The 893767-nt window shown below is 66.2% G+C and carries 876 protein-coding genes, 7 tRNA genes, 1 other RNA gene, 9 pseudogenes, 3 riboswitches and 2 other annotated features (2 of these 898 running past the window's edge); of the genes and pseudogenes, 511 read left to right on the forward strand and 382 right to left on the reverse strand.

The window, feature by feature from the left end:
- The 5 genes in view from pncB to VARPA_RS09780 are tightly spaced (at most 48 nt apart) and all read left to right on the forward strand, a layout consistent with a single transcriptional unit that may run on beyond the window.
- Positions 1-76 carry the final stretch of a nicotinate phosphoribosyltransferase gene (gene pncB, locus VARPA_RS09760; RefSeq protein ID WP_013540394.1) on the forward strand. 1145 nt of this gene lie to the left of the window's left edge, so only the last 76 of its 1221 coding nucleotides appear in the window; its start codon lies off the left edge, out of view; it ends in the stop codon at positions 74-76.
- A 48-nt stretch (positions 77-124) separates the two neighbouring features.
- Positions 125-1537, forward strand: a complete 1413-nt coding sequence (locus tag VARPA_RS09765) for a sodium:proton antiporter (RefSeq protein ID WP_013540395.1) — start codon at positions 125-127, stop codon at positions 1535-1537.
- 11 nt (positions 1538-1548) lie between these two features.
- Positions 1549-2535, forward strand: a complete 987-nt coding sequence (locus VARPA_RS09770) for a 2-hydroxyacid dehydrogenase (protein ID WP_013540396.1) — start codon at positions 1549-1551, stop codon at positions 2533-2535.
- Positions 2536-2565: 30 nt separating this feature from the next.
- A complete protein-coding gene (locus VARPA_RS09775; protein WP_041943456.1) occupies positions 2566-3936 on the forward strand; it encodes a DNA recombination protein RmuC in 1371 nt (456 codons plus the stop codon).
- A complete protein-coding gene (locus VARPA_RS09780; RefSeq protein WP_013540398.1) occupies positions 3933-5096 on the forward strand; it encodes an MFS transporter in 1164 nt (387 codons plus the stop codon). Before VARPA_RS09775 ends, VARPA_RS09780 begins: the two co-directional genes overlap by 4 nt.
- 32 nt (positions 5097-5128) lie before the next feature.
- Here VARPA_RS09780 and VARPA_RS31585 read toward each other — a convergent pair whose 3' ends face one another.
- A complete protein-coding gene (locus VARPA_RS31585; RefSeq protein WP_234974984.1) occupies positions 5129-5380 on the reverse strand; it encodes a hypothetical protein in 252 nt (83 codons plus the stop codon).
- Here VARPA_RS31585 and VARPA_RS31960 point away from each other — a divergent pair.
- From VARPA_RS31960 to VARPA_RS09795, 3 genes and pseudogenes are all read left to right on the forward strand, one after another.
- Positions 5265-6732: pseudogene (locus VARPA_RS31960) on the forward strand (MFS transporter). The gene VARPA_RS31585 and the pseudogene VARPA_RS31960 sit on opposite strands and share 116 nt — an antisense overlap.
- 14 nt (positions 6733-6746) lie before the next feature.
- Positions 6747-7034, forward strand: a complete 288-nt coding sequence (locus VARPA_RS09790) for a hypothetical protein (RefSeq protein ID WP_013540399.1) — start codon at positions 6747-6749, stop codon at positions 7032-7034.
- Complete coding sequence (locus VARPA_RS09795) at positions 7021-7701, forward strand: TetR/AcrR family transcriptional regulator (protein ID WP_013540400.1); 681 nt, start codon at positions 7021-7023, stop codon at positions 7699-7701. Before VARPA_RS09790 ends, VARPA_RS09795 begins: the two co-directional genes overlap by 14 nt.
- 117 nt (positions 7702-7818) lie before the next feature.
- Here the strand turns inward: VARPA_RS09795 and VARPA_RS09800 are convergent, their stop codons facing one another.
- The 3 genes from VARPA_RS09800 to earP form a co-directional block, all read right to left on the reverse strand.
- Positions 7819-8682, reverse strand: a complete 864-nt coding sequence (locus VARPA_RS09800; RefSeq protein WP_013540401.1) for a TIGR00730 family Rossman fold protein — start codon at positions 8680-8682, stop codon at positions 7819-7821.
- Between the two features lie 127 nt (positions 8683-8809).
- Positions 8810-9364 carry an elongation factor P gene (gene efp, locus VARPA_RS09805; protein ID WP_013540402.1) on the reverse strand — a complete coding sequence of 185 codons (555 nt, stop codon included), beginning with the start codon at positions 9362-9364 and terminating at the stop codon, positions 8810-8812.
- Between the two features lie 182 nt (positions 9365-9546).
- Positions 9547-10656: an elongation factor P maturation arginine rhamnosyltransferase EarP gene (earP, locus tag VARPA_RS09810; protein ID WP_013540403.1), complete on the reverse strand. Its 1110-nt coding sequence runs from the start codon at positions 10654-10656 to the stop codon at positions 9547-9549.
- 172 nt (positions 10657-10828) lie between these two features.
- On the opposite strand from earP, the gene VARPA_RS09815 reads away from it, so the two are divergent.
- Entirely contained in the window at positions 10829-12193 is a 1365-nt protein-coding gene (locus VARPA_RS09815; protein WP_013540404.1) for a M20/M25/M40 family metallo-hydrolase, read from the forward strand.
- Positions 12194-12234: 41 nt separating this feature from the next.
- Here VARPA_RS09815 and ggt read toward each other — a convergent pair whose 3' ends face one another.
- Positions 12235-14310, reverse strand: coding sequence for a gamma-glutamyltransferase (gene ggt / locus VARPA_RS09820; protein ID WP_013540405.1), 2076 nt, complete (start codon positions 14308-14310; stop codon positions 12235-12237).
- 144 nt (positions 14311-14454) lie between these two features.
- On the opposite strand from ggt, the gene uvrC reads away from it, so the two are divergent.
- Genes uvrC through VARPA_RS09835 form a run of 3 tightly spaced genes read left to right on the forward strand, consistent with a single transcriptional unit; the run spans position 14455 to position 17933 of the window.
- The gene (uvrC, locus tag VARPA_RS09825; protein ID WP_013540406.1) at positions 14455-16425 is read left to right on the forward strand and encodes an excinuclease ABC subunit UvrC; all 1971 of its coding nucleotides are present in this window, start codon (positions 14455-14457) and stop codon (positions 16423-16425) included.
- A gap of 48 nt (positions 16426-16473) precedes the next feature.
- Positions 16474-17040 carry a CDP-diacylglycerol--glycerol-3-phosphate 3-phosphatidyltransferase gene (pgsA, locus tag VARPA_RS09830; protein WP_013540407.1) on the forward strand — a complete coding sequence of 189 codons (567 nt, stop codon included), beginning with the start codon at positions 16474-16476 and terminating at the stop codon, positions 17038-17040.
- Complete coding sequence (locus VARPA_RS09835) at positions 17037-17933, forward strand: DMT family transporter (RefSeq protein WP_013540408.1); 897 nt, start codon at positions 17037-17039, stop codon at positions 17931-17933. The genes pgsA and VARPA_RS09835 overlap by 4 nt, the downstream gene beginning before the upstream one ends.
- A gap of 3 nt (positions 17934-17936) precedes the next feature.
- Here the strand turns inward: VARPA_RS09835 and VARPA_RS09840 are convergent, their stop codons facing one another.
- Positions 17937-18905 carry a LysR substrate-binding domain-containing protein gene (locus VARPA_RS09840; RefSeq protein ID WP_013540409.1) on the reverse strand — a complete coding sequence of 323 codons (969 nt, stop codon included), beginning with the start codon at positions 18903-18905 and terminating at the stop codon, positions 17937-17939.
- Positions 18906-19011: 106 nt separating this feature from the next.
- Here VARPA_RS09840 and VARPA_RS09845 point away from each other — a divergent pair, with 106 nt between their 5' ends.
- From VARPA_RS09845 to VARPA_RS09870, 6 genes are all read left to right on the forward strand, one after another.
- Positions 19012-19887 (forward strand): alpha/beta fold hydrolase, encoded by an 876-nt coding sequence (locus VARPA_RS09845; protein WP_234975059.1) that lies wholly within the window; start codon positions 19012-19014, stop codon positions 19885-19887.
- A complete protein-coding gene (locus tag VARPA_RS09850; protein WP_013540411.1) occupies positions 19884-20969 on the forward strand; it encodes a tartrate dehydrogenase in 1086 nt (361 codons plus the stop codon). The genes VARPA_RS09845 and VARPA_RS09850 overlap by 4 nt, the downstream gene beginning before the upstream one ends.
- A 234-nt stretch (positions 20970-21203) precedes the next feature.
- On the forward strand, positions 21204-21476 hold the full coding sequence (locus VARPA_RS09855; protein ID WP_007830705.1) for an HU family DNA-binding protein: 273 nt from the start codon (positions 21204-21206) through the stop codon (positions 21474-21476).
- 26 nt (positions 21477-21502) lie between these two features.
- Positions 21503-21578, forward strand: a tRNA-Val gene (locus tag VARPA_RS09860).
- Positions 21579-21655: 77 nt separating this feature from the next.
- Positions 21656-23572 (forward strand): peptidyl-prolyl cis-trans isomerase, encoded by a 1917-nt coding sequence (locus VARPA_RS09865; RefSeq protein WP_013540412.1) that lies wholly within the window; start codon positions 21656-21658, stop codon positions 23570-23572.
- A gap of 104 nt (positions 23573-23676) precedes the next feature.
- Entirely contained in the window at positions 23677-24351 is a 675-nt protein-coding gene (locus VARPA_RS09870) for a histidine phosphatase family protein (protein WP_013540413.1), read from the forward strand.
- A 27-nt stretch (positions 24352-24378) separates the two neighbouring features.
- Here the strand turns inward: VARPA_RS09870 and VARPA_RS09875 are convergent, their stop codons facing one another.
- Together VARPA_RS09875 and VARPA_RS09880 are read right to left on the reverse strand one after the other, a co-directional pair.
- Entirely contained in the window at positions 24379-24711 is a 333-nt protein-coding gene (locus tag VARPA_RS09875) for a hypothetical protein (RefSeq protein WP_013540414.1), read from the reverse strand.
- Between the two features lie 50 nt (positions 24712-24761).
- A complete protein-coding gene (locus VARPA_RS09880; protein WP_013540415.1) occupies positions 24762-25010 on the reverse strand; it encodes a GlsB/YeaQ/YmgE family stress response membrane protein in 249 nt (82 codons plus the stop codon).
- 102 nt (positions 25011-25112) lie between these two features.
- Here VARPA_RS09880 and VARPA_RS09885 point away from each other — a divergent pair, with 102 nt between their 5' ends.
- Both VARPA_RS09885 and VARPA_RS09890 read left to right on the forward strand, forming a co-directional pair.
- Positions 25113-25847: a YbhB/YbcL family Raf kinase inhibitor-like protein gene (locus VARPA_RS09885; protein ID WP_013540416.1), complete on the forward strand. Its 735-nt coding sequence runs from the start codon at positions 25113-25115 to the stop codon at positions 25845-25847.
- Positions 25848-25922: 75 nt separating this feature from the next.
- Positions 25923-25998, forward strand: a tRNA-His gene (locus VARPA_RS09890).
- Positions 25999-26051: 53 nt separating this feature from the next.
- On the opposite strand, the gene VARPA_RS31005 is transcribed toward VARPA_RS09890, so the two are convergent.
- The 3 genes from VARPA_RS31005 to VARPA_RS09905 are packed head-to-tail and all read right to left on the reverse strand — an operon-like array spanning position 26052 to position 27828.
- A complete protein-coding gene (locus VARPA_RS31005) occupies positions 26052-26555 on the reverse strand; it encodes an HNH endonuclease (RefSeq protein ID WP_013540417.1) in 504 nt (167 codons plus the stop codon).
- Positions 26552-27580, reverse strand: coding sequence for a tyrosine-type recombinase/integrase (locus VARPA_RS09900; RefSeq protein WP_041942839.1), 1029 nt, complete (start codon positions 27578-27580; stop codon positions 26552-26554). Before VARPA_RS09900 ends, VARPA_RS31005 begins: the two co-directional genes overlap by 4 nt.
- A complete protein-coding gene (locus VARPA_RS09905) occupies positions 27577-27828 on the reverse strand; it encodes a DUF4224 domain-containing protein (RefSeq protein ID WP_013540419.1) in 252 nt (83 codons plus the stop codon). Before VARPA_RS09905 ends, VARPA_RS09900 begins: the two co-directional genes overlap by 4 nt.
- Positions 27829-27855: 27 nt before the next feature.
- On the opposite strand from VARPA_RS09905, the gene VARPA_RS09910 reads away from it, so the two are divergent.
- Entirely contained in the window at positions 27856-28125 is a 270-nt protein-coding gene (locus VARPA_RS09910; protein WP_013540420.1) for a hypothetical protein, read from the forward strand.
- Positions 28122-28364, forward strand: coding sequence for a hypothetical protein (locus tag VARPA_RS09915; protein ID WP_013540421.1), 243 nt, complete (start codon positions 28122-28124; stop codon positions 28362-28364). The genes VARPA_RS09910 and VARPA_RS09915 overlap by 4 nt, the downstream gene beginning before the upstream one ends.
- Before the next feature lie 2 nt (positions 28365-28366).
- Here the strand turns inward: VARPA_RS09915 and VARPA_RS09920 are convergent, their stop codons facing one another.
- On the reverse strand, positions 28367-28564 hold the full coding sequence (locus VARPA_RS09920; protein WP_013540422.1) for a hypothetical protein: 198 nt from the start codon (positions 28562-28564) through the stop codon (positions 28367-28369).
- A complete protein-coding gene (locus VARPA_RS30525) occupies positions 28561-28896 on the reverse strand; it encodes a helix-turn-helix domain-containing protein (protein ID WP_080559370.1) in 336 nt (111 codons plus the stop codon). Before VARPA_RS30525 ends, VARPA_RS09920 begins: the two co-directional genes overlap by 4 nt.
- A 32-nt stretch (positions 28897-28928) precedes the next feature.
- Between VARPA_RS30525 and VARPA_RS09930 the strand changes: the two genes are divergently transcribed.
- Both VARPA_RS09930 and VARPA_RS09935 read left to right on the forward strand, forming a co-directional pair.
- The gene (locus tag VARPA_RS09930) at positions 28929-29567 is read left to right on the forward strand and encodes a hypothetical protein (RefSeq protein WP_144298959.1); all 639 of its coding nucleotides are present in this window, start codon (positions 28929-28931) and stop codon (positions 29565-29567) included.
- Positions 29568-29639: 72 nt separating this feature from the next.
- Positions 29640-30191 (forward strand): hypothetical protein, encoded by a 552-nt coding sequence (locus VARPA_RS09935; protein WP_041942841.1) that lies wholly within the window; start codon positions 29640-29642, stop codon positions 30189-30191.
- A 148-nt stretch (positions 30192-30339) separates the two neighbouring features.
- Here the strand turns inward: VARPA_RS09935 and VARPA_RS09940 are convergent, their stop codons facing one another.
- From VARPA_RS09940 to VARPA_RS09975, 9 genes are all read right to left on the reverse strand, one after another.
- Positions 30340-31437: a hypothetical protein gene (locus VARPA_RS09940; protein ID WP_013540425.1), complete on the reverse strand. Its 1098-nt coding sequence runs from the start codon at positions 31435-31437 to the stop codon at positions 30340-30342.
- Between the two features lie 8 nt (positions 31438-31445).
- Complete coding sequence (locus tag VARPA_RS09945) at positions 31446-32375, reverse strand: lambda exonuclease family protein (RefSeq protein WP_013540426.1); 930 nt, start codon at positions 32373-32375, stop codon at positions 31446-31448.
- Positions 32372-33097 carry an ERF family protein gene (locus tag VARPA_RS30135; RefSeq protein ID WP_080559441.1) on the reverse strand — a complete coding sequence of 242 codons (726 nt, stop codon included), beginning with the start codon at positions 33095-33097 and terminating at the stop codon, positions 32372-32374. Before VARPA_RS30135 ends, VARPA_RS09945 begins: the two co-directional genes overlap by 4 nt.
- Before the next feature lie 86 nt (positions 33098-33183).
- Positions 33184-33420: a hypothetical protein gene (locus tag VARPA_RS09955; protein WP_013540428.1), complete on the reverse strand. Its 237-nt coding sequence runs from the start codon at positions 33418-33420 to the stop codon at positions 33184-33186.
- Positions 33421-33532: 112 nt separating this feature from the next.
- A complete protein-coding gene (locus tag VARPA_RS09960) occupies positions 33533-33724 on the reverse strand; it encodes a hypothetical protein (protein ID WP_013540430.1) in 192 nt (63 codons plus the stop codon).
- A complete protein-coding gene (locus VARPA_RS09965; protein ID WP_144298960.1) occupies positions 33721-34476 on the reverse strand; it encodes a methyltransferase in 756 nt (251 codons plus the stop codon). The genes VARPA_RS09960 and VARPA_RS09965 overlap by 4 nt, the downstream gene beginning before the upstream one ends.
- Positions 34473-34595, reverse strand: a complete 123-nt coding sequence (locus VARPA_RS31830; RefSeq protein WP_268741650.1) for a hypothetical protein — start codon at positions 34593-34595, stop codon at positions 34473-34475. The genes VARPA_RS09965 and VARPA_RS31830 overlap by 4 nt, the downstream gene beginning before the upstream one ends.
- Positions 34592-34789, reverse strand: a complete 198-nt coding sequence (locus VARPA_RS09970; protein WP_013540432.1) for a hypothetical protein — start codon at positions 34787-34789, stop codon at positions 34592-34594. The genes VARPA_RS31830 and VARPA_RS09970 overlap by 4 nt, the downstream gene beginning before the upstream one ends.
- A gap of 176 nt (positions 34790-34965) precedes the next feature.
- A complete protein-coding gene (locus VARPA_RS09975) occupies positions 34966-35697 on the reverse strand; it encodes a S24 family peptidase (protein WP_013540433.1) in 732 nt (243 codons plus the stop codon).
- Between the two features lie 86 nt (positions 35698-35783).
- Here VARPA_RS09975 and VARPA_RS31965 point away from each other — a divergent pair, with 86 nt between their 5' ends.
- On the forward strand, positions 35784-36071 hold the full coding sequence (locus VARPA_RS31965) for a YdaS family helix-turn-helix protein (protein ID WP_080559442.1): 288 nt from the start codon (positions 35784-35786) through the stop codon (positions 36069-36071).
- 111 nt (positions 36072-36182) lie between these two features.
- On the opposite strand, the gene VARPA_RS09980 is transcribed toward VARPA_RS31965, so the two are convergent.
- Complete coding sequence (locus VARPA_RS09980; RefSeq protein ID WP_013540434.1) at positions 36183-36443, reverse strand: hypothetical protein; 261 nt, start codon at positions 36441-36443, stop codon at positions 36183-36185.
- A gap of 99 nt (positions 36444-36542) precedes the next feature.
- Here VARPA_RS09980 and VARPA_RS09985 point away from each other — a divergent pair, with 99 nt between their 5' ends.
- Genes VARPA_RS09985 through VARPA_RS10060 form a run of 15 tightly spaced genes read left to right on the forward strand, consistent with a single transcriptional unit; the run spans position 36543 to position 44660 of the window.
- Positions 36543-36722 carry a hypothetical protein gene (locus tag VARPA_RS09985; RefSeq protein WP_013540435.1) on the forward strand — a complete coding sequence of 60 codons (180 nt, stop codon included), beginning with the start codon at positions 36543-36545 and terminating at the stop codon, positions 36720-36722.
- A gap of 27 nt (positions 36723-36749) precedes the next feature.
- A complete protein-coding gene (locus VARPA_RS09990) occupies positions 36750-37064 on the forward strand; it encodes a hypothetical protein (RefSeq protein ID WP_013540436.1) in 315 nt (104 codons plus the stop codon).
- Positions 37064-38230 (forward strand): DNA-methyltransferase, encoded by a 1167-nt coding sequence (locus VARPA_RS30140; RefSeq protein WP_013540437.1) that lies wholly within the window; start codon positions 37064-37066, stop codon positions 38228-38230. The genes VARPA_RS09990 and VARPA_RS30140 overlap by 1 nt, the downstream gene beginning before the upstream one ends.
- Positions 38227-39072: a hypothetical protein gene (locus VARPA_RS30145; RefSeq protein ID WP_013540438.1), complete on the forward strand. Its 846-nt coding sequence runs from the start codon at positions 38227-38229 to the stop codon at positions 39070-39072. The genes VARPA_RS30140 and VARPA_RS30145 overlap by 4 nt, the downstream gene beginning before the upstream one ends.
- Complete coding sequence (locus VARPA_RS10005) at positions 39069-39371, forward strand: hypothetical protein (protein ID WP_013540439.1); 303 nt, start codon at positions 39069-39071, stop codon at positions 39369-39371. Before VARPA_RS30145 ends, VARPA_RS10005 begins: the two co-directional genes overlap by 4 nt.
- A complete protein-coding gene (locus VARPA_RS10010; RefSeq protein ID WP_013540440.1) occupies positions 39371-40234 on the forward strand; it encodes a phosphoadenosine phosphosulfate reductase family protein in 864 nt (287 codons plus the stop codon). Before VARPA_RS10005 ends, VARPA_RS10010 begins: the two co-directional genes overlap by 1 nt.
- A gap of 1 nt (position 40235) precedes the next feature.
- Positions 40236-41189: a hypothetical protein gene (locus tag VARPA_RS10015; RefSeq protein WP_013540441.1), complete on the forward strand. Its 954-nt coding sequence runs from the start codon at positions 40236-40238 to the stop codon at positions 41187-41189.
- A complete protein-coding gene (locus VARPA_RS10025; RefSeq protein ID WP_013540442.1) occupies positions 41186-41428 on the forward strand; it encodes a hypothetical protein in 243 nt (80 codons plus the stop codon). Before VARPA_RS10015 ends, VARPA_RS10025 begins: the two co-directional genes overlap by 4 nt.
- Positions 41425-42153 carry a hypothetical protein gene (locus VARPA_RS10030; RefSeq protein ID WP_013540443.1) on the forward strand — a complete coding sequence of 243 codons (729 nt, stop codon included), beginning with the start codon at positions 41425-41427 and terminating at the stop codon, positions 42151-42153. Before VARPA_RS10025 ends, VARPA_RS10030 begins: the two co-directional genes overlap by 4 nt.
- A complete protein-coding gene (locus VARPA_RS10035; protein WP_013540444.1) occupies positions 42150-42413 on the forward strand; it encodes a hypothetical protein in 264 nt (87 codons plus the stop codon). The genes VARPA_RS10030 and VARPA_RS10035 overlap by 4 nt, the downstream gene beginning before the upstream one ends.
- On the forward strand, positions 42410-42844 hold the full coding sequence (locus VARPA_RS10040) for a hypothetical protein (RefSeq protein WP_013540445.1): 435 nt from the start codon (positions 42410-42412) through the stop codon (positions 42842-42844). Before VARPA_RS10035 ends, VARPA_RS10040 begins: the two co-directional genes overlap by 4 nt.
- Positions 42841-43341 (forward strand): hypothetical protein, encoded by a 501-nt coding sequence (locus VARPA_RS10045; RefSeq protein WP_013540446.1) that lies wholly within the window; start codon positions 42841-42843, stop codon positions 43339-43341. The genes VARPA_RS10040 and VARPA_RS10045 overlap by 4 nt, the downstream gene beginning before the upstream one ends.
- On the forward strand, positions 43338-43559 hold the full coding sequence (locus tag VARPA_RS10050; RefSeq protein ID WP_013540447.1) for a lipase chaperone: 222 nt from the start codon (positions 43338-43340) through the stop codon (positions 43557-43559). The genes VARPA_RS10045 and VARPA_RS10050 overlap by 4 nt, the downstream gene beginning before the upstream one ends.
- A complete protein-coding gene (locus VARPA_RS10055; RefSeq protein WP_013540448.1) occupies positions 43556-44089 on the forward strand; it encodes a nuclease domain-containing protein in 534 nt (177 codons plus the stop codon). Before VARPA_RS10050 ends, VARPA_RS10055 begins: the two co-directional genes overlap by 4 nt.
- 16 nt (positions 44090-44105) lie before the next feature.
- On the forward strand, positions 44106-44660 hold the full coding sequence (locus VARPA_RS10060) for a hypothetical protein (protein WP_013540449.1): 555 nt from the start codon (positions 44106-44108) through the stop codon (positions 44658-44660).
- A gap of 286 nt (positions 44661-44946) precedes the next feature.
- Here VARPA_RS10060 and VARPA_RS10065 read toward each other — a convergent pair whose 3' ends face one another.
- A complete protein-coding gene (locus tag VARPA_RS10065) occupies positions 44947-45579 on the reverse strand; it encodes a response regulator transcription factor (RefSeq protein ID WP_013540450.1) in 633 nt (210 codons plus the stop codon).
- Positions 45580-45776: 197 nt separating this feature from the next.
- Here VARPA_RS10065 and VARPA_RS10070 point away from each other — a divergent pair, with 197 nt between their 5' ends.
- From VARPA_RS10070 to VARPA_RS10090, 5 genes are read left to right on the forward strand one after another with little or no spacing between them, the layout of a single operon-like run.
- Positions 45777-46583 (forward strand): alpha/beta fold hydrolase, encoded by an 807-nt coding sequence (locus tag VARPA_RS10070; RefSeq protein WP_041943474.1) that lies wholly within the window; start codon positions 45777-45779, stop codon positions 46581-46583.
- A gap of 5 nt (positions 46584-46588) precedes the next feature.
- A complete protein-coding gene (locus tag VARPA_RS10075) occupies positions 46589-47716 on the forward strand; it encodes a PAS domain-containing sensor histidine kinase (RefSeq protein ID WP_013540452.1) in 1128 nt (375 codons plus the stop codon).
- Positions 47717-47734: 18 nt separating this feature from the next.
- Complete coding sequence (locus tag VARPA_RS10080; RefSeq protein WP_234974988.1) at positions 47735-48715, forward strand: terminase small subunit; 981 nt, start codon at positions 47735-47737, stop codon at positions 48713-48715.
- Positions 48699-50474, forward strand: a complete 1776-nt coding sequence (locus tag VARPA_RS10085) for a terminase (protein ID WP_013540454.1) — start codon at positions 48699-48701, stop codon at positions 50472-50474. Before VARPA_RS10080 ends, VARPA_RS10085 begins: the two co-directional genes overlap by 17 nt.
- A 9-nt stretch (positions 50475-50483) precedes the next feature.
- Complete coding sequence (locus tag VARPA_RS10090) at positions 50484-52820, forward strand: hypothetical protein (RefSeq protein WP_013540455.1); 2337 nt, start codon at positions 50484-50486, stop codon at positions 52818-52820.
- Between the two features lie 4 nt (positions 52821-52824).
- Here the strand turns inward: VARPA_RS10090 and VARPA_RS10095 are convergent, their stop codons facing one another.
- A complete protein-coding gene (locus tag VARPA_RS10095; protein ID WP_041942844.1) occupies positions 52825-53490 on the reverse strand; it encodes a hypothetical protein in 666 nt (221 codons plus the stop codon).
- Between the two features lie 56 nt (positions 53491-53546).
- Positions 53547-54998, reverse strand: coding sequence for a P-loop ATPase, Sll1717 family (locus tag VARPA_RS10100; RefSeq protein ID WP_013540457.1), 1452 nt, complete (start codon positions 54996-54998; stop codon positions 53547-53549).
- A gap of 226 nt (positions 54999-55224) precedes the next feature.
- On the opposite strand from VARPA_RS10100, the gene VARPA_RS10105 reads away from it, so the two are divergent.
- The 13 genes from VARPA_RS10105 (at position 55225) to VARPA_RS10165 (ending at position 69249) form a co-directional block, all read left to right on the forward strand.
- Positions 55225-56304, forward strand: a complete 1080-nt coding sequence (locus tag VARPA_RS10105) for a hypothetical protein (RefSeq protein ID WP_041942845.1) — start codon at positions 55225-55227, stop codon at positions 56302-56304.
- A 40-nt stretch (positions 56305-56344) separates the two neighbouring features.
- On the forward strand, positions 56345-57634 hold the full coding sequence (locus tag VARPA_RS10110) for a DUF4043 family protein (protein ID WP_013540459.1): 1290 nt from the start codon (positions 56345-56347) through the stop codon (positions 57632-57634).
- 57 nt (positions 57635-57691) lie between these two features.
- Positions 57692-58171: a hypothetical protein gene (locus VARPA_RS10115; protein WP_013540460.1), complete on the forward strand. Its 480-nt coding sequence runs from the start codon at positions 57692-57694 to the stop codon at positions 58169-58171.
- A gap of 55 nt (positions 58172-58226) precedes the next feature.
- Positions 58227-58799, forward strand: coding sequence for a hypothetical protein (locus tag VARPA_RS10120; protein WP_013540461.1), 573 nt, complete (start codon positions 58227-58229; stop codon positions 58797-58799).
- Positions 58796-59470: a hypothetical protein gene (locus tag VARPA_RS30150; protein WP_013540462.1), complete on the forward strand. Its 675-nt coding sequence runs from the start codon at positions 58796-58798 to the stop codon at positions 59468-59470. Before VARPA_RS10120 ends, VARPA_RS30150 begins: the two co-directional genes overlap by 4 nt.
- The gene (locus tag VARPA_RS10130; RefSeq protein WP_013540463.1) at positions 59470-60693 is read left to right on the forward strand and encodes a hypothetical protein; all 1224 of its coding nucleotides are present in this window, start codon (positions 59470-59472) and stop codon (positions 60691-60693) included. Before VARPA_RS30150 ends, VARPA_RS10130 begins: the two co-directional genes overlap by 1 nt.
- Positions 60683-61183, forward strand: coding sequence for a hypothetical protein (locus VARPA_RS10135; RefSeq protein ID WP_013540464.1), 501 nt, complete (start codon positions 60683-60685; stop codon positions 61181-61183). The genes VARPA_RS10130 and VARPA_RS10135 overlap by 11 nt, the downstream gene beginning before the upstream one ends.
- An 11-nt stretch (positions 61184-61194) precedes the next feature.
- Positions 61195-61623 carry a hypothetical protein gene (locus VARPA_RS10140; protein ID WP_013540465.1) on the forward strand — a complete coding sequence of 143 codons (429 nt, stop codon included), beginning with the start codon at positions 61195-61197 and terminating at the stop codon, positions 61621-61623.
- A gap of 39 nt (positions 61624-61662) precedes the next feature.
- Complete coding sequence (locus tag VARPA_RS10145) at positions 61663-62760, forward strand: DVUA0089 family protein (protein WP_013540466.1); 1098 nt, start codon at positions 61663-61665, stop codon at positions 62758-62760.
- Complete coding sequence (locus tag VARPA_RS10150) at positions 62757-64337, forward strand: hypothetical protein (RefSeq protein WP_013540467.1); 1581 nt, start codon at positions 62757-62759, stop codon at positions 64335-64337. The genes VARPA_RS10145 and VARPA_RS10150 overlap by 4 nt, the downstream gene beginning before the upstream one ends.
- Positions 64334-66229 (forward strand): hypothetical protein, encoded by a 1896-nt coding sequence (locus VARPA_RS30155; RefSeq protein ID WP_013540468.1) that lies wholly within the window; start codon positions 64334-64336, stop codon positions 66227-66229. Before VARPA_RS10150 ends, VARPA_RS30155 begins: the two co-directional genes overlap by 4 nt.
- Before the next feature lies 1 nt (position 66230).
- Positions 66231-67241 (forward strand): hypothetical protein, encoded by a 1011-nt coding sequence (locus VARPA_RS10160; protein ID WP_013540469.1) that lies wholly within the window; start codon positions 66231-66233, stop codon positions 67239-67241.
- A 79-nt stretch (positions 67242-67320) separates the two neighbouring features.
- The gene (locus VARPA_RS10165) at positions 67321-69249 is read left to right on the forward strand and encodes a hypothetical protein (RefSeq protein ID WP_013540470.1); all 1929 of its coding nucleotides are present in this window, start codon (positions 67321-67323) and stop codon (positions 69247-69249) included.
- A gap of 404 nt (positions 69250-69653) precedes the next feature.
- Here VARPA_RS10165 and VARPA_RS10175 read toward each other — a convergent pair whose 3' ends face one another.
- The gene (locus VARPA_RS10175) at positions 69654-69902 is read right to left on the reverse strand and encodes a hypothetical protein (RefSeq protein ID WP_013540471.1); all 249 of its coding nucleotides are present in this window, start codon (positions 69900-69902) and stop codon (positions 69654-69656) included.
- A 99-nt stretch (positions 69903-70001) separates the two neighbouring features.
- Between VARPA_RS10175 and VARPA_RS31335 the strand changes: the two genes are divergently transcribed.
- From VARPA_RS31335 to VARPA_RS30165, 7 genes are all read left to right on the forward strand, one after another.
- A complete protein-coding gene (locus tag VARPA_RS31335) occupies positions 70002-79322 on the forward strand; it encodes a PLxRFG domain-containing protein (protein WP_013540472.1) in 9321 nt (3106 codons plus the stop codon).
- 1107 nt (positions 79323-80429) lie between these two features.
- The gene (locus VARPA_RS10185) at positions 80430-80786 is read left to right on the forward strand and encodes a hypothetical protein (RefSeq protein WP_013540473.1); all 357 of its coding nucleotides are present in this window, start codon (positions 80430-80432) and stop codon (positions 80784-80786) included.
- On the forward strand, positions 80783-83296 hold the full coding sequence (locus VARPA_RS30160) for a hypothetical protein (protein ID WP_013540474.1): 2514 nt from the start codon (positions 80783-80785) through the stop codon (positions 83294-83296). The genes VARPA_RS10185 and VARPA_RS30160 overlap by 4 nt, the downstream gene beginning before the upstream one ends.
- A complete protein-coding gene (locus VARPA_RS31340) occupies positions 83293-83466 on the forward strand; it encodes a hypothetical protein (protein ID WP_013540475.1) in 174 nt (57 codons plus the stop codon). The genes VARPA_RS30160 and VARPA_RS31340 overlap by 4 nt, the downstream gene beginning before the upstream one ends.
- A gap of 40 nt (positions 83467-83506) precedes the next feature.
- Positions 83507-83776 (forward strand): holin, encoded by a 270-nt coding sequence (locus VARPA_RS10200; protein ID WP_013540476.1) that lies wholly within the window; start codon positions 83507-83509, stop codon positions 83774-83776.
- Complete coding sequence (locus VARPA_RS10205) at positions 83776-84327, forward strand: glycoside hydrolase family protein (protein ID WP_013540477.1); 552 nt, start codon at positions 83776-83778, stop codon at positions 84325-84327. The genes VARPA_RS10200 and VARPA_RS10205 overlap by 1 nt, the downstream gene beginning before the upstream one ends.
- A gap of 32 nt (positions 84328-84359) precedes the next feature.
- Positions 84360-84860 (forward strand): DUF2514 family protein, encoded by a 501-nt coding sequence (locus tag VARPA_RS30165; protein ID WP_080559445.1) that lies wholly within the window; start codon positions 84360-84362, stop codon positions 84858-84860.
- On the opposite strand, the gene VARPA_RS10215 is transcribed toward VARPA_RS30165, so the two are convergent.
- The 6 genes from VARPA_RS10215 to VARPA_RS10240 form a co-directional block, all read right to left on the reverse strand.
- The gene (locus VARPA_RS10215) at positions 84861-85091 is read right to left on the reverse strand and encodes a hypothetical protein (protein WP_234974991.1); all 231 of its coding nucleotides are present in this window, start codon (positions 85089-85091) and stop codon (positions 84861-84863) included.
- A 50-nt stretch (positions 85092-85141) separates the two neighbouring features.
- A complete protein-coding gene (locus tag VARPA_RS31970) occupies positions 85142-85348 on the reverse strand; it encodes a nucleoside 2-deoxyribosyltransferase (protein ID WP_416367503.1) in 207 nt (68 codons plus the stop codon).
- A 456-nt stretch (positions 85349-85804) separates the two neighbouring features.
- A complete protein-coding gene (locus VARPA_RS10225) occupies positions 85805-86830 on the reverse strand; it encodes a P63C domain-containing protein (protein WP_013540481.1) in 1026 nt (341 codons plus the stop codon).
- A 188-nt stretch (positions 86831-87018) separates the two neighbouring features.
- Positions 87019-87423 (reverse strand): hypothetical protein, encoded by a 405-nt coding sequence (locus VARPA_RS10230; protein ID WP_049794387.1) that lies wholly within the window; start codon positions 87421-87423, stop codon positions 87019-87021.
- A gap of 22 nt (positions 87424-87445) precedes the next feature.
- Positions 87446-87838: a hypothetical protein gene (locus tag VARPA_RS31010; protein WP_013540483.1), complete on the reverse strand. Its 393-nt coding sequence runs from the start codon at positions 87836-87838 to the stop codon at positions 87446-87448.
- Positions 87839-87856: 18 nt separating this feature from the next.
- Complete coding sequence (locus VARPA_RS10240; RefSeq protein ID WP_013540484.1) at positions 87857-88306, reverse strand: hypothetical protein; 450 nt, start codon at positions 88304-88306, stop codon at positions 87857-87859.
- Positions 88307-88393: 87 nt separating this feature from the next.
- Between VARPA_RS10240 and VARPA_RS10245 the strand changes: the two genes are divergently transcribed.
- A complete protein-coding gene (locus VARPA_RS10245; protein WP_013540485.1) occupies positions 88394-89161 on the forward strand; it encodes an SOS response-associated peptidase in 768 nt (255 codons plus the stop codon).
- A 44-nt stretch (positions 89162-89205) separates the two neighbouring features.
- The gene (locus VARPA_RS10250) at positions 89206-89499 is read left to right on the forward strand and encodes a hypothetical protein (RefSeq protein WP_013540486.1); all 294 of its coding nucleotides are present in this window, start codon (positions 89206-89208) and stop codon (positions 89497-89499) included.
- Between the two features lie 397 nt (positions 89500-89896).
- Here the strand turns inward: VARPA_RS10250 and VARPA_RS10255 are convergent, their stop codons facing one another.
- The 3 genes from VARPA_RS10255 to VARPA_RS10265 form a co-directional block, all read right to left on the reverse strand.
- Entirely contained in the window at positions 89897-90154 is a 258-nt protein-coding gene (locus VARPA_RS10255; RefSeq protein WP_013540488.1) for a hypothetical protein, read from the reverse strand.
- Positions 90154-90333: a DUF3606 domain-containing protein gene (locus VARPA_RS10260; protein WP_013540489.1), complete on the reverse strand. Its 180-nt coding sequence runs from the start codon at positions 90331-90333 to the stop codon at positions 90154-90156. Before VARPA_RS10260 ends, VARPA_RS10255 begins: the two co-directional genes overlap by 1 nt.
- A 228-nt stretch (positions 90334-90561) precedes the next feature.
- Complete coding sequence (locus VARPA_RS10265; RefSeq protein WP_013540490.1) at positions 90562-90861, reverse strand: hypothetical protein; 300 nt, start codon at positions 90859-90861, stop codon at positions 90562-90564.
- 926 nt (positions 90862-91787) lie between these two features.
- Here VARPA_RS10265 and VARPA_RS10270 point away from each other — a divergent pair.
- Positions 91788-92132: an H-NS family nucleoid-associated regulatory protein gene (locus tag VARPA_RS10270; RefSeq protein ID WP_013540491.1), complete on the forward strand. Its 345-nt coding sequence runs from the start codon at positions 91788-91790 to the stop codon at positions 92130-92132.
- 82 nt (positions 92133-92214) lie between these two features.
- Here VARPA_RS10270 and VARPA_RS10275 read toward each other — a convergent pair whose 3' ends face one another.
- Positions 92215-93201 (reverse strand): NADPH:quinone oxidoreductase family protein, encoded by a 987-nt coding sequence (locus VARPA_RS10275; protein ID WP_013540492.1) that lies wholly within the window; start codon positions 93199-93201, stop codon positions 92215-92217.
- 127 nt (positions 93202-93328) lie between these two features.
- On the opposite strand from VARPA_RS10275, the gene surE reads away from it, so the two are divergent.
- The 5 genes from surE to rlmD are packed head-to-tail and all read left to right on the forward strand — an operon-like array spanning position 93329 to position 98289.
- Positions 93329-94087, forward strand: coding sequence for a 5'/3'-nucleotidase SurE (gene surE / locus VARPA_RS10280; protein ID WP_013540493.1), 759 nt, complete (start codon positions 93329-93331; stop codon positions 94085-94087).
- A 1-nt stretch (position 94088) separates the two neighbouring features.
- Complete coding sequence (locus tag VARPA_RS10285; protein ID WP_013540494.1) at positions 94089-94862, forward strand: protein-L-isoaspartate(D-aspartate) O-methyltransferase; 774 nt, start codon at positions 94089-94091, stop codon at positions 94860-94862.
- A gap of 11 nt (positions 94863-94873) precedes the next feature.
- Positions 94874-95782, forward strand: a complete 909-nt coding sequence (locus VARPA_RS10290; RefSeq protein WP_013540495.1) for a peptidoglycan DD-metalloendopeptidase family protein — start codon at positions 94874-94876, stop codon at positions 95780-95782.
- Positions 95783-95786: 4 nt separating this feature from the next.
- A complete protein-coding gene (locus VARPA_RS10295) occupies positions 95787-96809 on the forward strand; it encodes a sigma-70 family RNA polymerase sigma factor (protein ID WP_013540496.1) in 1023 nt (340 codons plus the stop codon).
- A gap of 43 nt (positions 96810-96852) precedes the next feature.
- Positions 96853-98289: a 23S rRNA (uracil(1939)-C(5))-methyltransferase RlmD gene (gene rlmD / locus VARPA_RS10300; RefSeq protein WP_013540497.1), complete on the forward strand. Its 1437-nt coding sequence runs from the start codon at positions 96853-96855 to the stop codon at positions 98287-98289.
- Between the two features lie 48 nt (positions 98290-98337).
- Here rlmD and VARPA_RS10305 read toward each other — a convergent pair whose 3' ends face one another.
- Positions 98338-99039: a Bax inhibitor-1/YccA family protein gene (locus tag VARPA_RS10305; RefSeq protein ID WP_013540498.1), complete on the reverse strand. Its 702-nt coding sequence runs from the start codon at positions 99037-99039 to the stop codon at positions 98338-98340.
- A 162-nt stretch (positions 99040-99201) separates the two neighbouring features.
- Here VARPA_RS10305 and VARPA_RS10310 point away from each other — a divergent pair, with 162 nt between their 5' ends.
- Positions 99202-99609 (forward strand): GlcG/HbpS family heme-binding protein, encoded by a 408-nt coding sequence (locus VARPA_RS10310; RefSeq protein ID WP_013540499.1) that lies wholly within the window; start codon positions 99202-99204, stop codon positions 99607-99609.
- 182 nt (positions 99610-99791) lie between these two features.
- Here VARPA_RS10310 and hemP read toward each other — a convergent pair whose 3' ends face one another.
- The 13 genes from hemP to bfr form a co-directional block, all read right to left on the reverse strand.
- Entirely contained in the window at positions 99792-100004 is a 213-nt protein-coding gene (gene hemP, locus VARPA_RS10315; protein ID WP_013540500.1) for a hemin uptake protein HemP, read from the reverse strand.
- A 97-nt stretch (positions 100005-100101) separates the two neighbouring features.
- Positions 100102-100515, reverse strand: a complete 414-nt coding sequence (locus tag VARPA_RS10320) for an ExbD/TolR family protein (protein WP_013540501.1) — start codon at positions 100513-100515, stop codon at positions 100102-100104.
- A 5-nt stretch (positions 100516-100520) separates the two neighbouring features.
- Complete coding sequence (locus tag VARPA_RS10325) at positions 100521-101237, reverse strand: MotA/TolQ/ExbB proton channel family protein (RefSeq protein ID WP_013540502.1); 717 nt, start codon at positions 101235-101237, stop codon at positions 100521-100523.
- 22 nt (positions 101238-101259) lie between these two features.
- Entirely contained in the window at positions 101260-101943 is a 684-nt protein-coding gene (locus VARPA_RS10330; protein WP_041943490.1) for an energy transducer TonB, read from the reverse strand.
- A gap of 101 nt (positions 101944-102044) precedes the next feature.
- A complete protein-coding gene (locus tag VARPA_RS30550) occupies positions 102045-102317 on the reverse strand; it encodes a (2Fe-2S)-binding protein (protein ID WP_013540504.1) in 273 nt (90 codons plus the stop codon).
- 113 nt (positions 102318-102430) lie between these two features.
- On the reverse strand, positions 102431-103111 hold the full coding sequence (locus VARPA_RS10335) for a Fe2+-dependent dioxygenase (protein WP_013540505.1): 681 nt from the start codon (positions 103109-103111) through the stop codon (positions 102431-102433).
- Between the two features lie 91 nt (positions 103112-103202).
- Positions 103203-105584 (reverse strand): catecholate siderophore receptor Fiu, encoded by a 2382-nt coding sequence (locus VARPA_RS10340; RefSeq protein WP_013540506.1) that lies wholly within the window; start codon positions 105582-105584, stop codon positions 103203-103205.
- Positions 105585-105825: 241 nt separating this feature from the next.
- The gene (locus VARPA_RS10345; RefSeq protein WP_013540507.1) at positions 105826-107184 is read right to left on the reverse strand and encodes a sulfite reductase subunit alpha; all 1359 of its coding nucleotides are present in this window, start codon (positions 107182-107184) and stop codon (positions 105826-105828) included.
- Entirely contained in the window at positions 107181-108179 is a 999-nt protein-coding gene (locus VARPA_RS10350; RefSeq protein ID WP_013540508.1) for an FAD:protein FMN transferase, read from the reverse strand. Before VARPA_RS10350 ends, VARPA_RS10345 begins: the two co-directional genes overlap by 4 nt.
- Positions 108180-108200: 21 nt before the next feature.
- Complete coding sequence (locus tag VARPA_RS10355) at positions 108201-109010, reverse strand: DUF4198 domain-containing protein (RefSeq protein WP_013540509.1); 810 nt, start codon at positions 109008-109010, stop codon at positions 108201-108203.
- Positions 109011-109060: 50 nt separating this feature from the next.
- The gene (locus VARPA_RS10360) at positions 109061-109561 is read right to left on the reverse strand and encodes a DUF2271 domain-containing protein (protein ID WP_200861474.1); all 501 of its coding nucleotides are present in this window, start codon (positions 109559-109561) and stop codon (positions 109061-109063) included.
- A 62-nt stretch (positions 109562-109623) separates the two neighbouring features.
- Positions 109624-110271 carry a PepSY-associated TM helix domain-containing protein gene (locus VARPA_RS10365; protein ID WP_013540511.1) on the reverse strand — a complete coding sequence of 216 codons (648 nt, stop codon included), beginning with the start codon at positions 110269-110271 and terminating at the stop codon, positions 109624-109626.
- Between the two features lie 118 nt (positions 110272-110389).
- On the reverse strand, positions 110390-110866 hold the full coding sequence (gene bfr / locus VARPA_RS10370; RefSeq protein WP_013540512.1) for a bacterioferritin: 477 nt from the start codon (positions 110864-110866) through the stop codon (positions 110390-110392).
- Positions 110867-111126: 260 nt separating this feature from the next.
- On the opposite strand from bfr, the gene ahpC reads away from it, so the two are divergent.
- The 8 genes from ahpC to VARPA_RS10410 all read left to right on the forward strand — a co-directional run bounded on the left by ahpC (position 111127) and on the right by VARPA_RS10410 (position 120057).
- The gene (ahpC, locus tag VARPA_RS10375; protein ID WP_013540513.1) at positions 111127-111690 is read left to right on the forward strand and encodes an alkyl hydroperoxide reductase subunit C; all 564 of its coding nucleotides are present in this window, start codon (positions 111127-111129) and stop codon (positions 111688-111690) included.
- Positions 111691-111779: 89 nt separating this feature from the next.
- Entirely contained in the window at positions 111780-113336 is a 1557-nt protein-coding gene (gene ahpF, locus VARPA_RS10380; RefSeq protein ID WP_013540514.1) for an alkyl hydroperoxide reductase subunit F, read from the forward strand.
- Positions 113337-113496: 160 nt separating this feature from the next.
- The gene (locus VARPA_RS10385) at positions 113497-115713 is read left to right on the forward strand and encodes a TonB-dependent hemoglobin/transferrin/lactoferrin family receptor (protein WP_013540515.1); all 2217 of its coding nucleotides are present in this window, start codon (positions 113497-113499) and stop codon (positions 115711-115713) included.
- 38 nt (positions 115714-115751) lie between these two features.
- Complete coding sequence (locus VARPA_RS10390) at positions 115752-116843, forward strand: hemin-degrading factor (protein WP_013540516.1); 1092 nt, start codon at positions 115752-115754, stop codon at positions 116841-116843.
- Positions 116840-117220 carry a VOC family protein gene (locus VARPA_RS10395; protein ID WP_013540517.1) on the forward strand — a complete coding sequence of 127 codons (381 nt, stop codon included), beginning with the start codon at positions 116840-116842 and terminating at the stop codon, positions 117218-117220. Before VARPA_RS10390 ends, VARPA_RS10395 begins: the two co-directional genes overlap by 4 nt.
- Before the next feature lie 38 nt (positions 117221-117258).
- The gene (locus tag VARPA_RS10400; RefSeq protein ID WP_013540518.1) at positions 117259-118158 is read left to right on the forward strand and encodes a heme/hemin ABC transporter substrate-binding protein; all 900 of its coding nucleotides are present in this window, start codon (positions 117259-117261) and stop codon (positions 118156-118158) included.
- Between the two features lie 55 nt (positions 118159-118213).
- Complete coding sequence (locus tag VARPA_RS10405; protein ID WP_041943494.1) at positions 118214-119251, forward strand: FecCD family ABC transporter permease; 1038 nt, start codon at positions 118214-118216, stop codon at positions 119249-119251.
- Positions 119248-120057: a heme ABC transporter ATP-binding protein gene (locus VARPA_RS10410; protein WP_013540520.1), complete on the forward strand. Its 810-nt coding sequence runs from the start codon at positions 119248-119250 to the stop codon at positions 120055-120057. The genes VARPA_RS10405 and VARPA_RS10410 overlap by 4 nt, the downstream gene beginning before the upstream one ends.
- 43 nt (positions 120058-120100) lie before the next feature.
- Here VARPA_RS10410 and VARPA_RS10415 read toward each other — a convergent pair whose 3' ends face one another.
- Positions 120101-120922 (reverse strand): pyruvate, water dikinase regulatory protein, encoded by an 822-nt coding sequence (locus VARPA_RS10415; RefSeq protein ID WP_013540521.1) that lies wholly within the window; start codon positions 120920-120922, stop codon positions 120101-120103.
- A gap of 191 nt (positions 120923-121113) precedes the next feature.
- On the opposite strand from VARPA_RS10415, the gene ppsA reads away from it, so the two are divergent.
- From ppsA to dnaB, 7 genes are all read left to right on the forward strand, one after another.
- The gene (gene ppsA / locus VARPA_RS10420) at positions 121114-123507 is read left to right on the forward strand and encodes a phosphoenolpyruvate synthase (protein ID WP_013540522.1); all 2394 of its coding nucleotides are present in this window, start codon (positions 121114-121116) and stop codon (positions 123505-123507) included.
- A gap of 134 nt (positions 123508-123641) precedes the next feature.
- Positions 123642-124103 (forward strand): hypothetical protein, encoded by a 462-nt coding sequence (locus VARPA_RS10425; protein ID WP_013540523.1) that lies wholly within the window; start codon positions 123642-123644, stop codon positions 124101-124103.
- Positions 124104-124219: 116 nt separating this feature from the next.
- Positions 124220-124594, forward strand: coding sequence for a 30S ribosomal protein S6 (rpsF, locus tag VARPA_RS10430; protein ID WP_007830775.1), 375 nt, complete (start codon positions 124220-124222; stop codon positions 124592-124594).
- A gap of 4 nt (positions 124595-124598) precedes the next feature.
- The gene (gene priB / locus VARPA_RS10435) at positions 124599-124913 is read left to right on the forward strand and encodes a primosomal replication protein N (protein WP_013540524.1); all 315 of its coding nucleotides are present in this window, start codon (positions 124599-124601) and stop codon (positions 124911-124913) included.
- Positions 124914-124934: 21 nt separating this feature from the next.
- Positions 124935-125216, forward strand: coding sequence for a 30S ribosomal protein S18 (gene rpsR / locus VARPA_RS10440; protein ID WP_007830781.1), 282 nt, complete (start codon positions 124935-124937; stop codon positions 125214-125216).
- A 12-nt stretch (positions 125217-125228) separates the two neighbouring features.
- Positions 125229-125681: a 50S ribosomal protein L9 gene (gene rplI / locus VARPA_RS10445; protein ID WP_013540525.1), complete on the forward strand. Its 453-nt coding sequence runs from the start codon at positions 125229-125231 to the stop codon at positions 125679-125681.
- Between the two features lie 179 nt (positions 125682-125860).
- Positions 125861-127267: a replicative DNA helicase gene (dnaB, locus tag VARPA_RS10450; protein WP_013540526.1), complete on the forward strand. Its 1407-nt coding sequence runs from the start codon at positions 125861-125863 to the stop codon at positions 127265-127267.
- Between the two features lie 6 nt (positions 127268-127273).
- Here the strand turns inward: dnaB and VARPA_RS10455 are convergent, their stop codons facing one another.
- From VARPA_RS10455 to VARPA_RS10490, 8 genes are all read right to left on the reverse strand, one after another.
- The gene (locus VARPA_RS10455; protein WP_013540527.1) at positions 127274-128023 is read right to left on the reverse strand and encodes a helix-turn-helix transcriptional regulator; all 750 of its coding nucleotides are present in this window, start codon (positions 128021-128023) and stop codon (positions 127274-127276) included.
- Entirely contained in the window at positions 128023-128481 is a 459-nt protein-coding gene (locus VARPA_RS10460; RefSeq protein WP_041942850.1) for an MGMT family protein, read from the reverse strand. Before VARPA_RS10460 ends, VARPA_RS10455 begins: the two co-directional genes overlap by 1 nt.
- Complete coding sequence (locus VARPA_RS10465) at positions 128478-128927, reverse strand: GyrI-like domain-containing protein (protein WP_013540529.1); 450 nt, start codon at positions 128925-128927, stop codon at positions 128478-128480. The genes VARPA_RS10460 and VARPA_RS10465 overlap by 4 nt, the downstream gene beginning before the upstream one ends.
- Before the next feature lie 45 nt (positions 128928-128972).
- Positions 128973-129422, reverse strand: coding sequence for an EVE domain-containing protein (locus VARPA_RS10470; RefSeq protein ID WP_013540530.1), 450 nt, complete (start codon positions 129420-129422; stop codon positions 128973-128975).
- Between the two features lie 6 nt (positions 129423-129428).
- On the reverse strand, positions 129429-129800 hold the full coding sequence (locus VARPA_RS10475; RefSeq protein ID WP_013540531.1) for a VOC family protein: 372 nt from the start codon (positions 129798-129800) through the stop codon (positions 129429-129431).
- A gap of 154 nt (positions 129801-129954) precedes the next feature.
- On the reverse strand, positions 129955-131742 hold the full coding sequence (locus VARPA_RS10480) for a PhoH family protein (protein WP_013540532.1): 1788 nt from the start codon (positions 131740-131742) through the stop codon (positions 129955-129957).
- Between the two features lie 217 nt (positions 131743-131959).
- Positions 131960-132436, reverse strand: a complete 477-nt coding sequence (locus tag VARPA_RS10485; RefSeq protein ID WP_007830801.1) for a peroxiredoxin — start codon at positions 132434-132436, stop codon at positions 131960-131962.
- Between the two features lie 135 nt (positions 132437-132571).
- Positions 132572-132955, reverse strand: a complete 384-nt coding sequence (locus tag VARPA_RS10490; RefSeq protein ID WP_013540533.1) for an Mth938-like domain-containing protein — start codon at positions 132953-132955, stop codon at positions 132572-132574.
- 99 nt (positions 132956-133054) lie between these two features.
- Between VARPA_RS10490 and VARPA_RS10495 the strand changes: the two genes are divergently transcribed.
- From VARPA_RS10495 to moaD, 6 genes are all read left to right on the forward strand, one after another.
- Complete coding sequence (locus tag VARPA_RS10495) at positions 133055-134287, forward strand: pyridoxal phosphate-dependent aminotransferase (protein ID WP_013540534.1); 1233 nt, start codon at positions 133055-133057, stop codon at positions 134285-134287.
- Positions 134288-134380: 93 nt separating this feature from the next.
- Entirely contained in the window at positions 134381-135715 is a 1335-nt protein-coding gene (locus VARPA_RS10500) for a homoserine dehydrogenase (protein ID WP_013540535.1), read from the forward strand.
- Positions 135712-137127, forward strand: a complete 1416-nt coding sequence (gene thrC, locus VARPA_RS10505) for a threonine synthase (RefSeq protein ID WP_013540536.1) — start codon at positions 135712-135714, stop codon at positions 137125-137127. Before VARPA_RS10500 ends, thrC begins: the two co-directional genes overlap by 4 nt.
- Positions 137128-137145: 18 nt before the next feature.
- Positions 137146-137691, forward strand: a complete 546-nt coding sequence (mobB, locus tag VARPA_RS10510; protein ID WP_013540537.1) for a molybdopterin-guanine dinucleotide biosynthesis protein B — start codon at positions 137146-137148, stop codon at positions 137689-137691.
- Positions 137684-138973 (forward strand): gephyrin-like molybdotransferase Glp, encoded by a 1290-nt coding sequence (gene glp / locus VARPA_RS10515; RefSeq protein ID WP_013540538.1) that lies wholly within the window; start codon positions 137684-137686, stop codon positions 138971-138973. Before mobB ends, glp (VARPA_RS10515) begins: the two co-directional genes overlap by 8 nt.
- Positions 138974-138980: 7 nt before the next feature.
- Positions 138981-139232: a molybdopterin converting factor subunit 1 gene (gene moaD, locus VARPA_RS10520; protein ID WP_013540539.1), complete on the forward strand. Its 252-nt coding sequence runs from the start codon at positions 138981-138983 to the stop codon at positions 139230-139232.
- On the opposite strand, the gene dapA (VARPA_RS10525) is transcribed toward moaD, so the two are convergent.
- Positions 139219-140115 (reverse strand): 4-hydroxy-tetrahydrodipicolinate synthase, encoded by an 897-nt coding sequence (gene dapA, locus VARPA_RS10525; protein WP_013540540.1) that lies wholly within the window; start codon positions 140113-140115, stop codon positions 139219-139221. The two genes, moaD and dapA (VARPA_RS10525), sit on opposite strands and share 14 nt — an antisense overlap.
- A gap of 253 nt (positions 140116-140368) precedes the next feature.
- Between dapA (VARPA_RS10525) and VARPA_RS10530 the strand changes: the two genes are divergently transcribed.
- Entirely contained in the window at positions 140369-140845 is a 477-nt protein-coding gene (locus tag VARPA_RS10530; RefSeq protein WP_013540541.1) for a molybdenum cofactor biosynthesis protein MoaE, read from the forward strand.
- A 125-nt stretch (positions 140846-140970) separates the two neighbouring features.
- Here the strand turns inward: VARPA_RS10530 and VARPA_RS10535 are convergent, their stop codons facing one another.
- Positions 140971-141975, reverse strand: a complete 1005-nt coding sequence (locus VARPA_RS10535) for a Bug family tripartite tricarboxylate transporter substrate binding protein (protein WP_013540542.1) — start codon at positions 141973-141975, stop codon at positions 140971-140973.
- A 141-nt stretch (positions 141976-142116) separates the two neighbouring features.
- On the opposite strand from VARPA_RS10535, the gene clpB reads away from it, so the two are divergent.
- Together clpB and VARPA_RS10545 are read left to right on the forward strand one after the other, a co-directional pair.
- Positions 142117-144738, forward strand: a complete 2622-nt coding sequence (clpB, locus tag VARPA_RS10540) for an ATP-dependent chaperone ClpB (RefSeq protein ID WP_013540543.1) — start codon at positions 142117-142119, stop codon at positions 144736-144738.
- Between the two features lie 6 nt (positions 144739-144744).
- On the forward strand, positions 144745-145089 hold the full coding sequence (locus VARPA_RS10545; protein ID WP_013540544.1) for a hypothetical protein: 345 nt from the start codon (positions 144745-144747) through the stop codon (positions 145087-145089).
- 11 nt (positions 145090-145100) lie between these two features.
- Here the strand turns inward: VARPA_RS10545 and VARPA_RS10550 are convergent, their stop codons facing one another.
- The 6 genes from VARPA_RS10550 to VARPA_RS10575 are packed head-to-tail and all read right to left on the reverse strand — an operon-like array spanning position 145101 to position 151764.
- Positions 145101-146921, reverse strand: a complete 1821-nt coding sequence (locus tag VARPA_RS10550; RefSeq protein WP_013540545.1) for an AMP-dependent synthetase/ligase — start codon at positions 146919-146921, stop codon at positions 145101-145103.
- Positions 146918-147763 (reverse strand): ABC transporter ATP-binding protein, encoded by an 846-nt coding sequence (locus VARPA_RS10555; protein WP_013540546.1) that lies wholly within the window; start codon positions 147761-147763, stop codon positions 146918-146920. Before VARPA_RS10555 ends, VARPA_RS10550 begins: the two co-directional genes overlap by 4 nt.
- Positions 147764-147766: 3 nt before the next feature.
- On the reverse strand, positions 147767-148957 hold the full coding sequence (locus VARPA_RS10560) for an ABC transporter substrate-binding protein (protein WP_013540547.1): 1191 nt from the start codon (positions 148955-148957) through the stop codon (positions 147767-147769).
- 23 nt (positions 148958-148980) lie between these two features.
- Entirely contained in the window at positions 148981-150018 is a 1038-nt protein-coding gene (locus tag VARPA_RS10565) for a branched-chain amino acid ABC transporter permease (protein ID WP_013540548.1), read from the reverse strand.
- A gap of 1 nt (position 150019) precedes the next feature.
- Positions 150020-150898 (reverse strand): branched-chain amino acid ABC transporter permease, encoded by an 879-nt coding sequence (locus VARPA_RS10570; RefSeq protein WP_013540549.1) that lies wholly within the window; start codon positions 150896-150898, stop codon positions 150020-150022.
- Entirely contained in the window at positions 150898-151764 is an 867-nt protein-coding gene (locus tag VARPA_RS10575; RefSeq protein ID WP_013540550.1) for an ABC transporter ATP-binding protein, read from the reverse strand. Before VARPA_RS10575 ends, VARPA_RS10570 begins: the two co-directional genes overlap by 1 nt.
- A 139-nt stretch (positions 151765-151903) precedes the next feature.
- Here VARPA_RS10575 and VARPA_RS10580 point away from each other — a divergent pair, with 139 nt between their 5' ends.
- Genes VARPA_RS10580 through arfB form a run of 3 tightly spaced genes read left to right on the forward strand, consistent with a single transcriptional unit; the run spans position 151904 to position 154259 of the window.
- The gene (locus VARPA_RS10580; protein WP_041942851.1) at positions 151904-152599 is read left to right on the forward strand and encodes a TetR/AcrR family transcriptional regulator; all 696 of its coding nucleotides are present in this window, start codon (positions 151904-151906) and stop codon (positions 152597-152599) included.
- A gap of 42 nt (positions 152600-152641) precedes the next feature.
- Positions 152642-153826, forward strand: coding sequence for an acetyl-CoA C-acyltransferase family protein (locus VARPA_RS10585; protein WP_013540552.1), 1185 nt, complete (start codon positions 152642-152644; stop codon positions 153824-153826).
- Positions 153827-153851: 25 nt separating this feature from the next.
- A complete protein-coding gene (arfB, locus tag VARPA_RS10590) occupies positions 153852-154259 on the forward strand; it encodes an alternative ribosome rescue aminoacyl-tRNA hydrolase ArfB (RefSeq protein WP_013540553.1) in 408 nt (135 codons plus the stop codon).
- Here the strand turns inward: arfB and VARPA_RS10595 are convergent.
- From VARPA_RS10595 to VARPA_RS10605, 3 genes are read right to left on the reverse strand one after another with little or no spacing between them, the layout of a single operon-like run.
- Positions 154228-155013: a glutathione S-transferase family protein gene (locus tag VARPA_RS10595; protein ID WP_013540554.1), complete on the reverse strand. Its 786-nt coding sequence runs from the start codon at positions 155011-155013 to the stop codon at positions 154228-154230. The genes arfB and VARPA_RS10595 overlap by 32 nt on opposite strands.
- Before the next feature lie 14 nt (positions 155014-155027).
- Positions 155028-156011, reverse strand: a complete 984-nt coding sequence (locus tag VARPA_RS10600; RefSeq protein WP_013540555.1) for a quinone oxidoreductase family protein — start codon at positions 156009-156011, stop codon at positions 155028-155030.
- Between the two features lie 4 nt (positions 156012-156015).
- Complete coding sequence (locus VARPA_RS10605; protein WP_013540556.1) at positions 156016-156789, reverse strand: GntR family transcriptional regulator; 774 nt, start codon at positions 156787-156789, stop codon at positions 156016-156018.
- 154 nt (positions 156790-156943) lie between these two features.
- Here VARPA_RS10605 and VARPA_RS10610 point away from each other — a divergent pair, with 154 nt between their 5' ends.
- Genes VARPA_RS10610 through VARPA_RS10640 form a run of 7 tightly spaced genes read left to right on the forward strand, consistent with a single transcriptional unit; the run spans position 156944 to position 165397 of the window.
- Positions 156944-157999 (forward strand): ABC transporter substrate-binding protein, encoded by a 1056-nt coding sequence (locus VARPA_RS10610; RefSeq protein WP_013540557.1) that lies wholly within the window; start codon positions 156944-156946, stop codon positions 157997-157999.
- Positions 157983-159728, forward strand: coding sequence for an ABC transporter permease (locus tag VARPA_RS10615; RefSeq protein WP_013540558.1), 1746 nt, complete (start codon positions 157983-157985; stop codon positions 159726-159728). The genes VARPA_RS10610 and VARPA_RS10615 overlap by 17 nt, the downstream gene beginning before the upstream one ends.
- 33 nt (positions 159729-159761) lie before the next feature.
- Entirely contained in the window at positions 159762-160877 is a 1116-nt protein-coding gene (locus VARPA_RS10620; RefSeq protein WP_013540559.1) for an ABC transporter ATP-binding protein, read from the forward strand.
- Positions 160878-160921: 44 nt separating this feature from the next.
- Positions 160922-162568 carry a carboxylesterase/lipase family protein gene (locus VARPA_RS10625; RefSeq protein ID WP_013540560.1) on the forward strand — a complete coding sequence of 549 codons (1647 nt, stop codon included), beginning with the start codon at positions 160922-160924 and terminating at the stop codon, positions 162566-162568.
- 41 nt (positions 162569-162609) lie between these two features.
- Positions 162610-163824: a CaiB/BaiF CoA transferase family protein gene (locus VARPA_RS10630; protein ID WP_013540561.1), complete on the forward strand. Its 1215-nt coding sequence runs from the start codon at positions 162610-162612 to the stop codon at positions 163822-163824.
- The gene (locus tag VARPA_RS10635) at positions 163821-164648 is read left to right on the forward strand and encodes an enoyl-CoA hydratase (protein ID WP_013540562.1); all 828 of its coding nucleotides are present in this window, start codon (positions 163821-163823) and stop codon (positions 164646-164648) included. Before VARPA_RS10630 ends, VARPA_RS10635 begins: the two co-directional genes overlap by 4 nt.
- A gap of 2 nt (positions 164649-164650) precedes the next feature.
- Positions 164651-165397, forward strand: coding sequence for an enoyl-CoA hydratase/isomerase family protein (locus tag VARPA_RS10640; RefSeq protein WP_013540563.1), 747 nt, complete (start codon positions 164651-164653; stop codon positions 165395-165397).
- A 3-nt stretch (positions 165398-165400) separates the two neighbouring features.
- Here VARPA_RS10640 and VARPA_RS10645 read toward each other — a convergent pair whose 3' ends face one another.
- Positions 165401-165928 carry a hypothetical protein gene (locus VARPA_RS10645; protein ID WP_013540564.1) on the reverse strand — a complete coding sequence of 176 codons (528 nt, stop codon included), beginning with the start codon at positions 165926-165928 and terminating at the stop codon, positions 165401-165403.
- A gap of 139 nt (positions 165929-166067) precedes the next feature.
- Here VARPA_RS10645 and VARPA_RS10650 point away from each other — a divergent pair, with 139 nt between their 5' ends.
- A complete protein-coding gene (locus VARPA_RS10650; RefSeq protein WP_013540565.1) occupies positions 166068-166646 on the forward strand; it encodes a DUF3299 domain-containing protein in 579 nt (192 codons plus the stop codon).
- Between the two features lie 10 nt (positions 166647-166656).
- Here the strand turns inward: VARPA_RS10650 and VARPA_RS10655 are convergent, their stop codons facing one another.
- From VARPA_RS10655 to VARPA_RS10670, 4 genes are all read right to left on the reverse strand, one after another.
- The gene (locus tag VARPA_RS10655; RefSeq protein WP_013540566.1) at positions 166657-167541 is read right to left on the reverse strand and encodes a LysR family transcriptional regulator; all 885 of its coding nucleotides are present in this window, start codon (positions 167539-167541) and stop codon (positions 166657-166659) included.
- A 19-nt stretch (positions 167542-167560) separates the two neighbouring features.
- The gene (locus VARPA_RS10660) at positions 167561-169279 is read right to left on the reverse strand and encodes a SulP family inorganic anion transporter (protein WP_013540567.1); all 1719 of its coding nucleotides are present in this window, start codon (positions 169277-169279) and stop codon (positions 167561-167563) included.
- Positions 169280-169358: 79 nt separating this feature from the next.
- Positions 169359-169772: a DUF2501 domain-containing protein gene (locus VARPA_RS10665; protein WP_013540568.1), complete on the reverse strand. Its 414-nt coding sequence runs from the start codon at positions 169770-169772 to the stop codon at positions 169359-169361.
- A gap of 91 nt (positions 169773-169863) precedes the next feature.
- Positions 169864-171216: a M20/M25/M40 family metallo-hydrolase gene (locus VARPA_RS10670; protein WP_013540569.1), complete on the reverse strand. Its 1353-nt coding sequence runs from the start codon at positions 171214-171216 to the stop codon at positions 169864-169866.
- A gap of 139 nt (positions 171217-171355) precedes the next feature.
- Here VARPA_RS10670 and VARPA_RS10675 point away from each other — a divergent pair, with 139 nt between their 5' ends.
- Positions 171356-172261, forward strand: a complete 906-nt coding sequence (locus VARPA_RS10675) for a LysR substrate-binding domain-containing protein (RefSeq protein WP_013540570.1) — start codon at positions 171356-171358, stop codon at positions 172259-172261.
- Here VARPA_RS10675 and VARPA_RS10680 read toward each other — a convergent pair whose 3' ends face one another.
- From VARPA_RS10680 to VARPA_RS10695, 4 genes are all read right to left on the reverse strand, one after another.
- On the reverse strand, positions 172262-173476 hold the full coding sequence (locus VARPA_RS10680) for a beta-ketoacyl-[acyl-carrier-protein] synthase family protein (RefSeq protein WP_013540571.1): 1215 nt from the start codon (positions 173474-173476) through the stop codon (positions 172262-172264).
- The gene (locus VARPA_RS10685) at positions 173473-173715 is read right to left on the reverse strand and encodes an acyl carrier protein (protein ID WP_013540572.1); all 243 of its coding nucleotides are present in this window, start codon (positions 173713-173715) and stop codon (positions 173473-173475) included. The genes VARPA_RS10680 and VARPA_RS10685 overlap by 4 nt, the downstream gene beginning before the upstream one ends.
- 99 nt (positions 173716-173814) lie before the next feature.
- A complete protein-coding gene (locus VARPA_RS10690; protein WP_013540573.1) occupies positions 173815-174525 on the reverse strand; it encodes a phosphatase PAP2 family protein in 711 nt (236 codons plus the stop codon).
- Between the two features lie 81 nt (positions 174526-174606).
- Entirely contained in the window at positions 174607-175455 is an 849-nt protein-coding gene (locus VARPA_RS10695; RefSeq protein ID WP_013540574.1) for an AraC family transcriptional regulator, read from the reverse strand.
- An 89-nt stretch (positions 175456-175544) separates the two neighbouring features.
- Between VARPA_RS10695 and VARPA_RS10700 the strand changes: the two genes are divergently transcribed.
- A complete protein-coding gene (locus VARPA_RS10700; protein WP_013540575.1) occupies positions 175545-176795 on the forward strand; it encodes an MFS transporter in 1251 nt (416 codons plus the stop codon).
- Positions 176796-176858: 63 nt separating this feature from the next.
- Positions 176859-177608 carry a sulfite exporter TauE/SafE family protein gene (locus tag VARPA_RS10705; protein WP_013540576.1) on the forward strand — a complete coding sequence of 250 codons (750 nt, stop codon included), beginning with the start codon at positions 176859-176861 and terminating at the stop codon, positions 177606-177608.
- A gap of 1 nt (position 177609) precedes the next feature.
- Here VARPA_RS10705 and VARPA_RS10710 read toward each other — a convergent pair whose 3' ends face one another.
- Positions 177610-178527: an AEC family transporter gene (locus VARPA_RS10710; RefSeq protein ID WP_013540577.1), complete on the reverse strand. Its 918-nt coding sequence runs from the start codon at positions 178525-178527 to the stop codon at positions 177610-177612.
- 118 nt (positions 178528-178645) lie between these two features.
- Here VARPA_RS10710 and VARPA_RS10715 point away from each other — a divergent pair, with 118 nt between their 5' ends.
- Both VARPA_RS10715 and xerD read left to right on the forward strand, forming a co-directional pair.
- Positions 178646-179620, forward strand: a complete 975-nt coding sequence (locus VARPA_RS10715; RefSeq protein ID WP_013540578.1) for a tripartite tricarboxylate transporter substrate binding protein BugE — start codon at positions 178646-178648, stop codon at positions 179618-179620.
- A gap of 67 nt (positions 179621-179687) precedes the next feature.
- Complete coding sequence (gene xerD, locus VARPA_RS10720; protein ID WP_013540579.1) at positions 179688-180599, forward strand: site-specific tyrosine recombinase XerD; 912 nt, start codon at positions 179688-179690, stop codon at positions 180597-180599.
- Between the two features lie 12 nt (positions 180600-180611).
- Here xerD and VARPA_RS10725 read toward each other — a convergent pair whose 3' ends face one another.
- Positions 180612-181496 (reverse strand): LysR substrate-binding domain-containing protein, encoded by an 885-nt coding sequence (locus VARPA_RS10725; RefSeq protein WP_013540580.1) that lies wholly within the window; start codon positions 181494-181496, stop codon positions 180612-180614.
- Between the two features lie 252 nt (positions 181497-181748).
- On the opposite strand from VARPA_RS10725, the gene phnD reads away from it, so the two are divergent.
- The 12 genes from phnD (at position 181749) to VARPA_RS10785 (ending at position 193263) form a co-directional block, all read left to right on the forward strand.
- Positions 181749-182612: a phosphonate ABC transporter substrate-binding protein gene (gene phnD / locus VARPA_RS10730; RefSeq protein WP_041943503.1), complete on the forward strand. Its 864-nt coding sequence runs from the start codon at positions 181749-181751 to the stop codon at positions 182610-182612.
- A complete protein-coding gene (gene phnC / locus VARPA_RS10735; protein WP_013540582.1) occupies positions 182609-183442 on the forward strand; it encodes a phosphonate ABC transporter ATP-binding protein in 834 nt (277 codons plus the stop codon). Before phnD ends, phnC begins: the two co-directional genes overlap by 4 nt.
- Positions 183439-184260 carry a phosphonate ABC transporter, permease protein PhnE gene (phnE, locus tag VARPA_RS10740; RefSeq protein ID WP_013540583.1) on the forward strand — a complete coding sequence of 274 codons (822 nt, stop codon included), beginning with the start codon at positions 183439-183441 and terminating at the stop codon, positions 184258-184260. Before phnC ends, phnE begins: the two co-directional genes overlap by 4 nt.
- Positions 184257-185519 (forward strand): phosphonoacetate hydrolase, encoded by a 1263-nt coding sequence (gene phnA / locus VARPA_RS10745; RefSeq protein ID WP_013540584.1) that lies wholly within the window; start codon positions 184257-184259, stop codon positions 185517-185519. Before phnE ends, phnA begins: the two co-directional genes overlap by 4 nt.
- A 10-nt stretch (positions 185520-185529) precedes the next feature.
- Positions 185530-186633, forward strand: coding sequence for an iron-containing alcohol dehydrogenase PsrA (gene psrA / locus VARPA_RS10750; protein WP_013540585.1), 1104 nt, complete (start codon positions 185530-185532; stop codon positions 186631-186633).
- Positions 186630-188090, forward strand: coding sequence for a phosphonoacetaldehyde dehydrogenase (gene phnY, locus VARPA_RS10755; protein WP_013540586.1), 1461 nt, complete (start codon positions 186630-186632; stop codon positions 188088-188090). Before psrA ends, phnY begins: the two co-directional genes overlap by 4 nt.
- A gap of 26 nt (positions 188091-188116) precedes the next feature.
- The gene (locus tag VARPA_RS10760; RefSeq protein ID WP_013540587.1) at positions 188117-188863 is read left to right on the forward strand and encodes a DUF72 domain-containing protein; all 747 of its coding nucleotides are present in this window, start codon (positions 188117-188119) and stop codon (positions 188861-188863) included.
- 21 nt (positions 188864-188884) lie between these two features.
- A complete protein-coding gene (locus VARPA_RS10765) occupies positions 188885-189853 on the forward strand; it encodes a Bug family tripartite tricarboxylate transporter substrate binding protein (RefSeq protein WP_013540588.1) in 969 nt (322 codons plus the stop codon).
- A gap of 12 nt (positions 189854-189865) precedes the next feature.
- On the forward strand, positions 189866-190852 hold the full coding sequence (locus tag VARPA_RS10770; protein WP_013540589.1) for a Bug family tripartite tricarboxylate transporter substrate binding protein: 987 nt from the start codon (positions 189866-189868) through the stop codon (positions 190850-190852).
- Between the two features lie 51 nt (positions 190853-190903).
- Positions 190904-191500 carry a TetR/AcrR family transcriptional regulator gene (locus tag VARPA_RS10775; protein ID WP_013540590.1) on the forward strand — a complete coding sequence of 199 codons (597 nt, stop codon included), beginning with the start codon at positions 190904-190906 and terminating at the stop codon, positions 191498-191500.
- Between the two features lie 95 nt (positions 191501-191595).
- Entirely contained in the window at positions 191596-192729 is a 1134-nt protein-coding gene (locus tag VARPA_RS10780) for a thiolase family protein (RefSeq protein ID WP_013540591.1), read from the forward strand.
- Positions 192730-192783: 54 nt separating this feature from the next.
- On the forward strand, positions 192784-193263 hold the full coding sequence (locus VARPA_RS10785) for a MaoC family dehydratase (RefSeq protein ID WP_013540592.1): 480 nt from the start codon (positions 192784-192786) through the stop codon (positions 193261-193263).
- Between the two features lie 10 nt (positions 193264-193273).
- On the opposite strand, the gene VARPA_RS10790 is transcribed toward VARPA_RS10785, so the two are convergent.
- Together VARPA_RS10790 and VARPA_RS10795 are read right to left on the reverse strand one after the other, a co-directional pair.
- Positions 193274-193963, reverse strand: coding sequence for a pentapeptide repeat-containing protein (locus tag VARPA_RS10790; RefSeq protein ID WP_013540593.1), 690 nt, complete (start codon positions 193961-193963; stop codon positions 193274-193276).
- Entirely contained in the window at positions 193960-194778 is an 819-nt protein-coding gene (locus VARPA_RS10795; protein WP_013540594.1) for a ferritin-like domain-containing protein, read from the reverse strand. Before VARPA_RS10795 ends, VARPA_RS10790 begins: the two co-directional genes overlap by 4 nt.
- A gap of 37 nt (positions 194779-194815) precedes the next feature.
- On the opposite strand from VARPA_RS10795, the gene VARPA_RS10800 reads away from it, so the two are divergent.
- The 9 genes and pseudogenes from VARPA_RS10800 (at position 194816) to VARPA_RS10840 (ending at position 208392) form a co-directional block, all read left to right on the forward strand.
- A complete protein-coding gene (locus VARPA_RS10800; protein WP_013540595.1) occupies positions 194816-195340 on the forward strand; it encodes a gamma carbonic anhydrase family protein in 525 nt (174 codons plus the stop codon).
- A 34-nt stretch (positions 195341-195374) separates the two neighbouring features.
- Entirely contained in the window at positions 195375-196373 is a 999-nt protein-coding gene (locus VARPA_RS10805; protein WP_013540596.1) for an Hsp33 family molecular chaperone HslO, read from the forward strand.
- A gap of 348 nt (positions 196374-196721) precedes the next feature.
- Entirely contained in the window at positions 196722-197564 is an 843-nt protein-coding gene (locus tag VARPA_RS31600) for a filamentous hemagglutinin N-terminal domain-containing protein (RefSeq protein WP_144298961.1), read from the forward strand.
- 67 nt (positions 197565-197631) lie between these two features.
- Positions 197632-203997 carry a DUF637 domain-containing protein gene (locus VARPA_RS30170; RefSeq protein ID WP_234975062.1) on the forward strand — a complete coding sequence of 2122 codons (6366 nt, stop codon included), beginning with the start codon at positions 197632-197634 and terminating at the stop codon, positions 203995-203997.
- 11 nt (positions 203998-204008) lie between these two features.
- Positions 204009-204368, forward strand: a complete 360-nt coding sequence (locus VARPA_RS10820) for a hypothetical protein (RefSeq protein ID WP_041942854.1) — start codon at positions 204009-204011, stop codon at positions 204366-204368.
- Between the two features lie 182 nt (positions 204369-204550).
- A pseudogene (locus tag VARPA_RS10825) lies at positions 204551-204934 on the forward strand (ShlB/FhaC/HecB family hemolysin secretion/activation protein); the annotation flags it as partial.
- 110 nt (positions 204935-205044) lie between these two features.
- Complete coding sequence (locus VARPA_RS31015; protein WP_144298962.1) at positions 205045-205395, forward strand: hypothetical protein; 351 nt, start codon at positions 205045-205047, stop codon at positions 205393-205395.
- Between the two features lie 390 nt (positions 205396-205785).
- Positions 205786-207531 (forward strand): ShlB/FhaC/HecB family hemolysin secretion/activation protein, encoded by a 1746-nt coding sequence (locus VARPA_RS10835; RefSeq protein ID WP_013540599.1) that lies wholly within the window; start codon positions 205786-205788, stop codon positions 207529-207531.
- A 45-nt stretch (positions 207532-207576) separates the two neighbouring features.
- Positions 207577-208392, forward strand: a complete 816-nt coding sequence (locus VARPA_RS10840) for a hypothetical protein (RefSeq protein WP_049794395.1) — start codon at positions 207577-207579, stop codon at positions 208390-208392.
- 217 nt (positions 208393-208609) lie between these two features.
- On the opposite strand, the gene VARPA_RS10845 is transcribed toward VARPA_RS10840, so the two are convergent.
- Together VARPA_RS10845 and VARPA_RS10850 are read right to left on the reverse strand one after the other, a co-directional pair.
- A complete protein-coding gene (locus VARPA_RS10845) occupies positions 208610-209464 on the reverse strand; it encodes an NAD(P)-dependent oxidoreductase (RefSeq protein WP_013540601.1) in 855 nt (284 codons plus the stop codon).
- Between the two features lie 26 nt (positions 209465-209490).
- A complete protein-coding gene (locus VARPA_RS10850; protein ID WP_013540602.1) occupies positions 209491-210258 on the reverse strand; it encodes an SDR family oxidoreductase in 768 nt (255 codons plus the stop codon).
- Positions 210259-210397: 139 nt separating this feature from the next.
- Between VARPA_RS10850 and VARPA_RS10855 the strand changes: the two genes are divergently transcribed.
- Positions 210398-211225, forward strand: coding sequence for an AraC family transcriptional regulator (locus tag VARPA_RS10855; protein ID WP_013540603.1), 828 nt, complete (start codon positions 210398-210400; stop codon positions 211223-211225).
- A 12-nt stretch (positions 211226-211237) separates the two neighbouring features.
- On the opposite strand, the gene VARPA_RS10860 is transcribed toward VARPA_RS10855, so the two are convergent.
- From VARPA_RS10860 to VARPA_RS10895, 8 genes and pseudogenes are all read right to left on the reverse strand, one after another.
- The gene (locus VARPA_RS10860) at positions 211238-212212 is read right to left on the reverse strand and encodes a hypothetical protein (protein ID WP_013540604.1); all 975 of its coding nucleotides are present in this window, start codon (positions 212210-212212) and stop codon (positions 211238-211240) included.
- A gap of 32 nt (positions 212213-212244) precedes the next feature.
- A complete protein-coding gene (locus tag VARPA_RS10865; protein WP_013540605.1) occupies positions 212245-212925 on the reverse strand; it encodes an AAA family ATPase in 681 nt (226 codons plus the stop codon).
- Positions 212922-213542: a nicotinamide riboside transporter PnuC gene (gene pnuC, locus VARPA_RS10870; protein WP_013540606.1), complete on the reverse strand. Its 621-nt coding sequence runs from the start codon at positions 213540-213542 to the stop codon at positions 212922-212924. The genes VARPA_RS10865 and pnuC overlap by 4 nt, the downstream gene beginning before the upstream one ends.
- A gap of 22 nt (positions 213543-213564) precedes the next feature.
- On the reverse strand, positions 213565-213843 hold the full coding sequence (gene ftsB, locus VARPA_RS10875; RefSeq protein WP_013540607.1) for a cell division protein FtsB: 279 nt from the start codon (positions 213841-213843) through the stop codon (positions 213565-213567).
- A gap of 100 nt (positions 213844-213943) precedes the next feature.
- Positions 213944-215227, reverse strand: a complete 1284-nt coding sequence (gene eno / locus VARPA_RS10880; protein WP_013540608.1) for a phosphopyruvate hydratase — start codon at positions 215225-215227, stop codon at positions 213944-213946.
- Positions 215228-215253: 26 nt separating this feature from the next.
- Positions 215254-215544, reverse strand: coding sequence for a DUF1330 domain-containing protein (locus tag VARPA_RS10885; protein ID WP_013540609.1), 291 nt, complete (start codon positions 215542-215544; stop codon positions 215254-215256).
- Positions 215541-215696 (reverse strand): annotated as a pseudogene (locus VARPA_RS10890) (3-deoxy-8-phosphooctulonate synthase); the annotation flags it as partial. The gene VARPA_RS10885 and the pseudogene VARPA_RS10890, both read right to left, overlap by 4 nt.
- Positions 215697-215832: 136 nt before the next feature.
- A complete protein-coding gene (locus tag VARPA_RS10895) occupies positions 215833-217512 on the reverse strand; it encodes a CTP synthase (RefSeq protein ID WP_013540611.1) in 1680 nt (559 codons plus the stop codon).
- Positions 217513-217635: 123 nt separating this feature from the next.
- Between VARPA_RS10895 and coaBC the strand changes: the two genes are divergently transcribed.
- The 4 genes from coaBC (at position 217636) to VARPA_RS10915 (ending at position 220449) form a co-directional block, all read left to right on the forward strand.
- On the forward strand, positions 217636-218859 hold the full coding sequence (gene coaBC, locus VARPA_RS10900) for a bifunctional phosphopantothenoylcysteine decarboxylase/phosphopantothenate--cysteine ligase CoaBC (protein WP_013540612.1): 1224 nt from the start codon (positions 217636-217638) through the stop codon (positions 218857-218859).
- Positions 218859-219314 (forward strand): hypothetical protein, encoded by a 456-nt coding sequence (locus tag VARPA_RS10905; RefSeq protein WP_013540613.1) that lies wholly within the window; start codon positions 218859-218861, stop codon positions 219312-219314. Before coaBC ends, VARPA_RS10905 begins: the two co-directional genes overlap by 1 nt.
- Positions 219315-219761 carry a dUTP diphosphatase gene (gene dut / locus VARPA_RS10910; protein WP_013540614.1) on the forward strand — a complete coding sequence of 149 codons (447 nt, stop codon included), beginning with the start codon at positions 219315-219317 and terminating at the stop codon, positions 219759-219761.
- A 187-nt stretch (positions 219762-219948) separates the two neighbouring features.
- Positions 219949-220449, forward strand: a complete 501-nt coding sequence (locus VARPA_RS10915) for a glycine zipper 2TM domain-containing protein (RefSeq protein WP_013540615.1) — start codon at positions 219949-219951, stop codon at positions 220447-220449.
- Between the two features lie 59 nt (positions 220450-220508).
- On the opposite strand, the gene VARPA_RS10920 is transcribed toward VARPA_RS10915, so the two are convergent.
- Positions 220509-221033, reverse strand: a complete 525-nt coding sequence (locus VARPA_RS10920) for an FKBP-type peptidyl-prolyl cis-trans isomerase (protein ID WP_013540616.1) — start codon at positions 221031-221033, stop codon at positions 220509-220511.
- A 14-nt stretch (positions 221034-221047) separates the two neighbouring features.
- Here VARPA_RS10920 and VARPA_RS10925 point away from each other — a divergent pair, with 14 nt between their 5' ends.
- The 3 genes from VARPA_RS10925 (at position 221048) to VARPA_RS10935 (ending at position 223047) form a co-directional block, all read left to right on the forward strand.
- The gene (locus tag VARPA_RS10925; protein WP_013540617.1) at positions 221048-222190 is read left to right on the forward strand and encodes a cupin domain-containing protein; all 1143 of its coding nucleotides are present in this window, start codon (positions 221048-221050) and stop codon (positions 222188-222190) included.
- Entirely contained in the window at positions 222180-222695 is a 516-nt protein-coding gene (locus VARPA_RS10930) for a hypothetical protein (RefSeq protein ID WP_013540618.1), read from the forward strand. The genes VARPA_RS10925 and VARPA_RS10930 overlap by 11 nt, the downstream gene beginning before the upstream one ends.
- Before the next feature lie 94 nt (positions 222696-222789).
- Positions 222790-223047, forward strand: a complete 258-nt coding sequence (locus VARPA_RS10935) for a hypothetical protein (protein ID WP_013540619.1) — start codon at positions 222790-222792, stop codon at positions 223045-223047.
- Positions 223048-223122: 75 nt separating this feature from the next.
- Here VARPA_RS10935 and VARPA_RS10940 read toward each other — a convergent pair whose 3' ends face one another.
- The 6 genes from VARPA_RS10940 to VARPA_RS10960 all read right to left on the reverse strand — a co-directional run bounded on the left by VARPA_RS10940 (position 223123) and on the right by VARPA_RS10960 (position 228080).
- Positions 223123-223899, reverse strand: coding sequence for an MBL fold metallo-hydrolase (locus tag VARPA_RS10940; RefSeq protein WP_013540620.1), 777 nt, complete (start codon positions 223897-223899; stop codon positions 223123-223125).
- Positions 223900-223904: 5 nt separating this feature from the next.
- A complete protein-coding gene (gene bamC / locus VARPA_RS10945) occupies positions 223905-224996 on the reverse strand; it encodes an outer membrane protein assembly factor BamC (protein WP_013540621.1) in 1092 nt (363 codons plus the stop codon).
- 140 nt (positions 224997-225136) lie between these two features.
- Positions 225137-226063 (reverse strand): 4-hydroxy-tetrahydrodipicolinate synthase, encoded by a 927-nt coding sequence (gene dapA / locus VARPA_RS10950; RefSeq protein ID WP_373424068.1) that lies wholly within the window; start codon positions 226061-226063, stop codon positions 225137-225139.
- 43 nt (positions 226064-226106) lie between these two features.
- Positions 226107-226676, reverse strand: coding sequence for a class I SAM-dependent methyltransferase (locus VARPA_RS10955; protein ID WP_013540623.1), 570 nt, complete (start codon positions 226674-226676; stop codon positions 226107-226109).
- A gap of 16 nt (positions 226677-226692) precedes the next feature.
- Positions 226693-226833: a hypothetical protein gene (locus VARPA_RS31345; RefSeq protein ID WP_013540624.1), complete on the reverse strand. Its 141-nt coding sequence runs from the start codon at positions 226831-226833 to the stop codon at positions 226693-226695.
- 23 nt (positions 226834-226856) lie between these two features.
- Positions 226857-228080, reverse strand: a complete 1224-nt coding sequence (locus VARPA_RS10960) for an MFS transporter (RefSeq protein WP_041943511.1) — start codon at positions 228078-228080, stop codon at positions 226857-226859.
- A 155-nt stretch (positions 228081-228235) separates the two neighbouring features.
- Between VARPA_RS10960 and VARPA_RS10965 the strand changes: the two genes are divergently transcribed.
- Genes VARPA_RS10965 through VARPA_RS10980 form a run of 4 tightly spaced genes read left to right on the forward strand, consistent with a single transcriptional unit; the run spans position 228236 to position 233793 of the window.
- Positions 228236-230224, forward strand: coding sequence for a DNA topoisomerase IV subunit B (locus VARPA_RS10965; protein ID WP_013540626.1), 1989 nt, complete (start codon positions 228236-228238; stop codon positions 230222-230224).
- Positions 230225-230247: 23 nt separating this feature from the next.
- Positions 230248-231174 carry a lytic transglycosylase domain-containing protein gene (locus tag VARPA_RS10970; protein WP_013540627.1) on the forward strand — a complete coding sequence of 309 codons (927 nt, stop codon included), beginning with the start codon at positions 230248-230250 and terminating at the stop codon, positions 231172-231174.
- Positions 231175-231208: 34 nt separating this feature from the next.
- On the forward strand, positions 231209-233602 hold the full coding sequence (gene parC, locus VARPA_RS10975; protein WP_013540628.1) for a DNA topoisomerase IV subunit A: 2394 nt from the start codon (positions 231209-231211) through the stop codon (positions 233600-233602).
- Positions 233602-233793 carry a hypothetical protein gene (locus tag VARPA_RS10980; RefSeq protein WP_013540629.1) on the forward strand — a complete coding sequence of 64 codons (192 nt, stop codon included), beginning with the start codon at positions 233602-233604 and terminating at the stop codon, positions 233791-233793. The genes parC and VARPA_RS10980 overlap by 1 nt, the downstream gene beginning before the upstream one ends.
- Positions 233794-233814: 21 nt before the next feature.
- On the opposite strand, the gene VARPA_RS10985 is transcribed toward VARPA_RS10980, so the two are convergent.
- Complete coding sequence (locus VARPA_RS10985; protein WP_013540630.1) at positions 233815-234936, reverse strand: MBL fold metallo-hydrolase; 1122 nt, start codon at positions 234934-234936, stop codon at positions 233815-233817.
- 220 nt (positions 234937-235156) lie between these two features.
- On the opposite strand from VARPA_RS10985, the gene VARPA_RS10990 reads away from it, so the two are divergent.
- The 3 genes from VARPA_RS10990 to VARPA_RS11000 are packed head-to-tail and all read left to right on the forward strand — an operon-like array spanning position 235157 to position 237745.
- A complete protein-coding gene (locus VARPA_RS10990) occupies positions 235157-236746 on the forward strand; it encodes an esterase/lipase family protein (RefSeq protein WP_013540631.1) in 1590 nt (529 codons plus the stop codon).
- A 40-nt stretch (positions 236747-236786) separates the two neighbouring features.
- Positions 236787-237200 (forward strand): hypothetical protein, encoded by a 414-nt coding sequence (locus VARPA_RS10995; RefSeq protein WP_013540632.1) that lies wholly within the window; start codon positions 236787-236789, stop codon positions 237198-237200.
- An 8-nt stretch (positions 237201-237208) separates the two neighbouring features.
- Positions 237209-237745 (forward strand): cysteine hydrolase family protein, encoded by a 537-nt coding sequence (locus tag VARPA_RS11000; protein ID WP_013540633.1) that lies wholly within the window; start codon positions 237209-237211, stop codon positions 237743-237745.
- Between the two features lie 3 nt (positions 237746-237748).
- Here VARPA_RS11000 and VARPA_RS11005 read toward each other — a convergent pair whose 3' ends face one another.
- Together VARPA_RS11005 and VARPA_RS11010 are read right to left on the reverse strand one after the other, a co-directional pair.
- Positions 237749-238486, reverse strand: coding sequence for a metallophosphoesterase family protein (locus tag VARPA_RS11005; RefSeq protein WP_013540634.1), 738 nt, complete (start codon positions 238484-238486; stop codon positions 237749-237751).
- A gap of 9 nt (positions 238487-238495) precedes the next feature.
- Entirely contained in the window at positions 238496-240199 is a 1704-nt protein-coding gene (locus VARPA_RS11010) for a hypothetical protein (protein ID WP_041942855.1), read from the reverse strand.
- A 133-nt stretch (positions 240200-240332) separates the two neighbouring features.
- Here VARPA_RS11010 and VARPA_RS11015 point away from each other — a divergent pair, with 133 nt between their 5' ends.
- The 8 genes from VARPA_RS11015 to VARPA_RS11050 are packed head-to-tail and all read left to right on the forward strand — an operon-like array spanning position 240333 to position 247099.
- Positions 240333-241004 carry an amino acid ABC transporter permease gene (locus tag VARPA_RS11015; protein ID WP_013540636.1) on the forward strand — a complete coding sequence of 224 codons (672 nt, stop codon included), beginning with the start codon at positions 240333-240335 and terminating at the stop codon, positions 241002-241004.
- 24 nt (positions 241005-241028) lie between these two features.
- On the forward strand, positions 241029-241682 hold the full coding sequence (locus tag VARPA_RS11020; RefSeq protein WP_013540637.1) for an amino acid ABC transporter permease: 654 nt from the start codon (positions 241029-241031) through the stop codon (positions 241680-241682).
- A 52-nt stretch (positions 241683-241734) separates the two neighbouring features.
- On the forward strand, positions 241735-242532 hold the full coding sequence (locus VARPA_RS11025; RefSeq protein WP_013540638.1) for a transporter substrate-binding domain-containing protein: 798 nt from the start codon (positions 241735-241737) through the stop codon (positions 242530-242532).
- 27 nt (positions 242533-242559) lie between these two features.
- Positions 242560-243315, forward strand: a complete 756-nt coding sequence (locus tag VARPA_RS11030) for an amino acid ABC transporter ATP-binding protein (protein WP_013540639.1) — start codon at positions 242560-242562, stop codon at positions 243313-243315.
- A 10-nt stretch (positions 243316-243325) separates the two neighbouring features.
- On the forward strand, positions 243326-244069 hold the full coding sequence (locus tag VARPA_RS11035) for a sugar phosphate isomerase/epimerase family protein (RefSeq protein WP_013540640.1): 744 nt from the start codon (positions 243326-243328) through the stop codon (positions 244067-244069).
- 10 nt (positions 244070-244079) lie between these two features.
- Positions 244080-245033: a sugar kinase gene (locus tag VARPA_RS11040; protein WP_013540641.1), complete on the forward strand. Its 954-nt coding sequence runs from the start codon at positions 244080-244082 to the stop codon at positions 245031-245033.
- A 5-nt stretch (positions 245034-245038) separates the two neighbouring features.
- Positions 245039-246022 carry a 2-hydroxyacid dehydrogenase gene (locus VARPA_RS11045; protein ID WP_013540642.1) on the forward strand — a complete coding sequence of 328 codons (984 nt, stop codon included), beginning with the start codon at positions 245039-245041 and terminating at the stop codon, positions 246020-246022.
- Between the two features lie 51 nt (positions 246023-246073).
- A complete protein-coding gene (locus VARPA_RS11050) occupies positions 246074-247099 on the forward strand; it encodes a LacI family DNA-binding transcriptional regulator (protein WP_013540643.1) in 1026 nt (341 codons plus the stop codon).
- On the opposite strand, the gene VARPA_RS11055 is transcribed toward VARPA_RS11050, so the two are convergent.
- The 3 genes from VARPA_RS11055 to VARPA_RS11065 all read right to left on the reverse strand — a co-directional run bounded on the left by VARPA_RS11055 (position 246999) and on the right by VARPA_RS11065 (position 250706).
- Positions 246999-248732, reverse strand: a complete 1734-nt coding sequence (locus VARPA_RS11055) for a GMC family oxidoreductase (protein WP_013540644.1) — start codon at positions 248730-248732, stop codon at positions 246999-247001. The genes VARPA_RS11050 and VARPA_RS11055 overlap by 101 nt on opposite strands.
- Positions 248733-248884: 152 nt before the next feature.
- The gene (locus tag VARPA_RS11060) at positions 248885-250024 is read right to left on the reverse strand and encodes a DSD1 family PLP-dependent enzyme (protein ID WP_013540645.1); all 1140 of its coding nucleotides are present in this window, start codon (positions 250022-250024) and stop codon (positions 248885-248887) included.
- 13 nt (positions 250025-250037) lie between these two features.
- A complete protein-coding gene (locus VARPA_RS11065; protein WP_013540646.1) occupies positions 250038-250706 on the reverse strand; it encodes an HAD family hydrolase in 669 nt (222 codons plus the stop codon).
- A 66-nt stretch (positions 250707-250772) separates the two neighbouring features.
- Here VARPA_RS11065 and VARPA_RS11070 point away from each other — a divergent pair, with 66 nt between their 5' ends.
- Positions 250773-251690, forward strand: coding sequence for a LysR family transcriptional regulator (locus VARPA_RS11070; protein WP_013540647.1), 918 nt, complete (start codon positions 250773-250775; stop codon positions 251688-251690).
- A 1-nt stretch (position 251691) separates the two neighbouring features.
- Here VARPA_RS11070 and VARPA_RS11075 read toward each other — a convergent pair whose 3' ends face one another.
- The 6 genes from VARPA_RS11075 to VARPA_RS11100 form a co-directional block, all read right to left on the reverse strand.
- A complete protein-coding gene (locus VARPA_RS11075; protein WP_049794397.1) occupies positions 251692-252057 on the reverse strand; it encodes a DUF2845 domain-containing protein in 366 nt (121 codons plus the stop codon).
- Positions 252058-252117: 60 nt separating this feature from the next.
- Complete coding sequence (locus VARPA_RS11080; protein WP_013540649.1) at positions 252118-252576, reverse strand: RidA family protein; 459 nt, start codon at positions 252574-252576, stop codon at positions 252118-252120.
- Positions 252573-253532, reverse strand: coding sequence for a transglutaminase family protein (locus VARPA_RS11085; protein WP_013540650.1), 960 nt, complete (start codon positions 253530-253532; stop codon positions 252573-252575). Before VARPA_RS11085 ends, VARPA_RS11080 begins: the two co-directional genes overlap by 4 nt.
- 19 nt (positions 253533-253551) lie before the next feature.
- Positions 253552-254364 carry a basic amino acid ABC transporter substrate-binding protein gene (locus VARPA_RS11090; protein WP_013540651.1) on the reverse strand — a complete coding sequence of 271 codons (813 nt, stop codon included), beginning with the start codon at positions 254362-254364 and terminating at the stop codon, positions 253552-253554.
- Positions 254365-254492: 128 nt separating this feature from the next.
- A complete protein-coding gene (locus tag VARPA_RS11095; RefSeq protein WP_041942856.1) occupies positions 254493-257264 on the reverse strand; it encodes a circularly permuted type 2 ATP-grasp protein in 2772 nt (923 codons plus the stop codon).
- A 63-nt stretch (positions 257265-257327) separates the two neighbouring features.
- Positions 257328-260864 carry a DUF2126 domain-containing protein gene (locus tag VARPA_RS11100; protein ID WP_013540653.1) on the reverse strand — a complete coding sequence of 1179 codons (3537 nt, stop codon included), beginning with the start codon at positions 260862-260864 and terminating at the stop codon, positions 257328-257330.
- A 246-nt stretch (positions 260865-261110) separates the two neighbouring features.
- Between VARPA_RS11100 and VARPA_RS11105 the strand changes: the two genes are divergently transcribed.
- The 6 genes from VARPA_RS11105 (at position 261111) to VARPA_RS11130 (ending at position 268826) form a co-directional block, all read left to right on the forward strand.
- Positions 261111-263450, forward strand: a complete 2340-nt coding sequence (locus VARPA_RS11105) for a DNA internalization-related competence protein ComEC/Rec2 (RefSeq protein WP_013540654.1) — start codon at positions 261111-261113, stop codon at positions 263448-263450.
- Positions 263451-263650: 200 nt separating this feature from the next.
- Positions 263651-264478, forward strand: a complete 828-nt coding sequence (locus VARPA_RS11110; RefSeq protein ID WP_013540655.1) for an oxepin-CoA hydrolase, alternative type — start codon at positions 263651-263653, stop codon at positions 264476-264478.
- A gap of 106 nt (positions 264479-264584) precedes the next feature.
- Positions 264585-266099 (forward strand): circularly permuted type 2 ATP-grasp protein, encoded by a 1515-nt coding sequence (locus VARPA_RS11115; RefSeq protein ID WP_013540656.1) that lies wholly within the window; start codon positions 264585-264587, stop codon positions 266097-266099.
- Positions 266100-266128: 29 nt separating this feature from the next.
- Positions 266129-267085, forward strand: coding sequence for an alpha-E domain-containing protein (locus VARPA_RS11120; RefSeq protein ID WP_013540657.1), 957 nt, complete (start codon positions 266129-266131; stop codon positions 267083-267085).
- A gap of 140 nt (positions 267086-267225) precedes the next feature.
- On the forward strand, positions 267226-268164 hold the full coding sequence (locus VARPA_RS11125) for a hypothetical protein (protein ID WP_013540658.1): 939 nt from the start codon (positions 267226-267228) through the stop codon (positions 268162-268164).
- 14 nt (positions 268165-268178) lie between these two features.
- On the forward strand, positions 268179-268826 hold the full coding sequence (locus VARPA_RS11130; protein WP_013540659.1) for a hypothetical protein: 648 nt from the start codon (positions 268179-268181) through the stop codon (positions 268824-268826).
- A gap of 47 nt (positions 268827-268873) precedes the next feature.
- On the opposite strand, the gene VARPA_RS11135 is transcribed toward VARPA_RS11130, so the two are convergent.
- Entirely contained in the window at positions 268874-270589 is a 1716-nt protein-coding gene (locus VARPA_RS11135) for a phosphoethanolamine transferase (protein WP_013540660.1), read from the reverse strand.
- Positions 270590-270765: 176 nt separating this feature from the next.
- Between VARPA_RS11135 and VARPA_RS11140 the strand changes: the two genes are divergently transcribed.
- On the forward strand, positions 270766-271230 hold the full coding sequence (locus VARPA_RS11140) for an SH3 domain-containing protein (protein WP_013540661.1): 465 nt from the start codon (positions 270766-270768) through the stop codon (positions 271228-271230).
- 13 nt (positions 271231-271243) lie between these two features.
- Here the strand turns inward: VARPA_RS11140 and glpK are convergent, their stop codons facing one another.
- Together glpK and VARPA_RS11150 are read right to left on the reverse strand one after the other, a co-directional pair.
- Positions 271244-272743, reverse strand: coding sequence for a glycerol kinase GlpK (glpK, locus tag VARPA_RS11145; RefSeq protein ID WP_013540662.1), 1500 nt, complete (start codon positions 272741-272743; stop codon positions 271244-271246).
- Positions 272744-272767: 24 nt separating this feature from the next.
- Positions 272768-273538 carry a DeoR/GlpR family DNA-binding transcription regulator gene (locus VARPA_RS11150; RefSeq protein WP_013540663.1) on the reverse strand — a complete coding sequence of 257 codons (771 nt, stop codon included), beginning with the start codon at positions 273536-273538 and terminating at the stop codon, positions 272768-272770.
- 132 nt (positions 273539-273670) lie between these two features.
- Between VARPA_RS11150 and glpD the strand changes: the two genes are divergently transcribed.
- The 16 genes from glpD (at position 273671) to VARPA_RS11230 (ending at position 289016) form a co-directional block, all read left to right on the forward strand.
- Complete coding sequence (glpD, locus tag VARPA_RS11155) at positions 273671-275341, forward strand: glycerol-3-phosphate dehydrogenase (protein WP_013540664.1); 1671 nt, start codon at positions 273671-273673, stop codon at positions 275339-275341.
- Positions 275341-276414, forward strand: coding sequence for an ABC transporter ATP-binding protein (locus VARPA_RS11160; protein ID WP_013540665.1), 1074 nt, complete (start codon positions 275341-275343; stop codon positions 276412-276414). Before glpD ends, VARPA_RS11160 begins: the two co-directional genes overlap by 1 nt.
- A gap of 1 nt (position 276415) precedes the next feature.
- Positions 276416-277486, forward strand: a complete 1071-nt coding sequence (locus VARPA_RS11165; protein ID WP_013540666.1) for an ABC transporter ATP-binding protein — start codon at positions 276416-276418, stop codon at positions 277484-277486.
- Entirely contained in the window at positions 277483-278373 is an 891-nt protein-coding gene (locus tag VARPA_RS11170) for a carbohydrate ABC transporter permease (RefSeq protein WP_013540667.1), read from the forward strand. The genes VARPA_RS11165 and VARPA_RS11170 overlap by 4 nt, the downstream gene beginning before the upstream one ends.
- Positions 278370-279182, forward strand: coding sequence for a carbohydrate ABC transporter permease (locus tag VARPA_RS11175; RefSeq protein ID WP_013540668.1), 813 nt, complete (start codon positions 278370-278372; stop codon positions 279180-279182). The genes VARPA_RS11170 and VARPA_RS11175 overlap by 4 nt, the downstream gene beginning before the upstream one ends.
- Before the next feature lie 12 nt (positions 279183-279194).
- Positions 279195-279503: a DUF2160 domain-containing protein gene (locus VARPA_RS11180; protein WP_013540669.1), complete on the forward strand. Its 309-nt coding sequence runs from the start codon at positions 279195-279197 to the stop codon at positions 279501-279503.
- Between the two features lie 89 nt (positions 279504-279592).
- Positions 279593-281323, forward strand: coding sequence for an ABC transporter substrate-binding protein (locus tag VARPA_RS11185; RefSeq protein ID WP_013540670.1), 1731 nt, complete (start codon positions 279593-279595; stop codon positions 281321-281323).
- 266 nt (positions 281324-281589) lie between these two features.
- Positions 281590-282522, forward strand: a complete 933-nt coding sequence (locus VARPA_RS11190; RefSeq protein WP_041942857.1) for a hypothetical protein — start codon at positions 281590-281592, stop codon at positions 282520-282522.
- Entirely contained in the window at positions 282512-283648 is a 1137-nt protein-coding gene (locus tag VARPA_RS11195; RefSeq protein ID WP_013540672.1) for a beta-ketoacyl-ACP synthase III, read from the forward strand. The genes VARPA_RS11190 and VARPA_RS11195 overlap by 11 nt, the downstream gene beginning before the upstream one ends.
- Before the next feature lie 2 nt (positions 283649-283650).
- Positions 283651-284046 (forward strand): hypothetical protein, encoded by a 396-nt coding sequence (locus VARPA_RS11200; protein WP_013540673.1) that lies wholly within the window; start codon positions 283651-283653, stop codon positions 284044-284046.
- The gene (locus VARPA_RS11205; RefSeq protein ID WP_013540674.1) at positions 284043-285023 is read left to right on the forward strand and encodes a BtrH N-terminal domain-containing protein; all 981 of its coding nucleotides are present in this window, start codon (positions 284043-284045) and stop codon (positions 285021-285023) included. Before VARPA_RS11200 ends, VARPA_RS11205 begins: the two co-directional genes overlap by 4 nt.
- A 3-nt stretch (positions 285024-285026) precedes the next feature.
- Positions 285027-285935 carry an ABC transporter ATP-binding protein gene (locus VARPA_RS11210; protein WP_013540675.1) on the forward strand — a complete coding sequence of 303 codons (909 nt, stop codon included), beginning with the start codon at positions 285027-285029 and terminating at the stop codon, positions 285933-285935.
- A 17-nt stretch (positions 285936-285952) separates the two neighbouring features.
- The gene (locus VARPA_RS11215) at positions 285953-287110 is read left to right on the forward strand and encodes an ABC transporter permease (protein WP_013540676.1); all 1158 of its coding nucleotides are present in this window, start codon (positions 285953-285955) and stop codon (positions 287108-287110) included.
- Between the two features lie 49 nt (positions 287111-287159).
- Complete coding sequence (locus VARPA_RS11220) at positions 287160-287390, forward strand: acyl carrier protein (RefSeq protein ID WP_049794401.1); 231 nt, start codon at positions 287160-287162, stop codon at positions 287388-287390.
- Between the two features lie 25 nt (positions 287391-287415).
- Positions 287416-288489 carry a beta-ketoacyl synthase N-terminal-like domain-containing protein gene (locus VARPA_RS11225; RefSeq protein WP_013540678.1) on the forward strand — a complete coding sequence of 358 codons (1074 nt, stop codon included), beginning with the start codon at positions 287416-287418 and terminating at the stop codon, positions 288487-288489.
- A complete protein-coding gene (locus VARPA_RS11230) occupies positions 288486-289016 on the forward strand; it encodes a hypothetical protein (protein ID WP_013540679.1) in 531 nt (176 codons plus the stop codon). Before VARPA_RS11225 ends, VARPA_RS11230 begins: the two co-directional genes overlap by 4 nt.
- A gap of 20 nt (positions 289017-289036) precedes the next feature.
- Here VARPA_RS11230 and VARPA_RS11235 read toward each other — a convergent pair whose 3' ends face one another.
- The 5 genes from VARPA_RS11235 to VARPA_RS11255 form a co-directional block, all read right to left on the reverse strand.
- Positions 289037-289669: an N-methyl-D-aspartate receptor NMDAR2C subunit gene (locus tag VARPA_RS11235; protein WP_041943518.1), complete on the reverse strand. Its 633-nt coding sequence runs from the start codon at positions 289667-289669 to the stop codon at positions 289037-289039.
- A 12-nt stretch (positions 289670-289681) separates the two neighbouring features.
- Positions 289682-290782: a lytic murein transglycosylase B gene (gene mltB / locus VARPA_RS11240; RefSeq protein WP_013540681.1), complete on the reverse strand. Its 1101-nt coding sequence runs from the start codon at positions 290780-290782 to the stop codon at positions 289682-289684.
- Positions 290783-290835: 53 nt separating this feature from the next.
- The gene (locus VARPA_RS11245; protein ID WP_013540682.1) at positions 290836-292857 is read right to left on the reverse strand and encodes a transglutaminaseTgpA domain-containing protein; all 2022 of its coding nucleotides are present in this window, start codon (positions 292855-292857) and stop codon (positions 290836-290838) included.
- Between the two features lie 661 nt (positions 292858-293518).
- Positions 293519-294496, reverse strand: coding sequence for a DUF58 domain-containing protein (locus VARPA_RS11250; protein ID WP_013540683.1), 978 nt, complete (start codon positions 294494-294496; stop codon positions 293519-293521).
- A complete protein-coding gene (locus VARPA_RS11255) occupies positions 294493-295413 on the reverse strand; it encodes an AAA family ATPase (RefSeq protein WP_013540684.1) in 921 nt (306 codons plus the stop codon). Before VARPA_RS11255 ends, VARPA_RS11250 begins: the two co-directional genes overlap by 4 nt.
- A gap of 80 nt (positions 295414-295493) precedes the next feature.
- On the opposite strand from VARPA_RS11255, the gene VARPA_RS11260 reads away from it, so the two are divergent.
- From VARPA_RS11260 to VARPA_RS11290, 7 genes are all read left to right on the forward strand, one after another.
- Positions 295494-296447: a histone deacetylase family protein gene (locus VARPA_RS11260; RefSeq protein ID WP_013540685.1), complete on the forward strand. Its 954-nt coding sequence runs from the start codon at positions 295494-295496 to the stop codon at positions 296445-296447.
- Between the two features lie 39 nt (positions 296448-296486).
- The gene (locus tag VARPA_RS11265; RefSeq protein WP_041943519.1) at positions 296487-297767 is read left to right on the forward strand and encodes a mechanosensitive ion channel family protein; all 1281 of its coding nucleotides are present in this window, start codon (positions 296487-296489) and stop codon (positions 297765-297767) included.
- A gap of 135 nt (positions 297768-297902) precedes the next feature.
- Positions 297903-298652, forward strand: a complete 750-nt coding sequence (locus VARPA_RS11270) for an electron transfer flavoprotein subunit beta/FixA family protein (RefSeq protein WP_013540687.1) — start codon at positions 297903-297905, stop codon at positions 298650-298652.
- Positions 298653-298654: 2 nt separating this feature from the next.
- Positions 298655-299587: an electron transfer flavoprotein subunit alpha/FixB family protein gene (locus VARPA_RS11275; protein WP_013540688.1), complete on the forward strand. Its 933-nt coding sequence runs from the start codon at positions 298655-298657 to the stop codon at positions 299585-299587.
- 74 nt (positions 299588-299661) lie between these two features.
- Positions 299662-301452, forward strand: a complete 1791-nt coding sequence (locus VARPA_RS11280) for an acyl-CoA dehydrogenase (RefSeq protein ID WP_013540689.1) — start codon at positions 299662-299664, stop codon at positions 301450-301452.
- A gap of 83 nt (positions 301453-301535) precedes the next feature.
- Positions 301536-302498 carry an NAD(P)H-dependent flavin oxidoreductase gene (locus VARPA_RS11285; RefSeq protein ID WP_013540690.1) on the forward strand — a complete coding sequence of 321 codons (963 nt, stop codon included), beginning with the start codon at positions 301536-301538 and terminating at the stop codon, positions 302496-302498.
- Between the two features lie 49 nt (positions 302499-302547).
- Complete coding sequence (locus VARPA_RS11290) at positions 302548-303657, forward strand: acyltransferase family protein (protein ID WP_041942859.1); 1110 nt, start codon at positions 302548-302550, stop codon at positions 303655-303657.
- Here the strand turns inward: VARPA_RS11290 and VARPA_RS11295 are convergent.
- A complete protein-coding gene (locus VARPA_RS11295; protein ID WP_013540692.1) occupies positions 303654-304718 on the reverse strand; it encodes an AraC family transcriptional regulator in 1065 nt (354 codons plus the stop codon). The genes VARPA_RS11290 and VARPA_RS11295 overlap by 4 nt on opposite strands.
- A gap of 141 nt (positions 304719-304859) precedes the next feature.
- On the opposite strand from VARPA_RS11295, the gene VARPA_RS11300 reads away from it, so the two are divergent.
- The 6 genes from VARPA_RS11300 to VARPA_RS11325 are packed head-to-tail and all read left to right on the forward strand — an operon-like array spanning position 304860 to position 310195.
- On the forward strand, positions 304860-306419 hold the full coding sequence (locus VARPA_RS11300) for a long-chain-fatty-acid--CoA ligase (RefSeq protein ID WP_013540693.1): 1560 nt from the start codon (positions 304860-304862) through the stop codon (positions 306417-306419).
- A gap of 50 nt (positions 306420-306469) precedes the next feature.
- Positions 306470-307654 (forward strand): lipid-transfer protein, encoded by a 1185-nt coding sequence (locus VARPA_RS11305; RefSeq protein WP_013540694.1) that lies wholly within the window; start codon positions 306470-306472, stop codon positions 307652-307654.
- 14 nt (positions 307655-307668) lie between these two features.
- Positions 307669-308109 (forward strand): MaoC family dehydratase N-terminal domain-containing protein, encoded by a 441-nt coding sequence (locus VARPA_RS11310; protein WP_013540695.1) that lies wholly within the window; start codon positions 307669-307671, stop codon positions 308107-308109.
- Between the two features lie 14 nt (positions 308110-308123).
- The gene (locus tag VARPA_RS11315; RefSeq protein ID WP_013540696.1) at positions 308124-308543 is read left to right on the forward strand and encodes a MaoC family dehydratase; all 420 of its coding nucleotides are present in this window, start codon (positions 308124-308126) and stop codon (positions 308541-308543) included.
- A 31-nt stretch (positions 308544-308574) separates the two neighbouring features.
- Positions 308575-309405: an SDR family NAD(P)-dependent oxidoreductase gene (locus VARPA_RS11320; RefSeq protein ID WP_013540697.1), complete on the forward strand. Its 831-nt coding sequence runs from the start codon at positions 308575-308577 to the stop codon at positions 309403-309405.
- Position 309406: 1 nt separating this feature from the next.
- Positions 309407-310195, forward strand: coding sequence for an enoyl-CoA hydratase/isomerase family protein (locus VARPA_RS11325; RefSeq protein WP_013540698.1), 789 nt, complete (start codon positions 309407-309409; stop codon positions 310193-310195).
- Between the two features lie 30 nt (positions 310196-310225).
- Here VARPA_RS11325 and VARPA_RS11330 read toward each other — a convergent pair whose 3' ends face one another.
- A complete protein-coding gene (locus VARPA_RS11330) occupies positions 310226-310648 on the reverse strand; it encodes a cupin domain-containing protein (RefSeq protein WP_013540699.1) in 423 nt (140 codons plus the stop codon).
- A gap of 166 nt (positions 310649-310814) precedes the next feature.
- Between VARPA_RS11330 and VARPA_RS31605 the strand changes: the two genes are divergently transcribed.
- From VARPA_RS31605 to VARPA_RS11395, 13 genes are all read left to right on the forward strand, one after another.
- On the forward strand, positions 310815-311282 hold the full coding sequence (locus tag VARPA_RS31605; protein ID WP_041942860.1) for an ArsR/SmtB family transcription factor: 468 nt from the start codon (positions 310815-310817) through the stop codon (positions 311280-311282).
- The gene (locus VARPA_RS11340) at positions 311213-311635 is read left to right on the forward strand and encodes an SRPBCC family protein (RefSeq protein WP_080559447.1); all 423 of its coding nucleotides are present in this window, start codon (positions 311213-311215) and stop codon (positions 311633-311635) included. Before VARPA_RS31605 ends, VARPA_RS11340 begins: the two co-directional genes overlap by 70 nt.
- Positions 311632-312879 (forward strand): RNA polymerase sigma factor, encoded by a 1248-nt coding sequence (locus VARPA_RS11345; protein WP_013540701.1) that lies wholly within the window; start codon positions 311632-311634, stop codon positions 312877-312879. The genes VARPA_RS11340 and VARPA_RS11345 overlap by 4 nt, the downstream gene beginning before the upstream one ends.
- Positions 312880-312981: 102 nt before the next feature.
- Positions 312982-313353 carry a YciI family protein gene (locus tag VARPA_RS11350; RefSeq protein WP_013540702.1) on the forward strand — a complete coding sequence of 124 codons (372 nt, stop codon included), beginning with the start codon at positions 312982-312984 and terminating at the stop codon, positions 313351-313353.
- Positions 313350-313712, forward strand: a complete 363-nt coding sequence (locus tag VARPA_RS11355; RefSeq protein WP_013540703.1) for a YciI family protein — start codon at positions 313350-313352, stop codon at positions 313710-313712. The genes VARPA_RS11350 and VARPA_RS11355 overlap by 4 nt, the downstream gene beginning before the upstream one ends.
- Positions 313709-315283: an MFS transporter gene (locus VARPA_RS11360; protein ID WP_013540704.1), complete on the forward strand. Its 1575-nt coding sequence runs from the start codon at positions 313709-313711 to the stop codon at positions 315281-315283. Before VARPA_RS11355 ends, VARPA_RS11360 begins: the two co-directional genes overlap by 4 nt.
- 47 nt (positions 315284-315330) lie before the next feature.
- On the forward strand, positions 315331-315528 hold the full coding sequence (locus VARPA_RS11365) for a hypothetical protein (RefSeq protein WP_013540705.1): 198 nt from the start codon (positions 315331-315333) through the stop codon (positions 315526-315528).
- A 33-nt stretch (positions 315529-315561) separates the two neighbouring features.
- Positions 315562-316674, forward strand: a complete 1113-nt coding sequence (gene aroC, locus VARPA_RS11370) for a chorismate synthase (RefSeq protein ID WP_013540706.1) — start codon at positions 315562-315564, stop codon at positions 316672-316674.
- Positions 316674-317876: an MFS transporter gene (locus VARPA_RS11375; protein ID WP_049794404.1), complete on the forward strand. Its 1203-nt coding sequence runs from the start codon at positions 316674-316676 to the stop codon at positions 317874-317876. The genes aroC and VARPA_RS11375 overlap by 1 nt, the downstream gene beginning before the upstream one ends.
- Positions 317877-318013: 137 nt before the next feature.
- Entirely contained in the window at positions 318014-319027 is a 1014-nt protein-coding gene (locus VARPA_RS11380) for a sugar ABC transporter substrate-binding protein (protein ID WP_013540708.1), read from the forward strand.
- A gap of 30 nt (positions 319028-319057) precedes the next feature.
- The gene (locus tag VARPA_RS11385) at positions 319058-320023 is read left to right on the forward strand and encodes an ABC transporter permease (RefSeq protein WP_013540709.1); all 966 of its coding nucleotides are present in this window, start codon (positions 319058-319060) and stop codon (positions 320021-320023) included.
- Positions 320023-320820: an ATP-binding cassette domain-containing protein gene (locus tag VARPA_RS11390; RefSeq protein WP_013540710.1), complete on the forward strand. Its 798-nt coding sequence runs from the start codon at positions 320023-320025 to the stop codon at positions 320818-320820. The genes VARPA_RS11385 and VARPA_RS11390 overlap by 1 nt, the downstream gene beginning before the upstream one ends.
- Positions 320813-322039, forward strand: coding sequence for an ROK family transcriptional regulator (locus tag VARPA_RS11395; protein WP_013540711.1), 1227 nt, complete (start codon positions 320813-320815; stop codon positions 322037-322039). Before VARPA_RS11390 ends, VARPA_RS11395 begins: the two co-directional genes overlap by 8 nt.
- A gap of 72 nt (positions 322040-322111) precedes the next feature.
- Here the strand turns inward: VARPA_RS11395 and VARPA_RS11400 are convergent, their stop codons facing one another.
- Genes VARPA_RS11400 through VARPA_RS11415 form a run of 4 tightly spaced genes read right to left on the reverse strand, consistent with a single transcriptional unit; the run spans position 322112 to position 326805 of the window.
- Positions 322112-323251 (reverse strand): substrate-binding domain-containing protein, encoded by a 1140-nt coding sequence (locus tag VARPA_RS11400; protein ID WP_013540712.1) that lies wholly within the window; start codon positions 323249-323251, stop codon positions 322112-322114.
- Between the two features lie 28 nt (positions 323252-323279).
- Positions 323280-324371, reverse strand: a complete 1092-nt coding sequence (locus VARPA_RS11405; protein ID WP_013540713.1) for an ABC transporter permease — start codon at positions 324369-324371, stop codon at positions 323280-323282.
- On the reverse strand, positions 324368-325885 hold the full coding sequence (locus VARPA_RS11410; RefSeq protein ID WP_013540714.1) for a sugar ABC transporter ATP-binding protein: 1518 nt from the start codon (positions 325883-325885) through the stop codon (positions 324368-324370). The genes VARPA_RS11405 and VARPA_RS11410 overlap by 4 nt, the downstream gene beginning before the upstream one ends.
- Complete coding sequence (locus VARPA_RS11415) at positions 325882-326805, reverse strand: SMP-30/gluconolactonase/LRE family protein (protein WP_013540715.1); 924 nt, start codon at positions 326803-326805, stop codon at positions 325882-325884. The genes VARPA_RS11410 and VARPA_RS11415 overlap by 4 nt, the downstream gene beginning before the upstream one ends.
- A gap of 243 nt (positions 326806-327048) precedes the next feature.
- Here VARPA_RS11415 and VARPA_RS11420 point away from each other — a divergent pair, with 243 nt between their 5' ends.
- Positions 327049-328059, forward strand: a complete 1011-nt coding sequence (locus VARPA_RS11420; RefSeq protein WP_013540716.1) for a LacI family DNA-binding transcriptional regulator — start codon at positions 327049-327051, stop codon at positions 328057-328059.
- A 22-nt stretch (positions 328060-328081) separates the two neighbouring features.
- Here VARPA_RS11420 and VARPA_RS11425 read toward each other — a convergent pair whose 3' ends face one another.
- Both VARPA_RS11425 and VARPA_RS11430 read right to left on the reverse strand, forming a co-directional pair.
- Entirely contained in the window at positions 328082-329152 is a 1071-nt protein-coding gene (locus VARPA_RS11425; RefSeq protein ID WP_013540717.1) for an L-idonate 5-dehydrogenase, read from the reverse strand.
- A 12-nt stretch (positions 329153-329164) separates the two neighbouring features.
- On the reverse strand, positions 329165-330118 hold the full coding sequence (locus VARPA_RS11430) for a 2-hydroxyacid dehydrogenase (RefSeq protein WP_013540718.1): 954 nt from the start codon (positions 330116-330118) through the stop codon (positions 329165-329167).
- Between the two features lie 168 nt (positions 330119-330286).
- Here VARPA_RS11430 and VARPA_RS11435 point away from each other — a divergent pair, with 168 nt between their 5' ends.
- Genes VARPA_RS11435 through VARPA_RS11445 form a run of 3 tightly spaced genes read left to right on the forward strand, consistent with a single transcriptional unit; the run spans position 330287 to position 332342 of the window.
- A complete protein-coding gene (locus VARPA_RS11435; RefSeq protein WP_013540719.1) occupies positions 330287-331048 on the forward strand; it encodes a glucose 1-dehydrogenase in 762 nt (253 codons plus the stop codon).
- Positions 331049-331050: 2 nt separating this feature from the next.
- Positions 331051-331944 carry an NAD(P)-dependent oxidoreductase gene (locus VARPA_RS11440; RefSeq protein ID WP_013540720.1) on the forward strand — a complete coding sequence of 298 codons (894 nt, stop codon included), beginning with the start codon at positions 331051-331053 and terminating at the stop codon, positions 331942-331944.
- A gap of 59 nt (positions 331945-332003) precedes the next feature.
- Positions 332004-332342, forward strand: coding sequence for a hypothetical protein (locus VARPA_RS11445; protein WP_013540721.1), 339 nt, complete (start codon positions 332004-332006; stop codon positions 332340-332342).
- 119 nt (positions 332343-332461) lie between these two features.
- Here the strand turns inward: VARPA_RS11445 and VARPA_RS11450 are convergent, their stop codons facing one another.
- The 7 genes from VARPA_RS11450 to VARPA_RS11480 all read right to left on the reverse strand — a co-directional run bounded on the left by VARPA_RS11450 (position 332462) and on the right by VARPA_RS11480 (position 338381).
- Complete coding sequence (locus tag VARPA_RS11450) at positions 332462-332926, reverse strand: DUF2846 domain-containing protein (RefSeq protein WP_013540722.1); 465 nt, start codon at positions 332924-332926, stop codon at positions 332462-332464.
- A gap of 259 nt (positions 332927-333185) precedes the next feature.
- Positions 333186-333662 (reverse strand): hypothetical protein, encoded by a 477-nt coding sequence (locus tag VARPA_RS11455; RefSeq protein ID WP_013540723.1) that lies wholly within the window; start codon positions 333660-333662, stop codon positions 333186-333188.
- A gap of 164 nt (positions 333663-333826) precedes the next feature.
- Positions 333827-334231, reverse strand: a complete 405-nt coding sequence (locus VARPA_RS11460; protein ID WP_013540724.1) for a DUF6194 family protein — start codon at positions 334229-334231, stop codon at positions 333827-333829.
- Positions 334232-334249: 18 nt separating this feature from the next.
- Entirely contained in the window at positions 334250-335218 is a 969-nt protein-coding gene (locus tag VARPA_RS11465) for a tripartite tricarboxylate transporter substrate-binding protein (protein ID WP_013540725.1), read from the reverse strand.
- 56 nt (positions 335219-335274) lie between these two features.
- Positions 335275-336675, reverse strand: coding sequence for a sensor histidine kinase (locus VARPA_RS11470; RefSeq protein WP_013540726.1), 1401 nt, complete (start codon positions 336673-336675; stop codon positions 335275-335277).
- Positions 336676-336684: 9 nt separating this feature from the next.
- Complete coding sequence (locus VARPA_RS11475; protein WP_013540727.1) at positions 336685-337350, reverse strand: response regulator; 666 nt, start codon at positions 337348-337350, stop codon at positions 336685-336687.
- 26 nt (positions 337351-337376) lie between these two features.
- On the reverse strand, positions 337377-338381 hold the full coding sequence (locus VARPA_RS11480; RefSeq protein WP_013540728.1) for a Bug family tripartite tricarboxylate transporter substrate binding protein: 1005 nt from the start codon (positions 338379-338381) through the stop codon (positions 337377-337379).
- Between the two features lie 202 nt (positions 338382-338583).
- Here VARPA_RS11480 and VARPA_RS11485 point away from each other — a divergent pair, with 202 nt between their 5' ends.
- From VARPA_RS11485 to VARPA_RS11495, 3 genes are all read left to right on the forward strand, one after another.
- Positions 338584-340734 carry a sensor histidine kinase gene (locus VARPA_RS11485; protein WP_234974998.1) on the forward strand — a complete coding sequence of 717 codons (2151 nt, stop codon included), beginning with the start codon at positions 338584-338586 and terminating at the stop codon, positions 340732-340734.
- Entirely contained in the window at positions 340731-341471 is a 741-nt protein-coding gene (locus VARPA_RS11490) for a response regulator transcription factor (protein WP_013540730.1), read from the forward strand. The genes VARPA_RS11485 and VARPA_RS11490 overlap by 4 nt, the downstream gene beginning before the upstream one ends.
- Positions 341472-341853: 382 nt before the next feature.
- Positions 341854-352944: an autotransporter-associated beta strand repeat-containing protein gene (locus VARPA_RS11495; protein WP_013540731.1), complete on the forward strand. Its 11091-nt coding sequence runs from the start codon at positions 341854-341856 to the stop codon at positions 352942-352944.
- A 51-nt stretch (positions 352945-352995) separates the two neighbouring features.
- On the opposite strand, the gene VARPA_RS11500 is transcribed toward VARPA_RS11495, so the two are convergent.
- Positions 352996-353799 carry an IclR family transcriptional regulator domain-containing protein gene (locus tag VARPA_RS11500; RefSeq protein ID WP_013540732.1) on the reverse strand — a complete coding sequence of 268 codons (804 nt, stop codon included), beginning with the start codon at positions 353797-353799 and terminating at the stop codon, positions 352996-352998.
- Between the two features lie 200 nt (positions 353800-353999).
- On the opposite strand from VARPA_RS11500, the gene VARPA_RS11505 reads away from it, so the two are divergent.
- The 11 genes from VARPA_RS11505 to VARPA_RS11555 all read left to right on the forward strand — a co-directional run bounded on the left by VARPA_RS11505 (position 354000) and on the right by VARPA_RS11555 (position 366862).
- Positions 354000-354923 carry a shikimate dehydrogenase family protein gene (locus tag VARPA_RS11505; RefSeq protein ID WP_013540733.1) on the forward strand — a complete coding sequence of 308 codons (924 nt, stop codon included), beginning with the start codon at positions 354000-354002 and terminating at the stop codon, positions 354921-354923.
- Between the two features lie 147 nt (positions 354924-355070).
- Positions 355071-355904, forward strand: a complete 834-nt coding sequence (locus VARPA_RS11510) for a shikimate dehydrogenase family protein (protein WP_013540734.1) — start codon at positions 355071-355073, stop codon at positions 355902-355904.
- 22 nt (positions 355905-355926) lie between these two features.
- The gene (pcaB, locus tag VARPA_RS11515; protein WP_013540735.1) at positions 355927-357138 is read left to right on the forward strand and encodes a 3-carboxy-cis,cis-muconate cycloisomerase; all 1212 of its coding nucleotides are present in this window, start codon (positions 355927-355929) and stop codon (positions 357136-357138) included.
- Complete coding sequence (locus VARPA_RS11520; RefSeq protein WP_013540736.1) at positions 357135-357578, forward strand: carboxymuconolactone decarboxylase family protein; 444 nt, start codon at positions 357135-357137, stop codon at positions 357576-357578. The genes pcaB and VARPA_RS11520 overlap by 4 nt, the downstream gene beginning before the upstream one ends.
- A 47-nt stretch (positions 357579-357625) precedes the next feature.
- Positions 357626-358783 (forward strand): multidrug effflux MFS transporter, encoded by a 1158-nt coding sequence (locus VARPA_RS11525; RefSeq protein ID WP_086011074.1) that lies wholly within the window; start codon positions 357626-357628, stop codon positions 358781-358783.
- Positions 358784-358822: 39 nt separating this feature from the next.
- Positions 358823-359590: an alpha/beta fold hydrolase gene (locus tag VARPA_RS11530; RefSeq protein WP_013540738.1), complete on the forward strand. Its 768-nt coding sequence runs from the start codon at positions 358823-358825 to the stop codon at positions 359588-359590.
- A gap of 134 nt (positions 359591-359724) precedes the next feature.
- Positions 359725-361605 carry a bifunctional sugar phosphate isomerase/epimerase/4-hydroxyphenylpyruvate dioxygenase family protein gene (locus tag VARPA_RS11535; RefSeq protein ID WP_013540739.1) on the forward strand — a complete coding sequence of 627 codons (1881 nt, stop codon included), beginning with the start codon at positions 359725-359727 and terminating at the stop codon, positions 361603-361605.
- Positions 361606-361659: 54 nt separating this feature from the next.
- Complete coding sequence (locus VARPA_RS11540; RefSeq protein WP_013540740.1) at positions 361660-363072, forward strand: MFS transporter; 1413 nt, start codon at positions 361660-361662, stop codon at positions 363070-363072.
- Between the two features lie 53 nt (positions 363073-363125).
- Positions 363126-363809 carry a DsbA family oxidoreductase gene (locus VARPA_RS11545; protein ID WP_041943522.1) on the forward strand — a complete coding sequence of 228 codons (684 nt, stop codon included), beginning with the start codon at positions 363126-363128 and terminating at the stop codon, positions 363807-363809.
- Between the two features lie 141 nt (positions 363810-363950).
- Entirely contained in the window at positions 363951-365501 is a 1551-nt protein-coding gene (locus tag VARPA_RS11550; protein WP_013540742.1) for a DUF1800 domain-containing protein, read from the forward strand.
- A gap of 149 nt (positions 365502-365650) precedes the next feature.
- Positions 365651-366862 (forward strand): DUF1501 domain-containing protein, encoded by a 1212-nt coding sequence (locus VARPA_RS11555; RefSeq protein ID WP_013540743.1) that lies wholly within the window; start codon positions 365651-365653, stop codon positions 366860-366862.
- 49 nt (positions 366863-366911) lie between these two features.
- Here the strand turns inward: VARPA_RS11555 and VARPA_RS11560 are convergent, their stop codons facing one another.
- Both VARPA_RS11560 and VARPA_RS11565 read right to left on the reverse strand, forming a co-directional pair.
- The gene (locus VARPA_RS11560) at positions 366912-367940 is read right to left on the reverse strand and encodes an alpha/beta fold hydrolase (protein WP_013540744.1); all 1029 of its coding nucleotides are present in this window, start codon (positions 367938-367940) and stop codon (positions 366912-366914) included.
- Between the two features lie 291 nt (positions 367941-368231).
- Positions 368232-369332, reverse strand: a complete 1101-nt coding sequence (locus tag VARPA_RS11565) for an ABC transporter substrate-binding protein (protein WP_013540745.1) — start codon at positions 369330-369332, stop codon at positions 368232-368234.
- Positions 369333-369561: 229 nt separating this feature from the next.
- On the opposite strand from VARPA_RS11565, the gene VARPA_RS11570 reads away from it, so the two are divergent.
- Both VARPA_RS11570 and VARPA_RS30560 read left to right on the forward strand, forming a co-directional pair.
- On the forward strand, positions 369562-369918 hold the full coding sequence (locus tag VARPA_RS11570) for a hypothetical protein (RefSeq protein WP_013540746.1): 357 nt from the start codon (positions 369562-369564) through the stop codon (positions 369916-369918).
- Positions 369919-370018: 100 nt separating this feature from the next.
- Positions 370019-370885, forward strand: coding sequence for an alpha/beta hydrolase (locus VARPA_RS30560; protein WP_013540747.1), 867 nt, complete (start codon positions 370019-370021; stop codon positions 370883-370885).
- Between the two features lie 280 nt (positions 370886-371165).
- Here the strand turns inward: VARPA_RS30560 and VARPA_RS11575 are convergent, their stop codons facing one another.
- A complete protein-coding gene (locus VARPA_RS11575) occupies positions 371166-371537 on the reverse strand; it encodes a VOC family protein (protein WP_013540748.1) in 372 nt (123 codons plus the stop codon).
- A 252-nt stretch (positions 371538-371789) separates the two neighbouring features.
- Between VARPA_RS11575 and VARPA_RS11580 the strand changes: the two genes are divergently transcribed.
- Positions 371790-372200, forward strand: coding sequence for a cupin domain-containing protein (locus VARPA_RS11580; RefSeq protein ID WP_013540749.1), 411 nt, complete (start codon positions 371790-371792; stop codon positions 372198-372200).
- 53 nt (positions 372201-372253) lie between these two features.
- Positions 372254-373027 carry a tRNA-uridine aminocarboxypropyltransferase gene (locus VARPA_RS11585; RefSeq protein ID WP_013540750.1) on the forward strand — a complete coding sequence of 258 codons (774 nt, stop codon included), beginning with the start codon at positions 372254-372256 and terminating at the stop codon, positions 373025-373027.
- Here the strand turns inward: VARPA_RS11585 and VARPA_RS11590 are convergent.
- Together VARPA_RS11590 and VARPA_RS11595 are read right to left on the reverse strand one after the other, a co-directional pair.
- Positions 373005-373715: an alpha/beta hydrolase gene (locus tag VARPA_RS11590; RefSeq protein ID WP_013540751.1), complete on the reverse strand. Its 711-nt coding sequence runs from the start codon at positions 373713-373715 to the stop codon at positions 373005-373007. The two genes, VARPA_RS11585 and VARPA_RS11590, sit on opposite strands and share 23 nt — an antisense overlap.
- Positions 373712-375382: an ATP-binding protein gene (locus VARPA_RS11595; protein WP_013540752.1), complete on the reverse strand. Its 1671-nt coding sequence runs from the start codon at positions 375380-375382 to the stop codon at positions 373712-373714. Before VARPA_RS11595 ends, VARPA_RS11590 begins: the two co-directional genes overlap by 4 nt.
- 354 nt (positions 375383-375736) lie before the next feature.
- On the opposite strand from VARPA_RS11595, the gene VARPA_RS31020 reads away from it, so the two are divergent.
- From VARPA_RS31020 to VARPA_RS11645, 8 genes and pseudogenes are all read left to right on the forward strand, one after another.
- Positions 375737-376096, forward strand: coding sequence for a hypothetical protein (locus tag VARPA_RS31020; protein WP_144298963.1), 360 nt, complete (start codon positions 375737-375739; stop codon positions 376094-376096).
- 16 nt (positions 376097-376112) lie between these two features.
- Positions 376113-376655 (forward strand): hypothetical protein, encoded by a 543-nt coding sequence (locus tag VARPA_RS11605; protein WP_144298964.1) that lies wholly within the window; start codon positions 376113-376115, stop codon positions 376653-376655.
- A 106-nt stretch (positions 376656-376761) separates the two neighbouring features.
- Complete coding sequence (locus VARPA_RS30175; protein WP_144298965.1) at positions 376762-377262, forward strand: hypothetical protein; 501 nt, start codon at positions 376762-376764, stop codon at positions 377260-377262.
- A 174-nt stretch (positions 377263-377436) separates the two neighbouring features.
- On the forward strand, positions 377437-377835 hold the full coding sequence (locus tag VARPA_RS11615) for a hypothetical protein (RefSeq protein ID WP_041942863.1): 399 nt from the start codon (positions 377437-377439) through the stop codon (positions 377833-377835).
- 155 nt (positions 377836-377990) lie between these two features.
- Positions 377991-379174: pseudogene (locus tag VARPA_RS11625) on the forward strand (IS3 family transposase).
- A 47-nt stretch (positions 379175-379221) separates the two neighbouring features.
- Positions 379222-380453 (forward strand): IS3 family transposase gene (locus VARPA_RS11635; protein WP_416367497.1). Its coding sequence is split into 2 segments (ribosomal slippage): positions 379222-379513 and positions 379513-380453, totalling 1233 coding nucleotides; the frame shifts between segments, so codons are not numbered across the junction.
- Positions 379500-379616, forward strand: a sequence feature (AL1L pseudoknot). It overlaps the preceding gene by 117 nt.
- Positions 380454-380743: 290 nt before the next feature.
- On the forward strand, positions 380744-381334 hold the full coding sequence (locus VARPA_RS11640; RefSeq protein ID WP_013540757.1) for a GNAT family N-acetyltransferase: 591 nt from the start codon (positions 380744-380746) through the stop codon (positions 381332-381334).
- 204 nt (positions 381335-381538) lie between these two features.
- On the forward strand, positions 381539-382444 hold the full coding sequence (locus VARPA_RS11645; protein ID WP_013540758.1) for a LysR family transcriptional regulator: 906 nt from the start codon (positions 381539-381541) through the stop codon (positions 382442-382444).
- Here VARPA_RS11645 and VARPA_RS11650 read toward each other — a convergent pair.
- Complete coding sequence (locus tag VARPA_RS11650; RefSeq protein ID WP_013540759.1) at positions 382434-382835, reverse strand: RidA family protein; 402 nt, start codon at positions 382833-382835, stop codon at positions 382434-382436. The genes VARPA_RS11645 and VARPA_RS11650 overlap by 11 nt on opposite strands.
- Positions 382836-383080: 245 nt before the next feature.
- Here VARPA_RS11650 and VARPA_RS11655 point away from each other — a divergent pair, with 245 nt between their 5' ends.
- The 6 genes from VARPA_RS11655 (at position 383081) to VARPA_RS11680 (ending at position 388002) form a co-directional block, all read left to right on the forward strand.
- Positions 383081-384382: a UDP-N-acetylglucosamine 1-carboxyvinyltransferase gene (locus tag VARPA_RS11655; protein ID WP_013540760.1), complete on the forward strand. Its 1302-nt coding sequence runs from the start codon at positions 383081-383083 to the stop codon at positions 384380-384382.
- Positions 384383-384523: 141 nt separating this feature from the next.
- Positions 384524-384733 carry a DUF2945 domain-containing protein gene (locus VARPA_RS11660; RefSeq protein WP_013540761.1) on the forward strand — a complete coding sequence of 70 codons (210 nt, stop codon included), beginning with the start codon at positions 384524-384526 and terminating at the stop codon, positions 384731-384733.
- A gap of 123 nt (positions 384734-384856) precedes the next feature.
- Entirely contained in the window at positions 384857-385912 is a 1056-nt protein-coding gene (locus VARPA_RS11665) for an NAD(P)H-dependent flavin oxidoreductase (protein WP_013540762.1), read from the forward strand.
- A gap of 12 nt (positions 385913-385924) precedes the next feature.
- The gene (locus VARPA_RS11670; RefSeq protein ID WP_013540763.1) at positions 385925-386602 is read left to right on the forward strand and encodes an alpha/beta hydrolase; all 678 of its coding nucleotides are present in this window, start codon (positions 385925-385927) and stop codon (positions 386600-386602) included.
- Between the two features lie 130 nt (positions 386603-386732).
- The gene (locus VARPA_RS11675) at positions 386733-387647 is read left to right on the forward strand and encodes a DUF3014 domain-containing protein (protein WP_013540764.1); all 915 of its coding nucleotides are present in this window, start codon (positions 386733-386735) and stop codon (positions 387645-387647) included.
- A gap of 106 nt (positions 387648-387753) precedes the next feature.
- Positions 387754-388002, forward strand: a complete 249-nt coding sequence (locus VARPA_RS11680) for a hypothetical protein (protein WP_013540765.1) — start codon at positions 387754-387756, stop codon at positions 388000-388002.
- Between the two features lie 53 nt (positions 388003-388055).
- Here the strand turns inward: VARPA_RS11680 and gcvP are convergent, their stop codons facing one another.
- The 3 genes from gcvP to gcvT form a co-directional block, all read right to left on the reverse strand.
- A complete protein-coding gene (gene gcvP / locus VARPA_RS11685; RefSeq protein WP_013540766.1) occupies positions 388056-390980 on the reverse strand; it encodes an aminomethyl-transferring glycine dehydrogenase in 2925 nt (974 codons plus the stop codon).
- 48 nt (positions 390981-391028) lie between these two features.
- The gene (gene gcvH, locus VARPA_RS11690; RefSeq protein ID WP_013540767.1) at positions 391029-391400 is read right to left on the reverse strand and encodes a glycine cleavage system protein GcvH; all 372 of its coding nucleotides are present in this window, start codon (positions 391398-391400) and stop codon (positions 391029-391031) included.
- Between the two features lie 64 nt (positions 391401-391464).
- Complete coding sequence (gene gcvT / locus VARPA_RS11695) at positions 391465-392643, reverse strand: glycine cleavage system aminomethyltransferase GcvT (RefSeq protein ID WP_013540768.1); 1179 nt, start codon at positions 392641-392643, stop codon at positions 391465-391467.
- Positions 392644-392690: 47 nt separating this feature from the next.
- Positions 392691-392798: riboswitch (glycine riboswitch) on the reverse strand.
- Between the two features lie 20 nt (positions 392799-392818).
- Positions 392819-392893: riboswitch (glycine riboswitch) on the reverse strand.
- 181 nt (positions 392894-393074) lie between these two features.
- On the opposite strand from gcvT, the gene VARPA_RS11700 reads away from it, so the two are divergent.
- A complete protein-coding gene (locus tag VARPA_RS11700; RefSeq protein ID WP_013540769.1) occupies positions 393075-393503 on the forward strand; it encodes an H-NS family nucleoid-associated regulatory protein in 429 nt (142 codons plus the stop codon).
- 27 nt (positions 393504-393530) lie between these two features.
- On the opposite strand, the gene VARPA_RS31025 is transcribed toward VARPA_RS11700, so the two are convergent.
- The 7 genes from VARPA_RS31025 to VARPA_RS11730 form a co-directional block, all read right to left on the reverse strand.
- Entirely contained in the window at positions 393531-393770 is a 240-nt protein-coding gene (locus VARPA_RS31025; protein ID WP_144298966.1) for a hypothetical protein, read from the reverse strand.
- The gene (locus tag VARPA_RS11705; RefSeq protein ID WP_013540770.1) at positions 393767-394318 is read right to left on the reverse strand and encodes a hypothetical protein; all 552 of its coding nucleotides are present in this window, start codon (positions 394316-394318) and stop codon (positions 393767-393769) included. Before VARPA_RS11705 ends, VARPA_RS31025 begins: the two co-directional genes overlap by 4 nt.
- A gap of 118 nt (positions 394319-394436) precedes the next feature.
- Positions 394437-394955, reverse strand: coding sequence for a YybH family protein (locus VARPA_RS11710; protein WP_013540771.1), 519 nt, complete (start codon positions 394953-394955; stop codon positions 394437-394439).
- Between the two features lie 77 nt (positions 394956-395032).
- Positions 395033-396325, reverse strand: coding sequence for a TRAP transporter large permease (locus tag VARPA_RS11715; protein WP_013540772.1), 1293 nt, complete (start codon positions 396323-396325; stop codon positions 395033-395035).
- An 11-nt stretch (positions 396326-396336) separates the two neighbouring features.
- Positions 396337-396849, reverse strand: coding sequence for a TRAP transporter small permease (locus VARPA_RS11720; RefSeq protein WP_013540773.1), 513 nt, complete (start codon positions 396847-396849; stop codon positions 396337-396339).
- Positions 396850-397097: 248 nt separating this feature from the next.
- Positions 397098-398072, reverse strand: a complete 975-nt coding sequence (locus tag VARPA_RS11725) for a TRAP transporter substrate-binding protein (RefSeq protein ID WP_013540774.1) — start codon at positions 398070-398072, stop codon at positions 397098-397100.
- 171 nt (positions 398073-398243) lie between these two features.
- Positions 398244-399941, reverse strand: a complete 1698-nt coding sequence (locus tag VARPA_RS11730; RefSeq protein ID WP_013540775.1) for an electron transfer flavoprotein-ubiquinone oxidoreductase — start codon at positions 399939-399941, stop codon at positions 398244-398246.
- Between the two features lie 106 nt (positions 399942-400047).
- On the opposite strand from VARPA_RS11730, the gene VARPA_RS11735 reads away from it, so the two are divergent.
- From VARPA_RS11735 to VARPA_RS11750, 4 genes are all read left to right on the forward strand, one after another.
- Complete coding sequence (locus tag VARPA_RS11735; RefSeq protein WP_013540776.1) at positions 400048-400830, forward strand: SDR family oxidoreductase; 783 nt, start codon at positions 400048-400050, stop codon at positions 400828-400830.
- 77 nt (positions 400831-400907) lie between these two features.
- Positions 400908-401732 (forward strand): DMT family transporter, encoded by an 825-nt coding sequence (locus tag VARPA_RS11740; protein WP_144299109.1) that lies wholly within the window; start codon positions 400908-400910, stop codon positions 401730-401732.
- Positions 401729-402151 (forward strand): acyl-CoA thioesterase, encoded by a 423-nt coding sequence (locus VARPA_RS11745; protein ID WP_013540778.1) that lies wholly within the window; start codon positions 401729-401731, stop codon positions 402149-402151. Before VARPA_RS11740 ends, VARPA_RS11745 begins: the two co-directional genes overlap by 4 nt.
- A gap of 7 nt (positions 402152-402158) precedes the next feature.
- Positions 402159-402851 (forward strand): M949_RS01915 family surface polysaccharide biosynthesis protein, encoded by a 693-nt coding sequence (locus tag VARPA_RS11750; protein WP_013540779.1) that lies wholly within the window; start codon positions 402159-402161, stop codon positions 402849-402851.
- Here VARPA_RS11750 and VARPA_RS11755 read toward each other — a convergent pair.
- Together VARPA_RS11755 and VARPA_RS11760 are read right to left on the reverse strand one after the other, a co-directional pair.
- On the reverse strand, positions 402848-404203 hold the full coding sequence (locus VARPA_RS11755; RefSeq protein WP_013540780.1) for a sensor histidine kinase: 1356 nt from the start codon (positions 404201-404203) through the stop codon (positions 402848-402850). The genes VARPA_RS11750 and VARPA_RS11755 overlap by 4 nt on opposite strands.
- Complete coding sequence (locus tag VARPA_RS11760) at positions 404200-404874, reverse strand: response regulator transcription factor (RefSeq protein WP_013540781.1); 675 nt, start codon at positions 404872-404874, stop codon at positions 404200-404202. Before VARPA_RS11760 ends, VARPA_RS11755 begins: the two co-directional genes overlap by 4 nt.
- Positions 404875-405016: 142 nt before the next feature.
- Between VARPA_RS11760 and VARPA_RS11765 the strand changes: the two genes are divergently transcribed.
- Genes VARPA_RS11765 through VARPA_RS11775 form a run of 3 tightly spaced genes read left to right on the forward strand, consistent with a single transcriptional unit; the run spans position 405017 to position 408090 of the window.
- Positions 405017-405721: a phosphatase PAP2 family protein gene (locus VARPA_RS11765; protein WP_041942865.1), complete on the forward strand. Its 705-nt coding sequence runs from the start codon at positions 405017-405019 to the stop codon at positions 405719-405721.
- On the forward strand, positions 405708-406292 hold the full coding sequence (locus VARPA_RS11770; RefSeq protein WP_013540783.1) for a phosphatase PAP2 family protein: 585 nt from the start codon (positions 405708-405710) through the stop codon (positions 406290-406292). The genes VARPA_RS11765 and VARPA_RS11770 overlap by 14 nt, the downstream gene beginning before the upstream one ends.
- 46 nt (positions 406293-406338) lie before the next feature.
- Positions 406339-408090, forward strand: a complete 1752-nt coding sequence (locus VARPA_RS11775; RefSeq protein WP_013540784.1) for a phosphoethanolamine transferase — start codon at positions 406339-406341, stop codon at positions 408088-408090.
- A 235-nt stretch (positions 408091-408325) separates the two neighbouring features.
- Here the strand turns inward: VARPA_RS11775 and VARPA_RS11780 are convergent, their stop codons facing one another.
- Both VARPA_RS11780 and VARPA_RS11785 read right to left on the reverse strand, forming a co-directional pair.
- A complete protein-coding gene (locus VARPA_RS11780) occupies positions 408326-408904 on the reverse strand; it encodes a peroxidase-related enzyme (RefSeq protein ID WP_013540785.1) in 579 nt (192 codons plus the stop codon).
- A gap of 67 nt (positions 408905-408971) precedes the next feature.
- Positions 408972-410234, reverse strand: coding sequence for an HAD family hydrolase (locus VARPA_RS11785; RefSeq protein ID WP_013540786.1), 1263 nt, complete (start codon positions 410232-410234; stop codon positions 408972-408974).
- Positions 410235-410528: 294 nt separating this feature from the next.
- On the opposite strand from VARPA_RS11785, the gene VARPA_RS11790 reads away from it, so the two are divergent.
- Together VARPA_RS11790 and VARPA_RS11795 are read left to right on the forward strand one after the other, a co-directional pair.
- Entirely contained in the window at positions 410529-410939 is a 411-nt protein-coding gene (locus VARPA_RS11790; protein ID WP_013540787.1) for an Imm70 family immunity protein, read from the forward strand.
- A 49-nt stretch (positions 410940-410988) separates the two neighbouring features.
- Positions 410989-411273 (forward strand): hypothetical protein, encoded by a 285-nt coding sequence (locus VARPA_RS11795; protein WP_013540788.1) that lies wholly within the window; start codon positions 410989-410991, stop codon positions 411271-411273.
- Positions 411274-411937: 664 nt separating this feature from the next.
- On the opposite strand, the gene VARPA_RS11805 is transcribed toward VARPA_RS11795, so the two are convergent.
- The 8 genes from VARPA_RS11805 to eat form a co-directional block, all read right to left on the reverse strand.
- Positions 411938-412279 (reverse strand): nuclear transport factor 2 family protein, encoded by a 342-nt coding sequence (locus tag VARPA_RS11805; protein ID WP_013540790.1) that lies wholly within the window; start codon positions 412277-412279, stop codon positions 411938-411940.
- Between the two features lie 138 nt (positions 412280-412417).
- Positions 412418-413077, reverse strand: coding sequence for a glutathione S-transferase family protein (locus VARPA_RS11810; protein WP_013540791.1), 660 nt, complete (start codon positions 413075-413077; stop codon positions 412418-412420).
- Positions 413078-413123: 46 nt separating this feature from the next.
- Positions 413124-413414: a DUF1330 domain-containing protein gene (locus VARPA_RS11815; protein ID WP_013540792.1), complete on the reverse strand. Its 291-nt coding sequence runs from the start codon at positions 413412-413414 to the stop codon at positions 413124-413126.
- Between the two features lie 165 nt (positions 413415-413579).
- Positions 413580-414836, reverse strand: coding sequence for a type II toxin-antitoxin system HipA family toxin (locus tag VARPA_RS11820; protein ID WP_013540793.1), 1257 nt, complete (start codon positions 414834-414836; stop codon positions 413580-413582).
- Positions 414826-415173 (reverse strand): helix-turn-helix transcriptional regulator, encoded by a 348-nt coding sequence (locus VARPA_RS11825; protein WP_013540794.1) that lies wholly within the window; start codon positions 415171-415173, stop codon positions 414826-414828. The genes VARPA_RS11820 and VARPA_RS11825 overlap by 11 nt, the downstream gene beginning before the upstream one ends.
- A 68-nt stretch (positions 415174-415241) precedes the next feature.
- The gene (gene eutC / locus VARPA_RS11830) at positions 415242-416027 is read right to left on the reverse strand and encodes an ethanolamine ammonia-lyase subunit EutC (RefSeq protein WP_013540795.1); all 786 of its coding nucleotides are present in this window, start codon (positions 416025-416027) and stop codon (positions 415242-415244) included.
- Complete coding sequence (locus tag VARPA_RS11835) at positions 416024-417418, reverse strand: ethanolamine ammonia-lyase subunit EutB (protein WP_013540796.1); 1395 nt, start codon at positions 417416-417418, stop codon at positions 416024-416026. Before VARPA_RS11835 ends, eutC begins: the two co-directional genes overlap by 4 nt.
- Before the next feature lie 18 nt (positions 417419-417436).
- The gene (gene eat / locus VARPA_RS11840; RefSeq protein ID WP_013540797.1) at positions 417437-418858 is read right to left on the reverse strand and encodes an ethanolamine permease; all 1422 of its coding nucleotides are present in this window, start codon (positions 418856-418858) and stop codon (positions 417437-417439) included.
- Between the two features lie 100 nt (positions 418859-418958).
- Here eat and VARPA_RS11845 point away from each other — a divergent pair, with 100 nt between their 5' ends.
- The gene (locus VARPA_RS11845) at positions 418959-419414 is read left to right on the forward strand and encodes an FKBP-type peptidyl-prolyl cis-trans isomerase (RefSeq protein WP_013540798.1); all 456 of its coding nucleotides are present in this window, start codon (positions 418959-418961) and stop codon (positions 419412-419414) included.
- 4 nt (positions 419415-419418) lie between these two features.
- On the opposite strand, the gene VARPA_RS11850 is transcribed toward VARPA_RS11845, so the two are convergent.
- The 4 genes from VARPA_RS11850 to VARPA_RS11865 form a co-directional block, all read right to left on the reverse strand.
- Complete coding sequence (locus VARPA_RS11850) at positions 419419-420174, reverse strand: glucose 1-dehydrogenase (RefSeq protein WP_013540799.1); 756 nt, start codon at positions 420172-420174, stop codon at positions 419419-419421.
- Positions 420175-420325: 151 nt separating this feature from the next.
- Complete coding sequence (locus tag VARPA_RS11855; RefSeq protein ID WP_013540800.1) at positions 420326-421924, reverse strand: glucan biosynthesis protein; 1599 nt, start codon at positions 421922-421924, stop codon at positions 420326-420328.
- A gap of 168 nt (positions 421925-422092) precedes the next feature.
- Positions 422093-422944, reverse strand: coding sequence for a class I SAM-dependent methyltransferase (locus tag VARPA_RS11860; RefSeq protein WP_013540801.1), 852 nt, complete (start codon positions 422942-422944; stop codon positions 422093-422095).
- Positions 422945-423036: 92 nt separating this feature from the next.
- A complete protein-coding gene (locus VARPA_RS11865) occupies positions 423037-423468 on the reverse strand; it encodes a GNAT family N-acetyltransferase (RefSeq protein WP_013540802.1) in 432 nt (143 codons plus the stop codon).
- Positions 423469-423608: 140 nt separating this feature from the next.
- Here VARPA_RS11865 and VARPA_RS11870 point away from each other — a divergent pair, with 140 nt between their 5' ends.
- The 10 genes from VARPA_RS11870 to VARPA_RS11915 all read left to right on the forward strand — a co-directional run bounded on the left by VARPA_RS11870 (position 423609) and on the right by VARPA_RS11915 (position 435803).
- Positions 423609-424025 (forward strand): YjfI family protein, encoded by a 417-nt coding sequence (locus tag VARPA_RS11870; RefSeq protein ID WP_013540803.1) that lies wholly within the window; start codon positions 423609-423611, stop codon positions 424023-424025.
- Between the two features lie 13 nt (positions 424026-424038).
- A complete protein-coding gene (locus VARPA_RS11875) occupies positions 424039-424752 on the forward strand; it encodes a PspA/IM30 family protein (RefSeq protein WP_013540804.1) in 714 nt (237 codons plus the stop codon).
- Complete coding sequence (locus tag VARPA_RS11880; protein ID WP_013540805.1) at positions 424749-425108, forward strand: hypothetical protein; 360 nt, start codon at positions 424749-424751, stop codon at positions 425106-425108. The genes VARPA_RS11875 and VARPA_RS11880 overlap by 4 nt, the downstream gene beginning before the upstream one ends.
- A gap of 34 nt (positions 425109-425142) precedes the next feature.
- On the forward strand, positions 425143-425787 hold the full coding sequence (locus VARPA_RS11885) for a hypothetical protein (RefSeq protein WP_013540806.1): 645 nt from the start codon (positions 425143-425145) through the stop codon (positions 425785-425787).
- 52 nt (positions 425788-425839) lie between these two features.
- Positions 425840-428026, forward strand: a complete 2187-nt coding sequence (locus VARPA_RS11890; protein ID WP_013540807.1) for a hypothetical protein — start codon at positions 425840-425842, stop codon at positions 428024-428026.
- A complete protein-coding gene (locus tag VARPA_RS11895; protein ID WP_013540808.1) occupies positions 428023-428568 on the forward strand; it encodes a zf-TFIIB domain-containing protein in 546 nt (181 codons plus the stop codon). The genes VARPA_RS11890 and VARPA_RS11895 overlap by 4 nt, the downstream gene beginning before the upstream one ends.
- 12 nt (positions 428569-428580) lie before the next feature.
- Positions 428581-433836, forward strand: a complete 5256-nt coding sequence (locus VARPA_RS11900) for a DNA repair ATPase (protein WP_013540809.1) — start codon at positions 428581-428583, stop codon at positions 433834-433836.
- Positions 433836-434534, forward strand: a complete 699-nt coding sequence (locus tag VARPA_RS11905) for a phospholipase D-like domain-containing protein (RefSeq protein WP_013540810.1) — start codon at positions 433836-433838, stop codon at positions 434532-434534. The genes VARPA_RS11900 and VARPA_RS11905 overlap by 1 nt, the downstream gene beginning before the upstream one ends.
- Entirely contained in the window at positions 434534-435307 is a 774-nt protein-coding gene (locus VARPA_RS11910) for a hypothetical protein (protein ID WP_013540811.1), read from the forward strand. The genes VARPA_RS11905 and VARPA_RS11910 overlap by 1 nt, the downstream gene beginning before the upstream one ends.
- A 115-nt stretch (positions 435308-435422) precedes the next feature.
- Entirely contained in the window at positions 435423-435803 is a 381-nt protein-coding gene (locus tag VARPA_RS11915; RefSeq protein WP_013540812.1) for a VOC family protein, read from the forward strand.
- A 29-nt stretch (positions 435804-435832) separates the two neighbouring features.
- Here the strand turns inward: VARPA_RS11915 and VARPA_RS31350 are convergent, their stop codons facing one another.
- The 3 genes from VARPA_RS31350 to VARPA_RS11925 form a co-directional block, all read right to left on the reverse strand.
- Positions 435833-435979, reverse strand: coding sequence for a hypothetical protein (locus VARPA_RS31350; protein WP_013540813.1), 147 nt, complete (start codon positions 435977-435979; stop codon positions 435833-435835).
- A gap of 123 nt (positions 435980-436102) precedes the next feature.
- Positions 436103-436876: an alpha/beta fold hydrolase gene (locus tag VARPA_RS11920; protein ID WP_013540814.1), complete on the reverse strand. Its 774-nt coding sequence runs from the start codon at positions 436874-436876 to the stop codon at positions 436103-436105.
- Positions 436877-437047: 171 nt separating this feature from the next.
- Positions 437048-437614, reverse strand: a complete 567-nt coding sequence (locus VARPA_RS11925) for a LuxR C-terminal-related transcriptional regulator (RefSeq protein ID WP_013540815.1) — start codon at positions 437612-437614, stop codon at positions 437048-437050.
- A gap of 104 nt (positions 437615-437718) precedes the next feature.
- On the opposite strand from VARPA_RS11925, the gene VARPA_RS11930 reads away from it, so the two are divergent.
- From VARPA_RS11930 to VARPA_RS11940, 3 genes are all read left to right on the forward strand, one after another.
- The gene (locus VARPA_RS11930) at positions 437719-438531 is read left to right on the forward strand and encodes a CoA transferase subunit A (RefSeq protein ID WP_013540816.1); all 813 of its coding nucleotides are present in this window, start codon (positions 437719-437721) and stop codon (positions 438529-438531) included.
- 1 nt (position 438532) lies between these two features.
- The gene (locus VARPA_RS11935; protein ID WP_013540817.1) at positions 438533-439171 is read left to right on the forward strand and encodes a 3-oxoacid CoA-transferase subunit B; all 639 of its coding nucleotides are present in this window, start codon (positions 438533-438535) and stop codon (positions 439169-439171) included.
- 73 nt (positions 439172-439244) lie between these two features.
- A complete protein-coding gene (locus tag VARPA_RS11940; protein WP_013540818.1) occupies positions 439245-440300 on the forward strand; it encodes a DUF4241 domain-containing protein in 1056 nt (351 codons plus the stop codon).
- Positions 440301-440312: 12 nt separating this feature from the next.
- Here the strand turns inward: VARPA_RS11940 and VARPA_RS11945 are convergent, their stop codons facing one another.
- The 3 genes from VARPA_RS11945 to VARPA_RS11955 form a co-directional block, all read right to left on the reverse strand.
- Complete coding sequence (locus tag VARPA_RS11945; protein ID WP_013540819.1) at positions 440313-441479, reverse strand: pyridoxal phosphate-dependent aminotransferase; 1167 nt, start codon at positions 441477-441479, stop codon at positions 440313-440315.
- A 51-nt stretch (positions 441480-441530) separates the two neighbouring features.
- Positions 441531-442541, reverse strand: a complete 1011-nt coding sequence (locus VARPA_RS11950; RefSeq protein WP_013540820.1) for a virulence RhuM family protein — start codon at positions 442539-442541, stop codon at positions 441531-441533.
- A gap of 73 nt (positions 442542-442614) precedes the next feature.
- Complete coding sequence (locus VARPA_RS11955) at positions 442615-443523, reverse strand: LysR family transcriptional regulator (protein WP_013540822.1); 909 nt, start codon at positions 443521-443523, stop codon at positions 442615-442617.
- A gap of 181 nt (positions 443524-443704) precedes the next feature.
- Here VARPA_RS11955 and VARPA_RS11960 point away from each other — a divergent pair, with 181 nt between their 5' ends.
- The 5 genes from VARPA_RS11960 to mmsB are packed head-to-tail and all read left to right on the forward strand — an operon-like array spanning position 443705 to position 448847.
- Positions 443705-445228, forward strand: a complete 1524-nt coding sequence (locus tag VARPA_RS11960) for a CoA-acylating methylmalonate-semialdehyde dehydrogenase (RefSeq protein ID WP_013540823.1) — start codon at positions 443705-443707, stop codon at positions 445226-445228.
- Positions 445225-445617: a lysozyme inhibitor LprI family protein gene (locus tag VARPA_RS11965; protein ID WP_013540824.1), complete on the forward strand. Its 393-nt coding sequence runs from the start codon at positions 445225-445227 to the stop codon at positions 445615-445617. The genes VARPA_RS11960 and VARPA_RS11965 overlap by 4 nt, the downstream gene beginning before the upstream one ends.
- Positions 445614-446768 carry an acyl-CoA dehydrogenase family protein gene (locus VARPA_RS11970; protein WP_013540825.1) on the forward strand — a complete coding sequence of 385 codons (1155 nt, stop codon included), beginning with the start codon at positions 445614-445616 and terminating at the stop codon, positions 446766-446768. The genes VARPA_RS11965 and VARPA_RS11970 overlap by 4 nt, the downstream gene beginning before the upstream one ends.
- Positions 446769-446797: 29 nt before the next feature.
- Complete coding sequence (locus tag VARPA_RS11975; protein ID WP_013540826.1) at positions 446798-447913, forward strand: enoyl-CoA hydratase/isomerase family protein; 1116 nt, start codon at positions 446798-446800, stop codon at positions 447911-447913.
- Positions 447914-447950: 37 nt separating this feature from the next.
- Positions 447951-448847 carry a 3-hydroxyisobutyrate dehydrogenase gene (mmsB, locus tag VARPA_RS11980; RefSeq protein ID WP_013540827.1) on the forward strand — a complete coding sequence of 299 codons (897 nt, stop codon included), beginning with the start codon at positions 447951-447953 and terminating at the stop codon, positions 448845-448847.
- Positions 448848-448998: 151 nt separating this feature from the next.
- Here the strand turns inward: mmsB and VARPA_RS11985 are convergent, their stop codons facing one another.
- Positions 448999-450315, reverse strand: coding sequence for an MFS transporter (locus tag VARPA_RS11985; RefSeq protein ID WP_013540829.1), 1317 nt, complete (start codon positions 450313-450315; stop codon positions 448999-449001).
- An 8-nt stretch (positions 450316-450323) separates the two neighbouring features.
- Complete coding sequence (locus VARPA_RS11990; RefSeq protein WP_013540830.1) at positions 450324-451763, reverse strand: amidase; 1440 nt, start codon at positions 451761-451763, stop codon at positions 450324-450326.
- A 97-nt stretch (positions 451764-451860) separates the two neighbouring features.
- On the opposite strand from VARPA_RS11990, the gene gcvA reads away from it, so the two are divergent.
- Positions 451861-452808, forward strand: a complete 948-nt coding sequence (gene gcvA, locus VARPA_RS11995; protein ID WP_013540831.1) for a transcriptional regulator GcvA — start codon at positions 451861-451863, stop codon at positions 452806-452808.
- On the opposite strand, the gene VARPA_RS12000 is transcribed toward gcvA, so the two are convergent.
- Positions 452777-453703, reverse strand: coding sequence for a LysR family transcriptional regulator (locus VARPA_RS12000; RefSeq protein WP_013540832.1), 927 nt, complete (start codon positions 453701-453703; stop codon positions 452777-452779). The genes gcvA and VARPA_RS12000 overlap by 32 nt on opposite strands.
- Positions 453704-453805: 102 nt before the next feature.
- Between VARPA_RS12000 and metE the strand changes: the two genes are divergently transcribed.
- Together metE and VARPA_RS12010 are read left to right on the forward strand one after the other, a co-directional pair.
- On the forward strand, positions 453806-456160 hold the full coding sequence (gene metE / locus VARPA_RS12005; RefSeq protein WP_013540833.1) for a 5-methyltetrahydropteroyltriglutamate--homocysteine S-methyltransferase: 2355 nt from the start codon (positions 453806-453808) through the stop codon (positions 456158-456160).
- Positions 456161-456197: 37 nt separating this feature from the next.
- A complete protein-coding gene (locus VARPA_RS12010; RefSeq protein ID WP_041943530.1) occupies positions 456198-457049 on the forward strand; it encodes a hypothetical protein in 852 nt (283 codons plus the stop codon).
- On the opposite strand, the gene VARPA_RS12015 is transcribed toward VARPA_RS12010, so the two are convergent.
- Positions 456991-458502, reverse strand: coding sequence for a short-chain fatty acyl-CoA regulator family protein (locus tag VARPA_RS12015; RefSeq protein ID WP_013540835.1), 1512 nt, complete (start codon positions 458500-458502; stop codon positions 456991-456993). The genes VARPA_RS12010 and VARPA_RS12015 overlap by 59 nt on opposite strands.
- Before the next feature lie 216 nt (positions 458503-458718).
- On the opposite strand from VARPA_RS12015, the gene VARPA_RS12020 reads away from it, so the two are divergent.
- A complete protein-coding gene (locus tag VARPA_RS12020; protein ID WP_013540836.1) occupies positions 458719-458964 on the forward strand; it encodes a hypothetical protein in 246 nt (81 codons plus the stop codon).
- Positions 458965-459128: 164 nt separating this feature from the next.
- A complete protein-coding gene (locus tag VARPA_RS12025) occupies positions 459129-459479 on the forward strand; it encodes a hypothetical protein (protein WP_013540837.1) in 351 nt (116 codons plus the stop codon).
- 95 nt (positions 459480-459574) lie between these two features.
- Here VARPA_RS12025 and VARPA_RS12030 read toward each other — a convergent pair whose 3' ends face one another.
- Positions 459575-460150 (reverse strand): DNA-3-methyladenine glycosylase I, encoded by a 576-nt coding sequence (locus tag VARPA_RS12030; protein WP_013540838.1) that lies wholly within the window; start codon positions 460148-460150, stop codon positions 459575-459577.
- A 60-nt stretch (positions 460151-460210) separates the two neighbouring features.
- On the opposite strand from VARPA_RS12030, the pseudogene VARPA_RS12035 reads away from it, so the two are divergent.
- A pseudogene (locus VARPA_RS12035) lies at positions 460211-461958 on the forward strand (dipeptidase).
- A 138-nt stretch (positions 461959-462096) separates the two neighbouring features.
- Positions 462097-463833, forward strand: coding sequence for a dipeptidase (locus VARPA_RS12040; protein ID WP_013540839.1), 1737 nt, complete (start codon positions 462097-462099; stop codon positions 463831-463833).
- A 36-nt stretch (positions 463834-463869) separates the two neighbouring features.
- Here the strand turns inward: VARPA_RS12040 and VARPA_RS12045 are convergent, their stop codons facing one another.
- From VARPA_RS12045 to VARPA_RS12075, 7 genes are all read right to left on the reverse strand, one after another.
- Positions 463870-464187: a chaperone modulator CbpM gene (locus tag VARPA_RS12045; RefSeq protein WP_013540840.1), complete on the reverse strand. Its 318-nt coding sequence runs from the start codon at positions 464185-464187 to the stop codon at positions 463870-463872.
- A gap of 2 nt (positions 464188-464189) precedes the next feature.
- The gene (locus VARPA_RS12050) at positions 464190-465152 is read right to left on the reverse strand and encodes a DnaJ C-terminal domain-containing protein (protein WP_013540841.1); all 963 of its coding nucleotides are present in this window, start codon (positions 465150-465152) and stop codon (positions 464190-464192) included.
- A 44-nt stretch (positions 465153-465196) separates the two neighbouring features.
- Positions 465197-465838 (reverse strand): histidine phosphatase family protein, encoded by a 642-nt coding sequence (locus tag VARPA_RS12055; protein ID WP_013540842.1) that lies wholly within the window; start codon positions 465836-465838, stop codon positions 465197-465199.
- 22 nt (positions 465839-465860) lie between these two features.
- Complete coding sequence (locus VARPA_RS12060) at positions 465861-468275, reverse strand: penicillin acylase family protein (protein ID WP_013540843.1); 2415 nt, start codon at positions 468273-468275, stop codon at positions 465861-465863.
- 99 nt (positions 468276-468374) lie between these two features.
- Entirely contained in the window at positions 468375-468956 is a 582-nt protein-coding gene (locus VARPA_RS12065; RefSeq protein WP_013540844.1) for a glutathione S-transferase family protein, read from the reverse strand.
- A gap of 26 nt (positions 468957-468982) precedes the next feature.
- Positions 468983-469621, reverse strand: a complete 639-nt coding sequence (locus VARPA_RS12070; RefSeq protein ID WP_013540845.1) for a CDP-alcohol phosphatidyltransferase family protein — start codon at positions 469619-469621, stop codon at positions 468983-468985.
- A gap of 199 nt (positions 469622-469820) precedes the next feature.
- Positions 469821-470561: a glutamine amidotransferase gene (locus VARPA_RS12075; RefSeq protein WP_013540846.1), complete on the reverse strand. Its 741-nt coding sequence runs from the start codon at positions 470559-470561 to the stop codon at positions 469821-469823.
- Positions 470562-470723: 162 nt separating this feature from the next.
- On the opposite strand from VARPA_RS12075, the gene VARPA_RS12080 reads away from it, so the two are divergent.
- Complete coding sequence (locus tag VARPA_RS12080) at positions 470724-470957, forward strand: DUF3606 domain-containing protein (protein WP_013540847.1); 234 nt, start codon at positions 470724-470726, stop codon at positions 470955-470957.
- 14 nt (positions 470958-470971) lie between these two features.
- Here VARPA_RS12080 and VARPA_RS12085 read toward each other — a convergent pair whose 3' ends face one another.
- Positions 470972-471508: an SRPBCC family protein gene (locus VARPA_RS12085; RefSeq protein WP_013540848.1), complete on the reverse strand. Its 537-nt coding sequence runs from the start codon at positions 471506-471508 to the stop codon at positions 470972-470974.
- A 33-nt stretch (positions 471509-471541) separates the two neighbouring features.
- Positions 471542-471880 (reverse strand): ArsR/SmtB family transcription factor, encoded by a 339-nt coding sequence (locus tag VARPA_RS12090; protein WP_013540849.1) that lies wholly within the window; start codon positions 471878-471880, stop codon positions 471542-471544.
- A gap of 175 nt (positions 471881-472055) precedes the next feature.
- Here VARPA_RS12090 and bla point away from each other — a divergent pair, with 175 nt between their 5' ends.
- Positions 472056-472940 (forward strand): class A beta-lactamase, encoded by an 885-nt coding sequence (bla, locus tag VARPA_RS12095; RefSeq protein WP_013540850.1) that lies wholly within the window; start codon positions 472056-472058, stop codon positions 472938-472940.
- A gap of 12 nt (positions 472941-472952) precedes the next feature.
- Here the strand turns inward: bla and trhA are convergent, their stop codons facing one another.
- The 3 genes from trhA to VARPA_RS12105 all read right to left on the reverse strand — a co-directional run bounded on the left by trhA (position 472953) and on the right by VARPA_RS12105 (position 475220).
- The gene (trhA, locus tag VARPA_RS12100; protein ID WP_013540851.1) at positions 472953-473585 is read right to left on the reverse strand and encodes a PAQR family membrane homeostasis protein TrhA; all 633 of its coding nucleotides are present in this window, start codon (positions 473583-473585) and stop codon (positions 472953-472955) included.
- Between the two features lie 34 nt (positions 473586-473619).
- Positions 473620-473796: a hypothetical protein gene (locus VARPA_RS31355; protein ID WP_013540852.1), complete on the reverse strand. Its 177-nt coding sequence runs from the start codon at positions 473794-473796 to the stop codon at positions 473620-473622.
- An 89-nt stretch (positions 473797-473885) separates the two neighbouring features.
- Complete coding sequence (locus VARPA_RS12105) at positions 473886-475220, reverse strand: PLP-dependent aminotransferase family protein (protein WP_013540853.1); 1335 nt, start codon at positions 475218-475220, stop codon at positions 473886-473888.
- 61 nt (positions 475221-475281) lie between these two features.
- On the opposite strand from VARPA_RS12105, the gene VARPA_RS12110 reads away from it, so the two are divergent.
- Entirely contained in the window at positions 475282-475896 is a 615-nt protein-coding gene (locus tag VARPA_RS12110) for a DJ-1/PfpI family protein (protein ID WP_041943531.1), read from the forward strand.
- Here the strand turns inward: VARPA_RS12110 and VARPA_RS12115 are convergent.
- Together VARPA_RS12115 and VARPA_RS12120 are read right to left on the reverse strand one after the other, a co-directional pair.
- Positions 475893-477647, reverse strand: a pseudogene (locus tag VARPA_RS12115) (IlvD/Edd family dehydratase). The gene VARPA_RS12110 and the pseudogene VARPA_RS12115 sit on opposite strands and share 4 nt — an antisense overlap.
- A gap of 47 nt (positions 477648-477694) precedes the next feature.
- On the reverse strand, positions 477695-478216 hold the full coding sequence (locus VARPA_RS12120) for an O-acetyl-ADP-ribose deacetylase (RefSeq protein ID WP_013540855.1): 522 nt from the start codon (positions 478214-478216) through the stop codon (positions 477695-477697).
- Between the two features lie 177 nt (positions 478217-478393).
- Here VARPA_RS12120 and VARPA_RS12125 point away from each other — a divergent pair, with 177 nt between their 5' ends.
- Positions 478394-479398 carry a sialic acid TRAP transporter substrate-binding protein SiaP gene (locus tag VARPA_RS12125; RefSeq protein WP_013540856.1) on the forward strand — a complete coding sequence of 335 codons (1005 nt, stop codon included), beginning with the start codon at positions 478394-478396 and terminating at the stop codon, positions 479396-479398.
- Between the two features lie 165 nt (positions 479399-479563).
- Here the strand turns inward: VARPA_RS12125 and VARPA_RS12130 are convergent, their stop codons facing one another.
- The 5 genes from VARPA_RS12130 to VARPA_RS12150 all read right to left on the reverse strand — a co-directional run bounded on the left by VARPA_RS12130 (position 479564) and on the right by VARPA_RS12150 (position 484358).
- On the reverse strand, positions 479564-479947 hold the full coding sequence (locus VARPA_RS12130) for a nuclear transport factor 2 family protein (RefSeq protein ID WP_013540857.1): 384 nt from the start codon (positions 479945-479947) through the stop codon (positions 479564-479566).
- Between the two features lie 99 nt (positions 479948-480046).
- Complete coding sequence (locus VARPA_RS12135; RefSeq protein ID WP_013540858.1) at positions 480047-480946, reverse strand: amino acid ABC transporter substrate-binding protein; 900 nt, start codon at positions 480944-480946, stop codon at positions 480047-480049.
- 8 nt (positions 480947-480954) lie between these two features.
- Entirely contained in the window at positions 480955-481386 is a 432-nt protein-coding gene (locus tag VARPA_RS12140) for a VOC family protein (RefSeq protein WP_013540859.1), read from the reverse strand.
- A 162-nt stretch (positions 481387-481548) separates the two neighbouring features.
- Positions 481549-482958 (reverse strand): GTPase/DUF3482 domain-containing protein, encoded by a 1410-nt coding sequence (locus VARPA_RS12145; RefSeq protein ID WP_013540860.1) that lies wholly within the window; start codon positions 482956-482958, stop codon positions 481549-481551.
- Positions 482955-484358: a DUF2868 domain-containing protein gene (locus VARPA_RS12150; RefSeq protein WP_013540861.1), complete on the reverse strand. Its 1404-nt coding sequence runs from the start codon at positions 484356-484358 to the stop codon at positions 482955-482957. Before VARPA_RS12150 ends, VARPA_RS12145 begins: the two co-directional genes overlap by 4 nt.
- A 440-nt stretch (positions 484359-484798) precedes the next feature.
- On the opposite strand from VARPA_RS12150, the gene tssE reads away from it, so the two are divergent.
- Together tssE and tssF are read left to right on the forward strand one after the other, a co-directional pair.
- Positions 484799-485389 carry a type VI secretion system baseplate subunit TssE gene (tssE, locus tag VARPA_RS12155; RefSeq protein ID WP_013540862.1) on the forward strand — a complete coding sequence of 197 codons (591 nt, stop codon included), beginning with the start codon at positions 484799-484801 and terminating at the stop codon, positions 485387-485389.
- A gap of 63 nt (positions 485390-485452) precedes the next feature.
- Positions 485453-487333, forward strand: coding sequence for a type VI secretion system baseplate subunit TssF (gene tssF, locus VARPA_RS12160; protein ID WP_013540863.1), 1881 nt, complete (start codon positions 485453-485455; stop codon positions 487331-487333).
- A 122-nt stretch (positions 487334-487455) separates the two neighbouring features.
- Here the strand turns inward: tssF and VARPA_RS12165 are convergent, their stop codons facing one another.
- A complete protein-coding gene (locus tag VARPA_RS12165; protein ID WP_013540864.1) occupies positions 487456-488037 on the reverse strand; it encodes a TetR/AcrR family transcriptional regulator in 582 nt (193 codons plus the stop codon).
- 92 nt (positions 488038-488129) lie between these two features.
- Here VARPA_RS12165 and VARPA_RS12170 point away from each other — a divergent pair, with 92 nt between their 5' ends.
- A complete protein-coding gene (locus VARPA_RS12170; protein WP_041943533.1) occupies positions 488130-488558 on the forward strand; it encodes a VOC family protein in 429 nt (142 codons plus the stop codon).
- A 15-nt stretch (positions 488559-488573) separates the two neighbouring features.
- Here VARPA_RS12170 and VARPA_RS12175 read toward each other — a convergent pair whose 3' ends face one another.
- Together VARPA_RS12175 and VARPA_RS12180 are read right to left on the reverse strand one after the other, a co-directional pair.
- Complete coding sequence (locus VARPA_RS12175; protein WP_041943534.1) at positions 488574-490427, reverse strand: ABC transporter ATP-binding protein; 1854 nt, start codon at positions 490425-490427, stop codon at positions 488574-488576.
- Positions 490428-490498: 71 nt separating this feature from the next.
- Positions 490499-491434, reverse strand: coding sequence for a LysR family transcriptional regulator (locus tag VARPA_RS12180; protein WP_013540867.1), 936 nt, complete (start codon positions 491432-491434; stop codon positions 490499-490501).
- 100 nt (positions 491435-491534) lie between these two features.
- Here VARPA_RS12180 and VARPA_RS12185 point away from each other — a divergent pair, with 100 nt between their 5' ends.
- The gene (locus VARPA_RS12185) at positions 491535-492377 is read left to right on the forward strand and encodes a DODA-type extradiol aromatic ring-opening family dioxygenase (RefSeq protein ID WP_013540868.1); all 843 of its coding nucleotides are present in this window, start codon (positions 491535-491537) and stop codon (positions 492375-492377) included.
- 49 nt (positions 492378-492426) lie between these two features.
- Here the strand turns inward: VARPA_RS12185 and VARPA_RS12190 are convergent, their stop codons facing one another.
- The gene (locus VARPA_RS12190; protein ID WP_013540869.1) at positions 492427-493908 is read right to left on the reverse strand and encodes a glycosyltransferase family 2 protein; all 1482 of its coding nucleotides are present in this window, start codon (positions 493906-493908) and stop codon (positions 492427-492429) included.
- A gap of 160 nt (positions 493909-494068) precedes the next feature.
- Between VARPA_RS12190 and VARPA_RS12195 the strand changes: the two genes are divergently transcribed.
- Together VARPA_RS12195 and VARPA_RS12200 are read left to right on the forward strand one after the other, a co-directional pair.
- Complete coding sequence (locus VARPA_RS12195; RefSeq protein ID WP_013540870.1) at positions 494069-494632, forward strand: cytochrome b; 564 nt, start codon at positions 494069-494071, stop codon at positions 494630-494632.
- Positions 494629-495483 (forward strand): alpha/beta fold hydrolase, encoded by an 855-nt coding sequence (locus VARPA_RS12200; RefSeq protein WP_013540871.1) that lies wholly within the window; start codon positions 494629-494631, stop codon positions 495481-495483. The genes VARPA_RS12195 and VARPA_RS12200 overlap by 4 nt, the downstream gene beginning before the upstream one ends.
- A gap of 3 nt (positions 495484-495486) precedes the next feature.
- On the opposite strand, the gene VARPA_RS12205 is transcribed toward VARPA_RS12200, so the two are convergent.
- Together VARPA_RS12205 and VARPA_RS12210 are read right to left on the reverse strand one after the other, a co-directional pair.
- Positions 495487-496314 (reverse strand): aldo/keto reductase, encoded by an 828-nt coding sequence (locus tag VARPA_RS12205; protein ID WP_013540872.1) that lies wholly within the window; start codon positions 496312-496314, stop codon positions 495487-495489.
- Positions 496315-496484: 170 nt separating this feature from the next.
- Complete coding sequence (locus VARPA_RS12210) at positions 496485-497615, reverse strand: ABC transporter substrate-binding protein (protein ID WP_013540873.1); 1131 nt, start codon at positions 497613-497615, stop codon at positions 496485-496487.
- Positions 497616-497724: 109 nt separating this feature from the next.
- On the opposite strand from VARPA_RS12210, the gene imuA reads away from it, so the two are divergent.
- The 4 genes from imuA (at position 497725) to VARPA_RS12230 (ending at position 504234) form a co-directional block, all read left to right on the forward strand.
- Positions 497725-498531, forward strand: a complete 807-nt coding sequence (gene imuA, locus VARPA_RS12215) for a translesion DNA synthesis-associated protein ImuA (protein ID WP_013540874.1) — start codon at positions 497725-497727, stop codon at positions 498529-498531.
- Complete coding sequence (locus VARPA_RS12220; RefSeq protein ID WP_013540875.1) at positions 498500-499849, forward strand: Y-family DNA polymerase; 1350 nt, start codon at positions 498500-498502, stop codon at positions 499847-499849. Before imuA ends, VARPA_RS12220 begins: the two co-directional genes overlap by 32 nt.
- The gene (locus VARPA_RS12225) at positions 499842-503198 is read left to right on the forward strand and encodes an error-prone DNA polymerase (RefSeq protein ID WP_013540876.1); all 3357 of its coding nucleotides are present in this window, start codon (positions 499842-499844) and stop codon (positions 503196-503198) included. Before VARPA_RS12220 ends, VARPA_RS12225 begins: the two co-directional genes overlap by 8 nt.
- 73 nt (positions 503199-503271) lie before the next feature.
- Complete coding sequence (locus VARPA_RS12230) at positions 503272-504234, forward strand: hypothetical protein (RefSeq protein WP_013540877.1); 963 nt, start codon at positions 503272-503274, stop codon at positions 504232-504234.
- A gap of 14 nt (positions 504235-504248) precedes the next feature.
- Here VARPA_RS12230 and VARPA_RS12235 read toward each other — a convergent pair whose 3' ends face one another.
- The 4 genes from VARPA_RS12235 to VARPA_RS12250 all read right to left on the reverse strand — a co-directional run bounded on the left by VARPA_RS12235 (position 504249) and on the right by VARPA_RS12250 (position 507586).
- Entirely contained in the window at positions 504249-505262 is a 1014-nt protein-coding gene (locus tag VARPA_RS12235) for a phosphotransferase enzyme family protein (protein WP_013540878.1), read from the reverse strand.
- A gap of 81 nt (positions 505263-505343) precedes the next feature.
- On the reverse strand, positions 505344-505949 hold the full coding sequence (thpR, locus tag VARPA_RS12240; RefSeq protein WP_013540879.1) for an RNA 2',3'-cyclic phosphodiesterase: 606 nt from the start codon (positions 505947-505949) through the stop codon (positions 505344-505346).
- 38 nt (positions 505950-505987) lie between these two features.
- On the reverse strand, positions 505988-506224 hold the full coding sequence (locus tag VARPA_RS12245) for a hypothetical protein (protein WP_013540880.1): 237 nt from the start codon (positions 506222-506224) through the stop codon (positions 505988-505990).
- Positions 506225-506302: 78 nt separating this feature from the next.
- Positions 506303-507586, reverse strand: coding sequence for an SGNH/GDSL hydrolase family protein (locus VARPA_RS12250; protein ID WP_013540881.1), 1284 nt, complete (start codon positions 507584-507586; stop codon positions 506303-506305).
- A gap of 104 nt (positions 507587-507690) precedes the next feature.
- On the opposite strand from VARPA_RS12250, the gene VARPA_RS12255 reads away from it, so the two are divergent.
- Positions 507691-508662 carry a LysR family transcriptional regulator gene (locus VARPA_RS12255; protein ID WP_013540882.1) on the forward strand — a complete coding sequence of 324 codons (972 nt, stop codon included), beginning with the start codon at positions 507691-507693 and terminating at the stop codon, positions 508660-508662.
- Here VARPA_RS12255 and VARPA_RS12260 read toward each other — a convergent pair.
- Entirely contained in the window at positions 508584-508868 is a 285-nt protein-coding gene (locus tag VARPA_RS12260; protein ID WP_013540883.1) for a hypothetical protein, read from the reverse strand. The two genes, VARPA_RS12255 and VARPA_RS12260, sit on opposite strands and share 79 nt — an antisense overlap.
- Positions 508869-508954: 86 nt before the next feature.
- On the opposite strand from VARPA_RS12260, the gene VARPA_RS12265 reads away from it, so the two are divergent.
- From VARPA_RS12265 to VARPA_RS12280, 4 genes are all read left to right on the forward strand, one after another.
- On the forward strand, positions 508955-509848 hold the full coding sequence (locus VARPA_RS12265; RefSeq protein ID WP_013540884.1) for a LysR substrate-binding domain-containing protein: 894 nt from the start codon (positions 508955-508957) through the stop codon (positions 509846-509848).
- Between the two features lie 129 nt (positions 509849-509977).
- Positions 509978-511186, forward strand: a complete 1209-nt coding sequence (locus tag VARPA_RS12270; RefSeq protein WP_013540885.1) for a CaiB/BaiF CoA transferase family protein — start codon at positions 509978-509980, stop codon at positions 511184-511186.
- The gene (locus VARPA_RS12275; RefSeq protein ID WP_013540886.1) at positions 511183-512175 is read left to right on the forward strand and encodes a hydroxymethylglutaryl-CoA lyase; all 993 of its coding nucleotides are present in this window, start codon (positions 511183-511185) and stop codon (positions 512173-512175) included. The genes VARPA_RS12270 and VARPA_RS12275 overlap by 4 nt, the downstream gene beginning before the upstream one ends.
- Positions 512176-512231: 56 nt before the next feature.
- On the forward strand, positions 512232-513227 hold the full coding sequence (locus VARPA_RS12280) for a Bug family tripartite tricarboxylate transporter substrate binding protein (RefSeq protein WP_013540887.1): 996 nt from the start codon (positions 512232-512234) through the stop codon (positions 513225-513227).
- Between the two features lie 56 nt (positions 513228-513283).
- Here the strand turns inward: VARPA_RS12280 and VARPA_RS12285 are convergent, their stop codons facing one another.
- Positions 513284-515065, reverse strand: coding sequence for a carboxylesterase/lipase family protein (locus VARPA_RS12285; protein WP_013540888.1), 1782 nt, complete (start codon positions 515063-515065; stop codon positions 513284-513286).
- Positions 515066-515361: 296 nt separating this feature from the next.
- On the opposite strand from VARPA_RS12285, the gene VARPA_RS12290 reads away from it, so the two are divergent.
- The 8 genes from VARPA_RS12290 to VARPA_RS12325 all read left to right on the forward strand — a co-directional run bounded on the left by VARPA_RS12290 (position 515362) and on the right by VARPA_RS12325 (position 523863).
- Entirely contained in the window at positions 515362-517161 is a 1800-nt protein-coding gene (locus tag VARPA_RS12290; RefSeq protein ID WP_013540889.1) for an FAD-dependent oxidoreductase, read from the forward strand.
- Positions 517158-519002: a 2-oxoacid:acceptor oxidoreductase subunit alpha gene (locus VARPA_RS12295; RefSeq protein ID WP_013540890.1), complete on the forward strand. Its 1845-nt coding sequence runs from the start codon at positions 517158-517160 to the stop codon at positions 519000-519002. Before VARPA_RS12290 ends, VARPA_RS12295 begins: the two co-directional genes overlap by 4 nt.
- Positions 518999-520054 carry a 2-oxoacid:ferredoxin oxidoreductase subunit beta gene (locus VARPA_RS12300; protein ID WP_013540891.1) on the forward strand — a complete coding sequence of 352 codons (1056 nt, stop codon included), beginning with the start codon at positions 518999-519001 and terminating at the stop codon, positions 520052-520054. Before VARPA_RS12295 ends, VARPA_RS12300 begins: the two co-directional genes overlap by 4 nt.
- 46 nt (positions 520055-520100) lie before the next feature.
- On the forward strand, positions 520101-520538 hold the full coding sequence (locus VARPA_RS12305) for a CBS domain-containing protein (protein ID WP_013540892.1): 438 nt from the start codon (positions 520101-520103) through the stop codon (positions 520536-520538).
- 53 nt (positions 520539-520591) lie between these two features.
- Complete coding sequence (locus VARPA_RS12310; protein ID WP_013540893.1) at positions 520592-521197, forward strand: TetR/AcrR family transcriptional regulator; 606 nt, start codon at positions 520592-520594, stop codon at positions 521195-521197.
- A gap of 101 nt (positions 521198-521298) precedes the next feature.
- Positions 521299-522300: an NADP-dependent oxidoreductase gene (locus tag VARPA_RS12315; RefSeq protein WP_013540894.1), complete on the forward strand. Its 1002-nt coding sequence runs from the start codon at positions 521299-521301 to the stop codon at positions 522298-522300.
- A gap of 37 nt (positions 522301-522337) precedes the next feature.
- Positions 522338-523015 (forward strand): SDR family oxidoreductase, encoded by a 678-nt coding sequence (locus VARPA_RS12320; RefSeq protein ID WP_013540895.1) that lies wholly within the window; start codon positions 522338-522340, stop codon positions 523013-523015.
- Positions 523012-523863, forward strand: a complete 852-nt coding sequence (locus tag VARPA_RS12325; protein ID WP_013540896.1) for an alpha/beta fold hydrolase — start codon at positions 523012-523014, stop codon at positions 523861-523863. The genes VARPA_RS12320 and VARPA_RS12325 overlap by 4 nt, the downstream gene beginning before the upstream one ends.
- A gap of 9 nt (positions 523864-523872) precedes the next feature.
- Here the strand turns inward: VARPA_RS12325 and VARPA_RS12330 are convergent, their stop codons facing one another.
- Positions 523873-524289, reverse strand: coding sequence for a MarR family winged helix-turn-helix transcriptional regulator (locus VARPA_RS12330; protein ID WP_013540897.1), 417 nt, complete (start codon positions 524287-524289; stop codon positions 523873-523875).
- A gap of 288 nt (positions 524290-524577) precedes the next feature.
- Between VARPA_RS12330 and VARPA_RS12335 the strand changes: the two genes are divergently transcribed.
- From VARPA_RS12335 to VARPA_RS12365, 7 genes are all read left to right on the forward strand, one after another.
- Positions 524578-525066, forward strand: coding sequence for a tripartite tricarboxylate transporter TctB family protein (locus VARPA_RS12335; RefSeq protein ID WP_013540898.1), 489 nt, complete (start codon positions 524578-524580; stop codon positions 525064-525066).
- A gap of 19 nt (positions 525067-525085) precedes the next feature.
- Positions 525086-526603 carry a tripartite tricarboxylate transporter permease gene (locus tag VARPA_RS12340; protein WP_013540899.1) on the forward strand — a complete coding sequence of 506 codons (1518 nt, stop codon included), beginning with the start codon at positions 525086-525088 and terminating at the stop codon, positions 526601-526603.
- Between the two features lie 192 nt (positions 526604-526795).
- Positions 526796-527989, forward strand: coding sequence for an ABC transporter substrate-binding protein (locus VARPA_RS12345; protein ID WP_013540900.1), 1194 nt, complete (start codon positions 526796-526798; stop codon positions 527987-527989).
- Positions 527990-528365: 376 nt separating this feature from the next.
- A complete protein-coding gene (nirB, locus tag VARPA_RS12350; protein ID WP_013540901.1) occupies positions 528366-530894 on the forward strand; it encodes a nitrite reductase large subunit NirB in 2529 nt (842 codons plus the stop codon).
- Positions 530895-530915: 21 nt separating this feature from the next.
- Positions 530916-531257: a nitrite reductase small subunit NirD gene (nirD, locus tag VARPA_RS12355; RefSeq protein WP_013540902.1), complete on the forward strand. Its 342-nt coding sequence runs from the start codon at positions 530916-530918 to the stop codon at positions 531255-531257.
- A gap of 61 nt (positions 531258-531318) precedes the next feature.
- Entirely contained in the window at positions 531319-532131 is an 813-nt protein-coding gene (locus VARPA_RS12360; protein WP_013540903.1) for a formate/nitrite transporter family protein, read from the forward strand.
- Positions 532132-532153: 22 nt separating this feature from the next.
- On the forward strand, positions 532154-533902 hold the full coding sequence (locus tag VARPA_RS12365) for a bifunctional protein-serine/threonine kinase/phosphatase (RefSeq protein ID WP_013540904.1): 1749 nt from the start codon (positions 532154-532156) through the stop codon (positions 533900-533902).
- 43 nt (positions 533903-533945) lie between these two features.
- Here VARPA_RS12365 and VARPA_RS12370 read toward each other — a convergent pair whose 3' ends face one another.
- Positions 533946-534245 carry a hypothetical protein gene (locus VARPA_RS12370; RefSeq protein ID WP_013540905.1) on the reverse strand — a complete coding sequence of 100 codons (300 nt, stop codon included), beginning with the start codon at positions 534243-534245 and terminating at the stop codon, positions 533946-533948.
- A gap of 959 nt (positions 534246-535204) precedes the next feature.
- Here VARPA_RS12370 and VARPA_RS31030 point away from each other — a divergent pair.
- Positions 535205-537688 carry a hypothetical protein gene (locus VARPA_RS31030; protein WP_013540906.1) on the forward strand — a complete coding sequence of 828 codons (2484 nt, stop codon included), beginning with the start codon at positions 535205-535207 and terminating at the stop codon, positions 537686-537688.
- A 375-nt stretch (positions 537689-538063) separates the two neighbouring features.
- Here VARPA_RS31030 and VARPA_RS12375 read toward each other — a convergent pair whose 3' ends face one another.
- The 8 genes from VARPA_RS12375 to VARPA_RS12410 all read right to left on the reverse strand — a co-directional run bounded on the left by VARPA_RS12375 (position 538064) and on the right by VARPA_RS12410 (position 545688).
- Positions 538064-538372, reverse strand: a complete 309-nt coding sequence (locus VARPA_RS12375) for a gamma-butyrobetaine hydroxylase-like domain-containing protein (RefSeq protein WP_013540907.1) — start codon at positions 538370-538372, stop codon at positions 538064-538066.
- Positions 538362-539363 carry a HEAT repeat domain-containing protein gene (locus VARPA_RS12380; protein WP_013540908.1) on the reverse strand — a complete coding sequence of 334 codons (1002 nt, stop codon included), beginning with the start codon at positions 539361-539363 and terminating at the stop codon, positions 538362-538364. The genes VARPA_RS12375 and VARPA_RS12380 overlap by 11 nt, the downstream gene beginning before the upstream one ends.
- Before the next feature lie 23 nt (positions 539364-539386).
- The gene (locus VARPA_RS12385) at positions 539387-540238 is read right to left on the reverse strand and encodes an ABC transporter ATP-binding protein (RefSeq protein ID WP_013540909.1); all 852 of its coding nucleotides are present in this window, start codon (positions 540236-540238) and stop codon (positions 539387-539389) included.
- Entirely contained in the window at positions 540235-541041 is an 807-nt protein-coding gene (locus VARPA_RS12390) for an ABC transporter permease (protein ID WP_013540910.1), read from the reverse strand. The genes VARPA_RS12385 and VARPA_RS12390 overlap by 4 nt, the downstream gene beginning before the upstream one ends.
- Positions 541042-541476: 435 nt before the next feature.
- Positions 541477-542889, reverse strand: a complete 1413-nt coding sequence (locus VARPA_RS12395) for an ABC transporter substrate-binding protein (RefSeq protein ID WP_013540911.1) — start codon at positions 542887-542889, stop codon at positions 541477-541479.
- Between the two features lie 36 nt (positions 542890-542925).
- Entirely contained in the window at positions 542926-543159 is a 234-nt protein-coding gene (locus VARPA_RS12400; protein WP_013540912.1) for a 4Fe-4S dicluster domain-containing protein, read from the reverse strand.
- 25 nt (positions 543160-543184) lie between these two features.
- A complete protein-coding gene (locus tag VARPA_RS12405; protein ID WP_013540913.1) occupies positions 543185-544921 on the reverse strand; it encodes a fumarate reductase/succinate dehydrogenase flavoprotein subunit in 1737 nt (578 codons plus the stop codon).
- Positions 544918-545688 carry a GntR family transcriptional regulator gene (locus VARPA_RS12410; RefSeq protein WP_013540914.1) on the reverse strand — a complete coding sequence of 257 codons (771 nt, stop codon included), beginning with the start codon at positions 545686-545688 and terminating at the stop codon, positions 544918-544920. The genes VARPA_RS12405 and VARPA_RS12410 overlap by 4 nt, the downstream gene beginning before the upstream one ends.
- 242 nt (positions 545689-545930) lie before the next feature.
- Here VARPA_RS12410 and VARPA_RS12415 point away from each other — a divergent pair.
- Positions 545931-546004: transfer RNA gene (locus VARPA_RS12415), tRNA-Gly, on the forward strand.
- 220 nt (positions 546005-546224) lie between these two features.
- Here the strand turns inward: VARPA_RS12415 and VARPA_RS12420 are convergent.
- The 6 genes from VARPA_RS12420 to VARPA_RS12445 all read right to left on the reverse strand — a co-directional run bounded on the left by VARPA_RS12420 (position 546225) and on the right by VARPA_RS12445 (position 550561).
- A complete protein-coding gene (locus VARPA_RS12420; RefSeq protein WP_013540915.1) occupies positions 546225-547181 on the reverse strand; it encodes a WG repeat-containing protein in 957 nt (318 codons plus the stop codon).
- Between the two features lie 341 nt (positions 547182-547522).
- Positions 547523-547599: transfer RNA gene (locus VARPA_RS12425), tRNA-Arg, on the reverse strand.
- 47 nt (positions 547600-547646) lie between these two features.
- Positions 547647-547723, reverse strand: a tRNA-Pro gene (locus VARPA_RS12430).
- Positions 547724-547769: 46 nt separating this feature from the next.
- A complete protein-coding gene (locus tag VARPA_RS12435; protein ID WP_013540916.1) occupies positions 547770-548474 on the reverse strand; it encodes a glutathione binding-like protein in 705 nt (234 codons plus the stop codon).
- Positions 548475-548577: 103 nt separating this feature from the next.
- Positions 548578-548841 (reverse strand): UBP-type zinc finger domain-containing protein, encoded by a 264-nt coding sequence (locus VARPA_RS12440; protein WP_013540917.1) that lies wholly within the window; start codon positions 548839-548841, stop codon positions 548578-548580.
- A gap of 40 nt (positions 548842-548881) precedes the next feature.
- Positions 548882-550561: an FAD-dependent oxidoreductase gene (locus VARPA_RS12445; protein ID WP_013540918.1), complete on the reverse strand. Its 1680-nt coding sequence runs from the start codon at positions 550559-550561 to the stop codon at positions 548882-548884.
- Between the two features lie 143 nt (positions 550562-550704).
- Between VARPA_RS12445 and VARPA_RS12450 the strand changes: the two genes are divergently transcribed.
- Genes VARPA_RS12450 through VARPA_RS12460 form a run of 3 tightly spaced genes read left to right on the forward strand, consistent with a single transcriptional unit; the run spans position 550705 to position 554397 of the window.
- Entirely contained in the window at positions 550705-551598 is an 894-nt protein-coding gene (locus VARPA_RS12450; RefSeq protein WP_013540919.1) for a GNAT family N-acetyltransferase, read from the forward strand.
- Positions 551595-553916: a polyphosphate kinase 1 gene (gene ppk1, locus VARPA_RS12455; protein WP_041942872.1), complete on the forward strand. Its 2322-nt coding sequence runs from the start codon at positions 551595-551597 to the stop codon at positions 553914-553916. The genes VARPA_RS12450 and ppk1 overlap by 4 nt, the downstream gene beginning before the upstream one ends.
- Before the next feature lie 19 nt (positions 553917-553935).
- Positions 553936-554397 (forward strand): SixA phosphatase family protein, encoded by a 462-nt coding sequence (locus tag VARPA_RS12460; RefSeq protein ID WP_041943541.1) that lies wholly within the window; start codon positions 553936-553938, stop codon positions 554395-554397.
- Positions 554398-554404: 7 nt separating this feature from the next.
- Here the strand turns inward: VARPA_RS12460 and VARPA_RS12465 are convergent, their stop codons facing one another.
- Complete coding sequence (locus VARPA_RS12465) at positions 554405-555925, reverse strand: Ppx/GppA phosphatase family protein (protein WP_013540922.1); 1521 nt, start codon at positions 555923-555925, stop codon at positions 554405-554407.
- A 252-nt stretch (positions 555926-556177) separates the two neighbouring features.
- Here VARPA_RS12465 and pstS point away from each other — a divergent pair, with 252 nt between their 5' ends.
- From pstS to phoR, 7 genes are read left to right on the forward strand one after another with little or no spacing between them, the layout of a single operon-like run.
- Entirely contained in the window at positions 556178-557212 is a 1035-nt protein-coding gene (pstS, locus tag VARPA_RS12470) for a phosphate ABC transporter substrate-binding protein PstS (RefSeq protein WP_013540923.1), read from the forward strand.
- Positions 557213-557245: 33 nt separating this feature from the next.
- Positions 557246-558325, forward strand: a complete 1080-nt coding sequence (pstC, locus tag VARPA_RS12475) for a phosphate ABC transporter permease subunit PstC (RefSeq protein WP_013540924.1) — start codon at positions 557246-557248, stop codon at positions 558323-558325.
- Positions 558322-559206 (forward strand): phosphate ABC transporter permease PstA, encoded by an 885-nt coding sequence (gene pstA, locus VARPA_RS12480; protein ID WP_013540925.1) that lies wholly within the window; start codon positions 558322-558324, stop codon positions 559204-559206. Before pstC ends, pstA begins: the two co-directional genes overlap by 4 nt.
- 19 nt (positions 559207-559225) lie before the next feature.
- Positions 559226-560005: a phosphate ABC transporter ATP-binding protein PstB gene (gene pstB, locus VARPA_RS12485; RefSeq protein ID WP_013540926.1), complete on the forward strand. Its 780-nt coding sequence runs from the start codon at positions 559226-559228 to the stop codon at positions 560003-560005.
- Between the two features lie 12 nt (positions 560006-560017).
- A complete protein-coding gene (gene phoU / locus VARPA_RS12490) occupies positions 560018-560719 on the forward strand; it encodes a phosphate signaling complex protein PhoU (RefSeq protein WP_013540927.1) in 702 nt (233 codons plus the stop codon).
- Positions 560720-560745: 26 nt separating this feature from the next.
- The gene (phoB, locus tag VARPA_RS12495) at positions 560746-561438 is read left to right on the forward strand and encodes a phosphate regulon transcriptional regulator PhoB (protein WP_007836652.1); all 693 of its coding nucleotides are present in this window, start codon (positions 560746-560748) and stop codon (positions 561436-561438) included.
- 44 nt (positions 561439-561482) lie between these two features.
- Complete coding sequence (gene phoR / locus VARPA_RS12500) at positions 561483-562820, forward strand: phosphate regulon sensor histidine kinase PhoR (RefSeq protein WP_013540928.1); 1338 nt, start codon at positions 561483-561485, stop codon at positions 562818-562820.
- Between the two features lie 25 nt (positions 562821-562845).
- Here the strand turns inward: phoR and VARPA_RS12505 are convergent, their stop codons facing one another.
- The 3 genes from VARPA_RS12505 to VARPA_RS12515 all read right to left on the reverse strand — a co-directional run bounded on the left by VARPA_RS12505 (position 562846) and on the right by VARPA_RS12515 (position 566283).
- On the reverse strand, positions 562846-564189 hold the full coding sequence (locus VARPA_RS12505) for an MATE family efflux transporter (protein WP_013540929.1): 1344 nt from the start codon (positions 564187-564189) through the stop codon (positions 562846-562848).
- 3 nt (positions 564190-564192) lie between these two features.
- Positions 564193-565920 (reverse strand): hypothetical protein, encoded by a 1728-nt coding sequence (locus tag VARPA_RS12510; RefSeq protein WP_013540930.1) that lies wholly within the window; start codon positions 565918-565920, stop codon positions 564193-564195.
- A 93-nt stretch (positions 565921-566013) separates the two neighbouring features.
- The gene (locus tag VARPA_RS12515) at positions 566014-566283 is read right to left on the reverse strand and encodes a type B 50S ribosomal protein L31 (RefSeq protein ID WP_007836661.1); all 270 of its coding nucleotides are present in this window, start codon (positions 566281-566283) and stop codon (positions 566014-566016) included.
- A 190-nt stretch (positions 566284-566473) separates the two neighbouring features.
- On the opposite strand from VARPA_RS12515, the gene VARPA_RS12520 reads away from it, so the two are divergent.
- Positions 566474-567541, forward strand: a complete 1068-nt coding sequence (locus VARPA_RS12520) for an oxidoreductase (RefSeq protein WP_013540931.1) — start codon at positions 566474-566476, stop codon at positions 567539-567541.
- A 57-nt stretch (positions 567542-567598) separates the two neighbouring features.
- Here VARPA_RS12520 and rho read toward each other — a convergent pair whose 3' ends face one another.
- Positions 567599-568864 (reverse strand): transcription termination factor Rho, encoded by a 1266-nt coding sequence (rho, locus tag VARPA_RS12525; protein ID WP_013540932.1) that lies wholly within the window; start codon positions 568862-568864, stop codon positions 567599-567601.
- Between the two features lie 183 nt (positions 568865-569047).
- Positions 569048-569380, reverse strand: a complete 333-nt coding sequence (trxA, locus tag VARPA_RS12530; protein WP_013540933.1) for a thioredoxin TrxA — start codon at positions 569378-569380, stop codon at positions 569048-569050.
- A gap of 157 nt (positions 569381-569537) precedes the next feature.
- Here trxA and VARPA_RS12535 point away from each other — a divergent pair, with 157 nt between their 5' ends.
- Genes VARPA_RS12535 through VARPA_RS12545 form a run of 3 tightly spaced genes read left to right on the forward strand, consistent with a single transcriptional unit; the run spans position 569538 to position 576585 of the window.
- Positions 569538-572093, forward strand: coding sequence for a PD-(D/E)XK nuclease family protein (locus tag VARPA_RS12535; protein WP_013540934.1), 2556 nt, complete (start codon positions 569538-569540; stop codon positions 572091-572093).
- A complete protein-coding gene (locus VARPA_RS12540; protein ID WP_013540935.1) occupies positions 572090-575350 on the forward strand; it encodes a UvrD-helicase domain-containing protein in 3261 nt (1086 codons plus the stop codon). The genes VARPA_RS12535 and VARPA_RS12540 overlap by 4 nt, the downstream gene beginning before the upstream one ends.
- The gene (locus VARPA_RS12545) at positions 575347-576585 is read left to right on the forward strand and encodes a TIGR03862 family flavoprotein (RefSeq protein WP_013540936.1); all 1239 of its coding nucleotides are present in this window, start codon (positions 575347-575349) and stop codon (positions 576583-576585) included. The genes VARPA_RS12540 and VARPA_RS12545 overlap by 4 nt, the downstream gene beginning before the upstream one ends.
- An 83-nt stretch (positions 576586-576668) precedes the next feature.
- Here VARPA_RS12545 and ffs read toward each other — a convergent pair.
- An RNA gene (gene ffs, locus VARPA_RS30575) (signal recognition particle sRNA small type) lies at positions 576669-576765 on the reverse strand.
- Positions 576766-576885: 120 nt separating this feature from the next.
- Here ffs and dnaX point away from each other — a divergent pair.
- From dnaX to VARPA_RS12580, 7 genes are all read left to right on the forward strand, one after another.
- Positions 576886-578763 carry a DNA polymerase III subunit gamma/tau gene (dnaX, locus tag VARPA_RS12550; protein WP_013540937.1) on the forward strand — a complete coding sequence of 626 codons (1878 nt, stop codon included), beginning with the start codon at positions 576886-576888 and terminating at the stop codon, positions 578761-578763.
- A 65-nt stretch (positions 578764-578828) separates the two neighbouring features.
- Complete coding sequence (locus VARPA_RS12555) at positions 578829-579161, forward strand: YbaB/EbfC family nucleoid-associated protein (RefSeq protein WP_007836669.1); 333 nt, start codon at positions 578829-578831, stop codon at positions 579159-579161.
- A gap of 7 nt (positions 579162-579168) precedes the next feature.
- Positions 579169-579759 carry a recombination mediator RecR gene (gene recR, locus VARPA_RS12560; RefSeq protein WP_013540938.1) on the forward strand — a complete coding sequence of 197 codons (591 nt, stop codon included), beginning with the start codon at positions 579169-579171 and terminating at the stop codon, positions 579757-579759.
- Between the two features lie 4 nt (positions 579760-579763).
- Complete coding sequence (locus tag VARPA_RS12565) at positions 579764-580156, forward strand: MAPEG family protein (protein WP_013540939.1); 393 nt, start codon at positions 579764-579766, stop codon at positions 580154-580156.
- 147 nt (positions 580157-580303) lie between these two features.
- A complete protein-coding gene (locus VARPA_RS12570) occupies positions 580304-581338 on the forward strand; it encodes an ABC transporter substrate-binding protein (protein WP_013540940.1) in 1035 nt (344 codons plus the stop codon).
- Positions 581339-581390: 52 nt separating this feature from the next.
- Entirely contained in the window at positions 581391-582206 is an 816-nt protein-coding gene (locus VARPA_RS12575) for an ABC transporter ATP-binding protein (protein ID WP_013540941.1), read from the forward strand.
- Entirely contained in the window at positions 582203-583036 is an 834-nt protein-coding gene (locus VARPA_RS12580) for an ABC transporter permease (RefSeq protein WP_013540942.1), read from the forward strand. Before VARPA_RS12575 ends, VARPA_RS12580 begins: the two co-directional genes overlap by 4 nt.
- Before the next feature lie 29 nt (positions 583037-583065).
- Here the strand turns inward: VARPA_RS12580 and VARPA_RS12585 are convergent, their stop codons facing one another.
- The 3 genes from VARPA_RS12585 to gloB form a co-directional block, all read right to left on the reverse strand.
- Positions 583066-584829 carry a monovalent cation:proton antiporter-2 (CPA2) family protein gene (locus VARPA_RS12585; protein ID WP_013540943.1) on the reverse strand — a complete coding sequence of 588 codons (1764 nt, stop codon included), beginning with the start codon at positions 584827-584829 and terminating at the stop codon, positions 583066-583068.
- Positions 584830-584911: 82 nt separating this feature from the next.
- Positions 584912-586525, reverse strand: a complete 1614-nt coding sequence (locus VARPA_RS12590; protein WP_013540944.1) for a transglycosylase SLT domain-containing protein — start codon at positions 586523-586525, stop codon at positions 584912-584914.
- A complete protein-coding gene (gloB, locus tag VARPA_RS12595; protein ID WP_013540945.1) occupies positions 586522-587301 on the reverse strand; it encodes a hydroxyacylglutathione hydrolase in 780 nt (259 codons plus the stop codon). The genes VARPA_RS12590 and gloB overlap by 4 nt, the downstream gene beginning before the upstream one ends.
- On the opposite strand from gloB, the gene VARPA_RS12600 reads away from it, so the two are divergent.
- Both VARPA_RS12600 and rnhA read left to right on the forward strand, forming a co-directional pair.
- A complete protein-coding gene (locus tag VARPA_RS12600) occupies positions 587300-588073 on the forward strand; it encodes a class I SAM-dependent methyltransferase (protein WP_234975000.1) in 774 nt (257 codons plus the stop codon). The two genes, gloB and VARPA_RS12600, sit on opposite strands and share 2 nt — an antisense overlap.
- 29 nt (positions 588074-588102) lie before the next feature.
- On the forward strand, positions 588103-588552 hold the full coding sequence (gene rnhA / locus VARPA_RS12605; protein ID WP_013540947.1) for a ribonuclease HI: 450 nt from the start codon (positions 588103-588105) through the stop codon (positions 588550-588552).
- 13 nt (positions 588553-588565) lie between these two features.
- Here the strand turns inward: rnhA and glp (VARPA_RS12610) are convergent, their stop codons facing one another.
- The 5 genes from glp (VARPA_RS12610) to VARPA_RS12630 all read right to left on the reverse strand — a co-directional run bounded on the left by glp (VARPA_RS12610) (position 588566) and on the right by VARPA_RS12630 (position 593823).
- Positions 588566-589882, reverse strand: a complete 1317-nt coding sequence (glp, locus tag VARPA_RS12610) for a gephyrin-like molybdotransferase Glp (RefSeq protein ID WP_013540948.1) — start codon at positions 589880-589882, stop codon at positions 588566-588568.
- Positions 589879-590517 carry a molybdenum cofactor guanylyltransferase MobA gene (gene mobA / locus VARPA_RS12615; protein ID WP_041943544.1) on the reverse strand — a complete coding sequence of 213 codons (639 nt, stop codon included), beginning with the start codon at positions 590515-590517 and terminating at the stop codon, positions 589879-589881. Before mobA ends, glp (VARPA_RS12610) begins: the two co-directional genes overlap by 4 nt.
- 14 nt (positions 590518-590531) lie before the next feature.
- Positions 590532-591692, reverse strand: a complete 1161-nt coding sequence (moaA, locus tag VARPA_RS12620) for a GTP 3',8-cyclase MoaA (protein WP_013540950.1) — start codon at positions 591690-591692, stop codon at positions 590532-590534.
- A gap of 57 nt (positions 591693-591749) precedes the next feature.
- Positions 591750-593033 carry a serine hydrolase domain-containing protein gene (locus tag VARPA_RS12625; protein WP_013540951.1) on the reverse strand — a complete coding sequence of 428 codons (1284 nt, stop codon included), beginning with the start codon at positions 593031-593033 and terminating at the stop codon, positions 591750-591752.
- 85 nt (positions 593034-593118) lie between these two features.
- Positions 593119-593823, reverse strand: a complete 705-nt coding sequence (locus VARPA_RS12630; protein ID WP_013540952.1) for a hypothetical protein — start codon at positions 593821-593823, stop codon at positions 593119-593121.
- A 191-nt stretch (positions 593824-594014) separates the two neighbouring features.
- Between VARPA_RS12630 and VARPA_RS12635 the strand changes: the two genes are divergently transcribed.
- Together VARPA_RS12635 and VARPA_RS12640 are read left to right on the forward strand one after the other, a co-directional pair.
- On the forward strand, positions 594015-594659 hold the full coding sequence (locus VARPA_RS12635) for a superoxide dismutase (RefSeq protein WP_013540953.1): 645 nt from the start codon (positions 594015-594017) through the stop codon (positions 594657-594659).
- Positions 594660-594670: 11 nt separating this feature from the next.
- Positions 594671-595600: a ZIP family metal transporter gene (locus tag VARPA_RS12640; RefSeq protein WP_013540954.1), complete on the forward strand. Its 930-nt coding sequence runs from the start codon at positions 594671-594673 to the stop codon at positions 595598-595600.
- 105 nt (positions 595601-595705) lie between these two features.
- On the opposite strand, the gene VARPA_RS12645 is transcribed toward VARPA_RS12640, so the two are convergent.
- Together VARPA_RS12645 and VARPA_RS12650 are read right to left on the reverse strand one after the other, a co-directional pair.
- Positions 595706-597139 carry an aldehyde dehydrogenase family protein gene (locus tag VARPA_RS12645; protein ID WP_013540955.1) on the reverse strand — a complete coding sequence of 478 codons (1434 nt, stop codon included), beginning with the start codon at positions 597137-597139 and terminating at the stop codon, positions 595706-595708.
- Positions 597140-597194: 55 nt separating this feature from the next.
- On the reverse strand, positions 597195-597749 hold the full coding sequence (locus VARPA_RS12650) for a peroxiredoxin (RefSeq protein WP_013540956.1): 555 nt from the start codon (positions 597747-597749) through the stop codon (positions 597195-597197).
- 134 nt (positions 597750-597883) lie between these two features.
- On the opposite strand from VARPA_RS12650, the gene VARPA_RS12655 reads away from it, so the two are divergent.
- The 8 genes from VARPA_RS12655 (at position 597884) to VARPA_RS12690 (ending at position 605498) form a co-directional block, all read left to right on the forward strand.
- On the forward strand, positions 597884-599458 hold the full coding sequence (locus VARPA_RS12655) for a phospholipase D family protein (protein WP_013540957.1): 1575 nt from the start codon (positions 597884-597886) through the stop codon (positions 599456-599458).
- Between the two features lie 9 nt (positions 599459-599467).
- Positions 599468-600250 carry a sterol desaturase family protein gene (locus tag VARPA_RS12660; protein WP_041942873.1) on the forward strand — a complete coding sequence of 261 codons (783 nt, stop codon included), beginning with the start codon at positions 599468-599470 and terminating at the stop codon, positions 600248-600250.
- Entirely contained in the window at positions 600234-601178 is a 945-nt protein-coding gene (locus VARPA_RS12665; protein WP_013540959.1) for a fatty acid desaturase, read from the forward strand. Before VARPA_RS12660 ends, VARPA_RS12665 begins: the two co-directional genes overlap by 17 nt.
- A gap of 3 nt (positions 601179-601181) precedes the next feature.
- Positions 601182-603143, forward strand: a complete 1962-nt coding sequence (locus VARPA_RS12670) for a StlD/DarB family beta-ketosynthase (RefSeq protein WP_013540960.1) — start codon at positions 601182-601184, stop codon at positions 603141-603143.
- Positions 603140-604051 (forward strand): DUF6999 family protein, encoded by a 912-nt coding sequence (locus VARPA_RS12675; RefSeq protein WP_013540961.1) that lies wholly within the window; start codon positions 603140-603142, stop codon positions 604049-604051. The genes VARPA_RS12670 and VARPA_RS12675 overlap by 4 nt, the downstream gene beginning before the upstream one ends.
- Before the next feature lie 17 nt (positions 604052-604068).
- Entirely contained in the window at positions 604069-604437 is a 369-nt protein-coding gene (locus VARPA_RS12680) for a hypothetical protein (RefSeq protein ID WP_041942874.1), read from the forward strand.
- Positions 604424-604675 carry a hypothetical protein gene (locus VARPA_RS12685; protein WP_013540963.1) on the forward strand — a complete coding sequence of 84 codons (252 nt, stop codon included), beginning with the start codon at positions 604424-604426 and terminating at the stop codon, positions 604673-604675. Before VARPA_RS12680 ends, VARPA_RS12685 begins: the two co-directional genes overlap by 14 nt.
- 232 nt (positions 604676-604907) lie before the next feature.
- Positions 604908-605498 carry a hypothetical protein gene (locus VARPA_RS12690; RefSeq protein WP_041942875.1) on the forward strand — a complete coding sequence of 197 codons (591 nt, stop codon included), beginning with the start codon at positions 604908-604910 and terminating at the stop codon, positions 605496-605498.
- On the opposite strand, the gene VARPA_RS12695 is transcribed toward VARPA_RS12690, so the two are convergent.
- Positions 605495-606346: a metal-dependent hydrolase gene (locus VARPA_RS12695; RefSeq protein ID WP_013540965.1), complete on the reverse strand. Its 852-nt coding sequence runs from the start codon at positions 606344-606346 to the stop codon at positions 605495-605497. The two genes, VARPA_RS12690 and VARPA_RS12695, sit on opposite strands and share 4 nt — an antisense overlap.
- A gap of 120 nt (positions 606347-606466) precedes the next feature.
- On the opposite strand from VARPA_RS12695, the gene VARPA_RS12700 reads away from it, so the two are divergent.
- Positions 606467-607096 carry a TetR/AcrR family transcriptional regulator gene (locus VARPA_RS12700; RefSeq protein WP_013540966.1) on the forward strand — a complete coding sequence of 210 codons (630 nt, stop codon included), beginning with the start codon at positions 606467-606469 and terminating at the stop codon, positions 607094-607096.
- 101 nt (positions 607097-607197) lie between these two features.
- Here the strand turns inward: VARPA_RS12700 and VARPA_RS12705 are convergent, their stop codons facing one another.
- The 4 genes from VARPA_RS12705 to VARPA_RS12720 all read right to left on the reverse strand — a co-directional run bounded on the left by VARPA_RS12705 (position 607198) and on the right by VARPA_RS12720 (position 612030).
- Positions 607198-607659: an Lrp/AsnC family transcriptional regulator gene (locus VARPA_RS12705; RefSeq protein ID WP_013540967.1), complete on the reverse strand. Its 462-nt coding sequence runs from the start codon at positions 607657-607659 to the stop codon at positions 607198-607200.
- A 149-nt stretch (positions 607660-607808) separates the two neighbouring features.
- Positions 607809-608942, reverse strand: a complete 1134-nt coding sequence (locus VARPA_RS12710; RefSeq protein WP_013540968.1) for a saccharopine dehydrogenase family protein — start codon at positions 608940-608942, stop codon at positions 607809-607811.
- A gap of 198 nt (positions 608943-609140) precedes the next feature.
- Complete coding sequence (locus tag VARPA_RS12715) at positions 609141-609509, reverse strand: nuclear transport factor 2 family protein (protein WP_013540969.1); 369 nt, start codon at positions 609507-609509, stop codon at positions 609141-609143.
- A 1-nt stretch (position 609510) separates the two neighbouring features.
- Positions 609511-612030, reverse strand: a complete 2520-nt coding sequence (locus tag VARPA_RS12720; RefSeq protein WP_013540970.1) for a sodium-translocating pyrophosphatase — start codon at positions 612028-612030, stop codon at positions 609511-609513.
- Between the two features lie 254 nt (positions 612031-612284).
- Between VARPA_RS12720 and ppa the strand changes: the two genes are divergently transcribed.
- Positions 612285-612812 carry an inorganic diphosphatase gene (gene ppa, locus VARPA_RS12725; protein ID WP_013540971.1) on the forward strand — a complete coding sequence of 176 codons (528 nt, stop codon included), beginning with the start codon at positions 612285-612287 and terminating at the stop codon, positions 612810-612812.
- 9 nt (positions 612813-612821) lie between these two features.
- Here ppa and VARPA_RS30180 read toward each other — a convergent pair whose 3' ends face one another.
- A complete protein-coding gene (locus tag VARPA_RS30180; RefSeq protein WP_013540972.1) occupies positions 612822-613013 on the reverse strand; it encodes a hypothetical protein in 192 nt (63 codons plus the stop codon).
- A gap of 351 nt (positions 613014-613364) precedes the next feature.
- Positions 613365-614585: a GNAT family N-acetyltransferase gene (locus VARPA_RS12735; RefSeq protein ID WP_013540973.1), complete on the reverse strand. Its 1221-nt coding sequence runs from the start codon at positions 614583-614585 to the stop codon at positions 613365-613367.
- A 19-nt stretch (positions 614586-614604) separates the two neighbouring features.
- Here VARPA_RS12735 and VARPA_RS12740 point away from each other — a divergent pair, with 19 nt between their 5' ends.
- Positions 614605-616302, forward strand: a complete 1698-nt coding sequence (locus tag VARPA_RS12740) for an NAD+ synthase (protein WP_013540974.1) — start codon at positions 614605-614607, stop codon at positions 616300-616302.
- Positions 616299-616637: a P-II family nitrogen regulator gene (locus tag VARPA_RS12745; RefSeq protein WP_013540975.1), complete on the forward strand. Its 339-nt coding sequence runs from the start codon at positions 616299-616301 to the stop codon at positions 616635-616637. Before VARPA_RS12740 ends, VARPA_RS12745 begins: the two co-directional genes overlap by 4 nt.
- Positions 616638-616683: 46 nt before the next feature.
- Here the strand turns inward: VARPA_RS12745 and VARPA_RS12750 are convergent, their stop codons facing one another.
- Genes VARPA_RS12750 through VARPA_RS12775 form a run of 6 tightly spaced genes read right to left on the reverse strand, consistent with a single transcriptional unit; the run spans position 616684 to position 620130 of the window.
- Positions 616684-617274: a TIGR00730 family Rossman fold protein gene (locus tag VARPA_RS12750; RefSeq protein WP_013540976.1), complete on the reverse strand. Its 591-nt coding sequence runs from the start codon at positions 617272-617274 to the stop codon at positions 616684-616686.
- Positions 617275-617305: 31 nt separating this feature from the next.
- A complete protein-coding gene (locus VARPA_RS12755; RefSeq protein WP_013540977.1) occupies positions 617306-617713 on the reverse strand; it encodes a diacylglycerol kinase in 408 nt (135 codons plus the stop codon).
- Entirely contained in the window at positions 617710-618276 is a 567-nt protein-coding gene (locus tag VARPA_RS12760) for an RDD family protein (protein ID WP_013540978.1), read from the reverse strand. Before VARPA_RS12760 ends, VARPA_RS12755 begins: the two co-directional genes overlap by 4 nt.
- A gap of 17 nt (positions 618277-618293) precedes the next feature.
- The gene (locus tag VARPA_RS12765; protein WP_013540979.1) at positions 618294-619130 is read right to left on the reverse strand and encodes a DUF3106 domain-containing protein; all 837 of its coding nucleotides are present in this window, start codon (positions 619128-619130) and stop codon (positions 618294-618296) included.
- A 14-nt stretch (positions 619131-619144) separates the two neighbouring features.
- Positions 619145-619567 carry a DUF3619 family protein gene (locus VARPA_RS12770; protein WP_013540980.1) on the reverse strand — a complete coding sequence of 141 codons (423 nt, stop codon included), beginning with the start codon at positions 619565-619567 and terminating at the stop codon, positions 619145-619147.
- Complete coding sequence (locus VARPA_RS12775; protein WP_013540981.1) at positions 619564-620130, reverse strand: RNA polymerase sigma factor; 567 nt, start codon at positions 620128-620130, stop codon at positions 619564-619566. Before VARPA_RS12775 ends, VARPA_RS12770 begins: the two co-directional genes overlap by 4 nt.
- 285 nt (positions 620131-620415) lie before the next feature.
- Between VARPA_RS12775 and VARPA_RS12780 the strand changes: the two genes are divergently transcribed.
- The 8 genes from VARPA_RS12780 (at position 620416) to VARPA_RS12815 (ending at position 630060) form a co-directional block, all read left to right on the forward strand.
- A complete protein-coding gene (locus VARPA_RS12780; protein ID WP_013540982.1) occupies positions 620416-622200 on the forward strand; it encodes an acetolactate synthase 3 catalytic subunit in 1785 nt (594 codons plus the stop codon).
- A 106-nt stretch (positions 622201-622306) separates the two neighbouring features.
- A complete protein-coding gene (gene ilvN / locus VARPA_RS12785) occupies positions 622307-622798 on the forward strand; it encodes an acetolactate synthase small subunit (RefSeq protein WP_013540983.1) in 492 nt (163 codons plus the stop codon).
- A 56-nt stretch (positions 622799-622854) separates the two neighbouring features.
- A complete protein-coding gene (locus tag VARPA_RS12790; RefSeq protein WP_013540984.1) occupies positions 622855-623127 on the forward strand; it encodes a DUF4282 domain-containing protein in 273 nt (90 codons plus the stop codon).
- Between the two features lie 54 nt (positions 623128-623181).
- Positions 623182-624198: a ketol-acid reductoisomerase gene (gene ilvC, locus VARPA_RS12795; RefSeq protein WP_013540985.1), complete on the forward strand. Its 1017-nt coding sequence runs from the start codon at positions 623182-623184 to the stop codon at positions 624196-624198.
- 184 nt (positions 624199-624382) lie between these two features.
- Positions 624383-625207, forward strand: a complete 825-nt coding sequence (gene pssA / locus VARPA_RS12800; protein WP_013540986.1) for a CDP-diacylglycerol--serine O-phosphatidyltransferase — start codon at positions 624383-624385, stop codon at positions 625205-625207.
- A gap of 185 nt (positions 625208-625392) precedes the next feature.
- Positions 625393-627096 carry a 2-isopropylmalate synthase gene (gene leuA / locus VARPA_RS12805; RefSeq protein ID WP_013540987.1) on the forward strand — a complete coding sequence of 568 codons (1704 nt, stop codon included), beginning with the start codon at positions 625393-625395 and terminating at the stop codon, positions 627094-627096.
- A gap of 123 nt (positions 627097-627219) precedes the next feature.
- Positions 627220-628758, forward strand: coding sequence for a 2-isopropylmalate synthase (locus VARPA_RS12810; protein WP_013540988.1), 1539 nt, complete (start codon positions 627220-627222; stop codon positions 628756-628758).
- A gap of 117 nt (positions 628759-628875) precedes the next feature.
- Positions 628876-630060 carry a serine hydrolase gene (locus VARPA_RS12815; protein ID WP_013540989.1) on the forward strand — a complete coding sequence of 395 codons (1185 nt, stop codon included), beginning with the start codon at positions 628876-628878 and terminating at the stop codon, positions 630058-630060.
- A gap of 82 nt (positions 630061-630142) precedes the next feature.
- Here VARPA_RS12815 and VARPA_RS12820 read toward each other — a convergent pair whose 3' ends face one another.
- Genes VARPA_RS12820 through aat form a run of 3 tightly spaced genes read right to left on the reverse strand, consistent with a single transcriptional unit; the run spans position 630143 to position 632505 of the window.
- Positions 630143-630973, reverse strand: coding sequence for an IclR family transcriptional regulator (locus VARPA_RS12820; protein WP_013540990.1), 831 nt, complete (start codon positions 630971-630973; stop codon positions 630143-630145).
- Positions 630974-631003: 30 nt separating this feature from the next.
- A complete protein-coding gene (locus VARPA_RS12825; RefSeq protein ID WP_013540991.1) occupies positions 631004-631753 on the reverse strand; it encodes an arginyltransferase in 750 nt (249 codons plus the stop codon).
- Positions 631750-632505 (reverse strand): leucyl/phenylalanyl-tRNA--protein transferase, encoded by a 756-nt coding sequence (gene aat, locus VARPA_RS12830; RefSeq protein WP_013540992.1) that lies wholly within the window; start codon positions 632503-632505, stop codon positions 631750-631752. Before aat ends, VARPA_RS12825 begins: the two co-directional genes overlap by 4 nt.
- Before the next feature lie 223 nt (positions 632506-632728).
- On the opposite strand from aat, the gene VARPA_RS12835 reads away from it, so the two are divergent.
- The 4 genes from VARPA_RS12835 to VARPA_RS12850 are packed head-to-tail and all read left to right on the forward strand — an operon-like array spanning position 632729 to position 636787.
- Positions 632729-635059, forward strand: coding sequence for a xanthine dehydrogenase family protein molybdopterin-binding subunit (locus VARPA_RS12835; RefSeq protein WP_013540993.1), 2331 nt, complete (start codon positions 632729-632731; stop codon positions 635057-635059).
- Between the two features lie 36 nt (positions 635060-635095).
- Positions 635096-636010 (forward strand): helix-turn-helix domain-containing protein, encoded by a 915-nt coding sequence (locus tag VARPA_RS12840; protein WP_013540994.1) that lies wholly within the window; start codon positions 635096-635098, stop codon positions 636008-636010.
- Positions 635989-636357, forward strand: a complete 369-nt coding sequence (locus tag VARPA_RS12845; RefSeq protein ID WP_013540995.1) for a VOC family protein — start codon at positions 635989-635991, stop codon at positions 636355-636357. Before VARPA_RS12840 ends, VARPA_RS12845 begins: the two co-directional genes overlap by 22 nt.
- A 28-nt stretch (positions 636358-636385) precedes the next feature.
- Positions 636386-636787 (forward strand): SRPBCC family protein, encoded by a 402-nt coding sequence (locus VARPA_RS12850; protein ID WP_013540996.1) that lies wholly within the window; start codon positions 636386-636388, stop codon positions 636785-636787.
- A 22-nt stretch (positions 636788-636809) separates the two neighbouring features.
- Here the strand turns inward: VARPA_RS12850 and pobA are convergent, their stop codons facing one another.
- A complete protein-coding gene (gene pobA, locus VARPA_RS12855) occupies positions 636810-637991 on the reverse strand; it encodes a 4-hydroxybenzoate 3-monooxygenase (protein ID WP_013540997.1) in 1182 nt (393 codons plus the stop codon).
- Between the two features lie 133 nt (positions 637992-638124).
- Between pobA and VARPA_RS12860 the strand changes: the two genes are divergently transcribed.
- The 5 genes from VARPA_RS12860 (at position 638125) to VARPA_RS12880 (ending at position 642941) form a co-directional block, all read left to right on the forward strand.
- Complete coding sequence (locus VARPA_RS12860; RefSeq protein WP_041942878.1) at positions 638125-638895, forward strand: IclR family transcriptional regulator domain-containing protein; 771 nt, start codon at positions 638125-638127, stop codon at positions 638893-638895.
- 57 nt (positions 638896-638952) lie between these two features.
- Positions 638953-639612 (forward strand): response regulator, encoded by a 660-nt coding sequence (locus VARPA_RS12865; RefSeq protein ID WP_013540999.1) that lies wholly within the window; start codon positions 638953-638955, stop codon positions 639610-639612.
- The gene (locus tag VARPA_RS12870; protein WP_013541000.1) at positions 639609-640958 is read left to right on the forward strand and encodes an ATP-binding protein; all 1350 of its coding nucleotides are present in this window, start codon (positions 639609-639611) and stop codon (positions 640956-640958) included. Before VARPA_RS12865 ends, VARPA_RS12870 begins: the two co-directional genes overlap by 4 nt.
- A gap of 75 nt (positions 640959-641033) precedes the next feature.
- Positions 641034-642515, forward strand: a complete 1482-nt coding sequence (locus tag VARPA_RS12875; protein WP_013541001.1) for a Do family serine endopeptidase — start codon at positions 641034-641036, stop codon at positions 642513-642515.
- Positions 642516-642638: 123 nt separating this feature from the next.
- Positions 642639-642941 (forward strand): hypothetical protein, encoded by a 303-nt coding sequence (locus VARPA_RS12880; RefSeq protein WP_041942879.1) that lies wholly within the window; start codon positions 642639-642641, stop codon positions 642939-642941.
- Positions 642942-642962: 21 nt separating this feature from the next.
- Here VARPA_RS12880 and VARPA_RS31975 read toward each other — a convergent pair whose 3' ends face one another.
- From VARPA_RS31975 to VARPA_RS12895, 3 genes are all read right to left on the reverse strand, one after another.
- Positions 642963-643877 (reverse strand): sensor histidine kinase, encoded by a 915-nt coding sequence (locus VARPA_RS31975; protein ID WP_416367508.1) that lies wholly within the window; start codon positions 643875-643877, stop codon positions 642963-642965.
- Positions 643878-644907: 1030 nt separating this feature from the next.
- The gene (locus VARPA_RS12890) at positions 644908-645597 is read right to left on the reverse strand and encodes a response regulator transcription factor (protein ID WP_013541004.1); all 690 of its coding nucleotides are present in this window, start codon (positions 645595-645597) and stop codon (positions 644908-644910) included.
- 90 nt (positions 645598-645687) lie between these two features.
- Positions 645688-646722: a helix-turn-helix transcriptional regulator gene (locus tag VARPA_RS12895; RefSeq protein WP_144298968.1), complete on the reverse strand. Its 1035-nt coding sequence runs from the start codon at positions 646720-646722 to the stop codon at positions 645688-645690.
- An 89-nt stretch (positions 646723-646811) separates the two neighbouring features.
- On the opposite strand from VARPA_RS12895, the gene VARPA_RS12900 reads away from it, so the two are divergent.
- Entirely contained in the window at positions 646812-647216 is a 405-nt protein-coding gene (locus tag VARPA_RS12900) for a GFA family protein (protein WP_013541006.1), read from the forward strand.
- On the opposite strand, the gene VARPA_RS12905 is transcribed toward VARPA_RS12900, so the two are convergent.
- From VARPA_RS12905 to VARPA_RS12925, 5 genes are read right to left on the reverse strand one after another with little or no spacing between them, the layout of a single operon-like run.
- Positions 647207-647905: a substrate-binding domain-containing protein gene (locus tag VARPA_RS12905; protein ID WP_013541007.1), complete on the reverse strand. Its 699-nt coding sequence runs from the start codon at positions 647903-647905 to the stop codon at positions 647207-647209. The two genes, VARPA_RS12900 and VARPA_RS12905, sit on opposite strands and share 10 nt — an antisense overlap.
- Positions 647906-647910: 5 nt before the next feature.
- Complete coding sequence (locus VARPA_RS12910; RefSeq protein WP_013541008.1) at positions 647911-648894, reverse strand: Bug family tripartite tricarboxylate transporter substrate binding protein; 984 nt, start codon at positions 648892-648894, stop codon at positions 647911-647913.
- The gene (locus tag VARPA_RS12915; RefSeq protein WP_013541009.1) at positions 648891-650207 is read right to left on the reverse strand and encodes a gallate dioxygenase; all 1317 of its coding nucleotides are present in this window, start codon (positions 650205-650207) and stop codon (positions 648891-648893) included. The genes VARPA_RS12910 and VARPA_RS12915 overlap by 4 nt, the downstream gene beginning before the upstream one ends.
- 12 nt (positions 650208-650219) lie before the next feature.
- Entirely contained in the window at positions 650220-650921 is a 702-nt protein-coding gene (gene ligK, locus VARPA_RS12920; RefSeq protein WP_013541010.1) for a 4-carboxy-4-hydroxy-2-oxoadipate aldolase/oxaloacetate decarboxylase, read from the reverse strand.
- A 2-nt stretch (positions 650922-650923) separates the two neighbouring features.
- Complete coding sequence (locus tag VARPA_RS12925) at positions 650924-651952, reverse strand: amidohydrolase family protein (RefSeq protein ID WP_013541011.1); 1029 nt, start codon at positions 651950-651952, stop codon at positions 650924-650926.
- A gap of 126 nt (positions 651953-652078) precedes the next feature.
- Here VARPA_RS12925 and VARPA_RS12930 point away from each other — a divergent pair, with 126 nt between their 5' ends.
- Positions 652079-653368 (forward strand): LysR family transcriptional regulator, encoded by a 1290-nt coding sequence (locus VARPA_RS12930; protein ID WP_013541012.1) that lies wholly within the window; start codon positions 652079-652081, stop codon positions 653366-653368.
- On the opposite strand, the gene VARPA_RS12935 is transcribed toward VARPA_RS12930, so the two are convergent.
- The 3 genes from VARPA_RS12935 to VARPA_RS12945 all read right to left on the reverse strand — a co-directional run bounded on the left by VARPA_RS12935 (position 653369) and on the right by VARPA_RS12945 (position 656420).
- The gene (locus VARPA_RS12935; protein ID WP_013541013.1) at positions 653369-654514 is read right to left on the reverse strand and encodes a hypothetical protein; all 1146 of its coding nucleotides are present in this window, start codon (positions 654512-654514) and stop codon (positions 653369-653371) included.
- 99 nt (positions 654515-654613) lie between these two features.
- On the reverse strand, positions 654614-655486 hold the full coding sequence (locus tag VARPA_RS12940; protein ID WP_013541014.1) for an alpha/beta fold hydrolase: 873 nt from the start codon (positions 655484-655486) through the stop codon (positions 654614-654616).
- A gap of 31 nt (positions 655487-655517) precedes the next feature.
- Positions 655518-656420: a LysR family transcriptional regulator gene (locus VARPA_RS12945; protein ID WP_013541015.1), complete on the reverse strand. Its 903-nt coding sequence runs from the start codon at positions 656418-656420 to the stop codon at positions 655518-655520.
- Between the two features lie 119 nt (positions 656421-656539).
- Between VARPA_RS12945 and VARPA_RS12950 the strand changes: the two genes are divergently transcribed.
- Positions 656540-657553 carry a zinc-dependent alcohol dehydrogenase family protein gene (locus tag VARPA_RS12950; protein WP_013541016.1) on the forward strand — a complete coding sequence of 338 codons (1014 nt, stop codon included), beginning with the start codon at positions 656540-656542 and terminating at the stop codon, positions 657551-657553.
- A gap of 148 nt (positions 657554-657701) precedes the next feature.
- A complete protein-coding gene (locus VARPA_RS12955) occupies positions 657702-658706 on the forward strand; it encodes an AraC family transcriptional regulator (RefSeq protein WP_013541017.1) in 1005 nt (334 codons plus the stop codon).
- Here the strand turns inward: VARPA_RS12955 and VARPA_RS12960 are convergent.
- Positions 658703-659890 carry an ABC transporter substrate-binding protein gene (locus tag VARPA_RS12960; protein WP_013541018.1) on the reverse strand — a complete coding sequence of 396 codons (1188 nt, stop codon included), beginning with the start codon at positions 659888-659890 and terminating at the stop codon, positions 658703-658705. The two genes, VARPA_RS12955 and VARPA_RS12960, sit on opposite strands and share 4 nt — an antisense overlap.
- A 185-nt stretch (positions 659891-660075) precedes the next feature.
- Here VARPA_RS12960 and VARPA_RS12965 point away from each other — a divergent pair, with 185 nt between their 5' ends.
- From VARPA_RS12965 to VARPA_RS12990, 6 genes are read left to right on the forward strand one after another with little or no spacing between them, the layout of a single operon-like run.
- Positions 660076-661335, forward strand: coding sequence for a dienelactone hydrolase family protein (locus VARPA_RS12965; protein ID WP_013541019.1), 1260 nt, complete (start codon positions 660076-660078; stop codon positions 661333-661335).
- A gap of 7 nt (positions 661336-661342) precedes the next feature.
- Positions 661343-662296 carry a PDR/VanB family oxidoreductase gene (locus tag VARPA_RS12970; RefSeq protein WP_013541020.1) on the forward strand — a complete coding sequence of 318 codons (954 nt, stop codon included), beginning with the start codon at positions 661343-661345 and terminating at the stop codon, positions 662294-662296.
- Positions 662297-662319: 23 nt separating this feature from the next.
- Positions 662320-663663: an aromatic ring-hydroxylating dioxygenase subunit alpha gene (locus VARPA_RS12975; protein WP_013541021.1), complete on the forward strand. Its 1344-nt coding sequence runs from the start codon at positions 662320-662322 to the stop codon at positions 663661-663663.
- Positions 663660-664145 (forward strand): aromatic-ring-hydroxylating dioxygenase subunit beta, encoded by a 486-nt coding sequence (locus VARPA_RS12980; protein WP_013541022.1) that lies wholly within the window; start codon positions 663660-663662, stop codon positions 664143-664145. Before VARPA_RS12975 ends, VARPA_RS12980 begins: the two co-directional genes overlap by 4 nt.
- Positions 664142-664735 (forward strand): cysteine hydrolase family protein, encoded by a 594-nt coding sequence (locus tag VARPA_RS12985; RefSeq protein WP_013541023.1) that lies wholly within the window; start codon positions 664142-664144, stop codon positions 664733-664735. The genes VARPA_RS12980 and VARPA_RS12985 overlap by 4 nt, the downstream gene beginning before the upstream one ends.
- Entirely contained in the window at positions 664732-665520 is a 789-nt protein-coding gene (locus VARPA_RS12990) for an SDR family oxidoreductase (RefSeq protein ID WP_013541024.1), read from the forward strand. The genes VARPA_RS12985 and VARPA_RS12990 overlap by 4 nt, the downstream gene beginning before the upstream one ends.
- Here the strand turns inward: VARPA_RS12990 and VARPA_RS12995 are convergent.
- Together VARPA_RS12995 and VARPA_RS13000 are read right to left on the reverse strand one after the other, a co-directional pair.
- Positions 665517-666587: an MBL fold metallo-hydrolase gene (locus VARPA_RS12995; protein ID WP_013541025.1), complete on the reverse strand. Its 1071-nt coding sequence runs from the start codon at positions 666585-666587 to the stop codon at positions 665517-665519. The two genes, VARPA_RS12990 and VARPA_RS12995, sit on opposite strands and share 4 nt — an antisense overlap.
- Before the next feature lie 82 nt (positions 666588-666669).
- Complete coding sequence (locus VARPA_RS13000; protein ID WP_013541026.1) at positions 666670-667563, reverse strand: CsgG/HfaB family protein; 894 nt, start codon at positions 667561-667563, stop codon at positions 666670-666672.
- Positions 667564-667881: 318 nt separating this feature from the next.
- On the opposite strand from VARPA_RS13000, the gene VARPA_RS13005 reads away from it, so the two are divergent.
- Positions 667882-668100 (forward strand): hypothetical protein, encoded by a 219-nt coding sequence (locus VARPA_RS13005; protein WP_013541027.1) that lies wholly within the window; start codon positions 667882-667884, stop codon positions 668098-668100.
- A gap of 27 nt (positions 668101-668127) precedes the next feature.
- On the opposite strand, the gene VARPA_RS13010 is transcribed toward VARPA_RS13005, so the two are convergent.
- The 10 genes from VARPA_RS13010 to VARPA_RS13055 form a co-directional block, all read right to left on the reverse strand.
- The gene (locus VARPA_RS13010; RefSeq protein WP_013541028.1) at positions 668128-668409 is read right to left on the reverse strand and encodes a hypothetical protein; all 282 of its coding nucleotides are present in this window, start codon (positions 668407-668409) and stop codon (positions 668128-668130) included.
- Positions 668410-668471: 62 nt separating this feature from the next.
- The gene (locus VARPA_RS13015; RefSeq protein ID WP_200861454.1) at positions 668472-669053 is read right to left on the reverse strand and encodes a murein hydrolase activator EnvC family protein; all 582 of its coding nucleotides are present in this window, start codon (positions 669051-669053) and stop codon (positions 668472-668474) included.
- Positions 669054-669190: 137 nt separating this feature from the next.
- Complete coding sequence (locus VARPA_RS13020; protein WP_013541030.1) at positions 669191-669427, reverse strand: hypothetical protein; 237 nt, start codon at positions 669425-669427, stop codon at positions 669191-669193.
- A 125-nt stretch (positions 669428-669552) separates the two neighbouring features.
- Positions 669553-669798, reverse strand: coding sequence for a hypothetical protein (locus tag VARPA_RS13025; RefSeq protein WP_013541031.1), 246 nt, complete (start codon positions 669796-669798; stop codon positions 669553-669555).
- A gap of 137 nt (positions 669799-669935) precedes the next feature.
- A tRNA-Asn gene (locus VARPA_RS13030) sits at positions 669936-670011 on the reverse strand.
- A gap of 83 nt (positions 670012-670094) precedes the next feature.
- A complete protein-coding gene (locus tag VARPA_RS13035; RefSeq protein ID WP_013541032.1) occupies positions 670095-672257 on the reverse strand; it encodes a TonB-dependent siderophore receptor in 2163 nt (720 codons plus the stop codon).
- 16 nt (positions 672258-672273) lie between these two features.
- A complete protein-coding gene (gene thiE / locus VARPA_RS13040) occupies positions 672274-673218 on the reverse strand; it encodes a thiamine phosphate synthase (RefSeq protein WP_013541033.1) in 945 nt (314 codons plus the stop codon).
- A complete protein-coding gene (locus tag VARPA_RS13045; protein WP_013541034.1) occupies positions 673215-674039 on the reverse strand; it encodes a thiazole synthase in 825 nt (274 codons plus the stop codon). Before VARPA_RS13045 ends, thiE begins: the two co-directional genes overlap by 4 nt.
- A gap of 21 nt (positions 674040-674060) precedes the next feature.
- Positions 674061-674258: a sulfur carrier protein ThiS gene (thiS, locus tag VARPA_RS13050; protein WP_041943555.1), complete on the reverse strand. Its 198-nt coding sequence runs from the start codon at positions 674256-674258 to the stop codon at positions 674061-674063.
- Between the two features lie 5 nt (positions 674259-674263).
- Complete coding sequence (locus VARPA_RS13055) at positions 674264-675364, reverse strand: FAD-dependent oxidoreductase (RefSeq protein ID WP_013541036.1); 1101 nt, start codon at positions 675362-675364, stop codon at positions 674264-674266.
- Positions 675365-675549: 185 nt separating this feature from the next.
- Between VARPA_RS13055 and thiD the strand changes: the two genes are divergently transcribed.
- Positions 675550-676428, forward strand: coding sequence for a bifunctional hydroxymethylpyrimidine kinase/phosphomethylpyrimidine kinase (gene thiD / locus VARPA_RS13060; RefSeq protein WP_013541037.1), 879 nt, complete (start codon positions 675550-675552; stop codon positions 676426-676428).
- Here thiD and VARPA_RS13065 read toward each other — a convergent pair.
- A complete protein-coding gene (locus VARPA_RS13065; RefSeq protein ID WP_013541038.1) occupies positions 676361-677716 on the reverse strand; it encodes a purine-cytosine permease family protein in 1356 nt (451 codons plus the stop codon). The genes thiD and VARPA_RS13065 overlap by 68 nt on opposite strands.
- 76 nt (positions 677717-677792) lie before the next feature.
- Positions 677793-677900, reverse strand: a riboswitch (TPP riboswitch).
- Between the two features lie 137 nt (positions 677901-678037).
- Here VARPA_RS13065 and VARPA_RS13070 point away from each other — a divergent pair.
- On the forward strand, positions 678038-679996 hold the full coding sequence (locus VARPA_RS13070) for an adenylate/guanylate cyclase domain-containing protein (protein ID WP_144298970.1): 1959 nt from the start codon (positions 678038-678040) through the stop codon (positions 679994-679996).
- On the opposite strand, the gene VARPA_RS13075 is transcribed toward VARPA_RS13070, so the two are convergent.
- The gene (locus VARPA_RS13075; protein ID WP_013541040.1) at positions 679977-680717 is read right to left on the reverse strand and encodes a TetR/AcrR family transcriptional regulator; all 741 of its coding nucleotides are present in this window, start codon (positions 680715-680717) and stop codon (positions 679977-679979) included. The two genes, VARPA_RS13070 and VARPA_RS13075, sit on opposite strands and share 20 nt — an antisense overlap.
- 108 nt (positions 680718-680825) lie before the next feature.
- Between VARPA_RS13075 and VARPA_RS13080 the strand changes: the two genes are divergently transcribed.
- Positions 680826-682130 (forward strand): aspartate aminotransferase family protein, encoded by a 1305-nt coding sequence (locus VARPA_RS13080; RefSeq protein ID WP_013541041.1) that lies wholly within the window; start codon positions 680826-680828, stop codon positions 682128-682130.
- Here VARPA_RS13080 and VARPA_RS13085 read toward each other — a convergent pair.
- Genes VARPA_RS13085 through VARPA_RS13115 form a run of 7 tightly spaced genes read right to left on the reverse strand, consistent with a single transcriptional unit; the run spans position 682117 to position 688745 of the window.
- Positions 682117-683187 (reverse strand): NAD(P)/FAD-dependent oxidoreductase, encoded by a 1071-nt coding sequence (locus VARPA_RS13085; protein ID WP_013541042.1) that lies wholly within the window; start codon positions 683185-683187, stop codon positions 682117-682119. The two genes, VARPA_RS13080 and VARPA_RS13085, sit on opposite strands and share 14 nt — an antisense overlap.
- A complete protein-coding gene (fdxA, locus tag VARPA_RS13090) occupies positions 683145-683474 on the reverse strand; it encodes a ferredoxin FdxA (protein ID WP_007839295.1) in 330 nt (109 codons plus the stop codon). The genes VARPA_RS13085 and fdxA overlap by 43 nt, the downstream gene beginning before the upstream one ends.
- Before the next feature lie 42 nt (positions 683475-683516).
- Complete coding sequence (locus VARPA_RS13095) at positions 683517-684890, reverse strand: sulfate adenylyltransferase subunit 1 (protein ID WP_049794512.1); 1374 nt, start codon at positions 684888-684890, stop codon at positions 683517-683519.
- 32 nt (positions 684891-684922) lie between these two features.
- Positions 684923-685873, reverse strand: a complete 951-nt coding sequence (gene cysD / locus VARPA_RS13100) for a sulfate adenylyltransferase subunit CysD (RefSeq protein WP_013541044.1) — start codon at positions 685871-685873, stop codon at positions 684923-684925.
- Positions 685874-685915: 42 nt separating this feature from the next.
- Positions 685916-686554 carry a phosphoadenosine phosphosulfate reductase family protein gene (locus tag VARPA_RS13105; protein WP_013541045.1) on the reverse strand — a complete coding sequence of 213 codons (639 nt, stop codon included), beginning with the start codon at positions 686552-686554 and terminating at the stop codon, positions 685916-685918.
- A 20-nt stretch (positions 686555-686574) separates the two neighbouring features.
- Positions 686575-686970: a DUF934 domain-containing protein gene (locus VARPA_RS13110; protein ID WP_013541046.1), complete on the reverse strand. Its 396-nt coding sequence runs from the start codon at positions 686968-686970 to the stop codon at positions 686575-686577.
- Complete coding sequence (locus tag VARPA_RS13115) at positions 686967-688745, reverse strand: nitrite/sulfite reductase (RefSeq protein WP_013541047.1); 1779 nt, start codon at positions 688743-688745, stop codon at positions 686967-686969. Before VARPA_RS13115 ends, VARPA_RS13110 begins: the two co-directional genes overlap by 4 nt.
- 892 nt (positions 688746-689637) lie before the next feature.
- On the opposite strand from VARPA_RS13115, the gene VARPA_RS13120 reads away from it, so the two are divergent.
- Entirely contained in the window at positions 689638-690603 is a 966-nt protein-coding gene (locus tag VARPA_RS13120) for an IS110 family transposase (protein ID WP_013541048.1), read from the forward strand.
- A gap of 354 nt (positions 690604-690957) precedes the next feature.
- Here VARPA_RS13120 and VARPA_RS13125 read toward each other — a convergent pair whose 3' ends face one another.
- From VARPA_RS13125 to VARPA_RS13160, 8 genes are all read right to left on the reverse strand, one after another.
- The gene (locus VARPA_RS13125) at positions 690958-691779 is read right to left on the reverse strand and encodes a M55 family metallopeptidase (RefSeq protein ID WP_013541049.1); all 822 of its coding nucleotides are present in this window, start codon (positions 691777-691779) and stop codon (positions 690958-690960) included.
- On the reverse strand, positions 691776-692855 hold the full coding sequence (locus VARPA_RS13130; RefSeq protein ID WP_013541050.1) for a P1 family peptidase: 1080 nt from the start codon (positions 692853-692855) through the stop codon (positions 691776-691778). Before VARPA_RS13130 ends, VARPA_RS13125 begins: the two co-directional genes overlap by 4 nt.
- Positions 692856-692869: 14 nt before the next feature.
- On the reverse strand, positions 692870-693796 hold the full coding sequence (gene gsiD / locus VARPA_RS13135) for a glutathione ABC transporter permease GsiD (protein WP_013541051.1): 927 nt from the start codon (positions 693794-693796) through the stop codon (positions 692870-692872).
- Positions 693797-693806: 10 nt separating this feature from the next.
- Positions 693807-694727, reverse strand: coding sequence for a glutathione ABC transporter permease GsiC (gsiC, locus tag VARPA_RS13140; RefSeq protein ID WP_013541052.1), 921 nt, complete (start codon positions 694725-694727; stop codon positions 693807-693809).
- 80 nt (positions 694728-694807) lie between these two features.
- Positions 694808-696361 carry a glutathione ABC transporter substrate-binding protein GsiB gene (gene gsiB, locus VARPA_RS13145; RefSeq protein WP_013541053.1) on the reverse strand — a complete coding sequence of 518 codons (1554 nt, stop codon included), beginning with the start codon at positions 696359-696361 and terminating at the stop codon, positions 694808-694810.
- A gap of 75 nt (positions 696362-696436) precedes the next feature.
- Positions 696437-698314 (reverse strand): dipeptide ABC transporter ATP-binding protein, encoded by a 1878-nt coding sequence (locus VARPA_RS13150; protein ID WP_013541054.1) that lies wholly within the window; start codon positions 698312-698314, stop codon positions 696437-696439.
- Between the two features lie 31 nt (positions 698315-698345).
- Positions 698346-699302 carry an isoaspartyl peptidase/L-asparaginase family protein gene (locus tag VARPA_RS13155; protein WP_013541055.1) on the reverse strand — a complete coding sequence of 319 codons (957 nt, stop codon included), beginning with the start codon at positions 699300-699302 and terminating at the stop codon, positions 698346-698348.
- The gene (locus VARPA_RS13160; RefSeq protein WP_013541056.1) at positions 699299-700276 is read right to left on the reverse strand and encodes a MurR/RpiR family transcriptional regulator; all 978 of its coding nucleotides are present in this window, start codon (positions 700274-700276) and stop codon (positions 699299-699301) included. The genes VARPA_RS13155 and VARPA_RS13160 overlap by 4 nt, the downstream gene beginning before the upstream one ends.
- Before the next feature lie 271 nt (positions 700277-700547).
- Between VARPA_RS13160 and VARPA_RS13165 the strand changes: the two genes are divergently transcribed.
- Positions 700548-701090, forward strand: coding sequence for a demethoxyubiquinone hydroxylase family protein (locus VARPA_RS13165; RefSeq protein WP_013541057.1), 543 nt, complete (start codon positions 700548-700550; stop codon positions 701088-701090).
- Between the two features lie 302 nt (positions 701091-701392).
- A complete protein-coding gene (locus VARPA_RS31610) occupies positions 701393-701743 on the forward strand; it encodes a hypothetical protein (protein ID WP_013541058.1) in 351 nt (116 codons plus the stop codon).
- Positions 701744-701751: 8 nt separating this feature from the next.
- Here the strand turns inward: VARPA_RS31610 and VARPA_RS13175 are convergent, their stop codons facing one another.
- From VARPA_RS13175 to VARPA_RS13185, 3 genes are all read right to left on the reverse strand, one after another.
- Positions 701752-702444, reverse strand: coding sequence for an extensin family protein (locus tag VARPA_RS13175; protein ID WP_013541059.1), 693 nt, complete (start codon positions 702442-702444; stop codon positions 701752-701754).
- A gap of 58 nt (positions 702445-702502) precedes the next feature.
- On the reverse strand, positions 702503-703315 hold the full coding sequence (locus tag VARPA_RS13180) for a HAMP domain-containing histidine kinase (protein WP_144298971.1): 813 nt from the start codon (positions 703313-703315) through the stop codon (positions 702503-702505).
- 215 nt (positions 703316-703530) lie between these two features.
- Complete coding sequence (locus tag VARPA_RS13185; RefSeq protein ID WP_013541060.1) at positions 703531-703983, reverse strand: GNAT family N-acetyltransferase; 453 nt, start codon at positions 703981-703983, stop codon at positions 703531-703533.
- Positions 703984-704111: 128 nt separating this feature from the next.
- On the opposite strand from VARPA_RS13185, the gene VARPA_RS13190 reads away from it, so the two are divergent.
- Positions 704112-705140, forward strand: a complete 1029-nt coding sequence (locus tag VARPA_RS13190; protein WP_013541061.1) for an aldo/keto reductase — start codon at positions 704112-704114, stop codon at positions 705138-705140.
- On the opposite strand, the gene VARPA_RS13195 is transcribed toward VARPA_RS13190, so the two are convergent.
- On the reverse strand, positions 705137-706030 hold the full coding sequence (locus VARPA_RS13195) for a LysR substrate-binding domain-containing protein (protein WP_041942882.1): 894 nt from the start codon (positions 706028-706030) through the stop codon (positions 705137-705139). The genes VARPA_RS13190 and VARPA_RS13195 overlap by 4 nt on opposite strands.
- A 60-nt stretch (positions 706031-706090) precedes the next feature.
- Between VARPA_RS13195 and VARPA_RS13200 the strand changes: the two genes are divergently transcribed.
- Positions 706091-707263: an NAD(P)/FAD-dependent oxidoreductase gene (locus VARPA_RS13200; protein ID WP_013541063.1), complete on the forward strand. Its 1173-nt coding sequence runs from the start codon at positions 706091-706093 to the stop codon at positions 707261-707263.
- A 167-nt stretch (positions 707264-707430) separates the two neighbouring features.
- Here VARPA_RS13200 and VARPA_RS31980 read toward each other — a convergent pair.
- A pseudogene (locus tag VARPA_RS31980) lies at positions 707431-707835 on the reverse strand (DUF3443 family protein); the annotation flags it as partial.
- A 169-nt stretch (positions 707836-708004) separates the two neighbouring features.
- Here VARPA_RS31980 and VARPA_RS13210 point away from each other — a divergent pair.
- The 11 genes from VARPA_RS13210 to VARPA_RS13260 are packed head-to-tail and all read left to right on the forward strand — an operon-like array spanning position 708005 to position 719431.
- Complete coding sequence (locus tag VARPA_RS13210; RefSeq protein ID WP_041942883.1) at positions 708005-709423, forward strand: amidase; 1419 nt, start codon at positions 708005-708007, stop codon at positions 709421-709423.
- Between the two features lie 6 nt (positions 709424-709429).
- Positions 709430-710308 carry a polysaccharide deacetylase family protein gene (locus VARPA_RS13215; protein ID WP_013541066.1) on the forward strand — a complete coding sequence of 293 codons (879 nt, stop codon included), beginning with the start codon at positions 709430-709432 and terminating at the stop codon, positions 710306-710308.
- A 46-nt stretch (positions 710309-710354) separates the two neighbouring features.
- A complete protein-coding gene (locus VARPA_RS13220) occupies positions 710355-711791 on the forward strand; it encodes an MFS transporter (protein WP_013541067.1) in 1437 nt (478 codons plus the stop codon).
- 12 nt (positions 711792-711803) lie between these two features.
- Positions 711804-712583, forward strand: a complete 780-nt coding sequence (locus VARPA_RS13225; protein ID WP_013541068.1) for an SDR family NAD(P)-dependent oxidoreductase — start codon at positions 711804-711806, stop codon at positions 712581-712583.
- Between the two features lie 17 nt (positions 712584-712600).
- Entirely contained in the window at positions 712601-713356 is a 756-nt protein-coding gene (locus VARPA_RS13230; RefSeq protein WP_013541069.1) for an SDR family NAD(P)-dependent oxidoreductase, read from the forward strand.
- 17 nt (positions 713357-713373) lie between these two features.
- Complete coding sequence (locus VARPA_RS13235) at positions 713374-713679, forward strand: hypothetical protein (RefSeq protein WP_013541070.1); 306 nt, start codon at positions 713374-713376, stop codon at positions 713677-713679.
- Positions 713676-714767 (forward strand): CobW family GTP-binding protein, encoded by a 1092-nt coding sequence (locus VARPA_RS13240; protein ID WP_013541071.1) that lies wholly within the window; start codon positions 713676-713678, stop codon positions 714765-714767. Before VARPA_RS13235 ends, VARPA_RS13240 begins: the two co-directional genes overlap by 4 nt.
- 10 nt (positions 714768-714777) lie before the next feature.
- Positions 714778-715968: an ABC transporter substrate-binding protein gene (locus tag VARPA_RS13245; protein ID WP_013541072.1), complete on the forward strand. Its 1191-nt coding sequence runs from the start codon at positions 714778-714780 to the stop codon at positions 715966-715968.
- Positions 715969-716018: 50 nt separating this feature from the next.
- Positions 716019-717041, forward strand: coding sequence for a GntR family transcriptional regulator (locus VARPA_RS13250; protein ID WP_013541073.1), 1023 nt, complete (start codon positions 716019-716021; stop codon positions 717039-717041).
- Positions 717042-717088: 47 nt separating this feature from the next.
- Positions 717089-718114, forward strand: coding sequence for a class I fructose-bisphosphate aldolase (locus VARPA_RS13255; RefSeq protein ID WP_041942885.1), 1026 nt, complete (start codon positions 717089-717091; stop codon positions 718112-718114).
- A 21-nt stretch (positions 718115-718135) separates the two neighbouring features.
- Positions 718136-719431, forward strand: coding sequence for an acetyl-CoA hydrolase/transferase family protein (locus tag VARPA_RS13260; protein WP_013541075.1), 1296 nt, complete (start codon positions 718136-718138; stop codon positions 719429-719431).
- Positions 719432-719513: 82 nt separating this feature from the next.
- Here the strand turns inward: VARPA_RS13260 and VARPA_RS13265 are convergent, their stop codons facing one another.
- Positions 719514-720452 (reverse strand): ribokinase, encoded by a 939-nt coding sequence (locus VARPA_RS13265; protein ID WP_013541076.1) that lies wholly within the window; start codon positions 720450-720452, stop codon positions 719514-719516.
- Between the two features lie 233 nt (positions 720453-720685).
- On the opposite strand from VARPA_RS13265, the gene VARPA_RS13270 reads away from it, so the two are divergent.
- The 7 genes from VARPA_RS13270 (at position 720686) to VARPA_RS13300 (ending at position 728191) form a co-directional block, all read left to right on the forward strand.
- Positions 720686-721627 (forward strand): ABC transporter substrate-binding protein, encoded by a 942-nt coding sequence (locus tag VARPA_RS13270; protein WP_013541077.1) that lies wholly within the window; start codon positions 720686-720688, stop codon positions 721625-721627.
- A gap of 14 nt (positions 721628-721641) precedes the next feature.
- Positions 721642-723180 carry a sugar ABC transporter ATP-binding protein gene (locus VARPA_RS13275; RefSeq protein WP_013541078.1) on the forward strand — a complete coding sequence of 513 codons (1539 nt, stop codon included), beginning with the start codon at positions 721642-721644 and terminating at the stop codon, positions 723178-723180.
- The gene (locus VARPA_RS13280; RefSeq protein WP_013541079.1) at positions 723177-723902 is read left to right on the forward strand and encodes an HAD family hydrolase; all 726 of its coding nucleotides are present in this window, start codon (positions 723177-723179) and stop codon (positions 723900-723902) included. Before VARPA_RS13275 ends, VARPA_RS13280 begins: the two co-directional genes overlap by 4 nt.
- Before the next feature lie 38 nt (positions 723903-723940).
- Positions 723941-724972 carry an ABC transporter permease subunit gene (locus tag VARPA_RS13285; protein WP_013541080.1) on the forward strand — a complete coding sequence of 344 codons (1032 nt, stop codon included), beginning with the start codon at positions 723941-723943 and terminating at the stop codon, positions 724970-724972.
- Positions 724973-724980: 8 nt separating this feature from the next.
- Positions 724981-726639, forward strand: a complete 1659-nt coding sequence (locus VARPA_RS13290; RefSeq protein ID WP_013541081.1) for a ribulokinase — start codon at positions 724981-724983, stop codon at positions 726637-726639.
- On the forward strand, positions 726626-727324 hold the full coding sequence (gene araD / locus VARPA_RS13295) for an L-ribulose-5-phosphate 4-epimerase AraD (RefSeq protein ID WP_013541082.1): 699 nt from the start codon (positions 726626-726628) through the stop codon (positions 727322-727324). Before VARPA_RS13290 ends, araD begins: the two co-directional genes overlap by 14 nt.
- Positions 727325-727441: 117 nt before the next feature.
- On the forward strand, positions 727442-728191 hold the full coding sequence (locus VARPA_RS13300) for a DeoR/GlpR family DNA-binding transcription regulator (protein ID WP_167330539.1): 750 nt from the start codon (positions 727442-727444) through the stop codon (positions 728189-728191).
- Positions 728192-728234: 43 nt separating this feature from the next.
- Here the strand turns inward: VARPA_RS13300 and msrA are convergent, their stop codons facing one another.
- The 4 genes from msrA to VARPA_RS13320 form a co-directional block, all read right to left on the reverse strand.
- Positions 728235-728936, reverse strand: coding sequence for a peptide-methionine (S)-S-oxide reductase MsrA (gene msrA, locus VARPA_RS13305; protein ID WP_013541084.1), 702 nt, complete (start codon positions 728934-728936; stop codon positions 728235-728237).
- Positions 728937-729023: 87 nt separating this feature from the next.
- Entirely contained in the window at positions 729024-729275 is a 252-nt protein-coding gene (locus tag VARPA_RS13310; RefSeq protein ID WP_013541085.1) for a pentapeptide MXKDX repeat protein, read from the reverse strand.
- 84 nt (positions 729276-729359) lie between these two features.
- Positions 729360-730151, reverse strand: coding sequence for a molybdopterin-dependent oxidoreductase (locus VARPA_RS13315; protein ID WP_013541086.1), 792 nt, complete (start codon positions 730149-730151; stop codon positions 729360-729362).
- A gap of 1 nt (position 730152) precedes the next feature.
- Positions 730153-730785, reverse strand: coding sequence for a cytochrome b/b6 domain-containing protein (locus tag VARPA_RS13320; RefSeq protein ID WP_013541087.1), 633 nt, complete (start codon positions 730783-730785; stop codon positions 730153-730155).
- A gap of 97 nt (positions 730786-730882) precedes the next feature.
- Here VARPA_RS13320 and VARPA_RS13325 point away from each other — a divergent pair, with 97 nt between their 5' ends.
- The 3 genes from VARPA_RS13325 to VARPA_RS13335 all read left to right on the forward strand — a co-directional run bounded on the left by VARPA_RS13325 (position 730883) and on the right by VARPA_RS13335 (position 734198).
- A complete protein-coding gene (locus VARPA_RS13325; protein ID WP_013541088.1) occupies positions 730883-731611 on the forward strand; it encodes a response regulator transcription factor in 729 nt (242 codons plus the stop codon).
- The gene (locus tag VARPA_RS13330; protein WP_013541089.1) at positions 731611-733098 is read left to right on the forward strand and encodes a sensor histidine kinase; all 1488 of its coding nucleotides are present in this window, start codon (positions 731611-731613) and stop codon (positions 733096-733098) included. Before VARPA_RS13325 ends, VARPA_RS13330 begins: the two co-directional genes overlap by 1 nt.
- Before the next feature lie 155 nt (positions 733099-733253).
- On the forward strand, positions 733254-734198 hold the full coding sequence (locus VARPA_RS13335) for a crotonase/enoyl-CoA hydratase family protein (protein ID WP_013541090.1): 945 nt from the start codon (positions 733254-733256) through the stop codon (positions 734196-734198).
- Between the two features lie 30 nt (positions 734199-734228).
- Here the strand turns inward: VARPA_RS13335 and VARPA_RS13340 are convergent, their stop codons facing one another.
- Together VARPA_RS13340 and VARPA_RS13345 are read right to left on the reverse strand one after the other, a co-directional pair.
- Complete coding sequence (locus VARPA_RS13340) at positions 734229-735743, reverse strand: alpha/beta hydrolase family protein (protein WP_013541091.1); 1515 nt, start codon at positions 735741-735743, stop codon at positions 734229-734231.
- A 207-nt stretch (positions 735744-735950) separates the two neighbouring features.
- Positions 735951-736850: a transglutaminase family protein gene (locus tag VARPA_RS13345; protein ID WP_013541092.1), complete on the reverse strand. Its 900-nt coding sequence runs from the start codon at positions 736848-736850 to the stop codon at positions 735951-735953.
- A 114-nt stretch (positions 736851-736964) separates the two neighbouring features.
- Here VARPA_RS13345 and VARPA_RS13350 point away from each other — a divergent pair, with 114 nt between their 5' ends.
- On the forward strand, positions 736965-737306 hold the full coding sequence (locus VARPA_RS13350; protein ID WP_013541093.1) for an antibiotic biosynthesis monooxygenase family protein: 342 nt from the start codon (positions 736965-736967) through the stop codon (positions 737304-737306).
- Here VARPA_RS13350 and mnmC read toward each other — a convergent pair.
- Together mnmC and VARPA_RS13360 are read right to left on the reverse strand one after the other, a co-directional pair.
- Positions 737303-739141 carry an FAD-dependent 5-carboxymethylaminomethyl-2-thiouridine(34) oxidoreductase MnmC gene (gene mnmC, locus VARPA_RS13355; RefSeq protein ID WP_013541094.1) on the reverse strand — a complete coding sequence of 613 codons (1839 nt, stop codon included), beginning with the start codon at positions 739139-739141 and terminating at the stop codon, positions 737303-737305. The genes VARPA_RS13350 and mnmC overlap by 4 nt on opposite strands.
- 15 nt (positions 739142-739156) lie before the next feature.
- The gene (locus VARPA_RS13360) at positions 739157-739432 is read right to left on the reverse strand and encodes an oxidative damage protection protein (RefSeq protein WP_013541095.1); all 276 of its coding nucleotides are present in this window, start codon (positions 739430-739432) and stop codon (positions 739157-739159) included.
- 139 nt (positions 739433-739571) lie between these two features.
- Here VARPA_RS13360 and VARPA_RS13365 point away from each other — a divergent pair, with 139 nt between their 5' ends.
- From VARPA_RS13365 to VARPA_RS13415, 12 genes are all read left to right on the forward strand, one after another.
- Positions 739572-740621: a sulfate ABC transporter substrate-binding protein gene (locus tag VARPA_RS13365; RefSeq protein WP_013541096.1), complete on the forward strand. Its 1050-nt coding sequence runs from the start codon at positions 739572-739574 to the stop codon at positions 740619-740621.
- A gap of 93 nt (positions 740622-740714) precedes the next feature.
- Entirely contained in the window at positions 740715-741299 is a 585-nt protein-coding gene (gene ssuE, locus VARPA_RS13370; protein ID WP_013541097.1) for an NADPH-dependent FMN reductase, read from the forward strand.
- Between the two features lie 172 nt (positions 741300-741471).
- Positions 741472-741609 carry a hypothetical protein gene (locus VARPA_RS31365; RefSeq protein WP_013541098.1) on the forward strand — a complete coding sequence of 46 codons (138 nt, stop codon included), beginning with the start codon at positions 741472-741474 and terminating at the stop codon, positions 741607-741609.
- Positions 741610-741640: 31 nt separating this feature from the next.
- A complete protein-coding gene (locus VARPA_RS13375) occupies positions 741641-742597 on the forward strand; it encodes a sulfonate ABC transporter substrate-binding protein (RefSeq protein ID WP_013541099.1) in 957 nt (318 codons plus the stop codon).
- Positions 742597-743766, forward strand: coding sequence for an FMNH2-dependent alkanesulfonate monooxygenase (ssuD, locus tag VARPA_RS13380; protein WP_013541100.1), 1170 nt, complete (start codon positions 742597-742599; stop codon positions 743764-743766). Before VARPA_RS13375 ends, ssuD begins: the two co-directional genes overlap by 1 nt.
- Positions 743767-743779: 13 nt before the next feature.
- The gene (gene ssuC, locus VARPA_RS13385; RefSeq protein WP_013541101.1) at positions 743780-744631 is read left to right on the forward strand and encodes an aliphatic sulfonate ABC transporter permease SsuC; all 852 of its coding nucleotides are present in this window, start codon (positions 743780-743782) and stop codon (positions 744629-744631) included.
- A gap of 11 nt (positions 744632-744642) precedes the next feature.
- A complete protein-coding gene (locus tag VARPA_RS13390) occupies positions 744643-745608 on the forward strand; it encodes an aliphatic sulfonate ABC transporter substrate-binding protein (RefSeq protein WP_013541102.1) in 966 nt (321 codons plus the stop codon).
- A 5-nt stretch (positions 745609-745613) separates the two neighbouring features.
- Positions 745614-746468 carry an ATP-binding cassette domain-containing protein gene (locus VARPA_RS13395; RefSeq protein WP_013541103.1) on the forward strand — a complete coding sequence of 285 codons (855 nt, stop codon included), beginning with the start codon at positions 745614-745616 and terminating at the stop codon, positions 746466-746468.
- Between the two features lie 168 nt (positions 746469-746636).
- A complete protein-coding gene (locus VARPA_RS13400; protein WP_013541104.1) occupies positions 746637-747923 on the forward strand; it encodes an O-acetylhomoserine aminocarboxypropyltransferase/cysteine synthase family protein in 1287 nt (428 codons plus the stop codon).
- A gap of 22 nt (positions 747924-747945) precedes the next feature.
- The gene (locus VARPA_RS13405) at positions 747946-748542 is read left to right on the forward strand and encodes a malonic semialdehyde reductase (RefSeq protein WP_013541105.1); all 597 of its coding nucleotides are present in this window, start codon (positions 747946-747948) and stop codon (positions 748540-748542) included.
- Between the two features lie 67 nt (positions 748543-748609).
- Positions 748610-748825: a TOBE domain-containing protein gene (locus VARPA_RS13410; protein WP_007829250.1), complete on the forward strand. Its 216-nt coding sequence runs from the start codon at positions 748610-748612 to the stop codon at positions 748823-748825.
- A 211-nt stretch (positions 748826-749036) separates the two neighbouring features.
- Positions 749037-749309, forward strand: coding sequence for a hypothetical protein (locus VARPA_RS13415; RefSeq protein WP_144298974.1), 273 nt, complete (start codon positions 749037-749039; stop codon positions 749307-749309).
- A 13-nt stretch (positions 749310-749322) separates the two neighbouring features.
- On the opposite strand, the gene VARPA_RS13420 is transcribed toward VARPA_RS13415, so the two are convergent.
- Positions 749323-749769: a hypothetical protein gene (locus VARPA_RS13420; protein WP_013541107.1), complete on the reverse strand. Its 447-nt coding sequence runs from the start codon at positions 749767-749769 to the stop codon at positions 749323-749325.
- A 145-nt stretch (positions 749770-749914) separates the two neighbouring features.
- On the opposite strand from VARPA_RS13420, the gene VARPA_RS13425 reads away from it, so the two are divergent.
- From VARPA_RS13425 to VARPA_RS13455, 7 genes are all read left to right on the forward strand, one after another.
- Positions 749915-750868, forward strand: coding sequence for a TauD/TfdA dioxygenase family protein (locus VARPA_RS13425; RefSeq protein ID WP_013541108.1), 954 nt, complete (start codon positions 749915-749917; stop codon positions 750866-750868).
- A 138-nt stretch (positions 750869-751006) separates the two neighbouring features.
- Positions 751007-751486 carry a rhodanese-like domain-containing protein gene (locus VARPA_RS13430; RefSeq protein ID WP_013541109.1) on the forward strand — a complete coding sequence of 160 codons (480 nt, stop codon included), beginning with the start codon at positions 751007-751009 and terminating at the stop codon, positions 751484-751486.
- 50 nt (positions 751487-751536) lie between these two features.
- Positions 751537-752451, forward strand: coding sequence for a serine O-acetyltransferase EpsC (gene epsC / locus VARPA_RS13435; RefSeq protein WP_013541110.1), 915 nt, complete (start codon positions 751537-751539; stop codon positions 752449-752451).
- Entirely contained in the window at positions 752448-752717 is a 270-nt protein-coding gene (locus VARPA_RS13440; RefSeq protein ID WP_013541111.1) for a helix-turn-helix domain-containing protein, read from the forward strand. The genes epsC and VARPA_RS13440 overlap by 4 nt, the downstream gene beginning before the upstream one ends.
- A 77-nt stretch (positions 752718-752794) precedes the next feature.
- Entirely contained in the window at positions 752795-753727 is a 933-nt protein-coding gene (locus VARPA_RS13445) for a family 2A encapsulin nanocompartment shell protein (protein WP_013541112.1), read from the forward strand.
- 63 nt (positions 753728-753790) lie between these two features.
- Positions 753791-755683, forward strand: coding sequence for a family 2A encapsulin nanocompartment cargo protein cysteine desulfurase (locus VARPA_RS13450; protein ID WP_234975075.1), 1893 nt, complete (start codon positions 753791-753793; stop codon positions 755681-755683).
- Between the two features lie 169 nt (positions 755684-755852).
- Entirely contained in the window at positions 755853-757211 is a 1359-nt protein-coding gene (locus VARPA_RS13455) for an NAD(P)/FAD-dependent oxidoreductase (RefSeq protein WP_013541114.1), read from the forward strand.
- Between the two features lie 16 nt (positions 757212-757227).
- Here the strand turns inward: VARPA_RS13455 and yjjJ are convergent, their stop codons facing one another.
- The 4 genes from yjjJ to panE all read right to left on the reverse strand — a co-directional run bounded on the left by yjjJ (position 757228) and on the right by panE (position 760332).
- Positions 757228-758556 (reverse strand): type II toxin-antitoxin system HipA family toxin YjjJ, encoded by a 1329-nt coding sequence (gene yjjJ / locus VARPA_RS13460; protein ID WP_013541115.1) that lies wholly within the window; start codon positions 758554-758556, stop codon positions 757228-757230.
- Between the two features lie 90 nt (positions 758557-758646).
- Complete coding sequence (locus VARPA_RS31615; protein ID WP_234975006.1) at positions 758647-758856, reverse strand: hypothetical protein; 210 nt, start codon at positions 758854-758856, stop codon at positions 758647-758649.
- 13 nt (positions 758857-758869) lie between these two features.
- Complete coding sequence (locus tag VARPA_RS13465; protein WP_234975007.1) at positions 758870-759340, reverse strand: hypothetical protein; 471 nt, start codon at positions 759338-759340, stop codon at positions 758870-758872.
- A gap of 59 nt (positions 759341-759399) precedes the next feature.
- Positions 759400-760332 (reverse strand): 2-dehydropantoate 2-reductase, encoded by a 933-nt coding sequence (gene panE, locus VARPA_RS13470; RefSeq protein ID WP_013541116.1) that lies wholly within the window; start codon positions 760330-760332, stop codon positions 759400-759402.
- Positions 760333-760660: 328 nt separating this feature from the next.
- On the opposite strand from panE, the gene VARPA_RS13475 reads away from it, so the two are divergent.
- Positions 760661-761218 carry an NADPH-dependent FMN reductase gene (locus VARPA_RS13475; protein ID WP_013541117.1) on the forward strand — a complete coding sequence of 186 codons (558 nt, stop codon included), beginning with the start codon at positions 760661-760663 and terminating at the stop codon, positions 761216-761218.
- A 92-nt stretch (positions 761219-761310) separates the two neighbouring features.
- Here VARPA_RS13475 and VARPA_RS13480 read toward each other — a convergent pair whose 3' ends face one another.
- Positions 761311-761958 (reverse strand): FMN-dependent NADH-azoreductase, encoded by a 648-nt coding sequence (locus VARPA_RS13480; protein ID WP_013541118.1) that lies wholly within the window; start codon positions 761956-761958, stop codon positions 761311-761313.
- Between the two features lie 132 nt (positions 761959-762090).
- Here VARPA_RS13480 and VARPA_RS13485 point away from each other — a divergent pair, with 132 nt between their 5' ends.
- From VARPA_RS13485 to VARPA_RS13535, 11 genes are all read left to right on the forward strand, one after another.
- A complete protein-coding gene (locus VARPA_RS13485; protein ID WP_013541119.1) occupies positions 762091-763059 on the forward strand; it encodes a LysR family transcriptional regulator in 969 nt (322 codons plus the stop codon).
- A gap of 77 nt (positions 763060-763136) precedes the next feature.
- The gene (locus tag VARPA_RS13490) at positions 763137-763778 is read left to right on the forward strand and encodes a peroxiredoxin (protein WP_013541120.1); all 642 of its coding nucleotides are present in this window, start codon (positions 763137-763139) and stop codon (positions 763776-763778) included.
- Between the two features lie 22 nt (positions 763779-763800).
- Positions 763801-764376: an RBBP9/YdeN family alpha/beta hydrolase gene (locus tag VARPA_RS13495; protein ID WP_013541121.1), complete on the forward strand. Its 576-nt coding sequence runs from the start codon at positions 763801-763803 to the stop codon at positions 764374-764376.
- Complete coding sequence (locus tag VARPA_RS13500; RefSeq protein ID WP_013541122.1) at positions 764373-765389, forward strand: sulfate ABC transporter substrate-binding protein; 1017 nt, start codon at positions 764373-764375, stop codon at positions 765387-765389. Before VARPA_RS13495 ends, VARPA_RS13500 begins: the two co-directional genes overlap by 4 nt.
- A complete protein-coding gene (gene cysT / locus VARPA_RS13505; protein ID WP_013541123.1) occupies positions 765390-766277 on the forward strand; it encodes a sulfate ABC transporter permease subunit CysT in 888 nt (295 codons plus the stop codon).
- A gap of 1 nt (position 766278) precedes the next feature.
- Complete coding sequence (gene cysW, locus VARPA_RS13510; RefSeq protein WP_013541124.1) at positions 766279-767181, forward strand: sulfate ABC transporter permease subunit CysW; 903 nt, start codon at positions 766279-766281, stop codon at positions 767179-767181.
- 15 nt (positions 767182-767196) lie between these two features.
- Positions 767197-768294 carry a sulfate/molybdate ABC transporter ATP-binding protein gene (locus VARPA_RS13515; protein ID WP_013541125.1) on the forward strand — a complete coding sequence of 366 codons (1098 nt, stop codon included), beginning with the start codon at positions 767197-767199 and terminating at the stop codon, positions 768292-768294.
- Positions 768291-768794, forward strand: coding sequence for a disulfide bond formation protein B (locus tag VARPA_RS13520; protein ID WP_013541126.1), 504 nt, complete (start codon positions 768291-768293; stop codon positions 768792-768794). The genes VARPA_RS13515 and VARPA_RS13520 overlap by 4 nt, the downstream gene beginning before the upstream one ends.
- Positions 768795-768994: 200 nt before the next feature.
- The gene (gene macA / locus VARPA_RS13525) at positions 768995-770164 is read left to right on the forward strand and encodes a macrolide transporter subunit MacA (RefSeq protein ID WP_013541127.1); all 1170 of its coding nucleotides are present in this window, start codon (positions 768995-768997) and stop codon (positions 770162-770164) included.
- Entirely contained in the window at positions 770161-772143 is a 1983-nt protein-coding gene (gene macB, locus VARPA_RS13530) for a macrolide ABC transporter ATP-binding protein/permease MacB (protein WP_013541128.1), read from the forward strand. Before macA ends, macB begins: the two co-directional genes overlap by 4 nt.
- Positions 772100-773521 carry an efflux transporter outer membrane subunit gene (locus VARPA_RS13535; RefSeq protein ID WP_049794513.1) on the forward strand — a complete coding sequence of 474 codons (1422 nt, stop codon included), beginning with the start codon at positions 772100-772102 and terminating at the stop codon, positions 773519-773521. Before macB ends, VARPA_RS13535 begins: the two co-directional genes overlap by 44 nt.
- A 406-nt stretch (positions 773522-773927) precedes the next feature.
- Here VARPA_RS13535 and VARPA_RS13540 read toward each other — a convergent pair whose 3' ends face one another.
- From VARPA_RS13540 to VARPA_RS13555, 4 genes are read right to left on the reverse strand one after another with little or no spacing between them, the layout of a single operon-like run.
- Entirely contained in the window at positions 773928-774704 is a 777-nt protein-coding gene (locus VARPA_RS13540) for a glycosyltransferase family 2 protein (protein ID WP_013541130.1), read from the reverse strand.
- Positions 774671-775468, reverse strand: a complete 798-nt coding sequence (locus VARPA_RS13545) for a lysophospholipid acyltransferase family protein (RefSeq protein ID WP_013541131.1) — start codon at positions 775466-775468, stop codon at positions 774671-774673. The genes VARPA_RS13540 and VARPA_RS13545 overlap by 34 nt, the downstream gene beginning before the upstream one ends.
- A 41-nt stretch (positions 775469-775509) precedes the next feature.
- Positions 775510-776547, reverse strand: coding sequence for a Rid family hydrolase (locus tag VARPA_RS13550; RefSeq protein WP_013541132.1), 1038 nt, complete (start codon positions 776545-776547; stop codon positions 775510-775512).
- A gap of 2 nt (positions 776548-776549) precedes the next feature.
- Positions 776550-777338 carry a class I SAM-dependent methyltransferase gene (locus VARPA_RS13555; protein WP_013541133.1) on the reverse strand — a complete coding sequence of 263 codons (789 nt, stop codon included), beginning with the start codon at positions 777336-777338 and terminating at the stop codon, positions 776550-776552.
- Between the two features lie 117 nt (positions 777339-777455).
- Here VARPA_RS13555 and VARPA_RS13560 point away from each other — a divergent pair, with 117 nt between their 5' ends.
- From VARPA_RS13560 to rng, 8 genes are all read left to right on the forward strand, one after another.
- Positions 777456-778181 (forward strand): YebC/PmpR family DNA-binding transcriptional regulator, encoded by a 726-nt coding sequence (locus VARPA_RS13560; RefSeq protein WP_013541134.1) that lies wholly within the window; start codon positions 777456-777458, stop codon positions 778179-778181.
- Positions 778182-778227: 46 nt separating this feature from the next.
- Entirely contained in the window at positions 778228-779526 is a 1299-nt protein-coding gene (gene purD, locus VARPA_RS13565; RefSeq protein ID WP_013541135.1) for a phosphoribosylamine--glycine ligase, read from the forward strand.
- On the forward strand, positions 779526-780443 hold the full coding sequence (hemF, locus tag VARPA_RS13570) for an oxygen-dependent coproporphyrinogen oxidase (RefSeq protein WP_013541136.1): 918 nt from the start codon (positions 779526-779528) through the stop codon (positions 780441-780443). The genes purD and hemF overlap by 1 nt, the downstream gene beginning before the upstream one ends.
- Positions 780440-781072 carry a nicotinate (nicotinamide) nucleotide adenylyltransferase gene (gene nadD, locus VARPA_RS13575; RefSeq protein ID WP_013541137.1) on the forward strand — a complete coding sequence of 211 codons (633 nt, stop codon included), beginning with the start codon at positions 780440-780442 and terminating at the stop codon, positions 781070-781072. Before hemF ends, nadD begins: the two co-directional genes overlap by 4 nt.
- A complete protein-coding gene (gene rsfS, locus VARPA_RS13580; RefSeq protein WP_013541138.1) occupies positions 781072-781761 on the forward strand; it encodes a ribosome silencing factor in 690 nt (229 codons plus the stop codon). Before nadD ends, rsfS begins: the two co-directional genes overlap by 1 nt.
- Positions 781758-782225, forward strand: coding sequence for a 23S rRNA (pseudouridine(1915)-N(3))-methyltransferase RlmH (gene rlmH, locus VARPA_RS13585; RefSeq protein WP_013541139.1), 468 nt, complete (start codon positions 781758-781760; stop codon positions 782223-782225). Before rsfS ends, rlmH begins: the two co-directional genes overlap by 4 nt.
- A 94-nt stretch (positions 782226-782319) precedes the next feature.
- The gene (locus VARPA_RS13590; RefSeq protein WP_013541141.1) at positions 782320-782922 is read left to right on the forward strand and encodes a Maf family protein; all 603 of its coding nucleotides are present in this window, start codon (positions 782320-782322) and stop codon (positions 782920-782922) included.
- Between the two features lie 7 nt (positions 782923-782929).
- Complete coding sequence (gene rng / locus VARPA_RS13595; protein ID WP_013541142.1) at positions 782930-784456, forward strand: ribonuclease G; 1527 nt, start codon at positions 782930-782932, stop codon at positions 784454-784456.
- Between the two features lie 9 nt (positions 784457-784465).
- Here rng and msbA read toward each other — a convergent pair whose 3' ends face one another.
- Entirely contained in the window at positions 784466-786250 is a 1785-nt protein-coding gene (msbA, locus tag VARPA_RS13600; RefSeq protein ID WP_013541143.1) for a lipid A export permease/ATP-binding protein MsbA, read from the reverse strand.
- 253 nt (positions 786251-786503) lie between these two features.
- On the opposite strand from msbA, the gene tolB reads away from it, so the two are divergent.
- From tolB to VARPA_RS30590, 8 genes are all read left to right on the forward strand, one after another.
- Positions 786504-787730 (forward strand): Tol-Pal system beta propeller repeat protein TolB, encoded by a 1227-nt coding sequence (gene tolB, locus VARPA_RS13605; RefSeq protein WP_013541144.1) that lies wholly within the window; start codon positions 786504-786506, stop codon positions 787728-787730.
- A 25-nt stretch (positions 787731-787755) separates the two neighbouring features.
- Complete coding sequence (pal, locus tag VARPA_RS13610) at positions 787756-788274, forward strand: peptidoglycan-associated lipoprotein Pal (RefSeq protein WP_013541145.1); 519 nt, start codon at positions 787756-787758, stop codon at positions 788272-788274.
- Complete coding sequence (gene ybgF / locus VARPA_RS13615) at positions 788274-789023, forward strand: tol-pal system protein YbgF (protein ID WP_013541146.1); 750 nt, start codon at positions 788274-788276, stop codon at positions 789021-789023. The genes pal and ybgF overlap by 1 nt, the downstream gene beginning before the upstream one ends.
- Before the next feature lie 19 nt (positions 789024-789042).
- A complete protein-coding gene (locus tag VARPA_RS13620) occupies positions 789043-789888 on the forward strand; it encodes a ThiF family adenylyltransferase (protein WP_013541147.1) in 846 nt (281 codons plus the stop codon).
- Between the two features lie 49 nt (positions 789889-789937).
- Positions 789938-790013, forward strand: a tRNA-Lys gene (locus VARPA_RS13625).
- Between the two features lie 176 nt (positions 790014-790189).
- Positions 790190-791401 (forward strand): tyrosine-type recombinase/integrase, encoded by a 1212-nt coding sequence (locus VARPA_RS13630; protein WP_013541149.1) that lies wholly within the window; start codon positions 790190-790192, stop codon positions 791399-791401.
- A 452-nt stretch (positions 791402-791853) separates the two neighbouring features.
- A complete protein-coding gene (locus VARPA_RS13640) occupies positions 791854-792567 on the forward strand; it encodes a hypothetical protein (RefSeq protein WP_013541150.1) in 714 nt (237 codons plus the stop codon).
- A 60-nt stretch (positions 792568-792627) separates the two neighbouring features.
- Complete coding sequence (locus VARPA_RS30590; protein WP_013541151.1) at positions 792628-792864, forward strand: helix-turn-helix transcriptional regulator; 237 nt, start codon at positions 792628-792630, stop codon at positions 792862-792864.
- Positions 792865-793340: 476 nt separating this feature from the next.
- Here the strand turns inward: VARPA_RS30590 and VARPA_RS13655 are convergent, their stop codons facing one another.
- Positions 793341-793583, reverse strand: coding sequence for a hypothetical protein (locus VARPA_RS13655; RefSeq protein WP_013541153.1), 243 nt, complete (start codon positions 793581-793583; stop codon positions 793341-793343).
- A gap of 440 nt (positions 793584-794023) precedes the next feature.
- On the opposite strand from VARPA_RS13655, the gene VARPA_RS30595 reads away from it, so the two are divergent.
- Both VARPA_RS30595 and VARPA_RS13660 read left to right on the forward strand, forming a co-directional pair.
- Complete coding sequence (locus tag VARPA_RS30595; RefSeq protein ID WP_013541155.1) at positions 794024-794371, forward strand: hypothetical protein; 348 nt, start codon at positions 794024-794026, stop codon at positions 794369-794371.
- The gene (locus VARPA_RS13660) at positions 794317-794877 is read left to right on the forward strand and encodes a hypothetical protein (protein WP_013541156.1); all 561 of its coding nucleotides are present in this window, start codon (positions 794317-794319) and stop codon (positions 794875-794877) included. Before VARPA_RS30595 ends, VARPA_RS13660 begins: the two co-directional genes overlap by 55 nt.
- Before the next feature lie 157 nt (positions 794878-795034).
- Here the strand turns inward: VARPA_RS13660 and VARPA_RS13665 are convergent, their stop codons facing one another.
- A complete protein-coding gene (locus VARPA_RS13665) occupies positions 795035-796246 on the reverse strand; it encodes a hypothetical protein (protein ID WP_013541157.1) in 1212 nt (403 codons plus the stop codon).
- Positions 796247-796409: 163 nt separating this feature from the next.
- Between VARPA_RS13665 and VARPA_RS13670 the strand changes: the two genes are divergently transcribed.
- Positions 796410-796775, forward strand: coding sequence for a hypothetical protein (locus VARPA_RS13670; RefSeq protein WP_013541158.1), 366 nt, complete (start codon positions 796410-796412; stop codon positions 796773-796775).
- A gap of 120 nt (positions 796776-796895) precedes the next feature.
- Here the strand turns inward: VARPA_RS13670 and VARPA_RS31620 are convergent, their stop codons facing one another.
- Positions 796896-797435 (reverse strand): helix-turn-helix domain-containing protein, encoded by a 540-nt coding sequence (locus VARPA_RS31620; RefSeq protein WP_234975008.1) that lies wholly within the window; start codon positions 797433-797435, stop codon positions 796896-796898.
- Between the two features lie 107 nt (positions 797436-797542).
- Between VARPA_RS31620 and VARPA_RS31045 the strand changes: the two genes are divergently transcribed.
- The 19 genes from VARPA_RS31045 (at position 797543) to VARPA_RS13765 (ending at position 812314) form a co-directional block, all read left to right on the forward strand.
- Positions 797543-798091 carry a hypothetical protein gene (locus tag VARPA_RS31045; protein WP_144298975.1) on the forward strand — a complete coding sequence of 183 codons (549 nt, stop codon included), beginning with the start codon at positions 797543-797545 and terminating at the stop codon, positions 798089-798091.
- 121 nt (positions 798092-798212) lie between these two features.
- A complete protein-coding gene (locus VARPA_RS13685) occupies positions 798213-798536 on the forward strand; it encodes a hypothetical protein (protein WP_013541161.1) in 324 nt (107 codons plus the stop codon).
- A complete protein-coding gene (locus tag VARPA_RS13690; RefSeq protein WP_013541162.1) occupies positions 798529-799173 on the forward strand; it encodes a hypothetical protein in 645 nt (214 codons plus the stop codon). The genes VARPA_RS13685 and VARPA_RS13690 overlap by 8 nt, the downstream gene beginning before the upstream one ends.
- On the forward strand, positions 799160-799507 hold the full coding sequence (locus VARPA_RS13695; RefSeq protein WP_013541163.1) for a hypothetical protein: 348 nt from the start codon (positions 799160-799162) through the stop codon (positions 799505-799507). The genes VARPA_RS13690 and VARPA_RS13695 overlap by 14 nt, the downstream gene beginning before the upstream one ends.
- Before the next feature lie 221 nt (positions 799508-799728).
- On the forward strand, positions 799729-800580 hold the full coding sequence (locus VARPA_RS31050; protein WP_144298976.1) for a hypothetical protein: 852 nt from the start codon (positions 799729-799731) through the stop codon (positions 800578-800580).
- A 108-nt stretch (positions 800581-800688) separates the two neighbouring features.
- Complete coding sequence (locus VARPA_RS13700) at positions 800689-800904, forward strand: helix-turn-helix transcriptional regulator (protein ID WP_013541165.1); 216 nt, start codon at positions 800689-800691, stop codon at positions 800902-800904.
- Entirely contained in the window at positions 800901-801134 is a 234-nt protein-coding gene (locus VARPA_RS13705; RefSeq protein ID WP_013541166.1) for a helix-turn-helix transcriptional regulator, read from the forward strand. The genes VARPA_RS13700 and VARPA_RS13705 overlap by 4 nt, the downstream gene beginning before the upstream one ends.
- Positions 801131-801457, forward strand: coding sequence for a helix-turn-helix domain-containing protein (locus tag VARPA_RS13710; protein WP_144298977.1), 327 nt, complete (start codon positions 801131-801133; stop codon positions 801455-801457). The genes VARPA_RS13705 and VARPA_RS13710 overlap by 4 nt, the downstream gene beginning before the upstream one ends.
- Before the next feature lie 6 nt (positions 801458-801463).
- Positions 801464-801958 carry a hypothetical protein gene (locus VARPA_RS13715; protein ID WP_013541167.1) on the forward strand — a complete coding sequence of 165 codons (495 nt, stop codon included), beginning with the start codon at positions 801464-801466 and terminating at the stop codon, positions 801956-801958.
- Positions 801959-802078: 120 nt separating this feature from the next.
- Positions 802079-802567: a hypothetical protein gene (locus VARPA_RS13720; protein WP_013541168.1), complete on the forward strand. Its 489-nt coding sequence runs from the start codon at positions 802079-802081 to the stop codon at positions 802565-802567.
- On the forward strand, positions 802564-802977 hold the full coding sequence (locus VARPA_RS13725; protein WP_013541169.1) for a hypothetical protein: 414 nt from the start codon (positions 802564-802566) through the stop codon (positions 802975-802977). The genes VARPA_RS13720 and VARPA_RS13725 overlap by 4 nt, the downstream gene beginning before the upstream one ends.
- Complete coding sequence (locus VARPA_RS13730; RefSeq protein ID WP_013541170.1) at positions 802974-803318, forward strand: hypothetical protein; 345 nt, start codon at positions 802974-802976, stop codon at positions 803316-803318. The genes VARPA_RS13725 and VARPA_RS13730 overlap by 4 nt, the downstream gene beginning before the upstream one ends.
- Positions 803319-803320: 2 nt before the next feature.
- A complete protein-coding gene (locus VARPA_RS13735; protein WP_013541171.1) occupies positions 803321-803824 on the forward strand; it encodes a GNAT family N-acetyltransferase in 504 nt (167 codons plus the stop codon).
- The gene (locus VARPA_RS13740) at positions 803811-804308 is read left to right on the forward strand and encodes a hypothetical protein (RefSeq protein WP_013541172.1); all 498 of its coding nucleotides are present in this window, start codon (positions 803811-803813) and stop codon (positions 804306-804308) included. The genes VARPA_RS13735 and VARPA_RS13740 overlap by 14 nt, the downstream gene beginning before the upstream one ends.
- Before the next feature lie 65 nt (positions 804309-804373).
- Positions 804374-806509, forward strand: coding sequence for a hypothetical protein (locus VARPA_RS13745; RefSeq protein WP_144298978.1), 2136 nt, complete (start codon positions 804374-804376; stop codon positions 806507-806509).
- Complete coding sequence (locus VARPA_RS30190) at positions 806506-809319, forward strand: phage-like protein (protein ID WP_013541174.1); 2814 nt, start codon at positions 806506-806508, stop codon at positions 809317-809319. The genes VARPA_RS13745 and VARPA_RS30190 overlap by 4 nt, the downstream gene beginning before the upstream one ends.
- A gap of 5 nt (positions 809320-809324) precedes the next feature.
- Positions 809325-811841, forward strand: a complete 2517-nt coding sequence (locus VARPA_RS13755; protein ID WP_013541175.1) for a hypothetical protein — start codon at positions 809325-809327, stop codon at positions 811839-811841.
- 25 nt (positions 811842-811866) lie between these two features.
- The gene (locus tag VARPA_RS13760) at positions 811867-812094 is read left to right on the forward strand and encodes a hypothetical protein (RefSeq protein WP_144298979.1); all 228 of its coding nucleotides are present in this window, start codon (positions 811867-811869) and stop codon (positions 812092-812094) included.
- Positions 812087-812314, forward strand: coding sequence for a PC4/YdbC family ssDNA-binding protein (locus tag VARPA_RS13765; protein ID WP_013541177.1), 228 nt, complete (start codon positions 812087-812089; stop codon positions 812312-812314). The genes VARPA_RS13760 and VARPA_RS13765 overlap by 8 nt, the downstream gene beginning before the upstream one ends.
- Here the strand turns inward: VARPA_RS13765 and VARPA_RS31055 are convergent.
- Complete coding sequence (locus VARPA_RS31055) at positions 812288-813208, reverse strand: helix-turn-helix domain-containing protein (RefSeq protein ID WP_013541178.1); 921 nt, start codon at positions 813206-813208, stop codon at positions 812288-812290. The two genes, VARPA_RS13765 and VARPA_RS31055, sit on opposite strands and share 27 nt — an antisense overlap.
- Before the next feature lie 113 nt (positions 813209-813321).
- Here VARPA_RS31055 and VARPA_RS13770 point away from each other — a divergent pair, with 113 nt between their 5' ends.
- Positions 813322-814020 (forward strand): helix-turn-helix transcriptional regulator, encoded by a 699-nt coding sequence (locus VARPA_RS13770; RefSeq protein ID WP_013541179.1) that lies wholly within the window; start codon positions 813322-813324, stop codon positions 814018-814020.
- On the opposite strand, the gene VARPA_RS31060 is transcribed toward VARPA_RS13770, so the two are convergent.
- Positions 814006-814308, reverse strand: coding sequence for a hypothetical protein (locus VARPA_RS31060; RefSeq protein WP_144298980.1), 303 nt, complete (start codon positions 814306-814308; stop codon positions 814006-814008). The two genes, VARPA_RS13770 and VARPA_RS31060, sit on opposite strands and share 15 nt — an antisense overlap.
- A 145-nt stretch (positions 814309-814453) precedes the next feature.
- Positions 814454-814648: a hypothetical protein gene (locus VARPA_RS13775; RefSeq protein WP_013541180.1), complete on the reverse strand. Its 195-nt coding sequence runs from the start codon at positions 814646-814648 to the stop codon at positions 814454-814456.
- A gap of 180 nt (positions 814649-814828) precedes the next feature.
- Between VARPA_RS13775 and VARPA_RS13780 the strand changes: the two genes are divergently transcribed.
- Positions 814829-815773: a histidine kinase gene (locus tag VARPA_RS13780; protein WP_167330540.1), complete on the forward strand. Its 945-nt coding sequence runs from the start codon at positions 814829-814831 to the stop codon at positions 815771-815773.
- Entirely contained in the window at positions 815767-816063 is a 297-nt protein-coding gene (locus VARPA_RS13785) for an STAS-like domain-containing protein (protein ID WP_013541182.1), read from the forward strand. The genes VARPA_RS13780 and VARPA_RS13785 overlap by 7 nt, the downstream gene beginning before the upstream one ends.
- Positions 816064-816330: 267 nt before the next feature.
- Here VARPA_RS13785 and VARPA_RS13790 read toward each other — a convergent pair whose 3' ends face one another.
- The 9 genes from VARPA_RS13790 to VARPA_RS31065 form a co-directional block, all read right to left on the reverse strand.
- On the reverse strand, positions 816331-816903 hold the full coding sequence (locus VARPA_RS13790) for a thermonuclease family protein (protein WP_013541183.1): 573 nt from the start codon (positions 816901-816903) through the stop codon (positions 816331-816333).
- On the reverse strand, positions 816900-817187 hold the full coding sequence (locus VARPA_RS13795; RefSeq protein WP_013541184.1) for a hypothetical protein: 288 nt from the start codon (positions 817185-817187) through the stop codon (positions 816900-816902). The genes VARPA_RS13790 and VARPA_RS13795 overlap by 4 nt, the downstream gene beginning before the upstream one ends.
- Before the next feature lie 111 nt (positions 817188-817298).
- A complete protein-coding gene (locus tag VARPA_RS13800; protein WP_041942894.1) occupies positions 817299-817712 on the reverse strand; it encodes a hypothetical protein in 414 nt (137 codons plus the stop codon).
- Positions 817713-817800: 88 nt separating this feature from the next.
- On the reverse strand, positions 817801-818796 hold the full coding sequence (locus tag VARPA_RS13805) for a hypothetical protein (RefSeq protein WP_013541185.1): 996 nt from the start codon (positions 818794-818796) through the stop codon (positions 817801-817803).
- Positions 818793-819242 (reverse strand): DUF6932 family protein, encoded by a 450-nt coding sequence (locus VARPA_RS13810; protein WP_041942895.1) that lies wholly within the window; start codon positions 819240-819242, stop codon positions 818793-818795. Before VARPA_RS13810 ends, VARPA_RS13805 begins: the two co-directional genes overlap by 4 nt.
- A 141-nt stretch (positions 819243-819383) precedes the next feature.
- Positions 819384-819782, reverse strand: coding sequence for a hypothetical protein (locus tag VARPA_RS30600; RefSeq protein WP_013541187.1), 399 nt, complete (start codon positions 819780-819782; stop codon positions 819384-819386).
- Positions 819769-820104 (reverse strand): hypothetical protein, encoded by a 336-nt coding sequence (locus tag VARPA_RS13820; RefSeq protein ID WP_234975009.1) that lies wholly within the window; start codon positions 820102-820104, stop codon positions 819769-819771. Before VARPA_RS13820 ends, VARPA_RS30600 begins: the two co-directional genes overlap by 14 nt.
- Positions 820105-820112: 8 nt before the next feature.
- Positions 820113-820355 (reverse strand): hypothetical protein, encoded by a 243-nt coding sequence (locus VARPA_RS13825; RefSeq protein ID WP_041942897.1) that lies wholly within the window; start codon positions 820353-820355, stop codon positions 820113-820115.
- Complete coding sequence (locus VARPA_RS31065; protein ID WP_013541189.1) at positions 820336-820593, reverse strand: hypothetical protein; 258 nt, start codon at positions 820591-820593, stop codon at positions 820336-820338. The genes VARPA_RS13825 and VARPA_RS31065 overlap by 20 nt, the downstream gene beginning before the upstream one ends.
- A gap of 56 nt (positions 820594-820649) precedes the next feature.
- Here VARPA_RS31065 and VARPA_RS13830 point away from each other — a divergent pair, with 56 nt between their 5' ends.
- The 3 genes from VARPA_RS13830 to VARPA_RS13840 all read left to right on the forward strand — a co-directional run bounded on the left by VARPA_RS13830 (position 820650) and on the right by VARPA_RS13840 (position 821905).
- On the forward strand, positions 820650-820838 hold the full coding sequence (locus VARPA_RS13830; protein ID WP_013541190.1) for a hypothetical protein: 189 nt from the start codon (positions 820650-820652) through the stop codon (positions 820836-820838).
- 64 nt (positions 820839-820902) lie between these two features.
- A complete protein-coding gene (locus VARPA_RS13835; protein ID WP_013541191.1) occupies positions 820903-821130 on the forward strand; it encodes a hypothetical protein in 228 nt (75 codons plus the stop codon).
- A 10-nt stretch (positions 821131-821140) separates the two neighbouring features.
- Positions 821141-821905 (forward strand): SOS response-associated peptidase, encoded by a 765-nt coding sequence (locus VARPA_RS13840; protein ID WP_013541192.1) that lies wholly within the window; start codon positions 821141-821143, stop codon positions 821903-821905.
- A 215-nt stretch (positions 821906-822120) separates the two neighbouring features.
- Here the strand turns inward: VARPA_RS13840 and VARPA_RS13845 are convergent, their stop codons facing one another.
- A complete protein-coding gene (locus VARPA_RS13845) occupies positions 822121-822372 on the reverse strand; it encodes a hypothetical protein (protein ID WP_013541194.1) in 252 nt (83 codons plus the stop codon).
- Positions 822372-822551 (reverse strand): DUF3606 domain-containing protein, encoded by a 180-nt coding sequence (locus VARPA_RS13850; protein ID WP_013541195.1) that lies wholly within the window; start codon positions 822549-822551, stop codon positions 822372-822374. Before VARPA_RS13850 ends, VARPA_RS13845 begins: the two co-directional genes overlap by 1 nt.
- 53 nt (positions 822552-822604) lie before the next feature.
- Between VARPA_RS13850 and VARPA_RS13860 the strand changes: the two genes are divergently transcribed.
- A protein-coding gene (locus tag VARPA_RS13860; RefSeq protein ID WP_416367497.1) for an IS3 family transposase occupies positions 822605-823836 on the forward strand; the annotation gives its coding sequence in 2 pieces (ribosomal slippage) (positions 822605-822896 and positions 822896-823836; 1233 coding nt in all).
- Positions 822883-822999: a sequence feature (AL1L pseudoknot), on the forward strand. It overlaps the preceding gene by 117 nt.
- Positions 823837-823983: 147 nt before the next feature.
- Here the strand turns inward: VARPA_RS13860 and VARPA_RS31070 are convergent.
- Positions 823984-824193 carry a hypothetical protein gene (locus VARPA_RS31070; protein WP_013541196.1) on the reverse strand — a complete coding sequence of 70 codons (210 nt, stop codon included), beginning with the start codon at positions 824191-824193 and terminating at the stop codon, positions 823984-823986.
- Positions 824194-824641: 448 nt separating this feature from the next.
- Here VARPA_RS31070 and VARPA_RS13865 point away from each other — a divergent pair, with 448 nt between their 5' ends.
- Positions 824642-825391: a TraB/GumN family protein gene (locus VARPA_RS13865; protein WP_013541197.1), complete on the forward strand. Its 750-nt coding sequence runs from the start codon at positions 824642-824644 to the stop codon at positions 825389-825391.
- Positions 825392-825732: 341 nt separating this feature from the next.
- Here VARPA_RS13865 and VARPA_RS13870 read toward each other — a convergent pair whose 3' ends face one another.
- The 3 genes and pseudogenes from VARPA_RS13870 to gspD all read right to left on the reverse strand — a co-directional run bounded on the left by VARPA_RS13870 (position 825733) and on the right by gspD (position 830778).
- Complete coding sequence (locus tag VARPA_RS13870) at positions 825733-827454, reverse strand: RecQ family ATP-dependent DNA helicase (protein ID WP_013541198.1); 1722 nt, start codon at positions 827452-827454, stop codon at positions 825733-825735.
- A complete protein-coding gene (locus VARPA_RS30195) occupies positions 827454-827780 on the reverse strand; it encodes a hypothetical protein (RefSeq protein WP_013541199.1) in 327 nt (108 codons plus the stop codon). The genes VARPA_RS13870 and VARPA_RS30195 overlap by 1 nt, the downstream gene beginning before the upstream one ends.
- 342 nt (positions 827781-828122) lie before the next feature.
- Positions 828123-830778 (reverse strand): annotated as a pseudogene (gspD, locus tag VARPA_RS13880) (type II secretion system secretin GspD).
- Between the two features lie 893 nt (positions 830779-831671).
- On the opposite strand from gspD, the gene VARPA_RS13885 reads away from it, so the two are divergent.
- From VARPA_RS13885 to VARPA_RS31985, 3 genes are all read left to right on the forward strand, one after another.
- Positions 831672-832883, forward strand: coding sequence for a hypothetical protein (locus tag VARPA_RS13885; RefSeq protein WP_013541200.1), 1212 nt, complete (start codon positions 831672-831674; stop codon positions 832881-832883).
- A gap of 414 nt (positions 832884-833297) precedes the next feature.
- Positions 833298-835322, forward strand: coding sequence for an alginate lyase family protein (locus VARPA_RS13890; protein ID WP_234975010.1), 2025 nt, complete (start codon positions 833298-833300; stop codon positions 835320-835322).
- Positions 835323-835346: 24 nt separating this feature from the next.
- Complete coding sequence (locus tag VARPA_RS31985) at positions 835347-835631, forward strand: hypothetical protein (RefSeq protein ID WP_234975080.1); 285 nt, start codon at positions 835347-835349, stop codon at positions 835629-835631.
- 157 nt (positions 835632-835788) lie between these two features.
- Here the strand turns inward: VARPA_RS31985 and VARPA_RS13895 are convergent, their stop codons facing one another.
- From VARPA_RS13895 to VARPA_RS31990, 11 genes are all read right to left on the reverse strand, one after another.
- Complete coding sequence (locus VARPA_RS13895; protein WP_013541201.1) at positions 835789-836310, reverse strand: spore coat U domain-containing protein; 522 nt, start codon at positions 836308-836310, stop codon at positions 835789-835791.
- Complete coding sequence (locus VARPA_RS13900) at positions 836277-838619, reverse strand: fimbria/pilus outer membrane usher protein (RefSeq protein WP_013541202.1); 2343 nt, start codon at positions 838617-838619, stop codon at positions 836277-836279. Before VARPA_RS13900 ends, VARPA_RS13895 begins: the two co-directional genes overlap by 34 nt.
- Positions 838597-839358 (reverse strand): molecular chaperone, encoded by a 762-nt coding sequence (locus VARPA_RS13905; RefSeq protein ID WP_013541203.1) that lies wholly within the window; start codon positions 839356-839358, stop codon positions 838597-838599. The genes VARPA_RS13900 and VARPA_RS13905 overlap by 23 nt, the downstream gene beginning before the upstream one ends.
- Before the next feature lie 23 nt (positions 839359-839381).
- A complete protein-coding gene (locus tag VARPA_RS13910; protein ID WP_013541204.1) occupies positions 839382-839915 on the reverse strand; it encodes a spore coat U domain-containing protein in 534 nt (177 codons plus the stop codon).
- A 372-nt stretch (positions 839916-840287) separates the two neighbouring features.
- Entirely contained in the window at positions 840288-841961 is a 1674-nt protein-coding gene (locus VARPA_RS13915) for a response regulator (protein WP_234975011.1), read from the reverse strand.
- 26 nt (positions 841962-841987) lie between these two features.
- Entirely contained in the window at positions 841988-843490 is a 1503-nt protein-coding gene (locus tag VARPA_RS13920; protein ID WP_013541206.1) for an ATPase domain-containing protein, read from the reverse strand.
- Positions 843491-843680: 190 nt separating this feature from the next.
- Complete coding sequence (locus VARPA_RS13925) at positions 843681-844199, reverse strand: DUF1488 family protein (protein WP_041942898.1); 519 nt, start codon at positions 844197-844199, stop codon at positions 843681-843683.
- A gap of 301 nt (positions 844200-844500) precedes the next feature.
- On the reverse strand, positions 844501-844728 hold the full coding sequence (locus VARPA_RS31075; RefSeq protein WP_144298982.1) for a hypothetical protein: 228 nt from the start codon (positions 844726-844728) through the stop codon (positions 844501-844503).
- A gap of 266 nt (positions 844729-844994) precedes the next feature.
- Positions 844995-845222, reverse strand: coding sequence for a hypothetical protein (locus VARPA_RS31080; RefSeq protein WP_144298983.1), 228 nt, complete (start codon positions 845220-845222; stop codon positions 844995-844997).
- A complete protein-coding gene (locus VARPA_RS31085) occupies positions 845219-845488 on the reverse strand; it encodes a hypothetical protein (RefSeq protein WP_144298984.1) in 270 nt (89 codons plus the stop codon). The genes VARPA_RS31080 and VARPA_RS31085 overlap by 4 nt, the downstream gene beginning before the upstream one ends.
- Positions 845489-845914: 426 nt before the next feature.
- Complete coding sequence (locus VARPA_RS31990) at positions 845915-848389, reverse strand: hypothetical protein (protein WP_416367504.1); 2475 nt, start codon at positions 848387-848389, stop codon at positions 845915-845917.
- Between VARPA_RS31990 and VARPA_RS31995 the strand changes: the two genes are divergently transcribed.
- From VARPA_RS31995 to VARPA_RS13945, 4 genes are all read left to right on the forward strand, one after another.
- Complete coding sequence (locus VARPA_RS31995) at positions 848339-849772, forward strand: hypothetical protein (protein ID WP_416367505.1); 1434 nt, start codon at positions 848339-848341, stop codon at positions 849770-849772. The genes VARPA_RS31990 and VARPA_RS31995 overlap by 51 nt on opposite strands.
- Before the next feature lie 399 nt (positions 849773-850171).
- The gene (locus VARPA_RS13935) at positions 850172-851092 is read left to right on the forward strand and encodes an MBL fold metallo-hydrolase (protein ID WP_144299120.1); all 921 of its coding nucleotides are present in this window, start codon (positions 850172-850174) and stop codon (positions 851090-851092) included.
- A complete protein-coding gene (locus tag VARPA_RS31510) occupies positions 851089-851457 on the forward strand; it encodes a hypothetical protein (protein WP_013541210.1) in 369 nt (122 codons plus the stop codon). The genes VARPA_RS13935 and VARPA_RS31510 overlap by 4 nt, the downstream gene beginning before the upstream one ends.
- Before the next feature lie 162 nt (positions 851458-851619).
- A complete protein-coding gene (locus VARPA_RS13945) occupies positions 851620-853092 on the forward strand; it encodes a hydroxysqualene dehydroxylase (RefSeq protein WP_013541212.1) in 1473 nt (490 codons plus the stop codon).
- Between the two features lie 95 nt (positions 853093-853187).
- On the opposite strand, the gene VARPA_RS13950 is transcribed toward VARPA_RS13945, so the two are convergent.
- Positions 853188-853571 (reverse strand): hypothetical protein, encoded by a 384-nt coding sequence (locus tag VARPA_RS13950; protein WP_144298985.1) that lies wholly within the window; start codon positions 853569-853571, stop codon positions 853188-853190.
- A gap of 394 nt (positions 853572-853965) precedes the next feature.
- Between VARPA_RS13950 and VARPA_RS13955 the strand changes: the two genes are divergently transcribed.
- Positions 853966-854454: a DUF2231 domain-containing protein gene (locus VARPA_RS13955; protein WP_013541214.1), complete on the forward strand. Its 489-nt coding sequence runs from the start codon at positions 853966-853968 to the stop codon at positions 854452-854454.
- Between the two features lie 52 nt (positions 854455-854506).
- Here VARPA_RS13955 and VARPA_RS32000 read toward each other — a convergent pair.
- Positions 854507-854693: pseudogene (locus tag VARPA_RS32000) on the reverse strand (hypothetical protein); the annotation flags it as partial.
- Between the two features lie 788 nt (positions 854694-855481).
- Here VARPA_RS32000 and VARPA_RS13960 point away from each other — a divergent pair.
- From VARPA_RS13960 to VARPA_RS13985, 6 genes are all read left to right on the forward strand, one after another.
- On the forward strand, positions 855482-855862 hold the full coding sequence (locus VARPA_RS13960; protein WP_013541215.1) for a hypothetical protein: 381 nt from the start codon (positions 855482-855484) through the stop codon (positions 855860-855862).
- Between the two features lie 147 nt (positions 855863-856009).
- On the forward strand, positions 856010-856966 hold the full coding sequence (locus VARPA_RS13965; RefSeq protein ID WP_013541216.1) for a Ku protein: 957 nt from the start codon (positions 856010-856012) through the stop codon (positions 856964-856966).
- 63 nt (positions 856967-857029) lie between these two features.
- Positions 857030-859594, forward strand: a complete 2565-nt coding sequence (gene ligD / locus VARPA_RS13970) for a DNA ligase D (RefSeq protein ID WP_013541217.1) — start codon at positions 857030-857032, stop codon at positions 859592-859594.
- A gap of 22 nt (positions 859595-859616) precedes the next feature.
- Complete coding sequence (locus VARPA_RS13975) at positions 859617-859853, forward strand: hypothetical protein (protein WP_013541218.1); 237 nt, start codon at positions 859617-859619, stop codon at positions 859851-859853.
- Positions 859854-860009: 156 nt separating this feature from the next.
- Positions 860010-860942: a Ku protein gene (locus VARPA_RS13980; RefSeq protein ID WP_013541219.1), complete on the forward strand. Its 933-nt coding sequence runs from the start codon at positions 860010-860012 to the stop codon at positions 860940-860942.
- Positions 860939-861784, forward strand: coding sequence for a tetratricopeptide repeat protein (locus VARPA_RS13985; RefSeq protein WP_013541220.1), 846 nt, complete (start codon positions 860939-860941; stop codon positions 861782-861784). Before VARPA_RS13980 ends, VARPA_RS13985 begins: the two co-directional genes overlap by 4 nt.
- Before the next feature lie 37 nt (positions 861785-861821).
- On the opposite strand, the gene VARPA_RS13990 is transcribed toward VARPA_RS13985, so the two are convergent.
- Positions 861822-862700 carry an aldo/keto reductase family oxidoreductase gene (locus VARPA_RS13990; protein WP_013541221.1) on the reverse strand — a complete coding sequence of 293 codons (879 nt, stop codon included), beginning with the start codon at positions 862698-862700 and terminating at the stop codon, positions 861822-861824.
- A gap of 115 nt (positions 862701-862815) precedes the next feature.
- On the opposite strand from VARPA_RS13990, the gene VARPA_RS13995 reads away from it, so the two are divergent.
- From VARPA_RS13995 to VARPA_RS14020, 6 genes are all read left to right on the forward strand, one after another.
- A complete protein-coding gene (locus VARPA_RS13995; RefSeq protein WP_013541222.1) occupies positions 862816-863715 on the forward strand; it encodes a LysR family transcriptional regulator in 900 nt (299 codons plus the stop codon).
- A 204-nt stretch (positions 863716-863919) separates the two neighbouring features.
- The gene (locus VARPA_RS14000) at positions 863920-864219 is read left to right on the forward strand and encodes a helix-turn-helix domain-containing protein (protein WP_013541223.1); all 300 of its coding nucleotides are present in this window, start codon (positions 863920-863922) and stop codon (positions 864217-864219) included.
- Complete coding sequence (locus tag VARPA_RS14005) at positions 864219-865550, forward strand: HipA domain-containing protein (RefSeq protein ID WP_013541224.1); 1332 nt, start codon at positions 864219-864221, stop codon at positions 865548-865550. Before VARPA_RS14000 ends, VARPA_RS14005 begins: the two co-directional genes overlap by 1 nt.
- 160 nt (positions 865551-865710) lie before the next feature.
- Positions 865711-866124 carry a PaaI family thioesterase gene (locus VARPA_RS14010; RefSeq protein ID WP_013541225.1) on the forward strand — a complete coding sequence of 138 codons (414 nt, stop codon included), beginning with the start codon at positions 865711-865713 and terminating at the stop codon, positions 866122-866124.
- 235 nt (positions 866125-866359) lie between these two features.
- On the forward strand, positions 866360-866680 hold the full coding sequence (locus VARPA_RS14015) for a hypothetical protein (protein WP_013541226.1): 321 nt from the start codon (positions 866360-866362) through the stop codon (positions 866678-866680).
- A 141-nt stretch (positions 866681-866821) separates the two neighbouring features.
- Positions 866822-867382, forward strand: coding sequence for a fasciclin domain-containing protein (locus VARPA_RS14020; RefSeq protein ID WP_013541227.1), 561 nt, complete (start codon positions 866822-866824; stop codon positions 867380-867382).
- A gap of 317 nt (positions 867383-867699) precedes the next feature.
- Here VARPA_RS14020 and VARPA_RS14025 read toward each other — a convergent pair whose 3' ends face one another.
- Positions 867700-868410 carry a helix-turn-helix domain-containing protein gene (locus tag VARPA_RS14025; RefSeq protein ID WP_013541228.1) on the reverse strand — a complete coding sequence of 237 codons (711 nt, stop codon included), beginning with the start codon at positions 868408-868410 and terminating at the stop codon, positions 867700-867702.
- Positions 868411-868478: 68 nt separating this feature from the next.
- Here VARPA_RS14025 and VARPA_RS14030 point away from each other — a divergent pair, with 68 nt between their 5' ends.
- Positions 868479-868721, forward strand: coding sequence for an XRE family transcriptional regulator (locus tag VARPA_RS14030; protein WP_013541229.1), 243 nt, complete (start codon positions 868479-868481; stop codon positions 868719-868721).
- Between the two features lie 181 nt (positions 868722-868902).
- Here the strand turns inward: VARPA_RS14030 and VARPA_RS14035 are convergent, their stop codons facing one another.
- From VARPA_RS14035 to VARPA_RS14085, 11 genes are all read right to left on the reverse strand, one after another.
- On the reverse strand, positions 868903-869412 hold the full coding sequence (locus tag VARPA_RS14035; RefSeq protein WP_013541230.1) for a hypothetical protein: 510 nt from the start codon (positions 869410-869412) through the stop codon (positions 868903-868905).
- A gap of 52 nt (positions 869413-869464) precedes the next feature.
- On the reverse strand, positions 869465-871435 hold the full coding sequence (locus tag VARPA_RS14040) for an ABC-F family ATP-binding cassette domain-containing protein (protein WP_013541231.1): 1971 nt from the start codon (positions 871433-871435) through the stop codon (positions 869465-869467).
- A gap of 170 nt (positions 871436-871605) precedes the next feature.
- Entirely contained in the window at positions 871606-872484 is an 879-nt protein-coding gene (gene prmB / locus VARPA_RS14045; RefSeq protein WP_013541232.1) for a 50S ribosomal protein L3 N(5)-glutamine methyltransferase, read from the reverse strand.
- Complete coding sequence (gene dapE / locus VARPA_RS14050; protein WP_013541233.1) at positions 872481-873656, reverse strand: succinyl-diaminopimelate desuccinylase; 1176 nt, start codon at positions 873654-873656, stop codon at positions 872481-872483. Before dapE ends, prmB begins: the two co-directional genes overlap by 4 nt.
- A gap of 15 nt (positions 873657-873671) precedes the next feature.
- Positions 873672-874820: a PilT/PilU family type 4a pilus ATPase gene (locus tag VARPA_RS14055; RefSeq protein WP_013541234.1), complete on the reverse strand. Its 1149-nt coding sequence runs from the start codon at positions 874818-874820 to the stop codon at positions 873672-873674.
- 50 nt (positions 874821-874870) lie between these two features.
- On the reverse strand, positions 874871-875704 hold the full coding sequence (gene dapD, locus VARPA_RS14060; protein WP_013541235.1) for a 2,3,4,5-tetrahydropyridine-2,6-dicarboxylate N-succinyltransferase: 834 nt from the start codon (positions 875702-875704) through the stop codon (positions 874871-874873).
- A gap of 60 nt (positions 875705-875764) precedes the next feature.
- Entirely contained in the window at positions 875765-876985 is a 1221-nt protein-coding gene (gene dapC / locus VARPA_RS14065) for a succinyldiaminopimelate transaminase (RefSeq protein WP_013541236.1), read from the reverse strand.
- A 48-nt stretch (positions 876986-877033) separates the two neighbouring features.
- The gene (locus VARPA_RS14070) at positions 877034-878029 is read right to left on the reverse strand and encodes a DUF3829 domain-containing protein (protein WP_013541237.1); all 996 of its coding nucleotides are present in this window, start codon (positions 878027-878029) and stop codon (positions 877034-877036) included.
- Between the two features lie 133 nt (positions 878030-878162).
- The gene (locus VARPA_RS14075; protein ID WP_013541238.1) at positions 878163-878801 is read right to left on the reverse strand and encodes a LysE family translocator; all 639 of its coding nucleotides are present in this window, start codon (positions 878799-878801) and stop codon (positions 878163-878165) included.
- Between the two features lie 25 nt (positions 878802-878826).
- Positions 878827-880173 carry an amino-acid N-acetyltransferase gene (argA, locus tag VARPA_RS14080; RefSeq protein WP_013541239.1) on the reverse strand — a complete coding sequence of 449 codons (1347 nt, stop codon included), beginning with the start codon at positions 880171-880173 and terminating at the stop codon, positions 878827-878829.
- 40 nt (positions 880174-880213) lie between these two features.
- The gene (locus VARPA_RS14085) at positions 880214-882196 is read right to left on the reverse strand and encodes an AAA family ATPase (RefSeq protein ID WP_013541240.1); all 1983 of its coding nucleotides are present in this window, start codon (positions 882194-882196) and stop codon (positions 880214-880216) included.
- A gap of 464 nt (positions 882197-882660) precedes the next feature.
- Between VARPA_RS14085 and hrpA the strand changes: the two genes are divergently transcribed.
- Entirely contained in the window at positions 882661-886524 is a 3864-nt protein-coding gene (hrpA, locus tag VARPA_RS14090; RefSeq protein ID WP_416367509.1) for an ATP-dependent RNA helicase HrpA, read from the forward strand.
- A gap of 45 nt (positions 886525-886569) precedes the next feature.
- Here the strand turns inward: hrpA and VARPA_RS30610 are convergent, their stop codons facing one another.
- The 8 genes from VARPA_RS30610 to lptF all read right to left on the reverse strand — a co-directional run bounded on the left by VARPA_RS30610 (position 886570) and on the right by lptF (position 892487).
- Positions 886570-886728, reverse strand: coding sequence for a DUF3309 family protein (locus tag VARPA_RS30610; RefSeq protein WP_013541242.1), 159 nt, complete (start codon positions 886726-886728; stop codon positions 886570-886572).
- 99 nt (positions 886729-886827) lie between these two features.
- Complete coding sequence (locus VARPA_RS14095; protein WP_049794420.1) at positions 886828-887280, reverse strand: DUF3592 domain-containing protein; 453 nt, start codon at positions 887278-887280, stop codon at positions 886828-886830.
- Between the two features lie 12 nt (positions 887281-887292).
- Positions 887293-887661 carry a rard protein gene (locus VARPA_RS14100; protein WP_144298986.1) on the reverse strand — a complete coding sequence of 123 codons (369 nt, stop codon included), beginning with the start codon at positions 887659-887661 and terminating at the stop codon, positions 887293-887295.
- A gap of 34 nt (positions 887662-887695) precedes the next feature.
- Positions 887696-888868 carry a pyridoxal phosphate-dependent aminotransferase gene (locus VARPA_RS14105; RefSeq protein ID WP_013541244.1) on the reverse strand — a complete coding sequence of 391 codons (1173 nt, stop codon included), beginning with the start codon at positions 888866-888868 and terminating at the stop codon, positions 887696-887698.
- Positions 888865-889806, reverse strand: coding sequence for a CysB family HTH-type transcriptional regulator (locus VARPA_RS14110; RefSeq protein WP_013541245.1), 942 nt, complete (start codon positions 889804-889806; stop codon positions 888865-888867). Before VARPA_RS14110 ends, VARPA_RS14105 begins: the two co-directional genes overlap by 4 nt.
- Before the next feature lie 61 nt (positions 889807-889867).
- Positions 889868-890245, reverse strand: a complete 378-nt coding sequence (locus VARPA_RS14115) for a sirohydrochlorin chelatase (RefSeq protein WP_013541246.1) — start codon at positions 890243-890245, stop codon at positions 889868-889870.
- Positions 890242-891351 carry an LPS export ABC transporter permease LptG gene (lptG, locus tag VARPA_RS14120; protein WP_013541247.1) on the reverse strand — a complete coding sequence of 370 codons (1110 nt, stop codon included), beginning with the start codon at positions 891349-891351 and terminating at the stop codon, positions 890242-890244. The genes VARPA_RS14115 and lptG overlap by 4 nt, the downstream gene beginning before the upstream one ends.
- Entirely contained in the window at positions 891348-892487 is a 1140-nt protein-coding gene (lptF, locus tag VARPA_RS14125) for an LPS export ABC transporter permease LptF (RefSeq protein ID WP_013541248.1), read from the reverse strand. The genes lptG and lptF overlap by 4 nt, the downstream gene beginning before the upstream one ends.
- A gap of 21 nt (positions 892488-892508) precedes the next feature.
- On the opposite strand from lptF, the gene VARPA_RS14130 reads away from it, so the two are divergent.
- Positions 892509-893767, forward strand: the 5' portion of a protein-coding gene (locus VARPA_RS14130; protein WP_013541249.1) for a leucyl aminopeptidase. It continues 262 nt past the right edge of the window; only the first 1259 of its 1521 coding nucleotides appear in the window; its start codon is at positions 892509-892511; its stop codon lies off the right edge, out of view.

Raw genomic sequence — 893767 nt, forward strand, 5'->3', positions numbered from 1 at the left:
CAAGAACATGTGCGAGGACGAAAAATACCTGGCCTATCTGCGCCAGGTTTTCGAGATCGAGCATCCGGCCGCCTGACCTCGGCCCGGCCTTGGCCCGACCCCGGTCTGGTACGGTACGGCACCCATGAAAAAGACACTCCGACTGACCGCAGCCGCAGCGCTGCCCATGCTCTTTCCGGCCCTGGCCCGCGCCGCCGATTTCGATGGCGCCGTGCTCTCCCCGCTCTGGGGCGTGCCGTTCGCCGGCATCCTGCTGTCGATCGCGTTGCTGCCGCTGCTCGCACCTTCTTTCTGGCATCACCACTACGGCAAGATTTCCGCGGCCTGGGCACTGGCTTTCCTGGTGCCCTTTGCGGCCACCTACGGGGTGGGCCTCGCGGGCGGGCAGCTGGTGCATGCGTTGCTGGCCGAGTACATCCCGTTCATCATCCTGCTCACGGCGCTCTTCACCGTGGCGGGGGGCATCCACATCCGCGGCAACCTGCACGGTGCGCCGGGGCTCAACACGGCGATCCTCGCGATCGGCGCGGTGCTCGCGAGCTTCATGGGAACCACGGGCGCCTCGATGCTGCTGATCCGCCCGCTGATCCGCGCCAACGACAACCGCGTGCACCGGGTGCATGTCGTCGTGTTCTTCATCTTCATCGTCTCCAACGCGGGCGGCTCGCTCACGCCGCTGGGCGATCCGCCGCTGTTCCTCGGTTTCCTCAAGGGCGTGGGCTTCTTCTGGACGTTGCAGAACATCCTGCCCGACACGCTCTTCATCGTGGGCGTGCTGCTCGCGCTGTTCTATGCCATCGACCGCCACTACTACCGCAAGGAAGGCGTGCTGCCGGTCGACCCGACGCCCGACTCCCCGCGCCTGGGCTTCGACGGCGCCGCCAACTTCTGGCTGCTGGGCGGCGTGGTGGCGCTGGTGCTGCTGAGCGGCTTCTGGAAGTCGCCGGTCGCATTCGACGTGTTCGGCACCGAGGTCGGGCTGCCGGGGCTCGTGCGCGACGTGGGGCTCTTGCTGATCGCCTTCATCTCCTACAAGCTCACCGCGCCGAAGGTGCACGCCGACAACCAGTTCGAATGGGGCCCGATGGCCGAGGTGGCCAAGCTCTTCGCAGGCATCTTCCTCACGATCATCCCGGTGATCGCAATGCTCAAGGCCGGCACGCAAGGGCCGTTCGGCGCGGTCGTCTCGGCCGTGACGCGCCCCGACGGCCAGCCCGACCCCGCGATGTACTTCTGGGCGACCGGCGTGCTGAGTTCGTTCCTGGACAACGCGCCGACGTACCTCGTGTTCTTCAACACCGCGGGCGGCGACCCGGCCGCGCTGATGACCACTTACGCGAGCACGCTGGCCGCTATCTCGGCCGGCGCCGTCTTCATGGGCGCCAACACCTACATCGGCAACGCGCCCAACCTCATGGTCAAGGCCATCGCCGAGAGCCGCGGCGTGCCCATGCCGAGCTTCTTCGGCTACATGGCTTGGTCCGTGGCCATCCTGATCCCGCTGTTCGTCATTACCACCTTCCTCTTCTTTCGCTGAGTGAATACACCATGAGCAAGCCCAAGATCCTGGTCGCCCGCGCGATCTTTCCCGAAACCATCGAGCGCCTGTCGCAGCATTTCGAGGTCGAATCGAACCAGTCCGACGAGAGCTGGAGCAAAGAGCAACTCATCGCGAAGCTCAAGGGCAAGCAGGGCGCCTTCACCACCGGCAGCGAGCGCATCGATGCGGCCGTGCTCGACGCGAATCCCGACCTGAAGATCTGCGCCAACATGGCCGTGGGCTACAACAACTTCGACGTCGATGCGATGGCCGCGCACGGCGTGCTCGGCACCAACGCGCCCGACGTGCTGACCGAGACCACCGCCGACTTCGGCTTCGCGCTGCTCATGGCGACCGCGCGCCGCATCACCGAGAGCGAGCATTTCCTGCGCGCCGGCAAGTGGGAGAAGTGGAGCTACGACATGTTCGCGGGCTCCGACATCCACGGCGCCACGCTCGGCATCATCGGCATGGGCCGCATCGGGCAGGGCATTGCCAAGCGCGGCGCGCACGGCTTCGGCATGAAGGTGATCTATCACAACCGTTCGCGCCTCGATGCGACGCTCGAAGCCGACTGCAAGGCCAGCTACGTGAGCAAGGAAGAGCTGCTCAAGACCGCCGACCACGTCGTGCTGGTCGTGCCTTATTCGCCCGCTTCGCACCACACCATCGGCGCTGGCGAGCTCGCGCTGATGAAGCCGACTGCCACGCTGGTGAACATCGCGCGCGGCGGCATCGTCGACGACGCGGCACTGGCCGTGGCGCTGCGCGAAAAGCGCATCGCGGCGGCGGGCCTGGATGTGTTCGAGGGCGAGCCCAAGGTTCATCCCGACCTGCTGACTGTGCCCAATGTCGTGCTCACGCCGCATATCGCGAGCGCCACGGTGCCCACACGGCGCGCCATGGCCGACCTCGCGGCCGACAACCTCATCGCGTACTTCAGCGGCAAGGGGCCGCTGACGCCGGTCACGCCCGTGCCAGCGGCCACGAAGTAACTAACCGACACGCAGCGACTCTCCTTGGAACTGACTGAGTTGATTCTTCTCGCGCTGGCTGCGCTCGCCGTCGTGCAGCTCGTGCTGGTGATCTGGTTGCTTGCGCGCCGGCAGCCCAGGCCGGACCACAGCGAAATGCTCGGCGTGCTGGCCGCAATGGGCGCGGCCAACGAGCGCACAGAGCGCGAGCTGCGCCGCGAGATCGGCGAGAACTCGCGCGGTACGCGGCAGGAAACCGCGCAGGCCTTCGCGACCTTCCAGCAGTCGCTGGTGCAGCAGGGCGCCGAGGCCACGCGCACGCAGAACGCGCAACTCGACGCCTTCTCGCTGCAGCTCGCTTCGCTGCAGAAGACGCTGGCCGACACGCTCAACACCCAGCTGCAGGGCCTGAGCGAATCGAACGCACGGCGCCTGGCCGAAGTGCGCACGACGATGGAAACGCAGCTCGCGCAGCTTCAGCAGAGCAACACCGCCAAGCTCGACGAGATGCGCAAGACCGTCGACGAAAAGCTTCAGAGCACGCTCGAGGCGCGCCTGGGCGAGAGCTTCAAGCAGGTGGCCGACCGGCTCGAACAGGTGCACAAGGGCCTTGGCGAAATGCAGACGCTGGCCGTCGGCGTCGGCAGCCTGCAGCGCGTGCTGACCAACGTGAAGACGCGCGGCGTGTTCGGCGAGGTGCAGCTCGAAGCGCTGCTCGAGCAGGTGCTCACGCCCGAGCAGTACGCCAAGCAGATCGAGACCAAGCCGCGCAGCGGCCAGCGCGTCGATTTCGCGATCCGCTTTCCGGGCCGCGGCGACGACGGCGCGCCGGTGTGGCTGCCCATCGATGCCAAGTTTCCGCGCGACGACTACGAGCGCCTCATCGATGCGCACGAGCGCGCCGATGCGCCCGCCGCCGAACTCGCGGCCAAGGCGCTCGAAGCGCGCATCCGCCTGGAGGCGCGCTCGATCGCCGAGAACTACCTCGCCGCGCCGCACACCACCGATTTCGCGATCCTTTTCCTGCCGGTCGAGAGCCTCTACGCCGAGGTGCTGCGCCGCCCCGGGCTGATGGACGCCATCCAGCGCCAGCACCGCGTGACCCTCGCCGGCCCGACCACCTTGCTTGCGATGCTCAACAGCCTGCACATGGGCTTTCGCACGCTCGCATTGGAGCAGCAGGCCTCCGAGGTCTGGAAGGTGCTGGGCGCGGTCAAGACCGAATTCGAGCGCTATGGCGAATGGGTCGCGCGCATCAAGGAGCAGGTGGCCAAGGCCTCCGACACGCTCGACAAGGCAGACACGCGCGCCAAGCAGATGCGTCTGGCGCTGCGCAAGGTCGAGGCGCTGCCGGAGGCAGAGGCGCAGGTGCTGCTGCCGCCGACAGCCAACACCGATTCCGAGGGCGACGACACCCCGTGAAAGGCTCCGAACTGCTGCGTGTCATCGGCGCCCAGGTCTGCCTGCACGCCACGATGGCCGGTATGCGCCTGGCCACACCGCTGCTGGCGCTGCAACAGGGCTACAGCGCAGCGGCAGTCGGCGTACTGATCGCGCTGTTCGCGCTGACCCAGGTGTTCCTGGCCCTGCCAGCAGGGCGCTTCGCCGACCGGCACGGATTCAAGCGGCCGCTCTGGTTTTCGGTGATCGCGGCCGCGGGTGGCGCGGCGCTCGTGCTGGTCTTTCCGACCTTTCCGGCCATGTGCGTCGCGGCGCTGCTGACCGGCGGCGCCACCGGCGCGACCGTCATCGCCTTGCAGCGGCACGTGGGGCGTTCCGCCACCAACGCGACGCAGCTCAAGCGGGTGTTCAGTTGGCTGGCCATCGCGCCTGCAGCGGCCAATTTCGTCGGGCCTTTTCTCGCCGGCATGCTGATCGATCACGCCGGCCGCGCGCCAGCGGACATGCTGGCGTTCCGCGTCTGTTTCGCAGTCATGGCCCTCCTGCCGATCCTGTGCTGGATGCTCGCGCGCGGCGCGCACGAACCGCCGCGCACTGCGCCCGCCGTGGGTGCCGTGCCGACGCGGGCCTGGGACCTGCTGCGCGAGCCGATGTTCCGCCGCCTGCTGTTCGTGAACTGGCTGCAGTCGTCGAGCTGGGATGTGCACGCCTTCGTGCTGCCCGTGCTGGGACACGACCGCGGCATCAGCGCGTCGGTGATCGGGTCGATCCTCGGCGCGTTCGCCATTGCGGCGGCCGCGATCCGTGTGGTGCTGCCGCTCATCGCCTCGCGCGCCTCGGAGCGCAGCGTGATCCTGAGCTCCACCATCGTCACGGCGGCGGTGTTCGCGGTGTATCCGTTGCTCGACTCGGCCTTGACCATGGGCATGTGCTCGGTGATCCTCGGTTTCGCGCTCGGCGCGGTGCAGCCGATGGTGATGAGCATGCTGCACCAGATCACTCCGCACGCGCGGCACGGCGAGGCGCTGGGGCTGCGGCTGATGACCATCAATGCGTCGAGCGTGGCGATGCCGATGCTGTTCGGCTCGCTCGGGGCGCTGATCGGGATCGCGGGTGTGTTCTGGGTCGTGGGCGGCGTACTGGCGCTGGGAGCGCGAGCGACCTGGGGTTTGAAGCTCTAGCAGCAGGTGCGAAATCCACGTTACAAATAAGATCAATTCTCATCTGAATTGACATTTAACTGACTCATGGTCAGTATCGGCGCCTTCTTCAACGGCTTGAAGGCGTTCATGGACTCCCCGAATCCTGCCCCGACCGATCCGCGCCGCCGCATCGCGCTCGTGGCGGCGGTGTACCTCGGCAGCTTCATCGCGACGCTCGACGTGAGCATCGTCAATGTCGCGCTGCCCACGCTGCAGCGCGCGTTGTCCACCGATCTCGCCGGCCTGCAGTGGGTGATCGACATCTATGCGCTGTGCCTCTCGGCCTTCATCCTCTCGGCCGGGCCGGTCGGTGACCGCTACGGCCGCAAGCGCGCCTGGCTCGCCGGTGTGATCGTGTTCACGCTGGGTTCGGCGATGTGCGCGATGGCCGGCGACCTTTTCATGCTGCTCGCCGGACGGGCGGTGCAGGGCGTCGCCGGCGCGCTGATGATTCCCGGCGCGCTCTCGCTGCTGGCGCATGCGTTCCCCGAGCCCGCCAGCCGCGCGCGGGTGATCGGCGGCTGGTCGTCGTTCACGGCGCTGTCGCTGATCCTCGGGCCGATGCTGGGCGGGGTGCTGGTGGACCACGCGGGCTGGCAGAGCATCTTCCTCATCAACCTGCCGATTGGCGTGCTGACCGTGGGGCTCGGGCTCTGGGGCATTCGCGAGAGTTCGCACCCCGAGCATGCGGCGCTCGATCCGCTCGGGCAGGTGCTCAGCGTGCTGTGGCTCGGCGCGCTGACCTATGGACTGATCGCGGCCGGAATACGGCTTGGGCTCCAGTCGCGCCGCGACCGCGCTGGTGGCGGCAACCATCGGCCTCGCGCTGTTCCTGATGGTGGAAGCACGCGTGGAGCGGCCGCTGCTGCCGCTCGCGCTGTTCCGCGATGCGCGCTTCTCGGCCACCAACTTCGCTTCGTTCGTGCTCGGCTTCTCGTCGTACGCGAGCCTGTTTTTCTTCTCGCTCTTCCTGCAGCAGGTGCAGGGCTGGTCGCCCAGCGAGACCGGCTGGCGGCTCGTGCCGCAGTTCGTCGCAACCGGACTCATCGCCTCGCAGTTCGGCCGGCTGGCACGGCGCTACGACGTGCACACGCTCATGGTCGCGGGCTACGCGCTCATCGGCAGTTCGATGCTGCTGCTGACGCTGTTCTCGGCCGACACGCCCTATGTGCTGCTGGCGCTCCTGTTCGTGTTCCTCGGCGCGGGCACGGGTCTCGCGGTTCCGTCCACGAGCATGGCCGTGATGGCGTCCGTGCCCGCGCAACGCTCCGGCATGGCGTCGGCCACGATGAACGCGCTGCGCCAGGCCGGCATGCTGATCGGCATCGCGCTGCTCGGTACGCTGATGAGCACGCGGGCGACCACGCTGCTGGCCACCGCGCTCGAACAGGCCGGGCTGCGCGATGCGCAACAGGCGGCTGTCGCGGCCGTTTCGCGGCATGACCTGAGCGCGCTGGCTTCGCTCGATGCGGACACGGCGCGGACGCTGCTGGCCGGCGCACTCGCCGGCGGGTTCCATGCCGCCATGGCCTGCGCCGGAGTGGCGGGCTTGCTGGCTGCGGGATTGCTGGTGCGCGTCAGGCCGCGCGCCGCCGCTTTGACGGTTCGTGCCTGAGGCCGTACGACGCCATGCCCGCCGCTCTTGTGCCTGTGCGCTTGCGCCCACGAATTCGATCGACACCCGATCACGTGCTTCCCGCGGCCACTGCGCGCACGTCGCCCGTCGAGCAATACGAGAAAATCCGCAAGTTGACAATCGAGAAACGCTCCGGCCTCCCGCTCGCCGCCTTCGCCGCCACCGACAACGCGTTCGCAGGTCTCGGCAAGCAGGCGCCTGTGCCACGCGGTCTGCAGCTCGACACGGTCATCGACACCGCGCCCCCTCCGTTCACCGAGATTTGCCATGACACGAAGTGACCCGATCGCCGATTCCGTCCCAGCAGGCGAGGCCGAAGTCGCGCCGCGCCGGCGCACCAAGGCGCCCGAGATCCGTGCCGTCGCGCTGATGGACGCCGCCGAGCGCCTCTTCATCGAGAAGGGCATCGCCGCCACCAGCATCGACGATATCGCGGCCGGCGCGCAGGTGGCCAAGGGCACGTTCTACCTTTACTTTCCGTCGAAGGAAGCCATGCTCGGCGCGCTGCAGCAGCGCTTTGTCGATACCTTCTGCGAGCGCCTGCAGAACGCCATGGACCGCCATCGCCCAGGCAACCACCATGCGCGCCTGAAGGCCTGGGTGGAGACGGGCCTGGAAACCTACCTGGACAACGTCGCCCTGCACGACGTGGTGTTCCATGAATACCGGCCCGAAGACCGGCGCATGCGCAACGACAACGCGGTCATCACGCAACTCGTCGGCTTGCTCAAGGAGGGCGATGCCGCGGGTGTGTGGGAGGTGGAGGACGCGACGCTCACGGCCGTGATCCTCTTCAATGCGCTGCACGGCGTGGCCGACGATGCGGTGGCCATGGGGCCGGCCGGCGATCCTGCTGCTGGCCTTGCCGACCGCCGCCGCCGCGCCCGCGCGCTCACACGCTTCTTCGAGCAGGCGCTGCACCCGGACGTCGTTGATCCCGACATCTGAAGGAATTGACCGTGTTCCTTCGTGGAACACCGAGGAGCCGGCTTTGCCGGGCCTCTGGTGTTGCCCCCGGTAAGGGGTTGGCGAAGCGACACGAAGTGCACGCAGCCTGGGGGCTGGCTACAGCTTGTAGAAGCGCTTGATGTAGTCCCACGCGTCTTCGGGCGCGTCGACGTATTCGAAGAGCTTCACGTCGCCCGGCGAGATCACGCCCTCATCGACCAGGAAGTCGAAGTCGATCATCCGCTTCCAGTAGTCCGAGCCGAACAGCACGATCGGTACCGGCTTCGATTTCTTCGTCTGCACCAGCGTGATGACTTCGAACAGCTCGTCCAGCGTGCCGAAGCCGCCCGGGAACGCCACCAGCGCCTTCGCACGCATCATGAAATGCATCTTGCGGATCGCGAAGTAGTGGAACTTGAAGCTCAGCGCCGGCGTGACGTAGGGGTTGGCTTCTTCTTCCATCGGCAGCGCGATGGCCAAGCCGACCGAGATGCCGCCGCCTTCGTGCGCACCGCGATTGGCCGCCTGCATGATGCCGGGGCCGCCGCCGGTGCAGACGAAGAGCTTGTCCTGCGGCTCCTTGCCGTTGCTGTACTGCGCGACCAGCTTGCCGAAGGTGCGCGCCTTCTCGTAGTAGTGCGAGCTGCGTGCGAGGCGGCGCCAGCGCTCGGCGGCCACTGTGTCGCCGGCGGCATCGGCCTGCGCGATCAGCGCAGCGGCGTCTTCCTCGCTGCGAAAGCGGGCGCTGCCGAAAACCACCACCGTGTTCTCGATGCCGTGGGCGCGCTGCTCGAGGTCGGGCTTCATCAATTCGAGTTGCATGCGGATGCCGCGGGTCTCGCGGCGCAGCAGGAACTCGGGATCGGCGAAGGCTATGCGCGAGGGATCGGGATCGAGCGGAAGGCCTTTTTCGGAATGAGACTGGAGCGTGGCCCAAGCATCGGCAAGGCGTTTGTCGTGAAGATCGTGCGTGTTGTTCATGAATGACTCGGACAGAAGGACCTGATGGATTGTGCAGCGTTGCAACCGCCGTGCCCGACCAACGAAAAAGGCCCCTTGCGGAGCCTTTTTTCAGAGAGACGGTGACCGGCCGTAAGGCCGGGAACGCTCAGACGCGCTTGCGGTACTCGCCGGTGCGCGTGTCGATTTCGATCTTGTCGCCTTGCGCCACGAAAAGCGGAACGCCGACTTCGAAGCCGGTCGCGATCTTGGCAGGCTTCATGACCTTGCCCGAGGTGTCGCCCTTGACGGCCGGCTCGGTCCAGGTGATTTCGCGCTCGACGCTGGTCGGCAGTTCGACCGAGATGGCCTTGCCGTCGTAGAACACCACTTCGACGGCCATGCCGTCTTCCAGGTAGTTCAGCGCGTCGCCCATGTTCTCGGCTTCGACTTCGTACTGGTTGTACTCGGCGTCCATGCAGACGTAGAGCGGATCGGCGAAGTAGGAGTAGGTGCAGTCCTTCTTCTCGAGCACGATCTGGTCGATCTTGTCGTCGGCCTTGAAGACCACTTCGGTGTTGAAGTTGGCCACCAGGCTCTTCATCTTCATGCGCACGGTGGCGGAGTTGCGGCCGCCGCGGCTGTATTCGGTCTTGAGGACGACCATCGGGTCCTTGCCGTGCATGATGACGTTGCCGGCGCGGATTTCTTGAGCGATTTTCATAACAGGTTCTCTGGATGTTGGCCGCTCGGTGCACGGGGCCTTCTGCGACATCCGGCGACGTTCGAAACGTTTTTGCCGGTGTGGCGGGCCCCGAGGTACAGGTCTTGCGGCGGTTTTGCAGGTTTGGCGGAGAGCATCTCGAGTCTTGACGACCCGGGCCGAAATCCGCAAAGCCCGCTATTTTAGCTTTTTTGGGCGATCAGATGCCGCAGTTGGACGACCAGATCGTCCTGTGCGTACAGCCTGTCGCGCGCCGCCCGAGCCGTTTCCCGCCACAGCCCCGGCGTTTCCAGGGGCGGCAGGGGCTCGTCGTCGAAGCCGTTCCAGACGTGGTGAAAACGCCTCAGCGAGGGCGGGGCGCCGAGCCAGTCGAGCCAGGCGTTCAGCTTGGCGTGGTGGGCGTCGTCGTCCTGCGGATAGATCTGCCAGACCAGCGGTGCGCCGGCCCAAAGCGCGCGCACGAGCGAATCCTCGCCCCGCACGAAGTTCAGGTCGCAGGACCAGAGCAGGTGGTCGAAGTCCGGCTGCGTGAGATAGGGGAGGTATGAAATCGATAGCGCGCCATGCCCATGGAGCGCGGGGTTCTCTGGCGAAGCATTCGAAAAGTGCGCCTTCATGGCGTTGGCGGCGCGGCCCGCCGTCACCAGCAGCCGGGTGGGCTCGGGGCCTTCTGCCAACTGCGCGAGCAGCGCCGCCAGCGCGGGTGGTTCGTAGCAGAACAGGGAGACGAGGCGCTCGTTTTCTTTCCAGGGAATCTGCTGCGCCGCGAGCCAGGAGGCGCGATCGAAACCGGCCTGGCGTTCCGCGAGATCGGGCTCGCGCAGCAGTCCGCCGGTGGCGGGCGTGAAGCCGGGGTAGAAAAAGCGCTTGGTCAGCCCCGCGCCCGGTCCCTTGAACACCGGCGAGGGCAGGCCGTGCAGACGCTCGACGTACGGCTCGGCCGACAGGTATTCGAGATTGATCCACGCCCGGTGCGCGCCCTCAGCTGTGGCCGCTGCGGCAAAGCGTGCGACGAGTTCCGGCGCCGGCTCGCAGCCGAAGGCCTCGATGAGCACATCCGGCACCGGCCCGGCCACGGCCGCTCGCACTGCGACGGGGTCGCTCCAGTCGATCACCTTCACGCCATCGCAACCCGCGGGCGCCATCCAGTTCAGCGCCGTCCCGTCGTCGATCCAGAGCCGTACCCGTTCGCCCAGCGCGGCCAGTTGCCTGGCCAGCCGCCAGCAGACGCCGAGGTCGCCGTGGTTGTCGATGACCTTGCAGAAGATGTCCCATTGCATGTGCGTGCCCATGGTCGCGAGTGTGCCTGTGCCGGGAGGCAATTCAGGGCTCGGCTTGCTATGCTGGCCGTCACAACAACCCCGGAGAGAGAAAGACCATGAGGATGCAGACCCGTTCGCAGTTTTCCCTTCGTTCCGCCAGGACCGTGCTCGCTCTGTCGCTGGCCTTGTGCGGCATCGCGGCATGACCGGTGCGTCGGCCCAGACGAGCACCGCGCCGGCATCGCTCACGCCGCAGCAGCAGCGCTTTCACGACATATATAAAGAGCTGATCGAGATCAACACCACCCACTCGACGGGTGACAACACGCTGGCTGCGCGCGCCATGGAAAAGCGCCTGATCGAATCGGGCTTCGCGCCCGGCGACATCCAGATCTTCGAACCCTTCCCGAAGAAGGGCAACCTCGTGCTGCGCTTCAAGGGCAACGGCAGCAAGAAGCCGCTGCTCCTGCTGGCCCACATCGACGTGGTCGAGGCCCGGCGCGAAGACTGGAAGACCGACCCGTTCAAGCTGCAGGAAACCGGCGGCTACTTCACCGCGCGCGGCTCCATCGACGACAAGGCCATGGCCTCGGCGCTGGTGTCGGTGCTGGGGCAGCTCAAGCAAGAGGGCTTCAAGCCCAGCCGCGACATCATCCTGGCGCTGACCGCCGACGAAGAGCGTGGCGACGCGCTCAGCAACGGCGCCTTCTGGCTCATCAGCAACAAGCCCGAGCTGCTGCAAGCGGAGTTCGGCATCAACGAAGGGGGCGGCGGCGAACTGCGCGGCGGCAAGCCGAACCTGCACCGCATGCAGGTGGCCGAGAAGATGTACACGACCTACATGCTGGAGGCGCGCGACGTGGGCGGCCACAGCTCGGTGCCGACGAAGACCAATCCGATCTACGCGCTGTCCGCCGGGCTGGAACGGCTGGGCAACTACGCGTTCCCGATCAAGCTCGCGGACGTCACCAGGACCTACTTCGCGCGCAGCGCCCCGTTCGCCACCGGCCAGCTCGCCGACGACATGCGCGCCATCGGCACCGGCAATCCCGATGCCGGCGTGCTCGAACGCATGACGGCCAACCCCGCCTACAACGCGCAACTGCGCACCACCTGCGTGGCGACGATGGTGCAGGCCGGCCATGCCGAGAACGCGCTGCCGCAGTCGGCCAAGGCGACGGTCAACTGCCGCATCCTGCCGCACGACGATCCCGACGAAGTCGAGCGCCTGCTGACCCAGGCGGTGGGCAACGACAAGATCGTCGTGCGCAACATGGGCAAGCCGCTGCGCAGCCCGGCCTCGCCGCTGAACGGCGACCTCGTGAAGACGGTGGAATCGCTCACGCAGCAGATGTGGCCCGGCGTGCCCGTGGTGCCCGCGATGAGCACCGGCGCCACAGACAGCCGGTTCCTGCGCAATGCCGGTATTCCGATGTACGGCGTGACCGGCATGTTCCTCGAGCCAGCCGATGCGCGCGCGCACGGGCTGGACGAGCGCATCGAGATCCAGCGGCTGTACGACGGGCGAGAGTTCCTGTATCGGCTCGTTTCGGAAGTCGCGAAGTAAGCGGAAAAAGGGGCGCTGCGATCGCAGCGCCCCTCGTTCGGTCAGGGCGTGAAGCTGTCGCCCAGCACGATGCCTTCGCGCCGCGGGTCCGCGCCGCCGGTGAGCACTGATTTGCCGCCCACGTTCGTGCGGATGATGGTGCTTACGCCACTGGATTGGGCGCCGAAGTTCACCACGTGGCCCAAGCCGCGGAGCCCCTCGATCAGCGGGTCGTTCTTGCCGTCGTTGGTAGTGTCGACGTTGGGATGCTCGCCCCCCACGTTTGTAAGGCTGTAGGTGGCGCCGGGAGGCGTAGGTGGTGGGGTGTTGGTGGCACCGAAGTCGACCAGCGAGGTGGCCTGCTGGGCGTCGAGGCCCCAGTCGAGCGCGCCAACCAGTGTCTTCACCACGTACTGGATGATCGTGCCGCCTCCGGGCGAGCCGGTGCCCATCACGAACTCGCCCATGCTGCCGTCGCCGTTCTTCTTGAACACCAGCGTCGGCGCCATCGTGCTGCGCGGACGCTTGCCCGGGGCGACACGGTTGGCGACCTTGATGCTTGGGTCCTTGGTGTCGTTCGGGTTGGCCGAGAAGTCGGTCAGCTGGTTGTTCAGCATGAAGCCCTGCGTCATGTGGAACGAACCGAGCGTGCTTTCGACCGTGGTCGTCATCGTCACCACGTTGCCCTGTTTGTCGACCACGGTGAAGTGCGTGGTGCCGTGTTCCTCGGTCTTGTCGATGCCCAGCGGCGCGCTGGGCAGGACGCCCGCTGTTGCCAGTCCCATGCTCTTGGATGGGTTGATGAGGTCGTAGCGCTTGCGCAGGTAGGACTTGTCGAGCATGGTGTCGGCCGAGCCACCCGGCAGCGGGACAAAATCAGTGTCGGCCACGTACTTGTCGCGGTCGGCGTAGGCCAGGCGCTCGGCCTCGCTCACCATGTGCACGGCCATCACGGTCGGCTTGCCGCCCTCGATATCGATGGCGGTGGGCTTTTGCTGGCCCATGTCGAAGTTCTCCAGGATGCCCAGTGTCTGCAGCACTGCGATGCCCCCCGAGGACGGCGGCGACATGCTGCATACGTAGTAATCACGGTAGGTGCCGCAGACCGGGTCGCGGCGCTTGGCCACGTAGTTGGCCATGTCGGCCATGGTCGTCTTGCCCGGTGTGATGGCGGAGCCGTCGACAGCCGCCGTGACTGCGATCTTGTCGACGATGGCCTGCGCGATCGGGCCGGTGTAGAAGCCATCGGCCCCCTGGGTGGCGAGGGTAGTCAGCGTCTGGGCGTAGGCCGGGTTCCTGAGCTTGGTGCCCAGCGCCTTGGGCGTGCCATCGGCGTTGAAGAAATAGGCGGTTGCCTCGGCGTCGCGCTTCAGTTCGGCTTGCGACGTGGAGATCGCGGCGGCCATGCGGCCACCGATCGAGAAGCCGTCCGATGCGAGCGTGATGCCGTAGCTGAAGAGGTCTTTCCACGGCAGCTTGCCGTGGTCCTTGTAGGCGATGTCGAGCATGCGCACCGCGCCCGGCGTGCCGATCGAGCGACCGCTCGCGCGCAGCGGCGAGGGCTTGGGCGCGGTCTTGTCGCTCACATCGTCGATGTAGCGCAGGTAGTTCTCGGTGGCCGCGGCCGGAGCGGTCTCGCGCCCGTCGTAGGCCTGTACCTTCTTCGTCTTCGCGTCGTAGTGCAGCATGAACGCACCGCCGCCCAGGCCGCTGGATTGCGGCTCGACCAGGCCGAGCACGGCCTGCACCGCCACCGCCGCGTCGACCGCACTGCCGCCGGCCTTGAGCACGTCGCAGCCCGCGCGCGTGGCCAGCGGATGGTTGGCCACCACCATGTAGTTCTTCGCGTAGACCAGTTTGTGGCCGAGCACATAGCCCGAGGCGGGCTCGGGCGCGGCGGGGTCGCCCGGATTGCCTGAGCCCACAACGACCGGGCTGCCGCTCTCGCCGATCAGACAGCCCTTGGCGGCTTCGGCCGCAGCGGCAGCTTCGTTTGCGGCGTTGGCCGCGACGATCGCCGCGATCAGCGCAGCGTCGTTGTTCTGTCCGCTACCGCCGCCGCCGCAGCCGGCCACGGTCAATGCAAGCGCCAGGGGTGAAAGTACCCACCAGGCGCGCGCCTGGATCTTCTTCGTCATGGAATTCTTCCCTAATGGTTTTGGTGAAACGACACGGGCGCTCCTCGCGCCCGTTTTTCATCATCAGCATATTTCATTCCAGTCAGCTCGGGGTTTGCGCGCAGGCCTGCGACGCGGGTTCAGCGTGACGCCACAATAGCCGCCATGTCAGACGTGCATTCCGATCAACTGCTCAGCGAGGTCGCGGCACTGCCGCAACTGCCGGGCGTGTACCGCTACTTCGACGCCGCCGGCGCGGTGCTCTACGTGGGCAAGGCGCGCAACCTCAAGAAGCGCGTCGCCAACTATTTCCAGAAGAGCCACGGCGGCACCCGCATCGGCCACATGATCTCGAAGATCGTGCGGATGGAGACCACCGTGGTGCGCTCCGAGGCCGAGGCGCTGCTGCTCGAGAACAACCTCATCAAGACGCTCAAGCCGCGCTACAACATCCTGTTTCGCGACGACAAGAGCTACCCCTACCTGAAGATTGCGTCGCACGCGTTTCCGCGCCTGGCCTATTACCGCGGCTCGGTCGACAAGAAGCACCGTTACTTCGGCCCGTACCCGAGCGCCTGGGCGGTAAAGGAATCTATCCAACTGCTGCAGAAGGTGTTCAAGCTGCGCACTTGCGAGGACACGGTGTATGCCAATCGCACGCGGCCTTGCCTGCTGTACCAGATCAAGCGCTGCACCGGTCCTTGCGTCGGCTACATCACGCCCGAGGCCTATGCGCAGGACGTGGCCAGCGCCGAGGCCTTCCTGATGGGCGACACGCAGCTCGTGCTCTCCAAGCTGGAGCAGCGAATGACCACGCACGCCGAGAAGCTCGAGTTCGAGCAGGCGGCAGAGCTGCGCAATCAGATGTCGGCGATCTCGCGGGTGCTGCACCAGCAGTCGATCGAGATCGCATCGGACAAGGACGTGGACATCCTTGCGGTCAAGGTGCAGGGCGGCAAGGCCTGCGTCAACCTCGCGATGGTGCGCGGCGGACGCCATCTGGGCGACCGGCCCTACTTTCCGGTGCACGTGGAAGACGCCGCGCAGATCCACCATGGCGAGATGGATGCGGAACAGGGTGTCGAAGCAGTCGCGGCCGATCCCATCGAAGTGCAGGTGCTCGAAGCCTTCATCGCGCAGCACTACATCGACGTGCCGGTGCCGGCCACGCTGGTGCTGAGCCACCTCGTGAGCCGCGAGCTGATCGAGGCGATCTCGCAGCAGGCCGGCGGGCGCGTGACGGCGGTGTTCCAGCCGCGCGAGCAGCGTCGCCACTGGCTCGAGATGGCGGAGACGAATGCGGGCCTGCAGCTGGCTCGCCTCTTGGCCGAAGAAGGTTCGCAGCAGGCGCGCACCCGCGCACTGGCCGAGGCGCTCGAGCTCGCGTGCGACGACCTGGACAACTTCCGCGTCGAATGCTTCGACATCTCGCACACCGCCGGCGAAGCCACGCAGGCCTCGTGCGTGGTGTTCGAGCACCACACGATGCAGAACAAGGAATACCGCCGCTACAACATCGAAGGCATCACGCCGGGCGACGACTACGCCGCGATGCGCCAGGTGCTGCATCGCCGCTACGGCAAGCTGGCCGAGGCGATGGCGGCCGAGACCGAGGCGCTGCCACCCGGCGACGCAGAGAGCGAAGGCATAGAGGGGAGCGAGGCATCGCCCAAGACCCGGACCGCGCGCATGCCCGAACTGGTGCTGGTCGACGGGGGCAAAGGCCAGGTGTCGATGGCGCGCGAGGTGTTCAGCGAGCTGGGCCTGCCGCTGTCGCTGATCGTCGGTGTCGAGAAGGGCGAGGGCCGCAAGGTCGGCCTTGAAGAACTCGTGTTCGCCGACGGCCGCGAGAAGGTCTATCTCGGCAAGGACTCGGCGGCGCTGATGCTGGTCGCGCAGATCCGCGACGAGGCGCACCGCTTCGCCATCACCGGCATGCGGGCCAAGCGCGCGAAGGTGCGGGTGGGCGGCAGCCAGCTCGAAGATATTCCGGGCATCGGGCCGAAGCGCCGGGCGCGGCTGCTGCAGCGCTTCGGCGGCATCCGCGGCGTGGCCGCGGCGAGCGTGGAGGACATCGCCTCGGTGGAGGGCATCGCCACCGACCTTGCCGAAGAAATCTACAAGGCTTTGCACTGAGAGCCGAATCAAGCTGCGGGGTCATCCCGCCGTGACACAATCGCCCGCATGTTCTGGACCCTACCGACCATCATGACCTGGACGCGCATCGTCGCGATCCCTTTGATCGTCGGCGTGTTCTACCTGCCGATGGCCGAGCCGATGCGCAACCTGATCGCCACGGTCATGTTCATCGTCTTCGCGGCCACCGACTGGCTCGACGGCTATCTGGCCCGCAAGCTCAACCAGACCTCGTCCTTCGGCGCTTTCCTCGATCCGGTGGCGGACAAGTTTCTGGTGTGCGCCGCGCTGCTGGTGCTGGTGCATCTGCAGCGCGCCGATGTGTTCGTGGCGCTCATCATCATCGGCCGCGAGATCGCCATCTCGGCACTGCGCGAATGGATGGCGCGCATCGGTGCCGGCAAGAGCGTGGCGGTCCACATGATCGGCAAGGTCAAGACGACCGTGCAGATGGTCGCGATTCCATTCCTGCTCTATGACGGGCACCTCTTCAAGGTGATCGACACCGGCCTCTGGGGCCAGTGGCTGATCTGGATCTCGGCGGTGCTCACCGTCTGGTCGATGGTCTATTACCTGCAGAAGGCCATTCCGGAGATTCGGGCGCACTCCAAATGACGGCGGCGGCCACCGTGCCCGGCCCGGGCGGCTCGGGGTGGCTGCGGGCCATGCCGGCGGTCTTCGTGCTGATCTGGAGCACGGGCTTCATCGTTGCGCGCTATGGCATGCCCTATGCGCCGCCGCTCAAGTTTCTTGCCGTACGCTATGCGCTCTCGCTCGTGTGCTTCGGCGTGTGGGTCGCGCTCGCGAAGGTCGCATGGCCGAAGGAGCGATCGCAATGGGGGCATCTCGCAGTCACGGGTGTGCTGATGCAGGCGGGGTATCTCGGTGGTGTCTGGGCCGCGGTACACGCTGGCATGGGCGCGGGGCTGGTGGCGTTGCTGGTCGGCATCCAGCCGGTGCTCACCGCGATCTGGCTGTCTTTCAACGGCGGGCGCATTTCGAAGCGGCAGTGGGCCGGACTCGTTCTCGGGTTCGCGGGCCTGGTGCTCGTGGTCTCGCGCAAGTTCGGTCAGGGCACCGAGGTCAGCGCGCTGACGATGGCGCTCACCGTCTTCGCGCTTTTGTCGATCACGGCGGGCACGCTGTACCAGAAGCGTTTCGTCGCACCGTGCGACGTGCGCAGCGCGAGTGCCGTGCAGATGGCGGCCGCGCTGCTCGTGACCTTGCCCTTTGCGGCCATGGAGTCGCAAGGCATCGAATGGAACGCGCACTCGACCGGCGCGATGGCCTGGTCGGTGCTGGCGCTGTCACTGGGCGGCAGTTCGCTGCTCTACATGCTGATCCAGCGCGGCACGGCCACGGCCGTCACCAGCCTGCTGTACCTCGTGCCGCCATGCACGGCGGTGATGGCATGGCTGCTGTTCGCGGAGCCGATCACGCTGGTGACGCTGCTGGGCATCGGGCTCACCGCGATCGGTGTGAGCCTGGTGGTGCGCAGCGAGCGCTGAACCTCAGCGCGCCCCCGTCTTCCCAGTCTTCGCCGGCTTCCAGGGCTCGCCGCGAAACTGCTCCGCGAGGTGATCGACCAACAGCCGTACGCGGCGCGGTGTCTTCGGCCGCCAGGGTGCAATCCAGTGGATGTCGGCATCGGGCATCGTGTACTGCGGCAGCACGCGCACCAGTTCGCCGCTGGCCAGTTGCGGCGCGATGTCCCAGAGGCTGCGCAGCATTACGCCGTGGCCCGCCATGCACCAGTCGCGCACCATCTCTCCCGAATTGCTCGCGAGCGGCCCCTGCACGCGAACGCGCGCGGTGCTGCCGTCGCGCACATGGCGCAGCGTCCAGAGTACGAACTGGCGCTGGTTGACCTCGCCGTTCTCGCGCGCGACCAGGCAGGCGTGCGAAGTCAGTGCATCGACCGTGGCCGGCATGCCGTGCTGTGCGATGTACGAGGGCGCTGCCGCCAGCACGCGCTGGTTGCGCGCGATGCGCCGCGTGACCCAGTCGGCCGCGCGGTGCTGCTGCACGGCCCACAGCCACAGCGCGCCGTCGTAGCCTTCGGCCCCGAGGTCGGGCAGTTGCTCGGTCAGCAGCAGTTCGATCTGCAACGCGGGGTGCCGCGCCTGGAAGGCGGCCAGCGCCGGTCCAAGCCAGCGCCTGCCGAACCCGAAGGTGGCGGCAAGGCGGATCGTGCCGACCAGTTCGTTCTGCCGCTCGCCGAGTTCGCTTTCGAGTGCTGCAAAGCCTTCGAGCAGCGCACGCGCATGCAGGCACACCGCCTCGCCCTCGGCCGTGACACTGAGCCGGCGCGTGGTGCGGTCGAACAGCCGCTGTCCGAGCCGGCCCTCGAGCGCACCCAGCCGCTTGGTGATGACGGAGGGCACGACGTCGAGCGTGGCGGCCGCGCCGGCGAGGCTGCCCTGATCGCGAATCGCCAGCACCAGTTCGAGATCGCTGCGTTCCAGCGAGGAAGGATTCATGCCGTTCCGGAAAGTATGAATTGGCTGATTGTTGCTTGATGATCGCGAGGGCGCAACGCACAATCGTTCCGTGACTGCCTCCTTTCTCTCATTCCCCCCCTTCGACATGGAGCGCAACGGCGTGCGCATCCATGGCCGCATCGGCGGCACGGGCGCGCCGCTGCTGTTGCTGCACGGCCATCCGCAGACGCATGCGATCTGGCATCGCGTGGCACCGCAATTGGCCGAGCAGTTCACCGTGGTCGCAGTGGACCTGCGTGGCTACGGCGACTCGGGCCGGCCGGCGGCCGATGCCGAGCACGCGGTCTACAGCAAGCGCGAGATGGCGCTCGATGCACTCGCCGTCATGCGACACCATGGCTTCGAGCGCTTCGGCGTGCTGGCGCACGATCGCGGCGCGCGCGTGGCGCACAGGCTCGCGGCAGACCATGCCACTGCGGTCGAGCGCATGCTGCTGCTCGACATCGCGCCCACGCTCGCGATGTACGAGAACACTTCCGAGGCGTTCGCGAAAGCCTATTGGCATTGGTTCTTTCTGATCCAGCCGCCGCCGCTGCCCGAGGCGCTGATCGCCTCAGATCCGGTGCGCTATGTGCGCAGCGTGATGGGCGGTCGGCATGCAGGCCTTGCGCCTTTCGCGCCCGAGGTGCTGGCCGAGTACGAACGATGCGCCGCCATCCCCGGCACGGCCGAATCCATCTGCGAGGACTACCGCGCCTCCGCCACCATCGATCTCGTGCACGACCGCGCGGACCTCGCCGCCGGCCACAAGCTCGGGCAGCCGCTGCGCGTGCTCTGGGGCGAGCACGGCGCGGTGGGCAAGTGCTTCGATGTGCTCGCGCTGTGGCGTGCGTGCGCCAACGACATCTCAGGCCGCGCGCTGCCGTGCGGCCACTACGTTCCCGAAGAAGCCCCGGCCGAACTGCTCGCCGAGGCGCTCGCATTCTTTTCACCCATCCAACAAGCAGGAGCCAATCCATGAGCACCCACAGAATCGCAGTCATCGCCGGCGACGGCATCGGCAAGGAGACCATGCCCGAGGGCCTGCGCGTGGTCGATGCGGCGGCGCGCAAGTTCGGCATCGACCTGAAGTTCGACCACTTCGATTTCTCCAGCTGGGACTACTGCGAGAAGCACGGCAAGATGCTGCCCGACAACTGGAAGGACCAGATCGGCGGCCACGATGCGATCTTCTTCGGCGCGGTGGGCTGGCCCGAGAAGATTCCCGATCACATCTCGCTCTGGGGCTCGCTGCTGCTGTTCCGCCGCGAGTTCGACCAGTACATCAACCTGCGCCCCGCGCGCCTCATGCCCGGCATCATTGCGCCCGTCGTGCGCCGCGATGGCACGCCGCGCCAGCCCGGCGAGATCGACATGTACATCGTGCGCGAGAACACCGAAGGCGAGTACTCGAGCATCGGCGGGCGCATGTACGAAGGCACGCCGCGCGAGATCGTGGTGCAGGAAACCGTGATGTCGCGCGTGGGCGTGGACCGCGTGCTCAAGTTCGCGTTCGAGCTCGCGCAGTCGCGGCCGAAGAAGCACCTGACGAGTGCCACCAAGTCGAACGGCATCTCGATCACCATGCCCTACTGGGACGAGCGCGTGGCCGAGATGGCGAAGAACTACGCGGGCGTGAAGCTCGACAAGTTCCACATCGACATCCTCACCGCGCACTTCGTTCAGCGCCCAGACTTCTTCGACGTGGTGGTGGCGAGCAATCTCTTCGGCGACATCCTCTCGGACCTCGGGCCGGCCTGCACCGGCACCATCGGCATCGCGCCGAGCGCCAACCTGAACCCAGAGCGCACCACGCCGTCGCTGTTCGAACCGGTGCACGGCTCGGCGCCGGACATCGCGGGCAAGGGCATCGCGAACCCGATCGGGCAGATCTGGTGCGGCGCGATGATGCTGGAGTTCCTCGGCCACAAGGAGGCGCACGACGCGATCCTCTCGACCATCGAGAAGGTGCTCGCGCCCCAAAGCGGAGCACCGCGTACACCGGATATCGGCGGCACCGCGAGCACCAGCGACCTCGGAAAGGCAATCGCTGAAGCGCTTTGAAAAGTACTTCACGAAACGTGCCGAAAAGTGCGCGACGAAACGCCCCTAAAATCGCGCGCTCCGCTGTTCTGCATGCCGTCGTGTCTTATTGACACCCCGCAGGGCAGTGGTTGTAATCCTCGCTGGCAGCGCGCTGCCGAGGCGTCAGGCCTGCCAAGCTCTTGAGTCGCACCCACCCGCGGCCAGGTCGCAGCTGACGAAAGCCGACCAACTTTTTCTCTACAAGGGGCCCTTGTGAACAAGACCGAACTGATTGAGCACATCGCAAAGAACGCCGATATTTCCAAAGCAGCTGCCACCCGCGCGCTCGAATCCACCATCGGCGCCATTCGTACCACGCTCAAAAAGGGCGGCTCCGTTTCGCTCGTCGGTTTCGGCACTTTCGCAGTAGGCAAACGGGCCGCCCGCACCGGCCGGAATCCCCGCACCGGCGACGCGATTAAAATCAAGGCAGCCAAGATTCCGAAGTTCCGTCCGGGCAAGGCGCTGAAAGACGCGCTGAACTGAGACTAGACTCGGAGAGTATTCCGGTGGGGTGCTTAGCTCAGTTGGTAGAGCGGCGCCCTTACAAGGCGTAGGTCGGGGGTTCGAGCCCCTCAGCACCCACCACCACCCAGATGCAAAGGCGAACACCAGTTCGCCTTTTTTATTGCCGTCCGACATCCGTCGAAAAAGAGTGTTCAAGCATGTTTGATTTCTTCCGCAAGTACAACAAGATCGTCATGATTTTCTTGTTCTTGCTGATCATTCCCTCGTTCGTGCTCTTCGGTGTGGAGCGTTACCAGGGCTCCGGCCGCGACGAGAAGGTTGCCCACATCGAAGGCGGCGACATCACCAAGCCCGAGTGGGATGCGCAGCATCGCATTGAGACGGACCGCATCCGCCAGCAGTCGCCCAACGTCGATCCGACGGTGCTCGACTCTGACGCCTTGCGCTACGCCACGCTGGAGCGCATGGTGCGCGACCGCGTGCTGGCCGCAGCCGCCGCCAAGGCGAACATGACCGTCTCCGAAGATCGTCTCTCGCGGATATTCGCGCAGGATCCGGGCCTCGCGTCGTTCCGCACGCCCGACGGCAAGTTCGACCGCGAGACCTTCCTTCGCGTGACGGGCCGCACGCCCGAGCAGTACGAAGCGCAGGTGCGCGCCGACATGTCCACGCAGCAGGTGCTGCTCGGCGTGTCGGGCACGGCCCTCACGCCGCCGGCACTGGTGGCCGCCACGGTCAACGCCTTCTACGATCGCCGCGAAATCCAGGTGGCCCGCTTCGCTCCCGATGGCTTCGCCTCGAAGGTGACAGTGAGCGACGCCGACATCGAGGCCTACTACAAGGACCACACCTCGCAGTTCCAGGCGCCCGAGCAGGCCAACATCGAATACCTGGTGCTCGACCTCGATGCGGCCAAGAAGAACGTCGTCGTCAACGAAGCCGACCTCAAGACCTACTACGAACAGAACACCGCGCGCTTCGGCACGAAGGAAGAGCGCCGCGCGAGCCACATCCTGATCACCGCGCCGGCCAGCATGTCCGCGGCCGATCGCGAAAAGGCGAAGGCCAAGGCCGAGCAGCTGCTCGCCGAAGTGAAGAAGGCGCCGAACACTTTCGCCGACGTCGCGCGCAAGAACTCGCAGGACCCGGGCTCGGCCGAGAAGGGCGGCGACCTCGATTTCGTCACCAAAGGCGCGATGGTCAAGCCGTTCGAAGACGCGATGTTCGCGTTGAAGAAGGGCGAGATCAGCGGCGTCGTCGAAACCGAGTTCGGCTATCACATCATCCATCTCGTCGACATCAAGCCGGCTGTGGTGCCGCCCTTCGAGCAGGTGCGCGCGACCATCGAAAGCGAAGTCCGCGCTGCGCAGGCCGCGCAGGAATTCGCCAAGGCCGCCGAGGTGTTCACCGATGCGGTGTACCAGCAGCCCGACAGCCTCAAGCCCGCTGCGGAAAAGCTCAAGCTCACGATCCAGACCGCGACCAATGTCCCGCGCACCCCCGCGCCGGGCGCCAAGGGCCCGCTGGCCAGCCGCAACTTCCTGAGCGCGCTGTATGCCAGCGACTCGCTCGAGCGCAAGCAGAACACCGAAGCGATCGAGGTCGGTTCCAGCCAGCTCGCCTCGGGCCGCGTGACGCAGTACACGCCCGCGCATCCGATCCCGCTGGCCGAGGTCAAGGACAAGATTCGTGCGCAGCTCGTCACCGAGCGTGCAGCCGTGCTGGCCAAGACCGAAGGCGAAGCCAAGCTCGCGGCTTGGACCGCCAAGGCGGATGGTGCGACCTTCGCTGCCCCGGTCACCGTCTCGCGCATCGATGCGCAGTCGCAACCCATGCCGGTGATCGACGCTGCGCTTCGTGCCAACGCAGCCAAGCTGCCTTCGCTGGTGGGCGTGGACCTGGGCGCGCAAGGCTACGCGGTGGTGCGTGTGACCAAGGTGGTTCCGCGCACGCCGCCGCCGCCCGAGCAGGCGCAGCAAGAGAGCGCGCAGGTCGGCCAGTCGGTGACGGCGGCAGAGGCCGATGCGTACTACAAGCTGCTGAAGGAACGCTTCAAGGCCGAGATCCTCGTGCCGAAGCCGGCGGACACGCTGCCTGTGGCATCCGCCCGCTGACGCGAGGCTGCTCCGCAAAACGAACGCCCGGGTCGATGACCCGGGCTTTTTTTTGGTCGCACGTGGGACAAGCGCGGCCTGCGCTTCTTGCCAGAATCCGGCGCATGGGAACCCTCTACCTCGTGCGCCATGGGCAAGCCAGTTTCGGCGCTGCCGACTACGACAACCTGAGCGAACTCGGGCACCGGCAGTCCGTGCGCCTGGGTGAATATTGGCGCGAGCGCGGCATGGCATTCGATGCCGTCATCACCGGCACCTTGAAGCGGCATCGCCAGACATGGGAGGGCATTGCCAAGGGCCTGGGGCTGGAGCGAGACGACGTGCTGCCGTGGCCGGGGCTCAACGAATACGACAGCGAAGCGGTCATCGCCACGATCCACGAAGGCAAGCTCGAGAAGCCGGATTCACCCGAGATGTACCGCCATCACTTCCGCTTGTTGCGCCAGGGCCTGGGCGCCTGGATGCAGGGCAAGACGGCGCCGGCCGGCATGCCGAGCTATGTCGACTTTCTCGCCGGTGTGACGACTGCGCTCGACCACGTGCGTGACCGGCATCACGGTGCGAAGGTGCTGGTGGTGTCGAGCGGGGGGCCGATCAGCACCGCGGTCGGTCACGTGCTGGGCACGAGCGCGGAGACGACCATCGAGCTCAACCTGCGCATCCGCAACACCTCGGTGACGGAGTTCGCGTTCACGCCGAAGCGCCACATGCTGGTGACCTACAACACGCTGCCGCACCTCGACGGGCCGGCGTACGAGGACTGGGTCACGTACTCCTGATATCCCCCTGGATCGCGCTGCGCCGTGTCAGGCCTGCCACACGCCGTAGCCGGCCTTGCGCAAGGCGATGCCCAGGTCGACCTCCATCAGGCGCGCGTCGTCGTAGGGCATCGGGTTGTAGCGCTCATAGAGCGCGGGCAGCAGGCGCAAGCCGAACTCCTGCACGAAGCTGTTGGCCTGGATGCCGGCCTTGTGCTTGTCGAAGCGGATGTCGGGATCCAGCCCGGTCATGCCCACATAGACGAAGGGCTTGCCGAGCTGGTAGTCGGGATTGGCGCGCCTGAAGCGGCTGCTGTTCCACACGCGATCATCGAGTTCGACCACGTAGACGTGGTGCTTGGCGCGTGGCTTGCGGGGCATGGGGTCCGCGGCCTGGCCGCACGGTGCGGCTTCGGCAAGGCCGCGGGGTATCAGCTCTTGCGCTTGATCAGGCCATAAAGGATCAGCAGCACGATCGCTCCCAGCACGGAGGCGATGAAGCCGGCGCCCTGGCCCGCGGTGTACCAGCCCATGGCCTGGCCGACATAGGTGACGATCAGCGAACCCGCAATGCCGATCAGCGTCGTGACGATGAAGCCCGCGGAATCGTCGCCCGGCTTGACGGCGCGTGCCACCAGACCCACGACGAACCCGATCAGAATAGTCCAGACGATGCTCATGAAGAAATTCCTTTGGCGGTGAAGTGGAAGTGGCGAAAAGCCGTGCCCATCTGCGCGGGCCGCATCGATGATAGCGGAGCCATGTGAGCGGTCGCACCCGTGATGTGCATCGGCGCAGTGAACGGAAATTTCTGCCGCAAGGTCGGCGGCGAGCGCGCTGCGGCGTCCTACAGCGCACGGGTGCATGCCGGGCTATACCGGTGCATGCTTGAAAAATTACCCGAAGCCGTCGGCCGCGCACTACACGGCGTGCGCGCCGGTCTGGACAACATCGTTTTCAACACGCTCGGCCTGCGCGAAGGCATGGCGTCGATTGCGGTGACCAGCGTGGCATTTGCCGACCATGCGCCGATACCGCAGCGCTACACAGCCGATGGAGAAGGCGTCTCGCCGCCTTTGCAATGGACGGGGCTGCCTTCGGGCGTCGCATCGCTGGTGCTGATCGTGGAGGACGCTGACTCGCCCACGCCGAATCCGCTGGTGCATGCCATCGTGGTCGGCTTGAGGCCCGAAGACGACCGGCTGGTGGAGGCCGCCATTCCCGGCAACGATCAGGAAGGCGCCGGTTTGCACGTCGGGCGCAATTCGAGCCTGCAGGCCACCTGGCTGCCGCCGGACCCTCCGCCCGGCCATGGTGTGCATCGCTACGCTTTCCAGTTGTTCGCGCTCGACACCGTTCCCGTGTTTTCAGAAGAGCCAGGGCGCGACGAGGTATTCGGCGAATTGCGCGATCACGCGGTTGCCAGCGGCCTGCTGATCGGCACGTGCGAGCGATCCGATGGCTCCATCAAGATAGAAGAGGCCGCCGGCGCCCCGGGCCCTCTGGCGACGGGCTGAATGTGAATTTCAACCACATCGCAACTCGCTGAGGCCGAAACCGCGATTTTTCACGCTACAATTGCGGGCTCTGCGGTGGCTGTAGCTCAGCTGGTAGAGTCCCAGATTGTGATTCTGGTCGTCGTGGGTTCGAGTCCCATCAGCCACCCCAACATTTTCCGCACGTAGCCTCGCTGCGCTGCTATCGCAAAGATAGCAACTGCGCTAAGACTTCGCTCCAACGTTCCCATTTTGGGAATTTGAAGAGGTCAGCCAAGCCCAGTTCTTGCCGGTCTTAATGTCGCGCACACTCCATTTGCTGACATTGAATTTCTTTCCAATTGCCGCATACGAGCCAATTGAATTGAAAATTTCCAATACCTCTGCTTCTGTAAGAACTGCGCGCCCGTTTTCCTCGCCCTTGGCGCCCCGGTCCTTCGCTGCGCGGTCCGCGTTGTTGTCCCGCTGACGGGCTGCGATGACATGGTCCGGGTGGCAGCAGGGCGGGTTGTCGCACGAGTGCATGACCACCTCGCCAGGCTTTAGTGACTCGCGGTTGAAGCGCTCCCAGGCGGTGCGGTGCGCCCGCTCTCGGCCCTCGTAGCCGTCCGAGTCCACGGGTCCTTTCCACGGCCAGCAGGCGTCAGGGCCGCCCGACATATCGACCTGCGACCAGAACGGCGATTCAGCGGCGCCGGCGATAATGCTTTCAACTGTGTGAGGGGTCATAGTGATTTGCGGCGCACCTCTCGGCTGCGTTCATACACCCCAGCCGTTGTCTTCGGATCAGCGTGCAATTCTGGTAGTTCGCCAAACTTCAATTTGAAATACGTCGTGTAGTGACCGCGCAGGTCGTGAAAAGTGAAGCGCTCTTCGATTATTTTTTCGTTGAGCGCTTTTTGCATTAGACGCTGCCACATCCCTTTGAATCCGGCTTCGGAATAGGCGTTGTTGGTGCGTGGTGCGCGGAATACCGGACCCATCGGCGAATAGCCTTCAGTCGCTTTCATTCGGTCGAGGACTTCTTGAAGGGCCGTGCTCACGCCGATCAATTCGCGCTTCGATTTTTTACCCCGTTGCTTCGCGCGCTGCAGCCGAATGATTTCCTCATCGACCTGGGGCCAATGCAGCTTCAGGAACTCGGCGCGCCGGTTGCCCGTCAGGGCGGCGAACTGGGCCATGCTGACCAGCACGACATTGCTGGGGCCTTGCTGTAGCGCCCATGCAACAAACGGATCAAATTCTTTTTTCTCGACCAGCCGGTCGCGGGATTCCTCCGGGTTCCGGCGCACCTCCTTGCACGGGTTGCGGTCGATGTCGCCCAGTTCGACGGCCAAGTTGAAGAGGTTGGACAGCAGCGCAACCTCGCGGTTGGCCACCACGGGCGCACTGGTCCGGTGCACGCGCAGGTAGCGCGCGATGTCCTTGGGCTTCGTAGCGGCCACCACGCCGCGGGCGAAGACCTTCTCCAGTTCCTTCCAGTTGTCGCGGTACTGGGCCTTGGTGCTTTCGGCCAGTCGCTTGAACTCGGGCCGCTCTTGGTAGAGGCGCCAGAGGCGCGAGAACTGCCCTTCATCCGTCGATTTGTTGCTTAGGTCCAACACCTGTTGGATCGCGGCGCCCTTGTCTCGGCCAAGGTTGATCGGCTTCCCATTGAAGGGGTGATACCGGTACGTGAAGCCGCCGTTCTTGAGGGGGCGGGCTTCCATGCGCGGCAGCAGGCCGAGCTGAGACTGTCGATCACGTTGTCTCATGCTTGCTTGCCCCAATTCAATCCATTCGATGCCTCTTCCCGGCCTTCGCCGGGCTGGTTGGTGGCCTTTGCCAGCGCAGCGCGCGCGGCGTCGCGACCGACGATGGCCGTGCCGTCAATCGGGTGCCGGTGATGTGGAATCCCAAGGTGCTCCAGCACGCGCGCTTGGGCGGCGTACCGGCTGCGCCTTGTGATGCGTTTCAGCTCGTCGGGGGTGAGCTCAAGTGGCTCGTTGGCTGCGGAGGGCATACTGCAGAGGCCTACAGAGGAGAAAGAATGTCAGGAGCGAACGTCAAGACTTGGACCGCTGGTGAATTGCAGCGGCTCCTGGATTGCGAGCTTGCAGAGGCCGAGGAGGCCATCGCGGCGTTCGGCGCCACAGCGCCAAAAGACGACCTACTCCGAAAGGTGATGGCCATTCGGAGGGCCAAGGCCCTGGTGCTCGCAGCCCGGAAAATGGTGGCTGAAAGGGCGGCCAAGGCGTCGCTCGAGCCAGAGTCCTTCGACGAGGAGCCCGATACAGAGGCTTCCGCGCCTCGCCCATGAGCAAGGCGACGCGCACGGCGCGCCAGCTGCAAGAGATCCTGATTGAGCGCATCGAATCGCTGCCGGGCTTGGCCGGGCAGGTCACCGACGTGCATCTCGGCGGCGTGCGATGGACGGATGGAGGCGAGGGCGGCCCGACGTGGACGGTGCCGATCCTTCGCGACCGCGATCAGCACCGGCCCGACATTGCGCGCGTCATCAAGCAGGCGCAGATGGAATTCGACCTCGACGAGGATTGAGGTCATGCCGTGCCCGCCTCCTGCGGGCTAGCCGTCGGCTCGGGATCACCGCAGATCCAGACCAGCGCTTTGCGCGGCAACGTGCGCTCGGCCGGGAACGGCCAGCCGGGCGTGTGTGTGCGTAGGCGCACCAGGTCGCCAGTGCGCTCAAGTTCGACGCCGAACTCATCCTTCCCCATGACCTTGTAAGTACGCGTCATTGGTTTCGGACGCCTCTGGTCGATGGAGTGGCTTCAGCCGTGGCATCGCGTAGCAGTTCCCATCCGGGGCAACCGAGCGCGGCGGCGATGCGTTCCAGCGAGGCGAGCGTCATGTTGGCGCGCAGGACCCGCGACAGCGTGCCCGTGGACCAGCGGGCACGGCGTTCGAGCTCGTTGAGGCTCATGCCGGCGGCCTTGGCACGCGTCATGACGATTTCGCGAACGGACGGCGCGACGCCGCGCTGTCGGTGAATGCGCGGGCCGTTGGCTCCTTGAGCACGACTTGGATCTCGTGCGTGCGCGCTTTCGGGGGAAGTATTGAGGAGGTTCATACTGCCGCCTTCAAGGAGTCAGGATGGGGAAAATGAACGGTTGGAAAATGCTGATCGCGTGGACTCTCTGCGCGCTGCTCATCGCCTTGGTGGCTGGCTGGCCCACTGTCGTCAACTGGACAAACGCCAACAGCGGCCTCGCATCCTGGGTTCAAGCGGTGTTTTCTGTGCTTGCTATCTCGGCGACGGCAGGCGTCGTCTTTTGGCAGCACGATCTGGAGCGTGGGCGCCAGAAGGAGGTCGATGTCGAGACTCGCAAGCGCAGGCATGCGGTCGTGGTCGCCCTCGCGCACACCAGCTTGACGCAGGCAAAGTGGCTGCGAACGAAGATGCCTGATCGCGCTACCGTCGTCGAAATCCACGACAAGACCATCTACTTCGAAATGGACGACATCGCTCGACTCGGATTGCACATTACGTCCGTGCCACTCCACGAATTCGATGACCCCGTCATGCTGCGTGACTTCGTAATCCTGATGGAGCACTGTCGGGAGTTGAGGAGCTTGCTCGCGTTTGGCGTTTCTGCAGCCCGCACGCTTAACACGACGAGTGCCGCCCAACTTTTCGAGGCATTCGACAATCACATTGGGCACTGCAAAACAAGCTTCGAGAACCTGAAGGCAAGAGCGGACCAGATCGCTGCCGGGACTCATGCAACCCCGATTTTCTAAGCCGGCCAGACCAAGGCAAAGGCAAAGGCCGTACGCCCCGCCAAGCAGGGACAGTTCGAACCGGAGGAATAAATGCAGCAAGATGACGACCCAAATTGGGCTCCCGCGATCGGGGCACTCGCCCTCGTCCTCTTGCTTGCCAGTCTTGCCCTCGTCGCTGCGGGCGGTTGGTCGTGGTTCGCCAAGTTTTTGGAGTCGGCAGCCCCTGCCTGGGTGCAAGCCGTTGGCTCTCTCATCGCTCTCGGGATTGCAATCTGGCTTCCGAGGCGGCAGCGATCGCTTGAGCGCTCGGATGCACGAAGAAAAGCTCTTAGCTTCACAGCGCTGCTCGTTAGCGCCGCTCGAGGCGCGGACAAAGTGGTTCAAGCGAACAGCCCCGCGAGACTGCAATCGCTGAAGCATCTTGTCGAGCAATCGGCCCGCCTTGGCCCTCTCGTACCCGTTGATCTCCTTCCAACCGACAAGATAGCGATCTTCGTAGCGCTGGCTGCAATGGCTGAGGAGATGAAGCTCGCTATCGCGGACATGGAGCCGCGCTCCACCTTTGGAGACGGTGAGCGCCAAGATTTTCGTGCCCGCCTTGAATCGATTGAGGACCTGGCGGCCAAGCTGTTCAACGAGTGATAGGACTAGCGACCGAGTCCCATGCCACGCTGTTTCACGAGGGGTAGCGATTCGATCGCCGAACACCGCTCGGCACGGAGGCATCGGCCACATGCGGGCAGTTTGGATGGTCGGCGAAGGCCTCATGCTCTCTCCTGCTGAAGGTGATTCATGCGGCTAGCGGCTGCGCGTGAGCGGCCTTGGCCTCTGCGGCGCGGCGCGCGAGGGCGTCGCAAATTTGCGGGAACTGGTGCTCGTGATAGAGCGTGGCGCCTCGTTCGCGCGAAGCGGGTCCGATGCCCAGGCCGCGCAGCTGCTCGGCGGTCAAGGCGAATCCGAGCCGCTCGGCGATGACGCCGATGCGCAGCGCGGGTGTGCCGTGGTCGGCGGCTTCATTGGCGGCGGGCGCAACCGGTAGGGCCTGCTGGATCGGCGCTGGCGCAGCAACCGGTGCGTGCACAGCGCGGCGGACGGAGTAGCTGGTCAGCGTCGGGCGAGGGCGCGCCTGCTCGGCCTCTTGGCGATGCTCTTCGTCCTGCGCGACTGGCGCGGCGGTTTCCTCTGCTGCGGGCGCTGCGGCAGGCTGCTGGCGCTTCAGTTCATCGAGCTGGGCCTGCAGCCGCTCGTTCTCCAGGCGCAGCGCCTCTGCTGCGGCGCGTTCGCGCGCTTCGGAGATCAGCTTCTCCAGAACGCGGATGGTCGCGTCCTTCTGCGCCGCGGCGCGCACGGCGAAGTCCGCGAAGACCTCTGCGCTCACGTCGATGTCCCGCACGTAGGCCAACCCGGCTTCGATGCGGTCGATGGGTAGCCCCTCGGCCTTGGCCACGTAGCCCTCGATCGTGGCGATTGCGTCCAGGTGCTTCTGTTTGCGCTCGGCTTCGATGCGATCGCGCTCCGCCTTCTCGTCTGCCAGCTTCTTCTCGTGAGCCTTGATCTGGTCGTCGACGACGGTTTCGACGGGCTCCACGAGTTCGATCAACCGCGTGGCCTCGCCGTCGACGACCTTCTTGCAGTCGTTGAGTTGGTCTTTGGTCTTGTCGCGCAGGCGCTGCAGGGCGAAGCGGCCCGATTCGCGAAGCTCCAGACGTGCATCCTTGGCGGCCTTGTAGCCCTTCGGCGTGCTCATGTCGAAGGCGACATCGCGGTACCGCTCCGCGAGGGTCTTAACCTCGGTTTCAAGGGGCGCGAAGAGCGCCAGTGCAGCCTGGGCAATGGTCTGCGGCTGGGTCGCTACTTCGCTGGGAGTAATGGTGGATAGATCGGACATAAAGCCTCTCAAAACGGGTTGTCGACAACAGGACGACCGCTGCGCGCGGGCGCGGCGGGCTCAGGGAGCAGGGGGGGCATGGGTGCGGGAGCCGGGTCAGGGTCCGCCGCGCTCACGACGGCTGGAGCGGGCGCGTCTGCCGGCGCGACCTTGGGAGCGCCGGACATCTTTGCGGGCGTGCGCAGCACCTCGAGGTGGCTGTCCACCAGCCGCATGAAGCCGATCAGGTCGGCTTCGAGAGCAGCGATGGCGTCTTCGTTGCGGTAGATGCGCTTGACGAACAGATCCTTGCCGACCGGTTCCAGCCACGGGCAATACACCACCAGGTCGCACCACTGGCGCCCGGTGATCCAGAGGCCGCCGTTGATTTGGTCGATGTATTCGAGGTGCGCGGTTTCCGGACTAGCCCAGACCTGCCCCAGCTTGTCGCACGAGAACGGGCATTTGATTTCGACCATGCCGTCGTCATCGATCAGGCCGTCGGACGAGTACCCGAATCGCTCGTCATCGGTCAGGATCAGGCTGACTTCCTCGACCAGCGCACCCGTGCGCTTCTCGTAGACCACACGCGCCCTGGGTTCGAGATCCCGCCCACGGCGCATTGCGTACGTGACGAACGTGTCGTCGAGCGGTTCGCGGCTGATCGTTTCGAAGGCCACGAGCCAGGCGTACTTGATCGCCGAGGCGCCGGGCTCTTCAGTCGGCTCGCCGTTCAGCGCCTTGGCGATGCCCCCCGCCACCGGCTTGGATTTGTAGCCGGCCTTGGCGCGTGCATCAGGCTCATCCATGCCAAGCTGCAGCGCTTCGACATAGAGGCGCTGTTGGTCGGTCAGGCCGCCCACCTTCTCGCGCGCCTCGCTGAAACGGGAGGCGGTGGCCACGCCGCAGCGTGCACGCAGCCAGTCTTCGCTGCCCTGGGTGTAGTTCAGCAGGATCACGACGGGCGACCTCCTGCTTTCAACTTCCGCCGGTGGGCGATGACCGCGTCCTTGAACTCGGTGTAGAGGTCGCGGCGCTTCGTATCCGCCAGCGCGATGCAACCTTCTGCCCACAGTGCCGCTGCTTCGCCATCGGTCTTGGTGCCCTGGAGACGATCGAACAGCGAGTCGGCGAGGCGATCCGCATCACTGACCTGTCTCGGGTCGTTGGGGCCGGGGCCGGCCCCATTGCCGTCGTCGTCGTTCTCGCCGATGGCCACGTTGAAGATCAGCTTCAGCAGGTAGCGCTGTCCATATGTCATGGCTGAGCCGGAAGCGTGGGTTTTGGTCATCACGTCGCCGCCCTTGGCGCCCTTGCCGTCGGCAGGCATGTCGCACTTGTATGTGCGCATGTGGCCGGCCGCGTGCGAGACGTAGCAGAGGATTCGGACGTGGCCCGCCTGGTCACTCGTGGCGGTGTCGAAGCTGAGCGCGAAGCCGTTCTTCGTGTAGATCGGGCGCAGGGCTCGGTTGAGCTGCGCGTAGCTGGCGTAGGTGCTGCGGGTCTGCGGATTGACCGCGTCGGCCGAGATCGGCCCCATGGCGGCCTGCGCCTTGGTCATCGCCGCGTTGAACTTCTGTTCGTTGGCACGGGCGTGCATGCGCTCGTGCATGCTCAACAGCCGCTCCATCTTGTCGATGTCGACGTTCGGGTCGTTGGCAGCGGCCGTGATGGCGTGCATGACGGTCGCAATCTCGTTGCGCGGCGGGAGGACCAACTGCGCTTGCGGCGCAAGAACCTCCGGCTCTGGGCGGGCGAGTGCGGCTGTCACTTTGCGGTGCCCCAGAGAGCGAACCAGGAATCGCGCGGGCCTTCGCCGTACATGGCGAGCAGCACGGCGGCCAGGATCAGCAACAGCACCAGGGCGCCGACGATCAGATAGTCGCGACCGGTGGAAGGAAACCAGAGGTCACCGATGACCTCGTCGTTGGCCGCCGGCGGAAAGCCGGTCGGGGCGGTGACGCCGGCGTGCGGGCGCGGCGGATGGACAAGGCGAACGCTCACGATGCGATCCTTTCGTAGAGGAGGAGGGCGAAGACGAAGATGCCGGCCAGCGCGCAAGCGGCGGTGACCACCTTGTGCGGGTCGGCGAGGAGGGTGTTGAGACGGACGCGGTTCATCGCGTGCCTCTCGTGGCTGCGTGCTCGGCGGTGCGATCGGTGGACACCGCGGTCGACCGGCGCAGCGCGGCGGTTTCCGACTTCTTGCTGTCCATCCAGGCCATGAGCACCAGCAGGACGAAGCAGGCGAAGGTGCCGAGCGCCCAGTCGACGGCGTGCTGAGCGAAGGAGCGGCGGGCGGTGCTCACGCTGCGACCTCGGCTGACACCATGATCGTGTTGACCATCGTTCCCGACGCCTTGAAGGCGCCCTCGGGCAGCGGCTCGACGGTGCCGCCCAGCGAGCGGATCAAGTCATTGAACTCGACCGTTCGGCGATCGGTGCGAAAGGTCGGCCCGTTCGACATGATCGAGGTCAGCCGGCCGCCGGGCTTGAGGAATTGGAGCGCGTGCGTGACGTGCTTGATGTCCGCGTGCTTCGCGAACGGCGGATTCATCACCACGCGGTCGTAGATGGCGGTCGGGGCTACTGTCAGGAAGTCAGCCTCCTGCACGTTGAAGCCCTGGCCGACGAGTTCGCTGGCGTTCTCCGGCAGAAGCTCGATGCAGCGCACGGTGGCGCCGGCGGCGCGCAATATGCGAGCGATGGCGCCGTGCCCAGCCGATGGCTCCAGGACCAGCGCGCCGGGCTGGATGTGGGCGGCGGCCACAGCCCTGCGGGCGATGGGCTCCGGCGTCTCGAAGAAGCCGAATTCCTGCTGCTTGGTCTTCGTTGTGAGCACCTCGCCGGTCAGCAGGATCTGCTCGAGCGCGTCATCGGCGTCGCAGGCAAAGAGGTGGGCCTTCGCCTTGCGGTCCCAGCGGCCGCCCACGGCCTCGAGGACACCATTCACCGCGGTGTAGGTCTTGCGATCGAGCTGTCCGACCAGGCGCAGCGCGTTGCCGCTGGTGTCGGCGCGCTCGATGACAGCGAGCACGGCGGAATCGATGCGGCGGCTCATGCTGCGCACCATTTGAGTGGAGCCATGGCGCGCTCGCGGCGCACCTCGGCGTAGCGGCGCCGCATGGCGGCGATCTGGCGCTGGATTTCCAGCAGCTGGGCTTGCAGGACTGCCTTCACGCCAGCCTCGCCGAGCGGTTGTGGGAGAGCTCGAGGCTCACGGCGGCCGCGGCCCGCAGCCGGTCCAGTGCCCCGGCGTCCTTGGCGACCGCATAGGCGCGGTCGAAGGCGATCAGCTGCTCTTCGCTGAAGTCATCGCCGGGCGATACCGCGGCCAGCGTGGGGTGGGCGCTTCGCCCGGGGTTGTTGTGCATTTGCGCTCCTCGTAGGCCGGTTGGTGGCCCTGAGAAGTAATTTAGCGAAACGCAAAATGACTGTCAATAGCGAAACGCGAAATTGCCTCGATATTGGTTTTGGCCCTGTGGCGAGGGGCGCAAAAAAGCCCGCGCGAGGCGGGCTTCGGTGTGCGGGGGGAGGGGGGAGGCTGGGGCTAGTACTGCTCGCTTTTCCACACCGTCAGGATCTTCCCGATGATGTGTAGATGCGGATTCTTGGGTGAGATGTCGTAGGGCGGGAAGTCGTCCTTGTTCTTGGAAATGACGCGCAGAACAAAGCCGGGCCCGTTGAACTCGGGGACCCGCTGCAAGATCTTGATGTAGCCCTCGTCGCCCACGCGGAAGAAGTAGACCCCTTCGTGATCGACGCGATTCACGCCGCGATCCATCAGCAGCGGGTCGCCGGGGTTGAACATCCCCTTCATCGACGGACCGAACCCTGTGACGATGCAGAGGTTCGCCAGGCTGGTGTACGAGCGCACGTTCAGCTGCAACCACTCTCGATCGACCTTCCAGCTCTTAATGATGCCGGGTGGCTCCGCTTCCAGCAGCAGCTTGCCCCGCGTGTCCATCCCGCCGCCGACTTCGTACTGGACGATTACCACCTCGTTTTCGCTCACGCTCGGCGCGGGCGATGGCGGGACGGTCGAGGCTTGATGTTCCTGGTCCAGCCAGCCCTCGGGCTTTTTAGCGGCCTCCTCAATGCGGCGCGCGGTCTCTTTTCGCATCCCGCGCGGCTTGCCTGTTTTTGAGTCTTTCGCTCCATCGCGCAGGTTTGCGAACTGCGCGGCAGACATGTTGACGATGCGCGCAGCTTCAGCTGGGCCGCCCCGTTCCTGCTCGATCAATCGCAGGTTCTCTCGCCTGATTTCGTCAATGTCTTTCATGGGCGGGATTCGATAGCAAAACGCGAAAAACGTACATGCGCGTTTCGCTATTGACGATGCTTTCGCGTAACGCTAAATTAGAGGCTATGGACCTGAAAACATACCTCTCCGGCGCCGGCCGGGGCGCCGCTTCCCGGCTTAGCCGCGAAATTGGTGTCTCGCCCGTATTGATCTCCCAGTGGGCATCGGACGCGCGGCCGGTTCCAGCCGAGAGGTGCCCGCCGATCGAGCGGGCGACCAGCGGCGTGGTGACGTGCGAGACGTTGAACCCAAACGAGCCCTGGCGCCGCATACCTGATTCGGCTTGGCCGAACCCTCAGGGCCGCCCGGTACTCGATTTCGCTGCACGGGCCAACGCAGAGGAGGCTGCGTGATGCGGAGCACGACCAAGCAAGGGCCGCGTACGCGAGCGCTCGTGCGCCGAAACGTCAGCCGGGTGGAAATGCTCTTTTCAGCCGTGCAGGACGGCTGCGCTCGTGTCGACCTCAGGCTTCGGGGTCCATCGCTGGCGGAGGCGGTTGCATCAGAAATGCAAACGCTGCCTTGGCGTGCGCCGCTCCAGACGGGTTCAGAACCAAGCCCGGTTGTGCCAGGGACTGCCCAAGCATCCGCTCCGCATAAATCTGAGCAGCCTCGCGGTTCGGATGGGTGTGCAGAAGGGCTCGCACCATGAGTTCGGTCGCTGCACTGCGAGCCGCAATCAGCTCCATCGTGTCCGTGAGCTTTTTGAGGGACTCCACATCCATTTTGTCTGCCCCTCGCGGGGTCCGTGTTGAGGAACTCGGACTCTACCCCGCGGGGGCGCGGGCACCTCGTCGTCACCTCCGTCCCCCGAAGGCCGCCTGATGCACATCAAGTCCCTTTTCACACTGGACCACTCCGAGGTTGTCGACCTCGCCGAGCAGGCTGCCGAGCGGGGCGAAGAGCTCGCCCTGGCGAACCCGTTCCCCGAAGGCAGTTGGCGCCACACCGTCTTCCGCGACGTGTTCGCTGCCCGCGTCGCCGACCTGCAGCCGATCGGCTGACCACTTCACCCCCACCACGAGTTCGAGATGTCCACCATCGACCAAGACCAAGAGCCGGCCTTCGCCCGCGGCATCGCCGGGCCACTCGGAAAGCTGACCGAGGACCTGAAGACCAAGGTTGACGAAACGACTAACGAGGTATTCCTGAGGCACTGCCGCCTGAGCAACACCGACACGGCCACGCTGCTGCGCGACTTCATCTACCTGACCTGCTACGGCAAGACGTGGCGACAAATGGTTGCGGAGAAGTTGATTCATGACGGGGAGCGTACCGACGCGATGCGCAAACTGACAGGGCCTTTTGAGGGCCCCGAATTCGCGCAGCGGGGAGGGCACCACTGATGGACTGGCTCAACCGCTGCCACTTCGGTGACGTGCGCATGGTCCTGCGGCGCATGATCGCGGACGGCGTTCAGGTGCACACCATCGTGACGTCGCCGCCGTACTGGGGGCTGCGCTCCTATCTGCCCGCAGGTCATCCGAACAAGGTGCATGAGATCGGCAGCGAGCCGACCTTGGCTGAATTTCTCGCCGGCATGGTCGAGGTCTTCGACCTATGCCGACAAGTGCTGCGTGATGACGGGACCATGTGGGTGAACATGGGCGACAGCTACGCCGCGTCGAGCCTATCGAACCACGGCCGCGGCAAAGCGACGCCGGCAACAAACAGCCGTGGCGCGCTGCAGCCGGGTGCAGCCTGGGAGAACCCGCCGCGGCGCATGCCAGGAGAGGGGCTGAAGTCCAAGGACCTGGTGGGCCAGCCCTGGCGCCTTGCGTTTGCATTGCAGGACGCTGGCTGGTGGCTGCGTCAGGACGTCATTTGGCACAAGCCGAACCCGATGCCCGAGAGCATTCGTGATCGCTGCACGAAGGCGCACGAGTACATCTTCCTGCTGGCAAAGAGCGAGCGCTACTACTACGACTTCGAGGCCATGCAAGAGCCTGTGCAGGGCACAGCGCACGCGCGTCGTGCAATGCCCAAGCATCCATCTGGTTGGGCCCAAGGCGACGCACCGCACACCGCCGCGGCGCATCAGACAGCGGAAGCCCACCGAAAGACAAACGGGGTGGGCTGGGGGTATTCCGATGCCGACCCGAAGGCGAGAACCACGCGCGCAGCAAATGACCCGCAGCCGGGTGTAGGTCGCCGCGCTCGCAAGTTGGCCGAAGCTGGAAGCGGCACGAAGCTCAATGCAAGCTATGACGCCGCGATCGGCTCGGGCGACCTAACCACCAAACGCAACCGCCGCAGCGTCTGGACGGTGCCGAGTGAGCCCTACAGCGGCGCGCACTTCGCGACGTTCCCGCGAAAGTTGATCGAACCCTGCATTCTGGCCGGATGCCCGGTCGGCGGAACCGTCCTCGACATCTTCTTCGGCTCGGGTACCACCGGTGAAGTGGCGCAAGCCTTGGGGCGCAACTTCATCGGAATCGAGCTCAACGCGGCGAACGAGTCGCTGCAGGCCGATCGACTGCGGCAACCGTCGCTTCGTCTGGAGGCGGCATGAGCCAATTGCAGCTCGATGATTTGACGACTCAGGCGCTGGACGCAGTCGATTCCGGCACGCCAGCGCCTGAGCCTGCCGCGGCAGCGCCGATCGGCAAGGTGACCACACCGATGGTCAACGCGCACATGGCCGCCACTTACAGCGAGGCCAACGGCTATGCCTGCCTGTTCGAGGTCGCCAACGGCACTGGCTCGAATGCATCGCGCGCTGCCGACATCGTGGTGCTCAACCTCTGGCCGTCCCGTGGCATGGACTACAACGGCTACGAGGTGAAGACCGCGCGCTCCGACTGGCTGCGCGAGCTCAAGCAGCCGGAGAAGGCTTGGCCCGTCATGCAGTACATGGACCGCTGGTGGCTTCTCGCAGCGCCCAACGTGGCGAAGCTGGATGAGATCCCCTCGAACTGGGGGTTCATGGAATTCAACGGCTTGAAGTGCCGAGTCATGAAGCCGGCGCCGAAGCTGGAGCCCAAGGCCGTGACCAAGACCTTCCTCGGCGCGCTGCTGCGCAAGCCGGTGCGCGATGTCGAAGGCATGGTCAACCGCGCCAAGAACGCGGCGCTGGCCGAGGTCGACAAGACCGTCGAAGAGCGGATTGCGAAGGAGATGCGCCGGCGCGGCGAGAAGCACCAGGAGCTGGTCGACAAGCTGGCCAAGCTCCAGGAGGCGACTGGTATTGATCTGCTCGGCTGGCAGCCCGAAGAAAGCCAGGTGCACGCCATCAAGTTCGCGCTGCAAGCCGACCCGATGTCTTCGTGGCGCGGTCTACCGGGTGCCGTCCGCAATGTCGAGCAGGCGCTCGAATCGCTGCGCGACCTGCAGGGAAAGGTTGGTGGCCAATGAGCGTCTCCGAAACCTCCGCCGAAGCCTACCGCTCGCTGTCCCCATCGCTCTACTTGTCGCCGAAGGAGGAGCAGGTCATGCGCCTGTTCCGTCCCGGCGTGTCGCTGAGCCGCCAGCAGATCAGCCAGAAGGCCCGCATGCCGATCAACGGCGTGTGCGGCCGCGTCGATTCCCTGCTGGCCGCCCGCCGGCTCGAAGAGCGTGGCTTCCGCATCGATCCCAAAACCAACAAGCGCCAGAAGCTGCTGCGCATCCCGCAGCCCGATCAGGCCCGCCTTTTTCCGGAGGTGGAAAGTTGATGCGCGATCCTTTCAAGCTGATCGGCCCCACCTGCCTGAGCTTTAGTGGTGGCCGCACCAGCGCATATATGCTGTGGCGCGTGCTGCAGGCCAACACGCGCGAGGACCGCGCGCGCTGGCTGGTGGTGTGCTTCGCGAACACCGGCCTGGAGGCCGAAGAGACGTTGCAGTTCGTCGCGCGCTGCTCTCACGAGTGGGGAGTGCGCATCGTGTGGCTGGAGTACCTGGGCGACGATGACCGAATGTTCCGCGCCTTCACCGATCCGAGGTGGGCGGCGCGAGAGGGTGAACCGTTCACAGCATTGATTCGGCGCCGGCAGTTTTTGCCAAACCCGGTTAGTCGCTTCTGCACCAGCGAACTGAAGATCCGCACCATGCACCGCTACCTGCGCGCCTTCCATGCGTGGCCGGAGTGGGACCAGCTCATCGGCATTCGCGCCGATGAGCAGCGCCGCGTGTCGAAGATTCGCGCCCGCGGCACCAGCACCGAGACCAAGGACGAGACCATGTGCATGCCGTTGGCCGATGCCGGCGTGAGCGTGCAAGACGTTGCGGCGTTTTGGAAAGCCCAAGCCTTCGACCTCGAACTGGGGACAGCCAACGGACGCACGATGGAAGGGAACTGTGTCTATTGCTTCAACAAGCCGCCGGCACAGCGCCTCTCGATCGCCCGCGCGGGGCGCTACCCGATCACGTGGTGGGTTCGCGCCGAAGACGGTTCGATGATCCCGGGCGCCACCGGCCGGGGAGCGCGGTTCACCAAGGACGGCCCGAGCTACGCCCAGATCGAGCAGTACGCCGCCGACCAGGTTGACATGTTCGACCACGACGAGGAAGCCCTCGCATGCTTCTGTGGGGACTGACGTGACGAGACCAGTTCCATACCCTGCAGATACCCGCGCGAAGGGCTGGCGCTTCGAGCTTGACCACGAGCGTATCGAGCAATCAGACACCTGGGCGCTCGCGCCAGCGGACGTGAAGCCGTGGCTGCTGATGCTGTGGCTTTCGGCCTGGCGCCAGGAACCCTGCGGCTCCCTGCCCAACGAAGACGAGCTCATCGCGGTGCGCATTGGCATGCCCATGAAGACCTTCGCCAAGGTGCGATCCAAGCTCATGCGCGGCTGGTGGGAGGCCTCGGACGGCCGCCTATATCACGACACGGTGACGAAGCGCGTCCTGGAGATGCTGGCCGCCCGCGAGGCGGAGCGCCGCCGGAAGGCCGAGTACCGCCAACGGAAAGAGGCGGAAAGGACTGGTCTGTCCCATGGGACAGACGATGGACACCAGCAGGACGACACCCGGAGCGACACCGGGAGAGACGGCACCGGAACCGGAACCGGAACCAGTACTGGTAAAGAAGAAAACCACCACCACGCCCGAACTACGGCCGGATCGGTGGGGGTGGATGGGCAAAGCCCAACGAAGGCAGGGGAGGTCTGCCGTGCGATCAAGGCGCGCAAGGTCGCCGACGTCAATCCGTCGAACCCGGAGCTCGTCGCGCTGATCGCGAAGGGCGTGCCCGTCGAAACCTTTGAAGCCGCGGCCGACATCTGCGCCAAGGCCACCCCGCCCAAGGGCTTCGCCTACCTGCTGGGCATCGTGAAGCGCCAGCTCGGCGAGGCCGCGCAGATCGCCTCCGGCGTCGGCATGCCTGAGAAGCCCTGGGACGAGAACCGCTCGACCATCGAAGCGAAGGGCGAGGAGCTATGCCTGGGCCGATGGAACGAGCACGACCTCAGCGTCAGCCGCGAGACGTTCCCGCAATACACCGCCCGCATTCGCCGCGCGGTGGAGCAACGACAAGGAGTACCCGCATGACCAACGCAACAGCCATCACCCGCGTTGCTGTGTCCGCGCAGCAGCAATTGCACGCGATCGCCTGCATGGAGCGCTCGCTGCTTCAGCGCGGCGAGCTTTCGGTCCCGGCCAGCGAAGCCTTCAATCGGTATCGCGCAGTGCAGCAGAGCCGCCTCGCTGTGTGCGCCGAGCACTTCGCCGCCCTTGTACCGGCGAACGACTGCGCCTTTATTCCAACCCAGGAGCCTGAACCGGCATGAACACGCGCCGCCCGATCATCAAATTCGACCTGGACGAGGTTTTCGCCTGTATCCGGGAAACGCCGGTTCGCTGGAGTGACCTGGCAAGAACTAAGACCGCACGCCGCCTGCTGCGCCCGATCATCGACGAACTGTTGGCCAGCGGTGCAGTGAAGTTCGTGCGCCTTGATGGCAGCCGGCATTTCGCCGTGGCGGCATGGTGCCCGTCGAAGCAGGAGCAACTGGACGAGATCTACGGCCGCTGCCGTGCGGTCGACGGCTGCATGTTGTGGACTGGGCGCATCGACCCCGACCGGGGCCCGGCCATGTACGCCGCCTGGGCTGGCACCGAGCGCTCTGTGCGCCGGCGCATCTGGGGAGTCAGGCAGCGGAAGCTCAACCGCGCCACCACGATCACGATGACCTGTGCGAATCCGGACGACTGCGTGCTGTTCGAGCACATGCAGCGCGCCAACCGCGGCGTGAAGCTGAAGGGCAAGCCCAAGACGCTGCTGCACCGGAACGCCATTGCGGCAGCCAAGCGCAAGGCCACGGGGAAGCTCAACGACGAGAGGGTCGCCCTAATCCTCACGAGCGAGAAGAGCACCCGGTGTCTCGCGCGCGAGATGGACGTGAGTCAGGCCACGGTGCAGGCAGTGAGGTCTGGCGATCGCTGGCGCAACTACCGCGCCACGCCTTTTACAGGTCTTGACGCTGCCAACGATGCGGAAAGGCGCCGCGCATGACGTGCCCGAACTGCGCCCGCGCAGCTGTGCGCGCTGACTGGCCAGGCTACACCGCCAACTGTCGCGAATGCCTCGCCCGCGGCATTGCCAACGGGCCAGAGTACTGGCGCTCCCGCAAAGACGGCACGCTGCGCGACGAGTACAAGACGGCGCTGCGGACCATCTGGGGCGAGGAGTGGAAGGCCGGCCACGACGCGGTCAAGACCGCGGCCGCGCGCATGGATGCCTTGCGCAGCTCGCCGCAAGGAGCGCTGCTGTGACGGTCCACATCCTCGGCATCGACCCCGGCGCGAGCACCGGGCTGGCCGCCTTCGACGGTGGCGCCCTCACGTTCCTGAAGACCATCGAGCCTCACTCCATCGAGCACAACTTGCGCCACTGCATGCCAGCGCGCGTGGTCTTTGAGGACAGCCGCCTCGAGCGCCGTGCCTGGAACGCGCGCACGAAGAAGGACTACGGCGCGGCGCTGGCCACCGCGCGCTCTTTGGGCCAGGTGGATGCCTGGTGCTCCCTCATCACCGCCATCTGCGCCGACCTCGGCATTCCCGCCCACGGCATCAGCCCGACCGCCAAGGGCGCCAAGCTGGATGCAGAGGCCTTTGCGCTCGTTACCCGCTGGTCCGCGCGCAGCAACCAACACGAACGCGACGCTGCCATGGTGGCGTGGCCCTACCGGAGAACTGCTCGATGACCGACCTTGCCCTCACTGTTGTTTGGCCCGACCAGGAACGGGCCCGCTCCAGCTTCCTCGAGCGTGTTGCGCCGTGGTGCAAGGAGCAGTGGGCAGCGGGCCGTCTCCTCGAAATTGAGGTCCGCCTGCATGAAGACGCGAAGACCGACCGGCAGCGGAAGTACTACCACGGGGTTGTGCTGAAGACAATCGCGGCGCAGGCGCGACCGAACGGTGCCCAGTTCACGCTCAAGGTCTGGAAGGAGCACTTCCGCGAGGAGTACTTGGGCTACAAGACCGTCACGACCAAGAACCCTCTCACGGGCAAGAAGGTGCGCCGGCGCGTGCGCGTCAGCTCCGAGGATCTCGGCGTGAAGGGCTACAGCAGGTTCATCGACCGCGTGAGCGCGTTCGCCGCCACCGAGCTCGGCGTGACGTTCCCCGCCAGCTTCGAACAGTGGGAGCGGATGCAGGTCGACCCGGACACGGGCGAAATCGTCGGAGCTGTGTGCCCATGACGGTAGTCCAATTTCCGCGTCCCGCAATGGCGCAGCTGGACGGCGGCATCACCCACGCGCAAGCGATGGAGGTGCATCGCCGGTACTTCGAGCAGCTGCAGGCGGTGCCCACCATCGCGCACGAGATGGGCGACGCCTACGCAGTTGCGTGTGACGTCGTGGGCGGCAAGCTGTGGCCAGGGGTGCGCGAGCATTGGATGGATCGGGTTTTGCCATGAAGCGCAGCGCGCCGCTCATGCGCACCGGGTTCAAGCGCCGTCAGCCGAAGGTCATCGGTGTGGATCTCGCTTCGGGCCCGGACCGCACAGTGATCGCGAAGGTGCTGCCGGTGCCCGGCCGAATCGTCCGCATGGTCGCTATCAACGACGCCGACTTCCGGGGCGCCGTGCCGAAGACCGCTCCGCAGCGCAACCCCGCGCTGCTGGCGATGGCCAGAGGACAGCGATGCCTGCTGCAGGTGCCAGGCGTGTGCCGGCCGGATCCGGCCACCACGGTCGCGTGCCACAGCAACCAGTCGGTGCACGGCAAGGCCGGCGCGCGCAAGGCTGACGACCAATGGCACGTGTACGGCTGTGATGCCTGCCACCGATGGCTCGACCAAGGGTCCGCACCGGCGGAAGAGAAGGTGGAGCGGTTCAGCACTGCTCACCGCTGGATGGTTGCCATCTGGCAAGACATCGTGGCGGGCATGCAGCCGGCCACACCCCGCGAGCGCCGCGCCGCCGAATGGGCGCTGGCCAGAATTTAACGAGGAGAACAATCGAATGGCAGATGCCCGCAAATCCACTACCGCCCTGGTGCTCGAGGCGGTGCAAGACCTGCACGCCCAGGAGCAGATCGTCACCCGCGAGACGCTGGCCGAGCTCACTGGCCTGAAGTTGAGCGTGATCGACGACCGCGTGGGCACCCTGGCCGACGATGGCGCGATCCTGCGCGTGCAGCGCGGGGTGTACGTGCCGGCGCCGCAGCACCCGCCGGCCCGCCCGATGTCGAAGACCGTAATGCCCAACGGCATGGTCAAGATTGAGATTGGCGACGACGTACTCACGCTGACGCCTCGAGAGGACCGCTCGCTCGCCAACCTCATGGCTGGCGCAGCGGCCCAAGCCGCGGCAATCGAGGCCGGCCGGAACTCTGCCATCTTGGCGGCCGAGCTTGGGGAAGAGGTGAAACGTCTGCGGCGGCAAGTAAACGCACTAGAAGTCCGGGTCAATCCTGGTCAGGGTCAACTGTTCGCTGCGATCGTCCAAACGAGTAAGGAAGCGGCCAACGGGACTTCATACGCGCCCTTATGCGCCCCTGAAGCCAAGTCACGGTAGTGGGCCTCGAACCCGCAGCTGGAGTTTCCAACACAAGCCTATGACCAGCCCGCTTGAAGGAGCCGCCTTTGCACCGAACCTCACCCGCATATGATGCAATTCGGGCCGCGGACGAGGCAGCATGACAAACTGCTTCACGATTTGCTTGCGAAGCTCGCGCGAGGTTGCGGCGGCACTTACACAGCTCGCAATGGCCCTGCGGGCTCTCTCGCATAGCGCAGCTGTAGTCGGTAATTCAACACTACGATTCGTCATTGCTGCACCTGAGAAGTGGCCAGCTTCTGGCTCAGTCGATCAGCTGGGCTTTCATCGCGTAGTAGGTGAGATCACTGTTTGAAGAGAGATTCATCTTTTCCATCAGGCGCGTGCGATAGGTGCTGATGGTCTTCACGGACAGCGACAGCTCCTCGCCTATCGTACCGACGGACTCGCCTTGTGCCAGCTTCAGGAACACCTGAAACTCGCGTTCAGACAGGTGTTTGTGAGGTGGCGCATTGTCTTTGCGGTCCAGTTCGCCGGCGAGGAGCTCGGCAACCTTTGGAGAAATATAGCGGCGTCCCAGTGCAACCGTGCGAATCGCTGTTGCAATCTCCTGGGGATCGCAATCCTTGTTCAGATAACCGGAGGCGCCTTGGCGGATCAAGTTCAGTGCATAGTGTTCCGCGGGGTGGCCGCTGAGCATGAGCACGCCGATGTCCGGAGCCTTCGCGCGAATCATGGCGAGAGCATCGATGCCACTTTGGCCGGGCATCGACAAGTCCATGACGAGCACATCCAGATCAGTGCTGCGCACAAGATCGATGGCCTCGCGGCCAGAACCAGCCTCCCCGACCACACGGAACTCGACGAACGATGTCAAAAACGCCTTGATTCCTGCGCGAACGATGGCGTGGTCATCTACGAGGCCGATCTTGATCATTTGAGTTCCTGAGGCATAGAGGGAAAGGGATGCGGAGAGAGGACGCACGATGCCACGGCGCTCCCCTACTTTCTCTTGCACGGGCATTTGTCCTGCACAAAGGCAAGTAGATCTTGTAATTTGTGGGGAAAAAACTCGAAGTAAAGACGTTTTCCGTCGATTTGGGCAGAATGAGCGTTTTCATTGTTGGCATCGCCATGAATCTCCAGCAACGCAACAACATTCACGTGCAAGGCGATGGCAAGCAGACCATGATCTTCGCGCACGGTTTTGGCTGTGATCAGAACATGTGGCGTTTCATGGCGCCGCGCTTTGCTGACCGCTTCCGCGTCATCACTTTGGATCTTGTTGGAGCCGGTGGGTCCGACCTGCGCGCCTACGATCGATCCAAGTATGCGAGCCTGCAGGGGTACGCAGATGATTTGATAGAGATTGCGTGCGAGTATGGGATCGGTCCTGTGCAATTCGTTGGTCATTCGGTCAGCGCGATGATCGGCATGCTGGCTGACCTCAAGGCGCCAGGCACCTTCGCCTCTCACATGATGATTGGCCCCTCGCCTTGCTACATCAACGAGGGGGACTACGTCGGTGGCTTCACGCACGAAGACATTGATTCCTTGCTGGACACGCTGGAAAGCAACTATCTGGGCTGGGCGAGCAACATGGCGCCGGCGATCATGGGCGTGCCTGACCGGCCCGAACTCGGTGCCGAGCTGACGGCCAGCTTTTGCCGGACGGACCCGGAGATCGCCAAGCAGTTTGCGAAGGTCACTTTCATGTCCGACAACCGGAAGGATCTCCCAGATTTCCGGACTCCGACGTTGATCATTCAGTCTTCGGACGATCTGATCGCTCCGATGGCCGTCGGTGACTACATGCACCGCGCTTTGCCCCATAGCATGTTGCGCGTTGTGACGAACATCGGTCACTGCCCGCATCTAAGCGCCCCCAGCGAGAGCAGTGACGCGATGGATGAATTTCTCGACAGGCTCGACCGGCCGTAACTGCCATGACTAGCCCCTTGCCGGATGTTGGCGCGCTCTTCGACGAGGCGCCTTGCGGCATGCTTGTGACCGCTCTGGACGGGACCATTCTGAAGGTCAACGTCACGTTCTGCGAGTGGGTTGGCATGGCTCGCGAAGAGCTCGTCGAGAAGAAGCGACTGCAAGACATGTTCACCATGGGCGGACGAATCTTTCACCAGACTCACTGGGCACCCTCCCTGCAGATGCAGGGTTCTTTGGCGGAAGTGAAGTTCGAGGTTCGTCATCGCGACGGCACGACCATTCCCATGATCCTGAACGCTCGGCGCCGCAAACGAGCTGAAGGCGAGTTCGACGAAGTTGCGGCGTTCGTCGCGCAAGACCGAAACCGCTACGAGCGAGAACTCATGAACGCGCGGAAGAAGGCGGATTCTTTGCTGGAAGCGGAGCGTCAAGCGCAGCACCTGCTGAGAGATCGAGCTCTTTTTGCCGAGCAGATGGTCGGCATCGTCAGCCACGACCTGCGCAACCCCTTGTCGGCAATTCTTATGGGGGTGCAGTTACTTGCGCGTGTGGAGAAAGAGCGTCGAACTCGCGTGCTCGGCCATGTCCGCGACTCGGCAGAGCGGGCTCAGCGCCTTATCGAAGAGCTTCTCGACTTCACCCAGGCGCGCATCGGAAAAGGTTTGTCGGTCAAGCTCGGTGAAATCGATCTTCACGAGGTTGCAGCACATGCAGTTGACGAACTGGGCCTTGCGTTTCCGAACCGGAAGATCATGCATGTCGTGCGGGGAGAGGGGCATTGCATTGCTGATGCTGACCGACTTGCGCAGCTTATAGGGAATTTGGCAAGCAACGCGGCAACCTACGGGCTTCCGGGAACGCCCATCATCGTTCGAACCGAGACCGATGGAGCGAGCGCGACGCTTTCGATAGAGAACCAAGGGGCCCCGATCCCAGCTGAGATGGTCGCAACGCTGTTTGAGCCTATGGTGAGAGGCGTGGGGGCAGGCAACTCGACACGAAGTGTTGGGCTTGGCCTCTTCATCGTGAACGAAATTTCCAAATCGCACGGCGGCGAGATGGAGGTTGTTTCTTCCTCGGAGGAAGGGACTAGATTCGTGATGCGTTTTTCCAGTATGGGCCCCCTATAGGGTTCGACCCGGCCGCCGATGGCGGGAAGACTCACGTGCATGGCATCTCGCAAGCCGGCCAAGAAGCACGCACCCGCATCGAAGAAGACCACCACCAAGCCCGCAGCCGCCAAGAAGGCCGCGGGCGCACCTGCGCGCAAGAAGGCTCCGCCCGCCAAGGCGACGAAGAAGAAGCCGGCTCGACCAGTTCGCCCAGCACCAGCATCCCAACCCGCGCAGCTAGTAGTTACTGACCTTCAACAGCGCTTCGTCGACGAGTATCTGGTCGACCTGAACGGCACCCAGGCTGCCATCCGAGCCGGATACAGCCCAGACAGCGCCCGGCAGATGGCGTCCGAGAACCTGTCAAAACCGTACATCCAGGCTGCTATCGCTGCCGCACGGAAGCTGCAACAGGAGCGCACCCAGGTCGATGCCGATCGCGTGGTGACGGAAGCGTGGAACATCATGCTGGCTGACCCGCGAGAGCTGGTGCAGGTGAAGGTCGGTTGCTGTCGGCATTGTTGGGGCGAGGGCTTCAAGTTCCAACGCACCATCGGCGAGTTCAATCACGACCAGGAGCAGCACGCCCTGAAGGCTGGCAGCCTGGCTGACTTCGACGAGAAGGGCGGCATCGGCTTCGATCCGCTCAAGCCACCGCATCCATCCTGCCCAGACTGTGGTGGTGATGGACACGCGCGCACCGTGCTGGCCGACACGCGGCGCCTTTCGCCCCGGGCCATCGCGCTCTACGCAGGCGCCAAGATGACGAAGTTCGGCATCGAGATCGCCATGCACGACAAGGGCGCGGCGATGGAGAAGCTATTCAAGCACCTCGGCCTCTACGAGAAGGACAACCAGCAGAAGACCGACCCGCTGGCGGCGCTGCTGCACAGCATCGCCAACGGAAACGGCAATGGGTTCCGGCCTGTCGCGAACGACCCTGAGACGCCAGAAGCCCCGACGGGCCCCAACAGCCTGATGCCGCGGGAGGACATCGACGATGGCCGCCCAGGCTAAACAGGCGTCGGGCCTGGCCGACACCGGCACGCTCGACGAAGACGACACCGGCACGCTCGATGAAGACAACACCGCGCTGGACGTAGAGGCCGGCCGCGCGGTCGACGTGCAGCTCGGGCATCGCTGGGACAACCGGCGCCGACCCAAGCGCGGGCCGCACATCGCCAAGCACGCCGAGCTCCTGCCCACCAACGCGGCGGAGCTCGAGCGCTGCCTGCGCGACCCGGAATGGCGCCTGTTCAGCGGTTGCCTGTACCAGATCATCGTCAAGGGCGAGCCGGTCAAGAACGATGCGGGCGAGATCATCGACGAGGGCGATTCCTTCGTCATGCCGTTCAAGCCAAACCGGGCCCAGCGGCGCTTCATCACGCGGCTCTGGCACCGCAACGCCATCCTCAAGGCCCGGCAGCTCGGCTTCACCACGCTGATTGCCATCCTCTGGCTCGACCACGCGCTGTTCAACGGGAACCAGCGCTGCGGGATGATTGCCCAGGACCGCGAGACGGCCGAGGCCATCTTCCGCGACAAGGTGGTGTTCGCCTACGACCACCTGCCTGAAGAGATCCGCCAGCGCTTCCCGCTCGCCCGCGCCAGCACGAAGGAACTGCTGTTCGGCCACAACAACAGCAGCATCCGCGTGGCCACCAGCGTGCGCGGCGGCACCATCCACCGCCTGCACGTCTCCGAGTTCGGGAAGATCTGCGCGAAGTTCCCTGCGAAGGCCAACGAAGTGGTCACCGGCTCGTTCCAGGCCGTGCCGCTGTCGGGCATCTTGGTCATCGAGAGCACCGCCGAAGGCACCGAGGGCGAGTTCTACGAGATATGCCAGCGCGCGCAGGCCCTGGTCGCGGGAGCGCGCAAGCTCACGCCCAGCCAGTACCGCTTCCACTTCTATGCGTGGTGGCAGGACCCGAACTACTCGATCGACCCGGTCGGTGTTCCGATCAGCCCAGAGCAGCACGACTACTTCGACGAGCTCGAGACGAAGGTCGACGTCAAGATAGACCCGGCCCAGCGCGCCTGGTACGTTGAGAAGCTGCGCAACGACTTCTCCGGCAAAGAGGAGCGCATGTGGCAGGAGTACCCCTCGACGCCCGAGGAGGCATTCCAGCAGTCCACCGCCGGCCACTACTACGCGAAGGACATGGTGCTGCTGCGCAAACGCGGCGCCATCTGCCAGGTGCCACTGCTGGACCTGCCCGTATTCACGTTCTGGGACATCGGGAACAGCGACGGCACGGCGATCTGGTTCATGCAGATGCTGCGCAACGAAGACCGCTTCATCGGTTACTACGAGGAGCACGAGGAGGACCTGCGCCACTACGCGCGCCACCTCCAAGAGCGCGGCTACCTCTACGGTGGCCACTTCCTGCCTCACGACGCCGACCACAAGCGGCTCGGCGACTACAACCGCAGCACTCGAGAGCAGCTGCAGCTTCTGATGCCCGGCCAGGCCTTCTTCATCGTGCCGCGCGTCACCGAGCTGATGACCGGCATCTACAGCGTGCGCAAGCACATCAAGGGCGCCTTCTTCGACCTCGATGGCACGAAGCAGGGCATCGAGCGCATCCAGGGCTACAAGAAGAAGTACAGCACCTCGGAGAACCGCTTCATCGACCAGCCTGACAAGAGCAACGGCTGCACTGAAGGCGCGGACGCGCTACGCCAATGGGCCCAGGCCAAGGAGCTGGGCATGTTGGCCAACCTCACCCAGAACACCGCCTACGTCGAAGCACCGGTCTCCGACTGGCGCGCGTAGGAGCACCCAATGAACATGAACAACAGCACCACCACCCCGAGCATCGAGGAAGAGATGGACGCCGATGGCGCACTCACCCTTGAGGAATACCGCCAGTTCATCTACGAGATCGAGCAGCAGCCGCCGTGGCGCGCGGTGGCAGACAAGGAGCTCGACTATGCCGACGGCAATCAGCTCGACACCGAGCTGCTGCGCGCGCAGAAGGACCTTGGCATTCCGCCGGCGAAGGAGGACCTGATCGGCCCCGCGCTGCTGGCCATTCAGGGCTACGAGGCCTCGGTGCGCACCGATTGGCGCGTCTCGCCCAACGGACAGCCGGACGGCCAGGACGTCGCCGACGCCCTGAACTTCCGACTCAACGAGGCTGAGCGTCACTCCAAGGCCGACCAGGCATGCTCGAAGGCATTCCGGCCCCAGGCGGCCGTGGGTCTCGGATGGGTGGAGGTCTCGCGCGAGTCGGACCCTTTCAAGTATCCGTACCGGTGCTCCTCCGTGCACCGCAACGAGATTCACTGGGACTTCTACGCCAAGGAGGACGACCTGAGCGATGCGCGATACCTGCGCCGAGAGCGCTGGCTGCCGCCAAGCCGCATCGCCAAGGTCTTCCCGAAGCATCGCGAGCTCATTCTCGAATGCGGTCGACATGGCCAGTCCTGGTGGGTGAACCTGTCTCCCGAAGCGCTCGACGGTGGCAGTTCGACCGGGCTGACGACGGGCGCCTGGGATGCGGCGCGCGGCTGGACGGTGGCCGAGCACAACTGGTACGACCCGGTCAGCAAGGACATGTGCGTGGCCGAGCTCTGGTATCGGCGCTGGTCCGAGGCGGTGGTGCTGCGCTCGCCGGACGGCCGCGTGGTGGAGTACGACCGAGACAACGCGGTGCACAACTACTCACTGGCGCGCGGCCTCGTGCGGCCTCAACACGCCGTCATTCCTCGCGTGCGTCGAAGCTTCTGGCTTGGCCCACACCGCCTGCATGACGGTCCCAGCCCGTACACCCATCGGCACTTTCCCTACGTGCCGTTCTGGGGGTACCGCGAGGACGGCACGCGCGTTCCATACGGTCTGGTGCGCGGCATGATCTTCCAGCAGGACCGGCTCAACAGCGGCACCGCGGCGATGACATGGGGCATGACTGCCTATCGTGTAGAGCGCACCAAGGGCGCGGTGGCAATGACCGACGAGCAGTTGCGTCGGCAGGTCGGGCGCCGCAACGCCGACATCGTGTTGGACCCGGCTGCAATGTCGCAGCCAGGCGCCCGGTTCGAGGTGAAGCGCGATGTGCAACTCACCGACCAACAACTGCAGATGCTCAATGACGCGCGAATGGCGCTGGAGCGCGTGTCGCCGGCGGCTGCCTCGGCGTTCTCCGGCCGGCGCGGTACCGCCACCAGCGGCGTGCAGGAGGATACGCAGGTGGAGCAGGCGAACCAGGGCCTCGCCCACCTGATGGACAACTTCAAGGCTGCGCGCTCCCAGGTCGGCGAACTGCTGCTGGCGATGATCGTCGAGGACATGGGCCGCGAGCCGCACACCGTCGTGATCGAGGGTGACGCCATCACGCCCGATCGCACGATCCTCATCAACAAGCCCGAGACCGATCCGAAGACCGGTGTGGCCTACCTGAGCAACGACCTGCAGCGCACGCGCCTGAAGGTCGCGCTCCAGGACGTGCCGAGTAGCCCGAGCTACCAAGGTCAGCAGCTCAACGCAATGAGCGAGGCGGTCAAGAGCCTGCCCCCGCAGTACCAGGCCGCGGCCATGCCTTTCCTGGCCAGCCTCATGAACGTCCCGTTCAAGCGCGACCTGGTGGAGGCGCTTCGCGCAGCTGGCCAGCAGGCCTCTTCAGAAGACATCGAGAAGCAGATCCAGGAGCGCGTTGCACAGGAGGTCAAGCTGGCCGGTCACGACCTGAAGGCTCGCGAGCTCGACATGAAGGAGCGCCTGACCGACGCGCAGATCAAGCAGGTGATGGCGCAGGCAGTGCAGACCGGTGTGCAGGCAGCGTTCGCGGCCATGCAGGGCGGCGCGCAGGTGGCGCAGATGCCGATGATCGCGCCGATCGCCGACGCCATCATGCAGGGCGCGGGCTACAAGCGGCCCACGCCAGGCGGCGACGATCCCAACTTCCCGACGCCGGCGCAGACCGCGGCGATGAACATCAAAGACCCGTACATCCAAGGGCAGGGGGCCGAGCTTGTGGCGCCCGAGGCGCAGGAGGAGGCGGGAGCGGCACCGCCACTGCGCGAGAACACCAGCCCGACATTCCCCGCGCGAGCTGGTGAGGGCGGGCAGGGCATGGATGGTATCGAGACGGCGCGCACCACCGACAACGTGCCAGCGTGAGTGACTAGGAATCGCCGAGAAGGGAGGTCTTTCGACCCACACCAGGGACACCATCCGAAGGCGGTGGCTTCAGGAAGAACTCGTAGCCTGGAACGTCTTGCGATGCGTCAAACGCCGTCGCCCATTTTTGTTTGTCAGGGTCGGCTGCGCTGTGAAACATGCCTGCCGCCCACTCGGAAAAGTGGATGACCACTTCCTTGGGGCTTGCCTGTGTCAAATCGAAGGTGCCCCCTGCCTTGGTGAAGGCCGAATACATTGCGATCCCTACGATAGCTTGGATGTCATCCTTTGAGATTTGCACGCGCCTGACATGGGCCATTCGATTGCGAATTGTTCCAAGGGCTCTTAGACCCGGCTTCGCGCCTGATAGGAGGGCGTGGGTGCTCGGAATCATCCCGACCTTTTGCTCGTAGCGCAGGCGGAGTTGGTCAAGGTCCAATGCGGGGTGAAGGCGCTGGAGGAACTCTGTGAGGAAAAACTCCACGACTAGATGCGCGTGCAGCACCTGACCCAATTCTTCCGAGTCCTGTTGCCAAACGGTGTTGAAGGCTGCGCGCCGTCCTTCCACATTCTTCCAAACCGCTTCGTGTCCTCCGTAGAGCGCGGCGAGTCGAGCAATCGCAATCTCAGCGGGAAGGAACCACGAATCGGGTGGGGTCTGTTCGGTCATCTTCGGAGCCTAGCAAACATCGCCCTCCGGTCCTTGAAGCATCGCGAATTTGCGCGCTATTTCTCGAACGCAGCGCCCTGTGTGATTTCCAGACCTGAGCGATACAGCTGAGGGATTTTCCAACTATCGCCGACGCGCTCCACAAAACCAATGCGCTGAAGATCCTCGACAATCTTGTCCCACTCTGGACCTAGGAGCTTCTTCAGTGTTTCTCCATTGTGCTCCGCCTTCCCTCGTTGAAATGCGCGGATAGAGGATTCGAGACCTGGGTTCTCCGCAATGAGAGAAGTCCGAACTTTGTCCTGGGACATCTGGTCCAGACCGGCTTTCACTGCCGCCGGGCTGATCAACGAGTCCGACGCTTCATCACCTCCGCGACTCAAAATGTCGGACTCTTTTCGTGCAGCGTTCGTAACGAGAGCATGTAGGTCACGTGGAGTGCGAATGCCGTTGCCGTCACGTATACGGTTGAAGATCCACGTCCAGCTATCAGACTGGCGGGAGCCGACTTCGATCTGGCCCGAAAAGATGGAAAAAAAGCCCGCTTGTCGCAAGTCGGGATCGCGCATATCCACTTGGACCAAACCATACTTTTTTTGGATTGATTCATTAAACATGAACCGCTCCATGATCATGGCCAACAGTTGATCACTGTCCCAGGCCATAGGAGGGGAGGTGCGATCAAGGACGTGAGTGAGTTCTCGGAAACCGCCAGTGCGAGTCACCTGATCGAACAAGTCGGTGCGGAGGAAGAGCTTCAGGCGGACAGTGTCGTAGCCCATGAAGTCCTTGTAGGCGACTAGTAGTGATTTGAGGGCTGCTTGCTCCAACGCTGGTTCATCCTGAAATGCCGCGTCAAGTCGATCAACCAGAACCCAGCAACGCTGGCTTTGAGCTTTGAGGGCGTCTGAGCACAGGCGCAACGCCTCGGGAAAATCTACAACTGCGTGCGGCTTATCTGTCCAAATCGCCGGTGGCGCATCTGGAAACTCAGCCATCAGGCCCTCGGCACTGACACTGAATTTCTCGACATGAAGAAAGCGCAGCAGCGACCAGAAGATTTTCTTGTAGTTGCTTGTTGTACGGAATCGGATGCCAACCTTCTCTGCGTACGCGAGTGCAGCTTTAGCTTCGGCAGACGACGAACTGGAGAGCGCGTCCAGCACCAGATTCAGGAGATATGTCTTCCAGGCCGCAACAAGTTCGGCTTCACTGAAAGAGTCTTTCTTGATCTGATCGAAAGCGCGTTTAAACGAGGGCTCCCCGGCGTGCTCAGTCGCAACGTGCAGCAATACGTCCTTGAGCTCGGGGTAGTTTGCTTGTCCACCAGAAACAACACGCAGCAGAGCCGACTTCCCACTTCCTTTAACGCCGCGGATCAGGTCGTAGCGATCCGTCACGAAGTCGGAGACGGCTACCGTCGGCACGAAATAGCTGGCTAGATTGCGATCGTTCTCTGCGACCGACTGGCCGAGGTCTAGACGCGCAAGGATCTCGCTGTTCTTCATGACTTCTCCAAGTTTGGAGTGGGATGCTACCGCGTGGCGCAGCCCCCTGTAGGGTTTCCTCTTTGCAGCCCGCTTCTTGAAACTGCCCCTCAAGCACCGCGCGCGAGCGTTGGGGCGACGTCACGGTGGCAACACCGTGGATTCAAGGCAGATGGCGCGGGCCCACGTGGCTCGCACCGGATTGCTGGCCCCCATTGCGGCCACGGCGATATGTGGCGGGACAGGCATGACGACATCCAACGACTTTTTCCAGAACAACGAAATCACTGGCGCACTGACGCCGCAGCAGGCTGCGCAGCTCCTCGAGCTCGCATCGGGCGATACCAGCTTCGGGCTGGACGACGGTGGCGCGCCCGCGACCACCACTGCTGCAGACGCCGCCGCTTCTACCGAAGCGGGTGCCGCCAACACGAACAGCAGCGCAGCCGCTACGGCAGCTTCGCCTGCACCTTCCCCCGCTCCAGCGCCCGCCGCGGCGCCGGCAGCAGCTCCCGCAGCCGAGCTCGATGCGTCCAACGCCGTCTTGCTCGCGAAGGATGGCAAGCACACCATCCCCTACGAGAAGCTGGTGCAGGCTCGCGAGGGCGAACAGCACTGGAAGGCGCAAGCGGAGACGGCCCAGCGCCAACTCGCTGACCTGCAAACCCAAGCGCAACAGCGCGCTGAAGCGGGGCAAGCGCCGACGAAGACGGACAACCAGGTGGCGGCTGCGCAAGCGGCGATCGCCAGCGGGGTGGACCCCGCCCTCTTCGGTGACTTCTCCGAGGAGGCGTTGGCGAAGGGCATCGCGACGCTGGTAGACCAACGCGTGGAGGAGCGGATCAGCAAGGCGATCGCTCCCCTGCAACAACACCAGCAGCGCAGTGCGCATGACGCGCACTTCGACACCATCTACAAAGCGCACCCCGACGCGGATTCCGTGGCGGAGAGTGCCGAGCTGAAGGCGTGGATCGCCAGTCAGCCCAGCTACGTGCAGCCCACGCTGCACGAGGTGCTGGCGAAGGGCAGCGCGCAGAAGGTGGTCGAGCTGTTCAACGACTTCAAGAAGGCCACCGCCGCACCTGCGGCGGCTCCGGCTCCTGGAAAAGGCCAAGCCGCCGTGACCGATCCCAAGGTCGCGGCGCAAGCCGCCATCGCTGCCGCGGCACCAGCCGTGCCGGCCTCCCTCTCGGACATCCCGGGCGGGCGGGCCGACGCGCTGTCGCCGCACGAGCGACTGGCGGCTATGGACCCCGTATCGATGGCCGATGCCATGCAAGGCATGTCGCCGGCGCAGATCGATGCGTTCCTGAACCGATCCCTGTGAGCCGTCAGGCCCACGCAGCACCACACACAAGGAGGTCTTGATGACCGCAACGAAGACGCAAACCGCGTATGGCGACCCGAAAGCGATGGTCCAGCAAGCAGCTGGCGTATTCGCCGTCAGCCAGCAACGCAACACCACCATGAACCGGCTGGTCGGCAAGATGCCGAAGCTGGAAGGTGCGATCAGCACGATCAAGAAGCAGTCCAGCAACCACATGCCGATCGTGCAGGCGCAGGACCTGGGCCAGGGCAAGGGCGACGAGGTGAAGTTCAACCTCATCAACCCGAGCGGCGGTTACCCGATCATGGGCAGCGCGTACGCCAAGGGTCGCGGCGTGGGCATCAAGCTGTCCGAAGACCGCCTGCGCGTCAATCAGGCGCGCTTCCCGATCGACATGGGCGATGTGATGTCGCAGATCCGCAGTCCGGTCGACCTGCGCCGTGTCGGGCGCCCGCTCGCGCAACAGAAGATGGACGACTATCTGGACCAGTCGATCCTGGTCCACGCGGCGGGCGCGCGCGGCTTCCACGACAACATCGAGTGGCGTGTGCCGGTCGAGACGCACCCGGCGTTCTCCGAGATCCTGGTCAACCGGGTCAAGGCGCCGACCAAGAACCGCCACTTCATGGCCAAGGCCGGCGCGATCGACCAGTTCACCGTCAATGCCGGTGAACTCGACATCGCTTCGACCGACCTACTGAAGATGGGAACCGTCGATGCAGTTCGCACCTACATCGACCAGATTCCGCTGCCGCCGCCCCCCGTCAAGTTCGACGACGACCAGGCCGCGACCGACAGCCCGATCCGCGTGATGTTGCTTTCGCCTGCGCAGTACAGCGGCTTCGCTACGGACCCGGCCTTCCGCAACTTCCAGGCGAATGCGGTGGCACGTGCGCGTCTGGCCAAGGACCACCCGCTGTTCCTGATGGAAGCTGGTCTGTGGGGCGGCATCTTGATGGTCAAGATGCCCAAGCCGATTCGCTTCTACGCCGGCGACACCATCCGGTACTGCGCTGCCTATGACACCGAGGTGGAGTCGAGTGCCGTCGTGCCGGCCAGCTTCACCACGAAGTTCGCCATCGACCGCGCCATCCTGATGGGCGGCCAGGGCCTGGCGCAGGCCTTCGGTGCCTCGGAGCACAGTGGCATGCCGTTCTTCTGGAGCGAAGAGAAGGACGACCACGGCGACAAGCTCGAAATCCTGATCGGCGCGATCTTGGGCATGTCCAAGGTTCGCTTCGCGATCGACCACGGCGATGAGACCCAGTTCACCGACCACGGTGTGACGGTCCTCGACACGGTGGTGCCGATCATCAAGCCGCGCGGCTGATGACCCAGGGCCGGGGCAACCCGGCCTCTCTCCCTTCACCCCATCAAGGAGCCATACATGGCCAACATCAAACTCAAGGGACTGGGCATCAACCAGTTCGGCGGCATGGCCGCCTACGGCAACGTCACCACGTTGCGGGCAACGCTCGAAACCGATGCCACCGGTGCCGCTGTCCGCGCGAATGCGACCACGCCCCTCGGCGTCGGCGACAAGGTGTACCTGCAGAGCCTGCCGGCCGGATTCCGGCTCGAGGACCTGCAATCGATCGTGTCGACCGCCATGACCGCGGCGGTGACCGGCTCGATCGGCTTCGAGTACGCCGACGGCGAGGACAGTGCGGAGGTTCCCCAGGACCTTGCCTACTTCGGCGCGGGCATCGTTCTCAATGCCGCCGCTCGCCTGCGCACGAGCTCGTCGAAGGCGCCGGTAACGCTGGCGAAGGAAGCCTTTCTGGTGCTGACCCTCGCGGGCGCCGCCAACGCCAAGGTCAGCCGCGTCGACTTCATCGTCCACGGCGAGCGCCTGGGCGCGAAGTGATGTCGAAGGGGAAGGCGGCATCGCCTTCCCCTGTTCTCTTACTCAAGGAGCTCTCATGCCCACCAACACGAATGGCGTGCCCGTGAAGTACATCGGGCGCGAGGACCCGTTCTACGACCGCCTCTATGGTTCGAACCTCCCGTTCGAGCCCGGCCAGGTGCGCGTCATCACCGACCTGGATCTGGTCGCGAAGTTTCTGCGACACGATGACTGCTTCGAACGAGTCGTGCTCGAGCCTGTGGTCCCGGCTGCCGCGCCCGTGCTCGCCCCTGCACCCACGCAGTCGCCCGTTGCCCCAACGGGTGAGGGTAGCTCCAGCGAGACCGGTGCCACGTCGCTGACTTCGGCTGCACCGACGGGCGAGGCGGCCCAGGGTAAGGACGAGTCCACGCAGGTGCCAGAGGACGACACAGAAGCTCGCCTCGCGGCCGCCAAGAAGCTCGAGGACGAGCAGAAGCTGCTGGAACAGAACCGCCTCGACTTGGTGCAGACGCTGGACTCGATGGACAAAGACGCGCTGCAGAACTTCGCGCGCGACAAGTTCCAGCAAACGGTCCCGAAGACCTTGAGCTTGGACAACATGCGCGCGAAAGTCGTCGGGCTGATCGACCAGTTCGGGGTGCAATGACCACCGACGACCTCATCAAGTCTTTCCGCCTTGAATCGGGAGACCAGGCACGCAGCGAAGGCGGCGGCCAGAGCGATGTGCTCTGGTCCGACGAGGAGATCGCAGGCTGGCTCACCGAAGCGGAGGAAGAGGCAGCCATCCGCAGGCGGCTTCTGCCCGATGAGGTCTCGATCCCGATCACGGCGCCGACGCGGGCCTATTCATTCACCAGCTTCTTCGAGATCACCTACGCCGAGTTGGTGCCGGCGGCGGGCGATCGCATCGTCCTGAAGATCGTCAGCCGCGACGCGATGAACCGGATCGACCCGGAATGGCGCCGTGCTTCGTGCAAGCCGCGCACCCTGATTCAGGAAGACGTGCGCATCGTGCTGGCCGGCGAGGTCGCAGAGGCCTACTCGCTCTACCTGGAAGGTTTGCGGCTGCCGAAGAATCCGCTCAGCGCCGATATTCCAACCGCGACGCCGGAGATTGCACCGGTGCACCATCGCTTCCTGGTGCACTGGGCGCTGCATCGCGCCTATGGCATCCAGGATGCCGAGGCCTTCGACGCATCGCGCTCCCAGCGCGAGCTGGCCACCTTCGAGCGCTACTTCGGCTTGCGCCCCGATGCCGACCTTCGCAAGGATGCCCGCGCCGACGAGCCGCACCAAACCATCGTGTGGCGGTTCTGATGGCGCGAGACGTACCTGTCGGTCCGTTCCTCGGCCTGAACAACAAGCTCCGCCCGACCGAGCTGGATGCCGCGCAGCGCGACTCCAAAGGCGCGCGCTACCTTTATGGCGCCGACAACGTCGACCTCACGGGCAGGGGCGGCCTCAAGCGCCGCGAAGGCTTCAGCTTGCAACTTGCTGGCGCCGTGCATTCGCTGTGGAGCGATCCGCTCGGTGCCTTCGCCATGGTCGATGACGACCTGTGCGCGCTGTCGCCCGCTGGCGCCGGCCTTGCCGCCACGGTGCTGCGCGCCGGCTTGCCGAAGATGCCCGTCAGCTACGCGCGGGCGGCCAACGGCATCGTGTCGTGGAGCAACGGGCTCGAGCTGCGCTGCATCGTCGACGGCGTGGACTACCCGATGTCGGCCGCGCCGGCCCTGTCGCCCGAGGTGGTGGCCAGCGCTGGCGGTGCGCTGCCGGAGGGCTTGTACATCGTTGCCTTCACCTGGTCGGGCCCGCAAGGGGAGAGCGCGCCGACGCACGCTGTGCAGATCGAGGTCCCGGATGGCGGGCGCATCGACATCGCCGACGCCGCGGGCGCCACCGTGTGGCTGTCCGGCCCGAACGGCGATCACGTCTCCAGCTACGGCATCGTCACCTCGGTGGCCGTGCTGGCGCCCGGCGGCCGGGTCTCGCGCACGCTCAACACCGCGCCGATGCCGGCCGGCCACATCGTGCGCATGCACAACGGCAGCCTGCTCGTGGCGCACGAGAACATCGTCTTCGTGTCGGTGCCCTACGCCAGTGGCATCTACCAGCCCGCGCGGGGCTACGTGCCATTCCCCTCGAAGGTCACGGTGATGGAACCCGTCGAAGGTGGCGTCTACGTCTGCACCGAGCAGAAGACGTATTGGATCACCGACTTCTTCGGCGAAGCCGCGCTGGTGCCTCGCTTCCCCTTCGGAGCCATCCCCGGCACCGGTGTTTTCTCACCCGAAGAGTTCAAGGCGTACTGGCAGACACCCCAGGGCCTCGCATCCGGCGATGCCCTGGGCACCGTTGAGCTGCTTCAGGCCAACGCACTCCGCCTGCCGCCGGCCTCGTTCGGCGCAACCCTGTACCGCATGCGAGACGGCCGTTCCAGCGTCGTCACCACCCGCAACGGTGTTCAACCCAACCGCGCCGCAGCCCTTGCGTGGGCCGATGCGGACGTGATCCGAAAGGAAACCTCCGATGACCTCTGAAATCAAGACTGGCGTGACCTACACCACCGAGGTGGTGGCGCCGGACGGCTCCGTGTCGCAGTGCTCGGTCGAGCACAACCTGGTGCCCATCGAGGGGCTGAACCATATGGCCGCCGGCACCTTCAAGAACGGTGCTCAGGTGGGCACCTGGTACATCGCGCCGTTCGAGGGCGACTACACGCCGACGCCTGACGACAAGGCCGCAACCATCGCGGCAGCGGCGCAGGAGAGTACGGCCTACAGCGCGGCAGCGCGCCTGGAGTTTGTAGAAGGCGCTGTGAACAACGGCGCAGTGGACAACTCGGCAAACAAGGCCGAATTCGTCTTCAACGCGCCCAAGGTCATCCGCGGTGTCTTCCTGGTGTCGGCCTCACCCAAGGGCGCCAACACCGGCACGCTGATCTCTGTCGTGCGCTTCGCTTCCCAGAAGACCGTGGACGCCGGCAGCACGCTGCGCGTGGTCGCTGGCTTCGCTTTCGCTTCCGTTTAAGGAGATACCTCATGAAGCTCTCAATCGCTCAACGCAACTCCATGCTGGCAAAGCTCAAAGCCGATCTGGACGGCGGAGAGATCCGCATCTACGCCGGGGCGATCCCGGACGACGCCGAAGACGCCATCGGCGGCGCTACGCTGCTCGTGACCATCAAGAACGGTGGCAGCGGACTCACCTTCGCGGCGCCGAGCGATGGCGTGATGCTGAAGGCGGCTGGCGAGACCTGGTCGGGCACCAGCGTGGCGACGGGCACGGCGTCGTTCTACCGGCACGTCCTCTCGGCAGACGACGGTTCCGCCTCGGCCTCGGCATTGCGCCTGCAGGGTTCGGTGGGCCTGGCTGGCGCCGATATGAATCTGACTTCTGTGGCGCTGGTCAGCGGCGTTACGGCGCCGCCCATCACTTACTACAACGTCGGCTCGCCCAAGGGCATGTAAGAAGTGCCGGTTGGCACGGCATCAGAGCAGCGATAAACAATGGCGACGCTTCCCGCAACCTATGACGTTCGCGACGACTTCAATGTCGATGCGGACCTGTCGGACAACGCCAGTCTGATCTCGTCGTCAACCGGTGCTGCGGGCATCTCACCGGCTTGGAATGGCAACTACACGGAAGTGACTGTCTCGGGCGGGCGCCTGAACAGTATCACCACGCTGGCTAACGTCCTTCTGAACATCAGTCCCGACGTTGTCGGATTTACCAGCCGCAACCTCGTCGGCATGACCGTCGAGGCTGAGTTCAGCACGCCGGGGTCGAACTTCTCGATGCTGCGCATCACTGCGTTCAACGAGGACTTCTCTGCCGCAGTTGGACCGGGCATTCAGCTCAACAGCTCGGGGAGTGTCTTCTTCGGTCTTGAGGGTGACCTCGACACGATGTCGCCTCCGCCTGCGTCGGCAGCCACCCACATCCTGAAGATGGTCGTGACGGCGGGGTACGACATCGAGTTCTACGTGGATGGCGTCCTTGCCGGAACGCGAAGCCTCCCGGCGACCACGCAGTGGCGGTGGGAAGTCCCTATCAGTATCCGCAACGGTGGTTACGTGGAGTACATCCACGTCTTCGGCAACGACATTCTGGAAAGCTCTGCGCCTCCCGCGCCCGCGCCGCCGTTCTGGACTGGCTTCGTCAACTCGTACGAGGTGGGCGGTGCGGCAGCAGCACCGCCACCGCCTGATCCCGAACCGGGCGAACCGGGCGAGTCGCACACGAATCCGATTGACGTTGATGTGCCCTTCGAGTTGCCATTGCCCGCATTGGATGGCACACCGGTCTGGCTCCGTATCACGCCGGGGAGCGGGAACTGGAAGTTCTCGACCGCCACGTCTCCTGACCCGGAGATTTTCGACACGTTTCTTGCACTCTATGACTCCTTCGGGAACCTGATCGCTTCCAACGAAGACATCAATTCTGGTGGCAGCGACTACCGGTCCGAGATCATCGAGACACTCGTGGCGGGGACGTACTTCCTCGTGATCTCGACGTTTGAGGGCTCGGCCGACAACGACTGGGCTGTGACGGGTGGAACGACCAATGTTCCCGAAGGAGCGGTGCTTGTCATCGAAGAGGTATGACCGACGAATTCCCCAAGAACCGGGGTGGCTGGAGCGGCCCTGGTCGTACGGCAGCCTACACGCTTGCCGGCGAAGGCGATAGCTCCACGACCTGGTCGCGCAAGCGCCGTTTCGGCGCCGAGGCGCGCAACAAGGGTGGGCACCTCACGGTCAAGGTCTCAGACCAGGCGCTGGACGGCTTCTATTCGCTCGGCATCGAGGGGGACGAAGGCGAGGGTGCCGTCGTCCGCGGCTCGGCCACCGCGCGCGGCAGCTTCTCACTGCGCGGCCCTGCGCCCACCTCTGAGCTCGGTATCCCGCAGTTGCTGACGCGCGGCAACGGCTCCGCCTGGACCCTTTCGGCGTTCGCCAACGTGGGCGACATTCCCAGCAAGTTCGGCCCGAACCGCGTCTACCGCATCGACTCGTACATCACGCGCGACGGCAAGACGCCGACCACCCGGCCGCCGCTGGGCGCCGTGGGCGCGAACGATGGTGCCGGCATCCGCACGGCGTCGATCTTCACGACCATTGGCGCGCGCCGTGGCGGCCGCTACGAGCACGCCATGGCCTACCCGGCGCTCAATGCTGACGGCGACAACATCATCGCCGTGGCGTTCGACGACGGGGAGACGCAGCGCGTGGTCATCGCGGCCGAGATCCCAGGCCAGATCATCTTCCCGCTTGCGTTCAATCGCGTGGGGCCTAGCACGTTCCTCGGCATGGGCGGGGCCTACTTTTGGCGCGGTGCCGCGGTTCCCGGGTACGACCGCACCCAGCACCCGGGGCTGTTCTTCTTCGCCTCGACGGACGGCGGCGTCACCTGGACCACGTTCTCGGCACCGTCGCTCACCGCGCACGAGCAGGCCGAATACGCGGCCAATACTGGCCCGCTGGGCGCCTGGGCGACGTGCAACACGGCGGCGATGAACACCGGCGCCACCATCGTGCCGCTGTCGCGCACTAAGGCGCTGGTGTATGCCATCTTGTCCTCGCCTGACGAGGCGCCGCCCGGCCCATGGTCACCGGGCACTCGATACAGCAATGCTCGCGTGCGCTTCGGTGTGGCCGACCTCGAAGCCGGCACGGTCGCCCTGCTCGGCACGCTCTTCGACCCACCGTTCGCAGCGCTGAGCACGGACTACCTCGCCCTGGCATTTCCGCGCTGGGAGCGAGGCGCCTGCATCGCGCCGGGCGGCGGCGCGCTGCTGTTCTTCAACGACGCGAACTACAGCGCCAACTGGACTTCGAACCCCACGATCTATTTCACCGAGGACGGGCCGCTCACGCTGCTGGGCAACATGCCGCTGCAGGCCGGCAGGGCGGGAGTGCCGCTCGCGGTTTCGCGCAGCCAACTCTTCATGCCCGTCTACGACGGCGGGGTGCATGCGCTCTTCGAGTCGAAGAATCGCGGGCTCACATGGACGAAGCGCGCGGCCATCTCCACGCTGGCAACCGAGACGCTGCCGGGCGCGAACGGTGCCAACACGGGCCCAAGATCATTCGGTGCCCTGGCCTTTCTTCGCAACGACGGCCGCGCACAGAACGCAACACCCGGCGCCCCCTGGCTGTCGGACGACAGGATTACTCCACCATGAGCAACGCACTGAAGCGCCTGGGTCAGGCCTACTCGATCCCCGCGACGCCGTACGTGCCCTACCGCCCGGCGTATACCTACGTCGAACCGATCCTCGGATATACCCGACCGGATGGCTGGTCAATGGATGTGGGGGCTGCATACACCGCTCCTTCAGGCGGGGCACCTACTGGACCGGGCACGCTGCTGCCCGACGGAACATGGTTGCCTGCGGGCTACTCCTTGGTCGTAAAGGGGCTCACGCCTCCCAACGCGCCGGGCGCCGGAATCCAGGTCCCTGTCGGCGGCTCCCAGCCCTCGTATGGGATCGTCGGCTATCGATTCATCACGGTGCCAGAGCAGGCCGAGCAGCAGGGTGCTCCCGGCCAGCGAGTCTCCGAGCCGCCGTCTGGTTGGAATTCTTTTGGCCGATCGCGTCGCGGTATCACTGCAGGGTCGGCAAAGTTCAAGATCCCCACGGGTGTCAGCGGCGTGGTCGCAGGGCTGACCGAGTATTCCATTCCGAACGCTGGCTACGGCCACATCCGCCACGGCCTTCGCTTCGCCGGCAACCGCGTCTACAACGCGCGCACCGGCGTGGACCTCGGCACCTTCTTCGATGACGACGAGTTTGAGATCGACTACGACGGCAGGGAGGTCGTGTTCCTGCTGAACGGCAACGACCTGGACTCCGAGCCATCCACCTACCGACGGGAACCCCTTTACCTGACGGTCGCGATGCACGACGTGGGCGACATGGTGGACAACCCTTCGCTGCAGGAGGTGGGCTACGGCGTCAGCAGCACGATGCTGCCGGTGCTCAAAGTGCTCAGTTCTGACGCGGCCCTCGGCGAATCCTCGGCGATGCTCCCAGCATTGACCGTCGATGCCGGATCGGGCAACTATGTTCTCGTGTCGCTGCCGACGCTGACGAGCTTGGCGGCCAGCGGCGCCTACGGCGAGGTGAAGTCCACACTGCCGGCGCTCACGACCACGAGTTACGGCGGCATGGTCCCCGGCATCGGATCGAGCGGCGTGGATGTCTCTCTGCCAATTCTTGTGGCAACGGCCCTCGGGCAGGGCGGCGGTTTGGGCGAAGTGGCTGTGAAGCTGCCCGTCCTGACCGTGCTCGCGGCCGACGCAACCTATGGTGAAGTCAAGGTCTCGCTGCCAGCCCTCACGACGTTCAGCTGGGGTGAGCCGAACGACGAAGGCTATGCACTGGAGACGATGGCCACTGGCGCGACGGCCAATGGCAACCTCACACTGCTGGTTGCGGTGCTGGAACACATCACGCTCGGAAGCACGGCGGTGCCCACGACGCTGCTGGACGCGGTGATCCAGGAAGTCATCAACGCGGCGCCGTCGGTGGCGACAGAGCAACTGCTGGAGGCCGTAGCTCGCACCTTCATCCAGGCCGGCTCCACCGGTGTGCTGGAGGGCGCTACCGGGCGCACTGACCAGGACACCTGGGTCTGGCACGCGGACGCCAAGGGCAGCACGATCTACCGAAGCTACCCGTTCAACAGCTTTGCGGTGATCGACGGCAAGCAGTACGGCGCCAGCGCCGACGGCCTGTTCCTGCTGGAGGGCGACGACGACGCGGGCGCGCCGATCCGCGCGAGCGTTGACCTCGGAAAGATGGACTTCGGCACATCCTCGCAGAAGACCATCGCCGAGTGCTACGTCGGCATGTCCGCCAGCGGGAACCTCTTCCTCAAGGTCATCGTTGAGGGGCGCGAGTTCATCTACAAGACCCGCGGTTTCTCGGAGCACATGCAGCAGCAGCGCTTCACCCCGGGCAAGGGCCTGAAGTCCAACTACGTCACGGTGCAGTTCTTCAACGAAGACGGCGCCGACTTCGAAATCGACACGGTCAACTTCCTCGTGGCCGACCTTCAACGAAAGATCTAGCATGCCCATCGTCACCGTTCCCGATCCGATCACCGGCGGTGCCGGCGCCGCGGTCACGACCACGCAGGTCATCAACGCGATGTGGGACAACTCCCAGACGCGCACCAACGAATCCAACGCGCGCATCGCTGCCGGACTCGGCGACATCGGCCCGGCGCCGATCATCGGTGTGCCGGTGCTCGACAAGAGCTACGTGCCGCCTCTGCGGCCACAGTTGCAAGACCCGAACATCATGAACGGGGAAGCGATGTACAACACCCAGCTGCAGAAGCTGGTGAACCTCATCGGCCAGGGCATCGCGGACTTCTTCCAGAACTACTTCCCGCTGGGGCCGTACGACGAGGCGGTGGAGTGGCTTCGCAAGGCCATCGTGGATAGTGGGACCGGTATTAATGCCGGCGTCGAGCAGCAGCTCTGGCAGCGCGGCAAGGCCCGCGTGTTGGAGGAGAGCATGGAGGCCGAAGACAACCTGACCGCAGGCTGGGCCGCGCGCGGCTACCCGCTGCCGCCCGGCGCGCTGGTCCACGGGCTACAGCGCATCCAACTGGACCGCAGCCGCAAGCTGGCCGAGATCAGCCGCGACATCGCCATCAAGAGCTTCGACACCGAGGTCGAGAACGTGCGCTTCGCAGTTCAGCAGACGCTGGATCTGCGCTCGAAGGCCATGAGCGCGATGGCCGACTACATCCGCACGCTGATGATGGGGCCGCAGACGGCTATGCAGCTGGCCACCGGTCTGGCCGGGCTCGAGCTCGATGTGAATCGCTCGATGGTCGCGCTGTACTCGGCCGAGGTGCAGGCGCTGCAGCCGCGCGTGCAGCTCGCGATCGAGGATGCACGGCTGCAGGCCGGCACGAACGAGGCGAATCAGCGCGCCATCGTGGTCACCGCGCAGTCGAAGGCCGATCTGGCCAAGGCCGCGGCGACGATGCTGGCCTCGCAGGCCAGCGCCGGTATCAATGCCGTCAACGCCTCGTCGTCCATCAGCGGCGGCGATAGCTCGCCGGTGTGACGCACCGCCCCCTCTGGGGTTTGATGCCTGACGCCGCCGCCGAAAGAATCGCGCGATGCGACATATGAAGGGGTAGCCCATGCACGGCTTTCAACCACGCTCGGCACGCAAGTCCGACCAAAAGGCGAACGGCGGGCCCATTCGAGGGCCCGGTACCGGCACGTCCGATTCCATCGAGAAGACGGTGCCGGAGGGCAGTTACATCATGCCGGCTGACTCCACTGAGCAACTCGGCGAGGGCAGTCTGGCCGGGCTGGGTGCGCCAATGCCGGTGCGTGTCAGCAATGGCGAGTACGAGCTGCCGCCCGAGCAGGTGCATGCCGTCGGCGTGAAGGCGCTCAATGCCATGAAGGACGCCACGCATGCGCCAGTAGGTGGCGCTCCCGGGTTCAAGCCGCGCGTCGACGAATCGTCCATGTTCTTTGCCAATGGCGGCGACGTAACGCGCATCGGCAACTCGTACAGCGGCGGGGATGTTTCGGGCCAGGTGACGATCAACGGCGGCGCGCCGCGCGGAACAATGAGTGTGGTGGACCAGTTCTCGACGCCTGCGGCAACCGGACCCGCGCCAGCTGTCCGCGCGGTGGCGTCCACGCTTCCCGCGGCGGGAACCGCTGCAGCGCCAGTCGCCACCAGCGCAGGCCCTGGCGTCATCGACAGCTCGGCGCAGGGCCAGCAATTCTTCGACCAGGCAACGGCGGGCACGGCGGCTGCCCAGGGCTTCGCGCCGCGTAGCGCACGCGCACCCAGCGCGCCGGCGCCGGATGGCTTTGGCTTTCAGCCGCGAGGCTTCGCGAATGGCGGAGCTGTGAAGGAAGAGGAGCGCGCCGCTTTCGGCATCTATCCGCGTCCTTCGGCTGCGCGTTCGACCCCTCTCAATGATGCCGCGCTGCAGCGCGGCGTGGTGGCCACTGGCCCTTCGTCGTTCCAGCCTGCGAGTGTTCTTCCCGCTGCGAGCGCGCCAATGCGTTTGAACAACCTCACCGACCCGCGCAGCACACAGTTCGCAGGACCGACGGCCGAGCGCGCGCCGCTCGGGTTCTCGGCGGCGGGCACTACCGCAGCAAAGTCCCCCACGGCAGAGGCAAGCGCCGACGTTGCTCCGGCACCAGTAGCAACGACTGGTGCGAGCCCTGCTGCCGAGGCGGCGCCGGCCGCCGCGCTGGGCTTCGGCTCTACTGGGCAACGGCGAAACCCGCTGGGTTCGGAGGCCGACGCAAACGCCCAGGCTGCGGACATCCGCGCTTCGAATGCGACGTTGCCCCAAGGTGGCGCGACCATCATCGACGGCGCGGGTGCCGCGCAGGGGACGCGCCAGCGCTTCTTCGATGACGCGAACCTTCGCACTGCGGCCGCGCGCGGCTCGTGGTCGCCCCGTCGCGGCTACCAGTCCGATGAAGGCGCGGTGCGTGCGGCTGCGCTGCCCGTGCAGGCGCGCGCTGCGGCTGACGTCGAGCAGGTGCGCCAGGAAGGCGAGGTGCAACGTGCTGGACTGGGCTTTCAATCGATGGCTCAGCGCGAAGCGGCCGCAGCACGCATGCAGGGGGAACGCATCGCTGCCGATGACCGCCGTGCAGCCGATGCCAACTCGATTCGGCGCGACGAGGTGGCCGGCGCGAACCGGCTGCGAGACGTGCAGGTGTCGGCCGCCCAGGATGAAGCCACTCTGCGCCGCACGCTGCTGGACCCGAATGCTTCCACTGCCGATCGCGCGAAGGCGCAGCAGGCATTGCTGGCAGCGCAGGGCAAGGTCGCGTCGCCAGAGTGGAGTGTGCAGGTCACGCCCGCGACGAAGAACGCGGACGGCAGCTCAACCGAGGGCAGCATCTACCGGGTCAACAAGACCACGGGTGATGTGCAGCGGGTGGACGGGCAGGGCGGTGGCAGCAGTCAACGTGCTGCAGCGCCTGTTGAGCTTGCCTCGCCCACGACACGCCCTGTTGGGACGATTTCCACCGTCGGCGGGAAGAGCGCGCGATGGAACGGGAAGGCCTGGGAGCCTTTGTAGGCTAGCTCGACGGATTGGGCGTGGAAGCGTTCATCGTTCCCTTCTCCCAGCCGAACTCACCATTGTCCGTGGGTCTCAAGGCAGGTGCCCGCGGGAGGCTGCTGGCTATGCCTCGACCGTGGGGATCGGCCGCGACTCCAGCGAACAAGACGACCACTGCGAAAGCCACCGGCAAAATCGCTATGCCGAGGATGATCCCCGCCATCGAGGTGCGCGTGCGTCCCAGCAAGTCGACCCCCCGTAGGGTTCGCCGGAATGCCGTGAGCGGCCGGACACTGGCCAGATGAAAATTCGTTCTTTCGACCGCAAGCGAGCAGTAGATGCCGCAGTTCTCGAACGCATCCGCCCCGGGCGCGCCCGGCGCGCGCGGCGGGGCGCAAGCACGTCGACCGTCACTCAGATCATCAACTTGATGTGGGCGAAGGCAGTTGCTGAAGCAGACGGGCTTTCAAGTCCTGTGCTGCGCTGACCGAAGTGTCCCCAACCTGAGATGCAGCCAGCATCTGCGAGATCAGGTGTTCACTGAAGCTGTCGAACTCCGCACGTAGGCGAGCTTTGTCCGGATGCGTCAGGATCAACGCTCGGAGCATCGCCTTCATGATCGTCGCTTCCCCCACAAGCGCCTGTACTTCTGCGCGGGTGTTATCGCCCATGTGTGTCTCCAAATTTTTGACCTCGAGTGAGCGTACACCAGGGTAGATAGGCCCCCTCTAGGGTTCGACGCCGCTGGGGAGCGGCGGAAGACTGGGGGGATGAGCGATACCGACTGGGAAAAGGGCGACCTCCGCCCGCCAAGCACTTCAGCAACGGACTGGGAGAAGGGCGAACTCAAACCGCCTTCGAGTCGCAGTGCCCTCGCCGTCGCCAACGACACGGTGATCGAGGCCGCCAACGCGGCAGCCGGCGGCGTCTCTGCCGCTGCGAACTTCGTGAAGCCCGGCAATGCCATCTCGAAGTTCATCGACGACAAGATCATCAAGGCCGGCGAGGAATCGCAGAGCGACGTGGTCAAGGCATCGAAGAAGAAGTTCCGCGACGACGTTGAAGGCGCCGATGGAGTCGGCGGCGAGCTGAAGGCAGTCGGCAGCTATGTGCTGGAGAACCCCGTCCTGTCAGCGGCTCAGGCAGCGGGCTCTTTCGTTGGCCCAGGAGCCGCGATCAAGGGCGCTGGTGCGGCCGCGCGCGCCGTCGGCGCTGGCGCCAAGGCAGTGGAGCGCGCTGGCCTCGCCGGCAGTGCTGCAGCAGGTGGCGCGATGGCTGGTGGCGATGCCGCTGGTACTGCCTACGATCTCGCATCGAAGGCGGGAGCCACCGACGAACAAGCAACTGCCGCGGGCCGGCAGGCCAGCGTCATCCCGGCAATCGTGGGCGGCGCGGGCAGCTTGGTCGGTGCTGAACGCCTGGTCGCCGGCGCCAAGGGCTTCGGCGGCAGTGCCCTCGCTCGCGCGGGCAAGACGGCGGCCGTTGAGGCCGCACAGGAAGGCTTTGAAGAAGGCATCACGCAGTACGAGGGCCAGCGCGCCGCGGTGCCGTTCGATCCCACCATCGACCCAACGAAGGGGGTGGCCGCCGCGGCCGGCATGGGCGCCGCGCTGGGCGGCATCACCGGCGGCGGCGTCTCATTGCTGACAGGCGGGCACGGAGGCGCCGAGGCGCCTGCTCCGGTTGCCGCACCGCTGTTGCTCAGAAACGAGCCCGACCCACTGGTGGGTTTCCCGGACGGCACGATAGGCCGTCGATCCGAGATCGACGCCTATCTGGCGAGCCTTCCCGAAGACCAACGCGCTGCGGCCCGCGCTCGCATGATGGGCCTGGCGCCCGAGGCGGTTGCACCTGCACCAGCGTCCGTCCCTGCGGCCGCAGAGGATGCGCGCCGCAGTGCCATCACCCGACTCAACGAACTGAACCAGCAGGAGCGCGGCGAGCCCGCGGTGGCGCAGGTAGCTCCGCCCGATGGCGCGGCCGCGCTGGCGCAGCAGCGCACTGCGGAGGAGGCGGCACGTCAGGCCGAGATCGAAGCATCGCGCGCCGTGACTGGACCCGATGACGAGATCCTGCAATCCATCGGTGCAACCGATGCCGCTCCCATGCTGCCTTCGCAGCGCATGGGCCTTGACCCGGCGGCCGGCCCGCTGTCGTCCGCTGCAGTGGTCGCGGTGGACAGCGGCGCATCGCAGCAACTGGTCGCGCAGGCCGCGCTCCAGCAGGCAGCCGAGGAGGCGAAGGAACAGGGCGACACCGAGCAGGTGGGCCTCGACTTCTCCGCCGAGCGACCGGGCCGCGAGCAGCTCGTCGAAGCGCACGCAGCTGATCTGAGGGAGCGCCTGGACTTTTTGCAGCAGCAAGGGCGCGCCGGCGGCTGGGATGCGCGGCTCATCGCAGAACGTGACCGCGTGCAGGCAGAGCTGGACGCGCTGGCGCCCGCAGTAGCGGCATCAGCGCCCGCACCCACAAGCGTGACGGAAGGTGTTGCGCAGGCCCGCGCGCGCCGCGGCGCATCGAAGGGGACGGCACCTGCGCCCGCCACCGTGCCGGCGCGGGGTGCCGCCGTGCCATCCGACGCTGTAGCCGCGCGGCCGAGCGCCTGGCGCACGAACCCTCTGCAGGCGCGCAAGGTCGCGAAGTCGCTGGGCATCGACGCCGGCGGCCTGCGCACGCCGCAAATCGTGGCGGCCATCGATTCGCGCGACGCACAGGTCCAAACGCAACCCCAAGGAGGTGAAGATGTTGCAGCCGCACGTGGTGTTCGGGTGGCAGATGACGGCGCACGCAGCCCTGCTGGTGCTGCGCCGAACACGGCAGGCCGGCCGGCACGAGACACGCAGCCTGATGGAGCTACTGCCGCGCGAGGCGCCGATACCGGCGGAGCCGTTTCCCCTGTGCTCGAAGCTGTACCTGATGCAGCTCGCGCCAGCGAGCGCCAGCCTCCACTGAGCGAGAACGCTGCGCCCGCGGCCGCTGTGGATGCCGCAGCGCACGAGGCCGCGACGAGCCCGCTGAACGCGACTCCAGAGCCGACGCCCGCGCAGAAGGACGCCGGCAACTACAAGCTCGGTCACCTGTCCGGCGCAGACGTGCAGGGCCTGCGGATCAGCATCGAAAACCCGCAGGGCAGTACGCGCAGCGGCACCTCGCCGGACGGCGTGGAGTGGAGCAACACGATGGCCGCGCATTACGGCTATGTGAAGGGAACCGAGGCCGCCGACGGCGACCACGTCGACGTGTTCGTCGGCCCGCACGCTGCCACTGCGCCAACGGTCTACGTGGTGGACCAGGTCAACGCGGATGGCTCCTACGACGAGGCGAAGGCCCTGTTCGGCTTCAACACGGAGGCCGAGGCTGTGGCCGCCTACCGCGGCAGCTATGACGCTGACTGGAAGGTGGGGCCGATCACCGCCATGTCGGTGGATGAGTTCAAGGCTGGCTTGGCGGCGGGGCGCTTCAAGAACGCGCTGTCGCCGAGCTTGCAGCCGGCCGCCAGGTCAGCCCGTGGGGTGCTGGCCAAGATGCAGAAGGCCAAGGTTCAGCGCGAGGCGAAGGCCGCGTCTTCTCCTCCGCCTGTACAAAACGGAAAGTCGTTCGGTGAGCTCTACCACGGCACGCCGCTGCCGTTCGAGAGGTTCGACGCTGACCGCCTCGGGCAGATGGGATCGGGTGAGGACCACCAGGGGCGCGCGGTCTACCTGACTTCCGACCGCACCGGCTATGCCCGCTTCTTCGCGCGCAATGCCGTGGCGAAGCGGGCAAACAAGGACGCGAGCCTTTCCGAGGAACAGCGCGAAGCGCTGTACGACAGCGACGGCGTGATCCTGCGCGTGCGGCTTTCGCCGAAGGCCCGGATCTATGACATGCGCGCCGGGGAGCAACCTGCCGATCTGCAGCGCCTCTTCGAGGCCGCGAATTCGGAGAAGGCTGCCGGGGAGGAGTTTCGCAGGCGGCTGATGGACATGGGATATGACGGCGTGGCGTTCAACGAGCCGGTGGCGCCTGAAGGCTGGCAGACCGACCCGAACGCGACTACGGTGGCCGTCTACCGGACTGAACTGGCACAGGTGCAGGGAAGTGAGGCCCCAACCCGATCTACAGAATCCGACGCGCCTCCAGCTTCGGCCGAGACCGCGCCACGGGATGATCGGATCGTGGACTTCGGCGAGAAGATCGGCGGCGCCCGAAAGGACCGCGCCGAGAAGACCGGGACGCGCGCATCGGCCGCGCCGAAGGATGACCGGCCCGCCTGGGCTCGTCGATTTGAGGTGTCGCAGATCGCGAAGAGCCGGAACCCTGCCGAAGAGGGGCGCTGGGTCATCCGCGACAAGCGCTCGCTGGACTTCATGAAGCAACCCCGGCAGGTGGGGCGCGACAACTTCGCCACGCGCGAAGCGGCGGAAGCGGCCATTCCCCTGGCGGCCGTCAGTCTTAAGCACCGGGCGGTGCCGATGCGCGACGGCAATTTCGAGATCTGGCGCGATGTGACCGACCGCAAGCGCGTGAAGGTGGTCGACCAGGCCTTCGAGAGTCGCGAGGCTGCGCTGCGCTACATGGCGGAGAACGCTCAGGCCATCATCGAGACGAACACCACTTTCGGCGAGGCCGACCTGCCGCGGCCGGCCAGCGAGCAGCGTGTCGGCGTGGAGCGCCGCACGGGCGACGTGAAGGATGGTGACTTCGGCGGCACCTTCGGCTTCCGCGGCGTGGAGTTCGGCAACTGGAACAACCAGGTCGACCGTCAGCAGCTGCTGAACGATGCCTACGACGGCCTGCTGGACCTGGCCGAGGTCATGGGCATTCCGCCGCGGGCCATCAGTCTCGACGGCGAGTTGGCCCTGGCGTTCGGCGCCCGGGGTAGCGGGCTGAGCGGCGCACGCGCACATTACGAACCCGCGAAGGCGGTCATCAACCTGACGAAGATGAACGGCGCCGGCTCGCTCGCGCACGAGTGGTTCCATGCCATGGACCACTACTTCGGCCGCCAGGACGGCAAGTCCTCGACCGAGTGGGTGACGGACAAGGACGGCACGCGCTCTTTGAAGGTCGGACCCGCGTTCGAGGGCGAAGCAGCGAGCGGCGGCCTGCGCGGCGAGCGCTCAGGTGTGCGTGCGGAGGTGCGTGAGGCCTATGACGGCCTGATGCGGACCATCGCAAAGAAGTCCGAGCACTACGTGGAAGATACGGCGAACGCCGACCGATTCGTGGCGCGAGCGCGCGAGGGTGTGCAGCACCGGCTTGCGGACATCCGCGCGGGCCTGGCTCAGGCACTCGATGCGCGCTACTTCAAGCGCAACAACAAGCCAGCCACGTCCGAGCAGCTTGCCGAGTTCGACACGGTGACGCAGCAGATCCTCGACGGCGTTGCGCTCGACCTGCGCCTCGGGGAGAAGACCGGGAAGTCCCGCGGCGTGCTGGCCGGCGTGCGCTGGACCAACGATGCGCTCGAGAAGATCAGCGCGATCATGAAGGCCGCGCGAGGGCGCAACGGCTTCGGCGCCGACGGTAACGGCCCGCTGGACAAGCTGCGCAGTGACATGCAGCTGTACAGCGCCCGGCTCAAGATGTTGGCCGAAGCGCAGCAGGGCAGCGAGAAGACCCGCATGGTGCCCACCCAGTTCGTGATGGACGCGAAGGAGCTGGATCAGGGGCGGGGCACCGACTACTGGACGACGCCGCACGAGATGGCCGCGCGGGCCTTCCAGGGCTACGTCGAAGACAAGATTACTGAACGCGGCGGCGCGAGCCCGTTCCTCAACTTCGGCCCCGAGAACGTCGCCATCCCGACGCCGTGGGGCTTCAAGCGACCCTTCCCGCACGGCGCAGAGCGTGTCGCCATCAACAAGGCGCTGGACAGGCTCGTGGACGTCATTCAGGCCCGAGAAGGTGAGGGCGGGAACGTGGCACTGTTCCGTCGCTCGGAAGACGGCTTGGCAGGCCTGACGCCTGCAGTCGCGAACGCGATGCGCGCACTCAGCCGGCCGTCCTACTCTCCGGAGGCCCGCATGCAAGCAGTCACCGGCGTGCAGAAGACCGTGGACGCCATTCGGGCTGCTTGGGGCAACGGGCCTGACGTCGTCGTCGCATTCGACATGGGAGACCCTGTAGTGCCGGCCGCCGCGCGGCGCGCCGACCTGAAGCAGCGCAGCGGCGGCGCACGCGGCGCGCCGGAGGGCTTCTACTATCGCGGCAAGGCCTACCTGATGGCGTCTCGACTGGCGAGCGCCGAGGACGCCGCCCGCGTGCTTTTTCACGAGGTGCTGGGTCACCACGGGCTGCGCGGCCACTTCGGCAAGCGGCTCGACGGCGTGCTCAACCAGATCGCGACGATGCGGCGCTCGGACGTCGATGCCAAGATCAAGGAGTACGGCCTGCGCGGGGTGAACAAGCTTGACCGCCGCGCGGCCGCCGAGGAGGTGCTGGCCGAAATGGCACAGCGCACGCCCGAGTTGCACTTCGTGCGGCGCGCTGTGGCGGCGATCCGCGCCTGGTTGCGCGAGCACGTGCCGGGCTTCCGCGGTCTGCGCCTGACCGACGACGAGATCATCCGCAACTTCATCCTGCCGGCGCGCCAGTTCGTTGAGCGTGGAGCCAGCGCGGCCGCGCCGGACGCCGGGCCGAGCTTCAGCCGCGCGGAGGACGCCGCGGCGCCGCAGCGCCAGGCATCGACCTTTGCTGAAGCTCGAGCAGCGGCCAAGGCGTTCCAGGGCACGCCCTTGCTGAACACCGAAACCGGCATGCAGGCGGTCGTGTCGCGCAACTCGTTGGACAAGATGCTCAGCGCGAAGGCAGTGGGGAAGTCGGCCAGCCCGGCGGCACATTCGCTGGCGGTCGCGAACCTCGACGCGCTGTTCGAGCGCGCGGTGCTGGGGTGGAGCAAGCCTGATCGGGAAGGGAACTCCAACATCAGCGCGGTGCATCGCTTCTTCGTTCCGATGACGCGGAACGGGCGCGAACTGCTGGTGAAGCTGACGGTGAAGGAAACCGCCATCGAGCGTGATCCGAACCCGCTCTACACCGTTGAAGCTGTTGAATTCAACGAAAAATCCCCTGCAGCTCAGTGGGTCGCCGCATCTGCCGATGCCGATGGCATCAACCTGACTTCGATCCGCTCTGCAGGGGAAGTACTCAGTTTAGCGGAACAGATCGAGCGCGGCAACGCGGCCGGCGGTGAGGGGGATGACGCCGACATCATGTTCAGCCGCTCGAAGGTGGCGGGTTACGCGCGCACGGCCACGGCTGAACTGAACAAGACCTTCAGCGCGCCCGGCACGCTGTCCTGGTGGCACAAGACTGTGGGCACGATGTACAACCTCGCCGAGCGCTCGCCCGCTTTCAAATCGGTGTTCGACGCCGCTCAGGGCTTCGTGGACGACGTGAGCTTCTTTGCAAACGACGCTGCCGAGCTGGCGCCCAAGTTGCTGCCGAAACTTGAGACGTGGCGCGACATCAAGAAGTCGCCCGTGGCCGCGGCCGATAACAGGGCGATCGCCAAGCCAGTGTTCGAGGGCACGCTGACGTGGGCCCGCGACGAGCAGGGCAAGGCAGTGCCGGTTCAGAGCCTGATCGACGCGGCGGCCGGCCTGACCTCCGAGCAGAAGGCGCAGCGCCTGCTGCGCAATGGCCACCTCGATGAGCGCATGCTGAAGGCCTGGCAGGGCATGCCGCTGGAGTCCTATGAAAAGGCGGTGGGCACGCGCTTCGAGTCGCGCATGCTGCAGCCGGGGGTGGTCTGGAGCGATGCCGAACTGCGCTCCATGTTCAACCTCAACGATGGCCAGGTGGAGCTCTACCGCGAGTTCCGCAATGCCACCGACCGCAGCCTGGACACGATGGCGCGAGCCGACATGCTGCGCTTCGCCGGCGACGACGCCAAAGGGCTGCGCGGTATCGTGATGGACGCGCCGGATGCGCAGACGGCGGCCGTGCTGATTCGCGATCACCTGGTGCAACTGGCGGGAGACCAGCCCGACCGCGCGACCCTGCTGCTGAACACCGCCAACGGCATCATCGACCGCGCCGACAAAGTGCGCGACCTGCAGGCCCGCGGCTATGCGCCGCTATCGCGGTTCGGGCGATTCACTGTCGATGCAGTGAATGCTGCTGGCGAGCGCCAGTATTTCGGTCTGTTCGAGACGGCGCGCGAGGCCAACACGATGGCCGCGCGCATGCGTGAAGAGTTCGGCGAGACAGGCGTTAGCCAGGGCACGCTGTCGGAGGAGGCCTTCAAGATGTTCGCGGGCGTGACGCCGGAGACGCTGGAGCTGTTCGGCAATGCCTTGGGCCTCGATTCCACCGGCGACAGCGCGCAGGACAAGGCCTTTCAGGACTACTTGCGCCTCACGAAGACCAACCGCAGTGCCATGCGCCGGCTGATCCACCGCAAAGGCATCGCAGGCTTCAGCGAGGAGGTGGGCCGCGTGCTGGCGACGTTCGTGTACAGCAACGCGCGACAGACCGCCGCCGGCCTGCACATGGGCGACCTCGGCGAGGCCGTGACCGCGATCCCGAAGGAGCAGGGCGAATTGAAGGACGCCGCGGTGCGCCTGGCCGAGTATGTGAAGAACCCGCAGGAAGAAGCGCAGGCGGTGCGCGGCCTGTTGTTCGCGCAGTATCTGGGCGGCTCGATTGCGTCGGCGCTGGTGAACGCGCTGCAGCCCGTGCAGGTGACGTTCCCCTGGTTGAGCCAGTACGGCGGCGCCAAGGCGGCGGCTGCGCAGATCGGCCGCGCCGCGAAGAATCTGGCCGCTCGCCGCAAGAACTACGAGCCCGACCTCGCGGCGGCGCTCAAGCGCGCCGAGGCCGAGGGCGTAGTGGCGCCGCAGGAGGTGCACCAGCTCATGGCCCAGGCCCGCGGCGCTGGCTCGCTGCGCTCGGGCGACGGCACCCGTGGCGGCGACCTGCGCGCGCTGGGCCAGAACGCGCTATCGCGTGTGTCGCTGGCATGGGGCAAGGTGTTTGGCGCGGCCGAGCAACTGAACCGCCGCATCACCTTCATCGCTGCCTACCGCACCGCGAAAGCGCAGGGCATTGCAGACCCCGCAGGCTTCGCGCGCCAGGCCATCACCGAGACGCAGTTCCTGTACTCGAAGGCCAACAAAATGGAGTGGGGCCGCGGCGCCGTCGGCGGCACGCTGATGACCTTCAAAACCTACTCAGTCGCGTATCTGGAGCTGCTGCACCGCATGTACACGCAGGGCGGGCCCGAGGGAAAACGCGCGGCGCTGCTGGCTCTGGGCATGCTGATGCTGATGGGCGGCGCCGGCGGCCTTCCGTTCGCTGAAGACCTGGAGGATGCGGCCGACGGCCTGGCGCAGATGATGGGCTACAACTTCTCGTCGAAGAAGGCGCGGCAAGAGTTCCTGGAGAGCATGCTGCCGCGCGGCATCGCGCAGTTCATCGACAAGGGCGTGAGCGGCCTGCCTGGCGCGCCGCTCGACGTTTCGGGCCGCCTGGGCATGGGCAACCTGATTCCCGGCACCGGGCTGCTACTGGAGAAGACGAGCCATGCGCGCGACGTATTGGAGATCGCGGGCCCGGCCGGCGACTTCGCCAGCCGCATTCTTTCCGGCGGCCGCAGCGTGCTCACGGGCGACGTGGGAGCCGGTGTCCTGGAAATGTCGCCGGCGGCGGTGCGTAACGCCGCAAAGGGCGCCGACATGGCGGCCACCGGTATGTATCGCGATGCCAAGGGCTACAAGGTGCTCGATACCAACTCGCTGGAGGCGGCGATGAAGGCCATCGGTTTCCAGCCCGGAAGCGTTGCCACCATCCAGGAGGCAAACCGCATCAATCAGGGCGCGAAGGCCTTCTACAACCTTCGCGCTCAGGAGATCCGCGCGCTGTGGGCTCAGGGCATCTTCGAGAGTGACCCGAAGAAGGTGCAGTCCGCGCGCGACCAGGTGGCGACGTGGAACGAGAAGAACCCCGAACAGCCGATGCTGGTGCGAATCCCTGACGTGATGCGGCGCGTGCGCGAGATGCGCAAGACCAAGGACGAACGGATTGCGGACACCGCGCCACAGGCGATGCGCACCCGTCTTCGCGAAGATTCTGCGCGAGCGCGCACAGCGATCGGATTGGAATAGGGCGGGGGGAGGGGCGGCTGCTTCGCGTCCACGCGCCCAGGCAACTGTGAGAGTTGCGCCGGCGACGTCCACAGCACCGCGTAGCCTTTCCGGAGGACGCATCGGCATCTAGCATGCTATCGCTTAAGCCTCCATACTCAATATTGAGTATTGACGCAACCGGGCGGCGCAGACAGTATGACAAGAAGCTAATGTCTCGCCTATCGCTATGTACGTTTCATTCAAAACCTCTGCAACTTGGTTTTTGGTTGCCGTAGCAATGTGGTCTTCGACGTGTCTCGCTGCACAGCGGTCTTTTGTAGCCTCATCTGGAGATAAAGCAACGGCCTGCAATTCGGCGAAGAACGAAGCACAGCGACGAATGGGAAGTAAGGCAAGAACGGGTGGATGCGATTGCTCAAAAAAGGAGCTTGACCCAAAAAGCGCCGAAGGCATTGCACACAAGTCTGTCGAGGGAAGCTATACGAAGTGGACGTGCCAAGTAGATGGTGAAAGCTAGCCTGGACGAAAGGTGCTCACATGCGCGTGAAACCAATAGCAGTTGTCTTCTTGCTAATTCTTGCCCTTCGTACCGCGGCCGCCGAATCGATATTCAGTCAGGACCTTCGCGCATGTGACGGCCAGCCTGAAGGCACCGTTCCGTACGGAAAGACCGACTGGGGCATTGACGACGAGACAATGCAAATGAACTGGGAAGTAGCGTCGAAATCTGGCGCGGCAGACTTGAGCGTCGTCACATTCTTGGCGCAAGTCCGCCAGTTCTTTGTGCACGGTAGCACAGTAACCGCCACCTGTAAGTCTGATCGATCTTGTCTTAACGTAATCAAATCTGGCATGAGCGGCGCTGAACAGTCATACCCCACAAGTTACCGAGTAATCAACTGCACTTCAAACGAGTCGGCTGAGCGCTTGGCCGCTTCCTTTCGGGCTCATTTTCGAATATCGGCTCCACCGCCAAAGTGATGGTGTGACGTTGGGCGGCCAACCATTCATAAGCGAGACCCGTCCCGAGCCCAGCGTGGCAATCTCCTGCCCCCCGTACAAGTTTGAACTCGCGCCCCCTCTAGGGTTAGACCACGGGGCCGGGGGGCGGCAGCATGCCGATCCATGGCCGGATTCAAACTCAACCTCAGGATTGATCAGGGCGCCACGTTCAATCAATTGGCGACGTGGAGGACTGGCAAGAGGCCGGGCGTGCCGGTCGACCTGACGGGGTGCACGGCGCGCATGCAGATCCGCGAGAAGCTCGCCGCCCCTTCAGTGCTGGTCGACCTCACCACCGAGAACGGTGGCATCCTGCTCGGCGGCAGCACCGGCGCCATCACAATGCGCATCGAGGCAGCCGTCACGGCCGCCTACGCCTGGCGCAGCGGCATTTACGACCTCGAAATCATCTTCGCTGACGACACGGTGCGGCGCCTGATGCACGGATCCGTCAGCGTGTCCCCTGAGGTGACTCGATGAGCTGCGAGTCGCTGGAAGTGGGCGGTTGCGAGACGCTGGTCCTGAAAGAGGAAACGCCCACCCTTCTCGAAGTGGCAGTACAGGGTCCGCCGGGCCCTCCTGGAGCGGACGGCGACCCCGGTCCCCCGGGGACCACCGACTACAACGACCTGATCAACACGCCGACGCTCGGCAGTGCCGCTGCGCAGAACGTCGAGTTCTTCGCCGCCGCCACCTCGCTCATCACGACCAACAGCAATGTCGGCAGTTTGTCCACGTCCACCTCGACGGGCTGGAGCACCGCCACGAGCCGAATCGCGAGCCTGTCCACTGTTCTGAGCGCCGCGAGCAGCAATGTCAGCAGCCTTTCGACCTCAACGTCGAGCGGCCTGAGCACATCCACCAGCAGCATCAACAGCCTCTCAACCTCGACATCTTCGGGGCTGTCCACTTCGGTGAGCGGCATCGCGAGTTTGTCGACCTCTACGTCGAGCGCACTGAGCGCCGTGGCGGTGAGCCTTGCGGGCAAGGTCGACACCGCCCAGGTTGGTATCGGTGTTGCGCCGCTGGTGGCCGGTCTTGTGCCCTCGATTTACTTGCCCAGCTATGTGGATGACGTGCTGGAGTTTGCATCTCTGGGCAGCTTCCCCGGTGCCGGCGAGGCCGGGAAGATCTACATCGCCCTGGACACCAGCAGGCAGTACCGCTGGAGCGGTAGCGCTTACACCGAGCTGCTGGCGTCACCTGGCACGACCGACAACGTGGTCGAGGGCGTGTCGAACCTCTATTTCACGGTTGCGCGCGTGCGCAATGCTGTGCTCACGGGTCTGGTGGCCGGCGCCAATGCCGTCATCGCTGCGACCGACTCAGTTATCGGGGCGTTCCAGAAGCTGCAGGCCCAGATCTCGGCGCTCGTTGCTCTAGACGCTCAGAACGTCAAGATCACCGGTGATCAAGATGTGGCCGGCATGAAGTCGGTGACGAACCGGGTGGATTTCAACACCGGGTCTTCCATGCGGTTCTACAACACCGCTGACAAGGTCACCAACACGGAGTACTCGTACTTCACTTGGGTTGGTAACGAGTTCCGTTGGGCGACGGCGAACAGCGGCACCGGCGTGAACCGTGCCATCTCTCTTCAGCAGGTTGCCCGCTTTACAGGTGGCTCATTGCCATACGTCACGTTGGGGGCAGCCAACGCGGTGACCACCGCTGGCACGCAGTCGCGCGCCATCGCGAACCACACTGCCGCTTCAGGCACTCAGACCACCTTCGAGGTGTTCCCCACCATCGCCCAGACGGGGACTGCTGGTTACACCGCCTTCAACGTCAACCCGCAGATCACGACCACCGGGTCGGGGAACTTCCTCCTGCAGACCTGGCAGGTCACCAACGTGACTTGGGGCAGCTTCCGCTCCAACGGGTCTTTTGCGACGCGCGGTAGCGTTACGGCAGGTTCGAGCGACGGCCTTGCTACTGGCAGCTCGTTCCTCAATTCGCTCGGCTCTCTCGCCGTGCTGGTCACTCCCATCACGGCCAGCACCACGTTGGGCATCACGCACGGCGTGATCACGGCGAACGCCACCGCTGGAAACATCGTCATCACCTTGCCGGCCGCGAGTTCTTGCCCTGGGCGGGTGTATCCGATCAAACGGATCGACTCCAGCGTGAACACGGTGACGATTGTCCCGAACGGCGCGGACCTGGTCGACTTCCTAACGTTCTACTCGCTGGAGCGAATTCTCAGCGCCGTCACGCTGCGCTCGGACGGCAGCCGCTGGATCATCGAGTCGCGCACTGAATCGCAAGCGTTCGAACGCAGTGTGGGCGTCGTCAACTTGATGAGCGACAGCGGAAAGATGACGGCGCGCGCCAACCCTTTGGCGCTCAACGTGGGAGCGTTCGACGCGGGAAAGATGACGCTGTGGTTCGTGGCGTACAACGGCTCGAGCGCATGGTCCGAGGTCGGCAAGTTCATCTTCGACAACACCACGAACGGCGGTGCGGCGGGCGCGCTGACTGCAACCACGTCCGACTTGATCGCGGCCATGGGTCGCACTGGTACCTCGGCTCGCTACGGCTCCGAGTTCTACATCGCTGAGCGCACTGCCGGTGCTGGCACAGCGAACCCTCATCCGCTCTTCGCAGCTAACTACCTCTCCTCGACCATGAACTCGGTCGTGCAGGCCGTGATGAATGCCGACCGCGCTGTGACGTTCGCCGGCTGGATTCGTGCGATCGACAACGACCAGGTGGTGGTTGGCGTGCAGGCAGCTGGGGTGCAGCAGGTCTACCTCAATGGTGTGCGCCAAGCCGGTGTAAGCGCTGGAGCGGTCATCACACCTGCCATGGGGTGGTGCCACGTCCGTGTGGTCATTCGCAGCGCCATCGGTTACCAGAACGCATCGCCGAACATCTACGCACAAGCCGGCCAGAAGTTTCAAGTCGCGCTCCCCGCGTGGATGTACGGCGAAGCGAACCCCGGCGTGCATACGACGGCCATCCAGACCATCAACGAGCTGATCCCATGACCGACCACACCGTCATCACCACCGAGGACGAGTACGTCCGCTGCAAGGATCAGGTCTACCGGCAGACCATCGAGCGCGATGCGTTGAACGAGACCATCGCCGACATCAGCAACGCCGTCGCGGTGTGGGAAGTAGGGCACCCGCCCGCGGAAGAGGCGGGGCCCCTGTAGGGTTTCACAGGTCAGGCAGGGCCCGGAATCATCCAGGCTCATGCGAAACGAAACTATCGACACCCTGGCCGCCGTCGGCGGGAAAGCATCCGTGACCGGCGTCGGCATGACCGGTGTGGGCTGGTTCCTTTCCAACGAGTTTTTTGGGCTGGTCGGCGCGCTCGTAGCCATCGGCGGCCTGGTGCTGGCGTGGTACTACAAGCGCGAGGCCAACCGTCGGCAACTGGTCGAGCATGAGCTGCGCGTTGCGCGCTTGCGCCGCGGCATGAGATCGGACACCGACCTCGGCGAGCTGGGCAGGGACGACTGATGAAGGGCGTGCGCATCGCGGTTGCCGCCCTCACCTTATCGGCAGCTGGTTTCGCTGCGTGGGTGCAGCACGAGGGCACCGGCCCTGTTGCAGTCCGTGCGGACGGCGCCGAGGTGCTGAAGCCCTACATCCCCACCCAAGGGGATGTTCCAACGATCGGTCATGGATCGACCCGCTACGAAGACGGTACGCGCGTGACGCTGACAGATCCGGCGATCACGCGCCGGCGCGCCGAGGAGCTCGCGCGCAATCTGAACCGCTCCGAAGAGCGGCGCTTCGCTGCCTCGCTGCCGGGTGTGCTGCTCACCCAGGAGGAGTTCGACCTCTACATGGACTTCGTTGGCCAGTACGGCATGCCCAACTGGTTGGGCTCCAGTATGCGGCGCGAGCTGCTCGCCGGGCGGCCGCGCGCGGCGTGCGACGCGCTGCTCAACTGGCGCTTTCAAGCAGGCCGCGATTGCAAGCTGCCGCAGAACTGGGGCCCGACTGGCTGCAAGGGCGTTTGGTTGCGACAGCAGGCGCGGCATCAGGCCTGCATTGCCGCGCAGTAGGAGGAGTCATGCTGCCCGACCTACGAACCCCCATGCTCTGGGCCCTCTGCCTGGGTCTCGCCGGAGCACTGCTGACGGCAGGCGTCGAGCGCACACGCGCCGCCAGTGCTCGCGCTGAAGCCTCCACAGCGCGAAAGGATCTTGCCGAGTTCCGCGCCACGCAGGCGGAGTCCGGCCGCCTGGCCGAGCGAGCGGCCCGCAATACCGAACAGACCTGGCGCGCCCGCGTCGATGGAGTGATTCAAGATGGCCAAAAACAGATTGCCGCTGCTCGTGCTGATGCTGCTTCCGCTGCAGATGCTGAGCGCCGGTTGCGCACACAACTCGCAGCCTTCCGTGCCGCAGTCCGTACAGCCAGCACAGCGCCCACCCCTGCCGAAGGAGGGGCGGCAGCCGCCGACCCCCTCGATCTGCTTGCCGACCTGTTCGGCCGGGCTGACGCTCGAGCGGGAGAACTGGCGCGGATCGCTGATGAAAGGGGTGCCGCCGGCACCACCTGTGAGCGGCACGCCGACGCGACCGAGTCCAAATAACTAGGCTTGCAGCGGCACTTCGCCGCCATCGGCCGCGATCATCACTCCCGGGGTGTTCTCAGTGACCTCGATCGGCACGCCCATGTGCTTGGGCTCGCTGATGGTCTTCGGGTCAGCTCCGCACATCAGACGAGATTCGTTGTACTCGGCGCGTTGCGCTGGCGTCAGAACGAATTTCTTCGGGTAGGTGTTGCTGTTGGCCCTCCAGTGCGCGGAGAGCTTTTCGGTCATCGTGAGATACAGGGTTGCCATCGCCTGATCGTACCGGCCGCGCCGCAGGCTCAGCGGGCCGCTCCAAGCTGCTTGGCCAACGCCGGCAACGCTTCCTCGGCCGTGGGCACGAAGGTGGCCGCGTTGGCCAGTATCTTCCCAACGCCCTCGGCGCCGTACGCAACCACGGGCAGGCCCAGCGCGGTTGCCCCGCCCACCTCAAACACCGTGCCAAAGTCCGGTTCGGCGCCGCGGAAGGGCTCGAGGTTGGCGATCACCCCATCCGCAGCCCCGGACGCAACCGGTAGTCCCAGATTTTTTGGCGGCGACCCCATGCGAAAGCCGTATTGCGCGAAGCGAACTCCCGGGTTTTACTGGCACGCCAAAAAACACCCGTAGGAGCCTTGATGGGTAAGGCTAGTTATCACAAGGCGACGGTGACCTTGAAGCTGCCGTCCGCGACCGCCCCCGACGCAGAACTGACGGCGCTCCGAGCCGCCGGCATTCCAGTCGATGATCTGGGCGTCCCGGCGTCAGGTTATCTGCACATGAGGACAACCAGGGACTACCGTTCCCACATCTTTAGATGGTTCGCCGGTAGCGGTGGCGTTGGCGCCGGAGGGGATGCGATGCAACGGGTCACTTTTCCGCCCGTTGACAGAACGTGTCGACTTTTTTGGCGCGACGACCGCCCATGAAAAAGCCGCCCGAAGGCGGCTTTTGGGTTTGGGGCGTCAGATGCCCTTGCCCGTGTCTTCTTGTTCCGGCCCCGTGGGTTTGTCCATTCGTGGCGCGATCTTGTCGAGCTTCACCTTGAACTCATCGTAGTTCTCGCTGAACGACATGGTGGCGATGACCTTGCCAAGGTGCTGCTGGAGCTTGGGATAGCCCAGATTTCCCGTGAGGCTCTGAAAGTACTTCGCTTTCGGGCGACCATCCTCGTTCCGTGGGGTCACGCGTTGCAACTCTTCGAGAACGCCAGGTGCCAAGCGTTTGTAGACGATGTCGTTGGTCAGGACGCCGAAGTACTGCGGGCGCTTAACCGAGTCGGTCGAGAAGGGGAGACCGCGAAGGCGAAACAGTTCCTTGTAGTACTCGATAGGAAAAGTTTGAACATAGGGCTGGATTTCCTGGGCCACAAACGCTTCAAGAATCTTGGCAAGCGCGTCGCGTGCACGATCGGCCTGATAGCCCGTAGCCTCGTCGACCAACGCGATGATGCCAACACGTGCGAATCCACGCACCAGAATCTCGCATTGCTTAGCGATCATTTGCTGACGTTCGCCGACAAGTTGGCCCGAAGCGCGAGCAGCCAGGATCGCTTCGCAGAGATCTGCCAAAACGGTTGCCGGATAGCCGTGGGCAGGGCGTCCCCCGTGCTTCGGACGGAACACGATGGGCTTCTTCAGAATCAGTGCGAGGTCCGGGGTGATCAGCTTTTGCGCCAGCAAGGCGTTGGCCAAGACGGTCAACTGGTCTTCGCCCGATGGTGTCGAGCCGCGCGGAAGACCAAGGCCCGCAAGAAGGCCGCGTTGTGAGAGCACGCGTGTTTCATCTTCAAGCACGTAGCACGGAATCTCTACGTCGCCGATCGTGAGCGGCTTCTCATCGGAACCGTGAGTCGCCCGGAGGGCGAGTGCGGCCTGCTGCTTGGCCAGATGGCCCTTCTTGGAAATTTCGCGCTTGCGCTCCTCAGAAAGAGCAGCCGCTCGGGCGAGCCCGCCTGCTGCGCGACCTGGTGTCTTCTTGGCGGTGGACATTTGAAGCCTTTCTTTAAAAGAAGGCTGAAATATACCTGCAAAAAACACAAATGCAAGCAAAGTTATAAAAATTGCCTGCAACAACGGTGGCGGGCAGGTGATGACAAGACGAGATTCGGGATCGAGCGCGGTCGCGACCGAAGGCGGACTGGGTTTCCGCGCTTCCTGCTTCGAGACCGCGAACGCGTTTAGACCGGGCCAACCTCGAAGTACGCCTCCTGGGTGTCTCCCATGTCGCGGAAGCCGGCCGTGCGTGCAGCGTCGTAGGCCTTGGCCCAGCGCATGGCCAGCGCGATCTCGGCCTTCGTGAGGTCCGCTTCGCCGGATTCGCTGGCGTTCTGGAAGGCGCGCAGCGCCGGCACCACGTCGGCGCCGAGCTGGCGGTCGAGCTCGCGCCGGAAGCGCTGCTCAGCACCCCTGAGTGCTTCGTCGACAGCGGGGTAGTCGAGCAGGCGCACGGTGTACGCGACCCGATACACCGGCTCGGTGTCCTCGAAGACAAACGGTGCGTCATCTTCTGCGAGGTTTTGTGGCGAAGGAAGGACAGGTGCCGGCGCCGCCGGCCGTGGATGAAACAGTTCAGCTTGGGTCATGGTTGTACCTACGAAATCCCCGTCACCAGGGGTAGTCATCGTCGTTTGTGTGGAAGCCTGAGGAACTGCGCGCGTCCATGCGTGCAAGCGCGGCGAGAGCACGCTCGAGGTCGAACATGCACCACCACATCTGGTACTTCGGTTCAGGCTTGCTCTTCACGCCGCGGTGGTGAAACTCCACTCCCCTGATGAAGGCGCCGCCCTCTCGCGTCTCTAGCCACTTCGCGTACTGCAGGGGTTTCACAATATCTATTTGGGGGGCGCCCGGATCGATCAAGCGGGCGTGCTTTGTCGGTCCCCAATGCTCGCGATTGGCCGCCCCATAGATCACTTCGCCGACAAAGTGCGGCGAGCCAAGAACCTGGCTGCGCGACCGCCACGAGCCGCGTTCGCGCAAGAGCACCACTTTGGCCACGATTCACCTCACGCGTCCTCAACCCGGGATAGGTCCATACACCGCTCGGATGTGCTCGCCCGCGTTCTGGAAGTCCGGGTCGCCGTAGCCGTCGCCGATTTTGGCGCAGAGGGCCACCACACCGTAGGCGTAGTCGACCAGGTTCTGATCGAGCTTGTCGCCGGCTTTGATGATGCCGTGCTCGGCGGCCAGGGCCGTGAAGGCGCCCAACGGATCGCGCACCCTTTGTCCTTGACTTTGGAAGCGCTCTTCGGCCTCGTTGAAGTGCTGCTGCGCGTATTCGGCTGGGGCGGTGTTGCCGTGGACCTTGAACAGCTCGCACCCTTGCTCAAACAGGTACTCCATGTCGGCTTTGCCATCGGCGATCTCGTGCCATGCGTCGGCGAACGCCATGGCCCAGGTCGAGGCGGCGTCTGGGGGGGGGCGATCCTCTTCGAGGTCCAGAGGGGTGATGATGTTGACGACCATGTCGATCTCCTAAAAGTACTGGATGGATAAACAGTATCTTCCTGGGGTTTTCAGCCGTCAATGGGTCTCCGAGCGCAAAATGAGGCCATGTGTACTCGTTACATTTCCCCCGAGGATCGCGAGATCGAGGCGGCCTGGCACATCGGCGCACGTACGCCGGAGCGGTGGGTTCGCAGCATGCGGCCGCTGTACATGGGGCCGTTCATGCGTCGGGCGCGAGACGTGACCGAGTACGAGCGCGAGCTGGTGGTCGGGCAGTGGGGGCTGATACCCGCGTTCTCGCCCAATCACATCCCCCAGACCAAGCCGCGCAAGGGCGACACCAAAGGAATCCTCCTCTCGACGTTCAACGCGCGCTTCGCCGGCATCGAGAAGAAGCCGGCGTTCAAGGATGCATGGGCGCACGGGCGGCGCTGCATCATCCCTGCGGTGAATTTCGATGAGCCGAACTGGGAATCCGGCAAGAACGAGTGGTGGCGCTTCGGCCGTGCGGATGGTCGCCTCTGGGGCTTGGCCGGCCTGTGGAGCAACTGGCTGGACTACGAGACTGAGATCATGTGGGAGAGCTACACAATGCTCACCCTGAACGCCAACCTGCATCCGATCATGTCGCGCATGCACAAGCCCGAGATCGACAAGACGACGAAGAAGCCGCTGGAGGTGCAGGACAAGCGCTCGGTCGTTGCGATCGAGGAGCACGACTTCGACCGCTGGCTGACCTGCACGCCTGAAGAAGCGCGGGAGATGGTCGAACTCATACCGGCAGATCGGATGATCGCAGCGCCGGCGCCGGTCGATGTGAAGCCTGCCGGGAAGAAGCGAATGAATGATGAGGAAGAGGAACTGCCGTTCTGACGCCTCAATGCGACTCACAAAACTGCGTGCGACAAGGACTGCCTATGACGATGGTGCTGAAGGTCCCGGGTGCCAACCCGGAAGAAATCGCGAAGGGCCTTCGGGCCGCGCAGGCAGTCTTGGACGCGGCGGGCGTGACCGATGTGCAAGGTGCGTGGGGCCTGCATGAGCTTGAGAGCTTTGACGATTCATTGGGACGGAGCGCCAAGCCCCGCCCCGGCGCGGTGGGCGCGGCGTTTGCCTTGGCGCAGGCGAGAAAGGCGGCTCTTGCAGCTTGCTGCGAGGGATGGGGACAACTCCCGAGGCCTGGCCAGTGGACCTTGGACGTGTTGGTATGACCATGCGGCTGAATCGATTCGCGCGTGAACCGCGCACCAGCCGAAGTAACATCTCCGATGTCTAGACCCATAACGGAGGCGGGCGGCGATGCCGATGAACTTTTTGCAACGCATCGAGGATGCGTCGTTTCCCCTGCACATCAATGAGGAAGCCGACATCCAGTGCGCAGCAGTCCTAGCCGCTGCACAGCTGGTCGAAGCCAACCTGCCCGAACCTGGAGATCCTGCCGGCAAGGGGGCCGTGATCCTTCGCATCACGCCAATGGGCAGAGCAGAACTTAGTAGACTCCGCGGGCCAACGAGTGCAGGTTGATGGGCGCCTAAGCGAGGGGGCCTCGCCGGACGTACCAACCGAACCTCCGCCAAACGCGCAACAGAGCGTAGAGCGCCATGATGCTCACCGCGTCGGTATACCGACCGCGGCGCCATCTTCGTCGTCGCCTTTCGAGCGGGGCCCGATGCGCTCATCAGGTGCGTAGCCCTCAAGAGCGCGCATACCAGCCTGCAGAGCATCGAGCCACATGTCGCAGGGCTCATCCGCTGACTCGAGCTCGACCCACTGGCTCGCATCGCCGCCTTCCTCCATGAGCACCCAGTAAAAGTGCCCGGGATCTGGCTCGTCGACGTGGACAGAGATTCGCCTGATGTGGCTCATCAGCGTTTCCCGGCCAAGTACTCGCGCACGGCTTCGGCCGAATTGCCGACTGCCTTCACGGCGTCGCGCAGCTGCGTCTCCGTGCACCCGAGCGATTCCATCCACGAGCGCACTTCGTGAGGCTCATGCATGGCGATCAGCTTGCGGTCCAGCCCGGTCTTCTTCGTGTCGTCGGTCATTTGGGTCTCCAGGTTAGCGCGCGGAACAGCCCGTCGCAAAACCAAGATGACAGGGCCGCGAGTGCGGAACCATGCCGGTTTTCCGCCTTTTTCTGACAGCGGCTCTCCTACGTGCAGGACCCTCGGCCGCGCAATTCCCCGTGTAGATGCCGATCCAGCGTCCAGGCGGGAAGCAGGTCGAACAGCCGTCGCTCCTTGGCGTTCATGACTTTAGTTGCCATAGCGCAGTCATGTCAGGTTCGTGCCGAACCCGAAACCGAACGGGCTGCCCTTGGGTTTCTTTGCGGCCGCCGGTGGCTCGTCGCGCGGGCCGATGTCCAGGTCGTCGATCATTTGCTGTAGCACCAGCAGGCCGGCAGCCATCGCTTCCTTGTAGCTGCCCACCCACTCGTCGGCGCTCGCGATCTGCGCCCAATTCGATGCGCCTTTGTCGGCCTCAGCGAGTGCCCATGCGAACCAGTTGGGCTCGGGCTCGTTGACGTAGACCGCGATGCGGCGAAGCGGCGATTTTGTGGATTCGCGCTTCATGATGTCGCGCTCGGCCTCAATTTGATTTCGATGTCTATGTTGGGCTTCCGCATGAGCGAAATACTAGGTCCCGCACGTCTCGCGTACAAGGGCGCGGCCTATTCGTGGCGCCGGCCAGATAATCGACGCTTCAAAATTGGAGGCAAGATGAGCACTTATTACTCGGGCGATGGCTTCAGCACCAACGACGTGTCAGGCGCGATCGCAGTCGCCGTGCTGCATGATTTGCACGTAAATGGACACGTCTTCACCGGTTTCCCTGCTGTAGCGATTCAGGATGTTCCGCCTGGCTTCGTGGTTCACTTGGAACTGAGTGGATGTAAGTCGTCTCCGCTGGAATTTCTCGCGCCGAGGGGAAGGCGCTTGGAAAGTCATTTCGGAAGAAGGCCCTCGCCGACGCCAAGTGGGTGAAGGCTCTGCAGAAATTGATCGTCGAGCTGGAAAAAGCAATCGATCAGCAGCAAAAGGCTGTTGAGCGGCTTACAAAGTAGCATAGAGCTGGGAACGGCCACGGCGCAGGCCGCACCAGATCGAACGCGAAAATCGGCTAAACTTCCCACGAACGCCGCTGCAACCCGCATGGATGTTGGCTCGACGCCACAGATTGTGATTCTGGTCGTCGTGGGTTCGAGTCCCATCAGCCACCCCAAAAAATATCTCCCTGTCGCTATTTCGCAATGGCATTCAAGGGATTCCAACGCCGGGTTTACCCGGCGTTGTCATTTCCGGCGCTCTGTTCGTTGCAACAGTTGCCCGCCGACTTCTCCCCCTAGTTCTCCTCGATATACAGAGCCAAAGCGACCCGCTTTACGTTGCGCGCTGTTGCATTAACCCGTTGAGCAGTCAATTTTTCTAGCGCCAATGGGCTTGTGACAAATGCAAACTGAATTAAAATCCACCCGTTTTCAATTTACAGGAGTCCAACAATGGCTTCGACCCTCGCCGATATCAATTCCCAGATCAAGAAGCACGACGAGCAGATTGCTCAATTGCGGAAGCAGGCTGAAGACCTCCGTAACCAAGAACGCGCGGGCGTGATCGAAGAGTTGCGCAAGAAGATCGCGGAATTCGGTTTGACCGCTTCCGACCTGAAACTCGGCGGCCGCGGTGCAGCCGTCAAACGCAGTGCAGGTGCCGCAGCACCCAAGGCAGCCGCCAAATACCGCGGCCCGACCGGCGAAACCTGGTCCGGTGGCCGTGGCCGCAAGCCGCGCTGGGTGACCGAAGCATTGGCTGCCGGCAAGTCGCTTTCTGATTACGAGATCAAGTAAGCACTGCGAATCGCCGAACTTTTATCAATAAAAAAGCCCGCATGAGCGGGCTTTTTTATTGGGCGGCTGAAACGAGTGCTGCTCAGTTCACCATCACCAGTTTTCCTTTGACGCCGCGCGAACCCATGTGCGCGTATGCGGCCTTCAATTCGGCCATCGGCATCGTGCTGTCGATCACCGGCTTGATCTTTCCCTGGCCGTACCACTGTGCCAATTCGGCCATCATCTGCGCATTGGCCTTTGGTTCGCGCCTGGCGAAATCGCCCCAGAACACGCCCACGAGCGATGCGCCTTTCAACAGCGTCAGATTCAATGGCAGCGACGGAATGGGACCCGACGCAAAACCCACGACCAAATAGCGGCCGCGCCAGCCAATGGAACGAAAAGCGGGCTCTGCAAAATCGCCGCCCACGGGGTCGTAAATGACATCCGGGCCCTTGCCGTCGGTGGCGGCCTTGATGGCATCGCGAAAACCGTTGGGCAATGCGTGCGTCGTGTAGTTGATCGTCGCATCGGCGCCAATGGACCGGCAGAGTTCACATTTCTCATCGGTCGAAGCGGCTGCAATCACTTTTGCACCGGCGGCTTTTGCAATCTGGATGGCTGCGGTCCCCACGCCGCCTGCCGCACCCAGCACCAGCACGGTTTCCCCGGCCTTGAGCTGCGCGCGGTCCATGAGCGCGTGCCACGATGTGGCGTAGATCATGATGAACGCGGCCGCGTCGACATGGCCGAAGCCCTCGGGCAGCGGCATGCACAGCGCCGCGGGGGCCAGCGTGTGGGTGCCGAAACCACCGGTGCCGGACAGGCACGCCACGTTCTGGCCCACCTTCAAGTGCGTCACGCCTTCGCCGACCGCCTGGATGACGCCCGCGTATTCCGAACCGGGAACAAAGGGCAGGGGCGGCTTCATCTGGTACTTGTTCTGCACGATCAGCAGGTCGGGGAAATTCAGGCTGGCGGCCTTGATCTCGATGAGCACCTGCCCGGGGCCCGGCGTGGGTGTCGGCAGTTCTTTCCAGGTGAGCGCGTCGACGCCAACGGGGTTTTCGCAAAGCCATGCGTGCATGCTCGGGTCTCCTTCGGATGGGTAATGTTGAGGCAATGACTGCGGGCATGATAGGTGCCGCGGCAGGGCGTCCTTGTCCCTGCTGCGACGCACCCGACGCCTACAATCCGGTGCACCGAAAAGCACCATGAAGATACTTATTTCCAATGACGACGGCTTCCAGGCGCCGGGCATCGTCGCACTGCACGACGCGCTCAAGGACATCGCCGACGTCGAGGTGGTCGCACCCGAACACAACAACAGCGCCAAGTCGAACGCACTCACGCTGGCCGCACCGCTCTACGTGCACAAGGCGCACAACGGTTTTCGCTACGTCACCGGCACACCGGCCGATTGCGTGCACATCGCACTCAAGGGCCTGCTCGACTACCGGCCCGACCTGGTGGTCTCCGGCATCAACAACGGCGCCAACATGGGCGACGACACCATCTATTCAGGCACTGTCGGCGCGGCCATGGAGGCGTATCTCTTCGGCATTCCAGCGATTGCTTTCTCGCAGATCGAAAAGGGTTGGGCGCATGTGGATGCGGCAGCGCAAGTCGCGCGTCGACTGGTGCAGCAGATCGAGCGCGAAAAGATGATCGGCGGCCCGGCCTTCCTGCTCAACGTGAACGTGCCGAACCGGCCCTTCGACGAGCTGAAGCCGGTCAAGGTCTGTCGCCTCGGTCGGCGTCATGCGGCGGAGAAGGTCATCACGCAGGACAGCCCGCGCGGCGAGACGATGTACTGGATTGCCGGCGCGGGCAGCGCCAAGGACAGCGGCGAAGGCACCGACTTTCACGCCACCGCCGCCGGCCACATTGCCCTCACGCCATTGCAGATCGACCTGACCGACCACGCCAACCTGGGCCAATGGCGCGAGACGGTGGCCCGTCTCGGCAATTGACATGGCCACGCAACGGCCGAGTTTCCCGGTTCGACTGACCCCCACCGCTTCGGCTGCCACGCGCGGGCGCATGCCCGCCGTGCCGGCCAAGCCGATGGTGCCGTCCACGCCTTCGATGGCCTCCGACGCGGTGCGCGCGCGCATGGTGCAGAAGCTCGCGGCGCAGGGCATTTCCGACCCGCGCGTGTTGCGCGCAATGAGCGCCGTCGAGCGGCATCGCTTCGTCGACAGCGCGCTGGTCAACCAGGCGTACGAAGACACCAGCTTGCCGATCGGCCTGGGGCAGACGATCTCCAAGCCGAGCGTGGTGGCCCGAATGATCGAGCTCCTGCTCGCTGCGCCCGCGTTGGCCGGCAAGCCGCAGGACCGGCTTGGCCGCGTGCTCGAGATCGGCACCGGCTGCGGCTACCAGGCCGCTGTGCTGAACCACGTGGCGACCGAGGTCTACAGCATCGAGCGCCTGCGCGGCCTGCACGAGCGTGCGCGCACGAACCTGCGGCACTTCCGGCTGGCCACGGTGCACCTGATGCTGGGCGACGGAATGATCGGCTATGCCAAGGGCGCGCCCTATGCGGGCATCATCGCGGCGGCGGGCGGCGAAGCCGTTCCGGAAGCCTGGATTTCACAACTCGCGGTCGGCGGGCGCATCGTTGCGCCGACCCATTCGGACAAGGGCGGACAAGCCCTCGTCGTCATCGACAAAACCGCCCGCGGACTGGAGCGTCTCATTCTTGAGGCGGTTCACTTTGTCCCCCTAAAATCGGGCATCGCTTGAAGGAATAACAAATGCAGGGTTTTGGCAATCGGAGTTTGTTCGCGGGCATCACGTTGGCCGTTGTGCTCGTGATCGCGGGCTGCTCCGCACCGCGCGGGCCGGCACCCGTCGAGGACCGCGGCACCATGTCGCGAGCGCCCGGTGCCACGCCGGGTGGTTCTCCCATCACCGTCGATGCCAACGGCAAGCCGCTCCAGGGCATCGAGAACTACGGCAAGCCGGGCTACTACGCCGTGCGACCCGGCGACACGATCCGCCGCATCGGCAGCGACACCGGACAACGCTGGCAGGACATTGCCCGCTGGAACAATCTGGACAACCCCGACCTGATCGAAGTGGGCCAGGTGCTGCGCGTGATTCCGCCGTCGGGTTCGGGCACGGCCGTTGCAACCGCTCCCGCAGTCTCGGGTTCGGAAGGCGCCGTCACCAAGCCGGTGACGCCGCCCCCGGTGATTGCACCTGTTCCAGCCGGCGGCGCAAGCACGCCGGTGAAGCCGGCCACGCCTGTCACGGCTTCTCCGGCAAGCCCTGGCAGCGGAAGTTCGGGCGACGAAGACCTCGGCTGGATCTGGCCCGCGAGCGGTTCGCTGATCGCCGGCTTCGATGAAGCAAAGAACAAGGGTTACGACATCAGCGGCAAGGCGGGCGATCCCGTGCTGGCCGCAGCCGACGGTCGTGTGGTTTATGCGGGCGCGGGCCTTCGCGGCTACGGCAACCTGATCATCCTGAAGCACAACAACACATACCTCACGGCCTATGCGCACAACCAGGCGCTGCTCGTGAAGGAAGACCAGTCGGTTCAGAAGGGCCAGAAGATCGCCGAAATGGGCAACAGCGACGCGGATCGCGTGAAGCTGCATTTCGAGATCCGCCGCCAGGGCAAGCCCGTCGACCCGTCACGCTACCTGCCCGGTCGGTGATGCCATGGCTGCCTCCCGCCCCCGTCGCACGCTGCCTGTGCGCGGGCTGGCGGGCAGAGGTGGCAGGTCTTCCGGCGACAAGGAAATCTCGCCCGACGAGAATATTCCGGCCGACCCTGTAGAGCTCAACGCGGCGCTGCCACGCGGCGCCAAGGCCGAGCTGATCGGTGGCGAAGGCGCTGACGCGCTGACCATCTACCTGCGCCAGGTCCGGCGCACCGAGCTCTTCACCCCCGACGAGGAATTCCAGGCCGCCTGCGCTGCGCGGTCAGGCGACTTCGCGGCGCGGCAATCGATGATCGAGCACAACCTTCGGCTCGTGGTCAACATTGCCAAGGGGTATCTCGGCCGCGGCGTGCCGCTCTCGGACCTCATCGAAGAGGGCAATCTCGGACTGATGCATGCCATCACCAAGTTCGAGCCCGAGCGCGGTTTTCGCTTCTCCACCTATGCGACCTGGTGGATTCGCCAGTCGGTCGAACGCGCAGTCATGACGCAGGCGCGCGCGATTCGCCTGCCGGTGCACGTGGTGCGCGAACTGCAGCAGGTGCTGCGCGCGCGCCGTGCCCTCGAAGGCGATGCGGAGTTCGTTGCACGCCGCCCCGACGGCGTGCGCGTGGAAGACATCGCAGCGCTGCTCGGCCGCGACGTGCAGGAGGTGGCCGACCTGCTGGCCCTTTCCGAAGCGCCGCGCTCTCTGGACGCTGGCGATGCGCGCGGGGACGAGGGCTTCACGCTCGCCGACACGGTGGCATCCGACGATGAGCAGGGCAATCCGAGCGGCGTGACCCAGGCGCACGAGGTGGAGCGTCTGCTCGACCAGTGGATCCACGCGCTCGACGCACGCGAGCGCGAGGTGCTGGAAGGCCGCTATGGCCTGCATGACCGAGAACCCGAAACCCTCGAGGTGCTGAGCGTGCGCCTGGGCCTCACGCGCGAGCGCGTCAGGCAGATCCAGAACGAGGCGTTGGCCAAGATGCGCCGGCAGTTGGCGCGCTCGGGCATCGGGCGGGATGCGCTGTTCTAGCGGAGGCAAAAAAGCGGGGCGGCCGCGCTGAGACAATCGGGGGATGACGGAACCCATCGAAGAAAAGAAAGTCCCCACGAATCCCGGCGAAGAATGGCTGAAAGTCGAGTCGCTCGACCTCGACGCGCAGGGCGTTTCCCACAAGGCCGACGGCATGGTCGTTTTCATCGAAGGTGCATTGCCTTTCGAGGAAGTGCAGTTCAACGTCCATCGCCGGAAGAACAACTGGGAACAAGGCACGGTCACCCACATCCGGCGCGAATCGTCGCAGCGGGTGCGCCCGGGCTGCCCGCATTTCGGCCTGCACACCGGTGCCTGCGGCGGCTGCAAGATGCAGCACCTGGATGCAGCGGCACAGGTGGCCGTGAAGCAGCGCGCGCTGGAAGACAACCTCTGGCACCTGGGCAAGGTGCGCCCCGAAAACGTGCTGCGCCCGCTCGAGGGCCCGGCATGGCATTACCGCTACCGCGCGCGGCTGTCGGTGCGCCACGTGGTCAAGAAGGGCACGGTGCTGATCGGCTTTCATGAGCGCAAGAGCCGCTACCTCGCCGACATGCAGGTATGCCCGGTGCTGCCCAAGCAGGTCAGCGAGATGCTGATGCCCTTGCGCGCGCTGATCGGCTCGATGGACGCGCGCGAGACCTGTCCGCAGATCGAACTGGCCTGCGGCGATGCGCCGGACTCCACCGCACTTGGGACGATCGCGCTGGTGCTGCGGCATCTGGAGCCCCTGTCGCGTGCCGACATCGACCGGCTGAAGGCATTTGCCGCCCAGAACGAGGGTGTCCAGTGGTGGTTGCAGGCCAAGGGGCCGGAAACGGTGAAGCTGCTGGAAGAGGGCGGCACGCCGCTGGCTTACCGCCTGCCCGAATTCGGCGTCACGATGCCGTTCAAGCCCACCGATTTCACGCAGGTCAATCCGCATATCAATCGCGCGCTGGTGGGCAAGGCGCTTCGCCTGCTCGATGTGCAGTCCGACGAACGCGTCATCGACTGGTTCTGTGGTCTCGGCAATTTCACCCTGCCGCTGGCGAGCCGGGCGCGCGAGGTGCTGGGCATCGAAGGCAGCGACACGCTCGTGGCGCGCGCGACCGACAACCTCAAGAAGAACGAGCCCGCAACGAGCGCTCGGCGGGCGCTTTCGCCGACCACGTTCGTCGCGCGCAACCTGTTCGAGATGACGCCGGCCATGCTGGTGGCCGATGGCAGTGCCGACAAGTGGCTGGTCGATCCGCCGCGCGAAGGCGCTTTCGCGCTCGCCAAGGCGATGGCCGATCTGCATCAGCAGCCCGAGCTGCGCACCGATGGATGGACGCCGCCCAAGCGCATCGTGTACGTGAGTTGCAACCCGTCGACGCTTGCGCGCGATGCCGGGTTGCTGGTGCATCAGGCAGGATATCGATGCACCTTCGCGGGGGTGGTCAACATGTTCCCGCACACGGCGCACGTCGAGTCGATTGCGGTCTTCGACCTGGAATGAAAAAGGGCCCGAAAGGGCCCTTTGTTCTTGAGCGCGGTTTTCGCTCGCTCAGTCGCGTTCGCCGCCGAAGATGCCCAGCAGGGCCAGCAGGCTCTGGAACACATTGAACAGGTCCAGGTACAGGGCCAGCGTGGCGGTGATGTAGTTGGTTTCGCCGCCGTCCATGATCTGCTTCAGGTCATAGAGCATGTAGGCCGAGAAGATGCCGATGGCGGCCACCGAGATGACGAGCATGCCGGTGGTCGAGCCGACGAACACGTTGATGATCGCGCCGAACATCAGCACCATCGCGCCGACGAACAGGAACTTGCCCATGCCCGACAGGTCGCGCTTGATGACCGTGGCCAGCGAGGCCATAACAAAGAACACGCCCGCCGTGCCGCCGAAGGCTGTCATGACGAGTTCGGAGCCGTTCTTGAAGCCGAGCACCATCGCGATCAGGCGCGACAGCATCAGGCCCATGAAGAAGGTGAAGGCCAAAAGCACCGGCACGCCGGCTGCCGAGTTCTTTGTCTTCTCGATGGCAAACATGAAACCGAAGGCGCCGCCCATGAATACGATCAGGCCGAGTCCGCCGGTGAGCGAGCGCGTGAGGCCGGTGCTCACGCCGAGCCAGGCGCCCAGCACGGTGGGCAGCAGGCTCAATGCCAATAGCCAATAGGTATTGCGCAGGACGCGTTGGCGCTCCGCCTGCGGCAACGTCTGGCCGTAGCCTGTGGAAGTGTCGAGGGTGGTGACGCGGTCGCTCATGGCCGAAGCTCCTGTGGTTGCTGCTGCGCAGTTGGGCGCATTCTAGGTGTCTGCAAGAGGAGGGCGACTGAAAGACCGTATCCAGGTTGTTCTTAAGCGTCCTGGCGGCTTCGAGGTGGGCGGCCGTTATGCTGTCGGGTTTTTACGCAACCTGAGCTCAACATGAAGACCAAATCATTCCTCGAACTCGCTGACGTCAAGGCCATCGCCGCGGCGGCCGAAGCCGAAGCCCTGAAGAACAACTGGGCCGTGACCATCGCCATCTCGGACGATGCCGGCAATCTGCTCTGGCTGCAGCGCCTGGACGGTGCCGCGGCGCTGTCGTCGCACATTGCCCCCGCCAAGGCGCATACGGCTGCCATGGGCCGGCGCGAGAGCAAGGTCTATGAAGACATCATCAACGGCGGCCGCACAGCGTTTTTGACGGCGCCTGCTGTCCAGGGCCTGCTTGAAGGTGGCGTGCCGATCGTGAAAGACGGTCAGGTCATCGGCGCAGTCGGCGTGAGCGGCGTGAAGTCGAACGAAGACGCGCAGATTGCCAAGGCGGGCATTGCCGCGATCGGCCTCTGAGTCTTTTCTCTCCGCACAAAGCAAAACGCCGACTTCGAGGTCGGCGTTTTCTTTGGAGCGTTCAGCGTGAAAAAAAGCTTGGCTAGTCGGCGAACCGTTGGCTAGCAAAAAACGACCCTTCGGAGATAAATCTCCTTGAGTCGCCCCACGATGAAACTTGCGCGAAGGGCGGGCTGAGCGACTTACTTGGTCAGGATCAGCTTGCCGAGTTTGGTGGCCTGGAGCCGGTAGAGCGAACCGTTGTGCATGATGCCCACGGTCTTGCTTCCTTTGAGAAGCTCTGTGCTTTCGACCATTGGCACCGGACGCGATGCCTGGATCGACGCATGGCCGCCACCCGATTGGTCGAGCGAAGGATGGTTCAGAACAGTGAAGGCATTCGGTGTGGCTGGCATTTGGAGTTCCCTTATCGAAGCGATGAGTGAATGATAATGATTCTCAACAAGAAGTCAATCGCGAAGATTGATTTTTTTCACACGCTTCGAATTCAGTTCACTTCGCGTCGGGTTCGGTGATGAAACCGATCTTGCGCACGCCGGCTTCCCGCGCTTCCGACATGGCCTTGGCAACACGCTCGTAGCGCACGGCCTTGTCGCCGCGGATGTGCAGTTCGGGCTGCGGCTCCTTGGCGGCTTCGGCGGCGAGGCGGTTTGGCAGTTCGCTGTCGTCGATCTTCTGCTCGTTCCAGTAGTAGCTGCCGTCTGCCGTGACGCTGAACAGGATGTTCTGCGGCTTGGGCTGCTCGGGCTCGCTGCTGGCGCGCGGCAGGTCGATGTTGACCGCGTGCTTCATCACCGGCACGGTGATGATGAAGATGATCAGGAGCACCAGCATGACGTCGACCAGCGGCGTCATGTTGATCTCGTTCATCACCTCATCGGGTTCGTCTTGTGTTCCGAAAGCCATGGCGTTCAGCCCTTCTTGAGCGGAACCACGATCGCGTCGCCGCTACCGCTTTGCACGCGGGCGCCGGTCACGAAGTAGGCGTGCAGATCGTGGGCGAAGCTGTTGAGCTTGGTCAGCACGAACTTGTTGCCGCGAACCAGCGCGTTGTAGCCGAGCACCGCGGGGATCGCCACTGCCAGGCCGAGCGCCGTCATGATCAGCGCCTCGCCGATCGGACCCGCCACCTTGTCGATGGTGGCCTGGCCGGCCGAGCCGATGCTCATCAGTGCGTGGTAGATGCCCCAGACCGTGCCGAAGAGTCCGATGAACGGCGCCGTGGAACCCACCGATGCCAGGATGGCCAGGCCGGTTTGAAGGCGTGCGGTGAATGCGTCGATGCCGTTGCGGAGGGCTCGCGTGATCCAGTCGCTCACGTCGAGTGCATCGTGCAGGTGGGCCTTGGTGTTGCGGTGGTGAGCTGCCGCCTCGCGGCCTTCGAGCGCCAGTGCGCGGAAGGGGTTGCTGTCGTCCTTGCCGAGCTTGTTCAGCGCGGTGGCGAAGTCTTCGCTGTGCCAGAAGTCCTGCGAGTTCTTGGCAAGGCGCTTGTACTTGATGACGTCGAGTGCCTTGACGATGATCACGATCCACGATGCAAGCGACATGCCGATCAACAGCACCGCGACGGCCTTGGTGACGAAGTCGCCCTGATTCCAGACGTTCATCAAGCCGAAATGGGATTCCATACGAAGTTGCTCCAGAGAAAAATTAGTTCAAGACGTAGTTGACGGGGGCGTCATAGGACATGGCCTGAACCACGCCGTTGACCTTGCCGGGCACGAACCGGCATTTCATGATGTATTCGATGGCGGCCTCGTCGAGGCGTTCGAAACCGCTGGATTTCTTGACCTCGGCGCTCTTGGGCAGCCCGTCGACGCCGACGAGCACCTTGACGATCACCTTGCCCTGCTCGCCGAGCCGTTTGCTCATGGCGGGGTAGACGGCCTTGGGGTTCTGCAGGTAGTCGGCGTTGCTCGAGGGCAGTTGCACCGCGGGCGGGGCCGGAGGTGCCGGCGGCAGTGCGGGCGGAGCCGGCGGTATGGGCGCAGCCGGGGGTGCTGGCGGAGGAGGCGGTTCCGTGGTGCCCACGGGTGCCTGCGGGGCTGGCGTGGGCTTGGGTTCGCGGATGGCTTGCGGCCGCGGTGGAGGCGGCGCCTTGGCCACTTTCGGAGGAGGTGGCGGGGGTGGCGGAGGGTCTACCTTGGGCTTCGGCGCTTCGATGAACTGGCTCATTATTTCGACCGGAATCACCACTTCGGCAGCGCGCCGCAGCAACCCGCTTTGCAGCGCCCAGAGCGCAGCCGCATGAAACACGATGACACCGCTCGCAATGACGACATTGCGCGAGAGGCCAAAAACCGAGGGGGGAGGGGCAAAGCGGTCAGTCACGATCAACCATTCGAATGCGGGCACGCCTAAACGTGCCCCGATTGCAGCAAAACCGCTACGACGTTACTTGCGAAAAATCCACCAGACCGAGCCTGCGACCAGGATCAGGCTGCCGCCGAGTGCCGAGACGAGTTCCATGCCTTGCTTTCCGTAATGGAGTTGGCAAGCTGGATCGCCCTCGGACCCGATTCGCGATTCAACGCGGCGGTCGGATGCGAAGCGCTGCATTGCGCGACGATATCGCGCGCACATCCTTCACATTGGCCACATTGTGTGGCCACGCCCAGTTCGAATTGCACTTCGTCAAAAGTCATGCCGGCTCGCACATGGCGTGCGATTTCACGGTCAGAAACTCGATGGCAGACGCAAACGATCATGGCTGTGAAGCGGGCAGTTGGCTGGCTGTTGGTTGCCCGATTATAAATAAGAATCCATCGCATTTGCAATAACTATGGTGTTACTGGGCTTATCGACGACTCTCCGGCGCCCGCTATACCTCCGACCAGAGCCGCAATAGGTTGTGGTAGTGGCCCGTCAGCGCCACCGTCTCTTCGCATTCGCCCAGCCGGGCGCGCAATTTCTGGATGTTCTGGTCGAGCTCGAACAGCATGCTGCGCTGCTGGTCGTTGCGCACCATGCTCTGGAGCCAGAAGAACGAGCAAACCCGCGCCCCGCGCGTCACGGGGTGAACGCGGTGCAGGCTGCTTGCCGGATAAAGAATGAGGTCGCCGGCCGGCAGCTTCACTTCGTGCGAGCCATAGGTGTCGATCACCTCGAGCTCGCCGCCGTCGTAATCTTCCGGATCGCACAGGAACAGCGTGCAGGACAGGTCGGTGCGCAGTTGCTGGCCACCTCCGGGCAGCGCGCGCACCGCGCCGTCGATGTGGACGCCGTAGTGCTCGCCCCCTTCATAGCGATTGAAGAGCGGCGGAACAAACCGCGAGGGCAGGGCGGCCGAAAAGAAAAGCGAATGACGCGCCAGCGCAGCAAGCACCGTGGCCCCGAGTTCGCGCCCGACAGCCGATGACTCTGGCAACTGCCGGTTGCGCTTGACCTGCGCGCCTTGCGCGCCAACCGTCTCGCGGCCATCGATCCATTTCGTCGCATCCAGCGCGGCGCGCATGTCGCGCACCTGGGCGGGACTCAAGACGTCGGGCACGTGCAGCATCATTTTTCAGGCACTCCGCAAAGAGAAAAGCCCCGGCACGGGGCCGGGGCTCGAGTTTCGCACCGCGCCGGGCGGACCCGGCAGGCAACAAGGATCAGAACGCGAAGTTCGCGGTGATCTTTGCCGAGCGGGGCGTGCCCGGCGTGTAGCGGTAGCCGCTCTTGTTGATGGCCGCCGCGTACTCCTTGTCGAACAGGTTGGAGATGTTCAGCTGGATATCGACGTTCTTGTTGATGCGGTAGGACGCCATGGCGTCGAATACCCAGTACGCGTCGATATAGGCCGGCGTACCCACCGCGCCGTCGGTGCCGCGGTGCAGTTTGCCGTTGTAGCGCGCGCCGCCGCCGATGGTCAGGCCGAACGGGAACTGGTAGGTGGTCCAGGCGGTGAAGGCGTTCTTCGGCGTGTAGACCAGCACGTTGGTGCCGTCGGCAGTGACGTTGGGACCGCTCTGGACCTTGGTGTCCATCGTCGTGAACCCGGCCGTCACGCCCCAGCGTTCGGTGATGCTGCCCGCCAGGCCCAGTTCGATGCCCTGAACGCGCTTCTTGCCGCTCTGGTAGTAGACCGAGGGGTTGGTCGGGTCTTGCACCACTTCATTGGTCACGTCGGTGCGATAGAGCGCGCCGGTCAGCGACAGCTTGTCGTTCATCACGTCCCACTTCGTGCCGATTTCGAAGGTCTTGGCCTTCTGCGGCAGGAAGTCGGTGCGCGCAGCGCTGTTGCCCGAGCCGGCGGCCGACAGCGAGAAGTTCGCGCCGCCCGGAGGCTGGGCCGACGTGCCGTAGGCCGCGTAGATGCTGCCGTTCTTCACGGGCTTGTAGACCACGCCGATCTTGCCGGTGAACAGGTTGTCCGAGAGCTTGAGCGACGAGGGCACGAGCGTGCCGACCGGCAGGCCCGGGTTGGTCGTTGCGGTCGACAGCGTCGAGCCCTGGAACGACGTGTTGTAGTGGTCGAAGCGCAGGCCCCCCGTGATCTGCCACTGCTCGTTGAGCTTCACCGTGTCGAAGGCATACAGGCCGACGGTGTTGGTCACGCCCTTGCTGTCGGCGCCGCTCTGGATGCGGCTGTAGCCGTTGACATAGGGGTTCGGTGCGTAGAGGTTCGCAGCCGGCCAGGCGCCGTTCTGGATCGCTTTGCCGTTGAACAGCGCGCCTGGAGCGAAGTAGCCCAGGTTCGACTGTTCTTCGCGGATCAGCTCCACGCCTGCGCTCAGCGAGTGGCTCACGCTTCCGGTGTCGAACTTGGCGGTCACGTTCGTCTGGTTGACGAAAATCGTGTTTTCCTGGTTCTTGCTGGTTGGCGAGTTGCGCGTGACTGCCCAACTGGAGGGAAGGCCCGGGATCGGCGTGCTGAGGAATGCCGTATTGGCGGAGGGAGGCGGGTTGCCGTTGGTTCCCAGGCCGCCCAGCATGAACGACGTCAGCATGTAGTCCTGCTTCGTCTTGCCGTAGCGCGTGGTGTTGCGCAGCGTGACATCGGGCGTGAAGTCGTGCTCGACGCGTGCGGTGAACATGTCCGCCGTGACCTTGTTGAAGTCGTACGACGTGCCGTAGAAGTTCTTCGAATCGACCGGTGCAGCGTAGTTCAGGAAGCTGCGGCGACGTGCGCCGAGCGCCGTCGGATCGGGGTTCGAGTAGCTGGGCAGGCCAATGGTCGGCACGCCGCCGTCGGGGACGTTGTTCTGGTCGACGTGCAGGTAGTCGAAATAGAAGCGCGTGGGCGAGTTCAGGCCGAGTGCGATCGACGGTGCAATGGCCGTGTGCTTGTTCTTGACAAAGTCGCGGCCTGCAACGCCCGAGTCTTCCGTCACCGCGTTCAGGCGGAATGCCGCGCCGATGCCGTTGGCGCTGCTGAGCGACTTGTTCCAGTCGATGCTGCCGCGCTTGTAGTCGGCGCTGCCGAAGCCGATCGAGCCGAGGAAGCTGTCTTCGAGCTTCGGCTTCTTGGTCACGAGGTTGATGTAGCCGGTAGGCGAGGTGCGGCCGACGTCGGTACCCGACGGACCTTTCACGACTTCGACCTGCTCGATGTTGAACACGTCGCGCGAGACCGAGCCGAGGTCGCGGATGCCGTCCACGAAGATGCTGCTCGAACTGTCGAAGCCGCGCATGAAGACCGCGTCGCCGGTGTTCGTGTTGCCGTTCTCCCCGAGGAAGAAAGTGCCCACGCCGGGCGTGTTGCGCAGCGCCTCGGTCAGTGTCGTCGCGCCTTGTTCGCGGATGACCTGTTCCTTGATGACCTGCACGGTTTGCGGCGTGTTCAACAGCGGTGCCGTGAACTTGGGGTTGGCCGAGGTGTCGGTCTTGTAGTCGACGCCCGCGGAGTCCTGCACGCGAACTTCGGGCAGTGCGCTGTTTGCCTGTGCAAAGGCGGCGGGGGCCGCAATGGCCATCAGCGTTGCGGCGGCAGCGCCGGAGAGGCTGGGAACGGCACGCGCGACGGCGTGTTTGCGGCTCTTGATGTAGGCCATGTAGTTTTCTCCGAAAAAGGGGCGGCGAACTGAAGGACTCGACTGGCGATGTCCGCACGCACGCTTTCAGAATGAGAAAACCGCTGGACTGGCTGGGTGAGTCAATTTGCGCTGGAGCGCAAAGCGATGCGAATAATAGTGTTTCTCATTAGCCTTTGAGGGGCATTTGCAAACTTAAGCCATAAGTTTTGCCGCACTGTTGTCAGTAAGCAACTGACCCGCCTGCGAGTCCGCTCGAAGGTCAATAGACGTCGCGGCGATATCGTCCGGCGACCGACAACTCCGCCCAGCGTGCAGGGCCGGCGATCTGCTTCAAGGCGGCATCCACGCCCGATGCCATGCCCTGCAGGCTCCCGCAAACGTAAACGGCCGCATCGTTGTCCAGCCATGTACGCAGTTGGTCGGCCGATTGCAGCAGCCGGTGCTGCACGTAGAGGCGTTCGGGTTGATCGCGCGAGAACACCATGTCGAGCCGCTGCAGCACACCGGAAGACTGCCAAGCCTCGATTTCCTCGCGGCAGAGGAAGTCATGAGCAGCCCGCCGTTCGCCGAACACCAGCCAGTTGTCGTTGCGGCCTGCTGCCGCACGGGCGCGCAGATGAGCGCGAAGGCCGGCCAGCCCGGTGCCGTTGCCGATGAGGATCAGCGGACGCGTTTCATTGCCGTCGAGGCGGAAGGTGCGATGTGGCCGCAGGCGCAGTGCCACCGAATCTCCAAGCGTGAGCGTCGAGGTGAGCAGGCCCGATGCGGTGCCGAGCGTGCCATCGGGATGCTGTTCCTGGCGCACCAATAACTGCAGTTCGCCATCGGCGGGCAGCGACGCGATCGAATAATCGCGGGGCCGCGCCGGATCGCTCGCAACGGCGATCTGTACCAGGTCGCCTGAAGCCCAGTGAGGCATCGCTCCCGACTGCGGCACCAGGCCCAGTTGGAAGACCGGCGCACCGGCGCTGCCGGCGTTCAGCAGTTCGCGCGTCGTGAGTCGCCACGGTGCGAATGCGTCGGCGGGATCTTCCTGATCGGCGGCAACGTCGCCCCACCGGGCTTGCCAGTCGGCCAGTGCGGCAGGGTCGCTGTTGTCGACCTCGAGGCATTCGAAATCGCGCCTGGCCCCGGCCGCATGCAGCCACGCATCGAGTGCGCGACCGAAGCCGCAGAAGTTCTTGTACTGGCGGTCTCCGAGCGCCAGCACGGCATAGCGAAGCGAAGACAAGGTGACAGGTGAATCCATCACCCGCTCCGCGAACACGCTGGCGCCATCGGGTGCATCGCCTTCGCCGTACGTACTTGCCACGAAGAGCGCGCGGTCTGCAGAGGCGAGCGTGGCGGCATCCAGTGCGTTGAGCTCCATCACGCGCACCGGTGTGCCTGCCGCATGCAGTCGCCGCGCCGTCTGCCAGGCGATCGTCTCCGCCTGGCCGGTCTGGCTGGCGAACAGCACGAGGGTCGGCGGCGTTTCGCCGTCGGTCGACAGCGCTGCCGCTTCGCGGACTGCCGCGGTGCGCTGCCGTCGTTGCCGCGCGTAGACGGCAAGGCAAAGCGCCGCATAGGCCGTCGCTGTGGCGCCCGCGCCCAGCGTGCGCAACATCGCCTCGGTCATGCGCCGGTCTGCGCGATCCAGGCGCGCGTGGCTCGCGGAACCAAGTCGTCGTGGGCGATGAACATGGCCGCGATCTCGTGGCGCTCTGCGAAGGCGAGGCCGTCGTCCAGCCCCAGCACGGTCAGCACGGTGGCCAGCGCGTCGGCCTGCATGCATTGCGCATGCAGCACCGTGACGCTCGCCAGTGCGTGCCCGACCGGTTGGCCGTTGCGCGGATCGATGGTGTGCGACCAGCGGCGTCCCTCGTGTTCGCGGCGATGCCAGCGGTCGCCCGATGTGGCGGTGGCCATGTCGGCCAGCGCAATGCGCTGCGCGGCGAGCGATTCGCCATCGATCAGCACCCGCCACGGCTGCCCATCCGGACGGCGACCGATGCCGCGCAGTTCGCCGCCGATCTCGAACAGCAGGTCGGTGAGGGCCAGCCCGCGCAATGTCTCGACGCCGTGATCGACCGCGAAACCCTTGGCGATCCCCGAGAGATCGAGCGTGATGTTCCCCGGCTGCAGCAGGGTGCCGCGCGCTTCGTCGAATTCCAGCTGCTGCCAGCCCGTGCGCGTGCGCAGTTCGGCGATGGCTTCGGGCGTGGGAAAACTGTTCTCTTCCGCGTCAGGGCCGAATCCCCAGCCAGCGACCAGCGGACCGACAGTCGGATCGATCGCGCCTCCGCTGACGCGCGCCCAGTGAAGCGCGCAGCGCATTACCTCGGCGAATTCCTCGGGCAGCGCGTGCCGCGAGCCCGCAGGCGCAATGTTGAAGCGGCTGATGTCCGACGTCGGCTCCCAGTGGCTCATCTGCGTTATGACCCGCGCAAGCGCCGCATCGACCGCTTCGCGCACCTGTTCCAGCGGAAGCATCCGCGGGTTGTCGAAGCGAAGCGACCAGGTCGTGCCCATCGTCTGCCCGCCCAATTGCTGCAGGCGGGCAGGGTCGGCGCGACGCGGGACGGCCGCGTTGGCGTAACCGCCTGCGCGCCAGGTGCTGAATGAAAGTCCCAAGGGAGCGCGCCGTCTCAGGGATCAGGGCATCACTTCAAGCGTGGCCGCGTAGGTCAGGCGGCGTTCCTTGGCTTGCGGCACGGTGGTCTTGGTGTCCTTGGTGCTGGCGTCCAGCCAATACATGCCGGCGGTCGGCCATGTCACGCTGAACTGGCCCTTGTCGTCGGTCTTGAGCTTGATCTCTTCGAGCTTGTCGCGGTACTGCGTGTTGCCGGCGGTGACCGTCACTTCGAGGTCCTTCGCGGGCTGGCCGTCGAGGTTCAGCGTGAAGCTGGCTTTTTCGCCCTTGACCAGGTCGGTCGGGCTGCCGGCAACGATCAGTTCCAGCCCCTGGCCGATCGGCTTGAGCGCAGAGGGCTTGCCGACCGTCACGAAGGTCTCGATGCGGCCCGACGACTGCGTGATGGCGACGTCCTGCGCATCGGCCGGAATTTCCTTTCCGATGGTCTCGGCCGTGCCGCGTGCGCGCTTGTTCTGCCCCGTGGCCTTGTCCTTCCAACTTGCAAAGGCGCCTGCGTTGACCACGGCGATGCGGTACGTGCCTGGCTGCGCGACGTTCACGTCGAACACGTTGCGCAGCTTGAGCTTGGCCTCGCTCTCGGGTTTGACGTTGCTGCCATCGGGTGCGGTGATCTGCAGGCCTTCGAGCCGCAGCGGCGCGTGGTTCGCGACGAACAGGTCGTTCGACACGGCGGCATCGACGGACACGGTGTCGGCCTTGGAAAACACGGTGGAGGAGGGCAGCAGCCAGGCGTTGTGCGCCATGGAAGCGGAAGCAATGGCCGACAGGGCGATGGCGAGGCCGGTGGCGCGCAGGATGGAGAGGGTCATGGGAGGTCCTTGATGGATGAAGCTTGCGGAGAAGGGCGGTTCGTCGTCGATCAGGGCTTGAGTTCGAGCTTGATCTCGCCGAGCTCTTCCTTGCCCGCCGCGGTCGGTTGTGCCGCCGCGGTGGGCGGCCACTGGAACGGAATGCTCACGACCTCGCGGCCACCGACTTCACGCGCCGCTTCGACCACCAGCTTGTAGGCGCCGGGTGCGAGCTTGGGCATCGGTGCGGAGCCTTCGGTGAAGTTCAGTTGATGCTTGCCTGCAGGCTTGGTCGCGCCGGTCACGCCATCGACCGGCACCGCCAGTTCGCGGCCGCCGCGGCGCCACCACTGGCGCATGTCCTTGAGCCACTTCGTGCCTTCGCCTTCGGGGTTGTTCGTCTTGGTGCGCACGTCGTACCAGACGGCGAGGGTGCCGGCGACCGTGTTGTCCGCGCGCTCGATCCAGGTTGCCACATAGGGGCGGTGGTACTCGGAAACGTTGAGCCTGGGAATCTCGATGTTGACGGCCAGGCTCGCTGCGAAGGCCGGGGTTGCGAGCAACGCCGACATGGCGATCGGCGCGAGTGAGTAGCGAACGTGCACGGGAAAACCTCTTTTTCCTGAATCGAAGATCAATGAATGAACAGCAGCGCGAGCAGCACCGGCACGACCAGGCCCATGCCCACCATCGGCCAGGTGAACGGCCGGTTGCCCGCGTGCATCTTGAGAATGAACAGCCCGGTGATCGAGAAGACCAGCGCGGCGCCCGCGAAGATGTCGATGAACCAGCTCCAGGCGGTGCCGGTGTTGCGGCCCTTGTGCAGGTCGTTGAAGTAGGAGAGCCAGCCGCGGTCGGTGCGCTCGTATTCGATCTCGCCGTCGGCCAGGCTCAGGCGCAGCCAGGCGTCGCCGCCGGGGCGGGGGAGCGAGAGATAGATTTCGTCATCGGACCATTCGGCATCGTGGCCGGCGGTGCTGACGTCCCAGTTCTTCTGGACCCAGCCTTGCAACTCGGCGGGCAGGGGCGCCTTGCCTTTTTGTGCCTTGGCGGCGGGCAGTTGCTGTTCGAGGCGGGCGCGCAGAGGCTGGTCGATCGTGCCGTTCAGCTTCGTGATGGCCGGCTTGGCCTCGATCTGCGCTGCGTGGTTGAGGGTGAAGCCCGTGACACTGAACAGGATCATGCCGATGAGGCAGATCGCCGAACTCACCCAGTGCCATTCGTGCAGGGTCTTGAGCCAGTAGGCACGGCGGCGGTTGTCGGGGCGGGCGGCGGCAGTCATCGAAGGCGCGGATTCTATCCGCGCAGATGAGAATGACTGCTATTTGACAGTCGTTAAGTTACGTAAAGCAATAAAAAACGGGACCGAAGTCCCGTTGCATGAGGTCGAAAGATCGCTCTTATTCGAGCTCGCCCATTTGCGATTGCAGGTAGTTCTGCAGGCCGACGCGGTCGATCAGGTCGATCTGGGTTTCGAGGAAGTCGATGTGCTCTTCCGTGTCGTCCAGGATTTCCTGCAGCAGATCGCGCGAGACATAGTCGCGCACCGATTCGCAATGCTGGATGCCGTCCTTGATGGTGGCTTGCGCGCCCGTTTCGGCGCCCAGGTCGCAGCGCAGCAGTTCGGGCACGTCTTCACCGATGTTCAGCTTGCCGAGATCCTGCAGATTGGGCAGGCCGTCGAGCATGAAGATGCGGTCCATCAGCTTGTCGGCGTGCTTCATTTCGCCGATCGATTCCTCGTATTCCTTCTTGGCCAGCTTGTCCAGACCCCAGTGCTTGAGCATGCGGTAGTGCAGGAAATACTGGTTGATTGCGGTGAGCTCGTTCTTGAGCTGCGCCTGCAGATGTTCGATGACCTTGGGGTCGCCCTTCATGATTTTTCCTTGTTCTGAAAGCGGTGATTGTCAGAGGGGCGGATGCGTGCTTGCAAGCAATCCCATGCTGCGCCGGTCTGCATGCGTGTGATGGTGATACACGTTCGTATTGAGGCTTGCCGAAAGCCGCACTCGGCTCATCGCAAACATAGCAAGCTCCAATACTTTTAATAGTTGATATCTATTGAAAACTAGATATTGGTAGTTATACTCATGGCTCGCACTTTTTTTGTCCACCCGCAGCATCCAAGGAATCACCCATGTCCCTGATCAACACCCAAGTCCTTCCCTTCAAGACCCAGGCCTACCTCAACGGCAAGTTCATCGATGTGTCCGACGAGACGCTCAAGGGCAAATGGTCCGTGCTGATCTTCATGCCGGCGGCCTTCACCTTCAACTGCCCGACCGAAGTCGAAGACGCGGCCGACAACTACCCCGAGTTCCAGAAGCTGGGCGCCGAGGTCTACATCGTGACCACCGACACGCACTTCTCGCACAAGGTCTGGCACGACACGTCGCCGGCCGTCGGCAAGGCCAAGTTCCCCCTGGTCGGCGACCCGACCCACACGCTGACCAACGCTTTCGGCGTGCACATCCCCGAAGAAGGCCTGGCACTGCGCGGCACCTTCGTGATCAACCCTGACGGCATCATCAAGACCGCCGAAGTGCACTCCAACGAAATCGCCCGCGACGTGAAGGAAACGCTGCGCAAGCTGAAGGCAGCGGTCTACACCGCCGCTCACCCGAACGAAGTGTGCCCGGCCAAGTGGAACGAAGGCGACAAGACTATCGCTCCGTCGTTCGACCTCGTCGGCAAGATCTAAGCGCTCCCGTGCGAAAGCCCGGGCGCTCACAAGCCCCGGGCTTTTTTGTTCCCAGTTGATAGTTTTCAGTTATCGAAAGTGAGTCCGTCATGCTCGACGCCAGCACCAAAGCCCAATTGAAGAGTTACCTCGAACGCGCCACGCAGCCGATCGAGATCGTCGCTTCGCTCGACGACAGCAAGGCCTCGGGCGAGATGCTGTCGCTGCTGAAGGACGTCGCCGAGTCCTCGCCGCTGGTCAAGCTGACTGAAAGCCGCGACGACAACCACCGCAAGCCCTCGTTCTCGGTCAATCGCCCAAGCGAGAACCACGGCCCGCGTTTCGCCGGCCTGCCGATGGGCCATGAATTCACGTCGCTGATCCTTGCGCTGCTGCAGATCGGCGGCTACCCGCCCAAGGTCGAGCAAGCGGTGCTCGACCAGATCAAGGCGCTCGACGGCGATTTCGAGTTCGAGATCTACGTCTCGCTCACTTGCCACAACTGCCCCGATGTCGTTCAGGCGCTGAACCTGATGGCGATCCAGAACCCGCGCATCCGCACCACGATGATCGAAGGCGGCACCTTCCAGGATGAAGTGAAGGAACGCCAGATCATGGCCGTGCCGACCGTCTTCCTGAACGGCACCGAATTCGGCCAAGGGCGCATGAGCCTGGAAGAAATCCTCGCCAAGATCGACACCAGCGGCGTCGAGCGCGAAGCCGCGAAGATCGCCGCCAAGGACCCGTTCGACGTGCTCATCGTCGGCGGCGGCCCCGCAGGCGCGGCAGCCGCTGTGTATGCAGCGCGCAAGGGCATCCGCACCGGCGTGGCATCGGAGCGCTTCGGCGGCCAGGTGCTCGACACGCTGGGCATCGAGAACTTCATCTCGATCAAGGAAACCGAAGGACCGAAGTTTGCCCATGCACTCGAAGAGCATGTGCGCGACTACGACGTCGACATCATGAATCTGCAGCGTGCCAAGGCCCTGGTGCCCGGCAACGACCTGATCGAAGTGCAACTGGAAAGTGGCGCCTCGCTCAAAGCCAAGTCGCTCATCATCTCGACCGGTGCGCGCTGGCGCAACATCAACGTGCCCGGCGAGCACGAGTTCAAGAACAAGGGGGTGGCCTACTGCCCGCACTGCGACGGCCCGCTCTTCAAGGGCAAGCGCGTCGCGGTCATCGGCGGCGGCAACTCGGGCGTCGAAGCGGCGATCGACCTGGCCGGCATCGTGGGCCACGTCACGCTGATCGAGTTCGACACCGCATTGCGTGCCGACGCGGTGCTGCAGCGCAAACTCAAGAGCCTGAAGAACGTCGACGTGTTCACCAACGCGCAGACCACCGAGATCACCGGCGACCAGAAGGTCAACGGCCTCGTCTACAAGGACCGCGCGACGGGCGAGCTGAAGAAGGTCGAACTCGAAGGTGTGTTCATCCAGATCGGCCTCGTGCCCAATACCGACTGGCTCAAGGGCGTGGTCGAGCTCACGAAGCACGGCGAGATCGTTGTCGATGCGCGCGGCCAGACCTCGGTGCCGGGCGTGTTTGCCGCAGGCGACGTGACGACCGTGCCGTTCAAGCAGATCATCATCGCGGCCGGCGACGGCGCGAAGGCGGCGCTCGGCGCGTTCGACCACCTGATCCGCACTTCGGCCCCTGCGTGAGTAAGTCTTAAGTTGTTCAGATGAGAATTATTCTCATACAATAAAAAGCGCGGGCGAATACCTCGTTTTCGCCCCTCATTGCCAGCCAGGTCACGCGCGCAGTTGCCCTGCGCATCAAGGTCCAGCAAGCAGTTCTCCAACTGTTTTCTGGACCTTTTTCGTGGCCACTCATTCCCCTCGCACGTATCCCCATCGCCTCGCGCTCCTGCCGCTGCTGATCACTTCGGGCTTCGGCATGGCCGCGACCACCGCGTGGTCCCAGCAAGTTGCCGCGCTCGGTGAAGTGGTCGTGAGCGGATCGCGCTCGGAACAGGCCAAGGACGACCTGCCGCTGAGCATCGAGGTCATCAACCGCGACGATATCGAATCCAAGCAGATCCACGACATCCGCGATGCGGTGCGCGACCTGCCGAATGTCTCGGTCAAGCGCTCGCCCGCGCGCTTCGGGCTCGCGCAGGGCAACACCGGCCGCGATGGCAACGCGGGCTTCAACATCCGCGGCCTCGACGGCAACCGCGTGCTGCTGCTGACTGACGGCATCCGCACGCCGCGCAGCTACGTCTTCAGCGCCAACGCCTTCGGCCGCGACTACTTCGACATCGGCCTCGTCGAGCGCATCGAGATCATCAAGGGCCCGGCGTCGGCGCTCTATGGCTCGGACGGCCTCGCGGGCCTTGTCAACTTCATCACCCGCGAACCTTCGTCGTTCCTGCGCGATGGCCGCACCTTCGGCGGCAGCGCGAACATCGGCTACAGCGGCGAAGACAACGGCGTGCGCGGCGGCGTCACGCTGGCGGGCAAGGCGAACGACGCGCTCGAGTGGCTCATCTCCGCCAACCTCGGCCGCGCGAGCGAGCTCGAGAACATGGGCCGGCTCGATGTGCCCAACGTCGACCGCACCACGCCCAATCCGCAGCGCGACAACACCCGCTCGCTGCTGGCCAAGGCGATCCTCACGCCCAATGCCGACCAGCGGCATTCGTTCACCTTCGAGCATGTCGAGAAGAGCAGCCGCTACAACCTGCTCTCCGGTGTTGCCAAACCGCCGTATGCGTCCACCTCGGTCGTCGGCCTCAACGCGAAAACCGATCTCGACCGCGACCGCCTCACCTACGAAGGACGCCTGCGCCTGAACACCGTCGTGGCCGACAACCTGCTGGCTGTCGTGAGCTACCAGAAGGCCGAGTCGCGCGAGTACATCTACGAAGACCGCTTCACCGCCGCCGACCGCACGCGCGACGTCACCTACGACGAGAACACCTGGCAACTCGGCTTGCAGGCGGACAAGACCATCCGCATGGGCGATTGGGCGCAGAAGATCACCTACGGCCTGGACTACACCCGCACCAACGTCGAGAACCTGCAGACCGGCCTCGTGCCGCCGGCGGGCGAGAGCTATCCGCTCAAGCGCTTCCCCGACACGCGCGAGACCTCGTCGGCCTTCTATGTGCAGGACGAGTTCATCCACGACCGCTGGAGCATCACGCCCGGCATCCGCTTTGATCGCTTCTCGCTCGATGCGAAGCAGGCGGGCTTCAGCGCGCAGGCGGTGTCGCTTTCAGGTTCGGCAGTGTCGCCCAAGCTGGGGGTGCTGTTCCGCGCTACGCCGCAGTTCAGTGTCTACGGCAACTACGCCTCCGGCTTCAAGGCGCCCAACGCGTTCCAGGTCAACAACTTCTTCGAAAACGTGATCTCGGGCTACAAGACGATTCCCAACCCGAACCTCAAGCCCGAAAAGAGCCAGAACATCGAGCTGGGCGTACGCGGTCGCACCGGCGTCCTGAGCTTCGACGTGGCCGCGTTCACCGGCGACTACAAGAATCTCATCGTGAACGACAAGCTTGTCGGGGGGCGCGGCATCCCGCGCATCGACCCGTCGATCTACCAGTCGGTCAATGTCGGACGCGCGCGCATCAGCGGCTTCGAGATCAAGGGCGAGCTCGACTTCACCGAGAACGGCATCGGCTTCTCCGTGCCCTTCGCCTATGGCCAGACGCGCGGGCGCGACCGCACCAACAACCGGCCGCTCAACTCCATCGATCCGCAGAAGTTCAATGCCGGCCTCAAGTACCAGGCGCCCGTCTGGAGCGTTCGCCTCGACGCGGTTCACCATGGCGCCAAGAAGTGGAACGACGTCGATCGCAGCGAGGTGACGACTGGCCTGCAGTTCCGTACGCCGCAAGCCACCACGTTCGACATCAGCGCGCAATGGCGTATCAAGAAGGACCTGCGCCTGAACGCATCGGTGACCAACCTCACCGACAAGCGCTTCTGGATGTGGAGCGACGTGCGCGGGCTGACGACGACCTCGAACCTGCGCGATGCCTATACCCAGCCGGGGCGCGCCTTCAATGTCTCGCTCGTGGCGGACTTCTGATTCGAGCCACCGCCATCGCAAACAACAAAGGAAACCCGATGAACGTTGAAGAAATCCGGTCCCATTTCGCGGAACTGCGTGCCAACGGCATGCGCCACAAGGACGCCGCGGCGGCCATGGGGCTGAGCGAAGGCGCCGCCATCGCCGCACACATCGGCGCGCACGACAAGGTCCTGCACGCCACGCTGCTGAAGGGCCCGTGGGTCGAGTTGCTGCAGGCGCTGGAACTTTGCGGCCCGGTGCTCGCGCTCACGCGCAACGAGACCACGGTGCACGAGAAGACCGGCGTCTACGAGAAGGTCTCCGGCAGCGAGGCGATGGGGCTCGCGCTGGGCGAGGCCATCGACCTGCGCCTTTTCTTCAGCCGTTGGCATGCCGGGTTCGCGGTAAGCGAGGCAGCAGCCAATGCGGGCGTGCCGCCTTCGCTGAGCCTGCAGTTCTTCAATGCGAACGGCGTGGCGGTCCACAAGATCTTCGTGCGCGAGGCCACCGACCGCGAAGCCTTTCAGTCGGTCATCGACACCTACACCGCACCCGACGCGCCCGACGCGCCCGTGCAGTTCGTGCCGGCCGAGCCCAAGGCCGCGCCGCGCGACGACAGCGCCATCGATGCAGGCGGACTCTCCGAAGCCTGGCGCGGCATGCAGGACACGCACGAGTTCTTCGGCCTCCTGAACAAGTTCGGCGTCGAGCGGCAGCAGAGCTTTCGTCTCACGGAGGGAGAGTTCACGCAGCGCGCGGAAACGTCGGCGGTGCGCGAACTGCTGCAGGAGGCCACGTTCGACGGAACGCCCATCATGGTGTTCGTCGGCAGCCCGGGCTGCATCCAGATCCACTCCGGTCCCGTCGTGCGCGTCGAGCCGATGGAGATTCGCGGGATGCTCTGGCTCAACGTGCTCGACCCCGACTTCAACCTGCACTTGCGCGAGGACCGCATCGCGAGCGTCTGGATCGTCGAGAAGCCGACCAGCGATGGTGTCGTCACTTCGGTCGAAGCCTTCGACGGCGAGGGTGAGCTGATGGCGATCTTCTTCGGCGCACGCAAGCCGGGTGTGCCCGAGCGCGGGGAATGGCGGCAGATCGTGCGCAAGCTCTCGCGCGTGGCCACTTCCGGGGAGGAGGCGCTGTGAGCACCGCGCTGAACGTCGTGGAGATCAAGGCCTTCGTGCCGGCGAAGGACTTCGCGCTGTCGTGCGCCTTCTACCGGGACCTGGGTTTCACGATGGCTTCGAACGAAGACGGCATCGCCTACTTCCTGCACGGCAACAGCAGCTTCCTGCTGCAGCAGTTCTATGTGCAGAGCCATGCCGAGAATTTCATGATGCATCTGCTGGTCGACGACGCGCATGCGTGGTGGGCACACGTGCGGGCGCAGCGGCTTGCCGAACGCTATGCCGTCAGCACCACGCCGCCCGGCGAGCGGCCGTGGGGCATGGTCGATTTCACGCTGACCGATCCGAGCGGCGTGCTCTGGCGCATCGCGCACAACATCCCCCGGCGCGACTGATCCGCGCCTCTCGCCTCTCATTCGCTGGCTGTGACTCCATGACCGAACGACACGACTTGCTTCTTCCTCCATCGACGCGTCGCCGCGATGTGCTGCGCGTTCTTTCCGCGTCGGCACTCGGCGCCACTGCTTGGCCCACGCTTGCGCAGGACAGGCGCCTGCCGCGACTGGTGACTGTCAGCGGCGCGATCACCGAAGTGGTCTACATCCTCGGCGCCGAAGGCCAACTGGTGGGCACCGACACCACCAGCCTCTATCCCGCCGCCGCGCGCAGCACGCCCAAGGTCGGTTACATGCGCCAGCTGTCGGCGGAAGGGCTCCTGTCCCTGAAGCCCGACGCGATCATCGCCACCAACGAATCGGGTCCGAGCGTGGTGCTCGACCAGATCCGCACGGCCGGCGTGAAGGTCGAGATCATCGAGGCCGATCACACCTGGGCCGAAGTGCAGCGCAAGGTGCAGGCCGTGGGCCGCGCTGCTGCCAAGGAAGCACAGGCGCGCGAGCTGCAGGTCCGGCTCGATGCCGAGTGGGCGCAGGTGCAGCAGCGCGTGGGCGCAGCGAAGGGGCGCAAGCCCAAGGTGCTGTTCGTGCTCTCGCACAGCGCGAGCCCGCAGGTCTCGGGCGAGAAGACGGCGGCGCATTCGGTGATCGGCTTTGCCGGCGGGGTGAATGCGCTCGGCGGCTTCCACGGCTACCGGCCGATGACCGCCGAGGCGATGGCCAGCGCCGCGCCCGACATCATCCTCACGAGCACGCAGAGCATCGAGGCGCACGGCGGCATCGACAGGTTCTGGGAGCGGCCCGAACTGGCGCTCACGCCGGCCTACAGGAAGCGCGCGCTCATCACGCAGGACGCCTTGCTGCTGCTTGGCTTCGGGCCGCGCCTGCCAGCAGCCATCGGCGAGCTGCACGGCAAGTTCCATGCCGCACTGGCATGAGCCGCCGGGCCACTCTCAAGGCGAATACCGCAGCGCGAAGCGCGAAGGCTACGCAATGAGCCAACGCTTCGGGGCGCGTGCCGTGCTGGGCGGCAGCTTGGCGCTGCTCGTCGCAGCCTTTGCGGTGGGCGCTGTTTCGGGCGCCTACGCCATCAGCCTTTCGCAGCTCTGGAACGTGCTGACTTCGCTGGGACAGGGCGGGGTCGACCGGTCGCCCGAGCACCTGGTCTTCCTCAACATTCGCCTGCCGCGCCTCGTGCTCGGGGTGGCAGCTGGCGCGGGGCTGGGCATGGCGGGCACGCTGATGCAGGGGCTGTTCCGCAATCCGCTGGCGGACCCCGGGCTCATCGGCATCAGCAGCGGCGCGGCGCTGGCGGCCGGCATCACCATCGTGCTGGGCGCGTGGCTGTGGCCTGTGCTGCCGCGCACGCTCGGCAGCTGGACGCTGGTGCTCATGGCCTTCGGCGGCGGTTTTCTCGTGACGCTGTTGATCTACGGGCTTTCGCGCAGCGAGGGTGGCACGCGGATGGCGCTGATGCTGCTCGCCGGCATTGCGATCAATGCGTTGGCGGGCGCGGGGCTCGGGTTGCTGAGCGTGATGGCGACCGACGAACAGTTGCGCAGCCTGCAGTTCTGGCTGCTGGGGAGCCTGGGCGGGGCGCGGTGGAGCGCGGTGATTCTGGTATGCGCGGCGGTGTTTCTCTCATGCTGGGCGGCGGCCTCGCTCGCATCGCCGCTGAACGCCATTGCACTTGGGGAGGCGCAGGCGGCGCTGCTCGGTGTGGACGTCGAGCGCACCAAACGGCGCGCGATCGTCATCACCGCGGTGGCCGTCGGCGCGGTGACGGCCACGACCGGGATCATCGGCTTCATCGGGCTGATCGCGCCGCACTGGGTGCGCATGGTGGCGGGCCCCGATCACCGCATCGTGCTGCCGGCCTCCGCGCTGCTGGGCGCTGCGCTGGTGCTGGCGGCCGACACGGTCGCGCGCACAGTGATGGCGCCTGCGGAGTTGCCGCTTGGCGTGCTCACCGCCTTCATCGGGGTGCCGATGTTCCTCTTGATGCTGCGACATTTCAGGGGACGCATATGACGGCGGGGGATATGAAGGCGGGGCAGGGCGCGCTGTCGTGCGCGGACGTCGAGGTGCGCATCGGCGCGAAGATGCTGCTGGCGAATGCCTCCGTCGAACTGGCGCCGGGCCGCGTGACCGCGATCCTCGGTCCCAACGGCGCGGGCAAGTCGACGTTGCTCTCGGTGTTGTCCGGTCAGCGCGAACCGACGCGGGGTCGGGCGATGCTCGACGGTCGGCCGCTCGCGGACCACGGCATGCCGACGCTGGCGCTGCGCCGCGCGCTGATGCCGCAGGAAAGCGCGGTCGCCTTCGACTTCACCGCGCATGACATCGTCGCGCTGGGCCGTTACCCGCACCGGCGCGCGCCCGAGACCAATGAGGACGGGATCATTGCCGAGGCGATGGTGCTGACCGATGTCACGGCGCTGGCGCCGCGCGTCCTCAACACGCTCTCTGGCGGCGAGAAGGCCCGGGTTCACCTGGCGCGGGCGCTGGCGCAGCTCTGGCATCCGCGTCCCGATGGCGCGACCCGCTGGCTGCTGCTCGACGAACCCACCGCAGCGCTAGACCTGGCGCACCAGCATTCGGCGATGCGCCTCTTGCGTGCCTGGGCGGCTCGCGGCGTGGGTGTGGTGGCCGTGCTGCACGACCTGAACCTGGCGCGGCGCTATGCCGACGAGGTGGTGGTGTTGGGCGCCGCAGACGGTTTGCGGCAGGGGCCGACCGCCGAGGTGCTTCAGCCCGCGTTGATCGAATCGGTCTGGGGCATGCCCTGCCAGCCGGTCACCAGCGCGGACGGCACGGTGCAATATCTGTTCGGGTAGCCCGCACCGGTATTCGATAGATCGCTATCCAAAACATAGCGGCTCAGTAAGTCAACCGCTCCGGCCGCAACTCCTGCAGGATCGTCGTCGCGATTTCCTCGATCGACTTGGTGGTGGTCGAGAGCCAGCGGATGCCGGCGCGCCGCATCATCGCCTCGGCCTCGCTCACCTCGTGGCGGCAGTTGTCCAGGCTCGCGTAGCGCGAGTCGGGGCGACGTTCGTTGCGGATTTCGCTGAGCCGCTCGGGCTGGATCGTCAGGCCGAAGATCTTCTTGCGGTGCGGCATCAGAGCAGGAGGGAGCTGGCGACGGTCGAAGTCTTCGGGAATCAGCGGGTAGTTGGCGGCTTTCAGGCCGTGCTGCATCGCCAGGTAGAGCGACGTGGGCGTCTTGCCGCTGCGGCTCACGCCCACCAGGATGACGTCGGCGCCCTGCAGGTCGCGGTTGCTCTGGCCGTCGTCGTGCGCCAGGCTGAAGTCGATCGCGGCGATGCGGGCGTTGTATTCCTTGCTCTTGCTCACGTCGCTGAAGCGGCCGATGCGGTGGTTGGACTTCACCGCCAGCTCGATTTCCAGCGGCCGCACGAAGGTGCCGAACATGTCCAGCAGCATCCCCTTGCAGCCGGTTTCGATCACTTCCAGCACGTCCATGTTGGCCAGCGTGGTGAAGACGATGGGCCGCACGCCCTCGAGTTCGGCCGTGTGGTTGATATGCCGCACCGCCTGGTGCGCCTTGTCGACCGTGTCGGTGAAAGGCAGCCGCACGTGGCGCGGCTTCATCTCGAACTGGGCGAGCACGGCGTTGCCGAAAGTCTCGGCGGTGATGCCGGTGCCGTCGGAAATGAAGAAAACAGTGCGTGTCTGCATGGTGTTGCTCTTGCGGCCTTGTCCTGCGGCGCGGGCGACCTTGCCACGCCTACAATCCGGTCCATTATCGGGAATCCGCTTTCCCAACCCCCCATTCTTCTCATGCAGGCCGCTTCCGCACCCAAAGCAACGACAACGATCGTGCCGTGCCGCCTGCATGCAGCACCGGTTTCAACTTCTGGAGCTTCCCCATGTCTGCACTTTTCGACGCGACCGCCCTGGTCGTACCGTTTGAAAACCTGAGAATGACCGACGTCGAGGCGGTTGGCGGCAAGAACGCCAGCCTCGGCGAAATGATCTCGCAACTGCCCCAGGGCGTGCGGGTGCCGACCGGTTTCGCGACCACGGCCCACGCTTTTCGCCAGTTCCTGGCCCACGACGGCCTGGCCGACAAGATCAGCAAGCGCCTCGCGGCGCTCGACACCGAAGACGTGCGCGCCCTGGCCACGGCCGGTGCCGAGATCCGCGCCATGGTCGAGTCCCAGCCTTTTCCGGCCGACCTGCAGAAAGCCATCGGCGAGGCCTTCGCCACGCTGAGCGCCGGCAACCCGGAAGCCTCGTTCGCCGTGCGTTCGTCAGCCACCGCCGAAGACCTGCCCGACGCCTCGTTCGCGGGCCAGCAGGAAACCTTCCTGAACGTGGTCGGCATCGACGACGTGCTGCACAAGATGAAGGAGGTGTTCGCCTCCCTCTACAACGACCGCGCCATCAGCTATCGCGTGCACAAGGGCTTCGAGCACGACGTGGTCGCGCTATCGGCGGGCGTGCAGCGCATGGTGCGCTCCGACCTCGGCGCGGCCGGCGTGATGTTCACCATCGACACCGAATCGGGCTTTGATCAGGTGGTGTTCATCACGTCGAGCTACGGCCTGGGTGAAACGGTGGTGCAGGGCGCGGTGAACCCCGACGAGTTCTACGTGCACAAGCCGACGCTGCGTGCCGGCAAGAAGGCCGTCATCCGCCGCAACCTCGGCTCCAAGCTGATCCAGATGGAGTTCGCGACGCCCGAAGAGAAAAAGGCCAGCGGCAAGCTGGTGAAGACAACCGACGTCAAGGCCGAGCAGCGCAACCGCTACTCGCTGAGCGACGCCGACGTCGAACAACTGGCCAAGTACGCACTGGTCATCGAGGAACACTACGGCCGTCCGATGGACATCGAGTGGGGCAAGGACGGCACCGACGGCCTGCTCTACATCCTGCAGGCGCGCCCCGAGACGGTGAAGAGCCAGCAGCAGGGCAAGGCCGAGCAGCGCTACAAGCTGCTGGGCAAGGGCGCAGTGCTCGCCGAAGGCCGTGCCATCGGCCAGAAGATCGGCACCGGCCCCGTGCGCCTGGTGCACAACATCAGCGAAATGGACAAGGTGCAGGCCGGCGACGTGCTCGTCACCGACATGACCGACCCCAACTGGGAACCGGTGATGAAGCGTGCCGCTGCCATCGTCACCAACCGCGGCGGGCGCACCTGCCACGCGGCCATCATCGCGCGCGAACTGGGCATTCCAGCTGTGGTCGGCTGCGGCGACGCAACCGACTTGCTGAAGGACGGCACGCTGGTCACCGTGAGCTGCGCCGAGGGCGACACCGGCTTCATCTACGACGGCCTGCTCGAGACCGAAGTGACGGAAGTGCAGCGCGGCGTGATGCCGGAAATCGACATCCAGCTGATGATGAACGTGGGCAACCCGCAGCTCGCCTTCGACTTCGCACAACTGCCGAACCACGGCGTGGGCCTGGCCCGCCTCGAGTTCATCATCAACAACAACATCGGTGTGCACCCGAAGGCGATCCTCGACTACCCGAATGTCGACAACGACCTGAAGAAGGCCGTGGAGTCGGTGGCCCGCGGGCACGCTTCGCCGCGCGCCTTCTACGTCGACAAGGTGGCCGAAGGCATCGCGACCATCGCGGCGGCCTTCTGGCCGAAGAAGGTCATCGTGCGCCTCTCGGACTTCAAGTCGAACGAGTACCGCAAGCTGATCGGCGGCAGCCGCTACGAGCCGGAAGAAGAGAACCCGATGCTGGGCTTCCGCGGCGCGGCGCGCTACCTGAGCGCCGATTTCGGCGAGGCCTTCGCGATGGAGTGCGAGGCGCTCAAGCGCGTGCGCAACGACATGGGCCTGGTGAACGTGCAGATCATGGTGCCCTTCGTGCGCACCCTGGGCCAGGCCGAGCGCGTGACCTCGCTGCTGGGCGAGCATGGCTTGAAGCGCGGCGAGAACGATCTCAAGCTGATCATGATGTGCGAGGTGCCGAGCAACGCGATCCTGCCGGAAGAGTTCCTGAAGTACTTCGACGGCTTCTCGATCGGATCGAACGACCTGACTCAGCTCACGCTGGGCCTGGACCGCGATTCGGGGCTCGAGCTGCTGGCAGCCGATTTCGACGAGCGCGACCCGGCCATTAAGGCGCTCCTGAGCCGTGTCATCAAGGCCTGCAAGGCCGAGGGCAAGTACGTTGGTATCTGCGGCCAGGGCCCCAGCGACCATCCGGACTTCGCGCTCTGGCTGGCGGAAGAGGGGATCGAATCGATCTCTCTCAACCCCGACAGTGTGATCGACACCTGGCAGCAACTCGCCAAGCGCTGAGCTCGGCCGTCGCGCCGGATTGCGGAAATCCCCATGGGGGGATTCCCGCGAGGCGTGGGTGTTTTTGAAACAAATTGCGTATTTGATGCCAGACTTCCAAGACTCACGGGCGTATCCCGGAAGGGGAAGACCACATGATTCTTGTAAAGACGCCAGCGGGCCATCAGGCCCTGAAGGACCGCTCGGTTCCCATGACGCCGCGCCAGCGCTCGGCGTTCATTCTTTTCGATGGCAAACGCACGGTCGACGAGGTGCTCGCTAACGGCATGGGCATCGTCCGGGAGGACATCGACCATATGTTTGCGCTGGGGCTTCTGGGGCCGGCGGAGGGAAGCGCTCCCGCCGAGGCGGCGAAGCCGGTCGCTCCGGCCGCACCCGCAGCTGACGCCTCTGGCCGCAGCAAGCAGCAGCGCTACAAGGATGCCTACCCCATCGCCATCCAGCTCACCGGCGGCTTGGGCCTGATGGGGTTCCGGCTCAACCTGCAGGTCGAGGGCGCGACGAGCTACGAAGACCTGCTGGCGCTGGCACCCAAGATCCGGGCCGCCGTCGGCGCGGAGAAGGCCGCCGCTCTGGACAAGGCCCTCAACGACTGAGGTGCCTTGCCGGATTGTCAATTCCAGGGCTATAATCGCCGGCTTTGCCTTGCCACACTGCGCCCGACGCTGCAGGTGGCTTTTCCTCTTCTTCGGAAGAATCCACAAGGAGTGCCATGCGTCACTACGAAATCATTTTGCTGATCCACCCGGATCAGAGCGAGCAAGTTCCGGCCATGCTGGAGCGTTACAAGGGCCTGATCACGGCCGGCGGTGGCAAGGTCCATCGCGTTGAAGACTGGGGCCGCCGTCAGCTGGCTTACCAGATCAACAAGCTCAACAAGGCGCACTACCTGTGCGTCAACATCGAAGCCGAGCAAGCCGTGATGGGCGAACTGGAACACGCGTTCAAGTTCAACGATGCCGTGCTGCGTCACCTCACCGTCCAGAAGAAGAAGGCTGAAACCGGTCCTTCGTCGATGATGAAGACGGTCGAGCGCGAAGAAGCCCGCAAGGCCCAGCAGGCCGAATACGCCGCCAACAACAACTGATGGCGTGACTGCTGCCGCTCTGGCGACCGGTGTCAATCAGCTGCTGCTGACCGCCTCGGTTGCCGAACTCGGAGCCTTGCGATACACGCCAGCCGGCCTGCCCGCCATCGACCTTCGACTCGAACACGAGTCCACCCTCGATGAGGCAGGCAAACCCCGGCAGGTGAAGACGGCGCTCAAGGCCGTTGCCTTCGGCGCCATCGCCGAGCGGCTCGCAAGACAGTCGATGGGAAGTCTCTGGCGTTTTCAGGGGTTTCTCGCGACACCGGGCAACGGCAAGCATCCGGTCCTGCACATCCAGGATTTTCAGCAAGATTAATTTTCGACAAGAGGTCCCCAAATGGCCACGTTCAAGAAATTCAACAAAGACAAGCGCCCGAAGCGCAACACCCAGTCGCTGCTGTTCAAGCGCAAGCGCTTCTGCCGTTTCACCGTCGCTGGCGTCGAGGAAATCGACTACAAGGACATCGACACGCTGCGTGACTTCATCAGCGAAAACGGCAAGATCATCCCCGCACGCCTGACCGGCACGCGCGCGATCTACCAGCGCCAGCTCAACACCGCCATCAAGCGTGCGCGCTTCCTGGCCATGGTCCCGTACAGCGACCAACACCGCGTCTAAGGAGCCGACACCATGCAAGTCATTCTTCTGGACAAGGTCGTCAACCTCGGCACCCTCGGCGAAATCGTCAAGGTCAAGGACGGTTACGCACGGAACTTCCTGATCCCGTCGGGCCGCGCTCGCCGCGCCACCGCTGCCAACAAGGCCGAATTCGAAGCCAAGCGCGTCGAACTCGAAAAGGCTGCGGCCGCCAAGCTGGCCGAAATGCAAGCACAAGGCGAAAAGCTCGGCGGCACGACCGTCAAGCTGACGCAAAAGGCTGGCGTTGACGGTCGCCTGTTCGGCTCGGTCACCAACGGCGACATCGCCGAAGAACTGGGCAAGCAAGGCTACAAGGTTGCCAAGTCGCAAGTGCGCCTGCCCAACGGCCCGATCAAGGTCGTCGGCGACAGCACGGTGGCCGTTGCGCTGCACACCGACGTGGTCGTCGAGATCACCGTCACGGTCTACGGCGAAACCGCCTGATCGTTCGCGGCGCTTCGTGCGCTACCGCAAAAGCCGCCTTCGGGCGGCTTTTCTTTTGGCGTCTCCGTGCCGCTGGAGTTTTCCAGCGCGCTGCACTGGAAGATCACCGTTTATCAACAACCTTGTCCACAAGCGCAGCGCCACGTGCGGCTTAGCATGCAGGGTTGCAAGGGAAGTCCATGTCCGCCGTTTTCTCCTACTCCGACGGTAATCCGTCGGCCGACCGCCAGATCGCCCAACTGCGCATTCCGCCTCACTCCATCGAGGCCGAATCGAGCGTGCTCGGCGGCCTGCTGCTCGACAACGGCGCCTGGGACCGCATGGGCGACCTGCTGGTCGACGACGACTTCTACCGCCATGAGCACAAGCTGATCTACGCCGCCATCGGCGGACTGATCAATGCCAGCAAGGCGGCCGACGTCATCACCGTCTTCGAGCGGTTGCAGAGCCTGGGCAAGGCCGACGATATCGGCGGGCTGGTCTACCTGAACTCGCTCGCGCAGTACGTGCCGAGCGCGAGCAACATCCGGCGCTATGCGGAGATCGTGCGCGAGCGCTCGATCCTGCGAAAGCTCGTCTCGGCCAGCGACGAGATCGCGACCAACGCCTTCAACCCGCAGGGCAAGCCGGTCGACAAGATCCTGGACGAAGCCGAGCAGAAGATCTTCAACATCGGCGAAGAAGGCTCGCGGATGAAGCAGGGCTTCCAGAGCATGGATGCCCTGGTGGTCGAGCTGCTCGACCGCGTGACCGAAATGGCCGAGAACCCGAACGACATCACGGGCGTTCGCACCGGCTTTCACGACTTCGACAAGATGACGTCGGGCCTGCAGCCCGGCGACATGATCGTGCTGGCCGCGCGTCCCTCGATGGGCAAGACCTCGCTGGCGATCAACATCGCCGAGCACGTGGCGCTCAACGAAGGGCTGCCCGTTGCCGTGTTCTCGATGGAAATGGGCGCGTCCCAGTTGGCGGTGCGTATCGTCGGTTCGATCGGCCGCATCGACCAGGGGCACCTGCGCACCGGCAAGCTCAGCGACGAAGAGTGGCCGCGCCTGACCGAAGCCATCGAAAAGCTGCGCACCGTGTCGCTGCACATCGACGAGACGCCGGGTCTCTCGACCAGCGAACTGCGCGCCAATGCGCGCCGGCTTGCGCGCCAGTACGGGCGCCTGGGCCTGATCGTGGTCGACTACCTGCAGCTCATGTCGACCAGCTCGAGCGGCGACGAGAACCGCGCCACGGCTGTGGGCGAAATCTCGCGCGGCCTGAAGATGCTCGCCAAGGAGCTCAAGTGCCCGGTGATCGCGCTCTCGCAGCTCAGCCGCGGCGTGGAAAGCCGCACCGACAAGCGCCCGATGATGAGCGACTTGCGCGAGTCCGGCGCCATCGAGCAGGACGCGGACATCATCATGTTCATCTACCGCGACGACTATTACGACAAGAACAGCAAGGAGCCGGGCGTGGCCGAGGTGATCATCAGCAAGCACCGGAACGGCCCGACGGGCACGATCAAGCTGGCCTTCCTGAAGCCGATCACCAAGTTCGAGAACCTGGAAGGCTACAGCCACAGCGACCAGTACTGACGCGAGTCAAAGAACCAACGGACCTTGTTGGGCCTTCGACGGCCATGTCTGTGGTTCAGGCGTCGTCGTCTCCACTTGCCGGGCCTTCACCTGGCGCAACAGATCGGCCAGCGTTTTGCCAGGTTCATCGCGGAATCGATCGGGCAGCACCTCGACCGCGTCCATGCGGTCGACGCGGAAGCCGCGAAAGTCGTTGCGCAGCTCGCACCAGGTCGAGAGCGTCCAGACCTTTCCCCAGTAGAAGCAGCCGAGCGGCCGCACCGTGCGCTCGCTGGCATCGCCCGATACGTCGCGGTAGTTCAGGCGCAGCTTCTGGCGCGCCTGCACGGCCTCCCGCAAGGCCTGCAGCCGGGCGCCCATGACGTCGTCCAGACCCAGCGCGGGAGCATAGAGCGCCAGCGCTTCCGCCGAAACGCGCGCGGCCGGCGGCAGAACCGAGAGGATCTTGCCCAGCCCCGACTCGATGTCGCGCGCCAGCGCCGGATCGACCCAGCTCTGCGCGAGCCGCGCCGCCGCCACGAGCGCCGAGGCTTCGTCCTGCGTGAACATCAGCGGCGGCAACTCGAAGCCCATGCCCAGCCGGTAGCCCACGCCGGCTTCGCCTTCGATCGGCACGCCCTGGTGCTGCAGGTCGGCCACGTCGCGGTAGACCGTGCGCTCCGACACCTCCAGGCGCTGCGCGAGAAACGCGGCCGTGGTGAGCCGGCGCCCACGGATGAGCTGCACGAGCTGGAAGAGGCGGTCGGCGCGGCGCATCAGCGCGTTCCGGAGAGCTTCTTGGCGAAGTCCTCGACGAAGTAGCGCTTGCCGCGCTGTACGACCGTGTGGCCTTCGGCTTCGAGCCTGGCCATCTGCGCCTCGATGCCGCCGGGGTACTTGGGGTTGAGTTCGCCGCCGATCTTGAGGGTGCGCCAGTAGGGCGTTCGCTCCTGGGCCTCTTCGGTGGCGTGCGCGACCATGTGCGCAAAGATCGCCGTTGTCACGGTACAGCCGATGGTGGCGTGGTGGCGCACCGCGATGTCCTCGCCAATGCCGAGCACGGTCGCGAGCCGGCCTTCGGGCACGCCGCGCATCGCCTCCTCGACCTCGCGCGGGGAGGGTGTGGCGATGGTGCCCTCGCCGTGGCGCTTGCGCATGGGCGGAGGGATCTCCTTGACGTTCGGCAGGTGAGGGTAGCTGGAGAGCCTGTCGCGCCAGCTCTTCTTCATGCTCATGCAACTCCGATATGGATCGCCACCTTGTCGGGCCCCTCGTAGGCTTCGAAATCGCTGCGGTAGCGGCGCGCGATTTCCGGGTGCGCCTCGAAATACTGCCAGATGCGTTGCCAGGTGGCGATCACCATCTGCGGCATCTCGCCCTGACCGGTGAAGACGAGGTAGTCGCCGGCTTCGATCTCCACGCTGTCCGCGCCGTCCGAGACAGCCACGCCGACAGTGATGTCAAAGGGACCATGGGCATCGGCCTCGTAGGCGGAGTAGATGCCGAAGATGCGCGTGTCGCCCGTGCGGCGGGACGTCGATTCATAGGTTTGCTCGCCGAAGAAGCGGCCCCACAGCGCGCCGATGCGGGCTGTGGCGGGATCGTTCTCTTCGCGATTGGTCGTGCGGGCCGTGAGGCCGGCGACACGGAAGGCGTCGTGGTGTTGGCGGGCGGGTTCCATGGATTCTTCTCCTGCGTCTGCGATGTTCTGTCTAGGCGATGCCGCTCAAAGGGCGAGCATTTTCAGGTCGGCCTTCATGGTCCGGGCGATCAGCGCCATGTCGGCGTCGGTCACGTCGAACATGCCGAAGCGGAACTTGTAGCCCCACTGCTTGGGCGTCTCGATGAAGGCGAGGTGCTCGATCAGCGGCGCAATGGGCGCCTCGTGCGAGGCCGCATAGCTCACGTCGCGGCGCCACGGGATGAAGCCGCCGCCCATGTCGAATTCGTACGGCTCGCCAGGCAGCACGATGCCGATCGAGACGAAGCTCTGCAGCTTGTCCGTGCCACCGAACACCGTCGCCGGCGAATAGTAGGCCACGCGGTCGCCCGCAGCGATGCGCTTGAGCGGGCCCAGCTTGCCGTGGCCGACCTGCATGAAGCCGAGCGGCCGGTGGTCGCGCCCGCGCCGCGCATGCTCGGCGCTGGCGACTGCAATCCAGTTGCGCTGTGCCATGGCGGTTCAGGCGAGGGCGTGAAGGCCGACTTCGTTGCCTTCGGTGTCACGCAGGTGGGCGATGAAGCCCATGCCCGGCGGCAGCGCGGACTTGGGGGCCACGATCTGTCCGCCGGCCGCCTCGACGCGCGAGAGCACGGCGTCGATGCTGGGCATGCAGTCCAGGTAGATGCGGATGCTGCTGCCTGCGCGAGCGGCGGCACTTGCGCCGGATTGCAATGCGCCGCCAACGCCAGGTGCGTCATACGGAAAGATCGCCAGCGCCCCGCCGCCGAGACTTTCGCGGCGCAGCTTGCGCGCCAGCACGGTTTCATAGAAGGCCTGGGCGCGGTCCAGGTCGCTGACAGGAATCTCGAACCAGGTGATTGCGTTCTGCATGAGGAGCTCTCTTTTTGTTTCGTTGGAAGGAGCCTCGATGGTGCGAGCCGCCTCCTGACAACGTCTTGTCAGGAGCCTGTCATGGCGGGCGAAAAAAAGCCCGCGATGCCCTTTGGGGGCATGCGCGGGCTCGATGGCCGCGAGTCGCGGCTTTTTAGAGCACGTCGCTCGCGAAGTCGGCTAGGCGCGAGCGTTCACCGCGCGCGAGCGTGATGTGCCCGCCGTGCGGCCAGCCCTTGAACTTGTCGACCGCGAAGGTCAGGCCCGAGGAGCCTTCCGTGAGGTACGGCGTATCGATCTGCGCGAGGTTGCCCATGCAGATGATCTTGGTGCCCGGGCCCGCGCGGGTGATCAGCGTCTTCATCTGCTTGGGCGTCAGGTTCTGCGCCTCGTCGATGATCACGTACTTGTTCAGGAAGGTGCGTCCGCGCATGAAGTTCATGCTCTTGACCTTGATGCGGCTGCGGATCAGCTCGTTGGTGGCCGCGCGGCCCCACTCGCCGGCCCCGCCGCCATCGCCCTTGGCCAGGAACTCGAGGTTGTCGTCGAGTGCGCCCATCCACGGGCCCATCTTTTCTTCCTCGGTGCCGGGCAGGAAGCCGATGTCCTCGCCCACGCTCACCGTGGCGCGGGTCATGATGATCTCGGTGTAGCGGCGGTCGTCCAGCACCTGCGTGAGGCCCGAGGCCAGCGCCATCAGGGTCTTGCCGGTGCCGGCGGTGCCGGTCAGCGTGACGAAGTCGATCTCGGGGTCCATCAGCAGGTTCATCGCGAAGTTCTGCTCGCGGTTGCGCGTGTTCACGCCCCACACCGCGTTCTTGCCCGAGCTGTAGTCCTTGAGCGTCTTGAGCACCGCGGTCTTGTCGCGGATTTCGGTGACGCGCGCGTACATGCTCGGCTCGCCCGGCGCCTCGAAGAAGACGAACTGGTTGATGTACAGGTTGGGCACGATCGGACCGCTGATCCGGTAGAAGGTGTTGCTGCCGCTCTGCCAGCTTTCGACGGTCTTGCTCTGGCGGGTCCAGAAGTCGGGCGGGAGAGCCAGCGAACCCGCGTAGAGCAGGTCGCCGTCTTCCAGCGTCTTGTCGTTCTGGTAATCGTCGGCGGCCAGGCCCAGGGCGCGCGCCTTGACGCGCATGTTGATGTCTTTCGACACCAGCACCACTTCCTGCTTCGGCTTGCCGGGACGGTCCTTGGCGTATTCGTCGCGCAGTGCGTGCACGACGCCCAAAATTTGGTTGTCGGCCTTGCCTTGGGGCAGGCTGATCGGCAGCGAGTAGTCGAGCGGGGCGGTCTGGAAGAACAGCCGGCCGCCGGCCTCGCGATGGCCGGTGGTGTCGAGCTTCAGGCCCTTGTCGATGTCGGCGTCCTGCGCGCCGGCCAGCGCATCGAGCGTGCGGCTGGTCTGGCGGCCGTTGCGGGCGACTTCGGTGGTGCCCTTCTTGTGACCATCGAGCTCTTCCAGCACGATCATCGGCAGGAAGATGTCGTGCTCCTCGAAGCGAAACAGGCACATGGGGTCGTGCAACAGCACGTTCGTGTCGAGCACGAACAGCTTGGCCGGACCGGTGGATTTGCTGCGCTTGGGGCGCGCGGGGGCCTGAGGCGCGGCCGCCGCGGGAGCGGGGGCGTAGGTCGGGGCTGGCGCTGTAGGGACCCGGGTCTCGACCTGGATGGCGGCGGGTTGCTGCGGAGCCGGGGCGGATGCAGGCGCCGGCCGGGACTTGGCCCGGCGCGACGGACGCGCGGCTTCGCCGCCACCTGCTGCCTCGGAACTCAGGTTATCGAACAACTCCAGCGGCTGCGGTCCGTTCGAGGTCGTTTCATCAGCGCGCTGGTCGCCGGAGCGGCGCGACCCCCTGTGCGAGGACCGGGCGGGCGCGTCGATCGCGTCCGGCGAGAGCAATGCGGCGCGTTTCGTGGGGGCGGGAGGCAATGGCATGTGTGGGGTCGCTCGCAGGAAAGTGGAAACCAAGAAACGAAAAAGCCGCCTGAAGACCAAGGCGGCTTTGTTCGGGGGATGCGGTCGTGGAGCTCAACGGCATGAGGCCATTATGCACACCGCAGATGACGCGCCAGAGGCTCTTTGCGGCTTTTACGTACTGCGTTGGGCATTCCCCACGCAATCCATCAAAGCAACTCCTCGTCGTCTTGCGGCGTCAGGCGGCCTTCTTGAGCGCCTTGACTGCCTTGAGCACGTCGTCGACGTGGCCCGGAACCTTCAGGCCGCGCCATTCGGCCTTCAGGATGCCGTCAGCGCCGATCAGGAAGGTGCTGCGTTCGATGCCCTTGACCTTCTTGCCGTACATGATCTTGTTCTTGACCACGCCGAACATGTGGCACATCTTCTCTTCGGTGTCGGCGATGAGTTCAAAGGGAAGCTCGAGCTTGGCCTTGAATTCGTCGTGCGACTTCATGTTGTCACGGGAAACGCCGAAAACGGTGGCGCCGGCCTTCTCGAAATCCTTGTAGCGGTCGCGGAATTGCATCGCTTCGGTCGTGCAGCCCGGAGTGTTATCTTTCGGGTAGAAATACATGACCAGCACGTGGCCGAGATGCGAGGTATTCGAGACCTTGAGGCCGCCCGTGGCGTTGGCGTCGAATTCAGGAATGGGTTTGTTGACAACGATCGCCATGAAACTTGTTTTCTCCGTTAGATTCCATGGATCGAGTTCTTCGGGGCAGACTCGATGCACGGAGGATTGGTCGTTGCTAACTTTGGGGTAGCTGGCCTGTTCGCAACCCGCTATTTTACCCCGAAAATACCCCTCTCAGTCAGCCGACGGGCTCTCGATCAGCAGGGCGGCAATCACATGCCGGCCTTCGCCAGCCAGGATGTTGTAGGTCCGGCAGGCCGCCGGGGTGTCCATGGTCTCGACGCCGGTGCGCCGCGCCATCAGGGGTTGGAGCCAGGCAGGCTGCGGAAAGCGGATGCGGGTTCCGCTGCCGAAAATGATCAATTCGGCCCCGAGCTCGGCAAGCTGCGCGAAGTGTTCCGGGCCGAGTTCGTCGAAACGGGTGCAATTCCATTCGAAACGCTCCCCGCGGGAGCCGACCACCACGCTGCCCTCGACCTTTTCGTTGTTGATCGCGACCCAGCCGGGGCCGTGTGCGGTGAGGGACTGGGCGTCTGATTTGTCGGGCTGGAGCTTCATCTGGTCACTGTGAACTGTGGTCAAATTATAGGTTTTCCCCAGTGACACGAGGCCTGCAGGGGCCTTTGATCCTCGCGTAAACCCGCCCGGGAGGGCCCTTTGAAGCAGCTCAAGAAATCGGCCAAGCTGGCCAACGTTCTCTACGACATCCGTGGTCCCATCATGGACGCGGCCAAGCAGATGGAGGACGACGGCCAGAAGATCATCAAGCTCAATATCGGCAATCTCGCCGTGTTCGGCTTCGATGCGCCCGAGGAGATTCAGCAGGACATGATTCGCAACCTGCCGAATTCGGCAGGCTATTCGGACAGCAAGGGCGTCTTCGCCGCGCGCAAGGCGGTGATGCACGAGACCCAGAAGCAGGGCATTGCCGGCGTCACGCTGGACGATATCTACCTGGGCAACGGTGCCAGCGAACTCATCGCGATGTCCACGAACGCGCTGCTCGACGACGGCGACGAGCTGCTCCTGCCGGCCCCCGACTACCCCCTGTGGACTGCCTCCACCAGCCTCTCGGGCGGCACCCCGGTGCATTACCTCTGCGACGAGGCCAATGGCTGGATGCCCAACCTGGCCGATATCCGCGCCAAGATCACGCCCCGCACCAAGGGCATCGTGGTCATCAACCCGAACAACCCGACCGGCGCGCTCTATTCCGACGATCTGCTCAAGAGCATCGTCGCCATCGCCCGCGAACACGGCCTCGTGATCTTTGCCGACGAGGTCTACGACAAGGTGCTGTACGACGGCGTGAAGCACACCGCCATCGCCAGCCTGTCGACCGACGTGCTCACGCTCACCTTCAACTCGCTCTCCAAGAGCTACCGCTCGTGCGGCTACCGCGCCGGCTGGGTCGTGGTCTCGGGCGACAAGCGCGCCGCGCAGGACTACATCGAGGGCCTGAACATGCTCTCGAACATGCGCCTGTGCGCCAACGTGCCGGGTCAGTGGGCCATCCAGACCGCGCTGGGCGGCTATCAGAGCATCAACGACCTGGTCTGCGACGGCGGGCGCTTGCGCCGCCAGCGCGACCTCGCCTACGAACTGATCACCGCCATTCCGGGCGTGACCTGCGTCAAGCCCAGCGCCGCGCTCTACATGTTTCCGAGGCTCGACCCCGAGGTCTACCCGATCACCGACGACCGCCAGTTCTTCCTCGAGCTGTTGAAGGAAACCCGCGTGATGCTGGTGCAGGGCACCGGCTTCAACTGGGCCACTCCGGACCATTTCCGCATCGTGTTCCTGCCCCATGAAGACGACCTGCGCGAGGCCATCAACCGCATCGCGAAGTTCCTGGAGCAGTACCGACTGCGCCGCAAGACGGCATCCTGAAATCTGCCGGTCACGGCGTGTGCCGTGGCCTTGGCGGCGACACCTGAAGCCTGCCTCCTCCAAATCACCAACGCCATGAGCGCGACTTTCCCAATGAAACCCATCCAAGTAGGCCTCCTCGGCGCAGGCACGGTCGGCAGCGGCACCTTCAAGGTGCTCCAGCGCAACCAGGAAGAAATCAAGCGCCGCGCCGGCCGCGGCATCGAGATCACCATGGTGGCCGACCTGGACACCGCCCGCGCCCGCAACGTGGCTGGCGAAGGGGCCGGCGAAGGCGTCAAGGTGGTGGCCGATGCGCGCGAGATCATTGCCAACCCCGACATCGACATCGTCATCGAGCTGATCGGCGGCTACGGCGTCGCGAAGCAACTGGTGCTCGAAGCCATTGCAGCCGGCAAGCACGTGGTCACCGCCAACAAGGCGCTGCTCGCGGTGCACGGCACCGAGATCTTCGCGGCTGCGCACGCCAAGGGCGTGATGGTGGCTTTCGAAGCGGCTGTTGCCGGCGGCATCCCGATCATCAAGGCGCTGCGCGAAGGCCTCACGGCCAACAGCATCCAGTGGCTGGCCGGCATCATCAACGGCACCACGAACTTCATCCTCTCCGAGATGCGCGACAAGGGCCTGGACTTCGCCACCGTGCTGAAGGAAGCCCAGCGCCTCGGCTACGCCGAAGCCGACCCGACCTTCGACATCGAAGGCGTCGACGCCGGCCACAAGGTCACGCTGATGAGCGCCATCGCCTTCGGCATCCCGGTGCAGTTCGACAAGGCGCACATCGAGGGCATCACCAAGCTCGCCGCGCAGGACATCAAGTACGCCGAGCAGCTCGGCTACCGCATCAAGCTCCTGGGCATCACCAAGCGCACGGCCAAGGGCATCGAGCTGCGCGTGCACCCGTCGCTGGTGCCGTCCAAGCGCCTGCTGGCGAACGTCGAAGGCGCGATGAACGCGGTTGTCGTGCACGGCGACGCCGTCGGCACCACGCTCTACTACGGCAAGGGCGCCGGCAGCGAGCCGACCGCGAGCGCCGTGATCGCCGACCTGGTCGACATCACCCGCCTGCACACGGCCGATGCCGCGCACCGAGTGCCGCACCTGGCCTTCCATCCCGACGCGATGAGCGACCTCAAGGTGCTGCCGATGGCCGAGGTGGTCACCAGCTATTACCTGCGCCTGCGCGTGGCCGACCAAGCCGGCGTGCTCGCCAAGGTGACGGGCCTGTTGGCCACCGCCGGCATCAGCATCGACGCCGTGCTGCAGCGCGAAGCCGACGAGGTGGGCGGCGAGGGCTCCACGCAAACCGACCTCATCATCCTCACGCACGACGCGCGCGAAGGCACCGTCGACGGCGTGCTGGCCGAGCTGCAGGCGCTGCCTACCGTGCTCGAACCCATCGTGCGCATCCGCAAGGAAGAGTTGAAGTGAACTACCTGAGCACCCGCGGCCACCCGGACCGCAAGCGCTTCTGCGAAATCCTCCTCGAAGGCCTCGCGCCCGATGGCGGCCTGTACCTGCCGGAAACCTACCCGCAGGTCGATGCCGCCACGCTCGCCAGATGGCGCGAACTGCCGTACGCCGAGCTGGCCTTCGAGATCCTCTCGCTCTACATCGACGACATTCCCGCGGCCGACCTGAAGGCGATCTGCGCCAAGACCTACACCGCCGAGGTGTTCGGCACCGACGAGATCGTGCCGCTGCGCGAGCTCGAAGACGGCGTGTACATCGAAGCCCTGTCCAACGGCCCCACGCTGGCCTTCAAGGACATGGCGATGCAGCTCCTGGGCAACCTGTTCGAGTACGAACTGGCCCGCCGCGGCGCCGAACTCAACATCCTGGGCGCCACCAGCGGCGACACCGGCAGCGCGGCCGAGTACGCTATGCGCGGCAAGAAGGGCGTGCGCGTCTTCATGACCTCGCCGGACGGCCGCATGAGCCCGTTCCAGCAGGCGCAGATGTTCAGCCTGCAGGACGAGAACATCCACAACATCGCCATCACCGGCGTGTTCGACGACTGCCAGGACATCGTGAAGGCGGTGTCCAACGACCTGGGCTTCAAGCGCAAGTACCGCATCGGCACGGTCAATTCGATCAACTGGGCGCGGCTGCTGGCGCAGGTCGTCTACTACTTCGCGGGCTACTTCCAGGCCACGGCGAGTAACGACAAGCCGGTGAGCTTCACCGTGCCCTCGGGCAACTTCGGCAACGTCTGCGCGGGCCACGTGGCGCGCATGATGGGCCTGCCGATCCGGACGCTGGTGGTCGCCACCAACGAGAACGACGTGCTCGACGAATTCTTCCGCACCGGCATCTACCGCGTGCGCGGCGCGGCCGACACGCACGAGACCTCCAGCCCGTCGATGGACATCAGCAAGGCCAGCAACTTCGAGCGCTTCGTGTTCGACCTGGTGGGCCGCGATGCTGGCAAGCTGCGCAAGCTGTTCGTCGAAGACCTGGGCTTGGAAGGCCGCTTCGACCTAAGCGCCGATGCGGCGTTCAAGGATGCGGCCGGGCGCTTCGGTTTCGTGAGCAGCCGAAGCACGCATGCCGACCGCCTGGCCACCATCCGCGACACCGAGAAGCGCTTCGCCACATTGGTTGATCCGCACACAGCCGACGGTCTCAAAGCCGCGCGCGAATTCCTCGCGCCGGGCGTGCCGATGGTGGTGCTCGAGACGGCGCTGCCGATCAAGTTCGCGGCGACGATCGTCGAAGCGCTGGGCCACGAGCCCGACCGGCCCGCAAAGTTCGAGGGCATCGAAGCGCTGCCCAAGCGCGTGGTCAAGCTGCCGGCTGACGCCGAGGCCGTGAAGGCCTACATCGCGCAGAACTGTGACTGAGCGCGGTCGAGCCCGGGCATGAAGGTCGTCGGCTTCGCCGGTTACTCGGGCGCGGGCAAGACCACGCTGGTCGAAAAGCTGATTCCCGTGCTCAAGCGGTTCGGCCAGCGCGTCTCGGTGGTCAAGCACGCGCACCACAAGTTCGACATCGACCATCCGGGCAAGGACACATACCGCCACCGCGAGGCCGGCGCCTTCGAGGTGGTCGTCGCCTCCGACAAGCGCCTGGCGGTGATGCGCGAATTCGAAACGCCGGTCGAGCTCAGCGTGCACCAGTTGCTCGCCGAGGTGCATCCGGTTGCCGACTGGGTGCTGGTCGAGGGCTTTCGCCACGGCAACGTGCACAAGATCGAAGTCTGGCGCCAGCCCGGGGCGGGCGAGGCGCTGCGGCCCGTGCTTTATCCGGACGATCCCTTCGTCACCGCCATCGCGACCGACGCGCCGGACAGCTTGCCGGAGCCCACGGCCCGGCCGCTGTTCGACCTCAACGACGCCGAGGCCATCGCGCGGTGGCTCATCGCCAATGGCGAGCGCTTCGAGTACAACCCGGAACACCATGGCTGACACACCTCCCGTTCCGTTCTCCGCGTCCAACGCGCGGCCTCCGCTGATGCCGCTGGACGAGGCCATCGCGCAGTTGCTGGCCAAGGCCGCACCGAAGCTTCCCGAGGAGAGCGTCGTCACCTTCGACGCCGACGGCCGCGTGCTTGCGCAGGATCTCGTCTCGGGCCTCACCGTGCCGCCGCGCGACAACAGCGCGATGGACGGTTATGCGGTGCGCGCAGCCGATTGCGCCGAGCCCGGCACCGTGCTCCAGGTGACGCAGCGCATTCCCGCCGGCACCGTCGGCACGCCGCTCGCGGCCGGCACCGCGGCGCGCATCTTCACCGGCGCGCAGATTCCCGAGGGCGCCGACGCCGTCGTGATGCAGGAAGACACGACCGCCACGCCGCAGGAAGGCAGCCTGGGTTCGGTGCGCATCGCGATCGTTCCTGCGGCCGGCCAATGGGTGCGCCGCGCGGGCGAGGACGTGGCCTCCGGGGACGTCGTGCTGAAGAAGGGCGAACGCCTCACGCCCGCGGCGCTTGGCCTCGCCGCCAGCGTCGGCTTCCACAAGCTGCAGGTGACGCGCAAGCCGCGCGTGGCGATGCTCTCCACCGGCGACGAGCTGGTGATGCCCGGCGAGGTAGCGCCCGATGCGATGAAGCCCGGCGCGATCTACAACTCCAACCGCTTCTTCATGCGCGCCTTGCTGCACCGGCTGGGCTGCGAGGTGAACGACCTGGGCATCGTGCCGGACAACCGCGAGACCACCATCGCGGCACTTCGCGACGCGGCCGAGTCGAGCGACCTGATCATCACGACCGGCGGCGTTTCGGTCGGCGAAGAAGACCACATCCGCGCCGCGCTGCAGACGCTCGGCGAACTGCAGTTGTGGTCGTTGTCGATGAAGCCCGGCAAGCCCTTCGCCTATGGGTCCATTGCGCGCAGCAACGGACAGGGCGTGTGCCATGTCACGGGGCTGCCCGGCAATCCGGTGTCGAGCTTTCTCACCTTCCTGATGCTCGTGCGCCCGTTCCTGCTGACGTTGCAGGGCGCCGAGCGCGTGACACCCGAGGCCGTGCAGATGCGTGCCGATTTCGACTGGCTCCGCGCCGACAAGCGCCGCGAGTTCCTGCGCGCGCGGCGCAACGCCGCGGACGGGCTCGACCTGTTCGCCAACCAGAGCTCGGGCGTGCTGACCTCGATGGTCTGGGGCGACGGCGTGGTCGACAACCCCTCGGGCCAGACGATCAAGTCGGGCGACACCGTGAACTTCATTCCCTTCGCCTCGCTGCTTGCCTGAGATTCCCATGAAGGTCCAGATCCGTTATTTCGCCTCGGTGCGCGAGGCACTCTCCAGCAGCAACGAAACCGTCGACACCCACGCCGAAACGCTCGCCGCATTGCGCGACGAACTCATCGCACGCGGCGGTGCGCACGCCACCGCCCTCGCGCGCGGCAAGGCGGTGCGCATGGCGCTCGACCAAGTGATGAGCGACGAAGCCGCAGCCCTGCACGAAGGCTGCGAGGTCGCGTTCTTCCCGCCGGTTACGGGCGGCTGAGCCGCGCGTCCAGCGCCACGAGGCGCTCGCGAAGACTGTCGGAGGCGCGCGTCATCGGCGAGCGCAGTTCGTCGCGCATCGCATCGGCATGAGCGAGCAATGCCTTTACCGGGCCGGGGTTCGATTCGGCGAACAGCATCTCGATCAACGGTTGAAGCGGTTGCCATTCGGCGCGCGCTTCGGCCACGCGGTTGTCGGCCAGGAGGCGCAGCACCTGCACGAAGCGCTTCGTCTGCACATGCCCGCTCGCAGCGATGGCGCCCACGCCGCCTTCGGCCACCGTCGAGAAGATCTGGTGGTCTTCGCCCGACAGCACCTGCAGCCGGCCATCGGCGATCAGCGCGCGCGTCTTGGCCATGTCGCCGCCGCAGTCCTTGATGCCCCGAATGCGTGGGTGCGCGGCCAGCGCGAGCAGCGTCTCGCGCGAGAGGGTGGCGCCGGTGCGGTAAGGGATGTCGTAGATCAGCACCGGCAGCGCGCTTGCATCGGCAATCGCGCGGAACCATTCGAGCAGTCCGGCTTGCGACGGGCGGATGTAGTTCGGAGCGGGCACCAGCAGGCCCGCGAGCGGCCGTTCCGAGAGCTTGCGCACCCAGGCCGTCGTCTTGCCCAGGTGATAGCCCGAGAGGCCCATGACGACCGGCAGGCCAGCGGCGGCCGCCTGCACGGTGTCGAGCGACGCCAGTTGTTCCGCCTCGTCGAGCGCGGCGGCTTCGCCGGTCGAGCCGCAGACCACGAAGCCCGCCACGCCGTCGGCGGCGAGGCGCCGGGTCAGCGCGGCGAGCACCCCATGGTCGACCGCGCCGTCGCGAAACGGCGTGACGAGCGGAATCCAGAGGCCCGAAAAATCAGGGGTGGGGCGGGTGGCTTGTTGTTGTGGCACGCAGGCTTCCTTTCAGGAATCGACCGATGGAAAGAACCACCGTCCGATGCGCGCACAACCATGCTGGGATCAAAGCCTCTTGGCAGGTTCCGTCGCTCATCCGACGACGGAACCGCAGCTCCGGTCAGACGAGCTTTGGTTTTTTGGCTTTGCTGCCTTGGCGCGCGCAACGACTCTCGGGGTGCGAGGGCACCGTGAAGAGTGTGGCGAAGCAAGGCATGAACGCAGTCTATCTCGATGACACAATCCGGACATGAGCGTTGCGCGTGTTTCGATCCAGACGGGTGATTTCGACTTGAGCCAGGAGCTGGGCGCGTTGCGCGCGGGCGACAAGCGCGTGGGCGCGGTCTGCAGCTTCATCGGCACCGTTCGCGACCGCAACGACGGCAGCACCGTCGCATCGATGGAACTGGAGCACTACCCGGGCATGACCGAGAAGGCCATCGAGGCCATGATCGACGAGGCGCACAAGCGCTTCGATATCCTCGGCGCCCGCGTGATCCACCGCGTCGGCCTCCTGCAGCCGCTCGACCAGATCATGATGGTGGCGGTGATCTCGGCGCACCGCGGCCAGAGCTTCGAGGCCTGCGAGTTCCTGATGGACTACCTGAAGACCCAAGCCCCGTTCTGGAAAAAAGAACAGACGCCCGAAGGCGCCCGCTGGGTCGATGCGCGCGTCAGCGACGACGCGGCGTTGGCGCGTTGGGGCATCAGCGCCAACAACGCCTGACTTGTCCCCTCTCCCTCTGGGAGCGGGATAGGGTGAGGGCAGCGGCTTCACAACATCGTGGGGTGTTGGTCGCTGCTCACCCTCACCCCAACTCTCTCCCCCCGAGGGGAGAGGGAGCAAGAGGCTCAGAGCGGCTTGAACCCGCTGGCCTGGATGATCCGTTCCCAGGTCTGCGTGTACGAGCGCACGCGGCCCGCGAACTGGCCCTGCGGCTCGTAGCCGACCGTCAGCCCCATCGTCGTCAGCTTCTGCTTCACGTCGGGCATCGCCAGCACCTTCTGCAGCGCATCGCCGTACTTGTCGATGATCGGCTGCGGCGTGCCCACCGGCGCGAAGATGCCGTAGTAGGGCAGGTCTTCCAGGTTCGAGAAACCGAGCTCGGTGAAGGTCGGCACGTTCGGAATCACCGCCTGGCGCTTGGCGCCGATGGAGGCCACGATGCGCACCTTGCCCGCCTTGTGGTTCTCGATGAAGTCGGGCACCGAGGCGATGCCCGCAGTGATCTGGTTGCCCAGCATGTCGGCCACCATCGGCGCGCTGCCGCGGTAGGGCGCGGGCTGTGCGTCGATCTTGTACTTGTCCGAGATCATCTTCACCAGGAATTCGGGAATCGAGGCCGGCGCCGGAATGCCGATGGTCTCCTTGCCATCCTTCTGCGTGCGGACCCACTTGACGTACTCGTCGATGCTCTGGGCCGGCGTGCCGCCCGAGACGGCCAGCACGTTGGCGAAGGTGGCGAAACCAGCCACGGGCACGAAATCGGTGGCGGGGTTGAAGCCCGGGTTCTTCACCACCTGCGGCAGGATCGAGATCGTGTGGTCGTGCGAGAGGAGCAGGGTGTGGCCATCGGCGGGCGACGACTTCAGCACCGTCGCGGCGATCTGCCCGCCCGCGCCGCCGCGGTTCTCGACCACCACCGGCACGCCCAGCACGTCCTTGAGCTTTTCACCCAAGGTGCGCGCAATGGCGTCGGTGCCGGCACCGGCGGGGAAGCCCACCAGGATGCGGATCGGCGTGCCGCTCTGGGCCTGCGCGAGGCCGGGCAGGCCGAACAGGCATGCGGCAGCCGCAAAGAGACCCACGCTGAGCGCGCGGCGCACCGGCTGGACGCGCTGCATTGAAAAAACCATGATCGACTCCATTCGAGAGAGAGAAATGCCTACGGCAGAAAGGTGCGGGGCACCGTGCAATACCCGTGCCCAAGGCGCGAGCCCGGTTTGCAACCTTGAATCGTGCCCGAACGGCCCTATTTTGGATGCAGGAATACCACCATGCGACAAGACAAACTCACCACCAAATTTCAGGAAGCGCTGAGCGACGCGCAGACGCTGGCGCTCGGCAACGACAACGCCTACATCGAACCGGCCCACCTGCTGGTCGCGATGCTGCGCCAGGACGACGGCCCGCGCGCCCTGCTGGAGCGTGCCGGCGTCAATGTGCCGGGTCTCGCACAGGCTGCCGAAGCCGCCATCAAGAAGCTGCCCCAGGTGCAGGGCCACGACATCGTGCAGGTCGGCCCCGAGCTGGGCAAGCTGCTGCAGGCCACCGAGAAGGAAGCCATCAAGCGCAATGACCAGTTCATCGCCGGCGAACTTTTCCTTTTGGCCGTGGCCGACAGCAAGTCCGACATCGGCAGGATCGCCAAGGAAAACGGCCTGAGCCGCAAGTCGCTCGAGTCGGCCATCGACGCCGTGCGCGGCGGGCAGGGCGTGAACAGCGCCGATGCCGAAGGCCAGCGCGAGGCGCTGAAAAAATACACCATGGACCTGACCGAGCGCGCGCGCCTCGGCAAGCTCGACCCGGTCATCGGCCGCGACGAGGAAATCCGCCGTGCCATCCAGGTGCTGCAACGCCGCACCAAGAACAACCCCGTGCTCATCGGCGAACCCGGCGTGGGCAAGACCGCCATCGTCGAAGGCCTCGCGCAGCGCATCGTCGCGGGCGAGGTGCCCGATTCGCTCAAGGGCAAACGCGTGCTGTCGCTCGACATGGCCTCGCTGCTGGCGGGTGCCAAGTTCCGCGGCGAATTCGAGGAGCGCCTGAAGACCGTGCTCAACGAGCTCGCGAAGGACGAAGGCCAGACCATCGTCTTCATCGACGAGCTGCACACCATGGTCGGCGCCGGCAAGGCCGAGGGCGCGATGGACGCGGGCAACATGCTCAAGCCCGCGCTCGCGCGCGGCGAGCTGCACTGCGTGGGCGCCACCACGCTGGACGAATACCGCAAGTACATCGAGAAAGATGCAGCCCTGGAGCGCCGCTTCCAGAAGATCATCGTGGGCGAGCCGAGCGTCGAGGCCACCATCGCGATCCTGCGCGGGCTGCAGGAGAAGTACGAAGTGCACCACGGCGTGCAGATCACCGACCCGGCTATCGTGGCCGCGGCCGAACTGTCCGACCGCTACATCACCGACCGCTTCCTGCCCGACAAGGCCATCGACCTGATCGACGAGGCCGCGGCCAAGATCAAGATCGAGATGGACTCCAAGCCCGAGGTGATGGACCGCCTCGACCGCCGCCTCATCCAGCTGCAGATCGAGCGCGAAGCCGTGCGCCGCGAGAAAGACGAAGCCTCGCAGAAGCGCTTCGGCCTCATCGAGGACGAGATCGCCAAGCTGCAGAAGGAAATCGCCGACTACGACGAGATCTGGCAGGCCGAGAAGGCCCAGGCCCAGGGCAGCGCGCACATCCGCGAAGAAATCGAGAAGCTCAAGACCGAGATCAAGGAATGGGAGCGCAAGGGCGACTTCAACAAGTTGGCCGAGCTCCAATACGGCCAGCTCCCCGCGCTCGAAAAGCGCCTGAAGGAAGCCGAGGCCAGCGAGGCGAGCAAGGGCAAGTCCAGCGCGCCCACGCTGCTGCGCACCCAGGTCGGCGCGGAAGAAATCGCCGAGGTCGTGGCGCGCGCCACCGGCATTCCGGTCGCCAAGCTGATGCAGGGCGAGCGCGACAAGCTGCTCGTGATGGAAGACAAGCTGCACGAGCGCGTGGTCGGCCAGGACGAGGCCATCGGTGCGGTCGCCAATGCGATCCGCCGCTCGCGCTCGGGCCTGTCCGACCCCAACCGCCCCACGGGCTCGTTCCTGTTCCTCGGCCCCACGGGCGTGGGCAAGACCGAGCTGTGCAAGGCGCTCGCGGGCTTCCTGTTCGACAGCGAAGACCACCTGATCCGCATCGACATGAGCGAGTTCATGGAGAAGCATTCGGTCGCACGCCTCATCGGCGCGCCGCCGGGCTACGTGGGCTATGAAGAGGGCGGCTACCTCACCGAGGCCGTGCGCCGCAAGCCCTACAGCGTGGTGCTGCTCGACGAGGTCGAGAAGGCGCACCCGGACGTCTTCAACGTGCTGCTGCAGGTACTCGACGATGGCCGCCTCACCGATGGCCAGGGCCGCACCGTGGACTTCAAGAACACCGTGATCGTGATGACGAGCAACATCGGCTCGCCGATCATCCAGGCCATGGTGGGCAAGCCTTCCGAAGAGATCAAGGAAGCGGTGTGGGACGAGCTGAAGAACTACTTCCGCCCCGAGTTCCTGAACCGCATCGACGAGACGGTCGTGTTCCATGCGCTCGACGCGAAGAACATCGAATCGATCGCCGCGATCCAGCTGAAGGTGCTCAAGGCGCGCCTCGCGAAGATGGACCTGGGCCTGGAGGTGTCGCCCGCGGCGCTGGCCGAGATCGCCAAGGTCGGCTTTGACCCGGTGTTCGGTGCGCGGCCGTTGAAGCGCGCGATCCAGCAACGCATCGAGAACCCGCTCTCGAAGCTGCTGCTGGACGGCAGCTTCGGGCCGAAGGACACGATCGAGGTCAACACCGACCCGATCCAGTCGCCGGGCCAGTTCTCGTTCAGCAAGGGCAGGGAACCAACGGCGGCGGCCTCGGCCTAAAGTCGGATGATGAACTTCATTCTTCGCGTCATTCTTCTGCTCCTGGGGCTGGTTTTCGCGGCCAGCCTCGCCGTCGCGGTCATGCTGCTGGCCGCCGTGTGGGGCGTGCGCTACGCCTGGGGGCGTCTCACGGGCAAGCCCGTGACGCCCTGGATGACTTCGATGGGCGGGCGCTTCAATCCGCGCTCGGGCTTCGATCGATTTCGCAATGCGGCAAAGCCGGCCGAGCCCACGGCCGCCGACGTGGTCAGCGCGCGCGCACGCGGCGAATCGGTGCGCAGCCCCATGGCGCTGGGCGGACGCGCGGACGATGTGACCGACGTGCGTGCCCGCCCCGTTCGCGGCGACTGAGACACAGCCGATCAGGCGCTGTACAGCGCCTCGATCTCGCTGGCGTAGGTCTTGTAGATGCTGGAGCGCCGCACCTTCATGGTCGCGGTGACTTCACCGTCGTCATGATCCAACTCTTTGGTGAGCAGATGAAAACGCCTGATCTGCGACACCTGCGCCAGCTTCTCGTTGCCGCGCGCAATTTCCGCCTCGATGAGCGATCGCACCCGCGGCTCTTCCACCAGCGAGCGGAAATGGGTGAACGAAATGCGCTCGGCCTCCGCCCACTTGCCCACCGTTTCGTAGTCGATCTGCAGCAACGCGCCGACGAACTTTCGGCCATCCGCCACCACGATGCATTCCTTGATGAAGGGGCTGCCCTTCATGGTGTTCTCGATCTCGGACGGCGTGAGGTTCTTGCCGCCCGCCGTGATCATGATGTCCTTCAGCCGGTCGACGATGCGCAGATGCCCGTCTTCCTCGCGCACCACATCGCCCGTGTACAGCCACCCGTCGCGAATCGATGAGGCCGTGGCCTCGGGGTTCTTGTAGTAGCCCTCGAACACCATCTCGCCGCGCACCAGCAGTTCGCCCGCTTCGCCGACGCGATGTTCGGTGCCTTGCGTGGGCGGACCGACGGTGCCGATCTTCACTGCGTCGCTGCGGTGGCCGGCGATCATGCCGGTCGATTCCGTGAGGCCGTACACCTCCACCAGCGGCACGCCCAGCGTGCGAAAGAAGCGCACCACGTCCGCCGGAATCGGCGCCGCGCCAGTGAGCGCGACACGCGCGCGGCGCAAGCCGATGAAGTTCTGCAGCGCGCGCAGCACCGTCCAGTAGGCGAGGGCGAAGCGGCCGCGCTCGGCCAGCGTCCATGTGTTGCGCGGCTTCTCGGCGAGCGGCGCGCAGGCCGCGATGGCCCGATGGAAGAGCGCACGCTGCACGCGCCCCGCCTCCTGCATCTTGATGCTGATACCCGCATGCAGCTTCTCCCAGATGCGCGGCACGCCGAGGAACATCGTGGGCGCGACTTCGCGCAGGTCTTCCTGCACGGTGCGGATCGATTCGCCGAAGTTCACCTGCGAGCCCAGGTACACCGGCACGAAGGCCGTGAGCATCTGCTCGGCCACGTGGCACAGCGGCAGGTACGACAGGTGCGTGGTGTCGCCATCGAGCCCGAGCCGCTCGACGATGCCGGGCACCACGCCGCGGATGTTGCGGTAGGAAATCATCGCGCCCTTGGGCTTGCCGGTGGAGCCCGAGGTGTAGATCATCAAGCCGGTGTCGGCGAGCGTCTGGCGTGCGAGCGCGGCATCGACCAGCGAGGTGCCGTCCCGGGCCTGCACCTCGGCGCCGGCTTGCTCGACCTCCGCGAACGTCGCGATGAGGCCGCGCACTTCGGGCAGATAGCTCGCGAGGCCCTTGGTCTCGATCACGACGATCTTGCGCAGGCGCGGCAGTTGCGCCATCGCGTCGAGCACCTTGTCGGTCTGCTCCTGGTCCTCGCAGACGATCACCTCGATGTCCGCATGCCCGACCACGTAGGCCACCTCGTTGCTCGGGCTGGTCGGGTAGACGCCGACCGTGACCGCGCCGATCAGCCCCGCGCCCATCTGCGCGAGCAGCCATTCGACGCGGTTCTCGGAAATCACGCCCAGGTGCCCGCCTGGTGCCAGGCCCATCGCATGCAGGCCGAGGCCGAAGCGGGTGGCGCGCTGCAGGTACCCGGTCCAGTCCAGCGGATGCCAGATGCCGAAGTCCTTCTGGCGTATCGCGATGTCGTGGGGCCGCAGGCGCGCCTGCTCGCGCAGCATCTGCGGCAGGGTCAGCAAGGGAAGGGCGGCATCGGTCATGAGAGCCAGCGCTTGCGGCGCTTGTAGTGCTTGAGCGCGCGGAAGCTGCGCGATTCGCCGCTGCCGCCCACGCCCAGGTAGAACTCGCGCACATCGGGGTCGGCGGCCAGGCGCTCGGCGCTGCCGTCGATCACCACCTTGCCGCTTTCCATGATGTAGCCCGTGTGCGCGATGGCCAGCGCGACGCTCGCGTTCTGCTCGACCAGCAGCATCGAGGTGCCGCGCTCGGCGTTGATGCGCGCAATGATCGTGAAGATGTCTTCCACCAGCTTGGGCGAGAGGCCCAGCGAGGGCTCGTCCAGCAGGATCAGCTTGGGTTGCGCGACCAGCGCGCGGCCGATGGCCAGCATCTGCTGCTCGCCGCCGGAGAGATAGCCCGCAAGGCCCTTGCGGCGCTCGTGCAGGCGGGGGAAATAGGCGTACACGTCGTCGAAGTTGCGCGGCGCTGCGGCGCCTTCGCGCCCCGTCAGCGCATAGGTCGCGGCCACGAGGTTTTCCTCGACCGTGAGGTCCTCGAAGACACGCCGGCCTTCCATGACATGGCTGAGCCCGCGCCGCACGAGCTGCTGCGGCGCCAGTTGAGCGGTCGGCGCGCCATCGAACACGATGCGACCGGCTTCCACCTCGCCGTCCTCGAGCGCCAGCAGCCCCGACACCGCCTTCAGCGTGGTCGACTTGCCGGCGCCGTTGCTCCCCAGCAGCGCGACGATCTGCCCGCGCGGCACGGCCAGCGACAGGCCACGCAGCACCTGCACCACCTTGTTGTAGACCACTTCGATGTTGTTGACCTCCAGAACGAGGTCAACTTTTCCGGAAGCAGGCGCGGCCGCGGGCGGATGCATGGCTCAGTTCAGCGAGATCCAGTCCGACGCCGGCACCATCTTCTGCGCCTTCATGTCGGCCTTGTAGACGCGGCCCACCGGAATCGAGTTGCCCTTGATGGTGATCGGCGTGCCGATGATCCCGCCCGTGTCGAAGTCCTTGATGGTGTTGAGCGAGGCCTTCAGGTTCTTGCCGTCCAGCGGCTTGCCCGCGTCGAGGGTGCGCCTGGCCGCCTCGGTGAACAGCATCGCGGTGAGAAAGCCCTGCGTGTAGGCCGTGCTCTGGTACTCGGGGCGCAGCGCGCGGATCTTGTCGAGCATCGGCGCCTTGGCCGAGGTGTCGTAGTAGTAGCGGTAGGGCATCACGCCCATGAAGCCATCGGCGCCTTCGCCCATCTTCATCACGGTGGAGCTGTCCATGGTCCAGAAGGTGCCCATCCACTTGCTGGTCATGCCCATCTGCTTGCCCTGCTGCACGAACTCCGGAATCGGCGCGAGGATGTAGCCGTGGAAGATGGTGTAGTCGGGCGCGGCGCGGCGCAGCTTGATGACCTCCGTGGACACGTCGACGCTGCCGGCCGGCGTCATGAGCTTCACCGGCACCGTGAGGCCGAGCTTCTTTGCCGCGGCTTCGCTGGCTTCGATGGGGTCGCGGCCGAATTCGGAATCGGAGTACACGAAGGCCACCTTCGCGCCCGGCTTCTCCTTGGCGATGTGGCGCAGCAGGATGCCGATCTGCTCGGTGTAGTCGGGGCCGACCAGGAACTGGTTCGGGTACTTGGCGGCGTCGTTGAGCTCGGTCGCGAACGAGGCGCCCGCCATCAGGATCTGCCCGCTGCGGTCCAGCTCGGGGTTGATGGTCTTGGAGAAGCCCGTCGAGTCGCCGTAGTAGAGGTTGACCTTGTTCTGGCTCGTGATCTTCTTGAAGGCTGCGACCGACACGTCGACCTTGTAGCCCGTGTCTTCGGGCACATAGCGCAGCTTGCGCCCCTTGATGCCGCCCGCGTCGTTGACGATCTTCACGTAGTCGGCAATGCCGGCGTTGATGCCGACGCCCGCGAAGGCGAACACGCCGGTCATCGGGATGGAGCCGCCGATGACGATGTCCTCGGTGCCTTGGGCGTGCGCGAACGGCACGGCGGCAGCGAGGCCCGCGGCGATCAGCAGTGCACGGCGGTGTTGTGAAAGCTTCGGTGTCTTCGGTGTCTTGGGCATGCTTGTCTCCTGTTGGAATAGGCTCAGTTGCGGAACGGCCATAGATGGAAAAAGCGGCGTATGCGCCGCCACACTTCTGCGAGCCCGTGCGGCTCGAACACCAGAAATCCGACGATCAGCAGCCCGAACACGACGGTGCGCACGGGTGAGAGAAACACGGTCATCTCGACGCCGCCGGGCAGCAGGTCGACGATGAGCTTGAGCAGCTCGGGCACCATCGTCATGAACACCGCGCCGAAGATGCCGCCCAGGATCGTGCCCATGCCGCCGACGATGATGGCGGCCAGGAAGAAGATCGACATCAAGAGCGGAAAGCTCTCGGGCGTGACCACGCGGAAGAAGTAGGCCCACAGGCCACCGGCTACGCCCGCGTAGAACGACGAGAGCCCGAACGACAGCAGCTTGTAGCGCAGGAGCGGAATGCCCAGCACCTCGGCCGAGATGTCGCGGTCGCGGATCGCGATGAAGGCCCGGCCCACGCGGGTGCGAAAGAGGTTGGCCGCGCCCAGCACCATCAGCAGCATGACCGGCACGATCACCCAGTAGAGGCGGAAAGAGGTGTCCAGCGGCAGGCCGAAGAGTTGCGCCGGCGGCAGCGAGATGCCGGTGGTGCCGCCCGTGAGCTTGAGGTTGGCGAACAGAAAGTGCGTGATGAACGAGGCCGCGATGGTCGCGATCGCCAGGTACAGGCCCTTCACGCGCAGCGAGGGAATCCCGACGATCAAGCCGCCGAGCATGGCGACCACGCCGCCCGCGGCGATGTTCAGCAGGAAGGGCGTTCCCAGCCGCGTCTGCATGATCGCGACGGTGTAGGCGCCCAGGCCCATGAACGCCGCCTGGCCCAGGCTCACCAGGCCGGTGTAGCCGGTGAGAATGTTCAGGCCCGTGGCGCTCGCCACGTTGATGGCCACGAGGCATGCGAGGTACAGCCAATAGTCGCTGGCCATGAACGGGAACAGCACCAGCAGCGCCGCACCGATCGCGAGCCACATCTTCTGCGTGCGCGAGTCGAACAGCGCCGCATCGGCGACATAGCTTTGCTTGAGGGTGCCGATGCGCATTTCAGAGCCTCTCGATCTCGTGCGTGCCGAAGAGCCCGTAGGGCCGCACCATCAGCACGAGCACCAGCACGATGAAGGTGGCGAGCAGCTTGTATTCGCCGCCGAGGTACGAACCCGCGAGCGCCTCGACCAGTCCGATGAAGACACCGCCGACCAGCGCACCGAGCACGCTGTCGAGCCCGCCGACGATCACCACCACCAGCACCGACAGGCCGAACACGCCCATCGAGGACGAGATGCCGCCGATGGCGCCGACGATGATGCCGGCCACCGCCGCGATCATGGCCGAGGCCACCCAGGCGAGCGAAAACACGCGCGGCACGTTGATGCCCATCGAGTAGGCCGCGGCCTGGTCGGAGGCGGTGGCCCGCAGTGCCACGCCGCCGCGCCAGAAACGGAACAGCAGCAGCACCATGCCGATCAGCACCACGGCGATCAGCGCGCCGTAGGCGATCTTGGGTGCGAGGAACGCCTCGCCGACCATCACCGGCGCGTTGGGCAGGAACTCGGGCAGGCGGCGCTGGTCGGCGGTCCAGATGATCTCGACCAGGCCGACGAGGATCGATGCGAGCCCGACCGTCACCATGAACACCGAGATCGGCGGCTCGCCGAGCAGCGGGCGGATCATCGTGCGCTCGATCACAGCGCCCAGGAGGCCGGTGCCTATCACCGAGCCCAGCACCGCGAGCCAGATCGGCAGCGAGAAGCTCGCGGCAAAAGTGAAGAACAGGTACGCGCCGACCATCAGCATCTCGCCGATGGCGATGTTGACCACGCGCGTGGCCTTGTAGACCAGCACGAAGGCGAGGGCGGCCAATGCATAGAGGCCGCCGCCGGCAATGCCGGTGAGCGCGATCTCGAAGAGGTAGGCCCAATCCATCAGGCCACCCCCGCCGCGGTTTCGCCGCGCAGGCGCCGGCGCAGTTCGCCGACGTCGCCCGCGCCGAGGTATGCGCGGATCACCTCGGGGTCGGCCTGCACCTGCGACGGCGTGCCCTCTGCGATGACCTGGCCGAAGTTGAGCACCACCACGTGGTCGGACAGGTCCATCACCATGCCCATGTCGTGCTCCACCATCAGCACCGTGATGCCCCACTCGCGCCGCACGTCGAGGATGAAGCGCGCCATGTCTTCGGTCTCCTCGCGGTTCATGCCGGCCACGGGCTCGTCGAGCATCAGCACCTTGGGCTGCATGGCGAGGGCGCGCGCCATCTCCACGCGCTTCTGCAGGCCGTAGGGCAGGGCGGCGACCGAGGCGTGGCGGATGTGGTCGATCTCCAGGAAGTCGATGATCCGTTCCTCCACATCGCGCCGCAGCTCGGCTTCCTCGCGGCGGGCGCGGCCCAGGTAGAAGAGAGCGTCGAACACGTTGGTCTTCAGGTGTGCATGGCGGCCGAGCTTGATGTTGTCGAGCACGGTCATGCCGCGAAAGAGCGCGATGTTCTGGAAGCTGCGCGCGAGGCCGAGCGCGGCGCGCTTCGGCGCGGGCACGCGGGTGATGTCTTCGCCCTCGAAGAGCACGCGGCCCTCTGCCGGCTTGTAGAAGCCCGAGATGGTGTTGAAGAGCGATGTCTTGCCTGCGCCGTTGGGGCCGATCACCGCGGTGATCGAGCCGGGCGCGACGTCGAAGCCCACGTTGGTCAGCGCCTTCACGCCGCCGAATGCGAGCGTCAACGCCTCCACCTGCAGCACGGTGGCAGCCGGAGAAGGGTGCGGGGAGGCGCCCCGCGAGGGCTCGTCAGGCATGGCTAAGAGGGAGGCGATAGGGTCAGGGTTTGTGTCCAGGGGCAGAAAAGCTACTGGCCCGTAAAATTCCTACTGGCGGGTAATGTCACAGTTCGCCGCATTGCGCGGCATCCGGACTTTCCCCGCCCGCAGAAACCCGATGCCTCCCATGCCTCGCCAAGCCCCAGCACTCCGCCAACCCCTCTCTCCCTCCCCCTGGGAGCCTGCCGACAAGCGCGCGCAGCAGCGCGAAGTCAAGCGCAATGCCGTGCTGCAGACGGCCGCGCAGCTCTTCAACGAGCGCGGCTTCCATGCGACCTCGCTCGACGACATTGCCGAGCGGCTCAACGTGAGCAAGCCCACGCTCTATTACTACGTGGAGAGCAAGGACCAGATCCTGCTGGAGTGCGTGAAGACCGCGCTCGACCTGATGCAGACCGGCATCGACGAGGTGCGCGCCGCGGGCGGCAGCGCCATCGACCAGCTCAAGGCCTGCATGCGCATCTACTCGGGCGTGGTGACGCAGGACTTCGGCATGTGCGTGATCCGCATCGGCGAAGACCCGCTGCCCGCGCCGCTCAAGAAGGAGCTGCGCCGCCTGAAGGCCGGCATCGACGGCCAGTTCCGCCGGCTCATCGAGGACGGCGTGGCCGAAGGCTCGCTCGCGCCCTGCGATCCGAAGATGGCAGCCTTCATGCTGGCCGGCGCGCTCAGCTGGATCGGCCGCTGGTACCGCCCCGACGGCGACCTGACGCCCGACCAGATCGCCGACCAGGGCATCGAGCTGCTGCTCAATGGCGTGCTGCACCGCCCGGCCGTGGCGCGTCGCAAGCCCGCCGCCGTGAAGGCCGGGTGACCGGCCGCGAACCGATTTTTTTCAATCCAGGAGAACCACACCATGACCCAACGCGACATCTTCGTGGTCGGCACCGCCCGCACCGCCATCGGCACCTTCGGCGGCGCGCTGAAGGACGTGCCCAACACCCAACTGGCCACCACCGCTGTCAAGGCCGCCATCGAACGCAGCGGCCTCGCGCCCGATGCCATCGGCCATGTGGTGATGGGCAATGTGATCCCCACCGACGTGAAGGACGCGTACCTGAGCCGCGTGGCCGCCATCGATGCGGGCTGCCCCATCGAGACGCCGGCCTTCAACGTCAACCGCCTCTGCGGCTCGGGCCTGCAGGCTATCGTGTCGGCGGCGCAGGCGATTGCGCTGGGCGACTGCGACATCGCCATCGGCGGCGGTTCGGAATCGATGAGCCGCGGCCCGTACTTCGACACCTCGGCGCGCTACGGCGCACGCATGGGCGACGCGGTGCTGGTCGACTACATGCTGGGCATCCTGCACGACCCGTGGGAGAAGATCCACATGGGCATCACCGCCGAGAACGTGGCCGCGCGCTACGGCATCACGCGCGAGCAGATGGACGAGCTGGCCGCCACCAGCCAGCAGCGCGCCGCCGCCGCCATTGCCGCGGGCCGCTTCAAGGAACAGATCGTTCCGGTCGAAATGAAGACGCGCAAGGGCGTCGTGCTGTTCGACACCGACGAGCATGTGCGCGCCGACACCACCGTGGACACGCTCTCGAAGATGAAGCCCGCGTTCAAGAAGGACGGCCTCGTCACCGCCGGCAATGCCTCGGGCATCAACGACGGCGCGGCGGCCGTCGTGCTGGCCGAAGGCGGCCGCGTGAAGGCGCTGGGCCTGAAGCCCCTCGCGCGCCTCGTCGGCTACGCGCACGCCGGCGTCGAACCTGGGTACATGGGCATCGGCCCGGTGCCGGCCACGCGCAAGGTGCTGGAGCGCACGGGCCTCAAGGTCAGCGACTTCGACGTGATCGAGTCGAACGAAGCCTTCGCGGCGCAGGCCTGCGCGGTCATCAAGGAGCTGGGCTTCGATCCGGCCAGGGTGAACCCGAACGGCTCGGGCATTTCGCTCGGCCATCCGGTGGGCGCGACCGGCGCGATCATCACGACGAAGGCGATCGCCGAGCTGCATCGCTCGGGTGGCCGCTATGCGCTGGTCACGATGTGCATCGGCGGCGGGCAGGGCATTGCGGCCGTGTTCGAGCGCGTCTGAGCGCGTTCGGGGCACACTTGCGGACATGCTCCGCCCACCCATCCTGATCGACCCCGACGAAGTCGAGATCAGCGCCATTCGTGCGCAGGGCGCGGGTGGGCAGAACGTCAACAAGGTGTCGAGCGCGGTGCACCTGCGCTATGACATCCACGCCAGTTCGCTGCCCGCCGATGTGAAGGAGCGGCTGCTCGCATTGCGCGACAGCCGCATCACGCAGGAGGGCGTCTTCGTGCTCAAGGCGCAGCAGCACCGCACGCAGGAGATGAACCGTGCCGACGCGCTCGCGCGGCTGCAGGCGGTCGTCGACACCGTGGCCACGCCGCCGCGCGTGCGGCGCGCCACCAAGCCCACCTACGGTTCGAAGCAGCGCCGGCTCGAAGGCAAGAGCCAGCGTTCGCAGATCAAGAGCCTGCGCGGGCGGGTGCAGGACTGAGCGCAGCCGCCGCGTCGCGCTGGCGCAGCGCGGCGTCGAAGCGATCGAAGCGTGCGAGCGCGAAGGCGGGGCGCTGCTGGACGCGCGCCCACCAGCCGGCCGTGCGCGGGCAGCGGTCGTGCGACAGCGCATCCGGTGCGAGTTCGGCGATGCGCGCCACGAACGGCACGGCCGCGATGTCGGCCAGCGAATAGGCGCCGCCGACCAGCCAGTCGCCGCTGTCCGCGAGCATCGCTTCCATCTTGCCGAGCAGCGCCAGCAGCTTCTCGAGCGCCACCGCTTTCTCTTCGTCGGTATAGGGCTGCCGCGCGATGCGTGTCCAGGCCTCGCGGCGCTCGGGCGTCGGAATGCGTTCAAGGCGCTCCTTGAGCTGCGCGTCGCTCCACTGGCTCGCGCCAGGCTGCAGCGCGATGCTCCAGTTCAGGACGAGGAGATGCGGCAGGGATTTCTCGTCGGTCCAGCGCACGAAGTTGCGCATCACCGCGCGGTCGTATGCATCGGCCGGCCTGAGCGGCGGCTGCGGATGCACGTCGTCCAGGTACTCGCAGATGGTCGAGCTCTCGTAGAGCGAAGCGCCGTTGTCCAGCCGCAGCGCCGGCACGACGCCGTTCGGGTTCATCGCGAGATAAGCGGGCGAATGGTGCTCCTGCTTTCCCATGTCGATGGGAATGCTTTCGTAGGCGAGGCCTTTTTCGGCGAGGCACAGGCGCACGCGGCGCGACGCGCTGGAGAGCCAGCCGTGGTAGAGCTTCATGGCGAAGGTTTCCTTCAGGGGATCAGCACAGCGGCGCCGGTAGTGGCGCGGCTTTCGAGTTCCTCGTGCGCGCGGCGCGCCTCGGCGAGCGGATAGCGGTGGCCCACTTCGAGCGTCACCTGGCCGCCGAGCACCGCGTCGAACAACGCCGCCGCGCCGCGCCGCAGGTCGGCTGCCGTGGCGATGAAGGTGCGCAGCGTGGGCCGCGACACGCTCAGCGATTTCGCATGCAGCCGCTGCAGGTCGAAGGCTTCCACGTCGCCCGACGCGGTGCCGTAGTTGATCGCCATGCCCAGGGGCTTGAGGCAATCGAGCGAGGGCAGGAACACATCCTTGCCGACCGCGTCGTAGACCACCGAGACGCCCTGGCCGCCCGTGCATTCGAGCGTGCGCGCCACGAAGTCCTCGCGGCGGTAGTCGATGACGTGGTGGCAGCCGTGCGCGCGCGCGATCGCCATCTTGGCCTCGGAGCCGACGGTGCCGATCACCGTCGCGCCGAGCGCGCGCGCCCACTGGGAAAGGATCACGCCCATGCCCCCGGCCGCCGCGTGCACCAGCACCGCCTCGCCGGGCGCGACGGGGTACAGGCGCCTGAGCAGGTACTCGGCCGTGAGCCCGCGCAGCAACGTGGCGCCCGCGACTTCTTCGGATATGCCCACAGGCAGCGGCACGACCCGGTGCGCTGGAATGTTGCGCACCGCCTGATAGGCGCCCGGATGGAAGTACGCCACCGACTGCCCGATGTGCAGGCCCGCCTCCACGCCGGGTCCGATCGCATCGATGGTGCCCGCGCCCTGCGCGCCGAGGACGACCGGAAACGCGGTGACCGCATGCGGTCCGTGCGAGCCGCGGCGCTGGTAGATGTCGGCGAAGTTCAGGCCGATGGCCGACTGCCGGATGCGCACTTCGCCCGGTCCGGGATCGCCCACCTCGACCTCCACCTGTTCGAGCACTTCGGGGCCGCCGTGGGCCTGGATGCGAATGGCCTGCGTGCGCATGGCGTCAGGCCTTGCTGGTCGACTTGGCCGTGGGCTTGCGCCCGCGCGCGGCACGCTCCGTGACCGCCAGCGCATCGGCCGCCACCTCGGGTGTGGCCACGGGCGCGGCCACCGGCACGCCGTGCGGCATGCTGGCGATGGCGTCGGCATACACGTTGCCGCCGCTGGAGATGTGGCCGGTCATCGCGCGATAGGCGGCGTCCTCGTCGCCGTTCAGGATGGCATCGAGCACCTGCTTGTGCTCCACCAGCGAATTGCGGATGCGCCCCGGCCGATCGAAGAGGGTGCGCTGCGGATGCCGCATGCGCAGCCGCATCGCGCGCAGCTGGCGGGCCAGTACCTCGTTCAGGCTGCCGTCGTAAATGATCTCGTGGAAGCTCCTGTTGGCTGCGCCGTAGAGCTCGGCGTCGTCCTTCGCGGCGGCGTCGCGACAGGCCTGGTCGGCCAACGCCAGTTGCTTGCGCTGCACGGCGGGCATGCGGCGAGCCGAGAGCCGGGCGGCCAGGCCTTCGAGCTCCATGAGGATTTCCAGCATCGCCACGTATTCCGGCAGCGAGAGGCTCGCCACCACCGCGCCCTGGCGCGGCACCGTGGTCACCAGGCCGGCCGACATGAGCTGCAGCAAGGCCTCGCGCGCCGGGGTGCGCGACACCTCGAAGCGGTCCATGAGCGCCTGCTCGTCGATGCGGGAGCCGGCCACCAACTGGCCGGAAGTGATCTCCGCCTCGAGGGCGGCGCGAATCTTGTCGCTGAGATTGATGCGTGGCGATGGGGGCATGAAGGGTCTCCGATGCGCTGGATTCTAAACATCATCGTGCACGCAGGTGCTTCATAAAAATACGTAGAAACGAGATATGTATTTTTATGAGACTCATGAATACACTGAAAACGAGCCGGCGCATTCATCCACAGATCCGGCCATGGAGACATTCATGCAACTGAACCGACGCCATTTCCATGCCCTGGCCGGCGCCGCCGCTTCGGCGGCCGCGCTCGCGCCGTGGCACAGCGCAAGCGCCCAGACTTCGCTCGACGCGCTGCACGAAGCCGCGAAGAAAGAGGGCGAACTCACCTGGTACATCGTCTACCTGCCCTCCGAAGACGCCGAACTCATGTCGCGCACCTTCACCGCGCGCTACCCGGGCGTGAAGGTGAACGTGGTGCGCACCACGGCGCAGGTCGCGTTCCAGCGCCTGAACCAGGACCTGAAGGCGAAGACGGCCAACTGCGACGTCTTCTCCTCGACCGACATCGCGCACTACCTCGATCTGAAGAAGCGCAAGCTGCTCATGAAGTACGTGCCCGCGGCCTCCGCCACCATGGACAAGCGGCTGCAGAACCTCGACCCCGATGGCTACTACCACGTGGCCAGCGTCGCGATGGTCGGGCTCGTCTACAACACGCAGAAGGTCAAGGCCGCCGACGCGCCCAAGAGCTGGAACGACCTCGTCGATCCGAAGTGGCGCGGCCTCGCCTCGGTAGGCCATCCGGGCTTCAGCGGCTTCGTGGGCGTCTGGGCCATCGAGATGCGCAAGCTCTACGGCGATGGCTGGTTCAAGAAGCTCGCGGCCAACAAGCCGCAGGTGGGCCGCTCGATCATCGACACGGTCACCACCGTCACCTCGGGCGAGCGCTCCATCGGCGCCGGTCCCATCAACCTCGCGGCGATGATGGCCGAGAAGGGCAACCCGCTCGCGATCGTCGCGCCGAAGGAAGGGCCGGTGCTCATGCTCTCGCCCTCGGCCGTCATGGCCAACGCGCCGCACCCGAACGCCTCGAAGCTCTTCATGGAATGGCTGCTCGGTAGCGAGGACGTCGACAAGCTCTCGATCGACCGCTTCGGCGTGCCCAAGCGCGCCGGTGCCAAGCCGCGCCCCGGCGTGCTGGGCCTGGACGACAGCAAGACCGCGTTGCGCCCCGACCCGCAGGAGTCGGTGGACGGCGTGCCCGAAGTCATCGACCTGTGGCGCGATGCTTTCGGCGTCTGAGGCGGTGGCACCGCAATCGGCCCAGCCGGTGCGCATGGCCGTGCCCTCGCGGCTGGCCGACCCCGCGCTCTGGCTCTTCGGCATCCTGGTCGTCGCGCTGGTGCTGCTGGTGGCCAACCCGATCCTGCGGCTGGTGTGGGACAGCTTCAGCAGCGCCGACGGCGGCGCCACGCTGCGCAACTACACGAGCGCGCTCGGGCGCAGCCGCAACCTGCAGGCGCTGCTGAATTCGCTCTACCTCGGCGGTGCGGTCACGGTGCTCGCGCTCGCGCTCGGGGTGCCGCTCGCGCTGGCCGTTTCGCGCACCAACATGCCGTGCCGCAACCTCACGCACATGGGCGTGCTGGCCGCGTTCGTGATGCCGAACTTCCTGGGCGCCATCGCGTGGATCCTGCTCGCGGGCCCGAACGCGGGCTGGCTCAACCGGCTGTGGCTGGAGGTGTTCGGCGGCGCGGGCGATGACAGGGGCCCGTTCAACATCTACAGCTTCTGGGGGCTCGCGTTCGTCATCGCGCTCTACACCTTCCCGCTGATCTACGTGTTCACCAAGTCGGCGCTGGACCTCATCTCCACCGAGCTGGAGGACGCCGCCTCGATCCACGGCGCGGGCAAGTTCAGAACGCTCACGCGCGTCACGCTGCCGCTGGTGATGCCGTCCATCGTGGGCGCGGCGATCTTGATCTTCCTGGAGTCGGTGGCGCTTTACGGCACGCCCGCGCTCATCGCGATTCCGGCGGGCATCAACCTCGCGACGACGCAGATCGTGTCCTTCTTCGAATACCCGCTGCGGGTGGAGCAGGCGGCCGCGTTCTCCATGCCGATCCTGGTGCTCACGGTGGTCATGCTCTGGGTGCAGCGCCGGCTGCTCTCGCGCAAGGGCTTCGTCTCGGTGTCGGGCAAGGGCGGCGAGCGCCGGCCGTTCGACATCGGCTGGTGGAAGTGGCCGCTCCTGGCCTATGCAGCGCTGGTGTCGCTGCTCACGGTGGTGATGCCGCTGGCCATCCTGGTGCTCGCGTCGCTCTCCAAGGCCTGGGGCCGCGGCGTGACCAAGGGCAACCTCACGCTGGCGAACTATTACGACATCTTCTTCCAGCAGCTCACGGTGCGCGAAGCCATCGTGAACACGGTGCTCTATTCGGGCGCGACCGCGCTGGTCTGCGTGCTCATGGGGCTGTGCGTGGCCTACGCGGTGCAGCGGCGCATCACGCCCTGGCCGGGCGTGGTGCAGTTCCTCGCGCTGGCGCCGGTGGCGGTGCCGGGACTGATCCTCGCGATCGGCCTCTACGCCGCCTACGCCGGCCCGCCGTTCTCGCTCTACGGCACGGGCGCGCTGATCGTGGTGGCCTTCACCACGCGCTTCCTGCCCATCGCGGTGACCGCCTGCGCGGCAGCCGTGCGCTCCCTCAACCCCGAGCTCGAAGAGGCGGTGCGCGTGCTCGGCGGCGGGCGCATCACGGTGCTTGCGCGGGTGGTGTTTCCGCTGCTCAAGACCACGCTGGTGGGCGTCTTCATCCTGGTCTTCGTGATCTGCACGAAGGAGCTGTCCACCGCCGTGTTCCTCACCGGCCCGGCCTCGCGCGTGGTCTCGGTGCTCACGCTCGACCTGAGCGAGCAGGGCAACTACGAGACGCTGGCCGCGATGGGCGTGGTGCTGGTGATGATCACCACGCTGGTGGTGGCCGCGGGCATGCGCATCGCCGGGCGCGACTTCATGCTGCGCCGGCTCTGAAGAACCGAGACACAAGGAAAGAGAACCGACGCCATGCCCAACATGCCCAACACGTCCAACATGTCCAACATGTCCAACATGTCCAACATGTCCAAGCTGCACCTGAAGAACATCCACAAGAACTACGGCACCACCGCCGTGGTGAACGACCTGAGCCTGGAGCTGCGCCAGGGCGAGCTCGTCACGCTGCTGGGCCCCTCGGGCTGCGGCAAGACCACCACGCTGCGCATGATCGCGGGCTTCATCGAACTCACGGCCGGTTCGATCGAGATGAACGGGCAGCAGATCTCCGGCGCGGGCCGCACGGTGCCCCCCGAGCACCGCGGCATGTCGATGATCTTCCAGAGCTACGCGATCTGGCCGAACATGACGGTCGCCGAAAACGTGGGCTTCGGCCTCGACGTGCGGCGCACGCCGGCCGCCGAGTCGAAGCGGCGCGTGGGCGAAATGCTGGAGGTGGTGCACCTCGGGCACCTGGCGCACCGCTACCCGGCCGAGCTCTCGGGCGGCCAGCAGCAGCGCGTGGCGCTCGCACGAGCGATGGTCGTGCGGCCGGAGGTGCTGCTGCTCGACGAGCCGCTCTCGAACCTGGACGCCAACCTGCGCGAGGAAATGGCCAACGAGATCCGGCGGCTGCACGACGAGTTCCGCTTCACCACGGTCTACGTCACGCACGACCAGTCGGAGGCAATGACCATCTCCGACCGCATCGCGGTGCTCAACCTCGGCCGTCTCGAGCAGATCGATACGCCCTGGAACCTCTACAACCGTCCGCACACGCCGTTCGTGGCCGGCTTCATCGGCCGCACCAACCTCGTGAGTGCAACACTGCGCGCGGGCTGCATCACGCTGGACGGGCTGCACGGCGAGGTGCCGATCCAGGACGAGGCCGCGCGCGACCGCGCCGATGCGCGCGTGTCGATCCGCCCACAGTCGCTCTACCTGGGCACCGACGTGCTGGGCGCGCTGCCGATGGGGCGGGTGGCCGTCGTGTCGCGCACCTACCTGGGCGAGTACTGGGACTACGTCGTGCGGCCGCTGGGCGGCGGCGACACGCTCAAGGTGCATGCGCCGCCCTCCAGCGTGCTGGAGATCGGGCACGAATCGGCGCTGTCGGTGGACCCGCGCGGCGTAGCCGTCGTGAGCTGACGGCGAATCCACGCAACAACAACAGAAAGACCTCCGACGTGACGATGCAGCAGCAACCTCGATCAACGCCTTTTCTCAACCGCCGCGGCCTGCTCGGCGCGACCGTCGCCACCGGCGCGCTGTGGTGCGCCAAGGGCGTGCGCGCCATGACCGAGAGCGAAATATTTCCCGTCGTGGAGACGGCGAACGGCCGCCTGCGCGGGCTCATGTCCGGCGGCATCGCCGTGTTCAAGGGCGTGCACTACGGCGCCGACACCTCGGGCGCCAACCGCTTCATGCCGCCCGCGCCGGTGGCGCGCTGGGCCGGCGTGCGCGACGCGACCGCCTACGGCAACTACGCGCCGCAGATGCCGGCCGACCGGCGCCGCGCCTATGCCGACCTCATCATGTACGACCTGCAGCCGGGCGGCATGGGCGAGGACTGCCTGGTGATGAACATCTGGACGCCTTCCGCCTCGCCCTCGGGCCGCAGCCGGCGGCCGGTGATGGTGCACCTGCACGGCGGCGGCTACTACGCGGGCTCGGGCAACTCGCCGCAGTTCGACGGCGAGATGCTCGCGCGCTTCGGCGACGCGGTGGTCGTCACGCTCAACCACCGGCTCGGGTCCTTCGGCTTCCTCGACCTCTCGGGGCTGGGCGATGCGCGCATGGCGCAATCGGGCGCGGCGGGCATGCTCGACATCGTCGCGGCGCTCGGCTGGATCAGGGAGAACATCGCGGCCTTCGGCGGCGACCCGTCGCGCGTGCTGGTGTTCGGCCAGTCCGGCGGCGGCTTGAAGACCAGCGTGCTGATGGCAATGCCCTCGGCGCGCGGGCTCTTTCACCGAGCGGGCGTGATGAGCGGCTCGGGCCTGCGCGTGGCGCCGCAGGAAGCCTCCCGCAAGGCCGCCGGCGAGTTCGTCGCATCGCTGGGCCTCGGCAAGGACCCGATCGCCCGGCTGCAGGCATTGCCGATGCACACGCTGCTCGCGGCGCAGGTGACCATGGAGAATGCCGACCGCGCGAAGGGCGAGGCGCCGCGCGCCTTCTCGCCGGTGCTCGACGGCACGGCCATCGCGCGGCATCCGTTCGATCCGGACGCGCCCGCGCTATCGGCCGAGGTGCCGATGATCGTGGGCACCACGCTCGACGAGAGGGCTTACCGCCGGATCGATTTCAACGCCGACGAGGCGGCTCTCCTGAAATTCGCCGAAGCCCGAGTGGGCGACGATGCGCGCCGCCTCGTGGCCATGTACCGCGACGAGGACCCGTCCGCGTCGCCCTATGTGCTGCAGGCGCGCATCGACACCGACATGACCTTCCGCCGGGCTGCGCAACTGCAGGCCGAGCGCAAGGCCGCCGCGGCAGCCGCGGGTGCCGCGCCGGCCTACGCCTACCTCTGGAAGATTCCGAGCCCGGCCTATGGCGGGCGCTACGGCGCGCCGCACGGCACCGACATCGGGCCGAGCCTGCACGACATCCGCCACGGCCTGAACGGCCCGAGCGCGGAGAGCGTGCGGCTGGCCGACCAGCTCGCGGGCGCCTGGGTCGCCTTCGCAGCCACCGGCGATCCGAACAACGCACGCACGCCTCAGTGGCCGGCCTACACGGCGCAGCGGCGCGGCACGCTGGTCTTCGAGGGTGACGGCAGCCGCACGCGTGCCGAGGACGATCCGCGCCAGGCCTTCCGCACTTACTGGGCCGCGCGCTGAGGCGCGGGCGAACACACACCGACCACCGAAAGCACATCGCCATGGCCGACACCGACACCGACATCCAGCCCGCCGAACTTCCGCTCTCCCGCTACAAGGTGCTGGACCTCAGCATCGCCCGCGCCGGCCCCGTGGCCGTGCGCCTCCTGGCCGACTGGGGCGCCGACGTGACGCGCGTCGATCCGCCGCCCGCGCAGGACCGCGGCTCCGTCACCGGACGCCGCCGTGGCTCGGACGAGCAGAACCTGCACCGCAACAAGCGCAGCCTGTGCCTGGACCTGAAGTCGCCGCGCGGCGCCGAGGTGCTTCGGCGGCTCATCGCGCGCAGCGATGTGGTCGTGGAGAACTTCCGCGCCGACGTGAAGGAGCGCCTGGGCCTGACCTATGCGCAGTTGCAGCGCATCAACCCGCGCGTCATCCTCGCGAGCATCTCGGGCTTCGGGCAGGACGGCCCGTACAGCGACCGGCCCGGCGTCGACCAGATCGTGCAGGGCATGTGCGGGCTGAGCTCGGTGACCGGCGAGCCCGGGCGCGGGCCGGTGCGCGTGGGCATCGCCATCTCGGACACCACCGCCGGCATGTTCCTCGGGCAGGGCATCCTGCTCGCGCTGCTGCATCGCGAGCGCACGGGCCAGGGGCAATGGGTCCACACCTCGCTGATCGAGAGCATGCTCAACAAGCTCGACTTCCAGGGCGCGCGCTACACGGTCGACGGCGAGGTGGCGCGCCAGCAGGGCAATGCGCACCCCACGCTCGCGCCGATGGGCACCTACCGGGCGCGCGACGGCATGGTCAACATCGCGGCCACCACGGCGCGCATGTGGGCTGGCTTCTGCGAGGCGCTCGATGCGCGGTCGCTGCTCGCCGACGCCCGCTACCAGGAAGCCGCCTCGCGGCTCGCGCACCGCGCGCAGCTGGACGCCGACATCGACGAGATCACCTCGGGCTTCGACACGGCCGAGCTCGTGGCGCGGCTCAATCCGGCGGGCGTGCCTTGCGGGCCGATCTACGACATCGGGCAGGCCTTCGAGGACGCGCAGGTGAAGCACCTCGCCATGACGAGGCCCGCCCGGCATCCGGTGCTGGGCGACATCGAGCTGCTGCGTTCGCCGATCAATCTCTCGGCGGTGCCGCATCCGCCGCGCTTTCACCTGGCCGGCCCCGACCCCGGCGAGCAGAGCGACGCGTTGCTGCAGGAGCTGGGCTACGACGACGGTGCCATCGCGGCGATGCGCGCCGAAGGAGCCGTGGCATGAGCGCGCCCGGCACCTCCAACGCGCGCCGCCTGCCCTTGACGACTTCGAAGATCGTGGCCGAGGTCGAGGACGGCGTCGGCTGGCTCACCTTCAACAACCCCGAGCGGCGCAATGCCGTTTCGCTGGAGATGTGGCGGGGCCTCGGCGACGCGGCCGAGGCCTTCGAGGCCGATGCGCAGGTGCGCGTGGTCGTCATGCGCGGAGCCGGCGGCCAGTCGTTCGCGGCCGGTGCCGACATTTCGGAGTTCGAGCAGTTCCGCGCCAATGCCGAGCAGAAGGAGGCCTATGGAAAGATCGCCGCACGCGGCCAGCTCGGGCTCGCGCAGCTCACCAAGCCGCTCATCGCGATGATCGAGGGCTTCTGCATCGGCGGCGGCCTCGCGCTGGCGTTGACCGCTGACGTGCGCATCGCCACCGCGGGCTCGCGCTTCGGCATTCCGGCGGCAAAGCTCGGGCTGGGCTACGAGTACGCGGGCATCGCGGCGCTCGCGCGGCTGGTGGGGCCGTCCGCGGCGAAGGACATCCTTTTCAGCGCGCGCTTTCTCGCGGCCGACGAGGCGTTGCGCATCGGGCTCGTGAACACCATCGCCGACGACGGCCAGCTGCACCAGCAGGTGCGCGCCTATGCGCAGGGCATTGCGGGCAACGCGCCGCTCACCGTCCATGCGGCCAAGGCCGCGGTGCGCGCCTTCGAGCGCTACTCGGCCACGCCCGAGGCGGAGGCGATCGAGGAGCTGGTCAACCGCTGCTTCGACAGCGAGGATTACCGCGAGGGCCGCCGTGCCTTCATGGACAAGCGCACGCCGCATTTCAAAGGACGCTGAGCATGGGCATTCCCGAACTGACGATCGACGGCGCGGTCGCGCACATCACGCTGCGGCGCCCCGGGCAGGCCAACCGGCTCGAGCCCGACGACCTCGCGACTATCGCCGCGCACATCGAAGAAGTGAACGCCAGGCCCGAGGTGCTGGTGCTCGTGCTGCAGGCCGAGGGCAAGTATTTCTGCAGCGGCTACGACATCGGCCGCATCGGCGCCTCGCGCGACGTGGCGTTCGACGAGGTGGTGAACGCACTTGAAGATGCGCGCCCCGTCACCATCGCGCTGATGCAGGGCAGCGTCTACGGCGGCGCCACCGACTTCGCGCTGGCCTGCGATTTCCGGCTTGGCATCGAGGGCATGGACATGTTCATGCCGGCCGCGCGACTCGGGCTTCATTTCTACCAACGGGGGCTGGAGCGCTACGTCACGCGGCTCGGGCTGGACCACGCGAAGCGGCTGTTCCTCACGGCCGAGCGCATCGATGCCGGGGAGATGAAGGCCATCGGCTTTCTTACGCACCTCGTGCCTCCCACCGAACTCGCGGCGGCGGGGCAGCGCCTCGTGGCAACGCTGGCGGGCATGGCGCCGATTCCGCTCGTCGGCATGAAGAAGCACCTGAACCACATCGCGCGCGGCACGCTCGATGCAGAAGCGCTGCGGCACGACATGGCGCGCTCGGCCGCGTCCGCCGACCTGCGCGAAGGCCAGCGCGCCTGGGCCGAGAAGCGCCCGCCGCGCTTCACCGGCAGCTGAAGCTCAGGCGCCGGTCGTCGCCGCCAGCGGGCTCGCGGCGGCGGTGCCGCGCAGCCGGCGGATCTGCAGTGCCACGCCGGCAAGGTACAGCACCAGCAGCACGCCGGTGATCGCCTTGAGTTCGGGCGCCTCGGCGCTCGACAGCAGCGGCGCACCGAGCGGCAGCCGCGTCAGCGTCTCGGTGAAAGCCGGAATCCAATGGAAGAGAAAGCTCGCCGAATAGGCGATGGCCTCGACGTAGCGCGAGTTCTTCCCGAGGCTGCCCCGGCCGGCCAGTGCACCGACCGCCAGCGCAGCCAGCGTGATGATGCCCAGCGCATGTGGCTTGCCGAAGCCGCCGTGCTGGAAGATGCCGAAGCCGGTCAGGCAGGTGAGCACGGTGGTCCAGACGAAGACCTGGCCCCATCCGGTGCGCAGGGTGATTTCCTTGTAGCGCAGCAGGGCGACGATCCCCGCGAAGACGGCGATCAGGCTGATCGCGGTGTGAACCAAGCCGAGGGACGTGAGTCCCAGCCATCCTGTAGCTGCCATGCGGATCTCCTCGATATCGTGGTGCGGCATTCTGGCGCGTTGACCGAATTTGTGCCATTTGCTTCAAAAAGAGGCAACTCGGCCCCGCGTCATGGGTCTGAAACAGGGTCTGAAACATCTTCCAAGCACAATCGACGCCATGACAGTTTTCCTCGCGCGTGCCCTGACGGCGCTGTTCCTCGCGCTCGCGGCCTTCGGGCTCGCGGGCTGCGGACCCGGGTCCGCCACCGCCAGCAATGCGAGCGTCGCCTCGGCCCCGGAGCTCAATTGGGACGAACTCATCCCCAAGAGCTGGGATCCGACCAAGCGCTACCGCAACATCAGCCTTGAAGCCCTGCGCGACAACGACCCCCGCGCGATCCAGATGCTCGACGAGATGCGCGCCGTCTGGGACAACGCGCCGGTCAACGTGGCGCTCGACGGCACCGCGGCCAAGCTCGCGGGCTTTGTCGTGCCGCTGGACAGCACGCAGGACGGCATCCGCGAGTTCCTTCTCGTGCCGTACTTCGGCGCCTGCATCCACACGCCGCCCCCGCCCGCCAACCAGATCGTGCACGTGATCGCCGACCAGGCCTTCAAGGGCCTGCACGCAATGGACACGGTGAAGGTCAGCGGCGTCCTGAAGGCCGCGCGCTACGCCTCGGCGGACATGGGCGTGAGCGGGTACGAGATCAAGTCGGCGGCGGTGGAGCGCTTCGTTCCGGCCCAGCCGAAATAAGCGACCGCATTCACGTCATTCGCTGCGACAGGAAGTCCAGGAACGACGTGATCCGCGCCGACAGTTGCGTGTTGCGGTAGTACACCGCGTTCACCGGCTGGCGCACATCCACCGTTTCCTTCGCGAGCACCTGCACCAGCGCACCGCTCGCGCGGTCGGCGGCGGTCATGAAATCCGCGAGGCACACGATGCCTGCGCCGGCCAAGGCGAGTTGGCGCAGCGTCTCGCCGCTCGATGCGGCGAGCGTCGGCGCGATGGCCCATTCGTCGCCATGCGCCCCGCGCAGCGGCCAGCGATTGAGCGACTCGGGTTGTGTGAAGCCCAGCAGCGCGTGATCGGCCAGCTCGGCAGCGGTGCGCGGCTTGCCGTGCGCTTCGATATACGCCGGGCTCGCAAGCACGCGCAGGCGGTGCGTGCCCAGCGGCCGCGCATGCAGCGTGGAGTCGCGCAGCGGCCCGATGCGGATCGCGATGTCGGTGCGGCGCTCCAGGAGGTCGATGGGCAGGTCGTCGGTGTCCAGTTCCAGGCTGATCTGCGGGTAGAGCTTCCGGAATTCGGGCACCAGCGGCACGATGGCGTGCAGCATGAAGGGCGAGGCCGCGTTCACGCGCAGGCGGCCGGCCGGTTGTTCGCGGCGCGCGGCCATCTGCTCTTCGGCATCGTCGATGGCATCGAGGATCGCGCGGGTGCGCTGCAGAAACGCCGCGCCTTCTTCGGTAAGTTCGAGGCGCCGCGTGGTGCGGCGCATCAGCGTGGTATCGAGCTTCTGCTCGAGCCGACTCAGCGCACGGCTGATGCCCGAGACCGTGTGGCCCAGTTGCTCGGCCGCGGCGGTGATCGAGCCGGTGTCCACCACCGTGCGAAACGCGACGAGTTCTTCGATGGTGGTTTTCATGGGGCCGCTGCTCGTGCCGTCAGCTCGCGGTCTCGGCCTCTGTCGGCACCTCGATGCGCGGCATCAGCGCCGCAAGCGCTTCGCCGTCGGTTCGGTAGCTGAAGAGCATCGGGCCCGGCGCGAGCAAGCCGGCGCGCTCCAGCACCTCCATCGCCGGCAGCTTCATGCCGCTCAGGTGCAGGCGCACGCCCTTGGCTTCCATCATCCGGCGGATCGAGCCGAACACTTCGGCGCCGGTGATGTCGATGCGGTTGATGGGCTGTGCGAAGAGGCACACGTCGGTGAGGTCGGGGCGCTCGGCCAGCGCGACGGTGAGCGCGCGTTCGAGCGTGGAGGCGGAGGCGAAGTCGAGTTCGGCGTCCATGCGCAGTGCATAGAGCTGCGGCGCGAGCGGCGGCAGCTTCCAGAGGTTGCGGTCGCGCAGGCTGCCGTCGGGGTGCAGGCCCACTTCGATGATGCGCGGATGCAGGTGGCGGTACATGTAGTGCGCCATGCTCGCGAGCAGGCCGCCGAGCACGCCCCAGTAGATGCTCGGCGCGGTCGCGATCGTCAGAACGAAGGTGCCGAAGGCGATGCCCGCCTCGATGCGCGAGACGCGCCAGAGCGCCGTGAAGCTCGCCGGCTTCACCAGCCCCAGGATGGCTGTGACCACCACGGCCGCCAGCACCGCTTGCGGCACGTGATAGAGCAGCGGCATCAGCCACAGGAGCGCACCGGCCACCACCACCACGCTGAAGAGCGTCGCCCAGCCGGTCTGCGCACCCGCATAGAGCGTGATGGCCGAACGAGAGAACGACGAGCTGGTCGGGAAAGCGCCAGTGAAACCCGAGGCCAGCTTGGCGAGGCCCTGCCCGATCAGGTCCTGGTTTTCGTTCCACAGCGTACCGGCGCGTGCGTTGTCGACCTTGGCGCTGGAGGCTGTTTCCAGGAAGCTCACCAGCGTGATCATCAGCGCGGGCAGCACCAGCGCGCTGAAGGTGCTCAACGGGAGCAGGCCGGGCCAGTAGAACGAGGGCAGGCCCGAGGGCAGGCTGCCGACTACCGCGCCGCCGCGCAGCGCGTAATTCATGACCCAGCTGATGGCGGCAGCGCCGGCCACCAATGCCATCGTGGTCGGAAAACGCGGCACGAACCGCTTGCCCAGCCACAGCACCGCGATGCTGCCGAGGCCGAAGGCGATGGCCACGAGGTCGGGCAGCGGTCCGCCCTGCAGCACCTGCGGAATGGTGCGCCCGGTGAAGCCCAGCAGCGACGGCAACTGCGAGATCGCGATCAGCACCGCCGCGCCCTGCGTGAAGCCGATCAGCACCGGTGAATTGACCAGCCGCAGCAGCCAGCCGAAGCGCCCCGCGCCCAGCACGATCTGGATCGTTCCGGACATCAGCGTGAGCCACACCGCCATCGCCACCCATTCGTCGCTGCCCGCCACCGCGAGCGGCGCGAGCGAGGCGCCGACCAGCAGGCTGGTGAGCGCCGTGGGCCCGACCGACAGCCGTTGCGACGAACTGAACATCACCGCGATCAGCGCGGGGAACAGCGCGGCATACACGCCGGTGACCAGCGGCATGCCGGCGAGCGCCGCATACGCCACGCCTTGCGGAATGACCATCAGCGCCACGGTGATGCCGGCCATCGCCTCGCTGCGCAGCAGCCCCGCGGAAGGACGGGGCCATGCAAGACAGGGAACCCAGCGCGCGAGGCGCTGGCGCAGGGAAGAGGGGGAGGCAGCCGGGGTCATGGAGTCGTTACGCGCGCACGGGGAGAAACAGGCAAGCACATGCGCGGTGCGCCGCGCGGGGGCAATGCGGGGAGCGGTGTCAGATCAGCGAGGTGGCGTTCTTCAGAACGTAGTCGCAGGCTTTTTCCTTCACCTTCGACGACAGGATCTTGATGTTGAGCGTCTTGCCGTCGCCGCCTTTCAGCAAACCCTTCGCGCCGCTTTCGAAATTCTTTTCCTGCTGCTTCTGGCCGGTGATCTTGGCAAGGAGCTTGTCTTTCACCGAGGCCGCATCGCCGCCGAGATAGTTGTTCTTCACGCAGTACTGCAGCACGCCGGCAGCGCTGCCGATGGTGCTGGAGCCGATGGCGGGCATCTTGAAGCCGAGGTTGCTGCCTTGCGAGCTGGCGGCGGCGCCGGCCTTTTCCTTCAACTGGTCGAGCAGGTCGTTGGCCTGTGCCGAGGCGCCTGCGGCGAGCAGGGCCAGGGCAATGAGTGTGGAGCGGGCATGCATGGTGGTCTCCTTGGAAAGCAAAGGGGAGAAGCGCCCGCCAGCATACCGGAGAGTCCCCGGCGTTTCCGGGGGCATGGCCCGCGGGCTCGCGCTAGTTCTTGCGCGGGGCGCGCTTCTCCAGCAGCGGTTCGCTGGTGCCCTGCACGCCGACCAGGCCCAGCACCGTCACGAGCGAGTTCTGCGCGCCCTTCCAGCCATCGGTCACGTCGATCCATTCCGACAGCGCGTGGAAGCCGCCCGTCTTGCCGCCGGCGCCGATGATGATGGCCGGGATGCCCAGCGACATCGGCACGTTCGCATCGGTGCTCGCGCCCGTCAGCAGGGTCTTGTGGCCGAAGGCGCTGTTCGCGCGCGTGGCGGCCTCGACGATCACCGTGTCCGATTGCGTGCGGCCGCCGGGCCGGTCGCCGATCAGCTTGCGGCTCGCGCTCAGGGTCGTCACGTTCCAGCGCTTGTTTTCTTCCTCGACCGCTTCGTCGATGGCCGCGAGGATCTTCTTTTCGGTCTCCAAGAGCGGTGCCATTTCGTCGGAGCGGATGTCGATGGCCATGCGTGCGTCCGGCGCAATGGTGTTCACCGAGGTGCCGCCGCCCACGGTGCCGACGGTGAAGGTGGTCTTCGGGAACGTCGGCGTGCGGACTTCGGCGATCTTCGCAATCGCGCGGCCCATGCCGTGGATCGCGCTCGGCACCTGGCCGAACGCGCCGAAGCTGTGGCCGCCCGGGCCCTTGAAGGTGATTTCGTAGCGGTGGCTGCCCGTGCCCAGCATCAGCACCGTGCCGTCGGGCGCCGGCTCGAGGCCGACCATGCCGTCGATGTCGAGGTTGTCGCGAAAGATCGCCTTGATGCCACGCAGGTTGCCCAGTTCTTCCTCGCCGACGTTGCCGACGATCAGGAGGTCGCCCACGGTCTGAATCTTGTTGTCGTTGAGCACCTTGAGCCACGACAGCAAGACGGCGAGGCCGCGCGTGTCGTCGGAGATGCCGGGGGCATAGAGCTTGCCATCGCGCTCCTTCACCTTCACGTCGGTGCCGGCGGGGAACACGGTGTCGAGGTGCGCGGAGATCAGCAGCTTCGGCCCATTGCCCGAGCCTTTGCGCAGGCCGACGACGTTGCCTTCGGCGTCGATCTTCGCGTCGCTCAGGCCCAGCGCCTTCATGCGCGCGAGGAAGGCTTCGGCGCGCTTCTGCTCCTTGAACGGAGGCGCTTCGATTTCGGTGAGCATCTTCAGGTCTTCGACCGAGCGCTCGTGGTCGGCCTTCACCGCGTCAAGCAGCTTCTGGATCGCGGGCGCCGCCATCAGCTGCGTGTAGGCCTTGTCGATCTCGGGCCGGACCTGCGCGGGCGTGGCCGCGACGGCCGCGTTCTGGGCTTGGGCGACCCCGGCGGCGCAGGCCAGGGCGAGGACGATCGGGGCAAGGCGGAATGACGCAGAGCGAGGCATGGCGGTTATTTGTCCTTGAAAGTTGAGAAGGCGCGGGAGGGCGCCGCCGGCGCGGCGCCGTCAGCAATTCTTAGGGGCAAGTGAGGCGCCTGCTCTGGTTTAATCTTTGGCCTTGTCAGTTTTTCTTACGAACACCGCCATGCGCCGCCACATTCCGAGCACCCGAGCGCTCTTGATCTTCGACGCGGTGGCCCGCCATCACGGCGTGGGCAAGGCGGCCGAGGAGCTTTGCCTCACGCACAGCGCCGTGAGCCAGCAGCTGCGGCTCCTCGAATCGCAGATCGGCGTGCGGCTGGTGCAGCGCACCGCGCGCGGCACCGAGCTCACCGACGCCGGTCGCCGCTACCACGGGCAGATCGCGGGCGACCTGATGCGGCTGCAGAACCACACGCTCGAAGCCATGGCGCAGCGCGTCGACGGCCTCAGGCTGATCGTCGGCGCGGTGCCGGTGCTCGCAGAGGGCTGGCTCACGCCGCTGCTGCCGCAGTTCATCGCGCGGAACCCGGGCTGCAGCCTGCACCTGCAGGTGTTTCCGACCGATCTCTATATGGCCGACATGCCGTTCGATGTGGGCGTGCAGTACGACGACGCGGTGTGGCCCGGCGCCGATGCGCGGCCGCTGATGGGCGAGTTCTGCGTGGCCGTGTGTTCCCCGCGCGCGAAGGGCCGGGCCGCGATGGCGCGCGGCGACTTTCGCGTAGCGCCGCTGCTTCAACTGCGCACGCGCATGGGGGCGTGGGAAGAATGGTTCGCGCAGACGCCGCACGCGCAACCGCCCGACAACCTGGTGACCGGACACCGCTTCGATCTCTTCTCTTCGCTGGTCGCCGCGGTGCGGGCCGATCTTGGCGTGGGGCTGGTGCCGCTGTACTACGTCGAGCGCGAGCTGCGCTCGGGAGAGCTGCAGCTCGCATGCGCGCACCGTGCGCCGTCGAGCCGCGGCTACAGCGTGTTCATGGCGCCGAATCGCACGGCCGATCCGCTGGCGGAGGCGTTCGTCGAATGGCTCTGCGAGGCGGGGGGCGCGTCGCAGACGTCTGCCTAGTCAGTCAGCGCGGCGGAAAAGCAGCACCGAGTTCGTGCCGCCGAAGGCGAAGGAATTGCTCATCGCCGCTTCGAGCGCCGGTGCGGCGCTGTCGTCCTGCATCACGAGGTTCATCTGGCAGGCCGGATCGATCTCGCTGCAGTTCGCATTGGGCGGCAATTGCCGGCGATGCAGCGCGAGCACTGTGATCAGTGCCTCGATGGCACCCGCCGCGCCGAGCATGTGGCCGTGCAGCGCCTTGGTCGAGCTCACGCGCAGACCGTCGAAATCGTCGCCCCACACCTCGGCCAGCGCATTGCGCTCGACCACGTCGCCGATGCGCGTGGCCGTGCCGTGCGCGTTGCAGTAGCCCACGTCGCGTGGTTGCAGGCCGGCTTGCCGCAGCGCCTGGCGCAACGCGCGTGCCTGGCCGGGTGCGTCGGGTTTGGTGAGGTGGGTGGCATCGCTGCTCAAACCCCAGCCGGCCAGCGTGGCGTAGCTGCGGGCACCACGATTGCGTGCGCGCTCGGCGGATTCGAGCACCAGGAAGGCCGCACCTTCGCCGAGCGCGAAGCCGCTGCGATCGCTCGCGAACGGCCGCACCGCGCCCGCTGCTTCGCCGGGCTGGAAGGTGGCCAGTGTCTGCATCACCTGCCAGGCCAACACCACGCCCGGCACGATCAGCGCCTCGCTGCCCCCGGCAATGGCGATATCGACCTCGCCGCGCTCGATCGCCTTGGCCGCTTCGGCGATCGCGACGGACGACGAGGCGCAGGCGACGGAGTAAGTGAGCACGGGGCCGAGCACGCCGTTGCGCATCGCCACGTGGGCCGCGGGCGCATTGGGCATGAAGGCCGGAATGGTGAGCGGCGACACGCGCCCGTTGCCGCGATAAGCCGCTTCGAGCGCCGCCGCGCCGCCCATGCCGCAGCCGGCGTAGACGCCGACGCGTTCGAGGTCGGCATCGGCCAGGGGCTGGTTCGCATCGCGCAGCGCGAGATCGGCCGCGGCCACGGCGAGCTGGCTGACGCGGTCGACGCCGGCGAGCTGCAGCTTGGTGAACCAGCGCGTCTCGTCGAAAGCCACCGAAGCGGCGGCGGCCGGCTTGGGCAGTTCAGGAAAAACGGGCTGGATGGCCGATCGGGCCTGCAGCAGCGCCTCGAACAGCGCGCCGGGCTCGTCGCCATGGGGCGCCATGACGCCCAGCCCGGTGACGGCAACCTCGTGGCGGTTCACGCTGGCTTCGCGGCCCGGACCTTGTCGACCAGTTGCGCGAGCTCGGCCAGGGTGTCGATGCTTGCGTCCTCGTCGGGCATGGTGATGCCGAAGTGGTCTTCGATGGCAAAAAGGAATTCGGCCAGCGCCAGCGAGTCGAGTCCGCCGGTTTCGCGCATCGAGGCGTTGGGGTCGAGCTTGGACGGTTCGATGCCGTACTTCTCGTGAATCAGGTCCTGCAATTCCTTCAGCGAACTCATCGTGCGATGCCTGTCGTCTTGTGCCGCCGTTGATCGATCGATGCAACCTTTGAGGGGTGTGCCATGGGGTCGATCCCTTCCTCGCTCGGCCTGTGTTGGTCAGTGATGGCCAATGATATCCGCTCCAACCAGAGGGGAATCCCCTCGCAAACGCTTGCCCGGCCGCCAGCGCAGGGAGGGAAATGCAAACGCCATGCCGAGCAGCGCGCCCGCCACCACGTCCAGCACCACGTGCTGCTTCACGGCCAGCGTCGAATAGGCGATGGCGGCGAACCACATCCAGTTGACGATGCGCAGCACGATGGGTGTGCGCGCCTGCCGCAGCAAATGCTCGATCCACAGGGCCGTGAAGATCGCGACGGCCACGTGCATCGACGGGCAGGCATTGCCGGCCGCGTCCACGCCCTGCAGCATCGCGAACCCGGGATAGCCCGAGACGTCGATGGTCAGCGGCGGTATCTGCGTCGGCCAAAAATAGAAGAGGCCCAGGCCGGTGAGGCACAGCCCGCCGATCCACAGCCCATAGACCACCAGTTCGCGAAAGGTGAGCTGCAGTCCCGGCGCGATGCCCACGTAGACCCAGAGCGAGAGGTACGCGCCCAGCGTGTAGGGCTGGAACGGAATCAGGTGGTCCAGCGCCGTGAGCGGCATCACCGCGACCGGGTAGGAGGGGTTGCGCAGCAGGTGGAAGTAGCCGATGAAGAACAGCCAGGTGAAGGCCGTGGTCCCGACCGCCTTCAATAGGAAAAGGCGGCGAATGCGCAGGCCGATGTCGGCGGTCCAGGTCCGCGGTCGGGGAGGCGATGCCATGTGCGAATCGATGGAAGGTCCGTGGTTCTTGGGGCTCGCCGATCTTGCCAGAGCGTCGTGACGCCCTCGCATTGCAAAGGCTCAAGCGGTCGCGGCGGATCGCTTCTTGTGCTGGAACGAAGTGGGCGAGCGCCCCGTCGCCGCCTTGAACATCGCGCAGAACGCGCTGTCGGTGGCGTACCCGCTGGCGGCCGCCACCTGGCTCACCGCCATGCCGCGCGCGAGCAGCGGCAGCGCATGCGCCATCACCGCCTGCTGGCGCCATTGCTGCCAGCTCATGCCGAGCTGGTCGCGAAAAAGCCGCGCCACCGTGCGCTCGCTCGCGCCGATGGTGGCCGCGCGCTCGGCCAGCGTGGAGCGGTCGGCCGGGTTGCGCAGCAGCGCCTCGCAGAGCTGGCGCAGGCGCTTGTCGGTGGGCAGCGGCACGTCGATGCGGATCTGTGTGGCGCGCTCGATCTCGTCGACCAGGAGCGGCGCGATCATGCGTTCGCGCTGCGGCGCCTGCGGATCGGCCGGCGGCATGCCGTCGGGCGTGGTGTCCAGCGCAAGCATCAGGGCGCGCATCAGCGGGCTGATCTCGAGCACCTCGCATTTCTCCCACGAGGGCGCGAGCCAGGCGTGCAGGTAGATGGTGCGCAGCTCGGCGTCTTCGATCAGCATGATGCTGTGCGGCATGTTGGCCGGCACCCAGAGCGCGCGCGAGGGCGGCACGATGTAGCTGCCGTCCTCGGTGCTCAGGCGGATCACGCCGCGGGTGGAGAAGGTCAGCTGCGGCCACGGATGCTGGTGCAGTTCGACGAAGGTGTCGGCGCTCAGGAAGTGTTCCTTGGCGCGCAGCGGGCGCACCGCGTCGGGTGCGAAGAGGTGCGGCGTGAGCGAGGCAACGCTGGTGACCGGAGCGGGAAAGGAGGCGGAAGCGGTGCGTGGCATGGTTTCGACAAATGTTGTCGCTGTATCGCCATTCTGCCGCGCCCCGCGGACATAGCATCGGTGCCTGCCCCGGTTTTTTGTAGCAATCCATGTCTTCCCACGCAACCACCACCTCCCCAGCGACCTCCTTGCGCTCCGACGCGAAGCTCATCGGCCTCGTCGGCCTGGCCCACGCGATCAGCCACTTCAGCCAGCTCATCCTGGCGCCGCTGTTCCCCTGGCTCAAGGACGCCTTCAACGTGAGCTACACCGAACTGGGCGCGGTGCTCACTGTGTTCTTCGTGGTCTCGTGCATCGTGCAGGCAGCGTCGGGCTTCATCGTCGACAAGCTCGGCCCGCGCCCGGTGCTGTTCGTCGGCCTCGGCGCGCTCGGCCTCGCCGCCTTCGGCTATGCGATGGCGCAGAGCTACTGGATGCTGCTGGTGTGCGCCGTGGTCGGCGGCGTCGGCAACGGCGTGTTCCACCCGGTCGACTACACGCTCTTCAACCGCAAGGTCGCACCCACGCGCCTGGGCCATGCGTACAGCGTGCACGGCATCACCGGCAGCCTGGGCTGGGCGCTCGCGCCGGCCTTCGTCGTGCCGATCGCCATTGCGTTCTCGTGGCGCGTGGCGCTGGCATCGGCCGGCGTGCTGGCCATCTTGGTGCTGCTGGTGCTGTGGGTCTACCGCAGCGTGCTGTCGCTCGACGTCGCGGCCGTGCACAAGGCCACGGGGCAGGGCGAGCCCGCGCCGATCGGCGGCGAGTTCGATTTCCTGCGCATCCCGGCCGTGTGGATGTGCTTCGGTTTCTTCTTCTTCTATGCCGCGGTGATCAGCGTGGTGCAGACCTTCGCGCCGGTGGCCGCGGGCCATCTGCATGCCGTGCCGGTGGCGCTGGTGGCGGTGTGCCTCACCGTCTACATGGTGGCGAGCGCGGCCGGCATGGTGGTTGGCGGCTTTCTTGCCTCCGACCCGTCGCGCTGCGAACGCATCGTGGGCGCGGGCTTCGGCATTGCGGCGGCATTGGCGCTGGTGCTGGCCTTCGCGCAGTTCCCGCCGATCCTCGTGCCGGTGCTGTTCGGCGCGATGGGTTTCGTCTCCGGCGTGGCCGGCCCGTCGCGCGACCTGCTGGTCAAGCGCTCGACGCCGCCCAATGCCACGGGCCGCGTCTACGGCGTGGTGTACGCGGGGCTCGACATCGGCCAGGCGCTCGCGCCGCTGGTGTTCGGCCGCCTGATGGACCACGGCCAGTACACGAGCGTGATCGTCGGACTGGCGCTGGTGCAGGGCGTGCTGATCGCGAGCGCGTTCAACGTCACGCGGGTGCGCCGCACGGCGCTGGTGCCGGCTTCGGCCTGACACCACCTCTGTGCCCCGCCCCGTTGAGGCGGGCGCAGTGCGGCGGCTTCTATCATCGGCCGCATGCAAGCCTTGTATGTCTATGTGATCGTCGGCGCCGTGCTGGCGGGATTCGTGCAGGGCCTCTCGGGCTTTGCGTTCGGACTGGTCGCGATGTCGGTCTGGGCCTGGACGCTGGAGCCCCAACTCGCCGCGGTGCTTGCGCTGTTCGGTGCGCTGACGGGGCAGGTGATCGCGGCTGTCACGGTGCGGCGTGCTTTCGACAAATCCTTGCTCTGGCCGTTCGTGCTCGGCGGCCTGGTCGGCGTACCGTTCGGCGTGTGGCTGCTGCCGCATCTGGATCTCGTGGTCTTCAAGGTGTGCCTGGGCACGCTGCTGGTGCTGTGGTGCCCGGCGATGCTGATGTCGCAGCACCTGCCGAAGATCACCTTCGGTGGCCGCGTGGCGGATGGCATCGTCGGCGCCATCGGCGGAGCGATGGCGGGTATCGGGGGCTTCTCCGGGACGATCCCGACGCTCTGGTGCACGCTGCGCGGCTTTCAGCGCGACACGCAGCGGGCGGTGATCCAGAACTTCAATCTCTCGATGCTGCTGGTGGCGTTCGCGATCCATCTGTTCAGCGGGAGCATCGTGCCTTCGACGGTGCCGCTGCTGGGGCTCGTGGCGCTGGCCGTCGCGGTGCCGGTGCTGCTGGGCGCGCGGCTTTATATCGGGATCAGCGAGACGGCGTTCAGGAAGCTGGTGCTGGGGTTGCTCACCGCATCGGGTGTTGCGATGCTGGCGTCGGCAGTGCCGGCGCTGCTGCAGCGCTGAGCTATCTCGGCAACGCCAGCGCAAACGGCAGGCTCGCCACCCCCAGCACCGTCGACAGCGTCACCAGCCCCGCCACATACGGCCCGTTGTAGCCCATGCGCGCCGCGAGCACATAGGCGCTCGAAGCGGTCGGCACTGCCGAAAAAGCCATCAGCACCGACGCCTGGATGCCGTCGAGCCGCAGCGCGCGTGCCAGTCCCCACGCCACCAGCGGAAGGATCAGGTGCCGGATCGCCAGCACCGACGCCGCGAGCACCTTGCCGCGCCCGAGCGTCGCGAACTGCATGCCCGCGCCGGCGGCCAGGAGGCCCAGCGCGAGCGAGGCCGCGCCGATGCGCGTGAGCGTCGGCGTGAGCCAGGTCGGCACCGTGAAGCCCAGCAGGTTCGCCAGCAGCCCGGCCACCGTGGCCACGATCAGCGGGTTGCGCACCAGTTGCCGCACGAAGCCGGTCTGCGCATGCCGCGTCATCGGCCACACGGCGGCGATGTTGAACATCGGCACGCACACGCCGATCAGCACCGCGATGAGCAAGAGGCCTTCAGGGCCAGCGAGCCGGTCGGCCAGCGCGAGGCAGATGAAGGAGTTGAAGCGGAACGCCACCTGCGCGCTCGCGGCATGGTCACGCCGGTCGATGTGCGTACCGAGCCCGGGCACGAAGGGCAGGGCGTAGGCCAGCGCGATGCCGCAGAGCCCGACGCCGACACCCGCGGTCAGCAGGCTCGAGGTGGCGCCGAAGTCGAGCGGGCTGCGCACGATCGAGTGGAACAGCAGCACCGGAAAAAGAAAGTAGTAGACGAGGCTCTCGACCTGGTCCCACACGCGGCGGTCGAGCGCGGTGTAGCGGCACAGGAGCCAGCCGATGGCGATGAGGGAGAAGTCGGGGAAAAGCAGCTGCGCATAGTTCACCGCTTCGAGCATAAACCGCACGGACCATGGGTAATCCAGAGCACGAGGCCGGCGCCGGAGCCGCTAGCATCCGGGCTTCGCTTTTTTCGACATTCGTCAGTCAAAGCCAGTCAATTCAAGGAGTTATTCGATGCAACGTCGTCAATGGAGCGCCCTGATGGGGGCAGTCGCCCTGGCCGCAGTCGCGGGCCAGAGCTTTGCGCAAGGCTATCCCAACAAGCCGGTCGAACTGAGCGTGCCGTTCGCTCCGGGCGGCACGACGGACATCGTGGCGCGCGTCATTTCCGATCCGCTGGGCAAGATCCTGGGCCAGCCCGTGGTGGTGATCAACCGCGCCGGTGGCGGCGGCATCGTCGGCGCGGCCGAAACCGCCCGCGCCACGCCCGATGGCTACAAGCTCGGCGTGGCCACCGTGTCGAGCACGGCCGCCAATCCGGCGATCAACCCCAAGGTGCCGTACGACCCGATCAACGACTTCACGCCGATCACCAACATCGCGGCCACGCCGAACATCATTGCGGTGAATCCGAGCTTTCCGGCGAAGAACTACGCCGAGTTCGTGGCCGAGCTGAAGAAGAACCCCGGCAAGTATTCGTACGCCTCGTCGGGCACGGGCGGCATCGGCCACCTCTTGATGGAGCTCTACAAGAGCCTGACGAACACCTTCGTGACGCACATCCCGTACCGCGGCGCGGGTCCGGCGCTGAACGACGTGGTGGCCGGCCAGGTGCCGATCATGTTCGACAACATCCCCTCGGCGATGCCCTTCATCACCAGCGGCCGGCTGATCCCGATCGTGGTGTCGGCGCCCCAGCGTCTGGCCGCCCTGCCGAACGTGCCGACCTTCAAGGAAGTGGGCCTGGAGCCGGTGAACCGCATGGCCTACTACGGCATCCTGGGCCCGAAGGGCTTGCCGAAGGACGTGATCGACAAGGTCGCCGCGGGCGTGAAGAAGGCGGTGGAAGATCCTGCGGTGAAGAAGCGCATCGAAGACACCGGCTCGCTGATCGTGGCCAACTCGCCCGAGCAGTTCGCAGCGCAGATCAAGGCCGAGTACGAGGTGTACAAGCAGGTCGTGAAGAAGCAGAACCTGAAGCTCGACTGATCGGCCTTCGCCCCGCAAAAGCCGCCCCGCATTCGGGGCGGCTTTTTCTTTTGTTATCTTGCACCGCATGACCGAGGCCGCCGCAGCACCCACCCCTGAAATCGACGAGTTCATCGACGCCCTCTGGCTCGAGGACGGGCTCTCGAAGAACACGCTGGCCGCGTACCGCCGCGACCTCGCGCTGTTCTCGCAATGGCTGGGCAAGCAGCGCAGCGGCATTGCGCTCGATACGGCGCAGGAGTCCGACGTGCAGGCCTACATGGGCGTGCGCCTCTCGACCAAGGGCAAGGCCACCTCGGCCAACCGGCGGCTCACCGTGTTCAAGCGCTACTACCGATGGGCGCTGCGCGAACGCCGCATCACGGCGGACCCGACGATCCGGCTCGCGCCTGCGCGGCAGATGCCCCGTGCCATCAAGACGCTGTCGGAGAAACAGGTCGACGATCTGCTGGCCGCGCCGGATGTCGAGACGCCGTTGGGCCTTCGTGACCGCGCGATGCTCGAGGTGATGTATGCCAGCGGCCTGCGCGTGAGCGAGTTGGTGGCGCTCAAGGTCATCGACATGAGCCTCAACGACGGCGTGCTGCGCGTGCTCGGCAAGGGCAACAAGGAGCGGCTCGTGCCCTTCGGCGGCGAGGCGCGGCGCTGGATCGAGCGCTACCTCGAGGAGTCGCGCCCGGTCATCCTCGATGGACAGCAGACGCCCGATCTCTTCGTGACCGCACGCGGCGCGGGCATGACGCGCGTGATGTTCTGGATCATCGTGAAGAAGCAGGCCGCGGCTGCGGGCATCCATGTGCCGCTGTCGCCGCACACGCTGCGGCACGCCTTCGCCACGCACCTCTTGAACCACGGCGTGGACCTGCGCGCGGTGCAACTGCTGCTCGGCCATGCCGACATATCAACGACCACCATCTACACGCACGTGGCGCGCGAACGCCTGAAGCAACTGCACGCGGCGCACCATCCGCGCGGTTGAACCCGCGTTCGCTCAGGCCTTGCGCTTGCGCGCCTCGATGGCCGGCACCAGCGTGTCGAAGAAGGCGCTGACCATGCGCATCTCGCGCCGCTCCGCGAGGCACAGCACGTGCGCATACGTGAAGATCTCGGTGTCGCTGAAGCCGACCATGCGCAGGTCGGGGCTCGGCACGAACTCCACGCTCGATACCGCCGCAATGCCCAAGCCTTGCGACACGGCTTCGCGGATCACCTCGCGGCTGCTGATCTCCATCACCACATCGACCTCGACCTTCGCCTTGGCGAGCGCAAGTTCGAGCGCCTTGCGCGTGGTCGATCCTTGCTCCCGCATGATGAGCCGCTCGCCCTGCAACTCCGCAAGCCGGATGTTGCGCCGGCGCGCGAAGCGGTGCGTGGATGGCACGAACATCACGACCGGGTGCTGGCTGAACGGCACCGACAGGAACCGGTCGTCGCGCACCATCTGCGCGAGCACGCCGACGTCGGCGCTGTAGTCCACGAGGCTGTCGAGCACGTCCTGCGAATTGCCGGTGCTTACGGTGACCTTCACACCGGGGTAGCGCAGGCTGAAGTCGACCAGCATCTTGGTCACGTGATAGGGCCCCACGGCCGCCACGCGCAGGTGGCCGGTGCGCAGCGTGCCCGCATCTCCGAGCAGCGCGACCGCATCGCCTTCGAGGCTGAAGATCTGCTGCGCGAGCTGCATCAGCTGCTCGCCGATTTCGGTGAGCTGCACGCGCCGGCCTCGCCGGTGAAAGAGCTCCACCTGATACGCCTCTTCGAGAAACCGCACCTGCGTGGTGATGGTGGGCTGGCTCACATGCAGGTGTTCGGCGGCCTTGGTGAAGCTGCCCTCGCGGGCCACGGCATAGAAGGAACGCAGCTGTGTGAGGCGCATGGGGAAGACCCTTTGAATCTATAGATTCAGTATATAGATCATCGAAAAAAATTGAATTTGTTCGATACGAGCCTCGGTGATTTACTCCGCTTCAAGACGGACCAGGCAGCGACAGAAATACGCCGGACGTCCCGAAATCCTCTCGATGTCATGACCACGACACGAAGCACTGGAAGACTCGGAACGGGCGCTTTTGCCCTTCGAAACCACCAGGAGGAATTCATGCAACACAGACCACTGGAGACAACCATGATGAAGCGCAGAAAGTTGCTGTTCGGCACTGCCGCCGTCACAGCGTCCGCCTTCGTGCCGATGGCACGGGCACAGCAGGTTCTCACTGTCGGGCTGATTCCTTCCGAGGATTCGCGCGCCATGATCGCCAACAGCCAGGCCATGATGGACATGCTGTCCAAGGCCCTGGGATTCGCGGTCAAGCCCTTCGTGGCGGCCGACTACAACGGCGTGATCGAAGCGCTGCGTTCCAAGCGTCTCGACGTGGCCTACCTCGGCCCCTTCTCGTACGTGCTGGGCGCAACGGTCGCCGACATCGAAGCCTTCGCCGTCGCCGAAACCAAGAAGGCCGGACGCACCTTCTATTACAGCCAGATCGTCACGCACAAGGACACCGGCATCAAGACGGTGGCCGACCTGAAGGGGAAGACCTTCGCGTTCGTCGATCCGAGTTCCACGTCGGGCCACCTGTTCCCGAAGGCGGGGCTGATGAAGCTGGGCTTCAACACCGACAAGGACTTCGGCCGCGTGATCTTCTCGGGCTCGCACGACTCCAGCGCGATCGCGGTGCAGAACAAGAAGGTGGAGGCAGCGGCGATTGCCGACCGCATCCTCGATGCCGCGGTTTCGAAAGGCCTCGTCAAGCGCGAAGACCTGGTCGAGGTGTGGAAGTCGGACCCGATTCCCGAGTCGCCCACCGTCTGGCGCAAGGACCTGCCCGCCGACCTCAAGACGCGCGTGCAGGCCGCCTTCCTGCAGGTGAAGGACATTCCCTGGTCCGACCAGGGCGAGCTCAACGGTTTCCACCCGACCAACGACGCGGCCTACAACATCATCCGCGACACGGCCAAGGTGCTGAACCTCGACCTGAGGAAGATGAAATGATCGAGATCAGAGGCCTTTGCAAGCGCTACGGCGACTTCACCGCGCTGCACCGCGTCGACCTCACGGTGGCCAAGGGCGAGTTCGTCGTCATCCTCGGCGCCTCGGGCGCGGGCAAGTCCACCTTGCTTCGCTGCATCAACCACCTGGCCGAGCCGAGCGAGGGCGAGATCCATGTCGACGGCGAGCGTTCGCGGGGAGACCGCAGCGGCCTTCGCAAGGTGCGCCGCGACGTGGCGATGATCTTCCAGCACTACAACGTGGTGCCGCGCCTGTCGGTGCTCAAGAACGTGCTGACCGGGCGGCTCGGCTCGATGCCGGCCATCGCCTCGTGGTTCCAGATCTTCCCTGCGAAGGACATCGCGATTGCACGCGAGTGTCTGCGCCGCGTGGAGCTCGACCACAAGTCGGACCTGCGCACCGACACGCTCTCGGGCGGCCAGAAGCAGCGCGTGGGCATCGCCCGGGCGCTGGCGCAGCAGCCCAAGGTGATCCTGGCCGACGAGCCCGTCGCCAGCCTCGATCCGAAGACCTCGCGCAAGGTGCTGAACTACCTGAAGCAGGCCAGCAGCGAGGCGGGCATCACCGTCATCTGCAACCTGCACCAGGTGGACTACGCGCGTGAATTCGCGCAGCGCGTGATCGGCGTCGCCGCCGGCCGCGTGGTGTTCGAAGGCCGGCCTGACGAACTGACCGAAGAGGTGCTGCAACGCATCTACCCGGGCGGCCTGGAAGACGGCCCGATCGAGCCTACCGCACCCGCCGCATCGCCCGCAGCCGCTCCCGTGGCCGCGGTGCGCCCCGCCCAGCAACTCGCCCTGGAGCAAACATGATCGCCATCGGACGCTACAACCTGTTGGTCGCCAAGAGCGGCGGCAACCCGGGCTGGTGGAAGTACGCCCTCGTCGGCCTGGCTGCGCTGGGCGTGATGTGGTGGGCCGCCATCGGCAGCCAGGTGAGCTTCAGCGAGCTGGCCAAGGGCATGCCGTGGATCGCCGACTTCCTCGGCCGCATGCTGCCGCCCAACTGGGAGTTCATGCAGCGGCTGGTGAAGCCGGCCATCGAGACGGTGCAGATCGCGCTCTGGGGCACGCTGCTGTCGGTGATTCTTGCGGTGCCGCTGTGCTTCTTCGCGGCGCGCAACATCTCGCCGAACATCGCGGTGTTCCATGCGATGCGGCAGGTGCTGAACATCACGCGCGGCATCAACGAGATCATCCTCGCGCTGATCTTCGTGGCGGCCGTGGGCCTCGGGCCATTCCCCGGCGTGCTGGCCCTGGCGCTGCACGGCGCGGGCATGCTCGGCAAGTTCTTCGCGGAGTCGATCGAGGAGATCGACCAAGGTCCGCTCGAAGCATTGCGCGCCACCGGCGCCGGGCCCATCCAGACCATCATCTTCGGCGTGATCCCGCAGGTCGTGACCGCGTGGATCGGCGTCATCGTCTACCGCTTCGAGACCAACCTGCGCCAGGCCACGGTGCTGGGCATGGTGGGCGCGGGCGGCATCGGCTTCGAACTGGTGGGGAGCATGAAGCTCTTCCAGTACCAGGACACCGCGACCTGCATCCTGGTGATCGTCGTCATGGTGATGACGGCCGACTACCTGTCGACCAAGTTGCGCGCATGGATTCAACAAGGAGCGCATCAATGACCAGCAGCAAGTCGTCCCTTCCGGATGTCTCGGTGAACGGCCGCACCTACAGGTCGCCCACGCAACCCGTCGTCGTGGTGTGCGTCGATGGCTGCGAGCCCGACTACATCACGCAGGCAATCCAGGCCGGTGTCGCGCCTTTCATGAAGAAGATGCTGGCCGTTGGAAGTTCACTGGTGGGCGACTGCGTGGTGCCCAGCTTCACGAACCCGAACAACCTCTCGATCGTGACCGGCGCACCGCCCTCGGTGCACGGCATCTGCGGCAACTACTTCCTCGACACCGCACAGGGCAAGGAAGTGATGATGAACGACCCGGCTTACCTGCGTGCCGAGACGCTGCTGGCGGTGTTCTCCAAGGCCGGCGCCAAGGTCGCGGTGGTCACCGCCAAGGACAAGCTGCGCACGCTCCTGGGCCACCGCATGGAAGGCATCTGCTTCTCGGCCGAGAAGGCCGACCAGGCAACGCGCGCAAACGGCGGCATCGACGATGTGCTGGCGCTGGTCGGCAAGCCCGTGCCCTCTGTCTACAGCGCGGACTTGAGCGAGTTCGTGTTCGCGGCCGGCGTGAAGCTGATGGAGACCGAGCGGCCCGACCTCATGTACCTCTCGACCACCGACTACGTGCAGCACAAGTGCGCGCCGGGCACGCCCGGCGCCAACGACTTCTACGCCATGATGGACGGCTACCTCGCACAGCTCGATGCGCTGGGCGCGACCATCGCGCTCACCGCCGACCACGGCATGAGCCCGAAGACCGATGCGGCCGGCAATCCGCGCATCGTGTTCCTGCAGGAGGTGCTCGATGAGCGCCTGGGCGCGGGGCGCGGCCGCGTGATCCTGCCGATCACCGATCCGTACGTGGTGCATCACGGCGCGCTCGGCTCCTTTGCGACCGTGTACCTCGAAGCGGGTGTCGATGTGCCCGCGCTGATCGAAGCGCTGCGCGGAACGGATGGCATCGAACAGGTGCTCACGCGCGACGAAGCGGCACAGCGCTTCGAGCTGCCACCCGACCGCATCGGCGACCTCGTGGTGGTGTCCGACCACCTCGCCGTGATCGGCACGCGCGCCTCGGAGCACGACCTGAGCGGCCTCACGGTGCCGCTGCGTTCGCACGGCGGGCTCTCCGAGCAGAAAGTGCCGCTGCTGTTCAACCGGAAGCTGCAGGGCGTCGATCCGAAGCGGCGGCTGCGCAACTTCGACATCTTCGACCTGGCACTGAATCACGCGATCCCTGCAGCACCCGCTGCCACCTGACGAGAAACCCATGAGCGCCAACTACCACAACCCCGTACAGAGCGTGTACGGGGCAGGGGCCCTGTCGTCCCTGCCGAAACTGCTCGACGGCCGCCGCGCCGCGCTGGTGACCTTTCCGGAGGCCCGCGCCATCGGCCTGCTGGGCCGGCTGGAGTCTGTGCTGCAGGGCGCACTGGCCTGCACCATCGATCAGACGCGGCCCAACCCCGATGTCGCTGAACTGGCGAGCCTTTACGAGTGGTTCTGGCGCGAGCATGCGGATGTGGAAGTGCTCATCGCGGTCGGCGGCGGCAGCGCCATCGATACGGCGAAGGCGCTCATGGTCGCGAACGATGCGGCGAGCTTTGCCGATCTGGTGGCGGGCCTTGCCGGCGAGCGGCCATTCGTGCCCACGCGCAGCAAGATGCTGATCGCCGTGCCTACCACCGCAGGCACCGGCAGCGAGGTCACGCCCTGGGCCACGGTGTGGGACCGCGAACGGCAGAAGAAGTATTCGCTGCACCTGCCCGAGACCTGGCCGCGCTACGCGGTGGTCGACCCGGAGCTGATGCTGTCTCTGCCCGCGGCCGTCACACTGCAGAGCGGGCTCGATGCGCTGTCGCATGCACTGGAGGCGATCTGGAACGTGAATGCGAATCCGCTGTCCGACACCTTTGCGGTCTCGGCCGTGCGCGACACGCTCGAGGTGCTGCCCCAGTTGATGGCCCAGCTCGACAACGTCGAACTGCGGGGGCGCATGGCGCTCGCGGCACTGAAGGCCGGCATGGCGTTCTCCAACACCAAGACGGCACTCGCGCATTCCATCTCCTACGAGATGACGCTGCGCTACGGCCTGCCGCACGGCATCGCCTGTTCGTTCCTGCTGCCGATGGTGCTGGAGCGCGCGATCGGCCGGCGCGCCGACCGCGATGCGGTGCTGCGCGAAGCCCTTGGCATGCCGCTAGCGGAGGCGCCGCAACAGCTGGCGGCCTTCATCGAATCGCTGGGCGTGAAGACGCGCTTCGCCGATTACGGCGTGGGCGACGACGAAGCCCGCGAGATGCTGCTGCACGCCCAGGGCGGCGCGCGCGGAAAGAACTTCATCGGCAACGACCTTGCGGAGAACCAGGCATGACGACGACTTCGACACCGCATCGCGACAGTGCCGGCTTTCGTGCCGAGTCCCTGCGCATCGGCGGCGAGCGCGTGCGGCGCGAGCGCAAGCTCGATGTGTTCAACCCCTACACCAACGAGCGCGTGGGCACCGTGCCGCTCGCTTCGGTGGACGATGTGCGCGAGGCCTTCCGCGTCGGCCATGCGTATCGCTCGACGCTGTCGCGCTACGAGCGCGCGAGCATCCTGCAGCGGGCCTGTGCGCTGCTGCGCGCACGCGCCGACGAAGGGGCCGCGATCATCACGATGGAATCGGGCCTGTGCAAGAAGGATGCGCTGTATGAGATCGGCCGCGTCGCCGACGTGCTGACCTTCGGCGGGACCGAGGCGCTGCGCGACGACGGGCAGGTGTTCTCTTGCGACCTCACCGCGCACGGCAAGAAGCGCAAGGTCATCACGCTGCGTGAGCCGTTGCTGGGCGTGATCACCGCGATCACGCCGTTCAACCATCCGATGAACCAGGTCGCGCACAAAGTGGTGCCGAGCATCGCGACCAACAACCGCATGGTGCTCAAGCCGTCGGAGAAGGTGCCGCTCTCGGCCTTCTACCTGGCAGACATCCTCTATGAGGCAGGCTTGCCGCCCGAGATGTTCCAGGTGCTGACGGGAGACCCGCGCGAGATCGCCGACGAGCTCATCACGAATGCACAGGTGGACCTCGTCACCTTCACCGGCGGCGTGGCCATCGGCAAGTACATCGCGGCGAAGGCCGGCTACCGGCGCATCGTGCTGGAACTGGGCGGCAACGACCCGCTGATCGTGATGGAAGACGCGGACCTCGACCGCGCCTCCGACCTCGCGGTGCAGGGCTCGTACAAGAACTCGGGCCAGCGCTGCACGGCAGTCAAGCGGATGCTGGTGCACAAGGATGTGGCGAGCGAGTTCACCGAGCGCGTGGTCGAGAAGACGAAGCGCTGGAAATACGGCGACCCCGCGGACGCGAACAACGACATGGGCACGGTGATCGACGAGGCCGCAGCCCGCCGCTTCGAATTGCTGGTGGACGAGGCGGTGGCATTGGGTGCGCGGCTGCTCGTGGGCAACCGGCGCGAGGGCGCGCTCTATTCGCCGACCGTGCTGGACAACGTGCGGCCCGAGATGACGGTGGTGCGCGAGGAGACCTTCGGCCCCGTCTCGCCGATCATCCGCTTCGGCAGCATCGACGAGGCGATCGCCATCTCGAACGGCACGGCCTACGGCCTGTCGTCGGGCATCTGCACCGACCGCATGGACTACGCGACCCGCTTCGCCAACGAGCTGAAGGTGGGTACGGTGAACGTGTGGGAGGTGCCGGGCTACCGCATCGAGCTCACGCCCTTCGGCGGCATCAAGGACTCGGGGCTGGGCTACAAGGAGGGGGTGCAGGAGGCGATCAAGTCGTTCACCAACGGCAAGACCTTCACGATGCCCTGGGGCTGAACGGGCGCCTTGCTTACGATGCGGGGATGACGCAGATCATTCCCGGAATGCCGCGCATCGGGTGCGCGGGTTGGAGCCTGCCGCGCGACCTGTGGCCGGCGTTTCCCGCCGAGGGCTCACACCTCGAGCGCTACGCGCAGCGCTTCGATGCGGTGGAGATCGATACCTCGTTCTATCGGCCGCATCGGCGCGAAACCTACGAGCGCTGGGCCGGCAGCACGCCCGACGGATTTCGCTTCGCGGTCAAGCTGCCGAAGACCGTCACGCATGAGCAGCGGCTGGCCGGCGCGATGCCGGCCTTCGATGAATTTCTTTCGCAGGTCGCGGGGCTGGGCGACAGGCTCGGGTGTCTGGTCGTGCAACTGCCGCCGAGCCTCGCGTTCGATGCTGCCGTCGTTCAACGGTTTCTCACCGATGTTCGGCGGAGGCACACCGGTCCCGTGGCACTGGAGCCGAGGCATCGCGGCTGGTTCGTGCCGGTGGCCGAGTCGCTGCTGTCGCGCTTCGAGGTCGGTCGCGTGCTGGCCGATCCGGTGCTGTTCGACGAAGCGGCGGCGCCCGGCGGATGGCCGGGGCTCGTCTACCTGCGGCTGCACGGGTCGCCGCGCCGTTACTGGTCGGCCTACGACGATGCGCTGCTGGAGCGGCTCGCATCGCGTCTGCGGCTCGCGCGCGAGGAGGGCGCCGTGTGCTGGTGCATCCTGGACAACACAGCGGGTGGCGAGGCCGTCGGCAACGCGATGACCTTGGCGCGGCTGCTACAAAATCGCTGATTCATTCGAGGAGACATGCCCATGAACTTCAACAGACTTTGCGCCGGCGTTGCGCTGGCTGCCGCCGCGGGGCTCGCCGCGGCGCAAGGCTTTCCCACCGCCAAGCCCATCCGCCTGATCGTCGGCTACCCGCCCGGCGGCGGCATCGACTTCGCGGCGCGCACGGTGCAGGTGCCGCTGCAGGAGGCGCTCAAGCAGCAGTTGGTGGTCGACTACAAGCCCGGCGCGAGCGGCATGATCGCGGCGACCGAGCTCACGCGCCAGCCGGCCGACGGCTACACGCTGCTGCTGGCCAACACCGGCCCCTTCGCGATCGCGCCGTACCTGCAGAGCAAGCCGCCGTACGACCCTATCAAGCAGTTCACCTACATCGGCCAGATCAGCCAGGGGAGCTACATCGCGGTGACGCGGCCAGACCACCCCGCGAAGAACCTCAAGGAGTTCGTCGCCTGGGCCAAGGGGCAGCCGGGCAAGGTCAATTTCGCCTCGGGCGGCAACGGCACCTCGACGCATCTGAACGGCGAGCTGATGAACCAGGTGACGGGCCTGGACATGACCCATGTGCCCTACAAGGGCAGCGCGCCCGCGGTGCAGGATCTGCTCGGTGGGCAGACGCAGATCCTCATCGATGCGGGCAGCGTACTGCTGCCGCAGGTGAAGGGCGGCAAGCTCAAGGCGCTGGCGGTGACCGGGCCGGTGCGCGATCCGCAACTGCCCGATGTGCCGACGGTGAAGGAACTTGGCTTGGCGGGCATGGAGTCGGTGGGCTTCCAGGGGCTGGTGGGGCCGGCCAACATGCCCAAGGATGTGGTTGACCGGCTCTCGAACGAGCTGGCGCGTGCGCTCGCGCAGCCCGAGATCAAGGCCAAGTTCGCGACTGCGGGCGCCGAGGTGCATTCGCTCGGGCCGGCCGAGTTCGCGGCCTTCGTCAAGTCGGACAATGAGAAGTGGTCCAGGCTCATCCGCGAGCGCAAGCTGCAACTCGACTGATTTCCCCTCCTCATGACAGACATGCATTTCAAGTTCAAGCCGTCGTGGCTCCTTCTCGCTGCGGCCGCGCTCTGCGCTGCCGGCGCGCAGGCACAGGCCCCATCCATCCCCAAGACCATCCGCCTCATCGTGGCGTACCCCGCAGGCGGCGTGAGCGACGTGGTCGCACGCGCGCTCGGCGACAGGCTCGCCGCGCAGATGGGCACCACGGTGGTCGTCGACAACCGCGCCGGCGCGAGCGGCGCCATCGGCATGGACGCGGTCGCCAAGGCCGCGCCCGATGGCGCGACGCTCGGCTTCTCGGCCATCAGTCCGCTGGTGCTGAGCCCGCACCTGGGCAAGTTGCCTTTCGATCCGCTGAAGGACATCGCGCCGGTCGCGAGCGTGATGTATTCGCCGGTGCTGCTGATTGCCACGCCGGCCAGCAAGGCGAAGGATTTCCGCGGGCTCATCGCCGATGCCAAGGCGCAGCCCGGCGCGGTGCGCTGGGCCACCTCGGGGCCGGCGTCGCTCGGGCACATCGTGCTGGAGCAGGTGAGGGCGGCGACCGGTGTGGACATCACGCATGTGCCCTACAAGGGCGGCGGCCAGCAGCTCAACGATGCGCTGGGCGGGCAGTTCGAGATCCTCTCGACCAACGCGAGCCCGACGCTCACCTCGCACATCCAGTCGGGCAAGCTGCGGCCGCTGGCCGTGGGCGCTCCGGCCCGGCTCGACAGCCTGCCGCAGGTGCCCACGCTGGGCGAGCTGGGCTACAACGCGGCGAACATCAACTCGCTGTTCGGCGTGTTCGCGCCGGCAGCCACGCCGCCCGCACTGGTCGCGAAATACAACGCCGAGATCAACAAGGCGCTGGCCAGCCCCGAGCTGCGCGCCAAGCTCACGGCCACCGACAACGTGCCGACCGGCGGCGCGGCCGCGGCCTTCGCCAAGGAGATCGCTTCGGAGTTCGAGAGCAACGGGCGCATCGTGAAGGCCGCGAACATCAAGGCGGATTGAGGAATGACCCTGAGGCTTGTGCTTGGAATTTCCCTACCTTATAGTAGGTAGATGAACGACGCCACCGCCACCCCCGCCGCGCTTGCCGCCGGCAGCACCCGGGACCAGATCCTCGGCGTGGCGCGCGGCCTGATCGAAACCCGCTCGTACCTGGGCTTCAGCTTCCAGGACGTGGCCAACGCGGTCGGCATTCGCAAGGCGAGCCTGTACCACCACTTCCCGACCAAGGAAGCGCTGGGCATCGCGGTGATCCGGCAGGCCGCGCAGTACTTCAAGGACTGGGATGCGGCCCGCGAGCGCGAACCCCAGGACGCGCTCGACTCCTACTTCCGCATGTACCGCAACACGCTGAAGGCCGGCTCGGGCATGTGCCCCGCCGGCTCGCTGGCCCCGGGGTGGGATTGCATCAACGAAGAACTGCGCCAGGCGGTGCAGGAGCTGCGCCACACGCAGGTGCTGTGGCTCACCGGCGTGCTGGGCGCGCTGGCACCGGCAGGGGCGCGGAAGAAGGGTGCTCCCTCGGTTGCTGCGCAGGCCAGTTATGTGTTCTCGGTGTGCCAGGGCGCGCTGCTCGCATCGCGCATGACGGGGCGCGTCGAAGACTTCGACGAAGCCATCGCGCAGCTCAGGAGTTCATTGCCCGGCTGACGGCCGGGCGGCATCGCAAGGCACGCATCGACGTGCCTATTTTTTGACCCATCAGCCTACCGATTGGATGGTAGATTTTCTCAAGGAGCATCTTCATGAAAGCCGTCATTTCCGCCTACGCCCGCTCGCCGTTCCACTTCGCAAAGAAGGGCGCCCTCGCCGAGGTGCGCCCCGACACCCTGGCCGCCGGCGTGGTGAAGGGCCTGCTGCAGCGCACCGACCTCGACCCCGCGCTGCTCGAAGACATCATCCTGGGCTGCGCGTACCCCGAAGCCTCGCAGGGCAACAACGTCGCGCGCATCGTCGGCCTCCTGGCCGGGTTGCCGCACGAGGTGGGCGGCATGACGGTGAACCGCTTCTGCGGCTCGTCGATGCAGGCCGTGCACATCGCCGCGGCGCAGATCGAGGCGGGCATGGGCGAGGCGTTCCTCTGCGTGGGCGTCGAGTCGATGACGATGGTGCCGCAGGGTGGCTTCAACTTCTCGCCCAGCCCCGAGTTGCTGGCCAATACCGACGCGTACATCTCGATGGGCGAGACGGCCGAGAACGTCGCGCAGCGCTGGAACGTGAGCCGCGCCGACCAGGAAGCGTTCGCGGTCGATTCGCACCGCAAAGCGGCCGCCGCGCGCGCGGAAGGCCGGCTTGCAGGCGAGATCGTGCCCGTGCGCCTGGCTTCGGGCGACGTGGTCGATGCGGACGGCTGCATCCGCCCGAGCACCTCGGCCGAAGCGCTGGCGAACCTCAAGCCCGCCTTCCGCCCCGACGGCGTGGTGACGGCGGGCACCTCGTCGCCGCTCACCGACGGCGCGGCCGTCGTGCTCGTGACCAGCGATGCCTTCGCCGCGAAGCACGGCCTGCAGATGCTCGCGCGCATCAAGTCGTTCGCAACCGTGGGCGTGGACCCGGCCATCATGGGTATCGGTCCGATCCCCGCGACGCGCAAGGCGCTCGCACGCGCCGGCCTGAGCGCGGCGGACCTCGACGTGATCGAGATCAATGAAGCCTTCTCGTCGCAGGCGCTCGCGTGCATCCGCGACCTGGGCCTCGACCCGTCGAAGATCAACCTCGACGGCGGCGGTCTTTCGATCGGCCATCCGCTGGGCGCGACCGGCGCGCGCATCACGGGCAAGGCGGCGTCGCTGCTGGTGCGCGAGAAGGGCCGTTATGCGCTGGCCACGCAGTGCATCGGCGGCGGGCAGGGCATCGCGACCATCCTGGAGCGCGTCTGACCGAAGGAAAGTTCGAAAATGCGCTCATGCGCGAACCCACGACAAGGAGACCCCATGACCGCATCCACTGACACCGGCGCGAAGCGCGCGCTGTACCTCGAAGACCTGTCGGTCGGCGACCGTTTCCAGAGCGGCGAACACACGCTCGATGTGGCGCAGATCAAGGCGTTCGCGCTGCAGTTCGATCCGCAGCCTTTTCATACGGATGAAGAGGCTGCGAAGAACACCTTCTTCGGCGGCCTCGCGGCGAGCGGCTGGCACACGGCCGCACTCACGATGAAGCTGCTGGTGGAGAGCGGCGTGCCGCTGGCCGACGGGATCATCGGCTCGGGCGGCGAGCTGCAGTGGCCCAAGCCGACGCGGCCCGGCGACGTGCTGCATGTGGTGAGCGAGGTGGTCGACATCACGCCCTCGCGCTCCAAGCCCGGCCGCGCGATGGTGACGATGCGCTGCCAGACGCGCAATCAGCGCGGCGAGGTGGTTCAGTACTTCACGCCGAAGCTGGTGGTGCACAGCAGGCCCACAGCGGCCTGACCTGCCGGACTCAGACCACGCGCAGGCCGAGCTCCTCGACCAGCGACGCGGCCTGCCGGTGCGAAATGGTCGCGCCCTTGAACTGCGCGGCGTTGGCCAGGCGCAGGCCGCCCAGGTCGGCATCGCGCAAGTCCGCACCTTCGAAGCGCGCGAGCTTCAGGTGCGCATTGCGCAGGCTCCCGCCTTCGAACACGGCCTCGCGGAAATCGCAGCCCGAGAGGTCGGCTTCGGAGAAGTCGAGTTGCGCGAGCGTTTGCTTCCGGAACGACAGGCTGCGCAGGTGCGCATCGACCAGCAGCGAATCCTTGAAGACGATGCCCAGCGCGGACACTTCGGCGAAGTGCGCGCCCGTGAGCTTCACGCCGGTGAAAAGTGCGGACGCGAGCTTGGCACGCGTCCACTGCGTGTTGTTGAGGTCGCAGTCCTGGAAGCGCGCATTCGTCAGGTCCGCAAGGCCGAAGTCGGCCTGGCGTGCCCGGCATCCGGCCCAGCGGGTTTCCGACAGCAGGGCGCGGTCGAACGATGCCTCGGCGAAGTTGCACAGCGTGAATTGCGCGCCGCGCAGGTCGAGCCGGGACAGGTCTGCTTCGTCGAAGTTGCAGCGTTCGAAATGCAGGGGGGCGTCGCGGTCTTGCAGGCAGGCGACGAGGTCGGCGCGGGACCAGGTCTGGTCGGAAATCACGGAGGCAGTGGTGTTCATGTCGATGTGTCGGAGCCGGCTGCCAGCATGCGCAGTTCTTCGGCGGTGAAGCCGGCGCGTTGACGGGCTTCGAGATTGAATGGTGGCCTGATGCGCGGCGCGTCGTATCGCGCCACGAGTGCCGGGTAGTTCGCTTCGGCATCGAGCCCCGTGCGCTCGCAGAGCCAGCGGTACCAGTGATTGCCGATGGCGACATGGCCCACCTCGTCGCGCAGGATGACGTCCAGGATCTCCACCGCGCGCAGCGCATCGGGCGTGTTGACGCGCCGCAGCTTCGCCTGGATCAAGGGCGTGGCGTCGAGCCCGCGCGCCTCCAGCGTGCGGGGCACCAGCGCCATGCGGGCGAGCACGTCGTCCTTGGTTTTCTCGCACATGTTCCACAGGCCGTCGTGGCCGGGGAAGTCGCCGTAGCGCCAGCCCATGTCCTGCAGGTGCGCATGAAGCAGCGTGAAGTGCAGCGCCTCCTCGTCGGCCACGCGCAGCCAGTCGCGGTAGTAGGCCTCGGGCATGCCGTCGTAGCGCCAGACCGCATCGAGCGCGAGGTTGATCGCGTTGAACTCGATGTGGCAGATCGAATGGATCAGCGAGGCGCGGCCTTCGGGCGTGAAGGGCGAGCGTTTCTGCACCGCGGTGGCGGACACGCGCACGGGCTTCTCGGGGCGGCCCGGCACGCCCAGGTCGTCGCCTTCGGTGCGGATCGGGCCGGTTGCTATGGAATCGGTAGCGGCCAGCGCTGCGGTGGCGCGTGTTGCAGCCACCTTTTGTTCAGGATCGGAGAGGCGCAGCGCGGCCAGCGCGCTCAATCGGGGGTGCATCCCTACAATTCTAGTTTTTGCCCCCGGAGAACCCACGATGGCCCTCTACGAACTCGACGGCGTTGCGCCGCAACTTGGCACAGGCGCCTGGGTCGCCGACAGCGCGGAGGTGATCGGCAACGTGAAGCTGGGCGAGAACGCCAGCATCTGGTTCGGCGCTGTGCTGCGCGGAGACAACGAGACCATGACCATCGGCCGCAACAGCAATGTGCAGGACATGTCGATGCTGCATTCCGACCCCGGCAGCCCGCTCACCGTGGGCGAGAACGTCACCATCGGCCACCAGGTCATGCTGCACGGCTGCACCATCGGCGACAACTCGCTCATCGGCATCCAGGCGGTGGTCTTGAATAACGCGAAGATCGGCCGCAATTCGATCGTTGGCGCCGGCAGCGTGGTCACCGAAGGCAAGGAGTTTCCTGACAACTCCCTCATCTTCGGCTCGCCCGCCAAGGTGATGCGCACGATCAGCGACGAAGACGCCGCCCGCCTGCGCCATGGTTCCGACCATTACGTCGAAAACGCCGTTCGCTATGCGAAGGGCTTGAAGAAAATCGCCTGACCCCGCGCAGGCCCAACAGAAAGAAGAATCCGTTTTGAGCGAGCTGCACAAATTCCTGTTCGATGGCCTGCCGGTGCGCGGCATGATCGTGCGCCTGACAGATGCGTGGCAGGAGATTCTTGCGCGGCGCGCCTCCAACACCGCCACCGGTGCCTACCCGCCTCCCGTGGCCGAGTTGCTCGGCGAGATGACCGCCGCGGCCACGCTGATGCAGTCCAACATCAAGTTCAACGGCGCGCTGATCCTGCAGATCTTCGGCGACGGCCCCGTCAAGGTCGCCGTGGCCGAGGCCAAGCCCGACCTGAGCCTGCGCGCCACCGCCAAGGTGATCGGCGACCTGCCGGCCGATGCGCGCCTGCCCGACATGGTCAACGTGAGCAACAAGGGCCGCTGCGCGATCACGCTCGATCCGAAGGACAAGCTCCCGGGCGCCACCCCCTATCAGGGCGTCGTGCCGCTTTTCGACGACGAAGGCGAGAAGCTCGGCAAGCTCAGCGACGTGCTGCAGCACTACATGCTGCAGAGCGAACAGCTCGACACCACGCTCGTGCTCGCAGCCGACGACAAGGTAGCGGCCGGCCTCTTGATCCAGCGCCTGCCCGTGAAGGGCGAGGGCAACCTCGAAGGCACGTCCGACAAGGACCGCGATCAGGCCAACGAAGACCAGATCGGCTTGAACGAGGACTACAACCGCATCTCGATCCTCGCCTCCAGCCTCACGCGCGACGAGCTGCTCACGCTCGACATCGAAACCATTCTTCGCCGCCTGTTCTGGGAAGAAAAGCTGCTGCGCTTCGAGCCGCAGGCCGGCCCGCAGGGTCCGCACTTCGCATGCACCTGCGGCCGCGAGCGCGTGGCGCAGATGATCCGCGGGCTGGGCGTCGAAGAGGCCGAGGAGATCCTGGCCGAGCGCGGCGACATCGAGGTCGGCTGCGACTTCTGCGGCAAGCAGTACCGCTTCGATGCGGTCGATGCGGCGCAGATTTTCAGGCCGCCTACGGATCAGATTCCGGGCAGTTCGATCGTTCAGTAGGACGCATTGGGACGGTGGGGCGGTGGGGCGGTGAGGCGACCAGCCGCCGCCGAATATCTCGCGCACGTCGATCCAAGGCCCGGTCGAGTGCACACCCGTTGAGACACCACGGTCGGTTGTACTGGCCAAACAGGCTCGCAGAAAGTGCGAGTTCGTCGTACGAACCCAACAAGTTTCGGATGAACTGCACGCGAACGGACCGCATCCGCGTGCATCTGTCCGCAGCACCCATTCATTCGTGAAGTAGTGCCCAAGCGCTGGTGTTTGGCCTTCCCATAATCGCGTCCCTGTTCGCGCGTCTTGTCACAGATTGTTGCGAACTGTCAACTATCCGGGAGCGCCAAAAGAATGAATCGCCATTTGCACCGCATCGTCTTCAATGCCACCAGAGGCATGCGGATGGTGGTTCAGGAGACTGCGACCAGCACCGGCAAAGGCGCCAGCAAGGCGACCTCCACCTCAGGCGGAAGAGCGTTCATCCGCACGGTACTGGCGGCAATGGCGGTGGGCACAGCCAACGCCCAGATCGTCGGAGCGCCCAACGTCCCGGGCAACCTGCGTCCCACCGTGCTGGTGGCGCCGAACGGTGTGCCGCTCATCAACATCCAGACGCCCTCGGCCGCGGGCGTCTCGCGCAACGTCTACAACCAGCTCAACGTCGGGCCCAACGGCGCGATCTTCAACAACAGCCGCACGAACGCACAAACGCAACTCGGTGGCATCGTTCAGGGCAATCCATTCCTCGCCAGGGGGCCGGCGCGAATCATCCTGAACGAAGTCAACGGCGGGAACGTGAGTCAGCTTCGCGGCTACATGGAGGTTGCGGGTCGACGTGCAGAAATCATCATCGCGAATCCGGCCGGCATCAACGTGGACGGTGCGGGCTTCATCAATGCGAGCCGTGCCACGCTGACCACGGGCCTGCCGCAACTCAATGCGTTCGGTGGCCTGGACAACTTCCGGCAACGTGGCCGGCAAGATCGAGCATGCCGGCACCGGAACACTGAACGTCGCAGGCGGCAACTACAGCGGCACCGACGGCCAGATTACAGCCAACGGTGCCTTGGTCGTTGCGATGAAGAATGCGTTCAATCAGGATGGCGGCAAGGCAACGACCAGCGCGAAGCGAATCACCATCGACGCAGGCTCCTTGAGCAACCGCGGCGGGCAGATCGTGCAGACCGGCGCTGATGCTGCACGCATCACCGTCGTGGGCGCCGTGGATAACGGCACGGGGACCATTGCCGCAAACGGCAGCATGAACGTCGCTGCGGGAAGTTGGATCAACCAAGGCGGAACCCTCCGGGCAGCCGAAACCTCCGACCTTGCGTTGAGGGTTGGCGGCCTCCTGGACAACAGCCATAAGGGCGTGATCGGCGCAGGTGGCAACACCACTGTTGCAGCCGGAAGCTTGAACAACAATGCGGGCCGCGTGACCGCTGTCGGTGACCTGAGTGCCATCATCAGCGGCACTGCAACGAACGTCGGCGGCGCGGTGGCCGCCAACGGCAGCATTGCGCTCGTTGCCGATACGTTGGATAACGGCAGAGGGAGCGTCGCAGCCGCCAAGGGCAACCTCAACGTCACCACCACAGGCACGACGACGAACGATGCCGGCACCCTGCAGGCGGGTGCGAAGACCACCCTGAGCAATGGCGGATTGCGCAACGTCGGCGGCAAGGTCCTGGGAGACAGCCTTTCCGTGGAAACCCAAGGCAACGCGTTGAACAATGCGCATGGCGCGCTGGCAGCAACCACGACGGTTGCCTTGAAGTCGGGTGCCTTGGCGAACGATGCCGGCCTGATCCAGTCCGGCGGTGCGATGACCATCGACACCAACGGCAAGGCGCTGACCAACACCAATGCGGCCGGCTACAGCACCAAGCAGGGTGGCATCACGAGCGCGGATACGCTGGACCTGAAGACGGGAACGGTCAATAACGCTGCTGGCTTCATCGGTGCGAAGAGCGTGCTGACCGCCAGCACGCAGGCCTTCTCCAACACGGGCACCGGCGCGGTGCTCGGCCAATCCGGCGTGACGATCAACACCAATGGCGGCGCCTACGACAACAGCGGCGGCCAGACGCTCGCCGTGGGTGACCTGGGCGTCAGCGCGGGCAGCATCGCCAATACCGCAGGCCTGATTCGGTCTGCAGCGACGACCACCCTCAACGCAGGCAGCGTCGCCAACGACAGCACTCAAGGCAAGGACCAGGGTATCGAAGGCAAGAACGTTGCGATCGATACGGGCAGCTTGAACAACACGTCTGGTGCCATTCGCGCGGATGTCGATGCGATCGTCACCAGCGGCGGCACGGTCATGAACACCAACGGCCTGATCTCGGCAGGCAACGAACTGGGCATCCTCGATCGCAACCGCGCGAACCCCGGTGCGAAGACACTGAACCTCGTCAACACCGGTGGCACGATGGTGGCAGACAAGAGCCTGAAGATCGATGCCGCGACTTTCAGCGGTGACGGCAAGGCGGTCTCGGGCAAGAATCTGAGCATTGCGGTCAAGCAGGACATCGTCAACAACGGCGAAGTGGCCGCCAACGGGAACCTGAGCTACACCACCACCGGCAACTTCACGAACAACGGCAAGCTGCTGGCGGGGCAGACACTCGTGGTAGGCGGCAACAACGTCGACAACACCGTCAATGCAGAGATGTCGGGGGCGGACACTGTCGTCAACGCCAGCGGCACGCTCACGAATCGCGGTTTGATCGACAGCAAGGGGGCGACGCAAATCAATGCGGGCACTCTCAACAATATCGGCACTGGTCGCATCTACGGGGATGCGGTCTCCATCGGCACCGGTACGCTCAACAACGATGCCGAGACCGCCACCGGCATCACCAAAGCCGGGACCATTGCGTCACGTGGCGATCTTGATATCGGCGCGAGCACGATCAACAACCGCGAGCATGCGCTGCTCTTCAGCGCCGGGGATATGTACATCGGTGGTGCCCTGGACGCACAGCGCCAAGCGATCGGCAAGGGTGGCGCGCTCAACAACGAGAGTGCCCGCATCGAATCGCTGGGCAGCATGTCCATTGCGATGGGCACCATCGACAACATCGATACGCACATCAAGCTCGGGCCGAAGATCGAGACCAAGCAGTCCTTCAAGAGCATCGGTGTGGAAGGCATCGGCCACTTCAAGCCCGAGGACGTGATCTACACACCGGGCCAGCCCAATCTCCAGATTCGCAATCCCGATGGCACGTGGAGGCCTGCCAACGGGCATATCTGGGGGGTGTGGGACGCAATCGTCACCACCACGGCCGATACGGCCATCGATGCCGATCCTGCCGCCATCGTCGCCGGAAGGGACGTGACCCTCGATGGCAGCGGACGGAATCGCAACAGCCGCATTGTCGCGGGCGGAACCTTGACGGCGCCGGGCATCAGCAACGAGGCGTTGAAAGGCGAGGTCACGACGCAGACTGTTGCCATCGTGCATTCGCGTGCACGCAACCGGGAGCCGGATGTCTTCGTGCCTGCGATCAGAGTGACCAAGGACGTCGGCGCTTATGAGAAGGTGGGCAACCTCAACGCCACCAGGGGCCACGATACGGGCAAAGCCCCTGCTGGCGTGAACGGCGCGACCAACGCCAACGGCATCGGTTCAGTCAAGACGGGAACCAGTGGCGCCACCATCGTGGAGGTTCCGGCGAAGGTGGGCGCAGTGGAGAGCGTGTCCGGGAAAAGCGCCGGCAGCGCCGGTGCCGCCGACGCGGTGCAAGGCATGTCGACGTTGCAAGCCGGCAATGCAAATGCCACGCGTGTATCGATCGGCTCCAGCGGTACGGCCGCAACCGGGACGGCCCAGGCAGGCGCCACCCGCACCATTCCCATGGTTGTGCGCACCAGCAGTCCCGACATCAACATCCCACGCGCCAGCCTGTTCAATATCCGGTCCGAGGCGGGCAGCCGTTACCTGATCGAGACCGATCCGCGCTTTGCGAACTACCGCAGCTGGCTCAGCAGCGACTATTTGCTGAACAACCTCGGGCAGGACCCGAACCACACCCTCAAGCGGCTGGGCGACGGCTTCTACGAACAGAAGCTCATCCGCGAGCAGGTCGCGCAGCTCACGGGTTACCGATTCCTGGATGGCTTTGGCAACGACGACGACCAGTACATCGCGTTGATGAATGCGGGGGTAACGTTTGCCAAGCAATACGGTCTTCGCCCCGGTATCGGTCTGAGCGCGGCGCAGATGGCCCAACTCACCAGCGACATCGTGTGGCTGGTCGAGCAGACGGTGACCCTGCCGGACGGCAGCGCGCAACAGGCCTTGGTGCCGCAGGTGTATGTCCGCGTGCGCCCTGGTGACATCGACGGTTCGGGTGCGCTATTGAGCGCCGATCGTTTGAAGATCGAGGGCGGCGGCGATCTGGCCAACACCGGCACCATCGCCGGGCGCATGCTGGTGAAGATCGACAAGGACAGCATCGACAACCTGGGCGGACGCATCAGCGGCGGCGAGGTCGAACTGATCGCCAAGACCGATATCGACAACGTCGGTGGCGTGATGGATGCGCGTGACAAGCTGACGCTGAAAGCCGGGCGCGACATCAACGTCCGGTCCGCCATGCAGACCGATGGACTCAACACGAACCTGGATCGCACCGCCGGCCTCTACGTGACGAACCTCGGCGGCGCGCTGGTGGCCAGCGCGGGCCGTGACGTGAACCTGATCGGTGCAAGCATCACGAATCAGGGCATGGCGGGCTACACCTCCATCACTGCGACGAACGATATCAACCTGGGCACGGTCACCATGTCTGCGACAACGGTGGCCCGAGGCGACAAATCGAGCTGGCGCTCCACGACGAACCAGGAGCTTGGCACGACGATCTCCACCAACGGAACCACGCTGCTCAAGGCAGACCGTGACGTCAACGCGCGACAAGCGACTGTGAATGTCGGTGGCGGGCTGCTGAGCGTGCGGGCGGATCGGGACATCAACATTGCATCCGGCCAGACGACGACTTCGGGAGACTTCTTCAGGCAATGGAAGAGCAAGAGCCTCATCAGTCGCACCGACAGCAAGCTTTCCGGGAGCTTTGAGAGCAGCACCAGCGTGGGCAGCGTCTTCTCTGGCGGAACGACGTTCATGCATGCCAAACGCGACTTCGCCATGGAGGGATCGCACATCATCGGCAAGCAGGGCGTAGCGATCATCGCGGAGAGGAACCTGTCCGTGGTCGAAGGACGCAACACCGCACGCGCCAGCACAGAGTTCGAGAAGAACAAACGGGGCATCGGCGGCATGGCGGGCTTGCTCACTGGCAATCCGGTCATTCCAGCGTTGCCCTATGGGAAGAAGAGCACCACGGGTGTCGAGATCGAGTCCGACACCGCAGTGGCGAGCACGATCAGCGGTGGTCAGGGAGGGGTGTTGCTGCAAGGCGGCAGCGTGTTCCTGCAAGGCGTGCAGATCGATGCGGCCAAGGACGTCAACATCACCGGCGGCAATGTCGTCGCTCAGGCGGCCACCAACAGCAGCGCGGTGACAGGCACGAGCAGTTCCCGCACCAAGGGCATCGAGCCTGGGAAGATTCTCTGGCATGACCCGAGCACGGGCATCAACGCGAAGAAAACGACCGAGACCAAGATCGAGGACAGCACGCTGACGCGCACCACGATCACGGGGGCCAATGTGAACATCTCGGCGGCCGATACGTTGGCGATGGCCGCCACAACGGTCAATACGCCAGGCAAGCTGACGCTAGAGGCCGATCAACTCATCCTCGGCACGCAGACGACGGAGCACAGAGAGCAGACCACCAGCCAAGGGCGTGACCTGGGCTATCAGAAGAACAAGGACAAGGGCACTCAGGACCAGACGACGAACTACAACCAGTTCAATGTCGGGAATCTGGCGGTCACGGCGAACCGCATCCAGGCTGGACTGGGGGCCAGAGACAGCATCGAAGAGCTGGCCAAGCAGCCGGGCATGGACTGGGTCAAGCAGATCACCAATGACCCCAAGCTCAATGACAAGATCGACTGGACCAAGGTCGAGGAAGTTCACAAGAACTGGAACTACAGCCAGCAAGGATTGACGCCGGAGGGGGCGGCCATTGTGACGTTGGTGGCCGCGTACTTCACAGCGGGCGCGGCCTCGAGCATCGGTGGCGCGGCTGGCAATGCCGCTGCAGTGGGGGCAGGCCAAGGCGTGGCACTGACGAGCGGCGGGGCATTTTTGACTGGGACTGGCATCACGATCTCGGGTGCTGTTAGTGGAGCGGTTGCTGCTGGTCTTACAGCTTTGGCAGGTCAAGTGGCCGTAGCGCTCCTCAATAACCAAGGAGATCTCGGCGCCGCTCTGCGCGACTTGGGCAGCAGCGCCAATGTGAAGAACCTGCTAACGGCCGTCGTAACGGGTGGTGTGCTCGGTGCGATGGATCTCAATCCGACGGGCGGTCCCACCCTCGGTGGGGGCGCACAGTCGCTCCCGGCTCAACTGCGGCAGAACCTGGTTGCAGGTGCCGCGCGGGCTGTGATCGGGACAGCGATCAATGGGGGTAGTTTTGAGAAGAACCTAAAGGACAGTCTAAAGAACGCCATTCTCGACACGGTGGCGGCTCAAACAGCGTATGAAATTGGAAATCTGACCCAGAGCGGCGTGCTTGACGATTTCACAAACAAGGTCGCGCATGCGATTGCCGGCTGCATGGTCGGAGTCGTTCGGGCAGACAACGGGGCTGGGTGCGGTGCGGGTGCGTTGGGTGCAGCCATTGGCGAGTTGGCTGCCGAGACCTATGGCAAACATGCGGACACGACGCAATTTGCAGCCCTGATTTCCGGTCTAGCTGTTGCGATCACGGGCGGTGATGCTGCGCAGATCAATCTTGGCAGTCAAGCAGGGGCGAATGCGGCGGCAAATAACTATTTGAGTCATTCACCTTTTGCAAGCGTGCGGATCGCTGTTGCTAAGGAGAATGCAAGGTTAACGGCCGAGTGCGGAGCAGATTGTAGTGAGGCGGATTTTCAGCGCATTGACCAGCAGGTAGCAAAGGTTGAGCGTGTGGCCACTCTGGCGGCCATTGCACAGCTCTCCACAATGACCGAGGATCAGGCCAAACAGTTGGCGCAATTGATCACTGAGCTCGTGCCAATTTACGGCACTGGTGAGTCTTTGATTCAGTTGATAACGGGTAATAGCTCAATTACTGGGGAGGATGCCAATCGCTTTTGGTCGGCCGTGGGATTGGTTCCAATTGCGGGGGGGATGGTTCGTCGCGCCGGAGAGCCTGCAGTGGATGCGATTGCGGGTTGGATGCGAACCTCAGGAAAAGCGGTAGAAGTTGCAACCTCCTCCAATTATCGAACTCTGTTCATGAAGGCCAGACCAGACCTTCCTGCGGGATGGCAGGTTCATCACAGCATGCCGCAGAAATATGAAGAGCTCTTGCGGGTCGCAGGTGTAAATGTGAATGATGTGCAATTTCTTCGAGGAGTTGCTCCAGACGTTCACACTAAAATAACTACAGAGTGGGCAAGATTTGATAAGGCGGCTGGAGGAAATCCATCGGCGCCTCAAGTTGCAGAGTTTGCGAAGCAACTCGATCGAAAATATGGCGGGGATTTTGTGTGGCCCGGCTACTAAAAGGAATTTCAATGAACGTCACTAAGATTGATTTATTTGAAGATATTGCGGTGTCAATGGAGTTTTGGACCAAATCCGCGTCAAAAGCATTAACAGACAGACACGCCAATTTGGGATGGGTCGAAGAAGAAGAGCCATATAAAAAGATTCAGGAGGCGCTGATGGATTCAGGCGTGAACGAGCTGGATGTTGCGAAGGTTTTCTCAGAATTATTTCGAGGATTCGCAGTTTCATTTTTGACAGCCTTGGATGGTGGCACGGCGCTCGCGGAAAAGGGACGGATATATGTCGTTGATGAAAATGATGTTCGCTTGGGAGAAGGATTGCATCAAGACTTTGTTGGACATCTATTGGACACGGGGCGCCTCTGATGCCTCTCGCACCAACCCCAGAACATTTGTGTGCAGACTCCATCGGTTGTCGCGCGTCTGCGGGGTCTTGAGGCTTTCTGAGCTGGGGCGACTGGATCCTTAGCGCTGGGCGCTTAGCCCGCGCAATGCACGTAGATAGAAGAAACAAGCAGGGAGAGAAATTGAAAACGAATTCGCGCGCGATGCTGGCCGGCGTGCTGTTGGGCGGCCCACTGTGGGCTCACGCCCAGGCTCCCAGCACACCGCAACCCTTCGTCGAGCAACAGCGCCAGCAGGAGCGCGAACGCGCCTTGCGCGAGCAGAACGAACGTACTGTTGACCAGCGCCCCCAAGCTGCCCCGCCAGCACCCGCACAGCGCATCCCAGAATCCGAGTCCCCGTGCTTTCGCATCGACCGCGTACTGCTGGCAGGCGAGCAGTCCGAAGCCTTCCAATGGGTCGTCGCCGATCTGTCGGGCCCCGATGGCAACGACTCACCCATTGGCCGATGCCTCGGCACCGCCGGTGTCAACGTCGTTCTCGCGCGAGCGCAGCAAGCCGCGATTGCTCGCGGTTACGTCACGACCTCAGCTGCTCTGAAGTGATTAAAAAGTTTCAAACAAATTACCCAAATATAAAAATTAATATGTTCGATAATTCTGGAAAGCTTGTTCCGATTGATTAAAGGTCTTAAATAATGACGCACGCAAAAAGAAGCACTTATCAAGATATGAAAAATCAAGCATTAGATGCATACTATGAATTTTGTCGAGATGAAGTAGGGGGCGGAAATTCATCTCACATGCAAGTGCTGGCGCGAATCAATGATCATTTCGAAGGAGCACTCAATCATCCTATTGAGGAATTGATGTTTTGTGTAATAGAGCTAATTTTATCGGGCGGCTGGCATGAAGATGTGGAGAGAAACTGTCGTTTATGGATTGAGGCCTGGAAAGTGAATAACGATATTAATGACTTGTTTGATGAAATCTCGATCGAAGAGATGGAGTTGTTTATGCACGATGCCAAGGTTCTTAAGTTATTTTAAATCATTGATTTAAAATGAGACATTCACCCACTTGGCAGGATTGCGCGCTCATATTGAAAGAAATCGCTTTACTACGGCGCCGATTCGAGTGGTGAGGCGTCGTGGAGCGTGCCAGCAAATCCGGAGCATCGCTGGTCGAGCTTCAATGAAATGTTCGAGCACCCGCAGCAGATCGCCGAGAGTTATGACTACGCGGTCAACGCTCTAGCAAAAAAAAGATCGCTTAGAACATTCGTGCGCAAGCTCCACCAGCTTCTGCACGGTCTGCCGGGTCTTGAGGCTTTAGCTGGGTGGGGTCACTGGATCCTCGGCGCTGAGCGCGTAGCCCGCGCAATGCACGTAGGTAGAAGAAACAAGCAGGGAGAGAAATTGAAAACGAATTCGCGAGCGATGCTGGCCGGCGTGCTGTTGGGCGGCCCACTGTGGGCTCACGCCCAGGCTCCCAGCACACCGCAACCCTTCGTCGAGCAACAGCGCCAGCAGGAGCGCGAACGCGCCTTGCGCGAGCAGAACGAACGTACTGTTGACCAGCGCCCCCAAGCTGCCCCGCCAGCACCCGCACAGCGCATCCCCGAATCCGAGTCCCCGTGCTTTCGCATCGACCGCGTACTGCTGGCAGGCGAGCAGTCCGAAGCCTTCCAATGGGTCGTCGCCGATCTGTCGGGCCCCGATGGCAACGACTCACCCATTGGCCGATGCCTCGGCACCGCCGGTGTCAACGTCGTTCTCGCGCGAGCGCAGCAAGCCGCGATTGCTCGCGGTTACGTCACGACCCGCGTTCTCGCCGCGCCCCAGGATCTCTCCACCGGCACATTGACGCTCTCGCTGGTGCCGGGGCGCATCGCCGCCATTCGCCTGACGCCGGATTCTTCGTCCACGTTGCTCGGCAGTTCCGCCTTGCTGACCACGGCGATCCCTGCACGCGTTGGCGATCTATTGAACCTGCGCGACATCGAGCAAGGCCTCGAGAACTTGAAGCGCGCACCCACCGCCGAAGCCGACATCCAGATCGAACCATCGACAGCGCCGAACGCCAGGCCTGGCGACAGCGATCTGGTCGTCAAGTACGTTCAATCCAAGAAATGGCGCGTCAATCTGAGCCTGGACGACAGTGGCACCAAGGCCACAGGCCGCAATCAAGCCGGCGTTACCGCATCGTTTGACAACCCCTTGGGTCTGAACGACCTGTTCTACGTCAGCGCCAACCACAGCATCAACAGTCACTTCCTTTGGGAACCGAGCTACGGCACCGAAGGCCAGGTCGCGCACTACTCGCTGCCCTTCGGCTATTGGATGCTCGGCTTCACTGCATCGAACAGCCAGTATCACCAGAGCATCGCCGGTCTGAACGGCGATATCGTCTACGCCGGCAAGACCAGCAACGCCGAGGTCAAGCTCTCGCGCCTGGTCTACCGCGATCAAAGCCGCAAGACGACGGTGGCGATCAAGGGCTTTCGCCGCGAGTCGCGCAGCTTCATCGAAGACCTGGAACTGGACGTGCAGCACCGCGTGGCCGGTGGCTGGGAGCTGAGCCTGAATCACAAGGAGTACATCGGTGAGGCGACGCTCGAAGGCACGCTGGCCTACAAGCGTGGCACCCGCGCTTTTGGCGCCAAAGAATCGTCGGAAGAGATCGCCTATCGCAATCGCGACGATCTGAATGACCCGCTGGAGGGCACTTCGCGCCTGAAGCTCTACACCGCCGACATCAGCCTCAACGCGCCATTCAAGCTCGGCGAGCAAAAGCTGCGGTACTCGGGCCTCATTCGCGCCCAGTGGAACCGCACGCCGCTGACACCGCAGGATCGCTTCGCCATCGGCGGGCGCTACACAGTGCGCGGCTTCGATGGCGAGGCGAACCTGATGGGCGAGCGCGGCTGGCTGCTGCGCAATGACATCGGCTGGGCCATGGGACAGAGCGGCGCCGAGCTCTATGCGGGTATGGACTACGGCCACGTCGGCGGGCGTTCCACCATCGACACGCTCGGCCAGAACCTGGCGGGGGCCGTGGTCGGTGTGCGCGGCCAGTGGAGCAAGTTGAGCTACGACTTCTTCGTCGGTGCACCCATCAGCAAGCCCGAGGGCTATCGCACCGCGAAGGTCACGCTCGGCTTCAATTTGAACGCGAGCTTTTGATCAAGGGAGGTTTTTCCAATGCAAACAAAGACAGAAAAAATATCAATGAACACTGCTGCTGCCCTGCGACGGGGTGCACTCGGCATCGCACTTCTCCTGACCGCATGCGTCACCCAACCGCCGCTGGCAGCGACCCAACCGGACGAAGCGGCTGCCTCGGCGCCCGCGCTGAGCAGTTACGCCGCAGCCGACGGCCTCGTGCCGGTAGGCACGACCAAGGTGCGTCTGCGCGGCAAGTCTTATCCCGACGGCTTCGATCGGTTGCGCATCGTGCGCCGCGATCACACGGGCCGTGCCGTTGCGGCGCAGGTGGCGCTCAATGTCGGTCTTGCGGCGGTCACGGGGCGGGTGGGCGGTTTCGCGGCAGAAGGCTTCTCCAAGGACAACCTGGTCGGCGACCCGGTATTGGAACTGGCAGGGCAGCCATGGGCGAATAACCCCGGCATGAAGGAATTACCTGAGGCGCTCAATGAGATCGCCACCCGTGTCTATGCGGCCCGAGCGTGGAAGGAACTGGAGCGGGGCCGCAGCGAAAGCGGATGGACGCGCGAAGACATGGTTGCTGCCGCGCAGTTGCCTGCCGAGGCCGACGCGCCGATCAACCCCGGCGCATGGCGACTCGTCTACGAAAACCTGTCGGGCCAGGACGAGTTGTACCGCCTGCAGTTCAGCGCCGGCTTGGCCTTGGCAAGCCTGCGTTTCGGTCTTCCGCCCATGCCGGCCAATTGCTTCTATCAGTCGGAGCCGGTGGCTTGGACCACATGGCAAGCCGACGGCTGGCTGCGTCTGCGCGAGGAACGCGCCAAGGCCTTGGCGAAGTGCGTCGAGACGCTAGGCCAAACCAAAGCGCGTCTGTGGTGACGGGTGTTCCTCGCAGCCGCCAGGAATATTCAGCCGAACGGCATGCGGTATCGGCATCGTTGAAGCGGTACGGCGCGTTCCCGTAGTCCATCGCATTGCAGTGCAGTGGAAGAGCACGCTGCCGCTTCAAAGCAGGAACGTCGCGTGGTTGCGGTTCTAGTTCTATGACGCGGGGAGTCCGGTTATCGCAATGCTGCGCAACGACATCAGCGTTGGGCTAACGCATCACCTTCACCATCGCCGCCAACCGCTCGTTCGCAAAGCCCGCATCCAGCGACCGCTTGAACAACCCCATCAGGAAATCCGGAAAGCTCGCATCGAGCCCGGCTTCCCGCGCCTGCTTCACGAAGAGCCGCCCCGCGCCCGCGCAGGTGGCCATCGAGCTCTCGGGTTCGCCGTAGCGGTCGGCGTGGATGGCCAGGCCCTCGGCGCTGATCATTTCGCCGAGCACCGGCGAGATCGCGCCGATCATCTGCGAGAAGGCGGCCACGCCGAGCCCTTCGGATTCGCAGATGCGCACGCCGTGAAAGAACCCGCTCATCGCGCCGAACATGCAAGAGAGCGTGGCGAGGTCCCACGCGGCCGCGTTGCCGATGGGCTCGCCCATGTACTGGATGTTCCCGGCGATGGCTTCGAGCACCGGACGGCAGGCGGCGAGGGCGCGCTCTTCGCCGGAGATGAAGAGCGGCGTGTCGGGCCGGCCGATCTGGCCGGGCGTGGCGAGGAGGGCGCCGTCGAGATACGCGACGCCGCCGAGGGCTGCCCAGTCGTCGCGCGCGTCCTGCGGGGTGCCGGTGCTCAATTGCACCAGCACCTTGCCGCGCAGCGCGTCGGCCACGCCGGGCGCGGCGAGGATGGCGCGCCAAGCCGTGTAGTCCGCCACGCAGACCAGCACGACGGGGCTGGCCTGCACCGCGGCGAGCGCACCGGGTGCGAGCACCGTGCCCTGGTTCAGTAAAGGCTTCGCGCGTTCGGCGGTGCGGTTCCATACCGTCAGCGTGAATTTCGATTGCAGGGCGCGTGCGAGGGCGATGCCCATGGGGCCGAGGCCGATGAGGGAAACGTCGGTCATTTCGTGTGTTCCTTTGGGTGCGGATTTCAGGCGGCGGCCGGGGTGAGCTTCTGCCCCAGCCCGCCATCGACGGTGAGCCGGGCGCCCGTCGTGAAGGTCGCCTCGAAGGCGAAGAAGAGCACCGCGCGCGCCACCTCGGCTGCCGTGCCATGCCGCCGCATCGGCGTGATCTGGTCGCCCACGCGGATGAACTCCGCGCGCTCCTCGGCCGTAGCATCGGCGATGCCCAGCGTGGGCGTGTCGATGAACCCCGGGCTCACCACGTTGACGCGGATGCCGCGCGTCACCAGCTCGGCCGCGAAGCCCGAGGCGAACGAGCGCAGCGCGGCTTTCGTGCCGCTGTAGACGCTCATGCCGTGCATGCCGCCCTCGTCGGCGATGGACGAGGTGAAGACGATCGCGCTGCCCTGCGGCATCAACGGTGCGAGGCGCTGCACTGTGAAGAACGGGCCCTTGGTGTTGATCGCGAAAGCGCGGTCGTAGCCCGCTTCGGTCACCTGCGCGAAGGGCTCCAGTGTCGCGATGCCGGCGTTGATGTGCAGCAGGTCGATGCGGCCGAAGCGCTCGCGCGCCGTGACGGCGAGGGCATCGATGTCGGCGAGCGAGGCCGCATCGGACGCAAGCACATGGGCGCCGGGGCCCAGCGTGCGGCGCGCGGCTTCGAGGTTCTCTGGGTTGCGCCCGGTCACCAGCACTTCGGCGCCGCCTTCGATCAGCGCCTGTGCCGTCGCCAGTCCCATGCCGATGGTGCCGCCGGTGATGACGGCCTTCTTGCCCGCGTAGGGTTTGTTCATGGTTCGCATGCCTTGAAACGATTGGAGTTCATGGCTGCGAATGATCGGGATTGCCGCGCAAAAGGTCGCGCACATTCGGCCGTGCGGGAGCACAAACGGACGATGGCATGCGGCGCGGTCGCGGCAGATAATCTTTCCGATGAGCTACAACGACCTGGCACTGACGGCCGACAGCTTCGTGATGCCCGCACCCTCCGGCCTGCGCGTCGACATGCGCCAGACCCCGGCCGGCGTGGTCGGCTACGAGGCCTTGCCCGACCACCGCATCAAGCTGCACGCGGGCGCACCTGTGCCGGGCGCCTGCCGGCTGCACAAGTTTCTCTACACGCGCGGCGACCTCGACATCCTGCCGGCCGGCGCGACCGACGTCTGGCACGAGGAGGCGCCCAGCACCTCGATCGTCGTGCGCATGGCGCCCTCGCTGCTGCAGCGCACCGCCGACGAGATGGCCCTGCCCGCCGAGCGTGCGCGGCTCGGCGAACGCCACCAGTTCCGCGATGCGCAGATCGAGCACATCGCCCTCGCGCTCGATGCCGAGCGGCGCGCGGGATTTCCGAACGGCACGCTGTACACCGACAGCCTGGGCACCGCGCTGGCAGTGCACTTGATTGCGGGACAGAAGGTCGAGGCGGCGCCCGTGCAGGGGCTGTCGCGGCCGCAACTGCGGCGTGTGACGGAGTACATCGAGGCGAATCTGGACGGCAATCTGTCGCTGTCCGCGCTGGCGGACATCGCAGGCCTGAGCGCCTCGCACCTGAAGACGCAATTCAAGCGCTCCACCGGCCTGCCGGTGCATGAGTACGTGGTGCACCGGCGCGTGGACCGCGCGCGCGGCCTGCTGCTGCGCAGCGCGATGCCGGCGAGCCTCGTGGCGCTGGAGAGCGGTTTCTCGCACCAGAGCCACATGGCGCGGTGCATGCGCCGCGTGCTCGGTGTGACGCCGGGCGAGGTGCGGCGCGCTGGTTGACCGCTGCTGCGCTCAGCGGGCTTCGTTGTCGAAGCCGCTGAATTCGATGTCCGGCGCGCTCGTGTTGTGCTTCGAAGGCAGGCTGCGGCCGAAGCGCACCTGCGTGGCGTTGAGCGACTTCACTTCGGGCAAGGATCTGGCCTGCGATGCGGCGCCCGGCGACTCCTGCCAGCGCACTTCGCTCATATCGGCGTTGTCGGGCGTGACGTACATCGAGCGCAGCACCGCGAAGGGTTGCGCGCTCGCAGTGGGCTTCGACAGCGTCACATCCAGCGCCGTGCGCTTGCGGCTGATCTCGTCCACGCGCGCTACCGCGCTGCCGCCGTTCGTGAAGCGCAGGTGGATCGCCAGTGGCTTGGGCACCACGCGGATCGACGCGATGTTCACCACCGGCCGCCCGGCCTGCTCGACGGGCCCGAGCAGGAACGACGAGCCGTACACGCCGTCGCCGAAGCGCGCCTCGGGCAGCGGCTTCAGGCGCCAGTAACCGTCGGAGGGATACAGCACGATGGCCTCCAGCGCCTTGCCGTTCTCCTTCTTGAACACCTGCAGCAGGTGAAAGCCGCGGTCGCTGCGTTTGCCTACCTGCACCGGCACGCGCTGCGGCCGCCAGAAGGTGGGCAGCGTCATGCCGACGATGCGCCACTCGGCGTTGTCCAGCAGCACCACGGTGCGCTTCTTGAAGCGGTGCGCGGGATCGGTGGGGTGTGTGCCGCCATCGAAATTGCAGCCAGAAAAATCAGGCGCGGTGACGTCGTTGCCGATCTTGTCGAGGTAGTCGGGCTGCAGCGCCTCGATGCGCATGTGGCGGATGCCCTCGCCACGCAGCACCATGGAGACGTTGTCTTCCTCGGCGCAGGCGGTGGTCGTGGTGCCGTTCTCGACAGTGGCGGCGACGGGGGCTGCGAGGGCAGGGCCGGCCGACAGTAGCGCGGCGATAAAAAAGGGCAGGAGGGAGGCGGTGCGCGGGGCGGGGTGCAGGGGCATCAGGTCTCCGTGGAAGAAGAACGGCGGCTTGCTTATTCGCGCCGCCCGATCAGGTCTGTGAAAAGCCGATGTTCGCATTCCGGGTCGGAACACTTCTCGCAAGGCCATGTCCACGCGGCGGGCTTTGCGTCGGCCTTGCCACTCGCACGCGCACGGGTTTCGCGGTCTTCGCCACTGGCGATCGAGTTGATGGCGTTCCACGCGTTGGCCAGGCGTTCGCCGCCGGTGCCGTGCACGACGGTGAACGAGAGCTTCGCGCCCGTCAGCGCTGCGCGCACGAGCGTGTCGGTCGGCTGGCGGGCATGGGGGCCGTCGCGCAGGTGGTCGGCGACCCAGGGAATGTCGAGCGCGGTGAGCAGCGTGATGGCGTAGCGCCGCTGGGCTGCGAGGGCGCCGGCGTAGAGCGAGCGGTCGTCGAAGAGCTGCTCGCTGTAGACCGCGGTCATGAGCGCGGTGGTGTCGGCGATCACGACGCCGGTTGCTGCTGCGGCGTCGATGCGGCGCGTCTGTTCGTCGGCAATGGCCTGCTGCTCGTCGGGGCGCGGCGTGCGGCCTTCGCGATCGCACCATTCGCGCAGGTACTCGCCCACCAGCGTGGCCGGAATGCCGCGCTCCTGCAGGCGCTGTGCGATGGCGCGCGCCAGTTCGGTCTTGCCGGTGCTCTCGGCGCCCAGCACCGCGATGACGCAACCGGTCGGCAGCATCGGCGTCATGCGCGCTCCAGCGCCGGCAGGCGCTGCCGCCATGCCAGGTAGCCGGCCACGCTGAGCACCGCGAACACGGCGTACAGGCCGACGGTGAGCCACAGGCCCTTGTGGATGAACAGGCCCACGCTCACGACGTTCACCGCCAGCCAGATGAGCCAGTTCTCGATGAACTTGCGCCCGAGCAGGAACTGGCCGATGAGGCTGAGGCCGGTGGCGAAACCGTCCCACCACGGCACGTCGGTGTCGGTGAAACGGCCAAGGAAGAGGGCGACCGCGGGCCATGCGATGGCGCAGGCGACCAGGGTCAGCGTGATGCCGCGCGACGACAGCCGGCTGACATGCAGCGCGCTGCCGTCACTGCGATGGCCGCTCAGCCATTGGAACCAGCCCCAGAGCGCGACGAAGGCGAAGAACACCTGCAGCGACGCATCGCCATAGATGCGCGCCTTGGCGAAGACCGCGACGTAGAGCAGCGAACTGGCGATGGCCAGCGGCCAGCCCCAGTGGATCTCGCGCATGTTGCAGCCGACCATCGCGAGCGCGAGGACGGCGGCCACGAGTTCGAGCCAGCTGACGGGGGAGCCCCAGAGCGCGAAGGCGGGGGCCGAGAGGAACTCGGGCATCAGCAGGCGGAGTGTTGAAGGGTCAGTGCGCGATCTGCACGAATACTTCGTTCGGCTTGACCATGCCGAGTTCCGCTCGCGCACGTTCTTCGACCATCTCGAGCCCGTCCTTCAGGTCGTTGACCTCCGAGGCCAGCCGCTCGTTGGTGATCGTGGCCTTGGCGTTCGCTTCCTTCTGATCGGTCAGCTTGGTCTGCAGTTGCACGACGTCGCGCACGCTGCCGCGCCCGTTCCACAGCTGCCACTGGAGAACGACCAGCAGGAGCAGCAGGACGATGGGAGGAACGAAGCGCGCGCGCATGAATGAGTGTCTGTCTACGCCACCCGCACACCGGGGCCGCCGCGCTGCCGTTCCGGATGGAGCGGCGAAGTGCGTGGCCTGGCGAGCCGGGTGGCTGGCATCACTTGAGGTTGTAGAACGCGCCGCGGCCCGGGTAGCTGGCGATGTCGCCGAGGTCTTCTTCGATGCGCAGCAGCTGGTTGTACTTGGCGATGCGGTCCGAACGCGAGAGCGAGCCGGTCTTGATCTGGCCGGCGTTGGTGCCAACGGCGATGTCGGCGATGGTGCTGTCCTCGGTTTCGCCCGAGCGGTGCGAAATGACGGCCGTGTAGCCCGCGCGCTTGGCCATCTCGATGGCGGCGAAGGTCTCGGTGAGCGTGCCGATCTGGTTGATCTTGATCAGGATCGAGTTGGCAATGCCCTTGTCGATGCCCTCTTGCAGGATCTTGGTGTTGGTGACGAACAGGTCGTCGCCCACCAGCTGCACGCGCTTGCCCAGACGCTCGGTCAGGTGCTTCCAGCCGTCCCAGTCGCCTTCATGCATGCCGTCTTCGATGCTGATGATCGGGTACTTGTCGACCCAGTTGGCGAGCATGTCGGTCCAGCTTTCGGCCGACAGCGACAGGTTCTCGCCCGACAGCACGTACTTGCCGTCCTTGTAGAACTCGCTGGCCGCGCAATCGAGGCCCAGGGCGATCTGCTCGCCCGCGGTGTAGCCGGCCTTGTCGATGGCTTCCAGGATGAGCTGGATGGCCGCTTCATGGCTCTCGACGCTGGGGGCGAAGCCGCCTTCGTCGCCGACCGCCGTGCTGATGCCGCGGTCGCCCAGGATCTTCTTCAGGGCATGGAACACTTCGGCGCCATAGCGCACGGCCTCGCGGAAGCTCTTGGCGCCCACGGGGATGATCATGAACTCTTGCAGGTCGAGGCTGTTGTTGGCGTGCGCGCCGCCGTTGATGACGTTCATCATCGGCACTGGCAGCTGCATGCCACCCATGCCGCCGAAATAACGGTACAGCGGCAGGCCCGACTCTTCGGCCGCGGCGCGGGCCACGGCCATCGAGACGGCGAGGGTGGCGTTGGCGCCGAGGCGCGCCTTGTTGTCGGTGCCGTCCAGGTCGATCATCGTGCGATCGAGAAAGGCCTGTTCGCTGGCATCGAGGCCGAGCACGGCTTCGGAGATCTCGGTGTTGATGTTCTCGACGGCCTTCAGCACGCCCTTGCCGAGATAGCGGCTCTTGTCGCCGTCGCGCAGCTCGATGGCTTCGCGCGAGCCGGTCGATGCGCCCGAGGGCACGGCCGCACGGCCCATGGTGCCCGACTCGAGCAGCACGTCGCACTCGACGGTGGGGTTGCCTCGGCTGTCGAGAATTTCGCGGCCGACGATGTCAACGATTGCACTCATCTTTTGTCTTTCTCAAATAAAACGGATCACACACCTTCGACAACGATCATGCGCATGATCGCGGCGCCCTGACGCGCTGTGCGCGCCTTGCCGTATTCGGGCGATTCATTGAATTTCTTTGCGGCTTCGACGCTCGGGAACTTGAGGATCACGATGCGCTGCGGCGCCCAGTCGCCTTCGAGCACTTCGACCTTGCCGCCGCGCGCGCACACCTCGGCACCGTGCGCCTTCATGGCTTCGGTGGACCACTTCTTGTAGTCCTCGTACTGCACCGGGTTGGTGACTTCGACGTTGGCGATGATGTAGGCGCTGGTCATTGCTGAAAGATGTCCTCGAGAAAAGCGTTTTTCTTGGTGACCCGGTCGAGCGCGACGAGCGTCTCGAGCAGGGCCTTCATGTGCTTGAGCGGCACGGCGTTGGGGCCGTCGCTCAATGCCTTGGCGGGATCGGGGTGCGTTTCCATCTGCAGCTGCTCGGATTCGATCACGCAGGGGCCGGCGATCAGGAAGAAGGGCTGGTTCAGCCCGACGTCGAACCCGCAGAGCCTCATTCGGACGCCTCCACGCTGCGCACTGCGGTGTTCGCCTTCGAAACGCCCCAACGGCTCATGCAACAGCCTTCAGGCTCTTCGAGCCGCCCGCGCCCTGTGCCTTGTGATCGAGTGCTGCCTTGATGAACGCGTTGAAGAGCGGGTGGCCGCCCCATGGCGTCGACTTGAATTCGGGGTGGAACTGCACGCCCATGAACCAGGGGTGCACGTCTTGCGGCAGCTCGACGATTTCGGTCAGGTGCTCGCGCTGCGTGAGCGCGGAGATCACGAGGCCGGCGGCGCGCAGCTCGTCCAGATAGTTGACGTTGGCTTCGTAGCGATGGCGATGGCGTTCGGTGACCACGTCGCCGTAGATGCTGTGGGCCAAGGTGCCCGGCGAGACATCGGAGCTCTGGGCGCCAAGGCGCATGGTGCCGCCCAGGTCGGACTTCGCGTCGCGCGTCTTCACGGTGCCGTCGGCGTCCTTCCATTCGGTGATCAGCGCGATCACGGGGGTGGGCGTCTCGGGGTCGAACTCGGTGCTGTTGGCGTTCTTCAGGCCCGCCACGTGGCGTGCGTATTCGATGGTGGCCACCTGCATGCCCAGGCAGATGCCCAGGTACGGCACCTTGCCTTCGCGGGCGAAGCGGGCCGCGGAAATCTTGCCTTCCACGCCGCGCTGGCCGAAGCCGCCGGGCACGAGGATGGCGTCGTACTTCGCGAGGCGCGAGACGTCTTGCGCGGAAATGGTTTCGGAGTCGATGTAGTCGATCTTCACGCGCGCATGGTTCTTCATGCCGGCGTGGCGCAGCGCCTCGTTGAGCGACTTGTAGCTGTCCGACAGGTCGACGTACTTGCCGACCATGGCGATCGAGACTTCCTGCTGCGGATGCTCTACCTCGTAGACCAGGTCGTCCCAGCGCTGCAGCTTGGCGGGCGGGGTGTTGATGCGCAGCTTGTCGCAGATGAGGCCGTCCAGGCCCTGCTCGTGCAGCATGCGGGGCACCTTGTAGATGGTGTCCACGTCCCACATCGAGATCACGCCCCATTCGGGCACGTTCGAGAACAGCGAGATCTTGGCGCGCTCATCGTCGGGGATCGGGCGGTCGGCGCGGCACAGCAGCACATCGGCCTGGATGCCGATGGCGCGCAGTTCCTTGGCCGTGTGCTGGGTGGGCTTGGTCTTGAGTTCGCCGGCGGCGGCGATCCAGGGCACGTACGACAGGTGCACGAAGGCGGAGTTGTTCGGGCCGTTGCGCAGGCTCATCTGGCGCACGGCTTCCAGGAAGGGCAGCGACTCGATGTCGCCGACCGTGCCGCCGATCTCGACGATGGCCACGTCGACCTCGTGCGAGGTGCCGATGCCGGCGCCGCGCTTGATGTATTCCTGGATTTCGTTGGTGATGTGCGGGATCACCTGCACCGTCTTGCCGAGGTAGTCGCCGCGGCGTTCCTTCTCGAGCACGGTCTTGTAGATCTGGCCGGTCGTGAAGTTGTTGGCCTTGCGCATCCGCGTGTTGATGAAGCGCTCGTAGTGGCCGAGGTCGAGGTCGGTCTCGGCGCCGTCATCGGTGACGAACACCTCGCCATGCTGGAAGGGCGACATCGTGCCGGGGTCGACATTGATGTACGGATCAAGCTTGATGAGGGTGACTTGGAGGCCGCGCGATTCGAGGATCGCAGCGAGAGAGGCGGAGGCGATTCCCTTGCCAAGGGAAGATACGACACCACCGGTGACGAAGACAAATTTGGTCATGCCAGTTCCGGATGCGTGAATCCGGGCAGTGGGAAATTGCGATTATAGGTGTGCCCTTTGCGACACCTTCCGCCGAGGGCTTGTTGCCATTTGTTCGATGGCCTATGAGCAACAATACGGCCCATGCAAGATCTCGCCGGAAAACACATCGTCCTGGGACTCACGGGCGGCATCGCCTGCTACAAGTCGGCCGAGCTTTGCCGGCTCTTCGTGAAGGCCGGCGCCACCGTCCAGGTCGTGATGACCGAGGCGGCCGAGCAGTTCATCACGCCGGTGACGATGCAGGCGCTTTCCGGCCGCACGGTCTACACCTCGCAGTGGGACACCCGCGAGCCCAACAACATGCCGCACATCAACCTGAGCCGAGAGGCCGACGCGATCGTGCTGGCGCCGTGCAGCGCCGACTTCATCGCCCGCCTGGTGCAGGGCCGCTCCGACGACCTGCTGAGCCTGATGTGCCTGGCCCGCCCGATGGACCGCATTCCGCTCCTGATCGCGCCCGCCATGAACCGCGAGATGTGGGCCCACCCGGCCACTCAGCGCAACCTGATGCAGGTGTCGGCCGACGGCGCGACCGTGCTGGGCGTGGGCAGCGGCTGGCAAGCGTGCGGGGAGACCGGCGACGGGCGCATGCTCGAGCCTGCGCAACTGCTCGAGGACATCACGGCTTTCTTTCAGCCCAAGCTGCTGGCGGGGCAGAAGGTGCTGGTCACCGCGGGCCCGACCTTCGAGGCGCTGGACCCGATTCGCGGCATCACCAATCACTCGTCCGGTAAGATGGGCTTTGCCATTGCCCGCGCCGCCCGCGAGGCCGGTGCCGAAGTCACGCTGGTGGCCGGCCCCGTGCACCTGCCGACGCCGCGCGGCGTGACCCGCGTCGATGTGCTGTCCGCTCAGGACATGCTCGAAGCCACCGCCCGTGCAGCGCAGAGTGCTAGCATTTTTGTAGCTACCGCCGCCGTCGCCGACTGGCGCCCGGCCACGCACAGCGACCAGAAGATCAAGAAGGACGGCAGCGGCAAGACGCCGGTGCTCGACTTCGTCGAGAACGCCGACATCCTGCTCACGGTCGCCAAGAGCGAGCGGGCCCAGGCCAAGAAGCTGTTCTGCGTCGGCTTCGCGGCCGAGAGCGAGAACCTCGTCGAACACGCCAAGGCCAAGCGCGAGCGCAAGGGCATTCCGCTCCTGGTGGGCAACATCGGCCCGCTGACCTTCGGCCAGGACGACAACGCATTGCTGCTCGTGGACGCCAAGGGCGTGCGCGAACTGCCCCGCGCGCCCAAGCTCACGCTGGCGCGTGAACTGATGACGGAGATTGCCGCACGACTTCCCGACTGGAGAGCCTGATGAACACCGAATCGAACACGCCGCCCAATGGCGACTTCGCCCGCTACGTCGAGCAGCTTTCGGCGCGGGCGGCACAGCCGAAACGGCCGGCGCAGCCGGGGGAGCCCGGGCTGGACGTCGGCATGAACCAGTCGCCCGGCCAGCAGGGCCCAGTCTCGGCCGCGATGCAGCGCGCCGACCTGCCGAACGGCGCCGTGCCGAAGCGGGAGCCGGGCTCGTTCGACCCGGTGCTGCTCAAGGTGCTGGGCGCGGTGGGAGCGCTGGTGTTCCTGGTGCTGTGGTCGATCGGCGTGCCGTTCTTCGTGCTGGTCGCAGGGTTCGCCGTGGCGGCCTGGTTCGGCAAGAGTTTTTTCAAGGGCTTGAAGCTCACGCCCGGCGTGGCCAAGTGGCAGCAGGTGCTCGAAGAGGCCACCCGCAAGCAAAGAGAACAGCAGCAACAAAAGCAAGGCAAGTAAGTGAAAGTCGACGTTCGTATCCTCGATCCACGCATGGTGGATCAATTGCCCGCATATGCCACTCCCGGAAGCGCCGGCCTCGATCTGCGGGCCTGCCTCGATGCGCCGGTCACGCTGGAGCCCAACGGCTGGCAGCTGGTGGGCACCGGCATCGCGATCCACCTGGCCGATCCGGCGTTCGCGGCGCTGATCCTGCCGCGCTCGGGGCTGGGCCACAAGCACGGCATCGTGCTGGGCAACCTCGTCGGGCTGATCGACAGCGACTACCAGGGCGAACTCAAGATCAGCGCCTGGAACCGCAGCGACACGCCCTTCGTGCTGCAGCCGATGGAGCGGCTCGCGCAACTGGTGATCGTGCCGGTGGTGCAGGCGCAGTTCCGGGTGGTCACGGAATTCGAGGCGTCGCAGCGCGGCGAGGGCGGCTACGGCTCCACGGGCAAGCACTGAGCGAGCACCAAAAGCTGAAGCCAGCCTGAGTAACTACCAGGTAAGCGAGGGGTAAAGAGCGGAACCGCCGCAGCGGCGCCGCACTCGAAAGTTTCAGCATGTGTCTTGCGTCATCGCAGCGAAAGCTGCGGCGTTATTCACAGGCAGCGCACTTTCTCGCGCAGTTCTATTCGAGGAGCCTCTCAACATGAAGATCTCAATGCGCTTCGTATCCGTCACCGCTTCCGTGCTGGCCCTGGCCACGCTCACGGCCTGTGTTGCCCCCATGCCGGTCTACCAGACCTCCCGCTACCCTTACCAGGCGCCGCCGCAAGCCATCCAGTATCGCGAAGCCTCCCACGTCGAATACGGCCATGTGGCCAACATCGAGGTGCTGCGCAGCGAGACTGCCGGCACCGGTACTTCCGGCGGCGGTGCTGTCGCCGGTGGCGTCATCGGCGGCGTGGTCGGCAACCAGTTCGGGCGCGGCAACGGCCGGGCCGCGGCGACCGCGCTGGGCATCGTGGGCGGTGCCTTGCTGGGCAACACCATCGAGGCGCAGCAGAACGGGCCGCGTGTCTACGAGAGCTATCGGGTGTCGGTGCAAACCGACCACGGCGGTTATCGGGCGTTCGACGTGCAAAGCCCCGGTGACCTGCGCATCGGCGACCGGGTGCGCATCGACAACGGCCAGATTTCGCGCATGTAAGCGGTCTATGCAGACGTAAAAAAACCGGGCAGTGCCCGGTTTTTTTACGTCTGCAGTCCTCAGTGCAGCATCTGGTTGCCCGGTGCCATCGGCGGCACCTTGAAGAAGGCCGTACCGGCCGTGCCGCGGCCGACTTCTTCTTCCGTCGCCTCGCGCACCGAACGCACGGTGATGTCCAGTCGGATCGCGATGCCGGCCAGCGGATGGTTGCCGTCGAGCACCAGGTGGTCGGGGTAGATTTCGGCGACCGTGTAGAGCGCGTCCCGCGGGATGCCGTCACTCACGCCCTTCGGCAATGCCGAGCCGTCGAAGGTCATGCCTTCTTCCGTGCCCTCGGGAAACAACGAGCGCGGCTCCAGGAAGAGCATCTGGTCGTTGAAGTCGCCGAAGCCCTGTTCGGGCTCGACCTGCAATTGCACACGGGCGCCAGGCTCATGGCCTTGCAAGGCCGCCTCGATGACGTCGAAGAGATCGTCGCCGCCCACCATGAATTCGACCGGCTCGTCGAGCACATCCAGCACGTCGCCGAGCGTGTCTTTCATCGTCCAGGTCAAACCGACCACGCATTGTTCAGAGATTTCCATTGCAGAATTCTCCCATGGAGATTACACAACCGCTGCCGTTGCTCGGCGGCCTGAGCGCCGCGCAGTTCATGCGGCGGTACTGGCAGAAAAAGCCGCTGCTGGTCCGCCAGGCAATTCCCGCCATGGTGCCACCGATCGATCGCAGCGCGCTGTTTGCGCTGGCCGAGCGCGAAGAGGTGGAATCGCGCCTCATCCGCCACGGCAAATCAGGCTGGTCGCTCAAGCACGGCCCGCTGCCAAGACGTGCCCTGCCACCCCTCAAGCAACCCGCCTGGACCCTGCTGGTGCAAGGCGTCGACCTGCACCACGACGGCGTGCACGACCTGCTGCGGCAGTTTCGCTTCCTGCCCGATGCGCGGCTGGACGACCTGATGATCAGCTACGCGAGCGACACCGGCGGCGTCGGCGCGCATTTCGACAGCTACGACGTGTTCCTGCTGCAGGCCCAGGGCCGCCGCCGCTGGTCCATCGGCAAGCAGGGCGACCTGCGCCTGCAGCCGGGCGTGCCGCTCAAGATCCTCGAGAACTTCGAGCCCGAAGAGACCTTCGTGCTCGAGCCGGGCGACATGCTCTACCTGCCGCCGAAGTACGCCCATGAAGGCGTCGCGGTGGGCGACGACTGCATGACCTTTTCCATCGGCCTGCGCTCGTCCGCCCTGGGCGAGCTCGGCGCCGATCTGCTCGCGCGCATGGCGCAGGCCTATTCGGAAGACCTCGAGGACGCCGGCCCCGCGGAACTGACGCGCTACCGCGACCCGACGCAGCCTGCGGTCGATGCCCCCGCCGCAATGCCCGCCGCGCTGCAGGACTTCGCGCGCAAGGCCGTCGAGGCCGCGCTGCGCGACCCGGACGCCATAGCCCGCGCCCTTGGCGAATCGCTGACCGAGCCCAAGGCCAACATCTGGTTCGACGAAGGCGGCGACGTGCCCGACGCGATGCAGCAGGTATCGCTCGATCGCCGCACGCGCATGCTCTACGACACGCGCCACATCTACATCAACGGCGAGAGCTTTCGTGCAGGCGGCGCCGATGCCGCGCTGATGCGCAAGCTGGCCGACCGGCGCGCGCTCGGCCCGCGCGAGCTGGCACGGGCCAGCGAAGGGGCGTTGGCGCTGCTGGGCGAGTGGTGCGAGGCGGGCTGGGTTCATGCCGACTGACGGCAACAGTACTTCGCCGCTGCCGTTGTTGCCCGAAGGCCGCTTCGATGGCCGGGAGGCTTTCGGCGCGATCGTTCGCCATGCGCTCTCGGCCGCCGCGCGCGAAGGCTGGAAGGAGATCGTCTTCAGCGATCCCGACTTCGCCGACTGGCCCCTGGGTGAGCGCGCCAGCATCGAGGCGCTGCAGGCCTGGTCGGCCAGCGGCCGGCGCTTCGTGCTGCTGGCCCAGCGCTTCGACGTGATCGAGCGCGGCCACGCGCGCTTCGTGCCGTGGCGCCGCATGTGGGACCACATCATCGAATGCCGGGCCACCGCCAAGGTGGCCGGCGCCGAGCCGCCGAGCGCGATCTGGACACCCACCTGGTTCGCGCACCGCATCGACCCCGAGCGCTGCCGCGGCGTCTGCGGTGCAGATCCTCGCGCCCGCCGCGAATTGCGCGAAGCCATCGACGAGAGCTGGCGCGTGGGGCGGCCGGCATTTCCGGCATCGACACTCGGCTTGTAAGCCAATGCCGCGAATGCGGCCGCGAGACACATTCAGGCGGAGATGCGGGTCTAGAATTTTTTCGTTCCAGACATTCTTTGCCAAAGGAGTTCTCATGAAGAAGTCGTCGTCCGTCCTGATTGCCTCGTTGATCGCCGCTGCCGCACTCGTTGCCTGCGGCAAGAAAGAGGACGCCGCTCCCGCGGTGGTGACGCCTCCGCCCGCTCCCGTGACCGAACCCGCGGCGCCGCCTGCCGCCGCGCCGGCGCCTTCATCGGCTGCGAGCGCACCTTCACCCGCCGCTTCGTCGGCGCTGGACGCTGCAAATGCCGCGACAGAGGCCGCGAAGAAGAACGAAGCACCCAAGCAATAAGCCAGGTCCTTCACCAAGCAGAAAGCCGCCCGAGGGCGGCTTTTCTACTGGGGTCGCCTACAGGTCAGCTGGCGGTCAGACATCGAGCCAGGGCGAGCCCTCGGCCGCGGTGGCGGTCAGCATTTCCGCCTCATGGCCACCCAGCGCCTCGGCCATCAGGCGCCGCACGATGTCGGGCCGGTTGTTCTGCTCGCTCAAGTGCGCTGCGACCACGTGGCGCAGGCCGTCGTGGCGCACCGCGCGCGCGATCTCCGCCGCCGCTGCATTCGACAGGTGCCCGTAGTTGCCGCCGACGCGCAGCTTGAGGAAAGGCGGGTAGGCCGAATTGGCCAGAAGGTCGCTGTCGTGGTTGAACTCGAGCAGCAGCGCATGCACGCCGGCCAGGCGATTCAGCACGTGGGCCGTGGCGTGGCCCAGGTCGGTCAATACGCCGAGCGAGCGCGCGCCGTCCGTGCAGCGAAGCTGCAGTGGCTCACGCGCGTCGTGCGGCACGGTGAAGGGCTGCACGCCGATATCGCCGACGGCGAACTCCGCGTCGTCGCGCGCCAGGTTCAACCGGCCCTCGAAGTCGCGGCCGCCCGTGGCGAGCCAGGTGCCTTCGCTCATCCAGACGGGAATGCGATTGCGCCGCGAGAGCGTGTGGGCGCAGCCGATGTGATCGCCGTGCTCGTGGGTGATGAAGATGGCGTCGATGTCGCCAGCGACGAGGCCCGCCTGGGCCAGCCGCTGATCGAGCTGCCGGATGCCGAACCCGCAGTCGACCAGGAGCCGGGAGGTGCGGCCGCCGCTGGTCGCCTCGACCAGAGCGGCATTGCCCGTGCTGCCGCTACCGAGGCTTCGGAAGCGGAGCATGCGGGTTACTTCAGGTCGTCGGCGATGACCTTGACGATGCGCTGCGCGTTGGCCGAGGTTTCGGGCGCGCCGGCTTCGTTCTGCACCGAGACGGTGGTCGATTCGCCCTGGCTCTTCACGAGGATGCGGAACTTGATCGGCTTTTCGTCCTTGGACGAGCTGCTGAACAGCTTGCCGAAGAAGCCTTCTTCCTTCTTGTCGGGGTTCGGCGTCACGTAGCGCACGTAGTAGATGCCGGCGCTGCGGTCGCGGTCTTCCACGGTGAAGCCGGTGCGGTCGAGGGCGAGGCCGACGCGGCGCCATGCGCGCTCGAAGCCTTCGCTGATCTGCACCACGGGCTGGTTGCCCACGCTGGCGGTGGTCGCGGTCTTTGCCGGTGCCGAGGTGGCGGCCAGGATCTTCGACTGCTCTTGCGAGACACCCAGCTTGACCATCAGGCGGCGCAGGAACTCGGTTTCGAGTTCAGGGTCGCTCGGGCGCGGCTGCCACACGGTCTGGTCCTGGCGCGAGTTGTTGTAGACCTCCTGCATGCCGCGGTGGCTGATGAAGATCTCGGTGCCGTTGGTGGTGCGTTCGATGCGGGTGCGGAAGCGGTCGAGTTCGCCGGTCGAGTAGACCGAGTCGACCAGCTTGCCCAGCGTGCCGCGGATGATGTCCTGCGGCAGCTTGGCGCGGTTTTCGGCCCAGTCGGTTTCCATGATGCCGAGGTTGCGCTGCTCGGTGGTCAGGAGGAAGCCGCTTTCCTGCCAGAAGTCCTTCACCGGCTCCCAGAGCTGGTCGGGCGTGCGGTTGATGACGATCCAGCGCTGCGTGCCCGCGCGTTCCATGCGCACATCGCCGATGTTGGCGACGGCGGTGGGTACGCCCGGCGCATTGGCGATGCCGGTCTGGTACGAATTGGCGCTGACGGCGCCGCCGGGCACCGCATAGCGGTTGTCGCGCGAGAGTTGCGACAGGTCGGGCGGGACTTCGAGCGTTGGGGCCTTGCCGGCGCTCTTGTAGTCGATCTTGTCGCTCTCGAGCACGGAGCAGGCGGCGAGGCTGGCAACCAGGGTGGTCAGCAGTGCATATCGCGAAAGTTGCGAAAGGTTCTTCAACGTCGTCTTCCTTGTTGGAATGGTTCGATCAATCTATGGGCCGCAGTGCCCGCCATCTCTGAGCACGGTTCGGGCAAAAGGTTGCTTAACCTTGTTGCGGCCAGGGAAAAAGCGGATCGCAGGCGTATTGGGGGATTGGCTCAGTTCTTGAGCAGGCCGGTGGCGCGCAGGGCGCCCTCGACCGCCGGACGGCTGGCTTCGCCGAGTTCGGTGAGCGGCAGCCTGAGGGCGCCGCCGCACAGGCCGAGCCGGGCCATGGCCCACTTGAGCGGAATCGGATTGGGTTCGACGAACAGGTTGCGGTGCAGCGGCATGAGTTCGAACTGGATCTGCATCGCGCGCTTCACGTCGCCGGCGATGGCGGCCACGCACAGTTCATGCATCTTGCGCGGCGCGATGTTGGCCGTGACGCTGATGTTGCCCTGGCCGCCGCACAGCATGAGCGCAACGGCGGTCGGGTCGTCGCCGGAATACACGGCAAAGTTCTTGGGCACATCGCGAATGAGCCATTGGGCGCGTTCGATGTTGCCGGTGGCTTCCTTGATGCCGATGATGCCGGGCACCTGCGCGAGACGCAGCACCGTGTCGTGCGCCATATCGGCGACGGTGCGGCCGGGCACGTTGTACAGCACGATGGGCAAGTCGCCCACGGCCTCGGCGATGGCCTTGAAGTGCTGGTACTGGCCCTCTTGCGTGGGCTTGTTGTAGTAAGGAACGACCTGCAATTGCGAATCGGCGCCAACGCCCTTGGCGAACTTGGCCAACTCGATGGCTTCCTTGGTCGAATTGGCGCCGCAGCCGGCCATCACGGGCACGCGGCCCTTGGCTTGCTCGACCGAGACGCGGATGATTTCGCAGTGCTCTTCGACATCGACCGTCGGCGATTCGCCGGTGGTGCCGACCACGCCAAGGCAGTCGGTGCCTTCGTCGATGTGCCAGTCGATGAGTCGCCGCAGGGCGGGGTAGTCGACACTGCCGTCGTCGTGCATCGGCGTGACGAGCGCGACGATGCTGCCTGTCAGTTGCTCCAAGGGGGAATCTCTTTGTCGGTGGACGAAAGCGCCGATTCTACTTACTCCGGGCACCGCCGAGGCAGCGGGACCGGCCCCCTCAGTTTCCCTTAAGCAGGGCACGCAGCGGATGGTCCCCGAGGGGCGCGGGCGCACGGATGGCGGCAATACGCTGCACGAAGCGCGCGGGTTCGGGGAGGAACCCGTCTTCGTAAGCCACCACGCGCAAGTCCGCGCATGCCGCAAGCAGCTCGCCGGGCTGCAGCAGGAAGTCGGCCCGCGACGGCTTGCCCACCGTTTCGTTGCCGGCGGCGAAGGTTTCGTAGAGCAGCACGCCGCCAGGGGCCACGGCCGCCGCGATGTCGGCCATGCGGGGGCGCCACAGGTAATTGGTGACGACCACTGCGCCGAAGGTCTGGCCGGTGAAGGGCCAGGGGCCTGATTCGATGTCGGCCGTAATCGCCTGTCCGAAGGCGCCGGCTGGCTCGGTCGCTTCCGGTGACCGGTCGACGCCTGCGACGGGATGCCCGCGCCCGGCAAACCACTGCATGTGCCGGCCTGCGCCGCAGGCCACATCGAGCACCGTGGCATCGGCGGCCAGCAGGTGCGACCAGCGCACGATCCATTCCGAAGGCGTGCCCGTGCCGTGCAATGGCGCTACATCTTTCATAGCAATTCAGCCTGCTTCAGAAACACGACCACACCTGGTCGACGAGCGTCACCAGAAACGCCGGGTGGGCGTAGAGCATGAACACGCCCCCCAGCGCCGCCAGCACGGCCGCGAGCCAGCCGGCGTGTGCGAGGTGATGGCGCATCTGCGGAGTCATGGCCTGATTGTGTCTGCCCGCAATCAACCTGGTACGGCCGCCGGCCGCGCCGCGCGGGCGATGGCGTGCTCCTTGACCGGCAGGTTGATCAGCGCCGCGAACACGCCCAGCGCAATCGCGATGTACCAGACGATGTCGTAGCTGCCCGTCGTGTCGTACAGGTAGCCGCCGAGCCACACGCCCAGGAACGAGCCGACCTGGTGGCTCAGGAACACGAAGCCGCTGAGCATCGAAAGATGCGCCACCCCGAAGATGCCCGCCACGATCGCATTCGTCGCGGGCACCGTCGAGAGCCAGAGGAAGCCCATCGCCGCCGAGAAGACATACACGCTCATCGGCGAGATCGGCGCGATCAGGAACAGCGCGATAGAGATTGCTCGCGCGAAGTAGATCGCCGCGAGGATCTTGCGCTTGGCCAGCGTCTGCCCCAGCAGGCCGACCGTGTAGGTGCCGAACACATTGAAGAGCCCGATCAGCGCCAGCGCGTAGCCGGCGACATCGGCCGACAGGCTCCGGTCGCGCAGGTACGTCGGCATGTGGATGCCGATGAAGGCCAGTTGGAAGCCGCAGACGAAATAGCCCGCCATCAGGAGGCCGAAGCTCGGATAGCGGAAGGCTTCGCCCACCGCCTGCAGCACCGACTGGTCGCGGTGCCCGGCGAGCGCCGCCGTCTTCGGCTCGCGCAGGCCGAAGGCCAGCGGCACGATCACCAGAACCAGCACCGCGAGCACGGCCAAGGCGGTCTGCCAGCCGAACTGGCCGATCAGGCGTCCCTCGATCGGCGCCATCAGGAACTGGCCGAACGAGCCGGCCGCCGCGGCCACGCCCATCGCCCAGGAGCGCCGCTCGGCCGGAATCTGCCGCCCGATCACGCCGTAGATCACCGCGTAGGTCGTGCCCGCCTGCGCCGCGCCGATCAGCACGCCTGCGCTCAGTGTGAACAGCAGCGGCGTTGGCGAATGCGCCATGCCCAGCAGCCCCAGCCCGTAGAAGATCGCACCGCCGATCAGCACCCGGAACGCCCCGAAGCGGTCGGCCAGCATGCCGGCGAACACGCCGAAGATGCCCCAGGAGAGGTTCTGGATCGCGAGCGCGAAGGAGAAGGTCTGCCGACTCCAGTCCTGCGCCTGCGTGATCGGCTGCAGCCAGAGGCCGAAGCCGTGGCGGATGCCCATCGAGAGCGTGACGATCATGGCGCCGCAGAACAGCACCTGCTTGATCGAGAGAGTGGGCGTGGAGGCTTGCATGCCGTCGAATGTAGCCATTTGCGTGCTGTGGCAGGCGGGCGGGCGGCTTCAGCCATTGATGATTTATCGGGGCCGTTTCAATGCGCATCCGGCATCAAAGCGCCTGCTGTATGGGTATCCAGTTGTTTTGCGGCGACTGACTACAATCCGCCCCCATGGCGACTCCTCCCAAGACAACCTCAGACTCCGCTTCCGGCTACTCGGAAGGCTCCATCCGCGTGCTCAAGGGCCTCGAGCCCGTCAAGCAGCGCCCGGGCATGTACACCCGGACCGACAACCCCCTGCACATCATCCAGGAAGTGCTCGACAACGCCGCCGACGAGGCGCTGGCCGGCTACGGCAAGAAGATCAAGGTCACGCTGCATGCCGACAACTCGGTGAGCATCGAAGACGACGGCCGCGGCATTCCGTTCGGCCTGCATCCCGAGGAAAAGGCCCCCGTGGTCGAGCTGGTGTTCACCCGCCTGCATGCCGGCGGCAAGTTCGACAAGGGCTCCGGCGGCGCCTACAGCTTCTCGGGCGGCCTGCACGGCGTGGGCGTGTCGGTGACCAATGCGCTCTCGAAGCGGCTCGAAGTCACCTCCCACCGCGAAGGCTCGATCGCCAGGTTGGCCTTCAGCGCCGGCGACGTGATCGAGGCGCTCGAAATCCGCAAGCTCGAAGCCGGCGAGCGCAAGCAAGGCACCACCGTGCGCGCCTGGCCCGACGCCAAATACTTCGAGACCGCCGCGCTCCCGATGAGCGAGCTCACCCACCTGCTGCGCAGCAAGGCCGTGCTGATGCCCGGCGTGAGCGTCACGCTCACGGTCGAGAAGACCAAGGAAACGCAGCAGTGGCTCTACAAGGGCGGTCTCAGCGACTACCTCATGCAGACGCTCAACGGCGACCCGGTGATCCCGCTCTTCGAGGGCAGCGGCCATGCCGACAAGAACGCCGACAACTTCGCCGAAGGCGAGGGCGCCGACTGGTGCGTAGCCTTTACCGAAGACGGCCAGCCGGTGCGCGAGAGCTACGTCAACCTGATTCCCACCAGCGCCGGCGGCACCCACGAAAGCGGCCTTCGCGACGGCCTCTTCACCGCGGTGAAGGGCTTCATCGAGCTGCATTCGCTGCTGCCCAAGGGCGTGAAGCTGTTGCCCGAAGACGTGTTCGCGCGCGCTTCGTATGTACTGAGCGCCAAGGTGCTCGATCCGCAGTTCCAGGGCCAGATCAAGGAGCGGCTGAATTCGCGCGACGCGGTGCGGCTGGTGTCGAGCTTCGTGCGCCCCGCGCTCGAACTCTGGCTCAACCAGCACGTCGACTACGGCAAGAAGCTCGCCGAACTCGCCATCAAGGCCGCACAGACCCGCCAGCGCGCCGGCCAGAAGGTCGAGAAGCGCAAGGGCTCCGGCGTGGCCGTACTGCCGGGCAAACTGACCGACTGCGAGAGCAAGGACATCAGCCACAACGAGGTCTTCCTGGTCGAGGGCGACTCCGCCGGCGGCAGCGCCAAGATGGGGCGCGACAAGGAAAGCCAGGCCATCCTGCCGCTGCGCGGCAAGGTGCTCAACACCTGGGAAGTCGAGCGCGACCGGCTCTTCGCCAACACCGAAATCCACGACATCTCGGTGGCCGTGGGCGTCGATCCGCACGGCCCCAACGACACGCCCGACATGAGCGGCCTGCGCTACGGAAAGATCTGCATCCTCTCCGATGCCGATGTGGACGGCTCGCACATCCAGGTGCTGCTGCTCACGCTGTTCTTCCGTCACTTTCCGAAACTCATCGAAACCGGCCACGTGTATGTCGCGAAGCCGCCGCTGTTCCGGGTCGATGCGCCTGCGCGTGGCAAGAAGCCGGCCTCCAAGGTCTATGCGCTCGACGAGGGCGAACTGACCGCCACGCTCGACAAGCTGCGTAAGGATGGCGTGCGCGAAGGCGCCTGGAGCATCAGCCGCTTCAAGGGCCTGGGCGAGATGAGCGCGGAACAATTGTGGGAAACCACGCTCAATCCCGATACCCGGCGCCTGATGCAGGTGCAGCTGGGACGCTTCGACTTCACATCTACCCAAGGCGAGATCACCAAGCTCATGGGCAAGGGCGAAGCGGCCGCCCGGCGCGAGTTGATGGAACTGCGCGCCGACGACGTCGACATCGATGTTTGACCCCCGTGACCCTCACAGATTTCATGCGTCCGTTGCTGTTGGCTTTGCTGCTGTGCTTGCAGCAGGGAATGGCGCACGCCGCTGACATCTACGGCTACATCGACAGCAAAGGCGTCGCGCACTTCGCCGCCGAGAAGGTCGACGAGCGCTACCAGATCTTCTTTCGCGGCGGCCAGAGCTTCGACACCGCGCAGGGCATCTCGCCGCTCTCGCGCAGCGGGCGCAAGTTCGACGGCAAGGTGCCGCCGGCGTCGCAGAGCCTGCTGGCGCTCTTCGAGGCCTCGCCCAGCTACAAGACCGCCAAGGCGGCGCTGCGCGATGCCTCGAACAAGCATTCGATCGACTACGAACTGCTGCAGGCGCTGATCGCCACCGAATCGGGCTTCGACGCGCAGGCCGTCTCGCCCAAAGGCGCGATGGGCCTCATGCAGCTCATGCCCGCGACCGCGCAGCGCTACGGCGTTGCGGCGGACAAGCGCACGAGCATCGAGAAGAAGCTGTTCGACCCCCGCATCAACATCGCCGCCGGTTCCCGCTACCTGCGCGACCTGATCGCGATGTTCCCTGGGCAGATCGAACTGGCCCTCGCCGCCTACAACGCGGGCGAAGGGGCGGTGCAGCGCGCGGGCAACAAGATCCCGAACTACAAGGAAACGCAGAACTACGTGCAGACAGTGCTGCAGCTCTACGCGTACCTGAAGCCCGGCGCGACCGGGGGGCGCATCGGTGGCGGCGGCAAGTCGCCTGGCCGCATCCGCATGGAAATGGGCGGTGCCGTCGGCCGCGGCAACATGCCGCCCGACCGGCCCTGGCTGCCGGCTGCTTCGCCTGCCACCAAGCCTGCCGCGCCCGTTCTGCCGGAAGCGGCCGACGTGCCGACATCCCCCTACATGCCCGAAGTGCCGGTCTCGTCAATGACGGGCGCGCCTTCGGTGGCCATGTCCGAATAAACAAGCAACAAAAATCTTCCGGAAACGACAGACGATGGATTCCCAACCTCCGCTCGACCTAGGCGGCCCGACCGACGGCGACACCACCCTCACGCTGGCCGACTACGCACAGACCGCCTACCTCGAATACGCGCTCAGCGTCGTCAAGGGCCGGGCGCTGCCCGATGTGTCCGACGGCCAGAAGCCGGTGCAGCGGCGCATCCTGTACTCGATGTCGCGCATGGGCCTGGGCTTCGGCGGCACCAACGGCACCGTGGGCGCCAAGCCAGTCAAGAGCGCGCGCGTGGTCGGCGACGTGCTCGGCCGCTTCCACCCCCACAGCGACCAGGCCGCCTACGACGCGCTGGTGCGCATGGCGCAAGACTTCTCGCAGCGCTACCCGCTGGTCGACGGCCAGGGCAACTTCGGCAGCCGCGACGGCGACGGCGCCGCGGCCATGCGCTACACCGAGGCGCGGCTTGCCCGCATCACCAGCCTCTTGCTCGACGAGATCGACGAAGGCACGGTCGATTTCATTCCCAACTACGACGGCAGCACCGAAGAGCCGCGCCTCCTGCCCGCGCGGTTGCCGTTCACGCTGCTGAACGGCGCGAGCGGCATCGCCGTGGGTTTGGCCACCGAAATCCCGAGCCACAACCTGCGCGAGATCGCCGACGCCTGCGTCGCGCTGATCAAGTCGAACGGCAAGCTGAGCGAAGAAGAGCTCTTCGCCATCGTGCCCGGCCCCGACTACCCGGGCGGCGCACAGATCATCAGCGGCGCCAGCGACATCGCCGACGCCTACCGCACCGGCCGCGGCTCGCTCAAGGTGCGCGCGCGCTGGAAGATCGAAGACCTCGCGCGCGGCCAATGGCAGCTCGTCGTCAACGAACTGCCGCCGGGCGTGAGCACGCAGAAGGTGCTCGAGGAAATCGAGGAAATCACCAACCCGAAGGTCAAGGCCGGCAAGAAGGCGCTCTCGGCCGAGCAGACGCAGCTGAAGGCCGCGATGCTGTCTGTGCTCGACGTGGTGCGCGACGAATCGAGCAAGGACGCCGCCGTGCGCCTGGTGTTCGAGCCCAAGACCTCGCGCATCAGCCAGGAAGAATTCATCACGACGCTGCTCGCGCAGACCTCGCTCGAAACCTCTTCGCCGATCAACCTCACGATGGTCGGCATCGACGGCAAGCCCACGCAGAAGTCGCTGCGCCAGATGCTCAACGAGTGGATTGCGTTCCGCGAGATCACCGTCGAGAAGCGCTCGCGGCATCGCCTGAACAAGGTGCTGGAGCGCATCCACATCCTCGAGGGCCGGCAGCTGGTGCTGCTGAACATCGACGAGGTGATCGCGATCATCCGCGCGGCGGAAGATCCGAAGGCGGCGCTCATCGCGCGCTTCAATCTCAGCGAACGGCAGGCCGAGGACATTCTTGAAATCCGCCTGCGCCAACTCGCGCGGCTCGAAGCCATCAAGATCGAACAGGAGCTCAAGGGCCTGCGCGAAGAGCAGAAGAAGCTCGAAGACATCCTCGGCAGCCCCGCCACGCTGCGCCGCCTGCTGATCAAGGAAATCGAAGCCGACGCCAAGACCTTCGAAGATCCGCGCCGCACGCTGATCCAGGCCGAGAAGCGTGCCGTCGCCGAAGTGAAGGTGGTCGACGAGCCCGTGACCGTGATCGTGTCGCAGAAGGGCTGGGTCCGCGCGCAGAAGGGCTGGGCAAGCGAGAAGGCCGCCGGCAACGGAGGCGCTGCGCCCGAGTACAGCTTCAAGTCGGGCGACACGCTCTATGGCGCCTTCGAATGCCGCAGCGTTGACACGCTGCTGGTCTTCGGCTCCTCCAAGGACAAGAGCGTGCGCGTCTACACCGTGCCCGTGGCCTCTCTGCCCGGCGCGCGCGGCGACGGCCAGCCCGTCACCACGCTCATCGAGCTCGATGCCGGCACGCACGTCACGCATTTCTTCGCGGGCCCCGTGGGCGCTAGCGTGCTTCTGGCCAACACCGGCGGCTACGGTTTCATCGCGACGGTCGAGAACATGATGTCGCGCCAGCGCGGCGGCAAGGCCTTCATCGACGTGGGCGAGGGCGAACAGCTCTGCCGCCCCTCGCTGGTGGGCGGCGCGAGCGGTGCCGAGCCGATGCCGGCTGCCACGCACGTGGCTTGCGCCTCGACCGGCGGCCGCATCCTGACCTTCGACATCGCCGAGCTCAAGAGCCTGCCCAAGGGCGGTCGCGGCCTCACGCTGATCGACCTGGAGCCCAAGGACACCCTCGCGGGCGCCGCGGCCTACACGCGCAGCGTGAAGATCGAAGGCATCGGCCGCGGCGGCAAGGAGCGCGACGAGACGCTGGAGATCCGCACCCTCAACAACGCGCGCGGCACCCGAGCGCGCAAGGGCAAGGCGGCCGACCTGGGCTTCAAGCCGGCCAGCATCGTGCGGGTGCTGTGATGGGCGGCATCGACATCAGCGTCATCGGCCTGTTCATCGCGGTGGTCACCGGCCTCGCCAGCTTCCTGGTGGGCCGGCACTTCCGGATGAAGCGGGCGGCCAAGCGGCGCGAGAAGGATCGCGCCGCGGCGCAGGCCATCGAGACCCGGCAGGTGCGCCGGGCGCGCGAGCGGCGCGAAGGCGGCAGGTAGGCCGGGCGTGCAGGCGAGGGGCTACCGCAGCCCCTGCCACCACCGCGTATTCGTCCGTGCCTGCCCCACCGTCACCACTTCGCCGATCACCGGCGTCGCCAGCTCGATCTTCTTGGTTTCCGTGAGGCTTGCGATGCGGTCCAGCGGGTCGTGCCAGGTGTGGAACGAAAGATCGAAGGTGCTGTTGTGCACCGAGAAGAACACCTTGCCGCGCAGGTCCTCGAAGGCCTGCACGCTTTGTTCGGGCGTCATGTGCACGCCGGGCCAGTAGGCGTCGTAGGCGCCGTTTTCCATCAGCGCGAGGTCGAAGCCGCCGAAGCGGTCGCCGATCTGCTTGAAGCCCTGGAAGTAGCCCGAGTCCCCACTGTAGAAGATGCGCTGCTCGCCGCTCTGCACCACCCATGAGGCCCACAGCGTGCGCCCGCGGTCGGAGAGCGTGCGGCCCGAGAAATGCTGGGCCGGCGTGGCGGTGAGCTTCACGCCGTCGTGCTCGGCGTCTTGCCACCAGTCGAGTTCGGTCACGCGGTCGGCGGGCACGCCCATCACCACCAGCCGCGAGCGCACGCCCAGCGGCACGAAATAGCGCTTCACGCTCTTGGCGAGGTATTCGATGGTCGCCACGTCGAGGTGGTCGTAGTGGTCGTGCGAGAGGATCACGCCTTCGATGGGCGGCAACTGCTGCAGCGTGAGCGGCGGCTTGTGAAAGCGCTTCGGCCCGGCCCACTGCACGGGCGAGGCGCGCTCGCTGAACACCGGGTCGATCAGCCAGTACTTGCCCTGCAGCTTGAGCAGGTGCGACGAGTGGCCCAGGCGCACCACGTGGTTGGCCTTGGCGTCGAGCGCGTCCAGGTCCTTCGCACTGATCTCGCGCACCGGAATCGCATCGACCGGCACCGTATCGACCTTGCTGCCGACGATGAAGCGCGACCAGATGCGCCAGGCGCTGGCCGAGGGCTTCTCGTCGGGGTTGGCCATGTTCTGGAACACGCCGTCCCGGAACTGCGGCGAGTTCTCGTAGCGCGTTTCACCGCCACCGGCGGCACTGCAGCCCGCGACGAAGGCGCAGCCGGCTGCGGCGAGCGCCGTGCCCCGGCGCAGGAGTTGGGGCAGGTAGGACCCCTGCGAAGCCGATTCGTCAGCCATGGAAAGAACCTCTGGACGTGTGTTTGTGGTGAGGCGCGAGACTATCCCGGGCGGATGTTTCAATGGTTTCAGCGACAGAAACATTCGGCGGGCAAGGGAATTTCAAGACAGGCGCGCCATGCCCAGCCAAGCCCGTCCGTAGGCCATGCGCCCTATGGCACGCACCGCTTCGGCGCGGCACACTCGTGGCCTTCATGGGCCAGGAGAAGGTGATACAAAAATGAGCGGCAACCGCTATCCCATCATCTACGTGCGTGGCTACGCCATGACCGAATCCGAGCGCGACGAGACCGCGGCCGATCCGTTCTGCGGCTTCAACGTGGGCTCCACGGTCTACCGCGCCACCGTCAAGAAAGACGCGCCCGCGCAGAAGTTCGTCTTCGAGTCGCCGGTGGTGCGCCTCCTGGCCGACTTCCAGTACCAGAGCGTCTATCAAAACGGCCTGGACATCCTGGACGACGATTGGAAGCCTTCGCCCGACGCCACCGGCAAGGACGTGGACGGCATCCCCTCCGCCTCGGTCATCATCTACCGCTACTACGACACCGGCTCCGAGTTGCTGGGTGACGGCAAGGCGCGCAACATCAAGTTCTACGCGCAGGGTTTGAGCAAGCTGATCCTGCGGGTGCGCGACCTCGTGGGGCAGCGCGAGGGGGCCGCCGCGGCAGCCGACTTCCGCTGCTACCTCGTGGCGCATTCGATGGGTGGGCTGGTGGTGCGTGCCTTCCTGCAGAACCCGGCGCTGGGCGACGCTGCGGCGCGGGCCTGCGTCGACAAGGTGTTCACCTATGCCACGCCGCACAACGGCATCGACATGGGCGGCGTCAACATCCCGGCCTGGCTCACGGCCAACGAGATGAACACCTTCAATCGCGAGAAGATGTCCGAGTTCCTCGCCACGCCCGCCATCGACGGCCGCATGGACTACCTGCCGGCCTCGGCCTTCCCGGCCGAGCGCTTCTTCTGCATGGTCGGCTCCAACCGCGGCGACTACGAAACCGCCAAGGGGCTCTCGCGCATGTTCGCGGGTCACGGCAGCGACGGGCTGGTGCGCATCGAGAACGCCTCGCTCTGGTCCATCGACGCGAACAAGAAGACGCAGCCCGTGGCCACGGCCTACGCCTTTCGTTCGCACTCGGGCTACTTCGGCATCGTCAACTCCGAGGAGGCGTACCAGAACCTCGTGCGCTTTCTCTTCGGCGATGTGCGCGTCGACCTCTGGTTCGACGTCGACGGCGTGACCCTGCCGCCCGATCTGCCCAAGGACGCCGACATCGATGCGCTCTACCAGGTCGAACTGCTGGCCGCGCCGCGTGGCAAGCGCTGGTACCTGAGCCGGCGCGTGGCAGAGGAAGACTCGCCCGCCTGCCGCACCCACAAGGAGCTGACCGATGCGAAGAAGCCCGAGCGCCGCTCGATCTATCTCTCGACCGTGTTCCTGGCCAACAAGGCCCGCGTCAACCAGGACCGCCCGACGCTCGCCTACGCCATGACGCTGGGCGTGCGCGTGCCCGACTACCAGGTGAACAAGAAGTTCTGGCTCGATGGGCACTACGAGGGAAGTTCGCTCTTCCGCGACACGCTCGTCATCGAGATCGCACCGCCCCGGCCCGACGACCCGGCGCAGAACTGGAACCTCAAGTACGGCTGGCAGACCGACACGGCAGGGCAGGCGTCGCTGCCGATCAGTCCGAAGCAGCTGGCCGGCGGCAAGCTGCAGTTCATCGTGCCGCTCTCCAGCCTCGGTGCCGCGGCGGCGGCGCCCGGCATCTCCGGCAAGGTGCGGCTGGAAGTGAGCGCCTGGAGTTGAGGTCGCGAACCCGACGGTGGGCCCCACAATCGCACCTCACATGCATTACCTCCTCTTCGTCGGCGCGCTCATCTTCTTCGCGTTCATGACGCCGCTCAAGCTCGCTGTCGCGGTCTGCGCGCTGGTGCTGTTCGTGACGGTGGTGGTGAAGGTCTCGGCGCAGGTCGTGGCGGGCGTGTCGCCGAGCCTGGGCGAATCGTTCAAGTCGGTGTTCTATGCATCCCTGCTGGTGGCGCTGGTGTTGCTGGCCTACATGAGCTTCTCCAGCGGAACCGGCATTCACCATGTCGAGGGGCTGCCCGCGATCGCGGTGATGGCGGGGCTGTTCGTGGCCTACACGCTGGGTTTCCAGATCGGCATCGGCACCTCGTTCGGTGCCAGCGCGGTCGTTGCAATCATCTCCACTCTCTTGTCCGGTGCCATCCTCTGGTCGGTCAAGGGCATTGCCTTCTAACCAGCACCATGAAAACTGCAGTTCTCGTCATCGATGTGCAACGCGGCCTTTGCGACGACCCGCCGCGACCGCACGAGGCCGGGGAAGTGATCGAGCGCATCAACGCGCTCACCGTGCGGGCCCGCGCGGCTGGCGCACCGGTGGCCTTCATCCAGCACGAGAACGCGGTCGACCTGGAATTCGATTCCGAACGCTGGCAGCTTGCCGATGCGCTGCAGGTCGATGCGGCCGACACCCGGATCCGCAAGACCACACCCGACTCGTTCCTGCGCACGCCGCTCGAAGCGTGGCTGATGGGACAGGGCGTGCGGCGTGTGGTGGTCTGCGGCTACTCGTCGGAGTTTTGCGTGGACACCACCGTCCGCCGCGCGGCCGCACTGGGCTACGAAGTGGTGCTCGCGGCCGATGCGCACACCTCGCACGACAAGCCGCATGCCACCGGCGCCTTCATCCGCGCGCACCACAACGCGACGCTGGCGGACATCACGAGCTTCGGCGTGCGCATCAGCGCGGTCGACAGCGCAAGGATCGCGTTGAGCGATTGATTCTCAGGGCATGCGCCCTGTCTTGAGCGCATGGGCCCAGTCCGGCCGCCCGTTTTCGAGGGCAAGTTTCGCCATCGCCGTGTGGTCGTACGGAACGGCGATGAGCCTGGCGGTCCAGTCGCCGTCGCGCTGCTCGACGATGGCGTAACGCGCATGGGGAGAGCCGGTTTCGACGGCGTGCGGATAGGGATGGATGTCGTCGTAGGCCGGCAGGCCGACGCTGCCTGGGTTGACGATCAGTTGTCCGCCGGAGGCACGCGCCACGCGCGGCACATGCGTGTGCCCGCAGGCGATCAATGCCGCATCGACATCGCCGAGCCGCGCATCGATCTCCGCCTGCGTGGCCGCGCGGAAGACGCCGGGCGTAACGGTCTCCAGGAAGTATTCGAGATCGCTAGCCGGCGTGCCGTGGCAGAGCATCACGTCCGCGCTAAGGCGGTGCGTGTGCCCAAGCGATGCCATCCAATCGAACTCCTTCGCACCGAGCCGTGCGTGCGCGAATGCATCGGATGCGCCGCGTCGATCCGCGGGAACGGTGAGCAGTTGGCGCTCGTGGTTTCCGGCAAGCTGAACCCAGTCCTGCGCCATCAGAAAGCGTGCGGTCTCCAGCGGCATAAGCGGACCTGAGAGGCTGTCGCCCAGGTTGACGATGGCGTCCACGCCTCGGCGCTCGATGTCCTCGACCATGGCTTCGAGCGCGGGGAGGTTTCCGTGGATGTCGGAGACAAGGGCGATGCGCATCGGCAGACTCTAATCCGCCCCAGGTCGCCACACCCGCGCCAGCGCAGCCAGCTTTCCGCGAAACCCTAGCCTGTCGTTCGACAGCGCATCGATGAAGTCCGACAGCCGCTGCGACTTCACCATCGTGTAGATCGTGAGCCAAGTCGTCGCAACGAACACCACGCCGAACCAGAGCGCCTTGCGCCACAGCGGCGCATCGGCTTCAGCCAGCAGGTTCATGCCGAGGAAGCCGGTGGTGACGGTGCCGATCAGCCCGAACAGCGTGACCACCGTGAGCCGCACGACGGTGCTCGCTTGCCGGCGCAGGCTGTCGGCATCGAGGTAGTTGTTCATGTCGGCGATGCGTGCCTTGACTTCGTCGTACAGCGGATCGAGCCCGAGGTGCGCTGCGCACATGTGCGAGAGCGCGCGCACCTGCGCCTGCTCGGAGATCTCGTGAAACCAGTAGCGGTGCGTGAAGCGCAGGAACCGCTCGAAGCTCGAACGGATCGCGCGCTTGAACTGCTTCACGCTCGGGGTGCTGCGGATGTCCAGCCGCTTGAGCGCCTCGACCAGCTGGTCCGAGAACATCAAGAGCGATGCCTTCTGGAAATGCGCAATGAGGAACAGCAGGAAGTGCTGGTGCCTGAACTGCGCGAGCACGCCACGGTCGCGGCAGCAGAAGAACTCGGAGTGCGCATCGCCCACCACGACCAGCGCGTGGCCGTTGCACAGGTAGCGCGTGTTGGGTGCGGCGCCCGCGTCGACCCAGAAGCGGTCGTAGCAGTACTTGTGCTCGAAGTCCGCGAGGTGGTGGTCGGCGTAGGGCAGGTGGGCATCGGTCGTGCCCGCGCCCGTGACCAGCGCGAGGCGCACGAAGTCGTCGCGCGTGAGGCGGCGCGGATCATCCATCGAGAGGTACGCCATCACCGGCATGCGGTAGTACTCGATCTGCCGGTAGCGCAGCGTGCCGGAGTCTTCCGAATGGTCGCTGACCAGCGGCTGCATCAGGTAGGCCCAGTGCGAGGAGATGCGCGGTGCGCGGTGCTGGGCCACGTGCGAGAGAAAGCTTTCGCGCTGCTGCGCATCGGAACTCGCGAGCACACGGCCGTCGGCGCCAAGCCATTCGACACTCGCCATGCAATGCAGCGCGGAGCCGTCGGGCTCCCAGCCCGAGGGGTAGGCGCGGCCGAAGCGGTAGAGGATGTCCTGCGCCTCTGCGAGGCTGATGTTGTTCACGCCGACTTCGAGGTTGAGCAGCACCACGTCGATGTCGAAGAAGAAGTAGAGGTCGCAGTGCACCACGTCGAGCGTGATCGGCGCATCGCCGGGCTGCGACACCACGCGCACCGCCTTGATGTCGTGGCGGCGAAAGATGCGCATCGGCGAATCGCCATCGGTGCCGGAAGCAGAGTCATCGCCCTTGTTGCGCGAGCGCCCTTCGCCGTACAGGAAGCGCTGCACATAGGGCAGGAAGCTCACGAACTCGTTGTAGTGCCGCTCGTGGAAGCGGCTGCTGTCGCCGGTGTATTCGTCGACCTCTTCGCGCCAGGGCGAGGCATCGCCCATGTCGCGCAGCACTTGCCAGGGGCCGTGGTGCGTGGGCTTGGCATCGGGCGAGGGCATCAGCCGAAGGGGCCAGAGCAGTGCCTGCCTGAAATGCTGAACAACGGGCGCACCCGAGACAGGTGCATGAGCCTCTGTGGGCCGCGCGGCTGCGTGTGGGTTCAGCATCGCTCAGTGTAGGCAGAAGGTAGGTCAAAACGCCCACCTAGGGGAATCCCTAGTCAATCCTGAAACCGGTTTCATATAAGCTGCAAGCATTCTTTTGGAGGCCTGCGCACGGCCCTGCCGTGTACGCCGAACCATGAACTACCAGTTTCAATTCGACGCCGTTTTCGCCGCCTGGCCGCTGCTGCTCAAGGGCACGTGGATCACGGTCCAGCTCTCGCTCATCGCGACGGTGCTGGGCCTTGTGGTCGCGATTTTCTGCGCCTGGGGCAAGACCTCGGGACCGGGGTGGCTGCGCTTCATCGTCAACGCGTACATCGAGGTGATCCGCAACACGCCGTTCCTCGTGCAGCTGTTCTTTTTCTTCTTTGCGCTGCCGGCCATCGGGCTGCGCTGGTCGCCGCAGACGGCCGCGCTGGTGGCGATGGTGGTGAACCTGGGCGCGTATGCGACCGAGATCATCCGCGCGGGCATCGAGTCGATTCCCAAGGGGCAGATCGAAGCGGGCAGGGCGCTCAACCTCAAACCCTGGGAGATCTTCCGCTTCGTCATCATCAAGCCCGCGCTCAAGGCGATCTACCCGGCGCTCACGAGCCAGTTCATCTTGCTGATGCTGAGCTCGGCGGTGGTGTCGGTCATCTCGGCGGACGACCTGACCTCGGTGGCCGCCAACCTGCAGTCGCAGACCTTCCGCAGCTTCGAGATCTACATCGTGGTGGCCGCCATCTACCTGGCGCTGGCGCTGGCCTTCTCGGCGATGTTCAAGCTGATCTACAAGCGCACGCTCAACTATCCGGACCGCCGGTAACGCAGCTGCACGGAAGACAACATCATGCGTACCTTCGGCTTTCCCGAATTCCTTTTCATCCTCGAAGCGGCCCAGTGGACGCTGGCGCTGTCGGCCATCGCCTTCGTCGGCGGTGCGATCCTGGGGTTGATCATCGCGCTCATGCGCACCTCCGATTCGACCTGGGCGCGCAACGCGTCGATGGTCTTCATCCAGGTGTTCCAGGGCACGCCGCTGCTGCTGCAGCTCTTCCTGATCTTCTTCGGCGCGCCGGTGCTGGGGCTGGACATCAACCCGTGGATCGCCGCGGGCGTGGCGCTCATCCTGAACAGCGCGGCCTTTCTCGGCGAGATCTGGCGCGGCTGCATCGAAGCCATTCCGCGCGGCCAATGGGAAGCGGCCGAGGCGCTGAGCCTCAAGTACGGCGCACGCATGCGCGACGTGGTGCTGCCGCAGGCCTTCAAGATTGCGCTCGCCCCCACGGTGGGGTATCTGGTGCAGATCATCAAGGGCACGTCGCTCGCGGCCATCATCGGCTTCACCGAGATCACCCGCGCGGGCCAGATCATCAACAACGCCACCTTCCAGCCGCTCATCGTGTTCTCGGTGGTGGCGGCGATCTACTTCGTGATCTGCTGGCCCCTGTCGCTGCTGGCTGCACGCATGGAGCGCAAGCGCGCTCGCGCCCTCGCACGCTGACCGGTTTTCGTTTTTCTCGTCGCTTCCTTTCTTTATTCAGGAGACACAACCCATGACCCGTACCTCTACCCGCCGCGCCGCACTGGCAGCCCTTGGCCTCGGCGCCGCACTGACCGTGTTCGCGCCTTTCGCCTCGGCGCAGAGCGTGGCCGACATCAAGAAGAAGGGCGAGATCACCATCGGCATGCTGGTCGACTTTCCGCCCTACGGCACCACCGACGCGAAGAACCAGCCCGACGGCTACGACGCCGACGTGGCCAAGCTCCTGGCCAAGGACTGGGGCGTGAAGGCCAACATCGTGCCGGTGACCGGCCCGAACCGCATTCCCTTCCTGCTGACCAACAAGGTCGACCTCCTGGTCGCTTCGCTGGCCGTGACCCCCGAGCGCGCGAAGCAGGTGCAGTTCTCGCAGCCCTACGCGGCCGCGACCATCGTGCTGTACGGCGCGACCAAGACCCCCATCAAGGCAGCGACCGACCTGAAGGGCCTGCGCGTGGGCGTGGCCCGTGCGTCCACGCAAGACGTGGCCGTGACCAAGGCCGCACCCGAAGGCACCGAGATCCGCCGCTTCGACGACGACGCCTCGGCCATGCAGGCGCTGATCTCGGGTCAGGTCGATGCGATCGGCTGCTCGGTCACCGTGGCCGCGCAGATCGCCAAGCGCGTGCCCGCCGGCACCTACGAAAACAAATTCACGCTGGTGCAGCAGTCGATGGGCATCGCGATGCGCCCGGGCCAGGAAGAGCTGACCAAGGCGGTGAACGAGTTCGTGCAGAAGAACACCGCCAATGGCGAGCTGAACAAGCTGTACCAGAAGTGGCTGCAGGCCGACCTGCCCAAGATGCAATAAGCCAAAGCGCTTGAAGGAATCCCTGGCATGACGACGGAATCGATCATCCGCATGGAAGCGGTCAACAAGTGGTACGGTGAATTCCAGGTGTTGACCGGCATCGACCTGTCGGTGCGCCAGGGCGAGCGCATCGTGATCTGCGGCCCTTCGGGCTCGGGCAAGTCGACGCTCATCCGTTGCATCAACCGGCTGGAGACGGTGCAGAAGGGCCGCATCGTGGTCGATGGCATCGACCTCACGGCCGGCGGCAAGAACGTGGACGCGGTGCGCGCCGAAGTCGGCATGGTGTTCCAGCAGTTCAACCTGTTCCCGCACCTCACCATCCTGCAGAACTGCACGCTCGCGCCGATGCGTTCGCGCGGCATGACCAAGGCGCAGGCCGAAGAGGTGGCGATGAAGTACCTCACCCGCGTGCGCATTCCCGAGCAGGCGAACAAGTACCCGAGCCAGCTCTCGGGCGGCCAGCAGCAGCGCGTGGCGATTGCGCGTGCGTTGTGCATGGCGCCCAAGATCATGCTGTTCGACGAGCCCACCTCGGCGCTCGACCCCGAGATGGTCAAGGAAGTGCTCGACACCATGATCGGCCTGGCCGAAGACGGCATGACCATGCTGTGCGTGACGCACGAGATGGGCTTTGCCCGCAGCGTGGCCGACCGCGTGATCTTCATGGCCGAAGGCAAGATCGTCGAACAGGCACCGCCCGAAGAATTCTTCGGCAACCCGAAGGACGAGCGCACGCGCCAGTTCCTCGGCCAGATTCTCAGTTCCCACCAAGCCCACTGATCGCCCACCGATGTCCTTCGAGGTCCTGATTTCTCTGTCGTCCTTCGGCGCGGCCGAGGTGGGGCGGCACGGCCAGCTCTGGTGCTCGCAGCTTGCGCGCGCCGCTGGCGCCGATTCGGTGGAAGTGCGCGGCGAGATGCTGCGCGATGCGGAGGCCGAGCTGCCTGCGCTCAAAGGTCTTGCTTCCGTGTACTCCAGCCCCGAGGGGTTGTGGGCCGAGGGCGGCTGGCTCGACAGCGCGGCCCTCAAGCGTGGCATCGCCGCCGCCACGCGCGTCGGTGCGAAGCGGCTCAAGATGTCCATCGGCGATTTCCAGGCGTCTTCGCATGGCTCGCTCTGGGGCTTGAAAGTGGAGCTTGCCGAGACCCGCGTCGAGCTGCTGATCGAGAACGACCAGACCGTGCGCGCCGGCACGCTGCCCGCATTGCAGGCCTTCTTCGATGCAGCCGACCGCGCCGGCATTTCGCTCGGCATGACCTTCGACATGGGCAACTGGCACTGGCTCGGCGAATGCCCACTGCAGGCGGCACAGGCGCTCGGCCACCGCGTGCGCTATGTGCACTGCAAGGGCGCGCAGCGCCTGCCGCACAAATGGGTGGCGGTGCCGCTCGGCGATTCGGTCGCGCCGTGGCGCGCGGTGTTGCGCGCCTTGCCCGCCGACGTGCCCCACGCCATGGAATACCCTCTGGTGGGCGACGACCTGCTGGCCGTCACCCGCTCGCAAATCGACTTCATCCGCGCCGCACGGGCGTAGAACCCAACACATGCCAGAACCCACCGCTTTCGATGTCGCCCTGTTCGGCGAGGCCATGATGCTGCTCGTGGCGGACCGGCCCGGGCCGCTGGAGGACGCACAGTCGTTCCACAAGCGCACCGCCGGTGCCGAGACCAACGTGGCCATCGGCCTCTCGCGGCTGGGCCTCAAGGTGGGCTGGGCGAGCCGCCTGGGCACCGACTCGATGGCGCGCGCGCTGCTCGCGACGATGAAGGGCGAGGGCATCGACTGCTCGCACGTCATCTGCGACCCGACGCAGCGCACCGGCTTCCAGTTCAAGGGCCGCGTCACCGACGGCAGCGACCCGCCGGTCGAATACCACCGGAAGGGCTCGGCCGCGAGCCAGATGGGTCCGGCCGATATCGACGAGGGCTGGCTGCGCTCGGCGCGCCATCTGCATGCCACCGGCGTGTTCGCGGCGATTTCCGAGACCAGCCTGCAGGCCGCGCTCAAGACCATGGACGTGATGCGCGCCGCAGGCCGCACCATCTCGTTCGATACCAACCTGCGCCCTACGCTGTGGTCTTCCACCGAGACGATGCGCCACTGGATCAACGAACTCGCCTCGCGTGCCGACTGGGTGCTGCCCGGCATCGAGGAAGGGCTGCTGCTCACCGGCCACAGCGAGCCCGAGGCCGTCGCACGTTTCTATCGCGAGCGCGGCGCAAAGCTGGTGGTCGTCAAGCTCGGCGCCGAGGGCGCCTACTACGACAGCGACGTGGCCGGCACCGGCCGCGTCGAAGGCTTCCCGGTGAAGGAAGTGATCGACACCGTGGGCGCAGGCGACGGCTTCGCGGCCGGCGTGGTGAGCGCCTTGCTCGAAGGTAAGAGCGTGCCCGAGGCGGTGCGCCGCGGCGCCTGGATCGGCGCCCGCGCGGTGCAGGTGCTGGGCGATACCGAAGGCCTGCCGACGCGGGTCGAACTTGAAGAAGCAGGACTCTGAAGACCATGACACAGCAAAAGAACGTGCTTGTTTTCCGGCCCTTGCCCGAAGACCAACTCGCGCGCCTGCAGGCCGCACACCACGTCACCGTGGCCGATCCGCGCAAGGAGCCCGACGCCTTCGCCGCCGCGCTCGCCACCGCGAACGGCCTGATCGGATCTAGCCACACAGTCGATGCCGCGCTGCTCGACGCGGCGCCCAAGCTCGAGGTGATTTCGAGCGTGTCGGTGGGCGTCGACAACTACCCGCTCGCCGAGCTGCACAAGCGTGGCATCGTGCTGTGCCACACGCCCGACGTGCTCACCGAGACCGTGGCCGACACGGTGTTCGCGATCCTCATGGCGACCCAGCGCCGCGTCGTCGAGCTCTCGAACCTCGTGCGCGACGGCCGCTGGAACAAGAACATCGGCGAAGAACTCTTCGGCACCGACGTGCACGGCAAGACGCTGGGCATCCTGGGCTTCGGCCGCATCGGCCAGGCCGTGGCGCGGCGCGCGGCGCTGGGCTTCGGCATGCCGGTGCTCTATCACTCGCGCCGCCCGGTCGACCTGGCCACGCAAGCGCCCGAGCTGCAAGGCCGCGCCACGCACACACCGCTGGACGATCTGCTCGCGCGCGCCGACATCGTGCTTGCGATGCTGCCGCTGACCGATGCCACGCGCGGCATGATCGACACCGCCTTTTTCGCGCGCATGAAGCGGGGCGCATCGTTCATCAATGGTGGACGCGGCGCCACGGTGAACGAAGAGGCACTGCTCCACGCCCTGGACCACGGCACGCTGCGCGCCGCCGGCCTCGATGTGTTCGCGAAGGAGCCGCTGCCGGCCGATTCGCCGCTGCGCACGCACCCGCGCGTGACGCCGCTGCCGCACATCGGCTCGGCCACGCACGAGACACGCCATGCGATGGCCGAACTCGCGACGACCAACCTGCTGCAGGTGCTGGCCGGCGAGAAGCCGACGGCGCCTTACGACACCACGGCCGCATGAAGACTCTGTCTTGCTCCCTCTCCCCAAGGGGAGAGGGAGCGAGACCGACGCATGAAGCCCACAGGCCGCGCCACCATCGCCGATGTCGCCGAAGCGGCGGGCGTTTCCAAGGCCACTGTCTCGCGCTTCCTGAACCACCGCGAGCGATTGCTCAGCCCCGATATCGCCGCCCGCGTCGAGGTGGCAATTGCGGCACTGGCCTATTCGCCGAGCCCGATGGCACAGGCGTTGAGCCATGGCCGCTCGCGGCTCATCGGCCTGATCGTGGCAGACATCACCAACCCGTATTCGGTCGCGGTGCTGCGCGGTGCCGAGAAGGCCTGCCAGGACGCCGGCTACCTCGTGATGCTGTTCAACCTCGGCAACGAGAGCGAACGTGAGCGCGAGGCGATCGATGCGCTCGCGGGCTACCAGGTCGACGGCTTCATCCTCAACACGCTGGGCCGCGGCAGCAACGTGGTCGATGCGGTCACGCTGCACGGCAAGCCCGCGGTGCTGGTGGACCGGCGCCACACTGGCATGCACACCGACTTCGTCTCTCTCGACAACCACGCGGCGATGCAGGCCACTTGCGGACATCTGCTCGAAGGCGGTTACCGCGAACTGCTCTACGTCACCGAGCCGCAGAAGGGTGTGAGCTCGCGGCGCGAGCGCACGGCCGCGTTCGGCGCCTGCGTGGCCGCGCACGAGCCGCGCGTGGCGGGCGAGGTGTTCGAATCGGTCGAAGGTGAGAGCGATGCGCTCGACGCGGCGCTGATCGCCTTGCGCAAGCGCGCCAAGCGCGGTCGCCGTGCCGCCGTGGTTGCTGGCAACGCCGTGGTCACGCTGCGCGTCGCGCAGGCCATGGCGCGCCTGGGCCTGCAGTTCGGCGATGACCTGGGCTTCGTGGGCTTCGACGATCCCGAATGGGCCTCGCTGATCGGCCCCGGCCTGAGCACCGTGGCACAGCCCACCGACGCCATCGGCCGCACCGCCGCTACATGCCTGATCGAGCGGTTGCGGGGGCTGGACTCAGCACCGCGCCAACTGCTGCTTCCAGGGGAACTGATGGTGCGGGGATCGTCGCAGGCGCTCTAGCGTCCACTACCGCGCGGTCGAACGTGATCGGCCCGCGCATCCAATCCGCCGCACGCTCGGCGATCATGATCGTCGGCGCATTGGTGTTGCCGCCGATCAGCGTCGGCATCACCGAGGCGTCGACCACGCGCAGGTTCTCGATGCCGTGCACGCGCAGTTGCGCGTCGACCACCGCCATCGCATCCACGCCCATCTTGCAGGTGCCCACCGGGTGGTAGATGGTGTCGGCGCGCGCGCGGATGTGCTGCGTGAGTTCTTCGTCGGTGTGCGCATCGGCCGTGTAGACCTCGCGGTGTCGGTACTTCTGGAGCGCCGGTGCGCGCAGGATCTCGCGCATCTTCTTCACGCCCTGCAGCAGCAGCGCCATGTCTTCGGCATCGGACAGAAACCGCGGGTCGATGCGCGGCGCCGACAGGGGGTTCGAATCGTTCAGCCGCACATCGCCCCGGCCCTTGGGGCGCAGCACGCACACGTGGCATGAGAAGCCGAAGCCCATGTGCAGCTTGCGCGCATGGTCGTCGGTGATCGCGATCACGAAGTGCAGCTGCAGGTCGGGCCGGCGCAACTCGGGCGACGACTTGATGAAGGCGCCGCCTTCGGCAAAGGGCGTCGCGACGAGGCCCTTGCCGCTCTTGCGCCACTCGAAGATCGCCTTCATCAGCTTCAACCCGGCTTTCACGCCGATGCCGAAGAGGTCGATGTCCTTCGAGGTGTAGGCGAGGATGAAATCGGTGTGGTCCTGCAGGTTCTGCCCGACGCCCGGCAGCGCATGCCGCACAGCGATGCCGTGGCGGCCCAGCTCTGCCGGGTCGCCGATGCCCGAGAGCATCAGCAGCTGCGGCGAGTTGAAGGCGCCGCCGCACAGCGCCACTTCGCGATGGGCGCGAATGACTTCGGTGCTGCCACCGCGCCGCACTTCCACGCCGGTCGCGCGCTTGCCGTCGAGCACCACGCGCAGGGCCTGTGCGCCGGTCAGCACCTTGAGGTTTGGGCGCGCATGCATCACCGGATGCAGGTACGCCGCGGCGGCCGAGCAGCGCTCGCCGTTCTTCGTGCCGCCATGGAACTGCGTGACCTGGTAGAGGCCCGCGCCTTCCTGCTCGGCGCCGTTGAAATCGTCGTTGCGCGGAATACCGCATTCCGCAGCCGCGCGAATGAAGTCTTCAGTGATCGGTCGGGGGCTCTGCTGCTCGGAGACCTGCAGCGGCCCGCCCGCGCCGTGCAGCGCGCTCTCGCCGCGCTCGTTGCCCTCGGCGCGCTTGAAGTACGGCAGCACCTCGTCGAACGACCAGCCCTCGCAGCCGGCGCGCGCCCAGTCGTCGTAGTCGTCGCGATGGCCGCGCACGTAGAGCATGGCGTTGATCGCGCTCGATCCGCCGAGGCCGCGCCCGCGCGGCTGGTAGCCGCTGCGTCCGCCGAGGGCTGGCTGCGGCACGGTCTTGTAGGCGTAGTTGTTGATGGGCGGACGTCCCGGAAGCATCGCCACGGTGGCGGCGGGTGCCCGCACCAGGATGCCGCGGCCGTCCCCACCGGCTTCGATCAGGCAGACCGTCACGCCTGGGTCTTCGCTGAGGCGGGAGGCCAGCGTGGCGCCGCCGGAGCCGCCGCCCACGATCACGTAGTCGAATTCCATGGCGCTTGTCTTCCTTTTGTTGTGCGTCCAGTCGGGCGGGATCGACTGTAGGAAGAACGTGCAGGCAGGCAGTTAGCGTTTTCCCGCTGCTCGAAGGTATGCAGCCCGCCGAGGCGCTGCGGGTTTTCCCTGCCGCGCGCAGCCTGAGCGTGTCACCAGCCGTGGAAGCGTCCCCACGTCTGCAACGCACCGTCTTCGCCAAGCGCCTGGTATTCCGGGAACTGCGCACCGGTGGCGCACGCATGGTTGGGCAGGATGCGCAGGCGCGTGCCGATCGGAAAGCGCGTCGCGATGTCGGTGTCGGACGCGCCTTCGTGGGACAGGATGCCATGCTCCTGGTTCGCACCGCTGAGCACATAGCCGTCGAGCACTGCACCGTCGAGGCCGCAGACCTGCCCGTAGCCGTAGTCGCGCTTCTGCTTCTGCGTGCCGCGGTCGCGGCTCATCGCCATCCAGCCCGCATCGACGATGGCCCAGCCTTTCTCGACCTGGTGGCCGATCACTGTGGTGAGCACGCTCAGCGCGACCTCGTCCGTGCTGCAGACGCCGACGTTGCGCATCACGAGGTCGAAGAACACATAGACGCCGGCCCGCACTTCGGTCACGCCATCGAGGCGCTCGGCCATCAGCGCCGTGGGCGTGGAGCCCACGCTGACGATGGGGCAGGGCAGGCCCGCATCGCGAAGCCGCTGTGCGGCGCGCACACAGCCGGCGCGTTCCTGCTCGGCCATGGCCCGGAGCGCTTCCGGCGTGTCGAGGTCGTAGCTGGAGCCGGCGTGCGTCATCACGCCGGCCAGGTGCATGCCGCCGCCGTGCAGCACGTGGGCGACCTCGAGCAGCACGTCGTCGTCCGGGCGAATGCCGGAGCGGTGGCCATCGGTGTCGACTTCGATCAGCACGTCAAAGGCCTCGCCGTTCGCGCGGCCGAACTCGGCGATGGCGCGTGCCGAGGCGACACCGTCCGTGATGATCGAAAGCGCGCAGCCGCGGCGGCGCAGTTCGAGCGCATGCGGCAGCCGGTGCTGTGCCATGCCGACGGCGTAGAGGATGTCGGTGAAGCCCGCAACGAAGAATTGTTCGGCCTCCTTCAGCGTGGAGACGGTGATGCCCTGCGCGCCCGCATCGCGCTGTGCACGCGCGATGTCGATGCACTTGCTGGTCTTCACGTGCGGGCGGAAGCGCACGCCGAGCGCGTTCATGCGCGCCTGCATCCGCGCGATGTTGTGCTGCATGCGCGGCCGCTCGACGATGGCGGCGGGCGTGTCGATGGTGGCGAGGGTGAGGGCGGTCATGGGAGTCGTCCGTTCAGGAAATCGATGCGAAGGATTGGAGCCACGGCAGCGCGGGCGCGAGCGTGGCGGCTTGCTGCTCGGGCGATGGTGCACCGTTCGGCAAGGCGAGCCCGACACGGTTGTGCCAGAAGGTTCGCAGGCCTACGGCCGAGGTGCCGAACATGTCGTAGCCCGAGCCGGCGACGAAGGCGGCGTCGCTGGCCCGTACGCCCAGTCGGTCGAGCGCCATGCGGTAGGGGCGTGGATCGGGCTTGTAGAAGCCGGCTTCTTCGGAGGTGACGACCACGTCCCAATCGACGCCGAGCAACGCCGCCGCGCGGTGGCCGAGACGGCGCGAGCAGTTGGTGACCACCGCGAGCTTGCAGTGCGGCCTGAGCGCGTGGAGCAACTCGCGTGCGCCGTCCCATGCGGGCAGTGCGTCCCAGTGCGCTTCTAGCGCGTCGGGCGCGGAGTCGGCCATGCCGGTGCGGCGGGCGGCGTCTTTCACCAACTGCTCGTAGGGCACATAGGCGCCGCAGCCGTAGGTGAGCCGCAGGTATTCGGCGCGCCACGCGCGGCCTTTCTCTTCGGAGCCGGCAGCGGCATTCCAGACGGTCCAGGAGTCGAGCAGGGCGGTGAGCAGGTCGAAGAGCACGGCGCGCGGGTAGGCGCTGCGTGAGGTGATGGAGGCTTGCATGCGCATCGACTGTACGGTTTGAGACCATCGTTGTGCTTCAATGCGAACTCATCAATCGTTCAGCACAGCTTAATGATCCAGATCGAAGACATGCAACTTGCGGCGGCCCTGTTGCGCGAGCCTTCGTTGAGCGCAGCGGCACGTTCGCTCGACGTCACGCCGCCCGCGCTGTCGATGCGGCTGCGCAAGCTCGAAGTCACGCTCGGCCTGTCGCTGGCCACCCGAACGGCGCGGCGCCTCAGCCTCACGGCCGAGGGCGAACGCTTCGCGCGCGAGGCCGCGGCGCTGCTCGGGCAGATCGAGGGCCTGCGCGAATCGATGCAGCGCGACGACCGCCGCCTCACCGGCACCTTGCGCATTGCCGCGCCCTTCGGCTACGGCCGGCAGTACGTGGCGCCGATGCTCGCGCGCTTCGCCCGGCTGCACCCGGGCCTGCGCATCCAGTTCGACCTGCGCGAGACGCCGTGGCCCGACCGGCACGATGCCGACGCGATCATCCATATCGGCGCGGTGCGCGATTCGTCGTGGGTTGCGCGCACGCTGAGCGCCAACGAGCGCTGGCTGTGCGCGAGCCCCGAGTACCTGCGCGCACGCGGCACGCCCCGTGTTCCGCGCGACGTGATGGTGGGGCACGACTGCATCGTCATCCGCGAGAACGACGAAGACGTGACGCTGTGGCATGTGCGCCGCGCAGCAAAGCCGAAGGCGCAGCAACGGCGCGTCGGTGCGCGTGAAACGCTGCGCATCGCGCCGGCGTTTGTCACCAACGACGGAAGCGTGGCCCGGCACTGGGCCGAGCAGGGCATGGGGCTGGTGCTGCGCTCCGAATGGGACGCGGCGGACGCGATCGCACGGGGCTCGCTGGTGCGGGTGCTGAAAGATTGGGAGTTCGACAGCGCACCGGTCGTGCTGCTGGTGCCGACGCGCAAGGGGCGCACGGCGCGGGTGCAGGCGTTGATCGAGTTTCTGGAGGAGAGCTTCGGCAGCTAGTTCACTGCACCCGGTCGCCGTCTCGCACTGATTCGACCGCGCCGTTATAGAACCGCACGATCCCGAGGAAGTTGCCCTGGCCGCGGTGGTAGGTCCAGTCTTCCATCGGAACGCACTGCTGGCTGATGATCTGCCGCGTGCCGCCGCCCCGCAGGCCCGGCGCGACGATCACTTCGACCTGCGGGCGAGGAACGCAGACGATGTCCTTCAGGACCGGCTCGCCGCATTTGTTGAGCACGGAGAACTTCGATTCGCCGACGCCTGCGAGAAAGCCGCCGCAACTGAGCGATTGCGCGGATGCACCGCCCGGTTGCAGGGCAGCGAGCAAAAGCGCAGTCGAGGCGAAGGTGCGCAGGACGATGTTCATGGCGTTGAAGGCTTCAAAAAGAAAAAGCCCCGACCGGCGGGGCATTTTTTCTCAGTCGGATCAACCGACTTCGGCGATCAGTTCGATCTCGACGCAGGCGCCCATCGGGATCTGTGCCACGCCGAACGCGCTGCGCGCATGCGCGCCCTTTTCGGGGCCGAAGACTTCGGCGAAGAATTCGCTCGCGCCGTTGGTCACCAGGTGCTGTTCGGTGAAGGTGCCGACCGAGTTCACGAGGCTCATCACCTTGACGATGCGCTTGACCTTGTTGAGGTCGCCCACGGCCGCGTGCAGCGTGCCCAGGAGATCGATGGCGATGGCGCGTGCGGCCTGCTTGCCTTCCTCGGTGGTGATGTTCACGCCGAGTTGGCCGGCCCAGACCTTGCCGTCCTTCTTGGCGATGTGGCCCGACAGGAACACGAGGTTGCCGGTCTGCACGAAAGGCACGTAGGCGGCGGCGGGGGCCGAGACCGGGGGCAGGGTGATGCCGAGGCTGGAAAGTTTGTCGTAAACGCTCATGGAGACTCCTTGTCTTGGGATGTCGATTGTGTCTGGCTTTGCGAGGTGAGCTGGACCACTTCCCCCACCGGCTGCACGGTCACCCCGACGCTGAGCGTGTGCCTCGCGCCGCCATGCAGTACGCCGCGCATCGGCGAAACGTCGGAGTAGTCGCGGCCGATGGCCAGCGTGACGTAGTCCTCGCCCGGCTGGCGGCCGTTGGTGGGATCGAAGTCGGCCCAGCCGCCGTCGCCTTCGCCGCTCTCGCCGGGCATGTACACCGACACCCACGCGTGCGAGGCATCGGCGCCCACGAGGCGCGGCTGGCCCGGCGGCGGTTGCGTGAGCAGGTAGCCGCTCACGTAGCGCGCGGGCAGGCCCAGCGTGCGAAAGCACGCGATCATGATGTGCGCGAAGTCCTGGCACACGCCCTTGCGCTGGGCCAGCGCCTCGACGGCGGGTGTGTTGATCTCGGTGCTGTCGGCGTCGTAGTCGAAGTCGCGGTACATGCGCTCGGTGAGGTCCATCGCCACGTCGAAGGTGGGGCGTCCGGGCGCGAAGCTCGCGCGCGCGTACGCGGCAAAGTCGTCGTGGCGCGGCACGTAGGGCGAGGGAAAGACGAACTCGGAAGCTGCGTCGAACGTGGCGTCCTTGCGGAAGCGGAAACGCTCGCGCACGGTCTCCCAGGGCAGCTCGCGGGCGATGGCGTCCGAGAGCACCGGCACCGAGGTATCGACCACGCTCTCGGCCGTGACCACCAGCCGGTCGTGCGTGGCTTCGAGCGCAAAGAAGGCGCGGGTGTTGCCGTAGACATCGGGCAGTTCGCCGCGCTGCGCCGGCGGCGGATCGATCGTGAGCAGGTGGCTCACGAGCCGCTGCGAACCGGTGGCCAGCGGCTTCAGGTGGGCCAGGTGCTGCGCCGTCTCGACGGGCGGCGCGTATTCGTAGCGGGTTTCGTGGGTGACGTGCAGCAGCATGGCGTCGGCAATCGGGTTCTTACTTCGACGCGGCGCCGAAGTGCGAGGCGTAGATCTTCGCGTAGGTGCCGTCGGCCTTGATGTCCGCGAGGCCCTTGTCGATCTTCGCCAGAAGCTCGGCATTGCCCTTCTTCACCGCGATACCGTACTGCTCGGAGGGAAAGCCCGCATCGCTCACCGTCTTGAAGCCGCCACCCGCATTGTTCGCGAGGTAGTGCGCCACCACGCCGTTGTCGGCCACCACGGCCTGCACGCCGCCGGCTTCGAGTTCCTTCAGCGCGAGCGGTGTCGATTCGAAGCGCTTGATGGCTGTGTTCGACTTGCCGAGCAGCTTGCCCACGACTTCGTCGCCGGTGGTGCCGTTCTGCACGCCGACCTTCAGGGTCTTGATGTCGTCGAACTTCGCGACGGGCGAATCGCTCTTCACCGCGATGAGCTGCCTGGCCTCGAAGTAGGGCGGCGAGAAGTCCATGGTCTGGCGGCGCTCGTCGGTGATGGTGATGGACGACACCAAGAGGTCGCGGTCGCCCTGGTCGAGCGAATTGAAGATGCCTTCCCACGGCGTGTTGACGAACTTCACCTCGATGCCGGCCTTCTGCGCGACGGCCTTCACCACGTCGATGTCGAAGCCCACGACCTCGCCCTTTTCGTTCTGCGATTCGAAGGGCGCATAGGCCGCATCGGTGCCGACGACCAGCACGCGCGCCGCAGCCGGTGGTGGAGGCGCAGAAGCGGCGGCGGGTGCGGCGGCTTCCTGCTTGCCGCAGCCGGCGAGCGCGAGGCCGACCAGGAGGCTGGCTGCGGTGAGGGTGAGACGGCGATTGATGAGCATGTTCTGTCTCCTTGGATTCATTGTGGAACGCCGCGGAACCGGCTTTGCCGGGCCGCAGGCGTTGCCCCCCGGTGAGGGGGAGTGCGAAGCGACACGAAGTGCGCGAAGCATGGGAGAGAGCCAGTTTTTCAGGCGCCGACGGAGCGCAGCGATTCGGATGTGAGCGTGAAGTAGCGCGTGCCGATGGCGTCCGACACATGGTAGGCCGCGGTCTCGCAGTTGGCGAGCAACTGGATCAGCGCGGGATAGTTGGCCTCCGGCCCCGCGGCGCACAGGTGCTCGAGCGTCCAGGTGGCCGGATCGGGCAGTTCGTACGACAGCGCGGTGAGCTTGCCGGGCGCGCTGCCCGCGAGCCGAGCGATGCGCCCGCGCAGGGTCTGCGTGACCCAGGCCAGCGAGCGCGGGTTCTCGGCATCGAGCACCAGGAGGTCGACCAGCGTGGCGACGTCGCGCCGTTGCTGGTAGCGCGCATGGAAGGTGATGGTGCTGTCGAACAGCGCCACCATCGCCTCGAAGCCGCTGACCTCGTGCACCGCGCCGTTGTCGAAGCCGACTTCGAGCGCGTTCGACAAAAAGCCCAGCCGCTCGATGTGGCGGCCGATGGACAGCAGGCGCCAGGCATCGTCGCGCGTCATGCGGTCGGTCTGCGCACCGGTCATGGCGGCCAGCGCGGTGCTGGCGGATTCGAGCGCGCGCAGCGCGGCGCTGGCGGCAAAGCTGCCTTCGCCGGCCTGCTCGGCGGCGCGGCGCAGGAACTCGGCTTCGGCGCGCACGATCTGGTTCCAGTTGTCCTGCGAGAGCCGCTCGCGCACCGCGGCCGCGGCCTGGCGGATGCAGCGGAGGCTGTAGCCGACGCTGCCGCCCCCATCGACATCGCCGAGCTCGGCCACCAGGGCACGCTCGAACACCCGGCGCGACTGCGGCGCGCTCGGCGCCTCGGCCGGCACCAGCGCATTGCGCACGGCCATGCGGTGCAGCCATTCGAGCAGCGGGCGCGACGACTGGTCTTCGCCGCCCAGCAGGTTGAGCGTGAGGCGCGCCAGGCGCACCGCGTTCTCGGCGCGCTCGGTGTAGCGGCCAAGCCAGAACATGTTCTCCGCGGCGCGGCTGGTGACCGGTGCGCGGTGCCGCGCGAGCGAGGCCGGCGTGGCGTGCGGCTGCAGCAGCGTGGTGCGATCGACCTCGCCGTGCGTCTGCACCCACACGTCGGCACTGCTGCCGCCGCGCTGCATCGAGGCGATCTGCGCATCGGCGCCCGCGAGCCGGGCAAGGCCGCCGGGCAGCACGCGCCACGACTGCGCGCCGTCGCTCACCGCGAACACGCGCAAGAGCGCCGCGCGCGGCGCGATGTGGCCGGGCCCCAGGTCGCTCGTCCAGGTGGGGATCTGCGACAGCGGCAGGTAGCTCTGCACCGTGTGGGCGTCGCCCTCGCGCACGATGCGGCCGGCCCACTCGTCGAGTTCCCGCCGCCCCAGCTGGCTGCCGAGCACCGCATCGAAGCTCGTGCGGCCGTCGATGCCGGGGTAGGTCGGCTTGATGAAGCAGTCGCCCAGCTGCGGCAGCACCGCCTCGAGCGCGGCGCGCTCGCCGCACCACCAGGTGGGGAGGGCTGGCAGCTTCAGCTTTTCGCCGATCAGCCGGCGGGCAAGGCCCGGCAGGAAGCCAAGCAGCGCGGGCGATTCGAGAAACGCCGAGCCCGGCATGTTGGCCACCAGCACATTGCCGGCACGAATCGCTTGCAGCAGGCCGGGCACGCCGAGCGTGGAATCGGGGCGCAGCTCCAGCGGGTCAAGGAACTGATCGTCCAGCCGCTTGATGAGACCGTGCACCGGACGCAAGCCCTGCAGCGTCTTGAGGTAGAGCCGCTGGTCGCGCACCGTGAGGTCGCTGCCCTCGACCAGCGTCACGCCCAGGTAGCGCGCGAGGTACGCGTGCTCGAAGTAGGTTTCGTTGTACGGGCCGGGCGTGAGCAGCGCAATATGGGGCGGCACGCCGGCCGGGCACATGCGCTGCAGGCCGTCCATCATGGCGCTGTAGGTGGCGGCCAGACGCTGCACGTGCAGCGCCTCGAAGGCCTGCGGAAACTGCCGCGTGATGGCCAGCCGGTTTTCCAGCAGGTAGCCCAGGCCCGAAGGTGCCTGGGTGCGCTGCGACACCACCCACCAGTTGCCGTCGGGGCCGCGCGCGAGGTCGAACGCCGCGATGTGCAGCCAGGTGTCGCCTGGCGGCTTCACGCCGTGCAGGGCACGCAGGTAGCCCGGATGGCCGCGCACCAGCGCCGGCGGAATGAGCCCTTCGCTCAGCAACTGCTGCGGGCCGTAGACATCGGCCATCACCCGGTCGAGCACGCGCACCCGCTGCAGCACGCCGGCCTCGATCTGGCTCCAGCTTTCGGGGGAAACGATCAGCGGGAACAGGTCGAGCGACCAGGGCCGCTGCGGACCGTTGGTGGCATCGGCGTAGACGTTGTAGGTGACGCCGTTGTCGCGGATCTGCCGCTCCAGGCTGACCGCGCGGCGCGGCAGGTCGTTGAAGCCGCCCGGGCCGAGTTGGTCGAAGAAGGCGTTCCAGGCGGGGGTGAGCGGTGGGGTTTCGCTGGTCGCCGCTGACGGTTGCTGCGCTTGCGACTGCGATTGGCTCTGGGACTGCGATGCGGAAGATTGGGGCTGGGATTGCGATTGGGTGGCAGCCGGGCGTTCCGCGGCCGCGTCGTACAGCAGCGGGGCACTTGCCGCCGGGGCCGTACCCGGCGATGCGGGCCGCAGAGGCGCCACCGGCGTGGCCCCGCCACGCAATTCATCGAAGTGGCCGGGCAGGGCGGCCGGTGCGAGCGTCGACGCCAAGGCCGCTGGAAACTCCAGAGCTTGGGCGTCGAACAGGGATTCGTTCAAAGGTTCCACAGGTGGGGGATTGTCACACCGCCGTCACGGCGAGGCCGCTTCGGCAGTGTGCTAAATGACCCCTTATCGCCGCAGATCCAGCGTGAACGGGAATTCGCGGCTGCCCGGCAGCTCGATGGTGGCCGGCGGCGTGCGCATGAGGCCGGGCGTGTGGCCCATGCGCGTGAAGCGCGAATGGCGGCGGCTCTCGGCCTCGTAGGCGTTGACCGGGAAGCTGTCGTAGTTGCGTCCGCCCGGGTGGGCCACGAAATACTGGCAGCCGCCCAGCGAGCGCTTCATCCAGGTGTCCACCAAGTCGAAGGTCAGCGGCGCATGGGCGCCGATGCTCGGATGTAGCGCCGAAGGCGGGTTCCAGGCCTTGTAGCGCACGCCCGCGACGAATTCGCCGGTCACGCCCGTCGGCTGCAGCGGCAGAACTTTGCCGTTGACGGTGATGACGTGGCGGCTCTCGTTGAGGCCGGTCACGCGCACTTCGATGCGCTCGAGCGACGAGTCGACATAGCGCACCGTGCCGCCCGCCGAGCCTTCCTCGCCCATCACGTGCCATGGCTCCAGCGCGTTGCGCAGCGACAGCTCCACGCCCATCGCCTGCATCTGGCCCACGAGCGGGAAGCGGAACTCGAAGTGCGGCGCGAACCAGTCGGGATCGAAGGCAAAGCCGGCCTGGCGCATCTCGCTGATGACGTCGTCGAAGTCCATCTTCACGAAGGTCGGCAAGAGGAAGCGGTCGTGCAGCTCGGTGCCCCAGCGGGTGACGGGCGCCTTGTAGGGCTCGTCCCAGAAGCGGGCGACCAGCGCGCGAATCAGCAGCTGCTGCGCGATGCTCATGCGCGCATGCGGCGGCATTTCAAATGCGCGCAGCTCCAGCAGGCCCAGGCGGCCGGTGCTGGAATCAGGCGAGTAGAGCTTGTCGATGCAGAACTCGCTGCGGTGCGTGTTGCCCGACACGTCGATCAGGATGTTGCGCAGCGTGCGGTCGACCAGCCACGCGGGCATGTTGGCGCCGTAGATCTCGCGGTTCTTCGCGATTTCCTGCAGAGCGATTTCGAGCTCGTAGACCTGGTCGTTGCGCGCTTCGTCCACGCGCGGCGCCTGGCTGGTCGGGCCGATGAACATGCCCGAGAACAGGTAGCTCAGCGACGGATGGTTGTGCCAGTAGAGCAAGAGGCTCGCAAGCAGTTCGGGCCGGCGCAGGAAGGGGCTGTCCGCCGGCGTGGCGCCGCCCATCACGAAATGGTTGCCGCCGCCGGTGCCGGTGTGGCGGCCATCGGTCATGAACTTCTCGGCCGACAGGCGCGTCTCGAACGCGGCGTTGTAGAGGAACTCGGTGTGGGCGACCAGTTCCTTCCAGTTGTGGGCCGGATGGATGTTGACTTCGATCACGCCCGGGTCGGGCGTCACGGCCAGCATCTTCAGACGCGGATCGCGCGGCGGCGGATAGCCTTCCATCACGATGCGCATGCCCAGGTCGCGCGCGGTGGCTTCGATGGCGGCGACGAGGTCCAGGTAGTCCTCCAGGCGCGCGAGCGGCGGCATGAAGACGTAGAGCACGCCGGAAGCGCTGCCCTTCTTCTCGGCCGACGGACCGTTGGCGCGGCGCGGGTCGCGCACCTCGACGCACAGCGCGGTGCGCGTGACCCAATGGGCCGATTCGCCGCGCAGGGGCTGGCGGATCGCTGGCGTGGCGCCGGCGTTTGCGGCTGCGAAGGCCGCTGCCGCCGCAGCTGCCGCATCCCCGTTCGATGCATCGCCTGGGCTCTGCATGCGCAGCGAGGCGGGCACCACCGGCGGTGTGCCGAAGGTGTAGGGCACGTCGCCGAGGTTCGCACCGACTGCACCGGCCACACCGGCAGCGCCCGTGCTGTAGCGCGCACGGTAGTCGGCCGCGCTCGGCAACGCACCGCGCGGCGCGGTCGGGTCGCGCTCGATCAGGTAGGGATAGTCGCCCTTGCTCGCCCACGGTTGCGAGTCGAGCGGCAGGCGGTAGCCCATCGGCGAGTCGCCCGGAATGAGATAGAGCCGGTCGTCGCGCAGGAACCAGGGGCCGGTCTTCCAGCCGGGGCCGGCGAGCGCGGGCGCATCGCCATCCGCATTGCCGGGCTCGATGGGCAGCATGTAGCCGATCACCGCATCGAGCTTCTGCGTGAACACGCGGCGCAGGCGCACGCGTTCGAGTTCGTCGTCCAGCTTCGATTCGAAAGGATCGACGTTCACCGGCAGGCGGCGTTCGCGCCAGAGATAGTAGTAGGTGTCTTCGTAGCCGGGCTGGATGTAGCGCTCGGTGAGGCCGAGGTTGCCGGCCAGCGTGGCGGTGAAGCGTTGGGCGTCTTCGCTCGTGTAGTGCGTGGGGAAGCGCTCGTCGGCGAAGAGCGCCGGGTCGTGCCACAGCGTCTGGCCGTCGGCGCGCCAGAAGATCGAGAGCGCCCAGCGCGGCAACTGCTCGCCCGGGTACCACTTGCCCTGGCCGAAATGCAGGAAGCCGCCGTTGCCGTATTCGGCGCGCAGCTTGTGAACGAGTTCGGTCGCGTAGCCGCGCTTCGTGGGGCCGAGCGCGTCGGTGTTCCACTCGGGCGCATCGCGGTCGCTGGTGGCCACGTAGGTGGGCTCGCCGCCCATCGTGAGGCGCACATCGCCGGCCTTCAGGCGCGCATCGACGGCGTCGCCGAGCGAGAGAACCTCGGCCCATTGCTCTTCGGTGTAGGGCTTGGTGACGCGCGGCGATTCGTAGATGCGCGTGACCTTCATCTCGTGGCCGAACTCGACCTCGGACTCATCGACGCCGCCTTCGATGGGCGCGGCGCTCGACGGCGTGGGCGTGCAGGCGAGCGGAATGTGGCCTTCGCCGGCCATGAGGCCCGAGGTGGCATCGAGGCCGATCCAGCCGGCGCCCGGCAGGAACACCTCGCACCAGGCGTGCAAGTCGGTGAAGTCGACCGTGGTGCCGCTCGGACCGTCCAGCGCCTTCACGTCGGGCGTGAGTTGGATCAGGTAGCCCGAGACGAAACGCGCGGCCAGGCCCATGTGGCGCAACAGTTGCACCAGCAGCCAGCCCGAGTCGCGGCACGAGCCGCTGCCGTTGGTGAGCGTTTCTTCCGGCGTCTGCACGCCGGGCTCCATGCGGATGAGGTAGTTGACGTCCTGCTGCACCTGCTGGTTCAGGCCCACCAGGAAGTCGATGGTGCGCTGTTCCTTGCGGTCGATTTTTTCGAGATAGGCCTCCACCAGCGGCGTGACCGGGTCCGCCACGAGGTAGGGCGCGAGTTCTTCGGCCTGCGAGGCGGTGTACTTGAACGGAAAGTTCTCGGCCTGCGGCTCGAGGAAGAAATCGAAGGGGTTGTAGACCGCCATTTCGACCACGAGGTCGACGGTGACCTTGAATTCGCGCGTCTTCTCGGGGAACACCAGCCGCGCCTGGTAGTTCGCGAACGGGTCCTGCATCCAGTTGACGAAGTGCTCGGCCGGCTCGACCGTGAGCGAATACGAGATCACGTTGCTGCGGCAATGCGGCGCGGGCCGCAAGCGCACGACCTGCGGGCCCAACTGCACCAGGCGGTCGTATTTGTAGTGGGTGACGTGGTGGAGTGCGGCGTGAATGGACATGCGTTTTTGTGTGCAGTACTGCGAGATTGCATCGAAAAGATGTCTCTTGTGAGACGCATACTAGCCGAGATAACAAGCAATTAACGCGCCATCGAGCGCGGGTTCGGGGAGGGTTTGCATCATGTGTCGTGAGGTTGTGTGCTGACGCCGTCGCGTGCGTCCGGCAGGGGCGGGTCGTGGGCGTTTGTGGCGTTGGCGGGGTCGCTGGCCGGTGCGGCGTTGCAGCTTCATCAGCCGGCGTTGTGGATGGTGGCGGTCTATGTGGCCCTTCTGTTCGCAGGCGCGGCGGGACTGTGGTGGCGGCGTGTTTTCGGGCCGCTGCTGCTGGTCGCTGCGCTGGTTTGCGGCGCGATGGCCGGTGCGGGGCTCGCGGGCTGGCGTGCCGTCACCTACGCGAACGGGGCGCTCGATCCGTCGCTCGAGGGGCGCGACCTGCGCGTGACCGGCGTGGTCTCGCAGATGCCGCAGCGCAACGAGACTGGAACGCGGTTTCATCTCGATGTCGAATCCGTCCGATGGGCCGATGCCCGCAACGACGCGCCACCCACAGTGCCCTCGCGCATCGCGCTGGGCTGGTATGGCGAGAACACCGGGATCTGGGGGCATGCCGTCGAAGGGCGGGCAACTTCCTCAGCCATCGTCGGCGAACTGCATGCCGGCGAGCGATGGCAGCTGACGGTGCGGCTCAGGGCGCCGCACGGCAATCTCAATCCGCATGGCTTCGACAGCGAGCTCTGGCTGTGGGAGCAGGGCGTGCATGCCAATGGCTATGTGCGGACCGGCACGCGAGATGCCGCGCCGGCGTATGTGGCGAGCACATGGCGGCACCCCATCGAGCGCGCACGGGAGGCCGTGCGCGACGCCGTGTTCGAGCGCGTGGCCGACCGCAATCAGGCGGGTGTGATCGCCGCGCTGGTCACCGGCGACCAGCGTGCCATCGACCGTGCCGGCTGGGATGTGTTCAGGGCGACCGGCGTGGCGCACCTGATGTCGATCTCGGGCCTGCACATCACGATGTTCGCCTGGCTCGCGGCGCACGTCGTCGGCGCGCTGTGGCGGCGCAGCGGCCGCTTGATGCTGCGGCTGCCCGTGCCGCAGGCGGCTTTGATCGGCGGCGTGCTGCTCGCCACGCTCTATGCGCTTTTCAGCGGCTGGGGCGTGCCCGCGCAGCGCACCGTGTGGATGCTCGCCACCATCGCCTTGCTGCGCCTGACCGGCCGGCGCTGGCCGTGGCCGCATGTCTGGCTGTTGACCGCTGCGGTGGTGGTGGCGCTCGATCCCTGGGCGCTGATGCAGGCGGGCTTCTGGCTCAGCTTCGTGGCGGTGGGCGTGCTCTTCGCCACCGATTCATCAACAACGGAAGCGGGCGAGAGAAGAAAACCGACCGCCGGGAGCCGGCTCTTCCTGTTCTTCCGCGAGCAATGGGTGATCACGCTTGCGCTCACGCCGTTGAGCCTGCTGCTGTTCCAGCAGGTGTCGCTGGTCGGCCTGCTGGCCAACGCCATCGCGATCCCGTGGGTCACGCTCGTGGTCACGCCGCTGGCGATGGGGGGCGCGGTCGTGACGCCGCTGTGGGACGTTGCGGCCTGGGCCGTGCAGGCGCTCGCCGTCCTGCTGCAGTGGTCGGCGGGGCTGCCTTTCGCAACACTCTCCATGGCCGCGCCGCCGTGGTGGATGGCCGCCTGCGGCGTGGCGGGCGGCGCGTTGCTCGCGATGCACCTGCCCTGGTCGATGCGCGCGCTCGGCCTGCCGCTGCTCTTGCCCGTACTGCTGTGGCAGATGCCGCGGCCCGCCGCCGGCGAATTCGAACTGCTCGCGGCCGACATCGGACAGGGCAACGCCGTGCTGGTCCGCACCGCCAAGCACAGCCTGCTCTACGACACCGGGCCGCGCTACAGCCTCGAGAGCGATGCCGGCCACCGCGTGCTCGTGCCGCTGCTGCGCGCCATCGACGAGCGGCTCGACATGCTGGTGCTGAGCCACCGCGACACCGACCACACCGGCGGCGCGCCCGCGGTGCTTGCGATGCAGCCGCAGGCCGCGTTGCTCAGTTCCATCGAAGCCACCCATCCGCTGCAGGCGCTGCGCCCGACAGAGCGGTGCGAAGCAGGCCAGCGCTGGACCTGGGACGGGGTGAGCTTCGAGGTGCTGCATCCCTTCGATACCGACTACCGCAGCTTCACCCGGCCCAACGCCGTCTCGTGCGTGCTGCGCATCGGCAACGGCCGTGCGACGGTGCTGCTGGCCGGCGACATCGAGCGGCTGCAAGAGGCTGCGCTGGTCGCGCGAACGGCCGAGGCGCACCTGCGGGCGGACGTGTTGCTGGTGCCGCACCACGGCAGCAAGACGTCGTCGAGCGAGGCGCTGCTCGATGCGGTGCGCCCGCGCATCGGGCTGGTCCAGGCGGGTTATCGCAACCGGTTCGGGCACCCCGCCGGGGAGGTGGTCGCGCGTTACACGGAGAGGGGCGTGCGCTTGGTGGAAAGCGCGCGCTGCGGCGCGGCGCACTGGTTCAGCGAGCGGCCCGCCGAGCTGGGCTGCGAACGTGAGCAAAGTGCCCGCTACTGGCACCACCGCGTGCCTTGAAAACACGCCGACGGGTCGGTCGAGCCGCACCGGAGAACTCTTCAAAATCGTGAATAAATTGTTAAATGGAGGGCCGCTGGCTGGTTGCCACGTCGCGCTTTGAGGCGCCTGATGCGTTGTATCGCCCGGAAACAACACGGAGGGAGCGCCATGCGCGGCAGAGACAAGCTTCAGCGCGGATTCATTGGCAGGCAGGCGTCATGACGTCCGCCGCCGTGCCCGCCATCACCAGCGCCGGAGCGGCTTCTTCAGCGCCCGCCGCCAAACTCCAGATGCACCGCGAGGGGGCGGTGCTGGTGCTGACCATCAGCAACCCCGCGGCGCGCAATACCGTCAATCCATCGATCTACCGCGCCGCCGCCAAGGCGATACGCGCCACTTCCGGCTTTCGCACGGTTCGCGCCATCGTGCTGACCGGGGAGGGCGAGCATTTCTGCGTTGGCGGCGATCTGCGGCGGCTCGTGCGGCAGCGCAAGCTCCCGCAGACCGAGCAGATGGCGCACTCCGACGCCCTCAACGAATGGGTCATGGCGATGCAGGAAGCGCCCCAGCCGGTGATCGCCGCGGTGGAGGGCACGGCGGCGGGCAGCGGCTTTTCGCTCTGCCTGGCCTGCGACCTGATCGTTGCGGCCGAGGATGCGGAGTTCGTGATGTCCAACGTCAACTTCGGCCTGTCGATCGATGGCGGCGGCACCGATTCGCTGGCGCGCTCGCTGCCGCCGCAGGCGGTGATCGAGATCCTGCTGGGCGGCTCGGTCCAGCACGCCCGGCGGCTGCACGACTGGGGCGTGGTGAACCGCATCGTGCCGCGCGGTACCGCGTACGCCACCGCGCTCGCCTGGGCGCAGAAGCTCGCGCAAGGCCCGTTCGATGTGCAGGCGCGCATCAAGGAACTGGTCCATTCGGCGCGCGGGCGCAGCCGCCGCGAACAACTCGACGCCGAGCGCGGCGTGCTCGTCGAGAGCCTCTACAGCGACGAAAGCGGCAAGCGGATCAAGGAATTCCTCGCAGCCCGCAAGAAGGGATAGCACCGGGGCGAGCGATTCCGGCCTTTCACAAGCCTTTCGGCTTCGCATAAGGGGTTCTACTGGCCTTGAACTTGCTAAGCTATGGAACAAGGAGATTGGTCGTTCCATGCACAAATTCGATGAGATGTATGAGCAGTTGCCCTATACGGGGGCTGCAATCCGACAGCACTACAAGCGCTACGACCAATGGCTTGCGAAGCAACCCGGCGAGGTGATGCGATCGCGGCGCGAAGAGGCGGAACTGATATTCCGCCGGGTCGGCATCACCTTCGCGGTGTATGGCGCCAAGGATGAGGACGGCTCGGGCACCGAGCGGCTCATTCCATTCGACCTGCTGCCCCGCATCATTCCCGCCCACGAGTGGGACAGCATGGAAAAAGGGCTGGTGCAGCGGGTCACCGCGCTCAACCGCTTCCTGCACGACGTCTACCACGACCAGGAAATCATCAAGGCCGGCATCATTCCGGCCGAGCAGATCCTGAACAACGCGCAATTCCGCCCCGAGATGATGGGCGTCAACGTGCCGCACAACGTCTACTCGAACATCGCCGGCATCGACATCGTGCGAGCGCCCGACGCACAGGGCAACGGCGAGTACTACGTGCTCGAAGACAACCTGCGGGTGCCCAGCGGCGTGAGCTACATGCTGGAGAACCGCAAGATGATGATGCGGCTCTTCCCCGAGCTCTTCAACCAGAACCGCATCGCGCCGGTCGCCCACTACCCCGACCTGCTGCTCGAAACCCTGCGTGCCAGCGCGCCGCCCGCCACGGCCGAGCCCACGGTGGTGGTGCTCACGCCCGGCATGTACAACAGCGCCTACTTCGAGCACGCGTTCCTCGCGCAGCAGATGGGCATCGAGCTGGTCGAGGGGCAGGACCTGTTCGTCAAGGACGACTTCGTCTACATGCGCACCACGCGCGGCCCGAAGCGCGTCGACGTCATCTACCGCCGCGTCGACGACGACTTCCTCGACCCCGACGTGTTCCGCTCCACCTCCACGCTCGGCACGGCCGGCCTCATGCGTGCCTACAGCGCGGGCAACGTCGTGATCTGCAATGCAGTGGGCACCGGCGTGGCCGACGACAAGTCGATCTACCCCTACGTGCCCAAGATGATCGAGTTCTACCTCGGCGAAAAGCCGATCCTGAAGAACGTGCCCACCTACATGTGCCGCAACAAGGACGAGCTGCAGTACACGCTCGACAACATGAAGGACCTGGTCGTGAAGGAAGTGCACGGCGCCGGCGGCTACGGCATGCTGATCGGCCCGGCCGCCACGCAGGCCGAGATCGAGGACTTCAAGAAGGCCGTGATCGCCAAGCCCGACGGCTACATTGCCCAGCCCACGCTGAGCCTGTCGACCTCGCCGACCTTCGTGGATGCCGGCATCGCGCCGCGCCACATCGACCTGCGCCCCTTCGTGCTCTCGGGCAAGGAGGTGCAGATGGTGCCTGGCGGCCTCACGCGCGTGGCGCTGAAGGAAGGTTCGCTGGTGGTCAATTCGTCGCAGGGCGGCGGCACCAAGGACACCTGGATCCTCGAAGCCGAGCGTGCGCCCAAGGCGCAATCACAGTCCCAATCCCAATCCCAGTCGCAGAGCCCATCGGCATCGGCCTGAGTGCAAGCAAGAATTTAGGAGAACAAACGATGCTTTCGCGCACCGCCGATCATCTCTACTGGATGTCCCGCTACACCGAGCGCGCCGAGAACACCGCGCGCATGCTCGACGTCAACTACCAGACCTCGCTCCTGCCGCAGTCGGCCGAAGTGGCCAAGTACGGCTGGCAGGGCGTGCTGTCGATCAGCGAACTGCTGCCGCTCTACAACAAGAAGTACGAGCAGATCACGCCCAACGAGGTGATGGAGTTCATGGTCAAGGACGAGAGCAATGCCTCATCGATCGTCTCCTGCCTCAAGGCCGCGCGCGAGAACGCGCGTGCCGTGCGCGGCGCGCTCACCACCGAAGCCTGGGAAACGCAGAACACGACCTGGCTCGAAGTGAACCGCATGCTGCGCCAGGGCGACTTCGAGCGCGACCCCGGCCAGTTCTTCGAATGGGTCAAGTTCCGCTCGCACCTCTCGCGCGGCGTGACGCTGGGCACCATGCTGCAGGACGAGGCCTTCTACTTCTCGCGCCTGGGCACGTTCCTCGAACGCGCCGACAACACCGCGCGGCTGGTGGACGTGAAGTTCCATGCGCTGAACAGCGAGTTCTTCGGCGCTGCCACCGAGGAAGACCAAGAGTACGACTTCTATCACTGGAGCGCGATCCTGCGCAGCGTCTCGGCCTTCGAGGTCTACCGCAAGGTCTACCGCGACGTGATCAAGCCCGAGCGTGTGGCCGAGCTCCTGATTCTTCGCGCCGACATGCCGCGCTCGCTGCATGCCAGCCTGGCCGAGGTCGTGAGCAACCTCGCCAAGGTGCAGAACGAGCAGAGCGCCGAGACGCAGCGCCGCGCCGGCAAGCTGCTGGCCGACCTGCAGTACGCACGGGTCGACGAGATCCTGGCGACGGGGCTGCATGCCTACCTCACGCAGTTCCTCGATCGGGTGAATGAGCTGGGTGGGCGCATCAGCCAGGACTTCCTCGTCCCGGCGCATTGAGCAGAGCCAATCCGTCCGGCGTGGAGGTTTCCTGTGCCGACGGCGGAACGCCGCGGCACAGGTAGTTTCACCAGTGTTGGAAATTTGAAGTGCCTCCGTATCATTCTTATTACATTTGGGTGAACAAAAGGGAGGATTCAATGCGATTGCCATCGACGCGCCTGCTGCGCGTTTTCATGTTGTTTTGCGTGACGACGATGCTGGGCGCCTGTGCGATGCCCATGCGAATTGGACTGAAGCCCGAGGACAGAAGCAAGATCACGGCGCTTGCGGCCCATGTTGTCGTGGTGCAGGACGAGGTGATCGCCGCGGTCCACGCGCCCAATGCCGGCGCAGCTTCAGGTGGAGGGTTGATCGGCGCCATGATCGATGCATCGATCGCCAACAGCCGCGTCAAGGAGTCCCAGCAGGCGCTTGGTTCCTTCTATACCGTGATCGAGGACGTCGACTACCGCAAGGAGTTCAACGAAGCGATCCGCAGCGAACTGGCCAACTATCAGATCAAGGTGGCGACGGTCACGACCACACCACGCGCCCTGAACATGGACATCCTTGCCAAGCTGCGCAACCAGCTTCCGCCGGGCCAGGCCTTGTTGCTGATCTATCCGCGCTATTCATTGACGGCGGATTTCCGGAACTTCGATTCGGAGTCGCAGGTGTCGATGTGGGCCCGCTCGGACAGCCCCAGTGCGGCAGGCGGGACGAACACCCCGATTCAGCGCAGCGTGCTGTACTTTCAATCGCAATCCGTCGGCACGGGCGGCAGGAAATCGCTGGACCTCTGGGGAGCGCAGAACGCGGAGCTGTTTCGCAGCGCCATGCGCGAGTCGATCACAGAGACCTTGCGCATGGCCATGATCGATCTCGACGTGGCGGCGGAGCCTGCGGCCAAGGGAGGAAATCTCGAAGAGTTCTCCTTCAACAATGGCGTGATCACTACGAAGCTGAAGGGTCAGGTCGTGAAGAACGGCGACACCCGCGCGATCCTGCTTGCAAGCGACCAGAAGCTCTACTCGCTGCCGAGGACAAGCACTTCCGCGAGTGCAGCCGCAAGCACGAGCACGGCTGCCGCTAAATGACTGCAGGTGAAAACATGAAAAAGAATGCCTCCGCTGGCCTGCGCATTGCCGCTGCACTGTTCTTCGTTGTCACGTCTTCTGCCTCGGCAACGACCACCGACTACGGTGCGAAGATCGACATGAAGTACGACCGGGGCGCGCGCGAAACCTTCGCACTCGAACCCTACAGGAGCACTTGCCCGGTCCACATCGTGCTCACGGAAGACGCTCGGCAGAACAAGGAAACCATCGGGCAGTCGGGAAGCGGCGCACTCCTGGCCGGTGGCGTCAGCCGCTGGGTGGCCGATGGCCTTGGCGCGCTCAAGGACTACGGTTACGTGGTCGATGAAACCAAAAGCCTGGAGCCACCGGCTACGGGCATTACGGTCAAGACCAGCCTGACCCGTGCCTACACATGGCACCTGAGCGTCAAGATTTTCAGCATGGTCGCACTCAAGGCCCAGTTCATCGACCGCAACGGCGTGCTTCAAGAGAAGTACTACCGCGCCCACGGGGACAAATCGAACATGTGGGGCGCGGACTCGGAATACGTGACCACGCTTAACTACGGCTTGAACAACCTTCTGCCAGCCGTTGCGCGCGACCTGCAGTCACTGTGCAAGGGACAGAAGGTCGAGTCGTACACCTATTCCGGGCCAGAGGAAATCGTCAACAGGAAGTAGAAGCCGCAGGCAGGCAAGCGCGGACAGATGGCAAATCTGCGGCGTCGCTAGCGTGAAAACGACTCGACGGCCACCGGAATCGCCGGCGCCAGCCAACGGTAGGCATCGCCCAGCACATTGCGCTCCGGCACCTGCCCGCTCCACTGGATCTTGAGCAGGTCCATCAGTGCCCACCCGGTCCAGTCCGCGCGAAAGGGCTGCTGCTGCGCGGCGGCGTTCGGCAGCGGCTCCCGGTTGCGCCAGATGATCGTCGGAATGCGGTAGCCCGAAGCGGTCGATGGGCTGTGGCCCGCGCGGTCGCTGCCGTGGCCGACCTCCTGGCCGTGGTCCGACAGATACATCCAGGCGCGGTCCTCGGCCGGCTTGCCGGCGCTGCGCGTCTGTTGCAAAAGCTCGGACACCACGAAGTCGTGATACAGCAGCGCCGCGTCGTACTCCTGGCGAAAGCGGCGCACCCAGGCCGAGCGGCCGTCTTTCACGAGGCCGTTCTCGACCGCATCGACGTCGTCGTCGAACGGGTTGGCGTTCTCGGGAAAGCGCAGGCTGTAGTGCGGGTGCGCGCCCATCAGGTGGACCACGATGAGCTTGCGGTCGGTGCTCGTGTCCGCAAAGGCTTCCTGCACGCAGTCGAGGATCTCGCCGTCCAGCGACGCGCTGGCGCGGCCCGGCGTGCGGTTGACCATGTCCACCACATCGGCCAGGCGCGCATGCTGCTGCTCGATGGCGAGGTCGTCGTGGTTGCTGATCCACCAGACCTTGTAGCCGGCGGCGCGCGCCAGCGCCAGGAGATGCGGCGGGTTTTCGCTTTCGGGCAGGCCGAAGTGAAACATGTTGCGCAATGCGGGCAGGGTGCTCGCATCCACCGACCACGCGTTCTTCAGCACCGCCATCTGCTCGCCGGCCTGCGCCTTGTGCGTCAGGAGGCGCGGCGTGGTCGGGCGGCCGTAGCCGTAGAGCGCCATGTTGTCGCGGTTGATGCTGTCGGTAATGACCAGCACCACCGTCGACGGGCCGGCCTGCAAGGCGACGGGGGCGATGGCCTTCGCCTGCGCCATCAAGCGGTCGCGCACCTTCTCCTGACCGGCCCATGCGGCGCGCTGCGCGTGCACCGACTGCGACCAGCCGGCCCAGAAGATCGCAGGATGCAGCCGGCGCCACGGCTTGCTCGCATAGGCCACGCAGGCGACCAGCAAGAGAACGAGCACCAGCGATCGGACCCAGAAGGGCGACCGCGGCGCGCGCACCGAAGACGCACCCGCATCGACGACCGCACCGCGCCGCGCGAACATGCCCACGAGCACGCCGGCCACCGCGAGCGCGCCCGACCAGATGACCGCGGAGCGCCAATGCATCCACAGGTATTCCGTGCTCTCGCGCGCATTGGTGTTGGCCGCGGCGCCGAGCACCATCGCGCCATCGGGCGCAGCCTGGTAGGTGTCGAGCAGGTAGGCGCGCACCGCGGCGTCGAGCGCAAAGCCCATGGCCCAGAGCCACACGAGCACTGTGCGCACATTTCGCATCCGCGCACTGCGCAATGGCCATGCAAGCCACAGCACCATCGGCGAGGCGAGCACCGCGAGCTGGGCTATGCGGCGGCCGTCGTGGCCGAGCGCGATCAGTGCAAGCAAGGTGGCGCCGACCACGCCGCAGGCGAGCAGGGCGTTGTGGCGGGAGGTGCGCCGCGGGGCGGTTGTGTCAGAGGAGGAAGAAGTCAAACGAGACGGCGCAACAGTCGAAGGCGTGCGGATTCTGCGTCCGCGCATGCGCTGCAAGGCCCAGTGTCCCGATGCCCGAGGGGGCCATGGCAGCCGCGAGTCGGGGATGAGTCGGGGATATCCCTCACGGAACTTATCGCGCTCGATGGTCCCAGACGGGCTCGCCCGGCAAGGCTCGACCTCGCCGGAAACTCCCGATCCTCCTAGAAAGGAACCCTCTCTCCATGTCCAGATTCAGCCGCCTGCCCGCGCTCCTGCTTGCCTTCGCCCTCGCCTGGATGGCCTTGCCTTCCGCGTCGGCCGCACCCCAAAGACAGATGGTCAGCGCCGCGGTCGGCACACTGAACATGCGCACCGGCCCGGGTCAGCGCTACGAATCCCACTGGACCGTGAGCAAGGGCTATCCGTTCCGCGTCATCGGCCGCAAAGGCAGCTGGCTGCATGTCAGCGACTTCGAGAACGACAAGGCCTGGATCTACCGGCCGATGACGAATAAGACGCCGCATCACGTGGTGAAGGCGAAGGCGGTCGTGCTGCGCAGGTCGCCGAATGCGCGCAGCCCGGTCGTGCGCCGCGCAGCCTACGGCGATGTGCTGCGAACCCTGCAACGCCGCGGCGACTGGGTCAAGGTCACACACGAAGGCGGCGGCACCGGATGGGTGGCGCGGCGCCTCGTCTGGGGCTGGTAGCCGGCAAGGCGCCTCAGGTCGCCGTGGCCTGACGCACGGCGCGCTCCCAGCGCGCCATCGATTCCTCGGCCTGCGCGCGGCCCATCGTCGGCAGGAAGCGGCGCTCCACCTTCCAGAGCTTCGAGAGTTGGCGCGCATCGGTGTAGACGCCGGTCGACAACCCCGCGAGGTACGCAGCGCCGAGCGCGGTGGTCTCGATGACTTCGGGCCGCACCACCGGAATGCCCAGCAGGTCGGCCTGAAACTGCATCAGCAGGTCGTTGACGCTCGCGCCCCCGTCCACGCGCAGCTCGGCGACCGGCTTGCCGCCCGCGGCCACCGCATCGCGGCTCATCGCCTGCAGCAGCGCGGCGCTCTGGTACGCGATGCTTTCGAGCGCGGCACGCGCGATGTGCGCGACGGTCGTGCCGCGCGTAAGGCCGGTGATCGTGCCGCGCGCATCGGCATCCCAGTAGGGCGCGCCGAGGCCGGTGAAGGCCGGCACCATCATCACGCCGCCCGCATCGGGCACGCTCTCGGCCAATGACTGCACTTCCGCGCTGCCCTTGATCGCCTTGAGCCCGTCGCGCAGCCACTGCACGACGGCGCCGCCGACGAACACGCTGCCTTCCATCGCGTACTGCGGCGTCGCATCGACCTGCGCGGCGCTCGTCACGAGCAGGCCGTTGTGCGAGGGCTGGAATGCGGCGCCCGTGTGCATCAGCAAAAAGCAGCCGGTGCCATAGGTGTTCTTGGCCATGCCGGCCTCGAAGCAGGCCTGGCCGAAGAGGGCACTCTGCTGGTCGCCCGCCACGCCGCCCACGGGCAGGCTGTGGCCGAGGAGCGCGGCATCGGTGTCGACGAAGTGCGAGCTCGAAGGCTGCACCTTGGGCAACAGCGCGGCGGGAATCTTCAGCGCGGCGAGCAGGTCGGCGTCCCACTCGTTCGTGTGCACGTTGAAGAGCATGGTGCGCGAGGCGTTGCTCACGTCGGTCACATGCACCTTGCCGCCGGTGAGCTGCCACATGAGCCAGCTGTCGACGGTGCCGAAGGCCAGCTCGCCGCGCTCGGCCTCGGCGCGGGCGCCGGGCACGTTGTCGAGCAGCCAGCGCAGCTTGGTGCCGGAGAAGTACGCGTCGATCACGAGGCCGGTCTTCTCGCGGATCGTGTCCGTCATGCCTTCGTCGCGCAACTGCGCGCACAGGGGCTCGGCGCGGCGGTCCTGCCAGACGATGGCGTGGTGCACCGGCTGGCCGGTCTTTCGGTTCCACAGCACGGTGGTCTCGCGCTGGTTGGTGATGCCGATGGCGTGGATGTCGGTGGGCTTGAGCTTCGCCTTCACGAGCACTTCGCGCGCGGTGGCGAGCTGGCTGCGCCAGATTTCCATCGGGTCGTGCTCGACCCAGCCGGGCTGCGGGTAGATCTGGGTGAGCTCCTTCTGCGCGATGGCGACGATGTGGCCTTCGCGGTCGAAGACGATGCTGCGGGAGCTGGAGGTGCCCTGGTCCAGGGCGAGGAGGTAGGTAGTCGTCATTCTTCGAATCTCGTTGCTTGTCTGCTAGTGGCCGCGCGCGATTTCGAGGCGCACCTGCGCCGCATGCAGCAGGTCGGCGAAGGGCGCGGGCGGTGCGGCGTCGGTGAAGAGCCGATCGATCTGCGAGAGCGTGCCCAGTTGGATCATCGCCGGCCGGTTGAACTTGCTCGCATCGGCCGCGAGCCACACCTCGCGCGCCTGCGCAATGATGGTCTGCGCGACCTTCACCTCGCGCAGGTCGAAGTCGCGCAGCGACCCGTCGGCCTCGATGCTCGAAACGCCGATGAGCGCGATGTCCACCTTGAACTGGCGGATGAAATCGATGGTGGCCTCGCCCACGATGGCGCGGTCGCGCGCACGCACCGAGCCGCCGGCCACGATCACTTCGCACGAGCTGTTGCCGCTCAGGATGGTCGCGACGTTCAGGTTGTTGGTGATCACGCGCAGGCCCGTGTGGCGCATCAGCGCCTTGGCGATGGCCTCGGTGGTGGTGCCGATGTTCAGGATCAGCGAGCAGTCGTTGGGCACCAGCTCGGCCACGCGCTGGGCGATGCGCGCCTTGCCTTCGGCATTCAGGGTTTCGCGCTGCTGGTAGCCGATGTTCTCGGTGGTCGAACTCGGCATGCGCACGCCGCCGTGAAAGCGCGTGAGCAGCCCCTCGTCGGCCAGCCGCTGCACGTCGCGCCGCACGGTCTGCAGGGTCACGCCCAGCATGTCGGCGAGTTGCTCGACGGTGACGGAGCCGCGCGTGCGCACGGTGTCCAGGAGGTTGATCTGGCGCGGGTTGGAATTCACAAAAGCGTCGTGGAGTGCGTGAAGACTGCGGGGTAGTGCAGGGGAGGGTACAGGGCGCGTCACTTTAAAGCGAACCAAAACGAACGCGACTAAGGGAAAACTCGGAGGAAAATCGCGCCAAAAGGAATCCAAATGAAAAAACACGAAAATACAATGGCGCCCTTCAGTGACCAAAGTCACGCTTCTACGGACCCATTGCCTGTGAGCGATTCCTCCTCCCATCCGCCGCTGCCCACCACCGATTGCGACGTGCTGATCGTTGGCGGTGGCATCAACGGCTGCGGCATCGCACGCGACCTCGCCGGCCGCGGCTGGCGCGTTGTGCTGTGCGAGAAGGACGACCTCGCTTCGCACACGTCGTCCTCTTCCACCAAGCTGATCCACGGCGGCCTGCGCTACCTCGAGTACTACGAGTTCTCGCTCGTGCGCAAGGCGCTGCAGGAGCGCGAGGTGCTGCTCAAGAGCGCACCGCACATCATGTGGCCGCTGCGCTTCGTGATGCCGCACGACCCGTCGATGCGGCCGGCCTGGATGATCCGCATCGGCCTCTTCATGTACGACCACCTCGCCAAGCGCGAAGTGCTGCCGGGCTCGCGCAGTGTCGATTTGCACAAGCATGCGGCCGGCAAGCCGCTGAAGAACCAGTACAAGCGCGGCTTCATCTATTCCGACGGCTGGGTCGACGACGCGCGCCTCGTGCTGCTGAATGCGCTCGATGCGAAGGCGCGCGGCGCCGAGGTGCTCACCCGCACCCGCTGCACCCATGCACGGCGCGATGCCGACGGCTGGACCGCCACGCTCGAAAGCCCGCAGGGCACACGCACCGTTCGCGCCCGCGCCGTGGTGAATGCCGCCGGGCCGTGGGCCGAATCGTTCTTGCGCGGCGTCGCGCAATCGGCCAAGGGCGAATCGCTGGCCACCAAGAGCCTGCGCCTCGTGAAGGGCAGCCACATCATCGTGCCGCGCCTGTTCGAGCACGACCACGCGTACATCTTCCAGAACCCCGACAAGCGAATCATCTTCGCCATTCCCTACCAGGACGAGTTCACGCTGATCGGCACCACCGACATCGAACTGAACGGCGACGACCCCGGCGCCGCGCGCATCGCGCAGGAAGAAATCGACTACCTCTGCACCCAGGCCAGCCGCTATTTCGAGAAGCCCATCGTGCCGGCCGACGTGGTGTGGACCTACTCGGGCGTGCGCCCGCTGCTGGACGATGCCTCGGGCGACCCGTCGGCCGTCACGCGCGACTACATGCTGGAGTCGAACACCACCGCCGCGCCGCTGCTGTCGGTGTGGGGCGGCAAGATCACCACCTTCCGCAAGCTCGCGGAAGACGCGGCCGACGAGGTCGGCAAGATGCTGGGCCAGTCGAACGCGCAGCGTCCCGCGTGGACCGACGGCGCGTTCCTCGCCGGCGGCGACCTCTCGGCATGGATCGGTGCTCCCAAGCGCCCCGACGACGACTTCGAGCGCTTCGTGTCGGCCGTGCAGGCGAAATACCCGTGGCTCTACGGCAAGCTCACGCGCCGCCTCGCGCGCGCCTACGGCGCCCGGGTGTCCGAACTGCTCGGCGATGCGAAGTCGCTCGCCGACCTGGGCCCCGCGGTGGCGCCCGACCTGCACGAACGCGAACTGCGCTTCTTGCAAACCCATGAGTGGGCCGTGAGCTCGGATGACGTGCTCTGGCGCCGCTCCAAGCTCGGCCTGCACTACACGCCGGCCGAGCGCGAACAGGTTGCGGCCTGGCTCGAAGCCAACGCGAAGAACAACGACAAAGTGGAAGTGGAGGTGAGCTGATGCAGCTGACTCTGGAGCGCGTCACCAAGAAGGTCGGCGCGCAGACATGGCTCTATGAACAGGGCATCGCCCCCAAGAGCGGAGCGGTGACGGTGCTGCTGGGCGCCACGCAGGCCGGCAAGACCAGCCTGATGCGCCTGATGGCGGGGCTGGACACGCCCACCACGGGCAAGGTGCTGGTCGATGGCAAGGACGTGACCGGCATGCCGGTGCGCGAGCGCAACGTCGCGATGGTCTACCAGCAGTTCATCAATTACCCGTCGCTCAAGGTGCGCGACAACATCGCCTCGCCGCTCAAGCTGCGCGGCGAGAAGAACATCGATGCACGCGTGAAGGCGCTGGCCGACAAGCTGCACATCGGCATGTTCCTCGATCGCCTGCCGGCCGAGCTTTCGGGTGGCCAGCAGCAGCGCGTGGCGCTGGCGCGCGCGCTCGCCAAGAACGCACCGCTGATGCTGCTCGACGAGCCGCTGGTGAACCTCGACTACAAGCTGCGCGAGGGCCTGCGCGAAGAGCTCACCCAGCTTTTCGCCACCGGCGACTCGACCGTGATCTACGCGACGACCGAACCTGGCGAGGCGTTGCTGCTCGGCGGCTACACCGCGGTGATGGATGCGGGCGAACTGCTGCAGTACGGCCCGACCGCTGAGGTGTTCCATGCGCCGCAATCGCTGCGCGTGGCGCGTGCCTTCAGCGATCCGCCGATGAACCTGTTGGCCGCCACCGCAACCGCCGGCCAGGTGCAGCTCGCAGGCGGCCCGGCGCTGGCGATGGCCTTGCCCGAAAGCGTGTCGGGCGCGGTCACGGTCGGCCTCCGCGCGAGCGCGCTGAACGTGAATGCGGGCGAGGGCGACATCGCCTTGCCCGGCAAGGTCGAGCTGGCCGAAATCTCCGGCTCCGACACCTTCGTGCACGTGCACACCGCGGTGGGCGAACTGGTGGCGCAGCTCACCGGCGTGCATCGCTTCGAGCTGGGCGCTTCGATCACGCTGTACTTCAGCGCGTCGCAAGCCTATGTGTTCGATGCCGGCGAAAAGCTGGCGCTCGCGCCTGCATGGCGCAAGGGAAACTGAGATGGCACGCATCGATCTCGACCTGGCCCACGCCTACCGCCCCAACCCCACGCAGGACAGCGATTACGCGCTGCTGCCGTTGAAGATGAGCTTTCGCGACGGCGGCGCCTACGCCTTGCTCGGCCCTTCGGGCTGCGGCAAGACGACCATGCTCAACATCATCTCGGGCCTGCTCGTGCCCTCGCATGGCACGGTGACCTTCGATGGCCGCGACATGACGCGCGCCACGCCGCAGGAGCGCAACATCGCGCAGGTGTTCCAGTTCCCGGTGATCTACGACACCATGACCGTGGCCGAGAACCTCGCGTTTCCGCTGCGCAACCGCAAGGTGCCCGAAGACCAGATCAAGAAGCGCGTCGGCGAGATCGCCGAAATGCTCGACATGAGCGGCCAGCTCAACCAGCGCGCGGCGGGTCTTGCGGCCGACGCCAAGCAGAAGATCTCGCTGGGCCGCGGCCTCGTGCGCAGCGACGTGTCGGCGGTGCTCTTCGACGAGCCGCTCACCGTGATCGATCCGCACCTGAAGTGGCAGCTTCGCCGCAAGTTGAAGCAGATCCATCGCGAGTTGAAGCTCACGCTGATCTACGTGACGCACGACCAGGTCGAGGCGCTCACCTTCGCCGAAGAGGTGGTGGTCATGACGCGCGGCAAGGCCGTGCAGGTGGGCAGCGCCGAGGCGCTGTTCGAGCGGCCGGCCCACACCTTCGTCGGTCACTTCATCGGCTCGCCGGGCATGAACTTCCTCTCGGCCACCAGCGCGAACGGCGCGCTCGAAGTGGCGGGTACGCCGCTGGTGCCGACGCGCGAGCTGCCGCAGGGCGCGCTCAAGATCGGCATTCGCCCTGAATACCTGCGGCTGTCGAACGCCGGTGCCGCGGGTGCCGTGCCGGCGGTGGTCAAGCAGGTGCAGGACGTCGGCACGCACGCGATGCTGAGCGCCGAAGTCGACGGCATCGTCGTCAAGGTGCGGCTGCACTCCGACGACGAGCCGCCTGCAGTTGGAGACACGGTGTGGCTGCGCGTTCTGGACACGCACACCTGCTATTACAAGGACGAGGAACTGGTCGCATGAACGCCACCAACAAACCCATCAATCAAAAGGCCTGGTGGCTCGTGCTGCCGGTGCTGATCTGCGTGGCCTTCTCGGCCATCGTGCCGCTGATGACGGTGGTCAACTACTCGGTGCAGGACATCATCTCGCCCGAGCGCCGCGTGTTCGTGGGCACCGAATGGTTCGCTTCGGTGATGCGCGACGACGAGCTGCACCAGGCGCTGTGGCGCCAGCTGGGCTTCTCGCTGTCGGTGCTGCTGGTGGAGATTCCGCTGGGCATCGGCCTCGCGCTCTCGATGCCGGCCAAGGGATGGAAGTCGTCGGCGGTGCTGGTGGTGGTGGCGTTGTCGCTGCTGATTCCATGGAACGTGGTCGGCACCATCTGGCAGATCTACGGCCGTGCCGACATCGGCCTCCTGGGCCATGCGCTGCAGACCCTGGGCATCGACTACAACTACACCGGCAATGCGACCGATGCCTGGCTCACCGTGCTGGTGATGGACGTGTGGCACTGGACGCCGCTGGTGGCACTGCTCTGCTATGCCGGCCTGCGCTCGATTCCCGACGCCTACTACCAGGCCGCGCGCATCGACGGCGCCAGCAAGTTCGCGGTGTTCCGCTACATCCAGCTGCCCAAGATGCGCGGCGTGCTGATGATCGCGGTGCTGCTGCGCTTCATGGACAGCTTCATGATCTACACCGAGCCCTTCGTGCTGACGGGCGGCGGGCCAGGCAATGCGACGACCTTCCTGAGCCAGTACCTCACGCAGAAGGCCGTGGGGCAGTTCGACCTCGGGCCGGCGGCGGCGTTCTCGCTGATTTATTTCCTGATCATCCTGTTGTTCTGCTTCGTGCTCTACAACTGGATGCAGCGGGTCGGTACGCAAGAAGTGGAGAAAGAACAATGAACGAAAAACGCTTCCACAAGCGCAGCATCTTCCTGGTGCTGTACATCCTGTTCGCGCTGTTGCCCATCTACTGGATGATCAACATGAGCTTCAAGACGAACGAGGAGATTCTCTCGAGCTTCTCGTTCTTCCCGCAGCACCTGACCTGGGCGAACTACGCGCGCATCTTCACCGACGAGTCGTGGTACTCGGGCTACATCAACAGCCTGATCTACGTGGCGATCAACACGGTGATCTCGCTCGCCGTGGCGCTGCCGGCGGCCTATGCGTTCTCGCGCTATTCGTTCCTCGGCGACAAGCACGTGTTCTTCTGGCTGCTGACGAACCGCATGACGCCGCCCGCGGTGTTCCTGCTGCCGTTCTTCCAGCTCTACAGCACGGTCGGCCTGATGGACACGCACCTGGGCGTGGCGCTCGCGCACCTGCTCTTCAACGTGCCGCTGGCGGTGTGGATTCTCGAAGGCTTCATGAGCGGCATTCCGCGCGAGATCGACGAGACGGCGTACATCGACGGCTATTCGTTCCCGCGCTTCTTCGCAACGATCTTCCTGCCGCTCATCAAGGCGGGCGTGGGCGTGGCGGCGTTCTTCTGCTTCATGTTCAGCTGGGTCGAACTGCTCTTGGCGCGCACGCTCACGAGCGTGAATGCCAAGCCCATCGTCGCGACGATGACGCGCACGGTGAGCGCCTCGGGCATGGACTGGGCGACGCTCGCGGCAGCCGGCGTGCTCACCATCGTGCCGGGCGCGATCGTGATCTGGTTCGTGCGTCACTACATCGCGAAGGGTTTCGCGATGGGGCGCGTTTAAGGAGGTCGAAAGATGTTCGACTGGATGGTCTGGACCACCCCGGTGGCCGTGTTCTTCATCTGCATCGCGCTCATGCTGGTCGGCATGACGGTGTGGGAATTCAAGTCGCCCACCACGATGCGGCGCGGCTGGCTGCCGATTGCCACCACGCGCGGCGACCGGCTCTTCATCGGGCTGCTCTCTGCGGCCTACGTGAACCTGATCTTCATCGGCCTGGCCGGCAAGTTCCAGGAATGGATGAGCCTGGAAGCCGAGCCCTCGATCTGGATCAGCTTCGTGCTGTCGATGTTCGTGCTCGCGCTGGTGATGCGCAAAGGTTAGCCCTACCAATTTCGCAAACGCGTCCGGCTCTCCGCCTCCCCGGAGCCGCGATGAAAAAACCGGGGAAGCACAACCGAGGAGACACATTCATGAAGATGCGCTACACGGCATTGGCAATGGCAGCGGCGATGTTCGCCGCGCACGGTGCTTGGGCCGCAGAGCCCGAAGCCAAGAAATGGATCGACAGCGAGTTCCAGCCGTCGACCCTGAGCAAGGACCAGCAGGCGGCCGAGATGAAATGGTTCATCGATGCGGCCAAGAAGCTGCAGGCGAAGGGCGTCAAGGAAATCTCGGTCGTGTCGGAGACCATCACCACGCACGAGTACGAATCGAAGACGCTGGCCAAGGCCTTCGAGGAAATCACCGGCATCAAGGTCAAGCACGACCTGATCCAGGAAGGCGACGTGGTCGAGAAGCTGCAGACCTCGATGCAGTCGGGCAAGTCGATCTACGACGGCTGGATCTCCGACTCCGACCTGATCGGTACGCACTACCGCTACGGCAAGATGATGAACCTGACCGACTACATGGCCGGCGCGGGCAAGGAGTGGACCAACCCGGGCCTCGACCTGAAGGACTTCATCGGCACCAAGTTCACCACCGCGCCCGACGGCAAGCTCTACCAACTGCCCGACCAGCAGTTCGCCAACCTCTACTGGTTCCGCGCCGACCTGTTCGCGCGCAAGGACCTGAAGGACAAGTTCAAGGCCAAGTACGGCTACGAGCTGGGCGTGCCGCTCAACTGGAGCGCGTATGAAGACATCGCCGAGTTCTTCAGCGTCGATGTGAAGACCATCGACGGCAAGCCCATCTACGGCCACATGGACTACGGCAAGAAGGACCCGTCGCTCGGCTGGCGCTTCACCGATGCGTGGCTCTCGATGGCCGGCACCGCCGACATCGGCAACCCGAACGGCATGCCGATCGACGAGTGGGGCATCCGCGTGGCCGACGACAAGTGCACGCCCGTGGGCGCCGCCGTCTCGCGTGGCGGTGCGACCAATTCGCCGGCCGCCGTGTACGCGCTCACCAAGTACATCGACTGGATGAAGAAGTACGCGCCCAAGGAAGCCATGGGCATGACCTTCGGCGAATCGGGTCCGGTGCCGGCGCAGGGCCAGATCGCCCAGCAGATCTTCTGGTACACGGCCTTCACCGCCGACATGACCAAGAAGGGCCTGCCGGTGGTGAACGAGGACGGCACGCCCAAGTGGCGCATGGCGCCCGGCCCGAACGGCCCGTATTGGAAGCAGGGCATGCAGAACGGCTACCAGGACGTGGGTTCGTGGTCGTTCTTCAATGGCCATGACGCCAACAAGACGGCAGCCGCCTGGCTCTACGCCCAGTTCGTGACCTCCAAGAGCGTCTCGCTCAAGAAGACCATCGTGGGCCTGACCCCGATCCGCGAATCGGACATCCAGAGCAAGGCCATGACCGACATGGCGCCCAAGCTGGGCGGCCTCGTCGAGTTCTACCGCAGCCCGGCGCGCGTGGCATGGACGCCCACCGGCACCAACGTCCCCGACTATCCGAAGCTCGCGCAGCTCTGGTGGAAGAACGTGGCCGAGGCCGTGACCGGCGAGAAGACCCCGCAGAAGGCAATGGACAACCTGGCCGACGAGATGGACGCCGTGATGGCACGCCTGGAACGCGCTGGCATGGCCCATTGCGCGCCCAAGCTCAATGCCAAGGGCGACCCGAACAAGTGGCTGAGCGACCAGCACGCACCGTGGAAGAAGCTGGCCAACGAAAAGCCGAAGGGCGAGACCATCGACTACAACAAGCTGCTGGGCGCCTGGAAGGAAGGCAAGGTGCGCTGAGCGCGCGCCTGCCCGAACAGCCTGATCCATCAGTGAAAGGGGCCGCGCCGAAGGGTGCGGCCCCTTTTTTGCTATTGGGACTATGGGGAATAACACGGGCCGCGCCCCGGTCGTGGGATCGGCGCGACGGCATGACCAATGGCAGATGCGTTTTGCCAATGCTTGGCTTACATTCGACGGCCCTCGAAACCGCCCACCCAGTGACCTCCAGCTCTCCCAGTTCTTCCAGCTCTGCAAGCCCCGTCGTCCGCCCCAAGCGCGTCCTGGTGATCCACTACTCCCAATCCGGGCAGCTCGACAGCGTCGCCGAGCAGATCGTCGCGCCGCTGCGGGCCGACCCGGCCATCCAGGTGCACGAGGAAACCCTGCGTCCGCTGGCGCCGTTTCCATTCCCCTGGCCCTTCATCACCTTCTTCGACGCTTTTCCGGAATCGGCCCACCTGAAGCCGCCGCCGCTCGCACCGCTCTCGCTCACGGGCGACGAGGATTTCGACCTCGTCATCCTCCCGTACCAGGTGTGGTTCCTGGCGCCATCGCAGCCGGTCACCGCGTTCCTCAAGCATCCGCTGGCCGCACGGCTGCTCAAGGGCAAACCCGTGGTCACCGTCATTGCCTGCCGCAACATGTGGCTGCTGGCGCATGAAAAGCTCAAGGGCATGCTCGACGACGTGGGCGCGCGCCTCATCGACAACGTGGTGCTGACCGACCCCGGCCCGACGCTCGCCACCTTCTTCACCACGCCGGCGTGGCTCATATGGGGCCGCAAGCGCGGCTTCTGGGGCATGCCCGATGCGGGGCTCAGTGCTGCGCAGATTCGCAGCTCGGGCCGCTTCGGTCGTGCGCTGCGCGATGCGCTGCATGGCGACCTGGAGCGCGGCACCGCGCCGCTGTTGGCGGGCCTGGGCGCAGTGCAGGCCAATGCGCGCCTGCTCATCAGCGAGAAGGCCGGCACCCGCAGCTTCTTCCTATGGGGCAAGCTCATCATGGCGGCCGGCGGGCCCGGCGCCTGGGCGCGCAAGCCGCTGCTGTTGCTCTATGTGGTGTTCCTGCTCGCGCTCATCGTCACGGTCGTGCCGGTGAGCCTGACGCTGCAGGCGCTTTTGCGACCTTTGTTCAAGGGGTGGCTGACTAAAATGACGGCCCAATTCGAGTGCCCGTCGGGCTCCGCCACGGACCGCTCCTATCTCTATGACGATTGATGTCTTCCTGACCCGCACCGCCGCCTTCCTGCCCTTTTCCCCGGTCAGCAATGAAGACATCGAAGAAGTGCTCGGTCGTATCGGCGGCAAGGCGTCGCGCGCGCGGCGGCTGATTCTTCGCAGCAACGGCATCCAGTCGCGCCACTACGCCATCGACCGCGCCACCGGCCAACTGGCCATGACCAATGCGCAGCTCACCGCCTCGGCCATTCGCGGGCTGGGCGACGACATCGGCCCGGTCGACTGCCTCGCCACCGGCACCTCGCTCCCCGACCAGCTCATGCCCAACCACGCGGTGATGGTGCACGGCGAACTCGGGTGGCCGCGCCTCGAAGTGGTGGCCTGCGCGGGCATTTGCCTCGCGGGCACAGCGGCGCTGAAGCACGCATGGCTCTCGGTGCGCTCGGGCGATGCGCGCCGTGCGGTCGCCACGGGCTCGGAGCTGGCATCGGCAGTGATGCGCGGCTCGCGCTTCGAGGCCGAGCTGGAGCACAAGCTCGAAGCGCTCGAAGAACGGCCCGAGCTGGCCTTCGAGAAAGACTTCCTGCGCTGGATGCTGTCCGACGGCGCGGGCGCGGTGCTGCTGGAGCGCGAGCCGCGCGGGCCGCTCTCGCTGCGCATCGACTGGATCGACCTGTCGTCCGCCGCGCACGAACTGCCGGTGTGCATGTACGCCGGTGCCGACAAGAACGCCGAAGGCGGCCTCGACGGCTGGGCTCGCACCGACGCCGCCGACTGGCACCGCGACTCGACCTTCGCCGTCAAGCAGGACGTGCGCCTGCTCAACGACAACATCGTGCGCGCCACGTTGGCCGAGCCGCTCGCCGCCGTCATCGAGAAGCGCGGGCTCAAGGCGGCGGACATCGACTGGTTCCTGCCGCATCTCTCGTCGAACTATTTCGTCGAGCCGGTGAGCCGCTGCCTCGACGCCATGGGCTTCTCGATTCCGCGCGAGCGCTGGTTCAGCAACCTCGCGCGCAAGGGCAACACGGGGTCGGCATCGCCGTACATCATGCTCGACGAGCTGTTCCGTTCCGGGCGCATCCAGCCCGGTCACAAGCTGTTGATGTTCGTTCCGGAGAGCGGTCGCTTCTCCAGCGGCTTCATCTATATGGAAGCGGTGTAGCCATGGACCTCGACGCTGTTCCGCAAGAGGGCAACGCGACCCTCGACGGCCATTCCAAGCTGATGTACGCACGAGATGCACAAGGCCGCGTCGTCACCACCACCTCGCGCGGCTGGGAAGCGGAAGAGATCGTCACCAGCCACGCGGTCGACGTGCTGGTCGAGCAGGCGAAGGAAGCGAAGGAGCGGGCGAAGACCGGGCTCGCATCGCCGCTCGAATACTGGATGTACGAGCGCCGCATGGACGTGGCGCTGCTCTCGCAGACCAGCGGCTTCTGGCAATGGCGCGTGCGGCGCCACCTGCAGCCGCGGCATTTCTCGGCGCTGTCCCAGGCGCACCTGGCGCGCTATGCCGAGGCGCTGGGCCTTCCGATTTCCACCTTGCAGGCCGTGCCGTGAACTTTCAACATCAACAGGCGGCGCACTGCGAAAGCGGCGTGATCTCCAGCCTCATGCGCCACCACGGCGCGCCGATGACCGAGAGCATGGCGCTGGGCCTGTCGTCGGCGCTGTCGTTCGCGTACCTGCCGTTCATCAAGCTGTCGGGCCTGCCGCTCATCTCGTACCGCATGCCGCCCAAGGCCATCATCAAGGGCCTGCTGGCACCGATGGCCGCGCGCTTCAGCTTCGAGACCTTCCGCAGTCCCGAGGCCGGGCAGCAGCGGCTCGATGCGCTGCTGGCCGACGGCCGGCTGGTGGGCCTGCAGACCTCGGTCTATTGGCTGCCGTACTTTCCGCCGAACATGCGCTTTCACTTCAACGCGCACAACCTCCTGGTCTACGGCAAGGACGGCGACGACTACCTCATCAGCGACCCGGTGTTCGAGGAGCCCGTGCGCTGCGCGAGCGCCGACCTTGCGCGCGCGCGCTTCGCCAAGGGCGTGCTAGCGCCCAAGGGCCTCATGTACTACCCGCAGGCCATCGATCGCAAGGCGGTCGATCCGGCCTCGGTGACCAGGGCCATCCGCAAGACGGTGCGCAACATGCTCGCGCCCATTCCCATCGTCGGCGTGCGCGGCATGCGCACGCTGGCCAACCGGATGCAGCGGCTGTCGGCCACCGATCCGCGCAGCGTCGATTTCATCGGCCACCTCGTGCGCATGCAGGAAGAAATCGGCACCGGCGGGGCGGGCTTTCGCTTCATCTACGCGGGCTTCCTGCAAGAGGCCGCGCAACTGCTCGGCAAGCCGCAGCTCACGCAGATGTCGGAGCGGCTCATTGCCATCGGCGACGACTGGCGCGCCTTCGCGCTCAAGGCGGCGCGCATGGTGAAGGGGCGTGAGCCCGTCGATCCGGCTGCGCTCGCGGGCAAGCTGCGGGAGCAGGCGCAGCAGGAAGAGACGTTCTTTCGCGATCTGAAGGCTGCCGTCGCCTGAACAATGCTTGAGCTGAAGAATCTCGGACACCGCTACCCGCACGCCACGGCCCCCGCGCTGGCCGATGTCTCGCTCGCCGTGCCGCGGGGCTGCGTGCTGGGGCTGCTCGGTCCGAACGGCGCGGGCAAGACCACGCTGATCTCGCACCTGTCGGGCGCGCTCGCCGTGCAGTCGGGCGAGATCCTGATCGACGGCCAGCCGCTGCGGCAGGTGCGCGCGAAAACGCCCACGCGCATCGCGGTCGCGCCGCAGGACCAGGCCTTCTATTCGATGCTCACGGTGGCCGAGAACCTTGCGTGCTTTGCTGCGGCGAGCCGGCTCTCCGGTGCGCGGAAGCGCGAGCGGATCGACGCCTGCATGCACTTCTCGCAGCTCGATTCGTTCGCTGGCGTGCGTGCCGACCGGCTCTCGGGCGGCCTCAAGCGCCGGCTGAACCTTGCCATCGCGTTGCTGCCCGAGCCCGAACTCATGCTGTTCGACGAGCCGACCGTCGGCGTCGATCCGCAGTCGCGCGCGTTCATCCTCGATGCGATCAAGAGCCTCGCGCAAGCCGGTGCGGCGGTGATCTACGCCTCGCACTACATGGAAGAGATCGAGGCCATCGCCGATCGCGTTGCCATCCTGGACCATGGCCGCGTACTGCGTGAAGGGTCTCTCGACGATCTGCTGTCCAGGAGTGCGATGCTCCTGACGCTGGCCGCCGACGGGCTCGACATGGACATGTTGTCGCGCTTCGGCACGGTGGAGCAGGGGGCCGCGCAGTGGCGCATCCACCTGAATCCCGGCAGCGGCCCCGGCCCGGTGCTGGCGGCACTCGAAGCCTCGGGCATCGCGGTGCGCCACGCCGAGTTCGGCCGGCATGATCTCGAGCAACTCTTCATGGCCCTCACGCATCGTTCATTGCGCGACTGAAAGACAGACCGAACTTCATGCTGCCCGCGCTCATCAAGAAGGAACTGCTCGCCCTCGTGCGCGACATGCACGGCCTCGCCGTGCTGTTCCTGATGCCGATGGTCTTCATCGTGCTGATGTCGCTCACGCTCAAGGACATCTACCGCCCGCCGCTCGCCGAGCTCACCTACGCGGTCGATGCGCGCGACACCGCGACGCCGGCCAAGTGGCTGCTGCAGATCTGGCAGCGCAGCCACGGTGCGCCGCAGCCGCTCGGCGCGGACTGGCAGGAGCGCCTTCGCAACGGGTCGCTCAAGTACGTGATCGTGCTGGAGCCGGGCCTGTCGGAAGAACTGGAATCGGCCGCGCTCTCGACCAAGGCGCACATCCGGCTGCTGGCCGAGCCGGGCATCGACGCCAATCTCTTCAATGCACTGCGCGCGGAACTCATCGGCGCATCGGGCGAGCTGAAGGCGCGCCTCGCGCTGGCCGCGCCCGGCACCGCCAGCCCGGCGCCCGACGCTTCCATCCAGGCGATGGTGCAGGCCGAGCGCTTCTCGACCGCCGGCCCGCGGCCCACTTCGGTGCAGCAGAACGTGCCGGCGTGGCTCGTCTTCGGCATGTTCTTCGTGGTGGCCTCGCTCTCCAGCCTGTTCGTGCAGGAGCGCGGCTCGGGCGCGCTCGGCCGGCTGCAGAGCCTGGGCGTTTCGCGCACGATGCTGCTGGCGTCCAAGGCCTTGCCGTACCTGGGCGTGAACGCGCTGCAGGCGCTGCTCATGCTCGCGGCCGGCATCTGGCTCATGCCGCTGATCGGGGGCGATGCGCTCTCGCTCGCGGGCATCCATTGGGCCGCGTTGCTGCTGTCGCTCGCGGCCGTGAGCCTTGCCGCGGTGAGCCTGTCGCTCGCGCTGGCATGCCTCGTGCGAACCCATGCGCAAGCGGCTACGCTCGGACCGATGGTCAACGTGCTGATGGCGGCGGCAGGCGGCATCATGGTGCCCAAGTTCGTCATGCCGGGCTTCATGCAGCGGCTGGTCGAGGTCTCTCCGATGAACTGGGGCCTCGAGGCGCTGCTGACCGTGCTGTTGCGCGGCGGCGGCGTGGCCGATGCATTGCCGCAGGTCGGTCGGCTGGTCGCGTTTGCGGCCGCCATGTTCCTTCTCGCAGTCTTTCTGTTTCGCAGGCGCACATCGTGAGTACCCCGTGAGTAGCGTGACCCCTGAATTCATAGCCAGCCTCAAGGCGATGGTGCTCGAAGCCGTCGAGCGGGACGCGCCCCCCGGCGGCCTCGGCGACGACGAGCCCCTGTTCGGCCCCGAGGCCCGGCTGGACCTCGACTCGCTCGATGCACTGCAGGTCTCGATGACCATCCAGCAGCAGTTCGGCGTGCGCATGCCCGACAGCAAGGAAACGCGCCGCGCGCTCACCTCCATCGCCCATCTGGCGGAACACCTCGTGCAGGCGGGGAAAGCATGAGCGCAGCAGCGCCAGGAGTGCGCCCATGAACGGCGGCGTTTACCTGAGTTCTACCGGCCTTGCCTGTGTGCTCGGCAACGACATGCCCGGTGCGCTCGACGCATTGCGGCGCGGCGGTGTGCCGCCGACGCCGGTGAGCATCGCCAAGGGGAATGGCTGGCCGGTCTACAAGCTGCCGCGTCAGGAAGGCAACTGGCTGGAGCGGGTGCGGCGCACCGCGCGCAACGTCGTCGCACAGACCGGGGAATGGGGCGATCGCAGCGCGCCGCTCTTCGTCGCATCGTCCTCGCTCGACATCGGCTACATGGAGTACGCGAAGCCGGACCTGCGGCTCGGTGGCGACCTGCAGGATTTCGCCACCGTCGTCTCCGAGGCGCTCGACTGGCGAGGTCCGGTCTTCACCATTTCCACGGCCTGCACCTCGGCGCTGAACGCCGTGCTGGCGGCCGCCGACCTCATCAGGAGCGGCGGCGCCGACGAGGCGCTGGTGCTCGGCGCCGAGCTGGACAACCGCTTCACCGCGGCCGGTTTTCGCGCGATGCAACTGCTCGCACCGGGCAACGCCCAACCCTTCGGCGCGGAGCGCAGGGGGCTGGTGCTGGGCGAAGCCGTGGCCGCGCTGCGCCTCTGCGCGCGGCCGTCCCGCTGGCGCATCACGGGCGGCGCGAACGTGGTCGACGGGCGCAACCCGTCGGGCACCGAGGCCAGCGCCGTGCGCGCCATGTGCCAGGCGGCGCTCGCGCAGAGCGGGCTGCGGCCGGAAGACATCGACCTCATCAAGGTTCAGGCCGCGGGCAGCCCGGTCAACGACGCGATCGAGGTGGAAGCGCTCAAGCAGGTGTTCGAGCAATTGCCGCCGCTGGTGTCGCTCAAGTCGTCGCTCGGCCACACGCTCGGCGCGGCGGGTGCCGCCGAGCTGGCCCTCCTGGTCGGCTGCATCGAGGGCGGCGCCTGGCCCTCGACCGACTATCCGCTGGACGAGACGCTGGGCATCACGCTGAGCGCCGAGCCGCCCGTGAAGCTGCGCAACATCCTGCTCAACGTGGTCGGCTTCGGCGGCGGGCATGCCTCGTTGCTGCTGAAGGATTGCCAGGCATGAGCGCTTTGCCCAGAGATATCGCCATGAATGCCGGGATCGAAACCGTCTGGCGCACCGTCGCCCATTTCGTCGTTCATCCGCCCCCCGCGGAATGGCGCGACCAACTGGCACGTCGCCTGGGCCGTCGGCCGCGCCGCGTCGGCCTGTGGACCGAGCTGGCGATGTTCGGCGCGCGCCGCTGTCTCGACATCGCGGACGAAGCCGCGCTGCCGCAGGGTGCGCGCCTGCGCGTCGCCAGCAAACGCGGCGCATGGGGCGCCACCTACACGGGGCTGGAGCAGCTCGACGCGGGCCTTCCGATGCCGTTCACCTTCATGCAGAGCCAGCCGGCGCTGATGCTCGCCGAGGTCGGCCGGTGCCTCGAATGGCAGGGCGACGCGAGCTTCATGCTGTGCCGCGATCCCGAGCGCCTGCTGCAGTTGGCGAAGCTGGGCGCTTCGAGCGACGGCCTGCTGTTCGGCCTCGTCGAAGAAGAGCGCAACGAGGAATTGCCGCGCACCGAATGGTGGCGGCTGATGCCGGCCTGAGCCTTCGCGCTGCGAGCCGGTCAGCGCCGCGGCGCTTGGGAAATGGACTGCTGGAGGTTGGTGCGCGCGCGGGCCTCGAGCAGCGCGTGCATCCGGGGCGTGGCGTAGATGGCGTCGCGATCGAGAAAGCGCTGCAGGATTGCGCGTCGGCGCGGCAGGCGCACTTCGTCGGGCACGAAGGCGTACTCGGCGTGGACCTGGCGCTCGTATTCGGCAAAGCGCGCCGGCTCGGCACCGAGGATGGAGAGGTCGATGTCGATCAGCAGTTCTGCATCGCGACCTTCGGGCACTGCATCGTGGCGCGTGGTCATCACGAGGGAATGAATACGTTCGGCCGCTTCGTCGCTCGCACCCGCAGCCCGCACAGCTTCACGCGCCCAGTCGGCGCTGAGTGCTTCGTTGTCGTGCGCGTGCACGTCGTAGATCGCGTCATGGAACCAGAGGGCGAGCGCCACTTCGCCGGGGCGTTCGGCCAGCGCTTTCTCGCGCTCGAACCAGGCGAGGCATTCGCAGAGGTGCTGCATCGTGTGGTAGTGGCGTTGCGGCTCGCCGTAGCGGCGCTGCAACTCGGTGCAGAGCGCCAGGTCGGGCGCTTCGACGCCCAGGGCGCGCCAGGCCCCGGTCCAGTTCGCAAGCAGCGCCTCGGGCGTCATCATGGGTGAGCGCTATTGGTCCATGGCGGCCTTGACCTCCTGGCCGAGGTCGAGCACCGACATCGCGTAGTAGCTGCTCCAGTTGTAGCGCGTGATCACGTAGAAGTTGCGCGTGCCCGCCACGTAGGTCGGCGGTGCGTCGGCGCCGTTCTGCAGCTCGACGAGCGCGAGCAGGCCCTTGTGGCGGATGCCTTCGCCCTCGGGCACCGCACCTGCGGCCACGAAGCTGTCGGCGCTGAAGGTGGGGAGGATGTCGGGTGCGAGCAGCAGCGACTTCTTCAGCCGCGCTTCCTCGAAATGCACCGGGTAGGTGGCGGGCATGCCGGGCGTCCAGCCGAAGCCCTTGAAATAGCTCGCGACCGAGCCGATCACGTCGGCAGGGTTGTTGACCAGATCGATGCGGCTGTCGCCATCGAAATCGACCGCGTACTTGGCGATGCTGCTGGGCATGAACTGCGGCATGCCCATGGCGCCGGCGTAACTGCCGAGGGGAACGAGCGGGTCTTCGGCGGTGCGGCTCTCGGTGCTGAGAAAGCTTTCGAGCTCGCCGCGGAAGAAGGCTTCGCGCTCGGCCGCGCGCGGATGGCCCTGCGGGAAATCGAAGGACAGCGTGGCCAGCGCATCGATCACCCGGAAGTTGCCCATGTTGCGGCCGTAGATGGTTTCCACGCCGATGATGCCGACCACGATTTCGGGCGGCACGCCGTACACCTGCTCGGCGCGCGCCAGCGTGGCCGCGTTGTCGCGCCAGAAGCGCACGCCGGCCGCGATGCGCACCGGGTCGATGAAGCGGCTGCGGTAGGTCTGCCAGTTCTTTACCGTGCCCACCGGGCCGGGCAGCATCAGCCGCGGCACGTTGGGCAGGAAGCGCGCGCTGCCGATGGTGGCGCGCACCCATTCGCGGTCGAGGCCGCGGCGTGCGGCCACGTCGTCCGCGAACTGCATCGCGTCGTCGCGCGTGGCGTAGGGGGTACTGCCGCGTACGGGGCTCGAGGCGCCGCTGCGGGTGCTGGCGGATTTCTGGGCCGAAGCCCCTGTGGAACCTACGCAGCAAGCAATGAGAAGAACGATGGCGGCGGAGGCGCGAGAGGGCTTGGGAAGAAGGAATCGCATCGGCCGATTGTGCCGCCCGCCCGCGCGGGGCTGCCGGCGGGACACATGTGGTTTCAGCCGCGTGGATTTGCGACAGGCCAGGCGAGCCGCCGGAACTCCGCGCGCAGGGCCGCGAGCGTTTCGGGCGCAGCCTCTGCATAGCGCTGTGCCTCGAGCTTGAGCAGCCAGTCGCGCACCGGTCGCGCGGCGGGGCCGAAGCGTGCATCGGCCTGGGCGGCCATCTGGCGCGGCGGGGCGGTCTCGGGCACCGCGAGGCCGGCTTTCGCGAGGCGCGCGCGGGCCTGGCCGAGAAGGCGCAGCCACGGGTCGTGCCGGCTGCGTTCCCAAAGCGTCCAGCCCGCGCCGGCCAGACTCGCGGCGATGACCAGATAGAGCAGCACATAGGCCAGGTCTTCCAGACTCGGCGCGTCGAAGCCGAGGTTCTTCAGCAGGTTCAGCTGGCGGCTCTGCGTGTAGCTGAGCACCCACTGGTTCCAGCCGTTGTTCACCGCCTCCCAGGCGGCGCGCAGGTTCTGCACCAGCGTTGGGCTCATTGCGCCGATGGCGCCGGCGAAGAGACCCGGCTGCGGCACGAGCCGCTGCAACTGGCCGATGCGGCCGGGCGCCACGGAAGCCGTGGGGTCCACGCGCACCCAGCCGGCGCCTTCCTGCCAGACCTCGGCCCAGGCGTGCGCGTCGCGCTGGCGAATGATCCAGTAGTTGTCGATGCTGTTGAGCTCGCCGCCCTGGTAGCCCGTCACGATGCGCGAGGGAATGCCCAGGTTGCGCATCAGCACCACGAAGGCCGAGGCGATGTGCTCGCAGAAGCCCTCCTTGCGATCGAACCAGAACTCGTCGGCCGTGTCGTTGCCGTAGAGGCCGGGCTCCAGCGTGTAGGTGTAGCCGCCGGTGCGCAGGCGTCGCAGCGCGGCCTGGACGAGGGCGGGCGTGGCGGCACCGGCCAGTGCGGGGTCGTTGCGCATTTCCGCCGCGAGCGCCGCGGTGCGCGGGTTCGTGCCGGGCGGCAAGGCGAGGTAGGCCTGCAACTGCCCGCCCATGCGCCGCACCGGACCGCTCTGGAATTGCGGATGGCTCTCCGCGCGATAGCGCAGCAGGTCGGTGACGGGGCGGTTCGAGAGCCACTGCAGGTCGGGCGTACCCATGACTTCGAGGCCGGGGGCTTCGGGCGCCTTCTGCGCTGCATCGAGCGTCAGCAGCCAGGGGCGGTTGCTGGGTTCGAGCGTGACCTCATAGCGCACCGGCTCGCCGGTCACCCTCAGGTTGGCAGCGCCTTGGCCGCCGCGTGCCCATGCTGGCAATGCCGACCACTCGCGGCCATCGAACTGCCCGAGCACCGGGCCGCGAAAGTAGAGCTGGCTCTGCGGCGGCGAGCGATCGCCTTCGAACTTTATGCGCGCCGCGATGCTGTCGTCCAGCGCCAGCTCGGCGATGGTGCCGACGCGCATCGTGTTCGAGAGCCCCATGCGCCCGGCCATCGCATCGCTCGGCGTGCCCCAGAGCGGCGCGAAGCGCGGGAACAGCAAAAACAGCGCGAGCATGATCGGCGCGCCGGCCAGGGCCATCCATCCGGCCGTGCGCGCGGCCTGCAGCAGCGACGGTTTGCCTACGGGCATGTGCGCGTTGACCAGGGCCGTGAGCAGGCCCAGCAGCGCGAGCAGCATCGTGAAGGCCGTCAGGAGCGACTGCGAATAGAAGAAGTTCGTGAGCATCGCGAAGAAGCCCAGGAAGAAAACGACGAAGGCGTCTCTGCGGGCGCGCAGCTCCAGCGTCTTGAGGGCCAGCAGGATCACGATCAGCGTGACGCCGGCGTCGCGGCCGAGCAGGGTGCGGTGGGTGGCGTAGGTGCCAGCCAAGGCCAGCGCGAGGAGGGCGATTCGCCACCATTTGCCGGGGAGCGGGCGGGCCTCGATGGCGAGCGAGCCGCGCCAGAGGAGGACCAGGGCTGTCAGGGCTGTGCACCACCAAGGCAGGTTTTCTACTTGCGGCAGGACGATCAATGCGATGACTGTCAGCAGGAAGAGGGTGTCTCTTGCATCCCTTGGGAGGGCTGCGAGCTTGAGCATCAGCTTGTTCATGCGGGGTGCCCCTGGCGGGGGGCTGAGGCCGGGTCTCGCCCCGGCGGGCGACTCACTTTCTTTTGCTTCGCCAAAAGAAAGCAAGCAAAGAAAAGGCGACCCCGCTGGCTGCGACCCCTGCGCTTCGCTACGGGGCAACCTGCGGTGCTCGCGGTTCGCGGGGTCTCGCCGAACTCGCTGCGCTCAGACAGCGGCGAGCCCTGATCCGCGAACCGCTGCGCTCCTCGGCGCAGCCAGAGGGGCTTGGGCACCGAACGGGCCATTGCTTCGCTCGGCCCGAAGGGCGGACACACGCGAGCGCGCGTCCGCCTCGAATCGGTTGTGTGCTTGTGTTTCTTTGGCTTGTTGGATGCCGCAAGGGCCGAGCGCAGCGACGGCCCGGTCTGGCTTGAACGCCGAGCGCAGCGATGGCGCGGCCGAAAGCCCTTCTGTATGCGCCGAGGAGCGGAGCGTTTCGCGGATGAGGGCTCGCCCTTGTTTGAGCGAAGCGAGTTTGGGCGAGACCCCGCGGAACGTGAGCACCGCAGGTTGCCCGAAGCGAAGCGTAGGGACGCAGACAGCAGGGTCGCCTTTCTTTTGCCTACCTTTCTTTGGCGAAGCAAAGAAAAGTAGGTCGCCTGCCGGGGCGAGACCCGGCCTCGGAAAGAAAACCCACAAAACCTCAACATAAAGCCAACGCCTCCAGGCAAGCCCTCCGATGAGCTTCCCCTTGAGATGGCTTCACCACCCGCCCAGCAACCCGAACCCCATAGTCCACCCCCAGTCGATCCGCCATCAACACCCACGCACAAAGCCGCGACACCCGAGCCTCGGTGTCAGCGAGCCCAGCAGCGTGCGCATCAAGCCAGAGCTCCTCGCGCTGCGTGTGCTGCGTATCGCGGCTGACAAGGTCTTCCGACCCAGCCGCCTGCGCACGCGCAGCCTTCTTCCAGACCACCAGCTTGAGCGGATCCCCGCGCCGGTACGCGCGCACACCGTCGTACTCGCCAGCCCCCTGCGCGCGCTGCGCAGCCGAGATGGCGGCCGGCCCCGACAAGGTCTCGCCAGGCGGCAGCGGCGGCGGATGCGCCTCGGGCGCCGGATACACCAGCATCTGCGCCGCGGGGCGCCAGACCGTCCACACGCGAAACGTGCCGAGCGGAAAGCGCGTCTCCGCAGTCAGTGGCGGCACCGGATGCAGCCCACGCCGCTCGGGCAGGAACGCGATCTCGACGGTGGATGTGCCCTCGGCCGGCACATCGGTCCAGGCCCACTGCCCGCTGCCGCGCACCGCCATCCCGATGCCATAGCGCACGCTGCGCCGCTCGTTGTGCAGCACGACGCGGAAGACGGCGGCGGCACCGGCGTAATGCGCCTCGGGCGGCATCATGCGCATCGCGAGGCCGCGCAGCGTGGCGTGGCACACGTGCATGCCCACGGCGACGCTGCCGGCCAACAGAAAGGTCAGCAGGTAGCCGAGGTTGAGCTGGTAGTTGATCGACGCGACCAGCAGCACGAGCAACGTGGCCGCCAGCGTCCAGCCGGCCCGCGTGGGCACGATGTAGACGTTGCGCTGGGTAAGCTCCAGCGTGTCAGACGGCGGCCGCCGGGACAGGAACCAGCCGTCGATGCGCGCGCGCAGGGCGCCGACCGGACTCACGGCAATGGCACCGCCGCGATCATGGCGCGCACCTGCTCGACGGCGCCACGGCCCGCATCGCCCACGGGCGTGAGCCGGTGCGCGATGGTCTGCGGCAGCACGGACTGCACATCGTCGGGCGCGACGTAGTTGCGATTGGCCAAGAGTGCCTGTGCCTTGGCGGCGCGCAGCACCGCGATGCCGGCGCGCGGCGACAGGCCCTGCAGGAACCAGCGGCCCGAGCGCGTGGCGGCGATCAGGTCCTGCACGTAGTTGAGCAGCGGCTCGGAGGCGTGCATCTGCTGCACGCGCTGCTGGATGGCGGTGAGTTCGCCGGCGGTCAGCATCGCGGGCAGGCTCGCGAGCATCTCGCGCCGGTCCGCACCCGAGAGCAGCAGCCGCTCGGCGGCGCGGTCGGGGTAGCCGAGCGAGATGCGCATCAGGAAGCGGTCGAGCTGCGATTCGGGCAGCGCAAAAGTGCCGAGCTGGTCCTGCGGGTTCTGCGTGGCGATCACGAAGAAGGGCGTCGGGAGCGGGCGGGTCTCGCCTTCGATGGTGACCTGCTTTTCTTCCATCGCCTCGAGCAGGGCACTCTGGGTCTTAGGGCTTGCGCGGTTGATTTCGTCGGCGAGCAGCACCTGCGCAAAGATCGGACCGGGGTGGAAGACAAAGGCCTGCTGGCCCCGGTCGTAGATCGCGACGCCCGAAAGATCGCCCGGCATCAGGTCAGCGGTGAACTGAACCCGCGAAAACTGTAAACCGAATGTGTGCGAAAGCGCATGGGCGAGGGTGGTCTTGCCGACGCCCGGCACATCCTCGATCAGGAGGTGTCCTCCAGCGAGCAGGCAGGCCACGCAGTCGCGCACCTGCGCCTCTTTGCCGACAATCACCGTGTTAAGCTGACTCAGCAAAGTGGCAAGCTTCGCAGCAACGTCCATATTTGTATCCATATGCAAACGATACCGTAAGACCTGGCGGCCCCATGCCGCGTGAGGTCTAGACGTGGCGACAGAGACACATGGGCAAGACAGGCTACTTCACACACCGCGACTTCTGGAAGCACGACATGGGCCGGGGTCATCCCGAGTGTCCCGAGCGGCTGGATGCCATCGAAGACCGGCTGCTGCTTACGGGCGTCAGTGACGCGCTCGAGCACTGCGAAGTGCCGCTGGCCACCCTGGAGCAGCTCACCCGGGCCCACAGCGTGGAGCACGTCGAGCTCCTCGAAGAGCTTCATATGCGCCTTGTGGCCGATGAACCCGCCGGCGGCCCCGACCACGCGCAGCTCGACCCCGACACCTCCCTGAATCGCTTCACGCTGCTGGCCGCACGCCGCGGTGCCGGCGCGGCCATCGCCGCGACCGATGCGGTGATCGCCGGCGATATCGAGAACGCGTTCTGCTCGGTGCGCCCGCCGGGTCACCACGCCTGCCGCGAGCGGGCGATGGGCTTCTGCTTCTTCAACAACATCGCCATCGCCGCGCGGCATGCGCTCGAGGTGCATGGCTACGACCGCGTCGCCATCGTCGATTTCGACGTGCACCACGGCAACGGCACCGAGAACATCCTCTCGAACGATCCGCGCGTGCTGATGGTCGGCTTCTTCCAGCACCCGTTCTATCCGTACAGCGGCACCGACCACCCGGCGTCGAACATGCTGAACCTGCCGATCCCGGCGTACACGCGGGGCATGGACGTGCGCGAACTCATCGAGGCCGCGTGGATGCCGCGGCTCGAAGAATTCCGTCCGCAGATGGTGTTCATCAGCGCGGGCTTCGATGCCCACCGCGAGGACGACCTGGGACAGCTCGGCCTCACCGAGAACGACTTTGCCTGGATCACCAGTCGCATCCACGACGTCGCCAAGCGCCATGCGCGCGGCCGCATCGTGTCGATGCTCGAAGGCGGCTACAACCTCGATGCGCTGGCACGCAGCGTGGAAGCGCACATCCGCGTCCTGGCCGATCTGTAACGCCACGGGCGCGAGCACGGCGCCATGTTTTCCGAACCGATGAATTTCAACGACTTCCTACAACGCCTGAAACTGGTCGATGCGACCGGCATCGGCATCGAACTGAGCGTGCTGGTGGCCTGCGTGGCCTTGGCCTGGGCCATCTGCAAATGGTTCGGGCGCGACCAGCCCAAGGACTCCATCTGGTTCGGCGAAAGCACCTTCGACGGTCTGCTGTTCCCGCTGCTCTCGCTGGTATTCACCGATCTGGCGCGGCGCGTGGTCATTGATTTCCAGGCGGTGCTGGTGCTGCGCATCGCGGTGTCGGTGTTCCTGTCGCTCGCTGTCATCCGGCTTTTCGCGCGGGTGCTCAGGGCGGTGTTTCCCACCTCCAACCTGGTGCGGCTGATCGAGCGCACGATCTCGTGGCTGGCCTGGATCGCGGCGGTGCTCTGGATCGTCGGGCTCTTGCCGCCCGTGCTGGCCGAACTGGACAACATCACGCTGGCCTTCGGCAAGACGCGCGTGAGCGTGCAGACCATCTTCCAGGGCGTGCTGTCGGCCGGGCTGGTGCTGGTGATCGCGCTGTGGATCGCCTCGACCATCGAGAAGCGCATCCTGCGCGAGGCCGTCACCGACCTGTCGATGCGAAAGGTGGCGTCGAACGCGGTGCGCGCCTTCCTGCTGCTGATCGGTTTGCTGTTCGCGCTGTCGGCGGTGGGGGTAGACCTCACGGCGCTCTCGGTGCTGGGCGGTGCGCTCGGGGTGGGCCTGGGCTTCGGGCTGCAGAAGCTGGCGGCCAACTACGTGAGCGGTTTCGTGATCCTGCTGGAGCGCTCGATCCGCATCGGCGACAACGTGAAGGTCGACACCTTCGAAGGCCGCATCACCGACATCAAGACGCGCTACACGCTCATCCGCGCAGGCAACGGGCGCGAGGCCATCGTGCCGAACGAATCGCTGATCACGAGCCGGGTGGAGAACCTCTCGCTGGCCGACCGCAAGTTCAATATCACGACCAATATCGTGGTCGGCTACGAGAGTGACGTGGCGCAGGTACAGACGATCCTGTGCGAAGCCGCCAAGGCGCAGCCGCGCGTGATGACCGACCCCGCGCCGGTGGCCTACCTCGTGAACTTCGCGCCCGACGGGCTCGAGTTCAGCCTGCACTTCTGGGTGGCCGACCCGGACAAGGGCAAGGACAACCTGCGCTCGGCCATCAACATCGCGATTCTCGAAGGACTGCGCGGGGCGGGCATCGACATTCCCTATCCGCAGCGCGTGCTGCGCGTGGAATCTTTGCCGCCGGGAATCGCTCCGGCGCCCGACGCTGTTTTATAATCGCTGAAAAGCACGATCGTTCTTTTTTCGGATCCGCAGTACCGACAGGAAGAATGGAGAGGCTGCAAAGGTCGCGTCCTAGAATGACCGGTTGCCCTCGAAGCCCCCTTTTTGCAATCCAATGGAGTCAAGTCAATGAAGGTTCTTGTACCTGTCAAACGGGTCGTCGACTACAACGTGAAGGTGCGCGTCAAGAGCGACGGCACCGGGGTGGACATTGCCAACGTCAAGATGAGCATGAACCCCTTCGACGAGATCGCTGTCGAAGAAGCTGTGCGGCTGAAAGAGAAGGGCGTTGTCACTGAAGTGATCGCCGTCTCCTGCGGTGATGCGAAGTGCCAGGAAACGCTACGCACCGCGATGGCCATCGGTGCGGATCGCGGCATCCTGGTCGAGACCACCGAAGAGCTGCAGCCCCTAGCTGTCGCCAAGCTCCTGAAGGCGCTGGTCGACAAGGAACAGCCCCAGCTGATCATCCTCGGCAAGCAAGCCATCGATGACGACGCCAATCAAACGGGCCAGATGCTGGCTGCGCTCGCCGACCTGCCGCAGGCCACCTTCGCCTCCAAGGTCGAAGTCGCTGGCGACAAGGCCACGGTCACCCGCGAAGTCGATGGCGGCCTGGAAACCATCTCCCTCACGCTGCCGGCCGTCATCACGACCGACCTGCGCCTGAACGAGCCGCGCTACGTCACGCTGCCCAACATCATGAAGGCCAAGAAGAAGCAGCTCGACGTCTTCAAGCCCGAAGACCTGGGTGTGGATGTGAAGCCGCGCCTGAAGACCCTGAAGGTCAGCGAGCCGCCCAAGCGCGGCGCCGGCATCAAGGTGCCTGACGTTGCAACGCTGGTGGACAAACTGAAGAACGAAGCGAAGGTGATCTGAACATGACCGCACTTGTTATTGCCGAACACGACCACGCCAGCATCAAGCCGGCTACCTTGAATACCGTGACCGCAGCGCTGGCTTGCGGTGGCGACGTGCACATCCTCGTGGCCGGCGCCAATGCGGCTGAAGCCGCCAAGGCTGCCGCCCAGATCGTTGGCGTCTCGAAGGTCATCGCCGCCGACAGCCCGAGCCTGGCCGAGAACCTCGCTGAAAACGTGGCCGCTCAAGTCCTGGCCATCGCCAGCAACTACAGCCACATCCTGTTCCCTTCGACCGCCAACGGCAAGAACGTCGCCCCGCGCGTGGCCGCCAAGCTCGATGTCGCTCAGATCAGCGACATCACTTTGGTCGTCAGCCCCGACACCTTCGAGCGCCCGATCTACGCTGGCAACGCAATCGCCACCGTGCAGAGCAGCGATGCCACCAAGGTGATCACGGTTCGTACGACCGGCTTCGACGCCGCAGCCGCCACCGGTGGCAGCGCGACGGTCGAAACCGCTGAAGGCGTCGCCGACAGCGGCAAGAGCAGCTTCGTGGGCCGTGAAGTCACCAAGAGCGAACGCCCCGAACTGACCGCCGCCAAGATCATCGTCTCCGGTGGCCGCGCCTTGGGCAGCGCCGAGAAGTTCACCGAAGTGATGGCGCCTCTGGCCGACAAGCTCAACGCGGGCCTGGGCGCCAGCCGCGCAGCCGTCGACGCGGGCTACGCCCCGAACGACTGGCAAGTGGGCCAGACCGGCAAGATCGTCGCACCGCAGCTGTACATCGCGGCGGGCATCTCGGGCGCGATCCAGCACTTGGCCGGCATGAAGGACTCCAAGGTGATCGTGGCGATCAACAAGGACGAGGAAGCGCCGATCTTCTCGGTGGCCGACTACGGCCTCGTGGCCGACCTGTTCGTGGCCGTGCCCGAACTGGTCAAGGCGCTCTGACCGAATCGCTGCATTGAGCCGGAGGGCATCGTTCGCGATGCCCTTTTCGTATCCGCTGTATCTGGAGACAAGACATGAGCTACACCGCCCCCCTCAAGGACATGCTGTTCGACATCGAGCACCTGGCCAACATCGGCGAGATCGCCAAGCTGCCGGGCTTCGAGGACGCCGGCCTCGAAACCGCGCAGGCCGTGCTCGAGGAATGCGCGCGCTTCAACCAGGACGTGGTCGCGCCGCTGAACATCGAAGGCGACCGCAACCCCTCGTCGTTCAAGGGCGGTGAAGTCACCACCACGCCGGGTTTCAAGGACGCTTTCGCGCAGTACGTCTCGGGTGGCTGGCAAGGTCTTCAGCATCCGGCGGACTTCGGCGGCCAGGGCTTGCCGAAAACCATCGGTGCGGCCTGCGGCGAGATGCTCAACTCGGCCAACATGAGCTTCGCGCTGTGCCCGCTCTTGAGCGATGGCGCCATCGAAGCGCTGCTCACGGCCGGCTCCGACGAGCTCAAGGCCGTGTACCTGGAGAAGCTCGTGAGCGGCCAGTGGACCGGCACGATGAACCTCACCGAGCCGCAGGCCGGCAGCGACCTTGCGATGGTGCGCAGCCGCGCCGAGCCGCAGCCCGACGGCACCTACAAGGTGTTCGGCACCAAGATCTTCATCACCTACGGTGAGCACGACATGGCCGAGAACATCGTGCACCTCGTGCTGGCCCGCGTGACCGGCGCGCCCGAAGGCGTGAAGGGCATCAGCCTGTTCGTGGTGCCCAAGTTCATGGTCGGCAAGGACGGTGCCCTCGGCGAGCGCAACGATGTGCACTGCGTGAGCATCGAGCACAAGATGGGCATCAAGGCCTCGCCGACTGCCGTGCTGCAGTACGGCGACAACGGCGGTGCCGTGGGCTACCTCGTCGGCCAGGAGAACCGGGGCTTGGAGTACATGTTCATCATGATGAACTCGGCCCGCTATGCGGTGGGCATGCAGGGCATCGCAATTGCCGAGCGCGCTTACCAGCACGCGGTGGCCTACGCGAAGGACCGCGTGCAAAGTCGCCCGGTCGATGGCTCGATCAACGCCAGCGCACCGATCATTCACCACCCGGATGTCAAGCGCATGCTGATGACGATGCGCGCCTACACCGAGGGCTGCCGCGCGATGGCGTCGGTGGCCGCCGCCGCCTACGACGCCGCGCATCACCACCCCGATGCGGATGCGCGCAAGCAGAACCAGGCCTTCTACGAATTCATGGTGCCGCTGGTCAAGGGCTACAGCACCGAGATGAGCCTCGAAGTGACTTCGCTCGGCGTGCAGGTGCACGGCGGCATGGGCTTCATCGAGGAGACGGGCGCGGCGCAGTACTACCGCGACGCGAAGATCCTCACGATCTACGAAGGCACCACCGCGATCCAGGCCAACGACCTCGTGGGCCGCAAGACCGCGCGTGACGGCGGCCAGACCGCCAAGGCGATTGCGGCGCAGATCGAGAAGACCGAAGCCGAACTGGCCAAGAGCGAGAGCGCCGCAGCCGCGTCCGTGCACAAGCGCCTGAAAGCCGCACGCGAAGCCTTCATCGAAGTGGTCGACTTCGTCGCGGGCCAGACCAAGGCATCGCCGAACGCGGTGTTCTCGGGCAGCGTGCCGTACCTGATGCTCGCGGGCAACCTCGTAGCCGGTTGGCAGCTTGCGCGCTCGCTGATCATTGCGGAAGACCTCGCCTCGCGCAGCTTCGACACCGATTTCATGCTCGCCAAGATCGCCACCGCGCGCTTCTACGCCGAGCACATCCTCAACAAGGCGCCGGGCATCCGCGACAGCATCGTCGATGGCGCCGAGAGCGTCACGGCCCTCGCGCTCGACGCGTTCTGAGCCGCGTTCCGTGTCGCCCACCTGACCGGCGGCACGGGCCTTCCTCTCTTATAAAACCGAACCCATTCCCGGAGACAACAAACATGTCCAAGCTGCCCCCCGTCCTCGCGAACCTGCCGCTGCCGATCATCGGCTCACCGCTGTTCATCATCAGCAACCCCAAGCTCGTGATCGCGCAATGCAAGGCCGGCGTGGTCGGCTCGATGCCGGCGCTCAACGCACGCCCCGCGGCGCAACTCGAAGAGTGGCTGATCGAGATCACCGAAGAGCTCGCGGCTTACAACAAGGCCAACCCCGACAAGCCCGCCGCACCGTTCGCCATCAACCAGATCGTGCACAAGAGCAACGACCGCCTCGAGCACGACATGGAGATGGTCGTGAAGTACAAGGTGCCGATCGTCATCACCTCGCTGGGCGCACGCACCGATGTGAACGATGCGGTGCACAGCTACGGCGGCGTGACGCTGCACGACATCATCAACAACAAGTTCGCGCAGAAGGCGATCGAGAAGGGCGCCGACGGCATCATCGCCGTGGCGGCCGGTGCCGGCGGCCATGCGGGCGTGAAGAGCCCGTTCGCGCTGGTGCAGGAAATCCGCCAGTGGTTCGACGGCCCGATCGCGCTGTCGGGCTCCATCGCCACCGGCGGCGCGGTGCTCGCGGCGCAGGCCATGGGCGCGGACTTCGCCTACATCGGCACCGCCTTCATCGCCACCGAAGAGGCGCGTGCGAGCGACGACTACAAACAGGCCATCGTCGACGGCAACTCGGACGACATCGTCTATTCGAATCTCTTCACCGGCGTGCATGGCAACTACCTCGCGCCCAGCATCGTCGCGGCCGGCATGGACCCCGCGAACCTGCCCGAAGGCGACGTGAAGACCATGAACTTCGGCGGCGGCGAAGGCAGCAAGGCCAAGGCCTGGAAAGACATCTGGGGCTCGGGTCAGGGCATCGGCGCCGTGACCGAAGTGGCCAGCGCCGCGGCCTTCATCGAGAAGCTCAAGCGCGAATACCAGGAAGCACGGCAGCGGCTCGCGCTCTGAGCCTCGGCTGACTGTGTCTTCCGCCATCGCGCCCCCGTCGCTGGGGCGCATGCCGCTGCTCGACGCCGCGAAGGGCATCGCCTGCGCGGTGATCGTGGGGCATCACCTCTCGCGTTATGGCCCGATGCCGGCGGGCGCCTACGGGCTCGCGCCCGATTTCTTCGGATGGCTGGCCGACGACGGCCGGCTTGCGGTGCAGGTGTTCCTCGTGATCGCGGGATTCCTCGCGGCGGCGAGCCTTGCGCCGGATGGCCTCTTGCGCGTCGACCGGCCCATCGCGCGCATCCTTCAGCGTTATGGACGGCTGGTGATGCCGTACCTGGCCGCGCTCACCGTCTGCGTGCTGGTGGCCGCGCTGGTGCGGCCGTGGCTGGATGAAGACGTGGTGCCGGCATCGCCGAGCATCGGGCAGCTTTTTGCGCACGGGTTTCTGCTGCAGGACCTGCTGGGCTACGAATCGCTCTCCACCGGCGTCTGGTACGTGGCCATCGACTTCCAGTTGTTCGCGCTCGCATTGATGCTCGTCGGCCTCCCGGCCATGTTGAGTCCGCCGGCACCGGGTGTGGTGAATCCATCGTCGCGATGGATGCCCGTGCTGCTGGTGCTCGCGCTGGCCGTGACCTCGCTGGTGCTCTTCAACCGCAACGCCGCCCTCGACGACACCGCGCTGTATTTCTTCGGCGCCTACGGGCTCGGCATGCTGGTGTTCTGGATCGGCCGCGCGACGCGTGCCAGCACCTGGCAGGGCGCAGTGGCGCTGCTGGTATTGGTCGGGGCGGGCGCGCTGGCGATCGAATGGCGCAGCCGCATCGCTACTGCGCTTGTCACGGCGCTGCTGATCGCGCTCGCGCAGCACAGGCATTGGCTGTCGCCCGCCAAGTGGCCGCTGGCAGCGGTGCCGTTGCAGCGCCTGGGGCGCATGTCGTACTCGCTGTTCCTCATCCACTTTCCGGTGCTTCTCGCGATGAATGCCCTCGTCGCGAACCTCGCGCCGCATGGGCCGTGGGTCGACCTGTTGGGGATGGTGGCGACCTTTGGACTTTCCGTGGCGGCGGCGGCATTGCTCTACCGCTGGGTCGAGGCGCGCCCGGCATCGTGGCGCGCCGTGTTCGCGTTGTTCGCCGCGTTGCTGCTCAGCGGCATCGCCGTTTCGCTCTAGCCCGAGCCCGCGGGCGGGCCGTTGCCTGCACGAGGCGCCGCGCGCGCCGCCGCCGATCGGTACGAGCCCGGCGCACCGCCGGTCCACGTCTTGAAGGCCCGTTGGAACGCCGCGCTGTCGGCAAAGCCCAGCTCCTCGGCCAGCGCCGCGAGCGGCACGCTGCTGGTGTTGAGCCGCACGATGGCCACGTCGCGCCGCAGCTGGTCCTTCAGCGACTGGAACGACGTACCTTCCGTCGCCAGATGGCGCTGCAGCGTGCTGACCGACATGTGCAGGCTGTTCGCCGTGGTCGCGAGATCGGCCCACGCGGGCCGGTTCTGCTGCAGCACCGCGCGCACCTTCGCGCTCACGGCCTGCTCGGCCAGCCGGGGCAGGATCACATTGGCCGGCGAGGCCGAGAGGAAGACCTGCATCGCGTGCGCGTCGCGATGCATCGGCGTGGCGAGCGCGCTCGCGTCGAACCACATGGCCGTCAGCGGCTGGCCGAACTGCAGCGGGCCGGGGAACACCTTGGCGTAGCCGTCGGCGTACGGCGGCAGCTCGAAGCCGAAATCGAAACGCCGCGCCACCAGCCGGCCGCCATGCAGCCACGCGAAGAGCCGCCAGTACACCCGCAGCATCAGCTCGTGCAGAAAGTTCTGGTGTGGCGCCCGCAGGTTGTTCAGCCTCAGCCCGAAGCCCGCGAGCGGGCCCTCGTGGAGGAGCACCAGCGAGAGGTCGTCCTGCAACAGGCTGAAGGTGTGCGCCACGCGCCGCAGCGCCACTTCGAAGGTCGGTGCGCCCAGCGTGGAACGCAGCATCAGCGCGAAGCTGCCGCGGCGCAGGCGCCGCGTGAGAAAGCACAAGGCCTCGTCGTCAAGCCGCTTCATCAGCAGCGCGAACAGGTCGACGTACTGCTCGGCGGTCACGCGCGACGCTGTTTCTTCGAGCAGCGACGGCGCGATGCCGGCGTCTTCCAGCGCGATGCCGATGTCGACTGGCGCATCGGCACCCCGGGCTCGGATGCCCGACAGCATGCCCTGGACGAAGGCGATCGGAATGGTGACGGGTGGTTGCAGCATGGGGACGCAGCGATCAGACACCAAGCACGCCGCCGTGTCGATTGACGTTTTCTGCAATGCGATCGAAGCGAAGCGCAATCGCCGGGCGGGGGCCGGATTTCTACCATCCGGCAACACCAAAAGAGAGACGGAGACATCGCCATGTACATGACCCAGCCGCTGCACCGCAGCCTGCAGCAGCACCCCGACAAACCGGCCGTGCAATTTGCCGGCCGCACGCTCAGCTTTCGCGAATACGGAGAACGCGTCGCGCGCCTGGCGGGCGCGCTGCAGAAGCTGGGCATGCGGACGGGCGACCGCGTGGCGATGCTCTCGCTCAACTCGGCCCGCTACCTCGAATACCAGATGGCCGTGCCCTGGGGCGGTGGGGTGCTCAACCCCTGCAACATCCGCTGGTCGGCCGCGGAAATCCTCTACTCGCTGGAGGACTCGGGCTCGACCATCCTGCTGGTCGACGAGACCTTCCGCCCCATGGTCGAGCAGATGCGCGAGCAGGCCACGAGCCTGCGCGAGGTGATCTACTGCGGCGACGGCGCGCTGCCCGCGCGCATGCACGGCTACGAAGCGCTGCTCGATACGGCAGCGCCCGTACCCGACGCCGCCCGCCGCGACGAGGACCTGGCCGGCATCTTCTACACCGGCGGCACCACCGGTTTCCCGAAGGGCGTGATGCTGAGCCACACCAACATGGGCAGCTCCGGCCTTGCCCTGCATGCCGAGCGCCTGGCGCCGCCCGGCGGCTGCTACCTGCACGCCGCGCCGATGTTCCACCTGGCCGACATGGGCCTGGCCACGCCGCACTGGCTCGAAGGCAACACGCATTCGATCATCCCGATGTTCAGCCCCGAGGGCGTGCTCCACGCCATAGAGAAAGACCGTGTCACCCACATCCTGCTGGTGCCCACCATGATCCAGATGCTGGTGGACCACCCGGCGATGCGGGAGCCGCGCGACCTGGCGAGCCTGAAGTGCATCGCCTATGGCGCATCGCCGATCTCCGAGTCAGTGCTCAATCGCGCGATGGATGCCTTCCCGGGCGTGGACTTCGTGCAGGCCTACGGCATGACCGAGCTCTCGCCCTTGGCCACCATCAACCCCGCGCGCAACCACACGGCCGAGGGCCGCAAGCTCGGAAAGCTGCGCTCGGCCGGCCGTGCGAGCTACTGCACCGAGGTGCGCATCGTCGACGCCGACGGCGCCGAGGCGCCGCGCGGCACCGTGGGCGAGATCGCGGTGCGCGGCCCCAACGTGATGCAGGGCTACTGGAACAAGCCCGAGCAAACGGCCGCCGCCGTGCGCGACGGCTGGATGCACACCGGCGACGGCGCCTACATGGACGATGACGGCTACGTCTTCGTGGTCGACCGGCTCAAGGACATGATCATCAGCGGCGGCGAGAACATCTACTCGGCCGAGGTCGAGAACGCGATCACCCAGCATCCCGCGGTGGCGGCCTGCGCGGTCATCGGCATCCCGAGCGAAGAGTGGGGCGAGGCGGTGCACGCGGCGCTGGTGCTCAAGCCGGGGCAGGGCATTCGCGACGACGAGCTCATCGCGCACTGCAAGACATTGATCGCGGGCTACAAGTGCCCGCGCAGCGTGGCCATCGTCGATGCGCTGCCGCTCTCGGGTGCGGGCAAGGTGCTCAAGACCAAGTTGCGCGAACCGTTCTGGCAGGGCCGCCAACGCAGCGTCGCCTGACATTCTTTCTTGCAAACCATTTTTCCAATCCGAACATCAAGGAGACCTTCATGAGTCAAGACGTCTACGTGGTCGGGGTCGGCATGATCCCCTTCACCAAGCCGGGCGCGAACCAGCCCTATCCGCAGATGGCGGCGCACGCCACCAACGCCGCGCTCAAGGACGCGGGCATCGGCTACGAGCTGATCCAGCAGGCGTACGTGGGTTACGTGTACGGCGACTCCACCGCCGGCCAGCGCGCGCTGTACGAAGTGGGCATGACGGGCATCCCGGTCGTCAACGTCAACAACAACTGCTCGACGGGTTCGACCGCGCTCTTCCTCGCGCGCCAGGCCGTGGCCAGCGGCGCCGCCGATTGCGTGCTCGCGCTGGGCTTCGAGCACATGAGCCCCGGCGCGCTGGGCGCGGTGTTCAACGACCGCCCGAGTCCCTTCGACAATTTCGAGACCATCACCGACGAGCTGGTCGGCAACGAGCAGGTGCCGCTCGCGCTGCGCTACTTCGGCGGCGCCGGCCTCGCGCACATGCAGCAGTACGGCACGCAGATGTCCACCTTCGCGAAGATCCGCGCGAAGGCCAGCCGCCATGCGTCGAACAACCCGGTGGCGCTGTTCCGCACCGTCGTCACCGAAGACGAGGTGATGGCCGCGCCCGTCATGTGGCCCGGCGTGATGACGCGGCTCATGGCCTGCCCGCCCACCTGCGGCGCGGCCGCGGCCATCGTGTGCTCGCCGCGTTTTGCCGAACGCCACGGCCTGGACCGCAGCGTGCGCATCAAGGCGCAGGCCATGACCACCGACCGCCCCGTGACCTTCGAGAGCCGCGACATGCGCGAGGTCGTCGGCTTCAGCATGGCGCAGGAAGCCGCGCAGAAGGTGTACGACGCGGCCGGCGTCGGGCCGCACGACATCGACGTGGTCGAGCTGCACGACTGCTTTGCGCACAACGAACTCATCAGCTACGAGGCGCTGGGCCTCTGCCCGGTCGGCGGCGCGGAGAAGTTCGTGGTCGACGGTGACAACACCTATGGCGGCAAGGTGGTGACCAACCCGTCGGGCGGGCTGCTGTCGAAGGGGCATCCGCTCGGGGCGACGGGCCTTGCGCAATGCACGGAGCTGGTCCAGCAACTGCGCGGGACCGCAGACAAGCGACAGGTCGAAGGCGCGCGAATGGCGCTGCAGCACAACCTCGGGTTGGGCGGCGCCTGCGTGGTCACGTTGTACGAACGCGTCTGAGGAACAAGCCAAACATGATCGACAAGAAATGGATAGGCCACGAGCTGCCCGCCTCGGTGCTCCCCATCGAGCGCACCCGGCTGCAGTTCTTCGCCAAGGCCATCGGCGAGACCGATCCGGTCTACACCGATGCCGCCGCCGCACGCGATGCGGGCTACCCCGATCTGCCCGCGCCGCCCACCTTCCTGTTCGCGGCCGAGCTCGATTCGGGCGCCTCGAGCCGGATGCTCGACGACCTGCAGATCCCGCTGTCGAAGCTGCTGCACGGCGAGCAGAGCTTCAGCTATCACCGGCCGGCCTGCGTGGGCGACACGGTGACGGTGCGCTCCACCATCAGCGACATCTACGACAAGAAGAACGGCGCGCTCGAATTCGTCGTGAAGACCTCGCGCGCCACCAACCAGCGCGACGAGCTCGTGGCCGAGCTGCGCACGGTTATCGTCTGCCGCCACTGACGAAGGAACGCACGATGACCACCGCCACCTACGACAGCATTCAAATCGGCGACGAGCTCCCGGCGCTGCAGCTTCCACCAGTCAACCGCACCACGCTCGCGCTCTTCGCGGGCGCTTCGGGCGACCACAACCCGATCCACATCGACACCGACTTCGCACGCAAGGCCGGCATGCCCGACGTGTTCGCGCAGGGCATGCTGGGCATGGCCTGGCTCGGCCGGCTCGTCACGCAGTGGGCGCCGCAGTCGCAACTGCGCCGCTTCGACGTGCGCTTCCAGGGCATCACCCACATCGGCCATGCGGTGCGCTGCACCGGCCGCGTGGTCGAGAAGCTGGAGCACAACGGCGAGCGCTGCGTTCGCGTCGAGGTGCTGAGCGCCAACCAATACGGCCAGGCCCGCATCGCCGGCGAGGCGCTGGTGGCGCTGCGCTGATCGATCCATTCCAACGAAAGAAAAAATCAACATGACACTCAAGCTCGAAGGCAAGGTCGCCCTCATCACCGGCTCGGGCCGCGGCATCGGCCGTGCGATCGCGCTCAAGCTCGCTTCCGAGGGCGCACGCATCGTGGTCAACGACCTCGATGCCGAACCCGCCGAAGAGACCGTCGAGGCCATCCGTGCCGCGGGCGGGCAGGCCGTGGCCTGTGTCGGCAGCGTCTCGGCGCCGGACTTCGCCGAGCGCTTCGTCGGCACCGCGGTGAGCGAATACCAGGGCCTCGACATCGTCGTGAACAACGCCGGCTACACCTGGGACAGCGTCGTGCAGAAGATGACCGACGAGCAGTGGTACGCCATGATCGACGTGCACCTCACCGCGCCATTCCGCATCCTGCGCGCGGCGCAGCCGGTGATCCGCGCGCTCTCCAAGGCCGAGGGCGAAGCCGGTCGGCGCGTGGTGCGCAAGGTGGTCAACATCTCGTCGGTGGCCGGGCTCTTCGGCAATGCCGGGCAGACCAACTACTCGACCGCCAAGGCCGGCATCGTCGGCATGACGCAGACGCTCGCCAAGGAATGGGGACGCATGAACGTCACGGTCAACTGCGTGGCGTTCGGCTTCATCCAGACCCGGCTGACCGCGAGCACCGCCGATGCGTCCACCGCCAACATCGAAGGGCGCGAGATCAAGGTCGGCGTGAACCCCGGGCTGCTCGCGATGATGGAGCAGTCGATTCCACTCGGCCGCGGCGGCACACCCGAAGAAGCGGCCGGTGCGGTGTACCTGCTGTGCGCGCCCGAGTCGGACTACGTGAGCGGCCAGACGCTCATGTGCACCGGCGGCTTGACCGGCATCTGACATGGACACCGTCGAAGGCATCGCCTGGGGCGTACGCGACGACATCGGCCGCATCGTGCTGAAGCGGCCCGGCAGCGCGAACGCGCTGACATCGCCGAGCGCCCGAGCCCTGGTCCGAGCCATCGACGAGGTACTCGAACAGAAGCCGCGCGCCGTCCTGTTGACCGGCGAGGGCAAGACCTTCTGCGCGGGCGGCGACATCGACGAATTCGTGGCGGCCGGCGAGCGCTTGCCGGAACTGGTGAACGAAATCCTCGACGGGCTTCATCCCGCGCTGCTGCGCCTGGTGACGAGTCCGGCGCCGCTGGTGGTTGCGGTGAACGGACCGGCCGGCGGTGCGGGCGTGGGGCTCGCGCTGTGCGGCGACTTCGTGCTGGCGGCGGAGTCGATGAAGCTGCGCACGGGCTATGCGGCCATCGGCCTCTCGCCGGACGCGGGCGCCTCGTATTTCCTGTCGCGCCGCGTGGGTCCGGTGCGGGCGCAGCAATGGCTGATGCTCAGCGAACCCATCGACAGCCAGCGTTGCCTGGCGACGGGCGCGGTCGATGCGGTGTATCCGGATGCGGAACTCGCCGCGGCGAGCGAGGCGCTGGTGGCGCGGCTGGCGGCCGGTGCGAGCGCGTCGTTCGCGGGCATCAAGGCGCTGTGCGGCGGTGCGCCAGACCGGTCGATCGAAGAACATTTCGCGATGGAGCAGAAGCTGCTGCGCGACCGCGCGGGCAGTGCGGATGCGCGCGAAGGCGTGGCGGCGTTCGTCGCGAAACGGGCGCCGCGTTTCACCGGCCGCTGAGCACGTCGCTCGCTCAGCCGTCGCAGCCCTTCAGGCCCAGGGCGTGGGCGGCGGAATTTCGCACACCGGCTCGACGTCGATGCTCTTGAAGTCCGCCGGCGAGACGATCTCCAGGTACTCCATGTCGGGGGAGTAGTCGAACAGGAAATGCCGGATGCCCGGGCGCTGGTGCACCACGTCGCCGGCCTCGACCAGCGTTTCCTTGTCTTCGTACATGAAGCGGGCCCAGCCCTTGAGCATGATGACGATCTGGAAGTCCGCCTCGTGGCGGTGCCAGCCGGTGCCCGTTTCCGGTGCCATGTTGGCCTTGACCAGATGCGCGATGACCTTGCCGTTGGTGGCCTCGGCCACGCCCAGGTCGCGGTAGAGGAAGAAATCGCGCAGGCCCCCCGAGACGAACTCTGTGTCACCGGGCTTGACGTGGGAGAACTGGGTGGCGGTACGGTCCAGCATGGGGCGCTCCTTCGCAGGGTGGTTGTGTTGCGCCGCAGCACGCATAAAGCGTTCCTGAGCCGAGGTCTTTGTTTCGTGGGCGAAGGCATCCGTGACTTTCTGCGCGCTCGCCAACAGCTGGGGTCAATCCTTGACGCCTTGGTGGGCGCTTTCCATACTCAACCGCATGGTTCACCCAACCGCCCCTCCTGAAGCCGCGACCCTCGACGCCGTCTTCGCCGCGTTGTCCGATTCCACGCGCCGCACCGTGCTCGAAACCCTGGGCGAGCGCAGCCTCAGCGTGACCGAGCTTGCCGAGCCGCATGGCATGTCGCTGACCGGCTTCATGAAGCACCTGCGCGTGCTCGAGAACGCCGGCCTCATCTCGCGCACGAAAGAGGGTCGCATCGTGCGCTGCGAATTCTCGCCCCGGCCCATGCAAGAGGCCGCCGTGTGGCTGTCGCGCTACGAGAAATTCTGGACCGGGCGCCTCGATGCACTGGCGCGCTTTCTCTACCACCAGGAGCAGACCGAATGGCAAAACCTGCCGACCGAGACACCGAAGAACAAGAGCGCCCCTCGCTCATCCTCCGCCGGCACTACCGCGTCGCGCCCGAAAAAGTCTGGCGCGCCTGGACCGACCCGCAAGCGCTGAAGCTCTGGTTCGGGCCGGGCGAAATTGTCTCGGTGCCGCGTGTGGACATCGACCTGCGCGTCGGCGGCCGATTTCGCGTGACGATGCTGGCCGACGATGGCGAGACGCACGACGTAAGCGGCACCTACCTGGAGGTCGTACCGAACCGCAAGCTCGTCTTCAGCTGGGCCTGGCGCAGCACGCCCGAGCGCGAATCGCGCGTCACGGTGCAGATCGAGCCAGACGGCGATGGCTGCGAACTCATGCTGCTGCACGAACAGTTCTTCGATGAAGCGGCGCGCGACGGCCACAACCACGGCTGGAGCGGCGCCCTTGTCAAGCTCGAACAATGGTTGAGCAGCGCAATCGCATGACCGCACCGGTCGCCGACGCCATCGACGCGATCTACCGCACCGAGTCGCGCCGCATCTTCGCCACGCTGGTGCGGCTGCTCGGCGACTTCGACCTGGCCGAAGAGGCGCTGCACGACGCCTTCCGTAGCGCCCTCGAGCAATGGCCGCGTGATGGCGTGCCCGCGAACCCGCGCGCCTGGCTGGTGTCGGCGGGGCGATTCAAGTCCATCGACGGCATCCGCCGGCAGGCGCGCTTCACCGCATGGGACGACGCGGTCGAGCACACGGCGGCCCTTGCGGACCCGGCCCCGGCGTGGGACGACGACACCGAGGACCTCGAAGACGACCGCCTGCGCCTCGTCTTCACCTGCTGCCACCCGGCGCTCGCGCCCGATGCGCAGGTGGCGCTCACGCTGCGCGAGGTCTGCGGCCTTGCCACCGAGGAAATCGCGCGTGCTTTTCTCGTGCCCGCGCCCACCATCGCCCAGCGCATCGTGCGCGCCAAGGCCCGCATCCGCGATGCGCGCATTCCGTACCAGGTGCCGTCGCTGGCGGAGTTGCCCGAACGGCTCGATGCGGTGCTGCGCGTGGTGTACCTCGTGTTCAACGAGGGCTATGCGGCCTCGTCGGGCGAGAGCGTCACGCGGGCCGATCTCTCGGCCGAGGCGATCCGGCTGGGCCGGCTGCTGGTCGACCTGCTGCCCGACCCCGAGGCGCTCGGCCTGCTCGCGCTGATGCTGCTGCACGATTCGCGCCGCGCGGCCCGCACCTCGCCCGAAGGCGAGCTCGTGCTGCTCGATGCGCAGGACCGCGGCCTCTGGAACCGGGCGCAGATCGGGGAGGGCGAAGCGCTGGTCGAGCGCGCATTGCTGTCGCGCCGTTTCGGCCCCTATGCGCTGCAGGCCGCCATCGCCGCCGTGCATGCGGAAGCCAGCGAGGCTGCTGCCACGGATTGGTCGCAGATCGTCGGCCTCTACGACGTGCTGCTGCGCCTCGATCCGTCGCCCGTGGCCGAACTCAACCGCGCCGCCGCCATCGCCATGCGCGACGGGCCCGCGGCGGGGCTGGCGCTCATCGATGCGCTGCTCGCGCGCGGCGAGTTGGCCGACTACCACCTGGCCCACGGCGCCCGCGCCGAACTGTGCCGCCGCCTGGGCCGCATCGACGAAGCGCGCGCCGCCTACGAGCGCGCGCTGTCGCTGGCGCGCCAGTTGCCCGAGCGGAAATTCCTGGAGCGGCAACTGACCCTGCTGCACCTCAAGTAGATTTTTTTGATGCCGCCCGTGCCGGACATGTCGATTTCCGGCATCGGCAATCGACCAGTGGTGTCCACATTCCATCTTCAAGGACTTCAAGGAGATAGCGCCATGAAATACCTCTGCCTCGTTCACTACGACGAAGCGGTGATCGACACGATGCCGCCCGACGAACTCAAGGCCCTGGGCGACGAGTCCCACGCCTACGATCGCGCGCTCGAAAGGGCCGGCCACTACATCGCCTCGAACGCGCTCGAATCCGTGAAGACCGCCAAGGTCGTGCAGGTGCGGGGCGGCAAGCGCTCCCATGTCGACGGCCCCTACGCCGAGGCGCGCGAGCAGCTCGGTGGCTTCATCCTGATCGAGGCGCGCGACCTCAATGCAGCGATCCAGTTGGCGGGGCGCATTCCCATGGCGCGCTACGGCGCCATCGAAGTGCGGCCCATCGAAATCATCGCAATGACTGGGGGGAATGCCGCATGAGATACCTTTGCCTGATCTATGGAACCGACGAACAGACGAGCCACCTCTCGCCGCACGAGATGAACATGTACATCGACGAACACATCGACTACGACGCGCAGTTGCAGGCCCGCGGCAAGCTCGTCGCCTCCGAAGCGCTGCAGCCCGCCGAGACGGCGACCGTCGTGCGCATGCGCCGCAACAAGCTCTCCGTCACCGACGGCCCCTTTGCCGAGACCAGCGAATATCTCGGTGGCTTCTATCTGGTCGAAGCCGGGAGCGACGAAGAAGCACTGGAGCTCGCGGCCGGCATTCCGTCCGCGCGCTTCAGCAGCGTCGAGGTGCGGCGGGTCAGGGGCGGCGGAGCGCGAACGCCATGAGCGGCGCGCATCCCGCGTCGCCGCCCGCCCGTGCCACGGTGCGCGAATGGACCGGCCTGGCCGTCATCGCGCTGCCGTGCATGCTCTATTCGATGGACCTCACGGTGCTGAACCTCGCGATCCCGGCGATCAGCGAGGAGCTCAAGCCCACGGCCTCGCAGTTGCTCTGGATCGTCGACATCTACGGCTTTTTCGTGGCGGGCCTGCTGGTCACCATGGGCACGCTGGGCGACCGCATCGGACGGCGCCGGCTGCTGCTGATCGGCGCTGCCGCGTTCGGCATCGCCTCGGTGCTGGCGGCTTTTTCCAGCAGCGCGAACATGCTCATCGCCACGCGCGCGCTGCTCGGCGTGGCGGGCGCAACGCTCGCGCCCTCGACGCTCTCGCTGATCCGCAACATGTTCCTCGACCCGGCGCAGCGCACCGTAGCCATCGGCGTGTGGATCTCCAGCTATTCGGCCGGCGCCGTCATCGGGCCGGTGCTGGGCGGGGTGCTGCTGCAGTTCTTTCCGTGGGGCTCGGTGTTCCTCATCGGCGTGCCGGTGATGGTGCTGCTGCTGGTGCTCGGGCCGCTCCTTCTGCCCGAGTACCGCGACCCGGAGGCGGGGCGGCTCGACCTGGCCAGCGTGGCACTGTCGCTGGCGGCGGTGCTGGCCGTCATCTACGGCATCAAGCAGATCGCCGAGCACGGGCCCGACGTGGTCCCGGCGCTGTCGATCGCGGTGGGCGTGGCCCTGGGCTGGGTGTTCGCGCGGCGGCAGAAGCGGCTCCCCAATCCGATGATCGACCTGCAGCTCTTTCGCCTGCCGGCCTTCACTGTCTCGCTCGCGGCCTACATGCTGGCGTGCTTCGTGATGTTCGGGCTCTTTCTCTACAACGCGCAGTACCTGCAGCTTGTGCTCGGCTTGTCGCCGCTGCATGCGGGGCTCTGGAGCGTGCCGAGCGCGGCGGCTTTCATCGTGGGGTCGATGGTCGTGTCCGCGCTCGTGCAGCGCATGCGGCCGGCCTACGTGATGGGCGGCGGGCTGGCCGTGGCTGCCGTGGGGTTCGCGATGCTCGTTGTGCTCCCTGCGCAGGGTGGATTGGCCTGGATGGTGGCGAGCGCGGTCATCTCGTCACTCGGCCTCGCGCCGGTGTTCACGCTGGCCACCGACGTGGTCGTGGGCAGCGCACCGCCCGAGCGGGCCGGCGTGGCCTCGGCCATTTCGGAGACCAGTTCCGAGTTCGGCGGGGCGCTGGGCATTGCGATCCTGGGCAGCATCGGCGCGGCGATCTATCGCAGCACGATGGCCGACGCGGTGCCCGCGGGGCTGGCGGGTGCGGTCGAAGTGGAGGCCGCGCGCAGCACGCTCGGCGGCGCGGTGGCGCTGGCCTCCCAGCTCACCGGGAGCGCGGGCGCCGAACTGCTCGACGCGGGCCGCGCCGCGCTGCTGCACGGCCTGCGCCTGACGGCCGGCATCTGCGCGGCCGTGCTGCTGGTCGTGGCCGGGCTCGTCGCCTTCCGATTGCGCGGGGCGGGGGAGGCCAATGCCCCTCGGACACCGGGTGCCGCCGCATTGCCGGAGCGCTGACGAACACCCATACTGGGGCTTCCACGACGAGACCAACGGAGCCTCCCATGAGCAACGAACTGCGCAAGAAGCTGCACGACCTGGCCGAGCTGGCCGAGAACACCACCGACCCGCAGACCAAGGCCATCGTCGAGGCCATCCGCCTGCAGACGGCCGTGCTGAACGAGCGGCTCTTCGCGATCGAGCTGCAGGTGGGCGCGCTCACGAAGCGCCTCGAGAACACGTCCGAAAGCACGACCGGCTGAGGGGGCGGCCGCTTTGTAGGGATAATCCCGGCCATGAGCGGCAACACTTTCGGAACACTTTTCGCGGTCACCAATTTCGGCGAATCGCACGGCCCGGCCATCGGCTGCGTCATCGACGGCTGCCCCCCGGGCATGGCATTGAGCGAGGCCGACATCCAGGGCGATCTGGACCGCCGCCGCCCCGGCACCAGCCGCCACGTCACGCAGCGCAACGAACCCGACGCGGTGCAGATCCTCTCCGGCGTGTACGAAGGCAAGACCACCGGCACGCCCATCGCCCTCCTGATCCAGAACACCGACCAGCGCAGCAAGGACTACGGGCAGATCGCCCAGCAGTTCCGCCCCGGCCACGCCGACTTCACCTACTGGAAGAAATACGGCATCCGCGATCCGCGCGGCGGCGGGCGCTCCTCGGCGCGGCTCACGGCGCCCATGGTGGCGGCCGGCGCGGTCGCCAAGAAGTGGCTGGCCGAAAAATACGGCATGGTGTTTCGCGGCTGCATGACGCAGATCGGCGAAATCGTCATCCCCTTCGAGAGCTGGGACCATGTGCCCCACAACCCGTTCTTCGCCCCCATCGCCGACGTGAGCGCGCTGGAGGACTACATGGACCGCCTGCGCAAGGCCGGCGATTCGTGCGGCGCGCGCATTCGGGTCACAGCGACGAACGTGCCCATCGGCCTCGGCGAACCGCTCTTCGACAAGCTCGATGCCGAAATCGCCTACGCGATGATGGGCATCAACGCGGTGAAGGCGGTGGAAATCGGCGCCGGCTGGGACAGCGTCACCCAGCGCGGCACCACGCACGGCGACTCGATCACGCCGACCGGCTTCGTCACCAACAACGCGGGCGGCATCCTGGGCGGCATCAGCTCGGGACAGGACCTCGAGGTGAGCATCGCGATCAAGCCCACGAGCTCGATCATCAGCCCGCGCCAGTCCATCGACGTCAACAACAACCCCGTCGAGGTGGTCACCAAGGGCCGTCATGACCCTTGCGTGGGCATCCGTGCGACGCCCATCGCCGAGGCGATGCTCGCGCTGGTGGTGATGGAGCACGTGCTGCGCAACCGCGCCCAATGCGGTGACGTGCAGACCGACGCGCAGAAGACCGAAGCCGCGTCCCCGCAGGCGTCTTTCCTCTAGTGTCCGCCCCGCCACCCGTGGTCGCCCAGCGCGGCCACCTGCTGGCATTCGCTGGTCTGTCGGCCAGCTATTTCGCGCACATCGGTTTCTTCAACCCCTACCTGCCGCTGTGGCTCAAGGAGTTGGGGCTGCCGATCTTCACGATCAGCCTCCTGGCCTCGGTGCAGTCGGTCACGCGTGTGTTTGCGCCCTATGCCTGGGGCGCGCTCAGCGACCACACCGGCCACCGCGTGATGCTGCTGCGCTTCAGCGCGGCCGTGGCGCTGGTCAGTTCCTTCGGACTCTGGTGGCACGGCGGCGCGTGGTGGCTTGCGCTGGTGCTGCTCGTGATGTTCACCCACACCAGTTCGATGATGTCGCTCACCGAAGCGGCCATGGCGCAATTGGTAGCGGGCGACTGGGGGCGCTATGGACGCATTCGCCTGTGCGGCTCGGCAGGTTTCCTCGTCACGGTGTTCTTCGCGGGCGAGTGGTTCGAGCGCTTCGGCATGAAGCACTTTCCGGCGTGGGCGGCCGGCACGCTGGCCATCGTGCTCATCGCGACGATGAAACTGCCCGACGTGCGCGAGCCCGTGGCGGCGCACGATGCCGTGAAGGAGCCCATCGGCCCCGTGCTGCGCAACCCGGTGGTGCGGTGGTTCTTCGCGTCCCTGTTCTTCCAGGTGATGTCGCACTTCTCGGTGTACGCGTTCTTCTCGCTGTATCTCGACTCGATCGGCTACGGCAAGAGCACCATCGGCCTACTGTGGGCGCTGTCGGTGGTGGCGGAGATCGTCTGGTTCTTTTTGCAGGGCCGCCTCATCGGCTTGTTGCCGATGCCGCGGTGGATGCTGGTGTGCAGCATCGCCGCGGTCGCGCGGTTGGGGCTCACCGCGGGGCTGGGTGGCTTCATCGCCGCGCTGGTCATCGCGCAATGGCTGCATGCGCTGAGCTTCGCGGCGCATCACACGACGTGCATCGCCGTGGTGTCGCGGCGCTTTCCGGGACGGTTGCGGGGGAGAGGGCAGGCGCTCTTTACGGTGATCGGATATGGGTTCGGTGGGGTTCTGGGTGTGCTGCTCGGCGGGGCTGTCGCGCAGGAGTTTGGCTATCGGGCGATGTTCACCGCAGCGGCGGTGTTGGCTGTGGTGGGCAGCCTTTGCGCATGGCGCGTGGTGAAGCTGGAGCAGGTCGAACGAAGCGGCTCGACAGGCCGTGGCTGAGCGGTGAGTTGACTTTCGCGGTGCGCCGCAAGTGCGGGTTTTCGATAACTACAAGCACTTGATTTAGTCGGCTCCCTGAAACATAGTTGGCCCCGTTCAACAAGCCACAGGCGCATTGCCTGCCAAGGAGACCAACCATGTTCAGTTCGCGCAGCCGCCGCCGCTCCACCCTGACCCTCGCCATCCTTTCCGTCGCCGCATCCACGGCCTTCGCCGCCGGCGAGCCGGTCATCGGCCTCGTCACCAAGACCGAAACCAACCCCTTCTTCGTGAAGATGAAAGAGGGCGCGCAGGAAGAAGCCAAGAAGCTCGGCGCCAAGCTGCTGTCGGGCGCGGGCAAGGCCGACGGAGACAACGCGGGCCAGATCACCGCGATGGAAAACATGATCGCGGCCGGCGCCAAGACCATCCTCATCACGCCGAGCGACGCCAAGGCGATCGTGCCGGCGATCAAGAAGGCGCGCGACAAGGGGATCATGGTGATCGCGCTCGACAGCCCGGCCGATCCGCCGGACGCGACCGATGCGCTCTTCGCCACCAACAACTACACCGCCGGCGTCCTGATCGGCGAATACGCCAAGGCCGCGATGGCCGGCAAGACGCCCAAGATCGTCGCGCTCGACCTGCTGCCGGGTCACCCGGTCGGTGCACAGCGCCACAACGGCTTCATGAAGGGCTTCGGTCTCGCTGCGAACGACGCCAAGTCGAACGAGCTCTCGAAGGCGCCCGAAATCGTCTGCATGGCCGACAGCTTCGGCGACCAGGCCAAGGCGCAGACCGCGATGGAAAACTGCCTGCAGAAGGCGCCCGAGGTGAACCTGGTCTACACCATCAACGAACCCGCCGCGGCCGGTGCCTACAACGCGCTCAAGCGCGCGGGCAAGGAGAAGGGCGTGCTGATCGTCTCGGTGGACGGCGGCTGCCAGGGCATCAAGGACACCAACGCCGGCATCATCGCCGCGACCTCGCAGCAGTACCCGCTGAAGATGGCCGCCATGGGCGTGGCGGCGGGCGTGGAATTCGCCAAGACCGGCAAGAAGGCCTCGGGCTACGTCGACACCGGCGTGACGCTGATCGCCGGCAAGAGCGTGGCGGGCGTCGACAGCAAGGACACCAAGACCGGCGCCGAGCTGTGCTGGGGCAAGAAGTAAGCGGCGGGTAGTCCCAGAGAGAACACATCGATGGCGAAATCCGCAGCAGCAACGCACCACATTCCGTGGGGCGCCCTGGGGCCGTGGCTGGCCCTGCTCGGCGCATGCATCTTCTTCGCGACGCAGTCCGACCGGTTCCTGACCGGCGAGAACCTGTCGCTCATCCTGCAGCAGGTGATGGTGGTCGGCGTGATCGCCATCGGCCAGACGCTGATCATCCTCACGGCCGGCATCGACCTGTCGTGCGGCATGGTGATGGCGCTGGGCGGGATCATCATGACCAAGTTCGCGACCGAGCTCGGCATGCCCGTGCCGATCGCCATTCTTTGCGGCATCGGCGTGACGACGCTCTTCGGGCTCATCAATGGCTTGCTGGTCACGCGCATCAAGCTGCCGCCCTTCATCGTGACGCTGGGCACGCTGAACATCGCATTCGCGATCACGCAGCTCTATTCGTCGTCGCAGACCATCACCGACCTGCCCGCCGGCCTCACCGGTCTGGGCACCACCTTCGCCATCGGCAGCGCCGAAGTGGCGTGGGGCTCGGTGCTGATGGTGGCGCTCTACGGGCTCGCCTGGTTCGTTCTGCGCGAGACGGGTGCGGGCCGCCACATCTATGCGGTGGGCAACAACGCCGAGGCCACGCGCCTCGTGGGCATTCCGACGCAGCGCGTGCTGCTGGGCGTGTACGTGGCGGCGGGCGTGCTGTATGGCATCGCCTCGCTGCTGTCGGTGGCGCGCACCGGCGTGGGCGATCCGAATGCGGGGCAGACCGAGAACCTGGACGCCATCACCGCCGTGGTGCTCGGCGGCACCAGCCTTTTCGGCGGCCGCGGCATCGTGCTGGGCTCGCTCATCGGTGTGCTGATCGTGGGCGTGTTCCGCAACGGGCTCACGCTGATGGGCGTGTCGTCGATCTATCAGGTGCTGGTGACGGGCGTGCTCGTGATTCTTGCCGTGGCCGCGGACCAGCTCTCGCGCAAGGGAGCACGCTGATGAACACCGTAGCCAACCCAAAGATCGTCATGCAGGCCAAGGGCCTCGTGAAGCGCTACGGCCAGGTCACCGCGCTCGACGGCGTCGACTTCGAACTGCGCGAGGGCGAAATCCTCGCGGTGATCGGCGACAACGGCGCGGGCAAGTCCTCGCTCATCAAGGCGCTCTCGGGCGCGACCATTCCCGACGAGGGCGAGATCCTGCTCGACGGCGCGCCGGTGCACTTTCGCAATCCGCTCGACGCGCGGCGCGCGGGCATCGAGACGGTCTATCAAGACCTGGCCGTCGCGCCTGCGATGACCATCTACGAAAACCTGTTCCTGGGCCGCGAACTGCGTCGCCCCGGGTTTCTCGGCAACGTGCTGCGCATGCTCGACAAGAAGAAGATGCTGCAGGAAAGCGCAGCGCGCATGGCGGACCTGAAGGTCGGCATCCAGTCGATGACGCAGGCGGTCGAAACCCTCTCGGGCGGCCAGCGCCAGTGCGTGGCGGTGGCGCGCAGCGCGGCCTTCGCGCGGCACGTGGTCATCATGGACGAGCCGACCGCGGCGCTCGGAGTGAAGGAGGGCAACATGGTGCTCGAGCTCATCCGCCGGGTGCGCGACCGCGGCCTGCCGGTGGTGCTCATCAGCCACAACATGCCGCATGTGTTCGAGGTGGCCGATCGCATTCACGTCGCGCGGCTGGGCAAGCGCGCGGCGGTGCTCAACCCGAAGAAGATCAGCATGAGCGACACGGTGGCCGTGATGACCGGTGCCATGACTGCCGACCAACTGCCCGCGGAGGCGCATGCCTGATGCGGAAGTTTCTTCTGCGCGCCCACCCGACCTGCTGCGCCCTCGCGGCTCCAACCAGGTCGGCATGCGCCAGTTCAACGAGCGCGTGGTGCTGCAGGCGCTGCGCGTTCACACGAGCCTGCCCAAGGCCGACCTCGCGCGGCTGACCGGACTGAGCGCGCAGACCATCGGGCTCATCACCGCGCGGCTCGAGGAAGACCAACTCATCGTCAAGCAGAGCCGGGTGCGCGGGCGCATCGGGCAGCCCTCGGTGCCGCTGGCGCTTAACCCCGATGGCGCCTTCGCCGTCGGCATCAAGGTGGGGCGGCGCGGCGCGGAGTGGCTCTTGATCGACTTCACCGCGCAGGTGCGCGAGCGCCATGCGATGAGCTACGACTTTCCCGATGCGAATGCGCTGCTGCCGGCGATTGCCGAGCACATCCATCGGCTGCGTGATGGGCTCGGCCCGCTGGCCGCGCGCAATGTCGGCGTGGGCCTGGCCGCGCCGTTCCTGCTCGGCGGTTGGCATCGCACGCTGGGCCTCTCGAAGGCGCAGTCGGACGAATGGAACCAGATGGACCTGCTGGCCGAAGTGCGGGCGCGCACCGAGGTGCCGGTGAGCTTCGCGCGCGACACGGTCGCGGCCTGCGTGGCCGAACTGGTCGGCGGACGCGGGCACGACCTGAAGAGCTTTCTCTACATCTTCGTCGACACCTTCGTGGGCGGCGGGCTGGTCATCAACTCGCACCTGCACACGGGCGCGCACAGCAACGCGGGCGCGCTGGCTTCGTTGCCGATGCAGTCGGTGCGGGCTGATGGCGCACTGCCGCCGCAGGTGATGGCCGAGGCCTCGCTGTGGGAGCTGGAGCAGCGCCTGCAAGGCGAAGGGCTCGATCCCACGGCCGCTTACGACGACCGCGCGCTGCAGCCGCCTTTTGCCGCCGCGACGCAGGCCTGGCTCGGCTCCGCATCGCTGGCACTGGCGCACGCCATCGTCAGCAGCACCGCGGTGCTCGATCTCGCCGACGTGGTGATGGACGGTTCCATGTCGCGCGCATTGCTGCAGGCGCTGCTCGATCAGACGCGCGCCGCGCTCGCGCAATGCAACTGGGAAGGGCTATGGCCTCCGCAGTTGCATGGTGGCAGGGTAGGCGCGCAGGCCTGTGCGCTCGGCGGGGCGATGCTGCCGCTGCACGCCAACTTCGCGCCCGACCACGACGTGTTCCTGAAAGCGGCCTGAGCGCGGCCTGCAGACCTTGCGAAGCGAAGGCTTCGCTGGCGGCGTGGGCCGTTCCATCGCCACCGATCGCGCCTACTTCGGCGCGGCCACCCACACCGCCTTGTATTGCGCCCGATAACCGTTGTCCGGATCGAACACGTTCTTCGGCCCGCCGTCCTTGCCCACGTTGCCCGTCGTCACCAGGTGCACCTTCGGCACATAGCCCGACCACTTCTCCTTGGCGAAGGCGCGGTTGAGTTCGTCGACGATCTGCCAGCCCTGCATGTTGAGCGGCTCGGGCACCGTGCCGGCCTGGTAGCGCTGCGTGCGGATGCGCTGGTAGGCGGCCTCGGAGCCGTCGCCGGCCGACACCGCCTTGGGCGATCCATCGCCCTTCTTGCCCGCCGCCGTGAGCGAGGGGCCCATGAAATCGAAGTACAGGTCGTTGATGGCCAGCGAATGCGTCCACTTGTCGCCGAAGCGCTGTAGCAGCGACGTGGTGAGCTGCGGCATGCGGGTGGAGCTTTCGGAGATCGGGCTGTCCTCGAAGCTCAGCACGGTGCAGCCGCCGCACTTCTTGATGACCGCTTCCATCGCGCGCGCCTTGTAGAGCGCAATGGCGTACTGCGAGTCGGTGAAGATCACCACGCCGGCCTTGCCGCCCGAGTCGGCCACCACCCACGAGGCGGCGACGTCGGCCACGTCGTCGGTCACGGTGGTCACGTTGGCATAGAGGCCGGCCTTGTCGTTTGGCCCGGGCTGCTCGCCCGAGTGCCAGCCGACCAGCGGAATGCCCGACTTGGCCGCGCCAGCGAACGCCGCCTTCTGCTCGGTGGTGTCGAAGCCGCCGACCACGATGCCCGCGGGCTTGACGGCCAGCGCCTGGTTGAGTGCCGCGGTGCGCCCGCTGACAGTGCCCTGGCCGTCGATGACGCGCACCGTCCAGCCGATGGCGCGCGCCGCTTCCTCCACGCCCTTGCTCACGCCCACGATGCCGCCGTTCTTCATGTCGCCCGCGACGAAGACGATGGTCTTGCCCGCGGCGGCCTTGGGGCCGGTGGTGGGGCCGTCCCACTTCTCCTTGGTCATGGTGGCGATCTCGACCTTTTTCTTGGCTGCATCCAGGAAGTCGTCGGCCATCGCCTTGGGCGCCAGCGCGGCGGCGCACAGCGCCAGCACGGCGGCGGCGACGGCGCGCGCGGGAACCACACTCTTCTCACTCTTCTTCTTCATGCTTGTCTCCAGTCGTTGCGGTGAACCGTCACTTCGACGGCGTTGAGGGAACCGGTTGTTGCGCATGGTCGAGCTGGCGCTCGGCGATGCGCCGCTTGATCGAGCGGTTGCGCCGCTGCTGTGCCCAGCCCGCGATGCCGATGGACACCAGCAGCGTGAGCCCGTTGAACAGCGGCTCGACATAGAAAGCACCGCCGAACTGCTGGATGCCCGAGATGCCGATCGCAAGAATCGCCACGCCCACCAGCGTGCCCCACACGTTCACCCGGCCCGGCCGGATGGTGGTGGAGCCGAGAAAGGCGCCGACCAGCGCCGGCAGCAAGAATTCGAGTCCCACGCTGGCCTGGCCGATCTGCAGGCGCGAGGCGAGCAGCACGCCCGCAAAGCCCGAGAGCAGGCCCGAGGCGACGAAGGCGCCCATCACGTGCTTGCGCACCGCGATGCCGTTGAGTTGCGCCGCCTTCGGGTTGGCGCCGATCACATACAGCGCCCGCCCCAGCGGCGTGAACTCGGTAACGACCCAGAGCGTGACGCTCACCGCGAGCACGTAGAACGCGCCGATGGGCAGGCCCAGCAGGCTGCCGCCCGCGATGCCGACGAAGCCATCGGGCAGGTCGCCGACCACCTGGCGTCCGCCGCTGTGCCACATCGCGACCGCATAGATCACGGTGCCGGTGCCCAGCGTGGCGATGAAGGAATCGATCTGCGCGAGCTCGACCAGGAGGCCGTTGAGCACGCCGAACAAGGCTGCGCACAGCAACACGATGAGCACCGCCGCCGGCCACGGCAGGCCCAGTTGCGTCTGCAGGCTGATCGCCAGGATGTGCCACAGCACGATGCCGTAGCCCACGGTGAGGTCGATCTTGCCGGTGATCATCGGGATGGTCGCGGCGAGCGCCAACAGCGCGATCACCGACTTGTCGGCCAGGATCGCGCGCAGATTGAACAGCGTCGGAAAGGTGTCGGGCAGCAGCAGCGAGAACAGCAGGGCGAGGCCCACCATCAGCGCGACGAGGCCATAGACCGGCATCGCGCGGCCGATGCGCTGCGCAAGAGAAACAGCTTCGCCGTCGAGCGACTTGTCGGGCTCGAGGGCGGTGGATTTGATCGAACTGCTCATGCGGAAATTTCCTCGTGCGCCGCGACGGCGCCTGCTGCCAATGCCAAAAGTTTTTCCACCGTGATCGCATCGCCCGTCAGTTCGGCGGCGATCAGCCCGTCGCGGAAGACGAGCACGCGGGTGCACACGGTCGCGATTTCCTCGAAGTCGGTGGAGACCACCACCAGCGCGGTGCCGGCCTCCGCGCGCTCGCGCAGCACGCCGTAGATCTGCCGCTTGGCGCCGACGTCGACGCCGGCCGTGGGCTCTTCGAGCACCACGAGCGGTTTGTCGAGGTGGAACCATCGCGCCAGCACCACCTTCTGCTGGTTGCCGCCCGAGAGCTGCTGCACTTCGGCGGACGGCGCGGGCGGGTTGATGTCGAAGCGGCGGATCAATGCGAGCGCACTGTCGTTCTCGCGGCGCGGGCGGTCGAAGGCCAGGCCGCGATCGCCATGCAGCGCGGCGTTGGGGAAGAGGTTCTCCAGTACCGTCATCGAGCCGGCGAGGTTTTCTTCGAGGCGCTCGCCGGCGACATACGCCACGCCCGCGCGAATGGCATCGGCGGGGCAGGTGAACGCGCATTCGTTGCCGAGCAACCGCATGCGGCCGGCCGACAACGGCTCGCGCCCGAAGATCGCGCGGCTGATGGCTTCGTGCCCCGCGCCGCGCAGGCCGACGAGCCCCAGCACTTCGCCGCGGCGCACAGAGAGGCTCAGCGGGCCGGCATTGCCGCTGGCCGCGCCGTCCAGCTGCAGCACCGGCGCGCTTGCTGCCGGAACGCTCGCCTTGGGCACCGAGGCCGAGAGCGCCTTGCCGACGATCAGCCCGACCAGTTCGCTTTCGTTGGTGTGCGCGGTGGTCTTGACGGCCACCAGCTTGCCGTCGCGCATGACGGCGGCGCGATCGGAGATGGCCATCACTTCGTCGAGCCGGTGCGACACATAGAGCATCGCCATGCCTTGGCGCCGCAGTTCGCGCAGCACGCCGAACATGCGCTCCACGTCGCTCATCGGCAGGCTGGCCGAAGGTTCGTCGAGCACCAGCAGGCGGGCCTTGACTTCGAGCGCGCGGCCGATGGCGAGCAACGATTTCTCTGCCCGCGTGAGCGAGAACACGCGGCGGCCGGGGTCGATGTCGCAGCCCACGCGCGCCATCACGCGGCGCGCGGTGTCGTTCGCGGCGGACCAGTCGATGAGCCCGAAGCGGCGCGGGTAGCCGGTGCCCAGGCCCACGTTCTCCGCCACGGTCATCCATTCGACGAGGCCCAGGTCCTGGTGGATGAAGGCGACGGGCTGCTCGCGGCGGTCGGTGCGCCGCCATGCGGCTTGCGGCTGGCCGTCGAAAAGAATCTCGCCCTGGTCCGCGGGATAGATGCCCGCGAGCAGCTTGATGAGCGTGGACTTGCCCGCGCCGTTCTCGCCGAGCAACGCGAGGATTTCTCCGGCGCGCACATCGAGCGTCACGTGGTCCACGGCCTGCGTGCCGCCGAAGCGTTTGCAGAGGGACTGGAATTGCAGCAGGGGCGCGTTCATGGGCATGTCGCTCCGCGTGTGTGGAGGCGGATGCGATAGAGCGAGGTGGAGGCGCACACGTAGAGCTCGTTGCCGTCGCTGCCGCCGAAGCTGAGGTTGCCCACCTTCTCCGGCACGGCGATGCGCGCCATGCGCGTGCCGTCGGGGTGGTAGACCTGCACGCTGTCGGCGCTGCTCGTGTAGAGAAAACCGTTCACGTCGATGCGAAAGCCGTCGGAGAGCCCCGGGTTCACCACGGCGAACACGCGCGGGTTGGCGAGGTCCTGCCCGCCGATCACATCGAAGGCGACGATGTGGTGGTGGCCCGAGCCGTCGGTGCGCAGCGCGGCCGAGGTGTCGCTCACATAAAGAATGCTTTCGTCGGGCGAGAAGGCCAGGCCGTTCGGCTCCTCGATGATGTCGCTCACCGAGCGCAGTGCGCCGGTGGCGGGGTCGAAGCGAAAGACATGGTTGCGGCCCAGTTCGCTCTCGGCCTTGTGGCCTTCATGGTCCGAGACGATGCCGTAGGGCGGATCGGTGAACCAGATGCTGCCGTCGCGCTTCACGATCACGTCGTTCGGCGAATTGAGGCGCCGGCCCTGGTAGCGGTCGACCACCACCTCGTCGACCAGCGGCACGAAGCCCGGGCCGAAGCGCGTTCGCACGATGGCGCGCCGGCCGTGCGAGCAATGGAGCAGGGCGCCATCGGCCTCGCGCGTGTGGCCGTTCGTGAACTCCACGCCTTCGCGCCACACGGTCATGCCGGTGTCGGCGTGCCAGCGCAGCATGCGGTTGTTGGGAATGTCGCTCCACAGCACCGCGCCGTCTTCGCGCATCCACACGGGGCCTTCGCTCCATGCGGCCCCGGTGCACAGGCGTTCGAGCAGGGGTGAGCCATGGGCCACGGATGCGAAACGGGCGTCGAAGACTTCGATGGTCATGGCCGAAGTCTGGCATCGAATGTGATACCGGTAACCTAGGCTTTTCCCGAACACGGATAGAACCGGTCATCACTCTAGAATTTCCTCGATGTCGGAGGTCGGTGGATCGAATCAAGGAAGCGGATTTTTGGTTATCGGTATCTGCCGACTCACTCGCATCCCTCGCATATCCTCAGACCCCATTCCAGAGAGAGCAACTTGCCCCCGACCAAAGCCCCCGCTCCCCCGTCCCGCCCGGCAACGATGGCCGACGTGGCCGCGCGCGTGGGCGTCTCGAAGATGACGGTGTCGCGCGCGCTCAACCGCAGCGCGGGCAGCGACCGCGCGACCTCCGAGGCGCTGCGCCAGCGCATCCTGCAGGCCTGCGAGGACATGGGCTATGTGATCGACCAGACGGCGCGCACCTTCTCGAGCAAGCGCTCGGGCTTCATCGCGGTGCTGATTCCGTCTCTCAACAATTCCAACTTTTCAGAGACCGCGCAGGGCATCACCGCGGCCGTGGAAGCGCGCGGCCTGCAGGTGCTGCTCGGGTACACCGACTACCGCGTGGAGAACGAAGAGCGCCTGCTGCGCGCCATGCTCGCGCGCCGGCCCGAAGGCGTGATCCTCACCGGGGGCTCGCACACCCCCGCCGCGCGCGCCATGCTGCAAGCGGCCGGCGTGCCGGTGGTCGAGACCTGGGATCTGCCCGACCAACCGGTGGAGCACACGGTCGGCTTCTCGAATGCGGAGGCGGCCGGCGCCATGGTGCGGCACCTGCATGGCCAGGGTTACCGGCGCATCGCGTTCATCGGAGGCACCTCGAACCGCGACACGCGCGGTGCCGACCGGCAGCGCGGCTACGCGCAGGCGATCCGCGAACTCGGCCTGCCCGACGGCCGCGTGATCAGCTTCGGCCAGCCGCCCATCTCGATGGCGCAGGGCGGCGAAGCGGTGGCGCAGCTGATCCGCCAGTGGCCCGACGTAGACGCGGTGCTCTGCGTGTCCGACCTCTCGGCGTTCGGCGCCTTGATGGAATGCCAGCGCCGCGGTTGGAACGTACCGGGCCGCATCGCGATCGCGGGCTTCGGCGACTTCGAAGTCGCGCGCGCCTGCCATCCGCGCATCACCACCGTGGCGGTGGATTGCGTGGGCCTGGGCAAGGCGGCCGGCGAGCTGCTGCTGCGCGTGATGGATGGCGCCGCCGACGGCCATCGCCCGCCGCCGGAGACGGTGATGATCCCGTTCCAGATCACCCAGCGCGAGAGTTCCTGAGGCTGTTCCCGCGAAGGCAGGCTCAGGCGGTTGCGGCTTCCCCGAAGTCCGCAAAATCGATCAGCACCTTCATCGCCTGCTTCCGGTCGCTCGCCAGCTCGAAGGCCTCGCGCGCTTTCAGCATCGGGAAGGTGTGCGACACCACCGGCGACAGGTCGATCCGCCCTTCGTTGATGAGCCGCACCGCAAGCGCGAACTCCGCATGAAAGCGGAAGGAGCCGCAGATGCTCAGCTCCTTGGCCACCACCATGTTCTGCGGAATGCTCACGTCGCCGCCCAGGCCCAGCTGAACGACGATGCCGCGCGGACGCATCACCTCCAGGCCGTCGCGCAGTGCGCGCTCGTTGCCCGAGCATTCGAGCATCACGTCGAAAGTGCCCTTGTCGGCCGCGTAGCGCGACACCCAGGTCTTGTCCTGCACGACGTTGACGGTGCTGTCGGCGCCGATGGCGCGCGCGATCGCGAGCGGCTCGTCGACCACGTCGGTCGCGACGATTTCGGCCGCGCCGTGCACGCGCGCCGCCGCAATCGCCAGCACGCCGATGGGCCCGCAGCCCGACACCAGCACGCGCTTGCCCAGCAAGGAACCGGCCCGCGACACCGCGTGCAGCCCGACCGAGAACGGCTCGGCCAATGCCGCGAGGCGAAGCGGCACGTGGTCGGCCACCTTCACGCATTGCGTGGCCTCGCAGAGCAGCATGTTGCGGAACGCCCCCTGCACATGCGGCGTGCGCATCGCGCTGCCGTAGAAGCGCATCTCCAGGCACTGGTTGGGCAGGCCTTCGAGGCAGAACTTGCAGGCGCCGCACGGCCGGCTCGGGTTGATAGCGACCTTGTCGCCGATGCGCACGCTCTCCACGCCCGGCGCCACCGCGACCACGGTGCCCGCCACTTCATGGCCCAGCACCATCGGCTCCTTGATGCGCACGGTGCCGAAGCCGCCGTTGTGAAAGTAGTGCAGGTCGGAGCCGCAGATGCCGCCCATGCCGACCTTCACCAGCACCTGGCCCGGGCCGATTTCGCCGGCGTCCTGTTCGTCGAGCCGGAGGTCGTCCGGCGCATGGATCACGAGGCACATACAACGCATACGCATGGAATTTTTCCTTCAGGCGACGGGGGTGATGAGAGGCAGGCCGCCGAAGTGCGCCTGCAGGTTGCGGCGCACCAGCTCGCCCATGGCGCGGCGCGTCTGTTCGGTGCCGCTGCCATGGTGCGGATGCAGCACCACGTTGTCGAGCGCCGCGAAGCGCGGGTCAATGCGCGGCTCGTTGAGGAACACGTCGAGCGCCGCGCCCGCAATGGATTTCTCTTCGAGCGCCTGCAGCATCGCGCCCTCGTCGACGGTGGTGCCGCGCGACACGTTCACGAGCCAGCCGGCGGGGCCCAGCGCCTGCAGCACTTCGGCGTCGACGATGCCCCGCGTGGCCTCGCCGCCCGGCAGGATGACGATCAGCACATCGCACCAGTCGGCCATGGCCGTCAGGCTGGCGAAGTGGAGGTGCGGGCTGTCCGCCTTCGGCGTGCGGCTGAAGTAACCCAGCTCGACGTCGAAGCCCGACAGCCGCCGCGCGATGGCACTGCCGATGCGCCCGAAACCCGCGATGCCGATGCGCTGGCCGAAGACGCGCGTGGTCAGCGGCATGCCGCCGTTGGCCCAGGCACCGCTGCGCACGAAGGCATCGCCTGCCGGAATGCGCCGCTGCAGCGCCAGCGTGAGCCCGACAGCGAGGTCGGCCACGTCGCCGTTGAGCACGTCGGGCGTGTTGGTCACGCGGATGCCGCGCGCGCGGCAGGCGGCGAGGTCGATGCCGTCGGTGCCGACGCCGTAGCAGGCGATCAGCTCCAGGGCGGGCAAGGCGGCGATGAGCTCGGTGTTCGCGCCCAGTTCGCCGCGCGTGGCCACCGCACGGATGTTCGGCGCGTGTTCGGCGATGAAGGCCTGCCGGTCGGGCGCCTCCCACAAGCGATGCAGCGTGTACTGCGACCGCAGGGGCGCCATGTCCCATTCGGGGTAGGTGCCGGGCATCAGCACATGCGGGGATGGGGTGGCAGCGGTCAAACGGTTCTCCTGCGGTGCAACTGCAAATAAGGTATCGGTAACTCTAGAGGCCCAGAAGGAGAGATGGAATGCAGGTTTCACCCATTGACGGCTTTTAAAGATACCGGTAACTTAAAAAAGCTGTCACGCACCAATCCCGCATCCGCTTTCCTTCGCAAGGAGCTTTTCTTGAAACTGTTCGACCTGTCCGGGCGCATCGCCCTCATCACCGGCTCCAGCAAGGGCATCGGCTTCGCGCTGGCCGCGGCGCTCGGTGCGGCCGGCGCGCGCGTCGTGCTCAATGCGCGCGACGCCGCCTCGCTCACTGTGGCCCGCGATGCGCTGCGCGCCCAGGGCGTGGCGGCCGAGGCCGTGTCCTTCGACGTCACCGACGCAGCTGCCGTGGAAGCCGCCGTGGCCCGCATCGAAGCGGAGATCGGCCCGATCGAGATCCTCGTCAACAACGCCGGCATGCAGCACCGCGGCCCCTTCGCCGAATTTCCGATCGATGCCTGGCACAAGATCACCACCACCAACATCGACAGCGTGTTCCTCGTCGGCCGCTTCGTGGCGCAGCGAATGATCGAGCGGCAGCGCGGCAAGATCATCAACGTGTGCTCGGTGCAGAGCGAATTGGGCCGGCCCAACATCGCGCCCTACGCCGCCACCAAGGGCGCGGTGAAGATGCTCACCAAGGGCATGGCCATCGACCTCGGCAAGCACGGCATCCAGGTCAACGGCCTCGGCCCCGGCTACTTCAAGACCGAACTCACCGAAGCGCTGGTGAACGACGAAGCCTTCACCGCGTGGCTCTCGGGCCGCACGCCGGCCGGCCGCTGGGGCGATGTGCAGGAACTGGGCGGCGCGGCCATCTTCCTGGCCTCGGATGCCTCGAGCTTCGTCAACGGCCACATCCTCTACGTCGACGGCGGCATCACCGCCAGCCTCTGACCATGACATTCAACCGCCAGCGCATCGCCGTGATCGGCGTCGGCATCATGGGCTCGGCCATTGCGCGCCGATTGCTCGAATGCGGGCACGCGGTGAGCGTGTTCGATCTCGACGAGGCCAAGGTCCAGGCGCTGCAAGCGCAGGGCGCCCACGCCGCGCCGACAGCGGCCGATGCAGCGGCTGCGAGCGATTTCGTGATCACGAGCCTCAACGCGGCCGCCGTGGTCGAACGCGCACTCTTCGGTGAGAACGGCGTGGCCGATGCACCGGCGGACGCGCAGCGCCTGGTGATCGACATGTCGTCCATCGATCCTCCATCCACCCGCCGGCTCGCGCAGACGCTGCGCGAACGCACCGGCATGGGATTCGTGGATGCGCCGCTCTCGGGCGGCGCGCCCAAGGCGCTGCTCGGGCAATTGACGGTGATGGCCGGCGGCAGCGCCGGCGATGTGACGCGCGCCCGCGCCGTCATGGACAGCCTCTGCGCCAACTACACCCACATGGGCGAGAGCGGCGCCGGGCAGACCACCAAGCTGGTGAACCAACTGCTGTGCGCCATCGGCTTCCAGGCCGTGGCAGAGGCGGTGCGAATCGCCGAAGCCGGCGGCGTCGATGCCTCGAAGCTGCCCGCGGCCCTCGCTGGCGGACGCGCCGACAGCCAGATCCTGCGCGAGTTCGGTCCCAAGATGGCCGCGCGCGACTACACGCCCACCGGCCGCATCGACAACATGCTCAAGGACCTCGAGGCGGTCCAGGGTTTTTCGCAAGGCCAGCGACTGCCGTTGCCGCTCGCGGGCACCGTCTCGGAGCTGCATCGCACCTTCGTGGCGGCCGGCCTCGGACCCGAGGACACGGCGGCCATGATGCGGCAGTTCGACGGCTATGCCCGCGGCTGAGAAGTCCTGAACGCGCACCGATTCACATCCATCGAACTCAATCAAGGAAACGAAAAATCATGTTCATCCGCTGCGCGTTTTTCAAAGGGCAGGTCAAGCCCGGCATGGAGCAGGCTTTCAATCGCCATGTGCACGAGACACTCGTGCCGCTGTGGACCCGCTTCCCCGGCGCGCTCGAAGTGCGCGTGCTGCGCCAGCTGGAAAGCGATGTGGGCGATCCGGAACTGGCGATGGTGCTGTCGATCCGCTACGCGACCCGCGAAGACATCGCGCGGGCGCTCGATTCACCCGTTCGCTACGAAAGCCGCGAAGCTTCCAAGGCGCTCTTCGACATGTTCGACGGGACCGTTTTCCACACGGTCTTCAGCGCGGACGAGTTCCCGCTTCCTGCCGCTTGAATGTGCCCGATGCAAGCTGCGTGAAGTCGGGGTGGCCGACCATTTCTTGGGTGAAGGCCAATGGGAGTTGCCTGGGGACAGCGATCGGCCGCTTGCGATCACTTCCCCAGAAACACGGTTTAGTTGCCGCAAGTGCCCGGCTGGGCCATGCCGAGTGAGGCTATATCAGCCTTGCCTTGCGCCTCGGGAATCTGCTCCAGGTCGGCGCCGCCTACGAAAGCGCCCATCTTGATGAACTGCCGCACGAAGTAGTTCTTGCCGGCTTCCATGAAGACCTCCAGGGAATTGGGCGAGAACTCCGATTCCGTTTCGATCTTGTTCTTCTTGCCGCCCTCGACCTGCGTGTAGAAGAACACGTCGGATGCACTCTCGCCCAGGCACTTTCCGTTGACCAGGATGTCTTTCTTCAAAGCCTTTCCGACGAAGCTGTTGCGATAGACATAAAGGCCGGATTTCCCTGCGGCCGGGGCACTGAACTGCTTGGCCTTGTCGCTCTCCTCCTTGCTGGCCATGTTGACGGAAGCGCATCCTGTCATCAGCAGCGCCGACAGGACAACGATGCTGCTCTTGTGATTGATCTTCATTTTTCTGATCTCGGTAGTGCACATAAAGACCGAGTCCTCCCTGAACCCGGCCGCTTGCGGCGGGATGCCACGAGCGGCGCCATTATGCTTTTGGCTGCCAAGTGCAATCTGAGTTCAGACCTCGAATTCCCGCCGAAATTGATGTTCGGGAACTCCCCTGTTCGGAGGTCTCCGCCATCCCGATCAATCACGCTGACGCAGCACTGATGTGTCGCACGCAGTGAGTCCTTGTCCGTGCGCGGCGGCTCGCCCGCTGCGCTCATTGGCTCGCCGATGCGTGCAGGTCGCGCGGCAGCCGCAGCGTGCTTGCGCTGGCTCCCTCGGGGCAGGGGCCGTCGGAATAGATCGCATCGCCCTCGGGCATGACGCACTTGCTCACCACGGTGACGGCGGGTGCTGCCTTGGCGGGCTCGGCGGAAGCTTCGAAGTTCGCATTCGCCGGCGATGCGCGCTGGAACACCGGCATGGCCGGCTCGACTGATGAACGCTTCACCGAATCGGGCAACCCGAGGCGGCCGGCGGATTGGGTGGCCTCGACATAGGCGGGCATGACCGCAGGCGGCGGGGCCGGTGCGCGCGCCGCGTTCTCGCGCACCAGGTCTTTCAACGTCACGTAGAAGAGAGACATCGCCACCAGCGCCACGGCCAGGCACGGTGCCCAGTACTGTTCGGAACCGGCGCGGGACGGCGAGGCATCGCGCGCCTCGAAGGTGTCGATCGTGTGTTGCAAGCTCATGGCGCAGGCTCCGTATTCGTGTCCTGCGGTTGTAAGCGGCGGAAGCTGCGCGCCGCTGTAGGCCTGCGCCATGCGTCTTGACGGAATCCACCCCGAAACCGCTACGGAGAAGATCGCTGTCCCGCCCCTTGGCGCGAGCGCACCAAGGGTCGGCCGCCGACGGGTTACCTGGTTTTGTCTCGCGCGGCCGCGAGGTTGTGGGCTTCGGCGATCAACGGCTTCACCGTCTCGAAGGTCCTGTCGCTCGGGTTGATCACGCTGACCCAGTGCATCTTTCCGTACACCGGATGCGGCATCAGCCGGTCGAGCGCGGCGTAGTCGATGCCTGCGGGTTCCTGCTCACCGAACAGCGCGCGAAAGCTCTCCTTGCCGACGCCGATGTTCAGGCGAAAGACGCCCGGCCGGTCCAGCTTCGACGCGTTGTCGGATTCGTGGTCCTTCGTGACGATGGTCGCGAAGGGAAACTTGTTGTCCGCACCATGAAAGAAGAAGGTGTTGTCATCGGCGACCTGGAAGTGGCCGCCGCCGAGCATGTCGATGATGTGTTGGGTGATGTCGTCTTCGGTCATGGCAAGGAAGGATGTTCTTCAAGGCTTCCAGCGGCGCAATCCGAGCTCGTCCGCGAGCGCCTGGTAGGTCTTGATGCGGGCCTGCACGTAGTCGTCGAGCGCGGCGCCGGTGAGCGCGAAAGGATAAAGGCTGTGCCGCTCGCGCAGCGCCGCGTAGCCCGGCGCGGCCGTGGCTTCGGCGAATGCGGCGGTCCAGGCGCGCACAGAAGCTTCGGGCACGTTGGCGCTCAGGTACAGGCCGCGCACGGTCGGCCAGACGATGTCCACGCCTTGCTCGCGCGCGGTCGGCACGCCGGTGAGCGCGCCGCCCAGCCGCGCTTCCGACAGCACGGCCAGCAGGCGCACCGCCGCGCCGCCCGCCATGGCCTGCAGCGCTTCGGCCGCATCGCCGGGGAACACATCGACGTGCTTGCCCTGCAGCGCGCCGAGCGCATCGCCGCCACCTTCGAAGGAGACAAAGCGCATCGCCTTGTGGTCGCGGCCCGCGGCGCGCACCAGCAGCGCGGCCTTCACCCAGTCCTGGCTGCCGACCGTGCCGCCCGCGCCGAATGTCATGCGCGAGGGGTCTTGCCGCAGCGCGGCGACCAGGTCCTGCAGGCGCTTGTAGGGCGAGTCGCGGTGCACGGCGATCACGCCGTAGTCGGTGCCGAGCGTGGCGATCCAGCGCACGGCCGATGGCGGATGCGGCCCGAAGCGGCCCTGCGCCAGGTTGAGCAGCGAGCCGCTGGAGAACGCGACCAGCGTGCCCGCACCGCCGAGCTGGCCGGTGGCGATGCGGTCGAAGGCGACGGCGCCGATGCCGCCCGGCAGGTAGCGCTGGCCCAGCGGCGGACGCGAAGGACGCACCGCCTGCAGCGCATCGCGCGCGAGGGTGCAGGTGAGGTCGAAGCCGCCGCCGGCCTTGGCAGGGATCACGCAATCGGCCGCGGCCAGAGACGGGTCGCCGGACTGCGCTGTGGCGATGTCGGGCACGAGCAGTGCAGGCATTGCACGAAGCACAACGCGTCGGGTGAGAAGGGGAGACTGCATGGAAATTTACGCCGCTAGCTGGCCGCCGGCCGGGGCCACCAGATGATCGCATGCAGCCCTGTGCCGGCTTCCCGCGCCTCGAGCCGCAATTCGCCCCGGTGCCGCTGCGCGATCGAGCGCGCAATCGCCAGCCCGAGACCGAAGCCGCCTTTGCCCGCACGCGCGCCGCGGCGAAAGCGCTGGCCCAGCGCGGCGCGTTCTTCGTCGCTCAAACCCGGGCCGTTGTCCTCGACGTTGAGGCTCCAGCCCGCGGCATCGCCCGCGGCAAAGAGGGTGATGGTTCCTTCGACCGGCGTGTAGGTGATCGCGTTCGCCACGAGGTTGCTCAAGGCCTCGCGCAGCAGCCCCCGGTCCGCGACCGCGAAGAACTCGGGCGCGGGCGCATGGATGCCCAGGTCGATGCGCTTGGCGCGCGCGAGCGGCAACAGGTCGACCGCCACTTCGCGCAGCAGCGCCGCGAGGTCGAACTCGGCCGGTTCCACCGCCACCGTGTCGCTGCGGCCCAGCGCAAGCAGTTGCTGCGCGCTGCGCGTGGCGCGGCCGATCTCGGTGCCGAGCGCATCGAGCGCGGCGCGCACCTGCGCGGGGTCTTCCTCGCGCCTCGCGTAGTCGGCCTGCATCTGCAGCGTGGTGAGGTGCGTGCGCAACTGGTGCGAGGCGTCGTCCAGAAATTGGCGCTGCTGCGTCACGAGGTCCTGCGTGCGCGACATCTGCTGGTTGACCGCATCCACCAGCGGTCGCACTTCGGCGGGCAGGTCGGTCTCGGCGATGCGCGTCAGGTCGTCGGGCGTGCGCGCCTCGACCTCGCGCGCGAGCCGCGACAGCGGCCGCAGCGCCGCGGCCAACGCGATGGCGGTGCCGCACAGCAGCAACGCCAGCACCAGCCCGTCGCGCAACGCGGCGCTGCGCACGAAGCGCGCCGTGAACTCCTGCCGCGAGCGCGTGCTCTCGCCGATCTGGATCAGCACGCTGCGCCCGGTGCTGCCGGCCGGCGCACGGTCCAGGTCGCGCCGGTAGGCCGCGAGCCGCACGGCCTCGCCGAAGTAGGTCGCGTCGTAGAAGGCCGGCACGCCCATCTTCAGTTCGGCGGGCGGCGCGGGCAGATCGGCGCTGCCGAGTTCGACGAGCCCATCGGAAGTCGCCACCCGAAAGAACACCTGGCCGCTCGCCGTGAGCTCGAAGAACTCGAACATCGTGTACGGCAGCTCGACCGACAGGCCGCCCGACGCTGTGGAGATGTTGGCGTCGATGGACTTGAGCGCGCCCAGCAGCGAGCGGTCATACGCCGCGTTGGCGGCGGCGAGCGCATCGTGCCGTGTCATCCAGAGTTCGAGGCCCGTCACCACCAGGAGGGCAGGAAACAACAGCAGCGCGAGCCGCTGCCAGAGGCTCGCGCGGCGCAGGAAGCTCGGCATCGCGCGCACCTAGTCGGCTTCCAGCACGTAGCCCAGGCCGCGCAGCGTGACGATGCGCACACCGGTGCCATCGAGCCGCTTGCGAAGGCGATAGACGAACACCTCGACCGCTTCGGGGTGCACCTCCTCGTCGTCGGAGAACACGCGTTCCAGAATCTGCTGCTTCGATAACGGCTCGCCGCTGCGCTGCACCAGCGCGCGCAGCACCGCCTGCTCGCGCGGCGAGAGCGCCAGCGCTTCGCCGTTCAGCACGAAGTGCCGCCGCGCGCTGTCGTACACCAGCGGCCCGCAGGCCAGTCGCGGATGCTCCACGCCGCGCGCACGCCGCACCAGCGCATGCAGCCGCGCTTCGAGCTCGGCGAGCGCGAAGGGCTTGGCAAGAAAGTCGTCGGCGCCCGCGTTGAGCGAGGCGACGCGCTCGTTCAGCGAATCGCGCGCCGTGAGGATCAGGGCCGGCAGCCGCTGGTCGCGTTCGCGCAGCCGCTGCAGCACCGTGTGGCCGTCCATGCCGGGCAGGCCCAGGTCGAGCACCAGCGCATCGTGGTCGCGCTGCTGCAGCGCGCGGTCGGCCAGGCGCCCGTCGTCCACCCATTCGACCTGGATGCCCGCGTGCTCCAGCGCCTTGCAGAGCCAGGTGCCCAGGGTGTGTTCGTCTTCGGCCAGCAGGATGCGCATGGCGCCGATGCTAGGGCCTTGAACGCTCAGTCCGGCTTGATGTTTGCCCTTGCGATCACCTTCTGCCAGCGCGCCTGTTCCGCCGCGATGAACTGCGCGAACTGCTCCGGCGTGCCGCCGACGGCCTCGGCCGCATCGGCCGTGAGCCGCTGCATCGAATCGGGCGACTTCACCGCCTTCATCGTCTCGGCCGAGAGCTTGGCCAGGTTCGCGGGCGCGATGTTGGCCGGCGCGAGCATGCCGTACCACTGCGTCATCTCGAAGCCGGGGAAGCCTTGCTCGGCGACGGTCGGCACATCGGGCAGTTGCGCGAGGCGCTTGGCCGAGCCGGTCGCGATGCAGCGCACCTTGCCGGCCTTGATGAACGGAATGATCGCCGCCGCGCCGATGGCCGAGGCGTCGAGCCGGCCCGAGAGCAGGTCGGTGACCATCGGGCCGGTGCCGCGGTAGGGCACGTGCAGCATGAACACGTCGGCGGTCATCTTCAGATACTCGAAGGCCAGGTGGCCCGCGCTGCCGTTGCCCGCGGAGCCGTAGCTCAGCTTGCCGGGCTTGGACTTGGCATAGGCGATGAACTCCTTGAGGTTCTTCGCCGGCACGTCGGGGTGCACCACATACAAGCTCGGCACCTTGGCCAGGAGGCTCACGGGCTTGAAGTCCTTGTTCGCGTCGTAGGGCAGCTTGGCGAAGATGTACGGGTTCACGGCCAGCGTGCCGATGTGGCCGAGGATCAGCGTGTGCTGGTCGGTGGAGCGTGCCACTTCGCTCATCGCGATGTTGCCGGCCGCGCCCGGCTTGTTGTCCACGAAGACGCTCTGGCCGAGCGTGCGCGAGAGCTCGGCGGCGGTGGAGCGCGCGACGATCTCGGAGCTTCCGCCCGGTGCGAAGGGCACGACGAAGCGCACCGACTTGCTGGGCCAGGCGTCCTGGGCCGAGGCCAGGGAGGGCAGCAGGCCGCCCAGAGCGAGGGCGCCGCCGGATTGCAGCCACTGGCGGCGGCTGGGGGAGAGGGGAAAAGGCTTGGCGTGCATGGATGCGTCTCCGTGATTTTTTAGGGAAGGCCGCATGGTGCCCGGTGGCGGCTGTCGGAATGCTGTCAGTGCGGGGTGAAAGAAAAAGTAAGGTGCAAACTCCGCGGCCACGCACCAGAATCCGGTGCGAAGCGGCGACGCAGACGGCGCCGCGATGACACTTTCGAGGACACGGACGGCAACTTTGTTCATCGCGCTTTGCTTGACAAATTTCGGGTTGCGGCTCGCTGCGATCCGCGCGATGGCGGGGCTCGCCTTGTTCCTGCTGGCATGCCTTGCCATACCGAGCCATGCACAGGCTCAGCCGCTGAGACTCGATGCCGGATTGGACATCCTGGAGCGCAGCTTCAACGGGCGCTTGCAGGCCTATCACGACAAGAGCGGCCTGCTCACGCGCGAACAGGTGGCATCGGCTTCCCATCAGCAGCAATTCAAGACGGTCGAGGGCGTCTTCAACGGCGGCTATGTCAAGGGCGCCTGGTGGGTGCGCTTCCAGATCCAGGCCTCGCCCGAACAGATTGCGCATCCGCTGGAGGGTGGCTGGTGGCTGCGGCTGAACGCGCCGTACGCCGACTACATCGACGTGTGGTGGCCCGACGGCGCGGGCGGCACGAGCGGCGGCTTCACGCACCGCGCGCTCGGCGGGATGCGCGCCGCCTCCGCGCGCGAGCTGCCCTGGTCGATCCCTGCCGTGCGCCTGCCCGACCTGCCCGATACCGAACCGCGCTGGGTCTGGGTGCGGCTGGCGGGCGATCGCTCGCTGACCCTCGCCGGCGGCGTATCGCCGCTGCGCGAGCAGGCCGTGGTGCAGCAGGAGCTGGACTACGTCGATGCGGCCGTCGCCGGCATGGTCCTGCTGATGGCGGTGGTCAGCCTGATGATGGGTATCGCGTTGCCCGACCGGCGATTCATTGCGTACGCCGGTTATCTCCTCACGCTCGCACTGGTGTTCGGAAGCTCGGAGGGCCTGCCGGCGTCCCTGTGGCTGCAAAACCACCCGCTGGCCGCCGTTCGCCTGCACAACTTCTCGGTCTGCCTGCACACCGCCGCCGCATTCGGATTCGCCCGCGTGCTGCTGGACATGGAGCGGCAGTTCCCGCGCATGAACCGCGTGTTCCAGGTGATGACGCTGGTTTGCCTCGCGGCCTGCGCGGTGGCCATGGCCGGCTGGTACGGGCGCATCGCGCGGCCGCTGAACCTGATGTGGGTGATGTTCGCGGCCTGCATCGTGCCGATGTGCGCCGTTGCGCTGCGCCGGAACCTCCAGGCCTGGCCGGGATTGGTCGGCTATGCCATCTACCTCCTGATGGGCGTGGTGCACTTTGCGAAGAACCTGCAGTGGGTGCCCTACACGCTGGCCACCCAGTCCAGCTATGCGATCGGCAGCATCCTGCACATCATGGCTTTCTTCTTCGCGCTGGGCTGGCGTGTGCGCCATCGCGAGCGGCGGGCACTGTCGCTGTCCCGCCGGCACCGCGCGCGGCTGGCACAGCGCGTGAACGAGCGCACCCTCGATCTGCGCCAGGAGATCACGAAGCACCAGCGCACGCACGACCAGTTGGCGCTGGCGCTGCGCGAGCAGCGCGGCCTGCTGGCCATGGTGTCGCACGAGTTCCGCACGCCGCTGGGCACGATCGGCGGCGCGGCGCAGATCCTCGCCGACGACCGGCTCGGCCTGGTCCGCGAAGAGGTCAAGAAGGAAGCCGAGAAGATCAGCCGCACCGTACTTCGCATGCGCGACCTGGTGGACACCCTGCTGGCCGACGAATGGCTCGATGCGTCCAGCGACAACCTGTGCCTGGTTCCGGTCGAGCTCGCCGGGTTCCTCCGCGAGAAGATCGAGGAGCACAGCGAAGGCATCGGTGGCAGGCGTATTTCATTGCATCTCGGTGCGCGCGAATTGCCGGTGCTGGCGGACGAGACGCTGTTGCACATCGCGCTGGACAACCTCCTGACCAACGCCATCAAATATGCGCCGCCACATTCGCCGATCGTGGTGAGGGCCGGAATCCGGCGCGGCCTTGCCGACGGCATTCCGAAAGGCGAGGACACGGTGCCGGGCGTGTACATCCAGGTGTGCGACGAAGGCCCCGGTTTCATGCCGCATGACCTGTCGCACGTCTTCGAGCGCTTCTATCGCGCGGCCGGCACCCGGCGGATTCCGGGCATCGGGTTGGGCCTGCACATGGTGCACCGCGTCGCCACGGTTCATGGTGGCAGCGTGGCCGCCTCCAACGCAGCCGGCAAGGGTGCCGTGCTGACCCTGACCCTCCCGCTTCTTGGAAGTGCCGAGGAATCGGAAACCCGGGGTACCCACGACGCGGTAGCGCTCGACCAGGGAGGCTGCAGATGATGGGCACCCCGGCCCGCGTGCTGGTCATCGAGGACGACGACGATCTGCGCGACACGCTGCTGCGGTACCTGCGCGGCGTCGGCATGCTGGCCCGCGGACTGGAGAGCGCCGAGGGGCTCGACGCGGAACTGGCACGACAGGATTTCGATGCCGTGGTGTGCGACGTCAACCTGCCGGGCGAAGACGGATTCAGCGTGCTGGCCCGGCTGCGATCGCGCAGTGCCATGCGCATCGTGATGCTGACCGCGCGCGGCATGGCGAACGATCGGCTGCATGGCCTCGGCCTCGGCGCCGACTACTACCTGGTCAAGCCGGTGAACCTGCGCGAGCTCGAGATGGTGCTGCACAACCTGCTGCAGCGCAGCCAGGAAGTGCAGGGGCAAGGCACGCGCGAGCCCGATGCCCTTGCAGCCGACGAAGCCACGGCGCAAGCGCCTTGGCGCTATCACGGCACCACCTGGCTGCTGCTGTCGCCGGCCGGCCAGCGCGTGCAGTTGTCCAGCGCGGAAGCGCGGCTCGTTCAGTGCCTGATCGAGCGGCCGCGTGAAGTGGTGGACCGGGCCACGCTGCTTGCGGCGATGGGGCGTCCCGGGCTGGAGGCCTACGAACGCAACCTCGACGTCACGGTCTCGCGGCTGCGTCGCAAGGCCGAGCAGGCCAGCGGCGAGAAGCTGCCGATCGTCGCGGTGCGCGGCGAGGGCTACAGCTTCCAGGGGAACGTGCGCATCGCGCCTTGAGCGCCGCCGCCTGAATGATCCGGCGGGCCTCTGCCCGCGCATGCGGCTCGTCGACGCCGCTTTTTTCCGCATCGCCGCAAGCCTGGAACCACACGTGGGTCGGCCCGTTTTCTGTCGGCAAAACCACGGTTTTCCGTAGGTGCCAACGGGCTCCGCTGCAAGAAAATGTAAGGTGCAAATAAGAGAGCCGAGCTTGAGAATTTCGCTCGAAGCGGCAGCGCAGCGATGCCGCGCATGCCATGCGCTCCTTGCGATGGCATGGCAGGAGGGGACCCCATGAAAAGCAGTACGACAGGCAGCGCCGCGGCGCGCCAGGGTTCCCGGCTGCATTGGATTGTTACTGCAGCGCTTTCTGCACGCTGCCTACGGAGGAGAACCGTCGATGAATACTGCGTACAAGACGATCTGGAACGCCGCGATCGGCGCATGGGTGGCTGTTTCTGAAGCGACGTGTGCGCGCGGCAAGCGAAGCACCAGCCGGCGCGCGGGTCGCACGGCACGCCTCGCAGGGCCGTTGCTTGCCGCCACCGGCTTCGCCATGACATTGCCCGCGTGGGGCGCGTGCGCACCTGCTGCGCCGGCGGACGGTGCCGCGGTCAGCTGCACCGGCGTGCCGATGCTGCTGCCGCCGAATCCCAACAGTTTCCTCAGCAACGCGAACAACCTCGATGTCACGGTGCAGGCCGGCGCGATCATGAGCACGCTGCCGGGCGGCACTGCGATGACGCTGGGCGGCACGGGGGGCACGCTCACCAACCTGGGCGCCATCGACGCCAATGCCGCCGGTTCGCTGGTCCTGGCGCGCGCGCTGGCCATGGGCAGTCTGCTGACGCCCGGCAGCGGCGCGCTGGCGGTGAACAACCAGGGCTCGATCGAAGGCACCTTCAACGGCACCTTCAGCCTGAACGGCGCCGCGATGGTGATTGCCAACCGGGGCACGACCACGGTCAACAACGCGGGCGGGATCGGGTTGGCGCCGCTCGGACTCTTCGATCCGGTCAACGGCATCGCCATCGGGATCTACGGCGGCGGGAACGTCGATTTCACGAATGCGGAAACGGGCACGATCACCGGCCGCATCGGTTTCGAGGGCGCAGCCAGCGGCGGCAACCGCTTCGTCAATGCGGGCACGATCAATGGCAGTGTCTTGCTGGGCACCGGCGCGAGCAGCGACACCTTCATCGCGGTGACCGGCTCCAGCGTGAACGGCGGATTGGTTCCTCTGCCTGGCATCCTGGTGCCGACGCCGGGTATCACCCCGCTGGGCTTTGCCGCGGGCGGCACGGTGGACGCGGGCGCCGGCGCGACGGACACGTTGACGCTGCGCAACGTGGCCTCCGGCCCCGGCTCGGGCAACGGCGGATCGGGCGCGATCGCATCGAGCCAGTACCTGAACTTCGAAAACCTCCAGGTCGACAGCGGCACCTGGACACTGAACGGTGCGGTGGCCAGCGGCGGCGCCCTGCTCAACGGCGGCGTCGCGATCTTCGACAACGCACTGGCCTTCGGCACCGGTACGCTGACGGGCAACGGCGGCGCGATGCAGGCTGCGGCGAACGGCCTTGCGCTGGCCCAGAACGTGAATCTCACGGGCGGGCTGATCGTGCAGGGTGACAACAGCCTCACGCTGGGCGGCACTGTCGGCGGCACCGGCGGCCTCATCAAGAACGGCACCGGCACGCTCACGCTGAACGGCAGCAACAACTTCAGCGGTGGCTTCGCGCTCAACGGCGGCGGCGTGACGCTGGGCAATGCGAGTTCGCTCGGCTCGGGCCTGTTCCTGGTCGGCGGCCCCGTCGCGCTGAACACCGGCTTCAGCGGCACGCTCGGCAACCAGATGATGCTCAACGGCGCGCTGGCGCTCAACGGCGCGGGCACGCTGACCTTCGGCGGCAACATCTCGGGGGCCGGCAGCCTGACGCTGAACAGCGGCAACCTCGCGCTCGCCAACAGCAACAACTACGGCGGCGGCACGACGCTGCAGGGCGGTGCGCTGGACGTGGGCAGCAACTCGGCGATCGGCACCGGCGACCTCACCGTCAACGGCGCCGCCACGCTGACCGGCGCGGCCGGCGTCGCGCTTGCCAACAACGTCGTGCTCAACAACACGCTGAACTTCGGCGCGGGCGGCAGCGGCGGCGCGCTCACACTCAACGGAGTGATCGGCGGAGCGGGCGGCATCAGCCTGGCCGGTGCGCCGGGCCTCACGCTCAACGGTGCGAGCACCTTCACCGGCGGCTTCAACATCGGCGGTGGTGCGCTCACCGTGGGCAACGATTCCGCGCTGGGCCTCGGCAGCGTCACGGTCAGCGGTGCGAGTTCGCTCGATTCGAACAAGACGGTCAGCCTGACCAACAACCTCAACCTCAACGCGGCGCTCACCATCGGCGGCAGCAACGACCTCGCGCTCAACGGCGCGATCGGCGGCCTGCGCGGGCTGACGAAAAACGGCACGGGCCGCCTCACGCTCGGTAGTGCGAACACCTTCTTCGGCGGAGTCAACCTGCAGGGCGGCGCGCTGCGCGTGGGGACCAACACCTCGCTGGGCCTGGGCACGCTGACGGTGAACGGCAACGCCGCGCTCGACGCGAGCGCGGACGTGGACCTGGGCAACGCGGTGGTGCTCAACGCGGGCCTGGACATCGGCGGCGCGAACAACATCGGACTCGGCGGGGTCATTACGGGCACCGGCCCCCTCTCGTACAGCGGCAGCGGCACGCTGACGCTGGCCAACGCCAACTTCTGGACCGGTGGAACCACGCTCAAGAGCGGCACGCTGAACGTCGGCAATAACTTCGCGCTGGGCCAAGGCGCACTCGCAGTGACCGGCAACGCGAACCTGCGCGCCAACGTGCCGGGTACCCTGCTGGGCAACGCCCTGACATTGGGCGCCGGCACGACGCTCAACGTGGACGGCTCGAATCCGCTGGCGCTGGTCGGCACGATCGACGGTGGCGGCGCGCTCGCGTTGAGCGGCCCGGGGGCGGTGGCGCTGGCCGGCGCCAACACGTACAGCGGCGGCACGACCGTCTCGGGCACCACGCTCGGGGTCGTCAATCCGGCCGGCAGCGCCACCGGCAGTGGTGCCGTGCTGGTGCAGGCGGGCGGAGCGCTCACCGGCAACGGCAGCATCGCAGGCACTGTGAGCGTGGGCGACGGCATTGTGTTGCCGGGCAACGGCAGCGCGGGCACGCTGACCGTCGGCGGCCTGAACCTGGCGTCGGGCTCCATCCTGAACTACGACCTCGGCCAGGCCGGCGTGGCGGGCGGCGCGCTGAACGACCTGATCAGCGTCAACGGCAACCTGCAACTTGACGGAACGCTCAACGTGAGCGAAACCGCCGGCGGCAAGTTCGGCGCGGGCCTGTACCGGCTGATCGACTACACCGGCACGCTGACCGACAACGGCCTGAACATCGGCACCGCGCCGACGGCCGCGAAGAACCTGCAGGTGCAGACCAGCATTGCCAACCAGGTGAACCTGATCAACTTCGACGGCGCGACGCTCAACCTGTGGGATGGCGGCAACCCGGCGAACTTCAACGACGGCAAGATCGCCGGCGGCAGCGGCACCTGGCGCGCGGGCGGCTCGACCGCCAGCTGGACCAGCGTCGACGGCAAGCTCAACGCGGGCTGGCAGCAGGACGGTTTTGCGATCTTCAGCGGCAGTGCCGGCACCGTCACGGTCGACAACAAGAGCGCGGGCGGCGCGGTGCGCATCGGCGGCGCGCAGTTCGCGGTCGACGGCTACGTGGTCAACGGCGACCCGCTCACCATCAGCGCAGCGAACACCATGGTGCGCGTGGGCGACGGCACCGCCGCGAGTGCGGGCATGACCGCCACCATCAACGCGGCGATCGGCGGCACAGGCCGGTTGGTCAAGGAAGAGGGCGGCACCCTGGTGCTGACCGGCACCAACAGCTACAGCGGCGGCACGACGGTCAACGGCGGCATCCTGCAGATCTCGGCCGACGCCAACCTCGGCGCGTACGGCACGGGGCTGGCGCTGGACGGCGGCACCCTGCGCATCGCCACGGGTTCCGCGCCGTTCTTCAGCATGCGCGCGCTCTCGCTGGGCGCGGGCGGCGGCACCATCGATCTGTCGAACAGCCTGTACGGCGTGGGCGGCCCCATCACCGGCACTGGCCTGCTCACCATCACCGGCAAGGGCGGCACATTCGGCCTTGTGGCGGCCAACAGCTACAGCGGCGGCACGCTGCTGAAAGACGGCGCGAGCATCACCACCACCGCGAGCGGCGTGCTGGGCAGCGGCGCAGTGCAGCAGCAGGGCAACGGCACGCTCCTGTCGTTGCTCGGCACGGCGAGCGCCGGCAGCAACGAATACACCGTGGGCCGCGCCGCGAGCACGGACGGCGGCAACACGCTGTCGTTTTCGCAGAGCGCCACGGCGGCTGCCTCGAAGATCACGCTCAATGGCACGGGATGGGCGACCCCCGGTTCGAACGCGCTGCAATTCGGCGGCACCTCGAGCGCCGGGACATCGACTCTTGCCAATGCGGGCGGCGCGATCAACTTCTTCGAGAGTGCCAGCGCCGGGACGGCGGCGATCACGAACGGCAGCAACAGCCTGCTCTTCTTCGGCCAGACGGCCACGGCCGGCAGTGCGCAGATCGCCAACACGGCCGGCGGCGTTGTGCGTTTTGTCGATGCCGCGACGGGCACGAATGCCTCGGTCACCAACGCAGCAGGCGCCACGCTCGACGTGTCGGGCGCGACGGGCGGCAAACCCGCGGTCGAACTCGGCTCGCTCACGGGCGCGGGCGTCGTGGTGCTCGGCGCCACGCAACTCGCGCTCGGCAACCTCGGCAACAGCGACACGATCTCGGGCACCGTCAGCGACAAGGGCAGCATCTTCGCGCAGCCGGGCTCGGGCACGGGCGGCTCGATCGTCAAGGTCGGCGCCGGCACGCTCACGTTGAGCGGTGCCAACACCTATACCGGCGGCACCACCATCGCCGCAGGCACGCTGAGCGTGAACAACGCCAGCGGCAGCGCGACCGGCACGGGCGCGGTGCAGATCCTGGGCAACGCGATGCTGGCCGGCAACGGCAGCATCGCGGGCACCGTGAGCATCGCCAAGGGCGGCATCCTTTCCGCGGGCAACAGCCCCGGCACGCTGACCCTGGGCGGCCTGAACCTGGCCGACGGCGCGGTGCTCAACTACGAACTGGGCCAGGCCAACACCGTGGGCGGTCCGCTCAACGACCTGGTGAAGGTCAACGGCAACCTGCAACTGGACGGCACGCTCAACGTGGCGCAGTCGGCGGGCGGCACCTTCGGCGCGGGCCTGTACCGGCTCATCAGCTACACGGGCGGCCTGACCGACAACGGCCTGGACATCGGCATCGCGCCGGGCGCCGTGGGCGACCTGCAGGTGCAGACCTCGGTCGCGCAGCAGGTCAACCTGGTCAACCGCGCGGGCCTGTCGCTCAACTTCTGGGACGGCGGCGACAGCACGAAGTACAACGATGGCCAGGTGGCCGGCGGCAGCGGCACCTGGCGCGTGGGCACGCCCGGCGACGGCTGGACCGGCATCGACGGCAAGATCAACGCCGCCTGGGCGCAGGGGCAGTTCGCGGTGTTCGGCGGCAAGGCCGGCACCGTCAGCGTCGACGGACTCGGCGGCAGGGTGCTCATCACCGGCGCGCAGTTCGCCACCGACGGCTACCGCGTGCAGGGCGACGCGATCGAACTGGCCAACGCAGCGACCACCGTGCGCGTGGGCGACGGCACCGCGGCCGGCGCGGGCATGACCGCCACGATCGCCTCGGAGCTCACCGGCACCGGCGGCGTGGTCAAGGAAGACCTGGGCACGCTGGTGCTGGATGGCATCAACAGCTACAGCGGCGGCACCCTGGTCAAGGGCGGCATCCTGCAGATCGCCTCCGACGCCAACCTAGGCACGGTCGCGGGCGGGCTCGCGCTCGAAGGCGGCGCCACGCTGCGCGTGACCGGCGACACGGCCAGCACGCGCGTCGTGGGCCTCGGCGCAGGCGTCGGCACCTTCGACATCGACCCGATCCGAACGCTGGCACTGAATGGCGTGGTCACCGGCGCCGGGAGCCTGCGCAAGACAGGCGCGGGCACCTTGCAACTGGGCGCTGCCAATGCCTACACGGGCGGCACCGAAGTCGCGGCGGGCTCGCTCGAGGCGCTGGTCACGGGCGCGCTGGGCACCGGGCCGGTCTCGGTGGCGGACAACGCATCGCTGGCCTTCGCCAACACGGCCGAAGCGGGCAAGCTCGCCATCACCGTGGCCGCGCGCGGCGGTGCACCGACCGACAACGGCGGCTTCGTCGCCTTCCGCGACAGCAGCTCGGCCGGCAACGCGACCATCACGACGAACAAGGGCGCCGCGGTCGAGTTCCGCGACACCTCCAGCGCGGGCAACGCGGTGATCGAAAACCGCGGCGGCCTGACCACGCTGTGGTTCAACGCGATCGCGGGCAAGGCGCAGATCACGAACTTCGACGGCGGGCGCATCGACCTGCTCGACGACGCGAGCGCCGGGCAGGCGCGGCTGGTCAACGAGAGCGGCGGGGCGATCAGCTTCTCCGATCGCACGAGCGCCGACCAGGCCACCGTGGTCAACAACGCGGGCGCGCAGTTGCGCATCGACAGCCTCACCAATGCGGGCCTGTCGATCGGCTCGCTCGAAGGCGCGGGCAATGTGCTGCTGGGATCGAAGGCGCTGACGACGGGTGGGCTGAACACCAGCACGACGGTGTCGGGCGCGATCAGCGGCAATGGCGGCTCGGTCGTCAAGGTCGGCAGCGGCACGCTCACGTTGAGCGGCGCCAACGCCTACACCGGCGGCACCACGGTGGCGGCCGGCACGCTCGCCGCGAACAACACAAGCGGCAGCGCGACCGGCACCGGTGCGGTGCAGGTCCAGGGCGGCGCAACGCTGGCCGGCACCGGCGCGGTGGCGGGCACGGTGACGATCGCCAAGGGCGGCATCCTGTCGGCCGGCAACGGCGGCGCCGGCACGCTCACGACGGGCAGCCTGAACCTCGCCGCCGGCGCGGTGCTCGACTACGACCTGGGCCAGGCCGGCACCGCCGGCGGTGCGCTCAACGACCTGGTCAAGGTCAACGGCAACCTGCAGCTCGACGGCACTCTCAACGTGGCGCAGTCCAAGGGCGGCGTGTTCGGCGCGGGCATCTACCGCCTGATCGACTACACCGGCACGCTCACCGACAGCGGCCTGGACATCGGCAGCGCGCCGGTCGCGTCCAAGGACCTCCAGGTGCAGACCTCGGTGGCCCAGCAGGTCAACCTGGTCAACCGCGCGGGCCTCGCGCTGAACTTCTGGGACGGCGGCGACGCCGGCAAGTACAACGACGGCAAGATCGCCGGCGGCTCGGGCACCTGGCGCGTGGGCGTGCCGGGCGATGGCTGGACGGGCGCCGACGGCAAGATCAACGCGGCCTGGGTGCAGGACCAGTTCGCGGTGTTCGGCGGCACGGGCGGCACCGTCAACGTCAGCAACGCGGGCGGCACGGTGCGCATCACCGGCGCGCAGTTCGCGGCCGACGGCTATGTGCTGCAGGGCGACGCGATCGAACTCGGCGCCTCCGGCACGGTGGTGCGCGTGGGCGATGGCTCGGGCACCGACACCACGCGCAGCGCGACGCTGAATGTCGCGCTAATCGGCACAGGCGGCCTCGTGAAGGACGACGTGGGCACGCTGGTGCTGGGCGGCGCCAACACCTACACCGGCGGCACTACCGTCAAGGCCGGCGTGCTGCAGGGCGGCACGGCGAGCCTGCAGGGCGACATCGTCAACAACGCCGAAGTCGCGTTCGACCAGGGCACGACCGCCGGCACCTACGCGGGCACGATGAGCGGCACCGGCAAGCTGCGCAAGATCGGCAGCGGCACGCTGGTGCTGGGCAGCGCCAACAGCCATGCGGGCGGCACCTTCGTCGATGCCGGCACGCTGGCCACCGACGTCACCGGCGCGCTGGGCAGCGGCGCGGCGAACGTGGCGACGGGCGCCACGCTGCAACTGGGTGGCGGATTCGATGCCGGCACCACCGCCATCGGCAACCAGGGCACGGTGCGCTTGCAGGACAAGTCGAGCGCCGGCACATCGACCCTCACCAACGCCGCGGGCGGGGTGCTGGACTTTGCCGGCGACGCCTCGGCCGACAAGGCCACGGTGATCAACCAGGCCGGCGCACAGGTGCGCATCGACCAGGCGACCACCGGCGTGACCTTCGGCGCACTCAGCGGCGCGGGCGAGACCGTGCTGGGCGCCAAGGCGCTCACGCTCGGCGGCAGCGGCGGCGACAGCACCCTGTCGGGCAGCATCAGCGGCACCGGCGGCTCGGTCGTCAAGGTCGGCGCCGGCACGCTCGTGCTGACAGGCGCCAACACCTACACCGGCGCCACCACGGTGGCGGCCGGCACGCTGCGCGTGAACAACACGAGCGGCAGCGGCACCGGCACGGGCGCCGTGCAGGTGCAGTCGGGCGCCACGCTCGCGGGCAGCGGCAGCATCGCGGGCGCGGTCACCATCGCCAAGGGCGGCATCCTCGCCGCGGGCAACAGCCCCGGCACGCTGACGCTCGGCGCGCTCACGCTGGCCGGCGGCTCCACGCTCAACTACGAACTCGGCCAGGCCGGCGTGCCCGGCGGCGCGCTCAACGACCTGATCAACGTCACGGGCAACCTGCAGCTGGACGGCACGCTGAACATCGCGCAGTCGGCGGGGGGCACCTTCGGGCCGGGCCTGTACCGGCTCATGAGCTACGGCGGCACGTTCACCGACAACGGGCTGGACATCGGCACCGCGCCGGCCGGCGCCAAGCTGGCCGACCTGCAGGTGCAGACCTCGGTGGCGAACCAGGTCAACCTGGTCAACCGCGCGGGCCTGTCGCTCAACTTCTGGGACGGCGGCGACAGCAGCAAATACAACGACGGCCAGGTGGCCGGCGGCGACGGTACGTGGCGCGTGGGCAGCCCGCAGCCTTCGCAGGACGGCTGGACCGACATGGACGGCAAGCTCAACGCCAACTGGGCGCAGAACCAGTTCGCTGTGTTCGGCGGCAAGGCCGGCACCGTCACGGTCGATGGCGGCGGCGGGGCGGTGCGCATCGCGGGCGCGCAGTTCGCGGTCGACGGCTACACCGTGCAGGGCGACGGCATCACGCTGGACAACGCGAACTCCGTGATTCGCGTGGGCGACGGCACGGCCGCGGGCGCGAACATGACCGCCACGATGAATGTCGCGCTCTCGGGGACGGGCGGCATCTCGAAGGAAGACGCGGGCCGGTTGATCCTCGGCGGTGCCAACACCTACACCGGCGGCACCACCGTCAAGGGCGGCGTGCTGCAGGGCAGCGCCACCAGCCTGCAGGGCAGCATCGTCAACAACGCCGAGGTCGCGTTCGACCAGGACAAGACCGCCGGCATCTATGCGGGCGCGATGAGCGGCACCGGCAAGCTGCGCAAGATCGGCGCGGGCACGCTGACGCTGGCCAGCGCCAACAGCTACAGCGGCGGCACGCTGGTCGATGCGGGCACGCTCGCCACCGACACCAGCGGCGCACTGGGCACGGGCGCGGTGAGCATCGCCTCGGGCGCGGCGCTGCAGTTCGGCGGCAAGGCCGATGCGGGCAAGCTCGCCATCGCCAACCAGGGCACGCTGCGGCTGCAGGACGGCGCGAATGCCGCCAGCGCCACGGTGGCCAACGCGGCCGGCGCGCAGGTGCGCATCGACCTGGCCACCACCGGCGCGAGCATCGGCGCGCTCGGCGGCGCGGGCGATGTGGTGCTCGGCGCGAAGGCGCTCACCACCGGCGCGATCGGCAGCGACAGCACGATCTCGGGCGCCATCGCCGGTGCCGGCGGTTCGCTGGTCAAGGTCGGCGCGGGCACGCTCACGCTCGCGGGCACGGCCAGCTACAGCGGCGAGACGCGCGTGGCCGCGGGCACGCTCAAGGCCGGCGCTGCCAACGCCTTCAGCGCGGCTTCCAGCGCCGTGGTGGCCAGCGGCGCCACGCTGAACCTCGCGGGCTTCAGCCAGACCGTGGCGGGCCTCGCCAACAGCGGCACCGTGGCACTGGCGGGCGCCACGCCCGGCACCACGTTGACGGTCAAGGGCAACTACGTCGGCAACAACGGCGTGCTGAAGCTGGGCACCGTGCTCAACGGCGGCGCGGGGCCATCGGACCGGCTGGTGATCGATGGCGGCGCGGCCAGCGGCAAGAGCAGCGTGCAGATCGCCAACATCGGCGGCCTGGGTGCGCGCACCAGCGGCGCGGGCATCGAGGTGGTGAGCGCGCGAAACGGCGCGACCACCACCGCGCAGACCACCAAGGACGCCTTCGTGCTCGCAGGTGGCCATGTCGATGCCGGTGCCTTCGAGTACCGGCTGCACGCTGGCGACGCGAGCGGCGAAGGCGAGAACTGGTACCTGCGCACAGAGGCCGAGCCGGGAGCCGGGCTCCCGTCCTACCGCGCCGAGGCCTCGCTGTTCGCGGCACTGCCCAACCAGTTGCGCCAGAGCAACCTGGGCATGCTCGCGAGCCGCAGCCAGCGCGTCGGCGACGACGATGTACGCGGCGGTGCAAGCAGTGGTGCGGGCAGCACTTCGTCGAGCACCGACGGCAGCTACCGCCGCGCCTGGGGCCGGCTGATCTCCACCGACATGGACATCCGCCAGGGCGGCACCGTCTCGCCGCACAGCGAGGGCCGCGTGACCGGCCTGCAGGCCGGCACCGACCTGTGGGCCAACCCGGACTGGCGCGCCGGTATCTATGTGGGCCAGCTCGATGGCGACACCCGCGTGCGCGGCGTCGGCAGCGGCCTGCTGAATTCCGCCACCGGCCGCAACGACCTGCGCAGCCAGTACCTGGGCCTCTACGGCACCTTCGCCACCGAAGACGGCTTCTATGCCGACGCGGTGCTGCAGGCCGGCCGCCACCGCTACACGGTGCAGCCGCTGCTGAGCGGCGGCGTCGAGGGCAAGGGCAACAGCTTCCTGGCATCGATCGAAGTGGGCAAGGCCTTCGCGATCGGCTCGGGCGGCTGGTCGGTGGAACCGCAACTGCAGTTGATCCATCAACGGCTGCGGCTGGACGACGTGTCCATCCCGGGCGCGCTGGTGCAGCAGGACGCCGACAGCGGCTGGATCGGCCGTGCGGGCGTGCGCATCAAGGGCAGCTTCGCGACCGGCGCCGGCACGCTGCAGCCGTATGCGCGCCTGAACGTCTATCGCAGCGCCAAGGGCAACGACGTTGCGCGCTTCGTGAACCCGGCGGCGATCACGCCGGTGGGTGCGCCGATCGGCGGCACCAGCACCGAGCTGGCCGCGGGCTTCACGTTGTCGGTGAGCCAGCGCACGAGCCTCTACGGCGAACTGGGCAAGCAGTGGGCCTCGGGTGGCGATGCGCGCGTAGGCAGCTCGATCAACGCAGCGGCGGGTGTGCGGGTGAAGTGGTGAGGTGAGGCCGCCTCGACAGCGCAGGCATCGCCAGCGCGCGAGCGGCCCGCTTCAGATCAGGTTGCGCATCGCCTGCGCCGTCTCGCGCAGCACAGGCAGCACGCGTGCCACCGCGTCCTCGGAGCTCTCGTGGCCCATCGGCATCGTGATGTTCAGCGCCCCCACCAGCGTGCCGTGCCGGTCGCGCAGCGGCACCGCGATGCCGCGTGAATTGAGGTCGAGCTGCTGCTCCGACAGCGCCCAGCCCTGTGCGCGGATGCGCGCCAGTTCGAGCTTCATGCGCTCCATGCTCGCGATGGTGTGCGAGGTGAACACGGTGAGCTGCCGCGTCGCCAGCCACTCGTTCAGCTCGGCATCGCTGCGCAGCGCCAGCATCAACATGCCCGAGGCCGTGACCTGCGCCGGCACGCGCGCGCCCAGCACATAGCCGGTGCTCATGCTGCGGTTCGGGCCGTTGCGCGCGATGTAGACGACCTCGTCGCCGTCCATCACGCTCAGGTAGGCGATCTCGTTGGTGCCGGCCGCCACCCGCTGCAGGAAGGGCTGTACCACGCGCGGCAGCCGGGCCGATTCGAGGTACGAGCGGCCCAGCCGCAGCACGCGTGGCGTGAGCCAGAACAGCTTGCCGTCGCTCGCCACGTAGCCCATGTGCTGCAGCGTGAGCAGGTAGCGACGCGCGGCGGTGCGCGTCATGTTCGTGCGCTGACCGGCCTGGCTGGCGGTGAGGCGCGGGTTGGCATCGTCGAAGGCCTCGATGATGCTCACGCCGCGCTCGAGGCCAGCGATCCAGTCGCGCTTGTCCAGGCCCGCGGGTACGGGGGAGTCGTCCTTGCTGTCCTTGCTCTCTTTGCTCATGGTCGGAAGTGTGCCGCCGGTCGATCGCCGGCAAGTTGCATTCGTGGGCGGTGAAAACCCTTGGTTTGAGCGATTATCGAATTTCAAAGATCGATGATCGATCGTTTTGGCCTTCTCGGCACTGTGGAAAAGGGCCGAAGGGACTATAAAGCTCGGCATCCGGCCTCCCAAAGAGCGATTGACGAACGGAAAGCAAGCACATGAGCCATTCCATCAGCGGCAGCACCCAGGCTTACCTGATCCCGGGCGATCCGGTTCGCAATGTGCGGCTGCCGCGCATGTTCAACGCCACCTTCGAGCGCTTCGGCATCGACGCGGTGCTGCTGCCGATGCAGGTGCCGGTGCGCGACTTCGCGGTGTTCTTCAAGTCGGCCTTTCTCGCGCGCAACGTGCGCGGCATGGTGATCGCGCCGCCGCACAAGCCGCTGGTGGTCGACCTGCTCGACGGCTGCGGCCTCTTCGGCCGCGTGGCGGGCTCGGTCAACGTGGTGCGCCGCACCGAAGGCGGCCAACTCGAGGGCGACCTGTTCGACGGCGAAGGCCTCATCGGCGCGCTCGACCACTGCAACATTCCCTTCCGCGGCAAGCGCGTGCTGATCCTCGGCGCGGGCGTGAGCGCCGCGGCCATCGGCGTGGCGCTGGCCGAGGGCGGCACGGTGAACGGCGCGGAACACATCGCCTTCTTCGACACGGCGGCCGGCAAGGCGGCGGGCCTGGCGGCCAAGCTCGATGCCTTCTTCGATGCGACCGTGGTCGCGGTCGAGAGCAATGCGCCCGAAGGCTACGACCTCGTGATCAACGCCACGCCGCTCGGGCTGGTCGAAGGCGATGCGCTGCCGCTCGACGTGTCGCGCATGGAAAGCCACGCGGCGCTGTTCGACATCCTCTTGCGCAACCAGCCCACGCCGCTGGTGCGTGCGGCGCGTGCGCGCGGGCTCAATGCGCAGGCCGGCTTCGAGATGCTGATCCAGCAGATGCCGCACTACCTGCGCTACTTCGGCCACCTGGACGCGGCCGATGCGCTGCAGGCCGATGCGAATTTCCTGCGCGAAATCGTCTATCCGCCGGCGATGCAGGCCGAGATCGCGAACCCCTTGCGCTATCACTCGCCCAGCGTCGCCTGATGCGAATTGGCGATCAATCCACAAGAACCGTTCGGGCTGAGCTTGTCGAAGCTTCGCGCGGCGCTTCGACAAGCTCAGCGTGAACGGTTTTTATCTTTTTGAACGCAACTTGGTCTGAGCCTCACTTTTTTTGAGAGAACGACTTTCATGATTTCCGGCAAGACAACGCTCATCGCCCACCTCGGCTATCCGACCGAGGCCTTCAAGGCGCCGATGATCTACAACCCCTGGTTCGACAAGCAGGGCATCGATGCGGTGGTGGTGCCGATGGGCGTGAAGCCCGAGGACTACGCAGCCACGCTGCCGCAGGTGTTCAGGTTCTCGAACCTCCGCGGTGCGCTGGTCACGATGCCGCACAAGGTCACGACGATGGGGCTGGTCGATGAGGTGACGCCGACGGCGCGCATCGCGGGCGCATGCAACGCCATCCTCAAGCGCCCCGACGGCACGCTGCTCGGCGACCAGTTCGATGGCGCGGGCTTCGTGCGCGGCGTGGAGCGCAAGGGCAGGCTCTTCAAGGGCACGCGGGTGCTGGTGTCGGGCACGGGCGGCGTGGGCTCGGCCATCGCGGCCTCGATCGCCGCCGCGGGCGCCGCCGAGCTGATGCTGTTCGACATGAGCGATGCATCGGCCGAGGCGCTTGCCGCGCGGCTGCGCGAGCACTACCCGCGGATGAAGGTCGCCACGGGCTCTAAGGACCCGGCCGGCTACGACGTGGTCGTCAACGCCACGCCGCTCGGCATGAAGGACAGCGACCCGCTCCCTTTCGACGTGGACCGCATCGATCCGAAAACTTTCGTCGGCGAGGTCGTCATGAAGACCGAATACACGCCGCTGCTGCAGGCCGCGAAGGCCAAGGGCTGCGCGGTGCAGGTCGGCACCGACATGCTGTTCGAGATGATCCCGGCCTACCTCGAATTCTTCGGCTTCGGCACCGCGTCCCCCGAGGAACTGCGCGCCGTGGCCCAACTGAAATATTGACGATGAACACCCAGGTCCCCGCATGAGCATTTTCGAAGGCTTCCTCTCCACATCCGAAACACTCGGCGCTTTCAGCGACCGCGCATTCGTCGACGCCATGCTGCGCTTCGAGGCCGCGCTCGCACGTGCGCAGGCGGCCGAAGGGCTGATTCCCGAGAGCGCCGCGCACTCCATCGTCGGGAGCTGCAAGGTCGAGCTGTTCGACGTTGCCAAGATCGTTCGCGAGAGCGGCCGCGCGGGCAGCGTGGCGATTCCGCTGGTCAAGGCGCTACGCGAAGCCGTGGGCCTCTTCAATGCCGAGGCCGCGCCGTTCGTTCACTTCGGCAGCACCAGCCAGGACGTGATCGACAGCGCGATGGCGCTGGTCACGCGCGAGGCGGTGGCGCTCGTCGAAACCGACCTTGCCAAGGCCGCCGATGCGCTGCTGCGCCTTGCCACGCAGCACGCCGAAACGCCGATGCTCGCGCGCACGCTGATGCAGCCGGCCTCGGTGACCAGCTTCGGCTTCAAGTGCGCGGGCTGGGCCGCGCCGCTGGTGCGCAGCCGCTTGCGCCTGCGCGAAGCGGCGAAGCACGCGCTGCAACTGCAGTTGGGCGGCGCCGTCGGCACGCTCGCGCAGATGAAGGGGCAGGGCGCCGCGGTGCGCAAGCGCATGGCGAAGGAACTGGGCCTCGGCGACCCCGGCGCCACCTGGCACACGCAGCGCGACGAATGGGTGGCGCTCGGCTGCGAGCTCGGGCTCATGACAGGCAGCCTCGGCAAGATCGCCGTCGACATCGCGCTGCTCGGCCAGTACGAAGTGGCCGAAGTGGCGGAGCCCAGCGAACCCGGCCGCGGCGGCTCGTCGGCGATGCCGCACAAGCGCAACCCGGTGGCCTCGATGGTCGCCATCGCCGCCGCGCACCGCGCGCCGCAGCGCGTGGCCGCCTTGCTCGGCGCGATGCCGCAGCAGCACGAACGCGCCCTCGGCGCCTGGCAGGCCGAGCTGGCCGAATGGCCGCAGCTCCTGATGTCGGCGCACGGCAGCGTGCGCGCGATGGCCGGCGCATTGCCCGGCCTGCAGGTGGACGCCGCGCGCATGCGCGCCAACATCGACCGGCTGCGCGCCGAGCTGCCGCGCGATGCGGCGGACGAATGGTTCGACCCCGCGCTCGCCATCGGCGCGGGCCAGACCGCGCTGGCGGAAGTGAAGGCGCTGCAAACCCAACTCAAGGACAAGGAACTCTCGCAATGACCGCCCCCGCAACCTCAAGCAACGACTACGAAGACGGCCTCGTGAATCGCCGCCGCGTCCTCGGCGATGCCTGGGTCGACAAGTCGCTCGCCAACCGCAACGGCTTCAACGCCGAGTTCCAGGAACTCATCACGCGCCATGCATGGAACGACATCTGGGGTCGCCCCGCGCTGGGCGACAAGACGCGCCGCTACATGGTGCTGTCGATGATGCTGGGCATCCACGCGTACGAAGAATTCGCGATGCACGTGCGCGCCGCGCTCGACGGCCCGCCCGAGTCGCGCCTCACGCCAGACGACATCAAGGAAGTGATCATGATGGCCGCCATCTACTGCGGCGTGCCGGTGGCCAACCATGCATTCGGCATCGCCACGAACATCCTGCGCGAGAAGGGGCTGCTGCCCGTGGCCCCCGCATCGCCTGCGACGCCTGCGCAGTGAGCGCGCCGGTCGCCCCGAAGGGCCGCCTCGACGTCAGCTTCACCTTGATGCTGCCGCTGCTCCTGGCAGCGCAGCCCGTCGCCACCGACAGCTACCTGCCGGCGCTCCCCGCCATCGCCAAGGAGCTCGGCTCGGCCAGCACCAGCCTCACGCTGTTCGTGCTGGCCTTCGGCTTTGCGCAGCTGCTCTGCGGCCCGCTGGCCGATCGTTTCGGACGCAGGCCCGTGCTGCTCACAGGGCTTGCCTGCTATGCGATCGCCGCACTCGGCGGTGCGTTCGCCGGCAGCGTGGCGCTGCTTGCGGGCTGGCGCACGCTGCAGGGTTTTTCGATGGCCGCGATCCTCGTGTGCTCGCGCGCGGCGGTGCGCGATCTCTATCCCGCGCACGAGGGCCCGCATGTGATGGCGCGCGGCCTCACGGGGCTGGGCGTGGTCGGACTGATCGCGCCGCTGCTCGGCGCATGGCTCGTGCAGGGCGCGGGCTGGCGCTGGGTGATGGTGGCGATGGCGGTGTATGCCTCGCTGCTGTTCGCGATGTGCTGGCGCTCGTTCGGCGAAACGCGCAAGCCGCTCACCGGCGAATCGTCCGCGCCGCGCGGCAGCACGCGCGCGGTGTTCGCAAGCCGTTCGTTCCGTGCGTGGGCCTCGGTGGCCGCGACGACTTACGGCGGGCTCTTCTGCTTTCTGTTGCTCTCGCCGATGGTCTACATCGGCTACCTCGGCTGGTCGCCCGCGTGGTACGGCTGGATCCCGGCCGGCGGCTCGCTGGTCTACATCTTCAGCACCACCATGTGCCGCACGCTGCTGCGGCGCTACGGGCCGGTACGCACCGTGCGGCTCGGCGCATCGCTGAGCATGACGGGCGCGATCATCCAGGCGCTGGGCTGCTGGCTCATGCCGCTGAGCGCCGTGCCGCTGCTCGTGGGCCACGCGGTGTACTGCCTCGGCCACGGCATCCACCAGCCCTGCGGACAAGCGGGCGCGGTGGGCGACCTGCCGCATCTTGCAGGGCGGGCCGTGTCGTGGTCGGGCTTCGGCATGATGATGGTCGCGTTCTGCGTGGGGCAAATCGCCGCGCTGTTCGTCGATACCGGTTACTCCCATGGCGCATGGCCCATGGTCGTGCCGATGCTGGTGGCCGGTGCCGTGCTGCTGGCCATCGCGTTCCTCTGGCTCCCGCGTCTTCAACCTCCAAAGCACCCATAAAAAGATCCGTAAAAAGATCCGTAAAAAGGAAACCGCACCATGACCATCCGCCTGAATGTCGTTCGCGAAGGCGAAGGCCCCTTCGTCGTGCTCAGCCATGCGCTGGGCTGCAGCCTGCGCATGTGGGACGGCGTGGCCGCGCAGCTTGCGCGCGCGCACACCGTGATCCGCTACGACCACCGAAACCACGGCGGCTCCGAGGTGGTGCCGGGCGCCTTGCGCATCGAGACGCTGGCGCAGGACGCGGCCGAACTGATCCAGCGGGAGGCGGACGGTGAGCCGGTGCATTTCGTCGGTCTCTCGATGGGCGGCATGACCGCGCAGGCGCTCGCGGTGCGCCACCCCGAACTGCTCAAGACCGTGGTGATCGCCAATTCGTCCGCCCACTATCCCGACCAGGCGCCGTGGCGCGCGCGGGCCGAGACGGTGGCGGCGAAGGGCGTCGGCGCAATCGCGTCGGGCGCAGTGGCGCGCTGGCTCACGCCGGCGTATGCCGCGACCCCCGAGGGAGCAGCCGCTGCGAAGTCGCTGCACGACGTGCTGGTCGCGACCGACGCGCAGGGCTACATCGAGAGCTGCAACGCGGTCGCCGCCATCGATTTCCGCGAGAGCAACCACCGCATCGCCGTGCCCACCCTCGTGGTCGGCGGCCTGCAGGACGAAGCCACCCCGATGGACATGTCGCGGGCCATGGCCGCGGCGATTCCCGGTGCGCGCCTGGCGACCATCGATGCCGCGCACCTGAGCGCCGTGGAGCGTCCGGCCGAATTCGCGCAACTGCTGATCGATTACTGGCGCAGCCTCTGAGCGCCGGCGAAGGCGGCTCGGACCTAGGTGAATCCCGTATTTCGTGCGATTAATGAACGAAGGCGTTCGTTAATCGCCCCGAAGAGGCCCGAATTGGTTGTGGCGCAGGGCCCGGGTTCCTAAAGTCCACTCCCATGCATCGCTCCATCGCCACGGTCTCGCTCAGCGGCACCCTTCGCCAGAAGCTCGAAGCGGTCGCGGCCGCCGGGTTCGACGGCATCGAGCTGTTCGAGGCCGACTTCATCAACTTCAAGGGCACGGCCACCGAACTGCGCGGCATCGTGGCCGACCTCGGCCTGGCTATCGACCTCTACCAGCCCTTCCGCGATTTCGAAGGCATGCCCGAGCCGCAGTTCCGCCGCAGCCTGGAGCGCGCCGAGCGCAAGTTCGACCTGATGGAAGCGATGGGCGCGCCGATGGTGCTGTGCTGCTCGAACACCTCGCCGCTGGCCATGGACGACCCGGCTCTCGCCGCCGCGCAGTTGCACGAACTGGCCGAGCGTGCCGCGCGCCGCAACCTGCGCGTGGGCTTCGAGGCGCTGGCCTGGGGCCGCCACACCTCGCTCTATGGGCAGGCCTGGAACATCGTGAAGCAGGCGGATCACCCGCACCTCGGGCTGATCCTCGACAGCTTCCACACGCTGTCGCTGAAGGACGACCCGGCGGGCATCGCCGACATCCCGGGCGAGAAGATCTTCTTCCTTCAGATGGCCGATGCGCCGCTGCTTGCGATGGATGTACTGCAGTGGGCGCGCCACCACCGCTCGTTTCCGGGGCAGGGCGATTTCGACGTGACCGGGTTCTTCACGCAGGTGCTGCGCGCGGGCTACACCGGGCCGCTGTCGCTGGAAATCTTCAACGACATCTTTCGCGAGACGCCGAACCGGCGCACCGCCGTCGATGCGATGCGTTCGTTGCTGTACCTGGAGAGCGAAGCGCGCCAGCGGCTCGCCGCGGTGCAGCCGCAGCAGCACGTGGAGCTTTTCAATCCGCCGCCGGTGGCCGCGCTTTCGGGGCTGTCGTTCATCGAGTTCGCGGCGAACGAAGCCTCGGCGCTCACGCTCGACACGCTGGTGCGGCAGCTCGGCTTTCGCCGCATCGGCAAGCATCGCTCCAAGGCCGTGACGCTGTACCGGCAGGGCGAGATCAACTTCATCGTGAATGCGCAGCCGGACTCCTTTGCGCGCGACCGTTTCGAGGCGCATGGCACCTCGGTGTGCGCGCTGGGCGTGCGCTGCGCCGATCCGCTTGCAGCAGTGGAGCGCGCGACCGCGATGCGCTCCAAGCGCCACGACAGTCCGGTCGGCCCGAACGAGTTGCGCGTGCCGGCGGTCGTCGCGCCGGGCGGCAACCTCATTCATTTCGTGGCGGAGTCGCTGGGTGCGAACGGCCTGTACGAAGCCGACTTCATCCTCGAAGACGAGCTGCCCACCGCCGACAACGATGCGGGCCTCCAGCAGATCGACCACGTCGCCCTCGGCCTTGCGCTCGATCAGCTCGACACCTGGGTGCTCTTCACGCGCGCCGTGCTCGGCCTGGAGCCCGGCGAAAGCCTGGAACTCGCCGACCCCTTCGGCCTGATCCGCAGCCGCGGCGTCGCCAACGCCGAACGCAGCGTGCGCCTCGTGCTCAACGTGTCGCTGAGCCAGCGCACACGCACCGCGCGCACGCTCAGCGTGACCGGCGGCGGCGCGGTGCACCACATCGCGTTGAACTGCGAAGACATCTTCGAAACGGCCGCAAAGCTGCGCGCCAACGGCACGCGCTTCGTGCCGATTTCGGACAACTACCACGACGACCTCGCCACGCGCATCGACCTCGCGCCCGAGCTGCTGGAACGCATGCGCGCCGCGGGCGTGCTGTTCGACCGCTCGCCGGCCGGCGACTACCTGCACATCTACACCGAGAGCTTCGAAGGCGGCCTGTTCTTCGAGGTCGCGCAGCGCATCGGCGCCTACGACGCCTACGGTGCGCTCAACGCACCCGCGCGCCTGGCCTCGCAGGCGCAGGACTGATTTCTTTCCCCGTTCGACACTGACTCACCACTGGACATCACTGGAGACAACCCCATGGCCACTACAACAGCCAAAGAGCCCCAAGGCAGGCACCAGTCGAAGAAAGCCGCCGCAAGCGGCTGGATCGGCTCGGCGCTGGAGTACTACGACTTCTTCATCTACGCCACCGCGGCGGCGCTGATCTTTCCGCAGATCTTCTTTCCGAAGGGCGACCCGACGACCGCCATCGTCGCATCGCTCGCGACCTATGGCGTGGGCTATGTCGCGCGCCCCATCGGTGCCTTCGTGCTCGGCCACTGGGGCGACACGCACGGGCGCAAGCAGGTGCTGGTGCTGTGCATGTTCCTGATGGGCTTCTCGACCGTGGCCGTAGGCCTGCTGCCGACCTATGACCAGGTCGGCCTGCTGGCACCGGTGCTGCTGGTGCTGCTGCGCCTGGTGCAGGGCTTCGCGGTGGCGGGCGAGATCTCGGGCGCGAGCTCGATGATCCTGGAGCACGCACCCTTCGGGCGCCGCGGCTTCTTCGCGAGCTTCACGCTGCAGGGCGTGCAGGCCGGCCAGATTCTGGCGGCCGCGGTCTTCTTGCCGCTCGCGCACTACATGCCCGAAGACGCCTTCAACTCGTGGGGCTGGCGCATTCCGTTCCTCTTGAGCTTCCTGGTCATCGTGGCCGGCTACATCATCCGCCGCGAGGTCGACGAGACGCCCGCTTTTGCCGAAGTCGACAAGAAGGGCGAAGTGGCGAAGTCGCCCATCGTGCAGGCCTTCACCGACAGCTGGGCCGACATGCTGCGCGTGGTCTGCATGGCGCTCATGAACGTGATTCCGGTGGTCGCCACCGTGTTCGGCGCGGCCTATGCGGTGCAGGCGGCCTACGGCATCGGCTTCCAGAAAGACGTGTACCTGTGGATTCCCGTGCTCGGCAACATCCTCGCGGTGTTGGTGATTCCGTTCGTGGGCAACCTCTCGGACCGCATCGGCCGGAAGCCCCCGATCATCGTGGGCGCGCTGGCCTCGGGGCTGCTGTCGTTCGTGTACCTGTACGCCATCAGCATCAAGAACGTGCCGCTCGCGATCTGCATGTCGCTGCTGATGTGGGGCATCGTGTACCAGGGCTACAACGCGACCTTCCCGAGCTTCTATCCGGAGCTCTTCCGCACCCGCAACCGCGTGTCGGCCATGGCCATCTCGCAGAACATCGGCACCACCTTCACCGCGCTCCTGCCGGCGCTGTTCGCCGCCGTCGCGCCTCCGGGCTCGACCAATGTGTGGTTCACCGTGGGCGCGATCACCTTCGCGGTGACCATCCTCGCGGCCCTCGCTGCGATGAGCGCCCGCGAGACCTACCGCATCCACATGCGCGACCTGGGCGACCCCAATGCCGTGCCGGTGGACAAGGCCGAATACGAGCGCCTCCGCGAGCAGACGCTGTCGGACGCGCGGCTGGGCAAGGTCGTCTCGGCCTGAAGCCCGAAAACCTTGCCCGCACCAAGGGTTGTGGCGCCATGAAGAATGGCGCCATGACCACCTCTTCATCCCACCTCAAGATCGATTTCGTCTCCGATGTGTCTTGCCCCTGGTGCGCCGTTGGCCTGAGTTCGCTCGAGGCGGCGCTCAAGAGGGTGGCACCGGAGGTCACCGCGGAACTGCACTTCCAGCCCTTCGAGCTGAACCCGCAGATGCCGCCCGAAGGGCAGGACACCTTCGAGCACCTGAACCAGAAGTACGGCTCCTCGCGGGAGCAGCAAGCAGAGGCGCGCGAAATGATCCGCCAGCGCGGCGCGGCCGTCGGCTTCGAGTTCAGCCCCGAGGGCCGGCCCCGGGTCTACAACACCTTCAACGCACACCGGCTGCTGCACTGGGCCGAGCTCGAGAGCCCGGCCAAGCAGGCGGCGCTCAAGAAGCTGCTGCTCAAGGCCTACTTCACCGACAGCCAGAACCCCTCGGACCCCGAGGTGCTGGTGCGCGCGGCGACCGAAGCGGGCCTCGATGCAACGCGGGCCCGCGAGGTCCTGGCGAGCGACGAGTACGCCGCCGAGACCCGCGAACGCGAGCGCATGTACACCGATGCCGGCATCCACTCGGTGCCCGCGATCATCATCAACGATCAGCACCTGATCTCCGGCGGCCAGCCGGTCGAGGTGTTCGAGCGGGCGCTCAAGCAGATTGCGGGTGCGGAGCCGAGCCAGGTCGTGAGCGCCTGATTCGCCTGCTTTCGTTTCGGCTTGCAACGAAGCTGACCGCCAGCTTTACCTGACTGGCACCGAGGGGCCGTCAACCGCATCGGCCCGCTGCGGGTTGATCGGTTCATGATGAGTTCCATGCTGCATCCTGGCCGTCTCTGCATGGTGTCGGCCGCCATGGCGACAGCGCTGCTGGCGGCTTGCACGACCGGATCGCTGCGATCCGATGCGCCCCCGCTGTCTGTTTCGAGCACTGCGGCCGACAGCCCGGCCGCGCAACTGCAATGGCTCCATCGCGTGACCTGGGGCGCGAACGCCGGCAGCCAGGCCGAGTTGGCGAAGACCGGCCTCGCGCGCTGGATGGGGCGGCAGCTGAAGCCGCAGCCCGAACCCTTGCCCCCGGCCGCACAAGCGCAGATCGATGCGATGACGATCACGCGGACGCCGCTCGACCAGCTCGTGATCGGCCTCGACGCCCAGCGCAAGGCCGCCGATGCATTGCCCGACGAAGAACAGAAGAAAGCCGCGCGCCAGGCCTACCAGCAGGAGCTGACCCGGCTCGCCCGCGAGGCGCAGCAACGCTTCGTGCTGCGCGCGCTGTACTCGCCCAACCAGCTGCAGGAGCAGATGACCTGGTTCTGGATGAACCACTTCAACGTCAACCTGCGCAAGGACAACATCCGCGCGCTCGTCGGCGACTACGAAGAGAACGCGATCCGCCCGCATGCGCTCGGGAAGTTCCGCGACCTGCTCGGCGCCACGCTGCACCACCCCGCGATGCTGCGCTACCTGGACAACGCGCAGAACGCCGCCAACCGCATCAACGAGAACTACGCGCGCGAGCTGATGGAGCTGCACACGCTGGGCGTGGGCGGCGGCTATTCGCAGGCCGATGTGCAGGAACTCGCGCGCGTGCTCACCGGCGTGGGCGTGAGCCAGCAGCCGCTCGACGCGGCGCCGCCGAACGTCCGGCCCGCGGTGCGCGCGGACTATGTGCGCAAGGGGCTCTTCGAGTTCAACCCGAACCGGCACGACTACGGTGCCAAGACGCTGCTGGGCCAGCCGATACAGGCGCGTGGTCTCGCGGAAGCCGACGAGGCGCTGGACCGCTTGGCGCGCGCGCCCGCCACCGCGCGCTTCATCTCGCGCAAGCTCGCGGTGTACTTCGTCGCCGACGAGCCATCGCCCGCGCTGATCGACCGCATGGCTGCCGCCTTCACGGGCAGCGATGGCGACATCGCAATCACATTGAAGGCGCTGTTCGAATCGCCCGAGTTCGCCGCTTCGCTCGGCCGCAAGTTCCGCGACCCGGTGCATTACGTGATGGCCGGGGTGCGGCTCGCCTACGACGACCGCGTGGTGCTCAACGTGAGCCCGATGCTGGGCTGGATCAACCGCATGGGCGAGCCGCTGTATGGGCACGAGACGCCCGACGGCTATCCGCTCAACGAGGCCGCATGGGCGAGCGCGGGGCAGATGAACACGCGCTTCGAGATCGCGCGGGCCATCGGAGCGAACGGTGCCGTGCTGTTCCGCGCCGACGAAAAGGCGCCGCTGGAGAAGCCCGCGTTTCCGCCACTGGCCGAATCGAGTGCGGTCCGCGCGATGCAGGTCGGGCTGAGCACCGATACGCGCGAAGCGCTCGCGCAAGCGAAGACCCCGCAGGAATGGAACACCTTCCTGCTCGCATCGCCCGAGCTGATGCGTCGTTGAGGTTTTGTTTTTTCTCCCTCTGGGGGAGGGCAGGGGTGGGGGCAAGCGGCGTTCGATGAAGCGCCGTGGCGGATCGAATGCCGTCGAGCCCCCATCCCAACCTTCCCCCAGAGGGGGAAGGAGCAAGGCAGAAGAAAGGAACACATGTGATGCAACGCCGAGAACTCCTGAAGCTGATCGCCGCCGCACCGCTCGCGGGCGCCGCCGGTCAATTGATCGCCGCGCCTTCCGCCGAGGGCGCCAAGCTGCTCGTCGTGTTCCTGCGCGGCGCCTACGACTGCACCAGCCTGCTCGTGCCGACCGCCGGCGATTTCTATTACGCCTCGCGCCCGAACATCGCCATCGCGCGACCGGGCCAGCCCAACGGCGCGCTGCCGCTCGACAGCAACTGGGGTCTTCACCCCGCGCTTGCGCAAAGCGTGATGCCGCTCTTCCAGCAGAAGCAGGCCTCGTTCATCGCCTTCGCGGGCACCGACGACCTCACGCGCAGCCACTTCGAAACGCAGGACTCCATCGAGCTCGGCCAGGCGCTCGACAAGCGGCGCGACTACCGCTCGGGTTTTCTCAACCGACTGGCTGGCGTGCTCGGCGGCGGCCCGGTGACCGACGTGTCGCCCATCTCCTTCACCGACCAGTTGCCCATCTCGCTGCGCGGCGAGGCCAAGGCCGCCAACATGGCGCTCGCGGGCAATGCGCGTTCCAGCATCGATGCGCGGCAGAGCCAGATCATCGCGGCCATGTACCGCAACACATCGCTTGCGCAGCCCGTGGCCGAAGGCTTTCAGGTGCGCGACGAAGTCATGCGCGCGGTGCAGGCCGAGATGGACGCGGCCAGCCGCAATGCGATGAGCGCCAAGGGCTTCGAGCTCGTCGCGCGCCGCATGGCCGTGCTGATGCGCGACCGCTTCGACCTGGGCTTTGTCGACGTCGGCGGCTGGGACACGCACGTGGGGCAGGGCGCCGCCACCGGCTACCTCGCCAACCGATTCGAAGAACTGGGCCGCGGCGTCGCCGGCTTCGCACAGGAGATGGGCGAGGACGCCTGGCGCCAGACCGTGGTGGTCGTCATCAGCGAATTCGGCCGCACCTTCCGCGAGAACGGCAACCGCGGCACCGACCATGGCCACGGCAGCGTCTATTGGGTGCTCGGCGGAGGCCTCTCGGCCGAGGCGGGCGGGCGCATCGTCGGCGAGCAGCAGGCGCTGACGCAGGCCACGCTGTTCCAGAACCGCGACTACCCGGTGCTCAACGAATACCGGGCGGTGTTCGGTGGATTGTTCAGGCGGATGTACGGGCTTTCGCCCGCGCAGCTCGGGCGGGTGTTCGAGGGCGTGGCGCCGCGGGAGCTGCGACTGGTCTAGAGGCCCGGCGGACCAGGCCGCGGGACCCCTCCGCCTCTGACGCTGCAGCTCACCCGCGCGTCACGTCGATCACGGCCTTCGCGAACACCTCGGGCGCTTCCTGCGGCAGGTTGTGGCCGATGCCGCCGCTCGCCAGCCGGTGCTCGTAGCGCCCCGAGAACTTCTTTGCGTACGCGCTGGGTTCCGGGTGCGGCGCGCCGTTGGCGTCGCCTTCCAGCGTGATGGTCGGGACGCCGATCACCGGCGCCTTGGCGAGCCGGTCTTCCAGCGCCTGGTACTTCGCCTCGCCGTCGGCGAGGCCGAGGCGCCAGCGGTAGTTGTGGACCGTGATGGCCACGTGGTCGGGGTTCTCGAAGGCGACGGCGCTGCGATCGAAGGTGGCCGCATCGAAGTTCCACTTCGGCGATGCGATTTGCCAGATGAGCTTGGCGAAGTCGTGGCGGTTCTTCTCGTAGCCGGCGCGGCCGCGCTCGGTCGCGAAGTAGTACTGGTACCACCATTGCAACTCGGCCGCGGGCGGCAGCGGCGCCTTGCCGGCCTCCTGGCTGCCGATGAGGTAGCCGCTGACCGACACCAGCGCCTTCACGCGCTCGGGCCACAGCGCGGCCATGATGCAGGCGGTGCGCGCGCCCCAGTCGCAACCCGCGACCGTGGCGGTCTGGATCTTCAGCGCGTCCATCAGCGCGATGATGTCCACCGCCACCACCGACTGCTGCCCATTGCGCGGCGTGTCGGCCGACAGGAAGCGGGTGGCGCCATAGCCGCGCAGGTACGGCACGATCACGCGGAAGCCCGCGGCGGCCAGTTGCGGCGCGACGTCCACGAACATGTGGATGTCGTAGGGCCAGCCGTGCAGAAGAATCACAGGCGCGCCATTCGCCGGACCGGCTTCGTAATAGCCGACGCTCAGGCCGTTGGCCTCGATGCGCTTGAGCGGCTCGAGGTGCCTCGCGCCGCCCGCGGCGGTGCCGGCGGATTGGGCAAAGGCGGGCACCATCGAAGTCATCTGGGCGGCGGCCACGCCGAGCGCGGCCTTGGCGAGGAAAGAGCGGCGAAGCAGCGGGGAGGAAGCGGTCATCGGGAACTCCTGGAAGTGTGTGTTGAGACACTCCGGAGGCGCAGTCGTCACTCAGTTGCCGCGCGCTCTCCGAAGGGATGGCGCGATTCTTCGATGCGAAGGCGGCTTGCCGATCGGCTTTCGTATGCCTCTGTATCCGGGCTGCGTTGGCCAACAATAAATTTCAATCGCGGCAGTGTGCGGGGCGCTGCCTATCGGCGCGGGCGTGCGATCGACGGCTCGCCAAGGCCGTCGCGTCGCCCGGAGTCTTGCGGGCTTGGCGCCGCTAACCAATCGCGCGCCGCCCCACGCTCAGCGGATGTACTTGCCCCCACTGCGCGCCAGCGTCAGGTCGGTGAAGTGCGAACCGCTGCGATCGTTCTGGTCGATCGTCAGGTCGAAGCCGCCCAGGTTGAGATGGCCGAGGTTCTGCATGGCCGCGAGCATCGATGCGCGCGAAGGCGTGCCGTTGATCCGGCGCAGCCCTTCGACCAGCACCTGGGCGCTGATGTAGCCCTCCAGGCTCCAGTAGCCGATGCGGGTGTCGTCGGCGGCCTTCATCGCCTGCTGGTACTTGGCGACGATCGGGAACGCACCCACGGTCCATGGGTAGGGCATGACCTGCGTCACCGCGATGCTCACGCCCTGGGCAGCCAGTTCGCCGAACACGTCGCCTGCCGAGGAGATGGTGTAGAAGGTCGGCGCGCCGCCTTGCTTGCGGATTTCGCCGACCAGGTCCGCGCACATCTTTCCGGGGCAGAACATCACGATGGCCTGCACTTCCTTCGGCTTGAGTTCTTCGGCCGCCTTCTTCAGGTCGACCTTGCCGGGCGGCTGGTTGACGGCGGTGAAGAACTTCTGCCCACCCTTGCCGAGCAGCCCGCCCATGTGGTCGAACATCACCTTGGATTCGGGAATCTCCAGCGAGAAGAACCCGATCCGCTTGATGCCCAGCACCTGCAGGTGCGAGACGATGTGGCTCGTCTCGTCCTTGAAGCTGCTGCGCACATTGAAGACGTAGTCGTTGCCGGGCTGCCGCAGGCTGCTCACGCCGGTGGCCGGTGCAATGAACGGCACCCGGTTCTCGACGGCAACCTGCGCACCGGCCACCGAGGCCGGCGTGTTCACGAAACCGAAGAGGCTGATCGCGCCCGCATCGACCAAGGTCTTGGCGTTCGCGGCCGCACGCTCGGGCACGTACATGTCGTCCAGCGTGCGCAGTTCGACAAGGCGCCCCTTGACGCCTCCCGCACGGTTCACTTGGTCGATGTAGAGCCGGGCGCCCCCGACGAACGCCGTGCCCGCCGCGGCCGCGGGGCCGGTGAGAGGCGCCGACTGGCCGATCAGGATCTTCTCCTGCGCCGAGGCGACCAGCGTGACGGTCAGGGCGACAAGGGCGAGCAGGTGTTTCATTGACGAGGAGTGGTGAGTACGTGGCGGGAAGAAACGAACGGTCACAATTGTTCGCAGGCCCGCGTACTTTCGAACAGCGCGAAAAATGAGATGGAGCCGCTCGGTTTTCGATGCAATCAATGGGCGCATTGCACGCCCGGCCATCACAGAATAACGGTGGCCAGAACTCGCGGATACCATCCCGTCGCCGAAATCACTCCCCTCGCAGTACAACGACTCGACAACAGACATGCTGACCGCCCTCTACTACCTGCTGATGCTCCTGCTCGGATTCGCCTGGTACAAATTCGGGCAGAACCTGCTTCGCAAGGGATATCGCGATGAGCGCGACCAACGCACCGAAGGATTCGTCGGGCCGGTGGGATTTCTCTTGATCGCTGTCGTCGGTTGCTACCTCTTGTTTGCCTTGCTGCGCGCGCTGCTTCGCGCGGAGGTGCCGTGCATGGGCAAGGCTTGCCAGATGCAGGTCTACACCCTGGCGGCAAACCCCGGTGAGTACTGGGCCAACATGTTCTTCCTGGCGTGGCTCGTGCTTGGCCTCGGCTATGCGATGTATGTGACGCTCAAGGTCTGGTTTCGCGCGTAGGGTGCGTTGGTTGGCATTGCCACGGTGGCTATGGGCTGGTTCGCGGGCGAAAATGAACACTCGGACTATTGGCTGCAAACGGGTCAAGAGGAGATATTCGATGCGTGAAACCAAGGCCTCTGTGATCTCGCGCAAACTGCGCCGCTCCTGCGCTGTAGCGATTGGCCTTCTGGCCGGAGTAACTCTCGCAACGTCACCACGAGCTGCAGAAGATCCAGCGAACCAAGTTGCACCACCGAACACTTCGGTGTACCGGAACATCGCCGGTCGCGATCTTCGAGTTTTCGAATTTCCGCCTGCAGACATCGCGGGTAGCGCGCGGCCCGCCATCCTTTTGGTACAAGGCGGCGCATGGTCGCGCGGCAGCCCCGAACAGCTCTTCAGATCGGCGCGATACTTTTCTGAAAAAGGGTTTGTATCCGCGGTTGTCGAGTACAGACTGGCGGATGCAACGAGTTCGCCAGTCGAGTCGTTCTCGGACGTTTGCTACTCGCTCGCATTCCTGAGAAAGAATGCCGGCAGGCTTGGACTTGCGCCATCGAGGGTTGCACTCTGGGGAATCTCGTCGAGCGGCCAACTCGTGGCGTCTGCGGCGACGGTTGGCTGCGATTCTGCAGAGGGTAGCTCTGGCAATGGCGGCCCCGACGCATTACTGCTCGTCTCGCCTGTAGTGGATGCCGTCTCGGACGGGTTGTTTCGAGACCTGATGAAAGGACACGGAAAGCCTTCGTCTTTGTCCCCCACACACACTTTGACCAGAAGTATTGCTCCGACTCTCATCATGCAGGGCAACGCGGATCACACTACCCCGATCGAGCGGAGCAAGGTGTTCTGCGAACGAGCGCGAGGCTTGGGAAGCCGGTGCGAACTCATCGTTCTTGAAGGGCAGGGGCATGTGCTCGACAGACCAACTCGAGACGAGGTACTGGATCGCCAGGTCAGGTTTCTACGAGAAATGTGGCAATGAAAATGCCTACGGTTCACCAGGACTCCCGCAGCCCCACTTATCGGGATACGCCTATGTCTGCAACGGGCCCTGCGGCCTTCACGCCCTTTGGCTGGAGTCGGCCATAACCATCGTTCGTTGCCCAAGCGCAATGCGGCCCTAAGAGGTCGTTCATCAGGGACGTTTGATTTTCTTTCTGAAGCGCAGTTTCGGCTGCGAGGCAGCTCTCGCGGCTATCGATCAGGAGCCTTGGCTACCCGGCTACTAGCCAGCACAAACGGCTGGCTCCGGAGATCCATCGCTACGCCCGAGGCTGCTCCACCAACTGAAGCTCATTGCCCGCAGGATCGCGAAGCGTTGCAAGAACGCCGCCCCATTGCTGCCGCTCCGGAAGCCCGCTGAAGTCAACGCCGAGCGACGAAAGCTCCTTGTACTTCGACTGGATGTCCGCCACGTCGAAAGACAGCCCGGTGAAACGTCCGACCAGCACCCGGTCTTCTTCCGGCGCATCGTCCTCGACACGCTCGACCACCAGGCTCATCGGTCCGGCATCGAACACGCAGAAGCCCTGCTCGCGCCCATCGGCCTTCAGTTGCAGGCCTAGTACCTCTTCATAAAAGCGGGAGGCGTCGGCAAGGTCGCGGACAAAGATGCGTGCGGTGTGAAGCTGCATGGTCTCTCCTGGCAAGCGGATGGTGGTGGATGGGCTGCATGCTAGGCGCGTACTTCGCCCGCAACAAGGGGCCACGGCGCCGCGCACGAAACAGTCGAGCGGTCGATCGATGCGCGTGCGCACCACGCGGCCCGTGAAATTTATTGTCGTGAAAGCGCGCCCGGATACACAGGCATACGGTGTGCGCGCAGAGCAGGGTGCATCGCTCCAAGAATCGCCTTCGTCATCCACTCCTCACATCGAAAGACTCCCATGACGAAGACGTTCAAGTTCCAAACGATGGCCGCAATGCTGCTGCTCGCCGGCAGCACCCTGGCCTCGCATTTCGCATTCGCGCAGCAACCTCCGGGCATCGGGCGAACCCAATCGCTGAAGCACGACCTGGCCGATCCCGGCCGCGAAGCGATCCAGGTGCGCGTCGATTTCGCGCAGGGCGCTGCCTTCGGCTTTCACTCGCACCCCGGCGAAGAGATCGCGTATGTGCTCGAAGGCACCGTGCAGTACCAGTTCGAGGGCAAGCCGCCGATCACGCTCAAGGTCGGCGATTCGCTGTTCATCCCGGCGGGTACGGTTCACTCGGCGAAGAACGTCGGCAGCGACAACGCGGCGGAACTCGCGACCTATCTGGTCGAGAAGGGGAAGCCGTTGGTCGTGAGCAAGTGAGCCCCGGCGACGGCGCATCCGGTGCGGGCCGGCCTCGGGTCGACAATCCCCGCATGCCTCACGCCGTCTCTCTCCTTCGCGCCGCACGCCTTGCGCGCAGCGCCAAGCCCTTCCTGGCCCGCGGCGGCTTCAAGCGCGAGCGCTGCGCGGGCTGCCGGCTGCTGCCCAGCCATTGCATGTGCGCCTTGCGCCCGTCGGTGACCACGCGTGCGGGCGTGTGCCTGCTCATGGCGGACATCGAGCCGCTCAAGCCGAGCAACACGGGTTGGCTGATCGCCGATGTGGTGCCCGACACCTTCGCCTTCGGCTGGGCGCGCACCGAGACCGATCCCGCGCTGCTTGCCTTGCTGGCCGATCCGCAGTGGCAGCCCTACGTGGTGTTTCCCGGCCAATATGCCGCGCCCGAGCGCGTGGTGCACACCGTGCCGCTTTCGCTCGAATCGCTGGATGGTGCAACAGTGAAACGCCCGCTCTTCATCCTGCTGGACGGCACCTGGGGCGAGGCCCGCAAGATGTTCGGCAGAAGCCCGTACCTCGATGCGCTGCCGGTGCTGAGCCTGGAGCCCGAGCAGATATCGCAATACAAGCTGCGCCGCTCCGGGCGCGACGACCATTTCTGCACGAGCGAAGTGGCGGCCCTGTGCATGAACCTGGCGGGCGAGCACGTCGCCGAGCAAACGCTGGAGGCCTATCTGGCCGTGTTCACGCACCACTACCTGCGTGCGAAGAACCAGCAGCCGATCGTGTGGGATGGCGATGCGCACCAGCGGCTGCGCGAGGTGCAATGCCAGGAGCAGGCGGGCGCTACGGTTCCTGCCGTCCCATGAAGAACTCGACCGCCCGCGCAACGACCCACGGCACGATGACGTGGTCGCCATCGAAGGGCTGAAGCGTCAGGTCGTGCCCGCTCTCCAGCAGCCGCCGTGCATGCGGATGCGCACTGGTCTCGATGGGCAACTGGCTATCAGCGCGGCCGTGTCCCAGAAACACGCGGGGCTTTCCGGTCTGCGTGAATGCGTTCATGAAGCCCGCCGACAAGCCGATCACATGGCTCGCCACATCACCGTTGGTCACGCCGAGCGAGAGGGCGTAGCTGCCGCCATCGGAGAAGCCTGCGAACGCGAGGCGCGCGGGGTCGATGCGAAAGTGCCCGGCCACCGTCGAGAGCGCGCCGTCGAGCCGCTCCAGGTCGGGCCCGTGTCCGCCGACCACGATGTCCCACGTCGGGTACATCGATTGCGGCGCAAGCAGAAGAAACTTCCGCGCCCGCGCGTGCGCCACGAAATGCGGCAGCACCCGGTTGGCTTCACCGCCTGCGCCGTGGAACATCACCAGCAGCGGCAGCGGTGCATCTAGCGGTAAGCCCTCGGGCACCACCAGCACGGCTTCGCGTGCTTCGGCGAACGCAAGGCTGTGGCGCCCCGGCGGCAGCGGCGCTGAAGCGGGCAGAGCGCCCGGCCGGAAGGCCAGGCGGCCGGTGAGCGCGCCACCGAGCAGGCTGCCGGCATCGATCATTCGTCGTTCCTCGTCCGCGCGCCGGTTTGCGAAGCGCAGGCGATGCCGCGGAACACGGCGCATTGCGCGAACGCCTGCGTCGAGAGCGGAAGTTCCTTCCGGCGGCAGTACTTGCTGGTGAGCTTGAGCAGCTCCTTGATGTCGCGCCCGCTCGCACCGGCGTAGTCGGCCACCAGCCTGTCGATCACCGTGCCCGGCAGCTCCACGCCCAGTTGCGCCGACAGCGTGGACCAGAGGCGCCGCGCGTCGTCGGGGCCCGGCGGCTGGTAGTCGATGACCGCGATGCAGCGCGACAGGATCGCCTCGTCGATGTCGCCGTCGCGGTTGGTGGTCATGAAGAGCAGGCCGCTGAAGTATTCGAGCGTGCGCAAGAACTCCGCCACGATCGCGTTGTGCTGCAGGTCGTTGTCGCGCCGGCGGATGTACACGTCGGCCTCGTCCAGCAGCAGCACGCAATCCCACCGCGCGGCACGCTGCAGGATCTTCGTGAGGCTGGCCTCGACCGAGTTGGCCGTCACGCCCAGTTGGCCCGAATGCACGCGGTACAGCGGCTTGCCGACCACCTCGGCATAAACCTCTGCCGTGAGCGTCTTGCCCAGGCCCGGCGCGCCCTTGCACAGGATGGTGGTGCCGCCCGACTTGCCGGGCACCACGTCTTCCACGAGGAAGCTGCGGTCGGCCGTGAGGATGTCGATCAGGTCGCGATGCGCCTGCGGCAGCACCAGCCGCTCGCGCAGTTGGGGTTGATATGTGTAGGCCTGCACATGCTGCGCATGAACCCAGACGTTGCGGTGCCAGTCCAAATGAAACAGATGCAGATAGCAGTGCTGCGGAATGCGGTCGAAGCCGCTGGCGACGCCGCTCTCGCGCCAGTAGTGCGCGTCGGCGGCCGGGTCGAAGCGGCGCCGCAGCAGCTCTTCGTCGTTCACGCAGCGCACGGTCGCGCCTTCGGGCATCCGGTGGCACGACATGCCGGCCCGCGGGCCTTCGCCGGCCGTCCAGACGCAGCCGTCGACGCTGAACTGGGCGCCGAACTGCGGCTGCAGCCGCGTGAAGCATGCGAGCTGCTTGTCGTACTCGCGCTTGAACTCGGCGCACTCCTTGTGAAAGCCGTGGTCGGCGAAGAGGCCGGCCAGCGTGCGGCCGGGCAGGTCTTCCGCGTAGAAGCTCAGGCCCCAAGTCATGCCCGAGAAGCGCAGCCGCGGCTCGGTGGGCGGCTCGCGGCCGGCCGCCTGCAGCGTGTTGGCCAAGAGGCCCACCAGCACATAGGCCTCGCCGTCCGTGGGCTTCACCAGGCGCACCGTGTGCACCAGCCAGGGAAGCAGCGCGCCGTCCTTGCCGCGCTGATAGAGCCAGCCGTCGATGAGGTCGCGGCGCAGCCATTCGATCAGCGCCGGCACCATCAGCTCCAGGCTCGGAATGGGCCGGGCGAGCGGTTCGCCGTTGAGGTTGTCCAGCGCGAGCAGCTGGAACACCAGGTCGCGCGCACCGGCGGCCATGCCGAGTTGGAAGAGCAGGTTGAGCGAGTGGCCGTCGAAATGCTGGCTGGACACGATGCGCACGCCGCTGCCGGCGCCATACCCACCCAACTGCAAGCCAAGCGGCGACTGCGCGCCGACCTGACCCTGCAGTACAGCGGCCAGCATTTCCGGTATCTCGAGTTCCACGGTGTCTCCTCGTGTTGCCTTCGATGCTAGCCAGCGGGGAGGGGACGGCGCTTGACCTGGGTCAAGACTGGGGGAGACTTTCGCTTCGGCCTGAAGGCCGAGGCCGACGGCAGCCGCAGCATTCGCAAGCATGCTCACCGTCGATGGCTCGCCCAACCGGGAGCCCAAAGCGTCTACTATTCGGCCCGGCGCCGGTCGCACTTTCGAGTGCATTTGGCGCGCGATTCGCATGAAGCTAACCGAGTCACAGCATTCGATTTTGGGGCGAATCGGATCTGTCGTTCAACCCTGTTGCCGAAGTCGTCGTCTGGGCGGAATCCGGGCGATCAGTCAAGAAATCGAGGTCCTGACGTCATGCCATATTCGATGATGGTTCTTGTCCCTCCTGTTCCAGATGACGACGCCGAAGCGATCGACTGGATTTTCGAACTCGACGAGTCGCTTGCAGCTCGGCCCCAGCCGCTCGATCAACGACTGAAGGACCTGGTTGCTGCGTTGGTGCGCATCTATCCCGAACCAAGGGATCTGCCCGATGAACGAGCAGACGAATGCGTTTGGGCGGAGTCTCCACTTGAGGGCAACGGCCACGGGAAGCTGCTTCACTTCGCACTTTCCGGACGGCATGACATCGATCCGCTGATTGCGCACATCGTGGAAGCCGCAAACAGCCGTGGCCTCATTGCTTTTGATGGCGAGACGCTGCATCGTCCTTGAAGAACCAGCCTATTGAGTGGCTTCAATCCGCCTCATCAAGATGTTCTCGTTCCGCCGCCGTCCTCCGATCAAGCTTCACCTCGGCGTGGTGCGCGTGGTGCCGCGTCGGGATGTGTGGCGCCACTTGGAAGCGGGGCTGCGGCAAGGCAAGGAACTGCGTCCGAGCCTTCTCGCCGTCCTCGGTGAATCGTTCGGGTATGCGGACGCGGCCGGTGTCGCAAACCCGGGCAATGGCGATGTGTGTGTGGACATCGCCGTTGAAAGTCACTCCCGCGGCGGCTTTACCGACTTCGCCCTTGATTTCGCCGCGCTGCCGCTGGGCTGGAGACCGAAGATTTGTCTTTGCGCACGGCTCTACGACATTCAAGACGGCAAGCAAAGAATGGTGGCCCGGGTCGTGGAGCGAATGGGGTGGGGCGAGTACCTTGTATCTCTCGCAAACTGGAGGGTGCTCATGGGCCTCGCGGACCCAGCCAGCGATGAGCGATTCGCGAAGATTCTTCTTCTCGCCGGGCAACGGTTGAAGAGAAAAATCGAAGCTTCGATTTCATCGGCCTGAACCAACCCTTTTCGAGGCAACTCATCTCCCGGAGCAGACATCTTGAGCATCATCTCGACTTTGAAGTCTTTGCTGTGGGGCGAAGTGAGCATGAAAGGAGTTTTCATTGAGAAGAATTCACTTCACTGAGGCCAGGGCGGTCGGATCACATCCCTCCTCTCGATTTGCGCTCGGAGCGATATTCGCAGGCGCGTTGCTTGTCGCTGGTGCGGATGTTCAGTCGCAACCTGCTGACGTATCGGGCGCCGACACGCAGAAGAGGACAACAGTCATCGGCTATCCGAGCGTCGCTGAGGCAATGCGGGTACTCGAGGAGACGCCGGGCTCTTCGGTAACGGTCACCGAGCCGGACAGGTGGACCATCATCAGTGAGCCGGGGCCTACCTATACGCAATGGTCATTTACACCCGCGGGCCACTACGCACATCCGGCTGTGGTCCGGCGTGGAATCAAGATCGCCGGGAGCGGCGGTGTTTTCATAGAAACAACTGCCTTGTGCGAGGCACAGAAATTGTCCTGCGACAAGTTGCTGGACGAGTTTCGGCAAATGAACGCACGCGCCAAGCAAGCCGTTCAGGAGCGTTTGCAGAACCCCGCGCCGCGTTGATGCGTTTGCATACATGCGACGTAGCCATGCCTGACGCTCATCGGGTGTCTCCGATTCACTCCGTCAAGTCAAATGCATGACCAATGAAGCCAACCATCTACAGGCCGCTGGTGGCTTCGCGTTTCGCATCTACATGGTGTGTGTACCCCGAAGCACAATGTTTTGAAGCCGCATATGAAGACATACAAGGAAGCTCGCGGGCATCGAGAGGATTTCACCGTGAAGTACCGTCTCTATTCGCCTTCCGAGGACGGCCGAAAAATCACGTTCCAGCATCTGCGCTGCGACTTCATGTACGAAAGCGATGACCCGATGAAAGGCGACCTCTTCATGATTCATCCAGAGTTTCTCGACGAACGCGGTGAACCGATCGAGGAGGGCGTTGCCGTTCCTCTGGAAGGAAGGGCCACCATGTGGATCTTGAATCCCGAGATGCGAATGTCTGTGCATGGATCTCGCGCCAGGGTTGGCGTGCGCGGACATTTCATGGAGGGGGCGAGAAAGATCGGTGATGTGGAGATCGAGCGGATCGTTGGGCTTCACGACAACGCGATCCCTCGTCCATCTGCGTAGGGCTGCGCTCGGCCACAAGACATCGCCCACCAACTTTGTAGGAATCTAAAAATGAGCTGGCCCCTTGAATGACAGGACACGGTCTATCGCTTATCTTTAAAGATAGGAGTAGGACTGTGAGTACGACTAGGAATACGGATACCGTCGAAGTGATCATGAGGGACCAGCGCCGCAGGCGCTGGTCCCTTGCAGAGAAGGCCGCGCTGGTTCGTCGAAGCTACGAACCTGGCATGAGCGTGTCGCTCGTCGCACGTCAGGAAGGCGTTGCCGCCAGCCTGCTGTTCCAGTGGCGCAAGCTGGAGCGGCAAGGGGCGCTGACGGCTGTATCGGCGGGCGAGGCTGTGGTGCCGGCTTCGGAACTGGCAGCCGCTCGTGCCGAGATCGCCAAGCTACAGCGCGTGCTTGGCAAGAAGACGCTGGAGAACGAGATCCTCAAGGAAGCTGTGGAGTACGCCGCGGAAAAAAAATGGATTGCGCGCTCGCCCTTGCTGGACGGGGACGGCCAGTGAAGGCCGTCTGCCAGGCCCTTGGGTTGGCGCGCTCGAACATTCATCGCTTGCAAGCTCGCCCCGAGTCCTGGATCGACGCCCGGACACGACGCACGGCGCCTGCAAGCGACGTGGCCTTGCTCGACGAGATCAAGGCCCAGATCACCGAGTTGCCGACCTATGGCTACCGGCGTGCCTGCGCGTTGGTGAACCGGCATCGAGCCACCACCGGTGCGACGCGAGTGAACGCCAAGCGCATCTACCGCGTGATGGCGGCTCATGCATTGCTGCTACCGAAGGCGCCGAGACGGCGCCAGTCCAGCCGGCCCCATGAGGGCAAGGTGGCCGTCGCGCACAGCGACATGCGCTGGTGCTCGGACGGCTTCGAGATCAAGTGTGATTTGGGGGCAGACCGTGACCGCGACCTTCACCAAGGACTGCTGCGACCGTGAGATCCTGGCCTATCGGCATGGGAGGGCAAAGGGCTGCCGGGCGAGCCGGTGCGCGAAATGCTCATCGAGGCCGTGGAGAAGCGCTTCGGCGGCGTCGAGGGTGTTCCCAGTACCCACGTCTTGGAGTTCCTCTCGGACAACGGGGGCGCCTACATCGCTGCCGAGACCCGGCAGATCGCTCGACAACTGGGCCTGAGCCCAGTCAACACGCCCGTGTGCAGCCCCCAGAGCAACGGCATCGCCGAGAGCTTCGTGAACACGTTCAAGCGCGACTACGTCAGCCGCATGGACCTTGCCGATGCGAGAACGGTGATGGCGCAGATGGCCGCAGCCTTCGAGCACTTCAATGAGGTGCATCCGCACTCGGCATTGAAGATGAAATCACCCAGGGAGTTCTGAATCGCCCCGGCTTTTGTGGAGGCTCAACACTCTGAGAGGATTGAGCCATGAAGAAGTCGAACAAGTTTTCACCCGAGGTGCGTGAGCGCGCGGTGAGGATGGTGCAGGAGCACCGCGGGGAGTACCCGTCGCTGTGGGCGGCAGTCGAGTCGATCGCACCGAAGATCGGCTGTGTGCCGCAGACGCTGAACGAATGGGTCAAGCGCGACGAGGTCGACAACGGCGTTCGAGAAGGCGTGACGACCAGCGAGGCCCAGCGGATGAAGGAGCTCGAACGCGAGGTCAAGGAGCTGCGCCGAGCCAACGAGATCCTGAAGCTGGCGAGCGCGTTTTTCGCCCAGGCGGAGCTCGACCGCCGGCTGAAGTCCTGAGGGATTTCATCGACAAGCATCGCGGCACCTTCGGGGTCGAGCCGATCTGCAAGGTCTTGCAGGTCGCCCCGTCGGGCTACCGGCGGCACGCGGCGCTGCTGCGTGAGCCGCACAAGCGCTGCGCCAGAGCACACCGCGACGATGTCCTCATGCCGGCGATACAGCGCGTCTGGCAGGCCAACATGCAGGTCTATGGCGCCGACAAGGTCTGGAGGCAACTGGCACGCGAAGGCACGGCTGTGGCCCGCTGCACAGTCGAGCGTCTGATGCGGCGCCTGGGGCTGAGAGGCGTAATGCGCGGCAAGGTGGTGAAGACCACGATCAGCGATGCCAGAGCACCATGCCCGCTGGATCGTGTCAACCGGCAGTTCCGAGCACAGCGCCCGAACCAGCTATGGGTCTCGGATTTCACGTACGTGTCGACATGGCAGGGCTGGCTGTACGTCGCCTTCGTGATCGATGTGTTCGCCCGACGCATCGTGGGCTGGCGGGTCAGCAACTCGATGCGCACGGACTTCGTGCTCGATGCTTTGGAGCAAGCGCTGTACGACCGTCAACCCGAACGCGACGGCAGCTTGATTTGTCACTCCGATCGCGGGTCGCAATACGTCAGCATCCGATACACCGAACGGCTTGCAGAGGCTGGCATCGAGCCATCAGTGGGAAGCAAAGGCGACTCCTATGACAACGCCCTGGCCGAGACGATCAACGGCCTCTATAAGGCCGAGTTGATCCATCGCCGAGCACCGTGGAAGACCAAGGAGGCGGTGGAGTTCGCGACGCTCGAGTGGGTGGCCTGGTTCAACCACCATCGCCTGCTCGAACCCATCGGCTACATCCCGCCTGCAGAAGCTGAGGCAAACTATTACCGGCAACTCGCCAGTCAGACCGCCAAGATGGCGGCTTGACTTAAACCAATCGGCCTCCATGAAAGCCGGGGCGATTCAGTTCAGGCAGCATCGCGCTGCCAACCAGCGTCTTGCTCAGATCGAGCAGACGCTACATTGCGAATAGCCCGTGTCCTGAAATACGGGGGCAAGATCAAAAACGTGCTTACTCTGGTCCAGCGAATATTGAGTTCGCGGCGCAAATGCAGGCTCCAGTCGGAGCCGATCTTCAAGCCATACCAAGCCGTGTCGAAGGCCGGGTTGTTCGAAGTTGAAATCAAGGCCGGGTCGAAAAACTGGAGCAACCTGTCATGACGAACGCCAACACCGCAGACGCACCTGCCGAGCCCTTCCCATCCCTGACAACCCCCCGCCTCACGCTGCGCGAGATCGTCCCGACCGACGCAGCCTCCTTGCTCGCCATCCACGGTGACCGCGAGGCCATGCGTTGGTTCGGCAACGATCCGATCGCGAGCCTGGCGGAAGCCGAGAAGATGGTGCAGACCTTCGCGGGTTGGCGCCAACCGCCGGTCCTGGGAACCAGATGGGCGATCGAGCGCAACCAGGACCGCCGCCTCATCGGCACATGCGGCTTGTTCCGATGGAACAGGAACTGGAAAAGCTGCACCGTAGGCTACGAACTCGCACGCGATGCCTGGGGCGATGGCCTGATGACGGAGGCGCTAGTTGCCGCTTTGCCTTGGGGGTTCGAATCGATGGCGTTGAATCGCATCGAAGCCCAGGTCCATCCGGAGAACGCAGCCTCGCTGAAGCTTCTGCGGCGACTGGGCTTCGTCGAAGAAGGACGCCAGCGGCAGGCCGGCTTCTGGTGGGGCGAGCATCACGACCTGGTGCAGCTCTCGTTGCTGCGCCACGAATACTCGAACGGGAAAAAGCAATAGAGCCAGACTGCCCGGGCCGTGGCGCTGTGCGTTGATGAAGACCCAAGCAGAGAGAGAGGAAATCATCGCGCGTCCGTGTGACGTGGGCGAAGTCGGCCTCCGGGTTGCAGGGCAGCGTCTTGAAGATGCTCTGTTTGGGCGTAATTGAACACATGGATGGATAATGTGGCCGCCTTTTTATCCGTCTTGAGTGAATGGATTTCAATGAACCAACTCCTCGCAATGCGGGCTTTCGTACGAGTGGTGGACACGGGTTCCTTCAGCCGCACCGCGGATCAATTGGCACTTCCGCGGTCGACGGTCAGCAAATTGATTACCGATCTTGAAAAGCACCTGAACATCAAATTGATGCAACGGACCACGCGCGCGGTGACTCCCACATCGGACGGTATCGAGTATTACGGACACGCAATGCGCTGGATCGCCGAAATGGATTCGGTCGAAAGCGCAGTGCGGGGTAAAAAGGTCAAGCCGAGCGGGCATCTGAGAATTGATGCGCCAGCGGTATTTGCCAATAGCCTGCTGATTCCCGAATTGCCGGACTTTCATCGCGAATATCCCGAAATTACCGTTGCAGTCGGAATCAGCGACCGGCCATTGAAGATCGTGGAAGAGGGCGTGGATTGCGTAATTCGCGCTGGCAGGCTCGACGATATGGCAATGGTTGGGCGAAGGGTGACCGAACTTCAATATGTCACCTGCGCCGCGCCGGCTTATCTGGATTGCAAGGGAATTCCCTCTTCCCCAGAAGATCTTCAATTGAATCACGCCGCCGCGTGTTATTTCTTTTCGACAGGGAAACCGGAGCTTTTGATATTCGAACGTGGAAATGAGCGCTTCGAAATCGGCAATTGCGTCTTCTCGACCAACGAAGGCAATGGCCTGAAGGAAATGCTGTTGGCGGGCCTGGGCGTCGGGCAGCATTTCAGGCGCATCGTCCAGCCTTATCTGGATTCGGGTGAATTGGTGGCGGTTCTGGAAGATTGGTCAAGGCCCGCAATGCCTTTTCATATTCTTTATCCACCCAATCGCCACCAGAATGCCAGATTGAAAGCGTTTGCCGATTGGGTGGTTCAGAAATTCGGAGTTGATCTGCCCATTACGGAATAATTGCGGTCACGCGAATTTCGATATGCATATCCGGATGCGCGAGGGATGCGACATCCAATTCCGTCCAGATAGGCGCGTGGTTCGGCATGTATTGACGATAAAGTCTGGCCATCGTTTCATTGACCACCGGCGGAAATCCGCCGACGTGGTATGAATTGACGTGAACGACGTGCTCCCAACTGGCGCCGGCAGTTGCCAGCGTCCGCTCGACATTCTTGAATGCCTGCGCAATTTCATCTTCAAGCGAATTGGGAAATTGCAGATCGTCGCTCCAGCCGCCTTGACCTGAGGTTTCCACGCGATTGCCGATCTTGACGGCTTGCGAATAATGCAATCTGTCGAGGAATTGCTTTCCATATCCGGGGGTGACGAATAATTCGGGTTTGCTCATTTCAATCCTTTCGGTTGTCCAATGACCTGAATGGTATGGACTTGCGAGCGAAACCGACAGCCGCTATTCATGGCATGACTGTTCATATGTATGGACAATCAGGCGCCTGGCACCGTCGGCCCAGGCAAGTTCGTACTTCCCCTTCCGTGGGCGCCATCCGCCGACGGTAAAGTCCCGGCACCCGGTCGCGGACGTTCCGCGATCTTTCCCTCGATTCCCTCCCGCTTCCCGTTCCCCGCACCTCCATGTCCAACCTCATCGTGCACGGCGGCACGCCGCTTCGCGGCCGCATCACCCCCTCCGCCAACAAGAACGCCGTGCTGCCGGTGCTCTGCGCCACCTTGCTCACTAACGAGCCGCTGCGGCTGCTCGGCGTGCCCGACATCACCGACGTGCGCAAGATCCTGGACATCTTCCGCACCCTCGGCAGCGACGTGCAGATGGACCACGCGAGCGGCACGCTCGAACTGCACCACCGCGAAACCGCGTTCGATGCGGCGCTGCATCGCCTGCCCGAAGAGATGCGCTCGTCGATCATGCTGGTGCCGCCTCTCCTCGCGCGCTTCGGCGTGGCGCGGCTGGAAGACAACGTCAAGGGCTGCACGCTGGGCGTGCGCGAGATCGATCCGCATGTGGAGGTCTTCCAGCGCTTCGGCGGCCAGGTGGAGCGCACCGAAGGCTCGCTGCTCGTGCACAGCGACGGCCGTCTGACGCCGACCGACCACTGGCTCGACTACGCCTCGGTCACGACCACCGAGAACTTCGTGCTGTGCGCCGCCGCCGCGGACGGCACCTCGACGCTCACCAATGCCGCCTCGGAACCGCACGTGCAGGAGTTCTGCCGCTTCATGGCGATGATCGGCGTGCGCATCGAGGGCATCGGCACCTCGCGCGTGACGGTGCACGGCGGCGGCGCGCTCACCGGCGGCGAGTTCCGCTTCGACGAAGACTTCCACGAGATCACGACCTTTCTCGCGCTCGGCGCCATCACCGACGGCGACGTGATCGTGCGCAACAGCGCGCCGTCGAACTTTCCGCTGCTGGACCGCACCTTCGCGAAGTTCGGCGTGCGCATCGAGCATGCGGACGGCTGGTCGCGCGCCATTCGCACCGGGCCGCTGAAGGTGCAGACGCCGTTCACGAGCAACGTGCTCACCAAGGTCGAGGCGGCGCCGTGGCCTTACTTTCCGGTGGACCTGTTGCCCATCTTCATCGCGCTGGGCGTGCGCGCGCAGGGCAATGCGATGTTCTGGAACAAGGTGTACGACGGCGCGCTGGGCTGGACCGGCGAGCTCTCGAAATTCGGCGCGCACGTGTTCTCGTCGGACCCGCACCGGCTCATCACCTTTGGCGGCAATCCGCTGACGCCGGCGGTGGTCGAGAGCCCCTACATCATCCGCGTGGCGATCGCGCTCTTCATGGTGGCAGCGAGCATCGAAGGGCGCTCGGAGATCCGCAACGCGACGCCGATCCGCCGCGCGCATCCGCGCTTCGTGGAGAACCTGCGCAGCCTGGGTGTGCAGGTGGAGTGGACGAGCGAGGAGTAACCGGGCGAGGCGGGCGCAAGGCGGCACCGTCCTACGCCTTTCGTTGGTCATCTCGACGTTTCCGGCGTCGGTGCCTGTCCAGACTGTGCAGCGGCAAGCCGCCAACACAGATCACAGATGCAGCACAACGAGGGCACACCCATGAAGACCGAACCCAAGCCCGGCGACAAGGTCGCCTGGACCACCTCGCAAGGAAAGACGACGGGCGTGGTGACCCGCAAGGTGACGGGCACCGCGAGCGTCAAGGGCCACACCGCGAAGGCGACGAAGGCCCATCCCGAGTTCGAGGTCAAGAGCAGCAAGTCGGGCAAGAAGGCGATCCACAAGGCCGAGGCGCTCCAGCGCAAGTGACCGGCACGAGGTCCGATGAGCCAGCGCACGGCGGCCCCGACCGTGCCGCGATGACCCCGCGGCCGGAGCGCTCCGCGGCTTGGCGAGACAATCGCCGGCATTCGACACAGAAGGAGCATTCGAATGACGACGCTGCAGAAGATCCTGGGCACCGAACTCCCCCTCATCCAGGCGCCGATGGCCGGCATCCAGGTCAGCGCGATGGCCATCGCGGTGAGCAACGCGGGCGGGCTCGGCTCGCTGCCCTGCGCCATGCTGAGTCCCGAGGTGATGCGCAGCGAACTCGCGGCGATCCGTGCCGGCACCGACAAGCCCTACAACGTCAACTTCTTCTGCCACACGCCGCCCGTGCCGAGCACCGAGCGCGAGGCCACCTGGCGCGCCGCGCTCGCGCCGTACTACGCGGAATACGGCATCGATGCGACGAGCATCCCGACCGGCCCGGGGCGCAACCCTTTCAGCGCCGACGTGGCCGATCTGCTGGCCGAGTTCAAGCCGCCGGTGGTGAGTTTTCATTTCGGGCTGCCGCCCGCCGAACTTCTGGCGCGGGTGCATGGATGGGGCGCGAAGGTGCTGGCCTCGGCCACGACGGTCGAAGAGGCGCTGTGGCTCGAAGCGCATGGCGCCGATGCGGTCATCGCGCAGGGGCTCGAGGCTGGCGGGCACCGCGGGCACTTTCTCTCGCATGACCTGACGAAGCAGCTTGGCACCTTCGCGCTGCTGCCGCAGCTGGTGCGCGCGCTGAAGGTGCCGGTGATCGCGGCCGGCGGCATCGCCGATGCGAACGGCGTGGCCGCGGCCATGGCGCTGGGCGCGGCAGGCGTGCAGATCGGCACCGCCTACATGCTGACGCCCGAGGCCACGACGAGCGCGATCCACCGCGCGGCGCTCAAAAGCGAAGCGGCGCGCCACACCGCGCTCACCAATCTCTTCACCGGCCGGCCGGCGCGTGGCATCGTCAATCGCGTGATGCGCGAGCTGGGGCCCATCGGCGCAGCCGCACCCGAATTTCCGCTCGCCACATCGGGCATCGCGCCGCTGCGCGCCAAGGCCGAGGCGCAGGGCAGCGGCGACTTTTCTCCGCTGTGGTCGGGGCAGAACGCCACCGGCTGCCGCGAGGTGCCGGCGGCCGAAGTGACGCGCGCGCTGGCCCAAGGCTTTCTTCAAGCATCCCGCTGATTCGTTCCATTCATGACCCAACTCCACCTGCCCCTCAAGTTTCTCGAACACAGCGCACAGGCCAACGTGCGCGAGCCCTGGCTGCTTGTGCTGATGCACGGCGTCGGCAGCAACGAGCAGGACCTGTTCGGCCTCGCGCGGCTGATGCCGCCGCAGTTTCATGTGCTGAGCCTGCGCGCGCCGTATGTGCTGTCGCCCGATGCCTATGCGTGGTTCGAGTTCGAGGTGCTGCCGAACGGCGAGCGCCGCATCGATGAAGAGCAGGAGCGCGAGAGCCGCTTCCTGGTCGGCGAGATGATCGATTCCGCCGCGCAGCAATTGGGCGTGCCGCCCGAGCGCATCGTGGTGGGCGGCTTCAGCCAGGGCGGGATCATGGCGCTGTCGTTGCTGCTCACGCAGCCCGCGAAGCTGCGCGCCGCGATGGTGTGGCACAGCCGGCTGCTCGCGCAGGTGGCGCCGCACATCGCGCCCGCCGAGGCCTTCGAGGGCAAGGCGCTGTGGGTGAGCCACGGCAGCGCCGACAACGTGATTCCGCCGGCCGCCGCGGCGGCCACGCGCGAGCTGGCGCGCACGCTGCCGCTGGCGTTGTCGGGCTCGGACTTTCCGGGCGCGCACGAGATCCGGCCGGCCGAGCTGCAGGGCTCGATCGCGTGGCTGCAATCGCTGAGCGCGCCGGCCAGCGCAGCCTGACCTGGGTTGTCACCGCGAGGGCGGTTGCGTCACAAGGCGTTACGAGCTTGTGGCATGACGCGGTGCCGATTGATGCAACATCGACCGGTCTCCTGCATCACACAGCCTTCAGCAAAAGGAAAGTGCCGCCATGACCGACAACGACTCCCCCGGCTCCAGGGACGACGCCCCCGACTTCAGGCCCCGCCGCGAAACGCCGATCGGCATGATCGTCGCCATCGGCCTCGTGGTGCTGGTGGCCGCGTTCTTCGGCTGGCGCTGGTACCAGCAACAGCAGAAGCCGCCCGAGCCCGCGCCGGTGGCCACTGCGCCGAACGACGGCCCCGCGCCGGCCCCTGCGGCCACCGAGCCCACCGGCCCGCAGAACCCCATCGAAGCGCTCGCACCGCCCGATGCCGCCTTGCCGGCGCTCGCCGAATCCGATTCGCGTGTGATGAAGGCGCTGGCCGAACTCCTCGGTGGCAAGCACGCTTCCGAATACCTGCGCTCCGACGGCATCGTGCGGCGCTTCGTCGCCACGGTCGACAACCTCGCGCGCGAGCAGGCGCCCGCCAGCGCGTGGCCGGTGCAGCCCACGGGGCAGCGCTTCATCACCGATGGCCCGCAGGGCGGCACGCAGACCATCGCGGCGAACAACGCGGCGCGCTACAACGGCATCGTGCTGCTCGCCGAAACGGTCGATCCGGCCAAGGCGGCGACGGTGTACGCCAAGCTCTATCCACTGTTCCAGAAGGCGTACGAAGAGCTCGGCTTTCCGGGGCGCTACTTCAACGACCGGCTCATCGCGGTGATCGACCACCTCTTGCAGGCACCCGAGCCCAGCGGCCCCGTGCAGGTGCGGCTGGTCGAGGTGAAGGGCGACGTGCCCTCCACGCGCCCGTGGGTGCGCTACGAGTACGTCGATCCGAAGCTGGAGGCCATGTCCTCCGGCCAGAAGATCATGGTGCGCATGGGGCCGGAGAACGAACGCAAGGTGAAGACCAGCCTGCGCGGGTTCCGCCAGCAGATCGCAACGGGCGAGCTGGCGAAGAAGAAGCAGCCCTGAGGCGGGGCTCGAACCGAGGCCGCGCGCCATGTAGGCGCAGGCCGATTGCGGTCGGCCGGGATGCCGCAGATGATGGCCCGACCTTCAAAAATTTCGAGGACACCGTATGAGCCTGCTGAGCGTCGACCTCTACCAGAGTGCCACCGATCCCGAGAAATTCCTGGCGTTGCCCACGGGCATCAACCCCGCCGAGCTGATGGGGCCGATGACCTTCGACCGCGACTATGCGCAGGTCAAGCGCTACCAGGAGGCCTTCGAATTCGATCCTTCCGGAACCTATGCCGGGGTCAACGCGGCCAAGATCGCCGCCGACATCCTCACGGTGAAGTGGGCGATGTACCGCCGCGAAGGCTGAGACCAAGTCTGATGAGGCGCTGAGACGGACAGGGCGCCGCGGCGCCCGCGCGTTCAGCCTCGCGCCGCTTCGGTTTCCTCGTACTCGCCCACCGGCACGCAACTGCAGAACAGGTTGCGGTCGCCATACACGTTGTCCACGCGGCCGATCGGCGGCCAGTACTTTGCGAGCTTGAGTTCGGCCAGCGGGAACGCGCCGAGTTCGCGCGAGTACGGGTGCGCCCATTCGGTGCCCAGCAGGCTGGCCGCGGTGTGCGGTGCGTGCTTGAGCGGGTTGTCTTCCTTGGGCCACACGCCTTCTTCGATGCGGCGGATCTCGCCGCGGATCGCGATCATCGCGTCGATGAAGCGGTCGAGCTCGGCCAGCGGCTCGCTCTCGGTGGGCTCCACCATCAGCGTGCCGGGCACGGGGAAGCTCAGCGTGGGGGCGTGGAAGCCGTAGTCGATGAGGCGCTTGGCGACGTCTTCGGCGGTGACGCCGCTCGTGTCCTTGAGCGGGCGCAGGTCCAGGATGCACTCGTGCGCGACGTGGCCCTTTCCTTCCGGTGTTTGGCTCGCGTACAGCGTGGGGTAGTGGTCCTTCAGGCGCGCGCTGATGTAGTTGGCGCTCAGGATGGCCGTTTCGGTCGCGGCCTGCAGGCCCTTGGCGCCCATCATCCGGCAGTACATCCAGCTGATCGGCAGCACGGCCGCGTTGCCCAGAGGCGCTGCGGAAACAGCACCCACGCCATTCGATGCGACACCGGCCGTCGCATGGCCCGGCAGGTACGGCACGAGGTCTTCGACCACGCACACCGGGCCGACGCCCGGGCCGCCGCCGCCGTGCGGAATGCAGAAGGTCTTGTGCAGGTTCAGGTGGCTCACATCGCCTCCGAACTCGCCCGGCGCGGCCACGCCGACCAATGCGTTCATGTTGGCGCCATCGACGTACACGCGGCCGCCGTGCTCGTGCACCAACTCGCAGAGCTCCTTCACGCGCGTCTCGAACACGCCGTGCGTGCTGGGGTAGGTGATCATCACCGCGGCCAGCTTGTCGCTGTGCTTCTCACAGGCGCGCTTCAGGTCGTCCATGTCGACGTTGCCCTGCGCATCGCAGGCCGTCACCACCACCTGCAGGCCCACCATCTGCGCGCTCGCGGGGTTGGTGCCGTGCGCCGACGAGGGAATGAGGCAGATGTTGCGATGGCCCTGGCCCTTGGCTTCATGGAAGGACTTGATGGCCAGGAGGCCCGCGTACTCGCCCTGCGATCCCGCATTGGGCTGCAGGCTGATGCCCGCGTAGCCGGTCGCTTCGCAGAGCCACGCGCGCAGTTGCGCATCGAGCTGCGCATAGCCCAGCTGCTGCTCGGCGGGCGCGAAGGGGTGGATGTTCGCGAACTCGGGCCAGGTGATCGGGATCATCTCGCTGGTCGCGTTGAGCTTCATCGTGCAACTGCCGAGCGGGATCATGCTGCGGTCGAGCGCGAGATCCTTGTCCGAGAGGCTGCGGATGTAGCGCAGCATCGCGGTCTCGCTCTTGTGCGTGTTGAACACCGGGTGGGTGAGAAAGGCGCTGCTGCGGCGCAGGTCTTCGGGCAGGCGCGGCGCGGTGTTGGCGAGGTCGTCGAAGCGCGGCATCGCGGTGCCGGCAGGCACGAACAGGGCCCAGAGCGTTTCGATGTCGGCGCGCGTCGTGGTTTCGTCGAGCGAAATGCCCAGGTGCTGCTGCAGCCGCTGGCGCAGGTTGACGCCCGCGGCGGTGGCGCGCTCGATGATCTTCGGCGTGTCGTCGCCGGTGCGGATCGTGAGCGAATCGAAGGCGAATTCATTGACCGGCGCGCGGCCCATCTGCGTGAGGCCTTGCGCCAGGATGGCGGTGAGCGCCGCCACGCGCTGCGCGATGCGGGCTAGGCCATCGGGCCCGTGGTACACGGCGTACATGCTGGCCACGACGGCCGGCAGCACCTGCGCGGTACAGATGTTGGAGGTGGCCTTCTCGCGGCGGATGTGCTGCTCGCGCGTCTGCAGCGCGAGGCGGTAGGCGGGCTGGCCGTGCGAGTCGACGCTCACGCCGACCAGGCGGCCCGGCAGCGACCGCTTGAACGAATCGCGGCAGGCCAGGTATGCGGCGTGCGGACCGCCGTTGCACAGCGGCATGCCGAAGCGCTGCGTGGTGCCGCAGACGATGTCGGCATCCCATTCGCCCGGAGGCGCGAGCAGCGTCAGCGCCAGCAGGTCGGCGGCCACGCAGAACGCGGCGTCGCATTGGTGGGCGTGGCCCGCGAGCGGACGCAGGTCGTGCACGTGGCCGGTGGTGGCGGGGTACTGCGCGAGCACGCCGAAGAATTCGCAGCTCGCCATCAGGTGCGGCAGCGTCTCGGAGACGGTGCTCACCTTGACCTCGATGCCCAGCGGCGCGGCGCGCGTCTTGATGACTTCGATGGTCTGCGGATGGCAGTCGCCAGAGACCAGGAACACGTTGCTCTTGCTCTTCACGCTGCGCTTGGCCAGCGTCATCGCCTCGGCTGCGGCCGTGGCTTCGTCGAGCATCGACGCGTTGGCGATGGCCATGCCCGTGAGGTCGCACACCATCGTCTGGAAGTTGAGCAGGGCCTCCATGCGGCCCTGCGAAATCTCGGCCTGGTAGGGCGTGTAGGCGGTGTACCAGGCGGGGTTCTCCAGCACGTTGCGCAAGATAACGCCCGGCGTGTGCGTGCCGTAGTAGCCCTGGCCGATGAAGCTCTTGAACACCTTGTTCTTCGACGCCATCGCCTTCAGCTCGGCCAGCGCCTCGGCCTCGGTCACCGGGGCCGGAAGGCGCATCGGCTTCGCGCGGCGGATGGCCGCGGGCACGATGCCGTCGATGAGTTCCGCCCGCGTTTCCGAGCCGATCACCGGCAGCATGCGCGCCTCGTCCGCCGCATCGATGCCGATGTGGCGGGCGAGAAATTCTTCGGCGTTCTCTAGTTCTTGCAAAGAGGGAAGGGCGGGAATCGGCATGGCGGTGAAGGCTCGAGGAGAAGAAGGAAAGGCGGGGAACGCGGGGGATCAGGATTCGGCGGCGAACTTGTCGTAGGTGGCAGCGTCGAGCAGGGCGTCGAGCTGCGCGGGCTCGCTCAGCTTGACCTTGAAGAACCAGCCGCTGGCCAGCGGGTCGCTGTTGGCTAGCGAGGGGTCGGCGCGCAGCGCTTCGTTCACTTCGGTGATCTCGCCCGACACGGGCATGAACACGTCGGCCGCGGCCTTCACCGATTCGACGACGCCGGCGACTTCGCCCTGCGCGAAGGTCTTGCCGACTTCGGGCAGGTCGACGAACACGACATCGCCCAGCGCGTCCTGCGCATGCACGGTGATGCCGACGGTGGCGGCGCCGCCTTCGGCCGAGACCCACTCATGGTCCTTGGTGTACTTGATGCTCATGGGAAAACTCCTCGTGGAAAAAATCGAATAAGGGGATGCAGAGCCTAGCCGCGGTCAGCCGCGATCAGCCTCGGTAGTAGCGGGTCGGCACAAAGGGCATGGTCGAGACTTCCATCGGCACCGGCTTGCCGCGCACGATGGCCTGCACGCGCGTGCCGGGCTCGGAGAACGCCGTGGCCACGTAGCCCATCGCGATGCAGCGGTCGGCACTCGGGCCGAGCAGGCCGCTGGTGACGATGCCGATGTCCTGGCCTTCGAAGGATTGCAGCATCGTGCCGTCGCGCACCGGAATGCGCTCCAGCGCGACGAGGCCGACGCGCTTGCGCTTCAAGGTGTCGTGGTCGGTGTGGCCTGCGGCGCCGACGGTCGCGGCTGTGAGCTGGGCGAGGATCTTTCCCGCGCCCGGGAACCCGCCTTCGCGCGCACCGCCGGCACGGCGCACCTTCTGCATCGCCCAGTTGAGCGAGGCCTCGACGGGCGTGGTGGTGGTGTCGATGTCGTTGCCATAGAGGCAGAGGCCCGCCTCGAGCCGCAGCGAATTGCGCGCGCCCAAGCCGATGGGCTTGACCTCGGGCTGGGCCAGCAGCAAGCGGGCGAGGGCGTCGGCGTCCTTGCCGGCCACGGAAATCTCGAAACCGTCTTCGCCCGTGTAGCCGCTGCGCGTGACGAAGGCGGGGATGCCGCCGATCTGCACCGCGCCGCCCGTCATGAACACGAAGCGCTCGATGCCGGGCGACAGCCGTGCCAGCGTGGCCGCGGCCTGCGGGCCCTGCAGCGCGAGCAGTGCATGGTCGGGCAGGGGCTGCACCTCGCAGCGCGCGCCGATCTTCTGCTGGATGTGCGCGATGTCCGCCACCTTGCAGGCGCCGTTCACGATCACGAAGATCGAGCAGTGGCCTTCGTTGAAGAACATCAGGTCGTCGAGGATACCGCCCTCATCGTTCAACAGCAGACCGTAGCGCTGTTTGCCGGCGGGCAGGTCGATCACATCGACGGGCATCAGGGTTTCGAAGGCGGCTGCGGCGTCGGGGCCGACAAGGCGCAGCTGGCCCATATGGGAAATGTCGAAGAGGCCGGCCGCATCGCGCGTGTGCTTGTGCTCGGCCATGAGGCCGGCCGGGTACTGGACCGGCATCGAATAGCCCGCGAAGGGCACCATGCGGGCGCCGAGTTCCACGTGCAGGTCGTACAGCGGCGTCTTGAGAAGTTGGGTATGGGTATCGGGAGCGGAAGAAGCGGCCACGGGGCACTCCAAAGGGGCAGTCGAAATCCATGGCTGCAACGCCACGGGCCACCCCTGCTGTCCGCTTTACCTGAGAGATTCGCCCCACGATCGGGGTTTGCTCCTTCGGTGGGCCGGTGCACATGGTGCGATGGCCTCTCTCCAGCAAGGAAACGCCGGTGTGAACCGGCGCCTTGTCAGTCCTTTTGCCTGAGCGTTCGGGGATCCCCTGCGCCTTCGGCGGCCCCGTCGTGCGGGGCTCTCTCCTGACCCCGCCGAGTGTAGTGGACGAATCGCACGACTTCGAAACTCAACGGCGTCGGCGCGGGATTCCGGGCCTCGGCGTGGAGCAGCAGAACCGCACCAAGGCTTGGATAAATCCGTCTGGTTGGCCTCTTCTTTTGGCACTAGCATATTGGGCACACCAACACACCCCCAAAGGAACGCAAAGAATGACAGATGCCAGGAATATGAGCTTCGCGGATATCCAGAAGCGCATCCAGGAAATGGACAATGAACGGGCCCAACTGGAGCTGGCATTGCAGGCCAAGCGTGGAGAAGAATTAAAGGTGCTGGCCGATGCCTATGCGAAGAAGCTCGAGGCAGCCGGCTTCAGCATCCCGGAGGGCAAGGCCGCGCTGGACCCTTATGACAAATCGGGCGCAAAACGCACGCGTTCACCCAATGGCAGCCAGGCATCGGAAGCCAAGGCCTATGTGAAGGGCACCGTGTACAAGGATCCCAATTCCAGCGCGACCTGGACGGGGGGAACAAAGGGCCGCCAACCGCCGTGGCTCATTGCTGCACTCGAAGGCGCGCCGGACAAGGTCAAGGCTTACGAAAAGCTCGCCATAGGCGGCGACCACGTCAATAACGGTTGATGCGATTCCGGGCCAAGTTTTGCAGCCTCACACCGGCGATTGCCGAAGATTGCCGGAGTCGTCGGGGCAGTTCAGCATTTTTTCATAATGATCTGAATGAAATGCAAAAGCGGTGGACATTGCCGCGTCGAATTCAATACGCCGAACCGAATTGAAATTTGCGCCCTGGATATGCGGAATCAAATGAGCAAGGCCAATGTCTCGAACAATGACCGATGCCGCGAGATATTCAACGACGGCCTGAAATGGGCCATGGTGGACTTTCAATGCACCAGTTCCGCGGGCGGCAGCAGCCGCTCGATGCGCTCCCGCAGCGATTCGGCCCGCTCGGCGCCGGCCGTCTTCTCGATTTCGCTGAGCATCAGCGCGGCGATGGTCAGCATCGCCTCGCGGTCGCGGGCTTCGCGCAGGGCGTCGCGCATCTGCAGGGCGAACTTGGGGTCGCGCCGCACGAACATGCGCTCGCAGATGTCGAACAAAAACATCCGCGTGGTGGCCAGCGAGCGTTTGCCGTCGAAGGTGTCGGCCGAGGTGGCGATGCGGATCGGGTCGGCCGCGGGCACCGGCATCGGGGTTGGTACAGCCGCAGCAGCCGCAGCAGCAGCGGCCATCGCCTGCGCATCCTGCAGATAGCCCCTGCTCATCAGCGCCTGAATCGCCTGCTCCGCCTCGGTGCGGTTCGCGAACAGCGGGCTGAAGTCGGTCAGCGAGCGCCGGCCGTCGGCCATCAGCAGCAGGGCGCGTTCACGCTGGCTGAGCGTGCGCTGCCCGCCCTGGAGTTCGTCGCGTGCCTTGTCGGTCTTGGTGGGAAACATGGCTGCCACAGCTTTCGAAGATCGAAGGCTGCAGCATCGTTGCGAGCGGTGACATCTTCATGAACCTGTTCGGCTTACAGGGAGATTACCGCCGCCGCCCCATCGGACGCTCAAGTCTTCAGGCGCCGGTGCTTTCCTTGCGGATCAGCCACTTGTCGCCCACGCGCTGCAGCTCCAGCGTCTTGCGGTCGGTGCTCTTGAGCTTGTCGGCGGTGTAGACCTGCTTGAAGCGCGCGCTGGCGGTCTGGCCGTTGACGCTGATGACGAGGTCGTCGACCGTCACGCTGATCTTCGACTTGTTCGAGATGCGGGTGCGCCGCTCGGCTTCCCACTGCTTCTTGTCCTGCTTCCTGGCCGGTGTGAAGTCGGGGGCGTAGGCCGCGAGGTAGCGGTCCACGTCGCGTGCGGACCAGGCGTCGGCCCAGGCGCGCACGGCGGTTTCGATTTCGGCGATGCCCGCGCTGGGCGCTTGCGCGGGAGCGGCTGCTGGCGCAGCCGGCGCCGGCGTTGCCGCTGCAGCGGCCGCCGATGCGGCAGGTGCTGGTGGCTTTGCCGCAGGGGTCGTGGCGGGCGTGGCAGCCAGTGCGGCCGTGGACAGCAGCCCTGCGGCGAGCAGGCAGGTGGCGAGTCGGTTCATGGAGCGGTTCCCTCGGTTGTCGGTTGTTGGCGTGGCGCCGATTCTGGCAGCGAACCGCTGCAGAGGCAGCGGCGCCGCTACTTGAACCCGAGCGCCCGCGGCAGCCAGGTGCTGAGCGCCGGCACGAAGGTCAGGATCATCAGCACCGCGCCGTGCGCCCACAGGAACGGCACCAGCTCCTTCACCAGCGCCGACATCGGCACCTTCGACACGTTGCAGGTCACGAACAGCAGCCCGCCGACCGGCGGCGTGATCATCCCGAGCGTGAGGTTGAAGATCACGATCATCGCGAAGTGCACTGGGTCCACGCCCAGCTTGATCGCGACGGGCGCGAGGATCGGCGCCAGCACCATCACGCCCGGCAGCGGCTCGATGAAGATGCCGAACAGCAGCAGGAACACGTTGACGATGATGAGGAACATCCACGGCGAGAGGTTCATGCTGATGAGCCATTCGGCCATCTGCTGCGGAATGCCCTCGATGGTCAGCACCCATGCGAACGAGGCCGAGAGGCCGATGATGATCAGCACCGAGGCCGAGAGCAGGGCGGAGCGCGAGAGGATGTCGGGCAGCATCTTCCACTCGAGCGTGCGGTAGATGAACTTGCCGCACACCAGCGCATAGAACACCGCCACCACCGAGGCTTCGGTCGGCGTGAACCAGCCGGCACGCATGCCGCCGAGGATCACCACGGGCAAGAGGATCGCGGGAATCGCCTTCCAGGTCGTGATGAGAATTTCGCGCAGCGGCGGCGTTTGCCCGTCGCCCTTGTAGTTGCGCTTCTTCGACACGTAGAAGTTCACCACGCACATCGCCACCGCGATCAGGATGCCGGGCAGGATGCCGGCCGCGAAGAGGGTGCCGACCGAGACCGTCTCGTCCTGCAGCGCATAGATGATCATGATGATCGAGGGCGGAATGATCGGCCCGACGATCGCGGTCGAGGCCGTGAGCGCCGCCGCGTACGAACGGTCGTAGCCGGCCTTGTCCATCATCTTGATGAGCATCGATCCCGGCCCCGCCGCATCGGCCAGCGCCGAGCCCGAGATGCCCGAGAAGAAGGTGAGCGACACCACGTTGGTATAGCCCAGGCCCCCGCGCCGGTGGCCGACGAACTGGCCCGCGAAGCGCAGCAGCACCTCGGTGAGCGAGCCGCCGCTCATGAGCTCGGCCGCGAGGATGAAGAAGGGCACGGCCATCAGCGGAAAGCTGTCGATGCCGGTGAAGGTTTCCTTCAGCAGCACCATCAGCGGATAGTTCTCCGCGAGGATCAGTGTGGTGACGGTCGAGAGCCCGAGCGCAAAGGCCACGGGCACGCCGATGGCCAGGAAAATGCAGGCCGAGACGATGAGAACGATGCTGGCATCCATGGTCGTTCTCCTTACAGCGACGCCGAGGCGTTGGCGTCGAAGTGGGCGTCCGACGCGAACTCGCGCCGCAGCACATAGCCCCGCACCACCAGCAGCCAGTGCACGATCAGAAGCGCGCCGCCGAACAGCATCGCGCTGTAGATGTAGGCGAACGGAATCTGCGTGACGGCGGTGAGCTGGAACATCGTGCGCTGCATGTAGAGCCAGCCGTACCAGACCATGAAGCCGAAGAAGGCGAACAGCAGCGCGGCGACGAAGGCGCGCACCGCGATGGCGCCCGCGCGCGGCAACGCGTCCTGAAGGTTCTCGACCGCGATGTGGCCGCCGTAGCGCAGCACCGGCCCGGCGCCGAGGAATGTGAGCCAGATCATCATGTGGCGCGACACCTCTTCGGCCCACTCGAGCGAATTGCTGGTGGTGTAGCGCATGACGACGTTGGTGAAGATGATGACCGACATGGCGGCCAGCAGAAGGATCAGCGCCCAGCGGTTGGCGGTGAGGAAGTAGCGCTCGAAGGCTTGCACGTTGTTGTTCTCGGGTCTGGCGGAAAGCAAAGAAAAAACCGTTCGGGCCGGGACAAAAAACCGTTTGGCCGGGACAAAAAACCGTTTGGGTCGGGACAAAAAAACCGTTCGGGCTGAGCTTGTCGAAGCCTTGCGCGGCGCTTCGACAGGCTCAGCGTGAACGGTGGAAGATTCAGCGTGAACGGTGGGGGATTCGGCGTGAACGGTTGGGGATTCAGCGTGAACGGTTGGGGTCTGGCGCGCGAGGCTTACTGGACGTCCGTGATCTTCTTGATGTTGTCCGCGCCGAACTCCTTGGCGTAGCCCGCATAGGCCGGCTTCAGGGCCTCGCGGAAGGCGGCACCGTCCACGACCTTGGTGACCTTCATGCCGTCTTTCTCGAGCTGGGCAATGCCGTTGTTCTCGTCGTCGTTGACCTTCTTGCGCTGGGCAATCGCAGCCTTCTTGGCCGCATCGACGAAGACCTTCTTGTCCGCATCCGACAGCTTGTTCCACACCTTCGGCGAGAGCAGCAGCAGTGCGGGCGAGTACACGTGTCCCGTGAGCGACAGGTGCTTTTGCACCTGCGAGAACTTGGACGCGAGGATCACCGGAATCGGGTTCTCCTGGCCATCGACCGTGCCCTGCTGCAGCGCGCCGAAGAGTTCGGGGAAGGCCATCGGCGTCGGCAGGATGCCGAAGGTGCGGTAGCCGTCCATGTGAACCTTGTTCTCCATGGTGCGCATCTTCAGGCCCGCGGCATCGGTGGGCTTGACGATGTCGCGCTTGCTGTTCGTCATGTGGCGAAAGCCGTTCTCCGTCCATGCCAGCGCGATGATGCCCTTGCTCGGGAACTTGGTGAGGATGTCCTGGCCGATGGGGCCGTCCATCACCTTGCGCGCGTGGTCGTAGTCGCGAAAGAGGAAGGGGATGTCGACGATCTTGACCTCGGGCACGAAGTTGCCCACGGGGCCGGTCGAGGTGTTCACCAGGTCCTGCGTGCCCAGCTGGATCGCCTCGATCTGCTCGCGCTCGCCGCCCAGGGCCGAGTTGGCGAAGTGCTGGCATTTGAAGCGGCCTTGCGTGCCCTTCTCGACCTCGTCGCAGAACACCGTGGACCCGACGCCGTAGTGCGATTCCTTGGACGTCGCATAGCCGATCTTCAGCACCGTCGGTTGTTGTGCGAGGGCGGATGTGCAGAGGGCGAGCGAAAGGCAGGCGGCGGCGATGTGGCCGAGTTTCATGGTGTCTCCGGGGGGAATGTGGTCAGGGTCAGGAATGCGTCAGGCGCATTCGACTATGCCGCAAGCGGGGGCTTGCGCATGTCGGGAGTTTCACGGACGCACACCCGCCAGAAACAGAAAAGCCCTCCGAAGAGGGCTCTCTGAAAAGCACCCAAAGAGGGGCCAGGCGTCTTACATGCCCACGTAGTTCGGCCCGCCGCCGCCTTCAGGCGTGACCCACACGATGTTCTGCGTCGGGTCCTTGATGTCGCAGGTCTTGCAGTGCACGCAGTTCTGCGCGTTGATCTGCAGACGCTGCTTGCCGTCTTCGGTGCCCACGAACTCGTAGACGCCTGCCGGGCAGTAGCGGCTCTCGGGGCCGGCGAACTTCTCGAGGTTGATGTTGACGGGCACCGTCGCATCCTTGAGCGTCAGGTGGGCCGGTTGCTGCTCTTCGTGGTTCGTGTTGCTGATGAACACGCTGGAGAGCCGGTCGAAGGTGAGCTTGCCGTCCGGCTTCGGATAGACGATGGGCTTGCACTCGGCCGCGGGCTTCAGGTACAGGTGGTCGGGCTTGGTGCGGCGCAGGGTCCAGGGGATGTTGCCCTTGAGCAGCCATTGCTCGATGCCGTTCATGAGGGTGGCAACGCCCAGGCCCTTCTTGAACCAGGCCTTGAAGTTGCGCGCCTTCTTCAGCTCCGTGTACAGCCAGCTCTTCTCGAACGCGGCCGGGTAGGCCGTGAGCTCGTCGTGCTGGCGGCCGGCCTGCACCGCGTCGAAGGCGGCTTCGGCGCAGAGCATGCCGGTCTTGATGGCGGCGTGGCTGCCCTTGATGCGGCTCACGTTCAGGTAGCCGGCTTCGCAGCCGACCAGCGCACCGCCCGGGAACACCGTCTTGGGCAGCGACTGCAGGCCGCCGGCGGTGATGGCGCGCGCGCCGTAGCCGATGCGCTTGGCCGGCTTGATGCCCTTGGCCTCGTCGCCTTCGAGGTACCAGCGGATGTTGGGGTGCAGCTTCCAGCGCTGCATTTCCTCGAAGGGGCTGAGGTACGGGTTGCTGTAGTCGAGACCCGTGATGAAGCCCATCGTGACCTTGTTGTCCTCCATGTGATAGAGGAACGCGCCGCCGTAGGTGTCGCTCTTCATCGGCCAGCCGGCCGTGTGCAGCACGAAGCCGGGCTGATGGCGCTTGGGGTCGATTTCCCACACTTCCTTCACGCCCAGGCCGTAGGTCTGCGGGTCCTTGCCTTCGTCGAGCTTGAACCTGCTGATGAGCTGGCGGCCCAGGTGGCCGCGCGCGCCTTCGGCGAACACCGTGTACTTGCCCAGGAGCTCCATGCCGAGCTGGAAGTTCTCGGTCGGCTCGCCATCCTTGCCGACACCCATGTTGCCGGTGGCGACGCCGCGCACCGAGCCGTTTTCGTTGTAGAGCACCTCGGCGGCCGGGAAGCCCGGGAAGATTTCGACGCCGAGGTTCTCGGCCTGCTGCGCCAGCCACTTGGTGAAGGCGCCCAGGCTGATGATGTAGTTGCCGTGGTTCTGGAAGCACGCCGGCAGGAACGCATTGGGGGTGCGCAGGCCCGATTTCTCGCCGAGGAACACCATCGCGTCGTCGGTCACGGGCTGGTTCAGCGGTGCGCCCAGTTGCTTCCAGTCGGGCAGCAGTTCGTTGAGCGCACGCGGGTCCATGATCGCGCCCGAGAGGATGTGCGCGCCGGGCTCGGAGCCCTTCTCGAGCACCACGACCGAGATCTCCTTTTCGTGCTGGGCAGCCAGCTGCTTCAGGCGGATCGCGGTCGAGAGGCCCGCCGGGCCGCCACCGACCACGACCACGTCGTATTCCATGGCTTCGCGAGGGCCGAACTGGGCAAGGATTTCGTCGTGGGTCATGTGGGTCTGGTCGATAATGTTTTGAGGCTCGGACGCTACGAGGGCGCGAAACATTTTAGGGGGAGCGCAACCCGTCACCTCCGCGACTCACCAGGACCTGTTTTCCATGGCTTACAGCATCGATCTCTCGGGCCGCGTGGCCTTCGTCACCGGCGCCTCCAGCGGCCTCGGTGCCCAGTTCGCAAAAACGCTGGCGCGCGCCGGTGCCGCGGTGGTCCTGGCCAGCCGCCGGGTCGAAAAACTCAAGGAACTGCGCGCCCGCATCGAAGGCGAGGGCGGCGACGCCCACGTGGTCGAACTCGACGTCACCGACCACGGCAGCATCAAGGCCGCCGTCGCGCGCGCCGAGACCGAGGTCGGCCCGATCGACATCCTGGTCAACAACTCCGGCGTGAACGTCCGCCAGCGCCTGCAGGACGTGACGCCCGACGACTACGACTTCATCTTCGACACCAACCTGAAGGGCGCCTTCTTCGTCGCGCAGGAAGTCGGCAAGCGCATGCTGGCGCGCGCCGACGGCTCGGCGCCCGGCACCTACATCGGCGGCCGCATCATCAACATCGCCTCGGTGTCCGCGCTCAAGTCGGTGGCCAACATCGGCGCCTACGGCATGAGCAAGGCCGCGGTGGTGCAGATGACCAAGGCCATGGCGCTCGAGTGGGGCCGGTTCGGCATCAACGTGAACGCGCTGTGCCCGGGCTACATCGCGACCGAACTCAACGAAGCGCTCTGGGCCACCGAGGCCGGCGCCAAGCTGGTCGGCATCCTGCCGCGCAAGCGCGTGGGCAAGGCCGAAGACCTCGACGGCCTGATCGTGCTGCTGGCCAGTGGGCAGAGCCATTTCGTGAACGGCGCCATCATCGCGGCCGACGACGGGTTCGCGGTCTGACTCCGAGGGCTTGGATCGGGATTGCTGCCGGGCTGGGCGCTGGCGCGCTCTGGGGCCTGGTGTTCGTGGTGCCGCGGATGGTGGGGCACTTCGGCATGGTCGATATCACGGCCGCGCGCTTCGCGGTGTTTGGTGCTGTGTCGGCGTTGGCAGTGTTCGCGCGACCGGCGGCCGTACGCTGGCCCAACGGGCGACAGGCGCTCGCGGCGCTCGGGCTCAGCGTGCTGGGCTTCAGCGGCTACTACTTGCTGCTGGCCTTCGGCATCGTGGCGGCCGGCACCGAGGTGCCCAGCCTCGTCATCGGCACGATTCCCGTCTGGATGATGCTGCTCGGCCGGCCCGCGGGACTGCGTATGCGTGCGCTGCTGCCAGGCCTCGTGCTCACGGGTGCGGGCATCGCGCTGATGATCTGGGGTGCTTGGTCGACGCAGCATCGCGAGGGTGGGGTGCGCTTCGGGTGGGGTATTGCGCTGGCCCTCGGCGCGATGGTGAGCTGGACGATCTACGGCCTCCTCAACGCGAAATGGCTGCAGCGCCACACCGAACTCAACGCGACCGACTGGGCCAACTGGCTCGGCATCTCGACAGGCCTCGGTGCCTTGCTGCTGTGGCTGGTGGCGGGAAGCGACATGGCCACGCTGAAGGCGCAGCCCGACGGCATGCTCTTCGTCTGGATCGCATTGGCGGGCGGCTTCGGCTCGTCGTGGCTCGCGACCATCCTCTGGAACATCGCCAGCCAGCGCCTCTCGGCGAGCCTGTGCGGCCAACTGATCGTGAGCGAGACGCTGTTCGCCTTGCTCTATTCCTTCGTCTGGGACGGCCGCTGGCCGCAGGCCACCGAGTGGGTGGCGGCGCTGCTGTTCGTGCTGGGCATCCTCGCATCCATCAAGGCGCACCGATGAGAATCGAAATCCCCGAAAAGAAGAAGCTCGTGTATGAAATGTCCATCCCCATCCGCTGGGGCGACATGGACGCCATGGGCCACCTGAACAACGGCACCTACTTCCGCTATCTAGAAACCGCGCGCATCGACTGGATGCGCTCCATCGGCTTCGAACCCGAGCCCGGCGGCGAGGGCATGGTGATCGTCAACGCCTTCTGCAATTTCTACCGGCAGATCGAATACCCGGGCAACGTGCTGCTGAAGATGTACGTGAGCGACCCGGGCCGCACCACCTTCGAGAGCTGGGGCACGATGGCGCGCGAAGAAGCGCCCGACGTGATCTGCGCGGCGGGCGGGGCGACGACGATCTGGGTGGATTTTCCGAAGCAGAAGGCGTTGGCGTTGCCGGAGTGGCTGCGCGCGCTGGTGAGCGAGTAGGCGCACCATGAAACGCAAGGTACTGGCGCTTGCCGCGTGCGCGCTGCTCGCTACCGCAAGCCATGCCCAGACACAGGCCGAAAAGAACGCTTGTCCGGCCGATGCGCCGTTCCTGAACGCCGATGCGGTGAAGAAAGCCGGCGTCGAACTGCCGGTTTTCAAGCGCTATTGCTACACCGACAAATCAGGCAGCTACGCGTTGTTGCTCGCCGAGAAGCAGGATTTGCCTTTCACCAAGGAGACGCTGTCTTCCACCATCCAGGCCACGCTCTTCAAGGTGGGAAGCGATGGCGCATTGACGCGGCAATGGTCGATCCGCGACTTCGCGGGCAAGGACGATGCCGGCATCAACTTCAGGTCGAAGCTCTCCGAGTTCACCGATATCGATGCGGACGGGCTGATCGATCCCATCCTGGTCTATCGCTTCTTCGCGCCGGGCGACAAGGACAACTTCGCCAGCGACGACTTCTCGGGTGCCATCAAGATCATTGCATTTCACCAAGGCCGCAAGGTGGTGATCCACGCCATCACAGGCAACCTGGACGGCGATCGGAGCACGAGGGCCAACGCCGAGTTCTTCGCCTTGCCGAAGTCCGTGCGTGAGCACCTGGTCAAGAAGATGGCGCGCATGTACGAGGCTGGACAGTTCGGCTTCGACAACTCCGACGACTTCATGCCAAAGAAGGCGAAAGCGCGCTAGGCCGGCCGCAACACAATCCGCGCCTCGAACCCTTGCGCAGCCCCCACCGGCGGCGATGCCAACTCCAGCTTCGCGTTGTGCTTTTCGACGATCGTGCCCACGATCGACAGCCCCAACCCGTAGCCCGCGCGGTCCGAGCCGTGCCGCACGTGGCGTTGCTGCAGCGTCTTCAACTGCGTTGCATTCACGCCCGCACCGAAGTCCCTCACCACCAGCGTGCACGGTGCTGCCACTTCGATCACCACGCGCCCGTCACCGCCGTAGCGCAGTGCGTTCTCGACCAGGTTGCGCAGCGCGATCGCGAGTGCATCGACATCGCCGAACGCCACCGGCGCCGCGCTGTCGGGCACCTTGAGCTTCAGGCGTTCGTTGTTCAGCGGGTCTTGCCAGAACTCCTGCGCCACGGTGCCCGCGAGCTGGACCAGGTCGACCCGCGCGCGCGTGAGCGACGCACCCGACTCCGCGCGCGAGAGCTGCAGCAGCTTCTCGGTGCGATGGCTCAACATCTGCAGCGCTTCGAGCGCGCCCTGCACGTCTTCGCGCTTGAGGTCGTGGTCGAGCGCGGTCTGCAGACGCAGGCGCGCCGCAGCCAGCGGCGTGCGCAGCTCGTGAGCCGCGTTGGCGGCGAGCGCGCGTTCCACGTCGAGCGACTGCGACAGCCGCTCCAGCAAGCTGTTGACGTGGTCGCCCACCGAACGCAGCTCCTGCGGCAACCCCGGCAGCGTGATCGGCCGGAGGTCGGTGCCGCTGCGCTTTTCGATCTCGCCCGCGAGCTGCTGCAGCACGCGCAGCTCGGTGCGCGCCACGTTGCGCAGCACCAGCGCGAGCAGCGGCAGCACCGCGCCGAGCGGAATGATCAGGCCGAACAGCGTGCGGTTGAGCGCGTGGCGGCGCTCGTCGAGCGGGTCCGCCACCTGGAAGTAGAGGCCGAGCGTCGGATGCCGCACGGTATAGATGCGCCAGGTCGGGTTGTTGGCGAAGCCGGGGGCGAGCGGCACATCGAAGGTGTCGATGGGCGTCTCGGCCGAACGCAGCAGCACGTGCTCGTGGATGTCGACCACCTGGTACATCACCGCGTCTTCGGCGAACAGCTGCTTGGGCGCGACCAGCGGCGTGGCCGGCATTGCTTCGCCCCTGTGCTGCAGCTTGTCGAGTTCCTGCACGGCCATGTCGAACATGCGGTGCGACACCTCGACCAGTTCGTTGTCGAAGTTGTGGTTGATCTCGCGGTCCACATACCAGACCACGGCCAGCACGCACAAGAGCCACACGCCGCCGACCCACAGGATGAGGGTGCGCGTGAGGCGCCCCGCCAGCGAGTCGCGACCGCTCATAGGCAGCGCGGCGCTCATTCCTCGTCGTCCGCCGAGAACGACAGCCGGTAGCCGAGGCCCCGCAGCGTCTGGATATGGCTCTTGCCGAGCTTGCGGCGCAGGCGGCTGATGAAGACTTCGAGCGTGTTGCTGTCGGCCTCGTCGCCGAAGCCGTAGAGTGCGTCGGCGAGGTTCTCGCGCGTGTGGATGCGCTCGGGGCGCGTGGCCATCACGCGCAGCAGGGCCCATTCCTTTTGCGTGAGCACGACGGGGGTGCCGTCCTTGCGCACGCGGTCGTGGGCCAGGTCGATCTCCAGCGTGCCGAAGTGCAGAACGGGCGATGTGTTGGCGCTGCGCCGCCGCTCGACCGCGCGCAGCCGCGCCAGCAGTTCGGCGGGGTCGTAAGGCTTGATGAGGTAGTCGTCGGCGCCCGCGTCGAGCCCGCGGATGCGGTCGGTGACCTGGTCGCGGGCCGTGAGCACGATGACGATGGGGGGCTCGCGCAGCGCGCGCACCTGCGGCAGCAGCGAGAGGCCGTCGCCGTCGCCCAGGTGCAGGTCGAGCAGCACCGCGGCGTACTGCACCGAGAGCAGGGCGCCGCGTGCCTCGGCGAGGCTGGGCGCCACGTCGACGACGAAAGCCTTGGCCAGCAGATAGCTGCACACGGCGTCTGCCAAGGAAGTGTCATCTTCGACGAGCAATATGCGCACGCGGTGTGTCTCTGAAAAACACGAAGTCTATCGCCGCAGGGCGGTCGGGGGGCCGCGTCAGCATTCGTTCAGGTCGCTTCAGACTGGGTTCATTTCGCGAACGTAGGCTCGCGCCAGTTTTTGTCGAGGCCTGGTTTTTTCAATGACACGTACCGCGAATCTCCGTCTCGGAGCCCTGACCTTGCTCGCACTGGCCTTGCTGATGATCTGGGATGCTTCCCATGGCGACTTGGTCCTGGCGCGCATGGCCGGTACGCCCATGGGCTTTCCGTGGCGCGAGAACCCCTTCCTGGTCCATGTGATGCACGAGGGCGCCAGAAACCTGAGCTGGCTGCTGGTGATCGGCCTGTTCGTGGCCATCCGCTGGCCTCTGGGCATCCTGCGGAAGCTTCCCACGCGCGACCGGGTGCAGTTGGCGGTGACCGTGCTGGCCTCGGTGCTGGCCGTCAGTGCCATCAAGCATTTCAGCGACACCAGCTGCCCCTGGGACCTGAACGAGTTCGGCGGCGTCGCGCACTACGTGTCGCACTGGTCGTGGGGCGTGGGCGACGGCGGTCCCGGCGGGTGCTTCCCGGCCGGGCACGCGTCGGCCGCGTTCGCCTACGTCGGCGGTTATTTCGTGCTGCGCCGGGCGTCCGCCCGCGCGGCGTTCATCTGGCTGGGCGTGGCGGTGGTGGCCGGCCTGGTGCTGGGCTTCGCGCAGCAGTTGCGCGGCGCCCACTACATGAGCCACACGCTCTGGACCGCCTGGGTCTGCTGGGTGGTCGGATTCGCCATCGACGTGGCGGTGACCCGCCGGAACCAGGCTCCGCTCGAACCAGCGGCCTCCCTTCATGCAAGCTCTTGATTTCGCCCTGTTCGGCTGGCTCAACGCGGACGCTTCGGCGCCGCTGTGGCTCATCGAATTCGCCCGTTTCGCCTCCGAAGTGCTGCCGGCCCTGCTGGCCGTGACGATCATCGCGAGCGCGATGTTCGACAAGCGCTGGCGCTACGCGCTTTTCACCGCGCTGGTGAGCGTGATCGCGACGTGGGTCATCGTGAACGTGTTCCGCTCGGCGCTGCCGTTCCCGAGACCCGCGTTCTTCGGCTTGGGCATCCAGTGGGAGCCGCAGGGCATGCGGCCGGGCTTTCCGAGCCTGCATGCGGCCGGCACCTTCGCCGCCGCCTTCTCGCTGTGGTGCCTGCCGCAGCGCGCACCCATGCTGGCGGCGCTCGCGGTGGCGGCGGTGGTGGCCTGGAGCCGCCTCTACCTGGGGGTGCACTTTCCCTCGGACATTGCGGCGGCCGTGCTCCTTGCGGCGCTGGTGTCGATCATGGTCGAGCGCGGCGTGAGCCGCCCGCTGAGCCTGGCCCTTGCCAGAATGCCGGCCCGCCGCCGGCTTGCGCGTGCACGGCGGACAAGTCTGAACGCGGACTGAACGCCCGGTTCAGGCTCCTTTCAGGCAGCGTCCCTACAGTCGCTGCATGTCGTTTTCGCGTATCGAGCCTGCACCCGTGCACAGCGCACCTCTTTTCGAGGCTTCTGCGCAACAGCTTTCCTCGCCCGGTGCACTCTGGCAACGTGTCGACCAGTGGCTCACGCGCCCGCGATCGGCCGCGCTGGTCATGCTCTGGCTCGGCCTGTACCTGGTGCTGACCACCAACTGGCCGCTCTGGAACGAGCTGGCCCGCATCGGCGGGGCGCCGAGCACCTACCTGCCGACCGTCATTGCCATGAGCCTGCTCACGCTGTGCGGCACCGTGGCGATGCTTTCGCTCACCGCCTGGTCGCGATGGCTGAAGCCGCTGTGGTTCCTGGTGGTCGTGCTGGCCGCGGTGACGCAGCACTACATGCTGGAGTACCGCGTCGTCATGGACCCGACCATGATCGCCAATGCGCTGCAGACCGACCCCAACGAAGCGCGCGACCTGCTGAGCTGGCGCATGGCTTTCAACGTGCTGGTCGTCGCCTTGCCCGCGGGTTTGATGCTCTGGCGCATGCGCATCGCGCCGATGGGCTTTCTCTCGAAGCTCTGGCGCAACGCGGCCCTGCTGGTGCTGGCCGTGGTGGTGGCGCTCGCGACCGGCGTGGCGATGAACCGGCAGCTCGCGCCGCTGATGCGCAACAACATCCACCTGCGCTACATGATGAACCCGATCGCGAGCCTCTACTCGACGGGCGCCGTGTTCATCAAGCCGCTGTTCAAGCGCAGCGGCAAGCTCATTCCGATCACCGCCGGCACCACGCTCGGCGCGAGCTACGCAGCGCAGGTACGCCCGCCGATGTTCGTGGTCGTGGTGGGCGAAACGGCGCGTGCCGATCACTTCGCGCTGAACGGCTACGCACGCGACACCACGCCCGAGCTGGCCAAGCGCAACGTGCTGAGCTACCGCGACGTGCATTCGTGCGGCACCAACACGCTGGCTTCGGTGCCGTGCATGTTCTCGCCACTGGGCAAGCAGGGCTACGAATCGCGCAAGGACGACTACGAGAACCTGGTCGACGTGCTGCAGGCCTCGGGCCTGGCCGTGCTCTGGCTCGACAACCAGGCCGGCTGCAAGGACGTGTGCACGCGCATTCCGAATGCATCGGCTTTCGACGGACTCGATGCGGCCACCAAGAAGGCCCTGTGCGATGGCGACGAGTGCCTGGACGAGGTGATGCTCAAGAACCTGGACGCGCGCATCGCCGCGCTGCCGGCCGAGCGCCGCGCCAAGGGCGTGGTGCTGGTGATGCACCAGATGGGCAGCCACGGCCCGGCCTATTACAAGCGCTCGGCGCCCGACGTGAAACGCTTCACGCCCGAATGCAAGACCAATGCGCTGGCCGAGTGCGGGCACAACGAGCTGATGAACGTCTACGACAACTCCATCGTGCAGACCGACCGCTTCCTGGCCGACACCATCGACTGGCTCAAGGCGCAATCGAAGCAATACGACCCGGCGATGCTCTACGTGAGCGACCACGGCGAATCGCTCGGCGAGTACGGCCTCTTCTTGCACGGCGTGCCGTACAGCTTTGCGCCCGAGGCGCAGAAGCACGTGCCGATGGTCACCTGGTTCAGCGATGGCATGAGCGAGCGCCGCAAGCTCTCGCGCTCGTGCATGGAGGCCGGGCTCGATGCACCTCTCACGCACGACAACCTCTATCACACGGTGCTGGGCCTGCTGGACGTGAACACGCCCACCTACAAGCCCGCGCTGGACGCGCTCGCCTCCTGCCGCGCGAAGGCCTGATGCGGACTGCGATCGATCGAGAACCGTTCGGGCCGAGCTTGTCGAATCCAGGATGTGCAGTGGAAGGCCCTTCGACAAGCTCAGGGCGAACGGTGTTGTGGTGGGCGACGTCTCCCGGACCGTTCGGGCTGAGCTTGTCGAAGCCTTGCGCTGCGCTTCGACAGGCTCAGCGTGAACGGATTGTTTTCGACAAGAGCCGAAAAGGAACGGATCGAGCCCTATCGGACGCAGGCCATCACTTCTTCTCCCGCGGCAGCCGCCCCATCAGGAAAAACTCGTTGTTCGGCTGCATGCCGCTAAAGCTCGCCAGCCGGTTGCTCAGGCCGAAGAAGGCGGTGATGGCCGCGATGTCCCAGATGTCCTCGTCGTCGAAGCCGTGGGCGTGCAGCGGCGGGAAGTCGCTGTCGTCGATCTCGTGCGAGCGGTCGCAGACCTTCATTGCAAAGTCGAGCATCGCGCGCTGGCGCGGCGTGATGTCGGCCTTGCGGTAGTTCACCGCTACCTGGTCGGCCACCAGCGGCTTTTTCTCGTAGATGCGCAACAACGCGCCGTGCGCCACCACGCAGTACAGGCACTGGTTGGCCGCGCTGGTGGCAGTGACGATCATCTCGCGGTCGCCCTTGGTGAGCGAGCCTTCTTCCTTGAGCATCAACGCGTCGTGGTACGCGAAGAACGCGCGCCACTCGGCCGGGCGGCGTGCAAGGCCGAGGAACACGTTGGGCACGAAGCCTGCCTTTTCCTGCACGGCGAGGATCGCGGTGCGGATGTCTTCGGGCAGGTCCTTGAGTTCGGCGAGGGGGTAGCGGGCAGCCATGGTTTGTCTCCTGGTGTCGTTCGATGCCAGGATCATAGGCAGGTGCCCGCCACCTGCCTGTCTCCGACTACTTGAGCGCCTTCCCCTGCGTGGCGCCCAGCGGCGTGTGCAGTTGCGAGGCCACCCACTGCCCGGTGTTGTCATCGCGGCCCTGCAGCAGGTAGCGCGTGTCGGGCTTGCCGTAGTTCTGCACCGCCATCGCCGAGAACTTGCCGATGTCGGTCTTCGGATCGCGCAGGCGGTTGACGATCAGCACCTTCTTCGTGTCGGCGAAGTCGGCCATCATGTTCTGGTCGCCCTCGCTGTCGCCGGCGATGAAGCTCGGGCCGTAGCCGTATTTGGTGACGAGAAAGCGCTGGATGTTCTTCGTCTTGCCCGGCCCCTGCGTCTGGTCGTAGCCGCGGCGGAACTCGGGCTGGATCACGCCGTTGGCATCGCGCTCCAGTTCCATTGCGAGCACGCGGTCGGGCGGGTTGTTGTAGCCGAAGGCGGGGTTCGACGAGATCTCCTTGATCACGTCGACGAACGACGCCGAGCACACCCACACATCGAAGCCCGCGTTGCGGAATGCGGCGTACAGCTCCTGCATTTCGGGCTGCAGCCGGAGCCCGTTCTTCCAGCTCACCGAGACCACGCCGGCCTGGCCCGGCAGCGCGGCGGGCGAGATCCACTTCACCTTGACGACCGGCTCCTTCAACTGCCATGCCACCGTGTCGGCCGTGAGCTTGCGCACCTGCGCCTCGGTCATGCCGACGAATAGGTAGGTGACCCACGGGTAGGCCGTGTCGTGATCGAAGGTGTCGCCGATGGCTTCGTAGAGATAGCGCACCTTGGTGGTGAAGGCAATGTAGTTCGGATCGAGCTTCACGGCCGCCAGCGGCTTGCTGCCCTTGAGGGTGCTGCTGTTCTGGTAGAGCCAGGTGTAGCTGGCCACGATGTCGGGCACTACCAAGTCGATGTTGACCGGCTTGCCCGCCGCGTTGTTGTAAGCGGGCAAAAAGTCTTTCTTCGGAATGTTCTTGCGCAGCGCCACTTCGAGCTGCGCCGGCGTCGCGCCGAAGGCGAGGTTCTCCAATTGGTAGATGAGCGAGGCTTCCTCGATGTCGAGGAAGACGCTGGTGTTGTCCCAGTCGAACACCACGTAGGGCGACCTGGTGGCGTTGTAGCCCGGGCTGCCCTTGCCGAGGCTGGCGATCAGGCCTTCGATCTGCGCGCGGTTGAAGGCGTCCCAGTGGGCAGGAGAGAGGCCCATGGCGGGCGAAAGGCTCGCGCAGCCGGTGGCGACGAGCGCGGCGGCGAGCGGGGTGAGGAGGGCGAGGCGGCGTTGCATGCGTTCCCTGTGGTGGTGCGTTGTCGATGGATGAGAAGCACGAGCGTAGGCAACGCCCATGACACTTCAGCATCGACCTACGCATCAGCCGTGCCAGCTGTTTGCTGTGCGCGGCTGGCACATGCCTTCGTCGCCGGGGCGTTGTTTGAGTTGAGCGAGAAAGCGCGGCGCGAGGCGCCAGTGACCGGCCCGTAGCGGCCACGCAGCCAGCCGCAAGGCAGAATCCGCCCGACCGGACAGCAGTCATGCAAGGCGACGCATCGGGCGGCGCCCAGTTCACAAGGAGCAGCACTGATGGCAGTGGGAGTGACAGTCGGATCCAGCACGAACGAACTCGGCGCGCCGTCGTTCGTGCACTCGTTCTTCTCGACCATCAGCGCGCACTGTGAACCCGATGGTTGGGGAAGCCGCTTTCCGCATCTGATGAACGAGCTTTATCAGGGGCGCCTGCCTCACGGGAATGCGCTGCTCGCGCTCGATGAACTGTGGCTGGCCAAAGCCGCGTTGGACAAGTTGCCGCCCTCGGCTGTAGTCTGGGATATCGAAAACCGCCAGGCGAGGCCGCCGTGGGGGAGCAACATCGCATCGCACATCACGAGCTTGGGCGACTACTACGTGACGAGTGCAGGGCGTGGTGTGTTCGATGTTCTGGAGCGGGCGTTGGTCGCTTCTGCCGAGGAGCGGCGGGATGCGGTTTTGCAGTGATGGTGGCAATCGGCGGAGCAACTAATCAACAAGCTTTGGGAGGAGTGTCATGAAGCGTGGGAGCGCCTATGCAGTACTTGCAAGGGAGTTGGAGGCGTTCCGCCTGTTGCCCTGGTCGACGCTTGCGGCGCATGCCAGCGCTGGACCCACTTCAAAAACAGTCGAGGTGGAAGGCGAGGAACTTCAGATTGAGATTCAGGTGATCGAAGCGGCGACGCGCCAGCAAGCGGTGACGGTAATTGCGGTTGCGTTTGGCCCGAGCCACTTGCAGATGGAGCGCCTCGAGGAGCGCGTCACGATTGCGAAGCACGATACGATCCACGCGCCTCGGTAGCTTCTGAAGTAAGCCAGTCGCCGACATCTCCGCGGAACTACTGAGATTCAGCAGGCCCTGGATGCCTCTTCAAGATGGATGCCGAATTTCCTGGTCAACCTATGAGCAAGGGTCCACTGTGCCGTTGAACGAGCAGCCTGTTTCCGAAGCCCAAGAACGCCTCGATGTTTGGGTCGATGGATCCACTGCCTGCCTCATCGCAGTCGGCTCGCATGGTGATCCGCTTGAGCTGGGGGAACAAGAAGTGGAGACCCTCATCCAGCGCCTGCAAGATTGCCTCCGAATAGCCAAGTGCGAAGCACAAGGGTAGTGGGAACGTCATGAGGAAATGGCCAGGGGCGGATTTTCGAGGGCCTCAGTTCCTGACAGATTGAAGATAGATGGATGTCATCACGGCCCACACTTTCAGCAGCAATCACAGATGCCAAATCGAGGCGAGCGAGATCTGCGGCTGCTTCTATTGCATGGCTTCATTTCCACCGGCGACTATCGTTGAGTGGGTCGATGTAGGTCGGACTGCCATATGTCCAAAATGCGGCATTGACTCTGTCGTAGGCTCCGCCGCTGGAGTTCCTATCACTCACGAATTTCTGAGCAGCATGCGCGCTCATTGGTTTGATGCATGACGTTTGCCGGACAAAGGCGATTTTTCAACAACGCTTGGTCAGGCCGCCGTCGTGGCTTGCGTCATGACGGTGACCCACGCACCGTCCATGCGCTTCCAGACTTCCATTACCCATAGTCCGCCGCTGAAGAAGCGAGTGACCACAAGGTCGCCTTGCTGCTCGTGTTGCTCGCGTTCGCGCAGCACATAGGGCCGCTGCTTCTGCGTCTGAAGATTGCCGATCCGTTCGGCCCGAGACATGAACTGGCCGTTCTGCTGGACAGTCGTGAAGTCGCTCGCGGTGTACTTGCCCCACTGCGCCGAATCGACGGCGTAGAAGGCGTCGTCACGTGCGCGCATGGCGGCTTGAAGGTCGGAAGGGAGCAGGGTTGTGCTGGTCATGGGGGCACTGTAGGGCCAGTAGCCGAGATTGGCTGTGGGCCCCGCGAAGACAACGCGGTGCGCATCGCATCAAGTCCAGTCAGCAGCTGGAGTGCGAGGCTCAGCCCAACCTCGAACTCATGTTGCTTGCCGGCCGCCTCACTCCCGACCCGCTGGCAGGGGCGCAGCGTTGATCGCCAACTGCGCAGCAAACGCCCGCTGGTAGGCCGGCCGCGCTTCCCCGCGAGCGACAAAAGCGGCCAGGCTGGGAAACTCGTCCAGCAGGCCGGACGGTCTCGCCCGCAGCAGCACCGACACCATCAGCAGGTCGCCCGCGCTGAAGTCGCCGTCCAGCCAGTCGGCATCGCCCAGGCGAGCGGCAAGCTGGGCGAGCCGGGCGCGCACGCGGTCGTGCACGAGGGGCATGCGCTCGTCTTTCCAGGGCTTGTCGCCTTCCACGAACTTGACGGTGACGAGTTCGAGGATGGGAGGCTCGACCGTGTTGAGCGCCGCGAACATCCACGTGATGGCGCGCGCCCTTGCGTTGGCATCGACCGGAAGCAGGCCGGGGCGGCGCTCGGCGATGTGCAGCACGATGGCGCCGGTCTCGAACAGCGCGAGGTCGCCTTCCTCGTAGGTGGGAATCTGGCCGAAGGGATGCAGCGCCAGATGCGCTGCCTCCTTCATTGCGCGCATGGACACCAGGCGCACCTCGTAGGGCAGGCCGGCTTCCTCCAGCGCCCAGCGCACGCGCGTGTCGCGCGCCAGGCCCTTGCCGCCGTCGGGCGACCGTTCAAAGGCGGTGATGGTGATGGTCATCGTGAATGTCCTTCGGCCTTGCGAGCGCGAACGCGCCCCGGGTTGCTCAAACCCCTTCGACGATGCGCAGGTCCCGTTCGGCGCCGTCGCCCAGCGCGGCGAGCGCGGCCTGGTAGTCGGGGCTGTCGTGCACGGCCGTCGCTTGCTCGACGCTGTCGAACTCGATCAGCACGGTGCGTTCGGCCAAGCCGTACTCGTAGACCTTGGCGGGCAGGCCGCGCGCGAGAAAACGTCCGCCGCCGGCCGCGATCGCCGGGCCGGCCAGTTTCGCGTAGGCCGCGAGTTTGTCGGTGTCCTTGACGGCTCGGTATGCGCTGACCCAATAGGCTTTTGCCATGGCGATCTCTTTCTGTCTTGTTGCTGAATGAATAAGTAATTCGCGTCGCTGAAAAACGATCCGCGGATCGGATCTTCGGCGCCTGCGTTCGACCTGTCCGGGGCAGGGGAATCAAAGTCTATCTGTGCTGCCCTTTGGCAGTCGAGTGCAGTCGAGCGCGGGTGCCTAGGCGGCGATGCGCCCGGCCTGCTGCTCGATGAAGGCCGCCACGCGCCGCACGAGCGCCTGATCGCCGCCGGCAGACGCCACGCTGGCTGCCGCATGAACGGCGACCGTCTCGCCAATGGCAAGGATGATTTCGTCGGCCGCCGCAGCCGCCAAGCCGAAGTGGGGCGCCGCCTCGCGTACCAGCGCGAGGCTCGATGCGTGCTGCCCCGGAAGAATGGCCAGCTCCTGATAACCCGTGTGCCCGCCGAGCTGCATCACGAGGTCGAAGGCGGGGGCGAGGCGCCACAGCCCGTCTTCGCCACGCAGCGCGCCATGATTCTTGACGTGATCGTCGCTGTTGCCCACCGCCAGGTTGAACACCAGCCGGCGGAACAGTTCGGACAGGTCTTCCTGCGGCCGCCGCGAGATGCGGCGCAGCAGTTGCGCCAGCTCGACGTAGCTGCCGCGGCTGGATTCATAGGGCACATCGAGCAACGCCGAGGCCGAGAGGTAGTGAAAGCGCCGCTCGTCGGTCACCGGGCCCGCCCGGTCGAAGCGTTCGACCAGCAATGCACGCCCCAGCGCGAGGGGCTGCAGCAGGAAGGGCGGAACGTCGATGCCGCAGGCGTCGGCCAGCCAAAGCGTGGCGGCTTCGATCACTTCCACGTCGTGGTCGTCGCCGCGCGATGCGAACTTGGCGATGAAGCGCCGGCCTTCATGCACGAAGGCGGCCTTGGGGCGCGCGCCGCCCAGGCTGCCACCGCGCAGGAGCCGGTGCATGTCGGGCCCGATCTCCATGCCGGCTTCGACGCGCCCGGACGCTTCGGCAAGCTCTTCCAGCGACAGGAGCGCCGAGGGCGGCTCCTCGCTCTCGATGGGCAGGGCTTCGGCGAACACCATCGCGCCGATGCGGTCCTCGTTGGTGAGCAGCAATGCATCGATGTCGGACAGGGGCTTGCCCTGGCGTATTTCGAGCACCTTGCGGCCCCAGCTATCGGGCAGCGCATCGCGCAGCGTGAGCGGCATGGCGCCGCCTTCGCGCAGGCGGCGCTCGGGCAGCACGAAGGCCGCATCGCGCAGCGGCAGGTGCTCGGGGTTGAGCGGTGCGGCGACCGGGTCTTCGAGATAGCGCCTGCCGTAGGCGAATTCGCCGGACTCCACCACGCCGCGCCGAACGAGCTTCATCAGGCCGGCCGGCTGCACCCGCTCGCCGGTGTGGTGCGCGAGGCCGACGTAGATGCGCCGCTCGGCATCGATGCCGTCGTCAGAAATCACGTTCGTTCTCCGCGATCACGCCTGCCGTGCCTTGTTGAGCAGCCGACCTGCGGACGCGGCGCTTTGCCGCCAGGCCGGTGGGTGCCGGGGCCACACCGTCGAGCGAATCGATCTCGCCGAAGAGCCACAGCGCATGGGCCAGCAGGCCGATGCTGGTGCCTGGCTTTCCGGATTCGAGCGCGCGCAGCGTGTTGGGCGAGCAGAGCAGGCGCTCGGCCATTTCGGCAATCGTCCATTCGCGCTGGACCCTGTGCGCGCGCAGGCGCAGGCCCAGCCTTTCAAGAGGCGCGATGGTCTGCGGGGGCAGGGCTGAGAGGCTGTGGCTGCTTCTTGACATCAATAAAATGACTATTAAACGGCTTAAGAGTCATTTTATTGCGTATTCGTAGATAAAGGAAGGGCGCCTTATCCGGGCAGGCGTGGTCGTCGCCCATCGCGCTGCTCCAGCGATGCAAGAACGCTCTCATCCTTGAGCGCCACGCCGGTCAGCCCCCGTCGCAGGGACTCTCGCATCAGCCACGCCAGCTTGAACGCCGCGGCTTCGTAGGGCAGGCCTTCGGGCCGCACGTTGGAGATGCAGTTGCGCGCCGCATCGTTCAGCCCGCGCTTGGGCGAATGGGTCAGGTAGATGCCCAGGCTGTCGGGCGAGCTCAGGCCTGGCCGCTCGCCAATCAGCATCACCGAAAGCATCGCGCCGAACAGCTCGCCCACCTCGTCGGCCAGCGCCACGCGCGCCTGCGTGGCGATGACCACGGGCGAGAAGCGGGTGTCGGCCGGCAACTGCGAGCGCAACGCGGCGAGCAGCGGTGCGGCATGGCGCGCGACCGCGAGCGACGAAAGCCCATCGCCGATGACGACGCACACATCGCAGCCGTAGCGCCCGATGGCGCGCAGGCGGCCGTCGTCCTCCTCATCGAGCTGGCGGCCGAGGTCGGGGCGGCGGAGGTACGTGGTGCGGTCCGCCGCACGGCTGCGGGCGCGGGCGACTTCCCAATGTTGTGCGCCGAGCGTGGCTTCGAGCGCATCGACATCGAGCGCCGCATGGATCGCGTCGCGCGCCATCGCGTGCGCCCAGCCGAAGCGCAGCGTCTCGTCAGTGGGCATGCCGGCGCCGGCGCGGCCGAGTGCGAGGCGTGCCGGTGTGGCCGAGCGCCATTGCGCCCAGGGGTTCGGAGTGACGGCATCGCTCATGATTCAAGGGCCTTGAGCCCGCTCATGTCAGCCAGCAGGCGGTTGGAAGAGGGCGGCGCGAGTTGCCCCGCTGCGTTGGTGATCTGCATGCGCTGCAGCCACGCCTCGAACTCGGGTGCGCGCTTGAGACCCAGCGTCTGGCGCAGGAACAGGGCGTCGTGGAACGAGGTGCTCTGGTAGTTGAGCATCACGTCGTCCGCCCCCGGAATGCCCATGATGAAGTTGATGCCCGCGGTGCCCAGCAGCACGAGCAGCGTGTCCATGTCGTCCTGGTCGGCTTCGGCGTGGTTCGTGTAGCAGATGTCGCAGCCAATCGGCAGGCCGAGCAGCTTGCCGCTGAAGTGATCTTCCAGGCCCGCGCGGATGATCTGCTTGCCGTCGTACAGGTACTCCGGCCCGATGAAGCCGACCACCGTGTTGATGAGAAAGGGCTTGTAGCGCCGCGCCAGCGCATAGGCGCGCACCTCGCAGGTCTGCTGGTCGACGCCGAAGTTGGCGTTGGCCGAGAGCGCGCTGCCTTGGCCCGTCTCGAAGTACATGACGTTGTCGCCGACGGTGCCGCGCTTCAATGCGAGCGCTGCGGCATAGGCCTCGTCGAGCAACTCGGGCGTCACGCCGAACGACAGGTTCGCCTTTTCGGTGCCGGCGATCGACTGGAACACTAGGTCCACCGGCGCGCCGGCCTCCGCGAGCTTGAGCGTGTTGGTCACATGGGTGAGCACGCAGCTCTGGGTAGGAATCTCGAAGCGCTGGATCACCTCGTCCAGCATGTGCAGCAGCTGGCCCAGCACCGGCATGCTGTCGGAGGCCGGGTTGAGGCCGATCACCGCATCGCCCGCGCCGTAGAGCAGGCCGTCGAGCGTGGACGCGGCCACGCCGCGCAGGTCGTCGGTCGGGTGGTTGGGCTGCAGGCGCACCGACAGATGCCCCGGCAGGCCGATGGTGTTGCGAAAGCGCGTGACCACGCTGCACTTCTTCGCGACCGACACGAGGTCCTGGTTGCGCATGAGCTTGGACACGGCCGCGACCATCTCGGGCGTGAGGCCGGGCGCGAGTGCGGTGAGCGTGGCGGTCGTGGCTTCGTCCGACAGCAGCCAGTTGCGGAAGTCGCCGACCGTGAGGTGCGACACCGGCGCGAAGGCCTCCGCATCATGGCTGTCGATGATGAGCCGCGTGATGTTGTCGCTCTCGTAGGGAATGAGCGCTTCGGTCAGGAATTGCTTGAGCGGCGTCTCGGCCAGCACATGGCGCGCGGCCATGCGCTGCTGCGCGGTGGCGGCGCCGACGCCGGCGAGGTAGTCGCCGGAGCGCGCGGGGCTGGCAAAGGCCATGACCTGCTTCAGGTCGTCGAAGCTGAAGACCTGTTCTGCGATGGTGGTGCGGTAGCGCATCGTCTTTCAGGCGTTGGTTCAGGCGTTGGTGGCGGTGGAGGAAAGCATCTCGTCGGGCGCCGCCGCCTTGCGCTGCGAAGAGGTCAACAGGAAGTAGCCGTAGGCCGCCGCCATCAGCACCAGGAACAGCACCGTCAGCATGAAGTTGAACCACACCATCGCACCGAGGCACACCACGCCAAGGCCGAGCGCGATCGCCGGGAACACGGGGTAGAAGGGCGCGCGGTAGGTGCGCAGCAGGTTCGGTTCGTTCCTTCGCAGCTTGAAGAGCGCTGCCATGGAGATGAGGTACATCACGATCGCGCCGAGCACCGCCATGGTCACGATGTTGGCGGTGAGCGTTTGCCCGCCGAACTGCACCCACTCGTCGCTGAAGATCGCGATCACGCCGATGACGCCACCTGCCAGCAGCGCGCGGTGCGGCGTGTCGAAGCGCGGGCTCAGGCCCGCGAAATAGGCCGGCAGATAACCGGCGCGCGCCAGCGCGAAGATCTGGCGCGAGTAGCCCATGATGATTCCGTGGAATGACGCGATCAGCCCGAAGAGCCCGATCCACACCAGCATGTGCAGCCAGCCGCTGTTGTCGCCCACCACCGCCTTCATGGCCTGCGGCAGCGGGTCGTTGATGTTGGCAAGCTTGCGCCAGTCGCCCACGCCGCCCGCGAAGATCATCACGCCGAAGGCCAGCACCACCAGCGTGACGATGCCGGTGGTGTAGGCGATGGGAATGGTGCGGTGCGGATCGCGCGCCTCTTCGGCCGCCATGGCCGCGCCCTCGATGGCGAGGAAGAACCAGATCGCGAACGGAATCGACGCGAAGATGCCCGAGATCGCCGCGCCGTTGAGCACGCTGCCGCCGGCCCAGCCGTTCGCAACGAAGTTGGCCATCGTCCAGCCCGGCGTGACCACGCCCATGAACACCAGCAACTCGACGATGGCGAGCACAGTCACGAACAACTCGAAAGCCGCGGCGATGCCCACGCCGACCCAGTTGAGCGCGATGAAGATCACATACGCCCCGAGCGCAAACCACTTCGGGTTGATGCCCGGGAACTGCACATTGAGGTAGGCGCCGATGGCCAGCGCGATGGCCGGCGGCGCGAAGACGAATTCGATCAGCGTGGCAAAGCCCGCGACGAACCCACCGTTGGGACCGAACGCGCGCCGTGCATACGCAAAGGGCCCGCCCGCGTGTGGAATGGCCGTGGAGAGCTCGGTGAAGCTGAAGATGAAGGTGGTGTACATCGTGGCCACCAGCACCGTGGCGACCAGGAAGCCGAGCGTGCCGGCGGTGTTCCAGCCGTAGCTCCAACCAAAGTACTCACCGGAGATGACGAGGCCTACCGCGATGCCCCACAGCTGGATGGGACCGAGTACCTTTTTCAGATGACCCGTGCCCTGGGCAGTCGATGCGACCGGGGCGGCTTCGGTGGAGTGCATGGAGGCTTCCTCTCTTCGTGAATGTTGACAGTGCGCATTCAGCAAAGCAAGGGTCGTTCCACTACGTACATCGCGCTACATCGACGGAGGCCAGCAGGACATGGCGCTGGCCATAATCAGGGCCTTTCAATCCCCGAGGTGTTTCGTGAAGTCTTATTTCTGTGCCGCTCTCGTGTCCGTCTTCGCCATTCCCGCAGCATTCGCGCAATCCGCGCCCGTGACCACGCCCAGCGGCCTCATCTACCAGTCGCTCAAGGAAGGCACCGGCGCATCGCCCGCGGCCACCGACACGGTCAAGGTGCACTACCGCGGCACCTTCCCCGACACCGGCAAGGAATTCGACAGTTCCTACAAGCGCGGCGAGCCGACCGAGTTCCCGCTCAACGGCGTGATCCCGTGCTGGACCGAAGGCGTGCAGAAGATGAAGCCGGGCGGCAAGGCCAAGCTGACCTGCCCGCCGTCGATTGCCTACGGTTCGCGCGGCGCGGGCGGCGTGATTCCGCCGAACGCCACGCTGAATTTCGAAGTGGAACTGGTGTCGGTCACCAAGCGCTGATCGATTAGATCTGCGCCATGCCGCCGTCGACAAACAGTTCCGTGCCGTTCACGAAGCTGCTGTCGTCGGAGGCGAGGAACACCACCGCCTTGGCGATTTCGTCGGGCGTGCCGACCCGGCCCAGTGGAATGTTCTGTGCCTGCCCTTCGATGAAGCCCTTCACCTGTTCCGGCGTGAGGCCCAGCAGCTCATAGGCCGGGGTCGGCACCACGCCGGGGCTGACAGCGTTGACGCGGATGCCGGCATCCTTCAGGTCCACCGCCCAGCCGCGCGCGAAGCTGCGCACCGCCGCCTTGGTCGCGCTGTAGACGCTGAAGGCCGGGTTGCCCTTGATGCTGGTGATCGATGCGTTGAGAACGATCGATGAACCCTTGGCCATCAGCGGCAGTGCCTTCTGCACCGTGAAGAGCAGGCCGCGCACGTTGGTGCCGAAGGTCTTGTCGAAGTGTTCTTCGGTGATCTGGCCCAGCGGCAAGAGGCTGCCACCACCGGCGTTGGCGAACAGCACGTCGAGCCGGCCCTTCTGTTCCTTGATGGTGGCGTAGAGCTTGTCGAGGTCGGCAAGCTTGGAGACATCGCCGAGCACGCCGGTCACGTTGCGGCCGATGGTTTTCACGGCCGCGTCGAGTTCCGCCTGGCGGCGGCCCGTGATGAATACGTGGGCGCCTTCGGCCACGAAGCGCTGCGCGGTGGCCAGGCCGATGCCGCTGGTGCCGCCGGTGACGAGGGCGATCTTGTCGTTGAGCTTGAGTTGGGACATGGCTTCTTCCTTGGGGTTGCTGTGATGCAGCGTTGACGAGGGAAGGAAGTTTGGGTGCGGGCCCCTCGCAGACCAAGATGCCGTGGGGGACTTGTCAGTTTCCGAATCACCAACAATCCGGCGATGGCCCCGCGCGACGCGGGCTGAAGACTCAACCCGGCTGGTACTGGTACAGCCAGGTCTCGGTCAAGGTCTGGTCGCCGTTCTTCAGATAAAGCCGCATGTCGATCGGCTCGTTGCCTTCGGGCGTGAAGTCGAACTGCGCGCGCCAGTGGCCGGGCACGCCATTGGGCACGGCTTCTGCAAACACGTACGAGAACTTGCCGCGCGGCGCCGTCAGCACCAGCTCGGGCTTCACGCCGAAGGGCACGGTGGTGAGCGGCTGGCCGATGAACTCGACCATGAACTTGCGCACGCCCTGCGGCCGCGGCTGGCCCGGCTGGCCGCCACGTCCGATGCGCGTGGCCACGCAGCGCGCGAGCGGCGAGGGAAAGGGCTCCTGGTCGGTCCAGTGCAGCCGGTATTGCAGGCTGTAGCTCGCGCCGGCCTTGGCATCGGCCTTGGGTACCCAGAAGGCGACGACGTTGTCGTGGATCTCGTCGTCGGTCGGAATCTCGATGAGCTGCACCGAGCCTTCGCCCCAGTCGCCCAGCGGCTCGATCCAGAGGCTCGGGCGCTTCTCGTAGCCGACGCCGTCCTGGTAATGGTCGAACGAACGGTCGCGCTGCAAGAGGCCGAAGCCGCGCGGCTTGGTGTCGGCGAATGCGGAGGCGCGGGTCTGCGTCGGGTTGTTGAGCGGGCGCCAGATGCGCTCGCCCGCGCCGTTCCAGATCGCAAGGCCGTCGGAGTCGTGCACCTCGGGGCGCCAGTCGATGGCGGTGGGCTTGATGGTCTCGGAGTACCAGTACATCGAGGTGAGCGGCACGAGGCCCAGGCGCGCCACGTCACGGCGAAGGAACAGGCGCGAATCGATGTCCATGATCACCGCCTTGCCGCGCTGCATCACGAACTTGAAGACGCCCGTGACGCTCGGCCCTTCGAGGAGGGCGTAGACCGTCATTGAGGTGGTGTTGTTCGCGGCGGGCGTCTCGAAATAGAAGCGCGTGAAGGTGGGGAATTCCTCGGGCTTGCCGGGCACCGCCACGTCGAGCGCGAGGCCGCGCGCCGACAAGCCGTACTGGTACAGCTCGCCGATCGCGCGGAAGTACGAAGCGCCGAGAAAGGCGACCCAGTCGTTCTTCTGCCAGTCGAGCTTGCCCTGGTCGCCCAGGCGGCTTTCCTGCAGGCGAAAGCCCGCGAAGCCCGCCCCGGCCGGCAGCGCGCGCGCGGGGCTGTCGGGCGGCATCGAGAAGTAGTCGGGACTGTAGAGCACCTCGCGTGCGAAGGCATCGCCGTCGGAGTTCTCCAGCACGTGCATGCGCACCGGTGTCTGGAAGAAGCGGCCGAGGTGAAAGAAGGTGACGGGGAATGCCCCAGGGCCTTCGCGGAAGAGGGAGTTGGCGGGGTCGAACTTGATCTTGCCGTGGGCGTCGTAGTCGATCTTCTCGAGCACGTCGGGTGCGAGCGGCGCCGCGGCGACGTAGGGCTGCGCGGCGAGGCGCTTGGCCTGTGCGACGAGCCGGTCGAACGAGAAGGGCGACGGCTGGCTCAGTTGCAGGCCGTTGGCGGCCAGCGCCTCTTCGGGCAGTCCAAGGGCGGCGAGTGCGGCGGCGGCACCACCTGCGGCAAGGAAGGATCGGCGATCAAGCATGTGTTTCTTGAGGGTTTCGAATCTTTGGGAAGGGGGAGGCGGAGCGATGCGCAAAGGATTTTGCGCGATGAAGACAGCCAGTAGCTTGCCGCATGGCGCTGGACGACCGCGTCAGCCAATCCGCGCAATGCAGGCCGGACAAAGCCGGCGATTGGGAAAATTGTGCGTTTATGTATCGGCCACTTCGATCGGGTCCATGGCGCTCAACGCATACACCGCATAGAGCGGCACGCCGAAGACCATCCTGAACATCGGGCCGAGTACCGTGTAGGCGAGGCCGAGGCCTTCCATCACGCGGTAGGTGCCGTCCAGACGCAGGCGCGGATGCGGTTCGGTCAGGTCGGCGGGGCGGCGAAGGCCCCAGAGAAATTCGGCGCCCGTCGGCCGCACCGAGGGATGGTTGCGGGCGCGGCCGGTGGCGATCCAGCACATTGCATCGAAGGCCAGCACCGAGCCAGGCGGCGCCCGCTCGCCGAAAGTGGCGAGCACCGCCTGCACCGTTTCGGGCTTCAGGTACATGAGCACACCTTCGGTGAAGAGGAAGACGGGCTGTGCTTTTCGCTTTTTCGGCAGGCCGAGTTGGTCCCACCAGTTAGGCGAGGTCAGGTCGAGTTCGCGCACGTCGTGGCGCGGATGGGTTTCGGGAATCAGCTCGCGGCGCAGCGCGAGCACCTCGGGCAGGTCGGCATCGGTCATGTGCGACTTGTCGTCGTCCAGCCACTGGAAGTAATGGCTGAGGCCGCAGCCCATGTTCACCACGCGGGCGCCGGGATGCCGTTTGAGGAAATCCTGCGCGAGGCTGCGAAAGCGCCGGGTGCGCGCGAGGATGCCGTAGATGGTCGCCCGGTCCTCCGGCAGGGCATGGCCGTCGTCGCGGATCTTCTCGAGGATGTCCGCGGCGTAGGCGTCCCGCACGGCCACCTGCGGAAAGATGGCATCGCCGGATGCGCGCGCGGCCAGGGGAATGCGCAAGGTGGAAGGTACGGCCGACAGACGCTGTGCGAGCTTGCTGGTCGTCATGGATGCAGGAGCGAGGTCATGCGCAAAGTCTGGCGGCTCCCGCACGCCTGGGCAAGTCAGTCTTTCGTTCAGCCTGCCGGGCCGGCGCGGCCTCAGAGCTTCTTCTTCATCGAGGCGAGATAGAAGCCTTTGACATAGTCGTCGATGCGCCCGTATTCCTCGTAGCCTTGCTTCACGTAGAAGCCTCGCGCCTGCCATTCGAAGGTTTCTAGCGCGGCGCTGTGGGCGCCCAGGGTCCTGGCACGCGCTTCGGCTTCGGCGAGCAGTCGCGTGCCCAATCTCTGGCCGCGTGCGGACTCCGCGACCCAGAGCGAGTCGATGCGCAGCCAATACAGGAAGACGTAGGCACGCAATCCACCGACCAGTTCTCCATTCGCGTTCTTGGCGTTGAGCCATACCGGCTGCGACTCGGGGTACTCGCCGACGAAGCCGTAATTGAACTGCCGCAGGTGCCGGCCGAGCACGCCGCTTCGGACTTCTTCTTGCGTGGCGGTCGAGATGACGGGCGATGTCGGGGTGCGCATCGGCGGATTCTATGAAGCACGCCAGTGCCGAAAGTCATGGGATGGTGAAAAGAAAATTTTTGACATGTTATGTCGACGCACCTATAGTGAATCCATCGAAGCCCCGCTCGCTTCCAACGGTTTCAACCACAAGGAGAGGTATGCAATCACTGCTCGATCAACTCAGGGGCCTCGATGCGCTGGCCGGCGCCGCAATGGGAGGGCTGCCGGTGCAGCTGCAACCCATTCCGGGCAGCACGCCCGTGGTCCAGGTGAGCATCGAGGGGCGCGATGAGCTGCCTATCTTTATTACCAGTTCCGACATGCAGATCATCTGCATCTGCTATCTCTGGACCGAAGATGAAGTGAAGCCCGAGCGCCGCACCGAGCTGCTCGAATCGCTGCTCGACCTCAACCCCTCCGTGCCCCTGTCGTCCTTCGGTCGCGTCGATGGCCGCTACGTGCTCACCGGTGCGCTGGGGCGCAATGCGCGCGTGGAAGACGTTGCACGCGAAGTGGCAGTGCTCAGCGACAACGCGATCGATGCCCTGGACGCCCTGTCCGAATTCCTGAATTAAGCGAAAGATCCACATGACCGTCATCAAGAAGCTTGTCACCCTGCTGCGCGGCAGCGCGCGCGAGATCGGCGAGAGCGTGGTCGACAGCAACGCCACGCGCATCTACGAGCAGGAAATCATCGATGCCAAGCACAGCATCGAGAAGGCCAAGGGCGACCTCACCGGCGTGATGGCCAAGGAGATGCAGTCGGCCCGCGAGATCGAGCGCCTGAAGAAGGAGATCACGCGCTACGAAGGCCTCGCGATCGAAGCGCTCAACAAGACGCAGGAAGGCCTCGCGCTCGACGTGGCGGCCAAGGTCGGCACCATCGAGCAGGAGCTCGAGGAGCAGGCCAAGGCCCATGCGTCCTACGCGCTGCAGGTCTCCAAGCTCAAGGAACTGATCAAGTCGGCCGAGGCGCGCATCCGCGAGCACGAGCGCGAGATCGGCATCGCCAAGACCACCGAGAGCGTCTACCGCGCCACGCAGTCGATCTCCGAGAACATCGGCAGCGGCGGTTCACGGCTGGCGAATGCGCGCGAATCGCTCGAACGCATCCGCGCCCGGCACGAAGACCTGGCCGATCGCATGACGGCCAGCCAGGCGCTCGAGAACGAACTGGGCCACCAGGCGCTCGAGAAGAAGCTGGCCGCCGCGGGCATCGGCAGCGACGCCGACCGCACCGGCAAGGTGATGGAACGCATCCGCGCCCGCCAGGCCAACCCGGGCGGGACCGCTTCCGAATGAACGTGCGGGTCAAGCCGGTTCGCTGGCAAGGCTCGGACGAGGCGATACGCGCCGTCCAGGTGGCGTTCGACGTGGAGGAGGCCGTGCTGGAGGCGGTGCGCAAGGCGGCTTTCGAGCAGCATGTGTCCACCTCCGACCAGATCCGCCAGGTGCTGGGCCTGGCGACCACGTCCAGGCCCAAGCGCCCGCGCCTGACGGTGTCGCTCAGTGGGGCAGACTATGAATTCCTGGCGAAGCGCTACGGGCTCGCCGCCGACGACCGCCTGGCCATCAAGGAGAGGGCCACGCGCGACCTGATCGCGTTTGCAAGCAGTGGGAAGAAGAGCACCGGCGCAGGGAGGCCGGGCCGCAAGTAGAACAACGAACAACAACCCGCAAGCGGGAGGATCAATGGGCAATTTCATGGATGCGGTGGTGGGCTACCCCACCGCGATCTACACGGTGCTGCTGGGCGTCGTGGTGATCTATTGGGTGCTCGCGGTGCTCGGCATGGTCGACATCGAAGGCAGCGGCATCGATGTCGACGTGCAGACGCATGCCGATGGCGACACGAGCGATGTCGGCCAGCTCGCGAGCTACGTCGTCGCCTTCGGCCTGAACGGCGTGCCGTTCTCGGTGGCCGTGAGCCTGCTGGTGCTCGTTGCATGGACCGTCTCGTGCCTGGGCGGCGAGTGGCTGCTGCCGCTGGTGCCGACGATGCTGCTCAAGCTCGTGGCCGGCACGGCGCTGCTGGTGGTCAGTGCGGCCATCGCCATTCCCGTCACCGCCGTCGCGATCCGGCCGCTGCGCGGGCTCTTCGTGAGCCACACGGCCGTGAGCAACGCGGCGCTGGTCGGCCAGGCCTGCCGCGTCGTCACCGGCGTGGTGAACGAGAAGGACGGCCGCGCCGAGATTTCCCGTCGTGGCGCCAGCCTGAACATCCGCGTCTGGGCGCCGACGCCCAACACCCTCAAGCGCGGCTCGCACGCGCTGATCCTCGAATACGACGAGGTGGCCGGCCGCTACCTCATCGCGGCGCACGAAGACATCGTCTGATCACGCGCATCCCTTACTGTTCGTCCGCTCTCAAAGCAATTCTGGAGAAAAAATGGAGCCCATCATCTTTGCCGTGGTCATTCTGGCCGTGGTCATCCTCGGCCTGTTCGCGATGTTCGCCAAGTTCTATCGAAAGATCGAACAGGGCCACGCACTCATCGTGAACACGCTGCGCGCCGAGCCCGAGGTGACCTTCACCGGGCGGATGGTCTACCCGATCATCCACAAGGCCGAGCTGATGGACATCTCGGTCAAGACCATCGAGATCGACCGCTCCGGCAACGAGGGCCTCATCTGCCGCGACAACATCCGCGCGGACATCAAGGTGAAGTTCTTCGTGCGCGTCAACAAGACCGCCGACGACGTGCTGAAGGTGGCGCAGGGCATCGGCTGCGCGCGGGCCTCCAACCACGAGACGCTCGAAGAATTGTTCTCTGCCAAGTTCTCCGAAGCGCTCAAGACGGTCGGCAAGTCGATGGATTTCGTCGACCTCTACCAGGCGCGCGACGGCTTCCGCGACCAGATCATCAGCCAGATCGGCAACGACCTTTCGGGCTACGTGCTCGAAGACGCGGCGATCGACTACCTCGAGCAGACGCCGCTGTCGGAGCTGGACGCCAACAACATCCTCGATGCGCAGGGCATCAAGAAGATCACCGAACTCACGGCGGTCGAGCATGTGCGCACCAACGAGCTGCGCCGCAACGAGGAAATGCAGATCAAGAAGAAGAACGTCGAGACGCAGGAAGCGCTGCTCGAACTCGAGCGCCAGCAGGCCGACGCCACCTCGCGCCAGCACCGCGAGATCGCCAGCGTGCGCGCCCGCGAGGAGGCTGAAACTTCCAAGATCCAGTCCGAAGAGCGCACCAAGTCCGAAACCGCGCGCCTGCTCTCGGAGCAGACCGTGGCCGTGCAGCAGGAGAACGTGCAGCGCGAAAAGGAAGTGGCCGAGAACAACCGCAAGCGCGCGGTCGCCATCGAGGAAGAAAAGGTCACGCGCGCCCGCGACCTGGAAATCGTCGACCGCGAGAAGGAAGTGACGCTGCAGCGCATCGAGAAGGACAAGGCCGTCGAAGTGCAGAAGAAGGCGATTGCCGACGTGATCCGCGAGCGCATCGTGGTCGAGCGCACGGTGGCCGAGCAGGAAGAAGCGATCAAGGAACTGCGCGTGGTCGCGGAGGCCGAGCGCACCAAGAAGTCGGTCGTGATCATGGCCGAGGGCCAGGCCGACGAGAAGATGGTGATCGACGTGAAGGCCGCCGAAACCCAGGAAAAACGCGCACGCCACAAGGCGGCCGAAGAACTGACGCTGGCCGATGCCAAGCTCAAGGTGGCCGAGCGCGATGCCGAATCGAAGAAGCGCGAAGCCGAGGGCATGGAAGCGCTCTCCGCCGCGCCGGGCCTGGCGGCTGCCAAGGTAGAGATCGCCACCGCGCAGGCACGCCTGGCCACGTTCGAGGCCGAAGCTTCGGGCAAGGAAAAGCTCGGCCTCGCCGACGTGCATGTGCGCCAGGCCGATGCCGACGCCATCCTCAAGGCTGGCCAGGCCGACGCGCAGGTGATCGAGGCGCGCTCGCAGGCCGAAGCCGCCGGCATGCGTGCCAAGTTCGACGCAGAAGCCTCGGGCAAGGAAAAGCTCGGCCTTGCCGATGTGAGCGTGCGCACGGCCGATGCCGAAGCCACGCTCAAGTCCGGCCAGGCCGATGCGCAGGTGATCGAAGCCCGCTTCAACGCCGAGGCCAAGGGCCTGCACGAGAAGTTCGAGGCCATGAAGTCGATGAGCCCGGAAACCCGCGACCACGAAGAGTTCCGCATGCGCCTGGAAAAGTCGCACATCGAGACCATGAAGGGCATCGACGCGCAAACCTCCATCGCCAAGGAGCAGGCCGATGTGCTGGGCACCGCGCTCGCCAACGCCAAGATCGACATCGTGGGCGGCTCGGGCGACTACTTCGACAGCTTCGTGCGTTCGCTCTCGGTGGGCAAGGGCATCGACGGCGTCATCTCCAAGAGCCAGGCGGTGCAGGTGGCCTTCAAGGACCAGCTCTCGGGCGAACGCGACGTGGTGAAAGACCTGCGCGACATCGTCGGCGCCTTGGGCAATTCGTCGGGCGAGATCCAGAACCTCAGCGTTGCCTCGCTGATGAGCCGCATTGCCGCCGACGGCACCGATACCCAGAAGTCGGCGCTGCAGAACCTGATCTCCACCTTCCGTCCATTGAACGGGAACGTGCAATGAATCCGAACCTGAAGTGCAGCTGCGCTGGCCGCGCGGCGATGCAGCCCGTGGCGCTGGCCGAAGCGCTGCTGGGCGTGCAATGCGGCGATTGCCACGGCATGGTGATGGCCATGGACGACTGGCGCGCCTGGAAGTCCGCCGACCCTGAGCGCGTGCCGCATGCGGTCGACGACGAAGTCATCGAGGTGTTCGACATCGCCGCGGTGCGGCACTGCCCCGAATGCGACCGGTTGATGCAGCGCCTGCGTGTGAGCGCCGGCCCCGATTTCCGCATCGACCGCTGCGTGGCCTGCCAGAACCTGTGGTTCGATGCGGGCGAGTGGCGCGCCATCGTGAGCCGCGGCCTCGCGGGCCGGCTCGACGAATTGCTGTCCGATGGCTACCAGCGTCGGCTGCAGACCGAAGAGGTACGTGAAGCCCGCCTCGTCGCGCTGCGCCGCCGCTACGGCGACGACTGCATCGACGAGCTGGACCGCATCCGCGCCTGGCTCGACACCCAGCCTCACCGCGACGAACTGCTCGCACTGCTGCGCGCGGACTGACCGCGCCGATCCATGCAACCCACCGACGAAACGGGAGCGCCGCCCGGCGCCCAGGCGCCGACCGACCAGACCGAAGCCCTGGTCTCCGGCAGCGGCAGCTACGACCTGCTGAAGAAGCGGCTGGAAACCCAGGGCGAAGGCCTGCTCAAGAAGACGCAGGCGCTCAACGAGCAGCGCCTGGCCGAATTTGGCCGCTCCGACCAGACGCTGATCCTGCGCACCCGCGCGCGCACCGAGAACAACGCCGTGGCGCGCGACATCGTGCGCATCGGCGACCTGCTGCTGTTCGGCTACAACGTCTTCATCGGCCTTCGCAAGGAAACGGCCGTGGGCGACGTGTTCGGCCTTTACCGGCTCGCAGCGCCCGGCGAAGCCGCCACCGAGAACGACGAGCTGCAGCCGGTGCCGCTGGCTGGCACCTTCCTCGAAGACACGCGCTTCGCCTCCGACTTCCGCGAGCTCTACGCCTACTACAAGCAAGCCACGCTGCTGCAACTGCGCGTGACGCAGGACAAGCTGCTCGCCTCGTTCCAGATCGGCCAGCAACTGCACGACGTGCGCGTGTTCCGCTGGGCCATCGAGCGCGACGGCAGCATCCACTACATCGACAACCGAGGCGAGCGCGACATCGCGCTGCCCGCGAGCCACGATTTCGAATGGACCGTCGCCACGCGCGAAGACCACGTCGGCGGCAAGCACCCGCATGTGAACGTGCTGGACACCGTGTTCGTCGAAACGCTGGGCGGCGACCTCACGATCAAGATCGAGAACAACACCGAAACGGGCCTCGGTATCTACAGCGAGCCGGTGGAGGACAAGAGCCAGTCGCTCACCGACGCCGAAATCGCCTGGGCCAAGCTCGGCATGCTGATCTTGCTGCGCGTGAAGCCCTACCGCGAGCAGGTCACGCGCTACCTGGTGTTCAACATTCGGAAGCAGCAGGTCGAGCGCATCGACGCCATCGGCGGCTCCTGCGTGCAGCTGCCCGAAGACCACGGCATCATTTTTCCGGGCGGCTACTACCTGCAGTCGGGCGAGTACAAGCGCTTCGATCTGCCGGCCGACGTGGTCGAGCACCTTCGCTTCAAGCGCATGCTGCGCTCGCCCAACGGCGAGGACGTGGCCTATGTCTTCTACGACCCGAAGCCCGGGCGCTATGCGCTCTTCAACTACAACCTGATCGAAAAGAAGCTCGCCACGCCGATCATCGCCAACGGCTACGCGCGCTTTGCGGACGGCCGCATCCTGGTGTTCAACGGCGACGACGGCGAACCGACGCGCGTCCACCCGATGCAGCTGTGGCAGACGCCGTTCGCCAGCGAAGAACATGTGAGCGCGCAGCCGCCCGCCACCGGCTTCTTTGGCAAGATCGGCAACGCCGAATTGGTGCGCGGCGTGAGCGACCTCATGGGCATCGCGCGCGCGGTGCGCGAGCAGGCACCCACGCGCGCTGCCTACGAAGACCTGATCCGCCAGTGCACCCGGGTGAGCGACGCCTACTTCTGGCTCGACGCGCCCGAAGCCACCGGCCTCATGGCCGAGCTGCGCAGCATTGCCGACGTGGCGCGCAGCACGCTGGCCGAGTTCGAGAAGGTCGACACCATCCGGCGCGAAACCGCGCGCGCATTGGCGCGGGCCGAAGACGCGCAGCATGCGCTGCTGGTCGACATCGCCAGCACCATCTGGCGCGCGCCCGACGATTTCGTGAAGGCGCTCGGTCGCCTGCGCGAACGGCGCGGCGCGCTGCAGATGCTCAAGGAGTTGCGCTACGCCGACCTGCCGCGCATCGCCGCGATGGATGCTGCGCTCGAGGTCGAGCAGCAGCGCATCGGCGAACGCGCGATGCAGTTCCTCGCGGCCGACACGGCCTTCAACGGCCAGCGCCAGGCACTCGACAAGCTCGCGCTCGACCTGCCCAACCTGGCGACATCGCCTGCGCTCGGGCAGATGCTCGCTACGCTCGACGAGCAGGCGGCGGGCCTCGATCTGCTGACCGAGCAGTTGGGCAGCCTGCCGGGCGGTGACGCGGTGATCCGCACGTCCATCCTCGACCGCATCTCGCTGATCTACGCCGACATCAACCGCATGCGCGCCGATGCGCGTGTGCGGCGCAAGTCGCTGGGCGCGACCGAGGCGCGCGCGGAGTTCGGCGCGCAGTTCAAGCTCTTCAGCCAGGCGGTCGAGAACGCGCTGGAGTTCGCCGACACACCCGAAAAGTGCGACGACGCGCTCACGCGCCTGCTGGCCCAGCTCGAAGAGATCGAGGGCCGCTTCGCCGAGCAGGAAGATTTCCTGGCCGACATCGCCGAGAAGCGCGAGACCGTGTACGAGGCGCTCTCCGCGCGCCGGCAGAGCCTGGTGGAAGCTCGGCAGCGCCGCGCGCAAGGCGTGGTCGATGCGGCGGGCCGCATCCTCGACGGCATTCCGCGCCGCATCGCGCAGTTGGCCGACCTGACGCAGGTGCACAGCTACTTCGCGGCCGATCCGATGATCGGCAAGCTGCGCACGCTGATCGCCGACCTGCGCACGCTGGGCGCCGCGGTGCCGGCCGACGAGCTCGACACACGCTTGAAGACCGCGCGCGACCAGGCGCTGCGTTCCATTCGCGACAAGCGCGAGCTGGTGAGCGAGGGCGGCGACACGCTGCGCCTGGGCCGCCACGCCTTCACTGTGCACCGCCAGCCGGTGGACCTGACGCTGGTGGCCCGCGACGAAGGCATGGCCTACCAGGTGACGGGCACCGACTACCAGAGCCCCGTGGACGAGCCGCGGCTGCTGCCGCTGCAGCGCTACTGGAACCAAGCGCTGGTATCGGAGACGCCCGAGCTGTCGCGTGCCGAATACCTCGCCGGTCGGTTGCTGGAGGCATTGCTCGACGGCAAGGCCGAGCGCAACTGGGCTGACGTGCTCACGCTGCTGGCCGAAGACCCGCTGCATCCGCAGCTGCTCGACATGGTCCGCCGCTTCGCTGCCGCGCGGTATCAGGAGGGCTACCAGAAGGGCATCCACGATGACGACGCACTGCGCCTTTTGGGCGCGCTCGTCGCGATGCAAGACCAGGCCGGCCTGCTCGCCTGGGGCCCGACCGAGCGCGCGCTGGCCTTGCTCTATTGGCAGCACGGACACCTGATCGCCCATCGCGAATCGATGCTGCGCCGCGCGCGCGCCGCGATGCAGATGCAGACCCTGTTCGGCCGGCGCGATGCGCTGGAGCAGCTCGAAGCGGACACGGCGCGTGCGCTGAAGCACTTCGCGCACGACGTGGTGCCCGACATGCTGCCGCTGGCCGAGACCGCGAGCGAAGAAGAGCGCGAGGCGCACCAAGGCCGCGTGTCCACGCTGTGCGACCAGGCCGCCGCGTACCTCGTGCGCGAGTTGGCCGGCGAGCGCGGCGGCGAAGCCTGGGCCGTCTCGGGTGCGGGCGAAGACTTGGCGGCCGCGCTGCTGCGCGAGCTGGAACGCGGCGGCCGGCGCGATGCCTGGCAGCACGACCTCGACGCCGCACCGCCCGCGGAGCGCTGGCGCCTCGCGCGTGACTGGGTGCGTGCCTACGCCGTGCACCAGGCGCCGCAGTCGATCGACTGGGTCGACGACGCGGCCAGCGTGCTGGCCATTCCGTTGTCGCGCACCCGCGTCAACGCGGCGCTCGACCGCACGGTCGAAGGCCTGCGCGGCGAGCATCCGCGCGTGGCCGATGGGCGACTGACGCTGAACCTCAACGACTTCTGGCGCCGCTTCCTGTTCCACACCATGCACGCGGTGCCGGGCTACGAGGCGCTGCAGAGCCTCCGCCACGAACTGCTCGAGCGCGAGAAGGCGCGGCTCAAGCTCGGCCAGTTCCAGGCCAAGCCGCTCTCGACGTTCGTGCGCAACCAACTGATCGACGAGCTCTACCTGCCCATCATTGGCGACAACCTTGCCAAGCAGATCGGTTCGGCGGGCGAGGGCAGCCGCACCGACCGCATGGGCCTCCTGCTGCTGATCTCGCCGCCGGGCTACGGCAAGACGACGCTGATGGAGTACGTGGCGGACCGCCTCGGCCTCATCTTCGTGCGCATCAACTGCCCGGCGCTCGGCCACGGCGTGACAGCGATCGACCCGGCCAACGCGCCCAACAGCGCGGCAAGGCAGGAGCTGGAAAAGCTCAACCTCGGCCTCGCGATGGGCAGCAACGTGATGCTGTACCTGGACGACATCCAGCACACGAGCCCCGAGTTCCTGCAGAAGTTCATTGCGCTGGCCGACGGCACGCGCCGCATCGAGGGCGTGTGGAACGGCGAGCCGCGCAGCTATGACATGCGCGGCAAACGCTTCGCGATCGTGATGGCCGGCAACCCGTACACCGAGTCGGGCGACGTGTTCAAGATCCCGGACATGCTGGCCAATCGCGCCGACATCTACAACCTGGGCGACGTGCTCTCGGGCCGCGAGGCGGCGTTCGCGCTCTCGTACATCGAGAACAGTCTGACCTCCAACCCCACGCTGATGCCGCTGGCCTCGCGTGACCCGAAGGACGTGCAGTTGCTGGTGAAGATGGCGCAGGGCCACGACGTGCCGAGCAGCGCGCTTTCGCACGCGTACAGCGCGGTCGAGCTGGAAGAAATCAAGGCGCTGCTGCAACGGCTGTTCCGGGCGCGCGACCTGCTGCTGAAGGTCAACCTCGCGTACATCGAATCGGCCGCGCAGCAGGAGAGCTACCGCGTCGCGCCGCCCTTCAAGCTGCAGGGCAGCTACCGCAACATGACCAAGCTCGCGGGCAAGATCACGCCGCTGATGCGCGACGACGAGCTCGATGCGCTGCTTCGTGACCACTATCGCGGCGAAGCGCAGACGCTGACCACCGGCGCGGAAGAGAACCTGCTGCGCCTCGCGCAACTGCTCGGCAGCCCGACGCCGGAAGAAAGCGCTCGCTGGAAAGCCATCTGCGAGGAGTTCGTGCGCCAGCGCAAGCTCGGCGGCGCCGACGTGGACGGCAGCCAGCGTATCGCGAGCAGCATGCTCGACGTGGCGCGTGCGGTCGAAGCGCTCAAGCCAGAACCCAAGCCTGTCGCAGAAGGCCCGAGCGAAGGCCAGCGCCTGGCCGACGCCATGCTCCAGATCGCAGTGACCTACCGCGAGCTGATCCTGCCGTTGGTGACCGCCACGGAGCGCCGGCTCGAGCTCGACCGGTCGATCAAGCAGGACATGGAACGCCTCGCGGCCGAGGTGCAGGCGAGCCGCGCGGCACCCAAGCGCACGCCCCCGCCCAAACCAGACAAGGATCACTGATGTCCGCACTGCCCGAACTGCTCGCCCAGCTCGACGCCACCATGGCCGACGCGCGCCTGAGCGACGACGAGCGCCGCGTGCTGGTCCATACGTTGCGCGAAGCCTCGCCGCCCGAGGACGGCCTGCGTCAACTGCGCAACCGTGCCTTCGACCTGGTGCGCGCGCGCACCGCCGACCCCGAGCAGCTGTCGCTGCTCAAGTGGCTCGAAGGTGTGGTCCGCTCGATCGACACGGGCCGCTCGCCCGATGCGATCGCGGTGCACTCGCAGGCCTTCTTCAGCCCTGGCACGGCTTGCCTGCAGGCAATCAATCAGCAATTGAAGGCGGCGAAGCGCTCGATCGACCTGTGCGTCTTCACGCTGTCGGACGACCGCATCACCGCCGAGGTGCTGGCCGCGCAGCGGCGCGGCGTGGCGGTGCGGTTCATCACCGACAACGACAAGGAGTTCGACCGCGGCAGCGACGTCGGGCAACTGCGCGCGGCCGGCATCCCGGTCGCGGTGGACCGCACCGAGGCGCACATGCACCACAAGTTCGCCATCTTCGACGGCGCGCGGCTCATCAACGGCAGCTACAACTGGACGCGCAGCGCCTGCGAATACAACGAGGAGAACGTGATCCTCAGCAACGACCCTTCGCTCGTTCGCCGCTTCGCGGACGAATTCGACACCTTGTGGAAAGAACTGCAGGCCGACTGATGGCGAGACGAATCGACTACGACTGGGAGCTGCCTCCCGAGATGCAGCAGCGCCTGGGCGGCACCACCTACGGGGCGCAGCGCGTCATTCACGAGCAGGGCCACCTGATGGTGATCCTGCACGAGCCGCCCACCGGCTCCGGCGCCGAGCGCAAGCCCGCGGTGTTCCTGCGCAAGCCCGATGGGGCGTGGCTGCACAAGGGCAACAACCCCGGAGAACGGGCGCTCGCCAAGCTGCTCGAGAGCTATCGCGCGGCGTTCAGCACCTTCGAGATCCGGCACCAGTCCGCGGAAACGGCGGAGGAGCTGTTTCAGATCCTCGGCCCGCTGATCCCGCTCACGCGCGCCGCGATGAACATGCAGGCGACGCTGCAGGCGGCGCGCGAAGCGGCCAAGGACGACCTGATGCTCATCGATCTGCGCGACCTGGCGGTCGAGATCACGCGCGGCATGGAGTTGCTGCTGGCGGACACCCGTATGTCGCTGGACTACCGCCTCGCGCACGCGGCCGAAGAACAGGCGCGTGCGGGCATCGAGGTGAGCCGCGCGCAGCACAAGCTCAACACCATCGCCGCGCTGACTTTTCCGCTGATGGCCATCGGCGCCGCCTTCGGCATGAACCTGCACAGCGGCGCGGAGAACCTGCCGGCCTGGGTGTACTGGGTGATCTTCGCGGCCGGCATCTGCCTGGGCGTGATGCTGCGCGGCTGGGTCAAGGCGCCAGCGGCGCCGCCGGTCGTTGCAAAGCCGGCATCCACGCTGAAGAAGAAATAGGGCGAACAGAGGGCGGGCCTTCGTGATTCGCGAGGTCCCGCTGCTGAATGGGCACTTCTCTTCATCGCGATCTGCTTCTAGAGTCGCCTGCTTTCGCACAAGCAGAAAGACTTCCATGATCGACCACCTGGATCACCTGGTGCTCACGACCGCCAACGAAGAAGCCTGCGTGCGCTTCTACGTCGACGCGCTGGGCATGACGCTGGAGACCTTCGGCGCCGGACGCAAGGCCTTCCGTTTCGGCAACCAGAAGATCAACCTGCATGTGAAGGGGCACGAGTTCGAGCCGAAGGCCGATGTACCCACGCCCGGTTCGTTGGACCTGTGCTTCATCGCCAGCGTGCCGCTCGAAGCGGTCATCGAGCGCCTGGGCGAGAAGGGCGTGGCGATCATCGAAGGCCCCGTGATGCGCACGGGCGCGACCTCGCGCATCCGCTCGGTCTATGTGCGCGACCCCGACCTGAACCTCATCGAGATTTCAGAGCTCGCGCCCTGAAATCCGCACCCGACGGCGCCGTGCCGCGCCTATGCCTTGACGCCGAGCACCGACAGGATGATCGCCGCCAGCGTCAGGGTCACCGGCAGGCGGTGCGCGGCAATGGCGTGGACCTGGGCGGCCGACAGCTTCGTTTGCTGAAGGAGGTTCTTTTTGGAATGAAGTGCTGTGGACATATCAAATACTCCTGAGTGACTGCGAACGGCTTGTTCGCATGGGTTCAAAGATAGACCTCCGGGTGGGGCGCGGCACGGGGCTTTTGTCGACGCGGCGTTTCCGTTTTCGCAACGATCCGCGGGTCACGGCCTGGAACTTCCCGCTGCCTCCAGGATCAGGTTGGCGATCCGGTCGGGGTGCGAAATCAGCGAGAGATGGCTGGATTCGATCTCGATCGTCTTCGCCTTCATCCGCTTGGCGAGAAAGCGCTCCAGCTCGGGCGAAGTGGTGCGGTCCTGGGTCGACACGGCGTACCACGACGGCTTGGTGCGCCACGCGGCCTGCGTGGTGCGCGAGGCGAACAGCGTGTCGGAGATGCGGCCCTGCACGGCGTACAGCACACGTGCCTTGGCCGGGTCGAGATCGCCCGCGAAGTCGCGCAGGAACGCCTCTTCGCCCAGTTGCGCAAAGCCGTTCGCCTTGACCAGGCCGGCAGTGGCGGGCGGCGTGGGGAACTTCGCGGCGAGCGCGCCGTAGTCCTCGCCTGCATCGGGGGCACGCGCGGCCACGTAGACCAGCGCCGACACCTTGGGGTCGACACCGGCTTCGCTGATCACCGTGCCGGCCCACGAGTGGCCGACCAGCACGGTCGGGCCGTCCTGCAAGGCCAGGATGCGCCGCGTGGCCTCCACGTCGTCGGCCAGCGAGGTCAGCGGGTTCTGCACCGCGGTGGCCTTCAGGCCCGCTCGCTGCAGCCGCCCGATCACGTCGGACCAGCAGGAGCCGTCGGCGTAGGCGCCATGCACCAGCACCACGTTGCGCACGCCCGGCGCCAGCGTCTGCGCGAGGCCGCGGGTGGAAAGGGTGGATGCGGCAACGCCTGCGACGATGGCGGCGGAGAAAGAGCGGCGGTTCATGGGGCTGGGTCCTTGTGCAGGGAGTGGGGTAGGGGAACTGATGTCCCGTACTTTCGGAGCCGCACGTTCCGCGCGAATTGCGTCCGCCCGCACTTCGATGCAGATGAAGCGGGCGCGGATTACAGACGAAACATGAGGCCGGCCCCGCGGGGCCGGCTTGCTGCGCAGGAGTCAGCCCGCGATGAGCTTCTGAACCAGCTCCGCGGTCGTCGCCGCCGCGTACTTGCGCATCAGCCGCGCCCGGTGCAGCTCGACCGTGCGGTGGCTGATGCCCAGCGCCTTGCCGATTTCCTTGGAGGTCAGCCCCTGCATCACCTGCGCCGCCACCTCGCGCTCGCGCGGCGTGAGCTCGGCCTTCACGGCGCGGCGCGAGCCCAGGTCCTCGAAGGTCCAGATGCCGGCTTCGTGCGGCGCCGCGCGGTTCATCGCGTGGCCGGTGACGTGGCACCAGAAGGTCTCGCCGGCGATGGCGCCGTGCAGGCCGCCCAGGCGCTTCATCATCCGGTTGTCGGCGTAGTGCCCGCTGGCGTTCAGAAAGGGTTCCATGCGCTTGCCGATGCGCTCGAACTCGGCCACGCTGGGGTAGAGGATGCTGAACGAATGCCCCACCAAGGCGGAGGGCGTTGCGCCGAAGATCTCGCACACGCGCAGGTTGCACGCCACGATGGTGCGGTTGCTCGAAACCACCATGCCGACGGGTGCATGTTCAAAAGCCAGCCGGTAATCGATCTCGGGCATCGGGGGTCACCATTACGAAATACTACGTATACGGGTACGTAGTATCGTTGACGGCTTCCCACCCAATCACCCACCCACTCTCACCATTCCATCAAGGAGCCCGAGTGAACAAGATTTATCCCTCCGCAGACGCGGCACTCAAGGGGGTCGTGGCCGACGGGCAGATGCTCGCGGTCGGCGGCTTCGGCCTGTGCGGCATTCCCGAAGCGCTGATCGAGGCGCTGAAGGACTCCGGCGCGCAGAACCTCACCGTCATCTCCAACAACGCGGGCGTCGACGGCTTCGGCCTCGGCAAGCTGCTCGAGACCCGCCAGATCAAGAAGATGATCGCGTCGTACGTGGGCGAGAACAAGGAGTTCGAGCGCCAGTACCTCGCGGGCGAACTGGCCCTCGAATTCACGCCGCAGGGCACGCTGGCCGAAAAGCTGCGCGCGGGCGGCGCCGGCATTCCGGCCTTCTTCACCAAGACGGGCGTGGGCACGCAAGTGGCCGAAGGCAAGGAACTGCGCGAGTTCGACGGCGAGACCTACGTGATGGAACGTTCGCTGGTGCCCGACGTGGCGCTGGTGAAGGCCGACGTGGCCGACAAGTCGGGCAACCTGCGCTTCCGTCTCACGGCACGCAACTTCAACCCGGCCGCCGCGATGGCCGGCAAGATCTGCATCGTCGAGGTCGAGAAGATCGTCGAAGTGGGCGAGCTGGCCCCCGACGACATCCACCTGCCGGGCATCTATGTGCACCGCATCGTGCTCAACAGCAATCCCGAGAAGCGCATCGAGAAGCGCACCGTGAGCGCCGCGGCGCCGGTCGATGCCGCCGCCGCGAAGGTCGAGGCGCAGGCCGCGATCGCGCAGGCCGCGGCCGGCAGCGAGCAGCCCGTGCCCACCGTGCCCGTCAACAAGAAAGAAGGAGCCTGAGATGCCCTGGACCCAAGACCAGATGGCGGCCCGTGCCGCGCAAGAACTCGAAGACGGCTTCTACGTGAACCTCGGCATCGGCATCCCGACGCTGGTGGCGAATCACACCGGCACCAAGGAAGTCTGGCTGCAGAGCGAGAACGGCATGCTGGGCATCGGCGCCTTCCCCACTGAAGACAACGTCGACGCCGACCTCATCAACGCCGGCAAGCAGACCGTGACCACCATCCCCGGCTCGGCCATCTTCGGCAGCCACGACAGCTTCGCGATGATCCGCGGCGGCAAGATCAACCTGTCGATCCTCGGCGCGATGCAGGTGAGCACCGAAGGCGACCTCGCCAACTGGATGATTCCCGGCAAGATGGTCAAGGGCATGGGCGGCGCGATGGACCTCGTGGCCGGCGTAAAGCGCGTGATCGTGCTGATGGAACACGTCGCCAAGAAGAAGGACGGCACCGAGGACTTCAAGATCCTCGAGAAATGCACGCTGCCGCTGACCGGCGTGGGCGTGGTCGACCGCATCATCACCGACCTCGCGGTGATGGACGTGGTGCCCGAAGGCCTGAAGGTGGTCGAGCTCGCGCCCGGCGTGAGCTTCGATGCGCTGCAGGCGAAGACGGGTGCCAAGCTGATCCAGTAAAGGCGCTCGCATCCGACACCGACAAGGGCCGCTTTCGCGGCCCTTCGTCATGGCGGGATGAGAAACTGCGCGCATGGCCTACCTCGACATCGACAACCTCCGCACCATCTTTCTCGACGACGAGGCACTGCGCGCCGTGCATCTGCAGCGTCAGCCTTGCGGCGCCGTGAACATCACGAGCGGCCGCGTCGTGGCCTGCGATCCGTTGGTGCAGCCCGAGCGCCAGCCCTTCGCGCGCGAGCTGCAGGCGCGCGGCGCGTTCCCCGTCGAAATACTGCACGACAAGGGACAGCATGCACTGGCCGTGCTGTGGCTGCGTGACCGCGGCAGCCTGCGCGCCGCCGACCTGAACTGGCAAATGGCGTTGATGGAAGGGGAGTCGCTCGACGCGCTGGGCGACGACGAGTTCTACGGTTACCCGGTCGACGCCGGCCTCGGCTGTTTCATGGACCCCGACGCCGCCATCGCCATGGCCGAGCGCGACAAGCGCGAAGCCGGCAATCCCGACTACAGCAACTACTACGACGACGTGCTCGCCGGCGAGATGGGCGATGCCGACGTCGTCGACCACTATCCGCTCGGGCCGGGTTCGGCAAGCAACACGGTGATCTTTCGCTCCGGCTGGGGCGACGGCAGCTACCCGAGCTTCTGGGCACTCGACGCGTCCGGCGAACCCGTGGCGCTCGTGACCGACTTCATGACGATGACCGGCGGCGACGCGCGCGACGAAGACGACAAGCGCAGCGATGCCTACCAGGCCAGCCTTTCGCCGGAAAAGCTCGCGGCGCTCGAAGCGCTGGGTGCGGCCGCGGTCGAAGGCGATGCCGCGGCGATCAAGACGCTGCTGGACGCCGGACTCGCGAAGCCCAACGAGATCATTCCTTCGTTCGGCGAAACCGCGATCACGAGCGCCATCCGCATGAACCAGATCGACGCGCTGCGCGTGCTGCTCACGGGCGTGCAAGGCCTGCCGATGCCGCCGCAGTTCTACCGCATGGACAAGGAAGAGAGCTACATCGACTACGCGCGGATGCTCAAGAAGCCGCGCGTCGAAGGGCTGATCGACCTGCTGGAAAAAGCCGCGGCGCCGGTGCCCAAGCCGGGGTTCCTGAAGCGCCTTGTCTCCTGAGCGATCAAGCGTTCAGGCGCCCAGCGCGGCCCGCACCTTGTCGCCGAGGCCGCGCAGCCGCTCGACCGGTTCGTTGGAGAACACGAAGCGCAGATACTGCGCGCCATGTGTCTCGCCCCAGCCGCGCATCGCCGTCGCGCAGACGCGCGCTTTCAACAGGCGTTCTGACAGCGTCTGCCCATCGATCCCGAAGTCGCTCGTGCGCAGGAGCAGTGACCAGCCGCCGCCCGGAATGCCGACCGGCAGGCCCTTGAGTTCATCCAGCACCGTGTCGCGCCTGCGCTCAAGCTCGGCCACATAGGGCGCGAGCGTGCGTGCCGACTGCTCCAGCGCCGTTGCCACTGCGTCCTGCGCGATGCCCACCGGCACGACGACGTTGGCGAGCGACACGGCCACGAGATCGGGCATGTAGCTTTCGGGCGCGACGGTCCAGCCCACGCGCCAGCCGATCATGCGCAGCTCCTTGGCCGACGAACCCACCGTGATCGTGCGCTCGGCCATGCCGGGGAGGCCGGCCGGGTGAATCACCTTGCGGCTGTCGTAGAGCAGGCGCTCCATGGCCGTGTCGAGGATCAGGGTCAGGTCGTGCTGCACGCACAGCGCGGCGATGGCGCGCCAGTCGTCGTTGTCGAAGCAGCCGCCGGACGGCATCGACGGCGACATCAGCAGCATCACGCGCACACGAGGGCCGATGGCGGCTTGCAGCGCCGCGCGATCGAGCTTCCATTCGCCGCCCGGCGTGAAGACGAAGGGCACGTACTTCGGCGTTCCACCCGCCAGCCGGATGCGATTGAGCAGGCCCGCATAGGTCGGATCGGTCACCAGCACCTCGTCGCCCACCTCGACCGTCGCGAGCAGCGCATTGAGGATGCCCGAGAGCCCGCCTGCGGAGATCACGCAATTGCGTGCGTTGTAGCCAACGCCCGAGAGCGCCGACACATGCCGCGCGGCAACCTCGCGCAATCGCGATTGACCGACGAAGGGCAGGTAGCTGTTGTCCGAATCTTCCGAAGCCGCGCGCACGGTTCGTGCAACGGCTTCGGGGTCGGGCGGAATGTCGACGTCGAGGTTTTCGAGCCTGAGAAAGGGCGGGCCGTCCGCATCGTCGGCGATGGCGCCCATGCGGTCGACGCCGATGCCTGCGATGTGTTCGAGCCGTGCGGGACGGTGACGGGGCATGGGGTCTCCTTGGTCTCGGATGGATGCGAGGTCTGCCTGATCAGCAATCCATCATGATTTTCGGCCTTGCTTCGCCTGCGCTTCAAGGGCTTCCAGCGCTTTCAAATCCTCGGAATCCGAGTCGGCAGCTTCTGCATTGCGCCGTTGAATGTCGAAGGTGTCGTAGCGGTCTTGAACAATGCTCCTCATCTGGTCGGTGCTGATACTTCCGTTGTTCTTGAGCACGGGACGATCATTGAAATCGAGCAGTCGATCTATATTGCCGCGCCAATAGTGCAAGGTCAGTTCCTTGCGTTCCTTGACCCTCAGTTCGGCCTGCTCCAGAAAAATGATGACCAAGCGGTTGAGTGTGTCCACCTCGTCCGCGTTGAGGTAGTTCTTGGCGACGATCACATCGTGCCTTCGCACGCGCGAGCCGCTCCATGTGGAGAGCGCCATGTTGGGTGAGTTGGCGTCGGCCCGGGAAACCACGATTTCCGCGGCGGTTTTGCGTGTCACTGCGTAGAGCAGCTTGTTCTGCACTTCGGCAAAGAAGAGCTGTGCATTGCTGTCATCGACGCGATAGTCCGCGCTCAATGCAAATAGGTCGCGCACCTTTTGGTAGAAGCGCTTTTCCGACGCCCGGATCTCGCGAATGCGTGCGAGAAGCTCGTCGAAATAATCCCAGCCGCCAGGGTTCTTCAGGCGTTCGTCGTCCATGACGAAGCCCTTGACAAGATACTCGCCAAGGTGCGCCGTCGCCCACTGCCGGAACTGGGTGCCACGTGGGGACCGCACGCGATAGCCGATCGCGAGAATCATCGGGAGGCTATATAGCAAGGTGCTTCGGCGGACCTTCCGGGCGCCTTCGCTTTGAACTGTCAAGGATTCCTTGACGGTTGCCTCCACCTTTAACTCCTGCTCCGCAAATATGTTCTTCGCGTGAAGGCTGACGTTTTGCTTGGTGGTGGCGAAAAGTTCGGCAATTTCGATCTGCGAAAGCCAGACATTGCCATCGAGCGCACGTAGTTGAATTCGAGCCAATCCGTCGTCGGTTTGATAGAGGATCAATTCACTGCGCATGCCGTGAGTTCTTTCTGCACGATGTATTCGGTCTTGATGGATGCACAGCGGATATGGCCGGGGCGCGAGTTGGTCATTTTGTGTCCACCGCGCTGTCGGGCAAGAGGAGTTGCCGTTGTGCCGCAGCCGTTTCGCGCAGGAATTCCCATACGGTCTGCATGCGTGCCAGGTGCTTGGTTTCTGCCGGCATCGACATCCAGAAAGTTCGCGTGAAATTCGCTTGCGCGGGCAGCACTGTGCGCAACCCTTTGTCGCCATCGGCCACGAAGGCCGGCAATACCGCGATCCCCGCCCCGGCCACCACCGCGCTGTGCTGCGCCAGCACGCTCGTGCTGCGAAGCGCAAACGCATCGGGACGATGCAACTCATCGAGGTACTGCAGCTCCTTGCTGAACAGCAGATCGTCCACGTAGCTGATGAAGGTGTGGCCCCGCAGGTCCTCGCGCGTCTTGATCGGCTTGTGCGCCGCGAGGTACTGCTTGGACGCATAGAGCCGCAGCGTGTAGTCCGTGAGCTTGGTGACCACCACCGGCCCGCGCGCCGGGCGTTCCAGCGAGATCACGATGTCGGCCTCGCGCCGCGACAGATGCACCAGCCGAGGCATCGCGAGCAGGTCGATGGTGAGCTTGGGGTGCTGCGCCGCGAAGAGCGCGAGCTGCGGCGCCAGCACCACCGTGCCGAAGCCTTCGGTTGCGCCGATGCGCACCAAGCCCGACAGGCCTTCCTGCGAGGCCGGCGCGGTGCTCTCCACGGCCTGAAAGGCGCTTTCCATCGCCTCGACCTGCGGCTGCAGCCGCCGGCCCGCCTCGGTGAGCCGGTGGCCGCCCGCTTCGCGCGAAAAGAGCGGGGCGCCGACTTCCTTTTCGAGCGACTGGATGCGCCGCGCGACCGTGGTGTGGTCCACCTCGAGCCGGCGCGCGGCGCTCATCAGCGTGCCGGAACGGGCCAGTTCCAGGAAGTAGCGCAGGTTGTCCCAATCCATGTGCGTGCTTGTCCTCGTATTTGCGTGCGTCCGCTTGCATGGAGGATCTGCATTTTTGCAAAGCCGTGGCGCATATTTGTCTATTGTCATGGCAAATCTGCAAAGCTAGGATGCGGGCTGCACCGGCTTGCCCGGCATCGCCTTTTTCAGATTTCGCAGAGATTCACAGGAGACAAAACCCATGGACGCCACGACCACCCCTTCGACCCAGATCGCCACCGTCAAGCTCTTGATCGGCGGCAAGCTTGTCGAATCCAAGACCACCGAATGGCGCGACATCGTCAACCCGGCCACGCAGCAGGTGCTGGCTCGCGTGCCCTTCGCGACACAGGCAGAACTCGATGCCGCCGTGGCTTCTGCCAAGGAAGCCTTCAAGACCTGGCGCAAGACCCCCATCGGCGCGCGCGCCCGCATCTTCCTGAAGCTGCAGCAGCTCATCCGCGAGAACATGGGCGAGCTGGCCGCGATCCTCACGGCCGAACAGGGCAAGACCCTGCCGGACGCCGAAGGCGACGTGTTCCGCGGCCTCGAAGTGGTCGAACACGCATCGAACATCGGCAACCTGCAACTGGGCGAGCTGGCCAACAACGTGGCCAACGGCGTCGACACCTACACGCTGCTGCAGCCGCTGGGCGTGTGCGCCGGCATCACGCCGTTCAACTTCCCCGCGATGATCCCGCTGTGGATGTTCCCGATGGCCATCGTCACGGGCAACACCTTCGTGCTGAAGCCTTCCGAGCAAGACCCGATGGTCACCATGCGCCTGTGCGAACTGGCGCTCGAAGCCGGCATTCCGTCCGGCGTGCTGAACGTGGTGCATGGCGGCGAGGCCATCGTCAACGGCATCTGCGACCACAAGGACATCAAGGCGATCAGCTTCGTCGGCTCGACCAAGGTCGGCACGCACGTCTACAACCGCGCCACGCTGGCAGGCAAGCGCGCGCAATGCATGATGGGCGCGAAGAACCACGCGATCGTGATGCCCGACGCGAACAAGGAACAAACGCTCAATGCGCTCGCCGGTGCGAGCTTCGGCGCGGCGGGCCAACGCTGCATGGCGGTGTCGGTGGCGGTGCTGGTGGGCGAAGCCCGCAACTGGGTGCCCGATCTGATCGCCAAGGCCAAGACGCTGAAGATCGGCGCCGGCACCGAGAAGGGCGTGGACGTGGGCCCGCTGGTTTCGTGCGCTGCGTACGACCGCGTCAATCACCTCATCGAACGCGGCCTGGCCGATGGCGCCGAGCTGGTGCTCGATGGCCGCAAGCCCACCGTGCCCGGTTACGAGAAGGGCAACTTCGTCGGCCCGACGATCTTCACCGGTGTGAAGCCCGGCATGACGATCTATGACCAGGAAGTGTTCGGCCCGGTGCTGTGCATTGCCGATGCCGAGACCATCGACGAAGCCATCGAGCTGATCAACAGCAACCCGAACGGCAACGGCACGGCGATCTTCACGCAGTCGGGCGCTGCCGCCCGTCGCTTCCAGGAAGACATCGACGTGGGCCAGGTCGGCATCAACGTGCCAATTCCGGTGCCGGTCCCGATGTTCTCGTTCACCGGTTCGCGTGCATCGAAGCTCGGCGATCTCGGCCCGTACGGCAAGCAGGTCATCATGTTCTACACGCAGACCAAGACCGTGACGGCGCGCTGGTTCGACGACAGCACTGTGAGCCAGGGCGTCAACACCACCATCAGCCTCAAGTGAGGAAAACGCTTCGCGTCGCGGCCTGGGGCGTGGTCGCTGTGCTCGCTTTGCTCGCCGGCAGTGCGCAGGCGGCCGCCGATGCGGACGACTGCAATCCGAATGGCAATCAGCAGCAGATGAACGCCTGCGCGGCGCGCGATTTTCGTGCAGCCGATGCCGAGCTCAACATCCGCTATGGCGATGTGATGAAGACGCTCTCGCCGCAGATGCGCGTTGCGCTGCGGAACGACCAGCGCGCATGGCTCAAGGGCCGCGACCCTGCGTGCAAGCGGGCTTCGAAAGCGAACGAAGGCGGCTCCATCTGGCCGCTGGTGTTCAGCACATGCCTGGAGAAATCGACCCGGAAACGGACCGCCGAACTGGATCGCTGGAAGGGCCGCGAACAATGAACTTCGAACTGTCCGAAGAGCAAAACGCCTTTGCGCAGACCGCGCGCGACTTTGCGCAGGCTGAATTCGCGCCGCATGCGGCGCAGTGGGACGCCGAGGCCATCTTCCCGAAGGAGGCCATCGCCAAGGCCGGCGAGCTGGGCTTCTGCGGGCTCTATGCGCCCGAGCGCGTCGGTGGCCTTGGCCTGCCGCGGCTCGATTCGGCGCTGGTGTTCGAGGAGATGGCCGCGGTCGATCCGTCGACCACGGCCTTCATCACGATCCACAACATGGCGACCTGGATGCTCGGCACCTGGGCGACCGATGCGGTGGCCGCGCAGTGGGGCGAAGACCTCACGAGCGGGCGCAAGCTGGCTTCGTACTGCCTCACCGAGCCGGGTGCCGGGTCGGATGCGGGCTCGCTGAAGACCCGTGCAGAGTTGCAGGGCGCCGAGTACGTCATCAACGGCGGCAAGGCGTTTATCTCCGGTGCCGGTTCCACCGACGTGCTGGTGCTGATGGCACGCACCGGCGGTGCGGGTGCAAGCGGCATCTCCGCCTTCGCGGTGCCGGCCGATGCACCTGGCGTGAGCTACGGCAAGAAGGAACACAAGATGGGCTGGAACAGCCAGCCCACGCGCACCATCAACTTCGACAATGTGCGTATCCCGGCCGAAAACCTGCTGGGCAAGGAAGGCGAGGGCTTTCGCATCGCGATGAAGGGGCTCGACGGCGGGCGCATCAACATCGCGACCTGCTCGGTAGGCGCAGCGCAGGGCGCGCTCGATGCCGCGCGCCGCTACCTGCATGAACGCCAGCAGTTCGGCAAGCCGATCGCGAGCTTCCAGGCATTGCAGTTCAAGCTGGCCGACATGGCGACCGAACTGGTTGCCGCGCGCCAGATGGTGCGGCTCGCCGCATCGAAGCTCGACGCGGGCCATGCCGACGCCAGCACCTACTGCGCGATGGCCAAGCGTTTCGCGACCGATGCGGGCTTCAACGTCTGCAACGACGCGCTGCAGTTGCACGGCGGCTACGGCTACCTCAGCGAGTTTCCGCTGGAGCGCCTGGTGCGCGACACTCGCGTGCACCAGATCCTGGAAGGCACCAACGAAATCATGCGCGTGATCGTTGCGCGAAAATTGCTCGAAGGCGACAGCGACATCCGCTGACCGCCCCGCAGCCAGAACCCCTCAAGACAATGACCGACTCCGTAGTTCTCTTCGACGAAATCAAGACCGCCGGCGGCAAGCGCTTCGCCACCGCCACGCTCAACGCCCCCGCATCGCTCAACGCGCTCTCGGTGGACATGGTGCGCCTGCTCACGCCCAAGCTGCGCGAATGGGCGAAAGACGACGGCATCGTCGGCGTGCTGCTGCAGGCCGCCGGCGAGAAGGCCTTCTGCGCGGGCGGCGACCTGCGCCAGCTCTATCAGACGCTGCTGGAATGCGGCCCCGCGCGCAACACCTACGCCGAAGACTTCTTCCGCGAAGAGTACGAGCTCGACTACCTGATCCACACCTTTCCCAAGCCGTTCCTGTGCTGGGGCCATGGCATCGTGATGGGCGGCGGCGTGGGCCTGATGTCGGGCTGCTCGCACCGCGTGGTGACGACGCAGAGCCGCATCGCGATGCCCGAGATCGCCATCGGCCTGTACCCCGATGTGGGCGGAAGCTGGTTCCTTCGCCGCACGCCGGGCCGCACAGGACTGTTCCTGGCGCTGACAGCCGCGAATCTCAACGCGTCCGATGCGATCTTCTGTGGGCTGGCCGATGTTCTGGTGCCGCAGGAGCGCAAGAGCGAGGTGCTCGACGCAATCACTGCCGCATCGTGGGCAGGCGAGAGCAAGGCCGACCGCGCCACGCTGTCGCGCATCCTCGCGAAGGCCGGTGAAGGCGCCGAGCTGCCGGCTTCGAAGGTGCGCGAGCACTACGACACCATCAACGCGCTGATGGCCGGCGACGATCTGCTCGACATCGCCAACCGCCTGCGCAATCTGCAGAGCGACGACCCGTGGCTGCAGTCCGCCTCCAAGACCTTCGTGAAGGGCGCGCCGAGCTCGGCCGCGCTGAGCTTCGAGCTATGGCAGCGCGTGCACCGCATGTCGCTGGCCGAGGTGTTCCGGCTCGAATACTGGGCGTCGCTCGGCTTCTGTGCGCACAAGGATTTCGCCGAAGGCATCCGCGCAGTGCTGATCGACAAGGACCGCAATCCCAAGTGGTCGCCCGCCACCATCGAAGAGATCACGCCTGCCTTCATCGAAGACCACCTGCGGCCGCGCGGCGAAATGCCCGCGGAGCTCGCCTCATTGGTCTGACGCCTCATTCATAAAAGACAACGGAGACAAACACATCATGAAGATCGCATTCATCGGCCTCGGCAACATGGGCGGCCCGATGGCCCTGAACCTGCTCAAGGCCGGCCACACGCTCAGCGCATTCGACCTTTCGGCCGAGGCCTGCAAGAAGTTCGGTGCCGAGGGCTTGCCCATCGCTAAGTCGGCTGCCGAAACCGTGGCCGATGCCGAAGTCGTCATCAGCATGCTGCCCGCCAGCGCGCACGTCGAGGGCCTGTTCCTCGGCGGCGCGGGCAAGCCTGGCCTGCTGGAAAGCATCGAGGCCGGCACGCTCGTGATCGACAGCAGCACCATCGCCGCCGCCACGTCGCGCAAGGTGGCCGAAGCTGCGGCTGCCAAGGGCGTGGCGATGATCGATGCGCCTGTGTCGGGCGGCACCGGCGGTGCGATCGCCGGAACGCTGACCTTCATGGTCGGCGGCGAAACCAAGGACCTGGAGCGCGCGCGACCGGTGCTGGAGAAGATGGGCGCCAACATCTTCCACGCCGGCGCAGCGGGTGCGGGGCAGACCGCGAAGATCTGCAACAACATGCTGCTCGGCATTCTGATGATCGGCACCTCCGAGGCGCTGGCGCTGGGCGTGGCGAATGGACTCGACCCGAAGGTGCTCTCCGAAATCATGCGCCGCAGCTCGGGCGGCAACTGGGCGCTCGAGAAGTACAACCCGATGCCGGGCGTGATGGAGACGTCGCCCGCCTCGAAGAACTACGCGGGCGGCTTCGGCACCGACCTGATGCTCAAGGACCTGGGCCTCGCCCAGGAGAACGCGGCGGCAGTTCGTGCTGCCACGCCGCTCGGTGGTCTCGCACGCAGCCTGTATGCGGCGCACAGCCTCGCGGGCCACGGCGCGCTGGATTTCTCCAGCGTGCTGAAGCTGGTGCAGAAGGCTTCCTGAAGGCTGCCTGTTTTCCGGCGCTCAGCCGAAATGGACCTTCACGGCCCACAGCACGCCGAGCACCACCGCGACCAATACGACAAAGACCATCCAGGCACGCGTGAACGCCTGGGCTTCGGTCACGACTTCGGGGGCAGCCGCGGGAGCGGGGCTAGGGGCGGCGGGCGGTTGTGGGTTCATTCCCGACTGTACCCCGCGCTGCGCCGGCCGCGGCCGGTTTTACCGAAGCATCGCGCCGGGCCATCGCCAGCAGGATGCCGGCCGCGACGAGGTTCGCGCCGATGCTGGCGACGATCGGCAGCAGGTAGCTGCGGCTGATGTCGAACGCAAAACCCGCCGCGCTCGGCCCGACCAGCGTGCCCACGGCCACGCTGGTGTAGAGCACGCCGATGATCGCGCTGATGTTGCGCCCGCCGAAGTAGTCCATCACCAGCGCCGGCAGCAGCGCGACGAAGCCGCCGTAGAACACGCCGTAGGCGAACGCGAACACGGCCAGCCCCCAGAACCCACCGGACACCGCCCAGACCACGAGTGACAGCGCCATGCCCGCCGACATCAGCGGCAGCGCGAGCTGGCGGCCGATGCGGTCGGCCAGCCCGCCGAGGAAGAACCGGCCCGCCGTGCTGCCGACGCCGATGGCGCCGAGCAGCAGCACTGCGGAAGTCGACGGCACACCATGGTCGAGCGCGTACGGCACGAGGTGGACGAAGGGCACGAAAAGGCCGAACGAACTGATGAGACAAGCCGCGAAGAGGCCGGCGAAGCGCCGCGATGTGACCGCTTCCCGCACCGTTGCGCCTGCGGGCTTGGCCGATGACGCCTGCGGCTGCGGCGGATCGCCGTCGGGCCCGAGTCCGCGCTCGCGCGGGTCGTTCTCGATGAAGAGCGCCATGCCCACGCCCACCACCACGGCGAGCGCGCCGAGCGCCAGATAGGCGTGGCGCCACCCGATGCCTTCGATGAGGAACGACGCCAGCGGCGGCATCACCAGCGTGCCCACGCCGATGCCGCTGACCGCCAGCCCCGACGCGAATCCGCGCCGCTTGACGAACCAGCGCTGCACCGCGCCGAGCACCGGCACATACGACGCGCCGACGCCCAGGCCCACGCCGAGCCCGTAGGCAAGGTAGATCTGCGTCAGGCTCTGCGCCTGCCCCGCGAGGGCGAGGCCCAGCCCGACCAGCACCATGCCCGCGACCGCGAGCCGCCGCGAACCCCATCGATCGGCAAGCGGTCCGCTGATGACGCCCAGCCCGAAGTAGAGAAAGCCCGCGAGCGAGAACACCAGCGACACCGAGCCGCGCGAGGCGCCGAAGTCGCGCTGCAGCGATTCGAGAAAGGCGCTGAAGGTGTAGGCGCTGCCGAAGCCCACGAGGGTCACGGCGAAGGCGCCCGCGACCACGAGCCAGCCGCGGAAGATGCGCGCGCGCTGCGATGTGGATGCATGGGTCAAGGGAGAGGTCTCCATGTTCTTCTTCAGTCCAGCGGATGGCGCCGATGCCATGTGGTCACGGCCTGGAACGCGGCACCGGCGCGGACCAGCGTGGCTTCGTCCATGTGCGCCGCGACGAGTTGGAATGCGAGCGGCATGCCGGCTTCGGTGAAGCCGCCGGGCAGTGTGATCGTGGGATGGCCGGTCATGTCGAAGGGCGCGGTATAGCGCAGCAGAGCGGACACCAGTGCCGGCGTTTCGCCCAGTGTCTGCATCGCCGCGACGGTTGGCGACGCGAAAGGGTGCACCGGGATCAGCAGCAGGTCGATGTCGGCGAACAGCGCCGAGACGCGGCCGCGCAAGGCCATGCTGCGCAGACGGATTTTCTGAAGTGCTGTTCCGTTCACCGACATGCCGTCCTCGATGACCGAAGCGAGGACAGGGCCATATGCATCCTTGCGCGACGGGTAGGTCGCTTCGTGCGCCACGGCCGCTTCCACCGCGCAGAGCGGAAACCAGTCCGCCACCGCCTCCGTCACGTCGGGAAAGCGCAGGTCGACGGGGCGGGCGCCGAGTGCGCGCAAGGTCTCGGCCGCGTCTTTCAGCATGGCCTGCGTCGCGGGGTCCACGCCGTCGTTGTTCCATGCGGCGTCGATGCCGATGCGGAGGCCTCGCACGCCGTGGTCCGCCGTCGCGAGATAGTCGGGCACTGGGTCGAGGGCTGCGGTCGGATCGTTCTCGTCGCTGCCCGCGATCACACCGAGCAGCACGCCGGCATCGAGCGCGCTGCGTGCCATCGGGCCGATGTGGTCCAGCGAGGCGGCAAGTTCGAACACGCCGTGCCGGCTCACGCGGCCCCAACTCGGCTTGATGCCGGTGAGGCCGTTGGCCGCACAGGGAAAGCGGATCGATCCGCCCGTGTCGGAACCCAGCGAGCCGTAGCAGAGGCCCGCCGCCGTCGCCACGCCCGAGCCGCTGGACGACATGCCGGGCCAATGGTCCGCATGCCACGGATTGCGCGGCGGCGTGATGGACGGGTGGTGGTCGGAATACGCGCCCTCGGTGAGCTGCAGCTTGCCGAGCAGCACCGCGCCGGCTTCCTTCAGGCGACGCACCACGGTCGCATCTTCGAAGGGAATGTGGTGCTTGTGGATCGCCATGCCGCCCGCGGTGGCGAAGCCTGCGGTGAAGCACAGGTCCTTCACCGCGATGGGCACGCCGTGCAGCGGTCCGCGGTACTGGCCCGCGGCGATCTCCGCCTGCGCCGCTTCGGCCTGCGCCATCGCGGCGTCGGGCATCACCAGCGCGTAGCTGTGGAGCGCTCCGTCCAGTGCGGAGATGCGGTGGAGTTGGGCGCGAAGTACCGTGACCGGAGAGACTTGGCGCGTGCGGATGCGCGCGGCCAGTTCGGTGAGTTCCAGGTAGTGGAGTGCGCCCGAGTGATCAGAATATCTAAGGCTCGGGAGATCGGAGGCATGCAACAAGACGGTTTCTCTTTTGAGTTTCGTTGTGCCAATATTCCTCCTTGAAACATCGACTCGCAAACCAGATTTTCTGAGGCTTTCGAATCAGATTAACTAAATGACAGAGCATCAACTCCCACCGCTCAATGCGCTGCGTGCCTTCGAGGCCTCGGCCCGCCATCTCTCCGTCAAGAATGCGGCGGATGAGTTGTGCGTGACGCCCGGCGCGGTAAGCCAATTGATCAAGACGCTGGAGGTGCACCTGGGCGTTCCGCTCTTTCGCCGTGTGAACCGCGGCATCTTCCTCACGGACGCCGGCCAGGCCTATCTGCCGCCGGTGCGCAACGCGTTCCGGCAGATCAGCGACGCCACGCGCCGTGTCGTGGTGCCAGAGGACACGGGCATCCTCACCGTGAGCGTCACGCCGTTCTTCGCTTCCGCCTGGCTGGTGCCGCGGCTCAAGGGCTTCCAGGATGCGCATCCGGATATCGACCTTCAGGTGGTGAGCAGCAGTGCGCTGGCCGACTTCTCGCGCGATGGCGTGGATGTCGCGATCCGCCACGGGCTGGGGCGCTACCCCGGTTTGAGCAGCCAGCGCGTGTTGACGGTGGAGATCGTTCCCGTCGCTGCGCCTGCATTGGTGAAACGCCTCGGCATGCCCGAGACGCCGGCCGGCCTCGTGCGCTGGCCGCGTGTGAACGATGCCGAACGCAAGGCGTGGGCGCTGTGGTTGCAAGCGCAGGGCATCGAGAGCACGGGGCCCACGCGCGGTCCGTCGTTCGACGACTCAGGCTTGCTGTTGAAGGCCGTGCTCGCAGGGCAGGGCGCGGCATTGCTGCCCGCCGCAGTAGTGGCCGACGACCTGGCGCAAGGCCGACTCGTGCAGCTGTCGGACGTGACTTGGCTTGAAGACTTCGCCTACTACCTCGTGTACCCGGAAAACAGCCACGACCGCCCGAAAGTCGCGGCCTTTCGCGGATGGATCCTGGGCGAGGCCAGCAAGAAGGTCACCCGCCCGCGCAAGAAGGCACCCGTCAAAGCAGCTCGATCCCGGGCAGGCTCTTGAAGCAGCTCTCGCGCGTGATGCGCACGAAATCGGCGAGCCACGGCTGGTCGGACGTGCCCTGCGTGCAAGCCATGTAGAGCCGCCCCGTCAGCCCCTTGCTGCCCACGCGGCGCGCGGTGACGTAGCCGCGGTCCAGGTAGTTCTGCACCGCCCACAGCGGCAGGGTCGCGACGCCGCGCCCGCTCGCCACCAGCTGCAGCATCGCCACCGTGAGCTCGGTCGTGCGCCGGTGTGCGGGCTCCACGCCGGCGGGCGCGAGCACCTGCCGAACGATGTCGAGCATCTCGTCGGGCACGGGGTAGGTGATCAGTGTCTGGTCGGCGAAGTGCCTGGCCGTGAGGTGCGTCTTGGCAGTGAGCGCATGGTCGTTGGCGAGCAGCGCGACGATCTCGAAGCGGAAGAGCGCGTGGTAGTCGACCGTTTCGGCGGGGTCTTCCTCGGAAACGATGGCCACCTCGGCTCGGTTCTGCATCACCAGCGCGATCGGGTCGGGGTGGAAGCCCGAGACGATGTCCAGTTCGATCTCGGGCCAGCGCTGGCGGAAGGCGTCCATGGCGGGCATCAGCCAGTCGAAGCAGGTGTGGCACTCGACCACGATGCGCAACTGACCGCTGCGTCCGAGCGCGAGGCGCGCCACGTCGCGCTCCGCTTCTTCGATCAGCGGCAGCGCGGTGTCCGCCAGTTGCAGCAGCCGCAGGCCCGTGGTGCTGAACTGCGGCGGCACCGACTTGCGCTCGAAGAGCTGCGCGCCGTAGCGGTCTTCGAGCAGCTTGATCTGGTGCGACAACGCCGACTGCGTGAGGTTGAGCAACTGCGCTGCGCGCACCAGGCTGCCGGTGTCGCGCAACGCGATGAGCGTGCGCAGGTGGCGTATCTCCAGAATCGATTGCAACATGAATGAGATTCAGGTGAATGGGCAAAAGGTTTCGTTTGAATCATAGACCCCAAACACCGACCATTGCGGATTCTCAAGATTCAAGCGACCGGATTACCTGCAATGACCACCCGTACCCACACCCTCGGCTTTCCGCGCATGGGCGCCAACCGCGAACTGAAGTTCGCACTCGAAAAGCACTGGCGCGGCGAAATCGACCGCACCGCGCTCGAGGCTGTCGGCGAGGAACTGCGTGCGCGCCACTGGCAGGCCCAGCGCGATGCGGGGCTCGACTTCGTGACGGTCGGCGACTTCGCCTACTACGACCACGTGGCCAACCACATCCAGCTGCTCGGCTGCGAGCCGGCGCGCTTCAACTTCTTCGGCGACGAGCCCGAGCTGTCGCGCTACTTCAAGATGGCGCGCGGCGTGGAGGATGAAATTCCCGACGCGGGTCATGTGCACGACGAAAGCTGCAAGCACGGCACCGAAGGCACCTTCGCGCTGGAGATGACCAAGTGGTTCGACACCAACTACCACTACCTCGTGCCCGAGTTCAACGCGGCCACGCAGTTCAAGCTGGCCTCGACGCGGCTCTTCGACGAAGTGGCGCAGGCGCAGCAGGCCGGGCATGCGGTCAAGGCCGTGCTGCTCGGGCCGCTGAGCTTCCTGTACCTGGGCAAGGAGAAAGAGGCCGGCTTCGACCGCTTCTCGCTGCTCGATGCGCTGCTGCCCGTGTACGAACAGGTGCTCACGCGCCTGAAGCAGCAGGGCGTGGAGTGGGTGCAGATCGACGAGCCCATCCTCGGCCTGGACCTGCCCGATGCCTGGCGCAACGCCTTCGAGCGCGCCTACTGGCAGCTCGCGCGCAGCGCGCCCAAGCTGATGCTGGCGACGTATTTCTCGCCGCTCTCCGATAACCTGCGCCTGGCCTGCCAGCTGCCGGTCGCCGGGCTGCATGTGGACGCGGTGCGTTCGCCGCAGGAGCTGACCGGCGTGGCCGACTGGCTTGCGGCGCACAAGGTGCTGTCGGTCGGCATCGTCGATGGCCGCAACATCTGGCGCACTGACCCCGATGCCGCGCTCGGCACGCTGCGCCCGGTGGTCGAAAAGAACCGCGGCGAGCTGTGGATCGCGCCGTCGTGCTCGCTGCTGCATGTGCCGTTCAGCCTCGCAGCCGAGACCAAGCTCGATGCCGAACTCAAGTCGTGGCTCGCCTTCGCCGTCGAGAAGCTCGATGAGCTGCGCATGCTGCGCGCCGTGCTCGATGGCGGTGAAGCATCGGTCGAGAACGAACTCAAGACCGCCCGCGCCGCCGTCGCCGCCCGCCGCAGCAGCCCGCGCGTGCACCGCGCCGACGTGGCGTTGCGCCTGGCGCGCAGCGTGGCCGGCGACGACGCCCGCAGTTCGGTCTTTCCGCAACGCCAGTCGGTGCAGCGCACGCGCTTCGCCTTGCCCGCGCTGCCGACCACCACCATCGGTTCGTTCCCGCAGACCTCCGACATCCGCGCCGCGCGCGCCTCATTCAAACGCGGCGAACTCGATGCGGCCGGCTATCGCGAGAAGATGCGCGCTGAGATTGCGCTCGCCGTTCGCAAGCAGGAAGAACTAGGCATCGACGTGCTGGTGCATGGCGAGGCCGAGCGCAACGACATGGTCGAGTACTTCGGCGAGCAACTCGACGGCTTCGCCTTCACCGCCAACGGCTGGGTGCAGTCGTACGGTTCGCGCTGCGTGAAGCCGCCGGTGATCTTCGGCGACGTGGCGCGCCCTGCCGCGATGACGGTCGAATGGACCGCCTACGCGCAGAGCCTCACCAAGCTGCCGATGAAGGGCATGCTCACCGGCCCGGTCACGATCCTGCAGTGGTCCTTCGTGCGCGACGACCAGCCGCGCGCCACCACCTGCGAGCAGATCGCCTGGGCGATCCGCGACGAGGTGGTGGACCTCGAGGGCGCGGGCATCGGCATCATCCAGATCGACGAGCCCGCGATCCGCGAAGGCCTGCCGCTGCGCCGCGCCGGCTGGCCCGCGTACCTGAAGTCGGCCACGCGCGCCTTCCGCATCAGCGCCTCGGGCGTGCGCGACGAGACGCAGATCCACACGCACATGTGCTATTCGGAATTCAACGACATCCTGCCGGAGATCGCGGCGATGGACGCCGACGTGATCACCATCGAGACCAGCCGCTCCGACATGGAATTGCTGCGCGGCTTCGGTGGCGAGAACAACGCTGGCGGCTTTCGCTATCCGAACGAGATCGGCCCGGGCGTGTACGACATCCACTCGCCGCGCGTGCCCTCGGTGGACGAGATCGTGCGCCTCATGCGCAAGGCCGCAGTCGTGGTGCCGCACGAGAACCTCTGGATCAACCCGGACTGCGGCCTGAAGACCCGCGGCTGGCCGGAGACGGAGGCGGCGCTGTCGAACATGGTCACTGCCGCGAAGCTGCTGCGCAAGGAACTGGCGGCGGCCTGAAGCAGGGAAGGTCGTGACGCGCGCCAATAATGGCGGCATGACTGTCTCTTCCCTCGTAGCCAAACGCTTTACCCTCATTCTTTCGCTGCTGCTCGCGCCAGCCATGGCCTGGGCGCAAGACCGTGCGCAGGCACTGCTGCAGTTCGAAGGTGTGCAGGCGCGCTACCAGGCCGCGTATGCGCCCGGCGCCGTGTCGCGCGATGCGCGCCAGTTGCTGGACCCGCCGGACCAGGCCATCGCCGACAAGGCGCTCGCGGCGCTGGACACGGCCGCATCGCGGTCGTTCGATGTCAAGGCTTCCGTGGCCGCGATCCAGCAGGAGGTGGCTGCTGCGGGCAAGGGCGGTGCCGCGCCGAGCCCGCAGGTGCTGGAGGCGGTGGCTCGACTCGCGAAGCTGCGCGCCGACTACGCCGCGATGGACGACACGGCCAAGGTCGAGTTCTTCAACCGCGAGCGCGCGAAGCCGGCCGACCCGGTGCGCACCGAGCTGCTCGAGCGCATGGCCGTGGCCGACACGCGCGAAGTCGATTTCTCCAGCCAGTTGCTGCTGAGTTCGGTCGTGAAGCAGTTGGCCCGCGGCAATGCCGGCCAGTTCACCTCGCTGCCCGATCGCACGCTCGACATGGCCGTCGACACGCTGTGGTCGCGTGGCATCACCTCGCCGCGTCCGCGCAACCTGCTGACGGTGGCGCGGGAGTTCGAGAAGCAGGTCACGCAGGCGCTGCTCGCGGCATTGCCCGATGCGGACGTGGCAGCCTTGCTCGCCTGGCGCAACGATCCGCAGGCCGCGGCCGAGCGCGAAGCGCTGGTGGGCGCCTACCGCGCCGAGGTCAAGGGGAGCGGCGCCGTGGCGATCCGGACGCTGGTGCGCGGCTGGCCCCGCTCTTGAGTGCAGTGCGCGCGGCGCCGTACTTGTCGGGCGCCGCCGCATAGGGCATGAAGCGGCTCTGGTTCTCGTCCACATCGAGCGGCCGGCCGACGAACGGAAACGCGCGCTGCGGGCAGGTCTCGCGCTCGCACACCTTGCAACCCGCGCCGATCGGCGTGGGCACCTCGGGGTCACGCAGGTCCATGCCCTTGGAATAGACGAGTCGCGTGGCGTGGCTGATGTCGCAGCCCAGGCCAATCGAAAAGGTCTTGTTGGGCGAGCCGTAGCCGCGAAAGCCGTGTGACACGGTGCGCGCGATCCAGAGGTAGGCGCGGCCATCGGGCATGCGCGCGAGCTGCGTCAACACGCGGCCCGGTTGGGCGAAAGCCTCGTACACGTTCCATAGCGGGCAGGTGCCGCCGGTCTTCGAGAAATGGAAGTGCGTGGCCGACTGGCGCTTGGAGATGTTGCCGGCGCGGTCGACGCGAATGAGGAAGAAGGGCACGCCGCGCGCCTCGGGCCGCTGCAGCGAACTCAGGCGGTGGCAGATCGTCTCGAAGCCGACGCCGAAGCGGCGCGCGAGCTGGTCGATGTCGTAGCGCAGTTGCTCGGCCGCTTCGAGGAACACGCCATAGGGCAGCAGCAATGCAGCGGCGAAGTAGTTCGCGAGGCCGATGCGGGCGAGCGAACGCGCGGTGTCGCTCGACAGCGGCGCTTCGGTGACCAGCTTGTCGATCAAGTCGCCGACTTCGAGAAAGGCGAGTTGCGTCGCGAGCTGGAAGGCGTGCTGGCCCGGCTCCAGGTAGCGCGAGAGCCGGAGCACGCGCGTGGCCGGATCGAAGCGGCGTTGCGCGCCGCCTTCGTCGTCTTCGGCCGGGATCACCTGTACGCCGTGTGTTTCGAGCAGGCGCTGCGCGAGCCGGTCGCCGGGGTTGCCCTCGCGCAATCGCCACTGCACGGAGAAGGCTTCGGCGGCGTTGTCGAGCGGGGCGATGTGGTTCTGGTGCGCGAAGAAGAAGTCGCGCACTTCCTCGAAGGGCATCGGTCGCGCCTGCGGCATGCGCGCGAGATCGCCGCGGCCATCGCCGAGTTCGCCGGCCAATGCTTCGAGGCGTTCCATCGCATCGCGGTGCCGCTGGTGCAGCGCGACCAGCGCACGGCCCACCGCGGGCATCTGCGTGGCGACTTCGCGCAGTTCGGCGAGCGCGACCGCATCGCCGCCCGGGTTGTCGGCCAGCGCCTCGCGCAGGCTCGCAACCAGGCGCGCTTCCTCGTCTTCCGAGAAGGCCTGGATGTCGACGCCCAGCGTGGCATGCAGGCGCAGCAGCACCGGCACGGTGAGGGGGCGCTGGTTCTGCTCGATCTGATTGAGGTAGCTGGGCGACAGGCCCAGTTGCTGCGCAAGCGCGAGCTGGCTCAGGCCGCGTTCTTCTCGGAGGCTGCGCAGCCGCACGCCCATGAAGGTCTTCTTCATCGTTCGATCCGTTGTTCGAAAGGACTACCTGATTCGCAATATTCGCAAATCTGGCGTGGTGAGTTTGCAATCATTCGCCAATTGGGAAATCCATTATGGGCGCGATCTTGCGTAAGTTGCGAATTTGTCGCGTGCTGCCGCGGCCGCGACCGCAGCTACGGCAAGTCGGGACATCGTCGATGCGTCTCGAAAAGAGGGACGTGGCCCGCCCATGCCATGCTGGACAAGATGGCGGTCGCCATCATTGCCGTCATGAAGACGCCGTCCGCGGCCGAACACTTGAATGGCATGGGCATCGAAACCATCGGCGGTACGTGCACGCCTCGGCGGCGTGGCCAGGGCGACGGGCACGAAGGAAGACCGGCGCTTGGAGCTGGCATGCAACGTGCGTCGGCCTATAAGGCATGGCACCTTGGCGGCATGCCCTTGCTTGACGAACTAGAGGAAAAGTACGCAAACTAGCCGGGTTTTCAGAGACAGAACGGGCACTTGACTTAGCCTCGTCACAAAGTTCCCGGTCATTGTTTCAGTTTCATGAACACTGCGATTCGATTGAGTAGGGTTTTCCCTTGGAATCGTGGTGCAAACTTCAGGGCATCCAAAGCCCAATCAAGAAGGAAATTGAAATGAAGACCTCGAACATCCTCGCCGCCGCCGCTCTCTCCCTGCTCGCCGCCGCTGGCGCCCATGCAGAAACCTACGAAGGCGTGCAACCCCTGACCTCCGGCTACAGCCGCGCCGATGTGGCGCCCCAAGCTGCTGCTGCCGCCCGCGCCGGCAACGAATACAGCGATGCTGCTTCGTCCACCGCCGCTCCGACGCTGACCGCTTCGACCACCGACCGCGCCACCGTTCGCGCCCAAGCTGTTGCCGCTGCACACGCACCGGGCCAGAACCTGCGTCCCGAAACCTTCGCCGGCAGCGTGATTCCCGCGCAAGCGAAGGGCCTGACCTTCACGCGTCAAGCCGGCCTGTAATCCGTTGCGGCGAAAGCCGCTTCAGGTCACAAGCCAAAAAGAAAACCGGACCGTGCGAAAGCGCGATCCGGTTTTTTCATTGGGCGTCTGTTTGTTTATTTCTTCTTCGACCCGTGCCGGTGGCAGTCCGGCGCATGGTCGTCCACGATGCCGGTCGCCTGCATCCACGCATAGACGATCACCGGCCCGACAAACTTGAAGCCGCGCTTCTTGAGCGCCTTCGAGATCTCTTCCGACAGCGGCGTCTGCGTCGGCACCTTGCCGGTCTTGTTGACGATCGGCTTGCCGCCGGCCATGCCCCAGATGAACGCCGAGAAATCCTCGCCCGCCGCCTGCATCGCAAGGTAGGCGCGTGCGTTGCCGATGGTGGCCTCGATCTTGGCCCGCGCGCGCACGATGCCCGCATCCTGCATCAGCCGCTCGACATCGTCGGCGGTGAACTTGGCGACCTTCTCGGGCACGAAGCCCTCGAAGGCCTTGCGGAACGCATCGCGCTTGCGCAGGATGGTGATCCACGCAAGGCCGGCCTGAAAGCCGTCGAGCATCAGCTTTTCCCACAGCGCGCGGCTGTCGTATTCGGGCACGCCCCATTCGGCGTCGTGGTAGTCGCCCAAGAGCGGGTCGGTCTGGGCCCAGGCGCAACGGGTTTTTGGGGTCGTGGTGCTGTTCATTGTTCGATGTGTCGCTCGGCTATCGTCGGGAGATGTTTTCAGAATGAGGGAGTCACCCTGATGCAGCAATTTCGATTTTCATTGTCGGCCCTTTCATTGGGCATCGCGCTCGGTCTCGGTGCACCGGCCTTTGCCGACACGCTCCAGAAACCGGCGCTCGACCAACTGGCCGCGGCATGGAAAAGCAGCGGCAAGGCGCCCGCCGATTTCAATGCCTTCCTCACCTAGGCCGAGAGGGCCCATCCGGAGTTGAAACCCGCCGTGGCCGCCTACAGAAAGAAGGCGATGCTGGCTGGCGACGATCTCACCAACACCGCCCGTCTGCTCGGCCTCTACAACCGCCTGCAGAACCAGGAGGCCGTGATCGCGAGCATCGGCACGATGGTGGCGATTCCCACGGTGCGCAACGTGCAGGTGCCGCCGCACGAGAGCCCGCAGATCATCGAGTTCGGCAAGCTCGTGGAGAAGATGGCGAAGGACTTCGGCCTGGCCTTCCGCAACGTCGACAACCGCATCTTCGAGGTCAGCCTCAAGGGCAGGGGCACTGAGGAGTTCGGCATCCTCACGCATGCCGACGTGGTGCCCGCGGTGCTCTCCGAATGGGTGCTCGACGACGGCACGAAGCTCGATCCCTTCACGATGACCCGCGTGGGCGACTTCCTCTACGGCCGCGGCACCATCGACGACAAGGGCTCCATCGCCGCCGTGCTCTATGCGATGAAGGCGGTGAAGGACAGTGGCCTGCCCATCGACCGCAGCATCCGCCTGATGATCGAGACCACCGAGGAAACGGGCGGCGATGCGATGGTGTACTACCGCAGCAAGACCCAGCTGCCGGCCTACAACATCGTGCTCGACAGCAAGTACCCCGCGGTCGTCGCGGAGAAGGGCTCGGGCGCGCTCAAGGTGTTCTTCCCCGCGGAGAACACGGACGCCGCATCGACCGCGATCACCGCGATGAGCGGCGCGGCATCCGCCAATGCGATCTCGCAGACCGCGACCGCAACGTTGAAGGGCGGCGATCTCGCCGCGGCAGCCGCGAAGCTCGAAGCGGCGAAGGCCGCCTTCCTCCAGAAGTACGAGCCGCAGGGCGGCAAGTTCGCCATCGACATCGCGCGCAAGAGCGACAACGGCGACAGCATCGACATCAAGGTCACCGGCACGTCGGCCCATGGCTCGCGGCCTGAAGAGGGCGTGAACCCGCTGCCACGCCTCGCGCTCTTCCTGCAGGAATCGGGCGCGCCACTCGCCGCCAACCACTACCTGAAGGCCGTGAAGTACATCGATGCGCTCTACGGCACCGGCTACCTCGGCGAGAAGATAGGCCTTGGCTACAAGGACGACTTCATGGGCCCGCTGACCTTCTCGCCCAACCTCATCCGCATGGGCAACGACGGCAAGCTCGAGGTGACGACCAACGTGCGCATGCCGCGCGGCCGCACGCCCGACGAGTTGAAGTCGCAGGTAACGGCCAAGGTCAACGCATGGGCCGCGGCGAACCAGGTAAAGCTCGACGTCAACTACGACCAGGGCAACTGGATGGCCCGCGACCCAAGGGCGCGTGGCTCTCGACGCTGCTCGACATCTACGGCAGCACCACCGGCCTCGAAGCCAAGCCCGTGCCCACGGCAGGCAGCACGACCGCCAAGCTGATGCCCAACGCGATCAACTTCGGCCCCGCGATGCCGGGCAAGAAATACACCGCGCACAACGCCAAGGAATACAAGGAAGTGCCGGACCTCGATGCCGACATGCAGATGTTCACCGAGATGCTGGTGCGCATCGGCAACCTGCAGCAGATGCAGTGACCTGGCGCAGTTTGCAAACCTAAAGCTGCACCTTGCGCCTCATCCGCTACGTTTCTTCGTAGCGCGATGCGGCATGCCGAAAGCATGGCGCGGGTTATCGTTGAAGGCTCCATTTTTCGTGAACAGGGAGTCACCTTCATGCAGCAATTTCGCGTCTCGTTGTCGGTCCTTACCATGGGCTTGATGGCAGCAGGCCTCACCGCACCGGCCTTTGCAGAAACGCTCAAGAAACCCGCGCTCGATGAGCTGGCAACGGCCTGGCAAGGCGGCAAGACCGCATCCAGTTTCAACGCCTTCCTCAGCCAGGCCGAGAAGGCCAACCCCGCGTTGAAACCCGCCGTGGCCGCCTACCGCAAGAAGGCGACGCTGACAGGCGACGACCTCACCAACATCGGGCGCCTGCTCGGCCTCTACAACCGCCTGCACAACCAGAAGGCGGTGATCGCGAGCCTAGGCGCCATGGTGGCGCTGCCGACCGCGCGCAATGTCCAGATTCCGCCGCACGAGAACCCCGCCATCATCGATTTCGGCAAGCTGGTCGAGAAGACCGCAAAGAGCTTCGGGCTCGCTTACCGCAACGTCGACAACCGCATCTTCGAAGTCAGCCTGAAGGGCAAGGGCACCGAAGAGTTCGGCATCCTCACGCATTCGGACGTGGTGCCTGCGGTGCTCTCCGAGTGGGTGCTCGACGACGGCACCAAGCTCGATCCCTTCACGATGCAGCGCGTGGGCGACCGCCTCTACGGCCGCGGCACCATCGACGACAAGGGCTCCATCGCGGCCGTGCTCTACGCGATGAAGACGGTGAAGGAAAGCGGCATCCCGATCCAGCGCACCATGCGCCTGATGATCGAGACCACCGAGGAGACCGGCGGCGATGCGATGGAGTACTACCGCGGCAAGACCAAGCTGCCCGAATACAACATCGTGCTCGACAGCGGCTACCCGGCCGTCGTGGCCGAGAAGGGTGCGGGCTCGCTGAGCGTGTTCTTCCCCGCCGAAAAAACCGATGGCACCGTCACCGCGATCACCGACATGGGCGCGGCCGCTGCGGTCAACGCGATCTCGCAGACCGCCAGCGCCACGCTCAAGGGCGGCGATCTTGCGGCCGTTCAGGCCAAGCTCGAAGCAGCGAAGGCGGCCTTCCTGCAGAAGTACGAACCGCAAGGCAAGTTCGCGATCGCGATCACGCGGGGTGCCGACAGCGTGGACATCAAGATCACCGGCATTTCGGCCCATGGCTCGGAGCCCCAGAACGGCGTGAACCCGCTGCCGCGCCTGGGCCTGTTCCTGCAGGAGTCGGGTGTCGCGCTGGCCGACAACCAGTTCTTGAAGGCGATCAAGTACATCGACGATCTCTACGGCACCGGTTACCTCGGCGAGAAGATGGGCGTGGGCTACAAGGACGACTTCATGGGCCCGCTGACGTTCTCGCCCAACCTGATCCGCACCGATGCCGATGGTCGCGTGGTCATGGCCGTCAACACGCGCATGCCGCGCGGCCGCACGCCCGAGGAGCTGAAGGCGCAGGTGGAAGCCAGGATCAACGAGTGGGCCGCGGCGAACAAGGCCAAGGTCGAGATCAAGTACGACCAGGGCAACTGGATGGCGCGCGACCCGTCGGGCCGCTGGCTCGCCACGCTGCTCGACATCTACGGCGACACCACCGGCCTCGAAGCCAAGCCCGTCTCCGCGGCCGGCGCGACCACGGCCAAGCAGATGCCCAACGCGATCAGCTTCGGCCCCGGCATGCCCGGCAAGAAGTACACGGGACACAACGCCAAGGAATACAAGGAAGTGCCCGACCTGGACGCCGACCTGCAGATGTTCACCGAGATGCTGGTGCGCATCGGCAATCTGCAGCAGATGCAGTAGGCAGCGCGCCGCGGCACTGCAGTGCCGCGGCCGCTGTCAGCGCAGCCCGTGCGCCTGCAGCGCGGCCTTGAGCCGCCGCACCTCGTGCTGCAGATCGAGGATCAGCGCGGCCGCATCGAGGCCCACGCCGAAGTCGCGTTCCAGCCGGCGTGCCTCGAGCGCGCATTGCAGGTCGGTGCTGGAGAACTGCCAGCGCTCGGGCGGCGCCTCGGCCGTGGTGACCTGCACGATGCCGACTTCGACCAGTTGCACCACCCAGGCAGTGTCGGCGCCCACGGCATGGGCCAGTTCGTTCAGCGCAAGCGGTTGCGAGGCGCTGATGGCGGTTGCGGTGGTGATGGAAACAGTCGCCATGCTCAGACTCCCAGGTGCTGGCGCGGGTTGAACGAAGAGGCCGCCTCTGCAAGCTGTTCATAGGCCGCACGCGCGGCGTCGCTGTCCGCGGGCGGCAGCGCGATCTCGATCAGCAGGTACAGGTCGCCGGGCGTCTTGCCCTTCAAGCCGCGGCCCTTCAGCCGCAGCTTCATGCCGCCGCGCGCATTGCGCGGCACCGTGACCTCGACCACGCCGCCGCCCGGTGTCGGCACCTCGACCTGCGCGCCGAGCGCGGCTTCGGAGGGCGTGACGGGCAGCGTCATGTAGATGTTGCGCTCTTCCACGCGGTAGAGCTTGTGCGGCGCGATGCGCACCTCGAGGTACAGGTCGCCGGCCGCTTCGCCGCCATGGCCGGGCATGCCTTGCCCGGCGAGGCGGATGAACTGGCCGGGGTGCACGCCCGGCGGGATCTTCACGCTGAGCGTGCGGTTCTCCCACTGCGGGTGGCCTTGCGCGTCGACGGTTTGCGCGCGCAGGGTGATCTCGCGCTCGGCGCCGTTGAGCGCGTCTTCCAGCGCGATCTCGATGGCTGCGTGGTGGTCCTCGCCGCGTGCGCGGTAGTTCTGGCGCGCGGCACCGCGCCGCTCGGCTTCGCCGAACATGGAGGAGAAGAATTCGCTGAAGTCCGCGTGGTCGGCCGGGCCCTGGCGCGGGCCGCGGTGGAACTCGAAGCCCGAGTCCCAGCCCGGCGGCGGCTGGAAGTCGCCCCCGGGGCTGCCGCCGCGCGCGACGCGGTCGGCCAGCGCGTCGTAGGCGGCGCGCTTTTCCTTGTCGCCCAGCACGTCCTTGGCCTCGTTGATCTCGCGCATGCGCTTCTCGGCGTCGGGCTCCTTGCTGACGTCGGGGTGGTACTTGCGGGCGAGCTTGCGATAGGCCTTGCGCACCTCGTCGTCGGACGCGGTGCGCTCGATGCCCAGTGCGCTGTAGTAGTCCTTGAATTCCATGGTGGTGATGGTCGTTTCAATGGACGGCGGACCGGGCGGCCTGGCTAGGCCAGCGCGGAGGCGCCATCGACATGCCGCAGCAGCGGCGTTATGGCCCATGTAAGGCCGCTGCGCGAAAAACGCAATGGCTGCGCGTTGCCGAGCACGGTAACGTCGATGGGCACGCCCAGCAGCGCGGCCAGCGCGTACAGCGTGCCGCCGTGCGCCACCACGAGCACCGGCGCGGGTTGCTTCAGGGCCGCGTCGAGCGCGGCGCGCTTGCGAGCAACGAACTGCGTGAGCGTCTCGCCGCCCTCGGGCTCGCAGGCCCAGTCGATGTTGGCGGACGAGGTGCCGATCAGGGCGCCGAAGTTGCGCTCGCGCAGTTCGGCCTGCGCTGTGGGCGTGAGCCGCAGCGTTGCCGCCACCGTGTGGGCGGTGTCGAAGGCGCGGCGCGCGTCGCTGCAGACGATGGTGCGGATCGGTTCGCCCGCGAGCAGCTCTGCCGCATGCGCCGCCTGCTGCAGGCCGAGCTCGCTCAGCGGCTCGTCGACCGCCTGGAAGATGCGCAGCGCATTGCGCCCGGTCTGGCCGTGGCGCAGAAAGTAGAAGTGATCGCAGGCCGGCGAGAGCGGCTGCGTGGCGGCGATCTCGACCAGTTGGTCGAGGCCGCCGGCAGGGGTGTGGGTGGGCGCGTTCTGTGACATGGGTTGGATATCTGTCGATGGCTCAGTAGGCCAGCTGAATCGGCTGGCCTTCGCGCTGCGCCTGCACGTCCGCCGGATGGAAGGGCAGCGCATGCCATTGCTTCGCCGCGAACAGCGGCAGCTGGTCGTAGGCGCGCGGCGAGGCGAGGTCGCTGCTCTGGCCATAGGTGAGCAGGCCCTGCGCGACCGGTCCGCGCTCGTCGAAGGTCACGACCTGCATGTAGCTGCTGCCGTAGTTGACGTTGTAGCCCTTCGGGTCGATGAGCGACTGGCCCTGCGATTCGAGCTTGTTCAACACGCCCTCGAACTCGTCGCCGCCGTGCAGCGCGATCTTCTGGCCGCGCACCTCGCGCGATTGCGGCACGCCCAGCGGCACGTCGGCCGCGAAGCCCGCGGTGCGCACGATGCCGACCGCGTCGCCCAGCGCCTTGAACACCGCCTCGCGCGTGGCGGGCGTGGCCATGTCGAGGCCGGCCGGCGTCGCGACCGGCTGCGCCGGATCGAAGGGCACGCGCCACACCTTCGGCAGATCCTTGGCCTTGCGCCAGAACTCGCGGAACAGCGCGGCGCCCTTCGAATCGGCATTGCTGGTGCGGTCCCAGGCGGAGAGCACGCGGCAACCGAGCACCTGGTCGGCGTTCAGCGCCGCGCCGCCGGCGGCGCAGGCCGCCTGCAGGTCGTCCATCACGAGCAAGCCGGCGAGGTTCCTGTCGCGAAAGATCACGCTGCGCAGCTCGGCCGCACCCATGCGGTTGCCGGGCAGGCCGTCGGTGCCCGCGAGGCGGCCTTCGATCTCCATGATGCCGCTGCGCGTGCGCAGCCGCTGCGGCACGCCGATGGGGCCGACCAGCGGCGAGACACCCGCCATCGGTGCAATGCGCGGGTTGCTGAGCCAGAAGCTGTCGTTGCTGTTCTGCACATAGTCCGGCGTGACGACGACCGGCATGCGCGCCGGCGCGATGACGCCGGGCGCGGCGGCCGTGATGTCTCGGTTCCAGGCGCATGCGCTGCGCGAGCCGTCGAGCACCGGCAGGCCCGCCGCGCCGAGCAGCGCCGCGGCGGCGGGCGAGGGCGCGCAGGCCTGGAGCATGTCAGCCGACACATCGGGCACCACCGAGAGGTCGGCATACATCGCATTGCCGTCGCGGTCGGCCGCGATGGTGTTGATCCACGGCATGCCCTGGTTGCCCATGGCGGCGCGCAGCTCGGTCACGTTGCGGGCGCGCGCCATGCGCATCCAGCTTTCGGCCGAGCGCACGTTGAGCGTGTTGGCATCGCGGATCGCATAGGCCTTCTGCGCGGTCCAGCCGAGGCCGGCGCGCGGCAGCGAGATGACGGGGCCCCAGTCGGTCGCATAGAAGGTGTGCTGCACCGGCGCGCCGCCGCCCGTCGCCGCAGCCGGCAGCACGACGGTGCGCGCGACCATCTTCTTCGGCTGGCCGTCGATCAGGTACACGGTCGGGTCGTTGGGGTCGAGCTTCAGTTCATAGAGCGTGAAGCGCTTGCCGGTCGACACGGTGTGAGTCCATGCCACGTCCTTGTTGAAGCCGATCGCCACCACCGGGCTCAGGCCACCGGAGGCACCCATCACGTCGAGTTGGCCGGGGATGGTGAGGTGCATTTGCCAGAAGCGGTTGGTGCCATTCCACGGAAAGTGCGGATTGCCCAGCAGCAGGCCGCGCCCGTCGGGCGTGGCGTTGCGCCCGAAGGCCCAGCCGTTGGAGCCGAGTTCGCCGCCTTCGGGATTCGCGTTGAAGCTGTGGCGGCCGATTTCGGCCACGGCTTCCTTCAGGTCGACGGGCGCTGCGCCGGTCTTCACTCCGGCCGCAACGGGTGCGGGCGGGACAGCCGCCAGCACCGCACCGGCCAGCGCGCCCAGGCCGCCCTGGATCATCGACATCTCGGTGGCGCGCGACAGGTCGGCCATGGTCATCGGCCGCACCCAGGGCTTGCCGCGGCAGGCGGCGGGCAGGCCATTGGGGCCCGCGTCCTGCAGGTAGCGGTTGTAGCCCGCCACGTAGCCGCGCAGCGCGGCCTTCACATCCAGGCTGGTGGTGGCCCCGGCGCGCGCGAGCGCCTCGTCGTCCATGTGATAGCGGATGAACAGGTCGATCTGCGCATTGGGCGCCCGGCCCAGCCCGATCTCGCCGGTGTTCTGCGCGCCGAGGAACTGCGAGCGCTCGCCGCGCAGCGTGAGCAGGTGCTCGGCGGTCTGGCAGACGTTGTCCTGCGCGTGCGCGTAGGCGGTGCCGTAGGCCAGGCCTTCGTAGTCGGACGCCGTGACGTGCGCGATGCCGTAGGTGGTGCGCTCGATGGTCACGCTGCGTCCGCTGGAGGGCGGCGCGCTGGCGCAGGCGCCGAGCAGGGCGGCGAGGCCCAGAACGCTCAGACGGAAGGCCGTCAACGGGAACCGGGAGATCGGAGTGTTCGAAATCATGGTGCGGGCGTGTGGTTTTGAAAAGGCCTGGAAACCGGAACCGATTAGAGGGCGAGCCTCCGCCGCGCGCTGTCACGGGCGCGGCACGCCGCGCATGCTTCAGCCGAACTTCATGCCCTTGGGGCGCGCCTGCAGGCGTTCGATGTAGGCGTCCAGCTTCGGTCGGTTCAGCTTGCCGCCGAAGGCGCGATGCCAGATGAGGCACGAACCGATCATCACGTCCGCTGCGGTGAACTGCGCGCCAAAGAGGTAGGGGCCATCGCCGAGTTCGCGCTCGACCGCATTCTTGGCCTCTTCGAAATTCGTCCAGCCGCGCGCGCTGTTGTTGCTGCGGATCTTCATCAGGCTGTCGCCCATGGCGGGTTCGAACTGCGCGGTCGAATACACCATCAGCGACAGGTAGCGGCCACGCTCGGGCGTGCCGACGGAGGGCGCAAGCCGCTTGCCGGGAAACTTCTCGGCGATGTACATGCAGATGGCCGCGTTCTCGAAGATGCGCGTGCGGCCGTCGACCAGCGCGGGCAGCTTGCCGGACGGGTTGATCTTCAGGTACTCGGGGCGCTTGTGCGCCTTGTCCTTGATGAGCGTGGTCACGATTTCGTAGTCGACCTCGGCCTCGTCGAGCATCCACTTGGCGACTTGCGAACGGCTTTGCGGGTCGAAATACAGCTGCATGGTCATGGACGTTCTCCTTCGGCTTGAGGAAATCAGAACTTGGGAATGCGCAGCGTCTTGCTGATCATCAGCGTGCCCGAGAGCCCGAACAGCAGCGCGAGCGGATGCAGCAGCCATGGGCCGATGGTCCAGGCGCCGCCCCAGACGGCACTGCCGATGTGGCCCTGCGACGCCACATACGCCAGCACGCCCACCAGCACCACGCTGGTCGGGATCGGCGTGCCCTCGAAATACTTCACCTTGTCAGCGCCTTCGGACAGCGCCTCGGCCGTGACGTTGTAGCGCGCGAGCCGGCTCACGCCGCAGCACACGAAATAGATGAGGAGGATGCAGTCCCACCCGCCGTTCAGGCCCGCCGCGAAGCCCAGGGCAGCGGGCGCGACGCCGAACGAGATCACGTCGGCCAGCGAGTCGAGTTCGCGGCCGAGCGCGGAGTGCGTCTGGCGCCAGCGCGCGATGCGGCCGTCGAACACGTCGAAGATGAACGCCGCCGGTGCAAGCGCGGCCGCCCAGTAGAACTGCGCGAGCGACTGGCTCGCCATGTAGGCCATCGCCAGGAACACCCCGCCGACGCCGCAGGCCGCATTGCCGAGCGTGAACACGTCGGCCAGATGAAAGCCGCGGATCATCGAGAAATGCTTGCGGGCCGGGGCGGGAGAAGGTGTGGTCATGGAGGGGCTGAAAAGAACGCCGGAGGACGGGTGAGCCGCACCTTAACCGAAGCGCGCGGCGCACTTTGTAGTCGCGCTCCGACGCCGTGTCCCGTCTGAAAGCCTAGGCGGAGGGCGTCGCGCAGGCGTTGAGAAAAAAGTGCGCAAGCGTCCCGGCCGTCCGCCCGAGGCGAACTGCGCGAGGGGCGCGGCGGACGTATCAGGCATGGCGATGCGCTTCGGCGATGCGCGCGAAGCGTCCGAGCAGCGCGGCGGCCGTGGGGGTTTCGGCCACGCGGTCGCGCAGCTCGGCGGGGTCGGTGCCGCGGGCCTTCAGGTCGTCGGCCAGCATGTCGACGTAGCCGCGCATCGTCTCGGCGTCGAACTCGGGGTGGAACTGCACGCCCCAGGCATTCGTGCCGACGCGGAACGCCTGCACCGGCTCGTGCGCGTTGCCAGCCAGTCGCACGGCGCCTTCGGGCAGGCGCAGCGCGCTCTGCAGGTGCACCACGTGCGCCGGGAATTCGGCCGGCAAGCCCTGCAGCAGCGGATCGGTGGCGGCGGCTTCGTCGAGCGTGACGGTCACAGTGCCGATCTCGATGCCTTCTGGATGGTCGCCCGCCTCGCCGCCGAGCGCGTGCGCGAGCAATTGGTGGCCGTAGCAGATGCCGAGCACGGGCGTGCCGTGCGCCACAAGCTGCGCGAGCCATTCGGCGGTGCGCTCGCTCCAGGGCTCGCGGTGCGACACCATGGCATGCGAGCCGGTGATCACCACGCCAGACACTGCGTCGGGTTCAGGCAGCGTGTCGCCGCGGCGCGGGTCGATCACGAGGAGGGGAAGGGTCTGCGAATCGAGGCCATCGGCGATCCAGTGCTCGAAGTCGCCGCGGCGTTCGCGCAGCCTTGCATGGGTGTCGCCGAGCTTGACGATGACGAGCGGGTGAGGGCGGTGGTTGTCCATGGCCGGGATGATGCCGCAGCCAGGGCCGCGAGCGCTATCGCCGGCAACGATGGATTGGACCTTGTCCGACCCGCCGATGCGCGCTGTGCCCGCGCGTGCGCGCCGCGGTTGGCCAAAAAACTGGGCTCAGCCTGTTTCATTCAAGTTCAACCAAGGAGACCCATGGCAAACAACCCGACCACGAGCACCCAAGGCAACGACGCGTCTGCAGCGACGCTCCGTATCGACCGCGGCGACACGAGCCAGGTCGCCCGCTGGACCCACGAATTCGACGTGACCGAAGCACAACTGGCCGAAGCGATCGAAGCCGTCGGCGACAAGGCCGCCGACGTGGAGCTCTACCTCAAGGGCAGCCGAAGCGCCACGAACGCGGACAAGGTCGACGACGCGAGCTGACGCGGCGCCCGGCTTCAGCGCACGTGCGCTTCGTAGGCCGCTTCCAGTTCGGAGAGGTTCGTCCAGAACCCCTGCGGCTTGCGCTCGTGCAGCACGGCGTCGAGCACCTCCAGGTGCGCATGCCAGCCGCTCGCGACGCTCACCGTTTCCTTGCGGTCCGGCAGGCGGCGGTGCGTGAGCACGAACTGCGTGCCGTCACCCTTCGGTGAGAGTTCGAAGGTGACTTCGGAGGCGGCGTCGCTCTCGCTGCCCCAAGTGATCGTCAGGAGTTTGGGCGGTTCGATGCGCACCACGCGCGATTTCTGGATGTGCGTCTTGCGATAAGCCGCGTAGTGCTCAGGCGCTTCTTCGCCCGAGAGTTCGCTGTGCTGGAAGCGCAGTTCGAAGACGCCGCCCGGCGCTGCGGCCATGGAGCCGCCGGCCAGCCAGGTCCTGCGCTTCTCGGGGTCGACGAGGTAGGCCCACACGCGCTCGACGGGCGCGGGCAGGATGCGCTCCACGCGCAGGGTGGCCGGTGCTGTCTGTGTACCGAGGCTGTGCTTGAGAGTCATGGGATGTGTGCTCCTTGAGGGTTCGTTCGCTTGCTACTTGCCGGATGTGTCGCGCCGCAGCTCCTCCGCCAGCGCGTCGAGATGGGTGTTCCAGAAGCCTTCGTAGTGGCGCAGCCACGCGTCGGCCGTCGCCAGCGCCGCCGGTTCGAGCCGGCAGACATGCGCCCGGCCGAGCACGGTGCGCGAGACCAGGCCCGCGCGCTCCAGTGTCTTCACGTGCTTTGACGCGCCCGCGAAAGACATGTGGAACGGCGCGCCGAGTTCGCCCACGCTGCAGTCGCCCTGGGCCAGCAGTTGCAGCATGGTGCGGCGCGTACCGTCGGCGAGGGCGTGGAATACGGCGTCGAGCCGTTCGTCATCTAATTCAACCATAAAGTTGAATATAGATGGATTTCAAAGATAATTCAACCAATGAGTTGAATGAAGGTGTCGATCCGTTACACCCGATACACGCGAGACGCGAATGCGAGGTGGCGTGCTTGGGTCTGCACGATCGCGCTCCTACGATGAGGCCTCGTTTCCATTCATTCATCTGTCAAGACAACCCATGAATCCTCTCGTACATCGCCGCACCCTCCTGCTCGCCGCTTCCGTCCTCCCGCTTGCGAGCGCCTGCACCGCGTGGTCCGCCAAGGGAGCGCAGCAGGATGCGTTCGCGCAACTTGCCGCGCTCGAACGCGCATCGGGCGGCCGGCTCGGCGTCGTCGGCTTCAACACCGCCACCGGCGCGCGCGTGCAGCACCGCGCGGACGAGCGCTTTCCGCTCTGCAGCACCTTCAAGCTCGTGCTGGCCGCGGCGGTTCTCGGGCGCAGCGCGAAGGAGAACGGCTTTCTCGCGCGGCGCGTCAACTACACCAAGGGAGACCTGGTCACCTACTCGCCCATCACCGAGAAAAATGTCGCAACGGGCATGACGGTGGCCGAGCTGTGTGCCGCCACGGTTCAGTACAGCGACAACGGCGCAGCCAACCTGCTGATGAAGATGCTGGGTGGTCCGGCTGCGGTAACGACCTTCGCGCGTTCTGCCGGTGACGATGTCTTCAGCCTCGAGCGCTGGGAGACCGAACTCAACACCGCCATTCCCGGCGACCTGCGCGACACCACCACGCCCGCAGCCATGGCGGCCAGCGTCGAGCGGCTGGTGCTGGGCAACGCACTCGGCGCGGCGCAGCGCGAGCAACTCAAGACCTGGCTGCTGGGCAACACCACCAGCACCGAACGCTTCCTAGCCGGCGTGCCGGCGGGCTGGAAGGTGGGCGACAAGACCGGCTCGGGCTCCTACGGCACGACGAACGACGTCGGCGTGCTGTGGCCGCCGGCCGGTGCGCCGCTGGTGCTGGCGGTGTACCTGACGTTTCCGGACAAGGATGCGAAAGGGCGCAACGATGTCGTGGCATCGGCGACGCGCATTGCGGTGGGTGCGTTGGCCTGATCCGCGCAGCCGCTACAGCACGAACCACCCGACTGCCACATAGTGGCTCGCCGTCCCCGCCAGCACGAACAGGTGCCACGCGCCGTGCGCATGCCGCAGCCCGAAGCTGTTGCGATAGAACACGGTGCCGGCGGTGTACAGCACGCCGCCGATCAGCAGCCACGCGAGTCCGCCGCCTTCGAGGCGAGCCGCGAGCGGCACGGCTGCGAGCACGCCGAGCCAGCCCATGCCGATGTACAGCGCGAGCGGCGGCTTCTGCGGCGCATCGGCATCGCTGCGTTTGGGCGGTCGCAGCTCGCGCCAGATGCCGTAGAACGCAGCGCCCCAGATCGTCGCAAGCAGCAGCCAGCCCCAGAAGCCCTGCAGCGTGACGAGCGCGAAGGGCGTGTACGTGCCGGCGATCAGCAGGTAGATCGCGCAGTGATCGGCCCGCTCCCACACGCGCTTCAAGCGCCCGCGCGTGCTGTGGAACAGCGTCGAGGCCGCATACAGCGCCACGGCAGAAAGCGAGAAGACCAGCGCCCCCGCGATGCGCGCGGGGTCGCCGGTCGGCACGGTCTTGGCCAGCAGCAGCGCGGCCGCGGGCAGTGCGAGCACCAGGCCCAGCAGGTGGCTGTATCCGTTGAGTCGTTCGCCGGGATACATGCGTGCCGCCTGCTGTTCGCCTGGGTTCCCGGCCTCAGCGGCCGGTTTCCTTCAGGTAGGCCTGGCGTGCCGCGAAGGCGGTGTTCGCGAAGTCCGAGAACACGCCGTCGTTGCCACCGCCGCCGCAGGCTGCAATGGCGAGGCTGCCGCCGAGGGCCACGAGGGCCGCGCGCAGCGGACGGGGAGCGGGCGCAGGAACGTTCTTTGTCATATTGGTTTTCGAGTGTTTTTGAAGAGACGAAAGCCCGCGGATGCTAGGTTTAGCCCGTGACGGCACGGTGACCGCCAGAGGCCTGCGCCTCAGACGGCGTACGCGTCGATCGTGCGCCTGACCTGCGCCAGCGCGTCGCGCAGCGTGTCCAGGCCGACCGATCCCAGTGCGAGGCGGATCGCATGCGGCACCTGCGCGGAGGTCGCGAAAGGCTCGGCCGTCGACACCGAGATTCCGTCGCGCATGAGCGCCAGGGCCACCTGGTCGGCGCGCACCTCTTCCGCCAGCGGCAGCCACACGAAGTAGGACGACGGGTGGCGCACGCACCGCATGCCGGCGAAGACATCGGCGGCAATCGCCTGCCGGGCCATCGCATCGCTGCGTTTCTCCGCCTCCAGGCGTGTGACGGTGCCGTCCTCGAGCCAGCCGCAGGCGATGGCCGTCATCACGCTGGGCGTGTTCCAGGTGGTCGCGCGAATCGCACGCTCGATCGCGGGCACCCATTCAGCGGGCGCAGCGACGAAACCGACGCGCAGCCCGGTCGCGATGCTCTTGGAAATGCCCGAGACATAGACCGTCGATTCCGGTGCCAGCGCGGCGAGCGGCGCAGGGGCGTCTTCGGCGAGAAAGGCGTAGGCCGCGTCCTCGATGATGAGCAGCCCGTGCCGGCGGGCAATCGCCACCAGCTGCCGCCGCCGGCTCGCGCCCATCACCCAACCGAGCGGGTTGTGCAGCGTCGGCATCGCATAAATGGCGCGCACCCGGCGGCTCTTGCACAGCCGCTCCAGGGCGTCGAGATCGGGGCCGTGGCCGGCTGCGGGAATCGGCGCGAGCTCCAGTCGGTGCGCTTCGGCCAGCACCTTGAAGCCCGGATAGGTGAGCGCGTCGGTCGCGACCACGTCGCCCGGCTGCAGCAACGCCATGACGGTGGTTGCAAGGCCGTGCTGGGCGCCGCTCACGAGCATCACCTGCTCCGCATTCACAGTGAGGCCGCGCGATGCGAGATGCCCGGCCACGATCGCGCGTTCATGCGGGCGCCCGCCGTGGGGCTGGTAGCGCAGCAGCGCTTCGAGGTCACCCGAGGCGGCGAGCTGGCGCAGGCCCGCGCGCAGCATTTCGGCCTGGCCCGGCAGCGATGGGTAATTGAAGTTCAGGTCGACCATGCCCGAGGCCGTGGCGTGCTGGTCGATGCCCAGGCCCCGGGGCAAGAGGCTCTCCCGCACGAAGGTGCCGCGGCCGGTCTCGCCGCTCACGAGGCCCATCGCCTGCAGCTCCGCGTAGACGCGGCTCGCGGTGACGAGCGCCAGGCCCTTCTGCGCCGCGAGTTTGCGAACGGTCGGCAGGCGCGTGCCCGGTGGCAGGCTTCCGTCGCGAATCTGCGCCGCGAGCGCATCGACCAACTGCTTGTAGCGGGCTTGAGGCATGCGGCAATGTATCCATGACAATTTTTTGATTGTATTGACCGACCTGCCTACGATGCGGTTCATGCACATCGCCATCCTCACCTTCGAAGGCTTCAACGAGCTCGATTCGCTCATCGCGCTCGGCATCCTCAACCGCATCAAGACGCCGGGCTGGCGCGTGTCGATCGCGAGCCCGACTGCGCGCGTGCGTTCGATGAACGGCGTGGTGCTCGAGGCGCAGGCGTCGCTTCGCGAGGCCAGCGAGGCCGATGCGGTCATCGTCGGCAGCGGCATGCAAACGCGCGAGGTCGTCGCCGATGCGGGCTTGATGGCGCAGCTGCAGCTCGATCCGTCGCGGCAACTGCTGGGTGCGCAGTGCTCCGGCGCGCTGGTGCTGGCGAAGCTCGGTCTGCTCGATGGCGTTCCGGCCTGCACGGACCTGACGACCAAGCCCTGGGTCCAGGCCGCCGGCGTTGCCGTGCTGAACCAGGCCTTCGTCGCCAACGGCAACGTCGCAACGGCGGGCGGTTGCCTCGCGTCGCAGTACCTCGCGGCCTGGGTCATCGCCCGGCTGGTGAGCGTCGAAGAAGCCCGCAGCGCGATGCACTACGTCGCGCCCGTCGGAGAAAAGGAAGACTACGTCGAGCGCGCGATGCGCAACATCACGCCATTCCTGGAGACTGCCCCCGCTGCCTAGCGCGGCACCTTGCCGACCGTGTTCGGCGCGCGCAGGAAGTCGAAGTCCACGCCCTTGTCCGCCTGCGTCACCGTCTGCAGGAAGAGCTTCTTGTAGCCGCGGTCGGCCGTCGGCTCGACCACCACCGTTTCCTTCGCGCGGCGCGCGAGTTCTTCATCGGACACCAGCAGCGAGATCTCGCGCTTTGCCACGCTGAGCCGGATGCGGTCGCCGCTCCGCACATAGGCCAGCGGCCCGCCGATGGCCGATTCGGGCGTGACGTGCAGCACGATGGTGCCGAAGGCCGTGCCGCTCATGCGGCCATCGGAGATGCGCACGATGTCCTTCACGCCGGTCCGCGCGAGCTTGCGCGGAATCGGGATGTAGCCGGCCTCGGGCATGCCTGGCGCGCCCTTGGGGCCGATGTTCTTGAGCACGAGGATGTCGTCGGCTGTCACATCGAGCTCGTCGCTGTCGATGCGCGTCACGAGGTCCTCGGCGTTCTCGAACACCACCGCGCGGCCTTCGTGTTCCATGAGCTTCGCGTCGGCCGCCGACTGCTTGATGATCGCGCCGCCCGGTGCGAGGTTGCCCCACAGCACCGCGATGCCGCCCTGCGGATAGATCGGCTGGCTCGCGGGCCGCACCACGTCCTGCTTGAAACCCGGGCCGGCGCGTTCGATCTCTTCGCCGAGCGTGCGGCCCGTGACCGTGAGCGCGTCCAGATGCAGCAGCGGCTTGAGCTCGCGCAGCAGCGTGGCCATGCCGCCCGCGGCGTGGAAGTCTTCCATGTAGTGCTGGCCCGAGGGCTTCAGGTCGAGCAGCACCGGCGTCTCGCGGCCCATGCGGTTGAGCGCGTGCAGGTCGATGTCCAGGCCCATGCGCCCCGCGATGGCCGCGAGGTGCACGATGCCGTTGGTCGATCCGCCGATGGCCAGCAGCACGCGCATCGCGTTCTCGAATGCGGCGGGCGTCAGCACCTTGTCGATGGTGAGCTGGTCGCGCGCCATCTGCACCGCCTGCGCGCCGGTCTGCTCGGCGATGCGGATGCGGTCTGCGGTCACGGCCGGCGGCGATGCGCCGCCCGGCATCGTCATGCCCAGCGCCTCGGCGATGCAGGCCATGGTGCTGGCCGTGCCCATGACCGAGCAGGTGCCCACGCTGGCCACGAGCTAGTTGTTGACGTCGGCGGTTTCCTCGATGTCGATCTCGCCCGCGCGGTACTTGCCCCAGTAGCGGCGGCAGTCGGTGCAGGCGCCCACGCGTTCTCCGCGATGGCTGCCGGTGAGCATCGAGCCGGTGATGAGCTGGATCGACGGCAGCCCCGCGGACGCCGCACCCATCAGCTGCGCGGGCACGGTCTTGTCGCAGCCGCCGATGAGCACCACGGCATCCATGGGCTGCGCGCGCACCATTTCCTCGGTGTCCATCGACATCAGGTTGCGCAGGTACATGCTGGTCGGCGCGGCGAAGCTCTCGTGCACCGAGATCGTTGGAAAGTCCATCGGCAGCCCGCCCGCGAGCATCACGCCGCGCTTGACCGCCTCGATGAGCTGCGGCGCATTGCCGTGGCACGGGTTGTAGGCGCTGCCGGTGTTGGCGATGCCGACGACGGGGCGGTCGAGCGCCGCGTCGGTAAAGCCTGCGCCCTTGATGAAGGCCTTGCGCAAGAAGAGCGAGAAGCCGCGGTCGCCGTAGCTGGTCAGGCCCTTGCGCATGCCTGCGTTGTTGTCGGGAGCGTTGTCGTCGGGTTCGAACGGGGAGTCGGACATGGCGGGTTTTCTCGAGTTGCAGGTGCGGGACCGGATGACGGCAGTTCTTAATCAGGAGGCGATTCGGCCAGCGCAGCCTCGTACACCGCCAGATCGGCCGGCGAGAAGCAGCAGAAGATGGCTTCTCTCAGCGACGGCATGCCCTCGGCCGCTTGGCGCACGGTGTCGACCGCGATGCGGGCCGCGAGATCGATGGGATAGCCGTAGATGCCGGTGCTGATGCTCGGAAACGCGATCGTCTGCATGCCGCGTTCGTGCGCGATCGCCATCGAACGGCGATAGCAGGACGCGAGCAGTTCGGGCTCGCCCGAAGTGCCGCCGCGCCACACCGGACCGACCGTGTGAATGATGTAGCTGGCCGGCAGGCGATAGCCCTGGGTCAGCTTGGCGTCGCCCGTCTTGCAGCCGCTCAGCAGGCGGCATTCGTGCACGAGGTCCGGTCCCGCGGCGCGGTGGATCGCGCCATCGACGCCGCCGCCGCCGAGCAGCGACGAGTTCGCCGCATTGACGACGGCGTCGACCTGCAGCGTGGTGATGTCGGCGCGCAGGGCGCGCAATGCAGCTGGCATGGCTCGACTTCTGAATACGGGTGGGGACACCATCGTATGCCCGCAGTCGGGCAAACCCCGGTTACCACCTTTGTTTCAAATCCTTACGATCCGTGCGCCGGACTCGTTCCGGCGGCCGACCGGTGCTCTGGCGCGCAATTTGCACTGTGTTGACCTTCTCAAACCGAGGGAGAGTTCATGAAAAGCTTCTTGCCGTGGCGCCGGGCGGGCGTCCTGCTGATGGCACTGGGTGGCGTCGCCGCGAGCGCGGTCGCCCAGGCGCAGGTGCTGCAAATGAAATGGGGCCATGTCTTCGAGCCCGGCAGCATCTTTCACCAGCAGGCGGAGCTGGCGGCACGCAAGATCGGCGAGCAGTCCGAGGGCAAGATCAAGATCGAGGTGGTGCCGTCGTCCAAGCTGGGGCAGGAGGGCGACTTCGCCCTGATGCTCGCCAACGATTCCATGCAGATCGCCTACGTCGGGCAGGCCACGCTGGCCGATGTGTATCCGCCGCTGCGCCTCGGGAGTTACCCCTTCGCCTTCAAGGACCTCGCCCACATGCGCAAGTACCTCGCGAGCCCGCTGCTCGCGGAGCTGATGAAGGGCTACGACGAGAAGAGCGGCAACCACATGGTCGCCCCGGTGTACTACGGCGCGCGGCAGGTGACGTCGAGCAAGCCGTTGCAGAAGCCCGAGGACTTTCGCGACCTTCGCCTGTACGTGCCCGACGCCTCGGCCTACCAGCTCTTCGCCACCGCGCTCGATGCCAAGCCCATCACGCTGCCCTTCATGAGCCTCTACGGCTCGCTGAAGAAGGGCGAGGTCGAAGCGCAGGAGAACCCGCTCGGCACGGTGAAGGACAAACGCCTCTACGAGGTGCAGAAATACGTGCAGTTGACCGGGCACATCTACGACACGCTGGGCATCGTCATCGGCAAGGCCGCGTGGGCGAAGCTCACGCCGGCGCAGCAGGCGATGGTCGAGAAGACGTTGATGGAAACCGCCAAGTGGACCAACGTCGGCGTGATCGCCGGCGAGCTCGAAGACGAGCAGTTCCTGCGCGGCAAGGGCATGACGGTCTCGCCGGTCAACCGGCAGGCGTTCCTCGAGCGCATCGCCAGGCGCGCCACGCCCGAGCAGTTCGGCGCGCGGCCAGGCGATTACGCGAAGCTGCAAGCGCTCGGCGGCATCGGCGCGAACTGATCGGCCATCAGAGCCGGCGCAGAACGCCAAGGGTGTGCGGCACGACCGGCAAGCGGCTGCGCCGGCTGCCGCCGATGCTCGACGACCTGCTGGAGAGGTGACCCCCTCAGGGAAGGTCTGAACGGGTTACCAACCATGCGGGGCCGAGCCCGCCCAGGTCACGGGTCAAGGCGCCACGTGGGTGTGAAAGATCTTGCTGACCACCGTCCATTTGCCTTCGACTTTCAGAAGGTGAAAGAAGTCGGTAAAGCAAAAGCCCGAGACGTCGTTGGTGTCGATGCGCGCGCTTGCAGCGGTGCCGACGATGTCGACCCTGACGATGGCACCTTGGGCTTCGGGCGACGGGCGAAATCCGCTGTCGATGCCGTCGAACAAGGCTTGGATCGCGCCGCCGGCCAGCTTGCCGTCGCCATCGACGCTGAACATCGTCGCCTTGTCACTGAAGGCCGGCTTCATGATGCTGCTCTTGGCCTGCTTGCAGCCTTCGTTGTACTTGTTCAGCACTTCGACAATGGATTGGTATTCCGGTACGTAGGTGGGTTTGCTCATGGGGTCACTTCCGGTCGTTGAAAGGAGTTTTTGGAAAGCTGAAAAAAGCCGGGATGGATGGATGAATCGCCTGGCGCACGAAGCGAGCGGTGCTGCTCACTACCGCACTTCGTACGCTTCCATCGGCTTGTCGGTCGGATTCGCCCAGGCTGCTTTGGTTATTTCCGTCGCAGGCAATCCGACGATGGCGTTCTGAGGCGGGATCGGCTTCATGAACCATTTGTCGTAGATGCGTGCGACCTCGCCGCTTCTCGCCATAGCCTCGATGCTTTGATCGACGGCTTTCTTGAAAGCGCTATCGCCCTTGGGCAACATGATTGCAATGGGCTCGGTGCTCAGGATCTGGTCGAGCAACCTGTATTGAGCGGGTTCCTTGCTCTTGGATATCAGCGTCGCGAGGATCTGCCCATCCGCGACAAACGCGTCGGCCCGGCCGGTCTCCAACAACAGAAATCCTTCACTGTTGTCCTTGGCCATCAACTCGGTCGCGTCGCTCTTGAGCTTTCGCAGCAACTGGACCGATGTGCTTCCGGACGTGGCGGCGGCTGTCTTGCCGGCAAGCTGGGTCGTCGACTTGATGGGCGAGTTGGCTTTGACTGCGATGCGAACCCCCTCGACATAGAGCGTAGGCGCGAAGGCAACTTCTTTTTGCCGTGCGGCGTTGTTGGTCGTCGTGCCGCATTCGATATCGACTGTTCCGTTCTGGACAAGCGGTATGCGGTTCTGCGGAGTCACCAACTGGTATCGCACTTCCAGCTTGTCGAGCTGCGCCGACTTCTTGATGTCGGCAATGACGCGTTCGCAGATTTCGACATGGAAGCCGGTGTATTTGCCGGGACCCGTGGTGAACGAAATCGCGCCGGAACCATCGCGCACACCCATCGTGATCACACCGGTGTCCTTGAGCTTCTTCAAGGTATCCGCCTCGGCGGCAGCCGAGGCGCAGAACACTACCAAGGCACTGGCTACCGCCGCGTTGAGCAGGCTTTGAGTCTTCATGAGCATCCTCATTTCGCAAAGAGCGAGCTCAGGTCCGCGAAAGACTTCATCTCGATGGCATTGCCCGAGGGGTCCAGGAAAAACATCGTGGCCTGCTCTCCAGGCTCGCCCTTGAACCGGATGTAGGGCTCGATCACGAATGCGGTCTTTTGCGCGACCAACTTGTCAGCCATGGCCTGCCATTTGTCCATGGGCACGATTGCGCCGAAATGACGAACGGGCACCTGATGGCCGTCGACGGCACTGCTGCTTTTGTGGCCGCACTCGTCGGGCGCCAGATGCGCAACGATCTGGTGGCCATAGAAATCGAAATCGACCCACTCCGGAGCGCTTCGGCCTTCGGGACACTCCAGCAGGTCGCCGTAAAAGGCTCTGGCCTCGGCAATGTCCCGCACCGGGAAAGCGAGATGGAATGGAATGCGTTGCGCTGCTTCGATCATGGTGCGTCGTGGAATTTGAAGTTGGAATGACGCAACTTTAAGAACGAAGATGCATAACCGAAAGCGATATATATCTTCGCTGAGCCCCACTATTCGTGATGTTTTTTTGCAGCGGTGCGTGCGTAGGAGCCGGCCAACGCCGGCTGCAAGCGAAGCCCGGCGTCAGGCTTCGAAGGCGGGGAGCAGGGCGCGCGACAGGTCGGCAACCAGCGCTTCGCGCTGCGGCGATGGGCGCCAGAAGCTGCGCGTCGCAACGCCGGTCGATTCCCACTCCGGGTGGTTGCGCGCGGGTTGCGCGCCGCGCACCGCGGCGGCCGCGGCGCGCGTGGGCGCATCGCCATCCTCCGGCGTCTCCGCGCTGATGCGCTGCGTCGCCGCATGGCCGCGTTGCTCCAGCGCCTGCGTGAGCTTGAGCTGCCAGGCAACCAGCGTGAAGAGCACGCCGTCTTCCACGGTGACCTCGTGCACGTCGCGCAGCTTGTTGGCGAGCTTGCGGCCGAGCGGTCCCCAGCCTTGCGACACCGCGCCGCCGATGGCGCCGCCCAATGCCGCGCCCGCGCCGAGCGAGAGGCCCGCCACGGCGAGGTCGGCCACCACGCCCACGGCAGCGCCGATGACGGCGCCCTTGCCGAGGCGCAGGCCCGCATCTTTCATCGCTTCGGGGCTGAAGAAGTCGAGCGTCCAGCGGCCTTCGATCGCCTGCAGCGGCGCCTCGTCGGCATCGCCCTGGCGAAAACCATAGAGCGCGAGCAGGTCGTCGGTGCAGCGCTGGGCCTTGTCGAACACGGTCTTGCGAAGGGCCGCGACGAGCGCTTCGCGCCGCGCCGTGTCGGCGAATTCGGTGGCCGACACGGTGCGGCGAGTTGCGGCCGCATCGACCAGCAACCCGGCGATGCGCGTGCAGGCGGAGCGGCGGCGCTCGGCAGCTTCGGTGTCGAGGAAATCGGCCACGCCGCGCAACTGGTCGCGGCGGTCGCGCAGCAGCGTGGCTAGGTCGTTGTAGAGGTCGCGCTCGGCACCGACAAAAGGCGCGGCGGCATCGAAGCGCACCTGCACATGCAGGCCGTAGGCCGACAGCAGCTCTTTCCAGGCGGGTTCGCGGCTGGCCGCATCGCGCACGAAGTTCAGCACCGGCAGCACGGGGCGGGCGCAGGAGTTGAGCAGTTCGATCTCGTCGCGGAATTTCGGCAGCACCGGCTCGCGCACGTCGATCACCAGGAAGGCCGCGTCGATGTCGAGCATGGTGCGCAGCACCTTGGCCTCCTGCTCGAACACGCCGTGGGCTTCGGGGCCTTGCAGGAACTGGCGGATGCGTTCGGGCGGCGTGGCTCCTGCGTCGAAGCCCGCAAGGTGCTCGCGCAGGGCCACCGCGTCTTCGAGGCCGGGCGTGTCGAAGAAGCGCACGGCGGCCTCTCCGTTTACCTCGAGGTCGGCCGATTCGACATGGCGCGTGGTGCCGGGGCGCTGCGACACCTCGCCGAAGCTGACGCGCCGCGTGAGCGTGCGCAGCAGCGAGGTCTTGCCCGCGTTGGTGTGGCCGACGACGGCGATGCGGATGGCTTCTTGCGTCATGGGGCGCTGAGTCCTTGCAAGGCGGTGTCGAGCCGGTCGCTGGCCGTGATGCGTTCGAGGCCGGTGTCGCGCAGCCAGTCGATCCAGCGGCCGGCTGCGCCTGCGCCGTTTGCATCGGCCAGCCAGAGCCGGCATTCGCCGCAATGCGCGAGCACTTCGCGGAGGAACCGTTCAGTGCCGCGGTCGGGGCTCGATGCGGCGTGGCACACCAGCAGCACGGCGCGCGGGCGGGCTTGTGCGAGTTGGTCGAGCAGTGTGCGGCGGGCGGGGGCGCTGCCGTCGATGCGCAGCACCTGTGCGGCATCGGCGAGCAGATCGACGGGCAGGGCGGTAGGCGGCCACGGCATGTCGGGCGGCAGTTCGAAGCCGATGACGAAGAGCGCATCCTGCAGTTCGGAAGGCGCCAGCCGGGCGGGCGCGGCGCCGCGCGTGCGTCCCGGGTCGGCATCGACGATGGCGGCCGGCGCCAGCGCGGCGAAGCGCGCGAGCAGCTTGCGGTAGTACGGCTCGCTCCAGTCGGGCTGCAGCGCCTTGCGGCGGCTGCGCCAGACAGCGGCGCTCAACAACACCAGCGCAAGGCGCGGCAGCAGACCGTAGACGACGATGCAGCCGGTCAGCCACATTGCCCAGGTGCGCTGGCCCGCGGCGCCCGGCGCGGCGGAGAGAACCGTGGCCGCATCGGGCACCGGAAAGCCCAGTTGCGAAGGCGCCCAGCCCAGCACCTGCACCGCGCGCACGAAGAAGGCCGGATCGAGGATCGTCGTCTCCCAGTTCAGCGTGTAGCTGCGGAAGGCCAGCGCGAACAGCATCGCGGCCAGCACCACCGCGAACGACAGCGACCAGATGCCATGGCTCACGAGCCCGAAGGCCCAGGGCAGCAGCCGGGCGCGGGTCAGCAGCCCCGTGGTTGCGCGCAGCAGCAGCGGTGCCTGTCCGCGCTTGCCGCCCGCCACGCGCGCGGTGAGCGACAGCCAGATCCAGCCGAGCGAGGCGGTGCCGAACGACCCCGCCGGCAGCCACAGGCCGATGAGCCAGAGCAGCAGCGTGAGCGCGTGCAGGCCCAGCAGGCTCACGAGCGCGACGATCACGTTGATGTGCCGCTCGCCGCCGCCGACCACGTTGCCCGCGAGGCCCAGCCCCGCCACGACGATCAGCGCCACGAGCCCGAGCAGCACCCAGGGTGCCCACTGGCGGGCGCGTGTCATTTCAGATGGAAGTCCGATGCGTTCGCCCAGGTGCAGCGCGCGTTCGGTGATGCGGGCGTGGCCGTCGCTTGCACGCGAGGCAGCGATGCGCAGGGCCTGCGCGTCGTCGAGCGGACCGGTCTCTTCGGTCCATCGGATCGCCTCGGTGATCACCGCATCCGGAAAGGCAGGTTCGCGCAACGCGGTGTTGGTCAACAGGGGCCCTTTGCTGGTCGTGCCCTGCGGAGTGCCGGGGCGCGGGAATTATGCCCGCCGCCCTGTGAGCGCCCATGAGAAACGGGGCCGCATGCGGCCCCGTTCTCCACGGGTTGTCAGGTCGAAAAAGCGCGGCGCGTTCTCAGCGCAAGCCGAAGAACGACAGCACGGCAACAACGACCACGACCAGACCGACGATGTAGATGATGGAATTCACGCGAGGGCTCCTCGTTGATTGGGATGAATCAAGGATGGGACTTCGGCGCGATGGGTGATGTCGGCGAGGGGCGGCCTGTCCTGTAGGACTCGCAAAGCGCGCCGCTGACGACAAATCCCCGCTTTGCGCGGCTTTGTCAGCGCGTGCGGGCAGATGTGACCATTGTTTGCAATGCGCCGTCCGCATCCACGCAAGACTCTGGCCCTTCCAGAAAGGCCCAGCCATGCGACCTGCCGAGCAGTCTTCTCCCTTCACCGGCTCCCATCCCGCACACCCCGGGGCCCGCTCCCTCCGGCCGGCCGATGCCCCGGCGGCGCATCCCAATGCGCAATTGCTCCCCACGCTGTTCGACCGCCTGCGCGACGAGGCCCCGAGCCGCACCAGCGAGCTGCCCTCCGAGTACGCCGTCACGCCCGCGCAGATGCGCGACATCGTGCAGCGCGACCTGGCCTACCTGCTCAACACCACCAACGCCGAAGACCTGATCGACCGCTCGCGGCATGCCGAAGCGGCGTCCTCAACCATCAACTTCGGTGTGCCGCCGCTGGCGGGCAGCTACCTGTCGGAGCGCCGGTGGGCGGACATCGAACGCATCATCCGCCGCGCCATCCAGGACTACGAGCCGCGCCTGATTCCCGAGACGGTGACGGTCGTGCCGCTGATGAAGGAGGGCGGCGCGGCGGGTGAATACAACGTGCTGCTGTTCGAGATTCGGGCGCTGATTCACCTTCGGCCATATCCGCTGGCCTTCACCGTGCAGAGCGCGGTCGATCTGGAGACCAACCGCATGCGCGTGATCTCTTCGGCGCGGTGAGCCTTCATCACCACAGCACACCGCACAACCACCAACAATTTCATTCAGGGAGAACACATCGACATGGACCCGCAACTGCTCGACTACTACAACAAGGAACTGGTCTACATGCGCGAGGCCGCTAGCGAGTTCGCTGCCTCGCACCCCAAGATCGCGAAGCGCCTGGGCATGCACGGCATCGAGGTGGCCGACCCGTATGTGGAGCGGCTGATCGAGTCGTTCAGTTTTCTCTCGGCGCGCATGCAGATCAAGCTGGACGCGGAGTTCCCGCGCTTCACGCAGCGGCTGCTCGAAGTGCTGTACCCCAACTACCTGAGTCCCACGCCGTCGATGGCGGTGGCGCAATTGCACCCCAGCGTGAAGGAGGGCGACTTCACGCGCGGCTTCGTGGTGCCGCGCGGCACGGCCTTCCATGCGCGCGTGCCGGCGGGCGAGGAAACGCCGTGCGAGTTCCGCTCCAGCCAGGACGTGACGCTGTGGCCCATCGAGATCGTCGATGCCAAGCTCACCGGCGCGCCGCCCGACATCCCCGCGCTGGAGCGCTACCTGCCGCCGCACGTGCAGGTGACGGGCGCGCTGCGTTTGCGCTTGCGCACGGTGGGCGAGATGGGCTTCGGCGCGCTGGTCGGGCTCGACCGGCTGCCGATCTACCTGCGTGGCAACGAGCATGTGGCTTCGCATCTGTTCGAGCTGCTGCACACCTCGGCGGTCGCCACCTTCGTCGGCGAACCGGGCAAGCTGATGGAGCGGCCGCATGTGGTGACCGACGGGGCGCTGGTGCACGAAGGACTCGCGCCGGGGCAGGGGCTGCTGCCGCTGGCGTGGAACACCTTTCACGGCCACAACCTGCTGCACGAATACTTCGCGTGCCCCGAGCGCTTCTATTTCTTCACGCTGACCCAGCTGGCGCCGGGGCTTGCGCGGGCGCAGGGCAAGGAGATCGAGATCCTCGTCCTGTTGAGCAAGCCGCCGAGGTCGCTGGGTGCCCTGGTCGACGCCGGGCAGTTCGCGCTCTTCAGCACGCCGGTCGTCAACCTCTTCGAGCGGCGCACCGACCGCGTCGAACTCAATGCGGCGCAGCCTGAGTTCCACCTGGTGCCCGACCGCTCGCGGCCGCTCGATTTCGAGGTCTATTCGGTCCAGCGCATCGCGGGCCAGCAGGCGCAGACCACGGCCGAGCTGGAGTTCCGCCCGCTCTACCAGACGCTCAATGAAGACGAAGGCAACCACGGCCGCTACTTCTCGGTGCGCCGCGAGCAGCGGCTCGCCTCCGACACATCGCGCAAGTACGGGACGCGCACGCCGTACATCGGCACCGAGGTGTTTCTTTCGCTGGTCGACCAGCACGAGGCGCCGTATCCGGAGAGCTTGCGCTACCTGTCGGTGAAGGCGATGCTCACGAACCGCGACCTGCCGTGCCTGGTGCCGCGCAACGGTCATTCGGATCTCGCGGTGTCCGATTCGATCCCGGTGTCTGCGGTGGGCCTGATCCGCCCGCCGAGCATTCCGAAGTCGCCCTTCGCGCAGCGCGAAATCGCGTGGCGGCTGATTCGCCAACTCGGCTTCAACCACCTGCCGCTGGCCGACATGCCGCACCGCGAAGGCGCGCAGGCTTTGCGCGACATGCTGCGGCTGTTCGTGTCGGCCGACAGCGACGTGCTTCGCCGGCAGATCGACAGCCTCGTGGGCTCGCGCATCGAGCCGGTGACGCGGCGCCTGCCGGGCTCGGGGCCGTTGATCTACGGGCGCGGCGTGCAGTGCACCTTGAGCGTGGACGAAGAAGGCTTCTCGGGCACGAGCCCATATCTGCTGGGGCTGGTGCTGGAGCACTACCTCGCGCGGCACGTGAGCATCAACGTGTTCACGCAGACGACGCTCGAATCGATGCAGCGCGGCACGGTGGCCAAGTGGCCCGTGCGCATGGGCGGGCGTGGGATCGTCTGATACCGGTGCGTTCGAAAAGATAAAACCGTTCACGCTGAGCTTGTCGAAGCGCTGCGCAAGGCTTCGACAAGCTCAGCCCGAACGGTTTTTGTGGATCGATGGTCCGTTCGAGTGAGGACTGGTCAGCGTTTCTTGACAGGCCCCAGCGCCTGCTCGACCAGCCAGCGCATGGCGGCGCGGACTTCCTTGGCGTCGGCGCCCGCATCGATCTCCAGCGCCGCGCGGTCGAAGGCGGCCGACAGCAACTGCGACAGCGCATCGACCGAGACCTCGCGGCGTCCCATGCCGGCGCGTTTCAGGCCTTCGCGCAGCGACTGCGCCGCGTTGGCATCGTCTATCGCCATGGCTTCGGCCATGCCCAGCACCGCAGGGCCATCGACCAGCAAGAGCCGCGTGCGGCCCGGCACGGTCATGGCGTCCAGGTAAGCCTCGCTGCCCTGGAGCAGCGCCTCGCGCGGCCCCAGTTGCTCGGGGGCGGCGGCTTCGATGTCGGCCGCGACCGCCATCGCCTCGCGCGCCAGCACCTGCCGGAACAGGTCGCGCTTGTCCGCGAAGTGGTGGTACAGCGCGCCGCGCGTGATGCCCGCGGCCGATGCGATTTCAGGGGTGGAGGTGTCGCCGTAGCCCTTGCTGACGAAGAGCGCGCGGGCGGCTTCGATCAGTGCGAGCTGGGTGCTTTCGGTGCGTTCGCGGTTGGTAGCCATGGCGGGTAATTTACATGCAGGCTGTCTGTAGGTTAGTATTTAACGTACGTACAGTCTGTATGTTTTATGAAAGGACCTGTCCCATGCTTCCCATGAAAGTCACGAGCTACTACCCCGTCGTCATGACCGGGGACGTGGCCGGCACCGCCGCCTTCTACCAATCGCACTTCGGTTTCGTGCCGCTCTTCACCAGCGACTGGTATGTGCACCTGCAGCTTGAAGGCGAGCCTTCGGTGAACCTGGCCGTGCTCGACGGCCGCCACGAGACCATTCCCGAGCCCGCACGCGGCCAGGTGGTGGGCGGGCTGCTGCTGAACTTCGAGGTGGACGACCCCGACGCCGTGCACGACCGGCTGAAGGCGGTAGGCCTGCCGATCCTCCTGCCGCTGCGCGACGAGGCCTTCGGCCAGCGCCACTTCATCACACGCGACCCGAACGGGGTGCTGATCGACATCATCAAGCCGATCCCGCCGAGCGGGGAGTTCGCGGCGCAGTACGAGGCGGGCGCCTTGCCTGGCTGATCGACCTGACTTCCGTCAGGCCCCCAGGGCCTCGTCTTCCAGGCTGTCGCCCAGGAAGCCGCCGCTCTGGTGCGCCCACAAGCGCGCATAGAGGCCACCCTGCGCCATCAGCGTGCGGTGGTCGCCTTCTTCCACCACGCGGCCTTCGTCCAGCACGATCAGCCGGTCCATCGCCGCGATGGTCGAGAGCCGGTGCGCAATGGCGATCACGGTCTTGCCTTCCATCAGCGTGTAGAGGCTTTGCTGGATGGCTGCTTCCACTTCGGAGTCGAGCGCGCTGGTCGCCTCGTCGAGCAAGAGGATCGGCGCGTCCTTCAGCATCACGCGCGCAATCGCCACGCGTTGCCGCTGGCCGCCCGAGAGCTTCACGCCGCGCTCGCCCACGTGTGCCTCGTAGCCGCGCCGGCCGCTCGCATCGCCCAGCGTCTGGATGAAGTCGTGCGCCTCGGCGCGTTTGGCCGCTGCCTCGATCTGCGCATGCGCCGCATCGGGCCGGCCGTAGGCGATGTTGTCGGCCACCGAGCGGTGCATGAGCGAGGTGTCCTGCGTGACCATGCCGATGTGGCTGCGCAGCGAGTCCTGCGTGACGTGCGCGATGTCCTGCCCGTCGATGAGGATGCGGCCGCTCTCCAGGTCGTGAAAGCGCAGCAGCAGGTTCACCAGCGTCGACTTGCCGGCACCCGAACGGCCGACCAGGCCGATCTTCTCGCCGGGTTTCACCGTGAGGTTGAGGCTGTCGATGACGCGGCGGCCCGCATCGGCGTAGCGGAAGCTCGCGTTCTCGAAGCGCACTTCGCCGCGCGGCACGTCGAGTACCGAGGCGTCTGCCGCATCCAGCACGGTGCGCGGGCGCGACAGCGTCTTCATGCCGTCCTGCACCGTGCCGATGTTCTCGAACAGGCTGGTCATCTCCCACATGATCCAGTGCGACATGCCCTGCAGCCGCAGCGCCATCGCGGTGGCCGCAGCCACCGCGCCCACGCCCACCGTGCCGTGCGACCAGAGCCACAGGGCAGTGCCCGCCATGCCGGCGGTGAGGCCCATGCTCAGCGTGTGGTTGACGATTTCGAAGGCGCTCACCAGGCGCATCTGGCCGTAGCCGGTCTTCATGAATTCGCGCATCGCATCGCGCGCAAAGCCCGCCTCGCGCTGCGTGTACGAGAAGAGCTTGACGGTCGCGATGTTGGTGTAGGCGTCGGTCACGCGGCCGGTCATGAGCGCGCGTGCATCGGCCTGCGCCTTGCCGACTTTGCCCAGGCGCGGCACGAAGTACGCGAGCGCGCCGATGTAGAGCGCGAGCCAGATGACGAAGGGCCACACCAGCTGCGCATCGAGCACGCCCACCAGGATGATCATGGTCGCGACATACACGCCCATGGCCACCAGCACGTCGGCCAGCACGAAGATGGTGTCGCGCACCGCGAGCGCGGTCTGCATCACCTTGGCCGTGATGCGGCCCGCGAACTCGTCCTGGTAGAAGGCCATGCTCTGGCCCAGCATCAGCCGGTGGAAGTTCCAGCGCAGGCGCATCGGCAGGTTCACCGCCAGCGTCTGGTGCTTCACGATGGTCTGCAGCGCGACCACCAAGATGCTGACCACCAGCACCGCGGCCATCCACATCAGCGCATCGCCGCGCTCGGTCCACAGCCGCGAGGGCACCTGGCCGCCGAGCCAGTCGACCACGCGCCCGAGGATGGCGAACAGCGCCGCCTCGAAGATCGACATGACGGCCGTGAGCACCGCCATCGCGGCGATCTTGCCGCGCACGCCGTGCGTGCAGGCCCACAGGAAGGCGAAGAAGCCTTGCGGCGGCAATGGCGGTTCGGCGGCGGGGTAGGGGTGGAGGAGTTTTTCGAAGAAGCGGAACAAGGACACGATCTCCCAGAGAGCCGTGGACTTTAGCCGCGCCGGCATGACCTTGCCCTGAAAAGGTGCGTTGGCTATTTCTTGCGCGGTTTCGCGGCGGCCTGTGGCGTTGCCTTTGGTTCCAGCGCGCCGAGCCGCTCGCCCAGGAAGTCGATGAAAGTACGCAGCTTGGGCGCCATGTACTGCCGGCTGGTGTACACGGCGAAGAGCGTGACGGGCTGGGCTTCGTAGTCCGGCAGCAGCCGCACGAGGCGGCCCTCGGCGAGGTCGTCGTCGATGAGCCACAGCGGCATGAACGCGATGCCCATGCCCGCATGCACCGCGTGCAGCGTGAGGGTGGTGTCGTCCGAGCGCATCGCGGGTGTGAGGCGCAGCGGCAGCATCCGCCCGCCCGGCCCCTTGAGCGCGAGGTTGTCCAGGTTCACGTAGCTCGGCACGATCGCGCCGAGCCGCGACAGGTCGGCGGGCAGCGCGGGGCAGCCGCCCATGCGCTTCAGGTAATCGGGCGTGCCCGCCAGGTGAAAAGGCACACGGCACAGCGGCCGCGCGATCAACGCGGGCGAGGGCTCCTGCGTGGCGCGCAACGCGAGGTCGTAGCCGTCGGCCGCGAGGTCGACCTTGCGGTTCTCCAGGTGCATGTCGACCAGCACTTCCGGAAAGCGCTCGCGGTAGTCGGCGAGCACGCGCGCGAAACGCGGCGTGGCACACCACACCGGCGCGCTCACCTTGAGCTGGCCGCGCGGCGCCTCGCTCGTCTGGCCGATGGCGGCTTCGGCGGCATCGAGCAGGTCGAGCGCGCGGCGACTCTGCTCGTACCAGGCGGTGCCGGCTTCGGTCAGGCTCAGGTGGCGGCTGGAGCGGTGCAGGAGCCGCGCGCCGAGCGACTTCTCGAGCTGCGCCACATGCTTGCTCGCCATGGGCGGTGACATCGCGAGCCGCCCGGCGGCGGCCGTGAAACTGCCGGCCTCGACGACCTCTCGAAACACGCGCAGGCTGGTCATGCGGTCCATCGATGGTTTCCTATGGAGAAATGATTCGATGCATCGTAGCCGGTCGATTTCTTTAAAGGAAATGTCTACAGTCGATCCAACGCTTTGAAGGAGCATCGACTTGACCCACGACAACACCACATCGCCCACCTCGCCCACCTCGCGCCTCCCGACGTACTTCATCTCCCACGGCGGCGGTCCGTGGCCCTGGATGAAGAAGGAGATGGGCGCCACCTACGACCAGCTGGCCGCCTCGCTCGCCGACATGCCGCGCCAGATCGGCCGCACGCCCAAGGCCATCCTCATGGTGTCGGCGCACTGGGAGGCCCCGGCTTTCACGGTGCAGGGCAACCCGAAGCCGCCGATGATTTACGACTACGGCGGCTTCCCGCCCCATACCTATGAAGTCCGCTACGACGCGCCCGGCTCGCCCGAGCTCGCGCAGCGCGTGCAGTCGCTCATCGCTGCGGCCGGCCTGCCGGTGCAGATCGACTCCGAGCGCGGCTACGACCACGGCATGTTCTCGCCGATGGCCGCGATCTATCCGAAGGCCGATGTGCCGGTGGTGCAGTTGTCGCTGCGCCGCGGGCTCGATCCGGCGGAGCACCTGGCGCTGGGCCGTGCGCTCGCGCCGCTGCGCGACGAGGACGTGCTGATCGTCGGCAGCGGCTTGAGCTATCACAACCTGCGCAACTTCGGCCCGCAGGCGCACGGCGTGTCGAAAGCCTTCGACGATTGGCTCGATGCGGCGGTGGTGAAGGGCGCGCCTGCCGAGCGCGCTGGGCATCTGCAGAACTGGGAGGCGGCGCCCGCCGCGCGCATGGCGCATCCGCGCGAGGAGCACCTGATTCCGCTGATGGTCGCGGTCGGCGCGGCCGAGGGCGATGCCGGCGAGCGCGTGTACCACGAGGACGCCTTCATGGGCGGGCTCGTGGTGTCGAGCTACCGCTTCGGCGCGGTCTGAGGGAACGCGAGAACTCGCGTCGCCAGGGCGAGAGGGGTTGCCGGGGAAATCAAGGCCGGGGCTCGTGGCGCACGGCTCCCTCGGCATCGACCAGCCCGACGCGGGTCTGCTTCCCCCAGGTGCCGCGGCCGGTCAGGAAGGTCCACCAGCCCCACGCGGCGCCGGTGTGCCGCAGGATCTGGAAGGTGAAGGGCTCCACCAGCGCGGCCAGGAAGGCCTGGGCCATGTGGGCTTCGCCGGGGCGGCCGACCCAGCGCCGGTACAGGTGCACCGACCACAAGTGGAAGGCCAGATCGAGCACGATCTTCGCGCCGATCACTCCCGCCACCGGCGCGAGCACGCCGAAGTCGCCGCGCACCAGGTACACCAGCAAGAGCCCGAAGGCGGCCAGCCCGTAGAGCGGCTGCAGCGTATCGACGGCTTTGACCGGCAGCATCAGCGTGCCCAGCCAGCCGTAGCGCCGGTCGCCCACCATCGCGCGGTACCAGTACTGCGTTTGCAAAAAGCCGCCGAACCAGCGGCGGCGCTGCCGCAGGAACGCCCCTGTGCTGCTTGGCGCGTCGGTGTGGGCCTGCGCGTCGCCGAGCACACGCACCGTCCATGCAAGGCCGTGCGCCTGGGCGTGGCGGTGCAGCCGGTGGATGAGTTCGTAGTCCTCGACCAGGCAGTCGGTGTCGAAGCCGCCCACCGCGCGCACCGCGTCGAGCCGGAAGCCGGCAAAGGCGCCCGAGATCAAGAGCAGCCCGTTGACCCGCATCCACGCATAGCGCGAGAGGAAGTTGCGGATGTACTCGTAGGTCTGGAACCACTGGAAGCAGCGCCCGGCCAGCGTGCGGCTGCACACGGGCGTGATGACGCCGGTGGCGGCCACCAGGTTCGGCTCGGCGGCGAATGCGCGGCGCACCGCGCCGATGGCTCCCTTGTCGAGCAGCGTGTCGCCGTCCACGGTGAGCACGGTGTCGGTGTCGATGCACAGCATGGCCGCATTGAGCGCCACCGCCTTGCCGCCATGGGGCAGGCGCAGCCAGTAGAGGCCCGGGTGCAGGGTGCTCGCCTCGCTCAGCGCGCCCGGCGCGGGCGCCGCGAGGCCGTAGCGTGCGGCGAGCAGATCGGCGGTGGCGTCGGTGGAGCCGTCGTCCGCGATCACGATGCGATCGGGCCGGTCGTCCTGCCCGAGCAGCGCGGCGAGCGTGACCGGCAGCACCGCGGCCTCGTTGTGCGAGGCGACGATCACGCCCAGCGTGGTGCGGCGCGCGTCGCCTCCGGCGGCAGCGGCATCGGCGGGCGGCCGCAGCGACCGCAGGATGGGCAAGGTCTTCCAGCCCACGAACAGCAGCAGCACGGTGTCGTACAGCACATAGGCCACGCCCACCGACCAGGCCCGCACGTTGCCGATGCGAAACGCCATCGCGAACAGCAGCGCCCAGAGCGCCAGCACGCCGCCATGGATCAGCCAGCTTCGCAGCGGCGTGGCGGGCGGGGAAAGCCGCGGCGATGCGGCCTCGAAGGCGCGTTGGAGTGAATCGTTCAAGACAAAGCCGGGAAAACTGACGAGGCCGAGCGTGGTCGGCGGCGAACCGGATACGCAAGAACCCGACCAGTGGTTTCAAGGAGGCGGGAAGGTCCAGCGCAATGCCGGGACAATCGGGCGTGCCGAAGACTGAGTGCGCCCAGCCCCGAAAATTCCCCGCATGCCCAAACAAGAAAACCGCTACACCCGCACCGCCATCGTGCTGCACTGGGCGATCGCGCTGCTCATGGCGCTGAACATCGCGCTGATCCTGCTGGTGAATTACTACCCCGACGAGTGGGTGCGCCCAGCCATCGACACCCACAAGTCGACCGGCATCACGGTGCTGGGGCTGGTGATCCTGCGACTCCTGTGGCGTGCGACGCACCGGCCGCCGGCCATGCCCGGCTCCTACGGGCGCATCGAACGCTTCGGCGCGCATGCCGCGCACGGCGTGCTCTACCTCTTGATGATCCTGCTGCCGCTGTCGGGCTGGATGCACGATTCGGCCTGGAAAGACGCGGCCACGCACCCCATGCAACTCTTCGGCCTGTTCGAATGGCCGCGCATCGGATGGATCTCGAGCATCGAGCCGGTACTGAAGGAAACCTGGCACACGGTGCTGGGCGGCGTGCACACCTGGGCCGGCTACGTGTTCTATGTGCTTTTCGCCCTGCATGTGCTGGGCGCGCTGAAGCACCAGTTCTTCGACGGCGAAGCCGAACTCCAGCGGATGCTCCCATGACCGATACCCCGAACCCCGCCGAGCGCATTGCGCGCATCGACGCACTTTCCACCCACCACGACCCCGTGCACGAAGGCGTGCGCGTGCGGTGGCGGCGCTTCGGCACCGACACCACCCAGCCGCCCATCGTGCTGCTGCACGGCGGCCACGGCAGCTGGATGCACTGGCTGCGCAATGCCGAAGCGCTCTCGGCCGAACGCACGCTGCTCCTGCCCGACATGCCGGGCTTCCACGATTCCGATGCGTTGCCGCGCGTGGCGCCCGGCGAAGACTCGCTGCTGCCGTTGCTCAAGGCGCTCGGCGGCACGCTCGATGCGCTCGTCGGCGCGGGCACGCCCATCGACCTGGGCGGCTTCTCTTTCGGCGGCCTCACCGCGGCGCGCTTCGCGGTGCAGCGCGGCGCGGTCCGCAAGCTCGCGCTGCTGGGCAGCGGCGGCCACGGCACGCTGCGCCGCATGACGGCGCAGATGATCAACTGGCGCGCCGCCCCCGACCGCGAGGCCGAGCGCGCCGCGCTCTTGCACAACCTCGGCGCGCTGATGCTGCACGACACCGCGGCCATCGATCCGCTGGCCTTCGAGATCCACGACATCTCCTGCCACGGCACGCGCTTTCGCAGCAAGGAGGTGTCGCAAGCCGGCGGCCTTCGCAAGGCGCTCGACACGCTGGGCCTGCCGACGCTGCTGCTCTGGGGCGAGTACGACGTCACGGCCGATCCGCGTCCGCTGGTGGCGCAGCTCGCGAGCGAAGGACCGAACCGCGAAGGCGTGGTGATCGACGGCGCGGGGCACTGGGTGCAGTACGAGCGCGCCGCCGAGACCAACGCGCGGCTCTTGAAGTTCTTCGGCTGAACGTCAGAGGTGAAGTTCGCCGGCATGCCGGCGCCAGAAGGCAGCATCGGGAAAGGTGCCTCTGCCGGCCGCGGCGTTGTCGGCCATGTGCTCGGCGCGGCTCGTGCCGGGAATCGTGCAGGTCACGGCCGGATGGCTCAGCACGAATTTCAGCAGCACCTGCGCCCAGCTCGTGCAGCCGATCTCGCCGGCCCAGGCGGGCAGCGGCTTGTCGCGCAGTCGCCGCAGCAAACCGCCACCGCCGAAGGGCATGTTGACGATCACCGCCACGCCGCGTTCGGCCGCGAGCGGCAGCAGGCGCTCTTCGGCCTCGCGCGCGTCGAGCGAATAGTTGATCTGCAGGAAGTCGAGCTTCTCGGCGCGCAGCACGGCCTCGACCTCGTCGTAGGCCGAGGCGGTGTAGTGCGTGATGCCGATGTAGCGCACGCGGCCTTGTTCCTTCCAGCCGCGCAGGGTGGCGAGGTGGGTGCGCCAGTCGACGAGGTTGTGTACCTGCATCAGGTCGATCTGTTTGGTGCGCAGCCGCGCGAACGAATGCTCCATCTGCGCGATGCCGGCCTCGCGGCCCGAGGTCCAGACCTTGGTGGCGAGGAAGGGTTTGGCGCGTGGCTTGGCGGCAGCCAGAAGTTCGCCGGTCGTTTCCTCGGAGCGGCCGTACATCGGCGAGCTGTCGATCAGCGTGCCGCCGGCCGCGAAGAGCGCCTCGAGCACACCGGGCAGGCGCTTGTACTCGTCGGTGCCGGGGCGCTGGTCGAAGCCTATCCAGGTGCCGCAGCCGACGACCGGCAGGGCTTCCTTCGTGGAGGGAATGGGGCGGGTGGTCATCTGCATCGCGGGCCTGCCTGGTTGCTGCTGGGCGAAGGAGGGGAGCGCGGCGCCCGCGCACAGGGCCGCACCCAGGCGAAGCAGTCGGGCGCGCGTGAGCGCGGGAAGCTGGGGTGCGTTCGTGCGAGGCGTCACGAACGAAATTCTGCGCCCGACAGGCGTTGGACCGGAAGCCCTCAGCGCAGGTAGCGCCCGTCGGCCTTGAGCATCGACAGCTCGGAGAAGGTCAGCCCGCGGTGCTCGCCGGGGCGGTACGAAACGGCGATGCCACCGATGTCCAGCGTCTTGAACGACTCCAGGCCCTTTTGCAGCGACTCGGGCGTCGGGTTCGCGCCCGCGCGCTTCAGGCCCTCGACCATGACCTTGGCCGCGACATAGCCCTCCAGGCTCGCGTAGCCGAATTCGTTCACACCGATCTTCTTCATCGCCGCCTGGTACTCGGCGATGACGGGCATCGCGCTGTTCCACGGGTAGGGCACGACCTGCGAGATGACGACGCCGGCCGCGTCCTTCTTGATGTCCTGGAAGAGCTTCTGGCCGTTGAGGAAAGAGAACGAATAGAAGGCGGTCTCGCCGCCCGCCGCGCGGTACGCCGTGATGAACTTGGCCGCCACGTCGTTGGTGGCCGACAGCACCACTGCCTTGGGCTTGAGCTTGACCAGCTCGGCGGCGCGCTCGGCCGCGTCGGAGCCGTCGTTCTTGATCGCCACGCTGCCCACCATCTTGTCGCCGCGTTCGGCAATGAACTTCTGCGTGCTTTCCATCGCCGAGCGCGCGCCGGGGTTGTCGTTGTGCGCGAAGGCGATGCGCGAGAGGCCGATGGTGAACAGGTGGTTCACGATGCGGCTGTATTCCTCGTCGAAGCTGATGCGCACCGGAAAGCCGTAGTCGGTGAATTTCACGACCGGGCCCGCGCCTGTGTACGCGCCGACCACCGGAATCTTCAGTTCGTTGGCCGCCTTGATCGCACCGACTGCCGACGAGGTGCCAATGGGCATCAGCACGCCGATGGCGCCGTCCTTGGCGAAGGTCTTGACGTTCTCGGCGCCCTTGGCGGGGTCGTAGGCATCGTCGAGCTGGCGCAGTTCGACCGGCCGGCCGTTGATGCCGCCGTTCGCGTTCAGCGTGGTGAACATGGCACGGATGCCGACCAGCGGCTCGGTCGAGAGCGACGCGAGCGGGCCGGTCTGCACGAAGGTTTGGCCGATCAGCAGGGGTTTGCCGGTCTGCGCATGTGCCGAAGCAGACAGTCCGAGAACGAAGGCGGCAAAGGCCGAAGTCAGGAATTGAATCTTTTTGTGTGTCATGGTCACAAACTGTTAACAATTAATCTTAAGGGGCGAAGTCCTCCGAGTAAATCGATCTCCGGTTGCGGCTCAGGAAATACTGTATAAAAATACAGTTAAAACTCCGATCATGGGCCTCCCTTTCCTCGACTCCTTTTCCGCCGCCGCGGGCCGTGGCGTCTGGCATGCCGACGAACTCGGCCTGGCCGACGCGCAGGTCGTCGCGACCGGCCACGCCGCGCTCGACGCCGAGTTGCCCGGCGGCGGCTGGCCGGTCGGAGCGATGACGGAGCTGCTGCAAAGCGCGCCCGAAGCGCATGTCTGGCGGCTGCTGCTGCCCGCGCTGGCGCAGGCGGTGGAGGCGCGCGGCGGGCCGGTCGTGCTGATCGGCGCGCCCTACGAGCCCTGCGGGCCGTCTCTCGCGGCGCAGGGGCTGCCGGTGGAGGCGCTGATGTGGATCAAGAGCGATGCGCCACCCGCGCGCCTGTGGGCCTGCGAGCAGGCGCTGCGCTGCGCGGACGTGGCCGCCGTGCTGGCTTGGCTGCCGCAGGCGCGGGTGGGCGAATTGCGGCGGCTGCAACTGGCGGCCGCGCAGCATGACGTGATGCTCTTCGTGTGCCGGCCCGAGTCGGCCGCGCGGGGCGCTTCGCCCGCGCGGCTTCGTTTGCAGGTGGAGACCTGCGAGGCCGATGCGTCGCAGATCGAACTGCACATCCTCAAGCGCCGCGGTCCGCCGCTGGCCGCGCCGGTGATGCTGCCGGCGCGCAACGAGCGCATGACGGCATTGCTGGTCGCCGCCCGGCTGCGGCGCAAGCTGCGGCTGCAGCAGCAGGGCACGGTGCTGGTCGGCGACACGGCAACGTCCGCGACCGTGGTGCGCATCGACGCGTGGAAAGGAGGCCCCAATGCACTGGATCGCATTGCGGTGGTCGCTTGACTCCGACGCGCCCGACGCACCGCAGTTGCCCACGCCCGAAGCGCTGGGCTGGTGGGCGCTGGAATACACGCCGCACGTCGCCTGGCAGGACGAGGCGCTCATGCTCGAAGTCTCGGCCTGCGAGCGCCTCTGGGGCGGTCGGCTCCAGTTGATGCGGCAACTGGTCGCCGCGAACCCCGCGCCCGATGTGCGCATGCTCGGCGCGCAGGGCGCCACGAGCCTGATCGCGCTCGCGCGGCTGCGGCTGTTCGAACGGCAGGAAGAGCGCCCGAAGGACATGCCGGCCGGCCTGCCGCTGGACACGCTCACCGCCGCCCGCCCGCACCTCGACCTGCTCGCGCGCCTGGGCTGCCGCACCTGGGGCGAGGTGGCCGCCTTGCCGCGCGGCGGCCTCACGCGGCGCTTCGGCACCGAGCTGCGCACAGCGCTCGACAGGGCCTGGGGCCTGCGCCCCGAGGGGCACGACTGGCTCACGCTGCCCGACGTGTTCGAACAGAAGCTGGAACTGCCCGCGCTCGCCGAGACTGCGCCCGAACTCATGTGGGCGGCCAACCGTTTGCTCTCGGCGCTGCAGATCTGGCTGCGCGCCCGCCAGCGCGGCGCTCGCGCGCTCGAGCTGCAGTGGACGCTCGACCTCAAGCGCTTCAACGGCGTGAACCTGCCGCCGCACCAGCAGGTCACCGTGCGCACCGCCGAGCCCACGCAGGACCTCGCGCACCTGCGCCGCCTGCTGTCCGAAAAGCTCGCCCTCACCACGCTCGCGGCGCCCGCGAGCTGGCTCAAGCTCCGCACGCTCGAAACCGATCCGTGGGCCGGCGCCAGCACGAGTTTTCTGCCCGAGGACAACCGCAAGGGCGACAAGCTGCACGAGATGGTCGAGCGCCTGAGCGTGCGGCTCGGCGCGCATCAGGTGGTGGTGCCCTGCGCCGAGGCCGATCACCGGCCCGAGCGCAAGCAGGCATGGCGGCCCGCGCTGCAGAAGGACAAGGCCGCGCCCGGCAAGGCGCGCAAGGAAGCGAAAGCCGCAGCCTCGCAGCCCGATGCGATCTATCCGCCGTGGCTGCTGCCCGAACCCTTGTTGCTCGAGATGGACGGCGAGCGCCCGTGCTATCGCGGCCCGCTGAGCAAGCTGGTCGGCCCGCAGCGCGTCGAGGCCGGCTGGTGGGGCGGCAAGGAAGACGGTGGTCAACCTGCCATGCGCGACTACTACGTGGCCGAAAGCCCTGAAGCCGGGCTGGTGTGGGTCTTTCGTGAGCGGCACTCGGCGCTGTTTTCTTCGGGCGAAGTGCGCTGGTACCTGCAGGGGTTCTATGCCTGAACTGAGTGCCAAGGAAGAGCGCAAGCGCCAGCCTGCCAAGGTGCATGCGCTGCCGGTGCCGTTGCGCAAGCACACCGTGGCGGCGTTGCCGGACTATGCCGAGCTGCACTGCCTGACCAACTTCAGCTTCCAGCGCGGCGCATCGACGCCGGAAGAAGTGGTCGAGCGCGCCTACCAACTGGGGTATGCGGCGCTGGCGATCACCGATGAATGCTCGGTGGCCGGCATCGTGCGGGCATACGTCTGCAGGCGCGACATGGAGCACACGCTCGACGAATACGAACGCGAGCATCCCGAAGAACCGCCGATCCCGCGCAACCTCACGTTTCGCCTGCTGTTCGGCAGCGAGTTCCGCTTCGAGCGCTTCAGGCTCGTGGTGATCGCGAACGACACCGAGGGCTGGGGCAATCTCTGCGAATTCATCACCGCCGCGCGCAACACCGAGCTGCCCAAGGGCGAGTACCGCGTGAGCTGGGAAGACAGCGACGTCGCTTCGCTGCAGAACTGCCAGGTGCTCTTCGTGCCGCATCGCGAGTCCGGCGGCGCAGTGGATGTCGCCACGCTGCACGAAGACCTGCTGGCCGCCAAGGCGCTGTATGCAGGCAACCTCTGGCTGGCGGTGGAAATGCTCAACGAACTCGACGACGACCTCTGGTTCGTCACGCTGATGCAGGCGAGCGAGCAGACCGGCGTGCCGCTCGTGGCGGCCGGCGATGTGCACATGCATGCGCGCAGCCGCAAGCCATTGCACGACGTGCTGACGGCCGTGCGCGAAGGCAAGACCGTCGCCGAGTGCGGCTTTGCGCTGCAGTCGAATGCGGAGCGGCATCTGCGGCAGCGGGTGCGATTGGCGGAGCTTTATCTGCCCGAAATGCTGGCGAACACGCTGGTGGTGGCAGAGCGGTGCAGGTTCGATCCGAAGGTCATTCGCGACAACTACAAATACCCGCTGGAAATGCTGGGCAGCAACGAGACGGCGACGCAGACGCTGGCGCGCAAGACATGGGCAGGGGCGCAGGAGCGATATCCAGGCGGCATTCCCGATGCGGTGCGTGCGCAACTGCACAAAGAGCTGGACCTGATCCGCGAGCTCGAATACGAGATGTTCTTTCTCACCGTGGAAGACATCGTGCGCTTTGCAAAGTCGCAGAAAATTCTTTGTCAGGGGCGCGGGTCGTCGGCCAATTCCGTCGTCTGCTATTGCCTCGGGATCACCGCGATCTCCCCCGAAAAAAGCCACCTGCTGTTCGAGCGCTTCCTGAGTCGCCATCGTCACGAGCCGCCCGACATCGACGTCGATTTCGAACACCAGCGCCGCGAAGAAGTCATCCAGTACATCTACGAGAAATACGGCCGCGAGCGCGCCGCCATCGCCGCCGTCGTCATCTGCTATCGCTCGCGCAGTGCGTTGCGCGACGTGGGCAAGGCCATCGGCATCGACGAGCGATTGGTCGATGAATTCGCCAAGGACCACTACTGGTTCGACGATGCCGTGCTCGGCGAACAGTTGAATGCCGCGTGCGCGCGCGTCGGCGTGAAGGAGGACGAATTCAAGCTCGTCCAGTGGATCGAGCTGACGCAGCGGCTCAAGGGCTTTCCGCGGCACCTGAGCCAGCACGTCGGTGGTTTCGTGCTCACCCACACCAAGCTCACGCGGCTGGTGCCGGTCGAGAAGGCGTCGATGAAAGACCGCTCCGTCATCCAGTGGGAAAAGGACGACCTCGAAGCCATGGGCATGCTCAAGGTCGACGTGCTCGCGCTCGGCATGCTGAGCGCCATTCGCCGCGGGCTCGATCACATGAACCGCTGGCGGGGCTCGATGGTGCAGATGCACGATGTTCCCCACGACGACCAGAAGGTGTTCGACATGATCTGCGACGCCGATACGGTGGGCGTCTTCCAGATCGAGAGCAGGGCGCAGATGTCGATGCTGCCGCGCCTGAAGCCGCGCTGTTACGAAGACCTGGTGATCGAGGTGGCGATCGTGCGGCCCGGGCCCATTCAGGGCGGCATGGTGCATCCGTATCTCAAGCAGCGCGAGCGGGTGGCCAAGGGCTTGCCGATCCACTACGAGAAAGACGAGTTGCGCGAGGCGCTGGAACGCACGCTGGGCATTCCGATCTTCCAGGAGCAGGTGATGCAGATCGCCATGATTGCGGCCAGGTTCAGCGCCGACGAAGCCGACCAGTTGCGTCGTGCCATGGCGGCGTGGAAGCGCAAGGGCGGCCTCGACAAGTTTCACGCGAAGCTCGTGAATGGGATGGTGGACAACGAGTACCCGAGGGAATTCGCCGAAGCCATCTTCAAGCAGATCCTCGGCTTCGGCGACTACGGTTTCCCCGAGAGCCACGCCGCGAGCTTCGCGCTGCTGGTCACCGTGAGCAGCTGGCTCAAGAACTACGAACCCGCGTGCTTCCTCGCCGCATTGCTCGACTCGCAACCCATGGGCTTCTACAGCCCCTCGCAACTGGTGCAGGACGCGCGCAGGCACGGCGTCGAGGTTCGCCCGGTCGATGTCACGCACAGCGATTTCGACACCACGCTCGAGGCCCGCGCCCCCGATGCACCGCGCATGCCACCAAGCACCGACGCGCGCTACGCCGAGCGCCTGGGCAACGAGAACCAGCCTGCGGTGCGGCTCGGGCTGAACCGCATTTCAGGCCTCTCCAAGGAGGGCGTGGAGCGCCTGCTGAAAGCGCGCGCTCAATCGCCCTTCACCAGCACCGAAGACCTCGCCCTGCGCGCCGAACTCGACGGCAAGGACATGGCCGCGCTCGCCGCGGCCGATGCGCTGATGTCGCTCTCGGGCCATCGCCGCCAGCAGGTGTGGGACGCCACCGCGCAGCGCCGCTCGCCGGCCTTGCTCAAGGGCGTGCCGATCAACGAGCAGGTGCTGCTGCTGCCCGCGGCGCCCGAGGGCGAGGAGATCGTCGGCGACTACGCATCGCTCGGCCTCACGCTGCGCCGCCATCCGCTCGCGCTGCTGCGCCCGCGCCTTTCGCGCATGAAGCTCATGAGCGCGGAGGAGCTGCGCGCGCAGCCCACCGGCCGCACCGTGCGCGCCTGCGGCATCGTGAAGGGCCGGCAGCGGCCCGGAACGGCCAACGGCACCATCTTCGTCACTCTGGAGGACGAGACCGGCAACGTCAACGTGATCGTCTGGAGCCACGTCATCGACGCGTGGCGCGAGCCGCTTTTGAAGTCGCACCTGCTCGCGGTGCAGGGCACCTGGCAGCGCGACGACGACAGCGGCGGCAAGGTGCAACACCTGGTCGCCACCGGCTTCAAGGATCTGACGCCGCTCATGGGGCGGCTCGCGCAGAGCAACACCAGCCGGGATTTCCATTGATCGCGTCCATTCGCGAATGAAACCGATCGTTCCACGCCTCGCGCGCCCCATGACTTTTCGCTAACCTGTTCCCATGTCCGCACTCGCACTCGACCCCCTCGTTGCCACGCCGATCGGTCCGCCGCCGCCCGCGCCGGACGTGCCGAATCCGGTGCCGCAGCCACCGCCCCCGCCACCACCCGAAGGCGATCCGCCGCCAGTCGTCCCGCCGGTCACCGACCCGGGATTTCCACCGCCGGTGGTCGAGCCGCCGCCGATGCAGACCGCAGGTGCGACAGCAACGGCAACGGCAGTGGCCGAAACGGCAGACGCGACCGCCACGGTGCCCTTCGGCAAGCTGCACGCGCGGCGCCTGCGCGAGATCTACCGCTCGGCCGGCTGGCCGTGCTGCGACGCCATCGAGGTCGAGCTGCTGGCCGGCGGATTCCTCGAACGCGTGCGCACATCGCATGGCCACGAGACCCTGCGCGTGACCGACGCCGGCATCGCCCGCATCGCGACCACGCTCACCATCAACCGCGCGGCGCTGACGCCGCACGAGGCGCTGGTCGAACGCGTGGCGCGCGAGATGACGCGCGGCGGGCGCATCGCATGGCGCGGCCTCGGCCTGCGCGCGCGCCTGCCGGCACTGGAAGAGGGCGGCAAGCCGCGCTGGTGCATGGCGCGGCCCGATGTGTTTTCGATTCGCAACACCAGCGTCGAGGCCTATGCGCACCCCATCGTCCACGAGGTGAAGGTCAGCCGCGCCGACCTGCTGGGCGACCTGCGCAAGCCCGACAAGCGCGCGGCCTACCTCGACTTGGGCGGCGAGTGCTGGTACGTGCTGGGCAACGACGCGCGCGGCCGCTGCATCGCCACGCCCGAGGAAGTTCCGGCGGAGTGCGGCGTGCTGGTGCTCGAAGGCGAGCGCCTCGTGGTGGCGCGCGCCGCGGTGCATCGGCCGATCGAGCGCATGCCGTTCGCAGTCTGGCTGGCGCTGGCCAAGGCGCAGCCGATCGCGGGCTTCGACGAGGATGTGCAGGACATGCTGATCTAGCAATCAGCGCTGGCTCAAGTGACTGCTTCGTAGCTCTGGTGCGCAATGGCGACCACGTCGCCGGGCTGGAACTGGCTCGCCATCTGGCGCATGGCTTCTTCGCGGTCTTCGGTGCTTGCGGACGCATCGAACACCTGGTCGCTGATCTCCAGGATGTCGCGCACGATGCGCTCGTGGCGGTAGTAGGCGAGCGCGACCGAATCGATCTCCGCGGCGCCGTAGCCCCGGTAGAACTGTGCCTCTTCCTCCGGCTGGTTCCACACGTGGCCGACACCGCCGCCGACGAACATCAGGTCGCGCTCTTTCGGCGCGAGAACGAGCGTGTCCCAATCGACGATGGCCAGCCGGTCGCCATCGCCCAAAAGCACATTGCCCGCGTGGATGTCGGCATGGCACACGACCTGCGGCAATGCCTTCTCCAGCAGGATCGACGCAAGTTGCTCGCTGCGATAGACCAGCGTGTCCATCTCCTCGTCGTGCTGCGCCCAGAAAGCGTGGAAGCGCTGGACGATCGCGTCGCCCACGAAGCCGTTGATGAAGCGGCGCTGGTAGCGCCTGACGCCTTCGCGCCAGCGGTGCGCGTAGCTTTCCTTGGGGATGCCTGCGAGCAATGCGGGTGGCAGTTCGGTGCGGTGAACTGCGCCCAGTGCGGCACCGAGGGCGGTCCACTGCACGGCTGTCGGGGCTCGCTCGAATCCGTTCTGGCCTTCGAAGAAGGGATAGAGCATCCAGTCGAAGCCCTGGCGCTGCACGCTGAGTTGACGGTCCGTTGTCGGCAACGGTGCCATCACCGCAGCGATGCCTTTGTCGTGATGGAGAAAGGCGGGCACGGCAACGGCCGTCTTGTCGAAATCGCCGCTGCGCAGCTTCAGGAAGTACGCCGTGCCGTCGTTCGCCTGTACCCGGAAGACCGCGGAGTGAACATCTGCGCCCAGCGGAAGGAATTCAGCGTGTGTCGCCTGGAGGCCGTAGGTTTCGGCGAGGCACTTGTGAATGGCGTCGTGGGCGATATCGGGTGGTGTCAGCATGCAGGGGTGTGATGGGCGTTCGTTCGATGGGCGCCGAAAATTGTCTCACCCGATAAGGCCACGAAAGCTGACTTCCCTGTGTCAGACGCCGTCTTCTTCGTCGTCTTCGTCAGCTTCGTAGGTGGCCAGCACCTGGTGCTCGACCGGATGCGAAGTGAACGAGCGTACGAGCAGGAATTTCCTCACGCGCCAGGGGATCGGCGGCAGGCGCATCGGGTAGGCAGCGCCTTCGGTTCGCCGGGCGATGGTGATGTGCGGCGTGAAGGTCGGCGTTTCCGTGGAAATGCCCGCCTGCCGTACCGCACGGCCGATGTCCGCATGCAGCGTGCGCAAGGCGCCGTGCTCGGCGGGCTGCAGCACCGCGATGTCGTTGCGCCATGTGCGTGAGCTGTCCAGCACGAGATTCATGGGCTGCACCCGGACCTGGGCGAGCGCTTCGCATAGGCGCTTTTCGACAGCCTGGGGCTGGTCGCCGAAACAGTGGAGCGTCAAGTGCAGTCGCGGGCTGCGAGGAAAGTAATGGCCCTTGGGCCAGATCCAGTCCTTGCGGTGCGTTTCGATGGCCGCTTGCACATCGGGTTCGGGAAACAGCGCGATGAGCAGGTGCCGTTGCCTGTCGAAAGAAGGGGAGTCCCAGTCGGGTTCCGGGTCGTCCGGAAGATGGTCGCCACGGTTGAAATCGTCCATTGCAGTTCTCCTGGAGAAAGACGGATGAAAAGGCGGGTTCAGGATTCCGACGGCCACCAATGCGCGGCCGTCGTCCGGATGACGCGCGCCGCCTGAACGCGGACGTCATCCATTTCATTGCTGCTGTCGCCGTGGCCGTGTTCCCGGACCACGCGAAAGGGCCAGGTCGAGAGGCGGCCTGCCCGTTGGCGCGGCTGCATCGGGTGCAGCCGGGCGAGAGAAGAGGAGAAAAAAAGCACCTGCGCCGAGGGCGCAGGCGGATTGGCGGTGGTCATGGAGTCGCCTCGAATGTTGCTCTTGGAGACGATCTATTCTAGAGAAAACACTGTATCTATGTACAGTATATTTGCAGCCTATCGGGGGTCGCTGCCGAGCAGCGCGTCGAGGTCGATGGCCGCCGCCATCGCCTCGTAGCCGGCGTCGCCCGGATGCAAATGGTCGCCCGAATCCATCGCCGCCTTCAGGCGGATCGGCCGGGCCGGATCGCGCAGCAGCGCATCGAAATCGACCACCGCGTCGAACGCGCCACTTTCGCGAATCCAGCGGTTCACGGCCTGGCGCACCTTGTCCTTCTCGGGCGAGTGATGGCCTTCGAGCGCGGTGCCTTCCAGCCCGCGTTCGTTGGGCGTGATCGTGCCGGCCACGATGCGCACGTTGTGGGCGCGTGCCATCGCGATCAACTGGCGGAAGCCCAGGATCAGCTCTTCCGCGCGCATCGCCGGCTCCTGCGGCGCGAAGGGGCCGCCGGGCCAGCCGATGTCGTTGGTGCCCAGCAGCACGATCACGGCGCGCACGCCCGGCTGCGCGAACACGTCGCGCCCCGCGCGCTCGAGGCCGGCGCGGCCCATGCCGTCCTTCATCAACCGGCCGCCGGAGATGCCGGCGTTCAGCACGCCGACGCCGCGCGGGGCCAGGCGCTCGGCCAGCGCATCGGGCCAGCGCGTGTTGGCGCCGGGCGTGGAACCGTTGCCGTCGGTAATCGAATCGCCCAGCGCAACGACGGTGGCCGGCGGCGCGGGCGTTTCGACGACGAGGCCGCTGACGTAGACGCGCGTGCTCCATTGCGATGCCGCAGCGGGCATCTGCGCGGCGCCGGTCAGGTCGCCGCCTGCGACATACGCTGTCTCGCGCGCATCGAAATGAAAGCCCGCGGGCTGGCTGGGCTTCGGCAGATAGAGCGACACCGCGACCTCGCTGAGCGCGGGCAACGGCAGGTCGACCGGATCGCTGACCAGCCGCGCACCCGGCGGCACGGTCACCTCGGCCTGCCCGCCGAAGCGCACCGCGCGGTCGGTGCCTTCGACGATGGCCGAGCCCTCGCCATGCCGCGCCACGCGCGCCGCGCCGATGTACAGCGGCGCCGTGCCGCCTTCGTTGCTGATCACCACGCGCAGCTTCGCGCCGCCGATGCTCAGCCGTGCCACCTGGCGAATGGTCTGCCGGTTGAATTGGAAGGGCAGGCCGCTCGGCAGCACGAAGTCGCCGCCCCAGATGGGCTGGGTGCTGACCATCCAGCTGGGGCTCCAGTACGTGCGTGCGGACGGCGTGGTTTGCGCTGCCGATACGGCCGTGATGCCCGCGAGGGTCAGCGCCGCGGCGCCGCGCTTGAGGATCGATCCGAAGGTGGATGCATGCATGTTCGTGTCCTTGAAAGTGAAGCGAGGGCTCGACTTTCTTGCATGCGAGATCGGATGGGTAGATGGCAAAATTGCATCCAACGCATTCCTGAATCGAATACACCATGGACACCTTGCGCGCGCTCTCGGCCTTCGTGCACAGCGTCGAACTCGGTAGCCTCTCGGGCGCGGCCCGCGCGCTCGACACCACGCAGCCCACCATCAGCAAGCTGGTCGCGGGGCTGGAACGGTCGCTGGGCGTGCGTCTGATGCGACGCGGCGCCACGGGTCTGAGCCTGACTGAAGAAGGGCAGCGCTTCCACGAGCGCGCCCGTCGCGTGCTGGAGGACTACGGCGATGCGGTCGCCGATGCGCGCGAGCAGGTGCAGCAGCCGCAAGGCCTGCTGCGCGTGAGCGCGCCAGTCACCATGGGGCAGCGGCACCTCAACGCGATGGCGATGGAGTTCCTGCGGCTGTACCCCGACATCGAACTGGAACTGGTGCTCGACGACCGCTTCGTCGATCCGCGCGAGGAACGCATCGATGTCTCGCTGCGCGTGGGCGGCGCGCTGCCGCCCGACCTTGTCGCGAAGCATCTCGGCTCATGGCCCCGCGTGCTCGTTGCATCACCCGACTACATCGCCGCGCGCGGCAAGCCTCGCAACCCGAAGGACCTGCTCTCGCACGACTACATCCGCTACGCCGCAGGCGACGATGGCGTCCTGCTGCAGGGCCCGGAAGGCGCCGTGACCGTGCCGGTGCGCAGCCGCTTGCGCGTGAACAACGCGGTGGCCATGCTCGACAGCGTGCTCGGCGGCGCCGGCATCTCTCTGCAACCGACATGGATGGTGGCCAGCCATCTGGCCGATGGCAGCCTGGTGCGCGTGCTCGCGCGCCACACGGGGCCGGCGCAGGAGGTGCACCTGCTCTACGCTCCGCGCCGCCACCAGCCGCTGCGCGTGCGCGTGCTGGTGGACTTCCTGGCAGAGCGCGTGGCGCGGCTGCCAGGGGCAATGCATCACTCCACGCGGACTTCGAAGTACGCCTCGTCCGCCTCGCCCAGCGCGCGAAATCCCGCCGTCTTCGCCGCGTCGTAGGCCTTGGCCCAGCGCGCGGCCAGCGCAATTTCGTCCTTGGTGAGTTCGTCGGCGCTGGATTCGCTGGCGTTCTCGAATGCCTTCAGCGCGGGCTCGACCTCGTCGCCCAGCAGCTTGTCGAGTTCGCGGCGAAAGCGGGTCTCCGCGGTGGCGATGACGTCGCTCGGCGCGTCGGGAAAATCGATCAGGGTCACGGTGTAGCTCATGGGGCGCGATGCTACGTGATGACCGTGACGGCGCGTGCCCACGCGCACAATCGCGGCCATTCCTTTCGACCCAGCCCCGCCGCGCCGTGAACCTGCACCGCCTCGACCTCGTCTCGCTCTCGCTCTTCAACCTCGTGGTGCGCACCGGCAGCATCAGCAAGGGCGCCGAGCTTGCGCGCCTGGCGGTGGGCGCGGCGAGCAAGCGCATCTCCGATCTGGAAGCTGCCGTCGGCACCGAACTCTTCGAACGCCACTCGCGCGGCGTCACGCTCACCGTCGCGGGCGACGCGCTGCACCGGCATGCGCAGCGCATCCTGAACGACGTCGACCAGCTCGCGGCCGACCTGTCCGACTACGCGTCGGGCGTGCTCGGCGTCGTCCGGCTGTGGGTCAACACCTCGGCCGTGACGCAGTTCCTGCCGCGCGAGCTCGCGAGCTTCGTGGCGGCCAACCCCGGCATCCGCATCGAGCTCGAAGAGCAGAACAGCAGCGAGATCGTGCTGGCCGTGCTCGACGGCCGCGCCGACGTCGGCATCTTTGCCGACCGCACGCCCACGCTGGGCCTGGACATCGTGAACTACCGCGAAGACCGCCTGGTGCTGGTGGTGCCGCGCGGCCATCCGCTTGCGCGTCGCAAAAGCGTGCGCTTCGAAGAAGCCTGCGACTTCGACTTCGTGACCCTCTCGGGCGCCACCTCGCTCGCGCAGCGCTTGCAGGCGGCCAGCGAAACGCTGGGGCGGCGGCTCAAGCTGCGCATCCAGGTGCGAAGCTTCGATGCGATGTGCCAGATGGTCGCCGCGGGCATGGGCGTGGCGGTGCTGCCGCGCGAGGCGATCCAGCCGCACCTGCGCTCGATGAATCTGCGCGAGATCACGCTGGAAGGCGACTGGACCCGCCGGCATCTCGTGATCGGCCTGCGCGATGCGGGCGCGGTGCCGCGCCACGTGCGGACCCTCATCGATCACCTCTGCGCGGGTTAACCCCTTCCAGCTTTCGCGGATCGCGAAAGCTGGGTGCGCGCCTTTGTCGTTCCTTCTTCGAAGCCGGCTGCCCAGAATCCGGACATCGGATGCAGCACCCCGCCTGCATCCCCTCGGAGACGACAACACATGGCTTCCACGCTCCCCACCCCCAGTGCCTTGCAAGGCGTGCGCGTCATCGAAATGGGCCAGCTCATCGCCGGCCCCTTCGCGGGCAAGACGCTCGGCGAATTCGGTGCCGACGTCGTCAAGATCGAGCCGCCCGGCAGCGGCGACCCGCTGCGCAACTGGCGGCTGATCCAGGAGGGCACCTCGGTCTGGTGGCAGGTGCAGTCGCGCAACAAGCGCTCCATCGCGCTGGACCTGCGCAGCACCGAAGGCCAGGACATCGCGCGCAAGCTCATCGCCGAGGCCGACGTGCTGATCGAGAACTTCCGCCCCGGCACGCTCGAAGGCTGGGGCATGGGCTACGACGTGCTCTCGGCACTCAACCCTGGCCTCGTGATGCTGCGCATCTCGGGCTACGGGCAGACCGGCCCCTACCGCGACCTGCCGGGCTTCGGTGCCATCGGCGAGGCGATGGGCGGGCTGCGCCATCTCACAGGCGAACCGGGGAATGTGCCGGTGCGTTGCGGCATCTCCATCGGCGACACGCTGGCCGCGCTGCACGGCACCATCGGCGTGCTCACGGCGCTCTATCACCGCAAGGTGAACGGCGGCAAGGGGCAGGTGATCGACGTCGCGCTCAACGAGGCGGTGTTCAACGTCATGGAGAGCCTCGTGCCCGAGTACAGCGCCTTCGGTGCCGTGCGCGAGCCTGCGGGCAGCGCGTTGCCAGGCATTGCGCCGTCGAACGCCTACCGCTGCAGCGACGGCTTCGTGCTGATCGCAGGCAACGGCGACAGCATCTTCAAGCGGCTGATGCAGACCATCGGCCGCGACGACCTCGGCGCCGATGCGGCGCTCGCCGACAACGCGGGCCGGGTGGCGCGCGTGGATGAACTCGACGGCGCCATCGAGGCATGGACGCTGGTGCGCTCCGTGGCCGAGGTGCTCGAAATGCTCGGTGCGGCGCGCGTGCCCGCCGGCAAGGTCTACACCGCCAGGGACATCTGCGAAGACCCGCACTACCGCGCACGCGACATGCTGCTGCAGCAACGCACGCGCGACGGCCACGACATCGAGGTGCCCGGCGTCGTGCCCAAGCTCATGGGCACGCCGGGCACGGTGCGCTCTTCGGCGCCGGGCCTGGGTGACGACACGGATTCGGTGCTCGACGAACTCGGCTTCAGCGCCGATGACATCGCCGCCTTGCGCGGCAGAAAGGTGGTTGCATGAACAACGCGGACAACGCAGTCTGGAACGGCGCCTCGCGGCGCATCAGGATGTACGAGGTCGGCACGCGCGACGGTCTGCAGGCCGAAGCGGCCTTCGTACCGACGGAAGACAAGATCGAACTGGTCAACGCGCTCTCTCGCGCGGGCATGGCGAAGATCGAGGTCACGGCCTTCGTCTCGCCGAAGGCGATTCCCGCGCTGTCGGACGCCGAGATCGTGCTGCGCGAGATCGAGCGCATGCCCGGCGTGGTCTACAGCGCGTTGGTGCCCAACGTGCGCGGCGCCGAGCGCGCGATCGACGCACAGGCCAACGAGATGAACCTCGTGATGTCGGCCAGCGAGAGCCACAACCTCGCCAACCTGCGCATGACGCGCGATCAATCGCTGCGGGGCCTTGCCGAAGTGGCGGCGCTCGCGCGGCAGGCCGGTGTGGCGGTCAACGTGTCGCTCTCGTGCAGCTTCGGCTGCCCGATCGAAGGCGACCTCGCGGAGAGCGATGTGTTCGCATGGTGCGGGCGCTTCATCGACGAGATCGGCGCGACCGGCATCACGCTGTGCGACACCACCGGCATGGCCTATCCGGGGCAGGTCGCGCGCATGGTGCGCGAATTCATCGCGCGCTGGCCCGGCACCGACCTGACCCTGCATTTCCACAACACGCGCGGCATGGGCCTCGCGAACGTGCTCGCGTCCATCGACGCGGGCGCGCGCTGCTTCGACGCCTCGATCGGCGGCATCGGCGGCTGCCCCTATGCGCCGGGCGCTTCGGGCAACGTGTGCAGCGAGGACATCGCGCATGCGCTGGAGCTCATGGGCTACGACACCGGCATCGACGTGCAGGCGCTGATGGCGGCCGCGCGGCGCCTGCCGGCGCTCATCGGTCGCGACACGCCGAGCCAGGTCGCGAAGGCCGGGCGCCGGCTCGACCTGCATCCGGCACCGGCCGATTTCGAGGCCACGCGGGCGCGGGCGCTGGCGCGCGAGCACTGACCACGGCACCGATTTCCCATCGACTTTCACTTCAATAGAAAACCAGGAGACAAGACATGAAACGGCATCCGAATCCTTCATCCGTGTCACGCCGCAGCCTCTGCGCGCTGACCGCTTTCGCAGCGTTGATCGGCAGCAGCAGCGCCTTCGCGCAGACTTACCCCACGCGCCCCGTCACGATGGTCGTAGGGGCCGCGGCCGGCGGTACCACCGACATCGCGGGGCGCATGCTGGCCGATCCGCTCGGCAAGGCGCTGGGCCAGTCGGTCATCGTGGACAACAAGTCGGGCGCGAGCGGCGTCATCGCCGCGGTGCAGGTCAAGCGCGCCGAGCCCGATGGGCAGACGCTGCTGATGCAGTACTCGGGCTACCACGTCATCTCCCCGCACGTCGTGAAGCAGAAGCAATGGGCGCCCGAAGACCTGCGCGCGGTGGCCAACGTGCTGAGCGCACCGCAGGTGGTGGTGGTGCGCGCGGACGTGCCGGTCAAGACCATGGCCGAGCTGATCGCCTACGCCAAGGCGCACCCGGGCAAGCTCACCTTCGCATCGTCGGGTCCCGGCTCGCTGCAGCACGTGACCGGCGCCATGCTCGAGCAGCAGGCCGGCATCCGCATCACGCACATTCCCTACAAGGGCACGGGGCCGGCGCTGCAGGACCTGCTGGGCGGCCAGGTCGACATGACCTTCGGCACGCCGCCGCCCTTCATGCCCTTCATCCAGTCGGGCAAGCTGCGCGCCATCGCGGTGACCGGCAAGACGCGCGTGGCGTCGCTGCCGGGCGTTCCGACGGCTGCCGAGGTGGGGCTGCCGAACCTCGATGCGACCTCGTGGTTCGCGGTGTTTGCACCGGCGAAGACGCCGCAGCCGGTCGTCGACCGGCTCAACGCCGAGATCTCGAAGATCGTGGCGACGCCGGCGTTCCAGCAGAAGGCGGCCGAGCTCGGCGCGACGGCCGACTACATGAACGCCAAGCAACTCGATGAGTTCAGCAAGGCCGAGTTCGTGCGCTGGGGCAAGGTGGTGGAGGCGGCAAAGATCGAGGCGGAGTGACCTGGCACCGAGGTCCGGTCTCCGCATCCGCATCGCGGCCGTCGTGCGCCTCCTGACTACTGCACCGTGATCGCCTTGGCCGTCAGCGACGCGTCGAAGTTCAGCACCGACGGGTACTGCGGCCAGTTGACGCCCAGTGCCACGTTGTTCGGGTCACCGCCGCGGGCGAACGCCGCGAGGCTCTTCATCATCGCGTCCGAGAGCTCCAGCCGGCCCGGCTCGTTCGCCTTCGAGTTCGCGAACTTCGAATAGAGCGACGGGCCGAAGTTGCCGAACACGAAGGGCAGGTCGAAGGTGTGGGCGGCGCCGAAGATGTCGTTGAACGGCGCCGGCGACTTGTCCCAGTTGAACTGGTACCACCACAGCGGCACGTTCTGCGCCTGCAGCACCGGGAAGATCTGCTTGCGCAGCGCGATGAAGAAGTACTGGTTGTACAGGTCGGTCCGGGCGTTGAAGCCGGTCACCGGCGTCGTGACGGGCAGGTACTGGCCGGGAATCCATTGCTCCAGCGAGGTGGTGGGCGCGGCGTTCGGGTCGTAGCTGTAGGCCATCGAGAACACCGTCGGGTCGTCCAGGAGCCGGCCGCTGATGCCGCCGAACGCGGGCGAGGTGGCCAGGTTCTGCGGGAAGAGCTTGGTCTCGTCGCGCGTGTAGCCGGCCAGCACCGGCACCTTCAGGAACTGTCCCGCGTTGATCGCCGCGATCGGATCGACCGGGACCACCGTGCCGTCGTTCAGTGGGTTGGAGGCCGAGAGGCCCAGCGGCACCAGCTTCTTGAGCACCGTCTGCAGCAGCGTGTCCGCGCTCTTGGACCGCAGGTACGCGGCCAGATCGGCGTTGCTCTGCCTGGCGATGTAGGTCGCCGCGGCCGCGTCGTCCGCCACGGTGCCGTCGGCCACGAGCAGGGCGCTCAGCAGCGCATTGACCTGGTTCGGCTTGGTCGTGGCGGTCGCTACGCCGCCGCTCAGCGGAACCAGGCGCTGGAACAGCGCCGGCTTGGTGTTGGCCACCAGCGGCGAAACCATCAGCGCGTAGATGTTCACGGCCCCGGCCGACTGGCCCATCAGCGTGACGTTGGCCGGGTCGCCGCCGAAGTTCGCGATGTTCGCGTTGACGAACTTCATCCCCTTGATGAGGTCCAGGATCGCGTAGTTGCCGGAGTCGTCGTTCGCATCGGCGCCCGTCTTGAGCTGCGGCGAGGCGAGGAAACCCATGATGCCGAGGCGGTAGTTCACCGTGACCACGACTGCATTGGCCTTCTTCGCAAGCGCGGCGCCGTCGTACACCGGATCGCCCGTGTAGCCGGTGATGTTGCTGCCGCCGTAGACGAAGACGATGACGGGCAGCTTGTCGGTCGCCTTGGCTGCCGATGGCGCCCAGATGTTGAGGTACAGGCAGTCCTCGGCGCCGGTGGTCTTGCCGATGGAGGTGCCGATGGTCGCGTCGTACTGGTTGTTCTGGCCCGGGCCGTAGAGGCGGCCGGTCTGCACGCAGGCGTTGCCGAGCTTCTGCGCCGTCTTGACCGCGGTCCAGGGCTCCGGATCGACCGGTGCCTTCCAGCGCAGCGCACCGACCGGCGGCTTGGCGAAGGGCACGCCCTTCCAGTTGTAGGTGCCGTTCGTCGCGGAATCGTCGGTGCCGAGGATGCTGCCGTAGACGGTGGTGCGCTGCAGCGGCGAAGCCGCGGCCGGAGGCGGTTCGGCGGGCGGCGGGGCGGTCGCCGTGGGCGGGGGGAAGGGCGTGAACACGGGGTTGTTGCTTCCCCCGCCGCCGCAGGCGCTCAACTGCAGCAGGGCAAGGACGGCGCAGGCGGTGCCGGCGCGCAAGTGGCGAATCATGTGGAGTCTCCGTTTGTCTCTGTTGTCATGGCCGCCAGGCAGGCTGCCGGCCGTCTTTGACCCGCCGGCCTGCATGCAGGCCCGGTGGGCGACCACAGTCTGGGCAGCGCGCAAGCCGATTCCAATGTGGCGCGCGCACATCGTTCGGGCGGGTTCTATGTGAGCGCCATGTGAGTGCCATGTGAGCGCTGCTGCGGGATTTCACCAAGGCGGTGCGGCCGCCTGTGCGGCGCATACTGCGCCAAACCCCACAAGCCGGCCCCTTCGGGGCCAGGGCGACTGTCAGGAGAAACGCATTGCAGCGAACCGACATTGCCAACCCGGCCTATTTCCACAAGGTCGTCGATTGCCAGTACGCCTGTCCGGCGCACACGCCCGTCCCCGAGTACATCCGCATGATTGCGCAGCGCCGCTACGGCGATGCGTACATGATCAACTGGGCCTCCAACGTCTTCCCGGGCATTCTCGGGCGGACCTGCGACCGGCCCTGCGAGCCGGCCTGCCGGCGCGGACGGGTCGAGGAAAGCAACGCCAGCGCGCCCGAGCCGGTGGCCATCTGCCGGCTCAAGCGCGTGGCCGCCGACATGAAGGAAGACGTGCGCGAGCGCATGCCCAAGCCCGAGGCGAAGAACGGCAAGCGCGTCGCCTGCATCGGCGCGGGGCCGGCCTCGCTCACCGTCGCGCGCGACCTTGCGCCGCTGGGCTACGAGGTGACGGTGTTCGACGGCGAGGCCAAGGCCGGCGGTTTCATCCGCACGCAGATCCCGCGCTTTCGCCTGCCCGAATCGGTGATCGATGAGGAGACCGGCTACGTGCTCGACCTGGGCGTCGAGTTCCGCGGCGGCGAGCGCATCGACTCGATGAAGGCGCTGATGGGGCAGGGCTGGGACGCGATCTTCGTCGGCTGCGGCGCACCGCGCGGACGCGACCTCGACGTGCCCGGGCGCAAGGAAGCGGCGGCCAGCATCCACATCGGCATCGACTGGCTCAACTCCGTGTCCTTCGGCCACATCACGAGCATCGGCCGGCGCGTGATCGTGCTGGGTGGCGGCAACACCGCCATGGACTGCTGCCGCTCGGCCCGGCGCCTGGGCGGCACCGACGTGAAGGTCATCGTGCGCAGCGGCTTCGAAGAGATGAAGGCCTCGCCCTGGGAGAAGGAAGACGCGCAGCACGAGGGCATTCCGATCGTCAACTTCCACGTGCCCAAGGCCTTCGTGCACGAGCAGGGCCAGCTCAAGGGCATGACCTTCGAGGTGGTCCGCGCCGAGTACGACGACAAGGGCCGCCGCTCGCTGGTGCCCACTGGCGAGCCGGACGCTTTCTTCGAATGCGACGAAGTGCTGGTCGCGGTCGGCCAGGAAAACGCCTTCCCATGGATCGAGCGCGACAGCGGCATTGCCTTCGACAAGTGGGGGCTGCCGACGCTGGACAAGAACACCTTCCAGTCGACCGTGCCCAACGTGTTCTTCGGCGGCGATGCAGCTTTCGGGCCGAAGAACATCATCACGGCCGTGGCCCATGGCCATGAGGCGGCGGTGTCGATCGACAAGCTGCTGCGCGCCGAACCCGTGTACGAGCGCCCCGCGCCGATGACGAACCTGGTGTCGCAGAAGATGGGAATCCACGAGTGGAGCTACGACAACGACACCTCCAACGACCTGCGCTACAAGGTGCCGTGGGCCAAGGCCGAGACGGCGCTCGCGAGCATCCGCGTCGAAGTGGAGCTGGGCTTCGACGCCGCCACCGCCTTCAAGGAGGCCGAGCGGTGCCTCAACTGCGACGTGCAGACGGTGTTCAACGAACCCGCCTGCATCGAGTGCGATGCCTGCGTGGACATCTGCCCGATGGACTGCATCAGCTTCACCGCCAACGGCGAGGAGGCCGAACTGCGCACGCGCCTGAAGGCGCCGGCGCTGAACCTGACGCAAGACCTGTACGTGTCCGGCGGCCTGAAGACCGGCCGCGTGATGGTGAAGGACGAAGACGTCTGCCTGCACTGCGGCCTGTGCGCCGAGCGCTGCCCGACGGGCGCGTGGGACATGCAGAAATTCCTGCTGAAGATGACGCCGGCGGGGCAAGGAGTTGCCGCATGAAGCAGATCGAAGGCATCAACGACTTCGTCATCAAGTTCGCGAACGTCAACGGCTCGGGTTCGGCCTCGGCCAACGAGCTGTTCGCCAAGGCGATCCTCCGCATGGGCGTGCCGGTGAGTCCGCGCAACATCTTTCCGAGCAACATCCAGGGCCTGCCGACCTGGTACGAGGTGCGCGTGACCGAAGCGGGCCACCTCGGGCGGCGCGGCGGCACCGACATGATGGTGGCGATGAATCCGCAGACCTGGGACGCCGATGTGGCCGAACTGGAACCCGGCGGCTACCTCTTCTACGACAGCACGCGGCCGCTGCCGCCCTCGAAGTTCCGCGACGACATCCGTGTGATCGGCATGCCGCTCACCGAGATCTGCAACGCGGTTTACCAAGACCCGCGCCAGCGGCAGCTCTTCAAGAACATCGTGTACGTCGGGGCGCTCGCCATCCTGCTGGGCATCGAGCCCGAGGTGGTCGAGAAGCTGTTCGGCGAGCAGTACAAGGGCAAGGAAAAACTGCTGGCCTCCAACGTGCAGGCGCTGCACCTGGGCTGCGACTTCGCGCGCGAGCATTTGCGCGAACCGCTGGGCATCAAGGTGCGGCGCGCCGACCGGGTCGGCAACCGCATCTTCGTGGACGGCAACAGCGCCGCGGCGCTGGGCTGCGTGTACGGCGGCGCGACGGTCGCGGCCTGGTATCCGATCACGCCTTCGTCCTCGGTGGCCGAGGCCTTCCAGAAGTACTGCACCAAGTTCCGCGTGGACCCGGCCACGGGCCAGCACCGCTTCGCCATCGTGCAGGCCGAAGACGAGCTGGCCTCCATCGGCATGGTGGTCGGCGCCGGATGGAACGGCGCGCGCGCCTTCACGCCGACGTCGGGGCCGGGCATCTCTCTCATGACCGAGTTCATCGGCCTCGCGTACTTCGCGGAGATCCCGGTCACGCTCATCAACGTGCAGCGCGGTGGACCGTCGACCGGCATGCCGACGCGCACGCAGCAGGCGGACATCCTCTCGTGCGCCTACGCCTCGCACGGCGACACCAAGCATGTGCTGCTGTTCCCCGAAGACCCGCACGAGTGCTTCGAGCACGCGGCCGCTGCGCTCGACCTGGCCGACCGGCTGCAGACGCCGGTGTTCCTCATGACCGACCTGGACATCGGCATGAACCAGCGCCTGTGCGAGCCCTTCGAATGGGACGACGCCAAGGCCTACGACCGCGGCAAGGTCATGACCGCCGAAGAACTGGAGGCGGGCCGCGACTTCGGCCGCTACAAGGATGTGGACGGCGACGGCATTCCCTGGCGCACGCTGCCGGGCACGCACCCGACCAAGGGCAGCTACTTCACCCGCGGCACCACGCGCGATGCCTATGCGCGGTATTCGGAGCGCGGGCCGGACTACATCTACAACGTCGAGCGGCTCCTGAAGAAGTTCGCCACCGCGGCCACGCTGGTGCCCCAGCCGGTGCTGCGGCCCGCGGCTGAGAAGACCGACCTCGGCGTGATCTATTTCGGATCGACCAGCCCCTCGATGCACGAGGCGCTCGAGGCGCTGGAAGCAGAGGGCATCCACCTCGATGCGATGCGGCTGCGCGCGTTTCCGTTTCCCGAGAGCGTGTCGCAGTTTCTGGCCGCGCACCGGCAGGTGTTCGTGGTCGAGCAGAACCGCGATGCGCAGATGCGCAGCCTGCTGGTCAACGAGCTGGAGTTCGACCCGGCCCGGCTGGTGCGCGTGCTGCATTTCGACGGCACGCCGATCACCGCGCGCTTCATCGGCCAGGCCATCGCAGCGCATGTGCGAAAGACGCAGCCGGCCTCCGCCGCCGGCATGAAGGAGTCCGCATGACCTACCTCGCCAAGCCACGGCTGCACCATCCGACGCTGGCCACCAACAAGGTCGGCTACAAGCGGCGCGACTACGAGGGGAAGATTTCCACGCTGTGCGCCGGGTGCGGCCACGACTCGATTTCCGCCGCCATCATCGAGGCCTGCTGGGAGCTGGACATCGAGCCGCACCGCGTGGCCAAGCTCTCGGGCATCGGCTGCAGCTCGAAGACGCCCGACTATTTTCTCGGCGCCTCGCACGGCTTCAACACCGTGCACGGCCGCATGCCCAGCGTGCTGACCGGCGCCAACCTCGCCAACCGCGACCTGCTGTACCTGGGCGTTTCGGGCGATGGCGACTCGGCCTCCATCGGCCTCGGCCAGTTCGCGCACGCGATGCGGCGCGGCGTGCGCATGGCCTACATCGTGGAGAACAACGGCGTCTACGGCCTCACCAAGGGCCAGTTCTCGGCCACGGCCGACCAGGGCTCCAAAAGCAAGAAGGGCGTGGTCAACACCGACAGCCCCGTGGACCTTGTGGCGCTCGCGCTGCAACTGGGCGCTAGCTATGTGGGGCGCGGCTTCTCGGGCAACAAGGCGCAGCTGGTGCCGCTCATCAAGGGCGCGATCAGCCATGGCGGCTCGGCCTTCATCGACGTGATCAGCCCGTGCGTCGCCTTCAACAATCACCCCGGCAGCACCAAGAGCTACGACTACGTGCGCGAGCACAACGAGGCGGTGAGCCGCATCGACTTCATCAGCGGGCGCGAAGAAATCACCGCCGACATCGGCCCGGGCGAGGTGATGGATGTGCGCCAGCACGACGGCACACTGCTGCGCCTGCGCAGCCTGCACCCTGACTACAACCCCGGCGACCGCTATGCCGCGATGGCCTACATGCAGCGCCACCACGAGATGGGCGAGGTGGTGACCGGGCTGCTCTACGTCGACCCGCTCGCCACCGACCTGCACACGGCGCTCAACACCTGCGAGCGCCCGCTCAACACGCTGGAAGCCGACGCGCTGTGCCCCGGCGCGACCGCGCTGGAAAAGCTGAACGCCTCCTTGCGCTGAAGAGGCGCGGGCGGCACCGACTTCCTCAACTTCTGGAGGGCGCACCATGGCCGAGCGCACCGTTTTCCAATCCGTCACGCGCAAGCACGTCGTCAGCCTGGGCCCGCAGGCCAGCGTGCGCGATGCCGCCTGCGTGATGACGCGTGCCAACTGCGGCAGCGTGCTCGTGATGGAGCTGCCCGACACGCTCCTGGGCATCCTCACCGAGCGCGACCTGATGACCCGCGTGCTCGCCAAGGGCCTCGACCCCGACCGCACGCCGGTGCGCGAGGTGATGACGCCCAACCCGATCTGCGTGCCGCCCGAGACGCTGGTGTCCGATGCGGTGGTGCTGATGCTGGAGCGCGGATTCCGGCATCTGCCGCTGGTGGCGGGAGCGAAGATCCTGGGCGTGTTCTCGGTGCGCGATGCGTTGCCGCGGGAAATCGGCACGGCGCTCAGCCAGACGGAATTCAACGAGCAGGTGAACGACGCGCTGGGGTGAGGGGAGAGAAGGGGCAGCCGACGGCTGCCTTGCGCGTGTTGGGCTGATTTGATATGATGAACGTCATGTCAAATGCAAAAATCAATGCCAGGACAGCCGCCAAGGAGGCTTCGCACGAACGCATCGTGGCCGTGGCCGCCAAGGCCATCCGCCGCAGCGGCTACGACGGCACCGGCGTCGCCGACATCATGAAAGAGGCGGGACTGACGCACGGCGCGTTCTACGCCCACTTCCCGTCGCGCGAAGCCATGCTGGCGGAAGCCGCCGTCCGTGCGTGCGCGGAGGCGGCCGTCGCGGCAACAGACGCCGCGGCCAGCGTTCCCACCGGCAAAGCCCTCGAACGCATGCTTCGCGCCTATCTCTCGAAGGAGCACCTGGAGCATCCGGACATCGGCTGCCCCCTGGCCGCGCTGGGCTCGGAAACCCCGCGGCAGGCGCCCGAAGTGCGCAGCGCGACGACCCGGCACATCAAGGCGATGGTCGACCTGGTCGCCCGCCAGTTGCCCGATTGGGGACAGCCCTCCGCCCACGAGCAGGCGCTCTTGGCGATCTCCACCATGGTCGGCGCCTTGACGCTCGCCCGTGCGGTCGACGAGCCCGCGCTGTCCGAGCGCCTGCTCGAGACCGCGTTGCAGCGCCTGCTTCCCGCCGACGTCTGATTTCACCCCCGACGAATGCCGCCCATTCGTTCGCTCTTAAATATGATGAACATCATGCCAAATTCGATTTTTGCTCCAGCCAACCCCAAGGAAAAAACACCATGAAGGCCTTTGTTCTCGATCGATACGGCAAAAAAGGCGCGCTGCGATCGGCAGACATGCCGATGCCCAGCCTGCGCGATGACGAGGTTCTGGTCGAGGTCCACGCCGCGGGTGTGAACCTGCTGGACGCCAAGATCATGAACGGCGAGTTCAAGCTCATCCTGCCGTACCGCCTGCCGCTCGTGCTGGGTCACGACGTGGCCGGCGTCGTGGTCAAGACCGGGCCGCAGGTGCGGCAGTTCAAGGTGGGCGACGAGGTCTATGCGCGCACCGACGATTTCCGCATCGGCACCTTCGCGGAGTTCGTGCCGGTGAAGGAAGCCTCGCTCGCGCTCAAGCCCGCGAACCTCACGATGGAGGAGGCCGCCTCCATCCCGCTGGTCGGCCTCACCGCGTGGCAGGCGCTCGTGGAGAAGGCGGGGCTCAAAAAGGGGCAGCAGGTCTTCATCCAGGCCGGTTCCGGCGGCGTGGGAACCTTTGCGATCCAGCTCGCGAAGCACCTGGGCGCCACCGTCGCCACCACGACGGGCACGTCCAACGTCGAGTTCGTCAAGCGCCTGGGCGCGGACGTCGTCGTCGATTACCGCAAGCAGGATTTCGAAGACATCTTGAGCGGCTGCGACGTCGTGCTGAACAGCCAGGACGGCAAGACGCTCGAAAAATCCCTCCGCGTGCTCCAGCGCGGCGGAAAGCTCATCTCCATCTCCGGACCGCCCGACCCTGAATTCGGCAAGTCGATCGCGGCACCGGGTTTCGTAAGGCTGGTCATGCGGCTGCTGAGCGCCGGCATCCGGCGCCGGGCGCGCGCCCGCGGCGTGGGCTATTCGTTCCTCTTCATGCGGGCGAACGGCGGCCAGTTGCGCGAGATCACCCGGCTCATCGAGGCCGGCGCCATCCGGCCGGTGATCGATCGCGTTTTTCCGTTCGCCTCGACCAACGAGGCCCTCGCGTATGTCGAAGCCGGCCGTGCCAAGGGCAAGGTCGTCATCAAGCTCAAGTGAACCTGTTTTTCAACCCGCAACCCTCTGGAGATATCCCATGAAGATCGAAAACGCAGTCGTCCTCGTCACCGGCGCCAACCGCGGCATCGGCCTCGCATTCACGCGCGAATTGCTCGCCCGCGGTGCCCGCAAGGTCTACGCCGGTGCACGCGATCCCGCCACCATCACGCAAGCCGGCGTCGAGCCGCTGCGGCTGGACGTCAACAAGCCCGATGAGGTGGCCGCCGCCGCGGCACTCGCCTCGGACGTGACGCTGGTCATCAACAACGCCGGCATCGCCCAGGCCGGAGGTTTTCTCGCGCCGGACAGCGAAGCGGTCGCGCGACGCATCTTCGAGACCAACTTCTTCGCCGTGCTGCGCATGAGCAAGGCCTTTGCGCCGGCGCTCGCGGCCAACGGCGGCGGCGGGTTGCTCAATGTGCTGTCGGTCTCCTCGTGGGTGAACGGCGGCGATCTGGCCGCGTACTCGGCGAGCAAGTCCGCGGCCTGGTCGCTCACCAACGCACTGCGCAGCGAACTCGCACCGCAGAAGACCCAGGTGCTGGGGCTGCACATGGCCTACGTCGACACCGACCTCACGCGCGGCTTCGACGTGCCCAAGACCAGCCCCGAGGACATCGTCCGCCGTGCGCTCGACGGCCTCGAAGCCGGCCACGACGAAGTGCTGGCCGACGAGATCACGCAGCAGGTCAAGCGCGGCCTGGTGGCGTCATGAAGCAGGAGCCACCGGCGACCTGGACGAACGTGCCGACACGCACGATCACCGCAGGTGGCGTGCGGTTCGCCTACCGCGAGCTGGGCACGCAGAACCCGGGTCCGCCGGTGGTGTTCCTCATCCATCTGGCCGCTGTGCTGGACAACTGGGACCCGCGCGTCGTCGACGGCTTCGCAGCACGGCATCGCGTGATTGCTTTCGACAACCGGGGCGTGGGCGCATCGAGCGGCGCCCCGGCGGCGTCGATAGAAGACATGGCCCGCGACGCGATCACTTTCATCCAGGCCCTGGGGCTCGGGCCGGTTGACCTCTTCGGGTTCTCGATGGGCGGGATGGTGGCCCAGGACATCGTGCGCATGGCGCCGCAACTCGTGCGCCGGATGATCCTCACGGGAACGGGGCCCGCGGGCGGCGAAGGCATCGCCAAGGTGGCCCGGGTGACGTATTTCGACATGCTCAGGGGCTTGCTCACCGGACAGGACCCCAAGCAGTTCCTGTTCTTCACCCGCACGCCCGAGGGCATCCGCGCGGGCAAGGCGTTTCTCCAGCGCCTGGCGGAGCGTTCGGACAACCGCGACAAGGCCATCACGGTGGCGGCGCTGCAGGCGCAATTGAAAGCCCTGCGCCGGTGGGGCAATGGAAAACCCGCGGATTTATCGAAAGTCCAGCAGCCGGTGCTGGTTGCCAATGGCGACAGCGATCGAATGGTCCCGAGCAGCAATACGCATGAAATGGCAAGGCGCCTGCCAAACAGCGAACTTGTGATTTATCCGGACTCGGGGCATGGGGCGGTATTTCAGTTTCACGCCGACTTCGTGCAGCGGGCGCTTGCATTTCTGGCGCGCTGACGGAGCCTGCTAGCCGCCGTCCTTGTTCACCAGCGCCACGACTTCCGCGAGCTTGACCACCTGATCCTTGTGCAGGGCCGCCAGCGTCTCCAGCTTCTTGCGCCCCGCGGGCAGCAGGTGCACCTCGACCTGTCGCCGGTCGGTGCTGCTGGGCTTGCGCTTGACCAAACCCGCCTCCTCGCAGCGCGACACGAGCGCGACCACGCCGTGCGGCTGGGCCTGCAGGCGCTCGGCGATCTCGCTGACCGTGGCCCATTCGCGGCCCGCAAATCCCTGCGTGTGAAGCATCAGCTGGTACTGCAGCACCGTGATGCCTTCCTCCCGCGCGGCGTCTTCGCTGAAGCGCAGGAAGCTGCGAAGTCTGAATCTGAAATCGGAGAGCGCCTCGAAGTGCTGCTTTCCGATGCTTTTGCGCTGGCTGGCCATTGCATTTCCAAGTGATGTGCGAACGGAAGGCAATGTAGCAGCGCAGGCCCATGCTTCAGAGGGTTATTACTCACGATGTGATGTAATAAAACTCATAACATGATGTACCTGTCCGCAGCCTGACTGGCGAACCGGCGATACCGCGCCGGCCTTCGCCTGCCATGTGCATTCCCTTGGGTCCGTGCCGCTCTTCGAGCCACCGCGCGGGCCGCGATGTTGCTGTTCCTGCCTTTCCTTCCTTACCAATCCCCATCCCATTCCCATTCCCATTCGAGAGAGAGATTGCTTATGCAGATCAAGAGCCAGAAGACCTTCTTCTCGGGCGTCATGTTCACCTGCGTCGGTGCGGCCTTCGCCCTCGGCGCCACCAACTACAACGTGGGCAGTGCGGCGCGCATGGGCCCGGGCTACTTCCCGCTGATCATCGGCACGCTGCTCGGGGTGCTGGGGTTGGTGGTGATCTCGAGTGCGTTCACGGTCAAGACCGCCGACGGCGAGCCGGTCGGCAAGATCGCGTGGAAGCCGCTGGGCTTCATCATCGGCGCCAACCTCTTGTTCGGCATCCTGCTCGCGGGGCTGCGCAGCATCGGGCTGCCCGCCATGGGCCTCATCGCCGCGATCTACGCGCTCGTGGTGGTGGCCTGCATGGCCGGCGCGAACTTCTCGATGAAGCTCTCGCTGATCCTCGCGACGGTGCTCGCCATCGGCAGCTACCTCACCTTCATCGTGGGACTGAAGCTGCAGTTCCAGGTGTGGCCCACCTTCATCAGCGGCTGAGCCGGGGAGCACCACACGCATGACCGAACTCATCGACCATCTCTCGCTCGGCTTCGCCACGGCGGTGTCGCTGCAGAACATCCTCTACGCCTTCATCGGCTGCCTGTTGGGCACGCTCATCGGCGTGCTGCCGGGCATCGGCCCCACGGCCACCATCGCGATGCTGCTGCCGGCCACCTATGCGCTGCCGCCGGTGGCCGCGCTCATCATGCTGGCGGGCATTTATTACGGCTCGCAGTACGGGGGCTCGACGACGGCCATTCTGGTCAACCTGCCGGGCGAGTCGTCTTCCGTGGTCACGGTGATCGACGGGCACCAGATGGCCAAGCAGGGCCGGGGCGGGCCAGCGCTCGCGGCCGCGGGCCTGGGCTCGTTCTTCGCGGGCTGCGTGGGCACGCTGATCCTGGCCGCCTTCGCACCGCCGCTGACCGAGATCGCCTTCAAGTTCGGCCCGGCCGAATACTTCTCGCTGATGATCCTCGGCCTCATCGGCGCGGTGGTGCTGGCCTCGGGCTCGCTGCTCAAGGCGATCTGCATGATCCTGGTCGGGCTGCTGCTGGGCCTGGTGGGCACCGACGTCAACTCGGGCGTGGCGCGCTACAGCTTCGACATTCCCGAGCTCACCGACGGCCTGGGCTTCATCGCCATCGCCATGGGCGTGTTCGGCTACGGCGAGATCATCGCCAACCTCGCGCGCCCGGAAGACGAGCGCGAGGTGTTCACCGCCAAGGTCTCGGGCCTGTTCCCGACCAAGGAAGATTTCAAGCGCATGTTCCCCGCGGTGCTGCGCGGCACGGCGCTCGGTTCGTCGCTGGGCATCCTGCCGGGCGGCGGCGCGCTGCTGTCGGCCTTTGCGGCCTACACGCTCGAGAAGAAGATCCAGCTCAAGCCCGGCGAGGTGGCCTTCGGCAAGGGCAACATCCGCGGCGTGGCCGGCCCCGAGGCGGCCAACAACGCGGGCGCGCAGACCTCCTTCATCCCGATGCTCACGCTGGGCATTCCGCCCAACCCCGTGATGGCGCTGATGGTCGGCGCCATGACCATCCACAACATCCAGCCCGGCCCGCAGGTGATGACCAGCAACCCCGAGCTCTTCTGGGGCCTGATCGCCTCGATGTGGATCGGCAACCTGATGCTGGTGATCCTGAACCTGCCGCTCATCGGCCTGTGGATCAAGCTGCTGACCATTCCCTACAAGTGGCTCTTTCCGGCCATCGTGCTGTTCTGTGCCATCGGCGTGTACTCGACCAACAACAACGTGTTCGACATCTGGCTGGTGGCGATCTTCGGTGTCGTGGGCTACACCTTCATCAAGCTCGGATGCGAGCCCGCGCCGCTGCTGCTGGGCCTGATCCTCGGGCCGATGATGGAAGAGAACCTGCGCCGCGCGCTCCTGCTGTCGCGCGGCGACTGGAGCGTGTTCGTCTCGCGGCCGATCTCGGCGGGGCTGCTGATCGCGGCGGTGCTGTTGATGCTGATCGTGCTGCTGCCGTCCATCCGGTCCAAGCGCGAAGAGGCGTTCGTGGAGGAGACCTAATAGATAAGCCGCCCCGGCCGATCAAGAGGTGCAACCCTCAGTTTTTACGATCGGCGGCACGCCGGTTGGCGGGGCAGTGAACAGGATGACAACGCAGTTGACTTTTATAGGCGCGTTGTCACCCAAAGGACATCGTCAGACCTCGCAAGGGCCGCAGCATCCGGCGCCTTCAACAAGAACGAGGAGACATTCATGACCCAGGAATCCGTGCGTCCGATCACCCGGCGCCGAGCGGCCGTTGCCATGGCCTGCGCCGCAGTCGGCGTTGCGGCCCGGCCCGCCTTCGCTGCCACGACCACCACGGCCGCTGCGACCGCTGCGACGGCGGCCGCCAAACCCGGCGGCGACATCGTCATCGGCCAGAGCGCCCACCTGAGCGGCCCGCTCGCGCCCACGCTGCGGGCCGTGCTGCGCGGCCAGGAAATGGCGCTGGAGGAGTTCAACCGCAAGGGCGGCGTAGAGGGCCGGCGTGTGAGCCTGGTCACGCTGGACGACGCCTACGACGCGCAGAAGACGGTGTCGAACGCGAAGGAACTGCTGGCGCGCCCCGACGTGGTCGCGCTCTTCGGCCTCACCAACACCGCCGGCGCGGGCGCGGTACTGCCGCTGCTCGTGGAGAAGAAGGTGCCGCTCGTGGGCGTGTACAGCGGCTCGCCGGTGCTGCGCGCCAAGCACAACCCGTACTTCTTCACGACCATGGCGAGCTACCGCGACGAGGTGGTGCAGATGGTGCGCAACCTCGTCACGCTGCACCAGGCGGAGATCGGCCTTGTCTACCAGAACAGCCCGTTCGGACAGCTCATGGCGCCGGTGGTCGAGGAAACCTGCAAGGAACTCGGCGCGACGCTTGTGGCCAAGGTGCCGCTCGAAGTCAGCGGCAGCGATGCGCCCGCCGCCGTCGCCACGCTGGCGGCGGCCAAGCCGCGGGCGCTGATCTTCATGTCCTTCGGGCCGTCGATGGTGCCCTTCGTCAAGGCGGCGCGGCAGAAGATCGCCGCGCCCATCTACTGCGTGAGCATCGCCAACTCGCGCGCCCTCATCGAGGCGCTCGGCGACGACGCCCGGGGCCTGGCCGTCGCGCAGATCGTGCCGTACCCCTTTCGCGCCACGAGCACGCTCACGCGCAACTACCACGCGGCCATGGCGGCGGCGGACCTGCCGGTGGACTACGACCACTTCTTCGGCTACCTCAACATCACCGTGCTGCTGGAGGGCCTGAAGCGCGCGGGCAGGGGCGTGACGCCCCAGAAGCTCGTCGCGGCGATGGAGGGCATGCGCATGGCCGACATCGGCGGCTACACGGTCGACTACAGCCCCGAGAACCACCACGGATCGCACTTCGTCGAGCTGGTGATGGTGGCGCCGGGCGGGCGCTACCTGCGCTGAGCGCCCGCACCTCCCTGCACCAAACGGGACGACGCATGCGCCACAACGGCGCACGCCGCCGCGCGCCATGCCCGCGCGGGCGCCGTATTTGGTGCGACCCCAAGGGCTGGGGGCCTGACCGCAGGCTGAATCGCCTGGCACGGATGTTGCGCAGGGTCTAGCACTGTTCCGCGGCAACGCCGCCGCGGCACTCACAGTGCCTCCGCTAACGACGGCGGACCCGAGCGCACTGCAAGCCTTTGTTCAACCAAGGCCGGCAGTACGTCCGTTCCAACCCGATTCGCATCCGTCCCTTGCGGGGGCTCGCCCTGATCGCCGTCTTTCCGACGAGGTCTGCGGCGGACTGACGCATGGCCGGCTGCACGCAGGATCCGACATGAAAATCGCAGTCATTGGCCACGGCATGGTGGGCCACAAGTTTCTAGAGCAACTCCACGAACTCGGCGTTGCCGATGCAGAGGTCACGGTGTTCTGCGAAGAACCCCGCGCGGCCTACGACCGGGTGCATCTGTCCGAATTCTTCGCGGGCAAGACCGCCGAAGACCTCTCGCTGGTCGAGCCCGGCTTCTTTGAACGCAGTGGGTTCACGCTGCGCCTGGCGGCCAAGGCCGTGGCCATCGAGCGCCGCAACAACACGCTCACCACGGCCGATGGCGAAGTGGTGGCCTACGACAAGCTCGTGCTGGCCACCGGCTCTTCGCCCTTCGTGCCGGCCGTGCCCGGCCGCGACCGCCCCAACTGCTTCGTCTACCGCACCATCGAAGACCTGGAGGCGATGAAGGAATGCGGCGCGCGCTCCAAGAGCGGCGTGGTCGTCGGCGGCGGCCTGCTGGGCCTGGAATGTGCCAAGGCGCTGCGCGACATGGGCCTGGAGACGCATGTGGTCGAGTTCGCGCCGCGCCTCATGGCTGTGCAGGTCGACGAAGGCGGCGGCCGTGCGCTGCGCAGCAGCATCGAGGCGCTGGGCCTGCATGTGCACACGGGCCGCAACACGGTGGAGATCACCGACGGCGCCGCCGCGCGGCACCGCATGGTGTTCGCCGACGGCACGTACCTGGAGACCGACATGATCGTGTTCTCCGCCGGCATCCGCCCGCGCGACGAACTGGCCCGCCAGTCGGTGCTGGCCATCGGCCCGCGCGGCGGCGTGGCGATCGACAGCCACTGCCGCACGAGCGACCACGACGTGTATGCCATCGGCGAGTGCGCCTCGTGGAACGAGCAGACCTTCGGCCTCGTCGCGCCCGGCTACGACATGGCGCGCGTCGCCGCCAAACACATCGCCGGCCAGCAGGACGCCGCCTTCATCGGAGCGGACATGAGCACCAAGCTCAAGCTGATGGGCGTGGACGTCGCGAGCATCGGCGATGCGCACGGCAAGACGCCGCACTCGCGCGCCTACCAGTACATCAACGAACACAAGCAGATCTACAAGAAGATCGTGGTGAGCGAAGACGGCAAGCAATTGCTCGGCGCGGTGCTCGTCGGCGATGCGGCCGAGTACGGCACGCTGCTGCAGATGGCGCTCAACGGCATCGCGCTGCCGGCGGACCCCGAGTTCCTGATCCTGCCTGCGAGCGACGGCAAGGCCCGGCCCGGCCTCGGCGTGGATGCATTGCCCGACACCGCGCAGATCTGCTCCTGCAACAACGTGACCAAGGGCCAGATCTGCGCGGCCGTGGGCGAGGGCGCCTGCACCGTCGCCGAAATGAAGGCCTGCACCAAGGCCGGCGCCACCTGCGGCGGCTGCGTGGCGCTGGTGGGGCAGGTGATGAAGGTCGAGATGGCCAAGCGCGGCATGGCCGTCAACAACCACCTGTGCGAACACTTCGCGTACTCGCGCCAGGAGCTCTACCACCTCATCCGCGTGGGCGAGATCCGCAGCTTCGAGGACCTGCTCGCCAAGCACGGCAAGGGCCTGGGCTGCGACATCTGCAAGCCCACGGCGGCGAGCATCTTCGCCTCGTGCTGGAACGAGTTCGTGCTCAAGAAGAACCTCGCGAGCCTGCAGGACAGCAACGACTACTTCCTCGGCAACATCCAGAAGGACGGCACCTACTCGGTCGTGCCGCGCATGCCGGGCGGCGAGGTCACGCCCGATGGGCTCATCGCCGTGGGGCAGGTCGCCAAGAAGTACGGCCTCTACACCAAGGTCACCGGCGGCGCCCGCGTCGACATGTTCGGCGCGCGCGTCGAGCAGCTGCCCTCGATCTGGGAAGAACTCATCGCCGCGGGCTTCGAATCGGGCCATGCCTACGGCAAGTCGCTGCGCACCGTGAAGAGCTGCGTGGGCTCGACGTGGTGCCGCTACGGCGTGGACGACAGCGTGGGCCTGGCCGTGGAGCTGGAGAACCGCTACAAGGGCCTGCGCGCGCCGCACAAGATCAAGTTCGGCGTGTCGGGCTGCACCCGCGAATGCGCCGAGGCGCAGGGCAAGGACGTGGGCATCATCGCCACCGAGAAGGGCTGGAACCTCTACGTCTGCGGCAACGGCGGCATGAAGCCGCGCCATGCGGAACTCTTCGCCTCCGACCTCACGAAGGTGCAGCTCATCCAGCTGATCGACCGCTTCCTGATGTTCTACGTGCGCACGGCCGACCGCCTGCAGCGCACCAGCACCTGGCGCGAAAACCTCGAAGGCGGGCTCGACTACCTCAAGGGCGTGCTGCTGCAGGACACCCTGGGCATCGCCGGCGAACTCGAAGTGCAGATGCAGAGCGTGGTCGACACCTACCAGTGCGAGTGGAAGACCGCGGTGAACGACCCCGCCGTGCGCCAGCGCTTCCGCTCCTTCGTCAACAGCGAGAAGCCCGACGAGCACATCGTGTTCGTGAAGGAACGCGGCCAGATCCGCCCGGCCCGCGCCGAAGAGCGCAGCACCGAAGCCGACGCCGAAACCGTCTGACGAAAACCGAGGATCTCCACGATGACCACCGACACCCTCCAATGGACCGCCGTGTGCGCGGCCACCGACATCCTTCCCGACACCGGCGTTTGCGCGCTGGTCGACGGCGTGCATGTCGCGATCTTCAGCGTGGGCCGGGAGCAGGCCCTGTACGCCATCGACAACGTGGACCCGAAGGCCGGCGCCAGCGTGCTCTCGCGCGGGCTGGTGGGCAGCCTGGGCGACCGCATCGTCGTCGCCTCGCCGCTCTACAAGAACCACTTTGACCTGCGCAGCGGCGAGTGCCTGGAGGCGCCCGAGTACTCGGTGCGCGCCCATGCGGTGCGCGTGGACGAAGGCCGCGTGCTCGTCGCGCTCGCCTGAGCCGCGCACCTTCGACGCTTCAATCTTTTTCTCTGCTTTTTCGCTTCTTCAAGGAATCCCGATGGCCTATCTAGCCCCCGCCGAGTTCGTGACCAAGATGGTCGATGCCGGCGAATCCAAGCTGCTGATGTCCACCCGCGACACGCTCATCCGCTCCTACATGGCCGGCGCCATCCTGGCGCTCGCCGCGGCCTTCGCCGTCTCGATCACCGTGAACACCGGCAACGCGCTGGTGGGCGCGATGCTGTTCCCGGTCGGTTTCATCATGCTGTACCTGCTGGGCTTCGACCTCCTGACCGGTGTGTTCACGCTGGCGCCGCTCGCGGTGCTCGACAAGCGCCCCGGCGCCACCTGGGGCGGCGTCATGCGCAACTGGAGCCTGGTGTTCGTCGGCAACTTCGCGGGCGCGCTCACCGTGGCGGTGTTCATGGCGATCATCTTCACCTTCGGCTTCAGCGAGGCGCCCAACGCCATCGGCGAGAAGCTCGGCCACATCGGTGAAGGCCGCACCGTCGGCTATGCCGCGCACGGCGCCGCCGGCATGCTGACGCTGTTCATCCGCGGCGTGATGTGCAACTGGATGGTCTCCACCGGCGTGGTCGCGGCCATGATGTCCACCACCGTGTCGGGCAAGGCCATCGGCATGTGGATGCCCGTGATGGTGTTCTTCTACATGGGCTTCGAACACTCGATCGTCAACATGTTCCTGTTCCCCACCGGCCTCTTGCTGGGCGGCAAGTTCACGCTGATGGACTACCTGATCTGGAACGAGATTCCCACCGTCATCGGCAACCTCGTCGGTGGCCTGACCTTCGTGGGGCTGACGCTGTACTCGACGCATTACAAGACGGCGCCCAAGCGCAAGGCCAGCTGACAACCAGTCACGCATCGCTTCGATGCTGATGCCCACGCACAAGGCGCTGCGCGTGACGCTCGGCCAGCACTCGCTGGCCAAGCCCGGCGCAGTCAACCAGGACTTCCACGGTGCGATGCTGCCCGAGGGAACGCTGCGCATGTCCAAGGGCATCGCGGTGGCGCTCGCCGATGGCATCGGCTCCAGCCGCGTGAGCCAGGTGGCGAGCGCGGCGGCGGTGCGGGGTTTCCTCGACGACTACTACGCGACCTCCGATGCGTGGTCGGTGCGCCGCGCGGCCCAGCGGGTGCTGAGCGCCACCAACTCGTGGCTGCACGCGCAGACGATGCGCAGCGATGCGCGCTTCGACAAAGACAGCGGCTACGTCTGCACCTTCAGCGCGCTCGTCTTCAAGGGGCGCGACGTGCACATGCTGCACGTGGGCGATGCGCGCATCCATCGCCTGCATCCGAACGGGCTGGAGCAGCTCACCGAAGACCACCGGGTGCATCTGTCCTCGGTCGAGTCGTACCTCGGGCGCGCACTCGGTGCGGGGCCGAACGTGGAGATCGACTACCGCTGCTGGGAGGCGGAGGTGGGCGAGGTCTACCTGCTGGCCACCGATGGCGCCTACACGCACCTCGATGCCGCCGCAGTGCACGACGCGATCGCGCGGTGCGGTGACGATTTCGACGCGGCCGCACGCCTGCTCACGGAGGCCGCGCAGGCCCGCAGCAGCGATGACGACTGCACGGTGCAGCTCGTGCGCATCGACGAACTGCCGCTGGCCGACGCCGCACCGCTGCCCCTGCAGCGCGAAGGCCTCGCCATCGCGCCGCCGCTTGCGCCCCGAACCCGCTTCGAGGGCTTCACGCTCGTGCGCGAACTCCATGTGAGTTCGCGCAGCCACGTGCACCTGGCGGTGGACGACGCGAGCGGACAGCAGGTCGTGCTGAAGCTGCCCTCGGTCGATCTGCGCGACGACCCGGAATACCTCGACCGCTTCGTGCTCGAAGAGTGGGTGGCGCGGCGCATCGACAACGTGCATGTGCTCAAGGCAAGCGCCATCGACCGCACGCGCGGCCACCTGTACGTCGCCATGGAATATGTCGACGGCCAGACGCTCGCGCAGTGGATGGTCGACAACCCCAAGCCGTCGCTCGACAGCGTGCGCCGCATCGCCGAGCAACTCGCGAGCGGGCTGCAGGCGCTGCACGGCAGGGAGATGCTGCACCAGGACGTGCGCCCCGAGAACGTGATGATCGACCGCACCGGCACCGTGCGGATCATCGACCTCGCGACGACCCATGTGGCGGGGCTCGCCGATGGGGCGGGGGAGGGGCGTCCGCTTGCGATCACCGGCACGCTGCAGTACACCGCGCCCGAATACTTCACCGGCCATGGCGGCAGTGCGCGGTCTGACCTGTTCTCGATGGCGGTGATCGTCTACCAGATGCTCACGGGCCAGTTGCCGTACGGGCTGCAGGTGTCGCGGGTTCGGTCGCCCGCCGATGTGAACCGGCTGCGCTATGTGCCGGTTCGCCACCTGCGGCCCGACCTGCCCGAGTGGGTCGATGCGGTGCTGCAGAAGGCGCTGAATCCGAATCCGCTCAAGCGGCAGGAGGCCGTGTCGGAGCTTGCGCACGACCTCCGCGCGCCGGGGCAGGAGTTTCTGCGTGTGCGCATGCCACCGCTGATCGAGCGGCACCCCGTGCGCTTCTGGCAGACGACCACGGCGTTGCTGGCCATCGTGTCGGTGGTGCTGCTCGGGGTGTTGGTCCTGGGGCGGTGAGGTTGCGGGGGTTACAGCGGCGTCAAGCCGACGATCGAAGACCTCAGCACGGCGCCGCGTTGACTTTGTCCACCGCCAGACGCAGCGACTGCATCGTGGCCTCTGTCGTCTCGATGCGGCGCTGCAACTCCTCGTTCACCAGCCGCATCAGCGCGCTCAGTTCAGTGCGGATGGGGTAGACATCTTCCGAGTCGCTCGCAAGCTGCGGATCGACGAGCTTCTCGATGCACGCATAGGCGAGCCGCACGTCGTGCAGGCTGTCGATGTCGTCGCAGGCCCGCAGCGCGAGCAATGCGGCGCTGTGAGGGTCGAAGGGTTCGGGGGACGGGGGAACGTGAGCCATGCATGGCCTCCAAGGGTTTCGATTTACTGAAACCGACGCACCCGAGTCCAATCGAGGGCGGCGGCTCGACGGGTTGGACTACCGGGAAACCACTTGCGTGAAACCGGCCGGGCTCGCGCCCGCCCATCGAGCCGCCTAAAAAGGTTGCACGAATGAGAAAGCCGCAGTCCTTGCGGTAGCTGCGGCTTTCGTCGCAGTGATTTCAACGGGAGTCCAATCCCGATCACGCCTGTTTTTGACGTGACGGGGCGCAGTATAGCTACGCGGATGTGTTGGCTTTTGCAGCCCCCGCGACCTCCGCCACGAACGGCGATTGAGATCAAGACGAACCCGCAATCCGTTCACGCTGAGCTTGTCGAAGCGCCGCGCGAGCATTCGGCAATGCAGGGGATGGGCGTGTTGCACCAAGTCAGTCGTCGAGACGAGCTGTTTCCGCGAACTGGCAGTGCAGATCAGGGGCAGCTTGGCGTCCCAACGCTCTCGTTGGAGCGTCCGCTTGCAGCGACTGCCGTCGTTCAAATCGTCGAACTCGCCGCCAATAGCTGTCGCTCAGTACCCGGCAGCAGCCAAGGGTCGGTTGAACGAAGACACCAATAGCCAGGGGCAGCAGTACGGAGCAGCCCGCACGTTGGGCCAGTAGTTGTGGATTGGGCTTTGCGAGCGGTGGCGGACGTGGCTAAACCTTCCACCACAAAATTCATGAAGATCTCGTCCACCTCATCCATTCGCTCAAGGGTCAAGCTGTGTTGAGTTTGAGGTCATGGTCTTCCCTGGGACCCATTGCTAGGTGCCAGCATTGCAGACCCCCGCGTGCTCTTGATCAGATTTTCCCAGATCGAAATCAAGACGCAGACGCTTAGCACTGCCTCGGATGAGCTGGCCATTTACCAAGACCATGCGTTGTGTTGCGCACCGTCACGCACTAGACTGGCCGTTACTTAAAAATACTGAGATTACAAATGACAAAGGACCTTCTCGCCGAGCTTTCCACCTTAATCGATGAGACAAAAAGGCGCTCAGGAAATGAAGCTGAGACGCGGCATCGAATAATCGATTTTATTATTCATAACGCCTTATCTTGGCCAAAAAATCGCGTCAAGGTTGAAGAATTTATTCGGCCAGGATTTGCTGATTATGTGCTCACAAAGCAGGACGGTTCGCATTTACTTTTTATTGAAGCGAAGCGTGAGGGTATATATTTTCAATTGCCGATTCCACATGCAAATGGAGAGGTTTCTTGCTATTTAAGCATCGCAAAACTCCTTACAGATGAGGCCATTAAAAGTGCGATGGATCAGGTGCGAAACTATTGCATCGACACCGGCTGTGAGTATGCTTGCGTGACAAACGGGCATGAATGGATTTTCTTCAAAACTTTTGAAAAGGGAAAGCGCTGGGATCAACAAAACGCCTTTGTTGCTCGGAGCCTGAATTTCTTTCTTCGAGAGTACACAAAAGCTCGGAACTCGTTTTCTTTCACGGCAATTGTCGATCACGCGGCGCTTCATGCGGCGCTGAGTACGAGTGCTCCAAAAGATCGAGGCATTTATTACCCCAGAGAGAAAATTACATCGTACTCCCATCCAATTAAGGCAAATTGGCTTGCAGCAAAAATCAGACCGCCCATTAACTACTATTTTGGGACAATAAGTGATTCAGACACCGACTTCATGGAGCGGTGCTACGTGTCGCAACGAGAGTATCAGGATACTACTGATGGCATGCGGTCACTCATACACGATTCCATTTCTCCGTATTTTGAGAATTATGGTGTGCAGCAATTGGACGATACAGGGAAGGGTGGCCGGCTAGGGGGACGACTTACTAAGAATCTAAAGAATAATTTAAAAGGTGAGGTGCTCGTTTTGTTCGGAGGCAAAGGAGCTGGAAAATCTACTTTTATCAAACGGCTTCTCCATCACAATCCTCCTCGCTGGCTCCTCGAAAACGCCCACTCTTGCATTCTCGATCTTCTGAATGTGTCCGAAGATACAAATACAATTCGCGATACGACTTGGAACCGCCTCGTCAGTGCACTTGACAGCGAAAAACTGCTGGCGGGCTCAAGAGAGCAATTGCTTAGAGATCTTTTTAGCGACAGATTCGAAATAGCAAGAAAACAAGATTTGGCTGGTTTAAATGAGGCGTCCGAGATATATAACTCTCAGCTCAATTTGTTGGTCAGCTCTTGGAAAAGCGACTGGGCATACTGCGCCACTCGACTTGTTGAGCATTGGAGAATTAAAGGACGCGGGGCTATTGTTGTTGTTGACAATACCGACCAATACGCCTCTAAAGTTCAAGACTTCTGTTTTATCTTGGCTCAAGAAATTGCAAACACGCTCGGTTGCGTTGTTCTAATTTCCATGCGTGAAGAGAGATTCTATGACTCCAAGATTCACGGAGTACTCGATGCTTATCAGAATGCGGGTTTCCATATCAGCTCACCTCGACCAGCCGAAGTGTTTAGAAAGCGCCTTGAGTATACGGTCCGATTGCTTGATAACCCCGCACTCCCCGCCCCACTTCTCGCAGAATTCGACGCGAATTTTACTCGCGCAACGTCGACCTATTTATCGATACTGGCGAAAGACTTTATCAATGACTCGTCACCTTTGAATGGTTTTTTGACCGCCTGTGCTCACGGTGACATACGGCTTTCACTTGATCTATTTCGCGCATTTTTGCTTTCTGGGTATACCAATGTGGACGAAATGATCGCCAATTCACATTGGACTTTTCAGATTCACCAAGTCATAAAGCCGGTCATGATTCCAGACCGATATTTTTACGACGAATCACTAAGCCGCATACCAAATCTATTTCAACTTCGTACTCCAAGGCAATCTTCGCATTTCACGGCTCTCCGAATACTGCGCCGGCTTAGTAAGGGCCAGGACAAGGGCTCGCCGTCCTATTTTGATGTGGCCGAGTTGCGCGGCTATTTCGCGGAAACCTTTGGAATGCTGGACGATTTTGAAAAAAACACTGATACTCTTCTTAAGCATGGTTTTGTTGAGGCGAATAATCGACTGGATGCCTATTCGGACTCAGTGGATAGTGTCAAGATTACTCGGTATGGCACATACATGATTGAGGAGTTGGCTTGGAATTTTACTTATTTAGATCTTGTTTGCACCGATTGCGGAATTTTCGATGAACAGGTAAGTAACTATCTCACTGAGGCAGCGAAAGAAGAATACTCTTTATTTTTAAAAGGCGAGAGAGTCGAGCGTGTCAAAGTTCGACTTGAGAGAGTTGAGGAATTTATTAAATACCTCGAGGAGGAAGAGAAACGTGAAAGAGATTTGTATTCTCTTGGCATGCCTGTTGAAGAGATGTTTACTTCCAAAATACGTGCAACCTTTGACGGCGAAAAAAATCGAGTCCTTCGGAGTGCAAAACGCCAAACTGTGCGCCGAGAGCGAAATTGGGGGAAATAAGCATTTGTTCGCGTGTATCTGGCGAGACCATGTTGCGCACGGTTGAAAGCATGGAGCGTTCGCATCTGCAGCCCTCGGTCGAGGACTAATGCAGGGTTCGGCGACTGGCGCGTAATTAATGCGGACTCTAAGCGGGGTAGAGCAATGCCCGCGCTCGGCTGAATTGCCGTGCCCTGTCGCCCGGATCATCGGCAACCCATTGGCTACTGGGCTCCAGGTCTGGTTCGAGCGGCAGCACCAATTCGAGTTCGAGGCAAGAACTTCGCACTCGAATGTCCAAGTTCAGTCTGAAGCAGGCATAAGCCGAGCCAGCCGAGTGTCGGCTTCCGGCCGACCGCCGAGATCTAGGCCCTGGAGCGAAAAGGCTAGAGGTGGTCAGGGTGTCATGCCCGACCGCACCCGCCCCTCCAGCAACCCCCTCAAAAACCCCCAAGGGAAAATTCCCCGGTCGTGCCCATCGCTGAACACGAACTGCACGCCATAGGCCCCGACCGGCTGTATGTCCGCGAGTTGCACGTCGTCACCCGCATTGCCATCGCCCCCAGCCGCCCGCAGCACCTTGCAATCCGCACAAGGACAACTGGCCCGCAGCATCCGGTACGTCGCCAGATACCGCTCCCCATCGCCCCAGCAAAACTCCAGCGCGGCCCGCGCGCGGTGATCGACGATGGACTCAGGCGCCATGGGCCGCCTTGTTGCCGATCTGCACGATGGCCAGCCGGGCCGATTTGCGCACTTCGGGATCGGGATCGTCCGCGGCAAGTTCGAGTGCGGGCAGCGCCCCTGCATCGCCGATGTCGCCCAGCGCCAGCGCGGCTTCCTTGCGCAGGTTGCTGATGCTGTGGCCCAGCGCCGCGAGCAGCGGCGTGACGCTCTCGGCGCTGCGCAGGCGCCCCAGGCTGCGTGCCGCACGCAGGCGCACCTGCCAGTAGTCGTCGTCCAGCGCCACCAGCAGCGCTGCGGTCGCGGCGGGTTGCTGCAGCTTGCCGAGTGCGGTGGCCGCTTCTTCGCGCACCTGCCAGCTCGCATCGCGCAGCGCGGTTTCCAGCGCGATGCGCGCATCGGCATCGCCCGCCGCAAAGGCCAGCGCGCCCACGGCCGCGCGGCGCACTTCGTCCACCGGGTCGGAGGCGGCAAGGGCGGCCAGCGCAGGCAGCGCGGGCGCATGTTTCAGGTAGCCGAGCACGCCGATGGCTTCGCGGCGCAGGGCGATGGCGTCGGCGGTGTCCTGGGTGGCGCGCGGCTCCTGCAGCACCGCCAGCGCGGGGCCGGCGCTGGCGGGCACGCGCAGTTCGCGCAGCGCACGCAGCACGGCGGCGCGCACCCGCGCGGGGCCGGTGCCCGCATGCGGCAGCAGCCAGGCGGCCGATGCGGGTTCCTTCAGTTCGGCCAGGCTGTGGGCGGCGGCTTCGCGCACTTGCGCATCGGCGTCGTCGAGCGCCACCGCCAGCCCTTCGACGGCGCACTGGTTCTCCATGGTTTCGAGCGCCAGCGCCGCGGCGGCGCGCACGGCCGGTGTGTCGTCGCGCAGGGCCGCGACCAGCAGCGGCGTGTGGGCCTCGTCGGACAGGTCGCCCAGGTCCATCACCGCGATGCGGCGCACTTCGGCATCGGGGGAGGCCAGGCGTTCGGCAATGGCCTGCAGTTCGGGGTCGTCGAGGAGCGAGGAAGTCATTCTTTGTTTGTTTGTTTGTTTTTCTAGATGGCAAAGCGCAGTTGCGCAGCGGTGGGGGCGGCGCCGAGCGGCGTGAGGCGTTCCAGCGGTTCGCTGGCGCCCGCATGCGGATGCAGCAGTTGCAGGCAGCGCCGCTTGAGCGCGGTGAATTCGGAAGAAGTGACCAGCGACGGATCGCGCGGCCGGGGAAAGTCGAGCGCGAACTCGGCGACGATGCGCCCCGGCCGCGGCCCCATCACGAGCACGCGGTCGCCGAGGAACAGCGCCTCGTCGATGTCGTGGGTGATGAAGACGATGGTGGTGCGCACGCGCGCCCAGGCGTCGAGCAACTGGCGCTGCATCATCAGCCGCGTCTGCGCATCGAGCGCGCCGAAGGGCTCGTCCATCAGCATCACGCGCGGGTGGTTGATGAGCACCCGCGCGATCTCCGCGCGCTGCTGCATGCCGCCCGAAAGCTGCGAGGGATAGAAGCCCGCGAAGTCGTCCAGGCCCACGAGGCGCAGCATCTCGTGCGCCCGCGCATGGCGCTCGCGGCGGCCGACGCCCTGCATCTTCAGGCCGAAGGCGACGTTGTCGAGCACCTTCTTCCAGGGGAAGAGCGTGTGGTGCTGGAACACGAGGCCGCGGTCGGGATGCGGTCCGCGAACGGGCTCGCCGTCCACGTGGATCACACCGCTCGCAGGCGTCAGGTGGCCGGCGAGCGCGCCGAGCAGCGTCGACTTGCCGCAGCCCGAAGGCCCGAGCAGGCAGACGAATTCGCCGGGCTCCACGTGCAGCGTGATGTCCTGCACTGCATCGAAGGCCTGCGCGCCCTGGCCGAGGCGCACGCACAGGTCGTCGATGGCGATGCGGCCGGTTTGCACATCGGCCTTCATGCGCGTTTCTCCTGCACGGCGCGCCAGGGCATGAGCGACTGGCCGACGCGGCGCACGAGCGCGCTGCTGCCCATGCCGAGCACGCCGATGAAGAGCATGCCGACCACGATGTCCGCGTAGTTCTGGATCGTGTACGACATCCACGTGTAGTAGCCGATGCCGAACTGGCCCGAGATCATCTCGGCCGTGACGAGGCAGAACCACGCGGTGCCCATGCCGATGGCAAGGCCGGTGACCACGCTCGGCAGCGCGCCCGGCAGGATCACTTCGCGGAACACCGCGAGGCGGCCCGCGCCCAGGCTGCGCGCCGAAGCGACGAGGCGCGCATCCACCGCCTCCACGCCGTGCACGGTGTTGAGCAGCACGGGGAATAGCGCGCCGATGAATGTGATGAAGACCATCGAGGCTTCGGACGACGGAAACATCAGGATGGCCAGCGGAATCCACGCGACGGCGGGAATCGGCCGCAGCACTTCGAGCGGCGGCAGCAGCGTGTCCTCGGCCCAGCGGGCGCGGCCTATCGCGAGGCCCAATGCCACGCCAGCGATGGCCGCGAGCCCGAAGCCGATGAACACGCGGCGCAGGCTCGCCGAAAGATGCTGCAGCACCAGCGGCGACTGCACCAGCGACCACGCCGACTCGGCCACCTCGCGCGGCGGCGGCACGTTCTGGAAGGTGATGAAGCCCAGGTTCATGCGCTCGCGCGTGGCGAGGTGCCATGCGAGCACGCACAGGAGCAGGGCGGCGATGCGCCATGTGGCGCGCGGCATGGCGCGCAGGTTGCTATGGAGGGAGTTGGTCATTGGAGACCTTTGAGCGTGGTTATGTTTCGCGACCAGCCAACACAAACCGTTCGGGCTGAGCCTGTCGAAGCCTCGCGCAGCGCTTCGACAAGCTCAGCGTGAACGGTTTCTTCTCAGCGTGAACGGTTTGTTCTCAGCGTGAACGGTTTCTTCTCAGCATGAACGGATTGTTCTCAGCGTGAACGGTTTCTTCTCAGCATGAACGGATTGTTTGTTCTCGGACGCAACTTGCAGGGAGGGTGAACGTCACGGTATGTTTTGCGACCAGCCAACACAAACCGTTCGGGCTGAGCCTGTCGAAGCCTTGCGCAGCGCTTCGACAAGCTCAGCGTGAACGGTTTGTTCTCAGCGTGAACGGATTCTTCTCAGCGTGAACGGATTGCTTTTTCTCGGACGCATCTTGTGTGGAGGTGAACGTCGCGGACGGACGAGGCGTCAACCGGCCAGCGCGGCGCGCACGGTGGCGAAGTCCGTCACCTTGCCGCCGTTCTTCGCGGCCCAGCCCTCGGCCTGGTCCTTGAGCAGGAAGGCATCGACCTCGCCCTTGGCGCCGAGCACGAACCACGCATCGGCCGCCAGCAGCTTGTTGCCGCTGTTGCGGTCTTGCGCATAGACCACGCGCGCCTTCTTGCCCGACTTCTCCAGCTTCTGCAGGTCGGCGAACGCGTTCTCGGGCGAGGCGTAGTGGCGCACCAGCGGCTCACCGGCCACCCACACTTGGGCCACGCGGCTCACATCGGTGATGGGCTTGCCGGTCGATGCATCTTTCGCGACCAGCGGGGCGCGGGCGTAGTTCTTCAGTTGCTTGTCGTAGTCGAGGCCCGCCTCCTTGAAGGCGGTGCGGATGTAGCCGTCCTGCACGAAGGCATTGGCGTCGATGTCGTTGTCGGTGCGCTTCAACAGGCGCAGCGTGTCGAGCGATGTCTTCACCGCCTGGCGGTACTCGGGCTTCCAGCTCAGGTCGCGCGTCTGCAGGCCGAGCGGGCCGTGGAAGAGGTAGTTGACCTCCGCCTCGATGCCCGTGACCTTGGCGATCAGCTCGCTGTATTTCTCGGGCTCGGCGGCCACGAGGCGGTCGGCTTCCAGCGCGGCGCGCAAGTAGGCGGTAACGACCTCGGGGTACTTCTTCGCATACTCCTCGTCGACCAGGCTGCCGTGGAAGGTGGGCGCATTCGCTTGCGAGCCGTCGTAGATCTTGCGGGCGAAGCCGCGGTACGGGAACAGCTCGGCGAAGGGCACGAAGTCCGCATGCGCCTCGACCTTGCCGGCCTGCAGCGCCGGGCCGGCCACTTCGGGCGCCTGGGTCGTGATGTTCACGTCCTTCAGCGGGTCCCAGCCTTGCGCTTGGATCGCGCGCAGCAGCATGCCGTGCGAGGTGGAGGCGAAGGGCACCGAGATGGTCTTTCCCTTGAGTTCGGCGATCGACTGCACTTTCGAGTCCTTCGGCACCACGATGCCGTTGCCGCTGCCGGTGGTGCTGCCCGAGAGCACGGTGATGAAGATGCTCTTGCGCCCCGCCTTCTGGAAGGCCGCACCGTTGAAGCTGCCCGGAAAGTCGGCCATCGAGCCGAGGTCGAGCTTGCCCGCGACCATCTCGTTGGTCAGCGGTGCGCCTGAGGTGAAGTTCTTCCACTCGATCTGGTACTGCGCGTCCTTGTACTTGCCGGTGCGCGGCAGGTATTTGTCGAGCAGCTTCAGCTCGCGGATCAAGAGGCCGCCGGTGGCGCAGTTGATCGTGGTGTCCTGCGTGCCGATGGCGATGCGGATGGTCTCGGCCTGCACAGCGGGAAGGGTCAGCATCAGGCCGAAGGTCGCGCTCCACAGCGCCAAGGTTCTCTGGGTCTTCATCGTGGTTGCTCCGGTTTGAAATTCAACGGCCGCGGCTCAGCGCAGCAGGTAGGGGATGTCGACGGTGACTGCGCCGGTGGGGCAGTCCTTCTCGCAAGGCATGCAGTACCAGCACTCGTCGAACTTCATGTAGGCCTTTCCTTTGCTGAGGTCGATGGCGAGCACGTCGAGCGGGCAGACGTCCACGCAGACGGTGCAGCCCTTGTGGGCGATGCACTTGTCTTCGTCGATGCGCACGGGCACGCTGGTGGGAGTGAGGGCGATTGGCATGTGGGGTTCTCGTTCTTCGTGGGTGTCAGGCCGCGACGGGCTCGCGTACGGCTGCCGGCACGCGCAGGTGCTGGTAGGCCGACATCTCGTGCGCATCGAGCGGCACGATGTACGGATCGACCGGGCGCTTGAAGCTCACCATCGCGTCGCCTTGCTTCTGCAACTGCGTGTGGCAGAACCAGTCGCGGTCGTTGCGCTCGGGGAAATCCACGCGGTGGTGATAGAGGCCCCAGCGGCTCTCGGTGCGGTAGAGCGAGGCGCGCGCGGCCATCTCGGCGCAATCGCGGATCGCGTGCACTTCCATCGCGCGCATCAGCTCGTGCGGGCCGGGGGCGGCGAGCTGTTCGAGGTCTTCGTGGATCTGCTCGAAGCGCGAGAGGCCGATCTCCATCTTCCGCGTGACCTTGGGCGGCTGCAGGTAGTCGTTGACCATGCGGCGCAGCTTGTATTCGACCTGCGTGGGCGGGAGACCCCCGCTGCGAAGGAGGGGGGCGCTGACACGGGCGTGCTCGCGTGCGACCTGTTCTTCATCGAGCGCGGGCAGCTCGTTCTCCGCGCAATGCTGGGCTGCGCTTTCACCGGCGAGGCGGCCGTAGACGAAGGCGCCGAGCATGTAGTTGTGCGGCACGCAGGCGAGGTCGCCCGCGGCGTGCAGGCCCGGCACCGTGGTGCGCGCGTGTTCATCCACCCACACGCCCGAGGCCGAGTGGCCGCTGCACAGGCCGATCTCGGAGATGTGCATCTCCACCATCTGCTCGCGGTAGTCGGTGCCGCGCCCCGCGTGAAAGCGCCCGCGGCTCGGGCGTTCGTTGGTGTGCAGGATCTGCTCGATGGTGGCGATGGTCTCCTCGGCCAGGTGGCTCAGCTTGAGAAAGACCGGGCCGTTGCCGCCCTGGAGCTCGTTGTAGAACTCCATCATCATCTGGCCGCTCCAGTAGTCGCACTCGATGAAGCGCTCGCCCTTGTTGTTGGTGGTGTGGCCACCGAAGGGGCCGGTCACGTAGGCGCAGGCGGGGCCGTTGTAGTCCTTGATGAGCGGGTTGATCTGGAAGCACTCGATGCCCGAGAGCTCCGCGCCCGCGTGGTAGGCCATGCTGTAGCCGTCGCCCGCGTTGGTCGGGTTCTCGTAGGTGCCGAAGAGGTAGCCGGAGGCGGGCAGCCCGAGCCGGCCGGCCGCGCCTGTGGCGAGCACCACCGATTTCGCGCGGATCACATGGAACTCGGCCGTGCGGCAGTCGAAGGCCATCGCGCCCGCGACGCTGCCGTCGGCCGCCGTCAGCAGGCGCGTGACCACGAGGCGCTGCGACATCTCCACGCGCGTGCGCTTGAGGCGCCGATACAGCACGTTCTTGATGTTGTGGCCTTCGGGCATCGGCAGCACGTAGGTGCCCATGTGGTGGACCTTCCGCATCGCGTAGTCGCCGGTCTCGTCCTTCTCGAACTTGACGCCCCAGCGGTCGAGCTCCTCGATCATCGAATAGCTGTTGCGCGCATAGGCCATCACCGTCTTCTGGTTGACGATGCCGTCGTTGGCGGTGGTGATCTCTTTTACGTATTGCTCGGGCGTGGCGAAGCCGGGCACGACCGCGTTGTTCAGCCCGTCCATCCCCATCGAGATGGCGCCGCTGCGCTTGACGTTGGCTTTCTCCAGCAGCAGCACTTCGAGCTTGGGGTTGGCTTCCTTGGCCTTGACGGCCGCCATCGGCCCGGCCGTGCCGCCGCCGATGACCAGCACGTCGACCGTGCGGGTGATGATGTTCATGGGGTGTCCTTCGTGGGATGACTGCGGGCGATGCGAAGCCGGTGCTGGAACGCATCGCCGCGGAAATAGAGGTCTTCGAAATCGAGCGGCGCGCCGTCGGCCGTGTGGGTGAGGCGCTCCACGCGCAGCACCGCGGTGCCTTCGGGAACGTCCAGCGAACGTGCGAGCAATTCGTCGGCGAGCATCGCGTCGATCTGCAGGTCGGCGTGGCCGAGCGCGATGCCGTAGTCGTTCTCCAAAATCAGGAAGATGTCGCGCCCGGCGAGGTCCGCCTGCCGCAATCGCTCGCCGATGGCGTGGGGCAGGTAGGTCACCTCATAGGACACCGGGGCGCGGTTCAGATGCCGCACACGCTTGATCTGTGCAACCGGCGTGCCCTCCGCCAGGCCCAGGCGCTGCGCCACGCGCGGCGAGGCGGGCACGGTCTTATGGCTCGTGACCTGATTGCGGATCTCGTAGCCCATGCGGCCCATCGACTCGGCAAAGCCTTCGAGCTGTGCGAGCTGCTGGAACGCCTTGGGCTTGGCGACGAAGGTGCCCTTGCCCGGGATCTTGAAGATCAGGTTCTCACGCTGCAGGTCGCTGAGCGCCTGCCGCACCGTGATGCGGCTGACCTTGAAGAGCGCGACCATTTCGCTTTCGGAAGGCAGTTGCGCATGCGGCGCGTAGGTGCCGTCGAGGATGCGTTCGCGCAGCGTTTCGCGCACCTGGGTGTAGAGCGGAACGGGTGAAAAGGCGATGGGCTCGAGCGCCGGAGCAGAAGACATGCGGCTGACTTGTTATGACCAGTTGAAACAGGTCGGATGCTAGTCAGGGGGGCTTCTTTCGTTAAAGAACGAAAACGTGCTTCGATATTTGGAAATTGCTGTGGTGATGCCGGAACGGGGAGAGCGGTGCGATCCAGCTGGGGCGCCCATTTCGTCCGACAGGCGCCCGATGCGGGGCGCTGTTCGTTCCTCTGTAGAATCCGGCGCTGGCCGACAACCCGTGGAATCAACGGGTTGCAAATGCGGGTGTAGTTCAATGGCAGAACGGCAGCTTCCCAAGCTTCATACGAGGGTTCGATTCCCTTCACCCGCTCCAGCTAGTCACTCATGTTTTCTCATGTTGACTCAAAGGCTAATCGGATCAACGACTTAGCTCACTCGCTTCTCTCGTGACCGCCCATGCTCGCTCATTGCAGCGCGCCGGATGAAGGGGTGCAACACGGGGAACGAAGGCACATTTGCCTCCGGTTGAGAAGCTTGTCCCCCTAGCCATCGCCAGGTATCGGATAGCGAGGTCCGAGCCATGCTCGCGCCGGCTAGCGGAACTGGTTGCCGATCCATGCCCCGGCGTGGCTGATGTAACCGCGCACGCCATCGCGCACGACCTCCAGCACCGCGGGGTCGAACGACGCATCTATCTCGTCATAGACCGGATCAATGACCGTATCGCCCGAGGCATCGATGGCGCCCCACTTTCCGTTGGTGTGCAGAAAGATGGCAAGCCCTGCATAGCTGAAGCCCGACACGTCGTCGAAGCCCGGGTCGATCATCAGCTCTCCAGCCGTGTCGATGAAGCCCCATCGTTTCCCGATGCGAACCTTGGCGAGGCCGTTCGCAGCGAAGCCGGCGGCTTCCGCGTAGCGCGCAGGAATGCGCGTCTCGCCCCCGCTGCCCATGTAGCCATACCGATGGTTGCCGGCCTTGAAGGTCGCGAGCCCGCACGCATCGAATTCGCTGAACTCCTTGAATGCCGGGCGAAGCGCTTCGTTGCCGGCGACGTCGACGAAGCCGCGATAGCCGGCGCGCCTGACCTTGGCGAGGCCGTTGGCGGCGAATGCGCCGATGCCGTCATAGATCGCCGATATCACCATTTCTCCCCGCACGTCGATGCAACCGCTGGTGCCATCTTCCGTGCGGACCACCGCGAGACCGCCATCGTCGAACGAGCGGGCATGTTCGAAGTCCGCAGGGAAGATCTTGTTCCCCGCAGCGTCCACGAAGGCGTGTCGGAAGAACTGGGCGCGATCGAGGATTACCGTGGCGATGCCCTGTGTCGAGAAATCTTCGGCCTGGTGGAACGACGGACCGACGACGACGCGGCCGGTCCGATCGATGAATCCATAGCCGCTCTCGCTGTTCGGATCCAGGTGGGCGACGGCCAGACCATTTGCGGCGAAAGGCCCGACGCTGTGGAACTGCGGCGGCACAACGATTTCGCCTGCGATATCGATGAACCCAAACAGGCCGCTCTCGGCGGATCTGACAGGAAGCATGGATCGTTTCTCGGTTGCCGGGAGTCGGTGATGGTGGAGCGGCTTTGCGCACAGTATGGCTGTCGTTGCGACATGGTCCCGACCCGTTTCACTGCAGCCTTGTCGTCCATTGCCCGCGCAGCAATTTGCCGGCGATCGAACAGGCGCGCTTCCAGCATCTCTTCGATGCATCTCCTGCTGACGGTACTTGGCTTCCGCCACGTGCAGGTACCTGCTGAAGTACCGACAAATTCCGTAGGCCCGTGCTACGCACCGACATAGCAAGAGGCAAAGAAAAAACCCGCCACCCCTGTGAGAAGTGCGAGTTCCGAGGCAGCGTGGAGCTGCGTGAAATAAGGGATTGGCCTGCCCGGAGGGGATCGAACCCCCGACAACCTGCTTAGAAGGCAGGTGCTCTATCCAACTGAGCTACGGGCAGATTCCGGGCCGGACAGAAGCAAAAACGAAAACACTTAAAAGAAAACTTGGTCGGGGCGAAAGGATTCGAACCTTCGACCCTCTGGTCCCAAACCAGATGCGCTACCAGGCTGCGCTACACCCCGACAAGCCTTCGATTCTAGCCCGGATATCGACCGGTTCCGGGTTTTCTCAACGTTTCTCGTATTGAGTCTTGCCGAAAAGAACCTGGCGCTCCTTGTCGCCGGTGAGCGGCTGGCGCAGATCGGCCAGCACTTTCACGCCGCGCTGCACGGCCGGACGCTCGGCGATGCCGTCGAACCAGGCCTTCAGGTGCGGGAAATCGGTGAGGGTGATGCCCTGGTTTTCCCAGCTGCGCAGCCACGGGAAGATGGCGATGTCGGCAATCGAATAGCTCTTGCCGGCGATGAACTTGTTCTTGGACAACTGCTTGTCGATCACGCCGTAGATGCGCTTGGCTTCGTTGGTGTAGCGGTCGATCGCATAGGCAATTTTTTCGGGCGCGTACAGACGGAAGTGATGCGCCTGGCCGAGCATCGGGCCGACGCCGCCCATCTGGAACATGAGCCACTGCAGCACGTCATAACGTTCGCGGTCGCCGGTGGGCAGGAACTTGCCGGTCTTGCCCGCGAGGTAGACCAAGATCGCGCCCGATTCGAACAGCGAGATCGGCTTGCCGTCCGGACCGTCGGGGTCGGTGATGGCGGGGATCTTGTTGTTGGGGCTGATCTGGAGGAACTCGGGCGCGAACTGGTCGCCCTTGCCGATGTTCACCGGGTGTGCGCGGTAGGGCAGGCCGCACTCCTCCAACATGACGTGAACCTTGTGGCCGTTGGGCGTGGGCCAGGAATAGACCTCGATGGGCGATGCAGGCATGTCTCGGGCTCCGGAAGGGGATGGGTATGAGGGGAGGGCCGCAGCATATACGTGCGATTCCAAACCCGTGCCGGCGCGGGAATTCGCCTTGCGGCAGCGCCTTTCAGCCCACCTGCAACTGGTGCGCGTTGCACCACATCCAGTCTTCGCCGGGCTCTAGCGACTGGATGACCGGATGCCCCTCGGCCTGCGAATGCCGCGTGGCGTGGCGGTTCTTCGAGGAGTCGCAGCAGCCCACATGGCCGCAGTGCACGCACAGGCGCAGATGGACCCAGGTGTCGCCGGTCTTCAGGCAGTCTTCGCAGCCGCGCGCGGTGTGCGGTTGGGCGATGGTGGCGGGCACGTGGTCGCAAGCTTTGATGGGCACCGAAGAACTCCTTGATATCTGATTGAGGGGGTGAGTGGCGTCAGGCCACGGCTGTCGTCTGCGACAGGTGCTGATGAATCAGCGCCACAGCCGCCGCACCTTCGCCGATCGCGCCACCCACGCGCTTGACCGAACCCGAGCGCACATCGCCTACGGCGAAAACGCCGGGCACGCTGGATTCGAGCGCCGTGGCCGGCCGCGCCGGAAAACCGCTGCTCGCCGCCGCGCCGGTCAGCACGAAACCGTGCTTGTCGACCGCGACCGCGCAGCCCTCGAGCCACGAGGTCTCGGGTTCGGCGCCGACGAACAGGAAGATGTTGCGTGCCGGGCAGTCGTGCTCGTTGCCGCTCGTGTGGCAGCGCCACGTCGCGCCGGTGAGGCCTTCGTCGGAACTGCCATGCAGGCGCACGAGTTCGGTGTGGGGCTGCAGTTCGATGTTGGGCGTGGCCTCGATGCGGTCGATGAGGTAGCGCGACATGCTGGCGGCGAGCGACGGTCCGCGCACCAGCACGTTCACCTTGGCCGCATGGCGCGAGAGGAACACCGCCGCCTGGCCCGCCGAGTTGCCACCGCCGACCAGCGCCACTTCCTGCTGCGAGCAGATCTTCGCTTCGATGGCCGAGGCCCAGTACCAGATGCCGCGGCCTTCGAATTCGGCAAGGCGCGGCACGTCGGGGCGCCGGTAGCGCGCGCCGCTCGCAATGACCACCGTGCGCGCGTGGATCGTGCGGCCATCGGCCAGCGCGATGCCGAGGCTTTCGCGCTCGTTCTCGCGCGAGCAGTCGAGCGAGGTTACCTTCGCCGGGATCAGCATCTCGACGCCGAACTTCTGCGCCTGCACGAACGCTCGTCCCGCAAGCGCTTGCCCCGAGATGCCGGTCGGAAAACCCAGGTAATTCTCGATGCGCGCGCTGGCGCCGGCCTGGCCGCCGAAGGCGCGGCAGTCGAGCACGATCACGCGCAGGCCTTCGGAGGCGGCATACACCGCGGTGGCGAGGCCGGCCGGCCCCGCGCCGACCACGGCGACATCGAACAGCTCGTTGTGCTCGACGGTGTCGACCATGCCGAGGCAGCGTGCCAGCGCGTCCTCGGCCGGGTTCACCAGCACCGAGCCGTCGGGGCACACGGCGAGCAACTGGCAGGTGCCATATTGTTCGAGCAGTGCGGCGGCGTCGGGGTCTTCGGCGGCGTCGACCAGGTGATAGGGATAGCCGTTGCGCCGCAGGAAGTTTTCGAGGCGCGCCATGTCGGCCGACTGCGGCTTGCCGATCAACACCGGCCCGCTCGCGCCGGATTCGATCAGCGCCACGCGCCGCAGGATCAGCGCGCGGGTGATGCGCTCGCCAAGGTCGGCTTCGGCAACCAGCAATGCGCGCAGTTGTTGTGGCGACACGAGCAGCGCCTCGACGTCTTCGTCGGCATGCCCGTCGACCAGGGCAGGGCGGCCGCTCAACTGGCCGACTTCGGCCAGGAATTCGCCCGGACCCTGCCGCACGATCGGCACCACGCGCCCGAGTCCGTCGCGCTGTGTGACAGCGACCACGCCCTTGAGCAGCACGAACATGCCGGGTCCGGTTTCCCCGGCGGTGAACAGGCGCTCGCCGCGCGCGAATTGCTGCACGCTGCCGAAGCGTGCAATGCGCGCAATCTCGGTGTCACTGAGGACGGGAAAGGTCTGGTGAAAGCGGCTGCTGTCGGTGCCGTTTGCTGCGGTGGCCATGTGTCCAAGCTCCATGTCGCGGGTTCACGAATTAAACGACGAAGTGCGCCAAGCCGGCTGTAACACCGTCATACGCATGCAATCTTCCTGACACGCCGCCTTCATCGCATGTGCGGAGACTCCCTCGGCAGAAAGGGTTCCCCATGAAAGAACTGCCCAACCCGACGTTTCCGCTTTCGCAGCTCGGGCTGCGCGCGGCCTTGTGGCCTGCGCCCACGGCCGTCGCTGTCGCCGCCGGTGCTTCCGCCGCGGCCCGTGTGTCGGTGCCGCAGGCGCCCGCCGTCATTCTTCCCCCGCCCGTCGAAGCCAAGCAGGGCATCACGGTCGGCTGGGCCCGCCACCTGGACGACGTGCGCGCCGCGCAGCGCCTGCGCTACGACGTGTTCGTCGGCGAAATGGGCGCCCGCGTCTCCTCGCCGCTGGCCGGTCACGACATCGACCTGTTCGACGATTTCTGCGAGCACTTGCTGGTGCGCGACGAGCTCACCAATCAGGTCATCGGCACCTACCGGGTGCTCACCCCGGCGCAGGCGCGCCGCGTCGGCAGCACCTACAGCGACACCGAATTCGACCTGACCCGCCTGCGCGACCTGCGCGAGCGCATGGTCGAACTGGGCCGCAGTTGCGTGCATCCCGAACACCGCCAGGGCGGGGTGATCCTCGCGCTGTGGGGCGCGCTGGCCGGCTTCATGCACCGCAACAAGCTGGACACCATGATCGGCTGCGCGAGCATCCCGATGTCACACAACGGTGTGACGAATGGTGACGCGGCGGCCAGCATCTGGCGGCAGGTTTCGGCCAGCCACATGGCGCCGATCCAATACCAGGTGCAGCCGCGGCTTCCGCTGCCGGTCGAGCGGCTGGACAGCACGCTCGACGTGGAGCCGCCGGCGCTCATCAAGGGTTACCTGCGCCTGGGTGCCAAGGTGCTGGGCGCGCCGGCCTGGGACCCGGACTTCAACGCGGCCGACCTGCCGATGCTGATGCGCATCGACGACCTGCCGGCGCGCTACCGCAAGCACTTTCTCGGCGCATGAAACCGGCGGCCGTCCGTCCTGACGACGGGCCGCCCGCCCACCCGCCGGGCATGATGGAGCCGCACAGGACAGGGGACGCCGCGTCACGCGAGCGTCATTCAACTGTCACAAATGACATCGACACTGTCATATTTCCGCCTACGTCTGCTCCCGTGCCGCTTGCTCCAGAATCAGTGTCCATGTCACCAGCCCCCGCAGACCGGTCGCTCGCCGTTGCGGCGCCCACTTTCTCCCTGCTCGACCGGGATCACAGCATCCTGTCGTTCAACGAGCGCGTGCTCGACTGGGCGCACCGGCCCGAGGTCCCGCTGATCGAGCGATTGCGCTACCTGTGCATCGTGTCTTCGAACCTCGACGAGTTCTTCGAGGTCCGCGCCGCGCCGCACCTGATCGCCGGCAACGCCGGCGACCACAAGGGCACCTACACCGTCGATTCGTTCGAACAGCTGGCCGAGGCGGCGCACAAGCTGGTGGCGCGCCAGTACGCGCTGTACAACGACGAGCTGATGCCGACCTTCGCGACGCACGGCATCCACATCATTTCGCACGGCGAGCGCAACCCGGCGCAGCGCAAATGGGTGAGCGAGTATTTCGAGCGCGAAGTGCGCCCCCTGCTGATTCCCGTCGGGCTGGACCCGGCGCATCCGTTCCCGCAGGTGGCCAACAAGTCGCTGAACTTCATCGTGCGGCTGGGCGGCAAGGACGCCTTCGGGCGCGAGAACCCGATCCAGATCGTCAAGCTGCCGCGCGTGCTGCCGCGACTGATCAAGATGCCGGCCAAGGTGTCGGACGGCAAGACGCTGTTCGTGGCGCTGTCGAGCGTGGTGCGAGCGCACTTGTCGAGCATGTTCCCGGGCCGCGAGGTCGGCGACTTCTCGCAGTTCCGCGTCACGCGGCATTCCGATCTCGCGGTGGACGAGGAAGACGTGAAGAACCTGCGCACCGCGCTGCGCCAGGGCCTGCAGCACCGCCATTACGGCCAGGCCGTGCGCCTGGAGGTGTCGGCCAGTTGCGCCGAATCGCTCGCGAGCTTCCTCTTGGCGCAGTTCAACCTGCCGCCCGGATCGCTGTACCGGGTGCATGGGCCGGTGAACCTGGCCCGGCTCACGCAGCTCATCGACCTGATCGACGAGCAGCAGCTGCGCTTTCCGCCGTATTCGGCGTCGTATCCCATCACGCTGTCACCCGCCCAGTCGTTCTTCGAGCGACTGCAGCGCAGCGACGTGCTGATCCACCAGCCCTTCGAGAGCTTCGACGGCGTGCTCGCCTTCCTGCGCGAAGCGGTGCTCGATCCGCAGGTGCTGGCCATCAAGCAGACCATCTACCGCACCGGCGCCGACTCGGAGCTGATGGACCTGCTGCGCGAAGCCGTGCGCCGTGGCAAGGAAGTCACCGTGGTGGTGGAGCTCAAGGCGCGATTCGACGAAGAAGCCAACATCAACTGGGCCGAAATGCTCGAGTCGATCGGCGCGCAGGTGGTGTATGGCGTGGTGGGCCTCAAGACCCACGCCAAGATGCTGCTGGTGACCCGCCGCGAGGGCAAGCAGCTGCGCCGTTACGGCCACCTTTCCACCGGCAACTACAACCCGCGCACCGCAAAGCTCTACACCGACATCAGCCATCTCACGGCCGATCCGCTGCTGACGGCCGACATGGAGGCGGTGTTCGTGCACCTGGCGAGCCAGAGCCGGCTGCCCAAGCTGAACCGCATGTGGCTTGCGCCCTTCGACCTGCACAAGAACCTGGTGGCGCAGATCGACGCGCTGGGCCTGGCCGCATCGAACGGCGAGCCCACGCGCATCGTCGCCAAGATGAACGCGCTGACCGACGAAGGGCTGATCACCGCGCTCATCCTCGCTGGGCAGAAGGGCGTGAAGATCGATCTCATCGTGCGCGGCGCCTGCACGCTGCCGGCGCAGGTGCCGGGGCTCACCGACAACATCCGCGTGCGCTCGGTGATCGGGCGCTTCCTCGAGCATTCGCGGGTCTTCTATTTTCGCAACGGCGAGGACGAGTCGCTGTACCTCTCGAGCGCCGACTGGATGAACCGCAACATGATGCGGCGCATCGAGCTCGCCTGGCCCGTGACCGATCCAAGCCTGCGCCAGCGCCTCATCGACGAGTGCCTGGTGGCTTACCTGCACGACGGCCGCGACGCCTGGGACCTGGGCGGCGACGGCATCTACACGCGCGTGGACCGGGACACCAATGCGGGCGAGGAGGGCGCATCGCGCGCCGTCGAGGCCCACGGTGCCCAGACCGCGCTCATGAACCGCTATGCATCGCGAGGGCATCACGGCGATGCATCCAGCAACTGAAGACCGAAAGACGATGACCATGGACTTGATCTTCTGGCGCCACGCCGAAGCCGAGGACTGGACCGAGGGCTGCGACGACATGCAGCGCTCGCTCACCGCACGCGGCGAAAAGCAGGCCAAGCGCATGGCCAGCTGGCTCGATCGGCAGTTGCCCGACGGCACCCGCATCATCTGCAGCCCCGCGCGGCGCTGCGAGCAGACCGCCCTCGCGCTGGGCCGCAAGTACAAGCTGCGCAGCGAGCTGGCACCCGACACCACGGCCGAAGCCATGCTCGGCGCGGCCGGCTGGCCCAACGGCAAATCGGTGGTGCTGATGATCGGCCACCAGCCCTCGGTGGGGCAGGCCATCTCGTTGCTGCTCGGCCTCAAGCAGGACAGTTGCCCGGTGCGCAAGGGCGCGCTGTGGTGGATCCGGTCCCGCGAGCGCGATGGCGACGTGCAGACCGTCGTGGTGACGGTGCAGTCGCCCGAACTCCTTTAAGCCAGCCTCAAGCGCCGGTCAGTTCCACGCGCCAGTTGCTGGTCTTCTGCCAGGCCAGCACTTCTTCGCGCAGGAGGTGCGCCGACTGCGGATAGGCATCGGCCCAATCGGGCGCGCACACGATGGTGAACGCCCGAGCGCCCAGCGCAGCGAGGTGCAGCGCTTGCGGATCGGGGTCGCGGCGCGCATGGCAGAGGATCACGGCCAGCCGCAGTGCGAGCAACTGCATCACGAAGGTCTCGTCGTCGAGCGCGGCTTCGAGCTTGCGCAGCTTGCCGCGCTGGCCCAGCACCAGTTGGCCGAGCGCGTGCAGCTCATTCACCGCGAAGCCGGGCGCGTCGGTGTTGTCGAGGATGTAGGCGCCGTGCTTGTGATAGTCGCTGTGCGACACCAGCGCGCCGATCTCGTGCAGTTGCGCGGCCCAGCCGAGCTTGCGCAGCGCGCGGCCGGCGCGGTTCGACGTGCTGCCACCGCGCGCGGCGGGGGCTAGCTGCACGAACAGCGAAGCGGCGGCATCGCCGACCCGCTTGGCCTGTGCGGCATCGACCGCGAAACGCGTGGCGAGCCGGGCCACCGTGGCGGTGCGCATGTCGGCCACGCTCTCGTCGCGTTCGAGCAATTCGTAGAGCACGCCGTGGCGGAGGGCGCCCTGGGCGACCTTCATTTCCTCGATGCCGAGCAGGTCGAACACCGCACGCAGCACGCTCACGCCGCCGCCGATCACCGCCTTGCGGTCTTCGCGCATGCCGTCGATCCGCAGCTTGTCGACGCTGCCGGCCTTGAGAAGGCGGTCGAGCAGCCAATCGAGGCCCTCGCGGGTGACGAGGCCGGGCTCCGCGCCGGCCGCGGCCAGAACGTCGCCAACTGCGCCGATGGTGCCCGAGGCGCCATAGGCCACGTCCCACTGGTCGCGGGTGTAGCTGCCGAGTGCGTCGTCCAGCACCGCCTTGGCAGCCACTTCGGCGGCGCGGAAGGCGGCGGGGGTGAACTGGCCTTCGGCGAAGTGCTTCATCGACCAGGCGACGCTACCGACGCGGTATGACTCCACCAACTCGGCCTGGAGCGAGCGGCCGATGATCATTTCGGTGGAGCGCCCACCGATGTCGACCACCAGCCGGCGTTCGTTGTCCGAGGCGTCGGTGTGCGGGAGCATGTGCGCCACGCCCTGGTAGATAAGACGGGCTTCTTCCCGGCCGGGGATCACGTCGATGCCGAAACCCAGGATGGTGCGTGCGCGCAGCAAAAATTCTTCGCGGTTGCGCGCTTCGCGCAGCGTCTGCGTGGCGACGGCGCGCACCTGCGAGCGCTTGAAGCCGGCCAGCCGCTCGCCGAAACGCGCCAGCGCGTCCCAGCCGCGCTGCATGGCTTCGGTCGTGAGATTGCGGGCGCTGTCCAGGCCATTGCCCTGGCGCACCGTTTCCTTCAGGTATTCGGTGCGGTGGATCTGGCCGTGGTCGACCTGCCCGATTTCGAGCCTGAAGCTGTTCGAGCCGAGATCGACTGCTGCGAGGCGGGTGCCGTTTTGCATGTAGTTGTAGTGAAGAGGGCGGTTGCTTTGATCGTAGCGCCGTGACAGGCGCGCCACCTCCCGAATCGCGCGGCGGCGAGGTCGGGAAGGCTAGGCGCGCCCCATGACGGTTGTGTGACAGCGTCACACGGCCGAAGAGGGAAACACAGGCATTTTCCCTCGACAGCAGGGTGTCATATGGATGTCACACAAGCTTTCTAGAGTCCGTCCCAAGCCCGAAAGGGACTACTTCTTACTTCTAAAGGAAGCTTCATGAAAACGACGTTCAAATTTGCAACCGCCGGTCTCGTGGCCGCGCTGTTCTCCATTCCCGCCCTCGCCCAAGACGTGACCGGCGCCGGCGCCAGCTTCCCGGCACCGCTGTATGCCAAGTGGGCTTCGGACTTCAACAAGGCCACCGGCGTCAAGATCAACTACCAGTCGGTCGGCTCGGGCGCTGGCCTCAAGCAGATCGAAGCCAAGACCGTCGATTTCGGCGCTTCGGACGCTCCCCTGAAGGACGACGAACTCCAGGCCAAGGGCCTGATGCAGTTCCCCACCGTCATCGGCGGCGTGATTCCCGTGGTCAACATCACCGGCATCAAGCCGGGCGAACTGAAGCTCAACGGCCAGGTTCTGGGCGACATCTACCTGGGCAAGATCACCAAGTGGAACGACCCCGCCATCAAGGCGCTGAACGGCTCGCTGGCCCTGCCCGACGCCGCCATCGCCCCGGTTCGCCGCGCCGATGGTTCGGGCACCAGCTTCCTGTTCACCAACTACCTGAGCAAGGTCAATGCCGAGTGGAAGACCAAGGTCGGCGAAGGCACGGCCGTGAACTGGCCCACCGGCGCGGGCGGCAAGGGCAATGAAGGCGTCGCAGCCTTCGTGAACCGCCTGCCCAACTCGATCGGCTACGTCGAGTACGCGTACGTCAAGCAGAACAAGATGACCTACGCCCAGCTGCAGAACGCCGCCGGCAACTTCGTTTCGCCCGACGACACCGCTTTCAAGGCCGCCGCCGCCGCCGCCGACTGGAGCAAGAGCTTCTACCAGGTGCTGACCAACCAGGCCGACAAGGGCGCATGGCCCATCACCGGCGCGACCTTCATCCTGATGCACAAGGTGCAGGACAAGCCCGCCAACGCGACCACCGTGCTCAAGTTCTTCGACTGGGCCTACAAGGGTGGCGACAAGACCGCCGACGACCTCGACTACGTGCCGATGCCCGACGCCGTGAAGGCCACCATCGCCAAGTCGTGGGGTGAAGTGAAGGACGCATCGGGCAAGCCCGTCGCGTTCAAGTAAGCAACCCACTCACCAGTCCAGAACGGCGCATCCATGAGCAGCACTTCGCTCGAGGACGCGCCGCTTTCGTCTTTGCCGGAGCGACCCGTGTCATCCACTCTTCCTGCTGCCGCCTCGTACGACCTCGCGGCCGACCGTGGCCGCGCCACTGCGCCGCCACCGCCGGTGAAGGGGCCGCGTTCCGGCCCCATGGCCGACCGCCTGTTCGGCTGGGCCGCCAAGGGCGCCGCGCTGCTGACGCTGGCGATGCTCATCGGCATCCTGTTGTCGCTGATCGTCGGCGCCTGGCCCGCCATTTCCAAGTACGGCCTCGGCTTTCTCACGAACAGCACGTGGGACCCGGTCAAGGAGGAGTACGGCGGCCTCGTGATGATCTACGGCACGCTGGCCACCTCGTTCATCGCCTTGGTGATTGCGGTGCCGGTGAGCTTCGGCATTGCCCTCTTTCTGACCGAGCTGTCGCCCAACTGGCTCAAGCGCCCGCTGGGCACGGCGATCGAATTGCTCGCCGCCGTGCCGTCCATCGTGTACGGCATGTGGGGCCTGTTGGTGTTCGGCCCGATCCTCTCGACCTGGGTGCAGCAGCCGCTGCAGAAGCTGCTTGCCGGCGTGCCGTACCTCGGCGCCCTGGTGTCCGGCCCGCCCGTGGGCATCGGCATTCTGTCGGCCGGCATCATCCTCGCAATCATGATCATCCCGTTCATCGCCTCGGTGATGCGCGATGTGTTCGAGGTGACGCCGCCGCTTCTCAAGGAGTCGGCCTACGGTCTCGGCTCCACCACCTGGGAGGTCGTCTCCAAGGTCGTGCTGCCGTACACCAAGGCCGGCGTGATCGGCGGGATCATGCTCGGCCTCGGCCGGGCGCTGGGCGAAACGATGGCGGTCACGTTCGTGATCGGCAACATGAACCAGCTCAACTCGCTGTCGGTGTTCGAGGCTGCCAACAGCATCACCTCGGCGCTGGCCAATGAATTCGCCGAAGCCGGCGCGGGCCTGCACCAGGCTGCGCTGATGTACCTCGGCCTCGTGCTGTTCTTCATCACCTTCGTCGTGCTGACGCTCTCGAAGGTGTTGCTGGCCCAGATGAAGAAGAGCGAAGGAACCAAATCGTGAGCACCGCGCAAGACCTCATCAGCGCCAAGGCGCTCGCCGAAACGCGCCAGGCCCGGTTCGCTTCGCGCAACCGCGTCAACAAGATCGCGCTGACGCTCTCGCTCGCCGCGATGGTGTTCGGTGTGTTCTGGCTCGTGTGGATCCTCTGGGAAACGCTGCGCCTGGGCCTGGGCGGCCTCGCGCTCGCCACCTTCACCGAAATGACGCCGCCGCCGAACGAAGTGGGCGGCATCGCCAACGCGATCTTCGGCTCCTTCGTGATGGTGATGCTCGCCACCTTCGTGGGCACGCCGATCGGCATCATGGCCGGCATCTACCTGGCCGAGTACAACCCCAAGGGCTGGCTCGCCTCGGTCACTCGCTTCGTGAACGACATCCTCTTGTCGGCGCCCTCGATCGTGATCGGCCTGTTCGTCTACGCCGTGGTGGTGGCCTACTTCAAGACCTTCTCGGGCCTGGCCGGTGCGCTGGCGCTCGCGCTGATCGTGATTCCGGTGGTGATCCGCACCACCGAGAACATGCTGCAGCTGGTGCCGCCGGGCCTGCGCGAAGCGGCTTACGCATTGGGCACACCGAAGTGGAAGGTCATCATCAGCATCACGCTGCGCGCCGCACGCGCCGGTGTGGTCACCGGCATCCTGCTGGCCGTGGCGCGCATCGCGGGTGAAACCGCGCCGCTGCTCTTCACCGCGCTGAACAACCAGTTCTGGACCGCCGACGTGAGCCAGCCGATGGCCAGCCTGCCGGTCACGATTTTCAAGTTCGCGATGAGCCCGTACGAGAACTGGCAACAGCTGGCCTGGGCCGGCGTGTTCCTGATCACCGTCGCCGTGCTCGCCCTCAACATCCTGGCGCGGGTCCTCACGCGCAACAAACACTGATTGAAGAAGAAGATCTCCCATGCCAAACACCGTCGCACAACCGTCGCGCTCGAAGATCTCGGTCAAGGACCTGAACTTCTACTACGGCAAATTCCACGCGCTCAAGGGCATCAACCTCGAGATTCCCGAGAACAAGGTCACGGCCTTCATCGGCCCGTCGGGCTGCGGCAAGTCGACTCTGCTGCGCACCTTCAACCGCATGTTCGAGCTCTACCCCGAGCAGCGCGCCGAGGGCACGATCGCCCTGGACGGCGAGAACCTGCTCACCTCCAAGCAGGACGTCGCACTCATCCGCGCCAAGATCGGCATGGTGTTCCAGAAGCCGACGCCGTTCCCGATGTCGATCTACGACAACATCGCCTTCGGCGTGAAGCTGTTCGAGAACCTCTCGGCCAGCGAGATGGACGATCGCGTCGAGTGGGCCCTGAAGAAGGCCGCGCTCTGGACCGAAGTGCGCGACAAGCTGCAGCAAAGCGGCTCGGGCCTTTCCGGCGGCCAGCAGCAGCGCCTGTGCATTGCGCGCGGCATCGCGATCAAGCCTGAAGTGCTCTTGCTCGACGAACCGTGCTCCGCGCTGGACCCGATCTCGACCGCCAAGATCGAAGAGTTGATCGCCGAGCTCAAGAACGAGTACACCGTGGTCATCGTGACGCACAACATGCAGCAGGCCGCCCGCTGCAGCGACTACACCGCCTACATGTACCTGGGCGACCTGATCGAGTTCGGCGCGACGGAGCAGATGTTCTTCAAGCCGCAGCGCAAGGAAACCGAGGACTACATCACCGGCCGTTTCGGCTAAGGAGACAAAACCATGAGCGAGAAACATCTTTCCAGCCAGTTCGACAGCGAACTCAACGGCGTCTCGTCGCGCGTGATGGAGCTCGGCGGCATGGTCGAGTCGCAGATCCACACGGCGGTGTATGCGCTGCTGCAGTTCGACGCCGAGGCGGCCGACCGCGTGATGGAAACCGAGCACCGCGTCAATGCGATGGAAATCGACATCGACCGCGAGCTCTCGTCGATCATCGCGCGCCGCCAGCCGACCGCACGCGACCTGCGCCTCTTGATCGCCATCAGCAAGACCACCGCCAACCTGGAGCGTGTGGGCGACGAGGCCAACAAGATCGCACGCATGGTCAAGTCGATCATCGAGAGCGGTTCGGCCCGCCAGCTGCCCACGACCGAGCTGCGCATCGCGGCCGACCTGGCCTCAGGGCTGCTCCGCACCGCGCTGGACGCCTTCGCGCGCCTGGACACGGCCGCGGCGCTGTCGATCCTGAAGGACGACGACCTGATCGACAAGGAGTTCGACGGGTTCGTGCGCAAGCTGGTCACCTACATGATGGAAGACCCCCGCACCATCTCGGCGAGCCTGGACCTCCTGTTCCTGGCCAAGGCCATCGAACGCATCGGCGACCACGCCAAGAACATCGCCGAATTCATCATCTACATCGTCAAGGGTGCCGATGTGCGGCACACTTCGATGCAGGAAATCGAGTCTGCGCTGCAGTGACCTCGGCGCCAAGACTCCCATAAAGCATGAAGAAACCCAGAGTCCTGATCGTCGAAGACGAGTCCTCGATCGCCGAGCTGATCGCCGTCAACCTGCGCCACAACGGCTTCGAGCCGATCTGGTCGGAAGACGGTGCTGCGGCGCAGCGCGAAATCGACGCCTTCCTGCCCGACCTGATCCTGCTCGACTGGATGCTGCCGGGCCAGAGCGGCCTGCAGCTCGCCCGCCAGTGGCGCAAGGACCCGCGCACCAAGGCCATCCCGATCCTGATGCTGACCGCGCGCGGCGACGAGCCGGACAAGGTCGCGGGCCTGGATGCCGGCGCCGACGACTACATCACCAAGCCCTTCTCGACGCAGGAAATGCTGGCCCGCATCCGTGCGGTGCTGCGCCGCCGCGCCCCCGAGGTGGTGACCGAGCGCGTGGAAATCGGCGAGCTCGCGCTCGACACCTCCACGCACCGCGTGACCTGGCAGGGCGGTGCGCTCAAGGTCGGCCCGACCGAGTTCAAGCTGCTGGCCTACCTGATGCAGCACGCCGAACGCGTGCACAGCCGCGCGCAACTGCTCGACAAGGTGTGGGGCGACCACGTCTACATCGAGGAACGCACGGTCGACGTGCATGTCAAGCGCCTGCGCGAATCGCTGGGTGCCGCCGCGCCGATGGTCGAAACCGTCCGGGGAGCAGGCTACCGCCTGACGGCCCAAGTCACGGTTTGAACACCGTGGCGTCCCTCGGCCGCGGGCGCGGATAATCGCCCGCCATGCCTTTCCGAATTGCTACTTTTTTAATAGCGTCCCTTGTAATAGGAGCGGGCGCTGTCGGCATTTTTGGCTGGAAGTTCGGGTGGCTGGGCGCCTGGCTGGGGGCGGTGCTGTGGCTCGCGCTCGATGCCTGGCGCGCCGAACGGCTGCTGCAGGTGCTGCGCAACGACGCCACGGGTTTGCCGACCCGCGGACCCGGCGTCTGGGGCGAACTGGCCGAGCGCATCCGCAAGCTGCTGCGCGACCGCGAGCAGCAGACCCGCCAGGCCGAAGACCGGCTGCAGGAATTCCTGGCGGCCATCCAGGCATCACCCAACGGCGTGATCCTGCTCGACGAGCAGGGCCGCATCGAATGGTGCAACCAGACGGCGGCAGGCCAGTTCGGCATCGATGCCGAGCGCGACCTGTTGCAGCACCTGGCCAATCTCGTGCGCGACCCGGCCTTCGTGGCCTACCTCGCGTCGTGGAACTACAGCCGCGACGTCGTCATCGACGCTTCCGGCCCGGGCCATACGCACCAGCGCAGCCATCCGGTGCGGCTGTCGGTGCAGGTGCATCCCTATGCAGGCAACCGCCGCATGCTGCTCACGCGCGACATCACGGCGCTGGAGCAGGCCGAGGCGATGCGGCGCGATTTCGTGGCGAATGTGTCGCACGAGATCCGCACGCCGCTCACGGTGCTGGCGGGCTTTGTCGAGACGCTGCAGAACCTGCCGCTCGATGCCGACGAGCGCATGCGTTATCTCTCGTTGATGGGCCAACAATCGCACCGCATGGAAACGCTGGTGAACGACCTCTTGACGCTGTCGCGGCTGGAGGGCAGCGCATCGCCTTCGGGCAATCAGTGGATCCGCATCCGTGCCTTGCTCGCGCAGTGCGAGGACGAAGGACGCGGCCTGTCGGGCCGGCTTGCGCCGCTGGGCCATCGGCTCTCGTTCACCATCGATGCCGAGTCCGAGATATCGGGCGCGCCCACCGAATTGCAGAGCGCAATGTCGAACCTGCTGAGCAATGCGATCCGCTACACGCCCGGCGGCGGCGAAGTGGCGGTGAGCTGGCGGGTGCTGCCCGACGGGCGCGGCGAGTACGCGGTGAAGGACACCGGCCCTGGCATTGCCGCCGAGCACATTCCGCGGCTCACCGAGCGCTTCTATCGCATCGACCGCAGCCGTTCGCGCGAGACCGGCGGCACGGGGCTCGGCCTCGCGATCGTCAAGCACATCGCACAACGGCATGGCGCCGAATTGCGCATCGAGAGCACGGTGGGCAAGGGGAGCCGGTTTGCGCTGGTGTTTCCGGCCACGCGGGTGCGCGAGGCGCGCGTGCTGGCGAAGTGAGCTTGGCGCCGGCGTTGTTTGTTCTTCAGCTGGCTCGCTTTTGCATCGTCCAGCGCAGCAGCGCGCTGAACAGCAGGCCCGTGAGCACCAACGCGCCGGCGCTCATGATCCAGAACGCGAGCGGCGATTGCATCGCCGGCCATGGCCCGAGGCCGCGGTAGGCCAGCAAGTAGCTGCCGCCGAGGCCCAGGCCCCAGAGCATCGCGCAGTAGATGACCAGCGGCGCCAGCGTCACGCGGTAGCAGCGCAGCACGAACACGCACAGCGTCTGCAGGGCATCGGCGAGGTGGTAGACCGCGACGACCGGCAGCAGCAAGGCGGCCAGCGCGATCACTTCCGGGTTGTCCGAATACACATTGGCAAGCTCGTGGCGCAAGGCGACCATCGCTCCGGCGTAGACGAGGGCGCACAGCATGGCGAGCTCGAAGCCGAGGCGGCAGGCGTGCCGGGCCTTCGCTGCATCGCCGGCGCCGAGCCAGAAGCTCACGCGCGCGCTGGTCGCGATGGCGAGCGAGAGCGGCATCATGTACGCCACTGCGAGCAGGTTCGAGGCGATCTGGTGCGCAGCCGCCGCAGCGGTGCCCAGGCGCGCGATGAACAGCGCCATCAGCGTGAACGAGGTCACTTCCACCAGCACCGCCAATCCGCCGGGAACGCCGAGGCGCGCGAACTGGCGGATCTGCAGCCAATCGGGCGGCTCGATGCGTTCCCAGAGCGCATAGCCGCGATAGAAGGCGCTGCTGCGCAGCAGCCAGACCGCGCAGCCGAGCATGGCCCAGTTCACGCACAGCGTGGCCCAGGCGCAGCCGACGAGGCCCATCGCGGGCAGGCCGGCGCCGCCGAAGGTGAACCAGATCGACAGCGGCAGCTTCACCACCAGCGACGCCAGTTGCAGCCAAGTCACGAGCTGTGGCTTGCCCAGGCTCTGGTTCAGCGTGCTGAAGAGGCGAAAGAGGAGAGACGGCGCCAGCGCGAAGGCCAGCACCGCGAGGTACGCCTCGACCTCGCCGCGCATCTCCGCCGGCACCTGGGTCCAGCGCAGGGCGCCGCCGGGCAGCAGCAGCGCCACCATGCCCACCGCGATGGCGATGCCGGCCAGGTAGAGCGACTGCCGCACCGAGCGGCCCACCTCGCCGCCGCGGCCCGCGCCGTGCAATTCGGCCCACACCGGCAGCAGTGCCTGCAGCACGCCCATCAGCGAGACGTACACGCTCACGAAGATGGCAGCGCCGACCGAGAGCGCCGCCAGCGCGTGCTCCGAATAGCGGCCCGCGATGATGGTGTCGGTCACGCCGAAAGCCATCACGGCCAGCTGGCCCACCAGCACCGTGCCGGCGTGGCGTGCGATCAAACTCCGTTCGCCCACCACGGGTCAGGGCACGATCTTTTGGTAAAGGAGCAGGTCGTCCGCGGCGCTGCTGGGACGGCGCAGGGTGCCGCTGAAGCGCCACTTCTCGAGCGGAATGATGGTATGCAGCCGCTCGATGGTCTCGGGGCTCACCAGCAGCCAGGGGCAGTCGGTGCCGAGCAGCAGGGGCTGCAGGTTGAAGTTGCCGTGGTGGCGCAACGCTGCCGCGTGCGGCCGGCTCAGTGCCAGTTCGGCGATGCAGCTCGGGTGGCCGACCCGCTCAGCCACCGCACGCACCTGCGGCAGGTAGCTGCGCGCGTAGTCGATGGGGGGCAGCCAGAGCGTCATCAGCAGCATCCAGCAGAGCGCGGTGCCGCCGGCGGGCAGCACCAGCGTCTTCCAGAGCGCGGCGCGGTGGCGCCCGGTGCGCCAGCGCACCAGCCAACACCATGCGATGGTCGCGGCCAGCGCGAGCACGAATGCGATCGGCGAGAACTCGCCCACGAAGCCCGGCACCAGCCGTGCGACGCTGGCTGCAGGCTTGCGCGGCACGCCGGTCAGCATGGCGATCCAGTAGAGCCAGCCCAGCACCGCGAGGCCACTGAAGAAGAGCACGTTGAACCAGTCGATCAGCGCCGCGGCGCTGCGCCGGAAGGTGGGCAGCGCGAAGGCCGCCAGCGTGGCGAAGGCCGGCAGGGCCAGCAGCAGCGAGCGGTCGGAGTAGTCGGTGGTCCAGGTGGCGGCCAGCGGCACGAGCGCGAACCAGAACGGCAGCGCGACATGGCGCGCCGTGAGCTGGCGGCGCCAGCGCCAGAGCGTCCAGATGGCGAGCGGCCAGACGGGCCAGGTGAACCAGAGCAGCAGTTTGGCTTGGCTGCGGATTTCGCTGCTGATCGAGTTGCCGTCCAGCGTGATCTTCCATTGCGACAGGCCGAGGCCGAACACCAGCGCCGCCGCCAGCAGCGTGACGCCGATCATCGTGAAGAGGGCGCCGCGGGTGTAGCCGGGGCCATCGTCGGAGCTCACGTCCGCCCCGGCTTTTGCGACGAGGTGCCGCTCATAGGCGATGTAGAGCGCGCTGCCGACGGCGAGCGCGAGGCCAACGGTGGGGGCGCCGCTCAACGTCATGCCGAGCGTGCCGACCACGAGAGCGATCACCGGGCCTGCGCGGCGGTACGGCAGCGCGGCCACGCCGTAGAACAGGTGCGAGGCGAAGTACAGCTGGGCAAGGGCGGGCGTGGTTTCGTGCCCGAGTTGGGCGAGGCCCAGGCAGGCGATCAGCGCCAGCAGGCCGCCGTCGGCGATGGCGCGCGCGTAGTCGGTCGGACGCGCCTCGCCGCCGAAGGCGAACGCCACGGGCTGTGCGCGTGCGGTTCGGGCGAGGTAGTAGACGGCGTACCAGGTGGCGGTGAAGGTGCCCCAGAGCATCAGCGCGAAGACGAATCGCACGGCGAGGTCGGGGTTCAGCCACGCGGGGGCAAGCTTGATCGCGATGGCGCCGATCCAGTAGGGGACCAGCGCGGGCGTCTCGGGCTGCATGCCCAGCAAGAGCGGATCGAACCAGCGCGCGATGCCTTCGGTGCCCCGGGCCAGTTCGGCCATGTAGCCGAAGGCGGTGATGTCGGCACTCTTCCACGGTCCGCGCCCGACCAGGCCCGGCAGCAGGTAGGCCGCGCACAACAGCAGCAGCGCGATGCGCGGCAGCCGGCGCACGGCATTCTGGGCAACGATCGCGGGAGTGGGCTGGTTCAAAGGGCGGGAAGCGGAGAGAAGGGCTAAAGGAGATTCGGAATGAAAAAGGGCAGCGCGGTAAACCGGGCTGCCCTCGACGCCAAAGCGCGTGCTTTACTTCGAAGCAGCGCCGGTGGTCTTGCCGAAACGGTTGCGGAACTTCTCGACGCGACCGCCCATGTTGTCGACCGACTTCTGCGTGCCGGTGTAGAACGGGTGCGATTCGCTGGTGGTATCCAGCTTGAACAGGGGGAGCTCGCGACCGTCGTCGGTCTTGCCCATTTCCTTGGTGTTCGCGCACGAACGGGTCACGAACTTGAAACCGTTCGACATGTCGACGAACAGGATTTCGCGGTAATTCGGGTGGATGCCTTCTTTTGCCATGGTGTTTCCTTTTGCGCTGTTGGAATCAATGCGCGGTCGATGCGAGAGCCACAAGCGCGTCGACTGTCGAATGGACTGGTCGGCGGCTGTCCCGGGGTGAGGGGATCGCTGGGCAGGACGCCCGGCTGCACTTTTCGCGGAGCCAGCGATTATCGCATACTGGCCGTTTTGAGCGAAAAGCGGCCCACAGATGACTTCCACAGCGTTGCGCGCCGGCCTCGTCGGCTACGGTTTCGCCGGCCAGACCTTCCATGCACCCGTGCTTTCGGCCGTTCCGGGGCTCGAACTGGTGGCCGTGGCGAGTTCGCAGCCGCACAAGGTCCACGCGGACTGGCCCGGCGTGGCCGTGGTGCCGGACGTGGCGGTGCTCGTGGCCCGCGCGGACATCGACCTGATCGTGGTCGCCACGCCCAATGCCCAGCACAATCCGGTTGCAAAGGCTGCGCTGGAGGCCGGCAAGCACGTGGTGGTGGACAAGCCTTTCACGCTCGATGTGGCCGAGGCGAGAGAGCTCGAATTGTTGGCTCGACGCAACAATCGCGTCCTGGCGGTCTATCAGAACCGGCGTTACGACGCCGATTACCTGACGTTGAAGGATCTTCTCGCAGGCGGCGAGTTGGGGCGGCCGGTGTACCTGGAATCGCATTTCGACCGCTTCCGGCCCGAGGTTCGCGAGCGCTGGCGAGAGCAGCCGGTGCCGGGTTCAGGCCTGTGGGTGGACCTGGGCTCGCATTTGGTGGATCAAGCCGTCCAGTTGTTCGGACGGCCCGATACGCTGCAACTCGACACGGCCGTCCTTCGCGATGGTGCGCTGGTCGAAGACTATTTCCACGCCGTGCTGCGCTACGAAAGCGGCCCTCACGCCCCCTTGCGCGTGGTGCTGCACGCCACGACGCTCGCCGCCCATGCGGCGCCGCGCTACATCGTGCATGGCACGCGCGGCAGCTACGTGAAGCACGGTGTTGATCCGCAAGAGGATGCGCTGCGCGCCGGGCAACGACCACCAGCCGAAGGATGGGGCGCCGATCCGCTCGATGGCGAACTCACGCTGATCGGCAGCGACGGGGCGCCTCGCTTTCGCGCCGTGCCCACGCTGGCAGGCAACTACGTCGACTACTACGCGGCGGTCCGCGACGCGATCCTTGGCACGGGGCCGAACCCGGTCCCGCCGGAGCAGGCGGTCGCGCTGATGGAACTCCTCGACATCGGTCGCCAGAGCGCAGCCGAGGGCCGCGCCATCCGCATCGAACGCCCATGAAAAAAGCGCATTGACCGGTGAGGGTCAACGCGCTTTTGCGGAGGAGCGGGATGGTGCTCAGCCGCCGCGACGCATCATGTCGAAGAACTCGACATTGGTCTTCGTCGCCTTCATGTTCTTCAGCATCAGCTCCATCGACTCGATCTCGTCCATGTTGTACATGAGCTGACGAAGAATGCGGGTCTTCTGAAGGATCTCGGGGGCCAACAGCAATTCTTCGCGGCGCGTGCCGCTGCGGTTGAGTTGGATCGAAGGGAACACGCGCTTTTCGTACAGGCGGCGGTCCAGGTGGATTTCGGAGTTGCCGGTGCCCTTGAACTCTTCGAAGATCACTTCGTCCATGCGACTGCCGGTGTCGATCAGCGCGGTGCCGATGATGGTCAGCGAGCCGCCTTCTTCCACATTGCGCGCGGCGCCCAGGAAGCGCTTGGGGCGCTGCAGTGCGTTGGAGTCGACACCGCCGGTCAGCACCTTGCCCGACGAGGGCACGACGTTGTTGTAGGCGCGGGCCAGACGCGTGATCGAGTCCAGCAGGATCACCACGTCCTTCTTCAGTTCGACCAGGCGCTTGGCGCGCTCGATCACCATTTCGGCGACGTGCACGTGGCGGGCGGCAGGCTCGTCGAAGGTCGAAGCAATGACTTCGCCCTTCACGGTGCGCTGCATTTCGGTCACTTCTTCAGGGCGCTCGTCCACGAGCAGCACCATCATGTGCACGTCGGGGTAGTTGGCGCTGATCGCGTGGGCGATGTGCTGCATCATCACCGTCTTGCCGCTCTTGGGCGGCGCCACGAGCAGGGCGCGCTGGCCTTTGCCGATGGGGGCGATGATGTCGATGATGCGGCCCGTGATGTTCTCTTCGCCCTTGACGCCATCGCGTTCCAGCTTCATCTGCTCCTTGGGGAACAGCGGCGTGAGATTCTCGAACATCACCTTGTGCTTGTTCTGCTCGGGCGGGCCGTCGTTGACCTTGTCCAGCTTGGTCAGCGCGAAGTAGCGCTCGCCATCCTTGGGCGTGCGCACTTCACCTTCGATCATGTCGCCGGTGTGCAGGTTGAAGCGGCGCACCTGGCTCGGCGAGATGTAGATGTCGTCGGTGCTGGCGGTGAAGCTGGTGTCGGGGCTGCGCAGGAAGCCGAAGCCGTCGGGCAGGATTTCGAGCACGCCGTCGGCGAAGACCTGTTCGCCGGCCTTTGCGCGCTTCTTGATGATCGCGAACATCAGCTCCTGCTTGCGCATGCGGCCGACGTTTTCAATCTCAAGGGCTTCGGCCTGCTTGAGGACTTCAGACACGTGGAGTGCCTTGAGTTCGTTTAAGTGCATGGAATGACCCCTCGCGGGGTAATCGAAACGGAAAACGGGGGGAGGTTGAATGTGTAGCGAGAACTGCTGCACTAACCGGGGAACTCGAACCGGTTGCCTGGAAGGGCCGGTGATCTGTGGGAGATTATGACAGGAAAAACGCGCCGGCCAAGCGCATTGCGCGCTGGCCGGATCGAATGTCGCTTATGCGAGTTGCTGGTCGATGAAGGCGGTGAGTTGCGCCTTGCTCATGGCGCCGACCTTGGTGGCGGCCAGTTGGCCGTCCTTGAACAGCATGAGCGTGGGGATGCCGCGGATGCCGAACTTGGCGGGGATGTCGCGGTTCTCGTCGACGTTCAGCTTGGCGATCTGCAGCTTGCCTTCGTAGGTGGCCGACACTTCGTCAAGGATCGGGGCGATCATCTTGCAGGGGCCGCACCATTCGGCCCAGTAGTCGACCAGCACCGGCTGGCTGGACTTGAGCACGTCGGCTTCGAAGGAGGAATCGGAGATGTGTTTGATCAGGTCGCTGGCCATGTGATGTGTCCTTGTGCGCAGAGAGTTTCGGTGCAGCTAAAGTGCTGGTCATTGTGACAGAAACCAAGGGGCGGGGTGCCATGCGCAGCCGCTATGGCAGTGATAGCCAAAGCCCTTGCAGATCACGACAACGCGCTCTCAAACCCCTCGATAGAACATGAACGAAGGCCACCCCGTCCACGCCTTGTGGTGCGACCCCGCCGACGGCGTCGTCGCGCGGATCGTCCGCGCGCTCGCCGAGCGCGAGCTGCATGCGGCGCGCACCGTGGTGCTGGTGCCGTATGCGCAATTGATGGGCGTGGCGCGCAGCATGTGGGCGCGTTGCGGCAGCGCCGGCTTCGTGCCGCGCTTTGAGACCACGCACAACTGGGCGCGCAGCGCGGGCGGCTTCCTGCCGACGGGCTACGACATCGCGTTCGACATGGCGCGTGACCTCATCACGGCCCAGGCGCTGCTGTCGCAGTCCGGGTTCAACAACGAGCGTTTCGCATTGGCAGGCCGCGTCGTCGAACTGGCCTACCAGCTCGCGCCCCTCGCATCGGCATCGCTGCCGGACGCGCGTGTCGGCGAATGGGCCCAGCGTGCCGCGCAGGTGGCCGAGGCGGGCAGCGAGTCGGAATGGTTCCGCATCGAAAGCGCGCTGATCCGCATCGCCGTCGCCTGGGCCGCAACCTCGGGCTACGCAACGGACGTGCTGCTGCGCGAGAGCACGCGCAACCAGGTCGATGCATTGATCGTGCTCGAAGGCTTCCAGACCGATCCGCTCACCCAGACGCTGTGCACCCTGTGGGGCGATCACGCGCTGCATCTCTCGCTCGTGCCCGCGAACACTTCCGTGGCTCCCGCAGCTTCCCATGTGGCGGCAGACCCCGAGGATGAGGCCGAGCTCGCCGCCGCCTGCGTGCTGCGTCACCTCGCCGAGGGCCGCGCGCCGGTCGCGCTGATCGCCACCGACCGCGCGCTCACGCGCCGCATCAGCGCCCAGCTCAAGGCGCAGGGCATCGTCACGCACGACGAAACCGGCTGGAAGCTCTCGACCACCCGCGCTGCCGCCACGTTGATGAGCGCGCTGCGCGCCTGTGCCCACGACGCGGCGAGCGATCAAGTTCTGGAATGGCTCAAGAGCGGTGCCGACGGCGACGCACTGGCAGTGCAGGCGCTCGAAGTGCGCCTGCGACGCGAAGGCCTGCGCGACTGGTCGGCCTGGTGCAGCCTCGTGGCCCGCAGCGAGAAGCCGAACGACGTGGCGTTGCTGCCCTACACCGAAGCCATCGAGGCGCGCCGCGCATCGATGATGAAGTCCAGACCCGTGGCCGAATGGCTGCGCGCATTGCGCGAACTGCTCGAAGGCAGCGGGCAATGGACGCCTCTGGCCGACGACATGGCAGGCGGGAAAGTCATCGCCGCGTTGTGGCTCGATGCCGATTCGCACGGCGATGCCGACGAATTTCCCGGCGGCCGTCACACGCTCGCCGAATTCACGGCATGGGTGCGCGACGTGCTCGAAGACGCGAGCTTCGTGCCCCCCACTGGCGACCAAGCGCCCCGGGTGATCGTGCTGCCGCTCTATCAACTGCTCGGCCGCGCATTCGGTGCCGTGGTCATTCCTGGGTGCGACGACCGCCGCCTGCCCGCATCGCCCGAGCCTCCCGGCAACTGGAGTGCCGCCCAGCGCCTCGAACTGGGCCTGCCTTCGCGCGAGACCCTCGAAGCCGCGCAGCGCTCGGCCTGGGCTGCGGCCCTGCACAACCCCTGGTGCGAACTGGTCTGGCGCCAGTCCGACGCGAGCGGCGAGCCGGTCCGACCGAGCCCGTTGGTGCAGGCATTGCAGCTCGACCACGTGCTGCAGCCCACCGTCGATCCGCGTCCTGCGCGCGACGTCACCGTGCAACCGACTGCCGTTCCCACGCCCTCGGGCGCGCTGCTGCCGCTGCAGAACATCTCGACCAGCGTCTACGAAGACCTGCGCCGCTGCCCCTATCGCTTCTTCGCGCTGCGGCAGTTGGGGCTGCGGAGCGCCGACGAGCTCGACGTGGAGGTCGACAAGCGCGACTTCGGCAACTGGCTGCACGCCGTGCTCGGTCATTTCCACGAGGCACTGATCGAAACCCCGACGCAGGATGCGCACGAGCGCGTGGCATTTATCGAAGAAGCCGCGCAACGCGCCACGCGCGAATACGGCCTTTCCGACGCCGAGTTCCTTCCTTTCGCCGCGGCATGGCCTGCGGTGCGCGACGGATATCTCGTATGGCTCGCAGGGCATGAAGTGGGTGGTGCGGTGTTTGTCGAATCCGAACCCTGGAAAGAGCAGCCGCTGGGCGGCCTGCGCCTGGTCGGTCGCCTCGATCGAGTCGACCGCACGTCCGATGGACAGGCCTTCGTGATCGACTACAAGACCGAGTCCGCGAGCGTTACCAAGGAGCGAGTGAAGGACCCGACCGAGGACACGCAGCTCGCCTTCTACGCAGCGCTGGTGGCTGACGACACCTTGCGTGCGGCCTACGTCAATGTGGGCGAGAAGTCCTCGGGCACGCAGACCGTCGAGCAACCGGCGGTGGTCGAGGCGAGAGACGCATTGGTGGCCGGCATCATGAGCGACTTCACGCGCATCGCCGAGGGCGCGGCGCTGCCCCCGTTGGGCGAGGGCGCTGTTTGCGACTACTGCGCAGCGCGCGGCCTGTGCCGCAAGGACTTCTGGGAGGTGTCGAAGTGAACGGCGCAGCCTACGAACACAACGGCCGGCACGTCACGCGCGAGGCCTTCTACACCGTCGCCTGCGATCCGCGCCGCTCGGTGGCCGTTGAAGCCTGCGCGGGCGCGGGCAAGACGTGGATGCTCGTGTCGCGCATCCTGCGCGCGCTCCTCGAGGAGGGCGACTCCGCCTGCGAGCCGCATGAAATCCTCGCGATCACTTTCACCAAGAAGGCGGCCGGCGAGATGCGCGAGCGTCTCGACCAATGGCTTGAGCAGTTCGCAGAAGAAAGCCCCGAAGAACTCGTGAAGCAGCTCGTGATGCGCGGCGTCGAACCTGCTGCCGCATTGGCTGCCGTGCCGCGACTGAAGGGTCTCTACAGGCGCCTGCTCGAAGGCGGACGCCCGGTGCAGTTCCGCACTTTTCACGCCTGGTTCGCAGGCCTGCTGCGCAACGCGCCGCTCGCAGTGCTACGCGAACTGGGCCTGCCTTCCAACTACGAACTGCTCGAAGACGATGCCGAGGCCCGCGGCCACACCTGGCGGCCGTTCTTCGAAGCGGTCACGGCCGACAAGCTTGCACTCGCCGACTACTACGCTGTCGTCGCGACGCACGGCCGCTCGCAGACGGCAAAGGCGCTGGGCGAAGCGTTGACCAAGCGCGTCGAGTTCTCGCTGGCCGATGCTGAAAACGCCGTCCAGCACTTCAGCGCCATGTACCCGGCGCTCGAAGGGCTGGACGAGCCGACCCAGGCCCTGCGCGGCGACTCGGTCCGCCGCCGTTGGCTCGACCGCGCCGCCGCACTCGGCCGCGAGACCAACAAGACGCCGCAGAAGGCGGCCGAGGCCATCATCGACGTGTTCGGCGTCGGCGAGCCCGCAGTCGAATCGCTCTCCGCAGCGCTCGCGCACCTGAGAAAGAACTTCTTCGTCGCCAGCGAAGACCGGCTCACCAAGAATCTGCAGAAATTCCCCGCCGCGCAAGAGGCAGAAGCCGAGCTCCAGGTGCTGTGCGCCGCGCAGGCCCAGCACGCGGCATGGCTCTACCAGCAGCGCATGACACGGCTCACGCGCCTTCTCATCGCCGCTTTCGCGGACGTCAAGCGCGCCCACGGCTGGGTCGACATGAACGACGTCGAGCAAGCCGCGCAGTTGCTGCTCGGCCAGTCGGCGCTGTCGGGCTGGGTGCAGGAACGGCTCGACGCACGCATCGCGCACCTCTTGATCGACGAGTTCCAGGACACCAATCCGCTGCAGTGGCAGGCACTCTACGGCTGGCTCAGTTCCTACACGGGCGCGGGCAGCAGCGCGCCGCGCGTGTTCATCGTGGGCGACCCGAAGCAGAGCATCTACCGCTTCCGCCGCGCCGAACCGCAAGTGTTCATTGCCGCCAAGAAGTTCGTGCGCGAAGGGCTCGATGGCGAACTGCTCAACTGCGACCACACGCACCGCAACGCACGCGCAGTGGTCGGGCTCGTCAACCAGGCCATGCTGGCCGCACAGGATGCGGGCGAGTTCGATGGCTATCGCGCCCACACCACCGAGCGTGGCGACGAGGGCGAGCTTCTCAAGCTGCCGGCCATCGACCGCGACGCGCTCGGCGACGCGGCGGAAGCCGCACCCGCAGATGACGGCATGCTCCACTGGCGCGATAGCCTCGTCACGCCGCGCGTGCTGCCTGAAGAACAACTGCTGCAGAAGGAATGCGAGCAGGCCGCACGTTGGGTAGCGCAGCGCATCGCCGACGGCATACCGCCGCGGCAGATCATGGTGCTGGCGCGCCGGCGCAATCGTCTGTCCGCGATGCAGGATGCGCTGCGCCAGCGCCACATTCCCGTGCAGCAGCCCGAGAAGAACGAGCTGCACGATGCGCCCGAGGTGCAGGACATGGTCGCGCTGATCGATGCGCTCGTATCGCCCACCCACGATCTCTCGCTGGCGCGGGCGTTGAAGTCGCCGCTCTTCAACATCGACGACGAGGTGCTGGTGCAACTGGCGTTGCGGCAGCGCGCGCATTCGTCGTCGAGCTGGTTCGCGTTGATCCAGAAAGGCGAGGGTTTGCCGCCGGTGTTGGTCGAGACGGGTGTCAGCCTGAAGAAATGGCAGCGCTGGCTCGTGACCCTGCCGCCCCACGATGCCATCGACGCCATCTTTCACGACGGCGACGTGCTCGCGAAGTTCGGCGCCGCCGTGCCCGCCGCGATGCGCCAGAGCGCGCTGGCCAACCTGCGCGGGCTGATGTCCGCATCGCTCGAGATCGAAGGCGCGCGCTTCGCCACGCCCTATGCACTGGTGCGCGCGCTGCGTGCCGGCGGCGTGCGCGCGCCGTCCGTCGCCGCGCCCGATGCGGTGCAGTTGCTGACCGTGCACGGCGCCAAGGGCCTGGAAGCCGACACCGTGCTGATGCTCGACTGCGACGCCGCCCCGCCGCGCGCGCAAACCATGGGCGTGCTGGTCGAATGGAAGGGCAGCGACAGCGCGCCGACGCGCTTCGTCTTCCTCGCGAGCGAGAAGACGCCGCCGGCCTGCGCCGCTTCGCTGCTCGAAGAAGAACAGCGCGCGCGTCATCGCGAAGAGCTCAACGGCCTCTACGTCGCGACCACGCGGGCGCGTGAGCGGCTGGTGCTGTCGTCGGTGAAGCCGGCGCGTGCCAACGAGGGCAGCTGGTGGGCCCGCCTCGAATCGGCCTGCGAGCCGACCGAGGCCGATGAGCCGCTGGTTGAGCTGCCAGTCGAGACCGGCGTGCGCAGCTTCTCGATGAAGCAGATGCCTCCAGCGGCTGCCGCCGTCGATCAGCCTTCCGCCAAGAAGGCGGCCGACGCCACGGTCGACGCGCGCGCCGCCGCCTTCGGCCAGGCCATGCACCGGCTGCTCGAATGGGCGGTGCCGGGCGAGACGCTGCCCTCGGCCCACGTGCGCGCCGCGGCCCGCGAATTCATGCTCGATCCGCAACAGGCGCGCGGCGCCGCGACACTGGCCGAACGCATCCGCGCGGGGGCGGGTGCCTGGGTGTGGGACGATCGCAGGGTCGATTGGCATGGCAACGAAGTCACGCTGGTCCACGAAGGCGAGACCCTGCGCATCGACCGGCTGGTGCGAGAGCGCGAGACCGGTGCCTGGTGGATCCTCGACTACAAATCCGCAGCGCGCCCCGAACGGGACGCGACGTTGATCGCACAGATGCAGCGCTACCGCGCGGCGGTGCAACATGCCTACCCTGGTGCCACGGTCCGCGTCGCGTTCCTCACCGGGCAGGGCGAACTGGTAAATCTCGAATGACCCTTTCCCCAACCGTCGCCGTGATCGGCGGCGGACCTGCCGGCCTGATGGCGGCTGAAGTTCTTGGCGCGTCCGGCGCGCAAGTGCACGTCTACGACGCGATGCCCTCGGTAGGCCGCAAATTCCTGCTGGCCGGCCGCGGCGGACTGAACCTCACGCATTCGGAACCCTTCGATGTGTTCATGAGCAGGTTCGGCGAGCGCCGCCCGCAGCTCGAGCCGATGCTCGCGCAGTTCGGCCCGCAGCAAGTGCGCGAATGGGCGACCGGTCTCGGCATCGAGACTTTCGTCGGCACATCAGGGCGCGTGTTTCCGACGGACATGAAGGCTGCGCCGCTGCTGCGCGCGTGGCTGCATCGGTTGCGCGCAGCGGGTGTGCAGTTTCATATGCGACATCGCTGGCTTGGCGATGCGGCGTTCGATGCGGCCGCGCTGCGGTTCGCCACGCCGGCTGGCGAGATCTCGGTGAAGGCAGATGCCGTAGTGTTGGCGCTCGGCGGTGCGAGCTGGGCGCGGCTGGGGTCCGACGGTGCGTGGGCGCCGTGGCTGCAAGGGCGCGGCATCGATGTCGCACCGCTGCTGCCTGCCAATTGCGGCTTCGACGGGGCAGGGTGGAGCGAGCATTTTTCCAGCCGCTTTGCGGGGCAGCCTTTCAAGTCGGTGGCGATTTCATTTGCCGACAGCCAGGGTCGCAGCTTCGCGCGCAAAGGTGAGTTCGTCGCGACTGCCACAGGCATTGAGGGGAGCCTGATCTATGCGGCCTCTGCTTTGCTGCGCGACGAGATCGCCGCGCATGGCAGCGCCACGCTGTTGCTGGATCTGTTGCCTGACCGCAGCGCCGAGCAGGTGCTGGCGGCGGTGAAGCATCCGCGCGGCGCCCGGTCGCTGAGCAGCCACCTCAAGAGTCGGCTTGGGCTTGAAGGCATCAAGGCCGGTGTGCTGCACGAGGTGCTGAGCCGCGAGGCGATGCAGGACCCGGCGCAACTCGCCGCGACGATCAAGGCCGTACCGCTGAAGCTCATCGCGACCCGGCCGATCGATGAAGCGATCAGCACAGCGGGCGGCGTACGTTTCGATGCGCTCGACGCGCAGCTCATGGCGAAGCCCTTGCCGGGCGTGTTCGTGGCGGGAGAGATGCTCGATTGGGAAGCACCGACCGGCGGCTATCTGCTGACCGCATCGATGGCCAGTGGTGCGGCCGCAGCGCGCGGTGCAATCCAGAGGCTGGGCCTGTGAAGGCCTCGCGCCCGAGGATTTTTCGCTGAGATATTTGCAAGCTGCGTTTCACTTCGCATGGAGTGAAACGAGCGGCTGAAGAAGTTGACGAGCCTTACCCCTGGCACTGACTACGCAGTTAGGGCTGCTTGGTTCCCCACCTGACCCGGTTGGCCACTTCACCATGCAGGGAGGCCCGTCAGGCTGGATTCTAACCTCGTGGGATTTGCCCCCTTCGACGAGGCGTGAATGAAAATTTCGAGCGCACCGGTCGGGAAACAAGCGTGAAGTCGCCTCCCCGCGCCTTTTAGAATGCCCGCAATGTCTTATCTCGTGCTCGCTCGCAAGTTCCGTCCGAAAACCTTCGGTGAGATGGTCGGCCAGGGGCATGTGGTGCAAGCGCTCGAGAACGCACTGACCACGCAGCGCCTGCATCACGCCTATCTTTTCACCGGCACGCGGGGCGTGGGCAAGACCACGGTCTCGCGCATCCTGGCCAAGTCGCTCAACTGCCAGGGGCCGGACGGGCAGGGCGGCATCACCGCCACGCCGTGCGGCGTGTGCCAGGCCTGCCGGGACATCGATTCGGGCCGCTTCGTCGACTACACCGAGCTCGATGCGGCCTCCAATCGCGGCGTCGACGAAGTGCAGTCTCTGCTCGAGCAAGCCGTCTACAAGCCGGTGCAAGGGCGCTTCAAGGTCTTCATGATCGACGAAGTGCACATGCTCACCAACACCGCGTTCAACGCGATGTTGAAGACGCTCGAAGAGCCGCCCGAATACCTCAAGTTCGTGCTCGCGACCACCGATCCGCAGAAGGTGCCGGTCACGGTGCTCTCGCGCTGCCTGCAGTTCAATCTGCGGCCGATGGCGCCCGAGACGATCCTCGAACACCTCACGAGCGTGCTGCAGACCGAGCAGGTGCCGGCCGAGCCGCAGGCGTTGCGGCTCCTGGCGCGCGCAGCACGCGGCTCGATGCGCGATGCGCTCTCGCTCACCGACCAAGCCATTGCTTTCGGCAACGGCGAGCTGATCGAGACCGGCGTGCGCCAGATGCTCGGCAGCGTGGACCGCGGCCATGTGTTCAAGCTGATCGAGGCGCTCGCAGAGGGCGATGGCAAGACGGTGGTCGACACCTCCGAGGCGCTGCGCCGCGACGGCATGTCCGCCGCTTCCACGCTCGAAGAAATGACGTCGGTGCTGCAGGCCATGGCCGTGCTGCAGGCGGTGCCTTCGCGCGCGGAGTCCGCCGATTCGGCCACCGACCCGGACGCCGCCGACACCGCCCGCCTCGCGTCGCTGATGCCGGCCGACGAAACGCAACTGCTCTACAGCCTCTGCCTGCACGGCCGCGGCGAGCTGGGCCTGGCACCCGACGAATACGCCGCGCTCACCATGGTGCTGCTGCGGCTGCTGGCCTTCAAACCTTCCAACGCGGCCGCTTCGACGGCTACCCCGGAAAAAAAAACTCTGAATGAAGCGCAGGGCGCGGCGCAAAGGGCGCCGGCCCCGGTCGCTGCGCCTTCGCCTGCCCCCACACCCGTGGTCAGGCCCGCGGCCGAAACACCGCCTCCGACGGCGCCCACGCCGCCTGTGCCGGCTCCCGCTGCAGCATCGAATGCGCCGGCATCGGTTCCCGCCGGTCATCGTCTGGCCGTCGTCGACGAACCCATGCGGTCCTCGGATCACAGGCCTTCCTCCATGGACGCCCCCGCCAAGGTCGTCGGCATGCCGATCCGCGTGCAGCCCCCTCCCGGCCAGCGCGATGCGCCGCGCACCGACGAGCAACGCGGCCCGGCTGCGCCGATCCCGCCCAGCGAGGACGGCGACTTCTGGTACGCCACCGTCACCCAACTGGTCGCGGCCGAAAGCATCACGGCCCTCGCGCGCGAACTCGCATTGCAATCGCAGCTCGTGGGTCGCGACACCGACCAGTGGATCCTGCGCATCGAGCGCGAAACGCTCAACCAGCCGTCCAGCCGCGAGAAGCTGACCGCCGCGCTCAACGCGCTCGGCCACGACATGAAGCTCGCCATCGAGATCGGCGGCGTGGTCGACAGCCCCGCGCGCCGCAACCGGCATGCGGCCGAGGAACGCCAGCGGGTGGCCGAGGAGGCCATCCACAGCGACCCCGAGGTGCAGATGCTGATGCGCGACTTCGATGCGAAGATCGTCCCAGGAACGCTGCGGCCCGTCTGAGTCGGGCAGGGCAGTCACGTCTCTTATCCTTCACCCCTTTCTTCACCACACACACAGGACCAACGATGTTCAACAAAGGACAACTGGCCGGCCTCATGAAGCAGGCGCAGGCAATGCAGGACAACCTCAAGAAGGCCCAGGAAGAACTGGCGCACATCGAGGTCGAAGGCGAATCGGGCGCCGGTCTCGTGAAGGTCGTCATGACCTGCAAGCACGACGTCAAGCGCATCACCATCGACCCGAGCCTCTTGGCCGACGACAAGGACATGCTCGAAGACCTGGTGGCCGCCGCCTTCAACGCAGCAGTGCGCAAGGCCGAGGAAACCAGCGAGCAGAAGATGGGCAAGCTCACCGCAGGCATGCCGGGCCTCCCGCCTGGCATGAAGCTGCCGTTCTGAGCGATTGATGGCCGACGCCAGTTCGCTCGACGCCTTGGTCGATGCGCTGCGCCGCCTGCCCGGCGTCGGCGTGAAGTCGGCTTCGCGCATGGCGTTTCATTTGCTGCAGCACGACCGCGACGGCGCCCAGCTGCTGTCGCGCGCACTGCAGCAGGCAGCGGGCAACGTGCGGCACTGCGAACTCTGCAACACCTTCACGGAAGCACCGATCTGCAGCGTATGCATGGACTCGCGCCGCGATGGGACCAAGCTCTGCGTGGTCGAGACGCCCGCCGACCAGGCGGCGCTGGAGCGCACCGGCGCCTTCCGCGGCTATTACTTCGTGCTGATGGGCAAGCTCAGTCCGCTCGACGGCATCGGGCCTAAGGACATCGGCCTGCAGAAGTTGTTCGACCGCGCGCTCGACGGCACGGTGAGCGAAGTCATCCTCGCCACCAACTTCACCGCCGAGGGCGAGGCGACCGCGCATGTGATCGGGGAAGCGCTCAAGCAGCGCGGCCTCACCGTGACGCGTCTTGCGCGCGGCGTGCCGGCCGGCAGCGAGCTCGAGTACGTGGACCTCGGCACCATCGCGCACGCATTGGTCGACCGTCGATAACGCCATGACCCTTTCCCTGCTCACCATCGCCTACTGGTGCGTGTTCTGCGCCTGCGGCCTGCCGTACCTCGCGGCATGGATCGCGAAGGCCGGCGCCTTCGGCCCGCGCGACAACGTGCATCCGCGCGAATGGGCCGCGAAGCAAAGCGGCTGGCGTGCACGCGCCAACAGCGCGCAGGCCAACACCTTCGAAGGGCTGCCGTTCTTCATCGGCGCGGTGATCATTGCGCACCAGCTCGGCGCCAACCAGGCGCGGCTGGACATGCTGGCCGTGGCCTATGTCGTCTTGCGCGTGATCTATCTTGCGATCTACATCAAGGGCATCGGCGGCGTGCGCAGCGCGGTCTGGGCGCTCGCGTTCCTGGTCAACGTCGCGATTCTTTTCCTCGCGAAATAGGCCACCGCAGGCCATTCGGCAGAGAGCCCGTGGAGGCCTTCATGCTTACGTGGAAACCCGCACGGGATGACCCCGATGCAGGCAACGGGCGCGCACCCCTAAGCTCGATTCACTTCACAAGAATCAATGAGCCCGCAGGACCGCTTCATGCTGCATCGCAGAACCCTCATTTCCGCCTCCGCAGTCGCCGCCGCAGCGATTGCGCTGCCGCGGGTTTTTGCGCAAGCCAAGCTGGAAAAGACCAAGGTCTCCATCGCGGTCGGCGGCAAGGCCGCGTTCTACTACCTGCCTCTCACCATCTCAGAGCAGCTCGGCTACTTCAAGGCCGAAGGGCTCGAGGTGGAGATTTCCGATTTCGCCGGTGGCGCGCGTGCGCTGCAGGCGGTGGTGGGCGGCTCGGCCGACGTCTGCTCGGGCGCCTACGAACACACCATCAACCTGCAGGCCAAGAACCAGTTCTTCCAGGCCTTCGTGCTGCAGGGCCGCGCACCGCAGATCGCGGTGGGCGTGTCGACCAAGAACATGGCGGGCTACACCGGCATCCAGGACTTGAAGGGGAAGAAGATCGGTGTCTCGGCGCCGGGCTCGTCGACCAACATGGTGGCCAATCTCGTGCTCTCGCGCGGCGGCCTCAAGGCGAGCGATGTGAGCTACATCGGCGTGGGCGTCGCGGCCGGCGCGCTCACCGCGCTGCGCTCGGGCCAGATCGACGCCATCAGCAACACCGACCCGGTGATGACGATGCTCGAGCAGAAGGGCGACGTGAAGATCATCAGCGACACGCGCACGCTCAAGGGCACGCAGCAGGTGTTCGGCGGGCCGATGCCCGCGGCCTGCCTCTACGCGCCGATCGATTTCATCCAGAAGAACCCCAACACCTGCCAGGCGCTGGCCAATGCCATCGTGCACGGCCTGAAGTGGCTGCAGACGGCGGGGCCGGGCGACATCATCAAGACGGTGCCCGAGACCTATTTGCTCGGCGACCGGGCGCTGTACCTCGCGTCTTTCGACAAGGTGCGCGAATCGATCGCCACCGATGGCCTCGTGCCGGCCGATGGACCGAAGACGGCCCTCACGGCCATCGCGAGCTTCGACACTGCGGTGAAGGCCGAGAAGATCGACCTCCTCAAGACCTACACCAACGATTTTGCTAGGCGCGCGAAAGACAGGTTCAAAGCCTGACTCCGAACGTCCCCGCGACCCGGCCTTGGCCGGGTTTTTTAATCCTGCAGACATGTCCGATTACGCACTCGAACTCCTCTCCATCAGCTGCACCTTCCACTCGAAGGACGACCCCGGCCAGCGCTACACCGCCGTCGCCGACACCACGCTGCGCATCAAGGCCGGCGAGTTCGTCTCGGTGGTCGGACCCACGGGATGCGGCAAGTCGACGCTGCTGAACGTGGGCGCGGGGCTGCTCGAACCATCGTCGGGCACGGTCAAGGTCTTCGGCGAGACGCTTTCGGGCGTCAATGCACGCGCGGGCTACATGTTCCAGACCGAGGCGCTGATGCCGTGGCGCAGCGCTGTTGCCAACGTGATGGTGGGGCTGCAGTACCGCGGCGTGTCCGATGCCGATGCGCGTGAGCAGGCCGAGGCCTGGCTCTCGCGCGTGGGGCTCTCGGGCTTCGGCGACCGCTATCCGCACCAGCTTTCCGGCGGCATGCGCAAGCGCGTGGCGCTGGCGCAGACGCTGGTGCTCGACCCCGACATCATCCTCATGGACGAGCCCTTCAGCGCGCTCGACATCCAGACGCGGCAGCTGATGGAAAACGAGGTGCTCGAGATCTGGAGCGCGAAGAAGAAGGCGGTGCTCTTCATCACGCACGATCTCGATGAAGCCATCGCGATGAGCGACCGCGTGGTGGTGCTGTCGGCTGGTCCGGCCACGCATCCCATCGGCGAGTTCGACATCGACCTGGCCCGCCCGCGCGATGTGGCCGAGGTGCGCACGCAGCCGCGCTTCGTCGAACTGCACACGCAGATCTGGGAGGTGCTGCGCGACGAGGTGCTCAAGGGCTACGCGCAGCAACTGAGGAAAGCCGCATGATCCCGCGCCTGAACGAACGCAATGCGCGCTTCTGGCAACTGGTGCTGCTCGTGCTCATCCTGGTGGGCTGGCATGTGGCGTCGCGCAACCAGCAGTTCGCCTTCTTCGTCGGCGAGCCGATCCAGGTGGCGGGCCGCATCTGGAGCTGGTTCCTGCCGTTCGAGGTGCCGCCGAACCTGCTGTTTCCTGAAGGCCTGAAGGGCAACGCAGACATCTACCGGCACCTGGGCACCACGCTGCTGGAGACGGTGCTGGCCTTCGGCATCGGCACCGTGATGGGCCTCGCGTGCGGGCTCTGGCTCGCACTCGCGCCCACCGCGAGCCTGATCCTCGACCCCTACATCAAGGCCGCCAATTCGATGCCGCGCGTGATCCTCGCGCCGATCTTCGCGCTGTGGTTCGGCCTCGGCATCTGGAGCAAGGTGGCGCTGGCGGTCACGCTGGTGTTCTTCATCGTGTTCTTCAACGTCTACCAGGGCGTGCGCGAGGTGAGCCCCGTGGTGCTGGCCAACGCGAAGATGCTGGGCGCCAACCAGCGGCAATTGCTGCGCACCGTGTACCTGCCGAGCGCGACGAGCTGGGTGTTCTCCAGCCTGCACACCTCGGTGGGCCTGGCCTTCGTAGGCGCGGTGGTGGGGGAGTACCTGGGCTCGGCGCGCGGCGTGGGGTATCTGATTCTTCAGGCCGAGGGCACCTTCGACGTCAACACCGTCTTTGCCGGCATCGTGGTGCTCACCGCTTTTGCACTGGCGCTCGACGGCCTCGTGGGCCTGATCGAGAAGCGCCTCATGAAATGGCAGCCGCGCAGCGGCGAGACCGAGAAGCTCTGAAGCGCGCGGCCGCACAGCCGCGCCGGGACTCAGGTGCCCTTGCCGTGGGCTTCCGTGTTCACCTGCACCAGCGCGCGGCCCGCGAAGATGCCGCCCGCCATCTCCAGCACGACGCGCTCCGCATCGCGCCGCCGCAGTTCGCCGATGACCTCGTCGGCCTCGGTGCCGGAGGCGCCGAGTGCCAGCACACCCTGGCGGCCGAAGACCATCGCCGATTCGAAGGTTTCGCGGATCTGGAACTCGACGTCGAGCTTGCCGATCTCCAGCATGTGCTCGCGGTCGTAGGAGCGGACCAGCAACTGCGCATGCGGGAACTCGGCCTTCAGCAGCTCGACGATGCGCGTGGTCGCGGCCTTGTCGTCCACGCACACCATGACGACGCGCGCGCTGTGCGCACCGGCGGCGTGCAGCACGTCGGCGCGCGAGCCGTCGCCGTAATACACCTTGAAGCCGAATTCGGCGGCGTCGCGGATGACTTGGGTGTCGGTGTCGATGATCGAGATCGAGGCGCCGCGCGCGAGCGCGCCCTGTATCGCGATCTGGCCGAAACGGCCGAATCCGATGACCAGCACGTTGCCGGCCAGCCCCTCGGCCTTCTCGACGCCCTCCATCGAGGCGGCCGAGGCCGGCGCGAAGCGGCGGTGCGCGAGCACCGCGAGCGGCGTGAGCGCCATCGACAGCACCACCACCGCGGTCATGTTGGCGTTGACCGTCGGGCTGATCACCTTGGCGCCCAGCGCGGCGGAAAACAGCACGAACGCGAACTCGCCGCCCTGCGCCATCAGCACCGCGCGGTCGAGCGCGTCGGCGGGCGAGCTCTTGGCGAGCCGCGCCACGCCGTAGATGCACAGCGCCTTCACCACCATCATCGACACCACGCCGGCCACGATGAGCTGCCAGTTCTGCGCCACCACCGCGAGGTCGAGCGACATGCCCACACCGATGAAGAACAGGCCCAGCAGCAGGCCGCGGAAGGGTTCGATGTCGGCCTCGAGCTGATGGCGGAAGGTCGATTCCGACAGCAGCACGCCCGCGAGGAATGCGCCCATGGCCATCGAAAGGCCACCCAACTGCATCAGCAGTGCGGCGCCCAGCACCACCAGCAGCGCCGCGGCCGTCATGACCTCGCGCGCCTTGGAGTTGGCCAGGATGCGGAACAGCGGATTGAGCAGCCACACGCCGGCAGCCACCAGCGCGGCAAGCGCGCCCGCGGCGATGCCGACGCCGATCCAGCGCGAGGGCGCGATGGCCTGCTGCGCCGGATCCACCGGCGCGATGAAGGCGACGATGGCCAGGAGCGGCACGATCAAGAGGTCTTCGAAGAGCAGGACCGCGACGATCTTCTGCCCCCGCGGCGCGGCAATGTCGCCGCGCTCGCCCAGCAGTTGCATCACGATGGCGGTGGAGGTGAGCACGAAGCCCATCGCGCAGACGAACGACACGGCCAGCGGAAAGCCGAAGGCCATGCCGACGCCGGTGAGCAGGATGCCGCACACCACCACCTGCAGGCTGCCGAGGCCGAAGATGTCGCGGCGCATGCTCCAGAGGTGCGAGGGCCGCATCTCCAGCCCGATCACGAACAGGAACATCACGACGCCGAGTTCGGCGGTGTGAAGGATCGTCTGCGGATCGGTGAAAAGCCCGAAGCCGAACGGGCCGATGGCCAGCCCTGCGGCCAGGTAACCCAGGACCGAGCCGAGGCCCAGCCGCTTGAACAGGGGAACGGCGACGACCGCGGCTCCCAACAGCGTGACGACCTTGACGAGATCGCCCGCGCTTCCTTCAACAGCCATGGCATGGCCCTCCCTTTTGTTGTGTTCCGGCGCTGCCCGCCGGTGGGAGGCAGCGCTTCCTCAGCGCCTTTTTTGCGCTTTCTCAGCGCTTCTTTTTCGACGGCGTGCCGCCGCGTTTCTCGCGCACGACCTGCTTGCCGGCCGGCACCTTCACGACGTTCTTGCCGCGGGCCGTGTTGGCTTGAGCAGGTGCGCTGCTGCGCTTCGAGGACGCCGCGGCATGGCCGCGCGCCACCGCCACGCCGGCGCCGACCCGAGCGGCCGGTGCCGCGCGCACCGGCAGGTACACCACGACGCTGTAGCCGCGCTTGAATGCGTGGTTGGGCTTCACGTCGTTCCACTCGGCCACGTTGGAGGGCGCGAGCTTGTAGCGGCGGGCGATGCTCGCCACGCTGTCGTTGCGGCCGGCCTTCACGGTGGTGCGGCGGTTGACGATTTCGGGCTGGAAGCTCAGGTGGCCGCCATCGGCCACCACGGCCGCCACGTCTTCCTTGACGCGGGCGCCGCGCGGCACGATGAGCGTGGAGCCGGCCTTGATGAGCATGCGCGGCGGCACGTTGTTCATCGCGCGCAGGTCGCTCTCGCTCATGCCCGAGCGCTGGGCGGCGTCGGCCACCGTCATGGTGTTGGGCACGACCCAGGCGGTCCAGCTCGCGTACTGGCCTTGCGAGTAGGCGTCGAAGTTGCGCTGGAACACGGCCGCGTTGTCCCAGGGCAGCAGGATCTGCGGCGTGCCCGCGGCGATCAGCACCGGCTTGTGCGCGGCGGGATTGAGCGCGCGGAAGTCCTCGATGCGCACGTCGGCCAGCTTTGCCGCCAGTTCGACGTCCAGGTCGCGCGTGAGCGTGACGGTCTGGAAGTACGGGTGGTTGGCGATCAGCGGCAGCTCGGCGTTGAAGGCCTGCGGATTGGCCACGATGTTCTTCACCGCCTGCAGCTTGGGCACGTACAGCCGCGTCTCGGCCGGCATGTTGAGGTCGCTGTAGGTGGTGGGCAGGCCGGCGCGCTGGTTTTTGGCGATGGCGCGGCTCACGCTGCCTTCGCCCCAGTTGTAGGCGGCCAGCGCGAGCTGCCAGTCGCCGAACATGCCGTAGAGCTTCTGCAGGTAGTCGAGCGCGGCGCGGGTGGAGGCCAGCACGTCGCGGCGGTCGTCGCGGAAGATGTTCTGCTTCAGGTCGAAGTCGGTGCCGGTGGCCGGCATGAACTGCCACATGCCCGCTGCGCGTGCACTGGAGACGGCCTGCGGGTTGAACGCGCTCTCGATGTACGGCAGCAGCGCGAGTTCGGTCGGCATGTTGCGCCGCTCGAGTTCCTCGACGATGTGGAACATGTACTTGTTCGAGCGCTCGGTCATGCGCTGGATGTAGTCGGGCCGACTGGCGTACCACTGCTCGCGGTCGCGCACGAGGTCGCTCTCGAGGTTGGGCATCTTGAAGCCGCGGCGGATGCGGTCCCACATGTCGGTCGGCGGGGCCAGCGTGACCACGCTCTGCGAGTGGGCCTCGCCGCTGGAGAGGGGCGAGAGGGCGTCACGCGGGTAGACGGGGGCGGCGCTGCCGGCGACCTTGGAGCCGGTGCCGCCGGCCGTGGTGCCGATCTTGGGGGAAGTGCTGGATGAGGAGTTGTTGTCGGTCGGTGCCGCGCAGCCTGCGAGCACCAGTGAACCTGCAAGGCAGGTGGCAGCGATAAATTTCATCGGAAGTCGTTTTTCCATTGGCGCAGTGCGGCGAACACATCGGCTTCGGCCGCGTTGGCGGAAAGCTCGGCGTGCGCGCGCACCGCTCGAAGGACAGTGGCTTCGCGGCTGCGAAGAAAGGGGTTGATCAGGCGTTCGGTCGCCAACTGCGAGGGCAGCGTGGGCTGCCCCTGTGCGCGCAGGCTTTCGCAACGCGCGTTGTAGTGAGTCAGATCGGCGTTGCCCGGTTCCACCGCGCGAGCGAAACGCAGGTTAGCAAGTGTGTATTCGTGGGCACAGCACACGCGCGTGTCGTCGGGCAGTGCGGCGAGTGCGTCGAGCGAGGCCAGCATCTGCGCGGGCGTGCCTTCGAAGAGGCGACCGCAGCCGCCCGAGAAGAGCGTGTCGCCGCAAAAGAGCAATGGCTCGCTGTCTTCTGCAGCCGGAAGGAAGTAGGCGATGTGGCCGGCCGTGTGGCCCGGCACATCGATCACTTCGAAGCGAAGGCCGAGCGCTTGGGCGATGTCGGCTTGCACGTACGGCATGAAGGGCTCGGGAATGCGCTCGCGGGCGGGGCCGTGCACCGGCGCACCCGTGGCGGCATGCAGCGCGGCCACGCCGCCCGTGTGATCGGCGTGGTGGTGCGTGACTAGAATCGCGGCCAGCTGCAGCTTGTGGTGCGCCAGCGCATCGAACACCGGTTGGGCGTCGCCCGGATCCACGACGATGGCGCTGGACCCGTCGTGCAGCATCCAGATGTAGTTGTCAGCGAAGGCGGGCAGCGGAACGAGGGTCATGAGCGGTCAAATTATAGGTTTGCAGGATTGGTTCGCGACCCCCCCGGGACGCTACCTCCTCGCGTGGGAGCAGGCCCAGTTCGACCAGGCGGTGGCCGATGTGTTCGGCTATCACGCGCTGCAGCTGGGCGCACCCGAAGTCGAGGGCCTGCGCACCAACCGCATGCCGCACCGCTGGCTGGCGCTGAGCGATCCGATGCGCCCGGCCAAGGCCACGCTGCTGACCGACTTCACGGCGCTGCCGTTCGCGGCCAACAGCCTCGATCTCGTGGTGATGCCGCATGCGCTGGAGCTCAGTCCCGATCCGCACGCCACGTTGCGCGAGGTCGAGCGGGTGCTGGTGCCCGAGGGCCGCGTAGTGATCTGCGGGCTCAATCCGGCCAGCCTCTGGGGCATGCGCCAGCGGCGCGCGCACCTGTACCGCAAGCTCGGCGTCGGCGATCTCTACCTGCCCGAAGGCGGGGAGTTCATCGGCTACTGGCGCATGCGCGACTGGCTGCGGCTCCTGAGCTTCGAGGTGGAATCGGGGCGCTTCGGCATCTACCGGCCTGCGGTGCGCAGCGACGCCTGGCTCGAGCGTTGCCGCTGGATGGACAAGGCCGGCGAGCGCTGGTGGCCGATCTTCGGGGCGGCGTATTTCCTGGTGGCGGTCAAGCGGGTGCGCGGCATGCGCCTCCTGAGCGCGGACTGGCGCCGCGCCGCGGCACGCGCCACGGCGCCGGTGTCGATCGCGGGCAAGGTGCATCGGCACCAGCGGGATCAAACGGATTGAATTGAACAGAGAAACAAGGAAAAGAGAGCTTGAACGAAGTCGTGATCTACACCGATGGTGCATGCAAGGGCAACCCCGGACCCGGGGGCTGGGGCGCGTGGCTCAAGTCGGGCGCCACCGAAAAGGAACTGTTCGGCGGCGAACTCAACACCACCAACAACCGCATGGAGCTGACCGCGGTCATCGAGGGTTTGGCCGCGCTCAAGCGCCCGTGCAAGGTGCTGCTCTACCTGGACAGCCAGTACGTGCGCAAGGGCATCACCGAGTGGATCCGCGGCTGGAAGGCCAAGGGCTGGATGACCGCCAGCAAGCAGCCGGTGAAGAACGTCGAGCTCTGGCAGCGGCTGGACAAGCTGGTGGCCGAGGGCGGCCACACGATCGAATGGCGCTGGGTCAAGGGCCACTCGGGCGACCCTGGCAACGAACGCGCCGACATGCTCGCCAACAAGGGCGTGGACAAAGCGCTGGGGCGGATCTGAAGAGGACGACGGCTTAGATCACGCCGTCGAACAGCATCACGTCGACTTCCTCGCCCGCAGCGACGTGGCCCTGGTCGTGGTGCAGCACCACCAGCCCGTTGGCCTCGACCATCGAGCTCAGAACGCCAGAGCCCTGGTTGCCCGCGACGCGGACCTCGGGCAATGAGCCCGCCACGGCCTTCACGAACCCCCGCTGGTATTCGGTGCGCCCGGGTTTCTTGCGGATCGGCCCGGCACTGCGTGCGCGCAGCAGCGGCGGGGGCGCCGAGGCAGCGTCGTGGCAGCCCATCATCCGCAGCAACGCGGGCCGCACGAAGGCGAGAAAAGTGACCATCACGGCCACCGGATTACCGGGCAGGCCGAACAGCACGGCGGGGCCCGGGTGCTCGTCGCCCTCGCGCGGAATCAGGCCCACCGCCAGCGGCCGGCCGGGTCGCATCGCGACATGCCAGAAGGCCATCTCGCCGATCTGCTGCATCACATCGCGCGTGTGGTCTGCGGCGCCGACGCTCACGCCGCCACTGGTGACGATCGCATCGGCTTCGCGCGCGGCGCGCTTCAGCGTCGCGGCCAGCGTGACGGGATCGTCGTGCACGAGGCCGAGGTCGATCACCTCGCAGCCCAGCCGCGTGAGCAAGCCGAACACGGTGTAGCGGTTGCTGTCGTACACCGCGCCTTCGCGGGGCGGCTCGCCGATGCAGAGGATTTCGTCGCCGGTCGAGAAGTAGGCGACGCGCAACTTTCGCAGTACCGGCACGCCGGGCAGGCCGAGGCTCGCGACCATGCCGAGCGCGGCCGGCGAGAGACGTTCGCCGCGCTTGAGGGCCGGCTGGCCTTTCATGAGGTCTTCGCCAGCGAAGCGGCGGTTGTCGCCGCGGCGCAGCACGCGGTCGGGAAAGCTCACCACGTCGCCCTCGACCCGGCAGAACTCCTGCGGGATCACGGTGTCGAGGCCGGCCGGCATCATTGCGCCGGTCATGATGCGCACCGCATCGCCCGGGACAAGCGCGCCACGCCAGGCCGCACCGGCGAGCGCGGTGCCCACCACGCGCAGCTTGATGGAATGGTCGGCGGGAGCGTCGGTCGGAAGGATCGCGCCATCGAACGCGTAGCCGTCCATCGCCGAGTTGTCGTGCGGCGGAACGCTCACGGGCGAGATGAGGTCTTCGGCCAGCACGCGGCCCAGCGCGTCGCGCAGCGACACGCTCTCGCGCTGCGTGACGACGAGGGGCGCGACCAGTTGGGCCAGCGAGGCCTGGACCGCATCGACGCTCAGCGCGTCGGTGTCATGGCGAGGGAGTGCTGCAGCGATGTCGGCAAGGCTGCTCATCGATTTTCGAGGGCTTGCAATTCGGCGAGCGTGTTGGCGTTGAAGAAGGCGTCAGGCGCATCGCCTGGCCGGTCGAAGGGAACGAACACGGTGCGGTGTTGCGCGGTCCACGCCTGGACCTTGCGGCCGCCGCCTTCGGTGAAGCGCATCAGGCTTTCGTGCAGACGGGTGCGCAGCAAGCAGAACACGGGCTGCGGGCGCAGCACGGGCGCCGCACCGCCTTCGGTATCGGGCGCGGTGACCATCGCGATCTCGGCGTTGTCGGCTTCCAGGGCTTCGGCCAAGCGCGCCGCCAGGTCGGTCGGAAAGCGCGGCGTGTCGCAAGGCACGGTGAGCAGGAAGGGCGTCTCGCAATTCTCGAAACCCGTGAGGAAGCCCGCGAGCGGCCCCGGGTAATCTGCAAGGCTGTCGGTCAATACCGGAACGCCGAAGGCTTCGTAGGCCGCCAGGTTCCGGTTGGCATTGATCAGCATCTGGCCGACCTGCGCGCCCAGGCGCAGCACCGCATGCAGGGCGAGCGGCACGCCGTTGAAGTTCTGCAGTCCCTTGTCGACGCCGCCCATCCGGGAGCCGCGTCCGCCGGCCAGCAGCAAGCCGGTGATGTCGGCGGGCGCGATGGCGGGGTGCGCAGGCATGGCGGCGGGTCCCGTCATCCGCCGATGTAGCTCATCTCGACGCGGCGCGGCGCCTTGTCGGTTGCATCGCCGTGATCGGTGCTGTCGGGTCCGCGCAGGGCGCGCAGCTCGGAATAGCGGTCGGCCCGGCCCTGCCAGACGTGGCCGATGGCGGAGCTGATGTCATCGTCGCTGGCAGTGCCGCGCAGCAGCGGACGCAGGTCGTGGCCGGCGCTGGCGAAGAGGCAGAGGTACAGCTTGCCCTCGGTCGACAGGCGCGCGCGGCTGCAGTCGTGGCAGAAGGCCTGGGTCACGCTGCTGATCACGCCGACTTCGCCGCCGCCGTCGGCATACGCCCAGCGCTGGGCGGTTTCGCCGGGGGTCGTGGCTTCAAGCGGCACCAGCGGGAATTCGCCGGCGATGCGCGCGATGACATCGGCCGAGGGCAGCACCTCGTCCATGCGCCAGCCGTTGGTGGCGCCCACGTCCATGTATTCGATGAAGCGAAGCACCACGCTGCCGCCGTGGTGCTCGCGGAAGTAGCGCGCCATCGGCAGGATTTCCTGCTCGTTGGTGCCGCGCTTGACCACCATGTTGACCTTGATCGGGCCGAGGCCCGCGGCTCGGGCTGCGTCGATGCCGGCCAGCACGTCGGCCACCGGGAAATCGACGTCGTTCATGTGGCGGAAGACGGCGTCGTCCAGGCTGTCCAGGCTCACCGTCACGCGCTGCAGGCCGGCGGCCTTGAGCGCGGCGGCCTTGCGGGCGAGGAGGGATCCGTTGGTGGTGAGGGTGAGCTCCAGCGGTGCGCCGTCGGGCGTGCGTATTTCGGCCAGTTGCTCGATCAGCGCCTCGATGTTCTTGCGCAGCAGCGGTTCGCCGCCGGTGAGCCGGATCTTGCGCACGCCGTGCGCGGCGAACAGGCGGGCCAGGCGTGTCATTTCCTCGAAGCTCAGGAGCGCGCTGTGCGGCAGGTACTTGTAGTCCTTGTCGAACACGTCCTTGGGCATGCAGTAGCTGCAGCGGAAGTTGCAGCGGTCGGTCACGCTGATGCGCAGGTCGGTGAGCGGGCGGCCCAGGCGGTCGCGCAGCAGGCCCGTGGCGGGCACGGCGATGTCCGGCACGGCCACGGCGGGTGGCGTGCGGCCGATCCGGGAGATCGGGATGACGGTGCTGTGGCTGCTGCTGTTCTTCATGGCTTCGAGGGGAGTGCCCGATTTTGCGCCAGGCCTCAAGGGCCCGTTGGACGCAGGCTACTTGATCACCGCCGCATAAACCATGTCCCGGGTCAATGTTCTGTAATGCGTTCTGTGCTTGGGCGACTGCAGCATCAGCACGACGAACAACTCGTTCTTCGGGTCCACCCACATGTAGGTACCGCCCGCGCCACCCCAGTTGTATTCGCCGCCGGCCGAGGGGTAGGGCGCCTCGCCGTCGTTGCGGCGCACCGCGAAGCCCAGGCCGAAGCCGTAGCCCGGGCCCGGCAGGTAGAGCGGACCGGGCACGATGCCGGCGCCCGCGTTGGAGTGGTCGGCTGTCATCAGCGCGATGGTGCGCGGGCCCAGGTAGCGCTTGCCGTCGAGCGAGCCGCCGTTCAGCAGCATCTGCAGGAAGCGGGCGTAGTCGCCGGCCGTCGAGACCAGTCCGCCGCCGCCCGACTCGAGCTTGCGCACGATGCGCGGATCGTTCAGGTCGGCGCCCACGCCGAAGCTGCGGTCGGTGGGCAGTGGTTCGGCAATGCGCGGCTGGCGCGCCGGTTCGGGCACGTAGTAGGTGGTGTCCTTCATGCCCAACGGGTCGAAGAGGCGCGCCTTCTCGAACTGGTAGAGCGACTGTCCCGAGACCACCTCGATCACCCGGCCGAGGATGTCGGTCGACTGGCTGTAGTCCCAGGTCGTGCCCGGCTGGTAGGCCAGCGGCAGCTTGGCCAGGCGCTGCGAGAACTCGGCGTTGGTCGGGTCGTTGGCGCCCAGGCCGGCCGCGTTGTACGCCTGCTTGACCAGGCCCGGCCCGAAGAAGCCGTAGGTCAGGCCCGAGGTGTGGCGCATCAGGTCCTGCACGGTGATCGGCTTGCGCGCGGGCACCGTTTCGAGCACCGGCTTGCCGTCGGCGCCGGGCTTCTCGACGCCGACGGTCATGCTGGCGTATTCGGGCAGGTACGTCGAGATCGGGTCGTCGAGCTTCAGGCGCCCGTCTTCCACCAGCATCATCGCGGCCACCGAAGTGATGGGCTTGCTCATCGAATAGATGCGGAAGATGCCGTCGCGCTGCATCGGTGTGCCCGCGGCCGCATCGAGCTTGCCGACCGGCTCGAACCAGGCCACCTTGCCCTGGCGGGCCACCAGCAGCACCGCACCGGGGATCTTGCCGGCGGCCACGTCGGCCTTGAGCACGTCGGTGAGCATCTGCAGGCGCTCGGTGGAAAGGCCGACGCGTTCCGGGGAAGCGGTCGGCAGCGACTGTGCCGCAGCCAGCAGCGGCATCGCCAGGCCGAGGCCGAGCACGGCCGTGCGCAGGGTGCGCTTGAAGAAATTCATGGTGTTGTCTCCGTCCTTTTGTCGTTGATGGAAGGCTGGTGCGACGGTCTTGGCGCCGTCTGGGAATCTTGTTTTGCGGGGCTGGCTAGCCGCGGCAGAGCTTCAGGTTCGTGCGGGTCGCGCGAACCACCGGCAGGATGTCGTCGGCGTCTGCGGGCGGGTAGTTGTCCCGTACGCCCTGGTCGGTCCGGGCGGCGTCTTCGGCCAGAGTCTCCAGCGTCTTGAGGCAGCCGGCGCGGTCGCCGAGCTTGAACTGCGTGAGTGCCAGGTCGTTGCGGATGCGGCCCGTGCTGATCCAGTCGAGCGTCTTGCCGCAATCGCCGAGCACGGGGGCGAGGGTGGCCAGGGCGGCGGTGTAGTCCTTGGCGTCGTACTGGCGCTTGAAGGTCTTGCGGGTGGCGGCCACCGCCTTGTCGGCGCAGGCCGGCGTCGGCTTGATGAAGGTGCCCTCGAACGAGGCGCGCATGCCGCAACTCTGGCGGCAGTCGTCGGAACCGTTCGTGCTGACCTCGACGTTGCCGCCCTTGAGCGTGAAGCTCACCACGCAGCCGGTGTCGTCGATCTTGGCCTTGCCCCGCGCGATGGTGCCGTCGAGCGTGCACATGTGGGCATTCGAGCCGACCGTGGTGATGTTGAAGCGTCCGTTCGGCTTGACCTGCAGCGAGCCGCCGCCGCCTTCGTAGATGTAATCGCCGGCCGGCGGGGTGGCCAGTTGGGCGCTGGCGAGGCCCGCGCCGAAGAGCAGCAGCAGGAAGGTCGGCACGAGGGGCAGGACGCGGTGCAGTTTCATCGGTGCAAAGCCTTTCGAAGGACGCGGGGCAGTGTATCGGGCTCGCCGCGGCAGGTGCCCGATTTGGCTTGTTTGCAGCATGTCGCGAGGCGATGTCTTGACGTCGCCAATGCGAATTACTATCATCTAGGCGCCTGAGTACGCACACGTCGACAACGCAAAGGGCTCTTTCAACCAAGGAGCTTTCGACCGTGCTGTACACCCTGCCAGCCTTGCCCTATGCCTTCGATGCGCTCGAACCGCACCTCGACGCGCAGACGATGGAAATCCACCACGGCAAGCACCACCAGACCTATGTGAACAACCTTAACGCGGCCGTCAAGGACACGCCGCACGAAGGCACGCCGGTCGAGCAACTGATCGTCGACATCGAGCAACTGCCCGAGGCGCTGCGCGCGCCGGTGCGCAACAACGGCGGCGGGCATGCCAACCACAGCCTGTTCTGGACCGTGATGGCACCCGTCGGCCAGGGCGGCGGCGGCACGCCCACGGGCGATCTCGCCAAGGCCATCGACGCCGACCTGGGCGGCTTCGACGTCTTCAGGGAAGCCTTCACCAAGGCCGCGCTCACGCGCTTCGGTAGCGGCTGGGCCTGGCTCTCGGTCGCCAAGGGCGGCAAGCTCGCGGTGGAAAGCAGCGGCAACCAGGACAGCCCGCTGATGCGCGGCATCGGCTCGGGCAACACGCCGATCCTCGGTCTGGACGTGTGGGAGCACGCCTACTACCTCAAGTACCAGAATCGCCGCCCCGAATACATCGCGGCCTTCTACAACGTCGTGAATTGGGCCGAGGTGGCCCGGCGCCACGCCGCCGCCCTTGCGGCCATTCGCGATTGAGGACAACGCCCATGAATGACGAGTCGCAACACCTGCAGGCCTCGGTCGCGGCGGCGCGATCGAGATCGACGCCTTCGACGCGTGAATGGATCGGGCTGGCGATCGTCACCGCCGGCGCGCTGGCGCTGGCCTCGCAGTTCTGGCAGTTCGTGCGGTCCGACCCCGTGGTCTGGAACGCCTTGCTCGGCGGCTCGGTCGCCGCGCTGGCAACCGCGCTGGGCACGCTGCCCGTGGTGTTCTCGCAGAAGCTGCCCGAGCGGCTGCAGGACACGCTCTTCGGTTTCGGCGCCGGCGTGATGCTGGCGGCCTGCGCCTTCTCGCTGATCATTCCCGGCCTCGACGCGGCGAAGAACATCGGTGTTTTCGGCGGCGGCAGCTGGGCGGCGGGCGGCGTGATCGGCGCGGCCATCCTGCTGGGCGGGATCGTGCTCATGGTGATGGACCGCGTGCTGCCGCACGAGCATTTCATCAAGGGGCGCGAAGGGCAGTCGGCCAAGCAACTGCGGCGCACCTGGCTCTTCGTGTTCGCGATCGCGCTGCACAACGTGCCGGAAGGCCTGGCCATCGGCGTGGGCTATGCGGGCAACAACGGGCTGCGCGCGGATGCGCTGGCCACCGGCATCGCGATCCAGGACGTGCCGGAGGGGCTGGTGGTCGCGGTGGCGTTGCTGGCGGCCGGCTACAAGCGCTGGTTCGCGGTGGTGATCGGCATGGCGTCGGGGCTGGTCGAACCGCTGGGCGCCGTGCTGGGCGCCGCGGTCGTCGGCCACTCGGCGCTGTTGCTGCCGTGGGGACTGGGGTTCGCGGCGGGCGCGATGCTGTTCGTCATCAGCCACGAGATCATTCCGGAGTCGCACCGCAAGGGGCACGAAGCTTTTGCGACCAGCGGGCTGATGCTCGGCTTCGTGCTGATGATGCTGCTGGACACGGCGCTCGGATAAATCTGGCGCGCTCTGTCGCGCTGCTTCGATCGACCAATACCGTTCGGGCTGAGCCTGTCGAAGCCTTGCGCGAGGCTTCGACAGGTTCAGCCCGAACGGTTGGTGTCAGCCGTGCTTGACGGCGACTGTCTTCAGCGTCGTGAAGCCGTACAACGCCTCGAAGCCCTTTTCACGGCCATAGCCTGACGACTTCACACCGCCGAACGGCAGCTCAACGCCACCGCCCGCGCCGTAGTTGTTGATGAACACCTGCCCGCTGCGGACGCGCCGGGCCATGCGGAACTGGCGCGCACCATCGGCCGTCCACACGCCGGCAACGAGGCCGAACTGCGTGGCGTTGGCCAGTGCCACCGCTTCGTCTTCGTCGGAAAACTGCATCGCTGCGAGCACCGGGCCGAACACTTCTTCCTGCGCAAGACGGTGGCCGACCGGAACGTCGCGCAGCAGCGTGGGTGCCTGGTAGAAGCCGGTTTCGGGCGCTTCCTCGACGACGATGCCCTGTGCCACCATCGGGATGCCAGCGTGCTGGGCGTCGCTCAAGAAATCCCACACGCGCTGCTGCTGCGTCTGGCGGATCAGCGGACCGACGTCGAGGTCCATGGCCGCGGGGCCGACGCGCAAGGCTTCGAAGGCATGGCCCAAGCGTTCGAGCAGCGGCTCGTAAATGCTGCGCTGGATCAGCACGCGCGAGCCAGCCGAGCAGGTCTGGCCGGCGTTCTGCACGATGGCGTTGATGACGACCGGAATCGCCGCATCGAGATCGGCATCCGCAAAGATGATCTGCGGGCTCTTGCCGCCAAGCTCGAGCGTGACCGGGCAGTGCCGTTCGGCCGCAACCTGCTGGATCAGCGTGCCGATCTTCGGGCTGCCGGTGAAGCTGATGTGGTCGATGCCTTCGTGCCGCGCCAGCGCGTCGCCGACTTCATGGCCGTAGCCGGTCACGATGTTGAGTGCGCCCGCCGGAAAGCCCACTTCGGCCGCCAGTTGCGCCACGCGGATCAGCGAGAGGCAGGCGTCTTCGGCCGGCTTCACCACGCAGACGTTGCCCGCGGCGAGCGCGCCACCCACGCTGCGCCCGAAGATCTGCATCGGGTAGTTCCACGGAATGATGTGGCCGGTGACGCCGTGCGGTTCGCGCCAGGTGAAGACGCTGTAGCCGTCCTGGTAAGGGATGGTCTCGCCGTGCAGCTTGTCGCAGGCACCGGCGTAGAACTCGAAGTAGCGCACGAGCGCCACTGCATCCGCACGCGCCTGCTTGACGGGCTTGCCGCAGTCGCGCTGCTCGATCAGCGCGAGCTCGTCGACGTGCTCGGCGATCTTTTGCGAGAGCTTGTAGAGCAGGCGGCTGCGGTCGGCGGCGCTGACCTTGTGCCACACGCCCTCGAAGCAGTCGCGCGCGGCGCGCACGGCGGAATCGATGTCGGCGGCGTTGCTGCGCTGGATTTCGTCGAACGGCTGGCCGTCGGAGGGGTCGATGACGGGGAGGGTGCGGCCGGAGGCGGACGGGACGTCGGCGTTGGCGATGTAGTTGAGCTGCATGGGGCGGGATTTTGCGCGAAGCACGCCGAACCCATGGCCGCGGGGCCGGCTTGCCTTACTTCGCCGCCGTGGCTTTGGGCAGCGCCCGCACCGCATTCAGCGTGCGTTCCACGTGCTTGTCCGGGTTCAGGTTCTGATAGTAGTAGGCGACCTTGCCGTCCGGCGAGATCACGTACGACAGCCGGTTGGCAAAGTCCGGCCGGGTCTGCATCAGCGCGTCGAAGCCGTTGATCACGGTCTTGGCTTCGTCCGATGCCACCGGAAACCGGCTCTGGCAGGACTTGACCGAGAACTTCGAGAGGGTGTCGATGTCGTCGGCCGAGACGCCGATCACGGTGGCGCCCAATGCCGCGAACTGGTCGACCGCTTCGGCGAAGGCGTGCGCCTCGATCGAGCAATCGTTGGAGTCGGCAGCCGGAAAGAAGTACAACACCACCGGTCCCTTGGCGAGCGCGTCGGCCAGCGAGTAGCGGAAGGTCTTGCCGCCCAGCGCGGCGTTGGCGGTGAACTTGGGCACGGGGTCGCCGATGTCCAATGCTGCCCAGGCGGGGTGCGCGAGAGCAGCGATGGCCGTCATCAGGGCGATGCGTGAGAGGATCGAGCGGGCCATGATGTAACTCCTTGCCGGTGTGGCGCGAATTCTAGGACGACGCCCTTTCGCTGGGGCGGATGAAACTGATGCACGCCTGCCAGCGTATTCATTCATGGCAACGACCGAGAAAACGAACGAGGGCAATCATCATCATGAACGGCTGGGATCGACTTCTGCGCATGGCGCTCGCGGGCTTCCTGCTGGCCGCGCTCGCCGCCTGCGGTTCGCTGCCACCGGCGAAGGACCGGCCCGCCGAGCATGCGGCCTCCGCCGACCCGTCGACCAGGCTCGCGAAGATCGCCGCCGCTTCAACGCCGCCCGGGGAACATTCGGGCTTCCGGCTGATGCCGCTGGGCGTGTATTCGCTCGACGCGCGCATCCAGCTCGCGCAGCGCGCCCAGCAGTCGCTGGTGGTGCAGTACTACCAGCTCGAGAACGACGCGGTCGGCCGCCTCTTGCTGCGCACGCTGCGCGAAGCCGCGGCGCGCGGGGTGAAGGTGCGGGTGCTGGTGGATGACCTTTACACCGTCAAGAGCCAACAACTGCTGCTGGCGCTCTCGGAAACGCCCAATGTGCAGGTGCGGCTCTACAACCCGTTCTGCTGCGGGCGCAACGGCTTTCTCTCGCGCTTCGCGGCCTCGCCTTTCGAGATCGTGCGGCTCAACCACCGCATGCACAACAAGCTGTTCATCGCCGACGGCGCGATGGCGGTGGTGGGCGGGCGCAACATCGCCGACGAGTATTTCGTGCTGAGCGAAGCGCAGAACTTCATCGACATGGACTCGCTGGTGGTCGGCAAGGTGGTGCCGCAGCTCGAATCGATCTTCGACGCCTACTGGAACAGCGTGCAGGTCTGGCCCATCGCCGACATCGTGAAGGGCGAGGGCGGCCACATGCCGGGCAGCGCCGAGTTCGACGACTGGATCGGCATGGCCGCGCCGCCGCCGAAGATCGTGCTGCCGCCTTCCGACATCCTGGGCTATGGCCCGATCGCCGAAGAGCTCGATGGCGGCCGCATGGGCCTCCTGTGGGGTGAGGCGCGTGCCCTTGCCGATCCGCCGACCAAGCCCGAGACGATGACCGCCGACGAAGCCATCTCTACCAGCGTGACGATGAAGGTCTGGGGGCTGCTCATGGACGCCAAGACCGAGGTAGACCTGACCTCGCCGTATCTCGTACCCGGCGAGCGCGGCATGGCGGCCTTTGACGACTTGGCCAAGCGCAAGGTCAAGCTGACGCTCCTGACCAATTCGCTCGCCGCCAACGACGAGCCGCTGGTGCACACCGGCTACGCGCGCTATCGCGAGCGGCTGCTGCAAAGCGGCGCAGACCTGTACGAGCTGAGCCCGCAGCGCACCAGCAAGGGCGAGCGCTTCGGCATGTTCGGCAAGTCGCTCGGGCGGCTGCACGCCAAGACCGCCGCCATCGACAGGACGCGCATCTTCATCGGCTCGATGAACCTCGATCCGCGCTCGGCCAGCCAGAACACCGAGATGGGGCTGGTGGTCGACAGCCCTCAACTGGCGCGCGAGATGCTGCGCATCATCAACATCAGCAAGCTGCAGAACTCCTACCGGCTGCGGCTGGCCAAGGACACCGGCACGCTGCAGTGGCTCACCAACGACGGCGAGAAGGAGGTGATCCTGACCTCCGAGCCCGAGTCGGATTTTTTCCAGCGCTTCTACAACATGCTCATCGCCCCCATCGTTCCCGAGATGCTGCTGTAGCCTCGGGGGATGGCGCAGACTTTCACTTCACTGCCCGCCCTTCAGGTCATGCTGTGGGGCGTGCTTTTCTTTGGCGGCATCTATCTTGGCTTCGGCGCCATCACCTGGCTGTTGACGAAGCGGGTGCTTCCGGCGATTGGCATTGGGCGGGTGCTCGATCCGCGGCCATTGCAGCCGGGACAGTTGCGGCGGGAACTGGGGCAGTCGGGCATCTCGGTGCTGATCTTCGGTCTGGGCATGGTGTTTCCGTGGGGCTTGCTGCAACTGGGTTGGGCGCGGCTCGATGCGGACGCGGGCTGGCGACAGATCGCCGTCGAGATCCTCGTGCTGGCCGTGTGGAACGACGTGCATTTCTGGATCAACCACCGTCTCTTGCATACGCGCCTCCTGCGCCGCTTTCACGGGCCGCATCACCGCTCGTTCGTGACGACGCCGTGGGCCACCTACAGCTTTCACCCGATCGAGGCGCTGATGCTGGGCAACGTGATCCTGCTGCCGATGATGGTGCACGACTTCAGCTTCTGGGCGCTGGCGGCGGTGCCGGTGTTCAGCCTGTTCTTCAACTGCCTGGGGCATTCGAACTACGACTTCTTCACCGGGGTGTCGTACAGCCACTGGTTCGCCGCGAGCCGCCGGCATCATCTGCACCACGCCTGCCACAACGGCAACTACGGCTTCCAGTTCACCTTCATGGACCGGCTGTTCAGGACCCGCATCGCGGCGGATGCGGCCGAGCCGCACTTCCAGGCCTTCAGGGACAAGCAGGCGCGGCGGCATGGCACGCCCGCCTGAGGCGTCGCGCCTGCCGCGCTCGTCCGGGTTGCGGCATTGGCGCGATTGGCAAAGCCTCGCTTACCTAGTCGCGCTGCCGGCATTGGCGGCGTGGCAATGGGTGAACGGCTTCAACGCGCCGCTCTATGCGCTGATGCTGTTCCTCACGCTCGGCATTGGCGTGATCCATCACAACCACGTGCACCTGCGCATGTGGCGCGGGCGGCGCATGAACCGGTTGACCGATTTCTGGATCACGCTGCTGCAGGGCCATCCGACTTTCGTGTTTTGGCCTGCGCACGTGGCCAACCACCATCGCCACCGGCATGGCCCGAAGGACGTGGCGCGCACCTACCGTTTCGGCGGCGATACCAACCACCTGTGGGGCTATCTGCTGCATCCGTTCCAGGCGGTGTGGGTGCTGATGCCGGTGTTCGTCGGCTGGCTTGAGCGGCTGCGGGCGCATCGGCGTGGCGCCTGGAGTTACTGCATCGCTCAGTACGTGCTGTGGCTCGGGAGCTGGGTGGTGCTGCTAGCGCTCGATTGGCGCAAGGCACTGCTTTTCGTGATCGTGCCGCAACTGCACGGCCTGCACTGGCTGCTCGCGACCAACTACCTGCAGCATGCGCATGCCGATGGCCGCAAGCCCTCTCGCGAAGAGGCGTTGCGCGATACCCCGGGTGGCAGGCTGAACTACGCGCGCAATTTCGAAGGGCTGGTGAACCCTTTGCTGTTCAACATCGGCCTGCACACCGCACATCACGAGAACCCGCATGCCCATTGGTCAGAGCTCACGCACCTGCACCACACGCGCTACCGCGCGCAGGTCGATCCCGTGCTCAACGAGGGCGGGCTGGTTCCCTACATGCTGCGGGTCTTCGTGCTGGGGACCGTGTGGCCGCGTTTTCGCAGCCGCTCGCTGATGCCTCCCGATTCCTTCACTCACTGAACCATGCCTGTTTCATTCCAACGCGTGTACCTCGAGAGCGCCGGCTATTTCATGCCGGGCGAGCCCATTCCCAACGACCGCATGGACGCGTACATCGCGCCGCTCAACCGCATGTCCGAGCGCATCAAGCGGCGCATCCTCGCGGAGAACGGCATCCTCACGCGGCACTACGCCATCGATGCGGAGGGCGTGACGCAGCACACGAATGCGCAGCTCGCCGCAGGTGCGATCCGCGATTGCCTGCAGCGCGGCGGGGCCGAGCTGTCGCGCGTGTCGCTGCTGGCCAGCGGCTCCTCGGGCGGCGACACGCTGATGCCGGGGTTCGCCAACATGATCCAGGGCGAACTCGCCGCGCAGCCGATGGAGACGCACTCCGTGCACGGCATCTGCGCGGCCGGCGTGTCGGCGATCCAGACGGCTGCGCAAGGCATCGAGCTGGGTGCGCATCGCAGCGCGATGGCGGTGGCGAGCGAGATGCCGTCGCGGCTTTTCAAGCGCTCGCGTTTCGCGGCGCGCGGGTATGAGACCGACTTCGACTCGCACTTCCTGCGCTGGATGCTGTCCGATGGCGCGGGCGCGTTGCTGCTGTCCGATGGCTCGCCTGCGCTGGCCGGCGCGCCCGGGTTGCGTCTGAAATTGAAGTGGGTGCACCAGCGCGCGTTCTCGGGCGACTACCCCGTGTGCATGCAGCTCGGATTGACCGAGGATCGCGCGCGTGGCCACCTCGACTTCGGTTCGTGGGCCGAGGCGGAAGCGGCAGGTGCGCTGTCGCTGCGGCAGGACATCCGCCTGCTGCCGCACCTGTTCGACATCGGCATCCACGAATACGCAGGGCTGGTGCGCGACGGGTGGGTCGATCCGAAGCGGGTCGATCACTTCCTGTGCCATTACTCGTCGGAAAAATTCATCCCCGTGGTCGAGGACCTGATGAACAAGGCCGATCTCTCGATTCCGCGCGAGCGCTGGTGGAGCAACCTCGCGTGGCGCGGCAACACGGGGGCCGCGTCGATCCTCGTCATGTTGGCTGAATTCCTTCATACGAAGACCTTGAAGCCCGGCGAGCAGATCTTCTGCTACGTGCCCGAATCGGGGCGCTTCATGGCGGCGTACATGCTGCTGGAAGTCGAAGCGACCGATGCGGCGCCTGTGACGATGGCGGCGCCCCGTGCTGCTGCCGTGCCGGACGACGATTTCGTCATCGCACCTCCGCATGACCCTGCCGCCGCGCCCGAAGGCCTGGGCTCCTTGCTCACCGAACTGGCCGCCATCTGGCACGACTACCGCTCCCGCGTCTGGCGCACGCCGCTGATCCGCCAGATCCGCGAGCGCCGCTTCGCGCTGCCCGACTATCTGAACTGGATGGAGCAATGGGTGCCGCAGGTGCGCGAGGGCAGCAAGTGGATGCGCGAAGGCGCCGCCTCGCTGAGCGGGCCGTACCAGATGCTGGCCTCCCTGATCGACGTGCATGCGGGCGAAGAGCAGAACGACTTCAACATCCTCTTCAGCGACTACAAGAAGGCCGGCGGCACGGTCGCGCAGATCGATGACCTGCGCCGAAACCCCGGCGGTGAGGCGCTCAATGCCTATCTGCACGGCCTGGCCGCCACACGCGACCCGATCGGTTTGTTGGGTGCGATCTACATCATCGAGGGCACCGGCCAGCGCATCGTGCCGGCGCTGCTGCCGCTCATCAAGGCGAGCGTGAAGCTGCCGCCCGACGCCTTCCGCTTTCTCGAGTACCACGGCCATAACGACGAGAACCACCTGAACCGCTGGCTCGCCGCGGTGGAGATGGTCATGGCCGTGGAAGGGCAGGCCCGCGCGGCCCGCCAGATCATCGACACCGCGCGTCACACGGCCGCGCTGTACCTGATGCAGTTCCAGCACATCACGGAGCGGATGCCCCATGAGCCGCCGGGCCGCCCCAAGGCGAATACCGCAGCCGAAGGCGGAGGTTTCCTATGAGTCGAACGCCTGAATTCCTCACGCAAGCCCACGACGAGCGCGACCCGAGCCCGTGGCTCGCGCTCTACCTGGACCAGAGCACGCCGTTGCCGGACAACGTCAAGTCGGCGTGGCTGGCGGATTCGAGCTCGGGCTCGCGGCAGTACCTGCTGCCGTTCCTCCGGCCAATCGCGCGGCTGACGATCATCCTGATCCAGATCGTGAAAGTGTTCGTGCCGCGCAACTGGTCGCACTCGATGCTGCTGCATCGCTTTCTGGCGTGGGGGCTCAAGCGCTTCGTGTCGCCCGAGGCGAACTGGCTGATTCTTCGGCACTTTCACCTGGGGTCGCAGGTGCTGGCGTTCATCGGACGCAACTCGCCGGCGCCCGTGGCCACAAATCCGCTGGAGCCGGCGGACATCGACGCGCTGAAGGACGAGATGTTCCTGAAGCACGATCTGAATCTCTTCAATTTCGTGATTCGCCTCAATACGGCGCTGCGCGAGAAGGGCGTGGCGCTGTGCAAGGCGGAGGAGGTCGATTTCTCGATGATCAAAGAGCCGGGGCTGCGGCTGGAGGACATGCCGCACGGCAAGCTCAATTTCCTCGACCTGCAGAGCGCCATCGAGCTGTTCACGCCGCTCTACCAGCTGATGCTGACCGACAACGACTTCTGGCGCGCGGCCAACTCCTTGCAACTGGATGAAACCATCGGCATCTACACGGCGACGATCCTGAATGCGCCCGAGCACCTGATCCTGGTCAACAACAAGCACCCGCTGGTGCCCTTGTCGACCCTGCGGGCGGGGCACCGGCTGGTGATTCACGGGCTGTCCACGGAAATGCTCCACAGCCTCCTCCAGCGCATGCAGGCGGCCCGGAAAGCGGGGGAGCCGGAAACGGCCCTGTACGACCAGCCACTTGCATAGGCGTATGCTGCCCCCAGATGCGAACCATGAACACGACCCATAATCCGTCCCCCAAGACCGATCTGGCAGTGACCCATGTGCTGGCTCAACTGCTGGAACGGCTCGAACACAGTGCCGTACCCGTTGGCGCCGAGCAGTACCGCTCGGTGGTCGAGCACCTGGTGCATGCGTTCGAAGATGTCGAGCCAGGCGCCGATCTGGGCCGCCTGCTCGATGCCTATCCGGCCGCATCCGAGGTTTATGAGAACCTCAACTATCAGCACGCCGGGCTTTGCCGCTCGGCATTGGACGTTTCCCTTGCGGCTGAAGTCAGCGCTCGGGAAGCCATTGCACGCGCCATGGGCGGTGCCAAAACGAACAAGGACAAGACGCATGGCGAAGGGTGAAGTGAAGACGGCAGTGGTGGCGGACGGCCTGCGCTACAAGACCAAGACACCGGGTTCCCCGTTCCGCGCTTCGGCGTCTTTCAGCGGGGCGACCATGTCCTGCTTCATGTGCGGCAAGCACCGCGTGCGCTCACAGCTACGCACGCGCCAGGTGCTGGGCAAGTCGCAAACCGTGTGCGCGCCTTCGTGCAAGGCGCTGGACGAAGCACTGGAGCAGTCGGAAGCCTCTTCGGGCTGACTTTCGGCTAGCACGAAACGGCGACGTTTTGGCGACATGTCCGCGCGAACATGTCGCAGATGTCCTTCCAAAACGGACCTAATCGATATACAGTTAGACACAATTGATGCATGTGATTGCATTCATTCAAAAGTTCTAATCTGTAGCCGATGACAAAACAAATCCAGCAAGGCCTTGGCTGCCCGGCATCGGGCGTGGACGTTGACGTCGACGCATGCAAAGGGGTTCAGCCGTGAGCAAACCTCGCCATGTCGTCATGCAGGTGGTCAAGCGCTCGTCCGGCAGCGCCACGCACCACGTCGAATTCCTCATGGACGACAACTTCGCGGAACGCCTGCGGCAGTTGCGTTCGCTGGTGCCGCCCCTGGGCACGCTCAACAAGCAGCGCGATCTTGTGATCGACAAGGTGCGCGTGCGCCTGCCCAACGCCATTTGGCGTTCCGGCAACGAGATCGACATGGACGGCGGCGTCGAAGGCTCCTGCATCGTCATCGCGGCGGAAGGCTCCTTCAACTGCGGCGGCAAGGACCGCAAGACACGCGAGAAGCTCGTGACGTACAACTTTTCGATCGCGCGGCTAGTCGAGCTCCACGCCGAGCGCCCCGAAGGCGAAACCCTCTACATCCGCGATGGCACCTTTGCCAACGACGAGCCGGCCGACTCGGCCGCCGGTCGCTGGATCGCGTCGATGCACGAACTCGAAGTGGTGATGCGGGTGCCCGATGCGCCCTCGGATTTCGACACCCTGCACGACCTGGCCCTGCGCCCTGACCACCAGCAAGCGAACAGCGCTGGCGGCACGCACCGCGCCAGCATGTTCTAGGCTGCTGCGGCGGCAGTGGCCGCCTCTGGCGCAGCACCCACGGGCGTGTATTGCGCGCGGTTGTCTGCCAGCCAACGTGTCGACAGGCTGCTGTCCTGCTGAGCCGGATGGAAGTCGGCACGCAGGTAGCTGCGCCAACCGCCCAGATTGCCGCGCAGCAGGCCGTTCTTGCTCAACAGGATGCGCGCCGCGCTCTTCCAGGTCGCCCACTTCCACAGTTGCTTTTCGTGGCGCAGGTTGTCGATGGTCTGGTGCATCAGGTCGCCGAGGAACATCACGGTCACGCGGCGGAACCAGCGCTTGCGCCATTCGTCCGAGCCGCCCGTGGCCTTGTAGATGTCGAAGGCGACGGACTTGTGCTCCAGCTCTTCGGCGCTGTGCCACAGCCACATGGTGCGCAGCCGCGGCTCCGCGCCGTCGAGGATCTCGGGGCGCGCCAGCAGCCACTCGGCGAACATCGCGGTGAAGTGCTCGGTGGCGGCGGTGACCGCCAGCGCATGGCGCGGATCGGCTTCTTCCATCAGTGCCAGGCGCTTGTTCGCGCGCGCCGTCCAGCCGTCGACCAGCCCCTGGTTCTCCAGGTGGTTGTTGAAGAGCGAATGGATGCGCCGGTGCGTGGCCTCCTGGCCGATGAAGCCGCGCACGTCGGCGCGGTACTTTTCCTGCACCTCGGGCGGCAGCGTGGCGACGGCGTCGCGCACGGCGTCGATGAAGAATTGCTCGCCGAAGGGAAAGCTCATCGACAGGGCGTTGAAGAAGGCGGTCGAGAATGCATCGCCGCCGCACCAGTTGCGGGCAAAGGGCGATTGCAGGTCGATCAGCAGGCGGCGGACAACGAGCTCAGTCATGAAAACAATCCTCGAGACATCTTGGGAAGAAAGGCTGGTACAGATTCGTACCGCATGCCTCCATGGTGCGGATCGATGCTGGTACTGTCAAGTACCGAGACGTAGGAAAATGTGCCATTCATGAGCGACACCATCGAAAAAACCGTGGCCTCCAAGTCCGCCGAAGGCACCGAAAGCGAGCACTATGCGCGCCTTCTGCAGGGCATGGCGCAGGCCGTGGCGGCCAAGGGCTACGCCGACACGACCATTGCCGACATCGTGCGCGAGGCCGCCGTGTCGCGCCGCACCTTCTACGAGCACTTCAGTACCAAGACCGAGTGCCTGATCGCGCTCTACGAGACTGCCAGCCGCCTCGCGCTGCAAGCCGTGAGCGAAGCCTTCGATCCCGCACAGCCCTGGCATGCGCAGGTCGAGCAGGCGATGACCGCGTACTTCGATTACCTCGCACAGGACCCGGTCCTGCTGCGCACGCTCTTCGTCGAGATCCTGGGGCTCGGCATGCCGGGCCTCACCGCGCGCCGCCGGGTCAATGACGAGATCGCCAACTTCATCCAGGTCGCCATCAACAGCAGCGGTACCGAAGGCGGCCCGGCCGCCCACCTCACGAGCGAGATGGCGATGACAGTCGTCGGCGGTATCAACGAACTGGTGCTGCAGGCCATCGAGCAGGGCCGTGCCGGTGATCTTCGCGAACTGGTCGCACCCGCCACGCGCCTCGTGCGCGCCGTGGCAGCCGAGAGCCAGCGCTAAGAAGAAGACGCGCTCCGCGCCGCGCGCCAGGCGGCCAGGATCAGCGTTTCGATGTCGTGCACCGGCGCGGCTCCAGGAGCGGCATCAGGTATGCGAGAGGCTCAGGCAACCGCAGGAAGGGCGCTTCGGCGATCTATTTTTCGGCTCAGCACGATCGATGTCTGCGTCTGGTTGATGCCGTCGAGCTGGCCCAGTTGGTCCAGCAGCACGTCCAGCTTTTCCGGCGTTTCGCAGCGCAGGAAGACCATGTAGTCGAACTGGCCGCTCACGGCCGAGAGTTCCTCGACCTCCGGAATGCGCTCGAGCGCCCGGATCACCGCGGGCGCACGCTTCGCATCGACGCTGATGCCGCAGATCGCCCGCACAGCGGCATGCTCCAGCTTCTGGCCGAGGCGCACGCCATAGCCCGCAACGACGCCTTCGCGTTCGAGGCGGGCAATGCGCGCCACCACTGTCGTGCGTGCGATCTTGAGCTTGCGCCCCAGACTCGCCGCGGGGTCCCGGGCGTTGGCCTGCAGAAGGCTCAACAGGTGGCGGTCAAGGTCATCGAGTCCTGCATTCATCGCGCTGCCTCCTCATTTTTTGGGGACCTGAAACGGCATGCTACGACAGGGCGCGCAGCCCGCGCGAACTCATCGACGCGTGCTCTCCGGCCGCTAGGCAATGGCTGCAGCGGGCTCGTGCGTCGCGCTTCGCGGACCTGCGTGAAGCGTCAGGCTTCGGCGAGTTCCTGGCCTGAGGAACGGGCAGCGGCGCTCACGCCGAGCCCCTTGTAGTAATGGCCCACGCGCGTCGCAAGAAACTCCTCGAGAGGCGCCTGTTCCTGCCCGACGAAGCCGCGCGCAGGCAGCTTGCCCTGCAGCAGCAGCTCGAACACGCCGACCACGCCGGCCGCCGTCGTGAGCTCGATCGCCGTGCGGTCCTTGCCGCGCAACGGGGCGCCGAACACGCGGCTCACGCGCGTCTCCTGCTCGAAGCGGCCGTCGCGCAGACCCGAGGCCGACGCGAACAGGATCACCACGTCTTCTCGGCTGTGCGGCACGGCGTGCTCCAGCACCTGGCGCAGCAGGTCGCGGCGCTCGATCAGGCGCAGGTCGTGCAGCAGGAAGTTCATCGCCTCGCGATGGCCCGGATAGCGGATGGTCTTGTAGTCGAGGTTGCGCACCTTGCCATGCAGCGTCTCGCACAGGGTACCGAGGCCGCCCGAGGTGTTGAATGCTTCGAAGGCCTCTGCATCGAGCGTGAAGGTCTCGTGGCCTTCGAGTGCCTGCACCGACACGACCTGGCCGTTGACGATCGCATCGCAGGAATTGCAGTACTCGTTGATGACGCCGTCGATGCTCCAGGTGAAGTTGTAGCGAAGGCTGTTGGTCGCGTTGCGCGTCAGCGCGCCGACCCGCAGGCGCAGGTCGTACAGCTCGTCGAAGTGCCCGGCAAGGTGGCCGCCGAGCATCCCGATCACGCCCGGCGCCAGCCCGCTTTGCGGCATCAGCAGCGACCTGGCTTCCCCGGAGAGCAGGCGGATCGCGTGGGTCGCCGCCACGTCTTCCGTGAGGTCGAAGTAGTGCACGCCCAACCGCGCAGCCTGCGTGGCCACGCGCGCTGCAAGGAAGAACGGCAGCGCGTTGATGACCACGGTGTGCGAGGCCAGTTCGCAGGCGAGCGCCGCTTCGTCTTCCACGTTCAGCGTGATCTCGCGAACCAGCGGATCGCTGGACGGCTTGGCGGTGCGCTGATCGGCCAACGTCACGGGGATGCGGTGGTAGAGGGCAATCATGTCGGCCACCGTGCTGCCGACCTTGCCGCCGCCCAGAACCAGAACACGCTTCACATGCAGCTTCGACATTTCTTTCTCCTCAGGGCAAACGGCCCTGTAAAGAAAATGTAAAAGCGCGGGATGGCAGGTGCCAGAGCGCAGATCGTCGAAGCGGCCGCGCATTTCGCCGTTCCGACGAAGCCATGTGACGATTCACTCGCAAGCCGAGATGAGGCTGCAGCTCACCAGTCGGAAAGGGCGGCGAGGCTTACTCGCGGCCGTTGCGTTTCAGCTTGGTTTTCTCTGCGCCGGGTCGTAGAAGAACTGCTCTTCGGCGATGCGCTCGCCGTCCCAGCGCTGCCAGGCGATTTCTTCCATGCGCATCCGGCTGCCGCCCTTGAAGGTGAACTCGAAGACCCAGTGGATCGCCACATGGTCGCCGTTCACCAGCACGGGCCGCACGCACGTGGACACCACCGACTCGGTGCGGTCGAGCACGGCGGTTTCCTGCGCGACCAGCGTGCTGCGGCCCCGCCGCGGCTCGGCCTGGTTCTCGCGCATGGTGGCGTCTTCGGTGTAGTAGTCCTCGATGACCTGCGCATGCGCGCCGCCCTCCACGGCGGCGATGAAGGCTTCGAGCCGTGCGGGCGTGGGCATCTCAGGACTTCACTTTCACTTCGACGCGGCGAGCCTCGGAAGGCGGGCCGTCGGCCTGCGACTGCTCGGGCTTGGCCAGCTCGATCTTGTCTTCGGGCGCGCCCGCGGCCTTGAGCGCGTCGCTCACGGCCATGGCGCGCTGCTTGGCCAGTTCGGCATTCTTGGCCGCGTCGCCGCTCGCATCGTGGTAGCCGCTCACCAGCACTGTGCTGCCGCTCTGCACGGCCTTGATGACATCGGCCAGCGCCTCCTTGGCGTTGGGCGCGACTTCGGAACTGGCGCTCGCGAAGTAGAACTTCACGATGCCGTTCTCGACCTTCACCGCAGCGGCTTCGGCCGCCGTCACGGCGCCCGTGGCAACGGCAGCAGCCGGTGTGGCGGGGGGCATGGCTGCGGGGGCGGGCGCCGTGGCTGCAGGTGGCGTCTCGACCTTGGCGGGCGCCATCGCCGCCGCATCGCCGGAATGGAACTTCACCACCAGCGGCACGATGAGCAGCGCCACGATGTTGATGATCTTGATCAGCGGGTTCACGGCCGGGCCGGCGGTGTCCTTGTAGGGGTCGCCCACGGTGTCGCCGGTGACGGCCGCCTTGTGCGCCTCGGAGCCCTTGCCGCCGTGGTGGCCGTCCTCGATGTACTTCTTGGCGTTGTCCCACGCGCCGCCGCCCGTGCACATCGAGATGGCGACGAACAGGCCCGTGACGATGGTGCCCATCAGCAAGCCGCCCAGCGCCTTCGGCCCGAGCAGCAGGCCGACAAGAATCGGCACCACCACCGGCAGCAGCGACGGGATCATCATTTCCTTGATGGCCGCGCCGGTCAGCATGCCCACGGCCTTGCCGTACTCGGGCTTGCCAGTGCCTTCCATGATCCCGGGGATCTCGCGGAACTGGCGGCGCACTTCTTCGACCACCGCACCGGCCGCGCGGCCCACGGCTTCCATGGCCATCGCGCCGAACAGATAGGGAATCAGGCCGCCGATGAAGAGGCCCACGATCACCATCGGGTCGCTCAGGTTGAAGCTGATGTTCAGCCCGAAGCTCTCCAGCTTGTGGGTGTAGTCGGCAAAGAGCACCAGCGAGGCAAGGCCGGCCGAGCCGATGGCGTAGCCCTTGGTCACGGCCTTGGTCGTGTTGCCGACCGCGTCGAGCGGGTCGGTCACGGCGCGCACGCTGTCGGGCAATTCGCTCATCTCGGCGATGCCGCCGGCGTTGTCGGTGATGGGGCCGTACGCGTCCAGCGCGACCACGATGCCCGCCATGCTCAGCATGGAGGTCGCCGCGACCGCGATGCCGAACAGGCCGGCCAGCGAGTACGAAGCCAGGATCGCGATGCAGACGAAGATCACCGGCCAGGCGGTCGAACGCATCGAGACGCCCAGGCCCGCGATGATGTTCGTGCCGTGGCCCGTGGTCGAGGCCTGCGCGATGTGCTGCACGGGCTTGTACTGCGTGCCGGTGTAGTACTCGGTGACCCACACCAGCGCGGCGGTGAGCGCGAGGCCCACGAAGCAGGCGCCGAAGAGCTTGAGCTGGCTGCCGCTCGCGGCGATGGCGTTGTCCGGAATGATCCAGGCCGTGACGAACCAGAACGCGATCAGCGACAGGACGCCCGCGACCGCCAGGCCCTTGTAGAGCGCCGGCATCACGTTGACCATGCCCGGCGAAGCCTTCACGAAGAAGCAGCCGATGATCGACGCGATGATCGACACGCCGCCCAATGCGAGCGGATACAGCACCGCGTTGCCGGGTGCCGTGGTGACCATCAGCGCGCCGAGCACCATGGTGGCGATCAGCGTCACCGCGTAGGTCTCGAACAGGTCGGCCGCCATGCCGGCGCAGTCGCCGACGTTGTCGCCGACGTTGTCGGCAATCACCGCCGGGTTGCGCGGATCGTCCTCAGGGATGCCGGCCTCGACCTTGCCCACCAGGTCGGCGCCGACGTCGGCACCCTTGGTGAAGATGCCGCCGCCCAGCCGCGCGAAGATCGAGATCAGCGAGGAGCCGAAGGCAAAGCCGATCAGCGGGTTGAGGATTGCCGCGAGGGTGTGATCCGACTTGGGCGCGCTGCCCGCAAGGAACCAGTAGAAGACGGTCACGCCCAGCAGGCCCAGGCCCACGACCAGCATGCCGGTGATCGCGCCGCCGCGGAATGCCACATCCAGCGCCGGGCCAATGCCTTTGGTGGCCGCTTGTGCCGTGCGCACATTGGCGCGCACCGACACGTTCATGCCGATGAAGCCGCAGGCGCCCGAGAGCACTGCGCCGACCACGAAGCCGACGGCCGTGGTGAGGTCGAGGAAGAGGGCGATGAGCACCGCCAGGACGATGCCGACCACCGCGATGGTGGTGTATTGCTTGGCGAGGTAAGCGGAGGCGCCGGCCTGGATGGCTGCGGCGATTTCCTGCATCCGGGCGTTGCCCGGGTCCTTGGCGAGAATCCAACTTCGGGCCCAGAAACCGTAGCCGACGGCCACGAGGCCGCAGACGATGGCGAGTATCAGGGGGGTGTTGCCGATCATGCTTTGCTTCTCCATTCGTTCGTTGTGACTTGTGGAGACGGACAGCATGGATCCTGCGCGCAACGCGTACGGGACCCAGGTTTTCCGTCGCGTTGCTTCCTCGAAGCTCGCTGCACCGAGGTGCGGAGCCGATTGGCCAACGGTTGCAATTTACAGGCAAAAACGCGGGTGCGTGCGACCGTGCGGTGACACGGAAAGTAAACTCAGGGTTTGTCCCGGTCTCCCCAATACTTTTCAACTACTCGAAAAACGTCATGTCCTTCGACAAAGTCTCCCCCGGCAAGAACGTCCCCGATGCCTTCAACGTCGTGATCGAAATCCCGATGAACGCCGACCCGATCAAGTACGAAGTCGACAAGGAATCCGGCGCGATCTTCGTGGACCGTTTCATGACGACGGCCATGTACTACCCCGCCAACTACGGCTACGTGCCGCAGACCCTGTCGGGCGACGGCGACCCGGTCGACGTGCTGGTGATCGCCCCTTACCCGCTGCTGCCGGGTGTGGTCGTGCCCTGCCGCCCCCTGGGCATTCTGATGATGGAAGACGAAGCCGGCGTCGACGGCAAGGTGCTCGCCGTGCCCACCGACAAGGTGCTGCCGATCTACAGCCACTGGAAATCGGTCGACGACGTGAACCCGATGCGCCTGAAGGCCATCAGCCACTTCTTCGAGCACTACAAGGACCTGGAAGCAGGCAAGTGGGTCAAGGTGCTGGGCTGGGAAGGCATCGATGCGGCCAAGAAGGAAGTCATCGACGGCATCGCCGCGTACAAGAAGTAACCCGGGTCTTCACTTCTCGAATTCGAACGGCGAGCGGCGCGGATCGCGCACATAGACGCCTTTCAGCGCGGGTGCGCATTCAGGCCCGTCGGCGACCGTGATGCGGTCGGCGGCGAACTGGAAGGTGCGGGTGCAACGCCCGCCGTCCGCTACCCTCAGGCGCTGCCCGGCTTCCAGAACGTTCCTGCCCTGCAGCAGCATGCTGCCGCGCGCGCTGGTCGCGCCGAAGGAGAACCGCCCATTGGCCCGTGTCGGGCATCTCGAGTTGGCGCTGGTAGAGCGCGGCCAAGGCCTCGTCCTGCCGCGAGAGGCCCGGGTCGGCGCAGATGGCTTTCTCGGTCGCGTTGCCGGCCTTGGTGCAATCGAAGCTTGCGGCCGAGGCGAGGCCGGCACTTGTGAGGCAGAGCGCCGCAAGGGCGAGACGAGTCGATGAGCGCATTCGGTTTCTCCTCGGAGTCGGGACTTTTCGGGTCCGGATGCTAGGAGAGGCGCCGCGCGCCGTCGATGTGCCAAACGGTCAAAGGCGCTATGCCCTTGGACAGAGGCTGCGCTTCAGCCGGCCTTGAACGGGCTGCGCTCGCCCAGATGGTCCATGTAGTTCTCGATGCCGGCCCCCTCGCGCTCGAGAAAGCGCTCGACCGCGTCCGAGAAGGCTGGGTGCGCGAGCCAGTGGGCGCTGGTGGTCTTCACCGGCATCAGCGCGCGCGCCATCTTGTGCTCGCCCTGGGCGCCGCCTTCGAAGCGCCGGGCGCCGTGCTCGATGCACCAGGCGAGGGGCTGGTAGTAGCAGGCCTCGAAGTGCAGGCAGTCGACGCGCTCCAGCGCGCCCCAGTAGCGGCCGTAGGCGACGAGTGGTTCGTCCGGCTGCGTGGAGAGCGCGATCAGGCTGGTCGCCATGGGCTTGCCATTGCGCTCGGCGACGAACAGCAGCCAGGCCTCGGGCAGGGTGTCGGCCATGCGCTGGAAGAAATCGCGCGTGAGGTAAGGCGGGTTGCCGTGCTCGCGATAGGTGCGTTCATAGCAGCGGTAGAAGAAATCCCAGTCGGTCTTCGAGATGTCCTTGCCACGGGACCAGCGGAAGCTCACGCCGGCCTCGGCGACCTTGCGGCGCTCTTGGCGGATCTTCTTGCGCTTGTCGTGGGCGAGGCTGGCGAGAAAAGCGTCGAAGTCGGGGTAGCCGGGCTGCTCCGGGGCGGAACGCTCCCCGTCGGACAGCGAGGGCACGTCGGGGATCGACGTGGGCACTGCATTCGTCCAATGGAACTGCACCGTGTTGCGCAGCATCAACCCGGCTTCGGTGCATGCGGCGATGTCCCCGTCGGCGCCGAACAGCAGGTGCAGGGAAGAAAGCCCTTCCTGCTTGCACCACGCAACCAGCGCCTGCACCAGCAGCGTGCGGCTCTGCGCATCGCGTGCCAGGAGGCGTGAGCCCGGCACCGGCGTGAACGGCACGGCGATGACGGCCTTGGGGTAATAAGCAAGCCCGTGCTGCTCATAGGCGTTGGCCCAGGCCCAGTCGAAGACGTACTCGCCGTAGGAATGGTCCTTGACGTAGACCGGGCAGGCGGCTTCGAGTTGCTTGCCGCGCCAGAGCGTGACGAACTGCGCCGTCCATCCGCTCGCGGGCGATGCACTGCCGCTTTCGTGCAGCGCCGCGAGGTATTCGTGGCGCATGAAAGGCGAGGGCTCGGCCTGCGCGGCGAGCAGCGCATTCCAGGCTTTCGGGCTCACGTCCGACGGTGACGCCAGAACCCGAATGACATAATCGTTCAAGCCTTTTTCTTCCTTCTGTATGACGCTCAAGCTCGCCATCGCGCAACTCAATTTTGTGGTGGGCGACGTCGACGGCAACGCAAGAAAGATTGTCGATGCCGCACGCGAATCCCATGCACAGGGTGCGCGTCTGCTCCTGACGCCCGAACTCTCGATTGCCGGCTACGCGGCGGAGGACCTGTTCCTGCGTCCCGCCTTCACCGAAGCCTGTGATGATGCCGTGAAAGGCATTGCCGCTGCGCTCGCCGATCTCAAAGACATGGTCGTGGTGGTGGGGCATCCGACCGGCGGCAGCCTTCGCAGCCGCTCCGTGGCGGTGCAGATGCGGCACAACGCAGCGAGCGTCATCAAGGAAGGCCGCATCCTCGATACCTACGCCAAACGCGAGCTGCCGAACTACCAGGTGTTCGACGAGCGCCGGTATTTCACGCCGGGGCAGGGCACCTGCGTGTTCGAGGCAGGCGGGGTTTCCGTCGGTCTGCTGATCTGCGAGGACGCCTGGTTCGACCAGCCGGCCGAGCTGGCACGTGCGGCCGGGGCCGAGGTGCTCGCCGTGATCAACGCCTCGCCCTATCACGTGGGCAAGGAGGGCGAGCGCGTCGCGCGCATGGCCGACCGGGCACATGCCGTGGGGCTTCCGTTGGTCTACGCGCACCTGGTCGGTGGGCAGGACGAGGTGGTGTTCGACGGCGCCTCCTTCGCGCTGCAGGCGGGCGGCGCACTCGCGATGCAGGTCGAGAGCTTCCAGGAGAAGTTGGTCTTCGCGCAGTTGGAGCGAACACCTGAAGGTGGCGTCGGCTTCGTAGTCGAGCCCGGTGCGGTGGCCGCCCCGCGCGACGCCGAAGCGCAACTGTGGGACGCCCTGGTGCTCGGCGTGCGCGACTACATCGGCAAGAACGGCTTCCCGAGCGCCATCCTGGGGCTCTCGGGTGGCATCGACTCCGCATTGGTGCTCGCCATTGCGGTCGATGCACTCGGCAAGGACAAGGTGCGCGCGGTGATGATGCCTTCGCCTTACACGGCCGACATCAGCTGGATCGATGCGCGCGAGATGGCGAACCGCCTGGGCGTGCGCTACGACGAGATATCGATCAAGCACACCTTCGAGTCCTTCAAGGGTGCCTTGGCCGAGGAATTCAAGGACCGCCCCGAAGACACGGCTGAGGAAAACATCCAGGCCCGCATCCGCGGCACGCTGCTGATGGCCTTGTCGAACAAGTTCGGGTCCATCGTGCTCACCACCGGCAACAAGAGCGAAATGGCCACCGGCTACTGCACGCTCTATGGCGACATGGCGGGCGGTTTCGCGGTCATCAAGGACCTGCTCAAGACCACGGTGTTCGCGCTCGCGCGCTGGCGCAACGCCCATGACCCGTACGGCACCGGCGCCGCGCCGATCCCCGATCGGATCATCACGCGCCCCCCGAGCGCCGAGCTTCGGCCCGATCAGACCGACCAGGACAGCCTGCCGCCCTACGACATCCTCGACGGCATCCTGGCACGCTACATGCAGGACGACGAGGGCATCGACGAGATCATTGCCGCGGGCTACGAACGCGCGGTGGTCGAGCGGGTCGCGCGGCTCATCAAGGTCAATGAATACAAACGGCGCCAGGCGCCAGTAGGAATCCGGGTCACCCACCGAAGCTTCGGCAAGGATTGGCGTTACCCTATCACCAGCAAATTCAACGAAACCGCCGGAGCACGAAAACCATGAAGCAGATCACCGCCATCGTCAAACCCTTCAAGCTCGAGGACGTGCGCGAGGCCTTGGCCGAAGTGGGCGTTACCGGCCTGACCGTGACCGAGGTCAAGGGCTTCGGCCGTCAGAAGGGCCATACCGAGCTCTACCGCGGCGCCGAATACGTGGTCGACTTCCTGCCCAAGATGAAGGTCGAAGTGGTCGTCAACGAGGGCGACGTGGAGCGCTGCATCGAGGCCATCGTCAATTCGGCGCGCACCGGGAAGATCGGCGACGGCAAGATCTTCGTGACCGCCGTGGAGCGCATCGTGCGCATCCGTACCGGCGAAGAAAACGAGAACGCCGTCTGAAGCAAAAAAGCCCCGTTGACCGGGGCTTTTTCTTTCGAGACGGGCGTCAGAGGTTTTCCGACAGCCTGTCTTCGCGTGGATGCAGCGGCACTTCGGCGCGCAGTGCCGTGAGCAGTTCGGTGGCGTCGGTGCCGGTGCGGATCAGCGTCATCTGCCAGTCGCCCATGAAGCCTTCCCGCACGCTGTGCGCGAGGAAGCCCAGCAGGCCGTCGTAGTAGCCAGCGGTGTTGAGAATGCCGGTCGGCTTGTCGTGATAGCCGAGCTGGCGCCAGGTCCAGATCTCGAACAGTTCCTCGAAGGTGCCGATTCCCCCCGGCAGGGCGATGAAGGCATCGGCACGCTCGCCCATCATCGCCTTGCGCTCGTGCATGGTGTCCACCACGTGCAGTTCGTCGCAGAGGGGGTTGGCCAGTTCCTTGTCGACGAGGGCCTTGGGGATGATGCCGACGACGCGACCGCCGGCCAGACGGGTGGCTTCGGCCACCGTGCCCATCAGGCCGGTGCGGCCGCCACCGTAGACCAGTTGGCCGCCATGCTGGCCAATCCACTGGCCGACAGCCTTGGCCGCCTCGGAAAACTCGGGGCGCTCGCCAGGACGCGAGCCGCAATACACACAGATCGAAAATTCAGGATTCATCCCGCCATCATGCCTCGGGACGCTGGCCAGCTCATGACACGAAGCGCGTCCACAATGCCGCCGCCCAGATGCCGCTGCACAGCGTGAGCGACAGCAAAACCGCGGCGCTGCCCATGTCCTTGGCGCGCTTGGAGAGGTCGTGCCATTCGGGGCCGATGCGGTCGATGGCGGCCTCGACGGCGGTATTGAGCAACTCCACGATCATCACCAGGATGGCGCTGCCGGCAAGCAGTGCCACCTCGACCCAGCTGCGGCCGAGCCAGAAAGCGGCCGGGATCATCACGATCGACAGGATCGCTTCCTGCCGGAAGGCGGGTTCGCTCCAGCCGGCGCGAAGCCCGTGCAGCGAGATCAGCGTGGCATGAAAGACGCGCTCGAAGCCCTTGCGGGCCTTTTGTGGATTGACGGCGGGGTCGGGAAGCTCGGGCAGGGCACTCATCGGCGGCTCATGGGCTTGGAGGTGATGAGCCGCGTACCGGCCCAGGCGTCGTGCCAGAACTGGCGCTCAGGGTGAAAACGGGCGAGAACCGCCCAGACAGCGACCCAGCCGAAGATCAGGACGGTCGATTCGCCGCCAGACAGCTTGAAAGGCGCGATCGCGGCGAGTGGCGGCAGGAACCAGATCCAGCTCAGGAGGTAGCGAGCCAAAGCTCGGCGCTGGCTGACGGGCTGGCCGTGGATGTCGACGATGCGGATGTTCCAGGTCTTCATCGCGAGCGTTTGGCCCTTGGCCCAGAACCAGACGAAGTACACGCCGAACACCACGAAGAGGAACGCCTGGAACAGGTGTCGGCGCGAATCCATGGCGTCGCGCATCTGGCCCAGCGTGCTGAACAGCCAACCCGAGACGAACACGACCGCGAACAGCAGCATGCCTTCGTAGAGCCAGCAGGCCATCCGGCGCCACAGGCCGGGAACCGTCGAAGCAAGAGCGCCGTTTGCCGGTGCGTCGGGCGAGGCAGGCTGATCGGGCCCCGACGCCTCGGGAGAACTGGAAACCATCGAAGCCTTGCTTGGTATCAGGGAGCGGAGGGAAGCTGCTCGGCCGCCGCAGGCGTCGGCGCCGGGACCTGAGCCTCGGCGGGAACCGGCGGCGATGTGACGTTGGCGGTAGCTGGCGCCGCGGCAGGCGCAGTGCTCGTGGCAGCAGGCATCCGCTCCAACGGGGTCGTCACAAGGATGGCCGCGGCGGGCATGGACGATGGGGTCGGCGGTGCCAAAACGATCCTGGGCGTGTGTTGGCCGGGCGGCGTGACGGCGGGCACCGGTACGAGCTTTTGCGACGAGACGGGGCGCACGGGAATGGCCGCACCGCGCGGCTTGGCCGGTGCGCGCTCGGCGAGCTTGCGCTTTTCTTCCTCGCTCAAGGCCTGGTATTGCTCCCACTTGGCCTTGCGCTCGTCGGCCGGCAGGCGTTTGACCTCGGCGAAGTTCAGGCGCGCCTGGGCCCGCTGCTGATTGCTCAGGGCGGCCCACTCGATCATGCGGCTGTGCAGGGTGACTTGATCATCCGTCGACATGGTCGCGAAGTTTCGTGACAGTGCCAGCCACTTGCGTTTTTGCCCGGTGTTCATCGTGGTCCAGTGCGAGACCAGGGGCTTGAGGGCCAGTTGCTGTTCGGCGGTGAGCTCGCTCCAGAGCGGCTTGGTTGCAGGAACTGTCTTGATGGCGCCGGCTGCCGCGGAGTTTGCAACACCTGTCTGTCCAGCCTTGTTGACCTCGGAGGGCGGCTGGGCGGAGGCAAGCGTCAGGCTGAAGGCCGCGACGGCGAGCGCGCCCGCCCAAACGGATGCGCCCGCCGTGAGCGGGCGCAAGAGACGGGGGGTGTTCGCGCTGGAATTGGAACGGCGTCGCATTCGGTCGGGGAGGGTCAGTCGGAGGCGCCGTCGGCCTTCAGGAATTGGGCGAAGCCCGGGTCGGTGTAGGCGGCCGGGGGCAGGTCGCCGGTGAGGAGGGCGGAGTCAACTTCGGCCAGCTCGCTGACGCGGTCGTCGTCCTGCATCACGCTGATGGTGATGAGGCCGGCCACGAGGGCAATCAACGGAACCACCGACCCGATGCGGGTCCACCAGCCACCGCCGAGCGTGAGCGCGTGGCCGGACTGCACCACTTCCGGCGCAGTTCGCAATTGCGGTGCTTGCTTGCGTGCGGCCACGGCCTGCGCACGCGCAACGCGCAACCGTTCGCCGATGTCGTGCGAGAGCTCTTGGTTGCCGTCGGAGAGCCGGGCAGCCAGGCGCTGACCGAACTGATCTTCGGCGGCGTTAAAAGAAGTTGGAACCTTAGTGTTCATAGCGATATTCCCTTGGCCTTGAGCGCCTTGCTCAGAGCGTGGACGGCTCGCGAGCAATGGGTTTTGACGCTGCCCTCGGAGCAGCCCATCGCAGCGGCCGTCTCTGCGACGTCCATTTCCTCCCAGTAACGCATCAGGAAAGCCTCGCGTTGACGGCCGGGCAATGCAGCGATCTGTTCCTCGATCTCGTGGAAGACCTGGGCGCGGCGGGTGGTGTCTTCGGCGCTTTCCGTTTCTCTGGAGTCTGTTGGCGAGACGAAGTTCTCCAGAAGATCGAAATCTCCGTCGTCGTCGACCGAGTCGAAATCGCTCAGATTCGAGAACAGCGCGCGGCGGGTTTTCTGGCGGCGGAACCAGTCGAGCGTGCAGTTCGACAGGATGCGCTGGAACAGCATCGGCAGTTCGTTGGCCGGCTTGTCGCCATAGTGCTGCGCCAGCTTCATCATGCTGTCCTGCACGATGTCGAGCGCCGCTTCTTCGTCCCGCACGTGGTAGACCGAGCGCTTGAAAGCGCGTCGTTCGACGCTTTTCAGGAAGTCGGAGAGTTCTTGTTCAGTGGCCAAGCGAGAGGGGGCGCGCAAAGGCGCGCCGCGTGGGAGGGGATGTCTAGCGAACGCTTATGTTTTCCGCCGCGGATTATGCCCCGATGCCTTTACAAGCCACCTGAAGCGAATCTGAACCGCCGGGTAATGTCATAATCCGCGCTGCAAGTCAAAAGGCAAACGGGTCAAGGTCCGGCGGAACATCAGTCCGCTCATGGCTATGGCCTCAAGTCCTGGCGCGACCCCACAAGGGTTGGCAAGGGGCACCCAAGGTTTTTCGTTCCCGAAAAAACACAAAGGTTGATCATGGAAATCTCGAAGGCGGAGATCATCTCCGCAGCAGCCGCGTCTTCTGGCGCCGGCAACCCAACGCAAGAACTCATGGGCGCTGAAGTGCTGGTCAAGGCACTGCAGGCCGAAGGCGTCCAGTACATCTGGGGCTACCCTGGCGGCGCGGTTCTGTACATCTACGACGCGTTCTACAAGCAAGACACCATCCAGCACGTTCTGGTGCGCCACGAGCAGGCAGCCGTGCACGCGGCCGACGGCTATGCACGCGCCACCGGCGAAGTCGGCGTGGCACTGGTCACCTCGGGTCCCGGCCTGACCAACGCGGTCACCGGCATCGCCACGGCGTACATGGACTCCATCCCGATGGTGATCATCTCGGGCCAGGTACCCACCGCTGCCATTGGCCTCGATGCCTTCCAGGAATGCGACACGGTCGGCATCACCCGCCCCATCGTCAAGCACAACTTCCTCGTCAAGGATCCCAAGGATCTGGCCATGACGATGAAGAAGGCCTTCCACATCGCGCGCAGTGGCCGTCCCGGCCCCGTGGTGGTGGACGTGCCCAAGGACGTTTCCTTCAAGAAGACGCCCTACGCCGGCTATCCCGACAAGGTCGAGATGCGCTCGTACAACCCGGTGCGCAAGGGCCACGGCGGCCAGATCCGCAAGGCGCTTCAGCTTTTGCTGGCTGCGAAGCGCCCGTATATCTACACGGGCGGCGGCGTCCTGTTGGGCAATGCGTGCAACGAACTGCGCACGTTGGTCGACATGCTCGGCTATCCGGTCACCAACACGCTGATGGGCCTGGGTGCTTACCCGGCGAGCGATCGCAAGTTCCTCGGCATGCTGGGCATGCACGGCACGATCGAAGCCAACAACGCGATGCAGAACTGCGACGTGCTGCTGGCCGTGGGTGCGCGATTCGACGACCGCGTGATTGGCAACCCGAAGCACTTCGCGACGAACGAACGCAAGATCATCCACGTCGACATCGACCCGTCGAGCATCTCCAAGCGCGTGAAGGTCGACATCCCGATCGTCGGCGACGTGAAGGACGTGCTCACCGAGCTGATCTCGATGATCCGCGAGAGCACCACCAAGCCCGACGCCGGCGCGCTGGCCGACTGGTGGAAGACCATCGAGGCCTGGCGTTCGCGCGACTGTCTCAAGTATGACCGCGGCAACAAGGACGTGATCAAGCCGCAGTATGTGGTCGAGACGCTCTGGAACATGACCAAGGACGCCGACGCGTACATCACGTCGGACGTGGGGCAGCACCAGATGTGGGCCGCCCAGTATTACCGCTTCGACGAGCCGCGCCGCTGGATCAACTCGGGCGGCCTGGGCACCATGGGCGTGGGCATTCCCTATGCCATGGGTATCAAGCTGGCGAAGCCCGATTCGGAAGTGTTCACCATCACCGGCGAAGGCTCGGTGCAGATGTGCATCCAGGAACTCTCCACCTGCCTGCAATACAACACGCCGATCAAGATCTGCTCGCTCAACAATCGCTACCTGGGCATGGTGCGCCAGTGGCAGGAGATCGAATACTCCGGCCGTTACAGCCACAGCTACATGGATGCGCTGCCGAACTTCGTGAAGCTGGCCGAGGCCTATGGCCACGTCGGCATGCTGATCGAGCGTCCACAAGACGTGGAGCCCGCGCTGCGTGAAGCGCGCAAGCTCAAGGACCGCACGGTGTTCATGGACTTCCGCACCGACCCCACCGAGAACGTGTTCCCGATGGTGAAGGCCGGCATGGGCATCACCGAGATGCTGTTGGGTTCCGAAGATCTCTGATCTGCGGCGCATTCGCTTTTAACTCTTTACTGACGAATCTATTGCCCGCCAAGCCTGCGCATTACCGTGCGTGGGGGAGGGCGGCGAAAAGAGGAGTCACGCAAACATGAAACACATCATTGCAGTGCTGCTGGAAAACGAGCCGGGTGCTCTTTCCCGCGTGGTGGGCCTGTTCTCGGCCCGTGGCTACAACATCGAATCGCTGACTGTCGCGCCGACCGAGGACGCCAGCCTCTCGCGCATGACCATCGTCACGACTGGTTCGGACGACGTGATCGAGCAGATCACCAAGCACTTGAACCGCTTGATCGAAGTCGTGAAGGTTGTCGATCTGACCGAAGGCGCCTACACCGAGCGCGAGCTCATGATGGTGAAGGTGCGGGCGGTGGGCAAGGAGCGGGAAGAAATGATGCGCATGGCGGAGATTTTTCGCGGCCGCATCATCGACGTCACCGACAAGAGCTACACCATCGAACTCACCGGCGATCACGGCAAAAACGACGCTTTTTTGGAAGCGATCGACCGTAGCGCTATCCTCGAGACTGTCCGCACCGGTGCCAGCGGCATCGGGCGCGGCGAGCGCATCCTGCGCGTGTAGGGGGTGAAGATCCCCTCAGTTCCATCGTTTATCAAACACGACATGAGGAGAAGGTAATGCAACAGTTGTTGGGCTTCGACAAAATGGTGACCCCCATCATCATCCGGATAGTCTATTTTCTCGGACTGCTGGTGGTCTTGATTACCGGGGTCGCAACGCTTTTCAGCGGCGGCCTGCGAGGGGTTCTAACCGGCCTCGCCATTTTGGTTTTCGGCGCGATCATGGTTCGCGTCTATAGCGAATTGCTGATCCTGCTGTTCCGCATTCACGACAACCTCGTGTCCATCAACCAGCAAATGAAGGACCGGAATCCCTCCGGCCAACTGTGAGTGAACGCACCCCCGCTTGAGGGGGTGCTCGAGATTAATTAGGAAAGACGCATCATGAAGGTTTACTACGACAAGGACGCCGACCTCAGCCTCATCAAGGGCAAGACGGTCGCAATCATCGGTTACGGGTCGCAAGGTCATGCGCACGCGCAGAACCTGAACGACAGCGGCGTCAAGGTCGTGGTCGGCCTGCGCAAGGGTGGCGCTTCGTGGGACAAGGTCGGCAAGGCCGGCCTGCAGGTCGCCGAAGTGGCCGACGCGGTGAAGTCCGCCGACGTCGTCATGATCCTGCTGCCCGACGAGCAGATCGCCAACGTCTACAAGAACGACGTGGCCCCGCACATCAAGGAAGGCGCCTCGCTCGTCTTCGCGCACGGCTTCAACGTGCACTACGGTTTCGTGCAGCCGCGCGCCGACCTGGACGTGTGGATGGTCGCCCCCAAGGCCCCCGGCCACACCGTGCGCAGCACCTACACCCAAGGCGGCGGCGTGCCCCACCTCGTGGCTGTGCACCAGGACAAGACCGGCAAGGCGCGTGACCTCGCGCTGAGCTACGCCACCGCCAACGGCGGCGGCAAGGCCGGCATCATCGAGACCAACTTCCGCGAAGAAACCGAGACCGACCTGTTCGGCGAACAAGCGGTTCTGTGCGGCGGCACGGTCGAGTTGATCAAGGCTGGTTTCGAAACGCTGGTGGAAGCCGGCTACGCGCCCGAAATGGCGTACTTCGAATGCCTGCACGAGCTCAAGCTGATCGTCGACCTGATCTATGAAGGCGGCATCGCCAACATGAACTACTCGATCTCGAACAACGCCGAATACGGCGAGTACGTCACGGGCCCGCGCATCGTGACCGACGAGACCAAGAAGGTCATGAAGCAAGTGCTCAAGGACATCCAGACTGGCGAATACGCCAAGAGCTTCGTGCTCGAAGCCGCTGCCGGCCAGCCTGCGCTGATCAGCCGCCGTCGCCTGAACGCAGAGCATCAGATCGAAGTCGTCGGCGAAAAGCTGCGCGCGATGATGCCCTGGATCAAGAAGAACAAGCTGGTCGACCAGACCCGCAACTGATCCGCGAACCAGAAAGGGTGCTTCGGCACTCTTTTCCCTAGGGCCACCCCTCGCGGTGGCCCTTTTGTTTGTCGGGGGCGCAGCGCCCCCTGAACTACACTGCGAACCATGCGACTCACAGATCAAAATGCTATCGAATGGATAGCTGCTCGCGCAGTGCCCATGAGGGACGGAGGCAATTTCAATGCATGACGACACGCTCCCCGACGATGTGCAGCCGCGCAAGCGTCGCAAGGGCATCTACATCCTGCCGAACCTGTTCACGCTGGCGGCGTTGTTCGGCGGCTTCTACTCGGTCGTGATGGCCATGAACGCGCGCTTCGACCTCGCGGCACTCGGCGTGTTCGCCGCGATGATCCTCGACAGCCTGGACGGGCGCGTTGCGCGCATGACGAACACGCAAAGCGCGTTCGGCGAGCAGATGGATTCGTTGTCCGACATGGTGTCGTTCGGCGCAGCGCCGGCGCTTATCGCCTACGAATGGTCGCTCAAGGGTCTGGGGCGCTGGGGCTGGATCGCGGCGTTCGTGTACTGCGCCTGCGCGGCTCTGCGGCTCGCGCGCTTCAACGTGAACACCGGCGTGGTCGACAAGCGCTGGTTCCAGGGGCTGCCATCGCCCGCGGCGGCGGCGCTCGTGGCAGGCTTCATCTGGCTCGTGAACGAATGGGGCAAGCGCGGCGGCGAGGTGCTGTACCTCTCGTGGACGCAGATCACCTGGGTCACCTTCGCGTTCACGCTCTATGCGGGCCTCTCGATGGTGACGAACGCGCCGTTCTACAGCTTCAAGGACGTGCAGATGAAGAAGAGCGTGCCCTTCGTCGTGATCGTGCTCATTGCGCTTGGCATCGCGGTCATCAACATTCATCCGCCGACGGTTCTGTTCGGCCTGTTCGTGGCCTACGGTTTGAGCGGCTATGTTGTCTATGCGTGGCGCAAGGCCAAGGGTCAGCCGGTCAGCGTGATCAGCACTTCGACCGAAGAACCCGACGAGCGGGGTTTGCATAACTGAAGGTCGCTTGTGCTACATTCGCAACCCTCATGACCAAGATTTCGCTGCTGGCCCTACTAGCCCTCCCTCACGGGCGGAGACGGTAGCGCACGCGCAAATCCCTCACCACGGCCCGTTCGCACCAGCAACGGGCCGTTTGTTTTTGGGGTTGCTGGTTGATTACCAACCATCACAGAGAAATCGACATGCTCAAGCAACCTCAAGCCAAATACCGCGCATTCGCCCCGATCGGCCTCAAGGACCGCACCTGGCCCGATGCCGTGCTGACCAAGGCCCCGATCTGGCTGTCGACCGACCTGCGCGATGGCAACCAGGCCTTGGTCGAGCCCATGGACATCGCCCGCAAGATGCGCATGTTCGAGACCCTCGTGGCGATTGGCTTCAAGGAAATCGAAGTCGGCTTTCCTTCCGCGTCCCAAGTTGAATTCGACTTCGTGCGCAAGCTCATCGAGGAAGACCGTATCCCCGACGACGTGACGATCCAGGTGCTGACGCAAGCCCGCGACCACCTCATCGCCCGCACCTTCGAATCGCTGCAAGGCGCCCCGCGCGCCATCGTGCATCTCTACAACGCGGTGGCCCCGGTGATGCGCCGCGTGGTGCTCGGCATGGACGAAGACCAGATCGTCGAACTCGCCAGCAGCCACGCACGCATGTTCAACGACTTCGCCGCGAAGCAGCCGGCGACGAAGTGGACCTTCCAGTACTCGCCCGAAATGTTCTCTGGCACCGACGTCGTGTTTTCCAAGCGCGTAGTCGATGCGGTCACCGAAGTCTGGGCGCCGACGCCCGAACGCAAGTGCATCGTCAACCTGCCCACGACGGTCGAGCATTCGACGCCCAACATCTTCGCGGACATGATCGAGTGGATGCACCGCAACCTCGCACGCCGCGACTCGATCGTGCTGTGCGTGCACCCGCACAACGATCGCGGCACCGGCACCGCCGCCGGTGAGCTGGCCTTGATGGCGGGCGCCGAGCGCATCGAAGGCTGCCTCTTCGGCAACGGCGAGCGCACCGGCAATCTCGACCTGGTGAACGTTGCGCTCAACCTCTACACGCAGGGCGTCTCACCCGAACTGGACTTCTCGAACATCGACGAAATCCGCGCGACGGTCGAGCACTGCAACCAGATTCCGGTGCACCCGCGCCATCCTTATGTCGGCGATCTCGTCTATACCTCGTTCTCGGGCTCGCACCAGGACGCGATCAAGAAGGCCTTCGCCGCGCGCAAGGAAGGCGACATCTGGGACATGCCCTACCTCCCCATCGATCCGAAGGACGTGGGCCGCAGCTACGAGGCGGTGATCCGCGTGAACAGCCAGTCGGGCAAGGGCGGCATGGCCTACCTGCTCGAGAGCGAGTACGGCCTCGAGATGCCGCGCCGCCTGCAGATGGAATTCATGCAGAGCGTGCAGCGCGTGATGGACGTGGCCGGCAAGGAGCTCACTGCCGCCGACCTCTGGCAGCTCTTCGTGAGCGAGTACGGCATCGAGACCGCGCAATCGTTGCAGCACCGCGTGATCGAGGAAGAAGGCGAGGGCGCCAACGCCTCCGTCATCCTGCGCGGCGACCTGCCATGGGATGGTGAAACCCGCGCCATCGAAGGCCGCGGCAACGGCCCGATCGACGCCTTCACGCAAGCGCTGAGCAAGGCCACCGGGCACACCGTGCGCGTGATGGACTACCACCAGCACGCGATCGGAGCCGGCGCCGATGCGAAGTCGGTGGCGTACCTCGAACTGCGCGTGGACGAAAGCCAGACGCTGTTCGGCGTGGGCATCGACGCCAACGTGATCACGGCGTCGCTGAAGGCCATCGTCTCGGGCGTGCAACGTGCGCGGAGCCGGGGCGCGCACAGCGCACAATCGGAGGTTGAAGTCGCCTGAAGGCATGACCCCCACGCTCCCGCACTGCGTGTCGTCGCTGCCCCCCGAGGGGGCCGCAGGCCGCCTTGGGAGCGGCCCGGCGTCGGCCTGATCGGCGGCTGATAAAAACCAAGGAGATTCACGATGGCCGACCAACTCATTATTTTCGACACCACCTTGCGCGACGGCGAGCAATCGCCCGGCGCCTCCATGACGCGCGACGAGAAGATGCGTATCGCCAAGCAGCTCGAGCGGCTGAAGGTCGATGTCATCGAGGCCGGTTTCCCGGCCAGTTCGAACGGCGACTTCGAAGCGGTCAAGGCGATTGCCAATGCGATCAAGGATTCGACGGTGTGTGGGTTGTCCCGCGCCAACGACCGCGACATCTCGCGTGCGGCAGAAGCCCTCAAGGGCGCAGCGCGCGGGCGCATCCACACCTTTATCGCAACTTCGCCGCTGCACATGGAAAAGAAGCTGCGCATGTCGCCCGACGAGGTGCACGAGCAGGCGAAGCTCGCCGTACGTTTTGCGCGCAACCTCGTGAGCGACGTGGAGTTCAGCCCCGAAGACGGCTACCGCAGCGACCCGGACTTCCTGTGCCGCGTCCTCGAAACCGTGATCAACGAAGGCGCCACCACCATCAACGTGCCCGACACCGTCGGCTACGCCATTCCTGAGCTCTATGGCAACTTCATCAAGATGCTGCGCGAGCGCGTTCCCAACAGCGACAAGGCGATCTGGTCGGTGCATTGCCATAACGACCTGGGCATGGCGGTGGCGAATTCGCTGGCCGGCGTGAAGATCGGCGGCGCGCGCCAGGTGGAGTGCACCATCAACGGCCTGGGCGAGCGTGCGGGCAACTGCTCGCTCGAAGAAGTCGTGATGGCGGTGAAGACGCGCCGCGACTACTTCGGGCTCGACCTCAACATCGACACCCAGCACATCGTGGCCGCGAGCCGCATGGTGAGCCAGACGACTGGCTTCGTTGTGCAGCCCAACAAGGCTGTCGTGGGCGCCAACGCCTTCGCGCACGCCTCGGGCATTCACCAGGACGGCGTGCTCAAGGCGCGCGACACCTACGAGATCATGCGTGCCGAAGACGTGGGCTGGGCCGCCAACAAGATCGTGCTGGGCAAGCTCAGCGGCCGCAACGCGTTCAAGCAGCGCCTGCAGGAACTGGGCGTGACGATGGCCGGCGAGGCTGACATCAACGCCGCCTTCCTCCGGTTCAAGGAGCTGGCCGATCGCAAGTCCGAAATTTTTGACGAAGACATCCTTGCACTCGTCAGCGCGGAAGAGTTGTCGAACGTTGACGAACAGTTTGCTTTTGTCTCTCTCGCCCAGCACAGCGAAACCGGCGAGCGCCCCCAGGCGAAAGTCGTCTTTACCGTCCAGGGCAAGGAAGTGACCGGAGAATCCGACGGCAATGGCCCGGTTGATGCTTCCCTGAAGGCCATCGAGTCCCACGTGAAGAGCGGCGCCGAGATGGTTCTTTACTCAGTGAATGCGATCAGTGGCTCGACAGAGAGTCAAGGTGAAGTTACAGTTCGGTTACAAAACGCAGGGCGGGTGGTCAACGGTGTGGGTGCAGACCCAGACATCGTGGTTGCTTCGGCAAAGGCTTATTTGAGTGCGCTCAATAAGTTACAGAGTCAAGCTGAGAGAGTTGCAGCGCAAGGTTAGGTTTTCAGGCGTTCCTTGGTATTCGAATGAAGAAGAGGATGCAAGTAACTGATATTGCGTGTCTTTTTTGAATTCGATACACTGCGGTCCTCGTTTGTCGCCGCTGGAGATTTATTAATGCCTGAAGCCCGTCTCCGCCGAGTTTCCAGCCAGCGGTTCTTGCCCGCATTCAAATTCATCGCCGTCGCGCTCTGCGCCACGGCGTTTTTGCTGCCTGGCGCCCAAGCCGCGAAGAAAGAAAAGGCCACAGCCGCCAAGACCTCCGTCGCCAAGAAGGCGAAGGGGCCGGTGCCGGTCGAAGTCAAGCGCAATGCGTCTTCCGGCAAGAAGGTCGCCAAGCGAAGCGAAAAGGCTGAAAAGGTCGTTCGCGGTGGCCGCAATGTGGTGGCCACCATTCGCAAGAAGAATGGCAAGACCGTGGTGGCCGTCCAGCGCCGCTCCGTGGTGCGCGTCGAAACGCCGGCGCGTCAGTCCTTCGGCCAGATGGCCGGCCTGCACGGCACAGACGACGCACTCGACCTGAAGTCGAGCGTTGCCCTTGTGATCGACCAGGACACGCACGAAGTGCTGTTCAGCAAGAACGACCATGCCGTGCTGCCGATTGCCTCGCTGACCAAGCTGATGACCGGCTTGCTCATCAGCGAAGCCCGTCTGCCGAATGACGAGCTGATCACGATCACCCAGGACGACGTCGATACCGAAAAGGGCAGCCGTTCGCGCCTGACCGTCGGCACGATGTTGTCGCGCGGCGAGCTGCTGCACCTGGCCCTAATGTCGAGTGAAAACCGTGCGGCGCACGCGCTGGGCCGCACCTACCCGGGCGGCCTCTCCACGTTCGTGAGCATCATGAATGCCAAGGCCAAGATGCTCGGCATGAAGGACACGCGCTACGTGGAGCCCACGGGCCTGTCGAGCCGCAACCAGTCGAGCGCGCAAGATCTGGCGCTGCTGGTCAACGCCGCTTACGCGGATGCCACGGTGCGCTCGCTTTCCACGTCGCCTGAATACCAGGTCGAGGTCGGCAACCGCGTGCTGCAGTTCAACACTACCAATCGCCTCGTGAAGAGTCCCGATTGGGAAATCGGCGTGCAGAAGACCGGCTTCATCAACGAAGCTGGTCAGTGCCTCGTGATGCAGGCCAAGGTGGCCGGCCGCAAGCTGATCATGGTGTTCCTGGATTCGGCTGGCAAGTTCAGCCGTATCGCCGATGCCGAGCGCGTTCGCCGTTGGGTCGAGGCGACGCATGCGGTGCCGGGTTCGCCCGCCGCTTCGCGCAGCGTGAGCTACCAAGTCGCAGGCTGAATCGCAGCAGGGCCGCAATAGCGGTCGCAAAAAAGAAAGCGGGCCAAGGCCCGCTTTGTCTTTTGGAGCTCCACTAAGGGGCTCAGGCGCTCGCTGAAGGCGTGCTGGTTGTCGGGGCAGGCGTTGCCGCAGCCACGCCATCCTTGAATCCCAGCGCGCCCGAGATTTCATTGGCCGTTGCCTGCAGCTTGGGCAGCCAGCCTTCGTCCAGCCGGTCGGCAGGCGCGGAGATCGAGAGGCCCGCCACCAGCTTGCCCTGGTCGTCGTAGATGCCGGCGGCCATGCAGCGCACGCCGAGCTCCAATTCTTCGTTGTCGCGGGCAATGCCGTATTGGCGCGCCTTCGACAGCTCACGCTCCAGCGCAGGCAATTGCGTGATGCTGTTGCGGGTGTGGCCGGCCAGTCCGGTGCGGGTGGCGTAGCTGCGCACCCGTGCCGGATCGTCGGCCGCCAGGAAGAGCTTGCCTGTCGAGGTGAGGTGCAACGCCGCGCGCCCACCGATCGCCCGCACCACCTGCATGCCCGAGCGTTCGCTGTAGGAGCGCTCGATGTAGACGATCTCGTCGCCCTGGCGCATGCTGAGGTTCACCGGCTGCTGCGTGAGCTTGTGCAGTTCGCGCATCGGGCCCAGTGCGGCATCGCGCACATTGAGCCGGCCTTTCACCAGATTGCCCAGTTCCAGCAGGCGCATGCCCAACCGGTAGCTGCCCGCCTCGGGCCGATCGACGAAGCGGCCGACGGCCAGATCGTTCAGGATGCGGTGCGTGGTCGAAGGGTGGAGCCCGGTCTTCTCGCTGATTTCCTTCAGGGAGATGGCCTCCTCGCGGGATGCCAGGACGTCGATGAGCGAAAACATGCGCTCGATCACCTGGATCACGGGAACTGCAGGAACGTCGGATTGGTTTTTTCTCATGGCGCTGTGCGGTGATGACCGAGCGCCATTTTATCTTGTGAAATCGCCGGATGGCTGCCAGTGTCCATCCACCAACACTTCGTGCGGGGAAAAACGCGCCTTGTAGTGCATCTTGGGGCTGCGTTCGATCCAGTAGCCGAGGTAGACGTGCGGCAGGCCCAGCTTGCGCGCCTGCTCGATCTGCCACAGCACGCTGTAGGTCCCATAACCAGCACTCGTATCCGGCTCATAGAACGTATAGACCGCCGAGATCCCGTCGTTCAGCACATCGAGGATCGACACCATCTTGAGCGCGCCCGCGCTGCCGTCGGGCAGCGACTCGCGAAACTCGACCAGCCGCGAATTGACCCGGCTCTGCAGCAGAAACTGGGTGTACTGGTCGATGCTGTCGTGGTCCATGCCGCCGCCCGCGTGACGGCCGTTCTGGTAGCGCAGGTAGAGCTGGTAGTGCTCGGGCACGAAGCACAGCTTGAGCACGCGGGCCTGCAGGTCCGAATGCTGCTTGGCGGCGCGGCGCTGGCTGCGCGTCGGCCTGAAGCTGTTGGCCAGCACGCGCAGCGGAATGCAGGCGCGGCAGCCATCGCAGTAGGGCCGATAGGTGAACATGCCGCTGCGCCGGAACCCGCTGAGCACGAGGTCGGAATAAGCGTCGTTGTGGATCAGGTGGCTGGGCGTGGCCACCTGCGAGCGGGCCTGCCGGTCCGGCAGATAGCTGCAGGGATAGGGCGCCGTCGCGTAGAACTGCAGCGTGTGAAGCGGGAGATCCTTGAGGTGCGTCACGTCGGTGAAAGAGGTCGCGCGGAAAGGAGTTCGGCCCAGTATACGGGCTCGAATTGCCACCGTGGCCCCTCCTGTTCCCGGGCCTTGGCCACGTGGGCGACGAAGCGATGGCGCGGCATCTCGCGGGCGCCCAGGCTTGCGAGGTGGGCGGTGTTCTGCTGGCAGTCGATCATCTGAACGCCGGCAGGCCGGCACAGGCTCACCAGCGCGGCCAGCGCGATCTTCGAGGCGTCCGGCCGGCGGGTGAACATCGACTCGCCGAACACCGCGCGGCCGAGCGCCACGCAGTAGAGGCCGCCCGCGAGCTCGCCGTCGATCCAGGTTTCGACGCTGTGCGCATGGCCGGCCGCGTGCAATTGCGTATAGGCCTCCACCATGTCCGGCACGATCCACGTTCCCGACTGGCCGACGCGCGGCGAGAGCGAACAGGCCTTGATGACCGCCGCGAAATCGTGGTCGATGCGCACCTCGCAGCCGGGCGTTTCCGCGAATCGGAGCAGGGTCTTGCGAAGCGACCGGTGCAGTTTGAAATCGGCCACCTGCAGCACCATGCGCGGGTCGGGGCTCCACCACAGGATCGGCTGGTCGTCGCTGAACCAGGGGAAGACGCAATGGCTGTAGGCCTGCACGAGCGTATCGACATCGAGTGCGCCGCCCGCCGCCAGAAGGCCCGGAACAGGGTCGGCCACCCCCCATGCCGATGCCGGGTCGGGCAGGGTGTCACCGGGTTCGAGCCAGGGCAGTTGTCGCATGGCCGTAGGTATACACGGCTTCGCCGGCATCCCCTGTGGGATGAGGGAAAATGGCGCCCCGGCTGCCGGGTGTCGCAAACGATTGCGGTCCGCGCGCCACAGGCATGCCGTCGCAGCGGACAAGAACCCCCGAAGCCCATATAGTGCTGCTTCCCATTTGCCCCCAAAAAGCGGATCCAGCGGGCCAGCGTTGCCCACCGGGAATCAGCACAAGAGGACCACGTTGACCACTGAACTCAACCCCACCCGCTTTGGCAGCGGCCAGGCGGTGCGCCGCCTCGAGGACGAAAGCCTGCTGGCAGGCGCCGGACGCTACACCGACGACGTCACGCTTCCCGACCAGGCGCATCTCGTTTTCCTTCGCTCTCCCTATCCGCACGCACGCATCGTTTCGATCGACACGAGCACGGCCGCCGCCATGCCCGGCGTGTTGCGCGTCATCACCGGGGCCGAGCTGGCAGCCGCGGGGGTCAAGCCGATGCCGGGTGCCGCGGGGTTCAAGCGCGCGGACGGCAGCGACAGCGCCAGCCCGCCGCGTTACGCCATGGCGAACGAGCGCACGCGCTTCGTGGGCGAGGCGGTGGCCGCAGTGATTGCCGAGACTGTCCAGCAGGCGCGCGATGCCGCCGAGGCCGTGATGGTCGATTACGAAGACCTGCCGATGGTGGTCGATCTCGCCAGCGCCACCGCCGACGGTGCGCCGCAGTTGTGCGAAGAGGCCACCGGCAACATCGCCGCCGAAATGCGGCACGGCAACAGCGAGGCCGCGACCGCCGCTTTCGCCAAGGCCAGCCACGTGGTCGCGCTCGATGTCATCAACCAGCGCGTGGTGGCGCTCACCATCGAGCCGCGCTCGGTGCTTGCCGTGCACGACGCCAAGACCGATCGCCTCACGATCCGCATGAGCACGCAGATGCCCTCGGGCGTGCGCGATTCCGTGTGCGCCGCCATTGGCCTTGCCAAGGAAAAAGTGCGCGTGGTGGTGGGCGATGTGGGTGGCGGTTTCGGCATGAAGACCGGCGCCTATCCCGAAGACATCGCGGTCGCGTTCGCCGCGCTGCAAGTCAAGCGCCCCGTGAAATGGGTGGCCGACCGCAGCGAAGAATTCCTCTCCAGCGCGCACGGCCGCGACATCGAGGCGCGGGCCGAGCTCGCGCTCGATGCCGAAGGAAAGATCCTCGCGCTGCGCATCAAGACGCTGGCCAACGTGGGCGCCTACGCCACCGGCACGGGCGTCGCGATCCAGCTCCTCATCGGCCCCTGGGTGCAGACCAGCGTCTACGACATCCAGACCATCGACTTCCATTTCAAGGCGGTGCTCACCAACACCGCGCCCACCGGCGCCTACCGCGGCGCGGGCCGGCCCGAAGCCATCTTCACCATCGAGCGCCTGATGGACGAGGCGGCGCGCCAGACCGGCATCGACCGCATCATCCTGCGCCGGATGAACTTCATCCAGCCCGACCAGATGCCCTACAAGAACCCGATGGCGCAGGTCTACGACACCGGCAACTTCGAGTCCGTGATGGACCAGGCGCTCACGCTGGCCGACTGGCAGGGCTTCGAGGCGCGCGCCGCTGAGTCCGCGAAGAACGGCAAGCACCGCGGCCTGGGCATCGCCACCTTCCTCGAATGGACCGGCGGCAACGTGTTCGAGGAACGCGTCACCGTCTCGGTGCAGGCCGATGGCGTGATCGAGGTGTTCTCCGCCGTCAACGCCATGGGGCAGGGCATTGCCACCTCGCTCGCGCAGCTCGCGGTCGATGCCTTCGGCGTGCCCATCGAGAAGGTGCGCGTGGTGCTCGGCGACACCGACCGCGGCGACGGCTTCGGCAGCGCCGGTTCGCGCTCGCTCTTCACCGGTGGCTCGGCCGTTCGCATCGGCGCGGAGCGCACCATCGACAAGGCCCGCGAACTTGCGGCGCAGGAATTCGAAGCCGCCATCGACGACATCATCTACAGCCGCGGCAGCTTCTCGGTGGCCGGCACTGACCTGGAACTCGACCTCTTCACGCTCGCGGGCAAGCAGCCCGAGCGCGAGATCTTCGTGGATTCCACCAGCACCGTCGCCGGCCCGACCTGGCCCAACGGCTGCCACATCTGCGAGATCGAACTCGATCCGCCCACCGGCGAAATCAGCGTGGTGGCCTACAGCTCGGTCAACGACGTGGGTCGCGTGATCAATCCGATGATCGTGCGCGGCCAGCTCGAAGGCGGCGCGGTGCAGGGCATTGGGCAGGCGCTGTACGAGCAGGTGGTGTACGACCAGGAAACCGGCCAGCCCGTGACCGGCAGCCTGATGGACTACGTCGCGCCGCGCGCCGACATCGTCGACACCATGTTCCACATGGAGATGGACGAATCGACGCCCTGTACCAACAACCCGCTGGGCGTGAAGGGCGTGGGCGAGCTGGGCACCATCGGCGCCACGCCGGCCATCGTGAATGCGGTGGCCGATGCCTTCGCGCGCAACGGCCTTGCTGCGACTGCGCCGCGCCTGCATATGCCGCTGTCCCCCTCGCGGGTATGGGCGGCGATGCACACAGTGGACTGAACATCCGCCAACAGGTGTTCGAAGGGCACATCTCGCATGCTCATCACCACCGAACTGCAGACCGACCCGATCCGCGTCTCCAGCTACCGCTGCGACGCGGGGCCCGGCGCCCCGTCGTTCACCGAGATGCACGAGGACTATTCGGTCTCGTACGTGCGCAAGGGCAGTTTCGGTTACCGCACGCGCGGCAATGCGTATGAACTGGTGGCCGGCTCGGTGCTGGTGGGTTGCCCGGGCGACGAGTACGTCTGCACCCATGACCACCACATCTGCGGCGACGAGTGCCTGGCGTTTCACTTGTCGCCCGGCTTCGTCGACCTGATCGGCGGCGGCAAGCAGACTTGGCGCACCGCGGGGCTTCCGCCATTGCCCGAACTCATGGTGCTCGGCGAACTTGCGCAGGTCGCGGCCGAGGGCGAGAGCGACATCGGGCTCGATGAACTGGGCATGTGGTTCGCGAGCCGCTTCGTCGAAGTGGTGGGTGGCCGCGGCAAGCCGCCGTCGCCGCAGTCGGCTGCGCCACGCGACAGGCGCCGCGCGGTCGATGCCGCGATCTGGATCGATGCGAATTCGCACGACGACATCGGCCTCGAAGGCGCGGCCTCCGAAGCGGGCCTGAGCTCCTTCCATTTCCTGCGCCTGTTCTCGCAGGTGCTCGGCGTCACGCCGCACCAGTACCTGGTTCGCTCGCGCCTGCGCCACGCGGCACGCCTGCTGGCGGACGACGACCGGCCGGTGACCGATGTGGCTTTCGACGTGGGCTTTGCCGACCTGAGCAACTTCACGCGCACCTTCCACCGTGCGGCTGGCGTGTCCCCGCGTGGCTTTCGCCAGGCCGCCAAGGGCGACCGCAAGATTCTCCAAGACCGCATGACGGCCCTGCTCAATGATGACCGCCTGGTTCATTCATCAAGCAGGAAGTCATCGCCATGTACGACCACATCGGACTGAAAGTCAAAGACCTGGCCGCGAGCCGGCGCTTCTATGAAGCCGCACTCGAACCGCTCGGCCATGTGCCGGGCCCCCACGACGACAGCTATGCGAGCATCGGCCCGGCCGATGCACCCGCGCTCTGGCTCTATGCGGCCAAGGGCGCCAAAAGCGCGAATGGACTGGGCACGCACCTCGCGTTCCGCGCACCCGATCACAAGGCCGTCGCGGCCTTCCACAAGGCGGGCCTGAAGGCCGGCGGCACCGACAACGGTGGCGCCGGTCCGCGCGCCGACTACAGCCCGACCTATTACGCGGCCTTTCTCATCGATCCCGACGGCAACAACGTCGAGGCGGTCTGCCCCTGAAGCGCGAAAAGGAAAGGAGAAAAGCACCATGGCCACGATCTACAAGGAATTCACCGTCGAGGCCGATGCGGCGCAGGTGTGGGAGGCGCTGCGCGACTTCGGCGCGGTGCACACGCGCCTCGCGCCTGGCTTCCTTACGGACTGCAAGCTGGACGGGCAAGGCGCGCGCATCGTGAGCTTTGCCAACGGCCTCGTCGCGCGCGAACTGCTGGTGGGCATCGACGAGGCGAATCGCCGGCTCGCCTACACCATCACCGATGGCAAGGCGAGCCACCACCATGCATCCGCGCAGGTGTTCGCCGATGGCGAAGGGCGCTCGCGCTTCGTGTGGATCACCGACGTGCTGCCCGATGAATTCGCCGCCTACGTCGAGCCGATGATGGAGAAGGGCGGCGAGGCGATGAAGAAGACGCTGGCGTCGAGCCGTTGATCGAAGCGTCGAAGAAGGCCGCTCAGAAATCCTCGAGCGGCAACCCCACGTAGTTTTCCGCCAGCGCAGTGGAGGCCGCGTGCGAATGCACGAGGTAGTCGAGCTCGGCTTCCTGGATCTTCTGGCCGAAGGTGCCCGTCTCGGGAAAGCGGTGCATCAGCGAGGTGAACCACCACGAGAAGCGCTCAGCCTTCCAGACGCGGCGCAGGCACAGGTCCGAATAGCGATCGAGCGCCGAGGCCGACTTCTCGCCGTAGAAGATCTCGAACGCACGCGAGAGATAACCCACGTCGGCCGTCGCGAGGTTCAGCCCCTTCGCACCGGTCGGCGGCACGATGTGCGCCGCATCGCCTGCGAGAAAGAGCGAGCCGAAGCGCATCGGCTCGGCGACGAAGCTGCGCAGCGGCGCGATGCTTTTCTCCAGCGATGGGCCAGTGACCAGCCGCTCGCGGGCCTCTGGGTCGAGCCGCGCGCGCAGCTCGTTCCAGAAGGCTTCGTCGCTCCAGTTCTCGACACGCTCTTCGGTCGGCACCTGCACGTAGTAGCGCGAGCGCGTGGCGCTGCGCATGCTGCACAGCGCGAAGCCGCGCTCGGTGTTCGCGTAGATGAGTTCGTGCGACACCGGCGGCACATCGGCCAGGACGCCGAGCCAGCCGAAGGGGTAGACCTTCTCGTAGGTCTGGATCGCATCGGCCGGCACGCTCGCGCGGCTCACGCCGTGGTAGCCGTCGCAGCCGGCGATGAAGTCGCATTCGATCTCGTGCGTCTGGCCGTCTTTCTCGTAGCGCACGCGCGGCTTGGCCGAATCGAAGTCGTGCAGGCTCACGTTCGCTGCGCTGTAGATGGTCGTGAGGCCTTCGGCGGTGCGCGCTTCCATCAGGTCGCGCGTCACTTCGGTCTGGCCGTACACCGTGACCTGCTTGCCGCCGGTGAGGCCGTGCATGTCGATGCGGTGCCGCGCGCCCTTGAACAGCAGCTCGATGCCTTCGTGCGGCAGCCCTTCGGCGCGGGCGCGTGCATCGACGCCGGCGCGTGCCAGCAGATCCATCGTCACCTGTTCGAGCACGCCGGCGCGGATGCGGCCGAGCACGTAGTCGCCGCTCTGGCGTTCGACAATGACGTTGTCGATGCCTGCCTTGAAAAGCAGTTGACCGAGCAGAAGGCCGGCGGGGCCCGCGCCGATGATCGCGACCTGGGTGCGCATGTTCGTGTCTCCGGGAGGTGTTTCGCCGAGCGTAGGGCGCGGCCGGCCACTTGGTTCACGGCATTTGGAGGCTCTGTGCGATCATGCGAACGCGTGCGCGATGATCGCGCAACACTTCAAGTTGAGACCCCGAATGACCATCGCCAAGGCCGATTTCATCGAGGGCATTGCCAAGGGAATGGCGGTGCTCGAAAGCTTCGATACCGAGCGCCAGCGCCTCAATGCCACGCTGGCCGCGGAACGCGCTGGCCTCACGCGCGCCGCCGCCCGGCGCCACCTGCTCACGCTGGCCCACCTCGGCTACCTGGAGACCGACGGCAGCTATTTCTGGATGGCGCCCAAGGTGCTGCGCTTCTCGGGCAGCTACCTCGCCTCGTCGCGCCTGCCGCGCGCGCTGCAGCCTACGCTCAACCGCCTCGCGGCGCAGACCGGCGAATCGTTCTCCGCCGTGGTGCTCGATGGCGAAGAGGTGGTCATCGTCGCGCGCAGCGGCAGCTACGGCACGCCGACGCGCGTGCTGGCCTACGGCCTGCACCTTGGCGCGCGGCTGCCGGCGCATGCAACGTCAACGGGGCGCGTGCTGCTAGCCGCCATGCCCGCTGCCCAGCTCACGCAATGGCTCAAGGGCCGGCACCTCGCGCGGCTGACGCCGCAAACGGTCACGCAGGCACGGGGCCTGCGCACGCTGATTGCCCGCACGCGCAAGGACGACTATTGTTTTGCCAGCGAGGAGCACGAGCTCGGCGTGCAGGCGCTCGCGGTGCCGCTGCGCGACATGCAGGGCCACACGGTGGCCGCGCTCAATGTGGTGCTGTCGGGCACGCGCTACCAGGAAGAAGCCTTGCAGCGCGAGATGCTGCCGCTGCTGTTCGAGGCGGCCCGCGAGGTCAGGTCTTTGCTCTGAACTGAACTTCGCCGCAGCCTCCGCCTCGAATCCGCAGACGTAGAACGGAAAACAACCATGCGACTCCTGCTTCTCGAAGACGACGTGATGATCGGCGAGGCCGTGCTCGACCTGCTGCGCGCCGAGCAATACGCGGTGGACTGGGTGAAAGACGGCGAGGCCGCAGAGTCGGCCTTGCGCACCCAGCAGTACGACCTGGTGCTGCTCGACCTGGGTGTGCCGCGCCGTGACGGCCTGGAGGTGCTGCGAAGCCTGCGCGCCCGCAAGCAGCGCATGCCGGTGCTGATCGCCACCGCGCGCGACTCGGTGCAGCAGCGCATCGAAGGGCTCGATGCCGGCGCCGACGACTACGTGCTCAAGCCCTATGACCTCGACGAGCTGCTGGCCCGCATCCGCGCCTTGCTGCGCCGCGCTGCGGGGCGTGCCGAGCCGGTGTACGAGCACATGGGCGTGAGCATCAACCCCGCCACGCGCGAGGTCACGGTGGCCGGTCAGCCGGTGGTGCTGTCGGCGCGCGAATGGGCGGTGATCGAGCCGCTCCTGGCGCGTCCGGGCATGGTGCTCTCGCGCGCCCAACTCGAGGAAAAGCTCTACAGCTGGAAGGACGAGATCAGCAGCAACGCGGTCGAGGTCTACGTGCACGGTCTGCGCAAGAAGCTCGGCGCCGAGTTCATCCGCAACGTGCGAGGCGTCGGCTACATGGTGCCGAAGGTATGACCCGTAGCCTGACCGGATCGCTGCGCGCGCGCCTCCTGTGGTTCCTGCTCGCGGCCATCGTGCTGGCCGCGGGGGCGCAGGCCCTCGTTGCCTACCGCACGGTGCTGCACGAGGCCGACGATATCTTCGACTACCACATGCAGCAGATGGCGATGTCGCTGCGCTCGGGCCTGCCACCGAGTGCGGCGGTCGGCGGCATCGGCGGCGGCGAGCAGAACTTCGAGTTCGTGGTGCAGGTGTGGACCGCCGACGGCGTGCGCGTCTTCGAATCCGCGGACCAGGCGGCGCTGCCGCAGCTCGCGGTGCTGGGCTTTGCCGACGTGCGTGCGCGCGGCACCACCTACCGCGTGTTCTCGATGCAGACGCGCGGCCTCGTGATCCAAGTGGCGCAGGACATGGCGGCGCGGCGCAGCATGGCCGGCACGCTGGCGCTGCGCACCATCGCGCCGGTCGCGCTCATGGCGCCGCTGCTCATGCTGGTCGTGTGGTGGGTCGTGAGCCGGTCGCTCGCACCGGTAGCCCGTGTGAGAACGCAGGTGGCCTCGCGGCAGGCCGATGATCTGTCGCCGGTGAGCGAAGACGGGCTGCCCGAGGAGGTGCGCCCGCTGGTTCAGGAATTGAACCTGCTCTTCGGCCGCGTGCGCCACGCCTTCGATGCGCAAAAACACTTCGTCGCCGATGCCGCGCACGAGCTGCGCTCGCCGCTTGCCGCGTTGAAGCTGCAGGTGCAGGGCCTGCAGCGCGCGCCCGACGATGCGGCACGCGAGCTCGCGGTGAGCCGGCTGGTCGCGGGCATCGATCGCTCGACGCGGCTGGTCGAGCAGATGCTCGCGCTGGCCCGGCACGAGGCCAGCATGGCGGCCGGCGCGAAGCCGGAGCCGGTCGACCTGGGCGAAGTGGCGCGCCTCGCGATTTCGGACGCGGTGGCGGGCGCGCAGGCGCGGCGCATCGACATCGGCGTCGCGCATGCCGATGCGGCGGTGATCGTCGAAGGCCAGCCCGAGGCGCTGCGCATGATGCTGCGCAACCTGCTCGACAACGCCGTCAAGTACACGCCTGAAGAAGGGCGCGTAGACATCGGCATTGCGAAGCTCGGCGATGCGGTCGAACTCAGCGTGGACGACAGCGGCCCGGGTCTGCCCGAAGCAGAGCGCGAGCGCGTGCTCGATCGCTTCTACCGCTCGGGCGAACCGCAGGCGCCGGGCAGCGGGCTGGGGCTGTCCATCGTCAAGTCGATTGCGGAACTTCACAACGCCACGGTGACGCTCGAAAAATCCCCGAGCCTCGGCGGGCTGCGCGTGCGCGTGGTCTTCGCTCCTTCTGGCAAGGGAGGGCATTCCGTTTAAGGCGCGCTTAAGTCAGCGCAACGACATTCCTTTCATCGTGTTTTGCGTCCATACGCAATTGAAAGGAACCGCTCCATGAACACCCGCCTGACTTCCCCCCGCGCCCTGGTGATCGCCCTGGCAAGCGCCGGCGTGATCGGTGCCGTCGGTGCCGGCGCCTACACCAGCGCCGTGAGCGCCCCGACCAACGCCACCCCCGTCGCCGCAACCCCCGCGATGGTCACGCTGCCCGACTTCTCGACCATCACTTCGCGTGACGGCCCCGCCGTGGTCAACATCAGTGTGACCGGCACCATGAAGGCGTCGGACGACGAAGCCGCCGCCGAGATCCAGGGCGTCGACCCCGAAGATCCGATGTTCCAGTTCTTCCGCCGCTTCCAGGGTCAGATCAACCCGCGCGGCCAGCAGCAACAGCAGCGCGATGTGCCGGTGCGCGCGCAGGGTTCGGGCTTCATCGTCGACCCGAGCGGCATCATCATCACCAACGCCCACGTGGTGAAGGATGCGAAGGAGGTTACCGTCAAGCTGACCGACCGCCGCGAGTACCGCGCCAAGGTGCTCGGCGCCGATGCCAAGACCGACATCGCCGTGCTCAAGATCGACGCGAAGAACCTGCCGGTGCTCGCGCTGGGCAACACCAAGGACCTGAAGGTCGGCGAATGGGTGCTGGCCATCGGCTCGCCCTTCGGCTTCGAGAACACGGTGACGGCCGGCGTCGTGAGCGCCAAGGGCCGCTCGCTGCCCGACGACAGCTACGTGCCCTTCATCCAGACCGACGTGGCGGTGAACCCCGGCAACTCCGGCGGGCCGCTGCTCAACACGCGCGGCGAGGTGGTCGGCATCAACTCGCAGATCTACAGCCGCAGCGGCGGCTACCAGGGCGTGTCGTTCGCGATCCCGATCGACGTCGCCGTGCAGGTGAAGGACCAGATCGTCGCGACGGGCAAGGCCTCGCATGCACGCCTCGGTGTCGCGGTGCAGGAGGTGAACCAGGCCTTCGCCGATTCCTTCAAGCTCGACAAGCCCGAAGGCGCGCTGGTCTCGAACATCGAGAAGGGCGGTCCCGGCGACAAGGCGGGCCTGAAGGCGGGCGACGTGATCCGCAAGGTCGACGGCCAGGCCATCGTCTCTTCGGGCGACCTGCCCGCGGTGATCGGCCAGCAGGCGCCGGGCAAGAAGGTCACGCTCGAGGTGTGGCGCCAGGGCGAGCGGCAGGAACTGCAGGCCAAGCTCGGCGATGCCGGCGACAAGCCGACCCAGGTCGCGAAGGCCGACACCGGCGCGGGCCAGGGCAAGCTGGGCCTGGCGCTGCGCCCCCTGCAGCCGCAGGAGAAGCGTGAAGCGGGTGTCGATACCGGCCTCTTGATCGAAGACGCGGCAGGCCCCTCGGCACAGGCCGGTGTGCAGGCCGGCGACGTGCTGCTGGCCATCAACGGCACGCCGGCACAGAGCCTGGAGCAGGTGCGCGAGGTGGTGGCGAAGGCGACCAACAAGTCGGTGGCCCTGTTGATCCAGCGCGGCGAAGACAAGATTTTCGTGCCGGTGCGCATTGGATAGGCTCGCCCCCAGGCTGCGCGCACTTCGTGTCGCTTCGCCAACCCCCTACCGGGGCGACACCAGAGGCCCGGCAAAGCCGGTTCCTCGGTGTCCCCCGAGAAGCCCGACACCGACAGCCCCCGCATGACCTCCCCCGCCAGCGGCCTCTCCGCGCACATCCTGCCCACGTCGGCCACGATGATCGGCGTGTGCATGACCGTGATGTCCATCGGCCACCTCGGGCCGCGCGACGACATGCGGTTGCTGATCGACCGGCTTCTTGCCATCGACGCGCTGGTCTTCCTGGCCAGCGCGTTGCTGTCTTTCATCTCGATGCGTTCGCGCCGCTCGGGCGCGCGGCTGGAGGCCTGGGGCGAGATGGTGTTCATCGCCGGCCTCGGGCTGCTGGCGCTGGGCGCTGTTGCGCTGGCCTTCGCGCTGCGGTGAGCCTGGGGCGGCGGGGCTGCTTCAGGGCATGACGCAGGGCCATTCGAGCCGCACGCGCGTGCCGCCGCCGGCCTGGTCGTCCGCCGGTTCGATTTCCAGCCGCGCGCCGATCGCCTGCGCGCGCGAGCGCATGTTCGAGATCCCATGGCCCGCCGGTCTTGCGGCCGCGTCCACGCGCTCACTGGTCTCTCCGGTCCCGCCGGTCATGCGGGACAGGCCCCGCCCGTTGTCGGTGAGCACGATGCGCACCAGCGGCGGCGCTTCGTCCCCGTGCCAGCTCACCTGCATCACGATGCGCGTGGCGGCCGCATGCTTGAGCACGTTGGTGAAGGCCTCCAGCAGGATGCGCTGCAGCTGCAGCGCGGCCTGTGCCGCGAAAGGCTCGATGGTGGGGATGAGCGCCACGTTCCAGACCAGTTCGATGCCGGCTGCGTCCAGCCGCGGCTGCAGCCGGTAGCGCAGCGTCGCCAGCACGGTGGAGAGGTCGTCCTGCGTGGGCTGAAGCGAATCGACCGCCATGCGCATCTCGTCGAGCGCGAGCTTCACATGCTCCTCGACCACGGCCCGGTCGGGCGCGGGCTGCGTCACCACGTTGAGCAGGCCCACCAGTTGCGAGCCGACGCCGTCGTGGATCTCCCGCATGATCCGCTGCCGCTCCACCAGCACTGCCTGTTCCTGCTGCTGCAGGCGCACCGTTTCGAAGGCGCCGCGCAGTTGCTCCTCGCGCTCGGCCACGCGCGCCGAAAGGCTGGCGTTGAGCGCGCCGTAGTCGGCCACGGTGCGGCTGTAGCGCTCGACCACGAGGCCGGCCAGGATCACCACGAAGAAGAACATCGCATGCGGCGTGCGCGTGTAGTAGGCGCCGCCGAAGAGGCCCATGCGCACCAGCAGCAGGTCGTGCGCGCCGGCCAGGATGGCCAGCATGCCCGCCGCCATCAGCACGGCCGCGATGCGCCGCCGCGCCACCAGCGCGCCGTGAATCACATAGGGCAGGCAGACGATGCCGGTCACCTGGAGAACCACCAGGCCGGTGGTCCACAGCAGGGGCCTGGCGAGCGCGAAGGAAGCGCAGGCCAGCGTGACCGACAGCGCCAGCGCCCCGTAGATCGAGCGCACCAGCCAGGGCGGGTTGCGGTCCAGCACCAGCAGCACGAAGCGCGCAATGAGCCCGATGTGGCAGGCATAGCAGACAGCCACCAGCGCGCCCCAGAGCGGCCAGGGCACCGGCACTTCGGGCCAGACGCGGTCGAGGTTGCGCGTGACGCCCGAGAGCGCGGCCAGCGCGAAGCAGCCGTAGAGCGCATCGCGCTGGCGCAGCCACAGGCCTCCGGCCAACCCGCCCATCAGCAGCAGGCTCACCGAATACACGATGGCCGAGTTGTTGCGCCAGTTCTGCTGCGTGCGGTAGAGCGCGGCCAGCGGCGCCTCGGCGCCGTAGCGGATGCTCGCGAGCCCGCCGCCGCGCTGGCGCTGCAGCGTGGTCCGGATCACCAGTTGCTGCGGTTGGTCGCTGCGGTGCAGGGCCGCCGCGACCGGCACCAACTGCGAGCCCTTGGCCGCGTCGTAGCCGGGGTTGCCGAGGCTGCCGAAGCTCGCCAGCAGCGCACCGTCCAGCGAGATCGTCACCTGGTTGCCCACGCCCGAGAGCAGCAGCGCCGCGGGCCCGCCCTCGGGCACAGCCACGGCCGGCAGTTCGATGCGGTAGCTCGCCTTGCCGCCGCGGCCGGGAAACGCGTGGTCCCATCGAAACGGCAACTGCACCCGGCGCACCTGCGGCGGCAGGCCGTCGGGCTCCAGCGTGGCCTCGGCGGAGCGCACGTCCATGCCGTCGGGCAGGCTGCCGGCGGCATCGACCGAACGCGCATGGCCGGTGGAGGCCGGCAGGAGCAGCGCGGGGGCCAGGATCAGGAGCGACAGCGTTGCGGCGGCGAGCACGGGCCAGCGCAGGCCAGCCTGCCGGATCGCCTCAGGGAAGCCAGCCCAGGTTGCGGGCTTCGAACACAGCTTCCGATTTGTTGTGCACATCCAGCTTGCCGTAGATATTGCGGATATGGGATTGGACCGTCGACGCCGAGACTCCCATCTGCGCGCCGACTTCGACATAGGTGAAACCACGAGAGACCAGCCCGAGCACCTCCGATTCGCGCGGCGACAGGCGCTCGGGCGCCACGGTGGAGAAGCGGGCGGCACTGGCGCCGGGGCTCGCCGGGGCGGGCTGCGACGCGTCGGCGCGGGTTTGCCAGCGCCGCAGCAACTGCCGTGCGATCACCGGCGACATCGGCGAGCCGCCCGCGCGCAGGTTGCGGATGTGGGTGGCGAGGTCGGCTTCGGTGCCGTCCTTGAGCAGGTAGCCGCTCGCGCCGGCCTCGAAGGCCAGCACCATGTTGGCCTCGTCGCCGAAGATCGACAGCACCATTACTGCGCAGGCCGGCTGCATGCTGCGGCAACGGCGAATCACCTGCAGGCCGGGCAGGTCGGGCAGGCCCAGGTCCACCAGCAGCACCTCCACCGGGTTCTCGCCCAGCCAGCGCAGCATGTCCACGGCGTTCGAGGCGCTGTAGGCCAGCGCGAGCGAAGGGTCGGCACCGATGACGCGCGCGATGCGCTCGCGCACGCCGGTGTCGTCCTCGACCAGCGCCACCTGCGTGGTCGTCATGGCATGGGGCCGCGGGCGAGGCGCATGGGCGGGTTCCTGGGAGGGTTGCGACAGTCGCCAGCCTACGGACAGGCGAGGCGCTTGCCCATCCTATAGATGAGGGAGGCGGGCGGTGGGCTTTTGCGGTTTGCGCGGCTCGCGTGGCCTGGGCGGCGTGGGCGGCCTGGACGAGGTGCGCGCCGCAGCCTTGCCGAGCCGCCCCGCGACGAGCGCCAGGTGCTCGGCCAGCGCCGGCGGCGACTCCACCTCGAAGTCATGCCCGAGGCAACCCAGCCACACGGCCAGCGCATCGAGCGAATTGGCCGCGGTCGCGATCCGCGTCGTGCCGTCGTCGATCGCTTCGGGCACCCCGCCGACCCAGCCAAGGTGCGCCTCCAAGGCCTTGGCCGGCGCATGCACCACGACGCTCGCGTGGTGAAGGTAGGGCGAGACACGCAGCGCCTGCGCCATGTACGCCGCCACGTCGCCACGCGGCAGCCGGCGCGGCGTGAAGCGCGCGCCGGTCGGCACGGGCGCCACGATGCGGTCGAGGCGGAAGGTGCGCCAGTCTTCGCGCGCCGTGTCCCAGGCCAGCAGGTACCAGCGCTGGCCCGACTGCACCACCCGATGTGGCTCCACCGTGCGCGCGGTCGCCTTGGCGTGATGGTCCCGGTAATCGAAGCGCAGCGCCGCCCGGTCGGTGCAGGCTTCGGCAAACAGCGTGACCGCCTTCAGCCGCACCTCCGACTTGCCGCGCGCGAGCGGCACCACCGCCGCGCGCACGCTGTCGAGCCGCTTGCGCAGCCGCGGCGGCATCAACTGCTCGAGCTTGGCGAGGGCGCGCATCGAGGCGTTCTCGATGTCGCCCTTGCCGTCGCTCGGGTTGCCGAGCCCCAGCGCCACCGCGATGGCCTCTTCGTCTTCGAGCAGCAGCGGGGGCAGGGCGGCGCCCGCGCCGAGCCGGTAGCCGCCGGCCACGCCCGAGGTCGAGTCGACCGTGTAGCCCAAGGTGCGCAGCCGGTCGACATCGCGGCGCAGCGTGCGCTCGGTGATTTCGAGGCGTTCGGCCAGCCCGGCGCCGGTCCATGCGCGTTGGGCCTGGAACAGGGAAAGGAGCCGGATGAGGCGTGCGGAGGCAGACAGCATGGGCCGCATGATGCCTCGGATCGAGGACAGGATCTGTCCGCAATGGGTCATAACCTCGGGTTTCTCTTTCGCCACTCAAGGAACCGCCCATGAAGAAGACATACAACGGCAGCTGCCACTGCGGCAAGGTCCGCTTCCAGGCCCTCATCGACCTTGCCGCGGGCACCGGCAAATGCAATTGCTCGATCTGCATGAAGTCGCGCGGCTGGGGCGCCATCGTCAAGCCCGAAGAGTTCACGCTGCTTGCGGGCGAAGAAGACCTGTCGAGCTACCAGTTCGCCTCGCACAGCGCCGAGCACCTGTTCTGCAAGACCTGCGGCATCAAGTCGTTCGGGCGCGGCAACGTGCCCGAGATCGGCGGCGCCTACGTGAGCGTGAACGTGACCTGCCTGGACGACGCGACGCTGGAAGAACTCTCGACGGCGCCGGTGCGCCACATGGACGGGCGCAACAACAACTGGTTCGAGGTGCCGGCAGAGGTGCGCTATCTCTGAGCGGCGGGCGCCATGCCGTGGCGGCGCTTGGCTTCGGCGCTGTCGTCCGAGGCCATGAAGTCGAGCAGGGCGCGCACGGCGGCCGGCTGCGAGGTGCCGATGCCCGGCGCGGCCGAGAAGGTCGTGACGATCTGGATCGGCTGCGGCAGCGGACCGAGCAAGCGGATGCCTTCGAGGCCGATCAGTTCGCTCATCTGCTGGAAGCCGAGCGCAGCCTCGCCGCGTGCGACCAGCGCACCGACCGGCACGCCCGGCGGTGCCTGCACGAGGCGGTTGCGGATCTCGTCGGCGATGCCCCAGCGTTCGAACAGAGTGAGCAGCGCAACGCCGCTCGGGCCCGTCGAATAGGCGATGTTGGCCGCGGACTGAACGGCGTGGCGCACGGCATCTTCCGTGGTGATGTCGGGCAACTCGGCATCCGCATGCACCGCGACGCCGACCTCCGAGCGGACGATGTCGACCTTGCCCGCCGCATCGAGCCTGCCCGATGCAATGAGCTTGTCGATCGCGTCCGAGGCCAGGGCCACGATGTCGAACGATTCGCCATCGGCCAGGCGCCGTGCGGCATCGATGCCGCCCACTGCCTCGAAGGAGACCGGCACGCCGGTGCGCTGCGCGTACGCCGCCGCGAGCTCGTCAAGCAACCCGCGGGTCGCCATCGAGCAGATGCCTCGCAGGGACGTTGCCATGGGTGTCAGTCCGGCTTGATGTTCGCTTCGCGGATCAGCTTGCCGTAGCGCGCCGCATCGCTCTTGAGCAGCTTCTCGAACTGCGCGGTCGGCCCCGGCAGGGGAACGCCGCCGGCCGCTGCAAGCTGTTCGCGCACTTCCTTCGAATCGATCGCCTTCTGCACCGCCTCGTGCAGCGTGGCGAGCACCGGCGCAGGGAGCCCGGCCGGTGCCACGAAGCCGTACCAGACGCTCGCCTCGAAACCCGGATAACCCGATTCGGCCACCGTCGGCACGCCCGGCAGCACGGCGGATCGCTCGGTGCTCATCACCGCCAGCACCTTCAGCTTGCCGCCCTTCACGAGCGGAAGCACTTCGAGCGCGTTGACCGCCACCACGTCGACATGGCCGCCCAGCACATCGGTGATCGCCTGCGCGCCGCCCTTGTAGGGCACGTGGCTCAGCTTGAGGCCGGCGGTGTGCTGGAACAGCTCCATCGCCAGGTGCGGCGTGGCGCCGTTGCCCGGCGTCGCGACGGTGACGCCGCCGGGCTTGGCCTTGGCGGCGGCCACGAAGTCGGGCAGCGTCTTGATCGGCGAGCCTTCGCGCACCGCGAACACCACGGGCACGCGGCCGACCATCGAGATGGGCGTGAAGTCGCGGTCTAGGTCGTAGGGCGCAGGCTGGTACATCGACGGGTTCACCGCGAGCGCATTGGCCGCGAGCAGCAGCGTGTAGCCATCGGGCGCGCTCGAGGTCAGCGACTTGATCGCGATGTTGGTGCCGGCGCCGGGCTTGTTCTCGACGACCACGGGCTGGCCGAGGACCGTCGACATGCGCTGTCCGACGGAGCGCGCGATGGCATCGACCGCGCCGCCGGCGCTGTAGCCGACGAGGATCTTCACGGGCTTGGAGGGATAGGCGTCGGCTGCGCTCACGCTGAGAGAAGCGCCGAGCGCGAGGAGGCCGGCGAGGGCAAGGAGATTGCGGCGGAGAGAGGATGTCTTCATGGTTTCACAGGAGGGCGGGGCGCTGGCTGTGCTGCGTCCCAGGTCTGCGGCGCGGCATCCTTGCCGGCCACCGAATACAGCGCGCCAGGCGCGTTGCGTGTCTGCTGGAAGTCTTCCAGCGTCTGGCCGCGCATGGCGGCGTAGATGTGCAGGTTGGATACGCCGACGACCGCGCCGAGCTTCTCCAGCATGAAGAAGATGACGCCATAGTGGATGAGCCCGCGCCAGTCGCGTTCGCGCACCAGCGTGCGTTCCTGCGGCGTCAGCGCCGCGGCATCGAAGGCTGCTTCTTCATCGGCAAGGAAGCGGGCGCGATGCTCGGGCCGCGTCATGCCATGCAGGAACTTGTTGAGGCGGTATGCGCGCACGCTGGTCTCCAGCGTGAACGGATGCGTGCCTTCGAGCGATTCGACGCCGGCCAGTTGCTCGTCCATGTGGCGGCGATGGCGCTCTATTTCGCGGGCAACGGGCGGGCTCGCGAGGTTCTCGTAGATGGCGGTCGCGATGCCCGTCATCGACGGCAGGTAATAGCTCTGGTGCGTCTTGCGGATGTTGGACGAGAGCGCGCCGCGCATCACCAGCCACATGATCACTTCCGCGCCTTCCATGCCGCCGAGCGTGGCGAGCTCGGCCTGGGTCATCTCGGTGAGGCGCACCGGGTCGTTCTCGATGAGGTCGAGGAACTGCGCGTCCCATGCGGTGTTGTTGAAGCCCGCGCGCTCGCCGTGCACCTGGTGCGACAGCCCGCCGGTGGCGACGATGGCCACCTTGAGGTCTTCGGGATAGCTCTCGATCCCGCGGCGCAGCGCCTGCCCGAGCCTGTAGCAGCGCCGTGCCGAGGGCACCGGCGACTGCAGCACGCCGACCTGCAGCGGGATCACCGGCACGGGCCATGCGGGCTCGTGCGGACACAGCAGCGACATCGGCGAGAACACGCCGTGATCGAGCGCGCGGTCCTGGAAGAAGGACATGTCGAACTCGTCCGCCACCAGCGAGCGGCCGATGTGCTGCGCGAGCGCCGGATGGCCGGCGAGCGGCGGCAGGTCGCGCGCGCCGCCGCCTTCGTCGGCCACCGCGTGCTGTTCGCCGACGCCGAGCGAGAAGGCCGAATAGTGATCGAAGAAGAACGCGCTGACGTGGTCGTTGTAGATGAAGAAGAGCACGTCGGGCTGGCGCTCGGCGAGCCAGCGCTGCACGGGCGCGAAGGCCTCGAAGATCGGCGCCCACACCGGGTCCTGCTGCTTCTTCTTGTCGTACGCGAAGCCGATGGTGGGCGTGTGCGAGCACGCGACGGCGCCGATGATGCGAGCCATGGTGGTTCTTCTTCAGTCGATGTAGCGCAGGCCGGCCTTGGCCAATGGCTCGCGCATGGCGTACATGTCGAGGCCCAGCTCGCCCGCGGCGAAGCGCTCGCGCTTGGCAGTTTCGTTGGCCTCGCGGGCCTCGGCCGCATCGGCCACCTGCTGCGCGCGTGAGGCCGGCACGATGACCACGCCATCGATGTCGGCAACGACCACGTCGCCCGGGTTCACCAGCGCGCCCGCGCACACCACCGGCACGTTGACCGAGCCGAGGGTTGCCTTGATCGTTCCCTTCGAATGGATCGCGCGGCTGAACACGGGGAAGCCCATCGCGTTGAGGTCACGCACGTCGCGCACGCCGCCGTCGATCACCAGGCCCTTGCAGCCGCGCGCCTTGAACGAGGTCGCGAGCAGGTCGCCGAAGAAGCCGTCGGTGCTGTCGCTGGTGCAGGCCGCAACCACGACGTCGCCGGGCTGGATCTGCTCGGCCGCGACATGCAGCATCCAGTTGTCGCCGGGCTGCAGCAGCACGGTGACTGCCGTGCCGCAGAAGCGCGCATCGGGGTGGATGGGGCGGATGCGCGGCTGCATCAGGCCGAGCCGGCCGAGCGCTTCGTGCACGGTGGAAACGCCGAAGCGCGAGAGCTTTTCGACCGCGGCCGCATCGGCGCGCACGATGTTGCGATGCACGACGCCGAGTTGTTGTGGAAGGGTGTTGTGCGACATGGTCAGAGGCCTTTGGCGATGAGTGCGCGATCCAGTCGCGGATAGACGCGGCGTGCGTTGCCTTCGAACACCTTGTGGCGTGTGTCGGCATCGAGCATCGGCGTCGCATCGATGTAGCGGCGCGTGTCGTCGTAGAAGAACCCGGTCTCGGGATCGATGCCGCGCACGGCCCCGATCATCTCGCTCGCGAAGAGGATGTTGTCCACCGGGATCACGCGCGTCAGCAGGTCGATGCCCGGCTGGTGATAGACGCAGGTGTCGAAGAAGATGTTGTTGAGCAGGTGGTCTTTCAGCAGCGGCTTCTTCATCTCCTGCGCGAGCCCGCGAAAGCGCCCCCAGTGGTAGGGCACCGCACCGCCGCCGTGCGGGATCACGAAGCGCAGCGTGGGAAAGTCGGTGAAGAGGTCGGAGGTGAGGCACTGCATGAAGGCTGTGGTGTCCGCATTCAGGTAGTGCGCGCCGGTCGTGTGAAAGCAGGCATTGCAGCTCGTGCTGACATGCACCATCGCCGGAATGTCGTGCTCGACCATCTTCTCGTAGAGCGGATACCAGTGGCGGTCCGACAGCGGTGGCGAAGTCCAGTGCCCGCCCGACGGATCGGGGTTGAGGTTGATCGCCACGAAGCCGTACTCGCGCACGCAGCGCTCCAGCTCGGGGATGCAACTGCGCGGATCGACAGCGGGCGATTGCGGCAGCATCGCCGCGCCGATGAAGTGGTCGGGGAAGAGCTCGCTTACCCGAAAGCACAGCTCGTTGCAGATCGCGGCCCAGGTCGACGAGGTTTCGAAGTCGCCGATGTGATGCGCCATGAAGCTTGCGCGCGGACTGAAGATCGTGAGGTCGCTGCCGCGTTCCTTCATGAGGCGCAGCTGGTTGCCCTCGATCGATTCGCGCAGTTCGTCGTCGCTGATCTTCAGGTCGGCGACGCGGGGCTTCATCGCGGGGTCTTTCAGCCCTGCGATCTGCTGGGCGCGCCAGTTCTCCAGCGCCTTGGGCGCGGTGGTGTAGTGGCCGTGGCAGTCGATGATCATTTCTTGCAACCCAATTGGTTTGGCTCGGAGCCATCGAGTGTGGTCGCGGACCCTCTGGCGTGGGGTGAGTTCGGGTTGCCCTACCATCAGACTTTTTTATCGATAGGGTTTACCCGAGAGATTGAAATGAGTGGTGCGCACCAACCAGACAAAGTGATCGGCAGCGCGCTCGCCATCAACCTGCGCCATCTGCGCGCGTTCTCTGCCGTGGCCGCCGCCGGCAGCATCGCCAGGGCCGCGGAAGAGCAGCTCTACCGCGTCGCCTCGGGCGTCACGCGTTCCATTTCCGAACTGGAGAGCGCGCTGGGCAGGCCGCTCTTCGATCGCCGTGCGCGCGGCATGGCGCTCAATTCGTACGGCGACCTGGTGCTGGTGCGCGCGCGCCGCATCGAGCGCGAGTTCGAGGAGGCGCGTACGCAGCTCGTCGCGCGCGGCGGCATCGGCGCGACCGCCGATGTGCCATCGCTCTTCGCATCGATCCTCAACGGCCGGCGGCTCGCGGTGATCGCGAGCCTGGTCGAGAAGCGCAACATGCCGGCGGTCGCGCGCGAGTTCGGCATCACGCAGCCGGCTGTCAGCAGCGCGCTGAAAGACCTGGAGGGCGGACTCGGCGTTGCGCTGCTCGAACGGAAGGCGCGCGGCCTTGCACCGACGACAGCGGGCGAGATCGTGGCCCTCTACTTCAAGCGCGTGCTCGCGGAGCTGCGCCACATCGGGCCGGACATCGCCGCGAGCGACGGCATGTTGCAGGGGAGCGTGACCGTCGGGGCGCTCCCGCTCGGACGCACGCAGATCCTGCCGCTCGCGATCGCCTCGCTGCTCGCGCGGCATCCGGGGTTGCACGTGGCCACGGTCGAGAGCCCGTACGACGCGCTGGCCGCCTCGCTGCGCAGCGGCGACGTCGACTTCATCCTCGGCGCGCTGCGCAGCCCGGCCGAAGCCAGGGACCTGCAGCAGGAAGCGCTGTTCGAAGACAGCATCGCGGTGATCGCACGCGCAGGCCATCCGCTGGAGCGCACGCAGCGTATCGACTTCGATGCACTGCGGCAGGCGACATGGGCGCTTTCGCGGCACAACACGCCGTCACGCGAACTGCTGGAGCGCTTCTTCTCGTCGGCGCGCGAGGCGCCGCCGATTCCGGCGGTGGAGACCGGAGACCTCGCCGTGCTGCGCGGCCTGCTGCTGGAGAGCGACATGCTCACGGCAATCTCGCCGCATCAACTGCGCTACGAGATTCGCGACGGCAGCCTGGTGGTGCTGGACTTTCCGCTCGACGAGATGCGCCGCGAGATCGGGCTCACGCAGCGCCAGGGCGCATTGGCGTCGCCGGGGGCGAGGGCGTTGATGGCGGAGATCGCGGCGGTGGTGGCGCGGTCCCCGGATTTCCGGGGGAGGGCGAGGCGAACGGGCGGTTGATCAGCGCTTATCCGGTTGCGGTGCGCTTCGATCGAACCGGAGCCCGGCCGCGGTTCCACTCCCGAGATCGAGCACGAAGCGCATCTCCGCGCCTTCCGAAACAAGCTGGAGCCTGAGCTTCGCCTGCAGCGTGTCGCAGCGCAGGTGCGCGTTCTTCGCCGCACCGGCCGCGTCGCGCACCGACAGCGAATCGATCTGTGCCGTCACGCCGCGGCCCACGGCCTCGGAATGCAGGCCGATGCGGTTGCGGCCCGCGTCGCGGCCTTCGAGGCGGCCCTGCAATCCCGAGAGCGCGAAGACGCCGTCACCGAGTTGCAGGTCGCCGGACAGCGAGGTGCGACCCAGCAGCAAGCGCGCCTGCTCGGTCAGCCCGCTGCCCCCTTGCCTGAGGCCGCAGCGCAGCATCGACTCGGCGAACGCCTGCAACTGCAGCTTGCCGCGCTCGGAAATCCACGGGCTCAGCAGCGCGCCGCGGCGCTCGAAGGTCACGCCGGCCAGCGGAGCCGAGGCGAACTGGTAGATGTAGCTGCGGCCATCGGGCGCATCGACATAGATGCCCAGCCGGCTCACGCCCATGCGCGAGTCGGGGCCCACGTGCTCGACCGTCGCGTCGTTGAAATCGATCTGCCCGCCGCGTAGGGGCACCGTCACGTCCGCATCGAAGAGCAGATGCGCATCGGTGATTTTTCCGCGGATGGTGCCGTGGGCCGTGCCGAGCGGGGCGAGGCTTGTTGCATCGGCCGGCGCCTGAGTGGCGGGAAATGCTGCAGCCGGCGCCGTCACCTGTGCGGTGCTCCATGCCTCGTGCAGTCGCGGCGGCATGCGCAAAGGACCATGCAGCTTCAGGCCCGAGAACTCGGCTTCGCGGGCCTCGACGCCGACCAACTGCGGCGCGCCGGCCTCGCTGCGTATCTGCGCGACGAGGCCGCGCACGGCCACGCGGCCGATCTCCAGCGTGAGTTCGCCTGAGGTGAGCTGAAGGGAGGCCGCTTCGAGCTGATCGATCCGGAGGCTGGCCGTGCCGTCCTTCTCCGGACCCCAGGCCAGGCCTTCGATCGCGAAGCGATTGCCCGCGATGCTGTCAGAAGCCGCGAGGTCTACGCCAAGCAGCAGTTGAAGGATGGAGGACGCGAGAGGAGTCGCCATGGGTTTCTTCTACCAGACCTCGCCATGCCGGCGTGTCGGCCTCCGGCGCATGTGCGGTGCCCCGGATGGCGGCTCTTCAACCGTGTAACGGCCCGGCTTTCAGGGCTTGCGCACGACGCGCCCGATCCACGCGAGCAGCACCGCCACGACTTCATCGCGGTTGGTTTCGTTCAGCGTCTCATGGCGCGCGCCGCCGAACACATGGCAGGACACATCGCGCAGCCCCGCCTCGCGGTAGCGCTGCACCAGCGGATAGAACCATTCGGCCTTGTTGCTGACCGGGTCCTGGTCGCCGATGAAGAGGTACAGCGGCAGCTCGGGCCGGATGCGCGATTGCATCGCCGCGGGCGCCAGATCGTCGAGGTTCGCGAACATGGAACCCAGCCCCTCGGCCGACACCGTGAAGCCGCACAGCGGATCGGCGATGTACGCATCGACCTGCGCCGGATCGCGGCTGAGCCAGTCGAACGGCGTGCGCACCTCGGGCAGCGCGGCGTTCATGTCTTCGAGGCGAAAGCCGCTCTGCAGCGCGGTGCCCAGCAGGTCGAGGGCCGAGGTGCCCGAGAGCACCGCGCCAGACAGCAGTTCGCTGTGCCGCACCAGGTAGTACTGGGTGGCGAACGAGCCCATGCTGTGGCCGAGGAGGATGAGCGGCAGGCCGGGATGCGCGGCGCGTGCGTGGCGGCTCAGCAGCGCCATGTCGTCCACGAGGCCTGCGAAATTGCGCGGACCGAATTCGCCGAGTTCGTTGTTCGCCAGGGCATAGGCGCCGTGGCCGCGGTGCTCGTTCGCGTAGACGACGTAGCCGGCCTGCGTGAGCGCATCGGCAAGCGGGCGATAGCGCAGCGAATGTTCGCCCATGCCATGCGCCAGCTGCACGATGGCCCGCGGCGTTCCGGCCTGCCAGCGGTGGGCTTCCACCGGGTGGCCGTCGTTGGCGGTCAGTTCGAAGTTTGTCTCGGTATTCGGCATGCGGTGTCCCCTGTGGAAGAGGATTGCCATCCTAGTCGTTGAAGGCCCGCAGCATCGCCTTGCGCAGCCACATCTCTGCCGAGTCCTTGTCCGTCACCGCGCGCCAGGCGAGCTTGATCTGGTAGTCCGGGCCCTCGAAAGGCAGGGGCTCGAAGCGAAGCCCGCCTTGCGCCGACAGTGCCAGCGCCACGTGCTCGGGCACCGTGGCCAAGAGGTCGGTGCCGGCGAGCACGGCGGGGAGGCTGCCGAACTGGGGCACCGAAAAAGCCACGTCGCGCTGGCGCCCGATTTCGCCGAGTGTTTCGTCGACGGTGCCGCACAGGTCGCCCGCATAGGTCACGAGCACGTGGCGGCGCCGGCAGTAGTCGTCGAGCGAGAGCTTTCCGGGCACGGTGTCGGCGCGCAGCATGGCGAAGCGCGCCGTGCGGACCTTGCGCACCTTGGCGTCGGCGGGCAGGTCCTTGAGGAACGACATCACCGCGCTGACCTCTCCCTGCTCCAGGTAGCTCATGGCGTTGCGATAGCAGACCGTGAGCGTCACCAGCTTGGCGCGCGGCACTTCGGCGCTCAGGGCGCGCAGCAGGCGCGGCAGCATCGCGATCTGCAGGTCGTCGGTGAGGCCGATTCGGAAGATCGGCGCGGCGCGCTCGGGCTCGAAATCAGCCTGCGCGCGGAACGTGGCCTCGATCTGCGCGAGCGCGGGGCCCAGGCCCTGCATCAGCGCCAGCGCGCGTTCGGTCGGCTCCATCACGCGGCCGTGGCGCACCAGCAGCGGATCGCCCGTGAGCTCGCGCAGCCGCGCCAGCGCATGGCTCACCGCGGGCTGGCCGAGGTTCAGCCGCCCCGCGGCGCGGCTGACGTGGCGCTCGCGCATGAGCGCGGCCAGCACGGTGAGCAGGTTCAGGTCGATGCGGTTGAGTTCGACAGCTTTCATTGGCGGTGATCCGGGCGTTATCGATTGCGCGCATAGCGGCTATCCGGCGAATCGATTTCCTTGATTGTGCTGCGGCCCCTAGATTGATGCCATCGGTCAATTCAAGAAGGAGATTTTTCATGAGCAGGATGATTCGCTTCCACGTGTTCGGCGGTGCCGAGGTGCTGAAGATCGAGGAGGCCGGGACGCCGGTACCCGGCCCGGGCGAAGTGCGCGTCGCGGTGCAGGCCATCGGCCTGAACCGGGCCGATGCGCTGTGGCGCGAGAACCTCTACATCGAAGACGCGACGCTGCCGGCCGGGCTGGGCAACGAGGCGGCGGGCGTCGTCGAGGCGGTCGGGGAGGGCGTCGAAGGGCTGAAGGTGGGAGACAAGGTCGCGGTGCTGCCGGGCGCGGGGCAGGGCCGCTACCCCACCTATGGCGAAAGCATCCTCCTGCCGGCGGCACATGTGGTGCGGTATCCCGGCAACCTGTCGGCCGCGCAGGCGGCGGGTGCGTACATGGCGTACCTCACAGGCTATTTCCCGATGTTCGAGATGGCGCAACTCAAGCGCGGCCAGGTGATGCTCGTGACCGGCGCTTCATCGGGCACCGGCATCGCGGCGCTGCAGATGGCGCGCGCGGCGGACATCGTCGCCATCGCTGTCACGCGCACGGCTGCCAAGCGCGATGCGCTGCGCGAAGCCGGTGCGGCGCATGTGGTCGTGACCGACGACGAAGACGTGGTCGAGCGTGTGATGAAACTCACCGAAGGCCGCGGCGTCGACCTGGTGTACGACGGCGTGGGCGGCGCGCAGGTCGAACGGCTCGGCGATGTCGTCGCGCATCGCGGCTGGTACGTGCTGTATGGCCTCTCGGGCGGCGCGGAGTTCAAGTACCCGGTGATTGCGCAGTTCCGCAAGAGCTGGCGCTTCCACGTCTACAAGGTGCTGGAGCACACCGGCGCGGCCACGATGGGATTGCTACGCGACGAGGCGGCGCTCGCCCGCGCGCTGGCTTTCATCGACGCAGGCCTTGCCGACGGCAAGCTGCAGGTGCGCATCGACCGCGAGTTCGCATTCGATGACGTGGTGCAAGCGCACCAGTACCTGGAGCGTGCGGGGCATATCGGCAAGGTCGTTCTCACGGTTTGATGGGCGCATCGGCGGGGGCAGGGGCTGGGCAAGCTTCTTGCACGTCGGGACAAGCCCCATGGCGGCAAGCGCGACCCGGCGGTAGATTTGCAGGCACGCCCCCGTGGCAAACAATGGTTTTCAACCCCCTGACCCCCCAGGAGTGCCCGTGGACGCATGGTCGAGCCAGCAGCTTTCTCCCTTGTACGGACGCGAGGTGTTCCGCTCGCGCGAAGCGGACGAGACCCACGCGCTGGTTGCCCACGAGCTGAAGGACCATCGCAGCGTCTGGGGGCGCGGGAAGGTCGACGCGGTGTTCTGCCGTGCCGAGCTGAGCGCACTGTCGCTGTGCATCCTGCGCTACGGCTGCGACGTGGACATCGAGCCCGATGCGCTCGGCAACTTCGTGCTGGTGCAGATGCCGCTGCGCGGCCATGCCGAAATCCGCACGGGCGGGCAGACGCTGCACATCCATCCGGGGCAGGGCGCGGTCGTGTCCGCGCACAAGCCGGTGCGGCTGCGCTGGCATGCCGACTGCGAGCAGCTGATGCTCAAGATCCAACTGGGTCGCCTGCAGGAAGTGGCGCGCCGCGCGTTCGCCGCGCGCCATGCCGACGAGGTGGGCGAGATCGATTTCGACATGCCGCTGCGGCTGGACGACGCCGCCGGCGCGCAGTGGTGCCGCATGGTGGCCAACCTCGCATCGCTGCTGCCCGCGGCGAGCGACAGCAGCACCGCGTACGACCCGCGCTGGCTGGCCCACTGCGAGGACAACCTCATGCTCTACCTGCTGTGCCACCGGCCCAACTCGGTGCGGCGGCAGCACGATGCGCTGCGCCTCGGCTCGGAGGCGGCCAGCCTCGGCCAGTTGCGGCGCGCCGAGGAGTTCATGCGCAGCCGGCTCGACACGGCCGTGTCGCTCGAGGAGGTGGCAGAGGCCGCGGGCGTGACGCGGCGCATGCTGGCGCTGCTCTTCAGGCGCCACCGCGACCTGTCGCCGATGGAGGTGCTGCGCAACATGCGGCTCGATGCGGCGCATGCGCAGCTCGCGCGCCACGACGGCACGAGCGTGACGCAGATCGCGCTCGACTGCGGCTTCTCGCACCTGAGCCGCTTCGCCGCCTGCTACCGGGAGCGCTTCGGCCAGCTCCCGCGCGAGACTTCAAGACATTAGGACTTCATCGCGCACTTGGCGGCCGTGGTGTCCTGGTAGTTCTGCAGCACGGTGCCGATCACCTTGTTGGTGATGCGGCCGCTCGCGTCCTTGCCGATCACGCGCAGGTAGTAGTTCTGGATCGGGAAGTTGTTGGCGCCGTAGCTGAAATCGCCGCGCACCGACTTGTACTTCGCGGCCTTGATCGCCTTGAGCAGCGCGGGTTTGTCGGCCACCTTGCCGCCGGCATCGCGCACGGCCGCGTCCATGGCCATCAGCACGTCGTACGCCTGGCCGGCATAGAAGGAGGGATTGCGTCCGTTGTTCTGCTGGCGGAACGCGGCCACGAAGCGCTGGTTGGCGGGGTTGTCCAGGTCATAGGACCAATGCGCGGTGTTGAAAAGCCCGAGCATCGGCTCGCCGACGGCGGGGATCATGTCCTCGTCGGCCGAGAAGGCGGTCGAGATCAGCGCCACGTCTCTCGACAGGCCCGCGCCGACGAACTGCTTGATGAAGCTCACGCCCATGGCGCCGGGCAAGAAGAAATAGAGCGCATCGGGCTTGCTCGCGCGGATCTGGGCGATCTCGGCCGAGTAGTCGAGCTGCCCGAGCTTGGTGTAGAGCTCGTCTCCCACAGCGCCCTTGAAGTTGCGCTTGAATCCGCTGGCCGCGTCCTTGCCGCCGGGATAGCTGGGTGCGATGAGCGCCACTTTCTTGAAGCCCTTGTCGGAGGCGAACTTGCCTGCCGCCTCGTGGTACGCATCGTTCGGGTACGACGCGCCGAAGAAGTAGGGGTTGCACTTGGCGCCCGAGTAATCGCTCGGGCCGGTGTTGCTCGAGAGGTAGGGCACCTTGGCGGCGAAGAGCGGCGGGCCGACGGCGAGTGCGACGGACGATCCGACGGGGCCGGTGAAGAGGTCGATCTTGTCGCGCAGCAGCATGCGCTCGACCACCTGGCGGGCCAGGTCGGGGTTGCCCGCGGTGTCGGCTTCGACGAACTCGACCGGCACGCCGCCGAGCTTGCCGTCGAGCTGTTTCATCGCCACGGCGAAGCCGGCCTTGGCCTCGGCGCCGCCGACGGCGAAGGGGCCGGAGAGGTCCATCGCGAGGCCGACCTTGACAGGCTGGGCCTGTGCTTGCGATAGCGATGCGCCAGTGACGACGGCGACGGCCAACAAGGCCGTTCGGATGCTTGCCTGCGACATGAGAAATCTCCTCTGAAGGGATTCGGTGGACGTGGGGGTGAATGCAATGCGCGTCGCAGTCTGCGTGCCGCCGCGGCGGCGGGCTATCCGTTTCCTGCAGCGACGTCGCTTGCAAGAAATGGACAGACAGCGGCAAGGGCGCTGCCCAGAATTTCGCAAGCCCCACCACTTTGGAGACACCCACGATGAGTCAGTACATCGACATCCCCGCCGGCGATGGCCGCAGCTTTCGCGGCTACCTCGCACTGCCGGCCTCAGGCAGCGGCCCCGGCATCGTGCTGTGCCAGGAGATCTTCGGCATCAACGACTATGTGCGCGAGGTGGCCGACCTCTATGCAGAAGAAGGCTACGTGGTGCTCGCACCCGATCTCTTCTGGCGCATGGAGCCCAACGTCGACCTGGGCTACTCGCCGGAAGACTGGCAACGCGCCTTCGGCTTCTTCCAGAAGTTCGACATCGAGGCCGGCATCGCCGACGTCACCGCGAGCGTGAAGGCGCTGCGCGCGCACCCGGCCTGCACCGGCAAGGTGGGCGCGCTGGGCTATTGCCTCGGCGGCAAGCTGGCTTATCTGGCGGCCGCGCATTCGGGCGTGGATGCGGCGGTGGGCTACTACGGTGTCGGCATCGAAGCCGCGCTGGACCTCGTGCCGAAGATCGAATGCCCGATCGCGCTGCATTTCGCCGAGCTCGACCAGTTCTGCCCGCCCGAGGCGCGCGCCCAGGTGCTCGATGCCTTTGCCGGCAAACCGGGCGCGCAGATGTACGTCTACGCCGGTGTGGATCACGCTTTCGCACGCACCGGCGGCGACCATTTCGACAAACCTTCCACGCTGATGGCGCACCAGCGCTCCATGACGCTCTTCAAGGAGGCCATCGGGCCTGTCTACGACCTCTCGGCGCTGTGGGACAAGCACTGCGAATACGAGTTCGCCACGCGCGACGTGGTCGCCACCATGGGCACGATGGTGAGCGAGCCCTACGTCAACCACATCCCGACGATGACCGGCGGCGTGGGTGCGAAGGAGCTGTCGCGCTTCTACAAGCACCACTTCATTCCGACGACGCCGCCCGACACGCGGCTCACGCCGATCTCGCGCACCGTGGGCGCGACGCAGATCGTCGATGAGATGCTCTTCTCTTTCACCCACACGGTGGAAGTCGACTGGATGCTGCCGGGCATCGCGCCGACCGGCAAGCCGGTGGAGATTGCGCTGGTGGCCATCGTCAAGTTCCGCGGCGACAAGCTGTACCACGAGCACATCTACTGGGACCAGGCCAGCGTGCTGGTGCAGATCGGGCTGCTCGATGCCAAGGGCCTGCCCGTGGCGGGCGTGGAAACCTCGCGCAAGCTGGTGGATGAGACGCTGCCCTCGAACACGCTGATGCCGCGCTGGTCGAAGTCGAACGGCCTCACGATCGCCGACCCGGCGCTGCTGTTGGGATGACGCAGGGATGACACAGGGCGCGGACATGCTGGCGCTGGTCGTGGCCGAGGTCAGGCCGCTCACACCGGCGATCAAGGCTTTCGTGCTGCGGCCGGCGGATGGCGGCGACCTGCCGCCGTTCGCACCGGGGGCGCACCTGAGCGTGCAGATCGCGGAATCGAGCGGGCAGCGCGCGTATTCGCTGGTTCGCCCGCACGATGGCTCCGGCAGCTACGAGATCGCGGTGCTGCACGAGCCGCAGGGCTCGGGCGGCTCGGCCTGGATGCATGGCCTCGCGCCCGGCGAGGTGCTGGCCGCGCACCCGCCGCGCAATGACTTTGCGCTGCACCAGGGTGGCCAACCGCTGCTGGTGGCGGGCGGTATCGGCATCACGCCGCTGCTGTGCATGGCGCGCGCGCTGGCCGCCGAAGGCCAGGCCTTCGACTTCTTCTATGCGACACGCAGCGAGGAAGCGACCGCCTACCTGGATGAAGTGCGCACGCTCGGCGGCACGGTGGTGCACGACGGCGGCGACCCCGCGCGCGGCCTCGATCTGCGCGCGCTGCTCGCGGCAGCGCGAAGCGGCCGCCACTTGCATGTCTGCGGCCCGCGCGGCATGGTGCAGGCGGTGGTCGATACGGCCCGCGCACAGGGCTGGCCGGATGACCACGTGCACTTCGAGCTCTTCGCTGGCGCGATCTCGCAGGCCGGCGACATGCCCTTCGAAGTGCGCACGCTGCGCTCGGGCAAGACGCTGACCGTGGCGCCCGGCCAGAGCCTGCTCGACGTGCTGATTGCCGCCGGGCTCGACCCGGTGTACGACTGCCGCCAGGGTGACTGCGGCGTGTGCGCCGTCGACGTGGTGGAGGGCGTGCCCGATCACCGCGACCACAACCTGAGCCCGCGCGAGAAGGCGGGCGGCAAGACCCTGTGCACCTGCGTGTCGCGCGCCAAGACGCCGCACCTGGTGCTCGACATCTGATGACGCTTCAGGAGACCCACCCGATGAATTCCGTGATCCCCATCATCCCTATTGCAGCCACAAACCCGATCGACATCCAGTCGCTCGTGCAGCCCGACCGCGTGCACAAGCGCGTCTACACCGACCCCGCCATCTTCGAGCTGGAGATGGACCGCGTCTTCGGCCAGGCCTGGCTGTATGTGGGCCACGAGAGCCAGGTGCCGAACGTCGGCGATTACTTCACCACGCGCCTGGGCCGCGAGCCCGTGGTGATGGTGCGCCACACCGACGGCGCGGTGAACGTGCTGTACAACCGCTGCCCGCACAAGGGCGCCAAGATCGTTCCCGATGGCAGCGGCAGCGCCGGCAAGTTCCTGCGGTGCCTGTACCACGGCTGGACCTTCAAGTGCGACGGCAGCCTGCTGTCGGTGCCGCTGCGCAGCGGCTACGAAGACACGGCGCTCGACCTCAAGAGCGGGTCGCACGCGGTGCGCAAGGTGGCGCGCGTGGCGAGCCACCGCGGCTTCGTGTTCGCCAGCTTGTCCGAAGAGGGGCTCGAACTGGCCGATTTCCTCGGCGGCGTGGCCACGTCGCTCGACAACTTCTGCGACCGTGCCCCCGAGGGCGAAGTGGAAGTGGCCGGCGGCGTGCAGCGCGTGATCCAGCGCAACAACTGGAAGATCTTCTTCGAGAACCTGCACGACACGATCCATGCGGTGGCCACGCACGAGTCGTCGTGGCGCGCGGCCAAGGAGGAGTTCGAGGCCATGCCCTCGGGCACGCCCAAGCCCTTCGAGGTGGTGATCGTCGATGGCAACGGCGAGCCGCTGGAGTTCTGGGAGAACCTGGAGCTCAAGGGCTACGACAACGGCCACGGCTTCATGGAGGGCATCTTCGTGCCGCCCACCGACCCGGTGAGCCTGGCCTACGTGGCCGCGCTAGAGGCCAGCCAGGGTGCGCAGCGCGCCGACGAGATATTGCGGGTGAACCGGCACAACACCATCGTCTACCCGAGCTGCTCGCCGCACACCTCGTTCCAGCAGATTCGCGTGATCCGGCCGCTGTCGGTGGACCGCACGCTGGTGGAGATCTTCAGCTTCCGCCTGAAGGGCGCGCCGGAGGCGACCTTTCAGCGCACCTTGAAGTACACCAACATCGTCAACTCGCCCTCGTCGAACGTGATGCCCGACGACCTGGAGGCCTACAACCGCGTGCAGGAGGGACTCGGCTCCGACGGTGGCGACTGGGTCAGCATGCACCGCGCGGCCGGGCGCGACCAGCCGCTGCCGGGCGGGCGGGCCTCCAACGGCAACAGCGAGATGCCGTCGCGCAACATGTTCGCGGCATGGGCCTCGTACATGGGCGCAGAGACCGGGAGCGCCGAATGAACTTCAATGACTGGCACGAGCAGCAGGCGATCACGCAGTTCCTGCACCACGAGACGCGCCTGCTGGACGAGCACCGCTGGGACGAATGGCAGCGGCTCTTCACGCCCGACGGGCTCTACTGGGTGCCGCTGGTGCACGGACAGGCGGACCACATCAACCACGCCTCGCTTTTCTGCGAAGACGCGCTGCTGCGCTCGATGCGCGCGCGGCGGCTCGAGCAGGCGCGCGCCTATTCGCAGCAGCCGCCCACGCGCACGGTGCATGTGGTGGGGAACATCGGGCTCGAATCGCGCGACGACGAAGGCTGTGTGGTGCGCTCGACCTTCCTCGTCCTCGAATGGCGCAAGACCGAGCAGCGCACTTTCGGTGGCAGCGTGCTGCACACGCTGCGGCGCGAGGGCGACGAATTCCGCATCCACATGAAGCGCGTCGAGCTCGTCAACTGCGACGCGCCGCACGAAGCCCTGCAGGTGTTCATGTGAAGGCCGCGCTGCTGGCCATGCACTACCAGAACGATGTGCTGCACGTCGATGGCAAGGTGCGCGTGGGCGTGGCGGCGGACGATCCGGCACGCCCGCGGCTGATCGCCTCGGCCGCGCGCCTGATCGCCGGCGCGCGAGCGAACGGCGTGCCGGTGATCTTCGTGCGCATCGCCTTTGCGCCGGGGTACGCCGATTGCCTTCGCAACTGCACGCTGTTCCGGCGCGTGGCTGAAACGAGCGCGGTGCTCGATGGCGAGTGGGGCGCGGAGTTCTACGAAGAGCTCGCGCCGCTGCCGGGCGAGGCCATCGTCACCCACAAGCGCAACAACCCCTTCTGGGCCAGCGGGCTGGAAGATGTCGTGCGCAGCACCGGCGCATCGCGGCTCTACGTGGCGGGCATCGCGACGAATCACGTGGTCGAGCATGGCGCGCGCCACGCGAGCGACCTGGGTTACGAGGTGGCGGTCGTCGCCGATGCCTGCAACACTGCGCAGGCGCACCTGCATGCGGCGAGCCTGGAAACGCTGGCGATGCTCGCGGATGTCATGAACGTCGACGAAGCTGTCGCACAGATGGAGGCCATGCCATGAACTGGAACTTCGAAGGAAAAGTCGCCATCGTTACGGGCGCGGCCGCGATGCTCGGCGCCGCCATCGTCCGCGCTTTCGTGAAGGCCGGTGCACAGGTGCTGGCGGTGGACATCGATGCGGCGCGCGGTGAAGCGCTAGCCGCAGAGCTGGGTCCGCGCTGTCGCTTCATCGCATGCGACATCGGCTCCGACACGGCGCTCGATGCGCTGGTGGTCGATGCACTGGCCAGCGAGGGGCGCATCGACTTCCTCATCAACAACGCGGTGGTGTACGGCGACAACGGGATGGAAGCTTCGCGCGGCGAATGGCTGCAGGCGCTAGACGTCAACCTCGTCTCCGGCGCGCTGCTGGTGCACAAGACGGCCGATGCGCTGGCGGCGCAAGGCGGGGCCGTCGTGAACATGGGCAGCGTCGGCGGCAAGTTCGGCACGGCGGGGCGGGCGCTCTATCCGGCGGCGAAGGCGGCCATCTTGCAGCTCACGCGCAACCAGGCCGCGAGCCTCGCGCACCGGCGCGTGCGCGTGAACTCGGTGTCACCCGGATGGACCTGGTCGGACGCGCTCTCGCGCATGGCGGGCGGCGACCGCGCGTACGCCGACCGCATGGCTGCGCCGTTGCATCCGCTGGGCCGCGCGGGCGATGCCGACGACGTGGCGCAGGTGGTGCTGTTCCTGTGCTCGGACGCCGCGCGCTTCGTGACCGGTGCGGACATTCCGGTCGACGGCGGCTTCTCGATGCTGGGCCCGGATCAGGGGCGCTCGGCGCGCGACTGGTTCGGCGGTTAGTTGGCAAGCCGATACCAACCGATGCCGTCGTCGGCGATGTCGCAGACGACTTCGCCGCGGTGCAGCAGGTAGTTGAGGCAGGCGAGGCTTTCGCCCGTTGCCATGCCCAGCAACTGCACGTCGGACTCGGCGATGCTGCGCGCGAACAGGCTCGCGAATACATCGACTGCGCGCTTGGGCGTCTTCAAGGTGTTGCGCAACCGGTCGAGCGAGCGTTCTTGTCCCGTCTGTAGCCGGTCGATGCGCGCATGCAGGCCGCGGAAGCACTCGTTGTGCGAAGGCAGCACCAGCACGTCGTCGGGTATTTCGCGCTTGAGCTTGGCGAGCGATGAAAGCCAGTCGGCCATCGGATCAGCGTCGGGCTCTATCGGCGAGACAGACACGTTGGACGAGATGCGCGGCAGGATCTGGTCGCCCGAAATCAGCACCTTGAGGTCGGGGCAGTACAGGCACGCATGTTCGGGCGAATGACCGTTGCCGGTGACGATGCGCCAGTCGTGCGCGCCGATGCGCAGCACCTCGCCGTCGCGCAGCCGCCGGAAGCTGTCGGGCAGCGGATGGATGTGCTTGCCGAAATTGCCGAAGCGCGTGCGGTAGGTCTCGATGGCGGCATCGCTCCAGCCGGCGCGGCGATAGAAGGCGATGGCGTCGTCGGGCGCTTCGCGTCCGGTATCGGACACCATCACGCGGCACATGAGGTATTCGGAGCGGGTCATCCACAGCCGCACGCCGAACTTGCGCGTGAGCCAGCCGGCCATGCCGACGTGGTCGGGGTGCATGTGGGTCACGAACACGCGGGTGAGGCCGCGCGTGTCGGGCGAATTTGCGAAGAGCTCGCGCCAGACGGCCACCGTTTCCTCGGTGCGCACGCCCGTGTCCACCACGGCCCAGCCGGCGCCGTCGTCCAGCGCCCACAGGTTGATGTGGTCGAGCGAGTAGGGCAGCGGCATGCGGATCCAGTGCACGCCCGCGGCGACCTCGATCGACTTGCCGCGCGGCGGGAGTTCCGCAAAGGGGTAGACGAGCTTGCCTTTTGCCGCTTCCGCCGTCTCTTCCAGACCATCCATCGTGTTCACCTCCAGAGGAGTGAATTGTGAACCCGGCCGCAATCCGGGCCGGGCCTCCCCCGATGACGATGGATCGACGCGCTTACTTGCGGCGCGAGCGGGGCGCGCCCGGCGCCGAGGTTTGCGACGGTGCGGCGCCGCCGTCCACGCCAAGACGGCCGCCGCCGCCCAGGCCCTGGCCGCGCACCGTTTGCGCCTTGTAGTTGCGCAGCGAACGGACCATCTGGTTGAAGGCGTCCATGAACGCGGCGGCAATCACCTTGCCCTGCGGCGTGCGCGTGTAGCCGCCGATGCCGCCTGCGGCGGAGAGGCCGCCCAGGCCGCCGAAGCCCGCGAAGTCGGTCTTGGAGGCGCTGCCTTCGGCGGCCGCCACCTGCACACCCGAGCGGTTGTCGATGAGCGTCAGGAGCGCGCTGGCTTCCTTGGTCTGCAGGCTGGCGCCGATGCTGGCGATGGCGCGGCCACGGCCGCCGCCCACCAGGCCGCCCAGCGCGCCGCCGATGCCACCGGCGTCGTTGTTGCTGAACACGATCTCTGGCGACAGGCCGTAGTCGGAAGCGACCATCTGGCCGCGGCCGAAGTTGCTGCCGCCGCGCATTTCGCCCGACTGCATCAGCGCGCGCTCGCGCGTCATGGCGTTCATGCCGGCCGCGCCGCGCTCGACCACCACGAAGCAGTTCGACTGCTGCACCAGGAGGCGCAGCAGGTTCGCGGTCGGCGGGAGCTTGTATTCGCCGGTGAGAACGGTGTACCAGCCGGCGTTGACGTTCTCGATGAGCGAGACGGTGCCCAGCGGCGAATCGCAGCGCTCGAGCTGGCTGCTTTCACCGGAGGTGGCCGAACCGGCGGCGCTGCCGGTGGCCATGGTCTTGGCCGACTGGCTGCCCATTTGCATGTCGGTGGTCGCGCAGCCGGAGAGAACCAGCGCGCCGGCAAGAACGCTTGCGCTTGCGAAAGAGAATTTGGAAGAAGCCATGTCCGGATCCAGAGAGAGAAGAGTGAAAAGGCGCCCCAATGGGAGACGCCACTCCTCGGATTCCGAAGTGGGACCGCATGGCCTGTATGACCTCCCCCGATTCGTCGCGCCGCCAGCGACCGCGCGACGATACGACCCCAGGAAGCGGCATGCCAGTGCCGAAAGTCATGGTCCGTGCGCGGCGAAGCGGGCGAGATTATTACCGAGTGCGAGCCCCGTGGGCAGAGGGCAACAAGCTCCCCGGAACAGTCAGGGAGATGGCCTTGGGCGCGATGCGTAGGCCGTTACAGTCGGGCCTTCATCACGAGGAGTTTTCAGATGGCAACCACCAAGAAGAATGTCGTTGGCGAAGCAGCAGCGGAACTGACCCGTCAACAAGTCGCGCAGGCCCTGGCCATTGCCGGCGCATCGAATTTCAGCGGCGCTTCCGATCCGGCTTTCGTCGGCTCCGTCCTGGTGGCCCTGGCCGTCAACACCAACTCCGTCAGCGCGACCATCGACAGCGCGAAGGGCCGCACCCCCGTCGTTCAGCACTGATCCTTCGCGTGATCCGCCCGGGGCTTTTCAGCCCTGCGGGCGGTGCGCGTCGCACGTGTCGCACGCGCCGTCTTCCATGGCTTTCGACTGCTCGTCGAGCCATTCGAGTTCGTTCGGTGCGTAGGGGCGGGACCACGACATCCCGTCCAGCCGCACGCGCACCATCAATCCCCGCGCGGTCGTGACCGTTCCCGGCTGGCCTTGAAAATTGACGCGCGCCCCTTTCCTCGCGGGCACGTTGAACTGCGCACAGATGTCCTCGAAACCCAGCCGCGGGGCGGGCTTACGTTCTTCGTTCGTACTTGCCATGCAAGTGCTACGCGGAAGGGGGCGATCCGGATTCAACCGGATCGCTTTACAGAACGCCCTCGCTAATCGGGCGAAGCGAAATAGGCAGCGGGATCGACCGCGTTGCCGTTCCTGCGCAACTCGAAGTGCAGCTTGACGCGATCGGCTTCGGTGCGGCCCATGTGGGCGATCACCTGGCCCCGCTTCACCGACTGCCCCTCCTTGACCAGCAGCTTGCTGTTGTGCGCGTAGGCGGTCACGAAGGTCGCGTCGTGCTTGATCATGACGAGCTGGCCGTAGCCGCGCGGGCCCACGGCCGAATACACGACCTTGCCGTCGCGCGCGGCGATGACGGGGTCGCCTTCCGATCCGGCGAAGTCGATGCCCTTGCTGTTGCGGCCGTTGAATCGCTGGATGACGGTGCCGTTCGACGGGCGAAGGAAATTCCGCTCCGCCTTGGCCACCGGGGCGGATGGCGTGGACGATGCGGAGGGTGCCGGCTCGCTGCTGCGCGAGCGGCGCTCGGGTGCGGGACGCGCGTCCTTGCGGGCCGAAGGGACGTGCTTGGCGCTTGCGGATTTCTTCGATGCGGGTGCGGGCGCCGGGGCCGGCTTGGAGGCGCAGCCGATGAGCAGGATGCCCAGCATGCCCGAGGCAAGGGCCAATTCGATCCGATGGGAAATGAGCGAGTGGGACGGGGGAAGGTCGGGAAGTCCGGGTTCAGCGTGCGGCTTGAAATGCATGGTGAGGACTGTATTGGAATCCGCCTGGCGTTCGCCCTACTGGACGATCGAACTGACGGTCAACTCCCTACGTGATGGTCCGCAGCGGCATGCGTGCGGCTGTGGGCGGTGGACTCCTTCATGGCGTCCCTCAGTTTTCGCAGCGTATTGGTAAGGGCCTGCGGGGTGGTGCCGACCTCGCGGGCCGCAATGCCGGGGCGCACGCCGCCGACGAGAACCATGTATGCGGCATCGCGAGAGAGCGTGGCCCTCAACCTGGCGCGTTTCGACAATGCATTGAATTCGCTTCGCGTCATCCTTCGTCTCCTCCTTTCGGTGCTCGGAGTCTGACGAGATTTCAGCGTCGAGGAATGGGCGTCTTTGGAAACTGCAGGTAAGAATTTATCCCGTGGCCGGCTTCGTTTCGCTTTTGCTTTGTTGATCAGCCCGGCACTCGCATCGGCAGAAGGCCGATGGGCGAGATGCGCGCAATGACCTCGGCCTGCATGAGCGCGGGAGAGTGGGCCGGAAGAAAGGTGGCCTGCACGGTCACGCCGGCCGAACCCATGCTGCGGTTGACCGTTGCCGTGGTGATCGCGCCGGGGAGCTTGAGCACTTGCTCGACCTGCAGTTGCTGCGCTTCACTGCAAAGGGGCAGGCTGAATTCGTATCGACTCGTGTTGTTCATGGATGAAGACCTCGATTCGGTGGACGGACGAGGTACGAGTCTAGCGGCGGTGCCGAGCGTCAAACAAGCGGCCCACAAGTGAAAATGCCCCGCTACCTTTTGAGTAGCGGGGCATCCAGTTGCCTTGCGGCTTGTAGTGGCTCCTCGACCTGGGCTCGAACCAGGGACCTACGGATTAACAGTCCGGCGCTCTACCAACTGAGCTATCGAGGAACAAGCCTCAGATTATAGCGCGGTTTTTTTGGCCTTCTCAAGCCTCCGAAACTTTTGCGCAAAAAAGTTTGCTTCGCGCATGTTCACAGCGCGACGCTCAGGCCCAGACGCAGCGTGCGCGGCGCGCCAGGGAACAGATAGACATGCCCGAACTGGTAGGGCGATTCCTTCCAGTAGCGGCGATCGAACAGGTTGTCGACGGCCAGCGTCCAGCTCGTGTTCACGCCGCGCAGTTTCGTGTCGTAGCGCAGCACCGCATCGACGCGCGTCCACGAGGGCAGCGTGATCGAGCCATCGGCAAGCACGTTGCGCCGTCCTTCGTGCGAGAGCTGTCCCGCCACTTCGAGTCCGGGCACCGAGGGCACGCGATACGCCGCCTGCGCGCGCAGCACCTGCTTGGGCACGTTGGTCGGCCACTGCCCATTGCTTGCCGGTTCGACGATGCTGCCGCGGCGCTTGGCATCCATCAGCGTCATGCTGCCGCCGATGCGCCAGGGGCCCTGGGTCCATTGCGCGCCGGCTTCGAGGCCGCGGTGCACCGCACGGCCGTCGTACTTCGCTTCGCATGGCGTGATGCCGAGGCGGTTACACGCATCCAGGTTGGTCATGGGGCGCGAGATGTCGAACCACGCGAGCTGCCAGTTGAAGGCGTCGTTGCCGCCCTTGATGCCCAGTTCCCACTGGCGCGAGCTGAGCGCGGGCAGCGCATCCCCGGCGTTGCTGTACTGCGAACTCTTGTTCGGCACGACCTGCGATTCGACGCCCTTGCCCCAGCTCGCATACGCGAGCAGTCCGGGCTGGATCGCGTAGCTGGCCGCAATCCACGGCGTGGTGATGCCGTCCTTGTAGCCCGTAGGGCGCGAGCCGTCGGTGCGGATGCTCTGGCGATCGAGCCGCGTGTGGCGCGCGCCGATCCACGTGGTGAAGCGGTCGTTCCAGCGGATCGCGTCCTGCACCGAGAGTTCGGTCGAGCGTTCGTCGCGGTTCGTGTTGAAGTCGGTGAGCGTCGGATCGGCCGGCACCACGGCGGTCGCCCAGATGTTGCCGGTGCCGACGTAGTTGTAGGCCTGGTCCTGGAAGCGGTTGCGCACGCGGCTTTGCAGCAGCCCGAAGCCCAGCTCGTGCCGCACGCTGCCGGTCATCACGTTGCCCTTCAGGTTCAGGCTGCCCGCGGTCTGCGTGCGGCGTTCGTTTTCGCTGCGGAAGTCGTAGACGTCGAAGGTGCCGTCCGAGCAGTAGCGGTCGTAGTTGCCTTCGGCGCCGCAACCGAAGGCGTAGGCCAGGCGGTCGTCGGTCTTCAGGCGCTGCTGGCCGATCTGTGCGCTCCAGCGCCAGTCGGCATTCAGCGCCTGGCTGAAGCGCACCGTGCCGGTCAGCGCCTTGAACACCGAGGGCTGCGACCACGGCTGGTTGTTGAGGTTGATGCGCGGATCGACCGGCGCAGGCAGCACGCTGCCCAGGAGGCTGTAGCCGTTCTGGCTCGGCTGGGTCTTGCGGCTTTGCTCGATCTCGAACTCCAGCACCGAATCGCGCGTGATGCGCCAGTCGGCCGCGAGCGAGAACATGTTGCGGTTGCCGTCCAGGTTGTGCGTGAGCGGCTTCAGGTTCTCGCTCGCCACGTTGAGCCGGTAGCCGAATTGGCGGTTCTCGCCGAAGCGGCCGCCCAGGTCGAGCGCGCCGAGCACGCTGCCGCGGCTGGTGGTCTCGATGCGCACCGTGCGCAGGTCCAGCTCGGTCGGGCGCTTCACCACGTAGTTGACGAGCCCGCCCGGCGCGCTGGTGCCCGCCTGGATGCCACTGGTGCCGCGCAGGATCTCGACGCGCTCCTTGTTGTCCAGCGGGATCGAGGTCTCGGCGCTGATCGGCAGGCCTTCGCGCCGGTAGTTGAAGCGGTTGTCCAGCACGAAGCCGCGCACGGTGAGGTAGTCCCAGTAGCCGGCGGAGTTGTAGGCATCGGTCACCGACGAATCGAACTGCGTGAGATCGGCGAGCCGGCGTGCGCCGCTGCCGATGAGCTGCTTGCTGTCGATCACCGTGGCCGACAGCGGCAGCTCGCGCAGCGGCACGTCGCCGAAGCCGCTGACATCGGCCTGCGGCGCCGTCGCGCCTTCATTGACGACGACTTCGGGCAGCGCGGCCTGCTGCGCATGTGCGCTGCAGGCGGCCGCGAAAAACACGGCGGCAACAGCACGCGAGATAGGGGAGCGCGTCAGGGCCAGGGAATGTGAAAAGCGTCGTTGAGTCATTGATTGTTTGATGTATTCAGTTGCCGATGGCCGCGCCCATGGCCGCCATCCATTGCGCGGCCGTGGCCTCGGGATCGGCGGCTGTCACCAGCGCGCGCACCACCGCGACCGAGCCCACGCCTGTGGCCAGCACCTCGGGCAGCCGCACCGCATCGATGCCGCCGATGCCCACCTGCGGATAGCCGCGCAGCAGGCGCGCGTACGCCGCGAGCCGTGCCACGCCTTGCGGCGCGGTCGCCATCTTCTTGAGCGTGGTCGGATAGACCGCGCCCATCGCGATGTAGCTCGGACTCACCGCATCGGCACGCACCATCTCGGCATAGCCGTGCGTGCTGACGCCCAGGCGCAGGCCGGAGGCGCGCAGCTGCTGCAGCTCGTCCGGCGACAAGGCATCGAGGTCTTCCTGGCCGAGATGGATACCGTAGGCGCGCGCTGCAATCGCGACCTGCCAGTGGTCGTTGATGAAGAGCAGCGCGCCCGTACCCTGCACGGCCTCTACGGCCGCCTGCACCTCGCGCTCGACGGCCGCGGCATCGTCTGACTTGAAGCGCAGCTGCACCGTCGGCACGCCGGCGCGCGCCATGCGGCCGACCCACGCCGCATCGGGCAACACCGCGTAGAGGCCGAGCCGTTCGGGGCAGGGCAGGAAGGCGTCGTCGCGCGCGGCGGGTGGGAACGAGCGCATGCCGAAGTCGGCGGGCGCATCGGGCCAACGGGCGGCGTCGAAATGGCCGATGCGTTCGGTCTGCGCGTGCCAGGCAAGCGCGAGGCATTCGGCATCGACCTCGATGAAGCCGAGCGCGGTGCAGGCCTGCTTGGCACCGCGATAAACCGCGTCGTTCGAAGAGAAGGATGTTGCGCCCACGGTCGATGCGGTGATGGCGCCGAAGCGCAGCCCGTGCGCCGCGACGATGGCATGGGCGATGGCGCGTGCGTCGTTCATGTCGCTCACGCCGCTCATCCCGCGTGATGCCAGAAGGGCGTGCCGAGCACCGGCGTGCTGGGCTGCGCGGAGTCTTGCGCGGCCATTGCGCCGGCACGCCACGCGGTGCGGCCGGCGCCTACCGCATCGGCAAAGGCGCCGGCCATCGCGACCGGGTCTTGCGCGAGTGCAACGGCGGTGTTGAGCAGCACCCCGTCGTAGCCCCACTCCATCACTTGGCACGCGTGCGAAGGCAGCCCGAGCCCTGCATCGACCAGCATCGGCACCTTGAGCCGTTCGCGCAGCACCTGCAGCGCATACGGATTGACGGGTCCACGGCCGGTGCCGATGGGCGCCGCCCACGGCATGACGGCCTGGCAGCCCACGTCGACCAGCCGCTGGCACACGACCAGGTCTTCGGTGCAGTAGGGCAGCACCTGGAAGCCGTCGCGGATCAGCTGGGAGGCGGCATCGACCAGGTTCAGCGTGTCGGGCTGCAGCGTGTAGTCGTCGCCGATGAGTTCGAGCTTGATCCACGGCGTGTCGAACAGCTCGCGCGCCATGTGGGCGGTGGCGATCACCTCCTGCACGCTGTGGCAGCCGGCGGTGTTGGGCAGCACGGGCACGGCCAGCTTGCGCAGCAGCGCCCAGAAGCCGCTGCTCGTGTCGTTGCCGGCCGAGCCCTGGGGGCCTTGGTTCGCGGTCTGGCGACGCAGCGACGCGGTGAGCATCGCGGGCTTCGCGCGCTTCACGGCCGCTTCGAGCAGGTCGGGCGAGGGGTAGCGCGCGGTGCCGAGCAGCAGGCGGCTTTGAAAGGTCTGGCCATACAGAACCAGCGGGTCGTTCGGTGGGGTGGTCATGGTGTTGTCTCCAATCTTTTTTCAGCCGCCCGTCACGGGGCGGATCACTTCGATGCGGTCCTCGGGCTGCAGCGCGCGCGCGGCGTAGGCCGAGCGCGGCACGAACTCGCGGTTCACCGCCACCGCGAAGGGCGGCACGGCCTCGAGCGCGGCCAGCGCGTCGGTGAGCGTGGCGTTGTCGGGCAGCGTGTAGGGCTTGTCGTTGATCAGGATGTTCATCGTCGTCATGCGTCGTCGGATGTCGTGGTGTCCATGCCGAAGCCCTGCGCGAGTGCGGAGTGGCCATGCGTGAGCAACTCCATCGCCGCATCGAGCAGGGCCGGGGCGATCATGAAACCGTGGCGATAGAGGCCGTTGATCTGCAGCACGCGCGGCTGCGGCTGGCGGATGGCCGGCAGGTTGTCGGGCAGCGTGGGGCGGCACTGCGTGGCGATCTCCACGATGCGCGCCTCGGCGAAACCGCTGTGCACCGCATAGGCCGCGCTCAGCAGTTCGAGCGTGGAGCGCACGCTGGCGGGCGACATGTCGTCCGATTCGATCTCGGTCGCGCCGATCACGAAGAGGTTGCCGGGCTTGGGCGCGATGTAGAGCGGGTAGCGCGGATGCACGAGCCGGGTCGGGCGCTGCAGCGTGACCTCGGGCGCATGCACGCGGATCACTTCGCCGCGCACACCGCGCAACGCGCGCCATTGCGGGCGCGCACCGAGGCCGCGGCAGTCGATCACCCAGTCGGGCTGGCCGGATGTGCCGGGCACGAAGTCAGCGGGTACGTGTGGCGACTGCCAGTGCAGCGTGGCGTTCGGGCTGGCCTCGAGCGTGGCGAGCAGCGACGCGAGCAGCGCACGGTTGTCGAGTTGGCCTTCCCCCGGAAGGAACAGCCCTTTGGCGAAACGCTGGCCGAGTGATGGTTCCAACGCGGTGATGCCTGCGCCGTCGAGCGCCTGCATCGGCGCCAGCTCGGGCACTTGCGCACCAGTGTTGGCGAGCACGCGTTCGAGCCGCGCGGCTTCGGTCGCGTCCTGCCGGTGCCACAGCACCAGCGTGCCTTCGCGCTGGAAGAACACCGGCTGCGCCAACGGCGCGAGCAGCTCGGGCCAACGCGACAGTGCGTAGTGGCCCATGCGCACGACAGACACCGGCGCCACGGCCGATTCGGCCAGCGGCGCGAGCATCGCCGCCGCCACGCGCGCGGCTGCGCCTTCGGCTTCGGGGCTGCCGGCTTCGTACAGCGCGACCTTGCAACCCGCCTGCGCGAGCGTGACCGCCATCAGGCGACCCATGAGGCCCGCGCCGATGACGGCCGCAGTTTGAAATGGCACGTTCATGGTCTGGCTCTGAGGTTGTTGCCCCCTCTCCCCTTGGGGAGAGGGTTGGGGTGAGGGCATGGGCCTTTGCAAGCACGCGGCCTTTGCCATCGCCGTTGGCCCTCACCCCAGCCCTCTCCCCAAGGGGAGAGGGAGCAAGACAGCCGTGGCTCGGGCCGAAGCGTGGGTCGCCGATAATTTTCCGCATGACCCAAGGACCATCTCCCGCACCGCAGGCACCCCTGCGTTACGCACGCGTGCTCTCCATCGCAGGCTCCGACAGCGGCGGCGGTGCCGGCATCCAGGCCGACCTCAAGACCTTCGCGGCCCTCGGCTGCTACGGCATGACGGCCATCACCGCACTCACCGCGCAGAACACGCGCGGCGTCTCGGGCATCCATGGCGTGCCGCCCGAATTTTTGAAGGCCCAGATCCAGGCCGTGGTCGAGGACATCGGCGTCGATGCCGTCAAGCTCGGCATGCTGCATGCGCCCGAAGTGGTCGAGGTGGTGGCCTGGGCCATCGATCACTACAAGTTGCCGAACGTGGTGCTCGACCCGGTGATGGTCGCCACCAGCGGCGATCGCCTGATCGCCTCGGAAACCGTGCAGGTGCTGGTGCGCGAGCTGTTCCCGCGCGCCGTGGTGGTCACGCCCAATCTCGATGAAGCGGCGCTGCTGATCGGCCATGCCATCGATGGCATCGAGGCCCTCGACGGCGCGGCCGACGAACTGTTGGCGATGGGCGCGAAGGCCGTGCTGCTCAAGGGCGGCCATCTGCCCGGCAATGAAGTGGTCGACGTGCTGCTGCAGGCGGACGGCACGCGCAAGCGCCTGGCCTCGCAGCGCATCGCGAGCCGCAACCTGCATGGCACCGGCTGCACGCTGTCGTCCGCCATCGCGGCGCACCTGGCGCTGGGATTGAAGTTGCCCGAAGCCGTCGAACGTGCGCGCGCCTACATCCTCGGCGCGATGGCCGCCGGTGCGGATGTGCAGGTCGGCGCGGGCCACGGTCCGCTCAACCACGGCTTTGCGCCAGTGCCGATGCACCGGCTGCCGCTGCCGGCGAAAGCTTTGGCCGGCTGATCCAGGCCAGCACGAAGGTCGCGGCCAGCGTCGGCAATGCGGAGCCGAACTGCGGCGCCCATTTGGCGAGCGCGTGATAGGCCGCGATACCCGCGATCCAGATCAGCGCCGCCGCCCAGTCGATCTGGCGCGTGCCGACGGATGCCACGCTTCGCCCGCTGCCGAGCCGCCCGAGGATCACGCCGTAGAGCGGCACGAACACCGAACTGAGCAGCAGCAGGAAAGGTTCGAGCGTGTGCATCGGCAGGACCAGCGCGAGCGCGATGCACAGTGCGGCCAGCAGCAGGCCCCAGCGCTTCACGCTCCATCGCGGCAGGAGGCTGTGCGTGGAAACCGAACCCGAATAGACATCGCCATACGCGTTGTCGAGCTCGTCGATGAGGATGAGCCCCAGCGCCACCAGCCCGCCCTGCGCGAGCAGCAGCGCGGTGACCAAGCCCGTGCCCGGCTCGGCCACGCTCACCACCATCACGCCGAGCGCATAGCACCAGATGTTGGCGAGCGCATAGCCGATCCAGGTGCCGCTGAAGGCGCTGCCGAGGCCCCCCGTACTGCGCTTGCCGTGGCGCGCGTAGTCGGCCACCAGCGGCAGCCACGACACCGGCATCGCGATCACCAGATCGAGCGCGCCGAACATGCCCATGCTGCCGTCGCCCGGGCGCGCCCAGAAGGCGTCGAGGCCCTTGGCCTGCAGCCGCGTCGCGAACTGCCAGGTCAGCCAGAGCAGCGAGATCACCACCAGCGGCAGACCGAAGCGGCTCACGAAGCGACGTACCAGCTTGACCATCGAGCCCGCGAGCAGCGCCAGCAGCACCGCGCCCCAGAGCAGCGTGGTGAAGACGCCGCCCCAGAAGCTGCCGAGCGAAGCGCCGAAGGCGACCTGGCCGATGGCCTGCGTGCCTTCCCGCATGATCACCAGCTCGAAGGTCGTCCAGCCCACCAGCTGCACGATGTTGAGCAGCACCGGCAGCCGCGCGAAGGCGCTGCCGTAGGTCGCGTGCATGAGGCCCGCGCTTGCGAGGCCCGTTTCGCAGCCCAGGCGCGCGGTCCAGGCCAGCAGACCCGCGCCGATGACGGAGCCGAGCGCAATCGCCAGCGCTGCATCGCGCGTGCCCACGGCCGGCACGAGGTACGCGCCGATCTGCATCACCAGCAGCCCGACGCCCAGGCTGAACCAGAGCGAGGCGTGGTCGCTCCAGCCGAACACGCGGCGGGACGCGGGCAGGGGCGTCAGCGCCTCGTTGCCGGCAGAGGAAATTCCGTTGTTGTCGTTGTCGTCGTGTGCCATCCGTTTGCTCCAGTGCAAAAGGTTTGGCAGGTGGGCGAGGCTCCAGCAGCGCTGCCGCCACGCGAGACAACGTGACAGGCCGCCGGACCAGCTTCCCTGCGCGAGGATTACCTCAGTCAGGTTCAAAGGGACTCTCTCAGTCAGCCCCGGAACGGATTCCGGTTCGACACCCCTAGCGATGCGCCCCGGCAAGCCGAAGCGCGGGGCGGATTTTATCCCCTGCCGCAAAAGCACACGACCATGGAAACCCAGGCCACGCGCAGGGCGGAGAAAATCACCGCCATACAAGCGCACCCGAATGCGCAGGAGGACCCCCCGCACATGACAGACGACTTCACGCAGCAGCGGGGCCCGGCGCAGGCACCGGCCGCGACTTCCCCTTCACCCCGCGCACGCCTGCGCCGCTTCCGGGTCGACGTCGGCACCATCATCTGCGCGGTCGCGCTGCTTCAGTCGATGCTGCTCGTGGCCTTCGGCTACTGGGGCGCGGAGCAGTTGGTTTCCAAGGTCGGCGAGTCGGCGCACAAGGTCAACCACGACCGCGTCGAGGACAACGTGCTCGCCTTCCTCGCCAAGTCCGAGGCGCTGGTGCGCGCCATCGCGCACACGCCCAGCCTGCATCCGGCAGGCCATGACGGCGACCGGACCGCCGAGCTGCTCTGGGCTGCGCTGGAGCAGACGCCCGAGCTCGACAGCATCGACGTAGCCAGCGACGACGGGCACCTGCTGATGGCGATGCGCTACCCGGAGGCGGCGGTGCGGCAGGTGCTGCGCGACGCCGACTTCAGCACCGAGACCTGGGAATACAAGCAGCCGCCCGATGGCGACGGCGACGAAGACCCGCGGCAACGCTACGAGACAACCCGCGTCGAGTCCTTCCGCAGCGACGACGACCCGACGAGCGACGAAGATTTCGTCCAGGCGATGAAGGCGCAGCGCCCGGTGTGGACATCGCCTTTCGTGCTCCCCGCCGAGAATGAACTCGGCGTCAGCCACGCGCGGCCCAGCCGGCGGCGCGATGACGAAGGCCGCACGCAGACGCTGGTGGTGTCCGCCAGCGTGTCGCTCGGGCATCTCTCCAGCCTGGTGCGCCTGTTCGGCGGCACGGGCCATGGCCACAGCGCCTTGCTGAGCGCCGACCATCACGTGATCGCGCGCAGCGACAACCCCCACCTCATCCGTGTGCTGGAAGACCCCGACGGCGGCGTGCTCGGCGCGCTGCACGCCCACATGCTGGCCAGCGGCAGCCGGGGCTGGACCGAAGACATGGCCTTCGCGCTCGATCACGGCGGGGCGCGCTACCAGGTGCAGACATCGCACATTCCGTCCACCGGCTGGCGGCTCGTCAGCTGGGAGCCCGAAGACGCACTGCTCGGCGGGCTGCATCGCAACGTGCTCTGGTCGCTGCTGCTGACGCTGAGCTTCCTGGCCGTGTCGCTCTTCATTTCGCTGCGTTTGTCGAAGCTGGTGACCGCGCCGATCGAGAACCTCTCGCGCACGGCGCGCCGCATCGGGCGGCTGGAACTGGACGCGCTGCCGCGCGAGTCGAGCCGGGTGTTCGAGATCCAGAACCTGAGCCAGGCGCTGGACGATTCGGCGCGCAGCCTGCGGGCCTTCAGCAAGTTCGTGCCGGTGGATGTGATCAAGCAGCTCGTCGCCGAAGGCCATGCGCTCGCGCCCAACGGTTCGCCGCGGCGCGTGACCGCGATGTTCACCGACGTGGAAGGCTTCACCAGCATCTCGGAGTCGATGGAAGCCGGCGTGCTGATGCGCCAGCTCACCGAATACTTCAACCTCGCCACGCGCGTGTTCGCACGGCACGGCGGCGTGGTCGACAAGTTCATGGGCGACGGGATCATGGTGCTCTGGGGCGCACCGGCCGACCTGCCGGATGCGAAGTACCAGGCCTGCATCGCCTCGCTCGCGCTGCATGAGGAGATGAAGGCGCTCAACCGCAAGTGGCGGGAGGAGGGCCTGCAGGAGTTCCGCACGCGCATCGGCATCCACACAGGGGTGGTGATCGCGGGCGTGCTCGGTTCGAGCGACCGGCTGTCCTACACCGCGCTGGGCGATGTGGTCAACGTGGCGAGCCGCATCGAGGGCACGAACAAACAGCTGGGCACGCGCACGCTGATCTCGGAGGCGACGTTCGAGGGGCTGGACGGGCGACTCGCCACGCGGCGGATCGAGGAATCGATCGAACTGCGCGGCCGGCAGACGCGCATGGTGCTGTACGAGCTGCTGGAGCCGCCAGACCCCGCTACTTCTGCGAACCCTTGACCCTGCGCGCGAACGCTTCCAGCCCATCGACGGTGATCTGGATGTGCCGCTCGAAGCTGCTGTCCAGCGGCACCGTGGTGCCGTTGTCCCAGCGCACGATGAAGGCGTTGTTGGCGAGCAGCGGCAGGTTGCGCGCGAGCACCGGATGGTCGAGCGGGCGGATGGTGTGGACGCGCTCGCGAAGCTCCTCGGCCCAGGCCTGGGTGTTGTCGGCGGGCAGGGGGGAGAACTCCATCGTCAGGAAACCCAGCATCGCCGCGATCACGCAGTTGTAAGCCTCCAGCAGCGACTGGCCTTCGAAGCCGGCCTCCGTCAGCGCCTCCAGCACGCCTTCGACCAGTTCGGTCTGCAGGCTGCCGTTGGACACCAACTGCGCGCCCAGCAACTGCGCCACGTTCGGATGACGACGCACCGTGGCGCGGCAGCGGCGGAACAGTTCGGCGATCCATTCCTGCCAGAGCAATTCCGTCGGCGGGGTGACCTCTGCCATCACCGTGGCGGCGACCTCGGCGAGCAGCGCTTCGCGCGTGCTGACGTGCCAGTGCACCGTCGCCGGATACACGCCGAGCTTGGCCGCGATCTCCCGCATGCTGAAGGCGCCCAGGCCGAATTCGTCGATGTGCGCGAGCGCGGCTTCGGCGATGAGCCGTTTCGAGAGCGCGCCGCCGCCGGTGGGACGACCGGCGGTCTTGGGTTTGGGCGCGGGGGCGGTCTTTTTCATGGAGGAAATGGCGTTGTGCGGCGGGCGAATTGATTGTATAAACATTATTAATTGAGCAGTGATCAATTAATCAGGCCAAAGCGCCAACCCACCTTCAAGGACCGTTCCATGACCGACGCCGCCATCGACCAAGCCCTCGCCGGGGCGCATCAACGCTTTACCGAAGGCAATCCCGAGAGCCGGCGCCGTTTCGACGAGCAGACGCGCTACATGCCCGGCGCCAACACGCGCTCGGTGCTGTTCTATGCGCCGTTCCCGCTCACCATCGCCAAGGGCGAGGGGGCAGCGCTCTGGGATGCGGACGGTCATCGGTATGCCGACTTCATCGCCGAGTACACGGCCGGCGTCTACGGCCACTCGGCGCCCGAGATCCGCGATGCCGTGATCGAGGCGATGCAGAGCGGCATCAACCTCACGGGCCACAACCTGCTCGAAGGCCGCTTGGCAAGGACCATCTGCGAGCGCTTTCCGCAGATCGAGCAGCTGCGCTTCACCAACTCGGGCACCGAGGCGAACCTGATGGCGCTCACGGCCGCGCTTCACTTCACGGGGCGCCGAAAGATCGTGGTGTTCTCGGGCGGCTATCACGGCGGGGTGCTTGGCTTCGGCGACAAGCCTTCGCCGACGACCGTGCCGTTCGACTTTCTCGTGCTGCCCTACAACGATGCGCAGCGCGCGAGCGAAGAGATCGCCAGGCACGGCCCGGAGATCGCCGCCATCCTGGTCGAGCCTATGCAAGGTGCGAGCGGATGCATTCCGGGGCGCCTAGATTTCCTGCAGGCGCTGCGGGATGGCGCAACGAAGGTCGGTGCGCTGCTGGTCTTCGACGAGGTGATGACCTCGCGCCTTGCACCGCAGGGGCTGGCCAACAAGCTGGGCATCAAGTCCGATCTCACGACGCTGGGCAAGTACATCGGCGGCGGCATGTCGTTCGGCGCCTTCGGCGGACGCGCAGACGTGATGGCCCAGTTCGACCCACGCACCGGCGCGCTCGCGCATTCGGGCACGTTCAACAACAACGTGATGACGATGGCGGCCGGGTATGCGGGGCTCACGAAGCTGTTCACGCCCGAGGCGGCCGGTGCGCTGGCCGAACGCGGCGAGGCGATGCGCGCGCGGCTCAATGCGTTGTGCGGCAAGGAGGGCGTGGCGATGCAGTTCACCGGCGTTGGCTCGCTGATGAATGCGCATTTCGTCGGCGGTGAGGTTCGGCGCGTGGCCGATCTGGCGGCAGTTGACGGGCGCCTGCGTCAGTTGCTGTTCTTCCACCTGCTGAGCCGGGGTATCTACACGTCGCCGCGCGGCTTCGTCGTGCTCTCGCTGCCGGTGACAGACGCGGACATCGACGGCTACATCGCCGCCATCGGCAGCTTCATCAGCGAGTACCGCGCGCTGTTGTCTAGCGCGAAGTAGCCACGCCCAGCAGCTCGTGCAGCCGCGTGCTGGTGGTCGTGTACTGCAGCGGCACCGCCTTGCCCGGGAACACGATGGCGGCGGCGCCCCAGGCCGCCAGCGTGGCTTCGTGGAAGCCGCAGACGATGAGCTTCTTCTTGCCGGGGTAGGTGTTGATGTCGCCCACAGCGAACACGCCGCGCTCGCGCGTTTCGTACTTCTCGGTGTCGACGGGCACCTGCTTGCGCTCGAGCTCCAGGCCCCAGTCGGCGATGGGGCCGAGGCGCGGCGAGATTCCCAGGCAAGCGACCAGCGCGTCGAGCGGCAGGTCGACGGTCGTGGCATCGGGCGTGGTGATCTGCAGTTGCTTGCCGTCGAAGGCGGTTGGCTGGCCGACCTTGAAGGTCAGCTTGCCGGCGGCCACGAGGGCGCGCATCGCGGTGATATTCGCTTCGCTGGCCTGGAAGCCGTCACGGCGATGGACCAGCGTGACCTGCCTAGCGATGGCGGTGAGCGCAACGACGGTTTCGAGTGCAATGTCGTCACCGCCATTCACCACCACCGTCTGCCCCGCAAAGCGGTCCAGCGATTCGGGGTGATAGAAGAGGGACGTGCCTTCGAACTGCGCGATGCCGTCGACCGTGATGCGTTTGGGCACGAAGGCGCCGACGCCGGCCGCGATGAACACCGTCTTCGCGAGGAACGCCTTGCCGGCCGACGTGGTCAGCAGCAGCCGATCGTCGGCCTGGCGAGCGAAGGTGGCGACCTGCTCGCCGAAATGAAACTGCGGCTTGAACGGCACCACCTGCGCGAGCAGCGACTGCGCAAGATCGCGCCCGCTGGTCACCGGCGTGCCGGGAATGTCGTAGATCGGCTTGTCGCCATAGAGCGCCACGCACTGGCCGCCCGCGGCGGGCAGTGCATCGACGATGTGGCAGGAGATTTCAAGCAGGCCCAGTTGAAAGGCCTGGAACAGCCCGACAGGGCCTGCACCGACGATCAGCGCGTCGGTTTCGATGGGGGCAGGCAGCGCGCTCAGCGCACCAGCTCCCCGACCTTGTCGGTCTTGTCTTTCCATTCCTCAGCGTCGGGGAGAGCGGGCTTGCGCTTGGTGATGCTCTTCCAGCCATCGGCCAAGGCAAGCTCGGCATTGATCTTGATGAAGGCGATCTGGTTGGCCGGAAGGTCTTCTTCGGCGTAGATCGCGTTGACCGGGCACTCGGGGATGCAGACCGCGCAGTCGATGCATTCGTCCGGGTCGATCACCAGCATGTTGGGACCTTCGCGGAAGCAGTCGACGGGGCAAACGTCCACGCAGTCGGTGTATTTGCAACGGATGCAGGCTTCGGAGACGACGTGTGTCATTTGTCTTTTGAACGTCAGTTTGATCGGGGAAAACCCCAGATTTTAGGCCTTTGCGGCGGCGGGCTGCACGAGAACGGCAGCAGCGGTCTTGTGAGAGGCGGTATCGACCAGCACCAGCGAGCCCAGCGCACGCGATTGCGTGAAGGGCAGCACGGCCAGCGGCTGCTGCAGCGCGAGCACCACATCGCCGATCGAATTGGCTTCCAGCTGCGTCGCCGGCTCCGATTCGAGCGTGGTGATGTTCACCCGATCGACGATGCGCGCCACCTTCGCCTTGACCCAGCGATGGCCCTGCAGCGCCCAGTACACGCGGCCAGCGACCAGCGGCTCGTCGTCCAGCCAGGCCACGGTGGCGGTGATCTCGCGCACCGGCTCGAAGGCGCCGGGCGCCAGCAGCCAGTCGCCGCGCGACACATCGACCTCGCGGTCGAGCACGATGCCCGCGCTGTGGCCCGCATGCACCGACTTCGGCTGGCGCGTGTGGCTCAGCACCTGCGCAACGGTGGCGGTCTGGTTGCTCGGGAGCACCGTCACGCGCTGGCCGGGCTCCACATGGCCCGAGGCGACGCGGCCCCAGAACACGCGGCGGCCCTGCGAGGTGTCGGCGGAGGAAGAAAACTTCTCCACCCATTGCACCGGAAAGGCGAAGGGCACGGCCTCGTCCTGCGCCGTGACCGGCAGGTCTTCGAGCAGCGCGAGCAGGCTGGGGCCTTCGTAGCCGACCCAGTCGGCATGGCGCGTAGCCACGTTCCAGCCCTTGAGCGCGGAAATCGGCACGATGCCGGCCACTTGCACGCCGGCCGCTTCGGCAAACGCGTTCAACGCCGTCGAGATGCGCTCGAAAGCCAGGCCCGCGTCGTCGATGGCGTCGAGCTTGTTGACTGCGAACACGATCGACTGCACGCGCAGCAGATGGCACAGCAGCGTGTGGCGGCGCGTCTGCGGCAGCAGCTCGCGCTTGACCACGGTGCCGTCTTCCACTTCGGCGGCCCAGGCCAGCTTGGTCGCATCGACCAGCACCACGGCGGCATCGGCGGCCGAGGCCGCGGTGACCATGTTGCGGGTGTACTGCTCATGGCCCGGCGCGTCGCCGATGATGAACTTGCGCTTGGCGGTCGAGAAGTAGCGGTAGGCCACGTCGATCGTGATGCCCTGTTCGCGCTCGGCCGAAAGACCGTCGGTGAGCAAGGCGAGGTCGGTTTCGCCGCCGCGCTGCACGCCGGCGAGCTGGTCCTGCAGCACGGTCTTGCTGTCCACCAGCAGGCGGCCGATGAGCGTGCTCTTGCCGTCGTCGACCGAGCCGCAGGTGATGAAGCGCAGGGCGGTGCCGGTGTCGCCGTGATTGTCCCCGCCCGTTCGGGCTGAGCTTGTCGAAGCTGCGCGCGGCACTTCGACAGGCTCAGTGCGAACGGACATCGGGGTTGCGTTGGCGGTATTCGTCGCGCTCATCAGAAGTAACCGTCTTTCTTGCGTTTTTCCATGGATGCTTCGGAGGTCATGTCGTCCATCCGGGTGGCACCGCGTTCGCTGACATCGACCGTGAGCGTTTCGATCACCACGTCGCCCGCATCGGCCGCGAGGCTCTCGACCGGGCAGGTCGTCGTGATGTCGCCCACGGTGCGAAAGCGCACGTCGCGCACCTGCACCGTTTCGCCGTCGCGCGGCGGGGTCAGTTCGGTTACCGGCACCAGCAGGCCACGGCGTTCGACCACTTCGCGCTTGTGCGTGTAGTAGATCGACGGCAGGCCGACGTGCTCGCGCTCGATGTACTGCCACACGTCCAGCTCGGTCCAGTTCGAGATCGGGAACACGCGGAAGTGCTCGCCTGGGGCGAGGCGCGTGTTGAACAGCGTCCACAGCTCGGGACGCTGGTCCTTGGGCTGCCATTGGCCGAAGGAATCGCGGTGCGAAAAGATGCGCTCCTTGGCGCGCGCCTTTTCCTCGTCGCGGCGGGCGCCGCCGATCAGCGCATCGAAGCGGAATTCTTCAATCGCTTCGAGCAGCGTCACCGACTGGTGCGCGTTGCGCGATTCGCCCGGATGGGCGAGACGCACGGTGCCGCGCGCCATCGAGTCCTCGACGCTGCGCACGATGAGTTCGGCGCCCAGTTCCTTCGCGCGCTGGTCGCGGTAGGCCGTCACTTCGGGGAAGTTGTGGCCCGTGTCGATCATCAGCAGCGGGTAGGGAATGCGGCCGGCGCCGAACGCCTTCTCCGCGCACTTCAGCAGCACCAGCGAATCCTTGCCGCCCGAGAACAGCAGGGTGGGGCGCTCGAAGGCGGCCGCCACTTCGCGCAGGATGAAGATGGTTTCTTCCTCCAGCGCATCGAGGTGCGTGTTGGACAGGTGGGACAGGTCCGCCGGCGACAGCAGCAGTTCGGTTTCGGTTCGGGCGTTCATCGGGTGAGGGCTGGATTCAGAGGGTCGGTGAAGCGTTGGCGCTCAATGCGCGATATGCAATCCGCACTCGCGGTTGTCTTCGCCCTTGGTCGGGTCCACGTAGTCGAAGTTGTTGGGCAGGCCGTGTGCCGTGCAGTACTCGTACAGATCCTTGGACGACCAGTGCAGCAGCGGCGCGACCTTGATGAGGCCGTCCGGGTTGACGCTGACCGGGTCCATCTGCGCGCGCACGGCCGTGTCGGTCGCCCGCAGCGCGGTGAACCACACCTTGGGCGCCGTCTCGCGCAGTGCGCGAGCAAAGGGCTCCAGCTTCACTTCTTCGGTGAAGGCGGCATGGCGCGGATCGTCGAGCGCGGGCGTCGGGCCTTCCACTGCTTCGCGGTGCGCGCGCGAGCGGCGCGGCAGGTAGATGTGCAGGTCCAGGCCCAGCTGCTTGGTCACCTCATCGGCAAAGCGGTAGGTGGCCTCGGTGTTGTAGCCGTTGTCCATCCAGATCACCGGCACATCGCGCTTCGCACGCGTGACCATGTGCAGGATCACCGCCTCGAACGGGCGGAAGTTGGTGGTGATGATCGAAGGCTGGCCCAGGCCGATCGCCCAGTCCACCAGCCCTTCGGCGTTGCGGCCGAGGTCGGTGTTGATGCGCGCGAAGTCGATGTCGGTGGCGGTGGCGGTGCTCATGTCGGATGTCTTTTTGCAGCTCAGTTGCCGGCCACGAAGTGCGGTGCGGTCTTCACTGCATCGCCCTGATAGAAGGCCGAGAAGCGGTCGAACTGGCGCTGTGCGTCGGAAGCGTCCACGCCTTCTTTCAGCACCGCGCTCGAGAAGCCCGTGCGCTCCATCTGCACCAGCTGGTCGATGAGCACGTCGCCCGTCGCACGGATGTCGCCCGTAAAGCCGAGCCGGCGACGCAGCAGGAAGGCCTGGCTGTAGGCGCGGCCGTCGGTGAATTTCGGAAAGTGCAGGTCGATGCGTTCGATGTCGGCCAGGCACACCTCGATGGCGAGCGGATCGGCATCGTTGGCGAGCTGCAAGACCTTAGGGTCGCCGTCATCGATGTGCTCTTCGGCCGAGAGGATGTTCAGCGTCTTGTTCATGCTGCTTCCTCCACCTTGAATCGCGCACCGTTGGCCGCGGCCTTGAACGGATCGGGCCCGACGCGGCGCAATGTGTCGATGAAGGTCTCGCCCGACACGCGCGTGTCGCGGTAGGTGGTGAGCACGGCCTCGATCACGCCCGGCACTTCGGCCGCCGAGAACGAGGGGCCCACGGCCTTGCCGGCCACGGGCGCGCCGCTGAGCGCGGAACCGTCGGAGCCGCCCAGCGACACCTGGTACCACTCCTTGCCGTCCTTGTCGACGCCCAGGATGCCGATGTGGCCGCTGTGGTGGTGGCCGCAGGAGTTGATGCAGCCGCTGATGTGCAGGTCGATTTCGCCCAGGTCGTCGAGCTCGTCGAGGTCTTGATAGCGCTCGGTGATGGCTTCGGCGATGGGGATGGAACGCGCATTGGCCAGCGAGCAGAAATCACCGCCGGGGCAGGCGATCATGTCCGTCAGCAGGTGCACGTTGGCGCTGGCAAAGCCGGCGGCGCGGGCGGCGAGCCACAGCGCGTGCAGGTCTTCGGCATGCACCCAGGGCAGCACCACGTTCTGGTCGTGCGTCACGCGGGCTTCGCCGGCGGAGAAGCGGTCGGCCAGTTGCGCGAGCGTGTCGAGCTGGTCGGCATCCGCATCGCCGGGCGCCTGCTTCAGGCGCTTGAACGACAGCGTGACGGCGCGCAGCGCAGGGTTCTTGTGCGGTGCGACGTTGCGGGCGAGCCAGCGGGCGAACTGCACGTCGTCGGCCGCGTGGGTGCGCAGCTCGGCGTCGGTCTTCTCGGCGCTCTGCAGCACGCGGGTGGCCAGCGTCGGCGGCACGAAGGAGGCGGCCACGCGGTCGTACTCTTCCTGCGTGATGGTGTGCGGCGCGCCGTCGTGCTCGAGGATCTGCTTGTACTCGGCATCGACGTCGTCGATGTAGCGCTGGCCTTCGGCCTTCACCAGGATCTTGATGCGCGCTTTGTAGATGTTGTCGCGGCGGCCATAGCGGTTGTAGACACGGATCACCGCTTCGAGGTAATTCATGATCTGCTGCCAAGGCAGGAACTCGCGCAGCACGGTGCCGATGATCGGCGTGCGGCCCATGCCGCCGCCCACTTGCACGCGGAAGCCGATTTCTCCCGCTTCGTTCTTCACCACGTGCAGGCCCACGTCGTGCCAGCCGGTGGCGGCGCGGTCTTCGGTGGCGCCCGTGATGGCGATCTTGAACTTGCGCGGCAGGAAGGCGAACTCGGGGTGCAGCGTGCTCCACTGGCGCATGATTTCCGCGAACGGGCGCGGATCGGCGATCTCGTCGACGGCAATGCCTGCGCGCTCGTCGCTCGTGATGTTGCGGATGCAGTTGCCGCTGGTCTGGATGCCGTGCATGTCGACCGAAGCCAGCAAGTCCATCACGTCGGCCGACTTGGCGAGCGGAATCCAGTTGTACTGGACGTTCTGGCGCGTCGAGAAGTGGGCGTAGTGGGTCGGGAGCTTGTGGCTGCCCATGCCGCCCTGGATTTCAATGGCCTTGCGGTAGACCTCGGCTTCGGGCTCGTCGTATTCGCGGGCAATCCTGGCCAGCACGCGCAGCTGGCGGCTGGAGAGCTCGCCATAGGGCACGGCCACGCGCAGCATCGGCGCATAGCGCTGGACGTACCAGCCGTTTTGCAGCCGCAGCGGGCGGAACTCGTCCTCGTGCAGGCGGCCCTTTTGCCAGCGCTCGAGCTGGTCTCTGAACTGGGCGGCCCGTTGGTGAACGAACTGGCGATCGAATTCTGTGTATTGGTACATCGTGCGTAAGTCTTGTCTTGAAGTGCGGTGCGTCCAGCGCGCCAGCAAGAAGCCGGGATTCTGAAAGCGGGCCTTATGGAAACAAACTATTTTTTGGTTCGCGCTTTATGCGGATAAGCTAATTCACCAATGGCCATGCGGGTTTGCGGGCGGTTGGATGCTTATTCTGGATAAGGGCGAGTGGGGCGGAAACCCGGTTTCCGGGCCCGTGGATTTTAGGAACCGCTGAGCTTCTTACGCATTGATCTGGCTTTCTTTCCCGAGGCCGGGTCACGCCCCGGCGGGCGACTTACTTTCTTTTGCTTCGCCAAAAGAACGTAAGCAAAGAAAAGGCGACCCCACTGTCTGCGACCCTTCGCTGCGCTACGGGCAACCTGCGGTGCTCGCGGTTCGCGGGGTCTCGCAGAACTCGCTTCGCTCAAACAGCTGCGAGCCCTGATCCGCGAACCGCTGCGCTCCTCGGCGCAGCCAGAGGGGGGTGGGCACCTAACGGGCCATCGCTTTGCTCGGCTTGCAGTCGGGCCTTTGCTTCGCTCGGCCGTGGTGCCCCCGCCCCGGCTCTCCCCCGGGAGGGGAGGGAGAAAGACAAGACATGCGACACCGGGCCTGATGCATTGCTCCTTCCCCTCCCGGGGGAAGGCTGGGATGGGGGCACGACGGCGCTCGCTGCACAGCTGCGCCTCATCGAGCGCCGCGTGCCCCCACCCCAACCCTTGTATGTAGCAAAGTAGCGCTTGGCCGGCACAGGCCGATCGACCCAGGGTAGGCCTTCATGGTCATACCGAGGGGGAGCGAGGGTCGTGCCGGCCGACCTCGGTTCGTAGTGAACAGACAGCCCGAACGGTTGTGAGGTCTGAGAGACCGCATCGAACACAAGGAAGGGCGCTGTGTCATGAACGACGAAATCTTTATCGGTATCGACGTATGCAAGGCCTGGCTGGACGTGGCACAAGTGCCCGCCTTGGCTGCAGGTGAAGCCAGTGCATTTGCTTTGCGCGTGGACAACGAGGATGGTGCCCGTGCCGTTCTCGTGGAGCAACTCAAACGGCTGCGACCCACGCTGGTGGTGCTGGAAGCCACGGGTGGCTTTGAAACTGCGCTGGCAAGCCAGTTGTGCCTGGCCGGCGTTCCCGTGGCGGTGGTCAATCCGAAGCGGGTGCGCGACTTTGCCCGCGCCGCGGGCATCCTGGCCAAGACCGACAAGCTGGACGCGCAGGTGCTTGCGGTATTTGCCCAACGCATGCGCCCGCAGGTGCATGCACTGCCTGACGAGGCGCAGCAGGAACTTACCGAGCTGGTGGACCGGCGCGCGCAACTGGTGGCGATGCGAGCGCAGGAGAAGGCGCGCCTGACCACGGTCAAGCCGGTTGCGCGCAAGAGCGTGCGCGAGCACATCGCGTGGCTCGATGCACGCATCAGGCAGATCGAGCGTGACCTGGACGGGCGCTTGAAGGACTCGCCTCTGTATCGGCCCAAATACGACCTTCTGGACAGCGTGCCGGGCGTGGGACGGGTGACGATCACCACCTTGCTCAGCCGCATGCCCGAGCTGGGCACGCTGGAGAGAAAGCGCATCGCTGCGCTGGCGGGCGTCGCCCCGTTTGCCGACGACAGCGGCAAGCGCCGTGGCCAGAGGTACATCCAGGGCGGGCGCGCAGACGTGCGCTGCGTGCTGTACATGGCCGCGCTCAGCGCAGCGCGATGCAACCCCGTGATCAAGGCGATGTACGAGCGCCTGCGCGCTGCCGGCAAGCCCTTCAAGGTTGCCATCACCGCCTGCATGCGCAAGCTGCTCGTCATTCTCAACGCCATGCTCAAGTCCGAGCAGCCCTGGCGCACTGACCCGATTGCTCGGTAGGTATTGACACGGTTGCTCTCCCGGAAGGGGAGGGAGCCAATCCAAGCCGAGCGAAGCAAAGGCTCGTGAGGTGTTGAGCAGCCGAGCGCAGCGATGGCGTGCCGGTCCCCAAAGCCCTTCTGTATGCGCCGAGGAGCGGAGCGTTTCGCGGATCAGGGCTCGCCCTTGTTTGAGCGAAGCGAGTTTGGGCGAGACCCCGCGAAACGTGAGCACCGCAGGTTGCCCGAAGCGAAGCGCAGGGACGCAGACAGCAGGGTCGCCTTTTCTTTGCTTACGTTCTTTTGGCGAAGCAAAAGAAAGTAAGTCGCCCGCCGGGGCGAGACCCGGCCTCCGCCCTCAGCAGAGAAAAGCAGCTCAGCGCAGCATCGCCGACATCGCCGAACAGCAGTTCAGCATGCGCACGGCAGCTTCCACCGTGTCCGCACTGAAGCGCAAGGTCACGCCATCGACACGCTCGAACGTCGGCCACTGGCAAAACAGATCAGCCATCATCGGCGACTGAGTCCGCAGCGTGACCACCTGCGGCCCCTTGAACACCAACGGATTCGCCTTGCCACGCGCAGCCAGCGCTTCGACCACCCCAGCGCGAATCGCCTTGCGCGATTGCTCCGGCGAAAGCGACACGCCGCTGTTGAAACCAGTCGCCTTCTTCGTCTCCACAAACGTCGCATGCGGAAAGAGCGCCCGGTTCTCGGAGATGAACACGTCATCCCCGCTACCCATCACCACGGGCACGCCGTACTCGCCCGCAAGCGCCCCGTAGAGCCCAGCCTCGCCGAGCTCCTGCTCCCCCAGACGAATGCTCGCAAACGCAAAACTGTTGATCGTGTGCGCCAGGATGCCGCGCCCCTGCGCCCGCGAGTGGTAGCCGACCATGCAGACCGCCTCGACGCCGTCTTCCTCCACGCCCGCCACCATGCTCAGGTAGCGCGGCTTGCCCTGCACGACGCGGGAGCGCGCATCGAGCACATCGGGCGGCATGTTGCGAAAGCCGCCGTGCGAGTCGTTCACCAGCACCTCGGTAGCGCCCGCATCGAAGGCGCCGGCAATCGCCGCGTTGGCCTCGTGCGCCATCAGCACGCGGGCACGCTCGTACTCCGGGTTGCCGGCCCGCGCCTGCTCGTGGTGATAGACGCCTGCAACGCCTTCGATGTCGGTGGAGATCAGGACTTTCATGGGAGGGCGTGCACTTCTGCGGAAGAGAAAAGGGAAGAGGGCGGCAACACCTCGGACAGCGCCGCCCGGTGATTGCCATCGCGGCCCGTCACGGCCGTTGCGCGCCAGAGCGCATGAAGAATGGCCTGCTCGGTGCTGTCGGCAGCGGCCTGGAAGAGGCCATCGAGCAACCCGTCGTGCACCATCGCGATGGTCGGCATCGGGCGGTCGACGCGGTCGGGCACGGTGTAGGCGGTCGAGAAGGCCAGCACGATGTCGCCGCTGCCATGGCCGAAGACCGAGCCGGTGCGCGCGAGGCCCGCACCCGCCCGCAGCGCGAGGCGGCGCAGCTGGCGCGCATCGAGCGGTGCATCGGTCGCGACCACGATGATGATCGAGCCCTTCTCGGGCTCCTTGCATTCGGCCGTGGCCTGCTGCGCGGCCAGCCGCTCGCCGACCGCGTGGCCGGCCAGCACCAGTTGCGGCTGGCGCCCATAGTTCGCAAGCACGAGCGCACCCACCGTATGCACTTCGCCGCAGGGCGAGGACACGCGGCGCGAGGCACTGCCGATGCCGCCCTTGAGCTGGAAGCTCGACATGCCGCGCCCCGCGCCGACGGAGCCCTGCGCGAAGTCGGGGCCTGCGGCTTCGAGCGCCTGCAGGTAGTCGGCCTCGGTGATCGCGAGCCGCTGGATGTCGTTCAGAAAACCGTCGTTGCACTCGAAGACCAGCGGGTTCACCGTCGGAAGCGACCGGCCGCTCTCTGGGTTGCTCGCGATGCAATGCCGGATCTGCGCCGTCGCCACTGTGCCCACCGAGAAGGTGTTGGTCAGCGCGATGGGCGTTTCCAGCACGCCGAGTTCCGCGAGCTGCACGAGCCCGACGCTCTTGCCGAAACCGTTGAGCACCACGGCCGCGGCCGGCACCTTGTCGCGGAACGGATCGCCCGCGTGCGGGCGGATCACCGTCACGCCGGTCTGCACGGCGCCGTCATCCAGCGTCTGGTGGCCGACCGTGACGCCTTCCACGTCGGTGATGGCGTTGCGCGGGCCCTGGAGCAGGGTGCCGATGTAAGGCAGGGTGTTCGTCGAGGCCATGAAGAAAGGGCAAGTTACTCGCGGTCGATCTTCGGATCGAGCGCGTCGCGCAAGGCATCGCCCAGAAGGTTGAAGGCCAGCACGGTGAAGAAGATCGCCAGGCTGGGGAACAGCGCCACGTGCGGCGAGGTCACCATGTCGGCGCGGGCCTCGTTGAGCATCGCGCCCCACTCGGGCGTCGGCGGCTGCGCGCCCATGCCGAGGAACGACAGGCTCGCCGCCGTGATGATCGAGGTGCCCACGCGCATCGAGAAGTACACGACGATGGACGAGATCGTGCCCGGCAGGATGTGCCGCACGATGATGGTCCAGTCCGATGCGCCGATGCTGCGCTCGGCCTCGATGTAGGTCTGTTGCTTCAGCACCAGCGTGTTGCCGCGCACGAGGCGCGCGAAGGCCGGCACGCTGAACACCGACACCGCCACCACCACGTTGGTCATGCTGCTGCCCAAAATGGCGACCACGCCCAGCGCCAGCAGGATGCCGGGAAAGGCGAACAGCACGTCCGAGATGCGCATCACGATGCGGTCCCACCAGCCTTCGTAGTAGCCCGCGAGCAAGCCGAAGGCCGTGCCGATGAAGCCGCCCACCAGCACCGACAGAAAGCCCGCCATCAGCGAGATGCGCGCACCCGCGAGGATGCGGCTGAAGATGTCGCGTCCCAGCGGATCGACGCCGAACCAGTGCGTGGCCGAGGGGCCGCTGTTCAGCATGTCGTAGTCGAAGAAGTTCTCCGGGTCGAAGGGCACGATCCACGGTGCGAACACCGCGACGAACACCAGCAGCAACACGAAGATCGCGGCCACGATGCCCACCGGCTGCTTCTTGAAGCGGCGCCAGCATTCGCCCCAGGGCGTGCGGACCTTGCCGGCGTTCTGAAGCGTGGCGACCGGGGAGGTCGGAAGAATGGTTTCGGCAGGCACGCCGGAAGCTTGCGTCATGGCTGCTTGCTCACTTGTAGCGAATGGTGGGGTTGATGTAGCCGTACAGCACATCGACCACCAGGTTGATCAGAATGAACTCGAGCGAGAACAGCAGCACCAGCGTCTGGATGACGGGGTAGTCGCGCATCTGCACGGCGTCGACCAACAGACGCCCGAGGCCCGGCCAGTTGAAGACCGCCTCCACAAGGATGGAGCCGCCCAGCAGGAAGCCGAACTGCAGGCCCATCATGGTGACCACGGGGATCAGTGCATTGCGCAGCGTGTGCTTGAAGATCACCCGGGATTCGTGCACGCCCTTGGCGCGCGCGGTGCGCACGAAATCTTCCTGGATCACCTCGACGAACGAGGCGCGCGTGAAGCGGGCCATCACGGCCGCCACGGCGGCGCCGAGCGTGATCGAGGGCAGGATGTAGTGTTTCCAGGTCGCGGCGCCCACTGTGGGGAGCCAGCCGAGCTGCACGGAGAAGATCTGCATCAGCAGCATGCCCAATGCAAATGCAGGAAAGGAGATGCCCGATACCGCCAGCGTCATGCCGATGCGGTCCGGCCATTTGTTGCGGTACACGGCAGAGACGATGCCGATGCCCATGCCGAAGATCACGGCCCACACCATGCTGGTGATGGTCAGCATCACCGTCGGGAAGAAGCGTTCCGCGATCTCGGTCGACACCGGCCGCCGCGTGCGGATCGAGGTGCCGAAGTCGCCTTGCAGCATGTGGGTGAAGAAGCTCACGAACTGCTGGGGCAGCGGCTTGTCCAGCCCGAGTTCGGCGCGGACCATGGCCACGGTCTGCTCGTCGGCTTCCTGGCCGGCCGCAAGGCGCGCCGGATCGCCGGGCAGCATGTGGACGAACAGGAACACCAGCACGGCCACGATGAGCAGTGTGGGGATCAGGCCCAACAGTCGTTTGAGAAAGTAATTCAGCATGGGGTGCGGATGTCGCGTGCGGGCGGCAGCACAGTGCCGCCGCCCGCCGGACAGTCAGTCAGGAAACGAAGAATCAGCGATCAGTTCGACACCGCGACGGCGTCGATGTTGATGTTGCCGTCGGGCATCACGAACACACCCGAGAGGCGCTTGGCATGCGCCGACAGGTTCTGTTCCGTGACCATAGGCACGCGCGGCAGGTCCTTGCGGATCTCGTCCTGTGCGGTCTTGTAGAGCGCGGTGCGCTCCTTTTCGTCGACGGTCACCAGTGCCTTGGCCAGTGCGTTGTCCACCACCTCGCTCTTGTAGAACGACATGTTGTTCAGCTTGGGCGCCCAGGCTTCCGAGGCGAACAGCGGACGCAGGCCCCAGTCGGCTTCACCGGTCGACGACGACCAGCCCGTGTAGTACATGCGGACCTTGGCCGTCTTCGGATCGGGCCATGCATCGACCTGCTCGGTGCGCTGGCCCACTTCGAGCGCCTGCACCTGCAACTTGATGCCAATCTGCGCGAGCTGCTGCTGTACGAACTGGATCGTCTTCTGGCTGGTCGTGTTGTTGTAGGCGCTCCACAGCACCGACTCGAAGCCATCGGGGTAGCCGGCTTCCTTCATCAGCTCCTTGGCCTTCTTCAGGTCGTAGGGAATGGGGGCCATCTTTTCGGCGTACTTCACGCCCTGCGGCACGATGCCCTGGGCGGGGAATGCATAGCCGCCGAAAGCGACCTTGGACAGCGCTTCCTTGTTGATCGCATAGCCGATGGCTTCGCGCACCTTCGGGTTGTCGTACGGCTTCACCAGCATGTTGAAAGCCAGGAAGCGCGTGATGATCGAAGGCGACGCCACCACTTCGAGCTTGTCGCTCTTCTTCAGCAGCTCGGCCTGCTCATACGGAATGGGATACGCGAAGTCGGCTTCGCCGGTCTGCAGCATCGCGGCGCGCGTGTTGTTCTCGAGCACCGGCTTCCATTGCAGGTTGTCGATTTTCGGATAGCCCTTCTTCCAGTAGCCGTCGAACTTCTTGGCCTTGACGGCTTCGGTCTGCTTCCACTCCACGAATTCGAAGGGGCCGGTGCCCACGGGGTGGAAAGCGATGTCCTTGTTGCCCCACTTCTTGAGCGCGGTGGGCGAAATCATCGCGGCCGAGGCGTGGGCCAGCGAGTTGATGAAGGGGCCGAAGGGCTCCTTGAGCGTGATGCGCACGGTGGTCGGGTTCAGCGCCTCGACCTTGCCCACGCGGTTGAACTGGTTGTAGCGAAGGAGCTTGTTGTCCTGGTTCAGCACGCGGTCGAGCGTGAACTTCACCGCTTCGGCGTTGAAGTCGGTGCCGTCGTGGAACTTGACGCCGCTGCGCAGCTTGATGGTGTAGACCAAACCGTCCTTCGACACGTCGTAGCTCTCGGCGAGCACGTTCTGCACCTTCAGGTCCTTGTCGAACTGGAACAGGCCTTCATAGAAGGACTTGGTCACCGCCGTGGTGATGGTGGTGTTGGTGTTGTACGGGTCCAGCGTCTCGGGCTGGTAGCCGATCGACAGCACCACGTCTTTGGAGGCCAGGGCGGTGCCCGATGCAGCCAGTGCCGCCAGGCCCAGCAGTGCGGATGCCCATCGCAGGGAGGAAGAAGATTGCTTCATGGAAGAACTCCAGTCGGTTCGTGGATAAAAAAGCAGGAGGGCCTGCGGGTAAGAAACGGTTTCGAGATCAGGAAATCAGAAGGCGCCGCCAATCGCGTGGCGTGCAACGAAATGCCCGGGCGCGACCTGCACCAGCGGCGGCACATCGGGCTCGTCGCCCACCGCGCGGATGGGGCTCGGGATCTCGCCTTCGAGCAGCGCGCGCGGCTTGTGGCGGCGCGACGGGTCGGCCACCGGCACCGCGGCCATCAGCTTGCGGGTGTAGGCGTGCTGCGGCGCTTCGAACACCGCGCGGCGCGGGCCGATTTCCACGATCTGGCCGAGGTACATCACGGCCACGCGGTGGCTGATGCGCTCGACCACCGCCATATCGTGCGAGATGAAAAGGAACGCGACGCCCAGTTCGCGCTGCAGGTCGAGCATGAGGTTGACGATCTGCGCCTGAATGGACACGTCCAGCGCCGACACCGATTCGTCCGCCACCACCACCTTCGGGTTGAGCGCAAGCGCGCGCGCAATCGCGATGCGTTGCCGCTGCCCGCCCGAGAACTCGTGCGGATAGCGCTGCGCTACTTCAGGCGGCAAGCCGACCTTCTGCAGGAGCCAGTCGACGCGCTGCTGCGCCTCGGCGCCCTTGGCGATGTTGTGGATCAGCAGCGGCTCCATGATCGAGAAGCCCACCGTCACGCGCGGATCGAGCGAAGCGAACGGGTCCTGGAAGATGAACTGGATGTTCCGGCGCAGCGCCTGCAGTTCGCGCGTGGGGAGTTCGCGGATGTTTTGCCCGCCGAACTCGATGGCGCCGCTCTGGCTTTCGACCAGGCGCAGCAGCGAGCGGCCCGTGGTCGACTTGCCGCAGCCCGACTCGCCGACCAGCGCCAGCGTCTCGCCGGGGTAGAGATCAAAGCTGATCTTTTCCACCGCATGCACGCGGCGCTTCACGCGGCCGAAGATGCCGCTGCGCACGTCGAAGCGCGTCACGAGGTCGCGCACGCGCAGGATCGGGCCGGCGTCGTCGCGCACGGTGGTCTGCGGCGTGGTGGGTGTGGAGGGCACCGCCTCGGGCGTGCCTTCGGTGCGCAGCAGTTCGAACTTGGCCGGCAGGTCCGTGCCCTGCATCGCGCCGAGCTTGGGCACGGCCGACAGCAGCGCCTTGGTGTACGGGTGCTGCGGTGCGGCGAACACGGTTTCGGAGGCGCCCGCTTCTACCTTGTCGCCGCGGTACATCACGAGCACGCGGTCGGCAATTTCGGCCACCACGCCCATGTCGTGCGTGATGAAGAGCACGCCCATGCGCATCTCCTTCTGCAGCTCGCGGATGAGCTGAAGAATCTGCGCCTGGATCGTCACGTCGAGCGCGGTGGTGGGCTCGTCGGCGATCAGCAACTGCGGCTTGCAGGAGAGCGCCATCGCGATCATCACGCGCTGGCGCATGCCGCCCGAGAGCTGATGCGGAAAGCGGTCGAGCACATTGCGCGCTTCGGGAATGCGCACGAGTTCGAGCATGCGCAGTGCCTCGGCGCGCGCGGCCGCGTTGCTCTTGCCTTGGTGGATGCGGATGGCCTCGGCGATCTGGTCGCCTGCCGTGAACACCGGGTTCAGCGACGTCATCGGCTCCTGAAAAATCATCGCGATGTCCGCACCGCGGATGCCGCGCATCGTGCTGTCGCGCGCCTGCGCGAGGTCGAGCACTTCGCCATTGCGGCGGCGAAACGCCATGCTGCCGCCGAGGATGCGCCCGCCGCCGTGTTCCACAAGCCGCATCAACGCGAGCGAGGTGACCGATTTGCCCGAGCCCGATTCGCCCACCACCGCGAGCGTTTCGCCATGGTCGACGTGGAAGGACAGGTGCTTGACGGCATCGACGGTGCGCTCGGAAGTCGAGAAGCGCACCGTGAGGTCGTCGACGGCGAGAACGCGGCCGTCCGGCAGATTGAGGGCAGGGGAAGACATGGCTGTGCGAAAGAAAGAGGGGGCGTGGGCGTCAGGCGAAGATGGCTGTGATCGGCGCTTCGTCGCCGCGCGCGTGGCCGCGGTACATGCCTTCGGTGTTGAAGGCGAGGCTCAGGTTGCCGTGGCGGTCGACGGCGATCAGCCCGCCGGTGCCGCCGATGGCGGGCAGCGACTGGTGCACCACCGCGTGCGTGGCCGCTTCGAGCGTCGCGCCGCCGTAGGCCATGCGCGCGCAGATGTCGTGGGCGGCGGCCACGCGGATGAACATTTCGCCGCTGCCGGTGCAGGAGATAGCGGCCGTGCGGTCGTCGGCGTAGGTGCCGGAGCCGATGAGCGGCGAATCGCCGATGCGGCCGACGCGCTTGTTGGTCATGCCGCCGGTCGAGGTGGCGGCGGCGAGGTGGCCGTGCATGTCGAGCGCGACTGCGCCGACGGTGCCGAACTTCTTGTCTTCATCGAGCGGCGGCGTCATCGCGGCGCCTTCGTGGTCGGTGACCACCCGGCCGGTGTCGCGCACGCGGTAGAGCTGCTGGCGGCGCGCCTCGGTCGAGAAGAAGAACGGCTCGACCATTTCGAGCCCGCGATCGCGCGCGAAGGCTTCCGCGCCCGCGCCGGCCAGCAGCACGTGCGCGCCGTCTTCGAGCACGGCACGCGCGGCGCGCACCGGGCGGCGAACGTGGCACACGCCGGCGATGGCACCGGCGGCGAGCGTCGCGCCGTCCATCACGGCAGCGTCGAGTTCGTGCGTTTCCTCGTGCGTGAAGACCGCGCCGTGCCCTGCGTTGAACAGCGGGCACTCTTCGAGCAGCTCGACCGCGAGGCAGGTTGCGTCGAGCGCGGAGGCACCCTTGAGCAGCGCGGCTTGCGCGGCACGCACGATGTTCTGCAGCGCGTCGTGGTACGCCTGCGCCTGCGCGGTGCTGGTCGTGGCGGCGCTGATGGTGCCGGCACCGCCGTGGATGGCGATGACGGGCGTGGTGTTCTTCATCGGGGAGCTTTCTTCTTTTTCTTGGCCGTGCCGTTCAAGGCTGCGGCGTCGGATGTGGCGGCGGTGCGCGCGGCGATGCCGTCGATGCGCGGCAGCCCGTTCGCGCCGTGCAGCCAGGGCCGCAGCACCTGCAGCGTGCGGCGGGCGGACTGCACAGGGTCGGGCGCCCGCAGCGCGACGGCGCTGGTCAGCGCCTCGACCAGCGCAAGCACGCTGGTCTCGCAGTTCGGGCGGTAGTTGGTTTCGGTCTGGCAATAGAGCGCCACGTCGGCCAGCGGCGCCATCGGCGAGGTCGGCCGGTCGGTGAGCGCGATCACGCTGCAGCCTTGTTCGCGCGCGACCTGCGCGAGCAACACGGTGTCGGTCAGGTAGCGCGGAAAGGTGAGGCCGATGAACACGTCCTCCGGCCCCGCGTGCATCAGCGCGCGGGCCGCATGCGTGACGCCGCTCACGCCCGGCAGCAGGCGCACGTCGCGGCAACTGCTGTCCAGTCCGTGCTGCAGCAGGCCCGCGAGCCAGCCGCTCGCGCCGAAGCCCGCGATGTAGACCGAGCGCGCCTTGCCGATGTGTTCCACCGCGGCCTCGCAGGCGGCGTAGTCCAGCGTCTGGCGCGTGGCTTCGATGTTGCGGCGGCTCTCGTCGAGCGCGGTCGCGAACACCTCGGCCACCGTGCTCGGATGCTCGAGATTGCCGCGCAGCCGCTCCACCGGCGCCACCAGCGACTCGAAGCCGCGCACGAGCTCGGCGCGGAAGGTGGCGTAGCCGTCGAAGTCCAGCGCGCGGGCGAACCGGTTGGCCGTGGCCACGGAGACGCCCGCGGCGGTTGCGAGTTCGTCGATGGGCAGCGTGGCGACCTGCAGCGGGTGCTCCAGCACGTAGTCGGCCACCTGCCGGTGCGAACGCGTCAGCCGCGGCAAAGCCTGCGCAATGCGCTGGGCCACGGTGGTGCCTGGGGTGTCGACAGGGGTGCTCATGAAGGTGCGGAGGAGCCCGAAAGTGTGCGGTTTTTGAAAACTGATTTACAAATATAAGTCAGGACGGAAAATTTTCTGTCATTTTTGATCGAGTTCGCAAGGAACGGGCCAGCGGCGGAGGGGTTTGGGAAAGTGGTGAGAGCGTGGTTTCTCCTCTGGGAGCGCGGAGGCTGGGTTCGCCCGAGGTTCGACTTCTAGGTGTTTTCCCGAGAAGGCCGCGGGAACGCATCGGCTCGCCCCCTCAGAATCGAATGATTCCGAGGGGGAAGCGATGACAGAGGAACAAAAGACGCTTGATCGCGGTTCGGCGCTGGGCGCACGAATCCTGAAGGTCGATCACGCCGGCGAGCAGGGCGCAGTGAACATCTACAGGACGCAGATATTCATGGCGCGATGGACCGCGCCTTCGCTGGTGCCCGAACTGCGCGAATTCAAGTCCCACGAGGAGGGGCACAGGGCCTTGTTCGCGGCAGAACTGCAGCGCCGAGGTGTTCGGCGCTGCCGCAGCTATTGGCTATGCGGCATCGGCGGCTGGGTACTTGGTCTGCTCACAGGGCTTCTTGGCCGGCATGCGATTTCGGCGACCACCGTGGCTGTCGAGCGCGTGGTGCTCGGGCATTTGAAGGCGCAGTTGCACGAACTGGCGGGGAAGGACGAAGCGGCTGTCCGAGTCATTTCGCAGATCGTCGAGGAAGAGCAACTGCATCACGACCAATCCGCATCGCACGTGCGGTCGAGCCATGTCTGGACGCGTGTGCTGAGTCCTGTGGTCGCGCTATCGACTGAGACCGTCATATGGCTGGGGATGCTCTGACGAGCGTGCGAGGGCGCCGATAGGTGTCGGAACCGGTCGGAGATACACTGCCCGCCGCACGTCAAAAAAGGCGTGCACGGGATTGGCGTCCCAATACACCCCTGCGACGAAAGCCGCAGATTTCTCCGCAGAGACTCTGCGGCTTCGTCGTTCGTGCCTCCAGTTTTTGGCGGCTCGGGCGGGGAGCCGCAAGGCTCGCCGGTTCTCGCAAGGGGTGTCCGGTACGCCAACCCGTTCGAGTCGCCGCCTCCAATTGGCGTTGGATGTGGCGATTTATCAAATCAACACTCCTTGGAGGCCATATGGCCGTATCCCCCGGCGCTAACGCGCAATCTACAACTGCTTCTCGGGCGAATGGCATCGCTTTTGACCCGACGAAAAACACCGTCGAATCTCTGGCGTTACAGGCCTGCGACGACACCGAAAGTCTTCGAGAGGTGCACAGCGCTTACGCGTGCCTCGAGAAGCTCATCGTGCCGCTCGAACTGGGCGACACCGAAGAACTGAATCCGACGCGCAGTGAACTGAGCGCATTGGTGCGCGTGATCAACGACGAACTGAACCGCCGCATCGAGGCGGTCGACAAGGCCGTTCATGCGGTGCATGCGGCGATGGTCCCGAGCGTGTTTGCGCCAAGCCCATCCGGCTCATAGGCGCAGCGCTACCGGCACATCGAATACCCGCCGGTCTCCAGATGAAAGTGGTCCCTGTGCGCCGCGTTGTAGTCGGGACCCAGCACGCCGTCGAAGAACCGGCAGGCGCCTCGATGCGCATCGCGCAAAAACAGGTCTTCCGGATCGCCCTTGCCCGACCAGTCGCGCCGCACCGTGATGCGGCGGCCATCGGCGAGCGTCAGGCCGGCCACGTCGAACGCATCCGCCGTCGCGTGCCGGCTGCGCGAGGCGCCAGGCACAGCGCCTTCACCCCGATTCACGTTGCGGCACGCATAGCTCCCCAGATGCTCGATGGCCACCACCGGCTCGCCGAAGCGCTGCTTCGCGGCCGGCTGCAGCGCGTGCTTCTCCCACATGAAGAAGGACAGCGCCATCGGGCAGCTCAGCGAAGGCGATGTGCCCAGGCGCACCCCGGCCGAGCGCAGGCGAACGGCATTCTCGAAGCCGCAGCCTTCGCCTGTCACGCGATCGGGCAGCAGGTCGTATTGCATGCCGGTTCGTGCGAGCGCAGCGAGGCAGCGCGTCGGTTCGCGGCGGGCGCGTGCGAGCTTGAAGCCGGTGAGCCAGTCGGGCTCGGCCATCACGTCGAGGGGCGCCCATGGATTGAAGCGCTCTGGAATGTCGACCGCGCCTGTCAGCACCGCCCACGCGCCCGCTGCAAGCGCTGCGCACAACGACATGCCGGCCCACAGGCCGCGGCGCGATGAAGGCGCGGAAGGTGCGGGCAGGGGGCCGCCTTCAGTGGCCGGCCGGAGGTCCGCGTCGGACGCCCCGGAAAGTGCCCGCTATCGACGGGCGGCCGTCGGGGGCGCCGCCGAACTCGGCGCGGCCGCCGTGCGCGCGGGCAATGCCGTGCAGCAGCAGCCGGCGGCGCACGCTAGAGAGCGCTGTGTCGGGCCGGTCGCAGCCGTGCGGTTCAGGCGATGCGCCGCCCGCGCAGACCGCGACGCGGAACAGGTCGCCTGCCACCTCGCTGACGACGATCACCCGCGCCGGCAGCCCCGAACCGGCGAGTTCCTCGAACGCGAGGTTCAGGAACTGCGCGATGCGCGCCGGGTCGCCGCGGCAGTCGCCGTCGCCCAGCCGGTCGTGCTCGAAGACCGTGCTGGCGGTAAAGGGCGCTTCGGCGTCGTCGATCGCCCGCCGGACCACCTCGTGCAGCGAAAAACGCTGCGTGGCGATCACGAGGTCCTTGCCCGCCGCGATCCGGCAGACGTCCGCCAGTTCCTCGGACCGCTCGATCGCACGGTCCGCCGCATGGTCCACATGGGCGAGCACCGCGTCGGGCTGCTGCCGATCGCCCCGGCGCGCAAGCAGTTCGATGCCCAGGCGGATGGCGGACAGCGAGTTGCGCACGTCGTGTACCGCAGCGCCGATCACGCGATCGAAGTCTTCCGTCGGCATCTGCGGCGCCTGGGCAGGCCCTGCCTGCAAGGGTCTCAGCGCATGCGCCGGAGCTGACCAATTCGACAGCGCCCATTCGACCGTCGACTGGCGCATGCCGACAGCGCGAGAGGGTGCCGGCGGCGCGGCGGGCGTGCATGGGATCAAGCGCGAATCCTCGTGCGGCGGCGTGTCAGGCATGGCGTTTCTCTGCAGGCCGTGGGGTGGTTCCGGAGCGCCGTCGCCGGCCGGTCCGTGATATCGAATGCCCGGACGGCAGGGGCCAGCGCATCGAGGCGCCATGGTGCTTGCTCGGCTGCCGGCGCGATGTCAGGTTTTGCAACACCGCTTGTAGGCGCATGCCGCGCCTGGGCACGGCGGCGTCATGCCGCGTCCTTCTGCATGAAGACACTCAGCGGATCTTCCGGATACCGCCCGAAGCGTTCGCGCCGCGCGTACCCCGAGCGCGCATAGAACGACAGCGCCGCCGGTTGGCTCACGCCCGTCTCCAGCCTGAACATCGCACAGCCCCGGGCCATCGCTTCCCCTTCTAGAAACGCCAGCAACTTGTCGGCGATGCCTTGCCCGCGGTTCTCCGGCCGCACGTACATCCGCTTCAACTCGCCATATTCAGGCTCGATGACGATGGCCGCACAGCCGATCGCCGTACCTGCTTCATCGCGTGCCACCGCGAACAGCACATTGGCCGCCGACAGCGCCGCAATGTCGATGCCGTAATGGCTCTCCGGCGGATACAGCGGCTTCTGGAACGCATCGAGGTCGTCGATGAGTTGGATCACGTCGGGCTGGTCGGGGTTTTCAATGGCGATTCGCATCGGCCGATATTACTTAGCCGAGTTCGACAAAGCCCGACGCGCAAAGGGGTTCAATGCCCCGGCGAACAATGACCCAACGGCGTGCCGGTCGGCGCGTCGCTTCATTCATTCTTCGAAGGAGTAGCACTTTGGAATATCGTCATCTGGGCAAATCGGGCCTCAAGGTCCCCGTGTTGAGTTTCGGCACCGGCACGTTCGGGGGCAAGGGCGAGTTCTTCAGCGCCTGGGGCAGCACCGACGTGGCCGAGGCGCGCAAGCTCATCGACATCTGCATCGACGCGGGCGTCAACATGTTCGACAGCGCGGACATCTATTCCGACGGCGCCGCCGAATCGGTGCTCGGCGAAGCCATCAAGGGCCGGCCGCGCGACAAGCTCATCCTCTCGACCAAGGCCACGTTCCGCAACGGCCCGGGAGCGAACGAGGCGGGGTCGTCGCGCCACCATCTCGTGCGAGCGGTCGACAGTGCATTGAAGCGCTTGGGCACCGACTACATCGACCTGTTCCAGCTGCATGGCTTTGACGCGAGCACGCCCGTCGAAGAGACCGTGTCCACGCTCGACGATCTCGTGCGCGCGGGCAAGCTGCGCTATGTGGGCGCGTCGAATTTCTCGGGCTGGCATTTGATGAAGTCGCTGGCCGTGTCGGAGCGCTACGGCTACGCGCGCTACGTGGCGCACCAGGCGTATTACTCGCTGGTCGGCCGCGAATACGAGTGGGAGCTGATGCCGCTCGCCCAAGACCAGGGCGTGGGCGCCGTGGTGTGGAGCCCGCTGGGCTGGGGCCGGCTCACGGGCAAGATCCGCCGCGGCCAGCCGCTGCCCGCCAACAGCCGACTGCATGTGACGGCCGACATGGGCCCGCCGGTGGCCGACGAGCTGCTGTACCGCGTGGTCGATGCGCTGGAAAAAGTCGCCGGGGACATCGGCAAGACGGTGCCGCAGGTCGCGCTCAATTGGCTGCTGCAACGGCCGACGGTGTCGAGCGTGGTGGTCGGAGCGCGCGACGAAACGCAACTGCGCCAGAACCTCGGCGCGGTGGGCTGGAACCTCACGCCCGCGCAGGTCGCCGAACTCGACGCGGCCAGCGCGGTGACGCGGACTTATCCTTACTGGCACCAGCAGGGGTTTCTGGAGCGCAATCCGAATCCGGTCTAGGCAGGATTCAAACCGAGCACCCACTGCTTGAAGTGCTCGAGCGCCCCGGAGGCCGGACGGCCTTCGGGGTACGCGAAGTAATAGCCCTGCGGCACATCGAGGTGCCGGTCCACGGGAATCACCAGCTCGCCGGTGCGCAGCTCGTGCTCGATGAGGATGCGCGGTGCAAGGCCCACGCCCATGCCCGCAGCCGTCGCGGCCACCACCATCGTGAAGAGCTCATAACGCGGCCCGCGCGAGGCGTGCACCGTGTAGTCCCAGCCCTGCTGCGCATACCAGTCGCGCCACGCATGCGCGCGCGTGCTCAGGTGCACATGGCGGCAGCGCTCGAAGCCCGCTTCGTCCCACGCACCGTTGGCATCGCGAAAGGCCGGGCTGCAGATCGGCACCATCTCGCCCTCCGAAAAGATCAGCCCGCCGCGCGTGTTGGGCCAGAACTGGTCGCCGAAATAGATCGCCGCGTCGTAGGCGTTTTCTTGAAAGGAGAAGGGCTGCGAGCGCGCCGACAGGTTCACCGTGATGTTCGGATGCTGCCGGCTGAAATCGGGCAGCCGCGGAATGAGCCATTGCGTCGCGAAGGTCGGCACCACGGCCAGCTCCAGCACGAAGCCCATGTCGTGGCCGGCGCTGATCTCCAGCGTGTCGCGGCGGATCTGGTCGAGGTGCCGGCGGATGCGCGCCGCGTACTCGCGGCCCACGTCGGTGAGCGTCAGGCGCCTTCGCACGCGCGAGAAGAGCGGCACGCCTAGCCGTTGCTCCAGCATTGCCACCTGCCGCCCGACGGCGCTCTGCGTCAGCGCCAGCTCGGCCGCCGCGCGGGTGAAGCTCCCCAGCCGCGCCGAGGCCTCGAAGGCCTGCAGCGCGCCCAGGTTGGGAATGTCTTTTCTCATCGCGCTATTCTGCGGGGCGCGCGCCCCTCCCTGCGCGCGCGCAGCCAGGAAAGGCATTTCATGCGTCGAGTGGTGATCATCGGCGGCGGGGCCATCGGCTCGGCCATCGCCTATTTCCTGACCAAGGACCCGGAGGCCGAGCCCTTCGAGGTCACGGTGGTCGAGCGGGACTTCTCGTACAAGCAGGCCTCATCGGCGCTGTCGGCCAGTTCGATCCGGCAGCAGTTCTCCACCGCCATCAACATCGAGATGTCGCTCTACGGCATCGACTTCTTCCGGCACCTCGGCGAGACCTTGCGCGTCGGCGACGACGTGCCCGACATCGGCCTCGTCGAGCCCGGCTATCTGTACCTGGCCTCGCCGGCCGGTGTCGATGTGCTGCGCGAGAACCATGCGATGCAGAAGGCGCATGCGGTGGACGTGGCGCTGATGACGGCCGAAGAGCTGAAGGCGCGCTTCCCGTGGATATCGACGGAGGGCGTCGAACTCGCATCGCTGGGTCTTTCGGGCGAAGGCTGGTACGACGGCTACAGCCTGTTGCAGGCCTTCCGCAAGAAGGCCGCATCGCAGGGCGCGCGGTACGTGCAGGCGCACGCGACCGGACTTCGCCGCAAGGGCAGCACCGTGACCGGTGTGCAGCTCGACACCGGCGAGACGGTCGAAGCCGACATCGTCGTCAACGCCGCCGGCGCCTGGGCCGCGAAGGTAGCGGAGTGGGCCGGCATCGACCTGCCGGTGCGCGGCCGGCGCCGCAGCGTGTTCAGCTTCTCGTGCCCCGAGGCGCTGCCCGGCTGCCCGCTGGTCATCGACACCTCCGGCATCTGGCTGCGCCCCGAGGGCCGCCAGTTCATCTGCGGCTTCGCACCGTCCGCAGACCAGGACCCCGACGACGCGCCGCTCGATGTCGAGTACGCCGCGTTCGACGAACTCATCTGGCCCGCGCTCGCCGAGCGCATTCCCGCCTTCGAAGCCATCCGCATGACCGGCGCCTGGGCCGGCTACTACGAGATGAACCTGTTCGACCACAACGCGATCCTCGGCCTGCACCCGGACTGCGACAACCTGTACTTCGCCAACGGCTTCTCGGGCCATGGCTTGCAGCAGTGCCCGGCGGCGGGGCGCGGCATCGCGGAACTGATCCGCTTCGGCGAGTACCGCAGCCTCGACCTCTCGCCGGTTTCGTTCGCGCGGATTCTCGAGAACAAACCGCTGCTCGAGAAGAACGTGATCTGAAGAGGCGGTGTCGTCTCAGCGAGGAGCCAACGCCGTGAACGGCTCTTGCTGGCCCCGTGCGGACTGCCGCTCATTGAGCACGGCGACGAGCTTGCCGCAGAAGAACGGAAGGCCGAAACAGCGATTGCACTCGCGACAGCGAAGCGCTCATTCAATGTGGATCCCGTTGCCGTGGCAAAGCCGGCACTCAAGTCCAATGGGCTGGCCGGGCAACAGGAGCCGGCGGAAGCGCTGTCCTTCGCGCACTGGGCGATGGTCGAATCGTTCAGGAAGAAGAAGTTCGATCCGCTGTCCAGAAAGCTGTCGGTAAAACTCGCGTTCTTGTAGCTTGCCGAGACGCGAAGCTTCCGTGGGTTTCTCCGCCGTACCGTCGCCCGGGTCATCGCACAGGCAGCGAACCCCAGCAGTGTCGCGGCGCGCAGCGCGCTGGCGGCCGCGGCGCGCATCAAGGCCCTGAAGCCGGCAATGCGCCGGTTGCTGGCGTGTCTTGATTGCATCGGCATGTCAGGAGCCCTCCGCAATGGACAGCGTGACGGTGCGAGGCGCGCCACGCCGCCATGAACACGGTGCATCGGAAGTCGCGAATGCAAGTTGGCCCGTGATCACGTCGCGCTGCCGGCAGGTCTCGATGCCGGCGGTCATACGGGTTAACACCTAAATATGGTTGGAGAAAAACTTCTACATTCCATTTAAATGTACTTTGATGTCAAAGTACAAAAAATCAATGAAGATCCCGGCACCATGCAAAAAGCGGTGACAGTGAAGGCCTTGGCAGCGGCGTACGAGCAGCGCCACATCACGCCGACGGAGGTCGCCGAGCAGTGCTTGGCGCGCGCCGAAGAAACGCGTGGCGTGTTCACGCAGATCACCGCTGCGCACGCACGGGCGCAAGCGGAGCAATCGACTGCGCGGTGGCGGGCTGGCGCGCCGCTCGGTCCGCTGGATGGCGTGCCCCTGACCTGGAAGGACCTGTTCGACATCGAGGGCACGCCCACCACGGCGGGATCCGGGCTGCTCGCGCATGCAGCGCCGGCCGAGGCGGACGCAACGCTCGTGGCCCATGCCGAGGCTGCCGGCATGGTCTGCATAGGCAAGACCAACCTGAGCGAGTTCGCCTATTCGGGGTTGGGGCTGAACCAGGCTTTCGGCACGCCGGTCAACCCGGCTCTCGGGGTGCGCGCGCGGGCGCCGGGCGGCTCTTCCTCGGGTGCGGCGCTGGCGGTTGCGCTCGATGTGGCGCCGATCGGCATCGGAACCGACACGGCCGGCTCGGTGCGAGTTCCGGCTGCCTTCAACGGTTTGATCGGCTATCGGGCCAGCAGGCATCGTTACGCGATGACGGGCGTGTTCGCGCTCGCGCCCTCGTTGGACACCGTCGGCCCTCTCGCACGCTCGGTCGAAGATTGCATCCTCATGGACGCGGTGCTCCAGGGCGGGCGCGGGAACGAAGGGCGCGAGGCGTTCGCCGGCACTGTCGATGAAGCCCGGCGTCTCCTCGCACAGCAGACCTTCGTGGTCGACCCGCGAATCCTGGAGAGCGACGGCGTCAGCGCCGCGGTGCGCAACAACCTGCTGGCGCAGATGCAGCAGCTTCGCGAAGCGGGCGCGGCGGTCGAGCACAGGGCGCTTTCCAGCCTGCACCGGACGCAAGCCCTGGTCGACAGCCACGGCTGGCTCGGTGCCTATGAAGCATTCGCCATGCATCAAGCACGGCTCGACGGACCGCAGGCAAAAGACATGGATCCGCGCGTGCGCCGCCGTCTCGAAGCGGCGCGCCATTTCACCGCCGCCGGCTATCTGCACCTGCGCTGGGAGCGGCCGCTCTTGATGTCGCTGTTCGAGCGCGAACTGGGCGGCGCGACCCTGGTGCTTCCCACCACCGCGCACACCGCACCGCTGCTGCAACCGCTGCAGGACGACGACGCGCTCTTCGCCAGCACCAACCTCGCGACGCTGCGCCTGACGATGCCTGGCAGCTTTCTCGACACGCCCGCGCTGTCGATGCCCAGCGGCTTCGAGCGCGTGCGCGCACCCGATGCCACCACCGACGCGCTCCCCACCGGCATGCAGCTGATGCGTCCGCGGGGAGACGACCTGCGGCTTCTGCAGATTGCTTTTGCGCTGGAGCAAGTGTTTTCCTCAACCAACTTCAAGGAGTGAATGACCATGACCAAGGAAATCTTCGTAACGTTCGGAGTCGACGTGGACGCCGTCGGCGGCTGGCTCGGTTCGTATGGCGGCGAGGACTCGCCCGACGACATCTCTCGCGGCATGTTCGCCGGCGAGGTGGGCTCGCCGCGTTTGCTGAAGATGTTCAAGAAGTACGGCCTGACCACCACGTGGTTCGTGCCTGGCCACTCGGCCGAGACCTTTCCCGATCAGATGAAGGCCGTGGTCGACGCCGGCCACGAGCTGGGCATTCACGGCTACAGCCACGAGAACCCGATCGCGATGACGCCCGAGCAGGAAGAGGCCGTGCTCGACAAGAGCATCGACGTCATCACCCGGCTCGCGGGCAGGGCGCCGACCGGCTACGTGGCGCCATGGTGGGAGTTCAGCCCCATCACCAACGAGCTGCTCATCAAGAAGGGCATCAAGTACGACCACAGCCTGATGCACAACGACTTCCATCCGTACTACGTGCGCGTGGGCGACAAGTGGACCCGCATCGACTACAGCAAGCACCCGGACACGTGGATGAAGCCGCTGGAGCGCGGCACCGAAACCTCGCTGGTCGAGATCCCGGCCAACTGGTACCTGGACGACCTGCCGCCGATGATGTTCATCAAGAAGTCGCCCAACAGCCACGGCTTCGTGAACCCGCGCGACATCGAGCAGATGTGGCGCGACCAGTTCGACTGGGTCTACCGCGAGCACGACTACGCGGTGTTCCCGATCACGATCCATCCCGACGTGTCCGGCAGGCCGCAGGTGCTGCTGATGCTCGAACGGCTGATCGAGCATTTCAAGGCCCACGACGGCGTGCGCTTCATGACCTGCGACCAGATCGCGGACGACTTCCTGCGCCGCAGTCCGCGCGGATGAATCAGCGGCACTGCATCGCACCACCTACAGAAAACGAACAACAGCCATGAACGCCTCTACGCCTCCTCATGCCGCCGCGGCCGCCGCGCAGGCAGCCGCCGCCACCACCTGGACGCCGCCCGTCGTCACAAAGAAGCAGGTCAACTACGCCACCTGGGTCTGCTTCTTCGCCTGGGTCTTCGCCGTCTACGACTTCATTCTTTTCGGCACCTTGCTGCCGAGGCTCGGCGATCATTTCAAGTGGACCGCGGACCAGCAGACCAACCTCAACACCTGGGTCACGCTGGGCACGGTCATCGTCGCGTTCGGCATCGGCCCCATTGCCGACAAGCTGGGCCGGCGCAAGGGCATCATCATTGCCGTCGCCGGTGCTGCGCTGTGTTCGGGCCTGACGGCCTTTGCGGGCTGGGTGATCGGCGTGTCGGCCGGGGTGGGCTTCGTGTTGCTGATCCTGGTGCGCTCGTTGGCTGGCCTCGGCTACGCAGAGCAAAGCATCAACGCCACCTATCTCAGCGAACTGTTTTCCCTGGTGCACACCGACCCGGCCGCGACAAAGCGGCGCGGCTTCATCTACTCGCTGGTGCAAGGCGGATGGCCGGTCGGCGCGGTGCTTACCGCCGTGCTGGTGGCGGCGCTCTACCCGTTGGGCGAGCGCTGGTTCGGCCCGGGCGGCGGCTGGGCGCTGTCCTTCGTGTTCGCCATGTTCCCCGCCGTCGTGATCGCGATCCTCGGGCGCAGGCTGGTCGAGACACCGCAGTTCCTGACCAGCAAGCGCATCGCGCAGTTGCAGCATGAAGGGCGTACGGACGAGGCGCAACGGCTCGCGCATGCGCAAGGCGTCGACCTGGCCGCACGGCACCACACCGGCATCTCCGCGATGTTCAAGGGTGTCTCGCTGCGGCCGACGCTGTCGCTGGCGCTGGCCTTCTTTCTCAACTGGTTCGCCATCGTGATCTTCGCCGTGCTGGGCACATCGGTGCTCGGCGGGTCAGGCGGCACGCCGGGCAAGGGCATCGATTTTTCCAATGCCCTGCAGGTGCTGATCCTGTCCAACCTGGCCGGCTTTCTCGGCTACATGTTCCACGGCTGGCTGGGCGACCGCATCGGACGCCGCACCGCTGTCGCCATCGGATGGGTTCTTGGCGGCATGGCGTTCTACATGATGCTGCAGGCGCCGCAGGGCGATTTCTGGCGCATCGTGCCGCTGTATTCGCTGGGCCTGTTCTTCCTGATCGGACCGTATGCCGCAGTGCTGTTCCTGGTCGGCGAGAGCTTTCCGAGCCACATCCGAGCCACCGCCGGATCGTTCGTCAATGCCATGGGGCAGGTGGGCGCCATCGCGGCCGGCTTCGGCGTGACCTACACGCTCTCGCACGGTGCCGACTGGGTGCAGGCGGCCGTCTATTGGGGCGCGGTGCCCTGCATCATTTCGGGTGTGGTGATGATGCTGGTGCCGCACGTCGATCCGAAGTCCGTCAAGTAAGGAGCGCGCGACATGATTTCATCGACATCAGGGTCGGGCAGGGTGGCGCTGGTCACGGGCGCCGCGAGTGGCATCGGCCAGGCCTTGGCGGTGGCTTACGCGCAGGTGGGCGTGGCGGTGGTGGGCGGCTATTTCCCGGGCGATCCGCACGACCCGGCGCAGACCGAGCGCCTGGTTGCCGAGGCCGGCGGACGTTGCGCCATGGTGGCGGTCGACGTGGGCGATACAGAGCAGGTCGAGCGCTTCGCGCAGGCGGCCATCGAGCGCTTCGGGCGCATCGACCATGCCGTCGCCAACGCCGGCTTGCTGCGCCAGTCGCCGCTCACGGCCATGAGCGATGCGCAATGGATGGATGTGATCAACGTCGACCTGAGCGGCGTCATGCGCACCTTTCGCGCCGCCGCGCGCCACATGAGCGATGGCGGCTCGATGGTCGCGGTGTCGTCGATTGCCGGCGGCGTGTACGGGTGGGAGAACCATGTGCACTACTCGGCCGCGAAGTCGGGCGTCACCGGCCTGTGCCGTGCGGTGGCCATGGAGCTGTCACCGCGCGGCATCCGCTGCAATTGCGTGATCCCCGGGTTGATCGAGACGCCGCAGTCGCTGGACCCCGTCAACTCGCTGGGGCCCGATGGTTTGAAGCAGGCGGCCACCGGCATTCCGCTCGGGCGGGTCGGAAAGGCACGCGAAGTCGCGGCGCTGATCCGTTTTCTGACCGGCGACGACGCGTCGTACATCACCGGTCAATCGGTGATCGCGGACGGTGGCCTGACCGTGCGCTGGCCCGACTGAAACCTGAGCGACCTCCTATGAATCAAGCACTTCTGCAGGGACGGCGCGCCGTGGTGACCGGTGCCGGCAGCGGCATCGGCGCCGCCATCGCGCTGGCCTATGCGCAAGCCGGCGCCCACCTGTTGCTGGCCGACCTCGACCGCGCGCGGGTGGAGGACGTGGCACGCCGCTGCCGCGACGCAGGCGGCCGCGTCGAGATCGTGGTGGGCGACATCAGCGACGAAGCCGTGGCGAACCGCGCCATCGATGCCTGCGTGCAGGCCCTGGGCGGCATCGACATCCTGGTCAACAACGCCGGCATGCTGACCCAGTCGCCGTGCGCGAGCATGTCCACGCAGATGTGGGACGACATGCTGCGCGTCGACCTGCGCAGTGTGTTTCTCTGCGCGCGCAGGGCCATTCCCCACATGACCGCGCAACGCTGGGGACGCGTGATCAACGTGGCCTCTCAGCTGGGCATCAAGGGCGGTGTGGAGCTGTGCCACTACGCCGCTGCCAAGGCGGGCGTGATCGGCTTCACCAAGTCGCTGGCGCTGGAGATGGCGCCGGCCAACGTGCTGGTCAACGCCATTGCACCAGGCCCGATCGCAACGCCGCTGGTGGACGGCATCAGCGCCGAATGGAAGCGGGCCAAGGAAGCCAGTCTTCCCCTGGGCCGCTTCGGGCGCGCGGAAGAGGTGGCGCCGACGGCCGTGTTGCTTGCGTCCGACCCCGGTGGCAACCTGTACGTGGGCCAGACGCTGGGTCCGAATTCCGGCGACGTGATGCCCTGAAAAAAAGGCGAACCACCATGTGCGGAATGTGCGGGTTGTTGCAAGGTGCGTCGCACTGGAGCCACGCGGCCGCCGGCTCTGTGCAGGGGCGGCGGCAGCGCCTGCTCCAGATCGCGCGGGCCAATCGGTTGCTGAAGCTGTTCAGGCTGGAGCTGCAGGACTTTCATGGGCAGTCGTATGTGCTGCTCGGGCCTACGGGCGCCAGCGTGTTGGTGCCCGATTTCAGCGTGCTCTGGGGCGCGGCCGAGCAACTGCTGGGGCGCACCATCGATCCGTTGGCCATGCCCTGGCCCGCGCAGAACGCGAACCGGGACGCGCCATGACGGAAGTCGGCTTCGACGTGCTGCCCGTCGGCATCCTCACCGGCTTTCTCGGCAGCGGAAAGACCACGCTGCTGCGGCGCTGGCTGCACGGCAGCAGCGCGGGAGACACGGCAGTGCTCATCAACGAGTTCGGCGACGTCGGGCTCGATCACCTGCTGGTCGGCTCCATCGATGCCGACACCGTGCTGCTCGACAACGGCTGCATCTGCTGCTCGATCCGGGGCGAGCTCAAGGACGCGCTCATGCGTCTTTTCTCGCGCCGCCAGCGCGGGGAACTGCCGGCGTTTCGCCGCGTGGTGATCGAGACCACAGGCCTCGCGACCCCCGGTCCGGTGCTGGCGACGCTGCTGGGCGATGCGCAGCTGCGTCATCACTTCCGGCCGGCCTTTGTTTCGACGGTGATCGATGCGGTGCATGCCGGGCACCAGCAGGCATCGCATCCCGAATGGATCGCGCAGGTCGCGGCGGCCGATACGCTGTGGCTCAGCAAGACAGACCTGGTGAACACGGAGCAGGCGACTGCGTTGCGCGCCACACTGGAAAGGCTCAACCCCCTGGCGCGCCAGCTGGAAGCACCGACAGGACCGACACCATGGCACGACGACCTCGCGCATGAATCTTCCGACGACACGGCAAGATGGATTGCGCGCGTGAGCGCGGGCACGATGCGAGCCCGATCCGGCGAGAAACCTGCACCCGCGCGCCTGGGCGGCGACCACGCGCAGCACATGGCGCAAACGCAGGCGACTTCTTTTTGCATGGTGTTCGAGCGACCCATCGAATGGTTCATGCTCACCGTCTGGCTGACTCTCCTGGTGCATCGGCATGGCGATCGCCTGCTGCGCATCAAGGGGCTGCTGGGCATCGCGGCCGATGGATTCGCGCACGGGCAGCCCACGGTTTTGCATGGCATCGGGCATTTGATGCATCCTCCGGAACACCTCGAGGCTTGGCCCGACGAAGATCGCCGCTCCCGGCTGGTGTTCATCACACAGGGTTTGTCCGAGGAAGCCGTGACCGCGTCGTGGCGGGCGTTCGAGTGCTTCTACGCGCCGGCCGCCCTGCCGGCGGGTGTTTTTCCATCTTGAAAGCGTAGCCATGCCCACACCGTCGTCGAAGAGAACCGAGCTGCGTGTTCTGGGCACGTCGGTAACGCTCACGGAAGCCGTGCGCAAGCGCGCCATGTCGGATCTGGGGCTGCGCATCCATTTCGAGGTGCTCGACGGCTTCGACGCGCAACGCCAGGCCGTGATCGAGCAGGGCAGCTTCGACGTCTACGACCAGTGGTTCCACAGCATCGACTACCTCTGGCCGACCGGTGCGCTGCAGCCGATCGAGCTCGACCGCATCGACCACTGGTCCGAAGTCAATGCCTTGCCCAAGACCGGCCGGCTCGCGCCGGACTCCCGATACGGGCAAGGCTGCAACCCCGTGACGCGCCTCTTTGTGCAGGCGGACGGCAGCGTGGGCGATGCGACCAGCGGGCAGATCAGCATGCTGCCGCTCACGCACAACGCGGACAGCTTCGTCTACCTGCCGGGCGAGGTTTCGCAGCTCTTCGATGCCGCCGAGGAAAGCTGGTCGTGGCTGGTGTCGCCCCAATGCAATGGCCGCGCGGCGCTGCAGGCCGATGCCGCCATCGGCGCCCTGGACGCGGTGCTGGCGCTTCGGGCGAGCGGCGAGATGAAGTTCGGCGACATCAGCAACCTGGAGATCGAGGAGATCGACCAGATGATCTCGCTGCTGATGGCCAAGAAGAAGGCCGGCCTTTTCCGCGGCTTCTGGGGCAACTACGCCGATGCCGCACGCATGATGATCGATGCCCGCGTTGCCATTCAGAGCAACTGGTCGCCCGCCATCGCGGCGTACGAGAAGGCCGGGCTGGCCTACAGGCTTGCCTGCCCCAAGGAGGGCTACCGCGCCTGGTACGGCGGCCTCGGAATTTCCCGCCGTGCGCAGGGCCCGAAGCTCGACGCCGCCTACCGGTACCTGAACTGGTGGCACTCGGGTTGGGCGGGCGCGGCGATGGCGCGGCAGGGCTTCTACATCTCCAACCCCGAACGCACGCGCGCGCACTTGAGCCCCGCGGAATGGGGATATTGGTACGAGGGCGAGCCCGCGAGCGAAGACCTTCCGGGGACCGACGGTAGTATCCTGATTCACCGCGGCAGCGTGCGTGACGGCGGCTCCTACGTGCAGCGAATGAGCAACGTGGCCGTCTGGAACACCGTCATGGACGAGCACAACTACCTGGTGCGCAAATGGACCGAGTTCCTGCGCAGCGGTTGAAGACATACCGAGAACAAGAGACAGGACTGCACGACAGTGACGACAAGCAAATGAGGCCGCCAGCCACCGACAGCGGGTCGGATATCGCGCCGGCTGCCGAAGCCGGCGAGCGGAAGTTGCGATACGAGGTGATCCGCAACCGGCTGCGCCAGGCCATCGTCGACAAGCGCATCGTGCAAGGACTGGTCTTGCTGGAGGGGCCGGTGGCCGACGTGTTCGGCACCAGCCGGGTTCCGGTGCGAAAGGCCTTCCATCTTCTTCACGAAGAAGGGCTGCTGCAGAAATTCCCCGGTCGCGGTTACATGGTGGCGCCGCGCGGCCAGCAGGTGGAGCCTCAGCGGCTGGCCATCGACGAGGCCTCGCTCGGGCAGGACGCGCAGGGCGCGACCATCTACATCCCGTCCGAAAGCGAACGCATCTACGGCGAATTCGAACAATCGATTTCAGCCGCCGTCGTGTTCGGCCACTTTCGCATCGACGAGGTGCGCGCCATGAAGTACTTCAACGTGAACCGGGTGGCGCTGCGGGAGGTGCTGAGCCGGCTGGTGGACCGCGGCCTGGTCGAGAAGAGCGCCTATGCGGCCTGGCGGGCCGGGCCGCTCACGGCACGCGCCATTGCGCAGGACTTCGAAGTCCTGCTCCTGCTGGCGCCGGCCGCGTTGCTGGAAAGCGGGCCCAAGCTCGATGAGCCGTTCCTGCTCGGCCTGCGCCAGGCCCTCCGCGACCCCGAGGCTGTGGGCACCGAAGAGCTCCTGCGCATCGAAGGCCAGATTCACGGCGACTGCCTTTCGCGCCATCCCAACACCAAGATGCTCGGCATCCTGCGGCAGTGCCAGATGCCGTTGATCGTCAACCGCACCTTCTGCCGCATGTTCCAGCAGCTGGTGAGCCCCTTGCTGCTGGACGAATACCGCAGGATCGTCGCGCACCTTTGCGAGCGGGAGTTTGCGTTGGCGGCAGAAGCGCTGGCGGCTCATCTGCAGGCCGCGCGCAAGCGCACGCAGCAACAACTCAAGGTGCTGGCCGTGCTGCCCGAGCCGCAGTTCCCCGACTATCTCGTGCGCGTTGCCTGACTGCGGTCGAAGCGAGGCGTACCATGCCCGCCAGAAAGGTGCCCCCAATGACTGCACAGACACTGATCGATACCGCACAGGCGCTGGTCGCCGGCGACAAGGGCCTGCTCGCAATGGACGAGAGCAACGCCACCTGCAACAAGCGCTTCGCCGCGCTCAACATCCCGCAGACCGAGAGCGCACGGCGCGACTGGCGCGAGTTGATCGTCACCGCGCCGGGCCTCGCCGACAGCATCAGCGGCGCGATTCTTTTCGACGAAACCATCCGCCAGACAACCAACGCCGGCAAGCCGTTCGCCAAGGCGTTGGCCGATGAGGGAATCATCCCCGGCATCAAGGTCGACATGGGCGCGAAGCCGCTGGCGGGCCATCCGGGCGAGACGGTCACCGAAGGGCTCGACGGCCTGCGCGAGCGGCTCGCGGAATACGTCGGCATGGGCGCGCGTTTCGCGAAGTGGCGCGGCGTGATCGCCATCGGCGACGGCCTGCCCACGCGGGCCTGCATCGACGTCAATGCGCATGCGCTCGCACGCTATGCGGCGCTGTGCCAGGAGGCCGGCGTGGTGCCCATCGTCGAGCCCGAAGTACTGATGGATGGCGGCCATTCGCTCGCGCGGTGCGCCGAGGTGACGGAAGAAGTCCTGCGCGAAGTGTTCGTCCAATTGAATGCACAGGGCGTGCTGCTCGAAGGCATGCTGCTCAAGCCGAACATGGTGCTGCCGGGGCAGAGCAGCCAGACGCAGGACAGCGTTGACGCAGTGGCCGATGCCACGGTGACCTGCCTCTTGCGCACCGTGCCCGCCGCGGTGCCGGGCGTGGCGTTTCTCTCGGGCGGGCAATCGGCGCGACTGGCGTCCGCGCGGCTCAACACGATGAACGTGAAGTTCAAGTCGCGCATGCCCTGGGCGCTGACGTTCTCTTTCTCGCGCGCGGTGCAGCAGCCGGCGCTCGATCTCTGGAAAGGCCAGGCCGCCAACGTCGCAGAGGCGCAGAAGGCGCTCGTGTTCCGCACAGGCTGCAACAAGGCCGCGCGCGGCGGCCGTTACGACGCGCAAGCCGACGCGCCGCGATAAGCAGAAAGCCAGAAAGAGCGAATGACCGTCCAGGACCTCTACGCGAAGAAGCGCGTTTCCCCCGCTGATGCCGTGCGCCTGGTGCGCAACGGCGATCTCATCATCGTGCCGACCGGCGTCGGCGAGCCGCCCTCGTTGCTCACGGCGCTCTCCGAGCAGCGCAGGGACTTCCGCGACGTCAAGGTCGCGCAGATCCTCGCGATGCGCAAGTACGCGTACATCGACCCTGAGACCGTGGAGCACGTGCGCCATGTCGCGCTGTTCTTCGGCGGTGCCACGCGCGCGGGTGGGCAGGAGGGCTGGATCGATTTCATCCCCAACTACTTCTCGGAGATTCCCGCGCAGATAGAGCGCGGCCAGATCCCCGCCGAGGTGGTCTTCAGCATGGCCTCGCCGATGGACGCTCACGGCTATTTCGCCGTGAGCCTGGGCGCCGACTACACGATGGCCGCCATCGCCAAGGCGCGCGCAGTGGTGCTGGAAGTGAACCCGAATGTGCCCTTTGCGCACGGCAACTGCCACGTCCACATCTCGCAGGTCGCGGCGTTCGTCGAAAGCGAGGCGCCGGTGCTGGAGGTCGGCCTGCCGAAGATCGGCCCCGTGCAGGAGGCCATCGGCAAGCACGTGGCCGACCTCATCGACGACGGCTCGACGCTGCAGATCGGCTACGGCGGCATTCCCGATGCGGTGGTGATGCAGCTCACGCACAAGCACGACCTGGGCATCCACACCGAAATGATCGGCGACGGCATTCTGACGCTGGTGGAGAGCGGCGCGGTCACCAACCGGCGCAAGAACTACCTGCCGGGCAAATCCGTCGCGACCTTCGCGCTGGGGTCGGCCAAGCTGTACCGCTTCATGGACCGCAATCCGTCGCTGGAAATGCATCCGGTGAACTTCACCAACGACCCGGCGCTCGCGGGGCTGAACGACAACCTCATCGCGATCAACGCGACCATGCAGATCGACCTGCTGGGCCAGTGCGGCTCCGAGAGCCTCGGGCATGCGCCGTATTCGGGCACGGGCGGGCAGTCGGACTTCGTGCGCGCGGCGAACCGGTCGCGCGGCGGCAAGGCGTTCATCGTGCTGCCCTCGACGGCGAAGGGCGACACCATCTCGCGCATCGTGCCCTCGCTCTCGCCCGGCACGCATGTGAGCACGAGCAAGAACGACATCAACTACGTGGTCACCGAATACGGCGTGGCGCAGCTGCGCGGCAAGTCGGCGAAGCAGCGGGCGCAGGAACTGATCGCGATCGCGCATCCGGATTTCAGAGCGGAGCTGACCGAGCAGGCCCGGCGATCGAAGTTGCTGTAATTCAGCGGCTGGCTTGACCGGGGCTCGCATGCGCGAGGCGCCGACATCCGCGAGCGTCAGCGCGTCGGCGTAGCTCGACGCTTCAACCGGCGGTTTCGAGGAAGTCGCTGAGTTCCTGCCGCGTCGGCAGCGTGCTCTGCGAACCGAAGCCGCGAACCGCCAGGGCCGCCACGGCGCAGGCCCGCCGCATTGCCTCCGGGATACCGAGTGACCAATGGACGGCCAGCGCTGCGGCGAAGGCGTCGCCGGCACCGGTCGTGTCGAGCACCGGAACGTGGAAGGCTGGCTGCTCATGGAGCGTGCCGTGCGCATCGACGTGCGCCGCGCCTTCGCTGCCGCGCGTCACGACGATGCGACCCGGCCACCTCGCCAGCAGGGCACGCCAGTCGTCGCCGCCCTCGACGTTGCCATCTCCACCATCTCCATCTCCATTTCCATCGCCATCGCCGAAGGCCGACCTCAGTTCGTGCTGGTTGGCAAGGAAGAGATGCACGCGCCGCGCGAGTTCCGGCGGGACGGCACCCGCAGGAGAGGGCGTCAACAGAAACGGCTTGCCGAAGCGATGTGCGAGTTCGGCGGCTTCCATCGCGGCCGAACTCGGAATGCCCAGCTCGGCGAGCACCACGTCGCTCTGGGCGAACAGCGGCTCGGCGGCGCGCACGTGGGCGGCAGTCAGGCGGTGGTTGGCGCCGGGCACCACGGTGACGGCACTTTCGCCAAGGCATGCGAACACGGCGGCGGCGCCGGTGGGCGCCTCGGATGTCATCGCGACGTGATCGGTACGCACGCCCTCGGCGCGCAAATGTGCGAGCAACTCGCGCCCTTCGGCGTCGTCGCCGGCGCAGCCGACGAGCCAGGTCTCGGCGCCCAGGCGCGTGGCCGCCACCGCCTGGTCGGCGCCCTTGCCGCCGGGCGCGCGCCTAAAACTCTGCCCGCCCAGCGTCTCGCCATGGCGCGGCAGGCAGGGCGCCTCGAACACGTAGTCCATGTTGATGCCGCCTACGACCAGCAAGCGAGTCATGCCTGTCTCTTCCTTTTTTCTTTGCATCGCGGATTCGCAAGGCGCGGCAAGTATGCAGCATCCAATACGAACATAAACGGACAAACAAAGAGGGATTTCCCTGAGGTTATTTTCGAATTTGTGCGAATTGGAATGTTCGAATGAACAATAGAATTCTGTCCGTTCAACCGAACGAACGCACGCTGGCCTTCAGCGCGCACCTTCAGCAAGAGCATTCAAAAGGAGACCGATCCATGAAGAAGTCGATGACTCGCTGCGTTGCAGCCGCCACCCTCGCACTGTTGGCAGGCCACGCGCTCGCCCAGGACAAGCCGCTCAAATCCATCGGCATCACGCTGGGCGACATGGCCAATCCGTTCTTCGTGGCCATCGGCCGCAGCGCGGAAGCCGAGGCCAAGAAGATCAACCCGGCGGTGAAGGTGACCACCGTGTCGAGCAAGTACGACCTCAACACCCAGGTCGACCAGATCGACAACTTCATCGCCAACAAGGTCGACGTGATCGTGCTGGGCGCCGCCGACTCCAAGGGCATCGCGCCGGCCGTGCGCAAGGCCCGCGCCGCCGGCGTGATCGTGGTGGCGGTGGACGTGACGGCCGAAGGGGCCGACGCCACGGTGATGTCCGACAACACGATGGCCGGCGCCGAGTCGTGCAAGTTCCTGGCCGAGCGCATCGGCGGCAAGGGCAACTTCGTGATCGTCAACGGCCCGCCGGTGTCGTCGATCATGGACCGCGTGAAGGGCTGCAAGGCGACGCTGGCCAAGTACCCGGGCATCAAGCTGGTGTCGGACAACCAGGACGCCAAGGGCAGCCGCGACGGTGGCCTCGCGGCCATGGCCAACATCCTGACGGCGCAGCCGAAGATCGATGCCGTGTTCGGCATCAACGACCCGACGGCCATCGGCGCGGAACTCGCGATCCGCCAGGCGCGCCGCACCGACATCAAGGTGACCGGCGGCGTGGACGGCTCGCCCGACGGCGAGGCCGCGCTCAAGGCCAAGGATTCGCTGTTCGTCGTCACGCCCGCGCAGGACCCGAACGAGATGGCCGCCGAGAGCGTGCGCGTCGCCTACGGCCTGCTCAACGGCCGCAAGCCCGCCAAGACCATGAACCTCATGGCAACGCCGCTCACCACGCGCGACAACATCGCCGGCTACAAGGGCTGGGTGCGTTGAACGCGCAGGCCGTCATGAGCGAGGCCGGCGAGGTTGGCACGGCGGGCGAGTTCGTTCTGGAGATGTCCGGGATCCACAAGCGCTTCGGCGCGACCCGGGCGCTGCACGACATGCACCTGCAGGTGCGCCCCGGCGAGATCCACGCCCTCATGGGCGAGAACGGCGCGGGCAAGAGCACGCTGATGAAGATCCTCTCGGGGGTCTACCAGCCCGACGCCGGGCAGATCCGGCTGGCCGGCGAGCCCGTGGCCATCCGCAGCCCCGCCCACGGCCAGCGCGCGGGCATCAACCTGATCTACCAGGAACTGAGCATCGCGCGGCATCTGACGGTGGCCGAGAACGTGTTCATGGGCAACGAGCCGCGCGCGGCGCTCTGGCTGGTCGACCGCGCGCGGATGCTGCGCGAGACCGAGCGCGTGCTGCAGCAGCTGGGTGCGCAGTTCGGCGCCGACTGGCCGGCCGGGCGGCTGTCGATTGCCGAGCAGCAGCAGGTGGAGATCGCGCGGGCGCTGGTGCACAAGGGCCGCATCCTGATCATGGACGAGCCGACGGCCGCGCTGTCCGACCGCGAGACGGCGCACCTCTTCCGGGTGATGCGCCAGTTGCGCGACGCCGGCATCGCGATCATCTACATCAGCCACCGCATGGCCGAGGTCACCGCCTTGGCCGACCGCGTGACGGTGCTGCGCGACGGCTGCCACGTGGCCGACCTGGCGCGCGACGAAATCGACGAGCAGCGCATCGTGCAGATGATGGTCGGCCGCGCGCTCACCGACTTCTACCAGCACCGCGGCCAGCGCAAGCCCGGCCGTGTGATGCTGGAACTGCGCGATGTGAGCGGGCCGCGCAACCGCCCGAGCAGCCTCAAGGTGCATGCGGGCGAAGTGCTCGGGCTGGCCGGGCTGGTCGGTGCCGGGCGCTCGGAACTCGCGCGGCTTGCGGTGGGCGCCGATGCGCGCACCGGCGGCACGATCCTGGTCGACGGCAAGCCGGTGGATGTGCGCCGCCCGCTCGACGCCATCCGCCTCGGCCTGGGCTACGTGCCGGAAGATCGCAAGGGGCAGGGCCTGTTCCTGCAACTGAGCGCGCTCACCAACGTCGCGATCAACGTGCTGCCCAGGCACGCGGTCGCTGGCGTGCTGAACCACGGTGCGCTCGACCGCCTGACGCGCCAGGCCATCGCCCGGCTCAACGTGAAGATCTCCGGCCCGCAGGGCATCGTGGGCGCGCTGTCGGGCGGCAACCAGCAGAAGCTGCTCTTGGCGCGCTGGCTCGAGATCCAGCCGCGCGTGCTGATCCTCGATGAGCCGACGCGCGGCGTGGACGTCGGCGCCAAGAGCGAGATCTACAAGATCATCGGCGAGCTGTCCGAGGCCGGCGTCGCCGTGGTCGTGATCTCCAGCGAGCTGCCCGAAATCGTGGGCGTGTGCGACCGCGTGCTCGTGATGCGCGAAGGCGCCATCGCAGGCGAACTCGCGGGCGATCGCATCACCCAGGAAAACATCATTCAACTCGCAGTCAACGCTCCCGAGCCGGAGCGGCACATCGCATGAACGCAACGAACCCTTCTCCTTCCTCTTCTTCTTCGCTGCGGGCCGTGGTCTTCGACATGGACGGCGTGCTGATCGACACCGAGATCGTCTGGCAGCGCGTGCGCGAAGATTTCGCAGAAAGCATCGGCGCGCGCTGGACCACCGAGGACCAGGAATCGACGATGGGCACCAACACCGCGGCCTGGTCGCGCATCATGGTCGAGCGCCTGCAACTGCGCGAGCGCAACGGCATGGACGAGGCGGCGATCGCGCGCGAGATCGTGGGGCGCATGCTGGCGCAGTACCAGCGCCATCTGCCGCTGCGTGCCGGCGCCATCGAGGCGGTGCGCATGGCCGCGCGGTCGCACACGGTGGCGCTGGCCACCGGCTCGCCGGCCGAGCTCGCCCGCTATGTGCTGGAGGCCAGCGGCCTCGCGCCGTTGATGCAGGCCGTGGTCTGCGGCGACGACGTCGAACACGGCAAGCCCGCGCCCGACATCTACCTGCTCGCGCTGTCGCGCATCGGCGTCGCGCCGCACGCGGCCGTGGGCATCGAGGACAGCGCCAACGGCCTGCGCTCGCTCAAGGCGGCCGGCATGGCCGCCATCGCCGCGCCTGGCCCGGACTACCCGCTGTCGGCCGAGGCGCTCGCGCTGGCCGACCTGCGCATCGACACCATGCAGGCCCTTACGCCCGAACTGCTGCAGCAGGCGCACGCGAATTCGGCGCGCACGCCGCGCTGATCTCGCGCGCCGCATCACACCTTCACGAGACGACCACCATGTCAAAGACCCTCACCTCCACCGCACCCCCGGCGGCGTCCCCGCCGACCGGCGCGCCTGCCCGCACCGGCCGCGCAGCCGGCGTCCTCCAGCGCCTGGGCATGCTGCCCGCGCTGCTGATCCTCTACGTCGTCTTCTGGGGCCTCACCGTGTACGTCTCGGGCGACGGCGGCTCGAACTTCGCGACCACCGCGAACACGATGAACATCCTGCGCCAGGTGTCCATCAACCTGGTGCTCGCGGCCGGCATGACCTTCGTGATCCTCACCGCCGGTATCGACCTCTCGGTGGGCTCGATGCTGGCCGTGTCGGCGGTGCTGGGCATGCTGACCTCGCTCACTTCCCATGCGGGCCTGTCGCTGCCGGTGTTCCTTGCCGCGGGCCTTGCGATGGGGCTCATCAACGGCACCACGGTGGCGCTGCTGAAGATCAACCCCTTCATCGTGACCCTGGGCACCATGACCGCGCTGCGCGGAGCCGCCTACCTGTTCGCCGACGGCACCACGGTGCTCAACAGCGAGATCCCCAGCTTCGGCTGGATCGGCAACGAAGACTTCCTGGGCCTGCCCTGGCTGGTGTGGATCGCCGCTGGCGTGACGCTGCTGTCGTGGGTCATCCTGCGCAAGACCATCCTGGGCCTGCACATCTACGCGGTGGGCGGCAACCCCGAGGCAGCGCGCCTCACCGGCATCGGCGTGGGCGGCGTGCTGCTCTTCGTCTATGCGATCAGCGGCCTGTTCTCGGGCCTGGCGGGCGCCATGTCGGCGAGCCGGCTGTTCGGCGCCAACGGCAACTGGGGCACCGGCTACGAGCTCGATGCGATCGCGGCGGTGGTGCTGGGCGGCACCAGCCTCATGGGCGGCGTGGGCTCGATAGTCGGCACCGTCATCGGCGCGCTGATCATCGGCGTGATCAACAACGGCCTCACCATCATGGGCGTCTCGTCCTTCTGGCAGTACGTGGCCAAGGGCGCGGTGATCCTGCTCGCGGTGATCATCGACAGATGGCGCCAGAAGCAAGCGCAGCACTGAGGGCGATGATGACCAGAACCCATGTCATCGGCGTCGACTTCGGCTCCGACTCGTGCCGCTGCGTGATCGCGGACACCGCCACCGGCGAGGAGCTCGCCAGCGCGGTGGCGGCCTTTCCGCGCTGGGCGGCCGGCCTGTACTGCGACCCCACGCAGCGCATCTTCCGCCAGCATCCGCAGGACCATCTCGATGCGCTGACGCAGGTGGTGCGCGCCGCGCTGTCCCAGGTGTCGCCCGAGGTCCGGGCGAGCGTGCGCGGCCTGTCGATCGCGACCACCGGCTCGACCTCGGTGCCGGTCGACGAGGCGGGCTGCCCGCTCGCGCTGCGGCCGGCCTTTGCCGAGAACCCGAATGCGATGTTCCTGATGTGGAAGGACCATAGCGCCACGCGCGAAGCCGAGCAGATCACCACCGCCGCCCGCACCTGGGGCGGCGTCGACTACACCGCGCACATCGGCGGCGTCTATTCGGCCGAGTGGTACTGGGCCAACCTGCTGTGGGTGTTCCGGCACGACGCACAGGTGCGCGAGGCCACCGCGAGCTGGGTCGAGCATTGCGACTGGCTTCCGGCCGAACTCACCGGCACCACCGCACCAGGCAGGATGCGCCGCAGCCGCTGCGCCGCCGGCCACAAGGCGATGTGGAACGAGGGCCATGGCGGGCTGCCGTCGCAGGCTTTCCTCAGCCACATCGACCCCTTGCTCGACGGCATCCGCGACCGGCTCTACGAAGAAACCTGGACCGCCGAAACACCCATCGGCGCACTCACGCCCGCCTGGGCCGGCCGGCTGGGCCTGCCCGATGACGTGGTGGTCGGCGTGGGCGCCTTCGATGCCCACATGGGCGCCGTCGGCGCGGGCATCCGCCACCACACGCTGGTCAAGATCATGGGCACCTCGACCTGCGACATCGTGCTCGCGCCGACCGACGAAATCGCGGACCGCGTGGTCGAGGGCATCTGCGGGCAGGTCGATGGCTCGGTGATGGCCGGGGCCATCGGCCTGGAAGCAGGGCAGTCGGCCGTCGGCGATGCCTTCGCATGGTTCGCACGGGTGCTCGAGTGGCCGTTGCCCGAGGGGCCGAACCGCGAGGCGCTGCGCGCCGAGTTGCTGCCGCGGCTCGAGCGCGCCGCCGCCCTGGAGCCGCCGGGGGCGCACGGCGTGGCCGCGCTCGACTGGCTCAACGGGCGCCGCACGCCCTATGCCGACCAGACGCTGCACGGCGCGCTGTTCGGCCTGTCGCTGGGCAGCTCGGCGCCGCAGCTGTACCGCGCGCTGGTCGAGGCCACGGCCTTCGGCGCGAAGGCGATCGTCGACCGCTTCACCGCGTCGGGCGTGCGCATCGACGAGGTGCTCGCCATCGGCGGCGTCGCGCGCAAGTCGGCGCTGCTGATGCAGATCCAGGCCGACGTGTTCGACCAGCGCATCCGCGTGGCGAAGTCGGACCAGGCGGTGGCTCTGGGCGCGGCCATGTGCGCGGCCGTCGCTTGCGGCATCCATGCCGACATTCCGGCCGCGCAGCGGGCCATGGCCTGCGGCTTCGACCTGGTCTACGAGCCGCGGCCGGCGGAGGCCGAGGCCTACCGCGCGCTGTTCCGGCGCTATATGGAAATGGGCGCCCTGGTCGAGGGCATGAAGAAAGAGAAGGCGATCCATGACGCTGCATAAAGAACTCAAGCGCGAGGCCTACGAGGCCAACCTGGAAATCCCGAAGCAGGCGCTGGCGCTGTACACCTTCGGCAACGTGAGCGCCTTCGATGCGCGGCAGGGCGTCTTCGCGATCAAGCCCAGCGGCATGCCCTACGACGAGATGACGGCCGACGACATGGTGGTGGTCGACCTCGATGCGCGCGTGGTCGAAGGCACCCTGCGGCCCTCGAGCGACACCAAGACCCATGCGGTGCTCTACCGCGCCTTCGAAGGCATCGGCGGCGTCTGCCACACGCACTCGGTGCATGCCGTGGCGTGGGCGCAGGCGCGGCGCGCCATCCCAATCTACGGCACCACGCATGCGGACCACCTCACGGTGGCGGTGCCGGTCACCGAGGTCATCAGCGACGAGGCCGTGGCGCGCGACTACGAGGAGGAAACCGGCCACCAGATCGTGCGGCGGATGCAGGGCATCTCGCCGCAGGAGGTCGAGATGATCGTGGTGTCGTGCCACGGGCCGTTCACCTGGGGCAAGAACGCGATGAAATCCGTGTACAACGCTCGCGTGCTCGAGGAGCTGGCGCAAATGGCCTACCTCACGCAGTCGATCGACCCGCTGGCGCGCGAATTGCCGCCCGCCGTGATCCGCAAGCACTACGAACGCAAGCATGGTGCCGGCGCCTACTATGGGCAGGCCCGATAGACAAACAACCTCGCGATGACCCGAAACGCTTCCCGCCCCGCACCGATGGCCTCCGAGGCTCCCCCCGATCCGTCCCGGCAAGAAGCCTTGCAGGCGGCGACGGCGGAGCATCGGCACATGCTGATCCTGAAGGTGCTCGCGCAGGAGGGCGCCTGCCGGGTCAGCGACATGGCGCGCCGCTTCACCCTGTCGGAGATGACGCTGCGGCGCGACCTGCAGGAGATGCACGATGCCGGCCTGCTCAAGCGGGTGCACGGCGGCGCGCTGCCGCTCGGCCGCGACACCGAGTTCGGCGTGCGCATCCAGGAGGGCTCGTCGCAGAAGCAGCAAATCGGCGCCGCGGCGGTCGGCCTCATCCAGGACGGCTGGTCGATCTACCTCGATGCCGGCACCACCTCGATGGAAGTGGCGCGCGCGATCCTGCAGGGTCTTGCGAACGTGAAGCGGCTCGCGATCGTCACCAACGGCATCAACATCGCCGCCGAGCTGGTGGGCCGCACGCCCTACGACATCTATGCCATAGGCGGCGAGATCTACGCCACCGGCGTGAGCGCCGTGGGCCCGATGACGCTGGCGCAGGTCGCGAACTTCCATTTCGACCTCTTCTTCATGGGCGCGCGCGGGGTCGATGCCGAGGTGGGCTGGACCAACACCAATCACCTGGAAACGCAGGTCAAGCACGCGGTGATGGAGCGCAGCCGCCAGGTGTGCGCGATCGTGGACAGCAACAAATGGGGCCAGCGCGCGCTGGTCTCGGTGGTGCCCTTCGGCGCGGTGACGCACTGGGTCTGCGACGCGCAACTGCCGCAGGACGCGCGCGATGCGGCGAAGGCCCAAGGGGTCGCGCTGGTCCTTGCCGGGGACTGAGCCGGAGGGCGGGCCCAGGAACACCGCATCGCGCCGAAATCGACTACCCAGCCTTCGCGCCGCGCACCAGCGAAGGCGTCGCCTTGTAGCTCTCCGGGAACAGCTTCTTCAAATCGTCGATCTTCGGCATGTCGTTGATCGCGATGTAGGGCTGGCTCGGGTTGAGCGTGAGGTAGTCCTGGTGATAGTCCTCGGCTGCATAGAAGGGCTTGGCCATTTCGATGGTGGTCGCGAGCGGCTTGCCGAAGGTCTTGGCCTGGTTCAGCTGCGCGATGTATTCCTTGGCGATGCGGGCCTGCTCGGCGTTTTCCGCAAACACGGTGGAGCGGTATTGCGTGCCGGTGTCGGGGCCCTGGCGATTCAGCTCGGTGGGGTCGTGCGCTACCGAGAAGTAGATCTGCAGCAGCTTGCCGTAGCTGATCTGTTTCGGGTCGTAGGTGATGCGCACCGATTCGGCATGGCCGGTGCGGCCCGAGCCGACTTCGTCGTAGCGCGCGGTCTTCGCATCGCCGCCGGCGTAGCCCGACACCGCGTTGCTCACGCCCCTGACGCGCTGGAACACGCCCTGCACGCCCCAGAAGCAGCCGCCTGCGAACACGGCGGTTTCGGTTTTTGCAGCGGCCGGTGCGGCCAGGTCGGCGGTGGGAGCGGGCACGCGTTTCGCCGGTTCGGCAAACGACGGCACCGCATACCAGACGAGGGCCGCGGCAGCCAGTGCGCCAGCAGTGAGTGCGAGGGATTTCATGGTTTGTCCTTGGGGGATGCGCTGAATGCAGAAAGCCGGTGGCGGCGACATTGCCGCCGAATCCACCGGTCGTCAATGGCGCTTGCCTTACTTCTTCATCTCGTCCTTGCCCATGCTGTCCTTCTTCATGGCGTCCTTGGACATCGAGTCCTTGGCCATCGAATCCTTCTTCATGCCGTCCTTGGCCATGGAATCCTTGGCCATCGAGTCCTTCTTCATGCCGTCCTTCGACATCGAATCCTTGGCCATGCTGTCTTTCGCCATGGTGTCCGCGGCGAAGGCCGAAGCGCCGGCGAAGGCCATGCAGGTTGCGAGCAGGGTTGCGGTGAGCTTGTTCATTGGAAGTCCTTGAGTGAGTTGAGGTTGAGTTGAGGTTTTTGCTTTCGCGCTTTTCATCGGCAGTCGAGTTGTCATGAAGACGCCTCAGCTCCCTCCGAACCAGTTGTAGCCCTGGTCTTCCCAGTAGCCACCTGTGTAGGTGTTGGTGACGAACATCGCCTTGATGTGCTTGGGGTTCTTGTAGCCAAGCTTGGTGGGCATGCGCAGCTTCATCGGGAAGCCGTACTTCGGCGGCAGCGTTTCGCCGTCGTAGGTCAGCGCCAGTAGCGTCTGCGGATGCAGCGCGGTGGGCATGTCGATGCTGGTGTAGTAGTCGTCGGCGCACTTGAAGCCGACGTACTTGGCGGTGGTGTCCGCGCCGATGTGACGAAGGAAATCCGCGAAGCGCACGCCGCCCCACTTGCCTATCGCGCTCCAGCCTTCCACGCAGATGTGCCGCGTGACCTGGTCGTGCTGCGGCATCGCGCGCAGCTCGGGCAGCGTCCAGCTGCGCTTGTCGGCGACCATGCCGGTCACTTCGAGCTTGTAGGTGGCTTCGTCGACCTCGCGGACTTCGTCCTCGCCGTAGTAGGCGTTGAACGGAAAGGGCCGCGTGATCATCGATTCGGGGTAGGTCTCCGCGAGTTGCGTGGGGCTGAAGATCAGGCCCTGCACCTTGTCGTTGAAGCGCGAGATCTTCGAGAGCGCGGCTTCGACATGGCTGTCGTCGCTGATGCTGCATCCGGTGAGCAGCGAGAGTCCGCCCAGCGTGAGCGAGCGCTGCAGGAAGGCGCGGCGCGCGGGCTGGTCGAGGTTCTTCGCGATCAGCGTGCGGGCCTCGCGCACCACGGCATCGCCGTCGACGCCGGTCATCTTGGGGGCTTTGAAGATTCTCATGTCAGGCTTTGGGCGCACGGCCGCGGATCATGGTGAGGAGGGTGCGGGGCACGAGGGCGACCATCACCAGGTGCAGGGCCACGAAGGCGACGAGCGATGCCATGCCGAAGAAGTGAATGCGGCGCGCGAACTCATAGCCGCCCAGCAGGTCGCGCAGCACGGCGAACTGCACCGACTTCCACAGCACCAGGCCCGAGAGCACGATGACGACGATGTCGAGCATCACGAACAGGTAGGCCAGGCGCTGCACGCTGTTGTAGCGGCGCGGGTCGGCATGCGAGAGCTTGCCCTTGAGCGCCGCGAGCGCGTCGTGCCAGATGCCGGCCGGCGTGACCGGGAAGAACTTGGCGGCGAGGCGGCCGCTGGCGATGTTGATCGCCAGGTACACGAAGCCGTTGAACACCAGCAGCCACATCGCCGCGAAGTGCCACTGCAGCGCACCGCCGAGCCAGCCGCCCAGCGTGATCCCGCTCGGAAAGCTGAACGCAAAGAACGGCGCCGCGTTGTAGATGCGCCAGCCGCTGGTCACCAGCATCAGCACGGCCAAGGCGTTGAGCCAGTGCGTGATGCGCATCCACAGCGGATGGATGGGGCGGGCATCGGGGGCAATGCTTGCGAGGGCGGTGCTGTTCATGGGCTGGATTCTTGAGCGCACCCCATGGCTGATTCATCACGCAAAGTTCAATTAATCGTGATAACTCAGGAATCCGTATCGCGGGACAATCGGCGCCATGGACACCCCCAAACGCGTGCTGATCGTCGAGGACGACGCCCACATCGCCGAACTGCTGCGCATGCACCTGCGCGACGAAGGCTATGCCATCGAACACGCCGCCGACGGCCATGCGGGCCTGCGCGAACTGGAGCGCGGCAACTGGGACGCGCTGGTGCTCGACCTGATGCTGCCCGGCGTCGACGGCCTCGAGATCTGCCGCCGAGCACGGGCCATGGCGCGCTACACGCCGATCATCATCATCAGCGCACGCTCGAGCGAAGTGCACCGCATCCTCGGGCTGGAGCTGGGCGCCGACGACTACCTGGCCAAGCCTTTCTCGGTGCTGGAACTCGTGGCGCGCGTGAAGGCGCTGATGCGGCGCACCGATGCGCTGGCGCGCAATGCGCGCATGGAGTCGGGCAGCCTCACGCTGGGCAACCTGGACATCGAACCGCTGGCGCGCGAGGTGCGCGTGGACGGCAAGCTCATCGAGCTCACGCCGCGCGAGTTCGACCTGCTGTACTTCTTTGCGCGCAACCCCGGCAAGGTGTTCTCGCGGCTCGACCTGCTCAACCAGGTGTGGGGCTACCAGCACGACGGCTACGAGCACACGGTCAACACGCACATCAACCGGCTGCGCACGAAGGTGGAGACCGATCCGGCGGAGCCGAGGCGCATCCTTACCGTGTGGGGGCGGGGCTACAAGCTTTCGCCGACCGGCGCGGGCGATGAGGGAGGGGCGTGATGGCTTGGGCCACGCTTTCTCGCCGTCTCTCGATGGTGTTCGCTGTGCTGCTGCTGGCTTGCTACGGCGCATCGGCGTGGCTGCAGATGCGGTCGAGCGGGCTGCATGAACAAGAAGTGGTGCAGCGCCTTTCGGGCGGGCTGGCCGCGCATATTGCCGAGAACACCGAACTGATGCAGCCCGGCGGCCTCAACCAGGCCGCGGTGAAGGACCTGTTCGACAAGCTGATGGCCGTGAACCCCAGCGTTGAGGTTTATCTGCTGGGCCTGGACGGCCGCATCGAGGCGCAGGCCGCGCCGCCCGGGCACATGAAGCGCGAGCGAGTGGCGCTGGAGCCGATCCGCAAGCTGCTCTCGGGCGCGCCGTTGCCCATCCTCGGCGACGACCCGCGCAGCGCCGATGCGGCCAAGGTGTTCAGTGCCGCACCGCTGAAGATGGGCGGCCGCGATGCCGGCTACGTGTATGTGGTGCTGCAGGGCGAGGACTACGACGCGCTCGCGGCCAACGTCGCGACCGACAACGTGCTGCGCACCACGCTATGGTCGATGGCGCTGGTCGCGCTGCTCGGGCTGATCGCGGGACTGGCAGCCTTCAGGCTCATCACGCGGCCGCTGCGCGAACTCACGAAGGCGGTCAAGCGCTTCGAGACCGAGGGCATCGCTTCGCTCGAAAGTGAAACGCCCAAGCTGGAAAGGCTTTCGCACGGCACCGATGAAATCGCATTGCTGGGCCAGGCCTTCACGCAGATGACGCGCCGCATCGCCGAGCAATGGCGCGAGCTCACGCTTTCGGACCAGCAGCGCCGCGAACTTTTCGCCAACATCTCGCACGACCTGCGCACGCCGCTCACCTCGCTGCACGGCTATCTCGAAACGCTGCTGCTCAAGGCCGGCACGCTCAGCGACGAAGAGCGCCGGCGCTACCTGGAGATCGCGCTCGGTCAGAGTCGCAAGGTGGGCCGGCTCGCGCAGGAGGTGTTCGAACTCGCGCGGCTCGAATACGGCGTGGTCAAGCCCGAGAAGGAAAACTTCGCGCTCGCCGATCTCGTGCAGGACGTGTTCCAGAAGTTCGAGCTCGCGGCCGAGGCCCGGCACCAGCAGCTCAGGCCCGACATCGCGCCGGGCCTGCCGGTCGTGTCGGCCGATCTCGGGATGATCGAGCGCGTGCTGACCAACCTGCTGGACAACGCCATCCGCCATACGCCGGCCGGCGGCGAGATCGAAGTGCAACTGCGCCCAGCGAACGCCGGCGTGGCGGTGCAGGTGAGCGACACGGGCCCGGGCATTCCGGGCGAGCTGCAGAAGGGCCTCTTCGTGCGGCCCGTGTTCATGAGCGGTGCGCGCAGCGACGGCTCGGGCAGCGGCGGGCTGGGGCTGGTGATCGTGCAGCGCATCCTGCAACTGCACGGCAGCGACATCCGGCTGGTGCCGCAGGCGGGCAAGGGGGCGGTGTTCCGCTTTCAGTTGGGCGGTGCGGCGGGGGCCTGACGCGATTCGGTCTCCGGGCCGGCGTGACGGTTCAGCCGCTCGATGCGGTCACCGCGTGGTACTCCCCTCGGACTCCCCCTGGGTTTGCCTGTGCCGGCCGGCCCGGGCGCGATGCTACAAAAGCAGCGCGACCCAACCCAAGGAGACACAAGACCATGCCCGCCTTCAAGACCGTCCTGATCGACAAGGACCCGCAGCATCCACGCATTGCGCGCCTCGTGCTCAACCGCCCCGAGAAGCTCAACGCCATCGGCGACACCACGCCGTCGGAAATCCGCCAGGCCGTCGAATGGGCCGAGGCCGACGATGAAGTGCACGTCATCGTGGTCGAAGGCGCGGGCCGCGCGTTCTGCGCCGGCTACGACCTCGGCGACTACGCCGAGGGGCATGGCCGCGAAGGCGAGGGCGACCACCCGTGCCGGCAAGAAAAAACGCCTTGGGACCCGATGCTCGACTACGCCGCCATGAAGCGCAACACCGACGACTTCATGGCCCTGTGGCGCTGCCGCAAGCCCACCATCGCCAAGGTGCACGGCTATGCGGTGGCCGGCGGCAGCGACATCGCGCTGTGCTGCGACCTGCTGACCATGGCCGACGACGCGCGCATCGGCTACATGCCCACGCGCGTGTGGGGCTGCCCGACGACGGCGATGTGGACCTACCGGCTCGGCGCGCTGCGCGCGAAGCAGCTGATGTTCACCGGCGACACCATCGACGGTGCACAGGCGGCCGGATGGGGCCTTGCCAATTTCTCGGTGCCGGCCGACCAGCTGGACGACGCCACGATGAAGCTCGCGCAGCGCATCGCGGGCGTACCGCGCTCCCATTTGATGATGCACAAGCTGGTCGTCAACCAGGTGTGGCATTCGATGGGGCTGGAGCAGACGCAGATGTTCGCGACCGTGTTCGACGGCATCACGCGGCACAACCCCGAGGGGATGTGGTTTCGCCGGCAGGCGGAGGCGGAAGGGTTCAAGAGCGCTGTCGCATGGCGCGATAGCGGCCGGGATATTCCGGAAGGCGACGAGGCGAGGGCGCTCGTCGCGGAGCTGGAAGCGAAGCTTGCAGCGGCGCGGGCGGCGGTGCCGCCCGGCCGGTGAATCGAAGCCCCAGCTAGTGGCCCATCCCGTTCAAGGAGGGCAAGCCGCCGAATGGGTCAGTGCGTAGGTGCGCGAGGCCTGGAATGACGGGTTTTCATCCACCGTGCCCAGGGGGCGCGTGAACTTGCAGCCGTAGTTCGTGTCGGCCACCGTCGCCGGCGTCACCACGTCGTCGCCTGCGGGCTTCGGTCCCCCGCGCTCCCACTTGACCATTTCGGCGAAGGCTTCGACCTGTTCGGCAACCGTGAAGTCGCAATGCGTGATCCCGCGGATCGCACGCTGCACCAACCAGTCGCTGTTGCCCTTGGCTGCTACGCGCTTGTTGTAGATCTGTTCCATGCTGAAGGGCACGTACAGGTCGCCCAACGTGTGCAGCGAAACCACCGGGATCTTGAATTCGCCGTTGACCTTGGGAATCCAGCGCAGTCCATCGGTGCGCAGGCGATTGGCGTCCGTGGCCGCAGTGAGCTTGAGCACCGAGCCGTTCAACGCTGTCGATCCCGGCACGTCACCGTCGATGGTGTAGGTGAAGCGGTTTGTGTCGAGCGTGTTCTTGTTCAGGATGCCGGTGACCGTGCCGTCGCTGCCGAACACGCCCCAGACCGCAGCGAACGAGCCGCCCGCCATCAAACCGAGGTCGAACATGGGACGTTGGCCACCGGTCAGGTTCTGCACCACCGAAGCGAACTTCGCACCCGTGGCAGTGGGCGTCGAGGGGAAGGCGGTGAACAGCGTCGACGTGACCTGAGCACGGATGTCCAACCAGTTGGCGGTCGGATATTTCGGCAGGCCCGCGAGTGCTTGTGCCGTGACCTGTGCGCCCGCGAAGTAGTCGAACAGCTCCGTGTCGCCGACCACGCCGCACATCGGCACGGCGCCGTTGTACTTCACCTTGTGGTTGGCGGTGGCGAAGGCTTCGTCCTCGATTGCGGCAGCGGTGATGTGGCCGCCCATCGAGTGTCCGGTGATGTAGAGCTGTGAAGGTGCGGGGAGCTCTCGGCCGTTGGCCTTGGCAATCTTGTTGAACTCCAATGCCAGCGCATTGGTGTCTTCCACGCCGGCGCGCACGTCATAGAAGTTCTTGCTGTAGCTGGATGCTGCCCACGCATAGCCGTTCTGGATCAGATAGCGGCGGATGGACGGATTCGTGAGCTTCAGCTCGTTACCTTCGCCCACGTAGCCATGTGCGTACATCACGAGCCGGCCGTTCCAGTTGGACGGCACTTCCACGCGGTACTGCGCACCGCCGAGCATGCCCGACCAGCGGCTGGTGGTGGCGTTGTCGATCTTGTCGCCGGCGTCGGCCTTGAGTGCCGCGAACGTGGTGGCCGAGGGGTCGGCTGGCGCGAAGGAATTGCGGGTGTCCTGCACGCGCGTTTCCTCGGGGACTGGCGGCGGTGCGGGCGGAGGCGGCGCTGGCGGCGCGGGCGCAGGAGCCGGCGGCAGCGGCGTGAAGGCAAAACCGTTTCCACCGCCCCCACCGCCGCAGGATGCGACGGCAAGGCTGGTGGCGAGGGCAAGGAGTGTCAGGCGCGCGGAATGCATGGGATGTCTCTCTCCGTTTCTTCTGGGTTCTTGGTTGAAGATCGCCGGCGCAGCGCTGCCCGGACGGCCATGAAGAACGACCGTGCTATTTCGCTGACCGGCGGCGCAGCGTAGGGGCGATGCCGGGCGCATCGGCCCGGGCTTTCCCGTAGCTGCTATCTCCTGCGCGACACCGTGCGCGACACCGGCATGGAACCTGGGGAGAGATCAGCCCTTGCGGCGGGTGACCACCACCGTGGCGTCCAGGCCTTCGTACGCCTCGGCGTCGCCATACCAACTGCCCGAGATCGGCGCAGCCTGCGCCGGGTCGCGCGTGACGCCCACGCGGATGAGTTGTCCGCTGCCCATCAGGTTGTTGGTCGGGTCGAACGCCAGCCAGCCGATGCCCGGCAGGTACGCCTGCAGCCAGGCGTGCGTGGTGCCAGCGCCCGTCATCGATTCGCCGGGCGCCTGGGCGGCGCGGTCGAGCGCGGCGTCGTAGAGGTAGCCCGAGACGAAGCGGGTCGCGATGCCCAGACGGCGCGCGGCTTCCATCATCAGCAGCGCGTAGTCGCGGCAACTGCCGCTGCCCAGCGCCAGCGTGGCCAGCGGCGTTTGCGTGCCTTCTTCGTCGCGCGCCTTGTATTCGAGGCTCTGGCCGATGTGCGCGTTCATGCGCGTGAGCACTTCGCGCGTGTTGTTGGGCTTGTCGCTGTGCAGGAACTGGTGCGCCCAGCGGATCAGCGTGCCGCTGGCATCGTCCTCGTGGTGCGGGCGCAGGTAGTGTTCGAGGTCCAGGCGCTCCTGCACCGAGTAGGCGAAGGGCAGGAACTCGGCTGCCGGATCGAGCGCGAGCTGGTCTTGCTGGGCCGGCACATGCTCGATGGTGAACGAGCACACGATGCGCAGCTCGGTCGCTTCGCCCATCGGCTGTACCAACGCGACGGAGTTGGAATGCGGGTCTTGAATCAACCGCGTGAAAGCCTGGGGGCTCACCTGCAGATCGGTGGCGAGCACGCGCAGGTCGTGGCTGTCGCGGGGCCGGAACATCACCCGGTGCAAACCGAAGGTGACCGGCTTGTTGTAGCGATAGATGGTGGTGTGCGTGATGTCGTACTGGATGGCCATGGGGCATTCTCGTGCGTTCGCGGCGCGCGCAGTGGCTTGTTCTTGTGGGCGAATGCCGCAGAATCGGCGCCCGCTCGATGTTTGAGCGTTCTTCTCAAGGGGATTCCGGCCGCCATGTACTCCGCCACCTTCATCTTCGCCAAGAAGCAGTTCGACGACGAATTCCATCGCCTCGACCGGACCATCGCGACGGCCGCGAAGTCGCTGCCCGGCTACCTGGGCGAGGAGACGTGGGAGAACACGGGCAACGGGCTGGTGTCGAACGTCTACTACTGGGACTCGCTCGACAACCTCCAAGCGCTGATTCGCCACCCGGTGCACCAGCAAGCCAAGGCGGCGCAGGCGAATTGGCTGGATGGCTACAAGGTGGTGATCTCCGAAGTGGTGCGCACCTATGGCGACAGCCGGATCGACCATCTGCTGGCACCTCCGCCTTCCGGCGCGACGCTCTCCTAAAGCCGCTGAGTGCCGAGCGCCTTGGCCAGCGTGGAGGGCAACGGCAGCGGTTCGCCATGCCACTGCGCGGCCAGCAGTTCGGCGCAAAGGGCCGCGAAGCTGAGACCGCGCGAGCCCAATGCGGTGCAGGCCCAGAGGCCATTCGCCTCCGCGGTCAGCGGGCCGACCAGCGGCCGACGGTCGCCCGAGGCGCAGCGCACACCGACCCAGGCGTTGACTTCTCCGCGCTCGAAGGCCGGCGCCAATGCGGCTGCTGCGGCGGGATGCAGCCGGGCGAGGCGGTCGCGGTTCGCGGCGCTGTCATCGGTGTTCGGAGCGAGGTCGGTGCTGTCGCGGTCGAAGGTGGCGCCTGTCAGCCAGAGCAGGGCGCCTTCGGCATCGGGCACGTTGGCGATCAAGTGGCCGTCGCCGTTGAGCGGCGTGGCCGGGAGGGCGCTGGCGTTGAGGTGGCCCCACGCGACCTGTCCGCGCACCGGCTGCAGCGGCAGCCCCGGAGCGAAGCGGCCCGATTCGAAGCCGGCGGCGACGACCACGCGGTCTGCTGCGATCAGCAACTGGTCTGCCGCATCGAACAGTTGCCAGCCGTCGGCGCCTCGGGTCGCTCGCGCCACCGAAGCGTTGCCGCGGAACTCGACACCCGGCTGACGCAGCCAGGCCTCGATCAACCGTGACGGACGCACCCAGCCGGCACGCGCATGCCAGATGGCGGGCGCATCGACCGGCAGGTCGGCTGCGCTCAACTGTTCGGCGCTTGCAGGCCACGATTCATTGGGGCCGTTGTCGCTCCAGTTGGCAGGCACGCGCGTATCGCCTTCGGGCCGCCGTTCCAGTACGCCGCTGGCGCGCCAGTCGTGGCCTTCTTCAAGCAGTCGTTCCAATTCGAGCCAGGTGGCACGGATGCCCGCGCGCGTGAGGCGCGAGAGCAGGGCGTCGTCGGGAGACACATGGGGCGCCAGCACGCCGACCGGCAGGCCGGAAGCGCCCGAGGCGGGGCGCGAGGCCGCATCGAGCACCGTGACCTGCCACCCGCGCCGCGCGAGGCTCGCGGCCACGGCCGCGCCCGCGAGGCCGGCACCGATCACGGCGCAGCGGCCCGGCGCCGCGATTCGCTCGGGCGCTGGCCCGCGGCGCCGCACCGTCCAGGCCGGTGCGAAGACGCCGCCGAGGCAGTCGCGCCTGGGCGGCAGGCCGGGGCGCCTTTCGAGTTGGAAGCCGTTCTGCGAAAGCGCATTGCGCACCTCACCTGCATAGGTCCAGGTGGCGAGGCCCGTGCCCTGACGGGCGAATCGCGACACCGCCTTCAGCGTGTCGGGCGACCACATCGCCGGATTCCGCTCGGGGCCGAAGCCGTCGAGGAAGATGCTGTCGGCCTCGAAGCGTTGGGCGCGCAGCATCGGTTGCACGTCGCCGATGCACAGGGTGAGCAGGACGCGGCCTTCGTCGAAGGCGAGGCGGTGAAAGCCTGGCAGCAGTCCGTGCCACTGCGCGACCAGCTCGCCGGCCAGCGAGGCCAGTTCCGGATACGCCTCGGCAGCCCGAAAGAGATCGCCGGCCCCGACCGGATGCGCCTCGACCGAGACGAAGTGCAGCATCCGCGGCCGGTTTGCATCCGAACGCCACGCCTGCCAAGTCGCCAGGAAATTGAGGCCCAGCCCGAAGCCGGTTTCGAGAATCCGCCATTGCGGTTGCCCGGCCCAGGCTTGCGGCAGGCCGCAGCCGCCCAGGAACACATGGCGAGCCTGCGCCAGCGCCCCGGTTTCGGTGTGATAGATGTCGTCGAAGCGTTCGCTGCTCGGGACGCCGTCGGCGCGCCAGGCCACTGGCTCAGCGGTCACGACGGGCAGGAAAGTTCAGGCCGCTGGAGGAGGAACGTAGCCTTGCGCCACGTCGGCGCCTTCGCCGAAGAAATGCTTTTCCATCTGCCGCGCCAGGTACTGGCGGGCGCGCAGATCGGCCAGGTTCAGCCGGTTTTCGTTGACCAGCATGGTCTGTTGCTTGAGCCAGGCGGCCCAGGCTTCCTTGCTGACGTTTTCCCACAGGCGCTTGCCCAGGTCGCCGGGATAGGGCGGGAAGTCGAGCCCTTCGGCCTCTTTGCCGAGCTTGATGCACTGAACCATGCGTGCCATTTTTTTGCCTCTTGGGTGGGGTAAGCGTGTCGCTTAGTTGATTTAGCTATTTAGAACTGAGAACTTGGTCGTTCCAGTTTCTATATGTCGTATTGAGAATACGCAGCTTCATTGATATGCCTTTTTAGAGCAAGACACCATGAGCTTTCGCCGCGACTTTATCAAGCTTTCCCTGGGTGCCGGCGTGGCCGGTGCCTTGGCCCTGTCGGCGTTGCCGACGTTTGCCCAAGGAACAGCGGCCGCCAAGGGCCCCGTGACGCTGCTGAACGTCTCGTACGACCCGACGCGCGAGCTCTACGTCGACTACAACCAGGCCTTCGCCAAGTACTGGAAGGGCAAGACCGGCCAGGACGTGACGGTCAAGCAATCGCACGGCGGCTCTGGCAAGCAGGCCCGCTCGATCATCGACGGCATCGATGCCGACGTGGCCACGCTGGCGCTCGGCGGCGACATCGATGCGCTCGTCACCCACGGTGGCCTGGTCAAGGCCGACTGGCAAAAGCGCCTCCCGCTCAACTCGGCCCCTTACACCTCGACCATCGTGTTCCTGGTGAAGAAGGGCAACCCCAAGGGCCTGAAGGACTGGGACGACCTGGTCAAGCCCGGCGTGCAGGTGATCACCCCCAACCCCAAGACCTCGGGCGGCGCCCGCTGGAACTACCTGGCCGCCTGGGAATTTGCCAAGCGCAAGTACGGTGGCGACGCCAAGGCCAAGGAATACATCGGCAACCTGTTCAAGAACGTGCCCGTGCTGGACACCGGCGCGCGCGGCTCGACCATCACCTTCGTGCAGCGCGGCGTGGGCGACGTGCTGCTGGCTTGGGAAAACGAAGCCTTCCTGGCGCTGAAGGAATTCGGTCCGGACAAGTTCGAAATCGTCGTGCCGTCCATCTCCATCCTGGCCGAGCCCAGCGTGACGGTCGTCGACAAGGTCGTCGACAAGAAGGGCACCCGCGCCGTGGCCGAGGAGTACCTGAAGTACCTTTACTCCGACGAAGGCCAGGACATCGCGGGCCGCAACTTCTACCGCCCGACGTCCGAAAAGGCCAAGGCCAAGTACGACAAGCAGTTCCCCAAGCTGACGCTGGTGACCATCGACCAAGCCTTCGGCGGGTGGGCGAAGGCCGATAAGGAGCACTTCGCAGACGGTGCTTCGTTCGACCAGATCTACACAACCAAGCAGAAGTAATCCGCGCTACCGAGCCGGTTTTCATGGCGCCCGTTTCGCGAGCGCCGCGACCCGGCACGCCTCGACCTCTCCGAAGAAAACCGAAAGCCTCCCGTGTCCGTTCTCCTGATTGCCGGTAGCCCCTCGGCCCCGTCCCGCTCCACCGCCTTGCTCGAGGCCGTGGGCGAGCGGCTGGCCAAACGCCATGCCCGCATCGAGCGGCTCGCGATCCGCGACCTGCCGGCACAGGCGCTGCTGCTGGCCGAGTGGAACCATCCGGCCATCGAGAGGGCCATCGCCCAGGTGGCGGCGGCCCGCGTGATCGTGGTGGCTACGCCGGTCTACAAGGCGGCCTACAGCGGCGTGCTGAAAGTCTTTCTCGATCTGCTCGCGCAGGACGCGCTCAAGGGCAAGACCGTGCTCCCGCTGGCCACCGGCGGCAGCCCCCATCACATGCTCGCGCTCGACTACGCACTGCGGCCCGTGCTGCAGTCGCTGGCGGCGCGCCACATCCTGCCGGGCGTCTATGCGAGCGATTCGCAGATCGTGCTGACGCCCGCGAACGCCTACCAGGTGCACAACGACCTGGCCGAGCGACTGAACGAGGCCGTCGAGGTGCTTGCGACCGAAGGCCTGAAGCTGCCCGCAACGCACGGATTCGAACCCGTGCCGTTTTCTCGCGTGCGATGTAGTGTTTAAGGGCTCGCCCCCAGGCTGCGCGCACTTCGTGTCGCTACGCCAACCCCCTACCGGGGGCAACACCTGAGGCCCGGCGAAGCCGGTTCCTCGGTGTTTCCCGAAAGATTCAAGGCTGCCTCATTGGCCGCTCAGGGACAGCTTTGCCCAAAGTTTTGCACCAAGGAATCCCCGCATGAACCCCATCGCCACCGAAGACTCAGCACTCGAGACGCCACCGCGTTCCTTCTGGCACGCGCTGGGTGACCTCGTCGTCAGCGCCATCGTCGTCAGCGCCATTGCGCTGATCGTGAGCTTCATTTCCGCCGCGTGACCGCGTGGCGCCCCAACACCCCAGGACAGCCATGAACCGTATTTCCATTCCTCGCCGCCGCCTGATCCAGGGCGCAGCCGCAGCCATCGCGCTGCCTTCGTTCGCCGCACTGGCCCAGGCGCCCGCGCGCCAGTTCCGCATCGGCAACCAGAAGGGCACGCTCAACATCCTGAAGGGCCGCGGCACGCTGGAGAAGCGGCTCGCGCCGCTGGGCGTCACGGTCAAGTGGACCGAGTTCACGGCCGGCCCGGTGCAGCTCGAAGCGCTCAACGTCGGTTCCATCGACTTCGGCGATGTCGGCGAAGCGCCGCCCATCTTCGCGCAGGCCGCCGGTGCGCCGCTGGCCTACGTGGCCGCCACGCAGCACCGCCCGCAGACCGAAGCCGTGCTGGTGCCCAAGGGCTCGGCCATCAAGACCGTGGCCGACCTCAAGGGCAAGAAGATCGCGCTCAACAAAGGCTCGAACGTCCACTACTTCATCGTCAAGCTGTTCGAGAAGCACGGCCTCTCGTATGCCGACCTGAACCTGGCCTACCTGCCGCCGTCCGATGCGCGTGCCGCATTCGAAAAGGGCTCGGTCGATGCGTGGGTGATCTGGGACCCGTTCCTCGCAGCCGCCGAGAAGTCGATCGACGCACGCATCCTCGCCGACGCCACGGGCGTTGTCGGCAACCGCGCCTACTACTTCTCGTCGCTCGACTACGTGGCGAAGAACGCCGACGTGATCGCCATTGCGGTCGAAGAGATCAACAAGGTCGAAGCCTGGGGCTCCGCGAACAAGGGGCAACTCGCTGCCGAGCTGGCGGCCTTGTGGGGCCTGCCCAAGCCGGTGGCAGACATCACCACGGCCCGCACGCCCTACGGCATCACGCCGATCACCAAGGCCATCCTCGCCGAGCAGCAGAAGATCGCCGATACCTTCTTCGAGCTCAAGCTGATCCCCAAGAAGATCAACGTGCTCGAAGCCGCCGGCGCGGGAGTCGCATGATGCAGATCTTCTGGTTCCTCCCCACGCACGGCGACAGCCGCTATCTCGGCACGAGCGAGGGCGCGCGGCCCATCGATCTGGCCTACTTGCAGCAGATCGCAGGCGCCGCTGACAACCTCGGCTACGAAGGCGTGCTGATTCCCACCGGCCGTTCATGCGAAGACCCGTGGGTGATCGCCTCCAGCCTGATCGGTTCGACGAAGAAGCTCAAGTTCCTGGTTGCTGTGCGTCCGGGGCTGCACCAGCCCAGCCTCGCCGCGCGCATGGCCGCGACCTTCGACCGGCTCTCGGGCGGACGCCTGCTGGTGAACCTCGTGACCGGTGGCGACCAGGCCGAGCTCGAAGGTGACGGTGTCTATCTGGATCACGCGTCGCGCTACGAGCAGTCGGCCGAGTTCATCCGCATCTGGCGCGAGATCCTCACGCGCAGCCACGATGGCCAGGGCTACGACTTCGAAGGCAAGCACCTGAGCGTGAAGGGCGCCAAGCTGCTGTATCCGCCGGTGCAGACGCCGTACCCGCCCGTGTGGTTCGGTGGCTCGTCGGCGGCCGCGCACGACCTCGCGGCAGAGCAGGTCGATGCGTACCTGACCTGGGGCGAGCCGCCCGCCGAAGTCGCCAAGAAGATCGCCGATGTGCGCGCCCGCGCCGAGAAACAGGGCCGCCGTGTCGAGTTCGGCATCCGCCTGCACGTGATCGTGCGCGAGACCGAAGAGGCCGCGTGGAAGGCCGCCGAAGAACTCATCAGCCGCGTGGACGACGACACCGTCATCCGCGCCCAGGCCGCCTTCGCGCGCATGGATTCCGAAGGTCAGCGCCGCATGGCCGCGCTGCATGCGGGTGGTGCGAAGCGCTCGCGCGCAGAGCTGGAGATTTCGCCGAACCTGTGGGCCGGCGTGGGGCTCGTGCGCGGCGGTGCCGGCACGGCGCTCGTGGGCGACGCGAAGACCGTCGCGGCGCGCATCGAGGAATACGCGGCCCTCGGTCTCGACAAATTCATTCTCTCGGGCTACCCGCACTTGGAAGAGGCCTACCGCTTCGCCGAGCTGGTGTTCCCGCTGCTCTCGCGCAAGGCGAAGAAGCAACTCGCCGGTGGTTCGTTGAGCGGCCCGTTCGGCGAAGTCGTCGCGAATCTCGACGCACCTTCGCGCCTCGTCTCGCAAAGCTGAACAAGGACGCCCCATGACTGAACAAGTGCAGAAACTCCCGGTGACTTCCACCGACGAAGGCGCAGGCACCGGCAACGCGTTCAAGGCCTTCGGCCTCAACGTGGCGGGTCGGCTCATTCCCTGGCTCGTGCCGGTGGGACTCATCGTTTTCTGGCAGATCGCCTCGTCGCTCGGCTGGCTGTCGACGCGCGTGCTGCCGGCACCGGTCGATGTGGTCAAGGCCGCGTGGTCGCTCACCGTGTCCGGCGAACTCTGGACGCATGTGAAGGTCAGCGCGGGCCGTGCGCTCGCGGGCCTGGCCATCGGCGGCGGCGCCGGGCTGGCGCTGGGCCTGCTCACAGGCTCGGTGAAGTTCGCCGAGACGCTGCTCGACTCGACCATCCAGATGGTGCGCAACATCCCCGCGCTCGCGCTGATTCCGCTGGTGATCCTGTGGTTCGGCATCGACGAATCGGCCAAGCTGTTCCTGATCTCGGTGTCGGTGTTCTTTCCGATCTACCTCAACACCTTTCACGGCATCCGCAACGTCGATCCGCAACTCATCGAAATGGGCCGCACTTACGGCCTCTCGCGCTGGCAGCTGTACCGCGAGGTGATCCTGCCGGGCGCGCTGTCGTCGATCCTCGTGGGGCTGCGTTTCTCGCTGGGCCTCATGTGGGTGATCCTGATCGTGGCCGAGACCATCTCGGCGCAGGCCGGCATCGGCTATCTCACGATGAATGCCCGCGAGTTCCTGCAGACCGACATCGTGTTGGTGGGCATCCTCTTGTATGCGCTGCTCGGCAAGCTGGCCGACCTGTTCGCACGCGGCCTGGAGCAGTGGTGGCTGCGCTGGCACCCCGGTTATCAGAAGAAGCCGAAGTGAGGGCAGGGCAAATGAACCATTCCATTTCCCGCCGCACGGCCATTGCCACGCTGGGTGCTCTGAGCGCTGGTGCCGTGCTGGCGCAAGGCGTCGCACCGCGACCCGTCACCGTGCGCTTCGGCTACCAGAAGTCGTCGACGCTGACGACGCTGCTCAAGGCCCAGGGCACGCTCGAAAAGCAGCTCGCGCCGCTCAATGCCACGCTGAGCTGGCACGAGTTCACCAGCGGCCTGCCGCTGCTAGAGGCGCTGAACCTCGACAACCTGGACATCAGTGCCGACGTGGCCGACACGGTGCCCGTGTTCGCGCAAGCCGCTGGCGCCGAGCTGACCTTCATCGCGCAGGAAGCGCCTTCGCCCGCCGCGCAGGCGATCGTCGTGCGCGAAGACTCGCCGATCACGACCGTGGCTGATCTGAAGGGCAAGAAGGTCGGCTTCGCGAAAGCGGCCGGCGCGCATTACCTGCTGATCGCCGCGCTGGAGAAGGCCGGCCTCTCGTTCAAGGACATCGTGCCCGCCTACCTCACGCCCGCTGACGGGCGCGCCGCCTTCGAGAAGGGCGCGATCGACGCGTGGGTCGTGTGGGACCCGTTCCTCGCCGCCGCGCAGCGCCAGTCGAAGGTGCGCATCCTGGCCGATGGCGCGGGCATCGCGTCGTACCAGCGCTACTACCTCGCGAGCACCAAGTTCGCGAAGGCGCGGCCCGATGTGCTGCGCGTGGTCTACGCCGAGCTCGAGAAGACCGGCAAGTGGGTCAAGCAGAACCCGAAGGAAGCCGCCGCGCTGCTGTCGCCCGTGTGGGGCCTGGACGCCGCCACCATCGAACAAGCCAACAGCCGCCGCAGCTACGCGGTGCGCCCGGTCGTGGCCGATGGCCTGACCGAGCAGCAGCGCATCGCGGATGCGTTCTTCGGTGAAAAGCTGCTGCCCAAGAAACTCAATGCGCTCGACGTCGCGCTGTTCAAACCCGGAGCCTGAAGCCCATGAGTGCCGTTCTGAAAGACATCCAACCCCGGGCCCAAGCCCAGGCCCAAGCTATTGCCGGCGGCGTGCGCCTCGAAGCGCGCGGCCTGCACAAGCGCTATGGCACGCGAGACGTGCTGCGCAACACCAAGCTCACCATCGAGCCCGGCCAGTTCATCGCCATCGTGGGGCGCAGCGGCTGCGGCAAGAGCACGCTGCTGCGGCTGATCGCGGGGCTCGAAGAAGCGACCTCCGGCGGTCTCTACACCGATGGCAAGGCCGTGAACGGCCTGCACGACGACACCCGCATCATGTTTCAGGAGGCGCGCCTTCTGCCCTGGCGCCGCGTGCTCGACAACGTGACGCTGGGTTTGTCGAACGACGCCAAGCCGCGCGGCAAGGAAGTGCTCGCGCAGGTCGGCCTGGCCGACCGCGAGAACGAATGGCCGGCGCGCCTGTCGGGCGGACAGCGCCAGCGCGTGTCGCTTGCACGGGCGCTGGTGCATCACCCGCGCCTGCTGCTGCTCGACGAGCCGCTGGGCGCGCTCGACGCGCTCACCCGCATCGAGATGCACCGGCTCATCGAGAACCTCTGGCAGCGCCACCGCTTCACCGCCTTGCTGGTGACGCACGACGTGCAGGAAGCGGTGGCCCTGGCGAACCGCGTGATCCTGATCGAAGACGGCCGCATCGCGCTGGACGAAAACATCGCGCTCGCCCGCCCGCGCTCACAGGGCGACCCGGCCTTCGCAGCCATCGAAAAACGCATCCTCGACAGGGTGCTGCAAAAGCCCGGAACTCCCGAAGAGGTTGAGAGCAGCGCCGACGCCAGCTGGCTTGGAACACCTGCGCATGCACTGCGCTGGGCGATCTGATGCCCGCAGCCGTTCGACGTCTACAACCGCTTGATGCCCATAACCGTTCGGGCTGAGCTTGTCGAAGCCTTGCGCAGCGCTTCGACAAGCTCAGCGTGAACGGACTGTTGTTGTTCTTCTTCCTGCCTCTTTTTCTTTTTGTTCTTTCCACCCCTGAAAGGCTCTCGCATGTCGCAGAACTGGAAATTCGAAACCCTGTCGGTCCACGCCGGCTACTCGCCCGAACCGACCACGCGCGCCGTCGCGCCGCCGATCTACCAGACGGTGGCCTACGCCTTCGACAGCGCGCAGCACGGCGCCGATCTGTTCGACCTGAAGGTGCCGGGCAACATCTACACCCGCATCAACAACCCGACGCAGGACGTGCTGGAGCAGCGCGTGGCCGCGCTCGAAGGTGGCATCGCGGCGCTCGCGCTGGCCTCGGGGCAGGCGGCCGTGACCTACGCGATCCAGACCATCGCGGAGGCCGGCGACAACATCATCAGCAGCACGGCGCTCTACGGCGGCACCTACAACCTCTTTGCGCACACGCTGCCGCAGTTCGGCATCACCACGCGCTTTGCGGACCACCGCGATCCGAGCAGTTTCGAGAAGCTGTTCGACGACAAGACCAAGGCTGTATTCGTCGAGTCGCTGGGCAACCCCGCGGGCAACGTGACCGATATCGCGGCCATTGCCGAGATCGCGCACCGTAACGGCGTGCCGCTGATCGTGGACAACACCGTGCCCTCGCCGTACCTGAGCCGGCCCATCGAGCACGGTGCCGACATCGTGGTGCATTCGCTCACCAAGTACCTGGGCGGCCATGGCACCAGCATCGGCGGCGCGATCGTCGATTCGGGCAAGTTCCCGTGGGCCGAGCACAAGCAGCGCTTCAAGCGCCTGAACGAGCCCGATGTGAGCTACCACGGCGTGGTCTACACCGAGGCGCTGGGCCCGGCCGCCTACATCGGGCGTGCGCGCGTGGTGCCGCTGCGCAACACCGGCGCGGCCATCTCGCCGTTCAACGCCTTCCTGATCCTGCAGGGCATCGAGACGCTGGCGCTGCGCATGGACCGCATCAGCAGCAATGCGCTCAAGGTGGCGCAGCACCTGAAGACGCACAAGGCCGTGAACTGGGTCAACTACGCGGCGCTCGAAGACCACCCCGACCATGCGCTCGCGCAGAAGTACTTCGGCGGCAAGTCCAGCGGCGTGCTGACCTTTGGCATCGGCAGCGGCCGTGAAGGCGGCGCGAAATTCCTCGATGCGCTGAAGCTCTTCACGCGCCTCGTGAACATCGGCGACGTGCGCTCGCTGGCCACGCACCCGGCATCGACCACGCACCGGCAGCTCTCGCCCGAAGAACTGGCCAAGGCCGGCGTGACGGAAGACACCGTGCGCCTGTCGGTAGGCATCGAGCACATCGACGACCTGCTCGCGGATCTCGATGTGGCGCTCGCGGCTGCGTCCTGACCGCTTCGATGAACGGAAAACCATGACAACACTCAACGCCATTCCCGAGGCGGCTCTCGACCAGCTCTTCCGCAAGGCGCGCACCGTGCACGCCTTCAAGCCGGTGTCTGTCACCGACGAACTGATCCACAAGCTCTACGACCTCGTGAAGTGGGGACCGACTGCCTACAACGCGCAGCCCGCGCGCTATGTGTTCGTGCGCAGCGAGGAGGGCAAGGCGAAGCTGAAGCCTGCGGTCTCGTCCGGCAACACGGCGCAGACGCTGGCTGCGGGCGTGACGGTGATCGTGGCGCACGACACGCGCTTCTACGAGCACTTGCCCACGCAGTTCCCGGCTTACGACGCCAAGCCCTTCTTCGAGAAGAGCGCCGAGGCCGCAGCGGCCACGGCGTTTCGCAACAGCAGCCTGCAGGGCGCCTACCTGATCCTGGCGGCGCGCTCGCTCGGCCTGGGCGTGGGGCCGCAGTCGGGCTGCAACGCCGACCTGGTCGACAAGGCGTTCTTTCCCGACGGTCGCTATCGCGCCAACTTTCTCGTGAACCTCGGCGTGGCCGACCACGCCGGCACGTTCGAGCGCGGGCCGCGGCTCGCGTTCGACGAGGTGGCGGAAATCGTCTGATCTCCCCTCCGTCCGATCAATCCCATCCTTTTTTGCTTTATTTCTTCAACCTGAAAGAGAAACCATCATGTCCATCCAAGCCATCAATGTGCGCAACCAGTTCAAGGGCAAGGTCCGCGAAATCATCCGCGGCGACGTCGTCTCCGAAGTCGATGTCGAAACCGCCTGGGGCATCGTGACCTCGGTCATCACCACGCGCTCGGTCGACGAACTGCAATTGAAGGTCGGCTCCGACGTGGTCGCGCTCGTGAAGTCGACCGAGGTTTCGATCGCGAAGCTCTGAGGCGGTTTCCACCGTATTTTTATCAAGCGGGCCGCTCGAGGTTCTTCGGACTTCGGGCGGCTTTTTGCCGTGCGCCGTATTTCGTTCAATTCGATCTCCACCTGGGAGGAATTCATCGAATCAAAAAGCTCTTTAGATCAACTATTGATATTCTTGGTTAACCTTTTTCTCACTCAAACTCTCTGCCTTTTGTCGATAGATGGGGCACTGGGTGAGCAAGAAAATCGTGACCGAGAAAAGTGTTTCCTCAATCAGCAGTGGTCACCTCGCGATCGCAGGGGCGATGCTTCTTCCACTGGTGGGAATAGGGATGCTGGCCTTCATTCACCGCGATGACCTTCGTCGCTGGCGGTGGGATTCAGTCGAGCACTGGATGCTGTTGGCGTCGGTCGTCTTCGTGACGGCTTCGCATGCCCTGATGGTGGTCTTGTTGTGCATGAAGCCCAAGGACAAAGCTGCCAGCGACGAGGACCGGGCGGGCTGAGTTTTCTTCCCGCTCACTGCAGCTTGGGCAGGAACGACGTCTCCATGTGATAGCGCTTGGGGTTGTTCCGATCGATGTAGACCGGAATCCATTCCTGCACGTAGTCCGTCGGATCGAACCAGAGGTTGGCGCTGCGGAACACGTGCAGGCGATTGTTCGATGTGTCGTGCCATTTGGCGACGATGCGGTAGGGGTGCTCGCCGTTCACCTCGATGCTGCCGTTCTGCTCGACCTCCTGGAACTCGGCCTCGATGAGCTGGCCGTTCTGGCGCAGGTCGGCTTCCTTCTGTGCGCTCCAGCGGCCGAAGGCGATGATGCCGCCGCCGATGCCCGCGAAGATCACGCCCATGATCGTGAGGGCGAGCTTGCCCTCGGGGTCGACGAAGATGGCGCCGACCAGCAGCAGAAGCCCGATGGCCAGGAAGAGCCACTTGATGAGGGTGATGACTTTGTGATCCATCGCGCGACTGTGCCTTTGTTTCGCGCAGGTCGATATAGCCAACATGGCTTAGTCGAATGGGTCATGAGGAACTGCGAACAGCTTCCTTCCGGCCCGGGAAGGCGACTCACAGAATCTTTGGAATCAACCCCAAGAGGCACCTTCGATGAGCGCTGTTCTTTCTTCCCCCGTCGTTGCAGAAGACAACAACAACAACGAACTCGACATCGTCCGGCAGGCCGGCCACATCGGTGCCGAGGTGCGCGGCGTGCGGCTCTCGGGCGAACTGCAGCCGGAGGTGTTCAGGTCCATCAAGGCGGCACTCCTCAAGCACAAGGTGCTGTTCTTCCGCGGCCAGCAGCACCTGGACGACGCGCAGCAGCAAGCCTTCGGCCGCCTCTGGGGTGAGCTGGTGCCGCATCCGACCGTGCCCTCGATGGATGGCACGAAGCTGCTGGAACTCGACTCGCGCCACGGCGGCCGCGCCAACTCGTGGCACACCGACGTGACCTTCGAGGTGGCGTATCCGCAGGTGTCGATCCTTCGCGCGGTCGTGATTCCGGCTTACGGTGGCGATACCGTCTGGGCGAACACCGTGGCAGCCTACGAAAGCCTGTCGGACGACCTGAAGGCGTTGGCTGACCGGCTGCGCGCGGTGCATGGCAACGACTACGACTACGCCGCCTCGCGGCAGCCCGCCGACTTGGCCGACGAAGGTGTGAAGCGCTACAAGGAGGTGTTCACCCGGCGCCTCCTCGAAGCCGAGCACCCGGTGGTCCGCGTGCACCCCGAGACCGGCGAGCGCAGCCTTGTGCTGGGCCACTTCGTGAAGCGGCTGGTCGGCCATTCGACTTATGACTCCCAGCATCTGCTGAGCGTGCTGCAGAGCCATGTGCACCGGCTGGAGAACACGGTGCGCTGGCGCTGGACACAGGGCGACGTGGCGATCTGGGACAACCGTGCCACGCAGCACTACGCGATCAACGACTACGGCGATCAGCACCGGGTGGTGCGCCGGGTGACGGTCGCGGGCGATGTTCCGTATGGGGTGGACGGTGCGAAGAGCGTGGACCTGACGGCGCCCGCCGTACGCGCGGCCGAGGCGGCAACCGCTGCATAGAACACAGAACATCGCGCTATACAACGCCCGGTTGTTAGGAATCGACTTTTCAGTCGTTTGAGGTTCTGGGCGGCGCTCCTAAAGTGGTGGTCATCGCCATCAAAGGCGAATTCCAACGCACAACAGGAGCCGCACAGCATGTCAGTGGAAGTTGAAGAACTCGTCCTGCCCGAAGCACTTGAACAGGCGCGCGCCATTGCCGCCGAAAACCAATGGCCTTATGCCGGCGGCGTAACGCCGACCGTGGCCTGGGACCTCGTGCAGAAAGGCCAGGCCGTGCTGGTCGACGTGCGCTCGGGCGAGGAACGAAAGTTCGTCGGCCATGTGCCCGAAAGCCTGCATGTGGCCTGGGCCACCGGCACTGCGCTCACGCGCAATCCGCGCTTCGTGCGCGAGCTGGAAGCCAAGCTCGCCAAGGAGGGCGGCAAGGATGCAGTGGCACTGTTGCTGTGCCGCAGCGGCAAGCGTTCGGCGCTCGCCGCGGAGGCGGCCGCGAAGGCTGGCTTCACCAACGTCTTCAATGTGCTCGAAGGCTTCGAGGGCGAGATCGATGCCGATCAGCACCGCGGCGGTGCGGACGGCTGGCGCTTCCACAAGCTGCCCTGGGTGCAGGACTGACTGCGCCCCACACAAGAATTCACACAAGACGATTCAGGGAGAAAAAACACATGGCCCATTTCGAGGTAGGCGACATCGTGCGCGCGCTGCATGGCGTGCCGGACGAGTGGCGCGATTCACAACGGCGCTCGCGAGAGCCCGGCGCGCGCGAATTTCCATCGCGGGATGCGCTCACGCAGATCGTGGAGTCGCTGAAAGGCGCGCTCTTTCCGATGCGGCTTGGCCCGCCGGACCTGCGCCACGAGAGCGAGGACTTCTACGTCGGCCACACGCTCGATGCCGCGTTGCAGGCGCTCCTGGTGCAGGCACGGCTGGAACTCAATTTCAATGCGCGCCTCGAACCGCGCCCCGCAAGCGAGATCGACGACGCGGCCACCGAAGCCGTGCGCCAGTTCGCGAATGCGCTGCCTGGCCTGCGCCGACTGCTCGACAGCGACGTGCTCGCGGCCTACCAGGGCGACCCGGCCGCGCGCAGCGTCGACGAGGTGCTGCTGTGCTATCCGGGTGTGCTCGCGATGATCCATCACCGCCTCGCGCACCAGCTCTACAAGCTCGATCTGCCGTTGCTCGCGCGCATCGTGGCCGAACTCGCGCATGGACAGACTGGCATCGACATCCATCCCGGTGCGCAGATCGACGCGGGTTTCTTCATCGACCACGGGACGGGCGTCGTGATCGGCGAGACGGCGGTCATCGGCAAGCGCGTGCGGCTCTACCAGGCCGTGACGCTCGGTGCCAAGCGCTTTCCCACCGACACCGAAGGCAACCTGCAGAAGGGACTGCCGCGGCATCCGGTGGTGGAAGACGACGTGGTCATCTATGCGGGCGCGACCATTCTCGGCCGCGTGACGCTCGGCAAGGGTGCCGTCATCGGCGGCAATGTGTGGATCACCGACGACGTGAAGCCGGGCGCGAGCGTGACCCAGGCCAGTTTGCAGAACGCACCGAAAGCGAGCGCGCCATGAAAGCCTTTGTCGAAGATTTCGGCGTCACCGTACGCCAGCTGCGCGAGGCGAACGGCTGGTCGCAGGAGCAGCTTGCAGAGCGCTCGGATCTCAATCGCTCGTATGTGGGCGAGGTGGAACGCGGCCGCGTGATCCCGTCGATCGTCACCGCGCAGAAGCTCGCGACCGCACTCGGCATCAACATCGTGAACCTGCTCGCGCGCTGCGAGCAACTGGAGCAATCGCGCCTTGCAAGGCGGATCAACTTGGCGGCTATAGCCTGTTGAGGGGAAACCCTTGGCGCCCGGACACTGGCGACCAATTTCTTCTTACCCCCTGCCCATCATTCACGGAGCTTTAATACATGAGCGCAACAGTCGGTGGTACCACCGCCCTTGGCGACAACGCCGCACGCCAGCTAGCCAATGCCACCAAGACAGTTCCCCAGCTTGAGACCATCAGCCCGCGCTGGCTGACGCACCTCCTGCAATGGGTGCCGGTGGAAGCGGGCATCTACCGCGTCAACAAGGTCAAGAATCCCGAGTCGATCAAGGTCACCTGCACCTCGCGCGAAGAAGAAAACCAGCTGCCGCGCACCTTCGTCGACTACGAAGAAAACCCGCGCGAGCACTACCTCAATGCCGTGAGCACCGTGCTCGACGTGCACACCCGCATCTCCGACCTCTACAGCAGCCCGCACGACCAGATCAAGGAGCAGCTGCGTCTCACGATCGAAACGATCAAGGAGAACCAGGAGAGCGAGCTCATCAACAACCCCGACTACGGCCTGCTGGCCCAGGTGACCGACGAGCAGCGCATCTTCCCGCTGACCGGCGCACCCACGCCCGACGACCTCGACGAGCTGCTGACCAAAGTGTGGAAGGAGCCCGCGTTCTTCCTCACGCACCCGCTCGCCATTGCCGCCTTCGGCCGCGAAGCCACGCGCCGCGGCACGCCGCCGCCGACCGTGAGCCTCTTCGGTTCGCAGTTCATCACCTGGCGCGGCATTCCGCTGATTCCGTCGAACAAGGTGCCGGTGGCCGACGGCAAGAGCAAGATCCTGCTGCTGCGCGTGGGCGACAAGCGCCAGGGCGTGGTGGGCCTGTTCCAGCCGGGCCTCTCGGGCGAGCAGAGCCCGGGCCTGTCGGTGCGCTTCATGGGCATCAACAACCATGCGATCGCGTCATACCTGATCTCGCTGTATTGCTCGCTCGCGGTGCTGACCACCGACGCGCTGGCGGTGCTCGACGATGTCGAGATCGGCAAGTACCACGACTATCCCGACACCTACAAGTAAGCCGCGGTGAGTACACCCACGATTCCGGGCGAGGCGCCGTTCGATCCGGCCATCCTCGCGCGCATGGCGAGCGCCATGTTCTCTGCGTTGCCAGGCACGGCACCCACCTCCTTGCCCGGCGTGGTGAGCGGGTTGGTGCCGGGCGCGCAGTTCCCGTCCAACATCGCGCCGCCGGGCTCGCCGCTCGTGAGCCCCGCCGGCTTCGGGCCGAGCGTGCCGGGCACGCCGATTCCGCAAGGGCAGATCCCGGGCGCTAACGTGCTGCCCGCATCGCCGACCCAGTTGCCTTCGCTCGCGAACCGCGCGCCGGCCTTGCTGCCGCATGCGGTCGCGGGCAATGGCGTGCCGGACAGCGTGTTGTCCGTGGCGCCGGCCTTCGAGCCGCGCCTGGGTGGCACGGTGCTGGGCGTGCCGCAGCAGGTCGGTGCGCCTCTGGCACCCTCTGCACCGCAGACGGCAGCGGCATCGCCGTTCTACTTCCTGAACAACAGCTACGGACATCCGACGGCCGGTGCCAGCGATGGCTTCGCGATTCATGATCCGTTCGCAGGCTTGGCGGCACCGACTGCTCAACCCGCGCTGCCGCCGAGCCCGCCGTCGGCATCGGCAGGTCGCGATGCGCAGTTCTACTTCGTCGATGCGGTGCGCTTGCCCAACGGCTTCGTCACGCCGGCCAAGCCGGACCCGCGCGGCCCCGACGCCGCGCCGCTCGCCGGCAGCGGCCAGCATCCGCCGTTCGACGTCAACGCCGTGCGCCGCGACTTCCCCATCCTGCAGGAGCGCGTGAACGGCAAGCAACTCGTGTGGTTCGACAACGCGGCCACGACGCACAAGCCGCAGTCGGTCATCGACCGCATTGCGTACTTCTACGCACACGAGAACTCGAACATCCATCGCGCGGCGCATGAGCTTGCTGCGCGTGCGACCGATGCGTACGAAGGCGCACGGGAGCGGGTTCGCACGTTCATCAACGCACCCGAAGTCGAAGAAGTGATCTTCGTGCGCGGCACCACCGAGGCCATCAACCTCGTGGCCAAGAGCTGGGGCGGGCAGCACGTGGGCGAGGGCGACGAAATCATCGTCTCGAACCTCGAGCACCACGCCAACATCGTGCCGTGGCAGCAGCTCGCCGCCGCCAAGGGCGCGAAGCTGCGCGTGATTCCGGTGGACGATTCGGGCCAGGTGCTGCTCGACGAATATCGCAAGCTCTTGAACGACCGCACCAAGATCGTTGCTGTCACTCAGGTCTCCAACGCACTGGGCACCGTGGTGCCGGTGAAGGAGATCGTCGAGCTCGCGCATCGCGCCGGCGCCAAGGCGCTGGTCGACGGCGCGCAGTCGGTTTCGCACATGCGGGTGGACGTGCAGGACATCGGTGCCGACTTCTTCGTGTTCTCGGGCCACAAGGTGTTCGGCCCGACCGGCATCGGCGTGGTCTGGGGCAAGCGCGAAGTGCTCGAGGACATGCCCCCGTGGCAGGGCGGCGGCAACATGATTGCCGACGTCACCTTCGAGAAGACCGTATTCCAGCCGATCCCGAACAAGTTCGAGGCCGGCACCGGCAACATCGCCGATGCGGTGGGCCTGGGCGCTGCGATCGACTACGTCAACAAGGTCGGCATCGAGAACATCGCGCGCTACGAACACGACCTGCTCGTGTACGGCATGCAGAAGCTCGGTGCGATCCCGGGTGTGCGGCTGATCGGCACGGCGGCCGACAAGGCCAGCGTGATGTCCTTCGTGCTCGACGGCTACACCACCGAAGAGGTGGGCCATGCGCTGAACGACGAAGGCATCGCGGTGCGCACGGGCCACCACTGCGCGCAGCCGATCCTGCGGCGCTTCGGTGTCGAAACGACGGTGCGACCCTCGCTCGCGTTCTATAACACCTTCGACGAGGTGGATCGCCTGATCGCCGTGGTGCGGCGTCTCGCAGGGCAGCGACGCGCTGGCTGAGCGAAAACGTGTTCCCCCGATACGGCGGCCTTCATGGCCGCCGTTCTTTTTTGTTGCTCTGCCAACGCTGTGTCTCGTCCGGGATATCGCAAGCGCATTTGCACGGGGCCTGTACACGAGCGGAGGGCGTTATGCTGCTCAGCCTTGTAAAACGAGTTGTACCGCCTGAATGTCTTCGACCGAAGCCTCCCTTGCCAGCCCGCATGCCAACGAAGATTCCTGCGACGTGATCGTGATCGGCGGCGGCCCCGCCGGGTCGACCGCTGCGGCGCTGCTGGCGCAGCAAGGCCGCAAGGTGGTGCTGCTGGAGAAGGCGCACCACCCGCGTTTTCACATCGGCGAATCGCTGCTGCCCGCGAACGTCGAACTCTTCGACAGGCTCGGCGTGCGCAACCAGGTCGAAAAAATCGGCATGCCCAAGTTCGGCATCGAGTTCGTCTCGCCGGAGCACGAGCACCGCAGCTACGTGGACTTTGCCGAGGGCTGGGACAAGTCGCTCGACTCCGCCTGGCAGGTGCGCCGCTCGGAGCTCGACGAGCTGCTGTTCCGCAACGCCGCCACGCGCGGCGCAGAAACCATCGAAGGCTGCAAGGTGCGCGATGTGGCGTTCGACGCCGACGGTGCGACCGTCAAGGCCGAGATGGACGACGGCACCAAGCGCAGTTGGCGCGCCCGCTTCGTGGTCGATGCCACCGGCCGCGACACGCTCCTGGCCAACAAATTCCGCTGCAAGGAAAAGAACCCCGACCACAACAGCACGGCAGTCTTCGGCCACTTCACGAACGCCGAGCGGCTGGAGGGCAAGAAGGAAGGCAACATCAGCATCTGCTGGTTTCCGCACGGCTGGTTCTGGTTCATTCCGCTGGCCGACGGCACCACCAGCGTGGGCGCGGTCTGCTGGCCGTACTACCTCAAGACGCGTGACAAGCCGCTGAAGGATTTCTTCTACGACACCATCGCGCTGTGCCCCGTATTGGCAGACCGCCTGAAGAACGCCACGCTGGTCGACGACGCGGTGCATGCCACCGGCAACTTCTCGTACTCGAGCACGCACGCGACGGGCGACCGCTACCTCTTGCTGGGCGACGCCTTCACTTTCATCGACCCGATGTTTTCATCAGGCGTGTACCTCGCGATGCACAGCGCCTTCGACGGCGCCGAGCTCGTGGCCACCGCGCTCGACCAGCCGGCCGAACTGGCCGCCGCACGCCAGGGCTTCGAGGCCATGATGCGCAAGGGCCCGCGCGAGTATTCGTGGTTCATCTACCGCGTGACGAACCCGACCATCCGCGACATGTTCATGCACCCGGGCAATCCGTTCAGGGTGAAGGAGGCGCTGATGTCGCTCCTGGCCGGCGACATCTACAAGGGCACGCCGATGTGGGGAGCGCTGCGGATGTTCAAGGTGCTGTATTACGGCATCTCGCTCGCGAACTTCCGCCGCACCTGGGCGGGGTGGAAGCGGCATCGCTTCAACACGCGGGACATGGGGACGCTGAAGGGGGAGACGATCCTCAAGTCGGAGTAGCTGCCGGCTTGCCGATTCAGGCGCCCGACATTTCACCAATGAGCCGTGCGTTCTGCCGCGCGAGCGTACGGAACGCCGCAGAGATGCGGTCATCGGTTGCAGCGGTTTGCCAAAACAAGCTTGCCAGTTGTCGAGCACGGGGCCACTCCTGCAGGGTTTCGACTGTCGGCTGCAATCCTGTGGTCGCCAATTCGCGCGGCGGTAATTCGCCGCTCGTGGGCGCATACAGCGTAGGAAGCACATCGTAGGCTGGAGCGAGCCGCCAGTCGCTGCCTTCGATGAGCAGCGAGATGTTGCCGTAGTGGCGGTCGGTGTTGCCGATGAGCCGGCCGAAAGCCTCGAGGAACCGCAAGCGCTGTGCATCGTCGGCGAGCAACAGGCCGCGCGAGGCCATCCGGTTGGCGGTAGCCGCCCAGTTGTCGATCTTGCCGATGTATTGGGAGTCGTACGCCATCAGCGACACCATGCCGATGCGGCCTCGCGCCGAGCGGTCGAAGCGTTCGACTTCCAGGAACACGCGGCCGCCCTCGATGAAAAGGCGTGTCGCAGCAGCGGCCACGCCGGCCTCGGCGAGTGCGGACAGCGCCAGGTGCTCGCAGACGAGCAAATCGCGCGAACGACGGTCGACCGGCGATGCGCCGGCCGGCGAGAACTTGACGATGACCTGCTTGCCATCGCGCACCGTGCAGAACTTCGGTTGCTCCCCGCCTGCTGACGACCCCGGCAGCGTGCCTTGCATCGCGCTGTCTGCCATGGACGGGTAATCGGCGACGGAAACTTCGTGCGCAGGTTGCGCTGCCATGGCGTGAAAGCGACGGAACGATTCCGCTCCGACGACCAAGTTGCCGGGCAGGTCTTCACCGCACAGGGTGAGGGCCTGAAGTACGTCGTCGTCGTTCCAGTGCTCGGGGTTCGCAGGCAATCCCAGTTCGGGGTGACCCTGGGCGAATGCGCGGCCGATGAAACCCTGGGGACGCATGTCGGACAGGAACCAGGGCAGGCCGCCATGCAGCGCGCTGCGGCCCTTCTGCTCGTCCATCCAGCAACGGCCGCCCTGGAGGGGAACGATGCGGCCGAATGGCAAGGCATTGCCTGCGTCATCGATCTTGACGACCGGCACTTCGGTGCCGACGCGCTCGACATGCCGCGGAACCACATACATCTGGGAGCGTGCGGCGCCCACCTTGAGCATTTCCGCGCTGCGGATGAGCGGTGCCAAGGTTCGCGAGGCAGTCGCCTGGCTGACACCGAGGTGAGCCTGTATCTCGGCGCTGGTGACCGCACCCTGTGCGCGGACGAACGCAAGCACGGCGGCGGCGTTCTGGGATGGTGCGGGGAGAGGCATTGAATATCAAAGTGAATAGATAAATTATCCTATTCCTCATTGACGTATTCAAGTTATATGAATATTTTTATGAATAGATACTCGAAGCCATCACGGCGCATTAATGGTACTGAGATTCCACGCAGTGCCCGACGCCCGCAGCGTTGCCACCGCATGCGCAACGCCCAATCCCGGGCTGCTGAGCACATCGATGCCGAGGTCGGCAAGCAGGGGCGTCACCGGCGCCATCGAAGCCTGCGCCAGCACGACGACATCGGCCTTGCCGACCGCTCCGCGGATCGCGGCTGCCAGCGTCTCCACATAGCGGCCGGTGTCACCGGCCTGGAAATGCGTCCATGCCTCTTCGACGAGCAGCGCGCGGCCGCGTGCCGACGCCGGCCTGCGTCGCCGCCGAGAGGATCAGCGCCGTTGTCGGCTCCAGCGTGCTTTCGACGGCCGCGACGATCAGCACGCGCGGGCCGGTGCGCACCGCGCGGTCGGCCATGGCGCGGTCGATGCGCAGGGCCGAGAAGGCGCCGCCGGTGGCGGTTTTCTCGGCGATGCCGCCGATGGTCGAACAGGTGCACACGACCACCGCGGCACCGTCCGACGCCGCCTCGCGCATGGCCTCCTGCACGCGCCTGACCAGCGCCGCGTTGTCGACGCCCACGACGCGCGCATCGTCCAGGAGCTCTTCCATCACCAGGTGGCGCACCTCCAGTTCGGGCGCCATCTCGTGGACCAGGCGGCCAAAGGTCTGCACATGCGACTTGGCCGTGTGGAGGAAGGCGAGCGCGTCGGCCATGGTCGGGTGAGTCGGGTGAGTCGGGTGAGTCGGGTGGGCGTGGGATCGCGGGTTCGGGATCAGCCGGCCTCGCGGGCGCGGCGGGCTTCGTAGGCCTTGAGGTGGACGTACGCGGTGCGCAGCACCGTGGGCACGGGCGAATCGCTCTGGGGCGCGCGGCCGAGGAGGTCGCCGACGATGTGGTCGGCCTCGACCGCCGCGCCGCGGACCATGTCCTTGTACATCGATGCCGTCATCGGCGAGCCGGCCGTTGTTACTACCGCGCGGCCCCGCTGGATGGCCGCGGGGCGCGGCGCGAAGCCGTTGTGCGTGGCGATGGCACAGCATTCGTCGAAGATCGAGAGCGCCACGTCCTGGCCGCCGGCCGCGACGATGTCGCCGATGGACGCGCGCATCAGGCTCGTGAGGCCCGCCGCGGAGGCGATGAAGACCCACTTCTCCCACATGTCCTGCGCGATGGTTTCGCTCGCGGTGGCGTCGAACTTCGCGCCGGCGAACTGGGCCGCGATGGCATCGACCCGCGCCGAGCGTCCGCCGGCGCGCTCGCCGTAGCTCAGGCCGTGCATGTCGTTCAGGTGCAGCACGCGGCCTTCGTCGTCCAGCGTGGCCGAGATCATGCAGAGGCCGCCGAGCACGCGCTCGTCGCCGAAGCGTTCGACCAGTTGGTCGATGTGTTTCATGCCATTGAGGAGCGGGAGGATCACGGTATTCGGGCCGACTGCGGGCGCGAACGAATCCATCGTCGAGTCGAGGTCGTAGGCCTTGCTGCCGACGACGACCACGTCATAGGGGCCGTCGATGTTCTCGGCCAGCACTTGCTTCGGTGCAGGAAGCTCGAGGTTGCCGAAAGGGCTCTGCACCACGAGCCCGGTCTTCGCGAGCTGGGCCGCGCGGCGGGGACGAAGAAGAAAGGTCACATCGCGCCCGGCCTCCAGCAAGCGGCCGCCGAAATAACCACCGAGTGCACCGGCACCCACCACCAGAAATCTCATCGCGAATCGCTCCAGAAATCAAAAAAGGATCTGGAACGATGATGCCCGCGTTCGCGCCGGGCCGCTCTAGGCAGTTTCCTTCTCCAGCAGGCGCCGGCGGGCAAAGGGGCGCAGGTCGAGGCCGTGGGACATGCGCGGCCGAGCACCTGGTCGGCAATCGCTTCGCCCAGGCCGGCCGAGTGCTTGCTGGGTCGTGGCCACCAGCATCTTTCAGGGTGCGGCACGGCACAAGAGCTTTTCCAGAAAAGGTCATGGGCGATTCGCATAATCGCTTTCGTCCTTCGGACCTTCCCTCCAGATCTCTCATTCACACCAAGGAGTTTTACCCATGGCACAGACCCGGATCGCCGTCGTTGTCGGCAGCCTTCGCAAGGATTCGTTCAACCAGAAGCTCGCGCTCGCGCTGGCTCACCTCGCGCCCTCGGACTTCACCTTCGAACACCTGCGCATCGACGACCTGCCGCTCTACAACCAGGACGACGACGGCAACCAGGCGCCCGCCGTGAAGCGCCTGAAGAGCGAGATCGCGGCCGCACAGGGCCTCTTGTTCGTCACGCCCGAATACAACCGCTCGATCCCCGGCGTGCTGAAGAACGCCATCGACCACGCCTCGCGCCCCTACGGCCAGAGCGTCTGGGGCGGCAAGCCGGCCGGCGTGGTCGGCATCTCGGTGGGCGCCATCGGCACCGCGCTGGCACAGCAACACCTGCGCAACATCCTGGCGTACCTCGACGTGCCCACGCTGGGCTCGCCCGAAGTGTTCCTGCAGACCAAGGACGACCTGTTCGACGACAAGGGCCACATCGGCAACGAAGGCTCGAAGAAGTTCCTGCAGGGGTGGATGGACAAGTACGTGGCGTGGGTCAAGAGCCATTCGGCTGTCTGATCGACGACGAACCCATTGAATCGGGTGCCGACAGGCGCCCATGAAGAAAGCCGCCCGAGGGCGGCTTTCTTCTTTTGGAGCCGAGGCTTGTCTCAGGCCACCTGGGCCACATCCTTCTGGTTCGCGGCTTCCGCCGTCGCCACCAGGATGTCCGAACGCGCCGACGTCAGCGCGGCGGCCTTCGGCTCGTCGCCCATCGCCACGCCTTCGGCACGCACGATGCGCACGTCGGTGATGCCGAAGAAGCCGAAGACCACCTTGAGGTAGCTCTCCTGGTGTTCGGCGCCCTGGCCCCAGTCGCTGGTCGAGTAGATGCCGCCGCGGCTGGAAGCCACGATCACGGTCTTGCCGCCGGCCAGGCCCACGGGGCCGGTCTCGGTGTACTTGAAGGTGCGGCCGACCTGGCCGAGGCGGTCGATCCAGGCCTTGAGCTGGGTCGGGATCGAGAAGTTGTAGAGCGGGGCGCCGATGACGATCACGTCGGCGGCCAGGAACTGGCTCACCAGCTTTTCGGACAGCGCGTTCTCGCGCTGCTGGGCTTCGGTGGGTTCTGCCTGCGGGCCGGTCTTGATGGCCAGGGCGTCGGCGGTGAAGTGGCCCGGGGCGTCGACGGCGAGGTCGAGGTATTCGACGGTGGTGTCGGGGTGCGCGGCTTTCCAGGCGGCGACGGTTTCCGCCGTCAGCAGGCGGGAGGTCGAGTAGGCACCGAGGATGCTGGAGTCAACGTGGAGCAGCTTCATATCAATCACTTTCGAGTGGATGGTGTCGGCGCTCAAAGTGGCCGGCGTTGGGAGAATTCTATTTTTGAGTCGATTGATTGATAAGTAGCCAAAATTTGTATAGATCGTCCTGATTGCAGGACAATTGCTGCCATGCAAGACCTCAATGACATGGTTTTTTTCGCCGAAGTGGCCGAGCGGGGCGGGTTTGCCGCGGCCAGCCGGGCGCTCGGCATTCCCAAGTCGCGCCTGTCGCGCCGCGTGGCGGAACTGGAGGAGCGCCTGGGTGTGCAGCTCATGCAGCGCAGCACCCGGCGCCTGTCGCTCACGCCGGCCGGCGAGATCTACCTGCGGCACGCCGCCGCCATGCGCGATGCGGCGCAGGCCGCGGCCGAATCGGTGGCGCAGGTGCAGAACGAGCCGAGCGGGCTGGTGCGGCTGAGCGTGCCGATCACGATGGCGTACAGCGGGGTGGCCCAGTTGCTGCCGCTCTTCATGGAGCGCTATCCGGCGGTGCGGGTCGATGTGCGGGTCATCAATCGTCCGGTGGACCTGATCGAGGAGGGCTTCGACATCGCGCTGCGCGTGCGGCCCGTGGTCGAGGAAAGCGCCACGCTGGTGGCCAAGATCCTGGGCACCGGCCGCGGGGTGCTGGTAGCCAGTCCGGCGCTGATGCAGCGGCAGGGGCCGGTGGAAACGCCGGCCGATCTCGCGCGGCTGGACACCATGGCGATGTCGGTCAACGGCGAGGGCCGCGCCGAATGGCGGCTGTCGGGCCCCAAAGGCAAGACCTATGTCCACACCCACACGCCGCGCTACGTGGCGGATGACATCGCGACGCTGCAGATCGCCGCGATCGCCGGCATCGGCGCCACGATGCTGCCGGGCTACATGTGCGCGGCCGATGTCGAGGCGGGCCGGCTGGAAAAAGTGCTGTGCGACTGGGGGCCGGAGGAAGCCATCGCGCACATGGTGTTCCCGCCGCGGCGCGCGCTGGTGCCGGCGGTGCGGCGGCTGATCGATTTCCTGTTCGAGCACCTGCAGGGCATCGAGGGCGCGCCTTTGCTCAGGCCGGACGGGGAACCCTGCAATTCCCACCCCGATATGCGGAAACCGACATAACCAAACAAGTAGATATTCGTTTGTCATCCTTGCCGGGCTTCGCACAATCCAGGGCTCCCATCCATCCAGGAGCGACCATGGCTACTCTGCGACTCGGCGATACCGCCCCTAATTTCACCCAGGACTCCAGCGAAGGCTCCCTCGACTTCTATCAGTGGGCTGGCGATTCATGGGTCGTGTTCTTCTCGCATCCGGCCGATTTCACGCCCGTGTGCACCACCGAACTGGGCAAGACGGCGGCGCTGTCGGGCGAATTCGCCAAGCGCGGCGTCAAGCCCATCGCGCTGAGCGTCGATCCGGCCACCAAGCACAAGGAATGGATCGGCGACATCAACGAAACGCAGAACACCACGGTCAACTTCCCGATCATTGCGGACGCCGACCGCAAGGTGGCCGACCTGTACGACCTGATCCACCCGAACGCCTCGGCCACCGCCACCGTTCGCAGCGTGTTCATCATCGATCCGAAGAAGGTGATCCGCACCACCATCACCTACCCGGCATCGACCGGCCGCAACTTCGACGAGATCCTGCGCGTGATCGACTCCCTGCAGCTCACCGACAGCCACAAGGTGGCGACCCCGGTGAACTGGAAGGACGGCGACGACGTGGTCATCGTCCCCAGCATCCAGGACCCGGCCGAGCTGGCCGAGCGCTTCCCCAAGGGCTTCAAGGCCGTGAAGCCCTACCTGCGCATCACGCCGCAGCCCAACAAGTAAGCGGCACAGGCGGCATTCGCAGATGCAGACGCGCGTCGTCATCGTCCCCGGCTGGAGAGACTCCGGACCCGGCCACTGGCAGAGCCTTTGGGAAGAGCGCATCCCGGGCGCCGCGCGGGTGGTGCAGGACGACTGGGCCTCGCCCAAGCGCGATGCCTGGGTGCCGGCGCTTGCCAAGCTGGTGCTCGAGACGCCCGGGCCGGTGGTGATCGCGGCGCACAGCCTGGGCTGCATCGCAACGGCGCACCTGCCGCCCGAAGCCGCCGCCCGCATCCAGGGCGCGCTGCTGGTGGCGCCGGCCGACCCCGAGCGCCGCGCGGTGCTCTCCGACTTCGCGCCCGTGCCCTACGCGACGCTGCCGTACCGCAGCATCGTGGTGGCCAGCAGCAACGACCCCTACTGCCCGATCCGGCTGGCAGGTGCATATTCGCGGGCCTGGGGCAGCGAGTTCGTGCGCATGCAGAATGCGGGCCACATCAACATCGATTCGGGGCACGGGGACTGGCCGCTCGGCCTGGCCTTGCTCCAATCCTTGACCGACGAGCCCGCCGCCTGGTCGGCGGGCCGTGATTTTTCAGAAACCTTGGCAATCACATGACTTCCAGAATCAAGACCTTCGTCGCCGTGCTCGCGCTGGCGTCCTCCGCACTCGCCGGCAGCAGCGCCTTCGCCCAAGGCACGACACTGCTGAACGCCTCGTACGACGTGGCCCGCGAGTTCTACAAGGACTACAACGCAGCGTTCGTGGCGCACTACAAGAAGGCCACCGGCAAGGACGTGAAGATCGACCAGTCGCACGGCGGCTCCAGCGCGCAGGCGCGCTCGGTGGCCGACGGCCTCGATGCCGATGTGGTGACCATGAACACCTCGACCGACATCGATTTCCTCGCCAACGCCGGCGTGGTCGCCAAGGACTGGAACAAGAAATTCCCCGAGAACGCATCGCCGACCACCTCGACCATGCTGTTCCTCGTGCGCAACGGCAACCCCAAGGGCATCAAGGACTGGGACGACCTCGTCAAGCCCGGCATCCAGGTCGTGATCGTCAATCCCAAGACCGGCGGCAACGGACGCTATGCCTACCTGGCGGCCTGGGGCTATATCAAGAAGAAGGGCGGCACCGATGCACAGGCCGCCGAGTTCGTGGGCAAGCTCTTCAAGAACACCCCGGTGCTGGCGCGCGGCGGCCGCGACGCCACCACCGCCTTCCTGCAACGCAACATCGGCGACGCGCTGATCACCTTTGAATCGGAAGTGGTCTCCATCGACCGCGAATTCGGCACCGGCAAGGTCGACTCGGTGTACCCGTCGATCAGCATCGTGGCCGAGAACCCGGTTGCCGTGGTCGAGCGCACGGTCAACAAGAAGGGCACCGGCGAGCTCGCCAAGGCCTACCTCGATTGGCTCTATTCCGAAGAAGCGCAGGAAATCGCCGCCAAGCATGCGCTGCGCCCGCGTTCGCAAGCTGTGCTCAAGAAGCACGCCGCGACCTTCAAGCCGCTGCAGCTCTTCACCGTGCAGGAACTGTTCGGCAGCCTGACCGAAGCGCAGAAGGTGCACTTCAACGACGGCGGCCAGTTCGACAAGCTCTACACGCCTGGCGCAAAGTAAATGAGCGGCGCAGTTTCTTCGGCGCTCCCGTCCACGGGAGCGCCGCTTTCGCGTGCCAACCGGGCAGGAGGCGCCAAGCGCGTGCTGCCCGGTTTCCACATCACGCTCGGCTTCTCGGTTCTGTACCTGAGCCTGATCGTGCTGATCCCGCTGTCGGCGCTGGTCTTCAAGACCTTCACGCTGACCTGGGAGCAGTTCTGGGTGGCCGTGACCGCACCGCGCGTGATGGCCTCCTACCGCCTGACCTTCGGCGCCTCGCTGCTTGCGGCCATCGTGAATGCGGTGTTCGGCCTGCTGGTGGCCTGGGTGCTGGTGCGCTACAAGTTTCCGGGCAAGCGCATCGTCGATGCGCTGGTCGACCTGCCGTTCGCGCTGCCCACGGCCGTGGCCGGCATCTCGCTCACGGCGCTGCTCGCGGGCAATGGCTGGATCGGGCAACTGCTCGAGCCGCACGGCATCAAGCTGGCCTTCACGCCGGCGGGCATCGTGATCGCGCTGATCTTCATCGGGCTGCCGTTCGTGGTGCGCACGGTGCAGCCGGTGCTCGAAGACGCCGAGAAAGAACTCGAAGAAGCCGCCACCTCGCTGGGCGCGACGCGTCTGCAGACCTTCACCAAGGTGATCCTGCCTTCCATCGGCCCCGCATTGCTCACCGGCTTTGCCATGGCCTTCGCACGCGCCATCGGCGAGTACGGTTCGGTGATCTTCATCGCCGGCAACATGCCGATGATTTCGGAGATCACGCCGCTCATCATCATCGGCAAGCTGGAGCAGTACGACTACGCGGGCGCCACCGCCGTCGCGCTGGTGATGCTGGTCATTTCCTTCCTGCTGCTGCTGGTCATCAATGGCCTGCAAGCGTGGCAGCGTCGCAGGGCAGGGGGCTGACATGAGCGCACCTTCCAAAATCATTCGCCGTGCGCAGGCCGGCACCACCGAAGCCGCCTGGGTCCGCTGGACGCTGATCGGCATTGCGCTCGCGTTCATGTTCCTGTTCCTCGTGCTGCCGCTGGCGGCTGTCGCAACCGAGGCATTGCGCAAAGGCGTCTCGGCGTACCTCGAGGCGCTGAAGGAACCCGACGCCTGGAGCGCCATCCGCCTCACGTTGATCACGGCCGCCATCACGGTGCCGTTGAACCTCGTGTTCGGCGTGGCGGCAGCCTGGGCCATCGCCAAGTTCGAGTTCCGCGGCAAAGCTTTCTTGACGACGTTGATCGACCTGCCGTTCGCGGTGTCGCCGGTGGTGGCGGGCCTGATCTACGTGCTGGTGTTCGGGGCGCAGGGCTGGTTCGGCCCGTGGTTGTCCGAGCACGACATCAAGATCATCTTTGCCGTGCCCGGCATCGTGCTGGCGACCGTGTTCGTGACCTTCCCATTCATCGCACGCGAACTGATTCCGCTGATGCAGGCACAGGGCACCGACGAGGAGCAGGCCGCCATCGTGCTCGGCGCGACCGGCTGGCAGACCTTCTGGCGCGTGACGCTGCCCAACATCAAGTGGGGCCTGCTGTACGGCGTGATCCTCTGCAACGCGCGCGCCATGGGCGAGTTCGGCGCGGTGTCGGTGGTGTCGGGCCACATCCGCGGCCAGACCAACACCATGCCGCTGCATGTGGAAGTGCTCTACAACGAATATCAGTCGGTCGCCGCGTTCGCCGTGGCCTCGCTGCTGGCGATCCTGGCGCTGGTCACGCTGGTGATCAAGTCGGTGATCGAGTGGCGCCACGAGCGCGAGATGAAGGCCATTGCAGAACTGCCCCCCGAGCGCCCGCCTGAAACAACGGCGGCCTGAGAGAGAAGAGAAATCATGAGCATCGAAATCCGCAACATCAGCAAGCAGTTCGGCGACTTCCGCGCGCTGCGCAACGTGAACCTCGACGTGGAGTCGGGCGAGCTCGTCGCGTTGCTCGGCCCCTCGGGCTGCGGCAAGACCACGCTGCTGCGCATCATCGCGGGGCTGGAGACGGCCGACACCGGCAGCATCCATTTCTCGGGCGAAGACACCACCGACGTGCATGTGCGCGAACGCCAGGTGGGCTTCGTGTTCCAGCACTACGCGCTGTTCCGCCATATGACCGTGTTCGAGAACGTCGCCTTCGGCCTGCGCGTGAAGTCGCGGAAGGAACGCCCGAGCGATGCGCAGATCAAGGCCAAGGTGACCGATCTGCTCAAGCTGGTGCAACTCGACTGGCTGGCCGACCGCTACCCGTCGCAGCTCTCGGGCGGCCAGCGCCAGCGCATCGCGCTCGCCCGTGCGCTCGCGGTGGAGCCCAAGGTTCTGCTGCTCGACGAACCCTTCGGCGCGCTCGATGCCAAGGTTCGCAAGGAGTTGCGCCGGTGGCTGCGCCGGCTGCACGACGAACTGCACGTCACCTCGATCTTCGTCACGCACGACCAGGAAGAAGCGCTCGAAGTGGCCGACCGCGTGGTGGTCATCAACAAGGGGCAGATCGAGCAGGTCGGCTCGCCGCAGGACGTGTGGGACAAGCCGGCGAGTCCTTTCGTCTACGGGTTCCTGGGCGACGTGAACCTGTTCCATGGCCGTGCCGACAACGGCCAGGTTCAGCTGGACGGCATGCGCCTGGATTCGCCCGAGCACAGCGGCGCGCGCGACGCCAAGGCCATGGCCTACGTTCGTCCCCATGACCTGGATGTGACACGGTATGTGTCGGGCGCCACCGGCATCGTCGCCACGCTGTCGCGCGCGATCGTCGTCGGCCCGATCGCGCGGCTGGAACTTGAGCCCACCGAATCGAATCCAGATAATCCGGGCTCCGGAACCATCATCGAGGCGCAACTCCCTGCGCAACAGTTCCGCGACCTGGGCTTGAAGGAGGGCGACACCGTCGTCGCCAATCCGCGCAAGGCCAGGGTGTTCGTAGAAGAAGATTGGGTGTCTCCTTGATCGATTGGTACTTCGGCGCGCCGCGCCGCGCGCTCGGGCTGATCTGCCTGGCCTGTGTGCTCATGCTGGCCTTCGGGCTCTACCTGCAGCACGTGGTGGGGCTCGAGCCTTGCCCGATGTGCATCGTGCAGCGGTATGCGCTGGTGCTGGTGGCCCTTTTCACCGGGCTGGCCGCCATCTTCCGCAGCCGCCCCTTGCAGGTGACCGGCGGGGTGCTGGCGCTGGTATCCGCTGTAGGCGGCGCCTATACGGCGGCCGCGCAGAGCTGGCTACAGTGGTATCCGCCCGAAGTCGTGTCCTGCGGGCGCGACCTCTACGGAATGATCGAGACCTTCCCGCTCAAGCGCGCGTTGCCGTTGATCTTCCGCGGCGGCGGCGACTGCTCCAAGGTCGATTGGTCGCTGTTCGGACTGACGCTGGCGAACTGGTCGTTCGTCGCCTTCGTGGTGCTCTCGCTCCTGCTGATCACGCTGCTCCTGCGCCGCCGCACCGCGCGCTGAGTTCTTTCTCCGCAGCCGAAACGGCGTGGTTCGCTGCCCTGGAAGGGGCGGGGAGCCACGCCGTTTTTCATGGGGATTCCGGCGGCAACAAGGGCACGAAGTGGCCTTTCGGGGAACTCCCCCTTTAACCGGCCTTCAGAAAGCGGGGCTAGGATCGATTCGCTCCTGTCCCGCAGCCTGTTCCACTTCCGCCTCATTGCATGCCTAACACTCCCCCGCGGCGATCGCGCAAAGTCCTTCTCGGCATTGCAGCGCTCGTCGTCCTGGCCGCCGTCGCCTTCTTCTGGCTGAGCCCGGCCAAGAAAACCGAATACCTCACCGCCACCGTGCAGCGCACCGACCTCGAGAACGCGGTGCTCGCCACCGGCGTGCTGCAGGCGCTCCGGCAAGTGGAGGTGGGCGCGCAGGTCAGCGGCCAGCTCAAGTCGCTCAAGGTGGCGCTGGGGCAGACGGTGAAGAAGGGCGACTGGCTCGCCGAGATCGATCCGGTCATCTCGCAGAACACGCTGGCGCAGGAGCAGGCCAAGCTGGAGAACCTGCAGGCTCAGAAGCTCGCGAAGGAAGTGCGCATCAAGCAGGCCGAGCTCACCTGGGCCCGGCAGCGCGAAATGCTGGCGCAAGACGCCGCGCCGCGCCAGGACATGGAAAGCGCCGATGCCGAGTTGCGCGCGTTGCGTGCCGACGGCGTTTCGCTGGAGGCGCAGATCCGCCAGCAGAAGCTGGCCATGGCCTCGGCGCAGACCAATCTTTCGTACACCCGCATCGTTGCGCCCATCGACGGCGACGTGGTCTCCATCAGCACGCTCGAAGGCCAGACCGTGGTGGCCGCATTCCAGGTGCCCACGCTGATGAAGCTGGCCGACCTCTCGACCATGACGGTGAAGGCGCAGGTCTCCGAAGCCGACGTGGTGCGGGTGAAGGCGGGGCTGCCGGTGTACTTCACCATCCTCGGCGACCCCGACAAGCGCTATCACGGCACCCTGCGCGCGGTGCAGCCTTCGCCCGAGAAGATCAACAACGCGGTGTTCTTCAATGCGCTGTTCGACGTGCCGAACCCCGACCGCACGCTGCGCGTCGACATGACGGCGCAAGTGACCATCCTGCTCGGCGAAGCGAAACAGGCGCTCACGGTTCCGCTCACCGCGCTCGGCGCGCGCGGCAAGGACGGCCGCCAGGAAGTGCGCGTGCTCAAGCCCGACCAGAGCGTGGAAAAGCGCCAGGTGCGCGTGGGCATCAGCAACAACTTCCAGGCGCAGGTGCTCGAAGGGCTGAAGGAGGGCGATGTCGTCATCACGGGCGATGCCTCCGCGCTCGACCCGGCGAGCAGCGGCAACGAAGGCGGCGGCAACAACCGAGGAAAGCGCCAGTGACCGAGCCGCTGCTGAAGCTGCGCGGCATCGGCCGCAGCTTTCCTTCGGGCGACGAGGAAGTGCAGGTGCTCAAAGACGTCGACCTGGACATCGGCAACGGCGAAATGCTGGCCATCGTCGGCGCCTCGGGCTCGGGCAAGTCGACGCTGATGAACATCCTCGGCTGCCTCGACCGGCCGAGCAGCGGCACCTACACCGTCTCGGGCCAGGACGTGGGCACGCTCGACAGCGATGCGCTCGCCCAACTGCGCCGCGAGCACTTCGGCTTCATCTTCCAGCGCTACCACCTGATGCAGCACCTGACGGCCACTGGCAATGTCGAGGTGCCCGCGGTGTATGCCGGCACCGAGGGCGCCGCGCGCGAGGCGCGGGCGCGGCAGCTGCTCGCGCGCCTGGGCCTCGAAGACCGCACCGAGCACCGGCCGAGCCAGCTCTCGGGCGGCCAGCAGCAGCGGGTGAGCATTGCGCGCGCGCTGATGAACGGCGGGCAGGTCATCCTGGCCGACGAGCCGACCGGCGCGCTCGACAGCAAGAGCGGGCAGGAGGTCATCGGCATCCTGCGGGAGCTGCATGCGCAGGGGCACACGATCATCATCGTGACGCACGACATGCAGGTGGCGAGCTGCACCGAACGCATCATCGAAATCGCCGACGGCGTGATCGTGGGCGACCGGCCCAATGTGCCGACTGTCGCGGCGCCTGCGCAGGCGAGCGGCGCCGATGCATCGACGCCGCCCGCGATGACCAGGCCCAACCTCGGCATCGCGCGCTTCAGCACCGGCTGGGCCCGCTTCGCCGAAGCCTTCCGCATGGCGTGGCGCTCGATGATGGCGCACCGCATGCGCACGGCGCTCACCATGCTGGGCATCGTCATCGGCATTACCTCGGTGGTGTCGATCGTGGCCATCGGGGAGGGCGCCAAGCGCTTCGTGCTCTCGGACATCCGCGCCATCGGCACCAACACGCTCGATGTGTACCCGGGCCGCGATTTCGGCGACGACAAGGCCGCCAGCATCCGCACGCTGACGCCGCCCGACCTGCAGGCGATCGCCGCGCAGCCCTATGTGCACAGCGTGACGCCCACCACCATGCGCGGCCTGCGCCTGCGCTACCGCAGCGCCGACATCAACGGCAACGTGAACGGCGTGAGCGATGCGTTCTTCCGCGTGCGTGACATCCAGATGGCGAGCGGCACCGCCTTCACCGCCGAGGACGTGCGGCACCAGTCGCAGGTGGTGGTGATCGACCAGAACACGCGGCGCAAGCTCTTTCCCGATGGCACCGAGCCGGTCGGCAAGGTCATCCTGGTCGGCAACCTGCCGTGCACCGTGATCGGCGTCTCGCAGGAGAAGAAGAGCATGTTCGGCGAGAACAAGTCGCTCAACATCTGGCTGCCCTACAGCACCGGCGCGAGCCGCCTCTTCGGGCAGCAGCACTTCGATGGCATCACCGTGCGCATCCGCGACGACCAGCCGACCAAGGCGGCCGAGGACAGCATCGTGCGGCTGCTCACGCTGCGCCACGGCACCAAGGATTTCTTCACCTTCAACATGGACAGCATCGTGAAGACGGCCGAGCGCACGAGCCAGTCGCTCACGCTGCTGCTCTCGCTGATCGCGGTGATCTCGCTCGTGGTGGGCGGCATCGGGGTGATGAACATCATGCTGGTGTCGGTGACCGAGCGCACCCGCGAGATCGGCATCCGCATGGCCGTGGGCGCGCGGCAGAGCGACGTGCTACAGCAGTTCTTGACCGAGGCGGTGCTCGTGTGCCTCGTGGGCGGGTTCATCGGCGTGGTGCTGTCGTATGGCATCAGCTTTCTGTTTTCGTTGTTCGTGACGCAATGGCAAATGATCTTTTCGATGGGCGCCGTGGTGTCGGCATTTCTTTGTGCGTCGCTGATCGGCGTGCTGTTCGGCTACCTGCCGGCGCGCAATGCGGCGCGGCTCGACCCGATCGAGGCGTTGGCCCGTGAGTAGCGCGCGTCTCGCCCTGGGTTCGCTCGCCGTGGCGATGGCGCTGGGCGGCTGCACGCTGTTCCAGCCGGAGCAGCGCGCGCAGCGGCCGCTCGAAGTGCCAGGGGCGTGGCAGCAGCCGCAGACCGGCACGCCGAGCGCGGCCGCGGCGTTTCCGGCCCGCTGGTGGCGCGCGTTCAACGATCCACAGCTCGATGGGTTGATCGAGGACGCACTGCGCACGAACAACAACCTCGCCGCGGCCGGCATTCGCGTGCAGCGCGCGCAGTTGCAGGCGGGGCTCGCGAATACCAATCTCACGCCCAGCGTGGTGGGGCAGACCAGCACCGGCCGCAGCTACGACCTGAAGCGCGGCGGCGTGGCCGGATCGAGTTCGACATCCCTCGTCACGCTGAGCTACGAGTTCGACCTGTGGGGCCGGTTGGCGGCGCAGCGCAGTGCAGCAGATTGGGAGCAGAAAGCCACCGAGTCGGACCGGCAGGCCACCGCGCTCTCGCTGGTGGGCACCACTTCGGGGCTCTACTGGCAGGTGGGTTACCTGAATCAGCGAATCGTGTTGAGCGAAGCGGGTATGGAAGACGCACGCCGCATCCTTGCCCTTGTGCGCGCCAAGTACGCCGCGGGGGCGGTGTCGGGGCTCGACGTCGCGCAGGCTGGCCAGAACCTGGCGAGCCAGGAAGCGGCGCACACGCAACTGCTTCAACAGCGCGTCGAGGCGCGCAATGCGCTCGCGATCCTGTTCGACCGGCCACCGGAAACCGCGGCGCAGGAGCCCTCGCAACTGCCGAACATCGCGTTGCCCACGATCGATGCCGGCCTGCCCGCGAGCCTGCTGAGTCGTCGGCCCGATCTCCGCGCTGCCGAACAGCGCCTGCGCGGTTCGCTGGCGAATGTCGATGCGACGCGGACCAGTTTCTATCCGGCGCTGAGCCTGACCGGTTCGCTCGGCACATCGAGCACTGCACTGGGCGAGTTGTTGAAGAACCCAGTCGCCACGCTCGGCGCCGGGCTGGCGCTGCCTTTTCTGCAATGGAACACTGCGCGGCTGACAGTGGCCGTCTCGCAGACGCAGTACGAAGAGGCCGTGCTCGGCTTCCGCCAATCGCTCTACACGGCGCTGTCCGAGGTGGAGAACACCCTGTCGTCGCGAACGCAGTTGCGTGACGAAAGCGAGAAGCTGGTTGTGGCGCTGCAGCAGGCGCAGCGCGCGGAGACCTTGTCCGAAGTCCGCTACCGCGCAGGTGCCACCGCGTTGCAACCCGTGCTCGACGCCAAGGACCGGCGCCGCTCGGCCGAGATCTCGCTGGCCCTCAACCGGTTGAACCAGCTCAACGCGACGATGACGCTCTACAAGGCGCTGGGCGGCGCGGCGACCGAATAGATAGCGGGAAAGGCACCGGCCTTCACGCCACGACAGGCGCTCGGTATACGGTGCGGTGTGGACGGCCCCTCTGTGCCGCCGAGGAGCGCAGCGTTTCGCGGATCAGGGCTCGCAGCTGTCTGAGAGGCTGAGAGGCAATCCGACATGACCGCTCATCCCCCGCAAATGGCCCCACTCTGCGTTGCAAATGCTCGCCATAGCCCGAGCTATGGCTGCGCTTTGCGCCTTGATTGGGACCATTTGCGGGGGCTGCTCGGTCACGCCGAATTGCCTCTCAGCCTCTGAGCCGAAGGCGAGTTCTGCGAGACCCCGCGAAGCGCGAGCACCGCAGGGGAGCCCGAAGGGCCGGCACAGTGGGGCCGACCGCGCCGCACCGTGTCCCGGGCGCGCCTCCCCAAGAAGCGCGCTACTTCTGAAAGGGCGGCGCCCCCCGCAGCTTGCGAAAAACCAGCCCGGGCAGCCGTAAAACAAACTCCACCATCAACCGCGTGTGCATCCAAGTCAGCAGCACGTTGTCGCGCCCATAGCGGAAGTGCGAAACCCCGCCTTCCTCGGCCGTCAGGTACTTCACCGGCGCATCGATGTTGACGGGCTTGACCCCGCGCCAGGCGAGGCGCACGACCGCTTCGGTATCGAAGTCGAAGCGACGCATCCACGGCTGACGCGCCATCACCGCGATCAGGTCGGCGACCGGGTACACGCGAAAACCGTAGAGCGAATCGCCGATGCCAGCGAACAGCGTCTCCAGTTGCGTCCATCCGTTCGACACGCGACGCCCGCGCACCCGCAGCAATGGCGCGCTGGCGTCGAACACGGGCCGGCCGAGCACCATTGTCTCGGGCCGGGCGAGCGAGGCCTGCATGAAGGAGGGGATCAGGTCCGCCGGGTGCTGCCCATCGGAATCCATCGTGAGGGCGTGCGTGAAGCCGGCTTCCTTCGCCATGCGAAGGCCATGCAGCACGGCCGCGCCCTTGCCCTGGTTCTGCGGCAGCACCCACACGCGCAGGCCCGGATCACTGGCCGCCAGTTGCTGCAGCCGCTCGCCGGTGCCGTCGTCGCTGCCGTCGACGACCACCCACACCGGGTTCCACTGCGCACGCGCGCCCTCGACGGTCGAGAACAGGCGTTCGCCCGCGTTGTAGCTGGGGATCAGGACAAGGTGGGTGCGCGAGGCGTCTGGCATTCGGGGGACGCGTCGGTGGCGCGCTGCTCCATGTTTTGGCGGAAGTATTGTTCGAGATCGGCCTGCAGGATGTCGCTGTCCGACGTCGGCGAAAAGCGCTGGCCCAGCCGCAGGGTGAAGACGATCGGCAGCGGCGGCACGCGCCACAGCGGCCAGCCCTTGCTCAGATAAGGCGAATCGGTGTCGATGAACACTGTCTGGATCGGCGCCTGTGCCAGCTTGGCGATGAGCGTCACGCCGGGGCGAAACGCGTTGAGCGGCGGCGTCACCGTGCGCGTGCCCTCGGGAAAGATCACCAGCTGGCCGCCGTTGCGGAGGTCCTCCACCGCCAGCCGCACCATCATGCGTGCCGACTCGTTGCTGATGTAGCGCGCGAGCCGCGCACCCGCGCCGAGAAAGATATTGCGCAGCAGGTCGGCCTTCATGATGCAGGCGCTGCGCGGCAGGCGCGCTACCAGCAGAAGCGCATCGAGCATCGTCGGATGGTTGGCCACGAAGATCACGCCGGGCTCGTTGCGCATCGGGTCGAGGCAGGTGGCGTCGATGCGCATCATGCCGGTGACGGAAGCGAGCCACCAGAACATGCGGTAGGCGAAGGCGATGGTCATGCGCCCCAGCGTGCGCGCGGGCGCGACCGGCATCACCGGATAGAGCAGCATCGCGACGAAGTTCCAGCCCAGCGAGATGAGGCCGAGGAACAGCAGCAGCGCGTAGAGCATCAACGCGAGCGGGATCGTCCAGAGAATGCGCAGCACGCGGGTCATCTTCGCGGAGTGAATGGTGCCCCGATCGGTCGAGCCGCGGCTCAAACCCGCAGCCCGCCGGCTGCGACCGTGTGGGCCTCGATTTCGACCAGCAGATCGCTGCGGCAGATGTCCGCTTCCAGGTACACCGCATGGCGTGCCATCGGGGCGTCGGCGCCGAGCGCGCTTTCGATCACGTCGCGTACTGCGTCGGTGTCCGAGGGGTGGCGCACGTACACCACGCAATCGAGCTCGGCCAGCGAGAAGATCGCGGTGACGCGCTCGTTGGCGGCGGCGATCACGGCTGCGAGGTTGCGCAGCGTTTCGCGCGTTTGCTCCTGTACGTCGCCGTGATGCTGCGTCTCGTGGCCGACGATGCTCGCGGTACCGGAGATGAAGAGGGCGATGTTGCCGTCGCCGATGTCCGACAGCGCGGCGCGCGAGAACGTCGGCGAACGCGGCCCATAGGTTTCGGGATAGCGGTAGGCCGAGACCTGCCGGGGGTTCTCGACCGGCAGCGGCGCAGCCTGGCCCGCCAGGAAACGGATCGACAGCATGCCCTGGTGAATGCCCAGCGCGCACGCCGCCGGAGCACCCTCGAACGCGGCGCGGCCGGCTTCGAAGAACGCTTCCTGCCGGCCGAGGTTGAACTGGCGGTAGCGCTCCAGGCCGCCGCCATCGGCATTGATCTGCGGCAGGTAGTTCCAGATGCGCTGCAGGTGCGGCGTGCCGGCCTGCTCGAGCGTCTTGAAGAGATCGCGGTAGGCGCGGTGCGCGAGTTCGGCGAGACCCTGCTTCTCTGCGGCTTCATCGAGGTCGATGGCGCCGAGCAGCCAGTGGCCGTCGGTGCGCCAGCGCGCGATGCCGGTGGTGCCCGACTCGATGTGCTGCGCGCCCGTCACGTCCCACACATCGGCCATGGCGCCGTGCGACGACAGCACGCGTGCATTGACGGTCGGCATCCATGCCACGCTGTGCGGCGTGCCGTAGCCGAGGGCAGCGAAGGGCGCCTTGCCGTCCGTGGCCAGCGCGACGCTGTCGGCCAGCGAAAGGCGCTCGACGCGCAGGTGGGAGGAAGAGATGTCGTCCTGAACTCGCACTGTCAAGCGGCCTTAGCGATCTGTTCTGGTTTGCGGGCGGTGTAGGAAGAAAAGACGCCCAGGCTCGGATGGCGGCGCACCTCGGTGAAGCCCGCATCGCCCAGCGCCTGCATCACCCGCTCGGGCGGAATGCAGGCCTCGATGGTGTCCCAGTAGTAGCGCCACAGTTCGGAGGTGTTGCGCTGGCGGCCGACCACGCGGGCGATCAGCGGCACCACGGCGCGCATGTAGCCCTTGAGCAGAGCCGTTGCGATGCGGCCTTCGGGCTTGGTGATTTCGAGCACGATCACGCGTCCGCCCGGCCGCAGCACGCGATGGAATTCGCTGAAGGCGGCTGCCACGTCGCTGATGTGGCGCATCGCGTAGCCCATGCTCACGAAATCGGCGCTGGCATCGGGGCGGGGAATTGCTTCGGCCACGCCTTCCAGCAGTTCGACGCCAGGCAGCTTGACCTGTTCCATCATGCCGGCGCTGGGGTCGACGCCGGTGAGTTTGCCTGTGGGGCCGATGATCTTGAGCGCCTCGCGCGCCACGAGGCCGGTGCCGATGCCCACGTCGAGCACCTCTGCGCCGGCGGCAAGGCCGGCTTGCTGCAGCGCAGCGCGGCGGTACGAGGGGCCGGTGCCGAAGGCCAGCACGCTCTCGATGCGGTCGTAGTCCGCCGCGGTGCTGTCGAAGATGCGGCGAAGGAATGCCTGGTGCTCTACCTCATTGTTGTAATACAGCGGAAGGGGCGCGTGAGGCGCGAGGGTGTCGGGATTCCCGGTTCCGACGGTAGGCGATGGCGTCATCGAAAGATTATCGCCAAAAGCCCCGGCCCGAATTCCGGGGCGCCGGCGGGCGTTGCGTGCGCCGGACAGTAAACTCGCACCTTGCTTTGAAAACACAAGACAGCGAGATAGAAAGCCATGGCCGGACACAGCAAATGGGCGAATATTCAGCACCGGAAGGGCCGCCAGGACGAGAAGCGCGGCAAGCTCTGGACCCGCGCCATCCGTGAAATCACCGTGGCCGCCCGCGCCGGCGGCGGCGACCTGAGCGCCAACCCGCGGCTGCGGCTGGCGGTCGAAAAGGCCAAGGCGGTCAACCTCCCGATCGACACGGTCAAGCGCAACATCGACAAGGCCACCGGCAACCTCGAAGGCGTCAACTACGAGGAAATTCGTTACGAGGGGTACGGCATCGGCGGCGCGGCGATCATCGTCGACACCATGACCGACAACCGCGTGCGCACCGTGGCCGAAGTGCGCCACGCCTTCTCCAAGCACGGCGGCAACATGGGCACCGAAGGCTCGGTGGCCTTTCAGTTCAAGCATTGCGGCCAGATCATCTTTGCGCCCGGCACCGATGAAGACAAGGTGATGGAAGTGGCGCTCGAGGCGGGCGCCGAAGACGTCGTGACCGACGACGACGGCGCGATCGAAGTGATCACCGCCGTCGGCGGTTTCGAAGCCGTGAAAAACGCGCTCGAAGCCGCCGGTCTCGCTCCCGACGCCGCCGAAGTCACCATGCGCGCCGAGAACCCGATCGAAGTCGCTGGCGAAGACGCCGCCAAGATGCAGAAGCTACTCGACGTGCTCGAGGACCTGGACGATGTGCAGGCGGTCTATCACAACGCCTCACTCACTGAATGAGCGAGCGAATGAACATTGATCCACAGCGAATGAAGAAGGCCCACGAATGAAGGTACTGGTTATTGGAGGAGGGGGCCGTGAACACGCCTTGGCATGGCGACTGGCACAGGCGGCCCGTGTCAGCCGCGTATACGTGGCGCCGGGCAACGGCGGCACCGTGAGCGACGAGCGCTACGACTGCATCGACATCACCGAACCCGCCGCGCTGCGCGAGTGGGCCATCAAGGAAAAGATTTCGCTGACCGTGGTCGGCCCCGAGGCGCCGCTGGCTGCGGGCGTGGTCGACGAGTTCCGCGCGCACGGCCTGCGCATCTTCGGCCCGACGCAGGCGGCCGCGCAACTGGAGAGTTCCAAGGCGTTCTCCAAGGCGTTCATGAAGCGCCACAAGATCCCGACGGCCGAATACGAAGCCTTCACCGACGCGGCAGCAGCCCATGCCTACATCGACGCCAAGGGTGCGCCGATCGTCGTCAAGGCCGATGGCCTGGCCGCCGGCAAGGGCGTGGTCGTGGCCATGACCGTGGAAGAAGCACACGAAGCCGTCGACTTCATGCTGGTCGACAACAAGTTCGGCGTGTCGCACAACGACGGCGGCGCGCGCGTGGTCATCGAGGAATTCCTTCAGGGCGAAGAAGCCAGCTTCATCGTGCTGTGCGACGGCAAGAACGTCACCGCGCTCGCCACCAGCCAGGACCACAAGCGCCTGCTCGACGGCGACGAAGGCCCCAACACCGGCGGCATGGGCGCGTATTCGCCCGCACCGGTAGTCACGGCCGAGGTGCATGCGCGTGCGATGCGCGAAATCATCCTGCCGACCATCCGCGGCATGGAAAAGGACGGCATTCCGTACACCGGCTTCCTCTATGCCGGCCTGATGATCGACGCGTCCGGCCATCCGAAGACGCTCGAATTCAATTGCCGCATGGGCGACCCCGAGACGCAGCCGATCATGATGCGGCTCAAGTCGGACCTGTTCGAGGTGTTCTGGCACGCCACCGATGGCACGCTGGACCAGGTCGAGCTGCAGTGGGACCGTCGCGTCGCGCTCGGCGTGGTGATGGCGGCACATGGCTATCCGCTCTCGCCGCGCAAGGGCGACCGCATCACGGGCATTCCGCCTGAAGCGCCCGACGCCGTGGTGTTCCATGCCGGAACAACCATGCAGGACGGCGAACTCAAGACCAGCGGCGGCCGCGTGCTCTGCGTGACCGTGCTGGCCGACAGCGTGAAGCTCGCGCAGCAGCGGGTCTACGAGGTCGCGGCGCGCGTGCGTTTCGACGGCGCGCAATACCGCAAGGACATCGGATTCCGCGCATTGCATGCGCGCAACGCCCCTCAAGCCTGATGCAGCAGACGAACCCCGCGGCAGTCGGCAGCTACCTGCGCGGACTGCAGCAGTCGATCATCGCGGCGGTCGAGAAGGCCGATGGCGGCACCTGCCTGCACGATGCCTGGCACAAGGCGCCGGGCGAGCAACTGCAGGGCAATGGCCTGACTTGCATCCTCGAAGGCGGGGCTCTGTTCGAGCGCGCGGGCTGCGGTTTCTCTCAGGTGCGCGGGCCCAAGCTGCCGCCTTCGGCCACGCAGAACCGGCCTGAATTGGCCGGCGCGCCATTCGAGGCGATGGGCGTGTCGCTGGTGTTCCATCCGCGCAATCCGTACGTGCCGATCGTCCACATGAACGTGCGCATGCTGGCCGCGCTGCCCGAGGGCGGCGAGCCGGTCTGCTGGTTCGGCGGCGGCATGGACCTGACGCCTTGCTACGGCTTCGAGGAAGACGCGGTGCACTTTCACACCGTGTGCCGCGATGCGCTCGCGCCCTTCGGCGACGACAAGTACCCGCGCTTCAAGACCTGGTGCGACGAGTATTTTTTCCTGAAGCACCGCAATGAGCAGCGCGGCATCGGTGGCATCTTCTTCGACGACTTCGCCGAAGGCGGTTTCGAGAATGGCTTTGCGCTGATCCGTTCGGTCGGCGATGCGCTCCTGCCGGCGTACCTGCCGCTGGTCGAGCGCCGTCGCCACACGCACTACGACGAACGCGAGCGCGAATTCCAGCTTTACCGACGCGGTCGGTATGTCGAGTTCAACCTCGTGTGGGACCGCGGCACGCACTTCGGGCTTCAGTCGGGCGGGCGCACCGAATCGATCCTGCTCTCGATGCCGCCGCTCGCAAGCTGGGCTTACCGTCAGCAGCCGGAACCCGGCAGCCCCGAAGCCGCGCTGTACAGCGACTTTCTTCCGCGGCGCGACTGGCTGTGAACTCTTCCGGCAAGGCTCCGCGCATCGGCGTCTTCGGCGGCGCTTTCGATCCGCCGCACAACGCCCACGTCGCCTTGGCCAAAGCCGCATTGGCGCAGCTGGACCTGGCCGAGTTGCACGTCATCCCGACAGGGCAGGCATGGCATAAGAGCCGCACGCTCACGCCGAAAGAAGACCGCCTAGCGATGACGCGGCTGGCCTTCGCCGATTTGAAGGGCGGCAAGGTCGTCATCGACAGCCGCGAAGTGTTGCGCGACGGCCCCACCTACACGCTGGACACCCTGCACGAGTTGCAGAAAGAGCAGCCCGGCGCTCAACTGGTTTTGATCATGGGCGCCGACCAGGCGAGCGCGTTGCCGAGCTGGCACGGCTGGCAGGCTATACTCGGCATTGCTATCGTTTCTGTAGCGTATCGCGCACTATCGACGGGCGGCATTGCCCGTTTTGATCCGAACATGCTGCCCAACCTCCCGGCTGGCGCGCGTTTCGAGGCGCTAGAACTGCCTGCCATGGACACCAGCGCCACCGAGATTCGGCGGCGCGCTGCACTGGGCGTGGACATTTCCTCGCTGGTTCCGCCCACGGTTGCACGCTATATTGACCAACACCACCTCTACCGCTCTGCCTGATGACCACTGAAGCCGCCGCCAAGAAAGACACCCAGAAACTCCAGCGAGCCATCATCGATGGACTCGAAGACGTCAAGGCGCAGGACATCCAGGTATTCGACACAGAGCACTTGTCGCCGCTGTTCGAGCGCGTGATCGTCGCGTCGGGCACTTCGAATCGCCAAACCAAGGCGCTCGCCGCCAGCGTGCGCGATGCGGTCCGCGAGGCCGGATTCGGCAAGCCGCGCATCGAGGGCGAAGACAACGGCGAGTGGATCATCGTGGACTGCGGCGCGGCCGTCGCGCACATCATGCAGCCCGCAATTCGACAGTACTACCACCTCGAAGAGATCTGGGGCGACAAGCCGGTGCGCGCCAAGCTGGGCGGTGCCAAGCCTGCCGCCAGTACCTCGTCGAGCACGGAAGAAGCGGGCGAGAAGAAGAAAAAGCCCGCCGCCAAAGAACCTTCGCTGCGCCGCTCGAGCGCCGCCAAGACGGCGGTCAAGGCAGCCGAGCAGGAAGCCAGGGAAGAGAAAGCCCGCCGCTCGCCGGCAAGAAAAACGGCTGCGAAGAAGGCACCCGCCAAGAAGACCTCGACCACAGCGCGCACGCCGGTCAAGGTGATCGGCAAGCCCGCCGCCAAGAAGACCACAGCCAAGCCAGCGGCAAAGAAGGCGCCTGCCAAGAAGGCGCCAGCCCGCCGCGCATGAAGCTCTTGGTGGTCGCCGTCGGGCAGCGCATGCCCGACTGGGCGCAGACTGCCTGGGACGATTACGCCAAGCGCTTCCCGCCCGAGCTCAAACTCGAGCTGCGCGCCGTCAAGACCGAACCCCGCGGCTCCAAGTCATTGGAGACGCTCTACGCCGCCGAACGCGAACGCATCGAGGGCGCCATTGCCCGCGGCATGCGCATCGTGGCGCTCGACGAGCGCGGCACCGCACTCACCACCAAGGCACTCGCCGCGCGCCTGCAGGCTTGGCAGATCGAGGGCGATGACGTGGCCCTCGTGATCGGCGGGCCCGATGGCCTCGACCCCGCCTTCAAGGCCGCGGCGCACGAACGCATCCGTCTCTCGGACCTGACCCTGCCGCATGCGATGGCGCGGGTGCTGCTGGTCGAGCAGCTGTACCGGGCGTGGTCGGTCAACGCGGGCCATCCGTACCACCGGGAATGACCGGGCCGGCCGCCTTGCTCGATGAGGCGAACTGCGAACCTGTGCCCGCGCTGCTGCCGCATGAAATGGTCTGGAACCTCACGGAGCCTTGAACTTGCCCGACTTCATTTACCTTGCGTCGCAAAGCCCGCGCCGCGCTCAATTGCTCGGCCAACTCGGGGTTCGCCATGAACTGCTGTTGGCCACGCCCGACGAAGATGCCGAGTCGCTCGAAGTCGTGTTGCCCAACGAGTCGCCGACGGCGTATGTGCAGCGTGTCACCGCCCTCAAGCTCGATGCCGCCGTCGCGCGACGCAAGCGCCTCGGCCTGCCCGACGCACCCGTGCTCTGTGCCGACACCACAGTCGCGCTGGGCCGCACCATCCTCGGCAAGCCCGACGACGCGCGCGATGCCGAGCGCATGCTGGCGCTCCTGTCCGGCAGCACCCACCGCGTGCTGACCGCCGTCGCGCTGCAGCACGGCCGCCGCCGTCATGCGGCGCTGAGCGTGTCGCGCGTGCGCTTCGCCGCGATCACGAAGAAGCAGATCGCTGGCTATGCAGCCAGCGGCGAGCCGCTCGGCAAGGCCGGCGCCTATGCGATCCAGGGCGCAGCGGCGGCCTTCATCGAGCACATCAGCGGGTCCTATTCGGGCATCATGGGACTCCCGATGTTCGAGACCGCGCAGCTGCTTCGCAGTGCCGGTTTCAAAACTTAAGAATTCCATGCAAGACATCCTGATCAACTGGTCCCCTCAAGAGACCCGTGTGGCACTGGTCGAGCACGGCGCTGTGCAAGAACTGCACGTCGAACGCACGCTGGAGCGTGGGCTGGTCGGCAACATCTACCTGGGCAAGGTCTCGCGCGTGCTGCCGGGCATGCAGTCGGCGTTCATCGACATCGGCCTGGAGCGCACGGCCTTCCTTCACGTGGCCGACATCGTCGCGCCGTTCACGCCGGGCTCGCGGCCGAGCGCGCCGACGCCTGAGCGTGACCACCGCAACGGCGGCCCGATGGTGCCGATCGAGAAGCAGGTGTTCGAAGGGCAGTCGCTGCTGGTGCAGGTGATCAAGGACCCGATCGGCACCAAGGGCGCACGGCTGTCGACGCAGATCAGCATTGCCGGGCGGCTGCTGGTGTTCCTGCCGCAGGACAACCACATCGGTGTCTCACAGAAGATTCCGTCGGAGCAGCGCGAATCGCTGCGCACGCGCATGCTGACGCTGATCGAGGCGGCTGCTGCGGCCGACAGCGGCGGCGTGGTGCCGTCCAATACCGGTGGCTTCATCCTGCGTACCAACGGCGAGGATTCGTCCGATGCCGAGCTGGCCGAAGACATCGGCTACCTGCGCAAGACCTGGTCGCGCATCCGCGATGCATCGAGCAAGCTGCCCGCGATGTCGCTGCTGCACCAGGACCTGAGCCTCTTGCAGCGCGTGCTGCGCGACATGACCAGCGAAGACACGCAGACCATCCGCATCGACTCGCGCGAGCAGTTCGAGGTGCTGCTCAAGTTCGGCCTCGAATTCATGCCGCAAGCCGCGGGCAAGCTGCAGCACTACAAGGGCGAACGGCCGATCTTCGACCTGTATTCGGTGGACGAGGAAATCGCCAAGGCACTGGGCCGGCGCGTCGAGCTCAAGTCGGGCGGCTACCTCGTGGTCGACCAGACCGAGGCGCTGACCACGGTGGACGTGAATACCGGCGGCTTCGTCGGTGCGCGCAATTTCGACGACACGATCTTCAAGACGAACCTCGAGGCGGCGCAGGCGATTGCGCGGCAACTGCGGCTGCGCAACCTGGGCGGAATCATCATCGTCGACTTCATCGACATGGGGCGCGACGACCATCGTGAGCAGGTGCTGGCGGAGTTTCGCAAGCAATTGGCGCGGGACCGGGTCAAGACCACGGCGGGCGGCTTCTCGCAGCTTGGGCTGGTCGAGATGACACGCAAGCGCACGCGCGAATCGCTGGCCCACATGCTGTGCGAACCATGCGCGGCCTGCGGCGGGCAAGGCATCGTGAAAACTGCGCGCAGCGTGGCTTACGACGTGATGCGCGAGATCCTGCGTGAGGCGCGGCAATTCACGCCACGCGAGTTCCGCATCGTGTCGTCGCCGCAGGTGATCGAACTGTTCCTCGATGAGGAAAGCCAGCATCTCGCGGGACTGAGCGACTTCATCGGCAAGCCGATTTCGCTGCAGTCCGAGCCCGCCATCGGGCAGGGCCAGTACGACATCGTGTTGCTCTGAGCGAGCGGCTCAGAGCGTCGGGTCTTGCCCCGGCGTCGCACTGCGCACGGCCAACGTCTGCAGGCGTGCATAGAGCCCGTCGAGCGCCATCAACTGCGCGTGGCTGCCTTGCTCGGCAATGCGGCCTTGCTCCATCACGATGATGCGGTCCGCATGCTGGATGGTCGAGAGCCGATGCGCCACGATCAGCGTGGTGCGGTTCTGCATCAGGCGATGCAGGGCATCCTGCACCAGCCGTTCCGATTCGGTGTCGAGCGCCGAGGTGGCTTCGTCGAGCAGCAGTACCGGCGCGTTCTTGTAGAGAGCGCGCGCGATCGCGAGACGCTGGCGTTGGCCGCCGGAGAGCTGCGTGGCGTTGTGGCCCAGCACCGTGTCCATGCCCTGCGGCAGGTTCTCGACGTGGGCGCTCAGGTTGGCGGCGACCAGGCATTCGTTGACGCGTTCGCGGTCGATCTCCGAGCCCAGTGCCACATTGGCCGCCAGCGTGTCGTTGAGCATGACCACGTCCTGGCTCACCATCGCGAACTGCGCGCGCAGGCTCTTCAATTTCCACTCACTGGTGTCGTGACCATCGAGCAGCACCTGCCCGCCGCTGGGCTGCACGAAGCGCGGCAGCAGGTTGACCAGCGTGGTCTTGCCAGAGCCTGAAGGGCCGACGAAAGCCACCACCTGGCCAGGCTGGATGGTCAGGCTCACGCCGTCGAGCGCGCGCTGTTCATCGTCGCCGCGGTAGCTGACCTGCACGTTGCGCAGCTCGATGTGGCCATCGGCGTGCGCCATCTCGAAGCTGCCTTGCGATTCGGGCGCGACCTCATCGACCAGGATCAGGCCGCGTTCCAGCGCAGCAAGCCCGCGCGTGATCGGCCCGGCCACTTCGGCGAGGCGCCGGATCGGCGCGATCAGCATGAGCATGGCGGTGATGTAGGCGACGAATCCACCGACGGTGAAGCCCTGCTTGCCGCTTTGCCAGAGGGCGATCATCACGACGATCGACAGCGCGAGCGAAGCCATCATCTGCGTGAGTGGCGTGGTCGCGGCCTGGGCGATGGTGGACTTCACGGCCAGGCGGTTGAGCCGTTGGCTCAGTTGTTCGAAGCGGCGCTCCTGGGCCTGCTCGGCGCCATGCAGTCGCACGACGCGATGGGCGAGCACGTTCTCCTCGACCACGTAGGCCAGCTCGTCGGTAGCCTGCTGGCCCTGTTGTGTGAGCTTGTAGAGGCGCTTGGAGAACACCTTCATGATCCAGGAGATGCTGGGCACGAGAAACGCGACGATCAGCGTCAGCTTCCAGTTCAGATAGACCAGGTAGCCCAGAAGCGCGATGAGCGTGAAGCCATCGCGTGAAAGCCCAAGCAGCGCCTGCACCAGCAGCATCGCGCCGGTCTGCACCTCGTACACCACCGTGTTCGACAGCGCACTCGCCGACTGGCGCGTGAAGAGAGCGAGCTCGGCGCCGAGCAGGCGTTCGAACAGCACCCGGCGCAGCTTCTGCATGCCTTCATTGGCGATACGCGACAAAGCATATTGAGAGATGAATTGCGCGATGCCGCGCACGGCGAACAGCAGCAGCACGGCGGCGGGCACGAACCACAGCGGCATCTCCCCGCGGGTGAAGCCGCGGTCGAGCAGCGGCTTCAGAAGCGCGGCCATCAGCGGCTCGGTGATGGCCGCCAGCATGGCCCCGCAGAGGCCCACGGCCCACCATTTGCGCGAGCTGCCGAACCAGGTCATGAGACGCGCCAGACGGCGCATCAGGGGAGGGCGCGGGGTCTCGCTGCCAGGGGATGCTTGCATGGCGGCGGATTCTACGGGTCGTCCCGAGGCTCGCTTTTTGCCAGAGTCGTGTAGGACCGAACCGATGGATAAACGTTTTGTGACGGGAGCACCGGGCCAGTGTGTAACATGTGGCCCCTTGCGTCGGGCCGAAACTTTTTGTCCGAAAACCTCTCCGAACCGCATGAACAAGCCGTTGTCAGCTCCTACCCCAACTCCTTCTTCATCGCTATTTGCACGCCGCAGTCTCATTGCGGCCCTTGCTGCCACCCCCATGCTTCCAGCGCTCGCCCAGTTCCGGGTCGAAGTGTCGGGCGTCGGGTTGACGCAATTGCCAATCGCGTTGGTCCCTTTCAAGGGCCAGGATTCATCGCCGCAGAAGATCTCCGACATCGTCCAGGCCGACCTGGAACGCAGCGGCCAGTTCCGCGGCGTCGATGCCTCGGGCCAGGCGCTGGACGAGGCCTCGCGTCCCGACCTCTCGCTGTGGCGCCAACGCACGGCCGACTCGCTCGTCGTTGGCAGCGTCACCCGACTCGCAGACGGCCGCTTCGATGTGAAGTTCCGCCTGTGGGACGTGGTGAAGGGCCAGGACCTCGGCGGCCAGAGCTACACCGTTCCGCAAGGCGACCTGCGCCTCGCCTCGCACCGCATCGCCGACTTCGTCTATGAAAAGCTGACCGGCGAGAAGGGCATCTTCTCGACCCGCATCGCGTACGTCACCAAGGGCGGCAGCCGCTATTCGCTGTGGGTGGCCGACGCCGACGGCGAGAACGCGCAGGCCGCACTCGCGAGCCCCGAGCCGATCATCTCGCCGTGCTGGTCGTCCAACGGCCAGCAACTGGCGTACGTGTCCTTCGAATCGCGCAAGCCCGTGGTCTACGTGCACAACGTGGCCAGCGGCCAGCGCCGACTGCTGGCGAACTTCAAGGGTTCCAACAGCGCGCCTGCATGGGCACCGGACGGCAACTCGCTCGCCGTCACCCTCAGCCGCGACGGTGGCTCGCAGCTCTACACGATCCCGGCCAGCGGCGGCGAGCCGCGCCGGCTGACCCAGAGCGCGAGCATCGACACCGAGCCGGTGTACTCGGCCGACGGCAGCACGATCTATTTCGTGAGCGACCGCGGCGGTGCTCCCCAGATCTACAAGATGGGTGCCAGCGGCGGCAACCCGACCCGCGTCACGTTCAGCGGCACCTACAACATTTCTCCGTCCGTCAGCGGCGATGGCCGGTGGTTGGCCTACATCTCGCGCATTGGCGGTGCCTTCAAACTCCAGGTGATGGAGTTGGCGACGGGTAATGTGGCGTCCATCACCGACACCAACGCCGACGAGAGCCCGAGTTTTGCCCCCAATAGCAAGCTGATCGTCTACGCAACGCACTTGCAAGGCCGTGAAGCGCTGATGACGACCACGCTCGACGGAAAAATAAAGGCACGACTGGCGGGACAGGCGGGAGACATCAGGGAACCGGACTGGGGTCCGTTTCAAAAGCAATGATTAGGTTTATTTTGAGGAGTTCGTAATGTTGAAACGCACAATTTATTCGCTGGCCATCGTGGCTCTCATCGCCGGTTGCTCGTCGGGCACGAAGCTCAACGAGACGCCCGTCACCGACGGCCGCGGCACCGCGGGCCAGCAAGGCGGCGGCGCCAGCACGGTGACCCCGGTCAACGCTGACCAGAGCGCAGCCACGGCACAAGGCCCGGTCGGCGTGGCTCGCATCGTGTACTTCGACTACGACAGCTACACGGTCAAGCCCGAGTTCCAGTCGATCGTCGACGGCCACGCCCGCTTCCTGAAGAGCGCACCGCAGCGTCGCATCTCGATCGAAGGCCATACCGATGAGCGCGGTGGCCGTGAGTACAACCTGGCCCTCGGCCAGAAGCGCGCCGAAGCCGTTCGCCGTGCACTGACCCTGCTGGGCGTGAACGACAGCCAGATCGAAGCCGTGAGCTTCGGCAAGGAAAAGCCGGCCGTCCAGGGTGGTGGCGAAGAGGCGTGGGCACAGAACCGCCGCGCTGAAATCCGCTACACCCGGTGATGCCACGCGCTCTGTTGCGGGGCGCGGCGCTGGCTGCCGCCCTGCTTTGCGTCTCGATGGGCTCACAGGCCGCGTTGTTCGAGGATGACGAAGCCCGCAAGGCCATCCTCGACCTGCGCCAGCGCGTCGAGGCCATGCGCCAGCAAACCGACCAGCGGCTGACGGACGAAAACGGCCAGTTGCGCCGCAGCCTGCTCGACCTGCAGAACCAGATCGAGCAGATGCGTGGCGATCTGGCGCGCATGACCGGACAGAACGAGCAGCTCACGCGCACGCTGAGCGAAATGCAGTCGCGCCAGACCACCATCGACGACAAGCTCAGGCAGAACGAGCCGTCCAAGGTGACGGTCGACGGCCGCGAGTTCAACGCCGATCCCAAGGAAAAGGCCGACTTCGAAGCTGCGCTCGGCATCTTCCGTGCCGGCCAGTTCGCGCAGTCGCAAACGGCCTTCGCCGAATTCGTCAAGCGCTATCCGCAAAGCGGCTACAACGCCTCGGCCCTGTTCTGGCTCGGCAATGCGCAGTACGCCACTCGCAACTACAACGAGGCCATCGCGAACTTCCGCTCGATGCTCTCGCTCGCGCCCGACCATGCCAAGGCCCCCGAGGCCGTGCTGTCGATCGCGAACTGCCAGATCGAGCTGAAGGACACGCGCTCGGCACGCCGCACGCTGGAAGACCTGGCCAAGGCCTATCCGCAGTCCGAAGCCGCACAGGCGGGCCGCGAGCGTCTCTCGCGCCTGCGCTGATGTCAGCGGAGCAGTCCGCTTGAGCGCAACCCTTCCTGCAGCGTTCACACCGGTCGCCGCGGATGTCGTCACCGACACCGCGGCGCCTGACTTTGCGCGCCGCTTCGGCGGCCTCGAGCGGCTCTACGGCGTGGCCGGTGCCGCGCGCATCCGCAACGCGCATGTGCTCGTCGCCGGCATCGGCGGCGTGGGCTCGTGGGCGGTGGAGGCGTTGGCTCGCAGCGGGGTGGGGCGGCTGACGCTGGTCGATCTCGATCATGTGTCGGAGTCGAACATCAACCGGCAGATCCACGCGCTCGAAGCGACCGTGGGGCAGGCGAAGGTCGAAGCCATGCGCGACCGCATCGCGCAGATCAATCCCGACTGCAAGGTGCTCGCGCTCGACGAGTTTGTCGAACCCGGCAACTGGACGGCTTTGCTCGATGCCGCACAGGCCGCGAATGGCCCGGCCACTGCCGTCATCGACGCCTGCGACCAGGTGAAGGCCAAGCTGACCATGGCCGCATGGGCACGCGCATCGCGTGATGCCGCATTCATCACAGTGGGCGCTGCGGGCGGCAAGCGGCAAGCGCACAAGGTCGACATCGACGATCTTTCGCTCGTCACGCACGATCCGCTGCTCACCCAGCTTCGCCAGCGCCTGCGCAAAGAACATGGCGCGCCGCGCGAAGGCAAGAAGATCGGCGTGACCTGCGTCTTCAGCCGCGAGAGCGTTGCGCCGCCCGATGCGTCCTGCGCGATCGAAGAAGGCGACGGTTCGCTCAATTGCCATGGCTATGGTTCAGTGGTGAGCGTCACGGCCACCTTCGGGCAATGTGCGGCAGGTTGGGTTCTCGACAAAATCGCGAGCAACGCCACGCTATAATCTTTGGCTTTGCCGGATTCAACATCGGCAAGAAGCAAAAAATGGTTCCGGGACGTTAGCTCAGTTGGTAGAGCAGCGGACTTTTAATCCGTTGGTCACTGGTTCGAATCCAGTACGTCCTACCAGAACTACCTCCGCATGAAGCCGAGGACATACATCAGCCCTAAGTGAATCAATCACTTAGGGCTTTTTTGTGTCCGCCGACGGCCGCTTGTGTATGCTTGAAGCCGGCGAGTTTGTTGGTACATGCGCTGGTATTGGCCGCTGTGGCTGATGGTATCGACGACGCCGGAGGCGATCGATGGCATTGACGGATATGGCAGCACGCAAGGCAAAGCCTGAGGTTCGCTCATACAACCTCACGGACGGGGCGGGCCTATATCTGCAGGTGACGCCTGCAGGCGGCAAACTGTGGCGCTGGAACTACCGCCATGATGGCAAGCAGAAGACGATGGCCTTCGGGAGCTACCCCGAGGTGTCGATCGCTGACGCACGCGAAGCACACCAGGCGGCGCGCAAGCAGAAGGCCGCGGGCGCTGATCCAATGGCGCAGCGGAAGCTGGACAAGATCGCAGGGGTGATGGCTAGGGAGCACTCATTCAAGGCCATTGCACAACAGTGGCACGACCAGTGGAAGCCGAACAAGGCCGAGCGGCATGCTCGCATTGTGTGGGGCCGCCTTGAGAACGATGTCTTCCCTGCTATCGGTGCGCGACCGATCTCCGAGGTCAAACCTTCGGAGCTCGTGGCCATGATCAAGAAGATAGCCGGCCGCGGCGCACCTGACATGGCGAAGCGGTGCCTGGAGATCAGTGGGCAGGTCTTTCGTTATGCCGTGGCGCATGGCATTTCCGAGCGAAACCCGGCTGCGGACATCAAACCTGGCGACGTGTTGCCGCCGCGAAAGACGAACCACTTCGCGCGCGTCGAATCGAGTGAGCTGCCAGACCTACTTCGCAAGATCGAAGCCTACTCAGGGACGCCTGCTACGCGGCTGGCGATGAAGCTGATGGCCTATACCTTTGTGCGCACGGGTGAGCTCATCGGCGCGCGTTGGCCCGAGTTCGACCTCGATGCCGCTGTGTGGCGCATCCCTCCAGAGCGTATGAAGATGAAGACGCTGCACATCGTCCCGCTGTCGACGCAGGCTGTCGAGGTGCTGCGCACGCTCCAACTGGTGACCGGGGACAGTGCGCTGCTCTTTCCTGGTGAGAGAGATCATGAGAAGTCGATCAGCAACAATACCATCCTGGGCGCGCTGAAGCGGATGGGCTACGCGGGTCGAATGACCGGCCACGGCTTCCGCGGTGTGGCCTCGACCGAATTGCACGAGATGGGGTTCGAGGAGGCGCACATCGAGGCGCAGATGTCGCACCTGAAGCGCAACCGAGTCGCCTCGGCCTACGACCATTCGAAGTACCTCAAGCAGCGCGTCGCGATGATGCAGACTTGGGCCGATCGTCTCGACCAGTTCCGCGCTGGCGCGAAGATCTTGCCGTTCAAGGCTGCGTAGCTGCAAGTGATCGAACGTACTGCCAACTGACTTCATTGCGCCGGCCGTCCGACTGACTCTGCGTGTCTCGTGTCGAATGAACTGGTCGGCGATCGGTCGGCGGTAAGCTGACTGGATGACACTTCGACTGCCAATAGTTGCCCTCGTCCTTGTGGCCGTCGCCGCGAGCGCTGCCGACAAGCAACAGATCATGTTCTCGCGCTACCTGCGGGCGCAGATCTGCATCGATCGGGCCATTGGCCAGCGATGGCATGAGCGCTACGACATTTCGATGGTGATGAATAGCTGGGGTGTCAGCGAACCCACGGCCAGCGGGTTGGCGAAGGGGCCAGAGCCGCTCCGGCGCGCTCACGCGAGATGCCGATCCGAGAACGAGATCGCGAGCGAACCGGTACCCAGGTGACCGATGCCGATGCGCGGCATATTCTTTGGGCCTGAAGGCGCGGTAGAGCATGCATAAAGAAAATTCAGTTGATGAGACTGCATCGTCCGATAAGTCAGTCGATGAAGGCCGGTCCGGATTTGGGCTGGAAGAGTGCACGGCGCAGCGACGGGCCGACATCGCGGCGTACCGTTATCTGATGGCCTCCAATGAGCTCCATGCGATGCCGAAAGCCGCACCAGCGCGGCTCAGGGACGGCCGGGTTGACGCTCTTCGCACGGCCTTGTTGGACTTCTTGAATGAGGCCGGCAGCGCGTGCGAGCCCGTGTGCATTGATCAAGAGCTAGCCCGGGAACTGCATCGCGAGATGCAGCAGCACTTCTCCGGCGGGACGTTTGCGATGTTGCTCAGCCGGCCGCAGCGCACTGAAGCTCACCGACCCAAGGAGAACTTCCTTCAGCGGCGCGTCAAGCTGAACGCTCTCGTGTATCTGCACGGCGTAGAAATGGGAGTGGTGAAGACATCCAGTCCCATGAAGGATGTTCGCCTGGCATGTGGCTTGCGAAGCGAAGGGACCGTCCGAGGTTGGAAGGCAGAAAAGGAACTGATGGAGGAGGCGCGCGAGCTTGCCATCAGCGTCATCGTCGAGTATGCCGAGCAGCCGCGGGCCGCACTCGAAGCGGCTTTTGTCCAGGTGCTCGAGCACGCCGGGCTTGTCTATCGGAAGCATGTCCTCGACTCGGGGCTGGCGGGGGAGCTTGCCCGCAAAAAAGCCCGCACTTAATCGCGGTTGATCAAGAGGTGAGGCGTTGCCAGACTCCAGCACATCGAAGGAGCTTGCAAGGTGACCATTCATCAAAAACCCGGTGAGGCAGGCGAGCTAGCAGGCCATCCAGCAGCGCTCCTGCGGTGCTCGTCCGTGACGGCGCTCACCGGCCTTAGTCGGAGCACCCTCTACGCAAAGATCGCCGTTGGAGCATTTCCGGAACCTGTCAGGCTCGGACCGCGTTGTAGTCGATGGCGCGTCAGGGACGTGGCTGCCTGGCTGGACGCACTCGAGCCCGGGCGCCTACCTACTTAACCTCGTCAACGGCCGCGGCCATGACCGGTTCACCCTGGGCGCCATCCGCACCAGGATCACCAAGAGCGTCCGGCTCGCGAGCCGTCAATCGTTGAAGCGTGACGCCCGCATGCCGGTCGAGATGAAGGGGTACGACATTCGGGCGCCTAAAGCCGACGCCGGGTCGTAGAGCAGCACGCTACAAGGGAAGGCTTGTCTTAGGCAGCAGTTTGCCTATGACGGCGATGCCGCGTTTCATCTCGTCATAGCTAGATCGAGTGATGGAGAGCACTTCTCCTTCGATTGCTCGCTGCGCCTGTCGCGAAAGATCCGCCAACGCTTCCTGCGAGACTTCCCCGATGCGAGTCTCGGCCGTCTTTGACATGGAAAACCTCGAGCACGTCGAGCAGTCGTAGTACCGCTTGTCTGAGTGGTCAATGAAGTAGAAAACCGCTGGGCTCTTGCAGAGGGGGCACGTTCTTGCTTCGGTCTTCATGTTAGGCCTCGGCCTCTCTCATGCGCTCCTCGATCTTTTCCAGGTAATCAATGAGCATGCGCACCTGGGTCGAGTTCGTGGCGATCGGATATTCGCCGTGCACGGCACGCAGGTTTTCGTGGTGATCGAAAAAGAACAGCTCGCCATCGATCCAGTTCGCATAGCCCTCGTTCGGCATCGAGCGCATGCCCGGGATGTCTTCTGCCTCAGCGTCGGGGCCGAGCTGAATCTTGATCATTGCCATGCGGTCTCCTCGCGTTCTGGAGCCCGCATCTTAGGTGCGGCGTGCTTGGGGAACAACTTGACCATGCGTGGCGGTGCTGACGGCGCTTGAGTATTCAGGAGGCCTGATGCTCGGCCGTCATCCCCAAGCGCTGAATTTGCACGGCGCGCACGCGCTCAGGGAGGTGTCGAGAAGGTTCATACTGAAGCCTTGAGTTCGAGGAGAGAACCATGACTGCCTGTACGCAGTGCCAGGAATTGAAGGGAGCGCCGGCCACCGTGGGGCCGCACGATCGGCTTGTTAGGGGCACAACTGAAGTCTTTGCTGCGGGGAGAGAGGTCCAAGTGTTGGATGGACTCGAGTGGTACCGGTGTACCACCTGCAACTCGCACCTTGTTCGCGACCGCGACAGGGCCGGCGTGCCCACGCAATGGACGCTGGTTCGAGAAGGGGGCGTGTAGATGGCCAAACCCACACGCAGCGCCGCGCAACTGAAGCAGATGCTGATTCAGCGCATCGAAGCACTGCCGGGCACTCGAGGCCGGCAGACCGACGTGCACCGGGGCGGCGTCATCGGCATGCCGCCGGAGGAAGACGGCCCCAACTGGACGGTGCGCGTGGTCACCGACCGTGGCACGCACCGGTCCGACATCGCGCAGATCATTCGGACGCTGCAGATGCAGTTCGACTCGAGGACTGATCGGGCAGCGGCCTCTTCGCGCGCTACGATGCGCGCCAAGCGAGGAGAACCAATATGCCTGCGACCGAGTATTGCTTTCTGTGGATCGACTGGTGGCCGCTATGCATGACCAAGGCCGAGTGGTCTGGTTGGATGCAGGCGATCTTCTCGGTCGCGGCGATCATTGCAGCCGGCGCGTTCGCGATGATCTCTATACGGGCTACGCGCGAAGATCAGATCAGCGCGCGCCGCGAAGGCATGCTCTCGTTGATCACCGTTGTCGTTACCTTGACTCGGCTTCTGTCCATGGAAATCTCCGCTCGGGCGGCTCGATTGGATAGCAGCATGGACGACGCTGCACGTGACGCTTTCCTCGCCGGCGACCCCTTCGTTGATGTTCTTGCTGCCGCATACGTGATCCCGTTGCATGAGCAGCCAGAAGAGGCACAAGTTCGCCTCGTCTTCGCCTTGCGAAGGCTTGTTAGTACCGCGAGAGAAACGCACTCCGCAATTGCAAAAGAACTCAATTCCAGCCTGGGAGACTTCTTGTTGGCCCGGCAGCCATTTGCTCTCATCCTGGAAGGACTCGCAGATCTCGAGCGCAACTGCGAGAAGCGAGCCACAGAGTTGAGGTAAGCGAAACTGAACCTGCGCGATGAACACGCGGGCCATGTGACGGTCGTCGACCATAACTGCACTCCCGGCATGGTGAGGGCCATCGCCACGTCACGCACCCAGATCGGCCTGGGCCGCAGCATCGCCTCATGGCCAGCTCATGGATCACCCGCGTCGATCACGCCTCAATATTGAACGATTTCAGCCTCGTGCTTAGCGGGCAGATCTCGTCGGCCACACTTAGCGCCCAGGCGCCCCATCGCACTTTCTCATGCTGTGCCGGCTTGCCGTCGAGATGCTCGGCAGCTACGGCCTTAACGTAGTCCCGGATCTGCTGGGCCTGATGCCACCGTGCTGCCTCGCCAATCAACTCCTCTCGACGCGCTGCCTCCGCTGCTCTGGCCGCCGCTTCCATCGCGCGTGCACGTGCCACGGCCTCGGCGCGCGCTTCGCCTGCGAGCCGGCGCTCGTGTTCAGCCAGAAATTCCTTCTTGCGTTCCCGGGAGAGCACCACGGTCCGGTATAGGCGACAGAACAGACCGTTGAGCTGAGCCTCCAGGCGCTGGCCACCGTCTTCCGCGAGCTTGAAATCGCCGAGAGGGCTGCGCGACACGACTAACGCCAGACGATCGGTCGGTCTGTATCTCTTCTCTTGACCGAAGGACGGGTAGATCGGGTTCCTGTCGACGACGTCGAAATCTTGGCGCTCTCGGATCGCCATGAGAAAGGTAGCTCCGTTCAGCGACACGCTGAGCTTTCCCGAAATGATGACGGCCACACAGCCTCGCTCTTCGGCGGCCAGGAATGCTGCGTTCGCAATTGCGAGCGCTCGGGTGCCTGTTAACTCGGAGACCTGGAAGCAGGGTGGCATTGGTTCGCCGAGCAGGCCGCCCGAGAGCCAGCTGAATTTGAAGTGGTCGAGATTGACACCCGGACGCACCTGCTTTGCTCGCTTGGCCGCTGCGCGATCGCGCTCCTCTACGGCCTTCCGGCGCTTGTGCACGGCGGCCTCGAGCGTTTTTCTCAGCGGTGCAATTGCCTTGTGCCAATGCGTCGGCTCAAGGTCTACTGTGATGCGATTCTCCGGCTGCTCTTCGAACGCCAGTCGATCTTTCAACCAAATTTGATCGGTCGGGTCGACGTGCTCCCGCGCCTCGGGTGGGTAGCTCACGAACGATGTGCGCTCCGCGTCCGCGGGGAGCGGCTCTTGAATGACGGAATGTCCGGCAGCGAGCTTGGCCCAATGCCCGGCCCGCGGTAGCGGAATATTCAGGACCTTGCAGATCTTGCGGATGCCGTTGTCTGATAGGCCGTACCTTGGACCAAGCGTCGACAGTGGCGTCGACCAGACCTCTTCATACAGTGCCTCGCGTTGGAACGTGTGAGCCATGCAAGCCTCCAAGTCAAGACTGGCACTCTGCCACAGGCGTATGGCAGTGCGAGCGGCCGCATCGGCCCAACCGCGGCCCCGGCATTCGACTTGAGCACTCAACCCGATAGGGAGGGGTTCAAGATGCTCAGCCATACTGCGGGTTTCAAGGCAAGGGGGGAGGATGGATGCTGCAATCGCAGGGCTGCTGGGCACCGCGTTGGGAGCGGTTCTTGGCGCCGGAGGCGCGCTGGGCGCCGCCTGGATTCAACAGGGCCACCAGACACGTAGGGAGCGCCTGAAGGCCGCTGCAGACCTTGGGCTGGTGGACTTCAATCAGCGCGTCAAAGTGATCCAAAGAGATGGCGGGACGCTTGTTCCGCTATCGGTTTTTGTGGCGTATCACGCCGACGTGCTCGAGGTCATCGCAAAGAAGGCGTTTGACCCTGAGGCAGTCGCAGCAATCGACCGAAGGCAGATCGCGCTAGTTCGGGCGATTGAGGGCAGACCTAGCGGGCAGGCCATCAAAGAGGGCAAAAACGCTAGGTAATGCCCGTGCTGAAGGCAGCTCGGGCAGTTCCCCAGCCCTAGGGAACTTGGTGCCGATCAAGGCCACCTGATTGCCCAGAAGGCTATTGGTGTGGAATCTCGAGTGTCCACCGCAAAGCGGCTATCGCGCTTGGTCAACGCAGCGCTGAAGGTCCGCAACCCGCCAGCGCGTGAGCCCGCCGAGCTTCACGGGCGCCGGCAGGTTCTTGTTCTTTACCTCGCGCCAGAACGTCGACTTGCCCATGGACAGCATGCGTGCAGCCTCGGCGGCCGGGACGTAGAGACTCCCTTGATGAATGGCGGGGCGCTCGGCGGTTGTCCGGGTGTGAGGAGTTGAGGCCGTCGATGCTGCCGGCTTCTCTGAGGTTGGGCTTGTGGACCGCCGGGCCTCGGTTGGGAGCGCCGGCAGGGCCGGCGGCGTCTGGCGGCGTGGCTTAACCATCGGCAGGGGCGCGTGCGGCTGGCGCTTCATGCGTCGCTGCAGTGCCTCTTCCCGTGCCTTCTCGGCGAGGAACAAAAGCAGGTCGGCATACATGAATATCCACCCGCGGCCGAGCTTCAACCCTGGGATCTCGCCGGCGCGAGCGAGTTCTTCCACCTGGTCTGGGGTGCAACGCAGCAACTCTGCGCACTGCTCGGAATCAATGATGTCCGGCGTCAATAACTCATTTCTTGAATGCATGGCCTAAAAATCAAATTTGCACAAGATGATGTTTGTACGAGTGAATATTGATTGGTGGGCCGTTAAATCAAATGCACAATGTAGTCATGTCACCTAACGAACTCATTGGTCGAGGAGGCGCAGGCAGAGGTCAAGGGCGTAAGCCGATCTCCGACGACGCCCGACCCTACAAGCTTCTTCTTCCCGCCGAACTACGCGCCAAATTGGACGAACTTGGTGGCGCAGAGTGGCTGCGATCCCAGTTATCTCTGGCTGCCTATCTCGACGACATCAATCTAGACAACGCAATGAACCTCGCAGCTCGATACATCGACGCAATGCGGCAGCTGCCGCAGTACTTCACCAATCTGGACTACAAAGGTCCGCTGACTCACGTCATGACTGGTGTACGCGTGATACCCGCCGGCGACCTCACCGATTCAGATGACGACAGCGGCATTCTGGAGGTGATCTATCCCGGTGGGCATCGAGTGGAAGTCAACGGCCATGCGCTCTATCAAATGGCACTGGCCGAAGGGGTGCGATGGGAGATCGACAGCAATGTTGACGACATCCCACTGCGTAAACGCGACGTCTATCAGGCGCGCATAGCCGACCTTGACGAGCATTTGCGCCGCAAGCACGGCTTGATCTGAGGAATAACCGCCATGCCCCGCGGCGGTGTATGCGGGGCACAAAAGGCGACGGCCGCAGGAGGTGAGATTCCTGCAGCCGTCTAACCAAAGAACGTGCACAACTTAGAAGGAGATGCACACCATGGCTACCGAAAATGTACAAGGTTCGGGCGGGCGGATCACGCTCGCCAACCTAAATCAAGAGCAAATTTCCCTGCTGCTGACGCAGATCGCGACCTCGGCAGACACCCTGTCAACATTCGCCGCATACGCAGCGCAGCGTGCAGACGGCGGGGCGATGTGGGATCTGCATGTCGTTGAGAGCTTGGCGGAGCGAATTGGGGCGCTCGCCGAGCTCGCGGTGCCCGGCGCCGTCCGCGGGACTTTCGCAGGTTGGTCCGTGTGCAGCGACTTTGAAACGATGGGCCTGCCGGTCGGCGGTGCAGTTGGAGGCGGCCATGACTGATGTCGCGCTCGACATCCATGTGGCCACCGAATGGACGACCACGCACGACATCTTCCAGGGAGAGATCCACGCGCTGCTCGCTGCCGGCGTGATCGAGCAGAAGCACTTCGAGCCTCAGGCCGGGCGCCGCAAAGGCTGTACACACTTCATGCCTGACGGCAGCCCTGTACCGAGCGGGCTTCCCATACCGTCGCTTCTCCCTGGAGTCGTCTCTGTCTATTGCAGGGCTGACGGGAAGTGCGAGGTGAAGAAAGCGGTGAGTGCAGACCAGCGCCGCGCTCGCGATGCAGCGGAGCCGACGTTGTTCGGCGACTACCGTGGCTGCAAACGCTATCGTGGGGACAGAGAAAGGCTGGTCCGTGACGGTGTGCGGTCCTCATGGCTCGATGGACTTCCTCTGCCGGGAAAGAAGCGAGGCCATCGAGAGATTCATGAGGGCGAGTTCAAGATCGCTGTTTTCGCGAACGAAGGCATCTTCAAAGTGCAGGTAACGCACATCGACTACTACAAGGACTGGGGCCGCGACTTGTATCTCCAGAAGCGGGCTGAATACGGACTGCCATTGATTGTCAGGGGACACCTCACGCTCGTGTGGTCGCGGCCAGAAGTGAATGGAGCCCGCCATGGCCGTGCGTGACGTAGACGGTCGGCGCCAAGCCGAGGCCGATTTCATCCGTGGGCGTAATCTGGCGGTAGCGATGCTCGAAGAAGCCGACCAATTGCAGATGCACGATCCCGACTCGGCCGCCCCGAACCGCGCCTATCGCGATGGCAAGGCACAGGTGCGCTTCAGCGAAGCTTTCCTGATGCAATTGATCGCCGACCCCAGCATGCTCGACGGCTTCAGTGCGGTGTTGTCTGCGAAGCTGGCGGACCAGTGCGATTGCCCCGCGTCCTATTACGCGCTCTCCGCGGCCGAGTACGCCGAGGGGGGAGTGGGTGCCGACGGAACGATGGTGGTGACGGGCTGACGACAGCCGGTACATTCGAACCGCCAGCCCTAGGCTGATCCCCGAAAACCCGTTTCCCTGACGGGCTGGGCTGGCATCTTTTCAGGGGCGCGAGGGACGCATGATTTACAAAGACGTTAGGGCGCTGGCGGGCTGGCGTTATGTGCTGGGTGAGTTCCATGCCTAGGAAAATTCCCGCCGGAAAGCAAGACTCTCCGCCGAGCGAAGCTACAGACGCTGAGTTGCCCGCCGACCAGCCGCCGCAAGGGGCGCACCGGCATCGCGAGCTGCGAGGCGTCGGTACCGTTGGCGTGGGCGAAGCGATAGGCCGACGAAGCGTTCTCCCAATTGCTACATCGACGATCGCCGCGCGGTCAGTCGTTGAGGATGTTTACAAACTCCTTCGCGAAGCCGCCCAGCGAGATGAAGCTGGTGTCGCCCTGGCAGAACGCTTTCGCGTTAACGGCGCGTTGCTCGACCGGTTTGTAAGAGAGGCTGAAACGTATTCAAGCAAGCAACTGCTGCTCGGGCATGAGGAAGGGGAAAGGGCAAGACGGTGTCGAGCGGTTGCGCTGCGTCGTTGGGGCGGCTCGCTGTTCTCCTTGCTCCTACCTTGGATTTCCGGCGATGGGCCCGATCGTGCCAAAGCTTCCGCTGTAGCGCGACGGGAAAGCGAACAACGCAATACGGATATTGCAGCAGCCGCGTCAAAGCTCCTCCAGCTGATGGACCGCAATGCTGGTGCTGCACTCAGTGAGATGCAACGCGGCGCTCCGCACCTACCCGTTGACGTGTTCTTACCTAGACTTCGTCAGGACTTGAACTGCCTGATCGATGCAGCCTCCGGTCGTCGACGAGAACGACGCGCTGAGCGAGCATTGAAATCGCGAGCGAAGGATGGTCTGCCAGAACTTCCCACGCGTGGAGTGCTGCCCTACGGCGCGGAGGGGTTCGTGACCGAAGTTGATCGGACACTTCCCTTCGTGGCATCAAGCAACGCGATCATCGACCTTTGGCAGTTTGTGAGTGGGCAAGTAATCGGAGAAAGTGCGGTGCGCGCGGCTCGAAAGCGCAGGGCAATGCGCACAAGTTAGCCCGCCTTTTCTGCGGACTTGTTCGCGAGTTTTTAGCGTCGTTTGCAGAACATCAATGCTTGAAGCGAAGGAAATTGGTTCTTCGCGTATTCCTAGAGGGAATCAAGCATGGAAAGCTCTAAAAAGCCTGATGCCGGATCTGCCGGCCTGTTGGCAACTGCGCAGGCTAGCGCATACCTTGGCGTCCCGGGCCCGACTTTGGCCGGCTGGCGCTACCGCGGTATCGGCCCGACCTACGTGAAGATTGGCGGCTGCATTCGCTACCGCAAAGCCGATCTCGACGGCTATATCGCGCAGAACGAACGCAAGGCGGTGGCAGCATGAGCCGCATCGAGCAAACGGTCGACCATGCGGTCGAGCAAACCGTCGAGCTGTCGAAGAACCCGGCCGCACTGCTGCGCATCGCGACGGTCCAATCACTCACTGGTCTGAGCCGGACAACGATTTATTGCAAGGCTGCGCAAGGCGAATTCCCCTCGCCACTGAAACTGGGCTCGCGCTGCTCACGCTGGCGTGCGTCGTCGATCTCCGAGTGGCTGGAGGCGGTCAAGTGAGCCGCGCAAAAAACAAACCCCAGAGCGGTGTGCGCCGCCCCAGGGTGAATGCAAAGTTGCCATTGCCCGCGCAGTCTATGAGCGCAAGCACATCGACGCAAGCGCAAATCGAACGCCTGTTGCGCCTTCTCAAGCGCCGCCCGCGCCACACGCACGAGCTTCGCCAGCACGGAATCAGCCACCCTGCAGCCCGAGTGCTTGACCTCAAGCGCCGCGGCTTCTGTATCGAGTCATCCCGCGTCAGCACTGTGGACTCGGACTCCTTCCAGCATCGCGGGGTTGCACTCTACGAACTGCGCAGCGAGCAGGAAGGGGCGGCGTGATGGCTCATGGCAAGCAAATACAAGAAGGGCCAACTCGCCTACGAGTTTGTCGCGGTGCCGAAAGCCATCCTGCTGTCTCCGGAATGGCAGGCCCTACCGCCCAACGCCGTGCGCTTGGCGCTCGACCTGATGGTGCATTACACGGGCAAGAACAACGGTCGACTGTGCCCCGCATTCGTTGTCATGCAGCGCCAGGGATGGAGGTCCGAAACGACGCTCATCAAGGCCAAGCGCGCGCTGCTCGAGTGCTCATTCGTCGTGCACACGCGGCAGGGGCACGCGCCACATACCACCGACTGGATCGCCTTCACCTGGTGGAGGCTCGATTGGGAGAAGTCGATGGACATCGAGCCGCGCGGTTTTCCGCACCTCAATTTTGTGAAGCTGAGCGCGCCGGAAAAAACACATCCTGCCCTACAGAAACTGGAGCCATTGCCCACGAAACAGGCCTCCAGACCTGCAGTTTCTGTAGGGCTGACCACAGCGAAAGGCACCCCATGACTCCAGTTTCTGTAGGTCTGTCATTGGGGAGCGCCGATTTCGAATGACTCCAGTTTCTGTAGGAGTTATAGAAATCGCCATCTATGCCGACGGCACGACAGGCAATGAAGGAGCCCGAGCATGACGAACCACACCATCCCCGCAGTCGAGATCGAGATCCAGGAAACGCAGGGGGCTGCACGCGCAGTGCTGCTGAAGCAAGAGTTCGGCGGAAACGTGCACCAGGTCGAGCTGCAGGACGTGCATGTTCGCTGGCTCGCCGAGCGCATGGGCATCGTGCCCACCGTGACGGCAGAGGCCGCCAGCATGATCTCGATCAACTTCGGCCAAGCGACCAAGTTTGCCTCGGAGGGGCACCGGCTCCGTCTCGCAATCCAGCGCGCGCACCGCATCTCGCAGAAGGTGCTGCAGCTCGTGCAGACGGCGGAGGAGAAGGGGCACGAGGACCTCACGCTCGAAGTTGCAAGCGCGACCGAGCTGGTCGACTTCCTGAAGTTCGTCTGCGATGGCTTCGAGTACGACGACGCTGGCGAAGAGGTGAAGCCTATGCCGCCTCGCCCGAGCAACCATGTGCCCGAAGAGCTGCTCGGTGAAGGGGGTGCAGCATGACCGCCGTGAACGACGACGACGCCGTGATCGCAGAACTTCCCGACCTGCGCATCGAGGTGAGCCACAGCGAGGACATGGTCATCTTGCAGCAGCGTGGCGGTGAGTCCGGCGAGGACCGCATTGCTATCCACCGCTGGCAAGTCCGCATGCTTGCCGAACACTTCGGCCTGTTGCCGGCGCGCACGCAGGCAAGGGTGACGGTGGAAACGCTGGCGCGGCGGCTGCTCAAGCTGCACGCGCGCATCGATCTCCTGGGCGAACACATCGACCAGTTCGTGGACGACGAGTTCACGAAGCAGTACTCGCTGGCCATGTGCGAGATCGCCGACGAGTTCATTGCCGACATCGAGGTCCTCACCGGTGGGGCGATCGCGGCACCGAAGCGCGCAGCCGCGGGGGTGACGCCATGACGCTCGCGAACGCTGCCCCCGCTACTTTCAACCCTTGCGCTCCGCTGCAGGCCCGGCTGCTCGACGACGACGTGCTGGCTTACGGCGTGATCGTCGAAGAAACGCCCGAGACCCTCGTCGACCAGCGGCTCGCTGACGCTCTCCTCGCTGCCATCTACGGCAGCGCGAGCGCACCGCGTCTGCTGCTCTGCTGGCCAGACGGCTCGCTGGGCTTCGTATGGCTGCCGATTGGTGAGCGCATTGCCGATGCCATGTCCACCGCCTACGCCGCCGCGCGCACCTCGCTTGAGGCGCTTCACCTTCAACACGCACCGCCGGCCGCGCCGGCTTGGAGTAACTGACCATGACCGCAACCATCACCTCCCTGGCAGGCGAGTACGAAGGGCTCGTCGAGCCCGCGACCGTTGAGGATGTCGCACGCCTCGCAGAGATGGGGGAGGAACTCCACGCGAGCTCGGACCATCGCGTGCTGGGCTTCGACCGGCCGAAGGTTGAGCACTTGCTCACTGCCCTGATCAACGACCCGAACGGCGTGGTCTTCGTTTCGCGCCGCGATGGAATCGTCGTTGGCGCGTTCGCTGGCGCAGTTGTGCCGAACTGGTTCAGCGACGACCTGATCGGCGTGGACTACTCGTTCTTCGTGCTGCCCGACGCACGCAAGGACATGCGCGGCACCACGCTGATCCTCGCGTTCACGCGGTGGTGCGAGCGCCGTGGCGCCAAGCAGGTGAAGGTCGGAATCACGACGGGCATCGAGGTTGAAAGTACCTCGCGGCTCTACCGCTCACTGGGGTTCGTCGACGCTGGCGTCGGCTTTTCGAAGGAGGTGAATCATGGGAATCGTTGAAGGTGGAGTTCTCGCATACGCAGCCCTGGCCGCGAGCGCCGTCGGCACGGCGGTATCGGTCTACAGCCAGGAGAAGCAGGCAGACCGGGAAGACGATCTGGCGAAGCAGCAACAGATGCAGTCCCAGCAGGATGCGCAGTACACCGCCAGCGAGGCCGAGCTGCAGGCCAAGACCATCCGCAAGGCTGCCGACAAGCAGCGCGCCGAGGCCCGCGCTGCGCTCGCCGGCTCCGGCGTCGTGGTGGGTGAAGGCACCGCTGAGCAGATTGACCAGGAGATCCAGGCCGGCGGCGAGGAGGACGCGCTCATGGCGATCTACGACGGCACGAACCGCGCGCGCTCCATCGCCCGCGGCGGTGACCTCGCAGCATCGCGCAGCCGCAATGCCGCGAGCGCTTCGCGCACTGGCGCCCTGACCTCGGCCTTTCAGGGTGGAGCAACAATTGCACGCGGCTGGAACACCAGCGGCGGGCGGAAAGGCTGATCATGGCTCGCATTCCGCAGGGGGCTTTCGGCAACCGGCTGCCACAAGGTGCCGACACTACGCCCATGGCGCAGATCGACACGCAGGTCGGCGACGCCCAGCAACGCCTGGGCGCCGTGGCGGTCGGTGTCGGCGCACAAATGTTCGCCGATGTCGCGCAGGAACAGCAGCGCGCCGCACAGGAGCGCAAGACGCGAGACGAGGCACTGGCGCGGTCGCGCGCGGGTGATGGATTGCTTGACTTCGAACTGCAGAGCAAAACCGCGGTTGAAGGCATCAAGGACAAGGTGCAGCGCGGAGAGCTGCCATACGAGAAGGCCCACGGCGAACTTGAGGGGGTGCTCGCACGCGTCAAGATGCCGTCGTTCGGCCCCGAGCAGGCCCTGGTCGCCGACCAGTACAGCCGCGGTGCGCAGCGCTTGCGCTTTCAGGCAACCGCGGCGGTCAACCAGGTTATCGACACCGCCCAGCGCTCTGAGCTGAAGTCAACTTTCACCGCTGGCCTCGACCGTCTGGGCAAGATTGCGCTCCTGCCCGACGCCTCGCTCGAGGAGGTGCTCGCCAATGCAGACAAGGTGGCATTGTCCGGCCGCGCCGCCGGCATTCCCGAAGCCGATGTTGCCAAGCAGGTGCAGACCTTCAAGGACAACACCCGCTTCCAGCGTGCGCAGTCGGACCTGGTAGCCGCGCGGCGCGACATGCCGAGCCTCGACGCGTTCCAGCAGCGCCTCGAAACGGGCGACCTGTCGGGCACGCTTGACCCTGACAAGCGCATCGCGCTGCTGAAGGAGACGGACACGCTGAAGTTTCAGGCGCAGAACCAACAACAGCACGCCCTGGATAAGCGCGAAAAGTTGGCGGAGCGCGCCGTAACCAATGCAACGCGGCAGATTGAAACCGGCTTGCCGCTGACGGCCGATGGCTGGACGGGCTTGCGCACCACGGTCGAAGGGACGCCCTATGCGGAAGATTTCAATCGCCTCGTGAAGCAGGAGCGAGACACACAGCAGGTGCTCCGCATGCCAATGGCTGACCAGCAGCGGTATATCCAGACGCGCGAGGCCGAACTGCAGCAGGCCGGCGGCACGCTCGCGGACCGCGCAAATCTGCAGCGCATCAAGGCGACCGTTGAGAACAATGCAAAGCAACTCGCCGACGAGCCGCTGGTGGCCGCACAACGCCTCTTCGGGCGCGCAGTGCAGCCGCTGGACCCGAACGATCTGCTGCAGCCCGGCGGCGCCGGACGAGCCGCGGGAATCTTCGCCGACCGCGCGGCCACTTTGGCGGCGATGCAGAAGCAGTACGGCAGCCAGGTCGGAACCAAGCCATTGCTGCCGCAGGAAGCGGGGTTGTTGGTCAAGGCGATCGACAGCGCGGGGCCGGCCGACGCCAACCAACTTTTCGGCACGCTGCGCGGTGCGATCAACGACGACGACACCTATCGTGCGGTGATGCAGCAGATCGCGCCCGACTCACCCGTGAAGGCTCGCGCTGGGATGCTCACGGCGATTGATCGGCCGGTAACGATCCAGTCGAATCTGATCGCTTCGGATGTGCGCGTGTCGAGTGCCAAGGTGGCCGAGACGATGCTCGCCGGTGAGATCATCCTCAACAAGACGAAGGGACAGAAGCAGGTAGACGGCCAGGCGCACAGCCTCTTCGTGCCGGCGCGCCAAGACTTCTCCACCGCGTTCGTCGACTCGGTGGGGAACCTGTACCGCTCACGGCCGGGCGCGCAGGAGGGCGACCTTCAGGCCGCCTTTGCCTACTACGTCGGCAAGTCGGCCGAGTTGGGGCGGCTCGCCAGCACTCCGAAGGACATCGACAGCACCCTGGTGAAAGAGGCCATCACCGCCACGATCGGCGATGTCGTCGACGTGAACGGCCAAGGCAAGGCGAAGGCCCCCATCGGCATGACCGGCTCGGACATGCAGGCCAAGCTTCGCGAGCGCTTCTCCGAGATGGTGAAAGAGCAGGACATGCCGCCGTCAGCGGTCGCATCGTTCGAGCATTACGGGGTCATCAACTACCGCCGCGACGGGCAATACATGCTGACGCTCGGCGGCGCGCCTGTGCTGGGGAAGGGCGGGGCGCCGCTCGTGGTCGATCTCGATCCGCCACCGTTGTCCGGCACGCGGTACCGCCGCGGCCAGCAGATTCCCGGCGCGCCGGAACAGACGTACGGAGTGCAAAAGAAATGAGCTTCGATCTGGATGACCGCGGCGCCGATGAGATCGACGCGATCGCGCGCCGCGATGGCGTGCCCTTCGGCACCGGCGCAGAGCCCGGCTTTTTCTCGGGCACCGGCACGGCCGCGCTGCAGGGCCTCGCGCGCGGCACGGTGGCAAAGCCCGCGCTGTTGCTGGGCGATGCCGCCACCCCTCTCCTGCGCACGAGCGCGCAGGCGGTAGACAAGACGCTCGGAACCTCGCTCGATGCGTGGTTGACCGACCAGCAAAAGCGAAATACTACGGCGCTGGAGCAACTGCGGTCCGACCCTGCAACGACCGGCTTTGCGGGCCAAGTGGTGGGAGGGCTATTCGATCTGGGCAGCTCGGCCATCCTCTACACCCCCGAAGGGGCTGCGGTGCTCGAGGGCTACGGCCGGCGGCAGGAGTTGATTGGGCAAGGCGTCGCGCCTGGTACAGCGACCGCGGTGGGCGCGGTCAGCGGAGCCGCGACATACGTGGGCGTGAAGGCCCCCATCACGCTGGGGCAGCAGGCGATCGGGCAGGGCGGGCGCGCCATGGCCCAGAACCTCGCGTACGGCGCCACGGCAAGCGTGGCCGGCGGCGTTGCCGAGCGCGGCTTTTCTCGTGATCTGCTCAAGGCGGCGGGGTATGGAGAGCAGGCGGCGCCCCTGGAGCCGTACGACAAAACCGCGCTCGCGGCAGAAGCGACTCTCGGCGCACTTTTTTCCGGTGGAGCGGCGGCGCTACATGCCCGCTCGACCGTGCGGGGCCAGGCCGCCACCGATGCCGCGCTGACGGTCACAACCGTCGACCACGCCCAACGCGGCACGGCGCCCGGCACACCGACAGACGCACGCGCCGCGTCCGCGCATGCCAGCGCGCTCAGCACGGCGATCGAGCAGGTGCTGCGGAACGAACCCGCCAATGTCGGCGAGCAGATGGCGGACACGGCATTCGTTCGGCCGGTGCCGTCGCCGGAGATCCGCGCAGAGTTGCAGGCGCATGTTGCCGATTTGCTGCCAGTCGGCCCGGCAGCCGCACCCCGCGCATTCAAAGTCCCAGCCGGCGCCGCACGCGGTGTGCGCAACAACAACCCCGGAAACATCGAAGCCGGTGGTACGCAGTGGCAGGGCCAGACGGGGAGCGATGGACGCTTCGCTACGTTCGACACGCCCGAGGCAGGTATTCGCGCCCTGGGCCGCAATCTGCTGACCTACCAGGAGAAGCACGGACTCAACACCGTGCACGGGATCATCAACCGGTGGGCGCCAGCCGGTGAGAACGACACCGCAGCCTACGTGCGCGCCGTGTCCACCGCCGTGGGCGTTGGTCCGGCTGAGCCGCTGAACCTCCGAGATCCGTCGACTCTCCAGAAGCTGGCCAGCGCGATCATCCGCCACGAAAACGGCGGGCAGCCGTACCCCGATGAGGTGCTGCGCGCCGGTGTCGAGTTGGCGATCGGCGGGCGCACCGGGGAGGTGGTGACCGAGCGCGGCATGCGCGTGCCTTTCCGGTATCGCCTCGCCGAGGCCGACCGCCTGGTGACATCCAACGACGCCGACCTTCGCCCGAATGCCGCATATCCCGCTGAACTGCAGCCGCGCGACCGGACCCGCGACGCCTCCGAAGCGCAGATCGCGCGCATTGCCGGCAACCTGCAGCCCGAGCTGCTGGCAGAGAGCGCCCGCGCGTCAGACGGCGCACCGATCATCGGACTTGATGGGGTGGTGGAGTCCGGCAATGGCCGAATGCTCGCCCTGGGCCGCGCCTACGGGGGCGAGCGCGGCGCGGAATACCGTGCATGGCTGGAAGGCAACGCCGAGCGCTTCGGGTTGGATGCCGCAGACGTGCGCACCATGCAGCGGCCGGTGCTTGTGCGCGAGCGCATTGGGGATGTGGATCGCGCGGAGTTCGCTCGCCAAGCGAACGAGTCGAGCGTGGCCGCCATGTCGCCGACTGAGCAGGCGCGTGCGGACGCGGGCCGCATTTCGGACCTCTCGGGTCTGGTGACAGGGGAAGACGGCACGATCAACCAAGCGCAGAGCGCGGCATTCCTCCGCCAGTTCGTGCAGGCCAACGTCGGCCCCAACGAACTGGGCTCTGTGCTTCAGGCTGACGGCCGGATCTCGCAGACCGGTCTGCAGCGCGTGCGCCAGGCAGTTTTCTCGAAAGCCTACGGTGATGCGGAACTGGTCGCGATGCTCACCGAGAGCACGGACAGCAATGTGCGCAACGTCCTGGCCGGCCTGATGCGCGCAGCTCCGGCGTTGGCTCGGCTGCAGGACCTTGCGACTGCCGGCGCCCGTGCCCCCGTCGACCTCGGTGCGTCGATCGGGCGCGCCGCCCGCGAGTTCGCTGCGCTGCGTGCGCAAGGCCGGACAGTCGAGCAGGCGCTCGAGCAGAACGCGCTCTTCGATGGCATGTCCCCCGACATGCAGGCGCTGCTGAAGGGCATTGCGCAGCACGCCAACGCACCGAAGCGACTGGGCGAGATGGTCGGCCGGCTGGTCGATGCGGTCGATGCCCTGGGCGACCCGCGGCAACGCGGAATTTTCGATGAGGCGCCGGGCCGCCTGGAGCCCGCCGCGATCGATCGCGCAGTCGCCCGCGATGTCGCCGCCGCGGCCAGGTCCACAGATCCCACGATGCGCGCGGCGGCCGAAGTCGCGATGGCGAGCCCCGATATGCGGGTGGTGCTGGAGGACGGCACCGAAGTCTCAGCCCGCGAGGTGCTGGCGCGCGCCGACCAGGAGCGGCAGCAAGCCGCCAACGACTCCGCCGCATTCGACGCCGCGGTCAACTGCTTTTTGAGGACCTGAACACCATGAAACCAGCATGTATTGACGCCGTGATCGAGGCAGTCGGCCGACCGATGAGTGACGCCGAGCTCAAAGGCATCGAAGACCGCATCGGCCGCGAGCTGCGCCGCCTGGGAAATGGCCCGGATGGGTTGCGGCTCACCGGCGAGCAGCGATTCTTCGAGGCTGCGCGCCGCGCGCGGGAAAGCTTCCTCGGCGAGCAGGAGCTCAAGGCCCGCCGGGACGCACTGGCCGTGCTGAAGCACGCGCAGGTCGAGCAAGCGCTGGCAGGCTTCCCGGGCGACAAGATTGCCGGCCTGCGCCGTCTCCTGGCCTTCCACGGCGACGCGAAAGGCAGCACCTTGTCGGTCGAGTCGAAGGCCGAAGCCATCGAGGCGGATGCGTTCCGCCAGATGCTGGGAACGTTGGAGGCGACCAATCCGAAATTCTTTGGCTTGTTCGAAAGCCCCGAGGGTGTGCGCGCGCTGGTGCGCGAAATGTTCGGCGAGGACTCAGGCGTGCGCGAGGCGAAGGAGGGCGCGGCCGAGTTCAAGAAGGTGGCCGACGAGTTGCTCGGGCGCTTCAACGACGCCGGCGGCAAGATCCGCCCCCGCGAGGATTGGGGCCTACCGCACCACCACTCGCAGAACAAGATCGCTGCGGCGGGCGAGGCGGTGTGGGTCGAGAAAACCTTTCCCCTCCTGAACCGCGACCGCTACCGCAACGAGGATGGCTCACGGATGAACGACAGCCAGGTGCTCGCGTTCCTCCGCGAGTCGTACCAGACCCTCGCCACGGGCGGCGTGAACACGCTCGAGCCAGGCGCAGGCGGTGGGGAGACGATGCGCGCGAACCTGCATGCGGCTGCCCGCGAGATCCACTACCGGAGCGCGGACGACTACCTGGCCTACCAGAAGGACTTCGGCGAGCGTGGCCTGTACGACGTGCTCACCGGCCACGTGCGCGGCCTTGCCGACAGCATCGCAATGGTCGAGACGTTCGGCCCGAACCCCGACCACGCATTCAAATACTTCCGGGACCTGGCGCAGCGCGAGATGACGGTTGCGGACCCGACGAAGCACGGCAAGATCGCGAAGCAGTTGGTGGGCCTGGACAACCTCTACAACTACGTGAGCGGCAAGACGCTACCGGTCGCAAGCGAATGGCTGGCGCAAGGGTTCGACTCGCTGCGAAAGTGGCTTGTCGCATCGCGGCTGGGTTCGGCTTTCATCTCGTCGCTGCCGGACGAGGCCACGATGCAACTCACGGCGCGCGTCAACAACATCGACGGGATGCAGGTGTTCCGCAACGAGCTGGCCGCGCTGAACCCGGCGAACCAGATGGAGAAGCGCATGGCGCAGCGCGCGGGCCTTGCGCTGCAGACCATGATCGGCTCGCTGAACCGTTTCGGCGACGAGAACATGCGCAACACCCTGGCGACGAAGATGGCCACCTTCACCATGCGCGCCTCCGGCTTGAACGCGATCACGGAAGCCCGCCGGCGCGCCTTCGGCGTGACGATGATGTCGAGCCTGGGGCACCTCACCCGCGACGCCGAAGCGCCCAGCAAGCTCGATCCCATGGATCACCGCATCCTGCTGTCGAAGGGCATCACCGATGCCGACTGGCAGGTTTGGAAGCGCGCCGAGCTGGAGGATTGGGGCGGCGGCAATGGGACGATGCTCACGCCCGAGGCGATCTACCGCATTCCCGACGAAGCCCTGGTCGGTATCGGCAACCTGGACGCGAATCCCCAGCAGTTGCGCCGCGATGCAGCCACGCGGCTACTCGGTGTGGTGCTCGAGGAGCAAAACATGGCCGTCGTCGAGCCGGGCAGCCGGGAGCGCGCGGCGCTCTACTCGAACCTGCAGCGCGGCACGTGGAAAGGCGAGCTCACCCGGTCGGTGTTCTTGTTCAAGACTATGCCGATCGCCATGCTCATGCGGCACTGGGAACGCGGTATGTCTGGGCCGGACGCACGCAGCAAGGCGGGGTACATCGGCGCGCTGATGGTGTCGACCACGGTGATGGGCATGCTGGCGCTGCAGATCGATGAACTGCTGAAGGGGCGCGACCCTGTGAACATGAACCCGTTCGAGGGCAAGGCCGGTGCTCGCAACTGGGTGCGCGCCTTCCTGAAGGGCGGATCGCTGGGAATCTATGGCGACTTCCTTTTCAGTGAGCAGAACCAGCACGGCGGCGGCCCGATCGCGTCGGCACTCGGGCCAGTGGTCGGCGCAGTCGAGGAAGCCTTCGGGCTCACGCAGGGCAACCTGGTGCAACTGGGCCAGGGCAAGGACACGCACGCCGGCGCCGAACTGCTGAAGTTCGCGAAGGGCATGACCCCCGGCGCGAACCTCTGGTATCTCAAGGCGGCGACGAACCACCTGATCTTCAACCAATTGCAGGAGATGGTCTCGCCCGGCTACCTTGCGCGCGTGAAAAGCAGGGCGCAGCGAGAGTTCGGGACGACGGAATGGTGGGACTCGCGGCAGGCGGTGCCAGATCGCGCGCCGAATCTCGCAACGGCGGTGGGGCGGTGACATGACGCCGTACCAAATCCAGAAGATGCTCAAGATCCGCAAGGCCATGGAGAACGAACTCGAGGTCATGGCCGGCACGCCTCGCATCGCCAAGGCGGTCGAGCAGTCACGCGAGGGGCAGGGACGCGGGGCGCACCTCCGCGCCGCCCAGAGCTCGATCCGCATGGTCGAGGGCCTGGATAAGATGCTTTACAGCGCAGGCAAGCTCAAAAAGCTGCCGAAACCGAAGTACCCCGGGGGCAAGCGTGTCTGAAGTCATCGCCCGCATTCAGAAATCGCGCAACGCCGAGATCCGGGTGACGCGCGATCAGTACGAGGGGCGCGAGGTCGTCGACATCCGCGTCTGGTTCGTCGAAGCCGGGAGCGGACTTTGGAAGCCGAGCGGGCGCGGCGTGCAGTTCGACGAAAAGCGGCTCGCGGCAGTCATCGCAGGATTGACTAAGGCCCTACGACAATACACAGATGTAGCCTGATGGGAGATGGGGGCGAAGATCCGCGCGAAGCGTACCTTCTTGCGGCGCTACATCAAGCGCTCCGACCTTGTAGCCGACTTCAAGTATTGCAGGGATTGATCTCGCCGCGATGTACTGAGAGACGTCGTAAGCTAGCCAAACGCCGCCGATCATGACTGACATGGTGGGATGGAGCAGCATCCCAGCATCACCAGCATGTAGCCACGTGCCTGCTGAGTGATTGCCTGCGTACGGAATGACCTCATTTCGATTGCCATCGATGCCCATCAAATTTCGATGGAAGGGGGCAGGCGCTGTGACTTGGATGAAAAGTCCACGTGCAGGCCCCCGTCCGACGTTTTCTATCTGGACTCGATATTCGAATGGATTCCACTGCTTGAGGCTCACCTTGAGACTTGGCCGAGCTCGACGTCCAAACATGTCTGCAATCTGAAACGGCTCCATCCGCGAGAAGCTCAAGCCAATGCGCTGGTAGTAGCGGTCCTCGCCGAAGCGAGCCATGTGAGGGCCGCCGTCGCTTGCAGGAACAAACGTCGCGACAAAGCCGCGGCTTTCACTTCGCGGCACGATCGCGCGATGGACAACACCTGCAGTACCAGGCGAAACGGCTTGTGGCGTTAACTCGTCAAACCGGCTTGCGACTCTGCGGGCATCATCGACGCCAGGAAATGCGTCGATGCAATCGATACCCTGGCTGTTTTTCTTTGCAGTGACGCCCCAAAGGCAGACCCCGCCTTGTCCGTTCGCGAAACCAGAAAGAACGACAGCAAGGTTTTTCTTCATGTCTCCTTCGTCGCCGATCCTCTTGCAGTCCAGCACCTGCGACTCCGGATTCCCTCCCATCTTCAAGATCTTGCTATGGGTGAGTGAGTCAAACCATGCTTTCAGATCCATGTGAGCCTTGCGCGCGCGCCTGCGTTTCCTATAGATAGAGCATAGCCGGTGGCGATGCCGTGCGGGTATGCTGGGCGAATGGATGCTGCTGCAGTCCCTGGAGGGTCGGCGTAATGGTCAAGCGACGCGTGATGCCGTCAGACCCGGTGCCAAAGGTCCGGCTGCGAACCCCACTCATCGCGCGGTCCGGTCTCGTGTCGGCGTGGGATGTGGATGTCGGGGCCGCCTCCCTTGATAGCAGAGCGAAATCGAGCACGCTCTACCTGGAGCTGTGCGGCGAGTTCTTGGAAGACCTGTCTGGCGTTACGTCGTTTGAGCTGCTCGTGATCGGTGACATTGATCGAGTCTCGGAAATCGATCGTAGATGCTGGGTGGGGAATGTCCTGCGATGCCGGCCGCTGATTGAGTGCGTCGTGACCTTGAACGCGCCGGAGTTCCAAGCCCTTTTAACTGTCGTCACAGCGGGACGGTTGAGTACGCTTGACGTGCGGTTCGAACCCCCCCGATACGGGTCTGCATTCATCCAGTCGGTGCGGTTCAACTCAAGTCAGGCAATCTCTGCCGTTCTTACTGAGCAACCGAGTTGCGCGCAGCCTGAGGTTCTGCGACGCCTCGATGCCATGACATCGGCTCTGGCCTCACTCGCGCGCCTGACCGGTGCCCGCCTCACGCGCGCGGAGATGTGCAACCGCTTGGGCGTGACCAGCAATACGCTCACATCGCGCGTTCGCCGCGGCGACGTGCCTACTCCCAGCAAGGATGGGAAGTGGCTGCTGGCTGAAGTGATGGAGTGGGAGTCACGGGGCGGCTGAGCGAGCGCCCCAAGCCAGCGTAATCGCGAACAAGTCGCGCGCGGCATCGGGTGACTCGGGCGATGCGAATTGATCCTCCTGGCCGGCTTCGACACAAACGCCCTTCGCGGCCGACAGAGTAGGGGTGGTGAGGCGCGGCATTTCACTGCGGGGGCGCCCGGTGCGCGCACACCATAGAGCGATGATTTTCTCGCCTCGGTCGAATGATGGGTGGCAGCGACGGCTTTCGTAATCGCAGATAGAACCGCGCGCCACGCCAGAAGCCTTGCTGATCTCTATGCTGTTCATGCCTGCACGTCGCAGGTCCGTAAGCAACCGCACAAAGTCTAGAGGCGGAGGAAAGGTCATTCGCACCATGGGCGCGGATTGTCTCTGTGCTTGCTGCTGGAATCCTCGCCAGCGCCGCCCCGTCAGGCGGCAGTGAAAGGCAGCCCTATGCCGCGCGTTCCCGCGGCCACCGCAGAAAGGCGAACACCCAGAAGATGATCAGGTTCACGATGGGCACTAGGAGAAGCAGCGACCACGCGCCGTGATAGCCCGCCTTGGACGCGATGCGCCAGCCTGGGGGCAGCACCAACCCGACCCAGAAGATGATGATGATCCAGTGCCAGATGCTCAAAGAGCCCATGACCCCTCCAAGGTGTAGTTAGGCCGCCATCTTGCCGGAACTTGGCCCCGATGGCCGCAGCGATGTGCCCAAACCTGGCGCCGAAGGCCGTTGGGTGCTCGCCGAGAACGACCGCACATTCCTGGCTCCGCATCCAGTTGGTTCGAAGGTCCTGGGCGCGAAGCAGCCCCTTGCCATGGCGTGCGTTACATTTTGCGCACGATGCTCGCTATTTGTGCCACCTCAACCTGCAAGATGGTCTTACCAAAGACGTTGAACATGCTCAGCATGCATGCGTTTTTGGATTCTTTCATTGACCACAACGGTGATGCCCGCCATAAACGCTTCGAGATCGATTTTTCCAAGCTGCGGTTCATTGACCCCGTGGGCGTTGTAGTGCTGAGCAATCTCATCGAATACTTACGCCGTTGCGGGGCTGGGGGAGCGCTGACTGGTCTGTATTTCCGAGACTCCGACGCGATATGCTATCTGGACGATTGCGGGTTTTTCGCTCGATACAACGACAATGCAAGCCCCCTCCGACACCACGCTGCGCCCCGCACTTCCAGCATGCCGCTTCGTCTCGTCGAGAACATTCGAGCTCAAGAGTTCCTGAGATTTGACCTCATCCCTTGGATGGCGCAGCAGCTCGAAACCACGTCTGAAGCTCTGGGGACGGTGAGTGTTTGTGTGCAGGAAATCTTGCAAAACATTGCGGATCACTCGGGCGTGGGCGTTGGCTGCGCTCACGCACAGTACTTCGCCGAGCGTCAGATGGTAGAAGTGGCAATCTCAGATTTCGGGCATGGCATTCCCATGAATGTTCGTAAGGTGATACAGGACATCACCGATACGGACGCCCTAAAACTTGCCTGCGAGGAGGGCTTCACGACGAAGTCCAATGTGCACAATCGTGGTGCGGGTTTGCCCACACTGATTAAGTACTTAGCCCTTCACAATCGAGGGGGCGTGTGGATTTCGTCGGGAAGCGGTAATATTTCGGCGACACACTCCGATGGAGCCACAAAACTGACTGGGCGCTCCAAGCGATCCAACTATCCAGGAACTCTCGTACTTTTGCGTTTGAAGTCATCGGCGATTGAAGCCTTGGCTGTCGATGTTGAACCAGAGAGGTTTGAATGGTGATACGACTTCTTGACCACTTGCAGCATTGCTCGACCTACGACGACGGGCAGATCATTTTTGAAATGATTGCGCCGAAGGTCGAGGCAGGCGAGGACGTCGTTTTATCGTTCGACGGTGTTAGCGCCGTGCCTTCGGCCTTCGTGAACGCAGCACTTCTGCGCCTGGTTGAGCGCGTGAGCATTGATGAAGTACGTCGGCACCTTTCCATCGTTGATTCGACCCGTCAAATCAACGACATGATCCGCAGCCGGTTCGGCTTTGTGCAGGCTCAGGCAGGCAACGCGGCTTGATGGTCGGGTCAGGGCTGAGTCGTTTGCAGCCGCGTAGCTCGCCCTACGACAGAGCGCGGGTTTGACCCTTGTCGCAGGGGTTGACGACTTTCCAGCGGTGGCCGCCCAGTCTTACCGCCAAGATAGAGCACCACTGGTAGGCTTTGCCGGGCATTGGCGCGACGCGGATTGCCTCGCGCTCGAGCACCTCGTCGAAGTCTGGCAGCGATCAGCCTGCTCAGCACTCTGAGGCAATGCGTTGCGTTCCTTGCGAATCAATGCCCGTGGCTAATTAGAGACGCCGTTCAGTCGACGCGCTCGCGCGTGGCCTTCGCCGCGGGCGTCTTCCTTGCGCCATTCCCACGGCGGCACCGGCTCGGCATCGTGCCACAAGCCGACGTGCTTGGCCTTCGCCTCGAACTCTGCGAACTCGTACTGCCCGCGCTCCTGCGGCGTCTGCTCCTTCGCATAGGCCCGGTACCACCAAGCCATGCCGACGGTGACCATGGCCAAGCCGGCATCGAGTGTCTTGGCTCCGTTCGGTGCCGAGGTTGGGCTCACCATCACCTTGCATACGCTGCGACCGTAGCGATCGACCTTGCCGCAGTCGAGTTGGGCGTCCTTCATGTAGACCAGGTCGGACAGCGCTTCCTTTGAGCGCTGGCCGAACGGCTGTCGCTTCTCGGGCGCGTCGATGCCGTTGAAGCGGACCTTGACTTGTTCGTAGCTGCCGGCGGGGCCGCAGCGCGCCGTGATGGTGTCGCCATCGCTGACACCCACGACGAGACACGTGCGGGGCCCGGCCTGGGCGGCAAGTGGCAGCGCGAGCAGGGCGCCGAGCAACAGCGCGCGGAGCGTCACGAGAGCGATACCTCCGACCCGTCGGCGGCGATCATCACACCTGGGGTGTTCTCGCTGATCTCCACCGGCACGCCCATGTGCTCATGGACGTCGGATTTCGGGCCACCAATGCCTGTACGCCGGGACTCAGCGTAGGCCGCGTGCTGGGCCGGGTTGAGGATGAACTTTTGCGGGTAGGCGTTGTTGTTCGCCTTCCAGTGGTTGATGACCCCTTCGGTCATCGAGAGATAGAGTCTTGCCATCGCCTGATGGTACCGGCGCGCTGCGCAGGCGCCGTAGCGCATCGCTTTGCTACTGACGTGCTGTTGTGGGGGAAGGCCACACGGTTCAGCTTCAGTTCGGCACCGTGAGAACGACCGCGCCCTGTTGGCACCGCTATAACGGCACCGCCAACGCTACAGAAGCGGACCGCCCTGGGCATCTATTTCCGCAAGAATTGCCGCGATGCCGGCCTCACTGATTCTGGGTCTCGTGTAAGGAGCGAAAGGTCGCTCGGCGGCGGCGCAAGCAATGAACGAAGAGTTAGGACCGAAGAAAGTCGCCAGGCCATCATGCAAGAATTGGGACTTTTGTTGCCAGCCCGGCGAGCCGTCGACCCGCCAGCCGACCTCGATGAACAAGCGCTCTCGCCGATGTGCCGTGGTGATTCCGCACCAAACACTGTTGAGGCCTTTCGTCTGAACGCATACGTACGGCCCTGGGCGATCAATTTCCATGTCACCGCAGTCGATGAACTGATCCGCAATCAGTAGTTGGTGGTCGAAGTATGCGACGTTGCCAACGACTATTTCAGTGGATTGAAGGGGCATTAGACGTTCTTCAAGAGATGGCAAAGCGCACCGGGCGAATTTGCAAGCGGTCTATGAAAAAGCCGCCTCATGGGCGGCGGGTCTGGTGCTATTTTTTGCTAGGGAGATCAAGATCAAGTTCGATAGTTGGTTCGGCTCCCCTGACTTCTTCAAACCTTTCAACAAACAGGAGTCTGGGTTTGCCGTTCTTGTCCATCTGGTAATTGCCATAGGCTCTTACATGGCGCCCCAGTAAAGCGCGCGCCTTCTCTGCGCTCAACTCGGGAACTACGCAACGCAGAGTACCGACACCCGGCACGCTCCTCAAGTGGATTCGTGTCTTATCTAAATCAGCCTCGCGAATTTCGCCGACGAACGACCCGACACGCGATTCCTTCATGCTCGGCTTCTCAAGAACCTCTCGAAGCACCACTCGTTCACGTTGTCCAAGGCTCGCAATACCCTGTGTTCGTGTTGCCATCTCCAGCGTGTGAATGCCTTTTCGACCGGTCGGCGCAAACCCCAAAAGAGCCGCGAGACTGATGTCCCGCATAGCTGGGTCGGGTGAAACTTCTTCTATGCCCAGTCGCATGCCCTCATCATCGATATAACGGATTAGACCTGGAAGTTGGTGAATTTCATCCGAAAGTGTCGATGCGTTCGGTTCCTGCTCTACTCCGACAATGTTGTTGTCTTCATCGTCTAGGCGAATCCCCACCCATAGGCTGCCAGGCGCGATACCGGTCAGCCGCGGATCAATGTTTCTGGCGAGAAGTCTTCCGTTGGCGCCGCGCATGTCGAAGAACGCCGAAGCGAGCTTTCTAATGTTCGATTCTGCCGTGCTGGTCACCCAATTGAGAGCCGACAGCCATGGCATTGCATTTGCGGCTCCGGGCCCCTCGGCGTGAAGGACCAGATCGGATTGATCAAGCACCTTTGCGAGAGGAAAATGCTGTTCTGCGAGCTCAACGATCTTGCCGATGGTGGAGTCGACCACTTGATTCGCAGTGAGGTTCATGCCTGCATCACGGGCACTCAGGGCGAAACCAACCATGTTTTCGAGGAACACGCGAGTGTGCTGGATCGTGTCGTCGTGCTGGCTCATGTGATTCTCAGTATGCCTTTTAGGAGCTTCGCGTCAAGATTCAGTTCCGCACCAGCCTTAAGGCCTGTGTACTGAAAAAAGTGAGTGAGATCATGGACATACGCGGGATGCTTAATCCAAAAATCTACTTTGTAGTTCGCCTTTGTGGCCGCCGCGTTGATCCAGAGTAGGAAAGCGGGCATCGCTGCCGCCATGTCAAGGTGAGAGACATCTGCCACCACATCAATATCATCCGGCTGGTCCTTCTTCCTCGTGAAACTTCCGTCGACCCAAAGATCTGCTTGAATGCCCAATGGCTGCCAAGCTTGGCTCACGAAATCTTGAAGCTTGTTGAATAGACCCAGCCGATGCGGGTTCCAGCAAAAAGCATGGTGAATCTCTGCCAAGGTGCAGTCGTGTATTCCAGGGGGCAGGAGCCCGTTCTGGTCCAGCGCAGGAATCGGCATGTTCTCCTCATTGTTCTCACGTGCCGTCAGCGCGGCTCGCTAGAACATATTCTTACAGTTCAATTGCTGCGAGGCCAAGGGACTTTCCCGGTGATGGACAAAAGCAAGTGCCGTCGCCTTTTGGACGAACAGGGCCTACCTTTAAACCGGCCGCACTTCGAAGTAGGCCTCTTGCACGTCGCCCAGATCGCGGAAGCCCGCGGTGCGCGCCACGTCGTAGGCCTTGGCCCAACGTAGAGCCAGCGCGATCTCGGCCTTCGTGAGGTCGCTCTCGCCTGACTCGCTGGCGTTCTGGTAGGCGCGCAATGCTGGCAGCACGTCAGTGCCGAGCTGCCGGTCGAGCTCGCGCCGGAAGCGCTGCTCGGCGACCCTGGCGTCATCGACCGCTGGATAGTTCATCAGCCGCGCGCGGTAGGGCGCGCGGTACACGGGCTCCTCGTCCTCAAAGCGCAATGGCGAGTCGTCCGGCTCGAGCTGCTGAGTGGCAACAGGCTGCGGAGCAGGCGCCGGCCGGGGAAAGAAAAGTTCAGTTTGGTTCATGGTTTGCGTCCACGGCGTTCTGAAGTCTTTGCAAAGAGAGTGCCTGCGGCAGGTTGTGCACTTCGCAGAACCAGACCTGGTAGCACCATCGCCCGGCGCTTTGTTCGGTCCCTGCGAAGCTGATGGTGTCGGAGGCGCAGGCGACCACCTCGGGGCGCCAGAGAATGCCCAGCGGCGGTGCCTTATCGCCAGGGCATGCTTGCCACAATCCGAGTTGAGGTCGGCCCTCGACAAACTGCAGCCTCAACATGCCGCAGGCCCACTCCTGATCGACGAACTCCCGTGTACTCAGCCGGGTGCCGCCTCGGTATCGACGGCGCATCTTCACTCTCATGGCGATTCACGATCGGTAGGTATCTTGGAGGGCAGATCGGGGATGCCGTACATCACGGCTCGGATGTGGTCGCCAGCGTTCTCGTCCCAATCGCCGTAGCGGTCGCCAATGCGTGCGCAACGAGCGACCAGCAGTTCAGCGAAGGCCAGCAGCGTCGAACGGAGCGGCTCGCCCGCAGCAAGTTCGCCCGCCTGACGTGCCAGCGCGGCGATTTCATCTTCAGGGTCTGCGTTCGGCACTCTTCTTCATGGCCGCTGGCGGCGTCCAGTCCGGAATCACCACGCGCTTCGGACGACAGGCTTCGGCGAAATCCTCCGCAGCAACCATTGCCGGATCTCGGTGTCTGTTTTTCAGTTCGAGCGCGCTGGCCCGTTCGTGGAGTTCTTCAACATCGGCTTCACCCTTGGCCAAGGTGTGCCACTCGCGAACGAATTTCGACTGCCACGATGGCTCGGGCTTCACGGTCCTTTTTGGCATATCAACTCCTTTAAAGTGCTGGATGAATATACAGTTGTTTTGGTAGGATGCAAGCCATGGACAGCATGCCAGTCAACCTCTGGATCGCCGCCTGCGCGCACCGGCTGCAGCAGCAGTGGCACACCGTTGACCCGCTCGAACTGGAGGACGTCGCCCGCGACCTCTGGCGCGATGAGCGGCTTCGAGCGATGCCCCCAGACGAGGCTGCGGTGGACTGGTTGAAGCCGATTAACGAGTTGAAATAGTTCGGGTAAATTCCAGCCCCCGGCGTGTCACGCCAGCTGTCTGCGGCCTTAAGGACGACCGTTTATGCCCATGGACTTTCTTCGGCGCATCGAAGGCGCCACCTTCCCGCTTGCGGTTAAATCCGAAAGCGACATCCACTGCGTCGCGGTCCTCGTTGCTGCCCAATTTGTCGAGGCGGTATTGCCTCCTTCCGGCATTGAGGGCGCGGCCAAGCAAGTCGCGATCATCCTGAGAATCACGCCTCTCGGGAACGCAGAGTTGAATCGAATGCGAGAAGCGGAGACGGATTAAGGGGCTGCCCATGTGCACGCGCTACATCTCCCCCGAAGACCGCGCGATTGAAGACTTCTGGCGCATCGATCGTAAGAAGCAGCGGCCGGAGGCTTGGAAGAACCTGCTGACCGTTTTTCCACTGTCGATGGCGACGTTCATCCGGCGCGCGGATGAGGTCGAGTACGAGCGCGAGCTGGTGGTAGGCCAGTGGGGAATGATCCCGCCTTGGTCGACCTCGAACATCCCCGCCACCAAGCCGAAGAAGGGCGAGGAAAAGGGCAAGCGCCTGAGCACCGTCAACGCTCGTATCGAAGGCATGGAGAAGTCGGCCACGTACAAGAACGCTTGGCTGCGCGGCAAGCGATGCATCATTCCTGCGGCCAGCTACGACGAGCCGAACTGGGAAACAGGAAAGAACGTCTGGTGGCGCTTTCGCCGCGCGGATGGCGCGCCCTGGGGTCTGGCCGGACTGTGGGATTCCTGGAAGGACCTCGAAACCGGCGTGGTGTGGGACAGCTACACCATGCTGACCATGAACGCGGACGGGCATCCGCTAATGGGCCGCATGCATAAGCCCGATCCGAAGCTGCCTGCCGATCAGCAGGACAAGCGCACGGTCATCCCGCTGGAGGTGCACGACTTCGACCGCTGGCTCACATGCACGGTCGAAGAGGCGAGGGCGATGCTGAAAGTGCCGCCGGTCGAGCTGTTCAATGCCGGCCCGGAGCCGGCTTTGGCGCCGGCATCCATGACTCTTGAAGTTCTGCCCCTGGAAGCTCGTAGTCCAGAGTGACGAACGCGACGGCAGCTGCCTCGCGGGGTGGTCGATCTTCGTTGAGCGGGTAGAGGGCATGCGCTAGGCCGGCCAGCCACTCGTTATCGATCATGCCCTCGCAGCGCTCGTAGAACTCGTTGGTGAACTCTCGCCGCCACGCCTCCTCATCGGTCAGCGTCTGGCCGAATTCGACAACGGGTTTGTCGGGCTTCCACATGATGATCGAGCTTACTTCAGTGGAATGCCCACTGGGCTGGCGTCTTCATCGTCGCCAGTGGTGCGGGACCGACCCGCTCGTCCTCGGCGAGCTTCTCCAGCGCCCACATGCCGGCCTGCAGGGCGTCGAGCCACATGTCGAAGCCTTCCTCGGCGGACTGCAGCTCGACCCACTGGCTCGCGTCGTCGCCTTCCTCCATGAGCACCCAGTAGAAGTGCCCCGGATCGGGCTCGTCGACGTGGACGGAGATACGGCGGATGTGGCTCATCAGCGCTTCCCGGCCAAGTACTCGCGCACGGCCTCGGCGGAATTGCCGATTGCCTTCACGGCGTCGCGCAACTGGGTCTCCGTACACCCGAGCGATTCCATCCACGAGCGCACCTCGTGAGGCTCATGCATGGCGATCAGCTTTCGGTCCAGCCCGGTCTTTTTCGTGTCGTCGGTCATGGGTGAATCGCCCCGGCTTTTGTGGAGGCTCAACACTCTGAGAGGATTGAGCCATGAAGAAGTCGAACAAGTTTTCACCCGAGGTGCGTGAGCGCGCGGTGAGGATGGTGCAGGAGCACCGCGGGGAGTACCCGTCGCTGTGGGCGGCAGTCGAGTCGATCGCACCGAAGATCGGCTGTGTGCCGCAGACGCTGAACGAATGGGTCAAGCGCGACGAGGTCGACAACGGCGTTCGAGAAGGCGTGACGACCAGCGAGGCCCAGCGGATGAAGGAGCTCGAACGCGAGGTCAAGGAGCTGCGCCGAGCCAACGAGATCCTGAAGCTGGCGAGCGCGTTTTTCGCCCAGGCGGAGCTCGACCGCCGGCTGAAGTCCTGAGGGATTTCATCGACAAGCATCGCGGCACCTTCGGGGTCGAGCCGATCTGCAAGGTCTTGCAGGTCGCCCCGTCGGGCTACCGGCGGCACGCGGCGCTGCTGCGTGAGCCGCACAAGCGCTGCGCCAGAGCACACCGCGACGATGTCCTCATGCCGGCGATACAGCGCGTCTGGCAGGCCAACATGCAGGTCTATGGCGCCGACAAGGTCTGGAGGCAACTGGCACGCGAAGGCACGGCTGTGGCCCGCTGCACAGTCGAGCGTCTGATGCGGCGCCTGGGGCTGAGAGGCGTAATGCGCGGCAAGGTGGTGAAGACCACGATCAGCGATGCCAGAGCACCATGCCCGCTGGATCGTGTCAACCGGCAGTTCCGAGCACAGCGCCCGAACCAGCTATGGGTCTCGGATTTCACGTACGTGTCGACATGGCAGGGCTGGCTGTACGTCGCCTTCGTGATCGATGTGTTCGCCCGACGCATCGTGGGCTGGCGGGTCAGCAACTCGATGCGCACGGACTTCGTGCTCGATGCTTTGGAGCAAGCGCTGTACGACCGTCAACCCGAACGCGACGGCAGCTTGATTTGTCACTCCGATCGCGGGTCGCAATACGTCAGCATCCGATACACCGAACGGCTTGCAGAGGCTGGCATCGAGCCATCAGTGGGAAGCAAAGGCGACTCCTATGACAACGCCCTGGCCGAGACGATCAACGGCCTCTATAAGGCCGAGTTGATCCATCGCCGAGCACCGTGGAAGACCAAGGAGGCGGTGGAGTTCGCGACGCTCGAGTGGGTGGCCTGGTTCAACCACCATCGCCTGCTCGAACCCATCGGCTACATCCCGCCTGCAGAAGCTGAGGCAAACTATTACCGGCAACTCGCCAGTCAGACCGCCAAGATGGCGGCTTGACTTAAACCAATCGGCCTCCATGAAAGCCGGGGCGATTCATGGGGGTCTCCAGGTCAGCGCGCGGAACAGCCCGTCGCGAAGCCAAGATGACAGGGCCGAGGGACCGGAGCCATGCCAGTTTTCCGCCTTTTCCTGACGGCGACTCTCCTACGAGCTTGAGCTCTCCCAGGTTTTCCCTTTTGCGATAGGGCAGTCGTCCGAATCAATCAATAGCAGGGCGACGTAGTGACGCCGCCACAGCAGTTGTTCACGGACCCCATTAAGTGCATCGGCGGTTTTGATCCGAATGGCACGGGAATACTGAACGGTCTCGCGGCATTCGCGAATGAGCTCGGTGGTCGAGGGGGTGGGGGTCATGCAAGCACTCCAATACAGGGTGCATGGCGGAGACCATATCCGGGAGATGTTTCAGCTTGGCACAAAGTAGGCTGACCGGGTAGGTACCCCACTTTGCGCTTTTCAGTGGTATCACGCTGTAGGCGAAGAAGCCGCTCTGGTCGTGCGCCACTTTAACGACCAGCCTCTGCGCATCGTCGACGAGGCGGTGATCCCGATGAAGCTCGAGGGGCTAGTGGCGAAGAGGGCGGCGAGCGTCTAACAGCCGAGTGCGATTGAGTGATTGGCTGCGAGTGACGCGGAAGGCTGAGACTAATGGCGTCGACGATCTCGTGCAGATCACCGCGCACCAGGCACTGGAGATGGAGCCGCAACTGCATTGCACTGCAGCGCTGGTGTTCGGGAATCAGAAATCTCCACAGAGGAAAGTGTCGCGTGATCTACTCGGACTCTCACCCCGAAGGTACGCATGTACTACGAGATCGCCAATACCAGCACCCGTATTTTGGGCAGCATCCATCTGTACCCCCGGGATGGAGCGCCGCCGCCAAGTCGGATTGAAGCCGCGTATCAGTGGGCCAAGAAGCTTTGCATTGAGCACAACGGGGCCGACTTCCCACCGCTGATGCGGTTGCCGGTCGGGCAAGATCTGGAACAACTGATTCCCCCGCGCACTTGGCAATACCTGATCGACCTCATGCCGCCAGGCGCTGATCTGACCGCATTGCGAGCATTGAAGTTGTGGGGCGCCTTTTTGTCCCTGGCGCGAAACGCTCTCGACGGGGTCGATGGCGTGGAGGCGCTACTGCAACAGCAAGCCTCCGCAGCCACGCTGATGGCCCTCGAGACCGCTATCGAAGTTGCTGCTCTGTTCGACCTGATGCCGCTGGACTCTGTAGTCGGTGCGCTCGACTACTACGGAGGCGACAGGGAGACGGCACGCCGCAATTTTCAGCGCATGCACGACGCTTGGATCTCCGGTGATCCTGCGACCCTTTGGGCCGTGCAGAAGGACGGCCCGCTGAATCGAGATCCTGAGCTCTATGAGTTGGTGTTTGCGGTGCGAAACCGCCGGTGGGCCGAGCGTATCGCGACGATCGCGCCGTCGGAGCAGGAAAACACGCTGGTGATCGTCGGTGCTGGGCACCTGGTCGGAACTGACAACCTCCTCGACCTTCTTCGGGCACGCGGTCATTCCATAACCCCCATCCGGGGGTAGCGTCGCTCGCCGGATAGCTCCCTTGCTGAAATCTTTGCTACTGCATGGGCCCGAAACGAAGGCCGCGCCGGCGCTGGTATTTTTGATGGTATGAGGCACCAACGGGCCGAGCACTGGCCAGGATTCATGCGGCCTGCGGAGCATCATGGGAATGCAGTACGTCCTACCAACAATCTCGAGGGCTAGCCGGTAAATACCGGCTAGCCCTTTTTCTTTGCCGCGCGCCCTCGTCGCGATCTATCTCACGATCCGTGGTTGGCTGAGGCATTTGGCCCAACCTCCCATTGCAGGGCGCATGCTGGGTTGCTGGAGTGGCAGGCATCTGCCACGTACCAAGGCAATCAGCCGCGCGCGCGAACTGCCCCCGATTCACGGCGCAGACGGGTCACATAGTCCGGATGGAAGCAGCGCTGGGTCCCGTCCTCGAACCCGACGGTGATCGATGTTGCATCCGAAGCGACGACCACGCCCAGCCCGAAGCGGCGGACGCGCACCCGATCGTGGGCAGCGAAAGCCGGCAGGGTGCGAACGGCAGGCTCCGCGTCGCCGTCGTCCACGAAGATCGGTTGCGCCATTTCTTTTTCATGCGCCGCGATGCGCCGACAGTTGTCGCACGCGCCACAGCGTTTGGGTTTCGCCGCCTGATCGAGATCGCTAAGGAGCAACTGCCACCGGCACTGCCCCGACTGCGCGTACGACACCATGCGCTCGAGCGTTTCGCGGTCCTGTTGCCGTCGGGTCTTGTAGGCATCGAGCACCGCGGAAAAGTCGACCTTGCCGGCCGCGCGCTGGCGCACCGACAGTCGCCCGCGCCGGTCGGCCAGGAGCACTTGCGCGTGCTTGAGCACCGCGATGCCCGACTGCATTCGAGTGCGCGGCCGGTCCAGCGCGTCGAGCAGGTGCGCGGCCGTCCATCCCCCGGCCTCGGGCGGCTCGGCGAGCAACTGCCGGTAGATCGCGTCCAGATCCTCCAACTGCGGATACTTTCCGGCCAAAAAGAACTGCTGCACCGTGCGGTCCTTGGCATGGAACAGGAGCAGGCAGCGCGCCTCTTTTCCATCGCGTCCGGCGCGTCCGGCCTCCTGGTAATAGGCATGCAGGCTCGCCGGCATCTGGCAGTGCAGAACGAAGCGGATGTCGGGCTTGTCGATGCCCATGCCGAAGGCGTTGGTGGCAACCATGACGCGTACCTCGCCCGCCATGAAGGCCTCCTGCGCGGCGCTGCGCTCGCGCGCGCCGAGCTTGCCGTGATAGAGCGCCACCGATTCATCGCGCACCTTCAGCGCATCGAACGCATGCTCGGCGGCCTTCACCGTGGCGGCGTAGACGATGCCGCTGCCCGGCGTTTCGCGCACGAATTCGACCGTGCGGCGCAAGCGCTCCTTCTCGTTGGCGAGCTGTTCGACGGCAAAGCGCAGGTTGGCGCGGTAGGCGCCGGTATCGACCAACCCCGAGGGCGGGATGTCCAGGAGCTTCATCACATCGGCGGCCACGTCGTCGCCCGCGGTCGCCGTCAGCGCGAGCACGGGCGGACTGCCCAAAGCCCGGATGGCGGGGCCGATCTCCAGGAATGCAGGCCGGAAGTCATGCCCCCATTGCGAGATGCAATGCGCCTCGTCGACCGCGACCAGCGCCACCGGGTGTACACCCAGGCGCCGCAGGAAATCCGGATCGGACAACCGCTCGGGCGTCGTCAACACGATCCGCGCAGTGCCGGCGTCGATGTCGGCTTCCGATTGCGCCAGCTCCTCGGCACCGAGCGAACTGTTGACCTGTACGGCGCGAATGCCGAGCGCCCGCAGCCTGTCGCACTGGTCTTTCATCAACGCGATGAGCGGGGAGACCACGACGGTCTGGCCTTCGAGCAGCACAGCGGGCAACTGGTAGCAGAGCGACTTGCCGGCGCCCGTGGGCATCACCGCGAGCGTGGACAGGCCAGCCAGCACGCGCTCGATCACGTCCGCCTGGCCGGCGCGCAAACGCTTGTGGCCGAAGACATCGCGCAAGACCTGGTCCACGCGGCGCGCGGGAGGCTTTTCCCTTGGCGATTTGCCGGCGGGCATCAGGCGTTCTCGGGCTCGCCGTCTTCGCTGTCTTCGCGGTCTTCGCGGTCTTCGTTCTCCTCGGCAAGGTCCTCGACGCGAACCGCTTCCGGATCTTCGGCGGCCGTGTCCACTTCATGCGCCGCATCCGGGATCACGCCGACGCGGTCGGGGAGGATGTCCGAATCGGTCGGCTCCTCGATCCCGGCCTCGGCCGCCGCGCGATTGCCCGTGCCTGCGGCATCGCTGCCGCTGTCGCTGGAGTCGGAGGGGCCGAGGCTGTCTTCGTCGGTGCCCTTGGGTTCGATGGGAGCGCGTTCGCCGCCCAGGATGCTGCTGGTTGCCATGTGTTGGGATTCCTCGTGTTGCTGGGTGAACTTCAAAGCCCAGGCTGCAGGTTTCCTTCGTCGGGCCGTCATCCTTCATCGGCCATGCTTGGCTTGCGCTGTAGGAAGTTTGCCCGCGGCTGTTGATTCAAGGTGGGAGGGGGCCTGCGGAGCAACTCACCAGGTGGCTTGAGCTGGGTGCGCATGAGCTCCGTGGCGCGCGGTTGCAGGTTGCAGGTACCGATACGCGAAGCTGCGGAGCGCCTCGGTACGTCATCGGGTTGGGCGCGCAAAAGGAAGCGCAAGACCGCGCAGGGTGCTTCACACATATCGCGATGACGCTGAACACCTCCGCTTGCTGCCCTACGGAAGCTCCCGTCCGCTGACCGGGTCGGCGGTGGGGGGCAGGGCGCCACGCAGCGGGCTTGAGGCGAGCTTGCGCGTGTCAGCCAAAGGCTGGGGCGGCGGAATCAGCTGCGTGCCCTCCATGCGGGTGCTGCCGTTGCCGCTGTTGTTCGAGCGCTGCAGCGCCGCTTCGGGCAGCACCGGGGCGGCGTTCACGCCGCGCAGCATCACGTTGTCGGTGTTGGGCTGCACCTGCAGCTGCTGTCCGCGGATCTCGTCGTAGCGGTCGTAGGCAAAGGCTTCGGTCGAGGCGCCATCGCGCATTACCGCCGGGCGCAGGAACATCATGAGGTTGCTCTTGTTGCGCGTGCGGTTCTCGTTCTTGAACAGGTTGCCCAGCACCGGGATGTCGCCGGCCAGCGGGATCTTCTCGATGTTGTTGTTGTAGGTGTCCGACAGCAGCCCGCCCAGCATCACCAGGCCGCCGTCTTCCACCAGCACGCTCGATTCGATCGAGCGCTTGTTGGTGGTCGGGCCGTTGGGGTTGGCCAGCGAGTTCTGGTCGACCGTCGAGGTCTCCTGGAAGATCGTCATGCGCACCGTGCCGTTCTCGTTGATGGTCGGGCGCACGCGCAGGGTGAGGCCCACGTCCTTGCGCTCCACGGTGGTGAACGGGTTCACGCCCACCGAGCCCGAGGTGCTCGCGTACGAACCGGTGGGAAAGGGCACGTTCTGGCCGATGATGATCTTGGCCTCTTCGTTGTCCAGCGTCAGCAGGTTGGGCGTCGAGAGCACGTTGGCATCGCCGTCGCTGTTGAAGAAGTTGGCGATGGCGCCCAGGATGTACTGGCCACCGATCTTGCCGGCAATGCCCAGGTTCAGCCCCGGCTGGATCGAGGAGGCCAGACCCGCGGGGTTGCGGGTGGCCAAAGCCTGCGTGAGGGCCAGGATGTTGTTCCTGTTGAGGCTGGAGTTGGTGCCGATGACCGCGTTGTTGCCCAGCGCGCTCTGCCACTGCACGCCGAAGTTCGCCGCCTTGTTGGCGCTGACCTCGACGATCAGCGCTTCGATCATCACCTGGGCGCGTCGGCCGTCGAGCTTGTCGATCACCGCGCGCATCTGCCGGTACTGCGGCTCGGGGGCCGTGATGATCAGCGAGTTGGTCGACGGGTCGGCCTGGATCTGTCCGCCGGTGGACGGCTGGTTGGCGTTGTTGAGCGGTGCGTTGGCGGCGGCCGAGCCGCTTTGGCCCGCCACCGCCCGTGCTGTTCTGCGTGACCTGCTGCGGCACGGCACTGCTGCCGTCGCCCGCGCCTGCGGTGCCTGATGGCCGGTTCGCCGCCATTGCGGCGCGCAGCGTGGCCGCGAGCCGCACCGCGTCGGCGTTCTTGAGATAGACCACATAGATGTTGCCGGCCACGCCATTGCTGCTTTCCGCGGGCGGGCGGTCGAGCTTCTCGATCAGCGTACGCACGAGCTGCGCGCGCGCCGGGTTGGCCGCACGCATGAGCACCGAATTGCTGCGCGCATCGGCCAAGAGCGTGGTGCGAAAGGATGCGTCGGCGGCGCCCGGTGCATCGCTGACATTCGGTGCGCTCGAGGCACCGCCATCGATGAGCCGCTGCACCAGCGCAATGAGGTCGGTGGCGATCGAGTGCTTGAGCTGGATGACCTCGACATCGGATGCATTCGGCACATCGAGCGCCGCGATGATGCGCGCGAGCCGGCGCATGTTGTCGGCGTAGTCGGTGATCACGAGCGTGTTGTTGCCCGGGTTCGCGTTGATGGTGTTGTGCGGCGGAATCAGTGGGCGCAGCACCGGCAGCAGGTTGGTAGGCGACTCGTGGTTGAGCCTGAAGATCTGGGTGACCACCTGGTTGTTGGCCGACGAAGGCACGGCGCCGATGGAGGTGTTCACGGTGCTGCTCTGCAGCTTGGCGTTGGCTTCGAGCACCACCTTGTAGAGGCCGTCGGCCTCCACCACCGCAAAGCCCTGCAAACGCAGCGCCGCGGCGAACTGGTTGAAGGCCGCGGCCGGCTGCACGGGGCGGTCGGTCACCAGGTCCATCGTGCCCTTCACGCGCGGATCGACCACCACATTGCGCCCCGTGACCACCGCCATGGTGCGCGCCACGGCCTCGATGTCGGCGTCGGAGAAATTGAGCGTGATCGGACTGCTGCGAACAACGGGCGCTGCCGCGGCTTCGGGCGGCGCGTGCGTTTCCACCGTCCGTGTCTCGGTAACGGCAGTGGCAACGGCAACCGCCTGAAGCGTGACCCGCACCGAATTGCCTTGCAGCTCCGCCGTGTAAGGCACCGGCTGCCGCAGGTTCAACACCACCCGGCTGCGCTCGCCGGCCTGCACCACGTTGATCGAACGCAGGTTGGGTTGATTCACTTCGATGGCTGCGCGTCCGACATCGTTGGTGGCGCCAACGAAGTCCAGTGCGATGCGCGCGGGGCTCGCGACCGAAAAGCCGCTGGGGACGGCGGTGAGCGGTCGTGCCAGGTCGATCTGGATCACCTCCACACCCTGTTGCATGGCGCTTGCGACCGCCTTGATCGCATTCTGCGCAGAGGCGCTGCCGACCGCGCCGGCCGCAAGCAGGCCCAGGCAGATTGCCCGGAGGAGGAATCGGAACCGTAGCGCGCCCCGTGCGCCGAGGTCTTTCACTTGCGGGCGGTTCGTCTCGGATCGAAGGGCCGAGCACCAAGGGGAATCATTGCGGCACGCAGCAGCCGAAGGGGAAAAGGGAGCATGGGGGTACGACGCCAACGGCGGTTTGAATTTCGATGTCGATCACACGCCGTTGCTGTCTCGTCGACCCTCGGGAGTCGCGTTCGCATCCATTGCCCGGCATCGCTCGCAAGAGATTCGGCTCTTGCGAGCGATGCGGACCCCATGTGTCATTCGGGAACCTTGCGCGCTGATTGTTTACTGAAACGCGCAGTTTTCATTAGCCATGAAAAATGGAATTCAGACGCTCATTTTTCGAGGCAATCACCAAGGGCGCGGAGTGCTAGGCATTCTGAAATCTCCGATTCGAAGCTGCGTCACGAGGGAGTTCAGAAGCGATGCGCACGGCGTGAGAGAACAATGCCATTCCACTGAAAAATGAGTGAGTGCATCTCGATTTTCGATGCAGTCAAAAAACTAAGATGAAGTCTCGGGTGTCCCCACTTCGTCGATCTCTGAATGGTGAATGCAGCGCCTTGTCAGGCACAAGTTTTAGTTCGGGTTGGGACTGATACGCCAGTAATTCCATTTTTGTCGGACTTCACTTAAGCGCTGGCCATAACTTGTCGCATGGCGAGTTCGAAGCGACGCTCCGCGTCACTTTCCGGGCTCGATCGGCGTGTTCTTCCCGGCGGGGGACTGAGGCATGAATCGTGCGCCTCATGGCGCGGCTGGCGAGTGGATCGGGGCCTGGCCTGCGGCACGCCGTTGGCCATGCGCGACGACACCAATCCCCGCATGAGAAGTGCGCAACGCGCGTGGCTGCTGGTCTTTTCAATCTTAGAAAAATACTCATGATGATGTTTCCCCGAGGATGCGTTTGTGCACTGATGCTTTCGGTGCTCCTGTCTGGCTGCGGCGGTGGAGACGGGGGCAACCAGGGCAGTGGGCTGGCCGGCCTGTTCGGTCTGGGCAATGGCAGTCAAGGCAGCAATGGCACCGGCCAAGGCGGCGGTGGCACAGGTGGCACGAGCGGCGGCACAGATGGAGGCGCTTCGCCCGCCGCAGCGACCATCGCACTGGTGACCAAGCTGGGCAAGCCCGCGCGGGTGCTGTTCGGGCTCGGCTTGGGCGAGATGGATCAGATGAAAAGCCAGAACATCCACCCGGACATCATCGACACCTACCTCGTGGGCACCGGTGAAAAAACCTGGCCCAGCTGGAACAGTCCCGACGGCGCGTTCATCACTTACACCGCGCAAACCAACCAGGCCTACGGCGCGATTTCCATGTTCACGCTCTACCAGATGCAGGGCGATCTGAGCCGCATCAACGACGCGGCCTTCATGAGCAAATACTGGGGCCAGACGCGGCTGATGTACCAGCTCATTGCGGACCTGCGCGGGCCCGTCCTGATCAACCTGGAGCCGGACTTCTGGGGATTCCTTGCGGCGAAGAGGCCCGATCACGATGCAACGCAAGTTCCAGCCCTCGTGAACGACCAACCCGAATGCGCCGGCTTGCCGAACACCGCCGCAGGCCTCGGCCAATGCCTTGTGCAGATGGGCAGGCAGATCGCGCCCAAGGCGCTGGTGGGGTTCCCGCCCTCGTTCTGGAGCGGCACCGCTGCCGAGATCGGTGCGCAGATGCGCGCGGTCGGGGCGGACAAGGCGGACTTCATCGTCGCGCAGACCAGCGACCGCGATGCGGGCTGCTGGGAAGTTACACCGCGGCCCGACGAATGCAAGGACCGAACCGGAACGTTCTATTGGGACGCAAGCAACAAGACCAGCCCGAACTTCCACGACTCCCAGAAGCAGATTTCGGACTACCGCGCGGTACTGGGCAACGGCCTCCCGATCCTGTGGTGGCAGACGCCGATGGGCGTGCCGTCCGATACGCCCGGCGGCACCGACCTGCACTACCGCGACAACCATGTCGACTACATGCTGCGCAACGCCCAGGAGTACGGCGACATCCACACCTTCGCCATCGTCTTCAGCCGAGGCGGCAGCGTTCAGACCTCGCTCGCCACCGATGGCGGCCAGTTCGCCCGCCTCTCCGGCCAGTACCTCGCGCGAGGCGGTGCGGCCTTGAAGTAGCGATCGGGCGCCGCAATCGCACGTGATCCGGCTGCGACGTCTTCTTGGATGAACGCCAGGATTCGCCCGCTTCGCGAGCCGAAGCCTTCAAGGCGGCTCGTGGCTCATCAATGAAATCGACGCCTCCAGGAAAGCTGTTGGCCTGTTCCTTATCCCGCGACTTTCCGCGCATTAATTCAAGGCTCTCTTATGTTTGACAGAACCATTTTTGCTGCTGCGTTGCTCGTGTTGAGCGCGGTCGTACTCCCGGGTTGCGGGGGCGGAGATTCGGGGAGTTTCCAGGCGGTCGCTCCGGTCCCCGCTGTCGCCGGGGGCACCCCTGAGGTCCCCGCTGTCGCGGGAGGCACGCCGGAGACTCCCGGCGCCACGGGAGTCACCCCCGAAGTCCCCGCCGCCCCGGGAAACGGCACCCCGGTGCCCCGTGTCATCAAGCACCCAGGCGTCGGGGTCAGCCTCTCGGATCTCGCGACGCTCAAGGCATACATCGACCAGGGAAGGGAGCCATGGAAGTCCGGCTACAACCAATTGGCGAACAGTCCCAACTCCAGGCTCAGCTACCGAGGGCGTGGTGGCCCGTTCGCGAAGGTGAGCCGCGCCCCCGACGAGAATCTCAATGCTTGGCGCTCCGATATGGTCGCGATCTCGAATCTCTCGCGGATGTGGTACTTCACCCGGAACGAGCAATACGCGGAGATTGCAAAGTGGCTGCTGCTGAGGTGGGCCACCACCCAGACCGAGTTCTCGGGTCGCGAGTCGATGCTCGACCTGGGCGACTACGCGCTCGACTTCGTCGGCGGCGCGGAAATCCTGCGCACCACCTGGCCGGGCTGGAAGGAAGCCGACACGGAGATCGTCAAGAAATACTTCAAGGACGTGCTGATGCCGGCTGCGAACCCCTATGGCGAAAGCATGTTCGGCGCCGCCAACAAGGGCGCACTGTCCCTCCTCGCTCTTGGGCTGATGGCGATCTACAACGACGACATCGAGACATTGGACAGGGTCGTCTATCAGGCCCGCACGCTGGCCCACATCGGGCTGCGGAATTCCAACGACATCGGCATGCTCGGCGACTACCTCCGCGACCAGGGGCACGCCTATGGGCAACTCAGATCACTGACCGTGCTCGCCGAGGCGCTCTGGAGCCAAGGCATCGACATCTATTCCGATTTCGACAACCGCTTGCTGGCCGCGGGTGAGTATTTCTCGAGGGTGAACGATCTCGTCCCAACGACAGCCCTTCCTTTCGGCACCACCGATCGCTACTACCTCACCGACGTCACCAACCGCGGCTGGGACGGCGCCAATCGCGGGAGCCTCGCGCTGACCCAGCTCTATAACGCCTACGTCCTGCGCAAAGGCCTTCAGGCACCCTTCATCGCGCAGAGGCGCCTCCGGACGTCGGTGGACGGCACCAGCTTCATGTTCCTCAAGGAGTCCGACACCTCCAAGGCAACGCCGCCGCCGGCATTGCCCATTCCTTCGAGCACCTCGATCACCTCGGGGTTCAGCAGTGCCGACATCGGGGGCGCCAGCCTGGCCGGCACGGCCACATACGCCGCCGGCAAATGGAACGTGGCTGGGTCAGGCTGGGGTATCTGGGGCGCACTCGACAGTTCCCACTTCGTCTACAAGGCCCTCACCGGCAACAGCGCCATCATCGCGAAAGTCGAGTCGCTCGAGAACACCCACCCGTCCGCAGTGGCGGGCGTGATGATGCGCACAAGCCTGGAACCAGGCGCTCCGCGCGCCTGGATGGCGATGAACTACAAGAGTGAAGTCTTGCAGAACATGACGAAACTGGCGGTGTATGGCGGCTCGAACTACGCGAACAAGGCTGCGAGCGCCGGGCCCACTCACTGGGTGAAGCTCGAGCGCATCGGGAACATCATCACCGGCTACGTTTCTCCCGATGGCACCAATTGGGCCGCCACCGATGTCGGCCGCATCGTCGCCCCCGTTCCCGACACGGTCTATGTCGGGTTGGTGGTCTCGTCGGTCACGAGCAAGTTGAACAACAGCGTCTTCAGCAATGTCCAGATCACCGGCGGCGACGGTGGTGCGCCGCGCGTCGTGCCGGCGGCGCCCGCCATGCTGCTGGCTTCGCCGGGCGATGGCGCCGTGCCGCTGCGCTGGCAGGCGTCCTTCGGGGCCACCGGCTACACGGTCCGCCGCTCCGAGTTCAGCGGCGGGCCTTACGAGGCCATCGCATCGGGCGTCACGGGCAGCAGCTACACGGACACGTCCGTGGTCAACGGCACCACCTACCACTACACAGTGACGGCGAGCAACTCCGCCGGAACGAGCGGCCGTTCTCCTGAGGACAGCGCCGCACCGGGTCGTCCGATGGTCAAGGCTGCCACCGGCGGCACTGCCACCGACAGCGCGAGCAACTCCGGCAACGCTGAAAGCGCCTTGGGCCAGGATTCGGCGACGCAATAGTTCCACTCCGGCACGACCGGCCGGCTGCAGTACGACCTCGGCCACGCGGAACGCGTCCAGCGCTATTCGGTCACCAGCACGCCCGACGTCAATCTCGTCGAGCGTGATCCGAAGGACTGGCAGCTCCAGGGCTCCAACGATGGTTCCAACTGGACCACGCTCGACACGCAAAGCAGCCAGACACGCTTCGAGCGGAAGACTTGCGCGGTCGCGAGTCCGGGGTCGTACTGGCTGAACATCACAGCCGACAACGGCGACAGCGCTTTCACGGCTGTTTCCGAAATGGGGCTGTTCGTTTCCAGGCCGTAGGGGCTCGATGTGCGATTGAAGCCGAGGCCAAGCCAGCGACGAGGAACGTCGTCGCCGAAGGTGCACGGTAGTCGTCAAGACTGCGGCATCACGGCCGAAACGACGATCGAGCTTGCCGAGCCCCCGAGCGGCAATTCAAAGCCAGGCGGTTCACGCGTCAATAGGTGACCGTCACCGTGATCGTGCTGCCGTAGCTTCCCGGCGCCACGTACTGGCCGGCCGGTATGCGGCCGTACACGGTGTAGTTGCGCGGAACGACCGTGCCGCCGATGCTGGCCAGGGCGCTGTAGCTGTCGCTGACGTTGCTGGCGCCCCAGACCGTACCGCGTGCATTGCTGGTGTAGAGGTTGTAGGCCAGCGGCGTGGTACTGGGGCCGTTCATCTGCCGGTTGGCGACAGTGCCCGCCGAACCCGTGCTCAGGCCGACGGTGTACGACAGCGTCACCAGGATGCCCAGGCCCGTGATGGTGCCGACGACACTCACAGCCGAGGCGCTGTCCTTGGGCGTCGAGACGGCCGGATCGTAGTTGCCGAAGGCCAGCGCTGTTGCGCTGACGGTAGCGCTGCAGCTGAACAGGCCCACCCCCGTGCAAGCGGCCAGCGACGCGCGCGGGGCAAGCAGCCCCGTCAACACCACGGCGGCCGTCAGCGCGGGGACGGCGGCGACACGGGTTCGCATCGGTAGGGTCCCATCGAGGGCAAGGCGCCCGCGGCGCGGGCGGGTTCGCCGAGCGTGAAACGGCAACGCCCGCTCTTCCACCGGGCTTCGAAGCTTTCGTTCGGCTGCGGGTCGTCGACCGACACGAGGCCGTGAAAGCCCGACAGCAGCGAGGTGCCGCGCGCCGGCCGCGTCACATCGATGCCCGGCGGCAGGGGGGTGCCATCGGGCAGCAGCACGGTGACGTTCGCCACGGTGTCGTGCGCGATGTCGAAGCTCGCCTGCGCCACGCCCTTGTAGCGCGGCACCACGCGAAGCGCATCGCTGCGCACCTGCGCCTCGATCGGCAGGTCGGCGTTGTCGATGCTGATGTGGTTCGGCTCGTAGGCGCGCAGACCCGAGACGACCGCGCGGCCTTCGCTGTCGGTGGTGGTCCAGGGCTGGTTCTCGCGGTAGACCCGCACGTTCGCGGCGCCGGGTACGGTCACCAGCGCGAAGGCATCGTCCGACTGGCGCGTGGCGAACGCCATCCCGCCCGCGAAGCCCACGGCGCCGCTGGCACGCACGCGTAGCGCGGTCTGGCCCTGGGAGCGCGCCGCCTCGGCCGTCAGCATGCCGTAGCGGCCGCGCCAGTCGACACCGGCCTCGCTGCGCGCGTTCTCGCCGTCAGCAGCCCGCAGCCGGTAGCCCCAGCCCGTGTCGCCCGGCGGCTGCTGCACCAGCTCGGCCACGGCCGAGTGCCGGCCCGTGGTCTCGCGCTGCAGCGAGAGCGACGCATGGCGGCGCTCGCCCAATGCGAAGGTGAGGCTCACGCCCACCGAGGTCGTGGGGCGCTGGCCGTCCTGGCGCGTGCGGGCCACGTAGGTACCCAGCCAGGCGTTGCCACCGATGCCGATCGACCAGCTGGCGGTGGTCACGCCCACGCGCTCGCCGGTGTTGTAGTGCAGCTGCGTGTGGCTCGCACCGAGCGTGCCGTAGCGGCCGAGCGATCGGCCGGCGAACACCTGCGTCTGCGCGTCGGTGTGCACCGGGCTGTCGTGCCAGGCGATCTGCGTGAAGCCGCGGCTGGCCACCTGCCTGCTCACCGAGAAATTCCATTCGTCGCTGGTGCGCGTGTAGGCCGCGCGCCAGAGCCGGCCGGACCCGCCGTCGCGACTGCGGCTTGCCGCGCCGTGCAGCGAGAACTCGCCCACCGTGCCCCAGACCCAGGTCACGCCGGCGCCCGCGGTCTGGCTGCGCGCGCTGGCCTCGCCGCGCGCCTCGACGGTCACGCTGTCGTCCACGCCATGGCGCCACGTACCGGCGACGAACGGCGGACCGTAGTCGAAGCTGCGTTCGCCGTAGCGCAGGCGTGTCCAGCCCGCTTCGAGCGAGTAGTCGGACAGCCCCGCGCGCAACAGGTTGGAGCTCACGTAGTAGGGCGTTGTCACCGTGCGCTGCACGCCCAGCGCATCGGTGACGGAAAAGCGCATGTCACCCGCACCCGTGAGCACGGGCACGTCGGTGATCGCAAACGGGCCGGCATCGACGCGGCGCTGGTACCGCAGCGTGTCGTTCACGTAGACCTCCACGGCCGAGGGCACGGCCGCGCCGCCACGCAGGGTCGGCATCGGGTAGCTGATGTAGCCGGGCTGCAAGCCGAAGCGGGTGCCGAACTGCACGCCGCCGAAACGGAAGGGCGTGGACCACGCCGCCGCCTGCGTGACCGAGTCGCCCACCGTGAGCCGCGTGAGCCGCGCGGGGTCGTCGCGGCGGAAGTAGCTGTCCAGCCGCGTCGCGCCGCGTCCATCGAATGCCGACTGCCCCGCAACGAAGCTCGTACCCACCAAGCCCCATTCGCCCGAAGCCGCGGCATCGAAGTAGCCCGAGGCGCGCGTGCCTTCGCGGTCGTGCTGCAAGGCCAGGTCGTAGTTCAGAAATGCGCCGAAGGCCGAGGGCGACAGCGGCGGACGGTCGGACGCATTCGCCTGCACAGTGCCGGATGCGAAGGCCTCGGCGGGCACGGAGAGCTCCAGGCTCTGGGTGCTTTCATCGAGCCGCAGCTGTGCGCCCGGCAACGTGCGCAGGTCGTAGTAGTCGGTGCCCTCGCGTTGCAGGGCCGGCGTCGCGGGCTTCACGAGGCGCCAGGCGTCGAGGTCGGACGCCGCAGCCAGCCACTGTGCGCCGCGGCGCAGCAACGGGCGCGGCGAGGGTTGGCTCTGCCCATTGATGCGCACCTCCAGGATCTCCGGCGCCGGTGCGTCGGACGTGGGCTGTGCACCGGTGACACCCGCGGCGCCCAGGCCCAGCCACCAGCACGCCCAGGCGCTAGCGCGGCTCGACAGGCGCACGGGGGACGCGCACGGTGGCGCTGGACTGCGCCTCGGGCGCATCGGTGGCCGCCTCGATCTGAAGGCGGGTGCCGGGCGGCAGCGGCGCCAGCTCCAGTGCGACGCCTGCCGACTGCCCGGCCAAAACGTAGAGCGACAGGTTCTTGCGCAACAGCTCCGCGCCGTCCTCGCGGCGCACCACGAGTTGCGTGAGCTGGATGTGCTCGCTGTCCTGGTTGTGGAGCACGAGCCGGAAATGTTCGCCGCGGTCGGCCAGCAGCGACCATTCCAGCACGCGCTGCGGCGGCTGGGCGGGCGGCACGAAAACGGGTACGCCGATGCGCAGCAGCGTCTGCAACTTCGCGCCCTCGGCACCATCCTGCGGCAGCGCCTGGTCGCGCGGCAACTGGCGCAGGAAGATGCGGTAGCTGCGCTCGCGCGCCTCGGCCGGCACCTGGAGCCCGAGCCGCACGATCTGCCGGCCGCCCGGGGGCAGGCGGAAGATCGCCGGGTTGACCAGCACGTCGCGCGTGGGTGCATAGACGTCGTTGCCTTCACGGTCCTGCGACCACTGCAGCACCTCGGCCTGCACCGCCACTTCGGTGGTGTCGGCATTGCCCATGGTGAGCGAGGCCACCGGGCGTTCGGGCGTGAGCGCAATGCGCAGCGGCGCCACGCTCAGGCTCGTCTCTGCGGCCGCGCCGGTCGGCACGAGCAGGCAGGACCACAGGGGCACCCCCAGCAGGAAGGCGAAGCGCATGCCGTTTCGTTGGCTGCGTTCGGTCAATAGGTGAGCGTGACGGTGATCGTGTCCGCGTAGTCGGTGGCAGGCGCGGCCGTGTACTGCCCGACCGGAATCCGGCCGTAGATGGTGCGTGCCTGCGGCAGTCCGCTGCCGGTGTAGCCGGTGCCGGAGGTGCTGTTGTCCCAGTTGGTCGCGTACGTGCTTTCCTTGAACAGGCCGTACGACAGCGAGTTGTTGCCCGCACCGGCCGTCGGGCTGGTCATGGCCCGCGTCGTGAGCGTCGCTCCCGTTCCGGTGCCGGCGTTCAGGCCGATCGAGTACGGCGTGCCGAAGGTGCAGGTCACGTTGAGGCTGGTGGTGCCGGCCAGCGGCGTCGTGGATGCGGGATCGTAGCTGCCGAAGGCCAGCGTGCCGGGCGTGGACATGAGGCAGGCCTTGAGCACGGTGGCAGTCACCTGGAAGGTGGTGGTGGCGGTAGCTGCCTGCGCGGCAGGCGCAGCGGTGAGCAGAACGCCGGCGGGACATGCCGCGAAGGCCAGGGCACGAAGGAAGGGGCGGGGCGAGCAACGCATTGGACAGAGTCTTTCTTGAGAGAGCTGGAACCGGCAGCGACAAGAAGAAAAGCGCCGCCACGGCATTCGGTGGGCGCCTCGTTTCTAACCACGCGCATGCACCGTTCTCGTAGGACACATGCCTATCGGCAATCTGTGCGACAGCTCTTACTTTTGGAGAACCGCAAAGGAATAATTTCGAACTAAGACTGCCGTCGGTGCGTTGCGCCCTTGCTACTTTCCAGGTGGCGGTGATCTGCACGTTGGGACTGTCTGCCTTGCCCGAACCGGCCGCCTACGCCGCAACGGCGTACTGGTACCGGCCAAGGCGTAGCCCACGGCGTGCGATCACCCAGTGCGGCAGGCCGAACCGGCGGCGATGCGACGCAGGCGCTAGGTCGGTGGTTTCCGGCGCTGGAGCTCCGCGGCGACGGCCGACCCAAGCGTGTCCAGGTCGAACGGCTTGGCCAGCACCGACTGCGGACCGATCAGCCGCTCGACCGCGTTCATGTCGGCGTAGCCCGTGGCCATCAGGATGGGAATGTCGGCATACAGCTTCTGCGCGTGCGCGATCAGCTCGGCGCCGTTCATGTGGGGCATGAGGTAGTCCACCAGCAGCAGATCCGGCTTCGCCTTTCTCAATTCGAGCAGGCCCGATGCGCCGTCGGCCGCCTGCCTGACGCGGAATCCAAGCACCTGCAGGCTCTCGACCATGCTGCGGCGCACGCCGGGATCGTCCTCGACGACCAGGATCTCGGCCTGCCGCGCATCGGCGATCGCCCGACCGGCGGCGGCCGTTTCCTGCGCGGCCTCGGTAGGGCCCGGAGAGAGCGGAAAACGCAGCCTGATCGAGGTTCCCGCGCCGACCGCGCTTTCCACGATCGCGCTTCCGCCCGACTGCCTCGCGAAGCCATAGACCTGGCTCAGCCCGAGCCCGGTGCCCGCATGCTGCTTGGTGGTGAAGAACGGATCGAAGACCTTGTCCAGCAGGTTCTCGGGGATGCCGGTCCCGGTGTCGCGCACCGTGACGTCGGCCGTGCCCAGCGGATAGCCGGGCTCGCCCGCGGCGCCTTCCACCACCGCCGGAGAGATCTGCGTGCAGATCTCCAGGGTCCCGCCCTGCGGCATGGCGTCGCGCGCATTGACCGACAGGTTCAGGATCGCCATTTCCATTTGCGCGGCGTCGACGATCACGAATGCGGGCTGCGTGCACAGCGCCAGGTTCAGCCGCACGTGGGAGCCGACCGAAATGGAGATCAGCTCCGCCATGTTCCTGATCAACGCATTCAGATCGTGCAGCCTGGGAACCAGGCTCTGGGTGCGCGCGAACGACAGCAGCTGCCCCGTCAGCCGAGAGCCGCGGTCCACGGCTTCCTTGGCCCGCCGTGCGTAGTCGCGAACGCGCTCCTCGTTCACCTTCAACCGCTCGATCAACTGCAGGTTCAGGTTGACGACGTGCAGCAGGTTGTTGAAGTCGTGGGCGATGCCGCCCGTCAGCCGGCCCAGCGCCTCCATCTTCTGGTTCTGCACCAGGGAGTTCTCGATGCGTTCGCGCTCCAGCATCTCGCGCATCAGCCGGTCGTTGGCACTCGCCAGATCGGCGGTGCGCTCGGCAATGCGCGACTCCAGCGCGCCGTTGATCTGCTCGACGCTGGCCTTGGACGCCTGCAACTCGGCCAGGTGCTTGCGCGTGAGGTACTGGCGCTGGCGCGCCCGCAATGCGGATTGCGCCGCGCTGACGAGCGTGTCGACATTGACCGGGCGCTCGAGCAGCACCAGGTTGCTGAGCTCCTGCAGCGCCGATCGCGCGCGGTCGGTCCGGCGCACGGTCTGGCGGGCCGCGAGCACGACGAACGGGTAGTCCGACCAGGGCGGCTGTTGCGCCAGCAGTTCGCGAAAGGCCGCGACTGTCGTTCCGTCGAGGGATTCCTCGGTCAGGATCGTTGCGGCCGATCCCTTTTCGATTTCGCGGATGAGCGCGCGCGTGTCCTGGCAGACGTGTACCTCGATTTGCCGCGCGGCGAGGGCGTCGCCGATCAGCCGCGCGTCGCGCCCGAACGGCGCCATGACGAGAACTCGATCTTCCACCTTGGTCAGGCCCGATCGGTATCGCCGAGAAGCGCGGTCCGGCCGCGATAGCGTGGAAGACCCGCCATCACGCCTTCGAAATCGGTGAGCGCCTCGCCGATCTCCAGGCCCGTCGGGCCCAGGCGGAACTGATGGATCGTCGTGGCATGCGCGCTCGCGCGGCTCTTGACCACGGAAACGGCCTTCAGCAACTGTCCGCGCGCCTCGAAAAACCGGAACTGGAGCATCGAGTCGCTCAGGTAGCTCAAGTCCACATCGTTCGGCGCCTCGCCGGTCAGGCCATGCTGCGACAGCACGAGGATGGTGGTGACGCCCTGCAGGTTGAGGTAGGTCAGCAGTTCGTGCATCTGCAGCATCAGGAAGTTGCTGCCGGGCATCGCGATCAGGTAGGCGTTCAGCGTATCGATCACCACGGTCGTCACGCCTTGGCGCTCGACCGCGTCCCGCACGCGATGCGAGAACTGGCCCGCCGAGATTTCGGCGGGGTCGATCGCGTGCACGGCCAGTTGTCCCGACGAGGCGTACTCGTCGATGCCCAGTGCGAGCGCGCGCGATCGCATCATCAGGGTCTTGACGCCCTCGTCGAACAGGAAGATGGCGGCCTTGCCGCCGCGCTCCACGCTGGCGCGCGCGCAGCAGACGGCCGTGGTCGTCTTGCCCACGCCGGCCGGCCCCGCGAACAGCAAGTTGGTGCCGGGGGTCAGGCCGCCGCCCAGCAAGCGGTCCAGGTCCGCATTGCCCGAGCTCAGGGGCTCGCTCGCAAAGCTCCGCCCATGCTCGCTGGCCACCAGCCGGGTGAAGACGTGCAATCCGCCGCGGTCCAGGCTGACGTCGTGCTCGCCCTCCCGAAACTTGACGCCGCGCAGCTTCACGACGCGCAGGCGGCGCTTGTCGGAGCCGTAGGTGCCCGTTTTCTGCTCGAGCTGGATCACCCCGTGCGCAATGCTGTGAAGGTGCATGCCGTCCGCGGTGCGCGCCCTGTCGTCCAGCAGCAGCACGGTGCATTGGTGGGCGAGGAAGAAGCGTTTGAGCGCCAGGATCTGGCGGCGGTAGCGCATGGGATCCTGCGAAAGCAGGCGCAGCTCGGACAGGCTGTCGAACACCACGCGCTCCGGCCGCAGGCGCTCGACCACCGCCATGACCCCGCGGATCGTCTCGCCCAGTTCGAACTCCGACGGATGAAAGATGCTCTGCTCGGCCTCGGTGCTCAAGCCTTCCTCGCTGACCAGGTCGAAGATCTCGATGCCTTGCAGGTCCCAGCCATGGGAGAGCGCACCTTCGGCTAGCTCCTGCGAACTCTCGGAAAGCGTGACGTACAGGCCTTTCTTGCCGAGCGCGCGGCCCTGAAGAAGAAATTGCAGTCCCAGTGTTGTCTTGCCGGCGCCTGGCGTGCCTTCGACCAGATAGAGATGGCCCGCGGGCAGGCCGCCTGCGGTCACCTCGTCGAGGCCTGGAACACCCGTGGGCTCCAGCTTGGGCGGTACAGCATGTTCGGTAGGAGTCGTCATAGAAAGCTGTCCGATGGAAAGGATGGTGCGGCTATGCAACGACTCTAATGGGCCACTCCGGGCGTCCTCGGCGATGCGCGGCGCGGCTCGCTGTAGGCTCAAGGCTTGCGCATGCGTACGAGGCTGCTGGCGCCGCTGAACAGGGGCGCGACTTCCGCGCTCGGCAGCAGGAATGCAAGCACGCGCTCGACTAGTCGTCGCGGCCTTCTTCCTCATCCGCGTCCGCACGCGGCCGCTCGTTGAGCGCCTGCCTCATGAACCTTGCGATGCGTTCGAGTTGGTCGGCCGAAAAGATGCCGGTGAGTTCGACGCGGCCAGTTTCGGCCTTCCAGCGCACGTAGTTGCCGATGACCGATTCGCCCGGCTGGACAGCAGCGGCAACCCGATCGAGCGCACGCTGCAGATCCTCGGGGGGGCCAGTGCTCGTCCTGGCATCGGAAGCACCGAGGCTTGCGGCAAAGTCCGACGCGCGAAGTTCGAGCGGACATTCAGCGGTGTAGCGCTCGCCGGGTTTCATCTTGGCGCGGGCCGTGCGATGAATCAGTTCCCTGTTGTTCACGTAGAGAAAGATCAGGGTGCGCTCCCCATCGAGCGCTCCGAAATGCTCTTCCAGCGCGCGCCGGCTGATCCTCACCGGGACGCTGTTGCTGCGATGCTGCACGCGGACATGCAGCCACTCTCCGTCGTCCTCGCCGTTCTCCGGTTGCATATTCATGCTTTGCGTTGGCCCGACGTTGCCGGCTGAGGTCGTGAGCAAGCATTGCACGGCGGTTGTGCCAGCCAGCAATGGTGAGATGTCTCACACAAGTGGCGATCTTTGGCGGGAGCCAAATTGGCTGGCTTTTAACAGCGAGCAGACCATAGTGAAAACGACTCCCCATGTGTGCAAACACAAGGCAGGTGCTGTTCACAAGGCGCCGATGCGTGATCGATTTCACATATCTGTCTCTGTGCCGAATCAAGTTGAGGGTCTTTCGGCGGCGGCAATTGCCGACTGGCGTTGAAGCCGTTCATGAATCACGTTGACGTCCGGCTGGCGGATTTATTTTCTTATATGGTTTTATTGCTTCAATTCCCTGATGAACGGATAACCCCGCCTGCCAGAGCTTGCGGACATATGCATCAGCTAGAACCTTCAATTCTTCCGCGAGCAGCCTGTCGCGTTCGAATTCCAGTCGGGTTCTTTCTTGAATTAGAAAAGCCAATTTATTTTCAATGGAAATTATCTTTTCGATCATTTGAAATTTGTCATTTCGCGCGAAGACATCTTTCTTCGAACCAATGTGAATTCACGCCATATCGGGCGTTCTGGATTTGGCAAATTGTTATTGCTTCTCTACTATTCGCTTCCGTCGCGGCCATCCATATTCCATGGTCGTGATGCTGATCATCTTCATGATGTTCGACGTCATCGCGCCAATAGACTCGAATCTCAGAGGTCTCGCAACGCTTGGGTGAGGTGGGAACTTGCGATATGAGCATCTGGATCTCGATCCGAACCGCCTCACGATTCCCAAAGGCTCATGAACATGCTTGCTTTGAGACTCGCCTTGAGAATTGCCGCCTCACGGCTGGCTTGAGGCTCGCAGACAAGCGAACTGGGCGCTTGGCCGAACCGTGAGATGCGAGCAATACCGACAAAATTTTGAGCTTCGTCGACATCGGCCGTTAGCTCCACTTCCCATTCATGAATGTTCCGTGGTGGTGCGGGCTTGCGTGCAGTGGTGGTCACTTTTTTTGTCGGAGGTTGCTGGGTCGTTGGGGAGCTGCGATTGCCGATTCGAGGTGTCGTAAAAAAGTAGTCACTCCGCGAATCCGCGCTGAGAGGGTCAGGGCGGTGTCGGGGATCAAACCAAAGCGCCGGCGCGCTAACTTCCTGGCTGCAAGCAAGTCAGCCAGGTCATGGGAGGCTTTTCGCAAGAGTTGCATCTCTTCTTCAATAGCTTCGTCCCGTTGCCGCATTGCGGCGGCAACAGTGAGTTGGTTCTTTTTCTTCACAATCCAGAACAGTCTTCTTCAGAAGTTGCGGAATTGTCTGTTCAGTTTGCAATTATTTCCTGCGCACGAATGACGCAGTTGCGAAACAGAACAGTGTTTCAGGAAAAATTTCACATCATCCAAAGTTTGGTCCGACAGCGCTGTTTTCTCCTGATAGTGACCAAACTCCCGAATGCTACGTAGCCAAAGAGTTACGTCGTTACGTAACACGCCGAGCTCGACATTAGGGTTAGTACGGTCTGTCGGCCCCAATATCGTGATTTCCTCGGCTCTTCGGCGCTTTATTCAAGGAGACAAAGCGTTGGCACGGCTATTGCCCTATCTGTTCCTTCAATTGAGGAGAATCAGATGGCAATAGAAAACTCGGCTTCGGCGGCGTCCCCGTCTGAAGGAAAGATCACCCCGGTCGTTCTTGCGCAAGGTCAGCTACAACCGCTGGCTCCTGCAGGTGCAGTCGTACCCGCAGCCGAGGGCGCAGGACGCGCCACCATCGGCTCGCTCACCGACGCGACGCCCGGCACCATGGTCGTTCGCGACGGCAACAAGCTGGCGGTTCAGGGCACGCACGACCTGATGACTGGCGACCGCGTGCTCGTCCCCGACAACGGCCACGCCAATGTCATCTTTCCTGGCTCTCCCGGAAACAAGGCACCGCTTGCCGGCGTGTTCACCGGCGGCACGGATGCCTTGATCGGCTCCACGAAGTTGCCAGGCGGCCTCGAGCAAGTCGACGTCAACGTCGCCTCGGGCGATCTCCACATCACGCCTCCGGACAGCGACGCTGACGCTGCCGCGGTGGCCATCACGAAGTCGACCCCCGCATCTGGCGGTCTTGGATTGGGCGAGTTCGCCCTGGGCGCGCTGGGCGCCGGCATTCTCGCGGCAGCCCTCGGCGGCGGCGGCAGTGACGGCGGATCGGTTCCTTTCCTCGTTCCTGGCATTGGTGAATCGGACGCCGACGCAGATGCGGATGCGGACGCCGATGCGGACGCAGACGGTGATGCCGACGCCGACGCCGATGCCGATGCCGATGCCGATGCCGATGCCGACGCCGACGCCGACGCCGATGCCGATGCCGACGCCGACGCCGATGCCGATGCCGATGCCGATGCCGATGCCGATGCCGATGCAGACGCTGATGCAGACGCCGATGCCGATGCCGATGCCGATGCCGATGCCGATGCAGACGCTGATGCCGATGCAGACGCTGATGCCGATGCAGACGCCGATGCCGATGCCGATGCCGATGCCGATGCTGACGCTGATGCCGATGCCGATGCCGATGCTGACGCTGATGCCGATGCTGACGCTGATGCCGATGCCGATGCTGACGCTGATGCTGATGCTGATGCTGATGCTGATGCTGATGCTGATGCTGATGCTGATGCTGATGCTGATGCTGATGCTGATGCCGATGCTGACGCTGATGCTGATGCTGATGCTGATGCTGATGCTGATGCCGATGCCGATGCCGATGCCGATGCCGATGCCGATGCCGATGCAGACGCTGATGCCGATGCCGATGCCGATGCCGATGCCGACGCCGACGCTGATGCTGATGCTGATGCCGATGCCGATGCCGATGCCGATGCCGATGCCGACGCCGACGCCGACGCCGACGCCGATGCCGATGCCGATGCCGATGCCGATGCCGATGCAGATGCAGATGCCGATGCTGATGCAGATGCCGATGCCGATGCCGATGCCGATGCCGATGCCGATGCAGATGCAGACGCTGATGCAGATGCAGATGCAGATGCAGACGCTGATGCAGATGCAGATGCAGATGCAGATGCAGATGCAGACAGCCACCTGCTCGACCCCAGCGACACGCTGGTAGGCAATGTGATCGGTGCGGTCGACGACACGCTGGGCCTTGGTGGGGTCCTTGATCCCCTCGCCCCAGTGGTCGACGGTGTGACCGATGTCGTGGACGACGTCCTGTCGCCCATCGTCGGAGAGGACTTCACCGCGGACGACCCGAACGAGTTCGATCCTGTGGACACCGCGGTCGACAACGTGACGAACAACGTCGGTGGTGCACTCGCGCCGGTGGTCGACGGCCTTCTCGGAGAGGGCGTCACCGATGCCCTCGTCGATTCGCTCAACGAGCAGGTCGACTACGTCACGGACGCGCTGAACAACGGTCTGGAAAATGTCCTTGGAAGCGACGGCCTGCTCGGTGGCGTGACCGCCGGCCTCGGAATCGACGAACTTGTCGATGGGCTTCTGACGACCGATGGCGCCGTGGGTCAGGTGGTCGAGGCTCTTCTCGGCGACAACGGCCTGCTCGGCGAAGCCTTGGGCGAGGACGGACTCGTCGACCAGTTGCTGGGTGACGACGGCCTGCTGGGCGGTCTGCTCGGCGGCGACGGCGGTCTCCTCGGCGGTGTCCTGGGTGACGACGGCCTGCTGGGCGGCTTGCTCGGCGGCGACGGCGGTCTCCTCGGCGGTGTCCTGGGTGACGATGGCCTCCTGGGCGGCGTCCTCGGTGGCGACGGTGGCCTGCTCGGCGGCATCCTGGGCGACGACGGCCTCGTAGGCGGTCTGCTCGGCGGTGACGGCGGCTTGCTCGGCGGCGTGCTGGGTGACGACGGCCTCCTGGGTGGCGTCCTCGGCGGCGACGGCGGTCTCCTCGGCGGTGTCCTGGGTGACGACGGCCTGCTGGGTGGTCTGCTCGGCGGCGACGGCGGTCTCCTCGGCGGTGTCCTGGGTGACGACGGTCTGCTGGGCGGCTTGCTCGGTGACGATGGATTGCTCGGCGGACTTCTTGGCGAGAACGCCGGTTTGCTCAATGGCCTGCTCGGCCAGGACGGCGCTCTTGCAAATCTCCTGGGCAGCGACGGGCTCGTGGGCGAGCTGCTTGGCGAAGACGGCCTGGTCGACAACCTCCTTGGTCAAGGTGGCCTCGTTGAAGGTCTGCTGAGCGAAACCCCGCTGAGCGATTTGCTGGGCGGTTTGCTAGGCGGCGACGGTGGTCTCCTCGGTGGCGTGCTGGGTGACGACGGCTTGCTGGGTGGTCTGCTCGGCGGCGACGGTGGTCTCCTCGGCGGTGTCCTGGGTGACGACGGCCTGCTGGGCGGCTTGCTCGGCGGCGACGGTGGTCTCCTCGGTGGCGTGCTGGGTGACGACGGCTTGCTGGGCGGCTTGCTCGGCGGCGACGGTGGTCTCCTCGGTGGCGTGCTGGGTGACGAGGGCCTGCTGGGCGGTCTGCTCGGTGGCGACGGCGGCCTGCTCGGCGGCGTGCTGGGCGACGACGGTCTGTTGGGCGGCTTGCTCGGTGGCGACGGTGGTCTCCTTGGCGGTGTGCTGGGTGACGACGGTCTGCTGGGCGGCTTGCTCGGTGGCGACGGTGGTCTCCTCGGCGGTGTCCTGGGTGACGACGGTCTGCTTGGCGGCTTGCTCGGTGGCGACGGTGGTCTGCTCGGCGGTGTCCTGGGTGACGACGGCCTGCTTGGCGGCTTGCTCGGTGGCGACGGTGGTCTGCTCGGCGGCATCCTCGGCGACGACGGCCTCGTGGGCGGTCTGCTCGGCGGTGATGGCGGCCTGCTCGGCGGCGTCCTCGGCGACGACGGCCTCGTAGGCGGCCTGCTCGGCGGTGATGGCGGCCTGCTCGGCGGCGTGCTGGGTGACGATGGTCTCCTGGGCGGCGTCCTCGGTGGCGACGGTGGCCTGCTCGGCGGCATCCTGGGCGACGACGGCCTCGTAGGCGGTCTGCTCGGCGGTGACGGCGGCTTGCTCGGCGGCGTGCTGGGTGACGACGGCCTCCTGGGTGGCGTCCTCGGCGGTGACGGTGGCCTCGGTGGCTTGCTCTTTGGGAACGGCGGTCTGCTGGGCGGCGAAGGCGGTCTGCTTGGCGGCGTTCTCGGCAACGAGGGCGGCTTGCTCGGGGGTGTCGTCGGCGACGAGGGTCTGGTCGGCGCGCTGCTCGGCAATGACGGTCTTGTCGGCAGTCTGCTTGGCGCCCAGAACGGCGACACCCCCCTTGCCAACATCCTTCAGCCGGTGACGGATCTCCTCGGCGGCATCACTGGAGGTGCTCCTGCGCTGGACTCGCTCGGCGAAAGCGTGAGCAGCGTGCAGGAAGCCGTGGTCGACATCCTTGCAGGCTCAGGGTCCGGCGCGCCGGTGGCGGGAATCGTGACCGATGTACTGGCGGGCGTGGACAACGCAGTGGGCTCGAACCTGGCCGAAATCGTGACTCCCATCTCCAGCCAGGTCGAACACGTGGCGGGCAATGTGGTGGCGCCTGTCACCAACATCCTTCACGGCCTGCTGGGGTAAGGCAGGAAAGCGAAGCCGCTCGTCGGCTTCGCATGTCAAAAAGCCCGGCTTGCCGGGCTTTTTGCTTTTCAGCCTGGAGGCTCGCAAGTGAACCCGGAATGGGCCGCCGCAGGTCCGGCTGGCAGTCATCGAAGGAGCAGGCGAACGGCGGCAGGTACACCTTCAGTGGATCGAGAAAAACCGGACGCGCACCGCCGGGGTCTTTGGGCGTGCGGCTCCGGCATGGCTCTGGCAGGACCGGTTTCCATCGGTTCGTCCTTTCATGCGATGGCCCGGGGCCGGCAATCCGCGTTCCCGCTGCACCGACGACAAGTGGCGCATGGCGCCGGGCCCGCCGCTTGCCCGTCGAATGGCTCGATCCTTTTGCCAAGGCAGCCGTTCTTCATCCGCCACACCATGATCATTGCCCACCACCTCAATTGCGTCTCGGCGTGCCCGCTGGGAGGCCGTCTCATGGACGGCCGCAGCCGCAGCGCCTTCGAGCGCGGCTGCCTGTGTTGCCACTGCCTGCTGCTGGAAACCGACCATGGCCTGGTCCTGGTCGACACGGGCTACGGGCTGCGTGATGTGAACGATCCGCGGGGCCGCCTCAGCGGGTTCTTCCTGCGGCTGATGGACCCGGACTTTCGCGAGGAGATGACGGCCGTGCGCCAGATCGAACGCCTCGGGTTCTCGGCCTCGGACGTGCGCCACATCGTGCTCACGCACCTCGACTTCGACCATGCAGGCGGGCTGGACGACTTTCCGGCGGCGCGCGTGCACATGATGCGCGTCGAGCGGGATGAGGCGCAGCGACAGCGCACCTGGCTGGACCGCCAGCGTTTCCGCCCCCAGCAGTGGAGCAGCCGGGAGCGCTGGCAGGTTTACGCCGCCGGGCGGGGAGAACCCTGGTATGGCTTCGACTGCGTGCGGCAGTTGCAAGGATTGCCGCCTGAAATACTGCTGGTGCCGCTCGTGGGCCACACGCTCGGGCATGCGGGTGTTGCGGTGCGCGCGTCTTCCTGCGGCTGGATGCTGATGGCGGGTGACGCCTATTTCCATCATCGCGAAATGGATGCCCGCGATCCCTGGTGCACGCCGGGCCTGCGCTTCTACCAGACGATGATGGAGAAGGACCGTGCTGCGCGCCTGCACAACCAGCGGCGGCTTCGTTCGCTGCGCGAGCGCTTCGGTGCCGAGATCACGCTGCTGAGCGCGCACGATCCAGTGGAGTTCGAGCGCGCCGCAGGCCGGGACGTGAACATGCCCGCGGATCGCGGGAGCAAAGCGGACAAGTTCACTTGGGCGGCATGGCCTCACCGTCGTGAGGAGCACTCATGAGCCCGGCACCAGCGATCCGCGTGTTCGTGACTGCACTGCTTGCGTTCGCGCTCGGCTTGCCGCTCGCCTACCAAGCCTCGTACCCGGCCTCCAAGGCGGGTGTGCCGGCGCTTGGCCGCGCGCTCAACGAAGAGCTTCGGTTGGCCGGCCTTTCGGGTGTGCTGACGTGTGAGCCGCGACTCGAATCCAATTCGCGCTTGCCCCGGGCTTCTCTTCGAAAGATTGAGTCCTTCCGGGTTGACCAACAGTGGATGCCAGTTCAGCCGTTCGCCGGGATGCCCGCCTACGGTGATACGCGACATGCACGCAGCGCCGCACCGGAGCCGCCTCGCCACGCTGCTTGCTTGTCAATGCAGGAGTCGTGATGTTCAGGCTGATCAAGATCGCAACGGTGGCATGGATGGCTATCAAGTGGTACCGGCGCCGCAAGACGGCGCCCGCGGGGGGAAGCGTGCGTTCGTCCGGCCCGGGCTCTGCACGCGTGCCGGACAGAATGAGCTGACCGCACGCGACCAGGCCGGGCTGACATGGACCGGTTCGCTCATCGGTCGACACCGGAGGACATCACGGCCGATGTGGTGATCGCCGGTGGCGGCATTGCTGGCTTGTCGTGTGCCGCATGGCTTGCCGCCGACTGCGGCTTGCGCGTGGTCCTCGTGGAGAAAGACAACCAGTTGGGCGGGCGTGCGGCAAGTTGGCTCGACCCGACGACCGGAGACGCGGTCGACATCGGGCCGCATGTAATCACTTCCGAGCACCGCAATTTCCTTGCGCTGCTTGAGCGCCTCGGAACGGCCGGCCAACTCCAATGGCAGCCAGATCCGCTCATCACCTTGCTCGATGGCGGTCGTCAGTTGCGCATGCATGCCCCACGGTGGCCCCCGCCGCTGCATGGCCTGCCCAATCTGCCTAACGCCCTGCGATGCATGTCATGGCGCGACCTGATGTCGAACATGAGCGTCGCCTGGACCGCGGCGCGGCTCGACGAACGCCAGACGCTTGCGCTCGACGATCTGGACGCGGAGAGTTACCTGCGTCTCCATGGCGTCAGCGGCCGGAGCATCGACTGGTTCTGGCGGTCGTCGATGCTGGCCCTGCTGAACGTTCCGCTCGCCGAATGCTCGGCGGCAGCGGTGATGCGCGTATTCAGGTTGATGCTGGGGCGCAGCGGCTACTGCTTCGGCTTCCCGAAGGTCGCGCTTGCGGACCTGTTTGCACCGGGCTGCCGGAGGGCCGTCGAGGCCGGGGGAGGCCAGGTGCATACATCCTGCGCTGCGCGCTCGCTGCTCGCAACGGCAGGCGGCGCCTTCGAAGGAATGTTGCTCGAAGACGGCCGCATCGTCCGTGCCCGCGCAGGCGTCCTGGCCCTGCCGCCGCAGGCACTTGCAGCCCTCGCGGGGGATGCCGCGGGCGCCGCGTCGGATTGCTTTGCGAACGGCGCGTTGTTCAAACCCTGCGCCTATGTGAGCACGATGCTGTGGTTCGACGACAAGCTGACGCCTGAGCGCTTCTGGGCCCGGGTCTGGGCTGAAGGTGATCTGAACACCGACTTTTACGACCTGTCGAACATCCGGCCGCAGCGCCCGCGCACCGGTTCTCTGATCGCGGCCAACGCCATCCATGCCGATGAAGCCTGGACCTGGAGTGATGCGCGGCTCGTGGCGCAAACGCGACGGGAGCTTGCGGAATTCGCACCCGCCGCTGCCGGCGCGTTGCTGCGTCATTCGCGCGTGCATCGCATCCCGATGGCGGTGCCTTGCCCGGCCCCGGGCACCGAGCGGTTGCGACCCGCAGCGAGCACCGCGGTGCAGGGCCTGTGGCTCGCCGGAGACTGGACGGCGACGGGACTGCCGTGTTCCATGGAGAGCGCAGCCCGCTCCGGTGCCCTGGCAGCAGAGCATGTGGCGGCGGCCTTCGGTAGAGGGCTCCGGCACGCACTGCCAGCGCCTTCGGTTCAATGGCCGATAGCGGCGCTCACGCACAGTGGTTCGCGTCGGTAGTCCGTGTGGTCGCCGCTTTCTGTGCGTGGCAGCCATCCGACTGTTCTCTTGCGAGTTGCTGCCACTCCAAGCTCAGGCGGAGCCGGCCAGCCGGCTCAGGGATTTTTCGACGAGGTCGATTTCATGGGATCCCGCTCGCCGCGAACCTCCTCTTCGTCGCCCACACGGTGTCCTTGCGTCACAGGCCCGTTGTAGACCGCATCCAGCACCGGACCCCGGTCTGTGTCCTGGCTGGTGACCGCGTCCTGATAGGCGACTTGCCCAACTTCTGCCATCGAAGGGCTCGCGGCCGCTTGGCTGCTCGCCGATTCATCCAGTTCATTGGGTTGCTGGGGTACGGGCCGCTGCAGACCATCGCCGCTGGCTTGCGACCATCGCGTCTCGCCGGGGCCGGCAGTCCGGCGACGGTCTGCCTTGGCTCCCGTCTCTTGCGTGCCTGCCGATTTGTCCGGATCGCGGTTGCTGTCTAGGTCTTTCATGTCCATCCGTTCTCAATGTCGGTGCGCCTCGTTGCAAGGTGCATTCGTGCGAATCCGCTGAAGTAGGACTTCCTTTACAGCGCCCGTAGGCGATCCGCAGGATTGGCGCAAGTGGGCGGGCCGTCGATCGCCGGACCGCTCGCGTGGTCACGCGGCACACACGAACGAGCGTTCGCCACTGCACTGCACTGCACTGCACTGGGCGTGCGGTCCCATCGCTCAACACGCCGCTGCGCAGATGCCCGATGCGCAGCTGTCCCGAATCGCATTGCCTTCTCCGCCGGGGGCGCGGCAACGTAGGAAAGTACCGACCGGGCCATGCGCCTGTTTCTCGCTCCTCTGCATGTCAGCGGTGGTTGATATCGCTGCTTCCCCATTCGGACTGGAGACTGACATGCATGCAAGCGCACGGTTCCTCGGCCATCCTGTGCACCAGATGCTGGTGGTGTTTCCGCTCGGGCTTCTCGCCACGGCGGTCGTGTTCGATGTGATCCATCTCGTCGGAGGCAGCCAGGTGATGGCGGCCGTGTCGTACTGGATGATCGCCGCCGGCCTTGTTGGCGGCGTGCTTGCGGCGCCATTCGGCCTCGTGGATTGGCTCGGCATTCCCAAGGGCACGCGCGCACGGCGCATCGGCGCGATGCATGGCATCGGCAACGTGCTGGTGTTGCTGTTGTTCGCCCTGAGCTTTCTGCTGCGCGACCGCGACTATGCCCCCGGGTTCGGCCAGATGGTCTGGGCCTTCATGGGCGCGGCCATCGCGCTCGTCACTGCGTGGCTCGGCGGAGAACTCGTCGACAGGCTCTCGGTGGGCGTCGATGACGATGCGGGCGTCGATGCGCCCAGTTCATTGCGCAAGGCAGGCATCGCGGCGGGAAAGTAGCGGCGCTTGCCCTCGCTTGCCATCCTCACGACACCGGTCGCCTTGTGGTGGCGATGCTGGTGAAGCATTCCCGCCAGAGCCGCCCCCCGGAGCCGCAGAGAGGTGAGCGCGACCAGCAAGGCCACACCCATGACCGCGACCACGATGAAGGTATGGAGCAGGATCGGTTCGCGCAGCGGGACGGCTTCGATGTCGGGCCGTCCGAAGATCAATGTGGCAATGCTGTCTGCGTCGCGCATCCGGATGCCCGGTGGTGGTGGAGAGTGCCCGCGGGCAATCCGCGTCCCTGCAAAGCGCAACGGGCCGGGTCGCGATCCTGTAACTTGTTCTGCAGACGAGGGCGAAGCTTTGTCGTCCTCGTCGCAAGGGACAACCGTGTTCGCCGCACTGGCACTGCGTCGAGCAGTTGTCCCACACTGGGGTGATCGTCGCACCGAGAATTTGTCCCAGCCTCATGGAGGGGTCCATGGGGCTGTCGTACCGTTGGTCCGGCCTCTGGCCGGACCTTTTTTGCCCGGCCACACCGCAAGGCGCGGCGCGGCCGGATACCTTCAAGGCCATCGCTCGCAGTGCCGCGTGTTCAACCGCGCTCAGGAATCGGTGGATATTTCTTCGAATGCGCGAACGCCATGAAAGCGCTTGCGGGGTGCGTGCCCTTGCGGACCCGGGCGTACTCCGCGCGCACTGCGGCGGCAGTGCGTCGCAGCCGCCTCGATTCCGCGATCTCGCGCGCTGCGATGGCAGTGATTGCAGTGAGCTTCTCTTCAGTCGGATCGGATCGTTCGTGGCGCATGGCGCAATTGAAAAACGCACCGGTGTCTGGATTCGGCCGACGGGGTAAGGAGCCGGTAAAGCCGCGTGACTTCTTGCATCGTGCAGCGCGGCTCGGCGAGATCATCCGCATGCATTTGCGGCGAAGTCCGACTTGCTCGAGGAGCGATCCGAGTTCCGCTTGGATCGGTCCCGCCCGCTCAGCGTGTTCGCCACCCCCGTGAAGAATCAACCAGACGCCTTGAGGAGACCGAACATGGCGACGAAGACGCAAGGTGATCTGCGACAGATCTCCGTACACATCGAAGAGCCCAAGGCCGGTGCGTTCGAATGGGTGCTCAGCGAGGCGGACGCCGAGGATTCCGGCAACTGGCAACCCTTCCAGCGCTCCCGCAGGGCCGCAAGCACCTACAAGGCGGCGATGGCCGACGGTCTGGTCGCGCTCGAATCCCTGATCGACGACCTCGACAAAGGTCCCCGATCGAGCACGGCCCGTGACCACGAGCCCGAGCCTGAGACCACCCCGGAAAGCGAACGCGCCGGCAAGCGTGCTGCCCGCGCGGCGCCAAGGCAGGAACCGCCCGCGAAGCCGGCCGGACGCACCCGCACGGCATTCGGGTTCGGCGTGATGCCATAGCGCTTCGCCGGCCGCCTACGCCATGTGCGCCATGTGCGGCATGTCCTCCGGGGAGCGCCGGTCGCGTCCCACATCGCCGCGTGCCGGCCAGCGCAATGCTGCCGGACATCTTCGTACCCCCGACCAAGTACTCCCCAAGGAAAGTCCATGGCCACTGGCAGCAGAACCCTCTGGAAAGGCGCGATCACCTTCGGCCTGGTCCACATTCCCGTCGGCTTGCACACGGCGAGCATCGAGCAGGGCGTGGACTTCGACTGGCTGGACAAGCGCACCATGGACCCGGTGGGCTACAAGCGCATCAACAAGAAGACGGGCAAGGAGATCGACAAGGACAACATCGTCAAGGGCGTCGAATACGAGGACGGCAAGTACGTCGTGATCTCGCCCGACGAAATCGAAGCCGTGTACCCGCGCACCACCCAGACGATCGAGATCCAGCGCTTCATCGATGCCAACGAAATCCCCTTCGTGTATCTGGAGCGTCCGTACTACGTGGCCCCGATCAACAAGGGGCAGAAGGTCTACGCGCTGCTGCGCGAGGTGCTGATCAAGTCCGGCAAGGTCGGCCTGGCCAAGGTGGTCATCGCGACCAAGCAGCACCTGGCGGTGCTGGTGCCGTCGGGCAAGGCACTGGTGCTCAACCTGCTGCGCTGGGGTGACGAGGTCAAGACGCTCGAGGGTCTCGACCTGCCCGCCGCGGGCGTCAAGGGTGCCAACGTATCGGCCGCGGAAATGAAGATGGCGGAGCAACTCGTGAATGACATGTCGGGCAAGTGGGAACCCGAGGATTTCAAGGACGAGTTCAAGCATGCGGTGATGAAAATCGTCGAGAAGAAGGTGAAGGCGGGCGACACCGAAACCGTGATCCAGCCGGAAGAGGAGGCGCCGGAAGAAGCCTCGAACGTGATCGACCTGACCGAGTTGCTCCAACGCAGCCTCAAGGGAGGCGGGTCGGCCAAGACCAAGGCCCCCGCGGCCAGGAAGCGCAGCGCCAAGACCACGGCCAAGACTACGGCCAAGACCACGGCCAAGTCCGCCACCAAGACCAAGGCGCGAAAGAGCCCTGCGAAGAAGACGGGCGCTGCGGCCAGGAAGGCCGCGTAGCAGGCGGCAAGCCAAGCCGTCCGCTTGGGCAGCGCGCCGCAGCAATTGGAGCAACGAGGAACGATGGCCAAGGGCGACGCGCTTTCCACGTACAAGTCCAAGCGGAATTTCGCCGTGACGGCGGAGCCCGCCGAGGGTGGCCGGCCGAGTCCCCACGCGCTGTCGTTCGTCGTGCAAAAGCATGCGGCGTCGCGGCTGCACTACGACTTCCGACTCGAGCTCGACGGGGTAATGGTTTCCTGGGCGGTGCCCAAGGGGCCCAGTTTCGACCCCAAGGAAAAGCGCATGGCCATCCACGTGGAGGACCATCCGATCTCCTATTCATCCTTCGAAGGAACGATTCCGCCGAAGCAGTACGGCGCCGGGACGGTGATCGTCTGGGACAACGGCACCTGGGAGCCGGTGGGCGATCCACGCAAAGGCCTGGCCGCCGGCAAGCTGGTGTTCCGGCTGCACGGCCAGAAGCTCGAGGGCCTGTGGGAACTGGTCAACATCGCCAAGGGCGGCGAACGGCAGGAGCCCTGGATTCTGTTCAAGAAGAAGGACGAATACGCGCGTGCGCATGCCGACTACGACGTCGTGACAGCGTTGCCCGACAGCGTGATCGCCAAGCCGATCAGGAAGGTGCGCGCCCGTGCCTCCGCCCGCAGCACTGCGTCGGCGCGGCCCGCGCCTTCCAAGGCGCCCAAGCCGCTCGCCCGCGCGCCCGCGAAAGCGCTGCTGGCGCTGCCGGCGCAGATCAAGCCGCAGCTGGCCACCCTGGCCGCAGGCGTTCCGTCGGCCGGCGAGTGGCTCTATGAAATCAAGTTCGATGGCTACCGGCTCATGGCCCGGCTCGACAAGGGGGAGGTCGCGCTGATAACGCGCGGCGGACACGACTGGGCGGCCAGGATGCCGACGCTGGTGGACGAACTCGGCGCCCTGGGCCTCGGCTCGTCGTTCCTGGACGGCGAAATCGTGGTGCTGGGACCCCGTGGTGCGCCCGACTTCAACGCCTTGCAGAACGCCTTCGATCGCGGCCGAGACACACAAGACATCGTGTTCTTCGTGTTCGACGCTCCCTTCTTCGAAGGCCAGGACCTCAGACAGGTGCCGCTGCGCGATCGCCGGCAACTGCTGCACGACTTCCTTGCGGAGAAGGCCAGCGAACACGTCAGGTTCAGTGCCAATTTCGAAGCCGATCCGACGTCGCTGCTTCGCTCGGCCTGCCAGATGGAGATGGAAGGCGTGATCGCCAAGCGCGCCGACGCACCCTACGTTTCCCGGCGCAGCGAAACCTGGCTGAAGCTCAAGTGCAAGCTGCGCCAGGAGTTCGTGATCTGCGGCTACACCGACCGCACCGACGAGGCCGACCAAGTCGGCAGCTTGCTGCTCGGTGTTCACGACGACGGCGGCAAGCTGGCGTCGGTCGGCAGCGTCGGCACAGGCTGGAGCGGCGAGGAAGCCCGTGAGATCAAGCAGAAGCTGCTGCCGCTGGCGGCCGCGAATTCGCCTTTCGAAAAAGGCGACACCAAGCCGGGTCGCTGGTCCAGGCGCAAGGCCGGCAGCGAGCGTTGGGTGAAGCCGCAGTTGCTGGCGGAGGTCAGCTTTGCGGAATGGACGCCCGACGGGCAAATCCGCCATGCCTCGTTCATCGGATTGCGCGATGACAAGCCCGCCAAGGTCATCGTGCGGGAGCGCCCCAAGGCCGTCGGCGCGCCTGCCGCTGCGGCGTCCAGCCGCACGGCCGCCGGCTCGTCGAGCGCTTCGATCACGGTGACGCACGGCGACAGGGTCATCGATGCCACCACGGGCATCACCAAACTGGATCTGGTGCGCTATTACGACTCCGTGGCCGAATTCATCCTGCCGCATCTCAAGGGTCGTCCTTGCTCTTTGGTGCGCGGCCCGACAGGCGTGACCGGACAGCTGTTCTTCCAGAAGCACGGCGAAAAGATCGGCATTCCGGGCATCACCGAACTGCCCGAGAGCCTGTGGCCGGGCCACGCCGCACTGCTGGAGATCGGCAACGCCAAGGCGCTCTCCGGCGCCGCCCAGATGAACGTGATCGAGTTTCATACGTGGAACTCGACAGCGAAGGCGATCGACAAGCCCGACCGCATGGTGTTCGACCTCGACCCCGGCGAAGGGACCGCCTGGGGCCACATCCAGGAAGCGGCGACGCTGGTGCGCGCGATGCTCGAAGCCCTTGGCCTGAAGGCATGGCTGAAAACCAGCGGGGGCAAGGGGCTGCATGTGGTCGTCCCCCTGGCGCCGCGATACGACTACGAGACCGTCAAGGGGTTCTCCCAGGCGATCGTGCAGCACATGGCCAGGACGATCCCGGCGCGCTTCGTGGCCAAGAGCGGCCCGAGCAACCGCGTGGGAAAGCTGTTCGTCGACTACCTGCGCAACGGGCACGGCGCGACGACCGCGGCTGCGTTCTCGGCGCGCGCGCGGCCCGGCCTGGGCGTTTCGATCCCGGTTTCGTGGGACGACCTGGGCAGCCTCAAGAGCGGCTCGCAATGGAATGTTCGAACAGCGCGCGAACACCTGTCTTTCCAGACAGAGGATCCATGGGCCGGCTACTGGAAAACGCGCCAGCCGCTGGCGCAGGCCATGAAGCGACTCGGCTATGAAAAACGCTGACTGAACGAGGACAGGAAAAATCATGAAGCTTTCACATCTCGCACTGACCGTGATCGAAGACCCGCTGCACGACGGTCGCTATCACTGGCTGCTCCTGACGGCCAGCGGCGATGCCGACCAGGTCAAGGAGTTCGACGCGTCGGACAAGTCCTTTGCATCCGCGCACGAAGCCTTCGAGGCGGGCGCCGTGCGGTGGCGACAGGAAATGTCGCGCGAGAACGAAGACGCCGACCCCGTCGGGGATGCCCGCATCGACTGACAGAAATACCCGCATGAGAAGCAGGGCGGAGCGAACCTGGTTCTGCAACTCGGCGTCGGCAGGTTGATACAGATAGATGCGCCGCATTGACGCCTTTGGCCTCTTTTCCACGGCCGAAAAAAATGGCATGTTGATCTGCGTCGCAAAGGAGCCGCCATGCCCACCCCTCGCTCGATCGCTTCCCTGTCGCTCGGCTTCGGCCTGGTGTCGATACCCGTGCGGCTCTACACCGCCACCGAGAGTTCTGCGGCCATTCACTTCAACCTGCTGTCGAAGGAGGGGACGCGGGTGAAGCAGCAGTACGTTTCTGCGCTCAACCCGAAGAAGGTCATTCCCCGCGCGGAAATGGTCAAGGGCTACGAGTTCGATACGGACCGCTTCGTCATCTTCCAGCCCGAGGAGCTGAAAGCGCTGGAGGATGGCGCGAGCCACCTGATCGACATCGTCGCGTTCATTCCGGCCGACGCGGTCGATCCGATCTACTACGACAAGCCTTATTTCCTCGCGCCGGACAAACGCGGCGGCAAACCGTACAACCTGCTGAAGAAGGCGATGCTGACGAGCGGGCGCTGCGCCTTGGCGAAGTGGGCCTGGAAGTCCAAGCAGTACGTGGTCCAGGTGCGTGCCCAGGAGGACGGACTCGTCCTGCAGCAGTTGTTGTATGCGCAGGAGGTGCGCTCCATCCAGGACCTCGGCATCGAGCAGCTCGAACCCTCGGCCGCGGAACTGAAGCTGGCGCTGCAGCTGATCGATCAGATCTCGCAGGACAGCTACGACCCGACGATGTTCGAGGACGAGGAGCAAAAACGCATCCTGGCGGCCATCGACGCAAAGATCGCGGGCCAGGAGATCGTGGCGACCGAACATCCCGAGGACGGCGAATCTTCCGGCCAGGTGATCGATCTGACCCAGATGCTCATGGCGAGTCTCGACCGCAAGGGCGGGGGGGCACACAAGCCGCGGACGATGCCGGCGAAGGGCACTCAGGTGGTGACGCCCATCCGCAAGCCGATCGCCAAGGCCAAGCGCGCCCCCAAGGCTGCTGCAAAGGCGGCCGCACCTGCGCCACGCACGAGAATGAAAAAGTGACGGCGCCCGAGGAATTCCCGCTGTCGCTGCGCAACGTGCTGAATTCGTTCGGCCTGTCGCGCCACACGGTGCTCAAGCTGATCGAGCTCGGTTTCGTTGCCCCGGTGAAGGCGGATGACAACGTCTGGAAATTTTCCTTCCAGGATCTCGTGCTCCTTCGGTCCGCAAATGAATTGCGAGCGGCACGTATTCCCACGCGGCAGATTCTCAAGGCGCTGCGCCAGCTTCGCGCGTCGCTGCCCGAAGATCAGCCGCTGCAGGGCATGCGGATCACGTCCGAAGGGGATCGCGTGACGGTCCGCTTCGGAGACGCGCATTGGGAGCCCCGGACGGGGCAGTTCGTGCTGGATCTTCAGATCAGGTCTGGCGAAAGCCCGCTGCGCTTCTTTCCCTCTAAACCTGGGCCGAGTGTCGGTGCCGTCGCGCTCGATGCGCGTTTTGCCGAGGCTGAAGCGTTGGAAGAAACGGCCCCCAGGATCGCCGAGGCGCTCTACCGAAGCATCCTGGCGGACGATCCCACGTATGCCCACGCGTACCTGAATCTCGGCTTCATGCTCTGCGAATCCGGCGTGTTCGATGCGGCTGCGTCGCTCTACGAAAAAGGGTTGCGGTTCTGTCCCGACGATCCGCTGATGCATTTCAATCTCGCCGTGGCGCTAGAGGGTGTCGCCGACGTGGACGGCGCATTGGCGAGCTACGAAGAAGCCCTGCGGCTGCAGCCGGATCTGCTCGACGCGCATCGGAATGCGGCCCTGCTGTATGCCGACAGCGGGCGGCAACAGATGGCCATCCGGCACTTCAGCGCGTTCCGGCGATTGCAAGCCGGCAAGCAGACGAATTGAAGGAGCGGCCTGCGCGTGTGGTGCGAGGCCGCGAGATTCATCCGGCCTTGGCCGCAGCCACACGGTCCAAAGCCTCCATCGCATCGGCAGGCAACGCCAGCTTCCCTGCGGCCAGGTTCTCGCGCAGATGCGCGACCGACCCGGTGCCGGGAATCAACAGGATGTTGGGCGAGCGGCGCAGGAGCCAGGCCAGCGCCACCTGCATCGGCGTGGCGCCCAAACGCTGCGCGACCTCGGAAAGCCCGGAAGACTGCAGCGGCGTGAAGCCGCCCAGCGGGAAGAAGGGAACATACGGAATGCCGTCGCGCGCCAGGTCATCGATCAGCGCGTCGTCGTTGCGATGCACGAGGTTGTACTGGTTCTGCACGCAGGCGATGCGGCAGATGCCGCGTCCTTCCGCGACCTGTGTGGAGGTGACGTTGCTCAAGCCTATGTGCCGCACGAGCCCTTGGCGCTGCAGATCGGCCAGCGCTGCCAGCGGTGCCTCGATCGATCCTTCGGCCGGGCCGTGCACATCGAACATGATGCGCAGGTTCACCACCTCCAGCACGTCCACCCCGAGGTTGCGCAGGTTGTCGTGCACCGCCTGCGTGAGCTCGGCGGCAGAGAACGCCGGCAGCCAGCCGCCCGTGTCGGAGCGCTTCGCCCCGATCTTGGTGACGATGACGAGGTCTTTCGCGTAGGGCGAGAGCGCCTCGCGGATGAGCTGGTTGGTGATGTGCGGGCCGTAGAAGTCGCTGGTGTCGATGTGATCGACGCCGCTGGCAACCGCTTCGCGCAGCACGGCCAGTGCCGCCTCGCGGTCCTTCGGCGGGCCGAACACGCCGGGGCCGGCGAGCTGCATGGCGCCGTAGCCGAGCCGATGGACGGTGCGGTCGCCGAGGGTGAAAGTGCTGGGGGTCTGCGTGCTGGTCATGTTGGCTTTCCTGGATGTCGTGTCGACGAAGAAGGTGTCGTGAAGCCAGTCTAGGCAGCGGGTCCGTGTTTGATAAGCCGTGATAATCGGCACGGGCTGTGCAGGATTCAGAACAATGAAAGTCGATCTCGGAGATCTCAACGCCTTCGTGGCGGTGGCGGGCGCCAAGGGCTTTCGGGACGGCGCGCGCCTGAGCGGTGGGAGCGCTTCGAGCTTGAGCGAGGCTGTGCGCCGGCTGGAGACGCAGCTCGGCGTTCGCCTGCTGCATCGCACGACCCGCAGCGTGCGCCCCACGGAAGCCGGAGAACGCCTGCTCGAGCGGCTGCGGCCCGCGCTCACCGAGGTCGAGGCGGCGCTCGACGTGGTGAACGGCTTTCGCGACCGGCCGGCGGGCACGCTCAAGCTCAATGTGCCGATCAGCGCCGCGCGACTCGTGCTGCCGTCGATCGTGCCGCCGTTTCTGGCCGCTTACCCGGAAATCTCGCTGGAGGTGATCGCGGAGGACGGCTTCGTCGATGTGCTGGCCGCCGGTTGCGATGCCGGCATTCGCTACGACGAGCGGCTCGAACAGGACATGGTCGCGGTGCCGATCGGCCCGCGCGTGCAGCGTTTCGCGGTGGCCGCAGCACCGTCGTACCTGGACCGCCGCGGCAGGCCCGAGCATCCGCGCGACCTGCTCGGCCATGCCTGCCTGCGCGGGCGCTTCGCCAGCGGGTCGATGCCTCCGTGGGAGTTCGAACGCGATGGCGAAGCCCTGCGCATCGATGTGACCGGCCAGTTGATCGTTCGGATCGGCTCGGCCGCCGATCTCTCGGTCGATGCGGCCATCGCCGGTGCCGGTGTGATCTACCTGTTCGAGGACTGGCTGCGGCCCCATCTCGACAACGGTGCCCTCGAGCCGATCCTGGAGCCTTGGTGGCCGCGTTTCTCCGGCCCCTTTCTCTACTATCCCGGCCGCCGGCTGCTGCCTGCGCCGTTGAGGGCGTTTGTGGATTTCATACAGGGTGGGGGCTGAGTTGCGGGTTGCCATTTCGGCGCCGCCGTAGGCTGAACCATGGGACCCCGCCAAGTAAGCTGGCGCGCAGCTATTTCGCATTCACATTGTTCCGGTATGCCGGAACAAACGCATTCAGAGGCGCGGGTGGCGATTGTTTCGTCATTGCGAAACTAATGGCGACTTTTCAGCTTTCGGCTTATAGTTCCGGAAATACGGAACAATATGGCCCGCACACTTCCTGAATTCCAGCAGAACCTGAGTCCAGCCGCGGCATCCCTCGAGCAGCTCGGCAAGCTCGTGCGAAATCGACGCGCTCAGTCGCGCATGCGCATCGACGACGCTGCGTCCCTCAGCGGAGTCTCCAGCGACTTGCTTTCGCGTTTGGAGAACGGCAAGCCGGTGACCGTGGACAAGCTCATGCTGGTGTTGGAAAGCCTGGGCCTTCGCATGCTCGTCGTGCCCAAGACCGCCATTCCTGTCCTCGAGGCAGCGCTTGACCCCTCCGCGGGCGAGGGGCGGTGATGGACGGGTACATCCTGGACGTCTACGCGGGAGCCGTGCGGGTCGGCACGCTCGGCTATGACCAGGCTCAGGATGCCTTCCACTTCGACTACGGCGCTGCCTGGCGGACGTTGCCAGGCCGGTACCCGCTCTCGCCCCATCTGCCCTTGGAGGGGAGCGCGTCGCCGCAGGCCATCCGCCGTTTCCTGGAGAACCTGCTCCCTGAAGGCGAGGCGCTCGCTGTGGCGGCCACCGATGCGCGCGTGGCGCGCAACAACGTCTTCGGGCTTCTGCGCCACCTCGGACATGAGACCGCTGGCGCGCTGAGCTTTGTCGCTGCCGGCCAAGAGCCGGCCGAGCAAGAGCCACTGCGCCGGCACCTGCCGCTCGAGGAGCTGCAGGCACGGATCGACAACCGCGCGAACGAGCCCTTCAACCGGTGGGACGGCAAAGTGCGCATGTCCATCGCGGGGCATCAAGACAAGCTTCTGGTGGCCGTCGAGGAAGACAGGCTGTTCCTGGTCGACGGGGTGCTGTCGTCCACGCATATCCTCAAACCAGAGCCTGTGCGTGAGGACGCAAGGTGCATGGTGGCCAACGAGCATTTCTGCATGCAATTGACCCATCGCATCAGCATGCGGCGCTGGAAGGCGCCTGGTGCCGCGCACGTGAGCATCCTGCGAGTGCCGTCGCCGGTCTTGAGCATCGAGCGATTCGACCGCCGCAAAACGCCGGACGGCGTCGAGCGGTTGCACGTCATCGACGGGTGCCAGGCGCTGGATCTGTCGGTGAATGCAAAGTACGAGCGCAACGTCGGGGACCAGCCGGAGGTGCGGCACATTCGCGATGGCGCCAGTTTCGAAAAGCTCGGCGCACTCCGGCCCGGGTTCGTCGAACCGGCGCTGGGCATGCAGCGCCTGGTCCTTTGGGCGGTCACGACCCTGCTGTTCGGCAACAGCGATTCGCATGGCAAGAACATCTCGTTCTTCGTCGACCGCACAGGGCTCACGCCCACGCCGCTGTATGACCTGGTGAGCGTCGTGCAGTACGCGGCGTTTCATCACGACCTGGCGATGGCATTCGGGGACGAGTTCGAACTGGATGCAGTGCGTTCGTTCGCGCTTGCCGACTTCTGCATGCGCTTAGGCATCGACCGCAGGTACTTCGCACGCGAGCTGACGCGACTCTGCGATTTCGCACTTCAAGAGGCGCCCGCGCAGGCGGCGGACGCTGCGTACACGGGAGAGGAAGTCGCCTTCGTGCAAGACCTTGCTCAGTTCGTGGCCCGACGGGCGCGGGCCTTGTTGGCCATGGCGCGCGATATCCCGAAATTCACCGCGGATCACTTCTAGTCGTCGGCGTCGCAAGACCAGAGCCGGAGCAGCCGCGCTTTGCAGCAACGCCATGGGGCGGCAGCGGCTCCTCGAGCGAGGGGGAACTGCAAGAACCACAGACGACAGACCGCCGGCTTCGGATGAGAATGGCCGCTGATTTCATCAGCGCACGATTTCAATGAACGACGATCTAGAAGCACGAATTCGCTCCGGCCAGGCATTGTCCGAATCGATGGGCAACTTCCACGTGACCGGGTGGTCGCCCGAGCGCAAGACGGTCCAGGCCGCCTTCACGGTAAGACGCGAGTATTGCCATACGAACGGCACCATCGCCCAGGGCGGATTCATCACCGCCTGGCTCGATGCCGCCATGGCCCATGCCGTGATGCACGACTCGGAGCAGCAGCAGACCGTCTTCAGCCTCGAAATCAAGGTGAGCTTCTATGAAAAGGTCGGCCCGGGCGAGGGGCGGGTCGAAGGGCGGGTGATCAGGCGTGGCAAGCGCATTGCGTTCCTAGAAGCTGCGCTCTACAACCCGGAGGGCAAGTTGGCCGCCGAGGCATCCTCGACCGGAATACTGGCAAGCCTCTAGTGCGTTGACGCCGGCAGCAAATTGCGTGGGACTGATCGGGCCTGCAGCAAGCGGGGCCGGCTGGTCTTCATCAACAACCGCTTCGCACTGCATTCGAGCGACAGCTTCGTCCCCAGCTTCGATGCCAACGCGCGCGCCTTCGGCCTACGCGAATGTCCGCCGCCCGCTGAGCAGGGCCGGCGTGTTCGCGGGCCAAGCTCGGCGCTGAGATCAACCTACAAGGAAAGGCTTTCGCATGAGCGCCAACGACACCCGGCTTTCGGGCCCGATCGCAGAAGAACTGACGCCGCTGGAGATTTCCCAAGGCATTCTCGAAAGCGAAGAGAACCCGAGCGCCTTGCGCGCGGTCACGCCGCTGGAGCGTGCGGCTTCGGGCGAAGGGGAGGGCGGTGAACGGCAGCGCTCGCGCATCGGGCGCTTCCTCTTGAGCCCGGTGGTGCTGGCCGGCGCGGCCGCGACGGGCGTGGGCCTGATCCTGGCGCTGGCCTATGCGAAGAAGACGCCGCGCTCGGAATTGCGCGCGCACTTGCGGACGCTGGGCTCGTTCCGGTTCTGAAGACGACTGAGGACGGTGCGGCGCCAACAGGCGCCGTTTTCTTTTTTCGTCGATGAACGAATCTGCTGCAGGCAACGCCCCGTATTGAAGGCAGCCGTCGCGCATTTCGCGGCGTGCTCGTCACACAACAGGAGCACCTTCATGCAGAGCAAACTTCATCGCCTCGCCGCCGTCACCCTCGCCGTCGCGCTTTCCGCCGGAGCCTATTCGGCGATGGCGGCCAGCGTCATGGTCGGCGGCGCGCCGATGCTGCCCACCAAGGACATCATCGACAACGCAGTCAATTCCAAGGACCACACGACGCTGGTGGCGGCCGTCAAGGCGGCGGGCTTGGTCGACACGCTCAAGGGCCCGGGTCCGTTTACTGTGTTCGCGCCCACCAACGCGGCCTTCGCGAAGCTGCCGGCAGGCACCGTCGACACGCTGCTCAAGCCCGAGAGCAAGGATGCGCTGACTGGCGTGCTCACCTACCACGTGGTGTCGGGCAAGCTCGATGCGGCAGAGCTCAAGAAGGAGATCAAGGCCGGCAAGGGTTCCGCAGAACTGAAGACCGTCGCCGGCGGCATGCTCATTGCCAAGAGCAAGGGCGGCAAGATCACGCTCACCGACGAGAAGGGCGGCACCGCCACCGTCACGATCCCGAACGTCTACCAATCGAACGGCGTGATCCACGTGGTCGACAAGGTGCTGCTGCCCAAGTAAGGCCAAGCCGTACCCGCCCCCTGTTCTGTCTTCTTCCAGCGAACACCGCGGAACTGGCTTCGCCAAGCCGCAGGTGTTGCCCCCGGTAGGGGGTGGGAGAAGCGACACGAAGTGCGCGCAGCCTGGGGGCGAGCAACAGTGCTTAAAAAAAAAGCCCGCACGAAGGCGGGCTTGAAGGTGACCTGCTGGAGGAGGGAGGATCAGAGAGGATGCAGGCCACGGGAGAGACCCAACTATGCGTTCCGAAACTGAAAGCCACCTGACCTGTTCGCACTCTCGCCCGTTCCTCATTCCGCGCTAACTCGGTCCGCGCTCAATCAATCCTCGTCTTCCCACTTGCCGATGACCGTGCCGAGCACGACGAACGCGGTGCGGATCGGCTCGTGCTTCGGATTGAGCGGCAGCAGCCATCGCGGGCCGTCCTGCTCCTTGAATTCCTTGAACGTGAGCTTGCCGCCTTCCGTGACCAGCGCAATGACCCGCTCGCCGTCGGCGGGGGTCTTGAGGTTGGTGTCCACGAAGATGATCGAGCCTTCGGGATAGCTCTTCAGCTCGCCGCTGGCCGCGGCCATGCTGTCGCCGTCGACCCGCAACGCATAGGTCTTCTCGGGGCTGTGGTGGGCGATGCAGGGAATCCAGCGGTCGGTCGTGTGCTTGCCCGCGATTTCCCAGTTGGCGGCCTGCGACCATGAAATGAGCGGCACCGTGTCCGGCGTTCCGGGCTTGAAGTACGGCAGTTCCGGCGGTACGCGCACCACCCGGTAGATGGCCGCTGGCTCGTTGGCCTGGTGCTGCGCCTGGCGGATCTGGATGGGGTCCCACGGCGCCGGGCCGTCGCCGGTGTCCAGCCAATTGGGATCGGCCCGGTAGGCGCGGGCCAGGGCCAGCAGGCCTCCGGTGCGAATCGTTGCGCCGCGCTCGATCTTCGAGATGCTTGCCTGTTTCACGCCCGAGACCACTTCGGCCTGTTTCTGCGTCAGTTTGGCGTATTCGCGTGCCGCCTTTGCACGTTTGGCAATAGTCTCCATAGCAGGCCATTTAAGCCTGAATGAATATTACCTCTAGAATTCAAAATATAAAACAGGGAGTATTTTCAATGAAGCCACGCGAGTTGGTGCATGCGTTGCGGGCCATGGGCCTCACGCAAAAGCAGATCCAGGAACGCACCGGGATCCCGCAACCCACGGTCAGCAAGATCGGCCTCGGGAGGGTGCGCGACGTGATGTCGCGCCACTACGTGGCGTTGTTGACCGCCTACGAACATCAAGTGAAGGTGCAGGCCGCCGCTGCGGTGTCGCCGACGCCGGCATCGTTCCACTGGCCCCGCGTCAATGACTGAGCGGTGCGCCGTCCTGTTTCGTCGGGCCTTTGGCTCGACGGCGCACTGTGCGCTTTAGTGGCGCTGCTGTCCACGGCGGCGCTGTTCTACGGGGTCTTGAAAGGCATCCCGGCGGTCACCGGCATGGCGGCGTTCGGGCTGTCCGGGGCGGCCTGGGCCGCGAGCGTGCTGCTGGACGGCGCTAGGCGCCAACGGGCACGTGCTGTGCGGGAGGCGCTAGACCGAGGGTGGCGCTGACGCGCACGCAGTCCTTGATGTGCTGTTCGCCCAGCGCGCGCAGGGCCGCGTAGCCGAGCGCCGCCGACACGAGCTGCCCCGCGATCGGCACGTACTTGGTGGCCTGCTTGGCCGTCAGGCGCACGCCGGCGTGCTTGGCCAGCTTGATCAGCAGGTCGCGCGTCACGAGCCGGCCGACCAGCAGCGCGCCCACGGTAGTAGCAGCCTTCTGGATGCGCTCGCGCTGGTGCGGCGCGAGCTTTTCGACCTGGGTGACCGAGAGCCCGAACTCGGCGCTGATCTGCGGCACCAGCCGCGAGAGCAGGGCCGCATCGGCCGCCCAGTCGATGCCGGGCAGCGGAATCGCGCTGGCCGCCGCCGCCATCAGTGCCTTGCGGCCGATCAGCTTCCGGCTGCGGTGGATGGCCGCGATGATTTTTTCGTCACCATGGGCCAGTTCGATCGCGGACGGCATGCGGCGTGTCTCCTTGATGGGCGGTGCCGGCAGGGTGCCGGCGGGTTCAGGGTCAGGCTGCCAGAGCCTCCAGCTGGTCCGAAAGGGCCAGCCAGCGCTCCTCGAGCTTGGCGATTTCTTCGTTCAGGGCCTTCAGCCGCTTGCCTGCCTCGGCGAGTTCGGCCGGCGCGATCGGCTCGGCCAAGCGGGCTTCCAGCGCAGCCCGTTCGACGCCGGCTGCGGCCAGGCGTTCATCGATCTGGGCAATTTCGCGCTTGATCGGCTTGGCCTGGTCGCTGCGCTGCTGGCGCTCCTGCGCGCTGGGCTTGGCCGTGACGGCTGCCGCAGCCGCAGCAGCTACAGCGCTTTCCGCCTCGCGCACAGCAATCTTGGCCTCTTCACGCAGGCGCTTGGCTTCGTCCAGCAGATAGCGCTGATAGTCATCCAGGTCACCATCGAAGTCGGCGACGACACCGCGGCCCACGAGCCAAAACTCGTCGCACACCGAACGCAGCAGCGCACGGTCGTGGCTCACCAGCATCAGCGTGCCTTCGAACTCGTTGAGCGCCACGGCCAGGGCTTCGCGGGTGGCGAGGTCCAGGTGGTTGGTGGGCTCGTCCAGCAGCAGGAGGTTGGGGCGCTGCCAGACCATCATCGCAAGCACGAGGCGGGCCTTTTCGCCGCCGCTCATGGTGCCCACGGGCTGCTTGACCATGTCGCCGCTGAAATTGAAGCTGCCGAGGAACCCGCGCAGCGCCTGCTCGCCGGTGCTTTCCTTCACCGCGCTGCCCAGCTCGCGGGCCATGCGCACCATGTGCTCCAGCGGGTTGTCCTGCGGGCGCAGCACATCGAGTTCCTGCTGCGCGAAGTAGCCGATATTCAGGCCCTTGCCCTCGGTGACCTCGCCGGCCAGCGCGCCCATTTCGCGCGCGATGGTCTTCACCAGCGTCGACTTACCCTGGCCGTTCGCGCCCAGGATGCCGATGCGCTGGCCCGCCAGCACCGAGCGGCTCACGCCGCGCAGGATGGTCTTGGGCGCTTCGTCCTCGATCTCGTAGCCGAAGCTTGCATTCGCGATCGACAGCATCGGGTTGGGAATGTTGCCTGGCTCCTTGAATTCGAAGGTGAAGTCGGCTTCGGCCAGCAGCGGCGCAACCCGCTCCATGCGCTCCAGCGCCTTGACCCGGCTCTGCGCCTGCTTGGCCTTGCTGGCCTTGGCCTTGAAGCGGTCGATGAACTTCTGCAGGTGGGCGATCTTGTCCTGCTGCTTGGAGAACGCGACCTGCTGCTGCTCCATCTGCAGCGCGCGCATGTCCTCGAACTTGCTGTAGTTGCCGCCGTAGCGCGTGAGCTGGGCGTTGGCGATGTGCAGGGTGACGTCGGTCACGGCGTCGAGGAACTCGCGGTCGTGGCTGATGACGATCATGGTGCCGGGGTACTTCTGCAGCCAGGCTTCGAGCCAGACGAGCGCGTCCAGGTCCAAGTGGTTGGTGGGCTCGTCGAGCAGCAGCAGGTCGCTCGGGCACATCAGCGCGCGGGCCAGTTGCAGGCGCATGCGCCAGCCGCCCGAGAAGCTGTTGACGGGGCCGTCGAGCTCGTGCGACTTGAAGCCCAGGCCCAGGATCAGCGCCTGTGCGCGCGGCACGGCGTCGTGCTCGCCGGCATCGGCCAGGTCGGTGTAGGCGTGGGCCAGTTCCATGCCGATGTCGGCGTCGTCGGGGTTCTCGGCGTAGGCGGCCTCGATGGCCGCGAGCGTGGCGCGCAGCTCGGCCAGGCGGGTGTCGCCGCCCACCACGAAGTCGGTGGCCGACTCCTCGGTTTCGGGCATGTCCTGCGCCACCTGGGCCATGCGCCACTGCTTGGGCACGTAGAAATCGCCGCCGTCTTCGTGCAGCGAGCCGTTGAAGAGCGCGAACAGCGTGGACTTGCCCGCGCCGTTGCGCCCGACGAGGCCGACCTTTTCACCGGGGTTGATGGTGACGGTGGCGCCGTCGAGCAGTTTCTTGGCGCTGCGGCGAAGAATGACGTTTTTGAGAGTAATCATGAAATAGGAACCGTAGGGGCGATTATCCCGTCCGGCCCGGGGCGTCCTGGCGCGAAGGGGCAAAAGGGGACATCACCCGATGAAGGGAGACCGCAGCCAGCGCTGCGACAAATCGGCGGAAAGGAGCTTGGGCGGGCGCAGCTAACGCACGCCTGCGCCGGCCAGCACCGTCATGGCGGGGAGAGCGACGCGAGGGCCGCCCGGGTCACGAGCAGGACCTGGTCCTCGCCCGCCGAGGTTTCGAGCCACACCACCTCCAGCTGCGGGAATGCCGCGTCGAAGTAGTCGCGCTCGTTGCCGATTTCCAGCACCAGCACCGCCTGTTCGCTCATGCGGGAGGGTGCATCGGCGAACAGCTTCCGGATGAAGTCCATGCCGTCCGTGCCGCCGGCCAGCGACAGTTCGGGCTCCGCCCGGTATTCGGCGGGCAGGGTGGCCATGCTGGCGCTGTTCACGTAGGGCGGGTTGCAGAGCACCAGGTCGTACGGACCGGGCAGGTTCGCCAGGCCATCGGATTCGACCAGCTTCACGCGCGCATCGAGTTCGTGCCGGGTGACGTTGATCGCCGCGACTTCGAGCGCCTCGACGGACAGGTCGGCGGCGTCCACCGTCACGTCCGGGTACGTCAGCGCCGCGAGCACGGCCAGGCTGCCGTTGCCGGTGCACAGGTCGAGCACGCGCTGGGTGTGCGGGCCGAGCCAGTAGTCGATGCTGCCGTCGGCGATCAGTTCGGCGATGAAGCTGCGCGGCACGATGGCGCGCTCGTCGATGTAGAAGGGCACGCCTTGCAGCCAGGCTTCTTTCGTGAGGTAGGCGGCAGGCTTGCGCGTGGTGATGCGTTCATCGAGCAGTGCCGCGACCTTGCCGGCATCGGCCGGCGAGACGGCGGTGTCGGCCACCGCATCAATGTCGTCCAGCGGCAGCTTCAGGCGCCACAGCACCAGCCATGCGGCTTCGTCGAAGGCGTTCGCCGTGCCGTGCCCGAAGGCGACGCCGGCTGCTTCCAGCCGCTTCGCTCCAGCCTCGATGAGTTCGATAACCGTACTCATCGAGCGAGCGAGGCTTCGAGCCGTTCCAGCGTGCGCTTGTAGATGTTCTTCAGCGTCTCGATCTCGGCCACGTCGATGTGCTCGTCGATCTTGTGGATGCTGGCGTTGACCGGGCCCAGCTCGACCACCTGCTTGCAGATCTTGGCGATGAAGCGCGCATCGCTCGTGCCGCCGCTGGTCGAGAGCTCGGTCGCGATGCCGGTTTCGTCCGCGATGGCCGCCTGCACCGAGGTGACGAGTTCGCCGGGCGTGGTCAGGAAGGGCAGGCCGCCGACCGTCCAGGCGAGCGTGTAGTCGACGCCATGCGCATCGAGCACCGCATGCACGCGCTGCTGCAGCGATTCGGGCGTCGATTCGGTCGAGAAGCGGAAGTTGAAGTCGATCACCGCGTTCCCCGGAATCACGTTGCTCGCGCCCGTGCCCGAATGGAAATTGCTGATCTGCCAGCTGGTTGGCTGGAAATAGCCGTTGCCCTCATCCCAGCCGCCGGCCGTGTTGATGGCCACCAGTTCGGCCAGCGCGGGCGCGACCGAATGCACCGGGTTCTTCGCCAGATGCGGGTAGGCGATGTGGCCCTGCACGCCCTTGACCGTGAGCTTGCCGCTCATGGTGCCGCGGCGGCCGTTCTTGATCATGTCGCCGCAGCGCTCCACGGCCGTGGGCTCGCCGACGATGCAGTAGTCGATGACCTCGCCGCGCGCGGCCAGCGCGTTGCAGACGATGACGGTGCCGTCGACGCCCGGGCCTTCTTCATCGCTCGTGAGCAGCAGGGCAAGCGTGAGCTTCGGGTCGGGCGTGCTTTGCAGGAATTCCTCGATGGACACGACGAAAGCCGCCACCGAGGTCTTCATGTCGCAGGCGCCGCGGCCGTACAGCTTGCCGTCGCGGTGCGTGGGCGTGAACGGGTGGCTGGTCCACTGCTCGACGGGGCCGGTGGGCACCACGTCGGTGTGGCCGGCGAACACCAGCGTCTTGCTGCCGGTGGCGTCGGCCGGGCGGCGCACCGCCCAGAGGTTGGTCACGCGGAAGTCGGCCGGTCCGCTCTCGATGGTTTCGAGCGCGAAACCCAGTTGCGCCAGCCGTTCGCCGAGGATCTGTTGGCAGCCCGCGTCGTCAGGTGTGACCGAGGGGCGCGAGATGAGTTGTTCGGCGAGCTGGAGCGTGCGGGACATCGGGAAAGGCTTGGTTCAGAACTTCACGTCGAGCGTGATGTCGGTGAAAGTCGGTTCGTCGACTTGGTCGGTCAGATGGCGGTCGTCGACCTGCTGCTTGGGCGCAGCGCGGTTCTGCAGGCGCCACAGCAGGTTGGTGGGCGAGTCGGAATGGGCCAGGCCCTCTTCGCGCGTCACGCGCTCCTCGATGATGAGGCGGGCGATGTCTTCCTCGAAGGTCTGCGAGCCTTCGGCCATCGACTGCTGCATGGCTTCCTTCACCGCGGAGAAGTCGCCCTTTTCGATCAGGTCGGCCACGAGAGCGGTGTTCAGCATGACTTCGAGCGCCGGCACGCGCGCGCCGGCCGGCGTGCGCAGCAGGCGCTGCGACACGATGGCGCGCAGCGCGCCGCCCAGGTCGCCCAGCAGCGTGGGTCGCACTTCCACCGGGAAGAAGCTCAGGATGCGGTTCAGCGCGCGGTAGCTGTTGTTGGCGTGCAGCGTGGCCACGCACAGGTGACCCGACTGCGCATAGGCGATGGCGGCCGTCATGGTTTCGCGGTCGCGGATTTCGCCGATCTGGATCACGTCGGGCGCCTGGCGCAGCGCGTTCTTGAGCGCGACGTGCAGCGAGGTGGTGTCGCTGCCCACGTCGCGCTGGTTCACCAGCGATTTCTTGTTGGTGTAGGTGAACTCGATCGGCTCTTCCACCGTAAGGATGTGGCCGCTGGCGTTCTCGTTGCGGTAGTCCAGCATCGATGCGAGCGTGGTGGTCTTGCCCGCGCCGGTCGCGCCGACCATCAGGATCAGCCCGCGCTTGTCCATGATCAGCGTCTTCAGGATGTCGGGCAGGTTCAGGTCGGCAAAGCTCGGAATGACCGAGGCGATGTGCCGCACCACCACCGCATAGGTGCCGCGCTGGCGCATGGCGCTGATGCGGTAGTTGCCGGCGCCTTCCAGGGCGACGGCCATGTTCAGTTCGCCCGTGTTCTCCAGCTCCTGGATGCGGGCTTCGGGCACCACCTCGGACAGCAGCGCGAGCGGCGCCGTCGCGGGCAGGACCTGCGCATTGATCGGCACGCAGATGCCGTTGATGCGGATCATCACCGGGGAGTGAGCCGAGAGGTAGATGTCGGAGGCCTTGCGCTCGGCCATCAAACGAAGAATTCGCTCCATCATGTTCATCGGTCTCTCTCCTCGGGTCTGTTGTTTTCTAACGGGACAAAAGCAGGGGATCAGTCGCGCAGCAGGTCGTTCAGGCTGGTCTTGGAGCGCGTTTGCGCATCGACCGTCTTGACGATGATCGCGGCGTAGGTGCTGTAGTCCTGGCCCGACTTGGTCTTCTTGGGCAGGTTGCCGCTGATGACGACGCTGCCCGACGGCACGCGGCCGAAGAAGGTCTCGCCGGTGTCGCGGTTGAAGATCGGGGTGCTCTGGCCGATGTACACGCCCATGCCGAGCACCGAGTTTTCTTCGATGACCACGCCTTCGACCACTTCGGAGCGGGCGCCGATGAAGCAGTTGTCTTCGATGATGGTCGGGCCGGCCTGCAGCGGCTCGAGCACGCCGCCGATGCCGACGCCGCCCGACAGGTGCACGTTCGCGCCGATCTGCGCGCACGAACCCACGGTGGCCCAGGTGTCGACCATGGTGCCTTCGCCCACGTAGGCGCCGATGTTCACGTACGAGGGCATCAGGATCGCGCCCTTGGCGATGTAGCTGCCGCGGCGGGCCACGGCCGGCGGCACGATGCGCACGCCCGATTCCTTCAATTCGGCGGCCGACAGGTGCGAGAACTTGGTCGGCACCTTGTCGAAGAAGCCGAGCGAGCCGGCCTGCATCTGCTCGTTGTCCTTCAGGCGGAACGACAGCAGCACGGCCTTCTTGATCCACTGATGCACGGTCCACTTGCCGACGCTTTCGCGGGTGGCCACGCGCAGCTTGCCGTTGTTGAGTTCGGTGATCACGCTCTCGACGGCGTCGCGCACTTCGGCGGGGGCGGCGGAGGGCGAGATGTTGGCGCGGTCTTCCCACGCGGCGTCGATGATTTGTTGCAGTTGCTGGGTCATGGAGAGAGTCTCGGGTGAAAAATCGGGGCCAGGAGCCTTGGGAAACGGTGCCTCAGCGGGTCAGAGCCGGCCGTCCTGAACGAAGCGGACGATGCGTTCGGCGGCTTCCACGCACTCGGCCGTTTCGGCCACCAGGGCCATGCGGATGCGGCCTTTACCAGGGTTCGCGGGGTTGGCGCTGTGCGTCGTGTTTCGCGCCAGATAGCTCCCCGGCAGAACCGTGACATTGTATTGAGCGTAGAGCGCGCGGGCGAAGGCTTCGTCGTCGCCAGCCCACACTTCGGGCACGCCCGCCCAGAGGTAGAAACTGGCGTCGGGCAGGCGCACGTCGAGCACGGGTTCCAGCAGCGGCGTGACCGCGGCGAACTTGGCGCGGTACTTGGCGCGGTTCTCGATCACGTGCTTCTCATCGCCCCAGGCCGCAATGCTGGCGGCGGCCACGGTGCCGCTCATGGCGCTGCCGTGGTAGGTGCGGTAGAGCAAGAACTTCTTGATGATGGTGGCGTCGCCCGCCACGAAGCCGCTGCGAAGGCCAGGCACGTTGCTGCGCTTCGAGAGCGAGGTGAGGGCGATCAGGTTCTTGAAGTCGGGCCGGCCGAGCTTGACCGACGCCTCGAGGCCGCTCAACGGAGGCTCGTCGCGGAAGTAGATCTCGCTGTAGCACTCGTCGGCCGCGATCACGAAACCGTGACGGTCCGACAGGGCGAAGAGCTTCTGCCACTCGTCCAGCGGCATCACCGCGCCGGTCGGGTTGCCCGGCGAGCAGACGAACACAAGCTGGGTGCGGGCCCAGATGTCTTCGGGCACGCTGTCCCAATCGACCGCGAAATTGCGCGATGCCACGCTCGGCACGTAGTACGGCTCGGCGCCCGAGAGCAGCGCTGCGCCCTCGTAGATTTGATAGAACGGATTGGGCGACAGCACCACCGGCTGCGGCGAGACGGTGGCATCGATCACCGTTTGCGCCAGCGAGAACAGCGCCTCGCGCGAGCCGTTGACCGGCAGCACCTGCGTGGCCGGATCGAGCGCGAGGCTGTAGCGGGTCTGGAGCCAGTCGGTGAAGGCGGTGCGCAGTTTCAGGTCGCCGGCCGTGGCGGGGTAGGCGGCCAGGGCACCGAGGCTGGCGGTCAGGGCTTCCTTGATGAAGTCTGGCGTCGCGTGCTTGGGTTCGCCGATGCCGAGGCTGATGGGTGCGTATTCGGGAGCGGGCGTGACGCCCGCGAACAGTTGCTTGAGCCGCTCGAAGGGGTACGGCTGCAACCTGGAAAGCAAGGGATTCATGCCCGGGATTATCGGCGACGGCGCCTCACCCGGGACTGGGGACGCTCGTCAGCAGAGCGGGTGGTTGAACTGCCCGATCATGTTGGCGAAGTTCTGGTTGTAGCGATTGGCCGAGCTCACGATGCTGGAGCTGCGCATGTGCGCCGGCATCCGGGCCATGGCGCCGGTCTCCTTGCGGGCGAACACGCCGTCCTTGATGTCCTTGACCATCGAGCGCGACTGGCCGATGAACTCGTTGATCTGCAGCATGCCGCCGCTGCAGCTCTTGCCGCTCTGGGTCGACTGCTCGGCCATCTTCTTGCTCCAACCCGCGGCCGAGTCGGCCACCAGCGCGAGCGAGGCTTCGAAGGCGGCGAGCGCCTTCGGATCGTTGGGCGCCGCGAACAGCACGCTGGCATCGGCGTGGTTGACCTTGCCGTGATAGATGAGCCCGGCGCGGTAGTAGGCGGCGGTGTCCTTGGGCGCCTTCTCGAAGGCTTCCTTGGTGAGCGCCTGGTCGCGGGCGCCCAGGCCCTTGTCGAACGCGGCTTCGGCTTCGGCAACGGTGGTGAGCGCGGCCAGGTAGTCATTGCTCAGCTGGCGCGCCTTGTCGCCGTTGTCGGCGAGGTAGCCCTTGGAGTTGGCGTAGTCGTTCAGCTCGCGGCTCAGAGGCGACAGCACCTTGAGCGCAGCCGAGAACGCCTTGGCCGACTCGTCGATCTCGGGCAGCGGCGCGGCGATGGCAACGGCGGCGTCCAGCCTCTTGGCCGAGCGGTCGACGAGGATGTCGTTCTGGATGCGCAGGCTGGTCAGCGGCGCCTTGGCCTTCAGCAGCGGAACCTGGTTCTCGACGTAGTTCTCGCGTGCTTCCTGGAACGAGGTGCTCAGGGTGTTGGAGACGTCGACGTAGATGTTGTATTTCTCGACGAGCTGCTGCTCGTCGCTGGACTGCTTGGCGGCGACCGGGGCCTGGCCCTGCGAGGTCTTGTCCGCCTTGTCGCCACAAGCTGCGACGAGCGCCGAAATGGCGACGAGGGTGGCTCCCAAAAGTGTCTGGTACTTCATTCTTTCTTTTCCTCCGTTAAGAAAACCGAAAAGGCAGGCCGTGGCATGGCCTGCCGAAAACATCGGAGCCCGTTCGGGCCCCGGGGGAACATCGTGGGGAGGGCGCCGCTGCCTGAGGACAGCGGTCGAGGGGTCAGGCGGCGCTGCGCCGGTAGAAGGCGAGCGAACCCGCCAACGCTAGCAGCATGCCGCCGCAGGCGCGGTCGATCCAGCGCGTGGCCGAGATCGTCAGGAGCCGGATCGCGCGGGCGCCGACGAACGCGTAGGCCAGCATCACCAGCGTGTCCAGGCCCGCGAAGATCAACGCGATGATCAGGTACTGCGGCGCCTGCGCAGCCGTCGGGTCGATGAACTGCGGCAGCAGCGCCGAGCAGAAGATGTAGCCCTTGGGGTTGGTCACCGCCACGAGAAACGACTTGAAGAAGATGCGCCGGCTTTCGCCCGCAGTGACCGTGGCCGCCGCGTCGGCGTCCGGCAACTGGAAGCCGCCCTTGGACCGCAGCATGCGCAGTCCCAGCCAGGCCAGGTAGGCCGCACCGACCCATTTCAGCATCGAGAACCAGAACTCCGACGCCGCCAGCAGCGCCCCGAGCCCGAGCGCCACGGCGCCGACCAGCACGAAGTCCGACAGCACCGCGCCGAACATCCCCGGTAGCGCGCGCCGCACGCCGTGGCGCGAGCCGTTGCTGAGCGCCAGCAAAACGGTGGGGCCGGGCGTGGCGATGGCGGCGAAGGCCACGATGGCGAACAGCAGGGCGGTGGCGAGCGTCATCGGGGTGTCTCCGTCTGGGTGTTCTTCAGATCTTCTTGACCAGGACCATGCTCTTGCGGTCCCAGTTGTACTTGCGCTTGCGGGCCTCGGGCAGCCAGTCGGGGTTGACCTGCTGGAAGCCGCGCTTCAAGAACCAGTGCATCGTGCGCGTGGTGAGCACGAAGATGCTTTCCAGGCCCATCGACTTGGCGCGGTGCTCGATGCGCTTCAGGATGCGTTCGCCGTCGCCTTGCGACTGCGAGAGCGGCGAGACGGTCAGCGCGGCCATCTCGGCCGTCTTCGCCTCGGGGTACGGGTACAGCGCCGCGCAGCCGAAGATCACGCCGTCGTGCTCGATCACCGTGTAGTGGCCCACGTCGCGCTCGATCTCGGTGCGGTCGCGCTTGACCAGCGTGCCGTCGCGCTCGAAGGGCTCGATCAGTTGCAGGATGCCGCCGATGTCGTCCACCGTGGCTTCGCGCAGGCTCTCGAGCTTTTCATCGATCACCATGGTGCCGACGCCGTCGTGCACGTAGATCTCCAGCAGCAGCGAGCCGTCGAGCGCGAAGGGCAGGATGTGGTTGCGCTCCACGCCGGCCTTGCAGGCTTTCACGCAGTGCTGCAGATAGAACGCGGTGTCGGTGGGTTTCTGCGCGGGGGGAAGGGAAGCGAGCAACTTCTCGGCGGCGTCCAGCGGCAGTTCGGTGTCGATCGGGTTGTCTTCGCTCTCGGGCAGTTCGCTGTCGATGCGGATGCCCGGGATTTCGGTCAGGAAGATCAGCTTGTCGGCCTGGATCGAGATGGCCACGCTGGTGGCGACTTCTTCCATCGTGAGGTTGAAGGCCTCGCCCGTGGGCGAGAAGCCGAAGGGAGACATGAGCACCATCGCGCCGAAATCGAGCGTGCGGCGGATGCCGGACGCATCGACCTTGCGCACGAGGCCCGAATGCTTGAAGTCCACGCCATCGACCACGCCCACGGGGCGCGCGGTGATGAAGTTGCCCGAGATCACCCGCACCGTCGAGCCGGCCATCGGCGTGTTCGGCAGGCCCTGGCTGAAGGCCGCTTCGATCTCGTAGCGCAACTGGCCGGCGGCTTCCTGGGCCGAGTCGAGCGCCACCGCATCGGTGATGCGGATGCCATGCGAGTACTGCGCCTCGTGGCCCTTGGCCGCCAACTGCTCGTTGACCTGCGGACGGAAGCCGTGCACCAGCACGATCTTCACGCCCATGCTCTGGATCAGCGCCAGGTCTTGCGCGATGTTCTGCAGCTTGCCGGCCGCGATCGCCTCGCCAGCGAGGGCCACCACGAAAGTCTTACCGCGGTGCGTGTGGATGTAGGGCGCGACCGAGCGGAACCAGGGCACGAAGGTGAAATTGAAGACGGTGGACATGGGGCGTGATTGTGCATTCTTGGAAGGCATTTCGTACGGCTCAGGCCAACGCGCGCAGCACGCGGGCCGCGGCCGCGGGCGGACCCGAGCCGCGGCCTTCGTCGGCCGACGGCTGCAGCACATCCGCCTTGCGGGCGCGGAAGGTCGCAAGCAGCGCCGCATAGGCGTCGGTCGACTCGCCTGCCGGGGTGGCGGGCAGGTCGAGCAGAGCCGCCAGTTCGGCCGGGGCGATCGAGCCTTCGCGCATCAGCGCATCGACCACCGCCATCAGCGCGGCCGTGTGCGTTTCGAGCAGCGCGAGCGCGCGTGCGTGCTCCTGAGCGAGCAGCGCCTCGATCTCGGGGTTCGTCGCCTCGACGTCGGTGTTCAGGTCGTCGTTGGCGTCGTTCGCGATGTCGGTGCGGCTGAAGCGCGAGCCGAAGGCGTAGTGGCGCACGTACTGCGCGGCGTTGGCCGTGGCCTGCATGAAGTCCTGCGAGGCGCCCGAGGTGCAGGCCTCGCCGCCGAACACCATCTGCTCGGCGGCGCGGCCCGCGAGGCTCACGCAGATGCGGTCGCGCAGGTTCTCCTTCGACCAGGCCTTGCGCTGCTCGTAGCTGTTGTAGCCGCCCTCGAACGAGGCCACGTTGATCTTGATCTCCTGCGGCGCGCGGCCGAAGAGCACGCCGTAGATCACGCCGTGGCCCGCCTCGTGCACCGCGAGCAGGGCGCGGAAGTCCTCGCTCGATCGCTGCTTCAGGCGGTTGAGTTCGAGCGTGACCGGGAACTGGCGGCGCGCCTTGCGGTACTTCGCCACGATGCATGGCACGCTCGCGTCCAGCGTGAGCCACACCGGCTCGGCGCCGTCCGCGCCGCGCTCCAGCGCCCACAGCGCCGCGTTGACCAGCGTCGCGCTCAGGATCGCGTGGATCGACGAGAACAGCGGGCGCGTGCCCTGCGCCGGGAACACGGCGTTGGCGTAGATCTGCTCGTACACGCCCGCGTCGAGCACGAAGCGCACGCCGGAGCTCTCCTGGATCTCGCTCACGTAGCGGTCGCAGATCGACAGGATCAGCTGCACGTAGGTCGCGCGGTTGAACGATGGGTAGATCACATGGTTGTTGCCCAGGCGCGCGATCTGCTCGGGACGGAAGCGATTGGCGAGCGCCTTCTTCACGTCGATGACCGAGAGCTTCTTCGTGAGCGCGTGGAAGATGTCGGCGTCGGTGTCGCAGTCCTCGACGCGCTGGGCGGTCTCGGCGTACATCTCGTCCAGGTTGCCCGAGACGAACACCAGCAGCTTGCTGTAGTCGGTCTCCCAGTTCTGCTGCGTGTCGCGGAAGGCGCGCAGGCGCGCATGCACCTCGGCTGGCTTCCAGGCCATGATCTGCAGCAGGGTCTCGGGCAGCTTCAGGCAGCGTTTGACCTCGCGCGCCTCCCAGGGCGAGAGGTGCAGCTTGCGCTTCTTGAGCTTCTTCTTGTCGGCGGGGCCGTCGCGGTCCTGCTCGTACTCTGCGTACGCGAGCGAAGACTCGATCTCGCCGAGCATCGAGAGCGCGGGCGGCAGGCGGCCGTCGGACAGCAGCGCCCACACGTCCTGGTAACGCTCGACCTTGGCGTCGTGGCCGTTGCCGTCCACGGTGCGAAAGCGCTGGAACTCGTCCAGCACCAGGATGCCCGGCGTGCCCTCGACGATGCCCGACTCGGCCAGCATGGCCGAGATGGAGCCGCGGCTGTGGTGGCCCGAGCCGTGGCTGAAGCCGTCCATCTGCACTTCGATGAAGCGGTCGTAGAAGCCCAGGTGCTGGGCGAGCTTGCGCACCAGCTGCGTCTTGCCGGTGCCGGTCAGGCCCCAGAGACACACGATGACCGGGCGGCTGATGAGCTGCGGCAGCACATACCAGGCGCGCAGCGATTCGATCACGCGATCGATGATGTCGTCGATGCCGAAGAGTTCTTCCTTCAGCGATCGGGCGACGGTCTGCAGGTGCTTCGTGCGCTCGGCGAGCTCGGCATGCAGTTCGGAATGGATGTCGGTGGACATGGAATGATTTCTTTGAACGAAACAGGTACGAAAAAGCGGCCACCCCCTCGCAACGAGGGAGCGGCAGACAGACGCTGTGAAGGGACGGTTGCTGCGCTTCCGAGGCTGAAGCGCGCGACTCGAAAAAGTGGCGCGGGCCTCAGGCCGGGCGGAGCAACCTGACCCGGCCATGCGTTGGGAGCGCATGGCGTGCGCAGCGACTGCGCAAGGGAGTGAGGGCAAGGAAGGACATGGACGCGATCCTAGCGACGAGCCGAGGTCGAGTAAAGAATATTTACGCCACGCGTTGCGCGAAGGCCGCCGCTCTGTGGAAGCCGTGCAACAGCCGCGCCGCGCGCCGATAATCCGTGGTTTGCCCGCCGCGTCCCGACGACTGCTTTCCCTTGACGACCACGACACCCTCCGCCCCCTTGCGCATCGAGTTCCCCGAATCGCTTCCCGTCTCCGGCCGGCGCGACGAAATCATGGCCGCCATCCAGGCGAACCAGGTCGTGATCGTCTGCGGCGAAACCGGCTCGGGCAAGACCACGCAGTTGCCCAAGATCGCTCTCGCGCTCGGCCGCGGCAAGATCAACGCCGAGCCGGGCAAGGGCCGGCTCATCGGCCACACGCAGCCGCGGCGCATCGCCGCGAGCTCGGTGGCCAAGCGCATCGCCGAAGAACTGAAGACGCCGCTGGGCGACGTGGTCGGCTTCAAGGTGCGCTTTCAAGACCGCCTGAGCCGCGATGCCTCGGTCAAGCTCATGACCGACGGCATCCTGCTGGCCGAGACGCAGACCGATCCGCTGCTCAAGGCCTACGACACGCTCATCATCGACGAGGCCCACGAGCGCTCGCTGAACATCGACTTCCTGCTCGGCTACCTGCGCGAAATTCTTCCGCGGCGTCCGGACCTGAAGGTGATCGTCACTTCGGCAACCATCGATGCCGACCGCTTCGCGCAGCACTTCGCATCGGCCACCCCGCCGCCGGGCCGCCCCAAGGCGGGGGCGGCCCCCTTGGGGGGCAGCGACGACGCGCAGCGCGGAGCGTGGGGGCCAATGATTCCGGCGCCGATCATCTACGTCTCGGGCCGCACCTTCCCGGTCGAGCAGCGCTACCGCCCCTTCGAGGAATCGCGCGAGCACGACCTGAACGACGCGATTGCAGATGGCGTCGACGAGCTCTGGCGCGATCCGCACAACGCGGGCGACATACTTGTCTTCCTGCCCGGCGAGCGCGAGATCCGCGAGGCGGCCGACCATCTGCGCCGCCACCTGAGCCACCAGCCGCTGTTCCGCGACGCCGAGGTGCTGCCTCTGTTCGCGCGGCTCTCTGGCCCCGAGCAGGACCGCATCTTCGACAGCCACACCGGCCGGCGCATCGTGCTCGCCACCAACGTGGCCGAGACCTCGCTCACGGTGCCGGGCACGCGCTACGTCATCGACACCGGCACGGCGCGCGTCAAGCGCTACAGCTTCCGCAGCAAGGTCGAGCAATTGCTGGTCGAGCCGATCAGCCAGGCCGCGGCCAACCAGCGCGCGGGCCGCTGCGGCCGCGTGGCGAACGGCATCTGCATCCGGCTGTACGACGAGAAGGATTTCCAAGGCCGCCCGCGCTTCACCGATCCGGAAATCCTGCGCTCCTCGCTCGCGGGCGTGATCCTGCGGATGAAGTCGCTGCGGCTGGGTGATGTGGCGCAGTTTCCGTTCCTCGAAGCGCCGTCGCCGCGCGCGATTGCCGACGGCTACCAACTGCTCAACGAACTCGGCGCGGTCGACGACGGGAACGAGCTCACCGCCACCGGCGCCGAACTCGCCAAGCTCCCGCTCGACCCGCGCGTCGGCCGGATGATTCTCGAAGCCCGCACGCGCGGCGCGCTCGAAGAGGTGCTGGTCATCGCCTCGGCCCTCAGCGTGCAGGACGTGCGCGACCGGCCGATGGAAGCGCAGCAGCAGGCCGACCAGGCGCACTCGAAGTTCGACGACGAGAAGAGCGAATTCAGCGGTTACCTGCGCCTGTGGAAATGGATCGCCGACGCGCGCGGCGGCCATGGCGATACGCACAAGCTCAGCAACCGCCAGTACGAGCAGCTGCTGCGCCAGAACTTCATCAACATCCGCCGTGTGCGGGAATGGCGTGACATCCACTCGCAGCTGCTCACCGTGGTCACCGAGCACAAGTGGCGCATCAACGCGGAGCCGGCCGGCTACGAGCCGCTGCACCTGTCGATGCTCGCGGGGCTCTTGGGCAACGTCGGCTGGAAGCTCGAAGACGACGAGGCGTACCTCGGCGCGCGCGGGATCAAGTTCTACAAGCATCCCGGTGCTCACCTGAAGAAGAAGCCGGGCCGCTGGATCGTCGCGGCCGAACTGGTCGAGACAACGCGGCTCTTCGGCCGCGGCATCGCCAACATCGAGCCGCTGTGGCTCGAACAGGTGGCGGGGCATCTGCTGAAGAAGCAGTTGCTCGATCCTCACTGGGAGAAGAAGGGCGCGCAGGTGTCGGCGCTGGAGCGTGCGACCTTGTACGGCCTCGTGGTGTACAGCGGGCGCCGCGTTGATTTCACGAAGGTCGATCCGGTCGCGGCGCGCGAGATCTTCATCCGCGAAGCGCTGGTCGGCGGCCAGTGGGAAAGCAAGTTCCCGTTCCTCACCGCAAACCGCAAGCTGGTGCGCGAGGTCGAAGGCCTGGAGCACAAGGCGCGCCGGCAGGACGTGCTGGTCGATGAAGAGCTGATCTTCGCGTTCTACGACGCGCAACTGCCCGCCGACGTGGCGAGCGGCATCAGCTTCGAGAACTGGTACCGCCATGCCTCCAGGGAGCAGCCGCGCCTGCTGTACCTCACGCGCGACGAGCTGATGCGTCACCAGGCGGCCGGCATCACGACGCAATCATTCCCGCCGACGCTGCGGCTTGGCGGCGTCGATTGCGCCGCGAGCTACCTGCACGAACCCGGTGATGCGAAGGACGGCTTGACGGTCAGCGTGCCGCTCTTCGTGCTCAACCAGGTGAGCGAGGAGCGCTGCGAGTGGCTGGTGACCGGCATGCTCAAGGACAAGATCCAGGCGCTGCTCAAGAGCCTGCCACAGCGCCCGCGCTCGCGGCTGGTGCCGCTGCCCGAATCGGCGGCGAAGCTGGCGGAAGAACTCTCGGCGCCCGAGCTGTTCGGCGCCGGTTCGCTCACCGACGTGCTGCTCAAGCGCGTGCGCGACATGACCAGCATCGACGTGAAGCGCGCCGACTTCAAGCTCGACATGCTGCCGCCGCACCTGTTCATGAACCTGCGCATCGTGGACGAGCACGGCCGTCAGCTCGGCATGGGGCGCAACCTCGGCGCGCTGAAGGCCGAGCTGGGCGCGCAGGCGCGTGGCGCCTTCCAGGCGCTCGCGGGGCTGAATGTGAAGGCATCGCCGGCGCCGAGGGCTGCTGCTGCGGACGAAGGCAAGGCGCTTGCGAAGAGCGCGGCGCCCGAGAAGGCCACGCCCGCGTTGCCCGCCGGCCAGCGCTACACGGCCTGGACCTTCGGCGAACTGCCGGAGCTGATGGAGGTGCGGCGCGGATCGCAGTCGCTCATCGGCTTTCCCGCGCTGCGCGACGAAGGCGACGCAGTGACGATCGAGGTGTTCGACGAGCCCGCCGTGGCCGCCGCGAAGCACCGCGCGGGCCTTCGCCGCCTGTTCGCGCTGCAGCTGAAGGACGCGCTCAAGTACCTCGAGAAGAACATCCCCGACTTGCAGAAGATGGCCGTGGCCTACATGCCGCTGGGCACCTCGGAGGAACTGCGCGCGCAGATCATCGACGTGGCGATCGACCGCGCCTTCCTGCAGGAACCGCTGCCTACCGACGAGTTCGCCTTCAAGCGCCGGCTGGAAGAGGGACGCGGGCGGCTCACGCTGATCGCGAACGAGGTGGCGCGGCTCGCGTCGACCATCCTCGTCGAATACGCCGCTGCCGCGCGCAAGATCAAGGACACCAAGATCCAGCCCGAGGCCGTGCAGGACGCCGCGCAGCAACTGCAGAAGCTCGTCGGCAAGCGCTTCATCGCCGATTCGCCGTGGACGCAACTGCAGCACTTCGCGCGCTACCTGAAGGCCATCGTGCTGCGCCTGGACAAGCTGCGCGCCGACCCCGCGCGCGACGCCTCGAAGCTCGCCGAACTTCGCCCGCAGGAGCAGCGCTATTGGCGCCTCGTAGCCGAGCGCAAGGGCGTGGTGGACGACCGCATGCTCGAGTTCCGCTGGCTGCTGGAGGAGCTTCGGGTGAGCTTCTTCGCGCAGGAGCTGCGCACGCCGCAGCCAGTGAGCGTCAAGCGGCTGGACAAGGCCTGGGCCCAGCTGCAGGCATGAAAAAGCCCGCTGCAAGGCGGGCTTCTTTTCAGTGCAAGGCGGGCGCTATATGCGGCCCATCAGCACCAGGATGACGACGATCAGCACGATGAGGCCGACGCCGCCGCTTGGTCCATACCCCCAGGAGCGGCTGTAACCCCAGCTCGGCAGCGCGCCGATCAATATCAGGATCAGGACGATGAGCAGAATGAACGAGAGGGACATGGTTTTCTCCTGGGACGTTTGTTGTAACGAGCCTTGATGCTCATCGTCCCGGGGCGCGCGAGGCGCCGGAGAGCCGCCCCTTCGGCGGTCAGGGCTGTCCTACCGTAGGCGTCGGCGCTTGGCGCTTGCTTCGTCGGAGAGCAGGAAGTGCATGCCGATGGCGAATGCCAGGAACACGGCGCCCAGCCCGCCGACGATGGCAGCGCCGCCCCAGAGATCGAAGAAGCCATTCAGCCGGGCGTCCTTCGGATCGGCGGGATTGAAGAACACCTCCACGATCTCTCCCTTGTCGTAGGCGGGCGGGCTGCTGCTGCTCGATGGCGTGAACTCGATGATTTCGCCGGACGGCAGCTTGAAGTGCACCATCGGGCGCCATGTGTCCGAGCTGTTGCGGCGCGAACTCTCCACGCGCAGCAAGTCGATCACCTCGCCTTGCGCCCGGCTGGCCGAAGCGATGAACTTCGTGGTGTTCTGGTACAGCAGCCCGGCGCCGACGAGCATCAGCACGCCGACGAGGCCGAAGACGAATTTGATGATGCGGGCGGAGTTCATTGGAGGTGCTTTTCAGCTTCGCACCAGCTCGCTCAACAGGGTGCCAACAGCGGCCAGCACGAGGCCCATCGCCAGGAAACCCACCGCCCACAGCGTGGACACCAGCGCTCGCCGCCAGGGGCGGGTGCGAAAGAAATAGACCGGAATGCCCAGCAGCGGAAACATGCCCGCGAGCAGCGCCGAGCGACCGGGCGGGATCACGCCGCGCGCGAGGCCCTCGGCGCGGCACCACGTGTAGCAGAGCGCAGAAATCAGGACCGCATGCGCCACGTCGAGTGCGCTGTAGCCCTTGCCGCGCAGCGGCGGCATGAAGGCGTCGGCCACGCCAACGATGAAGAACGAGAGGCCCAGCGCCAGCAGGATCCAACGGGGCCGGTTCATCGTCATCGCGGCGCCTGGATCCTCGTGTCCGCTGTCAGAGCTTCGCGAGCCGGTCCAGCGCGGCGACGAGCGTCTCGTCCTTCTTGGCGAAACAGAAGCGCACCACGCGCTGGTCGAAGCCGTTGCCGTAGAACGCGGACAGCGGAATCGCCGCAACGCCGATCTCGCGGGTGAGCCACAGGCAGAAGTCGGCCTCGGAGAGATCGCTCACGGCCGAGATGTCCACGCACTGGAAGTAGCTGCCTTCGCTGCGCAGTAGCTTGAAGCGCGTCTTCTCTGCCAGGCCCGCGGCGAAGAGATCGCGCTTGCGCTGGTAGAACGCCGGCAGTTCGAGATACGGCTTCGGCTCGGCCATGTACTGCGCGAGCGCATGCTGCATCGGCGTGTTGACGGTGAACACGTTGAACTGGTGCACCTTGCGGAACTCGGCCATCAGCGGGGCGGGCGCGGCCACGTAGCCGACCTTCCAGCCGGTCACGTGGTAGGTCTTGCCGAAGCTGCTGACGATGAAGCTGCGCGCCGCCAGGCCCGGAAAGCGGGCCACGCTTTCGTGGCGCGCGGCATCGAACACCATGTGCTCGTAGACCTCGTCGGCAATCACGAACACATCGGTCGGAGCGAGCAGTTCCTCGAGCTTGCGCATCTCGGCCTCGGTCCAGACCGTCGCGCTCGGGTTGTGCGGCGTGTTGATGATGATCGCTCGGGTGCGCGGGCTCATCGCCGCTGCAATCTTGTCGAAGTCGGGGCGGAAGGTGCCGGGCACGAGCGGCACACGCACCACGCTGCCGCCGGCCAGATCGATGTTGGGCACGTAGCTGTCGTAGCAGGGCTCCAGCACGATCACCTCGTCGCCCGGCCGCACGATAGCCAGGATGGCGGTGATGATGGCCTGCGTCGCGCCTGCGGTGACGGTGATCTCGGTGCCAGCGTTGTAGCTATGGCCGTAGAGCGCGGAAATCTTGGCGGCGATGGCATCGCGCAGCGCCGGAATACCCGGCATCGGCGGGTACTGGTTGTGGCCCGCGGCCATGGCGGCCGTCACGTCTTCGAGCAGCTTCGGATCGCAGTGGAAATCCGGAAATCCCTGCCCGAGGTTGACCGCGTTCTTCTCGGCGGCCAGCGCCGACATGACGGTGAAGATGGTGGTGCCGACTGCCGGCAGCTTGGTCGTGATTTCGGGCGTGCGTGGGGAAAGCACAGTGCTCATAGCTCGTAGTCTTGTTGATGGCCGCTCAGGGCCTTGGCGATCAGGTTGCGGTCGAGCCGGTCGGACAGCAGTTCGGCGAACTTGAAGACGAAGTTGCGCAGATACGCGCTGCGCTTGAACGCGACACGGGCAATATTCTGGCCGAACACATGGCCCATCGGGCGCACCACGAGATCGGCATTCGACTCGTCGCGCACCGCCATCTCGGCCACGATGCCCACGCCCAGGCCGAGGCGCACGTAGGTCTTGATCACGTCGGAGTCGATGGCTTCGAGCGCGATGCGCGGCGTGAGCTTCTTCTGCGCGAAGGCGTGGTCGATGCGCGTGCGGCCGGTGAACGACGGGTGGTAGGTGATGATCGGCTCGAGCGCCAGGTCCTCGAGCGAAATGCGCTCCTTGGCGGCCAGCGGATGGTCCTTGGGCAGCACCAGCACGTGCTGCCATTCGTAGCAGGGCAGGGTCACGAGTTCGGCGTAGCCGTCCAGCGATTCGGTGGCGATGCCGATCTCGGCGATCTCGTCGATCACCATGCGCGCGACCTGATCGGGCGAGCCCTGGTGCAGGCTCACGTTGACCTTCGGATAAGCCTCGCGCAGGTTGGCCACGGGCACCGGCAGCACGTAGCGCGCCTGGGTGTGGGTGGTGGCGATGGAGAGGGTGCCGCTGTCCTGCGCGCTGAACTGCTCGCCGATGCGCTTAAGGTTGCCCACCTCGCGCATGATCAATTCGATGCTGGCAATGACGTGCTGGCCCGGCTCGGTCACGCGTTTGAGGCGCTTGCCGTGGCGCGCAAAGATTTCGACGCCCAGCTCTTCTTCGAGTTCGATGATGGCCTTGGAAACGCCAGGCTGCGAGGTGTGGAGCGCCTTGGCGGCCTCGGTGAGGTTCAGGTTGCGCCGCACGGCTTCCTGAACAAACTTGAATTGGTGCAGATTCATATCAAATTCCGTCTTATTGCGGAATTCATTATGCCTTCGCAATCTATCGAATTGCCGGGTCTCAGGATTTGGCCGCAATTCTGGCCAGCAATTCGACCAGTTCCGGCTCCTCGCCGACGATGCGGGCGAGCGAGAAATCGACCTGCGGCCACGCCTTGCGGAGGGCGTCGAGCTGAAGCGGCAAATCTTCGCGGGCATGCTTGCCCATGCCAAGGAACAGGGGAACGACGCGGAGGGCGGTGGCGCCATCGGCAATCAGGCCGGCTGCGGCCGAATGGAGATCCGGCGTGGCCAGTTCCATGTATGCGCACACGACGTGGGCTGCGGGGTCGTCTTTCAGAACCCGCGCGGCCACTGCCTCGATGGGTTCGCGCCAGCGCTCATCGCGCGAACCGTGTGCCAGCAGCACGATGCCGCGCATTTCAGCCGCCATGGTCATCTTCGTAGAACCAGCCAGCTGAAGGCCGTCAACGACATCACCGAGTAGATAAGTCCTGGCGCTGCTGCCGTGAGCCATGGCGACCAATTGCTGAGGTTGCCGAGGTAGCCGAACACGTTGTTCAGCAGGAAGAAGCTGATGCCGATCATCACGCCGCCGAACACGTAGGTGGTGATGCCGGCCTGCCGGAAGTGCAGATAGGCGAAGGGAAGGGCGAGCACCACCATCACCAGGCACGACAGCGGATAGAACACCTTGCGCCAGAACTCGATTTCGTAGCGCTGCGCCGTCTGGCCGTTGGCATCCAGGTGGCGGATGTAGTCGAACAGGTCGATCGTGCTCATGCGGTCTGGCCGCAGCAGCGCCACGGACACCATTTCGGCCGTCAGCGAAGTCGGCCAGTCCATCTGCGGGATCTCGGTGGTGACGATGCGGGCCTTGTCTGCGGCGCTGCGCGTGTCGTAGTCCTGCTTCTCGATGTCCGCCAGCGCCCAGTGCCCGTCGAGGATGCGGGCGGACTTGACGACCAGCTGCTTGCTCACATAGCCATTGGCGTCGAACTCGAAGATGCGCGCGTTCTTGAGCGAGCCGTCGCGCGAGATCGACAGCACGTTCACCGCATACGACACGTTGTCGCGCTTCTCCTTGAGCCAGGCGCCCGTGTTGCCCACCAGCGAGTAGGTGCCCTGGTAGCGCGACTTGAGCAACTGCCCGGTGCGCTCAGACAGTGGCGCGATGTAGTCGCCTATGGCAAAGGTGAGGATGACGAAGCCCACGCCGAGCAGCAGCAGCGTGCGGAGTGCCCGCCACGGCCCGAGGCCGCTGGTACGCAGGATGGTGTATTCGGAGCTCTGCGCGAGACGCGCCATCACGAAGATGCAGCCGATCAGCACGGTGATGGGCAGCAACTCGTAGAGGTGGCTCGGAACCAGCAGCGTCACGTAGATCAGCGCCTGCATCGGACCGTAGGCGAGGCTTTCGGGCTTGCCGACGGATTGCAGTTCATCGACGAAGTCGAAGAAGAAGAACAGGCACAGGAAGCCGAGCGTCACGAAGGCCACCGCCTTCAGTGCCTCGACATAGATCAGGCGTCGGATGGTTTTCACGTGGTCGGGTCGATCTTGGAAGGCTGCGGGGCCGCCAGGCCGCCTGCGATCACGCGGCCGGGCTTGCTGCGGCGAGCCCAGTTGTTGTTGCGCAGGCCCAGCCAGGCCACTGCGATCAGGAAGACGCCGCCGTGCAGCAGGAGCATGAAGGTGCCCATGCCGTAGCGGCCGGAGCTGATCCAGCTCTGTCCCAGGTTCAGCAGGTTGTAGTAGATGACGAAGGCGAACAGCGCGAACAGCAGGTTGCCGCTGCGGCCCACACGCGGATTCACGCTTGAGACGGTCAGCGCCAGCAGCACGAAGTTGATGGCCGCCAGCAGCATGCCGATGCGCCAGCCCAGTTCGCCGAGCGCCGCGGTGCTGCGGTCGCGCAGCAGCGACAGCGTGGTGCGGGCGCGCGGCGGGGTGGTGTTGGCCGTGGCGTCGGAGCTGCCGCCGGCGCGGGTGCCGTAGGTCTTGAATTCGCTGATCTTGAGGCCCGAGGTCGGCAGCAGCGGGCGCTCCAGGCGCTGGCCGTTGCTGAGCATCAGGAAGCGGTTGGGGCCCACGTCCTCGATGCGGCCGCTGCGCGCCGAGGTAGTGATCTGCAGGCCGCGCTCGATCGCCCAGATGAAGACGTTGGTGGCAGTGGCGCCGTCCGGCGTGTCCTTGTCGATGAAGAAGACGCGCATGCGGCCCGACGATTCACGGAACTCGCCGGGCGTGACGCGTTCGATGTCGCTGCGCTGCTCGTATTGCTGGCGCATGCCCATGGTCTGCGAGTTGGCCCAGGGCCAGCCCACCAGCGCCATCACGGCGATCAGGATCAGCACCGGCCAGGCGAAGCGGAACAGCGGCTCCACGAAGTCCGCCAGGCCCCGGCCGCTGGAGAACCAGATGACCATCTCGCTGTCGCGGTACATGCGCGAGAGGGTGCCGACGATGGCGATGAACAGGCTCAGGCTCAGGATGGTCGGCATGTAGCCGAGCACCGTATAGGCCATCACTAGGAACACCTCTTGCGGGTTCACACTGCCCTTGGACGCGAGCCCGAGGGTACGGATGAGCATCATGGTCATCACGATGGTGACCAGAACCACGAGGGTCGCTCCGAAGCTGCGCGACAGCTCCTTGCGTAGGGAAGAATGGAATAACATCGTTCGAGGAAAAAAAGGATTATGGACTTTCAACTCAAGCCCCTCACCATCGCCCAGGCCGCAGCCGAAAAATCCGACGTCCTCATCGTGCTCGTCGGCAGCGCGCCCATCGCCTCCAAAGACTCTCTTTCCGTGCTGGCCGCAAGTGCCCGCAAGGCCGGCGATCTGCCCGACAAGGCCGGCAAGCTCCTCTCACTCTACCGTCCCGACGATGTCGTGGCCTCCCGTGTCGTGCTCGCGGCCATCGGCGACGGCAAGCCCGCTTCGGTGCGCAGCGGCGTGATCGCGGCGGTCAACGCGGCCAAGGCCCATCGGCCCAAGCGAGCCGTTGTCGTCTTTGCCCAGCCGGCCGACGGCGCCGCTGTGGCCAGTGCCGTCACGGCGGCGGCCGATGCCAGCTATGTCTACACAACGACCAAGCCGAAGGCCGAGGCGCGCAGCATCCGCCACCTGACCGTCGGCGTGGCCGACGCGGCCGGCGCGAACAAGGCTTTCGACGAGGCTCGCGCCACCGTTCTGGGCATCGAACTGGCCAAGGAGTGGGGCAACCGACCCGCCAACCACGCCACGCCCACGTTGCTGGCCGAAGCCGCCAAAGAACTGGGCAGGCTCTCCAACATCAAGTGCGAGGTGCTCGGGCCCAAGGAAGTCGAGAAGCTGGGCATGGGCTCCTTCGCCGCGGTGGCGCAGGGCTCGTCCGAGCCGCTGCGCTTCATCGTGCTGCGCTACCAAGGCGCGCCCAAGGACCGGGCGCCGGTGGTGCTGGTCGGCAAGGGCATCACCTTCGACACCGGCGGCGTTTCGCTCAAGCCCGCGGCCGAGATGGACGAGATGAAGTTCGACATGTGCGGCGCCGCTAGCGTGCTGGGCACCTTCCGCGCGCTCGGCGAGATCCAGCCGGCGATCAACGTGGTCGGCCTCATCCCTTCGTGCGAGAACATGAACGACGGCAAGGCCGTGAAGCCCGGCGACGTGGTCACCAGCATGAGCGGGCAGACCATCGAGGTGCTCAACACCGATGCCGAGGGCCGGCTCATCCTGTGCGATGCGCTGACCTATGCCAAGCGCTTCGAGCCGACGGCGGTGATCGACATCGCCACGCTCACCGGCGCCTGCGTGATCGCACTCGGCGGCGTGCGCAGCGGCCTGTTCGCGAGCGACGAAACGCTGGCCGGAGCGCTGCAGGCGGCCGGCGAGCAGTCGCAGGATCGCTGCTGGCGCCTGCCGCTCGACGACGAATACGCCGAAGGCCTCAAGAGCAACTTCGCCGACGTGGCCAA

Origin of the sequence: Variovorax paradoxus EPS, assembly GCF_000184745.1 — a bacterium.
Taxonomy (GTDB): domain Bacteria; phylum Pseudomonadota; class Gammaproteobacteria; order Burkholderiales; family Burkholderiaceae_C; genus Variovorax; species Variovorax paradoxus_C.

Coding starts and splice junctions, on each gene's coding strand:
- VARPA_RS11225 (WP_013540678.1), top strand. CDS start 287,416: ATGAACGGCGGCGTTTACCTGAGTTCTACCGGCCTTGCCTGTGTGCTC.
- VARPA_RS11750 (WP_013540779.1), top strand. CDS start 402,159: ATGAAACGCAAGGTACTGGCGCTTGCCGCGTGCGCGCTGCTCGCTACC.
- VARPA_RS11895 (WP_013540808.1), top strand. CDS start 428,023: ATGAATCCGAACCTGAAGTGCAGCTGCGCTGGCCGCGCGGCGATGCAG.
- VARPA_RS13130 (WP_013541050.1), bottom strand. CDS start 692,855: ATGGCCTCGACGAACACCCTGCCTTACATCGGCACCCTGCTCCAGGGC.
- VARPA_RS11245 (WP_013540682.1), bottom strand. CDS start 292,857: ATGAACAAGCTGATGCTCAAGCTCGCAGCCCTCCCAAGGGATGCAAGA.
- VARPA_RS11670 (WP_013540763.1), top strand. CDS start 385,925: ATGACCCAACTCCACCTGCCCCTCAAGTTTCTCGAACACAGCGCACAG.
- VARPA_RS30195 (WP_013541199.1), bottom strand. CDS start 827,780: ATGGCAACCAGCAGCATCCTGGGCGGCGAACGCGCTCCCATCGAACCC.
- dapE (WP_013541233.1), bottom strand. CDS start 873,656: ATGTCCCGCACGCTCCAGCTCGCCGAACAACTCATCTCGCGCCCCTCG.
- VARPA_RS13835 (WP_013541191.1), top strand. CDS start 820,903: ATGCCCATGGACTTTCTTCGGCGCATCGAAGGCGCCACCTTCCCGCTT.
- VARPA_RS10785 (WP_013540592.1), top strand. CDS start 192,784: ATGACCGCATCCACTGACACCGGCGCGAAGCGCGCGCTGTACCTCGAA.
- VARPA_RS11740 (WP_144299109.1), top strand. CDS start 400,908: ATGGTGGGGCACTTCGGCATGGTCGATATCACGGCCGCGCGCTTCGCG.
- VARPA_RS13920 (WP_013541206.1), bottom strand. CDS start 843,490: ATGACGACTCCTACCGAACATGCTGTACCGCCCAAGCTGGAGCCCACG.
- VARPA_RS13810 (WP_041942895.1), bottom strand. CDS start 819,242: ATGCCGATTCCTGCGCTGGACCAGAACGGGCTCCTGCCCCCTGGAATA.
- VARPA_RS13870 (WP_013541198.1), bottom strand. CDS start 827,454: ATGCCCGCCGGCAAATCGCCAAGGGAAAAGCCTCCCGCGCGCCGCGTG.
- VARPA_RS11505 (WP_013540733.1), top strand. CDS start 354,000: ATGAGCCATTCCATCAGCGGCAGCACCCAGGCTTACCTGATCCCGGGC.
- VARPA_RS12165 (WP_013540864.1), bottom strand. CDS start 488,037: ATGGCTACCAACCGCGAACGCACCGAAAGCACCCAGCTCGCACTGATC.
- VARPA_RS13785 (WP_013541182.1), top strand. CDS start 815,767: ATGGTGATACGACTTCTTGACCACTTGCAGCATTGCTCGACCTACGAC.
- VARPA_RS30560 (WP_013540747.1), top strand. CDS start 370,019: ATGCGTGAAACCAAGGCCTCTGTGATCTCGCGCAAACTGCGCCGCTCC.
- VARPA_RS14040 (WP_013541231.1), bottom strand. CDS start 871,435: ATGATTACTCTCAAAAACGTCATTCTTCGCCGCAGCGCCAAGAAACTG.
- VARPA_RS10470 (WP_013540530.1), bottom strand. CDS start 129,422: ATGGCACAGCGCAACTGGATTGCAGTCGCCAGCGCCGAGCATGCGCGG.
- VARPA_RS12130 (WP_013540857.1), bottom strand. CDS start 479,947: ATGAGCAAACCCACCTACGTACCGGAATACCAATCCATTGTCGAAGTG.
- VARPA_RS11910 (WP_013540811.1), top strand. CDS start 434,534: ATGGCGAGACGAATCGACTACGACTGGGAGCTGCCTCCCGAGATGCAG.
- VARPA_RS13865 (WP_013541197.1), top strand. CDS start 824,642: ATGTACTACGAGATCGCCAATACCAGCACCCGTATTTTGGGCAGCATC.
- VARPA_RS11360 (WP_013540704.1), top strand. CDS start 313,709: ATGAGCGGCGCGCATCCCGCGTCGCCGCCCGCCCGTGCCACGGTGCGC.
- VARPA_RS12790 (WP_013540984.1), top strand. CDS start 622,855: ATGCAACAGTTGTTGGGCTTCGACAAAATGGTGACCCCCATCATCATC.
- VARPA_RS11125 (WP_013540658.1), top strand. CDS start 267,226: ATGCGATTGCCATCGACGCGCCTGCTGCGCGTTTTCATGTTGTTTTGC.
- VARPA_RS10705 (WP_013540576.1), top strand. CDS start 176,859: ATGCAAGCCTTGTATGTCTATGTGATCGTCGGCGCCGTGCTGGCGGGA.
- pobA (WP_013540997.1), bottom strand. CDS start 637,991: ATGCGCACCCAGGTCGCGATCATCGGCGCGGGCCCCGCCGGCCTTCTG.
- VARPA_RS11000 (WP_013540633.1), top strand. CDS start 237,209: ATGAAAACTGCAGTTCTCGTCATCGATGTGCAACGCGGCCTTTGCGAC.
- VARPA_RS10845 (WP_013540601.1), bottom strand. CDS start 209,464: ATGACCGACGTTTCCCTCATCGGCCTCGGCCCCATGGGCATCGCCCTC.
- VARPA_RS11890 (WP_013540807.1), top strand. CDS start 425,840: ATGGAGCCCATCATCTTTGCCGTGGTCATTCTGGCCGTGGTCATCCTC.
- VARPA_RS10605 (WP_013540556.1), bottom strand. CDS start 156,789: ATGCCCCCATCGCCACGCATCAATCTCAGCGACAAGATTCGCGCCGCC.
- VARPA_RS11220 (WP_049794401.1), top strand. CDS start 287,160: ATGGTGCTCGAAGCCGTCGAGCGGGACGCGCCCCCCGGCGGCCTCGGC.
- VARPA_RS12270 (WP_013540885.1), top strand. CDS start 509,978: ATGGCTTCCACGCTCCCCACCCCCAGTGCCTTGCAAGGCGTGCGCGTC.
- VARPA_RS12930 (WP_013541012.1), top strand. CDS start 652,079: ATGAGTGGTGCGCACCAACCAGACAAAGTGATCGGCAGCGCGCTCGCC.
- VARPA_RS10710 (WP_013540577.1), bottom strand. CDS start 178,527: ATGCTCGAAGCGGTGAACTATGCGCAGCTGCTTTTCCCCGACTTCTCC.
- VARPA_RS10245 (WP_013540485.1), top strand. CDS start 88,394: ATGTGTACTCGTTACATTTCCCCCGAGGATCGCGAGATCGAGGCGGCC.
- VARPA_RS12180 (WP_013540867.1), bottom strand. CDS start 491,434: ATGGACCGCATGACCAGCCTGCGCGTGTTTCGAGAGGTCGTCGAGGCC.
- VARPA_RS13820 (WP_234975009.1), bottom strand. CDS start 820,104: ATGCGCCGTCGATACCGAGGCGGCACCCGGCTGAGTACACGGGAGTTC.
- VARPA_RS11230 (WP_013540679.1), top strand. CDS start 288,486: ATGAGCGCTTTGCCCAGAGATATCGCCATGAATGCCGGGATCGAAACC.
- VARPA_RS30165 (WP_080559445.1), top strand. CDS start 84,360: ATGCTCTGGGCCCTCTGCCTGGGTCTCGCCGGAGCACTGCTGACGGCA.
- VARPA_RS30155 (WP_013540468.1), top strand. CDS start 64,334: ATGAGCAACGCACTGAAGCGCCTGGGTCAGGCCTACTCGATCCCCGCG.
- ppk1 (WP_041942872.1), top strand. CDS start 551,595: ATGAAACCGGCGGCCGTCCGTCCTGACGACGGGCCGCCCGCCCACCCG.
- VARPA_RS12225 (WP_013540876.1), top strand. CDS start 499,842: ATGCCTGAACTGAGTGCCAAGGAAGAGCGCAAGCGCCAGCCTGCCAAG.
- VARPA_RS10670 (WP_013540569.1), bottom strand. CDS start 171,216: ATGCCTCGCTCTGCGTCATTCCGCCTTGCCCCGATCGTCCTCGCCCTG.
- VARPA_RS13150 (WP_013541054.1), bottom strand. CDS start 698,314: ATGTCTTCCCCTGCCCTCAATCTGCCGGACGGCCGCGTTCTCGCCGTC.
- gloB (WP_013540945.1), bottom strand. CDS start 587,301: ATGACCCTCGTTCCGCTGCCCGCCTTCGCTGACAACTACATCTGGATG.
- VARPA_RS31065 (WP_013541189.1), bottom strand. CDS start 820,593: ATGCCAAAAAGGACCGTGAAGCCCGAGCCATCGTGGCAGTCGAAATTC.
- VARPA_RS11175 (WP_013540668.1), top strand. CDS start 278,370: ATGAACGAAAAACGCTTCCACAAGCGCAGCATCTTCCTGGTGCTGTAC.
- VARPA_RS09840 (WP_013540409.1), bottom strand. CDS start 18,905: ATGAATCCTTCCTCGCTGGAACGCAGCGATCTCGAACTGGTGCTGGCG.
- VARPA_RS11165 (WP_013540666.1), top strand. CDS start 276,416: ATGGCACGCATCGATCTCGACCTGGCCCACGCCTACCGCCCCAACCCC.
- VARPA_RS12195 (WP_013540870.1), top strand. CDS start 494,069: ATGCCCAAACAAGAAAACCGCTACACCCGCACCGCCATCGTGCTGCAC.
- VARPA_RS11170 (WP_013540667.1), top strand. CDS start 277,483: ATGAACGCCACCAACAAACCCATCAATCAAAAGGCCTGGTGGCTCGTG.
- VARPA_RS13210 (WP_041942883.1), top strand. CDS start 708,005: ATGCAAAAAGCGGTGACAGTGAAGGCCTTGGCAGCGGCGTACGAGCAG.
- thiS (WP_041943555.1), bottom strand. CDS start 674,258: ATGAACATCCTGATCAACGACAAGCCCTACACGCTGCCCGACAACGCC.
- VARPA_RS14010 (WP_013541225.1), top strand. CDS start 865,711: ATGAACGACGATCTAGAAGCACGAATTCGCTCCGGCCAGGCATTGTCC.
- ligD (WP_013541217.1), top strand. CDS start 857,030: ATGGCCAAGGGCGACGCGCTTTCCACGTACAAGTCCAAGCGGAATTTC.
- VARPA_RS11940 (WP_013540818.1), top strand. CDS start 439,245: ATGGCCTACCTCGACATCGACAACCTCCGCACCATCTTTCTCGACGAC.
- VARPA_RS10325 (WP_013540502.1), bottom strand. CDS start 101,237: ATGGAATCCCATTTCGGCTTGATGAACGTCTGGAATCAGGGCGACTTC.
- VARPA_RS10610 (WP_013540557.1), top strand. CDS start 156,944: ATGCAACTGAACCGACGCCATTTCCATGCCCTGGCCGGCGCCGCCGCT.
- VARPA_RS31345 (WP_013540624.1), bottom strand. CDS start 226,833: ATGACTCCGCAGATGCGCCATCACCTCGCACACGCCGGCTGGCTCGCG.
- VARPA_RS10025 (WP_013540442.1), top strand. CDS start 41,186: ATGACCAACGCAACAGCCATCACCCGCGTTGCTGTGTCCGCGCAGCAG.
- VARPA_RS12465 (WP_013540922.1), bottom strand. CDS start 555,925: ATGCAAAACGGCACCCGCCTCGCAGCAGTCGATCTCGGCTCGAACAGC.
- VARPA_RS12875 (WP_013541001.1), top strand. CDS start 641,034: ATGAACACCCGCCTGACTTCCCCCCGCGCCCTGGTGATCGCCCTGGCA.
- VARPA_RS11865 (WP_013540802.1), bottom strand. CDS start 423,468: ATGCGCACCCCGACATCGCCCGTCATCTCGACCGCCACGCAAGAAGAA.
- VARPA_RS09770 (WP_013540396.1), top strand. CDS start 1,549: ATGAGCAAGCCCAAGATCCTGGTCGCCCGCGCGATCTTTCCCGAAACC.
- VARPA_RS13715 (WP_013541167.1), top strand. CDS start 801,464: ATGGCAAGCAAATACAAGAAGGGCCAACTCGCCTACGAGTTTGTCGCG.
- ligK (WP_013541010.1), bottom strand. CDS start 650,921: ATGTCGCACAACACCCTTCCACAACAACTCGGCGTCGTGCATCGCAAC.
- VARPA_RS11390 (WP_013540710.1), top strand. CDS start 320,023: ATGAACACCGTAGCCAACCCAAAGATCGTCATGCAGGCCAAGGGCCTC.
- VARPA_RS10060 (WP_013540449.1), top strand. CDS start 44,106: ATGGCAGATGCCCGCAAATCCACTACCGCCCTGGTGCTCGAGGCGGTG.
- VARPA_RS12645 (WP_013540955.1), bottom strand. CDS start 597,139: ATGCAGCTCAACTACATCGCCAACGCCGACGTCCCGTCCGCCTCCGGC.
- VARPA_RS14025 (WP_013541228.1), bottom strand. CDS start 868,410: ATGGAGACTATTGCCAAACGTGCAAAGGCGGCACGCGAATACGCCAAA.
- VARPA_RS11320 (WP_013540697.1), top strand. CDS start 308,575: ATGACACTCAAGCTCGAAGGCAAGGTCGCCCTCATCACCGGCTCGGGC.
- VARPA_RS12710 (WP_013540968.1), bottom strand. CDS start 608,942: ATGTCGAAGCTGCATGTGAAGCGTGTTCTGGTTCTGGGCGGCGGCAAG.
- VARPA_RS13840 (WP_013541192.1), top strand. CDS start 821,141: ATGTGCACGCGCTACATCTCCCCCGAAGACCGCGCGATTGAAGACTTC.
- VARPA_RS11380 (WP_013540708.1), top strand. CDS start 318,014: ATGTTCAGTTCGCGCAGCCGCCGCCGCTCCACCCTGACCCTCGCCATC.
- VARPA_RS13990 (WP_013541221.1), bottom strand. CDS start 862,700: ATGACCAGCACGCAGACCCCCAGCACTTTCACCCTCGGCGACCGCACC.
- VARPA_RS12695 (WP_013540965.1), bottom strand. CDS start 606,346: ATGACTGAGCTCGTTGTCCGCCGCCTGCTGATCGACCTGCAATCGCCC.
- VARPA_RS11555 (WP_013540743.1), top strand. CDS start 365,651: ATGCAACGCCGAGAACTCCTGAAGCTGATCGCCGCCGCACCGCTCGCG.
- VARPA_RS09935 (WP_041942841.1), top strand. CDS start 29,640: ATGCAGCAAGATGACGACCCAAATTGGGCTCCCGCGATCGGGGCACTC.
- VARPA_RS10960 (WP_041943511.1), bottom strand. CDS start 228,080: ATGCAAGCCTCCACGCCCACTCTCTCGATCAAGCAGGTGCTGTTCTGC.
- VARPA_RS10045 (WP_013540446.1), top strand. CDS start 42,841: ATGACCGACCTTGCCCTCACTGTTGTTTGGCCCGACCAGGAACGGGCC.
- VARPA_RS10895 (WP_013540611.1), bottom strand. CDS start 217,512: ATGACCAAATTTGTCTTCGTCACCGGTGGTGTCGTATCTTCCCTTGGC.
- VARPA_RS31350 (WP_013540813.1), bottom strand. CDS start 435,979: ATGTCCACAGCACTTCATTCCAAAAAGAACCTCCTTCAGCAAACGAAG.
- mmsB (WP_013540827.1), top strand. CDS start 447,951: ATGAAGATCGCATTCATCGGCCTCGGCAACATGGGCGGCCCGATGGCC.
- VARPA_RS12090 (WP_013540849.1), bottom strand. CDS start 471,880: ATGGTTGAATTAGATGACGAACGGCTCGACGCCGTATTCCACGCCCTC.
- rpsF (WP_007830775.1), top strand. CDS start 124,220: ATGCGTCACTACGAAATCATTTTGCTGATCCACCCGGATCAGAGCGAG.
- VARPA_RS10615 (WP_013540558.1), top strand. CDS start 157,983: ATGCTTTCGGCGTCTGAGGCGGTGGCACCGCAATCGGCCCAGCCGGTG.
- pstC (WP_013540924.1), top strand. CDS start 557,246: ATGAGCAGCACTTCGCTCGAGGACGCGCCGCTTTCGTCTTTGCCGGAG.
- VARPA_RS12085 (WP_013540848.1), bottom strand. CDS start 471,508: ATGACTCTCAAGCACAGCCTCGGTACACAGACAGCACCGGCCACCCTG.
- VARPA_RS10595 (WP_013540554.1), bottom strand. CDS start 155,013: ATGAAGCTCTACCACGGCTGGCTCTCCAGCGCGTCGCGCCGCGTGCGC.
- VARPA_RS10640 (WP_013540563.1), top strand. CDS start 164,651: ATGGGCATTCCCGAACTGACGATCGACGGCGCGGTCGCGCACATCACG.
- VARPA_RS09870 (WP_013540413.1), top strand. CDS start 23,677: ATGGGAACCCTCTACCTCGTGCGCCATGGGCAAGCCAGTTTCGGCGCT.
- VARPA_RS12040 (WP_013540839.1), top strand. CDS start 462,097: ATGCAGCAATTTCGCGTCTCGTTGTCGGTCCTTACCATGGGCTTGATG.
- VARPA_RS10850 (WP_013540602.1), bottom strand. CDS start 210,258: ATGAACAAACCCTACGCGGGCAAGAAGGCCGTCATCACCGGCGGCACC.
- VARPA_RS10645 (WP_013540564.1), bottom strand. CDS start 165,928: ATGGCAGCTACAGGATGGCTGGGACTCACGTCCCTCGGCTTGGTTCAC.
- VARPA_RS12445 (WP_013540918.1), bottom strand. CDS start 550,561: ATGGCCACCGCAGCAAACGGCACCGACAGCAGCCGCTTTCACCAGACC.
- VARPA_RS12700 (WP_013540966.1), top strand. CDS start 606,467: ATGAGCGACACCATCGAAAAAACCGTGGCCTCCAAGTCCGCCGAAGGC.
- VARPA_RS10920 (WP_013540616.1), bottom strand. CDS start 221,033: ATGGAAATCTCTGAACAATGCGTGGTCGGTTTGACCTGGACGATGAAA.
- VARPA_RS13270 (WP_013541077.1), top strand. CDS start 720,686: ATGAAGAAGTCGATGACTCGCTGCGTTGCAGCCGCCACCCTCGCACTG.
- VARPA_RS12980 (WP_013541022.1), top strand. CDS start 663,660: ATGAACTTCAATGACTGGCACGAGCAGCAGGCGATCACGCAGTTCCTG.
- VARPA_RS13405 (WP_013541105.1), top strand. CDS start 747,946: ATGACAACACTCAACGCCATTCCCGAGGCGGCTCTCGACCAGCTCTTC.
- VARPA_RS10255 (WP_013540488.1), bottom strand. CDS start 90,154: ATGAGCCACATCAGGCGAATCTCTGTCCACGTCGACGAGCCAGATCCC.
- VARPA_RS11115 (WP_013540656.1), top strand. CDS start 264,585: ATGCACAAATTCGATGAGATGTATGAGCAGTTGCCCTATACGGGGGCT.
- VARPA_RS13225 (WP_013541068.1), top strand. CDS start 711,804: ATGATTTCATCGACATCAGGGTCGGGCAGGGTGGCGCTGGTCACGGGC.
- ssuD (WP_013541100.1), top strand. CDS start 742,597: ATGCAGATCTTCTGGTTCCTCCCCACGCACGGCGACAGCCGCTATCTC.
- VARPA_RS12915 (WP_013541009.1), bottom strand. CDS start 650,207: ATGGCTCGCATCATCGGCGCCGTCGCGTGCTCGCACACGCCCACCATC.
- VARPA_RS11330 (WP_013540699.1), bottom strand. CDS start 310,648: ATGCTGGACCGTACCGCCACCCAGTTCTCCCACGTCAAGCCCGGTGAC.
- moaA (WP_013540950.1), bottom strand. CDS start 591,692: ATGAAGAACAGCAGCAGCCACAGCACCGTCATCCCGATCTCCCGGATC.
- VARPA_RS12975 (WP_013541021.1), top strand. CDS start 662,320: ATGAATTCCGTGATCCCCATCATCCCTATTGCAGCCACAAACCCGATC.
- VARPA_RS13035 (WP_013541032.1), bottom strand. CDS start 672,257: ATGACTCAACGACGCTTTTCACATTCCCTGGCCCTGACGCGCTCCCCT.
- VARPA_RS09865 (WP_013540412.1), top strand. CDS start 21,656: ATGTTTGATTTCTTCCGCAAGTACAACAAGATCGTCATGATTTTCTTG.
- VARPA_RS10660 (WP_013540567.1), bottom strand. CDS start 169,279: ATGACCCCGGCTGCCTCCCCCTCTTCCCTGCGCCAGCGCCTCGCGCGC.
- gsiC (WP_013541052.1), bottom strand. CDS start 694,727: ATGCTGAATTACTTTCTCAAACGACTGTTGGGCCTGATCCCCACACTG.
- VARPA_RS10065 (WP_013540450.1), bottom strand. CDS start 45,579: ATGATCAAGATCGGCCTCGTAGATGACCACGCCATCGTTCGCGCAGGA.
- VARPA_RS10460 (WP_041942850.1), bottom strand. CDS start 128,481: ATGAGCATGAAGAAGAGCTGGCGCGACAGGCTCTCCAGCTACCCTCAC.
- VARPA_RS13660 (WP_013541156.1), top strand. CDS start 794,317: ATGCCTGCGACCGAGTATTGCTTTCTGTGGATCGACTGGTGGCCGCTA.
- VARPA_RS11310 (WP_013540695.1), top strand. CDS start 307,669: ATGATCGACAAGAAATGGATAGGCCACGAGCTGCCCGCCTCGGTGCTC.
- VARPA_RS11655 (WP_013540760.1), top strand. CDS start 383,081: ATGTCCAACCTCATCGTGCACGGCGGCACGCCGCTTCGCGGCCGCATC.
- rpsR (WP_007830781.1), top strand. CDS start 124,935: ATGGCCACGTTCAAGAAATTCAACAAAGACAAGCGCCCGAAGCGCAAC.
- VARPA_RS11850 (WP_013540799.1), bottom strand. CDS start 420,174: ATGTCCCAACTCAAGCTCAACGACAAGATCGCCCTCGTCACCGGCGGC.
- VARPA_RS10665 (WP_013540568.1), bottom strand. CDS start 169,772: ATGCATGCCCGCTCCACACTCATTGCCCTGGCCCTGCTCGCCGCAGGC.
- pssA (WP_013540986.1), top strand. CDS start 624,383: ATGCATGACGACACGCTCCCCGACGATGTGCAGCCGCGCAAGCGTCGC.
- VARPA_RS11385 (WP_013540709.1), top strand. CDS start 319,058: ATGGCGAAATCCGCAGCAGCAACGCACCACATTCCGTGGGGCGCCCTG.
- VARPA_RS13500 (WP_013541122.1), top strand. CDS start 764,373: ATGACTTCCAGAATCAAGACCTTCGTCGCCGTGCTCGCGCTGGCGTCC.
- VARPA_RS10080 (WP_234974988.1), top strand. CDS start 47,735: ATGGCGGGAAGACTCACGTGCATGGCATCTCGCAAGCCGGCCAAGAAG.
- VARPA_RS11735 (WP_013540776.1), top strand. CDS start 400,048: ATGGCTTACAGCATCGATCTCTCGGGCCGCGTGGCCTTCGTCACCGGC.
- VARPA_RS10215 (WP_234974991.1), bottom strand. CDS start 85,091: ATGACCGAAAAGCTCTCCGCGCACTGGAGGGCCAACAGCAACACCTAC.
- VARPA_RS10265 (WP_013540490.1), bottom strand. CDS start 90,861: ATGAAGCGCGAATCCACAAAATCGCCGCTTCGCCGCATCGCGGTCTAC.
- VARPA_RS11785 (WP_013540786.1), bottom strand. CDS start 410,234: ATGCAACGCCGCCTCGCCCTCCTCACCCCGCTCGCCGCCGCGCTCGTC.
- VARPA_RS13395 (WP_013541103.1), top strand. CDS start 745,614: ATGAGTGCCGTTCTGAAAGACATCCAACCCCGGGCCCAAGCCCAGGCC.
- VARPA_RS12880 (WP_041942879.1), top strand. CDS start 642,639: ATGACCTCCCCCGCCAGCGGCCTCTCCGCGCACATCCTGCCCACGTCG.
- VARPA_RS11805 (WP_013540790.1), bottom strand. CDS start 412,279: ATGACCAGCACAACCCTGCTCCCTTCCGACCTTCAAGCCGCCATGCGC.
- phoB (WP_007836652.1), top strand. CDS start 560,746: ATGAAGAAACCCAGAGTCCTGATCGTCGAAGACGAGTCCTCGATCGCC.
- VARPA_RS11835 (WP_013540796.1), bottom strand. CDS start 417,418: ATGCGCTACCGCACCACCATCGCAGAACAGGTCTTCAGCTTCGACGAC.
- VARPA_RS13545 (WP_013541131.1), bottom strand. CDS start 775,468: ATGACCCGCGTGCTGCGCATTCTCTGGACGATCCCGCTCGCGTTGATG.
- pstB (WP_013540926.1), top strand. CDS start 559,226: ATGCCAAACACCGTCGCACAACCGTCGCGCTCGAAGATCTCGGTCAAG.
- VARPA_RS10455 (WP_013540527.1), bottom strand. CDS start 128,023: ATGCGCCGCGCCGACCGCCTCTTCCAGCTCGTGCAGCTCATCCGTGGG.
- eutC (WP_013540795.1), bottom strand. CDS start 416,027: ATGAGCGATGCCGTCACTCCGAACCCCTGGGCGCAATGGCGCTCGGCC.
- VARPA_RS12680 (WP_041942874.1), top strand. CDS start 604,069: ATGCGAACCATGAACACGACCCATAATCCGTCCCCCAAGACCGATCTG.
- VARPA_RS12925 (WP_013541011.1), bottom strand. CDS start 651,952: ATGATCATCGACTGCCACGGCCACTACACCACCGCGCCCAAGGCGCTG.
- VARPA_RS10240 (WP_013540484.1), bottom strand. CDS start 88,306: ATGGTCGTCAACATCATCACCCCTCTGGACCTCGAAGAGGATCGCCCC.
- VARPA_RS11705 (WP_013540770.1), bottom strand. CDS start 394,318: ATGTTTCCCACCAAGACCGACAAGGCACGCGACGAACTCCAGGGCGGG.
- VARPA_RS13390 (WP_013541102.1), top strand. CDS start 744,643: ATGAACCATTCCATTTCCCGCCGCACGGCCATTGCCACGCTGGGTGCT.
- VARPA_RS11935 (WP_013540817.1), top strand. CDS start 438,533: ATGCCCTGGACCCAAGACCAGATGGCGGCCCGTGCCGCGCAAGAACTC.
- VARPA_RS31070 (WP_013541196.1), bottom strand. CDS start 824,193: ATGACCCCCACCCCCTCGACCACCGAGCTCATTCGCGAATGCCGCGAG.
- VARPA_RS13760 (WP_144298979.1), top strand. CDS start 811,867: ATGCTCAAGATCCGCAAGGCCATGGAGAACGAACTCGAGGTCATGGCC.
- VARPA_RS11565 (WP_013540745.1), bottom strand. CDS start 369,332: ATGAAACACCTGCTCGCCCTTGTCGCCCTGACCGTCACGCTGGTCGCC.
- VARPA_RS13910 (WP_013541204.1), bottom strand. CDS start 839,915: ATGCGTTGCTCGCCCCGCCCCTTCCTTCGTGCCCTGGCCTTCGCGGCA.
- VARPA_RS11315 (WP_013540696.1), top strand. CDS start 308,124: ATGACCACCGCCACCTACGACAGCATTCAAATCGGCGACGAGCTCCCG.
- dnaB (WP_013540526.1), top strand. CDS start 125,861: ATGTCCGCCGTTTTCTCCTACTCCGACGGTAATCCGTCGGCCGACCGC.
- VARPA_RS10700 (WP_013540575.1), top strand. CDS start 175,545: ATGTCTTCCCACGCAACCACCACCTCCCCAGCGACCTCCTTGCGCTCC.
- VARPA_RS12370 (WP_013540905.1), bottom strand. CDS start 534,245: ATGGCTCACGTTCCCCCGTCCCCCGAACCCTTCGACCCTCACAGCGCC.
- VARPA_RS10620 (WP_013540559.1), top strand. CDS start 159,762: ATGCCCAACATGCCCAACACGTCCAACATGTCCAACATGTCCAACATG.
- VARPA_RS12245 (WP_013540880.1), bottom strand. CDS start 506,224: ATGACCACCGCCAATCCGCCTGCGCCCTCGGCGCAGGTGCTTTTTTTC.
- VARPA_RS12375 (WP_013540907.1), bottom strand. CDS start 538,372: ATGGCGCCTGAGTCCATCGTCGATCACCGCGCGCGGGCCGCGCTGGAG.
- VARPA_RS12625 (WP_013540951.1), bottom strand. CDS start 593,033: ATGAATTTCTTCAAGCGCACCCTGCGCACGGCCGTGCTCGGCCTCGGC.
- VARPA_RS31600 (WP_144298961.1), top strand. CDS start 196,722: ATGAATCGCCATTTGCACCGCATCGTCTTCAATGCCACCAGAGGCATG.
- VARPA_RS30610 (WP_013541242.1), bottom strand. CDS start 886,728: ATGTCCCTCTCGTTCATTCTGCTCATCGTCCTGATCCTGATATTGATC.
- VARPA_RS09985 (WP_013540435.1), top strand. CDS start 36,543: ATGCACATCAAGTCCCTTTTCACACTGGACCACTCCGAGGTTGTCGAC.
- VARPA_RS11420 (WP_013540716.1), top strand. CDS start 327,049: ATGGCCGACGTGGCCGCGCGCGTGGGCGTCTCGAAGATGACGGTGTCG.
- VARPA_RS10565 (WP_013540548.1), bottom strand. CDS start 150,018: ATGCGCATCGGCACCCTCAAGCAAAGCTATGTCGCCGATGCGGCGCTG.
- VARPA_RS13770 (WP_013541179.1), top strand. CDS start 813,322: ATGGTCAAGCGACGCGTGATGCCGTCAGACCCGGTGCCAAAGGTCCGG.
- VARPA_RS09930 (WP_144298959.1), top strand. CDS start 28,929: ATGAACGGTTGGAAAATGCTGATCGCGTGGACTCTCTGCGCGCTGCTC.
- macA (WP_013541127.1), top strand. CDS start 768,995: ATGCCTAACACTCCCCCGCGGCGATCGCGCAAAGTCCTTCTCGGCATT.
- VARPA_RS09940 (WP_013540425.1), bottom strand. CDS start 31,437: ATGTCCGATCTATCCACCATTACTCCCAGCGAAGTAGCGACCCAGCCG.
- VARPA_RS14095 (WP_049794420.1), bottom strand. CDS start 887,280: ATGAACTCCGCCCGCATCATCAAATTCGTCTTCGGCCTCGTCGGCGTG.
- VARPA_RS13695 (WP_013541163.1), top strand. CDS start 799,160: ATGGCCGTGCGTGACGTAGACGGTCGGCGCCAAGCCGAGGCCGATTTC.
- VARPA_RS11870 (WP_013540803.1), top strand. CDS start 423,609: ATGCAATCACTGCTCGATCAACTCAGGGGCCTCGATGCGCTGGCCGGC.
- VARPA_RS13965 (WP_013541216.1), top strand. CDS start 856,010: ATGGCCACTGGCAGCAGAACCCTCTGGAAAGGCGCGATCACCTTCGGC.
- VARPA_RS12450 (WP_013540919.1), top strand. CDS start 550,705: ATGAAAGAACTGCCCAACCCGACGTTTCCGCTTTCGCAGCTCGGGCTG.
- VARPA_RS11020 (WP_013540637.1), top strand. CDS start 241,029: ATGCGTACCTTCGGCTTTCCCGAATTCCTTTTCATCCTCGAAGCGGCC.
- VARPA_RS11700 (WP_013540769.1), top strand. CDS start 393,075: ATGACAGATGCCAGGAATATGAGCTTCGCGGATATCCAGAAGCGCATC.
- VARPA_RS11110 (WP_013540655.1), top strand. CDS start 263,651: ATGACGTCCGCCGCCGTGCCCGCCATCACCAGCGCCGGAGCGGCTTCT.
- VARPA_RS12285 (WP_013540888.1), bottom strand. CDS start 515,065: ATGATTCGCCACTTGCGCGCCGGCACCGCCTGCGCCGTCCTTGCCCTG.
- VARPA_RS09975 (WP_013540433.1), bottom strand. CDS start 35,697: ATGAAAGACATTGACGAAATCAGGCGAGAGAACCTGCGATTGATCGAG.
- VARPA_RS11130 (WP_013540659.1), top strand. CDS start 268,179: ATGAAAAAGAATGCCTCCGCTGGCCTGCGCATTGCCGCTGCACTGTTC.
- VARPA_RS11525 (WP_086011074.1), top strand. CDS start 357,626: ATGCTGCCGCTGCTCCTGGCAGCGCAGCCCGTCGCCACCGACAGCTAC.
- VARPA_RS11560 (WP_013540744.1), bottom strand. CDS start 367,940: ATGACCGCTTCCTCCCCGCTGCTTCGCCGCTCTTTCCTCGCCAAGGCC.
- thiD (WP_013541037.1), top strand. CDS start 675,550: ATGACCCAAGGACCATCTCCCGCACCGCAGGCACCCCTGCGTTACGCA.
- VARPA_RS10990 (WP_013540631.1), top strand. CDS start 235,157: ATGAGCGGCAACCGCTATCCCATCATCTACGTGCGTGGCTACGCCATG.
- VARPA_RS11755 (WP_013540780.1), bottom strand. CDS start 404,203: ATGAGCGCCGCGCTGCCTATGAGCGGTCGCGACTCGCTGGCGGGGCGC.
- VARPA_RS10160 (WP_013540469.1), top strand. CDS start 66,231: ATGCCCATCGTCACCGTTCCCGATCCGATCACCGGCGGTGCCGGCGCC.
- VARPA_RS12340 (WP_013540899.1), top strand. CDS start 525,086: ATGACCGAACTCATCGACCATCTCTCGCTCGGCTTCGCCACGGCGGTG.
- VARPA_RS11575 (WP_013540748.1), bottom strand. CDS start 371,537: ATGCAGCTTCACACCGCACGCATCTTTGTCCGCGACCTTGCCGACGCC.
- VARPA_RS13365 (WP_013541096.1), top strand. CDS start 739,572: ATGAGCTTTCGCCGCGACTTTATCAAGCTTTCCCTGGGTGCCGGCGTG.
- prmB (WP_013541232.1), bottom strand. CDS start 872,484: ATGAGTACGGTTATCGAACTCATCGAGGCTGGAGCGAAGCGGCTGGAA.
- VARPA_RS10070 (WP_041943474.1), top strand. CDS start 45,777: ATGAATCTCCAGCAACGCAACAACATTCACGTGCAAGGCGATGGCAAG.
- VARPA_RS12000 (WP_013540832.1), bottom strand. CDS start 453,703: ATGTTGCAATCGATTCTGGAGATACGCCACCTGCGCACGCTCATCGCG.
- VARPA_RS11580 (WP_013540749.1), top strand. CDS start 371,790: ATGACGAAGACGTTCAAGTTCCAAACGATGGCCGCAATGCTGCTGCTC.
- VARPA_RS11815 (WP_013540792.1), bottom strand. CDS start 413,414: ATGGCAAAAGCCTATTGGGTCAGCGCATACCGAGCCGTCAAGGACACC.
- VARPA_RS14070 (WP_013541237.1), bottom strand. CDS start 878,029: ATGAAGTACCAGACACTTTTGGGAGCCACCCTCGTCGCCATTTCGGCG.
- VARPA_RS12385 (WP_013540909.1), bottom strand. CDS start 540,238: ATGAAGGCCGATGTGCAAACCGGCCGCATCGCCATCGACGACCTGTGC.
- VARPA_RS10270 (WP_013540491.1), top strand. CDS start 91,788: ATGGCTTCGACCCTCGCCGATATCAATTCCCAGATCAAGAAGCACGAC.
- ilvC (WP_013540985.1), top strand. CDS start 623,182: ATGAAGGTTTACTACGACAAGGACGCCGACCTCAGCCTCATCAAGGGC.
- VARPA_RS13245 (WP_013541072.1), top strand. CDS start 714,778: ATGCCCACACCGTCGTCGAAGAGAACCGAGCTGCGTGTTCTGGGCACG.
- VARPA_RS10400 (WP_013540518.1), top strand. CDS start 117,259: ATGACCGAACGACACGACTTGCTTCTTCCTCCATCGACGCGTCGCCGC.
- VARPA_RS09790 (WP_013540399.1), top strand. CDS start 6,747: ATGCCCGCCGCTCTTGTGCCTGTGCGCTTGCGCCCACGAATTCGATCG.
- panE (WP_013541116.1), bottom strand. CDS start 760,332: ATGAGATTTCTGGTGGTGGGTGCCGGTGCACTCGGTGGTTATTTCGGC.
- VARPA_RS10285 (WP_013540494.1), top strand. CDS start 94,089: ATGGCCACGCAACGGCCGAGTTTCCCGGTTCGACTGACCCCCACCGCT.
- VARPA_RS12345 (WP_013540900.1), top strand. CDS start 526,796: ATGACCCAGGAATCCGTGCGTCCGATCACCCGGCGCCGAGCGGCCGTT.
- VARPA_RS09800 (WP_013540401.1), bottom strand. CDS start 8,682: ATGAACAACACGCACGATCTTCACGACAAACGCCTTGCCGATGCTTGG.
- VARPA_RS13700 (WP_013541165.1), top strand. CDS start 800,689: ATGGAAAGCTCTAAAAAGCCTGATGCCGGATCTGCCGGCCTGTTGGCA.
- VARPA_RS10570 (WP_013540549.1), bottom strand. CDS start 150,898: ATGGATTGGGCCTACCTCTTCGAGATCGCGCTCACCGGCATTGCCGGC.
- arfB (WP_013540553.1), top strand. CDS start 153,852: ATGCTCCGCCCACCCATCCTGATCGACCCCGACGAAGTCGAGATCAGC.
- VARPA_RS12770 (WP_013540980.1), bottom strand. CDS start 619,567: ATGAACACTAAGGTTCCAACTTCTTTTAACGCCGCCGAAGATCAGTTC.
- gsiD (WP_013541051.1), bottom strand. CDS start 693,796: ATGACGCAAGCTTCCGGCGTGCCTGCCGAAACCATTCTTCCGACCTCC.
- VARPA_RS12140 (WP_013540859.1), bottom strand. CDS start 481,386: ATGATCGAAGCAGCGCAACGCATTCCATTCCATCTCGCTTTCCCGGTG.
- VARPA_RS09815 (WP_013540404.1), top strand. CDS start 10,829: ATGACCGGTGCGTCGGCCCAGACGAGCACCGCGCCGGCATCGCTCACG.
- VARPA_RS13455 (WP_013541114.1), top strand. CDS start 755,853: ATGTCTTCGACCGAAGCCTCCCTTGCCAGCCCGCATGCCAACGAAGAT.
- VARPA_RS09880 (WP_013540415.1), bottom strand. CDS start 25,010: ATGAGCATCGTCTGGACTATTCTGATCGGGTTCGTCGTGGGTCTGGTG.
- VARPA_RS10600 (WP_013540555.1), bottom strand. CDS start 156,011: ATGCGCACGCAGGCCATTCGCATCCAGGCCCACGGCGGCCCCGAAGTG.
- trhA (WP_013540851.1), bottom strand. CDS start 473,585: ATGTATCCCGGCGAACGACTCAACGGATACAGCCACCTGCTGGGCCTG.
- phnD (WP_041943503.1), top strand. CDS start 181,749: ATGAAGCGCAGAAAGTTGCTGTTCGGCACTGCCGCCGTCACAGCGTCC.
- VARPA_RS13055 (WP_013541036.1), bottom strand. CDS start 675,364: ATGAACGTGCCATTTCAAACTGCGGCCGTCATCGGCGCGGGCCTCATG.
- ftsB (WP_013540607.1), bottom strand. CDS start 213,843: ATGCGCGCGCGCTTCGTTCCTCCCATCGTCCTGCTGCTCCTGCTGGTC.
- VARPA_RS12310 (WP_013540893.1), top strand. CDS start 520,592: ATGATGAACGTCATGTCAAATGCAAAAATCAATGCCAGGACAGCCGCC.
- VARPA_RS13220 (WP_013541067.1), top strand. CDS start 710,355: ATGAACGCCTCTACGCCTCCTCATGCCGCCGCGGCCGCCGCGCAGGCA.
- VARPA_RS11500 (WP_013540732.1), bottom strand. CDS start 353,799: ATGAGCAAAGAGAGCAAGGACAGCAAGGACGACTCCCCCGTACCCGCG.
- VARPA_RS11795 (WP_013540788.1), top strand. CDS start 410,989: ATGAAGCGTGGGAGCGCCTATGCAGTACTTGCAAGGGAGTTGGAGGCG.
- VARPA_RS11005 (WP_013540634.1), bottom strand. CDS start 238,486: ATGCGCATCGCCCTTGTCTCCGACATCCACGGAAACCTCCCCGCGCTC.
- VARPA_RS10695 (WP_013540574.1), bottom strand. CDS start 175,455: ATGCCACGCACCGCTTCCGCCTCCTTTCCCGCTCCGGTCACCAGCGTT.
- ppsA (WP_013540522.1), top strand. CDS start 121,114: ATGTCTGCACTTTTCGACGCGACCGCCCTGGTCGTACCGTTTGAAAAC.
- hemF (WP_013541136.1), top strand. CDS start 779,526: ATGCAGCAGACGAACCCCGCGGCAGTCGGCAGCTACCTGCGCGGACTG.
- pstS (WP_013540923.1), top strand. CDS start 556,178: ATGAAAACGACGTTCAAATTTGCAACCGCCGGTCTCGTGGCCGCGCTG.
- VARPA_RS10840 (WP_049794395.1), top strand. CDS start 207,577: ATGAACACTGCTGCTGCCCTGCGACGGGGTGCACTCGGCATCGCACTT.
- VARPA_RS13080 (WP_013541041.1), top strand. CDS start 680,826: ATGACCGACGCCGCCATCGACCAAGCCCTCGCCGGGGCGCATCAACGC.
- VARPA_RS11355 (WP_013540703.1), top strand. CDS start 313,350: ATGAGATACCTTTGCCTGATCTATGGAACCGACGAACAGACGAGCCAC.
- VARPA_RS11195 (WP_013540672.1), top strand. CDS start 282,512: ATGACGATTGATGTCTTCCTGACCCGCACCGCCGCCTTCCTGCCCTTT.
- VARPA_RS10980 (WP_013540629.1), top strand. CDS start 233,602: ATGGGCGGCATCGACATCAGCGTCATCGGCCTGTTCATCGCGGTGGTC.
- VARPA_RS10090 (WP_013540455.1), top strand. CDS start 50,484: ATGAACATGAACAACAGCACCACCACCCCGAGCATCGAGGAAGAGATG.
- VARPA_RS30170 (WP_234975062.1), top strand. CDS start 197,632: ATGAACGTCGCTGCGGGAAGTTGGATCAACCAAGGCGGAACCCTCCGG.
- VARPA_RS11210 (WP_013540675.1), top strand. CDS start 285,027: ATGCTTGAGCTGAAGAATCTCGGACACCGCTACCCGCACGCCACGGCC.
- VARPA_RS13670 (WP_013541158.1), top strand. CDS start 796,410: ATGGATGCTGCAATCGCAGGGCTGCTGGGCACCGCGTTGGGAGCGGTT.
- VARPA_RS31045 (WP_144298975.1), top strand. CDS start 797,543: ATGTCACCTAACGAACTCATTGGTCGAGGAGGCGCAGGCAGAGGTCAA.
- VARPA_RS12950 (WP_013541016.1), top strand. CDS start 656,540: ATGAGCAGGATGATTCGCTTCCACGTGTTCGGCGGTGCCGAGGTGCTG.
- VARPA_RS09845 (WP_234975059.1), top strand. CDS start 19,012: ATGGAGCGCAACGGCGTGCGCATCCATGGCCGCATCGGCGGCACGGGC.
- VARPA_RS10410 (WP_013540520.1), top strand. CDS start 119,248: ATGACGGCGGGGGATATGAAGGCGGGGCAGGGCGCGCTGTCGTGCGCG.
- VARPA_RS10650 (WP_013540565.1), top strand. CDS start 166,068: ATGACAGTTTTCCTCGCGCGTGCCCTGACGGCGCTGTTCCTCGCGCTC.
- VARPA_RS10465 (WP_013540529.1), bottom strand. CDS start 128,927: ATGGAACCCGCCCGCCAACACCACGACGCCTTCCGTGTCGCCGGCCTC.
- VARPA_RS31610 (WP_013541058.1), top strand. CDS start 701,393: ATGGCCGTATCCCCCGGCGCTAACGCGCAATCTACAACTGCTTCTCGG.
- VARPA_RS12850 (WP_013540996.1), top strand. CDS start 636,386: ATGGCCACGATCTACAAGGAATTCACCGTCGAGGCCGATGCGGCGCAG.
- VARPA_RS30550 (WP_013540504.1), bottom strand. CDS start 102,317: ATGATCGTTTGCGTCTGCCATCGAGTTTCTGACCGTGAAATCGCACGC.
- VARPA_RS13515 (WP_013541125.1), top strand. CDS start 767,197: ATGAGCATCGAAATCCGCAACATCAGCAAGCAGTTCGGCGACTTCCGC.
- VARPA_RS12565 (WP_013540939.1), top strand. CDS start 579,764: ATGACCCTTTCCCTGCTCACCATCGCCTACTGGTGCGTGTTCTGCGCC.
- VARPA_RS12170 (WP_041943533.1), top strand. CDS start 488,130: ATGAAAGTCACGAGCTACTACCCCGTCGTCATGACCGGGGACGTGGCC.
- VARPA_RS10770 (WP_013540589.1), top strand. CDS start 189,866: ATGACAGACATGCATTTCAAGTTCAAGCCGTCGTGGCTCCTTCTCGCT.
- VARPA_RS12675 (WP_013540961.1), top strand. CDS start 603,140: ATGAGTCGAACGCCTGAATTCCTCACGCAAGCCCACGACGAGCGCGAC.
- VARPA_RS11285 (WP_013540690.1), top strand. CDS start 301,536: ATGTCCAAGCTGCCCCCCGTCCTCGCGAACCTGCCGCTGCCGATCATC.
- VARPA_RS14020 (WP_013541227.1), top strand. CDS start 866,822: ATGCAGAGCAAACTTCATCGCCTCGCCGCCGTCACCCTCGCCGTCGCG.
- VARPA_RS13160 (WP_013541056.1), bottom strand. CDS start 700,276: ATGAGCACCCCTGTCGACACCCCAGGCACCACCGTGGCCCAGCGCATT.
- VARPA_RS10795 (WP_013540594.1), bottom strand. CDS start 194,778: ATGCACCCCCGATTGAGCGCGCTGGCCGCGCTGCGCCTCTCCGATCCT.
- VARPA_RS11400 (WP_013540712.1), bottom strand. CDS start 323,251: ATGAAGAAGAAGAGTGAGAAGAGTGTGGTTCCCGCGCGCGCCGTCGCC.
- VARPA_RS11060 (WP_013540645.1), bottom strand. CDS start 250,024: ATGACCGCCCTCACCCTCGCCACCATCGACACGCCCGCCGCCATCGTC.
- VARPA_RS11050 (WP_013540643.1), top strand. CDS start 246,074: ATGAAGCCCACAGGCCGCGCCACCATCGCCGATGTCGCCGAAGCGGCG.
- VARPA_RS14005 (WP_013541224.1), top strand. CDS start 864,219: ATGGACGGGTACATCCTGGACGTCTACGCGGGAGCCGTGCGGGTCGGC.
- VARPA_RS12220 (WP_013540875.1), top strand. CDS start 498,500: ATGCACTGGATCGCATTGCGGTGGTCGCTTGACTCCGACGCGCCCGAC.
- VARPA_RS12535 (WP_013540934.1), top strand. CDS start 569,538: ATGAACGAAGGCCACCCCGTCCACGCCTTGTGGTGCGACCCCGCCGAC.
- VARPA_RS12125 (WP_013540856.1), top strand. CDS start 478,394: ATGAAAAGCTTCTTGCCGTGGCGCCGGGCGGGCGTCCTGCTGATGGCA.
- VARPA_RS11085 (WP_013540650.1), bottom strand. CDS start 253,532: ATGCTGCTGCACGTCACCCACGAAACCCGCTACGAATACGCGCCGCCC.
- VARPA_RS13480 (WP_013541118.1), bottom strand. CDS start 761,958: ATGAAGCTGCTCCACGTTGACTCCAGCATCCTCGGTGCCTACTCGACC.
- gcvP (WP_013540766.1), bottom strand. CDS start 390,980: ATGCCGATTCCCGCCCTTCCCTCTTTGCAAGAACTAGAGAACGCCGAA.
- VARPA_RS10010 (WP_013540440.1), top strand. CDS start 39,371: ATGCGCGATCCTTTCAAGCTGATCGGCCCCACCTGCCTGAGCTTTAGT.
- VARPA_RS10820 (WP_041942854.1), top strand. CDS start 204,009: ATGAACGTCACTAAGATTGATTTATTTGAAGATATTGCGGTGTCAATG.
- VARPA_RS11305 (WP_013540694.1), top strand. CDS start 306,470: ATGAGTCAAGACGTCTACGTGGTCGGGGTCGGCATGATCCCCTTCACC.
- VARPA_RS11585 (WP_013540750.1), top strand. CDS start 372,254: ATGCCTCACGCCGTCTCTCTCCTTCGCGCCGCACGCCTTGCGCGCAGC.
- VARPA_RS11675 (WP_013540764.1), top strand. CDS start 386,733: ATGACCGACAACGACTCCCCCGGCTCCAGGGACGACGCCCCCGACTTC.
- VARPA_RS14115 (WP_013541246.1), bottom strand. CDS start 890,245: ATGACCATGGCGGCTGAAATGCGCGGCATCGTGCTGCTGGCACACGGT.
- VARPA_RS14075 (WP_013541238.1), bottom strand. CDS start 878,801: ATGACGCTCGCCACCGCCCTGCTGTTCGCCATCGTGGCCTTCGCCGCC.
- thiE (WP_013541033.1), bottom strand. CDS start 673,218: ATGAGCGGCGTGAGCGACATGAACGACGCACGCGCCATCGCCCATGCC.
- VARPA_RS11265 (WP_041943519.1), top strand. CDS start 296,487: ATGAATTTCAACGACTTCCTACAACGCCTGAAACTGGTCGATGCGACC.
- VARPA_RS10205 (WP_013540477.1), top strand. CDS start 83,776: ATGAAGGGCGTGCGCATCGCGGTTGCCGCCCTCACCTTATCGGCAGCT.
- VARPA_RS14030 (WP_013541229.1), top strand. CDS start 868,479: ATGAAGCCACGCGAGTTGGTGCATGCGTTGCGGGCCATGGGCCTCACG.
- VARPA_RS13775 (WP_013541180.1), bottom strand. CDS start 814,648: ATGGGCTCTTTGAGCATCTGGCACTGGATCATCATCATCTTCTGGGTC.
- VARPA_RS09900 (WP_041942839.1), bottom strand. CDS start 27,580: ATGAGACAACGTGATCGACAGTCTCAGCTCGGCCTGCTGCCGCGCATG.
- VARPA_RS12295 (WP_013540890.1), top strand. CDS start 517,158: ATGAAGCAGATCGAAGGCATCAACGACTTCGTCATCAAGTTCGCGAAC.
- VARPA_RS13265 (WP_013541076.1), bottom strand. CDS start 720,452: ATGACTCGCTTGCTGGTCGTAGGCGGCATCAACATGGACTACGTGTTC.
- VARPA_RS11775 (WP_013540784.1), top strand. CDS start 406,339: ATGTCGTTTTCGCGTATCGAGCCTGCACCCGTGCACAGCGCACCTCTT.
- VARPA_RS12325 (WP_013540896.1), top strand. CDS start 523,012: ATGAAGCAGGAGCCACCGGCGACCTGGACGAACGTGCCGACACGCACG.
- VARPA_RS12665 (WP_013540959.1), top strand. CDS start 600,234: ATGGCACGCCCGCCTGAGGCGTCGCGCCTGCCGCGCTCGTCCGGGTTG.
- VARPA_RS11660 (WP_013540761.1), top strand. CDS start 384,524: ATGAAGACCGAACCCAAGCCCGGCGACAAGGTCGCCTGGACCACCTCG.
- bla (WP_013540850.1), top strand. CDS start 472,056: ATGAATCCTCTCGTACATCGCCGCACCCTCCTGCTCGCCGCTTCCGTC.
- VARPA_RS10635 (WP_013540562.1), top strand. CDS start 163,821: ATGAGCGCGCCCGGCACCTCCAACGCGCGCCGCCTGCCCTTGACGACT.
- VARPA_RS10625 (WP_013540560.1), top strand. CDS start 160,922: ATGCAGCAGCAACCTCGATCAACGCCTTTTCTCAACCGCCGCGGCCTG.
- VARPA_RS13195 (WP_041942882.1), bottom strand. CDS start 706,030: ATGAGAAAAGACATTCCCAACCTGGGCGCGCTGCAGGCCTTCGAGGCC.
- VARPA_RS13065 (WP_013541038.1), bottom strand. CDS start 677,716: ATGGCACACGACGACAACGACAACAACGGAATTTCCTCTGCCGGCAAC.
- VARPA_RS11725 (WP_013540774.1), bottom strand. CDS start 398,072: ATGAAACTCGGCCACATCGCCGCCGCCTGCCTTTCGCTCGCCCTCTGC.
- VARPA_RS13175 (WP_013541059.1), bottom strand. CDS start 702,444: ATGTCGTTGTGCGCAGCGCTTGCAGCGGGCGCGTGGGCGGTGCTGACA.
- VARPA_RS10995 (WP_013540632.1), top strand. CDS start 236,787: ATGCATTACCTCCTCTTCGTCGGCGCGCTCATCTTCTTCGCGTTCATG.
- VARPA_RS10055 (WP_013540448.1), top strand. CDS start 43,556: ATGAAGCGCAGCGCGCCGCTCATGCGCACCGGGTTCAAGCGCCGTCAG.
- VARPA_RS31015 (WP_144298962.1), top strand. CDS start 205,045: ATGACGCACGCAAAAAGAAGCACTTATCAAGATATGAAAAATCAAGCA.
- VARPA_RS13285 (WP_013541080.1), top strand. CDS start 723,941: ATGTCAAAGACCCTCACCTCCACCGCACCCCCGGCGGCGTCCCCGCCG.
- VARPA_RS11395 (WP_013540711.1), top strand. CDS start 320,813: ATGCCTGATGCGGAAGTTTCTTCTGCGCGCCCACCCGACCTGCTGCGC.
- VARPA_RS11425 (WP_013540717.1), bottom strand. CDS start 329,152: ATGCGTATGCGTTGTATGTGCCTCGTGATCCATGCGCCGGACGACCTC.
- thpR (WP_013540879.1), bottom strand. CDS start 505,949: ATGGACGATTTCAACCGTGGCGACCATCTTCCGGACGACCCGGAACCC.
- VARPA_RS11405 (WP_013540713.1), bottom strand. CDS start 324,371: ATGAGCAGTTCGATCAAATCCACCGCCCTCGAGCCCGACAAGTCGCTC.
- VARPA_RS11825 (WP_013540794.1), bottom strand. CDS start 415,173: ATGTCAAGAAGCAGCCACAGCCTCTCAGCCCTGCCCCCGCAGACCATC.
- VARPA_RS11160 (WP_013540665.1), top strand. CDS start 275,341: ATGCAGCTGACTCTGGAGCGCGTCACCAAGAAGGTCGGCGCGCAGACA.
- VARPA_RS31965 (WP_080559442.1), top strand. CDS start 35,784: ATGGACCTGAAAACATACCTCTCCGGCGCCGGCCGGGGCGCCGCTTCC.
- ilvN (WP_013540983.1), top strand. CDS start 622,307: ATGAAACACATCATTGCAGTGCTGCTGGAAAACGAGCCGGGTGCTCTT.
- VARPA_RS13475 (WP_013541117.1), top strand. CDS start 760,661: ATGGCACAGACCCGGATCGCCGTCGTTGTCGGCAGCCTTCGCAAGGAT.
- hrpA (WP_416367509.1), top strand. CDS start 882,661: ATGGCCGCCATCCAGGCGAACCAGGTCGTGATCGTCTGCGGCGAAACC.
- VARPA_RS13375 (WP_013541099.1), top strand. CDS start 741,641: ATGAACCGTATTTCCATTCCTCGCCGCCGCCTGATCCAGGGCGCAGCC.
- VARPA_RS13465 (WP_234975007.1), bottom strand. CDS start 759,340: ATGGCCGACGCGCTCGCCTTCCTCCACACGGCCAAGTCGCATGTGCAG.
- VARPA_RS11415 (WP_013540715.1), bottom strand. CDS start 326,805: ATGACCATCGAAGTCTTCGACGCCCGTTTCGCATCCGTGGCCCATGGC.
- gsiB (WP_013541053.1), bottom strand. CDS start 696,361: ATGAAGCAATCTTCTTCCTCCCTGCGATGGGCATCCGCACTGCTGGGC.
- VARPA_RS11055 (WP_013540644.1), bottom strand. CDS start 248,732: ATGGAATTCGACTACGTGATCGTGGGCGGCGGCTCCGGCGGCGCCACG.
- phoU (WP_013540927.1), top strand. CDS start 560,018: ATGAGCGAGAAACATCTTTCCAGCCAGTTCGACAGCGAACTCAACGGC.
- VARPA_RS12120 (WP_013540855.1), bottom strand. CDS start 478,216: ATGCCAGCTGCATTGCGCGCCCTGCGCGCCGACATCACCACGCTGCAG.
- VARPA_RS10360 (WP_200861474.1), bottom strand. CDS start 109,561: ATGTCGGCGTTGCTCGCAACCCCGGCCTTCGCAGCGAGCCTGGCCGTC.
- VARPA_RS14105 (WP_013541244.1), bottom strand. CDS start 888,868: ATGAGCACTGTGCTTTCCCCACGCACGCCCGAAATCACGACCAAGCTG.
- VARPA_RS13445 (WP_013541112.1), top strand. CDS start 752,795: ATGAGCGCAACAGTCGGTGGTACCACCGCCCTTGGCGACAACGCCGCA.
- VARPA_RS11860 (WP_013540801.1), bottom strand. CDS start 422,944: ATGACGACCAGCAAGCTCGCACAGCGTCTGTCGGCCGTACCTTCCACC.
- VARPA_RS09795 (WP_013540400.1), top strand. CDS start 7,021: ATGACACGAAGTGACCCGATCGCCGATTCCGTCCCAGCAGGCGAGGCC.
- VARPA_RS09915 (WP_013540421.1), top strand. CDS start 28,122: ATGAGCAAGGCGACGCGCACGGCGCGCCAGCTGCAAGAGATCCTGATT.
- VARPA_RS12765 (WP_013540979.1), bottom strand. CDS start 619,130: ATGCGACGCCGTTCCAATTCCAGCGCGAACACCCCCCGTCTCTTGCGC.
- VARPA_RS10480 (WP_013540532.1), bottom strand. CDS start 131,742: ATGCCATTGCCTCCCGCCCCCACGAAACGCGCCGCATTGCTCTCGCCG.
- VARPA_RS12600 (WP_234975000.1), top strand. CDS start 587,300: ATGAGCGGTCAAATTATAGGTTTGCAGGATTGGTTCGCGACCCCCCCG.
- xerD (WP_013540579.1), top strand. CDS start 179,688: ATGACCGAGGCCGCCGCAGCACCCACCCCTGAAATCGACGAGTTCATC.
- VARPA_RS11080 (WP_013540649.1), bottom strand. CDS start 252,576: ATGAGCGTTTACGACAAACTTTCCAGCCTCGGCATCACCCTGCCCCCG.
- VARPA_RS11845 (WP_013540798.1), top strand. CDS start 418,959: ATGGCGCTGGCCATAATCAGGGCCTTTCAATCCCCGAGGTGTTTCGTG.
- VARPA_RS13420 (WP_013541107.1), bottom strand. CDS start 749,769: ATGGATCACAAAGTCATCACCCTCATCAAGTGGCTCTTCCTGGCCATC.
- VARPA_RS12715 (WP_013540969.1), bottom strand. CDS start 609,509: ATGCCCACGCCCGCACGGCTCGAAGCCTTCATCGCCGCCGTGGAGGGC.
- VARPA_RS30145 (WP_013540438.1), top strand. CDS start 38,227: ATGAGCCAATTGCAGCTCGATGATTTGACGACTCAGGCGCTGGACGCA.
- VARPA_RS12315 (WP_013540894.1), top strand. CDS start 521,299: ATGAAGGCCTTTGTTCTCGATCGATACGGCAAAAAAGGCGCGCTGCGA.
- glp (WP_013540538.1), top strand. CDS start 137,684: ATGGCTGACACACCTCCCGTTCCGTTCTCCGCGTCCAACGCGCGGCCT.
- VARPA_RS12010 (WP_041943530.1), top strand. CDS start 456,198: ATGACTGTCTCTTCCCTCGTAGCCAAACGCTTTACCCTCATTCTTTCG.
- VARPA_RS12860 (WP_041942878.1), top strand. CDS start 638,125: ATGACCATCGCCAAGGCCGATTTCATCGAGGGCATTGCCAAGGGAATG.
- gcvA (WP_013540831.1), top strand. CDS start 451,861: ATGACAGAGCATCAACTCCCACCGCTCAATGCGCTGCGTGCCTTCGAG.
- VARPA_RS11025 (WP_013540638.1), top strand. CDS start 241,735: ATGACCCGTACCTCTACCCGCCGCGCCGCACTGGCAGCCCTTGGCCTC.
- VARPA_RS10250 (WP_013540486.1), top strand. CDS start 89,206: ATGACGATGGTGCTGAAGGTCCCGGGTGCCAACCCGGAAGAAATCGCG.
- VARPA_RS11510 (WP_013540734.1), top strand. CDS start 355,071: ATGATTTCCGGCAAGACAACGCTCATCGCCCACCTCGGCTATCCGACC.
- VARPA_RS30140 (WP_013540437.1), top strand. CDS start 37,064: ATGGACTGGCTCAACCGCTGCCACTTCGGTGACGTGCGCATGGTCCTG.
- VARPA_RS13430 (WP_013541109.1), top strand. CDS start 751,007: ATGTCAGTGGAAGTTGAAGAACTCGTCCTGCCCGAAGCACTTGAACAG.
- aroC (WP_013540706.1), top strand. CDS start 315,562: ATGAGCGGCAACACTTTCGGAACACTTTTCGCGGTCACCAATTTCGGC.
- VARPA_RS13105 (WP_013541045.1), bottom strand. CDS start 686,554: ATGAGCACCGCCACCGCCACCGACATCGACTTCGCGCGCATCAACACC.
- VARPA_RS13000 (WP_013541026.1), bottom strand. CDS start 667,563: ATGGCTTCTTCCAAATTCTCTTTCGCAAGCGCAAGCGTTCTTGCCGGC.
- VARPA_RS12900 (WP_013541006.1), top strand. CDS start 646,812: ATGAAGAAGACATACAACGGCAGCTGCCACTGCGGCAAGGTCCGCTTC.
- VARPA_RS10835 (WP_013540599.1), top strand. CDS start 205,786: ATGCTGGCCGGCGTGCTGTTGGGCGGCCCACTGTGGGCTCACGCCCAG.
- VARPA_RS11810 (WP_013540791.1), bottom strand. CDS start 413,077: ATGACCATCACCATCACCGCCTTTGAACGGTCGCCCGACGGCGGCAAG.
- VARPA_RS12640 (WP_013540954.1), top strand. CDS start 594,671: ATGAATGACGAGTCGCAACACCTGCAGGCCTCGGTCGCGGCGGCGCGA.
- VARPA_RS13125 (WP_013541049.1), bottom strand. CDS start 691,779: ATGAAAGTCCTGATCTCCACCGACATCGAAGGCGTTGCAGGCGTCTAT.
- ssuC (WP_013541101.1), top strand. CDS start 743,780: ATGACTGAACAAGTGCAGAAACTCCCGGTGACTTCCACCGACGAAGGC.
- VARPA_RS10885 (WP_013540609.1), bottom strand. CDS start 215,544: ATGACCAGCGCCTACATCATCGCCAACGTCGAAGTCACCAACCCGGTG.
- VARPA_RS10575 (WP_013540550.1), bottom strand. CDS start 151,764: ATGCCTGACGAGCCCTCGCGGGGCGCCTCCCCGCACCCTTCTCCGGCT.
- VARPA_RS12055 (WP_013540842.1), bottom strand. CDS start 465,838: ATGTCACAGAACGCGCCCACCCACACCCCTGCCGGCGGCCTCGACCAA.
- uvrC (WP_013540406.1), top strand. CDS start 14,455: ATGTCAGACGTGCATTCCGATCAACTGCTCAGCGAGGTCGCGGCACTG.
- VARPA_RS10365 (WP_013540511.1), bottom strand. CDS start 110,271: ATGACTGCCGCCGCCCGCCCCGACAACCGCCGCCGTGCCTACTGGCTC.
- VARPA_RS10135 (WP_013540464.1), top strand. CDS start 60,683: ATGACCTCTGAAATCAAGACTGGCGTGACCTACACCACCGAGGTGGTG.
- VARPA_RS12515 (WP_007836661.1), bottom strand. CDS start 566,283: ATGGCAAAAGAAGGCATCCACCCGAATTACCGCGAAATCCTGTTCGTC.
- VARPA_RS12740 (WP_013540974.1), top strand. CDS start 614,605: ATGACGCTCAAGCTCGCCATCGCGCAACTCAATTTTGTGGTGGGCGAC.
- VARPA_RS11905 (WP_013540810.1), top strand. CDS start 433,836: ATGTCCGCACTGCCCGAACTGCTCGCCCAGCTCGACGCCACCATGGCC.
- VARPA_RS11045 (WP_013540642.1), top strand. CDS start 245,039: ATGACACAGCAAAAGAACGTGCTTGTTTTCCGGCCCTTGCCCGAAGAC.
- VARPA_RS10175 (WP_013540471.1), bottom strand. CDS start 69,902: ATGGGCGATAACACCCGCGCAGAAGTACAGGCGCTTGTGGGGGAAGCG.
- VARPA_RS30190 (WP_013541174.1), top strand. CDS start 806,506: ATGAGCTTCGATCTGGATGACCGCGGCGCCGATGAGATCGACGCGATC.
- coaBC (WP_013540612.1), top strand. CDS start 217,636: ATGCAAGATCTCGCCGGAAAACACATCGTCCTGGGACTCACGGGCGGC.
- VARPA_RS11495 (WP_013540731.1), top strand. CDS start 341,854: ATGAATACTGCGTACAAGACGATCTGGAACGCCGCGATCGGCGCATGG.
- phnC (WP_013540582.1), top strand. CDS start 182,609: ATGATCGAGATCAGAGGCCTTTGCAAGCGCTACGGCGACTTCACCGCG.
- VARPA_RS10140 (WP_013540465.1), top strand. CDS start 61,195: ATGAAGCTCTCAATCGCTCAACGCAACTCCATGCTGGCAAAGCTCAAA.
- VARPA_RS10260 (WP_013540489.1), bottom strand. CDS start 90,333: ATGACCGACGACACGAAGAAGACCGGGCTGGACCGCAAGCTGATCGCC.
- VARPA_RS13800 (WP_041942894.1), bottom strand. CDS start 817,712: ATGCCCCTTCAATCCACTGAAATAGTCGTTGGCAACGTCGCATACTTC.
- VARPA_RS13685 (WP_013541161.1), top strand. CDS start 798,213: ATGGCTACCGAAAATGTACAAGGTTCGGGCGGGCGGATCACGCTCGCC.
- VARPA_RS13540 (WP_013541130.1), bottom strand. CDS start 774,704: ATGCCAGACGCCTCGCGCACCCACCTTGTCCTGATCCCCAGCTACAAC.
- VARPA_RS10675 (WP_013540570.1), top strand. CDS start 171,356: ATGCGCCGCCACATTCCGAGCACCCGAGCGCTCTTGATCTTCGACGCG.
- VARPA_RS13070 (WP_144298970.1), top strand. CDS start 678,038: ATGACAGACGACTTCACGCAGCAGCGGGGCCCGGCGCAGGCACCGGCC.
- VARPA_RS12380 (WP_013540908.1), bottom strand. CDS start 539,363: ATGACTTCCTCGCTCCTCGACGACCCCGAACTGCAGGCCATTGCCGAA.
- VARPA_RS13120 (WP_013541048.1), top strand. CDS start 689,638: ATGAACGACGAAATCTTTATCGGTATCGACGTATGCAAGGCCTGGCTG.
- VARPA_RS10915 (WP_013540615.1), top strand. CDS start 219,949: ATGAAGATCTCAATGCGCTTCGTATCCGTCACCGCTTCCGTGCTGGCC.
- VARPA_RS09835 (WP_013540408.1), top strand. CDS start 17,037: ATGACGGCGGCGGCCACCGTGCCCGGCCCGGGCGGCTCGGGGTGGCTG.
- VARPA_RS11645 (WP_013540758.1), top strand. CDS start 381,539: ATGAACCAACTCCTCGCAATGCGGGCTTTCGTACGAGTGGTGGACACG.
- VARPA_RS11545 (WP_041943522.1), top strand. CDS start 363,126: ATGACCACCTCTTCATCCCACCTCAAGATCGATTTCGTCTCCGATGTG.
- lptF (WP_013541248.1), bottom strand. CDS start 892,487: ATGTTATTCCATTCTTCCCTACGCAAGGAGCTGTCGCGCAGCTTCGGA.
- VARPA_RS12685 (WP_013540963.1), top strand. CDS start 604,424: ATGGCGAAGGGTGAAGTGAAGACGGCAGTGGTGGCGGACGGCCTGCGC.
- VARPA_RS10655 (WP_013540566.1), bottom strand. CDS start 167,541: ATGAAAACCACCATCGAAGAACTCGTCGCGTTTCGCACGGTGGTGGAC.
- VARPA_RS12940 (WP_013541014.1), bottom strand. CDS start 655,486: ATGCCGAATACCGAGACAAACTTCGAACTGACCGCCAACGACGGCCAC.
- VARPA_RS13165 (WP_013541057.1), top strand. CDS start 700,548: ATGACAGAGGAACAAAAGACGCTTGATCGCGGTTCGGCGCTGGGCGCA.
- VARPA_RS31975 (WP_416367508.1), bottom strand. CDS start 643,877: ATGGCGGCGGGCATGCTGGCCATCCTGGCCGGCGCGCACGACCTGCTG.
- VARPA_RS12895 (WP_144298968.1), bottom strand. CDS start 646,722: ATGCTGTCTGCCTCCGCACGCCTCATCCGGCTCCTTTCCCTGTTCCAG.
- VARPA_RS13260 (WP_013541075.1), top strand. CDS start 718,136: ATGACCGTCCAGGACCTCTACGCGAAGAAGCGCGTTTCCCCCGCTGAT.
- VARPA_RS13950 (WP_144298985.1), bottom strand. CDS start 853,571: ATGAAAGACCTAGACAGCAACCGCGATCCGGACAAATCGGCAGGCACG.
- imuA (WP_013540874.1), top strand. CDS start 497,725: ATGGGCCTCCCTTTCCTCGACTCCTTTTCCGCCGCCGCGGGCCGTGGC.
- VARPA_RS12780 (WP_013540982.1), top strand. CDS start 620,416: ATGGAAATCTCGAAGGCGGAGATCATCTCCGCAGCAGCCGCGTCTTCT.
- pgsA (WP_013540407.1), top strand. CDS start 16,474: ATGTTCTGGACCCTACCGACCATCATGACCTGGACGCGCATCGTCGCG.
- phnY (WP_013540586.1), top strand. CDS start 186,630: ATGACGACGACTTCGACACCGCATCGCGACAGTGCCGGCTTTCGTGCC.
- VARPA_RS30150 (WP_013540462.1), top strand. CDS start 58,796: ATGACCACCGACGACCTCATCAAGTCTTTCCGCCTTGAATCGGGAGAC.
- VARPA_RS10095 (WP_041942844.1), bottom strand. CDS start 53,490: ATGACCGAACAGACCCCACCCGATTCGTGGTTCCTTCCCGCTGAGATT.
- VARPA_RS10545 (WP_013540544.1), top strand. CDS start 144,745: ATGATGAACTTCATTCTTCGCGTCATTCTTCTGCTCCTGGGGCTGGTT.
- VARPA_RS09980 (WP_013540434.1), bottom strand. CDS start 36,443: ATGGATGTGGAGTCCCTCAAAAAGCTCACGGACACGATGGAGCTGATT.
- VARPA_RS30135 (WP_080559441.1), bottom strand. CDS start 33,097: ATGCACGCCATCACGGCCGCTGCCAACGACCCGAACGTCGACATCGAC.
- VARPA_RS12890 (WP_013541004.1), bottom strand. CDS start 645,597: ATGACGACCACGCAGGTGGCGCTGGTCGAGGACGACACCGGCGTGCGC.
- VARPA_RS10865 (WP_013540605.1), bottom strand. CDS start 212,925: ATGACGCCGATGCTGCCGACCGGTTGCGTCATCGCGGTGCTGGGCGCC.
- VARPA_RS10860 (WP_013540604.1), bottom strand. CDS start 212,212: ATGCCCCTGCACCCCGCCCCGCGCACCGCCTCCCTCCTGCCCTTTTTT.
- VARPA_RS11780 (WP_013540785.1), bottom strand. CDS start 408,904: ATGGCTGCCCGCTACCCCCTCGCCGAACTCAAGGACCTGCCCGAAGAC.
- VARPA_RS10580 (WP_041942851.1), top strand. CDS start 151,904: ATGCCTCCCATGCCTCGCCAAGCCCCAGCACTCCGCCAACCCCTCTCT.
- VARPA_RS12395 (WP_013540911.1), bottom strand. CDS start 542,889: ATGAAGACCCAGAGAACCTTGGCGCTGTGGAGCGCGACCTTCGGCCTG.
- VARPA_RS10290 (WP_013540495.1), top strand. CDS start 94,874: ATGCAGGGTTTTGGCAATCGGAGTTTGTTCGCGGGCATCACGTTGGCC.
- ahpC (WP_013540513.1), top strand. CDS start 111,127: ATGTCCCTGATCAACACCCAAGTCCTTCCCTTCAAGACCCAGGCCTAC.
- VARPA_RS12360 (WP_013540903.1), top strand. CDS start 531,319: ATGGCCTATCTAGCCCCCGCCGAGTTCGTGACCAAGATGGTCGATGCC.
- ppa (WP_013540971.1), top strand. CDS start 612,285: ATGTCCTTCGACAAAGTCTCCCCCGGCAAGAACGTCCCCGATGCCTTC.
- VARPA_RS12630 (WP_013540952.1), bottom strand. CDS start 593,823: ATGAAACTGCACCGCGTCCTGCCCCTCGTGCCGACCTTCCTGCTGCTG.
- aat (WP_013540992.1), bottom strand. CDS start 632,505: ATGCGACAACTGCCCTGGCTCGAACCCGGTGACACCCTGCCCGACCCG.
- rng (WP_013541142.1), top strand. CDS start 782,930: ATGCAAGACATCCTGATCAACTGGTCCCCTCAAGAGACCCGTGTGGCA.
- VARPA_RS11945 (WP_013540819.1), bottom strand. CDS start 441,479: ATGCCCCGTCACCGTCCCGCACGGCTCGAACACATCGCAGGCATCGGC.
- VARPA_RS12300 (WP_013540891.1), top strand. CDS start 518,999: ATGACCTACCTCGCCAAGCCACGGCTGCACCATCCGACGCTGGCCACC.
- VARPA_RS12320 (WP_013540895.1), top strand. CDS start 522,338: ATGAAGATCGAAAACGCAGTCGTCCTCGTCACCGGCGCCAACCGCGGC.
- pcaB (WP_013540735.1), top strand. CDS start 355,927: ATGAGCATTTTCGAAGGCTTCCTCTCCACATCCGAAACACTCGGCGCT.
- bfr (WP_013540512.1), bottom strand. CDS start 110,866: ATGAAGGGCGACCCCAAGGTCATCGAACATCTGCAGGCGCAGCTCAAG.
- VARPA_RS30525 (WP_080559370.1), bottom strand. CDS start 28,896: ATGAACCTCCTCAATACTTCCCCCGAAAGCGCGCACGCACGAGATCCA.
- glpD (WP_013540664.1), top strand. CDS start 273,671: ATGAAAAAACACGAAAATACAATGGCGCCCTTCAGTGACCAAAGTCAC.
- VARPA_RS11730 (WP_013540775.1), bottom strand. CDS start 399,941: ATGACCCACGACGAAATCCTTGCCCAGTTCGGCCCTCGCGAAGCCATG.
- VARPA_RS13495 (WP_013541121.1), top strand. CDS start 763,801: ATGCAGACGCGCGTCGTCATCGTCCCCGGCTGGAGAGACTCCGGACCC.
- VARPA_RS13720 (WP_013541168.1), top strand. CDS start 802,079: ATGACGAACCACACCATCCCCGCAGTCGAGATCGAGATCCAGGAAACG.
- parC (WP_013540628.1), top strand. CDS start 231,209: ATGGATTCCCAACCTCCGCTCGACCTAGGCGGCCCGACCGACGGCGAC.
- VARPA_RS10085 (WP_013540454.1), top strand. CDS start 48,699: ATGGCCGCCCAGGCTAAACAGGCGTCGGGCCTGGCCGACACCGGCACG.
- VARPA_RS13665 (WP_013541157.1), bottom strand. CDS start 796,246: ATGGCTCACACGTTCCAACGCGAGGCACTGTATGAAGAGGTCTGGTCG.
- VARPA_RS12755 (WP_013540977.1), bottom strand. CDS start 617,713: ATGAGTGCCCTGCCCGAGCTTCCCGACCCCGCCGTCAATCCACAAAAG.
- VARPA_RS12015 (WP_013540835.1), bottom strand. CDS start 458,502: ATGAAGAAGACCTTCATGGGCGTGCGGCTGCGCAGCCTCCGAGAAGAA.
- tssE (WP_013540862.1), top strand. CDS start 484,799: ATGCGACCTGCCGAGCAGTCTTCTCCCTTCACCGGCTCCCATCCCGCA.
- VARPA_RS13095 (WP_049794512.1), bottom strand. CDS start 684,890: ATGTCCGTTCGCACTGAGCCTGTCGAAGTGCCGCGCGCAGCTTCGACA.
- VARPA_RS13655 (WP_013541153.1), bottom strand. CDS start 793,583: ATGGCAATGATCAAGATTCAGCTCGGCCCCGACGCTGAGGCAGAAGAC.
- VARPA_RS11640 (WP_013540757.1), top strand. CDS start 380,744: ATGACGAACGCCAACACCGCAGACGCACCTGCCGAGCCCTTCCCATCC.
- VARPA_RS12230 (WP_013540877.1), top strand. CDS start 503,272: ATGTCCGCACTCGCACTCGACCCCCTCGTTGCCACGCCGATCGGTCCG.
- VARPA_RS30595 (WP_013541155.1), top strand. CDS start 794,024: ATGGCCAAACCCACACGCAGCGCCGCGCAACTGAAGCAGATGCTGATT.
- VARPA_RS09910 (WP_013540420.1), top strand. CDS start 27,856: ATGTCAGGAGCGAACGTCAAGACTTGGACCGCTGGTGAATTGCAGCGG.
- VARPA_RS13075 (WP_013541040.1), bottom strand. CDS start 680,717: ATGAAAAAGACCGCCCCCGCGCCCAAACCCAAGACCGCCGGTCGTCCC.
- VARPA_RS11030 (WP_013540639.1), top strand. CDS start 242,560: ATGACGACGGAATCGATCATCCGCATGGAAGCGGTCAACAAGTGGTAC.
- cysW (WP_013541124.1), top strand. CDS start 766,279: ATGAGCGCACCTTCCAAAATCATTCGCCGTGCGCAGGCCGGCACCACC.
- VARPA_RS11770 (WP_013540783.1), top strand. CDS start 405,708: ATGCAAGCTCTTGATTTCGCCCTGTTCGGCTGGCTCAACGCGGACGCT.
- VARPA_RS10110 (WP_013540459.1), top strand. CDS start 56,345: ATGACCGCAACGAAGACGCAAACCGCGTATGGCGACCCGAAAGCGATG.
- VARPA_RS10550 (WP_013540545.1), bottom strand. CDS start 146,921: ATGACCGATGCCGCCCTTCCCTTGCTGACCCTGCCGCAGATGCTGCGC.
- VARPA_RS12660 (WP_041942873.1), top strand. CDS start 599,468: ATGGCGCAGACTTTCACTTCACTGCCCGCCCTTCAGGTCATGCTGTGG.
- VARPA_RS12460 (WP_041943541.1), top strand. CDS start 553,936: ATGGACTTGATCTTCTGGCGCCACGCCGAAGCCGAGGACTGGACCGAG.
- VARPA_RS12655 (WP_013540957.1), top strand. CDS start 597,884: ATGAACGGCTGGGATCGACTTCTGCGCATGGCGCTCGCGGGCTTCCTG.
- VARPA_RS13250 (WP_013541073.1), top strand. CDS start 716,019: ATGAGGCCGCCAGCCACCGACAGCGGGTCGGATATCGCGCCGGCTGCC.
- VARPA_RS13115 (WP_013541047.1), bottom strand. CDS start 688,745: ATGTACCAATACACAGAATTCGATCGCCAGTTCGTTCACCAACGGGCC.
- VARPA_RS10030 (WP_013540443.1), top strand. CDS start 41,425: ATGAACACGCGCCGCCCGATCATCAAATTCGACCTGGACGAGGTTTTC.
- VARPA_RS12250 (WP_013540881.1), bottom strand. CDS start 507,586: ATGCATGCATCCACCTTCGGATCGATCCTCAAGCGCGGCGCCGCGGCG.
- VARPA_RS10185 (WP_013540473.1), top strand. CDS start 80,430: ATGGCCGGATTCAAACTCAACCTCAGGATTGATCAGGGCGCCACGTTC.
- tssF (WP_013540863.1), top strand. CDS start 485,453: ATGGACCCGCAACTGCTCGACTACTACAACAAGGAACTGGTCTACATG.
- VARPA_RS10100 (WP_013540457.1), bottom strand. CDS start 54,998: ATGAAGAACAGCGAGATCCTTGCGCGTCTAGACCTCGGCCAGTCGGTC.
- VARPA_RS11290 (WP_041942859.1), top strand. CDS start 302,548: ATGCCGCTGCTCGACGCCGCGAAGGGCATCGCCTGCGCGGTGATCGTG.
- VARPA_RS10115 (WP_013540460.1), top strand. CDS start 57,692: ATGGCCAACATCAAACTCAAGGGACTGGGCATCAACCAGTTCGGCGGC.
- VARPA_RS10005 (WP_013540439.1), top strand. CDS start 39,069: ATGAGCGTCTCCGAAACCTCCGCCGAAGCCTACCGCTCGCTGTCCCCA.
- VARPA_RS13275 (WP_013541078.1), top strand. CDS start 721,642: ATGAGCGAGGCCGGCGAGGTTGGCACGGCGGGCGAGTTCGTTCTGGAG.
- VARPA_RS12520 (WP_013540931.1), top strand. CDS start 566,474: ATGACTTCCACAGCGTTGCGCGCCGGCCTCGTCGGCTACGGTTTCGCC.
- VARPA_RS13185 (WP_013541060.1), bottom strand. CDS start 703,983: ATGCGAATCGCCATTGAAAACCCCGACCAGCCCGACGTGATCCAACTC.
- VARPA_RS11065 (WP_013540646.1), bottom strand. CDS start 250,706: ATGCGCATGCAAGCCTCCATCACCTCACGCAGCGCCTACCCGCGCGCC.
- VARPA_RS13010 (WP_013541028.1), bottom strand. CDS start 668,409: ATGGCAAGTACGAACGAAGAACGTAAGCCCGCCCCGCGGCTGGGTTTC.
- VARPA_RS11105 (WP_013540654.1), top strand. CDS start 261,111: ATGGTGGCGGTCTATGTGGCCCTTCTGTTCGCAGGCGCGGCGGGACTG.
- VARPA_RS10335 (WP_013540505.1), bottom strand. CDS start 103,111: ATGATGCTGCACGTGCCCGACGTCTTGAGTCCCGCCCAGGTGCGCGAC.
- VARPA_RS10775 (WP_013540590.1), top strand. CDS start 190,904: ATGAACGACGCCACCGCCACCCCCGCCGCGCTTGCCGCCGGCAGCACC.
- araD (WP_013541082.1), top strand. CDS start 726,626: ATGACGCTGCATAAAGAACTCAAGCGCGAGGCCTACGAGGCCAACCTG.
- VARPA_RS11275 (WP_013540688.1), top strand. CDS start 298,655: ATGACCGCACTTGTTATTGCCGAACACGACCACGCCAGCATCAAGCCG.
- VARPA_RS12840 (WP_013540994.1), top strand. CDS start 635,096: ATGCTCATCACCACCGAACTGCAGACCGACCCGATCCGCGTCTCCAGC.
- VARPA_RS12275 (WP_013540886.1), top strand. CDS start 511,183: ATGAACAACGCGGACAACGCAGTCTGGAACGGCGCCTCGCGGCGCATC.
- VARPA_RS11090 (WP_013540651.1), bottom strand. CDS start 254,364: ATGCTCATCAATCGCCGTCTCACCCTCACCGCAGCCAGCCTCCTGGTC.
- VARPA_RS31020 (WP_144298963.1), top strand. CDS start 375,737: ATGCCATATTCGATGATGGTTCTTGTCCCTCCTGTTCCAGATGACGAC.
- VARPA_RS12990 (WP_013541024.1), top strand. CDS start 664,732: ATGAACTGGAACTTCGAAGGAAAAGTCGCCATCGTTACGGGCGCGGCC.
- VARPA_RS11975 (WP_013540826.1), top strand. CDS start 446,798: ATGACCGACTCCGTAGTTCTCTTCGACGAAATCAAGACCGCCGGCGGC.
- VARPA_RS10940 (WP_013540620.1), bottom strand. CDS start 223,899: ATGCTCCGCTTCCGAAGCCTCGGTAGCGGCAGCACGGGCAATGCCGCT.
- VARPA_RS11915 (WP_013540812.1), top strand. CDS start 435,423: ATGATCGACCACCTGGATCACCTGGTGCTCACGACCGCCAACGAAGAA.
- VARPA_RS12435 (WP_013540916.1), bottom strand. CDS start 548,474: ATGCCTGCATCGCCCATCGAGGTCTATTCCTGGCCCACGCCCAACGGC.
- VARPA_RS12390 (WP_013540910.1), bottom strand. CDS start 541,041: ATGACCAACTCCCTCCATAGCAACCTGCGCGCCATGCCGCGCGCCACA.
- VARPA_RS30180 (WP_013540972.1), bottom strand. CDS start 613,013: ATGCTGCTGCAGGGCAGGAACGTTCTGGAAGCCGGGCAGCGCCTGAGG.
- VARPA_RS11015 (WP_013540636.1), top strand. CDS start 240,333: ATGAACTACCAGTTTCAATTCGACGCCGTTTTCGCCGCCTGGCCGCTG.
- VARPA_RS12590 (WP_013540944.1), bottom strand. CDS start 586,525: ATGAAATTTATCGCTGCCACCTGCCTTGCAGGTTCACTGGTGCTCGCA.
- metE (WP_013540833.1), top strand. CDS start 453,806: ATGACCACCCGTACCCACACCCTCGGCTTTCCGCGCATGGGCGCCAAC.
- VARPA_RS12670 (WP_013540960.1), top strand. CDS start 601,182: ATGCCTGTTTCATTCCAACGCGTGTACCTCGAGAGCGCCGGCTATTTC.
- VARPA_RS11900 (WP_013540809.1), top strand. CDS start 428,581: ATGCAACCCACCGACGAAACGGGAGCGCCGCCCGGCGCCCAGGCGCCG.
- gcvH (WP_013540767.1), bottom strand. CDS start 391,400: ATGAGCATCAAGTACACCAAGGACCATGAGTGGGTCTCGGCCGAAGGC.
- VARPA_RS13230 (WP_013541069.1), top strand. CDS start 712,601: ATGAATCAAGCACTTCTGCAGGGACGGCGCGCCGTGGTGACCGGTGCC.
- VARPA_RS10530 (WP_013540541.1), top strand. CDS start 140,369: ATGAGCGTTGCGCGTGTTTCGATCCAGACGGGTGATTTCGACTTGAGC.
- VARPA_RS11680 (WP_013540765.1), top strand. CDS start 387,754: ATGAGCCTGCTGAGCGTCGACCTCTACCAGAGTGCCACCGATCCCGAG.
- VARPA_RS11075 (WP_049794397.1), bottom strand. CDS start 252,057: ATGAACATCGTCCTGCGCACCTTCGCCTCGACTGCGCTTTTGCTCGCT.
- msrA (WP_013541084.1), bottom strand. CDS start 728,936: ATGAAATCCCTCGCACTCACTGCTGGCGCACTGGCTGCCGCGGCCCTC.
- VARPA_RS11665 (WP_013540762.1), top strand. CDS start 384,857: ATGACGACGCTGCAGAAGATCCTGGGCACCGAACTCCCCCTCATCCAG.
- VARPA_RS12760 (WP_013540978.1), bottom strand. CDS start 618,276: ATGGTTTCCAGTTCTCCCGAGGCGTCGGGGCCCGATCAGCCTGCCTCG.
- VARPA_RS13440 (WP_013541111.1), top strand. CDS start 752,448: ATGAAAGCCTTTGTCGAAGATTTCGGCGTCACCGTACGCCAGCTGCGC.
- VARPA_RS13425 (WP_013541108.1), top strand. CDS start 749,915: ATGAGCGCTGTTCTTTCTTCCCCCGTCGTTGCAGAAGACAACAACAAC.
- VARPA_RS10560 (WP_013540547.1), bottom strand. CDS start 148,957: ATGCCCAAGACACCGAAGACACCGAAGCTTTCACAACACCGCCGTGCA.
- VARPA_RS11475 (WP_013540727.1), bottom strand. CDS start 337,350: ATGCGCATCCTGCTGGCCGAAGACGAACACACCCTGGGCACCTGGCTC.
- VARPA_RS13340 (WP_013541091.1), bottom strand. CDS start 735,743: ATGCATTCCGCGCGCCTGACACTCCTTGCCCTCGCCACCAGCCTTGCC.
- VARPA_RS14110 (WP_013541245.1), bottom strand. CDS start 889,806: ATGAATCTGCACCAATTCAAGTTTGTTCAGGAAGCCGTGCGGCGCAAC.
- VARPA_RS13805 (WP_013541185.1), bottom strand. CDS start 818,796: ATGAGCCAGCACGACGACACGATCCAGCACACTCGCGTGTTCCTCGAA.
- VARPA_RS13745 (WP_144298978.1), top strand. CDS start 804,374: ATGGCGCAGATCGACACGCAGGTCGGCGACGCCCAGCAACGCCTGGGC.
- VARPA_RS10150 (WP_013540467.1), top strand. CDS start 62,757: ATGACCGACGAATTCCCCAAGAACCGGGGTGGCTGGAGCGGCCCTGGT.
- VARPA_RS14100 (WP_144298986.1), bottom strand. CDS start 887,661: ATGAACCGGCCCCGTTGGATCCTGCTGGCGCTGGGCCTCTCGTTCTTC.
- VARPA_RS13400 (WP_013541104.1), top strand. CDS start 746,637: ATGTCGCAGAACTGGAAATTCGAAACCCTGTCGGTCCACGCCGGCTAC.
- VARPA_RS10725 (WP_013540580.1), bottom strand. CDS start 181,496: ATGCGCCTCACACAGCTGCGTTCCTTCTATGCCGTGGCCCGCGAGGGC.
- pal (WP_013541145.1), top strand. CDS start 787,756: ATGTTGAAACGCACAATTTATTCGCTGGCCATCGTGGCTCTCATCGCC.
- eno (WP_013540608.1), bottom strand. CDS start 215,227: ATGAGTGCAATCGTTGACATCGTCGGCCGCGAAATTCTCGACAGCCGA.
- VARPA_RS13020 (WP_013541030.1), bottom strand. CDS start 669,427: ATGACGCGAAGCGAATTCAATGCATTGTCGAAACGCGCCAGGTTGAGG.
- VARPA_RS31355 (WP_013540852.1), bottom strand. CDS start 473,796: ATGACAAAGAACGTTCCTGCGCCCGCTCCCCGTCCGCTGCGCGCGGCC.
- VARPA_RS31585 (WP_234974984.1), bottom strand. CDS start 5,380: ATGTCGATCACCCACTGCAGGCCGGCGAGATCGGTGGACAACGCGCGC.
- VARPA_RS13755 (WP_013541175.1), top strand. CDS start 809,325: ATGAAACCAGCATGTATTGACGCCGTGATCGAGGCAGTCGGCCGACCG.
- VARPA_RS12575 (WP_013540941.1), top strand. CDS start 581,391: ATGTCCGATTACGCACTCGAACTCCTCTCCATCAGCTGCACCTTCCAC.
- VARPA_RS11295 (WP_013540692.1), bottom strand. CDS start 304,718: ATGCTGCAACCACCCGTCACCATTCCGATCGCCTTCGTCCAGGGCATG.
- ybgF (WP_013541146.1), top strand. CDS start 788,274: ATGCCACGCGCTCTGTTGCGGGGCGCGGCGCTGGCTGCCGCCCTGCTT.
- VARPA_RS12110 (WP_041943531.1), top strand. CDS start 475,282: ATGCACATCGCCATCCTCACCTTCGAAGGCTTCAACGAGCTCGATTCG.
- recR (WP_013540938.1), top strand. CDS start 579,169: ATGGCCGACGCCAGTTCGCTCGACGCCTTGGTCGATGCGCTGCGCCGC.
- VARPA_RS13630 (WP_013541149.1), top strand. CDS start 790,190: ATGGCATTGACGGATATGGCAGCACGCAAGGCAAAGCCTGAGGTTCGC.
- leuA (WP_013540987.1), top strand. CDS start 625,393: ATGCTCAAGCAACCTCAAGCCAAATACCGCGCATTCGCCCCGATCGGC.
- VARPA_RS10035 (WP_013540444.1), top strand. CDS start 42,150: ATGACGTGCCCGAACTGCGCCCGCGCAGCTGTGCGCGCTGACTGGCCA.
- VARPA_RS10970 (WP_013540627.1), top strand. CDS start 230,248: ATGCGTCCGTTGCTGTTGGCTTTGCTGCTGTGCTTGCAGCAGGGAATG.
- VARPA_RS09965 (WP_144298960.1), bottom strand. CDS start 34,476: ATGAGCCGCCGCATCGATTCCGCCGTGCTCGCTGTCATCGAGCGCGCC.
- VARPA_RS10780 (WP_013540591.1), top strand. CDS start 191,596: ATGAAAGCCGTCATTTCCGCCTACGCCCGCTCGCCGTTCCACTTCGCA.
- VARPA_RS12060 (WP_013540843.1), bottom strand. CDS start 468,275: ATGATTTCGAACACTCCGATCTCCCGGTTCCCGTTGACGGCCTTCCGT.
- VARPA_RS13925 (WP_041942898.1), bottom strand. CDS start 844,199: ATGCAACCGGAGAACGGCGAGGACGACGGAGAGTGGCTGCATGTCCGC.
- VARPA_RS13345 (WP_013541092.1), bottom strand. CDS start 736,850: ATGGCCATCCAGTACGACATCACGCACACCACCATCTATCGCTACAAC.
- VARPA_RS10985 (WP_013540630.1), bottom strand. CDS start 234,936: ATGGCTGACGAATCGGCTTCGCAGGGGTCCTACCTGCCCCAACTCCTG.
- VARPA_RS31605 (WP_041942860.1), top strand. CDS start 310,815: ATGGTTCACCCAACCGCCCCTCCTGAAGCCGCGACCCTCGACGCCGTC.
- VARPA_RS13885 (WP_013541200.1), top strand. CDS start 831,672: ATGCTTTCGGTGCTCCTGTCTGGCTGCGGCGGTGGAGACGGGGGCAAC.
- rplI (WP_013540525.1), top strand. CDS start 125,229: ATGCAAGTCATTCTTCTGGACAAGGTCGTCAACCTCGGCACCCTCGGC.
- VARPA_RS31365 (WP_013541098.1), top strand. CDS start 741,472: ATGAACCCCATCGCCACCGAAGACTCAGCACTCGAGACGCCACCGCGT.
- VARPA_RS12080 (WP_013540847.1), top strand. CDS start 470,724: ATGGCAAACAACCCGACCACGAGCACCCAAGGCAACGACGCGTCTGCA.
- VARPA_RS13960 (WP_013541215.1), top strand. CDS start 855,482: ATGGCGACGAAGACGCAAGGTGATCTGCGACAGATCTCCGTACACATC.
- VARPA_RS10075 (WP_013540452.1), top strand. CDS start 46,589: ATGACTAGCCCCTTGCCGGATGTTGGCGCGCTCTTCGACGAGGCGCCT.
- VARPA_RS11200 (WP_013540673.1), top strand. CDS start 283,651: ATGGACCTCGACGCTGTTCCGCAAGAGGGCAACGCGACCCTCGACGGC.
- VARPA_RS13360 (WP_013541095.1), bottom strand. CDS start 739,432: ATGGCACGCATGGTTCAGTGCATCAAGCTCGGCAAAGAGGCCGAAGGG.
- VARPA_RS10905 (WP_013540613.1), top strand. CDS start 218,859: ATGAACACCGAATCGAACACGCCGCCCAATGGCGACTTCGCCCGCTAC.
- VARPA_RS10230 (WP_049794387.1), bottom strand. CDS start 87,423: ATGACCCAAGCTGAACTGTTTCATCCACGGCCGGCGGCGCCGGCACCT.
- VARPA_RS11520 (WP_013540736.1), top strand. CDS start 357,135: ATGACCGCCCCCGCAACCTCAAGCAACGACTACGAAGACGGCCTCGTG.
- VARPA_RS10690 (WP_013540573.1), bottom strand. CDS start 174,525: ATGGCATCGCCTCCCCGACCGCGGACCTGGACCGCCGACATCGGCCTG.
- VARPA_RS13290 (WP_013541081.1), top strand. CDS start 724,981: ATGACCAGAACCCATGTCATCGGCGTCGACTTCGGCTCCGACTCGTGC.
- VARPA_RS13315 (WP_013541086.1), bottom strand. CDS start 730,151: ATGAGAATCTTCAAAGCCCCCAAGATGACCGGCGTCGACGGCGATGCC.
- VARPA_RS12910 (WP_013541008.1), bottom strand. CDS start 648,894: ATGAAGACATCCTCTCTCCGCCGCAATCTCCTTGCCCTCGCCGGCCTC.
- rlmD (WP_013540497.1), top strand. CDS start 96,853: ATGACGGAACCCATCGAAGAAAAGAAAGTCCCCACGAATCCCGGCGAA.
- VARPA_RS09885 (WP_013540416.1), top strand. CDS start 25,113: ATGTGCATCGGCGCAGTGAACGGAAATTTCTGCCGCAAGGTCGGCGGC.
- VARPA_RS10405 (WP_041943494.1), top strand. CDS start 118,214: ATGAGCCAACGCTTCGGGGCGCGTGCCGTGCTGGGCGGCAGCTTGGCG.
- VARPA_RS13850 (WP_013541195.1), bottom strand. CDS start 822,551: ATGACCGACGACACGAAAAAGACCGGGCTGGACCGAAAGCTGATCGCC.
- VARPA_RS12650 (WP_013540956.1), bottom strand. CDS start 597,749: ATGGCCCGCTCGATCCTCTCACGCATCGCCCTGATGACGGCCATCGCT.
- VARPA_RS11270 (WP_013540687.1), top strand. CDS start 297,903: ATGAAGGTTCTTGTACCTGTCAAACGGGTCGTCGACTACAACGTGAAG.
- VARPA_RS10715 (WP_013540578.1), top strand. CDS start 178,646: ATGCAACGTCGTCAATGGAGCGCCCTGATGGGGGCAGTCGCCCTGGCC.
- purD (WP_013541135.1), top strand. CDS start 778,228: ATGAAGGTACTGGTTATTGGAGGAGGGGGCCGTGAACACGCCTTGGCA.
- VARPA_RS11255 (WP_013540684.1), bottom strand. CDS start 295,413: ATGGACGTTGCTGCGAAGCTTGCCACTTTGCTGAGTCAGCTTAACACG.
- VARPA_RS11615 (WP_041942863.1), top strand. CDS start 377,437: ATGAAGACATACAAGGAAGCTCGCGGGCATCGAGAGGATTTCACCGTG.
- VARPA_RS11925 (WP_013540815.1), bottom strand. CDS start 437,614: ATGCCCGAGATCGATTACCGGCTGGCTTTTGAACATGCACCCGTCGGC.
- VARPA_RS11070 (WP_013540647.1), top strand. CDS start 250,773: ATGATCCAGATCGAAGACATGCAACTTGCGGCGGCCCTGTTGCGCGAG.
- VARPA_RS10760 (WP_013540587.1), top strand. CDS start 188,117: ATGACGCAGATCATTCCCGGAATGCCGCGCATCGGGTGCGCGGGTTGG.
- argA (WP_013541239.1), bottom strand. CDS start 880,173: ATGTCCACCGTCTTCAATTTCACCTTCGTGCCCTGGTTCCGCTCGGTC.
- VARPA_RS31335 (WP_013540472.1), top strand. CDS start 70,002: ATGAGCGATACCGACTGGGAAAAGGGCGACCTCCGCCCGCCAAGCACT.
- VARPA_RS11345 (WP_013540701.1), top strand. CDS start 311,632: ATGACCGCACCGGTCGCCGACGCCATCGACGCGATCTACCGCACCGAG.
- VARPA_RS13300 (WP_167330539.1), top strand. CDS start 727,442: ATGCTGATCCTGAAGGTGCTCGCGCAGGAGGGCGCCTGCCGGGTCAGC.
- VARPA_RS12810 (WP_013540988.1), top strand. CDS start 627,220: ATGGCCGACCAACTCATTATTTTCGACACCACCTTGCGCGACGGCGAG.
- nirB (WP_013540901.1), top strand. CDS start 528,366: ATGAAAATCGCAGTCATTGGCCACGGCATGGTGGGCCACAAGTTTCTA.
- VARPA_RS11535 (WP_013540739.1), top strand. CDS start 359,725: ATGCATCGCTCCATCGCCACGGTCTCGCTCAGCGGCACCCTTCGCCAG.
- VARPA_RS11260 (WP_013540685.1), top strand. CDS start 295,494: ATGGGCAAGACAGGCTACTTCACACACCGCGACTTCTGGAAGCACGAC.
- rlmH (WP_013541139.1), top strand. CDS start 781,758: ATGAAGCTCTTGGTGGTCGCCGTCGGGCAGCGCATGCCCGACTGGGCG.
- VARPA_RS12105 (WP_013540853.1), bottom strand. CDS start 475,220: ATGCCTCAAGCCCGCTACAAGCAGTTGGTCGATGCGCTCGCGGCGCAG.
- VARPA_RS12025 (WP_013540837.1), top strand. CDS start 459,129: ATGAAGACCTCGAACATCCTCGCCGCCGCCGCTCTCTCCCTGCTCGCC.
- VARPA_RS12065 (WP_013540844.1), bottom strand. CDS start 468,956: ATGACCATGCAGCTGTATTTCGACCCGCAAAGCCGTTCGCAAGTCGCC.
- VARPA_RS31340 (WP_013540475.1), top strand. CDS start 83,293: ATGACCGACCACACCGTCATCACCACCGAGGACGAGTACGTCCGCTGC.
- VARPA_RS12135 (WP_013540858.1), bottom strand. CDS start 480,946: ATGAAGACTCAAAGCCTGCTCAACGCGGCGGTAGCCAGTGCCTTGGTA.
- hemP (WP_013540500.1), bottom strand. CDS start 100,004: ATGCCAGCCACACCGAATGCCTTCACTGTTCTGAACCATCCTTCGCTC.
- VARPA_RS10535 (WP_013540542.1), bottom strand. CDS start 141,975: ATGGTTTTTTCAATGCAGCGCGTCCAGCCGGTGCGCCGCGCGCTCAGC.
- VARPA_RS12070 (WP_013540845.1), bottom strand. CDS start 469,621: ATGACCACACCTTCTCCCGCCCCGGCCCGCAAGCATTTCTCGATGATC.
- VARPA_RS12570 (WP_013540940.1), top strand. CDS start 580,304: ATGCTGCATCGCAGAACCCTCATTTCCGCCTCCGCAGTCGCCGCCGCA.
- VARPA_RS13045 (WP_013541034.1), bottom strand. CDS start 674,039: ATGACCACCCCACCGAACGACCCGCTGGTTCTGTATGGCCAGACCTTT.
- VARPA_RS31510 (WP_013541210.1), top strand. CDS start 851,089: ATGAGCCCGGCACCAGCGATCCGCGTGTTCGTGACTGCACTGCTTGCG.
- VARPA_RS11450 (WP_013540722.1), bottom strand. CDS start 332,926: ATGAAGATCAATCACAAGAGCAGCATCGTTGTCCTGTCGGCGCTGCTG.
- eat (WP_013540797.1), bottom strand. CDS start 418,858: ATGCACTCCACCGAAGCCGCCCCGGTCGCATCGACTGCCCAGGGCACG.
- VARPA_RS10105 (WP_041942845.1), top strand. CDS start 55,225: ATGACGACATCCAACGACTTTTTCCAGAACAACGAAATCACTGGCGCA.
- VARPA_RS11550 (WP_013540742.1), top strand. CDS start 363,951: ATGGTGTCGGCCGCCATGGCGACAGCGCTGCTGGCGGCTTGCACGACC.
- cysT (WP_013541123.1), top strand. CDS start 765,390: ATGAGCGGCGCAGTTTCTTCGGCGCTCCCGTCCACGGGAGCGCCGCTT.
- mobB (WP_013540537.1), top strand. CDS start 137,146: ATGAAGGTCGTCGGCTTCGCCGGTTACTCGGGCGCGGGCAAGACCACG.
- VARPA_RS31005 (WP_013540417.1), bottom strand. CDS start 26,555: ATGACCCCTCACACAGTTGAAAGCATTATCGCCGGCGCCGCTGAATCG.
- VARPA_RS11180 (WP_013540669.1), top strand. CDS start 279,195: ATGTTCGACTGGATGGTCTGGACCACCCCGGTGGCCGTGTTCTTCATC.
- VARPA_RS12305 (WP_013540892.1), top strand. CDS start 520,101: ATGGCCGAGCGCACCGTTTTCCAATCCGTCACGCGCAAGCACGTCGTC.
- VARPA_RS13995 (WP_013541222.1), top strand. CDS start 862,816: ATGAAAGTCGATCTCGGAGATCTCAACGCCTTCGTGGCGGTGGCGGGC.
- VARPA_RS12820 (WP_013540990.1), bottom strand. CDS start 630,973: ATGAGAAAAAACCAATCCGACGTTCCTGCAGTTCCCGTGATCCAGGTG.
- VARPA_RS12995 (WP_013541025.1), bottom strand. CDS start 666,587: ATGGATGGTCTGGAAGAGACGGCGGAAGCGGCAAAAGGCAAGCTCGTC.
- VARPA_RS13845 (WP_013541194.1), bottom strand. CDS start 822,372: ATGAGCCACATCCGCCGTATCTCCGTCCACGTCGACGAGCCCGATCCG.
- VARPA_RS14035 (WP_013541230.1), bottom strand. CDS start 869,412: ATGCCGTCCGCGATCGAACTGGCCCATGGTGACGAAAAAATCATCGCG.
- VARPA_RS11950 (WP_013540820.1), bottom strand. CDS start 442,541: ATGCGCAGTGAATTGATCCTCTATCAAACCGACGACGGATTGGCTCGA.
- VARPA_RS10790 (WP_013540593.1), bottom strand. CDS start 193,963: ATGAACACCACTGCCTCCGTGATTTCCGACCAGACCTGGTCCCGCGCC.
- tolB (WP_013541144.1), top strand. CDS start 786,504: ATGCTTCCAGCGCTCGCCCAGTTCCGGGTCGAAGTGTCGGGCGTCGGG.
- VARPA_RS09850 (WP_013540411.1), top strand. CDS start 19,884: ATGAGCACCCACAGAATCGCAGTCATCGCCGGCGACGGCATCGGCAAG.
- VARPA_RS13025 (WP_013541031.1), bottom strand. CDS start 669,798: ATGAACAACACGAGTCGATACGAATTCAGCCTGCCCCTTTGCAGTGAA.
- VARPA_RS13330 (WP_013541089.1), top strand. CDS start 731,611: ATGGCTTGGGCCACGCTTTCTCGCCGTCTCTCGATGGTGTTCGCTGTG.
- VARPA_RS31030 (WP_013540906.1), top strand. CDS start 535,205: ATGACAAAGGACCTTCTCGCCGAGCTTTCCACCTTAATCGATGAGACA.
- VARPA_RS12845 (WP_013540995.1), top strand. CDS start 635,989: ATGTACGACCACATCGGACTGAAAGTCAAAGACCTGGCCGCGAGCCGG.
- VARPA_RS11790 (WP_013540787.1), top strand. CDS start 410,529: ATGGCAGTGGGAGTGACAGTCGGATCCAGCACGAACGAACTCGGCGCG.
- VARPA_RS12145 (WP_013540860.1), bottom strand. CDS start 482,958: ATGACGCAAGAAGCCATCCGCATCGCCGTCGTCGGCCACACCAACGCG.
- VARPA_RS13320 (WP_013541087.1), bottom strand. CDS start 730,785: ATGAACAGCACCGCCCTCGCAAGCATTGCCCCCGATGCCCGCCCCATC.
- VARPA_RS11440 (WP_013540720.1), top strand. CDS start 331,051: ATGACATTCAACCGCCAGCGCATCGCCGTGATCGGCGTCGGCATCATG.
- VARPA_RS11010 (WP_041942855.1), bottom strand. CDS start 240,199: ATGCTGAACCCACACGCAGCCGCGCGGCCCACAGAGGCTCATGCACCT.
- VARPA_RS10685 (WP_013540572.1), bottom strand. CDS start 173,715: ATGAGTTCGCTGAAGGAATTGCAGGACCTGATTCACGAGAAGTACGGC.
- moaD (WP_013540539.1), top strand. CDS start 138,981: ATGAAGGTCCAGATCCGTTATTTCGCCTCGGTGCGCGAGGCACTCTCC.
- VARPA_RS12705 (WP_013540967.1), bottom strand. CDS start 607,659: ATGAATGCAGGACTCGATGACCTTGACCGCCACCTGTTGAGCCTTCTG.
- VARPA_RS12420 (WP_013540915.1), bottom strand. CDS start 547,181: ATGCTTCCTGTCAGATCCGCCGAGAGCGGCCTGTTTGGGTTCATCGAT.
- VARPA_RS13110 (WP_013541046.1), bottom strand. CDS start 686,970: ATGAACAAGACGCTGAACATCCTCTCGGCCGAAGAGCACATCGATGAC.
- dapC (WP_013541236.1), bottom strand. CDS start 876,985: ATGAATCCCTTGCTTTCCAGGTTGCAGCCGTACCCCTTCGAGCGGCTC.
- VARPA_RS12945 (WP_013541015.1), bottom strand. CDS start 656,420: ATGAAAGCTGTCGAACTCAACCGCATCGACCTGAACCTGCTCACCGTG.
- VARPA_RS13280 (WP_013541079.1), top strand. CDS start 723,177: ATGAACGCAACGAACCCTTCTCCTTCCTCTTCTTCTTCGCTGCGGGCC.
- VARPA_RS12965 (WP_013541019.1), top strand. CDS start 660,076: ATGAGTCAGTACATCGACATCCCCGCCGGCGATGGCCGCAGCTTTCGC.
- VARPA_RS09920 (WP_013540422.1), bottom strand. CDS start 28,564: ATGACGCGTACTTACAAGGTCATGGGGAAGGATGAGTTCGGCGTCGAA.
- VARPA_RS31055 (WP_013541178.1), bottom strand. CDS start 813,208: ATGGATCTGAAAGCATGGTTTGACTCACTCACCCATAGCAAGATCTTG.
- VARPA_RS10050 (WP_013540447.1), top strand. CDS start 43,338: ATGACGGTAGTCCAATTTCCGCGTCCCGCAATGGCGCAGCTGGACGGC.
- mltB (WP_013540681.1), bottom strand. CDS start 290,782: ATGCGATTCCTTCTTCCCAAGCCCTCTCGCGCCTCCGCCGCCATCGTT.
- VARPA_RS12045 (WP_013540840.1), bottom strand. CDS start 464,187: ATGGCGACTGTTTCCATCACCACCGCAACCGCCATCAGCGCCTCGCAA.
- VARPA_RS09990 (WP_013540436.1), top strand. CDS start 36,750: ATGTCCACCATCGACCAAGACCAAGAGCCGGCCTTCGCCCGCGGCATC.
- VARPA_RS11885 (WP_013540806.1), top strand. CDS start 425,143: ATGGGCAATTTCATGGATGCGGTGGTGGGCTACCCCACCGCGATCTAC.
- VARPA_RS13945 (WP_013541212.1), top strand. CDS start 851,620: ATGGACCGGTTCGCTCATCGGTCGACACCGGAGGACATCACGGCCGAT.
- VARPA_RS11530 (WP_013540738.1), top strand. CDS start 358,823: ATGACCATCCGCCTGAATGTCGTTCGCGAAGGCGAAGGCCCCTTCGTC.
- VARPA_RS12235 (WP_013540878.1), bottom strand. CDS start 505,262: ATGCTGACACCACCCGATATCGCCCACGACGCCATTCACAAGTGCCTC.
- VARPA_RS31060 (WP_144298980.1), bottom strand. CDS start 814,308: ATGAACAGCATAGAGATCAGCAAGGCTTCTGGCGTGGCGCGCGGTTCT.
- pnuC (WP_013540606.1), bottom strand. CDS start 213,542: ATGCCCGAGTTCCTCTCGGCCCCCGCCTTCGCGCTCTGGGGCTCCCCC.
- VARPA_RS11235 (WP_041943518.1), bottom strand. CDS start 289,669: ATGACGCCCGAGGCGCTGCTTGCGAACTGGACCGGGGCCTGGCGCGCC.
- VARPA_RS10340 (WP_013540506.1), bottom strand. CDS start 105,584: ATGGCCTACATCAAGAGCCGCAAACACGCCGTCGCGCGTGCCGTTCCC.
- VARPA_RS10855 (WP_013540603.1), top strand. CDS start 210,398: ATGAGCTACAACGACCTGGCACTGACGGCCGACAGCTTCGTGATGCCC.
- VARPA_RS12200 (WP_013540871.1), top strand. CDS start 494,629: ATGACCGATACCCCGAACCCCGCCGAGCGCATTGCGCGCATCGACGCA.
- VARPA_RS12815 (WP_013540989.1), top strand. CDS start 628,876: ATGCCTGAAGCCCGTCTCCGCCGAGTTTCCAGCCAGCGGTTCTTGCCC.
- VARPA_RS10200 (WP_013540476.1), top strand. CDS start 83,507: ATGCGAAACGAAACTATCGACACCCTGGCCGCCGTCGGCGGGAAAGCA.
- VARPA_RS09905 (WP_013540419.1), bottom strand. CDS start 27,828: ATGCCCTCCGCAGCCAACGAGCCACTTGAGCTCACCCCCGACGAGCTG.
- VARPA_RS12260 (WP_013540883.1), bottom strand. CDS start 508,868: ATGAGCTACACCGTGACCCTGATCGATTTTCCCGACGCGCCGAGCGAC.
- VARPA_RS11875 (WP_013540804.1), top strand. CDS start 424,039: ATGACCGTCATCAAGAAGCTTGTCACCCTGCTGCGCGGCAGCGCGCGC.
- VARPA_RS10490 (WP_013540533.1), bottom strand. CDS start 132,955: ATGAAGCTCCAGCCCGACAAATCAGACGCCCAGTCCCTCACCGCACAC.
- VARPA_RS13535 (WP_049794513.1), top strand. CDS start 772,100: ATGCGGCGCGGCTCGACCCGATCGAGGCGTTGGCCCGTGAGTAGCGCG.
- VARPA_RS13740 (WP_013541172.1), top strand. CDS start 803,811: ATGGGAATCGTTGAAGGTGGAGTTCTCGCATACGCAGCCCTGGCCGCG.
- VARPA_RS12405 (WP_013540913.1), bottom strand. CDS start 544,921: ATGAACATCATCACCCGCACGGTCGACGTGCTGGTCATCGGCGGCGGC.
- VARPA_RS12970 (WP_013541020.1), top strand. CDS start 661,343: ATGACACAGGGCGCGGACATGCTGGCGCTGGTCGTGGCCGAGGTCAGG.
- VARPA_RS13450 (WP_234975075.1), top strand. CDS start 753,791: ATGGCGAGCGCCATGTTCTCTGCGTTGCCAGGCACGGCACCCACCTCC.
- VARPA_RS10485 (WP_007830801.1), bottom strand. CDS start 132,436: ATGGCGATCGTTGTCAACAAACCCATTCCTGAATTCGACGCCAACGCC.
- VARPA_RS13795 (WP_013541184.1), bottom strand. CDS start 817,187: ATGCGCTACGGCGCCTGCGCAGCGCGCCGGTACCATCAGGCGATGGCA.
- VARPA_RS10955 (WP_013540623.1), bottom strand. CDS start 226,676: ATGAAAGATGTAGCGCCATTGCACGGCACGGGCACGCCTTCGGAATGG.
- VARPA_RS31075 (WP_144298982.1), bottom strand. CDS start 844,728: ATGATCGAAAAGATAATTTCCATTGAAAATAAATTGGCTTTTCTAATT.
- VARPA_RS13240 (WP_013541071.1), top strand. CDS start 713,676: ATGACGGAAGTCGGCTTCGACGTGCTGCCCGTCGGCATCCTCACCGGC.
- VARPA_RS11470 (WP_013540726.1), bottom strand. CDS start 336,675: ATGCCGAGCTTCCTGCGCCGCGCGAGCCTCTGGCAGCGGCTCGCGCTG.
- VARPA_RS09765 (WP_013540395.1), top strand. CDS start 125: ATGAAAAAGACACTCCGACTGACCGCAGCCGCAGCGCTGCCCATGCTC.
- msbA (WP_013541143.1), bottom strand. CDS start 786,250: ATGCAAGCATCCCCTGGCAGCGAGACCCCGCGCCCTCCCCTGATGCGC.
- VARPA_RS10320 (WP_013540501.1), bottom strand. CDS start 100,515: ATGGCTTTCGGAACACAAGACGAACCCGATGAGGTGATGAACGAGATC.
- VARPA_RS10800 (WP_013540595.1), top strand. CDS start 194,816: ATGGCCCTCTACGAACTCGACGGCGTTGCGCCGCAACTTGGCACAGGC.
- VARPA_RS11185 (WP_013540670.1), top strand. CDS start 279,593: ATGAAGATGCGCTACACGGCATTGGCAATGGCAGCGGCGATGTTCGCC.
- VARPA_RS12750 (WP_013540976.1), bottom strand. CDS start 617,274: ATGAATCCTGAATTTTCGATCTGTGTGTATTGCGGCTCGCGTCCTGGC.
- glp (WP_013540948.1), bottom strand. CDS start 589,882: ATGAGCAGCCTTGCCGACATCGCTGCAGCACTCCCTCGCCATGACACC.
- VARPA_RS12365 (WP_013540904.1), top strand. CDS start 532,154: ATGCTGATGCCCACGCACAAGGCGCTGCGCGTGACGCTCGGCCAGCAC.
- VARPA_RS11140 (WP_013540661.1), top strand. CDS start 270,766: ATGTCCAGATTCAGCCGCCTGCCCGCGCTCCTGCTTGCCTTCGCCCTC.
- VARPA_RS10130 (WP_013540463.1), top strand. CDS start 59,470: ATGGCGCGAGACGTACCTGTCGGTCCGTTCCTCGGCCTGAACAACAAG.
- VARPA_RS10310 (WP_013540499.1), top strand. CDS start 99,202: ATGAAGACCAAATCATTCCTCGAACTCGCTGACGTCAAGGCCATCGCC.
- VARPA_RS11855 (WP_013540800.1), bottom strand. CDS start 421,924: ATGCTTGATCGCCGATCCTTCCTTGCCGCAGGTGGTGCCGCCGCCGCA.
- VARPA_RS12030 (WP_013540838.1), bottom strand. CDS start 460,150: ATGAACAGCACCACGACCCCAAAAACCCGTTGCGCCTGGGCCCAGACC.
- VARPA_RS13085 (WP_013541042.1), bottom strand. CDS start 683,187: ATGGAAAGACAAGACCGACAAGGTCGGGGAGCTGGTGCGCTGAGCGCG.
- VARPA_RS11540 (WP_013540740.1), top strand. CDS start 361,660: ATGGCCACTACAACAGCCAAAGAGCCCCAAGGCAGGCACCAGTCGAAG.
- VARPA_RS12255 (WP_013540882.1), top strand. CDS start 507,691: ATGGACACCTTGCGCGCGCTCTCGGCCTTCGTGCACAGCGTCGAACTC.
- VARPA_RS13955 (WP_013541214.1), top strand. CDS start 853,966: ATGCATGCAAGCGCACGGTTCCTCGGCCATCCTGTGCACCAGATGCTG.
- VARPA_RS11570 (WP_013540746.1), top strand. CDS start 369,562: ATGCTGACCGCCCTCTACTACCTGCTGATGCTCCTGCTCGGATTCGCC.
- VARPA_RS13410 (WP_007829250.1), top strand. CDS start 748,610: ATGTCCATCCAAGCCATCAATGTGCGCAACCAGTTCAAGGGCAAGGTC.
- VARPA_RS11960 (WP_013540823.1), top strand. CDS start 443,705: ATGGACGCCACGACCACCCCTTCGACCCAGATCGCCACCGTCAAGCTC.
- VARPA_RS12905 (WP_013541007.1), bottom strand. CDS start 647,905: ATGGCAACGTCCCTGCGAGGCATCTGCTCGATGGCGACCCGCGGGTTG.
- VARPA_RS30160 (WP_013540474.1), top strand. CDS start 80,783: ATGAGCTGCGAGTCGCTGGAAGTGGGCGGTTGCGAGACGCTGGTCCTG.
- VARPA_RS11920 (WP_013540814.1), bottom strand. CDS start 436,876: ATGAACCGCCGCTCTTTCTCCGCCGCCATCGTCGCAGGCGTTGCCGCA.
- VARPA_RS11300 (WP_013540693.1), top strand. CDS start 304,860: ATGTACATGACCCAGCCGCTGCACCGCAGCCTGCAGCAGCACCCCGAC.
- VARPA_RS11460 (WP_013540724.1), bottom strand. CDS start 334,231: ATGACCGAAGACGACATCACCCAACACATCATCGACATGCTCGGCGGC.
- VARPA_RS11590 (WP_013540751.1), bottom strand. CDS start 373,715: ATGATCGATGCCGGCAGCCTGCTCGGTGGCGCGCTCACCGGCCGCCTG.
- VARPA_RS12280 (WP_013540887.1), top strand. CDS start 512,232: ATGAAACGGCATCCGAATCCTTCATCCGTGTCACGCCGCAGCCTCTGC.
- VARPA_RS12960 (WP_013541018.1), bottom strand. CDS start 659,890: ATGTCGCAGGCAAGCATCCGAACGGCCTTGTTGGCCGTCGCCGTCGTC.
- VARPA_RS30600 (WP_013541187.1), bottom strand. CDS start 819,782: ATGAACCAAACTGAACTTTTCTTTCCCCGGCCGGCGCCTGCTCCGCAG.
- VARPA_RS13830 (WP_013541190.1), top strand. CDS start 820,650: ATGGACAGCATGCCAGTCAACCTCTGGATCGCCGCCTGCGCGCACCGG.
- VARPA_RS10555 (WP_013540546.1), bottom strand. CDS start 147,763: ATGCATCCGCCCGCGGCCGCGCCTGCTTCCGGAAAAGTTGACCTCGTT.
- VARPA_RS13325 (WP_013541088.1), top strand. CDS start 730,883: ATGGACACCCCCAAACGCGTGCTGATCGTCGAGGACGACGCCCACATC.
- VARPA_RS11970 (WP_013540825.1), top strand. CDS start 445,614: ATGAACTTCGAACTGTCCGAAGAGCAAAACGCCTTTGCGCAGACCGCG.
- VARPA_RS13735 (WP_013541171.1), top strand. CDS start 803,321: ATGACCGCAACCATCACCTCCCTGGCAGGCGAGTACGAAGGGCTCGTC.
- VARPA_RS11135 (WP_013540660.1), bottom strand. CDS start 270,589: ATGCGCGGACGCAGAATCCGCACGCCTTCGACTGTTGCGCCGTCTCGT.
- VARPA_RS09875 (WP_013540414.1), bottom strand. CDS start 24,711: ATGCCCCGCAAGCCACGCGCCAAGCACCACGTCTACGTGGTCGAACTC.
- cysD (WP_013541044.1), bottom strand. CDS start 685,873: ATGAACGCCCGAACCGAAACCGAACTGCTGCTGTCGCCGGCGGACCTG.
- VARPA_RS11445 (WP_013540721.1), top strand. CDS start 332,004: ATGTTCATCCGCTGCGCGTTTTTCAAAGGGCAGGTCAAGCCCGGCATG.
- VARPA_RS13200 (WP_013541063.1), top strand. CDS start 706,091: ATGCGTCGAGTGGTGATCATCGGCGGCGGGGCCATCGGCTCGGCCATC.
- VARPA_RS12330 (WP_013540897.1), bottom strand. CDS start 524,289: ATGGCCAGCCAGCGCAAAAGCATCGGAAAGCAGCACTTCGAGGCGCTC.
- VARPA_RS13705 (WP_013541166.1), top strand. CDS start 800,901: ATGAGCCGCATCGAGCAAACGGTCGACCATGCGGTCGAGCAAACCGTC.
- VARPA_RS10390 (WP_013540516.1), top strand. CDS start 115,752: ATGAACGTTGAAGAAATCCGGTCCCATTTCGCGGAACTGCGTGCCAAC.
- VARPA_RS10425 (WP_013540523.1), top strand. CDS start 123,642: ATGATTCTTGTAAAGACGCCAGCGGGCCATCAGGCCCTGAAGGACCGC.
- VARPA_RS13235 (WP_013541070.1), top strand. CDS start 713,374: ATGTGCGGAATGTGCGGGTTGTTGCAAGGTGCGTCGCACTGGAGCCAC.
- dnaX (WP_013540937.1), top strand. CDS start 576,886: ATGTCTTATCTCGTGCTCGCTCGCAAGTTCCGTCCGAAAACCTTCGGT.
- VARPA_RS10965 (WP_013540626.1), top strand. CDS start 228,236: ATGGCGACTCCTCCCAAGACAACCTCAGACTCCGCTTCCGGCTACTCG.
- VARPA_RS12075 (WP_013540846.1), bottom strand. CDS start 470,561: ATGGACAACCACCGCCCTCACCCGCTCGTCATCGTCAAGCTCGGCGAC.
- VARPA_RS11765 (WP_041942865.1), top strand. CDS start 405,017: ATGACACGTACCGCGAATCTCCGTCTCGGAGCCCTGACCTTGCTCGCA.
- VARPA_RS11715 (WP_013540772.1), bottom strand. CDS start 396,325: ATGGATGCCAGCATCGTTCTCATCGTCTCGGCCTGCATTTTCCTGGCC.
- VARPA_RS13350 (WP_013541093.1), top strand. CDS start 736,965: ATGTACTCCGCCACCTTCATCTTCGCCAAGAAGCAGTTCGACGACGAA.
- VARPA_RS12745 (WP_013540975.1), top strand. CDS start 616,299: ATGAAGCAGATCACCGCCATCGTCAAACCCTTCAAGCTCGAGGACGTG.
- VARPA_RS10500 (WP_013540535.1), top strand. CDS start 134,381: ATGAAACCCATCCAAGTAGGCCTCCTCGGCGCAGGCACGGTCGGCAGC.
- VARPA_RS12335 (WP_013540898.1), top strand. CDS start 524,578: ATGCAGATCAAGAGCCAGAAGACCTTCTTCTCGGGCGTCATGTTCACC.
- glpK (WP_013540662.1), bottom strand. CDS start 272,743: ATGACGACTACCTACCTCCTCGCCCTGGACCAGGGCACCTCCAGCTCC.
- VARPA_RS11325 (WP_013540698.1), top strand. CDS start 309,407: ATGGACACCGTCGAAGGCATCGCCTGGGGCGTACGCGACGACATCGGC.
- earP (WP_013540403.1), bottom strand. CDS start 10,656: ATGGGCACGCACATGCAATGGGACATCTTCTGCAAGGTCATCGACAAC.
- surE (WP_013540493.1), top strand. CDS start 93,329: ATGAAGATACTTATTTCCAATGACGACGGCTTCCAGGCGCCGGGCATC.
- VARPA_RS13905 (WP_013541203.1), bottom strand. CDS start 839,358: ATGCGCTTCGCCTTCCTGCTGGGGGTGCCCCTGTGGTCCTGCCTGCTC.
- VARPA_RS13555 (WP_013541133.1), bottom strand. CDS start 777,338: ATGACGCCATCGCCTACCGTCGGAACCGGGAATCCCGACACCCTCGCG.
- VARPA_RS14055 (WP_013541234.1), bottom strand. CDS start 874,820: ATGAACATGATGGAGCGAATTCTTCGTTTGATGGCCGAGCGCAAGGCC.
- VARPA_RS11465 (WP_013540725.1), bottom strand. CDS start 335,218: ATGCCTGCACTGCTCGTGCCCGACATCGCCACAGCGCAGTCCGGCGAC.
- psrA (WP_013540585.1), top strand. CDS start 185,530: ATGAGCGCCAACTACCACAACCCCGTACAGAGCGTGTACGGGGCAGGG.
- VARPA_RS13005 (WP_013541027.1), top strand. CDS start 667,882: ATGGCAACCACCAAGAAGAATGTCGTTGGCGAAGCAGCAGCGGAACTG.
- VARPA_RS10630 (WP_013540561.1), top strand. CDS start 162,610: ATGGCCGACACCGACACCGACATCCAGCCCGCCGAACTTCCGCTCTCC.
- VARPA_RS09970 (WP_013540432.1), bottom strand. CDS start 34,789: ATGCACAACAACCCCGGGCGAAGCGCCCACCCCACGCTGGCCGCGGTA.
- dapD (WP_013541235.1), bottom strand. CDS start 875,704: ATGACCCAGCAACTGCAACAAATCATCGACGCCGCGTGGGAAGACCGC.
- ahpF (WP_013540514.1), top strand. CDS start 111,780: ATGCTCGACGCCAGCACCAAAGCCCAATTGAAGAGTTACCTCGAACGC.
- VARPA_RS10305 (WP_013540498.1), bottom strand. CDS start 99,039: ATGAGCGACCGCGTCACCACCCTCGACACTTCCACAGGCTACGGCCAG.
- VARPA_RS10935 (WP_013540619.1), top strand. CDS start 222,790: ATGAAGAAGTCGTCGTCCGTCCTGATTGCCTCGTTGATCGCCGCTGCC.
- VARPA_RS12720 (WP_013540970.1), bottom strand. CDS start 612,030: ATGATCGGCAACACCCCCCTGATACTCGCCATCGTCTGCGGCCTCGTG.
- VARPA_RS13640 (WP_013541150.1), top strand. CDS start 791,854: ATGCATAAAGAAAATTCAGTTGATGAGACTGCATCGTCCGATAAGTCA.
- VARPA_RS12020 (WP_013540836.1), top strand. CDS start 458,719: ATGCTGGACAAGATGGCGGTCGCCATCATTGCCGTCATGAAGACGCCG.
- VARPA_RS13215 (WP_013541066.1), top strand. CDS start 709,430: ATGACCAAGGAAATCTTCGTAACGTTCGGAGTCGACGTGGACGCCGTC.
- VARPA_RS13725 (WP_013541169.1), top strand. CDS start 802,564: ATGACCGCCGTGAACGACGACGACGCCGTGATCGCAGAACTTCCCGAC.
- VARPA_RS10930 (WP_013540618.1), top strand. CDS start 222,180: ATGCCGACTGACGGCAACAGTACTTCGCCGCTGCCGTTGTTGCCCGAA.
- VARPA_RS13895 (WP_013541201.1), bottom strand. CDS start 836,310: ATGCGAACCCGTGTCGCCGCCGTCCCCGCGCTGACGGCCGCCGTGGTG.
- VARPA_RS10355 (WP_013540509.1), bottom strand. CDS start 109,010: ATGACCCTCTCCATCCTGCGCGCCACCGGCCTCGCCATCGCCCTGTCG.
- VARPA_RS11880 (WP_013540805.1), top strand. CDS start 424,749: ATGAACGTGCGGGTCAAGCCGGTTCGCTGGCAAGGCTCGGACGAGGCG.
- VARPA_RS13335 (WP_013541090.1), top strand. CDS start 733,254: ATGCCCGCCTTCAAGACCGTCCTGATCGACAAGGACCCGCAGCATCCA.
- phnE (WP_013540583.1), top strand. CDS start 183,439: ATGATCGCCATCGGACGCTACAACCTGTTGGTCGCCAAGAGCGGCGGC.
- VARPA_RS12555 (WP_007836669.1), top strand. CDS start 578,829: ATGTTCAACAAAGGACAACTGGCCGGCCTCATGAAGCAGGCGCAGGCA.
- VARPA_RS12545 (WP_013540936.1), top strand. CDS start 575,347: ATGACCCTTTCCCCAACCGTCGCCGTGATCGGCGGCGGACCTGCCGGC.
- VARPA_RS13975 (WP_013541218.1), top strand. CDS start 859,617: ATGAAGCTTTCACATCTCGCACTGACCGTGATCGAAGACCCGCTGCAC.
- VARPA_RS11365 (WP_013540705.1), top strand. CDS start 315,331: ATGAGCAACGAACTGCGCAAGAAGCTGCACGACCTGGCCGAGCTGGCC.
- VARPA_RS12935 (WP_013541013.1), bottom strand. CDS start 654,514: ATGGCGACTCCTCTCGCGTCCTCCATCCTTCAACTGCTGCTTGGCGTA.
- VARPA_RS10120 (WP_013540461.1), top strand. CDS start 58,227: ATGCCCACCAACACGAATGGCGTGCCCGTGAAGTACATCGGGCGCGAG.
- VARPA_RS10475 (WP_013540531.1), bottom strand. CDS start 129,800: ATGCAGAACGCAATCACCTGGTTCGAGATTCCTGTCAGCGACCTGGAC.
- VARPA_RS12400 (WP_013540912.1), bottom strand. CDS start 543,159: ATGCCAATCGCCCTCACTCCCACCAGCGTGCCCGTGCGCATCGACGAA.
- VARPA_RS11120 (WP_013540657.1), top strand. CDS start 266,129: ATGCTTTCGCGCACCGCCGATCATCTCTACTGGATGTCCCGCTACACC.
- ggt (WP_013540405.1), bottom strand. CDS start 14,310: ATGACGAAGAAGATCCAGGCGCGCGCCTGGTGGGTACTTTCACCCCTG.
- phoR (WP_013540928.1), top strand. CDS start 561,483: ATGCCTTTCCGAATTGCTACTTTTTTAATAGCGTCCCTTGTAATAGGA.
- VARPA_RS13915 (WP_234975011.1), bottom strand. CDS start 841,961: ATGGCGCCGTTCGGGCGCGACGCGCGGCTGATCGGCGACGCCCTCGCC.
- VARPA_RS12410 (WP_013540914.1), bottom strand. CDS start 545,688: ATGTCTTCTGCTCCGGCGCTCGAGCCCATCGCCTTTTCACCCGTTCCG.
- VARPA_RS10415 (WP_013540521.1), bottom strand. CDS start 120,922: ATGCAGACACGCACTGTTTTCTTCATTTCCGACGGCACCGGCATCACC.
- mobA (WP_041943544.1), bottom strand. CDS start 590,517: ATGCCTGCGCACCCCGCCATCGCGCCCGCCGACATCACCGGCTTGCTG.
- VARPA_RS12585 (WP_013540943.1), bottom strand. CDS start 584,829: ATGGCTGTTGAAGGAAGCGCGGGCGATCTCGTCAAGGTCGTCACGCTG.
- VARPA_RS11040 (WP_013540641.1), top strand. CDS start 244,080: ATGCCAGAACCCACCGCTTTCGATGTCGCCCTGTTCGGCGAGGCCATG.
- efp (WP_013540402.1), bottom strand. CDS start 9,364: ATGAAAATCGCTCAAGAAATCCGCGCCGGCAACGTCATCATGCACGGC.
- VARPA_RS14085 (WP_013541240.1), bottom strand. CDS start 882,196: ATGTCCACCGACATCCATTCCGAACTGCATGCCGAGCTCGCCGAGCGC.
- VARPA_RS12050 (WP_013540841.1), bottom strand. CDS start 465,152: ATGGAATTCAAGGACTACTACAGCGCACTGGGCATCGAGCGCACCGCG.
- VARPA_RS13310 (WP_013541085.1), bottom strand. CDS start 729,275: ATGAACAAGCTCACCGCAACCCTGCTCGCAACCTGCATGGCCTTCGCC.
- VARPA_RS12870 (WP_013541000.1), top strand. CDS start 639,609: ATGACCCGTAGCCTGACCGGATCGCTGCGCGCGCGCCTCCTGTGGTTC.
- VARPA_RS11480 (WP_013540728.1), bottom strand. CDS start 338,381: ATGCACGCCAAGCCTTTTCCCCTCTCCCCCAGCCGCCGCCAGTGGCTG.
- VARPA_RS11350 (WP_013540702.1), top strand. CDS start 312,982: ATGAAATACCTCTGCCTCGTTCACTACGACGAAGCGGTGATCGACACG.
- VARPA_RS10145 (WP_013540466.1), top strand. CDS start 61,663: ATGGCGACGCTTCCCGCAACCTATGACGTTCGCGACGACTTCAATGTC.
- VARPA_RS11955 (WP_013540822.1), bottom strand. CDS start 443,523: ATGGATTGGGACAACCTGCGCTACTTCCTGGAACTGGCCCGTTCCGGC.
- VARPA_RS13730 (WP_013541170.1), top strand. CDS start 802,974: ATGACGCTCGCGAACGCTGCCCCCGCTACTTTCAACCCTTGCGCTCCG.
- VARPA_RS11745 (WP_013540778.1), top strand. CDS start 401,729: ATGAGAATCGAAATCCCCGAAAAGAAGAAGCTCGTGTATGAAATGTCC.
- fdxA (WP_007839295.1), bottom strand. CDS start 683,474: ATGACACACGTCGTCTCCGAAGCCTGCATCCGTTGCAAATACACCGAC.
- rsfS (WP_013541138.1), top strand. CDS start 781,072: ATGACCACTGAAGCCGCCGCCAAGAAAGACACCCAGAAACTCCAGCGA.
- VARPA_RS11035 (WP_013540640.1), top strand. CDS start 243,326: ATGTCCTTCGAGGTCCTGATTTCTCTGTCGTCCTTCGGCGCGGCCGAG.
- VARPA_RS12580 (WP_013540942.1), top strand. CDS start 582,203: ATGATCCCGCGCCTGAACGAACGCAATGCGCGCTTCTGGCAACTGGTG.
- VARPA_RS11710 (WP_013540771.1), bottom strand. CDS start 394,955: ATGAACCGACTCGCCACCTGCCTGCTCGCCGCAGGGCTGCTGTCCACG.
- yjjJ (WP_013541115.1), bottom strand. CDS start 758,556: ATGCCTCTCCCCGCACCATCCCAGAACGCCGCCGCCGTGCTTGCGTTC.
- VARPA_RS10585 (WP_013540552.1), top strand. CDS start 152,642: ATGACCCAACGCGACATCTTCGTGGTCGGCACCGCCCGCACCGCCATC.
- VARPA_RS11985 (WP_013540829.1), bottom strand. CDS start 450,315: ATGGAGACCTCTCCCTTGACCCATGCATCCACATCGCAGCGCGCGCGC.
- VARPA_RS14015 (WP_013541226.1), top strand. CDS start 866,360: ATGAGCGCCAACGACACCCGGCTTTCGGGCCCGATCGCAGAAGAACTG.
- VARPA_RS13155 (WP_013541055.1), bottom strand. CDS start 699,302: ATGAAGAACACCACGCCCGTCATCGCCATCCACGGCGGTGCCGGCACC.
- VARPA_RS14000 (WP_013541223.1), top strand. CDS start 863,920: ATGGCCCGCACACTTCCTGAATTCCAGCAGAACCTGAGTCCAGCCGCG.
- rho (WP_013540932.1), bottom strand. CDS start 568,864: ATGCACTTAAACGAACTCAAGGCACTCCACGTGTCTGAAGTCCTCAAG.
- VARPA_RS10165 (WP_013540470.1), top strand. CDS start 67,321: ATGCACGGCTTTCAACCACGCTCGGCACGCAAGTCCGACCAAAAGGCG.
- nirD (WP_013540902.1), top strand. CDS start 530,916: ATGACCACCGACACCCTCCAATGGACCGCCGTGTGCGCGGCCACCGAC.
- VARPA_RS11100 (WP_013540653.1), bottom strand. CDS start 260,864: ATGTCCATTCACGCCGCACTCCACCACGTCACCCACTACAAATACGAC.
- VARPA_RS11490 (WP_013540730.1), top strand. CDS start 340,731: ATGATGGGCACCCCGGCCCGCGTGCTGGTCATCGAGGACGACGACGAT.
- VARPA_RS12865 (WP_013540999.1), top strand. CDS start 638,953: ATGCGACTCCTGCTTCTCGAAGACGACGTGATGATCGGCGAGGCCGTG.
- VARPA_RS10295 (WP_013540496.1), top strand. CDS start 95,787: ATGGCTGCCTCCCGCCCCCGTCGCACGCTGCCTGTGCGCGGGCTGGCG.
- VARPA_RS10345 (WP_013540507.1), bottom strand. CDS start 107,184: ATGACCGAGGCGATGTTGCGCACGCTGGGCGCGGGCGCCACAGCGACG.
- VARPA_RS13485 (WP_013541119.1), top strand. CDS start 762,091: ATGCAAGACCTCAATGACATGGTTTTTTTCGCCGAAGTGGCCGAGCGG.
- VARPA_RS10925 (WP_013540617.1), top strand. CDS start 221,048: ATGGAGATTACACAACCGCTGCCGTTGCTCGGCGGCCTGAGCGCCGCG.
- VARPA_RS11410 (WP_013540714.1), bottom strand. CDS start 325,885: ATGAACGCGCCCCTGCTGCAATTCCAGTCCCTCTGCAAACGCTTCGGC.
- VARPA_RS11455 (WP_013540723.1), bottom strand. CDS start 333,662: ATGAGCTTGCAACACACGATCGACACCTTCGAGGCGCGCGATGCCTCG.
- VARPA_RS13560 (WP_013541134.1), top strand. CDS start 777,456: ATGGCCGGACACAGCAAATGGGCGAATATTCAGCACCGGAAGGGCCGC.
- VARPA_RS13255 (WP_041942885.1), top strand. CDS start 717,089: ATGACTGCACAGACACTGATCGATACCGCACAGGCGCTGGTCGCCGGC.
- trxA (WP_013540933.1), bottom strand. CDS start 569,380: ATGGCCAGCGACCTGATCAAACACATCTCCGATTCCTCCTTCGAAGCC.
- VARPA_RS10765 (WP_013540588.1), top strand. CDS start 188,885: ATGAACTTCAACAGACTTTGCGCCGGCGTTGCGCTGGCTGCCGCCGCG.
- clpB (WP_013540543.1), top strand. CDS start 142,117: ATGCGACAAGACAAACTCACCACCAAATTTCAGGAAGCGCTGAGCGAC.
- VARPA_RS11280 (WP_013540689.1), top strand. CDS start 299,662: ATGAGCTACACCGCCCCCCTCAAGGACATGCTGTTCGACATCGAGCAC.
- VARPA_RS13490 (WP_013541120.1), top strand. CDS start 763,137: ATGGCTACTCTGCGACTCGGCGATACCGCCCCTAATTTCACCCAGGAC.
- phnA (WP_013540584.1), top strand. CDS start 184,257: ATGACCAGCAGCAAGTCGTCCCTTCCGGATGTCTCGGTGAACGGCCGC.
- VARPA_RS13980 (WP_013541219.1), top strand. CDS start 860,010: ATGCCCACCCCTCGCTCGATCGCTTCCCTGTCGCTCGGCTTCGGCCTG.
- VARPA_RS10275 (WP_013540492.1), bottom strand. CDS start 93,201: ATGCACGCATGGCTTTGCGAAAACCCCGTTGGCGTCGACGCGCTCACC.
- VARPA_RS12205 (WP_013540872.1), bottom strand. CDS start 496,314: ATGCAGATGACCACCCGCCCCATTCCCTCCACGAAGGAAGCCCTGCCG.
- VARPA_RS11650 (WP_013540759.1), bottom strand. CDS start 382,835: ATGAGCAAACCCGAATTATTCGTCACCCCCGGATATGGAAAGCAATTC.
- VARPA_RS11215 (WP_013540676.1), top strand. CDS start 285,953: ATGCTGCCCGCGCTCATCAAGAAGGAACTGCTCGCCCTCGTGCGCGAC.
- VARPA_RS13690 (WP_013541162.1), top strand. CDS start 798,529: ATGACTGATGTCGCGCTCGACATCCATGTGGCCACCGAATGGACGACC.
- VARPA_RS10225 (WP_013540481.1), bottom strand. CDS start 86,830: ATGTCCACCGCCAAGAAGACACCAGGTCGCGCAGCAGGCGGGCTCGCC.
- epsC (WP_013541110.1), top strand. CDS start 751,537: ATGGCCCATTTCGAGGTAGGCGACATCGTGCGCGCGCTGCATGGCGTG.
- VARPA_RS12210 (WP_013540873.1), bottom strand. CDS start 497,615: ATGACACACAAAAAGATTCAATTCCTGACTTCGGCCTTTGCCGCCTTC.